Below are 922,746 nucleotides of genomic sequence, written 5' to 3' on the forward strand. Positions count from 1 at the left end.
GTATACTTCCAGACCGTAGAACAGTCCGCTGCGAACAACCGCACGAACAGCTGCGTTCATCCCTTGTGAATCACCACCGCTCGTTAAAACTGCGATTTTCTTTACTGCTGTCATGATGTTTTTTCCTCCTCTAGTTTCACTTCAGGCTCCGCAATAACACCCGACTTACATATTCTTTCGTATCCAGCGGCTGAAAATGAAGAAAAATATTCTTGTCATGGGACTATTCTTCATCAACCGTTTGGACACAACGCGAACTTCCTGCTGTTCGCTGACTTTGGGATCAGACAGGTAAATGGCTATCAGTCCTTCGATGATCATCCGGTGAAAAGAGCTCCCCGGGATCTTCTGCACATCGCTGCGTGCCATCTCCACAATAAAAGCAATTCGGTCCAGCATGGTCTCTACATTCTCATAATAGTTACAGAAGTTGAGATCTCCCCCGATGCGGTCCTCATCCTGATCAATTAAATAATCGAGCATAATGTGCAATGCGCATACATGCGGGAAGTAGGCCGTGTGGATCGAGGCCGCTTGCTCTTCGGTCAACTGATCGTCACTCGCAGCCAGAAACAGCATGAATACGCCCAGTGTAGAGCCCGTTGCAGCAGCAAATTCGTTCCAGCGAAACTGAGGTGTGCGGTGACGATGCTCCGACCACCATTCGAGCAATGCCGTTTCTCTCAGTTCGGGCTTGATATGCTTATATACCTGCAGGTCCGTGTATAGACCTGCCAGATCCTGAATTTGAGGCTTGGCGGACGCATAGCCTGGTAACTGACGGGTCAGTTCCTGACATGTGGTCACCAGATTCCGCAGATATCCACCGTCATCTTGCTCCTCACGGAGCGCATAATAATTGACGGGAGTCGCTTCGGGATCCACCGCATCAAGCATGGATTGATGGAGAAGACGAAAGTCGTTCGCGTCCATCGAGGTGCTGCGGTCGCACAGATTGTCCAAATAATCACTAATAGTTTGATATGAAACGATCAGCGGAATCAGAATGTGCCTGTTGGGCAAATCAGCTAAAGCGTATACGGTTCCACCTTCGCAGTGAAATTGCTTATCCCTGAGACTGGCAAGTGCCTGCGTTCGCAATTCCTCATTCGGAATTTCTTCAGCTTGGGCACGCCATCCATTCAATGCCTTCCGTGTTTCCGGAATGGTGTACTTGTACACCCCTCTCATCAATGCCAACGGTCCACGCGGATATTGATGACGTTTTCGATTTGATTGGCTCAAAATAAATGTGCCTCCACTTGGTTGAATACGTATTAGAGCGATTTTTAACCATTCCTATTATAATATGATCCCCTTAATTGTACAAATGATCTGCCCCATATTCCGCACAAAAAATCGCATCGGCGCTCAAAGCTTTATGATATACTAGGCATATTTCATCCATCAAAGGAGTCGTTGACATGTCGTCAAGTGAATCACTTTCGTGGAGGCGGTTATTTTCTTTTTTTGTGCCACTTGGCATTTCCGCCTCTCTCGTCACTATATCTCACGTCATTATAAACAGCACGTTAGCACGTTCCCCTCATCCCGAGACGGTTATTGCGAGCTATGCGATCGCCGGTAGCTTGTTAACTCTCACGGAACGCCCCTCCACCCTGCTGCGGCAAACTTGTTCCGCACTGGTTCGCGACCGCCTTTCTTTTCAGGCCCTCACATTTGTAACCAAAATATTTCTTGCTTGTGTGCTTCTCATCGGTTTCCTCATCGTCTATTCTCCTGTGGGTACTGGTGTATTCAAATATCTGTTTGGTGTGAGCCCGGATCTGCTGAACAAAGTTATCGACGTGTATGAAATTCTTATGTATGTCAGCATCTTTTCAGTGATCCGTAACATCTACCAAGGTATCATCATTACGAATAACCGAACCAAGTGGCTAACCATCGGCATGGTATTCCGTCTAGCTGGCATGTATGGCCTATCCCTTTATTTCATTTACACAGATAGCATTGACAGTGGTCGTGTAGGCGCTATCATTTTTGCTACTGGCATGATGATTGAAGCGCTAGTCAGCTTTCTGGAGGGAAACAGCATCAAGCGCAAGATGCCAGCCAAGCTTGAGAATCATCCCGTTGAGAGCAAAGGGGACGTATTCCGTTTTTATAAGCCGTTACTGCTCTCCAGCTTTGTAGCGCTGTTCATCGGACCGGTCATTAACATTGTACTTGGCAAAACGACCGGGATCGCACTAGCCATTTCTTCCTTTGCCATTGCAAGCAGTCTGATGCAGTTGATGCTGAGCTTTTTTACATACATCCATCAGATTGTGCTTAATTTCTACCATATCGATGCCAAACTGGTAAAGAAATTTGCACTTGTCACTGGATTTATTCCGTTCGCAATGACCGTGTCCATCGCCTACACTCCCTTGGGACCATGGGTACTGGAAAATGTAATGAGCGTACAAGGCAAACTGTTGGAACAAAGTCTGTGGACACTGCGAGCCTTCGTGCTATTCCCGTTGATCTTCCCTTTTCTGGATTTCAGCAATGGCCTCATTCTGCTCCGTGGGCAGACAAAGACGATGTTTCGTTCGCAGACGGCCAATGCAATCTGTACCGTTATCGTCCTGTTAATTCTGGTTAGTATCTTCCCTGCGTGGAACGGCATGATCGGAGCAGTGGCTCAATCTCTTGGTCTGCTTGCAGAGCTTATCATCGTCTGGCTCGTCATCCGTCGCACACAGAAGGAACCTACGATGTCTGTACCCCCTTCCCAAAGATCATCTTCCCTGAAAGGGTAATGAAATCATTGAACTGTTATCAAGATTGGAGTCTCTCATCATGAAATCAAGTCACAATGCCCGCCCGGATCAAAACTGGCTGCGGGCGCTAATGTTCACGATCTTCGGTTCCACCGTTCTGGTGGTGTCCTACTTCCAGCTGTACTTCAGTCATCTGGGATTCAGTCGGGCTGAGATCGGCTATCTCTACGGAATCGGTCCCCTCATCTCCGTATTCTCCAATATGTTCTGGAGCATGGCCAGCGATCGATATCAAACGGTACGCAAAGTCATGATCATTCTGCTTGGCGGTCAATTAATTACAGGTGTCATGCTCGCCAATGCGACGACTTTTGGTCAGGTATTTGTATTAGTGACTCTGTTTTACTTTTTCTATTATCCCGTATACCCACTCTCGGATACGATGGCAATTACAACGGCCAGCAAATATAGCCGGAATTTCACTTCGATTCGAGTCTTCGGATCGATCGGATTTGCCTTCTTCGCCCTAAGTATTGGGTATTTTCTTGGATCTTTTGGTCCGGGTTGGACGATATGGGTCTGCATCGGACTCGCTGCGACTACGCTACTGATTAGTTTCCAGTTAAAGGATCAGCCGTCGGGAAGCAACAGTAAAATGGATCTGTCGGGGTTATGGGCAATTTTAAAACGCAGGGATGTGCTCACCTTTTTCGGTTGTGTATTTCTGCTTGCCATGGGGCATCGGATGAACGAAGCTTTTCTTACCATTACGCTGAAAGAGCTGGGTGCCAGTGAAGGGCTGATTGGCTGGTCTTTGCTAATCTCCTCCGTAAGTGAAATCCCTATATTTCTTCTTCTTAGCAAGTATGGTAACCGATATAAAGAACTGCCGCTACTTGCCTTCGCTGCATTAATGTATACCATTCGCTTACTGCTCATGTCCATATCCGATACACCTGCTGCTGTGGTTGCCATACAGACGATGCACAGTGTAACTTTCGGCATTTTCTATGTCACTGCGGTCCGTTATATTATTCGTCTTGTTCCGGATAACTACAGGGCTACCGGGATAGCTTTATTCACCATCGTGTGGTCCAGTGCTTCGGGACTGCTTAGCGGAACTTTGGGCGGACTGCTCCTGGAACATGCTGGTAGACATACCTTCTACCTCACCGCCATGGTATTTTCTCTGGCTGCTCTAATCGGTTTTGGATTGAAGTTATTGTCCAGTATGACCCGTCGTTTGGATTGAACAAAGAGGGAATCCATATGCATACAGCCGATATTCACCGGGAGATGTAGAATCAAAAAAAGCACAGCGCCCTTGCGGGTACTGTGCTTGAATTCTAATATTAAGCTATAATTAATCATGTATAAGAGAAGTCCGTTGCCCGGAAAATTTACTACACTTTATTTACGTTAACTGCCTGAGGACCACGGTTTCCATCAGTGATTTCGAATTCTACCGCTTGACCTTCTTCCAATGTTTTGAAGCCGTCACCTTGGATTGCGGAGAAATGTACAAATACGTCCTCGCCGCCTTCAACTGAAATAAAGCCATAACCTTTTTCTGCGTTAAACCATTTAACTGTACCTTTCAAATGAAAAACCTCCTAAAAAGATCGCCATCTATGGCGAATGCCTTTATTATACTGTATGGGCTTCCATTTTTCAATTTATCTTTCCATAAATGTCGAAAAAATTTGCTTTGAATCGTAGGGTACGGTATCATTTTACCAAAACCGTTAGTTTGGAGACTACTTATGATAAAAAAACATGAAATATACAAAACAGACAAGTGGAACATGATGACCGTAGAAGTTCAAGGCAAATATCTCGTACTGCGCGAAATCTCTGAAGAGTGGGGCGAAGAATGCCATACTTTCCTTAGCCGTCCTGCGTTGATGCACTGGGCTGAGCGCCGTTTTCCAAAAGCTGATTTCGAGAATCGTGAGGATGAATGGCGCCAATTGATGGTTGCCTTCAAAGGGGTCTAACCCATGCAGCTTGACTCAAGCAATGTCGTCATCTTTATCATCCTTGCCTTCTCCCTTGGAATTGTGCTTATTCTGGGACGCCACTCCATCCCGGATCGACTGAGACGAGGAATGGCCCTTATTGCCACCCTGCTCATTTGTTTTGCCTTTTTCCTGATCGTTTATTTCCTGTATAACATGGGAGCTTAATTACAAGGTAGCTTGTTGCTCAAATATTTTAACGCCCCTCAGGTCATACTATTCGAGATTATTCGTATGGTAAGGAGGAAGGCCGTTGAAATACCGAAAATCGTTATCTGTGTTACTGGTACTTAGTCTGATTCCTTCGTCCCTCTCCGTTCAGGCAAGCGGGACGAAGCCAGCTTCGTCAATAGATTCATCACATGATCAAAGGAGGATTTCCATGAGTCAATTATTGAAACGTTCCGAGGTGCCAGCTGAGCATAGTTGGAAACTGGAAGATTTATTTGCCGATCAGAAAGCTTGGGATCAGGAATATGAAGAAGTATCATCTTTGACCAAGAAGGCCTCCGAATTTCAGGGTAAGCTGAGCCAACCTGATGTACTTAAATCCTGCTTTGAATTCGAAGATGAGATCAGCCTCAAACTCGAACGCATGTTTGTATATGCACGTATGCATCAAGATGAAGATACAGCTAATCCTACATATCAAAATCTGTCCCAAAAAGCCCAGAAGTTAGGCGTACAAGTCGGTGAAGCACTCTCTTTTGTCACACCGGAGATTCTCTCCCTTCCAGACAAGGAGTTGGACGCATTCATCGCTAACGAAAAACTCTCTGCCTATACCTTTACACTGGAAGAGATGAAACGTGAAAAAGCGCATGTGCTAACTCAAGCGGAGGAAGCTCTGCTCGCACAGGTGGGTAACCTCTCACAAGCTCCACAGACGATCTTTAGCATGTTGAATAACGCAGATCTCAAGTTTCCCCGAATCAAGGACGAACACGGCAACGAAGTTGAGCTGACACACGGCAGTTACATCCAGTTCCTGGAAAACCCTAATCGGGAAGTTCGCGAACGTGCCTTCAAAGCCGTATACGAAAGCTATGCCAAACAGAAGAACACGATTGCAGCTGCACTGAATGCAAATGTAACCAAAAACATGTTCTATGCCAATGTAAGGAAGTATCCTTCCGTGATGGAAATGTCCCTCTATGGTGATAACATTCCAACGGAAGTGTATACGAATCTGGTGGACACCATTCACGAGAGCCTTCCGCTGTTGCATCGTTATATGGACCTTCGCAAAAAGTTACTTGGTGTGGATCAATTGCACATGTACGACCTGTTTGCTCCACTCGTAGATGAATACAAAATGGATATTACCTATGAGCAAGCCAAACAAACGGTCAAAGACGGTCTGACACCACTCGGTAAAGAGTATGCAGACGCCTTACAAACCGGATATGATAACCGCTGGATCGATGTATATGAGAATGAAAACAAACGTTCAGGCGCATATGCCTGGGGCTCTTATGGCACTCACCCTTATGTCCTGTTGAATCACAAAGACAATCTGAACAGCATGTTCACACTGGCACATGAGATGGGTCACGCCCTGCATTCACATTATTCGGACACGACGCTACCGTATCGGGATGCACAATACACCATTTTCCTGGCAGAGGTTGCATCTACTACCAACGAAGCATTGCTCATGGATTATATGCTTAACAAATCAACTGATCCAAAGGAAAAATTGTATCTGCTGACCTACTATGCCGATCAATTCCGCACAACGGTATTCCGTCAGACCATGTTCGCGGAATTCGAGAAAATGATTCACGAACGGGCAGAGCAAGGTGACGCCTTAACGCCACAGTTATTATCCGAACTCTACTATGACCTGAACGTTAAATATCATGGAGACAATATGGTTGTGGACAAAGATATCGAGATGGAATGGGCTCGTATTCCCCATTTCTATAACAGCTTCTACGTTTACAAATATGCTACAGGTTTCTCCGCCGCAACCAGCTTCTCCAAGCAAATTCTGGAAGAGGGCCAACCCGCTGTTGACCGATATCTCGGATTCCTGAAGAGCGGTGGCAGTGATTACTCCATCAACATTCTGAAAAAAGCAGGTGTGGATATGTCTACACCACAGCCAATTCGTGAAGCGATGAGTGTGTTCAAGGAACTGATTGAACAGATGGAGCAACTAACCAAATAAGGTTGTCTCTCCCTGTGACCTGTATCCCTTGCCCATTTGGGCAAGGGATTTTATAATCAATGCAAGATGCAACATATCCGAATATGGGTAATGCATATTTAGTTCTCAATTGTTCAACAAGGAGGCAACACCATGAAAATGCAATGGGCGCTCATAGCAGGTCTTGTTTTCGCACTGCTTACGGGGATCTTTGCGGTTATTAATGTGGATTCCGTACAAGTTAACCTGCTATTTAACACGGTTCAAATCCCGCTGATCTTGCTGATTCTCGGTTGTACCCTGATCGGTGGAATTATTGTTGGCTCTTATGGCATCTACCGCCAATATCGACTGCAACGCGAGAACAAACAACTGAAATTGCGTGTATCTGAATTGGAAAGTTCCACGGCAAGCACTTCTACGCTGAATTCTTTCAAAACGATGGATTCACTTGATGCAAGCGAACCAGATAGCCTATTGGAGAATGATTCGATTCAGAGTCAGCGCAAAGGTAACCCTACAGGTACATTGTAAACAATCAGAGACAGCCTGCTGGCGAGTCAGGAATGGTAGTATCACATCCTTTCCCCCAGACAGGCTGTATTCTGTTTCACACCTTTGACACGATCACAATCAAGGAGGAATTTATAATGAGTTTTACGATTGATGAATCTTACGTTATGTCTTTTCTGAAAAAATTACTGGATACACCCAGTCCAAGTGGTTACACCCATCATATTATTGAAATGATCCGCAAGGAAGCTGAATCACTGAACATCGCTTGTGAGCTTAATAACAAGGGTGGAGCGGTGCTTTCATTTCCAGGGCAGGATTCGTCCAAGACCATCGCACTGAGCGCACATGTGGACACCTTGGGGGCCATGGTACGCTCAATCACCTCATACGGCACATTGAAGCTGACCTCTGTCGGTGGGTTCGCCATGCAAAGTATCGAAAACGAATATTGCAGCATCCATACACGGGACGGCAAGACATATACAGGTACGATCCTTTCCCTTCATCCATCTGTACACGTCTATCCGGATGCACGTACATTTGAACGGACTGAGAGCCATATGGAAGTTCGAATCGATGAAGTCGTTTCCTCCAAGGAAGATGTATTGAAACTCGGAATTGGAGTCGGTGACTTTATTTCCTTTGATGCTCGTGCAGTCATTACCCCAAGCGGTTACATCAAATCACGTCATCTGGACGACAAAGCCAGTGTAGCTGCCCTGTTCGGCATCCTTGAATCTGCACATCGCGAGAACTGGAAACCATTACATAACGTATCTCTGCTTATCTCCAATTATGAAGAAGTCGGACATGGGGCATCTTACATCCCTGCGGGAATTAGTGAAATGATTGCCGTAGACATGGGTGCGATGGGTGATGACCTCAGCTGTAAAGAAACCGACGTTTCCATATGTGCCAAAGATTCTTCTGGGCCGTATGACTATGATATGACCAACCGACTCATTGATCTGGCGAAACAAGCAGATCTCGATTATGTAGTCGATATTTATCCACAATATGGCTCAGACGGCAGTGCAGCATTGCGCGGAGGAAACAATATCCGTGCGGCTTTGATTGGTCCAGGGGTACATGCCTCACACTCCATGGAGCGCACACACAAGAATGCTGTTCTGAATACGGCACGATTGCTCGCTGCCTATATTACAACCAAATAAAACAAGCTTATCCACTTTTCTGTAACAGGGTAACTAGTCGTATGACGTTTAGAACGTTCGTTGAGCACTCCGATGCTCCATATGATTTAACAGTCATCATGAAGGAATATGAATTTCACATGTCCAAAAAGGACATTTCCAGTAGCACCATTTCGGTGCGTACTTTGGAAGTGTCCTTTTCTATCCTGTGTCTTAACCCTTAATCCGCCTGTTCCACATATTCATGATATTTGCGCTCCAGCACATCGAACCCTGCCTTATGGTTTCGCATTTCACTTCGTAACACATGCATCGTCTTGCGAACCACGCTCAGCCCATCCTTCACTTGTCTTTCGGCTTTACGGATTTTGTCCTGAACCATCCAATCTACGAAAAGGCTATCGAAGAAATAGTCTGCGAACGAAAGCAGACCTCCCAGATGCAGATCGGCGTGGACAGCCATCTCTACATCCTCCAGTTCCTTCTGAAAGCGGCGCAGACGCTTACCTGCATCCATAATGGCTACTTGAGCGTCATCCATTCGGCCACGCTTGATATGGGTGGAGATGACTCCACCACCCATCATGTCATATACGCCCCAATTTCCTGCCGAAGCCAGAGCTTTCTCGGCACGTTCAAGGGCATAAACCAGATACTCTCCTTCCCGGAAAGCCTCATCCAGTTCCTGAAGCTCACTTGCAAGATGCTCGCGATTCTCAGCCATGTACCGCAATTCCGCATCCTGGTCCAGCAGACGACCTTCCTTCTTCGCCCATAAAGCGTTGTAGTCACTCTGCCAGCATCGATACTGTCGTTGACCCTCCAACTCCTGCTCCACATGCATACGTTGCTCCTGTACGTCTTGCAACATGCGACAAGCCGTATCATATGCAGCCTTGCTCTCCATCAGTTCCAGCTCTTCCTTCTCCAGACGCTCCGTCTTCTTGCCAATCAGTTGATAGAAAAATGCGGACAATGTCATACTGTTCAATCGATCAACGTCCTGCTGCTCCTTCTGAAGATGCTCCAAACGCCGCTCAACTTTCGCTTTCCAGTCAGCTTCCTCCGCTTGCAGCTTTTCTAATCGTTTGATCCATTTCTCGTACATTCTCCCCTTTTCCTTGAGCACTGCCAACTGTTCATTCATTTCCTTATACATGAATGTGGTGTTCTCTCCCTTCTATGGAATTCTTTACTTATACAACGTAATGAGTCCACTTAACGTTTCACATTTATGCACAATTTGCAGACAAAAAATCGCCCTCTACTCGCGTGCAACATTCAGTCGCTGTGGAATAAAGGGCGATCGCAATTTAAAAATCAGGACTTACTTTGCTCAATCTGCTCTGCAAGTTCATTCAGAACAGTCCAGCGTTCCATTAGTTCGTCCAGATGACGCTCAGCCTCGACCTGCTCCGCCATCAACTCCTGCAGACGGGCAGAATCACTAAATGACTCTTCCATCTCTTTGTTAATCCGAACAAGATTAGCCTCAGCCTTCTCAATATTCTCATCAATCTGGTCGTATTCATGTTGTTCTTTGAAACTGAATTTCAACTTCAGTTTAGCCTCTGAGACAGCAGGGGACGTTTTCTCCGATGACTGCTTTACCTTCGCTGCTGTTCCTGTATCACTCGCTTGAGTAGCTCCATTCGCATTTTTCAGCATCCATTCCGCATATTCACTGTAGTCGCCGACGTGCACACGTACAGCACCGTTTCCCTCAAAAGACAGCACTTTATCCACAGTACGATCCAGGAAATAACGATCATGAGATACCACAAAGACAACACCCGGAAAATCATCCAGATAGTCTTCAAGTACAGCGAGAGTCTGGATGTCCAGATCATTCGTCGGCTCATCCAGTAGCAATACATTCGGAGCAGCCATCAGAACACGCAGCAGATACAGACGACGCTTCTCTCCACCAGACAGACGGGAGATTGGCGTCCACTGTGATGTCGGGGTAAACAGGAATCGCTCCAGCATCTGGGATGCTGTAATGAGAGAGCCATCCGCCGTTTTCACATTCTCGGCCACTTCCTTGATGTACTCCATGACACGAAGAGATTCATTCATCTCTTGTTGCTCCTGTGTGAAGTAGCCCAAATTGACCGTAGGACCGACGTCAACCACTCCTGCATCAGGCTCCAACTTGCCAGATATCATCTGTAGCAGCGTTGATTTACCGCTACCATTCGGTCCGACAATTCCAACCCGATCGCCAGGTACGGCAATATAACTCAAATCTTCGATCAGTTTGCGTCCACCGGCAGATTTGGAAAGATGTTCGATCTCCAGTATCTTTTTACCCAAACGAGTGGAGCCAACCGATACTTCCAATGAACCCGAACGCTGAATTCCCTGTTGGTCTTTCAGTTGTTCGAAGCGATCAATTCTCGCTTTTTGTTTCGTTGTCCGTGCCTTGGCACCGCGACGAATCCACGCGAGCTCCGTCCGAAGCAGGTTCTTACGCTTCTGTTCAGAAGAAGCTTCCCGTTCTTCCCGCTCTGCCTTCAGTTCCAGAAAGCGAGTATAGTTGGCTTCATACCGGAATAAACGACCATGATCCAATTCCAGCATAACATTCGCCACACGATCCAGGAAATAGCGATCATGCGTAATCATAAGCAGTGCGCCGCGACGCTTCTGCAGATACTGTTCCAACCAGACTACCGAGTCATTATCAATATGGTTCGTCGGCTCATCCAGAATGAGCAGTTCGCAGGGATGAATCAGTGCGGTTGCGAGCGCTACCCTTTTACGTTGTCCACCCGACAATGTACCCATCAAAGCATCGAATTGACGAATCCCCAGTTTGGACAAAATACTCTTCGCTTCACTCTCCATCTGCCAGAGTTGAAGCTGCTCCATCTGCTGGTTCAAATGTAATAACCGTTCTTGCAAGGCTGGATCGGATGATTGCAATTCCAATAACTCCATCGTTTCCGTATATTCACGCACGGTTTTCATTTCCATGCTGTCCCCTTCAAACACTTGTTGCAGTACCGTGTTATCCGGGTTGATATCTGGATTCTGAGCCAAGAACTGAATACGCACGTCATTGCCGATGGAGATCTGTCCCGCGTCTGCAGGTTCCATACCTGAAATTACACGCAAAAACGTGGATTTTCCGGTTCCGTTCACCCCAACGACGCCAATCTTGTCCTGATCAGCCATACCAAATGAAGCGTCTTTGAACAATATTTTTTCGCCATAACTCTTTGCAATTTGTTCTACCGTCATTATGTTCATTGCTCGTTACCCACTTCTCTGTAAAATAGTATTCAATATTACCCGTATCCACACACAATCACTTACGTTTTCAAAAAGGACCGACACCCGTCCAGAAACAACGCTGCGGAGAAGGCAATTCGCTTGTTCAGATCCTCTTCGTTGAACTCTGGATTAAGCATAATATCCATCTTCAGACGATCCAGAATCCCAATATAAGATTTGGCTAATAAGACCGGCTCAGGCACACTTGCACTCTCCAGTACCTCGCACACCATGCTCATATATTGATTCATGAACTCTTTCATGAATTGCATCAGGTCCGGATCATTATTAGGTGCCATAAAAAAGAGTTTGGTATGATTACGGCGCTCATAATAATACGTTAGGTGGGTCTTGGCTATTGCTCCAAGTTTATCACCTGTGTTCTCGTGCGAGTTCAAAGCATATTCGAGTCGACTAATAAAGCTATTACAATCCCGCTTGGACACTGCAACAAATAATTGTTCCTTGCTTTTGAAATATAAATAAATGGTGCCTTTTGCGATGCCGGCTTCGTCTGCAATATCAGACATTTTCGTCTCATAAAAACCTTTCGAGCCAAAAATACCATAGGCCGCATCCAAAATAGCCTCCGATTTGTCTCCCTGTACAGTGCTCAAATGTACTCCCCCTTACAACGCCAAAATATTACCTAAACCAATCGCCACACATCCGCCGATAACCGAGCTAAGCACGTTCACAAGGTCGTTACTCATCCATGCCCAGCCACGAGCCCGAACAGTCGGATGCCCGCAATGTTCATGTACCTCAACTTCACGGCCACATACGGTACAACGATACATCATCTGCACCGTTGCGCCCAGATAAGAATCGGCAAAAGCACCTGCCAAACCACCTACCAGGCCGACAAAAGTCCAACTAAACAGACCAAGCCCTTCTACCCCGGCGATCCATGAAAAGAAAAATGCTCCCGCGCCAATCAGAGCCCCACCTACGGCTGCAGCCATGGAACCTAGCAGTGACACTCCTCCTGAGGCTCCCGGAGTAAGAACCTTCCACGTGACAACAGAACGCGGCGGCTTGCGGCTGAGGCTCCCCAGTTCGGTTGCCCATGTATCTGAGGTAACGGTAGCCATTACGCCAATAAAGGCATACATCCAAGCCGGATGCGGGAATATCCAGTATGCAAGGCATAGAAACATGCCCATTCCACCATTAGCCATCACTTGCCCGATGTCCCGATTTCCTGTTTTGGCATAGGATTTCTCCAGTTCCCGCTTTCGATCTTTACGAAATCTGGAGAGCAATGTTGAAGTGATGAAAAACAACAATAACGTGCCGAACCAGAACAGGTTACCCGCTCCGTAATATATCGTTCCCATCATGATTGCTGCCAGGCAACCAGACAAGGTTAGCGACTTTTTCGCATAGGCAGCACATGCCACCATAGAAGCGCATACGGCGCCAATGATCCAATCCATAATGTCTCCTGCATGTGGCGCATACGTAAGCGCCCACATGACGTTTATTGTATTTTTGAAATTCAATTATAACACGGTTTGATGCCAATGCCGAAACTCCCGAGGCCAACCTTGAAATAAATGCATTTATCCATACAAACGAGCTTCAGCACTTGATTTAAATATGATTTTAACATGCTTTCAATTTACTTATCCCGTTTTAAGTTTCATTTCAGCTTTTCGTTATACACTACTCTCAGATCGATACACCTAAGACGATCTACGATTCAGTTCGTACTCCACTATAGAAATGAGGATAAAGCATATGAACATGAAAAGAGTCATCACCGTAGGCACCATGATGGTCAGTATGTCGTTCGCAGGAACAGCATGGGGCCAATCCGCCATCTCCCCCATACCTACTGCCAAATGGTCCATCGTTGACTTGGATACTCGTGAAGACAGCGGCGACGAGCTGCTAAACGCACTAAATCAGCCTTCTGAGGAAAAGTTATATCAGGAATTATATAACGGCAAATCACTGAGAATGATTACTGAAGCAAATAACGGTGATTTGACTGAGGTCATAGCTTTACAAGTAAAGCAGCTCAGAGAGCAGTTGGATGAACGACTCGCAAGCGGAACTATCAGCTCGGACCAACATACTGCACAACAAGCTGAATTGGAAGAGTTGGTCACGCAGAGTGCGAATACAGCTTACAACTTGGCGTAGTTAACGGCGTATTAGTACGATGAAGATATGAAGACACTTAAATAGTACGGCAAAAAGGAGCGTATGCACGCCCCTTTCTTGTACCCTATTCACCTCAAGCAGGTATGATGTGTAATCCTTATTGCGCTGCCCCAATCGTGCATGCACCCAAGGGTTTGCCATCCCATGACAGTTCGAGCACATCTCCTGCTTGTGTTGGTCCAACACCTTCGGGTGTTCCAGTAAAAATGACGTCTCCCGGCCCAAGGCCGTAATGGTGACCTACATAATCCACAATATCCTGTAAACTGAAGATCATGTTACGAATATTGCCACGCTGGACTTCTTCACCATTTTTGGTCAATGTAAAGTCTTTCTCCAGCAATGCCACCGCACCTGGAAATGTCTGGAATGCAGTGACTGGTGCGGAGTTTTTGAATCCTTTGGCCGCTGTCCAGGGATGACCCTTTTTCTTAATGACCGTCTGTACATCACGAAGCGTAAAATCAATGCCAAACGCATATGCATCCAATAACGCATCTACAGCCATACCTGACTCATAACTCCGGCCTATCCGCACGACCAGTTCAGCTTCATAATGAACTTCACCTTTGGTCGCAGGCAATTCAAGCATTTCACCATTCAGAGGAACGACCGCATGAGAAGGCTTCATAAAAATCATCGGCTCATCTGGAACCGCGTTGCCCAATTCCTCCGCGTGGAGCTTATAATTGCGTCCTACACAGTATACATTGCGAATATTAGTCAACATGGGGATATAACCACCTTTATCGGATTCATTAGTGCGTCTATGAGAGTTAAGGTCTGAAGAATCGGCTACTCGTCTCCTGAAATGCCTGTTCCCAGACGTCAGGACGATTCGTACATAACATAAGTTCTGGATCTACAGCTGCCAGTCTTTTCATAATAGACTTGTCATCCACCGTCCAGGCCATCACTCGAATGCCGGCACTTCGCATATCGTTCATTAAAGATTTATCAACATTGGTATACCCAATGGAGAGAAACGTGCAATTCATCTGACGTAGTGCTGTTAACAGATCGCCCGGTCTTGCATCAATAATTAGGCCCGTCTGAATCTCCGGCGCGAGTCTCTTCACTTCAACCAAAGCTGCCGGTTCAAAGGAAGTAATCACAACGTCATTTTGCATATGTCTCTTTCTCACTTCATGAATGACTGCCGCAGAGAGACCAGGGTACATGTCTCCTTGCGTTTTTAGCTCAATGTTCAAACGAACTCTGCCGACGGAACGATCCAACAATTCACTCAGAGCGGGAATTCGTTCACCTTTATATTTCTTGTTCTTCCACGCTCCAGCATCCAGCAGTTGCAGATCAGCCCAATCTGCATCTCGAACCGGGCCTCTGCCATTTGTCGTACGGTCCAGTGTAAAATCATGAATAATGACCGGCACACCATCACGTGACAACTGAACATCCAATTCCATCCATTGGACTTCAGGCCGTTCCATGGCCATTAGAAACGCAGCCATCGTGTTCTCTGGTGCAATGGAAGAAAATCCACGGTGCGCTACACAAAGATTGTTCACTTGATTCCCTCCTCAACAATGGTTCTCAGTTTGGCGAAGCGACTCCGTTCGCATCATATTGAACGCCCGGGGAAAGCCGTGCCATCTGTTCCAGTAGAAGTTTGTTCGCTTCATCAATCATCGGAAGGGCCTGACCAAGCCCCGCCTCATAAGGTATTATTTTCATACTGCAAGCAGCATCGCTACTGCATCTTGCCTGAAACACTGCTGTTTTCCAGGTTTCTTCCGTTGTTGATCTGGAGAAAATAAAATTCCCCGTACTGTATGCAATCCACTTGCCTTTATAGTACTCCAGCCCTTGCAACACATGAGGATGACCACCTACAACCAGATCGGCGCCAGCATCCACAAACTCATGAGCCAATCGGGTCTGATCACTATTCGGGGTACTTACACGTTCTTCGCCCCAGTGTGCAACCACAATGACCAGATCGGCCTTCTTGCGCGCCTCCTGGATCGCTTTGACTGCTCCTGTGGAATCATAGGCTTCAGCCACGCCAGCCCGATTGCCCTCAGCTTTCCAACTCGTTTCCGGTACAACACGGGAGAATCCAAGTAAAGCAATCTTCATGCCTTTGCGTTCCAGATATGCAGGCGCATAAGCCTCATCTCTGTTCATGCCTGCTCCTGTGTGAGCTATACCATATTCCTTGAGATAGGTTAACGTATCCACCAAGCCCTCTACGCCCTGATCCAGAATATGATTATTAGCCAGATTCACCGCATCAAAACCCGCAGAGGCCATTGCCTCCAATGCTTTGGGTGAAGATTTGTATACATAGGTTTTGTCAACCGCACCCGTACCGCCCAGCGTGATTGGTGTCTCCAGGTTACCGATGGTGAGATCATCGTCCTTGAATAATCTGCCGAGCTTGGCAAAGGGGTAATCATAGCCGTTCTTATCCAGCAATTCGGCTACTTTGCCCGAGAACTGAATATCGCCAACAAAGTTAATGGTGATATCCTTCGCTGAATTGGAGGGTTTCGACGCCCCTGATTCATTATCCGTACCTGAATTACCCTTCGTGCCGGATGGTGTCGGAGTAGCAACAGGTTTCTTCGTTCCGGATTCGGTCTTCTCACTATTGATACTGCCTGAAGAGTCCGGTGTCGCTGCTCCGGTTGTATTTTCAGCGTTCTCCGTTGTCTCTTCATCCGTAGATTTAGGATTATCATCCGATTCCTCATCTGATGTCTGTTCTGGTGAGCCTACTTGATCACCGCCTTTAGCATCGTCTGTAACGGAAGGCTGATCCTGATTGACTACTTCCGGGGTCACCGGCTCGTCTGCCTGTTGCTGACCTGTATTGAGGGCATACAATATGCCGACCAGACCAATCGTCAGGATCAACACAATATTAATTGCCCAGATGATGGTATTACGTGTGCGTTTACCTTTTTTCTTAGGTACACTTCGCTCAGATCTTGGGGGATACATAAGCAACTCCTCTTCTTCTTCACAACTATATATCCCATTATATCAGGCATATTCTGGATTTCCATCATTCCTTGGAACTGTATTCATTGGAAGGGTATCAACTCCGTTAGCTACCAGACTTTTCTGTAAAAAAAAGCCGTCTCTCCTGTAGAAAATCCTACGATCGAGACAGCTATTGATTTCAATATTATTCCGCTGCAAGCAATTGTGTAGCCTGAACCGACATTTCCTTCGCTTGTCTGATGCAATCAGGCAGGCCTACGCCCTCATAACCAGCACCAGCAATATATACACCCGGCAATTTGTTGCCAAGTTCCTCACGGAGTCCAGCAATATGTTGAAGATGCCCCACTGGATACTGCGGCATCGACTTGCGAAGACGAGTAATCTCGGAGAAGATCGGCACTGCTTCAATTCCCATCGTCTCTCTCAAATCCTTGAGAACCAGATCCGTCAGTGATTCATCCGGGAGCTCTACATTCTGTTCGTCACCGGAGCGACCCACATAACAGCGGAGTAGCACCTTATCGTCGGGACTTGTATGCAGCCATTTCGTGGACGTCCACGTGCAAGCCGTAATATTCCGGCCCTCTTTCCGCGGAACAAGGAAGCCCGATCCATCGAACACATGCTCCACCTCTTTTTTCTCAAAAGCGAGCACCACATTCGCTACAGATACATAGTTAATCGCGTCCAGAGCCGCTGTGTCGACATAAGGGTTCAATAGATCCGATGCTACGTATGTCGGAACCGTAATCACAACATCGTCCGCTTCCAGCATCTCCCCATTCTCCAGTTCAACACTGTATCGGGTCTGTGCTCCATCGAGGCGTTGCAACGACTTCACGGCGGTGTTCAATCGTTGATCCACATCCTGCAACTCATGAACAAGCGCGTGAACAAGACTCTGAAGTCCCTGCCGAAAATTCAAAAAGGCACTTCGTTTCGTTCCGGTATGGGTCTCAGCCGGTTTACGACCGGTCATCATGCCCCGGATCAGACTGCCATAATCCCGCTCCACCTCACCGAACTGCGGAAAGGTTGCCTGGAGGCTCAACCGCCGCATGTCACCCGCATAGATTCCTGCGAGCAATGGTTCAGTCAAGTTCTCCAACACCTCCGTTCCAAGACGGCGTTCGATCATATAACCGAGCGATTCATCCTCTGTTGTACGGCGCGGCGGGATGACGAAATCCATCAATGCCCGCAGTTTGCCTGCCGGGGATACCAGACCACTTCTCAGGAACGATCTTAGTTCTGTCGGGATACCAAGAACGAGTCCTGCCGGCATCGGATGAAGTTTGCCACGCTGCATAATATACGTTTTCTTCGACTCCGGATTCTGACTCACCAGCTCATGATCCATCTCCAATTCTTTGGCCAGATCGATCATTGCTGTTTTGCGAGCCAGGAAAGAATCCGGCCCTTTTTCAATCACAAATCCATCCCGGTGCAGTGTCTCAATCATGCCTCCCATGGACGAGCTTTTCTCTACCAGGGTAATCACAGGGTCCACTCCAGCTTCCCGGTAGTGCTTGCGAATATAGAATGCCGCGCTGAGGCCGGTGAGGCCACCGCCGACAACGACAACGCGACGTTTCTTGTCATCCATTACTCATCCGACCCTTGCTGCCATTGGCTTATAATAACGTCACTTAACGTCTCCATGTATAGAGGATCGCTATTAAGAGAATCAATACGCATCAGGCGCATGTCAATCTCTTTGGCAATCGATTTGGCCTCGATATCTAGATCATAGAGTACTTCGAGATGATCCGAGACGAATCCGATTGGTGCTACTAGCACATCCTCTACCTGTTCACGGGATAGTTCCTGTAACGTATCCAGAATATCCGGTCCAAGCCACGGCTCGGCTGTTCGTCCAGCACTTTGCCATGTGAATTGCCAATTGGTGATTCCTACACGTGAAGCAATCGCTTCTGAAGTTTCCAGCAATTGTTGCGGGTATGGATCGCCCATATCCACAATTCGTGCTGGCAAGCTGTGAGCACTGAACAACACCTTCACATCACCGCGTTTTGCGCCAGCTTCTTCGAAAGCATCCAATTTGGCACTCACCCGTGTGGACAGAGCCTGAATTAACTTCGGATGCAGGTGATAGCTCTCAATAAAGGACATATGCACGCCTAGTTCCTCTGCTTTTTCACGTGCACGCTTGATATAACTCCCTACACTCATCGTGGAGAAATGAGGAGCCAGTACAATACCAATCGCTGTTTGTATTCCATCCTTCGCCATCTGCTGCACGCCATCCTCGATAAACGGATACGCATGCTTCAGCCCTTGATAACAACGAAATTCCACATCATTGCCGCGCTCATCCCGGTTTAACGTCTCCTGAAGGGCCTTAACCTGATTATCCGTGTTCTCCCGTAGCGGGAAAACACCGCCAACAATGGCTTCATAACGATCCGTCAGTTCTTTCAGTTGTTCCGGTTCAGGCGGACGTCCTCTGCGGATATGTGTGTAATATGCTTCAACACTCTCCATATTCTCAGGTGTGCCATACGACATCACCAGTACACCTACAGTATTAGTCATTGGTTACCATCACCCCTGTTTTCAATGCTTCAGCTGAATATTCGTGAATATAAGCTGTCAATTCTCTCAATTTATCCAAAGAAGCTTCAGGAAATAGTCCATGTCCCAGATTGAAAATGTAACCTGGCTCCTTAATACCTTCGTCAATAATCACTTTAGCTTGCTCTTTGATCAGTTCCATCGGTGCTGTCAACAGATAAGGGTCCAGATTACCCTGCACGGCGAACTTGCCACCCAGACGCTTACGTGCTTCTGAGATGGACACTCTCCAGTCTAAACCAATGACATTGGCCTGCAGATCATGCAACGTTGGCAATAGTTCTCCCGAAGCCACACCAGGGAAATAAATCTTAGGTACATTCAAATCGGACAATTCGGTAAAGATACGAGTAATCGTAGGCAACACATACGTTCTGAAATCTTTGGGAGAAAGCGCTCCAACCCAGCTGTCGAACAATTGGAATGCCTTACCACCATTTGCAATATGCGCACGAATATATGTAATGACCATATCACCAAGCTTCTGCATCAGCTTGTGCCATACTTCTGGCTCACTGTACATCATCGTTTTGGTCCGAATGTATCCTTTGGAAGGTTGACCCTCAATCAGATAACTCGCAATGGTGAATGGTGCGCCCGCAAACGTAATCAGGGGCACGTCAAGCTCCTTATCCAGAATTCGAATGGTCTCCAGAATATGTGACAGATCACCTTCAACGTCAATCGGACGCAAACGATCTACATCTGCAGCTGAACGAATGGGGTTATCAATTACCGGTCCAATATTTTTGACAATGTCAAAATCAATGCCCAGTGAGGCAACCGGATTCATAATATCGGAATACAAAATAGCCGCATCTACACCCAGTTTTCGCACTGGCATGAGTGTAACTTCAGCCGCCAGCTCGGGTTGTTGGCAAATTTCTAGTAAGGAGTACTTTTCTTTAATTTTGCGATATTCAGGATCATAACGTCCAGCCTGACGCATGTACCATACCGGAACACGGTCAACCTGTTGCTTGAAACTTGCCCGAATCAGTCGATCATTATAGCTCATGTAAGAAGCCTCCAATAGTTTTTGGACTCATAATTACCATTATGCCCTTTTTAAACAGCCGTAACAACCATATGCAGATGCGTTCTACGTGACAATACTATGACATTCCTTACACCCCCATCCCATATGCCAATTATGTTATAATGAAAGAATGGCGTTTTTTGGAGAATTACAGAAAAATGTATGAAAGGAAGTGAAAGCACTTTGAAAACGTGGAAAGTTAACCTCATTGTGCTTTGGTTTGGACAGTTTCTGGTCAATTCAGGCATGACCATGATTACCCCTTTTTTGTCCCTTTATCTCGCCAGAGATCTGGGTGTTGTTGGCGAACATGAGATTGGCATTTGGGCCGGATTTATATTTGCAGCTAATTTCCTCACCTCATTTTTGTTCCAGCCGCTCTGGGGCAAGTTATCTGATAAGTATGGTCGAAAAGTGATGCTGCTGCGCTCGGGATTCGGGATGGCGATTGTGATTGCCCTTATGGGTCTGGCACAGAATCCCTGGCAGTTGCTCTTATTGCGTTTGCTTAATGGTACCATTTCCGGCTTCAACCCTGCTGCTGTTGCACTGATCTCGGGTACCACACCGAAGGACCGCATGGGTTTCGCCATGGGAATCAGCCAATCTGGACAGGTTGCCGGCACCATCCTGGGTCCGCTCATCGGTGGCTTGCTGGCTGATGCGGTAGGCTTCCGTCCGATTTTCTATATTACAGGTGGACTGATCTTCGTCGCCTCCATGCTCGCCATGTTCCTGGTGAGAGAGAAATTCGACCGTAAAGAAGCAGCCAAACTGCCAGCACAATCCGTGTTGTCCGGTCTGAAGGAGTTGAACAAGTCTCCTCAACTTCCCGCACTGTTTGCAGTGACGTTTCTGTTGCAGTTTGCGATGATTAGCCCCATGTCACTCTTGCCGCTGTATGTACAAAAATTGCATGCTTCGGATGTAAACGTGGCCTTCTGGGCAGGAATGGTCGGTGCAGTTACGGGACTTTCCAATATGGCTATGTCTCCGATTCTCGGGAAACTCAGTGACAGGATCGGTCCTCACAAGGTGCTTACGTTCTCCCTCATAGGAACAGGACTCATGCTTATTCCGCAGGCATTTGTTCAGACCGTGTGGCAGCTCATTGTTGTTCGTTTCATGATGGGTGTGTTCATGGGTGGCCTGCTTCCGAGCGTTAATGCCCTGATCCGTTCCTATACATCGGATAGCATGATTAGCCGTGCATTCAGTTTTAATACGAGCACATTGGCGCTGGGCAACATGCTTGGAGCGATCATTGGAGGTTTTATGGCAGGATTCATCGGGATCGAAGGTCTGTTTATCGTCTCTGGTGGACTGCTCTTGCTCAATATGGTTTGGGTCAGATTCAAATTGTACAACAAACCGGCTTTGACACGAGAATCTTGATTCTCCTAAGTATCTTTTGAACCTATCTGCCTTCATTAAAACTTGTTTAAATCGAGGCAAACTCCCATTGAAAAAAGCCGCAATCAGCGCCTAATGGCCTGATTGCGGCTTTCTGTATTGTTATGAATTCGACAGAATGCCTTCGAATTGGATCGGATACTGCTTCACACCGAACACAAAGGCACTTTGTATCGGTTGCAGGACAGTCCCCGGCACAAGCTGAATATGTTCCATATGTTGAAGCAACGTATGAAGAACTACCCTTGCCTCCAAACGAGCGAGCGGTGCCCCCAGACAAAAATGAATGCCAAATCCAAATCCCATATGCCTGTTCGGTTTGCGATCGGAGACGAATTCTTCCGCACGTTCGAATTGGCCTTTATCCCGATTAGCCGATCCAACCCAGGATATCACTTGTTCTCCTGCCTGAATTGTCTGTCCATTCAACTCTACAGTTTCCTTGGCGACACGACCAATCGCAACAATGGGTGGGTAAAATCGCAGCGTCTCTTCGATTGCAGCAGTAATCCGTTCAGGGTGTTCACGCAACTCCCGCTGAAGCTCGGGTTGTTCAGACAATATCCGAACCGCATTCGTAATCAGATTGGTTGTTGTTTCATTACCTGCTGCAAGCAAAAGAATACAGAACCCTACCACTTCCTCTGTAGTCAACTTCTGACCTTCAATCTCCGCTGCAAGCAGTAACGAGATCAGATCATCCTGTGGCTGCAACCGACGTTCTTCCATAATGCCAGTGAAATAGATGTGCAATTCCTGCACATTTCTCTTTTTCTCCTCCATTAACTCCTGAAAGGCCTGCTCACTATCGTCACGTGCACCTTTCACCAACACATCCGACCAGTCCTTGAACTTATGTCGATCCGTGGTAGGCACTCCAATCAGTTCGGCGATCACAATGACAGGAAGTGGTGTTGCAAGTTCATCAATCAGCTCCATATGGCCTGCTGACAAGTATGGACCAATTAGATCATCTACGATGTCCTGAATACGTGGAGCTAATGATTCAATCGCCTTGGGCGTAAATGCTTGATTCACCAGATCACGTAGCTGTTTATGCTTGGGAGGATCTGTTGTTAACATACTCGTATTGGCCCGGTCACGCGCAGAAGAGAACAGTTTTGGATTTTTAAGTACATATTGCACATCTTCGTAACGAAAAACATCCCAACATTCTCGGTGCTCGTCATATCGAACTGGCGTATTGTCTCGGAGCTCTGCATACACCTGGAAAGGAGATAGTCGGTCCTCGACGGTCTCCAATTCACGGATCGGAATGTAATTTGCATACTTTCTAGGTGCCTGTTTCATCGTTCTTCCTCCAATCAATAATATATATTTATTGACATATGTTAACCAACACTATTATATACACAACTTCACGAAAATACCAATCATTGGAAGCGAATTGAGCCCCATTACCTAAATAGATGCTACTTCATTCCTCTTTCTCTGCTAAGTTATGTTCTCTATAAATGCTTCTTTTCATTAGAATCAAACTATATATGTAATATTAGTTAACACAAAAATAACTATTCCCCTCTTAAATCCACTAAATAACACTCCTATCTTCATTTTTATTCTATCTAACATTCTTTCAAAATACCTAATAAATAATCGATTTACTCTTATAATCTATGAATGTAATCGAATTCACTACCACTTTATATAATTGTCATATAACTTAACATGAAATACAATGATTTTAAGTCGATATACATATCACCCTCAACAAACCTATCACAATACTAACTTCAAGGAGAGTGCTATTCATGAAAAAACCATCCAATCTTCGTCCCTGGGCAGTATGGAGTACCGCAGCCTTAACAGCATTAACCATTTCGTTGTCCCCCATCGGAACTTACGCTGCCCATGCAGCTACAGTAGAAGTGAAAGGCACAACAGGCACTGCACAGACAGCACCCACCACTCCTGCACGCAATACCTCTATCCCGGCTGTGCCGGATTCATCCAAACAATCTGCACTCCCCAATGTATTGGTCATCGGAACCGGTGGCACGATCGCGGGACAATCCGAAGATGCGACCAGTTTCCAGAACTACAAGGCAGGAACACTGCCCATCGGAGAGATGGTTGAGGCATTACCGGACAAACAGAAGATTGCCGATGTTAGCACACTCCAATTCGGAAATTCAGGTTCAGGTTCCTATACGATGGCTGATCTCTATGACTTGTCTCAGACGGTAGACAAAGCTCTTGCGCAGTATGACAGCGTTGTGGTTACCACGGGAACAGATACCATGGAGGAGATTGCCTATTTCCTCGACATGACCGTTCAGAGCGACAAACCAGTCGTGATCACAGGTTCCATGCGCCCATGGACTGTCATCGGTTCTGACGCTCAAGCCAACCTTTACAACGCCATCAAACTTGCAGGCAGTGGCCGTACCACTTCATTCGGAACAGTACTGATGTTGAACGACACCATCCAGCTTGCTCGTGGCGTGACCAAAACCAATGATTATCGGACAGATACGTTCGAAACGCCGATGCTCGGCGCTGTGGGTTATATTGATGAAGAAAATATTCGAATCTACCGCGCTCCTGCCCGCGCCCTCAAAGCGGAAGGTACTGCGAAGCCCGCATTTGATCTGAGCAAAATCACAAAGGCCGACCTGGCAAAAGTGGAAATTGCCATCTCATACCAAGAAGCTGGTGGCGGGGCCATTGAAGGGTTCGTTAATAGTGGAGTCAAGGGAATTGTCACCTCCGGTACAGGCGCTGGCGGAATCTCCAGAGCCATGGGACAAGCTCGAACCAAAGCCATTGAAGAAGGGGTGATATTCGTGACTACCACCCGGACAGGATCAGGAAGTGTATACGGTGGAGGTAAAGGCATCATTGCCGGCGACAACCTTAGTCCGCAACAAGCTCGTGTACTATTGATGCTTGGACTATCCTTCAGTGATGATTTTGACACGATTAAGAAATGGTTTGAAACGTACGGAACACCTGAAGTATAAGAAAGCACTCATCCTTTATAGATCTATAGCTCTAGATGCAATAAGAGACGACACTCCTGTCATTCAGGAATTGTCGTCTCTTATTGTGTACCTGAACAAACCTCAAAGTCGAATCACATCTGTAATGTCACAGGTTAAAAAAAAGCAAATGTGGACCCGCTAGAGGTTATTTTTTCAGTCAGGTTATGTTTTCAGTCAGGTTATGTTTTCAGTCAGGTTATGTTCAGCCAGTCTGTGTTCTGTCCGCTTACCTTTTCACTTCACCCAAGCAAGTACGAGCCCATCATAATCCGGCAACATGGTCGTTACCAGACGTGGATCACTCGCCATCTGTTCATTGAAGCGCCGAACAGCCAGTACAGCCGGACCCTGCTTGTCCGGATTCAGCGTACGACCACGCAGGAAACAGTTATCCCCCACAATGACAGCACCTGGCCGAGCCAGCTTGATAGCATAGTCTAGATATACCGGATAATTTTCTTTGTCAGCGTCAATAAAGAAGAAATCGAATGTGCGTCCTTCCTGCGTCAGTTGCTCCAGGCTGTCTGCCGCCGGGCCAATGCGATACTCAACCTTTTCGCCAAACCCGCCTTCTTCCAGATGACCACGAGCCATTGCCGCATATTCTTCTTTTAGTTCCAGCGATGTCAGGGTTCCACCCTCACGCAATCCGCGTGCAATGCAGATCCCGCTGTAACCGCCCAGCACACCGATTTCGAGCGCAGCTTCCGCTTTGGATGTCTTGGCTAGAAACGTGAGCAGACGTCCATACGCCGCAGCAACCGAAACTTCTGGCATGTCGTTCGAACGGATGGCCTCTTTCACTTTCAGCAAAAGGTCATCTTCTTGAAATAATTGATTTACATATTCATCCGGGGTCAAATTCACCGCTAAAATCCTCCTTGGACAATTGGACTGCTTTCCATATGGGTGCCAATGTTCTATAATAAATGTTTGTTATCAACACAGGCGGTTGACTACTGCATCGTCTCGAAAGAGGAATGCATACGTTCACCGCATTTCTCATTGTAAGTTTTTTCACGGAAAGCGGCAAGGCCGCGCCGTTACTATACAGCAGAGAGAGGGACTTCCTTCTCCAGCTTGAAATGGAGTTGAAATGAATCACATGGCTCAATTGCAATTGATTGCAACCTCAGCAATGGGACTCGAGGCTGTTGTCGCCCGGGAACTGAAGCAACTGGGGTATGAAGATGCTACGATCGACAACGGCCGGGTTTTCTTCACAGGAGATTATATTGATATTTGCCGTTGTAATCTGTGGCTGAGAAGCTCGGACCGCGTATTGGTGAAAATGGGTGAATTCCCTGCTACGACATTTGATGAATTGTTTGAAGGTACCAAAGCACTGCCTTGGGAAGAATGGATTCCAGCCGACGGCGAATTCCCTGTAGAGGGTCGCTCCCAAAAATCCCTATTGAGCAGTGTGCCTGCATCCCAAGGGATCGTGAAGAAAGCAATCGTAGAGAAACTGAAGTTGACCTATGACACGGAGTGGTTCCCCGAGGATGGGTCTCGTTATGTGATTGAGGTCATTTTGCTGAACGATCGCGCCTTGCTTACTTTAGATACGACCGGACCAGGTCTGCATAAACGGGGTTATCGTAAACTCGTAACCGAAGCCCCACTCAAAGAAACGCTTGCTGCGGCTCTTATTCAGCTTAGCCGCTGGAATGTATCCCGCCCCTTCTATGATCCATGCTGTGGATCAGGCACCATGCTGATCGAAGCCGCTATGATCGGCTGGAACATTGCACCCGGACTTCGTCGGACTTTCAACTCCGAGGACTGGGCTGTCATTCCTGAAGAATTATGGGAACAGGCGCGCGAAGAAGCATTCGATGCCGTGCGTGACGATGTCCCGTTACAGATTTCAGGCAGTGACATTGATCCGGAAGCTATTGAAATAGCTCTGGCAGCGATCAAGAGCGCTGGGTTTGCCAAAGATATCGAAGTCAGCGTACTGCCCGCTCATCGTGCAAGACCACAGGGTGACTATGGTGTTATCATTACCAACCCCCCATATGGTGAACGGTTGAGTGAAGAGAAAGAGGTTCAGAAGCTGCTCCGTTCGTTAGGACGCAGTTACCTCGAAATGCCGACATGGTCCTTCTTTGCAATCACGTCGACCAAAGCTTTTGAAGAATATTTCGGTCACAAAGCAGACAAGCGTCGCAAATTATTCAATGGACGAATTGAAACCCAGTACTATCAGTATTTGGGCCCACTGCCTCCACGAAATAAAGCACCACAATCCTAATAGATCATTTCCAAAAAAGGAGCGCTTCTGCCAACCATGGCTGGGGTGCTTCTTTTTTTCGGCTCGTTTTCCAAATGATATGAATGAATAGAGGTGACTTTGGCCTCAGTAGAGATTGAATCTACCTGAGCATAGTTGAAAAGCCAAGAGGCCACGATATAATGGATGAAGCTCTATTTTACATTCCGATAACAAAACAACAATAGCAAGGGGGACATACATATGGTTGTCACTCGACCTAGTCACAGCTCTATGCCACGCAGGCTTCTGAATCATCCACTTACGTTATATCTTATTTTTCTTGTGCTCATGCTGCTCAAACTCATGTGGCTCCACCACAATCTTCACGCCTATAATATTACGATGGGATTTTTCGATAAGGTCATCGCCATTGGATCTTTACTGCTCTTGTCCTTCTGGACTTGGCTGCTTCCACGGAGGAGCATGATCGTCTCTCTGGTTCTGCTTAACCTGCTGCTTACGGCTCTAATCTATGCCGACATGGTGTATTATCGCTATTTTCAGGATTTCCTGACCATCCCGGTGTTGTTACAGGCCAGACAGGTTGATGCATTGGGCGACAGTATTGCTACACTAATCTACGCAAGTGATCTCTGGTTCTTTGCAGACTGGCTTGCCGTCATTCCATTCGCAGCGATCGCGCTGTTCAGCAGACGTTACCGTTCGGAGAACACGGGTGCTTACGTGAACGGTTATGGGAGTTATGGGAGCTACACGTCCAACGATCGCAAGGTGCGGATGCGCCGTCGTCTCACTGCGGGTAGCGTTGCCCTTGTGCTGGGACTGGGACTCGCAGTCGGCCCAATCTATTTTTACAGTAAAACATGGGCCAAAGGCTTGTTCGAAAACAACTGGTGGAATGTATCCATGTACAATGTGACCGGACTACTCGCTTTTCACGGTTATGATCTGTACAACTACGCCAAAGACCAGATTGGCTCCGGACCGGAGGCTGATCCCTCTGATGTGAAAGAGGCCAAAACCTTCTTTGCAGATAGACAGCAAGCCTTTACTCGGAAGGATGCCTTATTCGGCAAATACAAAGACAGTAATGTCATCATTGTTCAGGGTGAAGCTTATATGAACTTCATGATTGGCCAGAGCATTGGCGGTCAGGAGATCACACCCCATTTCAATGAGCTAATGAAAGAAAGTCAGTATTATAGTCACTTTTACCACCAGACAGGTCAGGGCAGGACATCGGATGCCGATTTTGGAGCAAACATTTCACTGCACCCTCTTCCGGTTGGATCAGCGTTTGTGCGATATGCAGACCACATGTATGATTCGCTTCCATCCATTCTGAAGGATAATGGTTACAGCACCAACGTATTTCACGCGTATGAGAGCGGATTCTGGAATCGGTATACGATGTATCAGAACATGAAATATGACAAGTTTTATAGTAAAAATGATTATGTTCAGGACGACCCGCTCGGCTGGTCCCTGTCTGATGAATCCTTTTTCCGTCAGTCTGTTGAGAAGATGAGTAATGAGGTTACCGAACCTTTCTATTCCTTCCTCATCACACTCAGCAGTCACCATCCGTATGTCTTACCCCAAGACAAACAGCAACTGGATGTAGGCGAGTTCCAGGGGACGATGTTCGGTAACTACCTGCAATCCGTTCATTATGTAGATTCTGCCTTGGGCAATATGGTAGAAGACTTGAAGAATCGGGGATTATGGGAGAACACCATCTTCATGTTCTATGGGGATCACGACAATTCGATTAAGGAAAAAGCACAATACGAGCAATTTCTCGGACGTTCATTGAACGATCTGGACATGGAACAGATTATGAACGAAGTACCTTTACTCGTACATTTACCGGACGGAGCCGCTGCCGGAACCATCGACGAACCATCAGGACAACTGGACATCACACCTTCCGTCCTGCACCTGCTCGGCATATCCGACCAGTCCTATTATCACATGGGTAACGACGTCTACGACGGATCATCACGGATGGTTGTTCTGCGGAATGGTGCGTTCTCCGATGGTACTGTATTCTATATTCCGTCCGACGATTATATCTACGAGAGTGCCACTTGTTATGATCTGTCTTCACGCAACAAAACCGATATTAACGCCTGCCGTCCCGGTTATGATGAGAGTGTCAAGCGATTGCACATCTCGGATACGGTGATTACCTATGATTTAATTCAGCAATTCCGTGAGGAAGGGGCGCAGTAACTACATGACATCACACACACAACAAACCAATATTGAACAGCAGCTCTTTGATGCAGCCTCCAATTTTGTCAAACAGCGTTATCCTCAAGGATGGGGCGGAGCGGGCGCGGTGTACACCGAAGCCGGTTCTCTGCTGATTAGCGTAGCTCCAGCTTGCGAATTATAGAAAGTGGCTATATAATTGTAACTATATTAGTTTCAACTACATGGATAATGGAGGTTTTCACAAAATGAATATTGAAATATGGTCCGATTTTATGTGTCCATTCTGTTATATTGGCAAACGCCGCCTGGAGAATGTGCTGGCACAATTTCCACATCGCGATGAAGTGAAACTGCAATTCAAAAGCTTTGAACTCGATCCAAACGCTGAAGTGAATAGCGGTAAAACCAATACAGACTATCTGTCTACCAAATATAATATTAGCGTGGAGCAAGCCCAAGGCATGAATGCTCAGATGAATGCCAACGCTCGCACGGCAGGACTGGAATACAATATTGATGCCATGATTCCGACCAACTCCTTCTCTGCTCACCGATTAACACACTGGGCAGATACACAAGGTAAAGCACTTGAACTGAGCGAGCGATTATTCCAAGCCGTGTTTATTGAAGGCAAACATGCCGGCGATCCCGATGTGTTGGCCCAACTGGCTGAGGATGTCGGCCTGGATCGTAATGCAGCAGCTGAAGTGCTCTCCGGTAATCAATTCTCCGATAACGTTCGTGCGGACCAAGCGGAAGGCGAGCAACTGGGCATTCGTGGTGTACCGTTCTTCGTATTCGACCGCAAGTTCGCTGTATCTGGCGCCCAGCCTGACGAGGTGTTCCTGGATGCCATTCAGAAAGCATGGGACGAACGTTCCCCGTTCACCATGGTTGAATCGAATAGCACAGAAGCAGACGGTAGCGGTGTATGCACAGATGAAGGCTGCGAAGTACCACCATCCGATTCGAATAAATAAAATAAAAGCAGCAGGATCAAGGGAAACTTCCCGATCCTGCTGCTTTTTTATACTTCTTAATTACCATCCAATCTATATAAGATGGTTTTATATCCGTTTGAAATTGAGCTATCCGCTTAATCCCAGAAAAGTTGATCTGGATGCGGCCCCGTCCGTTTATCCGCATCCAACGCATCGATCAATCTCAGTTCATCTGGTGACAATTCAAAGTCGAAAATGTCTGCATTCTCACGAATCCGTTCCGGGGTTACCGACTTCGGAATCGTCACGATCTGATTCTGAATGTCCCAGCGTAAAATAATCTGTGCCGGCGTTTTCCCATATTTCTGGGCCAGCGCCTTGAGTGTAGACTCTTGATTCAGCTTGCCCTTCATAATCGGACTCCAAGCCTCCAGTTGAACCCCCTGTGCCCCGCAGTAATCCTGGATTTCCTGTTGAATTAGACCCGGATGCAACTCCACTTGGTTCACCGCAGGTACTGTTCCGCCTTCATCTATAATATCTTGCAGATGGTGTACTTGGAAGTTACTCACACCAATTGCACGAACACTTCCTTCGCTATATAGACGTTCGAATGCTCTCCACGTCTCTTTATACTGGTCTCGACCAGGCCAGTGAATTAAGTAGAGATCAATGACATTCAGTCCAAGTGCCTTCTGACTGGCTTCAAAGGCTCTCAACGTTGAATCAAATCCCTGATCCTCATTCCAGAGTTTGGTCGTCACAAACAGCTCATTACTGGCAACACCACTGCTTGCAATAGCTTGTCCCACTTCTTCCTCATTGCCATAGATGGATGCTGTGTCAATACTGCGATACCCGACCTCCAAAGCCGTCTCTACCGCCTGTTGCACTTCCTTGCCCTTTGCTTTGTAGGTTCCGAATCCCAGCCATGGCATCGTCACTCCGTTGTTCAGAATCGTACAATCTGTAATATGTTTTGTCATCCTGTACCTCCCGTATTGATTTTTGCCTGCTCTTGGTCTATTAACCTTCTCACAGAATTTTAAGCGATCATTCAACACATTGTCGAAGCATATCCATTTATTAAGGGTGGTTTGTGTTTTTATCGTAACTTTAACCAGTTCCACTACGTTTATTAGGTACCCATCCCAATCAGGAGGAATTCATTTGAAGAAAATAGTACTGATTCTCTGTATGCTGCCCTTGCTCATTTGGATACAAGGTTGTGCTCCTGCAACATACGAGATAGAAGGATACACAGGATCATCCATTAATCCCGACATTCTAGTACCGAGCAATGCGAAGTTTATTGAAACCAAGGTTTATTCCGATCACCCCACCCTCAAAGAAGGTGCTACGTATGAATTGAAACATATCGGAGGAGAGCAGGGACTCTATCCACCCACAGATTATTTTCAGAAGTTAAGAGATACAGGCTGGGTAGAATTGGAGGAAGAACGGCTCGGACATGTTCATTTCCTTGAAAAAGATGACACCGTCATTGCCATTGAAATTCGGGAAGATAATTTCGAAATTTTTACAATGAACAACGATGCTGACATTTAACTCCCCATACAATAACACGCTATAAAATCGCAAAAAGGAGAGGCCTCAGGCCCCTCCTCCTTTTCAATGTGCGATTGATTCCAGCACACTTTACACAACTTACTTCACGAACTTTGCGACTTTGGCGAGCACTTCTTCTTCTGTCGGAGCACTGATGTACCGACCGTTGATGAAGACAAACGCACGTTTTGCGCAAGGACCGCAATAGGATTTGCACCCAATCTTGATCTCCGTATCCGGAGCCATCTTCTGCAACTTGGGTACGATCGATTTCAGTCGGACATGATTACACTTTTCGCATACGCGGATATCGTTAGCCATGAGTTCCCCTTCTTCGCACCGTTAGTGATCGCCGTGATTGCCTTGGGACGGATTCGTAATGACGAACCCCTCTTCCGGGAAGTAGAGATAGTCAATTTTAACACCGTTCAGCAAAGGTTGATCATTCGCAAGAATCACATCGATTTCTTTGTCGGTAGATACAACCGTATCATTATCCTTAGGCGTATCGATATCAAGCCCGTAGTGAGCATGGTCACCATGTGCATGTGTGATGACAACACGCAGTTTTTTTCCTTCGTTCTCAGGCTTGTCCAATTCAAGCTTCAATACTTTAGCAGCATTACGCGTAATTTTGCAATTCATTCTCTTCATCTCCTATATTGTAATTGCTGGCTTCAACAATTTCAGCATTCTTAAACTCCAGCATCTATTGTAAAGAAAGTTATCGTTCTTCGCAATAACATTGATGCGAATTCGATGTTAAAACCATCCATTTCGCAAAAAATCAAGAAGATAATCCTTCCTGAAGCGCAGGGTATTTACGTTCTGCACGACTTACAAACCAGTTCATTAGAATCAAAGTGACCCCGATATCATCTATAGGCATAAACGGCATGACGTCAGGAAGTACCCAGTATAACAGCGCCGGGATAATAAACAGCATCTTTTCCCCCAAAGGAATCTGCGGAGCCCGGAGCAGCCGGGGTAGTCTTTTGAAAACTTGTGTCCATCGTTTGAACGATAGCAGTCTTCTCCACTTCATATGAATCCCTCCGTATGATATCAATTTATGTCGAAACAGCAGGTGAGTACAAATAATAAAAAACGGAGCGCCGCTCACAGCGTCCGTTCCTGTTATACGAATGAACAGCCACTACGTTTCAAAAGCTCGTTACCATCCGAATTGCCTTGTTATCGATTAGTTAATAATTCAGCCAGCAGCATCCCGACTTCCACACAGATGTCATCAAACTGTTCTACAGGAAGCGGATTAACACCCAATCCAACCTCCACTGTGAAGCCAGGCTTACCAAATTCTTGAATGAACCAGTCTTTGTAACCAGCATCACTACCGCCGAGCTTCACTGCCTTATAGCCTGAAGCTTTGGCGAGCCTGCGTGATAACAGCCCACTCTCTCTGGGCTCCAGATCACGGTAATTCCAATAGATTTCCTGTCCCTGACTATGCAGAGAAACAACCACGGCGAATGAGTGTTGCTGTGTCCACTGCGCCAGCGCTTGTGCCTCCGGTTCCGTCAAAGGAGCCGTCCCTGCATAATCCCGGGGACCCGGTGTGGTCATCCCCCTTCTCGCTGCTTCTTCATCCCAATGGGCAGGAAATTGATCATTTAGATCCACCCCTCTGATATTGGCCTTCCAATGGGTAAAATGCGACCTGCCCGCATTCCAGGCTAACAACTGCCGTGCATGCGAATGCTGATTGACCACACCTTCCTGAACCAGTTCGACCCCGTCCGGATTAACCATCGGCACTGCCCAGAGTGTCGTCTCTTGCATCCAGCGTTCGGTCTGGAATTGATTCCACGCCTTATGCGTGCTATAAGACTGGGCATACTCTTCGATAAACCTCATTAGAACAGCGGTAGTCAACCACTCATTAGCATGAACGGAAGCATTAACATGAATATGTCTCGGACCTTGCCCGATCCGCACATAAGGCAGCGACTTGCCCATGACACTTGTTCCGATCGAGCCTCTTTCAATGAACGGGAATTGATTCTCCAGCTTGTCTATATCCCTCATTAATTCTCGATAACCATACTCTCCCTGAATCTTCACAATAGTTTTTCCATTTGAATCCGGAATATGAATACAGCGCCCCACCCAATCCACAACACCTGCAATCTCGGGATTGGCCTGACGCAGTATATCTTCTTCAAGCCCAAAACGATCTGCAATGCCCCTTACACTCTCTCCAGGCGGCACAGCGTACCTGCGTCCTGTACCAGGGACAATGCGTAGCATCTGGCCAGCGAACAGATAAGGCTGAGAGGCTGCTTCCGGGTTCAGCGCAGCGAGCAACTCTCTCGTCATACGGTGCGCTGACGCAATCCGGGGCAGCGTGTCTCCCCGCTGAACGATAATCCACTGCAGTTCCATGCTGTTCTCCTTTCCACAGGAAAAAACAGGTCTCCTGTCCGGTTCTCACGTATGATGTGTCTATAACATATGTATGCAGGTCCGGTTGTCCGACATGTGACATGAATCATGTTCATCGCCTGTCCATGCAGAATCATGACAAAAAAACCCGGAACTTCACCGTTCCGGGATGTCACACAGGTAATATACAATTAATTATAAGTCCTATCGGTGCATACAATAGAGTATAGCTATGGTAATTGTGTAACCTGCCAGACCACAGGAGTTTTCGAGATCTGTTCCCCTAACCATCGACGGGTAATATTCTGGAACATGCGCGGGTCGCCAGTGCAGAAAAATTGATGCACCGGGGTCTCATCCCCGCTAGCCAACTTTCGTTTATCATATAAAATCGTACTGATCTCCCGCGCCGTTTCATCTGCCGAACTAATTAGCTTCACTTCCTGTCCCATAACCTCCTGAATGGTGTCCATGAGAAAAGGATAGTGCGTACAACCCAGAATAAGACAATCAATGGGCTGTTGCTTGATCTCACCCAATGATTGCTCCACCGTATGTGTCGTGTGCTCGGAACGAAATTCACCTTGCTCCACCAACGGAACCAGCGCCGGACAAGCCTGACTGACCACATCAATATAGGGGGACAACTGCTTGAGCGCTAATGTATAAGCACCACTTCCAATGGTACCCACAGTTCCAATCACACCAATGCGTCCTGTACGTGTCGCTGTGATTGCTGCCCGCGCTCCCGGATGAATAACACCGATAACAGGAACATTCACCTTGGTACGGATGTATTCCAGTGCGGCCGCTGTCGCTGTGTTGCAGGCGATAACGATAACCTTCGGATCGAATTGGATCAAGAAATCAACGATTTGTTCCGTAAATTGTTTCACTTGTTCGGACGAACGGGGTCCGTACGGTGTCCGGGCAGTATCCCCAAAATAAATGATCTTTTCCCGCGGGAGCTGACGCATCACTTCTTTCGCGACGGTCAATCCCCCTACACCGGAGTCTAATATAGCGATTGCTTGCTGCACGAACACACCGCTTCCTTCTTCATTGAATTGGTTCTGAAAACGATTATTTCCCAGAGCTTTCTTCCTACCGTATGAACATTCCGGCAAAAAGGTACCTACATCTTACCCGATTTCATCTCAGGGTTCAAATAAAATCCCCCGTGCTGTATATCTCAGGTGTGGACACACAGCAAAACAGGCTCTCCTCTATATCGAGGAAAGCCTGTTAATCCAAGCTTTGCTTAGTTTTCGTCCTTGGAATCATCCGTAGGGAGTTTCGCAACGATTTCGATTCCGGCCTCATCTGTTGCTTTGTCCGTATCGGTATCCGTAATGGCTGCCGAGATGCGAATTTCTTTGCTCTCAGCGCAGTTGCGCCAGGATTGAATATCCTGAATCACGACATCTGCAGTTTCTTTGACCTTGGATACGATCTGCGAGCTTTGTTCCCCCACTTTACCAGCCAGTTCCTGACCTTTATCCGATACCTGACGAGCACCTTCCGAAATGTCTTGACGAAGCTCGCGTCCTGATTTCGGAGCCAGTAGCAATGCAGTCACCGAACCCACAACGGAGCCGATCAGCGCTCCCCACAACAAACCTTTATTCGAATCCTTCATGCCTTCATCCTCCTATTACTTTCGTTGAAGTACAGGATCTCAAGCGATATCCTGTCGCTCACCCAACCGGGCGAATGCCTACTCTGTTGATGCATTATAAGCAGCACAGGCTTGACCTGACACTCTGGATACCAAAAATTATTTAAATGTCCTTTATGGGTACTTGTGCCTTTGAGCACTTTAGGTCCCGCTTCATCTCAGGTCTGGCGAGCCGGCTCCAGATCAGCCGCTGCGTGTTCATCTCCCGGATGCAAGTCAATCACATATCGTCCCGGCGCAATCAGCGCCGCCTGATGCTCACAACGCCAGCGACGTCCGCCAGAAGAACCCAGCGTCTGTCCATCCTGAAGAACATCTCCCTGATCAAATATGTAATACGCCGCACCCAACAGGGTTTGGGCTACCGTATCCGGATCGAGACCGACGAAGTGACACTGTACGTCAGGCACACCCAGCGCAGACAAGCCTACCGTATCCATGACCAACTCGCGCTGTTCCTCCGTACCTCCCGCCTGATACATCCGAACGTTCATGGCTGCATACAGATGTTCCTCACGTTCCTGAGCTTGCGTATACGCCTCGGGTTCAACCAACTTATCACTGCCATACCAATACAGTGCCTCGCAAGTTAAACTCTCCATGACTGCCAGTACAGTCTTCTGGAACAGCTCCAGGCGCTGTTTGCGAGGCATGGCAGCTGTGAACATATCATGTATTCGGATGGAGTAACGCGCAGCTTCTACAGCTTGTCCCGCTTCTGGCCAATGCCACGCTTGCTGCAAGGCACCACCGAAGCGTGCTCGATCCGCAACTTCATGCACCGGAAGCATACAGGTCTGTGCAGGGATATTCCCTTCCTGAAAGGATACCTTATGATCCAGATGATAGAAGACCAGCATCTCAGGCTCCTGCTCTCTTGCCCCTGGCTTCACGTCCAGTCGGACTTGTCCAGTGTGACGAATCAGAGCTTCCTGCAAGCGCAGGCGGTCCACTTCCGGACGTTCATGGAACAAGAGTTCAACCATATACACCGGATGAAATCCGGAAGGCACTTCCTTGCTTTCAGTATTTACTTCTTTGAATTCTTTTGATTCATTCGTCATGCTATTTCCTCATTCCTTACGCTGTCCCTCGGCCTGTGCCGCCTTGAAAGGACCAAGCTCTTTTTCGACGTAGGCACTCACCTGTGTGGTAAAATGTTCAAGGATTACCGGTAGCTCTACGCTAAGCGGATGAAGCTCGGCCCGCTCCCAACTATAATAATCCTGTACCAGTGGCTTGCGTAATAAGACAAGCTGACGCAATACCTCATAGGTGGCCTGTTCAAAAACCTTTTCTTCGTAATTAATCTGAATAATATCATCATAACTGCTCGCATCTCTCATAATGAAACCATCAATTAGATAACTTCCCACATCGGTAACAATCTCAATCGCTAGGTGAAGACAACGTTCCTGTACCATACCCAACATGAGACTGCCATCCCAGGCCTCAGCTGCCCGGCGAAGCCCCTCGGATACTTCCGGTACAGCCGCAAGCCGGCGGGCAATCTGTTCTCTGTTCACATAATACATTCGTTCACTTCCCGTTCAGTGAATTATCGGTTCCGTTTCCCTTTACGCTTAAGCCAGAAAATCATCACAGGACAAGCGATCAGAAACACAACAAAAATATATAGAAATTCCATAACGTCTCTTAAATCGCTCATGCAGAGTCCCCTTTATTTCAAAGTCGTGTGAATGACAGATCAGATTTCGTAGTCCACGGCGATCGACTGTTCTCTGACTTCGTTCATGTATTTGATTACTTCCTGATGTAGCGGATGCACCTGATAGGCCTGAAGATCTTCCAGGGATGCAAACTCCGCTGTAAGTGAAATGTCGAACGATCTGTCTGATCGAAGTACATCAATCCCTACCTCAAGTGAAATCAGAACATCAATTTTGCCTTCCAGATTGCGTAGAACTTGGGCAGCGGCTTCAATACTTTCCACGGAGCGATCTTTCATTTTGAACAGGACAATATGTTTAATCATCTGAGCAAGCACCTCGTTTAGTATAATAATAGAAATGAATGAATTTTCGTGTATCCAAAATATATCATAACGTTCTCTATTACGAAAGGATACTTGGAAACGTTCTCTTATAAAGAAAACCTAATCCGAACTCTTCCCTTTCGGATCAGGTTTCTCCTGAGGCACATCCTCCGTCCGATCCACGGATTCCTTCTGCATAGTTTGTCCTGTTTCGGCCTGCTGTTTCATGCTGTCCGGGCTCTGCTGCGGTGTGGGCCATTCCCGGTCAGCCAGATTACCCTGACCTTCTTGCTTTTTAAGCACCATGATTGCCTGTCTAAGCTTATTCGGCAATGGAAGTCCGATCCTGGCATAGTTTTCGGTAATAGAGATCAGTTCATTCACCAGATAGAAATAAATGGCTCCCCCTTTGATAATATCGGTTCCCATGAGCAGATCAATTCGGTGGGCAAGCAGAATAACGGTCAGCATCAGACCTTTGCGGGCCAGCCCCCAAAAACCAATGTTGCTGTTTAATCCGGTACCCGTTCTTACCGCCGCTGCTATACCTGTGATATAATCTACAGCCATCGCGACCGCGAGCAGGGTAAGCAGTTGATCCCACCCGCCAAAAGCAAACGTAACAAATGCTCCCGAGACGGCAGCAAAGGTATTCACAGCTGGACTCACGTTCCTCACCTCTCCCTTACACTTGGTTACCCTACAATATATGTAAAAGTAAGAGATTTGACAGGTCACATGTCATGTTAAACTTGCGGATTTATAATTTCAGATTTGTGCACACTATGCATCCTGCCTGCTGATGAAAATTATATATTTTTGGGCAAATCAGGTAAATAACCCGCATCGTATCAACAAAAATAGATAAAAGTTCTTTAGACCTATTAATGAGTAATTAGAACTATTTTATTTATGTCACTCATCGATTTCTTCCCTCATTTTTAGTGAAACATTGTAATCTAGGAATATACTAGGATGTGAATTGCGCGTGGTCTAGTTCGTAGTTCCCTCTTTATCGCGGATTGACGCATTGACGCATTTGAAACCGGTAAACCCGGCACTTGAAAGTACCCCGTTATTTATTGTAGTATTTGGTTAAAAAAATCGGAGGAAATATGCCTAATCAACCAGAACAACATTCTATCCAGGCGTGGTCTCTGATCAACCGTAAATACTTGGGAAAAGGTGTCCGTGTTAAACGATTCCGCAAACCGACACGCTGTCAAATTCGCAATCGTGTTCTTCTTGCCGTGCTGATGGCCAATGATATCAAGTTGTCCCAGCTCGCTGAAGACCTCTCCATCTCTTCACGCAGTGTCAGTGCGTGGGTGTATGAAGGTCGGATACCCGGCAGTACCAATTTGGACAAGACATGCCAATTACTTGGCTACCCGCGACACATTCTCTTCAATGAAGAAGTGGTGCGCAATAGCCCTGTCATATGTCAACCCGAGCCATCCCGCTTCATGAAGCGTACGGTGACTCGTTCTCCGGTTAGTAACCGTATTCTGACAGGCTTGTGTATGGTCCATGATTTGTCGGTGACAGATGTCAGCCACTGGATCGGGGTTCATCCCGGCACTTTCCGCAAATGGCTGCATCAGGGAACGCTGCCTTCTGCTGCGTTTCAGGAACAAGCGGAGCAATTTTTCCGCATCCCCAAAACCATTTTGTTCGCAGATGTCATCTTGAAAGATCGTCGCAACAACTAAATAAGCGAACAGCCAAAAGGCTCTGTTCTCCCCAAGGGAGGCCAGAGCCTTTTTAAGTTAAACTCTATGAACTGAACAATATCCCTCTCTACCGGACTTGAAGCAGTCTCCTTGCTGTTTAATCAGTTATGTCAGTTAATCTACCCTTTTCGTATTTCCCTCCAACCAGCGCCATTACAGACACGCTACAAGCCAGGCTTATGCATTCCATGGAGATTTGATCGCCATATAAGCTCAAATGACCCTCGTGTTCAACACTTCATTGATGTATTTTAGACCGGTATACCGGTTTCGCAGTGTATGTGCTGTCGTCAGCGCATGCTCCACCATCTCCCGGGTTACTCCGAGCTGTTCCGTTGTGGTGGGCCCACCTACTTGTTCCAGCCACCCAGTGATCTGAGATGCTTCAGGCAGAGACTCATACACGCTGAACACCGGTTCTCCCGATGTCTGAGCAAGCTCCTTATATTTCTCCGTAATCAAAGCACAGGCTACACCCACTTTGGCACCATGCAAAACGGGTCTTCGCCCCGCTTCCATCAAATCCATCTCCCAAATGTGGGAGATGTGATGTTCACCCCCAGATGCCGGGCGGGAATGATCAATAATCAACATGGATAACCCGGATACAATAAGTGCATCCATTAATACAGCCACGCCTTCAGACTGCCCCTCCGCAATAGCATTCACATGATCTATACAGGTATTCAGCGCTTCCTCTGTAATCCGATAAGCAACCGGACAGAACGGTTCCCCTCCCATTTCATGAGAAACAATCCAGTCTGCCAGCGAAGTATATTTACCGAGCATATCTCCAAATCCTGCAGCAGTCATCACTTGAGGGGCCTGCTCCAGAATGTCCATATCGGCAAAGATGGCTTCGGGCGGTACAGCCTGAAATGTCTGCTTGACTCCGCTTACAATTAAGGGTGCACCCGCAGAAGTGAACCCATCAACCGAAGCCGCGGTCGGCACGGACAGAAAAGGCTTGTTCATTTTGGAACAAACGAATCGCACCAGATCATGGATGGTGCCCGAACCCACGGCGATAACAGCCTGACTTTCCAGGCTCACACCCAATATGATTTGTACAATGGCGGCTTCGTCAGCAACGATATCCCCCGTGCGGTTCTCCCGCATTGCCATCTCATCTACATGGATTCCCATGCCCCGAATACTGCTCAGTACATCCGATCCAGCTGCGCGAAATGTATGCTGATCATAGACAACCGTCACTCGATCGTACCCACGCTCAGACAGATAACCCGGCAACCTTTGAATGGCTCCAGCTTCCAGATGAATCAGCATGTTCACCACTCGATGTGGATGACCGCAAGCACATTGCTGTGCCTCTTCGTTCCATGCCGCCATTCGTTCGTTCATATTCATTCGCTCTGACCCTCCCATATGAGATATCATGCATAATTAACTGGTTAAAACCACAAAATGAAAAAAGGAAATAAAATGTGATGATTTTCCTGATCACACTTTACTTCCTGTACCCTTATTTTGCAAATCCATAACTCCCATTCCCAAGCAGGTGAATTGATGAAATTAACCAAAGAAACAGGAATTTCGCTCGGATTTCTCGCTGGAACTACCTTTGGTAGCGGTATCGCTTTTTTGTTTCAATTCCAGTCGGTCGACGTTATTGCCAGTGTTACGTTATTTGGCATTGCTGGAGCTATTGCCGGACTCCTGATGGCAGTCATTCTGCACCAGCGTCAGCATTAGATTACAACCGTGTATTACAGGATTCACACAAATGATCAATCAAATAAAGAAAGGTTCGTGAATTGCCCTGGAGCAACTCACGAACCTTTCTTATTTAAATACGTTCTTCGATGCGGTCGAGAGGACTCGAACCTCCACGGGGTTAGCCCACACGGACCTGAACCGTGCGCGTCTGCCAATTCCGCCACGACCGCATAATATGTATCTCCTCATCCACAGATGAAAAGTGTTCCGGTGAAGCAATTCCTTGTTTTACCGTAATTCAGAGTATACATGCTCCAAAATTAAAATGCAACTTCTTTTTTATTCATTCTCAAATAGGACATATGTCCTTTTTTCTCAACTTCAAACGCTCTATCGTAGCCATTAATGATTTCAATAACCAGGTAGACATGATGAATGAATGCGATTGAATAAGAATAACAACTCAAAGGAGAGATTCACTTTGAATACAGCCAAACTTTGCTTTATCGGTGCAGGGTTCCATGCATCCACCAATATATACCCTTCTGTGGTTGAGACTGGAGCACACATTCAGGCCATTGCCACTCGCAATATAGAACGCTCCGAAGCCGCTCTGCGGCGGTTTGGTAGCAAGGGTACAGCATATGACAACGCCAGGCTTATGTTACAGCAGGAGTCATGTGACGGAGTCGTTGTCGTTGCCCAGCCTGACGATCAAACTACGCTTGTTCTTGAGTGTATTCAGGCTGGCAAAAACGTATACGTAGATAAACCGCTCGGATGGAACGCCATCGAAGCCGCCACTGTAGCTGAAGCTGCCGAGAAGGCCGGTGTCATCGTCATGGTGGGTTTTATGAAACGGTATGCTCCAGTATATATGAAACTCAAGGAGCTCATCGATGGTGGTTCGTTAGGTAAAGTACGTTCATTCCAAATGAAGTTCGCTGTAGACAGCACGCCATTTTGCAAAGATGAGGAACAGTTCATGAAGCTCGCTGCCATTCATATGGTCGATCTGATGCGTTTCCTGTTCGGAGAAGCCGTGAGGGTTACAGGCACAACCTTCAAGGATGGGGAACATATTAATCAAAGTATTTCCTTTGTATTTGATCATAACGTAGTGGGCAGCACGTATTTTACCGGGATGAGTGCATGGTCACGAGAAAGCGAAAGTGTGCTCGTTACCTTCGATGACGGATTTGCGTTATCTGAAGAAATCAGCACACTCACTATTCATCAATCCCGAATTTCAGACAGCCTTCCCTGGAAATCTCTTGAGGAGCAGGATACCGTATTCACTGCCTCAGGCTCTCCCATGTCTGGTGCTTACCGTGACCTTTACCTGCGTGGATTCGTTGGTGAGATGGCTCATTTCATCGCATGTTGCCAGAACCAGTCTGTCCCGCATTCGAGCGCCAAGGATAACATTGGAACGATGGCTCTGTGTGACACTATTCTGTCGTCACTGAAATGACGTATATACGTATATTTTTATCATTTATACATCCAGAGAAGAGGAAATAGTCATATGTTAGGTGTAACCAGACCGAAGAAGCTGCCCCCTGTTCATACGGAAGCAGCTTCTTTGCTTATTTAATAACCGTCTGGATCGTAACGGTGCGGTTACGTCCCTCTTCCTTCGCTTGGTACAATGCATTATCTGCCAAGTGAAACAATTCTGTCGCTGTTGCGGAATGCAGCGGGAACTCCGCAATACCTGCCGATATAGTGACGGGACGATCTACAGGCACCACACTTTCTTCAACTGAAATTCGAATACGTTCAGCCATCTCAAAAGCCAAGTCGGACTCGGAATTCCGTAACAGAACGACGAACTCCTCACCTCCAAAACGAGCACAGATATCTTCTGGCCGCACCGATAATTGAATGATATTAGCGATGTGTTTTAGCACTTCATCCCCGGCGTGATGCCCGAATGTATCATTAATGGATTTGAAGCGGTCAATATCCAGAACAATAATGGAGAACGGATCTCCCTCCTGAATCCAGTCCTGAATGACTTCTTCAAAGGTTCTACGATTGTTCATCCCGGTTAATACATCTGTTCTGGCATCATAGGAAAGCTGGTCCTTCTGCTTCCTAAAGTTCGCCATGGCGCCAACAACCGTTCGTGTGAGAAGATCCGCCTCTCTGTTCCAGTGCGGCTTCAGTACGGACAGCTCCACTTGTCCCTTGTCGACCTGATTCACCAGATCACCCAATAGCACAAAGGGACGCGCAAGCTTGCGCGCAACCTGAATTACAATTAGAGTGAGTACCAGAAACGGGACTGAAGTATACAGCAACAACAACTGGATATGATGATTGAGCTGATCATACACCGTTTGGGTTGGAGACACGACCACAATGCCCCAGCCGGTTGAAGGAACTTTGTAATATCCCGCAAGGGAATCCACACCTGCCAGATTGTTGTATTGTTCTTTCCCCGTTTGGTCTTTTAGCAGCTTCTGCACCACTTTATTCTTGCTGACATTTTCACCTATTCGGTTGGTGTCTGGATGAAATAACAATGTGCCTTTCTGATCCACTATAAAGAAATATGAACCATTGCTTGTCTTCAACTGACTCCCAAAAGACAGACTCAAGATATTATTTTCCTGCAAATAAATATTGCCGCCGATCGTGCCCTTGTACTCTCCTGTCGAAGTAAAGATGGGTTCACTAACAAAAACAATTCTTCGCTTCGTTCTTGGTGTTTGGTATGCTTTGGAAATATACGAATCTCTCGACTTAATCGCTGCTTTAGCCGCTTCAGAACTAACATGCCGACCTATGCTGTCCTTTAAATAGGGTGATGTGGACAGGACAACTCCCGTCTCATCTACAAGCGAAATAGAGTTAAAATAGTTACTGCTATTACGAATCAAATCGAGTGTGGAACTCAGTTTATCCGTATCGGAGAAGTCCAATTCCGGGAAATATTTAGCTGCATATTTTAAGCTCTCCTGCATGGAACTAAAAAGCGAGTCCAGCGTTTGGCTTACTTGCACAGCACTTGCATAATTAAGGGACAGGGTGTTATCAATGAGTGACTGTTTCTGGGATGTATAGGATGAGATGACCATGATGGTTAATGTCATTAAGACCGAAATGGTAACCAACCCGCCAAGCAAAGCAGTAAGACTGATCTTCTTCGTATTTTTTAATTTTCTTCGTAATCTGGATACTCTCTTATGTGCAATCATGTTTACTTCCCCCGGATTTTCATGAAAAGGCATACTTATTTTATTTTACACGAAAGTTGTTAAGAAGATATAAAGAAGGTTTGATATCTTAACAATCAGATTACAAATACGACAATTCAATGACAGATAGATATTTATGGATTCCAACCAGCTGCAGCCCAACTTCAATCCATAATGATATACCCTTCTTCGGGCTCCTGTTCAACGAACCCTGCCATATGACGAATCTGAAATTCAATCGGGTGATTGCTTCCCATCAAAATACGATTCTGTACCTCATCCGCCGTTTCGGTTGGCAATGCGAATGCACGCGTATGGGCAAACTGCCCTTGAAGTGTCGTATAGATCGCATTCACAAGCGGGTCACTACCCGCACGCCCAAATACATTAAGGATCACAGATCCATCCGAGTCGAGCTTGTCCTTGACCATCGCAAAAAAAGAACTGGACGTAAACTGCTCGGGTGTACCCGTTGCCGAAAAAGCATCAATAATAATATAGTCATATGTTCCAGCAGGTTCCTGCTCTAATAATTCGCGACCATCCCCGATCAGAACAGGACTTCCATTATATCCAAAAAAGGTTTGGCTCAACTCAGCAACCTCTTCGTCCAACTCAGCCACCTTGACCTGACGATCCGACAAGTAGGTTGGTAGTGTGCCAATACCATGTCCTACCACAAATACGGAATCAAATTCAGAATTATTCCGTTCCATGAGATGCACCATCGCTCTGGGATATTCCAACACCATCCGGGCAGGCGTATCCAGATCTATCGCACCCTGCACCGCCGCGTTGGAGAACTCCAGAACACGAAAACGCCCTTTCTCTCCATACAGCCTGTTTGTATCATATACCGTCAGCTCATGCTGCTCACTTTTATTTCGATACAGAACTCTCACTAACCGTTCTCCCTTCGTTCTCTGGCTGTTAATCCATTGCCTATAATCATTCTATTATAAGGGATAACCATGCACCACCCTATGCCTGTTTGATGGAAAAAACAAAATAAAGACCGTTTCCGATCGCGCGGAAACAGTCTTTGCCATAACTTGCCCGTCATGTTCAAGATCCAATTGCCTCATGCAGAGCCTGAACATATTCCACTCCCAAGTTGGAGAGAGAAGTACTCTTGTGACTTATCCAACCTACATTAATAGACTCTTCACATTCCAGCGGAACAGGGATAATCTCATTGCCGTTCAGATCGGCACTAAGGACTCCGGTAGAGATGGTATAACCATTCAAACCAATCAACAGATTAAACAACGTTGCACGGTCATTGACCTGTATACTTTTGGGATGTGATAACGTACTCAGGATTTCTTCGGAAAAATGAAAAGAATTGTATTCCCCCTGATCAAAGGACAGGTATGGATAATCCTGTAATTGCTCAATGGCAACCGACTTCTGCTTCGCTAGCGGGTTCTTCACACTGATAAAGATATGCGGCTTGGCTGTGAATAGGCTTGTGAACACCAGTCCAGCATCCTTTAGCAATTTGTTAATGACTTTGTCATTGAATTCGTTCAGATACAGGATGCCGATCTCGCTACGCAGGCTTTTCACGTCTTGAATGATCTCATACGTCTTGGTCTCTCGGAGCGCCAACTCGTATTCATCCTGACCGTACTGCTGCACCAGACGTACAAAGGCATTCACTGCAAACGCGTAGTGCTGGGTGGATACCGAGAAATGCTGAGGCGATGGCTTGGCGTTCAGATACCGATTCTCTAGCAGTTCGGCTTGTTCCACCACCTGACGTGCATAACTCAGGAACTCCACACCTTCTTTGGATAGGGATATGCCCTTATTGGTCCGTTCAAAAATGGTAATACGCAGTTCCTGCTCCAGATCCCGAATGGCATTCGACAGGCTGGGCTGAGAGATAAATAGCCGTTTAGCCGCCTCATTCATCGAGCCCCGCGTAGCCACTTCAATCGCATATTTTAATTGTTGTAAGGTCAAGATTGAATTCCTCTTTTCGGTATCAATTGTACCTATTATATACCAAAAAGGCTCTAACTCTAAGTGGTACATCAGGAGAATATATTCTTTTTCTCAAACACAGACATCTGGTTCTCCCTCATAATAGGGTATTCATCAGGAAACATACTCCGCTTGTCCAGCTTCTCATTAATAAAATCAACCACCTGCTGCAATGAAGCAATCTGCGACTCCACTTTCTTCCGGTAATTCACCAGCATCTCTTGCTCATCAGGGAAGTCTGCGAGATCCGAATCCATAGACATCTGTAGGTAAGGCTTCATTTCATCCAAAGACATCCCTGTTTTTTTCAGACAAGTAATCAACTTCATCGTATGGATATCCCCCGGGCGATATACGCGATGGCGATTGGCCTTGCGTTCAGCTCGGGGAAGCAGTCCAATCTTCTCATAATAACGAATCGTATCTTCCGATATTCCGGCCTGCTCTGACGTTTCTTTAATGGAGAACACTTCATTATCGCTCATCATCACGAGCCTCCTCCACATTCATTTCTCTCCATAGTACAACTTGGAGTCAGCTCCAAGTCAAGCCATAATTCGTTTCTATGCTTACCCTTGACTTGGAGTCGACTCCAAGTTATAGAATGAACGCAGCATACAGATCCGTTCTGTAATCCCATTCATCCTGGAGGTATTTATGAATATACAAAATCAGCTTCGCACCGCTCTCATCACAGGCTCAACGTCGGGAATCGGTCTTGAACTCACCCGCAGGTTACTGGTTGAAGGATGGAAAGTCATCGGTCTCAACCGTTCCTCTTTCCCCGCCGATGATACCGATATCCAGAACGCAATACGTTCAGGCCAGCTCCGTTTGGTTCAAGCTAATCTGACCAACTATGACAATCTGAGAACTGCACTGGAGCTGATTAAATCCGATACCGATTCGATCGATGTCTTGTTTAACAATGCCGGAGGCAGCACGGCCGAACTTCAGTTCTCAGACCAAGGACATGAATTGCACTTTGAACTTCAGACCGTGGTCCCTTACATTATTTACATGGAATTAGTTGAGCTATTGCTCCAAGGACAAATGAAAACCGTCATTAATACTTCCACCAGCGCGTTCAACAGGGTCAAACAATTTGATCTGAACATCCTGGAACGTCCAACTGAATTCAAGAAGCTGTTTGGTCCATATGCCATTTCCAAGCTTGGTCTCTCGTTATGGACACATGAGGCTGCTAATTCTGCTAAATCCGATGGAATTCAGATTCTGAGCGTAGATCCTGGAGGAAATAATACATTAAAGGGCAACAAAACGTCCGGTCTGCCCTTCTATATCAAACCCGTCATGAGATGGTTCTTCCCTCATCCAAGTCATGGCGCTTCATTGCTCTACAATGCCGCCTTTTCACCAACTAGACATGAATCTGGTACGTTTCTGATTAAAAACAAGGTAGCTACCCTTCGTTTCACAGAGCACGGCGCTGCAGTTTTAAACCGGGTAAACGAGATCTACGAGCAACGTTTTTGCACAACGCATGTCTGAAAAGCCTTCATTCAACCATGATACTCAGGATAGGTAGTACGCCTACCGGATTTTATTGAAACGATTACCCAAATATCTTTAGAGCGTGACCGCACTCGGTCACGTTATTTTTGTCGTCCGTCTTTCATAATAGCCAGGCTCCGATTCATAGTTGTAATAGTGTCAACACACACAGTGCCCATTAAAATCTGCACCCTACCAGGAGGAAAATAGAATGAGTGAAAGACAGCACAGTAACGGAAAACCATATAATGTACCGCAACCGATACGTAAAGATGGCGCTGGTGGGCCTGATCTGGGACCCCGAGATGTTATGAGAGACATACAGAATCCAGACATGCTGGTACCTCCGGCAACCGATAATGGATTATTGCCTAACCTGAGAATGTCTTTTTCCGATACACATATGCAGCTGAACCATGGGGGATGGTCGCGTGAAATCACGGTGCGGGATCTGCCAATTGCGACGACACTGGCCGGTGTGAATATGAGTCTGACTCCAGGAGGCGTGCGTGAACTGCATTGGCATCAGCAGTCCGAGTGGGCCTATATGATCTGGGGAACAGCGAGAATCACCTCCGTTGATCAGAACGGGCGTAATTTCATTTCAGATGTCGGACCTGGCGATCTCTGGTTTTTCCCCAAAGGTCTACCCCATTCCATTCAGGGACTGGACGATGGGTGTGAATTTCTGCTCGTGTTTGATGATGGCTCTTTCTCTGATCTAAATACGTTATCCATATCCGACTGGTTTGCTCATACACCACCAGAGGTTTTGTCACTCAACTTCGGCGTACCCGAATCTGCTTTTCAATCGATGCCGAAGGAACAGGTCTATATTTACCAAGATACCGTCCCGGGTTCCATCGAGAGCCAGGAAGTTCAATCTCCATACGGCACTGTTCCCCTCACGTTCAAACATCGATTACTGGCCCAGGAACCGCTCATTACACCCGGAGGAAGCGTGCGGATTGTCGATTCCACCAACTTCCCCATCTCGACCACTGTTGCCGCTGCCCTCGTGGAGATCAGACCCGGGGCCATGCGTGAATTGCACTGGCATCCCAATGCAGATGAGTGGCAATACTATTTGACAGGACAAGGAAGAATGACGGTCTTTGGAGGAAATGGTGCTGCACGGACTTTTGACTATCGTGCTGGAGATGTTGGATATGTTCCTGTAGCCATGGGACACTATATACAAAATACCGGTACAGACACCTTGTGGTTTTTGGAGATATTCAGAAGTGACCGTTTCGAAGATGTTTCACTAAATCAGTGGATGGCTTTAACCCCTCGCGATCTGGTCCGTGACAATCTGAATGCACCACCCGAGCTACTGGATGCACTCCGCAAAATCAAATGGCCTGTTGTATAATCTAGCATGCGTCTCTATCCTCTGACCGGAAATGGGGGGGGGAATAAAAAAGGCAACTCCCAAGTGAATTTCACTTGGGAGTTGCCTTTGTTCATTTCATATATTATTGTTACTTCACAAGGGTAGGCGACTTCTTCCACAGTCCTAGAATCAGACCGGAAATCACCGAACCAATCGCCACAGCGAGCAGGAACAGAACTGCATGATTCGCCAATGCTGCAACGAAGATTCCACCATGCGGAGCCGGAACGTTAATACTCCACAGCTGCGTTAGTCCGCCAGCAACAGCGGAACCGATGATACAGGATGTCAATACCCGCAATGGGTCAGCGGCTGCAAATGGAATTGCACCTTCCGTGATGAAAGATAATCCAAGTACATAGTTCGTCAATCCTGACTTGCGTTCTTGCTCCGTAAATTTGGATTTGAAGAATGTCGTTGCAAGGGCAATCGCCAGAGGAGGCGCCATACCCCCTGCCATAACCGCTGCCATCCATGCACCGTCTGTGTTACCGCTGGATGTGAATACACCAATCGCGAACGTGTAAGCCGCTTTGTTGAACGGTCCGCCCATATCGATGGCCATCATGCCACCAAGTAACAAACCAAGCAATACCTTATTTCCGGTCCCCAGATTACCAAGCGCTTCTACAAGCCATGTGTTCAGAGAACCAAAGATCGGATCAAAGACATAGAAGCTGATGGCACCCACGATGAGCAAACCGAATACCGGATACAGCAAAATTGGTTTCAAGCCATCAATGGCTTTCGGCAATCCCTTGAGTGCCTTGCGAAGACCAATAACTACATAACCTGCCAGGAAACCGGCAGCCAGCCCCCAAGGAAACCGGCGTTGGAGTTAACCGCCATCAATCCACCGACCATACCTGGCATCAGGGCCGGGCGATCGCCGATACTCATCGCAATAAATCCGGCAAGGACTGGAATCAGGAAGTGGAATGCACCTGTTCCGCCACCAATGGTTTGAAGTAATTGCACAATCGGATTATCAGGGCTAGCAATCTGTTCGAATAAGAAGGAGATCGCAAGCAGGATACCCCCACCTACAACAAATGGCAGCATGTGCGAGATTCCGTTCATCAGGTCTTTATAGATTTTGCTACCTACACTTACCTTGCCAGCGCTTGCGCCCTCATCCTTGGCATTTCCGCCTTGGCTGCGATAGATCGGCGCATCGCCATTCACGGCCTTGCGAATCAACTCTTCGGATTTGCGAATTCCATCGCTCACCGGTCTTTGCAATACCGGTTTGCCATCGAAGCGTGCCATCTCCACATTTTTGTCTGCGGCAACGATGACCCCTTTGGCGCGGGCAATCTCATCCGCAGTCAGAACATTCTGTGCGCCTTCGGAACCGTTTGTCTCCACGCGAATATTAATGCCCATTTCCTGAGCTTTCTTTTTGAGTGCATCTTCAGCCATAAATGTATGAGCTATTCCTGTTGGACATGCTGTTACCGCAACGACAAAATCTTCCGAATTCGCGTTACCTACAATCACACCAGAGGTACTCTGTTTCTGATCGTTAGCGTTACCTGAGCCGGATGCAGCATTCGCTTCTTTTTCCGCTTTTGCTTTCTCCTTGGCTGCTTCTTTCTCCGCTGCTTCAGCCTGTTTGGCATCAAACAATGCACTTACTTCTCCCGGTGTATCCGTACTCATCAACTGTGAGATGAAATCGCTATCAATCAACAACCTGGAAAGAGCTGCAAGCGTACGCAGATGGGTATTCCCAGCACCTTCAGGTGCTGCAATCATGAAGAATACATGAGCGAGCTGATCATCCAGCGCTTCAAAATCAAGTCCTTTTCTACTCTTGGCAAATACAACTGTTGGTTCATTCACCGCCGTTGTTTTGGCATGTGGCATAGCAATTCCGCCACCGATGCCCGTGCTGGATTCAGCTTCTCTTTTATAGATCATTTCCTTGAACAGGACCGGATCATTGATACGTCCGCTTCGGTTCAGGCTGGCAATTAATTCATCAATAGCCTCATCCTTGGTTGTAGCCTGCAGGTCCATGATCATCGTTTCCCGGATCATCAAGTCTGTTATTCTCATCTTGGTACACTCCCTTAAAGTTCAGTCGGCCTAAGCTATGCAGGCCTCACTACATTACATTTCAATACTTTATATATGCCTTGTTAGACTAAATCGTCGTAATAGTGACTTGATTGCGAAGTTCGTCGATCCGTTCCCGTGTTGCCAGGTCATCCGAGAAAGCGGTCGCGCTTCCAGATGCAACCCCTGTTCGGAAGGCTTCCAGCAGATCTCCGTTCAGTACATAGGTACCTACGAATCCGCCAATCATGGAGTCTCCGGCACCAACCGAGTTTTTCACAGTCCCTTTTGGGACGTTGGCGTGATGAACTTCCGTTTGGGTAATGAACAACGCACCTTCGCCTGCCATGGAGATCAGAACATGCTTCGCACCGGCTTCGAGCAACTTGCGTCCGTAGACGACCAGTTCATCCCGAGTCTCAATGGTGACACCGAACAGTTCGGCCAGTTCATGATGATTCGGCTTCACCAACAATGGTTCGTGTTCAAGAGCTTCCATTAGGGCCGGGCCAGTTGTATCAATCACGAATTCGGCACCCGTTTGCTTGCAGACTTGAATGAGACGATCATAGAAATCCGTTCCAAGTGAAGGTGGTATGCTTCCGGAGAGAATGACCATATCTCCTTTTTGCAATGAAGACAATTTGTGAAGTAACTGCTCTGCCTCTTCAGCACTTATTGCAGGTCCAAGACCATTAATCTCGGTCTCTTCTCCATGCTTCAGCTTGATGTTAATGCGCGTATCATCTGCAATCGTAACAAAGTCTGTCCGGATGTTATCTTCTTGCAACTTGTCATTAATGTAACGTCCCGTGAATCCACCAAGGAAACCAATGGCCGTGTTATCTGCCCCAAGTTGATTCAGTATGCGAGAGACATTAATGCCTTTGCCACCAGGAAGTTTCAGATCCCGATTCATTCGATTCAATCCGCCAAGCTTCAGCTCATCCACTTGCACGATGTAATCAATGGACGGGTTTAGTGTTATTGTATATATCATTGTTATCCCTCAATTATTTTAGTTTTCTGGGCGATTCCAGGCCGCCAGTGTTCTGGCATATGCTCGGTAATCAAATCGGCCTCCTCCAAATCAAATAATTTGGCAAAAGTAATTTCCCCTATTTTGCTGGAATCAGCCAGCACATAAGATTTTCCCGACAATTGATGTGCACGCCTTTTAATCAAGGCTTCCTCCGGATCAGGCGTTGTATACCCCATTTCGGGGTCCACTCCATTGCTTCCAAGAAAACATTTATCAAAACGGAAATTATCCATGTTCTGTAATGCAATACTGCCAATGACTGCCTTCGTATGAATCTTCATCATACCTCCGAGCAAATAACTGCGAATACGCTTACTCACCAATGCTTCAACATGTGAAAGTCCATTGGTCACAACCGTCACGTCTTTGGCTTCAATAAAAGGAATCATCGCTAACGTCGTTGTTCCTGCATCCAGATAAATGCATTCGCCATTTTCGATCTCCTGTGCAGCCAAACGAGCAATCGTTGTTTTTTGTTGAATGTTTTTGAACGTTTTCTCTTCCATGCCGGGTTCTAGTCGTTTTTCATTCACCAGTGCAGCGCCGCCGTGGATACGTTTGAGCATCTGACGACTCTCCAGATCAATCAAGTCACGTCTAATCGTTGATTCGGAAGCACCAAGCACATCGACAAGCTCTTGCAGTTTCACAATCCCCTGTAAATGTAAGCGCTCTATAATTGCAGAATATCGTTCTTCAGTCAGCATCTTCATTCCTCCAACTGCTTCTATAGTATCATAATCTCCACAAAAAACAATCATTTTCATTCAAAATAATTTAAAAACATCCAAACAACCGCATCTTACGACTTATTTTCTTGTCCAATTGTCCCTTTCCCCGACTCCAGAACACGCATCTGATAATCTAGTCCCTATTTTATCTAAGGTGGGACCTGATTTGACAGACCGTCCACACAAACGGCGTAAACCCTGTGCCCTGCATCCGAAAAAGAAGGCTGCCTATCCCCGCTTCGGATGGATCTCATCCAACTGGAGTGGCTACGCTCTTACAGGATTACCGAACCCCTACCGGCGCATCTCAGCGGAATGGACTGTCCCCTATGTACTACCTTGCACACGTAACTCCTATTCATCCGCCTGGATTGGGATTAATGGCTTCGAGAACACCAGTCTCATTCAGACCGGGACAGGTCACGACTGGATTCAAGGGAAGCCCAGCTATTATGCCTGGTGGGAGATCCTGCTTGAAATTGATTCATTTAACAAACAAAGTTTATTTCATGTTCTTTAAAGGGTATCCCTATGTTCTTCATATCCCCTTAAAAATCCTGCAGCCTCCAGCGCTTTATGCGTGGCGTTGCAGGATTTTGCTTTTCAAGGGCGTTTATGACTCTACCACCGTTGCATCCGGTTTGGGTTTAAGCCATTGACCACGCTCATTAATAAAAGCTCCCTTGAAGCGGCCCATCTCCAATTGTTCAATCAGTTTCTCCTCGTCCATAACCAGAATCTCAGCCAATTGCCCCGAGGTGTAATAATGAGCGGGATTGTAATCGAGCAGCACAGGAACAGCCGTATCATATAGTTCTTTGATCAGATTTTCGAAGGAATGCCGACCCAGATTCTCCATGTCTCTATAATAATGCAAATGTTGGGATACCATATTACGAAACGATTTATTCTCCAAATGCATCCACAACGTATTGCAAGCCTGAACACTCATATAATTTTGTTCCACATCATAAAATTGAACTTCTTCAATCTTCATGTACTTCTCTTGAAATGCAACAATTTTAATCAAAGGTACCTTTCGTTGACGCGACGCTTTCTTCACATGCGATCTAAATTGCTCATAGTTCATTTCATTCATCTATTATCCCTGCCTTTAACATGTTCCAACCGACATTTTACAACAAATTAAAGACAAGTGTAACCTCATATGGCGAAAAACAAAAAAACGTGCAACATCAGATGCCGCACGCTCACAATCTTATGGAGTGCATTGACTCAGCCGAGGGCACCACTTTTCACCCACGTAGCCGTAAATTCTTGTTCTTCATACGCATAGAATTGTTGCAAAATAACCTCCCGATCGTCAAGGAACAACTGATCCGCAATGGCAGTGACCAGTTTGGGCACCGCGCTCTTGGTCCCCGATATTGCCGATGCCGACAGACCACAGCTGGCAAGTGCAGAGTAATTGAATACAAACAGTCCATGCAACGGCTTCTCACCTTGCTCGGTTTTGCTGGTCATGGCAAACCCCGAACTCAGAAACGGATGTGCGTCCAATAATGCATTGCGATGCTCTTGCGGAGCCTGATAACAGTCCTCCCAACGTGCAATATACGGCTCCACAAGTCGGAGTTCTGGTCGAAGCGCCGGATCAGTAAGAAGACCTGTACTAATAATCAGAAAATCAAACGTGAATTGGCCTTGCATCGTATCCACTAGAGCCCCATGGTCTGTAGCCTCTACATGGAGCCAAGGCGAGTTCAGGTGCAGTTCAAATCCAGGCCAGGCTGCCGCACGATTAAACGTATCGTTCGTGGGCGGTTGATTGAATTTGAAGAAATGAGAGATCACTGCATATTTATCAGCAACCGGCAAAGCGTGGTATCGTTCTATCATACCGGATTGTTCCATCTGCCGAATGAGATTGACACTGGGTAGTTGTTCCCGACGTACAAATACATGGGCTTCGGCCACACCGGCGGCAAGCGCATAGCTTGCATTATCAAAAGCGGAGGCGCCGCCGCCGAGCACGGCAATCTTTTTACCTTTTAACCGATCAAAATCAATATCTTCAGACGTATGGGCATACAGCGCTCGTGGCAGCCTGTCAGCAATCATCGGGGGTACATGCCACTCCCCGCCCCCTGTATTCCGGTAGCAAGCACCACTTTGCGAGCAAGAATTACATCCTTCTGCATTCCTGCCCTATTCACAAGAAGTCGATGTATTCCGTTCTCTATGGGCTCAACAAGTGTCAATTTCACTTCATTCAGTACGGGCAGATTCAACACTTCACGATACCAGCGCAAATAATTCATCCAATCTCCGCGCGGAATTTTATCTAACGTTTCCCATCCTTCGTGCCCGACCTGTGCTTCCCACCATGAGCGGAAGGTCAAAGACGGGATGCCGAGATCGATGGAGGTCAGATGCTTGGGTGTACGCAAAGTAACCATACGCGCATACGTTTCCCAAGGTCCTTCAAGCCCTGCTGTGTTCTCATCTATGACGATAATATTAGAGATCCGTTCGCGAAGAAGTCCGAATGCTGCCCCCAATCCGCTCTGCCCCCCACCCACAATGACGACATCATAGACATGACCTTCTGCATGCTCTCTTGGGCGTACCCAATCCGTCCCTCCAAAGGACAAGTAAGCCAGATCATTCTTCACACGTGCATTCAAAGCTTCAAGGCTCATGATTCATCAACCCTTTCGAGGTACGCATATGAGTTCATCTTTCGTCAGATATTCTAATGTAGGTTACTTGTTAGTTATGTTCGATAAATGTGACCTTCCCCATGAACTCGTAAAATATATTAGCGTTATTATATGAGTTACCCTAGCTTTTTTGAAGTTGGTGGCAGACTTATTGTCATCTAACCTAAAAATAACTGACATGCTTGTTAATCTTCACGAAGTATCTGACAAGTTGGTACCTGCTTTAGTATTGAAGGATCGCCTGGACGTTCGATTTGCAGAAAATAAAAAAGACAGACCAAGTTGTAACCTTGATCTGTCTTCACGAAGGAATGCTATTGGCCTGCCTGTTCACGGCGCTGCAATTTTTCATTGGTTAACTTCTCGGGGGTAACATCATGACCCAGCGGGTCTACAACGGATACTCCCAGCATAGTTGTCAGCACTTGGCCTCGAATAGCCTGCAAGTATTCTTTTCTAAGCTCAGTCTGCTCACTTTGTTCTGCTTTTGTCAAACCGGCGCTACTGCGTTGCTTTCTACTTAATTCGTTAATACGTCCCAAAATAGGAATCATGGAATACACCTCACTTGTTAGTGCGATTTCCAAATATATTTCGAAAATCTTCAAACTAACTTAAACCAGCTTCACGAATTTGTCCATAGGCACAATACGCAGATATCATTTTTAGGTGATCTCATGCACAGACCATACAATACCGTTAGTTGCGCCACTGCCCAGGTTCAACGTTACAGTTAATCCATTTGCAGCATAGAACAGACCAATCACATCTCCGGCATTCAATGCCACTTCCACTGCCAAGGTAACCGAACTACTCCCTAATACTGCTCTGAGTGTAAGCAATGTAACGGCTATATTCAGGATAGGTAACAGACCACTAACCAGTGTTGTAACCGTAGGTGATGTCCTCTGGACAAGGAATGCGGGGTTAACTCCTGCACCCAGTGATAGCGCAATCGCTGCGGTCGTTGCATAGTTGATCGTGGCCACGATTGAATATCTTCCCGTCACCGGAATGGTATAATTTCCTGTCGTCGCATTGAAGTTCGCATTACCATAATAAGGACTGGTTGTGGTCCAGTTGGTCAACTGCGCGCTTGTTGCTGTAGAAAGTGTGGCCAGGAATGCAGAGAACCCCTGTGTTGCAAAGTTGGGCCCCGTGGGCCCCGTCGCTCCGGTCAGGCCTGTTGCCCCGGTTGCTCCTGTAGTTCCTGTTTCACCTGTGGCTCCTGTACTCCCGACTGCTCCGGTTGCTCCCGTAGGACCACTCGCACCTGTAGTCCCCGTTGCTCCAGTAGAACCGGTCAACCCAGCAGTGCCTGTAGCTCCAGTTATACCTGTCGCCCCTGTGAATCCTGTAACTCCAGTTGCACCCGTGGCTCCAGTCAGACCTGTAATTCCCGTTACCCCAGTAATGCCATTAGTCCCCGTTGTGCCTGTAGTGCCAGTTGCTCCAGTGATACCTGTTATGCCTGTGGCTCCTGTTACTCCAGTAAACCCGGTTGCTCCGGTCGCACCTGTAACTCCTGTAGTTCCCGTTGGGCCAGTCGCTCCTGTGATACCTGTTACGCCGGTGGCTCCTGTTACTCCAGTAGATCCGGTCGCGCCAGTTATCCCAGTTGCACCCGTTGTTCCCGTGACTCCAGTAGCTCCTGTAGCCCCTGTTTCTCCAGTGATACCTGTAACTCCTGTAAATCCCGTTGGGCCAGTCGCTCCTGTTATTCCTGTTACGCCGGTGGCTCCTGTTACTCCAGTAAATCCGGTCGCGCCAGTTATCCCAGTTGCACCCGTTGTTCCCGTGACTCCAGTAGTTCCTGTAGCCCCTGTTGCTCCAGTGGTACCCGTAACTCCTGTAAATCCCGTTGGGCCAGTCGCTCCTGTGATACCTGTTACGCCGGTGGCTCCTGTTATTCCAGTAGATCCAGTCGCGCCAGTTATCCCAGTTGCACCCGTTTGTCCCGTGACACCTGTAGTTCCTGTAGCCCCTGTTTCTCCAGTGGTACCTGTAACTCCTGTTACTCCAGTAAATCCGGTTGCGCCAGTTAACCCAGTTGCACCCGTTTGTCCTGTGACTCCGGTTGCCCCAGTAACTCCAGTCGCTCCCGTTGCTCCCGTGACACCAGTAGTTCCTGTAGCCCCAGTTATTCCTGTAATACCTGTAACTCCTGTAGTTCCCGTTGGGCCAGTAGCTCCCGTCGCGCCAGTTATCCCAGTTGCACCCGTTTGTCCCGTGACACCTGTAGTTCCTGTAGCCCCTGTTTCTCCAGTGGTACCTGTAACTCCTGTTAATCCAGTAAATCCGGTTGCGCCAGTTAACCCAGTTGCACCCGTTTGTCCTGTGACTCCAGTACTTCCTGTGACTCCGGTTGCCCCAGTAACTCCAGTCGCTCCCGTTACTCCACTAAATCCCGTCGCGCCAGTTAACCCAGTTGCTCCAGTTGCTCCCGTGACACCAGTAGTTCCTGTAGCCCCAGTTATTCCAGTAATACCTGTAACTCCTGTAGTTCCCGTTGGGCCAGTCGCTCCAGTGGTACCTGTAACTCCTGTTAATCCAGTAAATCCGGTTGCGCCAGTTAACCCAGTTGCTCCCGTCGCTCCCGTAACACCAGTAATTCCTGTAGCCCCTGTTGCTCCAGTGATACCTGTAACTCCTGTAGTTCCCGTTGGGCCAGTAGCTCCCGTTTCGCCAGTCACTCCTGTTAATCCAGTAAATCCGGTCGCGCCAGTTATCCCAGTTGCACCCGTCATTCCCGTGACTCCAGTACTTCCTGTGGCCCCTGTTACGCCAGTGGTACCCGTGACTCCTGTAGTTCCCGTTGGGCCAGTCGCTCCAGTGGTACCTGTAACTCCTGTTAATCCAGTAAATCCGGTTGCGCCAGTTATCCCAGTTGCACCCGTTACTCCCGTGACACCAGTAGTTCCTGTAGCCCCTGTTGCTCCAGTAATACCCGTAACTCCGGTTATTCCTGTCTCCCCGGTGACTCCGGTTGTACCTGTAACGCCGGTGGCTCCTGTTACTCCAGTAAATCCGGTCGCGCCAGTTATCCCAGTTGCACCCGTTGCTCCCGTGACTCCAGTAGCTCCTGTAGCCCCTGTTGCTCCAGTGGTACCCGTAACTCCTGTTACTCCTGTCTCACCGGTGACTCCGGTCGTACCTGTAGCGCCGGTTACGCCAGTTATTCCAGTTGCACCCGTCGGTCCTGTAATTCCCGTTGGACCAGTAGCTCCTGTGATACCTGTTACGCCTGTGGCTCCCGTTTCGCCAGTCACTCCTGTTACTCCAGTAGATCCGGTCGCGCCAGTTATCCCAGTTGCACCCGTTGTTCCCGTGACGCCAGTGGTTCCTGTAATTCCCGTTGGGCCAGTGGCTCCTGTTAATCCAGTGAACCCGGTTGCACCTGTAACTCCTGTGATACCTGTGGCTCCCGTAATTCCGGTTATTCCTGTCTCACCGGTGACTCCGGTCGTACCTGTAACGCCGGTTGCCCCAGTAATTCCAGTAGCACCCGTTTGTCCTGTGATTCCAGTATTTCCTGTAACCCCAATTGCTCCAGTGATACCTGTAACTCCTGTAGTTCCCGTTGGGCCAGTAGCTCCTGTTATTCCAGTAAATCCGGTCGCGCCAGTTATCCCAGTAGCACCCGTTTGTCCTGTGACTCCAGTACTTCCTGTGGCCCCTGTTTCTCCAGTGGTACCCGTAACTCCTGTTACTCCTGTAACTCCGTTTTCCCCAGTAGATCCAGTCGCTCCAGTTGTACCTGTTATGCCTGTGGCTCCCGTTTCGCCAGTCATTCCTGTTACTCCAGTAGTTCCGGTCGTGCCTGTTATCCCAGTGGCACCCGTTGCTCCAGTAATACCCATAACTCCTGTAATTCCCGTTAGGCCAGTAGCTCCTGTTATTCCTGTTTCGCCTGTGGCTCCTGTTACTCCAGTAAATCCTGTTGCGCCAGTTATCCCAGTTGCACCCGTTGTTCCCGTGACACCAGTAATTCCTGTAGCCCCTGTTGCTCCAGTGATACCTGTAACTCCTGTAGTTCCCGTTGGCCCAGTCGCTCCTGTGATACCTGTTATGCCTGTGGCTCCTGTTACTCCAGTAAATCCGGTCGCGCCAGTTATCCCAGTTGCACCCGTTGTTCCCGTGACACCTGTAGTTCCTGTAGCCCCTGTTTCTCCAGTGGTACCTGTAACTCCTGTTACTCCAGTAAATCCGGTTGCGCCAGTTATCCCAGTTGCACCCGTTGTTCCCGTAACACCAGTAATTCCTGTAGCCCCTGTTGCTCCAGTGATACCTGTAACTCCTGTAGTTCCCGTTGGGCCAGTAGCTCCCGTTTCGCCAGTCACTCCTGTTAATCCAGTAAATCCGGTCGCGCCAGTTATCCCAGTTGCACCCGTCATTCCCGTGACTCCAGTACTTCCTGTGGCCCCTGTTACGCCAGTGGTACCCGTGACTCCTGTAGTTCCCGTTGGGCCAGTCGCTCCAGTGGTACCTGTAACTCCTGTTAATCCAGTAAATCCGGTTGCGCCAGTTATCCCAGTTGCACCCGTTGTTCCCGTGACACCTGTAGTTCCTGTAGCCCCTGTTTCTCCAGTGGTACCTGTAACTCCTGTTAATCCAGTAAATCCGGTTGCGCCAGTTATCCCAGTTGCACCCGTTACTCCCGTGACACCAGTAGTTCCTGTAGCCCCTGTTGCTCCAGTAATACCCGTAACTCCGGTTATTCCTGTCTCCCCGGTGACTCCGGTTGTACCTGTAACGCCGGTGGCTCCTGTTACTCCAGTAAATCCGGTCGCGCCAGTTATCCCAGTTGCACCCGTTGCTCCCGTGACTCCAGTAGCTCCTGTAGCCCCTGTTGCTCCAGTGGTACCCGTAACTCCTGTTACTCCTGTCTCACCGGTGACTCCGGTCGTACCTGTAGCGCCGGTTACGCCAGTTATTCCAGTTGCACCCGTCGGTCCTGTAATTCCCGTTGGGCCAGTAGCTCCTGTTAATCCAGTGATACCCGTAACTCCTGTAGTTCCCGTTGGACCAGTAGCTCCTGTGATACCTGTTACGCCTGTGGCTCCCGTTTCGCCAGTCACTCCTGTTACTCCAGTAGATCCGGTCGCGCCAGTTATCCCAGTTGCACCCGTTGTTCCCGTGACGCCAGTGGTTCCTGTAATTCCCGTTGGGCCAGTGGCTCCTGTTAATCCAGTGAACCCGGTTGCACCTGTAACTCCTGTGATACCTGTGGCTCCCGTAATTCCGGTTATTCCTGTCTCACCGGTGACTCCGGTCGTACCTGTAACGCCGGTTGCCCCAGTAATTCCAGTAGCACCCGTTTGTCCTGTGATTCCAGTATTTCCTGTAATCCCAATTGCTCCAGTGATACCTGTAACTCCTGTAGTTCCCGTTGGGCCAGTAGCTCCTGTTATTCCAGTAAATCCGGTCGCGCCAGTTATCCCAGTAGCACCCGTTTGTCCTGTGACTCCAGTACTTCCTGTGGCCCCTGTTTCTCCAGTGGTACCCGTAACTCCTGTTACTCCTGTAACTCCGTTTTCCCCAGTAGATCCAGTCGCTCCAGTTGTACCTGTTATGCCTGTGGCTCCCGTTTCGCCAGTCATTCCTGTTACTCCAGTAGTTCCGGTCGTGCCTGTTATCCCAGTTGCACCCGTTGTTCCCGTGACACCAGTAATTCCTGTAGCCCCTGTTGCTCCAGTGATACCTGTAACTCCTGTAGTTCCCGTTGGCCCAGTCGCTCCTGTGATACCTGTTACGCCTGTGGCTCCTGTTACTCCAGTAAATCCGGTCGCGCCAGTTATCCCAGTTGCACCCGTTGTTCCCGTGACACCTGTAGTTCCTGTAGCCCCTGTTTCTCCAGTAGTTCCTGTAGCCCCTGTTGCTCCAGTAACACCCGTAACTCCGGTTATTCCTGTCTCCCCGGTGACTCCGGTTGTACCTGTAACGCCGGTGGCTCCTGTTACTCCAGTAAATCCGGTCGCGCCAGTTATCCCAGTAGCACCCGTAACTCCTGTTACTCCTGTGTTGCCCATAATTCCGGTGACTCCGGTTGCCCCAGTAACTCCAGTCGCTCCCGTTACTCCAGTAAATCCCGTCGTGCCAGTTAACCCAGTTGCACCCGTTGTTCCCGTGACGCCTGTAGTTCCTGTAGTTCCAGTAATACCTGTAACTCCTGTAGTTCCCGTTACTCCAGTAAATCCGGTCGCGCCAGTTATCCCAGTTGCACCCGTCGTTCCCGTGACGCCAGTAGTTCCTGTAGCCCCAGCTGCTCCAGTGATACCCGTAACTCCTGTAGTTCCCGTTGGACCAGTAGCTCCTGTGATACCTGTTACGCCTGTGGCTCCTGTTACTCCAGTAGATCCAGTCGCGCCAGTTATCCCAGTTGCACCCGTTGTTCCCGTGACGCCAGTGGCTCCCGTGACTCCAGTAGTTCCTGTAGCCCCTGTTGCTCCAGTGATACCTGTAACTCCTGTAACTCCTGTGATACCTGTTACGCCGGTGGCTCCTGTTACTCCAGTAGATCCAGTCGCGCCAGTTATCCCAGTGGCACCCGTTGTTCCCGTGACGCCTGTAGTTCCTGTAGCCCCTGTTTCTCCAGTGATACCTGTAACTCCTGTTACTCCTGTCTCACCGGTGACTCCGGTCGTACCTGTAGCGCCGGTTACGCCAGTTATTCCAGTTGCACCCGTCGGTCCTGTAATTCCCGTTGGGCCAGTCGCTCCTGTGATACCTGTTACGCCGGTGGCTCCTGTTACTCCAATAACTCCGGTCGCGCCAGTTGCACCCGTTTGTCCCGTGACACCAGTAGTTCCTGTAGCCCCTGTTGCTCCAGTGGTACCTGTAACGCCGGTTACGCCAGTTATTCCAGTTGCACCCGTCGGTCCGGTGATTCCCGTTGGGCCAGTAGCTCCTGTTATTCCGGTTACGCCGGTGGCTCCTGTTCCTCCAGTGAATCCGGTTGTGCCAGTTGTCCCAGTGGCACCTGTCGCTCCCGTGACACCAGTAATTCCTGTAGGCCCTGTTGCTCCAGGAATGCCTGTAAAACCAGTCGCTCCGGTTGATCCTGTTTCTCCAGTAAAACCAGTTGCTCCTGTGTTGCCCGTATTTCCGGTTATTCCTGTCTCCCCGGTGACTCCGGTTGTACCTGTACCGCCGGTGTCTCCTGTTACTCCAGTAAATCCGGTCACACCAGTTATCCCAGTTGCACCCGTTTGTCCTGTGACTCCAGTACTTCCTGTGGCCCCTGTTTCTCCAGTGGTACCCGTAACTCCTGTTACTCCGGTTGCCCCAGTAACTCCAGTCGCTCCAGTTGTACCTGTCATACCTGTGGCTCCCGTTTCGCCAGTCACTCCTGTTACTCCAGTAGATCCGTTCACACCAGTTATCCCAGTTGCACCCGTCGCTCCCCTGACACCAGTAGTTCCTGTAGCCCCTGTTGTACCCGTCAGTCCGGTGATCCCCGTTGGGCCAATAGTTCCAGTTATCCCAGTTGCACCCCTTGTTCCCGTGATGCCAGCATTTCCTGTACTTCCTGTAATACCTGTTTCTCCAGCAGCACCAGTTGCTCCTGTGTTGCCCGTTATTCCTGTGGGCCCTGTTGCTCCTCTCATTCCTCGATAACCCCGTGGGCCACGAAGGAGAGGACACCTATGGCTTTTGTTTCGTTTACATTTACGTCTACTTTTTGTACCAGACTTACTTTTCTTTTTTGGGATAGAGCGTATTTTTGATTTTTTGGATTTCCGTCGAACTGTACTAATTGAGGAAACTTTACGCTTCTTTTTGGATATATAGCTCACAAGAAAATCCCTCCTCCCTGTACACCACTTCAAATCTCCGCTTTTTGCAATAGTGCATTCTATGCCCTGGACTTGCTCTGTGCGCCGCCTAATCAGTACATATATGTAGTATTTATAGTTAGTGATCAATCAATTACAATTTCCAAAAAAATATATCCTCCTTCTACTCCACCTGCAGCCCTTGTGCAATACGCACAATGTCATGACATGAGATGATACCCGAGCCTGCTCTCCATCTCGTTATACGGTACGTTCGCACAATGAAACATGACATCAGTTCCCCGAGAAACATTAATGATATCATCCACTTGAAATGCGTCTCCCACCGCAATCTCCAGATGTCTTAGTGAACCCAGCTTCAGTGAAAGCCGCTCAAACTTGGACCGTGAACGACCAAATGCGATTGTATGAATCCCCTCTAATCAATTCCATAGGTAATAGCTGCACCCATTCCGCCTGTTGCTCCAATAACAATAACTTTCTTCATCGTATATCAACCTCTTTCTTTTATTAGTGATTGATCAATAACTAAATGTGAAAAAGGAAAGATTCCCTTTAATTCCTCATCAATTCCGGCATATTAAGTGCTACAGACATGTTACACAACAGTCCTACCGCAAGGAAAATCTTCGTTTTTTCCTCAGCTTGAGGTATTCCTGCGTCAATGAAAGCTTTCAGAACCATGGTTCTTATACCACCTATCCCTTGTTGCATCGCTTGACGGATCACTTCTTCCCGAATAGTCTGGGCCTGCGTTTGAAGCAAGATTTCGCTCTTATGGGATTCAAGAATCTGTTCATATGCCTCAATCAGATCACTTTCTAACTTTTCTGGCGTAGCCGTCTCCACCACCGTCCGGAACGTGTCAATCACTCTTGCCCAAGACACTTCCAGTGCTGTTAACAATAAATCTTCTTTAGTTTTGAAAAAACGAAATATGTACGGCTGTGAAATCTGTGCCCTTTCTGCCACCTGGGCTGTTGTTGCACGATAATAGCCCGTTTCTGCAAAGATCTCTATCGCTGCGGAGATAATATCATTTCGCCGATTAACCGAAGCTGCTGTATCTTTAACCATCATGTTCTCCTTCCAACGTACAGTTATGAATTGATCAATAACCTGAAGTATATCGGATTCATGTAATCAACACAAAAAAGAAAAACGGTGGAGTCTGTCGATGTTCATCAGGATAGATTCGAAGAATTCCGCAATATCATGATCCATCGGAATGGGCCAGCCTTGAATTTCATTTTAAGTGAACGGAGATGGCGTCATAGCTTCGATGCACTGGAGACCGAGGAAGTCTGGATTCAGCACCCGGGTTGCCCCGAGTGGAACCAGCTCCAGATCAGCCCTATTCCCGGAAGCCCCTTTTCTATATAAAACAGATTTGGGACTTAGAGGCTCAGGCTTCTGGCATCCGTTGTGAAGAACATATGGCTCGACTGAAAAGATCCGTACACGAGAAACAAAAGTACCCTTCAGTGCTGTGAAAGGTTCTGCCACCTTGCTTCCGAATCCAGTTTCGGACAACTGTTACAGTAACCGTGTGCATGACTGCCGCTCCCAACCTGATAAGCCAAACAGCAATATCGGCGGATCAAGAACGGCGGTCCCTGCCACTTGGAGTGCTCGAAGCGTTGCAGCCGGATGGCAAATGTATTATCGTTTGATCGATCCAGCCATATACTTTGATCAACCTTCATCTGTGCAAGCCGTCGTTCCGTCTTCCATATTCTTCGATCATCAATCATCCGCATAACCAATTGTTGCACATTGTGCGCAACCAGAGCACTCATCACCTTATAACTCGCTCCTGTCGCCACGGCTACCGATTGAAAAACATATTCCAGATGCAACTGTAACCTGTCCCTGAGCATGCTAATTTCCAATCCTCGCTCGGCAGGATCTTCACTGCCTGTCATACAGGTTCTTGCCAGCCTCGTCTCATATCGCATGCCACCTTCTCCATTCAATTCAAACCGTATATCCTCTTCTGCAATGCTAAGTGAAGTATCGTATAGGCTAAATGCTGAGATCACGGCCATAACCAATACCGAATAACGCTTGGCAAAAAGTGTACCGACAGCCACACTCCCCTCCCCTCTCAGTAGAAGCCCTTGTTGCAAAGCCTGTTCACGCAATATCGAGTCTCGTTTCTCTTCATTGAACAAATCCCTTACACAGAAAGGATACTTGGATACCTCACCAGTTGCTCTGATCCTCGTTACAAAAGAACGCTCTAACGTTGCCGACATCTCTGAATGGTCATGCTCTTGATAACGTCCCATCTATTGAATCATACCTTTAACTTCATCGATAATATCGCTTCGTCCTATTGCTCCCCATCCCTTAAACAACCAGAAAGAGTCTGTCGTATAGACTTGATCTGTACCAACAGCCGGCACTTCCTTCCAGAGTGAGCTTGCGTTGATGCTGTTTAAATAATCCTCGGCATTCGGATCAACTTCCAGAACTACGAAATCGGCATCAATATCCGCAATTTTCTCCATGGACAGGTCCTCACGTTGTTCAGCAGGCGTCACCGCAGTGGGGACAAATCCAAGATCATGATATAAGAGTGTATTGGTTGGATGCCCTTTTGCAGCATAGATTTGCAAGTTCTTTTCTCTTACCCGCAGATAAGCCAGATTTTTCTGATCCAGTTGTTCCATCTCTGTTCTAAGTTGCTCTGCCTGTTGCTCTACCTCAGCAATCTTTTCTTTCGCCAGATCAACCTTGTTATACATCCCGGCAATAGTCAACAAATCCTGAGTCCAATAGGTCGTGTCATCTTCGTAATCCGACCATTCATTGCCCAATACAATAGTCGGGGCGATTTTCTCCAACTGTTCATACGAATTCTCAGCCGTCCGGCTCTCAATTACAATGACATCCGGATCGATCTGAAGGATGGCCTCCAGGTTGGGACTATCTGCCGAGCCAACCATTGGAACACCTGCAAGCTGATCTGCCAGATAAGGCAGGTAATCTCCTCCGTAACGTACTTCTACATTAACGCCCGCAGGTTTCTCACCAATCGTGAGCATGTGATCGATGTAAGCAGCGGATAATACAACCATACGCTCTATCTTTTGGGGTACAACCGATGTTCCCTTGAGATGCTCAATCGATTGTGTACCCCTCTCTTCCACAGGTGTATCCTGATTCTGAGGTGTTGCTTCCGTTACCTCCGCTGTCTTGACACATGCCGCCAAAACCATCATAAGCAGGGTCAGCAGAATCATATAGGCTGCTCTCTGTTTTAACATTTTAGTGAATCCCCTCTTCTATTTAATAATAATAATAATAATCATTATCATTATAGTAGGGAAAAGCAAACAGGCTTACCATGGATTATTCCACTCTCTTCACTTGTACAATATCACCGTGCGGTGACACCAAGCTGCTCTGCTACATATCTCATCGACCACAATCGTCCGGTTGGACCCAGCGTTTTGAAGAAAATGTCTCCTGCATTATAGACACGCCCTTCCTGAACAGCCTTCAATGCCAGCCATTCGGTGGATTGCTGCAAATGTCGCAGTTGAGCGTGAGCCTCTTCTGTAGGGTCGACCATGACAAATAGATGATCTGCGTCGTATAAATGCAAAACGCCAACATTCGTCTCCACAGCCCACTTCTCTTCCGGGAAATGACGTGGCATATGAAATCCCAGATCCTCATACAATAGAGCTCCTGTCTGATTATTCAATCCATACATTCGGTAAAAATGGGAGGACACCCGGATGAACATAGCACTCTGTTTCCCCCACCTTGATTGAATGCGTCCTTGTAGAACCCGACTCAGATTCGCATGCTGTTCAATCCACTGGACAGCCTGTTCGTTACGACCCATAATGTCCGCCATATACAGAAGCCTCTCGCCAAAATGGTTTGTGTGCTTCAACATGGCAGTAGGTGCGATATGATACAGGGATTCATTGGGCTGCAGACGATCACTTGTAATGATCAGATCTGGTTGGATTCGCCTCAATTGCTCATAGTCCAGATTGAAGCTATCCAGGATAAGTCCCTGATGACTTTGTGCTTGAAGCGAAGGTACTGCAACATGCTGGGCCACTCTCTGACCATAGGACAATGTGGACACGGGCTTCATACCGAGCGTTATTACATAATCGTCCAACCCATAATACAATGTGGCAATACGGCTGACTTTATTTTTCATATATAAGGTTGGGGCAATTCCTTCGTTCTTCTTGAAGACCCTGCTGAAATAGTGCTCATCCTTGTAGCCAACTTGCTCCGCTATTTCCTTGATTTTGTCAGAAGAAAACAATAGCTGTTTGGCCTTTGCCATGCGTTGTTTCAATACATATTCGATTGGGGTCATGTTTAATTGGCGTTTGAACGTTCTTATAAAATGATTCACACTAAGCCCCGCCATCCGGGCCAACTGATCGACTCGAATCTCTTTCATATAATGATGAGTCATATAATCAAGTGCCAGATCCATGTCTGCTACAGGCGAAGCTGATTGTTTTGAATGTATCATCAACTGGATCAACAACAGATGCACTTGATGCTTCCTGCTTGTGTTTTCCATTTCCAAATCAGAGTGTTGTTCATGGAATAGGGTATCCATCAACTCTTGAATATCGCGTGCATTGGAAGAAATATTGAGCTTGCCCGTAACAGGAAAATCAACCAGCCCCGTATGCCACACATTCCGTCTACGGGTAAGCCTCACACATGAAAATAAAATGATCTGATATCGAACTGATTCTTCCATATCCGTCTGGAATTCCACATGCATTCCTGGCTTCAATAGAAACCACTCGTCCTGAGATACCGTATATACAACGTTATCGATCGTCAGGGCTCCTTTGCCAGCAATAACCCTGCATATGGCGAACCTTCTCCAGATCCTGCGCTGGACTCCCCCCGGAGTGCTGGAGTAATGGCAGACATGGACAGCAGAGAAATAAAGTTGATTCAGTCGTCTGATCCAATCCTTTTCTTCCATGATGACTTCCCTTCCCTGTGCGAATCTACCTTCTGTGCATTGCCTGAGTAATGCTATTTTTGTGCTTTCAGTAATAGGTGGGTGATTGTATCCAGCTGCAGCTCCATGGAATACGGGTCCTCCATGACGAACTCATCCTCTGTACCATCTAAGGAACCATAGGCGTAGACCTGTCCTTTGTGCACAGCAGGCAGACGTTTCCACACCTCGCTATTCAGGATCTCTTTGGCGTCTTCACTGCCCGAACCATATAAGAAGATATGATCTCCCATGTACTCAGGCAGCACCTCAAGGGAAATACTCTCAAATCCCTCCTTCATATCGAGTGCTTGCTTGGTAGGAGGCAGTTTCAGCATCTCATAGATCGTGGAACTACCATAGTTCCCTCCTTCTGCACCCAGTACATACAACGCTTTATATCCAATTTGTACAATGGATACGGTCTCGCCTTCTTTAATAACACCAGCAATCTGCTTCTTAGTATCTTCGATGTTCTCTTCATATGTCGTGATCCATTGCTCTGCTTCTTTCTCTTTGCCGAATACCCCAGCAATTCGTCGCAGCTTTTCCAGTGGACCAGAAGTTTTATCGCCTTCCCAATAAGGTAAGAAGACAGTCGTTGCTATTTTTTCGTAATCCTCAATATTTTTATCGATGGAACCGATGATGAGATCCGGTTCAAGTGACACTAACTTCTCCAGATTCATTGGGAATTCTCCTCCCAAATCCTCAATACCCGCTATCATATCAGTAGCAATGTCAGACTTTTCAATCCATCCTTCGTTCAGCATAAATGTTCTTACTCCAACTGGTATAATGCCCAGTTTCAGCAGGTATCCCATATATTGATCCGAAGCAACACGCTGCGGATTGGCCGGGATCACCACATCTCCTCTCATTGTAGAGACGGTCCGTGTCTCTGGTTGTGCAGTCGATTTTCCTGCGTCCGTTGCCTGGTTACCCGATTGTGTAGTAGCCGCATTATTCTCTGTTTGCGTACCACTTGCAGACGGTGCCGGACTGGAACAGGCCGCGAGCAATAACGTGAGACACAGCATCATGCTTAATGCTGTCATTTTGAATTTTCCTTGCATTAGTATTTCCCCTCCAACATTCTTGTGATATTGATAATCAATATCATTATATAGATGTGAAGGTTGAGAATGAAGGGCATTTTCTTGCATAACACGGGGCAATTCTTGCTTATTGTTCCATTGCAACGCCTGTATCGGCTTACCCATATGTTGACTAATTCCTTTTTTGTAGCGAATAGGTGAGATTCCTTTGATTTTTTTGAAACTGCGGCTCAGCGAATGGGCATCGGGGTAACCAACTTGCTCTGCGATCTGCTGCAATGTGGCATTGGTATGCGTCAACAGGTGTGCAGCTCTCTCGATCCGGCGCTGTGCGAGATATTGAATGGGACTACTATTTATCTTTTGTTTAAACAATCTCGATAAGTGTCCCACGCTGCATTCCAGCACCTCAGCCATTACATCAAGGGCGATAGGTTTATGCAGATGAGAATTCATATATTCAATAGCCTGTGTGACCGTATCCGGCTTATAGGGCTGAATGGACTGATCATGCAGGTCTTTCAGCAAAGAGTGTACCCATTGATGAAATAAAGTCTTGGCATGGAATTGTGTCAGACTAGTCGACTGCTCCCACGTCTGTTTCAGTGCATCCATACATTGATACATGTCCAGCGGACGAGTCGGTTTAAATGCATATTGGTCCTGGAACGGACGTTCATGATCCATCAGATGCTGAATCTCCATACGACAAGGCAATGCCAGAATGACTTTGTACAAAATCATATAATACTCCACACCCGAATCTGTCTCAATGTACAATTGAGCCCGCTTCCCTCCATGAATAATGTGGAATCCATCCACGACGTACCCGTGTTGATCCATCCTTATCCGTGCACTTCCGTCTACTATATATAGATAGGCACTGGCCGGGAGTTGATAATGGTTCAGTTTCTCTCCAGCACGCAAAACATTTTGACGCACATCCTGTATTTTGACAAAAACATGATTCCACAATAATAGGTGATCATTCATATTCATATGATTGCTATTTGCCTCCCTTCCGCCAACTTCAAACTTCTTGGCTGTTACGGGTCTATCATTTTCGCTCTTTCTGTACATTGCCTTTTATTATAATTTAATTGATAATAATTCTCAATAACAAGAACAATCATATCAACACCTAAAGATGGACACCCTATACGGACTAAACTTGGTTACATATCAGGAGCATCAAATTCGATTTTAAATTCTATTGTGAGCCTATTGCAAAATCATAAAAGGCATGATATATTATTTGAGCCATCAATGGTTGAGGTATCAAATATTGATACATCAATGATCGTGAGCAGCCAAAGTAATCATTAGACAATGGCATTGTATACTGGCAACTTTAATTATTTGTTAACATACGCCGTTGTTCATGATTCAGATTCACCCGGGAGGTCTAGTCATGACACGTATGGTTTCCAAAGAAGAGCAGATCATCAATCTGTTGAACGTGCTGGGCAACAAAATCAGCCCCAAGTTTGAACGCTGTACGGGGATCAGTTCTTCTCGCTTTGAAATTCTGCATGAGCTGGATCAGGTAGATGAGATTAACCAGTCCATGCTGCAGAAAATCATTAACATCGATAGTGCTGCCATTACACGCCACTTGAAGCAGCTCGAAGCGGACCTGATGGTCACGAGACGGAAGAACCCCGAAGATAATCGGGTAACTTTTGTTCGTCTAACCGATCAAGGTCGGAAGCAGATTGAAGGCTACAAAGTAGAAAAGACCAATTTTATCAACCAGATACTACAGGATTTTAGTGAAGACGAAGTTCATGCTCTCGCTGATTTCCTTGAACGTATGCAAAATAATTTCTAACACCCACATATAGAGGAGAGATTTCCATGAGTACAATTCAAAGCAAATTCCAAAAAACCAATGATTTTAACGAAATTACGTACGGTCGCCGTTCTGTGAAACTTTATGATCCAGAAGTGAAAATCAGCCGTGAAGAAATGACTGAAATTCTGGCAGAAGCTTCACGTGCACCTTCTTCTGTTAACATGCAACCTTGGCGTTTCCTTGTTGTAGATACCACTGAAGGCAAAGAAAAACTTGCTCCACTTGCGAAATTCAATCAAAACCAAGTGTTGACTTCCGCAGCTGTCGTTGGCGTATTTATCGATATGAAGAACGGTGAATATCTGGAAGAAATCTTCAGCAAAGCTGTAGAGCATGGCTATATGCCACAAGAAGTGAAGGCTCAACAAGTTCAATTTGTTAAACCTTATTATGACAACATACCTGCTGCTGATCTGCGTGATGTTAACCTGATTGATGCGGGTCTTGCTTCTATGCAATTGATGCTTGCTGCACGTGCTCATGGTTATGATACGAACCCTATCGGTGGATATGAGAAAGATCAAATCGCTGAAACATTCGGCATGGACAAAGAACGTTATCAACCGGTTATGTTGATCTCGATCGGTAAATCGGCCAAGGATGGTCACCCTTCCTACCGTTTGCCAGTAGATACCATTACAACTTGGGCTTAATAGCTGTCACTTCTTCTGTTTAAACTGAAACATTACTAACATTACTGTTCCCAACTAATATATTACAAAACAAACGATGGAGGTTGACTATTATGATTATCATTCATGCACATCTGCAAGTTAAAGCAGATCAAGAACAAACTTTTTTGGCCGCAGCCAAAGAACTGATCGCTGCAACACGTCAAGAAGAAGGCAACATCAGCTATGATTTGGTGAAAAGTACAGATCGTGAACAACAATACACGATGATCGAACTGTGGAAAGACGAAGCTGCTACAGCTTCTCACAACACAAGCGCTCATTTCCAAGCTTTTGTTCAACAGGCAGCAGCATTCATGGCCGCTCCAATGAACGTTGAAGTATTTGCTGGAGAAAAAGTTAACGTTTAAAATTATTACGTCGTGTAATACATTACATGCTTTGCATTTAAAAGAAGAACCCTGTGAAGATCATCCAACGATGATTTTCACAAGGTTCTTCTTTCGTTCAATTTCATTCATTTGAATACTCTTCTGTAGTTCAGTCCAAGGAGAGCAACGTGCGAAACAGTATTTTCCACTTTGCGGTTTAAGTGGTACAATCGTAGTGCTGTATACATAATACATTGGAGGTACATATTGATGAATATGAAAAAAGGACTGCTTTCGAGTTTTCTGGCTCTAGCTGTGACTTCCGCTCTTCTCATCTCCACTAATGTAAGCGCAAACAATTTGAACGAAACCCGTTCGCCTCTCTCTTACTCCCTCGTAACTAAAGGCTATGATTGGGGGCCTGGTGTGTACAAAATCATCCTGGATACAGGCGTAATCATTCAAGCGAGTACACTCACCAAAGACACGTTCAAAGTCCTTGCAGAACGAAGTTATCCGATGATAAACATGCAAACTCAGCAAAAGTATGATGGATCAGATAGCAGCAGCAGGTACATTGATAATGCTTACCTTTCAGACAAAAACGGGAATACATCTTCCATGTCCACAGGACAATATATTACGATTGAAATGAAAGTTCATCCTGACTGGGTAACCTCTAATCCGTTTACCTTTGATTTAAAGACCTTTACCAACCAATATGCAGAGCTTCAGTATACCATTATTCAGCAGAAATCCCTTCAGGACAACATCGGCAACAACGTTGACCATCTGACCACACGACCAGAAACACCGCATACCATGATTGAGCAAGGCGTTGAGGTATTTGATATATCAGGCAAATTTAATTATAACGACTCCAAGTTTGGCCAGATTAATCTAACCTATGCCTCTTACATGCCGGATACCAAGAAGAAAAAACCATTGATCATTTGGTTACACGGTGCCGGTGAAGGAGGAACAGATCCGAGAGTTGCCCTGCTGGGTAATAAGGTAACTGCACTTGCAGGAGAATCGATCCAGAAATATTTTGGCGATGCTGCTGTATTGGTGCCTCAAACACCAACCTTCTGGATGAATAACGGAACCGGGCAATACACGCAAGATGGAAGCAGTATGTACACCAAATCGTTGACTGCCTTGATTAAACAATATGTGAAACAACATCAGTCGGGTATTGACCCGGATCGGATTTACATTGGTGGCTGCTCCAACGGTGGATTCATGACCTTGAACATGCTGCTTGCGAACCCTGATTATTTCGCGGCCGCCTACCCGTCCGCAGAAGCGTACGAAGATAAATTGTTGACCAAACAGGATATTGCCAAACTGAAGAACATTCCGATCTGGTTCACGGCTGCAGGAGCGGATCAGACTGTCGATACGTCCAAGACTTCTACAGCTACCTATCAACGACTGATTGCTGCTGGAGCCAAACATGTTCATTATTCTTATTTTGATAACGTGTTAGACACCAGTGGTTTGTACACCAAAGGAAATGGAAATGATACTCCGTATGAATACAATGGACATTGGTCCTGGATTCCAGTACTGAATAATGACATCTCCAAAGACTTTAATGGCAAGCCTGTTAAAATTAAAGGCAAAGCCGTATCTCTAATGGAGTGGATGGCAAACCAAAAGAAATAACGGTTAAAGCTAACTACTAGAGCTAGAATATAAGGGACAAGGCAGAATGAAACTCTGCTTCGTCCCTTTTTCATGCGTGGATGTTATGGTTTTTCATCCATATTCTTTTTAAGGGCTTTTGAGGCAGCCCCTTTTGATCGATCCTACTTTAGGCCGCGTGCGGGAGGAATGCTCTGCGGATTGTTGAACACATTTTTCGGATCATATTTGGCCTTGACTCTGCGTAATCTCGCGTAGTTGGCTCCATAGTAGACCGGCCCTGAATTTTCAATCCCTTGGTCCGGAACATTGATATAGGACCCAACGATGTATGGTTGTAATTTCTTGCGTGTATTCCGAACGATTGCAATATTCTTAGCCGCCTGAGACTTCTTGGTCCAGGAACTGTTCCACTCCACATAGAATTTCGCTTTGCGCCAGTAGAACGCGGTTGAAGTCGGAGACTTGCGACTTACTGCTCCGCCCCAATTGAGGAAGAAGAAGCCAGCAAACTCACCTTCCACATTCTCTAGAAATTCACGCATGGATTTGATGGCCTTGTCAGGAAATGAACGCCTTCCGAAACCGGAAGAAAACTGATTACTGTACCTTTGGGTAAGCACCGGATCAGGAGGCAACAAGAAAGTTACGGCTTCTGTGTAAGGTAAAGACCGAATAATGCTACTTGTCGGTGTTCCGACACTCGTAAGAGGCTGTAACAGACGGAGTGCTTCCGTTTTGGAGCCGAGAAATAGCCCCTCCATGCTGACATTGCCGCCCTTTTTAGGTCCAATGGACAATTCGCTGCCCAATCTGGTATCAACGGATGGAGCCCACTTTTGCCATGCTTTGAGCACCTTTTCGAATTGAGCCCACGGCCAGGTGATACGGTATACAGTAGCCTTGGCTGGCGCACGACGCACTTTGAATTTGTAACGAGTGTAGACCCCGAAGTTCCCGCCGCCACCTCCTTGGGAAGCCCAAAACAGATCTGCATTACGGTTTTTGTTCGCACGAATGACTTTCCCATTCGCATCCACCATCTCCAGTTCAAGCAGGTTATCACTGATCAGACCAATGGTACGCTGGAGTGGCCCAATCCCTCCACCTAGTGTAATGCCGCCAATCCCCACGGTAGGGCTATCTCCGAAGGGGGCAATAAATCCCTGCCGTGCAAGCGTATGAGCAATCCTACCCACTCGGTTCCCCGTCCCCACAATCACTGTTCCATTTTTTGGGTCCAGCTTGATTGTATTCAGGTCACTTACATCAATGACAATTCCCCCGTTGACTTGTGAAAGATTAACTTCAAGCGCATGTCTTCCACTCCGTGGCCTAATCGGTACATTGTTTTCACGTGCCCATTTGATGGCATTAGAGACATCTTTCGTTTTTTTGGCAAAAACAAAGACTTTAGGATATTTGTCGGTATGCGGGTCCCAGTTTTTACGCGCCGCTTCATATCCCGGATCTCCTTTATAAATAACCCGCCCGGTAAGCTTTGTTTGTGATTTCACACTTCCCACTTTCCCACTCCCTAGTGAACAATTGTTCTTCAGTATTTCAACGCAAGGCACTTTATACTGTATGAAGGACATTCGCGGAGGGAGTGGGCTGATGACCTGAAATTATTTTTTTAAAAAAAATGGTACGCATCGTGTGGACTTTCGTCCAAAACAACCCGTATGTCAAAAAGCCGACCTATACAGATCGACTTCATTCAATAGGGAGCTAGGTGATCCCCTTGACCTCATCGTGCCCAGTGAAGAGAGGTATTATAGGTTAAGAGAAATACATATCCTTCAGGCTCTAATTATGCAACAAAGCTTTCTTGGGTCTAAAAATCATAAAACTGATCGCGGCCAAAATCCAGACTCCGATACCGCCATAGAGCATCACCAAGCCAAAGCCGTGCACAAGAGCTGCATGGACGATTGCTTCGGCTGCATCCAGAGAGGAAATATTCGGTAACCCCTGCTGGAGAGATGATGTGTTGCCGCCAGCTATTTTTTCCGCCAAAGACCGCAATTGCACTTCATCCATAGTCCCAGATAGCACACCCTTCAGATAAGACAAGATGCCTTCCTGCAAAATATATCCCATCACTGCGATATTGATAGCTAGGCTGATTAATCTGGCACTCGTGTCTATGCCGGAAGCCATGCCTGAACGAGTGCTCGGAACCGAGCCGGTGGTCGTGTTGGTTACAGGCGTGTTGGTTAAGCCAAGCCCAATACCAGCCAATAGGGAACCGGGGAGCATGGTCAACCAACTAGCATGATCGCTGCTGCTGCCTGATTTCATCAATATGAAGCCAATTCCGATGATAAACAGACCCGTTGGGATGATTATGCGCGACTGATAGCGAAGCGAAAGACGCTCTGCCAGTGGAGGGATCACCAAGGTGGGCAGTGTATAAGCCAAGAGAGACAACCCTGCTGGCACAATGCCGTAACCAAGACCACTCTGGAAATAGATCGGCAGATAGATCATGAACGGCCAGAAACTGAAATTCATTCCGATGGAGCCTAAAAGAGCGCCAGAAAAATTACGTATCCTGAATACGGAAAAATCGAACATCGGATGGGTGCTGAGCTTTTCTGCAAACCAAAAAATAGTGAAACATATTGCGGTTGCAACAAGGATACTGATGGCCGTCGCGCTGGTAAAGCCGAGTTCAGGCCCTTGCGTGATAAAGTATACTAGCCCAAAAACCGTCAACGATAGCGTGATGATGCCGATGATGTCCAGCTTTTTCGCCTGCGGATCTCTGGACTCTTCCACACTGGCTATAACAAAGATCAACGTGAGGATGGTCAGTGGAACGTGGACTAGGAAAACCCAATGCCAGTTCGAAACCGCCACGATCATGCCCCCGATGATGGGTCCAAAACCAAGGCCGATGCCGAACACGATACCCCATACGCCAAAAGCTTTACTCCGTTCTTTTCCTTCCCGAAACTGTTGCGAAAGAATTGCTATCTGGCAGATGAGCATCGCGCCAGCACCCACGCCTTGAAGAAATCGGCTGACGATCAGAACTATCGTGCTTTGCGCTAAGCCACAAGTCAAGGATGTAATACCGAACAAGATGAGACTGACAATAAAAATACGCTTCCTTCCATACCGGTCAGCCAGCGTTCCAACAGCCATCAGAACAGTTGTACTAGCAATGGTGTAGGCGCTCATAATCCATTGCATATCCTTGAGATTTCCATGCAATACCTTTTCCAGTGTTGGCAGTATCACTGGCACACTGGAAATTTCGAGGCCGAACATTAGCGCGGACAAACATATAGCGGCTAATGCGATTATATTTTTGACCTTATCCATTCGTGCCTTAAAATCTTCTGTACCTACCTTATTAAAATCGTATTTACTCAATGATGCCATCCTCTCTCTCCCTTTTCATATATAGATCATTTTATTGCTGTAGATTATTTTATAATTAAAGTCATTCATTTTACATATCACATTCAAGAACTTATAATGAAAATGTAAATTAATTAAAGGAGTTTTGTATGAAACGCCTTAAATTTAAAGGAGGACATTGAAAGTGGATCATGTAGACAAACAAATCCTCTTATATCTTCAAAATCAGGCAAGGATTTCAATGACTGAGCTGGGTAAAAGCGTGGGGTTATCTCAACCTGCTGTAACGGATCGAGTTAAAAGAATGGAAGAAAGCGGAGTTATTCAGGAGTATCGCACCGTCATCTCTCCTGAAAAAATCGGAAAGCATACGGCAGCTTATATGTTGTTTCGGACTAGAGACTGTCTGGCATTTCTTGATTTTGTCCATGCATCTCCCCATGTTGCCGAGTGTCACCGTATAAGCGGCGAACACAGTTACTTATTAAAGGTTGTTACCGAATCCACACGAGCTCTCGAAGAGTTTAGTAATCAGTGTGACAAGTATGGAACCTATACGAGCCTGATTGTCATGTCTTCACCGATCGATCACAGACTTCTCATTCATTCTCTCCCTAATTAACTCAGATAAAAGAAAAAATATAGCTTCCTCTCCCCTCATATACAAAAAGGAATTTGCCTTCAGGCTAATGAATAGCCTTAGGGAAAATTCCTTTGGTGTGGGATGACTCATTCAACTTTCATAGATCGTAGCAAATTTAATCATTGGCCGAATCAATTTGGATGAGCTTGCGCGGCTCTTGTTCTTTTTCACCATACCAGACCAATACATCGGCGAACACATCCATGATGCGAATAAAGCTTTCCTTGTCGGTCTCTGAAATGTGGTCAGCATATTTAAAAATTTCATCAAAGCAAAGCTCTCGAACAAATTCAGTGTATTTGGTGTACACCTCGCGTCCTTTGTCTGAAGGTTTGACGTAGATGTCTTTGCGATTGCCGCTTAAATGATATTTCTCAAGCAATCCTTTTTCCTTCAGGTTTTTCACGTTTTTGGAGAACGTACTGCGGCTAACGCCAAGGCGTGCAGCCATCTCCGACATTTTCTCTTCCTGCTCCTCCGCTTCCAGAATATATTCAAGCGTCTGAATCTGAGAAGCAGAGAATGTCATATCTGTTCCGTAGCTTCGCTGCAGCTTATAGGTGTTTGAGTATGCATTCCCGTACTTAATGATCTTCTCAATAAGATCCCGATGGTCGCCCATCCAATCTAATTTCATGCGTAATCCCTTTCACCCTCATATTCTCAACCATTCTCTCTCTCTTCTAATGTACTGAAATCAGATACGTTTTTCAATCCAAGTTATCGCTTCCTCAATAACTTCATCGCGAGTTGGTTCGTTAAAGATCTCATGCATGAGATGTGCATAGATTTTCAACGTTTTATCGGTGGAAGCAATATCCCCGTAAAAGTCACGAGAATCCTGTTCGCTCACCAATCCGTCATTCGCTCCATGCAGAACAAGTACGGGATCGATGAATTGCTTTGCATGTTCTTTCAACCAGGCTATTCCATCCCCCAAGCTATTGAACAAATCTACAGAAATCTGTTTTTCTACCAACGGGTCATTTGCGTAAGCGGATACAACTTCTGGATCACTGCATACGCCGCTGCCAAGTTCATTCGGAAAATACGTGCCCAAAGGAAGTTCCATCGGCAGCTCTCCTGCAACCTTCGTATTGTAACGGGTAAGTGCCCCCGATAGAACAATGCCTTTTACTTTGCCTGGATATTTGGTTCCGAACGAGGAAGTTGCAAAACCTCCCATACTATGCCCGATGACATATAGCGGGATGTCGCCGCTCTCTTGGAGCGCTGCATCAACCACAACATTCACATCTTCAATGATCTGATCAAAGTCACTGTAGAAAGTGCGCTGCCCTTCCGATCTGGCATGACCCCGATGGTCGAAACGAAATACATTAAAACCACGCTTGTTTAACTTCTCCGTTAAATAATCGTAGCGACCGGCATGCTCACACAAACCATGAACGATGACCACGGCTGCCTTTGCATCACTAACTGAATCTTTACTAAAATAAAGCTGAGTACCGTCAAAGGATTCGATTGTTGTTTTAATTATACTCATAATATTTCCCATCCCTCTCGCTACGCTCAAGCACCAAACAGTTGAAATCCTTTAGCACAGGGCGTTTTTTAATATACTGAAGCATGAAGTCCTTGTGTTACCCAATATTATATTTTATTAGAACAATATTGTTTCTTATAGAAACAATATTATCACCATCACCCCCCCTTGTCTATATAAAATTAAAGCGCTTACAAAAAAGTTTCTGTCGTGTCTGTGCTATCAAGCAGTCCATCCGTGAGCTGCTGTATCGAGACGATGTATAGCTCCCTGCGCGAAGACTAAGCTACCTGAACAATCCATAACGAAAAAAACCGTCATCTCATTACGTGATGACGGTTTTTCGTTATGGAGCCTAGGGGATCGAACCCCTGGCCAGAAGCCGCTACTTGTACTGATTGATCACCTAAGATGGAATATGTAGATGTTGTCCAGTAAAGATCATTTAGGGTTGACTTCATTCTTTACCACCCTGTAAACAACGGCTTCGGCCCCATATGCGTAGGAAAGAGTGGCAGCACTTCCTCTGCCAACTCCTGAATTACCTCAACAGGAGGTCGACTTGAAAAATGAATACCGAGTGCAGCATGATTAACGCCCACCGCTCTCCATTCCTCCAAAAGCTGAATCAGACCTGCCCGTCCTGTACGCAATATGTATCCACCTCGAAGCGGTGTTCGTGGATAATTAACATCTTCCACCAGATCAATCCATTCGTTCGTCATATGCGGCTTGAACATGCCATTAGGTATTTTCTCACGCCACGCATTGATCTTACGTCCGAGCATGCGAGGACCGGAGTCATTAGCCGTCGCTTCGGGATAGGTAAGCCAGCCATCACTGTGCTCTGCGATCCAATCTAAAGACTGCCTGCTTGAACCCGTCACAACGAGCGGAATGCCACCGGCTGCGGGCTTCGGGAGCAATTCAAGTCCGCTCATTTGACCAAGCGAAGATTGAATGGCGCCAGTTCTACCCTGTACAAGCTCACGGAAAAACTCCACCGTCTCCCGGAATCGTACATCACGATGCTCCCCATCTATCCCATAAGCCGGAAACTCAGCAGATCGGTCGCCGGAAGCAATCCCTAGCACAAGTCTTCCACCTGACAGTACATCTACAGATGCGGCAGCCTTCGCTAAATCAATCGGATGGCGAAGCGTGAAGATCGCACTTCCTGTTACTAGGGAGACGTTTTGGGTTCTTGCAGCAAGGTAGGCCAGATAAACAAATGGATCAAATACTTGTCCAGCATCTCCAAAGCCAGGATCAAATAGAGGGACATCTCGCACCCAAACGGCTGCGAAATTTCGTTGATCAATGCTTTCCACGAGGTCAGCTTGACCTTTTAGAACATCCATGTGTCCTTTATAAAATTTAAGTGGTAAAAACAGCCCGATTGTCAATTGGTCTGGGGCAAACATACGGCGGTAACCAGGGTGTTGATTGAAGTTTTCCACCGCTTGTGTTGACGGATTTTCTATTCGTTCCATAGCATCTATAGGTTTGTCCATTCCTTCTCCTCCTAAAACAATGGTACTCCAGTGTACGGGTATCTTTTTAATTCGACCGGAACTGATATAATTGTAACAACCGACTGACCCCATAAGTAGTGACAAATCTCAACAAAATAATAGGGTCAGTTTTGGCAACGAGGAGGATTAGCATGATTGATTTAACATTATTGTTGAACAGAGAGTCTGGAGATCCGTTATACGCTCAGCTTTATCAATATATTAAGAAAGATATTCTGAACGGAAAGTTACCAGCCGATACCCGACTTCCCTCTATTCGCTCCCTATCTAGCCACCTCCACATTAGCCGTAATACAGTGGATATGGCGTATCAACAGTTATTAGCCGAAGGCTATGTCCAGAGCAGACCTAGAAGTGGCTTATACATAATGGATTTGAAGCTGGAAGCATTGCCCCTATCCAATGTTGTGAGTAAGAATTGGTTGGAAAACAGTATTCAGGATAGCCCAGAGATTCGATACGATTTTCGTTATGGTGACGTAGATGCTGAGCATTTTCCATTTGCCACTTGGCGCAAGTTATCCAATCAGAGCTTGCTCCAGAACCAAATGAAGTTGTTTTCTTATGGCGATCCTCTTGGAGAACCGGGACTTCGATCGGAAATTGCAAATTACTTGCACAGCTCTAGGGGCGTAAATTGTTCACCCGATCAAATTATAATTGGAGCTGGTGTTCAGTACCTGCTCGGTGTGTTATCTGGATTAATAGGTGACGTTAGTCGTGGTATCGCGATGGAAGACCCGGGATATGACGGTGTTCGGACAGTTTTTCAACATAAAGGTCTAAACATTCACCCTATTCCGTTGGAAGCAGATGGACTTCATATCCATAAGTTATACGAAAGCAATGCCCGCATCGTCTACATTACGCCGTCACATCAGTTCCCCTATGGCATGGTCATGCCACTCGCCAAGAGAATGCAATTACTGAAATGGGCAACAGACCAGGATGGGATCATTATTGAGGACGATTACGATAGTGAGTTCAGATATGTCGGCAAACCAATCCCTTCCCTGCAGAGCCTCGATGCCCAACAGCGAACCGTGTACCTGGGGACATTTTCAAAGTGCCTTCTTCCTTCATTACGTATTGCGTATATGGTTCTACCACAGACCATGTTAGAGCTACACCGTAAACAAGACTACCGATTATATGATCAAACAGTCTCTCATTTTCAGCAGAACACCTTAGAGCTGTTTATGAGTAATGGACATTGGGAAGCTCACATTCGCAAGATGAGGAAGGTATACCGACAGAAGCAATTCACACTCATTTCAATGATTCAGAGGATGATGGGTGCTCAAGTTACCATCATTGGTGAGGATGCAGGGCTTCATATTTTGTTGCGTGTACATAACGGAATGGATGAACACAAGCTGATTGCTACTGCTGAGAAGGAAGGTGTTCAGGTCTACCCGGTATCCCCCTTTTGGGCGCGACCAGCTCAAGCGGAGCAATCCATGGTTCAGATTGGTTTTGGTGGATTGAGTATTGAGGATATTACAGAAGGCGTATATGCCCTTCACCGGGCTTGGTTTGGGGTATGTTAAGAATGAAGCGGGGCCACAAATAAGCCGAATCATTTTCACACAGAAAAGAACCCGCAAACACTCGAAAATCCTTGTGTTAAGCGGGTTCTTTGCATGTGCAACCTGGAGTCATCTACATTTCTTTTTTATATTCTCAACATCATTTCATTTCATCAACAGCCGTTTTACCAGCGATTCGTCCGAAAGTAAAGATGTCCGTCAAGGCATTACCACCTAAACGGTTACCTGCATGTATACCTCCTGCAACTTCTCCAGCAGCATACAGATGTGCAATCGGCTGACCGTTTTCATCCAATACGCGAGTTTGGGTGTCGATCTTGATACCACCCATTGTATGGTGAACCGCCGGTTTTCTAGGCGTAGCGTAGAATGGAGCCTTCTCGACTTTTAAGCTAAACGTATCCTTATGGAACTCCGGATCAAAGCCCGCATCCACATAAGAGTTATACTTATCAATTGTATTTCTAAGAACCTGAGGGTCCATACTAATTTTCACGGCCAGCTCTTCGATCGTATCCGCTCTAAACAGAGTACCTGCTTCGACTTGGCGATCGATCTTTTCCTGGCTTGTATTTGCTGCGGTTTTCTTGATCTCATCATCAGCGATCAGGTAAAATAAACTACCTTGCTCAATAGCAGCTTTGGTTAAGACATCTCGTCCAGAAAATTCATTAACGAACCGTTCTCCCTTTTTGTTAACAATCACAAAGTTTTCAGGAGGCACTTGCAGTCCACTGAAGAGTTCGCCCGTTTCCGGGTCCGCTACCGGCATCATTTGAGTGAAGCCCATGCCAGTCAGTGCCGCTCCTGCGCTCTTACCAAGCGATATTCCATCACCTGTCATCGCGTAAGAATTCGTTGTTTTGATATCATCCTCAATATGGCTCCAGTACGTGTTATACTCCTTGAGCATCTGTGTATTTGCACCAAAACCGCCGCTAGCAAGCACAACCGCTTTGGCATGAACGGTGATTTTCTGACCATTGACACCCGTTGCGATAACACCTGCGATTTTGCCATCTTCGATGATCAATTGCTTAACAGGACTGTCTGTAATAATCTTTCCTGAGTTCTCTTCTACATATTTGCTAAGTGCAATGATAAATGCAGAGCCATAGCTCTTGACAGGTTTATGGCCGCGGCGCCAAAGGGCACCTACTGGAGCAAATACGATACTCTTATCATATTCAACCCCGATCTCCTCAAGCCACGTAACACTTTCCAAGGCATGGTCTGTTAATACTTTTACCAAATCGTATTGTCCATATATCATGTTTCCGTTCAGGTCCGTTCGTTTGCCCCCGAAATAGGTCTGCATTCTGTGAAGAAGCGGGGAATCAAATAAATAAGCCTTTTGTGTGCCGAACTTTTCCTGATAAGCTGTAAACTCTGCTTTTAGCGCACGGAAATCCTCTACATATTCTGGATGGATCAAGCTCTCTTTGGTACTTAATAAATTCTCAATCGTCTGTCTTTCTCCTGGATTCTCATTGAACTGTTGTTGCCATACAGGATCTGCAGCATTGACAGGACCACCTGAACGGATGGTGTTGCCTCCCACGGCAGGATATTTCTCAAGAACAATCGCACTTGCTCCATGTTGTAAAGCTGTAGCAGCCGCACTTAGTCCCGCACCGCCTCCACCTACAATGACCACATCACAAGTATATTCTTCGTCGTCCCTCATCTGGCTGCTAGCAGGTTTTGGCCGTCTTTTGAGTATGTCAGGGTTAACGCCAGCAAGCTTAACCGCTTTGGCTACACCATTGATGACAGCGTTACTGGTTTCAGAAGCACCCGAGAGAGCATCCACATTTAGCGTCTGACCCTCGATGATTTTATTCGGAATTCTGATAAAAACGACATCGGCGATGCCTTCGGTCTCACCCTTCGCATCGATATCAATACTTTCGATTCTATTCTCACTAAAGGATACCTTCATCGGAAGATTTCCACTGTGACCTATGGCATTGATTTCATACACACCGGGTTTATAAGTAAACTGTTCTTCTTCGTTGAGCTGATTTGAAATTTGGGCAAACCGCAGGAAGCGCAGAAAACATATTTCCAGAAAATCAATCGTTCCTTCATTGATCAGCTTACCTGAATCGTCAAACGCTTGATGTGCACTTCCAAGCAAGAATTCATACCCTGGCATCACATTAGCTTCGACACCTGGTGCATCCAGAATTTGACGAAGATGCAACTGCGCTCGTGAGGAACCTTGTGTTCCCTGTGACGCACCAATGATCATCACGGGTTTGCCAGCAAGCGGATGGATTTCAAAGCTCAACCATTCAAGCAGGCTTTTAAGGGATGAAGGGATGGAATGGTTATATTCGGGAGTGGCAATAATGACACCATCACTTGCCAATATTTTTTCATTAAACGTTTGTATAATTTCACTGTTCGTTTGGTTATCGGATTGATTAAACATCGGAACATCTGTAATTTCAAGGATTTCAATGGCTGCTCTGGACTCAAAATGTTTCTTCATAAACTGAAGCAGCTTGCGATTATACGATTTCTTAGCATTTGTACCAACGATCGCTATGATTTTCATTATGATTAGCCCCCTACTCTTGCCAGGAAAATTTTTTCATTTTTTTCTTCAACGTCCTTTTTGACAGCAGTTCAGTAGTGATCTCCGTAAACAAAACAAACTCTCTGAAGATTTCTTCAAGCTCCGCTACTTTTGCAGCATCAATGAGACTGCCACTACTATCAAATGCACTCTGGGATTTTCCCAAAAGAAACTCGCTACTAGGCATCATTCTCGCACCAAGCTCTGGCGAATCCAGAATTTGTTTAAGATGCGCTTGCGCTCTGGAAGAGCCGAGTGAGCCGTGTGAAGCACCCACGATTAGAACAGGTTTGTCTATCAAGGATTGAGTCGTGTAACTGATCCATTCCAGCGCACTTTTCAGAACGGCAGGGATGGCATGATCATACTCCGGGGTGGCAATAATTACGCCCTGAGCTTTGGCAATTCGATCCGATAGGTCTTTTACCTTTTCAGGAATATCAACATTGGCATCCTCTATCTCATCTTTTTCAATAAACGCAGGTAAATCCTTGATTTCATATAAATCAATCTTGGCCTCACTCGAGAAATGCTTTTGCATAAATTGAAGCAACATGCGGTTCGTTGACACATCCGAATTCGTGCCCACAATAGCTAAATAATTCATCGTAATCCCCTTTCTGTCATTCGAAATGATATTCGTACATGTCAGACTCGTTCTTTCGGCATAACTCTAACATATCAAAGGTAAAATGATCTAATAGTTATTCATTGCAGTTTGATAACTAATTTGTTATAATCAGCTCAAATTAAAAGTTTGTTATTTTTTTCACAAAGGGTGAGGGACATGTCTAAATTAGAATCTCAGGATATTTTGTGTTACATTGACAGCCTATTGAAATACAGTAACTATAGCAGGGCTGCCAAATCACTTTATATTTCTCAGCCCTACTTGACCAAAGTTATTCAAAGAGTTGAAAATCAGATGAACTGTGAGCTTATCACTCGCAACAAGCTACCGTACCGATTAACCGAGCAGGGAAAAATATATTATCAGTATTTAACTTCACTCGAAACTAGTTACGCCAAATTGATCAGGGAAATATCATATGTATCGGATCATGACAAAAAGGTGATACGGATCGGAATTCTTCCTAGCCTTGGTTCTTATTTAACACCCCTTTTTTTACCCACTTTTTTAGAGCTTCATCCTGTATATAAAATAAACCTTATAGAAGATTTACCTGAAAAAAATGAGAAACGCATCCAAAACAATGAGTTAGACTTTTGGATTGGGCAAAATTCGGGGAGTATCTCTCCAAACCTAAACTCAGTTAGCTGGGGCAGGCACAGTTATCGAGCTATTATTCCGCGCTGCTGTGAACTATACCAGAAGGATGTAGCTGTCATTGCAGAAGGAACAATTGATATAAGTGAAATATTGAGTCAAAAGCTACTATTAACTTCGAAAGGCTCAGCGATCAGAAAACAGATCGACCAACTATTGAGTGTCTACAAAATTCAGCCTAACATCATTATGGAAAGTAACGAAATATACACTGTACTCAAGCTGGCAAAGCATAATTTGGGTCTAACCATTGTGCCTGAAAGTATCTGTATCGAAGCGTGTGCCTCTGAATACAATATATATCCAATTCCTGTAGATAAGATGAGTTTGGATTATTTTATAGCCTATCATGGTGAACGAACGCTAACTAGCGTGGATCATGATCTAATCCATACCTTTCTGAATCATGCGCAAAAATATGCGATGTAGGAGGCTGTAATGAATACTTATACGAAAACGATACCTCTCATGGGAACCAAAATATCACTCTGTATACAGGCGGGGGATGCTGAAAAGCTCGCTCAGGAAGCCGTGAATATGCTGTTACGTTATGAGAAAGTCTTTAGTGCCAATAGTGAACATTCACAACTTGCCATGCTCAAAAAAGAAGCTGCAGCAAATCCACAAAAGGTGGACAAGGAACTGTATGAACTCATCAAAATAGGAAAAGAACATAGCTTGAATGAAGATTCATATCTAAATATTGCGATAGGTCCCTTGATCAAATTGTGGAGAATTGGTTTCCGCGAGGCACATGTGCCAGAAGATTCAGCTATAAAGACCGTGCTGGATCTCTTGAATCCTGAACATATCCAACTCGATGATGAGCAACAAACGGTCCTTTTATCCAAAAAAGGTATGGAGATCGACCTTGGAGCTATCGCTAAAGGTTATTTTGCTGATCAAGTTATGACATTTTTCAAGAATAATGGAGCTGTATCCGCTATGGTCGATATGGGAGGCAATGTTCTGGTTTATGGAGATGCACCCTCAGGAGATCATTACTGGAAAGTCGGTATACAAAACCCCTTTTTACCGAGAGGCAATGCAGCAGCACTCGTCAGCATCAGAGATCAATCCGTCGTGACATCCGGCATATACGAGCGAGTTTTAGAGAAGGAAGGAACTCATTACCATCATATATTTAGCAGTACAACAGGATATCCCATTGAAAGTAATATCGCTTCTTTAACGATTATTGCAGATCAATCGCTGGACTGTGATATATATACTACAGAGTTGTTTGGGTTAGATGCTGTCTCCATTATTCATAAAGTAAATCAAATGAAGCATATCGAAGCTGCCGTAATCACGACAGATGGAAACCTGGCCTACACCGTAAATCTTAGGGGGAAAATCCATCCCATAACAAGCTAAAGTATGAGTTGCTGCATGATGCCAGGATATTGCGGATTTTTGTGTTATACATTACAACTATCGTGTGTTCTTTTACATGCAAAAAAAACGCTACCACGAGATGTGGTAACGATTCTGCTTGGTTATTCCTTTTATGCATATAGCGCCATGATCGTCATTTCATTAATCTTTATTTCAATGGCATTTCATCCTCTTTTATTAACTTATAGTCTGCTGTGTACGTACCTTTGGCAAGTACTTTTAAAAGTGTGCCTTGATCGAGTCTGGTACTGGTGCTGAATACCACTCGTTTCGTCTCTCCACTTTCGGTGACACCCTGCACCTTATATTTATATCTACCTTCATCATCTACAGGTTCATCTTGAACCTTAACATATACATATTCCTCTTTAATCATGGGATTAAAACGATCAAATGGCTCACGCATGAAGATATAAAGACCAGTCATCATAACGATCGCAACGAGACAAGAAATGAGGTTTCTTTTTTTTATCATTTTTCTTCCTTTCTATAGAGCATTAATAACGATATTTTTGTAATACCGAATGGTAACGACCGTAAACACTAAATAGATCACGATATACGCTGCCATACTCATAAGGATTGGGGTAAGCATGCTTGCAGCGATGAGTATAGAACCTACCTTCAAGGCAAAAGCAGCGTGAGTTAACCCAATGACCAGAGGGATCAAATAAACAAAGAGCTGTTTACGGACGATTCCTTTCATGATGTCGTCTACTTGAAAACCGAGTTGTCGCAGTGTTCGGTAATGAGCTTTCTCTTGCTCGGCCTCGGTCATTTGTTTAAAGTACAAAATACTTCCCGTTGAAAGGATAAATACTAATCCCAGAAAGCCAGCAATGAAAATGAGGAGCCCGAAGTTTTGACGCGATCCCTCGTATGTGGAATAAAAGTCCCTGAGTAACAGGTCACTGTCCACGCTCGTTCGAAAAATATCCGAAGCGATATCTGTTTTCTCCGTATCCAATACGTTAAATACCTCAAATGTCACCAACTGTTTGGACTCATCCTCCTGAATGCTGTCGCTCATTCGCTCGAAGGTTTCTTCAGAGACCATTAATTGATCGCCATGAAGAATGTAATTCATCACGTTATTAAGCTCGGACTTGGAGACGGGTAGTCGATTGGTTTCATCATTTGATGCGTATTGCACCTCTTTTGGAGATAAAACCTCCATTCCTTCTATAATGGCTCGCTTACTATGATAGATGGCCTCACCATCTTGGGGACGTTCCAGATCTAATCCAACCTGCACCATCTGCTCTGCTGAGAAAAGCAAAAACGGTCTGTTACGATAGCTTGGTTTTGAATTCTGATCCTGATCCACCCATGCGCCATCAAATCGAATGGCATGCACTTGATGATAATCAAATTCAATCTGCGCCTCTGCTAACTTACTTGTGATCACAGTGGCTTCCTCCGGCATATTTTCCATTGCAAAATCAAAAGGCATCGACAATCTTACATCCTTTTCCATGGAATAATATAAGGAATAGGACAGGGAAATCATCGTAATGGTCATCGCAGACAAGATTGTGATTAACGTTAACGAATTGGCGTGACCTTTCATTCTGTGCATTAGAGATGCGACCGAAAGGCTATTAATCAAGCCGAGATTTCCATTTTGCCTTTTCCGATAAACATATAATATCCAGCTTATGGTCGTGTGAAAGACTAAATAGGTTCCGAGTATGGTGCTCACAAGAACAACTAACATTAGAAAAATCAATGAATCTGCATTGTATCCAAGAAAGGTAGACACATAATAACCAAACCCGATCAGACCTACTCCGGCTACCCCTAAAATGGCTGACACGATGCTTGGACGTTGGACAAAACTTTCATTTTGATGATTAGCCTGAAACAATTGCAGCAATGTACTGCGATATACTGTCCATATGATTTGTAAGGTTGTAACCGCAAGCAAGCAGGTAAATACAGCAATCGTTTGAATAAGTGCCTGACCTGAGAAGGTTAAGCCGAACTTGACATCAAGCCCTAACACGTTCATTAACAGCAAGAGAAAGAGTCGTGAGAGCAAGGTTCCAACGATTGTTCCGATCAATAAAGCACCTAGACCAAGAATCGTATGTTCCAGGATCAGTACCCGGGTGACCCATAACTTAGACAAGCCAATTAACTGATACAATCCAATTTCCTGACTACGCCTTCTGATAAAAATATTCGTCGCATACATCGTAAACACAATGGTAATGAGAATAAGCAATATGCCTGCGATCTGAAAAGCCGTAGAGAAGTTTACGCTGGTTTGAACGGTTTCCATGACGGTTTGATCATTTTGCAGAGTCGAGAAGATAAAATACAAGCTGATGCTGAAAATCATCGCGAAAAAATAAAGATAATACATCTTGATGTTTTTCCGCATGCTGCGCATCACCAGTTTCCGTATGTTCATTTCGGGCTGCCCCCTCCAAGAACAGCCTGCATATCCAGAATGTCTTTAAAGAACGATTCTCTCGTTTTCTCTCCCCGATACAATTCAGCAAAAACCTTGCCATCCTTGAGAAAAACGACCCGGCTACAATAGCTGGAAGCCAGCGGGTCATGAGTAACCATGACAATGGTAACTTGCCGTGAATGGTTGATCTCATGTAAATTCTCTAATAAATTGGAGGCCGACTTCGAATCCAGAGCACCGGTCGGTTCATCTGCAAAAACAAGCGAGGGCGAATGAATTAACGCTCGTGCCGCAGAGGTACGCTGCTTTTGTCCGCCTGAAATTTCAGAAGGATACTTATCCGCTAATTCCGTAATACCTAAAATCGCTGCAATTTCATTAAACTCATGTTCCGCTTCCATTTTGCTCATTTTGGTTAAAGACACCGGCAGTAATATATTTTCTTTGACTGTTAACGTATCAAGCAAATTATAATCCTGAAAGATAAAACCTAGATGTTGACGACGAATATCTGAAAGCTGTCTATCCTTCATTTTGGAGATCTCGTACTCTTGTATGAAAATTTCGCCATCCGTGGGACGGTCAATCGTCGCTAACGTATTCAAAAGGGTGGTCTTTCCTGAACCGGAAGGTCCCATAATGCCAACAAACTCTCCTTCTGTCACGTGAAGGTTGATGCCTTGTAACACCTGTTGGGCATTTTCTTTTGAACCATATGATTTACGTAGCCCCTCAGCAAGTAAAACGGTCTTAGGTGTGATTTGATCTTTCATCCCATACACTCCAATCAAGTTGTTCTATACACAGTGTAATTCTTTTGTGCCTCTTAGTCGTAAGCTTTAGGTGATAAAATGGGGCCCAATGTGATATTTTTGTCACCTTGCCAAAATAAAAAGCAGTCAGGTTTACATATCCTAACTGCTTCATTCATGCCTATTATATAGTGGTGATCGTCTAATCCTTTCAAATGGATTGTCACTAGAGAATATCATCCCAATCGATGTACCTTCGCCAACAGCTGTAGCAACCTCAAGTCGAATGTGTAACTTCTTGCTTATTTCTTGTGCAAGATAAAGTCCTATTCCGGTGGCTGCGTGCTGAACCCTTCCATTTTCTCCAGTAAAGCCTTTATCAAATATACGTGGCAGGTCATGTGATTGAATGCCGGGCCCTTCATCTTTAATCGATACACTGACATATTTATTTTCTTGGAGATCCATATGAATGGATACCTTTCCATCTGTTGGACTGTACTTAATCGCATTCGTTAAAAGCTGTCTCATTACAAACCCGCACCACTTTTTATCCGTGTACACGATAGCCCCGGTATTCCCCGTAACCTCAATGGTTATATTTTTTTCCATACACCATGTTGATAACTCACGAACCTCTTCTCTTATCAAATCTTGCACTTTCTGCTTGTCCGGGAGCAGATCTGACTCTAAGTTAGCTAATCGCGAAATATAAAGCTGCCGGTCGATCAATAAGTGCATCCTCAACCAGGGCGCATTTAACCTTTGTACTAACTCATTAGAATGGTGGCCATCAATGATGATCTTCATCGCTGTAAGGGGCGTTTTCACTTCGTGAACCCATGAGGAAAGGTCATCATGTTCCAAGCGTTGGGTTAATTGATCCTCACGACGCTTGTTTTGATCATGCTCATGGATGTTTTGCAAAAGGGTATACAACACCTCGTCAGGGAAACGACTTTGGGATTCGGGAATATTTACAAACCAAACATCTCCCATATCGTTAGATAGGGTAACCAAAGACTTATAATAGGCTGTTTCCTTCTTATATCGCCATATCAAAAAAACAATACAGATCGTTAGAAACAACGTATTTAAATAGATAAGTGAATGAGGCTCCACCTCTATACCGGCGTCAAATTGTATCAACGCATTGGTGAGCAGCAGCAGTAACCCGATTAAGCCGATCCAACTTTTTTTATAAACCAGATAAGCGATGAACAATGTGAAACCTCCTAAAGCGTAATGGCCATATACCCCAGACCTTTTTTAGTCACAATCCCCTCTGCTAAATGGAGAGAAGCGAGCTGTTGCCGTAATCTTGTGATGTTGGCAGAGCGTATTGTCATTCACATATTGATCATCATCCCAGAGCATTTTCATCAGTTCATGACGTGAGATGACCTTATTATTGGACCTTACTAAAATCGAAAGAATAAAAAATTCATTTCTTGTCAGGCCAATGGTTTTCCCATCCTTATGGATTTCGCCACTTTTTATATCAATAATCGCTTGATTCCACTCCATTACATCGGAGGATGCTTCTTCATACGTATACACTCGACGAAGAATAGCCTGTACCTTGGCAATCAGTACATCCATATGAAAAGGTTTAGGAACGTAATCGTCCGCCCCTAAGTTCATAGCCATCACCATATCCGTCGGATGATCTCTTGATGAAAGAAAGATGATCGGAACTTTGGACACGGCACGTATTTCTCTACACCAATGAAAGCCGTCAAACTTGGGGAGCTGTATATCAATAATCACTAGATGTGGGCGATGTTCCGCAAAAGCATCCATCACATGAGAGAAATCCGTTGGGCTACTTACCTCATATGACCACTGATTTAATCCTTCTCTAAGTGCTTCCAAAAGAAGAGGATCATCCTCAATAATAAAGATATTCATATTCATTTGTAACACTCCTTATCTATATCTATTTATTTTAGATTAAAAACGATCAAAAAAACACCAGGGAATCCCAGAGCTTCAAAGTTTGTGTTTACATCCTCTCCGCCCGTGCGGACTGAACGCCGGGATTCCCCATATGCGCTCATAAACAAAAAAGCCAACCCTTTCGGATCGGCTTTATCATTCGTTATGGAGCCTATCGTGTCTACATCAAACTCAATAAATTATAGATCATCACTGCTGCTTCTGCACGGCTAGCATTCTTCTTCGGTGCAAACTCATCGTTACCTACACCGTTTATGATGCCTGCTCCCTGTATTGCCTCTACCGCTTGCTTCGCATAGCTTGCGATGCTTGCTTCATCCTTGAAGGCTGTAGCTTCACCACTTGCTAACGCTAGTTGCTTCATTTGGATCGCCTTGTATACCATAACGGCCATATCTTCTCGCGTAATGTTCTCATGAACTCCGAATCTTCCATTTGATTTCCCGTTCACAATCCCTAGCTTCTGCGCGGTTGCGATATTTCCATGGTACCACTCTCCTTGGTTCACATCACTAAAGCTTGTCGTTGCGCTCTCATCCGATAGCTCAAACATATTCATCAGCATGGTGATGAATTCTGCTCTTGTTACTTGACCATTCGGATTAAACTCGCCGTCGCCTACACCCTTCACAATGCCTCTTGCTCCCAATGCTGAGATCGCATTCTTCGCCCAGTCTTGGGTCACATCCTTAAAGCTCGTTGCAACATACGCTACCGTATACTTGCTTGGATACGTTGGCTTGAACTCTACTTTTCCTGTCGCTGCATTGTATTTACCATTCGTCACCACTCTTAGCTCTCCGTTATCCTTCACATAGTACACCACAACGTTATTTGGATTTTCGGCAGCCTTTAGTGTATATGGCATGGCAATCACGAGATCATCTCTGCCATCAAACTCCGTAAGATTCTTACCATCAATCGTTAGCTTGATATCGTATACGACCTCACCGGTTAGTCCAGCTTGTGCACTAGCTGGCAGTTGATTAGCTGCTATTTTCTTAATCGACAATCCTAAGGTTTTCCCTGCGCTTGTTCCTGTTCCAAGTAGTTCGGTTGCCACGGTTAGGACTGCAGAGCCTGTGTTGATCTCGATGCGATCTACCGTAAAAGTTCCACTTGTTAAGCGCGTATCTACTGCTAGCTCAATCGTTAGCTCGTTCAAGCTTTCATCAGCTTCAACTCTCATGTGTAGCTTACCGCCTGTCGTTTGATCAAGCGCACGCTTCACCGTAGCCGCACTTAACTTCACTTTAGCAGTACCGCTCTCATTTACGACTGGCTTAATGTTTATTTGACCGTTGTCCATGACCACTGGATCACTTCCACCTGGAGCTGGTGGTGCTGTAGGTGCAGGGATATTACCTCCACCACTTTCACCACCACTGCTTGGTGCTTGTGGTGTTCCTGACACCACAACCCCTGCGGATTCATTCCCTGCTGCGTTTACCGTAGTAATACGGAATTCATAACGCGTACCATTCGCAAGTCCTGTGACTTCATAACTGCTAGCCGCATGATTCACCGTTACGGTCTTAAACTCTGTACTTCCTAGACCTGTAATCTTAATAGCGACTAGATCGCTGTCTGTAGGATTACTCCATTTCAAAGTCAGCTTTTGATTACCTGCTGTTACACTTGTTCTTGTCACTTCTCCTGGTGCAGTCGGTTCAACCAATGGTGTTACCGTTACCATAGCGCTGGATAATAAACCACCATCTACTGTAGTTACTGTAATGCTTGCTGTTCCTCGTGCCACTGCTGTTACTTGACCTGTCGCACTTACAGTAGCTACAGCTGGGTTGCTAGAGCTCCATGTTACTGCTTTTTTCGTTGCATTAGCTGGTAATACGGTAGCTGTCAATTGCCCTGATTGGCCTTCTACGATGGACAACGTCGTTTTGTCCAAGCTAATTCCGCTAACAGGTACGTTCTTCCCACTGAGTGCATCATACTCACTTTGTGTAATGGGAATTACTGTTCCGTGACGCGGACTAGCGGGTAAGTTGTAGTGAGAAGATAATGTCCAGACACCTGAAGCAAGATTGGTTGTCTCGAATGGAACATAACCTCTTCCACCAAACTCATCTACGAATAAATACCATTTTTCATCTGTATTTGATTTGAAGATCGTTGGACCCTCAACCCATTTAATGTTACCCACACCTTGATTAATCATCTTGAAGGCTGGATCTAAGATCGAGTCACCAACTTCTTGGAAGATCATCTTGCCAAATGGAGCAGAAGCTCCGTTGTCTTGCTCATCCTTCGTAAAACGATACACTTTTCCATCATGCTCAATCATCGTTGTGTCAATAATGGAATATCCATAATCCAAATATACTTGCGGTTCAGTAAACGTATAGAAATCTCTTGTCTTGCTATACATCATTTTTTGATATGCACTGCCTGTATGGGATGCATCGTCAAACATTCTTGAAGCCCAGAATACGATATATTCACCTGTTGTCTTATCGTACATAATTTCTGGTGCCCATGTATTACCCGCTTCTTCCGGTGCAACCTCTACCATGCGTTGATCTGTCCAGTTGACTAGATCATTCGATTCCCACACCATAATAGAACGACTGCCCCATGTTTGTGCTCTGCCCCAGTTTCCATTGCCGTTAATTTTCAAATCGGTAGCAATCATGTAGAACTTATCACCTTCAGGCGAACGAATAATGAATGGATCACGTACCCCCTTCTCCCCTAAGGCAGAGGTCAATACAGGTTTACCATTATTCAATTCACTCCAGTTCAACGGATCATTACCGTTACTTAGTGCAAAGTGAACTTGCTCCCCTGTTGAAGTACCTTCTCCAGTGAAATATGTGAAGAAGTATCCCGCATAATTTTCATCAGCAGGCCGTTCCTTCACCTTCGCAATGAATTCCTTTGTAGTGGATGCTGAATTTAATGTAATCGTAGCTGTAAGCTTCACGTCTACATTTCCACTACCGTGCGCCGGACGTTGTACTTCACCAGTCACTGAAACGACGTTTGGTTGAGCAGAAGCCCAAGTAATCGTTGTTCCATACAGTCCAGATGCTCGTAATGATATATGACCTCTTACGTCATTAATGTTATGAACGACTAGCGCTGCTTTAGCTTCATCTACAGAAGTGGCATCATTAGGCAATGCCTTAACCGTCAACGTAAAGGTTTTGTGAGCTGTCTCTGTACCATCTGTAAATACCGCTGTTAACGTTACAACTTGATCACCCGTTACGTTAGTTGGTCTGGTTACAGCACCTGTAGTTGAAATCACATTGCCCTTATCTGAAGTCCAGCTTATTGTTGTGCCATAAGCACCTGATGTTGGCAATGTTACATTGCTTATAATCGCATCTTTGGATGTATTAGAAGCAAGAAGATCATGAATCGTTAATTTCTCTGTCGCAGCCGATACCAGCACGCCCTCCATTAGAGCAATCTTCTGATCTGCACGAGCCTTAAGTGATGTAATATCTGCCGCCGTCATCGCACCATCATAGATTTGGAAGTCTGCAATCATACCGCCGAAGTATGGATCAGCTGTATAGAATGACTTACCGATGTATCCACTGCTGCCTGAAGTATTTTTTATTTGTTCTAGCGTCATTCCATTTGTTGAGCCTGATGCAACAGCAACACCATCAATATAAATCGTTAGTGTACCATCCGTGCCTGAAACAACAGTCGTAACTACTTTCCATTCATTATTCTTTAAGCCCGTGGTAGAAGTTGAAGACTCATTATTCCAAGCATTCGTCGCGATACCTAGGCGAGCTAGACCGTTAGCGTTATAACGTGGTGTGAAATACGTATAGTGCGTATTATTGTTTGGTCTTCCTAATGCATATAACCACTCCGCAGCGTTTTTACCGCTCCAGTTCACAATGGATGAAACGGTCATATCCGTTAATCCATCGAGAACTCCTTGTGGTAGCTCTACATAAGAGTTAGTTGTGCCCCCAGTAAAGCTCAGCACACCAGCATCTTCTGTACGAATCCATTCTGCCTTAGACGGATTCATCCATTTACCGTTGAAGTTACCTGTTTGGTCAATAACCGTCGAATTCGCACGATCGCTATCATTCATATCGTAGTGGAGAATGAGCTCTGCCCCAGATGGCTGCTCTACTGGAGGAGTAACATCTTCATTAGCTAAAGTTGCGATCTCTTCAACGGATAATGCACGATTATAAATACGGAAATCATCCAATTTACCATCAAATAGACGATCAGAGCTATTTCTCGATTTACCAATATAATTCATCGTTGTTTCCAGTAACATTCTCGGCTCCACGTTAAATGTCGAGCTACGTTTAACCTCTTGACCATTCACATACAATACTGCATCAAATTCATCCATTGTAATGGCAACATGCTGCCAAGTCTTCGTTGGTAATAGCCCAGCATTTCTCACTGCATATTTATAATCTGATCCTAGTCTCGTGCTGTCATTGCTAAATTTCTCTGTAAAAGGTGTTACGACAGCGAACTCTAAACTACCTGTATCCCCTTGTGTACTCAAGTACATGGTGTTGCGGTTAACCTGTCTGCCTGTTTCAGAAGCATAATCAAATATTCTTTGATTTGCTTGATTTTTGTCCATTTGAACCCATGTAGAGAACGTAGCCTTCTCCAGATTCAAGGATTGAATCAAGTTTTCTGGCAGTTTCACATATCCTGTTGACCCATTAAGCTCTAGCGAGCCACCCGTTTTACCGATACGATCCTCTTCATTAACCGTTGCTCCACCTACGAGTGTTGCGTGATGGCCATTACCAGAAATGTCGTTCAACGTTGTACCATTCACTGTATCTGCATCAAATGAGTAATGTACAACCGGGTCTGTTGATGGTGCTGGACCTTTCATTGCATACTTCTCTTGCAAAGCATTATACTCTGCACGTGAGATTGGAATCACTGTTCCGTGTCGTGGTCCTGGCGGAAGTGCATATTGATCACTACTTAATACATTGTTCATATATTGCGTGCTACGATCCAGATCTGTTGTATATCGTACATGATATGGCCATGAATCCAGGAACAGATACCATTTGTCTTTATGAATATCTTTAAAAATCGTTTGCCCTTCATTATTTCCATTTTTTCCGATCAAGCCAAGTTTATTATCACGTGTACCAGGAACAGCATCATATTGAAGGCCATTTGCTGCAATATCGTCCTTGTCATAATAGAAAGTTGGTGCTTTCTCCACATACACTTTCGTATTCACTTCTGATTTGGTGAATCGGTACAACATCTGATTATGCTCAATAAACGTTGTATCAATGGTCGGAAGTGACTCATCAATCATGACTTTTGGCTCAGAGAAGTTGTAGAAGTCTCTTGTTGTTGCGTAGTACATCACATTGTATTGACCTGCCGGTCTTCCGTTATAATCACCATATGTCTCTGTGTTTTTCATCGATGATGCCCAAAATACGATATACTCTCCAGTTACCGGATCATAGATCGCTTCTGGTGCCCACGTATTTCCTCCCGTCTTAGGAGCAACCTCAATCATACGCTGCTCACTCCAGTTAACGAGATCCTCCGACTCCCAAATCATCATGTAATGACTACCCGTAATCTGAGCTTGGTCGAAATTTGTACTTTCGCCCATTTTCAAATCGGTTGCCAGCATATAGAATTTATCACCTTCTGCTGACCGAATAATGAATGGATCACGAAGCCCTTTTTCACTCATATCCGATTGAAGAATTGACTTCCCATTATTCAGCGCTTTCCAGAACAATGGATCTTCAGCCGTGGCGAAGGAGATCTCTTCACCACCCTCATACTCACCTGTGAAGTAAGCAAAGAAGTATGCATCAAGCTGTGGTGGTGCAGCTGCTTGTTTAATTGTGACGTTAAACGTCAGCTCTTTAGAAGCTGTACCATTCGTAATTGTAGCTATTAACGTAACGGGTATATCCGTAGCTTGACGGCTTACCCAGCCTAACTGTGTAGCGTTTCCAGCTGCTTCAGCCGTTCCTTTAACAACTGCCGGTCTGCTAGATGTCCATGTAATGGTGGAGCCTTGTTCACCTGTAGTGACAAGACGTAAGTTGCCTTTAACATTGTTCGCATTGTGGATCTCTAACTGTTCAGCGTCCAGATCAACCTTCTGCTGATCATCAAATTGCTTCAAGATCGTAACAGGGAATACAGCAGTTGTAGATACGCCTTGATACGTTAAAGTAGCCGTAAGCTCTGCTTGAACATTACCTGCTTGAACAGCTGGACGTTGTACCGTGCCACTGTTAGAAATGACAGCAGGATGACTAGAACTCCACGTAATATTTACGCCGTTTTTACCGCTTTTTGGTAGGTTAACGTTTCTCGTTATCTTATCAGCACTCTGATCTGCCTCGTCTAAGTAACGACCGATATTAAGTTGATTCGCTGCATCATCAACCGTGAGCTGACGTATTTGGGAGATGTGAGTTACGGCTTCTTGTTGATATAACTCGCCCATTTCTTGCTCCGTCAACGCACGATCATATACTCGGAAATCAGCCACGCTACCTTGAAGATATGGATCGTTTGCAAAGATTGACTTACCAATGAAGCCAGAGAACGTAGTATCCGGATTAATCATTTCTGACAGCTTTAGTCCCTTCGCATTACCTGAAGCAACCTTAGCTCCATCCACGAATAATGTCATCTTGTTGCTAGCTTCGGAGAAGGAAACTGTTACATGCTTCCACTGTCCACCGATCAGGTTGGAGTTGGCGCTACCTGTAACTAATGCTTCGTTCGGCCAGCCATTTTTGGAGATACCTGTAGCTATCATATTGCCTGATCCACTACCGTGACGTGGGGTTACGAAGAAATATTTATTCGTTTCCGGTGTTAACACCGTACCCAAACCGAAAATCCAGCGATTCGTACCATCATTCGTCCAGTTCACGATTGAAGATACGGTAATTTCATTCAGACCTTGTAATAGATCTAGTCCATTTGAGCCCTTAGGGATCTCAACATATCCACTATTCGATGTAGAGCTTCCTCCATTGAAGGATATAAAGCCAACCTCACTGTTTGAAATGAATTGTCCATTGTTTGGATTTCTAAATACCCCATCGAATGTAACTGGCTTGTTGGCAACATCCTTCAGTACGAGTTGACCGTCTACTTCTGCAGTCGTTTTCATGTTGTAATGAAGAAGCAGATCATCTTTTAGCAACTTTTCTTGAATGGTAATATCCGATGCAGCTACATACTCTCCATCCTCAGTTTGTACTGTAATGGTAGCAGTACCACCACTAACAGCTGTAACTTTACCCGTTGAATTAACAATCGCTACACTGGGATCACTAGATGTCCAGGTAACTCTTTTATTTGTTGCATTTGAAGGTGATATCGTAGCCACTAATGTCTCGCTGTCCCCCATGGATAAACGAAGTGTAGACTCATTAAGCGAAACACCTTTAACGGCAATCTGCTCAACAGAGTCATCCTTAGGTAGTAAGGTAACCATGAATTCCTTCGTTGCTTGGCTTCCACCTAAAGAAATCGTTGCAGTTAACGTCACTTGTTGCTCCATTTCTCGTAAGATCACTTCCCCAGTTGGACTTATCGCACTCTCATCACTGGAAGTCCATGATATCAATGCGCCATACTTATTGGCAGAAGGAAGTTTAAGAGATTCTGTCACGCCAGATAGTTCACCTAACTCTAGCTCTATTTTGCTTTGTTGTACTTGCTTTTCATTAAATGATTGTTCATATACTTCAGCGATATCTTCACTACTTAGCGCCTCTCCGTAAATTCTTAAATCTTGAAAGCTACCTGCAAAAGTAGCATCCCCTAAATAATTGGAGCGACCGATGTAAGCTTGCAAATCAGTACCGAAGCTTGCTGTTGTTTTCTCTTTGGTGGCCGTGCCTATACTTACACCGTTAATGTAACCTGTAATAGAGCGTTCTGTGATGACCGTCGTATAGTGAACCCATTGACCTTCGTACTGTGACGTAGAGGTGCCTGTTACGCCTACCTCAGTCGTCCAAGGCTGGTCAACATTATTGCGATCTGTAAATACGGACTTAAAATCACCACTTGGATTCGATGGATTAAACATCCAGTAATTCGTTGGTAATTTATTTTCAGCTGCTGGCGTACCGTAGAACAATGCGGAGTAGTTCCCACTTTCCATGTTACTCTTGATCCATACAGAAATCGTTGTATTTTCTTGATGATCAAACAAACCCGTAGGAAGCTGAACGTAGTTCGTATTACTATCGGTCCCTCCAGGTAGAGTAAGACCATCGGCATACGTAACACTTCCTACAGCCGTTCCATGTTTACCATGACCTGATTTATCCAATACATCCTCAATCAATGGATAATGCGCCAACATCGTTGGTGTTATTGTGTCCGCTGAAGCTTGATTGCTAAATGGCAGAACAAGGCTTAAACAGTTACTGAAGGCCAAAAGTAAAGCTAAAGTTATGATTGTAATTCGCTTTCGCATAGCATTCTTCCCCTCGTTTAATATTCAGAAGCATACAATCATTAGCTCACCTTTAAAACAAGACCACCTCGCTCAAGGAGCTAAAAAAACACCCTTAAATGAATGCGCTTACATTTCTTCTCATATTACGTCTTTAACGATTTCAATTCAATGTACTATCATGTTAATAATGTGTACTTTTTTATTGCAATTTAAATTTGACGCAGACTGCAACACTATTCCTACACTTCGAAGTAATCGTTTTCATTCTAAATATACTCTATGTTTAAATTAAAGGATTGAACCCCTGATAAACATAATATATATAGTTGGGCGCTTGTCAAATGGACAACGTGTCCGAATACGATGCGGGTAAGCCATGGGCGCACCGGATCGAAAAAATAAGGAGGATTTTCATTTATGCCAAAACGATTTAGAAGTATGCTCGCGCTCCTCTGTTGCTTAGTAATGGTGGCGTCGCTAATGCCAACCAGCTATGCCACTGCTACTGACAACATCGAGAACGCAGAAGCGAATGAAACACCCACCGCCATTTTTGGAACTCCCGAACTCGGGTCAAACGACCCACTCTGGAGCCAAACCATGGAGCATCACATTACCAAAAGCACGGTGCCCACCGACCCCAGACCTCATGCCACGGGTACAGCCAGAATCCTTTGGGATCATGACTACCTGTATGCCCGCGTAGTTGTGAATGACAGTAATCTATATCAGGGAGCTGGCGCAGATCATCGGTATGACAGCCTGGAGTTTTATGTTGGTACCGGAACCGGAGGCTCAAACCAATGGCGCGTCAGCTCGACGGGCGTGTTTTCAGGGCAGGCCTCTCCAGGCAGGGCTGCATGGACCCAGATCACGGAAACCGAATACATCGTGGAGATGAGAATACCAAAAAGAAATTTGACCTTTGAGGAGGGACAGCTTACCTTCGAGGTTTACATCAATAACTCAACGGAAAAGGGAGCTGACCGCTATGAAGTCGTTTCCAGTTTCGGAGACCCGGACGCAGCTTACACCAGCGCTGCTTCTTTTACAGACAGCCTGCAGCTCACTTCAGCCAATGAAGTGGACACCAGATTTTCAATCACCGCCACTGCGGGACCGGGCGGCTCAATCATGTCGAACCCACCCGGCGATGTCGTGAGAGTAGATCGGGGCTCTAACAAAGAAATTACGTTTACCCCCGATTACGGCAAAATTGTTGATACCGTAACGGTAGACGGCGAGACCGTGACTCTATCTGCCGGCACGTATACCTTTTCGAATATTGAGGCTGACCATACCATTCATGTGACATTCAAAAACGATCCAGACGCGGGGATACTTCCCTTTATCGTATGGAATGACAACTTCGCCAGTGGCGAGTACACAACGGCTGTTATTATTGATTTAGGCGAGGGGATGGCAACGTTAGGCTCCGAGCTTAATCCGAACTTGTTTGCCTTATCGGCTAGGAACACGACCCTGAACGGCGAAGCAGTGACCTTTGAAGGACCACGCAAGATCACAAGAGTATACGCTAATGACGAACCTAAGGTACGCGGCTATCTGGGGCAGGTTAGCAATTCACCAGATTATCAGGACGGACTGGCTAGTGGTCGTTACATCGTAGTTGAATCTGAATTTTATTCAGCGAGCGGCGGCAATACAACGCTGGATGGCAGCAGTAACTCGACAAAGCAGGTTTACACCATTGTCCAAAAAGGCGAAATCATACTGACAGAAGGGAGTCCACTTCGCAATGTGGTTTTTGAACAGGAAGAGGTTGTTAATCCAATCCTCGATAAATTTACAACATTCACAGACAATTCGGTCAATCGTTCGCTCTACCTTCACAAGGATGATGATGGTAAGGTGATGAAAGGATTGCCGCTGTATGTTTATACACATGGTATGTCACGCGGCGGAACAAACGCTGCGACAGACCAAAAAGCCGCTATGAAATCCGCCAACGGCTCAGTCGCTCTAATGAAAAAGATGGAGCAAAATCCCGATAAGTACGCCAGCCATGTACTGAATATTTCCTATAATGGCGTATCTGTTCCCTCAACAGATAATGTTAAGAAGGTCATAGACGCCCTGATTTCCAGCGGCGAAGTAGACCCTAACCGTGTTTACGCAGCAGGCTTCTCCTGGGGCGGCCAGTATACGAACAACTTAGTTAATAGCCACCCTGGCTTCTTCGCCGCCGCCGCACCTATGGCCCCTGTAAGCGGTTCACCGAACGCTAAGGACAATGACGCTCACAACAACCTGGCCTATTGGATGTTTTTAAATGCTCATAATGTTGGAGGTTACCAGACTAACCTCAATAATTTTATCAATAACAATATGCCGAAAATGATCAACGCGAGGGCTTCGCGATTTGAGAGTAATGAAGCACTTACGTGGCCCTACAATCAATTTGATCAGCCGAATCTGAGACCGAATCCTGCCAACACACCTGTTCTGGCTGATTATATAGCGCATGAAGTTGAAGCAGCGGTTCTTTATAACCAGATCACTATGGGAACTTGGAGTATAGCACCTACGGCGCAGTCCTCTAACTTGCCAGCTTGGAACAACGACTATATAGATGTATTTGATTGGATGTTCGCGCAGAGAAAACCGGTCGTACCCGGTGCTCCAAGCGGATTCAAGGCGACAGCGGGTGACAGGCAGGTCACATTGAGCTGGACTGCTCCTGCTGACGACGGTGGCAGTGCGATATTGGGATACAAGGTATGGTATGGCAATGTAACACCGATTGCATTGGATGCGGCGGAGACCAAGTATACCTTCAACAACCTGACAAACGGCCAAAGCTACAGCTTCAAGATCGTTGCGGTGAACGCGAAGGGAGACGGCGCGGAGATCAGTGTGACGGGGATGCCGACGGCGACAAAAACTCCTACCGTGCCTGATTCTGGTGGCACTACAGGCAACACCGGAAATACCGGCAACATCGGTAATACGGGCAACACCGACAATACGGGCACCAGGGCAGACGCCGGAACATCGAAGTCGACCTACACAGTGAATACACCGAAAGATAAGCCCGCGGTCACAGACAAAAACGGCAACACCACCCTGCCCGGCGGCGGCACGATTACGACCAAGGGCGGGACGGAGATCAAGGTACCCGAAGGCACATCGATAGACTCATACGGTAAGGTGACCATTCCGGCGGACAAGAGCGCCCAAGTGACCATCCCTAGCAGCAACAGCACAGTGACCATTCCAGGCGGCTCGACGATAGCGAGCGACGGTACGGTTACAGTAGGCGGCAAAGACGCGCATGTGAACCTGCCAAACGGTAATCAAGTGCATATCCACGGGGGATCGAAGATACGGAGTGGCGGCGCGGTTGTGGTAGGACTGAGCGGCGCAAGAGTCAGCTTAGACAACGGCATGTCGCTGAACATCCGTGAGGGTACGGAGCTGGCGTTCGATGACGCCACCCCACTGGGCTTCCTCGTGATATCGGGCAACCCTTTCAGGGATGCCAACATGGACGACTGGTTCTACAACTATATAAATTTCGCCTACACATACGATCTTTTCAACGGTACGACGTCCACGACGTTCTCACCGGGCACCGCAATGACGCGTGCAATGTTCGTGCAAGTACTGGCCAATCTTGAGAACGTAAACCTCTCCAGCTACACGAGTTCCCGCTTTAGCGACGTGACGGACGGACAGTGGTACACGGCGGCAGCCGAGTGGGCGGCCGAAAAAGGCATAGTCAACGGTACAAACGCAGACCTGTTTGACCCCAATTCACCGATGACGCGCGAGCAGATGCTAGTGATACTTTACAACTACATGAAGTATAAGGGCTTTGAGATACCTGAAAGCCATTCTAAGTCCTTCGCGGACGAGAGTGAGATCAGCTCATGGGCGTTGGAGGCCGTTCAGGCGCTACGGGGCATCGGCATTGTATTAGGCAAGACGGACAACTTTTTTGCTCCCAAAGCCACCGCTACCCGCGCCGAAGTAGCTACTATCTTTGTAAGGTTCGTCGAATATCTGGTTAATTGAAAGCGTATACAGAATAATGAGGACAATTTTAAAAAAAGTTAGGCAAATTCAGTTGCTGTCTGTATCGTGCAGGCGGCAGCTTGTTTAAGTTCCATTGACCTCGATAATGATTGTAATAGATCATATAGCTTTTCACTTCTTGCTTAACTTCTTCCAAGGTCAAACACGCTTTGAAATTCGTTTCATCTTTAAATGTCCTAAGAATGATTCTTGTGGAGCGTTATCCCAACAGTTTCCTCTACGTGACATGGATTGACCTAGCCCCATGTTCTTTCCATTAGAAGTTGAGGGTTGATGATCGGACTGATCGGGGCAACACCATTCGGACTATGCAGGAGATGATCAGTCCACGATATCAGATTCGATGGTTTATGGGGTCGTTAGACAACGACACATTAGCATTTCTATTCTTGTCAACGGAGCCTGACCTCCTAGGCAATCCATACAAAAAAACGCCATCACATGATGTGATGGCGTTTCTCTATGAATGGAGCCTAGGGGGATCGAACCCCTGACCTCATCGCTGCCAGTGGAGCGATAAGGTTCTGAGCGTTAAGGAAAATGGGGAGGCAAGCCTTGAGGGACAAGGCTTGCCTTAGTTTTTTGTTTTTTCGTTCGAGTTTACCGTGAAGCTCGGAAAGGAAAAAGTGTGACCAAAAATGTGACCAGTTCCTATGTAAAATTTAATTGGCACAAAATAGAATCTGGATTCACTTGAAATAGAATCTTATATAACATTTATATTAGTTCAGGAATGTCAATTGGCGTAATACTATCTAATACAGAGTCGAAGCACTTTCCATAAGAAACAACTTTCTTTCTTAAAATATTCCACTCATCAATTGATATCTTCTCGTTTAAATCTGTTTCTATTACGATACAATCATCTGAACACATTCTATTAGTATGTTGCTTGTGATTGTCACTAAAAATTATATGTCTTTGACCCTTACATACTTCTAATTTTTTGTGAGCTAATTTATTTCTCCATTGTGTAACATCCTTGTAGTTTTCAAATGGATTATCATCAAAAGTTGAGACGTTATTGTACTCAATTATCTTTTGAAACATTTTATATTTCATATCCAGTGTAAATAGGAAGTTCCGAAGTTTAAAAAGTTTCTTTATATCTATACTACCCTTCGTCTCAATTTTCATAATTTCAATTTCTGATGCCTCAGCAAATGCTTCTTTTTGCTTTTTCATTAAATCCAAAATTATATTCATAATCTCCACTTGCTGTTCTGATGTCAATTTAGGATACTCATTCATTACATAAGAATTAACTATGAAGTCATTTTGTGAAGTTTGATCTGTTAGTAATCCCCTAATATTAGAAAGAGATGAAAGTCTTTTTGAGTTTTTCTTAATCAAATAATTTGATTTTTCATCGAAATTATTTCTATTAGCTATATATACTCCTTCAAAAGACCCCAAATCTTTTGAAACCATCTCTCTTATATCAGATTCATGCTGAGAGGAATAGAACAGAATATCCGAATCAACATTAATCCCCCGAAGTTTCTTTATAAGGCTGCTTCCTAATATCCCATACGACAACGAGTAGTCTATAAAAAACATATCAAAAGTTTTGAATCCTGATTTTTCTCTCTCCAATCTATCCAAAAATTTCTGAGCGTCCTGAACATATTCTATTTGAATTGTTAACCCAACATCCTCAACCAACATCTCCAAAATTTCCTTGTTTTCCATATAAAAAGAGTCATAGTCATCAACCCATAACAACTTCAAATCACATCTCATATAATCACATCCTTATTTTTAAACCAAAGCCTTGATTCAAATCTTTGGTAATTTTTATAGTTCCGTTCAACTTCTTATTAACTATTTCTCGTATGTGATAAAGTCCTACTCCAGTTCCACTAGCTGTATATCCTTTACCAAATTCAAATAGTTCATCTTCGTTAATTACTCTAGTGTCCATTCCTTTTCCATCATCAGTTAAATTAATAACATAGTCGCCGTTTTCTTTAGCCATTTTAACAGTTAAAGTATCTGATTGGTGTTTTATAGAATTACTTACAACATTCTCTAAAATGACTGCAACATCCTGAGTTGAGAATCTTGTAACATATTCAACATTATCCTCTATGCCAACTATAATTTTTATATTCGTATATTTATTTAAGACATTCTCACAGTACTCTAAAATAAATTCAAACATATCTCCCTCGGTCATTTCCTCTTTTGTATTAAATTGAGCCAATCCACCATATTCTAATGTAGCATGTATTCTCTTTACTTGATAAGATATAGTTTTCAAACTTTCCCATGCTTCATGCTCATTAAATCTACCTCTTTGTAACTTCATAATTAACTTTCTCACTACACTTTCAATCGTACTGACATTAATTTTAACCATGTGCAACTTTTCAGCAAAAACAAATTGATCTTGTGACAATGAATCAACTAGAAAATTATTACGTTTCTTCTCAGTTTTCAGAATTGAATTTGTATTTTGTAATTCTACTCCCAGGCCAGCAACTTGTTGTTCTGCATAAAATCTTTTTTGCTCTTCATTTTCTCTTGATTTTTCGGCTTCTTTGCGTTTTTCCTCCTCTATTTTACGGCGTTCAATCTCCTTTCTTTGCTCTTCTTCATAAAAAGCCATTTCTTCAAATTTTACTTTTTGTCCCAAATGAACACGTCTTCTTATTAATGAATTAATTATTGGCTTTAAAATTGAGATTAGTAATTGAACTCGTTCATCTTTTTCTACAAAACCTTGCCTGTTTGAAGTTGCAATATCGCCTAATTCATTGTGATCTAGTATGTTAAAACTAATTTCACCTTCAATATAATTACTAAACGCCTGTGTATTTTTAAGATAATCCAGGAAATTCTCTACTGCTAGTTTATTTCTAACATAAAGTCGTAACTGATTCGGTCTGTAAGCTTTATTTTTTAAATACTCAGCATCATTTAGTTTGGCATCATCATTCTGAATAGAAGTATGAATACCAATCCAGCCAATCATCTCATAATCCAATTCTTGAGAAGTGTATGATCCATCCTGTTTAAGGAATTTTTTTTTCCCCTTTACAGTAAAGTCAGAAGAGTCAAGCTTCTCGACATATCTTGGTGTGTTCATTACGCTTTCTACTGAAGATTTTACGATTACACTTTCAGCCAACCTATTCGAGAAATTTATTTCCGTATTATTATAGATTGCATAAATATTTTTAAACGCGATTGACTTTTCGACTTTCTCAAAGCGTAAGGGTGAGTTTTTTTCAGTTAAAATTGCAGCTTCTATCTCTCCTGGCAGTGTATCCGTTAAATAAAAATCAGCCAATCTTGCTTTTAAACCAGCTAATGTCTTTTCACCGAAATAAGTTAAGTCAACATTTGTTAGCTTAATCATTGTTCCTGTTTCAAATTTTTCCCATTCCTTTTTCGTTTCAATTTCCATTTGGTTAACATCAATTCTATCCAAATGTGGCAAGTCGGAATCTTTCACATTTGATGCATCGAGACACCAAGCAGAGGTTTCATATTCAGTTTTGGAAATAATAAAGTATTTACTCGATAGATAAAGTGCCGCTAATTTACCTATACCTTTTCGGCCCATTAATTGCTTCTTAATTTCTTCATCAATTTGACCATCCTCACGTTTATCTCTACCAATAAGGACATATTTTTCAGCAATATCTTCGTAACCCATCCCATGTCCACTATCTAATATTTCAATAACAGAGTTCTTTTTATCTTTCATATTAATATAAATCTTAATATTTTTAGCTTGGGCATCTAAACCATTTGCCACAAGTTCAGCAATTGCTGTCCAATGATTCGAGTACAAACCTTTCCCAAGAAGCTTCAAAGCAAAATATGAGAAATTAAAGTAAATTGTACTATCAGAGTTTTGCATACAATCCCTCTATCCTATTAATCTTTCTATCTGATTAGCTAGTTCCATTGCCAAGAGTGGAGGAACAGCATTTCCAATTTGAGTCTTGATCTCATACCTATTTCCATTGAATTGAAACCAGTCTGGGAAAGACTGTATTCTCGCTCCCTCACGCGGTGTCAGTCCCCGATTTTGATTATAGTGAATACAGCGTAATCCAGATGGTGTTGAAAGATTTTTCGTAATCGTAGTACACGGTTGGTTCGGAAGTAAACGTCCATATGTATTGCTGTATCCTGACGTCAGTCTATACTTTTCTTCAAGAACTCCCTGATCAACTAAGCCATTAATGTAGTTTTTACCTTCTCCAGGTATTACATGATTTACAATAGTCTGAATTTTCTCCCCGTATAGGGCTGAAAAATGACAAGTCAAATTTTCATTATTCCCTCTCATTAGTCTTTGATAGTTGTTCACAGGGTTATTATTGAGATAATCATTTAGCTCCCCACCAGGTTCAACTATAGGTAAATCGGAAATAGCCTCCTCCAAAGATATAGTAGGGACTCCTTCTAATGCAGTTGGAAACTCCCATTCAATATCTAAATCATTTCTAATACCTATAATAAAAACTCTCTCTCTGTATTGAGGTACACCAAAGTTCACCGCATTCAAAACCCTATATTGAATGTTGTAGCCCAGTTCTTCATTGATATGTCTAAATTTATTCTCAATGTCATCAATCACAAGGTTCCCGTTTTCATCTCTCATAGAGAGCATACCTTTTACATTTTCAAAAAGGAACATGCGCGGTTCAATCATAGACAACATTCTATAATATTCGTTGTACAATTGTGCTTTATCGTCGTATTTCCTCTTTCCAATTGTACTAAAAGATTGACAAGGAGGTCCTCCTATGATCAAATCTATCTGCTCTTCTCCTATTAACTGCTCTATCTCTTCTTCTTTGAAATCCTTAATATTCTTATGAATCATATTAACATCTGGAAAATTGATGCGAAATGCTTGTGCTGCTGCTTCATCAAACTCATTAGCAAAAACTATTTCACAGTTTTCATTTCTAACAAACTCTCCGTTAATCAAACTATAGTAGAAACCAAAAGTAAGCCCTCCAGCCCCAGAAAACAAATCAACTATTCTCATACTTATCTCCTCATCGAAACCCCATTTAAACTTACATACTTTGATATTAATACATGTACCTGTTTTGTACAATACCACGTATTTTCGTAAAAATAACCTTAACTTTTAATTCAGGCTACAAAACTAAATCAAGTCCAACAGCAATTAAGTTAGTGCCACAATTGATAACTGAACTGAAATTTCAATCAAGTGTTCCCCTATTCGTTTCCATAGCCATGGACATCCTGTCTCCTCTCTCATGCTCGCCCAGAACATCAACCATAAGATGGTAAAAGAAATCCTCGGACATTCAGACATCATAGTAACCTTGGTATGTACTCTCATGTCTTACCTGTCGTTCATAAGCAGACCGCTTCGCAGTAGGGGGATATGTGTTATTTGGCTCTCACCAATAGTTGGACTTCAAACATTTAAATTGATTCGTAAATCTGGGCAATACTATGTACCACATTAGACTCACTCAATCAAAAAAATCATCAAAAACTTCCTCACTATGATTATTAGTGTGCCCCCAACCATGAAATATGGTTGGAGGCACATAACAAAAACTCGCTAAACACTCGAAACTTGGTCATACCCCTGTCAAGTAGGCAGATGAAAAAAAGCTATGCTGCCAGCGCGCATCGATATTCAATCGGTGCGCGTTGTTTGAGTTTGGCTTGAAAGCGTCGGTAGTTGTAATTGTACATGTAATCTTCCACGGCTTGTCGAATCTCGGCTTCTGAATTACACTGGTTAAGGTACAGCTTCTCTGTTTTGAGATGCGAAAAGAAAGATTCGATGCATGCGTTATCCAGGCAGGTTGCTTTGCGAGAGTGGCTGCCTTTGACGCCGAATGCTTCTAATCGTGAGTTGTACGCCTGAGACGTGTACTGGAAGCCCTGATCCGAATGGAGCACGGCTTCCCAAACGTCTCTTTTTTGTGTCCATTGTTCCACCGTATCCAATACGAGCTGAACATCGTTCCGTTTAGATATTTGCCAAGCTACAATTTCGTTGTTGAACAAGTCTTGAATCACAGATAGGTAAACGAATGTGTTTCCATTCGAAATATAAGTAATATCCGTCACCATTTTTTGCTGGGGTGCTGTGGCATGAAATTTGCGCTTCAGGCGATTCGGATAAATAACAGATGGCGTATAGCTGGACTTCTTCCGCTTCTTGCGAATGACCGATTGGATCGATAGTTCCCGCATGATTCGCCATACTTTCTTGTGATCAACGTTCAGACCAGCCTCCCAGAGCGCCGTGGTCATGCGAGGATAACCAAACTCTCGATTTGCAAAATGAATAGCCATCATGTGTTCTTTGATCTCACGCTCACGGTCTTGTCTTGCGTCTCGCTGTGGCTGAGTTGCTCGCCATTTGTAGTAACTGGAACGGGGGATTCCTGTAATCGATAATAGGCGTGTAATGCCATGCGAGCAGCGCAATTCGTCTATGATATCGTAGTTCTCCCGTTGGCTCAGTGCTTCTCCTTTACTAGATTTGGATACCGCTTTTTTAAATAATCTACCTGTGCTTGAAGGTAGTCCCGTTCTTCTTCTACACTGCTAAAGGCAGTACGAGGCCGTCCTTTCAGTGGATTCGGAACATTGTTTTTTCGCTCATCGAACGCTTCCCCGTTTTTCCATTTTTTTACCCACACCTTCAGTTGTGAACAGTTTCGAATTCCTTCGCGATCAGCGACCACCTTGTAACTTGAAGAACCTTCGACATAGGATCTAACAGCATTCAATTTAAATTCTTCGGTATACGTGTGAAATGTTTGTCCTTTTTTGGCCATAAAAATATCCCCTCCAGGTGTCACTTGAAGGGGATAATACCAACTCCTTGTGTTTAGCGAGTTTTTAAGTATGTTAACCTAAGAAAAATTCATTATAATACTATGCAAAAATAGTTTTAAACATTAAATGTGAGCAATTGATATAAGCTCAACTATAGTTCTTATTGATTTGAATTGAGCTACCACATCTTCAAAACATGTTTGAAGATGCTTTTATAGCCTTTATAGGATTTTGTGATTTCTATTTGTATTGATGATTTCTACAACTCATCATCCGAAAAATCAGTCTCTTCTTCATAATAGGATTTAGAATAGAAGTCTCCCTCAAAATCTAACAAATTAAAGTACTCCTCATCAGACAAATCAAACACTTTACATATTTTAACTTTATCATTATTCCATTTATCTAAAATGAGATTTTTACAGCTCAATGTTAAACTTAGTCCATCCATCAAATCCATATCATTAGAATCGTAATATGTCCTACTGTATATGAATTCTGATTCTAATGTAATAAAAATTGAATTCAAGAGAAATTCATCAAATGAAATGGAGGATTTTTCATCATCAAAATCATCGTAAATAGACTTCATTCTATTCATTCTTTCTATTAATCTTCTCATTTTAGCTTTGTACTCTAAATCTTGTTTTTTAATTTTCTCACGAAATTCTTCTGACTCAAAATAAGTGTAACCGAGTGCTTCAAAGATTTCACCTTGATCATTTGTGGGAGATTTAACTTTTTTACGTTTCATACTTTCCATACTTTGTTTATCATAGAAAAATTTCATTAATCTTTCGTAATCATCCAATCTTATGTCTCCATTAACATACTCCAATTTTTGTATTAACGAACCAATTAGTTCTATAATAATTGGTTCTTCCAACACCTTTATTTTGATATCCTTTATTGCATTTGAAAAGTCATGTGCTAAATCTGGATTAGGTGAAAACTTATTGGAACCTTCCTGTAAAAGTCTTTCAAATGAATATCTTTCGTTATCTAACTCGGAATTATATAAATTAACACATTCCTCAAATAGACTGTATAAAACTATTATGTCAGTATATTCTATTTTGGCTGTAAAATGAGTCAAACCATTTCGTAATGTATTCAATCTCATTAATTTAAATATAAATTTCTCATCAAATCTTTCTTCATTATAAAGATAAGCAAGTATCTCATAAGCTTTAGTAAAGGAAACAGTATGTAAGTTTTTTCCTTTTGGCATTTTTTCATTATATAGTTTTCTTTTTTTATAAGAGTTTATAACCTTTCGGTAAGAGTTGCTATCCTGCATTTCATAAATCAAAAACTCATTTCTAGACTGCAACAAATATTTAAACGTTAACTCTAGTGCATTGTGTAAATTAAGAATTAACATTTTGTAATTCTTCACATTTGAGCGATCAACAATGATATTTTGAAGATAGCTTTCTGAGACTTCCAAGGTTAATTTTATGTTATCTTCAATATCTAATTCAAACAATTCACGTACCTCCTTAATATGACTAATGAATAATTTTAAATTTATACAAATCCAAGTAACATTTTACAACTTAAAGTTATTTTTGGAAAGCATAATTTTTTAATTTCACTACTTATCTTCGTTTGTAAAAATTAAACAGACGAGTTATCTAAGATTAATAAAAAGTAATGAATTATTCTAAGCCGGCTAGAACAAAAATGATTCTTTCTCAAATGTAGATTCTGCCCATTAATTTTTTGGTTTCAGACAAATTGTCACCTCTTTCATGCTCGCCCAAAGCATCAACCCTAAGATTGTAAAAAGAAATCCTCGGACATTGAGACATGAGAGTATGTTGGATGCGTACTCTCATGTCTTACCTGCTGTTAATAAACAGACCGCTTCGCAGTACGGGGATATTTTATTCAGCTCCCAGCAATAGTTCGACTTCAATCCATCAAAGTATTACGTATATCTGGACAATATTATGTACCACATTGGAGTCACTGAATCAAAAAAAGCACTAAAAAAACTTCATTGTGACCATTCGTGTGACCACAACCATAAAAGCAAATCATTTTCTCATAGCAAAAACCCGCCAAACACTCGGAAATCCTTGTGTTTAGCGGGTTCTTTAGTTATGGAGCCTAGGGGGATCGAACCCCTGACCTCATCGCTGCCAGCGATGCGCTCTCCCAGCTGAGCTAAGGCCCCAGGATATGAAGAAGATAACTTGTCCAGCACCGCTACGTTCCACAGGCGACTCCTATATCATATAAAATCCAGCTTTCGCTGTCAATCACTTTTTCATGGTCCAAAGTGATTGGAGAAGAACAACCGATTTCACTGGCACACACGGACTGGAACCCCAGACTGCTCTTCTCCCTTTACCCACTTCACTAATCCTCCAAATCATCTTTGGACAACAGGGATTTTAGTTCTTTCATGAACATATTGATGTCTTTGAACTGGCGATATACGGAAGCAAAGCGTACATACGCTACTTCATCGACTGGAAACAGCTGTTCCATCAATAGCTCACCAATCTGGCGACTCTCAACCTCAGCATCAGCTGTATTACGCAAAGACTTCTCTACTTCGGATACCATCATCTCGAGCGTCTCAACAGAGACCGGACGTTTCTCACAGGCACGGATAAGCCCGCGGAGAATCTTGTCCCGACTAAACTCTTCCCGACTGCCATCTTTCTTGATGACAATCAATGGTGTTTCTTCAATCATCTCAAACGTTGTAAACCTTTTGGCGCACTGCTCACATTCACGACGACGCCGAATCGACTTGGATTCATTCGCTGGCCTTGAATCAAGCACCTTGGTTCCTAGATAGGCGCAATAAGGACACTTCAAATCAGATCACTTCCCACGTTTTACTTTTTACCACATATTCCCTGTACTGATTTAGTAATGAAAATCGTATTGGCGACACATAATACTTTTACCAACCGCGAGGAGGTGAACAGCAATGGCACAAAGCAATGGTAACTCCAACAACCTGGTGGTAACTAAAGCTTCCGCAGCACTCGAGCAAATGAAATATGAAGTTGCTCAAGAACTCGGAATCAGCATCCCACAAGACGGATACCAAGGTAACATGACTTCTTACGAGAACGGTTCGATCGGTGGATACATCACGAAGCGTCTGGTAACAATTGCAGAACAGCAATTGGCAGGTCAATACCAATAATATCTGCATCGTAATACGTTACACAGAGGAGCATGGAGCGGCCGGTGAACAACCGGTCTGCTCTGTGCTTCTACTTATATGTTGAACTATACAAACACGATATCCACTTAGAACGTATTATAGATCTTTACATATTGATTATAATAGTAAATGACCCTTTGTACATAGTGACGCGTCTCACCGAACGGAATATCTTTAACCGTATCGAATGAGCCATCCCATACACCATCTCGGAGCCAACTGTTAACTTTGCCCGGACCTGCATTATAGGCAGCAATCATCGCTGCTTCATTACCATCGAACTGATCCGACAGATTTCGCAGATACCATGTGCCTAACTGAATATTTCGTTCAGGCTCATGCTTCAATTCTTCGAGCGAAGTATCCGGAATTTTGGCTTGTTCCAGTATCCACTTAGCTGTATCAGGCATCAGTTGCATAAGCCCAATGGCTCCTCTTTTGGATTCCTTGCTTGTCTTGAAATTGGTCTCCACCTTGATAATCGAAGCAATTAGAAACGGATCAACCTCGTAGCTCTGGGACTGGATACGAATCTCTTCCTTATAATGAATCGGATAGAACCATGCCATCCAGTTTGTATTTAGAAATAACACTAATACAAAAGACACAAACATCAACAGCAGTACACGTTTTTTGCGTAATATTCTCATAACAGACCTTTACGCTGTAGAAATGAGTTAATCTGCTGCTCTGTCTCGGACCACAAGCTGCTGTTATCAATGACAATGTCTGCAAGCTGCTTTTTGCGCTCAATATCCATCTGTGTATCCATCCGAGCCTCAGCCTGTGCTGCAGTCATTCCATCCCGGCTCATCAAACGCTCCCGTTGCACGGATCTCGGGACATATACAACCATGACTTCCTCGAATCCGTCTTCCAGACCCGATTCATACAACAGAGGAATGTCGGATACCACAAGCTTATCCGGGTGTGCCAATGCATATGCAGCAGCCCGTTCACGCATCTCTTTACGGATCGCGGGGTGTGTGATGGCCTCCAATGCCTTGCGTTCCCCTGGATGTTGAAACACAATACTTCCTAGCTTTTTGCGATCCAGTGTTCCATCTTCATTCAGTATGGCTTGTCCGAACCGCTCAGTAGCGGCAGCCAACACGGGATGCCCGGGCATCATAACTTCCCGGGCAATAACGTCTGCATCGATGAGCAACGCTCCCTTACTGGCGAGATAGGCGGAAACACTGCTTTTGCCTGTTGCGATCCCGCCGGTTAAGCCTATATTCATTGTTTCACCTCATAACAGCTTCATTATTCCCATAATCATTAACAATAGTGCTGGCAGTATAGACAGCTTCTGCATCCAGCGCTGCGCTGCAAACCTCAGTCCAACCTTCATGCCGAGTGATAGAAATGCTCCACTAAACAGTGCAATAATGAGTGCTGTCCATAGCGTAGGGAATCCCAGAAGTGCCGCTCCCAGACCTGCTCCGAACGCATCCAGAGACAGCGCAATACCAAGCCACATCGCTTCCTGGGCAGATATACTTCCCGAGTTATCCATATCTGCCTTGGAGGGACTGCGAAGGATCTGAATGACGACCCCCAGCTTACGAAGTTCCAGTGTAAACACCATTCGTTCCAGAGAGCCGCCTGAAGCGGATTGCTCCAGATCTAGTGCAAGCACCTGATTTCTGCCTTTCGACAGCGTCTCCTGAGGTTGATCGATCCCGGTCACGGTGGTTTCTATTCTCTCACCCATTCCCTCGCCGGATTCCTGTCGTTCTTTGCCTTGCTTCCGAATAAGTTGCAATATCGACCATGCACCAATAGCTATTAGAATAACGGCTCCCACAATCGAAGCGATGTTCGGTGACACCACATGGGACAGTAGCACCCCACTTGCATCGACAAGGCAATGACCAATCCCGAGCAGATCGAAATAACAGCAATAGATAACAGTGGGATCTTCGTCCTCCGTAACCCATATGTAATCCCGACTCCAAAACCATCTAAACTAAGCGCCAAAGCAAGCGCCAACAATGAAATAAAATGATGCAGCACCCCGGATTCCTCCCCTGTGCGGTAATCGTGCCAACTGACAAAGCCAGTATGGGTATACGCCCGCTTATTTCTGCCATATCAGTATATGGAGAGAGGAATCCAAGGGTGCTATGATTTCATAAATTCATACATTCAGATCAAATTCACACATTTCAGTTACCTTTATTTCATCTCAATGGTTGGCATTTCGGACAGTAATGTGTACCACGGCCACCAACTACACTTTTCTCGATTAATGTGCCACATACTGCACAAGGCTCTGATTTGCGTCCATAAATTTTCAGTTGATGCTGGAACATCCCCATCTCGCCCTGTCCATTCACATAGGATTTAATGGAAGATCCTCCTGCATTCACCGCATCTTGCAACGTAGCCACAATGGCTTCATGGAGCACAGTTAGCTGAGCTTCGGTCAAGGTCTTGGCGATAGTCTCGGGATGGATTTCTGCGCGAAATAGAGCCTCGTCCACATAAATATTCCCGATTCCGACCACATATGCCTGATTTAACAATACAGCCTTGATTTTCGTCGTACGCTTCCCAACAGCTCCGCGAAACGCTTCCACTGTAAATGCCTCATCCAGCGGCTCCAGTCCCAGCTTCATTAATGGTTTCGATACCAGTTCTTCGCCTGCATTGAACAGATGCATTGTTCCGAACTGACGCACATCTTTATAACGTAATTCCGTTCCGTCATTAAAATGGAAGATCACATGTGTATGCTTCTCCACATCTTCGTGCTGTTCGTACACCCCGTACCTTCCTTCCATCCGCAGATGGGAGACAAGCACCAGACCGTCCAGCAAAATACGCAAAAACTTGCCTCGACGCTCCACCCCAATGACGGTATGTCCCGCGAGTTCCAGTGCAAATGCATCTATATCGTCCGGCCGCTGAATAATCCGCGGCAAGCTAACGGTAACGTGATCAATGGTCTTGCCTACAATAAGCTGATTCAATGTTCTTCTGACTGTTTCGACTTCCGGTAATTCCGGCATGTTGTTCTCACCTCCCTTATATTATAACGGAAGATGGCCCTTAGCGGGACCCTTTTCTGATGTCGAATGCATGGAAAGAGTCTATTGGAAAATACCGGAAAACCGCGCGTGGCACTTGCTCTATTTGGCTTCGTACCAGTTATCACCAAAGCTGACTTCAGCTTTCAGCGGAACCGACAGTTCCAATGCTTTTTCCATGACAGCAGGCACGAGTTCTTTCATCAATTCCAATTCATCGGCAGGTACTTCGAATACAAGTTCATCGTGCACCTGAAGCAACATACGACTCTTTAACTTGCGTTCCCGCAATGCTTCATCCATCTGTACCATGGCCAGCTTGATGATATCTGCCGCTGTTCCCTGAATCGGTGTATTCATCGCCGTACGCTCCGCGAAGGAACGCAGATTGAAGTTGCTGGCATTAATCTCTGGCAGGTAGCGACGTCGTTCCAACAACGTTTTAACGTACCCATCCTGACGAGCTTCCTTCACAATGTCGTCCATATATCGGCGCACACCCTGGAAGACTTCAAAATACTGATCGATGAACTGTGCAGCTTCTTTACGCGTAATATGAAGATTCTGAGACAATCCATAATCACTTATTCCATACACGATACCAAAGTTAACTGCCTTGGCGGAACGACGCATATCCCCATCCACATCCTCAGGCTTCACCCCAAATACATCCGAGGCAGTCTTCGTATGAATGTCCATATCATTGACAAACGCTTCCTTCAAGCGCTCATCGTCCGAAATATGGGCCAATACACGCAGTTCAATCTGAGAATAGTCTGCTGCCAAAATGGACCATCCAGGCTCGGAAGGAACAAATACCTTCCGGATTTTGCGACCTTCCTCCATCCGAATCGGAATGTTCTGCAAGTTCGGGAATTGACTGCTGAGTCTTCCCGTTGCGGCAATCGTCTGCCGATAGTACGTATGCACTTTGCCATCCCGATCGGAAATTTCTTTGAGTAGCCCCTCCACATAAGTGGATTGCAGCTTGGCAAGTTGACGATATTGCAGAATATGCTTAACCACATCATGATAAGGAGCCAATTTCTCCAACACTTCGGCATCTGTGGAATAGCCTGTTTTTGTTTTCTTCACAACTGGCAATCCCAATCTATCGAATAAAATCTCACCCAGTTGCTTCGGTGAATTCAGATTAAATTCCGTACCTGACAACTTGTAGATCTCAGCCATTAACCTGCTGATATTCTCTTCAAACTCGCTGCCCAGAGCCTGCAGATCCGCTGTATTAGCCTTGATCCCCTGCTTCTCCATATCTGCCAGAATGCGTGACAGCGGCATCTCCAGTTCGTGGAAGAGCGAGTTCATCTCGTCACCCTCCAGCGCCTGCTCCTGAAGCGGAATAATGGCTGCCACGGCAGCAGCTTTCCGGCATAAGAAATCGCTCAATATTTCTACTTCCGGCACCTTGTACTTTGCCCTTTGCCCATAACCGTGTCATCCTCGACAAGAGAAGGCAGACCATACTTGGTCGTGAGACCACTTATCGTCTGATTGGACTCGGTGGGATCAAGCAAATACGCGGCCAGCTGTACATCAAATGCCGCGCCGGCAAATTCAATGCCGTGTGCATGAAGGGCCAGATCCACACGGTGCAGATCATACCCGCGCTTAGGCTGGTCTGAATTACCAAGCCATGCCCGTACTGGAGCCGCTGCTTCAGACTGAAGCAACTCAGGAGACAGGAATGTATATGTTCCGGCAGAACCTACAGCTAGTCCAATCAGCTTCGCCTGATGTGGATTATCGCCATGGGTCTCCACATGCAGAACATCAATAGAATCCAGGGAGCTAAACAGTTCGCTAATCGTGTCTTCGGTTGCAATGGAGGATTCTACCTCGGCAGCAGGGACAGCTTCCTGATCAGAGACGATACTGCCGCTGAATGACAAGCGTTCGAGCAAGGATTTGAATTCCAGCTTGGCCAGTGCAGGGCCTGCGCTTTCTTCTTTTAATCCGGCAAATTGCATATCTTCCCATGTCTGTTCCAGAGGAACTTCCCGGTGGATCGTCGCGAGTTGTTTGCTCATCCGGGCATCTTCGGCGTGTGCCTCGATCTTCTCCTTCATTTTGCCTTTAAGCTCACTTGTGCCGTTCAGCACATCTTCTACTGATCCGAACTGGTGCAGCAGCTTCAACGCTGTTTTCTCCCCAACCCCGGGAATACCCGGGATATTATCGGATGCATCGCCCATCAGGCCCTTGAGATCAATGATTTGCAGCGGTGTCAGACCATAGCGCTCCTTAATCTGAGCAGGATCATACAGCTCAATATCGGTTACCCCTTTACGCGTCAGACCGATATGTACATGTTCAGAGGCGAGCTGTAGCATATCTTTGTCACCCGATACAACGAGCACCTGTCTGCCCGCTTCATCCGCACGTTTGGTAAGCGTTCCGATGATATCATCCGCTTCAAATCCAGCCAGCTCAAACTGTGCAATACCAAGCCCTTTCAGCAGTTCTTTGAGCAACGGGAATTGTTCCGACAACTCTGTCGGTGTCTTCTCCCGACCGCCTTTGTATTCTTGATACCCTTCGTGGCGGAACGTTATTTTGCCTGCATCAAATGCGACCATGACATGTGTAGGCTTATGCTCTTCCAACAGTCTCAGCAACATGGTGGTGAAGCCATATACCGCATTCGTATGCAGACCTTTCGAGTTGGTCAGAGGCGGCATTGCAAAAAACGCCCTGTAAATAATGCTATTTCCATCTATGAGAATAAACTTGTCCATTCCAGCACCTCGCGTATCATATGGTCAACCTCTTCAAATTACATCTACTCTCATGATACCATACCCACCAGTCACATCAAAAAGATAGCCATCTTTTTGATTCTGTTTTCATAGTAAAAAAAAGAACCTTCTCCGCAGACAGCCTGTGCACAGGCCAACCGAAAGAAAGTCCTTCATTCGTTATGAATACCGTTCTTGCCAAGCACTGATTCCCCAATTTCCAAGCCATGCTCAGCCTATTGATTCAGATCTGGACGTTTGCCTGTCACCAGGTATACCGTGCTCTCACCAATGTTGGTCGCATGATCACCAATCCGTTCAATGTATCGTCCTACCATCATCAACAGCATAGCCTGAGAAGCCTGATTCGGATGCTCTGTCATTAACGTGTAGAGATCACTAATCATGTGGCTGTACAGCTGGTCGACCTGATCGTCCGTTTGAGCCATTTTGTAGGCCAGGTCTGTATTTTCTTTCAGGAAAGATTCAATGGATTCATCAATCATGGATTTCACGATTTCTGCCATTTGCGGGATGTCCACTAGTGGTTTAATCAACTTCTGCCCGTCCATACGAAGTGTGACCTTCGCCACGTCGAGAGCAAGATCTCCCATACGCTCCAGATCACTGGAGATTTTGAATGCAACGATAATGCGTCTGAGATCCTTCGCTACCGGTTGTTGTGTAATGATCAGCTTGGAGCCAAGTTCCATAATCTTGTCTTCGAGGGCATTCAGATTCGCATCATTTTTGATGATGACCTGAGCTTTCTCCGCGTTCATCGTCTGTAAACTCTCGATAGCACCATCCAGTGCCATTCCTACATGTTCACCCATTTGCTTGAGCAGGGTGCGCAGCTCTTCAAGCTCCTGATCAAATTCTTTTCTGCGAATCATAGATTTCATGTCCTCCTTATCCATCATCTCCGGTATGCCGGGATTGTTCCAATCAGCTCGCTTAACCAAACCTTCCAGATATATAATCCTCGGTCCGGGAATCTTGCGGTGTGGAGAATAACGTCTCCGTATCAGCTGCCTCCACCACTTCGCCATTCAGGAAAAATACAGTTCGTCCAGATACCCGCGCCGCCTGGTGCATGTTGTGAGTAACCATCACGATGGTATATTTATGATGCAATTCCTTAACCAATTCCTCAATCTTCAATGTGGAGATCGGGTCGAGTGCCGACGTTGCTTCATCCATCAGCAGAACGTCAGGCTGAACAGCCAGTGCCCGTGCAATACAGAGACGTTGCTGTTGTCCACCGGACAAACTAAGTGCGGACTTTTTCAGCACATCCTTCACTTCATCCCACAGTGCAGCATGGACCAGACTTTGTTCGACCAACTGATCCAATTCAGCCTTCTGAGATACCCCATGCAAACGTGGTCCATAGGCTACATTATCATAGATGGATTTCGGGAAAGGATTCGGTTGCTGAAACACCATGCCAACCCGTTTGCGCAATGTCTCCACTTCAATCTCATTACTGTAGATATCAGAGCCATCCAGCATAACCTGACCTTCTACACGAACACCTGGAATCATGTCATTCATGCGGTTTAACGTGCGAAGCAATGTCGATTTACCGCAACCTGACGGCCCGATGAATGCAGTAACGGTTTTTTCCGGCAGATCCATCGATATATTTTTAAGCGCTTGATGCGTATCATAGTATAAATTAAGTCCTTCAATGTGAATGAGGTCCTTCATAGATGCTCACTTCTCCTTCGCTGCAGGGACAATGAAACTCCCTTTACGTTGAGACCGATACTACTGATATTCGTCATAGCTGCTCGGCCATCTTTAATATCCTACCCTCTCATTGTAAAAACAGTATCACTTTCATGTTAACGGAATGTAAAATAGACGCCATCAAACTCGATCAGCCACCATCTCATCCAGCTTCAACCGAATATGCTCTGCGATTTCTCCAGCTTTCCCGCCTTCCAGAGCAATCTCCTCTGCTATGCGGGACAGGTCTCCCACTGCACTGTTCAATTGCCGGAATGCGCCTCCTCCAGCGGTGACATGAACCGAGCTGTCGTCAATCTCTGCTCCACTTGCCTTAACCAGCTCTACCGTCTGAAGGGTCAAGCCACCAATATCTTCAAGCAATGACGACATGTTCCCTGCGACTTCACGAGTCTGTTTGGCAAGAGCACGGATCTCGCCTGCAACGATCTGAAAACCTCGTCCATATTCACCCGCATGAGCTGCTTCTATAGAGGCATTCAAAGCGAGAAGGCCGCTCTGATCTGCCAGGGATCGGATGGAATGTGCCATTCCTGAGCCTGTTTTAATCGAATTCAACATCTGCTCCGCATGTTGCCCCTGACTCTCCATATGCTGATGTACCCGGTTATAGGAAGCATCGACGTGCTTCAAACTGTCTTCCCCACGTTTGGACAATGCCAGGATCTCCCGCGCTTCGTGTGCTGTCTGATTGGCTGCATGAACCAATCTGGTGACAGCAGCATTGATTCTGGATATCTCCTGTCTACTTTCGGTTACCGTGCGTTCGCGCTCTGCCGAAGCAGCCTGTTGCAGCTTTCGGGAAAGGGACATTACATCACGCATGGTAAGCACACCAAGCAGTCTGTCCTTCTCTGTAACGAGCAGACAATCGTAGAAATGATGTTCATTCCGTCCAAGTGCGATATCAATAATCGCTGTTGCTTCCCTATGAATATCAACGATAACCGGAGCTCTATTCGCTGCTTGCATGACTGGCTTACGATAGAATAGATCTGCGGCAAATCGCCCATTTAACATTCGATATAACGTCTCTCGCATTAATAATCCGATCGGTTTCATCTGTTCATCACACAATACGATGCAAGGGAAATCCTGATTTTGATTCAGCATCGTCGCAGCCTCACCACAGGTCGTATGGATTCTGGCAACGGGAACCTGACGATAATAGTCATGCAGACGAATTACATGTTCTTCAGTAATAGCCTCTACCTCATCTTGTTTCACTACAGGTTTCGCTTCGAGCAACATAGGCATGAATGCGTAATCTCCTTTACGTATTAGCTCCGTCTAAAGATTCATTATGTAGGTATATAGTATCACTCAGACAGATACATGCTACTCCCTTTACGTAAAGAAACATCTTCCTATATGTAAAATGAACGTAAAATAAAACTCCCCAATCATTGCTAACTCGAATGATGGGGAGTTTTTCTTTTGACAACCAGTTTATAACCTACACCACGAATCGAATCAATATGAACCGATTCGGGATCCAGCTCCAGCTTTTTGCGTAATGAACTGACATGCACGTCCACGGTTCGTTGGCCTCCGATATAGTCGAAGCCCCAGACCGCGTTCATCAGATCATCCCTTGTCAGCACCACACCCGGCTTCTTCGCCAAATATAACAGTACTTCGAACTCTTTGGGACGCAGGCTGATGGATTGTCCACCCAGTGTCACTTCATACTTCAGAGGATAGATCTCCAGCTCTCCCAAAATAATGCGTGAGCCATCCTTGTCCTCCGGTTGCGGCAGATCTTCACCATTGGAATAACGTCTCAATACCGCATCCACTCTGGCTAGTAACTCAGATACGCCAAACGGTTTGGTAATATAATCATCGGCACCTGATTTCAGCCCCTGTACAACCTCAGCTTCACCGTTCTTCGCCGTCAGAATGATAACGGGTGTACTGACACCCTGAATTCTTAACTTGCTCAGAATGTCCAGACCATTCATGCCTGGAAGCATCAGATCGAGCAAAATGAGATCAAAGTCCTGAGACAAAGCTAGGTCATATCCTGTAGATCCGTGATCTTCAGCTGTAACGTCATAACCTTCCTGTGTCAGGTTATACGTAAGTAATCTCGATAATGTAGGTTCATCTTCAATAACTAGCAAACGCTGTGCCATGATACCCCTTCTCTCTCCATAGGTTGTCTGTTGCCACAACACTTTTTCTATCATAGCACTTAATTGTTAACGGGGTGTAAAACAAACCAACCTTTTTACATTTTGCTCTCAAAAATCTACAACTCTTCGTCCTGTATTAATGGAAGGATAACGCGGAACGTTGTTCCCATACCCAATTCACTTTCTACAGACAATTTGCCATGATGCAATTCCACCAGATGCTTAACGATGGAAAGTCCAAGGCCAGTCCCCCGGAATTACGGGATCTGCCTTTGTCTACCCGATAGAAACGTTCAAAGATTCGTGGCAAATCTTTCTTGGGTATGCCAATCCCCGTATCTGACACGGCAAATACGACTTGTTCATCCTCATCGTCAGGGTCCATCGTAACGGTCAACTTCACCCTTCCACCCTCGGAGATATAATTAATACCGTTGGATAACAGATTGATAAAGATCTGCTTCATCTTATCCTCATCCGCTTCAATGTACAGTTCTTCTGGAACATTCATTTCCAGACGAATCTGTTTTTTCTCCGCTACTTTGGACAAGGTGCCCAACACCATTTCGAAGAAAGAATACACGTGAACAGGTGAGCATTGCAGCGGCGCACGTTTGGATTCAATTTTGGATAATTCCAGAATATCCCCAATTAACCGGTTAAGCCGGTCTCCTTCATCATAGATAATTTTCAGGAATGAACGCTCTGTCTCCTTATCCTGCACCCCGCCACTAAGCAAGGTTTCGGCAAACCCTTTCACCGCAGCAACAGGTGTCTTGAGCTCATGAGAGACATTCGCGACGAACTCACTACGCATCGACTCCAACCTGCGAATCGCTGTCACGTCCTGCAAAAGGAATAACATGCCTCGATATCCGCCATCATCTTCGGACATCGGTACTCCGTCAATACGAATCAGTCTCTCTTCCGGGTTGAACACACTTACTTCTTCATGCATCCGTTCTCTAAGTGCAACACTCTCTTCAATGGTACGAGTTAACTCATAGTGTCTTTTAAGTTCAATATAAGGCTTACCGGTAACTTTCCCCGCCTGAATACCCAGCATACGCTCCGCTTCCCGATTGACGAGTGCAATGGATTGCCCTGCATCAATCATCACAATACCTCCGGTCATATTCGCCAGGACACTCTGCAGCAGCGCTTCATTGTCACGGATTGTTTTGAGTTGAGACTGCAGGCTGTCTGCCATGCCATTAATCGCAAGTCCAAGCTGCCCGATCTCATCCTTGCGCGTCACATCAACTCTCGCATCGTATTCCAGTTTGGTAATCCGGTGGGCTACTTTCGTAATATGCTCAATTGGAGAGGTTAACCCCCGCGCTACCCGGTAGCTAACCAACGCCACAATTAGAAACAGCAATCCAAGTGCAGCGAACATAATCATCCATCCACGTTGAAGTCCCTGATCCACGGCCTGCAAACTCATGGACAGACGAATATAACCGTCAAATTTGCCGCTCGGCATCTCAATCATATCACTCTGGTCCGAATTCACAGGAAGTGCTACATATAACATGTCCTGTCCCAACGTCTCACTGTAACGAATAGACTGCCCGTATCCATCTCCAACGGCACCCTTAATCTCCTCCCGGTTCAAGTGATTATCCATCGACGCCGGATCACTCTCGGAATCTCCAATGACCATACCGTCTTTATTAATAAACGTTACCCGGGAATCGGTCAGCCGATCCAACTCCAGAGCCCGATCTGAATAATACTTCCGTGTTTCCGGCGAAGTTGGGTCACTTGCATCATGAAACGGGAACGTTGCTTTGAGCAAATTAATCTCGCGCACCATCGTTTGCTCCAGTGCGGTAGTATGGGTGGTCTTAAATACTCTGCCCATCGTATATCCAGCCACAATGACGGATACGCCGATCAGCACCATCATAATGATGGCCAGACGAATTCGGAACGGTCTCATCTATCTCTTCCTTTATGTTCAAATTAATATTTACGGACTCGCTAATGAATCCAGTTCTCTTCGGTCCCCACGGGTGCTTCCTCCCCAAGTGTAATCGCTCGATCTATCATATCACAGATCATAGGACTTCCAATGGTTTCAATCAGAGCTTACAGCGCGCTACTCTACAGCGGCTTTTGGTAAGGCTAGTGATAAAATATCATATATGTATCAACAGAGATACAGACTTTTGTAAACAGGTGCTAAACTGTATCTTCAACTTACTACTCCACTCACATACACAAAGGCGCACCGCTCAGCCATGCCGAAAGCGATACGCCTTTGTATATATATTCTCTCCTAACCTGGATCCTAACTTCTTAACGTATCACCCGTTCACTACTTCGCCGCCATTCACATGCATCACTTGTCCGCTCACATATGAGGAATCATCCGAAGCAAGGTATACATAAGCGGGAGCAAGCTCATCCGGCTGCCCTGGGCGCTTCATCGGCTGTGTTGCGCCGAACTCACTCACTTTTTTCTCATCAAATGTAGATGGAATGAGTGGCGTCCAGATTGGGCCTGGCGCGACGGCATTGACCCGAATCCCTTTCTCAATCACATTCATCGACAAGGAGCGTGTGAATGAAGTAATGGCTCCTTTGGTTGACGAATAATCAAGCAAGGTGGGGCTGCCCCGATAGGCCGTAATCGAAGTGGTGTTAATGATCGTACTGCCTTGCTTCAGATGAGGAAGTGCAGCCTGCGTCACATAGAACATGCCAAATATATTGGTACGGAAAGTACGCTCCAGCTGTTCGGGTGTAATATCCTCCAGATTCTGTTGTGGATGCTGTTCTGCGGCGTTATTCACGACAATGTCCAGTTTGCCCAGTTCATCTACCGTCTGTTGAACCGTTTTCTTGGCAAAGGCAGGGTCACCGATGTCACCGGCAATCAAGATGCACTTGCGTCCTTCCTGCTCAACCTGACGTTTCGTTTCCTTGGCATCTTCATGCTCGCTCAGGTATCCAATGGCTACATCTGCGCCTTCTTTGGCATACGTAACGGCAACGGCTCGTCCGATCCCGCTATCGCCCCCTGTAATGAGCGCAACTTTACCCGACAATTTACCAGCGGCTTTGTATTCCGGCTTCTCAAATTCTGGTCTGGGATGCATCTCTGATTCGATTCCCGGACGTTGATCCTGATGTTGCGCAGGCATTGTTTTTTGATTTTGCTCCGTTGTGGTTGACATCTAACATTCTCCTCTCAAAATGTGAACATATTGAGTTACAAAAGACATGGGAATCACTGCACACTTCCTTGTCTTTCGTTCTCTGAAAAGTCTCATTCTGTAGGATGGCATGAACAGTCCAGATTATTCTTCTGCGCTGAACAGCACCCAAAGTTATGTGTGCTCTCTGTAATTGTTATTTACCACACGCTTTGGATATCAAACAAAGAATTTGCGTCATAATTATCTTTAAAAAATTTCAAACTTTTTTCGAAATTAGACTGTTTCACGATAGAAAGTGTGTTCCTATGCTGCTTGGGCTGATGTACAATGTAGAGTATACAGATATGCTTTTATTCTCATTTCACATGACTCATTCAGGTTGCTTTTCTACTCAACATTTCGAACCTAACCAACATTCTAAACCGACATGGAGACTGACAATGGAATCGCACATTAATTTGTATATAACACTTGTAGCCACTTCAGCCGTACTGAATGTGTTTTTGTGTTTATATACGTATTCTAGAAGATCAGAGATCCCCAGTTCCCAAATATTCATACTCTACACAGGAGCATTATCCATATACACATTCGGATATGCGATTGAGCTGGCCAGTAACACGCTGGAACAGATGAAGTTTTGGACTACCGTGGAGTATATAGGCATGCCCTTCTCCGCATCTCTCGGTTTAATCCTGATGGTGAAGTATACGGGGAAAACCTTGTCCAAAAAGGTAACTGCCGTACTGTTTGTCATCCCTTCCATCACGCTATGTATGGTAGCCACCAATGATTTTCATCATCTATTTTACAAAAAGGTATGGCTGAGAGAAGATAGTCCGGTACCCCTTATGGATATTGCTATAGGACAATGGTATGTGATACACGGGGCATTCACGTTCTCCTGTCTGTTGTGCGCTTGCCTGATTCTCATTGGACAGTGGCGACACACCAAGAAGATGTACCGTCGTCAGTTACTCACTCTGATTACTTCACAGATTATTCCCATGGTCGCAGCTTTCCTGTATTTAATTGGTCTGACTCCGGGAGGAATGGACCCTGTACCTGTGCTTATGTGCATCACATCTGCCATGTATATCTGGGCTATTCTATCTTCCAGACTCCTGACCATCGTACCGATTGCCAAGGACAGTATCTTCGAGAGCATGCGTGAAGGTGTTATCGTACTGGATAGTTCCAACCGTCTGGTTGATTACAACAGATCTCTGCGTGATATGTTGCCAGAGCTTAATCAAACCATGGTGGGCCAACCTCTGAATGACATATGGCTTTCCCTTGCCGGAGAGACATTTCCGGTTGAATATGGCAGAGAAGGTCTGCAAACGGATCTCTACTGGCAGTTATGCGGAGAGACTGTATGTTATCAGGTCAGAACATCTTATGTATTTAACAAAAATGCACAGGTCGTGGGCACTCTGATTATGCTAATCGATATTACAGAACAACGTTTCATGCAAGAGCAATTGAAACAGTTGGCTTATTTCGATGGTCTGACCAAAATCTATAATCGCACTCAATTTCTGCTTAAAGGGCGAGAAATGTTGAGTGAAGCAGACCTTAGTCTGCAATCCGCGTCTCTTATTTTATTGGATATTGATTACTTCAAACGCATAAACGATACGTATGGGCATGACGTTGGTGATCAGGCCCTCGTTCATGTTGTCTCCGTATGCAATCGCTATCTTCGTAATGACATGATGTTCGCACGCTATGGAGGTGAAGAGTTCGTCATCGCTCTTCCGAACACCTCGCTTCAAGAAGCCGCGCAGCTTGCAGAACAACTGAGAGTGGCCTTGTTGAATGAACCGCTCGATATACAGGGGGTTCCTGTAACGTTGACTTCAAGCTTTGGTGTTGCCCAATATAATGGAGAGTCAGACTCCCTGGAGTCCTTGTTGCGGGATGCTGACCATGCGCTATACGAGTCCAAGCGCAATGGTCGAAATACAGTGCGTGTACATGCTGTAAGTATGGCATAACCAATGAAGCCCCCTCTCTCATCATAGCAACAACAAAAATAGACAGCCCAAGAGGCTGTCTATTTCATATCTGTATGCTGTACATACCGTCTTACATTACATCTCAGCCGAGATGGATTAACCATCCTCAATTGGACTTAGATTACTGTGTTATTCACCATCAAATACACCATGATCAACAAGAACACTGCAAGAAGTGTACTGAACATACGGATCTTGCTCTGTTCAGGCCCCACATCACGCTTGCTCTTCACACCTTCTGCTGCGAGACGAAGCGGTTTACCCATAATACCGCCAACAGCCGCAATAGCCAGAAGTAGAACAACAACGACAGCCATCCACAGATGAGAATACTCACCTTTCGTCATCAGGTAACCACCCGTAAGAAGTTGAATCACAAGTCCATACTGCGCGATTTTGTTCAACGAACGGAGCGAAGAAAATGCCCCCTCTTGTGCTGCTGCATTCAAATTGCGGATTTTACCGACCACGAATGGCAGGATCAGATAGAATCCCATCGCCAGTGCTCCAATAATATGAAGCAGATACATAATCATTCCCAAAATTTTCATCCTCCTCAACATTTTCGGTGTGCTATACATCACATTCCATTATACTGGGGAACTTATCCAAAGAAAAGAAAACCTCCGGGTTCTCCGGAGGTTTTCTCTCTTTTTCTGTTCAAAAAAATATCAAACTTACAAATTCACTACGGAAATGACGTTACGAACCGAGTCAGCAGACTTGTCCAGTCCTTCTTTTTCTTCCGCCGTTAGTTCAAGTTCGAAAATTTTCTCAATGCCGTTACCACCCAGAATGGTTGGTACACCCAAGAACAGATCATTGTAGCCATATTCACCTTCAAGATAAGCGATGACTGGAATGATACGTTTCTTATCCTTCAGAATTGCTTCGGTCATCTGAACGAGTGAAGCCGCCGGTGCATAGTAGGCACTACCGTTACCCAGCAGATTCACAATTTCACCACCGCCAACACGCGTGCGCGCAACGATGGACTCGATACGATCTGCCGGAATCAACGCGTCGATTGGAATGCCCCCCACGCTCGAATAACGAACGAGTGGTACCATGTCGTCTCCGTGGCCGCCAAGAACGAATCCACGAACATCTTCCACCGATACATTCAACTCTTGTGCAATGAAGGTACAGTAACGTGCTGTATCCAGCACACCTGATTGACCGATAACACGGTTTTTAGGAAAACCCAGGGTCTGATAAGCTGCATAAGTCATCGCATCTACCGGGTTGCTTAGAATAATGACAATGGAATCAGGGCAATATTTTTTCACATTTTCACAAACGGACTTCACAATACCTGCGTTCGTATTGACCAGATCATCACGGCTCATCCCCGGTTTGCGGGCAATGCCAGCTGTGATGATTACAATCTCGGAACCTGCAGTATCTTCATAGTTGGAAGTACCGACGATATGGCTGTCGAATCCTTGGACAGGACTGGCTTCCATCATATCGAGTGCTTTTCCTTTCGTCGGGTTCTCCAATTGAGGAATATCAACCAGTATAACATCCCCGAGTTCTTTTTGGGCAAGCATCAATGCGGTTGTGGCACCGGTAAATCCGGCACCGACTACTGTGATTTTTTTGCGCTGAATAGTCACGATTCACATCTCCCCTTACAGGTTTTTAATGATTTGATCAGCGAATTCAGAACATTTCACTTCAGTAGCGCCGTCCATCAGACGTGCAAAGTCATACGTTACTGTTTTATTGTTAATGGAGGTTTCCATACCTTTGTAGATCAGATTAGCTGCTTCTTGCCATCCCAAGTGCTCAAGCATCATTACGCCGGACAGAATAACGGAACCTGGGTTCACGACATCTTTGTCCGCGTATTTAGGTGCAGTACCGTGAGTTGCTTCGAAGATCGCATGTCCTGTTACATAGTTGATGTTCGCTCCAGGAGCGATACCAATTCCGCCAACTTGCGCTGCAAGTGCATCAGACAGATAGTCACCATTCAGGTTCAGGGTTGCGATGACATCGAATTCACCTGGACGAGTCAATACTTGTTGCAGAGCGATATCGGCAATCGCATCTTTTACGATGATTTTACCAGCATCTTCAGCTGCTTTTTGTGCTGCATTCGCTGCATCCGTACCGTCTTTTTCCTTGATTACATCATATTGTGCCCATGTGAATACTTTGTCGCCAAACTCTTCTTCAGCCACTTCGTAACCCCAGTTTTTGAAAGCACCTTCGGTAAATTTCATGATGTTACCTTTGTGTACCAATGTAACGGTCTTACGGTTATGTTCGATCGCATACTCCACTGCTGCACGCACCAGACGTTTCGAACCTTCCGAAGATACAGGCTTGATACCAATACCGGAAGTTTCAGGGAAACGAATTTTGTTAGCACCCATTTCCTGTTGCAGGAACTGGATCACTTTTTTCACTTCTTCTGATCCTTCTGCAAACTCGATTCCTGCATAGATATCTTCCGTATTCTCACGGAAAATGACCATATCTACCAGCTCAGGACGTTTCACTGGAGAAGGTACACCGTCGAAATAACGAACAGGACGCAAGCAAGTGTACAGGTCAAGCTCTTGGCGAAGTGCTACGTTCAAGGAACGGATACCGCCGCCGATTGGCGTTGTCAGTGGTCCTTTGATCGCTACGATATATTCGCGAATGGCTTCAAGTGTATCATTCGGCAACCACTCACCGTATGTATCGAATGCTTTTTGTCCAGCAAACACTTCATACCATGCAATTTTTTTGTTGCCATCATATGCTTTTTCAACAGCTGCATCCAATACACGCTTGGAAGCTTTCCAGATATCACGGCCTGTACCGTCACCTTCGATAAATGGAATGATCGGGTTATTAGGTACTTGAAGTGTACCGTTATCAATTTGAATTTTTTCGCCTTCAGTTGGGTGAGCAAATTTTTCTAATTTCATAGTTAAAATTCCTCCTAGGTTTCGTATATGCAGTATTTATTATACCACTATTCTTGTTGATGGAAGGGTCATGAAAGTTCAAGCAGGTATCGCTCAGACTTCCCAACCCTTCACCTCGTCCATATGATTATACTGTTTTTGCGGCTATTAGCGAAGTTCAATGGAAACGTATTTCTGATCTGTAGGACCTGTGTACTCGGCACGTGGACGAATGATGCGGTTGTCCGCGAGCTGTTCAAGAATATGCGCAGTCCATCCAGACACCCGGCTGATCGCAAAGATCGGCGTGAACAATTCCTGTTCGATCTCCAGTTGGGTATATACGGAAGCAGAATAGAAGTCTACGTTTGGCTTCAGTCCCTTTTGTCCTGTCACCAGTTCCTCAATCTTCACAGACATATCATACAGACGTGTATCATTGTTCATCTCGCCCAGTTCCTTGGACATTTTCTGTAGATGTTTGGCACGTGGATCGCCGTTTTTGTATACACGATGTCCGAAGCCCATGATCTTCTCACGGTTATTGAGTTTTTCCTGAATAGCCGCTTCCAGGCGATCCGGCGTACCGATCTCATTCAACATTTTCATAACAGCTTCGTTAGCACCACCATGTAGTGGTCCCTTCAAAGCTCCGATGGCGGAAGTTACACCGGAATAGATATCGGACAGCGTAGCAACCGTAACTCGTGCTGCAAATGTGGACGCGTTCAATTCGTGATCCGCATGCAGGACAAGCGCTTGGTCCAGAGCTTTGACTGCGGTCTCGGATGGTTCTTCACCAGTCATCATATATAAAAAGTTCTCTGCGATGGAAGCGCCTTCTTTTGGTGCCACAGGTTCTTTGCCTTGACGAATACGAGCGATGGCTGCCACAATCGTTGGCAACTGTGCTTGCAACTTAACCGCTTTGTTCTCGTTCGCTTCCGTTGTCATCTCATCGGCTTGTTCATCATAGAGTGCAAGTGCTGAGACTGCGGAACGAAGGGCTGCCATGGTACTGATGTTTTTCGGATACAATTGGATTTGTGCAATCAATTCGCTCGGAATCGGCGCGTAATCGCTCAGACTTTTACGAAGGGATTTCAATTCATCCGTTGTCGGCAATTTACCAAACCACAACAAATAGGCAACTTCTTCAAAGCAGGCATGTTCAGCCAAATCGTCGATATCGTATCCACGGTATGTAAGCACACCGTCTACAATAGAACTGATCGAAGAGGTTGTTGCAACGATGCCTTCCAGACCTTTGGTAGCTGTCATATTACATCTCTCCTTTAATAAGCGAAATCAGGAACCATTCCAGAGTGTTATATAAGTGCCACAATGCACCTATCCTCTTGTGTAAACATTTTCATTTTAGAAATTTCCAAAAAATCCATAATACGGTTTCCCTATCTGTCAATCGGTATTTACTTATAACATCATACTGGATTTTGTCGTTTATGTGAACACGATGAGAGATCATTCGTACATCAAACTTCTTTATCAGACCGATAAAGCATTTTTGAAAGCCTTTACAAAAACAAGGTTGACATTTAATGTTTGTTAACCTTTCCTGTCGTTATAACAAATTTTCTATTGCTATATTCTGTAAAACTGAGGCATACTCTAGGCAAAAGAAAGATCCGGAGTAAACTTCCCGGCGTTTCAAAATCTTGTCATTGCTCTATATGAATAAGATAGCCATCTATTGTTCTTTCTTATATTCCTTTGTCATCGCATAGTACCTAGGTCTGGTTTGAATTGAAATAAGGAGAGTTGATGCTTGGATAGAATTATAATGAAACGTCTGTTCCGCGGCTTATGGGTCATTATTGCTACCGTTCTGATCGCCGTTGCCATATACTTGCTGTTCCCGCTCTTATACCCTTTTGCAATTGCCTGGATTATCGCCTATGCGATGAATCCATTGGTGAAACTACTTCAGCTTAGAGCACGATTCCCCCGCTGGCTGGCGGTTACTCTTTCTTTAATCCTGTATTTCGGAGCCATTGCAGTGGTGTTGTCTGCGGCTGTTACCCGTATGGTGAAAGAAGTCATCTCACTGACGACGAGCTTCGATCTTCATGTGGATGAGATTAAGGAAACGTTCGTGCGCTGGACTCAAAATGACACCATTCAGAGCTTGATTGCACAGATCAATGAATTCTACAAAGAGAATCCAAATTATCAGGAAACCATCAACAGCAATATTAGTAAAACGACCGAAACGGTAGGCACAGCTGTGACAGATCTGGTCACTGGATTTTTCAATATGATCCTGAGTCTGCTTACTTCCCTACCCAACATTGGCGCAGTATTAATCGTTGTTCTATTGTCTACATTCTTCATTAGCAAAAGTTGGACCCGTCACAGTATTACCGTCTCAGGCTGGGTACCCTCTTCCATTCGCAAGCCGATCGCAGACATATGGACTGATCTCAAGAAGGCATTATTCGGCTACGCAAGAGCGCAATTGATCATGATCTCCATAACAGCATTATTCGTCATGATCGGATTGCTTATACTGCAAGTCAAATCTGCCTTCACCATCGCTCTGATTATTGGTCTGGTGGATCTGCTTCCTTATCTGGGTGTTGGTCTGGTCATGGTACCCTGGGCGGCATACCTGTTCATGAATGGTGATCTGTATTTGGGCATTGGTATTAGTGTTATATATCTCATTTTGCTGATCGCCCGCCAGATTATCGAACCTAAGGTCCTTGCGAGCAGTGTGGGGCTCGATCCACTAGCCACGCTCGTTGGCATGTTTGTAGGATTGAAGCTTTTTGGTATACTTGGCTTGATCATCGGTCCTGTAAGCTTGGTGATCCTCGATGCGTTCAATCGTGCGAATGTGTTGCGTGACCTCAGAACGTACATCATTAACGGGCGTGTCCGATGAGGCTTCATTTTATGAGTTTGGAGAATTTTCAGCATGATGAAAAATACAAGAAGGCTCCGTTCAACAGATTTGATCTGCTGAGCGGAGCCTTTGTATATGGCTCTTGTTCCTTATTTAGGACGGCGATAGAACGTGATACTGCCGCTTTTCATTTTTTTCTCCAGCCAACCCAGGAAGAACAACCGGTATACCGGACGTGTTAATGGAAACACCAGCGTAAATCCGATTAGATCAGTTACAAATCCTGGAATCAAGAGCAAAAAACCACCGACAAAGATAAAAAGACCATCGACCATTTTTCTACCCGGTACCTTGCCACGCTCCATCTCGGATTTGGCATCCACCAGAACTTTTCGCCCTTCAAACTGCAACATGGCTATACCAATCAAGGACGTGAGAAACATGAGTAGTAATGTCTTTCCGGCTCCAATCCAGTCACTCATCAGAATGAAGCCAAATAATTCAATCACCGGAATGATTAATAGTAAAGCCCACATCCATTTTCGCATTGACGTATTACCCCTTTCCAGAAAGCCACACCTTTTCAAGCGCGCTGTATAGCTCAGAGGCTGCCTTATCCAGCCTGACCGGCTTCCAGTCCCCGTTCACCCATACATGCTGGGTAGAGCCTGTAACCAATCGTTCACCGGGGAGCGATTCATCACCGGACCACACCCGTTCTCCAATCGCCATGTGCGCTTCAGGTTCTTCCGACATGCGTCTTACGTCATATTCGTAATTCAGTCGTAGACCACTAAATGCTACAATCCGAGTGAAGATGATGATCTCATCATCATATCGAGCAGGCTTGTGATATTTCACATCCAGTCCGGTTACCGGAAGCAGTAACCCCTGTTCCTCCATTTTACGATATGTATACCCCATTTGGCGAATCATCTCGGTTCGACCGATTTCAAACCAATTTAAATAGTTCGCGTGATAAACCACACCCATCTGGTCACTTTCTTGATAGCGTACACGAAGACGTGCCGCATACCAGCTACCATTGATCTCTTCTCGCATGTGATCGGCCTCCTTCGTTATTCCATTCATACGTGTGAACTGGTTGTAACGTGTCATTAAGATGGAAAAAAGCAATGGGATAATAACACCCCATTGCTTCTTCCTGTTGCTTCTTCATCCAAAAACGCAATTAAGCGTTGTTTGGAATTTGGCTTACTTTGATCAGGTTGGTAGAACCGGAACGACCCAAAGGTACACCCGCTGTGATCACAACCAGGTCTCCTTCTTTAACCAGTCCGGATTTAATACCGCCCTCGATTGCATTTTCGAACAATGCATCCGTGGAATCAACCAGTCTTCCTTTGACTGGCGTTACACCCCACGCCAGGCAAAGACGACGAGAAGTTCTATCTTCCGTTGTCACTGCGATGATTGGAGATTCTGGACGATACTTGGAAATCATGCGTGCAGTATGTCCTGATTCAGTTGAAGTAATGATCGCTTTCGCGTTCAAATCTTGAGCTGAAAGGGCAACCGATTGGCTGATTGCTTCCGTAACGGTTGTCTGTTGAGCAACACGTTGTTTCAGATACAGCTCTTGGTAAGGCAGAGCCGATTCTGCTTTTTCAGCAATACGGGACATCGTCAGAACGGATTCAACCGGGTATTTACCCGCAGCTGTCTCACCGGACAACATGATTGCGTCCGTACCGTCGAAGATCGCATTCGCCACGTCACTTGCTTCCGCACGAGTTGGACGTGGGTTACGTTGCATGGAATCCAACATTTGTGTAGCTGTAATTACAGGTTTACCTGCAACGTTACATTTTTGAATCATGCGTTTTTGTACCAATGGAACTTCTTCCGCAGGAATCTCAACACCAAGGTCTCCACGAGCAACCATCAAGCCGTCAGACACTTCAAGGATTTCATCAAGGTTATCGACACCTTGTTGGTTTTCGATTTTGGAGATGATTTGGATATGTCCGGCATTGTGTTTTTCAAGCAGTTCACGAATCTCAAGTACGTCACTTGCTTTACGAACAAAAGAAGCCGCGATGAAATCGACACCTTGCTCAATACCAAATACGATATCGTTAGCGTCTTTTTCAGTGATACCCGGCAGAGAAATGGCAACGCCCGGAACGTTAACACCTTTTTTACTTTTGATCGAACCGCCGTTAACGATACGGCATTTGATCTCGGTGCCTTGCACTTCCACCACAGTCAGTCCGATCAGACCGTCGTCGATCAGAATAGTAGATCCCGGTTCAACATCATTCGGGAGATCTGTATACGTAATGGAAAGACGTTCTTTGGTGCCCAGAATTTCTTCTGTTGTCAAAGTGATGTACTCATCTTGAACCAATTCAATCGGCTCAACTTCGAGTTTACCTGTCCGAATTTCCGGTCCTTTGGTGTCCAGCAGGATTGCTACTGTTTTGTTCAACTCTTCGCATGCTTGGCGAATCGCTACGATCCGTCCGCCGTGCTCATCGAAATCACCGTGGGAGAAGTTCAGACGGGCCACATTCATACCGGCCATAATCAATTTTTTGGTATTCTCCAGAGATTCACTGGATGGACCAATGGTACATACAATTTTCGTTTTGCGCATTTTGGGTTTCCTCCGATTTTAAAGGTCTAACTTATATCTCTCTTTTTCTTTTTCCAACTATTAAATTTACTATACTTTTGCTCATTTGTATAGGAGTTTCGTCACATCATTCAGCATTTCCCGACAAATTTCTCACTGTCCCTGCCTGTACGGGCTGTTCAGATGCTTCCGGCTGGGCCAATTCAGGCTCTTCTTCTATAATCGGTTCTACCGGTACCGCGGGTGCTTCAAACGTAACGGAACCGATTTTACGGAATTTCTCATAGCGATCCTGCTTCAATTGATCCGCACTCCAACCTGTCATCTCGTCGAGATGACGGACCAAAGCTTCACGGATGAAAGCAGCAGACGCTTCATAATCCCGGTGAGCACCGCCGCGTGGCTCAGGGATAATATCCTCAATAACTTCCATTTCCAGAAGGTCTTTGGCTGTTATTTTCATCGCTTCAGCCGCCTGATCTGCCTTGGATGCATCCTTCCACAGGATTGAAGCAGCCCCGTTCGGAGATATCGCAGAATAGATCGCATGCTCCAGCATTAACACACGGTTACCTACAGCCATTGCGAGAGCACCGCCGCTTCCACCTTCGCCGATGACCACAACAATAACAGGGACCGAAAGCTTCGCCATTTCCATCAGATTACGGGCTATCGCTTCCGATTGCCCTCTCTCTTCAGCAGTATTACCCGGATACGCCCCTTTAGTATCAATAAAGGTAATAATTGGACGGCCGAATTTGTTCGCTTGTTTCATCAACCGCAGCCCTTTGCGGAAACCTTCCGGATGAGCGCTCCCGAAAAAGCGGGCGATATTATCCTTCGTATCTTTTCCCCGCTGTTGTCCGATCACCGTAACCGTCTTTCCGTTCAGCTTCGCAAGCCCACCAACAACCGCAAGATCGTCTCCGAACATGCGGTCGCCGTGCAGTTCAATGAAATCGGTGAATATCAACTGAATCAGATCCAGCGCAGTGGGGCGCTGCTGATGCCGCGCCAAATGCATCTTCTGAGCTGGCGTTATGCCCGTGTAGATCTCTTCTTCAAGTCTATGATAACGTTCTTCCAGGCGGGCAATTTCATCCGTGAAGTCGATGCCTTTTTCCTGTCCAAACTGTACGAGTTCTTCAATCTTTTTGCGCATCTCAACCAGAGGCGCTTCATATGGCAACTCACCCGCCATTTAGACCCCTCCTTTTTCACTATGCATATCCAGAAGCTTGCCAAGGGTGGCTCGAAGTTCTTTCCGATGGACAACCATGTCCAACTGACCATGCTGCATATTGAATTCAGCCGTCTGGAAATCATCAGGCAATTTCTGACGGATCGTTTGCTCAATCACGATTCTGCCGGCAAAACCAAATACAGCTCCGGGTTCGGCGATATTAATATCGCCCAGGCTCGCAAAGCTGGCCGAGACTCCACCTGTCGTCGGATCTGTAATGACCGAAATGTACAACCCGCCCTGTTCATCCAAACGGGATAAAGCTGCGCTTGTTTTGGCCATTTGCATAAGACTTAGAATACTCTCCTGCATTCGGGCACCGCCAGATGTGGAGAATATGATCAACGGCCAGCGCTTCTCTGTTGCATACTCAATGGCACGCGTAATTTTCTCCCCTACAACCGAACCCATGCTGCCTGTGAAGAAATCAAAACTCATGACAGCCACAACGACAGGCAGGCCATCAATCATGCCCTCCCCCGTAATTACCGCTTCCTTCAGACCGGATTTCAGGCGCTGCTGTTCCAATTTGTTGCTGTATCCAGGAAAGCCAAGCGGATCAACTGAAATCATATCAGCATCATGCTCGACAAACCCTTGATCATCAAGGACCATGGCAATGCGCTCCATAGCGTTAAGGCGCATATGGTAACCGCAAGCAGGACATACTTTCAGGTTTTTTTCCAGTTCCTTGCTATATTGAATGGTGCCGCATTTGCTGCACTTGTTCATAAGCCCTTCAGGTATTTCACGTTTTGGACGTTCTGGGGCATCCTGGCCTTCGCCGGGAAGCGCACGCTCGGAAGGTATGGTAGCGTACTTCCGTTTTTTCTGGAATATATCTTTGAACACAACTACACCTCTCCAGCCGTTGATTTGATGGCCGCAACCTGCAGTTTGCTGCTTGTAACAGCTTCACACGCGCGCTACGGTAAACCGCTTACGACCCACACGCTGCCATGGGCCTTGTCCAGCATTCACAACAAAAAATCCGCCGGCATAAGGCAAGGATCAGCGGCTTCTGTCAGCACGATTGATGTTACCTGCAATAACCGAAAGATTGTTGCGCCGATGTTTGAATCTGTCTTGGTAGGGTCTCCGGTAGCAACCAGGTCGGTCCTTGTCCTAACCAAAAAGAAGGAAGGACAGCAGGGTACAACACATGCAAGTCGATTCCTCTCTCCGCTTACGCGATTAGTCCCTTATGTACCGGTGGTACTTCTTTATCTGCCAAGGCACGTCGATATCGACCGAATCAGGAATGCAAAATGGAATTCAACACTTCTTGGACCTCTTCCAATTCCCCAGAAGGGACGCGAATCTCAAATTGCTGCTTGGATAAACTGATGGGACGGGTCTGTACCAGAAAACCTTCTTCCGAAAGCTTGGTCTTGATCTTGTCCGCAACCTTTGCTGTCGGCGCAATGTAAATCACCGTCCACATGCCTTGTCCGCCCCCTAAGCTAATGTTCAGAGCCCGTATATTGGACTAATGATAACATACCTCACTTTTTTTCTGCAAGGAAGGGTTCGGGACCTTTGGGGAGATTTCGGGATCATGAGGGACATTTGTACCCCTAAGATAACTCATATGGTTGACGAAATCTTCTTGTTCATAACTTTTCTGCAAAGAGCATCAAGCCTACCAGGGCAGCCTTAGCCGCCCTTGATGACCTTCATCTGAGCCATTGGACTGACAATAGGATAATAGCATGGAAATGCAGGGGGTTACAGGTCTGAGGGGTATTTTTTGGCTTTAATATTTTTGTGCGCAATTCGGGCAGAAGCCGCCGCCGCCACACCTGCGACCAGATCATCCAAAAAAACATGAATGGCTGATTCATGTTCGTTCAGATCATGAATAACACCTATTTTTTCTTTATCCAGATAACCAAAGCTGGTTAAACCGATCATACCATACACATGAGTGATGCCGAGGGCCAGAGTCTCGTCCACTCCATACAAGGATTCATCCGCTTCCATAATAGCCTGTAAGGGTTGGGGCAGGAGCCTCTTCTCCGCAAGTTCGTCGAGAGCAATACCTGTATAGAGCGTATATTGCACCTCTCGTTTCTGCAGAACGGATTTCACGCTGGTTACACAGTCGTCCATAGTCAGTTCCGGGTGGTACCCTTTTTGCAGACGGTATACAATTGCCGCGATTGCATCAATCCGTACCCCCCGCCGGGCCAGCATGGCTTCTACGATTTCATATGACATATCTCGACCTCCCGCATCAATCCCCCGAGGACCGCGAGGTCCTTCGGTGTTCTCAAGTGTATGCAGCAAACTGCTAAAATGTTCATAAAATGTGCGGATAGTCACAACAGGTAGTCCCCTGTTCATTATATAAGCTTGTACGGTAATGATCACAAAAAGGGGCTGTCCCATAAGTCAGAAAAATGGCTAGGGACAGCCCTGTTTTCTAAATTGTAAAACAAAAAGAAACCGCTCCTTGGTAAAATGGAAGTACGACCCACCATTTGAAAGGAGACGGTTTCTTTGTACATTCAATATACCATGGATCAACTTTTCTTGCCAATGGATTTGGAGACAGATATCCCCGAAAATCACATCGTTCGTGTCGTGAATGACGCAGTCAACCGCCTGAGCGATTCCATTTTTAATGCGGCGTATCCTGGCGGGGGCCGCCATAGTTACCACCCCAAAATGCTCACTAAAATCATCATCTACGCCTACACCCAGCGAATCTATTCTTCCCGACAAATCGCCAAGGCGGCTCGGGAAAACATCATGTTTATGTGGCTCGCCGGGCGACAACAGCCGGATTTTCGGACCATTAATCGCTTCCGTTCCGAGCGGATGAAAGAAGTGCTGGAAACCGTGTTTACCCATATACTGGAGTTGCTTGTTCAGGAGCAATACGTATCCTTGGAACACTACTTTCTGGACGGAACCAAGCTTGAAGCGAATGCGAATCGGTACACCTTCGTCTGGAAAAAGGCTGTCGTCAAGTACCAGGCCAAGCTGCAAGAAAAAGTACATACCCTGTTCCAAGCCATCGAAGCGGCCGAAAGTGAAGAAGATGCGCTCCACGCGGGTACAGACCTCCCTGAGCTCGGGGAAGCTTCCGCACTCACGGCAGAAAAGGTGGAAAAAGCGGTTCAGCAACTGGAGGAATCTTTACAAGAAAAACCGAAAAACAAAATCGTAAAGAAAGCCGTGCGCCAGTTACGCAAAGACTTGCTACCGCGGCTGCAAAAGTATGAGCACCAGATCCAAACCGCAGGGGAGCGGAATAGCTATAGCAAAACCGATCCGGACGCAACGTTCATGCGAATGAAAGAAGATCATATGCGAAATGGTCAATTGAAGCCCGGGTACAATGTGCAGATTGGAACGGAAAACCAATTTATTTTGGGTTACACGGTGCACCAGCGACCGACAGACACGAAATGTCTGAAGCCCCATCTCGATCATTTAGAAGAAACGCTCGGCAAAAAACCGAAGACTGTCATTGCCGATGCAGGATATGGAAGCGAAGAAAATTACAGCTATTTCGAAGAGAACAACATCCAAGCGATCGTCAAATACGGGACGTACCATAAGGAGAAAACGAGGGCCTTTCAGCAAGCGATTGGCAAAGTGGATCACTGGAGCTACAACGAAACGGAAGATTCATGGAGCTGTGCGGCCGGGAAGACGTTACGTTTTCGGTACGAAAGCGAGACGGTCACGGAAAGTGGTTACACGATTCGTACCCGCCATTATCGAAGTGAAGATTGTAGTGCATGTCCTCTGAAAGCAACATGCACCAAAGCCAAAGGAAATCGGGAGATCGCGATCAGTCTGACCTATATGCGGCAAAAAAACGAGATGCGGGAACGACTGCGCAGCGAGGAAGGATACACCCTTTCCGTTCGGCGCATGACGGAGCCGGAGAGTGTGTTTGGACAAATCAAAAACAACCGGGGATTCCGAAGATTCCTGCTTCGCGGCTTGCAAAAAGTAAGCCTGGAGGTCGGGTGGCTTTGCCTTGCCCACAATCTGCTTAAAAAAGCCGCAATGACGGAAAAACACAAAAAGGACAAAGCAGGATAAACCTCTGCTTTGTCCTTTTTTGAACGTATGAGTGTTATTTCTTTTTGACATTACGCTTTTTAAGGGCTTTTGAGACAGCCCCTGATTGAATTCTAGGGAAATCTCCGACTTTTATTTAATCTTGACCGTCCCTTCACCCAACATCTTCTCCATTTCGGAGAACAAGGTTGGTGAAGGCTTGATCCGGTAGGCATCACTAAGTGCAAGCAGCTTCTGTTGCTGCTCATAGAAGAGCACCGTCGCCACAGGTCCAGGATGCTCTTGAAGAAGCTGCTTCAGGCGTGCCAGAAGCTCTGGCTTCTCCGCATGCGGAGCAATCTTCACGAACACCCGCTGCTCCACCGCCCGCTGCCCGCGGCTCTGATCCGGGCTGCCAGCCGCCTCTGCACCGCCGCCTGCCCGGGAACCCGCTGCCATGACAGCGCTCGTACCGCTGCGCGTCGCTTCCGAGCCCTGGCTTCCGCTACCACGCGCAGCGGAAGCCTCCACGCCTGCGCTGCTGCGCTGTGCTACGGCTCCCGCGCCCGCTGGTCGCTGTGGCGAAGCCGCCTGCGCCGGGCGCGATGTGCTGCCGCTGCCGGGCTTGCCGCGCCGCTCACGGCTGCGCAGCTGCTGTTCCAGTGCCGCCGGTGTCAGTGGCGCCACTTCCTCAGCCAGCAGCTTAAACCCTTCGTCCTGCTGCTGCACTTTGGCACGCACGACGAGCAGTTCACCTTTCCCGACATACTGCTGGCTACGCCGCCATACCTCGGGAAAGAGAACCACTTCGCAGCGTTCAATCTGGTCTTCCAGCTCCATGAACGCCATAGCCTTGCCCTGTTTCGTCGTAATCGACTTCACAGATACAACCATTCCCGCGGCGACGGCCATCGTGTCGTCAGCCGCTTCGGTCAGCTCCATGATCCGGTCAGCCCCACTCGATTCCAGCACATCTTCATAGTCATCCAATGGATGTCCGGAAAGATACAAGCCCAGTAGCTCACGTTCCAGCTCCAGTTGCTGTCCTCCTGAATAAGGTGGGATCTCGGGATATTCAATCTCCCAGTTTGGCATCTCAACGAAGTCGAACAATTGAATCTGAAAATCCTCTCGTTCCTTGCGCCATTTCAGCGCGGCCTCCACGGTCTCATCCAGCATCGCCAGCAATTGAGCCCGGTGTCCAGGCAAGGTGTCAAAAGCACCTGCCTGGATCAGCGATTCAATTACACGTTTGTTGCATACACGCAGATCGACACGCCGACAAAAATCGAGCAGACTGTCGAACGGTCTCTCCTGCCTTACAATCATGATGCTTTCCATTGCCTGGGTACCGACATTTTTCACAGCAGCCAAGCCAAATCGTATCGCACCAGAGGAAGGGTCTACATCTGGATTTTCATCAGACCTAGCAAGCTTCTTCTCTTCAACAGGTATTCCGTTCTGACCCTCGTGCGATGAACTCACTTGATCCGGTTCCTGAGCGTGCGCATCCTCCACTGAACTAACCTTTACCAATCCAGCTTCCTTCCGATGATCAGATGCCTCCGACATGGAAGTCGTTGCCTGCCATTCATATTCCCCGTTGTGCTCTTCTGGTTCTGGACCGGGGTCATCTGGCAGAGGGGCTTCACCATACTCGGTTTGTCCCGAATAACCATCATCCTCATGGGTTGAATGCTCACCTTCACTTGGCGCAATGCCAGAAGGATACTTCCCTTGTTCTCCACCGGCTGGATCTGATTCAGCAGTCTGATCGGCAGTCTTGCCAGCAGATGAAGGAAAAACAGGCGTAAACAGAATGCCACTCTCATTCACATCCGGCGGCAGCACAGCGATGTCCATGCGTCGGCACTCCACCACGTACTCCGCGACTTTACGATGACTGCCCATTACAGCTGTTAGCATGGATGCCATAAAATGAACCGGATAATGCGCCTTCAGATAGGCCGTTTGGAACGCAAGTACGCCATATGCTGCGGCATGGGCACGCGGGAAGCCATAATTGGCAAACTTGACGATCATATCATAGACCAGGTCTGCCTCTTCTTCGCTATACCCTTGTTTCAGACTGCCCTGTACAAAGTGACCACGCTCCAGATCCAGCACTTCCCGTTTCTTCTTGGAGACCGCTCTGCGTAGCAAATCTGCTTCACCCAGCGAGAAACCCGCCATCCGGGATGCAATCTGCATAATCTGTTCCTGATATACAATGATGCCATACGTATCTTTCAAAATGGGTTCCAAATCCAGATGGGGATAATCCACTTCGATCTGTCCATGCTTGCCCTGAATGTATTTGGATATGAACTCCATCGGGCCCGGACGATACAAGGCCAGTACGGAAATCACATCTTCAAATACACTGGGCTTCAGCTCTTTCAGCACACGGCGTACCCCGGCGGATTCCAGTTGAAAAATACCCATCGTGTCGCCGCGTCCCAACATCTCATACGTTAACGCATCATCATCCGGGATTAGACGAAAGTCTGGAATTTCACCATTTTCCCCAATCCAGCGTACACACCGCTCAATGATCGAAAGGGTTCGCAGACCAAGAAAGTCCATCTTGAGCAACCCGATCGACTCCAGATTTTCCATCGAATACTGGGTTAACGCTGTCCCTTCACTGCCCTCTTGAAGTGGTACCACATCCGTCAATGGATCACGGGAGATGACAACACCCGCCGCATGCGTTGAGGCATGACGTGGCATACCTTCCACCTTCATGGCCATATCCAGCAGCTCACGCGTTTTGGGCTTGGTTTCATAGAGTGCCTTCAGTTCAGGTGTAGCTTCCATAGCCCGCTCAATGTTAATACCGAGCTGCGCTGGGATCAGCTTTGCCGCCTTGTCCACTTCGCCGTAAGGCACATTCAGTGCCCGCCCGACATCACGTACCGCTGCACGGGCAGCCATGGTTCCAAAGGTGATGATCTGAGCTACGTGAGCTTTGCCATATTTACGCGCTACATATTCAATGACCTCATCCCGCCGCTCATCGCTGAAGTCAATATCAATATCGGGCATGGAGATCCGTTCGGGATTAAGGAATCGTTCGAAGAGCAGGTTGTATTTCATCGGATCAACATCGGTGATATTCAACGTGTACGCTACCAGACTGCCTGCCGAGGAACCCCGACCTGGTCCGGTAACTATGCCCTGCTTGTGCGCATAGGCGATAAAATCCCAGACAATCAGAAAATAATCCGAGAATCCCATACTATCTATTACGCGCAATTCATACGCCAGCCGTTGTTCCAACTCCACACGAAGCGCCTCGTCTGTCCAACGTGTGGACTGCGCGTAGCGCACCTGCATTCCTTCTTCGCACAATTGACGCAGATACGTCGAAGGACTCGAACCCTCGGGAAGCGGTCTGTATTCAGGCAAAATCGATTTGCCAAATTCCAGCTCCAATTCACAAGACTCCGCAATGCGGACCGTGTTCGCCAAAGCTTCAGGTACATGGGGAAACAACCGAGCCATCTCTTCTTCACTTTTCAGATAAAGCTGATTGGTTCCGATCCGAAGCCGAGTTTCATCGTCAACCGTCTTGCCCGTTCCGATACAGATCAGTACATCCTGAAGCTCCGCATCCTCTTCTGACAGATAGTGAGCATCATTGGTCGCTACCAGCGGAATCTCAAGTTCTGCCGCCAGCTTAATGAGCTGAGGATTGACTCTTTTTTGCTCAGACAGCCCATGATCCTGAAGCTCCAGGTAGAAGTCGGCACCAAAAATATTCTGGTAACGGAGTGCTGCACGCCGAGCCTCTTCCTCTCGTCCATGCAGCAGATGCTGGGGAACCTCGCCTCCCAGACATGCGCTCAGACAGATAATGCCCTCGTGATGTGCAGCCAGACTCTCCATATCGACACGTGGTTTATAATGAAAACCCTCCAGATGTCCGATCGAACACAGTTTCATTAAATTACGGTATCCCGTCATATTTTTGGCCAGCAAAATCAAATGATGAATCGGCTGATCCTTACGGCTTCCCCGCTCTTTGCGAGACCCCGCTGTCATGTATGCCTCGCACCCTATAATTGGCTTGATGCCACGCTGGATGCAGGCTTTATAAAAAGGAATTGCACCATACATCACGCCATGGTCGGTCAGCGCAAGTGTCGTCATTCCGAGATCTGCGGCTTTATCCACGAGATCCGGAATACGCGCAGCGCCGTCCAGCAAACTGTATTCGCTATGAACATGCAAATGCACAAAAGAACTCATGTTTCTTCTTCCTTTCCCACTAAAGACATTCCATTTAAAATCTATAATTAAAAAAAGTACGCTAATCATTCCAAAAGGTGTGACTGAACAAAAAAAAGAGAGGTAACAGATATATCATAATATCTGCACATCTCTTTTTACAAGTCTGTGTATCCTGCCTACCCTTGTTCTTCACGAATCCAGGTAATGAGTTGATCTGCCGGTTTCCTGCTCACAGGTCGAGAAGCAGCATCATCTCGAAGATACCCAAGATGAAGTGTTCCCACCAACCGTTCGCCGGAATTCAGACCTATTCTCGCAGCAAACGCATCATCCCGGTTGTATTCGTTTGTTTTCCACACCAGTCCGATGCGTTCTTCCCAGGCGAGCAACTGCAAATTCTGAATCAGCCCAGCTGCTGCGAGCAAAGCCTCTTCATTTCTCCAACGATCTGTACCCTGTCGAACCACAACGCACACATGCACTGGCGTGTCTTCACAATAGTCCTTCGTTGCACTCTGCCCAAACTGTTGGAGTTCTTGGGGTGTATACGTCGAGAGAACAGCATCGCTGAACATTTGGCGACCCTCATCCATAAAAATGATAAAGCGCCATGGCTCTTGTTTGGAATGATAGGGAGCCCATACAGCAGCATCAAGTAATCTAATCAGCACATCCTCTGAAACAGGTCTCGTACTGAATGACCGAATTGTTCTTCGCTCACGAATAACGCGCTCGACTGGACTCGATTGCACATTTTTCATCTTATCGATTTCTCTCTCTGATCACAGTCACAATATCATCTACTGCATTCAACGTAGCAACGGAAGAGTACCCAAAGTTCATCCACTCCTTGTCACCTACCAGATATACATGATCTTCCTTGACTGCTTTCATGCCTTTCCAGATATTACTTTCTTTCATTTCATCGTATAGTTTCTGAGCATTCTTATTGTCATCGCCACCATCGATTTGGAGGATGATGTGATCCGCCTGATATTCAGTAAGCAGTTCAAGCGAGACGGGCACACTTCCTTCATTTGCAGGATAGGCTGCTACCGTTTTTAGTCCAAGCTCTTTATGAATGACTGTACCTCTGTTCGATAGTTCACCCATAACGTAGCTTTCTTTGGGCATGATTCTCAAGTATATAAACGTCTCATCTCCAATAAGATCTTTCAGCTCATCTCGAGCAGCAGCAATTTTCGTATCATAATCCTGAATAGCCTGCTCTGCTTCCGTTTGCTTGCCCAGAGCCTCCCCCATATCCTTCAATTCATCCCGCCAATTGTCCCGGTCGGGAAGAAGAACGGTTTTGGCAATCTTGGCGTACTGGTCATATATTTTCTCATCCCGCCATTTGGGCGCGATAATAACATCCGGCTCCACGGCAAGTATACCTTCAAAGTTGGAACCATTGCCCAGTTTGGGTACGTTGTCGAATTTGCCTTCAAAATAATCCGGGTAATCCGAATGATAATTCTCTGCAGCTACTGGAGTCACACCAAGTACATACAGAAAGTCAGGGTACGTCACCGAAGTTGCAACCACGCGCTGTTCTTGTGTCTGAGGTTCGGCTTCCGCAGCTGGCTCCGACTTCTCTTCTCCCGTTGCCCCGCAAGCTGTAGCCAGTAGCAAGATAAGGATCATTCCTAATCCAAACCATTTTTTTGAATGTTTCATCTGTTTATCCCCTTCGGTGTATAAATAATAACGATTCTCATTATCATTATATACACACCCAAATATTAATGAATGGATATTTGGGTGTCCCCATTTGGACTTTTGAGAAGTCGGAGAATTCAGGTCATATGTCTCATCAGTCGTTTCTTCTTCAACAGGTCTAACATCTCATGAATAGCATATTGAGTTGCAAGTGGGGCGAACGAGAAATTATACCACTCCGTGTTGCTGAGAATATGCACCTGATGATTCTGAACAGCGTGGAGTCGATTCCACATCGGGTGATCATACAGATGATGCCGGGCATCTGAACCGCCCTCTATTTGAAGTAAAATATGATCAGGCTGAATCTCAGCGAGATGCTTCACGGAGACCAACATTCCCTCTCCATGAAGAATAGATACCTTGGGCATATTCATATCAAGCTCCCGGTATAGCATACTCCCCCTTGAGGACCGTTCCCCAAACAGAGTTATTCCCTCACAGGTCAGACGAATGTACACAATAGATTCATCGGGAATAAGCGTATGCAACTGCTTCCTTGCCTGGCTCAGACCCTCGTCAAAATTGTTGATTACTTGCAGCGCCTGCCTGCTCTTGCCTAATACCTCTCCCAGATCCCTTAGTTCCTCTCTCCAGTTGCTGCGCTCGGGTAATAGCACTGTTGTTGCAATCCGGTTAAGTTGCTCATAATTCATACTGTCCTGCCAGGCGGATGCAATGATAAGATCGGGCTTCATCCACTTAATCTCTTCCATGTTGAGTGAATGGCTTCCCTCCCACTTGCGAACTTGTTTGAACGATTCTTTCAGGTAGTGTGGAAATTCATAAAACGGAGCCTGAGCAGCAATGGGCGTCATACCAAGTGTGTGGAGCAGTTCAGGCGAAGTCATCGTAGTTCCCAAATATCGACGATTATGCAGATACATCCGTGGTGAATGACCTACTTTTTGCTTAAATCTCCGGCTAAAATAATGCTCATCTTCATATCCGACCTTACGGGCAATCTCACTGACACTGTCTCCAGTAAGGTTTAATAACTCCTTGGCCCGTTTGATACGTAACTCCGTGATATAATCTCTTGGATTTTGGTTCGTTATTTCCTTGAACCTTACGGTGTACCATTTACGGCTAACATTGGCCATCTGCGCCAGTTGCTGGACTGTGACAGGGTCATCATAATGTTCATCGAGATAGTCAATCGTTCTTTGTACAGCGTGATCGGGCTGTGGCAGTTCGACTTCCAGCCTCATTTGCTCAACAATTGAACATATCCATTTCTGAAAAAGAAGGTGAATCTCCATTGGATCATGAAGGTCGGCACGTTCACATCCTTGCACGATCTGCTTAACATCATCCAAGACAGCATGTTGAAGCGTAACCAAGCTACGCTGCTTTACTTCGTGAACTCCCCTCTCATTCTGCTTGCTCGTATGACCCTCCTCCTGCGCTTGGATCGGTGTCATACTTACCCTCTGACATTGAATGATGTAACAGACCAGAGGAGATGAACCCGCGTTGACCAGAACTGCTGGCTGCCCTTCCTCGATGAGAAGCAGATCATGTGGACGAAAGGATCGGATTTCATGCTCAACCTCTCCCTCGCCGCTAACTCCAAGGACAAACTTCACGCAAGACACTGCACCAGAACTCACCGCTCCCCTTATTCCCAAGTCATACTGCTCACCTGCCAACAAGCTAACTTGTACAGCTTCTTTCAGTACCAGAGTCCAATCTCTGAATAACAACCCACATTTCGTCTCCAAGTTCATATCTTTATCTCCCCTGCCCTGTTCCGAGTACCTATAATCGCCGATACATTTTTATCGACATTTTATCATAACGCTAGGGGGCACGCCCATACAATAGAAGTACAAGCCGCTCCCCCTGTTACAGACTGAACACAGGAGGTATGCTGCTGGGTCTGAAAGGGGTGTTGCCAATGAGCACATTTTTGTCCAAAGCCATTCTGGATTTCTTTATTGCGTTTGGAATCGTGCTGGGCGGCGCGATGATCGGAGGTATAGGAGCTGTAATCTCTCTTCAACCTCCGACACAGACGATGCTCGACATTTCGGGAAAAATCAAGATATGGGCACTCGCAGCTGCTGTCGGTGGAACCATCGATCCCATGCGTGTCATTGAGAGCAATTTTCTCGATGGTAACCTGTCTCCGGCGGTCAAACAAATTCTGTATCTGATCTCTGCTTTTATGGGCGCACATATGGGAACGGAGCTTGTGAAATGGGTATGCGGCGGAGGCAGGAATTAATATGACACGGGAACAGCGTTCATGAGAATTCCGCCATTCTCCCGTTACCGTCCACTTATGCGAATGACCGCTGTATTTGTTCTGGGAATGATCGCTGGATGCGTCGTCTACAACGGAGTATTTCATCTGAGCTACAATGCGTTATGGCTGAACAATCAGGAGATGCAGCTTCAGCTGCATCAGAATGAGGAGGATATCAAAACGCTGAAAAAATATAGTAAACGCCAAACGGTGATCAAGGAGATCAAGGTCCGTGCAGAAGACTCTGATAAGGGGCCCGATGAGGCTTCACTGAAAGTGATATTGCAGAAACTCGGGGATGAGCTTGAGGTCCTGCGGGGCAGAGATGTATTTAACATCGACGAGTATAGCAAAATGACACGAATTATGCTGAATCAGAAGGTGTATACCGTCAGGGAAAAGGATTACACCTTACAGGTCAAAACGATGCTGGTTATGGAAGGTGTTCTGCAAGTTTGGGTACAGATTCGCGCGCATGTTCCTACTTAACGTATGAATAATAGCAAAAAAACTGCCCTTGTCTTCATCTCTGCATGGTACAATGAATGCAGTAAATGCTTTCCAGAAAAGGAGCTGCGTCTTTGTGTTCATTGATGTACTCAAATATGCTCTAATCGCCATCTTTGCTGTTGTTATGGTCCTTGCTGCTCTGAACAGCATTCGTTCGCGCAGAACTTCGGATGCTGCCACCGCTGGTCTTTACCGCTCCTGGACGAATATCTGGATGGGTGGCATGCTCATCATCCTTGCGCTGATCTTGATGTTTGTCTTCACGGGTTCCACGTTATCTGTTGTTGTGGAAGCGCTATTTCTGATTATCGGAGCCTACAATGTGTTCGCTGGAATACGCAACCGTAGTTATTATTCCCGACTTCAACAACGTTCCGGAAATGGAACAGGTCAAACCTCTGGACAATCTGCATGATGCATTGATACTCCATACTTGTATCCAAAAAAGAGAGTACTTCCCTTCATCCGACGAAGTCTGAACACGCATTTATAGCGAAATTCAGGAAGCTTCTGGGGTTAGGGGGTACTCTCTTGGTTTATGCCTTGGGCAACTCGGCCTGTTAGGCATGGTCTATGGATTGTAATGTCATGACCGCTTTGCACACTACACTGCCTTCACGGGTAATCACAATGTCCATCTTGCACGTTCGACGACTGGTCTCCAGAATAACCGGACGAACCATAATCTGATCCTCGATCTGTACCGGTCGAACAAAATAGGTTGTCACATTATCCACCACATGGTCGTTCCCCGTAACATCCCAGGCCGCCCGTCGACCTGCCTGTGTCATCACATTCAGCAGAACACCTTCCGAGATGGTACCCAGGTCCGTTGCCATCTGGGGAATAATGAAGCCGTGAAATAACAGTTCGTTCTGTTCACCGCGTTCCTCGGCAAACCCGTTCCAGATCAGATGATCGAAGGTCTCACCGAGCTGTGGCTGCTTCTGGGCATCCCGCATGGCCTGAAGCACTTCCTTGCGTGTCACAGATGCAATCAATTTGCGGTTGCGATCCACAATCGGCAGGAAGTCGATGCCCTCCCAGGTCATGATCTGGGCAGCAGATGCAAGGGACGTCTGCAACGAAGCCGTAATCGGGCGACGGATTACACATTTCTCAATGCTCTGATCCGGGTTAAGCTCACTGACATCTTTCAGGCTCACAATGCCGATAACCCGGTTCCATTCATCCACGACTGGGAAGCGGTGTTCACCTGTCTCCGAGACCAGCATATGGAAATCTGCAGCGGAGCTAGTCACCTTCAGCACTTGCAGACGCGGCTTCTGACCGATGATATCTTCAACCAGCATTATTTTTTTCTTGATCAGACGGTCGAAGATCGCACGGTTAATCATTGAAGCCACCGTAAAGGTATCATGTCTGGAGGAAATGATCGGCAGCCCGAGTTCGTCAGCCATAATCCTCATTTCCCTGCTTGTACCGAAGCCACCTGTAATCAACACGCCTGCGCCCTGTTCAAGGGCCAGAGAATGGGCATCTTCCCTGTTTCCCACAATCAGCAGACTTCCGGCATCAATGTAACGGGCCATGGCCTGCTCTTTCATGGCACCAATCACATACTTGTGCAACGGTTTGGCGAGACCTTCGTTTCCGCCCAGCACATGTCCCTCCACAATGGTCACCACATCAGCAAAGGTCAACTGCTCCGACATGCCCCGAGGTCTCTTCTCGATTCGCACGGTCCCAATGCGTTCCTTGGTCACGACCAGCCCGAAATTCTCCGCCTCTTTCACTGCACGATAAGCTGTCCCTTCACTTACACCCAGTTCCCGCGCAAGCCCACGCACTGATATTTTGCTGCCCACCTTCAATTGTTCAATAAATTGAAGCAGTTGTTCATGCTTCGTCACGTTCTCTTCTTGCCCGTCCATCTGTACCACCCCCGAAGATGCATCTGTACTATTCTGTATCTATTATAACACGCTGTTAGGAAAATAACCCCCTTCCACGTCCCTTTCCGATGCGCAAAGACTGGTCTTGTATTCACTCATGGACACTGACCCGATCTTTCCATACATCAAAAAAAGACCGGCCCCCGATAACAAAGGGATTTCCGGTCTTTCTCCAATACAGCAACCCATGACACTTTCTCGGCATAAGGACTGTTGCACCTGTAGTGTACCTCATGTCTACGCACGACTTATACAGACTTGCTCCGCTCCTGCTTGTCCAGCAGTTTCATCTCCCATTGCCGCAGCTTCGCCCGGCGGATGGCTTCCAGTGCTCGCTTCTTTTCTTCATCCACACCGAGAATAAAATGAAGATGTGCACCAACGATTAATAAGGAGAACAGCACCCATACGATGCCAAAAATATTAACCCAGTCCATTCCTCCGGCAAAGGAAATTCGCGGCAGGGCAATGACGAGCATCGACAATGCAATAAGCAGGTAGATGACATGTTTTGCTTTTTTCAACCTTTTCACCATTCACAGCTCCTTCGTTCTTGATCGACTCTATATTTCTAGTCTATGAACGATCAGGAGCTAATATGAAAGGTTCAGGTAAAAAACAAGACAACCTTTTAGTACGTGTTCAAAAAGATCAGTTTTCAGTACCGAGAAGATGGAATGAAGCTAGAAATGGAGTAGCGGAGCGTAGGACAACTACGTGAGCAACGGACATTTCGGCTGAATTTCATATTCGATGCTGATGATGCCGCTAGGCATCCTTCGTAATCAAAAGTGGACTTTTTGAACTACCTTTTTACGCTTCAGCGCCACCGTACAGATGACCCAGGCTATCTGCAATAATTTTGTTCACGTCTTCAATGATGACACTGAGACGACGCTCGGCATCAAACAGACGACGGATGTTCAGGTTCAAGCTCAGTACTTCAAACACTTTTTCCATTTTCTCCATCTCATCCGGAGCTGGCATATCCCCGCTCATCATGCGTTGTTGCAATTCCATTTGTTGATCACGGAAGTTATCCAACATCGCTTTTGCATCCGGGTCCGCTTCAATCAGCTTCATCGCGGAAGTAATCTCTTCCACCTCGCTGCTTTCTCTCAGTGCTTTGGCCAAATCATTGGCTTTGTCATAAATATTCACTAATATTCCTCCTCAGATTGGTTTGTTTATCCGTGTTAATACACGCTTTTCTCTCCTGTCAAACAAGGGCGATCTGAAACAGGCCATCGATGACCTGCCCCGAATCAAATACATTTAATCCAAATGGGTCAATCACCAAGGGTTATATGTCCTCATATGATGAAGCACATGCCATGTTCAGATGCCGTTCAACTTCGAGATCAGACATCAAGTTGCCGCCCGGAAGGAGATCCGTGATGTCCACTAAAAAAGTAACGATTCAGGTTACCGGCTCGGGCATCCTGCAGGACGACGTCATCATGCTGGGCGAAGGGGTACTCAAGGCACTTAAAATCCCTTCAGGAAGGCCGCTTCAGCTACAATTCGGCTCTTTCCGCCGTGAGGTCACTGTCATTCCGGTACCAAGGTATGACGGGCTGCGCATCAATCAGACGGTTGCCAGCAAGACCGGCCTTGTTCCCCGTTCGGTTCTGAGGGTGTCCTACCGTTCAGCCAGCCGTACGCTTCGCCTTGGACCCTTCATCAGTGTTCTGGTCAGCCAGGATTATCCTGATCAGCCCGATCGGCCCTTTGGCTCCATCACGATGTTCTGTCAAGAACTGGTGAACGCCTGCCGTAAGCAAGGCGCCTATGTATCCTTTTTCACACCAGAGGATATTGGAGCGGTAACGGGTGATATGAAAGGCTGGGTGTATGATGACGGCTGGAAAAAGACGATTCTGCCTATAGCAGACGTCGTCAATAACCGGCTAACGTCCCGTAAGCTTGAGAACAAACCTAGCGTACAGCATTTTATGAAAGAAGTAAAATCGCTCTACGGCACACAAACCTTCAATGAAAAGTTTCTGGACAAAAACGAAGTATTCGATGCACTCAAGTCCATTTCAACGCTTAAACGAGTTCTACCCGAGTCCCATTTGCTCAAGACATCCACCTTACTCAAGACCATGTGCAACCGACATCCCGTTGTATTTCTGAAGCCGGTACGCGGTTCATTGGGCAAAGGCATCATCCGGGTCTCACGTCAGACGGACGGAAGTTTCCTGACGCTGGCGACTGGCGTCGGAGGTACCCGAAAACAAACGTATACTTCTCTGGATAAACTGTATGCCAGTATGTCCGGGAAAATGAAAACAACTCGTTACCAGATCCAGCAGGGGTTGACCCTCATCGATAACAGTGGCAGACCTGTGGATTTCCGTGCGCTCGTGCAAAAAAACCGCACAGGAAAATGGAGTGTAACCTCCATCGTTGCCCGGATTGCTGGCGGAAGCCACTATGTATCCAATCTGGCACGGGGTGGGAGTCTCAGTACCGTCAAGGAAGCTGTTGCCAAAACGCAGTTGTCCAGTTCAGCCAAAGCTTCCGCATATGCAGGATTGCACACCGCAGCACTGGATATCGCCAAAGGCATCGAGAGCGCCATCCCTGCTCACTTTGGTGAACTCGGTATTGATTTGGCCCTGGACTCCACTGGCCGTGTATGGCTGCTCGAAGTCAACTCGAAACCATCCAAGAATGATAATACACCACTGAGTGAGAGCAAAATCCGTCCTTCCGTGAAAGCCATGCTGGAGTATTCCACGTACCTGGCCGGATTCTAAAAAGTCATCCCTAGAGGAGAGGTGCAGCATCATGTTTCCATTATCTCAGACCAAGACACTGGCCATTCTGGTACGTGCAACCGAAGGCTCACCTCCCTTCACGGATGAACTTTTCTGCCGTCGTCTCAGTCTGGGGAGTGTGCGATATGCACTTCAGGTTATTGTGATTCCGATATCAGTTGAGGCAGCTCAGTCCTACCTTCAACGGGGATATACCTATCTTCAAGGGAAATGGAATCCAGTTCCCATTCCGGCAGTCGACCTGTTCATGGACCGTTGTCTTCGCCCTCTCCCCAGAAAGATCAGACAACAGCTTGAACAACGGGCATCGGTCAACGGCAAGGTTCCGCACCGTTATTGGTCTGCTTCCCTGCCAGGAAAATGGGAGGTCCATCGTGTGCTGTCCCGGAATCCTGAATTGCGAGCACGTCTTGCGCCCACAACCCGGATCGAATTGCATATCCCCTGGGAGACCTGGCTGGATCATTGGCCCAAGGGACTGTTCTTCAAACCGGTAGCAGGGACTCATGGTAAAAACACCTTTCGCCTGTCTCGGGGAGAGATGCCATCTACATGGATCGTAGAGGGTCGCAGCTCAGACAATGAACACGTTCACCTTACATTTAATCATACCCAGGCGGTATCTTCCTGGCTGGAATCCCATCAGGCTGAGCGCAAGATGATCGTGCAGCCCTATTTGGAGCTTAGCCATCACGGGAGAGCGTTCGACATACGGGCTCTTATGCAAAAGAATGGGCAAGGTCGCTGGGCTCTTACAGGATGTATGGTGCGAGAAGGACCGGAAGGTTCGCTCACTTCCAACCTTCACGGAGGGGGAAAAGCATATCCCGTCCATTCCTATCTGATGCAACGATATGGAACAGTTCGCACAGAAGCTCTACTCCAGAACATTAGACAGACTGCCACTCTGATCCCCACCCTGCTGGAAAATCGTTTCGGCAGGTTAGCCGAATTGGGTCTTGATTTCGGAGTTGATGCAGAGGGTAACCTCTGGCTGATCGAAGTCAACTCCAAACCAGGCCGTACCTCATTCGCAGAAGCGGGTGACCGACGCATGCATGCCCTGACTTATACGCGACCGCTTGCCTATGCCCGTTATCTGTTGCAGCAACATGTTCTAACGGACGTTATTCGTCCGATGAAAATGCCGAATTCATCCAGCAAAGCTGGCCTGAAACCCATCCCGATTCACGGCGGCTGAGGCCCGCAGCGCCCGCTTGCCATGGAGCACAAGGATCTTTTCAGGATAGGAGGATAAATCATGAGTTTGACCTTTTGCAACCTGCATTTCACCAAGCAACCGGATAAAGTGGTTTATGTATCCAACGCTTTAATGAAGAGCCTCAACCTGTCCGGCAAAAAAACGGTGCACCTTCGCTTCGGGCGTGACCGGGTGCCAGCAACCATCAAACCCATTCGCAAAGCTGGCAAACATCTGTATCTTGCTACAGGCATACGCAATCTGATGAACGTTCCCAAACGGGGCAGCATTTATCTCCGAAATTTGCAAAATGATGAGGTCCAGTTGGGTCCACTGATTGGTGTTCTCTCCGACGGACCCTCAACAAGTACCAATCCTTTCGGTTCCCGTACGGGTTTCATCAAACAATTACTTCGTGAAGGCAGCCGAAAATCCTATATTTTTGCCTTTACCCCCGGGATATCAATTGGCAGAACGAGACGGTATCCGGATTTTTCCTGAATGATAACGGAAGCTTTTCCCGCAAAACCGTACCTCTGCCCGATGTGGTCTACAACCGATTGCCGAGTCGCCGTTCAGACTTCTCACCCGCAATCAACCAGCTGCGGGAACGATTCATTCGCCGGAAGATCCCCTTCTTCAACTGGAGCTTCTTCAACAAATCGGATATCTATACGTTGCTGGAGAACGAACCGACAGCAGGACGATATATCCCTGAATCGATTACCAATCCGTCGGTGGAACAGATGAAAGAAATGCTGGAACGCCATCAGTTTGTCTACTATAAACCCACCGCCGGAAGTCTGGGGAATGGGATTTACAGACTGACCTATTCGCCCAAACGTGGATATTTCGCACGTTATCGCAAAAAAGGTGGTAATGCACTCCTGCGCTTCGGTTCTTTCAACAGTCTGATGCGCATGCTTCAGGGAAGGCACGGCAAGCAACTTCGTGGGTATGTCGTCCAACAGGGAATAAGACTGATTGAAATTGACGAATGTCCAATTGATTTCCGCTTTCACATGCACAAAAACGGTAACAATCAATGGGTTGTTGTTGGCATTGGCGCCAAAAAGGCAGGGCGTGGCAGCGTCACAACCCACATCAAAAATGGCGGCTCCCTGATGACGCCTGAGCAGGCGCTTAGTCGCAACTTCGGCGATCGTGCGGGAGAAGTTCTTCAGCATGCCAAATCCGTCGCTATTACACTGGCCCAGGCGATTGAAACCCAGCACCAGCATCTGATTGGTGAGATTGGCTTTGATCTGGGCATTGATCAGGAGGAACATGTATGGATGTTCGAAGCGAACGCCAAACCCGGGCGCTCCATTTTCCGTCACCCTTCACTCCGGGTGGAGGGCAAATCGTCGGTGGAGCACATTTTGGAACACTGCCTGTATTTGAGCAAATTCCGGAAGAAGGAAGGCGTGTGATGAGCCTTCACGATGATTTCAAACCTGTCATAGCTGTTTTGACCATGCATGATAATCAGCGAATGTTCAGGGGGAATCAGCAAAATTTTCAGGATATCTTACAGACAGGCGAGAGCATGGGGTATGTGGTATATATTGTGACGGTGAGGGATCTGGACGTGACGGGTCCCACCGTGAAAGGATATACGTTCAACAAGGGGAGTGGAAAATGGACTTCACAGCCTTTCCCCTTCCCCATGTGTTGTACAATCGAATTCCCAACCGGGAAGACGAGAATAAACCTTCGGTTCAGCGCAAAATTGATGAATGCATGCAATCCGGGATCGAACTGTATAACCCATTCTTCTTCAATAAATGGAATCTGTTCGAATGGCTCAAAAAATCCAAATCGACTCAGCAGCTGATCCCCCATACCCGGCGGATGCGCAGTGCTTCTTCTCTGGGTGCCGTTCTGCGGACATATCCCTATCTGTACCTCAAGCCCGAGAGTGGCAAAGCTGGCAAAGGCATCATGATGCTTAAATTCCAGGAGAAAGAGCGCCTTCCCTATCGCCTTAAAGTACAGACCACCCGCAAGAGTACAACGTATAAGACAGCAACACTTGCCAAGTTATGGGCACGAATTCGCAAAGAAACCGGACACACGCCCTATATTATACAGCAAGGCATCGAACTGGCATCCTCTCGGAAACGTCCCTTTGATTTGCGTGTTCTTGTACAGAAGAACAGTAAGGGACAATGGAGTGTCACCGGCGTAGGTGCGAGACTTGCTGGCTTCCGCAGTATTACAACTCATGTGCCGCGCGGAGGGAGCGTCGAAGACCCTGAGAGACTGCTCATGGATCTATTCGGAGAAGAAATGACAACGGCCCTGATGAAACGTGTGAAATCTACTTCATTATTAATTGCAAGACAAGTGGAGCGTGGATCGGGATTTACGCTGGGAGAAATGTCTATGGATCTGGGTATCGATGAGCTGGGGGAAATCTGGTTTTTTGAAGCCAATGCGAAACCCATGAAGTTCGATGAACCGCAGATCCGTCGGCGGTCACTGGAACGCATATTTCATTACAGCGCCTATCTTGCCCATCAGTCCAAACGATGATAGACAGGAATACTGCAAAAAAGAAGGTGATTGTTTGTGTCCTCACCTGTTCTGGGCATCATGACGTTGTACTTGAATGAACATCGCGCTCTTGAAGAACGAAGCATCTATCGCAGAATGATTCTTGAAGGGCGCAAGCGGGGACTCGATATCTATGTATTCACACCTGCCGACGTACATCCGGGAGGCAAACAGATTGAAGCGATGGTTTTTCATGAGGAAAAAGGCTGGTCCCGGGAATGGCGATCATTCCCGGATCTGATCTTCGATCGTTGCCGGATTCAGCGCAACCGCAGATTCCAGCAACTGCTTGCCTTTCGGCAAAAGTATGGGCATTTGCTCTTTCTAAACAGACCCCTTCGCAATAAATGGACCATCCATCAGACCCTTTCGGAAAAATCCGCCTTTCGGGAGCACCTGCCGGAAACGGTGTTATTTCAGGATATGTCTGACGTGAACCGGATGCTCAAAGCTTCTTCCCTGGTCTACCTGAAACCTATTAATGGAACTGGCGGGCGTGGTATTCTGCGCGTTGAACGAAGCAGTAGCGAGGCGAATACCGTGCTTGTACAAGGCCGAGATCAGAAGCGTCGGATTATCACGCCGCGTAAAGTCCATCTGTCACGGCTCGGCGCGTTGCTCCAGCACTGGAACATGAAAGATAAGTATCTTGTGCAGAAGGGGATTCAACTTCAGCTGCCGAATGGGCGGGTACATGATTACCGCATGCTGGTCCAGAAGAACGGTGAAGGACAATGGGAGCTTACCGGATGTGCAGGACGAATGGGTGCAGAGAAGAGCGTTACCTCCAATCTGCATGGCGGCGGTCAGGCTGTAGCGATGAGTCGACTGATGAAGCAATGGATCTCCGATGAGGAACTTCGAGCAGAGATTAACACGACCGCTGAGAAGTTCGGCATCGATGTTGCTTCGTTTCTGGAAGATACGTATGGGGACTTGTGTGAGTTGGCACTGGATTTGGCGATTGACAAAAGCGGACACATCTACCTGCTCGAAGTCAATCCCAAGCCTGCTCGTGAAGTATTTGCTCGCATCGGTGAACGGGATATCTATTATAAGGCCATTACTCAACCACTTGATTACGCCTTATGGGTATACCGCAACAAACCTTCAGATGTGGGTGTGTCCAGAAGACCTGCCGTACCCAAGCCCACCACTCCTAAATCTGCACGAGTGAAACGAACGAGAAGAATTAAATAAGTACACAAACAAGCAGGAGCGGAGTTCGCGAAGTGCGAGCATCCGCTCCTGCTTTATCGTTTCCTTCCAAATGCTCATAATCAGGAAGGGGTCATGCTCTATTTTTTTGTCCATTGCAACATATCATTATCGATCACTATTCTTCCTTCTTCATCGCCTTGCATGTAGTTCAGCTCCAGTCTCGTCAGGTCAGGCTCTAATTCATATGTGGTTACACGTATCACTTGGTCAATATGATCCGCTGGCAGACACAGGGTAAGAATTCCGACTTTACCCGAGAACTCTGCCCTGCCCTGAATAACGGACGTTTCCGATTTGGAGCCATACACTTCAGATATCCAGCCAGGCTGTTCTGTAACCTCAAAATTCCCCTTCGCAATCCCTGCCGTAACCCATTGCATCGAAAGTATGACCGCTGATTCCGCTTGGTTAATTCCCGCCGTCGGTTCACCATCATCGTTCATTCTCAAGGCAAGATCCGCCTGCGGATGCAGATGGAAACGTTGCTCCAGTGTATGCTCTGCTTGTGCATCAAGCCAATCCACAATCAGCAGCAAAGGCACGTCCACTCCTGCCAGTATCCACCGCCGATGCGTGACTGGATCAGGCAAACGCGTATACCCGTCATGTGAAGCATCCATGAAGTGATAGCTGTCATTGCTCTCCGAGCGAAGTGTTGTGGCCTGCGCCTCCGGCTTACCCCATTGCTGGGTGGATACATAAGGTGTCTGATCCAAACCGTCCAGTGTGATCGTATTGTGCGCACGTGTACTTTTGAAATACTTGCGCCATTCCCCTTCCTCATACGTGTAACGGCCCGTATCCGTGAAGAATAGCTGGTTCTTCCACATCCACTCCATATTCAATGCATCTGCATGTCCATGCGCTCCGCCCATCGCAGCCGCATCAAAAAACAGATACTGACGTGCGTCTCTCATGACATAATAACCAGTCTTCGGAAAAGCACGACTGGACTGGGATGACGAACGAGCCTCCTGGAGTCTGATGCAATGTTCATATTTCTCCACACCCAGCAACCAGAGACACTCCGAACTGTCCGTTCCGCGAGCCATCAGATCTTCATCTTCCAGAATGGCACCTAGCAGGGTCAGTCGCTGACGCCCATCACCTAGCCAATCCGAGTCGCCAATGCCTGTGGATTGATGGTCTGGTCTGACCATCGCCTCTGTGAATGCGGCCATTTGGCGAAGACATTGGCCATACCATGCCGAGAACGGATGTCCCGAAATCTCCCCCAGGAGATAAGGCGTGCCAAACATTTCGATGCTGGCGTTATGATAGTGCGTATTCAGCTCAATCTGTATGCCTTCCTCATTCAACTGGTGCAGTAGACACAGTTCAAGACGTTCCACTGCCATTTGACGCCAGTATGGACTTCGCGGGTGCTGATGGCAGAACGTAGCCATCATGAACAATCCCTGCATATGCATGATGGCATGATTGATCTCCGTACTTCCAAGGTAACAGGTCAAGAACTCGGCATGCTCCTCCAAACCTTGTAGAAACTCCGCCTGAAAGCCTTCATCCAGCAGCGGACTGGAGGCCATATACTTGTATGCAGATATCCAGGACTGCACACGCAGTCCAGTTTCCAGCAGTCGCCATGGACCGGGTTTCTGAAAAAAAACAGCTTCATCGTAGCCGGGATTCACAGGTACTGGATTCTGCTGTCTCCAGCTACGGAAATGCTCCATGAACGTTGTGACATATAGCGGATTGTCCTTCATCAAATACGCCTTACCGAGGTCCAGCATATGCCAGTGACGATTGATTCCCCACGTAAATTCCAAATCATTCGTCGGGTTATGAAGCCAGTCCACCGGTGTTCCTAGCGGAACCCAATGATCCAGATTATTGGTGTAAGGAACCATAAATTCGTTCAGAATAGCACGGTTGGCAATCGTCAGTGAATTCCGGGCTTCCTCTGGAAAATGCTTCTGATAATACTGTGCTGCTTGTTGCAACTCCGCTGTTGAAAGGTAGAAATCGCTCATTTGGAACCCTCAAGGAAATCCTGACGAAACGGGGTAAACACATCCAGAATGACGGAGTCCTCCAGTGCCTTCACGCCATGAGGAACATTAAATCCGGCGTAGAAGCTGTCTCCTGCTTCTAAAATGCGAGTGTCTTCACCTACCTGGACCTCGAAACTGCCTTTCACGATATAACTGATCTGCTCATGCGCATCATGGGAGTGAACTTCTCCAATGCCGCCCTTTGCAAAGGTAACCTCCACCATCATAAGGGTACCGCCCATACCCAACACTTTGCGGGAACTCGTTCCGTTAATGATATGTGCATCGATGGATGCATTGTTAATCATCATTTTACCTATCCCCTTTCCTTATAAATAAGCGACCGAAGTAGTTAAACCAACGGCCGCCATGAACGATTCTTACTCTTCCGTGGACAATTTGCCCTGAAGCTTGGAGGAATCAAAGGATGGGTCAGCAGCCATTTTGGTCAGCCCCGCCGCCTTCGTTTTCTCCAGTGATGCATTGTATCTTTTGTCCAGATCCTGGATTACACCATCAATGTCGCCACCGGTGAATACAAAGATGGAGAAAGCATCACTCCATTTGGTGCCTTCCAGTGAACTCTCTGTTACAACACTCGGATTAGCCGGGAAAATGGCGTCATAACGTTTCGGCAGGAAACCTTCAATGCCTGGAATGCTTGGTTTTTTCTCGGAACTCAGTACAGCAGGAATAAGTGAGATTCCGTATCCTTTTTCGTAATATTCACTTTGCAGATCCTTGCTGTATACATACTCCATGAACTTCCATGCCGCTTCCTTGTTGGCAGAATCTGCACTGATACCGATATAGGAGCCCCCAATCACCTGTGAAGCCCCTTTGATCGTTCCATCCCTTGTTGGCACGGGAGCTGCTGCCCAATCTTCTTGCGTTGGGAATTGATCTTTATATACCCCTGGTTCTCCAGAGTGATTAATGTACATTCCGATTTTGCCTTGGGCAAACTGGGCTCTGAGTGGATCAATGTCCAGACTCTCTACCCCCGGCAACATGCTGCCATCCTGATTCATCTGACGAAGCGCCAGTGCGATGTCCTTGTACATACTAAAGTCAAATTGTCCTGTCTTGTAGTTGTAGCCATCAATACCGTCCGTATTGCTTGCACCTGCAATGGTATTGGCTGCTCTCCAGAAACCGCTGCCACTCTTGAATGGGCTGGCAAATCCATAAATTCCTTCACTCTTGCCGGCTTCGGTAATTTTCCGGGCATCTTCCACCATCTCGGCCAACGTTTTTGGCGGATTGGCAATGCCTGCTTTTTTGAAAATATCCTTGTTGTACACCAATCTCCATATCTGACCGGTATTGGGAAGGGTATATACTTTTCCATCCAACGTATTTTTATTATCAATCAGACTATCTTTGAACATGGTCTTCATCTCTTCACTCATGTATCCGTCAATCGTGGTGAGGTAACCTTTCTGATAATACGTCTGAAAATCATCAATTTGCAGCACATCGGGTGCCTGCTTGCTCGCAAAAGCAATATCGACCGCCTGCGGATAATTGTCACCCATAACGGTCATTTCCACTTCAATGTTATCCTTGTTCGTCTGGTTAAACGTATCGATCTTGGACTTCATAAAATCAGCATCATGGCGATCTGGCGTCCAGTATACGATTTTGGTTTTCCCTTCGGCATTTCCCCCATTGTCAGAAGCCGTCCCGCTGTTAGTCGTCGTTCCACTGTCTGTAGAACAACCTGCCAAACTTACTGCAAGCAATGCACTTAGCGTAGTCACCATCCACTTTTTAACCATTGATATGCCCCTTATGCTGTCTGGACAACCTGTTGGGTTACCCGTTAACGTAATGATAATCGTTTTGCTTTCAAGGAAGTGAGGGACATTCTGACTTTGCATGGGGGAAAAATGATGATCCGTGTCTCTTTTAGTTCAGGTACATTTGTCGGAATCGGGTAGGGGTCATGCCGCAGTATTTCTTGAACAGGCCGCTGAAGTAGGGACGATCCTCATAACCAAGCATCTGGCAGATCTCTTGCACCTGTACGCCTGCAACCAGCAGGTCCTTCGCCCTTTCCATTCGGAGCTTCGTAATATATTGAATCAGCGTCAGGCCTGTCTCCTTTTTGAACGCATTCGCAAAGTAACTCGGACTCAAGTGCACCGATTGGGCACAGGACTGAAGTGTCAGATTCTCTGCAAGATTCAGGCTGATAAACTCCCGAGCTTTACTGATAGCCTGTTTGACATCGGTAAGTCGCTTCTTGTCCATAATCTCGCAACCCATGCTGCTGAAATGTTTGATATATCCCTTCCAGCCCTCAAACGTCAAGGAGCGCATCGCCTCAAGTACCGTCAAGTCTGCCTCCAGACGCAAACGTTCCTCTTCCGTGATCTCATCACAAAATGCACGATAGATGGCAAAAGCCAGCCCCGATAACAACCGAATCATTGAGAGCGGTTCGGGATACCCTTTGATTACCTGCCATTCTTCAAGAATGTCGTCGATAATTCGGTGACAGGTGCTTTCGTTCCCACATTTGAGTGCATAAAAAAGTTCCTTTTCCTTCTCCAAAGGATACACGGGAGCCACAAATTCCTGATTCTCCAAATCGGCATACCGGAGGATGCAATTGCCCTCATTGTAGAAGCGATAGGATATGGCCTTATCCGCATCGGCATAAGCCCTCCAGATTTCCTGCGGTCTCCGGGCTATTGTACCGAGGCCGATAGAGATTGTTTTTTTGCAGAATTGTTCTACATTGTGGCGACATTGCTCCAGCAGTTCCGAGGCGTCGATCTGACCTGGTGAATTAAATATAGCTGCAAGCCGATATCGATTTTCCCTGAGAACAACCCCCTTGGTATACCGGTTTAATGATTCTCCCACAATATTTTGGACCGCAAAAGGAATGATTTCCGCATCCAGATGCATCGTGTTTCCATACCGGGTGTAGCCATCCACCTCAATAACCATGACCCGCAGATTGGAGGAATCGAGATCGATGTGCAGTTCATTCCAGCGGCTCTCATTCAGAAACCCTCCAATCTCATGACGCAACAGACCCAGCAGGTAGTTATGACGCTCGTACTGACTGCTGCTTACCACCTTCTGTTCCAATTGTTCAAGCTGTCTGAACTGTGCCTGTTCTCCCTCAATGCTCTGCCTTACCTTCAGCACGGCACCGAGAATTTCATCCGGGGTAAATGGCTTGAGCAGATAATCGGAAGCACCCAGTTTGATGGCCTCCTGTGCATATTGAAAATCGGAGTATCCGCTGATAAAAATAAATTTGGATCGCAGTCCGGCATCCAATGCACGCTTCATCAGTTCCAGCCCGCTCAGCCGGGGCATTTTAATATCCGTAATCACGATGTCCGGTTGCTGCTCCAGCAAAAGGGACCAACCACGTTCACCATTGTTTGCCGTGCCCACAATCTGAACCTGATGGTCCTCCCATGGGATGGTCGAAGATATACCTTTTACAACCGCCTGAATATCATCCATCACACACATCGTCAAGTGCTCCATAATACCCCTCCTCAGCTGATCGGAATCGTGATGACAACGGTCGTCCCCACATCTGCACTGCTATGAAACACAATCGAAGCCGCATCCCCGTAATGCAGACTCAATCTGCCATGGAGGTTGGATAGTGCGTAACCCTTGCGGCCTCCATCAACGGAATCCTCAGCATTCATTCTGGCTACATCCATTCCACAGCCATTGTCAGCGACCTCCAGCATCAAGAGGTCATCATGACGATCAACACGGATCACGATGACGCCCAACTCTTCCTTGTCATTGAACCCATGCAGGATGGAATTCTCGACCAAGGGCTGAAGCAATATTTTCAAAATATCCATGCCGTAACAGGAGGGGGCGCCCACCTCGATCCTGTAAACGAATAGTTCCTCATAACATTTTTGCTGAAGCTGCATGTACTGTTCTACATGTTTGATCTCCTGCTCCACACTGGTAATGTCTTTCCCATCATTCAGTCCCAGACGGAACAGCAAGGATAGGGATACAATCATCTCACTGACATCCTTTTTCTCTCCGCTCTCACTTTTCCAGAACATCGTATTGAGCGTGTTATACAGAAAATGTGGATCGACTTGCGCCTGAAGTGCCTTCACTTCAAATCTGCGCTTGTCCTGTTCGGTTGTTCGCACTTCTTCAAACAGAACTTGGATCTGATCCAGCATTCGATTGAAGCGGTGTCCCACCGAGCTGACCTCATCGTCATATTTGCTGCGAAACCGCACATCCAGATCATTATATTCCACCTCAACCATTAGGCGCCGCAGCTTGTTCAATGGCTTCAGCAGAGCCGAGGCCAGCAGGCTGGACAACCCCAATGCGAGCAAAATGCAAAACAGCATGATCAGGATCACCAGCCAGCGAATCTTCTGGAGCGGGGACAACAAATCAGCCTTGGATTGTACACTGACCATGACCCAATCCTCATTTATCGACAAGGCTGAATAGTTAACGAGCATGTCCTCTCCTTGAGCGTTCCTATACGTAAAGTCCCCGGCATTCCCACGTCTGTACTGGTTGGTGAAGTCAGGTTCTGTAATATAGTCGTAATTTCGCGAGGAAGGGCGAATGACTTCACTTCCGTCTTTATGCAGCAAAAATAGTTGAATCTGGTTATTCATGAGATCCTGCGTCAGAATGTTCCGCATCGCCTCTTCCTTCATATTGACGACCATATACACATTAGAAAACGTATGGTTATCAATCACAATAGGTTTGAGCAACAGAGATAACACATTGCCCTTGGATTGGAATAATCCACTCTCGTGTGAACCAAACCACATCGTATTCCAGCCTTGCTGCTTCACAATGCGCCCATATTCGCTGTCGAACCCATTGTCGCGATTCGGGAAATCCTTCGTCGAGAAAAAATCACCGATCGGTGTCGTTACATATGTGGTGTCGATCAGTGGCTCTACGAGCTTTAACTGGGCAAAAGACGTTTGAAGCAGGGAGAGATTCTGATAAAAATGAGATGTATTATGGTTGCGAACATCCCTCATGACCTGTGTGAACGTTTCGCTCAACATAAAAGAATATGAGGAAACGACAATGTGCCTCAGATGTTCATCCATCACCTGTACCGATTTATTCAGGAGACCTTGCTTCAGTTCAAGCGCATTCTGCTCAATGCTTCGTGCTGCAAAGAGATAGGAGCAAATTCCGGTCACGCTAATGCAAAGTACAACGAGAAAAATGTACAGCAGCTGTATTCTTTTTTTCAGAGACATCTTATAGAAGCTGGGTATCATTGCGCTCGCTCCTTGGATACGGATTGGACCCGCCGGCTGTTAATTAAACTGAGTATAGCACAGCGGAATTGTCCATATAACCGTTTCCATTATCTTGTCCGCACCTACCCTTTCACCGCACCCAACGTCACCTGCATGAATGATTTGTTGGCGAAGATATAGACGATCAGCAGCGGTAAAATGGACAAACAGGCCCCAGCCATCATAAGTTGAACCTCCGCCGCAGCTCCGATACCATATCTCAGATTGGCCAGGCCGACAGGTAGTGTCTGCAAATCCGGATTGCTCATGGTGAAAACGAAAGGCAGAATATATTCATTCCATGAGCTTTGGAATACACCCAGACCTGCAACTGCCAGTCCAGGACGCAGAAGTGGAAGAATAATTCGCCAGTACGTGCTGTAAAAATTACACCCGTCGATCATTGCCGCTTCATCCAGTTCGCGCGGAAGACTCTTGAAGAAACCGATAAGAATGAAATAGGTGGCAGCGTGTGCGCTGATCAATATAATAATGACACCCCACAACGTTTTATTCAGACCCAGCTTGACCATGAGGTCAAATTGCGGACGAAGTACAACAGCCCCTATGGAAATAAACAGGGTGGATGCCATGAGCAGCGTGTATGCCTTCTTTCCTTTGAAATGCACCCGATCCACCGCGTAGGCTGACATCGAAGCTACCAGCAATGTGCCCACGGTTGTACTTACACTTACAAAAATACTATTCAGGGTAAAACCCGAGAAATTAGCGGTCTTCCAGGCCTGAGCGTAGTTGGAGAACTGCCAAATCTTCGGCCAGATGGTTGCCCCTCCCGTCAATTCCTGGTTCGTTTTGAATGAACCGAACAATACCATGATGATCGGGAACAGCGACAACATGGCGATTACAATCAGAAATAACCAGAGTACGGTCCGTTTGGTCCAGCGAATGAGTCTTGGAGACCCTGAGGGCGTAAGCACGTTTTGAGTCATCATCGTTTCCTCCTGATTGCTTTTAATAGACATCATTGAGCTTTTTGGAAATCCGGAAGTAAATGAGCGTAACAGCTCCTACGATAAGAGCCGTTGTGAAGCCGACTGCACTGCCATAACCCAGTTGTTGGAGAGATTGCGTATCGGCTGACACCGGAAATAATAATTTGAACAAGTACAGATACATCACTTCCGTTTTGCCATATGGCCCACCCTCGGTCAACACCATGATACTCTCGTATCCTTTCAGAGCTGTTGTAATGGCAAGCATGATGATCATCTGCAGAACTGGACCGAGCAAAGGAATCGTCACATTACGCAGTTTCTGAAACTCACTCGCTCCATCCAGTGACGCCGCTTCATATAGTTCTTCTGGAATGCTCTGAAGACCTGCGATGAACAACAACATGTAATTTCCCACGGCTCCCCAAATGGCGATAATGATGGTCGTTAGCATGGCATGTTCAGCACCCAGCCAGCCAATCGGTTCGGAGATCACATGATACTTGAGTAGCAACTGATTCAGAATTCCGTTATATGAATTGAAAATAATGAAAAAGACAATGGCCATGACCGAAGCGCTAAAAATGGTGGGAAGATAGTAGATCGCCCTGAATAGGGAACGCCCTCTCCACTTGCGATTCAGGATAATAGCCAGAATTAATGATAGTGGAATCGTAACAACAAGCTTGCCGAGGGCATATACACCCGTGTTGCCTACTGAAGTCCAGAATTGCCCATCGCGCATAATTCGGCCAAAGTTATCAAGCCCGATAAATACAGGCGTACCGATCCCCTGATAATCATAGAACATGTAACGCAACGCCCATAACAAAGGATAGATGCCAAATACCAGGGTTAGAAACAGACTTGGAAAGATAAACATGTAGGCATGCATTTTTGATGGCTTCACCAGAATCGGACCCCCTATAAGCTTTTGAATGAAGTATAGAGGTTATCTCGAAGAGAGCGGGATAGGGAAATCAACTTTTTACAGGGGAGAATGTGACTGCATGACAAATACAAAAAACCTGTATCCAACGAACAATCGTTGAGAATACAGGTTTAAACAAGAGATTATGCATTTCATCAAGCTTAGGGCGTGTCTCAAAACTCCCTAGTAAAATGATCTGGCGAAAGGATTACTCCTCCGCTTCATGATATAGACGCAGCAGATCTGTAAAGTCAGAGATTAACGCATCCGATCCCGCAAGCTCTTCATCACGACCAAACCCTGCATAGGCACAGCCGATAACCGTCTGACCGTTCATTTTACCAGCTTCTACATCAGAGGAGCGATCCCCTACCATCCAGGCGTCCTGAATCCGATGTTTCTCAAGCAGGATCTGCACCAGATTAATTTTGGACGGCGTTTGGTATTGACCTGCACTATAAACGCCTTCAAAGAGCGGCATAATTTCGTGTGCAAATGCGACACCCTTCACATAGTCCTCCAGCCCGTTACTCGCGACAAATAGCCGTATCCCTTGTTCTTTCAAAGCTTGCAGCGTCTCTTTCACCCCGGGATATAATTGGGAGTTGCCTCCATCGAGCCCTTCGATCTCCAGTTGAAGCAGTAATTCGTCTGCACGGCGATGCGCTGCTTCCGATGCTTCTGGCATGACTACTTTCCATATATCTTCCAGCAGCATGCCCAAGCTACCCAGCATACGCTCTTCAGGCGGGGTCTCTCCTTCAAAATGCCCTTCGGCACGTAACGTATCAAATAACTGCTGGTAGGCTGGCAACAACAGAGTCTCTGTCTGGAACAGCGTACCATCCATGTCAAAAATCATCGCTTCCGGTTTGCGTAATACGGTCTCTTCAGTCATGTCCAATGTTCCTTTCGGATTGGGATATGTATATGTTACAGAATCGTTCCCTTCCCATGATAAACATAACGTTTGAACGTGTAAACCAACGATTGTTAAACAGAGGCCAATCAACCTTATACAAAAAAGGACAGAGGAACAACTTGCTTCTCTTCAATGGAATGGACATCGGGTACGAGTGATTCTATTCGAAATATAGGGTCATTGCATTCACCCCGATCCATTCCCAGTATAACAGAAAGTGATGTTATGCCCAGAATATACACAGATGCGAAAAAAGGATGGCCCTCCCGCTTCCAAGTCGTTTTGAAAACTAAATTATACCATTTTAAGTCATTATTTTACATATTGTGTAATCATTCATCATTCGGGTCATTCGTTGCAGGAATATATAACCATTTACTTAGGCCATACCCAGTAAGGCATCAAACGTTACCAACTTGAGAATCAGGTCATTCGACTTATAAAATAAGTTGACAAAAAACCACAAAAAAAGATATTCTTCCTATTAACAAGGAATGTTTCCTCTTACAACCTTAGATCATGATTTTCGTTCAGAAAAAATGGAATATGCGCATGGTTCGAATAACCTATTTCATGAAGCGAGGTGTCCCGCATGAGAACAGTTGCGGACTATTTGGCAGAAACTCTGCGTAATCTAGGCGTTACTCATGTCTTTGGTATTATCGGAAAATCGATCTGTCCTGCAGTACTCCAGATGGTCGATCATGGTTTGCAGTTCATTCCAGGCCGTCATGAATCCAGCTCAGGTTTTGCTGCATCGGGTTACGCACTGCAGACAGGCAAACTCGGTGTCGCCTTTGCCACATCCGGTCCAGGTGGAACCAATCTGCTAACTGCTGCCGCCCATGCAAAAGCCAACAATCTCCCCGTACTATTCATTACAGGTCATCAATCCATTCAGGAACTGGGGCTACCTCAGTGCCAGGATTCTTCTTCCTATCTGGCTGATCTTGCCGAGATGTTCAGACCTGCCACGCTATTCAGCAAACTGGTTGAGCGTGGAGATCACTTCAGCACATTATTGAATCATGCCCTATCCATTGCACTTGGCCCCATTAAAGGTCCCGTTCACCTCTGTCTTCCTTTTGACGTACAGACCGAATGGTTAGCTCCGTGCAGAATTGTCATTCCCGAACCGGAACCTCTGCTTAGTGTATCTAACCTGAATCGTATTCTCCCTCTAATTCAACAATCCAGCCGTCCCTTAATCATTGCAGGTAAAGGTGTAGGTCGTGCCAAAGCCCATGAAGAATTGCTTCATTTGGCCGAAACGTTCAACATTCCCGTCATTACCACGCCTGGTGGCAAAGGAGCGATAGCGTGGGATCACCCTCTGTATCATGGCCCTTGTGGTGTTGGAGGATTTCCCCATGCAGACGACATGCTGAATCAAAGTGACCTTTATATCGTGCTTGGTTCAAGACTGAGTGATATGACACTCTGCAATCTGAAACCACAACATCATCCGGCACACCTGATTCAATTCGACATTGATCCTACATTTGTGGGTAAAATTCTCAATGCACAGACCTTACATATCACCGGTGACTTAAAGGATAATTTGCAGTATTGGTTAAGCACTCTGACAGACCGTTCTGCTCCAGTGCGTACAATGATTCCAACATCACCCGTGAATTATCATATGCCTTTGCCAGATCTGCCGAACCTGTCCCTAGCTTCCGTGCTGGACGGGATGAGTGACCTGCTTCCATACGATCATAAACTGTTTGTTGATGATGGAAGTCATGGCTTCCATGCCGTCCAGCGATATAAAGTGAAGAAACCCGGCAGCTTTGTGTTCGATTCTTACTTTGCCTGCATGGGTAACGCCATCGGTATGGCGATCGGTGCCAAGGCTGCTTCACCCGAGGAAACCATGGTATGCATTACCGGAGACGGATGTTTCATGATGCTAGGGACGGAGATCAACACCGCAGTATGTAACAAACTTCCCGTTATCTTCATCGTGGTAAACAACAAACAATTGGACATGGCCCTCAAAGGAATGGAAAAAACAACAGGCAGAATTGACGGCACCTTATTTGAAGTTCCCATGGACGCAGCCAAGTTTGCCGAATCTCTGGGTGCTATCGCTTTTCGAGCGGAGACTCATGCAGAATTCACATCCGCACTAAAGAAAGCTCAGACATTGGAACAAGTCACTGTGATTGAACTTCTTACCGATCGCGACGAGATTCCACCTACCGCTCACCGTACCGTAACTTTGAATTAGGAGGCGTATATCATGAGTGAACATGCAGCTCAGGGACTGGATCGTTTCACAAAACTTTCGGGTGAATATGGTGCACGAGCACTAGCCCCGATTAAGGAGCATTTTCCTGAATTATCCGAATTTATAATGGGGACGGCCTACGGGGATATTTTTCAACGCACAACGATTACAGATCAATGGAAGGAAGTTGCTATCATTTCTTCGTTGATCACCCAGGGGCAGTATGAACAGTTAGGCGTTCATTATACGATGGCACTTAGCGTAGGAATTACCGTGGATCAGCTCAAGGGAATATTGCTGCATCTCGCACCATGTGTGGGTGCTCCACGTATCATCAGTGCATTTAATATTTTGCTCGCCACCTTGGAAGAAATCCAATAATTCACTCTTCTACATTTTTATACATGATTCGACTTTTTTATTGATCTTTTTACATTCCTACCTTTATAATATGGGTAAATTATCCTCGGACCATTTCACATCTTAGAAAGCATTCACCCGAGAATCCTAGGGCTGTGTTGCCATCAGCAGGGTAGCTTTAACTCATTTTAGAAGGAGAGAGATCAAGTATGGGAAGTTTCAAACTCAAGAATGACGTTCCGAACAAGGTGCTCAACATTGAACTGGAGGGTTCTTTCTCTCAAGAAGACGGTTTGCGTTCCATTTCGGCCTATCAGGATACGATCGCTCCTATTAATACCAAGGAGTACAACCTGAACATTGATTGTAAAAAGTTGAATGTGACTGCCCCGGAGATTGTGCCACTTCTGGAAGGATGCCTTCAGTTGTTCAAAAAAGATGAATACAAAAAAGTCGTGCTGACACTTGAGAACAACGCAATTCTTAAAATGCAATTAGCTAGGCTTGGTCGGACTGTAGGTCTGGACAATCTTGAGATTATATCCACTTAATAAACCTGGCGGACAAGCTAAGATTCCAACCTTCCGCTCAAGAGGAGAATGAAGATGGCCGGAATTCGTATCGTCGATATCGATATCTATCATCCAACAACCCAGGTGGGCAATGATTTTTATATTGAACATTTTGATGCCAGAGGTGTAGATATTCGCGGATTGTTAAAGGCACTTGGTCGTGATACACGTTATACCATTGACAACGATGACGAAAACTCGCTAAGCATGGCCTTTGAGGCGACCAGTAATGTACTGGAAAAAACCGGACTCACCGGTGCAGATATGGATCTGATTGCTTATGCAAGCCAAACGCCAGAATACATCTTTCCTACGAATTCCCTCATGATTCATCGCCTGATTAACGGGGCATCTCATACGATCTGCATTGACAGCAACGCCAACTGTGCAGGCATGACCGCCGCTTTTGAACAGGTTAGCCGACAGATGCTGGGCAACCCCCGAATTCGGCGCGCATTAATCATCGGTTCAGATTACGTGGCTCCTCACGCGAGTCCGGATGATCCGGTATACTTTGCTAATTTCGGTGATGCAGCTGCAGCGATCATTGTAGAGCGGGACGAACATGCTGTCGGTTTCATTGATTCAATCTATCAGACGGATACCTGTGTATATGGTAATTCCCTCTTTCCCGCTGAAGGCTTGGCGAAACTGGGGAAAACCGGCGTGGATGCGGGTGCTTTTCATGTGAAATTCATACCGTTTGACGATGCCATCTGTGTGGATGCCGCTTCGGAGTCCATCCGTACCTTGCTTACGCGTAATGAGATTATGCCAGATGAGATCAAAGCCGCCTGTTTCTCTCAGCTATCCATTAGTAATATTCGGGCTGTATCCGAGAACATCGGTATTAGTCATGATACTGCCGTCTACATCGGAGATGAGTTCGGATATACCTCAACCAGCAGTCCATTCATTGCGTTGCATCGTGCGATTACCTCTGGTCAGATTCAGCGTGGTGACAAAGTTCTGTTCTGGACCGTTGGAGCCGGGTGGCAAAATGTTGCCATGGTCGTCGAATATTAGGTGAAAACTTCATAACCAACAAAACCATCCCTTGTACACGACTTGGGATGGTTTTGTTTTTCTTTGTTTTTTCAACCATATCATTCATATCGTTGAATCTTCAACATAAATAATTGTGAATTTAATCACTTACATAATATTACATAAAATATATGATAGGAAAGTAAATAAATCCCACAAAAGGAGATGTTTGTTTTCCGAAAAACTACCTATCATTATCAATTGCTGCTGCATTAGGACGTAGTTAGGAAGGATATTGCTGCTTTTCAACACACATTTTATTTATAGAGAGGGAGTTTTCAGAATGAAAATAAGAAAATCGCTGACTTCTTTATTATCTTTAGCTTTGTTATTAACTCCATTAAATCTTGTATTCGCTGAAGGTAGTATTGACACGACTACCATGAACAATGAACTCAGAAAAAATATTGAAATCAACATTGATTCATCGATTACGGGAAATGAGCGAGAAGTGATTGCAGACGTTATGGCCCGTCTTGACGAAGAAGATCGAGAGAATGTGATCTATGTCTCTGAAGATGGTGCCGTATACTCCAACAAGGTGGAACTCCAAGCGACTACAGAAGTATATGATCAGGTAGATAACAATACTTATCAAAGCGCATCCGGAAAAGAGCTTGTTGGACCTGGAATATCCACAAATGAATTTTCAACGTCTGCCGTTAGAGATGACCTACAAATTTCGCCTACTGCCGAAGTACCTACTCCAAGCGGAGGTTCCGGTCCTTATCGAAGAGTTTTCTCGAATAATGGCTACAACTGGTTAAGCACGTATGTAACTATTCCAGGTGCTCCATACGTAAAAGGCAATGTTTCTACAGATGTTCCTTATGTATATTTGGGCGGATGGGGATCTAACGGAAATGGGATAGATGCAGGTTTACAATATAGTACAGCGTTTGATAATTGGTCACCTACAACGTTGGCCAACGGAGAGATGGTTCCTAGCAATACGCGCTATCGATCAGGTCAGGATATTTATATGAAATTTTATGTGACTAATCCCAATGAATGTACGTTGGCTGTATCGGGCATTACAACGAGTGGTGAACAATTGACAACAACCATTGTAAGAGGCGGAATAAGCGGCTGGGATAAAAGTGGTACCGGGATGAGAGTAAAAAGAATGACCACCATTGGCCAAAAACCCGAGAACATGAACACAGGATCAACCATTAAAAATGTGCGCTGGCACGATATTACTGTAGGATATTATTCAGGAAGCAATCTCATCTATAACAACTGGGGCAGTGGACAAACCGGAGGGTATCACTCTGTACCTTCCAGTAAAGTAAGTGTAAATTATGTAGGCCCCGGAGAAGAAACGGTCAGCATACAACTTTAGTTATCCATTGAATCTGGAAGAAAAAATCTACAGAGAAAAGTAGCAGTTCCAAGATTATTTAATCTTCGGAACTGCTACTTTTTAAAAATAATTTTAAACCGTTGTTATACGAACTTCGACTATAAGTTTAATCTACGATTTCTGATTATCTATAAACGGTCCCTTCGTATCTTGCAGCAACAGTTCCATTCACAGTATGATAACTAACCAACACTAAGGTTCCAACATAACCGTCACTCGTCCGATGATCCGTAAGGTATTTCGGTACTCCAAAACCTACAGGGTAATAAAACACAACAGATTCAAATCTGCTTTCAAGCTTAGCAGCTACTACGTCTGATACACTTGTACTGGTATTCGGTTGAATATCTGCCGCAGACACGCCTGCGCTTGAAATAGAAGTGGTCAGAATAAAGGAACATGCAGTCAAAATAAGAATTTTACTAAGTCTCACAATGATCATCTCCTAAATAGAGTTTTGAACTACAATTTCATTGTATAATATACTAATGGACTTTACAACAATTTTTGTAAAAAAATATAATAATTGTAATTTTATTTAAAAAAGTAATGATTCAATTTACTACATTTACATACAAAAAAGCAGCCCTAATTGGACTGCCCTACCGTTGCCTGTTCCAAGCATTCAGAAAATCTTCTTGGTCTCCCGATCATCCTTCAGAATCTCCACCGCCTCCCGGAAACGCAAGGAATGTACGATTTCCCGTTCCCGCAGAAACTTCAGACTATCCTGCAGATCCACGTCATCGGTCATGTCAATCAACCATTGATATGTAGCCCGGGCTTTCTCTTCCGCTGCAATATCCTCATACAGATCCGCAATCGGATCACCCTTGGCCTGAATATACGTTGCGGTAAAAGGTACACCTGCTGCATTACTGTAGAAGAGGGCCTTGTCATGGTTAACGTAGTGAGCAGCCAGACCAGCTTGCTCCAGCTGTTCCACTGTAGCATCTTTGGTCAGCTTATAGATCATCGTAGCAATCATCTCGAGGTGCGCAAATTCTTCCGTGCCTATGTCATTTAGCAGACCAATAATTTTCTCTGGAATCGTATAACGCTGGTTCAGATAACGAAGAGCTGCGGCCAATTCTCCATCCGCACCTCCATACTGTTCCATCAGTAATTTGGCCATATGAGGATCACATTTACTCACTCGAACGGGATATTGCAGCTTTTTCTCATATACCCACATGCAGGACTCCTCCTCCTTCAACTATTTGATCGATTCTGTCCCTGTCCCGATTACGTTTCATTCAAGGGTTAGACCTGCCAAGGCCAAGGTGTCTGGGACCACTCCCATGGATATTTGGAGAACGCATGACCAAAGTTCATTAACGGTCCATACCGTTGTTGAAACTCATGAGCTACCCGCATTCGCTCTTGGCTGAACTTGTTGTACTGTTCGATGCTTTGAAAATCTCCTGGATGGGTGTCCAGGTACAGATTCAACTCAACTAACACGAAATCCAGCGCCTGAAGTTCTTCAAGTAACTCATAGTATTTGGCATCACAGGCTTTCGGTGCTTCAGGCTCCATCTGCTTCCACCTTCCTTCCCTTTGATTTCTTGGATGTGTAAGGGCTATACAATGCAGGCCATAATGTTCCCAGTCTCAGAGCTTCTGCCGGGCTGAACTGGGGCCAACCCATCGGTTGGAAAGGGATAAATAACTGCGGTGGCACAAGATACGTGCGAATTTCCATCGGTTTACAAGGATCAAACGGCCCCACAAAAGGGGCATACGCTCGAATCTGCGGATCTTTCATCAGAAACGCCTCCTTCCATCGATGTTAATGGTGAATCCCACATCACATTTCAAACCATTGCTTCCCGTCTCTATATCCATATGTTTCAGTTCTGTAAGTTAATCCCCTTTCAGTCAAAACCGGTACAGGAATTTCTCGTGTCCTCTTCACTCCGACACAAAAAGACCCTTGAAAGCACCTACTTGGCACTTCCAAAGGTCTATATCATGGCAGATTCCTTAACTTCCAAACAACTTTCACACTCACCTGTTCGATTTATCACCGTCATGCAACGCTGAACTATCCCTCTGCCTCATCTCCCGAGTGCAATTCTTGCGGGAGCGATTGCTTGTATACTTTGACTCGGGTAATTCGCAATCGAGTGGATTCTTCCACTTCAAAAGCATATCCATTCAATTCCCGTGTCTTGCCCTTGGCGGGACTGCCTTCAAGCTCTTTGAACAGCCACCCGCCAATGGTATCCACTTCTTCATCCTCAATGATCGCTCCAGTCCACTCATGAACCTCTTCAATGAGACAACGACCATCAATGGAAAATGAATCACCACTTCGCTCCATATGTGGACGCTCATCTTCAAACTCGTCATACAAGTCTCCAACGATCTCTTCCAGAATTTCTTCGGCCGTCAGTAATCCCGCTGTACCCCCATATTCATCAACAACCAGCGTCATCTGAGAATGTTTCTTCTGCATCAGACGCAGCACATGGCTGATTTCCATGGATTCAGGGACGTTCAAGATTGGACGGACAAGTGAAGCCAGATCATGTTGTTGCTCCGGTTCAGCCAGTAGCAGATCGGTAATGTGGATAAACCCGATAATCTCATCTTTGTCTTCTACCGCGACAGGATACCGGGAGTGTTTGGTTGCATGGATAATCTTCAGGTTCTCTTCCAAAGACATATGGGTATACAGACAATCCATATCTGTACGCGGCAACATCACTTCCCGGGCCAACATATCGGAGAAATCAAAAATGTTATCCATCAGCTTGATCTCATCCTTGTCAATGATACCACTTTTGGCACTCTGCTTCATCAGAATACGAAGTTCATCTTCCGAGTGAGCTTCTCCTTCACTGGCAGGTTCGATACCTGCCAATCGCAGCAACGCATTCGCTGATGCATTCAGTACCCAGATGAACGGGAAGAATATCTTATAGAACAACAGCAAGGGTGCAGACAGGAACAAAGCCACTCCGTCTGTTTTTTGAATCGCCAAAGATTTAGGCGCAAGCTCACCCAGCACGATATGCAGAAACGTTATGATACAAAAACCGATAATGACGGACACTGTCGAGATCAGCCCAGTATCTCCTACACCGAGCTTGAACATGAGGGGCTCAACGAGCAATTCGGAGATGGCCGGTTCTCCCAGCCAACCGAGTCCCAGTGAAGTCAGCGTTATACCGAACTGAGTTGCCGATAGATAGGAATCCAGTTTACCATTCACCTTCAATGCATAACCGGCCATTCGGTTTCCTTCACTCTGCAATTGAGTTAAGCGTGTCTGCCTTACTTTCACCAGGGAAAATTCCGCTGCAACAAATACGCCATTCAAAAATACGAGCAAAAAGACACAGACCAGATTAAATACCAGCTGTCCAAGATGAAATTCGGTATGAATACCCAAGTTGAAACTCCCCTTCTGGATCTATTTCAGGAATACACCTGGAATATCAACGTGTGATTGCCTTTCTCGATTTGAAATCCACACCTTTATAATACATATCTGCCACCAGCAGGTTTGGTCCGCAACAAGATGCGATATCACAATGGCAGTTGACCGTCTGATTCAACGGATGTTCAGCGGACCATTCATGGAACACATCATCCAGTTTCCGATCACTAATATTGCCAAATGCCGGGATATCCGCAAAATCCGTTACATACACATTGCCCGTAAACATGTTGACATTAACTCGGTTACGTCCATCCGGATCATTCCGTACCGTTACATTAGGCTCACTGTATAGTCGGTTAATCAATTCACGATCCTGCTCTGCTGTACTGCATGCGAAGAATGGCAGGGTCCCGAAAAGCATCCACATATCTTTGTCACGCACATCAAGCAAACGATGGATGGCTGATCTCATATGGTCCAGTGATAATACAGGCAGAGCAGAAGCAAAGTTCGAATTATACATCGGATGCACTTCATGACGAACACAGCCCATTTCACGAATCAATTGATGAATACCATCCAGCTTGTCGTGAGTACGGAAATTAATCATGGATTCAGCAGAGATGAACATGCCTGCTTCACTTAATTTACGGGAATTCTCAATCATTTTCTCGTACATCTTCACCGCTACTTCACGTTTCACAGGTCTCCCACTATTCGCAAATCCGACTTGATGGAAATCGTCTGCATTCAGGTAGTTGAATGAAATATGCATAACGTCCAGATAAGGTAAAAGTTGCTCATACCTGCTAATATCCAGCGTTAGGTTCGAATTGATCTGGGAACGGATTCCACGTTCCTTGGCATATTTGAGCAGCGGGATAATCATCTCATCCACTGTTTTCTGGCTAAAACTTGGCTCGCCACCCGTCAGACTGATCGTCTGCAGATGTTCCACCTCATCCAAACGTTTCAGCATCAAGGGTAGCGGAAGCGCCGGCGCTTCACGCATCGTAAGCATATCTCCCACGGCACAGTGCTCGCACCTCATGTTACACAGATGTGTCACAGTCATTTCTACACTGGTCAGCACATGGCGTCCATATGTACGCAGAGAGCCGATCGGATCCCATGGATCATTCGTCGGCGATAAAGGCATCGGTTGCACCGATCCTGAGTTTAGCATGGTCATTGTTCCTCACCTTATTCCTTTTATTAACCTAAAAAGTTTTCTTTACATCATACCTTGTGTTTCTCTTTTTGGAGTTATCTTTTATCATAGCACAATTTTGAGTGCTCCGGCACACGCCCACCCTGTCCATTACATGACAAAAAAACGCTCACGCAACTCGGGGGACAATCATGAATCGGCCCCGATATTACGCCATGAGCGCTAATTTCTTTCAAGCTTGTTCAGCTATCCATTCGTTCATTCTGGGCTACTGCTGGTGCATCTTCGACACCCTCCACACCCGTGATCATCACTGACAGTGCTGTCGACAAGTTAATTTCGTAAGGTGAAGACAACGTCTCACCGTCGGCATCCTTCAGCACTCGGATAAGCGGACGTTGAGGCACGCGTGGATGAATGGCTGCAACTACCCCGACCTCTCCGGTACTGAGTGTAACCGATAGACCTACAGGATAGATTGCCACACAATCCCTGAATCTCTCAAGCATCCGTTGTTCATAGAGTGTGCCTGAACCGGTATACAGCACCTCCACTGCCTGGTGTGGCAACAAGGCTTGCCGATATACCCGATTCGTTGTCATCGCATCATATGAATCAGCAAGCGCAATCCACTTGGCATATTCATGAATTTCCTTGTCCTTCAGACCGAAAGGATAACCACTGCCATCGATTCGCTCATGGTGCTGCAATGCACAATGCGCAGCCAGCAGCGGTATACCCGGTTCGTCTTTGAGTATGCGATGTCCATATGTAGTGTGCTGTTGAATAATTTTGAATTCCTCATCACTTAATCTGGAAGGCTTATGCAGAACTTCTGGTGCAATCTGTGTTTTGCCAATATCATGCAACAAGGCGCCCAGGCCAATCTCCATTAATTGCTGACGTGTGTACCCCGAAGCGACACCAAGAACCAATGTGTACACACATACATTCAGCGAATGATTATACAGGTCAAAATCACGGGAATTCATGTCCATGAGCATAATCATGGCTTCCTTCTGGCCACCAATGTCTTCCAGAATACTATTCATCACACCACTTAGCGCTTTACCAAAATGAGGAATCCGGTTCTTGCTTTTCAGCCCGGACATATTCTGAAACTGCTGCTTAATCTCTGCAAGCGCCTTTCGCTTGGTCTCTTCCTGCAGCATCTCCGGCACAATGATATCCTCTGTTGCCGCATCTTTGATATACACATAGCCGACCCCGAGATCCTTCAGGCGCCCAATCAATCGACTGGTCAGCTCTACATCTTCACTGAGCAGAACCAGTCCTTCTTCACTAAAAATACGTTTCCCCAGCTTCATGCCAGGCTGCAATAAGTTTATATGTACTAAACGCACAGCCTATCCTCTCCCGCTCCGTAGATGTAATAACCACTAGCCGCCGCTTCAGCAGAAGGCAAGTCCTTTTATTTAGCTTTCACGCCAGCGGGACCGCAGGCTGTCATCCAGCGCCCCTGGTCGTTTTAATTCCTTTTCCAGCAAATCGCGTAGGAATTCCGGAAGATGGTAACGCGTACCGATTCCATGAGCCAGAGAAGGATACCCCACATTGAACGTAAACATATCCAGTGTTCCAACGATATACTCACATTGATCTTCCATAGGCTCCCCATTGATGTAGATCGCCTTAATTTTCTCATAGGCTGGCGCATGTGAATGATAATGAACTTCCATTCCGTCCATACACAACGTGCCGAGGAGTTGACCCCGAAAGCCGAATCCCACAATGGGTTTACCTGAATACTCGTCCAACAAGGACTGCTCAAGTGCTTCACGAATCTGATTTCCACTCAAGCATATTGTACAAGCATTTATAGGAGATGGACATAGGGAATGTAACATTCCTTTGGTAATATTTCCTTGCGGAAGATCTCCAAGAAGCTGACCCGCATTGACCAGAGACAGCTGCCCCCCTGTAAAATGACGAACGGCTTGCGCAAGCAAGGATCCAAAAGGCGATTCCCTGTCATAATGGATCGGCAGAATTCGGTCCGTCATTACAGCGGTTTGATCCAGTGCTCTCTCGGCTTCCGTTCGATTCGTAGCGATTGCGAGCGTCACGCGCTCATCCAGTAACATATTCCGGGCAGCAACACATCCGCTACTTACCAGTTGTATAGATCTTATGCCATTGCTTCGCTCCAGCACCACTTTCCCAAGCCATTGACCGAATTTTCCAGCTGCGCCCAGCACGGTCTGACCAATGACTAGCGGTTCTTCCAGAACATGATGTGTATGCCCGCCGAGGATAACATCAATGCCAGCAATCTGCTCTGCCAGTCTCCGGTCTGTCGAAAGTCCAAGATGAGAAAGAATAACCACGACATCCACTTCAAGGCGTAATGCTTCAACCTGAACTCTTAATGTCTCCACCGGGTCCAGAACATCCCATCCAAGTAGTTCATAGAACGTTGTGAAGGGCGCAGTAGCCCCCAGCAGACCAATGCGAAACGGACCTTTCTCCACGATCAGAAAAGGCTTCATCCATATTGGCGGAAGGCCGGTATCCTGTTCGACAACATTGCCGCACACTACAGGACAGAGAAGTCCAGAGTACGACTGCGCGAGCTGATCTGGCGTAAATGTCAGTCCTTCGTTGTTCCCGATGGTAATGGCATCATAACCAGTCAGATTGATTACATCGACATTAGCCGTGCCCAGCGTTCCTTCTGTCTCCACGGCCATCCGGTCCATATGATCACCTATATCCAACACAAGAATGTTTCCGCCTTGTTCACGTTCTTCATGGATCATAGCGGCGATGGTGCTCATGGAGCCGAAGTGACTATGGATGTCATTCGTGTGCAGAATCGTTAACGTTTCCTTTTCCCTGGTGCTCATCACACCGCCACCCCCGCTCTTCAATAAACGTACATTCTTCTAATAGATTAGCATAACATTTTCAGTGCCGTTATGATATATTTATAGGGTTTAGAGATAAAAAGAGGTGAGTCATTCATATGAAATTGACAATTCAACTATTTGCAGGCATCGCAGAACGCTTAAATACATCCCTTCTGGAGTATGAATATATCGGAAATGATCCTACGCCTGCCGAATTAAAAGAAAGACTGAGCCTGGCCTACCCCGAGGCAGCTTCTCAGATACGCACATCTTTTTTGGCAGTTAACCAGCAGTACGCTCCTGCCGATACTATACTCAAGTCAGAAGACGAACTTGCATTAATCCCTCCTGTCTCCGGAGGTGATGGCACACGTATACCCAAGCATCGTTCTGCTTCTCTTGAGCATCGAACTGAAGATGGGTTATTTCTGATTACAGAGTCCGCCTTGTCTGTGGAAGATACAACGGCGCTAGTGATTACTGCGAACCATGGGGCAGCCCTTACTTTTGTAGGTACGACCCGTGAAATGACTGGTGAACAGCGCACCATACATCTGGAGTATGAGGCCTATGTGCCGATGGCACTCTCTCAGATGGCAGCCATCGGTTCGGAAATTTCCGAACGTTGGCCTGGTGTGATGTGTGCAATTAGTCACCGAATCGGGAAGGTTGACGTGGCAGAGATCAGTGTTGTTATCGCTGTCTCCTCGCCTCATCGCAACGACTGTTATGACGCAAGTCGCTATGCCATTGAACGACTCAAACAGACGGTCCCCATCTGGAAAAAAGAAATGTGGGAAGATGGATCTGAATGGAAGGGTCACCAACTAGGACCCTGGAACCCAACCGACAAGAATCAATGAGCCATTTCACCTCTCTATTAGAGTGGGTGAATAGTAAATAAGTCGTTGTCAACCCATTTTTTTCTTGTTATTATAATCATATGTGTCGATATTAGTCGAGGAAAAGGTGGTTTATACGTGAGAGTGCATGTTACAGATCTTAAACCTGGAGACCTTTTAGAAAATGATGTATATAACAGCTCGGGTCTCCACATGCTGATGAAAGGTTCCTCTCTCAGTGAAGATGACATATCCAAGCTGTTACAACACGGAATCGATTACGCAGATGTAGAACACACAACATCCGACCTACACTCTGATGCACTAACCATACCTTCCGATCAAACACGTCTGTTAACTAAGCTGTTTAACGATACGATCAAAGGTACTGAGTCTCTGTTCCAACAAGCACTGGAGAAGGGCTTTATTGATGAGACACAGGTCGATGAGATTTTGATTGCCCTAACTGGACAGTTGGAAAAACAAAAAGACGTTGTTTCCCTGTTGCTGATGCTGGATGGGGATAACGATTACACCTACAACCATTCGTTACAAGTCGGAATGCTCGCTTTTTATATTGCCGGCTGGATGGGCTACAATCCCGAGGAATGTCTGACCGTAGCCAAAGCAGGATATCTACATGATATCGGCAAATCCAAGATTCCTTCTGAAATATTACATAAACCAGGTAAACTGACCACGGAAGAATTCGATGAGATGAAGAAACACACATTCTATGGATACGATATCATTAAAGAATCCACTCAGGATGAAATTCTGGCCACGGTTGCCCTCCAGCATCATGAACGTGAGGATGGAAGTGGTTATCCGCATGGACTCCAAGGTGAAGACATCCATCCATACGCCCGTATAACCGCTGTAGCGGATGTCTACAGCGCCATGACTACCAATCGGGTGTATCAGACCAAACAGGAGCTTATCTCTGTTCTGTGCGAACTGTACAGCCTTAGCTTTGGTCAGTTGAACGCCGAAGCAACTCAGGAACTCATCAAGCACATGCTGCCGAATTTTATCGGTAAACGAGTTCTGCTTACCACTGGACAGACAGGGTCAATTGTTATGAACAATCCTGCGGATTACTTCCGACCACTGGTTCAGACCTCTACGGCCTTTATCGATTTAGCGAAAGAAAGAGATATTGCTATCGTTGAAATTTATGTACAGTAAGTACTACTGCTCCGTTGTACAGAGCATCCTTATGAACTAATCCATACCAGAGTATACGGATTAGTTGTCGGCATACGTAAAAAGGGGAAGCCGTGATGGCTTCCCCTTTTTCTATTGCATTTGGTTCATGTTGGATTAAACGCAGAATGCTTTCGTGATGATAACCAACAGAATGAACAGTACCAAGATCGCACCCGTGTTCGTGAACATATTGTATCCGCCTACGCCGCCTACTCCGCCTACATTGCCCCCACAGCCATATCCTACTTCGCTCATGTGATTGCCTCCTCTTCATCAGGTATACCCTAACATATGACGTTTCCGAAGGAATGAACCGGGCGAAGTGGCAACATTCCATAATTGGTTGTCTGCCTGCCTGTCTGGAGTTCGGTCTGAAGTGTCAGCCTCTGGTTACTCCGTGTCCTTCGCAGTATTCTGTAAATCAGAATCTGAATGAACCTGCATCCCGTTCTCTTTGCGATACATAATAACAAGCATTCTCCAAAAATCATAACTGCCTGTATCGTTCATAATAAACGGACGATAATGATCGAACGCTTGCTCCGCCCAAGACGGGCAATCCATATTGGACGTTTGTTTCTGCTGTTGAATCCATTCCCCTTGAATCTTCAGCGTCTTCTGCATGGCGTTAAATATTTCCTTCTCCGCATGGGTCATTGGCAGAGCCCCCTGTTCCTGCGCTATAGATCCGTATTCGGACTTCAAATATGCTCCCGGCTCTAACACACCATCTTCGCTGGCTGTGTATCCATAGGAGGGCACACTAGTTTTACGCACCTCATAATGGACATGCGGGCCAGTACTCTGACCTGTACTACCCTGATTACCGATCTTCTCGCCTCGCTTTACCCTCTGTCCAACGGTTACCGCAATACGCGAAAGGTGAGCATAACAATGCAGATACCCCCGATGATCCTGTAGCGCCACTGTAAGTCCGTAGCCACCGAATCCTGAGCCTGTAAGCCCTTCAGAAGCAAATCGTACCGTTCCGTCCATAAAAGCATTGACGGGGCCGTTCCAAGGCTCTCTGACGAGATCAATTCCGCGATGAAAAGTCTGTCCACCATGAATGGGATGAATTCGATAGCCGAATGAACTTGTAATCCGATATCCCTCGAAAGGGTTCACGTTCATACACTCACATCCTTTTCTATCATTACATGCTTAAATCTATGAAATGGCTTGTGCTATTGGTCTTATTTTATTACAAAAAAACACCGCTCAGAATAGGTTTGGAAAAACCTTGCGGTCTCTCTAACATATATTCCAAGCGGCACAGCCATAGTGTAACGAACACTCTATGAGATATTTATATTATTATTTCATTTCAACGAATACTCACTCCGGTCCTGCTCTTTCATAAAAACCGTCTATATTCCACCCTGTTGGAACCTCAAGTTTAATGGTTCTCTTCATCCATTCTCGAACATGAGCAACTCTATATTGTCTGATGCACAGGTATTCCTTGTATCGGTATCCCCCAATACGATAACTGCGTTAGCATCCGAGTACTCCTTGGGGAATATATGTACCATTCATTAACAGAAGAATAAGTCAGCTCGCTTCATTTGTATTATCTGTACCCTTTTGCAACAAATAAAAATACCCCATAGAGAGACTTTATAAAGAGTCTGCTCTACAGGGTATACAATCACATGAAATGGATCTGCCGCTAACATCAGCAGCAAGGTTCAGCTTCACAGCTTCGAAGGGAACTGCATTGAATTAACCAATGGAGCCTTCCATTTCGAATTTGATCAATCTATTCATCTCAACGGCGTATTCCATTGGCAATTCCTTGGTGAATGGCTCAATGAAGCCCATGATAATCATCTGCGTAGCTTCTGCATCCGTCAGACCGCGGCTCATCAGGTAGAAGAGCTGATCCTCGGACACTTTGGATACCGTCGCTTCATGCTCCAGCATGATGTTATCGTTCATGATTTCATTGTAAGGAATCGTATCCGATGTGGACTCGTTATCGAGAATGAGTGTATCACATTTGATATTGGATTTTGCACCTTCCGCTTGACGTCCAAAGGATGCCAGACCACGGTACGTAACTTTACCACCATGTTTACTGATCGACTTGGATACAATCGTAGATGTTGTATCTGGAGCCAAGTGAATCATTTTCGCTCCTGCATCCTGATGCTGATTTTTACCAGCTACAGCGATGGACAACACAGAACCTTTTGCTCCACGGCCTTTCAGTACAACAGCTGGATATTTCATCGTCAGTTTGGAACCGATGTTACCATCGACCCATTCCATCGTTGCATTTTCTTCTGCAACCGCACGTTTGGTAACCAGGTTGTAGATGTTTGGTGCCCAGTTTTGAATCGTTGTGTAACGAACACGAGCATTTTTCTTACAAATGATTTCAACAACCGCACTGTGCAGAGAGTTCGTGCTGTAGATTGGAGCTGTACAGCCTTCTACATAGTGAACGAAGCTGTCTTCGTCTGCAATGATCAGTGTACGCTCGAATTGTCCCATATTCTCGGAGTTAATCCGGAAATAGGCTTGCAGAGGAACTTCACATTTAACGCCTTTTGGCACGTAGATGAAGCTTCCTCCAGACCATACCGCACTGTTCAGAGCCGCAAATTTGTTATCCGTTGGCGGGATAATCGTTGCGAAATATTCACGTAGGATTTCCGGATGCTCTCTAAGAGCTGTATCGGTATCCATGAAGATTACGCCCTGATCTTCCAATTCCTTTTGCATGTTGTGGTATACAACCTCGGACTCATACTGAGCCGATACACCTGCAAGGAACTTTTGCTCTGCTTCAGGGATACCCAATTTGTCAAAGGTTTCCTTGATTTCAGAAGGAACCTCTTCCCAAGTTTTCCCTTGCTTATCAGAAGCACGAACATAATATTGAATTTCATTGAAATCCAATCCGTCGAGATCTCCGCCCCATTGTGGCATTGGCATCTTTTCGAATTGTTTCAAAGATTTCAATCGGAATTCCAACATCCATTCCGGTTCGTCCTTAATTCGGGAAATTTCAGTAACGATCTCTGCAGTCAGACCTTTACCGGTTTTAAAGATGGATTGGTGTTCGTCACGAAAACCATATTTATACTCTTCCATTTCTGGTGCTTTTTTAGCCATCTTACTCTACCTCCCTATCGTTATTGTACTTTGTCCTCTTCGTCCATCCCTTTGCGTAGTGCATTCCAGGCCAGAGTGGCACATTTGATGCGTGCAGGGAACTTGTTCACACCGGATAGGGCTTCGAGATCTTCGTAATCGTCGAAATCGACTTCTTCACCTTTCATCAGTGAGGAAAAACGGTTAGCCATATCGAGTGCCTGTTCCATCGTTTTGCCTTTGACAGCCTCTGTCATCATCGATGCCGAGGACATGCTGATGGAGCAACCTTCACCCGTATATTTGGCTTCCTGAACGATTCCGTCTTTCAGCATAATTTGCAATGAAATCCGGTCGCCGCACGTTGGATTGTTCAGATTCACCGTGACAGCGTCATTATCAAATGTTCCGCGGTTACGCGGATTTTTGTAGTGGTCCATTATAACACGTCGGTAAAGATCATCAAGTTGCATCGCCAAAATACTCCTTTGTCTGAATTAAGGCGCTAACAAGCCGATCCACATCTTGTTCGTTATTGTATAGATAAAAACTGGCACGAGCGGTTGAGCTAACTTCAAGCCAGCGCATCAGCGGTTGACAGCAATGATGTCCGGCACGAATGGCTACACCACTCGCATCCAGTACCGTTGCCACATCATGAGGGTGAACATCACCCAGATTAAAGGTAACGACACCTACATGCCGCTTAGCCGGGCCATAGATGGTCAATCCGTCGATTTCTGACAGACGTTCCGTTGCATAAGCTGTCAGCACACTTTCATGATGTGCAATCTCATCCATACCAATCTGCTCCAGAAAATCGATGGCAGCCCCCAACCCTACCGCACCTGCGATAATTGGGGTTCCCCCTTCGAACTTCCAGGGAAGCTCTTTCCAGTTGGATTCGTACAGACCCACATCATCAATCATTTCACCGCCGAACTCAATCGGTTCCATGGACTCCAGCAGCGCCTTTTTGCCGTAGAGTGCACCAATTCCGGTTGGTCCGCACATTTTATGACCAGATAGTGCATAGAAATCACAATCCAGATCCTGTACATCCACCTTCATATGAGGTGAGCTTTGTGCACCATCAACGACAATCACAGCACCATTGCGATGTGCAATTTCAGCGATTTGTTTTACCGGATGGACTATGCCCATAACATTGGATACATAAGCGATTGCTACAACTTTCGTATTGTTCGTAATCGTCTTCTCGACATCAGCCAATTCGATATGACCATCTGGCTGAAGCGGAATGTATTTCAATGTCGCCCCTGTCTCCTTGGCCACTTGCTGCCAAGGAATCAGGTTGCTATGGTGTTCCATTTGCGTGATAACAATTTCATCGCCTTCTTTGCAATTGGCACGAGCGTAGGACGAAGCCACCAAGTTCAGGGCTGTCGTTGTCCCACGGGTGAAGATAATCTCCTGCGTACGGCGGGCATTGATAAACTTGGCTACCTTCTCACGCGCACCTTCGTAGGCGTCTGTTGCACGGCTTCCAAGGGTATGCACACCACGATGTACGTTGGAGTTCTCATACTCATAATAATGTTTGACTGCTTCAATCACAGCATGAGGTTTCTGTGAAGTTGCAGCACTATCTAAATATACGAGCGGGTGTCCGTTAATTTCCTGGTGGAGGATCGGGAACTGCTCGCGAATGGACGGGTTCATTGTCCGAGTTTCCGTTCAATGAGAGACTGCAATTGGGTACGCAGTGCTTCCAGAGGAATATCCGCCACCACCGGAGCCAAGAAGCCGTAAATGATCAGGCGTTCCGCATCCGTACGGTTAATTCCGCGCGACATCAAGTAATGAATCTGCTCGGCATTGACTTGACCCACAGAAGCCGCGTGACCTGCTGTTACATCGTCTTCATCAATAAGAAGGATTGGGTTGGCGTCTCCACGTGCTTTAGGGCTCAGCATCAATACTTTCTCAGTCTGCTGTCCATCAGCCTTCGTAGCGCCTTTCTCAATCTTCGTGATACCGTTAATGATTGCAGAAGCTTCTTCACGCATAACCGCACGTGTAATCATCTGACTTGGCGTGTTCTTGCCGAAGTGACGAGCTTCTGTAGTGTAATTGATTTTCTGGGAACCCGAACCAACAGCGATTACTTTGGAGTCAGAGCTTGATCCATTGCCTTTGAGCACAGTCATCGTGTTGCTCGCTGTATCGCCATTATTCATTTCACCAACAATCCACTCGATCGAAGCATCATTCTCTACAACTGCACGGCGGAATGAAACATCTGTTACATCTACGCTAAGTTGATGAACGGATGCATAGCGTACTTTGGCACCGGATTTCACGAATACTTCCACAACACCATTATGGAAAACAGGTGCAGACAGTTCGCCAGATACATAGTTATCCACATAAGTTACAGAACTATTCGCTTCAGCAATTACAAGCACGTGAGGTGCAAACGTTGCAGATGCATCATCTGTAAGTAACACGGCTTGCAGTGGCACTTCAATCTCGACATTCTTTGGAACATACAGGAAGACCCCGCCATTCCAAAGTGCAGCATGCAATGCAGCGAGGGAATGCTCATCTGCTTTCACCGCTGTGTTCAGATAAGGTTTTACCAAATCGCCATGTTCGCGAACTGCTGTAGCCAGATCCGTGAAGATAACTCCTTTTGCAGCCAGATCAGCAGACAACTTGGAGTATACTGCACCGGAATTGCGCTGGATAACCAGACTACCTTCAGCTTGATCCTGAACCAATTCTTTAATAGAAGCGGGTACTTCTGTCAAAGAAGAAATAGCCTCACTTGCTTTATATGTGCCGTACTCGCTGACATTCCAGCGTTCGATTTTTTGTTTTTCCAGTTTAGGAAGCGCAAGCCCGCTCGCAAGCGTTAAAGCTTCGAGCCGCTGTTCGGTCAACCAGCCGGGTTCATTGTTACTTTCCGACAAGGCGCGAAGCGCTTCAGATTCAACCGGAAGAATTGTTTGTGTAGTCATTGATTAATCCTCCTCCGTTTTGTCTTTACGCTTCTTGGCCTACAGTTTCGTCTGTAATTCCCAGCTCTGCCTTTACCCAGTCATACCCTTCCGCTTCCAGACGGTGAGCCAATTCAGGTCCGCCGGATTTCACGATACGACCTTGCATCATTACGTGAACATAGTCAGGCGTAATGTAGTTCAACAGACGTTGGTAGTGAGTGATGATCAGGAAACCACGATCTTCGCTCTTCATAGCGTTCACACCGTCAGCCACGATTTTCAGAGCATCGATGTCCAGACCGGAGTCAATTTCATCAAGTACTACGATTTTCGGGTCAAGCAGCATCATTTGGAGAATCTCGTTACGTTTTTTCTCACCACCGGAGAAACCTTCATTCAGGTAACGGTGAGCGAACTCAGGGTTCATGTCGAGTTCTTTCATTTTACCTTCCATTTGACGAATGAACTTGATCAGTGAGATCTCGTTACCTTCGCCACGACGTGCGTTAATTGCACTACGCAAGAAGTCGGAGTTAGTTACACCCGCAATTTCACTTGGATATTGCATAGCCAGGAAAAGACCTGCACGTGCGCGCTCATCTACAGCCATATCCAGTACATCTTCACCATCAAGTGTGATTGTACCCTCTGTTACTTCATATTTAGGATGGCCCATCAAAGCAGATGCCAGGGTTGATTTACCTGTTCCGTTCGGACCCATGATTGCGTGGATTTCTCCACCTTTCATTTCCAGATTGATGCCTTTCAGGATTTCCTTACCTTCGATCGTCGCTTTCAAACCTTCAATGACGAAATTCGTAGCCATGTGTATTGTTTCCCTCCATTGATTAAATTGATGTGTACTGTCGAAAACGAAAAAGCGCCTATTATATCTGAACAGGGCTTCCCCTGAATTTCTCCTGTGCTCCAATCTCCAAAGTAAAAATCACTTTAGAATAATTCTAAACTGATTCTCAATGATAATCAAGTCATTTCCTACGATCTCTTGTCCCATATAGGAAACATTATTCTACCTGATTCTATCTTAAAAGCCCGTTTGAATCAAATTAGAAAACATCGCCGTCAGAAATAGACAGTGAGAAAAATCACAGAAAATCAAGCTTTTATTGCAGCTTCTACTCTCAACCAAAAAGGACTTATCCATATCATGGACAAGTCCTCCCGTTAATAACATTACATTTTAAGCGTTTCGTTAATCTTCTGTACCTGTTCGTCAAAATCCGCAACGTCCACCACCGGCGTCATTTCGCGCGGCACCGGACCATTCGGAATGGAAATCCATGAGCGGCAACCATTATATTCAGACAATACTGGAATCTCCATCGGTTCATTCAAAAGGTACACACGTAAAATCAATACATGGAGCGGATCTTTCCGTTTCCATTTCAGGCGGTCTTCAGCCAAATCCGCTGTCCACATATGAAAGTCAAGAAGTCGATCCAGCATCTCCTGATCTCGTATCTCCAGATCCTGCGTTACTTCAGCATATGCCGTAATGCGGATTGTCGAAGCTTCGGGCACCCATTCGGCCAATGATTCCTCAACATAGGAATGATCCGAGGACTTAATCAGTTCTTTACGCTGATGTTCATAAGTCGGATACAAGTAAAACGCTGGACTTTTCAGCTCAAAATGTCGGGTTTCCTCCACAATCCCACCTTTGCGCATCACCATAATCTGGCGACCACTTTCCAGTGCTTTAATTGTAGAGGCCCATTCTTTCAAAGCCGGTATCGTTGTTTCTAACATAAGCGGTTCCCTCCCCAACGTTCTTGTCAGCAGTATAGACGCTTAGGGCGTATCTGACAACATGGTCCGGGATCAGGAGGCTAAGGTAAGAGACATACTTAAAATAGGCCTAGAAGATGGATATATTAACCCAGGAAAGAGCGCAGCATCCACATATGTTTCTCCAGATTTGCCTTGAAACCTGTCAGCATGTCGGATGTTGGTTGATCTTCAGCTGCATCTGCAACTTCGATCCCTTCCTGATACTCGTTTGAGAGTGTAGCAAAGTCTTCAATCAGGTTTTGTACCATCGTTTTGGCGTCTTCACCACCTGCTGCTTCCTGAATTGAAGAAAGCTCCAGATACTCTTTCATTGATGCTGCCGGGCTACCTTTCAAGGTAAGAATACGTTCAGCAATCTCATCCATTTGAACCGTAACTTCGTTATAGAACTCTTCAAATTTTACATGCAAAGTAAAAAAGTTCGGGCCTTTTACATACCAGTGATAGTTATGGATTTTGACATACAGTACGTTCAGGTTAGCCACCTGACGATTAAGTACTTGTTCCACCGATTTTGCTTGATCTGTTTTGTTTTTTGTAGCCATATTTATCCCATCCTTTTATTAAAATTAGTCTGTTACGCATAATGGAGCAGGTCACCCTGCAGACATAACAGAGAGTTAACAATGTGTCACCGCTTGTTGCGGAGAGGCTTGCCCGGCATGATTTCTACCAACCGTCCGGCCTATTTATTTTTACCCTTGAACTAGAAGTTCGAATCAGAATGCACTTTGCTTGTCTCAAAAAAAAGTACAAAAATCACGCTTTTTCCGATATACTGACATATACCAAGCAAAGAAGTGGGTTTTCCTGTTTCTTCATATATATGGAGGTGGCACCTTTGTCTCAATATCACCCTTTAAACCCCCAGGATGCAATCGAACTGGCCAAAACATTACCGGGTCCATTTGCGGCAGATGCGAATCTGGATTGTCATGAGATCGGCGACGGCAATCTGAATTTGGTATTCCACATCACGGATCAGAACTCCGATAAAAGTATCATTATCAAACAGGCGCTTCCTTATGCGAAAGTGGTTGGAGAATCATGGCCACTCTCTCTGGTACGTGCCCGAATTGAACGTGAAATTCTTCAGGAAGAGTATCGTCTGTGTCCAGGGATGGTACCGGAAGTGTATCATTACGATGATGACCTCGCGTTAACGGTTATGGAAGATCTAAGTGATCATGTAATCATGCGTAAAGGCCTGATTGAAGGTGTTACCTACCCTCTTTTTGCACAACATATTGGGGAATTCATGGCAAGAACGCTGTTCTTCACATCCGACTTGGGCATGAATCAGCAATTGAAGAAGGAACAACAGGGTCGATTTATCAATCCCGATCAATGCAAAATAACGGAAGACCTGATCTTTGATGAACCCTATCGGATTGCACCAAATAACAACTATGATGAAGCAATTGAAGATGAAGCCGAGGCGCTTCGTTCGGATGGAGCACTTCATCTTGAAGTGGCTTTGCTGCGTGAAAAATTCCTGACGCATAGCCAAGCATTGCTTCATGGAGATCTGCACACCGGCAGCATTTTCGTCACACCTGAATCGACCAAAGTTATCGATCCCGAATTTGCATATTACGGTCCCATGGGATTCGATGTCGGCGCAGTTCTTGCGAACCTGCTGCTGAACTATGTGTCTCTACCAGGGTGGATTCAGGATGAGCCTGCTTTGCGCGAGCGTGAAGTACTTTTGCTGGATATGATTCGTGATGTATGGACTGAATTTGAATCCCGTTTCCGTGCGCTCTGGGCTACTGATCTGGTTGATCCACTGGCGAAAACGCCTGGGTATCAGGATCTCTATGTACAGCAATTATTCAGAGATAGCGTAGGTTTTGCTGGCGCAAAAATGGTCCGCCGTATTGTTGGTCTTGCCCACGTGGCGGACATCGATACTATTGCGGATGGAACGGAACGCGAACACGCTCAGCGCAAGGCTCTGGCTGTCGGCAAAGCGCTCATTAAGAGCCATCGCCGCGTGAATACGATTGGTGAAGTACTAGACACTGTGTCTACAGCTGTCTCTGGCGTTAAAGCCTAAATTAAGGAACGGAGGAACTATCCATGACAACTCTTGAACATCAGCCTCTTTCCTCTCTGAACTGGAAAAAGGACAAGCTTGAAATGCTTGACCAGCGTCTGTTACCCGAAACGATTCTTATGCTGAAACTGTATACACCCGAGGAGGTATGGGAATCCATCCACTCCATGAAAGTACGCGGTGCTCCTGCGATTGGCATTGCTGCTGCATTCGGTGTCGTATTGGGTGCCAAATCCTATGACGGAACGACCGTTCAAGGATGGCTTGATCACGTAAAATCCATTTGTGCTCATCTGGCTACTTCCCGTCCAACGGCTGTGAACCTGTTCTGGGCACTGGATCGCATGATGCTAAAAGCAAGTGCTCTCGTTGAATCCGGCATGAGTCTGGAAGAGAGCAATGCTGTTCTTGAAGCAGAAGCTCTATTGATTCAGAAGGAAGACGAAGAAGTATGCCGCATGATCGGTGAGAATGCACTGCCTTTGTTCGAAGATGGTATGGGTGTGCTCACCCACTGTAATGCTGGCGGACTGGCCACTGCAAAATACGGTACGGCAACGGCTCCAATGTACCTTGCTCAGGAACGTGGCATGCATCTTAAAATATTTGCCGACGAGACTCGTCCTGTACTTCAGGGCGCACGTCTGACTGCATTTGAGTTACAGCAAGCCGGCATTGACGTTACGCTGATCTGCGATAACATGGCGGGCATGGTGATGTCCAAAGGCTGGATTCAAGCCGTTATCGTAGGAACAGACCGCGTTGCTGCGAATGGCGATGTGGCTAACAAAATCGGAACCTACAGCGTGGCAGTGCTTGCCAAGGCTCACAATATTCCGTTCTATGTAGCTAGCCCGTTGTCCACCATCGACTTGTCCACTCCATCCGGAGACCTGATTCCGATTGAGGAACGTGCTGCGGAGGAAGTGACCGAAGGATTTGGCAAACGTACTGCACCGCAAGGTGTTAAAGTATTCAATCCGGCGTTTGACGTAACTCCTAACGAATATGTAACAGCTATCATTACGGAGAAAGGCGTTGTTCGCGCTCCTTTCCAAGAAAACTTGGCTGCCTTGTTCGCGAAGGAAGAGGCTTAACTTTATAAGCGTATTTAAGAAGAGTTCGTGTAGTATAGAGTTAGTGGTTACGATGTGCCAGGCTCTGCATTACGACGCTAAAGGAGGGGCTGTCCCATAAGTCATAAAAATGGCTAGGGACAGCCCTGTTTTCTAAATTGTAAAACAAAAAGAAACCGCTCCTTGGTAAAATGGAAGTACGACCCACCATTTGAAAGGAGACGGTTTCTTTGTACATTCAATATACCATGGATCAACTTTTCTTGCCAATGGATTTGGAGACAGATATCCCCGAAAATCACATCGTTCGTGTCGTGAATGACGCAGTCAACCGCCTGAGCGATTCCATTTTTAATGCGGCGTATCCTGGCGGGGGCCGCCATAGTTACCACCCCAAAATGCTCACTAAAATCATCATCTACGCCTACACCCAGCGAATCTATTCTTCCCGACAAATCGCCAAGGCGGCTCGGGAAAACATCATGTTTATGTGGCTCGCCGGGCGACAACAGCCGGATTTTCGGACCATTAATCGCTTCCGTTCCGAGCGGATGAAAGAAGTGCTGGAAACCGTGTTTACCCATATACTGGAGTTGCTTGTTCAGGAGCAATACGTATCCTTGGAACACTACTTTCTGGACGGAACCAAGCTTGAAGCGAATGCGAATCGGTACACCTTCGTCTGGAAAAAGGCTGTCGTCAAGTACCAGGCCAAGCTGCAAGAAAAAGTACATACCCTGTTCCAAGCCATCGAAGCGGCCGAAAGTGAAGAAGATGCGCTCCACGCGGGTACAGACCTCCCTGAGCTCGGGGAAGCTTCCGCACTCACGGCAGAAAAGGTGGAAAAAGCGGTTCAGCAACTGGAGGAATCTTTACAAGAAAAACCGAAAAACAAAATCGTAAAGAAAGCCGTGCGCCAGTTACGCAAAGACTTGCTACCGCGGCTGCAAAAGTATGAGCACCAGATCCAAACCGCAGGGGAGCGGAATAGCTATAGCAAAACCGATCCGGACGCAACGTTCATGCGAATGAAAGAAGATCATATGCGAAATGGTCAATTGAAGCCAGGGTACAATGTGCAGATTGGAACGGAAAACCAATTTATTTTGGGTTACACGGTGCACCAGCGACCGACAGACACGAAATGTCTGAAGCCCCATCTCGATCATTTAGAAGAAACGCTCGGCAAAAAACCGAAGACTGTCATTGCCGATGCAGGATATGGAAGCGAAGAAAATTACAGCTATTTCGAAGAGAACAACATCCAAGCGATCGTCAAATACGGGACGTACCATAAGGAGAAAACGAGGGCCTTTCAGCAAGCGATTGGCAAAGTGGATCACTGGAGCTACAACGAAACGGAAGATTCATGGAGCTGTGCGGCCGGGAAGACGTTACGTTTTCGGTACGAAAGCGAGACGGTCACGGAAAGTGGTTACACGATTCGTACCCGCCATTATCGAAGTGAAGATTGTAGTGCATGTCCTCTGAAAGCAACATGCACCAAAGCCAAAGGAAATCGGGAGATCGCGATCAGTCTGACCTATATGCGGCAAAAAAACGAGATGCGGGAACGACTGCGCAGTGAGGAAGGATACACCCTTTCCGTTCGGCGCATGACGGAGCCGGAGAGTGTGTTTGGACAAATCAAAAACAACCGGGGATTCCGAAGATTCCTGCTTCGCGGCTTGCAAAAAGTAAGCCTGGAGGTCGGGTGGCTTTGCCTTGCCCACAATCTGCTTAAAAAAGCCGCAATGACGGAAAAACGCAAAAAGGACAAAGCAGGATAAACCTCTGCTTTGTCCTTTTTTGAACGTATGAGTGTTATTTCTTTTTGACATTACGCTTTTTAAGGGCTTTTGAGACAGCCCCTTTTGTTATTGATTAAATCATTTTTAACAAAGCCTCTACACCTGTCATGCCAACTGTAATGCCCATGGCCTCGGCTTCTGTTGTCACCGACTCCATAGGTGCGTGCAGCAACTGCTCCAGTGTACGCACACCAACTGCCCGAGCTGCAATAATTTTGCGATCTCCAAGCTTCTCATTAAGTAATCCCACGTCGAGTGCTCCGCACATGATATATCCTTTGGATGTATTAATGGTCAGCAACGTTGTTTTGGGCAGCTTGACTTCTACCCCAACCAATACATGCTCTCCAACTACAATAGGCTCCATTGTCACCATAATTTCCCGATCCACCTCCTCTTCCACAGGTCACGATAATTGTATGCCTCATTCTGGATTGTCGTGTGGACACCTGCCGTGTTTGAGAAAATGTAGGTACTTCCAGTTCAAGTACTGTTGGTAATTCTCCTCTCAGACTTAGATAGTAGAAATATGCTTTCTTTGAAATATAAAAAAGCCACCTCAGAAATGAGGTAGCTCTCATAATAATCGTTAATATTTTTGAGCGTCTATAAGTTCATCAAGGTCATACTTCAAATTATAATCTGTGTATATTACTCTAAGTCTTACAGCATCAGTAACCCTAGCCAACATCAAACTAATACTGGTTTTTTTCTTGTCAATTACCCAATTAGATTCGAGAGCAATAGCACCCGCGACTAAATCTTTTTCTACGTCTTCACTATCATAAAGTACTCGTTTCCCACTTGGAGTTAAACCATCTTTGAAGTTAATTGAACCATCATATTCGTCTAAGAGATCGCGTTTTATACTAAAGTATTTATAGTACTTATCCATAGTAGTTTTCTTATAATCATTAGGGTAAATCTCGTATACTGCACGTACTAATTTGTTATTATAGAATATGTATACTAGTTTCGCGTTCACTCTGAATCCCGTTGTTTTGTACTCCAATAACGAGATATCTTTTATTTTTGATTGATCTAGCAATTTCGACTTCTCTTTCTTTTTGACCTGGTTAACAGTCATGCCCCAATTAACATTTTTAAAATCATACTTAGTAGCTGCTGTTGCTGGTGCGGGTGCATATGTAGTTGAAACGACAAACAATAATAAAGCTAAAAACGATAAAACCAATTTCTTCATATGTAGACCTCTCCTCCTAAATTATGGAATGATTATACCATGCCAAAAGGAGCCGGTCTATTGGATTCGATAGGAGGGATTAGAACGCAGGGAATAAACGCCATAATAAAAAGCCACCCTCACCCAAGGTGAGTCACATTTGGCCTACCTTAAAACGTATGCTCATCATTCTTTAGTCGCCTTATCTCCGTCAACTCTCTTCTAATTCCCAATATACGTCTATGAAGTACACTTCGGTCTATTGATTCAACTACCGACTTTTTGAACTGGACATCTAATTCACTTAATTGCTCCTGAGCTAGTTTCTTTTTATGTATTGGTTTAACTTGAAGTTTTTTAGTTTCAGGCTTGATAGGCTTCAATCTCTTCTGCTTCATAATCTGTTCAAATACGCTGTCCTCTTGATGCATGGTATTCATTCCTTAATGTGTGATGAACATATTGTAACACAACGAGAAGACAACTGTTAGACGAACGACAAAGTACAGCCGGTTAGAGTTGGGCATGAGCCTAAACGCAAAAAAAAGAGGGCTAATGCCCTCTTTTGATAGTGTAATCATTTTATAGAATGTAAAAATAAGCTTGATTCCCTGGACTCTTCACCATCACTGTGGTCACTATATCACTAGCATCCCGTTTACGAATACTTGCGATTGAATCTAACTCTTCACTCCCAATAACCCTTGGTAGGACATATGCAGCCAGATCAGGCTTGGAAATTGTCAGTTCATTAGCCATATCGACAATCTGTCTCACATCTACTGTAGACTGCATATCCTTCCACTCTCGTACCTGAAGGTAGCTATCCAAGTATTCTCTTTCCTTGATACTAATGTGGCCATCCAGAACATCCATATACTTAATCTCAATACTGGAAAGTACTTCCGGTCTGGAGACATACAGTTGCCCAGGCTGTTCTTCCAAATAAGGAATCTCAAGACTGCCTGCCCTCTCATCATGATCTAATGCTCTGACTTGAAGAACACTATTCAGATCAGGCTTACTAACCATAATCTCTGAAATTACAGTCGAATCACCGTCGTACATGACCTTTAGCAAAGACCCCAACGTTGAAGTAGCTTTTATATAATTGGACACTTCCAATGATGCATGAAGATCAGGTATGGATACAATTAAACTCGTATCCCGTCCATCATGGAACAACTGTGATATCGTTAACGTACTGACCAGAGACACTTGTCTATCTACCGTAATAACTGAAAATAAGTCAGGATGAGAAACTGCGATTTCTACAGTTTTTTCGTCGTCCAGACCTGTTCTGACGGCAAGGTTACCGTCTGTATCCTTAGTTGTTCGTATAGCAGTAATGAACTGCGAATGAAGCTCGGGTTTAGAAACAACAACCCATGTTTCCCTCTCTTCTGTCCTACTTTCAACAATAGAAATGTTCGAATCCAGTTCCGCATCTATACGTTTAGCTACAGTCAGGTCTACATCCAGATCCGGACGGCTGACCGCGATGACTTGAGGTATATCATGATGCATGTGATCCTCATAGCGATGGACGTACAACTGAGATTTGAGCCAATCCAGCCCAATATCACTGTGTACAACTAACGTTGAAGCTATATCCTTGCGACCTGCACCATAAATAAAAACTTCACTTCCGATTTCAGTTCGACCGATGGAATAGATCTGAGAAGTGATATATTTGATCTGCAAAACAGGTGGTTTGGAAGACTCACGAGTGTTGAAATATATCGGTGTGTTACCGCTAGACTGAATGATCATTCCAACATTCGAAAGAATGCCTTCTCTCCACATTTGAAGTAATGCCATCATATCAAACTCAACATAACGTTCAGTCTGATCCACGATATAACTGGACGATAAGAGCTGAATGGACTGAGGTCTGTTCGCATAAGTAATCCCGTACTCCCGCCACAGTGTATCAGGCTGATGCAACTCAATATGTGCTCCAGGTGCCAGAGTTCCCGTGTAATATAACCTCAATTTAGCTACTTCCAGATATAACAGATCAGGTATTCTGGTATCCAGATCACCGAAATGTATAAACGATTCGAATTGCTCCATCTCGTCTCTGCCGATCATCATACGCTGTGTATCACCAAAGTTGATCGTCTGTAAGTGAGTTTGACTTCGCGTGGTTGCATCAGCAACAGGCTTTAGGCTAACAGTCACACGAGGTGCTTCCAGCAATTCATATTTGCCGTGTGCACGATTATGTGGCCGAACATACAACATACCTTCAAGATCAACTTTGGACGCTGCTTGAATGGTTGCGCTCAGATCTCCTTGTGCCTTGTACATCACATATAGCGAATTGTTCAATTCCTGTGACCGTCTGACACGTACGGAGACACTGGAGTCGATCTCGGACACTTTTCTAGTAGCAGCTATTAGGGTCGAAGGCAGTTCTTCATCTACCTGATTGTACAGGATATACTTTGCTGCAAAACGATTCTCTGGACTTTTAATATGTATATAACTATCTAATGGAGTCTCCCCGCTGTTAATTTCACTCACTTCCTGTCTCATTGTATTGAGAGCTACACCCGGTCTGCTGTGACCTTCATTTCAAAATTACCATTCGGATTCGGCTTGGCATGAATATCTGTTGCGATACGAATATAAAAATCGATGCTGTCCTCCGGTTGAATCAGACCATAGGTCAGATAATCGATCGGAAGAAACGGGTCGGCCTGTCTGGATAATTGGACGTCAACACCGTCCGTTTCGAATTTCTTATCCATCTCCAGGTATACATGATCCACAGCATATCCTAGCAAGTTTTTGATTCTGACTTTCTTGGTTAACGTCGTCTGTCCGGCAATGATCACCCCATAATCGAGTTGTTTCAAAATACCGCCAAAGGTATCTGAAAGAAAGTCTCCAGACTCATCCATAAACATTAATCCCGAATACGATCCGATAAACTTGGTTTCCCAGGAGTCTACGGTACCCCAATAGTCCTGAAATTCAACCTTCAAGATATTCTCTACGCCAAAATTAACATTTCTCTCATCAATATTGAGTTCAATATTGAATGGAGAAGATGCTAGTCGTGTAAAATTGCCATCTCCCGGATAATACGTTTTACCGTTCAACAAGACACGGTATTTAACCTTGCCCTGATCTGCATCATCCAGCACACCTGTAAGTTTGTTACCAGAGTAGGTCAGGTTGATTGTGGCTGTGGTGTTTAACAGTTGCAGTGACATATCTTTAAACTCCACGGCATGACGCGGTGCATCAACGACCATCTTCACTTCGTCCAGCGAATAGCTGTTTTCATAATGCTTGCTGCTATCGAAATAATAGGCGATTCGTGTTAAACCGATTAAATCCTTTTCAGGGATGGCGTTGAGTGTGTCCAGATTCATTCCTTTTCTTTTGAACAGCGTGGTAGCCTGGATATCCAGATTGAACCACTTGTTGAAACGGTACGTTTTCCATGTCAGCCCCGAGTCGAACGAAGCAGCCATTCTTAAAATACCTTCCGGGCTGCTCTCCGTTACTTTCGTAGCAATAACCTTTTTCACGTCTCCATATAACGCTAGGTCTGTTGGTTGCACAATTAATTGTTCAAACGGTAGTGCGTTATACGTTAGCATCATGTCCCGATTACCGGCAATAACCTCTTCATCATTCGTCCACGTAACCACGTCAAAATCTCCCTCAAGTTCATCCAATGGGGAGTAGTTAGCCGTGATATTTAGTTCCGCTGACGTTTTGGATGGATCATCTGTGTAGTATAGAACATCCACACTATCACCCAACTCGTCGTAGAGGGTAAACGGTTCGGTTTCGATTGTAATCGTTGATTCGGTTTGATTCGGGTCATCAGTGTATTCAATGATTTTGATCTCTTTGTCTTCCCATTCTTCCGCTAGGGTGAAGGGATCAGTTTCGATATTGAAGGATACTTCTGTTTTGGTTGGGTCGTCGGTGTAGTAGCATAATTCGACCTCGCCTTGAAATTGTGCCCATGCGGATTCAGGGATAGTTGAGATGTCTAGAACTGAATTACTTAAATATTGTTGCTCACTAGGAGAGCTAACGCTAACAAGGCTCCATGCATTGTTATAGAACGTCTTATATCCTTGATTATCTTTCACGAGAGAGCCTCTGAATAATGTTTCAAAATCAACAGCAAATACTTTTGTCCCACCATTGGTTGTATTGGAAGCAATGAGCTTATAATTCACATTATCAGTACTCAAATAAACATTATAAGCTTTACCATAAGTAGTATTCGGCCAGTCAGTTAGTTCCAGCGTGAAATATCCCGTGGCTTCGAATTTAAAAATATAATAACCTTTTCCACTTCCATTGTAATAGGGAGGTTCATTCGTGCCTGTGAATAGCAAACCCATATTTGCGACCCTTTGATCCATATTATGACCGTATATATTGCTCAAGTCTAATGAGAGATATTGACCAGAAGATTTAGACTTAAGTTTTACGTTCCAAATCAATCCTATACCACCGTTATTTATAGCTTCTGCCTTGATGTAAACAGTCATATTATGTCACACCCTTTCTAAATTCTAAATGAATCAATCATTTTATTTACTCATTTGATCGATACTTTCTTGATTGGTAATTTAGATGTGTCGAATTTTTGTTTAAAAACATTGCCTGATCCCAGAATAGTAATGTCTTGAACGATATAACATCCTTCAGATATTTTTGAATTTAAATCAATAACAGTATCTTTATTGATTCCATGATGTAAGAAGGCCTGCTCTGAAGAATCTGAGATTTTTGTTAACACTCCTGATGTATATTCATACATCTTTAGCTCCGTTACTATTGCGTATCTCCATCCATTGGTTGCAGTCCAATTCAGCCTATACATTTTATAACTAGAAACCTTACTATTATTAATAAGATATTCTTTGTCGGTATAAGCGGCTGTCCACGTTTGATTAACTTGTCTATCCAATGTAACCCAAGCTATACCTTCATTAGATCCTTCGAATGTCCAGTCTTTTGGCATCGCTTGAAGACTTGATGAGCTAATATCAATATTGCGTATGACATATTTTCCGATCTTTAAACTATTCTTAAATTCATACCCTAGGTATCCCGAAGTACCTGCTCCGTCTCTACTTGCGTAAGTCGTTTCTGTTCTATCAAACGCTCTCCAAGCTCCTCTGTCAGTGGAATACTCACTACCAGCAAAAGCTTTTCCGGTTGGAGTAGTATTGTTAGTCATGGATGGGATCGCTGTGCTTTCACCATTTAATTCTGAGATTACAGAATAATACTCACCTTCTGTCGAAATCAAAAATTTATCAAAATAATCGACTCCAAACATTTTCAATTCATTTATTACAACTTGTGCCCCCCCATTGTTAGCTGTCCAGTTTAACCTATATGTTTTGTATCTTTTAGCTTTATTGTAATCAATAATATATTCTTTATCTGTATTTGCAGTTGTCCACGTTTGATTTACTTGTGTATCCAACACAGTCCAATTTACACCATCATCTGAACCTTCAAATGTCCAATTCTTTGGCATATGGGGGAAATAAGTTGCAGATAAACTTCTAACAATATACTTGCCAATTCTAACAGGGTTAATGAACTCATATCCAATATGTCCAACACTACCATTTCCACTCACATAGCCATAGGTATCAGAATTATCGAATGCCATAAATGCGCCATTCAGATTGAAGCTACTTGCAAAAGCCCTACCGCTTGGAGCAGTATCTGATTTCATATTAGGGATCAGATTTTCTGTGTATGTTACCATTAAACCGCCTCCTTTCAAAATTAAATAGAACACACCTTATAGATGTGCTCCTCAAAATTTAGCCAAGAGTAATTTTATCTACTCGGCGTTTCGACATATCAATTGTATGTTTAAAGATTTTTCCTGATGTCATCTCTGTGTTTTCTTTTATTAATGAATTTACTTTAATGATATTCTCAAATTTGACTTCTTCCATACCGTATTTAATATAATTTAATTCTTCGATTGGAGCAGGAGTCCTGATAAGAACATTATTTAATTCTCGTCTATACAATTCGATATCGCTCATTGTTAGATTTGCTCCACTAGCCAGATCGCTAAACTCAAAGTAACTATATTGCGCTTCATTCTTGATTATGAAATATTTTCTAGTACTTATCATCCATGATATTGATTGAAACGTATCTAGCACAGTCCAATTTACACCATCATTAGAACCTCTAAAAACAATCTTAGAAGCGTTTTGGCTTGTGTTTGCCCACCCCATCATAGAGAATCCACCAATAAGCACTTTTGATGGAAACTGGATTCTTAGCCATCCAGTAGTTGTACCGCTTTGCCAAGCGGTAGACTTTATAAAAGCTTTCCAAGCATTGTCAGTTGAGGAAGAAGCACTCGTCTTGATTCCTGATTTATCAACACTGGCGGTTAGAATTGGAACAAAACTCTTATCTTCATCAGTGAAATCCTTTAACAAAGAGTAATGATTTCCACCTGATGAAAGTAAGATTTTATTGCTAAAATTAACCTGTCTCGCATCGAAAGAATAATATCTTTTGGGGATTTCATATTGAAACGAAGAAGCACCAAAATTCACAGTGATGTTGGATGATACAGTATTTGCAATTCTGAAGAATGGATAAACTTCTCCCAAATCTTTTATATTAGTATGTGAAACACCCATGCTAACACCGTTTTTATAAAATTCTAGCGTACCATTATCTAAATCGAGAGCAACACCAATTACATCATTGACTGCAATGGCTGTTCCATATGGGACACCTTCAGGGTACTTGTATCCAACTACGAATGTTCGTGTATTTGGATCAGATTCTACATTACTGGATATGCTTCTAATCATGTTTGAAATTCCAACTACTACATAAATACCACCACTATTCAATTTGACTTCCCAGTACCATTTACCAGATAATCTCCCATGAGTTGCACGTATATTTGCATTTTGAGTAGGTGTGCTCGAAAAATTGTTAGTTAAATTTCCATTGGATAATGAGTTGTTTCCACTTCTATCGCTAGGATTTAAAGTTACATTTAATATCTCCATGCATTTATCCATCTCCTTACCAAGTAAAATCATTATTTTACAAACAAAAAGAAGTAGAGCCTACATACTCTACTTCACACTCACATTTGTTATTTCAATATACTTCTTCAGATCAATACTTCCTTTAAATAATCTTCCCGATCCTAACGATCCATTGGCACTCATAGTTTGAACGAAATCTTCGTTTTTTCTATTAAATACAGATAGATCATCCATTCCATCATTAATAAAAGTGCTTTCTGATGGTAAAGTTGCTGAAATCGTAATCCATTCAGACGGAATTGCAGGGATAAATATTTTGTTTACTAATTTTAGTTCGCCTATTGTCGTATAGTTCGCACCGTTATTAGTATGAATAATTAATCTATAATTTGAGAAAGAGAAATCTCTACTTAATACAAAGCTTCTTGTTTCTTTTTGACTCCAGCCTGTTGAATTAGTAACTGTGTGAATAGTACTCCAATTAGTCCCATCGTTTGAGCCTGCAAGCGTCCAATCTTTGGGCGCTGAAGTTAAATCAGATGCGTCTCTTGAAGTTATTGCATATGCATTCAAAGTTGTAACGTTGTTAAAGTTATAGACTAAAAATCCACTAGGATTACCCGCGCTTGAAGCCCAACAATCTTCCGTACCTGTTGCCCCACCATTAAATGCTCTCCATGCTTCATAACTGGCATTATATATGCTACTTGCACTTGCCACACCTGAGGGAGTAGTATTGGATGTCATTGAAGGAGTTATTATTAATGTTTCATTTACTTTAGGACTGCCTTTTTTAAGCTTTTTATACGAACCTTCATGATTGATAAATGATCTGTTCATTGAAAGATTTTCAATCTTCATAAACGGTCTAAAGCCTGTAGCAGTTGCCGCCGCTACATAAGAAGTTGGATTATATCCACTTGCTCCTGCATTGCCACTTGCACCTCGCCCAGTTCTGTTTGCCGAACCAGCGGTATTTGTTGTGGAAGTCCACGAAGCTCCACCACTATAATTCCACACATTGTTGTCGCCAGCAATGATTGTTCCATTCAGTGTTGAGTTAACAATATATTTATCCCATTCATTATCCTTATCTGTTGCGTTAATACCGCCTGTGAGAAGTCTTGCTTGCATACTAATTTGAGATGTGTCATACATCTCCATCTCAAAAAGCCCTGAATATGATGCATCTCCATTATTCGAGGTAAATTTTAATCTATAAGCCTTATACTTATTACTGTTTTCGAAGAAGTACCTATTGTAATTCAAGCTTATCCAGTTGGTTTGGGATGTTCTGGTATCTAGCACTATCCAAGTTCCATCACTTCCATTTGTTGTATCCTCACTGCCTTCAAACGTCCAGTCTTTGGGCATTGCAGTTATCCAGTTGCTTGATCCTGAGCTTAAGGTCATCAATGAGTATCCATTAACCACATTACCTTCCGTAAAATTAAATCCAATGTAGCCAGAAGTTCCTGTTGTTGACCATCTACTGTTGTACACACCAGTTTTTTTGTCTCTATCAAACACTTTCCAAGCACTATACAGATACTCTCCACTATATACACTACTTGCAAACGCATTACCCTCAGCATGAATATCGCTAGTTAGTTGAGGAATGAGTGTAGAATAGACATTTACACCATTGATAAAGCCCTCGCTATTAAGAGCATCCCAACTGATTAGATTTTGTACATTTCTATCAGCAATTAGTTTAAAATCCCCATTCCAATCCTCGACCGCGATAAAGTAAAAGTCTCTATTTGGAGTAGCAATGGAACCACTTGTAGGTATAAAAGAGGAGCTTTCCTTTCCTATTCCGCTAAATGTACCTATTGTACCAGAAGTGGAAGCTTGATAATTGCATCTGATCCGCTTGCCAACCTCAAGTTCTGCAATATTTGTTACTTCGTCTGGATGAAATAATCGACCATCTAAGTCGATATCTATCGCATCATTTTGAATTCTATAAATGCCATTTGATCCTGAAAGAATTTCTACAGTATGAATTTCGCGATCAAGTCCTGTCTTTTCGTATAATAGCATTTGACGATTTGCGACAATGCTAGACGAGATAGGGTCTTTTTTCGAGAAGGTTTCTTGAACACCATCAATAATAATTTTAACATCATCTGGAAAAAAATCTTCTCTATGAAAACTAGCTTGAACAACTCTTATTTTGCTCCCATAAAATTTAAACTTAAAAGAATGCCCTCCAACACTATCCGTGGTATAACTATCAGTTTTATTGTAATTATTAGCAGAAGTATTGGATTCGTGAATCCAGTTTGATCCAACATATTTAAAAGAAGCATTATTATCATCATACCTCTTCCACCCCTCATCTGGAGTTGGTATTTGCGATCCAACAGTGGTAATAAGGCGACCATCAGAATCTATATCTATAGCATCCATTCCCCAATTTCCCGCAACTACCGAATCTAACTTGACAGTGTGCAGAGTATTTGAGAGTCCTGTTTTTTCATAAACAAGAATCTGTCTAATGTCTGTTGTATTGTATGGATTATATGTTTCTAAATTCCCATCTATAAATACCCTAATTTCTTTGGCCTGAGTAGGGGTAGTACCAGCTATTAACCGCAACCTTGTACCCACAAATGTAAACTCTAAACTAGCACCCACCGTCGATGCACCTGTCCAATAGTGAAGTGTAGCATTATAGTCTGTGGTACTATTGCTAATCGATGTAACTGATCCACCCCATTTTAACGCAGGGTGAATATCATCAAATCTCCTCCAACCTACTTCGGGGCGGTTAATTGTTGTCCGACCTGAGCTAATAAATATCCAGTATCGTCAATGTCGATTGCATCGATGCCTACGTAATTTGCATCCATAATTTCAACCTCAACGTAATGAACATCATCTACCAAACCAGTTTTCTCATATGCAAGAGTTTGCTGTAGTTGTGCTCCATAATTCTCTAGAACTTCTGAAACTCCGTCAATGGTTACCTTCGACACTTTAGACCGATTTGTGTGACGTTCATCGATGATTCGAAGCTTAGTTCCTTTGAAAACGAACTTTGCTTTGCTACCTACAACATTGGAAGCCGTTACTTCACCTGAATAATAGGAAGTACTTACCCATGTTCCCCAAGTCCCTGTATAGGTAAGTTTTGAATCTTTATTATCATGCCGCCGCCATCCTGTTTCGGGCGCTGTTAAAGCATATCCACTCAGATACCCCGTTTCATCAATATCTATAGCATCTAAAGTGAAATTTATACGATTATGACCTGTTGCAATGGTAACTGTGTGAAATGCAAGAGGTAATCCAGTCTTTTCATACACTATAGATTGTTGAAGGCTAGGGGAACCTACTGCACGAAAGGCACTGTACGTCTCTGTTACACCATCTATTGTAATAGCGTTATCAGAATGCCTATGTTCATAAAAATCGGAGATAACCCTAAGTTTTGTTCCGAAAAATGAAAATGTAACATAGTTATTGTCGACAGCTCGGCTAGTTACTCTTATACTGCCACCATAATAACCTGTATTGGATGGGGATGGGGTGGTCCAAGTTCCTGTATACTTTAAACCTATATGTGTATCATCATAACGTCTCCATCCTACCTCTGGTTCTTTTAGCTGATCTCCTACAGTTGCCATATATTACACCTCCCTATATTCAAATATTGGACGATAGCCACAATCCACAGAAGATGTGTTTGAGGGATAAATCCCAAATCCTCCCCATACGCCAGAGAAAAGGCTGTCTCCACCTCTTATTGTTCTGTAGGTACTATTGACTTGCGCGGATTTTGTACCTGTACTTGAAGTGTATATTCCATTGATTGATGTATCTTTCGTCCAAGACTGGACTCCTCGATCGTAATTCCATACATCATTTATTGTTTTTTCTTTCTTAATTAATCCAACAGGAAAATTATTTATATATTTATCCCACTCATTATTAGAAGGAAAGCATCCTTTGTTCTTATTTTCAAAGGTTTTATTCCCACTTGCATCAGCATATGCAACACCACCACTTGGGCAACGCACAACACCTGATGTTCCACTTATAATGTGTGGCGAGCCTTCAACAAACTTATTTGAATTTAACCAATCCCATGTTGTCGTGTTACTTACAACTCTATCTGCTATTAGTAAACCTTTATTCACTTTGACGGCATACCAATAATATTTCAAAGGCATGCTAGCTAATGGATTTCCTGTTAGCGAAATTTCTGTATAACCCGTCGTACTTCCTCCGAAAATATATCCAGTTATTGTATTATCGTATTTCCAAACAATATAATCTCCGATTTCCATGTCAAAAAGCTTTTCTCTCAACCGCCCTGTCGTGGCTGGAACTGCCATAAATTCACCCCTTACTCACTCTAATCCTATCTAGTTTCTTAAATTTCGTATTTTCAACCTTCTGACGTAACACTATCCCTGTCGGAGTGTCCGATGCTCGTTCCATGTTCAATTGATATATCTTCTTTAAGCCTAGTGAACCCGAATCACTTTCGACAAAGGAATTGTTGTATTTCCCCTTCTCCTTAAAATCGTCTATGTAGAAATTCGAATATTCTTTCTCAGCAAAAATCTCAATTTTCACCTTCGCATACTTTGCTGGAGATTTAGGAGCAGTCACATCTGCTGCGATTTCTTCATACGCCCCCACTCAAAGCCATCCTCAGATGTACTCCAGTAGATTTTGTATGATGCTCCACCCACTACGTCTACACTTGCAGCCACACCTTTAAATGAAGCAATCTTATCCTGAATCCGAATGGGAGTGGACTCCCAAGATCCAGTAGCAGGATAGATTGAATTCCCATCCGCATCCTGGCTCAACTCTCTTAATTTCAATTTCTGATCCTGAACTATCGTATCTTGGAAAACACCTACAGATAGATCTATGTCCAGTGCAATTTCTTGAACTGCCATACTCTCACCACCTCTCTCATCTCAAAATCTAACTCAACGAATGTCCCAGTTTATGATTCCAGCATGATTTGCCTTCAGCGGGGCTACAACTTGATCTATGACAAATCCATTTTTACGAATAACCAAGTCCCCTGACAGGTTCTGGTCTGAGGTGATTTTAATTTGGAGAAAAGCATTTCCGCTCAACGGCAGGGAACATACACATTGAAAGTTGATCTGTACATCATTCAAATTCATCATTTTTTTGTAACCGAAGTTAAAGCATTCAATCGTATTATTGAAAGCCCCTGAACTCCCAGGACCTGAGTGTCCACTCATGTTCACATCTGAAGTAACATTTTTGAATTGAATGATATCACTGTACAGAAAGGTCCTCCCTGTTAACGGGTATTCTTGATCCTCACATACGTAAGATATAGAGTACCGATCGGCATTAATATGAAACACACCGTTGGCAACGTTGTGATACACGTGAGATCCTTGCCCGATCAATCCGAAAGAGACCAATTTCTCTTTATTAATCTCATAAAAACTGTTTGATTGTTGGGTCTGCAAATCAAATTCGCTTAAATAAGTTCCATCATAATAATCAGCAATCCATACATAAGCTTGAGATACCGGTGAGCGCGTAAATTGTGTATTACCTAGAATCACAGGATTTCCCCTTTTAATAAAAAAAGGACAAGCTGCAATAGCCTGTCCACATGTTTATTTCCTTTTTACACGTAACGATAGGAGATACGTTTCTTGAACTGTTGCTTGCCACTTTTCGCATTCAACGGTACTACACATTGAATGGATAGAGTTACATAGTTACCGGCCGCATCTTGAGGATTTCCATTGTTACTGACCCCCAGGATTTCTTTCACTCCCGGAGTAAATGGTGTTGCATAAGCGGTTCCCGTATGGTCTTTGGTTGTCTTACCTGTTGTTCCGATGGGTTTGGAAAAATCCTTACCAATACGAGAACTTTCTTCTTCCAGGTCTGTCTCCCCAAGGAGTCAACCTGAACGTGGAACCAGTTATTCTTCACCACTTCTACATCATGAGCCGCCGTGTCACCAGTACCACCAGTCATATCCCGTGTTGTAATGGTGCAATCTTCCATTTTAGATACGTCTGAAGCACCGTTCTTATTGTTCCATACATTGAAAATAAAAATATCACTTTTGCTATCTGCATCAATAACCTTGTAGTCAAAAGGGGTCTTAATCTCATTACTATGTGTAGCATCCATCCATGAAATAATTGGTTGTGTCATTATATTTCATCTCCTTTTTTATGTTCTGACCGTTAATTGAATCGTAAGATGTTGCATGTTTGAACCTGCTTCGATGATGTTGATTCTGAAGATATCTCCAGCCTCCACTTTTTTCATCTCAAATGTAGCCTCACCGTCATCTTGATGTTGAGAGGCTTCGAACTTCAGTGGACTCCCCATCACATCCTGCCAGTGAATGAGATCCTTGGATCGTTCAATTCTTATTTCAGTTGCGGTATCTCCAGAAACCCCACAGTAGCCTTTTACATGTAAAATCTCGCCATCGAATGGAAAGGGAGCTACAATGCCCAGTACTTCCGGGTACACCCGTGATTCTTTGCAAAAGACTATAACGCGATCCTGTACTTCCAACGGAATCTCATTTAATTTCAGGTGTTCAGCTGTACTCATGAGACCATCCAGATCGGAATTAACCAACTGAAGGTTTTGACCAAATACATCAATCTCTACCCATGTCTTCCCATCATATCGATATCTCTTGCCATCCTTATACGTCTGTACCGTCCAGCCTATTTCAGGAGAAGGGTAGTGCACAACTAACTCCTCCAAATCAGCAACTGGACGCTGGTACACAAGTCGAGTCGTCTGATAAGCCTCTTTTGCTTTTCCGGCAGCTTGTAAGGCTTCGTTAGCAGCTTCCAGTGCCCGCTTGATGGCGAGTTCAGTTTCGCCATGATCTCCTGGCTGTCCCGGACCGCTATGTTTCACTGCTTCTCTAATTAAAGACTCTACATGTGCTAAAGTTATCCCATTTGACATAATTCACCTACCTAAGCGTTATGTAGCCTATTTTCTTTATCCTAAAGGCAAGTTTTCAAGTTCTAGCTCCCCTTAACTCGACACCTGTCTCTGGCCTATCATTAAAGAAACTCTTGATGAATGATGAAAAGCGTTGCTGTGTCTGGCTTCAGTGAAGTTTTCTAATGGGATAAATACCAGCTTTTTTGCATTCTTTGCAGTATTTCATTCGGTTCGATTTTGCCAGTATTCGTTTTCCGCATACGGTACAATTTCTAATGTTTTCTCCTTTCCAACGAGAATACTCCAATACAAAGTCATCGAAGCGAACTAACTCGAAGGCAACCTCACCATGCTCCGCAGCGAACAAAACCTGCACGTTAGTTGAATCGACGCGTTTGCTTTCTTTGAGATACCCTAACTGAATAAGTTTGTGCACCAATAACCCCTGATCTTTTTTGCTTACCGCCATTTGGCTATCGCCGTAGATTTCTTTCCATTCATTATTAATCCAATATGTATCATTTTCATTGATTCGATTATTAAGCTTGCTGTAAACCAGTAAAACAAAGGCCAATTTTTCAAGTCGTTTACTTTTGAGTTGTTTGATCTTTAGAAGTTCTTCATGAGTTACAGATACATGATCAATCTCAATTAACTTGCTCTTATTTGTTTCTTCCCTGAGCCTGATTAACTTCTGAGACTGCTTAATGATACGATTAAGAAACGTATCCCACTGGACAGCATTGTATTCTGGATAGTGTTTAGCCATAAAATCATTCAAAAATTCATATGTATCTCCGGCACTCATCCCTTGTTCAAGTCCATATTTAGCTAAACATATCAACGTTTTAGTTGGCTTCTTATCCATTCTCCCATGTGCAATTGCTTGCTCGGCATGATGACGTTCATTCAGAATGATTTTCATGACGCTGCTCCTTCACATGCATTTGGGTCATTTTAAAGGTTCTTCCGGCGTATTCAATATCGCCGTCCGGATCTCTAACCGGATAATGGATGATCTGATCATTGCTAAGCAATAGATTGCGAATAATTTGATCCCCCGAAACATCCCATACAAATTGCTTTGATTTCTCCGCATTTCGATAACACATGTCCACAATCATATTGCACAGGTCTTCTTCGTTATTACAGATCTCCAGCGCCTGCTCCTTGAAACGCGAAACAAACAACTGCCATCGGGCTGATTTTTCTTCCTTTCTCACCCTACTCTTGCGCAAATTAGTCATATAGCTACGTAATTCTTCGTTATGCATCTGATATAATCGTTGAATCTCTTTGTATCGAGCTTGGGAGTACTTCTTGGTACTCATCAATATCGTATGATCAAACGGACCCTCTGTCTGTTTTAACTTTAACTGATTAAACTCTTCCTCCACTTGGTGGCATAACCGGTTCATGACAGAAGGTGCCGTGGATACAGGCATTCTCTGTTCATACTGCGCCAGGAACTGTTCCTCATCTGGGGACAGGACCTTTTTCGAAACTAATTCATCGACAGTCATGCCAAATAGCTGCAAGCACTTCTGACTCGTTTTATCTACATAGGTGGTATATTCTTTTTTCTGTTCCGGGTCATTGTATATGAAAAAATAAGGCTTTTTGTGTGCTACCATTTTCAAGGCTGACTCGTCCGTTACCGCAGCGCGAATATCATACCAGTGTTTCGGCATTTTTTTACATTCGATGCCTTTGGCTTGGTCAATGGCATTTTGTTGATAATGCTGACCACATTGAATTCGATACATCATTTCCTGATATTCTTTACTATGCTCCTCATAATTGGCTAATACATCAAACATCGACGTGATTTTGTTGGTGGTGAAACCGATCAGATCACCGAAGCTGTCCTTGTTCGCCTGGATCAGATCCTTCTCATTCGGATTTTTTTGGGCAGATGTTTTCTGTACACATACAATCGCATCAAGCTCCTGAATTGCCCCAAGAATCGTTGTGTTATCCGTAGTTAGGACCTGATCACTATCCATATCTGCACCATTCAGGGAATGTGTCGTCGTATCCCATGAATTCAAGATCGTGACCGTATTCATATAGCGGTACCAATGTTGCCTCGCATCCGTATCCTGGAAACGAAGCACCTTGATATTGTTATGACATGTCATCGGGGCTCTGAAGCAAGCTACCCGGTTAACATGACGGTCAATCCAATACCTGGAGTAGAATTCACCCGATTTCAACAATCCAGTTAAGGGCAGGTCAAATATACTTTGGCACAACGTAAAGGGATCACCAGATATAATGCTGAAATTACCTGCAACTCGAAGAACCCCAATCTTGGCTTCATTCATTCGCTTACGTATTAAAGTTTGGATTTTGTTTCTCACAAAAGGATCATCTATAAGTCGCGGGTCTACCATTAGCCCTTTAATATAATCATCTGGACTATTTCTGTAGTCGTTCTCATGGATATGAATTCCTTTGAGGAATAACAGCGCCTTACGATAATCTTCTCCAAGCACATCTTTAATTGAATCGACTGTCGGACGAATGAGTTCATTAATCTCTTTATCATCTAACTGAAGGGATTGAATGAATTGGTAGTTTAAATGACGCTCGTCCTCCAATTCCTCTGGTGTTACTTTCGTAACGCTAAACGTGTATCCATAATAACCGCAACATAACAGATAATCGTCGATACTATTGTACGAACTCCATAGTTTGAGCATGGAGGTTGTGATAATCAGGTCTACCTCTCGAATATCCACAGGGTTCCCCCAAGCGTCATCCACCATATACTTGCCTGCGACTCGATCTGCAAATTCATGATAATCAAACGTAAATACCATGCCTTTGCAGAAGCTATTACGAATACAAAAACCGCTTGGGATGTATGCGTGACCTAGCTCATTTGCCCAAAGCTCACTAAGCTTAGGAGAGATCAGACCGAATCCGTCACTCATATTCATCTGGATCAACTCATTTTTTCTGTTCTCGATCCGGGGATACTCCGTTTCCGTATCATCGATTTGAATAATGTCAGCACTGAACTCCGTGATGCAATCATGAACGACCAACACCCGTTCGGGGTGCGAGACAGGCACACTTGTACTGCAAGCAAGGGCCTTATATGCTTCCAGTTTGGCAGGAACCAGCTCCATATTCAGATCTCTGCCGTTATTCAATCTTTTGTTCAGAAGCGGGTGGATGTCCTCGCTCACATAGATGACTGTTGAATTTTTGGCACCACCTGTTGTGGCCAATAGACGCTTGTATTTCTTGCTGTTTACGGAGAAAGATTTCGTTGAATTTAATCGGTCATAGTCTTTGTTATTTTCAATAACCACCAGCAGGTAATCATCGACAAATTTCAGATTGTTCAATTGGTCATGCATTTTCTTCATGGTTCTTTTATGTTGTGCACTCGTTTTCAATGTTTTCAAACGTCCAATTTCCAGCTTGATTTCAGCCATGTCTTCTTCTCTCTTGAAGTAGCCACGAATTCGATCAATAAAACGGAACACCTGATGGTTTCCAATAGATGCTAATTCCCCATTTACTGTGGCTTCATGATAGGTAAGATGAAGATTGTAATCCGCTTTTCTAATTCTGGAAGATGTAACTTTATACACGTACCTCAATCGATCCTGATATGAATTCCCCATTCCGATTCCCCCTGTTGCTTCTGGCCTGATTCAATCAATTATAGATCAGACCTACGTTCATGAAGCTGGATAAGAGGATGAACATGGGATGAAAAAAGAAGAAAATTTGTTTGGATATGCGTAGAAATCAAACAGAAATCCGGGTCTTAATTCATACCTTTTCTGCATTTCCTGTGTCTCTGGTACTATGATTATTTTCTGTTTAATGATATAGTGTGATGAAGCGTTTTTTGCTCACATATTTATTAACGGGGCTGGGATGAATGAAAGAAACCTTATCCAATCAAGAGGAAATCGGCTTTTTATTTAATGTCGATATACTTATCAAGAGCCGCTCAAATGCATTGGCACTGCAGTCCCTGTTGGATTTCATAAACAAAGAAGAACAAATTGCGGACTTTCGGATTCAATCCGGCATTGAGCTAGGCAAAATTATTGAAGCGACGCTCCAGTCCAAAAAGGACTCTATTATCACACTTCACAACGAACGTAAAAAATCACAAGCCAACGCGGGACAGAAGGCGTCCCCTTCAACTCAGATGACAGCCTCACCTGCCCCAGCCAAATCAACGAACCCACAAGAAACACCGGCTACCGAGAACAAGACTTCTTCCCAAACATCTAATGTTTCCACTGGAAACTCATTCGATGCGTGGATTGACACGCTAATTAAAGAGAATCGCCTCACACGAATTGTTGTCAATAACAAGAACGGTAAACATCAGAGTATTCCATGCCGCATTCTGAATTTTGATCGGGATACCAGTGTTGTGAGCGTTTACCATGTCGATGAAAAACAAGTCTATACGTTCCGAACCAATGAAATCGATGAGTTTCTTTAACTAACCTAATCGGATCTAAACAAAAAGCAACTTGCGTCGAATGGCACAACATTCTAACGCAAGTTGCTTTTTCAGTTCAATGGATCATGTAACGAGGAATATCAGGAACGATCCTTCCCCCGTTGCCAGACATCTAGTGCCAACAACAACCATCCGGCAATAAAGGCTACGCCACCAATCGGGGTGATTGCACCCAGAATCTTGATCCCGGAAATACTGAGCACATACAAGCTGCCCGAGAAAATGATAATTCCAATAAACAGCAGGCGCGCTGCCCACTTCAGTTTCGCGGATACTCCAAGTTGACCCGCCGTCAAGCCGATAATTAATAAGGCAAGTGCATGAATCATGTGATATTGCACACCCGTCTCATATGTAGCTATGGCATCCGGCCCAATCGTATCCTTGAGCATGTGTGCACCAAATGCACCGATCGCCACAGACAGCATGGTCATGACAGCGCCAAGCATCATCCATCTTCGTTGCATGTATATTCTCTCCCTTAATTCAAACTTAGCACTCCTTTTATTGTAGCGAATCCACTCATCCTTTACCAGTCAGGTCAGAGCTTCCACAGATCATATGTCTGATTATACTTAACAGGCAGGTTCCTAACCTATATATCATGGCAAAATGGCGTAAATCCTTGATTTTTAACGATAATTGTGGAAAAGTAAACAGATATGCGATCTTTCTGTAATACGGAGAATCGTTACAGACCGATTCGGTTAATAACAATCAGTACGATTATTAAGGGAGGGATGTTACAATCATGGATAATCATAATTCCTATCAACACAATAACAACATGTATGCACCTTACCCGCCAGAACCTGAAGGACCACCCATGGATCGACTGAAACATTCCGGGCCTGGAATCGCGAGTTTTGTCATTGGATTGGTCTCGATCGTGGGTTACATTCTGATATTCTTTATTGCCGCCATGGCCCTTAACGATTCAATCGGAATCCTCACCCCGTTGCAGGCAGAAGAGCTGGCCTTACATCCGGCAGTACTCCTGGCTTCATTATCTATTCTGGTCTGCCTCATTCTCAATCTCGCCGGAGTTATTCTCGGAATCATTGGTTTGGTCCTTTCCAATCGCAAAAAAGTCTTCGCCATCGTTGGAACCATCTTGAATGGAATTATGATTTTGATATTCGCAGGACTTATTATTGTAGGCATGTTCATGACTGTGGTGTAACGTTTTGCTTCAGTATTACGTATCCTTATAATTAAATTTACTGAGTATCACATCTTGTGTAATCCTAACTTATTGCCAAATTCTTGTTTTCAAAGGAGATTGACATGTCACGAATCAAAATTTTTGCGGACAGCACAAGTGATCTGGCTCCCGAATGGATCCAGCAACACGATATCGGTATTATTCCCTTGTATGTGGTGTTCGGTGAAGAATCACTGAAGGACGGTGCTGAGATTAGGCCCGAGCAGCTATACGAGCGTGTCAGCCAAGACGGACGGCTTCCCAAAACAGCTGCACCTTCACCCGCTGATTTCATGACGGCATTTCAACCTTACATAGAACAAGGGGATGATATTCTATATATCTCCTTATCCTCTGAACTTTCGTCTACGGACCAAAATGCTCGATTAGCCAGTTCCGAATTCCCGGAAGGGCGTATTTCCGTAATCAACTCATTGAATCTGTCGTCCGGGATTGCTCTTATGGTGATGAAAGCTGTACATGCTGCCGACAAAGGACAAAACCTGATTCAAATCACTCATCTGATTGAAGCCATGATACCAACTGTGCGTACAGAGTTTGTCATCGATACGCTGGAGTACCTGCACAAAGGCGGACGTTGCTCGGGGATGCAGAACCTGATTGGCAGTCTGCTCAAGATCCGTCCAGTCATTCGGGTTACGGATGGCAAGATGGCCCCCGCCTATAAAGTACGTGGCAAACGGGAGAAGGCTCTGGAACAAATGCTGCAAAACACGCTCAGCCAGAAGGAACATATCGACCGTGATCTGCTCATCGTTGTGCACACCATGGCTGAAGAGGATGCTCTTGAATTGCAGAAGTCACTGCAGGAACAAACAGGTGCCCGTGTGGAACTCACCACCGCGGGTTGTGTCGTATGTAGTCACTGCGGTCCCAAAACGATCGGTATCATCTATAACACCGTTTAATAAAATTACACGCATCATCGTATAGGATCATTGAATCCTTCTCTTTTGGATCTGTATGAGGTCACATCCAAAGCATGGGACCGGCATACAGATCCAACATAAAAAGGGCATTCCGAGCTTAATCGCTTGGGATGCCCTTTCATATTATGCTGATTGTAGTAATGACGACAGGTTTACTAACTTGTCATTATACAGTCAATAACTTTTGGTTTTCAATTCATCCAGACTTTTGAAAACATATCCTTGCTTACGCGCCTCATCAATAATCGAACTCAGGGCTTCCGTGTTGTCTTTGGATACCGAATGAAGCAAAATGACTGCACCTGGATGCAGCTGTTTCAACACTTGCTGATGTGCATATTGTGCACCGCGTTGGACATTGGTATCCCAGTCTTTGTATGCAACAGACCAGAACACATTTACATAGCCCTGTGCATGACTCTCCGCAAGTGTGCGATTATTAAAGATTCCACGTGGCGGCCGCAAAAATGTTCCTTGTTGACCCGTCAGCCGATTCACCTCTGACTTGACCTTCTCCAGCTCCACCCGAAGCTTCTCATTGGAGATGCGGGTCATGTCCGGGTGGCTCCATGAATGATTACCGACAATATGCCCTTCCGTTGCCATGCGTTTGACCAACTCTGGCTGATCCTTCAGATAATGGCCCGTTACGAAAAAGGCTGCTGGCACCTTCTTGGCACGCAAAACATCCAGTATGGCAGCCGTGAATCCATTCTCATACCCGTTATCAAACGTGAGATACAATTCCTTTTGTTTCGTATCCCCCAGAAAAATGGCATCGTTATGTTGTAAGATCGATTTAAAGCCTTCCTGATCAATGGAGGGCAATTGACCGTTCTGACTTTTCTTGAAGCCAAAGTGATAAGCTCCGGTGACCGGCGATGCTTCCGTCTGTGCCGGCACCATACTGATGGATAACAGACCCAACAGTATATAAAGAACCATTCGCTTCATTCTATCCGCTCCTGTTCCTGGTAATTTCGGTTTGTCGTTTGAACACACGAACACCTTCAGTTAATATGCCACAGGAACGGCTAATATATGTCAACATTTGATTCATTCGATTCTATATCAGTTGAACTAAAGATTATTTACACGGACACTGCGATGACAGAATAACCTTCCGATGCAGCTTTCTTTCAGAAAGCTTTTAGGCGAACGCTTCGCTTGTTCAGGTTTTTTCTGTCCTCTCCGTTATCATGTAAATGATTAGTTCGACTTATATAGTCGCTCTTGTTTATGTAAAACTCAGCGATCGAAACGTTTATTTTCATGTGGTGGCGGTGTTTGCTGGAACAATTCCAGCAAGGTCCGGGGTTTTCCGCTGGAAGTCAGCCACTCTCTCACTGTCTGTATCGCACGTGTCTGGCCATCTCCCCGATCACGCCATGTCAGCAGCTCAATGACTTTGATAATCAAGGCAGACATATTGTGGTTATCCTGCTCAGACCGTTCTGCACGTAACTTGTGATACAATGCCTCTTGTTCCCAATCGAGTAGAATCTCATCCCCGATGGTCGGCTTCAGAAGAGTATATGCTCTATCACAACCTCCACAACGAACCGTGCTCACTTGTTCCTGTATGAATTCCGCTTGGATATCCGACTGACAATCCGGGCATTTGAATCCAACCTGTATGTTTTGAATGTTTTCTCTCATGACATGGTTCCTCCTGCTATGTATATACTAGTTATATACCCGATATCTTGTCGATTCACGCTCATTTTGAAGAAATATGTAAGATGCTATAATATTGTAAATATGTTAAAATATTATACATATCATATACAGGAAGAGGCGGGGTAACAATGTCGAAGGAAAACCGCAATATTACCTGGCAATCATCCACCTTAAACAGGCAGGACCGGGAAAAACACAATGGACACCATAGTCGTGCCATATGGTTCACCGGATTATCGGGTGCAGGAAAGTCATCCCTTGCATTTGCCCTGGAGCAGTATCTCTTTGAACAGGGCGTGCGATGTTATGTGCTTGACGGGGATAATGTACGTCATGGACTGAACCGTGATCTTGGTTTTACAGCTGGGGATCGTCAAGAGAACCTACGCCGAATTGGAGAAGTATCGAAGTTAATGGTAGATGCTGGACTATTTGTACTTTCGGCCTTTATCTCCCCGCATGAGCAGGATCGGGAGATGGTCAGAGAGTTATTTGAACCAGAAGACTTCATTGAAATCTATGTGCGCTGTTCCATTGAAGAGTGCGAGCGTCGTGATCCCAAGGGCCTTTACAAAAAAGCCCGGAACGGGGATATCCCCCATTTCACAGGCATCTCCGCCCCCTATGATGTACCGAAATCTCCTTCATTCATTATCGATACGGAGCAATGGTCCATTGAGGAAGCCGTACAGGAGATCGTACAGCATTTGCAACAGATCGGCGCACTTCATTTGCCGCTTCATGCCCACACGGCCCTGATCCATTAACCAAAAGCTACATAAACCATCGCTTATACGAAAGGCGCGCCCACAGTGGCGCGCCTTGTTTGTATTGTATAACAACTATTTCATCTAAATAACCAGTCATACTAGAATCATCTACCTCTGTACTGCGAAGTCACGATGTTTTATTGAAGCCGCCATGATCAGTTGGAACATTGCATCAGGATCTTCGTCGCTCCTTCAACTTCGAGAACGGGGAAGACTGTGATCCACCAACCTATTACCCCACTACACCCGCTTGCATGTTGAGAAGTTTGCTAAACGTGCCTACCGGATCCGTGGATAGTTGCTGGTACCCACCCTCTTGGATGACGCGACCTTCGTCGAGCACAATAACACGATCTGCCGTACGTATCGTGGACAACCGGTGAGCAATGACGATAATGGTTACATGTCCCTTTAACCGTTCTAGCGCTTCATGAATGTACTGTTCATTCTCACTGTCGAGCGCACTCGTTGCTTCATCTAGCACCAATACAGAGGGGTTACGCAGCATGGCCCGGGCCAGCACCAACCGCTGACGTTCGCCCCCGATAGTCGTATACCGCGATCCCCTATGATCGTATCCAGACCCTGAGGCAACTTCTGAACAAATGTGGACGAGGAAGAAAACTGCAAAGCTTGCCACATCTGTTCTTCACTTGCACCCGGATCAACCAGACGCAGATTCTCACGAATACTGGTATGAAACAGGAATGGGTCCTGAGAGACATATCCGATGGAACTTCGCCAAGACAGTAATTGTTCTTCTGACAGTGGTACACCGTCAATCAGTATACGACCGCTCTCCGGCCTTACGAGGCCCATGACCAGATCAATCATTGTACTCTTGCCTGCTCCGGATTTACCCACAATCGCTGTCATACCTTTTGCCGGAATAGAAGCTTGCACATTCATTAAAGAGTAGGTATCACTTCCCTCATAACGATAACTGACATCCTGACACGTAATGGATTCTGTGAGTACCATAGGTTGAATCACATGAGAACTTGTTTCTCTTGCCGAAGCAATCTCTTCGCTAATCTCACGACTCTCCTCCGTCTGTGCTTGCAGCTTTCTTACCACCCGGAACGCAGGTAGCATGGAGCTGATGTACTCCAGATTGGATTGAATCGCTGTAAACTTGGGCCACAAGCGAGAGAAGATAAGAATGATAAGTAGCAGACTTGCCGGAGGTACCGTCATTACACGGAGAGATAAATATATGAATGCCGCAATAATGACAGCCGCAGATACCCGGTGAATAAGCTGTGTTCCACTGTTCAATTGGCTAAACTGAATGACATTACGTTCGATCTGTCTGCATATGCGCTCAAACCAGTTCATGTGTGAACGTTCCAGCATATTGCTCTTGATATCCTTAATCCCGTTGAAATGCTCGGTAATGCCGTTATAATAATTTTGCGAATACTCGGAGGTCTGGTCTCCGATCTGCTTGGCCCGTTTGACGAATTTCCTCAAGACGATAAATAACACCAATCCACAGACCAGCACAAGCGCCGTCAATTTCGCAGACAACCAGAACGCGAGACCAATCTGTATTCCCGTAAAGATCAGGGAGGCCGCCATTTGCAGCATAACACTCGTCCCCTGGCTAACACGTGCAAGTTCGGTCGTTAATATATGGTTGAAATCGGATTTTCGTTTTTGGAGAAAAAATGACCATTGCGCCATAATAATGGCACCATAGGTTTCGATACGCAGCGTTCGCACAAATTGCTGCTGGATTCGAGCATTGCGAATCGTCTGGAGTCGTTGCATCCAGGCCTGTCCGGAGACAATCAACACAAAGGTGATCAGAACGAGTAACAATTGACTATTTTCAGAAAAGCGATTCAGCACATCTCCAATCCAGGGAATGTTCAAACCAGTAGAGCCCATCTCAAAGATGCCGATCAGACTGAGCATCGGAACGAGCATGTAGATGCCGATCCCTTCCATCAGACTGATACAGATCATACCCAGTAGATTCCAGTATAAGATGGGCCCCGTGACATGATGCAACTTTCGCATGAAGTACTTTAATTCCGAAATCATATTTTACCCCTTTCCGTCACCGTGCTCCTTTTCATTCGCCGCCAGAACCAGAGAAACGGACGTAACGGAAAGTACAAGAAAAACAACGAACGCGGAAGTGGAAATTGATCCACATCCCATGTACTTGGATATAAACGTTCAATAAAGAAAAACCACTTCTGTTTGGTACTTCGGAGTGCAAACAAATACGATGGATAACTTTTCATATTAGCCGGACTTTCGAGCATTTCGTTCATGAACATTGCACCTTCTCTGGCTAATCGCTTGCCGGCACGATCATTCAGGGACATCAAGCACTTATAATCTGCATCCAGCGGTGTGTCGAGTAGAGCAGAGGCCAGATAAAGTGCCTGTGAACCGATGGATAACCGCCCCTCACTTTTCAAACGCCGTTCTACTTTCTTCACATCAAGCGGCATACTGCGAATCATCTGATCCATATCCAGCAACCAGCGCAGTCGGAACCATCCGTGCCGTGCCCCATGGGTTACCAGATAAGACCACAGGTCTTCTCTTTCGAGCATGCGGACAGGCGTCTGAGTGTATGCGCTGAACCGGCTGCGTTTCCACAGCAATTCAAAATCCGTTTCTTTGCCCGAATCCGGGTTAAGTCGCCAATGGATCTCCACTTGCGTCCGTTTGACCGAATGGATATAGCAGATGTGATGTTCCCGCCATTTCCAGCTACGAACTGTAGGTGTTCGCTCCCCTTCCTTGGATACGTAACCGAGGGTTGCCAAAATGCCTTCAGCCGCTTCCACATCATCGAACGGAATCAAGATGTCCAGATCTTTGGAGGTTCGCATGGATACATCCCCATAGAGATCATGAGCCAAGGCTGGCCCCTTCAGTGTAATATTGCGAATACCACGTTCACGGAAGGCTCCGCACACCTGCTCCATCTCAGCCGTCAGATGTAACATGCGGAACGTATTGGCCGTATATTGTTGTCTCAGACTCTCCATTACATCCTCGGGAATGATTGTGGAATTCAACTCTTTCATTTTTGAGTAAAGGACAGAATACAATCGATGGTGATAGACAAGCCTCAGAAAGAGCTGCCAATCCGTTCCCTGCAAATGAACCTTGAGTTCTTCAGGGGGTAGAGCTGTCAGATCACCTCTAATCATGCTCAAGATCAGTTTAAGTTCCTCTGGAAACCCTGTTGAATAGAGTTCAATTTCATGTGTCATAGACAATCTCCCCAGATCCCTTCTCCGGACACCGTTTGCCAAACAAGCCGACAACCGTATATTGGTCCATAGTATCAGCTCCGGTCACGATCAACTTCCCACTTCGCAACCAGGCATGAGCCATCATATGTCCTTGTTTATTCCGTGCAGTTCCCATATATAACGTGCTATCGATCTTGCGTCGTTCAAGCATCTTCATCCCGGCAATCGCCATTACAAGGCAGCGGCTCTCCCATAACGTATATTTGCTCGCGAGCAGAAGTGCTTTGGAAATATTCCGTATAGCGATCACCTGGCTGCGATCAAGCCCAGTTATTGGCGTTTCAACCATCGGTGTGCCCAGTCCTGGCGCAATTTTGGCGAATGGCATAGCCTTCTGAATTCGCGCCCAGCCGAGGAGGATATAAGCTTCCCATACCAGTCGACGCATGACACGCGGCAGCGAGAGATAAGCCTTTATTTTTCGCAGCATATCGCTATACTCCGCGATTAACGTCGATTAAACCCTCTCGGGACAGATGTTCAAGAAATTGCACCACCTGTTCACGACATACATCCGGCTCAATTTCATATTCCGCGGCAAGCCCCTCGACCAGTTCACCCAGCGTTCGTTCCTCTGCAATCAGATCCCAGATTCGTCCACCTGTACTGCCGAGATTATAGTATTTTCCTGTGTTAATGCTCATCATGACTTTTTCACTGCCCATATCACTAACCAGATTGCCTTCCTTCCGGGATACCCGGTCTTCCACATTCATCGGCGTAGTCGCTGTCATTGTCCTGAATGCACTCCTTTGCGTATATGATCTGTGATCCGGTCCACCATCTCAAATGCTGTAAATTCAGCACCGGTTCTGGTCAATCTGCCTACTTCCACACTTGCCGAGAGTCTTGAAACGGTCTCGAACAGCCACTGTGCAAGCCCTTGCCTTGCTACGAGTCCACCACGGAAGGTATGAGAGCATAACAGATGAAGCCGTTCCAGCCCCGTCACCTCAACCAATTGAACGGACTTGTGCTCTTCTTCCGGTCGTGGAGCAAGTTCAAATACCCCTGCTAGAGGCACAGCACGTTCATGAAAATAGTGCTGAACAGGTATAGCATACTTCGTAATCTCCGCATGTACCGTTGCATAATCCTGTTCCTTCATACCGAAGCCATCCAGACTGGGTTGCCACAACTTCTGTTGCGGATAACCTGGCGATACGATCGCTCTGCCTCCGGCATCCCAGGTCAGTGCAACCACATCATCGGTGAGAAGCGGGTAACCGCGTGATGCGAGTGCAGCCGACAAGGTCGACTTGCCTGCTCCCGAATGTCCCACAAATGCATAAGCCCAGCCATTGATAACGACTGCACTACCATGCAGTGGAAGAATGCCACGCTGCATCATAATGACCGCCATACATGTGCCCAGGATGAATAATCTGACCTTTTTCGCATCTGCTCCCGACCGTGGGGTTACAACAATCCGCTTCCCTTGCTCCATTAGAAACAGACCTGTATCCTCAATTCGGAAGAAAAGGCTGCCTTCTCGTGCCACAAAGTTGTCGTTCCCGACATCCCAGCTCTCCCACAATGCTGTGAGATCTGAAGATTCGATGTGGACATCCACTGCATCAGAATTGTTCGTTGCATCATTGGGTAGGATTTGAAGTTCAGGCATTGGAACTTGGCTTGACCAGCGCAAACCATACGCTTCATATTGCACAGGCAACAATGAATGACTCCCCCTTCATATTTCTGAATGTAAAAAAAGCCCTTATATTCATGTTGCTCAATATAAGGGCGGAGGCGAAAAGCTGGATTAGTTGCATTTCCGCCCTTTAAGTATGATGACACTTTTTAGTGCTCGACAACTTAGGAAGTTGGATCGTAAAGATCTGCATCGTGAACCGTTACCCAGTCAATCTGTCTGTAGCCAGTACCGGCCATCGTTTGATTCACTTCCAACACTTCAAGAGCTGGTGCTTGCCATTCCTTTTTTTCCATTTGCATTGTATTCACCTCCTTTCAAGTTCACTCATTCAGAATTTCCGAATGAAGCGATAGACGATCAGACTATGCATCATTAATCGCAGATCCGGATGAGAAGCAAGCTCAGGTCTCGGGCTCGGAAAATTGGCCAGGGCAGACTTAATGCGCTCCGTGTTTAATATGCCAGCGACCTTGCTGTCAGAACACAAGGCACGCAACTCGGCCGTAAAGTCATCCCAATTTGGAATGATGCGATGCAGCCAATCCGCAGGCTGTACACCCCGTACCCGCTGATTCAGTCGGACCTTGTCAGGCAACTCGGGTGAAGTAGCCCGGCGAATCAATGAACGATCCGTCCCGTGTTTCACATATTGTTCAATCGGTACGGACAGGCAGAATCGAATAACCCTGGCATCACTTGTCGGGTCACGTTCCCAAGCCCGGTAACGGAGAGAACATTTCGTAGCAACAGCACCGTTTTTGTTCGCAATAGCCAGGTTATTGAATTTCTCGGCACGGACTTTCAGTGCATCAGCCTGGGCACCGCCCTGCAGAACAATAATCGATTTGAGTCGTTCCAGCACACCCGTTCTTTGCGCAAAATCAGGATGGATCAACTGCACAGACGCGGCCTGGCTGGCTCCCTTGGACTGAGCCTTGAACCATTCAGGATATGCCTTTCGCCCTGTAATCTTGGCAATCCGGGAGAAGGGCATGCCGGTCCGTTCACTATACTGCTGCGTCTCACGGAACCAGCGGTACCAGCGACCACTTTTCAGCAAACTGGCGTAATAATCGAGAGCCGGACCCCAAGAGATGGTGAAATTGCCGCGTGCTCCTGTCAGCAGAATGCCTGCATCCTGCTGGCTGGCTTTTTCATAGAATCCGCGGATCCAGAATGAATTTTCAAAGTATTTATAGGGCATTTCCATTATGTCGAGCCAAGTATCTACTTCACTTAGTGGACTTCTGCCTTCAAAATCAAGGTAGTTCTCTGTTATATTGCCGACGTGATTAACGGTGGAACGTATGAAAGGTCTCTCGTCTGCCAGCAATGTTTTTGAAGTATAATCGGTGAAATCCGGTACGGGAACATAACTGTAGGCATGCAGCCGTTTGCCCTGACTTCTCAGTGTGCCGGAAGCAAAACCAACCACAGCTCCCGAGTCCAGCCCCCACTTAATGCAGCAGCTACCTGCCTGTGGGTTCGCAATCGCGATCCCACTGCCTGCCCAAACACCTCTCGAAACGCTTCTACATATTCACCGTCGGATTTGAGCCGTAGCGGCTCCACTTCATCCCAGCGATGGTACTGCTTCAGTTCCAGTCTTCCGTCACGAAAGGTTAGCGTATGTGCAGATGGGAGCTGGCTTACGCCCCGATATACGGTAGAATTGATGTCGGCGGAGTCATGCATGTCGGGAATGGCTAGGAATTCGGATAGCCAAGTCTCATCCAGTTCTTTGTGCACCCCTTCAAGCCCGAGCAATGGATTCATAAGTGTACAGAATGCAAAACGTGAACCATCATGTCGGTAATAAAAAGTTCGCATGCCTGTAATATCTCTCGCTGCGAACAGTTTGCGCTGCCGATCATCCCAGATCGCAAACACAAAGTCTCCAAGCAATCGGACAGCCACATCTTCACCCCAGCGCTGATAGGCACGCAAGATGAGTTCACTATCAGACAACACGGCAAGTTGTGCTCTCGATATCTGTAATTGATCTGCCAATTGTTCCCGGTTATCCAGAATGGCATCTGCCGTAATGGTCAGTCCACTTTCCTCATCATATAAAGGAAGTTTCTCGCTAACCGATTCCGGTGTTATCCATTGAGCATGACAGCTAAGGAATGCTTCGTTGCCCTTCCACACCCCTGTCGTATCCGCAGGGACATGCCCCAGGCTTGCGTACAAACGCCAGCTGTCCTCCCATAGCGCCTGCTGACCATCATTATGAACAATTCCTGCTATGGCGCTCATGACTTTCCTCCCCGAAGAATCTTGCGCTGTGAAGCCCAGGCGCTGATCTGATGACCAAATGGTACCCATGATTTAATTCGTTGTATTTTGCCATGAGCAGAGGCAAGCTGTCCCTTCAAGCGTTCCCGCTCACTATATCCTCGTTCCAACCGATGATCTGCTGCCCGCAGTGCAGCCTGTAATTGTCTGATGGTTGTAAGTGCAGCCAGTGCAGGATCTGTCTTTTCAGGTTCATTAGTCAATCTATCGTTTTGAATTCCAGATGCCTCGTTAATGAAAGGATCTGAAGACCGCAGCTGGTAGTTTGGCTGCCACTGACATCCAGTCGCTACCGTCAGTTGGTGTTTGAGTCGATCAATCACGTCTTGATCCGGTGAGGACTCGTAACGAACCCCCGTCCATCGCTCAGCCTCTGCCAGCTGTTCACTGTATCCCATCCGATGGAACAGATCTGCACCCATTACACGACAATACATCTCAACTTCATTCGGATCTAATATGTTTTTCCAGTTGTTAACAGAACCCTGGTGAGCCTCTTGATGAGAAGAGAGGAACGGGTCCCCCACGCCCATACTGTAGAACATATCAGCCTTTGCACTATCCAGAAACTGTCCGTAGCGCTCCATGCCCTGTTCATATCCAATTCCGAGATATGAACATAGCTTTTCGAGTTCTTCCTGGGGTCTAAGGACCAGTTGTTCATATTGCAATTCATATGCATTCGGGTGTGATTCGGCAAAATAATCATTCAAGCGGAGCATGCCAAGTGTAAGATCCACCGATTTCATATTTAATTTGGGGCTCTGCAAACTATGAATCAGGTCGAAACCTTCTCCTGTATGGTTATTTACTTTTTTGAAAGATGCAGCAATGGCCAGAGGATTACGCTGGAGATGAATGCGCTTGGACTGCGGAAACAGACGATCCAGCCATTCAAGCATGTAATAATAACGCGGAGATTTATCGACAACGAAGTCTGCTCCGCTCCCTTCCAGGAACCCATTATATATCTCAAGAGCAAAACTTCTGCACGCTTTCTCAAAGACTTCCTCAGATACCATGGCATTGTAGAATTGACGGATAATCGAGCTGCCACCATAAGCACGGGAATCAGCTTTGGGCATATCCACAAGATTCATCAAGAACCACATTTCCTGGGTGGCAAAGATACGACTGTGATTTTGCAGCATTACGGTGGATAGCGAACTACCACTGCGAGGAACACATAGTAAGAAGATAAGTCCGTTACCTTGAGCGTCGATCAATGGCAGCCTCTCCTCTGTATAGTAAATTACGCACGCAGCCGGGATAGACCAGACTCTACTTTCGTGTGGACAGAACAATTACTACAGTACGCAATGTCAGCATTGTACAAAACTCCTTCGGAACCTTGCCCCAGAGTGATGTATAATACACGTATTCTTCGACAACCATATGATACATTATGTATTCATAGTTTTACTCTATGATACAAAATGTATCATGTCAATCTTTTATTTTCACCTTTTCATAAATTCTCTCTTTCACTGTATTCTGCTGTCTGTCGTTTAAGCACTTATTCATGATTCATCATGAAATGATTGTAGGAATCTGCACAAATGCGAATAAGCCCCAGGCCACTGTTCTGAGATGAACAATGCCTGAAGCCATGCGTAATCCATTGAGAATTTTAGTAGTAAACCTGTTAAACAACTATCCTGCAGATCCTACATTTGTCTCTTTCCCGGTAGTTCCGAATCCTCTTTTTTGTTCTTCTTCCTGATCCACCAGTACAGCATCCTGCATCCCTTTCTGTACTTTCACCGTTAACAACACAGCAATACCCGCAATGAAAAAGAAAATGAGAGAAAGTATGCCCCAACGTGTTGAACCTGTTAATTGGCCAACATAACCGAACACAAACGGTCCAAAGATTGAAGAGAATTTGCCTGTAATATTCACAAAACCAAAATACTCCCCTGTTCGACCGGCTGGCATCAGATTGCTGAAGAGGGAACGAGCCGTGGATTGGCTCACGCCCTGCACTACACCAACCAGTCCGGCGAGCACATAGAAGTGCATCGCTTGTGTCATGAAATAACCGAGAATTACAATACATATGTACACAGATAAACTGACGATCAGTACCTGCTTCGCTCCCCACCGCTGTGCCCATGCTCCCAATAACAAGGTGCATGGGAACCCGATGAACTGGGTTAGCAGCAGGGCCAACATCAAGTCGGCTGTGCCTATGCCTATGCTTGTCCCATAGATGGTAGCCATCAGGATGATGGTATTAATTCCGTCATTAAAAAACCAGAAGGCCACCAGCATGCGAATTAACTGGGGAAAACGCCGCATCTGTCCAAAGGTTTGCCGTAGTCTGCGAACGCCCACCACCGCATACCCTTTCCACGATCCGGGCATATCAACTGATGCCGGCCGTCTCGGAGCATGCCGAAAGATCGGTATGGAGAATAATAACCACCACAACGATACAGAGATGAAGGCAAGCCTTGTTCCTGACAATGTACTGCCCAACCCGAACCAGACCGGTTGCTGAATCATCAGCAAATTCACGGCGAGCAGCAAGCCTCCTCCAATGTAGCCATAAGCGTAACCCTTGGAGGAGATCATGTCCCTTCGTTCAACAGGTACCAGATCCGGTAGCATGGCATCGTAGAAGGTATTGCCACCTGCAAATCCAATCGTGGAAATGACCAGTAAAGCTGAAGCAAGTAACCAGTCACCTTCTCCGATTACGCTGAATCCCAAAGTGGACAGGGCACCAATTATTGCAAATACACGCAGGAAGTCGCCCTTACGTCCGGACAAATCAGCCAATGTCCCGAGCAGCGGTGTTAGCAGAGCTACACACAACATACCGATGGAATGTGTATAAGCCAGATAGGAGGCCGCTGTATCCGTATTCAGCGTTGCCGCAGCCACCGAAGCATAGAATACGGGTAGTACCGCAGCCAGTACAGTCGTTGCGTAGGCCGAATTGGCCCAATCATACATAATCCAAGCCTTAATTGCCTTTTTGTTCACATGAACCCTTCCTTTACATGCATCTCTATTAGATCGTGTTCAATGTCTTTCTCCTATTGTAAGGGAAGGATATCACACTTGTTCACTGTTTCTGTAAAAAAATCAGTACGTTCTGTTTTGGCGCCTTACCTCTAAGGTGATCTTGCATCATTGGTTCATTTTATATCCATTCGCATCACATATCATCCCCGCCCGTGAATATACTTAATTACCGACAGGCCAAACTGTGCCGCGTAATCATTGGGGGGTGCCTACATGTCAAATTCACACCAGCCTTACTCGTTCGTCGTATCCCGGGAAGATTGGTCGCTTCACCGCAAAGGGTACCAGGACCAGCAGCGCCATCAGCAAAAGGTGAAAGATGTCATCAAGCAGAATCTGCCTGATCTGATTACGGAAGAAAACATCATCATGTCTGATGGAAAACAAATCATCAAGGTGCCCATCCGCAGCCTGGATGAGTACCGTTTTGTGTATAATTACCAGAAGCAAAAACATGTCGGTCAAGGAGACGGTGACAGTCAGGTCGGAGATGTCATCGGTCGAGACCCTGCTTCGCAGAAACCCGGCAAAGGCGAGAAAGCCGGAGATCAGCCTGGTCATGACATTGTGGAAGCCGAAGTGAGTATTGAGGAACTGGAAGATATGCTCTTCGCTGAACTGGAGCTGCCCGATCTGAAGCAGAAAGACAAAGACCTGATTGAGACACATACCGTTGTATTCAACGATATTCGCAAAAAAGGCATGCAGTCCAATATTGACAAGAAACGTACCATTTTGGAGAATCTGCGCCGCAACGCAACAACCGGCAATCCAGGCATTCACCATATCAGTCCGGATGACCTGCGTTACAAGACCTGGGAAGACAAAATCATTCCACAGTCCAACGCCGTCATTATTGCCATGATGGATACATCCGGGTCCATGGGTTCGTTTGAGAAATATTGCGCGCGCAGTTTCTTTTTCTGGATGACTCGCTTCCTGCGCCGCCAGTATGAGAAGGTTGAGATCGTCTTTCTTGCCCATCACACGGAAGCAAAAGAAGTGACGGAAGAAGAGTTTTTCACCCGTGGCGAGAGCGGAGGTACCATCTGCTCCTCTGTATATATGAAAGCACTGGATATTATTGACAGTCGTTATCCACCTTCCAGCTATAACATCTACCCTTTTCACTTCTCTGACGGGGATAACCTGACCTCGGATAATGAACGGTGTGTCAAACTGATTGGTGAGCTGATGAAGCGCAGCAATATGTTCGGATATGGCGAGGTGAACCAGTATAACCGCAGCAGCACTCTGATGTCCGCCTATCGTCATATCAAGATCGACCAGTTCATGTATTACGTGATCAAAGAAAAAGGCGAAGTATACAAAGCTTTGCGCAGCTTTTTCCAAAAACGGGAAGGAGGCAGCGTAGGATGACAGATGAAATCCGCGATCTTGAATACGCCATTGCCGAAATTATGGAGATTGCCGATGGATTCGGCCTTGATTATTATCCGATGCGTTATGAAATATGCCCGGCAGACATTATTTACACTTTTGGTGCTTACGGTATGCCGACCCGGTTCAGTCACTGGAGCTTTGGGAAAACTTTTCACAAAATGAAGATGCAATACGATTTTGGTCTCAGCAAAATTTATGAGCTTGTGATCAACTCCAACCCTTGTTACGCCTTTTTGCTGGACGGAAACTCTTTAATTCAGAACAAACTGATTGTAGCCCACGTCCTCGCACACTGTGATTTTTTCAAAAACAATGCCCGTTTCTCCAAATCCAATCGCAATATGGTTGAGAGTATGGCCGCCACCGCTGACCGGATCAGCAACTATGAGATGGAGTATGGCACCGAAGCGGTTGAAGCCTTTATCGATGCGGTTATCGCAATTCAGGAGCATGTGGACCCACAACTGATTAAACCCCGTCATTTGGACAAACAACGTTACATGGAGATGAAAATGCGGGAGCAACGCGGCGTGAAAGCACCACGACCGGAAGGGCGTTATGATGATTTATGGTCCCTTGACGACGTAAAGACCGAAGAAGCTCCTACCGAAGGCATACAGGTCCATCACTTTCCGCCTGAACCCGAGAAGGATGTCATGTGGTTTATTCAGGAATTCTCCGAAGTGTTAACCGATTGGCAGCGGGATATCATGAGTATGATGCGTGAAGAGATGCTCTACTTCTGGCCACAGATGGAAACTAAAATCATGAATGAAGGATGGGCCTCCTACTGGCATCAACGCATTATACGTGAACTCGATCTGAACAGTGAGGATACGATTGAGTTTGCCAAACTGAATTCTTCCGTCGTGCAGCCCTCCAAGCAAAGTCTGAATCCCTATTACTTGGGGCTGAAGATTTTCGAGGATATTGAACGCCGCTGGGATCAGCCAACCCGTGAAGAACAGGAGCGATGGGGACGTATACCGGGCCAAGGTCGTTCCAAAATGTTCGAGGTGCGTGAATTCGATTCCGATACTTCCTTTATCCGCAATTACATGACCAAGCAACTAACTGAAGATCTCGACCTCTACGTATTTGAGAAAAAAGGCCCGGACTGGAAAATTACCGACAAGTCCTGGGAAAACATACGGGATCAGCTTGTATTCTCACGTGTCAACGGGGGTTCCCCGTATCTCGTTGTTCAAGATGCCGATTATCTGCGGACCGGAGAACTCGTGCTGAAACATCAATATGAGGGCATCGAGCTGGATCTGAAATATATGGAACGCACACTGCCCTATCTGTACCGTCTCTGGGGACGTACCGTACATGTGGAGACCCGTGTTGAGGATAAACCAATCTGGTTCACGTATGATGGCAAGAAGCACCATCGCAAGTTCATGTAAGGTTGTGAATAAGTTATCGAAAGATAAGACACAAAAAAGCGGCAAGTTCCCGACATCCACGGGGACTTGCCGCTTGAGATATAGTTCAACTATACTTTTACACAATAACGAAGAGGGCAGAAATAACATGAAAAAACGAAGCGTTCGCCTTTATCCCCGGATTTCCCCTTTATGAAAGGGTTCAAAAAATCTGGGGATAACGGCGATCGGAAGGTTATTCTGACCTCGAAGTGGTCAGTGTAAGATATTTTAATTGAAAGGTTTACTCTGATTGTACCGGTGGTGTATCATTGTCCTGCAACCGCAGCGGTACAAAAAAGTCATGCTCGACTTCATGTGCTGGCAAAGGACGACTGAAGTAATACCCCTGAATCTCCCGACAGTCATTTTGCATGAGAATATCCAGTTGACCTTTCGTTTCGATGCCTTCGGCAATTACTTCCATATTGAGATTCTGGGCCATCGAGATAATGGTCGCTACAATGGCCTGATCGCTGCGATTCTCCGTAATATCAGTGACAAAGGAACGATCAATCTTGAGCTTGTGAATTGGGAAATGCTTCAGATAACTCAGTGAACTATATCCCGTACCGAAATCATCCAGACTGATCTTGACACCCAGTGCTGTTAGTTCATTCAGGATCGCCGTGGATACTGTTGCATCCATCATCATACTCTCTGTAATCTCTAGTTCCAGGTACCGGGCTTCCAGCCCTGTCTCACTAAGTGCATTCTTGACCTGTTCTACCAAGTTTGATTGATGGAACTGCTGGCTGGACAAGTTCACAGATACCGGAATGAGCGGTCCGCCACTGGCATGCCAGAGTTTCATCTGCCTGCACGCTTCCCGCAGCGTCCAATTGCCGATCTCATAGATCATGCCTGTCTCCTCTGCAAGCGGGATAAACACATTGGGTGCGAGCAGACCTTTGAGTGGGTGGTTCCAACGTATAAGAGCCTCCACACCAATCATGCGGCTATCCTCCGTGCGAATCTGCGGTTGATAGTACAAGATCATCTCATCTCGTTCCAACGCTTTACGCAGGTAACCTTCCAATTCAATGCGTTCATAGAGTTCCGAATCCAGTTGGGCGGTATAGAATTGAAAACCATTCTTGCCGTTCTTCTTCACTTCGTACATGGCAGAGTCCGCATGTTTCAGCAAGGAATCCGCTCCCACTCCATGATGAGGATACATCGCAATTCCGATGCTAGCTGTAACGTAAAAGTCATTCTCCTTCAACCGGTAAGGCAGTTGTATGGCTTCAACAATCTGCTTTGCAAGTTCTGCCACCTGCATCTCAGTCGCTTGATCATGGGACACCACCAATGTGAATTCGTCACCGCCCATACGAGCCAGCATCACATTTTCCGTAGCATTTGGATGGGAAGCTTCAATTGCTGCCATGATTCGGCTGCTAACTTCTCTTAGAAACACATCCCCGATCGAATGTCCGAGCGAGTCATTAATCATTTTGAAACGATCTATATCCATCACCATAACGGCGAAAGAATTTTCCTTTTCTTCTGAGGCTTGAATGGACCAAGCCAGTACATCATCCAACTTGCGCCGATTGGGCAGTCCTGTCAGGGGGTCATGCAAAGCCTGGTGACGAATGCTCTCCTGAGCCTGCTTTTCCACGGTTATATCCTTAATCAGAATGTGGCTTCCCACATGGCTATCATCAATGACAACAGGAAGCACCGTAATACTAAGATCCAGATGTTCATTCTGTACATTCCTCATCTTGGCCATATAGTGAGCCGGCACTAGCTGATTATCATCCCAGTCAATCGAATCAATTTCACTTATCCACTGTATATCAATCCGCTGTGCAATCTCATCAATCGAACAATCTATGACTTCTTCCTCATGGTATCCAGTGATGGTCGTGACAGCGGTATTAATGCCTTTGATGATACCTTCCTTGTCCACGGAGATAATGGCGTCCGAATGGTTATGATACAGAGCCTGATACCACTGCTCATTCTCTCGGATACGTTGATCCTTTTGAGACAATCGCTGATTGATAAATATGCCATATAACGTTAGCCCCAATGCAATAAATGTGCCCACTGCAATCAGGTATGCAAGAATGTCTGGATCAATCTGCATTATTGAACTTGTCATCTGGTCATGTGAATGATGGAACTGCGCGGCTGACATCCCGGTATAATGCATTCCGGCGATCCCCAGACCCATAATAAGACCGCTGCCCATCTTATACACCCAGGTATATCTGGCTTGACGATGACGAAAGAAAAACATGAGCCACAATGCAGCAAATGAAGCAATAGCTGCGATCAGAATAGATAACACTACTCTCCCTGCTTCATACGTAACAGGGGTTGACATTGCCGCCATTCCCACATAATGCATCGAGCTGATTCCAGCTGTCATAAGAACGCCTGAGATAATAAGCTTGCGTATTTTACCGGACTGCTGACCCGCAATATTCAAGGCTATACCCGATGCTATTATGGCGAGCAGAACGGATAGAATGACCTTGCCAGTGGAATAGGATACGTGCGTGGGCAGAACAAAAGCCAGCATGCCTACGAAATGCATGGACCAGATTCCCAGACCCATAGAGACTGCGCCGCAGGTAAGCCATACATTGCGTGCCATACCTTTAGTTCGACTGACACGGCCTGCAAGATCAAGCGCTGCATATGAAGCTAACGAAGCAATAATATAAGATAAAATAACCAGTTCTAAATTGTACGTTCCATGTAAGTGCTCCACTCGCTCTGTCCTTTCAGCCGGGAAATGCTTCATATGTATGTTAAATGTAAAAAAGAAGCGAGTGCGCTGTCTGGATGACAGGCACTCCCTCCGCATCATTTGACTTGTGACCATAGACTTAGTTAAAGCCGCCATCATACATTGGAACCCGCTTAATATCAATGTATATAGTCTAAACGTCCCAGCCTTGAAAATCAACACTTCGTTCCAGAAAAACGGATATTAGCTCTAAACAGCATTTATCACTACATCCGCTTTTCTTCCACTTATTTTTGAACGAGCAACAAGTTGCCAAAGTTGGATGTATTCTGGTAAGAGTTCCCTGTTTGATCACTCCAGATCGACACACTGCTCCGTTGCCCATTCCCGGCTTGATCGTCGTTCACCTGCAGGTCGAACCCAATCCATACATTCTTACCCGAAGGGACTTGGTCCAAAGGAATGGCAGCCTCGATAACATAGCCACCTTTGGTCCGTTGGGTAGCCGACTTGAACCGTTCCTTCAATGCATTTCCTCCAAAGGAAGATTCGTTATCAAAGTTTACCCGGTACTGCGCGTCATCCCCCTCGTAGTAGGTGGTCTGATTGTGGTTGGGGTCTATAAACATTTCGACAGAGTCCTGCTCATGTGCATTTTTGCTTACTTTACTTAATAATGGATCTTTGACATCTGCGAATACATACAAGTATTTCTCATCCCACAACAACTGCGCAGTCGCCGTTGCACCCGAGTTTCCAATTACCCAAGTATCTGTTGCAACGGATGTTGCCTTTTTCCAGACTCCATCCTTTTTGGCGTCAACCACAGGCTTGCCATAAGTGACCTTAGTTTGTTTCAGGACGGAACCCAGCTTCAGTTTGCCCCTATTGGCCGGTTTATTCGGCTGTTGGTTGGTAATATCGTTCCAAACGATGTTGGCTGTCTGTCCAGCAGCATGTTCATCTGTAATTCGAAAATCGAGGGATAGTACCTGACCTTCGGTAAGTAAAGCGGCTGACAAAGGCAGGGATGCATATACGACATACCCCGTCTTGTTCTCCTTCACCTGGTATACCTTTTGGTCTTTCCCCTTGCCTCCATCCCGTTTGAATGTGTACTGTCCATTACCGGGTTGTGGATCTTTTTTCTTGGCGGATACGTTGTCAGTTGATGTACGATTAACGTTACCAACCACTTCTTCTCCGAGGAAAACCTGTACCTGATCTCCTTTGCGACGTGTAGTATCCTGAACTTCCACACGCAGATTTACCTTTTTGCCATCCCATAACACTCTGGCTTCACCGGTTGCCTTGGATGTGCCTTCTGCCAGATGAGAAATCTGCACCCCTTTAACGGCTCCCCACAGAATGTCTTCCTGTCCTTTAGGATCAAGCTTTGATACGTTAGCCTTCAATGCTGTCCACTCATTCCGATATATCGGTAGCTTGGAAGGGTCCACCAGTGCCCAATATGCCGGTTTCGCTTTTAATTTACGATCAAACAGCAACGGTGCATCTTTGCGTCCTTTGACGGGATGGTTATCAAGCCATGTGCCATCATCCGCAAGTCCCCAGACCGTAACGCTGTCCATTACGCCTCGTTTGCCCAACTGATCGAACAGGTCGAATAGTTCACGGTACCGATAGGCCTGTTGCAGCATTAATTCATCCGTAACTGGCATCTCCTGCTCGGAATTATTGGAATAGATTGAAACGTCCATCTCTGTAACCTGAACATTCACACCAAGAGCAACAACCTTGTCAAAAGCCTCTCGCATCAGCTTCACATCCGGTCCATACATGGACACATGCATCTGGAATCCAACTGCATCAATGGGTGTGCCTTTAGCCAGCAACTTCTCTACAAGCTTCACCATATCATTCAGCTTGCTTGCACTGCCTTCCAGTCCATAGTCATTAATCACCAGTACAGCATCGGGATCCGCCTCGCGAGCATACCGGAAAGCCAGCTCAATGTAATCACTGTCATCCCCGTCACCGTCCACATCCCCAATAATGTCTCTCCACTTAGAACCACTTGCCTCGTTCCGCAAGCCGCCTCCATCCGAGATGACTTCATTGACGACATCCCACGTATGAACCTTTCCTTTGTACCGAGTCACGATAGTCTGGATATGTGTTTTCATCCGTGCAAGCAACTGTTCTCGCGAAGCAGGTTTCGATGCATCATTCGGATCAGTGAAGAACCAGTCCGGCACTTGGCTATGCCATAGCAACGTATGACCTCTGACCTCCATGTTATTTGCTTGGGCAAACTTCACCAGGCGATCCGCCTCTGACCAGACAAACTGTCCTTCCTGAGGCTGCATCGCATCCATTTTCATAAAATTACCGGCTGTAATACTATTAAAATGTTTCGTCAACAACTGGGAATGCATATCCTCCGAGTCCAGTGCAGACTGGTCGATTGCAGCTCCAATTGCATAATTTTCTCCCAAGATATCTACCAAATTCGGAATATTCGGCTCAATTTCAATTTTCTCGGCAGCCGTGATCAGAACATCATCCAAGTAAAAAGTAATCGTATCTGCTGGCGTCACTTCTTCTGACTTCTTCCATGGTGTCTCCGCATACATCCGGAAGCCGGTGATGCCACTATTTGCTCCGGGGATGACCACATCAGCCTCGATTTTTTTCCATTGCCCTTTGTTCAGGGTAGCTGAGGCAAACGTAGCATATTCAAGACTCGAAGCGTCTTTATTATATTCTTTCTCCAGTGAACCGTTAATGACCTGACTGTCTGGCCCTTCATTGTACATAGCCCAAAATGAAATATGTACCGTGCTGCCCTTCTGCACATGATCTAGTACCTCAATTAAGGGTCCATGGAACGTTTCGGTACGAGATGAGGTTTTCAAGCTGTGTGTACGGTCGTGGCCCACTTCCGTCACAATATCGAGCTTCTCACTCGCTCGTGGACGCCATTGCCCCAACAAACCATCTTCAAAATGAGCTTCAAATAGCGGTGCATCGCCATCACCTGCCTTAACGTCCCCAGCTGCCTGAGCACGTGTCCCTCCTGTACCCATACTTGGTAACAGACTGAAGACCAATACAGCCGCCAAACACAAGCTCCACCATTTTCTCCAATGCATCCGATCTCCTCCTTGGTTGTTCGTTACATTACCCTTTACTCCGTCATGTGTCAGTCCTCACCAAAATCGTTGTGCAGGATTGGATAGACGTTAATGACCGGAAATAATGTAAGCATTTTCATTATACGATTGCTAGCAGACTTTGTTTACCCGTTAAACTATAGAACTTGCTCCAAATAGGTTTCGAATCCACACCCGGTTCCTCAAGCGATAAGAATAGCCCAAGTTCGTTCAAGTTCACCAACCAATATGAGCGCAGTACAGATCCAGGAAAGAAAAAAAAGCACAGCCAATGGCTGTGCTTGGTTTTGCTTGGTTTTGTTCGGATTATGATTCATTGACCGGTGCTGTCGTTTGACGCACGACCAGATTGGAAGGTTCCGTAACGACGGGGGAGTATATGACGGATTCTCGATCATGGCGATTAGATATTCAATGGATTTAATCCCGATGGAATAAATATTCTGATTCACCGTCGTCAGCCCCGGTTTGAACACCTCTGCATAATACGTGTTGTCGAATCCGACCACCGAGACATCTTCCGGCACACGCAGTCCGTGCTTCTCAATTTCATGAATTGCACCGAATGCCGACATGTCTGAAGCGCAGACGATACCTGTCGGTTGATCCTGAAGTGCCAGCAATCGGCGGGCAGCCTTACTGCCACCGTCGAATGAATAATCGCATACCTCCAGATATACTGTTGAATACGGAATGCCACATTCGCGTAGCCCTTCCCGATATCCTTCCAATCGCAGATTGGCTACGGCAGGTCCCAGTGTACCTGAAATGTAGGCAATCTTACGATGCCCGAGCTCATGCAGATGTTTGACACCCATCACGATACCGTTTGCGTTATCCGTTGTGATGTAGCCGGCACGCTTGCCGAACAAGTCAGTATCAACAAACATCGTTGGGATCTCTTCTTCCACCAGTTCCTGTATACTCGTGTTTTCTCTACCTTCCCCGAATACGACAACGCCATCCACATTACGACTGCGACAATGTTTGATAAACGAGTATGCAGGGTCATCGAATCGTGTAGACAATCGGACAAGATCATATCCACTGTTCTCCAGTGCAGTCTTGATCCCTTCAAGCAATTCCGACACAAAAGGGTTCGTGAACGGAACCGTTAATAACACCCCTACCGTCCATGAACGGCGTTTGACAAGTCCACGAGCGACCACATTGGGTTGATATTTCAATAATTCGATGGCTATATTGACTTTCTTGCGCGTTTTTTCGCTTACATCGGGATAATTGTTTATCACTTTGGAAACGGTTGCAACAGATACTCCCGCTTCCTTGGCCACATCATGGATAGAAGCCATCTGATCACCTCAACCTCTTTCAAATCCCCTGTCTCCGGCTGCATTTTCTATAACATCGGCAGGTTTGTCTACCCATTATAGCTTAAAATAGCCTGAAACGGTATGGAAGGTTCCAATCGATTGAACGTCTATTCCTGCTGTTCCAGTTTCTTCAAATCCAAAGCCAGTTTCTCCATTGTTGTCGCAAATAATGCAAGTTCAGCGGAGCGTGAGGCTTGGCTTCGTGCGCCTCGGGACGTGTGATCTGACTCCTGCTGCACACTGCTTAGTTTCTTCATAATCTGCTCCAGATTCGACTGAATCTTACCTTGGGCATCCCGGGAACTGGCTGCAAGTTTGCGTACCTCACTCGCAACGACTTCAAAGCCCCGTCCGAACTCACCTGCATGTGCAGCTTCAATGGCTGCGTTCAGACCCACCAGATGACTCTGGTCCGATATCTCACGAATGAGTTCACCCATTTTTCCAATCTGATGGATCTCCCCTGTCAATTCCGTGAGTAGAACATGAGCCTGATCCTGAGAAGCAGCTGTTTCTTTGGCTACATTCGAAATAGCCAAGGCATTTTCATTTAATTCACTAATCATGCCTGTAAGCTCTTGGGTAATCTGCGTAATTGCCAGCAACGTATGTTGTTGATCATCGGCAAGCTGATGTAACTTCTCCTTTTCTTTCTTCTCATATGCTTCAAGGACAAGCTGCGAATCCAGATTAAACATCTTGCTCAGCGCTTGAATCACAAGATGCCAGGAGTCCGGGATCACCTGTTGGAATATGCTCGTTGCAATATCTAGGTACACCATATAGGTGCCCAGATAATAATCCTCAGACAGACCAATGCGTGAATGAACAAGCCCAATCGCAATACGCTGCTCAATATAAGCATCATCAACAATCCCGTCTGTCATGGATAACCAGTACATTTTCTGTGTCTCTTTTAGACGATCAATGGTAGAGAATCGGGCGATCAGATCTACCAATTCAGGATAATTTCCCACATGATTATAGAAATGGTCAACCACTTCATTAACGACTTTTTTAAAAACAGGCCGATGATCGGCAAGCAACTCTAGATCAACTAAGGTTAATCCCATGTAATCAAGTTGCTTCTGTCTTGTTGCGGAAATACTACTCATATCTGGTTCAGTCAGCTCCTTAATAAACACTACATTACTTTAAATTGTAAATATATGTATCGATTATAGACTAAAATACCTAAATATACATATACCATTAGAACTAATTTACTTTAAAATCAACCTTATTTGTCAGCTTATTAGATTAATATTAGCCTAATAGAACTAAAAAGGCCCTAACCCTGCCGTGAAGGAGCCTCACAGCAGGCATCAGGAACCTGATCCGGAATGGTTCGTTGCAGATTAGCGATTAAGCAGACTGCCCACATAACGTAGCAGTTCATTCGCGCTGGCCGCGGTATATCCATGTTCCTCAATTAACCGTTTGATAACTTCATTCATACGTTTCAGTTGTGTTGCATCCGGTGTTTTGGTTGAGGTTGTAATCTTGACGATGTCTTTCAGATCGGTAAACAACTTTTTCTCAATCGCTTCACGCAGACGATCATGGCTGCTGTATTCGAACTTGCGCTCCTTGCGGGAGTATGCCGAGATTCGGATCAGAATTTCTTCCCTGAATGCTTTCTTCGCATTCTCGGAAATGCCGATCTGCTCCTCGATGGAACGCATCAAACGCTCATCCGGGTCCATCTCTTCATCGGTCAGCGGGTCCCGAATTTTGGACCAATTGCAGAAGGCTTCAATGTTGTCGAGATAATTCTCGAATAACGTTCTTGCTGACTCTTCAAATGAGTACACAAATGCTTTCTGCACTTCCTTCTTGGCCAGTTCGTCATACTCTTTGCGTGCAAGAGCGATAAAGTTCAGATAACGCTCGCGTTCCTCTTTACTAATCGAAGCATGCTGGTCGAGGCCGTCCTTGATGGCCCGCAGAATATCCAGCGCGTTAATGCACTCCAGATTTTGCTTAATCAGAGCACTGGAGATCCGGTTAATGACATACCGCGGATCAATGCCGGACATACCTTCGTCTAAATACTCATTTTGCATCTCGCGCAGATCGGCTTCTTTGTACCCTTCCACTTCTTCACCATCATACATCCGCATTTTTTTGACGAGATCCATGCCTTGTTTCTTCGTTTCCTTCAAGCGGGTAAGTATGGAAAAAATGGCTGCGGTCCGCAGTGCATGCGGTGCAATATGAACATGCTTCATGTCACTTTGCTGAATGAGCTTGCCATAGATTTTCTCTTCCTCGGACACCCTCAGATTGTAAGGAATCGGCATGACAATCATCCGGGATTGCAGCGCTTCGTTTTTCTTATTGGAGATAAACGATTTATACTCCGATTCATTCGTATGCGCCACAATCATCTCATCCGCACTGATTAACGCGAAGCGTCCTGCTTTGAAATTACCTTCCTGTGTGAGTGACAAGAGGTTCCACAGGAACTTCTCATCACATTTCAACATCTCCTGAAACTCCATCAGTCCGCGGTTCGCCTTGTTCAACTCCCCATCAAAACGATAGGCACGTGGATCGGACTCGGAACCAAACTCGGTAATAGTGGAGAAATCAATACTACCGGTCAGATCCGCAATATCCTGCGATTTGGGATCGGATGGACTGAATGTTCCTATTCCCACCCGATTATCTTCGGAAACAAGAACCCGTTCTACCGGTACCTTACTGATATCACCGTCATATTCGGTACGGAGTCTCATCTGGCAGGATGGGCAGAGGTTTCCCTCAATGCGGACTCCAATTTCCTTTTCCACCTCAGGACGAAGCTCAAGTGGAATCAGATGCAGTGGCTCCTCATGCATGGGGCATCCATCAATGGCATATATGGCACCTTGCTCCGTCCGCGAGAACTGTTCAAGACCCCGCTTCAGCAACGTCACTAGCGTGGATTTCCCTCCGCTTACAGGCCCCATAAGGAGCAAGATCCGCTTCCGTACATCCAAACGACGTGCTGCCGAATGAAAGTATTCTTCAACCAGCTTCTCAATCGATCGATCCAGTCCAAAGATCTCCTGCTCAAAAAACTTGTACCGTTTATGCCCACCTACTTCTTCCACGCCAAACGATTCAATCATCTGATACACTCTGGCGTGAGCCGTCATTGCCGGAGTCGGGTCCTCTCTCAGCATTGCAATATAATCTTCAAATGTTCCGTTCCATGTCAAACGGTCACTCTCTGCCCGATGTTCCGCAACGCGTTCAAAAATATTCATGCTTGGTACCTCCCATGGCTCCTTTAGTGTGATTGTCAACCATTCCGAATGGTATGAAGAAATCAATAGAATTACGGCTCCTGCTTGAATACCCATCTTGCGGTCCGGCTTAGTCCCGCCACCCTCTGTCCAAACGTCTTGTTTTGTTGTGAAAAGTGTATTACATACCTATGCGGCATTTTGGATAAGTTGACCTCTTTTTTTCATTTCTCAACTCGGAATTTTGGCATCCCCCTGTTCTATCAGACATCTTCTGCCTTCAGAAAAAAAAGAACGAATATGATATAATAAGGGTTCTAAATTCAGGAAACCGGACAACGTATGGTCAAAGCCAGACCACCTCAGGAAAGGAGCACGAACGATGGCAGTGCAATACGAAACTGAATTATATTCGCCTGTGAAGGCATTCTTCGAGCAGCGCGGCTTCGACGTCAAGGCAGAGGTCAGACATTGTGACCTCGTAGGGGTCAGATCGGACCAAGACGAACCACTTATTGTGGAGATGAAAAAAACGTTCAACCTGTCCCTGCTGTTACAAGGGATGCAACGCATGAAGCTTAGCCCGTTCGTGTATCTGGCCGTCGAGCGCAATCGCAGTAAACGTGGAGCCGTGAACCAACGCTGGAGCGAACTGACTGCACTTTGTAGACAGCTCGGTCTGGGGCTTCTGACGGTCACTTTTTACAAAACCAAAGCCCCCCTGATTGATGTACTCTGCGAACCCTCTGCACTGAATCACAGCCTTGAGCACAGTAATGTTACCCGAAAGAGTGGCGTAAGACGACAACGTTTGCTCAAGGAATTCGATGAACGCAGCGGGGACTACAATATTGGGGGCAGCACGCGCAGACAGCTGGTTACGGCATATCGGGAGAAGGCATTACGCGTCGCATCCGCCCTGCGAACGAACGGTGAAGCCTCTCCGGCGATGCTTGCCAGACAGTCAGGTGTAGGTTCTGCCGCCTCGATCCTTCAAAAAAATTATTATAACTGGTTTGAGCGTCTCTCCCGTGGAAAGTATATGTTGACGATTAAGGGAGTGCAGGCGTTAACCGAGCATGCACACATGCTTGAGGATAATGATATGATGGAACGGAGCATTAATGAACTGAATATACAATATTCCGATTTTGGCGACAAAATGGATGAACTTTCACACATTGCCGAAAGAGCTGAACACGACTTGAAGAATACTAATCAGGACTGACAAAGGATCATATGATACAAGATGAAATTTCATGAGAACGCAAAAATGCCTGTAATCTCAAGTCGAGATTACAGGCATTTTGTGTATTCTATATCAGAATGCTATTAGAAGCTTGCTGCTACTTGGGAAGCCAATTTCAGACCTGCAGTAACAATTTCTTCAGCACGGTCTGCAGAAGCATTATGTCCTTCAACGATAACCACTTCTGGATCTTGAATGCCCCACAAGCCGAGAACCGTTTTCAGGAAGTTCAGGGACATTTCAGCAGCTACCATAGGGCCTTCGGAGTATACGCCACCACGTGCGTTCAGCAAAGCTACTTTTTTACCGCCAGCAAGTCCAACAGGACCTTCAGCAGTGTATTGGAATGTTTTACCAGCTTGACTCAGGTAAGCAATATAGTTTACCAATGGTGCAGGAACAGTGAAGTTCCAGAGCGGGAATGCAAATACAACTTTATCTGCTGCCAGGAATTGATCTTGCAATTGAGCTGCCAGTGAAGCTGCTTTTTGCTCGTCAGCTGTCAGTTCGAAACCGTTAGCTGCTTTGTAAGTACCCGTGATTGCAGTGTTGCCATAGAATGGGAATTCTGTATTGTAGAGATCCAGCTCAGTAATGGTGTCACCTGGGTGGGACTCTTTGTATGCGCTCAGGAAAGCATCGTACAATTTAACGCTGACTGCTTGATCTGCAGGACGGTCGTTTGCTTTAACAAATAAAATAGTAGACATGTTGAATTTTCCCCCGTTAGATATAATATATGAGTGCTTCTTTTCATGAACTAGCAACAATTACAGCTTATATAAAGAAAACAACAACTCATTAATACATATTATATATAAAAATGTTAGTGGATGCAATAACGTAATCACTTTGGTCATGAACCAATTTTATTTTTTGCTACAATCTATTTTTCGATCTGACTTAGCTGCGCGCCGTGAATTCGGATATGGCTTCACTGATCAGGTTCATACCGAGCAACAATTCATCCCGTCCCGGATGGCTGAAGTTCAAACGAATGTAGCGTTGATCTTGTACGCCTGTAGAACATAACGACCCCGGAAGGAAAGATACCCCTTTTAACAGAGCCGCCTTGAGCAGAGCACCACTATCCAATCCTTCCGGCAACTGCACCCAAAGGTACATTCCGCCCTCAGGAATGTTGTACTGGCTCCCTGTCCAGCCTGGTCTCTTCAACAGTTCCAGCATCAGCTTGAGTCTTGTTTTATACTCCCGATTCAGCATGGACAGATGATCACTCCATCGAAAAGGGGATTGGGCAAGCAATTCATACAACAACCGCTGGTTCATTGGACTCGACTGACCATCTGCAATCCGTTTAACGGAGGCCATCGCTTGAATCAGCGCAGGATGTCCAGCAGCCCATCCGGTCCGTAGAGCGGGCGCTACCGTTTTGCTAAATGAACCGATGTAGAGAACATGTCCACCCTGGTCAGCCGTATCCAGTGCAAAGAGTGAAGGGTATTTACGATAGAAATCCACCGGCTCAAGGCCATCGAAATGAAGCTCTCCGTAAGAATCATCTTCCACAAGCAGTACACCATAACGCGAACACAGATCAAGGACAGTCTCCCGCCGCTCCATACTCCACAAAACACCGGTCGGATTCGAGAAACTGGGAGCAGCAAAAAGTAGCTTGGGTCTCACCTGCTGCATGTGATGCTCCAAAAGATCTGGCAGTATACCGTCCTGATCGCCCATTACAGGCACAATCTTGGCTCCTTGCATCTCCAGAACCTCAAGACATCCTGGAGATGTAGGATGTTCAACCAGTACGGAGTCACCCGGTTCAAGCAATAGACGCATCACCAGATCGATGGCCTGCTGGGTACCCGTGGTCAACAGAATCTGCTCGGGTACCGTTCGTATGCCTTTGCGTGCATTCCAGTCTTTGTTCAACCACTCTCTCAAAGGTGTGTAGCCTGCTGGTTCTCCATATTGCAAAGCAGAGGGGCCTGAACTAAATACAGATACCGCTGCTGCTTCCAACAATTTGAAAGGAAATAATTCCTCCGCAGGCAACTCTTCTGCCAGAGAAATGAAATAATCCCTACCAGACATCTCACGTATATCCCTCAGTGGTGATGACAAAAGCTTGTTTGTACGGGAAGCAAAGAAATACTTCATCGATCCGTTCCCCCTTCATGCCTATTCCGAAACTGTACTCGCAGTCCGCAGCCCTACAACCTATTCCTGCTCGTCATCGAATATGACCGGATGGACACCTGACGTTTCATATGGATGGGAAGAACCAATCTGGTTCGTCAGGATATCGTCTTCGCCTGTCTTGCATGCAAGGCATAACGTTCAATGGCCTGAGCTCTGCTACTTACTTCAAGCTTCACGTATATTTTACGCAAATAATTATCAATGGAGCGCCTGCTAACGTTAATCTCACTCGCTATTTTATCATAGGTTACACCCTGCACAATTCTTTCCATGATAAAAGTTTCGGTTTCTGTTAATTCAATTAAACGTTCTTCTGTCGGAGACTCTACGGGTTGCGCCCACTCCGCACTGTTTACCCACGATAGCGGAATGGAAACATAGTCCTCACGTAACCCCGAGATCAGATGAATCAGCTGGCTAGGGGAAGCCTGTTTGGACAGCATACCGCTTGCACCAAGACTCATCAGATGACGAAACAGCTTCACATTGTCTTCATCCGTCAGAATAATGATGTGGCTGTGAGTTGACAGATTCTTCATCTGGTCAATATATTGATCTGCCTGGCCTTCTGGAAGACGATAATCCATGAGTATTAAGTCAGGCTGGTGAATATTCACCAGTTCGAGCCCTTCTGTTCCGGTCGACGTCATACCACGTACCGTCAGATCCTGCTGCTCTTCCAAAATCAATTTTGTACCGAGCATGCTGGTGGGGTGGATATCTACGATGACCACCTGCCATACTTTTTTCATTGTTGTTCCCCCTGTTATGTATTGGACAAATAACTTCTACCTTCCGCTCATGATGATTCCCTCATCTATGCGACAGTCCGAGTATAGAAGAAGTACAGGTCGGATTATGTCGAAAATCATAAAAACACAGGAGATAACTGTCAAAATAGCACCATCTTCTCTGTATTTTGCTTAGGAAACATCATGGCGATTGTCTTTCCATGCCCTGAAAAGGTCGAAATATAGTATAAACTTCCTGCATTTCTATCTAAAATAGTCGAAAAACCTGCCCAAAGTTCCTACTTATTGCATCTATAAGAAATTGTATCCTAGGACTTCCTTCCGATGCAATCTCTTTTTACTCTATTAACTAAAGAATTTCATTTTTGCGTAATCAATAGTGACATGATAGAATGGGGACTGGAAAAATTTTTGTACCTATAAATGACCAGGAGTGATGATATGAAACCATCTGCCCCGCCCTCTGACATCCTTCACACTCGGAGCGCCAAAGGCAAGGCCGGATCTTCAATCAGGCTGTTTCTGGTAATGTGGATTGTTCTCATTGCACTAGGATTAGTTGGAACCTACTATTATAGTAACCATCTCCAGCAACAGATGATTAACCAGCTTCAGGCCCATAATCAGCAGCAGATTGCAGCGCTCAAAACCGACTACGAAAAGCAGCTAACAACGATATCGAAGGAAGTGGCAGAACTGCAGGGACAGGTTCAGTCCTTTAATGAATTGCTGACTTTCACCAAGGATAATGCAAGTGACAAAACGGACAACAGCAACAAACTGTATACCCAGCTGAGCGAAGTCAAAAAACAACTGGAGACACTCCAGAAAAAGATGGACCTGCTCAAATGATTACACCCGTCAAACAGGTTAATCGTTTTTTTATGCTTGCACTCGCTCCTTTTGTTGGACTGCTCTTATGCCTGCTGCTGATTCGCCCTCCGCTCGAACCCGGAGGTATGATCTCTACCGAGTTGCCTACGGACAGCATTACACCCCGGACCCAGACAATTAGCCAAGAACTTGCCGGGGCAAAGGACGCTGCTGTCCAGACTTCTTCTTCTATTAAAAGAACGACACAGCTTTACAATAAGACAACAAGTACAATGTCTACTCTTGTTCAAAAGGCTACCACTCAGGCCAATCGTCCTGAAACGATTTACAATAAACGGATCTCATCCAAGCTTGGTGTTCCTTTGGAACGAGTAGACAGTGATAGGCTAACCATTGAACTGTACAGAGTGAATCCTGGCAGCTATAAGGGCTATGCCATGAAGATCAAGCTTAAAGATCCCACTGCCATGCAGATGGCTCTGGACAGCGAACCTGGACGCTCTGAGACGACTATGCAGGCTGTGAAGCGTAACGGCGCAATTGCCGGTATCAACGCAGGCGGGTTCGCTGACAGTGGAGGGAAACGTTACCCCCTCAGCACAACCGTCATGGACGGGAAATACGTGAATGGTTTTCAAGCCAGTTTCAAAGATCTGTTCTTTGTAGGACTTAACGATACTGGCAAACTGGTCGGGGGTAAGTTCTTCGATAAAAACTCTCTGGATCGCCTGCAACCGCAATTCGGGGCTACATTTGTGCCGGTACTGTTGCAAAATGGTCGCAAACCTGTGATACCCGACAAATGGAAGGTTTCACCCCAACGAGCACCACGTACGGTCATTGGCAATTATAAGGATGATCAATTGTTGATCATTGTTGTGGATGGATATAATGAAGGTGGAAGTTCTGGGGCCACCCTAGAAGAGTTACAAGGACGGTTGTACAAGCTTGGCGTAATTGACGCCTATAATCTGGATGGCGGTGGATCTTCCTCGCTTATACTGAATAATCGGGTTGTCAATAACCCTTCGGATGGCAACCTCAGACCGGTGCCTACGCACTTTTTATTTTACAAATGATGGGTTGAAGCATTTCTTTTCTATCTATAATGGTTATAATAGAAGAAAATGAGCTTGTGCAGGAGGTGCGAAGTGTATGTCGTTTTCACTGACATTCTGGATTATTGCAGTCGTATTGACGCTCTTCATTACAGGCATTCTCACTTCATCCTACAACAATGACAAAACAAAAGGCCTGTAACGGCCAAGCCTCTCCTAAGGAGAGGCCTTTTTACTATTTCATACATGAAACAGCAAGAGACAAGGCTTAAAAGAATGATGTAATTCTTCTAAGCCTTGTCTCTTGCTGTGCCGCTTGAACTGACGAGTCCTCCTTAGGATCAGGCGCAGATCAGAGATCAACAGCTAACCGCCCGGTCTTTCTTCATTGATGTCACAGAATCAGACGGTATAGGACCACTCACCGACCCACCCTCAACCAATGTCACATAAATTCGTTCATGATCGACGGGTTCTCCAGCAATAATCTTAATTAATTGTTCCGCAGCCAGCGATCCCCACTTGCGTTTGGAATAATCGATACTCGCCAATCTCGGCTGCACGTATTTGCTCAATTCAATATTATCGAATCCAATGACATCGATCTCCTGACCAACGCCCAGTACACTTTCTGCCAGACGATCACACAGACCGATGGCCATCTCATCATTGAGACAGAATACCGCTACTGGTCCATCATACACTTGCACAATCTGATCTGCGGCTCGCTCTCCACCACTTTTCTCAAAATCCCCCGTGATCTCAATCCATTCCACATCGGCGTCACGCTCTGCAACTTGTTTTACAGCCTTCAACCGCTGCACCGAGTCAAACGAACCTTCTGGTCCCGTTACCACGTAGATTTTCTTATGTCCCTGTTCAATGAGATGTTCCATCGCAAGCGTGGCTCCAGCCTTATTATCCAACAGGACCTGATTAATATTGGGATGATCCATCTCACGGTCCAGTACTACGATTTTGTGCCCGCGATCGGCATATTGCATCAGTTCCTCACTTGCAAAGGTGTGATCCAGTATGATCGCACCATCAATCATCCGTTCCGGAAGCATACGGTGGGATTGTTTGCCACTACATACGATGAGATCATAGCCTTGAGCATTACATACGGCTTTCATGCCACTGAGCATGTCTCCATATACATCACCACTAAAATCCGTCAAGAATACACCCAGAATTTTGGATTCTCTCTTCTTCAGTGTTCTTGCAGCGGCATTCGGAACATAATTCAACTCTTTGGCAATGGCCAAAATTTTGGAACTGGTCTCATCCGTCACTTTGTTGCTGCCATTCAACGCATAGGACACGGTGGAGATGGAAACTCCCGCCTGTTTGGCGATATCCTTGATACTGACCACATTCTTCGCTCCCCTGTTATATTAATCAGGCCTTTCATAGCGAAAGACCTGACACATCACACTTTCTACCTCTTAGATTAAACCAGTCTGAATGATTTTTTCTGCGTATCCCGACTGTTCGGACCAACCAGAATGTGGAATTCGCCTCGATCACTGCGATGGCTTAGGTCAGAATGGTGATACCTAAGCTGTTCTTCATTTAATGTGAACGTAGCTGTACCACTCTCTCCCGGTGCAAGTGCAAGTTTCACATATCCTTTCAATTCACGCATTGGGCGAACGACCTCACCCGATACATCCCGCACGTACAACTGAACCGTCTCCACACCTGCACGCTCACCCGTATTCGTTACGCTCACCTGGATGTTCAGAGAATCTTCGTCCGTCATCTCATGATGCGATACTTCAAGATCACCATAAGCGAACGACGTGTACGATAGACCATAACCGAACGGCAGCAAAGGTTCATTCGGGCTGTCAATATATTTGGAGACATAACGTTCTTCTGTTTTCTCCGGATTCAGCGGACGGCCTGTATTGAAATGGTTGTAATATACCGGAATCTGACCCACCGATTGCGGGAAGGACATCGTCAGACGTGCAGATGGATTCACAACACCTGTCAGAACGTCTGCAATAGCCGCTCCACCTTCACTACCTGGAAACCAGGCTTCAAGCACAGCATCCGATTCGTCGATTACACCATGCAGATCCAATGGGCGACCGTTGAAAATGACGCTGGCGATGGGTTTACCAGCTGCCTTCAGCGCCTTAACCAATTGCAATTGGGCTTCTGGCAGACGAATATCCGTACGTGATCCACCTTCTCCACTCATCTCGGAGTCTTCACCTAGAGCGAGGACAATCAGATCTGCTTTGCTTGCCACGACCAGAGCTTCGGCAATCTGCTCAGCTGTAATGGTATGAACATCACTGCCTTGGGCAAATTGAACTTTCCCATCCGTCAGGCGCTCTTGCAGAGCTGTCCCCAGCTTGACTGCATCTTCCTTAACCCCTTCACAGGACCACCAACCCAGAATGTCAGGACTCTGTGCAAAAGGACCGATAAGGGCTACATTAGCTTCCGGCTGAAGCGGAAGAACGTTACCTTCATTTTTCAACAGGACTGCCGACTTCGTTGCCAGTTCATAGGATACCTGACGATGCTCTTTCGAGAAGACAATCTCGCGTTCACGCTCCGGATCAGCAGCACGGAACGGGTTATCAAACAAGCCCAGTTTTTCTTTCAACTGCAAAATACGAAGCACCGCTTCGTCAATAAGTTGCTCCTCCACTTCACCACCTTCAATCAAGTCCGGCAGATGACGGACATAACAAGGTGTCATCATCTCCATATCCACACCTGCGCGAATGGCACGATACGCCGCTTCACGGTCATCTTCCGCAGCGCCGTGTGCAATCATCTCACGGATGGAAGCCCAGTCCGAGATTAATACACCGTCAAAGCCCCACTCCTCACGCAAAATACCGCGCATCAACTTCTCATTACCGCTTGCCGGAATACCGTCCACTGTATTAAATGAAGTCATGACCATCTCTACACCTGCGTCCAATGCCGCTTTGTATGCAGGTAGATAGTACTCGCGCAGGTTCCGCTCTGACATATCCACGGTATTGTAATCGCGACCACCCTCAGCCGCTCCATACGCCGCAAAGTGTTTGACACAGGCAGCCAGACGATCAGGTTCATCCTTCAGGTTGTCCCCCTGATATCCGCGTACGAAAGCTGCTGCGAACAGGCTGTTCAGATAAGGATCTTCTCCTGTCGTCTCCATCACACGTCCCCACCGCGGGTCACGAACCAGATCTACCATGGGTGCAAAGGTAACATGCAGACCAGATACAGCCGATTCACGTGCTGAAATTTCAGCACTTTTCTCAGCCAACTCGGTATCCCATGAACAGCCGATCGCCAGCGGAATCGGGAAAATCGTTTTGAAGCCATGTACCACATCGGCCATGAACAGAAGCGGGATGCCTAGGCGACTTTTTTTCATATAGGCTTGCTGCACATCCATAATGGCCTGCGCACCAGACAACCCGAGAATGGAACCACTGGCATCTACCGACTGTTCGGTGATTCCCATCTCTTCCATTGGTCCTGTAATCTGGCCTTCAACATCTGTCCCTTCATAGAAGTTGGCAGTCAGCTGAAGAAGCTGGGCTATTTTTTCCTCCAAAGTCATCTGGTTCACAAGGTCTTTTAATTGCTGATTATTCATTAAGGGTTTCCTCCACTACATATTGTTGAAATAAAGAACCCGGCTGCGTTCGGGGAGAGACCGCGCACCGGGTTCGAAATGACGGGAGACAGAATGTTCCTGTCCTGCCCCATCCTGTTCATTACTGCATCATTACTTGAATTCTTTGTTCAGTTCATCCAGATAAGGTTGAACCAGAGACTTCTTACTGTTGACCCATTCTTTCCAGTTAGCCTCCAGATCTCCATTTTTGAGGATCAGGTTGGCATATTCGTTCTGGTAGTCGAATGAAGCCTGACTTTTAGCTTTGGAATCGTACAGGCTGATATCCCAGTCGTATGCTGCCAGCGATTGGCTCTCTGTACCGAGTTTTGCTTTTTCCTCAAACAGTTTCACAGCCCGATCACGATAATCCTTTTTGATTGCAGGGTTTACAACACTGAAGTCGTCACCGAGCAGATACAGACCTTCGAAGCGTGCCGGGTATTTGTCTTCCAGAATGGTTCCTTCTGGCAGCAAGCTAACCAGTTCGTTGTTCTCATCATATTTCCAATCGGTTCCTTCAAAGCCCATGTTAATGAGCAACTGTCCTTCTTTGGTTGCGGAGTAATCGATCAGATCCATGATGCGTTCGAATTTTTCGTCGCTGATCTCAGGGTTGAAGATCAATGCAGACCAGAAGTTTGCTTGTTCCATGTTGCGGTATTTTCCGTCATCTCCGAGAACGATTGCTGTGTGGACCAGATCATCACTGTTCACACCCAGATTTTTCTTCATATCCGAGTCGAGACCTTGTCTGTACGAAGCCAGTCCGCCCAGACTTGTTACTGCAGCTGTACCTGTTACTTTGAAGTTATTTTGACCTTCATTGTTTTTCCATGTGTAGAATTCAGGATTAAGCAGTCCATCTTTATATGCTTTTTGCATCAATTTAAGACCTGTAAGTGTCTCAGGATCAGCAGGTCCCCAGTGGAACTGACCGTCTTCACCTTTATAGAACGGAGAATCTGTCATCGCATGCACACTATTTGGCATAATCATGTTTGTCATCGCATCTGCTGCATTATAGGACAGTGGTACAAGCTTGTTACCCACTTTACCTGGATCTTTCTCTTTGACAAGCGCAGCATACTCGTTCAATTCGGTTGTTGTATATGCATCTTTCAGTTCAAAACCAAGGGCTTCAGCCCAGTCTTTACGAAGAGCAATGACACCGATTTGATTCGTGAGTGGATCAGCAGGTTTGTTTTCAAAATAAATAGGTCTAGGCAAGAGATACGTTCCGCCTGTCAATTTTTCCAACTGATCACCAAGTCCCGTCAAGTTATAAGCTGCGGCAACGTTTGGCCAACGCTCTTTCCAATCATCCGGGAATTTGTAGAACAGTCCTTGATCAATACTATTCAACGCATCACCATGTACGTAGTTCCATACCGATACATCTGGCAAGTCGCCCGAGTTGATCCACAGACGAAGCTTCTCGCCCCATGAATCCCAATCAATATAGTTGTAATCCCATGTTACATTGAATTTGTCTGTCCAGAACTTATGGAACTCATTATCCAAATTCCCGTTTTTAATTTCCGTCAGGTTGGCTACAGAGATGGTGAGGTTATCTGTATAATTTCCCTCAGCATCCTTCTCGTTACCGCCTTCCGAACCACCACTGGAACAAGCTGTCACCACCAACATCAACAGACAGAGTGTGATGGCAAAAAGAGCTTTAACTGACAACTTTCTGTTCGTTTTCATGCTTTTACCCCCATGTTTTTAGTCGAATTTTCTAGTTCAAATCCTATGCGTAAATCAGGTCTTGATCGCCCCTGTTAATACCCCTTTGGCAAAGTGTTTTTGCAGCATTGGGAAGAAACACATAATCGGTACCATCGTTACAAATACAGCCGCCATCTTCATACCCATCGAGAAGTTGCTCACTTGGGTCGAGTCTACGCTGGCTGCGTTGGATGCATTCGTCTGGGATGTGACAATGATCGTCCGCAGTACGTTTTGCAGCGGTAACTGATCCGCCTTTCGCAGGAAGATCATCGCATCGTACCAACTGTTCCAGTAAGCTACACCGTAGAACAATGTAATTGTAGCCATAATCGGTGTAGCGAGCGGAAGAACAACAGAGAAGAGAATTCTCCACTCTCCAGCACCATCCAGTCTCGCAGATTCCATTAATGATTCAGGTAAGGTGTAGAAGTAGTTCATCATCAGGATCATATTAAAAGCACTGAAGCTTCCCGCCAGAATAACGGACCATAATGTGCCTGTAAGATGCAGTGACTTCATGATCAGATACAGTGGTACGATACCACCATTAAAGATCATGGTGAACAGAACCAGGAAAAAGAGAAATTTCTTGAACGGGAAGTTACTGCGGCTAAGGCCATAAGCCATACTTGTTGTCAGGAACAAGCTGAGCGGCAAACCAATGACCAGCAAGATAATTGTGTTTTTGTAGCCTGACAGAATACTTCCGTCAGCGAACAAAGCTCTATAGGAATCCAATGTAAACTCTTTAGGGAACATCAAAAATGGATTTTCAGCATACTCTTTTTGTGTTGCAAACGAGATCATTATGACATTCCAGAATGGAATCAGAATCATCAAGGCAAGTGCAAGTAATATGGCAAATATGAAGTAATCGAGCAGTGTCATTCGTTCTGTGCCAATTCTCGGCTTTCTGCTAGCTTTCTTGCTCATCTCTTTTATCCTCCTCTCTTATCGGAACAAACCGTCTCCGCCAAGCCATTTGGCAAATCTGTCAGCAAGAAGCAGCAAGGCCATATTCACCAGGGAACGGAACAAGCTGACCGCTGTCGAGAATGAGAAATCGGTTGATGACTGGAACGTAATCCGATAGATATATACATCGAGTACTTCCGATACATTTTTGGTTGCGGCATTTGCCAAGTTGAAGATCTGGTCGAAACCGGAAGACATCAGTCCACCCACCGACAGAATGAACATGATCGTAATGGTTGGAAGGATGTTAGGCAAAGTAATGCGGAACATCTGTTGCATACGGGAAGCTCCGTCAATCTGGGCTGACTCATACTGATCCTGATCGATACCTGAAATGGCAGCCAGGAAGATAATTGCACCCCATCCACTTGATTTCCAAATATCGGTCAACAGCAACATCGGCACAAAGTTAGATTCGGAGCCCAGGAAGTTAATCGTTGGCAATCCGAGTAATCCGAGTGCGCTATTAACCAGTCCGTCATATGCCAACACGTTAATGACTACGCCGGAAACGATGATCCAGGACAGGAAGTGTGGGAATGTAAGAACCGTCTGGAACAACTTCTTGCCTTTGCGCATCCGCAGTTCATTCAGCAACAACGCCAGAATGATTGGGAACGGGAACTGAATAATCAGTTTTAGAATATTGATGTACAGCGTACGCCATACTGCATCGATAAAGGTTGGGTCACGGAAAACATATTTGAAATTCTCGAATCCGCTCCATGGACTCCCCCAGATGCCCAGGTTTGCCTTGTAATCTTTGAATGCCAGAGACAGGCCACCCATTGGCATGTAGGCAAACAGGATGAGCCAGACAAGCCCCGGAATAAGCAGGGTGTATGTCATTCGGTGCTTCCAGATTTCAGTCCAGAGCGAATTACCCTTCACGTTTTCCTTCAGCTTTTTGCTAGGTCCTTCGGCTGCAGGTTTCACATTGCATCTCCTCACTCTACTATGGTGTTGTCGTTGTACAGAAAATCAAACATCGTTCTCAGGTGTTGCTCCCAGAATCTCCATTCATGAGCCCCTGGCGTCTCCACATACCGAAAATCATAAGCCGTTCCTTGCATGTACTCGGCATATTGGCGATTCATGTCCACAAAGGGATCACTCTCACCACAGCAACTGAGGATATCCGGTAAAGGTCCACCTTGCTCCAGCAGTTTGGCTGACAATGAATAGATATCCTGATCCGCCTTTACCTGTAACCGTTCTCCAAAAACCGCTTTCATTTCCTTGATCATACCTTCTGGCATATGGGGGTCATGAAGTCGTGTCTGGATATCCGTTACGCCAGATAAAGAAACTACTTTGCGATACCGCTCTGGATAAGTTAGCCCACATTTCAGTGCACCGTACCCACCCATGGATAAACCCGCAACATACGTTTTTGCCGGATCTGGATTCAGATTGAGTAGACTTTTGCATATCTCAGGTAACTCCTGAGTGATGTAGTGGAAGTAATTCAGGCCGTATTCCATATCGGTGTAATAGCTTCGATTCGCTTCCGGCATAATGATGGTACAGCCATATTGTGCTGCGTACATCTCAATTGTGGTCAACCGTTGCCAGGTACTCGCATTATCCCCTGCCCCGTGCAACAGATATAGTGTACCGCCTGAAGTCTCTCCGAAGTCACTGGATACCACATGTATGCTGGTATTCATGCATAACGCCCGCGATCCGATTTCAATCGTAATATGCGCCATATTGAAACCCCTCTTATCATCGCCTGCTGTCTTTACTCTTTCGTTTCTCTGGCGTTGGATTGCAGGTTGTTGTAGATCCCCTTGAATTACGATGGGTTATCGAAACGATTTTCTCGAATCGTTTCAAACATAGCCGCCGTTGATTTACTTGGACTTCAATACAACACTTCATATGTGGAAGCGATTTCTTCGAATCGTTTCGAATAAATCATAATCCCGATCAGTAAATCCTGTCAATAACCTTTTTACAAATTTCGCGTTTTTTTCTCGAAAAAATGCATTATTTACTTTGAATTTGCGCCAAAAGACACTATTATTGCGAAAAAGTGAATTTTAAGACTGCTTCATAACAACTTCAATTGACACCAAACAAGGATTATACTAACATGAATTCTAATTTTGCAATCGAATTACGGAAACGTTTCACCAATTGATACAACTCAGGTTTCACCTGACAAAAGGAGGTTAAGATGTCTAAGCAACTCCAAGGCTTCATTCAAACGATTACAGAGCAGCAATTGAATGTTTTCTCCATTCGTATATTACAGAAAGGGCATCTGCTTGACCATTGGGACCGAGACAGGGATCAGCGCCGTGTACAACATTCCATCAGCAAATCCTTCACCTGTATGGCCGTTGGTCTTGCGCTTGAAGAAGGGCTTTTACAGATGGATTCTACACTGGGTGATTATTTCGACTATGATCATGTACCCCTGTCGCATCACTCTCTACCATCCTCGCGGGAACTGAAGTTAAGCGATCTTCTTCGTATGTCTTCAGGTCACGACTCGCCTCCCCTTTGGGCTGACGAACGGGCTTCATTGATCGAGAAGGATTGGGCGAAATATTACATGTCTTTGCCGCTGGACCGGATACCTGGAGAACAATTCACATACAGCAGTGGCGATACGTTCATGATCTCGGCTATGTTACAGGCTGCCACCGGACATACTGTGAAAGATTACCTGACTCCACGGCTATTTGAGCCTCTTGGCATTCATGATGTAGCATGGGAAACCTCTCCACTCGGGGTAACGCTTGGTTGTGCGGGTCTTTGGATAAGTAATGAGGAGCTGAGTCGATTTGGACAGTTCCTGCTGCAGGAGGGCCTCTGGAAAGGCACACAACTTGTACCTGCCGACTGGATCAGAAAGGCTACAGCCCAGCAGATCGAAACGACTGGAAGTGCCGATTGGGGAGAAGGTTATGGGTATCAGTTCTGGATGTGTTCTCATGGCGCTTACCGCGCCGATGGAGCCTATGGTCAATTGTGCATCATTCTTCCCTCAAGGGAAGCTGTCATCTGTATCAACAGTGAGGAAGAAAATATGCAAGGCATCATGAATGCCGTATGGGATCAGATTTTACCCCTTTACTCTCACCAATAACATTTGGATCATACAAAAAAACGCCACGGAGTCGATGGACCCCCTGGCGTTTACTTCTTATCCGTGCTGTGGAAGATGAGTCATTTCATCTAAACATTGTGCGCATATGTAACGCTCTTTGAACTCGTTGACTTCCTCAATAGATCCACAGAAAATACATTTTGGACGATATCTCTCTAGGATAATATGCTCCCCTTGTACCAAAATCTCTACAGGATCTCCCTCATTCATCTGATACCTTTTACGCAAAGATTTAGGCAATACGATCCTACCCAATTGGTCAACTTTGCGAACTACTCCAGCTGGCTTCATAGCTACGGCACACCTCTCCTATCTCACTCTAAATTTCTAGGTACATTTGTACTATGTTTATAAATTCGCCAAGATTTTGTCGAATCCTGCTGGAAATAAACATTTTTTGTCCTTTTTTTTGAAAAATGTTTTTTTGCCGAATTTTAGCTGTCAATTCATTAACCGAATTTATCCTTCTAACCCTGGAAAATTCAACTGGCGTAATGCTTCATAGACAATAATCGCTGCCGAATTGGACAGATTTAATGATCTAACATCGCCAGTCATTGGCATTTTCATACATGTATCGGGATTCGCTGCGATTAATTCAGGAGGCAGGCCTTTGGTCTCTTTACCGAAGACAAGGAAATCTCCATCCTGAAAATTAAAATCACTGTATCGATTCTTCGCTTTCGTAGTTGCGTAGAAGAACCGTCCTTCTGGAAACTTCTCCTGAACCTCGGTGAACGAATCGTGGTATTCAATATGAACAGCATGCCAGTAGTCCAGCCCTGCCCGTTTCAACGTAGCATCATCCGTCCGAAATCCCAGTGGACGAACCAAATGTAGATGCGTGCCGGTTGCGGCACAAGTCCGAGAAATATTTCCTGTATTCGCCGGAATCTCCGGTTCAACCAGAACGATGTGTAAAGCCATAGGTGTTCAAACTCCTTTTCATTTCATGTTAACCACACAATCCTCTAATCTTAAAGAAAAGCCCTCCACACGTCAATGTGGAAGGCTCTGGTAAGGCAGTGGATTAGACACTAAGATCCAAGACACAATACCTATACTTTAATTATCCGTTTGTCTTCTGAAAGTGGCTCATGAAGTCTGTCAGTGCCTTAACACTCTCATAAGGAGCAGCGTTATATATGGAAGCACGTAGACCACCCACACTGCGATGTCCTTTCAGACCTACGAATCCTTCTTGCTCCGATGCTTTGATGAACTTTTTCTCCAGTTCCTCCGAAGCAAGACGGAAGGTTACATTCATCAGGGAACGATCTTCTGTTTCGACACAACCACGGTAGAAATCACCGGAAGAATCAATCGTGTTATAGAGCAATTCCGCTTTTTTGGTATTTTTTTGCTCCATACCAGCCAGACCACCCTGTTCTTCAATCCATTTCAATACTTCATTCACCATATATACCGAGAAGGATGGTGGTGTATTGTATAGGGAATTGTTATCTACATGCGTGCTATAACGAAGCATGGTCGGAATCGTTTTGGGTGATTCGCTCACCAGTTCCTCACGAGCGATCACAACTGTAATTCCGGATGGACCCAGGTTCTTCTGTGCACCAGCGTAGATCATGCCAAATTGATTGAGATCAAATGGTTTACAGAAAATATCACTCGACATGTCAGCAATCAGAGGTACTGAACCTGTATCTGGAAATGCCTTGAACTGCGTACCTTCAATCGTTTCGTTGGAAGTCAAATGCACATAAGCCGCACGTTCCGGCAAATTCAGATTCGAAACATCCGGCAATTTCATGAATTTATCCGCTTCCGAAGATGCAGCAACTTGCGTCTCCCCAATTAGTTTCGCCTCAGACAGAGCCTTTTTGGCCCAGCTACCTGTCATTACGTAACTTGCGGTCTGGCCTGCCCCGAGCAAGTTCATCGGCAGCATGGCGAACTGAGTGCTTGCACCACCTTGCAGAAAGAGCACCTTGTATCCTTTGGGATTGCCTAACAGCGACAACATGCGCTCCTGAGCTTCATTATGTACCGACTCGTACACCGCCCCACGATGGGACATCTCCATAATCGACATGCCTGTATTACGAAAATCTACAAATTCCGCCTGAGCACGCTCCAGTACCTCAAGTGGCAACGCCGCAGGTCCTGCATTAAAATTATACGCTCTTTTTGTCACAAAATCCCCCGCCCTTTCCATCCATAAAACTGACATACAAACGCATTTTGCACAATTCGATTAGAATCGCTCACGGGTATAAGAGTTGGACAGGAAGAAGCATCCTGATCCAACCAACGTATAGACGAATTGAATCATTTCGATCTATATCTTACCTATTGGAAGTCGCTCTATGGATTTGTGCAAAATGCTCTCAAACTAAATATTATCGCAATGATATCAGTATTCTTTATCTGCTTCAAGGGCAATATGCACTGAAGTGTAGAATACAAGCTATCAAATTCCTTTATCACCCTGCAAAGTTAAAGCACTACATTGATTAATTCAAGGAAAAGCCTCCGAGATCGAATCCCGGAGGCTTTTAAGTTTAGAACACGAGCTGTTCCGAACACGACCGATTAGCAGTCGAAGTATAGGCTGTACTCGTGAGGATGAATGCGAATGGCAACGGCTTTCGCTTCTTCACGTTTGAGATTGATGTAGTTATCAAGGAAGTCTTTCGTGAACACGCCGCCTTCAGTCAAGAATTCATTGTCAGCTGCCAGAGCATCAAGTGCTTCTTCCAGAGAAGCTGGCACACTGCGGATGTTTTCCTTGTCTGCATCAGACAGGTCATAGATGTTTTTGTCAAGCGGACCATATCCAAGCTCCGTTGGATTGATTTTGCGTTTGATTCCATCCAGACCCGCCATCAGCATTGCGGAGAATGCCAGGTAAGGGTTTGCTGTGGAGTCCGGTGTACGGAACTCGATACGACAACCTTTCGGTGTCACAGCTGCAACCGGAATACGAACTGCTGCAGAACGGTTACCTTTGGAGTAAACCAGATTTACTGGTGCTTCGTAACCAGGTACGAGACGTTTGAACGAGTTCGTGCTCGGGTTAGTCAAAGCGATCAGTGCCGGAGCATGGTACAGAAGACCTCCGATGTAGTGCAAAGCCATTTCGCTCAGGTTAGCATATCCCGCTTTGTCATAGAACAATGGGGAATCACCATCGAAGATGGATTGATGCACGTGCATTCCACTACCATTGTCACCAAACAATGGTTTTGGCATGAATGTTGCTACTTTGCCATATTGACGTGCAGTGTTGTGCACGATGTATTTGTATGCAAGCAGGTTATCTGCTGTTTTCAACAGTGTATCAAAACGGAAGTTGATCTCGGCTTGACCGGCTGTTGCCACTTCATGGTGATGACGCTCGATGGACAGGCCAGCTTCTTCCAAGAGACGACACATTTCACTACGGATATCCTGTTGTGTATCCACTGGTGCTACAGGAACATATCCGCCTTTGGTGTGAACTTTGAAGCCCAGGTTACCGCCTTCTTCTTTGCGGTTAGTGTTCCATGAAGCTTCTTCGGAATCTACGAAGTAGGAAGAGCTGTTCGTGCCGCTCTCATAACGTACATCGTCGAAGATGAAGAACTCGGATTCAGGTGCGAAAAATGCTGTTGTACCTACGCCGCTTTCTTGCAGGAAAGCTTCTGCTTTGACAGCGATACTGCGTGGGTCACGCTCATAACGCTCGCCATCCGGAGTGAAGATATCACACATAACATTCAATGTAGGGTGTGCAGTGAACGGATCGACATAAGTCGCTTCAGGATCAGGCATCATAACCATGTCGGACTCTTCAATTCCGCGGAACCCTTGGATCGAAGAACCGTCAAAAGCTACTCCATTTACGAATGTGTCTGCATCAACAGCCGAAGCTGGCAACGAGATGTGATGTGCACGACCAGCTAAATCTACAAAACGAAAATCTACCCACTCGATGTTATTCTCTTGAATTGATTTCAATACGTTTTCAACCGACATGTATTCGTCCTCCCAAATATTCCGAACAATAAACAACCCCACTAAAGAAAATGTCCATATTCGAATTTTTTTCTGTCGTCATTATAAATTTTAAAACATGACATCGTCAATACTTATGTAAGGTATTTTTTGCGAGCATGTTAGATATACTCACATTTTATAAACGATATAATTTCTTATAACAGTGTACAAGCTATACATTTAATCGATTTAATGCGGTAAAGTGACCGCTTTTAATCCTAAATTATGGTAAAAACTTCACATCATAAATGTTTCTTATCACCATTGATTAATAAATACGTTCATTGGTTCAAAATATACGAAAAACCGGACACCTGGCTAATTCCGTTCGCTTGAACAAAATTAGAGCAGATGCCCGGATGTTTATCTAGAATCCCTACGATATAATCAGTTTTATACGCCTACACGAGCCGGGAAGAATTCTGCCGGTTGTTTGGCTGTGCTGAATGATTTGCCCACGATCGGTGCCAATTTCTCCAGATCTTTCAGCAGGTTGGCGAATTGGTCAGGGAACAAGGACTGCACTCCGTCTCCGGTCATCGAGTTGTCCGGATCTGTATGCATTTCAATGATCAGACCATTAGCACCAGCGGCAACGGAAGCCTTCGTCATCGGTTCCACTAATTCACGGCGTCCAGTACCATGGCTTGGGTCCGAAATAACAGGCAGATGGCTCAGAGATTGCAGGACAGGGATCGCCGACAGATCCAGCGTATTGCGTGTGTAGGATTCAAACGTACGAATACCACGCTCACACAGCATAACATTAGGGTTACCGCCTGCCAGAATGTATTCAGCTGCATTCAACAGTTCATCGTACGTCGCACTGAATCCACGTTTCAACAATACCGGCTTGCCACACTCGCCCAATTTACGGAGCAGATCGAAGTTCTGCATGTTACGTGTACCTACTTGCAGAATATCTGCGTACTCGGCACAAATGTCCACATATTCGGGCGTCATGACTTCTGTAATCGTCAAGAGGTCATGTTTCTTTCCGGCTTCCGCCATCATGATCAGACCCTCTACACCTGTTCCCTGGAAACTGTATGGACCTGTGCGTGGTTTGAATGCACCACCGCGCAGTACTTGGCCCCCGGCAGCTTTCACAAGCCCGGCAATTTCATCAATCTGTGCAGCTGATTCAACAGCGCAAGGTCCACCCATAACAACAAGTTCTTTCCCGCCAATGTCTACACCTTTGATCGAGATTACTGTATCTTCCGGATGAAAGTCACGACTTGCCAGCTTGTAGGCCTTCGAAATTTTCACGACATTCTCGACGCCTTTCATTTGACGAAGATGCTCTTGCATTTTAGGTTCAACTTTGCCAATCAATCCAATGATGGTACGATCCTCTCCGCGAGAGATATGCACCTGAAGTCCTTCTTTTTCAATAACTGCAACGATATCCTGAATTTGTTCCTCCGGTGTAGCCTTGCCAGCAATAACGATCATATATTTTCCCATCCTTCCTTGTATAAGAGCACAATGAATCCTACGTGCGTCTGATTGAATATAAAAACTCTGTCGCGCTTAAACGCTTGTTCGCTTTTAAGCTTTTAATCACTAAAGTAAATATACCATAGTTCCCCTTTATCGTCAAGATACACATTGCTTATCCCTATGCCAAAAGAATCCCGCTCCACAGGCTCCGACATTCGGGCTGCGTAACAGGATTCTTCTCATTTTGTATCAAATCTCTTCAATTCACTTGCTTTTCCTAAAACTTACGTTGTACGTGTTTTTTCTCTAACTGGAGGTAACAACTTGTTCATGTTCACGGTACGCTTGATTTCCCACGTTTCCGGCTTGTCATGTTCATATTGCTCTAGATAAAGGATGACTTCCTTCGTAATTGGTGTTGGGGTTGAAGCACCCGAAGTAACTGCCACCTTATTTACACCCTTCAGCCATTCCTGCTGGATCTCAGCCACATCCGATACACGGTAGGCCGTAACACCCGCAATCTCCTCCGACACTTGTGCCAGCCGGTTAGAGTTATTGCTGCGAGGATCACCTACAACAATAACCAGATCAGACTGTCCCGCCTGTTCAGCGACAGCTTCTTGACGCACTTGAGTCGCCAGGCAGATTTCATTATGAATCTCTGCACCCGGAAACTTCTCCAGCAGACGACTCATAATGTGCTTGATATCCCATTGGCTCATCGTTGTCTGATTCGTAATAAGGATTTTGCCGGAAGGTACACTCAGTCCATCAATCTCTTCTTCTTTTTCGATCAGATGAACAAGGCCTGGTGCAACACCTACAGCCCCTTCAGGTTCAGGATGGTTCCTTTTGCCAATATAAATAATCTGATAACCTTCAGCCGTCTTCTCCCGAATGAGATCATGGGTCTTGGTGACATCCGGACATGTTGCATCCACTGTCGTCAATCCTTTGTCCCGTGCCAGCTTGCGCACTTCAGGAGATACACCATGAGCTGTGAAAATAATCGTGCCACTCTCCACCTGACTCAGAATGTCCATCCGGTTCGGACCATCCAATGTAATAATACCTTCATCTTCAAAGGAATCCGTCACATGTTGGTTATGCACAATCATACCTAATATATAAATAGGCCGTGGTAAATCCAGATTACGTGCCGCTTGACGCGCGAGCACCATCGCATCCACAACACCGTAACAATATCCACGCGGCGAAATTCGCAGTACTTCCACTTGGTTGCCACCCGCTTTCTTTCTCGGCAACGTTGCCGATGTAATTGCAGTCCTGTCTATTATACCTTTATTCGATAGGCGGAGCAAAGACAACCGGCAACCAGATAATAAAGGTGGTTCCTTCTCCACGTCTGGTCACAACCTCGACCGATCCGTGATGCTCCTCAATAATCCACTTCGCAATTGAAAGTCCCAGACCTATACCCGGTGTTGCCCCACGGGATTCATCTGCCCGATAGAAACGATCAAAAATGAACGGTACTTCGTCTCGATCCATGCCAATGCCAGTATCGCTAATACGCAGTCCCACCTGACCTTTGTACAATACGGCATCCAGCGTCACAGCGCCTTCTGGCGTGTATTTAAACGCATTTTCGATGAAAATGAACAACATCTGTTGCAGATAATCCTTGCTGCCATTGACATAGATACCATTGAGAATCGACAGATCACCCGGACGCCAATCCGCATGATGATCCAGGAAATGCGATCTGCGAGCCACTTCCTGTACCAATATCTGTAGTGGAATCGGATTCAATTCAATTTTCTGTCCTGTATCCGCTCTCGCCAGTGATAACATGTCACTGATCAATCTGCTCATGCGCTTGCCTTCATCGGCCATGTCCTCCAACGCTTCAACGGACATCTGTCTCACCGTTTCTTCATCCAGGTTCGGTCGGTCCGTTCCCTCCTGATCCCACAGCTTCTTCAGAAAATCCACATTCCCGCGAATGGTGGTCAGCGGTGTGCGCAGCTCATGGGATGCATCCGATACAAACCTGCGCTGGGCAGCGTTCGTCTCTTCCAACCCACGGAAAGACAGCTCTGTTCGCTCAAGCATATTATTGACCGTTTCAATCAGACGCCCGATCTCATCCTTGGGTCCCGCATATTGAATTCGCACACTAAGGTCATCCCCGGATTGAATCTGATTCGCGGCATCAATGACATTCACAAGCGGACGCATCGACTTGCGGGCCAGAACGAGACCCGAAGTGATTGCAAGTGCCATCGCAACAATCCAGCCAAAAATCAGGATATTAAGCAATGCCTCCAGCAGTCGCTCTTGTGAACTTACATTTGCCCCAACTTGAATAATACCTCTGACTTCATTCGTTCCCTGAAGTGAGAGGGGCAACTGATTCACCAGGAACGGAGTTCCATCTACATAGATCTTGGATATGCCCCGCTCTTTCATGATTTGATTGGCTTGCAGCACAGGAAACTGAATACCCAGCTTCTCCATGTTGCCTGTAATCTTGCCGGACCGGCTCTGGTAATCCCACAGCTGGATATAGATCTGCGCTTCCTGAAGCTGGCTCTCCGTGAATGGGTCCAGATCCAGTGACTGTGAAAGAGGATTCACCCCAATCTGCTCGATGATCCGGGCGCTCTTCACCTTTAACTGCTGTTCGACCTCCTGATAGGAGTTGAAATACACAAAGGCATAGATTACAACGCCCCAGAAAATGAGTACGGCCGCCAAAATACCAGAATACCATGCGGTTAATCTTAACCGGATGGACATGTCAGAAGTCACCTCTCAGAATATAGCCGGCTCCCCGGATGGTCTGGATTAGACGCTTACCACCGTATTCTTCGGTCTTCTGTCTGAGCATAGCAATATACACTTCAAGCACGTTAGATTCACCGCTGTAATCATAGCCCCATATTTTATCCATAATCAGATCGCGGGACAGTACCCGTCTCGGATTTTGCATAAACAGATTCAACAGTTCAAATTCCTTGGCAGTCAGTTCCAGACGTTGACCATCACGCAATACTTCACGCGAATCATTATCGAGGATAATATCCTCATACATCAGGCGATTGTCCGGTGTCCCAGCGGCATCCAACTTGCGGCGCAGCAACGCACGCACACGTGCCAATAATTCTTCCAGTGCAAAGGGTTTCACGAGATAGTCATCTGCACCTGTATCCAGTCCGGTTACCCGGCTCTGGACTTCATCCTTGGCTGTAAGCATGAGCACAGGCACTTTGCTACCTGCTTCCCTCAATCTGCGGCATACCTCGAATCCGTCAATCAGGGGCATCATGACATCCAGTACAACGATGTCCGGCTCCTTGTCCATCAGTTTGCTGAGGCCTTCAGCTCCATTTGAAGCTGTTTGAACCTCATATCCTTCAAAAGCCAGCCCCCGGCGGAGCATGGATACAATTTTTTCGTCATCATCCACAATCAAAATAGTTGAGCGCATGGTCTTTCTCCTTTATTCTAACGTTATAATCCCATTGTAACAGGCAGAAGCACAAACTGCATCTTCAAGCATTTCTCTCCATTCATGCCTGCTCCATTGTTCTCCCGCTTCATCAAAGCAAAAAAACGGAAGGGCCTTCAAACCCTTCCGTTCTATTGATCCTCAACCCGATATATTAAGGTTGTTGCTGTTGTTTTTCTGTGGTTTGAGAAGTATCAAAATCATTTTTGTTGCCGATTTTGAGTTTCAGATCCATTTTCTTACCATCCCGGACAACGTTCAGAGTGACTTCACTTCCGATTTCCTGTTTCTTAATAAAATCAATCAGATCCTGACTTGTGCCGTATGGAGTTCCGTTCGCACCTGTGATGATGTCATATGCACGCAGATCTGCATGGTAAGCTGGTGATTGGAAGATCGTGCTGGCAACGACAGAACCTTCGGTCACATCGGTTCCCATCTGTTTAGCTACTTCAGGTGTAAGGGCCATTAAGGATGCACCGATAAATGGTACGGGCTCTTTAGGAACTTCTTTGTTTTCTTTGAGATACTTCACAGCTTCAGAGATCACGCTGGAAGGGATAGCGAAACCGATCCCTTGTGCATCTGCGCTTACCGCAACGTTCATCCCGATAACTTCCCCGTTCAGGTTAAGCAACGGACCACCAGAGTTACCCGGGTTAATCGAAGCATCAGTTTGCAGCAAGTGGCTGTATTCACGTGTTTTGCCTGTTTCTTCATCCGGAATACTAATCGTACGTTCTTTGGCACTCAATACACCTGCTGTAACGGTGTGTTCAAATCCTTCCGGGTTACCAATGGCAACCAGCCATTCTCCGACTTGAGTACTGTTGGAATCACCCAGTGGAGCAACAGGGAAATCATTGTCGCCGCTGTTTTTCTCAATTTTCAATACGGCAAGGTCCAGATCGAAACTGCTGCCCAACAGTTTGGCTTCATAAGGTTTGCTGTTGTTCTCCAGCGTAACCTGAATCACATCTGCACCTTGAACCACGTGCTGGTTCGTAAGAATATATCCTGCTTTGTCAAAAATAAATCCGGAACCAATGCCGAGTGGTACAAGCTGGTTACTCGTCTGTGGCTGCTGTTGACTCTGGCCTTGGCCTTGATTGCCTTCCGTTCCGCCACCATTACCAAAGAAGTATTGATACAACGGATCACTTGTATTCGCTCCACCTTGCCCGGCACCTGTGCGTGAAGACTGCTTGGCAAGTGTTTCGATTTTGACAACAGCTGGACTTGTACTCGTTACTACAGATGAAACATCTTCTTTGCCTGTTGGCAGTAACGATGCAGTCACATTGTTGCCTCCACCTGTGTTTGTGGACGTTTCCTGACCCGAGCTTTGATTCCCTGTGTTCGTTAACGCGGTTTCCGGTGTAAACATGTTCGTTCTGTCAGCGGTATACATCAGAACGGTAATGACCAGCATCCCGGCGATAAAGGAGAACAGGAGCGATCTAACAGAAGAACGCGGTCTGCGGTTATTGTAATTCCAATTGCCATTGTTCTTGCCGCCATTCCCTTGATCTCCACCGTTGCCTGAGCCATTCCCACCGCCTCCAGAAGATCTGTTCGCTTGCTCGGAGGATTCGTTGTTATAGTAAGCAGGTACTGGTTTCACAGGATCAGGTCTTGTAATCTGTACATTACCTTCTTCTTGTGGACTGTTATTCCCAGTAGGGTTTGCTGTATCTTCCTGATTCACGGACTGAAAAGGTCCATAAGAATAATAATAGGAGGATTCGTCCGTACCGGAAGAATTGCGATTCTCCGCTTGTTTGGTTTCGTTTTCCTCGTCTTGACGGTTCAATCTATAATTACGTTCGTCCATGCCTCTCTACCTCCCAATCTCTTATTCACAAGAGATATTCTTTAACTGTTCTTATTTTGTACTTTAAACCTTAACCGTACCTTAAAAACAATTAAAAAGGAGATAAAAGCCAGTAAGTATAGATTATATTTCCCGTCATGTCGGTATTTTACCCTTTGGTTTTCACCCAGCCCTGACGATGCGCATAGATAGCCAACTGTGTACGATCATCCATCTCACACTTCATAAGCAGGTTGCTCACATGTGTTTTCACGGTTTTGATACTAATATGTAATTCTTCCCCAATGTCCTTGTTCGTCATTCCCTCTGCAATGAGCAGCAATACTTCTTTCTCCCGTTCAGTAAGACCGGATTCACTCTCTCTCGCAGTACGCTGCCGGATTCCCCGCGTTAATGCCTGCGACACATCACCTGTCATCACAGGCATACCTCTGTACGCCCCTTGAAGGGCATAGATCAGCTCTTCTGCCGAAACCGTCTTCAACACATAACTGACTGCACCCGCTTCAATCGCCTGAACAACAAGATCATCTTCCAGGAAACTGGTGAGCATCACAATTTTCATCCCTGGAAATTCAGTCATGATCACTTGTGTTGCTTCAGCGCCATTCATGACTGGCATCATCAGATCCATCAGGATCAGGTCCGGCATGTCGCTGTCATTTAACTTACGCAACTGATCCAGCGCATCCTGCCCATGTGCCGCTTCACCCATTACATGAAAAGTAGGCTCCAGCATCAGATACGTTTTCAATCCCATTCGCACCATATCATGATCATCTACAATCATCACGTTAACTTTACCGCTCATTCCGTCTCCCCCTCTAGTTCACTCCGGAACATTCGGAAATTTCGGGATCAATACCCGTACCGTCGTTCCCGCTCCCGGCTTCGATATAATCTGAACTTGCCCCCCAAGCTTCTCCGCCCGTTCACGCATGGTGGATAATCCGTATGATCCTGGACGCTCGGCTTGTTGCAAGAATCCTTGACCATCATCGCTGATACTCATGCTGATCTGATGTTCACTCTCCCGTATGGACAAACTGACCAGCCCCGCCTCTGCATGCTTCACCACATTGGCAACCGCCTCCTGAATAACAAGAAACAGCTGGTGCTCAATGGCATCCGAGATTCCGCCATCCAGTTCCAGCTCTTTCACACCTTTGAGACCATTCTGCCTGCAATAATCAGGAAACCAGCTATCCAGTGCCCCGGAGAGATCACGCCCCTCCAGTTCCATGGGCCTGAGTTGTGCAATAAGCCCACGCATCTGACGCTGTGCAACATGTGACATCTGAATTAACTGTTCCAGCACTTTATGACCATGTTCCGGATTCAATTCCAGCAGACGCGGCAAGGATGAAGCCGACATATGCATCGCGAATAGCTGCTGGCTAACGGTGTCATGCAGGTCCCTTGCCATTCGTTTGCGTTCTTCGAGCACGGCACGCTCTGAGGCTTGCTCCTTCTCAATGACTTCTTGCTCACCGAGGCGCTGAAGCAGTCTCATCTTTTTCTCAATCGAATCCATCATCACATTGAACTCCTGATAAACACGACCGAACGAAGCATCATCCGCTTCAGGCATGCGGACCGCCAGATTGCCCTTGGACACTTTCAACATGTTGAGATCAATCAGGTCGATTTTGCGTTGAAGTCGCAAAGCGGCAATATATCCGGTTATAACGGTGGCCAGCACCACAACGGCAACATAGGTCCATGCCCGTTGACGGCCAGCCCCCATCAGTACCTCTCCATACAATAGATAGAATCCACCCAGCGTAATCAGACCCGTTAGCACAAAATACATCATGAGTTCCCATTTGTTTGCCTTGAGGATCGTTCGAATCATGTGCGTTAACCCACCTTATTGACTTTGACGTCTCCGATAAACACACTTACAATAATCCGTACTTTTTTGCTTGCTTCATGATAATGAGCAGTTTCAGCCTGGGCACTACTCAAGAATCCGCCGCGTTTCTGGTTCAATAATGACATGTCTCCAATGAAGGAATTCGTCGTCACTGTCACACCCAGATCCATATCTTCGGGTACAAATACTTTCACATCACCAATAAATGAAGAAATGACGATCTTCGTCTCCCCATAAGGAATCTGTGCTTTGGTCAAATCAATTACGGTATCTCCGATAAATGCCGAGATATTCATGGGTTTCAACGAGAATACTTCCTGGCCCATGTACAAATCTCCAATGAACGCTGATTTATTAATTGTACTTCCATTGCCCCCATAGTAGTTAGGATCATTATCGTACTGGTCATCGTCATCATATTTTCCATATTTCTTTTGATTTGTACCATGAGCGCCCTGCTTCTGATACTGTTGATGTTCATAGGATGCCGGGTCTTCCTTAGCTGTATTAAACGAGCCTTGGGAATGATTCTTCTGCTCCTGATTCGGTTTGCCAAATGTCTTCTCGAATTGTTCGTCAAACGAAGATGGCATCTCCAGATCCTCCGGGGACAACGGTTTATAAGGTTGCTCCGGCGGTGGAGGTGACTGCATTTTGTCATGATGCTTCCGATCACGACGCCGTGGCCCAATTAATACGAATAATCCTCCACCAATCAGCATGACTGGAATCAGATAACGGATGAATTCACCCATGGAGTAATCTATCCATCCCAGGTTACGGGCAAGAAAATACCCACCGATAGACAATACAATGACTGGTCCAATGAAGGCGTAACCCCCATTGCGGCGAATCTCTGATATCCCTTTGACACCCCACCAGATTAGAAACAACGGCCAATATGTTCTGAAAATATATCCAACATCAATGTCATATCCCAATTGTCTGAACAAGATCATCGCACCAATAGCAATAAGAGGTATGCCAACCCACCAGCGGTCCCGCGTAGATCGTTTCATCGCTCATGTCTCCTTCGTCTGTATTCTGTATCCAGTGTACCTCAGACAGGACGTTGATAACAGCGGCGGCAGATGGAAGTCAACTCAGCCTTGAGACTGAGATGGAAGGATATTTATGTAAAAACTGTACACGCAAAAACACCCCGGAGCTGTTGCTCCAGGGTGCTGAATCTTTATATCTTCATTTATTTCTGGAATTTGCCTGCTCGACCTTGGCCTGTTTGACCATTGTTCTCTACACCGAACTCGGCATTGAATTTTTCATCAGGTGTTTGGAAATTATCCTGTACTTTGTTCTGAGCGGATTGTTTCACTTTAGATGCTGCGCTGTTTGCTCCATTTTCTTGACCAAACTCTGCATTGTACTTCTCGTTTGGCGTTTGATATCCTTGTGATTTTTTAGCCACAACGAATCACCTCTCTCTTCATATTTACGCTGCATTTCTGCACCGCGGGGTTCGTCCCCAGTCCATATTATGTGAAGAGAGGACTTCAGTTATGCAGGCATAACATTCCAAATTAAATGGCCTTGTCCAGCCAAGAGTCTGGTACGGATTTGTATACGTCTATTGCGTCAGATAACTCCCGTAGCATCTTTTCTGTACATTTACCGGCGCCTTGCTTAATCACCTGTACCTCTACATCCTTTTTGCCCCATTCCTTATACACTTGCTTCGTTGTAGGGAAATACAGATCAATTTTATGGCCTTTGATCGCCGAACCTGTATCTGCAACAATACCATACCCATATCCTGGAATGTACAAAATGGAGCCCATTGGAAACAGCTTCGGATCAGCAGCGATCGTGGATACTGTTTCTTTATCACGACGTACTTTGACACCCGAATAGGTAATTCCGTATTGTGGATGTTTGGGTCCTTTTCCTGTGGACTCCACACCTGCCGTATACCCTGTTGCTGTCACCTTCTGAGTGCCTAACACCTGTTCTGAACGCGGAGCTAGGACTGGCATAGCGGGATTAGTCAATGGTTTCTCGGGAAGCTCCGGCCTTGGAATGATCATAGGCTGTGGCGACCACAGTAGAGCCATATACACCATTGTGTTCAGCTGAGCCTCGTCGCTGTATTGATAACTGCTTCGACTTTCGACATGAAGTACTGCACTTTCCTCTTCAAATGTGTAGGCTTCCGCCTGATTTAGACTTATCATCATTCCGGCGAACATCACACAGTAAACCAGTAGACACCGTATATTTTTTTTGGTAATTGAGAATTGCTTATTCATTGTACAACCTCCCCTCACTGCAAAGGTTTTCCAAAAAGCAATGTTTATATACTTTACACAGCTAAACTACGAAAAGACGCCTAAATAACATAGGTGAATCCCATGTTATCCAGACGTTATTATGCTAAATCAGCGCACCTTATGCATTGGTTATCCGATGGTCCTTTGTTCAGTTACACCAGACGTGTTGCGATTTCCTCTTTCAATTGAGCCACAATCTCATCGAGCGGCTTCATGCCGAGATCGCCTTCTCCACGTTTACGCACAGATACGGAATCTGCATTACGTTCATTCTCACCGACAACAAACATATAAGGCATTTTCTCCAGCTGCGCCTCACGGATTTTATAACCAAGCTTCTCATTCCGCAGATCGGCTTCAGCAGAGATTCCCGCACGTTTCAGCTTCGCTTCCACTTCACGCGCATAATCGTCGAAGTTTCCGGATACCGGAATGACCTTCGCTTGAACCGGAGACAACCACAGTGGGAAAGCTCCTGCAAAGTTCTCCAGCAAGAATGCTGTGAAACGTTCCATTGTACTAATTACACCGCGGTGAATAACGACTGGGCGATGTTTCTGTCCGTCATCTCCCACATATTCAAGTTCAAACCGCTCAGGAAGCAGGAAGTCCAGTTGAACTGTAGACAACGTCTCTTCTTTGCCAAGTGCTGTTTTGATCTGTACGTCCAACTTCGGACCGTAGAATGCTGCTTCACCTTCGGCTTCATAGAATGGAAGGTCAAGCTCTTCCACAACTTCACGCAGCATGCGTTGGGACATCTCCCACATTTCATCGTTCTGGAAATATTTCTCGGTATCCTTAGGATCGCGATAGGACAGACGGAAACGGTATTCATGAATACCGAAATCCTTGTACACCGTTTGGATCAATTCGATAACACGAGCGAACTCTTCCTTAATCTGATCCGGGCGTGCAAAAATGTGTGAGTCATTCAGTGTCATCGCACGTACACGATGCAAACCTGTCAATGCGCCAGACATTTCATAACGGTGCATCATACCAAGCTCGGCAATCCGGATTGGCAGATCACGATAGCTGTGCATGCTGGACTTGTACACCATCATATGGTGAGGACAGTTCATTGGACGAAGAACGAGTTCCTCGTTATCCATAACCATTTTCGGGAACATATCGTCTTGGTAGTGCTCCCAGTGCCCGGATGTTTTGTACAATTCCACATTACCCAGTACAGGTGTGTATACATGCTGGTATCCCAGGCTTTCTTCCAGGTCCACAATATAACGCTCAAGTGTTCTGCGAAGCTTCGCACCGTTAGGCAACCAGATCGGCAGACCTTGTCCAACCAGTTGGGAGAATGTGAACATCTCCAGCTCTTTGCCGAGTTTACGGTGATCGCGTTTGCGAGCTTCTTCGAGGTAGTGCAAATGCTCGTCCAGCTGTGCTTTTTTTACAAAAGCCGTACCATAGATACGTTGCAGCATTTTGTTTTTGCTATCTCCACGCCAGTAAGCACCCGCGACATTCATCAGTTTGAACACCTTGATTTTGCTGGTCGATGGAACGTGTGGGCCGCGGCACAAGTCGAAGAATTCACCTTGCTCATAAATGCTGATCACACTGTCTTCCGGTAAGTCACGAATCAACTCAAGTTTGTAAGGATCGCCGAGTTCTTCGAACGTTTTGAGTGCATCCGCACGACTAACTTCCTTACGTACAATCGGAAGGTTCTCATTCACAATACGTTCCATTTCCTTCTCGATCTTTAGCAGATCTTCAGGATTGAGCGGTTGTTCCAGATCCATATCATAGAAGAAACCATCTTCAATGACAGGTCCTACACCCAGATGTACCTCTTTGTTGCCGTACAGACGTTTCACTGCTTGAGCCATCAAGTGAGCCGTACTATGACGCATCACTTCAAGTCCTTCAGGTGAATCCAACGTTACAATCTCCACCAATGCTCCTTCATGAAGCGTTGTGGACAAGTCCACCACGATACCATCCAGCTTGCCGGCTACGGCATTTTTGCGCAGTCCGCTGCTAATCGAAGCGGCTACGTCCTCAATGCTGCTGCCATCCGCGTACTCACGTACCGAACCATCCGGTAGTTTAATGTTAACTGCCATTTGTCTCATTCCTCCTAATAAATGTAATCTTCGTGTCTACGATGTTTATGGACTAATGATCTATTGCTATTCCAGTCATTTTGCAAAGGAACGCAAAAAACACCCGTCCCGGCAAAGGGACGAGTGATATATACTCGTGGTTCCACCCTAATTCAGCTGATTCATCCTTATTCGGAAGTACAGCCCTCATTGGCATGACGATAACGGGCATGACCCGGCAGATCCTTACTCGCGGATAATCTCCAACTAAAGGCGACATTCTATCTCCACTTTCAAAATTGCAGCTACAAAGGGGTAAACCATACGTGATATCTGGAGGAATTTTCAGCCAAGGTTCCTCTCTCTGCACCGATCTTGCATGTGGTTCTTGTCTTTGTCAACGCTTTTGGTTCAATGGTTCATATGAATTAATTCATGGATCAACAGTTATTATAATTGCCGAGATCACTTGCGTCAAGACCTGTGAGCAATCCTGAGCGCAGTACTTCGCATTCCGGGCAATGATGGCATATTTGCACCTTGTCTTCGAAGATCTGGCATATCGTCGAGATGATCGGCAGTTCCGGTGTACGCGTATGAAGCATGACCTTCTCAGGAGATATGGAGATAAGTGTACTCACAATCATATCTTCGATATCCATCTCGAGTTCCAGCCCTGGCATCTCGACCACAACCTGTTCATCTTTTTTAACAGGCAATACATGAAGAGCAGCATCGAGCACTTGAAATTCATGATTTCCTTTATGAACAAGATGAATTAAAGGGACTTTGGCTTCCTGAAAGAATACAAAATATTTTAACAGCCCCATAAACTCTTCATACTGGCGGTCCATCCAGAATTCATCCAGCGCATACTCCACTAATTCCTGAAGCTCCTGCTTATATGGACGGATACGGAAATTGAGAATGCCTTCAAGGTGAAAAAAATGAACATCCTCCAGATCCTGCCTTAACCCACTGGCGAGCGTGGTACGGCGGCGTTCCCGAAGCCCGGGCTGATCCAGATCACCATTTAATAGTAGAGGCATGCAGATCCGATTGACCTTCTCCACCTCATGCTCATCCATGACAGAGCAAGCTTTGGCAATCATATCCTCCACCAAGTTCCGTTCCTGTGTACTCATAATGAAGTCGGCTAATCCAAGAGAAAGCAGATCACTAATCTGGGGAAGCCACTGCTGGAAGTCTTCGTGATTCTCATTCCCTCTGCACACCCAGGTTGCTCTTCCATCATTATGTTTGAAGGTGAGCCGAAATCCTCTTTTACTTATATGTAAACCTTTGGTTTTCTCCTTAACACAACGATAAAATTGATCTGCTTCCTCTTGCCCTGATACATCGGTCCATACAGCGAACAGTTCCATAAGAATCACTCCTTTCTTCCTGTTCAAAGTATATGGCAAGGCACATGGGGATATACGAAGCGGATTGATGGAAAGCGTGTCATGATTTCTCAGTATATTTATGAACAGGTTTGGAGTTAAGACAAAAATGTGTTATTATTTTAATAACAGTATGTTTCACGGAAAAGGAGGGAAGCCAAAATGATACAACAGCCAAGAATGCTCCACTACACCATTATTATCATTTTGTGCGTTTTCCAAGCCTTGTGCTTCCCTATTCCGGTGCAGTCCGAATCTGCCGTCGGGGTATCTGTTGACGCGACTTCTTCCAATAAAGAGGTTTTGTTACAAATACCCGAATCCCAGCAGAAACCTGCCATTCGCAAATATCCACAAGTCATGTCCAAGCTGATTGCGGTAACGCATAACAAGCCTGTCTTTCTTGTCCTCGCATTGTTATTAATGTTGCGAATTCCTACACCGGGTCTATCCTTTAAACCGTGGTATTGCCTGTTTAAACGCAGATTATTTCTGCTACCTATTAAATTCACCAGCATGTATGTATCCCTCACCCCTATAGCACCAAGATACGTGAACGCACTTCACTAGTCGTTACAACGTATTTACAGGTCGCTTTGCATGGAGACACCTCTGTATTCAAGACGGTTTGCTCGTGCATAACTTTTAACCCTTTTAGCAAACGTTAGATACACCCATGTTTACGACAATACCTTTTTTGTTGTACTCACACACCGACAATTTCAAATCATATGGCTGTGTCAGGAATTTCTGGCTCTGTTTACCCGCATCATTTGATGTTCCCATGAGCAGCAGATTATTATATTTCGGGAAATAAGCCTGTCTTCTGTGTCCAGCCCCTAATTATAAGGAGGCAACTATCCATGGATGTACGCGAAACAGACTTGCCGGGAATCGGCAAAAAGTTCCAAATTGAAACAAGCAGCGGTGATAAAATCGTCATTATTATTCACGATGACGGTCGCCGAGAAATGTATCACTTCGAGTATGATGATCCAGATCAAAGCATCTCCATGATTACGCTTGACGATTACGAAGCTAGACAGATTGCTGCCATTGTTGGTGGATTGACCTACAAACCGAAGCAGCTTGAAAATATTGAAGTCACATTTGACGACCTGATTATCGAGTGGTACAAAATCGAACCATCCTTTGGATCTATTGGTAAATCCATTGGTGAATTGGATGTACGTCAAAACTCTGGGGCAACGGTCATTGCCGTTGTAGAGAAAAATCACAAAAAACATATCAGCCCAGGTCCGGAGGTAGTTATCAGTGCAGAATCCACGGTGGTAGCCGTTGGCGAACGCAATCAGCAGAAACTATTTAAATCCCTCCTCCTGACTGGAAGGGGGTAAATAGATGGATCATTTGATATTCGAAGTAGGTCTGGCCCTTGTGCTCATTGCGGCAGCCGGCCTTTTATCGGCAAAACTAAGATTTTCGGTCGTTCCGTTCTACATCCTGATCGGGATGGCCGTTGGACCACATGCCATGAAAATCTGGCATTTGGACTTCCGGTTTATTGAAAGTCAGCCTTTTATTGAATTCATGGGTCGGATCGGTATCCTGTTCCTCCTCTTCTACCTTGGACTTGAATTCTCGGTAGGTCGTTTAATTAAATCGGGCCGCTCTATTGCAGTTGGCGGCTCGATCTACATCGCAATTAACTTTACGCTGGGACTCATATTCGGTTTTGTTTCCGGCTTCCCGGCCGCAGAAGCACTTATCATCGCAGGTATAACCACTATCTCTTCCAGTGCCATTGTAGCCAAGGTACTCGTCGATTTGAAACGAACCGCCAATCCGGAGACGGAAATGATACTGGGTATCATTATGTTCGAAGATGTATTCCTCGCTGTATATATCTCGATCCTGTCCGGACTTGTACTCAGTGATTCATCCTCCATCGGAGGCGTAATCATGTCCGCACTTATTGCCCTTGGATTCATGCTGATCGTGATTATCGTTGGACGCAAAGCAACACCGTTACTAAATAAGTTGCTTAAAATTCGATCAAATGAGCTATTCTCGCTCGTTGTATTCGGAGCCTTGTTCCTGGTAGCCGGCTTCTCTGAAACCATCCATGTTGCCGAAGCGATCGGTGCATTACTGGTCGGACTGGTGCTTGCTGAAACGGAACATGCAAAACGAATTGAACACTTGATTCTGCCGTTCCGTGACTTCTTTGGAGCTATCTTCTTCTTCAGCTTCGGATTGTCCATTGATCCGTTGTCCCTGGGTGGCGATGCCGTATGGTTGGCTCTAATTGCAGTTGTTATTACATTGTTCGGTAACTTCCTGGCAGGCATGCTCGCTGGACGTAGTGCAGGACTATCTCCTAAAGCGTCGGCCAATATTGGATTGACCATCGTGTCACGGGGTGAATTCTCCATCATTTTGGCCAACATGGGTAAAGCGGGAGGACTATTGCCAATGATTCAACCGTTTGCCGCGCTGTATGTCCTGATTCTGGCCATTCTGGGTCCTTTATTAACCAAAGAATCCAAACATGTATTCCGTTTATTGGATAAAATATTCAAGTTTAAAGATCATCGGAAAAAGAAAGAAGAACCTAAGGTGTTGCAGAAAGAAGGATAAGTTCTATGTCTGTACAGAACAGGTATACGATCGTACTTCGCGGCTCTACGCCGATCTTTCTGTGACTAACCCAGGGAGAATGGCTCGAAAGCCGCACAAAGGAGGATGACCTATGAAAGCACCTCTGATATCGGCTAATCCGGTGCCACACACCGCCAAGACCAGAATATCGTCTACCCGCCGCTGGTTAAACTTGTTGCTCGTGATTGCGGGCGGAATTCTGGCCTCCGTGGGACTTGAATTGTTCTTACACCCCAATAAGATCATTATTGGAGGCATTACAGGCATTTCCTCACTGTTCGCCCACTGGACCGAAATGAGGATTGGATTGTTCCTATTTTTATTCAATGTTCCGTTTATATTTCTATCGTATAAGATTGTGCAGAAGAAATTTGTACTGGTTACTGTTCTAGGTCTGGTTGTCTTTTCGATCGGTGCCATTGTGCTTCATCCCATGCCGCCACTTGTAGAGCATCCGCTGGCTGCCGCCATGTTTGGCGGATTATGCCTCGGACTCGGAATTGGGCTCGTCGTACGGTATGGCGGGACACTGGATACGCTGGAAATCGGTGATCCGTCTTCCCGCCCACCTGAACGTGTATTTAGCGGAAAACGGATGCTTATCGAAAAAATAATCATGCTGCTTAACTTGTTGATACTGACAGCCGCTGGTGTTGTCTTTGGCTGGGACCAAGCGATGTATTCCGTAATCGCCTATCTTATTGCTTATGAAATGGTGTACATTGCGTTCAGGGGTTTCTCTTCCAAACGCAAAGTATGCATTTTGACCACGCAAAGCGCTCAAGTTGAAAAAGCTGTACGCAAACGGCTGCGCCGTGAACCTGGAACGCTGGATGCAGCTTCTGACTCAACACAACTCGCTATGACTGAAGGATGGATCAGACAAATTCCCGGAGCACTTTATTATGAAGTTCACGTCCTGGAGATGATCTGGCTTAAATCCATTGTGCGTCACATTGATCCACATGCGGGCATTGTAACAAATCCGGAAAAATAATAGATTATATAAGTTGCACTAAAGATATTTACCCTGACACTACGATGACAGAACACCCTTCAATCGCTGTTATCGTGTAACTGATATTTCAACTTATATATCTATACAAAAAACAAAAAAGACGCTCTCTTACCTTATGGATGAACAGTTTTGTCCAATAAGGTCAGAGAGCGTTTTTTTGATTAACGGCACTTGTTATTAGAGTTCAACGATCGCTTTGACTACATGTGAATCCGGCAATAGCCATTGATCCATCGCCTTAGGCAACTCATCAAAACCCACCCGATGTGTGACATAGCCATCCATGTTCAACTTTTTCTGACGCAAGGTGGATAGGACGTGTTCAAAATCTTCACGAGTCGCGTTTCGGCTCCCCAGAATGCTCATCTCCCGTTTATGAAATTCGGGGTCATGAAAGGTAATATCGGCTTTCACCAGTCCTACAAAAATTAACTGACCACTATGCGCTACATATTGAATGGCTCCATTCATTGAATTCACATTACCTGTGGCATCAAAGACAGCCGTAGCATAGGCGCCTCCCGTTATCTCAGCCACTTGTTGCAAGGCTTGTTCATTCGCCTGAACCAGGTCATCTGCTCCGGCCCAAGTCCTGCTTAGCTCCAACCTGTCGAGATTACGATCAACGGCGATGACATGGGCCCCGGCCTGTTTGGCGAATGCCATCACACCGAGTCCAATCGGTCCTGCGCCGATCACAACCACATGCTCCCCCGGCTGAATTGATGCTCTCCTAACGGCATGGGCACCAATACTTAATGGTTCTACCATCGCCGTCTCATCCAACGTCAACCCTTCTGCTTTGAGTAGATGGGTGACAGGTACAGTAACCCTTTCTCTCATGCCTCCATCGACGTGCACACCCATAACTTGCATGGACACGCAGCAATTGCTTTTACCCGAACGACATGCAATACAATGACCGCAATGCAGATACGGAATGACAGTGACCTGATCTCCCGCCTGTAGCCCTGCTTCATTAGGTCCAATCTCTTCAATAATGCCTGCCAGTTCGTGACCAAGGATACGAGGATAGGTGAAGAAAGGCTGATTCCCCTTGTATGCATGCAGATCTGTTCCGCAGATTCCTATCCGCTTGATGGCAACCAGAGCTTCCCCTTCCGCCCTTTCCGGCTGAGGCAGGTCCTGAAGCACCAACCGATCGATTTCTTCACATACAATCGCTCTCATCACTGTTCCCCCTTGGAAGTCATGTTGCTGTTGTTCGTACTATATTCAGCTCGCCCACTAGGCCAAGTCGCATTTTGCAATGGAGCAAGAATCTTCAGCACTTCTTCCAGCAGACTCTGATCTAGTGGTTCTTCGATCCAGGATGCATTATTGATGATATTACGCTCGTTAGCACTGCTAACCAATGTTGTCGGAATTCGTTCATTTGCCGTAGAGAACTGCACGGCCAGCTTGGCAATATCACTGCCTTGTTCTGCACAGAATTGAGCAGCCTTCAGACAGAGCTGTTTCACTCGGTCATCTGCCGGATGCCAGGCAGGAGCACCTCGGGTGCTTAACAAGCCCATAGAAAGAGGCGAAGCGTTTACGAGGCCCATATTCTTTTTTTCCAGCAGCGGCAGCAAGGATAACAGTGAAGTATCATTCAATGCATAGTGGCAGTAAGAGATGATGGCATCCGCATCAATCCGCGGCAGTACCTTTTCGAACAAGGACAGTGGTAATCCGCATACCCCAGCATAACGAATAACTCCCTGCTCTTTCAGACGAAGCAACGTTGGAAAGGCTTCTTCTATAATGATCTCTGGTGACGCAAACTCAATATCATGCAGAAATAAAATATCAATATAATCCGTATGCAGTCGCGCCAGACTTTCTTGCACGCTATCCTGAATGCGCTTACGTGAAAAATCAAACTCATCTTCCCCATAACGTCCTGCTTTTGTTGATAGAATATAAGAACTGCGTGGCAAGCTTTGAATAGCCTCACCAAGCACAGTCTCCGCCTTCGTTAACCCGTAATAGGGCGAAACGTCTATATAATTCAACCCCGCATCTACAGCAGCGTGTACCGTACGAATACCTTCGTCCCGATCAATATCACGAAATACAGATCCGAGTGAGGATGCTCCAAAGCTCAATACAGGTACGTTCAGTTCTGTCTTTCCAAGTGTTCTTCTCTTCATCATCTTGCTCCTTCCCAGCATGTCTGCCTGCACAAGTTCCTTTTCATTGTAACAGTTCAAATTCATTATAAAATATCGGCAAATGCGTAACATGTACTGTTTGATGATCTCGAGGGCTTTCCGTTGAACTTATGTTGATTCGAAAAAAGCCCGCCGACGCTCCAAACGGAGTTGCCGGCGGGCTTGATCCAACACATTACTAATCTGACAATGCTCCATATGGAGCATTGTCAGATTCCAATAATTAATAATTAGTTCTGCATCACAAAATCTTCATGGATCGCATTTTCTTCATCAAACATCCGCAGGATGTCATATCGGGTGTTGCGTTGTGCCGGAATATAGCCGGACTCCCGAATTAAACGAAGAATGGATTCAATGTTCACTTTGTATGTTGCACCCGCAGCCGATACAACGTTCTCTTCGATCATGGTGCTACCGAAGTCGTTACAGCCAAACTCAAGAGACTTTTTACCAATCTCTGGACCCATAGTTACCCAAGAGGATTGAATGTTCTTGATATTATCAAGTACCAGTCGGCTGATGGCTACGGTCTTCAGATACTCTTCCGGAGTCTGACGCTCCAGTTTGAGATTCGTATTATCCGGCTGGAATGTCCATGGAATGAATGCCAGGAAACCTTCGGAGTCATACTTGTTCGCAATACATTCATCCTGTGCTTCACGCACACGCATGAGATGCAGTGCACGCTCTTCCATCGATTCACCAAGACCGATAACCATCGTTGCGGTGGTGTTCATACCGATGCGATGAGCGGTCTGCATCACGTCCATCCAATCCCGCCAAGAACCTTTCAGACGGCTGATCTTCCGACGTGTGCGGTCATCCAGAATTTCAGCTCCGCCACCAGGCAAGGAATCCAGTCCAGCTTCGTGAATGGCGCGTACAACCTCTTCCAATGTAAGACCATCCGACACTTCAACCATTTTCATAATCTCAGCTGGAGAGAAGGAATGCATCGTGATATTCGGGAAACGTTCCTTGATGGCTTTCAGCAGGTCTGTATAATAACTGAAAGGCAAATTCGGATTCGTTCCACCTTGCATTAGAATCTCGGTACCATTCACATCTTCCGTTTCCTGAATCTTTTGGAAAATGACTTCATCCGGAAGTACATATCCTTCTTCCGAACCAGGTCTGCGGTAGAAAGCACAAAAACGGCAGTACACATCACACACGTTCGTGTAGTTGACGTTACGCCCAATCACAAATGTTCTGTATGGTTCAGGGTGCATGCGTTTCGTAATAACATTCGCAGCTGCCCCGATTTTGTCCACTTCATTGGATTCAAATAGCTCAATCGTATCTTCCAAGTCCAAACGTTCGCCCCGAAGGGCTTTATCTAAGATACGGTCTACCGTACTCATCGTAAAAAGCCTCCCTCATGAAGAGAAAATAATATGACGATCCGTCACAACTTGTTCAAAAGAAGCAAGTTCTGGTGGCAACATCGCATTTCTGTACTCCACATATCGTAACACAGGTTACATGTGAAAAAAAGCACCTTATGTACAGGTGCTTTAAAAACAAGTAAAAATTTTTACATATGGGATCGAATATATTTGATATTAAACTACACTTATTCGAGCATCAAGATGCCCTATGGATTAGGAGTCTTGTAGAGCTTGGTCCAAATCGGCAATCAGATCATCGATGTCTTCCAGACCCACCGAGAATCGCAACAAGCCATCTGTAATACCACGTTCACGGCGAACCTCAGCCGGCATTGCAGCATGAGACATCATCGCTGGGTAAGACAGAATGCTTTCCACAGCTCCCAAGCTTACAGCAACAATGGGTAACTTCACCCGGTTAAGGACGGCTTTTGCACGATCCCCTGAACCGACGTCAAACGAAACGACAGCTCCATATCCTGTTGATTGGCGTTCATGTGCCTCGCGGCCAGGATGATCCTCCAGCCCTGGGTAAAAGACAGCGGGAATATCACTGCGCTCATTAAGCCATGCCGCCAGTTTGGCTGTGCTCTGTTCACTATGAGCCATGCGAGCCCCCAAGGTTTTCATCCCGCGCATCAGAAGCCAGGATTCTTGAGCCCCGAGTACAGTTCCGAGTCCATTTTGCAACTGTTTCAGTTGTACGCCAAGTGATTCCGTACGAGCAACGGCTAACCCTGCAAGTACATCACTGTGACCCCCGAGAAACTTCGTAGCACTATGTACGACAATATCCACACCCAGCTCAATGGGGCGCTGATAGTAAGGTGTCATAAAGGTGTTGTCCAGAATTGTGATCAGGTCATGTTCCTTTGACCAGTCAGTTACAGCAGCGATATCCGTAATACGCAGGGTCGGGTTGGACGGTGTTTCCATATAAACTGCCTTGGTGTTCGGCTTGAGCGCCGCTTTTACTTCATCTATATTGGTCATGTCTACAAAGGTCGTCTCGATCTGCATCCGGCTCAATATGGAAGTAAGCAAACGATATGTACCTCCATATACATCTTCCGTTACAATCATGTGATCCCCTGCGGAGAACATCATGAACACGCTTGAAATCGCAGCCATTCCCGATGAATAAGCGAATCCTCGTGCTCCGCCCTCCAGCAGTGTGATGTAATCTTCCAAAGCCTGACGTGTCGGATTACCTGAACGGCTGTAATCATGTTGAGGCGGATTGAAGATATCAAAATGATGGAACGTGGACGCTTGATAGATCGGTACACTGGAAGCCCCCGTTGTTTTATCTATTTCATCACCGAAATGAAGCAGCTTGGTATCGAATTTCAAGTCCGAATGGGGCTTTTTGTTGGACTCACTCATGATGGCACGCCTCCTTCAACTTCCTGTTGAGCTGTTGTCAGAGCATTGCCGAGATCTGCAATCAGATCATCCACATGCTCAATGCCTACGGAGAATCTTAATAGACGGTCATCCACACCTACGGCTTCCCGAATTTCAAGCGGTATATCCGCATGAGTCTGTACCGCTGGATAAGTCATAAGCGATTCCACTCCACCGAGACTTTCGGCAAAAGCAATCAATTGGATATGACGCAGCAATGGTTCCACATAACGTGCATCCTTCACTTTGAACGAAAAGATGCCTGTGTTGCCAGTGGATTGTTTGTTCTGCACTTCATATCCAGGATGATCCGACAGCCCTGGATGATACACTTCACCCACCGCTGGATGCTCAAGCAAATATTTGGCAATAGTAAGCGCATTGAACTCATGACGCTCCATACGAAGCGCCAGCGTTTTCATGCCTTTCATTAACTGGTAGGAATCACTTGGAGATAATACGGCTCCGATTGAATTATGCAGGAACGCCATTTCAGCAGATAACGCCTCACCCTTGGTAATAATTAATCCGGCAAGCACATCATTATGTCCACCCAGATATTTGGTAGCACTATGAATGATGATATCGGCACCCAGTTCAATTGGACGCTGGAAAAATGGAGTCAACAATGTGTTGTCCACAATGGTCAACAGGTTGTAATCCTTCGCCCAGGAAGCGACGGCTTCCACATCAGTGACCATCATCAGTGGATTGGTTGGCGTCTCAATGAATACCGCTTTGGTATTCGACTGACGGACATTTTCCAGTGCTACCAGGTCATTTGTATCCACATAACTTGCTGTTACGCCGAAACGGGACAAAATGCGTTCAAGCAAACGGTAGGTTCCACCATACAGATCCAGCGATACAATCAGGTGATCTCCTTGACCAAACATGGCAAAGATCGTTTGCAGCGCGGCCATACCCGAGCTACAGGCGAACCCTGCATCACCGGCTTCCAGTGCTGCTGCTGCTTCTTCCAGCACCTTGCGAGTCGGGTTGGTCGTACGAATATAATCAAATCCCGTGCTTTGTCCAAGCTTCGGATGGCGAAACGCAGTGGATTGATAGATCGGAAAGTTAATGGCGCCTGTTACCGGTTCATTAATGGACCCAATTTGAGCTAAACGGCTTTCGATTTTCAACTTGTTGTTGTCTTCCATTACTGCATCCTCCTGTAATCTCGATTAGATTTGTGGGCCAATATCGTAAGGTGTTTCCTGGTACACATAGTAATTGAGCCAATTAGAGAATAATAAGTTCGCATGCGCTCGCCAAGTTGCCGGAGGCACACGGGAAGGATCATCATTCGGATAGTAATGTCTAGGCAGTGCGATATCCATGCCTTTCGCAGCATCCCGGTCATACTCCCACTTTAATGAGAAGGGGTCATACTCAGCATGTCCCGTAGCAAAAATCTGCTTGCCATTTTTGGTCGCAACCAGGAATATACCAGCTTCCTCGGATTCAGCCAAAATCTCAAGTTTCTCGTTCTTCTCAATATCTTCACGTCGCACTTCCGTATGACGGGAATGCGGAACGTTGAACACTTCATCGAATCCACGTAATAACGGAACATGGGGTTTGTTGATGGTATGCGGGAATACGCCAAAACACTTTTCATCCAGCGGAACCTTGGGTACGTCAAAATGATGGTATAGACCCGCTTGGGAAGCCCAACATATGTGCATGGTCGAAGTTACATTGGTTTTGGTCCATTCAAAGATTTCCTGAATTTCCTTCCAATAGTTCACGTCTTCGAAATCCATCTGTTCCACTGGAGCGCCCGTAATGATCATGCCGTCGAAACGGCGATGCTCAATCTCATCGAAGGTTTTATAGAACAAATCCAAATACTCCTGCGACGTATTCTTGGATGTATGGGATTTGGGATGTACCAGAACGACATCTACCTGAATCGGTGTGTTTCCCAGCAGGCGAAGCAATTGCGTTTCAGTCGTTTCCTTTGTGGGCATCAGGTTTAATATAGCGATACGGAGCGGACGAATATCTTGCTGATATGCAGAAGTTTCGTCCATGACGAAGATATTTTCTCCTTCAAGCACTTCTTTTGCTGGCAGCGTATCCGGTATTTTAATTGGCATAGTTAGTCTAACTCCTCCTTGTGCATAGATAGATGCAGCTATCGCTTGCTTGATGTGTTCACATCCAAACAGCTCCAGGCTGCCATGAGCTTGTCTACAGACATTGAATTGTACTTCCATCCAGGTACATACAAGCTCAAGTTCCTTAGCGAAAATCACTGCTGAGAAGTCGGGGCATATGACAAAGACCTTCCTCGGATTCCGAGAAAGGTCATATGTAAATAGATATGCGCCTCTCTCATCTCTCAGTTACAACAGTGCCACTTGACACTTGGTCGCTGCAAGAATTAGCACCGTGCGGTATACCGCCGGTTGCCGGGTTTCATCGGGCCAGTCCCTCCACCTACTCTTGATAAGATTTCGCTGTATTAGATTGTAATTTAATATGGTTCACCGTCTACTTTATTACATTAATGCCCTCACGTCAAGTTGCTGTTCGATGTCTGCTTCCCGAATCGGAACTGTTCATCATCCATTGTCATACACTGCCTCAGAGCGCGAAATAGACACATTTTTGCGCTTGAAAGCACCCTGTACCAGCGGTATACTAAACAAGTGTTATAACCCTTATGTGAGAGGTGACATATTAAATGGATGGCGACCCGAGGCCTGACTGGCAGCCGAATTCCTACAAACTGCATAGAGAATTGACATCAGCATGCCGGCAGCGGGACGTGACTTCCGTTTGATTATAAAGTGAACGCAGCCCTGATCTCCAGGCTCCGCTGCCGACCGGCTGATCTCTTCTTTTTGCGCCCAATATTGAACATATCCGCCAGATAGGCGGGTGCAGAAGGAGTAGATAAACAATGAAAATCCGGTTGGTAAACAACGGTGTATTTATCCCGGTGGATGATATTCAGCAGGCGCTGACTCCACCAGCAGAAGGATTCTACTGGATTGATGCGGACGTGGACGATCTGGCTATACTTCAGCCGTTATTCTCCATGCATGATCTGGCAGTGGAAGACTGTCTCAGCGACGAAGAACAACGTCCGAAGATCGAAATTTATGAGAGCCATTATTTTATTGTGATTAATAGTATTCGTTTTGATGACGAAGAAATATTTCTGCGTGCGGTCAACATGTTCCTCGGTAGACATTTTATTATCAGTGTTACGAAGCAGAAGATCAGCGAACTGCGCACACTGAAGCCGATTCTGTGGGAACAGGAAATCAGCACCCCGGATCGCCTGCTTTATCTGCTGGTGGACTTGATTGTTGATAATTACTTTACCGTAGGTGACCGAATTGAAGCCCGAATTGAGAAGCTTGAGGAAGACATTCTGATGCACACCAAAAAGTCACATCTGAATGAGATCATCGGACTTCGCAGTGAGATTCTATGGCTGAAAAAAGTGCTTGGACCTCAGAAAGAGGTCATTAATACATTGAATAAAAAAGACTTGCGTCTCATTGATGATCAACTGCAAAAGTACTTCAGTGACATCTATGAGAATGCCGTTAAAATATCTGAAACCTTTGAAACTTATCGCGACCTGATGGGAAACTTGCGAGAAGCCTACCAATCCAGTATTGCGAATCGGGCGAATGAGATCATGCGTGTGTTCACCGCGATTACCACGGTCTTCATGCCGCTGACGGTCATTACGGGTATATACGGGATGAACTTCACGAATATGCCGGAGCTTAACTGGAAGTATAGTTATTTTGTAGTTATCGGGCTGATGGTTACACTCGGCCTGAGCATGTTCTTCATTTTCCGCAAAAAAGATTGGGTATGAATAACGAAGACGAAGCGCTCCACAGGGAGGAACGCCTCGTCTTTTTTTGTACTCTTCACCTAGCCAACATTCTTCTCTGTCTCCATGTGCCGGCGAAACCGGATGCGTATCATACGCAATCTCTCATAGACCTGTTCCAGACTTCCTCCTTCGGGTTTCTCTCCTCCATATACCTTATGTAATACAGGCTTCAGGAACGTATCTCCCAGCTCCTCATATGCACTCCATACAGCTTCCTGTTCATTCTCAGGCATAACTGCCAACTCGACATCCAATAAACAGTCTGTGTCATAGCCTTCGAGATCCAATGTCTCCAACAACTCAATTAACTCCCGCCGGGACAATCCGGATCGACTGACGAGCTCCTCTAACGTATAACCTTCCTTCATGCCTTCAAGTACCTGCTTGCGGGTAGTGAACTTGTCAAGTTCCTGCTTGTATTTCTGCTCTCTCTGTTTGTATAACCAGCTCTCATATTCATCTTCCTTTAAGGCAGTGTACACCCAGTCCAGCGGGAACGTCGTTGAACGCTCTATCCCATTCGTTATCTCCATCCACTCCGTACCATATTCGGCTGCTTTGCTCTCCCCCACTCCAGGCAATTGCATCAGTTCATCCATCGATTGCGGAACAAAGGCACTGATCAAACGCAGCAGACGATTCGTGGAAATAAAATAAGGTGCCTTCCGGTCAGATACGGCTTTCTTCCTGCGCCAAGTGCAAAGATCCGTATATAACTGCTCATTTCCATATAGTTCGCTATAACAATGAAGCCGCTGACCGCCGTAACTGCGTGATTTCAGATCATCATTCTCGTGAAATAAACCCTGTAGCTGTGGACGATACCCCTCACTCATCTGTATGGCAAGCTGATGACGGTAGATATGAAGCAGTTCCTCCCAGGAAGTACCTTCGTACCAGATACAATCTTCGCGATCTCCTTCCTCATAGCGGCTCCATCCCAGTTGCCAACTATCTTCCTCTTCACCAATCCATAGCTGCGCATATTCTGCATTCTGATCTGATATTCTGGATAATCTGTTCATGAAAATGACTTCCATTCCTGTTCCCTCCCTTTGACATTTCAGCCTATACGGGTTAAATAAGCTACCTACAGGCAGCACAAAAAACACCTCTCCTGCAAAATCCATGCAAGAGAGGTGCTTCCTCATTTAACCGTGCTATGCTGTTGCCCATATCATACCACATTGGTAAAATTCGTCAATGCCTTATTCATTTACTTGTTTAACGCCAATTTGGCCAGCGCCAGTGAACCACACAGACCTGCGTTATCACCCAATCCTGGAGATACAATATACTGCTCAATGTCGGATTGAAGCGCCGGATGCTGAACGTACCCCGCAAGCAGTTCCTGCAGTTTGCTGCGAACCATCGGGAACAGGTGCTCCTGCTTCATCACTCCGCCACCCATAACAATTTTCTGCGGAGAGAGAATCAGAACATAATGCATCAATGCATGTGCGAGGTAATGTGCTTCGATCTCCCAGGCTTTGTGATCTGCTGGCAGTTCATAGGCAAGCTGCTCCCAACGTTTGTTAATGGCCGGACCTGCTGCAAGACCTTCGAGACAATCACCATGATACGGACAGAAACCCTCGTATGTATCTTCTGGATGTCTGCGTACGATAATATGTCCCATCTCCGGATGTGACAATCCATGCACCATTTTACCGCCCACCACAGCTCCAGCACCAATGCCAGTCCCAACAGTGATATACAGACAGCTCTCCAGGCCCTGTGCTGCTCCCCACGTGGCTTCCCCAAGTGCTGCACCATTTACATCGGTATCGAATGTCATCGGCACGTCAAAATGCTCCTTGAGCTTGCCAATCATGTTGTACTGTCCCCAGTGCGGTTTCGGTGTTGTCGTGATGAAACCGTATGTTGGGCTTCCTTCAATCGGATCAATCGGACCAAATGAACCTACACCCAGAGCTTCAATGCCTTTGCCTTCAAAAAAAGAAATGACTTGAGCCATTGTCTCTTCGGGTGTCGTTGTAGGGAAGCTTACGCGTTCAAGCACTTCCCCACTTTCCGTTCCAATACCACATACGAATTTGGTTCCTCCAGCTTCAATTGCACCTAAAATTGTCATGTTAGTCACACTCCCAAGTTACGTATTTTCCAGATTGTCCAATCGCTTCAGTAATGTCTGTCTCCAACTATCCGACAGCGCAGAAATGGCTAGAAGTGCACGAATACCTTCGGCATCCTGTTTCCCCTGATGCATAATCCAGTTAGCTTCAAGAACAGTCATCGATGCAGGGTCAGTGCTGATCCGTCGGAAAATGGATGAAGGCCGCACCTCACCTTCTTGTAATACACGAAAATAAAAGCCGGTATGTCCGCTCTCCTGAAAATAAACAGGAAGCTCCTTATAATCATACCGTACAGCCAGCTTGAAACAAGGCTGTCTTGGTTGACTGACCTGTACTTGGGCTTGACCCAATTCGTACACATCACCAATACGGACCATTTCCTCAGCACAGCCTTCCACCGTCAGATTCTCTCCAAAAGCTCCCCAGTCCAGCTTGCGATCCATCAGCTGTTCCAGCGCCGGGTAACGACTGTAATCGTATACACAAACGGCCTTGTCAGGTCCGCCATGATGCACCAGATCCGCCTGGGCATCCCCTGTCATTCCAGTGAATGACAGGAAAACCGCGTCGGATACAGGATGTTTCACAATGCCGCTCATCACTTCACGCTTCTGCCCAGGGAGCGGCTTAGGCTGTCCTACATTAACGGCCAGAACAGCTGTGTTGCCCTCGTCTTGCTTTCGATCAGGTGTGAGTGTCATTTGGCATCATACCTCCCATAATCGCTTTCTGTTAACGTACAGAGCCACCAAATACCAGTGTATTACTCAAAAGCCGCCCTGGTGAAGTCAGCATTTTGCCACCAGCGTACATACCAGAGGATGCACCGCCATCCAAATTCATGGCCTGTTTAGCACCAAGCTTCTGCATTACCGCTGCCCACTCCTTGACGGTAGCACCAGAAACAGTAGCCAGCATGACGGAACCATCCGCCATAATCGCGATACCACTTCTGGCTCCGGAAGCGTTTAGAATCTTGGCATCCTTGAAACCTTCGCTCGTTGGATTTACTGCCACCTTGCCGTCCTTCACAAGACGCGGCCCTGCTCCTACAGCGGTTACTACCTCTTGCCAAGGAATCTCTTTACCTGCTGCATTCGTATATTTATAATTCATTTCTACGGTTGAACCAACAGAAAAGCGGTCCGAAGAAGACTTCTGATTGCCTGTGAAGACCAGCACTGAGCCATTCTTGGGAATCGCTACATTCGTGTTGGGCACTTTTTTCGTTACAATCCCATTCTCCATAACTACTGCGGTTCCACCTTTGAAGCCAACTGTCGAACCTCGTTCAGGCGTGTACAGCATTGTAATGCTCGCATTCGCTGAAGGTGTTCGATTCACAAAAGTCGCATACCAGCTACGGGATTTACCTTTCTCATCTGTCACCTTGCCTGTCAAGCTCACTTGTAACGAATCCATAATAGCTGAACCATCTTTCATAAAACCAATAGATGTTCCGTATCTTCCAATATGTATAACTTCACCATTTGCTATTAACATGCCGTATGGATCTGGTGCTCCGTTATATGCTTCAAAGAATGCCCCGTTAATCGCTGCATGTGCGCCATAGGCTTTTACAATCGAAGGCAATGTTGCCGTCTGACCAACTTGTTTCTTCGCGAGACCCACGGTAACCGGTGTTCCCTTCGGAATCGAAACTGTCTGTACAGTAAAACTGCGTCCTGCTGCTTTTACTTTCTGTACTTTAGTGCTAATTGCTGCTTTGGCATCCACTGTTTGTGGAGCACTTACCGCTCCCGAAAGAACTAGAGGCAGAACCAGGACGAGGGCCATAGCCCCTGTCCACCATTTTTTTCTTGTACGTATATTCTGCATGTTGCTCACCCTATTGCCACTCCCATCCAAGAGCCAAGGCTCTTCATCTCAAGTTGTTCAAACTTGTCCATCACCATATCCGGATCAAGACGCAATTCACAACCATCCAGCGCACATGCGACCGGAACAGCACAATGAATCTCTGCCAGTTTGCGGGACAGATGAAGCATGTCCAGATCATTCTCAATCTTATTGCGCACCGAAGGAGTAAGCTTATCCATATTACTCAGAATCCCTTCAATCGAACCGAATTCCTGTACAAGCTTCAACGCTGTTTTCTCACCAATACCCCGTACTCCGGGATAGTTGTCGCTGGCATCACCCATCAGACCCTTCATGTCAATGACTTGACGAGGTGTCAGTTGTTTCTCTGCCATCAACGTTTCAGGATTGTACACCATGTAGTTGCCATGACCTTTTTTCATAATAATAATGCTCGTGCGGTCATCGATCAGCTGTAACATGTCATGGTCACCCGTCAGTACCATTACATTCATATCTGTCTCTTCGGTATAATACTTAGCAAGTGTCCCGATACAATCATCGGCTTCGAATCCTTGTGCACCTATATTTGGGATACTCAGACTGTCCATCACTTCACGGATCAGGGCAAACTGAGGAATCAGGTCATCCGGAGCTTCCGAACGGTTACCTTTATAGGCTGCATATTCTTCACCACGAAACGTCTTGCCGCCCATATCCCAACAGCATACAACATGACTTGGCCCAAAAGTCTGAACCGCATCCCAGAAATAACGGATAAATCCGTATACTGCGTTGGTAGGCACTCCTGCCTTTGTACGTCTGATATATCCGCTTGCGGATGTCGCATAAAAAGCACGGAACAACACCGCCATACCATCTACCAGCAACAAAGTAGGTTCATTACGTTGATTCACTTGAATTTGTTCTCTCCTATCTATATCTAGCAAATAAAATGTCGAAACTAATTCTATCATTATAGCATAGTTCCGCCAACCCTCGTTCAGCCAAAAAAGCCCTGAAATTTGAACAATTCAAGGCTGGTCGATCGACTTCACATATGAATGGACAAGCACGAAGTTTCGTCCATATTTATGCGTTATTCCATTCCTGCTCATACGTTTCTTCCTTGAAGCCTACGGTCACCTTTTCCCCATCCGTAACAATCGGACGTTTGATCAGACGGCCATTCGAAGCGAGTAAAGCAATCTGTTCCTCCGCAGACATGCCCGGCAGCTTGTCTTTCAATTGTTGTTCTTTATACACTTCTCCGCTGGTATTAAAAAACTTCTTCACTTCAAGTCCGCTCTTGTGGATCAGCTCTGTTAACTCTGTTTCTGATGGCGGTGAGTCAAAAATGGGAATCAGCTCCAGCTCATGTTCCTGGGCTTCAAGCCATTTAACCGCTTTGCGGCATGTGCCGCATTTGGCATACTGATATACTTTTAAGTTGCTCATTTGTATCGGCCTCCAAAATTTAATATCAAATCATAAATATTTGCATGCGGTATGTTGTTCGGGGCTTGTCATTCCCCTACAAAGCTTCCCTAGGCGATGCCTCTGCATCCAAACGTGCCTCCAAAGCGGCCATATCTGCCGGGAATGGGGCCTGAAATGTCATGCGTTCCTTCAGAATGGGATGTTCAAACGTCAGTTCGCAGGCATGCAACGCCTGACGTTCAATCCAGCGATCACGTTCCTCCCGAACAGCCAGGGTCTGCTCATCTATTTCATGAACAGGTAAGGTCTTGTACATCCGATCACCAATCAATGGGCAACCCAGGGATGTCATATGTACCCGAATCTGATGGGTTCTGCCACTTTCCAGCTTGAGGCTTATTGCACTGGCATTGCCCTCTGCCCAACGTGTCAACGTGGTGTACAACGTTCTTGCAGCATACCCGTCAGGTGTTACAATGCGCCGATGCGGCTCTTCAGGATCACGATCAATAGGTCCATCCACTACACCCTGTTCCGGGACGGGGCTGCCGTGCACCAGTGCGATATATTTCTTGTCCACCGTACCTGCAATCATCTGTTCAGACACATGCTGATGCACATAAGGGTTCTTGGCGATCGCCAGCACACCTGACGTTTCCTGATCCAACCGATGAATCGGTCTGAACCGGAATCGTTCGCCTTTGGATTTCCAGTAATGAACGACCCCATTGGCCAAAGTACCTGTATAATGTCCATTTGTTGGATGAACGATGATGCCCGCATCCTTGTTCACAATAAGCAAGTGTTCATCTTCATACAGAATGGTGAAGGGAATAGGTTCAGGCAAAATATCATCCGATTCCTCTTGCTCCATCCGAAATTCAACAACATCGCCCGCAGATACCTTGACGCTAATGAACACGCGCTCTCCATTTAACATGACACCTAGATCGGTCAGCTTGATTTTGGACAAAAGCTTGCGCGATACCAGCAGCCGCCGCTGAAGCACGGTCTTCATCAGCCAGCCGTCTTCTTGTTCGGTCACCGTGTAAACAATGGGCGAATAGTATTGGCTCATTCTTTGCGGCGGAATACTTTTTTGCTCCGCACATATTCAATATCGGCTACCTGTTGTCTTGCGTTGGCCGTCCGTGCAACCACGAAGAAATAATCAGAAAGTCGGTTTAAATACCGTCGTACAGACGGGTTAATATCCGTATGCTGTCCCAGTGTTACCGTGCGACGCTCTGCGCGGCGACATACGGTGCGGCACACATGCAGGGCAGATGATAGCTGACTGCCACCAGGAATAATGAATCGTTCCACCTTCGGATTCTCTGCATCATATTGATCAATCCATTGCTCCAGGCGTGTGACTATTTCATCTCTCACCTTATACTTGGTCTCACTAATCCGCACAAAAGCCAAGTCCGATCCGCAGTCAAAAAGTTCCTGCTGGACTTCCAGCAAATTCTCACGCAGGTCTTCAAAATTTCCCTGAGCAGAGTCAATGAGGCTGATTGCCTGACCGACAAAACAGTTTAGTTCATCAATCGTGCCATAAGCTTCAACTCGATCATCATCCTTGATGACGCGTCCACCGATAACAGAGGTCTGTCCTTCGTCACCTGTTCGTGTGTATATTCCCATCGTAATCCCTCCAATTTGTTTATTTAATCATGAATACGAAAATGCCTTATTTTCAGAAACCAGTCTATCGCTTTACACGTATATAAGAATTGGTGTGCTCTGCCGAGTATACGACAAATCTTTGGAAACCAAAAGTAAAGGAGACGATTATGCAAAACTGGATAACCGATTTCATGGAACAATACGGCTACATAGGCATCGCACTCATTATTGCTCTTGAGAACGTATTCCCTCCGATTCCATCCGAAATTATCTTGCCGTTTGGCGGATTCATGACGACCTATACCAGTCTCACTCTCCCCGGTGTTATTATTGCCGCAACCATCGGCTCCGTTCTTGGTGCTGTCGTTCTGTATGGTATCGGACTGCTCATTGACGTCGAACGTCTGGAGAAAATTGTGGAACGCTGGGGACATATTCTCCGCATCAAAAAAGAGGATATTCATCGTGTCGATGCATGGTTTGACAAATATGGCATGTGGACCGTATTGTTCTGTCGAATGGTTCCCCTTGTCCGCAGTCTCATCTCCATTCCTGCCGGCATGTCCAACATGAAATTTGGTTTATTCCTTCTCTTTACAACCATTGGTACACTGATCTGGAATGTGATTCTCGTCTCGGTTGGTGCGGCACTTGGCGCATCCTGGGAAAGTATTCTACACTTTATGGACGTCTATTCCATTGTGGTGTACATCATTCTGGCGATTATTGTAATCGGGTTTATCATCTGGTGGATCAGACGTAGCAACAAGCAGAAATAAAAAATGATAGATTAATAAATGAAGCCTCCTCACCACCGTTTCGTGGTTAAGGAGGCCTCTTCATATCACCCGTTTATGTCATCACGTTACCGTTCATCTTCATATCGCATTTCTTGACCTTTAAGATCGATAGCCAGACCGGATACCAGCATGTACATCTGTTCAGCGTGTGTCTGTAGCACCCGATTAACCGAGGCCATTCTCGCTGTGAAGATTCGTTCTTCTTCGGTAGGGTACAATGTACCATGCATTTCATTCGTAATCACAAGCAGCTTCCCCTGATAAGACAATAATGCATCCAGCAAGTGTTGTGTCTCTGAACGCTGGTGATCCAGATCCGCTGTTGCCCTGAAACTGGCAGCCATCCACGAGGTCAGACTGTCTACAATTACAACGCGCTGATCCGCCAAAAACAGATTGGACTCCCTATTAATCTGGGTGATCACCTCTGTCAGATGCTGACCGTTCCCGGCCTGAATGGCACGATAATGAGCGGATGGCAATTCGGGAATAACGGGATCATGATCACCTGTGGATAAATATACGCCCTCTCGGCTAATCCCGGCTGCGTAATGCAGAGCAAACCGGGTTTTACCACTACCTATGCCGCCTGTGACCGTAATCAACAATCCGCTTCCCTCCTTCCAAAGCCATTCTGTATTTCTTTTACTCCGTTAGCGCCTTCAGCACTTTCTTGGATTCTTCGACATTGGAAGCAGACACTGGAATCGTGGCGAATAGATTGTTCGCAGCGTATTCTACATCTTTAAACATCTGCATATCTTCAAGGGGAATGCCGTAAAGATGTGATTCTTGCTTAACATCTGAACCTCCATTTCCTTCACCTTTTTCCACCAATACTCCACCCTCGAATACACCACGTTCATACTTCTTGGGATCAAAAGTATCATCCAGTGGAACGTTGGACCCGTTTTTTCCGTACTGCTTCATATCAGATTCAGGCAGGATAAAGATATCATGTCCTCCAGCCGCATACTCTACCATAATTTTCTGAACATCATACATCGCACTGGTGATCACTTCCACCTTGGGTTCCTCTCCCAGCTTCTGTTGCAGATTGGCCTGCAACTGCTCTGAGATTACAGATGGATTCCCCTGGTTATCGATGATGAAAACGGAAAAACCGTCTTTACCTCCACAACCCGCAAGCAGAAAAATCACAGAAATGATCGCAGTAAGCCCAAAAAACCTCTTCATTCAAGTTCCCCCTTTAGTCTCCTATGTCCAATATATCACAATTGTTCCACGCAAAAAAATAACCAGACTTAATGAGGGATGCCGATTGCTTTATATACAAAAAAGAAGACCCTCTCAGGTCTCCATTTCAAACTCGATTCGTAACGTTTCAATCCAGCAAAAAACATTATTTGGCCTTAATCGGGTTAGCCTTCATATATTCATTAATCTTTAAATCCAGCAAAATGCTGATTTCAATTACAATATCGGATGTGAATGATTTCTCTTCGAGGAAGATCTGTTCCATTTTGCGACGTAGCATATGAATCTCATCTTCCAAGGAAATGTCATGCAAAGATGCGTTATCAGGTTTCACCGACCATCGGTCGCCATGATCGCCTTCTGCCAGATAGTGCCCACGATTAGTCGGTAAATCATATTCAACACAAAACAAAGCCAACCCCTCCTTGGAAAAATGGTTTCCAAATATAAGAAAACTTATTTCAAATTGAAATTATATCACAATATTTTGTAAAAGAAAGATATTTTTTCTAATGTTACCCATGTCACACCTGTAAAAAGCCTCTATTTAAGTATTAACCCTCTTTTTGTACTTTGTAAACGAAGTTTCCGATTCGTTCCAAAGCTTCATTCAATTGGGTTACAGAAGTAGCATAGGAGCAACGTAAGAAACCTTCACCTTGAGGGCCAAAAACATTCCCCGGAACCGCTGCAACTTTATGATCCGTTAACAATCGCTCAGCAAACAGATCGGAACTCATGCCTGTCTTTTGAATACTCGGAAATGCATAGAATGCTCCCTGGGGTTCGTGACAATCGAGTCCAATATCCCGGAATCCCTGTACAATTAATCGTCTGCGCTGATTATACGATTCCACCATCCGGTCTTTCTCACCCAAACCGTTCGTCAATGCCTCAAGAGCGGCAACCTGACCCATGGCCGGTGCACACATAACCGTGTACTGATGGATCTTGAGCATGGCTGCAATAAGCTCTGGATGACCACACATGTACCCAATCCGCCACCCTGTCATGGCAAAAGCCTTGGAGAACCCGCTTACCAGAATGGTCCGCTCCTTCATATCAGGAATGGCTGCAAAGCTGACATGCTTTTGCGTATAGGTCAATTCAGCGTAAATTTCATCTGCGATCACAATCAGATCGTGTTTTTTGATCACTTCAGCAATAGGCAACCATTCTTCATACGTCATGATGGCCCCTGTCGGATTACTTGGATAACACAGAATTACCACTTTCGACTTCGGTGTGATGCCTGCTTCAAGCGCTTCAGCCGTCAACTTGAACTCATCTTTCGCATAGGTTTCAACACCAACGGGGATGCCTCCACCGATGGAAGCGATTGGTGAGTAAGCCACATATGAAGGTTCAGGAATGAGAATCTCGTCTCCAGGTACAATTAATGCACGTAAGGCCAGATCAATCGCTTCACTGCCACCAACAGTAACAATGATCTCATCCTTGGGATCATATTTAGTATTAAACTGAGTATCCAGATAATCGCTGATGGCTTCTCTCAGCTTTGGCATCCCTGCGTTAGATGTGTAACTGGTCATGCCTCTTTCCAGTGAGTATACACAGGCTTCACGCACATGCCAAGGTGTAACAAAATCGGGTTCACCCACACCTAATGTAATAATATCCTTGTTGTCTCCAACCAGATCAAAGAACTTGCGTATTCCGGATGGAGGTATCTGCTGCACGAGGGGTGCCAGATAAGATGTCATTTTCTTGTTGTTCCCAGTTGTCTGTTCATTCACTATCATGACACATCTTCCTTTACGGCGAGATCATGAGACGGTTGTCTTCCTGATGGTCTTCAAAGATAATCCCGTCCTGCTTATATTTTTTAAGAATAAAATTGGTTTTGGTTGAGAGCACCGAATCAATAGGAGACAGCTTCTCTGATACAAAGTTAGCGACTTCGCGCAGGTTGCCACCTTCCACTTCAACGAGCAGATCGTATGCACCTGACATGAGATATACGGACTTCACTTGCGGATACAGATAAATGCGTTCGGCAATGCCTTCGAAACCACGACCACGCTCCGGCGTGATCTGTACCTCAATCAGAGCCGTTACTTTCTCATCATCAATTTTGCTCCAGTTCACGACGGTTGCGTATTTCACGATAACGTGGTCTTGCTCCAGCTGTGCCACGGCGTTCTTGATCTTGTCTTCCGACTCCCCCAGCAGCGTCGACAGCAGTGCGGGAGTCCTTCTCGCGTCTTCCTTCAACAGATCCAGAACTTTTAATTGCAGATCGTTCAAATCCTTCATGGGTTTTCCCTCCAGCGTCATCCAGGTTCCTGAAAATGAATTAATACTTATATTACATGAATTTAACGTTCATGCAAAGACAAAAGACCGCCTGCCCTGAATTCAGGCAAGCGGTGGTATGGTCTTGCTTAGCCGAGTGCTTCAAACCCCTTTTCCACAGGTTACATGTAATAAGGGTTACCGTAATTCGGCTGATGTTGAGATACATTAGGAGCCTGGCTGTATGGACTGTTCTGCGTATTCTTTTCCTGAATGAATTGCTGACATTTCTGTTGAACCTGATGTGCGGATTGAATTTGCTTGTCCACATCCTGCCGAAGTGCCTTGGTAGAAACTGCGTACATGTTGTTTTGCTGCATCAGGTTAAACAATTCACCTTGCAATCTTAATGTATCGTTCGTCAACTCACTGAACATTCTACGAATCGTGGGGCAGGCCGCTTCCGTAGTTGCTGTTGTATACTCGCGTGAAGTTCGTCTTAAATCTGCAAGAATCGACTTTAGCAAATCCTGTTCTTGCATGAAATTTCCACCAGATGACAAAGATTGAGTGTACATGTGTTTTCCTCCTATACGTTAGTATGGCTTACGATTGTGTAGAACATTACTGGGATTGGGAAGGTGCAAGAGATTGATGTTGATGCAATGATTGGATCAGCGTGTTCAAGTGTTGTTCATGTGCGCGGACATATTGATTCAACGCTTGTTGAATCTGTGGTTGCTGTGATATGGAAGCTGTGGCTGCACATTGTTTGATCAACATTTCCTCGTTTGAAATGGAGTCCGCAATATAATTCAATTCCTTGGGGCTCAGTGGTTGCATTTGTGAACTTTGCATGTACGTCTGACCTCCTTAACCTAAAGTTTATGCGAATATATTGTTACCCTTTCCTGAAAAAGTATACCCATGTTATTACAAAGGAGATGTTTCTAATGGATCTGGTCTATGGCACACCTTTTTGGCCTTCCACTTTTAATACGAATTCCAACTATCCCCTCTGCAAACCGACATCTCTTGTGACTGCCTCATCATCGGTGGTGGCATGGGGGAGCACTGACTTCGAAGCTGCTCACGGAGCAGGGTGTTAACACGGTTGTGATTGATAAGCGAGAGATTGCCCATGGCAGCAGTTCTGCCAATACGGGCCTTTTGCAGTACACCAATGACAAGACGCTGACCTCATGTATCAACACTTTTGGTGAATCCACAGGTGTACGTTTTTATGAGCTTTGTCGCAAAGCCATGAAACAGCTTGCACAGATAGTAGACAGTCTGGACACAGACCCTTGGTTTATTCCACGAACAAGTCATTGTTTTGCAAGCAGTGATGCTGATGTTGCTCTGCTAGAGAAAGAATGTCAGACGCTAAAGCGCTACGGTTTTGAAGCTGAACTGTGGACTTCCGACAAAATAAGAACACATTTTCCCTTCACCAAACCCGCCGCACTGTATACGACGGGAGATGCAGAAGTGAATCCCTATCGATTTGTTCATGCCTTGTTTGAATCCGCCAACAAGTTTGGAGCAAGAATCTATGGTCAGACCGAAATGATACACTGTGAATTCGATGACCATGGTGTGTTGTGTCACACTTCCTATGGAAAAATCCGTGCCAACAAGGTCATCTTTGCTGCCGGTTATGAGACACAGGACATAAAAAAAGATCGCGGAGCCTATTTGCAGACCACCTATGCGATCGCTACCAAACCGTTGCCTGATCTTGAGGAATGGTATGAGCACAGCATGATTTGGGAAACAGCGCGCCCTTACCTATACATGCGAACAACACCAGACGGAAGAATCATCGCAGGTGGTTTGGATGAAGTAACGCCCAAGGAGGACCAACGGGAAATACGGGCAAGGCACCGGGGAGATGCGCTCTTGGAAGAGGTCCGCTCCTATTTCCCACTAGATGGTCTTGAAGTCGACTATGCCTGGGGTGCCGTCTTTGGTAGTACTCATGATGGTCTCCCGTTGATCGGCCCACATCCTGATTATCCGCATTCATACTTTGTGGAAGGGTATGGGGTAACGGAACCGTATACAGCATGATTGCGGCCTCCCTGATTGTCGATGCCATTCGTGGCAAGCATAATCATGATATGGATATCTTCTCTCTCACAAGAACAAGCAAACCATCTCCTGTGTAACCTTTAAATGGAGCAACAAAAAAACAGGGTACAATACAAGGAAAGTGATCTCTTTCCCGGTACTGTACCCTGTTTGTCATTGAACATTTGCTAAGCTGTGGGCTCTTACCCCTCGGATTGAATCAATAATTTACGCATAAAGATCCAGCCAATCAGCGGAAAAGCACCGAGCACAATAATAAGCCAGGTTAGCATATGCAAGGACGGCGTATTCATGACTGTCACAATAAATACGGCCAATCCGAAGAGTCTGCCGAACATCAGGCATAATTCTCTCAAAACGACAAGTTCAACCCTTTTCTCCACATTTTCGCCGCTCGTGCCCATCATGTCGAATCCCGCCGAAATCATTGGTAGAATATATAACGGCATCGCGAGAGCACTTCCAACTCCCATGATTAACAGCGTACCATAGGTCACTTTCCAGAGAAGAGGAAGCAGCACGATCAAAAGGATTACTGCACCTGCTAACATACCTGTTGATCTGTATTGTGGTTTGAACCATTTGCCTGCTGCCCAATAACTTACAAGAGCTACTGCTGAAGTAATAAGGGAGAACTGCCCTAATTTATACTCCTGTGCGGTGGCCACGTACACGAGTAACGCAATGAGGAAGGCAAAGACACCTTCTCGCGCACCCTGAGCGAACAAACCCAGGGCAAGTGTCCTCCAGGGACTCTTCGGTTTAGATAGTTGTCCCCAAGGTTCAGTCCAGCGGTATATACCGCTTACCTTTCTTTTTTTGAGAAAAAAACTAAAAACTACTGCGATGATATAGACGACCAGCGACACCGTAAATATGAGTCGATATCCCGTGTTGTCTGTCATTCGGGAAATAATCAGACCGGAGAACCACGGTCCTATGATTCCTGTCATGGAGCCAAGTAATCCAACCCAGCCATTGAATAGATCCCTGTTCTCCCGATCCGTTATTTCAAAATACACCACATTAAATGCGATCCAGAATAGCCCCAGAGCAGAGCCTAGTAGTATGCCCAAAGGCCAAATCCAGTCCACAGCCTTGGAACCAGTCCAAAGGACCATCATATAGAAAATTCCAGACAGTGCAGTACCCAGTCGTAGCGCACTCATTTTATTGTGTTCCTTGACCCATTTGCCAGCAAGCCAGAACGTGAGTCCAATGGCCAGTTGCTGACTGATGGTGAACCAACCCAACATGGCATAATCCGGCCGACTTTTCCACAAAAATACATTCAAAAAGGTTCCCGACAACGCTCCGGCTAACGCAAACAATCCATTCACGCCCAAAAGCAGAATGGATTGTCGGCCCAAAGAAATCTTCATCTGCTCCTCCTTCATCCACCTGGAAGTGAAACGTATTCAGGCAGGTCTTAGGGTTAACGTGCCCCAAGCAAGAAGAAACCATGATGAGTTCTCAGGATTACTATGAATTTGTATCCCATCTCAGGAATGCTTATTTTTGTGCGCTCAGGTTCTGAATCAGACGCAGACGATCATCCTCAGACAGACTGTATTGAACTTGGAAACATCCTGAGCAGATATAAGTTAACACTGTAAAAGGTGAGGGCAATAACGCCCCTTCCCCTGAAACGGCATTAGTCACAGGCGTGAATGTATCTTGTGTTGCGGCTTGTGTACCTGCAAGAATCATGAATTCTCGACAGTTCGGACACTCTGGTACTTCTTCCTGATGGTCAAGTTGCTTCTGCACACCTTGCTCATACTGAATCAGATCGTTCCCTTCATCCGCATACTTCGTTAATGTACGCAATTCTGGCAATTTGAGTTCGACCTCATCCCCCCACAGTGCTGAGAGGTCTGTAGTCTGCTCTGTATCGGTTGCATCATCTAAATCATAGATGTCATCCTCGGCTTCATCGTTCTCTTCATCACCGATGTTGATGTTAAGTGTACGATATCCCTTCAATTCATTATGGCAGTAGGGACATTCTTCTTCAGGACCGAGTTCCTCATCCCATACAATCTCCATGTGACACCAAGGGCATACTGTTGGTTCCATATTCAATCAACCTTTCTCATTCTCAAATAGTTATGTGTTAATCACATAGATAATGCCGATGGCAAAGAACACAATCGATGCCGCAAACAGAATCCGTATCAATATTTTCATGACCGGTCCCCCTAGATAATGCTCGCGCCAATAACAAACGACAACGAGACGGAAATAATCATGGATATCAATCCGACAGCTCGGTTATCCGCTTCAATCTCCTTATCGATGGAGAACACGGGTGTCAGGAATTCGAACAAAAAATAGGCAATGAGCAAAAGGATGAATCCTACAAATGACCATGTCATGGCTTCATATACCGAAGATTTGGCCTGTATGCAGAAGCGCAGTACGTTGCAAATCCCGAAGATTTTACCTCCTGTGGCCATCGCAACTGCCACATTGCCTTTTTTGATCTCAGTCCAGCATTTATATTTCGTCACCAATTCGAAGCAAGCCAAAAATACAAGCAACTCCATAATCGCTACCGAGAAAAAACCGAGTACCATCCCCAAGGGATGAGACAGCAATTGGTCAATGCTTTCTTTCACTCACCGTTCCCCTCTCTCCATCTGCGACCTTAACGAAATAAGGCAACAGAATATCATTGATTCATGGTTCGGCTATTCCAATTCTGCGACGGTCACACCGTTCCCGCCTTCTCCGTAATTGCCCAGCCGGTAACTCTTAATATGTTTATGCTTGCGCAGGTAATCCTGAATACCGGAACGCAAAATTCCTGTACCTTTACCATGAATAATATAAACTTGGCCCAGGTTGGCGAGGAAAGCTTCATCAATGAAACGATCTGTCTCCATTAGAGCCTCTTCCAGGTTCGTTCCGCGCAGATCCAGCTCGCTCTTCACATTGTCATCACGCGTGCGTTTCATGCCCGTTACCGGTTTTTGCTTAGGCTTGTCTGTGGAAGCAGATTGCTTCAGTTCCAGGTCATCCAGGGATACTTTCATTTTCATAATCCCCAATTGCACCATGGCGTCTTTGCTACCAGACAACTCCACAACATGCCCTTTTTGATTCAAACTATAGACGAGTACTTCATCACCAGGACCGATAGCACGAGTCTTTGGTGCTGTTGCCGTCTTCTTGACTGTCTTCTTGCGTCTTTCCGGTTCGGCTTCATCCAGCTGCTTGCGGGCGGCAATGAGTTTGTGCTCCTTCACGGAAGCACCTTCTTCCATAGCCAACTGACGGAGATCGGTTATAATCTTCTCTGCCTCTGCGCGAGCCTTGTCCACAATGCTCCGTGCATCTTCTTCCGCTTTTTCAATCCGACGATCACGCTGCTGTTCCAGCTTGTCCAATTCGGTCTGATGACGACTACGTAATTTCTCCATATCTTGGCGAAGACTCTCCGCCTTCTCACGCTCTTGTTCGGCCGTAAGTCGATTCTCTTCAAGAGACGCAATCATGTGCTCGATCCGTTGATCCTCTTCCTTCACTTCGCCACGGGCGTAGTCAAGAATGTAACGCGGCAATCCCAGCCGTTCTGCAATGGCAAATGCATTACTCCGTCCAGGTACACCAACCAGAAGACGATATGTCGGGCTCAGCGTATTGATGTCAAATTCCATACTGGCATTAATGACGCCTTTGCGCTCATATGCGTATGCTTTCAGTTCACTGAAATGGGTTGTTGCGACCATACGACATCCCGTTCGGTGCATATGTTCCAGCATGGAGATCGCCAGGGCAGAGCCTTCAGCCGGGTCTGTCCCTGCTCCGAGTTCATCCAGTAATATCAGGCTTTTTGGAGTCATATTTTTCAGGATTCGAATAATGTTCGTCATGTGACTGGAGAAGGTACTCAGATTCTGCTCGATACTCTGCTCGTCGCCAATATCTGCATAGATCGCATCAAATACACATAGCTGACTGCCATCTTCTGCCGGAACGAATAAACCCGACATCGCCATCAAGCTTAGTAATCCAATCGTTTTGAGCGTAACCGTCTTACCACCCGTATTCGGACCAGTCACGATTATGGATGTGTAATCATTGCCCAGCTCAATATCAATTGGGACCACATTTTCGATCGGAATCAGTGGATGCCGTCCTTTTTTGAGCTTGAGGAATCCGCGGTCATTCATGCGGGGTAATGTTGCTTTCAACTCACGAGCCAGACGTGCTTTGGCAAAGATAAAATCAAGGGAGCCTAGCAAGTCGACATCATACAGAAGCCATTCTCCCTGTTCACTGACAAGTGCCGTCAATTTTTGCAAAATAACTTCGATCTCGCGTTCTTCCCGTATCCGGGTCTCGCGCAACTTGTTGTTCATTGCGACAATGGATTCCGGCTCAATGAACAAAGTCGCACCCGAACCGGATTGATCATGTACGATCCCGCCGAAGTACGAACGATATTCTGATTTGACCGGGATAACAAAACGGTCTCCTCTAATGGTAACGAGCTGATCCTGCAACATCTTGGATACGGTAGAGGATCGAATCATGGAATCCAGTTTCTCGCGAATCCGCGCTTCTCCGCCACGCAATTCACGACGAATCTGCGCCAGCGTTATGCTTGCGCTGTCTGCAACTTCAGCATTATCGTCAATACAGATTCGAATCGCATCCTCGAGCGTCTTCTGTTCTGACAGTTGATCACTAATATAGAACAAGGATTCGATGGTCTCGTCTTCATGTAGCGTGTCAATCTGGCGTTTCAATCGCCGTGCAGCAAAAGTGGTATTCGATATGCCCAGAAGTTCATGAGGATTAAGTGTTCCTCCGATTTCAGCACGTTTGATGGAAGCCGTGATATCTACAATTCCTCCAAAAGAAGGTGAGCCCTTCAGGCGATCAAATGTAAATGCTTCGTCGGTCTGCTGGAGCAAACGCTTCACTTCTTCTAGTTCACTAATCGGTTCGAGTTGCTCCGCTTTCTTCTTGCCCATCGTCGTCTGAGCAAAGCTAAGCAATGTATTTAAAATTTTGCGATATTCCAGGGTGTGTAAAATCTTCGTGTCCAAGTGTACAACTCCTTCCAAACTATATCTGTATTATAACGAAAGAAACTTTCTTGCGCTATTTAACGAATCCTTCCACACATAACTTCAACCATAGCACCACAAACTACAGGTGTCAGGATTGTGCAACCTCTCCATGCACATGGAGTTGTCCTGCTCAATTCAATCCGAATATAAGGAGGTAAACACCATGAATTTCCTGGGACATGTCGTGCGATTTATCATCGCCGCAATTGTATTAATGGTGGTCAGCTGGATCGTTCCCGGATTCGCCGTTGGTGGCTTCTGGAGCGCGCTGTTGCTTGCTCTTGTCATTGCCCTAATCGGCTGGATCGTGGAAGGTATCTTCGGCAAAAGGGTCAACCCGTTTGGTCGCGGTATTGTCGGATTTATCGTTAGCGCACTCGTGATTTGGCTTGGTCAATATGTTGTTGATCATGTTGAAGTCAGCCTGCTCGGTGCCATTCTGGCCGCACTGGTTATCGGGATTATCGATCTCTTCATTCCTGTAGCCACTCCTTTTGACGCTGGAAGAAGCTCCAAAAGCTGATCTCCGACTCTCCTTGCCCTCTCCAATGTGTTCACCTAAACCTCTGAAGGCCTGTGCCTGAAGAGGTTTTTTTCATTCGGTTAGCCCGATCTTTCCACCGATACGTACAATTTTCAAAAAAACGACATATGCAGCGTGTACAGGCATCCACATAGTGCGGTATGATGACTTGAGCAATCATTCAAATTTTATCCATACCACGCTTAAGGAGGCATATGATGAAGAAAGGCATATCATGGCTGGTCGCTTGTATGTTAATCCTGGTCCTCGCTGCATGCGGAGGTACGAATCAATCCGCAGACTCTGACAGCAACGGGTCCGATGCTGGAGTTAAAGCCAGCGAAGAACTGGTTATCAAGGCAAGCAACTACGAATTCGATCAACCCGAGTACCATCTTAAAAAAGGTGTCCCGGTTAACATTGTCTATGAAAATGTAAACGGAAATCACGGCATGCTTGTGCCTGAGCTTAATCTTCAGCTCGACACTCAGAAGAATTCCAAAGTCATTACCCCGGACAAAGTCGGTGTATTTGAAATGTCCTGTTCGGTCTTCTGCGGTTCGGGTCATAGCAGCATGATCTCCAAAATTATCGTTGAAGAATAGCATTCAAGACAAGGAGCCCCCGTAGTGACGGGAGCTCTTTCTTTTAGTATAACAAATTGTGCAAGAGTGTGCTGATTAGCACCTGATCCGACAGGAACATTCCACTAGGTCTGGTCCTGCTCAATCAGTTCAATCCATTCGTTATATTCCGTCTGCAATTTCGTATATTCATCATGCAACTGACGATAATCCGTGTTCAGTTGCTCTGCCTTTTCCTGTTCCATTTCACGTTCAACCTGCAACAGACGCAATTGATTAGCCGCGAGTTCGTAACGTTCTCCCATTTCAAGCAAATCATGTTCCATCGTTTGCTTCTCTTCGATCGCCTCTGCACGTAGCTTGTCCAGTTGCTGTCGCTCTTGCTCCAATCCCTCCAGCATCTCGCTACTTGCGGCACTTTCTCTCTGCCATACCGTCAGTTCATTCTCAAGTGCAGCCCAGCGTTCCTGCCAAGATTGCTCTTGAGCAGCCCATTCATCTGCGCGACGTTGCCACACCTGGTCGTTCTGCTCTGCCTGTTCAACTCTGGAACGGAGTTCTTCTTCGCGTCTGTTCATCTGCTCCAGACTGGATGATAACTCGCCCTGTCTGACTGACAGTTCTTCATGCTTGATCTGCCACTCTAACGCTTCTTCCTCGGTCCGGGCTAACTGACTCGCCTGCTCCGTGTAGCGCTCTGAAAGTTTCTCTGCAGATTGTCGTGCTTCTTCAAGCGCACTCGCGATCTCTTGCTTCTCCGAATTCAGTTCATCCAGCGTGGAGATGTAGTTCTCTTCCCGCTGTAATGCATCACTGTAATCATTACGGATTTGCTTATAAGTATCCTGAAGCCGGTTCAGTTCTTCCCGAACGACATTCAACTCATCTTCAAGCTGGTGACGTTTCTCTTCCAGAAGTTCTGCTGTTTTCTCATAATGAACAGCCTCTTCATTGTAGCGACGGGACTCTTCCTTAACCACCGACAACTCGTCATGAAGGGATTGTACACCAGACTCAAGCGTTTCATTCTGCTCGACAGCTTCGAGAATCTGATTCTCCAAGTCACCTATTTCAGCCAAACGCTGCTCCGAAAGGTTTTTCCAGGAGTGCTCACTCTCCGTAAGTGTGCTGATCTCATTTTGCAATGTACGAACTGCAGCATGAGCCTGTTCCAGCACTTTATGAAGTCTGCGTTGTTCTTCTTCCGATTTCGTTTCTGTCGCCTGAAGCTGTTGAATCTCTTGTTCAAGCTGCGAATGTTGCTCCTGAAGCTTGCGCACTTGAGCAGTAAGAGAGGCTTCACGCTCCACCGTCTCGTTATACTGTTGCTGCCATTGCTGCTGTGCTTCACGCGATTGCTGGAGAGCCTGCTCCGTCTCACGAAGTTGCTCCTGAAGCTCAGTACTGTGCTCTTTCAATTGTCCCAGTTGCTGCTGAAGTTCAGCGATCCGGCGAGCCTGAGCTTCCTTCTCCTGTATACGTACACCCTGTTCTTGGCGTAATGTTTCGAGTTGACTGCGCTCCGTCTGAAGCAACTGTTCTTGCTCAGCAACCACTTCCTGTGCATGTTGGAGTTGACCCCGAACATCTCTCAGATGTTCTTCAACCTCCGTCAGACGGATCTCTGCCTGTGCTCGTTCTTCATCTAGCTGTTGCTTGATCTTGCCCCGCTCTTCTTGCAGCAAGGCTTCAGCTGCCGATGCGGCTTCTGTTGCCTGCGATGCTGCAGCTTCCTTCACTTGCTGCAATTGTTCCTCGTAGTCGGCTTCTTTCTCCATCCATTCGAGTTCTGACTGCTCGGATAAAGCCTTGAACTCCGCATTCAACTGATTCATCTGAGCCAGCCGTTTCTGCTCCTCTTGTTCCTGCAAGGCAATACGTTCCTGGTTTACCTGTTCTGTCAGAGCCTGTGTCTGTTCCAGCGCTTTTTCTTCAGCCTGCTGAAGACGTAGCTCCATCTGTTGCTGAAGTTTGTTATATCGGAGTTCCGCTTCTTCTTGCGTTTTCTTCAGTTGGGTCTCTGCCTGCTCCAATTCAGTCAGAATCGCAGATTCCGCTTCTTCCTTAGCTGTCTGAACCTGCTGCGCAGCTTGAGCTTCAATTGTACGACGTTCTGCAACGGCACGACTCTCCGCTTCTTTCAATTGAGCTGCAGTCTTGTCCTGCAATTCCTTGTATTGCGCAGCAGCTTTGGCCTGTACTTGCTGGAGTTCAGCTGCAGCACGGGTCTGAACTTCTTTAAGTTGTGTCGCAGCCTGGGTTTGTGCTCCTTTAAGCTGGTTAGACGCTTTTTCTTCCAGCTCTTTCAGTTGCCTCATTCCCTTGGCTTCTGCTTCCTTGAGTTGTGCCGCCGCTTGAGCCTGCAATTTTTGCACCTGCTCTGCTGCCTTGACTCGCTCTTGTTCCAACTGCTTATTCAGCTTGGCTAGTTCTGCTTGGTTGTGCGTTTCGGCCTTTTGCAAAGCCTGTTCAGCTTCAAGCTTCCCTTTTTGCAACGCTGCAAGAGCTTGATCACGACGTTCCAATTCTTGTTGATGTTCACTTTGTATGGCGGTTAACCGATTCAATTCGTTTCTTAGTTCTGTACGTTCTCCAGTAATCATCTTCAGTTCATTCCGAATTTCCTGAGTCTGAAGAGACTGCTCAGCCATATGTACAGCCGCCAGTACCGCAATCCGCGGTGTATCCAGACGGGAATTTTGCTTGGAGATGGCGCTCATACGATCATCTACCAGATTAGCTACTTGTTTCATATAGTCGGCACTGCTGCCGACGAGTTTATAGGAAGTCCCGTAGATCTCTACGGTGACGCGTGTACGATCAGGTGTAGTCACAGTTGTGCCCTCCTTCAAGTCTGTATGTTGATTCTAAGCTGTAATGACAAAAAAGTCACATCGGTCCTCTACTGCTAAGGATTCGATGTGACTTCAAACAATTCCTGCTATTCTTTGTTCAAAAAATGATCTTCTGTTCTATTTACGCAATTCCGCTCCAAATTGCTCTTCCAGACGAGCCACTACACGGGCATGAACTTCAGTAACTTCCTCATCGGTCAGTGTACGTTCGCGATTCCGATATACCAGTGCCATCGCTACACTCTTCTTATTTTCACCCAATTTGCTGCCTGTGAATATATCGAATACCTGTACGGTTTGCAGCAATTCACCCGCAGATTCACGAATGGTGCGCAGCATGTCTCCTGCTTCAATATCCTCGCTCACAACAACCGCAATATCACGTTCAACCGCCGGGAAACGCGGAAGTTCACGGTAACGAATGTCAGCATCAGCTTCACTGTAGATTGATTCGAGAGCAATTTCTGCGATGTACACATCATTCAGATCATATTGCTGTTGCAATTCGGGATGCAGTTGACCCAGCGTACCGATCAATTTGCCTTCACCGCCATCTTTTCCATCCAAATATACAGATGCAGATCGTCCCGGATGGAATCCTTCCGGGCTGTTCGCTACCCAGCGAATGCGTTGATTCAGACCCACATAGGCGAACAGATTCTCAAGTGCACCTTTCAGGTCGAAGAAGTCCACTTTCTCTGCTCCCACATTCCATTGCTGGGTTGCACGGTTGCCGGTGAGCAGAAGGCTCAATACTGGAATCTCATGAGGTTGCTTCGTCAACTGATCCTCTTCCGTGAAGAATACATTACCCACTTCGAATACAGCCAGTGAATCCTGTTTACGGTTCATGTTATACACGGCTGCATCCAGCATTTGCGGCAGAACACTCGTACGCAGCACACTGCGATCCTCACTCATAGGCATCGCAAGCTTCACAGCCTTGCTGCCTTGTGTCAATGCCGGGAACAGAGCCACTTTATCCGGATGTACAAAGGAATAGCTGATCATTTCCTGCCAGCCACTGCCTGACATCAACCCACGGATCGTGCGGCGCATTGCTTGAGAGCGTGTATATGCACCCGGAGTCGTTGGTCCTTCGATCCATGTCGTTGGAATGTTGTCATATCCATAAAGACGGGCAACCTCTTCAAACAGGTCCACATCCAGCGTTATATCACCTCGGCGGGTCGGCACTTCCACATCCAGCAATCCCTGTTCAGCATCACCACATGAGAAGTGCAAGCGAGCGAAGATCGTTTTCACCTCAAGCAACGACAGATCCGTTCCCAGATAACGATTCAGTCGCTCCAGCGACAATTGAATCACACGTTTCTCCGCAGCTTCAGCTCCAGCTTCCACGATTCCCTGGTGCACTTCCCCTTCAGCATAACGCTGAATCAATTCAGCGGCACGATCCAAAGCTGTAATGACCGCACCCGGGTCCACTTCTTTCTCAAAACGCATGCTTGCTTCGGAACGCAGCCCCAGTTGGCGCGACGTTTTTCGAACCGTTCCGCCGTCAAACTTGGCGGACTCCAGTAACAGATTCACGGTTCCTTCCGATACCTCAGAATTCTCGCCACCCATAACCCCAGCGATGGCTACCGGTTTCACGCCATCCGTAATGAGCAACATGTGCGGCTCCAGCTTCCGCTCTTGACCATCCAGCGTCACGATTGTTTCACCTTCATTAGCCATCCGCACTTCAATATGGCCTTTTTCCAGCTTATCCGCATCAAATGCGTGCAGCGGTTGACCATATTCCAGCATCACATAGTTCGTAATATCAACAATATTGTTGATTGGACGAACACTTGCAGCCATCAGTCGGTTTTGCATCCACAGCGGGGAAGCCCCGAGTTTGATCCCTTTTACATAACGAGCTGCATAGTGGCTGCATTGCTCGTGTGCCTGAATCTCCACAGAGATATAATTCGAAGCCGCATCTCCAACTTCAACCAGTTGATCTTTGGGATTCGGCAGCTTCACTTCACGACCCAGGATAGCACCGACTTCATAAGCCGCACCACGCATGCTGAGACAGTCGGAACGGTTCGGTGTCAGGTCCAGTTCAAGTACATGATCGTCGAGACCAAGAACCTGACTGATTGGCGTGCCAACCTCTGTCTGCTCTGGCAGCACGAGAATACCTTCCTGCTGATCTTTTGGCAGCAATTTATCATTCATGCCCAGCTCTTTGGCGGAACAGATCATGCCGAGGGATACCACACCGCGCAGCTTGGCTTTTTTGATATCCAATCCACCTGGAAGCTTCGCGCCAACCAGGGCTACAACTACCTTTTGCCCTGCGTCCACATTTTTCGCGCCACACACGATCTGCAGATCCTCTTCCTGACCGGCATCAATGATACATACATTGAGTTTGTCAGCATCCGGGTGTTTTTCCTTGCTTTTCACATAACCTACAACAACTTTATTCACACCCTTGTTGCGGTTTTCCACTACATCAATCTCGACTCCCGCGCGGGTGATTTTCTCAGCCAATTCCTGTGGCGTCACACCTTCAAGGGAAATATAATCAGACAGCCAATCTGTCGATACTCTCATGGACGTTCACTTCCTTAATCTATATATTTAGTGTTGCCGCTCAAGCACCCGAACGAATGATATAACATAGGTCATGGCTTGATCAGTTACTATCGTCAATCGTCAAAATTAAAGCCGTCCGAATTGCTTCAGGAAGGTCAGATCGCTGTTGTAGAAGTGACGGATATCATCAACACCATACTTCAGCATCGCGATACGCTCTACACCCATCCCGAATGCGAATCCACTGTACTTCTCAGGGTCATATCCACCCATTTCAAGCACTTTCGGGTGAACCATACCGCCGCCGAGAATTTCAAGCCAGCCTGTTTGCTTACATACTCTACAGCCGCTGCCGCCGCATTGTACACAAGTTACATCCACTTCCGCACTTGGCTCCGTGAACGGGAAGAAGCTTGGACGCAGACGAATTTCCGTGTGGGAACCGAACATTTCGCGTACGAATTGCAGCAAAGTTCCTTTCAGATCACTCATCCGAATATTCTCGCTGATGACCAATCCTTCAACCTGGTTGAACTGGAAAGAATGCGTTGCATCGTCGTCATCGCGACGGTACACTTTACCCGGACAAATCACTTTGACAGGCACTTCGCCTTTCATACTCTGCATGGTCCGTACCTGAACTGGTGACGTATGAGTACGCATCAGCAGATCTTCAGTAACATAGAAGGAATCCTGCATATCACGCGCCGGGTGATTCTTAGGCAGATTCAGTGCTTCAAAGTTGTAATAATCCATTTCCACTTCAGGACCTTCCGCAACACGATATCCCATACCGATGAAAATATCTTCGATTTCTTGTACCACTTTGGTCAGTGGGTGCAGTCCGCCTTGACGTCCACGACGTCCTGGCAGGGTCACATCAATTTTCTCGGATTGCAGACGCTTTGCCGTCTCTTCCTTCTGGAACTGCTCCTGCTTGCTGTCGATGACTTCCTCAATGGCACCACGTACATCATTGGCTACTTGACCAATAACTGGACGTTCCTCCGCACTAAGCGCACCCATGCCACGCAAAATTTCAGTCAAAGCACCCTTTTTCCCCAAATACTTCACACGCAGATCACTAAGCGTCTGCGGATCATTCACACCAGACAACTGCTCCAGTGCTTCGATCTTCAGTGCCTCTAAACGTTCTTTCATGTGTAATTGCCCCCTTTTTGTGGTGTTTTTGCAACAAAAAAAGGCCTTCTCTCCCCTGAAGGGACGAAAAGACCGTGGTACCACCCTTGTTAGACATCCATTGCTGCACGGCCCTTCCGGCCTGCAACTTGTTCTGTCTCACTTTGTACGGAATAACGACCGTTAACCGTTTGCCCCTACTGCTATCTCTGTGCCTACACACAAAGAGGTTCAGGGAACCGCTTCGGAGTGAATTTCGGCAGCCTGGTTCTATAGAAACGCTCTCAATCTATGGCGTTTCCTCCCTGTCCAGAGGCACTGCTTACTTGTCTCCATCATCACGTTTGCTTTTAAGTCATACCTATATCGATGTAATGATCGATGATCGTTCATATTATATGCAAAATAGATCGAAATAGCAAGCCGTCCATGTTCTAATTTAGGCTTGCACCGTTATCCTTCAGTTGTCTCAGGCGCTTCTGGATTTCCCGAATCTCCGCCGCTTCAGTTTCCCGTTCATCCGTATGCTCAGAACCTGTCAGACTATCTTTTCCCGCATTGCTAACAGGAGACAGAAGCTCGGATAATCGCATCTCCAATCGCAGTCGTTCGTCATCGGAATCCCGTGTCATTAGTGCCAGATCCCTAAGTTTTCGGGACTGTTCCCAATCTTGAACTCCTCCTTCGAACAGAGTTGCTGTGCCGCCTGGCTCCAGATCGCATAAGCGATTCGCCAGTGACTTGGTCAGCATCCGGTCATGAGACACCAGTACCAAAGCACCGGATGCCTGCTTCAGTACACCTTCCATCACTTCCTGTGTGTCAATATCCAAATAGTTGGTCGGTTCATCCAGTACGAGAAGATTGGCTCCGCCGAAGTACAGCCGCAAGAATGCGACCCGGCATTTCTCTCCCATACTCAGATTTCCAATACGCTTGAACACATCATCCCTTGAAAATAAAAAGCATCCCAGAATCGTACGGGCAGCGCTTTGTGTCATGGATGGCAGGCTGAGCAAGCTGTCCAGAAGCGTCTGACTTTCTGGCAAGCCCTCCAGCTCTTGTGAAAAATAACCGATCTTCAGCTGGGGATGGCGGGTTATCTGGCCTTGCGAAGGTTCCAGCTCACCAATCATCAACTTCAACAGTGTCGTTTTCCCCGTTCCATTAGGGCCTCTTATGGCTAGACGGTCTCCGCGTTCAACCGAGATTCGAAGGTCGCGAAGCAATGACTCGTTACCGGTATACGAGAAAGAAACCTCTTCCAGTGCAAGAAGCTGGCGTGCAGCCAGTGTATTCATCTGTAGTTCCATGTTCAACTTTGCAGCTTCACGAGGTTTATTCACCCGCTCTTGTTCCAATCGTTCCAGCTGTTTTTGCTTGGCATGGTAACGTGAAATATTCTTGTTGGCTTTGGCCTTGTAGAAGCTCTGGGTGATCTTCGCCTCCACATCGGTCGCTGAATTATGTGCTTTATGGAACCACAGCTGATAATTGCGAATCGTCTCTTCCAGTGCCTTCCGCTCCAGTTCCTGTCTGCGGTAGGTTGCCTCCTGTTCACGCAGTTCCCGTTCCTTGTGGCCTTTATAATCGGTGTAGCCCCCCTTATATTTGGTCAAGACATCCGGGCTGAACTCGATGACTCCCGTTGCCACCTGATCAATAAAGGTCCGGTCATGAGATACAAATAACAGCGTACCTTCGTACGAGGATAACCACGCTTCAAGCCAGCGCATGCTCTCTTCATCCAGGTGATTCGTCGGTTCATCCAAAATCAGGAATTTGGGTTTACTAACGAGTAGACCCGCCAAGCGGGCCTTTGTTTTTTGCCCACCACTCAAGGAATGATAAGGTCTGTTCCAATGCTCCTCAGATAATCCAAGGCGTGTCAGTACCTTCTCTACCTCAGTCTCCCACATATAGCCGTTCAACTGTTCATATTGCTCCATCACTTGTGTATAAAGCGCAAGCAGCTGTTCATCGGCCGTACTGCTGATGCTCAAGCGTTGCTCCAGTTCTTCCAGATCCCGTTTCACTTCATAGATTCGACCGCTCTCCAGTCGCACTGCATCCAGTACATTCATCCCCGTCTCAATCTCCGAGCGCTGGCGCATAAACCCCCATTCCTGTTGTGGAATATGACGTTCAATCCGTCCACCACCATGCTCTTCGCCCAGAATGATATGCAACAATGTCGTCTTGCCACATCCGTTGCGACCCAGAATGGCGAGACGCTCGCCTTCGTTAATCTCCAGATTCAATCCTGCAAACAATTCATTACCGTTCCAATCTTTTGATACTTCATGTAAGCGTACCAATGTCGTCATGAGGCCTCATCCTTCCTGCATCCTTTTTGCTGAACAAAAAAACCGCTGGCATCAGCCGGCGGTTTGGCAATTTAAGGTTGGATCAAGCATTCAAAGACAGATTTAGGGTAAGCTACGGCATGAATAAAGAAACCCTTAACACAGGGTAGATGCAACCAAAAAAGGCCTGCACGTTCCATACCTGATCCCATTCCTGAATTTGGACACACGGATCCCCTCATTGCTCAGCCGCTTCTTTGGCTGACTGCGTTATAACACCGATCTGCAGTTAACTGGGGTTTAATTCATGTGTCTTACTTCATGGGACGTATGGTTACCTCTCATTCATATGTAGTATCAATTTCTCAACTATTGTACCAGATCAATCTATAAAAGCAAAGGTTAGGATGCGAATTTGATTATAATTACGTTCAAATCATTATCTCCAGCCCCGGCTATACCCGCAACACATCCGAGTTTACTTTTCCCTTTCTAAGACAAAAAGAAAAAGCCCCTGCATCGCAAGGGCTTTCGGTAATGCTTAGGTAAGCGGGTGATGGGAATCGAACCCACGCTATTAGCTTGAAAGGCTGATTCTCACCCTATTCTGCGATGGTCTCGCACAGCCAAAAGGGAGATTTACAAGCGTTCAGCCTGAATAACGGCAGTCATGAATAGCATGTACAATTGTTGATTGAACAATCAACCGCCCCATGATTGTCCCTTTTATATAGTAGAAACAAGTTTAAATAGATTTGTATTCGATTCTATAGAGTTGGTGATAAATTTAACATTAGGAGGACGATATTGATGAAACAAGATGGAAAAAACTTAGAATTGTATCAGAGAAAGTCTTGGGTAATGGAGAGTTATTAGAAATCAAAGATTTCGAAGAGCAGTACCCTGAGAAGTTTCATGATTTTTTGAATAGATGCGAGCATATAATAGTAGAGAGACGAAAAAAAGAATTAAAGGGGCCTGATAGTGGCATCGGAGTTAATGACAATTACAGATTGCATGAAACATTTTCTTGCCTACACAAACTGAGTCGATAGGTAAAATCATATTCTGCTGATAAAAGTAGGACGTAAACTAGCTGACCAAAAGGTTAGCTAGTTTTCTTATTCACAAAAACCAATTGTACAATAAATATACTTTAATTTTTAATTATTGTTTATATTTACCATATAAGATATACTAAATTTACCGATCGGGATAAAATAATAAAAGGGAGAGTAGATTATATGAAAAAGAAATTACTCGCTGGATTATTAGCTGTATCTGCATGTTTTTCAATTGGATCCACGTCCTTCGCTGCTGATGCCACTATTTCAACACCTAAATCTTCACCTTCGGAAACTTCCCAGGTGATAGCATCTCATAATTTTTTTGAGTATGACATTTACCTAAAAGTAGGCCAACCTGGCCAATGGTACAGCGGCTACACTTATGATGTAATCTATAGCGATGGCGCTTGTGATATTGGCCCTGACTTTTTAGTTACTCCTATTCAACCTGGGCTTACAGTTGTAAGTGCAAACCACGGTACTTATACAATACTTTTCAAGTTCCATGTTAGCTATTAGTTTATCAACGAACAAAGACAAACCAGGTGGGTTATTTTAGTGCACCCATGCCGGGTGCACTAAAATAATAGGCACTGTCGGAGGGACTTCTGACAGTGCCTATTTTAAATCGAACTGGTTTTTCCTATTCTTTCATTACGATAGCTAATAACTAGCAACCTCCAAAAATCATAGCTACCTATATTATCATCTATGCAGTCACCTTACGTGCAATCCCGATAAGGCCGATTTTGCTCTTTAATCCCCCAACATATCCAGCCGCTGCGACTCCTGTAAGGTAATCAAAAATAAAAAATACCAACAACGTTCCCAGTACACCAGACCATCCCCCGAATAAGTACGATGCCGCACCACTACCCCTGTCCAATATCCATTTACCTACTGTCTCCAATGTTCTCCCCTATAATCAATATGAAAAGCCCTCTGACCATTTCAGAGGGCATAAAAATCAGCTAATACTTGTCAACATTTTTTCTTTAACAAGGATTCTTCCAACGTCTCGTACCCATCTTTGGAATGCGCTATCCTTTTAGCCTTAGCTATGCCAAAGTGTTACATGGCTCAGCTCAAGGTATACGAACGAATATGGAAGAAAGAGAAATTCCAATGCAAAGATTGGGCTGGAGAGAACAAATCATATGTATTCCATGGCGGGAAAGGTGTCATGTACTTCCCTACGACCCCCACAAGCACCTGGAGGAAGTTTTTGCAGAAGAAGGGCATTCCACATATCAAACTACATGGCTTGCGGCACACGGCAGCCATGCTGCTCAGAGAAAGTGGTGCGGATCTCAAGACCATGCAGGAACGATTACGGCACACTAAGATCGGAACCACAGCCGATATCTACACACATAAGTCTGAGATGATCTCCAGAGACGCCGCGGACCGTTTAGAGGTGTTTGATCCTAAAAAATTGAGAATTGCCCCATGACCTGCCCCATGAACAAAAATAGTCTAGTCGTATGTCGAATTATAGACAAACAAAAAACCCTTGTAGGGCAAGGGTTTAAGGTGTTACAACTTATAAAGCGGGTGATGGGAATCGAACCCACGCTATTAGCTTGGAAGGCTAAAGTTCTACCATTGAACTACACCCGCATAAATGATAATTCAGACAACGTCCTGTTAAGTTCCATCGAAATTTAACAGTGATTTTACAAAAACTAATATACCATGATCCTCCATGGCTTGCAAGTCATATTTACCAATTATTTCTTTACACTTCCCTATAAAAAAGCAGGAGCGCTCGCGCGTCCCTGCTGCTTTCTATCCAGCAGGTTTGTCCACATCTCTCAAAAACCGAATCTCAAAATCAGCCGCTTCAATGGGTTTACTGAAAAAATAGCCTTGTGCCTCATGACAATGCTGATTGCGAAGAAACACCATTTGCTCTTCGTTCTCTACTCCCTCAGCAGTCACCTTCAATTGCAAATGATGTGCCATTGAAGTAATCGTGGATACGATCGCCGCATTATTACTATCCTCCATAACCTCATTAACGAAAGAACGATCAATCTTGAGCCGATCAATCGGCAAATCCTTCAGATAATGCAACGAGCTGTATCCCGTTCCAAAATCATCAATACTGATGTGCACACCGATTTCTTTGATTTTACGCAACTGCTCGAATGCCCGGTCTTTGTCAAATGTCATACTCTCCGTGATCTCCAGTTCAAGCCATACCGGCTCAAGTCCCGTCTCCTTGAGAATGTCATTGATATTCTCCAATAGATGGGAATGTCTGAACTGCCTCATGGACAGATTCACCGAAACACACAGTTTGCGATAACCGGCTTGCTGCCACAACTTGTTCTGGGCGCACGCCTCACGCAGGACCCATTCGCCAAGCGGCACAATTAGCCCGCTCTCTTCTGCCAAAGGAATGAACTCCGCCGGAGATACCAAACCTCTCTGTGGATGCTGCCAGCGTACCAGTGCTTCCATGCCAACAATCAACCCACTTTGCAGATTAACCTGTGGCTGATAGACCAGGTAGAATTGACCGCGATCCAAAGCCTTGCGCAGATCGTTCTCCAGTTGCAAACGCTCTTGGGCTTTCATCTGCATCGCATGGACATAACGATTCAATTCCATGCCCTGTTCTTTGGCGTTATGCAGAGCCGTATCTGCATTCTGAATAATCTCCTGTGGGGACTCTCCATCATGCGGGAAAATCGCCACGCCGATTCCAATCGTAAGATGATACTCATTGCCGTCAACCAGAACCGGTTTCTCAAAAAGCTGCAGAATCGATCTGGTTCGCCGTAATGCGATATCTGTTGTACCGAAGTCTGTCATCGTCAAGGCAAACTCATCTCTCCCCAAGCCGAATACCTCTTCTCCTGGAAGTGAAGAATGTCTCAGTCGTTGACCTACCTGACGCAGAACCCGATTGGCTGCCTGCTGTCCTAACGAATCATTAATGGTCTTGAACCGGTTAATATTCAGAACGAGCACACCAACAAGCTGTTCCTGCACCACGGCATCATCCATTATGATCTTCAACCGCTGAGATAAGCGACGACGGTTCGGAAGCCCTGTCACATCTTCATGATGAGCAATATAGTTCATCTTGGCTTCAGCGACCTGCTGTTGCAGGAAAGGCGTATCCACCACGGACGTGTACAACCCTTTTTGAATAAAATAATAGGCTATGCAGTTAATCAGCAATCCTAACAACAGATTGAGATCGTTCACCCCTGTAGCAGATATAAAATAACATTGGCCATAGAAGAAACATAGAATTCCACACAGAATAGATGGCAAGTCGCCATCTTTGGTTTTTCTCCACTGCACAAACAAAATAACTGCGGTAATGCCATACAGCAATCCGATCATAAAATGAACCCGGGTGAAGATGAAGCCGAGTACCTCACCCTCAAGCATATTAGGCATCATGTTCCAATCCTGAATAGATATTGCATACAGAACAACAAAGGTACCCAAGGTCCCACTAAACAGCAAGAATTTGCGTGGTAATACAATTTCTTTATCATTTATGGTATATACGAGCAGTAAACCCACTGAACATACCAAAGATGCCATCGTTGACATGATCAAGGAGAACTCGGATTCCATCATCGCTCCGTTTGGAATCTCTTCTGCAAATGAAACGATATGAACCAGTTCAAACAGACCAATCAACAAAAAGAGTGTTGTTAATAACATCCTGCGAAGGGTTAGTTTCTGTGTACGAAACAACCAGCTTTGATTATAAATGCCGATACACGCAGCAACCGCCGCGAATCCAGCCAAGAGTGTCAAAACCGGGTAACCTGATATATTCAGATCAGAGCTTGAAGAAGAACGATACCATTGACTTGCGAGGAAACACAATAAGCCGCATACAGCGACCCAACCTATTTTTCTCTGATCTTGCAGATTAACCTTCATGCCGTGTTTTCCTTCCCGGGACCTATCCTGAAATACATTAACCAAACTTACTAATCACGCTACACAATTCGACAAAATAATTATCTACCAACGTTCAATTCACATGCCTGCACATGCTATCTGGTACATAATAACATTTAATTCCGTATACGTGAACTAAAAAATAGTTACTCCTAGGAATATTTATTCATAAATATAAAGACAAACAAGGCATTAAGAACTAAAAAAACATGGATCTCCAGTTAGAGTCCATGTTTTCGTAGTTTGCAACTGTATTTCAGACTATTTTATTTGTCGAAATTCACTTCTGGTGTTGTTAGTTTATCATAGAAATCAACAACTTTATCTTTGTCTTCCGAGGAACGAAGTGCCATCGCCGAACGCGGATGCTCGTCCAACGTACCTGTGATCATATATGGCAGAATGTAGCCCCATTCTTCTTTTTCTCTGAGCGGAACCATCAACTGTTCCAACACGCCAAGTACTGGACGCAGATTGTATTTCGTACCTTTCAGATGAGCTACAAGCAATTCTGTTGGGCAGTTACCTGCCGCACGTCCCATACCATACACAGAAGCATCAAGGAGTTCAACACCAAGTTCCGCCGCTACCAATGTGTTAGAGAACGCCAGCTGCATGTTATTATGTGTGTGAACGCCCAGACGTTTGTTAGGCAAGTGGGTCTTAAACTTCTCTACCAGGTATTTCACATCATTATGATCCAGGCTACCGTAGGAATCTACAATGTAGACTACATCCACTGAGCTTTCATTGATCAATTCAAAAGCTTCCAGTAATTCATTCTCCATAACATTGGAGAGTGCCATGATATTAATTGTCGTTTCATAACCACGATCATGGAACGTTTGAACCAAAGCAAGCGCCTTGTCTACATCCTTGCTGTAACAGGCAACCCGGATCAGATCCAGCATACTCTCGCTGCGTGGCAAGATGTCATTCTCGTCCACACGTCCAACGTCAACCAGTGCAGACAATTTGGTATTACCTTTTTGAGGAATGACTTTACGCAGAAAATCATCGTTCAGGAAACGCCATGGTCCCGCTTCCTCAGCGCCTTTTAGCAACTTAGGAGAGTTTTTATATCCAATTTCCATATAATCAACGCCAGCTTCATTCAATCCAGCATATAGCTGTTGAACAAAATCCACGCTAAAGTCCCAATTATTCACCAATCCGCCATCACGGATCGTACAATCTACAATTTTACAATGATTCGTTTTCATTAATGTCTGCTCCTTTTCTGACCAACTTGTGTATTCCTCTCATGATACTTGAACGTGACAAGAAAAGTAAAGGGATTCTGGGCTTATTTACTTCGATAAGATTTCCAAATCCGGTCAATCTCAACCATATCCGGTTCATTCGGGACTTTCTTGCCATATCGCACAACATTGTACACATCAGGCAGTCTTACAGACAACTCTTCTTCATCTTGCTTCGGACTGTGCTGAACAATCGTCTTAGCAGCCTCCAGCGGAGTGTGCGCCCCCTGTATTTCCGCTCCTCGGTGGGCAGCCTTGTCGATCCAAGTCCGATAGTAATATCTAACACGTTCAGCATCCTGTACAGGCGGTCCTTCTTTCTTCCGAAACCAAGGCTTCCGGACTTTGGTCGGTACCTCAAGCGTCTCGCTGATATCCATGTACTCCGTCCGTGGTTCTGACTTCTTTTCACCTGGTTGCAGCATTCCTTTGAATTGATCCATAAGTCTGTTCATCACCTTTTGACCCAACCTTAGTAATAACCAGAGGATCACTACTGCTACAGCACCCATAACAACCCATCCGAGAATATTCCAGATGATGGAAGGCTCCGATGGCGGTTCCTTCATTTCATCAGGCATTACCATTGGTTCATTGGGCATTGTAGGTGAAAGGGGTGGCTCCTGATTGGGACCTGTACCAAACAACCCCCTGATCCATGCAAGCAAACGATCACGTAAAGGACCCAACCAGGCAGCAAGGCTTGGAAAGGCACCGATCCCTGCGATCAAAATAAGCATCCACATCAATCGTTGATGATTCGCCCGTGCAAAGTCCCGCAGTACGACCCTTCGTTTGCCATCATTCAATATTGCCCGGTCCAGCTGTACACTGTATTGACCAACGATCCAGGCGACAAAACTGATAACTCCCGCAATATATACAGGCCCGGCATAAGATAGCAAAGATTGCATAAATTCAATTTGGCGGGTAGCCATACTGAGCAGGATCGCGCTGATGACCCCAAAAATCTGCAAGCGCCATAGCATAACGGAACGAAAGATGGGTTGGAAGGTCACACCCACGTAAGCTGATATTACTCCCCATACACTTATCGTAAGTATATCTGGCAACGGGAGAATGAAACCTATTTTGATAACCATCCCGAAGATGACACCCACAACAACTGCTGTCACACCTCGAATAAATACGCTCTTATCACCAAACCCAGGAATCTTATGCTGAATCCATTGACCCAACCAACCTACTACAATAAATTGGATGAGCAGCGTATAGGGTACATGTTGCATCGCGTAGAGCGAAGTAAGAGCCAGCAATGGAAAAAGATACACTCCAATTAGTGGTATCGTCAGCATGGATATCGACCATTTGAACTTTGCAGTATTCTTTTCACTCATGCACCCACCGCCTTAGAATCACTATTCACACGCTCTACCGGGAGAATGGTCACACGGTGTCCTTGCTCATGCAAACGCGCGATTTCATGCTCCATGGCCGCCGACACATAGGACGTAATCAAAAGATAGCTGCGAACTTGCTGCGCTTCTTCGTTACGACTCACTTCATCACTCAGGAATTGCTCCATGGGCACCATGCATTTTAACTCGGTCTCCGCCATCGCCTCCAATAACATCTCCAGATGCGGACTGCCGTAATCCGGCTCCATTCGAAGTGGATCACGACCTCCACCCACATGATAACCATTATGGGCGAAACCTGCCGGTAACCCTCTACCGATAGCATCCACTGCGGCCGTGGCGGCGTAACGGAGTGCGCGTTCAATCGTTTCGGGCCGTGTAACTACACTCCACATATCTGCGGATTCCTGGATATTGACCACAATCAAGGATTGTGGGTCTGCTGTCCAGCCCTGCTTATAAACTTGTAATTCACCTGTACGAGCACTGGCCTTCCAGTGAATACGATTCATAGGGTCACCTGCACCATACGGCCGAACGCCAAGAATCAGGAAAGGGTCTTCGACGATCCATCGGGATACCTCCACTTCCCCCTGCCATACTTGGTAGATGGCTGGCATATCCTCTGTATTCACTAATGAGGGATACACAATCATGGACATCTGTAGAGGGATTGGCATGGTGGATCGCCACACACCAAAGAGATCGCCGCCTGTCATGGTTGCTGTATTCAGTGTATAGACTCCACGCTGGGTACATATAAACGGATGCTTGCGCGTAATACGAGTAAACGGTTTCAATGTGAAAATGCTCTTATGATTCTGATAGATCTCCCCTTGGCTAATATCCATACCCAAACCGGAACGAAATACAAACGACACAGGCATCATCGCTTCAAGTCTGAGCCAGGGAACAGAGACTCGTTTTTCATTCGATATCGTCTCCAACATCTCAATTTCATCCCCAGCGTGACAACGCAGTTTGCTAAACTGCCTGTTGTAATTGAGCTTTCGCAGTGCAGGTCGTCCGAACCATACACCGTGTATGCCAACGACAATGATTCCAACAAAGACAAGCCATAATAATGCCATAAGACTAGCGCCCGCCTGTGACGAGATTCTCCGTTGGCACTTCCGTCTGGTTCAGAAGCTCCTGAATGATGCGCTCCGCCAAACCTTCTTGTTGTCTTACCCGGTTACGGAATACAAGACGATGGGCAAGCACAGGTTCTGCCAGAATTTTAATATCATCCGGCAGAACAAAATCTCTGCCATGCAGTGAAGCCCAGGCCTGACTTGCCTTGAGCAACGCCTGAGCCCCTCGTGGGCTTACGCCAAGCGATAGCTCCGGATGTTGCCTTGTTGCTTCGGTTAACTGAATGATATATCGTAGCAGATCTTCGTTGATTTGCACTGTTTTATACGTATCCTGTGCCTTTAGCAGTTCCTCACGGCTGATCATTGCTGACAGATCGTTAACAGAGCGGCTGGCTACCGTACGTCTCAAAATCTCAACACTCTCTTCACTACTCGGATACCCCATGCGAATTTTCATCATAAAGCGATCCATCTGTGCCTCAGGTAGCGGAAAAGTTCCTTGATTATCTACGGGGTTCTGGGTCGCTATGACGATAAATGGCCGTTCCAGCTGTCTTGTTGAGCCGTCGATACTAATCTGGCGCTCTTCCATGCACTCCAGCAAACTGGACTGGGTACGCGGTGTAGCCCGGTTAATCTCATCGGCCAGAACAAGATTGGCGAACAAGGGTCCCGGTCTGAATTCAAAATCCCCTTCTTTTTGATTGAAGAAATGAATACCAGTCAAATCAGATGGCAGCAAGTCCGGTGTAAACTGTATACGCTGGAAGGTGCAGTCCAATGAAGAGGCGACCGATTTGGCAAGCATCGTTTTCCCTGTACCCGGCACATCCTCCAGCAGCACATGTCCTGACGCTATGATCGCTGTCATGATCAGCTCTATGGCATGCTCTTTTCCCACAATCACTTTTCCCACGTGATCCATCAATTGTTGGTTCATTCGTTCCATCCCTTGGATATCCATTGTATTCCCATCCTTCCGTTAGCTGAACTTATGTATTCGCATTCATTTTAACTATAACCCTAATTGCCCTAATAAAAAACAAAAGGAATCGGCCTACACGCCGATTCCTCTTCTCGCCACTCCTGTCGTTACACCAAGGGAAGCATAATCATAAATCGCGTGCCTTCACCCTTTTTGCTATCCACCGAGATGGTACCTCCATGGTTCTTGATGATCCGGTAACTCACCGAAAGTCCTAGCCCCGTTCCACTCTCCTTTGTCGTGAAGAATGGATCAAATAGACGCACAAGCGTGTTATGGTCCATACCGTAACCGTTATCGGCGATGGAGATCTGCACAAACTTATTTTCCGTAGTGGTAGATATTCGAATCAGACCCGTATGTTCTTCACCGACTTCTTCAATCGCATCCATTGCGTTTTTCACCATATTCAAAATAACCTGCTTAATCTGTTTGACATCGATGGACACGTTCAGTGGGGCATCCCCTTCATCCAGCGTAATCTCGCACCCCTTCATCAAACCTTCGCTTTCTGTCAGCAAGACCACCTCTTTGAGCAAAGAGTCGACAGATATCACGGTCTTCTGAGGAGCTGACGGTTTCGAAGAATTCAAAAATTCATAGATGATGTCATTCGCTCGATCAATCTCCGTCAGAATGATTCGAGCATACTCATCTTTACCAAGCTGTAGCAAATGGGGCCGAAGCAACTGGATGAACCCGCGGATTGCGGTTAATGGATTACGGATCTCATGAGCAATAGATGCTGAAATCCGCCCCAGCATCGCGAGTTTGTCATTTTGATAAGCGGTCTGTTCAATCTGTTTATAATCCGATACATCCTTGACACTGAACAAGAAGTCACCATCCATCTGATCACCATACGTCACCGTAATCAGCCAATGCCTTCCGTATTCATCAATCAACTCATGATAGCGCTTACGGTGAAAAATGGTTTCCCGATAGATACGTAAAATCTTCTTTTTCTTGAATCGGCTCATCTGTGGATGATGCAGCATTTGCATCAGGGTGCAGCCGCTCAACAGACTTCTGGGAAGCTCCAACAATTTTGCCATCTGAACGTTAATAAACGTCAATACACCGTGACTGTCAAACAACATAATACCGCTATCCAGATGTTCCAGCACGTTCTCATACTTGTTGTTATCCAGATGTACAGGCGGAAGTCCATCCGTTGGTTGAGGCACTGTATCCTGAAATTCACTAATCATGTCAGGTTCCTCCTTTTCACGTAAATGATAAACTTGCCATCGGACATCATATCATCACAGAAACAGGAAGGGCCGATTTTATTATTCATTACCGGTGCCCTTTCGTTGGGGGCTGAGCCGAAAATATGGATGGCATGTCCGGAACCCAGCTGGTCTATTCCCGGTAACCAACAGTTGATCCGGAAAATCATATACGTTTGTTCCATTCCGACATTCTCCTATTCCCAAACACGAACACTTTTTGCTCCGCCTCTTTGCAAGTCTGTTTTTATCATAGACAAGTTTATAGAAGAGAGTCAATCGGAGAAAGTGTCGAATGGAAATTTTTTTAAGAAAAACCTCGAATTAGTTCCAGAATAAAAACACAAAAACGAAGCCTTTTCACCCAACGGGCAAATCAGCTTCGTTTGTATCATCTGTGCCTGTGCAATGTCCGAGATCATCTATAGTCCGGTCTTATTATGCTGAATCTTCAGTCTACGCTGACTCATCACAGCTAATCGACGTTTAAGTTCACTTTCCCACTTCTCGTCTTTTGTTTCTTTGGCAAGCCGTAGCAAATCCAGAGCCATATCAATCTGGCGCTGCACAATAACCATGGCATCTTCACTCTCACGGTTTACACAGTTTTCGAAAATCGCATCCTCATCTTCAGTTACATAATCTTGAAAATCGATCTCGGATGCACCGTCTCCATGCGCATATTCAGCGAGGATTTCATATTCATTCTCCACTTTGTAATGAACCTCAACCCGGTGACAGACCGGGCAAAACAGCAGGGGAACATTATGAACCTGGGTGCGGTAATGCTTCAGCGTGCCCTTTGTTCCTACCATACTTGCCCCACAACAGTAACTCATTTTTGTTCACCCTCCTTATAACGTGCCGGGATTTTTGGGTTACATGCAATCCCGTACACTTCAAGCACTTCCATAAAGGAATAGTTCCATCAGTGTATCACATTCATGTACAGATTATAAATGCAGAGTACCGGAATATTTACCGGGTTTCCATACCCTATTCGCCTTGGAGGCCATCAATTCCTCTTTCGACAGATAAAAAGAAGACTTTCTTCTATTACATCATTAACACGTTTATATGCCTTTTTAAACACTTTTCATTCAGTTTGAGTATACATTCTGGAAAAAGGGTGCAAAAAGCCCTCAATCCCGGGAGGGATGAGGGCTTGAACAACATGCGTTCAAGTTCAATCAGGCTTACAGGTTCGTGTCGCCTGGTTTCCAGTTCATTGCACACAATCCACCGGATTGCAAAGCTTGCAGTACACGAAGTGTTTCTTCAACGCTACGACCTACATCATTGTGGTTAACAACTTGGTATTTCAATTCGCCTTCTGGATCGATGATGAACAAGCCACGCAGTGCAATGCCTTCTTCTTCGATCAGAATGCCATAATCATTGGCAACTTGTTTCGTAATGTCAGAAGCCAATGGGAAGTTCAATTGACCCAGACCATTGCTGTCTTTAGGTGTGTTGATCCAAGCTTTGTGGCTGTGTACGGAGTCAACGCTCACGCCAAGAACTTCAGTATCCAAAGCTTTGAATTGCTCAGCAGCATCACTCAAAGCTGTAATTTCAGTTGGGCACACAAAAGTGAAATCCAAAGGATAGAAGAAAAATACGAGCCATTTGCCACGATAATCGGACAGTTTAACGGAACCAAAATCTTGTCCATCTCCCGATACTGTTTCCATTGCAAAATCCGGTGCGGGTCTACCAACCAAACGTTCTGCCATAACTAAAAATTCCTCCTTTGGGATTATGTAAGCACTCACTATGGAATGCTCATCATCAGGAAAAACGCGGACGCTTTCCCTGCAATTAAATGGTTTGTTACTTGATAACAAGTACAAGTAAAATGTTATCATCCGGACTTCTCAAAGTCAAGATTATAATCGTTATTTTTTTATAATAATTATAAATAAGGATTTTTCGTGGCAAAAATTATAAAGGAACAGCCCTCCATCATTCCTCACGGAAAGCAAAGGGCTGTCTTGTTATGATACCGTATTACGCCTGTTTACGAATCGCTGCGACAATCAAGTCGCCCATTTCCGTTGTGCTGATCGCTGTGCTCTTGTCTACAGCAATATCGCTTGTACGATGTCCTGCGTTCAGTGCATCAGACACAGCCGCTTCAATGGCATCCGCACCTTCTGTATAACCAAAGGTCGTGCGGAACATCAGTGCCAGAGAGAGGATCGTTGCAATCGGATTGGCAAGTCCTTGACCTGCGATATCCGGTGCAGAACCGTGTACTGGTTCATAGAGTCCGAAGCTACCTTCTCCCAGTGATGCAGATGCGAGCATGCCGATGGAGCCTGTCAGCATCGCTGCTTCATCACTCAAGATGTCACCGAACATGTTCTCCGTTACGATAACATCGAAGCTGGATGGACGGCGCAACAACTGCATTGCACAGTTGTCCACAAGCACATGCTCAAGTTCAACATCCGGATACTCTGGTGCTACCCGGTTAACGACTTCACGCCAGAGACGGGAAGTTTCAAGTACATTAGCTTTGTCAACCGAAGCCAACTTTTTGCGACGTCCTTGAGCAATTTCGAATGCTTGACGAACGATCCGCTCTACTTCCGTTACATTATATGCACAAGTATCCACAGCCTCTTCGCCCTGTGCACTTTCACGTCTGAATTTCTCTCCGAAGTAGATCCCACCAGTCAACTCCCGTACCACCATCAGATCCGTACCTTCCAGTACTTCAGGCTTCAAGGTTGACGCATCCTTCAAGCAATCAAATACAACAGCTGGTCGCAGGTTGGAGAATAATCCGAGCGCTTTGCGAATACCCAGCAATCCTGTTTCCGGACGAAGCTCTTTGCTGTTGTTATCCCATTTTGGACCGCCAACGGCTCCAAGCAGGACTGCATCGGCACTTTTACATACCGTCAGTGTTTCTTCAGGAAGAGGTGTACCCTTCTCATCAATCGCGATTCCGCCGAACAGCGCATGTTCTGTCTCAAAACGGTAACCGAATACTTCCTCTGTACGTTTAAGAACTTTCTCGGCCTCAGCTACGACTTCTGGTCCGATTCCGTCACCTGCAATAACTGCAATTTTTTTCACATCTGCCATGGGGTTGTCCACTCCTTATATTTCATTCATTAATGATTCATAAAGTAACGTCTCATATTAACTCTCTCTTTTGTATCATATTCCAAGGTCATTTGACCAAGATATACAATCTATGACTTTAATAGATTTTACCTATAAGCCATCATAACATCCCCTTTGCAAGTTGTTCTGACCCTCCCGGTGAGGTAAAATATAGCTGAATTCAAATCAGGTACGCAGGAGGGATAATCAACATGCAATATTCGTATTTGGGTAAATCAGGCCTCAAGGTTAGCCGAATCTGTCTCGGTACTATGAATTTCGGGCCGGCTACCGACGAGAAAGAAGCTTTCCGCATCATGGATGCAGCACTCGATGCCGGAGTGAACTTTTTTGATACCGCTAACATTTACGGCTGGGGTGAAAATTCCGGTCTTACCGAAGAAATCATTGGCCGCTGGTTCAACCAGGGTGGCGGTAGACGCGAAAAAGTGGTTCTGGCTACCAAAGTCTATGGTTCCATGCATGATGATTCAGACGGCCCCAACAATGATGCCGGCCTCTCCGCTTATAAGATCAGACGTCATCTGGAGGGCTCCCTCCGCCGCTTGCAGACCGATCATATCGAGCTGTACCAGATGCACCATGTAGACCCTGCCATATCGTGGGACGAGCTGTGGGGTTCGTTCGAGAATGCAGTAAATCAGGGTAAAATAGGCTATGTAGGCTCAAGCAACTTTGCCGCATGGCAGATTGCAATTGCTCAAAGCGAAGCCAAGAATCGCCATTTCCTCGGTCTGGTTTCCGAACAACATAAATATAGTCTCAACTGTCGTTTGCCTGAACTGGAAGTGCTCCCTGCTGCCAAGGAACTGGGTCTCGGCGTGATTCCATGGAGTCCACTTGATGGTGGATTACTGGGACGAAATGCGCTACAGAAGCTGGAAGGCACACGTAGCGGTGGCATTGCTGGTCGTATCGAGCAGCAGCAGACTCAGCTTGAAGACTTTGCTGCACTATGTCGCGATCTGGGCGAACCACAGGATACGGTAGCTTTGGCTTGGGTGGCTGCCAATCCGGCGGTGACTGCCCCGATTATCGGACCGCGTACGCTGGAGCAGTTCGAAACAGCTCTCAAATGTCTGGACGTGACTTTGGATGAAGCTGTGCTCAAACGTCTGGATGAAATATTCCCCGGTCCAGGTGGACATGCACCTAATGCTTATGCGTGGTAAAAGCTTGCCAGCGTAAGCCATACAATACTACACATACAGAATGCACTGTATTCCACTGCTATAATTAATATAACATGCATGCAAAAGAGTCTGACCCACAACAACAGGGTCAGACTCTTTACGTGCCTCACTGAACGGAGCAGATGAAGCTGAAGTCCATCTATCTGTTAACTCTTCCAGACAAGTCTAATCCGGTCAGGTTAAATACCTTCGAATCCCAGTTCAATGAAGACCTGTACGTTCCGCGGTCCCTACAGGTTCACGTTTACACGGTTCGTATAGGTCTTGCGTTTTTCAATCAATTGATTCAAGCCGTCTACATAGGCACGTGCACTTGCACCCAGTATATCCGTGCTCACACCGCGTCCCTGTACCGAAACTTGATTTTGAGTCAGTACAACGTGTACTTCACCCAAAGCATCCTTACCATGCGTTACCGATTTAATGGAATAGTCAGACAAGGTAACGTCTTCCCCACTCACTTGATCAATCGCATTGTAGATCGCATCTACCGATCCATTACCCTCTGCTTGCTTTTCAACCGTATCTCCATCAAGCGTTGCAATACGGACTTTGGCCGTTGGTACCGATTCATCTCCGTATGTAACAAAGATGGCTTCCAGTTTATACACCTCAGGTGCATCCTGCAATTTCTCTTCAATGACAGCCAGCAGATCTTCGTCGGTGACTTCTTTCTTCTTATCAGCCAGGTCTTTGAACTGGGCGAATGCTCGATTCAACGCTTCTTCTTCCAGCTCATATCCGAGATCAATTAACCGCTCACGGAAGGCATGACGCCCGGAATGTTTACCCAGTACAAGCTTGCTTTCCTTCAGACCAATAGACTCTGGAGTCATAATCTCATACGTTGTTTTTTCCTTCAGCATGCCGTCCTGGTGAATACCGGATTCATGGGCGAAGGCATTGGCCCCAACAATGGCTTTGTTGCCTGGTACAACCATACCTGTCAAACGGCTAACCAGACGGCTGGTCCGTGCAATTTCAGATAACTGTAGCGATGTTTTCGCCTGGAAAAATTCCTGACGTGTCTCCAGCGCCATCGCGATCTCTTCAATAGCCGTGTTCCCCGCTCGTTCCCCGATGCCATTAATCGTACCTTCGATCTGATCGGCTCCGTTCAGAATGGCTGCAAGTGTATTGGCGGTTGCCATACCCAGATCATTATGACAGTGGGCACTCAGCTGTACCTTTTCAATGCCGTGGACATTTTCCTTGAGGTGTTTGAAAATGTTTCCGTATTCATATGGGCTCAGATAGCCCACTGTATCCGGGATATTTACGACGACTGCGCCCTCTTCAACAGCCATATTTACCATCTCAACGAGGAAATCATACTCGGTACGACCTGCATCCTCAAGTGAGAATTCGATCTTGGAGAATGTTTTCTTCGCATAACGAATCGCGGAACGAGCTGTATCCAGTACCTGTCCTTTGTCCATGCGCAATTTATGTTGGCGATGAATGGGTGAGGTTGCCAAAAACACGTGAATGCAGGGATCCTGTGCACCTTTGAGGGCTTCTTTCACTGCATCAATGTCTTGCTCTCTTGAACGGGACAAGCCAATCACGGTAACATTTTGGACTGCTTTCGCTACTGCATTAACAGCTGCCAGATCACCTGGAGATGCCGCCGGGAAACCAGCTTCCATCCGGTCAACGCCAAGCCGCTCGAGCTGATGGGCAATTTCCACCTTTTCACGAGTGTTCAGATTGACTCCCGGGGATTGCTCTCCATCACGCAGCGTTGTGTCAAATACATAGATTTTACGCACGCCTCGCACCTCCTGTACTTGTAGTATATTGTTTCTATGAACCAGCAATAGCGGCTCACGCATAAGCACGGCCGCTATTCCCAGTTAAAGCTCTAAGTTTACTTGAATACGTTAAAGTGTAAGTTTTAAACGTTAATGCTTACTTTTTGATCCAGTGCATCATTTCACGCAATTGTCCGCCAACCACTTCAATTGGGTGTTCAGCTTCGTTGCGACGAGTTGCTGTCAAGAATGCACGGCCGGATTGGTTCTCCAGGATGAAGTCGCGTGCAAATTTACCTTGTTGGATGTCGGTAAGAACATCTTTCATTGCTTTCTTCGTATCTTCAGTAACGATACGTGGTCCAGTGACATAGTCCCCGTACTCTGCTGTGTTACTGATGGAATCACGCATACTTGCGAGTCCACCTTCATACATCATGTCAACGATCAATTTCAATTCGTGCAAACATTCGAAGTATGCCATTTCAGGAGCGTAACCCGCTTCTGTCAATGTTTCGAATCCAGCTTTTACGAGGGCACTCACACCACCACACAGAACAGCTTGCTCACCGAACAGGTCTGTTTCTGTTTCTTCACGGAAGGAAGTTTCGATAACCCCTGCGCGTGTGCAACCGATACCTTTTGCATAAGCCAAACCGATGTCTTTTGCTTTACCTGTTGCATCTTGCTCAATCGCGATCAGACCCGGTACACCGAATCCTTCCACATAAGTACGACGTACCATGTGACCAGGGGATTTAGGAGCTACCAGCAATACATCGCTGTTTTTTGGAGCAACGATTTGACCGAAATGAACGTTGAAACCGTGGGAGAAGAGCAATGCAGCTCCTTCTTTCAGGTTTGGTTCGATTTCGTTTTTGTACACTGAAGCTTGTGTTTCGTCAGGAAGCAAGATTTGAACTACATCTGCACGGCTTGTTGCTTCAGCCGGGGACAGAACTTCAAACCCGTCATTTTTGGCAGTGTCGAAGGATTTACCTTCACGAAGTCCGATGACTACGTTCAATCCGCTATCACGAAGGTTTTGGGCTTGGGCGTGGCCCTGGCTACCATAACCGATTACCGCAATCGTTTTTCCTTTCAATACGTTAAGCTCTGCATCCTGTTCATAATAAGTAGTTACTGGCATGTTTATAAGTCCTCCTTTGTATTGTAAAGAACCCTTCATTAATGAGCGGGTGTCTCAAGGGACCGGTTCGCAAGGACTGCTTCAATGCGTTATGGTCCGATCCGATCCGTTCAGACACCCGCTCGTTAATGCGGGAGTGTATCTATCTTGTCAAGCGTTACATCACTAAAATGTGAAAATAAAACTTATAAGGGACCGACACTCTCACATAAAATCAACTATATATGTTAGCTAACTGTCGTCCCTCTTATTACAGGTTACTCTACTTATGCATCAGACCGAGTACTTAATCATTATAACCTTATACGTTACCACGTACCAATGCAGTTATGCCTGTACGGGACAATTCACGAATGCCGTATGGCTTGAGCAATTCAATCATCGCATCGATTTTGTCCGTATCACCAACAACTTGTACCATCAGACTTCCAGGGCCGATATCCACAATGGATGCACGGAATGTCTCTACCACACCCAGAATTTCAGGACGCTCGGAAGGCTCAGCTTTCACTTTGATCAGAGCAAGTTCACGAGCAACCATCGGTTTGAGGCTGAAATCGACCACTTTAATGACATCGATGATTTTGTATAGTTGTTTCTCTATCTGCTCCAGCGTTTTGTCGTCACCAATGGTGACAATGACCATCCGGGAGAGACCGGGCTCTTCCGATTGACCTACTGTAATACTCTCAATGTTGAATCCGCGTCGACCGAACAACCCCGATACCCGCTGAAGGACGCCAGGCTGATCGTTAACCAATATTGAAATCGTATGTCTAATCATTCCTCAGCATCCCCCATCAGCATTTGATCAATTGTTGCTCCCTGCGGAACCATTGGATACACATTTTCATGCTTGCGTACTACGAATTCAACAACGACAGGGCCCGGTGTATCCAGAGCTTCTTGCCAAGCTCGCTCTGCTTCTTCCTTATTCGTTGCTCGCAATCCTTTAACGCCATACGCTTCAGCCAGTTTTACAAAGTCCGGACTTCCTGCCAGATCAATGTGACTGTAACGGTTATCATAGATGAGTTCCTGCCATTGGCGTACCATGCCTAGTACCTGATTGTTAATGATAACAATTTTCACCGGGATATTGTTAATGGCACAAATTGCGAGTTCTTGGGAACACATCTGCATTCCGCCGTCACCGTTAATAGAGATAACCAGTCTGTCCGGATTGGCCATCTGAGCACCAATTGCAGAAGGGAATCCAAAGCCCATTGTTCCAAGTCCACCAGAAGTTACCCATGAACGCGGTTGATTGAACTTGTAGTATTGTGCTGCCCACATCTGATGTTGTCCCACATCCGTCGTCACAATTGCTTCGCCTTTGGTTGTATCGTTCAGCATTTCAACAACCCACTGCGGTTTCAGTACTTCGTCTGAATCCGTATAGCTGTAAGGCTTCTCTTGTTTCCACTGTTTGATCTGGTCTCTCCATGCATCTGCACGCTCTGCACGCCCAACTTCTTTGTTGGCTATTTCCAGTACCGTCTTCACATCACCAACGATCGGAATATCCGTTGCAATGTTTTTGCCAATTTCAGCAGGATCAATATCGATATGAACGATTTTGGCATATGGTGCGAATCCATCCAGCTTACCGGTTACCCGATCATCGAAGCGTGCTCCGATATTAATCAGCAGATCCGCTTTTTGAATGGCCTGATTGGATGTGTACGTTCCGTGCATCCCCGGCATTCCTGTCCACAGTTCATGCCCACTTGGGAATGCGCCAAGACCCAGAAGTGTTGTCGTAATTGGAATGCCTGTCTTCTCAACAAACTCGAACAACTCTTCATGTCCACCCGAGTATACCACACCGCCACCGGCCAGAATCATTGGACGTTCAGCTTCCTGAATGGCCTGTGCCAAACGGTCAACCTGAAGTTTGTTCGGTACGGTCCGTGGATTGTAGCCTCTTAATGTAACAGGTTCAGTACTCGGTTCAAACAAGGTTTTGTTAGCCGATACATCCTTTGGAATGTCGATCAGTACAGGACCTTTGCGACCCGTATTGGCAATGTGAAATGCCTCATGAATGATACTGGAGAGATCTTTTACATCTTTCACCAGATAACTGTGTTTGGTGATTGGCATAGTAATCCCGGTAATATCAGCTTCCTGGAAAGCATCCGAGCCGATCAGGCTGGAATTGACATTTCCCGTAATGACAACCAGTGGCACAGAATCCATATATGCCGTGGCTATTCCGGTAACCAGATTGGTTGCTCCCGGCCCGGAGGTTGCGATACAGACACCGACTTTACCACTTGCACGTGCATAACCGTCCGCAGCATGAATTGCGCCTTGTTCGTGACGGGTCAATACATGTTTGAAGTCTTCAAAACCATACATCGCATCGTAAATGTACAACACTGCGCCGCCCGGGTAACCAAACACGCACTCCACGCCTTCAAGCAACAAACTTCTCAGCAGAATCTCGGAACCGCTAATGACCTCCGGCTTCATCCATTTTTCACGTAATTCATCTGTCGATCTTACTTCTGGAATTTGAGCTCCCATCAGTCATCCTCCTCTCGGAATTTACACCATTCTGACATTTAAAGTTACAAAAAAAACCTTCCATCCCCTGCAAACAAGTTCATGCTTGCGAGGGACGAAAGGTTATCGCTTCCGTGGTACCACCCAACTTTGTCCGAAATTTCGCAATAACGGACCTTACCAGGTATAACAAAACGATAGCTCAAACGAACATAGTCGTTTCCCATACCTGTTGTCTGTAACGCAGACATACGATTTCCCCTAATACGCGAAAGGAGTGACATCCAGTGCTTTTCAGGAAAACAGCTCCGAGGTGAGCTCGTATATAAGGGGTAATGGTGGTGGTTTCAGCAATTCCAGCCACTCTCTGAGCAAAAGAGCCCTTAAAACTTCGTCCTCTTCATAGCCGATGAAATATTCTCGTTAAATGTTAGGAACATTATATGATTCCTCCAACAGATAAGTCAATACCTGTTTTGCATAAAAATTCAGGGAGTCCTACAACATGCCTCTTCCGCCTTTAAGGTTTCCCTATTCCTTGCACTTCATTCAGTCACCTTTTCTCTTGCTTCGGGCATAGGATATACGAGCAACACGCCTGGTTCTGAAAGGAGGCTCCGCATGGTGATTCGGCAACGCAGATCCAAGCTGGATGATGGCGCCATCATGAAGCTAATTGACACTCAACTTGTTCCTCTATCTCATATGAGTGAACAAGAAATCAATAAAATTCGTAAAGAAATACCCCTGCGAATGAACAGGGGCATGACCTTTGTTATCTCGCCGGAGCCTGAAAAATCGGCTGTCGCATTCATCCATTTTCTCATGCACGGGGAACTGCTCTATGTCGATATGATGGCTGTTAGTCCCAAAGAACAACGCAAGCGATACGGACAGACTTTGTTACTCAAAGCAGAGAGCTTTGCAGCCTCCAGAGGTTGTAGGAGATCGAAAGTGATGGTGGATGAAGGCAATACCAAAGGCCTTCAGTTTTATCAAAAAAATGGATATCACGCGATTCGATATATTATGATAAGCCGCTGCTACGAAATGGAAAAATCAATATAGATTATTCTAGAAAAATCCTGGTGGACGTGGGCCCGGTCCATAAGGTCCGAATCCAGGTCCCGATCCATATCCTCCCCCAAGTCCACCAGGTCCTCCAGCTCCATATCCAGGGCCATAACCTGGGCCACAACCTGGGCCGCATCCAGGGCCTGAGCCCGGACCAGGCCCAAATCCGGGGCCTTGGCCATAAGCATAAGGCAGTGTCGCAATCGCGAGCAGATCGAACAATACCAGTGGCAGAATAGCTTTTGTTCGTACTTTCTTACTGCCCAAACGCTTCAATACGAGTTTATTTTGAGATACTTTTAACAGCTTCCCAGTAACCCGAGTGCCGTCTTTTTTGATTGCAACAATGTTTTTGCCTATTAATTTCATCGCTTCAGTACGCGTAACTTGTTGTTTCATACTTTCCCCTCCTCCTCGGATCGTTCAGAACAGTGTATTCGTCCAAGACTAGATTCGCCTGTTTCATTGTCCCTACCTGAAAATATAGGTATCCAATATGAGCAACCAGCTCAGTGATTTGTTAGAGGAGAAGGAATTTAAAGAGAATTAAAAAAGAGCCCGCACAAGGCGGACCCCTCTATCAAACCAATGAATATTTAACTTGATATGCCGGAGGTTGTTACCTTTTACCCGGATCATATGCTTCACCCAGTGCAGAAGGAGCCGAAGAACGTCCGACCGCAGCCACCAGAACGATAATGGTAAGCAGGTAAGGCAACATATAAATAATTTCCTGGGGAATACTTTGTGACCATTCGAACAACTGTACATAGTTTCGAATCGCTTGCGAGAATCCAAAGAACACAGCCGCACCAAAAGCACCAATCGGATTCCATTTACCAAAGATCATAGCTGCAATGGCAATATAACCTTGGCCGGAAACCGTATTGTGTGAGAACGTGCCTGTTGTCGTCAACGTAATCGCTGCACCACCAATAGCTGCAAGCGCACCACTGATCATAACAGCAACATAGCGGTAACGACGCACTTTAACACCTACTGTATCTGCTGCACTTGGATGTTCACCAACAGAACGGAGACGAAGACCAAAAGGTGTTTTGAACATGATGTAATACGTCAGGAATACGAACAAGATTGCCAGATATGTCGTTGGATATACGTTCTTGAAGAAAGCTTCTCCAAGCAAAGGAATCTCTTTCAAGAACGGCACATCAAACTTACTGAAGCCCTGAACCAACGGTGAATCACCAGAACCTTCAAACAACAATTTAACCAAGTACAATGTACTTCCTGCTGCCAAAAAGTTAATAACGATACCACTGATAATCTGGTCAGCTTTGAATGTGATAGATGCAACAGCATGAATCAGCGATACCAATACGCCCAGCACAATCGCGAGAAGGACACCCATCCAGGCCGATGTGGTTCCACCCATGCCCGCTTCTTGCGCATAGTGTGCACCGATTCCAGCTGCAAAAGCACCAAAGACCATGAAACCTTCAAGTCCGAGGTTAGTCACACCTGATTTTTCTGAAAAAATTCCGCCGAGGGATGCAAAAATCAATGCCGTAGCAAAGACAAGCGTCGTATTGATAATTTGCCCAATTGTCAACAAGTCCATCTACAACACCTTCTCTTTCTTGCGCTTCGAATAGAACGGTTTAAGTATCCAGCGCACGATGCCCTGTGCCGCGATGAAGAAGATAATCGAACCGATCACAATCCGAATAATCTCAGGCGGAACATCCGCAGCAAAGCTCATACCTGCAGATCCGTACGTGAGGGTACCGAACAGCACTGCTCCCAACAACACCCCAAACGGATGATTCAGGCCAATCAGGGCAACCGCTATGCCGTCAAAACCAGTACCTGGCGACCCCGACATGACAGTTTGGTATTGGAAGACACCTAGCACCTGGAATGCACCACCAAGACCAGCAAGCATACCACTGATGAACATCGCTTTTACGATATTCCGGTTCACATGCATACCTGCATATTCAGCCGCATTAGGGTTGTAGCCTACTGCGCGGATTTCATAACCCTGTTTGGTTTTCCACATATAGATATAAAAGAGTACAGCCATCACAATGGCAATCAACGTCCCCATGTGCACACGAGAGTTGCCCATCAGTTCAGAGAGCCATGTCAGACTGATCGAAGCTGATTCGCTGATATCCACGGAACGATTCTCGCCCTTTAACAGCAAGAATTGGCGTACGATAAGATTGGCCAGATACAGACCAATCCAGTTCAGCATGATACTGCTGATTACTTCATTGACCCCACGTGCCGCTTTCAAGTAACCAGCAATGGCTGCCCAAAGACCACCAAAGAGCGCACCGGCAAGCAAAGCCAGCGGAGCATGGAGGTAGATCGGCAAACCTGCAAATTTAACACCTACAAATGTTGCAGCTGTCATTCCGACGAGAAATTGGCCTTCTCCCCGATGTTAAACAACCCTGCACGTGAAGCAAATGCAAATGCAAGTCCAGTCATGATCAGCGGCGTCATTTCCCGCACGGCTTCACCAAAATTGTACATGTCTCCAAATACCTTGGTGAACAAGGCACCATAGGCTTCAATTGGATTGTATCCACCAACCAGCATGACTACACCACCGAGAATAAGCCCCATAATGATGGCTACTACAGGCAAAATGAATGAATCTCGGGTAAACCATTTCAATACGTTACTCATGCGCAGTACCTCTCTTTTGGGTGCTGCCCGCCATCATCAAGCCGAGCTCCCTGTCATTGGTTTCTTCCGGCAGCACCTCACCTACGATCTGCCCTTCATAGATGACAGCAATTCGGTCAGATACATTGATAATCTCATCAAGCTCAAATGAAATGAGCAGAACAGCCTTGCCTTGATCCCGTTGTGCAATCAGTTGCTTTTGCACGAACTCAATAGCCCCTACGTCCAAGCCACGAGTTGGCTGGGCAGCGATAAGAAGTTCAGGGTTTTTATCGATCTCACGGGCGATAATGGCTTTCTGCTGATTTCCTCCGGACAAGGAACGGGCTTTGGTCTCGATACTTGGTGTACGCACATCAAATGCCTCCACAAGTCGTTTCGCTTGCTTTTTGATGGCATCAAAGTTAAGGAACCCTTTACGAGTGTATGGTGCTTTGTAGTAGGATTCCAGGACGATATTTTCACTCACTGAAAAATCAAGAACAAGTCCGTGTTTGTGTCGATCTTCAGGAATATGAGCCACACCCGACTCCGAAATATGGCGCGGCGAATGATTGGACAGCTCCTTGCCCTCCAAACGAATTGATCCACTCTCTACTTTACGAAGTCCGGTAAGGGCTTCAATCAGTTCACTTTGCCCATTACCATCAACGCCTGCAATTCCGACAATCTCTCCTGCACGGACGTTCAGGTTAAGCTGATTAAGAACCGAGATACCTTCTTTATTTTTGGCAGTCAATTTGCTGATTTCGAGCACATTTGCTCCCGGTGTAGCAGGCGTTTTGTCTACTTTAAAGGTGACATTCCGTCCAACCATTTTCTCTGCCAGTTCATTAGGATTCGTTTCCGATGTTTTGACCGAATCAATCACTTTACCCCGACGAATAATCGTTACCGTATCCGAGATTTCCATGATTTCTTTCAGTTTGTGCGTGATTAAAATAATGGACTTGCCTTCAGCTACAAGCTTCTTCATGATGATCATCAGTTCTTTGATCTCTTGAGGTGTCAATACAGCTGTAGGTTCGTCAAAAATAAGAATGTCCGCACCGCGATACAACGTTTTAACAATCTCCACCCGTTGTTGCATTCCGACAGAAATATCATGGATCTTCGCATGAGGATTGACCTTGAGTCCATACTGCTCGGACAAGCGCTGCACTTCAGCAGCCGCTTTTTTATAATTAATATTGAGACCCTTCGTAGGTTCAGATCCCAAAATAATGTTCTCTGTTACCGTGAACGGCTGTACAAGCTTAAAGTGCTGATGCACCATTCCGATGCCAAGATCGATCGCGCGGTTAGGGCTGTCGATGATGACAGGCTTGCCATTCACTTCAATGGAACCTTCATCCGGCTGATAGAGACCAAAAACAATGTTCATCAACGTTGACTTACCAGCGCCGTTTTCGCCCAGTAAAGCGTGGATCTCGCCTTTACGAAGCTGAAGGCTGATAGCGTCGTTGGCAACAATGCCTGGGAAACGCTTCGTAATTTGTTTTAACTCAACGACGGGGGTTGCTGCACCCATGTAATCACCCTTATAACTGAATTAGTGTGGTTCCGAAAACGTAAGAAAAGCTCCTACCGGAGCGTTGATGCACAGTAACCTTGTACAATTGTTACGATGACTTGATCAAATGTTCCTGTCCTTACAATCATAAGGCCGGTCAAGACCGGCCCTGATGATTATTCTTTTCACAGCTCAGTTCAAATTACTCTGTAGGTACTTTGATTTCGCCGCTGATGATTTTTTCTTTGTACTCTTCAACTTTGGCAAGTGTATCAGCAGATACATTGGCAGTTGAAGTATCAGCAATACCTACACCGTTTTCTTTCAAAGTCAGGTTCTCGGAACCACCCTTGAATGTTCCATCGATTACTTCTTGGTTCACGCGTTTAACTGCTTCGTCAACTTTTTTGATCATGGAAGTCAGTGTGATTTCATCACCAAACTCAATGGATTGGTCTTTGTCTACACCAATAACCCATACTTCTTGTCCTTGCTTCTTACGAGCGCCTGCTTCATTAAACACGCCGTTACCAGTAGCACCAGAAGCGTGGAAAATGATGTCTACGCCTTGGTTGTACATTGTAGCTGCTGCTGCTTTACCAAGGTCAGGTTTATCAAAAGCACCTGTGTAGTTAGAGATGAACTCAGCATCAGGATTTACAGCCTTAACGCCTTCTCTGAAACCTACTTCAAACTTTTTGATCAACGGGCTGTCCATACCACCAACAAATCCTACTTTATTCGTTTTTGTTGTAAGACCAGCTACAACACCAACCAGGTAAGATCCTTCTTCTTCAGCAAATGTTACCGATTTAACGTTAGGAACATCAACTACACTGTCAATGATCGCAAGTTTGGAATCAGGGTTTTGCTCAGCAACCGTTTTGATTGCATCAGCCAGTTGGAAACCGATACCCCAAGTCAGGTCATATCCGTTTTTAACGAATTCGTTCAGGTTAGGAATGTACTCTTCATCGGATTTACTTTGCAGGTATTTAACTGCTGTCCCTGTTTCAGTTTCAGTCGCTTGCAGAGCTTCCCAAGCAGATTGGTTGAAAGATTTGTCATTAACTCCACCTACGTCAGTAACCATACCGATTTGCAAATCGGATTTAGTTTCAGTGGGAGTGCCACCTGTATCTCCTCCGGCATTTGTTTCTTCTTTCGGTTTGCTACCGCAACCTGCGAGCATAACCGATACCGCCAGCAACATTACCAAAGACAAGCTAAGCATCTTTTTCATTTTCTCTTTTTCCCCCTTAATGATATATCCCTCATTCCAACCCAGCCTACATTGAATTGTTCAACAGATAGCAGGAATGACTTTTAAGCAGAATGTATGGTTTCTTCGACATTAAAAGCGCATTCTTACCCTTGGAGCATCCCATCACCTGTCGAAAATCCGAACATTATGACATGGAGAGAAACATTTAGGACTTGCCTACTAGAGGTGATTATACAATCAACCAGTGTTAAAATCCAGATGTTTCATCACCAAATATCACATATTTTTGTTCTTTTTTTATTGAAAGCGCTTAATAATTTAACGTTTTAACACACTAACGTTACAACGATGTGATGTTATATGACAAAAATATGCCGCAGACTTCAGTGACAATTGAAAATCATCTGTTTTTATTTGTATTATTTCACCGTTCGTATTTTATGTATTCCCATGGTCTGTTATTCATCCGTCATCTGATTTCATTATTCCCTTGCAGACAATAGCCTATTCGCTCTAATCATTCAGAAGTTCATCTTCAAATTTCTTAAAGCCGTAAAAAAAGCCGCCATAGGTACGGCGGCTTGTATCATACAATTTAAGCGTTGATTTTGCCTTTAGCTACAGTAGCCAAAGAGTTGAACGCATTGATGTCGTTAACGGCCAGATCAGCCAACATCTTGCGGTTCATGTCTACACCAGCAAGTTTCAAACCATGGATCAGTTTGTTGTAAGACAAACCATTCATACGTGCTGCAGCATTGATACGAACGATCCACAGTCTGCGGAAGTTACGTTTCGTGTTGCGACGGTCACGGTATGCGTATACCAGGGATTTCATTACTTGCTCGTTAGCTGTTTTAAAAATACGGTGTTTGGAACCGAAATAACCTCTTGCCAGTTTCAATACCTTTTTATGACGACGACGTACTACAAAACCGCCTTTGACTCTTGCCATCTTAAAGAACCTCCCAAATAAATATTAAATGTATCCGTAGTATGTGTACGACCGAGGCCGATCCCCCATACGGAATGTACTATGTTTAATTAGCCTTTCAAGTTAGCCAAACCTTGTTTCAAACGTTTAACATCCCCGGCAGCCATAACTGGGTTACCGTTCAGAACGCGCTTAGCACGTTTTGATTTGTGGGAAAGCAAGTGATTTTTGTGTGCTTTGTAACGAAGGACTTTACCAGTACCGGTAATTTTGAAACGTCCTTTCAAACTGCTGTGAGTTTTCATTTTAGGCATTTTGTGTTTCCTCCTCCAATGTTATCAGGCTTTAGGAGCCAAAATCATGATCATACTGCGGCCTTCCAATTTCGGTTGACGTTCAATGGTACAAAGTTCTGCAACTTCTACCTTAACGCGCTCCAAAATCCGTTGACCAATCGCGGCATGTGCAATTTCACGTCCGCGGTAACGAACAGAACATTTCACTTTGTCGCCTTCGTTCAAAAACTTAACTACATTACGAAGCTTCGTTTGATAATCGTTCTCCTCAATATTGGAACGGAACCATACTTCTTTAATGTCAACAATTTTCTGGTTCTTACGGGCTTCTTTGTCTTTCTTTTGTTGCTCATAACGGAACTTGCCATAGTCCATAATGCGACACACCGGCGGTTTAGCCTGTGGTGCCACATTGACCAGATCCAAATTCAGATCGATCGCCATTTGCAGTGCTTCGCGAATCGGCGTAATCCCAATTTGTTCTCCTTCAGCTCCGACAAGGCGCACTTCCTTCGCCCGAATCTCATCATTAATCATGTGATCTTTACTAATAACCGTCCACCTCCAGGTCATTTTGAATATCCTGTTACACAAAAATAAAAGGGATGCCGGTCTAGCTACCGACATCCCTGTAATCAACGCAATTCTTCATGAGTTATACACTTCATAAATTATTGGGATCGCTGACCAGCCAACACTTGTTGGACAGGTGAGAAGTCGGACTTCTACTTGTGATTCCATTATTATTCTCTTAACGCACTTGAATACTATAACATCCACGAAAAACATTGTCAACATCTTCACAATTTTTTTATAGTTACATTTCGAAGTTTGATATTGACGATTTCATGCTCGCTTTGTTATCCCTGTTTGCTCTGTACCTCATCCAAACGTACAACACGCGTATGTTGGGTGTGGCTCCACTGTTTGTTGTTCTGTGTGAAGAAAGCGTAGAACGTAATCGGGTACCATGAAAGCAGGTAAATCGGGAACAAAATCAGATATAGATAAACTTTGGCAAAGGTAACCTTCTCCAGTGCCATCGACAACAGAAACGTCAGAATATTCAAGCCTATGGCTAAGAACCCAACCCACAGCGGGAAGTATCCATAGATATTCGCAATGTGCGGGCCATTGAATATGGCCATGTCTACCCACATCACAGCAGTCATCAAAAACGTAAGCAATACTACGTACACATTGGCTCCATACACAGCAAGGTCAAATTTCACCAGGCTTCTTTCTTTAATCGCCTGCCAAAGCAGCGGGAAGAAGTATCTGCGTGCAACTGTAAAGTGGCCTTGCATCCAGCGCAGACGTTGTCTCGCTGAAGCTTTGAAGGTTAATGGTTTCTCATCAAATACTTTGGCATCATAGTTGAAAACAGGATATACATTTTGCTGCACACTGCGCATCGTAAATTCCAGATCCTCAACCAGACTCGTAGCACCCCAACCAATTTCTTTCAGCAAATTGGTCTCGAAGCACATTCCGGTTCCTCCAAGGAAATTCGCCATTTTCAAATTATGACGAGACAACTGCCACAGACGGTTAATATACCAGTAGGATACACCGTATGCCGCAGTAATCCATGAATCTTCCGGGTTCTTCGTATCAATGTATCCTTGAATAACACGCGAACCATTGCACAAGTCGTCATTCATCTCAAGCAAGAAGTTACGGTCAACCAGGTTATCCGCGTCAAACATAACAACTGCGTCATACTGACGTGGCAATTCCCACAGATATTTAAGCATCCATTCAATGGCGTACCCTTTACCTCTTAGATCGGCATTGGTACGTACACAAGCATTCAATCCATGTTCTCGAACAATTTGAGCCGTTCCATCCGTACAGTTATCACAGATAACAAACACTTCGTACAGATCCTCAGGATAATCAAGTTGTTTCAAGTTCTCCATCAAGGCACCAATGACTTGTTCCTCATTGTGTGCTGCGACGAGTACAGCGAATGATTTTGTCGCCGGATAATGTTTCTTTTTCTTTTTCTTAACCAGACCGAACAGCGAAAACGTGAATTGGTACACGGCTAGCAGTGCCAGAATGACCTGCATCGTGACGAATATAGCGTCCATCATCGTTCTCTGTTACCCCCTTTTTTCAAAACCCAGTTTACTTATAGCATTTCTCTTCCTGATTCTGCATTTTATTTTTTTTTGTGATATGCAGAATATGACCCTGTTCTTTTGTGTACTACGCAAATAGTTCAGGCAATGTTTCAAAGCTCGGTTGCTTGCCAATAGGCTGCTTTATCGATTCTGTATTCTTTTCAGTCATTTGTCAAAACCCCAATTCCACTTTTTGAAGCAGAAATGTGAACTTTAAACGCTGAATAGACAGTTCGTGATACCACAACCTCGCATTCATGCCTGTTATATCTTATTTTCAGCCGTTTACTTGATTTTTATTTCTAAAGTCCCTGTTTTTTTCATCAGCATGTTATTCTTCACCAGAGGCCCTATAACAAATAACGTAAACCAACCTTAAAAAGTTTAATCCACAGCTCACATTTTTTTACCTCTTTTCAGCCATGTTGAATCATTGTATCTTTTTTGGCTTATCCAAGTCAAAAAGTTAAGATGGGTATATATCCACTCTTTAACATGAATTTTACGTTCTTTACATGTGTTCTTCTTGAAAAGGACAACATTTAAAAATATGATAAACATATACCTGAAATAACCTCAAGTTCACGAAAAACGGTTATATACTAATGAGGACGAAACTGGATGCAAAAAAAATCACCGGAAATACTGCCGCCATCAAGAGCGGCCTGACTGGCAGGAGGCCAATATGAGCCGTTTATTCGTAAAGTTCCAAGCGTATGATCGAAATGTATTTATGTGGATCAACGGCCGACTTCATAATCGTTTTATGAACTTTTGGCTGTATTATTTCACCCATCTGGGTGGAGCAACTTCTTCTATTGCAGTATCCTTGTTGATCTGGCTCCTTGCTCCGGCTCCTTGGAGTACGATAGGACTACAGGCGTGCATCGCTCTTGCGGTCAGCCATATTCCTGTAGCCATTGCGAAAAAATTGTACCCTCGCATTCGGCCTTATCTGGCCTTGCCGGATACGATTACGTTCCGCAACCCCCTGACGGACCATTCCTTTCCTTCAGGACACACGACTGCCATTTTTTCGGTCACTGTTCCATTTATGGCCGCTGAACCGTTTTTATTGCTAACATTGTTGCCTGTGGCCCTTATTGTCGGATTCTCTCGAATCTATCTGGGATTACACTATCCTTCCGATGTTCTGGCAGGCGCTACAATAGGTACTTTAGTCGCACTTGCAACAGTTGCATTCTGGTCTTAAAGCCGATATGTTAGACTCAGGAAAACCTAGCAGGAACAGGTGAAGCAAGCGTGGAAAAAAAGAGAGTATTATTATTATCGGAAGGCTTTGGTACAGGGCATACTCAAGCCGCATACGCACTGTCCAGCAATTTGCGTAAGCTGTCGCCGGATGTGCAGACCAAAGTGCTTGAACTGGGAAGTTTTCTGAATCCCAAGGTTGCACCTCTTATTATAACTGCATACAAAAAAACGGTTACTAACCAACCCAAACTCGTCGGCTACGTATACAAGCATCAATATAAAAAATCATTGAACCGGCTGACAACACTCGCGCTGCACAAACTGTTCTATACACATACTCGCAGCGTGGTGCGTCAGTTGCGCCCCAATGCGATCGTGTGCACTCACCCGATCCCAAGCGCTGTTATCTCCAGACTGAAGCGCCTGGGTGTACAAGTACCTCTATGCACGGTTATTACCGATTATGACGCACACGGGACCTGGATTAGTCCTGAAGTGGACCTCTATCTGGTTTCTTCTGATGAGGTAAAGTCCAAATTAATGCTTCGTGGTGTATCTGTAGACAACATTCGGGTCACGGGCATTCCGGTTCATCCAAACTTCTGGGAGCATCCCGGACGAGACGAGATCCGAAGTCGCTTCAACCTCAAGAACATGCCTACTGTACTTGTCATGGGTGGCGGTTGGGGAATGCTCAGCGACAAGCTGATCCATCCGTTGCTGACACGCTGGCATGAAGATATTCAGATCATTTTTTGCCTCGGTCGCAATGATAAAGTACGGATCAACATGGAACAGAATTCCCTGTATCGCAAAGAGAACATCCATATTATCGGGTACACCAACGAAGTGGACAAATTAATGGAAGTATCCGACCTCCTGATCACCAAGCCTGGGGGAATGACTTGCAGTGAAGGCTTGGCTAAAGGCATTCCAATGTTGTTCCACAACCCTATACCGGGTCAGGAAGAAGAAAACGTCCTTTATTTTACCGCAAGAGGTTTGGGGGAACCGATCACTTCGCTGGACGTTGTAGTGAAGTGGATGAACAAACTGCTGCATCACTACCCGGATGTAGTACGTAAACGCAAACGCCATCTGGCAGAGATCGCCAAGGTTCACCCGATGGAGAGCGCTCAAAGTATTATAGACCTGCTGGAAGACGCTCAACCTTCCTCTGCAGAAGAGATACGTTTATGAAGATGTTATCTGGAATGGGAACTCGCTTCCATAGACTTCGTTCCTATTACGCCTATAACCAACGGCTTCAAACAAGCCTGCATACACATCAAAAAGGTGCCTTCGGATCTGAAGGCACCTTTTCTTATGAAGTATAGTACAAACTATTGAATGCCTGCTGACTTCAGGTATTCCTGCCATTGCTTGGTGTACTCTGTCTGGATTTTCTCCAAACCTGCTTGTTTCGCCTTCTCCATAAATGTATTCAAACCAGCCTCTACATCTGCAACCAAGCCTACATTAAGCGGATACAAATATTGCTTTTCCACTTGCTCCAATGCGGCCTTCTCGGCTTGGTATGGAGTCCAGTCTTCAGCAAATCCGGTGTAAATATCGTGCTTTTTGATTTTGTCGAGGTCTTTGAACATGGTCAGTACATCATCAAAGGTTTTGTCATATAGCATAAATTCCGGATTACGCCATGCCCAGCCATTCATGCCTTCGCGCGGGAAGCCATTCGTTTGTGCATCACCCACCATTTTGTAATATCCATCTTTGATCTCGAAGTTTTTGCCTTCAACGCCGTATTCCGTCAGCCAGTTATAACGTTTGTCTGTCACCAGTTTCTCATAGAATGCCAGCGCTCTTTCCGGGTTTTTGCTGCTCCGCGGAATCGCAAAACCATTGTGGATCGGGTGAACCGGTTGTGCAAACCCTTTCGCATTAGGGTACGGGAAATAAGCCAGTTTCCAATCAGGATGAGTAGACTGCACCTTGATTACATCTGCATTAAATTTGTTCGGGTTCTCCCCGGACAAAACAACAGCCGCTTTTCCATTTTGCAGCAACGAATTGGAAGTATCCTTTACGTTCAATACGTTTTTTGGGAAAAAGCCTTTGTCCATCCAACGTTTGTACGTTTGCAGGTCTTCCAGATGTTGTGCCGACCCCCAATAAGAAGTTACGGTTGATGGTGTGTCGTACATAATATCCAAACCATATGGGAGTTGACCCGCTGTATTCACCAGTTTGGAGGTCAATTGACGAATACCATGGGTATGGTTGGCATTGCTGTCTGCAATCGGAATCATATTCGGTTCATTAGCTTTGATGCCCTCCAGATACGCTTCAAGCGTCTCGATGGATTCCGGCTTCGGAAGGTTGTACTTCTCGCGCAAGTCCTCGCGGTACGCGATTCCCTCTGTCACATACTCAATCCATGTCGATGGAACCGTGTAGATTTTGTCATTAATTTTGACCGCATCCCACATATCATCAGGTATATGAGCCTTCAGTGCTGGCGCTGCTTTGGGCAGCATTTCATCCAGTGGCAGGAACGCGCCCTTCTTGGCATAGGACTGGTAGAATGTCCAATCCGCGGTGAAGATCAGATCGATCGGCTGTCCGGAAGACAGCAACAGTTTATATTTTTGATCCCAGTCGGTCCAGGAAGTGTAATTGAATTTCACATTGACGTTCAGATCAGCCTCAGCCAGCTTATTGATCTCGGACTCAATCACAGGCAGATCTTTGGGAGCATCCCCAAGCATGTAAAATTGCAGCGTTACTTTCTCACCTTTGTCCCCGGATGAACCTCCCTGCTCGCTTCCTTGCGTCGATCCCCCCGAACCGCTGTTACATGCGGCAAGTACCCCGGCGAATAACATCAGGGCAAATACCAGAGACAGGTGCCGAATTGTTTTGTTACGCATACGCATCCTCCCTTTTTGTGTAAACCTATCTATGTTAGCGCAGACTCGCCATGGTTCAGACCGTAGAATATGTTCAGGGTCTGCCACTCACAGCGTGTTCACGTTCTAACCTTTCACCGCACCAATCGTTAGTCCTTTGACAAAATAACGTTGCACGAACGGGTACAAGAACAAAATTGGCCCTGTCACCACGATAGCCATTGCCATCTTGGTTGATTCCGTAGGTACGTCCTGACTCAGCGTGATCCCCGTACCAATTGCCATCTGATCAATGAAGGTAATCGTGTTCATCGTGTTATAGAGATAAAATTGCAGCTGGTACATATCCGGGTTGTTAATAAAGAGCGACGAGGTAAACCAGTCATTCCAATACCCCAGTGCCAGAAACAGTCCTACGGTTGCGATACCAGGCATCGCCAGTTTCAGCACAACGCTGAAATAGATACGGAAGTCATTCGCTCCATCTATTTTGGCCGACTCGATCAACTCATCCGGCACAGCGGAACGAATGAAGTTTTTCATCAGGATGATAAGGAACGGCGTCATTAATCCCGGGAAAATCAATACAGTGTACGTATCCGTAAGGTTGAAGTAGTTGGCGAGCATAATGTACCAAGGCACGAGACCTCCGCCAAACAACGTGGTGAAGTAGATAAAAAACGAGAAGGTATTTCGATATTTGAAGTCTTTGCGCTGCAACACAAAGCCTGCCATCGTAATCAGAAACAGTCCAAGGGCTGTACCCACAACCGTTGTAAAGACGGTCACGCCATAGGCTTTAAGCACCTGTGTTGGGAATTTGAAGACCATCTTGTAGCCTTCGAGCGAAAAATCGGTTGGAAAGAGATGATAGCCATCCCTCACAATGGACTCGTTGCTGCTGAACGAACCCGATAGAATGAGTAGAAACGGTAGCAAACACAGGATCGATAAAATGATGATGAAACTGTAGGCAATCAGTTGAAACAGCAAGGTGAATTCCGAATCTCTGGCACGAGGTTTCGTACGCGTGTGAGTATGCATTGGTGTGTTCATGATCGTTCTCCCTTCTGCCCCGCGGGCGTTCTAGAACAAGGCGTAGTCCTCATTTACTTTGCGAATAATATAGTTGACGGTCATGATCAGAATGAATCCGAATAACGACTGATACAAGCCCGCAGCAGTGGCCATCCCGATATCAAACGTGACTTTCAGGGAACGATACACATACGTATCGATAATATCTGTAGCGTTATATAACACACCGTTGTTTCCGATTAGTTGGTAGAAGAGGTCGAACTGTCCCTTCATAATGCTCCCGAGTGAGAATAGTAGCAATATGACAAAAGTCGGCTTCAACATCGGTACCGTGATGTACCAGATTCGCTGAAAAATATTGGCCCCATCGATTCTGGCGGCTTCATAATACTCATCACTTATGCCTGTTATGGCTGCCAGATAGATAATCATGCTGTATCCTAGATTCTTCCATAGATAAAAGATGATGATCAGAAACACCCAGATCCAGGGTGTGTTATATATGTCTACCGGGCCTGCCTCGAAACGTTTGAGCAACGTGTTCACAAAACCGGACTCATAGTTGAACATGTTGTAAGCGATTACACTTAATAGTACAAAAGAGATGAAATACGGCAAAAACATAACCGACTGCGTAATTTTTTTGAACAACCTGCCCCGGATTTCGCTGAGCATGATCGCACAGAAGATTGCCAAACCATTGCCCAATATAATGAAGGCGAGATTGTAACCCACAGTGTTGGTCGTGAGTTTCAGCAGCATACCGGATTGCCATAAGAACTTGAAGTTCTCCAGACCGACAAAGGGACTGCCGAATAATCCTCCTTCAAAATCATACCGGGTAAACGCATAATAGATGCCGACCATCGGAAAATACGAGTTAATCAGAAAAAAAATCAGCGCGGGCAACAGCATCAGAAACATGATTTTGTTCTTGTTCAATTCTTTGAGCATGGCTCGATCCCTCCCGAATTTCTTACAGCGCTGCGTGTGGAGCTCTCTTATTATTGTAGATGCCTGCTCGGCTCACGGATACTGAAGCTTCCTGTCAGAGAATGAACGATTCTGCGAATTGAACTATGAACAAAACGAACGAATCATGAAATGAACAGACTTACACACGCATCCGTTCACAAATGTTGATATCGTGCATAGGCTAAATCGAGTGAACAATACAGCGAAAGTTGAACTTTATGCAGAGATAGCAGACAAAACCGCTTGTCCAGCATTGATGTAAACGCATACATATTATATAATTCAAGATACTCTTGCTCTGCTGCTCTTCCATATATGAAATCTGTTACATGTTATAAAGTTATAGTTGTTCACCCAAAATAGGAGGTCTGAGGGGGAAAGGGAATGCGTAAACGTTCAGAGGACAGTCAGAAGGTCTTCACGCGGATTCTGATCGGCATCATTATCAGTACTGTTGCGACCTTACTTGTGGCTTCTGCCATTTTGTACGTTAACTATAATCGTATTGCTCTTCGCCAGGTATATCGGACAGATATGAACAGCCTTACTCAGACCAGCCGTGAAGTGGCCAAAATGACCGAGACTGCGAAATCATTGTCATATCAGATCTATCAAGACTACACCATCTCTGCATTACTATTCTATTCCAAACCGGATATCTATGAAATCACATCAGCAATGGAACAACTCGATAACTACCAGATGTCCCTTCCTTTTATTGAATCCATCTATGTATATAACTCCAAAAGTAATGAATTCTTTATCAGTTCCAACGAAGTGCGCAATGGGCAGCAATCCACCTCGGAGATCGACGACCAGGGAATAACAGGTATCCTCCAGCACTTTCATGACTATAAACCTTTTGTTCCGATCCCGCGTACATATCAGGTCGGCTCTACCGAAGCCACGGAGGTTAACAGTTATACCTACCTCTGTTATGACACCATCAACGATAACACTAAGCTAAACTTTGCTGTCATTGTGAATATCAAGGATGATTGGCTCAGTCCCAATATGAACACGGTGGATCAACCAGGCAAGACATTTATTGTAAATGAGAACGGAGACCTTTTATCTGAATTCGGCAACCGCACATTAATGAGTAATCTTTCCAACGAGGCTTTTATGCTGCCGATTATGCAAGATGCTGAACAATCTGCTTATTTTACCGAAGAGGTTGACGGAGAAAAATCACTCATTACCTACACCGCTCCTGATAGCCTGGGCTGGCGGTATGTAAGAATAACGCCGTATGACCTGATTACCTCCGATATACGTAGCATGCGTACTCATACTGTTTTGTTTTGTATTGGACTGCTCATTGCAGGTGTGCTGCTCTCCTACCTTGTATCCCGTAAATTATATCATCCGATTGATAAAGTGCTTGTTCGTTTGCGAGTGATGGAAGCGGAACGACGTGGAAGTCTGCATCTTTTGCGTCAAGATTTCTTGCGAGGGGCTCTACAAGGCCGTGAAACGGTAACCGGAGGTATGCTGGAAGAACGAATGAAGTTCTATGGTTCCTCCATAGATATACATCGTGCATCAAGGCTGGTCTTGCTGCGTATTGACCACTTTACCGAATTCAGCGAAACATATCGTGATGAGACACAACTGGTGAAATACGCCATGATGAACATATGCACCGAGACGGCTGATCTTCATTACAATGCGGAGGCTGTAGACATGGGCGGTGATCTGATCACACTCATTTTCAATGAAAAATTGGATATCCAGGCACAAGGGCAACCTGCTCTTAACCGAATCGAAGAGCTGCTGCGCATGATGCAGGCTGCTGTGATGACACACTTGAAATGCTCCATCTCTTGTACCATCGGCACGGAGGAAGCTTCACTGGAAGACAGCATCGCATCCTACACCCGATCAGCTGAAGCTTCGCTCCATCGTTTGTTCATGGGACCGGGCTGCCTGATCTATACGTCAGATATTATGGCTTATCATATGAAAGAGTACGCATTCCCGGCAGGCAAGGAACGACAGCTAGTCGATTATCTGATGACAGGCAAGACGCGAGAAGCGAAACAAGTCTACGCAGACATTGTTGGCGAGACAGCGGCATATCCGTTTACCGTATTTCAACTAGCACTATCCCACCTGACGATGACACTGAATCATGTACGCAATACCCTCAAAAAGAACAATCAGCTTACGCTCGATTCAGTCTCGGATGGCTTGATGCTGCCAGTCAAAGACGCTGAGGACATCAGCGAGGTGCATGAGCACTTCTATCGGATGTTCGATGAGCTTGGTTCCAAAGTAGAGGAGAAACGCACCCTGAAACACGAAGAACTGATTAATAAAATCAATGCTATTATTGAACGGGACTACGCCGACCCCAATCTATGCCTAACCTCGATTGCAGATGAACTGGGCATGTCACCCATCTATGTGAGCAGACTCTACAAACAGCTCACCCTGAAAGGGCTTACGGATGTGATTAACGAAACCCGGATCGCCAAGGCTCAGAATCTGTTAGTGGAGACAGAGAACTCCGTTGCCGATATTGCCGAGAGAACCGGGTTCACGAACAGTTCCTACTTCTACCGCATGTTCAAGAAATTCAACGGTGTTACGCCGAATGACTATCGTCGTAAAGAGCTTCATTCAGAGCAGTTATAAGCAAAAAGCGACACATGATGAGATTCCATCTTGTGTCGCTCTTCTTGTATGAGTTCAATGTTATTCTTGATCCTGATCTTCTTCGCCAGACTCGTCTGTAGCTTCGCGAACTTTATACTTGTCCAGACGGATCTGCTGGTACTCATGCAAGGCTTCTTCACCAACAATCACTTCAACCCGGTGAATGTTCATGCCTTTACCCATGAATTTCTGCTCATACTCGGTCATCACATGTTCTTCGTTCAAACCATCGCGGTGCAGATTCAAAGAAAGATTCGTCATTTGCAGGCCATAGTCGGAAATGGCGTTGAGCGAGAAATCGAACAGCGTCTCCGAATCGGTTTTGAAATGAATCTGTCCCTTAGGATTAAGCAATTCAGTGTACTTCTTCAGGAAACGCGGATGAGTCAAACGACGGCGTGCATGCTTGGCCTTTGGCCAGGGATCACTGAAGTTCAGGTAGATCCGCTCCAGTTCTTCTGGTGCAAACACATCTTCAATCTGTTCGATATTAGCGAGCGCCAGCTTCAGGTTGGGAGGAGTCTCCACGTCCGCCTGACTCCACGCATTACGAGCTTTCTCACTGGCACGACGCACCAGTTCATCGTACATATCAATTCCGACAAAATTATATTCCGGATATTTATAACTCATTTGGCTGATAAATTGACCTTTACCCATACCAAATTCCACAAAGATCGGATGGTCATTACCAAACAGTTCAGACCATTTCCCTTTGTACTGTTTGGGGTCCAGCACAACAAGATCTACTTGTTGCTCTAGATTTTCTCTTATGCCTTTTCTGCCACGTAAACGCATTTTATTCCTCCGTTTGTCCCATACTTGTCTCAGACTTATTTTGCCGAAGAACTGGCAAATTGTAAAGAGCAATGAAAAGGGAATCTTCGGATCTGCCACTTTGGGCAAATCTCAAAGATTCCCTCTTCGATTTATTTGGAATTGGGGTCCAACTACTTTAGTAGTTCATAGTCTACCTTATCTTGGTGTGAAAAATCAAATGTCTTTTCGAAAGCATCGCGAACTTTTTGTCTTGCAGCCGCTTTCACTTTCGGATTCCCATTAAAACGAACACCTGTCAAAGCCAGCGCTTCCTCTGCTGTCAATTCAACGGACACATGATTCAACTCATTGTTTTTAACTTGGGAATTCATTCATATCACCTCACGGTATAGTATGGTCCATGACGTCAACATTGATGCGAATGCTATGATGAATACTACCCATTAGATGGTGTTTGACGTTGATTTAAATATAACACAAGGTGTAAACTATAGCAAGGAGAAAACCCTGATTTTACGCCCTATTTTTGCGTTTCGATTCCCTTTTTTTTCGGTTTTTTGATACAATGATAAAAGTTCATGAAGACACCTAAAATCGCTATCGATCGTCATTGATGAAAATCGCATAGCGCTTCAATTTTTGTTCACGTATGATAACTGTAATTCGACAGCCAAAGGAGTACCTGAAGATGAATGCACCTGCATTACAGCCCCCCTTCTATGGGGAGATAAACGATTCCATACCTGGAATTACGAGATGCGAGATCAATTTAAGAATAAGGTTTTCAAAGTCATGCTGGATGCCGGTTTCACATGTCCTAACCGAGATGGTTCTATTGCCAAAGGTGGCTGTACCTTCTGTAGTGCTCGCGGATCAGGTGATTTTGCTGGCAGCAGACGTGAGGATCTGGTGACCCAATTCAATACGATTAAGGATAGACAACATCTGAAGTGGCCTACTGCCCACTATATCGGTTATTTCCAAGCCTATACGAACACGTATGCTCCGGTGGAGGAGCTGCGCGAATATTTCGAAGAAATTCTACAGCAGCCAGGTGTTGTTGGTTTGTCCATTGCCACTCGACCGGATTGTTTGCCAGATGACGTTGTTGATTATCTGGCTGAACTTAATGAGCGCACCTACCTGTGGGTGGAGATGGGGTTGCAAACGATTCACGATTCCACATCGACATTGATCAATCGGGCACACGATACGCAATGTTACGAAGAAGCGGTTACGAAATTGCGCAAACGGAATATACGTGTTTGTACACATATTATCTATGGTCTGCCTCAAGAGACGCATGACATGATGCTGGATACTGGACGTGCTGTCGCCAACATGGATGTACAGGGCATTAAGATCCACTTGCTGCATCTAATGCGCAAAACGCCAATGGTGAAGCAATATGAAGCCGGACTTCTCCGTTTTCTCGAACAGGACGAGTACATCAAATTGATTGTAGATACGCTGGAGATGCTTCCACCGGAAATGATCGTACACCGTCTTACAGGCGACGCACCGCGTGATTTGCTGATTGGGCCGATGTGGTCCCTGAACAAATGGGAAGTATTGAATGCGATTGATCGTGAGCTGCGAGAGCGGGATTCATGGCAAGGAAAGTACTGGAGGCGGGCATAGATGGGTTTTCTTTCAGTTCTCAGTAGTGCTCATCAATGGATTGCTTCTCGTCTACAGCCTGGCGATCTGGCTATAGATGCAACGGTTGGTACAGGAGCAGACACGCTATTCTTGGCACAACAAGTAGGTCATCGTGGACAAGTCATTGGATTCGATGTTCAAAGTGAAGCTCTAACGCTGGCTCAAGCCAGAATTCGAAAACAAGATGATGCAGCCAAACTTGGCTCCATCTCCATGCTTCAACTAAACCATGATCGAATGGTCGAAGCTGTACCTGACTCATGGATTGGAGCAGTTGGCGCGATCATGTTCAATCTGGGATACCTGCCTTCGGAAGGTGCGGATTCCTCGATTATCACCGAGACGTCTAGTACGATAGCCGCTCTGGAGGCTGCTCTGTCCTTATTGCGCACGAAGGGAATCATTACGGTTGTGCTCTACCCTGGTCATGATGGAGGTGCACAGGAAGCGGAAGCCGTATTAAAATGGTCCTCTGCCCTGCCTGTTGAACAGGCACAGGTCGTGATGTATCGCCAGTTGCAGCGAGAAACGTCTCCTTTTCTGATTGGAATTGAGAAAAAATAATTTCCTTTGTTCACCAAATACAATAAACTAGACACAATCGCGAGGCGAGCTATTGCAGGTTCAGCCTTCGAACGATATGTGTTCTATATCAACATATGCAAACGTATTCACTTGTTTGTTCATGGTGACTATGCACCATGACTGATTAAAGCGATCCAACATTTCATATACTAGAGGAGAGATTACAGATGTCTACGCCATATCCATTACAATTCCAACCTGAATTCAAAGAACGAGTATGGGGTGGTCGCGCTCTGGAGCAATTCGGCCTTACGCCCCCTGAAGGACATATTGGAGAAGGATGGATGATTGCCGATCATCCGAACGGTACAACCAAGGTATTAAATGGAGCACTTGCTGGCAAAGGTCTGGATGAAGTTCGTGAGCAACTGGGTACCGAGTGGCTCGGGTCCAAAGGTGTTTCCGAAAAAGGCGGACGTTTCCCGCTCCTGATTAAGCTGCTCGACTGTAATGATGATCTGTCCGTGCAGGTTCACCCGACAGACGATTATGAGGCCCTTCCTCCTGGGGAGCTTGGCAAAACGGAAATGTGGTATGTACTGGATGCCAAACCGGGCGCACACATCATCTACGGCTTGAATGAAGGCGTTGATCGCGCAATATTGAAAGAAGCACTGGAGAACGGTTCAGTGATGGATACCCTCCGTCAAGTCCCTGTTGAGGCTGGCGATACGTTCTTTATTCCTGCGGGAACCGTACATGCACTCTGTGCCGGTGTGGTTGTCGCTGAAATTCAGCAAAACTCGGATACGACGTACCGAATTTACGATTATAATCGTCCAGGGCTGGACGGCAATCCTCGTGAGTTGCATGTGGAAGACTCGTTGAACGTAACCGCCTACGAAGGTGCGGGTGCTTCAACGATGAAAACAAACAACGCCACTTCTGGTGAATGGCTCAAGCTTGCGGAATGCCCTTATTTCGTGGTAGAAAAGGGCGTTGTCACTGAACGTTGGGAACTCTCTACAAGCCCTGACAGCTTCACGATTCTTGTTGTCTGTGAAGGTGTGGGAACACTCTCGTGGGCTCAGGACGGATCAGAACATATCGAACTGAAGGCCGGACAATGTTATCTCTTGCCAGCCAATCTGGGTTCGTATACGTTAGATGGAAATACCACTGTTCTTCGCTCTTATCTGCCATAAATTAAGTTTATATGTGACCTGTGAAGGAGGAATTACACGAGATGCAGGAGTCTACCTTTGCCCTGGTCGGTAGTGAAGGTACCCGTATTCATGTGTACCGCTGGCTTCCCGATCCGGAATGCAACGTTAAGGGCGTGGTGCAAATCGCACATGGCATGGGCGAAACCGCAGCCCGATACGCCGAATTCGCTGATTCGCTCACCCGTCACGGCTATGCGGTCTATGCCAACGACCATCGGGGTCATGGCAAAACGGTGGAGAATGCCAATCTGCTCGGTAATGCCGGGATCGATGCCTTCCGCTGGATGGCGAGTGATATGATCAACTTGGGCGAAGTAGCCGCCAAGGAGAATCCCGGGGTGCCCTTGTTTTTGATGGGGCACAGCATGGGGTCGTTTTTGGTACAGCATCTAATGTACGCAGATCATGAGCGGTACCATGCCTTTATTTTATCCGGGACCAATGGCAGACGCGGTCTTCTCCATATGGGGGAGAGACTGGCTTTCTTGCAGTGCGGCATTCAGGGGGCTGCCCATCCCAGCATGCTGCTCAATGCTCTTGTATTCGGTGGATTCAACCGCTCATTCCGCCCTGCTACGACGCCGTTTGATTGGCTGTCCCGGGACTCCGAAGAGGTTCAACGGTTCATTGAGGATCCCATGTGCGGAGCGGTCTGTACAGCCGGATTCTTCCGTGACTTCTTCAAATTGTTGCTTGAAGTTCACCTTCCACGCAATATGGAGCGCATACCCAAGCATAAACCCGTATTTCTGTTCTCGGGTGAGAAGGACCCGGTTGGGCTTCATGGCAAAGGCGTCCTTAATCTGGTATCGCAGTACAAGAAGCTCCAGCTTGAGGATATTGAATACCGTCTATATCCGGGTGGACGTCATGAGATGCTACACGAAACAAATCGTACCGAAGTAGCCCAGCATGTTGTGCACTGGCTTGAGCGGCATACACCAGACACTAACTCTAACGTGCATTCGGGTGCAATAAGCCCTGCTGAGATGGCTGACTCTATATAGGTTATATTTTGGATCGGGTATGACAAGAAAAGCCCCTGAACGGGTCTACAGCTCACGCTGTGCTCCAGTTCAGGGGCTTTCTTGTTCCACGTTATGAATAATTGCAATGATTAAACCTTATGGATTAACCCTCAATTAACAATGATTCTGGATCTTCGAGCAATTCCTTCACGGTCACCAGGAAACGCACAGCCTCACTGCCGTCGATAATCCGGTGATCATAGGACAACGCGATGTACATCATTGGACGATTCTCCATCCGCTCTGCATCAATCGCTACTGGGCGAAGCTGAATTTTATGCATACCCAGAATACCTACCTGAGGTGTGTTCAGGATTGGCGTAGACAACAAAGATCCAAATGTTCCACCATTGGTGATGGTGAACGTTCCGCCTTGCAGGTCAGACAATGCCAACGTGTTGGAACGAGCTTTGGATGCCAGGTCCGCAATGCTCTTCTCGATCTCGGCGAAGCCCAGACGGTCTGCATCACGTACAACCGGTACAACAAGTCCTTCCTTCGCAGATACGGCGATGCCAATATCATAATACTTTTTGAGCACTACATCGTCGCCATCAATCTCTGCGTTAACCGTAGGGAATTTTTTCAAAGCCCCCACAACCGCTTTGGTGAAGAAGGACATGAAGCCCAGGTTAATCTCATGCTTCTCTTTGAACTTGTCCTTACGACGTTTACGAACATCCATGATGGCAGTCATGTCTACTTCATTAAAGGTAGTCAACATGGCTGCTGTCTGCTGAGCCTCTACCAGACGTTTGGCAATCGTAGCACGGCGGCGGGACATCCGCTGACGCTCTACAGGCTTCGTATAGGTGGAACTTCCAGCTGCCTGGGCACTTGGTGCCGATGGCGTTGGAGTTTTACTCACAGGAGCGGACGCAGGTGCAGGCGCCTGATTGCTATGGCTCTTCACATCATCCTGGTATACCCGTCCAATCGGATCTTTGCTCTGAACCTGGTCCAGCTCAATCCCACGCTCTCGTGCCAGCTTGCGGGCGGACGGTGAAGCTGTCTTGGCACTATCGGATGACTCCGGTGTTGCCGCGTCGGGTGCCGATGGCGTTGGAACCTCAGGTGCAGGAGCGGAAGCCTTTTTATCTTCTGATGCTGCCGGTTCGGAAGCGGATGCACCGCTTCCTCCTCCAGTTCCAGCGGAGAGTGTACCAATCGTTTCACCGATTACTACAGTCTCTCCTTCCGAACGAATGATCTTCTCCAGCACACCACTTTCTTCTGCGCTGATCTCAATATTTACTTTATCCGTTTCCAGTTCAAGAAGTACATCCCCCTGATTAACGGTATCTCCTTCTTTGACCATCCATCTGGATACCGTTCCTTCAGTTATTGACTCACCCATTGCAGGCACTTTAATTTCACTCACAGATGTTACCTCCCCAGTGGAATATTATTCTTCGTCGTTTGCTTCAACGCAGATGTAATAATCTGTTGCTGTTCCATACTATGCACAAGCTGATAACCGCTGGAAGGACTTGCATGTTCCGGGCGGCCTTCGTATCTAACGGTTGTGCCTTCCGGGGCAACTTCACGAAGACGAGGCTCCATGTATGTCCAGGCACCCATGTTTTTGTTTTCTTCCTGTACCCATACCAACTCTTTTAGATTGCTGAAACGTGCAAGTACACGTTTGATCTCTTCTGCCGGGAACGGATACAACTGTTCAACACGAATAATGTGAAGCCATGACCAATCTGCTTTGTCTTTCTCAAAAGCATCTTCCAGGTCAATGGCAATCTTGCCACTGCACAAAATAATGCGTTCCACGCGATCCGGCTGTGTACCCAGTCCAGCTTGCTCCAGCACGAGCTCAAACTTACCTTCACTGAATTCAACTGCAGGTGAAGCAACACGCGGATTACGAATGAGACTTTTCGGTGACATCATCACAAGCGGACGAGCATCTTCCGTTTCAGTCAATGAAGCTTGACGACGCAACAAGTGGAAGTACTGAGAGGCACTCGACAAGTTAGCAACCGTCATATTGTCTTCTGCACAGAGCTGAAGGAAACGTTCCAGACGAGCGCTTGTATGCTCAGGTCCCTGTCCCTCATTCGCATGTGGAAGCAACATCACCAGACTGGATTGCTGAGACCACTTGGCGCGACCCGCTGATATAAACTGGTCAAAAATGACCTGCGCACAGTTGGCAAAGTCCCCGAATTGAGCTTCCCAAATGACCAATGTATCTGGTGAATAAACGTTATATCCGTATTCGAATCCAACGACGGATTCTTCAGACAACGGACTGTTATAGATGGCAAAGGATGCTCTTGCCTGTGGCAAGTGATGCAACGGACAGAACTTTGCTCCATTCTCCGAATCGTGCAGCACCAGATTCCGATGAGCGAATGTAGCGCGCTCGGCATCCTGTCCACTGATCCGAATCGGTTTGCCATCTGCCAGTATGGTCGCGAATGCGAGTGTCTCCGCAAGGCTCCAATCCACTTTCTCCCCTTCGTTCAGGGAAGTGCTTCGGCGTTGCAAAATACGCTGCAACTTCGGATATACATTGAAATTCTCAGGCCATTTCAGCAGATCGGCATTAATACTGCGCAGATTCTCCAGTGGTACTGCTGTAGGCATAATCGTAACGGCTTCCGGCTCGCTGATTTTCCGTTGATAATATTCATGTACTTCATTTTTCTTCATCAAATTATAAGCTTCTTTTAATTTGTTCGTTACGCCATCACGAATGCTCGTAATGGACGCATCGTCGATAATCGATTCCTGCTTCAACTGATCCTGATACAAGTGGCTTACCGTTGGATGGTTCTTCACTTTGTCATAGACAAGAGGCTGAGTCGTTTCAGGATCATCTGTTTCATTATGACCGTAACGACGATAACCGATCAAGTCAATCAGGAAATCCTTTTTGAACCGGTTGCGATACTCTGCTGCCATGCGAATGGCTGCAATACAAGCCTCAGGATTATCTGCATTAACGTGTACAATCGGAATTTCGTAACCTTTGGCAAGGTCACTTGCATAATACGTTGAACGCGAGTCACTGCTGTCGGTAGTGAAACCCAGACGATTGTTGACAATAATATGAATGGTTCCACCGTTCTGATAACCAGGCAAAGCCTTGAAGTTGAGCGTCTCTGCAACGATTCCTTCTCCAGGGAACGCTGCATCACCATGCATTAGAATTGTGGCTGCCTTCGTTACGTCCTGTTTCGGATATCCAGGGTCACGACGGTCATCTTGAGCCGCACGTGCAAACCCCTGTACAACCGGATTGACATACTCCAGATGACTCGGGTTATTAGCCAAAGTAAGGCGAGCCTGCACCGTTTCACCGTCTTTTACAAAACGGTTGGCACCCATATGATATTTGACATCCCCCGTCCAACCATAGTTGATTCCGGTCGAACCTTCCGATGGAACCAGGTCTTTATTCGGAGCATGATGGAATTCAGAGAAAATCTTGCTGTACGGTTTACCCAACACATGAGCCAATACATTCAACCGCCCACGGTGGGCCATACCCATTAGAATGTGGCTTGATCCGGCTTCTACCATGATACGAACAGCTTCATCCAGCATCGGTACAAGTACATCGTTACCCTCGATGGAGAAACGTTTCTGCCCCACAAATGTTTTGTGAAGGTAATCTTCAAATTGTTCGACTTCAACCAAACGTTCCAGCAAAGTCTTACGTTCCTTCGACGTAAGCGGAGCCGGTGATGTCCGTGATTCCGCACGGCGATTCAGCCACTCACGCTCTTGCACTTCGTGCACATGACTGAATTCATACGCCATCGGTCCAGTGTAAATCTGACGCAAGCGCTGGATGGCATCCCAGCCGGTTACTGTCTGACCATCTGCACCTTCCCAGATTAGAGATGCAGGTAAGGCTTTCAGATCTTCTTCATTTAATTCAAAATGCTGAGGTTCCAGCAAAGATGTATCTGTATTTTCACTGATTCCAAGCGGATCAATATCTGCAGCAAGATGACCGTACGTACGGATGTTCATTACCAATTTGCCTGCTGTAACCGCTTTCTGTAATAACTGAATGTCTACGTTTCCGGAAGCAGATTGGGCATTGCCTGAATTCAAGGTTGTACGTGCGTCCCTGCCAGACATCGGCGGTGCACCCCATTGTTCAAATAATTCGCGATATGCCGGTGTAACTGCACCCGGGTCTTGAGAGTATAATTCATATTGTTCCTGTACGTATCCCATATTGGGGCCATAGTAACTTTCCCAGGGTTTCTTGTTGCCTTCCACGATCGTCATCGACGTTCCCTCCGTCTTGATTTAGTCATAAGTTTTTGACGGAAATCATTGACTAAGCCGTAATTTGCGTTCGTTCAACATTTTAAGCGAAATTTTTCATGAAGTCCAATAATCGTGCTGTTGGTGGTAGTAACGTTAGTCCGACTCTCCCGTCAAGGTTTGTCTGCGTTTTCAAAATCAAAGTAAAACAATGATTGTATATACCGTCGCACAGATGTCGAATACTGTCCTGATCCGTTCGAAGGTTGCACCTTCTTCTCATTTTCAAGTGAAGTACGTGCTCTACTGTCTATTCTATAAACTTTTACGCTCAGGAGCATTTCCTATTTTTAGTTCAATTGATGCATAAATTAGATGAATCGAATAATTCGAGCATTTTGAGTAGGACAACGAACACTAATTTCATGGAAAAGTCATATGATCTCCCATTTTACCTCCTAAGTTAAATTGTCGTCCATTATGTTCAAAAACAAACCATTAAGTTAAACATTAATCAATTAGCATGTGATTCAACAAAATTTGGATTTTCCTTCGAGAACTAAACAGATAAAAGCTGGCCCAGACATCAACTATCCGAGCAGCTTTTTTGGACACAGCAATTTTGAGTGGGCAATGTTGTTGTTTATGCGCATCAAGCTGTACTTTGACTAATCATATAAGATGCAAACGGCGTGAGGGACAGATTTCTGACCTGCTCCAGTGTAAACCAGTCTGCGCCCAATGAATCTTCACCATCGGGTTCCTTTTTGATATGATTCGGCTGACTGGCTGCAGTCAATACGACATCATACAACATCCCGATATGGTGCAGCTCTTCCGGCTCACCTTGATACACCCATTCCAGTACCGTAGACTCCGCAGAACGAATCACGACTTGTAGATGGGTTAGACCCGTCTCTTCTTCAATCTCACGATGAAGAGCGGTCCCTGGCTGCTCACCAAATTCCAGCCTTCCGCCTGGTAAATCCCATTTCCCTTGATGTGCACCGCGAGCCTTATGAATGAACAGGAATTTGTGCTCCCAAGCGACCAAACCATACACCCCAATATGCGTATACCGATTCACTTATATGCTCTTCCTCTCGTCCTCTGTTTCGGCATTCAGATCAATTGCCAACCGGATCATATCGAGACAGCGAATGCCGTCCTCTATAATTTCTTCCTCATAATGCCTTACAAAGAAGTCACGATCGACCCCGATAATGCGGAAACCGCAACGTTGGTATAACTTCAATTGATGAAAGCTTGAGTTACCTGTCCCAATTTCAAGAATCCGGCAGCCTAGTCTCCGCGCAGCTTCCATCGCTTCCTTGATTATATGTTTGCCTACACCTTGTCCCTGTAGTTCTTCCTGTACAGCAATATTAACAATCTCGGCAGTCTCCGGACGAGTCTTGAGCAATACGAACTCCCCTACCATTTCGCCCTCATACTCCGCAATAAAACAAACACCCCGGCTCAGGTATTCGTCAACAATTGCTTTTGAAGGATCAGCCATTAATAAAAGTCCATACGGCTTTTCTTCATCCCAGTCCAAAATCCGGAACGATAATTTCATGAAAATCTCCACCTTTTCATCGTACAATATTCATTACGTTCTGTTTGCAGAAGCCTATGTATGGCGAATCTACAAATATATCCTTCTCTGTTCCAACAAACTAATTCACCCAATCTAATAACCAACCACTGTTCCGACCCTTTCCTATAAAAGAAGTAAACTTCATTATATCATAATATTTGGATATAAATATATAGATATGGATGATACAATATGGGTCATATATCTAGAACCTAATTACCATACACCATAAAAGTCTCTTGTAAAGTACGTCCCGAAGACTTTTCCCAGATTACGCTCCGCTCAAATGTACCTCTCTTGAAGAACCGTGGAAAACGTTCTGCAAACCAGTCCTGCATAGGTAAATCAAACACCTGCTTCATTGGCACCCATAACAGTGCGCCTTCCGGCGGCTCTGGCAACAACTGACCCTCGAATGAAGTCGCCAGATAGTTGAATACCATGTAACGTAATCCTTGCTCGGGGTCACAGAATTCATCAAGCCCTTTATACGTAATCTCGTTCACAACAAGTCCTGTCTCTTCCAGAACTTCTCGCATAGCACCATCCACAATACTCTCTGGAAAGTCTACCTTCCCTCCGGGCGCGATGTAACCAGGAAATCCTTTGCGATCCGGACGATTCATTAACAGCACCTGATCATTCATTTGGTCCCATACCATGCACATCGTTAATATCTCTATTCGGGTATTCATGTTCATCCTCCCACTAATCTGCTCTTCTCCGTAGTACATTAACATTTCTGGGAATATCATCTTTTTTCCTGCTTGATTTCTATTCCGATGTATCGGTATTTTTACCATTCGGACGATAGGTTTCATTACAATATATGCGCATATGAAAAGCGGACATCCTGTAACAAGAGGCCCGCCTGTTTTGAGCTATTCAATGCTGCTCATTTCCTTAGCTCAGTTGTTCAAGTTCTCAGCTCAATCCCGTAATCCGTACGCGACGTTCTTTCCACTCCGCCCGGCGATAAGCCTGCTGCATACCAAATTTGCGGATACTTGCCTTCGGTACCGATTTGTATGGCAAAACAACCGTAAATTCCTCATTAAACGGGAAAAAGGACAAGCCTACTTTTTCATTGGACAGCCACTCCGCCTGAATGGGTTGTCTGGAACAGGCATCAAATGTACAGCTGAGTCCTTCTGCAAAAAAGTCATATCGTGCAGCTGGTGTTCCAGGTTCCTCCATACAGAGAAACAGACTGAGCTGATCACAGAAAAGCATGATTTCTACATCGTTTTCCAGCCTTTGCTTCAATGCTTCAGCATCTCCACCAAGTTCATTCTTCCAACTCAATTGATGTTCCTGTTCTTCTTGCAAATATTCTCTGATGTCTTCATCATCTTGGGCGTTCGCACCCAGATTTTTCTGAAACAACTCGGTATACATCATGCTGCACAATAATCCTGCGTATAGATTTTTCTGCCGAACCTCTTCAATTCCTTTATGGTAGAATACAAAACGCGGACGCAGCGGAAAATCACGAAACGAATAGGGCGACTGACTGTAATCATTCCAGAACGGAGCAGCATCCAGCTCAATCCATCCCCGGTCATGTTCTCTCGCCGCCAGAATCAACTCATCCCGATGTGCAGCATCAGCAAGCCATTCATTTTTCCAGTGTGAAGCCATCTCCCCGGATACTACTCCATGCTCATGCTGTGCGGTCAAAACAAAATCATGCTCTCTCTCATATACGATCATTTGCTGTCACCCTTCCGCATGGTATACGTTGACTTTAACATAAATTGGGTTAAACTTTCCTATAAGTTGCATTTCGTTTCCAGTTTCACGAAATACAACATGAAATGCACCATGTAAAGGTGTTGTCAGTTGCCTGAAATTTGGTACACTAAGGGTTGTGTCCACAATTATCTTACATACAGAAAGCGGGATCTCATGAATTTATACTCTCCTTACATCGAGTTTGACCGCAAGGAATGGGCTGAACTCAAAGAACATCAGACCACTCTTCCACTGACGGAAGCCGAATTAGAACAGTTAAAGGGATTGAATGAAGAGGTATCGATTCAGGAAGTCGAAGATATATATATGCCTCTTACCCACTTTATTGAATTATATGCAAGAGCTTCAAGAGATCTAAATCGATTGACCGCCTCTTTTATGAAAAAAGAAGCTCTCCCCATCCCCTATATTATCGGAATCGGGGGCAGTGTTGCCGTAGGCAAAAGTACAGCAGCCCGTTTGCTGCAAGCTCTGCTCGCCAGAGGTAAAAACAAGCCCAAAGTTGACCTTGTCACAACCGACGGGTTCCTGTATCCCAATGCCGTTCTGGAAGAGAAAGGCATTATGAACCGCAAGGGCTTTCCAGAAAGCTATGACATCAAATCCCTCATTCAGTTCATGGGCGACGTGAAGTCAGGCAAACCCGAAGTGAAAGCACCCATCTACTCTCACCTGGCCTATGATGTCATTCAAGGGGAAGAAAAGCTGATCTGTCAGCCTGACATTCTGATTATCGAAGGCATCAATGTGCTTCAGATCAAAAGGGAAACGCCTTTGCTGGTCAGTGATTTCTTCGACTTCTCCATCTACATCGATGCAGAAGAAGAACACATCAGACACTGGTACGTTGAGCGCTTCAAGCTGCTCCGTAATACAGCGTTTCAGAACAAGGACTCCTTTTTCCACCAACGGTTCTCCAATATCGGCGAAGAGGAAACGGTTCGTACCGCTAATCAGATCTGGCAGGATATCAATGCCAAAAATCTGCATGAGAACATTATGCCAACCAAAGGACGTGCGAGGCTCATTCTGAAAAAGGAAGCCGATCACTCCATTCAGCAGATTCAATTGCGTAAACTGTAATCAGTAATCAGTACACGTGCAGGACACCTTGGATGTTCTGCTTAAATCTACATAAAAGGAGCGAAAATCACATTGCAAACCCTCGTTATACTCGGCAGTATTATGATGTTCTTGGCTGTTGCCTTGGGTGCTTTTGGAGCACACGCGCTCAAGCGTAAATTATCCGCTGACATGATCAAAATCTATGAAACTGGTGTTCAGTATCACATCGCTCACGGTCTTGGAATCATCCTGATCGGACTGCTTGCAGACCAACTCGAATCACCTACACTCGTCATGCTTGCCGGATGGCTATTGTTCGCCGGAATTATCCTCTTCTCTGGCAGCCTGTACGCTTTAAGTGTAACAGGTATTCGCAAATTGGGAGCCATTACCCCACTTGGCGGAGTCACATTTCTAGCTGGATGGGTTATGATCATGTTTGCCGCATTGTAAATATGCCCATGGATAAACGAATAGAGTGTTCTGGCTGATATACTATCGCTGGAGCACTCTTTTGTTGTTCAATCTGTCCATACTCTGCGCATGGTGGGCCATCCTGCATCTGGCCGTTGTCGCTCCAGCACATACACATCCGGGTTAGATAGCTTGGTCCACTCTTCATAACCAAAGGATGGTTCATACTCACGAATAAGCAGTGATAACAAGTTCCCATGGGTAATCACGGCCCCGTGCTGTTCCGGTCTGCTCCACAACTCTTCCAGTAGTTCGAGTCCCCTTGCAGCCGCGTTTCTCGAAGATTCACCGCCTTCTTCCACCCAATCCACATCATCGTATGTACGTTTTAGTACATCCATCCAGTCAGGCAGATCATGAGAGCTAAGTATCCTCTCCTGGAGACGTTCATCCGTATGTATATGTTGCAGCGTTGCTATGCCCAGTGGCATAGCCGTCTGAACGGCTCTTTTCCATGGACTGGAGACAACATACGTTATGGAATGATGAGCCAAGATATCCGCAAGTTTATCGGCCTGTCTAAGCCCTTCATCGGTAAGCTCTGCATGGGGTTCCTGCCCCGTAGCCTTAGCGTGACGGATAAGATAAATGGACTGCATGGCTGTCACCTCCTGTGGTTTAACCTACATGTCACTCTTCTCCAGATATTCAAGTGCGCGACTCATCTTCTCCTGCTCTTCGGGTCGTCCTGATGAACTGAGGAAAGTGACCTGCTTCCCCATTCTCCCTCCATGCTGAGCTACCAGTCCAAGCCGTTGCTTCAGATGTTTGACCGTGCCTGTACTGCCATCAATAATCTGAATGTGACCTGGCAGAACGGTGCGCAGAATCGACGTATAGAATGGATAATGTGTACAGCCAAGAACCACTGTGCCATATGCATGGAGATCGAGACTCGCCAGCTTGGAGCGGAAATAATTGGCGACTTGGGTGGGATCAAAATGGAGCTGTTCACACCACTCCACGAGTTCAGGAAGCGCAATGGAATCCACACTATGGTGATCATCAACACGCGACACGAGTTCGTTATACTTGGTTTGGCTCAACGTGAGCGCCGTTGCAAATACAAGTACTCTCTTCCCACTGTTGCGATTCATCTCCACGGCTGGTTTCACAGCAGGTTCCATGCCGATGATCGGAATATCATACTTGACACGCAGATCCTTCACAGCCAGACTTGTTGCTGTATTACAAGCAATGACGATCGCCTGAACTTTCTCCTGAACGATGGCCTCCACACAATCAAAAATATGTCCTCTAACTTCATCCGCTGACTTGGTTCCATAAGGAACATGCAGTGTATCCGCATAATATAGAAATTGTTCTTCCGGGAACTGCTGCAAAGCCTTATACATCACGGTTAATCCACCGATGCCTGAATCAAAAAAAGCAATATTCTTATTCAAGAATTTATCACCTCTATCACGTATTCTTTCGGGTTCCGGGAACCGCTCATTGCTGCTCATGCTGACTGGAGGTGAAGTTTGTACTTCCGGCTCATCACACACTACAGTGCTTGACGACTTGCGGGAACCATTCCGGTTACGGATCGTTCTTATGATCGCTGTTGTCTCCAAATTTTCTTGAATAACCTTATAGATGTATAAATTCGGAGACAAAGGCGAACGCTATCGCTTCTTCAGAATCGATTCCGCCCCCTCCATTATTTCCGCTAAGTCAGATACTATGGATGATGAACCATTATTCTACGTTCATTTTATACTGCCTGAGCCAGTCCTTGCCACTATGCCACGTCTCTACAGGGTTATGCTCTCCAAGCATTTCGGTACTTGCCTGAGCCATAATCCATTCCTTGAGACCATTATTTCCACTGGATTCGAGTTGCTGTAACAGGAGATCTAGTCCTGCCTCCCCGTATTCAGGATGTCCTCGTAATCCTCAGGGTTACCAGCAATATAATTATTAGGATTGCTACTGGTCAGAAGGACAGGGTCGCTAACTATCCGTTGCAGCTTGCTTTCAATGGTTGTTGATAATTCTTGTTCTTCCGTCTGAATCGAACACGCTGCTAGTGTCCATGCTGTGCATACGGATAACAAGCCGACAATCAGTCTTCTACGATTCACTGTACCACTCCTTTCAACAAAAGAGTTAACGCAACAGGTTGGTCTGTAACACTCTAGTCTCTGTCACAGCTACAGAGCAAGCTCCCATTTTTCTTCGGTAAGCTCCTGGCCTGACAGTATCTGCTTACGGACTTCCATCACTTTAAAGCCGAAGGACTGATATAATCTGCGTGCTCCATCCAAAGACTCGTTGGTCCACAGGATGATAGATGTATAGCCCTGTTCTTTGGCATAAAGAATTGCCTGCTCGATAAGCTGCCTGCCCATCCTGCACCACGCGCTTCCGGTTCGATCAGAAACCAGCGCAGTTGAGCCGTATTTTCATTCATCTGAGTAAGTCCTATGGAACCGGAAGCTGTCTGATCTAACTCAACAATCCATAACATCTCCCTCGCGTGATTGCCTGAGCATCCAAACGAATTCACCGCATGGGTGATAAATTCAGCAAAGCTATGATCATAATTATACTCGTTTCGATAGATTCGGATATGCGCTTCAATGACATACTGCAGATCCTTTTGTACGAAAGTGCGGATCATCAGACATCACAGCCTTTCCTCAAATCCACAGTTGAAGCAGGCATAGATGTCTTTGTATGGTCCTGACATGGCATATCTGCACATCGTCTGCACCCCCTTAATAATTTCCATTATACGGGATTTCACTCGTACATACGAATCGATTTTGCATAATTGCGAATAATTCGTACACGCCACTCCTTACCTTTGCACTGCAGCTTCTTTCCATGCCTCACCGAGTTCTGCTATCGTTACATACCGCTGCGTTCGATCAGCATTCACCGCACGAATTACAACTTGAAATAAAGCCTCTCCGGCATCCCATCTATCATAGGAACGGTCTTTCTCCCCACCCAGCAGCGCGAACGCCGTAGCTCCCATATTGAATACATTGGTAACCGCATCTATGGGTGCGCCCAGCTCAAACTCTTCAGGGGACATAAAGCGGGAAGATCCCCACATACGGCCCATCGTATTGATAAAGGCGCCTTTCCGATACAGATCGATATCGCAAATTTTCATGAAGCTTTTGTCAAAATCATAGATTAGACTGCCGTCATACAGATCAACAGCCACATAACCTCTCCGCTCCACTTCGATATGAAAATCAAGAATCTGCTCCATCGCGCCAATCCGTGCCTTCACCGGAAATTGTCTGAACTGGTAGTAGGGCGAACGAGGTTCATATTTGGCCGGAGGCGGAAAATTCCAATGATTATGGAGATTCTCCCCCTCCACCCAATCGAATACACAGACATACCCTTGGTCCGTTGCAAAATGATCCGTTAATTGAATCAACGTGTCATGCCCCAGATCCTCATAGACGGAAACAGATGATTTCAGATTACGAATGGCTTCCGGAGGACTTCCCGTATGATTGGCATGAATTGTACGTGCTCCCGCATATTTAACGAACAATTTCTTGCCATCCTCCTGCATGATCCCTAAGGACAAGTTCCCTGAATCCTGTTGATCGAATACGCGAAATACCTTGCCCAAGGGCCCGCAACCAATCGAAAGAATGAACTTCTTTTAAAACAAACGAAACACCATCGATCTCAAATTCAACTTGATCTGTCATAGGACTCCTCCTGTCGAGCCATCTTCAATGGATGTTGATTACTCCATGTAGAAATAATTCATATGTGCCTCGTCATATCCCTGCCCATACACTTCCAGGGCGTTACGCTCAATGCCATACACTTCAAATCCATACCGTTCATATAAGCGTCTGGCTGATTCATTCGTAGTTACCACGCTCAGATTAATTTGCTTGATGCCTTCCAGGTATCTTCCCCGTTCCAAGACTTCCTGGAGCAATCGCGATGCCAGACCGTTTCCCCGATATGTCGGAGCAACATAGACGCCCCAGATCATGCCTTTGTGTCTGAGCTTCAGGCCATATTCCCTCTTGAAGCCCATCATTCCTGCCAGTGCTCCTTCTGCTGTGTATGCTCCCAGAATGTAATCATCGGGCTCGTTATGTATGCGTTCCTGCACTTCATTCATGGGGATCTGAATGGATAGCTCGAACGAAGCCCCGAAGGCTTCAGGATGCGTGCTGAGCGCTTCTAATCGAAAAGGCCAGTATAGATCTGCTTCATCCCGGCGGATATTGCGAATGACATACCCGTCCTGCTTATCTTCCTCACTCATATTTCAATCGCTCCCTGCATTTCATAAGGATAATCAATCTGAATTTTCACATTTGCCGCCGCTTCCTCTCCTGCCAGCAGTCCCACAACATAAATCCCCAGATCAATGGACGTGGCTACTCCACCAGCAGTAATTACATTTCCATCTTTTACAATCCGCTTCTGAATCACCTCGGTGACATACGGCTCAAGCAAATCATATGCACCGGGATGTGTTGTTGCTCTTTTACCAGACAAAAATCCAGCCGCACCCAGCAGAAGAGAGCCTGTGCACACGGATACCTTCAAAGGAACAGACTCAGCTTGTTTCAACCAACCTACGAACGCCTCGTCATACCGAAGTTTACGCGTTCCCATGCCTCCGGGGATAAACACGAGATCATAATCTGCCAGATCCGGCTTCACTCGATCGACCTTCAACGTTAAGCCAGACTCATCCGTGACCTGATCTGTCATCGCACAGGTTTCCCAAGTCGTTCCCTTGGTTTGCTCAAAGAAATTCAACCGATTGATCACATCATAGAACCCTACAAAATCAAGAAAAGTCAGTCCATCAAACAAAAAAAATGCGATTTTCATATCTAAAAACCTCCAATAGTCTTATTTTGACGCGTTCCGATCCCGCTCCAACGCTTCCTTCACCCGGTCACGTGCTGGCAGTTTGCTATTGATATGAAGGAGCAAGCCCACAATCACAAGAAGAAGAATAACGACAATGATTTCAAACACGTATCCACCCCCTCAAGGAAATAGTGGCAAATGTGACTGGTTGCAGAACTATGTAATCTCTATTTTAATCCACGGGCGATGATCCACTCCAGCCACTTCCACGGCAGCAACGCTTTACCTATGATGAGCACACGTGAGCCTTTTCCCAGCGCATATCGAAGTCTTGGTGATCGCATCCGTGCAATTCGTCCGATCAGATCTGCTACCTCCTGTGGGTCAGGTGCCGTCTCGCTCGCATGTTTGGAATAACGAAGAACCGCATCCAGCTTATGCTTATACGGTGAGTCCTCGCTCCGGTGAATTTCCCCCAGCCCCTTATTCCAGATCGGCGTGCGATAAGAGCCTGGCTCAACTAATACCACCCGAACGCCGAACGAAGACATCTCATGCCGCAGACTTTCCGTGAATCCTTCCACAGCGAATTTGGAGGCAGCATAAGGTGCATATCCCGGAAAGCCAGATAAGCCGCTAACACTGGATAAATTAATGATCAGACCTTGCTTCTGCTCACGCATCACTGGCAGGACTGCACGCGTAACCGCGATCAAGCCGAACAGATTGGTTTCCATTTGGCGCCGCCAGTCATCCATCGATACTTCTTCGATGAACCCCCCGACCGCAAATCCTGCATTGTTCACCAGTATGTCGATTCGGCCATAATCCAGAACGACTTTGGTTATAGCTGCTTGCACCGATTCAGAATCAGTAACATCCAGCTGCTCATACACCAAACGTTCTGTTATGCCTGCCTCTCCTGCAAGTCTGACCAACTCTTCTCTTCGATTCAGGTCACGCATGGTGGCAACAACAAGGTATCCCTGCTTGGCAAGAGTAATGGCCGTTAACATACCGAAGCCACTGGATGTTCCTGTAATGAGAGCCACGGGATCATGTGCTCCACGTGTTGATAGTCTGTTTTCCTTTGTTTCTTCATTTCTATGATCCTCTGTCTGCATCCGCTGCTGTCCATCTCCTATCTTGTATGTCACCACTGTCATTCAGCCACCTGCTCTCCCCCAATATTTCCACACCATCTCAATCAAGCTGTCTCTCCACCCTGCGTAGCTTGGTGACCCCCGGTTTGAACGTATAATGAATCCTCCACCTCGAATGGCGAAACGCCATCAAATAGAAGCCTTGAAATATACAATAAAGGGCAGATGCCTCTGCCCTCCCTGTTGTGTTTTATTATTTATACTGTGTTGTCATTTCTTCTTATTCAAAATCTCGGCAAGAGCAGTATCTGGCGTACCATATGAGAAAGTGAAGCCTTCCATCTCCAATCGCTCGGGAATCACCCAACGACTTTTGAGAACCAGTTCCGTTTCGGTCTGAATGAAACGTGCACCCAGTTCAAGAATCCAGCGAGGAGAAGGCAGTCCAATTCGAACACCCATCTGTTCTCTCAGACGCGCCATCAGCTCACGATTCGTAACCGGATGTGGCGAAGAAGCATTGAATACACCATTCAGATGTGGATGCTTCTGCAGATAGATCACCATGCGGAACAGATCCTCAATATGAATCCAGCTGAACTGTTGTGTTCCTGCACCTTGCGATCCCCCTAAGCCAAAACGGACCAGGTTCGTCATGGGCACCATTACGCCGCCCTCACCCAGCACAATCGCAATTCGCAGTGCAATCTGACGCGTAGACGGCAAACTGAATTCAAAGAAAGCCTGTTCCCATGCCTTGGCAACGTCAACCGAGAAGCCAGAGCCAATCTCGCCTTCTTTTTCCGTCATGGGACGATCTTCAGCATGTCTATATATGGTTGCTGTACTCGAATTAATCCATAGTTCAGGAGGATGATTACAAGCCAGGACGGACTCGCCGAGAATACGCGTTGTACGAGTTCTGGATTCCAGAATGACTTTACGATTTTCATCCGTATAACGGCAGTTCACCGATTTGCCTGCCAGGTTAATCAACATCTCTGCTTCTTCCAGTGCCTCTATGATTCCTGCACGATCCTCCCAGGCAATATGGCCGGGCTGACGCGAGATGATCAGCACCTCATAATCCAACTTCTTGAACCTTTGGGCAAAATCCTGTCCGACAAATCCCGTTCCACCAGCCAATACAACCTTCTTCACGATATCCCCTCATTTCCCATACTGGGTAAAGAATTCGCAAGATATAGATCAACATGTTTCTATGCATGCAAAATACAGATATTAGATTGAACACCGCTGGTGACCCGTTGGTTTGATTTAATTCACACCCAGGGATGCGTACAAGCGATCCCGCTCTTCGAGAGCCCATGTGTTTGCAGGGTTTTGTTCCAACTGATATCGGAGTTCATCATAAAAATCATGGATCATGAATCCGTCTGGCAAGTTGCCGAGCATGGCTGTAAAGTTATACTCTGGCAGTGTTTTCTTTCCCTCACTGATCTGCTTCAGCCATTCCATCCACTTCGAAAGAGTGAGCACTTCCTCCTGCCATAACTCGGCCTGTAACCCAAGCGCATCCTGAAACTGCTCGTACGCCAATGGATCAGCGAAGGCGCGGCAAGCCTGAACAGCCAGTTCATACAACTGGGTCACTGCACGGCGTACCTCATGCTCAAGTTCGACCTGCAATCCTCCCATATAATCCTGAACCTGAATGCTCTGTCCATCATCATATAGTAGCGGGGCTTGGGCCAACAGGCGTACAATCTCTTCCATCTCATGCATTGAAACTCGCTTCTGCTCATAGAGAGCAGGTAATTGATATGCTGTAATGATCATTCACTCCTACATCGTTCTTCTATTAATGACCTATATTATAGCACGGTTTGGCAATCATCTATCAGGATAACTTGACTATCCACTACAACTTGTAGTAGTTTATACGTACTACGTAGTGTAGTAATACGATTGTTATGGACGCATAACGATGCTAAGGAGTGTTCACAGTGAACCCGATTCAAAAATTATCTGAAACAGAAATGGAGTTAATGGTCGTTATATGGTCATGCGATCTACCCGTCACCTCAACTGAGCTATTAGATATATTCGCTGAGAAGGGAAAAGGGTGGAAAGCACAGACCATGTCTACCTTTCTATCAAGGTTGGTAGATAAAGGCGCCTTAACGGTTACGAGACGTGGACGAACCAATGATTATAAACCTCTTCTACAGCCCGAAGATTACAAGCTACAAGAAACGCAGCACGTTCTTGATGGACTCTATCAAGGTTCAGTCAAGAATTTGGTTTCGGCCATGTATGACGGTGATAAGCTTTCAGACGATGACATTTCAGAACTAAAAAAATGGCTTTCGGAAAAGTAGGTGCAGACCATGAAGATCTTTTTTGAAATTCTGTGCAGTCTGACCGTGGCTGGAAGTATCGTTGCCGTTTGTATTTTGGCACTACGATTCATACCCGTGTCTGTTTTTCCGACAAAGTGGCTCTACAGACTCGGTAAAATGGCTCTCTTGTTCTATCTGTTCCCGGTATCTCTTGGCCTTTCATGGCTTTTGGGTTTTGTATTCCCTCCTACATCAACTGTACCAAGTACGGAGTATGCAACATCTTCGAGCTTACTTGCAGGACCATTCATCCCGGAACAAACCATATCTGTAACCACAGCCTGGTTCTTGTTATGCGTATGGGCATTGGCGTCATCGGTTTTTCTTCATGGCAGGTGTATTGTTATCGGAGATTTTTGAATGAACTATCACGCACACGTACGCCAGTCCTCTGTCATAGTGAGGCCGCTATACAGCTACCATTAATCAAAGAGGCTTTGGGTCTCAAAGGGAATATCACGCTTGCTCACAGCACTGCAGTACGGAGCCCTATACTGGTTGGCTTGTTTAAACCAACGATATATCTTCCACCCGAAAATACGGTAAAGATGGACATCAAGATGGTCATTCATCATGAGTTGGTACATCTGAAAAATCAAGATCTGTGGGTCAAGGCTCTGATCTTGGGGGTTAGTGCCCTCCACTGGTTTAATCCCCTGGTTCATATGATTCGCCGGGACATTCATACCTGGAGCGAGTTGACCTGTGATGAAGAAGTAGTGAAAGAGATGTCGCATGAAGAGCGAAGACGGTATGGTGAGACGATTATAAATGTGATGGCGGGAACCAAGAAAATGCCTGCTCAATTTTGTTCATCCCTGTCGGGTGAAGGCAAACAATTAAAAAGGAGATTGATGATTATGTTTAATGTGAAGAAACTGAAAAAGAAACACTGGATATTAAGTATGGGAGCCCTATTGCTTATTACCGGAGTAAGTACATCCACCGCAGTATGGGCATCAAACCATACAGTTAAAGTAGAGGCCGAGGCTACTGAAGCTGTGCCTGTTCCTTCAGTATCTGAAACTCCTGAAATCGTAGCTTCTCCCCATCAAGCCGGAGTCTCCGAAGCTGTAACTGTTCCCTCTACTTCCGAAACGCCTGAACTCGTGGCTCTCCCTGAGGATGAAGTTTCCGAAGCTGTGCCAGTTCCGTCTGCTACTGTACCTTCTACTACTGAATCTTCTGAGGCTAAAGTCATAGAAGCAGCCACTGTTCCTTTTACGGGTGGATCTCCTGAAATCGTAGCCGTTCCTTCTAATACTAACTCCTCCGAAATGGTAGCTCTCCCTGGGGATAAGGTTTCAGAAACTGTACCTGCTCCTTCAGAAAAATAACCTATCGTTAAGGAGCAATAGCATCCTTATATGCAAACAGGACGAAGCATAGATCTCCAGCTTCGTCCTGTTTCCGTTTTTCTGTCATGTGCATTAGATAAATGTTTTGATCGTAGCAAAATATTCACGGATCATGTTGACGGGTTTCAGATAACCCGGTGATGGGGCAGATATGCCGTATTCTGCCGCATAACCGTTCTTGGCAGCAATATATTTGGAACGGAACATATGATAGTCACTCGTGACAATCATGATCTCCGGGTGCTCCAACCCGGATTCCTGAATAATTTTTTTGGAAAAGGCCAAATTCTCCTGTGTACTTGTGGAGCGATCTTCCATAATCACTTGGGCGGGGCTAATGCCCTGTGCAATCAGATAGTTTTTCATAGCGAGCGCTTCTGGTATTGATTCCCCAGGTCCCTGTCCACCTGATACAATGACCGGTGTCTGAGGGTGACTGCGAATGTAGTCCAGACTTGCATCTAACCTTTGCTTCAAAGTCAATGATAATTCCGTTCCCCGTATGCCTGAACCTAGAATAATGACATAGTCCGCCTCTTCCGGATCATTCGCACCCAGCTGTGTGAATACAAGCGCCTCGATAATGACAAAAGATACGGCAGCCACGCAAAATCCGGTAAGGATAATCCGTTTCAAAATAACATGCTTCTGATAGTCAATCCGCCTTAGTACGATAAAAGCTACCGTGATCATTCCGAATAACATGACTGGAAATCTTTGGCCCCAGAAGACCAAAAACGCCATAAAACATGCCAACAGAACAAGATCAATGATCAGTCCATTTTTTTGTAAGAACTTTTTTATCAAATCCGTAGACACTCCTTCTTGTACCCGCAGTTCCGCGTAATCTCTATTATTCAAGCTGTTATTATCATTAATTTGGGCCATTGTTCCTGCCAGCACTTCTTATGAACACGTTGATTGTAATAATCAGCATCCGTGAAGAAGATCCCAAATATAGTTACGTACATATCCTGCACCTATGTAACATTGAGACAATTCCAGACTTCGAACTCGCCGCAGGTCATGCATTAATTCCTCGTGATCCATAATCGCTTGAACGAATCTCTCCTCATGCAACATGTCTGCCTCCTGCGGTTCACCTTATAGTTCTCTCGTATTAGCGATAAACCCTTGTTCCAATATATCATGTTACCTATCTGCAATAAAATGAACAACGCTCGAACATTCACGTCACGACTTCGAATTCTGAACCTATCACCTGCAAATAGCCCGTAAACAGCTTGGGTTGTCCAAGTGTTTACGGGCTACATTATGATGGTATGGAGTTAGAAACGATTGATATGTATTGAATCGGTATCCAGATTTGCGGTGGTTGGTTCGGCCCCGGGTATACTTCCAACTCTGGCATAAAAGCGTGCTCATAAGGATTGGATGGAAACCATTCCGAGATAATTCGTTTCCACAGAAGCTGCATGCTCTCCGGCATCGGGCCCTCGACTTCAAATACACTCCATTGAGAAGCAGGCATGGTGAAGCTTGATAATCCTTCCGGTATTTCACCATCGTAAGTCGTAGCAATCCAGTATTCCAGTTGCTTATCCTTGATTTCGCTCTGATCTACAACGACACCGAGTAACCCTGGAATTTCTCCATTGTTCAGTTCAAACAATCGATCTTCCGTACCGCTCGTCCACGCTTCCTGCCACATCTTCCCGATCCCTTGCAGATGCTCCCCGTCTACATATGAGAAAGCCTGCTTCACTCCCACTATTGTAAATTCGGGACGTTCAACAATTTTATATTTCATCGGTTCTGCTCCTTTTAGACTTACTTGAATAACCAGACGATTATACGATTGGACAGAGCTTCTCTTTTTGCGTGCCTCACTTGGTGCCATACCATGTTGTCTCTGGAATGCTTTGGAGAAAGATTCAGGCGTGTCATAGCCATATTTAAGCGCCAGATCAATAATTTTGTGATCACTTTGCAGAAGCTCATGTGCCGCCAGTGTCAATCGTCTGCGTCTTATGTACTCCGCTACAGTAACATCAGTTAGTAAGGCAAAGGTACGTTGAAAATGAAAAGGAGAGATATGAGACTCCGCTGCAATCTGCTCCATCGTCATACTTTCGAGCAAGTGGTCTTCTATATATTGAATAGCGACCTGCAATGAGTTGATCCAGTTCATATGTTAATCACTCCTTGATGTCTAATATAAACGAAAAACAACGCAATAACCTGTCATGCTGTGCTTTCATTTGTCCGGTTCAAGCGCAACGATGAAGTTTATATACATCTGCTGGGCTCCATGCGTCAGTTCTGCGATCTACTGGATCTTTGCCCGAAACTCCCTTACAGACGAGAAAGAGGCCTCCGATTCGGAAGCCATCTTATTCGGGCAACAAAGCTATGCAGTCTGGATGTATCCATCCGAATCAGCCTCGCCTTACTCGCACTGGGTGTTGGGGCATTCCTCGATAATGACTTTTATTTTACCCGGCGAACACTTCCGGTCACCCCATGTTGAAGCTGTACATTTGTAAAAGTAACCGTCGTCCCTTGCCCAATGGGGGATTGGGCCACAATGCCAACTTTGATCTCTTCCGGGCAGTCGAGACCGAAATAGCGAACCAGCTTCCACTTCTCTCCATCCTGAGAATAATGGAAAGCAAAGCTGTTGCCTGCTCGGGCTACACGTAAATAAGGCTTGTTAACCTCTACAGGTGCTGATACACAATCATCCGAGTTACCACGGGTAACGACACTGAGAATCGACGGCTGTTCTTCGAAATACTCAAAGCAAACTTTAGCCCAATTCGTATCGTCCACTCTCACCATCAGGCAGCCCGAATCATACTGTTCTTTCATGTCCACCTGTACTTGAGTGACCATGCTGAAATCTCCCTTGATTATCGTATGTAAAAATGGAGCTGAGGCTTTCACCGGGTCACCTCCCGGATCAATGAAAAAGTCACTTATCGGCGAAACGGTTATCGTTACTTTGCCGTCTTCAATGGACCAATCAGCTGGCTCGTTCAGCCATCCCAGATTGGCAGATAATGTTTTACCTGAACATTGTTCGAATAGATTCGTCATGTGGCACACCCTTTGTCTGTGATTTGAGTTTGCTGAGTTCTCTGTTGTATTCGGTACACAACATAGCTAATCCTGTAGGTTTTGCTTAAAGCTTCCATTCCTAATATCGAATCCGTTGATGCGGTTGGATAATACGCTCGTCCCAAACTTGTACCTCAATATATCGTTCCGGGCCCTGTTCACCCTGACGGTTCCATTCCTGAGGCCAACCATAGGCCTGAATGACTGCCAGAATTTCATCTTTGGTATAGATCTGCTTACGGTAAGGTTTATCATCCATATATCGCATTGTTGGAAAGAGGTCTCCATACGTGAAGCTCACAACTTCGGCAGGCAGATCTTCCCACAGAATCATCACTAGATCCGGTTCGGTATACCAGGATGACAGCCATTCACATGCACCAAGGGTCAGATAGTGGGGATATCGATTGGTGGGGGTTCCTCCCTTAGCCTTAAACTGCTCATATGCTCTCTGTTCAAGCGCTCTCCGAATGGTCATGTAATCCGTTGATCGCTGACTGGCAAAATTCCGGCCTTGATGATTGATTTGTTGGGTAACTGTTTCCGCTTCTTCATTAGACAGGCTGGAGAGATTTCGGAAAGGTCCAAGACTTTGTTCAAAATAATGATACGCCTTCAAGTCTGTCATATGAATCTCACCTCCAACAAATCGCTCCGTATCCATATTCGTTAGTCATAGTGTACATCATGCCATCATTTATGGAAATATCTGTAGCAAATTAATCATTGTGGAGAAAAGTTACACTTGGGTACTTCAATTGCATTCATCCCTAGCAACTATTCTCGTACAAAAAAATGCGTCAACATGTGCGGAAGTCTTCCACGCATGCTGACGCCTCTTTGATTTTGGTAAGATTGCAGAAGCTTGGATGACAGCCCTATAACCAACTCCACTTCGGTAACTGATCGAGCGTAATAACCTCTTCGCTATGGTACACTTCTTTCAAAAATGCTAGTTCATTATGAGTGCCATCCCTTAGGAAGCCACCTGTCCAAGTACAGAACCAACTCCAGTGTACATCCTGTTCCTTCATTTGTTTGGGGTCAGGGATGGAGCCGTTCTCGGCCAGTGCAATGATTTTGTTGTCCTTCACAAGCTCAAGCAGGTTGGCGTAACGTGCAGCCAGCGGGCTGTGATCTCCTGCTTCCGGGTATACATCCACACTCACAATATCCACGACATCATCCCCTGGATACCATTCCGGTTTTTCCGAGTTCCATACCCAGATGAGATTGTGCAGCTTGTGCTCGTGAACTAATCGATCATACAACATAAGGTATAACTGTTTGGCAGGATCGGGACCTTTCGCTCCCCACCAGAACCAGCCACCCTCCGCTTCATGAAGTGGTCGGAATAACACAGGCACACCAGCATCCTTCAGCTCCTGTAAATGTGTAGCAATTCCATCGATATCCCGGATCAAAAGTCTGTACTCTTCTGACTCAGAATTTGCCAGCGCTGATGCTAAATCATAGGTGGTTGCGTTCGTATAGAACCCCCGCCACCACTCCTTGCCCGGTTCATCGATCAGATCCGTCGGTGCATTCCAGTGCCAGCACAGCGTCACAATGCCACCTTGTCGGTGCCAATCTATCACATCCCGAATCTCGTGAGAGACTGCACCGCGCTCTGTTCTTGATGGTGAATATTCCATGAGATCAAAGCCAACCACAGCTGGCTTCCGGCCTGTATTTTCATTAATCCAGTTCAGATTGCTGTAGTCCTGCTGACCTGACAACATCCCTTTTCCATAACGCTCGACCAGAAACGCCATTAGTTCTCTCGCTTCAGATGTCGCTGCTTCATTCACCGGAGCACTGTTGATCGTACGTACCGTCATCGCTAACACCTCCAAGTGGTTTTACCATTTAACCCACAACACATCCAGATTAGATCACCAGTGTCCTGCAATCCTTATAACAATCCACTTACCCTACAACCCCGGAGCGCTCGATACTTTCCACGAAGTAACGTTGCACGAACAAGTACAGAATAATCAGCGGTGCAATCGCGAGCAAAATACCTGTATCCACGATCATCGCGACATAGTTTGGATCGGCCTTGATGCCCGAATTCGAGCCAAAGCCCATCAGTTGCGGAATCAATTGGTTCGCCTGAGCAGGTAAGGAAGCCACCTTCAACGAGATCAGTGGGCTTTCACTCATGAATAATGCCGAATAGAACGTATCGTTGTACTGCCACACAAAGGAGAACAGAATAACCGTAATCAGTGGTGAGATCGCATTGGGCAACATGATACGGGCAAACGTCTTGAATCCACCTGCGCCGTCAATCAGTGCGGCCTCCTCGATTTCCTTGGGCATGCCCTTGAAGAACTGCCGGAAGATGTAGATGAACAGCCCTGCCTTCAATCCGCCTGCCGTAGCAGCCGTAATGATTGAAGGCCAATACGTATTCAGCAGATTGATGCCATTCTTTCCGGTGAACAACTGGATGATGCCCAGAAAGTCGAAGCTGCGGAAATGCAGATACATTGGCACCATGAGTGTGCTTGTTGGCACCAAAATCGTGAGAATCACCAGCACGAACAGTACATTGCTCCCCGGAAAAGAAAAGCGGGCGAAGCCGTACCCCGTAAGCGCACAGGATATGGCTGTCAACAGTGTCGTAATGGTAACGAACAATAGAGTGTTCGCCAGCAAGGGAAGGTAATCCATCACTTGCGCCGCAAGCTTGATGTTATCCAGCGTAAAATGCTGGGGAATCATATAGATCGTCGGATTGTAGATATCCATTTTATCTTTAAAAGCGACTGAAACTTTAAGAAATAACGGGTACAAAATAATAAATGAAATGCCGATGACCAGTGCATATCTGAATATGGAATAGAGAAGGTCCGATGTCTTGTTTCGCACCCGCTGCATATGGTAATTTGGTTTCGGAACCACCACCATACGATCCGTTCCTGACGCAGCCATAATCTGAAGCCTCCCTCAACGTTAACCGTCAGTTGTAATGAACCCGTCGTGACAGCATCCAGCCCACTACGATTAGTACAAGGCCAATCACCAGTGTGTATAACCAGGACATGGCAGAGCTCAAGCCAAAATTCTGGGTTTTGAATGCAGTCTGATAGATCGCCTGTGTGACCGGACTTCCGGTAAAAGAATCAATGATCGTGTAGATGACATTCGTAAGGATCAACGGACTCACCATCGGAAATGTAATTTTCCAGAACGACTCATAGGCTGTCGCCCCTTCGATCTTCGCAACCTCGTACATCGATCCCGGTACCGATTGCAGCGCGGCGAGGAAGATCAGAATCTGTACGCCAGAGCTGCTGATAATCTCATAGATCCGCGTGATGGCTTCAACGATGTAGTCCACATAAGCCATCGGCAATCCCACTTCGGCCAGCATCCGCACAATGGATACTACATTGAACGAAGCACCTCCATCCGCAGCTGCATCCACTGCACTCGCATCCCCCATCAGATTGATGAGTCCCGCAGATTCAGCGGCTGCAACTGCACTGGAAGCCAGAATAACCGGCAGGAAGAAGATTGCACGCGCCAATGTTCTGCCCTTGAACTTCTGGTTGAGCAATGTTGCCGTAAACAGACTGAAGAACAAAATCATTGGCACATTCAGCAGCATTGCTCCAACCGAATCCACCAGAATCCGGTTGAAGGTGGCATCAATCAGAAGTGCATCCTTGAAGTTTCTAAATCCGACATAGTCCAGAACGTAACCGCCTGGAGCAACGGACAGATTGCTCAGACTGAACCGGATGGATTGCAGGAGCGGTGTGGCAAAGAGAAAGATGAAACCGACCAGCCACGGCGATATAAATGTAAGTCCAAGCAGTGCTCTCCGCGACTTCAGTGATAATTGAATGGCTCTCATCGGTTCACTCCTTCCACCACATAGTCCGTTCCGCCAACGGTCGTTCCATCCACGCTTACTGCATCCGCATTGTAATTCACAAGAATGGATGTACCGCCGGTATAAGTCATCCGTACGACACCATCCTGAATCCGTTCATGCTTTAGCATTTGTTCATTTCCTAACAATCCCAGTGCTTCATTGGCTTGTTTCCACAAGGCAACAGCGTCATCTACCCAATAGCCATATTCGGTCGCATAGGCCGAATCATAATTGGTCAGCTTCAGCCTGGATGATGGTTCATAGGTCCATTGAAAATACGGAGCTGCCCCTAGCTCCAGACTATGGAGCAACTGTTTGCGGAGATCCTGATCCCCTGACGTGTTCATCGGAGATGCAGCATAGTTCATATATCCATGAATGACCATCGCATAAAACGGAACCTCTTCATCCGTAATATTGAACCGACTGGATCCTGCGGGGATATTTACTACATGTTGCGCGCTTCCCAAAGCATAGGCATTAGCCCCGGAAACCATCAGATTCGGATAGGACTGTTGCAGCTGGCCCAGCTGCTCCTTCACAATGTTCTTCGCTGTCTCCCGATGAATCACCCGACTGTCCCGATAATCGGATGACAGAACCTGCCCGAGGTCACGAAGAGATAAACCGCCAATATCCAATGCGCTAAATTTTTTGGCAAACTCGTTCACTACATAAGGAAGCTTGGCCGCCGAGAGTAGATAATAGCTATCCTTCATCTGATCCATACGGTTCATCGCAGGGCTGTAGGGATACAGTTCCGCTGTCTCCTTCGTTACAAAGCGCGCCGCATCCGAGGAAGGAGCAAAACGCATATCATCGTGATAAATGTGCTGGAAAGCCACATCCGGGAACAAAGCTCCCCCCGACTGCTCCAGCTTAGCGGACAACGCCTGAAGTTCGGAACGACTGCCTACTTCACTGTCCAACTTCACCTGGGTTGGCGTATGATGGCTGATGCCACCTCCAAACCATCCCTGATACCGCATTTGTACGCGGTTCACACCTTCTTGCTGTAACTTCGCCGCCATTTCGGTGGCCTGTTCGTACGTCGTCATGGCTAAAGTGGTCCGATAGGGCACGCTCAGGAACGAAGACTTTTTGTCCACTGCACCAAGCACATCCACATAGAACGGCAACTCCGTCTGTTCTGCGAGCGGCTTCAATACATCCTGCTCGATCAACTGCTGCTGATACAGGCGGGCCATACCCGAGTAACTGGCATCTTCTCCATGAAGGAAATGATAACGGACCTGAATATCTCCACGGAAAGGCTCTTCGCTAAGCAGCTGGATCTCCTGCATTTTCTGCGAGGTGTACATCTCCAGCTCATCCTCCCCGCGCAGGGAGAAGGTCGCGTGTACATGGTTGTAACTATTCTGTCTGCCTCCAATATCCGCGGAGATACTGGCAATGCCATCCCCTTTTTCAATGACTGCAAACCAGGCATTCTCCCCGTTCTTCAGACCAAACACAGGCATATACGCGGATTCACTAACCTGAGGACGACTGAGTGAATTATCATTTGGGTCTGTGCCATATACACGCTGTACATACTGCTCTTCCTGGGTTTTTCCGTTGTTCAGATGAATCAGGCTGCCTGAACCGTCGGGCACGAGCATGTAACCCCCACCCTTCGTATCCGCAGCACCAAAATAAGCGAGCAAATCAATATTCCGAATGCGGTATTGCCCACTTTCTTCTATTTGGCTCAGAGGCACGGTCACAACGAGTGCCCCCTGCTCAAGTCGATATTCCACAGAAATGACGAAGCTGGGCTTATCCGATACACCTCCGCCTTCGACCCCATTCTCCTGATTGTCAAAAGCCAAATCGTCCACGTTGTAACCCGCCGTCTCAAAGGCACTTACCATCTTGTTCAACACCAGCTGCTTCGAAATCTGGCCATCCAACCGTTCCAATACATCTGGATTGTTCTTGGTTGGATAATATCGTGCAGAGGTGTACCTTGCGACAGAAGCATCCACCTTGGAAAGAACCTTCTCCTCCAGCCGCTGTTTACTAATCAGTTTGGGCAGGGCATCCATACCAAGCGACGTATCGCCAAGGGTATAGGTCACCCGAATTCCCTGATCAATCTGGCCTACTGTGAATTGCTTGTTGCTAATGCTGGCACTGAAATTCGGGAAGTTCTCCAGTGTCCCCATCGCATCTCGAAAGGACACGTTCAGCTGCGAGGACAACACTTCTTTTTCATAGGCAGAAGCAAGTCCATCCCCGTCCCGTTCTTTCGGGTTGCTATACCAGATCTCTCCACTATTCCCGTCACGTACGGCGATTTCCGTAGTCTCTTCGTTATAGTACAGTGCCAGTTCTTGGTCTTCAGCAACCAGTTGCATACCAGGCACCCCCTGCGAAGAGTCACCAAGGAACTTCAATGGTTCCTCTGTGACGGGCATAGCTTTGGTTGTTGTATCCAGATAAGCCGCGGCTTCTACGGCAGGAACCCCCCTGTTGTTTATATACAGCAGCCCGGCTGCAATCATGATTACAGCTGTACCACCAGCCAGCACCGTATATAGTCTTTGCTTTTTGTTCACGGATGCCGCCTCCTTTAGGTCCGAAAAATCAACTCGCGGTAAATGTTATAACCGAATTCGTACAGCTGTTGCAGCATGCTAAAGACCAGTGCGCCAAGGAATACGATAATGCCCATTACAATGAGCGTCAGCACCATCGTAATGATTGTTCTAATCACCGTGTACTGGTGTACCGTCATCATGCCAATGAACAGAAGCAGTACAAACCAGAAGAACGCTATACTATTGAACAGATAATAAAAAGCAGTCTCCTCCTGCACCATAAATCGGCTGATCACGATCATCGGGGCATAGATCAGAATAATCGGAATGAGCGAGTAACCTGTCGCCAGCACGATTTCCCTGAACTTGCCTTCTCCTTCCATCAAGGTCGTTACCGCCCAATTGGCCGTGCACCATAGGATGAACGGTACCGCGACCGTCACGATCTCCCCGATGCTATTGATTGTGCGAGGATCGATGTAATTAACGAGAAATCCTGCGTACTGCTTTTGCAAAATCATCATGACAATAGTAAGCGCCAATGCTGCAAAAGCAACAAGCAACCGACCCCGGTTATCCGACTTGAGATCCCAGAATGCATCAATGGGGTGAAAAATGAGATGCAGTGGAAACTTAATGTAGTCCTGCTTCATGATTCAATCTGCCTCCTACGTCTCCATTTAACCGCTACCCGGGTCAGGATCAGAATGAATATCAGCGCAATCGCAGTGGTCAGGAACGTGCCGAAGTGCTCCTTCATCATCTCTCGCCGATGCCTCTTGAACGCGACAGAATAACTCTTGCGGTCCATGCCAAGTTCGAAGTAACCCAGCGCTTCCTCGTTTTTCTTTTCCATTAATAAGGACTTGCCTATGCCGATATAGGCGATGTCATAGTTGGCATTCAGCTTGAGTACTTCTCGCCATATATTCACTGCCTCCGTGTCCTCGCCCCGATAGTGGAGTTCCACCGCTTCATTCACACGGGTACCAAAACGGGTTGGTTCATAGACGACAAGGTTGTTCTTGCCCCGATCTAGAACCAGCGTATGATTCCCAGATTGTTCAATCGCGACAGGCGTTTTGAGCGTACCTACCTGATTTCCTTTGCCACCGTATATGTAGAGCAGATGACCTTCATCGTCGTACGTAAACACCCGGTTCTGTGTCGCATCCAGTACACTGTACATGCCGTTGCCTAGCACTTTCACATCGATCAGTTTGGAGGGACCCGGATTGTTGCGGAACCGGATATCGCCTTTGACGTCGTAATAACCAAACCGTTTCAGTACATCTTCACCAGACGGGTTAAGCCGCTTGATCGGTTCATTCGAGCCGGGGTCAATATTCGTCGCATACACGAATCCTTTGTGGTCGATATCCGCATTGGAGAACTCCGTAGGGACAAACAGGACCATCTGTGCACGCTGGGCTTTGGTAGATAACAATCGCCAGATATATTCGCCGTAGTCCCGCTCTACTTTGTTCGTACCGACATATCCGATAAATTTCCCACTCTCGTCAAACTGCATAATCCCTTCGTAGACTCCCTGTGCCACAACATACACTCGGCCTACATGGTCCACCGTCAGTTTTAAAGGCTGGAACTGGAATTGGGTCGATAGGATATCCGACTCGGGCTTTGTCATGGTTTGTATCAGCGTCCCCTCTCCATCCAGGACAACCACACGACCGTTGCCTGTATCGGCGACGTATATGCGCTCTTGTTCATCTACAAACAATCCACCTGGAAGGTTGAAGGTCTCCTTGCTGCCATCCATCATGAATCCATCGATGACGCGCAGCAGCTTAAAGCCTGGGTCCAATACGATAACTCGGCTGTTGCCGCTATCCAAAATGTAGATCAACCCGGAGGGAGAAACATTCACATCACCGGGGTCTTTGAACTCACTAATGCCGAGATCACGGCCTGATATCGTACGCTCGGGCAGATAGGCATCTGGTGAAGGAACAGCCTCTTTCCAGTAGTTGTAGTTATAACTCTCATACGGCGCCGGGGAGGCCGCCGCAGGCACGGCATTCACCAGCAGCAGAGATACTGCTGCCAGGAGAACAAGCCATCTTTTCACTGTGCGTGCCATATCGTTCCCCTTAATCCTTCATGCCCGAGCTCGCCATCGTCTCAATGATTCGGCTCTGAGAGAAAATAAATAGCGTGATCGGCACACTCATCAAAATCAGTGCTACCGCAGCACCCGCTCCTGCCCGGGATATTCCGCCCTGAATAATCTGACCTGCTGCATAATGCAGGGTCTTGAGCTGCTCGCTGTAGATGTATCCATTGCCATCACTGCCCCATAACATCTGGAACAGCAGGATGATTAATGTGAGCCACGCGGGCTTCACATTAGGCATAACAATGGACCAAAAGATCCGGTATTCACTGGCACCATCCATCTTGGCTGCTTCCAGCAGTGCATCCGGGATCTGCTCCATGAACTGTTTCATCAGATACAACCCGAGTGAATAGGCAAATGCCGGAATGATAACAGCCCAGTACGTATCGATCCATCCGAGCCATGACATGATCATATAGTTCGGAATTGCCGTTACCGCAGGTGTGAACATCAGTGACAGTACGACCACTTGGAACATGAATACTTTGCCTGGAAACTTGTGTTTGGCAAGCGGGTAAGCCGCTGCGGAAGCCAGCAGCACATGGCCTACAATTCCGATGCCTGTGATAAATACCGTGTTGAATATATAACGTGAGAACGGTACCCACGAGTCACTCAGCAGATTCAGCAGATCTGTAAAGTTGCTGAACGTGGGATTTTTGACAAACAGCGTTGGTGGAAAGGTAAAAATTTCATCCAATGGTTTGAATGCGTTGTTGATCGCATAGATCAACGGCAGCACCATGAAGGCACCAAATACGAGCAGAAGGGCAAACAGGGAGAGGCTTCCCGATAGCGAACGATTCACGCGTTTTTTGCCTGTCGCAATTGCAGCCATAGCTATTCTCCCACCCTTCGAAGCAGTTTCTGTACCAGCAAGTTGGTGCCCACCATAATCATGAACAGTACAGTGGCAATTGCTGATGCATATCCCATCTCAAACCGCGTAGTACCAAAGTCGATCAAATGGGTCACCACCGTCTCTGCTGCATAGTTCACGCTTGGGAACCCGGCTAGTGCGATCGACACATCGGCCACGGCAAACGAGGTTGTGAGCTGAATGACTGCGCCGAACATGAGCTGTGGACGCATCGAAGGCAAGGTAATATACCATAGCTCCTGCCAGCGATTTTTGATCCCATCCACGGCTCCCGCTTCGTACAATGTCCGGTCCACCGTCTGCAAACCAGCGATAAACGCCAGAAATCCGGTTCCGAGACTCAGCCATAGCTGCACGAGAATGAGAATAGGCATAATGTAGGCTTCCGTCTTCAGCCATTGGATCGGCTCCAACAGAAAACCCCATTTGATCAACAGCCCATTGGCAATACCATAACGATCTCCCGAGAAGATCATCAGCCAGATAAAATACACATTGCCCGAAATGGAGGGCGCGTAGAAGATCAGCGTCATGAACGCTCTCCATTTCGGTGTTAACTCATTAATGATCCACGCGAAGACAAAACAGGCAATATAACTGATCGGTCCGGTAATGATGGCAAACAGCAGCGTATTCTTGATCGCAATCAGGAATACATCATCCTCCAGAAACAGGCGAGTATAGTTCTGCCAGCCAATAAAACGCGGGAATTCCAGCATGTTAAAGTAGGTGAAGCTGAGTATGATCGAGATGACAACCGGAATCACGGTAAACATGAGGAACAGGAGCATATAAGGTGCAAGCAGAACATAGGAATGTTTGCTGGCCTTCATTTCCTGGAGCTTCCAGCTCCACCACGATTTCATGCCCATCCTTGACGCTTTCTCAGGAGGACTGTTTTGTCCGTCTCGGAGTGATATTTGTGGCACGATTAACCCTCCCTCTGCTTACGGAAGACCAAATTCATTACGTTTGACTCGAATCTCGTCCTGAATATATTGGGTATAATCCATGATGGATTCCCTGGCTTCCACTTGGCCAACAACGGTTTTGTAAAATGCATTGAACAGATGGCGACCTGTAAAATAACCACCCGGTACTTCGGGAATACCCTTCACGGTTTCGAATTGGGCTTTGAGATTGGCATAGTCCTCCGCAGGCCATGGCAGGGAATCCAGCGCCTTGATATTGGCCGTTGGATAGCGGGCAGCCGCACCCATCAGTCCTTCCATCTCCCGTCCGAATTCTGCCTGAATCGGCGTACTGGTCCACCACTTCATGAACTCCCACGCCGCGTTCTGGTCCTTCGCACTCTCCAGCATCATGACCGCGCTTCCTCCACCCGGAACATCCCGATTCAAGGTACCATCTGCCTGAACCGTTCCTGGCACTGGAACGAATCCCCATAGTCCGCGAATCTCCGGTGCAAATACAGACAACTGGTTGTACATGGTGTAATCCGTTAGTCCGATAGGCATCTGTCCTGTCCGGAAACGGTTGGCAAAATCATATTCCCGCTCCAACTTGTAATCGGTATAGAACTCCGTCCACCGCTTGAACGTCTCGATTCCGATCCGTGAATCCAGATCCGATTCCTTGTCATCGTTCCTATAGAAGGCGCCTCCGTTCTGAAGCAGCATCGTGGCATACTGCGAGTTGGGCGGTATATTGACACCCTGCATGTTCGCCTGGGTCACAATCGGCATGCCGAACTCCATATGATTCTTGCTCAGAATCGCGAGCAGAGCCTCAACATCCTCCCAGTTCTGAGGCACTTCAAGCCCCAGTTCTTCGAGCACGTCTTTGCGGTAAAACAGCATGTTAAAGGTCTGTGTTTCCGGCAGGGCATATACACCTGAATCATAGGCATACGGTACAATTGCACTTTCCCTGAACTCCTGTTCTACCGTGCGATAGTCGCTGAATTGCGTCAGATCTACAGCCGAGTTCCGCATCGCAAAATTCACGGGCAGATCATTACCGATCTGCATGGCAACATCGGGTCCTTCACCGGACAAAGTCGCTGGCAGCAAGGTTCCCATGTTGACCAGCTTCAGATTCACGTTAATGCCACTGTCTGGTGTAAAGGTCTTGTCAATCATCGCCTTCATCGTATTCGCCTGGTCTCGTCCGCTACCAATCCAGACGGTTACCGTCCGCTGATCTTCCGATGTGGCTACATTGCCGATCTGGTTATAGTCAATGAAGAACGAATGATAGAATATCTTGGCTTCATGACCGAGCTTCGCCAGGGCCCCATGCCTTCCCCTGTAATACTGCGGTCGATGGACGCAACATATAGGGCATCAATTTCGAGCGGTTGCTCTCGTGCCTGCTGCACCCATGTTCCAAGGCCACCTGTGTTCGTTTTGTAAGCCGCAAGCCGTCTTGGTATGGTATCTGGCTTGTCGATCATCTCGTCCAGTTGCAGCGCCATCGTCTTAATCAATGCTTCCTGATCGCTGGACTGTCCTGATAGAAGACGAAGCTGTGCAGCCACGTCCTTGAGTCGTTTACTCTCTCCGTCGAACACTTCCAGCAGGTTCGGGATCTGCTTCTCCACCCGATAATCCCGGAATTCATCAGGCTTCGTGCCTGTGATCATCAGAATGCGTCGGTACATGGAGTTCAAGTTGTACAGACTGTCCTCCACATTGCGGATAAGCGGTGCAAAGTCACCGAGGCTGTTCTCCAGCCGTAGCACATGTTTTCCTTTTTCCAAGTGAAATCTGTATGCTTCCTTGCCGCCCATAACATCAATGCGATAATCACTTTGATAACGGAAAGGTGCTTGGGCCATCTCTGCAAACGGAACTTCACCATCAATGGTGAGCTTGCGTGTGGAATAGATGCCTTTAACGAAATTCTGCTGTGCGGTAAATCCGATATGATACAGTCCGCTCTCCGGTACATCCACTTCCCATTCAATCCATTGTCCTGGCAACCGCCAGTTAAAGCCGCCAATTGTATTAATACGTACCTGGGAAGCGCTGTAAGGAGATACAGCAGAACTTGATCTTTCGCTCGTCGGGTATAACGTAGGTGAAGATTTGGCTATTGCAGCTTCTCCTTCTATGCGAATAAGGACATCCTTCGGCTGCCCGGAGGAATCCGACTGTTGTGCCCCCGCTGTCTCCGCGTAAGGGACCGCTGTCTTCTCATTGAAAAGGCGAATGGACCGAATCACCATGGGTTCACGCGATGATTTCAGCGTTAGCGTGTGTTCTCCTTTTTCCAGGTAAAACTTAAATGGAGCCTGTTCGTACCCGTCGGAATCCTGAAACGTTTCTTCCATCCAGCGTGGTTGCTCCACTTGTCTCGGACGAAGGTCATTGCCTTGATTATCCTGCTCAACGACATCTTTCTCATTGGCCCACACCCGGTCAAACTGCAAATAGGCGGCTTCCGCAAAAGGAAGTTCACCATCGATGTACAATGCACGCTCAATGGCTGAACTCTTGCCTTCTACGGGAAAATAGGTTGCGGAGAGGTTGTACAGCCCAGTCTCTGGCACGTCTATTGTCCAATCGATTTCCCCGGTCTCACCGGTATGGAGAGATACACCATCCATTCCCTCATAGTCATTCAGGATGTGAACGTCCTCACCTTCGGCCCTTATGTAATCTGCTGCTTCAATGGTGATGTCCACACTCGGCTGTGAAGTCTGGTCCGTTCGAGACAGATACTGTTCGTATCCCTTTTTCTGCCGGGTCTGCTGCAAGATTGCATCCACCTCAATGGCAGGTAGAACGCCGGGCGGAACATCTGCACTCTTCATACCAGCGCCAGAAGTTAAATATAGAATGATACAAGCTGCCACCACGATGATTACTGTGGACAATATCCATTTCTTGCGTTGTAGAATTCCAGCCATCCTACGAGTCCTCCTCATCAAGGCTGATGCCAGCAATGTCGATTTGGTGGTTCAGGAAAAAGGGCTTCGTGCTACACTCCGGACACGAGCCCCCCTGCCTGAATCGTTTGCTGGTGCAATCCATTTCATAACTCATGAAGGTATTATGAAATGGATTCGGTGATATGTGTTGTTATTGTTTGCCGAGTTTATCAATGGCAGCTTGTGCCTGTGCTTTATACTTCTCGGCTGTTGCCGTCACGGAAGCATTGTTTTTGATGATGTCATTCACATAATCCCCGATTGGATAACCTGTGTAGGCATCATCCAGCAGGATGCGGCCCGTTCCTGCGATGTGCTCCCGAATGATGGCAATATCCTTCTCGTCAGCATAAAGACTTTCCAGATAATCCTGTCCCGGATACTCCTCGATCTGCGGAATATCGAAAGTCTCTTCATAGATCTGGTAGACGATCTGTGGATCTTCCACACCCTTTGGAATGAACTTCGCCGATGCCGCATTGTTTGCATACGTCACCTCTTCACTTCCCTGAGGCCCGTTCGGAATTGGTACGACACCAACGGAAAAAGTAAGATCACCCAATTGCCATTCAGCAGCGGTGAACAGAGCTACGTCTCCATCCTTAAATGTATTGCTTTCCTCCCAGTTGGTTTTGTCGCCGGTTTTGACCTTCACGACATTCTCCACGTTATACAGGCGTTTGACGAATTCAGCTGCTTCAATCGTTTTCGGATCAGACAATCCTTCTTTGCTATTTTCGTCATCTACGATCGTGCCCCCATTGGCTGCCGTAAAATGACGAAGTACATCAATGGCCCAGCCGGAGAATCCATATACGTCAATCTTGCCGTCATTATCCGTATCCTTGGTGGCCTGTTTGGCAAGTTCCATGAATTTGTCCCAATCCCATTCGCCCTTGTTGTACAGTTCCTGAGGATCAGGCAACGACATTTTTTTGAACAAGTCACGGTTATAGTGAAGTCCAAGACCGATGCTGGTTGGAGATTCAAAAGCGTAGTTGTTGCCTGCAATAGCAGGAAATTTAGTGATCAGATTGGCCTCTTGATTGATATTATTCTCAGGTGTAGTGAACTCGGAGAGGGTTAGTAACTGCCCTTTGAGGACAGCTGGAAGTGCGGACTTGTATTCCATCTGAACGATGTCAGCAAACGGTTCGCCAGCCAGCGCAGACGTTGTGAATTTGTTCATGTACTCTTCGAAAGGTACGTTGACGAATTCAATGGTCACGTTGTATTTCTTCTCGACCTCTGCAATTTTATCGAGTCTGGCCTTGTCGGAGGCCGTCTCTCCCGCCGGTTTCAGATCCCACCAGGCTTCAACCTTAATGACACGTCCACCCAGATCAGGTACATCTGCCACAGCTTCTTCCGCTCCGCCCTCTTTATCTGTCTCAGCGACTTCGGTGCTGTTGCCTGAGTTCGTTGTCCCCTCTGCCTCAGTCCCCGTCTGAGTTGTCCCCCACCACTGCAAGCGGATACAATAAGAATCACTGCCAATAACATCAGAGGTAGAACATTCCATCTTCTAATCATGATTTTAACAACCTCCCCGAATGTGTATACCTGTCATGGCCCACCGCAATACACTCACTCCAATTCCCAAACCAACCGGAAATGAACAACCACCACCATTTGTTATTTTCTTGTTTGTTTTTAACAAACAAAATTTAACACAGCAAAATGTAAGCGTCAACATTTTTATTGTTAACATTTTCTATTTATTCTGCTAAAATGCTGAATATTCTCTTTAATTCCTGTATAACAGCTTATTCTTCTGTTCACCCTATAAGTACATATATCCTCGAAAATCATGTCACACTCCGAATTTTGTTATTTTTAATAAATAACAAAATAATAATTAAACAGACAATTTTCGTCATTCTTTCTGTGGATGCGTTCACTTTCACGTTGAATATCCATCATACAATGTGCTAAGTCTCTACCATTTCGAATTCTCTGTCTGTTATTAGATTAAGAGAAATACATCATGCTATACTAGATATCAGTTGGATCGCTCCGAATAAGGATTACGGCAGAACTACGAGTGTAAGGATGGTATGATGAAGACGAAGGTAACAATTCAGGAAATTGCACATTTTACGGGTTTGTCGAAATTTGCGGTATCACGGGCACTATCTGGAAAATCAGGAGTTAGCGATCAGACACGGGATGTCATCCTCAAGGCCGCTGGCAAACTTGGATATTTCAAAGATAACAGCATGTTGTCTGGTGAACTGTATAGCAGCAATGAGTCTCAGGACCCGAAGAGCATACGCTCCAGCGGGACGATATTGATTTTGTTTCCCAATGTTCGGTATCAGAATCAAGATTCTGTCTACTGGGGGCCCGTCTTTAACGGGATCTCGTCCAAGCTGAACCAAAAAGGCATTAATATCCTAACCTTAACGGAACCATCAGCGGACCAGTTGTTCACCCTGCTAAATCCGGATGCCATTCGAGGTATCATTACGGTGGGTTCCATCTCGACACCCATTCTGCTTGAAATCAAACGTCTGGGTATTCCGGTCGTCATGGTGGATCATCTGGACTCTGTTTTCCACAGTGATAGTATATTCACCGATAACTTCGCATCCATGCGTGAAATCATGCTCTTCTTACTCCGCAAAGGGTATACAACATTCCAGTTTGTCGGGAATATCAGTGACGCACAAAGTTTCTACGAAAGATGGATCGCATATACTTCTGTATTGATCGGTCATGGAATGGAATTGAAGCAGATCCCTGAACTGAGCAATCAGGCGTTGGATGAGTTCCGTCAGACATTCACATCAGTGATGAATAAGGATAATTTGCCTGAAGTTTTTGTGTGTGCGAATGATTTCTATGCGCTCTACACGATTGAAGCTCTGGAGAGCATGGGCATCCGTGTACCTGATCAGTGCGTTGTCACCGGATTTGATAATCTATACGACAACATTCCCATGTTAGCCACAGTCAATGTGAACAAGGAACTGTTGGGTTCACGTGCAGTGGATCAGATGTTATGGCGGATCGCAAATCCCGAGAGCAGTGTCGAGAAAAAGCTGATTCTTGCAGACGTGATTATTCGTGAACAGTTCGGCAGGCATAGCGGGTAATAACAGAGTACATGGTGGTGCATATATGTGTAATACATATTGGATCACATCCGGGATGCCACTCGTGGCTACACATGAGTTCACACGGAAATACCCCCACATCAGCCTTTGGCTGACTTGGGGGTATCTGTGTTTATTTGAAGATATGATGGTTAACGCTTATTTCTACGTATCTGTGCGTACATCGTCCCAATCCTGATCGAGATAACAGATCAGCCAGTTCAATGCACGATGCCGTTCATAGGCCACTCCGCCATTCAAACCAGCGGGAGGCATTCTGTCATTCACCCGACTATCCACACACACCCAGTTGTAACGATAGATCAAGTCCGCTTCATCCAGAATCTCGCTCGTGCTGCGCAGAGATGCACCGGATAGAAAATCGGCAAAGCTGTCCTTTTGCTGTAAATAACCTACAGCCTGTCCTACGTTACATAGCTCTGTTGGCGAACCAAGCTCCTTCACGTAACCAAGTGCCCACAGCATAACATGGTAAGCTTCATAACCCCACGAGAAGGAAATCACCTCTTGCTGGTCTGCTCCATGCTGCTCGATAAACCTCTTCTCTCTGGGAGAAAAGAAAGCAGACGCCTCATACTTCTCAATCACTTCCTGAACGAGTGCCGCTGTATCTTCTGCACTTTCACCGGCTCCCAGGCATTCGCCCTTTAGGGCAGCAATACACAGGGCCACCGCGCGCCGCGCGATCTCATCTTCCTTGCGCATCGTAGTGTCTTCATCTCCCGCTCTGGCAGGCAAATGCACATTGAACGGGACTCCTTGTTCAGTCAGCTTCTGCTCCGAACGATCTTTACGTTGAAAGGCTGATTCCGACTGAGTTCTGGTTCCGTCAAGAAAACTGGTGTGCGCTGTCACGGCGTAGTCCTCCACTTCGGATTCTCCGTTAACATCAAGGAGTAGCTGACCTTGGGCATTCAGCAGAGAGCCACCTCCCCAGAATATCACGGCATCCAGCGAATCGGCCAAACGCAACAATTCTTGGAAGAACTCTTCCGAAATATCCTCTTCTGTCTCAATCCCAATCACCATGTTTAGTGTGGAGCACTTAATCAGCACTTTTTCTTGCAACGACGGATTACGCCCTTCAATCTGACTCACAAACCCCAACATACCCTGAATCATTTTTCCGAACTCTTCGGGATGCGTCTGACTTGTCATCATATTGAAGCCTTTCGTTGTCTTGTTAAACCATTTCTTCTGCGTCACCTGGATATGCGTCTTGTCATCCTGACGCTCAATCTGACCTTGCGGATAAATGGATTGAAGCACTGCAAACAACTGATCCAGGTCAAACTGAGAGCTATATATCGCACAATTTCTCATGATGTTCACCCTCTTTTCTGACTAATCCTTATAAGGATCGAATTCATTACCTCCGGCCATGGCAACACCGACGGGGCGCAGCACATGGTTGATTTTCAATGTGTTCGCATGAGCATCCAGCACATCCTGAAGCTTTTTGTACACAAACGGACTCTCGTCCGTGCCCGCTCCCCGCAGCTCCACGCCGTAGGCTCGAATGGCCGCTTGCATCTGGGCCTCGGTAATCTCGCCGCCCATACGTGTACGCAGCTTGTAGTTCATTTTGCCAGCCGCCTGGGTTCGGCTCATCATACGCCCTGCCCCATGCACGGTGCTGCGGAACGACTCGGTATTTTCCTCACTATGGATGCCCTCCACGATCACCGAGATATCTCCCATACTGCCACCTACAAAACCAAGTTGACCAGGTGCCAAAGGTGTAGCCCCTTTACGGACAACCACTACCTCTTCACCCATATGCTGTTCTTTCCAGGCAAAGTTATGATGATTATGAACGGCATACTCTGCACTTGCACCGAGAATTCCAAGCACCTGTTCAATGACATAGTCACGTCCTGCATAGGCATACCGGCCGGCCAAAGTCATTGCGTCCCAATACATATCACCCATTTCGCCATTCAGCTCAAACAAGGTAGGTGGCTGATCCATCGATTCGCCCGGTGCTTTGCCGCTGAACTTACGTCCGGCTGCCAGATTCAGGAACCCGCTTGCTACCTTATGACCGAAGCCACGACTGCCAAAATGATTCGCAATCCACACCTTACCCGTTGCCTCTTCTACAAAGATATCCACAAAATGATTGCCACTGCCTACGGTTCCGAGTTGGTTCCGCGCGAGTGTCTTCAACTTGTGCTGTAATCCAGGTTCGATTGTATCAAATAACTTCCAGCTAGCATCGTTAAACAGTTCATGATCCACAGGTGTCGGGTTGTTACGCCCCACGCCGAAGGATATAGTCGAGTTGATGTTATCCATAATGGCTGCAATCTGATCCCGGATATCGCTCCACCTCAGGTTGGTTCGTACAGCCTTGTTGCCACAGGCAATATCGTATCCGACACCTGACGGACTGATCATGTTCCGGTAGGCGACCACGCCGCCAATCGGCTGTGAGTAACCTTTGTGATGGTCGGCCATCAGAGCCACACCCAGAACGTCTCCATATTTCGAACAAGTTACCGCCTGACTCACTGCATTCTCCAGCGGCTCCCCCAGACTTTGATGTTATCGACGATACGCATATTCGTTTAACCTCCTATGTACTTTTTTTATTTTCATATACCTTTTTCGTGCATCTGCTCTTTAATCGTGTATTTCTATCCATTGCTCTCTTTATTTTAACAAAGATTAGCTACGCTTGAAACGCTCTACTCCTTCAGGTTCCAGTTACTATTCAATAAAAAAAAGAGAGCCAGGCTCCCTTTTTCACACTCGGTTCTTATTCACTTCTTGGTAATCTTGAAACGTTTCCTATACTCTGTTCCTTAGAAATGCTTCCGGTAACCCTGAACCTTCTCATCCTTGAACCCTAGCTTCTCATAAAAAATATGGGCTTCCTTACGCTGATCGCCAGACACCAGAATCATGTAACCACATCCGAGATCCCTCGCAATTCGCTCAATCTGAAGCATTAACTTCTGACCGATGCCCTGCCTGCGCACCCGATCCGAGACAATTACATTCTCCACAACCATAAATGGCTTGCATTCACCCGCAAGATCCATACATTTGATCCCCATCACGGACCCGGCTAGTTTGTCATTGTAAAATGCCCCGAGCACATGGTAATGACCATTCTGCTGTATGTAACGAAACATCTTCAGCATCTGCTGTTCATTCGTTGGCGCGCCCATTAATTCATTGTACAGTTTGCTTAAAGCCGGCAAATCTTGTTGTTCAATGGCCTTGATCGTAATCATAATCTGTCCTCCTGACGACGTAATCCCGTGTTATATTTCTATATTTCTTTACCCTCTCTTAGATGAAATCCTTCTTGAAATAACAGTGGCTATGCCCTGTTGGTGCATTCTCGATGGTTGTAATCAATTGATATCCGTGCTTCTTGTAGAATTCCGGTGCTTGGTAAGAGAAGGTGTTCAACATGACAAAATCACATGCCTTCTCACGCGCAAGACGTTCGACCTCGTGAAGCAATTGAGAACCATACCCCGATGGCGCTGATCGGAGTCCACCCAAAGGATATCAAGCTCTACCCAGTTCCAGCAGAGCGTACTAAGCACGCCCGCAACAATTTCTCCAGCTTCATTTTTAATATTAAAATTCAATTCTTCGTACCGATTCCTTAATTCCTCGCTCACATGGGCCGCATTATATTTGACTAATTGCTGACGAACATACGCCGAATCTTCTGAAGTACTTGGAGTAATATTCTCTTTAAACATCTCCTATTCACTCCTTCTATCTCAGTAATTTATAATTTACAATAATGTAATTCATCCCCGATAAGAGAGTGACGCCCGCTGCAACCCATAGTAATATCATGTCCACTCTAATATCAGTCAGCAAACTAAACGAAACATAGTTCAACAAAATTGCAATGATGGCTGCCACCTGTAACACCATTTTGATCTTGCCATATCGATCGGCTGCAAGAGCAATACCCTGCTCTGTGGCTACCATTCGTAATGCTGTAATGACAATTTCACGTCCAATAATGATTACAGCAATCCATGAACTGATCATATTCTCTTGGACCATCATGATCAGTGCGACCGCAATCAACAGTTTATCCGCCAATGGATCAAGAAGCTTTCCCAGATTCGTGATTTGATTATATTTTCTCGCCACATATCCATCCCATTTATCCATACCTGCCGCTACTGCAAAAATGATTCTAGCCAACGTGATTTGATTTGCCAAATTCATTAGATTTCTCCATTCCTCACATCCATGGCTGTTAACTGACCTTTTTTCCATTTACGTATTCGGGTCCGAAAAGATTTAAACGGAGCTACAGAATTAATCTGGATCCACTTCACCATAGCCCACCCGGGCTTCGTTCCCGTCCACTGCCTCATCCCTTGTACAAATAATTCCTCTTCACTCAGTGAGTCAATCCAGTTCTGCCATTGTTGTTCTGTCTCCTGAAACAAAGAACGCAGCTCCTCCAGCGTATAGCCTGAATACTTTTCGTAAAATGATTCATTTAATGGCCCCAATTGATTCCATTTATATCCTGGTGCCGGCATATGACACTCAAGTCCCATCTGTTCATTTCGCTCCCAGTCCATCACCAGGTTCATCCATCCCAACTGGTAGGCAAGCATCTGGGCAGGCGTCTTATCCACACCCTCAACCCGCTTATCTTTGTTGCTGTTATGGATGTCATTGAATTCACCCTCGAACAACACATAAGTGCGTCGAATCATCTCACTTAGCTCTTTCTTCGATGCATAAAGAACTCCAGACATGCTACTTCGCTCCCCTCATCTCACCGTGATACATGAATCAGACTCCTCCTTGACTCTATCATCATTTCGACCCAGTTCCATGATCATCCTTTTTTTCCATGTGGCATTATACTTAGAAAAAGAAAAATGGCAGCCTGTATTCATACAGCTGCCCATTAATTAACCTATTTTGCTATATCAGCATACTCCTGACCCAATTCTACAAGGCTTCCTTAATCACTCGCTTATAGTACAACACAGACAACAGACCAAAGATCGAATATAACAATGTATAGACCATCATGACAATAACCATAGGTCTCGCCAGCTCCGTACCAAAGAAAAACCAACCTGATTTCACGGCAAAATAACTATGACTCAGTCCCACTACAAGCGGAATACCAAAGTTGAACAATTGCTTGATCTGAATGCCACGCAAGAGATTGCCTTGTGTAAATCCGAGCTTTCGCAGAATGGTATAATTGCTCTTCTCCTCTTCACTCTCATTCATTTGCTTAAAGTACAAGATGCATCCCGAAGTGATCAAGAACGTCAAACCAAGAAAACCAACAATGAACATAATCAGACCCATATTGGACCGTTGGTTATTTCTGAATTCGATCTGCGAGAAACTGGGAGCCTTCAATTGCAGATCCGCAAAAATCGCATACGCATTCTCGTCTTGACCCGGATCTGTAATTTGCACACCGTAATAATCAGTCGCTTCCCCCACCTGAATGTTCGGATCCAGATCCTGGGCAAGCTTCGCATAAACCGATTCATCCACAACTGCTACAGGCGTACCTTTGGTGTAATATACGGGAAGGACTCCCTGTTTGGTGGTTCCAATCAATTGCTGATCAATCGTTTTCTTCAACCCGTGCAGAACAATGGGACCCTCATCCCGAATGGAGAAGAATTGCTGAATTACATTGCCGTATCCCATAAAAATAACTTCGCCTGGTTTCAGATCGATGTTATCTACCATCCTGTCACTTACTACACTGCTGAACAACAGCTCCTCCGTTGTGGAGTCATTCATCACCTTATGTGCATCAATCTCAATATACAGAGGTTGTCTGTGCTTCTCTTCATATGCAATCTGTTTGTTATCCAACTCTGCTACAAAGCGATTTTTCACATTCGCCTGAGCAAAAGAGAAATCCTCCGGCAAGCTTTCCTTAGCCTGAGCCTCTGCTGAATAATATGAAATGTAACTGAGTGACAGCATGCCAATAGCAAGCGCTGACACGGTTGTAATAATCGTGAGCAGCAGTGCATTGGACTTCATGCGGAACATGATTGAAGATAATGACAGCACCTCATGAATGGTAAGATAGCCGTTTTTGCTTTTGCGAATCAGATTAAAAACAAAACTTACCGACCCCTTATAGAACAGGTATGTCCCCAGTATGACCGAGAACAGAATCAAAATCATGGTGTACATTAACTGCCGCATATCCAATTTCTCGACGCTGAATAGCCGTGCAGACAGTATGTAACCGAACACGATCAGAGCAATACCTAGGATGCCTATCAGAATCTGTCCCGCAGACATCTTCTTCACCCGCTGCTCCGCAGTGGCCGACACCCGAAAGAGCGACAGGATGCTCTGTGCTCGGATAAAGGTGTAATTCATCAACATGATGAGCAAGTACATGCCAGCAAAGACAATTACCGTTTGCATCAGTGCCATCGGAGAGAAATACAGTTTCGTAATCGCATCAACACCAATAATCTTGAACAAAATCATCAATATCAGCTTGGAACCGAGAAACCCGATCAGAACACCGATCACCATGGAACCAAAATAGAGAATGAAATTTTCCGCACTCAAGATGCCAAATATTCTCCCCTTCGTCAGTCCGATCAGCTGAAACAAACCAATCTCCTTACTGCGTCGCTTAATAAAGATCGTATTGGCGTAGAGTAGAAAAATGCCCACAATCACAACTAATAATACGGATGAGGCGCCAATCGCCGCCGCTCCTTTGGTTGATTCGGCAACCTCATCCATCGCAGGATCATACTGTAAAGTCACAAATGAAAAATAGAGCGCCACGCTAAAGATCAGGGCGAAGACATAAAGATAATAATTTTTCAGGTTTTTCCTCAAATTGCGAAAAATAATGTAATTCAGACTCATGGTTGCACCCCACCCAACACACCCTGAGTTTTGATAATATCGTTGAAGAAGGATTGCCGGGACTCGTCTCCTTTATTTAACTGGCTGTAAATCTGACCATCACGGATGAAAATCACTCTACTGCAATAACTCGCAGCAAACGGATCATGGGTAACCATAATAATCGTGGCCTGATGTTTGCTGTTCATATCACTTAATTTGCCAAGCAGGTCCGAAGCAGACTTGGAATCCAACGCTCCTGTTGGCTCATCCGCAAAAATGATACTCGGCTCGTGGACAAAGGCTCGTGCTGCCGAAGTCCGCTGTTTCTGACCCCCTGAAATCTCAGATGGATACTTGTCTTTCAATTCGTAGATCCCCAGTTCACGGGCAATCTGTTCAAACTTCCGGTGTGCCTCCTGCTTCGGAATGCCCGTGATCGAGAGCGGCAATAAGACATTTTCCTTCACCGTAAGGGTATCCAGCAGATTGTATTCCTGAAAAATAAAGCCCAGATGATGCTTGCGAAATTCAGCCAACTGTTTCTCCTTCATTCCGGTAAATTCCTTGCCCTCAATATCAATCGTGCCCTGGCTCACCCGATCGATGGAGGAAAGTACATTAAGCAGCGTCGTTTTGCCTGAACCCGAAGGCCCCATAATACCGACAAACTCTCCCTTGCTTACCCCGAGATCAATCCCTTTCAGCACTTCCTGTTTATTCAACTTATTACCATAGACTTTATGAATTTTTTTGGCTTCCAGTATCCACATATCCCACTCACTCCTCTTTGATCTTCTGCAAATTGCTCATGTCTATATCATAGTCGGGATGTGCAGTGTTATCGTGCGATTCACCGAACAAAACCAAAAAGCATGTGACATTGTTGTCACACGCCTGCAAGATGCACCATGTCGTTTTTTCGCGGAAAAGTAAGTGTAACGGTTGTTCCCTCGCCAGGAGAAGATTCTACATGAATGCTCATATGAAGCGTTTGGCCCACCTGACGAACCAAATACAGACCCATCCCGGTAGCCGCGCCATCCATTCTGCCTCGGGTGGATGTAAATCCTTTATCAAATATACGCGGCAGGTCTTGAGCCTCAATCCCTCGCCCGTGATCCTGAATCATCAATACAATATGTCCATCCTGTTCCCGAGTTTCAATAAGAATATCCGATGAGTTACTATACTTCACCGCATTGCTCAGCAACTGCCGGATAATAAATCCTAACCATTTGCTATCTGTCAGCACGCGAGTAACCGTGAGCGAGACATCAAATCCAATGCCTTTGGAAATGCACCACGGTCTCAGGGCTCGAATCTCGCCCTTCAGCACCGGTTCAAGTTCCGTCTCTTCGATGAACAAGTCATTATGCATAAATGGAATCCGCTTCTGATGAAGCTGCTGATCCAGCAACTGATGGATTCGTAGCCATTCATATGTCATTTGGCTCTGTAACTTGTCGTCTGGCAAACGCTCGATCATGAGTTGCAGCGCAGTCAGGGGTGTCTTCACCTCATGAATCCAGGACAACATCTCGTCCTTCTCCTGCTCCAAGGCGATAAAATGACGTGATGATTCCTTACGATACCGCTGCGTCTGGGAGATAATGGCCTCGTGTACGATCAGTTCATACGGACTCTCGGCGATGTCCAGATCCATCGGATCGTATGTATGATCCCAGGTGTTCAACTTTTGATAGAAACGGGTCTCTTTCGGGTATCTCGCCCAGATAAAAATAATACATACCACTACATTCAGTACTACAATATACGCCACAGATTGGAATGGAATGGACGAGTCTATGTAGGCCACAAATAAGATAATAAGCTGTATGCTTACCAGCAGCCATAACCAACCAGCTTTTTCTCGTATGTACTTGCCGATCATGCTTCCGCCTCTTCCGTCGCGATGTAGCCCTGACCTACTTTGGTTTCAATGTAACCCTCCAGTCCAATGGGTTCAAGTTTCTTGCGTAACCGATTAACGTTAACCGTCAGCGTATTATCACTTACGAAATGCTCATGATCCCACAAGCTCCGGATGAGTTCCTCACGGGTAACAATCTGATTTTTGTGCTCAATCAGCACTTTAAGAATGAACATCTCATTTTTGGTTAACAGGACAGATTCATCCCCGCAAGTCAGTGTATTTTTCATATATTCAATAGCAGCACCACGCCAGGTTCGTAGTTCAATCCGCTCTGTATTATAGTTGTACACCCTCCGCAGAGTCGCCTGAATCTTGGCAATCAATACATCAAAGTGAAAAGGCTTCTGGATAAAATCGTCTGCACCCAAATGCATAGACATGACCATATCCGCAGGATGATCCCGTGAGGACAAAAAGATAATCGGCACATTGGAGTGTGAACGAATAATCCGGCACCAATGAAACCCGTCATATTGGGGTAACTGAATATCAATAATGACCAATTGCGGCTCAATCACGCTGTACTCCTGCAATACCTTGCCAAAGTCCTGCACACCATACACGTCATACGACCACTGGGACAGGCGTTCCTTAATTTCACTGAACAACGATTCATCGTCTTCAATGAGCATAATTTTAAACAAGAGACTTCACCACGTTTCTGATCTTCTATGGTTGACTAAGGTAAAGGTAATTAGACTCCGTTACTGCCGGGTCGTCACCGTTACAAATTACGAATCGTCGTTCCGATTGCTGTTATCAGTGTACAGGGAAGTTAGGCTTATATCAAAAGGTATCCATGCTTCGTAAAGTAAACGAGCCAAAATACGTATATCATATTAGCTCTCAATAGTCTGCATAACATTGCTTGCGTCACTATGTTCATCGATCCGCTCGACCAACTGCTGTGCCACATCTCGTGGCGATCTTAATTGGCCTGCTTCATACACCTGGCTGAATAGCCCAGACAGAGCAAATTCCTCTGCACCTTTGCCTCGTGCAACAGCCTGTAACTCCGTATCGACCATACCCGGATCAAAAGCAATAATCTCAACAGGGTTCTGTTGGCCCGTTTGTTCCAAAGATACGCATTGGGTGAACATGTTCAAACCTGCCTTGGATGTACAGTACACTGCCATTGAAGGCGCGGGATAACTTCCCGAACCCGATGAGAGATTAACAATTTTACGTCTGGCGGACAGGTGATTTGTTTGTTGAATAAAAGATGAACTCAATAGCATTGGCGCTGCAAGACTGATGTTAAGACTCTGACTTATCTCTGCAGCACTGCATTGATCTATAGGTTTTAGAGGCTCTAGCATCGCTGCGTTATTAATAAGTCCAATGAAATCGGCTTCCTGAGACGGTATTTGGTCCAATATGCGTGTAATCAAATCATCGATCTCGGTCAGGTCGGCTAGATCGTACTGAACATGGCGGTAACGCCCGCTCCATTCCTCGCCTGATTCCAACAGATCCGAACCCCCGCGTGAAATACCGTAAACGTAATCCCCCTTAGCCAATAATAACTCTGCAAGTTGTAAACCGATCCCTTTGGATGTGCCTGTAATGATAAAGTGTCTTCTTCCTGTTTCTGTTTCTGTTTCTGTTTCTGTTCCCATTCCGATACCACGCCTCCTCTATTTTCAATGCATGTAATTCCCCTACTCTTACGAGTTTTTCTTTCTCCACAACGTGGCCCACAGAAAAGGTACACCAAAACACGCTTCATGCTCCTCCATCGACTTCATCGCACGGAACTCGACACACTCGAAGCCATCTTCCAGCATGTAGCGAAGCTTCTCCTCCGTGAATGCAAGACCACCTCGCATCGACTTCTCTTGATACACCTGCCAATCATTCATAACGGTTTCCGGCCCACCAATATCGCCAAAACCCGGAGCAAAACAAGTCATTCCAAAATATCCTCCTGGACGGAGTGCATTGTGGATCATTTCTATGTAGGGAATGCGCTGATGTGGTGCAGATGATGCAGACAACCCGAGTTGTAGACAAGATCATATTCTTGCTCTGGGACCAGTTCGAACACAGAGCGACATTCAAAGTTCACGTCGGTCTGTTCCGATCCTCATAGAACGGCTCCCATAATTGCTTGGCCGATCTGAAGTCCGCATCGAGCATATCATATAAATCCTGCACACGTTTGATCGTCTTTTCCATAACCATATTCCTCCTTAAATTCTCCATTCCCATGCTCAATTTCCGCTATCCATTTCTAGTTATTTTCATTAAATTAGCCACACTCTATTATAACATTTTTACCCAGTATTTCTCTATTTTTCTTGTTCTTTTCCACTCCAAAACATAAGCTTTTTCCCAACAAAAAAACGACCGACTGGGACGTCGATCGTTTACAATAGTGCCATTTGGAGTTGTAATTTATTTCGCCCGTTCCAAGACTGCAAAGTAATTTCCTTCGTTATCAGCAAAGTTGAAGACACGCCCGGTTGGCATCTCGACAATCTCTCCAACCGTTACATGTTTACTAGCCAAGTCGGCATATAATTGATCCAGATTTTCGGTGAAGAACATTAACGAAGGTGTACCCAGATTCACACCCGCCGACATCCGCTCCACGAACTCTTTGTCATGGAGAATAATGCTCGTCTGCGAATCTGGGGTAGGGGCAATCTCAATCCATCTCATACCCTCGTCCAGATTTACTTCATCTACAATATGGAACCCCGCAACTTCCGTCCAAAATGCTAATGATTCATCTTGATTATTGACATACAACATAATCTGGCCGACTTTGCTAAACATGGATCATTCACTCCTCTAATCAAGTAATCACCTAGCATCTTGCTTATCATTCCTTAAATTCCAATAGAGTATAACATGCAGGACGGCTTTTTATCATATTTCTTTGCAAGTACTAAATACATATCACACTTCTTGCATGCCTTTTAACTTCTTCGTCAGATAAAGTACAACATCGTCGTCCATAATCGTTTCTTCACCCGGCTGAATGTAATGATCGTGTCTGTGAACACCGTGACCGTCTGGTATGTACCCGCGATGGGCATATAGAATTTGTGCTTTGCCATAATCGGAAAACACGCCTACACCAATGCCTGCTACATCCGTTCGTTCCAGAATAATTTCCTCTGCCCGGTCCATCAACCGTGAACCAATACCTTGGCGCTGGTACTTCATCAGCACATTGAAATCGTTAATTTCGGGAATGCCTTGTTCCCTGAAAGACGGGTAGTTGGAATACCACAATACATTCACGTATCCGGCAAATTCTCCATTCAACTCGGCTACCAAAGTTACGCGTTCCCCATTCTGTTGTTCAGCCAAGTAATGCAGATACTGTTCGGCGAATCTCCCCCAACCCTGTTCCTGAAACGCCTTTGATATGATTACAGGATCGCTCTCATTTAATATTCTGATATGTACACTCATTGATGAATCCTCCTTAAAAAGATATTTCTCTAGCTATATTCCCAGTCTATCTCGAAGCGATGTGATGTGAGCAACATGGTGTTTGCCATGCCAAGCATACATGCCCAGATTATAATCCAATCTTGTCGTTTCTTCCGATGAGGGATGATAGAATTGCTTGGCATAATCTGCATCAGTCAACGCGTTTAACAGAAACACCCAACGACGATGGAGCGCATCCAGAATCTGAAGCGAGAATTCGACATCCAGGTCTCTTGAATCACTCAGTTCAGCCCAGCGCTCTTCATAATAAGGCCGAATCGTAGGTGTATCCTCTGTCAGTGCAAGCTTGAAACGAATCATACTGTTCATGTGGCTGTCTGCCATGTGGTGAATGACCTGTTTGAGCATCCATCCACCTTCTCGATACGGCAGACTTAATTGCTCTTTACTCAGTCCCTTTACCGCTTCTCGCGCGCGTTCAGGCAGCTCAGCAATGTCCCGAATCCACTGCTCTCGCTGTGCCAAGGTAACTTCACCTGTGTGAGTAAACTGTCCAATTGGATATCTCAAATCCATTGCATAATCCTCCTTGTTTGTATGATTCGATATAGTTAAGAAACGTCTAGGGAGCATATTCCATCAGCCAGCAGTCTCTCATCTGTCCTTCATGCTGCTCATGCTTCTCTAACAGCTTGATCCTTTGGAAACCACATTTCTCATAACAGGATATGGCTCGCAAGTTACAGGCTTGAGGGTCCATGACTACTTTACAGGCTTGCTTTTCGTTAATCAGATAAGCCAGCATGGAATGCATCAACTCTGTTCCAATCCCTTTATTCCAGCAGTTCACCTCACCAATAAACTGGTCCGTTCCATAAATGATCTCATCCGTGTCTCCATAACCATACTCCGATCGTTCTTCTTCCTCAAGCTCATAGAACTGAATGTATCCTATCGGATTTCCTCCATACTCAACGATACAACGAGTAGCACCATCATCCTGATTGTAAAAATGTTCTCTTACCAGTTCCAGATCATGCGGCCGATCACGGCCTTCATAATATTGAAGGACTTCCGGGTCAGATAGCCACTTCACCAGATGATGTTCATCTTCAATCTCCAAGAAACGTACGGTGATTTCATTCGATTCATAGATTAGCATCACTCTGCATACTCCTTAATCATCCTTTGGAAGTAGTTCTTCCTCCGCCAAAGATTGAGTTAGCCTATCCAACTCAGGTGATGATGTCCAATCACTGGAGGTATTTGTGCCATGCTTGATGGTATGGATAACGCTGTGGGCTGACATGTATAAATTATGGTGTACTCCCGGCTCTACAATAATGTGATCCCCTTCACCCATAACTCTTATTTCAAGAATCCAATCATGCGCAAAATTTGCATAAGCGATCCAACCGGACTGCACAACATAGAACTCGGTTATATGGTTATGAAAATGGCTATTTTGCCATGCTCCATGGGAAGAGGCAACTGTTCTGCAATAATAACTGCCGTCTTCTGCTATCATTTTATATTTCTGTTCTCCGTTAGCCATCTGCTCGAAGCTGGTTTTGATACCCGTCTCACCCGTTTTCTGTTCTGAAAATTCTGTATCCAATTGGCCTCAACTCCTTACAGCCTGCCAAACGTACTTGCGCCTACAGGTCCCTGACAAAAAAATCCTTTACCCAAAACATTCGACATAGACAAGTCGATTCTCCTGTTAAATTCACGATATATTTTACTAAAATTTGAAACGCTTCTCTTCCAGCTTCCGTATTAAGGTCGAAGTCGTATGTATCCCCTATAATAAACCATCTGATCTGGAGGTTGAGTACATGTCATTTTTCAAGAAAATGTTAGCCAGTGTAGGTGTTGGAGCAGCCAAAGTAAATACGGAATTGCACACATCAGAGGTCACGCCTGGAGGAATCATCTCGGGGTTGTGTACATTGAAGGTGGAGATGTGGAACAGAACGTAGATCGAATCTATCTTTCAATCAAAACCCATTACATACGGGAGCACGATGATCGTAAAGTAAAAGAAACAGCCGTTATAGCCAAATATCTGCTCACCGAAGGTTTCACCTTACAGCCTGGAGCCAAATTGGAGAAAGACTTTTCATTTGACCTCCCAGAAAATCTGCCAATTACACTGCATCGTGCAGAGGTATGGGTGGAGACGGGCCTCGATATTTCAAGTGCTGTAGACCCCTCAGACCGGGACAGACTGCATGTTGTTCCTAGCAAAGACATGAACACCGTGCTCGATGCAATTGATATCCTTGGTTTCAAACTGCGTGAAGTGACCAATGACTATGCACCGAAGCTGGGCGGCAATCTGCCGTTTGTGCAGGAATTCGAATATGTACCAACCAATAAATTCCGTGGACATCTGGATGAGCTGGAAGTCATGTTCTATCCGATGGGCGATTCACTGGAACTGCTATTACAGATCGACCGCCGCGCTCGCGGGCTCAGTGGAATGTTCTCGGAAGCCATGGGTACGGATGAAAGTTTCGTCCGCCTGCATCTGTATGAAAGACATCTGGCGCGAGGTGCGCATTCTGTCGCTCAAGGTCTGGAAGAGGTCATTTCCAAGCATTTATAGTCTATAGTCTGTGTAAACGAAATAAACCGTCCTCTATCAGACAAACTCTGATGAAGGACGGTTTATAGGTTGGGACAGTTTCACATAGTAACGAGCTGATCTATATATGTTCCATTTAACAATTACACGATAACGGAGAGGACAGAAATAACTTGAAGAAGCAAAGCGTTCGCCTAAAAGCTTTCTGAAAGAAAGCTGCATCGGAAGCATACGCTATCCACGGATTTTCCCCTTTCGAAAAGGGAATCCAAAAAATCTGGGGATAACAGCGATCGGAAGGTTATTCTGTCATCGGAGTGTCCGTGTAAATATCCATAATGAACATATATATTAATACACTTCGGTACTTTTCAGACTCAACGTTTCACATACAATCTTGGCAAAGGCATCGAAGCTGTCACAGGATCGCAGGCTTTCCAGTTGCTCCTCCTGCCGGATCAATTCTACAAACAAATCATAGATCCCCATCGCCTGCTCGTAATCCTCTTTGCAGATGGATAACATAAATACAGCATGTACTTCATTTTCCTCATCCCACGGAATCGGCTTCTCTAACAAACATACGGATACGGTCGTACGGGTTGAACTCAGCTCCATGGGATGCGGAATCGCCATACCTCTTCCAAGCGCGGTTGAAGCCATCTTTTCCCGCTCCTGCACAGCTGGCCAGAATTGCTCCGTTACAATTCCCTTCTCCAACAGCGCCCCGCTCATCTCCGCCATAAGTGTCATTTTGTCAGGCTGATCGGACCGAAATATGAACAACTCTGGATCAAAGTAACGCAGCAATGTCATTTCTTCCCGCTCATCACTGGCTCGCACCAGATGAGTAATCGTTGCCATGTCGCGTTCGGATGGAATCGCAGCAATGACAGCCGACGGTTTGCCTTTGGACTCCCGTAACCGGATCGTAGAAATGACCAAATCTTCTGGCACACTCCCCATCTCCTCGTACTCCCGAAGCGAAACTACACGGGAGACCTCCAGCTCAGCAAATAACGAACGCAATCTCGATTCAAGAATACGCGCTGTGCCGTATCCTGATCCACAGACGAGTAATACGGATTTCCGTTTGCGATGAGGAATCTGATATTTACGTTCCAATGCTGCACCAATGTGGAGAGCCAGGTAACCAATCTCGCTGTCATTGATCTCATGAGGTACGTATGTCTGCAGCTGTTTCACTGCACTAATCGTAATCTCATAGGCCAGTGGATAATATTTACGTATATGTCCCAGCAATGGATTCCGCATATTCATGCCATGTTCCAGTCGTGTGATCATGGGCTTCAAATGAACATACAGATCATTCGGCAAGCGTTCATCATCACGCAGATCATAGGTGTACCGATCATAGATATGACCCAGCATCTGCTGTACAGCAACATATAACGGATCACTTCGAAGTCCATTCCAATCGGTAGCGGTCATTTTTTTGCTAACAATATGAAGCAGCAGATAATTTCGCTCTCCCACTGGACAATGAATGGAATATAAGGACTCCAGATCCTGAATAATCTGCTGTGCAAGTTGCTGATCCTGCAGATTCGCCTCTACGTTCTCGAATCGCTCCAGTTCATGCCCCTGTTTGATACGCAATACCATAACCGCCAGATGCGTAATCAGATCTTTCAGTGCCACATCTGCAATACGAACATCCTGTTTGCCTACATGGCGAATGACGATCTCGCGGATGTGCGCGGGTTCGATTGGGTACAACAAACGTTCCTGTGCAGAAGTCATGCCTTCCGGTCCCAGTTCTTCATCTCGCGCATCGGCATACTCGGCAAGGCAATAACGGAATCTTTGCTCGTCTCCAACAACCTTTACACCATGTCCTGGCTTAATCTGAAGCTGAAGCTGGTAGTTCTCCAGAATCTGACGAATGATTTTCAGATCATTGTTCATTGTCGCACGGCTTATAAACAGTTGATCAGCGAGGTCTTCCATCTTGATATGACCTGGTTCACCAAGCAACTTGAACAATTCATAACGTATGCGTTCATCCGGTGACCCAGGTATTGGCGCACCTGCTTGCCGATCATCCTGTCGTTCCTCCAGCAGTTCATCATACCGCTTCGCATCATGTACATGAATGGAATATCCCCGTCCACGCTTGGACTCCAGACTCCCGCCATGTCCTGCAAGGATGTGATCCAACTTTTTCAGATCATCCCGAATGGTACGCACCGTAACTTCCAGCCTGTCTGCAAGTGCTTGGCTCGTCCAAGCCTGTTCCTGCCCTTCACCGTGAATGAGATGGAACAGCCTTTTCAACCGTTTAGTTGGAAAAATCATATCGATATCCGACCTCCCTTCTGATCATCGTTATAAGTTCACTATATAAGTTGAACTAAAGATTATTTACACGGACACTACGAAGACAGAATAACCTTCCAATCGCTGTTATCCCCAGATTTTTTGATTTCCTTTTCTGAAGGGGAAAATCCGGGGATAAAGGCGAACGCTTTGCTTTTTCAGTTTTTTTCTGTCCTCTCCGTTATCGTGTAAATGATTAGTTCAACTTATATAGATGTCATGAACATTGGATCATTCTGCGTACAGCTAACTTTCTAAGTGATGTTATTCTGAAATTTTGCTTACAAGTACAGTCATCAATTTGCAATGTGCGAGTTCCGGTAGACGAACGACCTCTTCTCCATCGGTTAACCTCTGCTGAGGCTCCAGTGGTTGTTCACCAAGAGATACACGCTCTGCATGTACAGGCTGATTGAACTGCATGTTCGCTTTTGCAGGCTGTGACAAATACGGATTGAAGACACGTACAATGTAACCCTCACTCTGCTCTGCTTTCTTAAAGCTACTTAATACCACGTTGGAATCGTCGCTAAACGACATCAGGCTGTAGTCGGTTTCCAGCACACGTTCCTCATCACGGAAAGCAAAGATCAGTCGTCCGTTCAAAAAGTCGCATAGCTGATAACTGCTGATTGGTGTCAAATATTCACGCGCAGCACGAGCTACATTCGCTTCGTCGAACCCAGAAGTCTGGATATGCAAGCCAAAGGTAAAGGACAATTCCCCGAGCAATTGCGCATCTGGAGTAGCCACAATTTTCTCACCGGAGGCCCGTCCGGGGCGATACAACAGGTTTTCTTTACCCATGAAACCGAAAGTGCGGAACAAGGTCAGGGCAATGGTATCCATATGCTCGCCAACAATCTCGTACTCACGTACACCTTCCGTCATCACAGCCATACCATGCGAACCGTTGTTCAACCCGGCATAACTCTGCATCGCTTCAATGGTGATCGGTTTCTCCTGCCATTGTTCGCGCTCCCATACCTCCACTTCTGGCAATGAGGTTGGACGAGCAATCACACCGAAAGGCTGATCTGCAATGGATAGGGCGGAAGCAATTCCTGTATCAAAAAGGACACGCAGACGGTGGCTGAACACCTCATTCTGCACCTGAACCTGGAAGCGGATCAGCTTCTCTCCTTTGCGAAGAGATATCTGCACCTGCATTGGCAATGCTCCTGATGTGATGCCTGCGGCGCGCTCTTCCAGATCATAGGGAACATCCAGCGTGAGACGCAGGGAGAGTGTCTGGGATACAGACGTTTGGGTAGTCGTTGCACTCATCTGACTGCCTGCAGAAGAAACAATCAGGTCTCGCTCGGGTGGAGAATAGTTGTAGGAATCTCCGTCATCCCCATTATCTTCAAAAACCATTTGATCCGCATACACTTGGCCTGATCGCTTGTCTGTAATTTGCAAGGTGCCGTTTGCTTGTAGCGCAATGGTGAAATGTTCATTTTCAATCGTGTCCCCGTTACGCCGCTCCATGACAGGTGCAGCACCCTGACTGAAATCAAACACAATCTGGGTGTAGCCCATTGCCGGAACTTCTTGCAGTTCTACCAGCAGTTTGGCACGATATACCCGTTCTGGCAGATGGACTTTGCGACTTGGATTAAGATCAATATGCTGTCCAAGCACATAATCGGTCTGGTCTACTTTTTCCACAATGCTATAGGCCAACTCGCGCCCCTTCGTATCCCGAATCACAAAGGACTCTTCCGGAATATAAGCTTCGATCTCGGTAACCCCGCCTCGCACATACGGTAGCGTGTTGAACAGGGTGAACGCAAATGTCTCCTCTTGTTGAATCGTTGAAGCAATCATCCGCATATGGAGGTCGAGCAGATTCAGTGCGATATCATAGGCTTGTTTGTAACGGAATGCAACGTCCTGATTCGTTGTATCGCTGTTACAGCCACCGATGCTGTCATGTGCCGCATTCTCAAACAATAGCTTCCAGATGTCCTCAACAATGCGATGCGGGTAATCATGCCCGAGAGAATGGCTAATCGCAAGTACAGGTTCGAGCGTATTGGCGATCAGATTCTCAATCCGGTTATTCTGCTGCTTGAGATCTGCACGAGTGGAAAAAATGGATTTGTGAATGCGCATGTGCTTGGCTTCCATTAATTCACCCCGAAGTACAGGCAGATCCTGACTATCCGCTTCGATCTCCTCCAGAAAACGTTCCGGTTCATTCATCACATATTCGCGTTCGGTATCCAGCGCATTGAAGCTTTCAATCAACTCCGGCAGGTTCAACCGGACAGGCGCCTGATCAAACCCATTAGGGAAATAGATATGTTTGGTGGAGGCTTTCCGTTCAAGTGCACCGATCTGTTTCTCCAGATAAGGAATCAGATCTTCCTCATTTTCCGGAATGTTACCACCGTAGTAATACCCGAATGGCATCTGTACCGCAAATACACGGCTGCCATCCGATCCTTCCCACGTAAATTCCGTATGTGGATTCGTATTATCCGAGACGCCACGCCAGAACAGGAAACGTTCAATGCCAAACTCACGATAGATCTGCGGCATCTGTGCCGATTGTCCAAACGCATCCGGGACATAACCAACCTTCATCGCATGTCCGTACTTTTGTGCTGTTTTCATACCATAATACAGGTTTCGGACCATGGATTCACTGGAAATCACCAATTGATCCGTCTGTGTATACCAGGGTCCCGTCATCAGTCGTTTGGCTGAAACCAGTTGGCGGATCCGTTCCTCATCTTCGGGACACCAGCGGATGTAATCATCCAGCAGCGAGCCCTGTGCATCCAGCAGGTAATAATGAAATCCATCGATTTTCTCTAGTGCGTTCAATATTTCCTTGACGTGTTTGACGAGATACACTTTGGAACGGGAGGTCGTAAAATACCATTCCCGGTCCCAGTGTGTATGTGGAATCACATGTACTTTGGTACGATTGCTCTCACTCATATCTCTATATCCCTCCAGATGCTTTTTAAAGGTTGCTCCGCTACTCCATTTCTACCTTCATCCCATCTTCTCGATACTGAAAACCGATCTTTTTGAACATGTACTTTTAGTCAAAAACGAGTTCGATTTCTTCCCCGTTTTTCTTCACCGAAGCTTCCTGAGTCTTGGCAGGCTGTTTCTCTTCTTCACCGCGGAAGTTCACCAGCATGGTGCCACCCGCGACAATCAGTGCGCCGACGATGCCTCCGGCGAGGTACGCGATTGGGGTACCTACCGATACAGCTCCATATAACCCACCGATCGGTGGCATGATGATATGTGCTCCCAGCAATGCAGTCAGAGCAGCACCCGTTGCACAGGCAAACATGTTGACCAGAATCATTTTGGCAGGGTTACGCAGTGTGAACGGAATTGCACCTTCCGTGATACCGATCACGCCCATAATCACTGCACCTTTTCCCGCTTCCTGATAGGTTTTGGAAAAACGTTTCTTCATCAGCAATGTCGCCAAACCATAACCAAGCGGCGGAATGCAGATGGCAATATTGATAAAAACATTCGGCAGATAGACACCGGACAGGAACAGGGCGTTGCCTGCCATCCATGCCGCTTTATTGACCGGACCGCCGAGATCGAATCCGATCATCGCTCCCAGAATAATGGCAAGTAGAACCGTATTCGTTCCGCTCTGGCTCATGTTTTGAACCCAAGCAATGAGATACTCATTCAGTGCGCCCAGCGGGCCACCCAGAATGACTGCCATCAGAAATCCGGTTAAACCTACGGTAATCAGCGGTAAAATGATTAACGGTACCGAGCCAGCGGCCGGTCCTGTAATCTTGACTTTGTTTTTGACCCATAAGGTGATGTATCCGGCAAAAAAACCGGAGATCAACGCGCCCAGGAAACCAGCGTTGGTCTGCTGTGCCAGCACCCCGCCGATCAGACCTGCGGCCAGCGCAGGTTTGTCGGCAATGGAGTACGCAATATAACCGGACAGGACAATCGTCAATAGTCCGATGCCGCTCCATCCTACATTTTGCACGAGATATAAAATATGCAAGAATCCGCTTCCATCTTTGTACGGATCAAGATCAGTAATGCCCATCGTTAGTGCGATAATTTTACATATGGCAACGACCAGGGAACCCGCGATAATGACCGGCAGCAGATAGGAGATACCTGTCATTAGATGTGTTTTTGCTTCACCAAACCATTTTCTCATCGTACTCTCTCCTCATGTGGAAGGTGGGGTTAAACTTGTGCGTTCACAGCCTCGACGGCTTTGGTTAATACCGCTTCTGCCTGACTTACGGCATGACCGATTTTGACACGTACGACTTTTTTGTCGCCAAACCGATCCATGTCCTTCACCGTTTGATCCGCTGCAATCAGTACAAAATTCGCTGCTGCAATGTCCTCTTCCGTCAGCTTGTTGACTTGACCCATGGCACCCTGTTGTTCCACTTTGATCTCATAGCCCAGTTGCTGAGCCGCTTTCTCCAATGCTTTGGCGGCCATCGGGGTATGGGCGAGACCTGCAATACATGACGTTACACCTACGATTTTCATTATGACACCAGTCCTTCCGTATATTGATGAAGCAAAGCATATACCTCTTCCGGCTGCGCCGCTTCTGCAATGGCCTCTTTGAATGAATCTTCAAGCAATAAAGTGGCAAGTGAAGAGATGATTTGCAGATGGGATACATCTACATGACCTTTGGGCACAAGGATGGCAAAAATAGTTTTTACCGGCTTGCCGTCATGTGATTCCCAATCAATCGACTCGCGTAATCGAATGACCATCACTGCCGGACGGGTTACAACTTCACTCTGGGTATGGGGAATCGCAAAGTGATCCTGAAGTCCGGTGGAGTAGACACGTTCGCGTTCCCACAGATCAGCCGCAAGTTGTGCACGGTTTGTAGTGATGCTGTAACGCTCTGCCTCCGCAGATATGAAATCCAATACGTCCTCTTTGCTATGCAATGTCTGATCGAGATAAATCTGATTCGTTGTAATCATGATCTCTGTCTCTCCTCCTCTCTCTATCCAAAACGATAAGCGCTTACAAGATCATTGTAACGGATTCTCCCTGAACCTTGGATCTAGAAAATTTCCCCTTCCAAGCGGAAAAACATTAGCGCATAGATTCGAATGGAACCTGACCACATCCTGGAATAACAAAAACCCCGAGTCGGTTGACTCAGGGCAGGGTTCAGCGGGTTATACAGCAACGGGACTGTACAATAATAACCGGACGTAGTATAGCATATTCCATGGATGTCCGATCTCAGGAACGCTGTGTCCAGCGCTGCATGCCTGATCGAAGACCGTAATATGCAGCGGCGAGCAAAATGAACCCGGCAACAGCCATGATCATGGAGGTTGTATCCCATCGAACAATAGTTCCAAAGGCAACCTTGGATTGCATTGGCGTACCCGATGAAGCAGTGTTCATTAGATCAGGTACATAATTCTTGGTCGTGATCATACCTTGAACGACATTCCATGCTACAAAACCGATGATGAATAACAGAGTAACCAGAACGGATTCCGTTGCTAATCTTTTGTTCATGTTAGTGATTTCGCCTCCTCTTCCCATTCAATTAGACAAGAAGTGCTGCATCTCCTTTTTCAGACGATCTTTGTTGGCATCCACATACTGATAAAGCAAGTCGAAGCTTTCTTCGTTATCCGATTGCATGCTTAAATTGCCGGCTTCCAGCTCAATTTGCTGCAATACCTCATGAATCTGTTCCCCGTGTGTTTGCAGGCTTGTCGTGATGTCATCTTCGGACAGGCCATTCACATTATCTCGTAATTGCCCGTGCGTTACCCCGCTTTCGGACAATATCTGCTCAATCTTCTTCAGGATCAAGGTATCTGCCTCATTGCCGATCCGCTCCATGGCTGCTATTGTCTCACCGAGATACTGCCCGCTGGTATTCTCAAGGAAACCGGTCATACCATTCATGGACAGCTCGGTATCCAAATCTATGATTAGAATGGTATCTCGCAGTACTTGCGGGAGTTCCGGTCCACTCTCTCGAATCGTCGCAAATTCAGCCCGATATAGGTCCATGGCAATACCCCCCACCACTTCTTCACCCGAGATCTCTTCAAGCTGATCGAGTGGTATCAATTCTTGCAGTTCTTCTTGTAACTTGTTCATCTTTCTCTGCCTCCTGTATCTCTCTGTCTGAATAGTTTAAACGAATTTTTTACACTGGACCACTACGCGGTCAGAATAAACTTCCGATCGCTGTTATCCCCAGATTTTTTCATTCCCTTTATTAAAGGGGAAAATCCGGTGATAAAGGCGAGGTGTATGCTTCCGAAGCAGCTTTCTTGCAGAAAGCTTTTAGCTTCGCTTCTTCAGTTTTTTTCTGCCCTCTCCGTTATTGTGTGAATTTCAATTTCAACTACGCCGACACGTTATTACATCATAGCAGAATACGCTATACAAGTTGAATTTATAGAAGATCGTATTGTGTATCACTTTTATCAAATTTACAGGGAATATTGCCAAGTTAACGTGCACTTGACCTCGGGAAAATGATCCGCTGTTATGATCTTGGCATCACGAGTCTTGGGAGGGGTAATGATGCGCCTGGCCTTGTTCACAGACACCTATCTTCCGGAAACCAATGGTGTTGCTGGCACGCTCCACCGCTTGAGTAACCATCTGAACCGCAAGAGAATTGAACATCTGCTGTTTACTCCGAAGTCCGTCATTGAAGGAAGCCAGGAGACTCAAGTCCGAACCGTTGCCAACATTCCCTTTTTTTTGTATCCCGAATGCCGCATTGCGCTACCTAGCAGAGCAGCCATGCACCAACAGTTGCAAGCCTTTCAGCCCGATCTGATGCATATCGCCACACCTTTTAATATGGGGCTACACGGTCTGAGGTATGCGCTCAAAGATCATCTTCCCCATGTTGTCTCCTACCATACCCACTTCGATCGTTATCTCGAATACTACCGGTTGAAAAGCATGATTCCGCTCTACTGGAAATACATCCAATGGTTCCACCGTGCCTGTGATGCAACACTCACTCCATCGCAGGAAACGCTAAACACATTACAGGTCCAAGGTATACAGCGTTTAAAGCTGTGGTCCCGCGGGATTGACTGCAACCTCTATTCCCCCGATAAACGCAGCTCGGCGATCCGCGAACGTTACCATATTACCGCTCCACTTATTTTACTCTACGTTGGACGCATTGCCCCTGAGAAAGATATCGCCACACTAACCGCCACCATGCAGCAGATGCCCGAAGAGATGCAAACCCGTGTTCACTGGATTATTGTTGGTGATGGACCTTCACTTCCCAAAATGCGTATGCAGGCTCCATCCAATGTTACCTTTACAGGATACATGCATGGTGAAGAACTGGCTGCTATGTATGCTTCGGCAGATATGTTTGTGTTTCCATCCGCTACAGAGACATTTGGCAATGTGGTGCTGGAAGCGATGGCTTCAGGCTTACCCGTTATGGCAGCCAATGCCGGTGGGGTGAAGGATTTGGTGGCACATCACCGTAGTGGCGTATTGTTCGCGCCAGGTCAGGCAGGTGCACTAATTCGGGAGATATGTCTCTGGGGACATCACGGGAACCAATTGAGAATGATGGGATTGGAAGGCAGAAAGCTTGCGGAACAGCGGTCATGGGAGCATATTTTTGATACACTGATCGGGGATTATGAGGAAGCTATAGAACATCGGAACAGACGAATGAAAAATCGAATTATTATAGCGTAATCAGATGTCTTGAAGTTATCCCAACAATGAATTCAACCGGCTCTGTATCGGTAAAGTTAAACCGGTTCGCACGTTCAGGCTGCCCCAGCATATACACGCTGCTGCGGTCAGCCTGAATAGCGGATACGCTGAGCGTTAAGGTGTGACCCCGGAAATCAGGGTGTCATTCTGATGCAGGGTTACCTTGTTCCACACGTCATAGGAAGTCTGCGTTGGACGGAAGCAATAGTCATTATTTTCGTTAAAATCCCCCAATTATCCTTGTGAATACGCAGCTGGGATGTCTCCCGTCTGACCTCCCGCTAGTAGAGACCCTGCACCCGAAGTGAAACCAATCTCGACATAGGTATCTGCATTCGTGCCCGTGACACTGCCGAGGCTTGTCGTAATGTTGGCTGCTCCAATCTGTGCCCAATCGATGATCGTATTCAATCCTTCGGAGCCATCTTTCGTGAAGTAATAACGGATCTTCAGACCACTCAGGTTCACAGCGGATGTACCATTGTTTTTGATATTAAAATAGGGCTTGATATGATTGTTCGTTGCATCGGTATCTGCCGCTCGATATTGCAGAATTAGATTCGACGTTGGCGTGGTAGTGCCCGCCTGCGGTGTCGCACGCTGTACAATATAACTCGTTGATCCGGGAGATGCACTCCAGTTCAGAGCGCAAAGCGAAAATTATACAATACAAGCCAAAAATTCCGTATGATAAGGAAATCCCGCTGGTTTTGTATAGCGCTGGAAGATCACTTCTAAGGTTTATCAAGTGCTAAGCTTTTTCATAAATTACTATTTATAAATTGGCCTTGATAAGGCACTAAATAATTTGCTTCAAATCCTCCGATAACTTAAATAGATCCTATTATCTTTATGCTAATTTCCTTTGAAATTTTAACGGTACCTCTATACTAGACTTTTATTCTTATTAAAGTTACATATTCTCAATCAACCCTAAAGCAAAAAGAGAGGGAATGCCCCTCTCTTTTTGACATGCTTTAACCTTACAACATTATTTAACAAGACGGGCATTTACCCAATCGGCATGGTCACTATTTATACCATCTCCACCATCTGTTACAATAAGTTTTAGCTCATTCTTTCCGGAAAGATTAACGTTTACCTCTTTTGCCGCTATATTTTTATTCATCACACCACTGGAAAATACAACTTGATTGTCTACAACAACTTGGAACTCCACAGTACCTACGTCACCTACATCACCATCTACCCCGACTAGCGCGGCAAAGGATGTGTAATTCCCATCCAGTTTGTAAACAATTTCACTGTTAGCATGTGTGCCCAAACCTTTGATATAGGTCTTGTCATTTAACTTAAGTGTATTTCCATCAGCATTACGATCTTTTTGAATTGTTCCCCAACCTGTTGTGGCAGAAAACCAATCCATATCGCTAAGATACGTTGTTACAGGTGTTATTGGATCGGTTTCAAAGATTTTAATCTCACTTGCAGAGGCAAAACCATTTGTTCCACCGCCTTGAGGTACTTCAAGGCGAACATATTTAGCAAGAGTAGGTGTAAAAGTTACTGTCTTTTCTGTGTTGTCCTTTGCCCAAGTGCCTGTTGCAACCTCAGTGAATGTTACCCCATCAAGACTAATCAGGATTTTATAATTTGTAATAATACCATTTTCTCCACCAGTTTGTCGTGGTAGATAGGTTAGTTTGGAGAATGTAGATGGAGTTGCGTACTTTGCTGTAATATTGTAAGGGAACTGATTTTGTCTATTCCATTCACTGTGCCAGATACTATTTGTATCTCCATCAAATGCATTTACTGCGGCATTATTAGAACTTGAAGTCTCTTGACTATTTGTTGTTACCCCAATGACACCCTTTACCTTATCCATTCCATCAGTCGGTTTAATGATGTTATACTCTGACCCAAACCAAATTGGTGCAGTTAGAAGAGTTAAATTCAATGAATTAATCTTGTTTCGTGTTGCATTTGTTGCAGACAAACCCCATTTATCAAAGAATGGCGTCAAGTCATAGTGAGCTACTTTTGAAGTGTTTAGAATAAATGCCTGTTTTTTCTGATCATCTGTAGTTGGCAAATCAGCTTTTGCCGTCTCACGATACAATCGATGTAACTCTGGGTAGAAGTTATCCCCAAAAGCAAGATTAAGTTGCCACAACATTTCTAATTTTGAACTAGAGTCTGTAAAATTCTTGGTTGGCTGATCTACAAACGTGAACGCAGCTAAATACTCACCAGGGGACCTTGCAGGTTCAGCAGGATAAAGAGCCTTCTTAGCAGCTAGAGAATATAGATTTACGGTCACCTCAGTCATATCACCCCAAGTCCAAGGACCTTGTTGTCTCAAATGACCTGCTTCGTGATACTGCCCCCAACCCATTCTTGTGAGGTCTAAAGAATCGGCGTTTGCTCCAGTACTTGTAGGCATAATCGCCCCATCCCAAGTTGCATATGCATATGCTCCGCCTGTGTAGTTTGGTTGCTCAATAATGCCAATCAAATGTTTATCTAAATGATGTCTAGGATCAGAATCAGAATTTGATAGTCCAGAAATTTTATCCTGTGCTCCAATAAACGTATCATAAGTCTGTAAAACAGGAACGGGGTCTTGATTCAAGATATGGTCTCTAGCAGAAGCATATGTGAAGACTAAGAGAGCTTTTTCTGATTGAAGAACAACAGAAGGTGCATCAGGATAAGCACTCATCATTGCCTGCCAATCCTCTTTGGTGTTCTTGCCTAATACAAAGAATGGAACCGGACTACCCCCACTCACTACATTTACATGAATACTACCTTCATTGTTGCTGTTATCAAAAGACAACAAACCGCCATTTGGTGAGGAAATTGTGTTTATACCTACTTGTAATGGATACCTAATCGCCCACTCTTCATCATGACGATGTGTCCCAATAACCGCTGTAATTGGTTTGTTGCCTGTGACTTCAATCATAATTTGTTCATTAGCTTTTGCATATAGACCTGTTGGCTGAAATATTTTTCGCGCATCTGCATACCCCGCCGCTCTACGCTCTCGCTCGCCTTCCGCCCATATATCTCCAATGGCTTTCACTACAAAGTTTCGCTGAACAACAAGATTACTTTGCTGTGTGATGGCGGCCTCTGAAGTTTGGGCTAGTACCTCAGATGGCGAAACAGGTACTACAACTGCTGTTGCTGTTAAAACCATAAGAGATAAAACCTGAAGTGATTTCTTGAATTTTCTCATCAAATCCTCCTAAAATTAATTAAATTTATGCATAGCTGGCATTTAAGTGCCGGCATATCCATCTTGGTAAGTCATCAATAGATTTCAGACTAATATGTCCTTTTACATTACAATTTTCACTATTTATTCATTCAACTTTCGCATCTTAAATCCTTGATATAGCTGGGCAAACCAGAGTTCCAAACTTGTATTTGACGAAAAACAGTCGTTTTGTTTTCTTCTTGGTTTTGGCTTGAGACATTTCAAGAAATTAGACTCATGAGTTGTTGAAGTGCCGTCTGGAAGTCCAGATCGCGGGCTTCGTCGGAGAAGAGAAAAAAGACCCGAGTGCTCGGTCATCACTCGATTCACGTCGCTCATATTCCATCGCCAAATAACGGCTGAATACAACAGAAGTGTGGCTAATCAGTTGGTCAAAGGAAAGCCTTTGAAATTTCGTCCCCAATTTCTCAACTAGCTTTTGGTGACTTTAAAAAAGGTCTCGATGCTCCAGCGTATACCGCAGATGGGTACGATTTTTACAGCATCTAGCGTAACGTCTGTGCTTAAAAGGACAAACCGCATGAGTTGTGTATCATCGAGGAACCTTTGATATCTTTCGAATCCTACTTGGGGAGAAGTTGAAACACATCCCACAGTGAATTTCGCTTGCCTCTGCACGAGATATCGTTGCTTCATTTCCTTCACCATGCCAATCAAAGAAAAACCTCTAGACGTGAGCTGTCGAAGCAGTGGGACTTGCGTAAACCAGCCATCCATGTACACGTAGTCGGATGTGAATCCTGCATGTAAGTAAGCCTGGTCCAGTAAGCAAACAACCGCATCCGGTTTCCGGAAAAAGCTTCCATTCTACGTTTGTACCCGTTCCTGCGTTTGGAGAGATTTGAAGCCATTTCTCAAAAACAATTGGCCAGTTTAGCCGATGACAGCATGACAAAATCGAGCGGAGCAATGCTAAAAGGGTCTGACAAGCCGAGCGTGAGCATGGTATCTAAATAACACAATTTATCCTATTGCTCCAATTCCATCTTTATTCTTATTTTAATAACACTAATTGTAAAATAAAGTGTGATAGTTACCAGTAAATGAAAATGGCTCATCATTGATCCGTTTCATCGCCACACTGCCGGTAGCTTAATGGTCTATGACTATATTTTCTATCGAAACGAACAAGTTCCCATTGTTCGTAATACAAGAATATTTATCTGACGGATAGAGAAAATATCCAAGCTACTTATCTCGCTTGGCCGCGTGAAATCCCCGGATCGGCTACAGATCGCGATACAAAGGGCATTCATCCGAACCGATTACGCCAGCAATCCAAAGCTGGAGCGAAATATGAATTTCATTCCTTTCGACGTTTCGATGATCTGAAGAAATACGCCATTTAAAACGCTTATCTCATTGAACTAATTCAAGACCTGACCCACCAGGCGTTTTAAGTCCACGATCGGCAGGGACCTGAAAGGGAGTTAATTCAAAGTCGTACCATAATCACGACTGAACCCAATGAGCTGGGTTAATGACGTTCTTAATCGAATGCCGATCATCCTACAGGGTTCGAATATTAATCGGTGGTTAAGTGATGAAACTAGGGTGTGTCTGAAAACTCGTAACTGAGTCAGCCTAGAGATGACCGCTACGTATTGCCATACACTCGATCAAACAGTTAAACAATCGTGATTGAGATACGCAAAACACTTCTCTATACCGATAATTTAGGGGGGATAATATATGAGAAATAATCACTGGTCATTAAACTGTGCAGTTATTTATTGGATTCTTATTTTCATCACTCACCTCCTGGACACTCTTCATATACTATAAAATGTAAGAAAATATTGGAATTATTTAGATTATTTTAAAATATTATATAGAAAAAGACATGACCTCATCGAACTTGGATCATGTCTTTTATTGCATTGCATGCGATCTATTTGATGAATTTACTGAACGGGACTTTAATATCTACAAACCCTTTAGCGTAGGGTGCAACCTCATAAGGGTGGAATCGGATGACGATCCCTTTGTCATATAAAAAGAATTCAGATGTTTGATCAAGCTGAAAATCATAAATATTTTCTTCAAAAATAGAAACTCCTGCATTATACATGGCCAATAGACTGTTTGAGATTGATTTCTCTACCTTTTCCATCTGAGTATCATCTTTAACGTACTCGCTTAGCTTCAGCTCTTTTCCCGTTCTTAAGTCATAGTTATATGATTTTGTCGCATCCATTCCATGTGCTCCGCCAGCGTACACATGATCTTCATATACCACAGATAACTTTTCTTTTGCATTGTACTTTACACTGGCCATGGTAACGTAGAAATAATTTTTGTTTAATTTCTTTTCTTCTTTGTCCAGGCGAGTTGCTTTCACTGCGTGGAGTTTAAATGTCTTGTTCAGCTTATTCGTCACAAATTTATTTCCACCTGTTAGATGTATGTATGTATGGCTGTCCTTTGTAATATTGGACCTTCGTTTTCACTGTAATCGTGCTGCCTGCCTCTACATGACTACTCGGAAGAATTATAGCAATCAGTACAGTGATCAACAGGTAATTTATCCATCTCAATTTTTTTATTTCAGTTCTATATTTCAACACTATTGATAACCCCCTTTGGCTCAAATGCTATCGTTTCCTGCATTCTGTTCCATATTACCTGTGGAGTGCCCTTTAGGTCTGTTCCGCTCTGAACGTTGCCAATCCAGATTTCCTCTGCTCCCGGATGTTGTAAATAGTGCCTGAGCGTTGCTTTGATCAGAATAGACGAATGTAAGTCCAGCACCTCATCCAGCGGTATCCAGAATAACTCTCCTTCATCGGAGGGCACAAAATGTCGATGCTTCGTCTCTCCGAAATAGACAAACTGCTGCCAAATCTCACCACCGCTAACCTCTAACAAAATATATCGAAGCCGAAAGTGTTCGACATCCTCTTGCTTGAATCCAGTCTCTTCCTCAATCTCCCGATAGCTGGCGGTCATGGGTGCGTTCAGTTCTCCTTGTTCCAGATGCCCGCCAATGCCACCCCAAAATTCAAAATCAAACAATCTGCTGCCTGCCTTCATCATCAGCATGTCTGAGCCATTGCTCAAAAACGCTGTAGCCATCTGTCTAATCTCCATATGTTCCTCGCTTTCCAAACTGTAATTATAGTAATCTACTTGTATAACCGTCTTCTAAAGCAATTTCTTCAGCTCACTTAGATGCTCAATCGTATGTAAAGGACCCGACGTAATGCTGTCCTGCCAAGGCTGGTTGACCTTCATCCAGATCGTGCTCATGCCAACGCTCGCCGCTCCCTGAATATCGTTTACCGGATGATCACCAACGTAAATACACTGCTCGGGAGCTAGACCAAAATGATCAAGGGCAAGCTGAAAGATCCGAGGATCGGGTTTCTTGACTCCTGCCTCTTCCGAAACAATAATATGATCGTAATCTTCCCGGATACCGAGCTGATCGATTTTCCCATATTGGATATTGGTTTGCCCATTGGTGATTAATCCGGTTAGGTATTTCCCTCTGAGATGATGAACGACTTCTCGCGCCTGTTCCATTAGAATAGCGCTTCTCACATACTCTTTGCCATAGAACTCCATAAGCTCTGCATGTGGCGGATGCTCGGTCCACGGCAATTCCAACAACAACTCCTTGAACAGAAGACGTTTATCTTTATAACCATCCTGATCAAGTTCAATGATTCTTTTGAGAATATCCTCCGTGGACTCCAGATGTCCAAAGTAAGTCTCGATCAGACTGCGAGTGAATCCTTCGAACGTCATCGTTCTGTTCAGAATCGTATTATCCAGATCAAAAATAACCGCTTTAATATGATCCACTCCGCTTCTCCCCCAATTCCAGTACATGCGTTATTTTCTCCCTACCCGTCACTTCACTAAATCCCAAGGTGTGATAAAAAAAGCCAGCAACCGGTTGATCCGTGTACAGAACCAATCGAGCGTAATGATTTTCCGCTTTTAGAATAACAGCATCAATCAGCCTGCGCCCAACCCCATGTCTTCGAAATTCTCTCATCACATAAAGCCTACGAATTCTTCCAGTGTCAGTCACTTCAGAATAAGGATCTCTGTTTAAACCGCAGATACCCACCACTTTATCGTGTATTCTGCATTCAAAAAGCGCTTCATCCTCTTGCTCGAATGTATTGATTCCTGACTCATATTCATGGATTAATCGCCCAATATGTCTGAACCCCTCACTGGAGCTTTCGGCCAGCATCGCCACTAATTCATCACGATTCCATACCGATATTTCTTGAATTCGCACGATGTAACCGCCTTCATATTTTAAATTCATTGTACACATGCTTACCCAACCCTAGATTGAACGATGGCTGGGTTTATCTTTGTAAAGCTCATTCTCATTTTTTCTTTTTATGATAATGATAACCCGTGCACAGACCCTTTTGCTTGGATTTGGCTGAACACTTATGTCCACCATTCTTATCCAGTCTGCCTGGATGAGCATAAGCGGAAGAGGATACACCAACAAGTACGACAAGAGACAGAATTACGAAAACAACCTTTTTCATCCAATGTCACCCTTTGATAAACACCCTATGCTTTAGGGCTTACTACGTGCTATATCATTCTACATTAAAATCCATAATTGGGATACTATTCATTTATTTTACAGAAGCATTCTCATATCACCTTAAATTTCTTCAACGCATGGGTGACTCCATCTTCACTTGCTCGCAGGGTAACATAATCTGCACTTTGTTTAATCCGCTTTCCGCCGTTTCCCATCGCAATTCCAATACCCGCGTGCACTAACAGATCCACATCGTTCTCCCCATCCCCGAAGGCCATGGCCTCCTCCTTGGATATCTTGAGGTGGTTGAGGACTTTGCCCGCCGCTATCGATTTACTCACTTCACTCGCTTCCAGCACATTGGTCACATACGGATGGAATCTCACGAATCGCAAAGCAGGGAATTTCACCTGAAACTTCTCAGTCTCGTTCTCATCCGCATATAAACACATGCAATAGATATCCTGATCCAACGTACTGATCTTCAGTGGGGAATCCAACAATCCAAGCGTATCTTGCAATGCTTCCCTAAGCCGCTCATCTGCTGTGCTTAACCCGTTCATCTCAAACGACTCGGTAAAATATGAAATACTGTGCCCATGTAACTCGGCAAATTCACTGAATTCTCTAACCATCTGTGCGGAAAGGACCGACTTATGTATGACTTCATCACCGGATTTAATCAAGGCCCCGTTAGCCGAAATAATAGTATCGATTCCAAGACTCCTGAATTCTTCACATAGATTATAGGGCCTACCTGTGACGAGTACGACTTGAACGCCTTTCCGAATCAATTCCCTGATCGACTCTGCTGTACTTGGTGATAAACTCCGATCTATTTCGCTCAGCAATGTACCGTCCACATCAAAGAACACAACTTTCATCAAAATATCCTTCCTCCTCTATTCCGCTTTCCGGGACTTGAAGTAAAAAGAGCAAGTACAGAATAACCTGATGCGGTCTTCCTGCCCTTGCTCTTGTGATTAACGGGTCTGAACATCTTGGGTACGTCCCACATACCATAGCTGAAATGATTCAGCCATACCCAGCGGGATGTCATGTGTTTGATGGTGTAGCACGGGTTTGGCCCGATTCACTGTATGAATGGAAGCAACACCGAACCAACGTTGCAGCACATTACGGGTGATTTGCACTTCAATCACTTTTTCACGTTTGGAAATGAAGAGGGTTGACGTCAAAGCTCCTGTTCGAAGTTGAATAAAATTGTTATTCAATGTGTACCTTGTATGGAAAAAGTCTACCACTCTACAGGTTGCAATCCATACCAACAGAAGAACCGAAATCATCCACCATGCCTGCTCTTGTCCGAATACCTGTGGTTTGAAATACCATAGTATAACGGTGACAATGAGCCAGCCCCAGCTGGGCTTGAGCATACGGACCCATAAAGATATCCGTGGAAGCTTCTCCATCTCATCGCTTACTTGATAGGATGGCAGAATCTCCTCGATCATCTTATAGGCTTGCTTCACAGGCAAGAACGGATAGAGCGAGTTGACCTCGTGTCCCGATTCGCCCAAGCTACCTGCGGTCGTTAATTCCACTTCCGCCAATCCCAGCATTCTTTTCATCGGAGACTGTGTAATTTTCACGGCCTGGACGCGTTCTTTCAAGATCGAAAATGCCATTTGTTCCATCATACCCTTGGTAATATAAATGCGTTTGGCATCCGAAGTAATCTGAAAATTGCCATACTTCACAAAGGTTCGAACAATCCCCAAACCAATGGAGATCACAATCAATCCCAGAATGATCAAACCGGTGATCCACCAGGAATCGAGCCACGTCACTAACAGATTCCCCGTGACTTCTTCATCCGGGAAGAAATCTTTAATCCATGAATAGAGTGTGCCCAGCACCGGAATGAGTACGAGAAAACTGAGCGAGGTAAACGAAGCTTTGAATACATCCTTACGGGTGGAATGATAATGAACCACACGTTCCTTCTCTTCTTTTGCAGGCAGCATTGTACGTTCAGGTGTACCTCCGTCTGTTACTCCCGGCTCGTACTCGGATTGGTTTTCTCCCTCTTCCAAGGGCTCAACAGTATCCACAGGGACATGTTCATCTGATCGTTGACCCGCTACAATCTTCTCCAGCCTCTCCGCTTCGGGAAGGGAAACGACATGTAACTGAAAGGTAGCATCTTCTCCCTTGATTCCGGTCTCGAAACGTATGGATGTTACACTGAACAACCGATGAAACACTGTCGTATGGCGGTTCACATTCTGGACTTTGGTATACGGGATCGTTCTTAGGGTCCGATTCAAAGCACCACTATAAATGTGAAAAGCAATATCATCTGCTGCGTAACGTGTGGTAAACCACTTCCAGATGATCGATACAATACTGATGGATATCCCGATGTAAAAAGCGATTCTTCCATAGAAAAGCCATTGGTACTCTGAGCCAACACGAAAAACAAACAGGAACAGGATGATGGCAAACGAACTTTTCACCAGCTTCCACATGCTCCACAGCAACGTCAGCGGATGGTGCCGTTTGGTGTTGGTGTCTGTCATTCATCCACCTCATTAATTCTCGCATAGGATGCAATCTGATTACGCAGTGCGAACGCGACTTCCTCCGGCAGCGCCGGAATATGATGCCCTGAACCCATCGTACCAACGGTAACGGAGTAGAGTCCGTATTTTCTCATAAGTGGTCCCTGGTTCGTTGTCACGGACTGCACTTTCGCCATGGGAATAATCTGATGTACTTGGTCAGTGCGCCATGCTTTAACTGCAAAAATTCCTCATTCACATCGTAATACCAATGTCTGTATAACCACACGGGTTGCACGAATATATCCCACACTGCATAGAGCACCGAAATCCCTGTAACCCCCATAAAATCCAGCCAATCCACGTCTTCCATCCATAGATGGAGTCGAGGATTAACAATACAGCAAGGATCACAAGACCTGCCGTATTCCATATGATCGCGCTAATTCTCCACAAGTTAACCGCATGAGGAGATAACCGTTGCTCGGGTGGTTTCCACTGTATTGACATATGTTCACTCCTTAGTAACTGAAAACTGCATAATACACTGTACGAAGAATCGTCCATGGTCGATGCAAAAAGATGCAATTAGGTAAAAGAGATGAGCCCTGTACAGTACAGGTCGTCACCTCCGTTGTTCACTTCATTTTACAATAAAATCCTTCACTTCACACAACCATACGTTATGGTCTGTTCCTTCATCCCAGTAATTCTTCGCCACAGCATAAGGTTCCCCGAATTTTCGTTGCCATTTCTTCTGGGCGATCCGATAGCCACTATCCAGACAAAATTGCTCGATCCCCTCCGACAAAGTTCAATAACCATTGCAAGGATGAGCGCCGAAGCAATTCCCTGACCTTGAACCTCTGGCATGACGTACAGGCTGCCCCGTTCTCCTAACAGTCTCGAATCTCCTTACCACCCACAAGGTCCATACGAGATGGTTCCGACTACAGTCTTATCTATCTTGGCTACAAGAAAAAACATGCTGGCCTCCCTGTTAAAGCTTCAATGGTCAGCATATTATCCATATTCCAGTCTCTGTTTCAAAATAAACACATTCCCACTTAATCTGTACGACGCTGAATCAGCCTTCTAAGTTGATTCGCATCCTCCACAGATATGCTATATCCTATATTGGTGTCTTCGTGGTTAACCAGTAGGCCTTGCATCTTGGAATCCATACCTAAAGAAAGATCATACCCAGTTATCGATCCGTTTGTATTCGTTATGCTCATCCTGTACTCTGCTCCATAATCTATAATGCCAAGCAAACGTTCTGCCGTATGTATGGTCTCCATCATCATCCGAATCTCGTCAGGTCGATCGAATTGAACATTCTGGCACGGTTCGGAGTTCAGATTCGGATTGCAGGTTAAGGTGATCAGCACAGGAAGGCCCTCCCCCGAGTCATGTTCACTCGGGTAGCTACATCCTGCCATGAATATGGTGAGAAGACATACAAGCATTCCTATATTCTTCACCCTAACCGCCTCCCTAATTTTAGTGAAATTCAGTACAACACCTAGTTAAACATAAGCATTATCCTTAGGTTGTCTTTCTCAATTCACGTAGCTCCGGGTCCCATGAAGACAACAGAGCGTTCAATCGCTGTACGGTCTTCTCCACAAATGCCTGAGCGATCTCACCCGTAATAAACTTAGGCGTGATTCCAGGCTCTTCACCATTCAGAAAAGAAAACGTGTGATCCCGCCAACGTACAATCTCTTCCGCATTTAAACGATCCGGCATGTCATAGCTTGCTGCGCGGTTAAGCGTCTGCCACACATCCTCACTCCAGCTCGCACTTCGATATAGATTGAAATCAATCTGATCCGTCTCTTGGTAATATAGGCGTGACAGTTCATCCTTCGATCTGTTAATGCCTGTATGCTGGTCTATCTCGTTAACCCGATCTACGAATTCGGGATACACACTCCGGAACCAGTAATAGTCTGTCAGAACATGTATGAAGTAACCCCGGACAAACCACTTCCACCCTTCATCAGGTTGTTGTTGGATGTAGGATGAGTAAATTCCCTGAAGTCGTCCAGCGTAATCTCCTTCATCCTTAGGGTTAAAATGGGTGTCCTGCTTATCCTCTCTTGTTGTACCCTCACGCATATGAATGGAATCCGGTGCGATATTGCCCAAGTAGAAGGAGCCCCGTTCAATCTGTACTGGCAGGGTATCGGTAAGAAGATAAGCTATATTGAGATGAACCATGGGTAGCGGCATAGAGATGATCTCCTTTTTATCGAGAAGTCGTTCGAACGTTTAGCTGTATTACGGAATTATCCCTGGATTCTCTCCACTTGCATCCTATCAAACAACTGCTCCAGATTCGTATGATACCCCGGCTCTTCCTTAGTAAGCAGACTTATGTATTCCGACCCACATTCATAGAATACCAGACGATTAAACGGAGCGGTGTCTTCTATATGATTGCTTTCCAGTCCGAGCTTCGCTCGAATCTGATTCTCAATATACCGTGCATACCCTTCGTTCCACTCCAGCCAGCTCCAGTATTCGGCTTGTTCTTCAGTTAAGGAGTTGAACAAAGCCATTCTGGATGTTAGTACCTGTGACATGTCTTTACTCTTCATTACAGACATCAGGGAGTTGATTCGCTCAACCACGACTTCATCTTCATACGGAAACTCATAATCCAGTTCCCATGTCACCCGCTTCAGTTGATCCATTTTATGCTTAATCTTGAGACGATTCACGATCTGTTCATCGTATTTCTCATAGACATAGCAATGAACATACTCATGGAACAGATAGACTTTCTGCTCCAAATTTTTAAATGCCGCATCCGTTACAATTGCACACATTCGCTTGTCCATATGATGCACCGGCATGGCCGCAAGGCACTCATCCGGAATGTACAGGTCATCCGGTACGGTCTTCACCCACTCATATTGCTGCGTCTTGGACGAATAATCATACATATATAACAGAGATTCATAGGCCACAACCACAGGATAATGTTCTGCAAATAAAGGATGGATGCTAACCAAGTCTTTCTGAAGCTCGTTTAACTCGTTAATTTGCTCTAAAAATGTGTCCATGTCTCTAACCTCTCTTTAGTTGAATGATGTATATTCATCATACCAATCGGGTCACAAGAAAACACTGAGAGAAAAATGATAATTCTATGGTTCAATGAATCTTGCAAGTGAGGTTTAGAAAATCAAAAAATCTCCCAACCTAACATCCAGCTGGAAGATTACTAACTGCAATGATCACACGATTTAATCACTTACCCCACCCATGTGGATTGCATTCCTATGATTTGGTCAATATCCCTTGCTCCACGGAGTTTTGAATGAGCCGCTGCGCATAATCCCACAATGTTTCGGAACCGTTCGCAATCTCACGGTTTCGATTTAACACCTGTTCACTTGTAATGTTATATTTCTGCCACGTATCTCCCTCATTCTGATGATTATGGATCAGAGGCTGCAACCGATCGAGAGATGAGGCAAATTGTGCTTCAGGAGTCTGCTTTGCTTCAAATTCTAACCATAATTGGAGTAGTTCTTCAGCCTGTTCCTTAGGCAACATACCAAACAGCCGATGAGCCGCTTGGAGTTCACGATCATATTTATCCGTATTCCCCACCGTATCGTAGGCAAAAGTATCTCCCGCATCAATCTCAACCAGATCATGAACAAGAAGCATCTTAATGACTTTAAGAATATCCACATCCTTGTTGGCATGATTCTGCAAAACCAAGGCCATCATCGCCAGATGCCAGGAATGCTCCGCATCATTTTCAAGCCTGTCCCCATGAATAATTCTGGTCTTCCGTTCAATCGTTTTCAGTTTATCAATCTCAATGAGAAATTGAATCTGATCCTGCAGTGATTCATTCATAGTTATCCTCCTTTAACTACAAGCTAAATTTACTTAGAGAGATCATACCAGTAGACACGATAGTTAAAACTGAGAGACATGCCTGCACTCTGCGCCAATCGCATCGAGCCTGCATTATCGGGAGAACAATCCCAATACGGATGTATGCTTACGCGAACGCATTCTCTATTTCTCAGTGATCCTTCAAACACTTCATTGGTTATCTAACTTGATGTTCATAGATTCGTGTCTCTTCATCATCCAACAGATATCCCTTACCAATATAGGTCCAATTATTCTTCTCATAATAGTCCGTTAGATCAGTACATAGATACATTTGTTCGTAGCCCTTTGCTTTTACCTCGTTAATCGCATGGTTCTGCAATTGTCCACCCAAGTTCTGGCCCCGATACTCTGGATCAACATGAAGACAAGCAAACCAAGGGAAGAGATCTTGTCGACTATTCAGATCGCTTCGTAACAAGGCATACCCTCCAATAATCTTGTCACCGTCCAGCATGACATAAAATCTTGGCACATCACTCTCCGTTTCCACTGAGCGCTCCATGCAATCCCGATAGAAATGGAAGCTCGATTCCGAACCCCATTGTTTCCAAAAATACTGTACTGCCTCATGCATGACTTCCGGCGCCTGCCGAATATCAAAAATTTTCACTATAATACTCTCCCTTCACGTCTTTGCTGTTCACCTTTCGCATTCATGGTTCTCTATGTCCATACTCCAACCCAGACTCCACCAATTCAATTTCTGCTCCTAATCTACGAGACGTATATTCCCGAAAAACTCCACGCCTTCACCATCAATAACAATTCCATCACCATCCTGGCACGCACACCTTTGTACCGTTCAAATGGGCGTACTGCCTCAAGGAATTCAGGGCTTCTTCCGAACCATCTCATACTCTATATCGAGATCATAATACTGTACCGTTTCGATCCCCATTTGATGATAGAAACGTCTGGTATGCTCAACATATATTCGATCCAGGTAGGAACACGAAGGAATGTAACCGATCGAAGGCTGTTCCTGGTTATACAAGCTCTGGATTCTATGATTCAATTCGTCGTTAGGTCCGAAATGTAGATCACTTAGCAGAACCAATTTTTTCATACTCATGCTACCTCCTGCTCGTGTCAGACTCCCTTGAACTCTTTGTCCAAGATGGAGTAAAAATACTGGTCCGTCCACTGATTGTTCCACCAGAGTTCTTCCTTGTAAACAGCTTCTCTCGTCATGCCCACATGCTCCATCAACGCAGCAGAGCGAACGTTCTCAGAATTGCACATGCCGACAACTTTATGAGCCTGTATCTCCTGAAAAGCGAATTGCAACAGAAGCTGGGTAGCCTCACTTCCGTATCCGTTACCTGCATATTCGGGAAGCACAGCGTAGCCAAGTTCCCAACTTTTCCGAAAATCCACATAACTCCACATCTGAACAATACCAATAGGCGTATTTACCGGATCATTCACACGGCGGATAACCCAATCATAGGCGTACGCTTCCTCATCCGTAGCAGGGAAATGACTCCGATATTTCTCGTGAACCTTCTCCTCATCCGTCTCAACAGTCTCATCAAAGCTCCATATGCTCGTATCACATTCCAGTTGACCTATGAAATTGAGATCTTGTTCCGTGGCTGTTGTTATTCTTACCTTCTCACCCACGAATTCCATGTGGATTCATCTCCTTTGGATTATGCCATTTATCCCATAGACTACTGCATTTGCCCATTAATATATCTTCTGTGACTTGCAGATGCTTCCTGAACCCACAAATCCAACTCCACTCTACTAACAAAAAATTGATCCTGAACTTTAATGAACGGGAACATTCTCCCATCAAAGAAACCTGATACCGTGAAACTCACTTGTTCAGCCTTAATAATACTCATCACCTGTTCTTCAGTCATACTCAGATACTCCGCAGTTTCTTGAATCGTCAATAACACTTTATTGTTAGACACTTCTTGCTCAGCTACCTGAGTCAGTTCACTATTTTTCTCCTGAGTCGTTAACAATATGCAGCCAATAATAAACGAGATACCCAAAATGAAACTGGCTAAAAGTATAGAGAACGGAACAGATTTCATTTAATTCCTCCCTGCTCAAATAGGATAAATGTCAGTCCCAACAGATTCCTTCTGTAATGTGTAATAAAAGAGATTGTTTACTAACTCAGTGGATTTCAAAAAGTTCAACTTATTTAACAAGTGTTGAGATCGAACATTTTCCTGCTCCACTGTCGCTTCAATAAAATCAAGATTCATCTTGTTCCAGCCGATTTCGATAATTGCGGTTAAAGCTTCTTGCATCAACCCTTGCCCCCAATAAGACGGGGATAAATCAAAACCAATCTCTGCTTTCGACGGTGACTCCTGATTCCAACAGTGAAACCCCACTGTGCCTATGAATTCGCCATCTGATTTATGGAATAGACCATACCTGCAACCCGAATCATCCATATGAAATTGTATAATTTCTTCTGCTTCTTTTACGTCACGACAAGGCTCAATATCCATAAACCGGGTTACATCTGGTTCAGCAAAATGTTTAAATATAGCTTCACGGTCTGATAGGGTTAACTCTCTAAGGTACAACTGTTCAGTCTCCATATTGGGAAAATGAGTCATGACATACTCTCCTTTTATCACTACACATTGTGCATGGTATAGTATCCGGCCTCACCAAGAAAATCACTTCTGGTTAATCCTGGTTCGGATAATCTACCAAGTGTTCACCATGACCATGACGAATACATGTAATGTCCATAAGCCCTCTATTTCTGAATGAAGTGTTTAATGCGCTTTGCATCAGGGAGACTAGTCAGTTCCTTTTTCAAAAACACAGGATAGATTTCCATCTGCTCCAGTTTGTCCAAGGAAAACCATCGAAAAATTAACTTACCGTTATCCTCTAGACCTTTGAACTCAATTTCATCATAAAGCTTATGGGCTTCCGGCAATGTAATGACATAATAAAATCCAATCTCATGATATTTCAGGCCATCATATTCAAAGAAATCTTCACTAACAAATGCGAGCCTTTGTGCTTCTACTTGAACACCCAGTTCCTCCGTCATCTCTCGCACAATAGCCGATTCTGTAGTTTCGTTCAATTCTACCCGCCCTCCGGGCAGATTCTAGAAGTCATCCTGTTCAGTCGTATGCAAAAGAACTTTGCCCTTATTGATCAGAATACCTGCTACGCGAAAGTTGAATTTATTGTTGTTTTGCTCATACGATATATTTCTGTTATCTGAATTTAACATCTCGCTGACCATCCATCGGACAACCCATCCATGAATCCATTTATAATTGATTTACGTTTGCTTCTCACTCCGATGATCAACAATAGTGCAGTTGTTAGGATTATTGCTAATTCATAAAAAGTCATGCCACTAAACCTCCGTTATGTATTTGTGTTAGCTCGCTTTCATACGTAAACTAACCTGTTCCGCAAACTCAGTAGCTCCTACTTCGATTTCAAAGAATCGTTTCGGAACCACATGCGCACTCGCCTTATTATGTTGTAACCCTCAACCGACTCCTGCCCCCACTCGTACGATCACCCCTGCTTAAACACTGCTAGACTCCTCTTCAATCATCATAACCCATGTATTGGTAATTGCGAAGTTGTTATGAACTTCCAGCTTTACAATCTCTTCTCTTATCTGCTCCAGAAAAGCAAAAAAAGAACCTCAACGGTCTTAATCGACAGTTGAGGCTTCTACACTTCCATTCGAAAGGTTACAGATCGTGAAAACGGACTTTATATGTGAATATTATGGTGCAGCAGTAATTGTACCCATATTTATAGTATAGGGTTCTGGAGCAGTATAATTAATGGAATCTGCACCTGAAAGAGTAAATTCAATTGTTATTACTTTGTTGGTTCCTACCTCTGCATTATTGTATGTGGCTACTGCATGTACTTGTACGTCATCCCCTGGACAAGTGCCTTGTTGATTTTTTCCACAAGCTCCCTCTCTAGAACCCGCTACTGCAACTGCTGTCGAGTTCCCGTCATACACTTTGGAAGTGGTAATCAGGTCCAGAATCATCCCCGTATCTGCACTGTATTGTACGTATACAGTGTAGTTCGTATTGCTTACAGGAGCCATATATTTACCACTATCGGCACCCGCTATTGTATAAACTACGGTTAATGGCGCCGCTTTAGGCGGGGAAGTTGTATCATATATCGCATTTGCACTCACAGTCACATTTTCCCCGGTAACAACCCCAGCTAATTGACCTGCGGATACGACTACTGATGAATCTCCATCTGGCTTCTCAATAACAGTCAACATCGGGTCCCCGATCGTTAACTGTGCCGTTGAAATGGCTCCTGTATGGATTGTGTAGTTTGCAGGTGCAGTGTACTTGGCTGCATCTGCTCCACCCAATGTATACACGACAGTAATTGTTTTACCCGTGCCTATTGCAGCGTCATTGTAAGTGGCTACTGCACTCACGGTTACCGTGTTCCCTGCCACAACTCCATTCAAGGAACCTGCTGTAACTGATGCCAAGTTCGTTCCATCATACATTTTTGCTTCGGTCAGCACTGGATTGGAGACGGTTAATGCTTTAGTACCAATAATGATCTCTGACGAAGCAATAGATATATTGTTCGAAAGGTCAACTGCATACACAACATACGTGCCTGATGCTAAACCTGCTGTACTCATTGTCGCATCTACGTTTGCTGTTACTGACTGTTTCTTGCCAAACAATTCTGCAACGGATTGATTTAGGCTAGTGATTGTTTTTAGTGTTGTTGAAGGAACCAGATACAGATATCCACTCTCATTACTTCTACCTATTACGTTATCTCCAACTGCAATTTGACCCATGGTTGTATTCGAGAGTATAGGAGCAGTTATGTCCGTTCCTCCGGTAGAAGGTCCAGTAGAGGGCACAGCTGATCCAGTCGAAGGTGCGGCCGGAATAGCTGGATTCGTCACTTTATTCAGCAATCTAACTGTGGATTCAATAGTGGTATCGTTTTTAGCAACGGCACTTATCGTCACTTTTTCAACAGTACCCGTTCCCAGAATCTTGGCAGTTGCCTCTAAAATAAGGTTCCCAATATTGGTATCCGTACCTAGGGTAAGAGTCATCTCCGTAGCTGTTGCTGTTGTGATAACTTCCTTAACACTACCTTTGGGGATTTCAATCTGAATTTTGCTGCCTTTAACCTTCACAGAGTCAAATGTTCCTCTTAAACTGATCTTCGAACCGGCAGGTAATCGCTCGGATAACGTAATCTTGCCGAATCCATTCCACGTAGTATCCGATTCTTGTAGCGTAGCAGGGGATTGAATGGTTACTTCTCCTACTGTCGTTGAACCTTCTACATCAATACGAACGGGGCCCTTTTTCTTGTCAACAATAAAGGCAGCTGCAGTGGTATTCTTTAGATAGATGGTGTTAACGCCTTCACCCTCTACCCGTGCTATACCCTTGATTGTAACATTCTCAAGACGTATATCTCCTTCTTTAATACCTTCACTAAATAATAGATTCCCATTAATGATGATATTCTTCAACGTAATACTAGCCGAGCTAATAATCACATCTCCATTAATGGTCTGCATACCTGTATCAGAACCATATGTTCCAGCTGAGCTGTAATCGGTTGCTCGTGCACTCACTGAACGGTCTAATGCGACGACGGCTTCAGCACGAGTAATCGGTTTATTAGGTTTGAAGCTATTTTGGAAGCCCTGCAAGATCCCTTTAGCTACTGTAGCATCAACCGAAGTTTTAGCCCAAGGAGCTACGGAGCTGGAATCTGTAAAATTAGACTCCGTCATTTCTTTATTTGATAGTTTTAGAAGTTCATCGATGATAACCGCAACTTCCTGTCTGGTAATCGGTTTATTTAAACCAATTGTACCGTTCTCATAACCTTTTATGTATCCTGCTTTTACAGCTTTGGAAACCTCGGCATTGGCCCAACTGGAGGAAGGAACATCACTGTAGGAAACAGGTGCTGTTTCAGTAAATCCAAATGAACGGTTAACCAAAGAGAAGAATTCTGCTCTGGTTATGGTATGGTTCGGTTTAAAGGTGCCGTCTTCGTAACCCTTAATGAAGCCCTTGTCAATCCAAGCCGTAATTTGCTTTTCAGCCCAGTTTCCATTGATGTCAGATCCCAAGGAATCTGCAGCTCCGGATACTGCGTTAAACGATGAAAGAAATATAACTGTACTCATGAGGGCGGTTACAAACGGCTTAGAATAGTTCATTGGTATTATTCCTCTCAATCATAGTGTGTTTACAAGGACTCATTTGTATCAATCTACCACAAAAATCACCACAAATATACGGGAATCTGTGATCAATATTTCAAGCCGCTACACCAAGGATAATGAAGACTTCACAGCGCATTTTTCAATGTCAAAAAAATAGATTTTTCATGTTAATTGATATGACAATCCGACCCTTAAATTAACAAAAAATGGACACGACAACGTCGCATCCATAGCCATCTTCATATATCGGATTAGATGAGTCAACCACCGGATTACATTGTTGGTTTACCCAACCCAAGGGTTTGTCTATCTTTCCTTATACTCAGAAAATCCCTCGTTTGTTCAGAAACTCTGTTCCTTCTTCTTGGTACATCTCTATACATTCATTGGTCACATGATCATGTCTCAATACACCCATATCATCTGTTCCAGGCTTCTTAGGCCTATAATCGGAATCAATCGTGTTCATATTAAAGTGAACCTCGTCTTCGTCCTCAGACACATCCGTATGATAAAAGAGTGTAATCACTTCATCCTTACATAGAAACTGAAACTCCGATTCCTGACGCTCAATAATATAAAAAGGGTATTTCATATTTTCTATATGAATGAGTTGTTGAAATTCTTTAAGTTCATCCGGAATTAGATTCATGTACTGCTGATTGCTACGATGATGAACAAGCTAATCTTCCTTTCACTTCAAGTTATACCTATCTCTTTTCACGAACAAAAGTCTGAGACAAAATCCGGTGGCTGCCAGTGATGTTGTCAATCTCTATGCTGTATTCGGACTCCACATACTCAATCTGATGTGCTTCATAATATTTTTTCCAGAACGAGACTGCTGCTGAATTGGTAGCGAACTGTTCCACTCTGAATGTACCTTGAAATTGAGCAAACACCAAGTCAATCACTTGCGTAGCCAGCCCCTTTCCGCGATACTTTTTGACCAAGAACAGCTCCTGTACCGTATAGTCCACATCTTCAGGCGCATATGGGGGCGAGCAGACCAGAACAAACCCAATGACTTTTCCTTCAATTTGAATAAAAAACGGATGTAATTCCGTTCTCTCCACATACAGATATGTATTGGTCGGATCATAGATCCCTGATTCAAGCAGATCTTCGCCCGAGAACTCAGACAGATCATATAAATACAAGTTGTACAGGTTGAGAAATTGTTCCTTCTGTTCTGGCAATATGCTCGTAATCTGTACGTTCTTCATCATCACACACTCCCTTTAAAGTTCGTTCGTTCGTGATTCTCACAATCCTTACCGATGTTCACAGCGCGCTTGCTGTGCCCTGATCTCAATATATCGTTTCAACCACGGTAGATATAGGCAAAGTTTGGTTTAAACCATGAAGTAACCTTAACTTTCATAGTGGAAATGTACATTTTTGCAAAAAAAAGACTCCCTACAGAGTCCGATTATTTTCTTTATTTTTCACCAAGTATCCACTGGCATTTAGCCAACACTTATTGAATCAGATAATCAACCACAGGATATGAGATTACATTGCGATCTCTGTACGTTGAAGTCACCGCTTCATGATGTGTGCTAAGAATTCCATTTTGCAACATCACTGGCATGAATCCCCGCTCCATCGCACCATTGTACGTGAATAGAACACATTCCTCTGCGGCAAAACCAGCAATAATCAATAGTTCAACGCCGTGACTCTTCAGCTTCCGCTCCAGGTCTGTCTGCCAGAAGGCATTGGAAGCTGCCTTGGTCACCTTGAGATCCTTCTCATTCATATCGACCTCGGGAATAATGCGATATTCTTCCGGTTCTGCCTCTTCCATGCCCTCCACATCCTGTATGTGAACAACCATATGATCATTCAAACGAAGCACGTTAGCCACATGATTAATGTATTCGCAGGCATGATCTATCGAAGTCTGGTCCATCTTTTTCCGCACAATACTCTCTTGCATATCAACAATTAGCAAACCTACTCTCATCCAATCTCTCCTCAACAATAAATTTCACGCCGCATGGTTTAGTATCTTCCCTTGTTTACACGGATAACTTAACTTAGTCCTTAAATAGTTCATTCAGCATCCGGTCGCGGTTCTCCAGAAAGCTACGGGTAATCTGGTAGTGATCAGTATCCTCATAGGCTACCTCTTGAATCTGGCTATCGTCAAAACTCAAAATCTCCGCTCCCGGATACCCCAGCAGAATAGGTGAGTGCGTCGCAATAATGAATTGCGAGGTGCTGGACAGATCATGAAGAATACGCAACAGGGAGAGCTGTCTTGCAGGGGATAAAGCGGCCTCGGGCTCGTCCAGCAGATAGATCCCTTTGGAACTAAACCGGTTGACGAACAGGTTGAGAAAAGACTCGCCGTGGGATTGTTCATGCAAGGAACGCCCACCATAATATCGAAGCGATGCCGGCATCTCATCGACATGTGATGCAAACTGATAGAACGATTCAGAACGCATGAAGAAGCCATTCGTTATTTTGGGCAACCATGCCAGTCTTAGATAGTTCCCGAGTGAGGATTCCGAAGCATGTGTCTCATAGGTATTATTCCTGCCGCCCCCTGCCGTATTGAATCCACATTGATGAGCGATGCCTTCCAGCAGCGTCGATTTCCCTGAACCATTTTCACCTACAAAAAAAGTAATGTTATTCTTGAACTCCAGCCGCTCCAAGGAATGTATCGTGGGGATATCAAAAGGATATTCGTTCGGATTCTCGATCTTGGACGACATCAGTTCCACACTTCGAAGATACATAATTATCCTCCCATACATGTTATATTTCGATCTAACGCTCAAATTCATTTCCTTTCCATCGTACCCTATACAGTAGTGTATATGAAACCGTTTCAACATAAAAAGAGCAAGCCATAGGCTCACTCTCTCTTCAGGGTTAATAGACAAATCTGCGCTGCGCCCAGTAACTGAACAGAAAGATGGACACCTCGGTCAACAGCTTGGCTGCGAGCAACGGGATAATCAGTTTTTCATTATAAAAATACAGTAAACCATAGTTTAATAGCAGCACCAGCAGGACAAGCGAGAAGTATTTGGGCAAAGACTGCCGCACCTTTGAGGTTCGCCCAGCGGAGAACACGTACTTCCGATTAATCGTATAGTTGAAGATCGAGCTGCACAGTCTTGCTGCGACAACCGACAGAAACAGATTATGCGTGAAATACTGGATGATGAACAGTAATCCAAAATCAATCAGTGCGGACAGCACCGAAGATGTGCTGAACATCAGAATCGGCATATAGATCCGGAACGAATCAACTAGCGGGCGGAAATGGGAGGACTCATTGTGATCCAGATACACCGTATCAATAAACTCCTCCGTAATCTCATACCCTTCCTTGTGTGCCGTTAACAGCATGTTCATCTCATATTCAAACCGATCACCCGGAATCTGGTTCAACCAGTCCAGCATGGAGTAAGGAAAACCGCGTAGACCTGTCTGCGTGTCATATACCTTGGTACCTGTCGTGAGGGAAAAAACCGCCCGTGTGACTGTGTTGCCCAAACGGCTGCGTACTGGAATCTTACCACTGAAGCGACGGCTGCCGAGTACCATTCCGGGTATCGTTTGTGCGAGCAACACTTCGAAGATACGCTTAATATCATGTGGCAGATGCTGCCCGTCACTATCTGCGCACACCACACCGCCCTGTGGCCCGTATTCCTTAATATACTGAAAGCCTGTCTTCAATGCCTTTCCCTTGCCCAGATTGACGGGATGTGTCAGGACCTTACAACCATAGGCTTCTGCCGTCTCGAAAATTCCACGGTAACTTGGGCCGCTGCCATCATCCACAATCACAATGGGGCCGAGCTTAAAGGTCTGCAATTGCAAAACAAGATTCAGTAAACGCACATCCGGTTCGTATGATGGAATTAATATGGTCATGATCCTTGTCCCTCCGTCAGATATAGAATGTCACTTACGCCACGTTCCTGGTTACGACCCAGCGGGTTATTGACAACTCTGCCCATAAAATACATCGTGGATGAACCGCCCCCGTCCAGATTGTAGACTTCGGTTGCTCCGAGGCCTTTCATGACATCAGCCAGTTCTGCCAGGGTCATACCACGGCTGTCGTCCTGACGTCCGTCCACCACCACGAAGACGTAATGATTCGGAGCAATCATGCCGATCGCTGTTCTTGGATTCGCATCCTGGATGGAGCGGTTACCGAAGTTGTTATCAATCTTCACACTGCTAAAATTACTGACGATCTCACCATCCTGAATCAGTATAGGACCAAAAGATAGCGTATTGGTTGCTCCTTCAGCGAGCAGTTCCGAGGAAGAAATCTCGTTCTCGTTATAGGTTTTCATCGTCCCATCGTTGAATAGGGCAAGAGCATCCCTCGTCGGGCTATCCCGGTACAATATTCCATTTCGAATAATGACACCATCATCGCGGAATCCGTAGTAGTCACCGTTAATGGCAAAGATCGCATTGTTGGCAGCGGCAATCTCTGATGTATTCTCGGTAATGTTGGTTCCAAAACTATTGTCCGCGAGCGCCGTTCGCAGGCTACTTGCATCCGTTAACTGAATATCCGCGACATAATACGTAATCTGATCCGAGCCTGAACCAGTCTGTACCTTTTCAATATGGACCTTCATATCATCACTGGAATAATTCCAATCATCTGACGTTGCATTCACTTCAGTCGCGGTAGTCGAAGGAGTGTATGAATCAATTGCACTGCCAGTTGCTACTGCCGTTGCCATGTTCTCATCTGCTACAACCACCTGCACATGCCGGATCAGATAACGTTCAGCCAGACTGTACAGGATTCCACCCACCATGAGCACCATGACAAGTGTAAAGATGAGCCATCTGCGCTTTCTTGGGGAGATCTGTCTTTTATTTGGGTCTTTCCGGGTTGGTTTATCATTAATCTTCATCATGTGAAGCTCACCTCTTCATCTAAGTTCTTAAAGCCATATTAGGACGGATAGCTTAAATGAATCTGAAACCAAATAATAGAACTAAAGATTATTTACACTGACACTACGATGACAGAACAACCTTCCAATCGCTGTTATCCCCAGATTTTTTCTGTCCTCTCCGTTATTGTGTAAATGATTAGTTCAATTTATATCAAAAAAGGTCATCCGTTCTCCCCATCAGGGAAATCAGATCACCTTGATTTCAATCTATACAACCCTAAAGGTCACTAATATCGCATACATGTTTCATTCAGCTTACATATCTTTAACAGGTCTTCCTGCTACGCGTTTGCAAAAAGAGCATCGTACGCGGGACAAGGACGCTTTTCCAAGAATTCTGTTAAAGCTGGCGGCTGCTGGGCGTAGATATCCTTCAACGACGTTCCAGTATAGATGTTGCCAATCACGACAGGATGACATAACTCACAGATGAGAATATCCCCGTTGCCGTGCAAGTGCAGCTGTTTCGTGCCATCCACACAATTAGAGAAATACACCCGAGGTTGTTCACGCAAATCTAATTGTTCAGCGAACCGATCCATACAGGTGAAATAGAGCGTTGTATCTGGCTTTTTATGTTCAATTAATTCCGTTACAGATCGAATGAGTGACTCTCTGGATACAATCTGACTCCAATCCGTATGTGGCATCTTAATGCTGTTCTGGATCTCGTGGATGCGCACCCCCAGATCATACACCTTATCGCTAATGGCCTGCATGTTCGCTTGGTTACCTTCAAACAATAACGTCTCCAGCACCGTCTCCAGACCTGCTTCCGTACATAAACGGATATTCTGCTCCAGTCTCTCATACATGCGAGGGTGCACACGATAGTACGCAGCATACGACTCCGCATCCGTATAATTGAACGAGATATGGATGTTAGACAAGCCTGCATCACGCAACGCAAGAATCCGTTCTTCTGTCAGCAGACTGGCATTACTGTTCAATTGTGTATCGATGCCATGTGCCGCACAGTACGCCACGATCTCCAGGCAATCCTGATATTTCAGGGTGACTTCACCCCCGGACAATCGCACGCGCTTGAGACGAGGAAGCTCACTAATAATACGGATGACTTCCTGACTATCAATGCATGCTCCATCATCCCGATTGTAGGCGCAGCAATAGTCACATTTATAATTGCAGTTCGATGTCACTCCCACCTCAAGCCCTTCCAGCTCATACACACCGGGTGTTTCCAGTTCGAGTGATTTATATTTGTTTTTGGCTATCAATTCGTTGTACCTCCTGGTTCCTACATTCAATTCACGTTTGTTTGGATAACTTGAAGATTATAGCGGACGGCACCCTTGTGACGATATGACATTATGTACGTTGGTTGTTAAAAACAAAATAAACCCATTTCCTCAACGATCGGAAATGGGCCAAAACTTGGCATATGATTATTGGATTAGACAATATAGAATACGATGGCTTGACCTTTCGATGCAGTAAGGCTGTGTAACTTCGTACTTGATCATTATTCAGATAGAACGTACTAAAATTCGAAATTTTCAGAGACTAATCATTCAACAAAGGTACAACATATCCCTCCGGGGTGTGCCATTGTAATCTGTATCATTTAAAAGAAAATGAATGCCTTCCCATGATCGATCGATATCTAGTAAGTCTTATTCGCTCCGGTCTATGTCTTTGAATAACAGAGTTCCTTCGTGTAGTTGCGAGATCACTTCCTGAGGCAATGCCAGATACAGTCCAATCAAACTCATTCTTATTTCATCCTTATATTTATGCTTTAATTGCAGATTTTAAAGATTCAATTGCTTTATCCATTAATAAAGGTTCAGTTATCCATCTCCGAGGATGTGAAAAGCGACCTTTTCCATCAACAGCACTTACTCGGCGCTCTTTAATAGCTTCTGACCATTGGATAACTCGTGACATCTTATCCTCAAAAACTTTATCAACGAACCCCATGATGACAAAACGGGAGTTATTACATTCCTGCAGAAATGAATTTTCAGAATGTGTGATAGGATCTTCAGGTAAATTGATATCATCGCTAGAGATAACCTGTTTAGCTCGATTATGATAAAGTTCTGCTTTTAAACCTGCGGGTTGACGAATATTAGAAAGATTGTAAACACGTAGTACACCATTGGGAATAGGTCCGTTGTCATAACTACATCTGATCATTTTAATGATGTTACGCATAGTCAAATCTGCGTAGTCATTTACTTCAAATGTGTTCGATTGGCTTGTACCAGCTTTAAAAGAAACCCAGTCAGGTGTATTTCTCAGTTCAAAACTTCCCGGATTTGTCATAATAACCATGCCTAGTTGTTTGTCAGATTCACCAAAGTGAATGGATGTATTATGTCTTACTAGCAAGGCTTCATCGTCATGATACATTCTAAACATTGATGCTGTAACACGTTCTGGGTAAATTCTTCCCATTCAGACCACACCCTTCAGAAAAATTTCATGATTTGAGAAACACTCACTACCAAAATAATTAAATTGTATTATATTTATCTTCTATTTACCGAAATGATTTAATCTTATAGTTCTTATTTGTAGTCCGACCGTAAAATAGCATACATCTTCAGATCCTGAAGTTCATTTTTCACCTTCATATATTTTCTGAGTACACCTTCGAATTGCATACCTGCCTTCTCCATCACCTTGGCGGAACCTGTGTTCTTCACCAAACATCTGGCCTGGATTCGCTCAAGCCCCAACTCGTCAAATCCAAATTGGATGATTCTGTTCACCACTTCGGTCATGATGCCTTGATTCCAATATTGATCAGATAACACATATCCCAGCTCGACTCTCCTGTTATCGCTATCACACCCTAAATAGTTACAACTACCAATCAGCCTTTTGGTGTGTTTATCTTCAATCCCCCACGGGCCTATTAGATCTGTCTCATAGCGACTCATGACAAAATCTAAAAAAGCTTTCGTGTCTTCTTTGCTCTGATGCGCGTCCCAGGTAGTGAACTCCGATACAGCAGGTACAACGCAATAACTAAACATATCATCTAGATCATCATAGGTAAGCGGCCGGAGTATCGTTCGTTCGGTTTCCAACACCGGAAATGGGGCAAAATAACTTTCAATCGTTCTCATAGATTCATCCTCCTCAGATTGTTAGGACAAACAAACACACAGGCAGCTCGGTCAATATTGCCTTACTCCAAGGTAAAACAACTAATCTAGATGACTTAACACATTTGCGTTGCTAAGTTTCCAACTATGCGCTCCCTTTTCAACGGTATGTACACTGGTGTTGCCCATGGGATAGAAGCTGGACTTATTGCTCCATTCCTTCTTCTCAAGCAGATAATACAGAATGTTAATCACTCCGCCGTGAGTAATTAACAGGACATTGGACTGGATTGTGTGTTCCTCTATATCTCTAAGAAGACTCTCGAAAGATGTGCTTATCCGGTTATAAAAATCCCTTGGACTTTCTCCTCCCGGAAAAGCGGAATCCATCTCAAGGGTATTGAAATAAAACCCTGGGTAATACTCTTCCGCATCCTTATGGAGCATGCCTGCCATATCTCCGTTATTCATCTCACGCCAATCTTTCATCAGGCTAGCCTGCATGTTTAATCTCTTCTCAATTTCATGTGTTGTCTGCACTGCACGAGGAAGATCACTGCTCATGATGGTATGTATGTTGTACTCCTCTGCATAACGATGTAAATGCTCTCCCAGTTTCTCTGACTGGATCAATCCCTGTTCCGTGAGTCCACGATCGCTCCATCCGCCTCGATATCCTTCCTCGTCCATCCCATGCCTTACCAGATAAATTTTCAAGATCTCTCCTCCTTTTCACTTCCTATATTCCTTAACACAGATACCTACTTTACGTTTATAGATACTTTCATTAGAATCTAATAAACCCGACCTCAGATAGCTTCTATCCAAGATCGGGCATTTCCTGCTTACCATTTATCTTACAAATGTATTATAAACTCGCTCGGATTTGATAAAATAAGGAATCCAGATGGCACAAGTGATGACAGATTTCACAATCTCCTGCATTCCACTTCCATTTTCCAATTCCCGCATCATGGGGATCTGTAACACGAGTATATAATCAACCATATAGAGCACCAAACTCACACTGTAATAGATGATCATTAACCGGGGCAAGATTGCCTTTTTTCTATAAAAAGTTACAACTATATATATGGTGAACAATAAAAAGACCACATTATATATAGCTTCAAAAATAATTAATGGCCCCCAAAGAACGTGATAGTATTCGGAGTCCTTGGAAACAAATAAGTCCCACATTTCGGATGTTAATGCTGGTAACGTGTTTTGCATCAACTGTACTGCGAGCATGATAATCGTAAGAAATAATCCAATCTGAATAAGAATCAGCCAACCGCCCAATCCCGACACGCCTAGTGGACGGTAGTCTGTTTTTGGCTCTTGAATATGTGGTTCCACCTTGTAACACTTCCTTATGTAGTTTTGTTTTTCTGAGATGAGTCTTCCTCGTATTAGTCCTATTGCATATCGAATCTACGGGTGCTTCTATCTCCTTACTCCAAGTGCGTTGTATGTATGTTCTGATACTCTTCTATAGCTACCTCGCATCCTCCTATCATATAGAATTTTACACAACTTCCTTATTGTACTACGAGTGTCAAGGAAAAAGCTTCAATTTCAGAACATTATACTTTTATGCTTTAAAAGCAAAGAAGATCTTCGCTATACTTCCGCCATGTTCAGCATAGTACGCGTACGTCATAATGCTCTTATACAGATGCAGATGGTGACTCTGCATTTGACTACAAAGGAGGTTATGGATATGTCCAATCCCCAAGTAAAACTTTTGCCTTTTGCTGATATTTCAGATTATGTCGAAGGCTTCGATATCGTTTCAACCCAGTGGGGCGGTGATGGGCTTGTCTATGTACTGCTGATAAATCAGATCCCCGAAAGAAAACGAGGTATGTTCGTCCAAAGTAAATTGAATCAAAGCTATACGTACAAGGTGCTTATTGTGACAGGTCAAACTATCGAGGAAGTTGTCATTTGGGGACAGACGTTCAATTATCATTACGTACAACCATTACATGATCAGCTGCTGCTCGTCGGGGCACGGTGTACGAATTATGGGAATGAACATTATGATCTGAACGCCAAAGTGTGTGATCTGGAAGGGAATACAATCCGCGAGTTTCTGTTGGGAGACGGTATTCAGAGTGTGCAGGTCACAGAGAAAGGAACGATCTGGACAAGTTACTTTGATGAAGGGATTTTTGGTAACTACGGATGGAGCGATCCAATTGGATCATGTGGTCTGCTGGCCTGGGATGAGCATGGCAATAAACTGTACGAAAACCACGCAGCCGACATTGCGGATTGTTATGCACTCAATGTGATAAATGAGAAGCAGGTCTGGTTCTACTTCTATACTGATTTTGAACTCGGTTGTATCTCAGGGGGCACTAGTGAACCTAATGTAACTTTGATGAATCCAAACATCTCCGGTTCCTCCGGCTTCAGTACGGATGGTTATCATTTCTTGTTCGATGCCGGGTACGGTAAACATGGGACGTTTGTACTTAAAAAAATGGAGAAGCCCGGAAGAATAGGAAAAGGGCAGAAGATTGATTTGCTAAATGAAGATGATCAGCCCTTCAAGCAGGCACGGCAGGATTTTCTTCAGCATCGTCTGCTACTCAGTGAAGGTAACTTGTTATATAGGGTAACGATGGAGGAGATTACTTCCGTTTTGGATTAAAGGAAAGGAGTAAAGAGGGTTATTTCTGAAAAGATAATCTCTCTTCTTCCAAAGCGTTTCGCAGTTTAGGTATGGCGGATGGCCCGATTCCGTGCAGCTTCAGGATCTCTTTCTCCGTGTACTCCGCAAGTTGCAATAGTGTGATTATGCCTTCATTCACCAAGGCACGTTTGGCGGGAGCTGACAGCAAGGCTAAAAATCCTTCTGTCGGGTTACGTTCAGCTTCGCACGTCGGACAGGTTGGGCAATCACTTTTTTTATAATACGAATGTCCTTGTTCGCATGTCTTGAGTGTTCCTTTATCGTTTGCCATGTGGGCATCTCTCCTGAATTAAGAATTCAACCAGTTCTTCATATCTGAGATCATGTTTTCGTATTGCTCTAAAGCCTCCAAAGTCCAAATGACTTGTGTTGTTCCTACTAATTGTTCCTCTATATCCGTACATTCAATCCACAGTGACCGTTTAAGACTATATTCGAGCCAGTCCAACTTTCCAGCAAAACCATGATCCAGAACCACTTCCCAATTGGCTGTTAGACTGCCCACTCGCTTCTTATATCCACCTATAAAAGCCAAGAATTTTTCCTTGTTGATATTTTCTGAGCTATCTACTGACCAATACACAGCTGTTTCTACCAGATCATGCATCGGATTAATATAACCTGCCGATTCCCAATCTATAACAATAGGTTTGCCTTGTCTCCACATCACATTCTTAGGTTCCAGATCTCTGTGACTAATCACTTTATCCGAGGCTAGCATAGAAGATGAACTCTTAGCCTTCGTGCTCCACTCATACAGCTTATCCATATTGGAATCCAAAATCTCAATCCATTCCGAATTCTCATTTTTTCCTTTGTTCAGATAAAACATCCAATCTATTTTTTTAGAATTAGTCTCCTGTGAACGATCCAATTCTAGTTGTGTAAAATCCGTTTTATGGATATCTGCAAGGATCGTTCCCATGAGAGAGCTGTTATTGATAGTAACTTCATCTTGTTCCAAACGTTGACCCTCAATCCAATCAAATATGAAATAGAATTGATTATCAATGTTATGCATGGAAGCTCCCATTAACCTTTTTGCAGGTTGAGCATGGATATGTTCAGCTGCCACGGTTGCTATTCTTTCTGAATCAATATAATTTTGCACAGCAGTAGGTCTTATCATGATCTGGGGATTCAATGCCTTAACTGCATAATTAGCTTGCGTCGTTTCAATGGCGTACATTCGATGGAGAAGTCCACCTGAGATTGGTTTGGGCGAACTGAGCAATTCACCAAGCTTTAATTCACTACACAGTTTCTCGAAATTTAAATTATATTGAGTATCGTTCATATGTTATCCCCTTTCATTTTTGCTATTTGTCTGGAATAAACTCACAATCCGTACTCAGCAAAAACGGCTGCATATTTCTTTTCTAATATCGTCCAGCGCTTTTCGGCTCCGTATTTGGCATGCAGTTGCTGTAAATAATGGTTGGCTTCTTCCGTATTGCCGGCTTTTAGCAGGAAGCGAAAGGTTACTTCGCTTAAATGTAGCGCTGTCTTGTCCATATAATAATGGACTATATCTCTGGCCCCGGTTAGCGAGTTTAGGAATGACATGCCCTCTTCCAAATGTGACACCAGTTCTTTCGATAAAGCATCTGGATCGATATCAGGCGTTAAGGTATAGTGGGCCGGAGCGGAAGAAGCTATTTCTCTGATTCGGCAGGTGAAATGAGATACGTACTCCAATATGTCTCCATTCAATCCAACGGAATGCAACTCCGCAAGTTCGGTAGAATGAACACCACAATTAACATAAAACTGGACTTGACTACTGGTGTTATACTTTGCCCTTTGAATGTTGAACTTATATGTGAGGTTTCCATCCGTTTTGTAGAAATTCAGATTTTTCTTGGAATAGCCGTGTTTAGCAAATACGGGTTTGACTTCTGTATTGATGATCTTCTTAAAAAGTTCCTGCATTAGATATCACTCCCAAGTCAAAGTTTAGCTTCTTCTCGCAGCATATGAGCCAGTTTGTACATCTCCGCAATGTCATATCTGTTCTGCTTCTGGAATCTTCGAATCGCTTCATCAATCTCTACCACTTCAACAGCAACCACCTGCTCGCCATCTTCTGGATTTAGCGGATCACCGACAAGTTTAACATCACCATAACCGATGATTCTTACAAAATGGGGATGCGGGATATGCGGTCGATAGGGTTCCAACATACTGGATGTACAGTGAAATTGGCCAAAAATCCTGATAGGATCGTAATTCCGCCCCAACTCTTCCATCAGTTCGCGCTTCAGTCCATCCATATACCGCTCACCTGCTTCAAGCGTCCCTCCAGGCAGCTCCCAGTCTCCATTTTCCAGTTGGAAAACAACACATTGATCCCCGACAAACGGAATGATGCTAATATTGCTCACCAGCGTTTCATCCACGATCTCGTTCAATCTGAACTCCGCCTCAATAATCCCCCAATGAATTGACGTACTCAGCGCCGGAAATAATTCCGCATTCAAACTGCTCATCCACATCCGTTCCTCTCTATCTAATTCCACTATTCTTCCAATTATAGTCGAAAACACAGAAAGAAGGCCACCTCCCCACTGGGAATACGTGACCCTCTTCTTTCGCTCTCTGCGCCCTTTAAGCCTTGGATCAGTGTTCTCTCCAGACTCTCAGAACATGCCCCTTCTAATGATGTACCAGCTTTCCTTTTTCCAGAAAAAGAACCCGGCTGCAGAGCGGCAAAATCCGCTCATCATGTGTAACCATCACTGCACTCTTGCCCTGCTCCTTCACGAGCCGTGCAATCATGCCCACGATATCCAGCCCGCGCTCCGCATCCAGACTGGCTGTCGGCTCATCCGCCAGCAGAACAGCCGGATCATTCATCAAAGCCCGCGCAATGGCGACACGTTGGCGTTCCCCGCCAGACAGCTTCTCAGCGTATGCCTTCCGCCGTTGGGTCAAGCCTACCGTTTCCAGTAACTCATCCACTCGTTTCTCCGCCTTAATCTTGTCCGTTCCGGCGAGCTTCGCGACCACCATCAGTTGCTCTTCTACCTTCAGATACGGAATGAGATTGGCACTTTGAAAAATAAAGCCGAGCTGTCGAAGCCGCATATCGGATATGTCTTGTTTACTTTGGCCCATAATGGATGTGCCATCCACCAGTACCTCTCCCTCTGTCGGTTCAAGCAGTGCGCCCGCAATGGACAGGAATGTACTTTTACCCGAGCCGGAAGGCCCCATCACAGCCACAAGTTCTCCTTCGGCAACCTCAAGGTCCAATTTGTCCAGAATCGTTCGTTTGTTTCCGCCATCGTCAAAGGTCTGTGTAATGCCTTGTAATACCAGTCGGTTCCTCATGCTGCTGTCCTCCCAATTGCATCAAGTGCATCAATTTTGGTAACCTTCCACACCGAGAATAACGAACCCGCCACAGACGTGAATAGGAATAACAAGCAGGTCAGTGCGAGCGTGGACGTGCCTAATTGAAACGGCATCGACGCTGGAAGAATCGACTCAAACAGCCGAACCAGCAGAACACTAATCACGAGACTTCCAACCGACAGGACCAATACCTGTAACGAAACACTGCCTGCCAGATAAGCATTCCGCGTTCCGATGGCTTTCAAGATACCGAACTGACTCGTTTTCTGAATCGTAATAACGTAGAAGAATACGGCAAGTACAAATGCCGAGATTACATACAGAAAAGCAATCATCATGAGCAGTGAGCCCTGCTCTTCCTTATATCCAGGAATGGCCGATACCACATCGGATTTCGTAATCACTTCCGTACCCGGCAATGCAGCACCCAGGCTGTCTGCCTGATCTCCTATGTTCTTTAGAGCGATGGCATTGTACGCGGGTGCGTCAGCGCCCTCTGCACCTTGCGAAGTTCGTGAACCTCCCTGGAGTGCAAGCCATTCCTGTTCATTCAAGAATACAACCGGAGCGTGACTGAACGACTCGTTTTGTACAAATCCACTGACCGTCCACTCTGTTCCCGAAGCTTGATCCACCAGAACCGTTCCAAGCGTCACGCCGGATTTAGCCAGCTTCTGGTCCACCACCACTTGTCCGCTCGATTCATCCGAGATCGTCGACCCTTCAACAACCTGTGGCGCGAGCCAGCTGTCTGGGTTCACCATAAACAGCGCAACATCAACCTTCTTCGTGTCTCCTGCCGGACTAATGGTAGTCATTTGGACTCCGAGCGGCTCGGCATTCTCCTGACCTACCACCGAACGTGCCTCATGAAGCTGTTCCTGACCCACTTGTGACCGGGTAAACCGGTGATTTGAATCCTGCTCCAGTACAAAGTGGGATGCTGCCATATTTTTAATCGAAGCCGCGTTGTCATACGCCAGCCCCTGTGCAAGCCCTGTAACAAACAGCACCAGAAACGAAACCAGTACCATGATTGTAGCAATTAAGGCGTACCGCCCTTTCGCAAATCTCATTTCCCGTATAGCCAAGTACATACGCTCTGACCTCCTCTTGATAACCCAAGTATAAGAGGCGAAAATGAACGGAAAATGAATAACAGATTACATCTGCGGAAGTATCACGGTAAAGACCGTACCCTCAGGTGAACTGGAAACCTCGATTGTACCGTCATGAATTCGGATAATTTTCTGCACAATGGCAAGTCCAAGCCCGGTTCGTCCAGAAGAACGTTCTCGCGCACGGTCCACCCGATAGAATCGATCGAACAGGAACGGTAGATGCTCCGCAGCAATCCCGTCTCCTGTATCTCGTATATAAATAACACACTTGGCATCCGTCTGCTCGGCACGAATCTCGATGCTTCTCCCCTGCGGAAGATGATTCACCGCATTACCCAGCAGATTCATCCACACTTGCATGAGAAGCACTTCATTGCCAACGAGCCGGATAGCTTCAGGTACCGACATTCGGAGCAGCAGTTCCTTTTCCTCCAACTGCCATTGCAGCACCTGAACCACTTGACGGAATTGATCCCGCAGAGAAAATGTGGTCCGAATCAGATCCTCATGCCCCTGCTCCAGGGAAGACAGAAGCAGCAGCTGTTTGCTAAGTAATGAGAGATGGCGACTCTCTTCTTCAATAATGGATGCATAGTGCTCTCGTTCCTGCTCCGGCAAATCCCGATCTGCCACCAATTGGGCAAACCCCTGAATCGAGGTCAGCGGGGATTGAATCTCATGGGACACGTTAGATACAAACTGCTGCCGCGCCTGATCTACCCGCTCCAATTCACGACTCATCGTCATGAAATGTTCGGCAAGCTGTCCGATCTCATCACGCCTCGACGTTGGCAACTTCAGATTATAGTTCCCTTGCGCAATTCGCTTGGTCGCCTCGGACAGACGTTCAATCGGATTGACCAGATAGCGGGTGCTGATTAAGAAGATCAGAATACTAATGCCCACAGTAAATGCACCAATCAGCGCAAAGAAAATCCGCAGCTCACCGAACTGTAAGATAACATCCGGGCGCATAAACATTGCATAACCCGCACTTCCAAGTTGCAAATGAACACCTACCGTGTTGCTTAATTGATTATCAAAGAATCCGGTAATGAACGGTTTGCTTGGAAATTCAGCGACGCCATGGTATACCTCACCACGCAGTACCAGATCAACGGCTTGTTTGTCCAAGTTTTTCCCTCGAAATTCACGGCCGTAGAACTGGTCGTTCCCTTTGCCATCTATTACATAGATTTCGTATCCAAGCGCTGCGGCGTTGTTCAGATACCGGTCCATCGTGTCCGGCTGCTGTTCAACAAACTGCTTCATTTCGGTGGCGATACCCACCAGTTTCTCGTCGTTAAAATCTTTGAGCTTTGCATGATAATAAATGTTGGATAAAAAGAAACCCAGCAAACCGCTGACAACAATCACCGCAACCGTAATGAGGAATACCCGGACATACAAGGTTCTCAATGCGCTTTCACCTCCACCTTGTAACCAATCCCCCGTACCGTCTGTATAACAAAATCGTCCGCATACTCCGCAAACCGATCCCTAAGCCGCTTGATGTGTACATCCACAGTACGGTCATCTCCTTCATAATCTGCTCCCCAGACGAGACGGATCAGTTCGTCCCGCGAGAACAAACGTCCTGGAAACTGGGCAAGCTGTGATAACAGTTCGAATTCCTTCATTGGTAAAAAGAGAATCGAATGTCCATCGCACACCTCCACATTGTTGCGGTCAATCACGATGCGATTCATACGGATGATATCACTGGATGTGCGATGGTACCGACGGAATAACGCCTTTACCCGATAGACCAGTTCTTCGGGTTCAAACGGCTTCGTCACATACTCATCCGTACCTCTCAGATAACCTTCTCGCTTGTCCGATAACTGATCCCGTGCTGTCAGTAACATAATGGGAATATCATAATGCTGCCGAATGAACTCACATAACTCCAATCCGTCCATGCCCGGCATCATGACATCGAGAATCGCCAGATCAATCGGTGTCTCCTGTATTATTTTGGACGCTTCCACACCGTCCTGCGCTTCATGTATCCGATATCCTTCTTTTGTCATCACATGGCGCACGAGTGCGCGAATATTGGCATCATCGTCTGCCAGAAGCAGATGTTTCATATATGGTTGTCCGTCCCTTCAAATATATATCCTGCACAGATGGTAGCATACAAACAAAGTCATTAGCCAGCATCCTTTGTACGGGAATAACGCGGTCATGTTTATATTTACTTGAATCTGGTTGACACTATTATGAGACACACCTATAATAAAACCATAACATATGAACGATCGCTCATATGTTCATATGTAAACACAAATTCATTTTACAAAAGTCATTTGCTTTTGTAGGCACACCTGAAATCATATTACATAACGGAGCCCAGCTCCAGAGGAGAGGATTTATATGTCTGGACATCAACACAGTCCTAATCAGGGGCACGACCATGCCCACACCACCAATAACAAGAAGATACTGTTATTTTCCTTCATCATTATTACCGTTTATATGATCGTGGAAGCCTTAGGCGGATTCATCACCAACAGTCTGGCCCTCATCTCTGATGCAGGTCATATGCTCTCTGACTCCATTGCGCTCGGTATTGCTTTGCTTGCATTCACCTTCGGAACAAAAGCGGTGAATACAGGCAAAACGTATGGATACAGAAGATTTGAGATTTTGGCGGCTACCTTAAACGGGGTTACCTTGATCGCCATTGCGCTCTACATCTTCTACGAAGCCATTGGTCGTTTTATCAATCCACCCGAAGTAGCAACCATGGGTATGCTCATCATCAGTACAATTGGATTGCTCGTGAATATTCTGGTCGCTTGGATTATGATGCGTGGTAGCGATACGGAGAATAATCTGAATATGCGTGGTGCCTATCTCCATGTGATCAGTGATATGTTGGGGTCGGTTGGAGCCATTGCTGCGGCATTGCTCATGATGTTCTTCGGCTGGGGCTGGGCCGATCCACTCGCAAGTGTAATCGTTGCGGCGCTTGTGTTACGCAGTGGTTTCTATGTCACCAAATCATCCCTGCATATCTTGATGGAAGGTACTCCGGCCAATGTGGATGTGAATGAGCTGGTGCAGACCATCAAACAAGTCGATGGTGTCAAAGGCGTACATGATGTGCATGTCTGGTCTATTACCAGTAACCTGAACGCGCTGACCGCTCATATCGTGGTAGATGGAACGATGGATGTCTATGCATCCGAGATCCTGGTTCAGAAGATTGAACATATGTTGGAACATAAAGAAATCAAACATGTGACGCTCCAAGTGGAGTCCGAAAAACATCTGCACGATACCTCGGTACTATGTACGGTCAAAGGCGACGCACCAGATGCTCACGCGCACCATCACCATTGAGATGGGTAACAATATATAGTTGTAACAAAAACAGGGCAGATTCCCATTGAAGGGAACGCCCTGTTTTTTGTTTGCCTAAATCCAGCTCTTTTGTATGAGTAGAAAATGGAATAGCCTTTACCTTATCACAGTAAGCTCTGGGCTACTTGTATCTGTAGAGTAACTTCTCTTTCTTTTGATCGAATTCATATTCTGAAATGATATTTTTTTCTTTTAATTCACCTAGCTGAAGCAGTTGTTCATGAACATTCACAGGGGCCTTTTTTCTCTTAATAGATATGATTAGAGCTAGAATTGAGAAAAGCAGACCATAGAGGACACCCATAAGTCCCAAACCTGCCGCTGCCTCCGCACCATCTTGCGAACCATCTAAAAAAACGACCATTAACAAAAAATTGAGTACGAACCCAATAAGACTGACGATCGATAATGCTTTCAATGAATATTCCTCCTAAATGTTATGTATGTTTCTATTCAAACTTCAGGAAAGGTCGGTCAGAAGTTTACCTTTCTCTTAATTATATCTAATTCAATATCATCTCATATTCTTACCTCACCAATATCCTATTACCTATTATCGGATTGTTTCTTTGACTTTTGAATATTGCTATAAAGGACCCGGGCCTGATCACAGTTCAACGGTTCAGTAAAAGGTACTTCCAAGAAGTATTCCAGCTGCCACTGCTGCGTTTTTTGAGCCTGTTTACTTGTCGGCTTATCCCAAGGCGGGTATACACGTATGGCGCGCTTGCCACCTTTGCCTGGATCCGATACGATATCTCGCTCTAACAATACATGCTTCGGAAATACAAACTGACCAAAGTGGCTACCTGTGCGCGTACTAATGACATACACATCTGCTGGATCTGATACGTCATATGGCTGTGTCGATCCATCCTCATTCCGCTGCCAGAGGGTAACAAATTGTCCGATCTTGGTTGGCGTGGTTTTGGCGACACGAAACCGAATGGAGAGAGAATTTAAGGTGAACACATATGCCCCATATTCAGCATTTTGTGCTTCTTCATGTGGTTGAGAGCAATCAAAGCCACACTTGTCATAGATAAGTTCTTTACTGGCAAGTAAGTCGCTATGGAGCTTGTCTGAGGTTGTCCAAGCATTCGGACTATTCATACTATTTTTGTTATCCAACTTGTGATATCTCTCCTGTCTTGTATAGTCTGAACTAAGGCATTTGCGATAGCTTTAAAACTTTGCTAGTTCAAAGTTCCTGACATAGTCGTTTCCATTCATTCCATGTCTCCAAATACTCAGGCAGATCATTCGGATGATGCTTGTTACTCAGCCCAATTCGGCAATATAGATGGACCAGAGCTTCCTCTATCAACCTGGGTTTATCCATATCTACTTGCTCTAAAAGTTCGAACGTAGCAAATAATGTTTCGGTGTTGATATCATCCGGCGAAGAGCTAAAAGCATACAAGAAATCATAGAGGACAGGTCCAACCATTGGAGAAGGGTCAATGACGCCAATCAGTTTATTTTGAGCAAACACAAAATTATGGACCCCCGTATCGCCATGCAAAAGAAACTTCTCATCTTGCTCATGAAACAGGCGATCCACTTTGGATTGGACCAGATTATAATCAGCTATCGTTAAAATACTTCCGATATTCATCTTTGCCTCATGAATGCTAAGCTGATTGAATTCTTTCCAGGTCCTTTGTGGGAACTCAATTCTGCCCCATGATTCCGTATCTGAAGAACGCACATATGTATTGAATAGCTCTTTCACCAGACGAGTTAACCAGTCTCTTTTTTGTCCACGGTTGAAATGGGTCGTGCCTTCCATACTAGGTATAAATAAAATAACTGTTATCCGGATCAGTCAACAAAACTTTAGGCAACAACGAAGAATTATTATACGTATCCAGAAACTGCTGGGCAATGTGAATCTGCTCAGATTCATCCGATTTCAGAATATAGTGCTTATTCAGATTCGTACTCAACCGATAAACACGTCCAGCAGTAGTACCTGACAAACTTTGAATTTCAGTGATCACTTCGTTGATATGATGCACCTTGAAAAGATTATTTATCTCATCTATCGTTGGATTGATTAACATATGGTTCTCCTCAACACGCTGAATTATCTTTCAAAATGAGCTCGTTCTTCTTGCTTCAAACTAAAAATATATTCTGGATACTGGTTTGCCATAGGTGGAAGCTGATCCTCGGGGAAAAACTGTAGATCCTTCATCTCTTCATTATCGGGGTTGAGTTGCCCCAATTTGATCCTGCATTCAAATACGATAGTCAAATATTCCACCTGATGACCATTACTGTATGTGAAACGTCTATCTTCACCACCGTATACTCCGATAATCTTCTCCGGTTCAACAACTAGACCCGTCTCTTCCAGTGCCTCTCTTACCATTGCTTGCGCAGGTGTCTCACCAAGCTCAATTGCTCCGGCAATCAAGCCCCAGGTTGACTCGTTATGTTTACGACCGAAGAGGATCTCCCCTTGTTCATTTCGGATAATCCCAGCTACACCCGCCTTTATTTTCTGAATTCCCTTCCATGAATGATCCATTGTACGGCATCCCAAATATCTTCTGCGATATAATCAGGTTCGGTCTCCGTCCATTTGTCTCTGAATTTGGTTAATGAAGATTCCCCCAGCCTGTTCTCACCATGATCTTGGTCGCTCCTACGGCATGGGCAGCAAGCATGTCTGTATCCCCTACATCACCAATGACTATGCATTTGGATAAATCCAAACCATGTTCCTCTGAGGCCTGTAATAACATTCCGGGTTTAGGCTTTCGGCAGCTGCATTCTTGCTCATGCGGACATATATAGGAGTGATCGAATCCGTACTCCCGAAATTGCTCTTCAAAATCTTGAACACTTGCTTCTCCACGTGAAATTCGGTATTGATTCGTAAAAGCCAGTACCATAATTCCTTCTCGTTTCAAACGCATAATGGCTTCTTGAGCATGTGGGTATAATCTGAAATCTCTAGGATGAATAAAATGACCTGTACCACCGATGGTTCCATCTCTGTCTATAAAAACGGCTTGCACGTCCCCATTTGGTTTCAGCATGTCTATTCCTTTCCGAGAACATATTATTGTATCTCTCGCCACTGATCTAAAATCATTTCCCTATACTTTCTCATCGATAATATGTTTGCTATCATCTTGCTGCTTATGTGTTGCTGTTTTTTGATTTCAGTTTTCCTGATACTACTAGAGCCACGAAAAATTCCATATTGTTATTCAATTGCTTCCTGACTTAAAACCATCATTGGTTAATAGTACCATTTTACTGAAATTAAAATAAAGGGAATGCCCTTTTTTAATTCATTAACGTACCCGTTCTTGTTAAATGTACATTTAGGATATCATTCAAAAAATGATCATTTTCACTCAAAAGTCCATTGAATTAATCCGTCCTGCTATTTAAGATAAGCAAAGCACCCAAATGAGAATAGATATCAGTAGAAGGAGTGGCAGATGAATGACATTGACTAAAAAAGGCTTTTCTATAATTAGCATGATCTTAGTGCTTATCTTCGTACTTACCGCATGCGGGGGTGGACCGGTGAAGAAGGAGACTGGGGCGGTACAAACAGAACAAACACCGGCATCCTCTGAAAATACATCTACAGGGACGCGTACTGTGGAGCATATCCTCGGTAAAATTGAAGTACCCGCCAAGCCTCAGCGCGTTCTTGGATTATTCGTCGAAGACGAGATGAGTGCACTTGGTGTTACACCAATCATGCAGTACTCAAGTGGAAGTTATTACCAGACCTATCTTGAGGACTATTTAAAAGATGTACCGAAGCTCGACACAGCTGCATTTAACTTTGAAGCAATTATGGCGGCACAGCCAGATCTCATTATTCTGGGTTTCCAAGGCTGGGCAGAGGGAGACACATATGAGAAATTGTCTAAAATCGCTCCCACTTATGTATTTACAGGCAGTGAGATTCAATATCCGGAGAACTGGAAAAAGAACCTGCTTATTGTAGCTGATCTGCTCGGAAAGACAGAACAAGCGCAAGACGTAATCCAGAAGCGCGAAGCAGAAACGAAACTTGCCAAAGAGCAATTACAGGTTGCCGCTAAAGGCAAAACAGCAGCGATGATTCGCATTCATGCCAGTAAAGAACTTCGATTATATGGCGGTCCTGGAGGTCAGGTAGGTACAGCATTATATGGCGACTTTGGATTGGAACCCGCCCCGATTGTGCGCAAATTGGCATGGGGAGAGGATAACGATATCCAAACCATCTCTATGGAAACTATTCCACAGATCGATGCGGACTATATTTTCCTCGCTGTCGATGAAGGACGAGAAGAACAGGCTACGGAGCTTAAAGAAAGCAAGTTGTGGAAGACGATCCCGGCGGTTAAACAAGGTCATGTCTATGAAGTCCGTGGTGATGTCTGGATCACGAATGGTCCACTCGCTTATGAGAAAAAAATGCAAGATGTCATGAAGGCAATCATTCCAGACAACTAACCACCGACAAAGAAGAAGTTAGTTCAACCTCATGGTTGACTAGCTTCTTCTTTGTCATTTAATATAATGATAATAATTCTCATTGTATGCAGGAGGAATCTGTGACTTCATGAACAAAAGCACTGCGCATAATAACTCCCCCACCCTCCTACGCCCTTTCATTCCTATTTCTTTAGGTTTGTTGATATTGAATCCTTAACAAAGAGCACTATGCATCAGCCACTTCCCGATGTCTCTCTGAGCTACAGGCTGATTGTTGTTTCTGAAGGCTCGGGCAGCATATATATAGACGACAGTTGTTACCACGCTATTGCTGGCAATTGTTATGCAGTCTCTCCTGGCGCTAAGCTTATCGTCACTTCAGCTGGAGAAGAAAAGAACGAGATGCATTATTTTAGTGTGACCTTTGATATCATTACTGCTCAGCCTGACAACGACCTGCCTCTTCCCTTTGCAAATAGCAAAGTGATCATCGATCCTTTTGTTCGTACACTTGCAGTGATGCGCAAGCTAATTGCTCTGAAGCATCCTGAGAGCGAAGAAGAACAACTGAGCTACCATTTTCGTTTCCAGAAGTGGATGCATGCATTGCTTAAACAAAATACAGTTAAATCCGGAACGGGTACGACCCTTCAAGCGGTGGAACAGAGTGTTTTATTTTTGAAAGACCATTTTAATGAAAAAATCAGTACGAAACAATTAGCTGAACAGGCCGGGATTGGTATCAAACAATTTATTCATTTGTTCAAACAGATCACAGGCGTAACGCCTCATGAATATATATCAACGCTCCGTATACGCAAGGCAAAGGAACTGTTGCTTGTTTCCAGACAAACGCTTGCTGAAATTGCAGAACAGGTCGGCTATCTGGACAGTTATTATTTTAATCGTCGCTTTAAAGAGATCACCGGTGTCCCACCGCGAGTATATGTGAACACCAGACAGTACAAAATCATGTCCATGAGTTATGTATGTGCGCTACTGGCACTTGGCATCCAACCGATTGGCGCACCTGCCTATCATTTGGGTTATTATGCCGGGCGTTTAGGAGACAACATTACGAACATTGGAGACAAATCGAACCTCTATTATGACAGAATGAAAGCCCTGAAACCGGATCTTATTATCAGTTGTGACACGATAGACCATGAAACACAACAACAGCTGGAGCATATCGCTCCCATGGTGACGATCCCTTGGATGGATCTCTATGCCACGGAACATTTACAAGCCATTGGTGATGTACTCGGGATGGAGAAACAAGCAAAGAGCTGGATTAACGATTACGAATTGAAGCGTGAGGTGGCACACCAGCGAATCAAAACGTATGTAAGTATGGATGAGACTGTTGGCCTGCTCCTGATTGAAGGGTCAGAGATATATGTGCTGGGAGACCGGAATGCGGGCGAGATCATGTACCGTTCCTTCGGCTTGCAACCACCTCCACTTGTTCAACATTTGCTTGTAGAGCACCCTAACCAGTATGGTAGAAAAGTAGAGGTGGAACAGCTCTGGCAATATGAAGCAGACAGGTTATTTGTCATTGTATATGGGGCCGAAGCTGCTCTAACCTATAAGAAACTACAGCACAATCCCGTGTGGAGGCAGTTGTCCGCTGTCCGTCAAGGTAAAGTGCAAACCATGGATTCGGATAAGTGGATCTATTATGATGTTCTCTCATTATCAGGGCAACTGGATGACGGGATGAATATACTCTCCAAACGATGATACGTGTTCTACACGCTTCGAACCGATTGCAAGATGCACAGAATTGTATAAAATCCTTTCTCATCAGAGTCGTCCATTCGGTAGAATTTGTGGCGTACACTTATTTTACCAAGATGACGACTCTTGTTGACATCACTGCACCTTACTCCTCTTCTACAAGAATGTCAGCACAGCGAACAATCAGTTCAGGCATATTTTCTCCACCAAACAGAACATGAAGCTCATATCCGTTATCGATCCGGTACAGCTCTTGATACAGCCAGTAAGTGCCTACAATCTCTCCCTTTTGCTTGATGATTTCGGGTGCAACCAGCGTAAGTTTATTTATATTGGTGAAGCCTCCACGGGTGTCAAAACGAATGACCACTTCATCCCCTGTAAGCAGTTCGGTTACCGTACAATCATGATATTGAACCCGGCCATGTATTTCATGGGGGATATCCTGTGCCATCATTGTTTCCCTGTATTGGGTTGATACGCGTTCCATCTCTATCCTATTTTTTGCACTCTGTTTCTTCAGTTGTAGCATAACTTCTCTCGTGCAATATCCAAGCGTAAACACACGGATATCTGCGATTTGCTCAACGATTTCTCTAGGCAATTGCTCCGCTTGATATCGAAAATTCCACTCCATCGATTCTTTGTACTCTTTCTTGCATTTCTTCTCATCAAAAGGAGAGCGGACATCATACTCCGCAATAAGCTTCTCAATATGCGCTCGTTCTTCTGGTGGCATGTGGTAAACGATCTGATCCTCTTCTGTCACTTCTTCCTCACCGAAAGCTTTGTCTATGCGAGTGAGCACCTGACCATCATGCTCCAGCATGAAACGTGGGTCCAAGTTATATAGCTCTCGCTCCTGCTTCACATGCGCTTTTTCCTTTCTTTTATAAAGCCTTATAAATAGATTCTCATCTAACTCGTAAGCTCCGTTATGTACTCTTAAACCAAAATGAAGATGTGTCTGCTGACACAGCTCATCCCATTCTTTCGTTAGATATTTCATGCGCACCTCTCCTGCTGATTTTTGGAATCTACTTTGCTATTGAAACGTAGAGCTTTTTAATTTGTGATGAGTTCCACCTCCTAATCATTCTCTCCATCAATCCGCAGCCATTTCGACGGAGCCTTCTTGGCAAAATGCTTTTCAACAAAATCCAAAATATCATCAATGCCGGGCAATGCAGCATTTTCTTTGGCTTCGTCAAACGTCATCCATTGGTACTCGGTATGTTCATGATTTAACCGGACAGGCTGGCCTTCATCCACATATCCTACGAATACGGGAGCGGTGTAGATATACTCCCCCATGGGTGAATAATATTGTTCGAATTGATTGGCAGAATACAACCGGACTTCCGTAATACCTGTTTCCTCGTGAACTTCTCTGAGTGCAGCTTCCCATGCCTTCTCGCCCTGCTCTATACCGCCACCCACATAACACCATTCATTATGCAACATACGACCAGCCCGCTTCAGCATCAGTACACGGTATTGATCGAGGCTTTTCTTCAACAGAACTACAGCCACGCCTTCACAACGAATGGGAACTGCCTGTTTCACTTGCTTACTATTCTTACCATGATCCATCAGCCCGCCCCTCTCTTCAGGTTTCCTGAGAATCAAAGTCCTCCAGAACCTTTGATCTATTTCCGTAAACCTTGTCCAGATGCTCCTCTCCCCAATAGCACAGATGGTCCAGGGCAGGTTTGAGTCCCCAACCGTAGTCCGTTAACTCATATTCCACTTTGGGAGGAACCTCCGAATATACCTTTCGCTGCACAATCTCGTCTTTTTCCAGACCTCTGAGCTGCGTTGTCAGCATCTTCTGCGTAATGTCCGGTATTAACCGTCGAAGCTCCGACGTGCGTTTACGTCCTGTCATCAAGTGGTAAATAATCAAAGGCTTCCACTTCCCGCCCATCACTTCCAAGGCTGCTTCCACGCCTACTTTATATTTCTTTGGAGCGCTCGTTTCTCCATGTTCCGTCATTTTTGAACCCCTCCATAATCAGGCTGTATCCCAAGTGAAAATATAATCTTTTTGCTGCTCTTTTTCCATTATTTAAGCTCATTTCGAGGCATCCATTTAGGGTACTTTAATGTTCCTATGGCACTTCATTCTTCCTATAGAACATCAAAGTGCGTACTTCCAGATGTTTTCATACCTGTTTATAATAGCATCAGCCATTGATTTATGGCTACAAGACAGCAATGTAGAAAGGTAGTGAACGATAAGATGAACGTACTCGTTGTAGTATCCCACCCGAGAAAAGATTCCCTGACCTTCCAGGTAGCTGAACGTTTTGCACAGGGGCTTACCGAGGCTGGTCACGGTTATGAGATATTGGATTTACACGGGATTGGCTTTGACCCAATTCTCCGAGAGATGGATGAACCGGACTATACCCAAGAAAATCAGGTGTTCTCGCCTGAGGTTGAAACGGAGATGAAGCGATTGAAAAAGCACGATGCTGTGGCTTTTGTGTTTCCTCTCTGGTGGTGGCATCTGCCAGCCATGTTGAAAGGTTATGTGGATCGTGTCATGAACAACGGGTTTGCCTATGGTGCGAACAAACTTCCTCATCAGCAGATCTTGTGGATCTCTCTTTCGGGCGTGACGGAAGAACAGATGCAAAAGCGCAACTATGATGAGTCAATCAAGAATCTGCTCAATGTAGGTGTTGCCGATTATTGCGGCGTTTCCCAATCAAGAGTTGAGTTTTTATATGAAACGTTGGAATCCCAGCCTGAGCATTATGAGGCACTGCTGAAGCAGGCACATCACTTGGGACTGAATTATGCCAACGATCCTTCGACGATGTAATGGTATGAGAAAAAAGGTAGGAGACCTTCATAATGAATCCTAAAGTTTGGTTGTGAGTTCTGTGGCTTCAAGCCTTCTTTGTGAAAATAAAATACGTTAACCTTCACGCTAACCTCTCGCGTTTACGGTAAGAGAGCCATTATGCTTAACATGGCAAAAAGGTCGCTCCAAAGAGCGACCCTGCCTGTGTTCTGCATTATTTTACTGTCGAGAGAAGAAACTTCTCCAGCATGGAGGTATCGGTAATGCTATGATTACAAGCTGTGTTATCCATGCATACGTACTGGGCAATGGAAGAAAAGTTGTCCGCCGAATGAGCCTTGGTCTTCACGTTGAAGAATCCAAGCTCCTGATGACGATGACAGAACATGCAGTACCCTTTCTTGTTCGTGGCTGTAATTCGTCCCTCAATACCAAGGAACTTGCCTTCGTACGGGTACACGATGAACAAGCGGTTCGTCGCAATGTCGGTCCATCTCAGATAGGTTGTGTGAGCGTAATCGATGGATTCGAGATCGGGCACTTTGAGCTTCTTCGCCTTTAGAAACAGCTTCTGAATCTGCTTTGCCGATATTTGCGGATATGGAATCAGATATGACTCCATCCGGTTTAGATACGTCTGCAGTTCATGTGCCGTCTCATACGTGGATAACTGTTCCAGCAGTTGCTTTTGTTCCGGAGTCAGTTCATTGAAGATGCCCACCGCATTCGTGCCGACCGTATAACGGACGGTTTCCAATACCTTTCGATCCACGACCGAGCGTAGCGTTTTAAGCAGGAAATCAGCTTGTTTTTGAATATAATTGAATTGATGATTCTGAATAAATGGTGTTTGCATGGCTTTCAGCCCCTTATTTTTATTGGAAGAACAAATAAGGCGCAAAACCTGCGGGTTGAACCATGATGTTGATGTTGATTCCAGGGCACACAATCTCATTTTTGTCGTGCCCTACACAAAGTCCGCCCCTATTCAGGCTTTGCGTAAGGCTTTCTAGCGAACGAGCAATCCGGCATCATCCATATTGCCACGTCATAACCCCCAATACGATAGATATATCGGAATTATAACAGGGGCCGCATAGTATAGGCAACGGGCTTCGTTCCAGTTTCCTCTTTTCAAGAAATATGCATAATTATAGATTTATAACTGATAAAGTTTAAAGTTTTCTAGATCTATATTGAATTTGCCTTCTGTAAGTATGTCTAGTCCTAATAAACCGTTAATATTATGATATTTAAATGAAGTAAAATCTATCGGAATATTCTTTAAAACAAAATTCCCCACCTGTATTCCCTCGACCCGCTTGCTAAAAGCATGTTCCTTACCGCCAATTCCGTAACTTGTTATGATCTCATCCTCTACCCCAACTAGAATGCCAATATCGTCTACTTCATCCTGTGAAACCAAGGTATGACTTGCTCCCGTATCAATGACTATATTATTAATCCTTTTTCTATTTCCATTAAAAAGGATTGTTAATTCAGTGAATAACAGTCCCTCTCTATATTCAATATTCATTTACAATTTTCTCCTTAAACCTACATTCTTCCGTACCTTAACAATGACTTGATCTTTAGAAGTATGATAAACCAAGGTCTTATCCCGACTATTAAGTAATTCTTGAGTCGCTTTTTCGTCGCTTACAGGACCGATCACAGCGACCTCATCTATAACTTCTTGATTCTCTGTCTCTTCAGAATGAAGGACTTCAAACTTCACAAATTGATTCGGGAACATCTGTTGGACTTCTTCCCATTTCATAATCATACCTCCTATCGTTTGATGATATTATACCACTTAGTAAACATGCACTTGATTACCAATGTTGAATTTCAACATTAATGTACGCCCCTCCCCCTCTCAAACATGATACCAGTAAATAGGATGTTCCTCGCCCTTTTCAAATCCCAATTTCTGAGCCAACTCATTCGATGCCATGTTATCCGCGTGACAGCTCCAGTTGGGAATGAGATTTTTGGCTATGCAATCTTTTATAAATAATACGGCTAATCGACTAGCTAATCCTTGTCGTTTGAATTCTTCAATGGTGATAATATCAATCTCAGCATATCCCCCGCCAACATAAGGGGATGTACAGACACTGATCAATTGGTCGTTTTTCTTGATGAAATGCCCGAACCCATGATTACAGAACTGTTCGGTGGATGACCACACCAGTTGATAATAGGGGTGAAATTTGTCCCTATACTCCTGAGCTATGACTGCATTCAATGGCAAATATTCAAACGGCTTTTGGACTATTATCTCTAGCTCACTGTAAGATTTCAAAAATTTCTCTGGATTAAACGAATAATATGTACGGGTTATCTTTTTGGAATGCTGAATGTGATAGGAATCGATCTTATTCTCCCAAGCGGTTGTAAAGACACCTAAAGCAAAAAAGCCATGATGATTAGGTTCAATATATAACACTTCTTTTTCCACACAAAAAGAAGTCACCTCCCTGGCCTTCCCCAGTTCAGTGACTCCTTTTTACAACCCTATTCTAACACTTACGTTCCCCTACTCTTTCACAGCTCCAACCACGATCCCAGTTACAAAATAACGTTGCAGGAACGGATACACGAGTAGGATCGGAAGTGCGCTGATAAAGATCTGCGAAGCCCGAATAGTCCGTTGCGACAGGTTCTTAACCGCTTCTGGATCAAGCTTCGACATATCAGCCTGCACAATGATGGTCTGCATGAATGTTGCCAGTGGCAGTTTCTCCGCATCACGGATGTAGATGATTCCGTCAAAGTACGCGTTCCAATGCCCCACCATCATGAAGAGCGAAACGGTTGCAATAACAGGTACGGAGACCGGCAGATAGATTTTGATAAACGTCTGGAAATGTCCTGCGCCATCGATAAATGCAGCTTCCTCCAGATCCTTCGGAACGGTACGGAAGAAATTGAGCAACAGAATAATGTTGAACACAGCAACCAATCCCGGCAGGATCAAGGCCAGCAATGAGTTCATCAGTCCCAGCTTCAGAATCAGGATATATCCCGGAATGAGGCCACCGCTGAACAGCATTGTGAGGACAAAATACCACAGATAGATGTTGCGTGCGCGGAACACCCGCGTCTCTTTGGAGAGTGCATAGGCTGCAATCGTATTAACGATTAACGCAAGTCCTGTACCCAGCACCGTCCGCTCCACGGACACCCACAAGGAGGTCAGGAAGTTTGAATTCGCAAATGTTTTTGCATACGCTTCTAATGTAAACCCAATCGGCCAGAACGTAACCAGCCCGGCATTGGCCGGTGCGGATGCACTAAGCGATACCATGAGCAAGTGATATAAAGGCAGCAAGCAGAGCAGCGAAAGGATGGTCAGGAACACATTATTGAATATGCTGAATATGCGGTAAGGCATCGTTTTATGATACATGTCTCGTCATCCTTTCTAGAAAATTCGATATCCGGCGAATCGGTAAGCCAGTCGGTAAGAGATCACAATCAGGATCAGGCTGATAACCGATTTGAACAGATTCACCGCGGTAGCGAAGCTGAACTGTCCACTTAGCAGACCTTCTCTGTACACAAACGTATCAATAATATCCCCTTGCTGATAGATCAATGGACTATATAAGTTAAAGATCTGGTCAAAGTTGGCGTTGAGTACATTACCCAGTGCCAGCGTTGCAATGACGATCCCAATCGGAATAAGGGCCGGGATGGTAATATACATCGTTTGCTTCCAGCGTCCTGCCCCGTCCACTTCAGCTGCTTCATAGAGTGACGGATTAATGCCGGACAATGCCGCGAGGAAGATAATCGTGTTGAATCCAAACTCTTTCCAAACATCACTCGCAATAATGGTGAATCGGAACCAGCTGCCATCTCCGAGGAAGAAGATCGGCTTGATGCCGAATACCGAGACAAGGAACTGATTGACGATCCCGGTCTGAGCCAGTATATCGATCAGGATACCGGATAATGTAACCCAAGACAGGAAGTGAGGAAGATACACGAGTGTCTGGATTGTTCTTTTCAGCGCCATCTTCCGTACCTCATTGAGCAATAAGGCGAAGACAAACGGAATGATCAGGTTCATGACAATCTTTGTGCAGGCAAAAAACAACGTATTCCACGTAATTTGCAGGAAATAATCATTTTCCCACATATACCTGAAATGCTTCAGTCCTACCCATTCGGAATTAAAAAAACCAAGTGCAGGTTTGTAATCTTGAAATGCCATCAAAATCCCGGACATCGGAATGTATGAAAAAATAAAGACCATTATGGCCGCCGGCAACACCATGAAGTGCAGAATCCATGGCTGTTTATAGCGTTTTTTTCTTTTTTGTTCCAGCTTATTCCCAATGTTCGCCTGCGGGACCGGTTTACCCTCCAATTTAGCCTCCATAGCGTTGCTCCTGTTCCCAAAAAAAGTTTTTGTGTGTGATGGGGTTCTCTGATATAAATAGTATCAAGCCACTCTTGGGTCTGACTATATAACATTGTTAGGCTCCATAAGATTTTGTTAGGGACATCTGTTGGAGAGGTTGTTTACACACGAATTTAAAGGAGACTTTTCATGCATACATGGAAGCGTTTTATGCCTTTTCAAAAAGGAGCCCGATCCCGCTTCAGCCTATTCGCCAAAATTAACCTTTTAATTATAGTTCTGTTCATCCCCATTCTGATCATGTACACCTACTCGAATAACGTCACCTATGACGTCGTCAGTAAAGAACTTCAGATCTCCAACACGAAACAGCTCACGTTTCTGTCCAGTCAGATCGATTCCCGCATTAATCAGATGATGGATTTCAGCCTCATTCTCTCCCGTGATCCAAATGTCAGGGCCTTCAACGGCCTCAACCTGTGGGAAGATCGGTATGATCAGATGCAGACCCGGTATGTCATCCAGGAGAAGATGATGCTCCAATCCGGCGTAACCGATATATGGCCCACCCGCTATGCGGTGCATTCTCAGCAGAATGAGGATGTCATCGCCAACTATAACCGGGACACAGGGTATGATAAGGATTATTTGAAAAAGAATATGAGCGGACAATGGACCTACGGGGACCAGACAGTCGAATCCAAAGATGAGTTGCAAGCCTTCTACTGGTTCTATACGGATTCCTTGGCCCAGCCAGGTATGCTTACGGGAAGCAATCTGGTGATTGAAGCCAGCTTCAGCTATGAGAATATTCAGAATATGCTGGATACGTATAAAGCAGGCGGACAAGGTGATCCTTTCTTTTATCACCAAGGCAATGCACCTATTATGAATCGCAGCGCGGACAAGCAGTTATCCGATGAACTCATTCGTTATCTGGACACCCACTCCCCGGAAGACACTACACAGGATGTGGTGGAACTGAACGGGAAAAAGTATCTGGTTAGCTCGGTGAAGTCCACCTATCTGGATTGGCATCTGGTCGATGTGATCCCGCTATATCAGATTCTGCAACCGATCTCGCTCAGTCAGAACCTGTTCTATATCTCGATGATTCTGCTATTGGTGGTCGGAATCTCTGTTTCCATTCTGTTGTACCAAAATGTACAATATCCGATCCAAAAGCTCCTTAAAGGCTTACGCCGCGTGGAGCAAGGTGATTATTCTGTCCGACTGTATAGCAAAAACCAGAATGAATTCTCATTCCTGTTCCGCCGATTCAACGATATGTCCCATCAGATTCAAGACCTGATCGAGAATGTATTTCATGAGAAAATCAGAGCCAGGGAAGCTACGCTGAAGCAGTTACAAGCGCAGATCAATCCGCATTTCCTCTATAACTGTCTTGGATATATCATCAACATGGCCCAGATGAAGGACGAGCAAGCCGTGGTCTCCATGGCGCATAACCTTAGTGCTTACTATCGCTATACCACCCGTATGGAACGGGAGACCTCTTCGCTACAGGAAGAGATCAAGCTGCTCATCAACTATCTGGATATCCAGAAGCTGCGCAATGGACGGATTGAATATCACATCGATATCCCTGAGAACATGCTTTCCCAGTCGGTACCGCGATTAATGCTCCAGCCGATGGTTGAGAATTCAGTTATACACGGCGTGGCTAAATCCTATTCGTCTGGTGAAATTCGAATTACCGGGGAGAGCTCGAACGGTTATGGCAAAATCTATATCGATGACGACGGACCCGGCCTAAGCCCGGAACAGTACGAAGCGTTGAACCTGAAGATGCAAGAGCCGTTACAGGAGGAAATGGGCTGCGGCCTCTGGAATACGAACCAGCGAATGATGCACACCTTTGGCAGCCATTCCTACCTCCTCTTCGGCCCATCTCCACTCGGCGGATTCCGAACCGAGATCATCTGGGAGATTCCGATAAAGGATACCGATTCCGATAAAGGTAATACCGATACGAATTGATACGATACTAACGATACGTTGACATTTCATTTTGAACGAACCATTTACACATGAACGCAGAGGACAGAAAGAACCTGAAGAAGCGAAGCGTTCGCCTTGAAAATTGGGCTTGAACAGCGATCGAAAGGTTGTTCTCTCATCGGAGAGGCAAGTGTAAATATGTCTTAGTTCAACCACCAAGGGAGACTAAAAAACTATGCAAATGATGATCGTAGACGATGAAGCACACTGGGTCGACAACCTGTCCATGACCAAGCCCTGGCATACGCTGGGGATTGAGCATGTGCACAAAGCCTACTCTGCCCACGAAGCCTTACAAATGATCGACACGCACCCTATCGATATCGTCATCTCAGACATCCAGATGCCTGAGATGACAGGCATTGAACTCATTGAACGGATCAGAGCCCGTGACAAAAAAATAAAGTGCATTCTTTTATCCGGATATTCCGAATTCGAGTATGCCAAAAAAGCAATCCAGTACGAAGCTGTGGACTACCTGCTGAAACCGCCAACAGACGAAGAATTATTGGGCGCCGTGCAGAAGGCTATTGATCAATTGAACGACGAATGGGCACTCGTCAGCTCGCTCACACGAACCCAGTTTACGCTGCGTGAGAATCTGCCCCATTTACGCGGGCGACTGCTTCTGGAGGCTTTGCAGGGACAACGAATCGCCGCTGCGGAATGGGAACGGAAACTTGCCAATTATGAACTGCCCTTCCACACCGGGGATGCCGCATTAATGCTGGTACGTTTGGAAGAAGAATTCGGACACTATGACAGCAATGATCAGACCCTGATCGAATATGCGATCATCAATATGGCGGAAGAAATCATGGGTGAGTTTATGGAAGTGTGGGGTGTTAAAGAAGAGCACGGATATTTGGTGTTTTTGCTGCAGCTGAAAGAACGGGACGGCAATATTGGTAAAGAAACCATTCTGGAGAAGCTGTCCACTCAGCTTCAATCCAAAGTGAAACAGTTCCTGAAAGGTTCCCTCTCCATCGTCATTACCGAGGGGTTCACCTTTCCAGATCAGCTCTATAATCGCTTTCGGCAGGCCTCCGCGTATTTCCGGCAGATCGTCGGAGACGAGCGTGAATTCGTCATGCGGGTTAGTGACTTGGAGTCGCCCGCAGCGCAAGGTCCGCTGGATGTCCTGTATACCCGCCTTCCTTCATTCATCTGCTGGAAAGTGGACAGTGGGACGCTGCCGAAGAGAAAATCCTCGCAGTCTGCGCAGAGCTGGATGAGAAATGGTCGGAATCGTGGGAGCATTGCATGGAGGCAGGTTTCCTCATCACGGCTTCATTCACCAACATTGCCCATCGAAACAGGCTGACTCTGACTAACTTAATGGGGAATGATATTGAGGGTTTGCAAAATGGGGAAGCCTACTCTACCATCAGTAAGCTGCGGAAATGGTCGCTTACTGTGCTGGGCAAACTCAAGGAAGGCACGTCCAACGAAATCAAAGACATCCGTTCCGAGTATGTGAAGAAGATTCAGGATTTTACGGATAAAAACCTGCATCTGGACGTGTCTTTACGTGTACTCGCCGATCATGTCAATCTGCATCCGACCCATCTATCGAAGATTTACAAGATCGAAACGGGCGAAGGCATTAGTGAATATATCTCCCGTCTGCGCATGGATCGCGCCTGTCACAAGCTGATCACGACTACCAAAAAAATATATGAAATTAGCATGGAGATTGGCTATATGGACCCGGCTTATTTTATCAAAGTGTTCAAGCGCCAGTTCGGCGTTACGCCGCAGGAGTACAGAGACCAGCATTAAATAACATGACTGAAAACCGATCTTTTGAACATTCACTAATAGAGTCCTATCGAAACTAAGAAACTCATATAGATGACATCCCTGTATAATTGGTACAGTTACACTTGTAAAGATCATACACCGTAGGGGGATTGAACAATGATCAAATTCAAAACATGGTGGTCACTGCTCATGGTTATCGCGCTCATCACGATTACTGCGTGCGGCAGTGGCGAGAAAGCCAGTGACAAAGGTACAGATAATACGCCGGGAACTGTCGGCTCAGCGGAAGCAGAAGCTGCTTTTGCCAAAGGAAAATATGACCCACCCATCGAGTTCAGTTCGGTATTGATGCCGAAGAAATACGTGCAGGGCGACACCAAAGAAAATAACGTGCACGATCGCTGGATGCTGGAAACGCTGGGTATGAAGCATAAAGATACCTGGTATCCTGCGAACGACGATCAATACAGACAAAAGCTTCAACTGGCTATCGCTTCAGGCGAGACGCTTCCAGATTTCGTGACAGTACCCACCAATGCGGTACTGACGAATCAGCTGATCGACTCCGGTCAATTCATCGCTATCGATGAGTTGTTCGACAAGTATGCGAGTCAGACCCTGAAAGATCACGCAGCAGCACATCCTGAACTGTGGTATCCGTTCACCAAGGACGGCAAGAAATACAACATGCCGATCATGGAGTACACCGATAACGACGATACGCTGCTCTGGCTCCGGGAGGACTGGATGGAGAAGCTGAACCTGGAAGCTCCGAAAACCATCGCAGACCTTGAGAACATCATGGACAAATTCAAGAACGAAAACCCGGACGGTCTGTCTCCAGACAAAGTATTCCCTCTGGCGATCTCGCTGAAAAATAACACCAACACCTGGATGGGTCAGCTCGACTGGTTGTTCGGTGCATACGGCACAATCGAGGAGCAATGGAACAAAGACGCAAACGGCAACCTCGAGTACGGCTCCGTTAACCCGGGTGCCAAACAAGCCCTTGCCAAGCTGGCTGAGTGGATGGATAAAGGTTATATCCACGCTGACTCCGCTCTGTGGGACGAAGGCAAATCCGCTGAAAGCTGGACAGCCGGCAAAGCCGGTATTCTGCCTGGCGCAAACTGGGTACCGGACTGGCCTGCACCTGACCTGCTGAAGAACGTACCTGGCTCAAAGTATAAAGCTTACCCTGTTCCAGCTGGCCCAGACGGTAAGATCGGTACGAAGTGGCAGAACTCTGGTGTCAACGCAAGTATCATGATCAACAAGGATGCGAAGCATCCAGAAGCCATCTTCCTGTATTACAACTACATGCTGGATAACCTGGCTAACCCGGCTGCGGGCAGTGAGTATGAATACGGCTTCGCCAAAGGTTACGACTGGGATATCATTGACGGACAACCGACCAGTGACAAAGAGAAGATCAAAGACTTCTCCAACGAATTCCCATTCCTGACCGGCCCAGCACGTATCCCGGATCTGTACATGAAAACACTCGTGAAGCTGGCCAACGGCGAGAAGCCTGAAACACCTTACGAGAAACAAATGGCCGAATTCCGTAAACCGGAAAACTGGTATGCAGGTAAAGTCGTTATGTCCCAGATCGACGTCCGTAAACAAAACTACTTTACTGGCGCTGCAACACCAACCATGGTATCCAAATGGAACCTGCTCCGCCAGTCCGAGATGGAAACCTTCAACAAAATCATCTACGGCAAACTGCCAGTTGATGCCTTTGACCAATTCGTCGCCAGTTGGAAATCCAATGGTGGGGATCAAATCACACAAGAAGTGAATGACTGGTTTAAGTCGGTAAGTGCGAAGTAAGGGATAGGTTTATTATTATCGTGAAATAGACAGTACTTTTATTCCCTCAGTTTAAACAGGCAAGCCAAGGGTTACTTATTTACTAATTATCGTCCCGTTTCGGACTCTTACGGATAAAGATATCTGAATTCTGTAACGATACCCTTAGGCTTATAAGCTTATATATGACATCTAGCATTTGTGTATATCTCATTGCATAATTTCTGATATCACATTCCAAAAGTTTATCCTTTTACAGAATTTGTACTTCTTTTTAAAACATAAAATCCCCACCTCTTAATATATTTTAAGAGGTGGGGATTTTAAATTAGTCTGCTTGGTTTACAAAGTCAGTGTCTTTACCAACGAAATTTACTCTTGACCCATTTACAATATGTTGCAATTTCCCACTTTTATAAACTGCTTTAATTGCATTTCTAGTAGCAGTAACAGAACTTGAGGTTGAAATATTCGAAGCCATAGCCTGTACTCTACCTTCAGTGTTATTATTGATATCCATGTTAAATTCAATTGCAGGCTGATTACCAGGTGCATGAGTTTCATGAGCATCTGTCCAAGACTTTGCCCAACCAACACTATCGGTAAATCCTACAATCCAGATATTCCAAGCAGCATGTCTAAATGCATCTGATTTATCGTTGTGTCCATTTCCTCCAAATTTGTATTCTGTATATTTTGCAGCTTCATCCCCAGCTACAATAGCTTTAAACCCTCTACTTGGATTCTCAGCATACAACTCTTTTTCTTTAGAATTTAAATCTACCATTCCCTCCACAAGATTATAGAATGCGGAATCTATGCCCGCAGCTGCAAGAGTATTATTATTTGAAGGACTTTCACTATACTTTTCACAGAGACTTATAAAGTAATCATTAATTTGATCCACTGATGCCTCAGGATTTGATTGTTCGAAAGTTTTCAGTTCTTCAAAAATGATATCTTTATTATCATAATTCAATTTAGAAATTGCATCAGGATATGTTTTATTGGATTTAAGAAATAACTTCCCTTGATTTTCCCTTTCAATAGCCCGCCTTTCCAAATCAGTCGGTTGGCTTACATCCACTTTTACCTCTTCCTTTTGAATTTCATGACTAACAGAATTTTGTGTAGATTTTCCTTCAGCAGCAAAAACCGCGCTACTCATTGAAAATACTAAAACAGATGACATAAGAGAAATAGAAATCTTTTTATATTTCACCCTTTATCTTCTCCTTTTTATTGGAATATAAGCCAATTATTGCTTAGTATAAAACAAATGTCAACATCTAATCTAAAATTTTATAAGAGTTATTGAGACCATCTCCAAAGCGATTAAGCAATAAAATAGCAATTCCTGCTATTAAAATAAGTACTAATATAACTATTGATATTTTCCTCCAGTTCATAGTTCACCTCCTCAAGGAATTTCAATATTACTCTATTATAGACACAACTTACTCATCATTTGTTTTGTTTCCCTTGAAAAATAATCCATTAGAACTACATTTTCCAGAAATCTTATCTCAATAATTAGATCATAGATTCTATAGTGTAACTCTGAGTTCTTTTGTGACGATCTAATATCTGTTTAACCCCAAGCCTGTAATTGATGTTTCATTTCTAGTATTACTCAAAATCTAAACGATTTAACTTCACCCAATATTCTTTATTTGGATAATTTTTATATTCCGCTATAAAGTAAAGTCTTTTTATTTAACTTCATATTGTCAGCAGTTTAGATAAAAAAAGAACTGTCACAAAGACAGTTCAATAAAAAGCGTAATTCCCCAGATTCCCCCTCTATCCAATCTCTATCAAAAAATCCTAATCAATCAGAGAGCTAATTATTTTTACGTGTTAGGCTTCTCACCTTCTGCCTCCATTGACTGGCCCAGTATGGATACTGTGAGCTGAATCCCATCCCTCAGCCCTTGCATGTACAACCGCTCATTCTCTATTCCTTTGCTGACAATATAACGATTCTCCCATTCGATATACTCCGCTGTCTGCTCGACATCCTCTCCTCCAAACAATGCTCCGAACGCTTCGTCTGTTTTCCCACGTACGCTACTTAATTCAGGGTCTTGTTCGATTCGGACAGATACTTCATCTAACCTTGTCTGAATCGCTTGTTGCAACCACGGTGGAAAATCCATTGTTTCTCCTCCCCTACCCATTATGTACCTCACTCTTCATCGTACCACTCGGCTATGTCTCGTCTTTATTTCACTAACTCGTGCCACCAGTTCGTCCACCCTCCGGCTCTGTTCCTGAACCGCAGGATTGTCCCACAAAGGAATCGCTTGCTTCAAGGATGCCTCTCCAAGCTGATTAAGCTTGCGCCGTTCCTCCTCCAATAAGTCAAGCAACCGGCTCATACATCCACCTCTTTGATGGGTCTAAACTACGTCATGTCTTGTTAATGCTAGACATGAACAGTCATTCTTAATGCGATTACCTGTGTCCCGGAGCTGTGTTCAATATCTTCGTCTAATCCAAATTGTAAGATGAATTATATTTCCATTAATGCGGAAATCGAATTAAATTAAAAAAACACCGAAATAAACCATACTATGTAAATATTTTTTGTTTCTCTATTGTAAATATAAGTAAATATATTACTCAATTGTTTTACTTGAATAAATAACAACATGTAAATAAAACTACTCCAACGGCGTGCCTATTGCAACCGTAACAGGACTCACTTTATGCACCAAATTCGCTTGGAAGGAGGTCGGGATTTTGTAAAGAACAACTCATGGCGAAAAGTTAATTATTTGCCTAATATGAGATTATGTATTATATTAGGAAATAGTTGGATTATAAATAGTTTTAAAAGTATATTATTTAAAGGAGTGTTCATATGAAAAAATTATTTACGTCATTGTTGTCTTGCCTTCTAATTGTTGGTATTTTAAGTGTTCAAGTAGCAGGGGCTAGTGGATTTAGCACCACTACCACTAATGAATCGGGTACATACGTTATCCCTACTGAGGATGGCAGTACATTGGAAGTTTCAATTGAAGAAACAGACAAAGAATACATTGTAACTTCTTATGTAAATGGAGAAGAAGAATCTCAAACAATTAAAAACAAAGAAACAAGAGATATGATGACTATTGATAATGATGGGAAAGTAGAATATTCTAATGAAAGTGACTATATTGAAAAAGTTCCAAATCCAGTGATTAGCAACAAAGACTCTTTTGCTACTAATGCTACTAGTAATTGGACGTTTGTAGATTCGGCATACAATTCTAATCCAAATGTGAAACAATGGGGTTATTTATATAAACAAGAAAAAATCACTTTTGGAGAAACTTATAATCTTAATTATGATTCAGGAACTAAAGTTTCAATCATAATAGGTGTGATTATCGGTCTTATCACAGTTGGCTCAGGTGGTATAATTGCAGCTATTCTCGTAGCGCTTGGCTCAACTATTGCTGCTGATAAGATCACCAAAGCTATTAGTGGTCAAGTTTATGGAAGATTTGCTGCACAGGACTTGGAAGTGAGATCTAACGGAAAGATTGGCTTGCGCAGTAAGCGAACTATCGTAGATGCTAAAGTGATTAATAAAAAGAACGGAAAAGTTGAATGGGTACCAATTAGAGTTGAAGGAGAGGGAAGAAGTGATACTGATCTTTGCATAATCGGAGCATATAATGCTTGGCTTCTTAACTAAGGCTATGTAGAAACAGTCCACTCAATATATATTTAAGATAAGTTGACGCCAATTGATGTTAGCTTCAACTACTTATTCAAAGGAGATATGATGTATAGAAAACTAATAATTATTGCTTGTCTGATAGAAGTGTCTTTTTTAATTTTTTTACAATATCGTTACAATAATATTTTGGATGTTTTCCCTTTTATTGGATTGTTAGTTTTTTTCATGGTATTGAGTTATTTCTTAAAAGTTCAACTAAGCAAAAAACGTAAAGAAATAGCACTTTTTTCACAAACACTCTCTTTGATATTCATTCCAATTTATGTAATTATGACACTTCCTCAATACACGTATGAAAGTGCGGTAGATAAGGTCACTCAAAACTTAAAAGAACCTTATGTGGTTAATAAGCAGAAGAATACGTTAATAAAAAATGAATCTAATGAATTAAAAAAAGGTTATATGTTTTCTGTGGAAAAAAATTCAAAAGTAAATTCATACGTTTTTGATCCGTGGACTGGTATCTATCATGAAGTACGAGATTGAGGTAAGACTGACTACTCGGTTAAATTGATGTAGAGATTGCTATCATGTGAAAATTGTTTTTTCACGCCTTAATAATGAAACTTACTTTAAGAATCGGTTAGCCGATTCTTTTTTCTTGTACGTTCTTACGCTTCATTTCATACATACCGCAGAATACAAGACCCAAAACGAATTTCCGCGCAGCGTGAATATGATGTTCCTCTGAATAATCAGGAAACTCAATGTCCCATGTCCATACATTCAGTGGGCTTTGAATACGCTGAATATTTTTCATATTAATATGCGTATATCACTGAGTTGTTCGTGCACTCGTATGACCAAGTAGCTACTGAATGTAGCGCAGGTCTGTCCCGTTTTCCAGCAAATGAGCGGCGAAGGAATGTCTCAGGGCATGAATGCTTACCTTTTTCACAACTTTTGCCCCCCGTCTTGCTTCTTCAAAAACCTTCTGCACACCTCCGCTCGGTAAAATGTAACTCAGAAAAGATCGCCCCGGAAACAGTCAACGATTGGGTGTATATTCACCTATGCATTTCTGCACAATATCCCTGGCGAGATTTGAAAGAAGCGTCCCCTGGTCCTTTTTCTCACGATGAGTGTTTGCCTTTCAATATCTAACCACTGTAACACAGACGCACAACTTCACCTAAAACGAAGCCCTGAAGAATATGGTGCGCCCTCGTAACTTTTACGCCTTCTGCAACGTTTCTTTGATCGATTGGTTGTTTACTTACTAGCATTTCATTCGGATTTGAAACAATCTACTTACAGATAACGGAAAATGCTGCTAGTATAAAACGGATGATGAAGTTGTTTTCATGCAACGGTATTGTTAGTAGTACAAACATAAGGAGGTGTTTATTTGATTATCAAGAAGCTAATAATTTGCGTCATCACACTTTGTATTCTACTCATATTGGGTTTTCTCAGGTGGGACAATCTTGAATCCAGCGCAGACTTTCATTATAAGTATGATCGATGGGCAGGTCAGAAATGGGTAGAGTTCTATCCGCCGCTAGCTGCTTCTTCCAACAGCATGGAGTTTCCACTTATATATATAGATGAGATAAATCAAAATGATATTAATAAATATTTAGGAAAACAAGCTCTCTCTGGAGAGTTAGTTAATAAGTGGATTGAAAGAACAAAGTTAACGGATGGATATGTAGGTCTATTATTATTGAATATTCTAGTGGTCATTTACAGTTTCATTAAAATATTTATTTTGAGAGACAAAAAATAGGATGATCTTGATATCCCTTCAATATACATAGGCACAAGTTGCCAAAGGGCATACTAACACAAAGACAGCAGTCCCCGATAAGGAACTACTGCCTTTACTCCTTTTAATTGACCCCACTTAATATATAAATGATGTATAAGTGTCATCCCCGAGCCATTGTAATGCTTAAAATATCCACATTCAGCGTTTACCGTTCTAAACATACAAATTCCATCCCAATATAAAAGCAGCCAAGATGAAAGCCGAGATGCCAGACATGATGTACATCACCTTTTGCTTATCTACAAACTGCTCTTCCGCAGTTTGTAGATAAGCAAGCCAAGAAACGTCACTGCTAGAACAACATATAGTAGGTTAAACATTAAATTGATCCGTAACGAAGAATAACCAGGATAATTTGGAAAACTAATCTTCGTCTGTATGATGAAAAGATTAAGAAGGAGTACCACACCTGCAAAATTGATTGCAAGATGATATTTATTAAAATTGGTCGTAAGATTTCCTCGTTTATTTAGTTTGTTAAGAAGCAACCGGATTAAATAGCCGATTAAAGCAATTAAACTGAAAATGGCGGCAAGCAAAGCAGGAATAAAAGATATTACAATCAAGTTCACCTTCCATTTCGATACAGGCAAGTTATCCATGTAAGGAGTGAAGGAAATTTTCTCAACCACGCCATTATGCTCGACCACATTATAAAGACTACTTAACTCAGCTTTTGAAAATTTGATTATATCAAGCTGCCTGAATAAATCGGTAAATCTAGCGGCAGGCCGTCGTGCGGATTGAAAATATCCTCCCCCTCCGAAGTAATAATATTAGAATTGACGTTATCACCGAAAATTTCTTTGATAAGCCCATAATAATAAATTTCCTCATAAGACTGGTTTGTCATGACGACCATCCCGAATTTAGATGCGGGATCAAAGACAAGTTTGCTGGAAAACCCTTTCAGATTCCCCTCATGCATCAGTGTAGGCACCCAGTATTCCATCTCAACGAACCCATGTGCAAATCGCGGAGTAGAGGTCCCATCATAATAGAGACTTGTTGATAACATTTCGTATCCCTGTTCTTAAATAATACATTGCTATCATCCACAGGCATCAACGCAGCAAGGAATTCCCCTAAATCTTCTGCTGTCCCAATCGCTGCCCCTGTAGGATAAAACGTTACGTATACTCTGTTCTCAGGGATCAGTTTCAAATCTTTTGTATACCCTTCAATCTCATTTCTTCTTTGTGCTAGGTCTGGATGATCTTGCCCCGTTGGATGAATTGAAGTGTCGTTCATATGAAGCGGTTCGAAAATATGTTGATTGACATACTCATAATAAGGTTGGCCACTTACTTCTTCCACGATGTAACCGGCTAAACCAACGCCGTAGTTCGAATAACCCACTATACTATTTGGTTTAAATATCTGTTTCGGCTCATTTTTACACAACGTTTCTCCCAATTCTAACGTTTCATTCTCGGAGTAATAAAATACCTCAGCCGCTGTTTGATCTTCCCAACCCGCATTGTGATGCATCAGGTTCATTAGGATAATTGGATCATCATATTTCAGTTTTTTGAAGAATCCCTCTGGCAGATATTCCTGGATATCCATCTCCAGATCAAGTTTTCCTTGTTCGACAAGCTGCATCACACTCGTATAGACCAACAGTTTAGAGATGGAAGCCCATTCAAACACAGTAGAGGTATCCGCCTTTCGCTGTTTCTCAATATCTGCGTAACCATATGCCTTATTCACAATGGTTTCACCGTCTTTGATAGCTACAACCGAAACGGCAGCCGTATACTTCTCATACGAGGCAACATAAGCATCAATCGTTTCCTCTAACTTGGATAAAGGAATTCTGAATGGTGTAGTCTCAACCTGTTCTTCAGCGTGGGCAGGTACCGCTATTGCCATAATGATAAATATGAATGATAGAACACAAGCGGTTACCTTGTTAACCGTGTGATATCCACGATTCATCTGCATTAGCTTCTCTCCTTTTATATTAAATGTTAATTACATCTCTTGTTTTCAAGTATGCGTTTTCAAAAAAGTTCACATGACTCTAAATTATTTTCAAATGCAATTGCACTCCATTCAAGAGATAGGTCGCAGAAGTTCACCTTTCCAATTAACGATGTTTATTTCTTTGTCTTTCAAAAGGCACCAATCAATGATTTCACCTATCAATTTTGGCGTGATGATCTCATCGCTCCATTTCGGTGTTAGTACTCTTCTGTATCCTATATACTCTGTTGTCCAGCCTTCAAATTCTTCTCCGATAATGACTATATTTGGGGGCTTGTTTTTGATACTGTGTTGTCCCACTTCATAAGTGACGATTAACTTCTTATCCTCAGAAACGATATGTAATTTGATTATCCCCTCATCGTCAATATCCGGTTCAACATACCAATAAAATAATCGATTGGATCGAACGATTTTACGTTTATATTTTTTTCTTACGCCCATAAATCACCTCACATATTTTCTTACCACTGTATGAAGTATTTCAGTCCTTCCTCAACATCTCCTCCCCTCTACCTCCAGCAATTCCATCACCAGGAAAGTGTTTTTCGAAATATAATCCTTGGCCTTCTCCCTCATTACAGTCCCATGCAATGGTATCTAAATCTTTTAATAGAGTATGTAATGTCTCTTCACTGCAGTTTACTAGTTTCATAGGGCAAGGCAAATAGATTTGTCCTCCATAATCACCCTCCATAATTACATATGCATCTGGAGTATCTACGGCTTTCTTAAAACTGTCTATAAACTGATTGTTCGGTAGTCCATTTGCTTCATTAAGGATAAATTAGTTATTTACTTCATTCATTCATTCATTCCTATGACTTGTTCAATTGCTATATTAAATTCTTTAACATTAATGTTTAAATTGATTATTCCTTCTTTATCCAGTCCTTTTGTATCTAATCTAAAATTACCTGCCACTGGTGCCGAACTATTACCATCAACTCTCTCATTTATGTCCAATTTAATGCTTCTATCAATTAATCGCTCCTGAATATCCTTACTTATGATCGGTTCAACTTTGTTTAGTATTATTGATTTATTGGTTCTATTCCGTAGATTTAAATTGTATGTTACGACTGTAATACCTGCATTTTCTTCGCTCTCTCCCAGTCCAAATGAAATTGAATTTATTATCAAACCATCTTCAACAATTTCATCCGTCTTTACACTTCTTGAAATACAACCACTTAGGGCTAGTATCATTAAAAGAAATATTAAAATCATTGAACGCTTTTGATTCTTCAATTCGGAAACTCCTTTAATTTTCATTCGTATTACGTCTCACTCTCATTGATGAATCTTTACAGAGATGAATCACAAAGTCTTGGTTCGAAGTATGATATACAACGTTACCGGGCTCTACTCGAAAAAACTATTTATTCGTATCTTGTTCTGATACGGTGCGAATTGGTCAGGGAACAGTTCTCAAACTTCTTGCCATTTCATGTGTTCTATCTCCTGATTTTTATCGTTCCGGTATATATGTAGTCCGACGGAGTCGAATGTTGTCTGCTTATTACGCTTTGATTCATCGCTTACCATTAGGCCAGTGCCAGCCAGCACACGCTTGAGCCAGAACGTAAGCACGCCAGTACAGCGTGCTTCTATAGCTCTGTTTCACCGAGTCACAGATCAGCGCAGACTGTATGGCAGTAGCGGTACATTTAGCCACCGAAGATAAAAATCAGTATATGCGTATTATACAGAGTCACATTAAATCCTGAAGCAAAAGTATCGCCTGCGTCCTGTCCTCTACCCCGATTTTGCTATACAAATTACTAATATAATTCCGAGCGGTTCCCTCCGCAATACACATCATCTCAGCAACCTCCTGATTGCTGAGTCCTTGAACCAATAATCGCGCCAGTTCCTTCTCACGATAAGTTAGTTGGATGGTCTGTACTTCTCTCTTTGCCAATCCTACCTTATGATGCAGCTCCCGTGCATGTTGGGCCAGCTTGGCTGCTATCAAGGATGGGAGAATGTACTGTCCCTTCATCACATCACGAATGGATTCGATCAGCCTGTCAGCATCCATATCCTTCATCACATAACCCTGCGCTCCTTCAGCCATCCCTTCTAGAATGTAATCCGACTCCGCAAATGTCGTTAAAATAATTACTTTGATCTTTGGGTGGTTGGCTCGAATATACCGTAGCGCCTCCAGACCATTCATGACAGGCATTTGAATATCTAGCAGCATCACATCAGGCTCCAAGATAGCCGCAGATTCACAGGCCTCTTTACCGTTCTCAACAATTCCAATAACCTCCATATCTTCTTCCAATTCAAGTATAGTACGAAAGCCTTCTCGCACATACTTCTGATCATCCACTATGAGTAATTTGATCGTAGACACAGTCCTGTCTCCTTCCACAAACGCTACAGGATCGTTCAGCATTTTCACATCGTTCTCCTCCACACATCATATCAGGTCATCCCAAGGGAATCATCCAATTTAGATAGATTGAAACTTCCCTCAAAAAAGCACTTCAACCCTGTCATAATGGGCTGAAGTGCTACTTTGCAACTGAACTTGTAACTTCACTTGGATGTTACTTGATGATCATACTCATTGGAAAGCGGGTTTGGTCTCCGGCAAGAGCTGCAGAATATTCATCAGCAATTGTAACACCTGAGCACGGGTAGCCTGTCCCTGCGGATCAAACTGCCCATCTCCATCACCCTTTACCACCCCTGCTTCCACGAACGCTGTAATCGCAGATTGTGCATAACTGGATGCCTTATCCAAATCGTTCATATTTTGACTTGCTTGAGTACGAGGCAATTGCTCGATATCCACCAGTCGAGACAGCATAACCACCATCTGTTCCCGGCTAACCGGTTGATTCGGTCGGAATTCACCTGTGCCATAGCCCCCGATAATTCCTGCACTTGCGAAAGCCTGTATAGCATCTTGCGCCCAATGTACTTGCGTATCCTTAAAGCTCACTTGCTCTCCATCAGGTTCCACATCGAATAGCCTCGACAGCAGCGTTACGAATTCAGCGCGAGTCGTTGCCTTATTCGGATGAAATGTGCCGTCCGAGTAACCCGAAATCAGCTGATGTTCTACAAACCACGAGATGGCTTCCTTACCCCAATGACTACTCACATCCGAGAAGAGATCATTCTCCGTCGTTGCCGATGTCTGCAGACGGATAAGCAACGATGTTAGGGATACCTTCGGTTGTAGCATCGCCTTCGTAGTAGTGGCTGTATCGGTATTTCCTGCCGGAACTTCATTTACCAGAGGAGCTTCATTTGCTGCCGGGCTTGTGGTACTCACAGGGCTACCTGAAACATTTCCCAACTCACCTGAACTGCTACCTGAATTATTGCCAGAGCTATTGCCCGGATTACTGCCAGATCCAGGCACAGAAGATGTTGATATCCACTTCGCATATAACGTCAGATCACGGGTTACTGGAGAACTGAAATTGTAGGCTTGCGTCAGATTCTCATCCGTGTACCAACCTAGAAAACCGTAGCCTGTACGCGTCGGCGCTAATGGCTCGCTGAACGTTTCATTGTCCCTTACTTTTTGACTCCCGACTGGCAAGCCTCCATTACTCTCGAAGCTCAGTTTATATACCCGTTCGATACTCATCACCGTAGCCTTTGATTCATTCCCTACATCCACATATGCCACATACGGTGTACCACTGGCATCCAGCGCCAGCGAAGTATAATCTGCTTTGTCTGCGGAAAAACCAGCATTCCCTACATCGCTCCAGGTTCCGTTCTCATATTTTTTTACCGTAACTTTAAACCGTGTCGCTAAATCCGAATACGCCACATACGGCGTACCGTTTCCATCCAGTGCGAGCGAAAGATAAGCCGGTGAATATGCGGAAAAACCGGCATTTCCTACATCGCTCCATGCTCCATTCTCATATTTCTTTACCGTAGCTTTAAAATCTTTCGCTCCATCCGAATACGCTACATACGGTGTACCACTTCCATCCAGTACCAGCGAAGTTTCAGTCGCTGCGGCTGCGGAAATGCCAGCACCTCCTACATCGCTCCATGTTCCGTTCTCATACTTCTTCACCGTAGCTTTTTGAAGGTTCATATCTAAATACGTCACATATGGCGTACCACTTTCATCCAGTGCCAGGGAAGTGAAATACGCTATACCCTCAGAAAAACCAACATTCCCTATGGCAATCCATGCTCCGTTCTCATACTTCTTCACCGTGGCTTTAGCACCATTCGCGTTATCCATATATGCCACATACGGCGTACCATTTCCATCCAGCTCCAGGGAAGTGTAATTCGCTACATCTTCCGAAAAGCCAGCATTCCCCACATCGCTCCATGCTCCGTTCTCATACTTCATGACCGTAGCTTTAAAATCTTCCGCTCCATCCGAATACGCCACATACGGTGTACCATTTCTATCCAGTTCCAGTGAAATGTATGCTACGGCGCCTCCGGAAAAGCCAGCATTCCCTACATCGTTCCATGTTCCGTTCTCATACTTCTTTACCGTAGCTTTATTACTATTAGTTACATCCCTATACGCCACATACGGAGTACCATTTCTATCGATCACCAGTGAAGTGTACTTCACTTCACCTGTGGAAAAGCCAGCACTCCCTACATCTACCCACTCCATTTCGGCAGCATGCCCATTTCCCTCCCACTTCGCATACAACCTCAGGTCACGGGTTACTAAAGTCGCAAAGGAGTAGGCTTGCGTCAACACCTCATCCGTATACCAGCCTGCGAAGGCATAGTCCTTACGCATTGGCGCTGACGGCTCGCTAACCGTTTCATTATTCCTCACTTTTACACTATTAACCGCTGTGCCCCCGTTACTCTCGAAGCTCACCGTATAGTCATTTCCCTCCCATTTCGCATACAACCTCAGGTCACTAGTTACGGGTGATGTGAAGTCGTAGGTTTGCGTCAGCTCATCATCTGTATACCAGCCTGCAAAAGCATAACCTGTACGCGTCGGTGTTACTGGCTCGCTGGCCGCTTCATTCATTCTCACCTTTGTACTACTGACCGCTGTGCCTCCGTTACTCTCAAAGCTCAATGTATTCACCCGTTCATAACGCATCACCGTAATTCTATTCTCATTCCCGCCATCCCGATACGCTACATACGGTGTACCACTGCCATCCAGCGCCAGAGAAGGTACATGCCCTACACCTGGAGTAAATCCAGCTCCCCCTACAGGTGTCCATTCGCCTTGTTCATACTTCATTACGGTGGCGCGACTACCATTCGCCGCATCCCTATACGCCACATACGGTGTACCACTACCATCCAGAGCTAGCGAAGGTGCGGCCGCTGTACCTGGAGTAAAACTCGCGCCCCCTACAGCTCTCCATACGCCTTGATTATACTTCATCACCGTAGCTTTCATGCTGCTTCCATCCTGATATGACACATACGGCGTACCGTTTCCATCGAGTACCAGCGAAGGATCAATCGCCCTACTTGCAGAAAAACCAGCATTCCCTACAAGTACCCACTCGCCTTGATCATACTTCATCACGGTGGCTTTATTACCAACACCAAAATCGGAATACACTACATACAGCGTACCCCTGTCATCCAGGGCTATCGAAGGTGTATTGGCATTACTTGCAGAAAAACCAGCAGTCCCCACAGATGTCCATGCGCCTTGTTCAAATTTCATCACCGTGGCGTGATTATCACTCGCTAAATCCCTATACGCCACATATGGCGTACCGCTGCGATCTAGCACCAACGTAGTCCTATTCGCTGTACTTGCAGAAAAACCAGCATCCCCTACAGGTGTCCATACGCCCTGATCATACTTCATCACCGTAGCTCTATTATTGTTCCCGCCATCCACATACGCTACATACGGCGTATCACTTCCATCCAGCGCCAAAGAAATCGTATCCGCTGGACCTGCGGAGAAGCCAGCACTCCCTACAACGGTCCATGCGCCTTGTACATACTTCATCACCGTAGCCTTATTGCCATTCGCTACATCTCTATACGCCACATATGGCGTACCGTGGCTATCCAGCTGCAGCTTCAGAGGAGTCCTCCCCGCATCATTTGCAGTAAAACCGGGACTCCCTACATTTACCCATTCCCTTGTAGCATTATCCGCATTTCCTTCCCACTTCGCGTAAAGCGTCAGGTCACTCGTGACCGGAGAAGAAAAAACGTAGGCTTGCGTCAGCCTTTCATCTACGTACCAACCTGCGAAGGAATAGCTGGATCTTGTCGGGGGGAGTGGCTCGCTGACCACCTCGTTATCCTGAACCACTTTACTCTCCAACAAGGTTCCTCCATTGCTCTCATACCTTACCGTGTGGTACACTTCCCATTTCGCAAACAACGTCAGGTCACTGATTACGGGTGATGTGAAATCGTAGGATTGCGTCAATCCCTCATCTGTGTACCAATCTACAAAATTGTAGCCTGAACGCGTCGGCGCTAATGGCTCGCTGACCGTTCCATTAACTCTCACCTTTTGACTCTCGACTGCCAAGCCACCATTACTCTCGAAGCTCAGTGTGTACACCCGTTCGATACTCATCACCGTAGCCTTTGATTCATTCTCTACATCCGCATATGCCACATACGGTGTACCACTGGCATCAATCGCCAGCGAAGTATAATCTGCTTTGCCTGCGGAAAAACCAGCATTCCCTACATCGCTCCAGGTTCCGTTCTCATATTTTTTTACCGTAACTTTAAACCGTTGCTCTAAATCCGAATACGCCACATACGGCGTACCATTTCCATCCAGTGCGAGCGAAAGATAAGCCGGTGAATACGCGGAAAAACCGGCATTTCCTACATCGCTCCATGCTCCATTCTCATATTTCTTTACCGTAGCTTTAAAATCTTCGGCTCCATCCGAATACGCTACATACGGTGTACCACTTCCATCCAGTACCAGCGAAGTTTGAGTCGCTGTGGCTGCGGAAATGCCAGCACCTCCTACATCGTTCCATGTTCCGTTCTCATACTTCTTCACCGTAGCTTTTCCAAGGCTTAAATCTAAATACGTCACATATGGCGTACCACTTTCATCCAGTGCCAGGGAAGTGAAATACGCTATACCCTCAGAAAAACCAACATTCCCTATGGCAATCCATGCTCCGTTCTCATACTTCTTCACCGTGGCTTTATCACCATTCGCTCTATCCATATATGCCACATACGGCGTACCATTTCCATCCAGCTCCAGGGAAGTGTAATTCGCTACATCTTCCGAAAAGCCAGCATTCCCCACATCGCTCCATGCTCCGTTCTCATATTTCATTACCGTAGCTTTAGAACCTTGCACTTCATCCGAATACGCCACATACGGTGTACCATTTACATCCAGCTTCAGTGAAGTGTAACCTGCGGCGCCTTCGGAAAAGCCAGCATTCCCTACATCGATCCATGTTCCGTTCTCATACTTCTTTACCGTAGCTTTATTACTATTACTCACATCCGTATACGCCATATACGGCGCACCACTTCTATCGATCACCAGTGAAGTGTTCTTCACTTCACCTGTGGACAAGCCCGCATTCCCTACATCTACCCACTCCATTGCCGCAGCATACGCTCTTCCATCCTGCATATTCCAGAGAGGTACGCCTCCCACTGTCAGCAAGATTGCCAATAACATAGCTACTGCTCTTCGAGCCCATCCTTTATTCTTGTCCACTTTCTTCATCCTGTTCATACCCTCTCTCCTATCTTTCTGTCTATACCTATTAGTTATTCGTACACGTCCTATGACTTTTGTACTATCTCTATTTCAATATACAAACATTTTACCGTCCAAAATAGTGACTGCTGTCATCAATTTGTCACATGACATTTTTCTATTTTTTACAAAAAAAAAAAGCAACACACGGATAATCATCCTAAGTGCTGCCTATCGTTCGTTGTTCTTTTTGTCCATAGTGCTCTAGTGATTGCTAATGGACAGAGGAATCATCAGTTGCAATCGACAGCCTCCAACCGTTTCATCGCCAATCGTCATCGTACCACCAAGCAGCTCTACTCGCTCTCTCATACCACGCAGGCCAAATCCTGGTACCCTGCCGCGCAGACCACTGCCATTATCGATTAGACTGAACAGCAGACGCTGCTCTCTTTCCTCCAGTTGAAAATGAAAAATCGTGCTGTGTCCATGCCGAATGCCATTCGTCAGCCCTTCCTGAAGCGCATGATAGATCACTTTCTTGGTAGACATCGAGAAGTAGGAGCTGATTGGAGATAACTGAGCGTGGATTCTAACACTTGTATTCCGCTCCGTGCTCTCCATTAATTCATGCAATATTCCTGGCAAGTCCGCATAACGATCCTCGCGCAGCAGATGAACAGATTGTCGAATGTCCTCCAGACTGCTGCGAGCCAGATTTTGCGCCTGCTGCAAACGCTCTAGTCCCTCTTCCCGATCCTTTTTGAGCAGCCGTTTGCTGGCCTCCATTTGCAATACCACTGAAGTCAAGGTGTGTCCCACGACATCATGAATATCCTGCGCGATTCGATGTCGCTCTTCGAAGATAGAGATTTCTGCCAATGCCGCTGAGGCCTCCTTCATGGAACGTTCAAGCTCCCTTGTCCTTTCCTCAACCTGCTGCTCCAGATTGCCGTGCATATGCTGCACCTCGTCATACAGTCTAGCGTTAGACAATGCCACAGCCCATTGCATGCCCAACAGCCTGAGCACTTCCTGCCTGCGCGTCGTGAACAGACCTGCCACGAGCGAGCTCTCCAGATAGAGCACCGTAGTCAACCGCTGTTGTGTCATGATGGGCAGGCACAATACTGACTTTAATTTTTTTCGCTTTATATAATCCTGATGTGTAAACGGTCCTTCATGACAAGCCTGATCCAGCACCAGTGCAGATTTCGTGTTTATGGCATAACTGATTAGTGCAGCGGGCGCCACCTCATCCTTTGCATCCAATATTCTAGTCTCTATGTGCACCTGATTCCTGGTTCCATAAGCTTCAATGGTATAACTGTTCTTCTGTTCATCACACAGAATCACCGCTCCATATTCAGCTCCCGCATTATGTAACATCATGCGCAGCAATCCGGAGATCAGAGGTGTCATCTGCATCTCACCAGACAAGGCGTAGCCCGCCTCGATCAGGGACATCATATCTGTTTCCTCCAGACCGGATGGATGCTTGCGATGTAATAGCGAGCTGTATTTATGCTCCATATCGCGCACCTTGGCTATGGCTCCCCATTGTTCGTAGGCGTTGCAGGCCTCCGTTAGATAGTGTCGTGCCAGATACACCTTCCTCCGCTGGATTCCATAGCGTCCGTAGCTCTCGGCGATCATGGCAATGTCATGCATATATCCACTATTCGCTGCTTGCTCCAGCGCTTGCTCATACAATGTCTCTGCCAAGTTGAATCTGCCGTCCAGTCGCGCCACCTCAGCTCGCAGGAATAGCCACTTTTGAATATAAAGCGCGGGAGCTCTTCTGGCAATTCGCCGCATTTTGCCTATGATCTTGCGAATCTTCCCCCTGTATATTTGCTGCTTGTTTGCAGAACTCATTTCATATATGCGGACAAGCACTAACCCCTCATAAAAATACTGGACGACATTAAAGCTGGAACCTGCTTTTCTGTGTTTGCTGGAAAATACGGATTGCTCTAGAGCTGCCAGTGCCTCATCGTATTCACCAAACAACAATCCGGTCAGATAAGTAAAGTACAGCGCCATCTCTTTAAGCAGTTGGTCATCGTCTCCATATCCCTCTCCTGCGAGCCTGCGTCTATGAAACTCCTCTACCGGATATCGCTCTTCCCTGGAATGCTTGTCCATCAATCGGGTCACAATGGCAACAAGTCCTGTCGCCGTCCATTTCTGCCACGTATTATTCAGCTGATCGAACTTAGGCTCCCGTTGCTGGAGCTGGCTATATATCTGTGATAAAGGACGTCCTTCCATCATCAAGATGACCGCATTGACAATGACATTATGATTCCCCTGGCGCAGATTGCCTGTCTCCAGAGAGATGTTGGCTGAGAATTCTGTGAATTGGTGTGTTAACTCCGGTTCATATTGACGCCAACTGTCATAACAAAACATGAATGCCGACTGTACTCGTAGATGTAGCTCAGGGTACGGACGAGAGAGGTTCAGCGCCAGCTTACCCCATTTATACGTGTTCGTATCATCTCGCTGATAATAAAGCATTATCGCGTAACCAACATAGCCTATTCCTGATTCTGGTGCTTGCCCGTGTCTCAATGTAATGTCCATCATCAGGAGAGTCGCAGCAATCCATGCCCCACGATCCATTACAAACAAAGCGTCCACACTTCCAGCCAAAACCGTCATCGCAAGCCTCTGCACCTCATCCTGAAGTGGTGGAAGTTCTGCAAGACAATCAAAGTCCCGCCCCCACAGCTGTTGCTTGATGCGAGCCCATTGTCTCCATAGCTGCCCCTTCCCTGTTCGCAAGCGATAGGCCTCACCCAGCAAGGCCAGTGCCTGTCTGCACAGCATAGCAGCCTGATCGTTCCGATTGTAGCTGACCTCCAGACGAATGCGTCCGGTAAGAACTTTTACCAAATCCATATCTGTTGCTGCATGAGCTGTCAGTTCCGCATAAACTTCATACGCTCGCGACTCCATGGCACAGAGCATAGCCACATCAGCCTGCTCCATGTAGAGCTGGAACATCAACGTATAATGTTGATCCCAATCCCCTGAATAGCTGTATTTTGCCGCCGTCTCCCACCATATAAGTGCTTCCTCGTATGCATAAGAACGTTTGGCTTCTGCACCAGCAGCCATATTCAAACGGATCAGTAGAAGACGTTCCTCCTCTGGTAGCGGAAGCATAGAACAGATCAAATTCCAGTGAAAGGCGATCTCGAATGGACTGACTTCTTTCCCTATCCTCAGCCGTATCAATAGTAATTCTCCCATACTCCGGTGAAACTTCTGACAGGTCTCTTCCTTCAAGCAGCTATAGGCAGCCTGACGTATTCGATCATGGTAAAAGCGGTATCTCCCCTCGTCTTTATCAGATACAGGGACCAGCAGATGCTCCTGGACAGCGGATTCCAGGAGCTCCAGCACTTCTTCCTCCGAGCAACCTGTCAAGGCACTTAACACAGTTACATCACAACTGCTCCCTGCCACAGCTACAGCACCCAACAGTCCGATCGTGTGCTGCGATTTTTGGGCCAACCTGGTCACGAAATAATGATCCGTTCCCTCCAGAAGTGTCTGAAATATCTCGTGATTCCACTGCCAGATGCCTTCGCCGTTCTGGAGGTATAGCAAACCTTGATGGAACGCTTCCTGAAGTACCTGATCCAAAATAAGGGGTTGACCCTTCGTATGATTCCAGAGCAGTTCCAGTAATAGATCTTTTTGTGCAATGCGTTCCCCAAATGTATCCTGTAGTAACTGCTCAATCTCTCCACGTGTCAGTGCCTGAAGTTGTAAACTATGGACTGTTAATCCGAGCTCAGCCAATCCCTGCTCCCAGGCATACGGGAGTTGTGTATGGCTCGCCTCACTCTCGCAACGATAGTTTACAATCACACAAAGATTGCGGGTTCCCGGGTCTTGAAGCAATTGAAGCAAATATTGCAGTGAACCCGCATCTGCCCACTGGATATCGTCCAGGACGATGACAAGCGGATGCTCATAGGTCATGAACAATTGCAGCACACGGTTGAGCACATACGTAAAGCGATTCAGCGCACCATCGTGAGACAACGGCGGCAATGGAGGCTGTTCACCGATCAATTCCTTCAACGAACAGATACGCTCCGTCAACAGATTACCATAGGCACCCAGTTGCTCCAGCAGCCTTACTCTCCAGACCTCCACTTGCAGAACAGACTGGTTCAATACATTCATCAACAAGTGCTCCAGCACATCTAGCCAGATTTGATAGCGGGACTCCTTGTACTGTTCCTCAAAGGCTCTTATGCTGTAATATCGTCCATTACCAGACCACGACTGTTTGAGCATCTCCGTCAGAAAGAAGGTCTTACCCATTCCGCTCTCACCCGTGACAGCCAATATGCGCGCCCGCTCTCCTGCAGTAGCTGTGCGGGCAATCTCTCTAAGCAACCATTCGCGTTCCTTCCAGCGTCCGTGCAGTCTTTGCAATCGTCCCGATACGTTCTCGGTCTGCTCCGCAGCAGATAGCTCGAACGATGTAATGTCTCCTTTATGCTCCCATTCCTCCAGACAGTGTATCAGATCATGCCGAACCTCCGAGACAGTTTGATAAGAACCACTCTCGTCCTTACCTAAACATTTGACTATCATTCGGGACAACATTTCAGGGAGTTTGGAATTGACCTGATGAGGCAGTTCTGGGAACAATACTCGGTGACTATACATTAAATCCCCTGCATTCTTGGCGGTAAAAGGTCGTCGTCCTGTGAACCATTCATATAGCACAATTCCCAAGGCATATAGATCTGCCTTCGTATCATCTGCACGCACAGGCTGCCCGACAACCTGCGGAGACACATAAGCCAGCAACTCTGTCGTCCAGATATCGGCGTTCTGCACAGAGCCGGACCCCAGCATCGAAGCGCCAAGACTATAATCCATGAAATGCATCTGCTGTTGTACATCATCGTATAACAGGCTGGACGGGTGCAGCGCTAGCATTACAACCTGCTCTTGATGCATCTGCTCCAGTCGTTCAGTTAGAGCCACCGCCGCCTGAAGAAGATACTTCATCCCTAATTTCTTCCATTTAAGTGGCTCCAGCAACGCTGACATACTCTCTCCAGATAACTGCTGGAACAAGAGCACTGGATTGCCTTCCCTATGCCCCAGTAAACAAGGTCCGCCCAATCCACGTAGCGACAGATGCTTCAGTAAATCCCGTTCATAGTGAAACCCTGCCGTGGTACGGGTATCCCAAAATCCGCCAACGCTTGTCTTGGCAATACATTCACTTCCGTCTGCTTCACTTTGTACCCGATACCATTGGAACCGATCATTAGCCGCTATTTTATTCAATGTATGATATCCCGATAGCTTCAGCATTTCTTTATCCCTTCGTGCCTGATTAGCCTGATAAACAGAACCAGATTGATAATTCCTTTATACTTGAAGTGACCCCGTAAAGTTTAGACAGATTTCTTGTTTAAACGTCTAGTTTAATCTGTGCAGGATATGATGTATAGCTCTTTATAAAAGCTTTTTCACCATGATGCTCATATTGTCTAATCCCGTTTAAAAAGACAGAATGGTGAATCCCGATCGATTTTGCGATGCTTTTCAAGCTTTCTGATCCCTTTTCATAACGCATAACGGCTAATATTTTTTCATTTGTACTGAATTTAGTCATAAAAAAACTGCACCTCCAATTGGTAGTTGTGTCTAACAATTGGGGTGCAGTTCATTTAAAACAGGTGGTCGTTTAATTTCAATCTATTCCATAAGTACGTGTCCGAAAATGATGGTACGCAGTACCGTGAAGTCAAGCCAACAACGCCTGAGCGATCTGATCCACAATGCCATTGATGCCTGTCGGCCCATAACAGCCGATCCATGTCGCGGCATCTACGGAATGTATGTGCTGACGCTCATCCGCATCCAGCATTCCCCAGACACGCTGTTCTGTCGCAGATACGCCCTCCTGCATGAGTTCATTGCTCAGCAAAAAGTAGTGGCTGGCTTGTACAGCCGGTAGTCTATCAACCGAGATATGATAGGCCGTGTCGACAGTATCCGCTACGAATAACGGGACAGGCAAACCAAGATCACGGTATAGCACAGCACCTGTACGATGAGCGGCAGAGTGAACCCGAACGAGAGAATCCAGCGGACGGATCAGAGCCACACTTTTTCCTGCCAATACCGGAGCCAGTTCTTCGGACAGCAAAGCAGTACGTCGATGATAATCCGCAAGTATACGCTTGGCCTCTGCCCGCTTGCCTGTCAGTTCACCGAACAGACTCAGTATGGTCTGCCAGCTTTCATTGCGCTTGAACATAATCACCGGAGCGATCTTGCTTAACCTTTCAACGTGCTGATCATGCACCTCGGTGCAGATAATCAGATCCGGTGACAATCGTTCTACCGCAAGCAGATCAGGATACTCATACGTTCCGAGTAATTCGGTACCCTGAAGTCCTGCTCGGATATATTGAGGGAAATTGATCACCGCACTTCCCGATCCGACACTTCCTGCTGGAGACAAACCAAGCGCGAGCAAATGATCGGCATATTGAACATCGAGTACGGCGATACGCTGTGGTGATTCAGTAACTTGATATTCACCTCGCATATGGCAGATCACCGGACCTTGGGCCGACTTGTACGAAGAAGCTGTGCGATTCTGCAGTAAGGCTTGAGCATAGTTTTCATCTGTTTCCAAAGCGGCAGCAAGTCGATAACGCAGCGGAGGAACCCCATAATATTTCTTAAACGCCCTGCTGAAATAATACATGTCACGGTAGCCCATTTTGTCCGCAATTTCCCCAATAGAAGCATCCGTATGATGCAGCATCCGCGATGCATTCTCCATACGTAGCTTAATAACGTACTCCATCGGCCCGAGCTGCTTCTCTTGTTTGAATCGTCGCTGCAACTGCCTTACGCTACATCCAGCGAGAGCTGCCAGCTCTTTCAGCTCCAGATTCTGGCGATAATGCGATGATATATACGACACAACAACATCCACCATATCGGACTCTGCCCCGCCTTGACCACGTTCATACTCCATGATCAGTTCGTAGATCATTACCTGGAGCAACGCATTGGCATGAAAACGTTCCAGCCCTTCGCTGCGGCGCCATTTGGCAACGATTATTTCCGCATTCTGAATCCATTCCGCTTGGGTTACAGGGTTCTGAATAAACGAAGTTTGCAGTGGGTGTTTCCGATACGAGGGCATCGCATGGGAGGCTCCTTCCATGGAAGAAGCCTTATACATGATCACGATATAATAAAGTTCGTCTGATCTGGCCGTCAGCGTAAAGGATGTTCCCTTCACCACATGACAAGCAAAAGAAGCTCCAATGTGGCAAACTTCACCATTCATTGTAAGCTCCCCTTCCCCGCCTACTGCCAGCAGCAACACATTCGAGGTTAATTCGGTTTCGCTAAGAACACTGCTTGTCTGCAAAGTACCGCTATACCCGTCAAGCATCTTGATCGTCGTATCAATCCATAGACTTGTCTGTTCTTGCAGCGGCATTTCTCTCATCTCCTGACAATAGCAATGGTAAAGTTGTTGCTGTTGTCATTTTAATTGAGATTCTTTCTCATTGTCAATTTTCGGACATTTCCGGCAATATTCCCCTGACATCTGATAATAGAAACAACAGGTGATGCGCTCGCTTTTCGCAACTAGAATGTTGTCCTTACAATTGGTGAACCGGGTCAACGGATTCTTTTTTACACCGAACACTTGCCCGGACGCCACTTGCGTCAGATATGAAAAGTCCTCTCGAATGATCTTACTTTCCTGCTCTGTCTCGGCTTCATCCGGAGCGAATAGTCTGCCAATACGTACCATAATATTCTCCCAGAGAATACTCATCGAAAGAGGTGCAATCGCAGCGAGTGTCTTCAACAGCGGTGTCAGCTGTACCGCAAACATGCTCTGGACTGCCTTTTCCCGCCATACGCTTCTGTCTCCAGTCAGTTCTTCAGCCTGAAGCCCATTCACCGCTAGAAAAGGAAATCGTGTGCCGCCCTCATGATCTGAGAGCGCCGGATGATAGAGAAAGCTGTTCTCCAGCTGAAAGGTTACATGCTGATGATGAAACGTCATCGCGGTCACGAGCGGAGTCGTCCATAGATAGCCAAGCCGCTTGGCTAACATGGAGGCTGCCACTTTCATGTCAGGCGCATCGATATAGTTCTGAAACCAGCTGATATACTCTCGACACGCCTCTTCGTCATGCAACTCACTCAAAGCAATGGTACGGACACTATGTTCAGGCGGCTCACCAAGCAAAATTGAATGATCCTCTACCGTCTCTTTCCATAAGTCTGTCGAGAGATATGGGTTCATATTAGTTCGATCCGAGCAGGGCTTCCGATGCCTGATCTACGATCAGATTAATCGCAAGTGGTCCGTAATATGCGATCCACAGTGTTGAGTTTACGTCATACGTGCGGTTATTTTTCACAGCATCAAGGGACTTCCACACTGGATTACTCACCATAGCCTCTGCCTCTGCCGCAAACAGCTCATCCGACAGCACAAAATAACGATCTGCCCCAATGTCAGGAACCTTCTCCATCGAGATTTCAACGGAGGTATCATCCTTGATTCCCTCAACGAGTGCAGGCATATTCAAGCCCAAATCCTGATACAGAATGCCGCCTGTGCGATGCTCGATCCCGTGAACACGAATGCCTTCTTTTCTCGGACGAATCAAGGCGACCGTTTCATCTCCCATTTTCTCTGACAGCTGTGCCTTCAGGCCAACGACTTTCTCCTCATATGCTTTACGCACAGTCTCTGCCTCGTCATGTTTGTCTGTAATCTTAGCCACCGTAGCTAACGTATCACGCCAATCCTCATAGAAATCGAGTACGAGGGTAGGTGCAATTTTGCTAACACTCTCATACTGTTTCTCCTGGAAATCGGTCATGATAATCAGATCCGGGTCCAACGCTACAATCGCTTCCAGATTAGGCTCGTCCCGTGTACCCAGAACCTGTACGCCACTCGGCTGATCGCCTAAGTATTCTGGGAAATCGGTGTTACCTCCAGCGATAACACTGCCTGCGGGCTTCTCGCCTACCGCTAACATTTGATCCAGGAATTTAACATCAAGCACCGCAATTTTCTGTGGTTTTTCGTTTAGCGTCAGCTCACCCTTCATGTGCGTGATCGTTACAGGAAAAGCTCCGTCCGTCTGAGTTTCAGCATTCGCAGGTGTCTCCGCTGTCGTTGCCGCAGATTGCTTACCGCTATCTGTACCTGTTGCGGCACCGCAAGCCGTCAAAACAAGAATAAGGGCCAGCATCAAGCCCATTAATAATCGTGATTTGTGAGCAGTATCGGCCTTGTTACCAGCCGCTTGCCCCTTTGTTCCTTGATTCATGATGAATCCCCCTTATGTATAATACTGATAATGATTTTCATTATCGAAACATAAAGAGAGTATATACGATCTCCGTATCGTGTTACCATGTACTTTTGCGACATTTCAGCCGGACTAATGCGACATCACGAGCCGCCTTATCATCCTATACTAAAAAGGAAGATCCTCTTCCTCCCATAGGAAATCAGACAACCTTCCTAGGCTTTTGGAATATTGTTTCGATACTAATCATTATACTCCTCAATCTCTTCTGTTTAATTTCTTAAATGCCGAGTACTCCTGATCAGATTTCATATAACTTAATATTTTATCCGCACCTTCTGCTGAGCTAAGCTCTTCCGTATTCACTTCCAGATCATATTCATCATAGGCATAGATGCTGTCGAACTGGGAATGGGCGAGTCCGATCGCGCGATCGCCCCTGCTTTGCTCTCTTCGTGTGAGTTCTTCTTTCGAGCAGTGTACGCCTACAAACAATATCGGATGATCCGAAAGTAAATCATAAAAATCATTAAACCACTTGTCATTGTTGATGACCGTATCCACGATGACATTCAAACCCATCTCCGAAAACAGTTTAATGGTTGCATAGTACAACGAGACAATTGGGTCAAAAAGGATATCTGAGACCACATGATCTTCCAATTCTCTAGTAGGTTCTACATCTGGATATGTATTATCCATGAATTGATTATAGTTATGGAAAAACTCATCTACAGATAGATGATGGAATGGAATCTCTTTCTGATTTTTCAATTCCATGGAGATGCTGGTCTTTCCCGAACTTGAAGTTCCGTTCAAAAATACAATCAGTCCTTGCTCCACATCAATCACCCTTATCATTAAAATTGGCAAACGCTCAAGCTTTTGAATCTAAGCCCTCAAAATGGGTGAAACATCATATACTTTCCGTTGATTAAAGAAATTCATAAATTGATGTACAACCTCAGTCGATTTCAATAGAAACTCCCTCATATTTGAGTAAAGTGCTGTTCAATCAAACTACCACTCTCTCCATTCTTCCGTAATATCTTCATCCTCCTCAATCTCTAATCCAACCAGCCTGGCCGCCTTGTCGATAAAATCAGCCAATTCTTCACGTTCCATCGTTTCAATGAAATAACCATTTGCCTCATTCATTTCATTAAATGTTGTCACAACTTCTTCTACAGCTTTCATAATACGCTCGGGATGTTTCGATTCTTCTAATGCTATTAATTGGTGTAAAAAAGTATCCAGAGCTTTATCAGACAAGAGTAGTCTCTCTTCTGTAAAAAACTCATCCCCGTGTTCAACCATTCTTTCATTCCATAATTTCGTTGGTTTTTCATAAAATAAGTGTTGTAATGCCATTGAAATCCTCCCTTTCAAGATAAAATTATATCTAGATTTTACCCTATTCTCCCCATAGCCTTGTCACTTGCTCTAACTCCATCTCGTCAAATTGTAATTGATAGATATCCGGTTTCTTGGTTTGATTCATAAAATCCAAGCCGTAACTCGAATCAAAGTAATTCATCATCAACGTCATTACATGTCCGTGTGTGCCGATCGCCACTTTTCTACCCTTGTATTCTTCTAAAATCTGTTTCAACATGCCCACTGCTCTATTCTGGCAAACCGTGTTCGATTCGCCTCCTGGCAATGCATAATCTGGGTCATCAAACATCTTCTTCGAAGCAGGCTCAAATTCTTCATCCGCAATCATATCATCTGAAAAATGCCTTTCCCGAAGATCCTCCATGATCTGAATATCTAATTCTAACGCTGCTGCCAACCCTTCCAAGGTTAAAATGGCCCTGGCATAAGGACTTGATACAATGGAATGTATTCCTTCATTTGTTAATATTTCCGTTATTCGTTCTGCATTCATCTTGCCCTCCAGGGTAAGCCCTCTCGTTCTTTCCGTTCCTTCCGTATACGGTGACTCCGCATGCCCAACCATATACACGATGGTCTTCATAGGACCCTCCTTGAATAGCAAATTGTGCAATCGAAATTTACAACTATCATTACTTCACTCAACCAAGTGCCGGTACCGATCAATGCAGCACACCAACTTATAAACAGAAGTGGGATCAATACATGTCTACAACACTCTAAACATACAAATTCCATCCGACAATAAAAACAGCCAGTATAGCAGCCGAGATGCCAGACATATGTATATCACCTTTTTGCTTTTTGCTGTAATTGCTCTTCCTCAGTTTGTAAATCAGCAACCCAAGATTCGTCACTGCTAGAATCACATCAAGTAGGTTGAACATTAAATCGATGCGCAACGAAAAGTAAGAAGTAGCCCCCCTTCCAAATGAATAGCCAGATGACCAGGCTCTACTTGAAAAAACTCTTTATTCGCATCTTGTTTGGATACGGTTCGAATTGGTGCAACTTCATCTACTATTTTTTGTTGTCTTCCTCATGATAATGAATGATAGAAACCAAAAACTGGTCAGGGAACAATTCAATCTTTAATATAACAGGGAGTAGCTACTCTAACTCTCCATTTCAAACCTTGTTTGAAGCTCTTTAACGAATACTTCGATTGGTTTATTGTAGTCGATGGGCTTGTAAATGGATCTATTACCCCACATGTGCCGTTCATCTTTATCTCGAAAATCATGTTCTTCAACTTCGAGAGTCTTCATCACAAGCATGATTTCATTCATGGTACTTATAACACTTCGACTATCCGTTTTGGTGATCGTGCTCTCGTTACATTTTTCTAAATAATAGTTCACCAGGTGGTCAGGAAGTTTCTCAACGGCCAAATAGTCCGCTAAATTCATTTTAAAGATTCCTGCCAGTTTACTCGCCTGATTCGTTCTAATCCCATTGACCGTTAAGCTTAATCTGGACAGATCATTCATAAACACATAGTGTTTTCTGCCATACAACGTGAAGAAGTTTACATGCCAACTAAAGAAGGCATCGCTGTATTCGATGGTTTCCGGTTTAACCTTAATATCTTTTAATGTTAGCTGGGTTACTTTGAAAATAATTATGCACGATTCCCCTTCGCTCTTTAAGCTGGATTATGAATTAGTACACGATCTCTGTAGCATCAATGTCTTCTTCTATAGATTGCATGCATGGCTCACACAATTGTTCTAATGACTCCGCTTCAAAGCGGATTGCTTGTCATCGTTCAATGCAGCAATGAATTTCTCCATCATACCGTACGCATTGAAATCCATTTCAGTTGGACGGGCTGCATAATCGTCCTCATACTCGATGAATTCAATTGCAATTTCCATATTCACTTGCCGCCAATCCGGTAATTCGCTTATTTCTTGTATCCGTTCTCCTATTTCATGCGACCCTTTCTCACGACCTTACTAAAAAGGTAGTTCGATGTCTTCATTATCCTCAAATTCCTCCGCATACTCCAAATGAAAGGAAATCCCATTTTGCTCATCTAATACCTTCTTCTGATTTTTTCCGCTATACGTACGTAACCATGATTTTGATGCACAAAGTCTGCCTTCACGGTTAAGTCTTTTATGTCTTGGTGTACTATTTTTCTTCTTCATTTTATTCCTCTATCGTTCTCTCCAATCGTTATTTCCTTCCAAATCAACCCCAGAACATTCCATTATGACCTTCGTCAACGATCTTGAGTTGTGTTTCAAAATCTTCGTTCGGTTCGATATCATCGATGAAATGCCATTTGCCTTTACTGTCCTGCCAATACACTTTCCATGCCTTTTCATCCAATCTGAACTGTGCTACCGGCATCTGCACCCATTGATCGCTTTGAAAGGCTTGTCTTTCTTCAATCAATGTCACATGGTTACCTCTGAATTTATAGCTAATTTTGATCTGACTTTTCACATGCTCGGGTACTGCATTTTCAGTGTAATGGTCCATAATCTTTTGAATCCGCTTCTTTGTAAAATCATCCATGCTCTCTAACACTCCTGCCTTGATCCGTTTTGCTTTGATTATATCATGTTGTTTTCTCCGATTTAAATGATGCTTTTAGTATTGTAAAAGGTAAACCGGAGCGCGGCTTGTGCAATGGCAAGCCGCGTAAGGGTGAGGTGCTGCGCCCAATAGGGCAGCACCTCACGGTGTTGCACCGCGTCAATAATCGCGGTGCTAATGCTGCCATCACGAGCACACTTCCGTGATGGCAATACTTGGTGCATCACGGTTGCTGCGAAGTGATGCACGCAAAAATCGCCGCGACCTCATCATCGTGGCGTTTCTTGTTGCTGTATGATGCCTATTGGCCATGCAGCTTTTGTTACGCATTCTCTAATTGAGAGCCAAACGGCTCTCTTTTAATCTTGAATAAATCAGGCATTTCATCAAGATTAAAGAATTGAAGTTCTATACTTTCTTCATTACTACTGATTAGTTCTCCATTGGAAATGCATCCCTGCTAAAAAAATGAAATCGTTTGTGCCTGATCTCCATTTGAATACTTGTCAAAATATTTGGTATACACGCCTATGAGCTTTTCAATAAAGATTGTTAATCCCGTTTCTTCTTTCACTTCACGAATAGCCGTCTCTTCAGCAGATTCGCCAATTCCATAGCTCCTCCTGGAAAGCCCCAAGCATGTTTATCTCTTCTACGTTGCAGCAATATTGTCCCGCTTCGTTCACAATGATTGCTCCTGCAAAGTTAAGAATGATCATTTCACTGCCTACCTTACTTCTTATCCATTTGATATAATCCATCCGTTTCTCCTTTTTACGAGCATGTAAAGCACAGTATGTAATTTGAAATTCCCATTACTTTGCATTTCTGATCTTTCATATAGCGTTCCTGTATTCACGACCCGACGTATGTCGGGTGGCCGGCGAATGCCGGACCAAGGACGTATGTCCGCAGCATGAATATGATGTTATCTGCTGTTACTTCTTTTTAGAATTTCACTCTGAATCATTTCTTTTCTATTTGGCTTGTTTGTGATAATTCTTCAATGTGTTTTTTTATGATTGCTTCTCCTTCATATGAATTTAAAAATTCTCTAATTTCGTTCTGCTCTTTATCCTTGCTCATTATTGAAATAGATTCTTTTCTCTCGGTTTTAAAACCAATCAACGTTATTGCTATACCTAAACTAATTAATGTAACTGCATCACCAAAAGTGTTCACTTGCTTAACCGATAGATCTATTTTTATTTTCGGTAAAACAATAATAGCTAATACAGCACAACTGAGAAACAAAGAACGTATAGTCCCCAGAACTTTACTTGGTCTTAATTTTTTATATTCTATTATTCTTTCAATTATGAATTCAATAAGATCGCATAAAATAAGAAAAAATGCCGCTATAGATATATATAACAACCACTTCCCGGTAATATCCATAAAAGGTGTTAGTCTTAATATAGCTAAAAGAATAAATCCAATTCCAGCAACTTTAGTGAAGGTTCCAGTCAAATCTCCTCACTCCTCAAATATTCTAATTTGTTGGTAATTGCAGATAACATTCTCGTATTCATGAACCCCAAAGGGGTTGTCCGCTGAAATTCCTGCTCTAAATCCATCTAACAGACCAAGGCTCCGAAGGAGCCGCTGCTTGAATATTATGTTATAAGAATGTTCTCCACTTCTTGAAATGCCGAAATAATATTCTGTTTTACATGTTTTTCAATAAAGTTTTTGCTTTTTCAATTGCTTTTTTCTCTGTTCGAGAGTTTACAATTATATTTAAGGCTTTCTTTTCAAGCCCCGACTCGAATATTTTATTAGCACAGTTAACTCTTATACGTGAACCATCAATTTTATATTCCTCTGGAAGTTTTGCTATTTTTTCATCTTTTGACATCTTATTATTTGAGAACACTTCATAGTATTCTACAAACACCCGTTTTCCAATTGAATTTAATAATCTTACTAAGTTAATTTCCAATATATCACTTCTCCTTATTTGATTAATGTTAGTGTTACTTGGAGAATTTCATATAACGTTCCTGTATTCACGAACCCTCACTGGCTTAAGGGGCAAATGCCCCGGGTCAGAGGACCTTAGCTAGTGCAGGGTTGTCCGGCTGTCCCCACTTCCCCGAAATGCCCCTGCCGGACCGAGAGCTGGATGAAAGAGTGTTTGAATATGTTGTTATACACAGTAAACTCTTCTACGAACAAGCTATTAGCTATCTGTTTTTTAGATTTCCCAATAATTCTACCTCCTCTTCCTCTGAAAGTTGTTCTTCCGCTCTTGTTTTTGTTTCATCTATCTTTCGTACTTTTAATCCTCTTTTTATGAGCCATTCTTCACCAGGATTCATTGTAGTTGCTGGATGTGGGTATACATCCTCACTTGTAATTTCCTCATCAATTATGTAAATGTATCCACATAACTTACCATTATGAAGTCTTGTGCCATTCTCATCAAAAGCAACAATAGATGGTTTGTGTGAAAAGATTCTTGCTAACTCTCGATCCTGAGTTATTGTGCTTCCGACTAGTAGTTCATTTAAGAGCATTGGCGAGCCATGGAACCAAGGCTTACTGTAGTCCCATTCTTTCATAATTATCACCTTCAATTAAGTTTTATTATCTTTCTTCTTTATACTTGTTCTTTAGTTTCTTCAGTTTTGGCTTTAGGGTATTGCGTATAACGTTCTGGTATTCACGACGCCCCACCACACTAAAAGAGCGAAGCGACTGGCCGCGACGCGGTTGGGTGGTGCGGGTGTGTCCGGCTGAATCTACTTCCTTGCTACTGCCAATTGCCTCCTCGAATCCGCATCTAACTATTGCCAGACCGAGGGACGAATGTCCCGATGCGTGAATATGTTGTTAGACGACGTTCTTTCTTCTTCGATTAACTAGAGCAGTTCAGACCAAAATTCAATCTCTTTGATATCATTAAACTTAATTTCATTATGTCTCTTCGATCGCAACTCCACCTTAAAGTATTCTTCAAGATTCTCGCCGTAATAAATGATATCTGTTTGATATATCGAGAAGATAGGGTTGTTTATTTCATTTGGTTTAGAAGGAATAAATCGATGCGAGTAAATTGGAATTAATATTGGTACTTCCTTGAACTTCTCTTTGCATACTTGGAAAGCAGCTTCAAGTTTAGATGGTCTAATTCCCCATCCGTCATACCAATAGGAGTTATGTTCTATATCAAACAGCATTCCATGAAGTGGCCATTCTAACTTACTTATGATTAGTTTAATATTCTCTTCTGATGTATCTCTCCAATTCGGATATCCTTCACCAACTGGTAAGCCACATAAATATAAGTCTTTAAGATCTGGTGGAAAAACAATCTTATATCTTCTTTCAATAGACTCAATTTCTAAAGAAGATAAAGGTTTATCGATAGGTATTTGATGTTTACGCATTAGTTCCAAAATGGAATGTGAATTCATAAATCGTCCTCCCAAAGCATCTCGTCTAACATCTTATTTATGTACTTCGTAAATACCACACATTCTGCCTGATATCCGAACTACATCTATGATAACCGATGCTGTGGTATTTGCGAAGAAGAATTTGGTGAAAAAGGTAAATTTATAGGAGCACTCACTCTCCCAGATCCAAACGATCCAGCGGGCTCTGAATACGTTGAATATTTTTCGTACTCACATGCGTATATCGCTGAGTTGTTCGTGCACTCGTGTGACCAAGTAGCTCCTGAATGTAGCGCGGGTCTGTTCCGTTTTCCAGTAAATGCGTAGCGAAGGAGTGCTTTAAGGCATGAATACTAACCTTTTTTACAATGCCTGCGCGTTGTCTAGCTTCTTCAAAAACCTTCTGTACGCTGCGCTCGGTAAGATGCCGATCCGAAGATTGTCCCGGAAATAACCAACGATTGGGTCTATACTCCGTAATGTATTCCTGCACAATTTCCCAAGCTAGGTTGGAGAGAAGAGTTCTCCGATCCTTCTGACCTTTTCCCTGCCGTACAGTAAGTGTCTGACGCTCAATATTAAGATCGCTGCATTGAAGACGAACGACTTCGCCAACACGAAGACCAGAAGAATACGTGAGAAACAGAATCGTCTTATGCGTAGTAACTCAGCGGAACCTTTGGTTATGGTAATCGTCTCATTGGTAGTAGCATGTTCATTCATAGGAAACTCTCCTTTAATTGGATGGATTATTTTTTGCTACCATTCCGAAAAACAAAGAGGAAGGCCCGTCTCCATCCACTAGGGAATCAGACGACCTTCCGATGCTTTCGGAACATATATGCTGTTGTAAAAAGTAGTACGGAGCGCGACTTGTGCAATGGCAAGCCGCGTAAGGGTGAGGTGCTGCACCCAATGGGTCAGCACCTCACGGGGTTGCATCGCGTGCATTAACGCGGTGCTCATGCTGCCATCACGAGCTTCCGTGATGGAAAAACTTGGTGCATCACGATAGCTGCGCCGTGATGCACGCAAAAAAGCGCCGCGACCTCATCGTCGTGGCGCCTCCTCCTACTGTATGATGCCAATTGGCCATGCAGCTTGTGGAAGGCTGCTGCGTCCCATAGGCGCAGCAGCTCAAAGGGAATGCACCGCGTCAATGATCGCGGTGCTCTTTCAAAGGCCGCTGCAACCTACATGGCAGCGGCTTCTTCTCCCAGCGGCAGCGTGTAATACTGCGCCTGCTGCCCTTCATGCTGCTGGTACACAACGACCAGCAGCGTCCGGCCTTTCGCGGCAAGCGGGCTGGCGCCAGCTAGCACACGCTCAAGCCGGAATGGAAGCACATCCAGTACGGTGTGCTTCTGCAGTTCCTTTTCGCCGAGACCAAGGTCGGCGAAAGCACGGGCACCCATGACCGTCTGTGCGGTCATGGCCAAGGTCATCGGCAACGCACGCGAAGCGTTGCCGTCCACCACGTCCGCCGCTCCATCCGCGGCGGATCCAACTGCGTCGCCCACAGGGAGCGACGCTGGACCCCCAGCTTCGCTGCCGATTACACCCGCCGCATCCGAGGCAGCGTCTTCCTCGGCAGCAGCCGAACTTGCCACAGCGGCACTCGCACCCGTGCCGCTGCTTTCCAGCCATGCCGAGCCAGCGGCACCGGCAACACGTGGCAGGCGAACGTCTTCCGGACGTTCAGCCAGTGTTTTCATATAACCCGCCCACTGATCTTTCTGGAGCGGATCTTCCCACCAGATTTTGCGTGGTTTGTATTTGTGGCCAAGGAAATAGTCCAGCTTCATCAGGCCAAGCACGATATCCATATGCGGCGTGTTGCGCGACTCCAGGAAGCTGTGCAGACGAGTGAACAGATCCTCCAGCTGGTGACCAATCTTCTGCCAGCCCTGACCCTCCCAGTAATCCCCGAACGCCTGGAAGAAATCAAATGGCGAGTTGAACTCCTGCTCCATCAGGTACTTCAGCGTATGGTCCATCCGGTGTGCATTCCAGTATTTCTCCAAAACATCTTCCAACCGCTTCAGGCGCACGATGTCGCTGAACGGCAGTACGTCGCTGCCCAGAATTTCATACGGCGCATGATCCATATAAGTGTAGTTATACTTCTCCGCATCCAGACGCAGACCCGTACCACGCAGCATTTTGAGGAATCCGAGCTGAAGCTCTTCTGGCCCCAATGCAAATACATCGTTAAACGTCTTGCGGAACGTATTGTAGTCTTCCTCCGGCAGTCCGGCAATGAGATCCAGATGCTGGTCGATTTTGCCGCTGGCTTTGACCTTGTTCACGGTACGGCTCAGCTTCGAGAAGTTCTGGCGGCGTTTCACCAGTTCATTCGTCGGATCATTCGTAGACTGAACTCCGATCTCGAATCGGAATGTGCCCGGTGGAGCATTGTCTGCCAGATAGTCCAGTACTTCAGGGCGCATGATGTCCGCCGTAATTTCAAACTGGAACACCGTCCCCTGATGATTCTCAATCAGGAATTTGAACATTTCGAGTGCGTAATCCCGCTTAATGTTGAATGTCCGGTCTACGAACTTGATCAGCTTCGCGCCCTTCTCAATCAGGTACAGAATGTCCGACTTCGTCCGCTCAATATCGTAATATCGCACGCCGACCTCAATACTGGACAGACAGAACTGACAACTGAACGGACAGCCCCGACTGGTCTCAAAATAAACAACCCGTTTCCCAAGCTCCGTGATATCCTCTTCAAAACGGTGCGGTGACGGCAGATCGTTCAGATCCGCCTTCGGCCGTCCTGGCATGAGAATGACCTCTTCCCCTTTGCGATACGCCAGTCCATAGACAAAGTGAAACTTCTTGCTACTCGTAAGCTCTGTCAACAGCTGATGCAGTGTCTCTTCCCCTTCACCCATGACGATGAAATCGACATTGGGAATCCGGTTCATCCAATATTCCGTGTCGTAGGACACTTCCGGCCCACCCAGCAGAATTTTCACGTCTGGCATAACCTTTTTCAGTATATCAATGACCTTGATTGTCTCTTCAATGTTCCAGATGTAACAGGAGAACCCAATCACGTCCGCGCCGCGCTGGTACAGATCGGACACAATATTCATGACCGGGTCCTTGATCGTATACTCCGCCAGGTCAATATCAAAATCCTTCTCACTGTACGCCTTCAGACAACGCAGCGCGAGCGAGGTATGGATGTACTTTGCATTTAATGTAGAAAGAATAACTTTCATCGTTCACAACCTTTGCCTGGACCACCAGACCTTATTTTTCATTTCAAAAGGAAAGATTCACAGCCATCCTGCACCGGATACTGTTCATGCAAACCTTTAACTCTAGCTCCGAGCCAGACCTACGCCTACACTATATCTAAATCTGTACCTGTACGCATACTGATACCTGCAATTTAACTACAACTGCACCTATCACTTTACATTTCCCTCTACCACAACATATTAAAAATCCACTCTTCATGGACAAATTCCATTTTTGTCTTTCAAAGAGTGGACACGTCTTTCAAAAGGACATACACTCCACGTCAAACAAAAAACACAACATACAGACAATCCCCGACCAACTTACACTATATACTGTATCTTCCGCATTCCACTAGACTTAGTCTCCATGTCCACTCTTTGAAAGACAATCCAGCTCGATTAGTCCACCCTACAGAGACAAACCATCCAGAATTCTCCCCGTTCCCGCTTCAGAAAGAATTTCACACTACTCGCTTGATTTTAGCCCATAACACTTCAATTCATGTGTTAAACCCAGCCCTCGCGAGATAAGTTGTATATTTCGGTAATTAGCTCAGCGTGGTTTTAGCCACTAAGCACTGCAAATATGAAAACGAGTGTAGAGCTTCGATATAGTGTGGACACAGTAATTTTCGATCTATGAGATGGTTAGCTCATTTAAGTAGACTAACGCCTCACCTTACGTTTACGTGAGTTCTCTCACTCGTACTCGTAGAACGCATCGTCATCCGTATCCACGTCTTCGCCCTTTTGCTTCTGGAAAAATTCCAGGAATGGCAGTCCGTACTTGCGGTACTTGACCTCACCGACCCCTTTGATATCCAGCATGTCACGTTCTGTCTGTGGACATACCACACTCATCTCACGCAAAGTCGCGTCATTGAAAATAATGTACGACGGCACATGCTCCTTCGCCGCCAGATCACGCCTAATCAGACGCAGCTGTTCGAATACCGTCTCGTTAACCGCAGATGGCATCGCATCCCGTCCCCGACGTCCACCGTAGTTGGTACCCGAAGCGGTTGCCGCAGTCTTGCGAACCACACGCTGCATCACTTCACGCTGACCTTTGAGTACTTCCACCGCCAGTGGTTGCAGACGAACGACCGGATACTGTCCCTCGGACAACAGCAGATAACCTTCCGATACCATCACGTTGATGATCTCGGAGATCTCACGTTCCGTACGATTGCCCATCACACCATAGGTGGGCAAGGAGTTGAAACCGTAATCAAGCACTTTTTTGGCACGAGAACCTTTGAGCACCGAAGCAACCAGCGATACACCATACCGTTCACGCATGCGATGAATACAGCTGAATATTTTCTGCGCATCAATCGTCATATCCACCAGCTCACGGTCGTCTGTACATGAACTGCAATTGCCGCAAGGCTTGTCCTCATGTACCTCACCGAAGTAGTCTAACTGCGCACTACGCAGACAGCGCGTCGTGTAACAGTAATCCACCATCTGTTGCAGCTTCCGGTAATCATTCTGCTTGCGGTCGCCCTCCACCGGATTCTGCTCAATCAGAAACTTCTGGGTAATAATGTCCTGCGCTCCGAATAACAAAATGCACTGGCTCGGCTCTCCGTCCCGTCCCGCACGCCCGGCTTCCTGCACATAGGCCTCCATGTTCTTAGGCATGCTGTTATGAATAACGTAACGGACGTTGGACTTATCAATCCCCATTCCGAACGCATTCGTCGCCACCATCACCCGGATATCATCGTACAAAAAAGCTTCCTGGCTCTGAGCCCGTTCATCGTCCGCCATCCCTGCGTGGTAGCGTCCTGCTGGCAATCCGGCCTGCAGTAATCGCTGATGCAGATCGTCCACGTCCTTGCGGGTCGCGGCGTACACAATACCTGGCTCGCTCGCATGCTCGCGTGCATAGTTTAAGACAAAATCCTTTTTGCTCTCACCGCGCAGCACGCTGAACGCCAGATTATCCCGCCCAAGTCCGGTCACATACGTCTGCGGGTCCTGCAAACGCAGCAGCCGCAGAATATCGCCCATGACCTCGGGCGTCGCTGTCGCCGTGAAGGCCGCAACCACCGGCCGCTCCGGCAAACTGTCCACAAACGGCGCTACCGCCAGGTAGCTTGTCCGAAAATCATGCCCCCACTGCGATACACAGTGGGCCTCATCCACAGCAACGCAGGAGATCGGCAATTGGCCCATCTCATCGCGGAACCAGTCCAGCTCCAGTCGCTCAGGCGCGACATAGAGCAACTTCAGCTCACCGCGCTGCGCCGCGCGGATACGCTCATTCACTTCTTTGCCGCTCAGTGTACTATTAATATACGCGGCAGCAATTCCGGCGGTCGTCAACGCATCGACCTGGTCCTTCATAAGTGAAATCAAGGGGGAGACCACCAACGTCAACCCCGAATATAACAAAGCAGGGATCTGATAACAGATCGACTTCCCGCCCCCGTTGGCATAATGCCCAGCGTATCTTCACGTTCGAGCAGGCTGGCTACAATCTTTTTCTGTCCCTCGCGAAAGTCGGGGTAGCCATAATATTTTTGCAGGAGACCCTGCGCTTCTTCTAAAGTAGGTGCTTGCACACTCATGTAAAGACTCCTTACTTGTCACCGGTGTTCATCCACCAGCTTGGTCCGATCCAATTCTGACATCCGAAAGCAGCTCCTATGCCGCATCCTCGACAACAAAATGGCGTTCTCATGACATGTCCGTCAAGCAAACGCCGCTCCCTTTAGTTTAACGGGCCAGACCCGAATGAGCAACCGCGTTTTACTGTAAAACGCTCCTTCGCTTCTTCATCCAAAATAAAAAGAATCGTTCATCCCTGTTTGGACAAACAATTCTTTTCTGTGCGCCCGCTACCTCACCACACTCATATCCCCACAGCATATGCACACCAAGTCATCTTATGAGCTTATTCCTAAAACCAATTCTAACCTTATAACGACTCTATTTCAGACTCCGACAAGCCACTTGCCCTTGCTATAACCGAGGCCTCCATGACTTAAAAACTCCAACGTATCCATCTTCTCCTTGGACGAATCCTCATCCACTGGCAGCATCTCCTCTTCCATTTAACCGATAATACAATCCTTTCCTCTCCATTAACTGCTCATGCGTCCCATCTTCGGCAATTCGGCCTTGATCCATCACCAGGATGCGTGTGCACTGACGGGCAACCTCCATCCGATGTGTGACGAGTAATCCTATCTTCCCTTTCATAAAACGTAGCAGTTGATTCATTACTTTTTGCTCTGTCTGCATATCCAGCGCTGACGTTGGTTCGTCCAGAATATAGACATCGGATGACCTCATCAAGAGCCTCGCAAGCGACAATCGTTGCTGCTGACCTCCAGATAGATTGGAACCTTTTTCGTGCAACAGTGCTGCGTACTGCCCCTCTTGTGCCTCGATAAATCCATGTAAACCTGCCTGTTCTGCCGCAAGCCTAATTTGATTCAACGTAACATCTGATCCCAGACGAATATTCTCTTCAATTGTCCCTGTAAAAAAAGTCGGTCTCTGCGGCATATAGGTCAGCGCAGATTGATTATCCATCGCGATATGTTGCACAACATCCGTATCTCCTAGCAAGACACTTCCCGCGGTTGGTTCGATCAGTCCTGCACATACCTGGCATAGTGTAGATTTGCCTGCACCACTGGCACCAACCACGGCGGTTAATTCACCGGGAAGCAGCTTCAACGTAATCTGATCCAGAATTACCCGACCACTGTCTTCATCGCATACTGTGACCTGTTCGAGCCTAAGCATCGGGTGTTCAATTTCCCCACTAACCATTTGTTGTGAATTGCCCCGATCTCGATCATGCAGGTCCACATTACGTCCTACTTGCGAATCTGTATGCTGTGACTCATGCTCATCTACTTTTACTTTTCGTGCATCTGGTAATTTATCTGATACCCCATATGTGCTTTCATACCGAGCCTGTACCGACGCTTCTTGCCTCTGTTCAGACAAACTCACCTTCTTGTTATCCGCCAATTTCAACCATCCCGTGATCCGTCCAAATGCGCCCACGCTTGCTTGCATCTGACTCCACTGGCTAGACAAGCCGAGTACGGGCCACACCACCAGTTCGAACAGCAAGCTGCTTGCCACAACCATGCCCGGAGACAAAGTTCCCCTCGCTGCTGACATCGCAATGAGGAACAACGCTGCCAGTTGAGCCAAGCCAAATACCGCCATCGCTACGTTATCTGACATGCTCAACGTCATCTGTAACTTGGCCTGAACACGGTTGAGAGACTTCTGTTGTGTTCGAAAACGAGCGAGAAACCAAGGTGATGCATCGTACGTCTGAATCACCGGAATGCCTTCCACATACTGTTGGATCTGCTGTTGTGACTCACCCTCCATGGATTCCACTTCATCAGATAAATGCACAATCCGCTGATCATACAGCCGTGCTGTGAACCAGATTGCCGCTGCACTCACAAGCGCAATGACCGCAACCCATGCATCTGCACGATACAAATACCCCAGCGACAGCGCAATGATGAATACAACCGTGACACCCTCTGCAATGGCCTCCACCACTTCTGCTCCATGCTTGGTGTCCTCCTTGATACGAAGCATCACATCCCCGGACTTCTGTCTGCGAACCCACGCATAAGGCATTCGGTTCAGCAACTTGAGCAGATCCATGGACATGTCTCGGTGCATCGACTCTTTGAGCCACACCAGCACATAACGGTGCATCGCCAGCAACACGATGAATCCTGCCAGAATGGCAATGAAGATCATCGCTGTAGCGTTAAGCTGCTGCTGTCCACCATCATGAATCGCATCCACGAAGAATCCCTGGACAAAGGCAAGTCCCCAATCGAACACAGCATCTGCTGCAATAAAGATGAGCAAGATCACTACTGCTAATCCATAAGGCTTCATCCAGCGGACAATAACGGGCCATACCGTTGCCAGTGATACCACTTGCTCTGAATCTTCTAGAACCTGACTTTCGTTTATTACATGATTTGTGTTCATTTCGCTATTTTTGTCCATCTTGTTCACTACACTAATTTCATGACCGCTTTTTGTTTCATTAGTACCATTGGTACCATCAGCTTCAGCATCAGCATAATCCTTATCCTTATCCTTATCCTTATCCTTATCCTTATCCTTATCCTTATCCTTATCTTCATTCTCGCTTCTCATGATGTTCCCCCAATCCCACTCCCGCTTCTGATTCCAAACCCACTTTTGATCCCGACTCTGCCACATTCACTATTCCTGTTCAGCATCCTGCTCGGAAATATAGCTTCGATATCCGTTCGGACGTTCCAACAGTTCCTGATGAGTGCCCGTATCTTCCACGTGCGCCTTTTGTATATAGATCACCTGATCTGCCTGTTCAATCAATGACAATCGATGGGTTACCGCAATAATGGTTGTTCCTTGCTCTACAGATAACCCCTTAAATAACGCATTCAATTGCTGTTCATGCCATGAATCTTGAGAAGATGTTGGTTCATCCAATAACAGAATATCCGGGTTCCTCAGAACGGCTCTCGCTAAACTAATACGCTGGTGCTCGCCGCCGGACATGGACCCACCCTGAGGCTGAAGCGCAGTCCCATATCCGAGCGATTGACGCATAATTGCGTCATGTGCATGAGTCTTATGAGCTGCAAGCTGCACTTGTTCAGCGGATACCCCCGATGCTCCAAAAACAATATTCTCATCCACCGTGCCTGAGAAAATAAAGGCCTGTTGCGGAACATACACCTGGCTCTTGCCACTGCTCATGTCCTCCCCCATTGGAATCATGGAGTTCATTTGATGAGTTGCATCCATTGGATTTGCTGGATTCATATCCTTCGTTACCTGGATCGAACCAGCGGCAGGTTTGTCTAACCCGGCGATTAATTCCAATAATGTAGTCTTTCCGCATCCACTTGGTCCGGTGATCACGGTAAGTTTGCCTTTCGGGGCTGTAAATGAAATATGGGACAGCACTTCTTCCTGCTCCGCATACCTGTAAGATACATTCTGTACGATGATTCCTGACGGTGTAGAATGTTGAATATGCTGATGATCTGAACCTGATTTGGATCGTTCATATGTATCTGCCCTGTTATTAACTTTAATATTTACATTAGAATTTATTCTGGTATTTGCTACGGTGTCAGGCTCAGAACCAGGGTCATGACCATTGACATTATTCTGATCCCATTTGGAATCCATAACGTCGGAAGAATTCTTGTCTGTAGCTACCGTTTTCTTTTTCTCCAGATCCAACACTTCAAAGATTCTGGACGCATGAGAGGCCGAGCCGATAAACTCATTCCACAGGCCAGACAGGGATTCAATCGGACGAGTTAACTGACTGCTTGCCACCAGAAAAGCCGCCAGACCTCCCACATCCATCTGCCCGTTCAACACCTGCATTCCACCGAGATAGAGAATCAGGATCATGCCGCCATATGTCGAGACTCGTCCGGCTGCCTCCGATAGACGTTGCAACACAGATACGGACATCGTATGTCGGAATACTTGATCCATTCGTTCTTTAAATTGATGGTGTACATACCCCGAAAGCCCATAACTTCGGATCTCCACAGGGGCTTGAATAATATCAGTCAGCATCTCATCCCTCGCTGCCGCGCTGACATTCAGCTGATCATGTTTTCCCTGTAGACGTTTACTCAGCCCCACCGTTACCAGAGGGTAGATTAGAGTGAAGGCAACGACAGCTAGAGACAGCGGCAAGTTCACCCAACTGAAATACGCAAACGCAAGCACCAGTTGAATAATATTTTTAGCCAGTTCAATGCCATGTTGGTTAATTCCTTTCTGTGCTTCCTTGGCAGATGTCCAGACTCTGGCCGTGAGATCACCTGTATGATAAGGCGTCAGATCTCGTGCCTCTGTGTTTCCATAAGACCTGAGCAACAGGGACTGCACAGACAACAGTGATTTTTGCTGGAATAACGTCTCAACCCATGTCATAAATACGGTTACAATCATACGTAAGACCACAATGAAAGCGCCTATGATTAGACCGGAATAGATTAAGGGGAACTGGGATTCCGTAGCACCTTTGACCAGTCTTCGGATCGATTCCAGATAACCCACTTCAATCAGAGAGACCGTAAAAGCAGCGAAGAGCAACAGCATGATGAACATCCGGTATTTCCCCGTCAATGTCCATAATCGAGTTAGCATGCCTAACGTAGTATAAGTTCTTTTGTCAGCAAACATGGATGCTTTCTCCAATCTTGTCATTAAATTATGTACCTGGTTATGATATCATCGGTGATAAGGAAAAAATGAACATTTATTGCTGTAACGACTAACCGAAGTAAGGGAGATTGGTATGCAACATGATCTACTAGACACGCTGGATAAGCTATTCGACTACATAGAAGACCATATTCAAGAGAAATTAACGCTGGACCATCTGGCGTCCGTGACTCATATATCCAAGTTCCACCTGCACCGCATGTTCAAACATGTGAGTGGACAATTACCTGGAGAATACATTCGTTCACGCAAATTGGCACGCAGTCTGGAACAATTGGTCAATCTGAACTGGAAGATTATCGACATCAGCGGACATTACTCTTTTGAACATGAACAATCCTACATACGTGCATTCAAACAAGCTTTTGGCGTCACGCCGTTGCAATATCGCAAACAGGGAGCTGGTGACCTCGAATTCACAGCTCGCATGACTTCGTCCATGATTACGATGCTTCCGTATGGATATATTTTCACACCAACCTATGTCCGCAAACCGGCCATGAAACTCATTGGACAACGATCCCAGATTCGGTATGCAGACAATGAAGAACATTATGAATCCAATTCGGCAGGCAATCGCTTTTTTGAAAAACATTTTCATTCTATTCCCGATGTGCTGTACCCCAATGTGTATATTGGACTTACCACCGAGATGATTGAAGATTGCAGTACATATCAGCCATCTGTCGAAGTTAGCAGCCTGGAGAATATCCCTTTGGAGTTGGATGGGATCGAAGTACCGGCCAACCAATATGCCGTCTTCAAATTCGTCTGTGATTTCCATCCAAGTCTAATCAACATTGATCATCTGGACAGTGTCTGGACTTTTATCGATGAATATTGGCAAAATCATTCGGGGTACGAGAAGAGTGATCCGTACTATTTTGAGAGGATTGATGGGAGTCTGGCTCAGGATCATTATGGAGAATTGGACATTTATATTCCTGCGAAGCAAGTCACGCTTTGAAAAGAGGTTTACATGATTATGAAGCAAAATGAACAAACTCACACCTCCGACTCCAAAAAAACCAAATCCTGGATACGTCGTCATCCGATATTAACTACATTCACCTTGTTGTTTCTCATGCTGGTTGTCGCCCTGTTCCTGTATTTCATGCTCCGTCCCTACTTCTCCACATTTGACCGTTCCGAACAGGGAGATCTGAGCTACTCTATGCCTTCGCGAAATGGTGAATATACCGTCGAGATTTACGGTGTGCCGTATGGAGGTGCGGGCAGGCGGAGTCACGCTATGGGTCGATGTGAAGAAGACTAGTGATACGGATGGCTCCACCGTAAAAACTATATATCGCGCAAAGCACCACGGAAATAACCATCTGGAATGGGAAAGCGAACTTACGCTTCGGATGGAGAACTGGAACGAGTACAGTGATGAGACCATTACACTCAACATAGATGAGGAAATATATGATGGCTGGGGATGGGCGTGCAAAAGCTTACGAATGAAAGACCAGTATGTGCGATGTCTGGCTCCAGAAAAACAAAGCAACTAAGTATGTACAAGTAAGTTCAAGTAAGTTCAAATTAAGCATCATTGTATGAAAGAACATCGCAATAAGGCGTGAGACTCACTGCCCCACATACACATGTCTGAAGATATTCACGGTTCAAGCCTTGTGAGATGCAACGTAAAATAAGCCCCGCTCACCGACTCTCTCGGCCAAGCGGGGCTGCTCTTATTTATAGATATCATCGTTATCTACCTTTGATTATTTGTAGTCTGCCAGCGCTCGTTCATTGATACATCCGCTCCGGGCTTAAAACCGTTACAACCTGATGCTTTCGATATACATCTATTCTTCAATTCTACCGCCACCGATACATTTTTTTGCCAGTAGCACTTATAAACCTCACGGTATTCAGTTCCAGTGATTACTGTTCAGTCCTATGCAGCTACGATATCTTCTATTTCTTCTATTTCTTTTATTAAGTCTTATCTTCTACATCCTACGTCTCATCTTCTACATTAAAATGCTTTCGCTAATTCTAGCTATGCTTCAAACTACCTTTGCTCATTAGTCCCGATCTAGCCCCCTACTTATGAGGTGACACTTCAATCACGTTCTTCCCGCTCTTTCATCTCCTTGCGCACCACCACTTCAAGCTTCTGTCGATTGGCAAGCAATCCCGGATCATTCGGCAAGTACTCCCGGGCTTTGGTATTATGCATTAGTGCCTGCTCCCAGTTGCCCAGATGGGCATAACAGAGGGATAGCCGGGCATGTGGTAGCCAAGTGCGACATGGCACGGGCACCGGGCGAAGACCCGGATCACGGCTGCTCACATCTACTGCTTGCATATACCAGTAGATCGCAGAGACGGCTTCCTGCCGCTCATGAAAACAGGCTGCGATGGCGCAACAGAAGTCGGCATGCGGCAAGTCATACTGGAACGACTGCAGCAATGCACCCAGCTTGCGGCCCGGCTCGCCAAGCCGCTCATAACATTCCGCCAGCCGCGCACAAGCAATGAGACGGTCCTCGCGGTAGCCGCTCGATTGCTCCAGCAGCTTCGCATATCCGCGTGCAGCCGCCGCATAACACTGGCGGTCATAACATTCGCCTGCATAATAGAACAGCAGGCGACCCTGGGCTACGCCCTCTTCGGCGATCCATTTGCGCAGAATGCGCACGTTACGCGCCGAATGATTTCCCGCTTCGCGGCGGTGCGTGACGGCAATGTCTGCCGTAATGACCCCGCTCTGCGGGAAACTGAGCTGCTCGTGCAGCCGGCCATGCCAGCGGCACCCGGCATCCCGCTTGACCAGGCGTAACCGGCGGTCCGTCACCAGCGGACTTCCCTCCGGCCCCTCGGCCAGCGTGTAGTTCAAGATCACAGCATTCGCCTCCCCTTCGGGCAGCAGCTGCTGCTTCACCCCCTCCAGCTTCGCCCGTTCCGCGGGCAACAGCACATCATCCGCATCCAGCCACAGGATATACTCCTGAGTGGCTTTGGCGAATGACTCATTCCGCGCTGCGGCAAAATCTTCGTGCCACGCATACGTGTAGACCCGGTCGGTGTATCGCGCAGCGATGTCCATCGTCCGATCGGACGAACCGGTATCCACGATGATAATCTCGTCCGCGACGCTGGCAACCGAGTCGAGACAACGTGCAAGCGTACGTTCCTCGTTCTTCACAATCATGCACAGACTGATGGTGATCACGCTCTGAGCCCCTTCCTGTCGCACGCGTATTGCGAATTTTCATAAGTTTTTCATTGTGCTAAGTTGCTTCGAACAAACTACTAGCATCTAGTTGGTATGAGGTATGAGGTAGCTGGTATGAGATAGTTAGTATAAGGTAGTTGATTTTGATATTTGATGTTTGATCATTGGTGCTTAGAACTTAGAACTTAGAACTTAGAACTTAGAACTTAGAACTTAGAACTTAGAACTTAGAACTTAGAACTTAGAACTTAGAACTTAGAACTTAGAACTTAGAACTTAGAACTTAGAACTTAGAATTGTACTGGTTTTGGTCCGCTACTAAGACCTCCAATTCCCTCCTCAAACTCATTAACTTGTAACCCACGATTATTAGTGCTACCACTAAGAGCAGCTGCTTTCACACTCTCATCTCACAGGTCTCATCTCACAGACCTCAAACTCAGCAAAGAATATATTACCTTTACATTAGCTAACGAACTGAGGTAACGCTATTTAGTGCATTTCAGCTACTTTGAAAATGTAACGAATCTGAGACGCGCTATTCTCCTGTTTTAGGCATCAATTAGCCGTTTATCGCAGATTCCGGCTGTAATAGCGTCGCTGAGATTCGTTAGATTTCTCCCCTCTCCAAAATCATCAACATAAGGCGTGTGGGATTCGTTAGAAAATGGGATACGCTGTCGTCACACTAAACAGCACGGCAGCGGAGGATAACAATGTTCCATTTTGCAATCTAAAGCATATATCTGAGGCGTACAAGGGAAGCATTTTGAAACCAATCCTTTCATCTCATTCTACAGCTAAAGGCTATCCCCCCACATCCTCGCCTTTCGCTGTAGCTCCACCCTTGCTTTACGCTTTACCCTTCCCCATTCTCCTGTCGGCGAAGTCGTTTCACCTGCTCCACCGCGCTATCCAGTACTTTCTTGCGCTGCTTCATAACGCGGAGATGCTGTTGTTCCACCTCGGCAAAATGTACATGATCCAGCTTCATCCACTCCATCAGTTGATCCAAGGTTGGCGACATATGCAGCTGTGTTCTCCGTCGTTTGCGAGCCACGCAACATAGATATTTATGATGAACTTCCAGTTTCAAGACTTCAAAATAGGGCAATAGACACATCGCCAGGTTACCTGCATAGAACGTCTGCTTGTGGTCATAGAACGGATGAAATCCGTACGGTACGGTTACAACCAACGTTCCGTCCTCCTGCAACAGCCGATGAATCTGAATCAACAACGTCTCTGGATGGGCAAAATGCTCCAGCACTTCCCCAAGTAGTACCGTGTCGAAGATCGTTCGGACTTTCCATTGTGTAATATCCACCATTCGAAAATCCACATGGTTTCGGACAGGTCTGGACTCTTTGGCAAGCTCACCTTGGGCGTAGTGAATGCTTTCTTCTTCCAGGTCAACACCCGTAACACGAAATCCTTCACGCCCCAGCAAAATAGACGTAATACCTTGACTGCACCCGACATCCAGAATACGTTTGCCTGTCGCCTCACGGCACATCCAGTGGATGCGGGTCCGGGTCGCTTCATGGGACTCTTCCGAATTGATCTCGCCATAATAGCGTTCATTCACCCGATCATGATTCGCCATAAGCATCTCCTGAATTCCCATGCGGATCAATCTCAGCTTTTCGATGAGCAACAGCTTTGTCGCTTTCCACAGCCTGCTGTTCCTGCCGATCTCCAGACCCTGACATCCCCGTTACTCTTTTCGCAATTGCCTCTTCTTGTTCTTCTTGTTCCTCTCTCCATCCCTGCTCTACCTTCACCGCAGGTCGAACGGGCTGGCCAAGCACGACAATATTACCTCCATGGCATCCGGCAGTTGCGTTACGTGTATCGAAAATCAGCTTCGCATGGTCCGCCATCTCCTGATAATCGAAGCCCGAATGGTCGGTCGTGATAATCACCAGATCAGCCCATGTCCACAATTCGGGAGCATCAGGCCGGGAGTGAAGCACCGAACCGTCATCCTTGCGGAAGACAGGCACCATTGGATCGGTGAAAACGACCTCTGCTCCCGCCGCGCTCAGGAGACGAAAGACATCCAGCGCTGGTGATTCACGCAGATCGTCAATGTCTTTTTTGTAAGCCATACCCGCCAGTACAACACGCGCTCCTCGCACAGATACTCCGTACCGCTCCAGCAAGACTATTGCCCGCTGAACGACATGCTCCGGCATCTGCCGATTGGTCGCATCGGCCAGCTGGATGAATCGCAGCTCCGATCCCTGACGGCTTGCTGCCCAGGACAGATAGATCGGATCAATGGGAATACAGTGTCCGCCGATGCCGGGGCCAGGATAGAATGGCATGTACCCAAACGGTTTGGTTGCCGCCGCATTCAATACTTCCCAAATGTTTACGCCCATCTGTTCACAGGCAGGAGTCAATTCGTTTACCAGTGCAATGTTGACGCTGCGGAACGTATTTTCGAACAGCTTTGCCGTCTCCGCTACCGTTGTTGAACTAACCGGAACGATCTCGTTCAAGAACGAGCCGTAGAACTGTTTGCCATAATGCAGACAGGCGGGCGTCGAGCCTCCAATGATCTTAGGCGTATTTTTCACACCATAATGCACACTGCCCGGGTCCACCCGCTCTGGAGAATAACAGACATGGAACTGTTCCCCGACTCTCCAGCCTTTGGCCGCTTCAATAGGTTGTTTCACGCGTTCCTCCGTTGTGCCGGGATAGGTTGTACTTTCCAGAATAACAAGGCTGCCCTTTTGCAGATATGGAGTCATACCGTCCACCGCCGCCGAGATATACGAAATGTCCGGTTGATGCTCCGCGGTAAGCGGGGTAGGCACACAGATGACAATGACATTCGCCTCTGCCACCGCCGCATAATCGGTACCTGACGTGAACAACTTTGCCTGCATCAGAGATTGCACAACTTCATCTTTGATGCCAATGACATACGAATGCCCGGTGCACAGCTTCGCTACCTTGGAAGTATCAATATCAATCCCGTGAACCTGATAACCTGCCTGTGCCATCTCCACGGCCATGGGTAAACCGACATAGCCGAGACCCATGACAACAGCCTTCAGGGAGCGGTCATTAATGCGTTGAAGCGTGGCCTTGTCTTGCTGTTGGTGCACTGCTTGATATGCTTGTGGTTTGAGTTGTTGATGCAGTTCTTCCTGTCCTCCCTGTACTACGGTTGGATGGTACTCTTCCATTCCTTCCACCTCCAAACCCTCCGCCTCCCTTCGGTTAGTCGATATAGCCGCCTGCACGCAGAAACCGGGCAATCGCTGGCTTGTTCATCATGGCACTGTCCGAACGATACTCGGAGAAGTTCACATGCGACAAGCTACTGTACTGATCCGTCAGTCCCTTGTCCGCTCGCTCCGGCAGGATCACATAATACTGGGCATCGTACCGGTACGTGCGCGGCGCCTCATAAGGTGAGATCAGCACTTCATGCAGTTTCTCGCCTGGACGTATTCCTGTGACTATATAATCGAAGGATGGACGACCTGCCTGTTCCAACATGACGGATGCCAGATCCGTCATCTTGCAAGCTTTCATTTTCATCACAAAAGTCTCTCCGCCCACCGCCGCCTCAGCAGCTTTAAGCAGTAAATGTATGGCTTCTGTTCGCGTCAGGAAAAAACGGGTCATGCCTTGGTCTGTAATGGTCAGACTCTTGCCTTCCTCAATCTGACGACGGAATAAAGGCACCACACTGCCGCTGGTTCCCAGCACATTACCGCCGCGGATACAGACAAACCGTGTGCGTTCACTAAGCCAGTTGGCACGAATCATCATTTTCTCACCCAGAGCCTTCGTCATGCCGTATACATTAATTGGATCAACCGCCTTGTCCGTAGATACATCAATGACTTTCGGTACCTGCATGCGGATCGCAGCCCGAATAATGTTCTGCGTCCCGATGACATTCGTCTTGAACGCTTCATCCGGCTGGTCCTCGCAGACTGGAACGTGCTTCAAGGCAGCGAGATGGAAGAGCACATCAACGCCTTTGCACGCGTCTTCCACGGCCCGGTAATCCCGAATATCCCCAATGACGAAGTGCAGACGCGGATCATGGTTGAACTCTCGCTGCATCGCAATCTGGGCGTATTCATTACGTGAAAGAAGGCGAATCTCGGCCGGGTTCTGCGCCAGCAGCACTTCGGTCAGCTTCTGACCCCAGGAGCCTGTTCCTCCGGTGATTAGAATGGTTTGTCCTTGAATCATGGATGAATCCCTCCTTGATCAGATCATGAATTCGCCTAATACTTGTGCCATCTCCTCCCGGTTTAACCGGTCTTGTGGCGGTACCTTTTTGACTGAAGTATTATTCGAATGCACAATGTTGACATAATTGCGCGGCGCAAGCAGTTCATGCGGCAGATCGATGACATTGCCATGCGTACCCCTGCCCGGAAGCTTGACCCGGTATCCTGCCGTGTATTCCGCCGTTTTGTACAGATAGACATAGAATTGTGGAGAACGGTGGAACGCGGGAGCCATCTCATTATTCACACTGTCCCACAGATAGCCGTTCTGGTTGATCAGGGCCATCGTCTGTGGCTGCGGCTGAACATCATAGAGTTGTTGAACAAAAGTCTTGTGGTACAGATCATCCGAATCCAGACGGGCTATATAGATATCCTCAGCATCCTTGGCGAATGCCAGTATCGCTCGTACACTCTCGATGTTCGTGCCAAAACGAATATTGGAAGGAAGCGGCTCCTGCCCTGTAAGAATCTCCTGCACTAATTCCCCCGATTCCTTGGAGAGCTTCAACACCGTCAGGAAATCCTGATTCGTCTGTGCCTTGAGGCAATGCAACGTAAACGTGCGAAAAATGCTGATCCGACGCTCCAGCCATTCCCGCGTCAATCGCTGCGGGTCCATCCCGTAATTATTGAAGTTAATCTCAATCACAACTTTTCTGGACATAACACGCCTCCTCTTGACCGATGCCGCCCGCTCTACTCGGATACAGGCATTTTCAAAGTTTGGATCGCCTGTTTCTACGAAACTCTTAGAAAAATCTATAAAATCCTAAAAAAAATTCTCAGGACATTTTGAGGTAACTCTTTCGAAAATTTCGCCTCACACAGATAGCTTCCAAGCAACATCTCCCTTATGAATCCAGCACTCTATAACGTATGAAATGCGGATACATCCGGCACCGACACCTGTACTAACTTTCAATTAAATAGATTGATATACACCCGAAGTTTGTGCCCTGAGGGTCGAACGTACATAGCATTGTTGTAGTCGCAACATAGAATAGAGCAATTGGTTTTTCAAAGGAGGCAACCACCGGAATGAATTCAATCTATCTTGAAATGGATGGTGTGCTTGATCAGCTTGAAGCAGCACTTATTGAACAGCGTCCTCTCTCTCTTGTGCGCGTCGGTGATGGCGAGAATATCGTGATGTCACAGGAAACGGTGTGGACCACAGAACAGGTGCTTCAGGAGCGTTGGGCCATCAAAGCTAATTTGGGACAAAAAGGACTGCGCCTTCCCAACCTGCAGCTCCGGGACGAAGTGGCAGCTTCCCTGCAACGTGCGAGTATCGTCGGGATTCTCCCCCGCGGTGACAACACCATCAAAGCTCCTCATTATCTGAAGAGACCCTTAACCGATATCGTGTTTGCCCACTTTGGCATCGCGCCTGCGCTAACCTGTCATGCCTGTGTGAATCGGGAGCTGGCCCAGGTTCCTCGTTTCTGGCAGATGCTTGCCGGCAAACGTGTGCTTCTCGTGACCCGCGAGCTTGAACAGCTCCGTGCTGCACTTGTTCAGGAGCCCTATCATCTGAACATTGTGAGCTCGCTGCCCTTTGACAGCTATGATCAGATGGATGAGACATTGCAATGGATTCAGACGAATCAGCATACCTACGATGTCGCTCTCTTCTCCTGTGGTGTCAACGCCGTTATTCTTGCGGAGCGAACAGCCGCACTCACAGGCAAAGTCGCTATCGACTTTGGCAAAGCAAACAACATCATTCTCAAGGGTCGGGCCAACTGAATCCTGGACACCTCCAATGGATGAGCTACACACGGATCCGTGCATATGCGGCAAAGACCCCCGGCTCCTTGAGCCGGGGGTTTCATGCTGCGCGCTAGTCGAAACGTATCGCTACATGGTTGTGTACTTCTCTGTTCTCTGGGGTATGAAGCGAACTCTGCCGTCAACAGAAGAGATGTCAATACACTCCTCCTGTTCACCTTGCATTCTTCAATACTAACTGGTGGCGGCAATGCCATAGAACATTTCCGGCCCGGTTCTTACTGCTGTGGACACCCCTGAGATGAACGAGGTGTACACACTCTCCAGTGCGGGTGGTGCAGACAGATCCTGAGCTGTGAACGAATGGAACTCGGCACCGCCGTTCTGCCCGATCGTACCTTCAGCGCGATAGATGACATAGAAGGGATCGTATAAGAATCCGCGTACAAGCTCCACAACAAAGGTATCCCCCAGTTCTCCGGTAACACCTACTGTCCCGTTTAACGTAATAATGGGATTCACCACTCCCTGGGTTTGAAGACCCACGGCGCCGAATGCTGCCGGAGATTCCGACAGAGATAAACCTGGCTGTCCTACGTTTCCCGAGTTCATCGAAGTTCTCATATCGAGAAACACGCCCATGAAGTAACACCTCCAATACTATGGGATAACATATCCTATGAATCTAACAACTCTTCGGATTGGATGTATAGCAGATTCCATGAACCTATTTTTATTTGTCGACTGTTAGTGGTATATTGAACTGCATAACGAAATGAACGGATCGTATGCACACAAGCGGTACAGGCTGTTCAGAAGGAGATTACTATTCATGAATAAACGCAAACGTCCAACAGGTAAAACATCATCGGCATCAGCCAAAGGGAAAACATACGCAGGTTCATCTACAGCACGTTCCGGCAAGTCTAACTTCTCATCTGCTAAATCATCAGGTGCTTCCACGTCACGTAATACGGAAGAGAATAAGAAACCATTAGCCGCGAAATCGTCGACCGCACCCAAGAAAGCTGGAAGTAACAAACCCAAAAAATCCAGTGCGTCCAAACGTCCGGGCAATTCCTATTATCGCAAGCAAGAACCACCACGTCAGTACAAAGTGACTGAACCGGACGAGTTGCTGAATTTCCTGCTACAACATCTGAAATCGGGACGGAATGCGGTGAAGTCCATTCTGGGTCGTGGACAGGTATCCGTGGATCAGAAAGTCGTTACCAAATTTAATGAACCACTGACGCCAGGTCAGGTTGTATACATCAAAAAAGAGGGTGCAGTCGCCGCTCCTTCCTTGACGGGCATTAACATTTTGCATGAAGACGATGACATCATTGTGATTCGCAAAGAAGCTGGGCTGTTGTCCATTGCTGCGGACAAGAATGACGACCTGACTGCTTATCGCCAACTGACAGAGCATGTGCGCCGCACCAATGAGATGAATCGGATTTTTGTTGTACATCGTCTGGATCGGGATACGTCGGGTGTTATGATGTTTGCCAAAAGTGAAGAAGTACAACAGAAGCTACAAAACAACTGGAAAGAAAATGTGAAGGATCGCGTCTATGTCGCTCTTGTTGAAGGTAATGTAACCACAGAAGAAGGTACGATCTCCTCGTGGCTGAAGGAAACCAAAACGCTGAAAATGTACTCCAGTTCTCGTCCCAATGACGGACAACTTGCGGTTACCCATTACAAACGCCTGAAGTCGAGCCGTGAGTTCTCCCTGCTGGAAGTCCGTCTGGAGACAGGCCGCAAAAATCAGATTCGTGTGCATATGGAAGATCTCGGACATCCCATTGCCGGGGACAGAAAATATGGTGCGCGCACGAGAGACCTCGGACGTCTCGGACTTCATGCACGTGTGCTCTCATTCATTCACCCTACAACAGATGTTCTGATGTCATTCGAGACGGATATTCCTAAGCCATTCCTGTATCCTTTCCGTGCAGAGGCTTCACCCGCACAATAACTGCATAACCATATAGAATCAGAGATTTCCCTACCAAGAATCATGCCTGAAAGGAGGAACGGACACTGAAAAACCTGTTGATTACCGGTTACCGTGCACATGAATTGCAGATTTTCGGACAAAAGCATGAAGGTATTCCTTTTATCAAAAAAGCGATCGCCTCACGCCTCACTCCCCTTGTCGAGGATGGGCTGGAGTGGGTTCTGACCCCAGGACAATACGGTGTGGACCTGTGGGCCTGTGAAGTGGTAATTGACCTGAAGAAGACGTACCCGCATCTGAAGCTGTCGATTATCACTGCTTTTCAGAATCCAGAGGAACAATGGAAGGAAGACAAGCAGGAGTATTACCGTTCCATCCTCTCAGGTGTGGACTATTATGGTGCCATTAGCAATCAACCCTATGTTGGACCGTGGCAGTTCACGGCACGGGATGACTTGCTGCTGCGCAAAAGTGATGGTCTTCTGCTCGTCTATGACGAAGATGCCGGGGAAGGCAGCCCCCGTTTCCTGAAGGAAAAAGCAGTGAAGAAACAGCAGAACGAGGACTATACGATGATCAGTGTAACTTCGGAAGATATTCAATCCGTAGCCGAGGATGAGCGCATGAACGATATGGGCTATGATGAGCACTCTTCCTTCTGACGGTTGTCCGGTTGTAACCAAGGCGGAATATGCCCAGAATGACGTACATATGTTTTTTTTCGAGACAGGTTGGGTATAAGTAGTATTAAACTGCGATGATTATGTCGTATGGGACAAAGGGGAACTGCAACCATGACAATAACGCCAGAGCAGCGCATTCAACTACATGGATTCAACAACCTGACCAAGTCGCTGAGCTTCAATATGTACGATATCTGTTACACCAAAACCAAAGATGAACGCGAAGCTTACATTGAATATATCGATGAACAATACAACGCCGCGCGGCTGAGCAAAATCCTGAACAACGTATCCGACATCATCGGGGCCCACGTCCTGAATGTCGCGCAGCAGGATTATGTGCCTCAGGGTGCGAGTGTGACGATGCTGGTATCGGAAGGTCCAATCGTAGAGATCCCCGAGGAATCCCTCGATGAATCTCCCGGTCCACTGCCCGATAACGTCGTCATGCAGTTGGATAAAAGTCATATTACCGTGCACACCTATCCCGAGTTTCACCCGAGTGAAGGCATCAGCACCTTCCGTGCGGACATCGATGTCTCCACCTGCGGTGAGATTTCACCGCTCAAAGCGCTGAATTACCTGATTCATTCGTTTGATACGGACATTATGACAATGGATTACCGGGTACGTGGATTCACGCGCGATATGAGCGGACGCAAGCTGTTCATTGATCACGAGATCGGTTCGATTCAGAACTACATTCCGGATGAGATCAAGAGTAGCTTCGATATGATTGATGTGAACGTCTATCAGGAGAATATTTTCCATACCAAATGTAAGCTGAAGGAATTCGATCTCGATAATTACCTGTTTGGATATACCAAGGATAAGCTGAGCAAGACGGAACAACAGGATATTACCGAGTGGCTGAAGCTGGAGATGGATGAGATCTATTACGGCAAAAACATGAATCGTCCTTCATAATCGTTCATTCATGTGGGTAAGGACCAAGACAAGTTATCATGCAGATCGGGTTCTCTCTTTAACGGAAACTCTCGCATGTGCTTGTCTTTTTGTCTATGGTGTTGACATAGTGCAACTTTATTTTTTATTATAAGAGTAACTGCATTATTTTGCAGTGGAGGAGGGCCAAGCCGTGATCGAAACCAACACGACAAGACGTAACGAATCCCTGTTACAAGCGCTAACTGCTCAGCACAGTGCCATCACCAATAACATTGCCAATGCAGATACGCCCAACTACAAGAAGAAAACGGTAGAGTTTCAGGAAGAGCTTCGACGGATCGTTGAGAATAGCAGAACAGATCAGCTCGACATGAAGCGGACTCATGCAAAACACTTTCCAATTACGAATCCCAATGCTTCAATCGTCCAGTACCGAGTTGTCGAGAACAATGAAACTGCTATGAACAATAACAACAATAACGTTGACATTGACATCGAAATGGCTAATCTTTCGGAGAATCAGCTCATGTATAACTACATGGTCGATCGGGTCAGCGGACACTACAAAAAGATGAAAAATCTGTTGAATGATTTGAAATAGTACATACTACAGCAGCCCTTGAGGGCTGCTTTTTTTATAATTAAATGTATTCGGGTAAGGAATCCATTAACCATTACGCATGTGATCTAACCCGCTTCATTCCGGCAAACAAGTGTTTGATGCCATTTTTCGGTATCCACTCCTGTTCGTAGTATAATGAAAAAAACGATTGATTACATATCGAACAAAAGAGGTGCAACATGGCTCCACGTCATTTAAATGGTTTCCAAGGTTCCAAAGTCAGACTTGCGGCCCCATCCCCGGAAGATTGCATGCGGCTCTCCCGCTTCACGGACGATTATGAATATTTGCGCAATATGGATACAGATATCGCTGTTCCGTTAACGCCGGATGAGACAGGCTCCTCCTCCGTCCGCAGAGACAACGGTTTTGAATTTGCGTTACGTACGCTGGAAGGCAACCGATACATTGGATTCACCGCCCTCTACCGGATTGAATGGAACAATCGCTCCGCTCGTCTGGCGATTGGAATCGGTGAAGAGAATGATCGAGGTAAAGGATACGGCAGTGATGCCCTTGCCCTGATTCTTCGATATGGATTCCACGAATTGAACCTGAACCGGATTGCGCTCGAAGTCATCGAATATAACGAAGGTGCCCGCCACGCATACTTAAAAGCTGGTTTTCGGGAGGAAGGTCGTCAGCGTTCAGCAGTCATGCGAGATGGCGCACATTATGATCTGATCTCGATGAGTATCCTTTCGGAAGAATGGTCGACGCAGACCAGGCTTCCCTTGTCGTTCCGATCCACTCGCATTCCTGAGTTCGGGAGTACGACAGCAGATGGCTCCTGGCAACGTCAGGTTAACGAACAAGATGCTCCGTCTATATTCAGTTCTGATGTTAATTCTGTTTCTGGTTCAAGTGTCACAGGTGAATCGGTGGTCACACCACGCATCGGCGTAGGTGCGGTCATCCTGAACGAACGGCATGAAGTGCTGCTCGTCTGGCGTAATCGGCAGCCTGAACAGCACACCTGGAGTATTCCCGGCGGGAAAGTCGATGCCTACGAGTCACTGGAGACAGCAGTCATCCGTGAAATTAAGGAGGAAGTGGATCTGGATATCTCCATCGACAGGCTGCTCTGTACGGCGGAGACAATCCAGCCGCAACAGGAAGAGCATTGGATATCCGTTCTTTATTCCACCAAGGTTATTGGCGGCCATGCTCGTAATCTGGAAGAAGGCGGAGCCATTGGTGAGATCGGCTGGTTCCGGCTGCATGATCTGCCTTCTCCACTCGCCTGCTTTGCTGTGCCTGGACTGGACGCTGTGAAGAAGTTATATAACCAGAATTAAGATTGGAGGTGCTTGCACATGTTGGAGTTTCATATTCCTCAACCTGCTCCCGCCCCCTTCATTCTGCATGAATCAAGTTCCCAATTCGACTGGAAAGGCAGCGGCTCGCTATCACTGAAAACATTCCGTAACGGAAGATCACTCTATGAAGCGGGACGCGGTCACTTCGCAGTTAACCATGAGCGTTATCTACTTCTGAATGAGGGTCAGGAGTACAGTCTCCATATTGATTCTTCCGTACCGGTAGAATCCTTTTGTATCTTCTTCCCTGCCGGTTATGTGGAAGAGATTAGTCGAAATCTGGTCAGCAGTGATCTCCGGCTACTTGATGAGCCATATGCCTGTTCATCCTCAAGTAGGATGGAGTGGGTTGAACGCACATACTCCATGGATAATCGGCTTGGTGCAGCCCTGAATCGTTTGCGTAATTTGTACAGTCCAGACACGATGGATTCCTGGGCAACAGAGGAACAGCTTCAACAGGTTGCTGTTCATATGCTTGATTTACACCGTGACGTTCAGCAAGAGATCAACGAACTGAATATGATCAAGCATTCAACCAGAGAAGAGTTATATCGCAGAGTGTACATCGGGCACGAGTATATCTCCGCCTATTATGATCAGCCGTTATCGCTGGAGCAGACTGCAGCGGCTGCACAATTATCCGTGAATCATTTTCTACGAAATTATAAACAGTTGTTTGGCACTTCACCCCATCGTTATCTTACTGAATGCAGACTACAGGCTGCAAAGCGGCTTCTGCTTGATACGGACACGTCTGTTACCCATATCTGTTATGATGTGGGCTTCGAAAGTCTCGGTTCGTTCAGTTCATTATTCACCAGACGCTTCGATACTTCTCCTACTCAGCTGCGAGCAAAAAGGTGATTATGAAGAAGAACCTCTGAGAGGGAAACCATATAATTGAACAATCTCATCTGATGGAGGGCTTTCATATATGAATCATTCGAAACAGACTAATCATCTATTCCAAGCTGCACAGCATGGGGACGTTACAACCATAAGAAAGACTCTTGCTTCCTTGCCCGAGTTGGCCAATACGGAAAATCAAGATGGACTTACCCCACTCGGATATGCCTCTCATTATGGACAAGCAGGAGCAGTACGTCTTCTTCTGGAGTATGGAGCCGATGTTAACGCCCTTTCTCATTCCAAGATTTCCTTTATTCCGTCCAATACGGCACTGCATGCCGCTTTTGCCGGAGAACGTTCGCCTGAGGTTATCGAACTCTTGCTGGAACACGGGGCATGCACAAGTATTCTGGACAGCGATGGGCAAAATGTACTGCATTCAGCTGCATTCCATACGGATCAGATTGAGCTTATCCAACTATTGCTTCAACATGATGCCGATCCGAATGCAGAGAACTCAGCGGGTGAGACCGCACTGGACATTGCGATTACACGCGGAAATAGGGCGACAGCTGCTTATCTAAGGGATGCTATTGCAACGAAGTAACCATCGTTGTGCAAGTTGTTGCACATGAGCAAAACATACATAACCGCCAGATCCTTCTTCCAGCCACGAAGGGGATTTTGGCGGTTGTTTGATGTTTCCTGACCCTACCTTTACGCTTCAAAAACTTTGAATTTTCACATACATCATTTTTTATTAAAAACCAAGAACCGTTTGGCCCTTTCCGTGGTCTAATACTCAACATATCCATGAAAGGAGGAGCCATGTGACCCCGATTCAACTTATAATAGCCGCACAAAAAGGGGATGCCGAGGCTTTTGCAGCCTTAATGGAATTACATCAGAGCCGACTGTACCGTATCGCCTATGCCTACTTGCACAACGAAGGTGACGCGCTGGAAGCGATCCAGGAATCAACCTTCAGGGCATTCCGTAAACTCAAAAAATTAAAAGAGCCCTCCTACTTCGGTACTTGGCTCATCCGAATTCTGCTCAACTACTGTGCAGACGAACGCAAACGCAAAAGCAGATACAGTCACAGTCCAGTTACCGAAGTTCAAGAAACTGGCAGTTGGGATCGCCCTGCAGACCCGGACCTTGCGGTCGCTGTATCCAGCCTTGACCGGGATTGCAAACCAATTATTATTATGAGTTATTTCGAAGGTTTCTCCTTAACTGAAGTCGCCGATATTCTTGAAATTCCAACTGGAACCGTAAAATCCCGATTACATCGGGCACTCGGACAGCTACGGGATCAACTTGAAACGAAAGGAGATGCATCCTCATGACCGATGAACGAAACTCATTCGACGCATTGGAAGAACGGCTGAAGGGTCGCAAGACGGAATATGATACTATGCCTGTACCTGATGTTGCGGCATCCCAGGCTGTTCAGGCTGGAATCCGTCTGGCTGCCCGCAAACGCAAGTCTCGGTTGCGCTGGTATATGAGCTCTATCTCGGCTGCTGTCCTCATTCTGCTGTTTACGGGATGTATCCGTGTCTCTCCCGCCTTTGCGTCCTTCGTGGAGCAATTGCCCGGAATGGAAGGCATTGTGAGCATGATTCGCCAGGATAAAGGGTTAATGATGGCGATCGATAAGTCTCTCTTACAGAAAGTCGGTATAACCGATGAGCATGATGGTGCTTCCGTGACTGTTGAAGGCATTATCACAGACGAGTCACGCATGGTCATTTTTTACACGATGAAAGGCATGAAAGATTCCGAAAAATTCAACTATGACATCGATTTGCTGGATGAGAACGGTACAGATCTTCCTGTTGGATTTAGCTATTCCTCTCCTAAACCTACTTCAGAAAATGGCATTTATGAGGATAAAATCGATGTCTCATTCACAGAATCTTTACCGCCACAAGAGCTGACCGTTATATTTAAGGAACGAGGTAAGGAACCGAATAATAAGTGGAAGGTCACTTTCCCAGTGGATCGCAGCTTAACGAAAGACATGAAAAAAATCATTCCCGTGAACCAAACAATGACCGTGGACGGGCAGCGTATCCATGTAAAACAAGCCGTTCTGTATCCCACTCGCCTTGTACTCGATATCGAATATGATCGGAACAACACCAAAAAAATCTTCGGAATTCGTGATCTGCAATTGGTAGATGAGCAAGGCCGAGCATGGCGAACGGATTCATCTTCCATCGGAGGCTCTGGAAGTTCCGTCTTTTTCGAAAGCATGTTCTTCTCCACTCCGAAAAAACTGATTTTGCAGGGATCTGGCCTTTCAGCAGTGGATAAGGATGAACTGGTTATCAGCATTGATCCATCATCAGGTGAAATACAAGGTGGCCCATCAAGTTTGAAATTCTTGAAAAGCACGGCCCAGGGCAAAGATTTGGTTATCGAGTTTTCAATTGCAGACTCTCAAAATGCTACTTCAGGGCTATCTTTTACCAATATCAAGGATAGTAAAGGAAATCCTTTCGACATTAATGAAGTAGGTTGGAGCCCTTCCGTCTTTGAAGCAAGGGTTGTTATTAAAAATGGAGCCGCAGCCAAAGGAAATCTGACAATGGAAATATACTCTTACCCTGATCAAATTCGCGCACCGTTCTCTATTGAAATTCCTGTGATTCCCTAAAGGAAATGTAACAGCCATAAAAGCAAGCCGCATGAAGTAGTCATGCACTATAATAATAATATCTAACATCTACATTCAATCGATATATTCACAGGAAAGGTGTGTTCCACAATGAATCAACGTTCAATCCGTTATCCACAGCCACTTGCGCCAGGGGGCATCATCGGTGTGGCGGCACCGTCCAGCGGTGTAGGCGAATCCATGTATCCTTCTCTTGTAGAGTGTAAGCTCCATATGGAGCGTCTTGGGTTTGGCGTACAAGAAAGCCCGTCCCTCCGTCACAATAGTAAATGTGTGAGTGCATCCAAAGAGGCCCGTGCCGAAGAAATGAATGCGTTTATGCGTGATCCGAATATTCAAGCGATTATCCCTCCATGGGGCGGGGAATTCCTGATGGATATTCTCCCCCTGTTGGACTGGGGAGCATTTCGAACGTTGCCACCTAAGTGGGTTATGGGCTATTCGGATATCAGTACATTCCTGTTTGCTTATACATTGCTCACTGGCACAGCTTCGGCTCATGGCACCAATTATGTAGATCTTCGATCAAGCCAGATCGATTGGGTTACTGCACGCTGCTTGGATGTATTACAGACCGAACAGGGCGGGCAGATTACACAATCGTCTTCTACGCATTATCAAACGGAATGGAAACCAGAACTGCCCGGTTTCAATCTGGATACACCTTCCCGCTGGAAACAGCTCGGTCATGCGGAAGATGCAGACACGGCCGTATCATTCTCTGGACGACTCATGGGCGGCTGCATGGATACAATCACCTGTCTGATCGGTACACCGTATGCCCCCGTTGAAACATATCTGGATGAGTATTGTGCAGACGAGGGAACGATCTGGTACTTGGAGAGCTGTGAGATGAATGCGGGAGATATCTATCGTCATCTATGGCAGATGAGACAGGCGGGCTGGTTTGCAGGCGTGAAAGGCTTCATGTTTGGCCGACTTGCCGGTTATTCGGATACAGGAGATTTTAATTTCACGGATGCCCTGTCTTCAGCACTGAAAGATCTGGACGTGCCTATCCTGTACGATGTGGATTTAGGCCATATCCCACCTCAACTCACCTTTGTGAACGGAGCACTGGGTAAAGTGGCTTATGAAAATGGACGCGGGAGCCTTGAGATGACGTTTCGGTAATCACCTTTTGTAGGCGGATGCATACCTTGAAGTATGAACTTATTTTGAGGAAGGGTTGTGCATCATGTCTGATTCCACATCCACACCATCCACACGCGTCGTATACCAGGCCAATCAACCGATGCTCCAATCCGTGCAAAATGTGCGGAATATGCTTCATCATACAGCCCGGCAACATATAGGCAAGAAGGTGCACGTCCAGAATATGGATGGTCAGGTATGGGAAGGTGTCATCATCAGTGCAGACCGCGGGATTCTGTATCTCCAGGTTACTCCGATGCATGGATATCCTGAGCCACGCGCTTTATTCGGACCGACCATTTTGCCACTCGTCCTGTATGAGTTGTTAGTCATTACGCTGTTAATGTAGCTTGGTTTAATGTACTTCACGCAACGTGTGCCACAACCCACAAAAAGCTCCGCTCCTGCCCCTTCGGGCCTTGGGAACGAAGCTTTTTTGGGGTTTGTGGATTTAATGAAATGTCTCTGGATGAAGAGATTCTTCTCGCGGTACAAGCTGGATAAGTGACTTCTTCTCCTTCGTGCGGTATGTTTCCTTGCTGGTGTGTGAAATATGATACAATGGTGTCGGCACCACGCCTTATCTCATATGAAACGGAGTTTGATCCGGTTGGAATACATACGTCATGATTCATCTCCCGTAACTCAAACCGAGGCGGGTAGGATTGGCAACCATTCTACTGAACAACCCCGCGTGATTGCAATCTGTCTGCTCGCAGGCAAAATCATGCTGCAAAGCGGTGGTGAAACCTACCGTGTCGAAGATACGATGAAACGTATGGCAGCGGCGCTTGGATTACCCCACTCGCACAGTTATGTTGTGCCAACAGGCATCTTTTTCTCGGTAGATGCAACCGAACCTGCCAAGCTGATTCGCATCTCTGAGCGTACAACGGATCTGGACAAAGTATCCGAGGTGAATGCGGTCTCCCGCCGCATTGGACAAGGAGAATTATCCGTTCAGGAAGCGCATGACCTGTTGTTGCAGATTGAAGGCAAACCTTCCTCCTACTCAACGACCGTGCTGCTTGGGGCTGCGGCGTTATCCAGCGGTTGTTTTACCATTATGTTTGGCGGGGGTTGGGGCGACTTTCTTCCAGCGCTCGTCTGCGGTGGCATAGGCTATGCAGCCGTGATTGCCTTTCACCGGTTGGTACAGGTCAAATTCTTTGCCGAGCTTACCGCAGCCTTCGTCATTGGTTTACTCGCTTTTTTCCTGGTCTATATCGGAGCAGGCCATGAACGGGACAAAATCATCATTGGTTCGGTTATGCCTTTGGTTCCAGGTCTGCTGATTACCAATGCCGTACGTGACCTGATGGCCGGACATCTGGTGTCCGGTTTATCCAAGGGAGCCGAAGCGTTTCTAACCGCTTTTGCGATTGGTACCGGTATAGCGGTTGTGTTTTCACTTTTTATGTAAGACGGAGGAATGCAGGATATGCTCCATTTTATTGAACAAGCCTTGACCAGTTTTGTCGCTTCGGCGGCGTTCGGCATTATCTTCAACGCACCACGACGCATGTTGCTTCACGGTGGATTTGTCGGCATGATCGGCTGGATCATCTATATCGTGCTCGAATATGCAGCGGATGCGGTTCCTGCCACACTTGCAGCGACCATAGCCGTAGGTGTCATCAGTCAGGTTTTCTCCCGTATGTTCCGTGCACCCGTTATTATTTTCAGTGTCGCAGGCATCATTCCTCTGGTTCCGGGTGGACTCGCGTACAATGCCATGCGTAGTTTTGTTCAACATGACTACAGTGCAGCCATGGAGATGGCAGCCAAGGCACTCATGTTATCTGGTGCCATCGCCGTGGGCCTCGTACTATCCGAGGTGCTAAACCAGATGATACGCCGATTATCCGACTCGTTGCGGACAAAATCATTGCCAAAGTGACCTTGCTTTGTACCCATCATGAGACGCAAGGAAGGCCCGTTACAGACAGAGTGAATTCTCTGTACGCAACGGGCCTTCCCCATGAGATTTTCTTTTTGGACTGTATGCCAACACAACGGAAGCCTGTTACACGGCTTACTTTATGAACGTATTCTTAACCCGCACCGACTTGAGGAAGTATGGAATGAAGATACAGCACGTCAGGAGCGATCGTATGATTAAATGAAAAGCTGGTGTTGGATCGAGCACATGCTGTTCTCTTGGAATCTCACCTCGTGCAATCAGAATCCAGGTCACGATTCCTATCACGACATTCAACACATACATCACCATCATCATGCGTGGAAACTGTTTCTTCTTTTTATATAAAAGAACGAGACTCACAATAACGATCATCAATAGAATGATGCTGCTAATGAAGCCAAACCATAGAAGTGGGCGTATCACCTCAGTGTACATCTGCTGATCGACACCACGGCCTTCTACCCATCTGGCCGGGTCCATAAAGACGTTTACCTGCGACACATCCGAGATGAGAAACACCAGGGAGAGCCAAAGACTAATCTGAATCAAAATAAGCCAGCCGCCTAATCCTGAGATGCCAGGAAATTCCGGTCTGATCCCGGTTTTGGGCGACAGCGAGTTCATATCCAGTTCCGATTTCCTATATTTATAGTCCATTCCAGCCTCCTTTACGATAGATAAGACAACATATTATACATTAAAAGCTAATCCTGTGTTCTCCAAGAGAAGGAAATAATCGTCTGGACTATGGTCTCTCTCTCCATTGGATTCTATTGCGTAGCACGTATCATCACCGAAGCGAACAACTCCGCCGCAGTGCCACTTCCCGTGCGCATAACATGCTCTACATCGGTATGATCAAACCCCATCCACACGGCTGCAGTCCATTCGCTCGTATATCCAACAAACCAAAGATCACGATTCGCATCTTTAGCAACACCCGAGACACCCGCCTGTGTCGTCCCCGTTTTGCCCGCCACCGTAACCTGGTTCATCCGTGCCCGACTACCTGTCCCTGGCTAACCACACTTTGCAGCATCTTCGTCATAGCATTCGCTGTGCGAGTGGTAATAACCTGTTTATTTTCAGACCTATGCGAATAAATAATCTGTCCATCGGTATCGGTAATCTCTCGAATTAGGTGTGCCGTATTATACTTGCCGTTATTGGCAAATACCGCGTAGGCTTGTGCCATTTTTAGCGGAGATACTCCCTTATGTAGTCCTCCCAAGGCAATAGAGAGGTTCAGATCCTCTTCTCCCAGTTCGATCCCCAATCGACTGGCAAATGGATAGGCCTGTTTCAACCCAATTTCATGAAGTAACCAAACGGCTGGCGCGTTGATGGATTGCTGAATGGCCTGGGACATGGTAACAGATCCCCTGTAATGCCCTCCCAAATTGCCGGGTTGGTAACTACCATACGGGATGAATCTCGAAATGTTTGCTCCATGGCAAGCTGCGCTTGCCGATTCAATCCGGTATGAATCGTCCAGCCCGCTGATTGAATCTCTGCTCCACTCTTGCCTGTGATCCGGGAAGCCTCCTGGATTACCGCATCCACAGCGGACACATAAGCAGGCTCGCTCAAACCCGGTGCAGCTACTGACTTCAATTCCGTGTCAGAGGGCGTGTAATCGACGTGGCGAGCTTCCAGCATCTGTTTGCGCGTAATCAGTCCCTGCTCATGCATGATCGCATGCACGACAGAACGCCGCTGTTTTGAAAGCGAAGGATGATCCACCGGATTATAGATGGAAGGTCCTTTCGGAATTCCAGCCAGCGTAGCGATCTGCCATAGCTCCAACTGATGCAAATCTGTAATCCCGAAATAACGTACAGCTGCCGCTTTAACACCATACTGCTGTCGCCCCATGTAGATGTGATTCAAGTACAGTTCCAATATCTCATCCTTCTTAAACTTCTTCTCCAACGCCATGGCGATCGATATTTCATTCACCTTCCGGGTCCATGTTTTATTCCCGTTCAAATACAGATTTCTTGCCAGTTGCTGCGTAATGGAGCTTCCTCCCTGACTCAGATCCATATGTATGATGTCTTGCACGATGGCCCTGCCCACCCCGATGAAATCCAATCCATCATGGCTGTAAAACCGTCGATCTTCTGTAGCTAAGAAAGCCATGATCAGCAAATCCGGCATGGCGTTCAGATCTGCAAATTCCGAATATCCTTTGGTCTGTGTATACAATCTCGAAATTTCGTTTCCCTCTGCGTTCGTAATAAGGGTTGAAGCGGCCACCTGAATAGCCTCTGGATGATTGCGAAGCATTCCTTCACCATACACAATCAGATAAAGATAGAGAAGCGTCAGCGTAAGAACCACTGCAACGGTTGCATCGAATATGTGATAAATCCAGCGCTTGCTCCTGCGTCTCAACATTTCGGCTCCCTGATTACCTGTTCACTCGGAGCTGAATCGTCCTGAACCTTCAGTTCTGTAATCCCTAGCGCATGTTGGAGTAGCAATGTCTGTTCATAGGCTAGCCTGACCCAGTGCTGCATCTCTACCGCGTCCTTGCATCGACCTTGAATGATCTCGTCCAGAGAGGAACGGACACCGTACAGCGTAAGTTTTATCGGTAATCCCATTGGTGTCGAGATCGCTTGAGAGTTCTCTTGCATATGAAATGCAATCGTATTCAGATGGTTAGCCATCTGCCTTAACTCTCCTCTACTTAATACATCCATTTGGGCAGGGACCCGACCATTCGCGAGATCCGTTGTTCCGCTTGCAATATGCCGGAGATCCTCTGCTATCTTCTGCGAACGAATCCAGAAAAAGACTGCAAACAAGACTCCCCCGATGAAGATGAGGAACGGCCTTGTTCCAATGTGGTTTATTCCCCAGTTCATCATACGGGTTATCCACGCTACATCTGACAAGACATGAGCATAGGCAAATCGCAGCATGTGATGAACGACAAACAGGAGCACAGCGCTAAGGATGGCGCTTGCTCCGCAAATATATAGGTAACTGATTCTTACTGTACGCCATGATGACTTCATATTCGGTATCCTCCTCAATTCTGTAGTGAACTCAATTGAGATTAAGAATACCGAATATTTCTTAATGAAGGTGTGTTTAACTTCTTATCATTTTCTTAACACAGGAGGATCAATCACAGGAAACCGGGTAACAAAGTCAGTTCTTCCGTTTTCACTGTAGACAGTGATATTTCCGTGATGTAATTCAATCATTGATTTGGCAATTGCCAGACCCAGACCGGTACCTCCTGTGTCCCGGGAACGGGATTTATCCACACGATAAAAACGTTCAAACAGACGAGGAAGATCCTGAGCCGGAATCGGGTCGCCATAATTACTAATACGAACCACAGCTTCTTCCTCTTCCAGAGCAAGTCCAATCTCCATCACTTTACCTTGCGAACCATACCGAATGGCATTGCTGAACAGATTTTCATACGCTCGTACAAGTTCGCCTGGAGCTGCCAGAATCCATAGCGGTTCTTGTCCACCGACAATCGTATAGGTCATGCCGGCGTCCTCCAGCATTGGAGCAAACTCTTCAGCCAGCTGCATCAGAAACGAATTCAGATTCAACGCATTCAAAGACAACGGCAGACTCCCCCCGCTTACACGCGTATACTCGAACAGATCATCAATTAGCCTGCGAAGTGTTAAGGATTTCTCATAAGCAATGCTAACGTAATAGCGCATCTCAATTTCATCCTGGTACCGATCCTTCTCAACGTACTCCAGAAATCCAAGGATTGACGTTAGTGGTGTTCTCAGATCATGGGATATGCCCGTTATCAGATCATTTTTGGCAGCGACGGCATTACGTTCTTCCTGTAGGGACAACTGCAATTGTTCAGCCATCTGATTAATACTTGCAGCCACCACTCCGAACTCATCCGAGGTCTTCACCTCGATGCGATGAGACAACTCTCCTTTGGCAACTTCCTGAATGCCCGCCGTAATTTCATCCAGAACTCGCATCACCTTGCGTGAGAACAGGAAAAAAAACAGCACAAAACCAAGAGCTCCTACCACGATCATCAACGGCACTGATCCGATATTATGGATCAACCACCGAATTCCTTTAGCTGAAACAGAATAATTCGGATACGTCTGAGCTTCCAGAATAGACTGCCCAACCCTGCTGCCCCCGTACAAGACAGCCGCGGTCAATATGCCGCTTAACAGAAATGCATAGATAAACTTCCATCGAACTGTGTTAATTACATTTGAATTCATTGTAGAAGCTCCCGCCTGTGTACATATCACCTAACATTCTGTAGATGCATATTTCTTATTGAGGTTTGATCATCTTGTAGCCAACACCCCATACGGTCTGAATAAACTTGGGATGCTTACTGTCGAGTTCAATCTTCTCTCGAATCTTGCGGATATGCACCATAACTGTATTGTTCGACTCCATGAACTCTTCCTTCCACACTTGACAATAGATCTGTTCCATACTTAGCACTGAACCCTGATGACGCGCCAACAGTTCCAGCACAGCAAATTCACGGGGAGTCAGACGAACCGGCTGTTCGTCCACCCAGACCTCATGTGTATCGGTATTAATGATCAGATCATCGATAACCCACTCATGCTCCTTGTTCTCCCGACCTTCATTGAAGGTATGATACCTCCGCAGCTGGGATTTCGCCCGTGCCACAAGTTCAAGCGGGTTAAACGGCTTGGTCACATAATCATCGGCACCGATACTTAGTCCTGTTATTTTATCCATATCCATGCTTTTGGCAGACAACATAATGATTGGCATTTTCTGCTCTTCCCGAATTTTCATACAAGCTTCGATTCCATCCATATTCGGCATCATGACATCGAGAATAATGAGATCAACCGATTCTTTTTTCAATAGTTCCAGCGCCTCAATCCCGTCACTCGCTGTGAGAATACGGTAACCTTCGTTGCCAAAATAAATTTCCATCAATTTAATAATCTCCTGCTCATCATCCACAAGCAGAATAGTTGCTGGCTGTGCCACGGCATTATTCCTTTCCCTTCCACAATTCCTTACCTGTTCAAAGTATACCACCGAGGTATGAAAACGAAAATCATCATGATCTTCACGGACACGTTCAATCCATGTATCCTGGTGCTGGTCCAGGTCCTGAATTCTCCATTGTTTTACGCCTATCTTGTCGTATCGTCCATCCATTTCCAATTTCACCCACAGTATTCCCTGTAACATGCTTATATGTATTCGATCCGTTCGTTCTTACCATTTACGTACTTACTCGATTGAATGAAATCTTCCTATTTGAAAAGCACTAATTGGGGTTCTTTTCCCGTGAGAGTTAGCATCGTATACAATTGTCCTCTGTGATGATACACATGTCCCATAATCTCCAGCAACCACTCCAACCGACTATAGGATGCTCCCCAGTACGAATCCGTCACATGCAGTAACTCTTCGGTGTTAAACTGTCTGTACCGTTGGTACAGATACATCTGGTTATCCATCAATGCCTGCTTGATCTGACGGAGCGAATGAACCTGATTCTCTGCATAGAATAGAGCCATCTCTTCTTCCGATGCACCTTCGGAAATATAGACATCCGCTCGGCAGATCACAGACAGATGGGACAGTAATTCACCAACTGGCCGTTTGCCCTCAATCGGAGTCAGAGTCAAATCTTCTTCCGACAGCTGATCACATATATGAATTAACGATGTTACGGCTACATCAATATGTTTGAATGCCGATTGAATCAACAGATACACTTCCTTTTCTTCCCATTATACAGAACATATGATCGGTTATCAACCAAGATATCCCTCCTTCATATATAAACAAGTTATACAACAAATCTATATAAATTGAACTAAACATCTACACAAAACAGAGAGACAGAAAGGACCTGAAGAAGCGGAGCTAAAAGCTTTCTGCAAGAAAGCCACATCGGAAGCATATGCTATCCCCGGATTTCCCCTTTATAAAAGGAATCAAAAAAATCTGGGGATAACAGCGTTCGGAAGGTTATTCTGTCATCGGAGTGTGCAGTGTAACTATTCTTTAGTTCAATTTATATAACAATTGACGAACAAAAAAGTCCCTCCTCCTTTTTATAGACGGGATTTGGGACATTTTGTTGCCTGTATGGGTTCAAATCTTTGCTCAACTTGAGTATAACGAGCAATACGTTTGATCGAATCGTCCAGCCTCCAGGTCAGACCTGCGAATGAAAAATTGAAGCTCCCCGCAGTCCCACCATTGAAAACCAATGGCATCATGCGTATCTATTTTCAACAACAGCAGCATATCGGATAATTCCTGCCATGTCCGTTCCTCGTCTCCGCCATAATGTGCGGTCAGCTTCTTCTCACACGCCTGCTCGTTATAACCGTACTCTTCTCCAAGGACGATCTGCGACAAGGCCCGATGCTCGGCATCCGAATGTTGCCCATCAGGGTATCCAAACATCCCCCCCCAATTGAGCGTACTTGGATGATTCCAGTTCGACTCAAATTCAAGGTATCGGTCAACCAGATTCGTTTCTGTCACTGCCTCATCCGTCCCAGACTTCGTAGGGGAAAGCTCATCCAGTGCGTTGGCATCCGTATAGGCATATGTAGGAAATTCAAGATTAGGCAGGACTGTCACCGAATGGGCAACAAAAGGTCCTCCATCCAGCGCAGTATCACCCTCAGGCTCTCGCCTTGTCAGGTTATGGGCACTCGGCTCAAAAATCACACGATGTTCAATTGGGTAGGCAGGTTCATCCGCACCAATGAAGAAATATAACATTCCCCGTTCAGGCAAAGTCCCGCGCCCATCATTCGGCGTATACGGCGACAAGTCCACCAGGTTCAGCTGGGCCAGGAAAGTCATGGGCACCCCTTCTTGTGTTAAAGGCCACTCCATCTCACTCGACAAATCGGGATGTCCACCCACACGTGAGTTTCCTGTTCTGCGATATTCATCCAGTGTGGATACATCGAGACGGATTCCCCAGCGGCTTGAAGATAATAATAGATCGGCAGCAACACCCAGGCCACACGCCTCAAGTGTTTTACGAGCTTTTCTGGTCAGACGTTCACATTGTTCAGGCTTAATCATATAGATCCTCCCCTTTAGACAATACACCTATGCTGAGTCATATTCATGTTCACACCTGTATATTCTTCCGCGTTGACGACTTTCCCTGCTTCTATTCAAAAAAGAGACTGACATTCCTTGTCAGTCTACTTCCTTAATTCTATATTCCATTTAGCGATTCGGATCAGAAGATTTATCTTGGTAAGCACGCATATGCTCCTCACCATCCAGGAATTCATGTGCCTGATGGGCAGCCATCACCCCATGATAGCTGATATCCAGACCCAGATCTTCCTCTTCTTCTGTCGAGCGCACAGGTACAATCTTGCCAATCAACTTCAAACCGATCCATGTCATGGCGAATCCCCAGATGACCAGGGCTGTAAGGCCAAGTACCTGAACACCGAGCAGCCTCCAACCGCCACCCATGAATAAGCCGCCATCCGTGGCAAACAGACCTACGGCAATCGTGCCCCACATGCCTGATGCGGCATGAACAGGGAACGCGCCCACCGGATCATCAATCTGCCGACGGTCGAGCCAGTTGGTTGCAGCCATCATCAACAAGCCAGATACCGCCCCAATGAATATGGCCGCTACATCTCCAACAAAAGCACAGCCTGCTGTGATTCCGACCAGGCCCGCGAGCGAACCGTTAATAACCGATGGTGCATCCGAACGATTGAAGCGAAACAAAGTGTACAGCAGTGTAACCGCACCCCCTGAAGCCGCAGATAACATCGTTACAATCGCAATGTGACCGATTCTTACATCGGTTGCACTTAGCGTACTGCCCGCATTGAAGCCAAACCAGCCGAACCACAGCAGAAATGCACCTACGGATGCCAGCGGCAGATTGCTTGGAAGCGCAATGGCACTCACGCCAAGCGGTGTGTATTTGCCTTTTCGCGGACCGATAATGATTGCAGCAGCCAGTGCCGAGAACCCGCCGAGCGCATGGATGACAGCCGAACCGGCAAAGTCCTGCATTCCCAGCTGACTAAGCCAGCCGCCGCCCCATGCCCAGTGTCCACCAATTGGATAGATGATCGCCGTCATCAAGATGATATACAAGAGATAGGCACGGAAGTTGATTCGCTCCGCCACCGCTCCAGAAACGATCGAAATGACAGCAATGGTAAATGCCGCCTGGAACAACCAGAACGTCTCCAGCGATACCGGTATGTCCAGATGAGACAAGTCTCCATTCAGGAAGAATCCCGTTACTCCAACAAAACCGCCAACATCCGAACCATACATAAGTCCAAAGCCAATGGCATAGAACAGCAATGTACCGATCGTAATATCAGCAAAAACTTTCATAATAATGTTCACACTATTTTTATAACGCACGAAGCCAGCCTCAAGCAGGGCGAATCCACCCTCCATCAATAAAATCATAGCTGCGCTCAGGACGACCCAGACCGTATCGATCCCGGAGCTTAACGTCTCCAAAGTCATGCTTGTACATCCTCCGTTTCACGAAGCTGTCTAATCTCACGGATCGTATCGGGTGCAAGCTCGATCTCATCCCGCTCGATGCTGTCTGAATGCTGAATTCGTTCAGCGATCTGATCCAGTTCACGCATACGTCTGCGAATCTGTTCCATTTTGCGGAAACGTTCCTTCACCTGCACCATATACTCCACCGCCTGATGATGGGATGCCGGTCGTCCAGCAAACCATTTGCGAACGGGTGACAACGATTGATAAGCAACCTCTTCCGCTCGGCGTTTTTGTTCAAACTGCTCGATCTTTTGCTTGAGCGTTTCGATCTCATTTTGTTTTTTGACCTTCAGCCGTTCGATAAGGTACAATAAATCGGACGATGATATTTGCAATTCTGTACGGTGATAGACCTCATCGATCACTAACATATCATGTCAGGACTCCTTACATATCAAGTTACTTGTTACCGATTATAGTTTGCCGGGGTGTGCCCGTCAATCTTTTTTTGCAGTTGGTGATCCTAGAGCACAACCGTTCATGGAGAACGGCTTTTTTTATTTTACACGAACTGCATCTAACAACATCAATAATCTATGCCATTCGCAATTATGCAACTATTCCTCTATGCTTATAGAACAAGCATCCACATTTTTGTTCATGGACATACACAGGATAATATCATCACATAACCCATATATAAGGAGAGGATTGTACGATGTTTACTCGTAATGACGATATTCGTAACCAGATCTGGGAGGTCGTCTCTGGTTTAGACGAAGACCAGTTGAACCGGAAACCTACGCCCGAACAATGGAGCATCATGCAGGTCCTGCGTCATCTGAGTCTCATGGAACATGTCATCGGGAAGCAAGCCCGTCTTGCATTGGAGAAGGAACCGATCGGATTGGTGGATAAAAAGCCGTATGAACGATCTCTGGATCGCAGCCGATCCGTGGAAGCCCCGCCCCATCTTCAGCCACCAGCAGCACCCGAGGCCCTTGCAGATGTACGCAGCGATCTGGAAGCATCCCATCGGGCCTTGGAACAACTTGCCCGGGAACATGATGTTGAAGTACTGCGCAGCAAGTCTTTCCCTCATCCGGTATTCGGCGAGATGGACCTTGCCCAGTGGGTTGACTTTGCCAGTTATCATGAAGAACGCCATCTGGGTCAGATTCAGGATATCAAGCAACAGCTTGGCCTGTAACACACTCGGCATTCGGGTTATATAACATCATCAGATCTAGGAAAAAGACAAAAACCTCCGATCCTCTATAAAGGATCGAAGGTTTTTGTTTATTTCAAGTAACAGGGGATCGGCCCTACTACCCAAGACTTGATCGGATTGTCATCTTCAGTTCTTGCTTGCCAAGCTGACAAGTATGTCCGTTAGATTTTTTTGCCCAAAATCGCCAGATCCCGGTTCACACCATCCAGCACAGCCACTTCAGGATAATACCCCACTGTTCAAAACCATGCTTGCGTAATAAGCCCAGACTCGGTTCGTTATGTCCAAAGACAAACCCCAAAACAGTTGTGATCCCCAGTGCGGGACAGGCATCAAATACCGTATTCAGCAGACGGCCACCGGCCCCAATTCCACGGCATTGCTGATCCACGTATACACTGACTTCCACCGTCCCGTTATACGCCGGGCGTCCATAGAACGAGCTAAGACTCACCCAGGCTACAACCCGTCCTTCCTGCTTCATCACCCATAACGGACGATGATCCGGTGAATGGTCCTCGAACCACCGCATACGCTGCTCCACGGTCACTGGCTCCAGATCCGCCGTTGCCATTCGCCCTTCAATCGTGGAATTATAGATCTCCACAATCCGGGGCAAGTCCTCCAGGCGCGCATATTCAATCTGTAGATTATCCAGTTTCATCTCAACTCCTCCATTATTCCAAAGTCGAACCTCTAATTATAGAAGCTATTATAACGGAGAAGAGAAGTTCGCGTCATCTATAACATTTGAATCCATTGTTAGTTAACCGATTACTCAGGCAGTCCTTGAACCATGTTCCCACGAGTCAAATCTTGACTCTGATCCGCCCAACGAATATTGATTGAATGCGAAGTGAATAGATCTGGCCCGTCCGAAACCTGGAAGTGCAGATGAGCTTCACTAGAGTTACCCGAATTGCCGAGTTCACCGATGAGGTCGCCCTGCTTGAGTTTATCTCCTTCTTTGACTGCCACACTACCTTCCTTGATATGTCCAGTGATGCTGTATTCACCATTTCCATGATCGATAACCACATAGTTACCTGCCGGCTCTACCGGATTCATGACCCCCGGTACATTATCTGGAATATCGTTCTTGATTTCAACGACTGTACCCTCCGCAGCTGCATAGAGTGGTTCACCAAAAGCGTAGTAATTCTCGTTAACCGCCGCATCTCCCTGATAGCTTGAATCTTCCTTCGTCCGAACAATATCCAGCGCATAGCGCTGTGTTTCGTGCTCGTAATGATAGTTGGACAGAACATTATTCCCTCCCCAGAATACAAACATTTCGCCCTTCATAGGGAATTGGAACTCCGTCTTGGTGAATTGATTGTCCGTTGACTCATGAGCTTCCAATGGTTGAATTACCAGACCGCCGATCTGATTGTCTTCCGTAAAATAAGCTCGAATCCCCTTGGTTCCCGTCCCATCTTGCCATGCATGCTCCCTCAGATTATTCATCTTGGCATCTACCACCTGCTCCCAAGACTTCACACCCTTCAGGAAGTCGTCGGCACCCTCCTCAAACTGCTGTAACGTTAAGGCTTTCTTGAATTCCGGGGTAAACTGGTTATAGATTGTCTCTTTCGACCCATTCATTAATATATCTATCAAATTGTCTGGTGTTACCGTTGTGCTCACCTCTGAACTTGAGTTCCGTTCCTGATTGGAATTCTCACTCGATTTATCCGTACTTGCTGCTTGCTCGGCTGATTGTTGTTCTGCTTCTTTGGAAGTAATGGAGTTACTGCACGCAGATAATACCAGGCATGCACCAAGCGTTATGGCGAGCAACCTCCAGCTCTTTCTTGCCTTGTGATATTCATTGTTCAAATTGTTCATTGTTCAACACCCTTTCTGTTATAGGTTTACGTTAAGTGTACAGAATGAGTATTATCCTTCGTCTAACTCTTACTTACATGCAGCTAAACTCGCAATGCCCTTTGACTCTTTATAATTAAGATTCCGTTAAGATATCATACAGTCCAAAAGGTCTTCCGAATGGTATGATTAGCATTAAACAAAAAGGGAAGTACGAGGAGGTCATGAATTACAATATGGATCACGTCTCATTGCTGCTTGTAGATGATGAACAAGCGATTCTTCATATGCTCAAAACCGTTCTGCTCAAAGAGCAGTTTCTCGATATTGACACCGCAACTACAGGCGAAGCTGCTCTCGAAGCCTGTAACAACAAAACGTATCATTGTATCGTGCTAGATATTATGCTTCCGGGTAAAAGCGGTCTGGAAATCTGTCCTTTTCTAAGACAGGTCACGGATGCCCCCATCCTGTTTCTGACGGCCAAAACAACGGATTATGACAAGTTAACCGGATTCGCTGTCGGAGGGGATGATTATGTCGTCAAACCCTTTAATCCTCTCGAAGTGGTCGCCCGGATCAAATCATTACTGAAGCGTTACATGCCTTCCAAAACAGTAACGATCCCGGAACACACTTCATCCAACGTAAATACGTCACCCTCCGGCATCTCGGCAGGGATCTATGACTTCGGACGATTTCAGGTCCTGGAGCTGGCTGGCGAACTACGAGTTGAGGGACAAGCGGTATCCTGCCCTGCACTCGTATTCCAACTCCTGCTCTTTTTCTGCAAACATCCCAATCGCATATTCACCAAATCCGATCTATATGAAAGGGTATGGGGCTCTGAAGCGATCCGTGATGACAACACTGTTATGGTTCATATTCACCGTATTCGGGAACGCATTGAAGCAGATCCTTCTAATCCTGTGTTTCTTGTCAATGTCCGTGGTCTGGGTTACAAACTGATTCAGCCGCAACATGTGTCACGCCAATGAGTATTCGCCGCAGGTTAATGACCCGGTTTATCGGGATGCTTGCCGGTGCAGTCGTTCTTATCATTCTGCTTGGGTCTGTAGCCACCTACTGGGTCGTGCAAAAGATAAACGAAGTGAATCTGGTAGATGATTTTGCGACCAGCGGGCTAGATCAGTTAATTAATACCGCCGAGATCATGCCGGACAACACGATACGATACGATCCCGATCTTTTGAAGCAGGTTGATAAAAATAAGGGCTGGCTGCAGGTTCTGGATGAAAAAGGCTATGTCATTGACGATTATCACATCCCGTCCGATGTACCCAACCACTACAAACCTGGTGAATTGATTGCCTACTGGGAGGCTAATAAACCGTTTCCGTATCAGCTCGCCATGCTGATCCGGGAGAAGGACGGGAAATATTTCACGTTGTTATATGGTGAACGGAATGTAGCCAAGTCATTACTTGATGAGATCCGTCCAAAGCTTGCCTATGCCAGCGGTAAACTGCTGACTGTGAAACCTGCTGAACAGGAGACTATTCGCAAGGCAGATGCCTATATTCAAATTCTGGACCCCTACGGAAAGGAAATATTATCCTATAATAAACCGGCTATGGGTGTGCCCAGCCAGTACAGCATTCAGGATCTCGTTCTCAAAGTTCGTTATCCCAATCGTTCGGGCATATCGGTGGCCACGTGGTACGACATACCCAATGAAACAACTTGGTTGGTAAGTGTACCGATTGATCCAACCGTCGTTAAGAAGGACAATCCCTACGCTTTCATTCTTGAACCAGCTCTGATTGTATTGATTTTGTCCATCATCGTGCTTCTGGTTTTGCTTGCTTTATGGTACGCTAATCGCTTCGGCTCCCCAATGCTGCATATGCTCCAGTGGCTGCAGCGTCTGGAGAAAGGGCATTACGAAGAACCTACGGGGGCTATGGGCCTTCCGCGGAGCCAGCGCCGCAACGGAAAATGGAAGCGGAAATATCATGTTTATGGTGAGGTGCTTCATTCCATGCAGGCATTGTCCCATACACTCAAGCAAGATGAAGAGCAACGGAAACAGACGGACTCCCTCCGGGAGGAATGGATCGCTGGCATCACACACGACCTCAAGACACCTCTTTCTTCCATCCAGGGATATGCGCATATGCTGGAGGCCGACAAGTACAGTTGGACGACAGAGGAAGTCCGGGAATTCGCAGGTATTATGGTAGACAAATCAATGTATATGGACAGGCTTGTGAATGATCTTGCCATGACCTACCGGCTACGGAGTGGAGGTTACCAGCCTGAAGTGGCGCGAACTGACGTAAATACGCTACTTCACGATCTCGTGCAACGAGCGGAGCGTAACCCAGCATACGGACAAGGCCGTATTCATTTTCAACCTACAGATGCGCCTGTCTACGGGATGGTGCACATCCCTTCTTTTGAGCGGATCGTAGATAATCTCACGGCTAACGCTCTTCTTCACAACCCGTCCGAATCTATCCTCATTGTTCGTGTACATGCCGGCGAACGAGACGGTGAGTTCACCATTGAGTTTGCCGATAATGGACAAGGCATGAGCCCGGAGACAGTATGGAAACTGTTTGAACGATATTATCGCGGTACGGATACGGGTACTTCGGATGTGGGTTCAGGCCTCGGCATGGCAGTAACCAAAGGATTGATTGAAGCAATGAATGGCCGGATTGAAGTACATTCTACCCCTGGGGAGGGAACCGTTATTCGTTTGGTGTGGGATGGATCATCAGAATAGGCTGTTCAACATTTTGCTTGACCTTTCCAGTTTGAGTCTATATAATCGACACTCAATAACACCTGTTCCATATATTGATATTGAATGCAACACATTTCAGGATCATTCTAATGAGTTGGTCTAACATATTTGGCGATGACCAGAGACAAGATTTCGTTTGCGTGCTGCCCAGAGAGAGAGGGGATTGGTGAAACCTTCTTCAGCGAACGGACCGGAATTACCCCTCTGCAGCCGTGACCTCGAACCTCAGCATTTCGGACCTCCTTCGGATGTTCGGCATGTTACCAGTAGAGTTCACCGCCTGATCCCCGATAACGGATTCCAATGAGGGTTATGATGTTTCCTGTTCGCGGCGGCTGGCCGAGAGCGGAGTGCATCATAACCAAATTAGGGTGGAACCACGAGCCAAGCGCACTCGTCCCTTTTCCGGGACGGGTGTTTTTTGCGCTTTCATTTTAAGAAATGGAGAGTGGTTCACATGAGCAAACCGAATAAAAGTAGTCAAGTAAACGAACAGGTAAGCAGTCTGTCAAGCAACGAAAGAAGTAAACCATCTAATGATCTGCACCAATCCAGTCATTCCATCGAGGTCCGTCTGCAAAGTGGCGTGGTACGTTCTTACGAAGCAGGCATCACTGTAGGTGCGGTCGCCTCATCCATCAGTACAAGTCTTGGAAAACAGGCCATTGGCGGTATTGTAGATGGTCAGAATGTCGATCTCGATAGGGTGCTCAAGCAAGATTGCGAACTCTTCATCGTTACTTTAGATAGCGCGGAAGGTCTGTATCGTTATCGTCACAGCGCAGCACATGTGCTTGCACAGGCGCTCAAACGCATCTACGGTGCGGAACAAGTGAAACTGGGCATCGGTCCCGTCATTGAAGATGGTTTCTATTACGATGTTGATCTGGAGCACGCCTTGTCCATCAGTGATCTGGCTGCCATTGAGCGGGAAATGAACAAGATCATTCAGGAGAATCAAAAAATTAGTCGCCGGGTGGTTAGCCGGGAGGAAGCCCTCCGCATCTTCGGAGAAATCCAGGACCCGTACAAGCTTGAACTTATTCGGGATTTGCCAGAGGACGCCGAGCTTTCAATCTATGATCAAGGTGAGTTCTTCGATCTGTGTCGTGGCCCCCATCTTCCTTCCACTGGTCGGATCAAAGCCTTCAAACTGCTCAATGTGGCTGGAGCATACTGGCGGGGCAACTCGGATAATAAGATGCTGCAGCGCATCTACGGCACTGCTTTCCCGAACAAAGTCCAATTAGACGAACATCTGCACATGCTCGAAGAAGCGAAGAAACGAGATCATCGCAAGCTGGGCAAAGAGCTTGAACTGTTCATGTTCTCCGAAGAAGCACCCGGCATGCCCTTTTATCTCCCCAAAGGCATGACTGTCCGTACTGAACTGGAGCAATTCTCCCGTGAGCTGCAATTACAGGAAGGCTATCAGGAAGTTCGAACTCCTCTCATGATGAACAACCGCTTGTGGGAGCAATCCGGTCACTGGGAGCATTACAAGGACAATATGTATTTCTCGGACGTGGACGATGCGACTTTTGCACTCAAACCGATGAACTGCCCCGGACATATGCTGATCTTCAAAAATACACTGCATTCCTACCGCGAACTGCCGATTCGCATGATGGAATTCGGTCAGGTTCACCGTCATGAATTCTCCGGTGCGCTGAACGGCATGATGCGTGTACGGACATTTTGTCAGGACGATGCCCACCTCTATGTGATGCCCGAACAGATCGAGGATGAGATTAATCAGGCCATCTCACTGATCGGACGCATGTACGATATCTTTGGATTCGAATATAAGATCGAACTGTCCACTCGTCCGGAAGATTCCATGGGATCAGAAGAACTGTGGGATCAGGCGGAACGTGCATTGCAAAATGTTCTTGACCGGCGCGGTGTCGAATACCGCATTAACGAAGGAGACGGTGCCTTTTATGGACCGAAAATTGACTTTCATATCCTCGATGCGCTGAAGCGTAGCTGGCAGTGTGGAACAATCCAACTTGATTTTCAAATGCCGGAGAAGTTCGACCTCACTTACATTGGCGAGGATAGCCTGAAACACCGTCCGGTCGTAATCCACCGTGCCATCTACGGTTCCATTGACCGTTTCATCGGTATCCTGACTGAACATTATGCAGGTGCATTCCCACTCTGGCTCGCACCTGTGCAAGTGAAATTGCTGCCGGTATCCGATCATTACGCAGACTATGCTCTCCAAGTACAGAGCCAGCTCCGGGCTGCGGGAATTCGGGTAGAAACAGATCTGCGCAGCGAGAAGCTCGGGTACAAAATCCGTGAAGCCCAGATGGAAAAAGTACCTTATTCGCTCGTACTCGGTGAGAATGAGAAAAATGCCTCATCCGCCTCTGTCCGTGCATACGGTCAAGGAGATCAAGGCATCCAACATATTGAAGCTTTTATTGAAATGATCCAGCAAGATGTGAAGGCAAAAGTATAAAAAATGTAATGACTCTATTCATTGGTCACTCATCAGCTTGTGTGAATTACAACTTCTCGTCAGGTTTCAGCCCAACTTGTTCTTCGCTCCACGTCCAGAAACGCTCAGCTGAAGCATCATCAACGGCATGTGCCTTCAGCTGCTGCTCTTTCTGTTGATAGAAGTAACGCCCGGTGACCCCGACGACTTCAGGACTTGTAGCCAGATAGATAGCCGTTCGTGCCCCTTCTTCAGGCGACAGAAAGAACGGCAGCTTGCCTGCAAAAGCCATAATACGTGTGCCAAATCCGGTATTGCGATCCACGCCAATACTTGTTCCCACCGCACCCGGATGTAGACAGTTCACCGTAACAGACGTGCCTGACATTTTGCGGGCGAGCGCACGAGTGAACAGAACGTTAGCCAGCTTGGATTGAGCATAGCTTTTGATCGGATTATAGCCTTGGTGCAGATGCGGATCTTCAAAGTGAATTTTGCCAGCTTTGTACGCGCCAGATGATACGTTCACAATCCGTCCCTGTTTCGCTGCTTTCAGTGGTTCAATCAAAAGCACGGTGAGCAGAAAGTGTCCCAGATGGTTAATGCCGATACTCTGTTCGAATCCGTCCGAAGTTTCCTTCCGCTTGACCATGACAACACCCGCATTATTAACCAGAACATCCAGACTGTCGTGGCGCTCGCGGAAAGTTCGGGCAAACTGGCGTATGCTTTCGAGTGAACCCAAGTCACACAACATGAGTTGAATCGCTGACGATCCGGACTGACGTAGTGCTTCCTTGAGGGCCTCCTGCCCGCGCTTCTCACTGCGACATGCCATAATCACACTGTACCCTTGTCTTGCAAGTTCGATTGTTGTTGCCAGACCCATGCCTGAATTCGCTCCTGTAACCATTGCTGTCTGAATGGACATCACGTACTTCCCTTCTGAACCTGAATTCTATAATTCATGTGTATTTACCTTGTCCTGATCCAATCATGAACTGACCCAAGCCCGATCACAGGAAAAGAGGCACTTCGACGGACAATATGAGATAATGAACTGATCACATCTAGGTTTCCATGGGAGGACAAGTATGCTGACCAAAGAGGATTTTAAAAAAGTTAAACGACAAGCCAAACTTGAAATCGCACTACTCGAACAGGAATATCAGGATATCTTGCATAACGTCGATTCTACGCTGTATGAAGAATACGGTATATTGGACCATGAGGAAACACGTGAACTCACCCGAAAACGCAAGAACCGAAGATATGCTTCAATGATCATTGAATTATGCGCCATTATGGAACAAATGTTAAATCAATTGTACAAACACGTATATCAGAAAAAGTTTAATTCGACCCAGTTGATGAAAACTCCTGCCTACCGTGCACGATCCAATATGGAGATTATTCAAGCTGAATTGAATAAAGAACACATTGCCCTGAAATTTGAAAAAGAACACTTTGCCGATGCGCTTAGTCTGGTATTTCTGAAGAGGAACAAACTTGTTCATGAGAACTTCTCGTTGGTCACCATTGTGAAGGACGGCAGTAATGAAGAAGAAACGTTTGAAGAACTGCTCCATACGGTAAAAAAATATAGAAAACACTTACAATATAATCGCCCTGAATAATAAGGGCTAACATCAGCATCCATTAGGAGGTGTACCGGACTGGAATCCGGACTACCATGACTAATCCAGCGAACTCAACCAACTCGATCACTGTGTTACAACTGCATATCCCTACACCTTCGGGGAAAAACCCCATATTCCCTGTCATGCTTCGTGGCGAAGATGGTATTACCCTGGTGGACACGGGCATGATTGGACAATTCGCAGAGCTTCAATCCTCTCTGGAACAAGAGGGCGTACAGCTCTCGGATATCAAACGTGTAATTATTACCCATCAGGATATCGATCATATCGGTAACCTGGGTGCACTTCTGGACGCCATTCCTGATCTGGAAATTTGGGCTCATGCTGCTGAAATTCCATATATCACAGGTGAGAAACCATTGATCAAGTTCACACCGGAGCGCCGCGCGATGTTATCCGCTCCCGTTCTGGCACTGGCAGACCAGTTGCTCATGCAGCTGCCCGAAGTTAACATTAGCCGAACTCTGGCGGATGGAGACATGTTGCCTCTTCCAAACGGTTGCCAGGTCATTCACACACCGGGACATACGCCAGGTCATATCTGCCTGTACTTCCCGGAGCAGCAGTTCCTGCTCGCCGCCGATGAACTTCGTGTGGTCGATGATGAACTGGTTGGCCCCGCGCCACCTGCGACACCGGACATGCCTGAGGCCCTGCGTAGCCTGAAGAAACTGACCGGGCTTACAATCCAGAAGGTTCTCTGTTATCATGGGGGCGAATTCACCACTGCGCCTGAGCAACGCATCGCTGAGCTTGCGGAGGATGCAGAGTAAGTAAAGTTTAAAGATCGAAGCCCACATAGGGTAGGCCAGACTCGTGAGTGTATAGTACACTCCGCATTCTTTTGAAGCAATTCTACCCTGAGTATGACACCATACTTTGTATCACATTCAAGTACGAGTATCGCATTCAATGGATAGCATCATATGCGGTTATTAGAATGATACACATTACCATTAAGGAGCTGTCCCCTACGTCAAGGAATTTGACGGGACAGCTCCTTAATTCCTTTAACCATGCGTACTTCTTTCCCCGATGCGCAGCTCCATTAATTGCTACGCTTCATGATGACCTGCCTTGCGACCAAAACCGCGTTATTAACGAGGTAATAGTGCGATCAGCCTTAGCTCTCCGGGGTAAGCACAATCAGTCTGTCATCACCCTCACGGGGTGACCCGCGTCCATCCCGATTGTTCGTCAGTACGTACAACTTTCCGTCCTCCCCAGCACTGACATTGCGAATACGCCCCCACTCATCTTCGAAGATTGGTTCCACCTGATCTACCTGTGTGCCATCTTCCGATAGGGTGACTTTGAGCAATTGCTCACCACGCAAATTCGCTGCAATCAGTGATCCAGCCCATGGACCTTCCTCCACAAATGCTACACCAGACGGAGCCCATGTATCATCCCCGCTATGTGCAAGCGGAGCCTGATATGCGCCATTGTCATCGTCGTCTCCCTCGACTTCAGGCCAGCCATAATTCTCTCCGGCTTCAATCCGGTTAATCTCGTCGTGATTCCGCTGACCATGTTCCGTGGCATAGAGATACCCGTTGTCCGGGTTCCAGGCCAGTCCCTGTGCATTCCGATGTCCCATACTGTATACCGGGGAATTCGGCCATGGATTGTCCGCAGGGAACGATCCGTCGAGACCGATTCGCAATATTTTACCCCCAAGGCTATCTTCATTCTGAGCCAACTCCGGTTCATAACGCTCTCCAGTCGTGATATAGAGCAACTTATCCGGGCCGATCTTGATCCGTCCTCCGTTATGATTCACCCCGCCGGGGATGTTACCAAGCAGCTCTTTGTCAATAACCGCTTTCCCAGCACTCACCTTGAGACGTAACACCCGATTGGCGATCTCATCGCCTTCCAGATAGGAATGGAATGCGTACAGATAACCGTTATCCGCAAAATCCGGATCAGCAGCAAGACCCAAAAGTCCACCCTCACCTTCTTCATTAAACGGGGCTGCAAATGCAATCAATGGTTCAGGTGACAACGTTCCATCCTCAATGACCCGAATCGCACCCGGTCGCTCGGTTACAAACATCCGACCATCTGGTACACTCACAAGCTCCCATGGTGCATTCAGTCCTTCGACCAGAACAGATGCCTGATATGGAACAACCGTATTTTCCTGCTCCTCACTCTCACCACCAGTTGCATAGCTATTCTCTCCATTGGGAGTTTGCTCCTCACCCGTTCCCTGTCCCTGAGACGTCTGCTCTGGATCTGTCTCAGGGCTGCCCGATGCACAAGACGTTGTTAACAGGGCCACACTTAATAATGAAGCGTACAGCGGAGCGATTAGTCGATTATTCATCATTCCATCTCCTTTCGAATTTCTTTGTGATTCTATATCCAAATTAGAACATATCATTTGTCTTCAAATTCCTTCATTCAACGCGAGCAACCTCAAAGCGATTTCGCCCTGTATTACCCTTACCATCTGCCACCTAAACGGAAGAAATTACATGAGTTCACGGAGCATATTAACCCTCCAATTTGGATTTCCCCAATAATCTTTTATAATAGATAGATAGAACGAATGGAAAGGTGGACATATACACTCATGAATCAAAACCCTTTATCCCGACTCGAAGCCGATCTGTCTGCGCAAGGTTTGGATGCCATGCTCATCACAGATCCGAAACATATCTACTATTTAACTGGATTTGCAAGTAATCCGCACGAACGCTTCCTCGGTCTTGTTCTCGCACGTGGCGAAGAACCGTTGTTGATCGTACCTGCCCTCGACGCTGAAGCAGCCTCAGCCGCTTCCTCGGTATCCAACATCGCCACTCATACCGATACGGATAATCCATACGCCTTGTTCGGACGTTATCAGGGACGTCTGGGACGTGTCGGTCTCGAAAAAGAATATGTAACTGTCGCACGTTATGAGCAGCTGACCGCCGCTTTGGGTGCTGCCAGCTTTGAAGATGTTGGGCCCCTGCTGCGCACGTTACGTGTAAAGAAAACACCAGATGAGGTCGCCCGCATTCGCCACGCCATTCATCTAATCGAAGAAACACTGCGTCAAGGCCTCTCCCACGTCCGTACTGGCGTAACCGAGATTGAGCTTGTCGCCGAGATGGAATATCAGATGAAGAAGCTGGGTGCCGATGGTCCTTCCTTCGATACCATGGTGCTCACAGGACCCCAAACAGGTCTGCCACACGGAACGCCAGGTGAACGGAAACTGCAACATGGGGACCTGTTGATGTTCGACATGGGTGTCTATGCTGGCGGTTACGCATCGGATATCACGCGCACATTTGCCTTTGGTGACATCTCACCTGAACTTCGAACCATCTATAACACCGTGCTCGCAGCAAACGAAGCTGCCATCCGAGTGGTGAAACCAGGCATTACCTGTGCGGAAGTGGATCGTGCGGCACGTCAGGTTACGGAAGAAGCGGGATACGGCGAGCGCTTCATGCACAGAGTAGGCCATGGACTGGGCATTGATGTGCATGAGTATCCTTCCCTCCATGGAGAAAATATGGACATCCTGAATGAAGGTACCGTGTTCACGATCGAACCGGGCATATATACAGCAGCAGGCGGTGTCCGCATCGAGGATGATGTTATCGTTACAGAGACGGGTGTAGAAGTTCTGACGACATATCCGAAAGAACTGCAAATCCTTACAGATTAGTCCAATTGTGATCTATGTCAAAAACAGCCCCATATACATCAATGCTCAGCCGATATTATGCATCATAAACTAAACTGCACGAAACTGTGCTGAACTGTATCTTCAAAACAATAAAGTACACACGTGAACGCAAAAATCCCGCAAATCCATGTTATCATGGGTTGCGGGATTGTAATTAATACGAAGCATATTCTTAAATTACTCCGTCTGCATTCTACGTGATCTTATTCCTGCTCACTCATTTACCATTAGTCCAACTCATGCGTGATATCCTGCCAGGATTCCAGCTGTGGCAGCTGTTTCTTTCCCCAGTAATCTAGAAACCATTGAATAATCCCCGTCGTGTCTGTCGTGCTGAAGCTGTAATGCCGGAAACCGTCCTCGCCTTCCTTCAAACGAATCTCCGCCACCATTTGCCCTGGTTCCTCAAGCGCAGCAGCCTGCATATACATACTTCCCTCCACCAGCTCCGAAGGTTCAAGTACTACGTATTCCTGCAATTCCAGATTGGTGATCAAGTCCACCAATAACGAGGCATTAATGCTATCATTCTCGTAGGTTGTGCCAGTGCTTTCCAGTGTATAACGCAGTGTAGAGTACATGTGTGATTCCCCTTTGGTTGAAATCATCGTTGGCTAATGATACACGCTCATAACGACAGGTCGTTTATATTATAACTTGTTCATAAACATGTAAAAAGGATTTTCCTTGTTTCGGGGAAATGTGTTTTCTATAAAAAATCCCCTTGCAGAGTCCGAATTACAATGGACTGCGCAAAGGGTGATTTTAAGTGATACTCTTTGAATATTCTCTAGACTTCATCCTTGAATTTAAAGTTACGCGCAGCATAGAGAAACGGTGTTCCTACCGCCGTTAATACGAACTTGATGATGTATGTCGTCAGGAAGATTTCAAGCCAGATATCCCATGGATAGATGAACGCAAATGCGATCGTGCAGAACACCAGCGTATCCACAAATGAACTGATAATGGAGCTACCGTTCGTGCGTATCCATAACTGATTGCGCCCAGGTGCGACCTTACGCAGCCAGCTGAACAACCGCACATCCAGGAACTGACTGATGAAATAAGCAGTCAGACTTCCGAGGGCCAGACGTGGCAGCAGACCAAACAACTTTTCCATCGATTCCTGTGCAAAGTCCGTCGGTGCCGGATCAAAGTATAATACCATCTGCATCAGTACCGTCGTCATAATGAGCGTGAAGAATCCGAACCATACGGCCTTCCGCGCTTCACCCGATCCGTACTTCTCATTGAGAAGATCACTGGTCAGATACATGCTGACATACATGGTGTTACCCAGCGTCAGGACGATGCCCATAATATCTATCGTTTTGGTCACCTGAATGTTGGCGATAACCGTCGCCACACCTATCCAGGCATACAGACCTTTTTTACCGAACAAGCGGTAACACAAGAGGAAAAATCCATAAGTAACGAGAACGAATACCGCTCCAAAGCCCAAATTAAACATAAATACATACACTGCCTTCCTAGTTTTGATTACGCGGGATGGTTACGAACCGCGGTTCGGCTCAGGGCCAAAACATGAATACTCTATCATATTTCTCTTCCATTGAACAGTACTAAATTCCCCTATCCCTATCTAAGCCATACCAATGCGACCCCATCCTTAACAGCCAATCCCTGCTTATCAGCTACCTATGAATTCACCTGTCTTGTAAAAAAGAACTCCATCACAGCGTCTGCCCTGCACAATCTGGTGTAACTTCACGTCAAAGAACCGCCCTTCGCATTTCTCCGAAGGACGGCTCTTCGCCTATATCTCGCAGATCGCTCAGTCTCTACCGCGCTCTGCACCTATCCAATTGCTGTAGCCCCGCCTCAAGCTGCTCCAGCTTACACTAAAGCAGCTAAGGCTTGCCGCACTTGAACTGAAATATCCAGCTTACGCCTGAACCGCTGAATCCAGCTCACGGCTCTGATCATTGAACGTATCCTGATCATTTTCTTTTAAAATTTTGCTCGTCACGAGTCCTGAAGTCATCGACCCGTTCACATTGAGAGCAGTACGACCCATGTCGATCAGCGGCTCAACTGAAATCAGCAGTCCAACCAAAGCCACAGGCAGGTTCATCGTGGACAACACGATCAGGGAGGCGAAGGTTGCCCCGCCGCCAACACCAGCCACTCCAAACGAACTGATCATGACAACAAGGATCAACGTTACGATAAAGTCCCAGCTCATCGGGTCGATTCCGACCGTCGGAGCAATCATTACCGCCAGCATGGCCGGATAGATCCCGGCGCAGCCGTTTTGCCCAATCGTAGCCCCAAAGCTTGCAGACAGGTTCGCGATCCCGTCCGATACACCCAGCTTCTTCGTCTGTGTCTCCACGTTCAACGGAATAGCCGCAGCACTCGAACGGGACGTAAAGGCAAATACCAGCGTTGGCAGAACCTTTTTCACATACGTAATCGGGTTGAACCCGGACAACGAGATGATAATCAGATGGATGATGAACATGACAATCAACGCAACGTAGGACGCAATGACGAATTTGATCAGCTTCAGAATCTCTTCTGGATTCGTGGTTGCCGTCACCTTCGTAATCAGCGCCAAAATTCCGTATGGCGTCAACCTAAGCACCAACGTTACGATCCGCATAACCACCGCATATACCGCATTAACCATGCCTCGGAACGTTTCCGCCTGCTGTGGTTTTTTGCGATCAAGTCCAAGTACAGCAACACCGATAAAGGCTGAGAAAATAACAACTGCCAGTGTAGACGTACGACGTTCTCCCGTCATATCCGCAAATGGATTCGAAGGAATGAACTCCAGCACCTGCTGTGGAATCGTCTGATCCTTCACATCAACCAAACGTTCCTCCACCTTCTGTATCTGGGCAGTCTCCCGATCTCCTCCTTGAATCTCAATGGAAGTCAGGTTAAATCCTAGACTTGTCACAATACTGACCCCTGCCGAAATCGCCGTGGTAATCAACAGAATCGCAATAATCGAAATACTCATCTTACCAAGGTTTTGCTTGCCTTTCAGATTCATGATCGCCGAGATAATCGACACCATAATCAATGGAATCACGACCATCTGTAACAAGCGAACATATCCTGAACCGACCAGATTAAACCAATCGACCGACTTCGTGATGATGTCAGAATCAGAGGTGTAGATCAATTGAAGAATAACACCATACACAACCCCCATACCCAGACCCGCAAATACGCGTTTCGTAAAGGAAATGTGTTTCTTCTGCATCCAGTAGAGGACACCCAACAAAGCAAGGATAACCACTACATTCAATATGACTAGAAAAGTATTCATTTTTATAAATCCTCCTCAAATGTGCGTAACCGAATTCATCCGGTTTTCTCTTCTATTTCTCAATCTTCCAACATGACATTTTACAATATATCATATAACAAACTATTCTGGTAGGTTTTAATTGATATTATGTAATATGCATGTAATAAATTCATCTATTTCTGAAAGAAATATACCAAATCGTGAAAATTGTTGTATTCAACCTCCGGTTAATTCTGTAATATAGGTATATCCGCTTATTCCCAAGTTTTCTCAACGTATAAACTAGGCCTTTCTTCATTGGTAGATAGGTCTTGTGATCATGGGAAAGCGACAATGTTAATGAACATGACGTGAAAGGATGATTCTATGTTTCGCAATCGCACCGTTGCTGGCAAAATAAGAGGCACCTTGTTCCTCGTTCTGCTAGTTGCTTCTCTGTTGTTCAGTATTAGTTTCTATGCCGTATCGATGAATATTATTCAAAGTTATGTGCTCCCGCAGTTCGACAAGGTCCTGAACACATCCATTCAGGATATATACAAGAATACATCTGCTTCCAAAATTCTACAGGTACAGAGTGGCGGAGCCGGAGCCGAAGGTGCTGCCATGACCGTAGAATCCTACTTGGCAGATAAATCTAAAGAGCACAATCTGGACGCAGCATACATAATCTCCATACAAGATGGCTCAGCCAAAGTTGTTGTTGCTAACTCTTCCTCCGGCATGAAAGCCCAGGATGAGATTAATGTAGAAACCGCAATGAATACAGCCATCGAGAACAAAGAAATGGTCATCAGCGACGTCTTCTCCGACTCCTTCGGTGTACATAAAGCAGCCTTTATGCCGATCGCCGGAAGTAACATGATTATGGCTGTAAGTATGGATGCCCAGTTCATTCAGGACAAAATTACACAGGTCTTCTGGCTATGTCTTGGGATTACAGCATTAGTCTTCTTGCTCGGCTGGCTTATCTCAACTAGTATGATCAAAAGAGTTACCAAACCGATCATCAAGCTCGTGCAACATAGTAAACAGATATCCCAAGGTGATCTGACCGCTGAGCTTCAAATTAATGGCAAAGATGAAATTGCCCAGCTTGCTGCCAGCTTCCAGACGATGACGCATAACCTCAAAGAAATGATTAGCCGTGCCCTGTCTACGTCGAATGAAGTTGTGGAAGGCTCCAATGACCTGCTTCAACGGGTCGAATCCATGTCTGGTATGGTCCGAAACTCCAGCCGCTCTGCAGAGGATGCAGAGAAAGGTAGCATCAGCATTGCTTCGAGTGCATCCGAGAATGCCAGAGCTATGGAAGAAATTACGCAAGGTATCATGCATATCGCTTCATCTTCTGCCGAAGTATCCGATCAAATTAGTGAAGCTGCCAATGAGGCAGTGAACGGTAATCGCCTCGCTCAGCATGCTGTGGAGCAGATGGAACGTGTCGGTCAGACTGCAAGCGAATCACTGCGCTATGTCGAAACCATGAATGAACGTTCAGTAGCCATCGGTACCATTGTTGCTTCGATTTTCGAGATCACCAAACAGATCAACATGTTGTCGCTCAACGCTTCCATTGAAGCAGCACGTGCGGGTGAGCACGGACGAGGATTCGCTGTCGTTGCCGGAGAAGTTCGCAAACTTGCCGAACAATCCAAGACAGCCACCGAGGAAATTTCGGATTATCTGGGTACCATTCGTGAAGACGCTGAACGCTCGGTTGACGCCATGAACCGTGTAACCAGGGAGATTGGTTCAGGCGCGACTGTTGTTCAACAGGCAGGTTCAGCCTTCCAGCAACTGAATGAGCTGATCCAGAACGTCAATCTGACGATTCAAACGGTGTCTGCTTCCACGCAGCAAGTATCCGCTGGTGCAGAAGAAGTGAGTGCCTCCGTTGAAGAAACGGCACAGATTACGTCCAAGTCCCGTGAGAGCATGCAACAGATTGCCTCCACAGCAGATCTTCAGCTCGGAGAGATGGATTCACATTCGAATACGGTGCGACATCTGCATGAGCAAGCTGTAGAGCTGCAATCCGCCATGAAGAATTTCAAAATCAATTGATCAGGTATACCATTAACCCATCATTGGCTGATTTAAACCTCATATATTCATAGGATATACAAATACCCCCATGCCGCTAACATTCCGTTTCCAGAGAACGGGTTGTTGGACATGGGGGTATTCTTGTATAACAGATGTGTTATGACGATTAATAAATGCTATTTCAATCAATTTCATAATCATTGCCTGAGCTGTACTAATTCTGTTCACTTACTGATATCACCTTATGTTTTCTCGTTCATATCGGCTGTTGACTTTGTTCTCTTGCGCACGTCGGTGCCGGAACACCCATAATCTTGTACACACGCTTCATATCCAATGAGGACCGCAACGATTCGGCTACCCGATCGAATTCCATCTCCTTACGTTCATGCGCACTATATGTCTCCTGAAGTGGAGCCAGTCCCTTTCCTTCACGCAGACCATTCAGCCATGAACGGCGGAACTGATCACTTTCGAACAAACCGTGCAGGTAGGTTCCCCACACTTTGCCATCCGCTGTGCCCCAGCCTTCATGGAACGGTTGCCCACCCGGATGTGCAATTTCGAACAAGCTGATTACACGTTCAGGCTCGTGGCACTCCGTAACGCCCATATGAATCTCATATCCGTTAATCGGTAATGGAGCAACGTCCATATTTCTTTCCCGTTCACCGTGCAGACGAATTGGATGATGAGACTGTACTCGTCCGGAGGCCCTGACCGTCTGCTTCTCCTGAAGAAACGTGGTGGATAGGGGGAGCCAGCCGAGTCCCTGCGTTTCCTGAATCTGATTCGCCTCCACTGCAAATGGGTCCTTGAGGTGCCGTCCAAGCATCTGGTATCCGCCACAGATACCTACAAGTTGAACGTGCTCACGTTCGGTCTGGCCGGCAATCGCTTGCTCCAGTCCAGACTCACGCAGAAACGCCAGATCACCTATTGTATCCTTCGTACCTGGTAGAAGAATGGCATCCGGACTTCCCAATTCCTCTGGTGAAGTCACGTAACGCACATTCACATCCGGTTCACGGGAAAGCGCATCGAAGTCTGTAAAGTTGGAAATACGCGGATATCGAATCACCACCAGATCCAGCTCTGTCTTGCCAGATTTGCCATGGCGCATGGAGTCCAGCACCACCGAATCCTCCGCTTCAATCTGAATATCTCTTATGTAAGGCAATACAGCCAACACTGGAATGCCTGTCCGTTCTTCGAGCCAGTCGAGTCCGGGCTGCAACAGCGACAGATCCCCACGAAACTTGTTGATAATGAAACCTTTCACACGCTGCACCTCATGGGGCTCCAGCAGCTCCAGTGTACCGACAATGGAAGCAAATACACCACCCCGATCAATATCAGAGATCAGAATGACTGGTGCATCGGCCCAGCCTGCCAGATTCATGTTGACGATATCCCGGTCTTTCAGGTTAATCTCCGCAGGACTACCCGCCCCTTCCATCAGCACCATATCATAACTGTCCCGCAATCGATTCAGCGCATCCATAACCGTCTGCTTCGCTTCAGGCAGGAAGTGCTGCCGATAGTCTGACGCACTCATCTGTGCATAGGGTACACCGTGTACCACAATCTGTGAATGCATGTCCCGCACCGGCTTGATCAGGATCGGATTCATATCCGTTGTCGCTTCAATGCCACAGGCTTCAGCCTGTGCTCCTTGAGCCCGGCCAATCTCCTTGCCATCTTCCGTTACGTAAGAATTCAGTGCCATGTTCTGTGACTTAAACGGGGCTGGCTTGAAGCCATCCTGCTTGAATATTCGGCACAGTGCTGTCGTAATTACGCTTTTCCCCACATCTGATGCCGTTCCTTGCAGCATAAGTACTGCCGCCGGGTGTTGTACAGACGTATCTTCCACGCTCCATCACCTCAGTCTCCCTGTTATGTCCCACATTCCTCATTCTGTGCATCTTTCACAGCCAAAAGAGCCCCTGAAGAAGACTAAGCACCGTCAGCAATGCTGCCTCCAGCAGCTCATTCATCGCTCCATAGGTGTCTCCTGTTAGTCCGCCCAGCCTTTCACTGATACGTGCAGCAACGAATTTACCGATGATGTAACACGCAACAGGTATGACAATCACCGCCGTCACCGGATATAACCACCATGGCAATGTTCCCAGGCTACTCATCATCGCATCCGCAGTACTTATATGTGGCTGGAATATCCATACGCCCGCAATCGTAATTACACCTGCCAGAATAGTTAGCCCTACCGCAGAGTTGCGCGAACGCTGGACCTCTCTCCGCTCACCTAATCCTTTGAATAAAACAGCAAGTCCATCGTCTCCACGAGCATTCGGCCAGGCCGAGATGGCATACACCATGAACCAGCGACTCCAGATCATGGGCAGGATCAGCAGCGCACCATAGACCCAGTTACCCCGTGCGATAAAATCTGCGATTAGGGCGCCTTTCATCATTAACAATAGAACGCAGGCGATTACACCCATGGCTCCCACACGACTGTCCTTCATAATTTCCAGCATCCGTTCACGGCTACGATAACTGAGCAGACCATCCGCCGTATCCATCCAACCATCCAGATGAAGGCCACCGGTGAGCCATACCCATAACGTCAAGGTCAACACTGCAGCCGGAAAGGCTGGGAGTACCGCGCCCGTAAGTGCCCCTGCGAGCCAGACACATAGTCCAATTGCAGCACCGACCAGCGGGTAAAAGACGACACTTTCCCGCAGCAACGGCGGGACGAAATCGATCTGCATTTTCACCGGAAATCGGGACAAGAATTGAAAAGCGGCCGCAGCCGCATGTTTACGATGATGAGTAGGAGAACCTTCCTTCATAACCGATACTCCTTGCTTTTCAGCTCCATCGCAATCCCCACCGTCACCAGGAACACTTCACCACATATGGCTGCAATCCGCTGATTCAATATGCCTGCCAGATCCCGATACGTTCTGCCAAGCGCATACTCCGGTACAATACCGTCGCCCACTTCATTCGTGACAAGCACCAGCAGACCCGGGTACATTCTGATGGCTTCTACCAGTGCATCCATATGATCCTGCATAACCTGCTCAGGTTCATCTTCATGCGCAAGCAGGACATTGGTCAACCATAGGGTCAGGCAATCGACCAGAATGGTCGGAGCCGAAGTGCCCGTATGGTCTTCTCCCATACGTGTAATGAATGCGGGCAATGCCATCGGTTCCTCCACCGTATGCCACAGGTATCCCGATGCCTCGCGCTGATTCTGATGCAGACGTATACGCTCACGCATCTCGTCATCATACGCCTGAGCCGTGGCCACGTACCATGCCTCCGAGGAACGCTGCATACAGAGACGCTCGGCAAACGAACTTTTACCGCTACGCGCGCCCCCTGTTACCAACACACTCATAGCGATACCTCTCCTTGAACCGTCGAAGCACCTGTAACATTAGAATCCGCTACATCACCCTCACTTGCACCCAGATCGGCATCCGAAGCCTTGTTCGTCCCATCGGATACCCCTGCACTTGCAAAAGTCGCCATCTCATTCAAAAGAAGACAGGCTGCATCAATCAGATGAAGACTAAGCACACCTCCGGTTCCTTCACCCAACCGCATGTCCAGATCCAGCATGGGCTTCAGATCAAGTTCGCGGAGCAAGGCTGCATGTCCACTTTCATGCGATGTATGGGAAGCAATCATATAAGCCGTGCTCACGGGAGCAAGCTGTCTTGCAATTAATGCGGCAGCAGTAGAGATGAATCCATCCACGACAACAGGACATCCGTTCGCAGCTGCAGCAAGAATCACACCCATCAGTCCGGCAATCTCCAGTCCACCCACTTTGCAAAGTACGTCCAGTGCATCTTCCCTATTCGGGGAATTCACGCTAAGAGCCTGACTAACCACGGCGGCTTTACGCTGCAAACCCGCATCATCAATCCCTGTTCCTCGCCCAACTGCTGAAGCTGGTGCGATCCCGGTTAATGCACACATCACCGCAGCACTCGCGGTTGTATTGCCAATGCCCATTTCCCCGGTAACGAACAACTGCGTTCCCTTTGCCACCTCTGCCGATACCACGTCGACTCCTGCAAGAATGGCCTGAATTGCTTCATCGCGGGTCATTGCTGCACCCTGTGCCATGTTGGCCGTGCCTTTACGAACTTTACGGGAGAGCAGCTCAGGATGCTCCAGATCGGCATTAACCCCGATATCCACACAGATGACATCGGCTCTGGCATGGCGGGCAAGCACATTGACGGCGGCCCCTCCAGCCAGGAAATTAAGGACCATCTGCGGCGTTACCTCGGCGGGGAAAGCACTAATACCTTCCGCCACCACGCCGTGATCTGCGGCCATGACAATAACAGCTCTGCGATCAAAACACGGACGAGCCATGCCAGTGATCCCCGCAAGTCGAATAACCAGCTGCTCCAATTTCCCCAGACTACCGGGAGGTTTGGTCAATGCATCCACATGTGCAGAGGCTTCCGCCGCTACTTCCTCATTAGGAGCCTTGATCCGACCCAATACCTGTTCCAACACCTGTTCATTATTCATCCTGCCAGCACTTCCTTCATCAAAATAGGGGTTGCCCCGCTTCATTATCGTTATCAGTTTTTCTGTTTTCAGTTAACTAGCTTTTACCTCTGCAGCAGACTGCAAATCGCGCAGCCAGTTTTAAGCCTATTTTTATAAGACGGATTGTAATATAAAGCGTGAAACTTACTGGGAATAAATAAAAAAAGACTCATGGCGGATTGATTCGTGTAGAATGAAAGTTCACATACACTCATTCACACAAGGAGAATCCTCCATGAGTTACTCATATCTTAGCATAATAGAACGTAGCAAGCTAGAAATCTCCACTAGCAAGGTAGAAGTTCACAAGCGATCAGAAAAGAGTTAGACAAACTTTAATTCCATTAACATTTATTACTCACGAATATAGGGTAATCACATATTAATTCATCTTTTTCAAACAACCTAATATTATAATTTCCTGGTTTAGGGATGGGAGCCTTAAAAGAAAAATTAAAGTCAATTCCTGGAGTCATATTAGAATCTCTTTTATTTGACACTTCTTCTTCATGGAAAAATCTAACTTTTTCTTGCTCATCATCAAAGAGACATGTACTTAACATTGCACTCTTTTCCTGATTATAAAACCATAATTTGATATATAAACGAAATTCATAAACAAATGGAAAAATATCACTTTCTATAGTGTTACATATCTTTTCTATAGAATGCTTTTTTACTTTTGGGTCAAAACTTATAGATTCAGCTAATAAGAGTAGTCCTGTGGTCTTATTCATATAATTACACTCCATATTTATTTTTTAGAATGCGAGTACAAGTATCCTTCTACACTATTGATTATTTTTATACGATTATTCACTTCAAGAATCAAACTGTTCCCAGTTACATTACTTTCGCAAATGATCTTATGTTGAGACCACTTCTCTATCTTCAAGTCATGAAACCAAGTCGGACTTTCTAGTATAATAATAAATTCATCGTCAATTTGATCTAGAACCGATACAATTTTTTTAAAATTTTCGCTACCAAACTTTAAAAATAAAATAGGTTTAGTAAACGTGTTCAACTTATACTTAGAAATAAAATATTTTAAAATTTTCCTCGAATAAAACCTTTCTATTTTTATTCTTACATAGACGAGAACCAAGAAAAATATCATGAGTATAACAACTAAAATATTAGTCATATTGCTTGACCTCTCTTAGTTTCTTAATAATACCTACGAATACCATGCATGAACATATTATTAATAGGATACTATACCTCAAGTCATTGTTTATTATCGCTTCAGATGGATAAATAGAATATTGCACTGTTACAACAAAAATTAGAATTATATTTCTCAATATAGGATAGTTATTTAGCTTGCTTTCTCTACCAAAGCAATTACAATTGCTACCATTCTTCTTATTAAAGAATAACAAATAAAAAGTAAACATCAGTAATAAACCAAAAGCGATGAAACTTTTCAAAGGAAGTATGTTGAAAAAGATACAAAACAGCAATAAACTTTCAATAGCTACTATAGAAAAATATGCCAAAATAGCTTTCTTTTTCAGGCTAATATATACTTCATAAATAAAGTCATGAGATTCTACAATTTTATGAAAAAGTGATTTAAAGAATATAATAAATAAAATTAAATCAATTAATGAGTACAATATATAGCTCATTAAACTAAGCCACCAAAGAATTTTAAAATATCTTCCTTGGAACTTAATTCACGTTTCATTAGTACTTCCTCATTAGAATCCCATAAGATTATACTAGGAGTTTTCTCGACCTGTACCTCACTCACTAAAAAATCGTATTCAGCATTTATTATTGGGTATTTTATATCGAAGTAATCTTTTAGTTTTTCTAACTCATCATTATCACAATCAATTATTATGATTACTTCATGTTTGATAACTTTATCTTCTATGCTTGTAAGATATGGAATTATCTCCATACATCTGATGCAATAGATGGACAAAAAGATAGCTCCCTGAAATGATTTAAAGTCGTAATTGTGTGCAGAGAACAATTTTTTTAATGAATCAATTTCAGCATTATCCTTATATTTATTTTTTTTTTCAAATAAGAATTTAAAATCCATTTTCTTCACCCCACATTTTTTTATAGATACTGTTCATCTCCAAGAGAATATTATGAGTTCCCTCTTCAACTAAGTTCCCCTTTTCAAAAACAAATATCCTATCAGTTTGTGCTGCCAAAGCTAAATTGTGAGTGATGATTATTATGATCTTATCCTTTCTAATATTTATAAGGTATTTTAAAAACTCTGACTCGGACAATGGATCGATTTCCGCAGTACCTTCATCAATTATTAGTAGATCACTTTCCTTAATAAGTGATCTTGTTAAAGCAATACGTTGCCACTGACCTCCAGATATCTGCGTTGAAGAGAAGTACTGGTTGCCTAGATTCTTGTTTAATGCCTCTTCAGAAATATCTTGAACCAAGAAAGGTTTGTCTTTCAGAAATTTTCTGATTTTTTGTTTAGAATACTCATCTACATCACTTAATTTAATATTTTCATACGAATTCAAAGGAAATCTGGAATAATCTTGATTCAAAAGCGATATTTTCCTTATTAATTCTGTACGATCCAAATTATTAATATCATTCATATTGATGTATAGAGCCCCTTTAGGAACATCATGTATACCAGCTATTATTTTTGCTAAGGTTGATTTTCCTGAACCATTTTTTCCCACAAATGAAACAATGTCACCTCTAGTTAGACTTAAATTTATATTACAAAGAACCTTATTACCGTTAGGATAAATAAAATCCAAATCTTTTATTTCAACTTTCTCTATTTGCCCTACTTTTAATTCTCCCTTTGATTCAAACTGATACTTTTTAAAAAAATGATTGAAATTATTAGAGAATATAGTAAAATTTTTAAATCCTGAAATAGGTCTAAACAGAGTGCTAAAATTAGATTCTATGATTCCTATAGCAGTTGTGATAGCCACCAAATCTCCTAGAGATACTTCATGGATAATTAATTTATATACTAATTGAATTTGTATAATGGTATATATTAAAGGAAAAATACTACTTACAATTATTTTTTTATTTACATACTTTTTATGAAAAGTAACCGTTTTATTGAGGATGTTACCATAAACTGCAGTCCATTTAGATATGAAAAAATTACGATCCCCAAACATTATCATATCCTTTTGATTTCCTGGATCCGTCAACATTCCCGTAATGTTTGAAGTCTCAATTCTTTCCTGCACTAACCCTCTCAATTGTATATCAGTATCTTTGGTATAATTCATATAATGCATAACCAGAGGAATGCCACCTAAAAGTAGCACTAATACGTAATACCATGAATAATTCGATATAAGTAAAAAATATACAATAATTAAAGTTGCATTTTGAAGAAAAGATAAAACGGAGTCGATTAATTGAGGAAGTCGATCTATTGTCTGCTTTAGAATACTTAAATCATTTCTATATTCTGGCGTTTCTAGCCAAGTTATCGTATTAGGTTTTAATAATTTCATGAAATAAACTTCAATCTTTGCTGTCATTTTGAGATTAAATCTCTGTTGTATTACAAAAGATATCTCTGAGACTACTATCTGAATTATCTTAATTGCTAATAGAAGTATACATATCAAAAAAAGCCCATTAGGGTTCGTGAGTTCGAACGAGAGCTCATCAAATAACTTTTTTGTTATCTGGAAACCTATCCATGCTAAAAAAGAAAGTATTATCAATATCAGAATATTTAACATTACATCTTTTTTATTATCTTTTATTAGATATCTTAGCCACTTAAATCCCAATCTCATAAATTCAGCCCTGATAAATAAGAAAAAGGTTCTATAATATCATGCACGCTCTTCCTAGTACTACATGGATATGAAGTAATAACCTGTCCAGCTTTGTTCAGACCAATTCCCCAAGGAAATCCTTGAATTCCTAAATCTCTATTTAGAGTCTGTAACTTAGAATTAAATACATTATTTTCTCCGAAGGTTCCTCTTAAAATGTGTATATCATTATCATCCGCAGCATTAACAAGAATAAGAAGATTAATTTCCTTATGCTCTCTATAAAAGTTATATAGAGCTTCCAATCCTTTTAAACAAGCATCACATGTCGTTGTATAAGCAAATATAAATAAATGATCAGTTATATAATCTTCTACTGTCCTTCCCATATGTAAGGAAACATTGGATATATATCCACCTATTTCCAAAGGTTTAATTGACCTGAAAAATTGCATGTTTTCAATATCTGACTTCATAATTTTCTCCTTAAAAATTAATAAAAAAAGAGAAGGCATCCTTCTCTTTAGGTAAAAATCAACAACATACACCACCCCAATATCCATCGTTTGTACGAGCACGAATCGTGTGGCCCGTAGAATTATTAAGACATATAAAAATCGTCTCATACCAATACATTCTATATTTTGAATCATTAGGACAAGCACTAGTTGAACATACTGCTTCTTGTTCTTGACCTACATACACAAAACCTGGAGGACATGACGCCATATTTCTCACCACCTTTCATAATTTATAATATAATAATACATAATTTAAAAAAAGGGTATATATTCCTAATTATAAATATTCATTAATACGAAACAAAATAATAACAAAAAATTCTTAAATTTCCCTTTCCGCTGTGGGATAAATAACTACTCGGTACAATAAATTCTTCCTTGTTATATCAATCGACACACAAGTTCAGCTATGAAATGATGTTAGCTACCATTCCAGTTCTTCAAGACTTTGCCTGTCACCATCAACTATCATCCCCAACTACCTATTAGCTTTTCCTTCACTCTAAAACTCCCAACGTCATTCCGTCTTTCGTCGGAGTAGCAACTGAGGCAAGTCATTGTCGGGATGCTTTACAATCGCCGAACTTACCTGAAACAATTCCTCGATATGCGCTTCCGTCATAAGTGTATGAGGCACTCCTATGACTGCGGGCTTTCCTACACGCAAGCCTAGCAGTTGATCGCAAAATTGAGTAGCTAGATTCAGGTCATGTAGAACGGCAACAATTGTTATAGCATTATGCTGGCGCCATCTGGAAAGTAATTCCATGAATTGCAACTGATGATGAACGTCCAAAAATGTCGTTGGCTCGTCCAGCAGCAGCAGGCGCGGCTCCTGTGCCATCACCTTGGCGAGGGCTACTCGCTGCCGTTGTCCGCCACTCAGGGAATCCAGCGGCCGATCCGCCAGTTCCGTGAGTCCTAGCTCTTCAAGCACCCTGTCCACCACAAGTGCTCCATCCGCCGATTCCCGCCCCAACCAGTTCTGGTACGGGTATCTTCCCATTTCTACGACATCTCGTACAGGATAGGAGATCGCTGGTAAGCCATCCTGCTGCAAAACCGCGATAATACGTGACAGATCCTTACGGCTGTACGAACGGATGTCACGGCCGTCAATACTGATCTGGCCTTCACTTAATGATTCAGTTCCTGCTATCAGCTGGAGCAGTGTCGACTTTCCGCTTCCATTTGGACCGACTACACCCCACCAGTCTCCTTCTTTAACCTGCCAGTAGATATGCTGTAAAGCGCGATGATCACCGTATGTTTTGCCTGCCCCTGCAACAGATACCATCATTGTAGTAGCCGGATGACCAGCACCCGCAGTTAAGGAATTGCCGGTACATTCGTCGGAATCTGCTATGGTATAGGAGTCTTGGTTCAGACGTTGCCGGGTACTTTGCTTCATCTCTTCACTCATGGCATCATCCCCTTCCGCAGCTTTTTGTTCCGGTACAGCAAGTAGGCGAAGAACGGAGCGCCCACAAAAGCTGTCACGACACCCAACGGAATTTCCGTTGGTGCCAACAAGGAGCGGGCAATCGTGTCTGCCCATACCATGAAGATGGCACCACCAATCGCGGACAGCGGCAGGAGTAATCGATAGTCAGGCCCAACCATCAGCCGAAGAATATGCGGAATGACCAGTCCAACGAATCCAATGACACCCGATACCGAAACAGCCCCTGCGGTAAGAAGTGTTCCCACAGCGAGCACGGACAGCTTGAGCCTATCTACGCCAACTCCGATATGTGCGGCTTGTCGTTCTCCCAGAGCGAGTACATTCAAAGAGCGTGCCCGACTCCACAGGAAAATTAAACCTAGCAGAAAATATGGGAAAAGGATGGCCGTATACGACCACCCACGCAGTGCCAGACTTCCCATCGTCCAGTATATAATTTCATTAATAGTCTGTTTAGACATGGTCGAAAGGAAGGCAACTACCGCTCCCAGGAAACTTTGCATCACCACACCAGCCAGAATCAGACTGTGTGTCGGTATTTTGCGACCCTCACGAGCCAGGGCCATGACCAACCATAAGGTTAATACGCCCGTCAAAAACGCCACCAGTGGCAAAGTCCAGATTCCGATTAGTGCATACTGCAATCCGAAGAAAATCAGAAAGGCCGCACCCACGGAAGCACCTGACGATACACCCAGGGTGAACGGGTCTGCCAGCGGATTTCGCAGCACACCTTGAAAGCCTGCACCCGCAATCGCCAACGAAGCGCCGACGAGCATCGCAAGTAAAACACGCGGAAAACGAACCTTCCAGATAATCTGTTCGGCGGCCTTGCTCCAATCTGGTGTAATCCAATCGCCCACCCATAGGATTTTGTGAATGAGAATGCCTACAATGTCCCGAATTGGCAGCACAACTGAACCAATGCCTGTGCAGATGAGCACGGTTAATACAAGTAAGGCTATTCCTGTAGTTCCGTAAATCACCAACTTGTTCTTCATTGGAATAGATCAGGATAAATCGCTTTGGCAATTTCCTTCAACAGCTCAGGTGTCCTTGGTCCAGGACGACTCAACAGATTGGCGTCAAGGCCGACGACTGCTTCATTTTTGACCGCCGCGATCTGATCCCAGCCGCTGCGACTCTTGATAATGTTATCTAACGTCTTGTTATCCTCCACTACGTCGTTCGCATACAGGATAACGTCTGGATTGGACTTGATAATGTTTTCCTCGTTAATTGGCTTCCAGCCTTCCAAGTCGGAAGCAACATTAATGCCATCAGCTAAAGTGATGAGTTCATCCAAATACTCACCTTTACCTACTGTCCAACCTGGGGAGAATTCAACATATACCTTTTTCTTCTCTTCTGGCTTAACCGCCTTCACTGCTTCGGTTACATCAGACACATCCTGTTTCATCTGTGTGATGATCTCCTGAGCTTTTTCTTGATGATCCGTGATTTTACCGAATGTTTCGATATTGTTCATCACATCATCGATGGACTTTGGATCCGTTTTGAAAATGGTAATGCCCAGTTCACGCAGTTTCTTCACTGCATCTTCACTCATGGAGATGCCTGTGAATACGATATCCGCTTCAGCGGCAATGATGGACTCTTCGTTTGGCTTGGTTACGCCACCCATTTTCGCTTTGCTTGTTGCGGCTGCTGGATAATCATCATAGTCGGATACCCCTACAATCTGCTCGTCCAAACCAAGTGCGAACAGCGACTCCGTTTCAGCCGGAGACACGGATACAATTTTGGCTGGTGCCTTGTCAAACGTGAACGATTCACCCGTCGCATCAGTAACCGTAATTGGGTATTGTGTCTTAATATCTGTGGATTGCTCCTGCGTAGGTTGCAGTGGTGTAGTGCCTGTGCCCTCGTTACTTGTTGTTGTGCCACATCCGGCCAGAGTCAGTGCCAGCATCGCTGCACTCAGCAGGGACGCTACGCCTTTCCAATTCTTGATATTCATTCTGTTCATTCTCCCCTTCTCTATCTGTTCTATTGTTCTTGCGTCGTGCTCAAACTCTTACTACCCATGCCTTGGTGTTCCATATAAGTTGAATGCCGAGAATTACACGTTATCGCAGAGTGCAGAACCGATCTGAAGAAACGAAGTGTTCGCCTTAAAGCTTTCTATAAGAAAGCTACATCGGAAGCCTACGCTTATCACCGGATTTCCTCCTAGTTAGAAAGGGGATTAAAGAAATCTGGGGATAACAGCGATCGGAAGATGGCACTGCACTCGGAGTGACCTCGTGTAAAGTTGGTCGCGTTCATCTTATTATATGGACAACAATAAAAATCCCCAATCCTTATATCAGGAAGAGGGATAACGTCTCGCATATGGCGATCTGTACATGTTCAACGTATCGTTGTGCATGCATATAGAACTGCCCGAAACGCTGTCCTTTCCTCGAAGGAACACCGGTTTGTACGTCCAGGGCAGGTAACCTGACTTACAGGAATGTATCCTGATTTACAGTGGCGGGACCGTGCCGGATTTGCACCGACTTCCCTATTTCACCCGTATGCCATCCATGACTGCACAGAGCCATGAACGATTACTACATGCACGCGGGACCCTTGGTCGCTGATATGGATTAACCATTCAAGTGAGCCATCTGCACACATGTTCAGACTTCACAGCCTGCCACACGATACTACACATGCTAAAGCCACACTTCTGTTGTGATTATAGGTTATATTGCACATCGTTACAACCCGATTCCCGGAAAATCCACCCTCTCGCCAGCCCATTGATCATCATGGTGGTCCAGCCGAACCCGTATCGCTTGTCCCGGAATCACCTGTGTATCCCAGAACCCCAAATTGGCAATGAGACGGGATAATGCATAACGGATTACACCGCCGTGCGTAACTACAATTATGGTTGGCACGCCAGCCACACCTGATCGCAAGGGCATACCCTCAGACCTTACACATTCTTGCAAAAATGAATCGATTCGCGCGGCAAATGTCTGCCAAGGCTCTCCCCCGGTGGTGTTACCTCCTGCGGAGCATCAATCCAGTCCCGGTACTGTGGGTTGTGCTTGAGCTGATCATACGTCATGCCTTCCCATTGTCCAAAATGAATCTCTCGCAGACGCGGGTCAAGCTTGACCCGTCCCGTAGGGTTAGGAACGATCAGCTCCAACGTCTGCTGACATCGCAACAGATCGCTGCAATACACCAAGCCTGTCGTCGGAACGTTGCTCAATTGCTCGCGTAGCGAAGCCAGTTCTCTTTCTGCATCCGTCAGCAAAGCGATATCGGTATGCCCCAGATATCTTTTTTCCACATTCCACGCGGTTGTGCCATGACGTATAAACAGAATATTTCGCTGTTGTGATCCATTCTGCTCTACAGTTACTTCCATAACAACGTACCTCCAGCAAGCCATATTCCAAGCGTCACCAATGTACATAGGATTACAAAAGAACCCGCCGACCAGAACATGAGCCGTGTCGTTCGTACAATATCCTCCGCTTCCATAGGACGTGTTGCCTCGCCCATATAGGCACGAAAAGAAGCCACCCCGTGATACACATTATGCCCACCGAGTCTGATCCCCAGCGCTCCGGCTACCGCCGATTCGGGAAAACCACTATTCGGACTTGGATGCAACCTCGCATCCCGGGATACCATACGTGCCGCACCTCGGGCATCCAGCTTCTTAACCCATGCGCCCATGATCAGCAGAATAGCGGTAAGTCGTGCGGGAATCCAGTTCGCCCAATCATCCAGTCGAGCTGAAGCCCAGCCGAGATGCAGATACTTCTCATTTTTATAACCAACCATGGAATCCAATGTATTCACAGCACGATAGGCCATCGCAAGTGGCGCACCACCAATTAACGCATAGAACAACGGAGACACGATGGCATCCACAATGTTCTCTGCTACCGTTTCCACTGTTCCCCGTACGACCTCAGGTTCATCCAGATGAGCTGTATCTCGTCCCACAATCATGCCAAGTGAACGTCTTGCGGCCGGCCAATCCTTCTGAACCAGATGGTGGTACACCTCCATACCTGCATCCTTTAAGCCTTTGGAAGCAATGGTGGTCGCGATAAGCACCACTTCTGCCACTGCCGCTATAACAGGATGAATGAGACCCAGCACATATACGACTCCCCAGGTGACTGCAAACGCACCACCCGCAATGAGAAGCGGAAATAACAGACCGGCCTTTTTCAGCCCGGAATCCGTGTTCATACGTGATCGAATAATACGTTCCAACGCAGTGATCGCTTTCCCCATGCCAATGACCGGATGAGGAATCCAGCGCGGATCACCGATGCATCGATCAAGCAGATAAGCTCCTACAATAATCCAGGCACCTGCCATGCCCGTCCAGAACGGCCAAGAGAGTAGTTCCCCTATCTGAAATGTCATTTCTCCCTGCTCCTCGCTTTCCACTGCTGTCCTGCTTGCAGGCTTTCCGTGATCGTATCGTACACCAGTCTGCTGATGGCTGCACCCATGACCGTAGCCGTTCCGGCGTAAGCAATTAATGGTTTTTGCTCATCTGTCGCCTGTCTTACCGCGAGCACGATGGCATCGGTTGTTGTACCGGTGGCGGTAAGCCCATTTTCCGAATCTGCCACACCAAAATCAGCCAGCGCCGCCGCTTTGGCTTCCACTGCCGTCTGAATTGCATTAACCATCGCCCCGGATGTCATGCGTCCGTTCATCCAGAGCATGACATTGATCGTACCCGGAATATAGAAATCCATTGTAGAAGTACAAGTTTGGGTTTGTGCTACAGGTGCTATAGGAACAGATACGGGTATCGTGGTCGCCTCATTTATGTTTCCCGCAGCATCAAATATGGTTCTCGCGGAACCTGCCCGTGCAGCATTGGACACTCCAGCTGTCGTACAACAAAGAAGGCCAAATTCATCACTCACGTACTCCAAAATAGACGTATGCTCCAACCTTACAGCCGTGAGCAACCCCGCGCATTGATCAGGCCGCTCCTGCCATTCATTCAGGGAGTGTTCTATGTCACGGGGTGGGTCATCACACCGATAATGACGGTCCACATAGATGTTAAATATCCGATCCAGTTCGAGCATCCCGCCACCGTAGACCGCACTGGAAAGTGCAGTGGCCACAACAGGACTGACAGCCTTGATATGTCGAGTATGTGCAATGATTCTCAGCTCGGGCCATGAAGAGGAAAGATATTCGCTATTGTCCGTCTCTGCGTTCAAGTAGTAATTATAGAACGGGAGTGTCATTGCATGCATCACCTACCCTGATCTTCTGGTTCTGTCTGGCGCTCTGTTCTGTGTGTAGATATCCCATTACAACGCCAATGCTCTCAAGTACACGCGCATTGGCCTCTGCGTCCTTAACCGCCAAGCGAACATGTCGTTCACCAAGTCCCGGATACATGGCGCAGCTACGAATTAGAATTCCGCGCTTACCCAGAGCATCCTGCATGGATGCAGCTGTCCACGGCTCTGGCAGTCGCACCAGAACAAAATTCGCTTCTCCCGGCGTTACCTCACATCCATACGCTTCAAGTCCCTCAGTGAGCCGCACACGTTCCTGAGCGATCTGTGTCATCGTCTCCCGTTCGAACCGTTCTCCACTGCGCAGACATGCTTCACCTGCAATTAAAGCCAATCCGTTAACACTCCAAGTCACTTGTTTCCCGGTCATGGCACGAATGTATTCCGGCCGTCCCAGCGCATAACCCAGACGCAGACCTGGAATGGCATAGAACTTCGTCATCGAGCGAATGATGATCACCTGTGAGTATTCTGCCAGTCTGGGTGCAAGAGATTGACGCTGAGGTTCAGGAATAAAGTCCATAAATGCTTCATCGATTACCAGGACAGTACCTGTTTTCTCGGCTTTGCGGGCAAAACGATGTAATACCTCCACGGGATACTGTACCCCGTTCGGGTTGTTGGGCTGGCCCAGAAACAGCAGGTCTACCCGTTCCATCAGCTGTTCAATGTCCTCAGGTTCTGCACGCCACTGCAGCTCCTCCCGTCCCTCAACATGATGGACTTCCGCACCGAATTGTCGTGCTAAAGAACGATATTCGGAGAATCCGGGCTCCACTGCGCCGACCTTCTGCGGGGAAAGTCCGAGCAAGATCAGCGCCATGCTTTCGGCAGCGCCATTACCCACCGAAATATGGTCCTGTGGAACACCCAAACGTTCACTGAGTAATGATTTGAAACCACGATGACCCGGATCAGGATAACGAAGAACCGATTGCAATCCTTTCTCCAAAGCCTCCAACACTTCCTTTGGTGGGCCCAGCGGATTAATGTTGGCGCTAAAATCGAAAAAATCCGCAGCGCTCCCTCCAAACCGGGAAGCGGCCGTCTCCACGTCACCGCCATGTCCGAAAACTTCGATATAACCGGTCATTCTTCCGTCACCCTTTCTACATGTCCTTTTTATTATGGATGGCGTGAGAGGTACGGGTCAATCCCGTTTTGCAAGTCTTTCTGCCATGCTGCAAGTTGCTCGTTCGTGGCGCCCCTTAGTGCTACTTCTAATTCCTTTGTGTCCCATCCACAATTCGTTTACAATAGAAGAGGAATTTCGGTTCCGTTTGTTTTACAAAGTTCACTACATAGGGGATTTCAATCCCTTACATATATTAATGGAGGAATGACCATGCTGTTTGTTGATAACCAGGGCATTACAGATCCTTCTGTAAACCTCGCGATCGAGGAGTACATTCTGAAGCATCTGCCGATGGAGGATGACAGTTATCTGTTGTTCTACATCAATCGCCCGTCCATTATTATCGGAAAGCACCAGAATACCATTGAAGAGATTAACATTGAATATGTTCAGGATAACGGTGTGCAGGTCGTCCGTCGTCTCTCGGGAGGTGGAGCGGTATACCACGATCTCGGTAACCTGAATTTCAGTTTTATTACAGCCGATGACGGTCAATCCTTCCACAACTTCCGCAAGTTCACCCAGCCTGTGGTTGAAGCGTTGGAGAAGCTTGGCGTCAATGCCGAGTTGACCGGACGTAATGATCTGCAAGTCGGAGAAAAGAAAATTTCGGGTAATGCCCAATTCTCCACGCGTGGACGCATGTTCAGTCACGGCACGTTGATGTTCAACCTGAATCTGGATCATGTACAGGCATCCCTGAACGTGAATCCCGAGAAATTCAAGTCCAAGAGCACCAAATCCGTGCGCAGCCGGGTCGCCAACATTCGTAATCTGATCGACAGCAACCTGACGATTGAACAATTCCGTGATGAGCTGTTACGCCATATTTTCCGGATGGAGCCACAGGACGTCCCGCAATATACGCTTACAGAGAAAGATTGGGACAAGATCAAGGAAATCTCTGCCGAGCGTTATAACAACTGGGACTGGAACTACGGTCTGTCGCCTGAAAGCAATGTGAAGCATACCCGCAAGTTCCCTGTCGGCATTATCGATCTGCGCATGAACATCAAGGATGGACGCATTGAGGATATCAAAATCTTTGGCGACTTCTTCGGTGTAGGCGATGTGGCGGATATTGAAGATATGCTACGTGGCAAGCGTTATGAGGAATCCGAGGTGCGGACTGCACTTGAGGGTCTGGATGTTAAACATTACTTCGGCAACCTGGAGCTGGAAGACTTTATTGGCCTTGTATTCCTGGAAGAATAGGATTTAGATGTAAGTATAGTTTTAGAATGAAGTCTAATATTACACGGTAACGGAGAAGACAGAATTCATTTGGAGAAGCGAAGCGTTCGCCTAAAGCTTTTTGAAAAAAAGCTACATCGGAAGCATATGCTTATCAACGGATTTCCCCATGGGGAATGGAATCAAAAAAATTCGGGGATAACAGCGTTCAAAAGATGAATCTGTATTCGGAGTGGCCTCGTGTAAAACTTATTTTTTCGTTCGTTAGCATAGATACAGATAAAAAAGGAGAGAAACTCAGATGACCTACAAATTAATTGCAATCGATATTGATGACACACTTATTAACGACAATAAGGAAGTAACCCCTGCTACACAGACTGCACTGGAACAAGCCGTTGCCCATGGCGTAGTTGTAACACTGGCGACTGGACGCGCCTATGCATCTGCACAAGCACTTGCACGCCAAACGAAGCTGAACGTACCGATCATTACGTATCAAGGTGCATTGGTGAAAAACTTGCTGGACGAGAAAGTCCTCTATGAGCGCTACGTTCCGAAGGACGCTTCACGCAAACTGTACGACTATTGCCTGGAGAACAATCTCCACCTGCAAACGTACATCGACGACAAGTTGTATGCTCGTGAAGAAAACGACAAACTGCGTGATTATGCCAAATTGAATGGCACACAATATTACATCGAATCTGATTTCATCAAAGTAATTGAACAAAAAACACCGAAATTGCTTATCATCGATGAGCCAGACTACTTGGATAAGGTTGCCGTTGACCTGCGTGAATTGCTTGGACCACAAGTGCATATCACGAAATCCAAACCGTACTTCCTGGAGATCATGCATAATGAAGGAACTAAAGGCCACGCCCTTACTTTCCTGGCAGACCACTTCGGTCATCAATTGAGCGAGTGCATTGCCATTGGCGACTCATGGAACGACCATGAGATGCTGGAAGTTGCAGGACTTGGCGTAGCGATGGGCAATGCCATCCCTGCTCTTAAAGAACTGGCTGATTACATTACGGCGAGCAATAACGAAGATGGCGTAAAAGAGGTTATCGAGAAGTTTGTATTGAACGCAGAGTAAAGTTTCAAGCGAAGCGTATTTTGCATTAAAATGTGTTTTGGTCAAAACACAAAATAAACAGCCCTGCACAGCGATAACTCGCTTGTGCAGGGCTGTTCTAATGATCAGGGGATTGCACCATACAGCAGAATACCTGCAAATAACAATATTGCTCCAGTTTTTGTCTGTTATCCACGGTTCCTTCCTCATTCCAGTGCAGAAATACGATCCCCTATTTCACCACAGGTTTGGAGGTTTGAACTACCGAATTGGAACGACTTCTTTTCCAGAGCCACCCCATGACTTTCTCATTCATCGCGAGCAAACCTGAAACAGTCAGTGCAACACCGATCCACGTAATCCAGCCAACATGCTCATCATAGACAACAGCCCCAAGCCCGACAGCAATAGGCGGAGAAATGTACAACCAGGTTGCCGGGAACAGCGGATTCGTGCGTGACATGATCCAGTAGAACAGACTGTGACCAACCATCGAGCCAACTACAGTCAAATAAATCACGGACGTTACAGCAGGCACCCAATCCAAAGCAGACAGGTTCCAGGATTCTGTCACCGCTGAGAGCAAGCTTAACAACAGTCCCCCATACATCATCTGCACTGCGTTGATCGCCACCGGACTCGTTTCCTTGAACTGGTTAATAACCTTCTTGGAGTATATCGCACCTGCGGAATAACACACTTCTCCCACCAGAACGGCAATACAGCCCCAAAGCCATAGTGGACTCCCACCAAACGACACACCTGGCAGAACCACAAGCACTACTCCGGCAAAACCGATTAGACATCCGGTAATCATGCGCGCAGATGTTTTTTGCCGCAACAAAGCAGTCTGCATCACCATAATCATGAGTGGGCCTGTAGCTGACAGAATGGCACCAACGCCCGAACTTATATATTGTTCTGCCCAATATAAGGTTGCAAATGTACCGAACGTCAGACCGGCACCTGTAATGAGCATTTCTTTACGCCATAGTAGGGAAACATTGACTTTGCCTTTCATCCACATCCATGTAAACATCAAAGCCCCTGCAATGATAAAACGGAGTCCAGCTGACAGAAAAGGCGGCATACCTGCTTCCACTCCAATTTTGATTGCCAGAAACGTTGTTCCAAAAATAAGACACATTATCGTAAATGCTACTCCAACCATGCTAGCCCCTCCTTCATCTGTTCTCCATCATATCGCATGGTCTACAGAACAGAAGGAATAAAACAGAACAGTTTTCTCCCGTTTGCTGTTACAATGGATTTCAAAGGAGTGTGAGCCGGGTGGGCAAAACCATGATGATGACAGATAACAGTCTGAAACTATACGAGCAAGTCATTCATTATCTCGTTGTGCGCATAGAAGCTGGAGAATGGGCCGAACATGAAAAACTGCCATCTGTACGAAGCCTGTCCGAGCTACTCGGTGTACATCGTCTTACCGTTTTCAAAGCTTATCAGGAGTTAAAGGAACGTGGGAATGTATATGTGAAGGATAAATCCGGCTATTATGTCAGTCCCGCAACCCCCTTTGCTGTAACGGATCAGGCCGATGATCCGGCCGTATCTGCTTGGCTTCATTGGGATTCATTAGCTCATGTGCAGTCTCTTGAGGCTACATTTCAGTTCTCCAAATCATTAATTGATCCTGCACTGTTACCCCACCGCTACTGGGGAGAATTAATGCGTGATCTGCTCGATCAATATCCTCGTTTGCTTGGGACATATTCCACGATTCAGGGAGATTTGGAGTTGCGAAGTGCGCTGGCAAACCATCTAACGAAAAAAGAACGCTTCTATCTCTCCGCAGACGAAGTGCTCATTACTTCGGGGGCCCAGCAGGCCATCGATGTGATCTCCCGAAGCTTAGTCAGACCGGGAGATCGTGTCTTGATGGAACGGCCTACCTATGGCCCAGCCATGGAAATTTTCCGCAAGCAAGGTGCGCGGTTGATCTTCACCGATATTCATCCGCAGGGGTATGATCTGGAACAGATTGAACATCTGATGAAGAGGGAGAAACCGCGTTTATTTTACATGACGCCTACCTTTCAGAATCCGACCGGTATTAACATTCCGACCGAACAGCGCAAACAGCTACCGGAACTCGCAGAACAGTATGGATGTTTTCTGGTCGAAGACGACAGCACCTATGATATCTATTTCAAGGAGAAACCTCCAGCGCCCATATTCACTTACGATACCACAGGGCATACTCTGTATATTCGCAGTTATAGCAAGTATGTCGTCCCCGGTCTGCGAATTGCAGCGATCATGTGCCGCCCCCGGTTCATGCCGGGACTACAAGCGATCAAAGCATTGACTGATAACGGATCACCACTATTGAATCAGAAGCTTTTTCTACGATATTTCCAATCGGAACGCATGCATCAGCATCTGTCCAAGCTGCGGACCGCCATCCAGTTACGAATGGAAGTTATGGAACAGTGCCTGCTGGAAACGGACTGGACGTGGACGCGGCCTGAGGGTGGACTCAACATTTGGGCAGAGCTTCCGGAAGGCGTGGATACCGGACGATTACTTCACAAATGTATGGAGCATTCCGTTGCTTTTGTGCCAGGAACCGTGTTTGACCCTTCAGATGCATCGGCAAGCCGTAAGCTGCGTTTATCATTCTCTTATGCGCACGAGCAGCAGATCCGGGAAGGCATGAATAAGCTTATCGCATTAGCAAAAGAGCTATAAAGAAAGGACTTGTTCGCTTGACCTCTCTTTTCACATGCAACAAAAACGTAAGGTTAGAGACGCAAACAACCCGAAAGGTCACTGACCTTCCGGGTTGTTTGTTTATCTTCTATCTTCTGATTTACGTGCTGGAGATGACCTTGTCCACTAATCCATATTCCACCGCTTCAGATGCAGTCAGGAAGTAGTCACGATCCGTATCCTTCTCGATCCGATCCAGCGGCTGCCCTGTGTGGTCAGCTAGCAGTTGGTTGAGGCGATGACGGTGCTCAATGATCCGGTTAGCATGAATCAACATATCCGCCGCCTGACCCCGAGTGCCGCCGAGCGGCTGATGGATCATAATCTCACTGTTCGGCAGTGCCATACGTTTCCCCTTCGCTCCACCCACCAGCAATATGGCACCAAAGCTCGCCGCCATACCTGTACAGATAGTGGAGATGTCCGGCTTCACGAATTGCATCGTGTCATAGATGGAGAATCCTGCCGTCACTGATCCGCCGGGACAATTAATGTACATCTGAATATCCTTCTCCGGGTCTTCCGCAGTTAGGAATAATAACTGCGCCACGATGGCATTCGCCATCTGATCCTCAATTTCTCCAGACACCATAATAATCCGGTCTTTCAGCAAACGTGAATAAATATCATAACTCCGCTCACCACGAGCGGTCTGTTCCACTACATAAGGCACTACATTCATGCCTGTCGCCTCCTTAATTTAGGCAACCATGCTGACCGTATATCCACCACCGTAAGACATCGAATTCGTGCCGGAAGTAGCATACCCGTACATCATTGGCTGCATGGTTGGAGACGGCAGAGTCTGCTGTAGAATGATCCCTGCCACAGCCATCGGATCATCGGTTCGATTCAGGCACAGGTCAATGATTCGGGCGGTATCTCCATTACGGAATGCCAGCAAATAGCTCCGTAGCTCCTCCCGATTATACTCATCAGCACCCTTTTCCCACGACAAGTCAACGTCTGATTCTTGCAGCTTGTGCCTTACTCCGGCTATGGCAGAGCGAGCCCGACTTAACGCAGCTTTTACTGCACCTTCGGTCGTATCCAGCATTGCCGCAGTCTCTGCCGCCTTATAACCCATGATTTCACGTAATACATATATGACTCGCTGCCACGGCGATAATGCACTGATCAGGAACTGAACAGCAGACTCCAGTTCTTCAAAGTGCTCTTCCTCCGCGAACTCTTGCATAACAGGCTTCAAGCTATCCAATATGGAATGCAATCTCTGTTGCTTCCGGATCATATCAATCCAGGTGTTGCGTGCAATTCGGATGAGGTAAGACTCCCAGTTGATCTCTTTCGTCATCCCGGAAGACTGCACCGCAGTGGACGACAACACTTTGAGACAGGTATCCTGAACCAAGTCCTCAGTCTCGGGTACAGATCTTGTCAGTGATAGACAATACGCATACAACGGACTCATCAGGTCGGTTAATATGGCATGAATGCTTTGGTTGAATGGATGTCCGGTAATATTACGGGAAACCATATCAAGTTTATTTTTTTGTTCATCATCTTGTGGTCTGTTGAATCGGCAATTCACGGACTTCACAAAGGCCATCTTGGGGGCCCCCCTTTGCTGGTTCCTGATTGATGTGACTTACACTATGTAAACGAAGAACCTCCTGTAAAGGATACGCTCTTCTACATTTATTTTGGCTGCGATTCTCTGAACTGATCTACACTCACCTATTTCGCCTAATATAGATCGTTCTACATTCCTTACTTCCAGTTACAGACTCCCGAGTGGTACCTTCATACCCGTGAGCGCAATCGTAATGTCTAGATCCAGATCATAGTTCTGCCGTACATCTACGTCATGGGACATATGTGTAAAATAAGTATGACCCGGCTTCAGCTCCCGCAGCAGCTCCTGCGCTTCACGCATATCATACACGGAACGTGTCGAGAATTCCGCAAGTTCATTCACAAAGCTCGTTCCGAGCACCAGAAGATCCAGTCCGTATAGCGGCTCTTTCTCAGAATCCTTCAGGTCAATAGCATCCGAACAATACGCCCAGCCATACCCGCTCCGCTCCAGTCGATATGCATACGAATACCCGTTATGTCCATGACATACTTTCCATGAATGTACTTTCCATCCACCGAGTTCAATATCATCATCCGTTTCGAGAAAGTCCACATGACGTGTCAGCCAAGGAAACTGTCCCTGAATGGTCGCAATCACTTCGCGCGGAGCATACAATCGCCCCTTCACACCTAACCAGCGACACGCATCCGCCCACTCCGGCAATCCGCCAATATGGTCAAAATGTGCATGTGTGATCAGCAGCGTATGCACCATACGCAAGCCCTGATCCTCCATCTGGGATCTCCAGTCTGGCCCGCAGTCCATCATGAACCATTCGCCGCCATCATCGCCGTCACCATGAACCAGAACAGAAGAGCGCTTACGTATGTTCTTGCCGGTTAATCTGGCTTCTGTACATACATCGCAATCACAATACACACGCGGAACGCCCATCGCATCGCCGGTACCCAAGAATGTTAGTTGATTCAATCTGCATCCCCCTCTCTCTCTATGCCTGAAGCCATATATGCATTATATACTCGTATTTGAATGATTCTATGTAAATTGTAATCGTGCACATCTATTTTTGCAAAAAAAGACCGCCCCGCTGCAGTTATCCACTGCAATTCGGGACAGTCTGTGGTCTGGCCGTTTACCGTCAGACTTCAATTCCATGCTTCGCTCCATCGGGAGCGTGCGTTCAAATTAGACCAGTGCCCGCAGCTTCAGTGTCAGTTCCTGACCCGCAGGTACATCCTTCGAATCTGTAATGACCCAGTTTGACGCAAGTCGCTGTGACAGCACCTCTGCCTGCTCCGGTTTCAACTGCAATCCGGTTACGATGCCTTCGCCGACTGTGAAGTCTTTCTCCGGCTGTACCTTAAAGGCTTTCTCCAACCAGATTCCGAGGCCACCACGCGTGTTAAAGGTAATTCGGTACCCTTCTTGAACTGCCGTTTCCAGATTTTCACCGTACTCGTCCGCATAGGAGAAAAATGTATCATATCTGTATTCCTCTTCAGACACCGCGTCAAAAGCGGAAACGTCTTTCGCTTGAATGGCTTTTAAAAGTTCTTCCTCAGACATGCCCTTTCCGCGGGCCTGCTCCAACCGAATCGCTGTACTTTGGGATAATTTGACCTCTGAACTCATCCAACTCACACCTTCCTGCAAATACTCTCAAGTCATTATCATTCTACTCTATTATATCCTTTTCACAGGAAAAAACCTTCATCTCAGCCATACGCCGAAATAAAGGTTATGTCGCCATGGCCAGGTTAACTATTCCAATGATCAACCATCACAATCCCGCGAGCACCTGGTACCACACCCCACGTTTAGAGTACAACGTAGTACGCACTTCATCCCATCCGCCCAGATAGTTAATATCAAACAATCCTTCGGGAGTCGGGAATGTCGACTCCGTCTCTGCAAATACATCCGGGTCTACGGAACGGAAGCCGTGCTTGGCAAAAATATGCTGCGCTTCTGGCGTACGCAGATAGGCGACAAAAGCTTCTGCCAATTCACGGTTTCCGTGTTTGTCCGCATATTTATCCACCACAACGGCGGGATTCTCGATCAAAATTGTATTCTTTGGAACCACGATATCATATTTCACACCCTTAGCGATCCGGGCAAGCAATTCATTTTCGTACGTGACGATAACATCACCCACGCCATATTCGAATGCAGCCATCGAAGAACGGCCACTCTTGTCCAGTGACTCGACGTTGCGATGTACCTGTTCCAGAAAAGTCTTGGCTGCTGCAGGGTCTTTCTTACCCTCTTTCTCCTCGGAAAGTTTCAAGCCGGCACCATAGATGGCATTAATATCCCATTGTGCGCCCCCGGATGTCTTGGGGTTAGGGTATAACACTTTCACGCCCGGCTTGGTTAAATCCTGAAAATCCCGAATCCCCAGCGGATTGCCTGCTCTAGTACCTAGTACAACAATTGAACGAGTAATCATGCCCTTATTCGGTGTCTGTTTCCAATCGGTAGTGACCAGATCGGCCTTCACCAACTTGTCGATATCACTCTCCATCGCGAGCAGGGCGACATCAGCTTCGAACCCGCCAACAATGGCTCTGGCCTGCGTACCCGAAGCTTCATACGATTCCTGAAAGTTAACCGTCTGTCCAGTCTTCGCTTTCCATTGCTCCTGGAACTTGGGAAGCAGCTCACCTACAGCGTCTTTTGCCACACTGTAAGCACCAATCACCAGTGTAATGGATGAATCGTTACCCGAAGGCTCGTTCGGCTCGCTTGACTCTTCCTGCTTGCTGCAACCAGCGGTCATGCAGACGAGCAGAAGCATGAGGATAACATATAAGAGTATGACTTTCTTCTTCCTCGTCTGCATGGGCAACCCCTCTCTCCATAAATCTCCATCGATGCTTTAACAGGACATTTTCTGATTAAATCATTACGGGCATTGGGTCTTCCTTCAGTCGGTTCTCAACTACCCAACTGTTGGAATCGTTGAACAGATAAGCACGGTGCACAAGGACACGGATGGGTTGACCAATCTCCAATGTTGTCTTCTCCAGAGAACGATACGTGATTAACTTGTGACCCTGTACTTCCACCTCTACCATCCATTCACTACCGCGGAAATGAAGATGCTTGACTGTCCCTTTTTCCGTTGCAGACAGCATCGTGAACTCGTTTTTCAAGCCAATCTCAATATACTCCGGTCGTATCAAGGCTCGTGTACGTTCACCCTCAACCGCATGTTCGAACCCTTTCAACTGTGAAGCATCCTCCACAACCGTAGACTCTCCGATAAAAGTAGCAACAAACGGCGTCTGCGGATTTTTGTAAATATCCCAAGGGGTACCCTTCTGTTCCAGACGACCCTGACTGATAATCATAATTTCGTCCGCCACTTCAATCGCTTCATCCTGGTCATGCGTCACAAATATCGAAGTGATTCCCACCCGCTCGATTAGCTCGCGTAACCAGGAACGCAACTCCTGACGGATCTTGGCATCAATGGCAGCGAAAGGTTCGTCCAGCAGTAACAGCTGTGGCTCAGGTGCGAGTGCTCTGGCAAAAGCCACACGCTGGCGCTGTCCACCAGACAGTTGATGCGGATAGCGCTGTTCGAAACCTTTTAACCCCGTCAGTTCAACGAGTTCCATAACCCGATCACGGATCTGGGCTTTGGGTGTCTTTTTGACCTTGAGTCCAAAGGAAATATTCTCAAATACCGTCATATGTTTAAACAAGGCATAGTTCTGAAATACGAATCCGATACCTCGCTCCTGTGGAGGCAGATGGTTCACGACTTTTCCATGAAAGCGAATCTCTCCGGAGCCCGGATTCTCCAGTCCCGCAAGCATCCGCAGAATGGACGTCTTCCCGCCTCCGCTGGGTCCAAGCAGACCGATCAGATGACCTTTGGCAATATCGAACGAGACATCTTTTACTGCATGAAAATCACCGAAATGTTTGTTCAGATCACGGACTTCTACATGCATATCAATGCACTTCCTTTCGCTTCTTGGCCCATTCCATCATCAGCAACAGTCCGACGGAGAAGGTGACCAGCACCAATGCCACACCATTAGCGGCAGCTACATTAAAATTCTCAACATCCTGATACACCAGCGTTGTTGCAGTCTGCGTTTTGTTCATAATATTACCGGATACCACCAGCACTGCCCCGAATTCTCCGAGTGAGCGCGCAACCGTCAAGACAAGACCATACACCACCGCCCAGCGGATCGAAGGCCAAGTTACACTCCAGAACGTTCTCCAGCCATAGGCGCCAAGTGTAGATGCCGCCTCTTCTTGCTGTGAACCGAGTTCCTGCAGGACAGGCATAACCTCTCTGACCATCAGCGGAAATGTTACAAACAGCGTTGCGATCACCATACCGGGGAAGGCATAGACCACATTGAATCCGATTCCTTCAAAAAAAGCACCCATAATGCTGTTCGGGCCCAACATTAGCACAATCATCAAGCCGCCAATAACAGGTGATACGGCATAGGGCAGATCCACAATGCTGTTCAACAGCCCTTTTACCCGGTCACTCAGCCACCCGGCACGGACTAGATACAGAGCCATCATGATGCCAAACAATGTATTTAACAGGGTGACAACCAGTACCACCAGTCCGGTCATCATCAGGGCGTGTAGTGCCTCAGGGCGCATGATGCCTTTTACGAATCCACCTGCCCCGTCTTCAAATGCGCCAATAAAAATACGTCCGAGCGGGATAATCAGCAGTACAATAAATACCGCAAACGTAAGTCCGATTAATAGTCGTCTCATCGTCTTCTCCCCGCATCTGCACCAGATTGATTAGCCAGAGGATCAGGAAGGAGAGCGTCAGGAGCAGCACGGATACAGCTGCGGCCCCAGTTGGATTATCACTTTCAATCTCACCGTAGATAAATACGGAAGCGGTTAGTGTTCTGCCCGGAATATTGCCAGCCACCAGCACAACAGCACCGAATTCAGCGAGTCCTCTGGAGAATGCCAACATCCCCCCACTGATCATGCCAGGGGCCATGGACGGCAGAATCACCTGCATGAACGTGCGAGCCTTGGATGCCCCCATCGTGTACGAGGCCTCTTCTTCGGAAGGATCAATTTCTTCGAGCAAAGGCTGCACCGCACGGATGACAAACGGAAACGTAACAAAGGTCATCGCGATAACAATCGCGGGCTGGTGAAACACAATCTCGAATCCCATGGATTCTGCCCATTTCCCGACGGCACTGATCGGCCCCAGTAGCAGCATAATCATCAATCCGCCCACCGCTGTTGGCAGTGCAAACGGGAGATCGACCAGACTGTTGAGAAATGATCTGCCAACAAAGCGATACCTTGTCAACACCCAGGCGATCATTGTGCCCAGAACCACATTAATCAGTGTAGCAATCACGGCCAGTCGAACCGTCAGCAGTACGGCTTTCCATGCGATCGGGTCCATGATGCTCTGGACAAAGTTGCTCCATCCTTCGGAGAAGGAATTGACGTACACACCGATGATTGGAAGTACAATGAGTACGATAAAATATAACAATACGGTACTGCGGAATCCCCAAGTCCATCCTTTATGACGAAGAACGGTATTCATTGCTGCGTTCCCTCCCAGCCTCCGGGTATAGATCCGGTCGGCAGTCTCCCTGCTTACAACACGACATTTCCCTAAGTTGGATTATATTACTTTAATATTATTCCCATTAGTCTACTTGGTTTTTTACTTATCTGATACTTTACCAGTTTACAGTGCTAACCGTCAATGCTTTTGTTGTATATATTGGGGCACATATGAGATAGAATATCGTGTAATTCTCATATACATCGTCATATGACGCGGTTTGTTGAGTATGGAGTGGTTGAGGTACAATCTAGAGGACACATCACATGTATAAGGAGTGGTCTACAATGTTATATACGAAGAATATATCGACTTCCAAACGAGACGAGATCCAAGATATTACGTGGGAAGTAAAACAGGTTGTCCAGAGTAGTGGAGTACAGAATGGGACGGTGCTCATCTACTGTCCGCATACTACGGCGGGTATTGCCATCAACGAAAATGCAGACCCGGATGTAAAACACGATGTATTGCTACGTCTGGATGAAGTGTATCCTTGGGAGCATCCCGAGTATCGACATGCTGAAGGCAATACAGCCTCTCATCTCAAATCGATCACAACCGGGCCATCACAGACGGTGATCATTCATGAAGGTAAGCTATTGCTCGGCCGGTGGCAAGGCATTTACTTTTGCGAATTCGATGGACCACGTGAACGGAAGTACTTTCTCAAAATCATGGAAGGCTAGCGTCAAACACAAACAGGCGGTCCACCCTATTTCGGGTACGGAGCCGCCTGGCTTGATTTTCTGCGCATAATGACTTTCGTGAGACAACGTAATACAGAATTAAAGTTATGACAAATCACCGCCCTGAAGTGTAGGGGTGCGACAATAGCGCCATTATTGGACGCCAGGCTGCTGACCCAGATTGCGGCACAGCACTTTGACATGAGACAGCGCAGACGATTCAATCTCCACAAACGTTAAACGGTCCTGAATGTAATAAGAAATGAATCCGTGCATAGCCAAAAATAGCGTACGCGGTACCCTTTGAATATCCTCATCCGTACAGTTCTCTTCTTTCATATACTGCCTTAGGATAGATGCAAACAATTCGAAGCAACGTCCCTGTTCGGTACGACAATATGACAACAGTTCCTCGTCCCTGATCATGAACATAATTTCGTATTGATATGGATTCTCCAGACCAAAACGAATAAACTCCATCATGATGTGCTCTACCTTGCTCACATCATCACGAACCGGCCTGACCATAGCTTGCATCAGCAAATGCCCCAGATGATTGAAATCTTCAACCACAATGGCATAGAACAGCTCTGCCTTTTCCTTAAAGTGATAATACAGCGACCCATGACTATAGCCCAGATGCTGGCCGATGCTTCGCATCGAAATGGCGCGGTATCCTTTGGTAATAAAAAGGTGTCTCGCTGCCTCCAGTATCCGCTCCCTCGATAACTCCTGTTCGACTGCTCTTCTAGCCATATATTTTATTCCCCTTCAATAAAATAAAGCCGCTGTCCCTCCGTGATCCGGGATTGTCCTTGCGTCAAATCCGTGATCCAGGCTATAAATGCCTCGGTATCACTATGCGGCGGAAGACAAGTCAACGTAACCTTATCGGTGAATCCAGTTTCACCTGTACGGACTTCCCGGCTCCTTAACTCATTTTCCACTTTGCCCAGCCACGTATAATCCAGTTCAACAAAAACTTCACGATGCAGTACGTTCGTGATGGCTTCTCCCGCTTCAATGGCTGCCACAGCTCCATCCGTATAAGCGCGAATTAACCCACCCGCTCCAAGCATAATTCCCCCGAAGTATCGCGTAACTACAATCGCCACATTTTTCAATTTCTGATTTTTGATCACTTCAAGAATGGGTTTCCCTGCTGTACCGCTTGGTTCCCCGTCATCGGATTGCTTCTGGATCTCATCCCGCTCCCCAATCATATACGCAGAGCAGTTATGAGTCGCATTCCAATGTTTTTTCTTGATATCATCGATAAAGGCAACTGCCTCTGCCTCTGTGGTAACCGGCATAATATGACCGATAAATCGCGACTTCTTGATTACAATTTCCAGATTGCCCGGTCCTCGAACCGTGCGATAACGTTCAATCATCCCAATCCAACTTTCCATTTCTTCCATTTTACAAGAAAGCAGTTCCCCACGCGAACGTGGATGAACTGCTCTGGTTATTAACATCTGGGAATTACATATCTTATCTAACTATATGAACAAACCAATGAATTATTCAGAAAGTCTCGCTTCGAGCGCCGCTTTCTCTTCTTCAAAGCCTGGTTTGCCCAGCAATGCAAACATATTTTTCTTGTAAGCTTCCACGCCTGGTTGGTCAAATGGATTGACACCCAGCAGGTAGCCACTAATGCCGCATGCTTTTTCAAAGAAGTATACCAGATATCCGAAAGAATATGGAGACATATCTGGAATGTTCACAATCAGGTTTGGTACTTGACCATCCGTATGTGCAAGCAGTGTTCCCTGGAATGCTTTTTTGTTAACAAAGTCCATTGTTTTGCCTTCAAGGAAGTTCAATCCATCCAGATCATCCGGGTCGGATTTGATCGAGATATGTTCCGAAACTTCATTAACCTGAATGACAGTTTCGAAGATGTTACGGCTACCTTCCTGGATGAACTGACCCATGGAGTGCAAGTCAGTGGAGAAGTCAACGGAAGCAGGGTAGATCCCTTTGTAGTCTTTGCCTTCACTCTCTCCGAATAACTGTTTCCACCACTCGGATACGAAGTGCAGGGAAGGCTCATAGTTTACGAGAATTTCAGTACCTTTACCTTTGCGATACAAAGCGTTACGAACAGCCGCATATTGGTAAGCTTCATTCTCGGCTACATTCGGATTGCTGTATTCTTTGGATGCGTCAGCTGCACCTTGCATCATTTCTTCAATGCTGATCCCAGCAGCTGCGATTGGCAACAAACCTACTGCGGTCAGAACGGAATAACGTCCACCTACATCATCCGGGATGATGAAAGATTCGTATCCTTCTGCATTCGCCAGTTCTTTCAGTGCACCACGCTCTTTGTCTGTTGTAGCATAGATACGCTTGCGGGCTTCTTCCTTACCGTATTTCTCCTCCAATGCTGCACGGAAGATACGGAATGCAATTGCCGGCTCTGTCGTTGTACCCGATTTGGAGATGACGTTAACGGAGAAATCTTTGCCTTCAACCAGATCCAGCAAATGAGTAACATACGTAGAACTGATATTGTTACCTGCAAAGTAGATCTCAGGTGTTTTACGTTTGTCTTTTGGCAGATTGTTATAGAAAGAGTGTGTTAACATCTCAATTGCTGCACGTGCACCCAGGTATGATCCACCGATACCGATTACGATCAGTACTTCGGAGTCACTTTGGATTTTGGCAGCCGCTTTCTGAATGCGAGCGAACTCTTCCTTGTCATAAGCCGTTGGCAGGTCAATCCAGCCCAGATAGTCGGAGCCTGTTCCTGTACCGTTATGAAGCTGCTCGTGAGCCAATCGAATCGGTTCAGCGAAATAGTCCACTTCGTGCTGATTTACAAATTGCAGTGCAGTGCTATAGTCAAATGTCACTTTTTTTGCCATGATCTCAAAAACCTCCTGATTTCGGTTATGTTATTTCCGTTTTATTTCCGTTTTCCATACTAAACAACTTAGCATAAGGATACTTCAAATCCACGGGGCTGACAAGCTTGCGGCTCGAATTTTGTCGTTAGAATTCAAGAAGCAAAAAGGGTAAACCGAATCCGCGGGGTGCGGTTCTGCTTACCCTTCTTGTGTTATTCCGCCGGGTACGAGCAGACGTAGTCGGTAACGCTGCGTATCTCCAGTTTAAATTTGGACTCGGCAGGCACGTGGAACGTAGCTTGACCTTGAATCTCTTGCCACTCTTCTTCTCCGGGAAGCAACACTTTCAGATCTCCGGACAGAATCTCCATGATTTCACGGGAATCCGTACCGAACTCATAGCTGCCTGGAAGCATGATGCCCAGAGTCACTTTGCTGCCATCCCCCAAAATAACCGTTCTACTGGTTACCTGACCTTCATAATAAATGTTGGCCTCTTTCACTACACTGACTTGATCGAATTGTGACATTGCGTACCCGCTCCCCTGAAGTTAATACAAACAAAAGGCAAAACAGATCAGGGTGGTGACCACCCCTGCTCTGCGGAAATAACTTACTGCCATGGTTGAAACATACTTCGTAAGCCCCCCGCTTATTTCGGCTGAATCCCATATTCGACGCTGATGATGCCGGGAGGCATCCTTCGTAATCAAAAGCAGACTTTTTGAACAACCTCTATTACAGCAATGCTTTTACGCGGCTAACCACGTTGTCCACTGTAAAGCCATACTCTTGGATAACACGGTCGCCAGGCGCGGAAGCACCGAATGTGCTAATTCCGAGAATGTCGCCTTGATCGCCAACATATTTCTCCCAGCCCATTGGATAAGCCATTTCAATGGCAAGACGAGCTTTAACGTCCGGAAGAAGAACGGACTCTTTGTAAGCTTTGTCTTGTTTCTCGAACAGATCCCAGCTTGGCATGCTGATTACACGAACTTGGATACCTTGTTCAGCCAGTGCAGCCTGAGCTTTAACAGCCAGTTGTACTTCGGAACCCGTAGCGATGATTTGTGCTACTGCTTTGCCGTCTTTTGCATCAGAAACAACATAAGCACCACGTTTCACGTTCTCACGTGAACCTTCAACCGTACCTTCCAGAATCGGCAGGTTTTGACGAGTGAGTACGAGTGCAACCGGGTTGCTCTTGTTCTCAAGTGTGTAAGCCCAAGCAGCCGAAGTTTCATTACCATCAGCCGGACGAATAACCGTCAGGTTAGGAATGATACGCAGGGATGCCAGTTGCTCGATTGGTTCGTGCGTAGGACCATCTTCACCAACAGCGATACTGTCATGAGTCAGGACATACGTTACAGGCAATCCCATCAGGGCAGCCAGACGAACAGCCGGACGCAGGTAGTCGGTGAATACGAAGAACGTACCTCCGAATACTTTCACACCACTGTGCAGTGCCATACCGTTCATTGCTCCAGCCATAGCGAATTCACGGATACCGAAGTAGATGTTACGGCCGGAGTAATCTTCAGGTGTGAAGTTCTCCAAGTTGTTCAAGTGAGTCATTGTGGAACTTTCCAAGTCAGCAGATCCACCTGTCAGTTGTGGCACGTTGTGCGCCAGACCGTTCAGAGCGTTACCGGATGCTACACGAGTGGAAAGAGCTTTGTCTGTTGCTGCATATTTAGGAAGATCACGGTCCCATCCTTCTGGAAGGTCGCCGTTAATCGCTGTTTCGAATTGAGCTGCCAGCTCAGGGAATGCCTTTTTGTACTCGGCGAATTTCTCGTCCCAAGCTTTGTTAGCAGAGATACCACGATCTTTCACTTGTGCAAAGTGATCGCGAACTTCAGCTGGTACGTGGAAGTTTTCTTCGTAAACCCATTTGTAATACTCTTTAGTCAATTTGGCTTCGTCTGCACCCAGTGGTGATCCGTGAGTACCGCCGTGGCCGCCTTTACCTTGTTTGTTCGGGCTACCATAACCAATAACGGTTTTAACTTCAATCAGTGTAGGACGCAGGCTATCTGCTTGACCTTCCTGAATTGCTTTTTCGATTGCAGGCAGATCGTTACCATCTTCAACACGCAGCACTTGCCAGCCATAAGCTTCGAAACGCTTCGCGATGCTTTCGGAAGAAGACAGATCCAATTTACCATCAAGTGTGATGTCATTGGAATCGAACAACATGATCAGTTTGCCCAAGTGCAAACGTCCAGCCAGGGAAGCTGATTCATGGGATACGCCTTCCATCAAGTCACCATCACCACAGATTGCGTAAGTGTAGTGGTCAACCACGTTGAATTTGTCTTTATTGTACGTTGCGCCCAGTTGAGCTTCAGCCATCGCCATACCTACTGCCATTGCAATACCTTGACCCAATGGGCCGGTTGTTGCATCAACACCTGCAGTATGTCCGAATTCCGGGTGACCCGGCGTTTTGCTTCCCCATTGACGGAACTGTTTCAATTCTTCCATAGGAAGATCATATCCGCTCAGGTGTAACAAGCTGTACAGCAACATGGAGCCATGTCCTGCAGACAGGACAAAACGGTCCCGGTTAACCCAAGTTGGGTGGTCCGGGTTATGAGTCATCGTTTTTGCAAAAAGTTGGTACCCCATTGGAGCAGAGCCCATCGGCATACCCGGGTGTCCGGAATTTGCCTTCTCAATTGCATCAATCGCCAAAGTACGTACGGTAGTAATCGACAGGTTGTCGATCGTAGTGTTCTCGTCTTTTTGAATCGCTTCGTTCTTGTCAGTCATGGTTTGTCCTCCTCATGTCTTTAGATAAGTCGGGTGCGCAAGCGAATCCCTCTCATCAACCAAGCAAACCGAATTTCACAATAAGTGAATCCGCTTGAGTGTTTCATTTTGACTTATTCACTTTTGTATTGTATCACTTGGCGTGAAGCTTTTCCATAACCTTCTTTTAGAAGTTCATGAAAAATCAGTTGTTTGTGATGAGCATTCGCTTGCCTATGAAACAAAAATCGCACTATATAAGGCACTTGAGCACATGGGCATCATTAAAGAGCCTTGCAAATCCATCGCATGAAGTATAACCTTTAACCGGAAAACCATACACTTTTATAGTATCCAGGCTCATTCTACATATCATGTCCCGAATATCGATTCGAGAGCCGAGCTGTGGTTTACTTTTCATAATAAACACATCCATTAAGGAGGTCGCGATGCATTGTCAGACCCTGCTCTTCATCCGTCCAGTTCGCCAAAGTATTCATTACCCTGGATATCCGGCATCATAACCGGTGTTGTCTCCGGTGTTGTTCTCGGGCTTTTCCTCAAGACGATTCAGGCCTACACTGGTGAAAAAGTATACACCCTGCTTCTGAATATCGATTTTGTACCTGTTCTACCGCCAACACTACCGGAAATTATTGAGTTTTCTCTGCATCTCGTCGTGTCCATTGTCATCGGAATCTTCTATCTGTGGTGGATTCAACATTTTGGGCGCCCTATTCTCAAGGGAATCATGCTCGGTGCCGCCTCGTCTCTGCTCTATATCCCACTCTCCCAACTGTCTTCACGTGTGCCGGATCTGTACGATGTGGAAGCCATCTGCTACTGGGTCGTTGGGCATTTGTTATTTGGTATGGTGCTTGGGTTGTGTGGAAAATATATAAACACAAAAAAGGCAACTTCCAATTCATAATGAACTGGAGTCGCCTTTTTGTTGATCCATTTAGTGAACTCTTATGAATGATTACCATGGTTCCGAATCAACCTTGCACAGTATTAAAGTGTGAGCTTAGAATACGACGGTTTTATTTTCGTGAACGAGAACACGGTCTTCAACATGCCATTTCACGGCACGCGCAAGCACAACACGCTCAATGGTACGTCCGATCCGCTTCAGTTCGCTTACATCATCCCCATGGCTTACACGTTGAACGTCCTGTTCAATAATGGGCCCACCATCCAGCTCTTCCGTTACATAGTGCGCTGTCGCGCCAATGATTTTGACACCACGATTGTACGCTTGCGCATAAGGTTTACCACCCACAAAGGCTGGCAGGAACGAGTGGTGGATGTTGATGATGCGATTGCGATAGTGCTCAATGAACATTGGAGAGATGATCTGCATGTAACGGGCCAGAATGATCACATCCACATCGTTACCGATGACGTCCAGCTGACGCTGCTCCGCATCTTTTTTCGTATCTGCTGTGACCGGAATATGATGATATGGAATGCCGAATGATTCTACATAATCCTTCATATCCAGATGGTTGCTGACCACAAGAGCAATATCTGCATCCAGGTCACCTGCCTGCCATTGCCAGAGCAATTCAACCAGACAATGATCTTCTTTGGAGACAAAGATAGCCAGTTTCTTCTTGCGGCTGACCGCAGAAAGCGTCCATTCCATTTGGAAACGGCTTGCAACTTCGGCAAAATCAGTTTCCAGCTTGGGAAGATTGGTCAACAACTGCGGAAGATCGAACTCAATCCGCATAAAGAACATGCCGCCAGCAGGGTCCATCGTGTACTGGTCTGACTGAACAATGTTAGCACCATGCTGGTGCAGGAAGTGAGATACAGCAGCAACAATTCCTGGACCATCCGGACAGGAAATGAGCATACGCGCCCGGTCAGCGCGGTTTTTAGAATCAGGTCGTACTTTTTTAGCATGGATCTCCATCGGGTTATTCTTCCTCCTTCAATTGAGCCATGACCTGCGGGGGTTAACCCGCAAGCCAGGCAATCAAGCGATGATTCAGTTGTTCTTCATTCAAATGCGGGAACAATGCGGCTTCAGCCACCATGTCATAGAGGCGTTCCAGCGGTTCGCGTGGATCTGCCTTTTTGGCTTTTGCGTCATTCTTGAGCAATGTCCACACATCCAGAATGTACGAACGGGACTCAATCTCTTTACCTTTGAAAAAGTGCTGCAACTGTTCTACTTCTGTCAGGAATTCCTGGCCGAAACGACCAGCGACATCCCCACGAAGCAGTGCAATCTCCACCTCATACATTGGACGTTGTGTCTTGGCTTCTTTGCCAATCCAAGGTGTCTCCAGAATAAACGGACGTCCTCGAAGCTTCTCATGGTTGACGATGCGGTTAATGGCCTCAAACCCAATCCAGCCAGAACCAATCGGTGTATGACGGTCCTTGTGCGCGCCTACTGGATTCTTACTATCATTAATATGCATGACGGCGATGCGGTCAAGTCCTACCGTACGGTCGAATTGTTCCAGTACACCATCAAAGTCATTGACGATATCATAGCCAGCATCATGAATATGACATGTATCCATACATACGGTGAGGCGTTCGTTATACGTCACTTTCTCAATAATCTGGGCAAGTTCTTCGAAACTTCGTCCCATTTCCGTACCCTTGCCAGCCATGGTTTCCAGAGCGATATTCACATCCGTCTCTTTCACGCCTTCCAGCACTTCATTCAACCCCTCTGCGATCCGTCCGATCCCATAGTGGGCATCCTTGTCTGTAAAAGCACCGGGGTGCAATACGATGTTTTTGACACCAATAGCATGTGTACGTCGAATCTCTTCCTGAAGAAAATCTACAGCTAGTCTGTAGGTATTTTCTTTGTAGGAGCCCAGATTAACAATATATGGTGCATGGACAACGATATCTTCCATTCCACCCTCTTGCATGGCCAACCTGCCTTCCTCAAGATACATGGATTCAATTGGCTTGCGACGCGTATTCTGTGGTGCACCCGTATATATCATAAACGAACTGGAACCGTACGAGGACGCTTCCTTCGTTGCACTCAATAATCCCTTGTCCGAGAAGGACACGTGGGAGCCGATTTTCAGCATTATTAATCCCCCTTAATCTGAATTATTCCTTATTCTAACGCGATTATCGAAATAAATCTAGAAATGCGCTATAATTCGGGATAGAGGCTATTTTTGACAGCAAATATGTGGAACATGGGTAGGCGGAATCCGTCTTTCCGTGAAAATCAATGAACCGAGGTGACTCCGCAATGATTTTCGACTCCTACGCGATGATACTAACCAGCAGTTCCCCCAGCAATTGGTTTATGAATACGATCGCATTTTGGACTTTTCTATTGCTTGGCAGCATGTGTATCGGTGGATTCTTTATGATGCGCAAGTTTTTGAAAGTGCTACCCAAAGCAGATGGAAAATCCAAACTCGATTGGCAGAATTATTGGGTCGAAGCCAGCCGCCACTTATGGACAGATGAAGCCAAAACTTTTTTGGATCAACTTGTGGAGCCTGTACCCGGGCCGTTTCGCGACATCGCCAAACATTCGATCTCTGCCGAGATTGGTAGAATTGCAGTCGAAGACAAAGCAAAGGAAGTATCTAGAGATCATTGCATTAAAGGATACATTATAGCCACACCTAAGCGGGATAATAAGTTTTTAATGAAATTTTTGGAGAAAAACAAAATCGACTATTCCCCTTACCAACACCTGATTAAATAAAATTATAATAATGAGTTAAGCCGGACACCCATTTGGTTAAGTAGATACAGATATGCTCCGTCAGGTAAGTCAACCCAACATGCATTGCTTACCTTCCGGGGCTGTTTGTCGATTCGTGAATATATGTCAGCGTAGTGAAAATACAGAGAGGATGTTCAATATGAAAATTGCCATTTGTGGAGGTACGGGGTTTGTGGGAGGAGCACTTGTGGATTACTGGCTGCAAGCCGGACACCAGGTGAAGGTCATTACACGCAAACTGCCTGACTTGCATAATCCAAGCGAAAATCTTACATATATATCATGGGAACAAGTCGAAAAACAACCTCAATTGGTGGAAGGCATGGACGCTCTCGTTAACCTAGCCGGAGAAACGTTGAATCAACGATGGACGACCAAAGCGAAGCTGGAGATTGTTGAATCCAGAGTAACAACTGTCGCCCGGGTAGCCCGACTCGTGGAATCACTGGAACAAAAACCGGAAGTGGTTGTTCAGGCTTCTGCCATGGCTATCTATGGGACCTCCCCTACCGAAACCTTCGACGAGAGCAGTCCGCAGAAGTCCGTGAATTTCCCGTCCCGGGTCTCCGAACAATGGGAAGTTGCTGCAGATGCGATCAAGAATGTAAGACTCGTTAAAATCAGGGTCAGCTTGGTACTCGGTCATAAAAAAGGTGCCTTTCCATTAATGAAACTACCTTACATGCTGGGTGTTGGCGGTAAGCTCGGCAGTGGCAAACAATGGACTAGCTGGATTCACATTATGGACATCGTCAGACTGATTGATTTTACGATTCAAAACAAAGAAATCTCGGGCCCGGTCAATGCTTCCACACCAAACCCCGTTACTAATGATGAATTTGGTCGCACGGTGGGCAAGGTGTATCATCGCCCTCACTGGTTCCCCGTACCTGGCTTCCTGATTAAAACCTTGGTCGGTGAACTTTCCGTTGTCGTGCTTCAGGGGCAGAGAGTCATTCCGCAGAAAGCACTCGACCACGGATTCCAATTCACCTTCCCCACCTTAACCCAGGCCCTTGAAGATCTGAAGCACCGTAGCTTATCCGACTGATTGAACCTTGGGATTGAACTGTGGCTCATCCAACCGCTCGATAGGTGTAGACCGATTCCGCCAGGGTAAATGTATCTCCATCCGCCAATGGATACTCTTTGTAAGGAGCAAGAATATTACCTTGAAGAATGGTTCCATTAACGGAACCCAGGTCCTTAATCACATAGCCCGATTTGTTCCGGCTCAATTCCACATGAGCACGGGACACGCCGGTCGCTGTATCCACCCACTGAACCATATCTACCGATCTTCCAATCACAAAAGAAGCGCCATGTACATCCATTCGTTCATTCTTGTCACTCGTTGCCAATCTTCTTTCCAAATAAAACGATGGTACGATCGGACTTGCCCCTGTAACGCCAATTCCAGCCAGATTCTGCAAGTTTACCGTTGCTTCTGCAACTGCGTCATGTCGAGCCAAATCCGAAGTTGAAGCTATCGTTTCAACATGATGCTGAACAAACGGCGGATCGGAATGTTCAGGTGTTATGTGCAGATTGCGAAAGCGGGCATGAGCACTGCCTTCTGAAGCCGATTCCACCGGTTTGTTTGTGAGTTCTTCCGACTTATCCACTGCATTCCAGCGCCAACTCTCCTGATAGATGCCTTCTTCATCCTCTTCTTGCTTTTCTCTATTCTTGCCCAATCCAAATGAAAAAGACCGCTTATTCTCAGCGCCATTCTGAGGGTTCCCCTTACGCTTCCAAGTCCATCCTGCCACACCAAGCAAGCCAAGACTTAGTACTGCGGAGAGAATCATCTGTGTCTGTCCCGGTTGCTCCATGTATATGAATCTCCATACCAACGCGGTGGCAACCATGCAGCCCAGTATGATATAGGTACCTTTGGAAGATACGGACTTCTCTTTCTCTTCCTTTTCCTCTTCCATCTCCATATTATCCCGCTCCAGTGAACCAAACGCAGGATGTCGAGTCTGACTAACATGGCTTGGGCCATCCAATGAAGAATCCCCATTCGACCGTCTTCCTGGAAAATGTTTAGGCCGTGATGTAACTTCTCCCACCTCGGAAGCAGCTATCTTCGGTTGCTTTCGAAAATGAAGTTGCGGCTCCTCAGAGCTGTATTGACCGGGATCACGATAAGGATATTGCCCAGCATTACCAGAAGCAACCCTGCTATCCCGCTTTGAAATCGTTGAATAAAGATTACCTTCTGAACCGCCCACTATTTCAGTTGTTCTAGACGAGAGAGATGCTGCGCCGCCTGCACCTTCTTGCTCGTCAGCGTATAGCTCCAGCAAAAGCTCTCGCAATTGTCTGATATCCCAACGTTCGTTATCGCATAATTGCAGAACGCGCTGAATGCCCTCTCCCTGAAGTTCCTGAACATGAGCCATCAGCCTAATGACCAGCTCACGGAATTGCTGAGGTAACGGATCAACTTCAACCGTGTCCATAAGGGGTACGTATACGATCCCAAGCTCTCCCTGTTCGAATGAACCGTTGATGAACAAGTATTCCTCCTGAATCAATAATTGACGAGGTTCCAGCATATATTGCCGGCATTCCGTGAAGGCGTCCGCCAGTTGGAATAACAGACCATACAGAACACGTAACTTGATCTTGCTCGACTTTAAAATCTGGGACAACATTTTGTATCCTGATATGTCGTATTGCAAAGTTACATTTCGATCCACTTCCCGAATATGAACAGGAAGTAGTCGCGGAATCTGATTGGAGGACAACATCCCCATCTGTACCCGACTCAATTCCTCCATTCGTAACCCGCCTGCTTTTTCCAAAACCATGTATGCTCCGCCGTTACGAATAAAATCTCTCGTTAATCCATACATGCCAATCCTCTCTTTCCGTTAAACCTTATTATTTTTTAGAAAGTCATGTAGACATAAGCACTGATGAACCCAGGTAAAACAGCCAACATAAACGGAAACTTCAATGTCTTCTCCTTGCTCACCAGCCTGAGCGAACCTAGCATAAAGAACCCTGCAAGATTACCTGCCATCCCTCGAAGCCGTTCCGCTGAATCCTTGCGGAATAGAAGTATCACTAAACCAATGGCTCCGGCATACAGAACCGAATAAATAATGACATGAATGCCGAACGTAAGTCCCGTCCATGCGCCTATACCGCCAAACAGTTTCACATCTCCTGCACCTACCGCTCCAATCGCGTACATCAGGAACAAAATACCAAAACCTGCTGCAAATCCGGCGACCGAGAATAAGAAACCATCCCATCCTCCCCATATGATATGGGCCAGTACACCAGCAGCGGTCACCGGTAAAGTCAATCGATTCGGAATTTTCATGGAACGAACATCTGTAATAAAAGCTGCAATGACGTATAAGCCACAGACGAAGTAAAACCATTCCACCTCCATCATCTCCTTCATTATTTTTTGGAAGCTACAGTAAATGTAGTCTCCGTCTTGCTACCATCCGCTGTCTCGACTACAAAACTCCATGATCCTTCCGTTGTCCGAGTTCCGACGAACCAGTTCCACTCAATGATCCCATTCTCATCTGCGGTAGCCCAGCCAATGTGTTTCGCAGAACTCTCGCCTGACTTGTAAAATATCGTTAAGTTGGCGGTCGCCCCTGGTTCAACCTTCACTTTAATCGTTGCATTGTTGCCTATGTATGCCGGGTCAGGCTTCGACAATACCGTTGCTGAACCCGCAAGATGTCCATCACCCCCGCTACTGTCCGAGCCTTCTCCTGTATCCCCAATCCATACGCGTTCTGCCGCAGCAGCTTGAATCCGCAGTGGTTTGCCAAGAAAGGGAACCTTCAACGGTAATTCATAACTCAGTTCAAGTCGGAAATATGGATTTGTTTTGTTCTTGAGATCCGGTATGGATATACCATTAACATGTACACGTTCCATGTCCAGCAGCGTTGTCTCCAAGAAAGGTTGTAGCAACGGTTTGACTGTAGGATCAAGCACGGTTTCCAAGACGGATGTCTTGATCTCCTGTAAGGGTTGCTCACCACTGGCAGCTGCTGAACGTACCCAATCACTTAACGGCTCGGGCAGTGAAGAAGCATATCCTTCTGCCCACTCTGTCAAAGATAACTCCGGTATTTTCCAGCCCCCATCGGAGCCTTCGCCGCCAGCAGAATCAGAAGGGGTGAACACAAGGGAAACCGGGTATATTTTCGTTGATAACTGCTTAACGGCTTCTCCAGCCGTACTCTGGAGTGCTGTGGAGACTAGAGTCATTTGCACAATGAAGATGAGAAACATGACGAAGAACAGAAAGACAGGCAACACCAATGAGGCTTCCAGAACCATGCTGCCCTGTTCCTTTTTCGGAGAACTAATCTGTTTATTCAGAGACTTCAAACGTTCCAATCGACTTATTCGTGTTAAACGAATCTGCAATTGGGAGCATTCCTTTTCATATTGTTGCTGCTTATCCATAATCCCTCCACCGAAACGATCCCGATCATTCAATAGGAATAATCCGCCTTCCGCTCAATGAAAAATCGCCCATCTTCAACCTGATCCTCACTACCCATGACTGCACCTATGCTTCTTACGACCCCTGGCAAAAACCACAGCTTGATGCTACTACGCATGTTGCCCGAGGCATACGTCTGTTTCTCTTCCGGATTAACCCCGGTATTCAATCGAATCAGAGCCAGCATTCTGGACATCTTGCGCTCATTGTTGCTATGCATCAAGAGGAACAATCGAAGATGATCCCTGTAAGTCAGTTTGATTTTGATAGACTTGGACAACTCCACGCTACCCTCTTTTGCCAATTTCACCATATCTGCTATCGCGTTTGTGATGCCGTAAAGAATCGCCGCAGACAAAACCAAAAGTGGATTTCCCAGCTTACTATTTTCAATGAGTCCTTCTGCTGTTCGAATAGCGAGACGCATGCCAAAGATCTCTGCATATGCTGCGGCTATATTACCGGAAGGATTGTGGAAACCATAGACGATATACTCCAGTTCCTGATTCTCCAGTTTGAAGACATCATCTGTATCTCCGCCTCCTTCAGTCCAGTTAAATAACTGCCCAAAATCCATAGAATTGAAATACGCCAAGGCATACTCATTCTGAAACAGTTCCTCGCCAAGACTATCCAACAGACCCGACATTCCACCAAACAAACTATCCATGCCCTTCATGGCATCGCCACCAGAATCATAAGGATCACCAGCAATTTCGGCCTTTTTGGCTTCCTCACGACTAGCCTCATTAAAAGCAATACTGGCGTTATAATATTCTTCCAGCTGTTTGAAAGCTTCCATGGAACCGGAACTTCCCTTCTCAATCTGTGACAAGATACGTTTGAGATCCTTCAATTTCCCTTTGGATTCTTTGTCATTCGCTTTGCGCTGGGCATCTGATCCACGACCACTCTCAAGCTCTTGCTTGCTCTGGAGAATGAGATTAGAAGGACCTGTACGCACGTAAGAATCCATATATCGTTCTGTAATCTGACTTGCCTGCCTAACCGCAGGTTTAATGGGAACCCCACTCATGCCTGTAACATAGCGAAGCTGTGTATTCAGCTCCATGTTGTCTCTTCTAACGTTGGCGAAGTCCGAATTCTGTGAAATAACCCGTGCCTTCAATTGATCAAATAGACGATCTGCCCTGACAAGTTCTGAAGCGAGAGAACGTGCGCTTTTGGCTTCACTGCCAGATCCTGTAGATGGAGGAATCGTTCCGGGCAGAGTCGAGTTGCCCACGTTGTCGTAGCTGGCATTCTGTGCACGGTTCTCCCCCTCTGCAATAACACGCTTCATCTCCTCGTTAATCTTGCGCGCTTCTTCAATCTTAGACTGTGCTTCCTCCAGCTTCGTCTGATGGGCCTGTAACGCTGGCTGTATGATTATGCTGATACCTGTCACCACATTACTAACACCTGTCCGATAACGAGCCAGTTCCAATATGTATTGTTGCTCTCTGAACGGTAGCCCCTCATCCGCCTGTTTCTTATTCAGATAATCTGCATAACGCGCGGCTGCCTCGGTAGCTGTCTCTGGAGTTTCTTCCAGCATTTCTTCATAGATAGCTTGCAAAGGCGGGTCCATGATCAGCTTCGGAAGATTCTTCAGCTTCTCCGCGGACTCCGTCTGATTGGTAATAGCATCGTCCAGCAATTCTTCACGTTTGTCATATAGCTTTTGTAATTTTTTCAGCAAGTCTACTGTATGCGCGGCTTCCTTCATCTCGTCCGACATCGGTTTGAAACGATTGATCACTTCCAGGGTGAAATCAACCGGAGCCCGATACTTCATCTCCTCCTGAATCTGGCGATTAAAAATATCATATCTGCCCAGTTCACGCTCCATGCTCAGTGAAGTTGTATCCCACTGCATATCCAGAATAGGGAATCTATCTTTCACGGATGAAGGCTTCACGCTATCATTCAGCACCTTAGCCATAATGGCATCCCCACTGCTGTCACCATACCCGAATAAACCATACTCCCGGAGTGACGTATCATAGGCTGACATAACGGATCTCATCGCAGCATGTGTCATTCTTTCGGTCTGTACTTTGAATGCCGCAATACGAGCGTAATCAATGAATATAGCTACAAACATATAGACTCCGGCCAAAATCAATATTAAAAAAAGGGTTACGGCTCCCGACTCCCCGTGTTTTTTTCTAAACAGCTTTCCCTCCTCCTTTTCTCACTTTTTGCTTTTGCCAAAATGCTGCACAACCTGTCCTGCTTCCGTTGCAGTACTCGCGGCTTCTCCGCCTTTGCCTTTAAACTTAGCTGCGTAATAACGGACCAGATCCACTGTTCGAATGAATTCAACCGGTTCAACTACTGCGGATGATCCCTGGGTCAGAACACGGTTACCTGAATCGAACAAAAAAGAAGGAAGAGGCAAAGAGATTACCTGCTCCAGCTTGGTCGTTACTTTCCGCTGAATCAGAGAGTTCTGATACTCAATCGTTCCTTTCATGGCTGAGGGCATGTGCTGCACAGCTTGTGCTAATTTCTGTTCCGAAAGACTCCCACCTTCACCAGCAGGTACAGAAACGCTAACCTGATGGTCTGCGCCTGCCCAACCAAACAGTGCTCCAAGCAACCGATCATCCGTCAATCTCCAGTACAGATTGTCATGTTCTCCAGCGACAAATTCACCCGTCATCGCTTGCTTATGGCTATTGTTCCAGCTATATGCCGCGCGTTCGGAAGCTGCATAGGCATGTTGATTCAAGAATGTCTTTTGATACATGTACATGGTGAAAAAGAGCAACAACACAAGAATAAACAGCACGACAGGGAAGATCAGGGAGGCTTCAACGGTGAAGCTCCCTTCTTCCTTTTCTAACCTGTTAACCCGGGAAAAATTCATTACTTTTGGTGTCCACTTTACCGAGCAGACTCGTAATTAATTTCGTTATTTGATCCTTGAATATCAGAGCGATAATGATAATAACGCCGATAATCAGGATCAGCTCCAACGTACCGAGCCCGTCTTCTTCCTTCCAAAATGCATTCACCTTGCTCTTCAACACTTCCATCATCCCAATTCCTCCTACATATTCATCATCATAAAAGCAGGTGCCCCGATCATGACCACGATCGTAAAGAAGATCAGCACCATCGGAAACACCAGTTTGGAAGAAGCCTGTTCTCCCTTAGCCCGACTGACCGCCTTGCGTTTCTCCCACAACACATGTGACAGATCCCGTAGCGCCAATACAAAGTCACCTCCCCCACGCCGGAAATTCAGCAGCACCGTTGTAGTAAAAATCGTTACTTCCTGTACACCGCAGCGGCGGCTGAACTGTTCAAATGATTGTTGAAACGAGTACCCGTTGTTCCAATCCCCCACTGTTTTTCTGAGTTCGTTATACAACGGATGATTCCGTTCCCCCTGGCTTGTCACACAATGAACGATCGCACGTTGCACAGTCTCCCCTGCACCAACCAGCAGTACAATCCGGTTTAACAGCTCCGGCAGCTCCATGAGAATATCCTGATCTCTTCGTTGCACCTTGGTATGAAGATCTTTGTAGAGTGCAAAAGGCAATGCTACACCAAGCGCCAGCCCACCTGCCATTCCTCCGATGCCCATGTCCCCAATAAGCGCTAACAGACATCCTGCCATCAACATGAGCCACGTATAGGTCAACATTTCAGCACAGTAAAGCATCGTTTTCTCCCCGCTGTGCTGTATGCCATACATTTTCTGAATGGCGTGTTGCATTCGGAACATGAGAACAGGCAATCTGCGCCCCACCTCGAACTTGTCCAGTACAAACAGAAAGGGTCCGTGCCATTTTTTCAAACGAAGCCCTTCCATATCCAGTTTGCGCAGATGTCGGTAGGTCTGTCCTCGGGTCTGATCCAGCACCAGCCATCCAGCACCGAGCACCCCTATGACTATAATGGGAAGCAGCATCCCTTCAGCTCCTTATATTTTGATATCCATAATGCGAGTAATCCACAGATAACAGCAGGCCAAGACAGCTAATGCACCACTAGAGATGAGGTAGCCCATCCCGCTATATAACGGCTCCATGAAATCCTTGGCGGTCAGGTTGAGAAAGATTAGAAAAATAAATGGAGCGGCAAACATGACCTTTGATTCAAACTTTTTCTGAGACACCGCCACCATAATATCCTGCTGAATGTCCAGCTTCTCACCAATCATGGCAGATGTGCGGCGCACAACCTCAACCAGATCTCCGCCAGTTCGCTTGCACGTAATGAACACGTCCGCAAAATTCGTAATATCCTCAACCTGCGCCCGATCCGAGAAATCCTGTAACGCTTCCTCAATAGGTTGACCATACTCCATCCGTGTCCGCAATATCGTGAACTCACGAATCAGATCGGTATCCGCTTCCGGATTCAGCATTCTCAAGTCCTCTACAGATTCCTTAAATCCATTTTCCACCGATTTGCCTGCTGCCAACGCAGAAGATAATGCATATAACGCTTGCTTAAAATGTAAACTGAGCGTCATTCTTCTTCGTTCAAGCAGTACCTTGGTCCAATGTTTCGGTACCCATATGCAGCCTGCAGCCAGTATCAATCCTGCCAACCAGTGATGGTAGAACAGAATGCCGATACCGAAAAACAACAAACCACTGATCACCCTACAGACCACACGTTGTCTACGGGAGAGCGTATACACAGTGTAATCCGTCAATATCTGTCTGGCTTCGCCCAACCTTAATCACCTTCCAATGACTTCAATTTACGTTGTTATCTGATGACTCTGATTCAACACGATATTGTTCTATGTATTCATTCAGCCATTCCCCGAGCCCGGCCATCTGGATTTTGTCCACCTGAATCAACTTCCCAACCTGCACTAACCCTCCAATAATCTTACCTTCTTGCTCTTCCCGTTCTCGAAAACGAAATAGTGGATTTAGCAAGACTTCACCGTCCTGCATGCCAATCACTTCACTGATCTCAGTCACCCGCCTGGAACGATCCCGAAGCCGCGATAAATGTACGAATATATCTATTGCCGAACTGATCTGCTGTCTTACTACTGCAATCGGAAGATCCGCACCGCTGAGTACCATCGTTTCTAATCTGCTTATCATATCCGAGATTGTATTCGCATGACCGGTAGACAGCGATCCATCGTGCCCGGTGTTCATCGCCTGTGGTATGGATATATAAGTGGGTACAATAAGACCAAAATAAAAACAGCTATTATAAGCTGTCTAATGTGAAGCCATCTATAAGTTTATCTACTGTATCCTCAATTACACTTTCTCTCGACTTCCCAAATACGCGCCAATAAATTTTTAATTGATTTTCGTTAAACTCATGCTGTGTAAATCTAGGTAAGGGCGCTGCTCCATCAGGTGAAGTTGCTTCAAATCTGTCTATGATCTGTCTCAGAGTGGCATTAGTTAGACTGTCAACATCAACCTGAGACAGAAATGTCAAAAACTTTTTATGGCGTAATTCAAGTTTTTCAATCTCAACACTTATATTCTCAAGCCGTGATAAGTTGTTCTGTTTATCAGTCAAGTTAGCCTGAATTGAGGTGTTGCGTTGCTCATACTCCTGATCATCAATTATGCTTTTCGTCAACAGCCTGAAGTTTACTTCCCTCTCCTGAGTCAATTCCTTAGTCTCGTTCTTCAGTATCTGTATATCTCGCTCCACATTCTTTAAATCAAACTGAGATTTGATGTAGTAATTAAGATTCTCTTGGTGAATCTGTTCATTGTTACGATACTTGTCTATCTCTCTTTTAACATATTTCATTAGTTCTTCTTCGTATTGGAGATTTCTATACTGACATCCCTTTCTGCCATACTGATCATTGTTACGACATATCCATTGTATGAAAGTTCTATGTTTATTGCGTTGGACTTTTCTTCTCATGCTCCCACCACAATTCCCACACTTTAAAATATTAGAGAAAATGTGTTTGGATGAATGCCTAGATAAACCACGTTCAAGAATATGCACCTTTTGCCTTTCAATTTCTCCATTGTTTTCAACCGTAATCTCTTTAACATTTAATGTTCCAAAGTCTTCTCTCCTCTTTTCTTTTTCAATCTGAACCAATACAAAATCCTCAGTATCAACCAATACTAAGTCACTATCGAAGGTTACAATTTGCTGATCAATCGGTATTTTCTTAACTAAATTTTGGTTTAAATCCATCTTTTTTGTCCTATGTAACCTTAATTCGCCTGTATAAACAACATTCTTCAGCATTTTTGAAATCAAACTTTGATCCCACAAGCTGGCACCACGTTTAGTAGGAACTTCATCGGCATTAAGTTGCTGTGCTATACTCCTTAAACCCATACAGTCATTCAGGTACATGGAGAATACTCTTTTAACAATCGGTGCTTCATTTGGATTTACAACCAATTTCCCTTGCCTAACATCATAGCCATAAGGAGCACGACCACCCCATATACCTTTTTTATAGCCTTGGAGTTTACCAAACTGCACAGCTTCACTTTTTGCTCTGGATTCTTCCTCTGCTTGAGCTGCAAAGATAGTCAACTTGAAGTTATCGCTGCTGTTCATCGTGTTAATTTTTAAATCCTCAAAGTACACGGCAATGTCATAGCTTCTCAACTCAGCTACTGCTGCCAATAATTCCTTAACGTTACGCCCGAATCTACTTATGCTCTTAGTAAGTATTATGTTGAACTTTCTTGCTCGTGCATCATTCATCATTTCTTGAAAAGCTTTTCTGTATTTATTAGATTTTGCACCAGAAAACCCTTCATCAACATAATACCCGCTTGTTACAGTAAATGTTCCATTTGTTTTATAGAACACGCCTGTTTTAGCAAGTTGGTAATTGTTTTCATTAAGATATGTATTAAAATAATCTACTTGGCTTACAATACTGTTTTTTTGTTCGTCGCTGTCTGTCGATACACGAGCATAGAAAGTTGCAATCATATTTGAATTCTCCTTACTTATGTAATTCTACTGTTCAATCTGTCTAAATTATCGTTTAAATGAAGCTTTATGCCTAGTTTCATAACTGATAAAGCTGTAAATACATCATCGTTATAGTCATTATTTTGTTGAATGAATCCTTTAATCGCTTCGGCATTCTTTTTTATAGTTTTCATCACATCGAACAAGCTACATTTCTCCTGAACTTCTTTCAGTTTCTTATAGTAGTCACTGTACAGAGAGTGCTCGTTGATGCTAAATTCTTGACAAATGTAGGTTACAAATTCGTTTTGTTCAACTATGACAATTTCACGCTCACTATATTCAAGTGCTTCAATCAATATTAATCATCCTTTCATATTATATTTGCCACTATCAGAGGTGACAGCAGGTGTCACCCCATGACACCACACTAAGCTGTCCAGAATCAATTCTAAGCATTGTTTCTATTGTGTTCAGTACCAGAACAAAGATGTAACGTTTAGTGGACTTAGAATTGTATTTTGGACAGCCTATTTGCTCTTTCGTTATGTATCTATATTTTATCCCTCAATTTAATCTGCATCTGTTCGAAGGTGAATGGTTGATTAATGGTATATAGTTGTCCATCTATTTCTATCTGGCCTATCGGTATGTAACCCGTATATACTTTCTGTTCATTCTCATTACTGTCTACTTCAATGTTTTTTTGACCAGTCGTTGATTGTTCTGATTGTATCAAAACCATTTTTCCATCTTGAGTGTTTGTGAAAACTCCAGTATCGTTATCCAGTTTAGGTAAACCCATGTCTCTCTTTGCATCTGTTATCGAATCATATCTTCTAAATGTGGGGATTACATTGGTTTGATTGTTCCCCATCTCAAATGCATAAACTGGCTTGGCCTGCGCCTTATAAGAGTTTTGGCCGAATGGTAGCATGGCAATGTTAGATAACCTGTATCCAATTTTGGGGTCAGTATCTCTGCGGTCTACTGTGGGACGGTAACTTTGCTGCTGATCGTTATCTAGAAAAATTTTGGTCTGCTCAATCCAACCCTGCCACATCTCTGACTTGTATTTGATAACATCCATTACTCCACTAATTGGATCACTCCAAGCACAATGAACTCCCTTATAGACACCTTGCTCATAGCGACAACTATGGATACGGGATTCTATTGATTTGAATAGTAGGTAACAGGCAAATTCGTGCTCTTCATCAATTATCTCATTCTCAATTAAGGTCTGTGTGCATAGAATCGCTCTTGGTAAATAAGTATTTTCACCATACTTTTCATTCCAATTGTTAATTTCCGATGGGAGTACCATATATGGTCTACCCTTCTTTTTATCTGACAATGAATATCCGACCTTTCTATAATAAAATATTATTTTTGTGTTATTGAGAATTCAGAAGTCGGACATTAAGCCCGACCCCTGTTACAGTACAATTCCTACTCGCTAACTTTCTTGTAGTACTTCAATTTAAAATTTGGGTTATAGAACATCTCTGTGTTGGCTGTATATGTATCGTCGATCACGTAGCGTTCACCCTCCACTCCAAAAATAGAGCCATCATCCAGCTTAATATCATACAACTTCTCTTTTGAAAAGTCCTTTGTTTCACCATCGACCAACTCAATAAAATCAAATTCCTCATTCTCTTTTACTTCTCTCAGTCCATTATGCATATACTTTCCTCCGTGTTTTAATTTGATAGACACCAATTGACAGCTTAATTTAAATCAAAGTCAAGTCAATCGCATCACCACCTCTGGATTGTATCGTCAAGGTGTCTATCTATATAAAACACTGTTTAAGCCGTATGTAGGTTAATCCCATGCACTAACGTATCCAAGCTGAATTTGTCCGGCTCTATCCAATTGAGGAGTATAAGTGGCAGGAACTTCAGCAATCCTCCACAAGAGCTTTTCTTTTTCAATAGTGGTCATCGTTTCAAGCATTGCAATACTATTATCACGCAATCCGCACTCAGATGCATTCAAGTTAACATGTGTAGGTAGGGGTTTCTTTTTAACAGATGTCACACTAGCCACTTGCACAGTTGGACTATATCGATTTCCAACATTATTGGACAATATCAACACTGGTCGCTTACCACGCTGAATGCTACCGCTTGCTGCTGGCAACTCAGCAAACCAAAGCTCGTACCGTTTATATTCCGTCTTTTCAGCAGTCAACATTTCATCACTCCGTTTGTCGTTTTCTTTATATTTGAATTATAATTCAGATTACACTATTTTACAAGTATTATTTTTGTGTTTTATATAAAAGAAATAGGATCAGGCTTATTTGCCCAATCCTTTGGTCTTATTTTTGGATGTTATGTAGTTAATTAATCCATGCAATATTTCTCAATTAAGCCTACAATCTCTCTAACAGTAATATCTTCTTGCTCTTTCTTATAGTACACAGTCAGCAGGAAAATTGTTAAATCGTCCTTAACAACGTAGTAAATAAGACGATATCCGTTAGATTTACCTACGTTAGTATTAGAGTTTGCGACCCGAACCTTAAACGAGTGTTCATTAGAGGGCAATTCTAACCCCTTGAGTTCATCTCCGATTAGGTTGCCCTCTTCCAATTCTTCTATGATCGCATCGATATCATCATCAATGTTAGTAAATTTCTTTTTCCTTTTATAGAATTTGATGTCTTTTTCAAATTGTTCGGTTGCAATAATTTCGAACAAAATCAACTACCCCATTCTTTACTGATCTCTTTTCAATTCTTCGCGAAGTTCTCTCCAAGACTTTCCTTTCGCTTTACCACTTCTTATTTGCTTCATTTCAATCAAAGATTGTTTAAGAGACTCGGCAGGACTAATTGGCCTTTTAATTGTTGCATTCATATCCTTGTCCTCCTCACACATATTACACATACCTCCAAATCCTTAGTTGGTAAAAGTATTGCCTTCTCACTAACAGGTATATACCCACTTTACCCAACGTAGAACAGGAAGATCATACCTTTATGATACCACTTTCATATAACATATACAATGTATATGCAACATTTTAGTTGGTAAAAGTGATCTGTTATCTGAACATTTAGTTGGTAAAAGTAAAGCGCCTAGAATTAGTCTAGACGCTTGTTGGTGTTACATGTTTATTGAACTATTTGTAAAAGCGCATATAAGCATCCAGTCCAATATCAAACACGGAATTTTTTTCTGCATAGTCGATAGGTAATAGTCCATTTTTGTCCTCGATGTTGGGGTTCGCCTTTAATTGTTCAAGTTCCCCATAGTAAAATGAGTTTTTGTTGATTACCGCTAGATGTAACGGTGTTTGTTTCTGGTTGTTTAGTAAATTAACGTCCAATGCATTACGTTTAATTGTCAGGTATAAGGAATAGTTATTTTCCAATACAACATAGTGCATCAGACTATTTCCTGAATCTTTATCTTGTGTGTTCACAGTAATCTTTTTAGTTGTAATTGCTTCCTTGACTTTTGCTGCATCAAGTTTCCCGTCAGTGGAATACTTTTCATGAAGTCCTTGCACGTATTGTCCTCCTGTATTATTGGTCGTTGTACTATTGTTCGAATTGCTATTTGTAACGGTGGTTCCAGTTGACTCACTATTTGTTGTACTATTTGTTGTACTGCTTGCAGTAACTCCTTCTTTAAGTGACACTTGAGTACTAGTTACAGATTCAACTGAGTAGCCCATGGCATTTGCCGTGTCTCTAACAGGGAGATAGAGCCTTCCGTTCACGTTAAGTGGAGAATCAGACAGTTTTACTTGCGTACCGTCTACGACTATTTTTGTGTTAATATGAATGGCTTTAAGGTATGTAGCCGCACCAACTGCTGTACCTGCTGTCAATGTAATTCCGACAACCGTTCCAAGTAGAAATGTAGGTAGTTTACTAAGCATCTTTTTCATCTTATGTACCCCTCCGATTAAAGTATGGTATAGCCCATATGGAAGACTATACCATAGGATTATCGGTTACATTGACTCTATTACTTAGAACTACTTACAAAAATTTTGGTGAAATCTACAGGCTGTCCATTAACAAAAAAGAATGGCTGAGCGCCTGATGTCTCCACACTTACACTTATTTCTTCATCAATATTCTCCTCTAGGGGATTTGTAATCAATTGCAGATAGCGATCAATAAAGTATTCATCATCGCATTTCTTTAATTGTTGATGGATGTAAGAATCCAAAGACTTTGTAAGATTGTGCTCCATAATAAAATTCATCAAAATGTCGTACTCATCCATAGTAGTTTCATACAAGTCTTTCGTTTCAATCAATTCTTCCATCAGTTTTTTCTCTAGCTCAAATCGTTTATTCATATGTATATTCTCCTCTATATGTTTGTTTTATTAGTTCAAATCAATACGTGCACCATTCATTTTAATATTGCCAGTTGCCTTAATATTGATGTCGCCTTGGATGTCCATATCAAGACCTGATGTTGTTAATTCAAAAGTTGAACCATTAGAAAGACTCAATCTATATGTCCCATTATCTGTGGCAATAAATTGAAACTCTTTGCTTCTGGCAGTATATTTTCCCTGATCGGCTGTTGTTATGATACCTGAATCATCAAGAAGTACACTTCTCTCTCGACCTGTATTGCTTTGATAGTATGTTTGAGATAGGCCTCCGTTATACTTCACTTCCTGATACTTGCCACTTGTTGCGGTCATTCCGTCACCTTCGCCATGTTTGATAGCATCGGGAAAGTAATCTTTGTACCGTTTCAATTTCTTTGTATCTGGAATCTTCGCAGTATACATTTGTGTATTTTCTTTATCCAACTCGAAATATGTAAGAGTACCTCCACATTGCTCATTTGCCGCAGCAGCATATGCTTTCAGCAATACTTTTCCAATATCTTCCTTACCCAGATAACGTTCAATTACAGGGTCAGTCGTCCAATGCCCTTACCATAACCAATTACCAAATCTTCACCGGGGTGAGCACTAATATCTACTGGTTCAAAATTGTCGACCTCATCAAAGTAAGTGATTCCCCACTTACCATCCTCGTTGATACCCGGAATTACGACCTGAATGTTGTACTTAGAATCTTTGAGATAAGGTCTCTTTAGTAGATACGCTCGGTAAACATCTTTTGTTAAGTTTACAATTTTATTAATATCATTTTCGCCTGTTTCTTGAAGAATACTACTTACTGTGTCAGCGATATCCATACTTCCACTAATGTAGGCCGCAAAGCCTCCAGAGTAAAACTGTAACTTTTGAGCATCATCATGTAACTGATAACGTTCTGGATCTGAGCCACGGATCACGCATACCCGAGAATCAGCAGAAATATAAGCTTTTTCCCCACCATTAAGGAACACGATATTACAAACACTCATTACTCGCCCTCCCCAACAAAGTTAATTGTGATGGAAGCCAAATCTTCAAACTTGTATTCACGTGTATTACCATCTTCATCATTAACAGTAATTGGATTATTGTTTGTTAGTCCAGTGATAAAATTAGTGCAAATTTGGTTCAATATAGGTTGCGCTTCCTCAAGCTTCAGAATCTTCCCATCCAATCCATCTAATCGAAATTCAAAACCATCATTGAGCTTAACAACAACATCAAACTTGCTCATATTCACATTTCCCCATTCATTATGTATTATTTTCGACTCTCACTATCTACTGTCAATCTATATCCAAACTTATTCCCTCTTCTTCATCCCTATTGCCCTTGCTAGTCTCCTTGGATCACTTCCAGCCTAACCGCTGCATCAACTTGTACCACGCATATCTGACCTTCCTCGTATCTCATCCCTCCCCGTTCAACTGTATTCATAGGCTCCAAGGGTTTGTCTTGGAATTCGTTAACCTTACTCTCTTAATATAATTCAAACTAAGTTAATTTGTAAAGCATTATCTTTGTGTTTTAAACTATTTCTTTTCTCTTCTACTATAGTGACATCTCAGTTTCGATTCTCTTCCTCATATCCTTCATTAATTAATAGGAAATGAGAGCACAACTATCCCAACTGGTATAAAGTGACCCTAACAGAGTCACCTCTTATTTCCATTGTATTTAATTAATCTTCGTGTGGTGCGTTCAGACTCACCAATAGAATTTGCTACATCTCTCATGGATTTCTGGTGGCCACTTTGTCCAGCAGAAACTACGTTGTTATTGTTATTTTTGATATCCCAGTAGTCTTTAAGAAACGCAGCTTGTCTCCCTTTTCTAACTGGGTCTAGTTCTGCTTCCCCTCTGCGCTCAGTGTTTTCAGCAATCAACATATATTCGGCTTGCCACTCGTCAACGTCCATAATCTCAACTGGAACTTGCCACATCCAATAACCTGTGTTAACCTGTGTATAGATATTATATTTGTGTATTAAACTCCAAAGATCTTATCAACTATAAGGAGGACAATGGACTGACTCGCAAAAAGAGACTCACAGTAACAGACATCATAGGCAATGAAGTTGAACAATGGAAACAAGGTGAGATTATCACGATTGAAGCTGGTACAGGTGTAGGTAAGTCATACTTCATCAAAAACACTCTATATGAGAAGGCTAAACGTGAAGGAACCAAGATATTATTCTTGCTTAACCGAACACGACTAAGTGAACAATTTCAACGAGAGATTGAACAAGACAATAAGACAGATGTAATAAAGATTCTGTTGTATCAGAATGTCGAGGATGTTGTACGGAAACGAAATGTAGTAATAAGCAATGAATACCAGTACATAGTGTCAGATGAGTTCCATTACTTCCTCACCGAATCAAAGTTTAACAATAACACAGAAGATTCATTCAATCTGATTATCACCGAATCAGGGAAGACCAGAATTTTTATGTCTGCTACAGCAGATGGAGCAATAGAATATTTCCGTTTCAAAGGTATTGAACATCATAGTTACAACGTTCCTCATGATTACAGTCATATCAAAGAATTAATTTTCTATCAAAATGATAAGGTGTTAGAAAAGTTTCTACATACGATTCCTAAGAATCAAAAGGCTGTTTGTTTCAGCAAGAGTGCGAAGAAGGCATTTACCCTACATAATATATTCAAGGATTCACTTTTTGTCTGTTCTGCATCTGGGACATCTAGAGAAAAGAAGTATCTCGACAAAGAAAAAATCAGCCAAATGCTTTTAAAAGAGAAATTTGAAGAAAAGTTCCTATTCACAACTTCCACACTGGATAACGGTGTCAACCTCAAAGACAAACAAATCAAGTATGTAATTGTCGATATTGAAGACATAGATACACTCATACAATGCTTGGGTAGGAAAAGGATTGCTGATAATAGTGATAAGGTAACCGTAATAATCAAGAATATCTCAGACAAGATGATCAATAAAAAACTTGAAGACTGTGAACGCATAATTGATCCTGCAAAGTATCTGATGGATAATGGTTCGCTAGAATATGTTAAGAAATACAGGAAATATAGTAGTCCAGTTATCTATGACACTGTGACCGTAGACAATGACAAGGTTGAAAAAGTCATCAACGAATTACGATATTTTAAGGAAAGCTATGACAAGAAATTTTACGAAGATATACTACAGGAGGAAAATGGATACATGAAACATCTACAAACTAAGCTTCAACAAAATAGTTACACGATATTGGACGATACATATGAAAAAGCTACACTTTCAGATTACTTAGATAGTATTGTAGGCAAGCAACTTTATAAAGAGGAACAAGAAGAGTTAATTAAGAAGGTCAATATTCGAGACAGTAGAAATAGGTTACAACGTGGATGTCGAATTATTAACGAATACTTTATAGAGAATAACTTTCCATATAGTGTGAAAGACAAGATGAAGAATAACAAACGGAAACTTGATAATAATGAGCCTAATCCAAACTACACTAAGACGTATTGGTCACTGGCGAAACACAATTGATAATTTGAAATAGTGCAAAGATGAAAACGGCTGAAATTAAAAAAAGTCAGTGTTTATATAGGTTTTTTGATGATTTTGCATATTTTTCATGGAGTAAACCCTTATAATAAGGATTTGTTTAGGTATACAATTGCTCAAAACCCATGATACGACTGCATTTATGACTAATGATTGATTATTTATTTGGGATTTGAATGTACCAAATTGAATCGGAAGGTGAATTGGCGTAGCCAAGAGGAACGCGATAGGCTGATTAATTCGTTTACGAGCGTAGCGAAGTGATTTAATGAGGATGGTATCGTTCCTGATTACTATCTTCCATTACAATTACAATATTCACATCCGATAATATGTCACTTTTACTTCCTATAATATAAACATTACCCTTATAGGAGTTTAAAGTGACATATTTTAAATTGTTACGCACTTAATAATAGGTGGCGAGATCCATTCCGTTTCACTCCATGGCTGTCGCTTCACCTTCATCCACAACATAAACCGTTGTGGCTGTCATTTGGTTTACTTTATCTCGGTTTAGAGGGTATACGAAATTTAGTGTTCCTGATTATTGGGAAGCATATCGTCAGACGCTGAATACATAATTGAATGCCAAACTATCCCCCTCCTACTTATGGGGGTTATTTGTATCCTGCGCGCCATGTTGGCGGTCAGAAATTTCAATCGTCAAAGTTTGGAACATGGTCTCGGAGTGGAAGTGCTAGGCGTATATTCTGTGAAATAGCCACCTTTTTGGATTTTTAATACCCCCCACCTATCGTGATCATCAAATAACATTGCGGTGTAAGGATAAGTGCTGTAGGTTTATCTAGAAATTTTGACTCATTTTTAGGTGTAAATATACCCCCTTATGCCTTATGTATCCTCCTTTATTATATCAGATATCAGACATTGTATCGGTTAGGCTTATTTGTTTAGGGATGTATGTGATATACTATAATATACGAATAATTTAAGGAAGGTGTCCAATGACAAATGGTGAAAGTGAGTCATTTAAATTAGCAAGACGAGCGGCTATTTTTCAAGAAGAACACAGCAATGCAATTACAAGAATGAGTAACATGGTTAATCAATCATCTATCTCCAGAATGGTTGAGCAGGTAAGTCTATCATCTAGGATTCAGTTTCAATACAATCAAGTTTGGGAAGCACACCAAGGATTAGCAAGCGCTGCTCACCAAGCTGGATTGGCATGGAATGAATCATTCTCAGAAATTTCTAGGGTTATTTCAAGTCCATCGTTTATCGGCATCACTAATGATTTAAACAATCTGAGTAGTGGAATTGCCAGAGCTATGGAAGGTATTTATAATTCACCATCATATAAAGGACTTATAGAAATGTTATCGACAATCGATATATCATCTATTCAAACTTTCGTTGATAATCTGCCAGATGATGTTACTCACAATATAAATGAGTTTGAACAAGAGTTGCAAGATAACCCCGAAATATCTTCAAGGTTTAAGCCTTACGTAGAAAGTTTAGAAGCATTATTGTCGTCTAAAACTGGAGCCAATATTAATTTAAGTAGAAGCAAAGTTAGTATTGTTGGTTTCATTTTTCTGCTCAATACAATAATCACAATAGGTGGGGTAGTCTTCGGATTATACATTGAAAATCGCTTGTTCCCTGATCCAACTGACGATCTAGTCATTGAACAAAAACGACACAATGCAGTAATCGAACAGAATCAACTTGAAAGTATTGAATTGCAACAGGAACAAGTAACAGTTAATAAAGAGCAATTAGATGTTAGAAAAGATATACTTTCGGAATTGGAGAAAATGAATGAACAAAAAAAGGACTCGAAATGAGTCCTCTTCTATTTATTCACCGATCAATTTCATAATCTGATCATGCTCAGGATTAATTCCTGAATAACAAAAAGCCTAAGCACATGACCTAGGCTAATGATTGTTACAGTCTATCCATCTTAGCAAGCATCTTCTCTCTAGTTGGATTAGTGTACAGCAACGTGGTATGTATGTTGCTATGCCCTGCTTGATTGGCTACCTCATGCACTGACATGTCATTCTCCAATGCATGGGAACAGAAGAAGTGACGCAAATCATGCGGCGTTACATTTTTACCTATGATATCTGAATACTGATTAAACAGCTTATTGATTACGGTTCTATCTAACTTGGTTCCACGATTGCTGACAAACAAGTATTCACCTTTGATACCCTTCTCTTCTCTTTCTTTGATCCAGCTTTGCAACGCAGTCCTTGCTTTGCTGCCTATATTCACATTCCGCTGTTTCTTCCCTTTACCCTCAGACACAACCAGTTCCCTAGAGGTTAGATTAAAGTCGTTCATCCCAATGTTTAAGCATTCACTAATACGTAGTCCACAATACGCCAGTAATGAAACGATAGCATAGTTACGCTTAGATTCACTCTCTAATACCAGTTGTCTGAATTTCTCTACATCAGCAAGACCAACTGTAGCCAGTGAAGCATATTGTTTCTGTATCTTCAGCATATCCTTCTTGCTTACCACCTGTTCAGATTGAGCATTCGTTTCAATGAGGTAATCATTAAACTTAATCAATGCACTAATCTTAGCGTTGATGGTTGTTGGACTGTTCTTCTTGATTGTTTTCAAGTAGCTAATGTAGTCCTTTACATTCTCTCTATGTAGTTTCTTGAATTCAACTCCCTTACTTTCCTCAAACCATTGAATATATCCTCTAACATTTAGTACGTAACTTTTAATTGTGTTGGCGCTCAGTTCATTTAATATTAGTTGCTGCTCAAACAATTGAATCATTATGTTCACTCCCTATCAATTATGTTGCATTATGTAAAGGTGATTATTCAATAAATTATGTTGCATTACATACTCTTATTGTACCCTTATACACACCAAAATGCAACATAATTAATATTATGCTGCAAAATAAATTGATGCATATTTCGGAGTGAGACAATGAACATGAGCCATACATATATGGGTGTGAACTTCAATTTGAGGTTAGCGAAACTGAACATCGATGTTCGATTTCAAATGTCACGACATCGCGACATATGAGCAATTTGATAATCGGCAGACATCTACCGTTTTGTCGACAGGGATCGTGTTACAAGCTAGAACAACAACTTCGAAAATTTCGAACTCGCCTCTATCCTGAATTTTATGATGGTTCCATTTCAACCGTCTTGAACTTCACGATGGTTTGAATAAGTAAATCGCCAGTCGACGCGCGATTACCAAATTCGGATTCGAGTCAGAATTTACTAATACTCAAATTCCCCGATGTCGGAGAAAATTGGTTATGTAAATGCGCCGACATCGTCGTATTTCCGAATTGTTCATATGCTTGAACTATCGTATTACAGTCGCATCTAATCATAATACAATCGTACACGATACATTTTTATCACTCAGACTACAGAAAATGCAGTAACTGTAAGGGTTTTTACCTTTACACCACCTCAGATTACCCTAGTATCGTAATTACAATCGTGGAGTGATCGAGAATAGCCCAAAAACGCAGTCGTACCAACGGTTTCATCCATATTGGTAAAAATTATAAATTTACGATTGAGATGCCAAAAAAGCTAGACGGGACAAGGGATTTGAGCGTTTTACAAAAGTTGTATCGTATGAGTAACAGGATTATCTAAAACGATGACTTATTTACGCAACTTTTCAAACTTGTTTACGCATCTCATATACTCATTATCATTGATATATCAACGTTTTCTCAGGGTCAGGAAAATTTTCCTTACTTTCATGACTAATTTACGATACAACTTTTTCACCACAAAAATTCCAGTCGAGTCGTGGAATTGGGTAACGGTAATCACGGAGTAGAAGTGCTCAGTGGTGGTCAGTTTGGGCACTACTCAATCATACTGTCTGCATAAAAAAGGCACCCCGAAGGATGCTTTATGTTAGCCGAAGCTAAAGTTAGAATTTTCTACTGATTTAACTGCTGATGAACGATAGAGCGTATTACTCTCTTCTCCAATGGAAAAACAATCGACTGATAAAACGAAACCCATTATGCCTACCTTTTTATCATCAGTTGATAGTCTAGACGCTTCCTTTGTCTCACTTCCATTGATTGAATTGGAGAATACTTTTTTTATATAGAATTCCCTTTCGGGATCGTGAGAGAAATTCCTAAATCCATTTAACACAGTCTCTTCTGTAATCGTAATATCAGTTCCATCTAAAAAACTAATCACTATCATATCTGTCAACTCCTTATAAGAGTATAGCAATTTCTCATTCTACTAAATACGGCTTATCAACCTATTTACTTCCTCTAGTAATGGTTTAGCAGCATCAATAATATACATCGTGGATTCATCCATTATCTTGTCAATGTATTGATTGGTCTGATTTAAAAATTTTGATTCAGCACCCTCAGGTTTAAATGCACTAGGATTCATCTCATTATGGATATGCAAACCTTGGACGCTACTAAACATATTAGGGACAGAATCAATGGCTGTGTTTAAATCTTGATATGCTCTTAATAGCTCCCAGACACCTTTCATGAATAATTCATGATCGTCTACATTAAACAGTGGGCTATCAATAATCAAGTTGCCTGTCATAGTCTCTTTTGAATAATACTTCTTGTTTTCACTGTAGTAAGCCAGAGTAGTAACAAGCTCATACTGTAGCATTTTCAATAGCTTCAAACGCTGAATCTGCTCATCTTTCTTCTCTTTTCTGTCTGCCCTCCAATTTGCAAGTGACCAACCAATAAAGACCGATCCTATAGGCACTACAATACCTGTGAATATTACACTTGTTATTACAGACTTTATCCAGTCCAACGCTTGCACTCTCCACTCTACCCTTTGTAATTATTATAGAATTCTTTCCAATTCACTACATTCTTTATCAATTGCTCTTTACTAAGTTCACCTTCACTGTAATCAAAGAACCAGTCTCCAGCAATATCCCTACAAAATGTATCCTCATGTCCATATCCTTCTGGGTCACCATACAATTCTGTCATCTCAACGGTGTTGTCCCTAGGCATCCCAACTGAGTCCAATATGATGTGTTCAAGCTCCGACATATAGTGATCGTACACACTCCACGTCATTTCTAATGCATCCTCAACCTTCTTTTCCTTCGTTCTCATATCTTGAATCATATCAATCAAGCTAGACATTGTTGCTTCATTCATCTATATCACTCCTTATGTAATGGTAGGAATATTATACCACTAACAACGTTGTGTAGTGATGACGATATATTCTGATGTGCCTTAGATATTTGCCGATGTCGGCAATTCTGAATATAACGATTCGTTATAATCGAATCAACATTAGCAGACCGTAATATTTACCGTTCGTTATATCAACCTACCCGATTTTCGTGCAGGTTTGTTCGGACATGGTGATTCACCATATCTCAATTGTCGGGATTCACGACATTAGAATTTTTTAAACAAACGGAATTCTCCGTTGGTTGTTTTTGTATTTGTTTAACTCATTTCTATTCTGGAATTGAGAATTAAATTGAGGATTTCGAAATGTCAGGTACACGATGTACCTTACTCGTACGAGTCGGCATTTTCGCCTAGTCGACTCAAGTTCAACCTGAACCCGACCTCTTTTTAACTTTGAAGTTAGAAAGCGGATATTTCCGTTCTCAGTTTAACGATGTGGTTTGAACCCACACTATAGCTGTTTAACGAGGATATGCTCGATAAGGTTTCACACAGCGTTAAACGGTTGTACACCACGTACAACACTTTCAACACGACCAATGGTCGCCTTGCTCAGTTACCGTCAAATTGACGGATACTCAGTAGCCCCCAAACTGAGGGTAACTGGGTTTACCGCGATTTCGAGGAGAAGTATTGTTCGTGTTATTGGTTAAATCAGATCGATAATAGGCAATAAACCAATGTAGACAAAATTGTCTATATTGAAAAAACGAACATTACAACAAAAAAGGACAGCACCCAATTGTGCCATCCTCACATGTGGTATTCAATTTTCATCATCATTCGTTTCTGTTGCCTAATCAATGTTAACTCCTCACGTATTTCCATCCTACGTTCAATTGTTATGTCTAACCTAGATCCTTCAGCAACTAAATGACTATACCTTGAATCAGATATTGTTATAGGCTTAGGCTTACGTTGTTTCTTTGGCTTGGGTTGATAACCTTTGTTTCTTGCTGACCTATACGGAATTTCCGTATGTCTCAGGCTCATTATTGTGTCAAACAAGTTGTCTCTACCATACATGGAATCTCGTTCACCTCTCCTCTGGAACAGTTAATTATTTAAATACGATACAGTTAGCTGATTAGTTCTCATATAGCACTCCACAATAAATTTTTCAAAGTGACCCATCATTGTATTAAGCAAATGCTCTAGAGCTTCATCACTTTCCAAGTAACTAACCAATCTCTGAGACTTTTCTCGTCCAAGTTCAGGTGTAGAATCAGCCATCATTTTAATCGATGCTTCCCATGCTGTTTCTACTAAACAACATAACTTGTAAAAGTCAAACTTGTCCAGTATGCTCCGGCTCAATTCGTTATCCAGTTCAGGGAGGTTAAGTAATCCCTTAATACGATTAACGATCATCGGTTGCACTTGGTTATTGAGATTCAATTCCAATTCCATATGTATCATTCTCCTTAGTCAATATTAGTTTTAGGTAATGGTTTCAATACTAGATCAAATAAATCTGCCAACAATGATTCTAACTCATTCAGTTCCCTGCTGTACTTGGGAAGTACTTTATCCTCAATTACTTTAATGAGCGATTGATATCGAATGTCTTCCTCTCTTGCACGATCCATCATCCCGATTATCATAGCAGTATCTAACCCGTAGGAAACAAAATACTTGTCTATAGCAGCACGAGTAAGCTGATAGTGATCATATGACCATGCCGCCTTTTCGTCTGGTGGTAAGTTGTCAAAGTCAAATCTGTACGTTTCGTTTACATCCATCTTTTCCGTTAACCTCCGTTCTCTTCTGTCCATCAAATGGAATAAAACTAGGATTTCACAGAGAATATAATATCCACATATAGTTGTTATAAGAATTCATTGAGCATAGTTACAGTACAGTGTTTATGTATAGTATCAATTGTGAGATACATTTCCGATTGCCCTGACTACATGAATGTGTCTGTTCAGCTTTCGTTGCTCGATTAGATGCTCAATAGTTACACCATATGTCCTCATACGTTCAACGCATACAGGCGAAACCAGTTCTTTAAAATATTGTGTGAGTGCCTTTAACGGATTGAGTAGGAACATATATCTGAAGTCTTCATCGCTCATAGGATTCAATTCAAGCTGTTCACGTCTGAAATGTTTTAATAGTGTAAACACCTGAATAGATGTTGGATAAATCGGAACCCTTGCCATAAACTGTTGACGCAACTCTTGAGTTGTGAGAAGTGCTTCAATTCCATGAATAATATTCAATGCCTTTTTAGGAACTTCGCAAGCAACATATATCTCATCCAATGTCCAATCCTGCTTTTGATCAAAATAGTAAATAATCATTGTGATAACTCCTTTCTCAACATATCGGTAATTTGTTAACCTATAGATGCAACGGATTTCAGTGATACCCACGTACCATTACGAGTACGTATACATAATTGACGATTGATCAGCTTGCCGTGTTTGTACATCTGTATCTCTCCCTTCTGACCCTGTGCAAAATTTTGCACACCTGTAACTTATAGTTGTAATATGCCGCGCTCTTGAAATAGAATTGCAAGTTTATAAAATGCAGATGCACGAATCTTCATAAAGGTATCCTTTGATATTGGTGGGTCAATCATAAAATTGTAGACTTGATAATCCTTTATGTATTCACTCACCATAAACTTGTGTGTAATCAAATCCTTTTCTTCGTCAGCCAATAAGTTCACAGCAGACTCAACATCACGCTGGTATTGCTCTCTATCTGGATTAGAGACAGTGCATTTACAAATTACGTACTGTTTAAAAATTTCACTCATGACTGAAGATATTGCTTTGACATCGATCTCAGGCAAAACTTTCTTTATTACCATGCCAACACACCTTTCTATGATAGGATTTACTTTCCGGAAAATTTTCCGGTAGGTTTTATATATAGTTGTTACACGAATAATAGTTACAGTACATTGTTGCTGGTGTGACTCGCTTTTCGAAATGGAATTCAAGTTCTGGTACATTGGTGATGATGAAAAGTTGCAGATAGTGTACGCTTCCAATGATAAATATATAGAATACTATATTTATTAAGTTCGTATTTACATTAAAACACACACCTAGCTTTAAGTCAACACGGTTTATAATTTTATAGTTTACTATAACTTTTATAGTTATATTATAACTTTTATAGTTATTTGCTATAATGAGGACATGTATGAAAATGTGTAAGGAGCGTGGACATGAGTAGCCTAGGTGAACGTATAAATCATCTTAGAGTAGTTCGTAAAGGTCTAACTTTAGAACAGCTTGCAAACAAACTATCTATCCCTGTTTATCAAAAAGATAAAATAGTTGATTATAAGCCTATAACTTCTGGAACATTAAGCAATTTAGAGAACAATAAGCATAGACCAAATGTCGATATAGCAATTGTGTTATCAGATTTTTTTGGTGTTTCTGTTGATTGGTTGCTTAGAGGAGAAGATTATCCAGAAAAAACAATTCCTTTTGATCGAATGAAATTGCAGGATTTATTTGCAAGCATGACTCCAGAACAATTAGAAGCACAGGAACGAATCATAAATGAAATGAGAAGGAAAGCATTGAAGGACTCTGAATAGGAGTCTTTTTTTATTTGTCCACATACCTAATTCAACCATCTCAGTTGCCATCAGATTGCGTTCAGTGGATAACTTTTGACAAGAACTTGTCAAATTGGTCATATGGGTAGTTTGTGAAATGGTTGATATATATGGACTTGTTCGGGGATTCCCGAAAAACTATGACAAATTGGGTATGTCGGTAAGGGTAAGGAAAATTTTCCTGATCTTGAAGAAGGTAAGTCGCTCCTCAAGTTTGAGGTTGTCGTCAAATTGACGAGAAGCTTCCACGGAAATTTCGGGGAACATTGACTGATACGGATATTCTGTATTGCTATAAGTCACTGTGCAACTTTGCACAGTCAAAACGTCATATTGACGTGTCGCGTATATTTGTGGGGAGGGTTGAATTTAACCTCCTTTGATCAGTGTTAACCAACTTGGTTAGGATTGAACTTGCTTCGCGAAATCGCGATACGATAATCCAGACCTTCTGAATCGAAAGGCCTGAAAGTCTATGAATAAATCACATACTTTTTCTCGAAACCGAGAAATACTAACCCTGCTTGAAATTTCAAGCACCCCTACTCCAATTCTAATATGATGAATCACCATGTTAACAAGTATCATTCCCCAATTATGGGTAGTGAAAAGGTTGTGCATTTTGCATAGACTTTTCCGAGAAATCTCGATTAACTGATACTCCTTAGTAAAGGTACACGAAATTTCGTCCTAGTAGACAAATCAAAAAGGTTGACGCAATGTCAACCTCAATAAACTATCCTATACCATATATCAACCCTAAATTGTCCATATTCAGAAAGCCAACTTTATATTTTGAATAGGCATATGATCCATCACGTTGCCTTGCCACGTTATAATGCTCACAAATTGTATAGTACTCTTCTCTCTCCAGTTTTCCATACTTGATATACAGGTCTCTTGCCATCTTAAGCATTCCACTATTTCTGATGTTAGTAGGAGTTAACAATGGTAGATTGTGCCACTCTGATATCTTAGCTACTCTCATTGTAACTAAATAAATAGATGCTGGGTCATCAACACTCTGCTTAATCCCTGAATTCACAGCAGATCGTATAATATAATCGTTATCTATTAGATTATTATGAGTAACTTTTGTGCTGGGTATTAAATTTCCGTTGTTCTTAATGTACTTGTCTTCTTTATTTGCGATCCTGAGAATATTGTATAGATAGCTAGATATAGTTATTTCTCTGCTTTCTCGACCATTGCGAGTATCATTGTAGAGGGTGATATTGTATTTATCTATTTCATCTGTTTCAGATACGTGTTCCATTTTCATATTAAGCAACTCACTGTTCCCTCTACCCATTATCCCCTCAAACAATGCTTGGACAATTACTTTATCCTGAAAGTTAAGGCAACCACTCACGATATTCTCGATATCTTCTTCGCTAAATAGCGTTGCCTTGCTATCATCTACAAATTGACTGTAAAAGTCATTTCCTGAAACAGCATCAAGTGGATTTATATTGTCCTTACGTAAATCTTGCTCTATAGCCCACCGAATATAGTTCTGTATAATGCTCCCTGTACTTTTGACAGTAGCAAGTTTAGTGGACTCTAACAGAAGCAATACTTGTTTAATTTCACTTAGATTAAAATCATATAAATCCATTTCTAACCGTTTTTCTATAGCCGATGCTCTACGAAGTACTCTGGAGTATACATCCTTTGTGTTCTCGTTCTGTCTTTGCAGAAACCGCTCTTTCTGTGATTCGTTATAGAGACTATCTCCATATATCTTATTCACTATTATTCCCCTCTAGCTTAGATTCAAAGTAATCAATTAATTGATTTCTGAGACGTTTGTTTCCTGTCAGTGATTTCTTTGCATTAAGAAGTGGTTCAAGTTTATCAACCTCAAAGATAATACTGTTTACATACTGTTCTATCTGGTCTAAACCTATATCATGATCTTTCATGAACTTTGAGAGTGCAATGTATCCAATAAACATCAATGGATGGCTCATAATTACATTCTCACGCTTATTTGCGTTAATTGAAAACTCATTTGGATAACTACCGACCAAATAAGTAAAGAAATCATTGAGATAATTTGAAGTTTTAATAACGTCTAACTGTCTGTCAAAATGATACATGCGATCAATTGAGTAGCTCATGATATCAAAGGTGGTCAACTCTCCAGCTAATTCATTAACAGTTGTTGATGAAGCAATCTGCTTCCCTATCTCTGACTTCCTTTGTAGATTAGCTACTACCTTATCAGACATTCTTTCCTGTGACAGTTCATCTCTTCTTTCTTTCTTCAACACGTTGATTGTATTGATCTGTCCAAAATACTTTTGAGCTGTCTCATGGTCATATGACCTAATGGAGAGTATCATATCCAAGTCTAAATTAGGATTGCTCTGTAGAGCTGCTATAGCACCCTGTAATCGGTGGAAACCATCAAGTATAGATATTACTGCCCCATCGTTAATAGTTAGCGTTTTAGAGTCCTCGTAGTACGTCAGAGGATCGACTTCTGTAGAATATACGTTCAGGGTAATCATATCCTCAAAGTATTGATTATCAGCCATTTTGGATGCGATCCTCTTAACACTAGCCTTATTAACGATTGGCGTTTTGACTACTCCTCCACTTTGGTTCAGTTCATACTTAGCACCACGTTGAGTTTCATAATCATACACAATTAACTGGCTCTCAGACATCTTCACTAAATCTGTAATTGCAATCTTGGTTATGTAGCTGTCATATTTAAGCTTTGTAGTGTCTGGAAATGAAATAGGTAATTCCATTCTCTTCTGAACAATGGATCTAAGGTTGTCCTGAGCATCTCTAATCTCACGTTTGCCGAACAGTTGATTGGGTTCTAATTGCTCATTTCCCGTTACAGTGAATAAAGCTTGGCATACACCGTACAATATCGAAGTATCGATTTGTGGAATGTACTGTGCAACGTACTCTTCATTTTTCAGGAGTGAGTCAATTACCTCTACAGGAATATTCAGTTCAATGAGTTGATACTTAAATTGATACTTGAGCTTCTTGGAAGCACTTATTATTTCAAGTTGAATGCTGATCAATTTCTCAATATTAGACCTGTCTATTTTCATGTACATTAACTCCTTCCATACATATAGTATGGTATCACAAAAACACAAAGATAATAAGTAGGACATTTTTTTGAAGTGTACATGTCACTTGGTGACACGATTGTAGATGGCGAGGATTAGCTGTGTTGGAGTTAGAGAACCGTCCGAACAATGGTCGGGCAAACAAAAAAACAGCCGTGTGAGGGCTGTCTAGGCTGTGTGGTATTGTTTTATATGGTACATACAATAAATCGAAAATGCCAGTACGACTACCGCGAAAACTATATTGGTTGGATCAATTGCTATACGTTGAATTGGATTAAAGAATTCATACCCCATTGTTTTAATTCGCCCAAAACTTGTATCGGTATACTCGGTCACAGGTATGATCTTGAATAGTACTGTAAACAACAGAAATATAGCTGCTCCACTAGACAAGACAGACATGAAAATAAACAAATTACGATATCCCAAATTCACATTTCTCCCTCTCTGTTGTGATTAGTGCAATTAGGAATATTATACCACAAACACGAACGTGCTTTCTACTTCGACCAAAACTCACACGAATCCCTTACATAATAATTCCCGTTCACTTTAACTGCATATTCATTGTGAGATACAATTACCCCTTCTTCTTTCTCACCATTAAACAATACAACTATAGGACGTTTAAAGTTCATATATCGTTCGAAATCCCCTGTTGTATCAAGCATTTTCTTCATTTCCATTACTCCTCTCATCACTCATACCCACTTTTATAGACGTACTATGTAGCATATCCAGTGCTTCCGCACCCCTTACCTCACCAATGACAATTCGATTCGGACGCATCCGTAAGGATGACTTGATCAGATCGCGAATGGAAATGAGACCCTTACCCTCGGTATTGGCATTTCGCGTCTCCAGCGATACCAGATTCGGTACGGTAACAATCTGTAGTTCAGCCGAATCTTCAATTGTAATAATCCGCTCATCGGCAGGGATGAACTGGGATAATGCATTCAGAAAGGTCGTTTTTCCCGATCCGGTCCCACCTCCGATGAAAATGTTGTATTTGCTCCGTACCAGCTGCTGTAGCAATTCTGCGGCTTCCTCATTCAAGGCTCCCTTATCAATCAGATCGGACATCTTCATCGGCTCACTCGGGAATTTTCGAATGGTCATTGTAGGGCCCTTCAAAGCAATGGGAGGCAGCACAATATTGACCCGCGAACCATCCTTTAATCGTGCATCCACGATCGGGGAAGACTCGTTCACGATCCGGTTTACCCCGGACACAATCATCTGAATAATGTCTTCCAACCGTTCTTTGGACTCAAATTCAAGGGTAATCTGGCTGACCTCACCTTCTTGCTCCACAAAAATCTCCTTGTGGCTGTTGATCATAATCTCCGTAATATCGGGATGATCCACAAGCGGCTGCAGAATATCCAACCCACGAAAGGAGTCAAATAATCGCTGTACGAGCATATGACGCTCACCGGAGGTCAGCTCATCCAGCTTCGGGTCAGTGAGAACTCTGCGTTCTATCCCTTGCCATAGTTCATCGTCTCCAGCGGAAGAGGTTAAATCCAGTCCTGCCCTGACTTCCCTGCGCATGATCTGAAACTGTTCTTCACGATCCGCAATTCTATTGGATGAATTCGTCATAACGCCCACCGATCCACTTTCTGAATCCGACCCGTCTGCTTTAATTCCTCTTCTCCATCCTGGACCAGCATGGCACATAGTCTTTTCACTTCGCGCTGAAAGATTGGAGAGCTAAGCATGACTTCTTCCTGACTAAGCTGATTCCATGAAGGGATATACGGCAACACCGCATCCAGATGAAGATCAGGTCTCGGCAGGGTATTAACCACACTGTCCCGATATTTATTGACTACGAAGCTCGCACGATCCAGCACACTTTCGTACAGATCTGGCCTGGTACGCTCTGCATGCTGCAACCATTGCCCCCATCGGTGCATGGCAGAGATATTGTCTTCAATTAGCCAGACGAGTGAATCTGCTGTATCCAGCACCCCTTCACTGCGTGCATCCCAACCTGAATCCCCATCCAGAATGAGCGCATCATATTGTCCACAGTCCGTCAAATAACGGAGCAGATTCGACGTATCGTCACGAGTCATCTGCAGCATTTCCTTCCGATTCGATAACGGCCAGAACACGTCGGACTTCAGTGATTCATGCCGCATCACATATCCATCTACAGACTTGGTTTCCACCTGTAGATGCTTGCCCGATTCCTTTCTGCCCACCTTCAGATCGTAAAGCAGACGTGACAATCCTGTCTCCGCGTCCGGATTACGCTGTCCGTTCCGGGAGAATCCCTTCTCCAGAAATGGAAGCGTACTGTCCAGCGTCTCCAGATTGAGATACAGGACCGCATAACCTGCAAGCCCCAGTTGCTTCGCCATATGCAAAGCAACTGCTGTTTTGCCACTTCCACCCGAAGCCGAGACTACGCCAATGGCGTGTGTCTCCTGTCCAGGGCGTTGGTTCTTCTTGCGCCGAGGTTGCCGGCAAGCATGCATTACCGCATCCAGTAAAGTGGGCAAAGGTTGATACTTCATCAGCCGCTTGGCTTCATCCACCTCTTCCATCCCTTCACTAAGCATCAGCCAAGGTACACCCGATGTTTCACCGCCATTACTCAGCCAATTGTTCAGAAATTCAGGTTCCGCAATAACCAGGTCTGGCATCTGCCTGCCTTCCTGCTCGTTCATGTGTTCCTTGAACGAATCCCATTGGGAGAAGGCTGTGAAACGTACATTCGAGCTGGACGAACTGCCCTGTACGTAATCAAGCCAGGCACTAATGTAATCTCTATCTTTGCTAACTAGCACTGCCTTCAGTACAATCAATTTCTCCTTCCCTCCCTGCAAAAAAGCACAAAAAAACACCGTCCAATAACCGCATGAACATGCAGTATATGGACGGTGCTTCCGTCACGTGCTATGAATGTATGGATAATATAGCATACAATTTCTGGGGAGCAAGGGAATTATTCTAAGCCTTTCCCCTAGGATTGATAAGGTGAATCGAATTCAATAATGTTACGGTCGGGGTCCAGCACGAAAATCTGTGCAAATCCGGCAACACTCTCCGGTCTCGCTTCATACTCTATTCCCTGCTGTTCCAGCCAGGCAATCGTCTCTGCGTAACTGGTGACCCAGATGGCAAAGTGACCATCTGTTGTGTCAATACCAGCCTCACGCAGCGTGTGACCCTCCGGGTGCTGTAGCAGATGAAGCTGCTGACTGCCGATAGCATACCATGTACCTGTGGAGCGAAAAGGTGGACGTTCAATCTCCTGCATACCTAGTAACCCGGAATAGAACTTCTTCGCTACTTCCAGGTCACGTACAGCCAGACTAACGTGGTGAATATGTGCGTATTCAATCATCTTTATCCCCCTCTCTAATTATACATGACTATACTATAACACTTTGGACTCTGACCATAATCTCCGCTAAAAAGAAAAACACCCCTGATTCTAATCCGGCAAGCCTCTCGGCTCACACAGATCTAGTTCAGAGGTACCCTGCATACGGCATACAATGATGCATGTTTATTGCCTTAAATAATCTTCAGCATATCATTTGGCATAGCCAATGTATTACTTGGCGCTATCCAATGCTTCTTGTGGAATCTTGATCTCTTTCACTTGATCCTGGTTAGAGAATGTACTGGTCATTTTCATGTCCATTGTCATTTTCTGTCCATTCTGTTCCATCTCCATGACCATTGTTACATCCGTGCTTGCTGGCAAATAGGTTTCTTTGTTAATCATATATTTCATTTTCATGCTTGTAATATTCATTTGATCAAGCATCGCTTGAGTCTGGGCGTCCGATCCGTTTTGCTCCATCACGGCTTTGGCCAGTTCTTTCACGTTATCACCGGATACGTCGGCGTTAATAACGTAATTGTCGCCTTCTTCCGTAACTGAGGTGTCTTCCTCAATCTTTTTGAATTGCTCCAATTCGCCTTCCGGGTTCATGCTTGCTTTCATCTGCTCAATCAGCTCTTTCGTTTGAGCTTCAGGAATCGAAACCCACTGCTCACCAACTTGGGAGTAGATTTTATCCGAAGTGATATACTGCTTCACGTTTTGAGCTTCCTGTCCCGACATTTCCATATTCATCTCTTGATAGATCATCATTGGATCTTTGATGATATCCATCTTGAGTGATGTTTTAACCTGTTGATCCTGAGACTGTTCACCAGCGTCCAGCTTCAGATTCTGATCAATGTTTGCTTCCGTTGTGAAGCTTTTCATTTCTTTCGTAGCTGCATTGGTTTTGGCAATCAATTCGTCCAGAGTAGGGATCTTTGTCTCCTGTTCCGCAGGTGTATTGCCCTCGTTAGAGGTTTCGTTGTTACTAGCTGGCGGCGTTGCCGTATTATCTGTATCGTTACCACATGCTGCCAAGCTTAATGCCAATAATGCCCCGATGATTAATGTAGTCCACTTCTTCAAGTTGTTGTCCTCCCAAAAATAGATATGATCTGTAGTCATTACCCAATTATTACCGGTATTAATCACAGAAATCGATCTTTGATTTCAGGCGTAGGCAACATGCACGCTTCATCTTTGCCAAACCAACGATATCGGTTGCGTGCAACCCAGTTATAGACTGCATTGCGAATGAACTTTGGTACAATAATGAATCCATATAACAAGGGATAAGGAAACTTCAGTCCTTTGGCCAAACGCAGTGCTGCGGTCGAACGTGTATAGTAATTTCCATCTTCGATAAGGACAAAGGTATCCATACGATCTGTTGAAAGATTACCTTTCTCCAGCAACGCTTTGGCTATATCTGATTGAAGCGAAGCAAAATGATATTTCCCTTCCGGGTCACGCTTGATAATCCACTTGGTTAAGCCTTGGCAGAAGTGACAGACTCCATCCACCAGTACGATGGGGTGTCCCTGATGCACATCTGTTTGATTTGCTATCATATTGGCTGCCTCCTATTGTTGCTGTTAGAGTCATTTACCCACTTTGAGCCATCTTGTTTCCTCATTCGAAATAATATATACGCTAGAATAGGATAGAAAAAGAGCGCAGGCTATATGCCCACGCTCGTATCTGTCCGGCAATTATTCAGCAATTGCCTTTTCAATCCATTGGTCGTCAATCATTTGTTGATGCAGGTCAGTTGCCCACTGGTCCATACATTTGCAAATAAAATCTTTGCGACATACTGGACAAGGCGTTTTCTGCAGACGGCTGATATGAGTCAGCTTCCATTCCGGAGAACGGGAGTAGAATATACGGCATTTTGTACCGTCTACCAATTTCATTTTAAATTCATACAATCCGTCTTTTTCGTTTCCACTGGCTAATTCTAAATCTGCAATACGCGGTCTATAAGACATGTATATCACCTGTTTAGTTCAAATTTGGTTCATGCAATGACACTTCTCAGTACTAAGTTATATTAAAGAAAATTCAGTTCGATGTCAAATCACGCATGTCTACCCACCAAACAGAATATCCAGAATGGTCCCTACCTGCCCCTGTTTTTGGCCCTTCAAGACATGTAATATTGCAATCCGCGCCTCTACATTGGGTGCATACAAATCGCTGCTCAATCCTATCTGTTATCCAGATCGCCTCTTCGTATAAAACACCAAGCCCTGCCGATTGCCAGCAGGGCTTGGTACACGAACATCAGGAATCTAGGATACCCTGCTCTATGTGTTCTACGTAACTTGTTGGGGGTCAGGTCTCAGACTACGTTCAGTACGACATCAATGTTGCCGCGTGTCGCTTTCGAATAAGGACAGAAATCATGCGCCTTGCGGGCCAAATCCTCTGCTTGACTGTGATCCACACCAGGCATGCTCACGTCCAGACGAACAGATAACTGGAAACCGTCATCTTCAGGATCTTTACCTATGGATACGTTACTTGTAACGACCACATTCTCTAGCTTCACACCTGCTTTACGGGCTACATTGGCAAGGGCACTTTCATAACATGCTCCATACCCAGCGGCAAAGAGTTGCTCTGGATTGGTGCCTTCACCACCTGAACCACCCAGCTCTTTTGGCATTTTCAGATCATGTTGGAGTACGCCATCCGAAGAAGTAACCGAACCTGTACGTCCACCTTTAACTGTCGCTACTGCAGTATATAAAGCTTCCATTAAGAATCTCTCCTTCATCCATATCGTTTTAATTGCCTTCATTTCAAATTAAACTTCTGGCTCATTTTGAAACGTGTTTCTTACACTTTATCAGCTTTTACATCTTTATTATTTTCATGCATATCATATCGATGGCTGTATTTTTCCTGAAGTTGGGCACTATACAAGGGTCTATTTTAAGTTTCAATCGTTTTTTGTCCTCATACATAAAAGTTGCACTAGACAAAAAGTATTGAAGGAGTACAATGTAACAATAAACATAAAAATTTAGATATATCAAAAGCGGTTCGTCCGCATCAATATTTCAAAGTCAGGTGATCATTGTATGAGTAAAAAAAATCCGTTCAACACTCCTTCAAGAGATTCGTTATCTCCTGTAGGGATGGCTCCTTCTCTCGGAGAAGCACATAACTCCATGAAAGTTCCACAGAATGTTGCCTGGTGGAAAAAGTTTCTTGCCTTTGTAGGCCCGGGTTATCTCGTTGCCGTTGGTTATATGGACCCCGGCAACTGGGCCACAGATATTGCAGGTGGCTCACAGTTCGGGTATACCCTGCTATCGGTCATTCTGATCTCCAACCTGATGGCCGTTGTACTCCAGTCGCTGGCTGGCAAGCTTGGAATCGTGACTGGACGGGATCTGGCTCAAGCCTGTCGCGAACGCTTCAGCATGCCTGTCGTCATGATGTTATGGATTCTATGTGAGCTTGCGATTGCAGCCACCGATCTGGCTGAGGTTATTGGTTCAGCTATTGCGTTAAAGTTGCTATTTAACATCCCCATGTTATATGGCGTTATTATCACTGCAGTTGATGTACTGCTCATTCTTGTACTACAGAACAAAGGCTTCCGCGCACTGGAAACCCTCGTCATTGTGCTGATGGCTACGATTGCCCTCTGCTTCGGGATTGATCTGTTTCTCGCAAAGCCGGATATGGGCGGTGTTCTCCACGGTTTTGTACCGAATGTCGAGATTTTGCAAAACCCGGTCATGCTCTACATCGCCATCGGTATTATAGGAGCAACCGTGATGCCGCATAATCTGTACCTGCATTCGTCTATCGTTCAGACCCGTCAGATCGAACAGACAACTCAGGGCAAAAGGGAAGCCATCCTTTACACGACCATGGATTCCACAATTGCGCTCACACTGGCTCTGTTCATCAACGCAGCCATCCTGATTGTGTCCGCTGCTGTATTTCACAGTGCCGGCATGACGCAGGTTGCCGAGATTACAGATGCCTACCATCTGCTCACCCCCCTTTTGGGTACGACGATTGCAAGTATCCTGTTCGGTGTGGCCCTGTTGGCATCCGGTCAGAACTCCACCCTTACAGGTACACTTGCTGGACAGATTGTCATGGAAGGCTTCCTGAACATTCGGATTCCGGCATGGTTGCGCAGACTGGTCACACGTCTGATTGCCATTATCCCGGCAGTGATTGTCACAGCTATCGCTGGAGAACACGGTACAGAAGAGTTACTTATTCTGAGCCAGGTCATTCTGTCGCTACAATTACCTTTTGCTGTAATACCGCTGGTCATGTTTACGAGCGATAAAAAAAGCATGGGCGCATTTGCCAACAAACTGTGGCTCAAAATCGTTTCATGGATCATTACTGCCATTATCGTTGTTCTGAATGTATATCTGATCATCCAAACAATCCTGCTATTCTAACTCCGTTCTGATATACATCATATTAGAAACAAACAAACGCCAAAAGGCTGATCAGCTCCGGTATCTCATACCCAAGTTGATCAGCCTTTATATTGTACTCATTAATCTAATTCTGATTAGGCGTAAGTAATGGCAGAAGCTCATCCAGTGACTCAACCGTCCAGTCAGCACGTTCATCGCCCGACAGCTCCGGCTGGAATCTCCCGTAACCCTGCATGATTCGAATCGTGCGCATGCCAAGCTTACGAGCAGGAATAATATCATTATCAATCCGATCCCCGACCATTACGGCTTCCTCCGGTGCACAGCCTGCCTGTTTCAGGGCCACGGCGTACAACTCTGGGTCTGGCTTGGACACCCCTTCTTCAGCCGAACAGGCCAGAACGTCAACATACTTCCGCAGACCGTAGCTCTCCAGTCTCTCTTCCGTTCCTGGACTCTGATTGGCGATAATTCCAATGTGATAATACCGGGACAGGTGCTGAAGGACGGAATCCGCTGAAGGAAAGGGACGTTCGAGCTCTTTTTGAAATTTCAGCTTGTCCTGAATCTGTTTTCGGTGCCCTTCGTCATCTATAAATGTGCGAATAGCCACTCTCATGGGCCATTGCTCATAATTCTGGTAACAGTTCGCGAAAAGTTCTCGTACCGCCTCAATCTTCACCGGATAACCCAGAGAACAAGCTTCGCGGACGAACTGTCCGATAATATCATCAACCGGCTCCCATTCATCCACCAGCGTATCCCCGACATCAAAAAACAACCACTTTAATCCAGCTACATCCGGCACGCCAATTCCTCCTTGTAAACATAAAAAAAGAAGACTCACCATCATGCATGAGTCTCCTCAGATTTCCGTTTAGCGATGAATCAATTTCATAATACCTTGAGTGAATTCTGAAATTGATTCTAATACATTCAATTATAACAGGCACCTTACACCGGATCAATCGCAAGCTATCCCATTAACCATTGAGCAAAAAACCGACTTCGCCATTAAGCGAATACACAATCCGGTCTGCGCCCATTCCCCGATAGATCCCCTTTGGATGGCTCTGCTCCGTAATGACACACAGTGATTTCGATGTCCATGAACGACAGATCTGCAAGTAGCGACAAGTCAGATTCAGACTATTCTCGAAAATAAACACATTGCCCACACTACCCTGCGGCAAAAACCATTTTTGAGCTGCAGCCGTATTCATGCGAATGACGTGCTCTACCCCAATTCTGCGGAGTCTCCGCTCTTCCCCTGCACTGTTGGTCAGAACGGCAAAAGACATTTTTTTGTACATCAGCAACTTGATAAATTTGCGTCCTGCTTCATTCGGAGCAGTCACTAAGATCATCTCAGTATCCATCATTCGTTCCTCCCTTGGCGTGAAAAGACAACAAAAAAGAAGCGTGGGGGACCAAGGCCTCCCGAACGCTTCTTAAATAACCCATGGCGAAAACGCCATGAACCAGCGTACGGCTTGTTGCCTCTCCCTTTAACGCTTACGAGGTTAGCTGACGGATTCGGGCGCGAGAGTCGCCCTATTTCCGGCTGTCACCGGAAAATTCACCCCATGGATGCGTACTGTCCCTGACAGTGCGCCCCGTTGGTTCCCCCGTTTCCCACTCATATAATGAATGGAAACTCAGCGATTAAAACATCGTTCGTATATCCCAAAGATAAAACAGAGCGATATTATCGTTTGTTTCGTTTTTCATGTACAATTTAATCAAAATTGAAATTACGTTATGAATCATACACCCGTACCATGACGGTGTAAAGTCCGCACAGATGACCGAATCGACAGATTTTCGCTAATAAACAACTATAATAACGCTTACAACAAGGTTATACTCTATCCATCTCTTCAAAGCTATCTAATTCTCATTCTGGCGTAAATCACTTCGCAAATCATTCACGTATTACACATAACTTGCTTGTTTCGATCCTTTAAAAGGATATTAGTTTTGCATTATTTAATTGCAACCAATATAATAGAAGATATACGATGAACCTTGGAGGCGATATAGATGACAGTCTACGATTACAAAGTGAATACTCTTCGCGGTCAAGAAGTCGAAATGTCCGACTACCGCGACAAAGTGCTGCTGATTGTGAATACGGCGAGCCAATGCGGTTTGACACCTCAATTCAAAGGTCTGCAAGAACTGCAAGACAAGTTCCAGGATGCTCCGTTTGAGGTCCTTGGTTTTCCAAGCAACCAGTTTGCACAGGAAAAAGGTTCTTCCGACGATATTGCCGAGTTCTGCCAGATGAATTATGGCGTGAGTTTCCCCATGTTTGAGAAAATTGATGTGAACGGCTCAAGCGCTCACCCTCTCTTCCAACACCTTAGCAAAGAAGCTCCAGGCCTGCTTGGTTCCAAAGCAATCAAATGGAATTTCACCAAATTCCTTGTGGATCAGAACGGACAAGTACTGAAACGGTATGCTCCCAAAACAACACCTGATAAGATTGAAGAAGATATCAAGAATTTGCTTAAATAAAACGTAAGGCCATCCATAACCGGAAGAGTAAGCACACTCACTCCCGGTTATGGATGGCCTTTTTTTCAACCTCTGCATTATACAGATACGACAGATGGATTAAAAAATAAATAAAATATAAAAAAGAAGCTTCCCGATGACGGAAAGCTCCTTCATGTTCGTTCATTATGATGCGGTCGAGAGGACTCGAACCTCCACGGGCATACGCCCACTACCCCCTCAAGATAGCGTGTCTGCCATTCCACCACGACCGCATGTCGTAAATAATCGGCAACAGAATTTATTATACCGGGTTTAGATCTAAAAGTAAAGTGATTTTCAATACTTCTTTTTCTATACGTATTTTCCTCAAAAATCGCATATTCTCGTCATGTTTACCCATGAACTGCATATCATTAATGTTGATCCCCTTTTTCCGACACAACCCATCTTGATGATTCAATTGTAGTAATGATCACTTCACTGCACTTCATAGAATCTAACTTTAAATGTTATATAAATTAACAATTAATTCAACTCATTCATTTAATTAATTGAATTTTTAGGATTCTATTGACAAAAGACGGATATTTATGTGATGATTACTATCATACAATTCGGATATTCAAACAAAAAGCAGAAAAAAAGAAATATTAATGTTATATAAATTAACATTAAAAGAACGCAGGAGGCGAATGACTGTGAACCGTGGGAATAAGCTGCTCGATTATGTCAAACTGCTTGATTCCTCTATTCAGGTCGGAGGGTTCACCCATTCCTTCGGCATGGATATCCATATCAAGGAAGGCACCATTCGTAATGTTGAAGATCTCGAATCATTCATGCGTTGTCAGTTGCATCCCAGCATCGTTCGTCTTGAAGGTATGGCTATCAAAGGCATCTATACTGCAGCAGATCACAACGATACATGGCGGATAGCTCTAATCGACAAGCTCGTCCATGTGCAGCGAACACCTGTAGACCTTAGAGAACAAGCAGCTACCATGGGTAAACGATTAATCCGACTCGCACGCGCTCTGCACCCCTGGATTGATTTCAGCCAGCTCGAACAGATCTTGGCCAAATATGATTCAGTCGGCTATCTCTCCACTGTCCACGCCTGGATTAACCACCACCTCGATATCCCCGTCGAGGAAGCGGTCCTTGGTTATCTGCATTCAGCCATGAATGCCTGCATAATCGAAGCCTCCAAAGTCCTCCCCCTGAACACAGATACAACTCAGCATCTGTCGGTCCGCCTGGCCACAGATCTGGAGAATGAATGGACTACTGTCAGCGCCTCGGCTGCGGATGGACTGGCACAGCCAACCTCGATGTCCATGAGAACGTTATTTCCCAGTTTCCATATGCTCGGAGCTGGACTTCATGCCTATAAGGCCTAATTCGATATTTCCCCAAACCTCATCCTCCCTCCATTAAGACAAACCAAAAAAAACACGTAGGCAACCTCCTTGCCAACGTGTTTTTTGTCATTTATTTGGTTTATTTAACGTATTTACGCCATTTAACATCACAAAATACACTTTTTTCCGTATTTTTTAATTGTTAGATGACGTATTAACGTATATAATGAAACATACAGCTCGCATTTCTATATATTCTACACGAAGAAAAGGCGACTGAATACTACATTCTAACCAGGGGTGAACCCTTTTGAACAAGAAAAAACCAGTCACTCCGTTCGGATGGGCCATTAAACGACGGCTAACCGAACTCCAAGTTGACCAGAAGACATTTTGTGAACAGCACGGTATCCCGCCCTATCGTTTGTCCAATCTCATTCACGGTACACGCAAAGCAACCCGGTTCAGACACAAGGTCGCTGATATTTTGGACATTCCAGATGAGTTTAGATAAGATTTTTTGCCAAAGGAGGACCCATCCATGAGACATGTTACATCCGATCTGGAGAGGCTGTCTTTCCAGTCTACACGTCACCAGCTTATCATCGTTGATCACCATTGGACCATTCGCAGTTGTAACCGCGCCTGGCAACAGGGGCTCATCCCATTTACACCAAACCCGGATATGAGCGGCGCCCCCGGACATTACCTGCATCTGTTGGAAACATGGGCAATGCGAAGCAAGAACGTGAATACGGCACTAGCGGCACAGAATTTGAAAGAGCGCGGAACACCTTTTAAACAAAATCATACATATGACTTCTGCATATTTACGGCATATAGCGAAGAGAGGTGGTTTCGAGCAGAACTCACCCCTCTACCTTATGCATATCCGAGTCCGGAGAGTGATCTGGCTTTGATTGCACATGTGGATATTACTGAACAGAAGAAGACAGAAAGGCAATTGAAAAAGGCTCTGTCTGAAGTGCGAACATTACGTGGACTGCTGCCTATTTGCGCCGTCTGCAAGCATATCAAGGATGAAGAGGACTGTTGGAACTCTGTCGAGAGTTACCTGGAGAAGCATACCCATGCCGAATTCACCCATGATATCTGCCCGGAATGTATCCGGCGATTATATCCAAAATATTCCAACATTCTGGACAAACGCTCATGAACCCCCTCTTCAATCAACATCCCTGTTACAGCTACACGGACAGATGATGTTCAAACTGCGACATATCCAGTTCCTGAGGTGTTCCGTGTAGCGCAATGGCCCCTTTGTCCATGACATAGATATAATCTGCGGCACTGCTTACAAAATCAATACTCTGCTCCACGAGCAGCACAGAGAGTTCTCCCTTTGCCTTGAGCTGCAAGATGACTTGCCGAATGTCCTCCACAATAGAAGGCTGTATACCTTCTGTTGGCTCATCCAGCAACAACAATCCCGGACGCGAAGCCAGCGCCCGGGCGAATGCCAACTGTTGCTGCTGTCCACCACTCAGATCTCCACCCTGCCGCCCATACATCGTGGCAAGCACAGGGAACATGGCCAGCACGTCCTCCGGGAATACCTTCACACCCGGCGCACTCGTTTCCAGGCCCAGCAACAGGTTCTCTTTAACCGTAAGTTGCGGGAAGATTTCCCGCCCTTGCGGTACATAACCAATGCCTGCTCTCGCCCGCTTGGCCGGGTCAAAGGCAGATAACTCCATATTTTTCCACTGTATACTGCCTTTACGTGTTTTGAGCAGCCCCATCAATGTCTTCATCAACGTCGTTTTGCCTACACCATTCCGCCCCATCAGGCACACCACCTGTCCAGGCTGTACATCCAGCGTCACACCTCGAAGCACATTGCTTTCCCCGTAGCCGGATTCAATTCGTTGCAGCGACAGCATGATCATCCCTCCTTTTGCCCAGATATACCTCAGCCACCTTCGGATCAGCCTGCACTTCTGCCATCGTGCCTTCCTTCAGCAGTTTACCTTCATGCATCACCGTCACCTTGGCTGCGAACTCTCGTACAAACTCCATATCGTGCTCCACCACCACAACCGAGCGTTCAGATGCAATCTCTTGCAGAAGTCGCCCGGTCTTGCGGGTTTCTTCATCCGTCATACCTGCGGCTGGTTCATCCAGCAACAACACCCGTGGCTCCTGCAGAAGCAGCATACCGATCTCCAACCATTGTTTCTCCCCATGGGATAATGCACCTGCACGTGCGTTAACGCGGTCTTGCAGACCGATCTGGTACGTTATCCGATCCATCTCTGCACTCATCTTCCCGTATCGGCGAATCCCGATGGTCTGCAGGGGAGAACGGCGAGTCTCCGCAGCCAGCATCAGATTCTCCTGTACCGTCAGGCCCGCGAAGATGGATGGTGCCTGGAATTTCCTCCCTACGCCTTTGCGGACTATCTGATGCTCCTTCAGTCGCGTCAAGTCTGCGCCATCCGCCATCTTTACTGAGCCGGACAGCGGTTTTATTTTGCCGCATATCACATCCAGCATCGTTGTTTTCCCTGCCCCATTCGGTCCAATCAGAAAATGCAGGTCATGTTCATGCAACTTCAGATTCATACCTTTGACCGCAACGAAACCACCAAAGGCAACCGTAATCTCCTCGGCTACCAATACCTCTGGAACTTCAGTAGACTTTGGGTTTTTCCTGAGTAACTTGGACATGCACACCTTCTCCTCTCCGCTTCAGCAAGCGAACGACATGACGATACACACCCACAATGCCGTTCGGCATGAACAAGACTACCGTTACAAACAACCCGCCCATGACGAATAGCCAGCCTTCAGGATAAGCCTCACTTATGCCTGTTTTGGCTGCATTCAGCACCACCGCTCCGATGACCGCCCCAATAAGTGTTCCGCGACCGCCTAGCGCAACCCATAAGACCATCTCAATGGAGGGCACAATCCCCATCATGGATGGCGACATAATACCGACCTGGAGAACAAACAACATGCCCGCAATGCCTGCAAGCGCACCGGAAAAAGCAAAAGCCAGCGTTTTATACCCTGCCGGGTCATATCCGAGGAATCGCACCCGATTCTCTCCATCACGCGCAGCTTCAAGCACCTGACCGAACCGGCTGTTCACCATTCGACGACACAGCATATAAGCGATGACCAGAACAGCAAGGGTTATATAGTAGAGAGCTATCGTTGTCCCCGCAGAATGAAGGGTATAACCAAAAATCGAATTATACCCGGTAATGCCATTCGTGCCTCCCGTCCACTCCTGTTTACCAACAAACAAGGTCACTGTAATCAGAACCAAGGCTTGAGTCAGGATGGTAAAATAAACACCTGTGATCCGGTTACGGAACGTAAACCACCCCAAGGCAAAGGCTAACAATGCCGGAATAGCTATACCCAATAGCAGCGCCATCGGGAAGGAGCGGAAGGGTTCCCAGAACCATGGCAGGCCACTCAGACCACTCCACCCCATGAAGTCAGGAAGCGTCGTTCCACTGGCCTGGAGCTTCAGATACATCGCCATCGCATAACCACCCAGACCGAAGAACACGCCGTGCCCAAGACTCAACACACCTCCATATCCCCAGATCAGATCCAGACCAATCGCCAGAATTGCCAGAGCCAAAAACTTGGCTAACAGACTAAGGCGAAACTCGGTGGAGATCAGCGGAGCAAGACACATCATGATCAGAACAACTGCCCAGATGATTCGCATTTTCAGATTGCCTGACTTGAGTAATGCCGACATGAACTAACCCCCTTCTTCACATTCATCATTAATCGAGACTACGAGTGCGCATCGCAACCAACCCGCGCGGTTTCCATTGCAAGAAAGCAACAATGCACACAAACACAAGTACCTTGCCAATGGAGGCTGAGGTATAGGTTTCGAACAGCGTATTGAACATGCCGATTCCCAGTGCACCACAGACCGTCCCGATCAATTTCCCTACACCCCCGAGTACAACCACCATGAAGGCATCCACGATATAATACGTACCAAGTGAAGGACCAATCGGACCAATGAGTGTCAAAGCACAGCCAGCAATTCCGGCGATGCCCGAACCAATGGCAAAGGTCATGCCATCCACCCGACGGGTCGAAATCCCGAGACAACCAGCCATGCTGCGATTCTGCATCACAGCCCTCATTCGTCTTCCAGATGATGTTCGATAGATATAGAGGTACATACACAACAGCACAACGGCGACCAGTGCGATAATGAAGATTCGCTTGTATGGAAATACGATTGCATCAGAGATGGCTAATCCCCCATTGAGCCAAGCTGGACTCGATACACCCACATTGGGTGCTCCGAATAGGGTACGCGCCAGTTGTTGCAGCATCATGCCTACGCCCCATGTTGCGAGCAAACTGTCGAGCGGCCTGCCATACAGATGCCTGATTAACACCACTTCAAGCAGCCAGCCAATCAGAGCCGCTACAATGAACGCAAGTGGCAGAGCCACCACAAAGTAAGCACCGAACCACGACACCGGGGCATAGGACATGAACAGATTCTGTGTCACGTACGTTGCATAAGCGCCGATCATAATCAATTCTCCATGAGCCATATTGATGACATTCATCAATCCAAACGTTACCGCCAGCCCCAATGCAATCAACAGCAGAATCGAACTGATACTCAGACCATTGAACATCTGCAAGATGAACATATCCATCGTTTTCCCTCCTTCATACCGTGATTTCGATGTCGCACCAGATAAAACATTAATGGGTTTCACCCTTATACTGATTGTTACAGCAACGCTTTACCGCGGTATAATTTGAGGGTGTGTTGTTACACCCCCGTCTATGATGTGGCTACTTCGAACGAGTTATCTTTGTTATCTGCTAGTTTGAGATGTTAATCACGAGGTCCCGTGTTATTTGGCACTGAGGGAAGCTCCCCATTCATATGTTTTCAGATAAGGGTCTGGTTTCACAGGTGCTCCAGAATTCCATAACTCCTTGAACTGGCCATCTTCCTGTACTTCACCAATCCGTACGGTCTTGTAGATATGCTGGTTCTCACCATCTACGGTCACCTTACCCTCAGGCGCATCAAACTCCAAACCTTTGGCCGCCGCCTTCACCTTTTCCACATCGGTTGATCCTGCCTTTTCCACTGCCGCCTTCCATAGATAGACAGCCACATATCCTGCCTCAATCGGATCTGCTGTCACCCGATCAGCACCGTATTTTTCTTTATATTTGGCAACAAATGTTGTATTCTCAGACGTGTCTGTCGTCTGGTAATAGTTCCACGAAGCCAGATGACCCTTCAATACATCTGCGCCAATGCCACGGATTTCTTCCTCTGCCACACTCACCGACAGGGTTGTCATCTGATCCGAGGAGATTCCAGCATCCTTCAATTGTTTGAAGAAAGCTACATTACTGTCTCCGTTTAGCGTGTTGTATACGATATCCGGCTTCGCAGCCTTGATTTTGCTAATAATCGTACTGTAATCGGTATGTCCCAGCGGTGTGTATTCCTCACCCACCACTTCTCCGCCCTCTGCCGCGAGTTGTGCCTTGATGACCTGATTAGCCGTTTTGGGAAACACATAATCGGAACCAAGCAGATAAAACGTCTTGCCCCTGTTCTCCAGTAACCAGGTTACGGAGGGAACGATCTGTTGATTCGTTGTTGCTCCTGTATAAAAAATGTTAGGTGATGATTCCAATCCTTCATATTGCACCGGATAAAATAATAGCCCCTTGTTCTGTTCAAACACCGGGAGCATCGCCTTCCGACTCGCAGAAGTCCATCCGCCGAATACTGCGGCTACCTTATCCTGTTGCAGCAGCTTCCCAGCCTTCTCCGCAAAAGTAGGCCAATCCGAAGCGCCATCCTCGACTACAGCTTCGATCTGTTTACCCAGAACTCCGCCCGCGGCGTTGATCTCTTCAATAGCAAGCACTTCGGCATCTTTAACGGATACTTCACTGATCGCCATCGTTCCGCTGAGGGAGTGAAGAATACCAACTTTGATCGTTTCAGATGCAGCAGACTCTCCTGTACCCCCTGAACCCGAAGCTTCAGGCGGTGCCGTACCCTCTACACATCCCGTCATTACAATGACCGCACCGAGCAACACACTCCATAACTTGACCGACCTCTTCTTCAATAGCCTACACTCCCTTTTTTTAGTCTATTGACGAACATTAAGGTCATTTACACCTGAAATGTTCGTTGATCCAAATTATGGAGCGTTGCACCTTCCGTGTCAATATAGCTAACATAATTTTATTTTATGCCTACTCGTTCTATGCATGTCACGAATAAGATTCGATCCTTATTGACAAAGGAACCACCCTGTGTGAGTATATTTAACATACAATATCATCCATGAACATTTCAGACACTATAAGCGAAAGGTCGGATTGCCTTGCACTGGACTGAGCAGGAAAAGGAAAAACTCCTGATTACCGTAGCCGCTAACCTCGCCCGCGAACGAAGAGCACGCGGACTCAAGTTAAATGTCCCTGAATCCATCGCCTTGTTGACCTCCGAACTTATGGAACGAGCACGGGATGGAATGAGTGTTGCCGATTTAATGAGGCATGGTGGCACCATTTTGACACGGGAAGACTGTATGGATGGCGTTCCCGATATGATCCCTGATGTGCAGGTAGAAGCCACATTTCCGGACGGTACGAAACTGGTAACCGTACATGAACCCATACGCTGAGAAAGGCAGGAGAACGCCATGATTCCTGGTGAATATCGCTTGAAGCCAGATGACGATATCATCTGTCATCCGGATCGTCCAACCCTACGTCTGATTGTCCTGAACCGCGGTGACCGTCCTGTCCAGGTCGGCTCTCACGTTCATTTCTATGAAGTCAATGCTGCACTGGACTTTGACCGAGCTTCGGCCTTTGGGCATCGTCTGCATATTCCGGCAGGCACTGCGGTCCGCTTCGAGCCAGGTGAAGAGAGACCGGTTGAACTCACGACCTTTGGTGGCAAACGTCAGATTCACGGATTCAACGGATTAACCGAAGGCTCTGTGGATCACGCCCCTGATCCACAGAAACTGGAGGCATTCCTAAGAACCTTCTCACTCCCTTTACAGGACGGAGGCGAGCCTTCATGAAACGGATGAGCCGCGAACAATACGCGTCGATGTTCGGACCTACAACCGGCGATGCCGTCAGACTTGCGGATACCGAACTATGGGCAGAGATCGAACACGATTATGCCGTTTACGGAGATGAGAGCAAATTCGGTGGTGGCAAAGTCATCCGTGACGGAATGGGCCAGTCCACATCTGCGCTACGCAGTGACGGAACCCCTGACACCGTGATTACCAACGCCATCATTATCGATCATTGGGGCATCGTCAAAGCAGATATCGGGATTCGTGATGGCAACATCTGCGCCATTGGCAAATCAGGCAACCCGGATACGATGGATGGGGTTCATCCTGCTCTCGTCATCGGCGCTTCTACCGAAATCATCGCTGGCGAAGGTATGATTGTAACTGCCGGTGGGATTGATACGCATATTCATTTCATCTGTCCACAGCAGATTCAGACGGCATTATCCTCGGGAGTAACAACCATGATTGGCGGCGGTACAGGACCAGCAACAGGAACCAAAGCCACCACCTGTACCCCCGGAGCCTGGCACATCCACCGGATGCTAGAGTCCGCAGAGGCTTTTCCCATGAACATCGGTTACCTTGGCAAAGGCAACAGCTCCAGCACCGCACCTTTAATCGAACAGATTGAAGCCGGTGTAATTGGCCTGAAACTGCATGAGGATTGGGGTACAACCCCCAGCGCTATTGACGCCTGCCTGACAGCCGCCGAAGAACACGATGTGCAAGTTGCCATCCATACCGATACATTGAACGAAACCGGTTTTCTTGAAAACACACTGGCAGCCATCAACGGCCGTACGATCCACACGTATCACACGGAAGGTGCCGGCGGCGGACATGCACCGGATATCATCCGGGCGGCTGGCGAGTCCTACGTTATCCCCTCATCAACCAACCCAACAAGACCATACACACGCAACACCGTAGAAGAGCATCTCGATATGCTGATGGTATGTCACCATCTGGACCCTTCCATCCCGGAAGATGTAGCTTTTGCCGATTCGCGAATTCGTCCCGAAACAATCGCAGCCGAAGACATCTTGCATGATCTTGGCGTGTTCAGCATCATCAGCTCCGATTCACAGGCGATGGGCCGAGTGGGCGAGGTCATTATCCGCACCTGGCAGACAGCCGACAAAATGAAAAAACAGCGTGGCACACTTGAACTCAACTCAGCTTCACCCTCCGATAATGATCGGATCAAGAGATATATTGCCAAATACACGATTAACCCGGCGATTGCGCATGGAATCGGCCACCTCGTTGGTTCCGTGGAAGTTGGAAAGCTTGCAGATCTGATCATTTGGAACCCTGCCTACTTCGGTGTGAAACCCGAGATTGTCCTCAAAGGCGGCATGATTACGTTCGCTCAGATGGGTGATCCCAACGCTTCCATCCCGACACCTCAGCCCGTCTTCGGTAGACCGATGTTCGGAGCCTACGGTAAGGCTATTGCCAGTGGTTCGATTACCTTTGTATCTCAGGCTGCAGCGGATGCAGGCATTAAAGAGACACTTGGGTTGAACAAACGGGTAGAACCCGTCAAAGGCTGCCGTTCAGTTAGCAAAAAGGACATGATCCATAACGATGTCACGCCCGTGATTGAAGTCGATCCCGAAACTTATGAGGTACGCGCAGACGGTGAACTTCTCACCTGTGAGCCCGCGGATGAACTGCCCATGGCACAGCGATACTTCATGTTTTGACATGAATACGGAGATTAGCTAATAAGGGGGTAACCCATGATGAACAGTGGCACGAAGTTACTCCGTTACGTTCAACTGCTGGATTCAGCCCTCCCCATCGGCGGGTTCTCCCACTCGTTCGGTCTGGAGGCTTACACGCATGATGGCACTGTGCGAAACACCGTTCAGCTTGAACAGTTTATTCGCAGCCAACTTCATTCCAGTCTCGTGCGACTAGATGGCCTCGCCATCAAAGGAGTCTATCAGGCGCTCAAACAACAAGATGCCGCTCTACTTGCCCTGTACGACAAACGTGTCCACGCCCAGCGCTCCGCCCGGGAGCTCAGGGAAAGCGGTCACAAGATGGGCAAGCGACTGCTCAAACTCGCCCGCTCACTCTATCCGTGGATGGACTTTTCGTTAATGGATGAGGCCATACGGGAACACGGCGCTTTTTGTAGCATCACTACCATTCACGGTTATATCAACTATCGATTGGAGATTGGATTGGATGAAGCCGTCACCGGGCATCTATACACCTCTGTTAACGCTTATGTGAACAGCGCACTTCGCCTTCTGCCCATCGGACAAACCGAGGCACAGATGCTCATTCAGAAATTACTTCATGACATTGAAGCCGAATGGGCTCTAATCCGGGAGAATGACCCGGAAGACATGCACAACTTCGGAATTTCTCAGGAAATCTACGCCATGCGACACGAAAGCCTGCCAGCCCGGCTATTTATGTCCTAATCAACATTTACGCTCGACCCCTTCAGTGAACCAGGGGTCGATAAACCAAGGAGGAATTAGTTATGTGTGGAGGAGCTAATCATACGCATCATCCAGAATGGGAACGCAACACATTTGACCGTAGTCGTCCAATGCGAATCGGAATCGGCGGACCGGTAGGTTCAGGTAAAACAGCCCTTGTGGAGAAACTGTCCAAGGCACTGCGTACACGTTACAGTCTCGCTGTTATCACCAATGACATTTATACCAAGGAAGATGCCGAGATTTTGCTGCGTCAGAATGCATTGGCACCCGAGCGTATTATCGGTGTAGAGACAGGCGGATGCCCGCACACGGCTATTCGTGAGGATGCTTCCATGAATTTCGAAGCGGTCGACGAATTGGTTGAACGCTTTCCAGACCTGCAACTGATCTTCATTGAGAGTGGTGGCGACAATCTCTCGGCTGCATTCAGTCCGGAACTGGCCGATGTGTTCATCTACATTATCGATGTTGCCCAAGGCGAGAAGCTTCCTCGTAAAGGGGGTCCCGGCATTACACGTTCGGATCTGTTGCTCATCAACAAAACCGACCTTGCCCCTTACGTTGGAGCAAGCCTGGAAGTTATGAAAAATGATACAGAGCGGGTACGCGAAGGCCGCCCTTATGTCATGTCTAATCTCATGAGCGGTGAAGGTGTATCCGAGATTGTCCACTGGCTCGAACATCAATACATGGGTGATGATGCTTCCGCTGCGCATCTGCATTCACACAGCCACGAACATGGCACTCACTCGCATTAATCCATCTCCTGCTTCCAGGGGAACAGTATTGAAACCGAATGAAGGTGCAGGCGAGCCCGTGACGCGCCGCAGCGAGCTTAGGGCCACCTTCGCCTTTCAAGGTGAACGGACCGTCATGACCGATCGCTATTACAGCGCACCTCTCCGGTTTAGCCGATCCTTTCGTCCCCCGGAGGGGGAACCGAATTATGTGTGTACACGTCAGATGTCTCCCCAGGCGTCCTGAACGGGGATCACTATCATTCCGAGTGGCATTTGGGTGAAGACACCCACGTCATGCTGAGCAGTACGTCAGCGACCAGGCTTCACCCCACTCCTTCGATTCCTTCATCCGTCAATCATCACTTTCGGTTGGGCAAAGGAGCTACCCTGGAATACTTTCCTGAATGCGTCATTCCCTTCAAGGGCAGTTCTTCTTCACTCAGCGTAACCTTTGAACTGGAAGATCAGGCCATCCTTGCCTATGCAGATATCTGGTCTGCGGGACGAATCCATCGGGGTGAAGCTTTCCAGTTCGAGCGTTACCGCAGTTTGACGGAGATATGGCAAGGTGAGCAACTGGCTGTTTGGGATCGATTCGGACTCGAACCGGAACACGATGATCCCAAACATTCAGCATCTCTCCTTCACTATAGCCACACCGCAGCATTGTGGATGATCGCTCCTGGACTTGGCACTACAGAGTTGGAACAAGTCAGATCAGCTCTGCCACCAGATGGACGAATGCTGGCTGGCGCAAGTCTACTCGCAACAGGAGGCATTGGGGTTCGGCTCCTTGGGATGGCAGCCTGGGAACTTCAGGAGCAGTGCATCCAGATTTGGAATACACTCCGTCCCCAACTTTTGGGCAAAGAAACCCTTGTTTTTCGTAAATAAGACCATCAAGCAATACCACGATTCAATACAGATCCGTGATTTCAGGAAATACAGATAGGATACATGTACCATGATTAACAAAAAAACCTCTGAACTATATCCGAGTAATTCGGATCAGTTCAGAGGTTTTGTCATTTCAGTCTATTCACTTTCATTTTCCTCAATCTTGTTCTCAGGCAAGCTCTCACTCTTATAACGATAGTTGCCTGCATCTTTGCTTTCCTTGGATTTGCGGTAACGGGTAAACTCAATATATTCACTAATAAAAGACTGTTCCACAGTCGATAATTCACTTTCCTGGCAATTCAATTGCCGCAACACGCCAAAAAAATAATCCTCCCGTTTTTCCCGCACCATCGCTTCCTTAGATGGGCGCCCAATCATGAGCCAGTCGAGGCTCACATCAAAAAACGAAGCAATCTCAATTAATTTATTCGTACTCGGAATAGACTTACCACGTTTCCAGTCACCCAGATTGCCTGTGCTAATCTTCAGCTGTTCACAGAAAGCCTTCTTGGTCATTCCCCGTTCGGCAATCAGGTGTTCAATTCGCTCATAGATCGACTGCATACAAGAACCGCCTTCCAACCGTAATAATCAACTCATCTACTAGAATTATACCACATAATTCCTGAATCCTCAGCCTTTAAATACCCAGATGATATGAGATATATCGCATAACACAAAAATAGACCCCATGAAGAACCATGAGAGTCTACCTTATAACGTTGTTACTGTGATGCGGTCGAGAGGACTCGAACCTCCACGGGTATACACCCACTACCCCTCAAGATAGCGTGTCTGCCATTCCACCACGACCGCATATTCAATTGTAAAAATGGTGAGCCATGAAGGGCTCGAACCTTCGACACCCTGATTAAAAGTCAGGTGCTCTACCAACTGAGCTAATGGCTCTTGCTGTAACTTCACCGGATGTGCCATGCTTCAATTCTAGTCTGTAAGAGCAATGACTTTGAGGATTTCTCATCAGGAATATAGATCTCATGAGGTGGTGAAGATATGACCCGTAGGGGATTTGAACCCCTGTTACCTCCGTGAAAGGGAGGTGTCTTAACCCCTTGACCAACGGGCCTTAATAATAACTTGTCTTTCTTGGCGACAAGAATGAGTATATCACAGCACATTGTGGTACTGCAATACTTTTTTTGGAGAATTGTTTTTGCTTACTTCTTCCATGCATTATGTCCATGGTACTGAGAATCGATAACCGAGTGTCAGCCTAAGACCCAAACGGTTCACAGAAGTATTTGCTTGGGAGCACTAACGAATGGATCTCATTCATACCATTGTCATCAAAATCCAATATATATGTAAACCAGCCGTCAAAACACTTATAAAAACTTATATTCACTTACAATATTGCAAATTTAATTAAGAATACTTATAATTGAAGTACCAGTATAATTACGGTCATCCATACACACGGAGGTGACATGTTTGTTTCAAGAGGAACGAATGCAGCTCATTGTTGAACATCTGCGCAAGTACAATCGTATCTCCGCTGATGATATCGTCACCTTATTTGATGTATCACGAGACACTGCACGCAGGGATCTGATCAAGCTAGAGGAACAAGATGCCATTATTCGAACACGCGGTGGCGCCATACTCCCCCCTCCTCCACAAGAATTCAGATCCTATAAAGACCGGTTGCTTGAAGTATCCGAGGAAAAGAGAGCCATCGGCAAACTTGCTGCGGCCATTGTCCGGCAAGGCGAGAACATTATTCTGGATTCTTCCACTACTGTGCAGGCCTGTGCCGAGAACTTGAACGGCAAATCCTGTACTGTCATTACCAATTCCATTCATTCCGCTGACCTTCTCTCCAATCACAAGACGGTTGAAATTCGTTTGCTTGGTGGTAAAGTGGATAAGGAACAACGCTATGCCTATGGCACCTCTGTAATTGAGACTCTTTCCCACTATTATGTAGATAAAGCCTTTATCGGAATTGGTGGAATCACCATGGAAGGCTTCAGTGCCTCCGAAGAGGAAGGTAAAATCAAACACCAAATGATGAAATCAGCCAGACAGGTATTTGTTCTTGCAGATCAGTCCAAGTTTGATAGACGTTATGGTTATCGTTTTGCCGACTGGTCATTGGTGGATGTATTGATTACGGATCAATGGCCAACCAAAGAATGGCTTGATTTTCTGACCGAACAGCAAGTGGAGATTCTCATTCCTGAACCTACAGATGATAAGGAGTTGTAAGTAGATGAAATTATTTGCTACCGATTTAGATGGAACGTTATTGAACATAGACAGCCAGATCAGCCCGGAGAATGCAGCAGCCGTCCAAAAGGCGCAGCAGGCAGGCTTGAAAGTTACGATTGCTACAGGACGGGTATACTCTGATGTTGTAGCGATCAGCCGCGAAGGCGGAATCCAAACCCCCATTATTGGCTCCAACGGCGCCACCATTCATGATGAGAACGGTGAACGTCTATTTCATCTTCCTCTTGAGCGTGACACAGCAGCCTCCGTCATGCAATGGCTGGAAGAGCACCACATCTACTATGAAGCTTCCACTCAGCAAGGTATCTATGCCCCGCTAAGCAGTCATGAGACCCTGCTCGCCGAGATGGAACGTGTTCTTGGCTCAAGTCCTGGTGAAGACGTGGAACGCATGATTCAGTCCATCAAGAAGCACTATAATAAGAAAGACTACCACCGCGTAAATAGCCACCTGGAGATTCCGGCAGAAGCCTGTATCTACAATATCATGGCTTTCTCCATGAATCCGGAAAAAGTACAGACAGGACGAGAATACTTCGCCTCTCGATCCGATGTAGCCATGGTTGTATCCTTTGAGCATAACTTCGAAATGCAGCACCCAGACGTATCCAAAGGTAATGCCCTCGCCAAACTAGCCGCTCACCTGGATATCTCCATGGAAGATACAGTAGCGATTGGAGATAACTTCAATGATGTATCGATGTTACAAATGGCAGGACTCGGAATCGCCATGGGTAATGGCGAACCCGAAATCCAGGCCTTGGCCAAAGCCATTACGCTGACGAATGTGGAACACGGTGTTGCACATGCCATCCATTGTGTGCTGGAAGGCAAACCGGTTACTCGGCCCGAAACGGTTATCAAAGGCGATCAGAACCAATAATAGGCATTCAATCCTAAATAAGCAGTTACTCTTCTTCTTACCGGGCAGTTACAGCCTGAACTCAAGCACAGTCTCCTCCATGGAGTCTGTGCTTATTTGCTGTTCGGGCAATTCAATTCATTCCGCCCCTTCCCTGCCCGGAAATTCTCCCCACGTCTCTCTCCGAGTCCGTAATAGTGTCTGAAATTATATATCAGAGGATGCCATTCCTCCGGATTAATCTTGTTCAGTCCAGATATCAGGTGAGTGTGCGCGTGCACCTTCACGGCTTTCACTTCCACAATGGACATGAACGGCGTATGTTCAGGAATGCGTATGTATTGTACAACAGCTTCGATCTGGAGTGGACATTCAGCTATTTTATCCGGAGTCACCTGAACTGAATATTGACGTGTCAGCCCCGACGCAGTGAATTTATCTTGGCAAAACGTATAACCCATCTGCCTTTTCTCTTCTGGAACCGGAGTACTTCCCGTGGTTCGTCCTAATGCTTCAACCTGTCTCCACATAGACGCATCCGGCAGGTTAATCACACATTCAGGATGCCGACTCAGATTATCATAGGCTTTACCCTGAGTACCCACACCCAGCACCAGACAGTCACCCAGCGCCCATGATGAAGACAATGGAGACACATTGGTTGATCCATCTTCGTTTAATGTACTCAGCAATAGTACGGGTGTACCATAATATAGAATACTTGGATTAATGACTTCATGTGGTATCACTTCTTGCCTTTCGGAAAATCGTTCTGTAACTGCGTCCTGTATCATGTTCTTTGTCATCTTCAACCTCTCCTGTTCCCATTTCATTGATTTATAACTTATAACCGCCCCATATGGTTGGGCTTCAATTGGATTGTAATACAGCAATAGTTCAGATATCATCGAAGTATGAATGCATATCCGAATATTACTGTGATTGCGTCGTTAATCGCTGATCCAAGCCGCACTATTTTCCTGTCCTCCTTGCTGGATGGACGGGCGTTGCCCGCAGGAGAACTTGCCCATATGGCAGGGGTCACCCCCCAGACAGCGAGCAGCCATCTCGCCAAACTTGTTGAAGGAGGATTGCTCGAAGTGGAGCAGCAAGGCCGTCACCGATACTATCGTCTCGCGAACAAAGAGATTGCTTATCTGATTGAAACAATGGCCAGTATCGCACCGCCTGTACAGATTCGCTCGCTCAGACAATCCGATCAGCTTCAGCAATTAAGTTATGCTCGGACTTGTTATGGTCATCTGGCTGGTCAATTGGGCATTGCACTCTGTGAGGCCTTATTACGGAAGGGTTATCTGGCAGAGCCCGAAGAGGCACAGATGAAGGATTATCATATTACGGAGAAAGGAACCCAGTGGTTCACCAATTTCGGAATCGAACTTCAGGTGAAACCGGGATCGCGCCGGGCCATCGCCCGCAAATGTCTGGATTGGAGCGAACGCCGTCATCACCTCTCCGGACTGCTCGGCGAACAGCTTGGTCAACGATTATTGGAGCTGGATTGGACTCGTCAAAAAAAAGGAAGCCGCTCTATCGAAGTTACAGAAGCGGGCAAGAAAGGTTTGTATGAGGAGTTGGACATTTCACTGTAAGTTGTAAGTGAAAGTGCATATTACGGAATGAAATGGAGTGGAGTGGAAAAGGAAGAGGAGGCGGAAACAAAAAAAACCTCTTCCCATTGAACCGTTATTCGGTCTAATGAGAAGAGGTTTTTCCTGTAATCAGAACGGAGAGAGAGGGATTCGAACCCTCGCACCGCTTACGCAGTCTAACCCCTTAGCAGAGGGTCCCCTTATAGCCACTTGGGTATCTCTCCAAGAAATGGCTCCCCGAACAGGGCTCGAACCTGTGACAACTCGATTAACAGTCGAGTGCTCTACCAACTGAGCTATCAGGGAAAATTAACTTCAATAAGATTAATCTATCATGATTAATAATCCAAGTCAACATGCCTCCCCTCACTTTCTCCACGTATTACACGATGCACACCTTATATATTCTGAAGCGCCAGCTTCCCCGTACAACGACCACAGCGGTAACGCTTAGGATCTATTTTTCGCTTACGCAAATATTCAGTCCCACAGCTTTTACACACCAGCTTATAGCGATACGGCAGAGGCTTTCGGCCCTTGCCATCGGGAAGAGATTGACAGAAACGTGAGCCACCCACCTTCTGTAACAAAGCCTTGAACTCCGGGTCTCGATGCTGATATCCACGCCCACGAATATGCAGATGATAATGGCATAGCTCATGTTTGATAATTTTCTCAACCTCATCCCGCCCGTGAGCTTCGAGCTGATGGGGATTAATCTCAATCCGGTGACTTTTGAGCATATATCGCCCACCTGTGGTGGTCAGACGACCGTTAAACAACGCCTCATGGGTGAACGGAACTCCGAAATGATCTAATGATACCTGTTCAATCCATTGTTGCAATTCCTCATTTTCCATCCGTATCCTCTCCTTCCACCCTCTCGTAGCATTTGTTTTTCCGGTATCACACTTGAATTTTAACCGTTTCGTAGGCTACACTGTCAAGTAGAATGTATGAGGGGAGATTATTACTCGTTATGCCTACAATGCGCTATGTCATCTTGCAACAGGAACAACAATTGCAGTTTGTAGAAATGCCTGCGGATTATGCCTATCAACTCAGTGCGCTCAACTTGCGACTGCACAAGGAAATCGACAAACTTACTGCAGCAGACGTACCTGATCTGCCTTGGGCGATTGCCGAATGTGACAACCTTGATCTTTTGAACGAAAATCTTAGCTTGATCGGCGGCCTTGATTACATCAATGCGCTTGAAGAATCTTTTGCGGCACTGCGCGAAAACCATTATCCCTTGATTTCCCTGCTGACCGAAATCCGGGCACTTCAGGCCCAATTGGAACAATGGTACGAAGAAGAGATGGAAGCTCTCTAATCAACCCACTCCAGGTATCCTTTTAAAAATGACGAGAACGGAAAGCGCATCTCCCTGAATCGGGAGTTGCGCTTTTTTTTAACCCGCACAGTCCAGGCTATTGCCACATATGCTAACGTACAGATGAATTATGCAAGAGGAGGAGATAGCCTTGCCTCAATGGCTTTGCAATCAACTGATGCGTGCGTTTCACAAAAAGGACAGCCGGCAGATCAAGTTGCTGAACGAATGCTGGTTCTTCTATCGTAACAAACCAGCTAGTGGCACACCGCGCAGCGCGGAGAACGAACTTTAAGAGGTTGTTCAAAAAGTCCGCTTTTGAACACGAACTTTAAGAAAAAGCCCATGATCATAGCCACCGTACTTGCCAGAGGAATTAGAACGGACAATGAGACCATTACCGCCGACAACAAACAGCCTCCCCTGATCAGGAAGGCTGTTCTCCAATCATATCCTAGGAAGACTGCTGGGCAGACGCAGGCTTCTTCATCGTAAGGCCGACACGGCCTTTTTTCATATCCACATTCATGACCCATACAGTTACATTATCCCCGACAGATACAACGTCCATCGGATGTTTAACATACCCGTTGCTCAACTGTGAAATATGGACAAGCCCGTCACTCTTGATTCCGATATCAACAAAAGCACCGAAGTCAATTACGTTCCGCACCGTACCTTGTAGCTCCATGCCTTCCACCAGATCCTCAATTTTCAAGACATCCGTACGGAAGATCGGCAATGGCATTTCTTCACGCGGGTCACGACCCGGACGCTGCAAGCTGTCCAGAATGTCACGGAGTGTAGGCACACCCACATCCAGTTTCGCAGCCAATTGTTCCGGATGTTGCTCAGACAACAATACCGACAGTTCCTTGCTGCCCAGCTTGTCCAGTGCAACCTGAAGTTCCTTGAACAGCTGATCCACAACCTTGTAGGACTCCGGGTGAATCGGTGTACGATCCAGTGGGTTCTCACCCTCACCAATACGCATGAAGCCTACGCACTGCTCATAGGTTTTGGCACCCAGGCGCGGCACTTTCTGCAATTGGCGACGATTCGTGAACCGGCCATTTTCTTCCCGATATTTCACAATATTCTTGGCAATCGTGGCATTAACTCCGGCTACGTAGGACAGCAATGAAGGCGAAGCGGTATTCACATCCACGCCGACATGGTTAACTGCGGATTCCACAACAGTCTTCAAGCTTTCCTCCAGAATCTTCTGGGAGACGTCATGCTGATACTGACCCACACCAATAGCTTTGGGATCAATCTTAACCAGTTCAGCCAGCGGGTCCTGTACCCGGCGAGCAATGGAAGCTGCACTACGCTCAGCTACATCGAGATCCGGGAATTCTTCCTGGGCCAGCTTGGATGCAGAATACACACTTGCGCCAGCTTCGTTGACGATCAGATATACCAGACTCTCATCACCATTCTCCTGAATGATCTCGGCAACAAACTGCTCCGATTCACGTGATCCGGTACCATTACCGATAACGATCAGACCAATATCATATTGCTTAATCATGCGGTGGAATACTTCGGCAGCTTCCTTCTTCTTATTGTGTGGTGGCGTCGGGTAGGTCACAGCCACTTCCAGCAGCTTGCCTGTATCGTCTACGACGGCTAGTTTACAGCCCGTACGATAGGCCGGATCGACACCCAGCACAGATTTGCCATGAATTGGCGGCTGAAGCAACAGGTTACGCAGATTCGCCGAGAATACCGATATGGCCTGATTCTCCCCTTTTTCCGTAAGCTCTCCACGTACTTCACGTTCAATGGAAGGCGCAATTAGACGCTTGTAGGCATCCTCAATCACAGCACGCAAGATGTCCTGCACGGCAGACGCACCCCGAATGATCTGTCCTTCCATATGTCGATGAGCAGGTTCAGCCTGCACGTCCAGACCGACTTTCAGAATACTCTCCCGTTCACCGCGATTAATCGCGAGAATACGGTGTGGAGGCATCTTTTTGGCGAGTTCACGGTAATCATAATAGTTCTCGTATACGGACTCCTGTTCAGCATCCTTCGCTTCCGAAGTGAGCATCCCATTATCCAGTGTGTACCGACGAATCCATGCACGAATGGCAGCATCGTCTGCGATGTTCTCCGCAAGAATGTCTTTGGCGCCCTGAAGCGCAGACTCTGCATCCTCTACTCCGAGTTCAGCATTGATATACCGCGCAGCCTCTTCGAGCACATTACCTTGTTTCGGTTGACCCCAGATCCAACCTGCGAGGGGTTCAAGACCTTTTTCTTTGGCTACACTGGCACGTGTTTTGCGCTTCTGACGGTACGGTCGATACAGATCTTCCACTTCCTGCAGCTTCACAGCCTGGGTAATGGACTTCTGCAATTCTCCGGTCAGCTTGCCCTGTTCCTCTATAATACGGATGACTTCCAATTTGCGATCCTCCAGATTACGCAGATAGACAATGCGTTCCTCAATCGATCGCAGCTGGTTCTCATCCAGCTCTCCAGTCATTTCTTTACGGTAGCGGGCGATAAATGGAATCGTATTGCCTTCGTCCAGAAGCTCCGACGTCGTACGGACCTGCTTCAAGGACAGTGACAGTTCCTTGGCTACCTGTTTGATGATTCGTTCATGGCGTTCTGCCTTTATGGTTTCTTCATTGGGTTCCAGAACCGTTTCCTGTTCAGACAAAATAAATCCCTCTTTCCTTCCTGAATCGTTCATTACCATCATTTCAGGGCAGCTTTGCTGCTGTAATTACATTATAGATGAACCATAGGATTCATCCACTCTACCCTATATTATCACAAAATGACGTCCAGATTCCCATCATTCCGCCAGCATACAAGTTCTGACAGAATCACGTCATCCTCCAGCCTTCCCCATTACGTCCAAAAAAGACCGAAAAACGTCACCACGACGCTCCTCGGTCCTCCTTTGTTTAAAACTTTAAATACAATAGCAATCTAGACGCGCTCGAACCGGAACAACTCACTCAGATAGTCTCCAGCTGCACTGCCTACCGAAATACCACCATACATCAGAGCATCCCCTGTAAAGGTCTCTGAGCCGCCTTTCAAGCGATAATCCGCATTAGGGTCCAGTCCTTTCAGCTTCAGACGCTGAAGTGGCGCATTCGGTTCAGAGAGCACACGGAAGTAGAATACAAGCGCTTCGCTGCCATCCGGTGCAATGAACATCCATGCCGTCTCATTACCTTCAAACGGACTGAGCAAACGACGAAATGTTCCATATTGAACCGTTCCACGGATTTCTTTGTACAGTTCAACCTGTGCTTTCACGATTTCGTTCTCTTCCTCCGTGAATTTCGTCAGATCCAGCTCATATCCGAAGTTGCCCGACATCGCGACATGACCGCGAATCTCAAGGGAAGTTATCCGGTTCACCTGATGGTTCGGAACCGCCGAAATATGAGATCCCATCGAACTCACCGGATACACAAGACTCGTACCGTATTGAATCCGCAAGCGGGAAATCGCATCCGTATTATCACTTGTCCACGTTTGAGGCATGTAATACAGCATACCTGGATCGAAGCGGCCACCACCACCTGAACAGCTTTCGAACAGGATATTCGGGAACGTCGAAGTAATTCGTTCCATCACGTCATACAATCCGAGCATGTAGCGATGCGCAGTCTCCCGCTGTCTGTCTGCCGGAAGCAACGCCGAACCCACTTCGGTCATACTCCGGTTCATGTCCCATTTCACATAAGTGATCGGCGCAGAACCAAGGACATCCGTTAACATACGTACAATCTCATCACGCACATCCTGACGGGAGAAGTCGAGTACTAGCTGTTGACGTCCTTCTGTACGCCGACGATCAGGCACATGCAGACACCAGTCTGGATGCGCACGATATAACTCACTGTCTGGTGAGATCATCTCAGGCTCGAACCACAATCCGAACTGCATATCCAATCCTGTCACACGGTTGGCAAGATCATCCAGGCCCTGTGGCAATTTGTTCTTATCTACCATCCAGTCCCCCAACGAGGAATTGTCACTGTCCCGGTGTCCAAACCAGCCATCATCCAGGACAAACAGCTCAATACCCAGCTTCTGTCCGGCACGAGCGATCTGTTCGATCTTATCCGCATCGAAGCCGAAGTAAGTCGCTTCCCAGTTGTTGACCAGAACAGGACGTTCCGCATTGCGGAATTGACCGCGCGCAAGTCGCTCCCGATACAATTCATGATAGGACTGAGACATGCCATCCAATCCCGCATCCGAGTACACCATAACCGTCTCTGGTGTCTGGAACGCTTCCTGTGGCTCCAGCTTCCAACTGAATTCGAACGGGTTGATTCCGAGCGATACACGGGTGGTGTGGAACTGATCTACTTCAGCCTGTGCAGTGAAGCTTCCGCTATACACAAGGCTGAACCCATAGACTTCACCCTGATCTTCATCCGTACCTGGTGTCATCAGCGCAATAAAGGGATTCTGCTGGTGACTGCTCGAACCACGACGACTCTCGATGCCTTGCAAACCCGAAGCAAGCGGCCTGCGAACGATATCGCGTTCCCGTGTCCAAGCTCCTGACAATTGCAGCAATTCATAATCCGCATGCGGGAAGTCTACGGAAGAACTGAGTGCACGTGCAATGTTTACCGAGGTAGCGCTCTCATTAACGATACGCATCGAACGTGTTATCGCATTAAATGCCGTAAAGGCTGTGTAACTAAGTTCAATCTTAATACCTGCAACACGGTCTTCCAGCTCAACAACCAGTGTCTCTGCTTCGTCATCGGATTCCACATACGTTGCTGGCAGTCCGGTTAGTGTTGCTTTTCCTTTGACCAAACGATGGCCTGTATACGTAAACTCCGAAACCGTTGAGCCATTCTCAAGTTGCAGCTGGATAGCCGGATTACGGAAATCACTTGTGCCGTAGACCGGCAGTTCCACCGGCAAAGTATCAAATGAGATCGTACGATCCTCTGGCACCGGGTTAGGGCTGAAGGATGCTCGTTCGGTCCGCACATGCAACCAGCTCAAGTCGGTATCGCGTAATTTTTTGCCATAATACAAATGCACCAAATATCCCGAAGGCAGTACCTGGAATACGTAACTCGCCTCGCGGGTCTGTAAATGAAATTGAAGTTTCTCCTGATTGATGTAAATGCTCATATGTCTCCTCCACCTCTATATATAGGTCTTTCGGGTAAACGGTTTCTCAGGTACCATTATAACGAAAAACTTGCCAATGTTCTACGCTTTCATCAAGCTTTCGCCAAAAGAGCGTACAACAGCCCGAAGGATGTCATACGCTCTTTTGGTTACATTCTGAAATTAGTGTGTTCCCTTACAGGAACATCCCTTGCCAACGGACGGCAGGGCAGCATACAAGACGCTGCCTGATGCCTTAAAAATCAATTAAACCCAGGCTGATCTGTAAGGCTTCGTTGACCAATTTCATGGTCTCCTCGTCCAGATGAGTAATCTTGTCAGTCAGCCTCTGCTTATCAATCGTCCGTATTTGTTCGAGCAAAATAACCGAGTCCCGGTCAAAGCCGTGTGCCACCGCATCAATTTCCACATGCGTTGGCAGCTTTGCCTTCTGGATTTGGGCGGTAATCGCCGCCACAATACAAGTTGGACTGAACCGGTTGCCGATATCGTTCTGGATGACCAGAACCGGCCTGACTCCACCTTGCTCGGAACCGACAACGGGAGAAAGATCCGCAAAAAAAACGTCACCACGTTTTACGATCAATGTCTACACCCCGCTAACTAAGCGGTCCAGAGTGCTGTCCGCATCTTCCTCCGCGTGAAAGGCTTCGGATGCCATGGTCAGATTAATCTTTGCCATCTCCATGTACCCTCGCTGCATTGATTCACGGATGTAACGTTTCTTACGCTCCGTCAAATACAGTTTCATAGCCTGCCTAATCAATTCGCTGCGGTTAGAATTCTCCAGCGCTACGATGCCATCCACTTCCTGCAAAAGATAATCAGGCAAACTGATCATAATCCGCTTGGTGTTCTGCAAGTTGGCCACCCTTCTTCCACCCCCACAAACCTTTCGCCATTGTGAACCAGTATTACGTTTTTCCAGAACTTTTATACAAAGGAATATATATGCCCCGAGTATATCAAGTATGCTGTACTCCATTATAAACACGGGAAACAATATTCGTACAGACCAAACATCTCATTTCAGGATTTTAAATCCTCATCGTCATACAACATTCGAGATGCTACGACAGTTTTCCTTCTGTTCTGAAAAAAGTTTGCTGGAAATTAGCGTCCAGTTGATCTGTCAGGATGTCAAAAGTGGATTAATTCTGGCGACTTCTGCTCCCCCACGAAAATAGATTCGTGGAATGCGATGCGCCATCATGCAGATCACTTCGTAATGAATCGTACCGAGCTGGTCTGCCACTTCACCTGCGGTTATCACACCGCCAGACTGGTGACCGATGAGAACAACCTCTTCGCCGACTTGAATTTCTTCCGCTTCTTCTGCGAAAGTTTGCAACGACACCATGCACTGATCCATGCAGATCGTACCAACGACAGGAACGCGGCGACCGCGTACAAGCACTTGTGCTTTACCTGTCAACATTCTTGAGAATCCGTCTGCATATCCGATCGGCAGGGTCGCTATTCGTTCGTTCCCTTGCGTAACATAACGGGTTCCGTAACTGATTCCCCAATGGGGTGGCAGTGTTTTGACCAGAACCGCCTTCGTCTTCAGTGTCAATACCGGGGACAGCTTCACCACCTGATGATTCACCTGAGCCGAAGGATACAATCCGTACAGGCTAATTCCCACACGCACCATGTCATAAGACAATTCCGGTGTATCAATGGCAGCGGCGCTGTTCGCCGTATGTATAATCGGGATGACACATCCCTGATCCCTGAGCGCATGAACTACGCTTTGAAACCGTCGATACTGCTCCAGTGTATAGGCTTTGTCTTCTTCATCCGCTTGAGCAAAATGGGTAAACAGGCCTTCCAACATCACCTGATCGAGCGAGGCCACTTCCTGAACGAAAGCTAATGCCTCATCACCAGGCAACAGGCCAAGTCGCCCCATGCCGCTGTCGATTTTGATATGTACCTTCAACTTGTTAGCAAATGTGCTCGAATCCAGATGTCGAATGGCGTCAAGCACTTCCCTGCTGAACATGGTGACAGTCACATCTTGTTTCCATGCAACAGCGATGCCTTCAGGCGGCGTATAACCCAATACCAGAATTGGAATCGTAATCCCATGTTGTCTCAATTCCAGAGCTTCGTCAAGAAAAGCCACACTTAAGTAATCCACACCAACTCGTTGCAGTTCTCTAGCCGTCTCCACTGCTCCGTGACCATAGGCATTGGCCTTCACACAGGCGAGCAGTTTCATGCCCTGAGGCAATGCCTCGCGGAAAGCTTCTACGTTAGTACACAAATGATCCAAATTGATCTCCGCTTGGGTCGGCCGATATTGTCCTTGCACGTTAAGTCACCTTCTCTAATCATCTTAATCCGGCTCACGTCAGACTCCATCGTAATGCTCCAGCATGTGACTGTCAAATGAACCGAAGTTTCGCATCCCCAAACATAAGCCTGGCGGGCACTTGGAGGACCAGATGCTAATATGGAAGATGACCGAAAAGCATGATTGTTTGGGCAGATTTCTACCTTTTCACCCCGGCATTTATTTGTTCACATCGATTATTTACCCGGTTCTCCCTGCATAGAAGCGTGTTTTGAATTATTGGGTGAAAACAAAGCACCGGAGAACAAATCTCCGATGCTTCTTATCATTCCTTATGTTAATGCTACTATTCGTTCCTACATCATTTGCCTGACTCTTCCTGCATAGATGTCGCGATCCGTACCATTTCATTCTCAGGCAGGTCTGCACTCGTAATCCGATATTCCACACCATCTGTCATCCATGTCAGGGTCTGTAATGCATCTCCGCTGAGCATTCCCAAAGTGAAACCAAGATCGACTACACGGGATGGGGCGAGCGATACAGCTCGATCCTGTGGTCTGGCTTCAAATATGGTGTAATTATATGTTCCCTCATAACGTAGCATAACTGAATAATCGCCGGTCTCTTCCACAATCTGGTCATCCTTCAGCTGTACTCCTTCTGGTGCATAGGTCGGCTGAATCACACCGAAACTGTCTGCACCTTCCGGTTCCGCCATCGTTGGTTCTTCGGATTCCTGACCCGTTGCAGCACCATCCGTACCTTTCTGCTCCGTGTCACTACTCACACCCGACTGCCCATCACTGACAGCTCCGTCAGGTTCAGGCGCAGTCTGAGGATTAGCTGGTTCCTTACCGCCCGAATCCCCTGATTGCTCTGCGGGAGCCACACCCCCAGAATCAGTTCCTGCTTTGCCACCCTCTTCAGAAGTCGCTGTCATATTACGTTGCATATCAAAGGCATCTTTCTCAAACTCGGCACCAAATTTGAAGCTGTCAAACTTCACATCAACGACCACATTGGCATTGGAGTCAGATACCTCCACCTGTTTAGGTGCGTAATCGCTTTTGTTCAGCCAAATCTTCTGTCTGACGAGTGCATGTGTATTGTAATTCGCAGCTACATCAAAAACGTAGCTCTCCTTCTCATCGGCAAACTGGCGGGTTGTATCCCCCGTAATGCTCCGAATCAATGTTTCATAGAGATACACCTGTCCCTGATTATCTGGCCAGTTGCTCTGAAAACGGAAGCTTTTGTTCTGGCTCGGCGTCAAAACGAACACACCCTCATCGTTACGCAATACAATCTGAGTGACATCCTTTTTGGCATTGGTTAACGCGATACGATAATAGGAAGGCTTCTGATGCCACACCTCAACCTTGTACTGCTGCGGCGTATCTCCAGTATGCAGCGTCATCACGCCTGCCCCCTGGTAACTTTCCATCTCTCCTACGACTTCGTTCAGATCTTTGACCACAGCTGCCGCATCCTTCTTCCCGCAGGCGGCAAGCAAGATCGATAAGACCAATACCATGGCAAGCATCCATGATATTCGGCGCATGACATCATCCCCTTTAGCACATGTTTTCACTTCAGGATTGTGCTTGCAGCAGAACCCCTACTTGATTAGTACATGTTATGAGGGACTTGTTCGATATATGCGGACTAGTTTGACAAGCATTCGGTGAAGTCGGTTAATACGGCATTGCTAAGCAAAAATCAGTCTCAGGGTGGATGTTAACTTTATCCAAAAAAGGCATAGTAGACGTAATCAAGTATTATTCCATTTCAGGAATCACATTCGATTCTCATAATCGTGGGATTACATCATAACAGATAATCGGAGGAGGAAAAGGTATGACGACAACAACGTTTGGCACATCACTGGATGGACTGGACGAATTCATCACTGAGCAGCTTCATCTATGGGAAGGTGTCGGCACAGCAGTAGCTGTGATTCACAAGGATGAAGTCATCTGGCAAAAAGGTTATGGCTATCGTAATCTGGAGTCCAAACTCGAAGTTACCCCAAACACACTCTTTGCCATCGGCTCAAGTACCAAAGCTTTTACTGCCGCAACAGCTGCCCTACTCGTGGATGAAGGAATGCTGGACTGGGACACACCTGTCAAGACGTATATGGAGAATTTCCGGATGTTCGATCCGGTCGCTACAGAACGTCTAACCATTCGCGACATGTTGTGTCATCGCTCCGGTCTTCCAAGACATGAGTTGGTATGGTACAACTCCCCGCGTACAAGAGAAGAACTTGTTCGTACATTACAATATCTGGAGCCAAATCAAGATTTCCGAAACAAATGGCAGTATCAGAACCTGATGTATATGACGGCAGGTTATCTGATTGGACAATTGAAAGAAAGCTCGTGGGAAGAAGTTGTTCAAAAGTCTCTATTAGACCCACTGGGTATGGACTCAAGTCTGTTCTCTGTCGATGAGATGCAGCTTCAGTCCGACTATGCGTATCCTTACATGGAACAGGATGGTCAACGTACAAGAATACCATTTAGAGCTATTAACGCCGTTGGCCCAGCAGGCTCCATTAACAGTAATCTGGTCGATATGATCGCTTGGCTTAAGTTCCAACTACATTCAGGACAGTGGAAAGAAAAATCACTGATTTCCAAGGAACAAATGAAGGTTATGCACAGTCCTCAGATGCCTAGTGATTCGCCGTTCACAAGCCAAGAACTGCCTGTGAGTACATATGGTCTGGGTTGGATGATTGAGCCGTATCGTGGACATGTCATGATTCATCATGGTGGAGCTATTGATGGCTTCGCATCACAGGTTGCCTTCTTGCCAGAGGAGCAGATTGGCATCGTGGTTCTGAGCAACACCAATGGAAGTGTTATTCCGTACACGGTTGCTTTTCATATCATGGACCGCCTGCTTGGATTGGAGCCTATCAATTGGATTTCCAGATTCAAAAAATTAATGGGGAAAGAATCAGCAGAAACGGAGGATAATCCGGAGAATTCTTTGGAAGTACCTATTCAACCAGACACTACCACTGAGGAAGCAATTAAAGAACCTCACATCATACCTTGTGATCGTCCTTACACCGCTTATGCGGGTATTTACACGCATCCTGGTTATGGCGAGATGTCTATTCAGGAAACAACGGACGGGTTGCGGGCAACCTTTAACGCCATTGAAATGCCTATGGCATACACTGGAAATGATACTTTCTCTGTCGAATTAATTGCATTTGGACTACAAATCACATTTACATTCACCATGGACCAAGAACATAACTCCCAATCTATATCCATTCCTCTGCTCCTTGAGCCGGGTACGAAGCCTATTGAATTCACCAGAGTTTCGTAAATGATCTGAATCTGGTGAACGTCTGATGCATTCCAGCTGTGGTAGCCGTTATTACCTACTACAGCGGAATATACACCGGATAACTCGTATCCTCTTCAGCGGCACCAAGCCTTCTCTTCACCCACAATCGACGCAGATCAGGCAGACCATACCCCGCCACCCGATAATCTCGCAACGAGTCGTGATGGGCGTGCTCTTCCTTGAAGCTGTAGGTTGGCAGGAGCAACGCTTCCTGAATAAGTCGATTTTCCAGTTGAATCAATCTATCCATCCGCTCCGCAAGCTCCTGGATCATGACAATACGCCCACACGCCTGTTCCAATTCATGTTTCCAGTAATCATTCATCGCAATCAGGAATAATGTGTTCTGAAAGGTATACATCATTATGAGACTCAGCATGACATGATCATTGAAGACTTCTCCTGTATAGATCAGATCACACTCCCCGAATCCATCTTGATCGACTGCATTGACCGGATCTCCCGGCATAATGTTGATATGTAGGTCAATCTGTTTACATCTCTCTGCAAACCAGATCATATCTGCCTCCATCTTCTCCCCTTCTTCCACCCACAGACCTAATATCTGCTCTTGGTAAGAGCTACAACGCAATAATGCTGCGGCCTGCTCCAGTGAAGTTTCCACGGAAAGTGCTGATTCAGCAGAACCATTCGGTTGTTCCACTGGCTGTCTCCACGACTCCCCTTGATCCGGACTATCCATTAGATGCTGCTTCTGAGCTCGTCCTCGAATCAGACTATAGGCAGCCTGCGTGTTCGTGCTCCCGAGCGCTTCCGACAACTCGCTCGCATTCAGTAACTGTTGAACAACTCGGCGAAAATTCACATCCTGCTGAGGTCCTTCCTTTTTCATATTAAATGTCATATACACACCTCCCTGCATCTCATGCTGTACGGCACGAGGTTGTGCATCTGGAAATAAATCATGCTTGATGACAGACTCCGCCTTTGCCGAGTGGGGGAGCTGCCACACTTCAACGCGATCTACATAAGCCCGTCCTCTGAAATAGGCAAGGAACACCTCAAGCACAAGTAGCTTCGAATCCTGACGAGTCAATCGATAAGGTTCTGTTCCAATCGGATGAAGCGGGTTCATCTCCACATCTCTAGGCAGGATCGATGCACACATACTGCTCATCAGATCCGGGAACATGAAGTTTGGCTTATTCAACACAAAACGTACAGTCAACTGGTCATACGCCTCTATGCTCTCAATCGAACCAAACAGCGGCCTGCAAGGATTATTTCTGTCAGAGATAATGCGATCAAAGGTAAACTTGATGTCCTCTGCATCGAGAATCTTTCCATGATGAAACAATATGCCTTTGTGTAGATAAAAGGTCCATTCCCTTCCATCCGCATGACTCTCCCATGCCATAGCCAGACTCGGCTCGCAGACTTGGCGTTCAGCATTATAGCGAACCAAACGATCGAACACCTCCGCAATGATAAAAACTTCTCCCCACATCGCCGTCTGCGTTGGGTCGAGAGTCTTAAAAGGCGTATTCTGCGGAATCCGTAACGTATCTATTCGCCCTCTGTCTCCCTCGTTCGAACGCAGACCGAATTGATGTTGCATTTGCTGCATCAGCTGTTCCCGCATCGTGAGCGGCAAGGTGGAGGCCAGTTCATAGGCATCATCGATAATGTTCCCATTCAAGATTAAGCCTAGGAGCCTACCTACCGTCATATGCAATGGCTGGTCTGTATGTACTCATGGGGCTTGGAGCGCTTTTCTTTTTCCGAATGTTACTTCGGAAGACAGAGGGACAGAATGAACATCTGCCATGTGCAGATGTATCTTGATTTCACTTTCCCGGCAACATAATAATCATGTAAGGGAGCCCCGGCAGGCTCTCTTTTTCGTGTCCATTATCATTAATCACAAGTAAATGATCATAAACATTTTGTATATTATAGTTTACATTTAGAATATTATCATGTACATTAGTATCATGGAGGTGAGCAAGTGGAAGAATTGCACAATCACGTTCGGGAGTTGCGAGCCAGAGACCGGCTATCCCAAGCAGAACTGGCTAAACTCATTGGCGCATCCCGTCAGACCATTGCCCTGATTGAACGCGGAGATTATTCTCCATCGGTCGTCCTGGCATTAAAAATAGCCCACGTCTTTCGTGAACCTGTAGAAAAAATCTTTGAATTGAAAGGTGGAGATTAGATTGAACAGATCAACATCCATTAAGAAGCGGTTACGCCTTCCGCTGTATGCAGCAGGCGGCGCTGTAGTTGGTTTTATCGGAGCTAGCGGGGTCTCAAAAGTCCCTTCTGACCTGAACTGGACGCTGTCCGTATATTATGACTATGATCTTTTATTTGCAGTACTGGCCGCTGCGGTGGTGATTATGGTGTTGTGGAACGCATTCAGTCTCTCCCGCACGCCATCTGTTCCTCCGATGGAAGAAGATACGTATGGAGAATCTGATTCACTCATTTCGCCCGCAGAGCGTTCCCTCGGAAAAGCGATGATCCTCAGCGGATTCAGTGTTATTGTTTCATTTACCTGGGGAGCACTGGCCTTGTCCTTGTACGCCTCCCATAGAGATATGACGAATTTCCCAGAACTGTTTAACCTCGTGAATCTCATTGCTGCATGTATCTCTATTATCATCGTCGTTGTGCTGCAAACGCTGACCGTCAAGCGATACAACCGCTATTTCCCTGAACGTGCACTGGATCTGAACTCACGCAACATGAAGAAAGATCATTTCGAGAAACTGGATGAAGGTGAGAAATGGATCGTGTATCGCGCAGCCTACCGTTCTTTTCAGATGATGAATGTACTTCTTGGTGTTGGAATGGTCTCTATGGTGCTGTATTCCTTTCTATTCACCTTCGCTCCATTCCCAATCGTTATGCTCTCTATTATCTGGATTGCCAACATCGGAATCTATTATCGTGAAACCTATCGTGCGAGTAATCAGTAATACATGGGTAGGTGAATCAATTTCATAATACCTTTAGCTGCTTCAATCAAGGCTAGATATAGACCAAAATGGTTCATTTTGTCTATATCTAGTTACAAAAAATCCATTTTAGTGAGTTATGAAATTGATTCAGGTAACTATTTTGTAAATATTTTCATAAAGGAGTGTTTGCATGCATTTATCCAAACGAAACACCCGCTTCAGATTCACCTCGTTAATGGGAGCATTCATGGCGCTTGTCCTGTCTCTCAGCCTGTGGGTACCCGCAGTTCAGGCGGAGACCCCGACTCCAGTAGCTGCTGAACAAGAAAAAACGAAAGCGCTGACAACCGAATCGGCTACAGCATTTCTCGATTCATTCTTCGATTCGCCTGAGGCAAAGCCCCATTATGTGGGAGCCTCCGTGGTGGTGGTGAAGGATGGCAAAGTTCTGACGGAAAAAGGATACGGTTACGCCGACCAGGAGGATAAAACACCTGTCGATCCGAAAAATACGGCCTTTCGAGTAGCCTCCGTCTCCAAAACGTTCACGGCAGCTGCGGTAATGCAGCTGGTCGAGCAAGGTAAGGTTGATCTGAAAGCTGATTTTCAGACTTATGTGAAAGGGCTGAAATTCGATAATCCTTTTGACAAACCTGTAACTGTGGAGAACCTGCTCACACACACGACCGGATTCGAGATTCGTGATCCCCAGCAGGAAGACATCCATACTGATTTCGACAAGTACATAGCGATGGAGGATTACGCACAGCAACATATGCCTCCTGTCATTCGTGAGCCTGGTAGCGCCTATATGTACGATAACTTCTCGTTTTTGCTGCTCGGCATGATTGTGGAGAATGTTAGCGGCGAGCCGTTTGAATCCTATATGCAACAACATATCTTCAAACCGCTTGGTATGGATAACAGTAGTTTCATGCTGAACGAAAAGTTCCAAAAGCAGCTTGCTACAGGTTATGATGCGGCACACAAACCGCTTGATCTGTACACCATTTCTCCAACGCCCCTGCCTCAAGGTGGTATGTTGTCTACCGCAGAGGACATCGGGAAGTTCATGATTGCGTTCCTGAATGATGGCGTGAAGGACAACGAACGGGTTCTCAAGGATTCCACGGTGAAAAGCATGGAACAATATCGTTCCTCCATTCACCCACTGTTACCAGACACCACCTATGGATTCGAAGCAGCATTTCAGCTTCCCGGTGCAGGAAGTAGTCCCAAAATCATTACGAAAGCAGGCGACCTGAGCGGATTCAGCTCTTATCTCTTCTTTATTCCTGAGCAAAATACTGGCGTCTTCCTGACGTATAATCAGAATGGAGCACTTCGTAATCTGTTCTACCCGGCATTCATTCAGAATTTCTTCCCGCAATATGCGAAGCCTGTACAGTTCAAGGAATACGAGCCGCAATCCGCAACTGAGCTGCAACGCTTTACCGGATTGTATTCTGATCTTCGACTTAGCACGATTGTAAGTTCCCTGAAAGGTGGCGGCGATAAGCCAGGACAACTGAGCATTAACGATGTGTTCCTGGGTCAACGCAACCTGATTCAAGTGGAAGATAATCTCTTCAAAGATGAATTGACTGGTCAATTCACCGTATTTAAAGAACATGAAGACGGCACCATTTACATGAAAGAGCCTTATCTCAACCCATTTGGTTATGAGAAAAAAGGACAAAAGCCTATGGGTTTCCGGGATGTTCGTGAGAACAGCCCTTATGCCGAGGCTATCAACGGGTTACAATCACTCGGACATTATGTGAATGATGCAAGCAAATCTTTTCAACCGAAAACGGCAGTTACACGAGCTGAATTTATTGAGAATGTCCTCAAATTGAGCGGATTGAAAGCCAGCAAAACGACACCACCTACGGGTACCGATTGGGCCGATCATGCCGCAGCCGGATATATTCAGCTGGGATATGAATCTGGCATGATCACTGGTACGGATCAACAACAGTTCAAACCAGATCAAGTGATAACCAGACAGGAAGCGATGGTTATGATCTGGAGATCTCTTCAATTGCAATACCCTAGCGTACTGTTCCATGATGTGAAACTTGCGGGACACACAGATGCGTGGGCTGTACCAGCCATTCAGATGATGTATACGCTCGGTATCCACGGACCTGAGGTGAAGGTATTGGAAGATGGCTCCATTGATTTCCTTTCCCGCAAACCTCTGATTCGTCAGGAAGAGGCTGCCATAATGTATGCGCTGCTTACACAACCAACAGATCAAATCGTCGCTGAACTGATGGCTGCTCAGCAGCCGCAAGCAGAACCTGCTGAAGGAGCGGAGCCTGCAGATGAGACATCAGAAACTGCGCCGGTTCCAGGACCAGCGACGGTCCCATCTGCAACATCAGCACAATGAAAATAACACACCTTAATACCGATTAGATGTATCATGCTCAAGATGTAAGACAAACAGGCTTGTTCAGAAGGGAAAGTTCCTTCTTGAACAAGCCTGTTTCTTTACTTTTCATAACTGGATATAACGATTGGTTACGGAGTTATATCCGTTTTCTATCCGAGCAACGAAGAGACATGACGATTACCATTACGCTGGTCGTACTTGTCTGCCGCTGCTCGGGCATATTCCGCAAAATAATCCGCCAGTTTATGCAAATCTCCCGGGTCTCCCTCATAAGGGAAGGACGCAGGTAGACGTAACCGGTATTCCGGGGATTCGTCCACCCAGCGGCGTAACAATGGTGCCGTTCTGGCGTAGTATAACATTTTGGCAAATGGATCTTCATTATCCATCGCGTACACCAGACTTTCTTCCAGCACGTCGATCCCCTTCGCTGGATTGGTGCGTGCAAGGTAGTCCATCTGCTCGGCAAAGCTTCTCACAAAATCATTTTGTCCCTTGATCAGGCGATATCCCTTTTGTTGGTGCTTGTCTGCTTCCGCAGTCCGCCCCAATCGGTAGAGTGGCATCAGGATCTCCGACAACGTAAGATGCGGAATCTCCGCACAGCTCATCCGCCCTTTCAGGATCGGTTTTGCCATTTCAAGCACCTTCTCGTCGTCACCAGCAAGGATGAAATAACGCATCATTTCATCCTGTTCACAGGCTTCACAGTCACTCATAAAGTCTCGATCCATCGTTCTGAACTTGGCATAGCTACTTCCTGCCTCGTCGAGATCCCCAATATCCATGGAGATGCGGAACCGATAATACCAATACGAACGTTCACTGTAGCCAAATGACTTGAAACGCTGTCCGAAGTCCTCAAGCAACTCCATCATTTTATCGCGTGACACTTCCGGGAAACTGGATAGTTTGCCTAGAATCCATTTATACGACCACATTAACGTTTCTTCATCGTATTCTTCGGGTTGTTGGTCGAACTTGCCCAACTGCCAGGAAAAAGCAATCAGTGCTTTCATCGGATAACCGCAGAATGTCGCTGTCTCCACGATCTCCGATCTTGCTTCATATGCCTCTTCCTCCATGCCACTCACATCGGCAACTCTTGCCGCTTCCTCCAGCATACCCAGCTTCGCCGGACCATTAGGCAAGCCGTAGGCTTCGTCCATCAATTCTTCAAAATCCATCTCTGTCTTCATCAGGCATCCCCTTTACGATCTGTATTCGCACGCAAACCCCAATCAATAAAACGAACGATGCCCTGATTCAGCACGTCCAGCTCCTGCCGGTTCATCGCATAATGCCCCATCATCAATGCATTGACATACAGCATCTCAATGGCAATCGGCGTCATCTGGGCATCCGGTGACGTTAGCACACGCTGAATAATCGGATTGTTCACATTCAGGTACAAGGTTGAATATCCCGCCGAACTGATTCCGGAGGATAAGGAGCCAAGGACGGATGAGAACAACTCCGTACTCTCTTCACTTGCTTTTTCCAGCGCACGGAGTGTTGAGGATTCCTGCGAAAGAGTGAACAACACCGGCAGATCCGATGGCTTGAAACCTTTGACCTCTGCCCGACAGCGGAAGCGTTGCAAAGCAGAATCAGCCAGTCGCAACGCGTCATAATACAGATTGCGTTCAGCCGGTGGCACATCCGTGAAGCTCATGGAGACCTGATCCGGCTCTAGCCGTTCCGTGTGTACATTGTGCACAGCCAGCGGCAGTGTCGCCATCAATTCGCTGTCATAGATGTAACCACCGTTAATCACCAGCATCGATTGTGCGGAAGCCACATGATGGATCTGACGGTACTCGTCGACAGAGGACGTGAAATACAACGTCTCGCCTTCATCCATTAGCTCACCCAGTTCCCTGTGACCCCTCGTGCTCTCAAATGGCAACCAGCGGTGAATCATCGCGTAGAATGCTTGATCCTGCACAGCCAGTGCCTTCATGGACAGAGCATGCAGGCGAATCAGCTTCTGTAGCCGCTCCGTCTGGCTCTCGGCCATATCGGCCAGTCCCTTGCGAAGTGCGTCACCGAGTTCGGAGCGAACTTCTTCCAGCTTTTCATTTTCATAAAAATGTTCCCGTGAAGCCGTCGGTTGAAGCTCATCTGTCCAGATCAGACATTTCACAAAGAAAGCCCACTCTGGCAAAATGTTCTCAGCTTTTTCCGAAATCAGCATTCGCTTCAAATACACCCGGTGGGAACGCTTGGCATTCAGATTAACTGCGTGTGGCAGTACAAAAGCAATACCTCCGGTACGACCTGAAGTCGTCGTCAGCGGAATAAAGTCCTGGAACTTCTCGCCAAGCAGACGTTCACCAAAAGCCAACACCTCTGCTCTGCGTGATCGTGCGAGTGCAGGGTCCATCAGCCAGATCGGAGTCTCGCTATTCACCACATGTTGCATACCTTCATGATGCAGCGTGACCGGGTACGGCAATAACGCTCCATAATAGAACAGAGCTTCTTTCACATAATCCGCTTCAAAGTAATGAGCTGCGTCCGGTGTGCAGCGCAGATATACTTTGGTGCCTGGGGACAATTGGATATCCAACTGCCGAATCGTATATGTGCCATCCGGCTTGCCTCGCCACTCCATCGAAGGTCCGCCCTTCGCGGATTGCGTCAGCATGACGATTTCGTGACTCACCATGAAACAAGATAACAAACCGATTCCGAAACGTCCGATAAACGTAGTCTCTCCATCCAGCAACGCTTGCTGCCCCCGCTTCGAGGATTGTCCGATCATTGCCAAAAATTCATGGATGTCAGCTTCAGTCAAGCCGATGCCGTTGTCCTCCACCATCATGGTCCGTTGCTCACCTGTTCCTGTCAGTTCAACACGAACTTCACCCTGATATCCTGGCTCCGCCTCCGTTCTTGCGGTAATCGCATCAGTCGCATTCTGCATCAGTTCGCGCAAGAACACTTTCGGACTGCTATATAGATGGTTGGATAAAATCTGGATCATACCACTCAGGTTCACTTGAAAACGATACTCATTGGATGCTGTCATGACTCACTCACCTTCCTCTACGTCCAAACACAATATGTACCCATATGATGTATTCCTATGGATGTATTAGACGAATTCATTATGTAATCATCAAAACAGATGTTCTACCCTTAAAATAAGGATACATGGTACAGACCATAGTGAAAACAAACCTTAGACCCGATTTGAAGTGGAATTGAGGGTAAGTGCGCACCCTCCATCCGGGACTATTGACACAGGGATACATCTATTTTGTCATCCATTTGAACGATATCATCCTACCGAACGTATAATCTCCAAACTCAGATCGGACGGTGAATGTAGATGATTGAAGTACGCAATATATCCAAGCAATTCAAGGTGTATCAAGCACTGAATGATGTCAGCTTCACAGTTAAAGAAGGTAGCGTCACCGGGTTGATTGGCCCCAACGGTTCGGGTAAAACCACACTGATTCGCATCATGAATGGTGTCTTGGGTGCCTCACGCGGGCAGGTAACCATTAACGGATTGGACGCCGCTCGTGAGACTGAGAAGGTACTGGCCATGTGTGGCACCTTACCGAACATAGTGGTTTATATGACAATATGAGCGGACGAGACAATCTGATTTTTTTCGCAGAGGTATTTGGACTGCAACAAGCCAGAGCACGGATTGACGAGCATGTGCACTTGTTCCACATGGAGGATTACCAGCATCGAAAAGTCGGCACAGCACCGGTATGAAGAAACGCTTGGGCCTTGCCCGCGTACTCTTGCATCGTCCTTCGATTCTGTTTCTGGATGTGCCGATTGAGAAATGGAGGAACGCAGGTTATGATGTGGAGACAGGTACTTTCGGATGATAACAGAGAGGAATGGAACGACAACATGAACTACAGACTCCTGCAAAAATTAAAATATACTCCACATTTAACCGCACAGGAAAAACATATTGTGGATTACATTCTGAACAAGCCTGAAGCAGTCTTTGATTCTACAGCTCATGAACTAGCCAAGCTAACTTATACAAGCGCATCCACCATTGTTCGCTTATGCAAAAAGCTGGGTACCAAGGGGTACCCAGACTTCCAGTTAAAACTTGCTCTTGAATATCAACAGAGGCCAGCTACTTTGCAGACAACACAGGATCACCCGCACAATCCTTCTTTCACCGAACCAGGTAACGTGCTGGCTGCCATCGATACCGTTCCTTACCTGTATCAACAGGCGTTGGACGACACCCGCCGAATGTTAAGTGCTCCCGTTATGCTACGAATCGCGGACTGGGTCAAACAATCCGGACGCATTGATGTCTATGGTAGTGACATGAATTATTATCTGGCTCAACAGGCTTGTGCCAAGTGGAATGAGCTCGGCATTTCTGCCATTGCTCACAACAACGCCAACATGCATTATTTGAACACAATGAACCCCAATAGGCTAACGCTCTCTTTTGTTATATCACAGACGGGCGAGAACCCATCCATGATTGAAGCTGCCAAAGTGCTAAGTAACAAAGAGATGAAAGTCATCGCGGTCACGGGTAAAAACCATTCGACCCTGTCCAGACATTGTGATGAGACACTGCTGGCTTATGGATATAACGAACAATTGAGGCTGTCCAAAATGTCTTCTATGGTCTCCGTTCTATATATTTTCGACATGTTGTACATGGGAAGCATTCAAGATACGTATTAATGCTGATCTGCTGCAAAATCAATTCCGGCATCCTTACGAGCACTCATGAGCACCTTCATCACAGACCGACTGTGTTCCAATAGTTCGTAACACCGTGTATGATCCCCAGTTGCATGCATGTCCCTGAATGCTTCCCACTCATAGTACAACCAATTGGTTCTGTTCTGGGCATTATACACCTCAGCCGGTTCCTCCCCGATCTGTAGCTTGATTTCCCGACAACCGTTCGCTCCCCCTACAACCTGAAGATACCCCTTCTCTCCCTGAATGAGGACAAAGTTCATGCTGTTCGTGTCTTTGGCGCCTACACATTCGGCAATCCATTCCGGGTACTTGAGAACGACAACACCTGATGTATCAATACCATTTGCATGCCGGTTTGCAGTATACGAGACGGAGCTCGGACTACCGAACAGATTCATAACCAAATGAAGGTTATAGATATTGATGTCCATCAGCGCTCCACCAGAGAATTGTGGATTGAATACGTTCGGTGTTTCCCCTGCCAGAAGATCGTTGTATTTGCGCGAGTATTGACTGTAGTTGCACTGAATAAGTTTGATTTGCCCAAGCTTGGGCAGTTGCTCCCGTATGACTTGAATATTGGGCAGATGAATGTTCGAGATCGCTTCAAACAGCAACAGATTCTTTTCTTTGGCAAGTGTAATCAGCGTTTCAGCTTCCTGAAGTGTGGATGTGAACGGTTTTTCACAGACGACATGCTTGCCATGTTGCAGTGCCTGATATGCCTGTTCGTAGTGCATGCTATTCGGTGAAGCAATATAAATGAGATCTACATTCGCATCTGAAAATAGGGATTCCAGGTCCGTATAGATTGTACTTACTCCATACTTACCTGCAAGCTTCTGTGCAGTCTCTCTCTTCCGGGAGTAGATCGCTGTACATGTGACCTCATCCAGTTCATTTATCGCAGATAGGATTACATCCACAATGGTTCCGGTACCCATTGTTGCTATGTTCATCATGTGGTTCGCTCCTGTCATTGATGTATTAGTTTCGTTGAGTGTTATGTTATCATGATCAAGTCAGGCGGAGAATGCCTCGGGAAGGGATTGGCAGCATCATGCGCAATTCGATTTCAGGTATGGATGTACATGAAATTCAATTTCAAGCTTTTCTTTTTCCATGTTCGAGATCTAACATGTCTTCCATTGTTTACCGATATAACATAAGGAAATACCTACATACATATTAGAACGAAAGGGACGATGAATGGATGAACACAAGGTTAACCAACTTGCAGCGCACCATCTGTACTTTGCTATTCTTTACACTGATTGCAGCAGTAACATTGGGAGGTGGAAGTACAACCCAAGCAGCTTCACTCAGCCAATCAACCGTATATTATGAATCCGATGGAGTGTTGTACAAAGTATCTGCAGATGGCAGCAACACAACCGAAGTATTAATTGATTTCGAAGGCGTGGACTTATCCGCGGCTGGTTCTTATCTCTACTACACCCAGACTGCTTCTTCCACAACGTTGCTTAGGGTTCCGAATGACGGATCGAGCGATGCAGCAGAGACATTTGCTACAGATGTACTTAGCTATTATACGGATAACGGATTCATCTATTATCTGGATGCTACAGGCACAATCTACCGCGCCAATGGCGATAGTGACGCTTCGGCTGTTACCCAAATCGCCGACAAGGCAGATACCGATTTTCCTTTTCTCGTAGTCATCAAAGGCCGTGTCTACTATAATGCACTGGTTAATGGAAACACGTGGATCGTGTCCAAAACGTCCAACGGAACAGGAGCTGTACAGCGGATTGCTGCTGGTGCAGTGGAAAGTCGTTATTTTACGAATCAAGGCAAGAATGAACTGCAACTAATGGTCAATACAGACCCCTATGAGCAGTTCTATTCCACCAATGCGGTCGTCATGTACAAGGTGAATTACAACACGGGTAAGGCCACTGCTGTCAATCCCAAAGCCAAACTGGACGTAAATGCTGTTTATTCCGGTGGTTGGGGAAATAATCTTTATGTGTATAACAAAGGAATCGAGCTCGACAGTAACAAGAATTACAATTATGCCAAAGGCAAAGCATTTGCATTAACGACTTCCGCCAAAACGCTTCAGCTTCATACCAAGAGCGTACGTGAAGTCAGCGCACTCGGTACAGACAAGGTTATACTTGTGGATACAGACAAAAAAGCTTATGCCAAAACGGTCTCGGGTAACAAAGTATCCAAGTCCGCCAACCTGAATCTAAGTAATGTAACTTATGTTACAAATCAAATGAACAATGGTCGTCCTACGCTTGCATATTTCTCGGGCAACAATGGTCTCTATTCGGTCAACACGGCTCTCAAGGTTACTAAACTTACTAGTGATGAGTGGGATGCGTTCCAACTAAGAGACGATGTTCCAGGCATGTTCTACATCAATGCCAAAGACCAGTATCGCTTGTATCATGTGCAACCGGGCGGAACAGGTAAAAAAGTGCTGAGTGACGTTTTCCTGGACAATATTCTATTAGTAATACCGAATTAACACATACCCCGTTGATACAGCAGGATGAACGACTCAACAGACTGTCCAGTTCAAAGAGGATTACCATGCAGCCATAATGGCTCGTGGTAACCCTCTTTTTTTGTCGATAACTATTTTTCAAAAACATCTTCCATATGAGAATGATAATTGTTATCATTAAGAAAATAAGACAAAAGGATGGTCCGTATGACTGAACAGTTTCCCTTCATTGCTGAAACCACTTCTCTACCGCTCCTCTCCTCCATGTGCTGTGTGCGTCGTGGGGAGAACTTCCGTGTGCAAGGCAAGACCGTGTCCCGGCCCATGCTCTGTCTTATTTTGCAAGGAGACGGTGTTCTGGCCCTGAATGATACAGTCTATACGGCTCAAGCGGGCAGCTTGTTCGTGTTGAAGCCAGGTACAACCGTCGAGGCCGCTGCACGCTCCAATGTGACCGAATTTATATTATTAAGCATGGATACGGTTCGTCTACAGCAAGTGCGAGGTGAATGGAAAATGACCTCTTCTTCCGACTTCCCTCTGGATTGGCAGACGGGCAGATTGCTGGTTCGTCACGAGCAACAGGTCGTATCCCGTTTGGAATCACTGTACGAAACCTATCGTGGCCTTCAACCGGATCACTTTATCAGCATACATAGCCAGCTGCATGAACTGTTGCAGTTTCTCTCGGAGAACCGGCTGGAAGCCAATTATGAGAAGGTCGACCCTGCCCTGGAACGCAGCATTATGTATATGCGACGTTTCATGAGTGAAGGAATCAGCATGGATCAGCTTGCCAAGATCGCTGGTCTTACTCCCAGCTCCTATTCTCGGAGTTTCAAGAAGGCCAAAGGCATGTCGCCGACCGATTATCTGAATCGTTTACGTATAGAAGAAGCCAAAAAACAGCTGACAGAGGAACATTGTGTCCTCAAAGACATTGCGGTGTCTGTCGGGTATGGCAATGAATATTATTTTAGCCGCAAATTCAAACAAACCTTGGGGATTGCACCCAGCATATATATGAAAAGAGATCAACTTCGGGTAGCTACGGCATCGATCATGGGATTCCATGAGAATCTGACTTCGCTTGGATTGCACCCGGTAGCCGTTTTCGAAGGGGCCCTTGACCGGGAAACAGATGAAAATGAATATGAACGTCGAATAATCGAACAATTCAATCAGCTTCGGCAAGCCAAGCCAGACTTGATCATCGGTGACTTTTACCATAAGCCCTATTATGATCGTCTGAAAAGTATCGCACCAACCCTCTTATTGGAGCCTGCTGAAGACTGGAAATCGCAGCATATGCGCTTGGCTGAACTGGTTGGACGGGAGAAACAGGCATTGCTGCATTTCAAGGAACTGGAGTTTCACAAGTTTGAAGCAGGCCCGAGCCTGCAATCTTATTTTGGAACGGCGCGTATCGCTCTGATGGAGATTACGAATCAGTTTATCCGATTACAGGGAGCCAATGAGCATCCGTTAAACAACCTGTTATATGACGAATTGGGACTTCAACGTGCCCAGCTTCTACCTCCCGATATCTCCAGATATGAGTATACAGCGGATAGTATCCCATTGCTCGACACGGATTTCCTGTTTGTTCATCGTGCTTCGCTTCAGCCTGCCAGTGAAAAGGCATTCCGACGCATGAAGCAAACGGCATCATGGAATCGATCCACTGCCGTGTTGCATGGTAACGTTCACGATATCTCGAATTGGCATCTGTTATGCTGGAATCCAGAAGGCCGTCTGCAGATCTTGAACGAACTGCAACAGATTATCCAGCAGGCTAGTGCTTATCCACATGCAAGTTTAATTATGATTGGACCCTAGTCTCCAAAAGCAGATACACGCCGAAACGACGTGAGTACATTCTCCCTCTACAGATCGCATTTCTTCATTATATTTAACAAGCCAAAGGGCCCTCTCCTATGATGGAAAGGGCCCTGAACATGCAATTATAATTGTTCCTTGATCTCTTCCTTTGGAACAAGCTTGTATATCTCTTCATTTTCCATGGTATCAATCAAGCGATCCAACCATTTGTAATATGCTTCCGCTTGCAAAACCTTATGTTTGTCTTCCATCAGGATGTGGATCAGTTCAGCATCTGCCTGCTCATCCAGATTTTCGACTAAGCGATTCAGTTCGTCAATCGATTTCCGTAGAATCTGAAGGTTACTCTCCACGGCTTTTCTCCATTTAATCGCGAAATAATCCGTAAACGTCTGATGCCAGTCATATTCCACTTCATATAGGTCTTTCCTGGAGCCTTTACTCCATACTTTATTCACCATTTTCAAATCCAGCAGTGTTCGTACACCTGTACTCATACTCGTTTTGCTCATTTCCATTTCACGGCCCATATCATCAAGGGTCATTGGTTTGTCTGCAAAAAATAGCAATCCATATAAGTGTCCCGTGGACAACGTAACGCCGTAGAGATCCATATTACGTCCAATGGCTTCAATCACACGTTTACGAATCCTCAGCACGGTTGCCTGCTGTTCCTCTTGTAAATGGTCCAAGCCCATGCTTGCAACCTCCATTCTGACATTCCCAGTCTTGGCAAAATAAATGCAACACTTCAAAGTCCTGCTTACATGGGAAAGCATCCGGCCGGACATCCTATATGCCAGAGGGCTTTCTTTCACCCAATGTATGAAAATGGGAACTTTACCAAAGTTACATTTGCCTACAACTATCTTTTAACCAATAAAAACAGCTTCAATTCAGCTCATTTTCTATTGTAGGAAAAGAGATGTCAAATGTAAAGCTGCCTTATTATGCAGAATAAGGAGATAGGCGGAGCATATGGAAGTAAAACTTTGTACAGTTTTTACTGTACAAACATTATGTACTGTTTATTCAGTTGCTATACGGGGTAAGTATTGATAGAATACAAAACGTTACCCAGAAAGACGGGAAGCGAAGCAACGATTACCGGATTTCGTGGCTGGGCGCACAAGTGTATGGGCTTGTGGATGCTGTAAGCCGTTCGAAGTGCACAACACATCAGAAGGGGTGAAAACATGACCATACTTGAAGTAAAAAACGTAAGTAAACTGTTTGGCCCCCAAACCGAGCAAGGTCTGCAATTACTGGAGCAAGGTTGGGGCAAAGAAAAGTTGGCCAAAGAAAAACAGATAACGGTTGGTGTCAACCGGGTCAACATGGAGATTCAGGAAGGTGAAATCTTTGTTATTATGGGACTGTCCGGAAGTGGTAAATCCACACTGGTACGGATGTTCAATCGTCTGATTGAACCAACATCCGGAGAAATTCTGGTCCATGGTAAAGATCTACGCAAATTGAACAAAGAACAATTGCGCGAAGTGCGCCGGAAAACGATCAGTATGGTATTCCAGAAGTTCGCGTTATTCCCGCACCGTACCGTTCTCGATAATGTGGAGTATGGACTGGAAGTACAGAAGGTAGATAAGGAAGTGCGCCGCGAGAAGGCGAGAACCTCACTTGAGTTGGTTGGCCTTAAAGGCTGGGAAGATAAGATGCCAGATGAACTCAGTGGCGGGATGCAGCAACGTGTAGGTTTGGCACGTGCGCTTGCCAATGATCCGGAAATACTTCTAATGGATGAAGCCTTCAGTGCACTTGATCCATTGATTCGCCGTGATATGCAGGATGAGTTGATTGAGCTTCAGGATAAAATGAAAAAAACGATTATTTTCATTACCCATGACTTGGACGAAGCGCTGCGCATCGGCGATCGTATTGCCCTCATGAAAGACGGCGCAGTCGTGCAGATCGGTACACCGGAAGAAATCATGATTCAACCGGCCAACTCTTACGTGGCCCGCTTCGTCGAAGACGTGGACTTGTCCAAGGTCCTTACTGCAGCTCATGTAATGCGTCGCCCTGAAACGATTACGCTTGACCGTGGTCCTCGTGTTGCTCTCGAATTAATGCGCGAACGTGGTATTTCCAACCTGTTTGTCATTGACCGTTCGATCAAACTGCTCGGTGTCATTACAGCAGAAGATGCAACTCGTGCGATGCGCGAAAATAAAGTGTTGAACGACATTCTGATCACGGACGGGCCGACTGTTTCTCCTGAGACCCTGATTCATGAATTGTTCGAAATTGTAAGTTCAGCCCATGTGCCGCTCGCTGTTGTTGGCGAAACCGGCCGTCTGCAAGGTGTTATCGTCCGCGGTGCCCTGCTTGGCGCACTAAGCGGTGAAGTTGCAGTAAAGGAGGAACTTGCGAATGATTCCCAAAATACCACTAGCATCGTGGATTGAATCCATCGTTGACTGGATGAGCACCTCGCTCTCCGGTTTGTTCAAAGTCATTTCTGTCGTTATTCAGGAGGTTGTTGGATTCTTCTCCGGGTTGTTCTTGCTGCCCCATCCACTCTTGTTTATCGCGATCCTGGGAGTACTTGCATTTCTTGTTGGTCGACTCCCGCTTACCCTATTCACGGTTATTGGGTTCTTGCTTGTAGATAACCTGGGATACTGGTCCCAATCGATGGACACACTCGGATTGGTTATTACATCTGGATTGGTCTCGATCCTGCTGGGTGTTCCGATCGGAATCTGGCTGGCATATAGCAAAACCGCAGCTCGCATTATCACGCCACTGCTTGACTTTATGCAGACGATGCCTGCATTTGTCTACTTGCTGCCTGCGGTTACGTTCTTTAGCCTTGGTGTCGTTCCAGGTGTTATCGCATCCGTTATCTTTGCGATTCCGCCAACCATTCGTCTGACTCACCTTGGGATTAGACAGGTATCTGGCGAATTGGTGGAAGCAGCTGATGCATTCGGCTCGACTTCCATGCAAAAGTTGTTCAAAGTACAATTACCATTGGCATTACCTACTGTAATGTCAGGGATTAACCAAACCATCATGCTGTCCCTTTCCATGGTTGTTATTGCATCCATGATCGGTGCACAGGGTATTGGTGCGGAAGTATACCGTGCGGTAACACAGCTTCAGATCGGTAAAGGATTCGAAGCAGGTCTTGCTGTTGTTGTACTCGCGATTGTACTTGACCGTTTTACACAGAATCTGTTCATGCCAGGTCGCAAAAAGACTTCACGTATTACTACGAAGCAAAAAGCATGGATTACTGCTGCGGCAACACTAGTTGTGCTTGTAGCTGGTTTCTCCCAATACTTCGTTGGTGGCAACACTTCTGCAGGTGGCAACAATGCACCAGCCAATGCTGTAGGTGAGGAAGTCAAATATCAGATTATCGGTATTGACCCAGGCGCAGGCATTATGAAGTCCGCTGCCAAAGCGATTGAGGACTACAAGCTGACTGACTGGACTCTCATTGAAGGCTCTGGTGCAGCGATGACAGCCACACTGGACAAAGCACTCAAAAATGAAGATCCAATCATCATTACAGGTTGGACTCCACACTGGATGTTCAACAAATATGATCTTAAATATCTGGAAGATCCCCAAAAGTCCTTCGGTGATGCTGAAGAAATTCATACCATTGCTCGTAAAGGTCTGAAAAAAGATCATCCGGTTGCCTTCGAATTCCTGTCCCGTTTCCAATGGACATCCGATGAAATGGGCGAGATGATGACTGCCATTCAGGATGGTACATCTCCGGAAGAAGCAGCTAAAGCTTATGCCGAGAAACATGCGGATCAGATTAACGAATGGACCAAAGGTCTGACTCCGGTGAACGGCGTTGCATTCAAACTTAGTTATGTTGCCTGGGATTCCGAAATCGCCAGCACTAACTTGCTGAAATATGTGATGGAAAATAAACTCGGTTATAAAGTTAATGCTCTCCAAGTGGAAGCTGGACCCATGTGGACCGGCGTTGCCTCAGGCGACGTAGATGCCTCTCCAGCAGCTTGGCTGCCATTGACACACGCTGACTACTGGGAACGTTACAAAGACCAGGTGGACGATCTGGGTGCCAATATGACGGGTGTACGCACAGGTCTCGTCGTTCCAAGTTACATGACTGAAGTAAACTCCATTGCAGATCTGGAGACAGGTGCCACTTCTTCTACTCCATCGGCAAGTGCCAATGTGGGCAATGATGTGAACCACCAGATTATCGGTATCGATCCAGGTGCCGGTATTATGAAATCTACAGCCAGTGCGATTGAAACCTACGGTCTGACGAACTGGAAACTGGTTGAAGGATCAGGAGCCGCAATGACCGCTACACTGGACAAAGCCGTTAAAAATGAAGAACCTATTATTGTTACCGGTTGGACTCCCCATTGGATGTTCAACGCGTATGACCTGAAATATCTGGACGATCCAGAAGGCGTTTACGGTGAAGCTGAACAGATTCATACGATTGCCCGTAAAGGGTTAAAAGAAGACAAACCTGTCGCTTATGAATTCCTTGATCGCTTCTCCTGGACAACAGAAGATATGGGTGAAATCATGGTAGCTATTCAAAACGGAGAAGATGCTCAACAAGCTGCGGCGGCTTATGCAGAGAAGCATAGTGACCAAGTGGCTGAGTGGACCAAAGGTCTGACCCCCGTGAATGGTGAGCCTATCAAACTAAGTTATGTAGCCTGGGACTCCGAAATTGCAAGTACTAACTTGCTGGAGTATGTTCTAAGAGAAAAACTCGGTTACAACGTCACTTCACTTCAAGTTGAGATTGGTCCAATGTGGACCGGAATCGCCAACGGTGATGTGGATGCAACTCCAGCCGCATGGTTGCCACTCACTTCTGCAGATTATTTCAACAAATACAAGGATCAGATCGATGATCTGGGTCCGAATATGGACGGTGCCAAAACAGGTCTGGTTGTACCAGCCTACATGGACATCAAGTCCATTAAAGATTTGAAAGATAATTAAACCAGATTGAGATGCATAAACCTGAATTTGGTAAAAAGACCACCGAAATTTTCTTCGGTGGTCTTTTTCTGTCATCTTTTTCTTTTTTCTGTTGTCATTCTAAGGCTATCTTGGGCTACGTGAAATTACACGTTCTTCGCTCTTAACGTTTGTCACTGAGACTCGCTTGCTGACATTAGCAGGGTCACCACTTCAGCACGCGTCGCTTCGGCGAGTGGGTTAAACCTGTTTTCCCCTGTTCCCTTCACCAGTCCTGCATCATAGGCAGCAGCGATATATGGAATGGCCCAAGCGGGTACTTTATCTGCATCCGTAAAGCTCAGTGCCGGATTGGACTGTACCGGAAGACCGAGTGCTCTTACGAGCATAACCGTCATCTCTACCCGCGATACTTTGCCCGATGAACGGAAGGTATCATCCGTATACCCGCTAATGATCCCTTGCTCTACTGCCTGAGCAATAAAGGATTGTGCCCACGCAGGTATGCCAGCAGCATCCTTAAAAGTCAATGCCTTGTTGCTGGCCGGAAGTTCAAATGCTCTTGCCAGCATAACAATGAATTCGGCGCGTGTGGCTGGTGCATTCGGACGGAAATTACCATCTTGATACCCGTTCACAATTCCCCGGGAAATGGCCTGCTCAATAGCAGCCGCAGCCCAGTGATTCCCGATATCTTTCGGGTCTACGACCGGAGTCGTCGGATTCGTACCTCCCCCATTACCAGGAACGGTTGGCGTAGTTGGGTTGGTTGGCGTAGTTGGAGTTACAGGCTGAGTAGGTGTTGCAGATCCTCCACCACTGTTACCACTGCCCGGATTACTGCCATTATTGCCACCACCATTACCAGGATTGCTTCCATTCCCGTCCCCAGGAAGTGGCGTGCCCTTCAGTTCCGTACTGCGTCCTTCCGTCTTTTGATCGACTGTACCTACACGGTCCAGATGTTCATGGAAGATTTCATAATCGACAAGATTCAATTCGTAGAATCGATTATCATCTTTCGCCGTTCTCATCGCACGATAGAAGTCTCCACCGTTAGCCATGAATGAATTGGTAGCGACGATATAGTACCCGTTCGGATCGATATCCGAGTACGTACCATCTGCATTCTTAATCTGAACTTTGACCACACGTTGACCCACTTGGGTCACGGTATTGGTCGTGGCATCAATCTTCTCGCCTGGCTTCGTGGAATCGTAGTAGAACCGCATGCCTGCTACTTGGGGGAAGCGCCCTTCTCCCGTTTCCACACCACTAACGCCATTTTCCAGCGCGGCTGTGATTTCCTTGCCCGTCATTTTCAACGCAGACAGGTTATTACCGAATGACAAAACATTCAGCAGGTTTTCCAGAGTAATGTCTCCTTTTTGGAGTGAAGCCCGAATACCTCCACCGTTTTGGATAGCGACATATCCTTTGACGTCGTTTTCCTTCACAATAGATTTCACTTTCTCCAACATGCCGTCCGTCATGAAGTTTCCTAAATTGGTTTCCTGTTTCCGCACAGTACCACGTTCTCCATCCAGGAAGACATTCGTTTTACCGATAATCGTTTTCTTGAACTGTTCCAACTGAGGCGCATATTCTTTCAGCTTGTTTGCGGCTTCCACATCATCAACATAGATGAATTGGTTGGCAGCATCTTTTGCATCCAGACTCAACAATTTGCCGTTCCACTTCTTCAATATACCGGCTTCATCAAACGTAACATCCAATTGACCAAGAGAAACGTCATATTCCCCAGTTTGCACAACCAATGTTGGCTCATCCTCGCTGCCCACAACAATCGGTTCTTTCAGAATAGTGTGTGAATGCCCACCTACCACAATATCGATTCCTTCTACAGCTTCAGCCAATTTGAGATCCTCTGAGTAGCCAAGGTGAGTCAAAGCAATGATTTTATTGATACCTTCATTTTGCAGCATCTGTACAGTTGCTTGTGCACTTGCCTTATAATCTACAAACTTCAAGTCATCTCCTGGTGAAGAAAGAGATACCGTGTCCGGTGTCGTCAGTCCGAAAATACCGACTCGCTCACCATTCACTTCCGTAATAATCGCCGGATAGATTTCGGCTTTCACACCCGGATCACCGATGCTATTATTGTACAGATTACTCAAACTCGCATCTTTTGAATAATCAATATTAGCACTCACGAACGGAAACTCCGCTTTCTCAACAAATGCTTTCAGTACGCTTGTACCTTTATCAAACTCATGGTTACCAAAAGTCATGGCATCGTATCCGATCATGTTCATGAACTCCAGATCAGCCAGACCGTTAAACAGATTGAAGTACAATGTGCCTGAGAAAACGTCCCCTGCATCCAGCACTAGGGTATTATCATTGCGTGCTTCCTTAATAGCTGTTACACGGCGCGGGATATTATCCAGATGCGCATGGGTATCGTTCGTGTGCAATACACGCAGGTTGAAGTCCCCTTCTTCCACAGCATCTCCGATACTCAGTTGTGCAAGCAGTGGGTCATGGTCACTCACCCGTCCATCCGCTGTTTCAAAATCGGCATTCACATGTATGACTTCAATGGCTGCTGTCTCAGTCAGATTTTTACTCACCAGAATGTGATCCAGTGTCTGAGAGTTACCGTCATAGATGTAGGAGTACCGCTGATTTTCTGGCAGTTCGTTTACCAGATTGTCCAGTTCATTACCTTCAACAATGTTCAAGGTATTCGAGAATTGGAAGTCATTGAAATCACCGAGAACAGCAACATTTACCTTAGGGTCTTTGTTCAGTAAATCTTTCACAAAGCCATTCACCAATGCAGCTTGCTTGGCACGTTGAACTTCACTGCTTCGAGTCGCAGGTTGTATGCTTCCAAACGGTTTCAGGTCTCCACCTTTGGAATTGAAGTGGTTGGCAATCACCACTACACGTTCACCATTGAATTCAAATTCCGCGGCAAGTGGTTTGCGGGAGCTGGCGAACGCCTCGTCTCCCGGTGCAATACGACCCGGATTGTTAGAGAGACTGCCGTCTGCTTTGACTGTGATCGCTGTCGTAGCATTTCCTTTTCCGATACCAGTAGCCAACGATACACGGTTCGGTTGATACAGGAACCCTACTCGAATGTTGGCACCCGGTGCCCCGCCATCTTTGTTATTTTCGGGAGAAATCTCACTATATCGATATGTTGGTCCTTTGTTCCCTTTGATTGCATCAATTAGAGTCTGAAAACTCTCATTAGCTGCCGCTGTACCTGTGTCGGCATCGCCATCGTTATCCTGAACTTCCATAATGCCAATGATGTCTGGCGTGTTCAGATTATCCACGATGATTTTACCGATTTTATTGGCTCGTGTTGCATCTTTTTTGCTGAAGTTCTCCACATTAAACGTGGCAATGGTCAGTTTATCTGCTGCTTTTTCAATGGAACTGGTCGCTTGCTTCGTTATTCCCGGGATGACTGCTGGCAAATTCCCTTCAGGACTCACCTTGAAATTACCGCTAGAGTATGTCATTACTCCGATTACGTTACCATCCAACTTATCGCCTGTTTTTACTGCTTTGGTAGGTTTCTTGCTGATAAACAGACGCTGCGGATTGAGATCACTCTCATTTAAACCTTTCTTGTTATCGGTCAGAATAACACCACCATTAGGTGTGCGAAGCGGGTTGTTCTCACCATTATCCACAACAACGGCCAGCCCCGGTTGACTGGAGTACGGACCTATAATTTCAGGCTTTTCCAGTTCAACACGCATGCCTTCCAGACTTTCATAGAAGTCTATCGCATCCGTCTCGGGATTAAATTCTGTAAAAGAGTCCGAATCAATGACTGTTGGAATGACTCGTCCATTGACACCCAACTCCACAGGTGCAGGTAGATCGACTTTTTCGAACATTTTTACAATGGTACTCGCCGTAATTTGTGTGGTGGTTAATTCGTTAACCGCCCCATATTCCGTTACTTTCCCAGATACCTTTACCTGGTTGCCAACGGCAATTCCATAGCTCGATTTATATATCTGAATGGCTTCAGAAGTCCGAACATCCTCGTCAATCTCATCCGGAAGCTCTTGCATGTAAAAACTGCTTGTACTGACGGATGTAACAATACCTTCGATATCCTTAACATCGTATCCGTTAAAAACAGAGGTATGTCCTGCTCCCTGAATATCATGGATACGCAAGTTTTCTTTATCAGGAAGGACTTGATACGTAAAGGTGTACACTGCACTGGATTGTCCATTAAGAATGGCAACAGCCTTGATTACGATGTCTTGATCAATCACCAATGAGCTGTTATACACGGCCGAAGAAGAAGTAGGCTCTGTTCGATCCGTTGTGTAATGTACGACTGCGCCCTTGGCTGGAGAGGTTAATGTGACTTCATTGTTTCGGGGAATCCCGCCGGATGGAACACTTGCCATCACAGACAGGCTATTTTCTACAACATCTGCAGCTGTTCTAGGCAAAATCTCTAATCCGTAATTACTGTTGAAAGTCAGCACACCCTGCACATATTCGTAGGTTTTGCCGACCGTTAGCGCTGTAGGAGAGTTTTTGGCATAAATCGTCATCTCTGCACCATGGCTATCCGTAGCGTAGAACGTCGAACTACTGCCCCGTGTTACCTGAATATTTCTTACTTCGACAAACATCCCCTCATACTTTTCACCTGGACCTTTGTTAGTTTGATCTGTTGGTCTAACAAAGTCTGTGGACACCATATTTTGGGGTCCGGGGAGTGTTACATTTTGCTCAGTTACCTTCATGTATCCTTCGGTAAAACCTGACTTATCCTTCTCAATCTGAACGAGTCCGCTGTAATGGGTAATTGGACCATATACTTCAATGCGATCCCCCACGTCAACTTGATTCTTCGCTCGGACTACAATGCCAGCTTCTTTATCTTGAATATAATAATTCGTGAATTCTCCAGAGAGTTCACTGTACGTTACGACACCTGAAACAACTACATTTGTATTTGGTGCAAGTACTCGCGCATCAGCAATAGATATGATTCCAGTTCCGTCTGCTTCCTGCACTTCTGAGTTATCCGTCTCAGCTGGTTCATCACTTTCAGTTTCATCCAAATTATCCTCTTCGGTAGACGGAGACACTGTCCCCTCCAGATCTGACGATTCTTCAGTCGGGACAGCATCCGATATGGAGGTCTCCTGATCACTTGTATGCGGCTGCTCTGTCACTACACTTTCCTCATCAGCGTATGCGATACGACTTAATCCACCGATTGGTGCCGCACCTGTAACGACAAGAACAAAAACCAGAAACCCTTGTGTCCAACGCTTCACTTGCTTGTTCTTCATTCGTCCTACCCCCATGTTTTCAACTTGGCAATCATTTGTTCAGACAACTTGTACATTAGTTCAAATATAAGATAACTGAATAACAGACAGGTGTAAACAATATTTCTTCGTTATGAAATAAAATAGAACATGTACATTACACAATTAAACTAAATCATATAATTCTCTTTTAAATAGGACTAATAACAGCTCTTAAATGTGACTTTCTGAACCTTACATCTCTCATGCCTGTGCATAAAAGACTATTTTACGTTAGGTAAGTTAACATATAAAATATGAATCGTTTAGCACTTCGACATTTAGTGACAGCACCAATCTATCCTTTTTCAAGAGAAATCAGACTTGAGGCTTATAGCAAATTTCAAGACAGGCATAGTAATACGACGATCATTACTGATCGCCGCATCTTTACTTTGAGATTAGCCTGCAATTACTTCTTCACCGTACTGTTATACTGCGCGATCTTGTCTGTAATTTGTTTGGCTGCTGCATCCAATGCTTCCTGTGGTGTACCTTGTCCATTCAGTACCGTTTCAATCGCTGTTTCGACAAGTTGTCGAGCTTCAGGGAATACGCCCATTAACGCCCCGGATGTTGCTGTCGAATCTGCTGAAGCGTGCAATTGGTCGACAGCTGTCTGAAATTGCGGGTACTTCGTCATATTATCCTTTAATACTTGCTCATCGTAAGCTGCTGTCGTAATTGGGAAATATCCTGTCGCAACACTCCAGTTCGCTTGTACCTCTGGTGTAGCCAAATACTTAATGAACTCCCATGCCGCTTGCTGTTGTGCTTCCGATTTGTTGTTCATGATGTACAAGCTTGCTCCACCAACCACGACGCCGCCTGTGGAATCAGCTGGACGAGGCAGGAAGCCTGTTCCCAGTTCAAACTTTCCACCAGAACCTTCTACGATTTTGCGCAGTCCAGCCGTGGAATCGAGGGTCATACCGATCTGCTGTGCTGTAAATGCTGCTGTTGTATCATCTGTGCTACGTCCCAGATTGGAGAGGGTTTTCTCGTCGATCATCTTTTTCCACCATGTTAATGTCTTCACTCCAGCTTCAGAGTTCAACAGGGACTCTGTAGCTGCTTCGGTTCTTCCGTTTCCATTGTTTACATAATCTGCATTCTGGTTCGCGAAGAACTGTTCCATAAACCAACCGTAGATCGCCATGGACGCTCCTGGCTTGCCGTCTTTCGCCAGTGCTTTTGCCGCTTGCTCAAACTCTTCATATGTCTTCGGCGGGTTCTCCGGGTCCAGACCTGCTGCTTTGAACATATCTTTGTTGTAATACAAAATCGGGTTCGATGTGTTAAACGGCATGGCGTTTAATTTGCCCTCGATCGTGTAATACCGAATGATATTGGGTTCCAGTTGGGACAGGTCGAACTTGTCCTTATCGATGAACTGTTGTACTGGCGTAATCATACCCGAATCGATCATGAACTTGCTGCCGATCTCGTAGACTTGAATAATGTCAGGGCCACTGTCTGAACCCATGGATGCTTTCAGTTTGTTCAGACTTTCATCGTACTTCCCTTGGTAGATGGGCTTCACCTGAATCTCAGGATGGCTGGAGTTGAAGTCCGAAGCGAGCTGATTAATGGCCTTCTCCCCTGCACCAGACATGGAATGCCACCACGTCAATTGTGTTGGTTCGGCTGCTGCCGCTTCTGCTGGAGCTCCACTTGCCGGGCTACTCGTTTCTGCTTTCGTTCCACAAGCGGAGATGACCAACATGAGTGCTGCCAACATGAATGCAAATGTTCCTCTTTTTTTCAAACGAAATCCGTTCATAATCGCTCTCCTTTTATATGGCTCGCGTACAATAAAATCTTGGGGAGGACGCGGCGTGGCCGTTACGGTTACGAATCGTTCTTTTGATCGCTGTTATCCCCGGATTTTTCTCATTCTCCCTTTCAAAGGGGGAAATCCGGGGATAAAGGCGAGTTAATGCTTACGAAGTAGCTTTCTTGCAGAAAGCTTGTAGCTTCGCTTCTTCAGAATCGATTTCGTCCCCTCCACTACTACCGCGCTTCCTCATTGCAAACTTTATTGAAAGGCGAGCCTCATTTTATTCGCTCCTGGTATGCAATTCTTTGACCTTGTACGAAGATACAAGGTTTAAATCAAAACCTTTAAATCTTCCACTTCCATTTCACTTAAATACTTGTAAAACCTTCTCTCCTTACCCCTTCAGCGCGCCTGCGGCCATACCGCGGACCAGCTGTTTCAACCCGAAGATCAGGAGCAGTAAGGATGGTAGAATAACCATCGCTGTTCCGGCAAACACCAGATTCCACGCGGTGGATTCCTGGAACTCCAGCATCGAGATTCCGATCTGTGCAGTTCTCATTTCTGGTGTGTTTGTCACCAGCAGCGGCCAGAGATACGAATTGTACATGCTTAAAAATGAATAGATTGCCAGTGTTCCAAGTGCCGGACGGGACAAAGGCAAGACGTGCGATATGAAATAGCGGATATGACCACAACCGTCGATCTTCGCTGCCTCGAACAATTCCTTGGGTAGTTGCATGAAGAATTGTCTTAGCAGGAATGTACCAAACGCCGTTGCCAGAAACGGCACCGTAAGCCCCTGGTAACTATCCAGCCAGCCCCAGCTGCGAACCGTCAGATAGTTGGGAATCATCGTAACTTCCCACGGAATCATCATCGTTGCGACGAACATACTGAAGATGACGTTTTTGCCTTTGAACTGCATTTTCGCAAAAGCATAGGCTGCCATGCTCGCTGTAATCAATTGACCAAGCGTCGTCAAACCTGCAACGAGAAAAGTATTGCCGATAAATCGACCAATGGGAACAATGTCGAACACTTCGGCAAAGTTGGACAGATTAATTGCCGGCGGAATGATATGTGGCGGATAAGCACTCGCATCCTCTGGAGTCATCACGGCCATGAAAAAGGTGTACATCACCGGATACAGCACAAGCGCTGCACAGATCGTTAGCAATCCATATAATAAGGTTTTGGTCCATGTCGCACTCATTGGTAATGCACTTTCCTTTCTACCCATTTGAACTGGATCAGCGTCAGCAACATAATGACCGCGAACAGGATCAATGCCTGTGCACTTCCTGTACCAAAGCGGAAATTAACGAAAGCTTCCTGATAGATGGAATAGACGAAAACATTCGTACTGTCCATCGGGCCACCCCGGGTTAGAATGTTGATCTGACCAAACGATTGGAAAGCTCCAATGATCGATACGACCGTAACAAAGAATAACGTAGGTGACAGTAGCGGCATCGAGATTTTGCGAAACGTAAGCAAGGGACCCGCCCCATCGATCTTGGCACTCTCATAGATCTCATCTGGAATGCCCCGCAACCCACTGGATAGAATAATGTAGTTGAATCCGAGATTCATCCAGATGGTCATGATGGAGATCGAGATTAATGCCCAATCCGGGCTGGTGAGCCAAGGGATGGGATCAATGCCTACTTTGCCTAGCAGATAATTCAGCATGCCCAGGGTCGGATGGAACAGAAACTTCCAGATGACCGCTGACGAACCGACCGACAATACCACAGGCAGTGAGAATACAAACTGGAACACACGCATTCCTTTGAACCGGTTGTGGGTCAGTGCAGCCAGAATCAGTGCAGCCAGCATACCCGTGGGCACTGTAAACAGGACAAATAATAAAGTCACTTTCATACCTTGCATGAACAATCCTGACTGAAACACGGCCTTGAAGTTGTCCAGCCCTACATAAGCCGCAATCTGTCCCGTCGGATCTGTCGAATGCAGACTTAGGTACACGGACTTAAACATCGGGTAAAACAGAAACACCGCAAACAAAAGCAGCGATGGTGCCAGGAAACCATAGGCCAGCATATTCTCCCGTAATCGCTGCACACGTAGCGAAGATGTCTGGCGCTCACTTGTACCAGAAGTTACGCGCCGATTGGCGGCGGGCAAGCTAATCCGGTTATCAAGCTCACTCATCGAATTTTCTTCCCCCTCGATTCACGCATTCAGTGTGTGTGGAATTCCACATGAACTCCAGCACCACATTATCTAGTGTAAGAGTCCAATGTCACAGACAAATTCATTCTGAATCAACGTAGCGTTAATCATGGACAAGCGACTTTACGAAAAGGGGCATCAACGCGCAATCAAGATCAAGACCCGAATTCACAACAAAAAACCGCAAGAACTCCCCTGTTTGGAGATGCCCCTGCGGTTATATGTGTTAATAGAGTATGAACGTTTACCCATTCATGAAAATTACTTATTTTACAATAATCTGTAAAAAATCCAAACGGAGTGAAGCGATTAACCGTGCAAGTTAACGATTCAGATGGTATGGCACCGTGGTGACAATTACGTCTTTATAATTGATCAGATAAGCCCGGATCATGAAGCTGGTCTGGTTGTGCAGTACATTTTGCCACCAGTGCTTGGTGATAAATTGCGGAATCAGAATGGTAATATGATCGGTCTCGGCCGTTTTCCACTCCACGGTATCAATGAATTTCTTCAATGGACCCATGATGCTGCGATACCTCGATTTGATCACGACCAGACGGACGCCTGGATTCCACTCCTCCCACTTCTGCTCCATCTTGCGTATGGCTTCATCATCGAATCCAATGTACAGAGCGACCACATGATCCGACATCGTCTGCGCGTAACTGATCGTGTTCATCACGACCCGGGTAATGCCTGCGACAGGAATGATAATGGTATTGCCTTTATGGGCTGGTTTCTCGACCTGAATGTCAATGCGTAGTTCATCTGCAATGTTGCAGTAATGACGGTGAATGCGCATGAACCCATAGACCACGAGCGGCAAAAAGATGAAGATAACCCACGTCTGCGTGAACTTGGTGAAAATAAAGATCAGGGTAATCGATAGCGTAGTCAGCATCCCAATTGTGTTGACCAACAGTTTCATTTGCCAGCCAGACGGTTTGACTTTGATCCAGCGAATCATCATGCCTAGCTGCGACAGGGTGAACGGAATGAATACTCCCACCGCGTAAAGCGGAATCAGACTTCCCGTATCTCCTTTGAACCCCACCACCAGAAGTGCCGACATCACACTTAGAAAAATAATGCCGTTCGAGAAACCAAGTCGGTCTCCCCGGACCATGAACATATGCGGCATATATTTGTCTTTGGCCATCATGAAAGACAACAAGGGGAATGCAGAATACGCCGTATTTGCTGCCAGGAACAGGATAAGTGCAGTCACACCCTGGATGATAAAATACATCCACCCTCTGCCGAATGTGGCTTCGGCGATCTGAGATATCACCGTGGCATGGGGATCAGGCTTCACCCCATATCCGAAGGCCAGCAACGTGATGCCAATGAACATGGCTCCCAATATACAACCCATAAGCAGTAACGTACCCGCAGCATTTTTCTCAGCAGGCTGCTTAAAGTTCGGGATCGCGTTACTTACCGCTTCCACGCCAGTCAAGGCCGAACATCCAGAGCTGAATGCTTTGAGCAGCAGAAAGATGCTCACATGGGACAGACTCGTTCCGAACTCCGGCGCAGCTGCTTCCATGCCACCAGCCAGAAATTTGATTCCGCCGGAAATAATCAGCACCGCAATCGAGAAGATAAACAGATATATGGGGATCGCCAGCACAGACGCCGACTCCGTCACTCCCCGCAAATTCATAATCGTGAGAAAAACAATCATAATGAGTGCAATCACAATACTGTAGTCATGCAACTTTGGAAAAGCCGACGTAATGGCATCCGTGCCTGCGGACGAACTTACGGCAACCGTAAGAATATAATCGACCAGCAGAGAGCCCCCTGCAATTAAACTCGAAGTTGTACCCAGATTATCCTTGGCTACGATATAAGCGCCGCCCCCTGTTGGATAAGCAAATATCGTCTGGCGATAGGAAAATATTAAAATGACGAGTAATCCCAGCACGGCGATCGAGATCGGGACAGAGTACCACAGGGCGGCGAATCCGGCCGCAACGAGCACCAACAAAATCTGTTCCGTACCGTAGGCAACGGACGATAGGGCATCGGATGACAGAATGGCGAGCGCCTTCCATTTCCCCAATTTTTCTCCATCCAGTTCAGCCGATTTCATAGGCTTGCCTATTAAGACTCTCTTCATTTTGCCAAGCATGATCATAACTTCCTTCCGTCTCTCATCTGTGGAGCAATGTTATTATGCAAAATCGCTGAGCCATTGACAATACGTCATTTCACCCGAAATTCGCCAGCTCGTGATAATGCATTCTACGATTCAATAATCGATAACAAAGCCATTCTTGTTCAGCAATTTGAACTATTTTGAACCAAAACGACGTTTGTTAGCCAAAAAACAGAAAATGGCCCTCGGTTCATTGAACCAAAGACCACTTCCTTGATGTATGCGTTGACTATACAGCAATGTAATTTCCCTGCATCTACCTTGTCCAGACCTGTATAGCTTCCTTCTTCAGCTTATATTTAACTGCCCAAAATGCCCGGACGAGGGGTAACTCCGAATGCTTGTGCCAACGTGGTTAGCTGTTCTTCCGTGATTCTCTGACGGATCTCATGACCGGCAACCAACATATATACCTGAGCCGCCTTTTCAATCGTCTCAATCAACCCAAAAGCCTCGTCTATCGTTGTGCCCGTTCCGAATATCCCATGCTGCGGCCAGATGACCGCGTGGTATTCCTTCATTTTCTCCGCCGTTTCGCGTCCAATCTCATTCGATCCAGGTATCATCCACGGGATAATGCCAATCCCATCCGGGAATACAACCACACACTCCGTGCACATCTGCCACAGCGTTTTTGTGAATTTCGCCTCATCCAGTTCGTGGATGAATGTCATCGCCAGCACATGAGTCGCATGGTTGTGCATGACAACGCGGTGATTTGGGTCCACTTTCAGACGTTCGATATGGCTCATGAAGTGTGTAGGCAATTCACTTGTTGGATTCGCGCCCGACTTCAATCCCCAGAGCACTTCCAGCTCCTGTCCATCTTGCGATACACGCAGCAACCCCAGATTGTTCTCGGGATCAGCGAGTACATTTTTGAAATATTTGCCCGAGGCGGTCACGATAAAATACTTGCCTGCCAGCTCTTGCACCGAAAATGCCGGTTTGATCTTGCGAATCACATGATTAATATCGATATATTGAGCAACTTCCTCTTCCTCCAGCAGATAGCTGACATTACCGCCATTGCGCTCATCCCAGCCATTTTTCCACATATGCTGTGTAATTTCGGCCATCTCACGGACAAATGGAATATGAAAACCTGCGGCCTGCGTTGTGTCGTTCGTAAGGGTCACGTTCATGATCAATCTCTCCTTATAATGAAAATAATATAACTTGTCACGTACATAGTAAGTTCCTTTTTTCACATTCATTATACCTTTGTTTATCTTTGCTAGTCAATAATAAACACAGAAATAATCTTTTATTTATTTTTGTTTAGTTTTGTTTATTTGAAAATCAAAACAAAAAAATACCCCACCGGCGCCCGGCAGGGTCAGTCACACATCTATTTAACACGAGAAGGGGTTTACAAGACTTATCATACCTCTGCTACCTTAATAGAAGCTGAAAGCGAAATAAAAAAAGCATGAAGTCGAGTTCTTTAAAGTAGGCGTAGGTGCTTCAATTCATCTGATTAACACTTATTACCCTCCATATGCCCTCTAAGACAAACTACGACCTGACCTTCATCTACGGAGCATCTATCGGTTACGCAGCATATAGGACGGATGCATTACCCCTGTCGGTTCGTACCGTTCGTCACCTGTGTGCTCGAATCCAAGCTTGATCAAGATGTGACGGGACACTTCATTGTCCAGATGATGCCCGGCAAAGAGTGCCTTCACGTTCATTTCGTCAAAGGCATAACCAATCACCGCCCGCGCTGCTTCTTGGGCGTACCCTTTACCCCAGTGATCCCGGGTTAGATGAAATCCGAGTTCATAGATATCCTCTTCTGGAGAATACGGACGCAGGCCACAGCAACCGACAAACACCTCCGACTCTTTCTCAAAAAAGGGCCAATATTGCACTCCTGCTTCCTTCTGCCTTTGAATTTCCTGTGTTAATCGTGCCTCTACTTCATCCTCGCTCAGAAATCCCTTGCTGCTCATCCACTTGGCAACCTCATGATCTCCCCACAACGCAAACGCCAGCGCACGATCCCCTTCGTTCCACGTCGCACATTCCAATCGTTCGGTTTCAAATAAAATGTCTCTGTTCATCATCCACTAACCTCCTGTATGCCAACACCAATCTGCGTGCCGCCTATACCTTAAATTAATCGAATGACTGCCAAAGTAAACAAACCTGTATAAAACACATTATTTGCAATGAAGCGGTGTTTTTATTTTCGTCACAAGTAGAGAGAAGAACTCCTGCAAAAAATGTTTTAGATATTTTGGATCCTCCATTCATTCATTCTTTACTTTTATTTCTTCTTTTTCCTGAAGAAATCGAACTTGATCATATAATCAAAAAGAGACGTAATTACAATCACTCCAATTGGAATCAATACATAAATCCATAACGGATTATTTGGAGCTTCACCAGGGGGGCATCCGTTAAAAAAACATAAAGAACAACACAATAAATTACGGCCACTACAATACCTGTTATGTTTCTATTTTTCATTTTTCCACACCTCTCGTTAACATAAATTCAAATTATTATATTTTATAATCCGATATACTATAATACATATTTGGAATAATTTTTCTCCCTTATTTATTACTCTATAATATCGATTGTATAAATACTAGATGGAGGCTCGCTTTGTTCGTTATAGTAATCTATAGTTTCGCATATATGTATATCCACAAAAAAAAAGAAAAACCCCTGCCGACAACATGTCCGGCAGAGGTCAATCAGCCCTTTACAGCAATGCGAATTAAGATACGGCGAATTGAATTGTTCCGGAAGCTGCGCCTCCAAGGTTTGCTAGCAATGCAAAAACCAGAACTCCACCTGCAGAGATCGTAAGACTGCTGTTTACAGGAACGACGTAAGTGACTACTGGGGCATTAACACGTGTTATCACCAGAGATACCGGAAATGGTCCAAAGTTGTTCACTGTAGCACTGGCATTCGTGCCTCCAGACAGGTTTTCGTAGTAGGACTTACCTACGCCAGCTGGAAGATTGTAATACTGTAATGGTAAAAGGATGGCCATTGAATTCACCTCCTTTTTGCTTTGATACGGTATTCTATGTTTGAAAACTAGTAAAGCCACGGTGAAATGACCGTGTTATAACGTCCATTTTTGATAGAAACCTAGATTGATAGACAACTGTACGCAAAAAAAGCCCCACCGGACCATCCGGTGGAGCCAATTAAGCCTATTCCATAGAACAAGGTTATCTAGGCATACAGCATGAAGAAGTTTAACTCATGTCCCTGCTGCTTGAGATAGTTATACAATTGGGAACGGTGATGGAACACATGCGTTACCGTTTCAATCTGCCATTGAACCTGCAGATGTCCATGTTCCATATAGAAAGCTTTCGTCGAACGATTCAAAAAGTCATCTTCGCTCAATCCCGTGATATATGCTTTGTAGGATTCGAAATTACTCCACAACGTTGCTTCCAGCTTCTCGATATCTTGAATCCCGGACAAGCTATTCTCCACCAGTCCAACCTCAGCTTCACCTTTTTCCTGCATAATGGCAAGATCGGATGCCGTGATCTGGATATAATGATGTACAAGCTCCACTAGTGAACGCATATTCTCCTGCGGGCGATAAGACCAATCCTCTGAACGGATCAAGCGAATTAACGAAGCCCCCGTCCGTACGCCTGTTTCCAATTCATTTAACAAATGATCCCGAATCTGCAATGTTCCATTCATATATGATGTCTCCCTTATCTTTTATTCTCACGACTTCAGTATAACCGAAGGTTCTACAGATCTATTGTACAAATCGGACAACATCCTGCCATGCTCCCTGGCGGCCGTCAACGGAGTCTCTCCATAAAACTTGCGAAATTGCCGAATCAGATGGGCTTGGTCAAAGAAACCATGATTCTGGGCTAGCATTGCCCAGTCTGCCGTGTTCCCTTGATGAATATCACTCAGCACACGATGAAAACGAACCACCTCACTGAATCGTTTCGGACTGATTCCGACCCACTCCGAGAACTTGCGATGCAACTGCCGCTCACTGACTACCTCACGCATGGCCAGCTCCTGGACACTCATCCGTCCCCATCCTTGAAGATGCGGTGCAGTACGTTTTTCATCAGATCGTTCTCATATGTGCTTGCCTGCACGGACAATGGACTCAAGTACGCGTTCATGACCTCTACCCGCTCTGCAAAACGATTCGTTTCGGCCATCCGTTCCTGAAGCGCGTTCAACTTCTTCGGCCAACATTCCTCAAGGGGAATTCGTTTATCCGTAAACCATTCCAGAGGCATGCCATGGAAGACATGCGCTCCACCTGGGAAGAACCGCACACCAAAGGTGTAATCTCCAGCAGGAGGATCATCATCGGATGGCTCAGGTACAGCGAAAGGTTGTGTATAATTGCCACAGTAGGCATAAGAATGCACGGAACAGACCGGGTCGTATGTAATCAGCATATCCGTGCAACCATCCGGCAATACCCGGGCAGGTACAGTCATCGCCGATAGATTTCGACCTTCTTCCTTCGCAACATCCTCCTGTGTGTACGGAAGAGATCCTGATTCCCAATAACAGGCGACATAGGCCATCAAGCTGGTCGCAGGACTTTTCTCAACATAATAACTGTTAGGGTACGTTCCATTCATCTGAATAGGCTTAAACAACGGGTGCAGGCTGTGATCCACCATTCGTGCCTCCGATCACTAGAGTTGGTTACATGTATGTATTCATCTATCATACCATCAAGCGAAGAAATGAAGAAAAAAAGTGCCCTACCGGAGGACAATCCGATAGGGCCAATCACACATCTATTTAACACGAGAAGGGGGTTACAAGACTTATCTTACCTTCACAACCTTAATAGAAACTGAAATTGGGATGAATAACAGATCAAAACTCAAAATGAATAACAGCATTTCAGACTTTCAATTCAGCCCGTGCAGTTTGCGAAAACGCTCCGGGCTCATGCCTGTATGCCTTTTGAACATCGCACAGAAATAACTAGCATTCTCGTAACCGACCCGATCGGCTACTTCATAGATTCGCAGTTCCCGCTCACTGAACATGAGTTGTTTGCTCCGATTGATCCGTTCCTGGTTCACGTAAAATACAGGTCTGGTATGGAGCGCCTTCTGAAACAGCCTGCACAAATACTGGGGAGATACCACAGCCACATCGGCGAGTTCCTTCAGGGACAGCGACTGATCCAAATGCTCTGCGATATAACGCAGCACAGGCTTCAAACGCTCCAGTTCATCATTATAATTGTCAGATGCGATGAGCAGTGGCTTCAGATCCAGCAGCAGAGCATATAATCGTTTGGAGCATTCAACATCGTAATCTGCGTAATCCGTATCACCACCATTCTCCCCCCTCACCAGAAGTTGCTCTAATCCACGCAGCAGCGTGGCTGTCCTGAGTCTGCATACGCGTGAACTGGTAATTCCCGCATAAGATAATAACTGGCTGGCCTCTCTTCCCTGAAACGAGACCCACGCCAGCTCCCAGCGGTCACTGATGGGCATATACCGATGCGGGACATCAGGATATAGAAAGAAAACATCTCCCGGTCCGACGATATACTCTTCTTCGTCATGTATAATCAGTCTCCCCTGACCATGAATAATCTGATGAATCTGATAATCCGGGAATCCCTCTGGACGCTCAGTTTCATATTGGTGTTCCCAGTAACCCACCGTGGTCATATAGATCGGCAGGCGAGCAGCTTCTTCTGTTTTACCAAAAAAAATCCGGGTATCCATCGAGTACACCACTTTCTCCGTCGTTAGTTTCATATTGTTATACATATGGGCAATATTCTTTATTCTCTAAGTCTCCATTCAATTCTATAATGTCAATATTATAACATTACAGAAGGAGTTGCTGTTATGCGAAACAAACTGAACCATACCCCACCGGCCAATGGTTACCCGGAATGGAATAACAATCCCGAAACTTTTCAAGTAGGCCGCTTACCCGCACATGCCTCTATGGTAGCGTTTCCATCCGTAACAGAAGCATTATCCAATGAATCCAGCGCATCTCCATGGTACGAATCACTGAATGGTCCGTGGAAGTTTGCCTTTGCGGAGACACCGGAGCAACGGATTTCCTCCTTTTACGAAAATAACTATGATGCCAGTGACTGGGACGAGATCGCTGTTCCTTCCAACTGGCAGCTACAAGGTTACGATTATCCCCACTATACGAATATGACGTATCCGTGGGTGGAGCGTGAGCCTGAATTGAAACCTCCATTTGCACCAACAACCTATAATCCTGTGGGTTCGTACATCCGCACGTTTACGGTTCCTGTGGACTGGAAAGACCGGCCTGTCCTGCTGCACTTTGAGGGCGTCGAATCCGCCTTTTATGTATGGGTGAACGGGGAACTGGTCGGTTATAGCGAGGACACGTTCACACCCGCAGAATTTGATATCACTCCATATCTAACCGAAGGTGAGAACAAGCTGGCTGTGGAGGTCTATCGCTGGTGTGATGCGAGCTGGCTGGAGAATCAGGATTTCTGGCGGTTAAGCGGCATCTTCCGCGGGGTATACCTCCATTCACCTTCACCGGTTCAGATTGCCGATTTCTTTGTTCGGACCGATCTGGATGACGCGTATCAGGATGCGGAGCTACAGCTGGATGTGAAATTGTTTAATCATAATGCCGCGCAGACCACTGCCGGATGGTCCGTTCAGGCGCAGCTCTATGATGCACAGCAGCAGACTGTATTGAAGCAGCCACTCACTGCTGCGGTTACTTTCAAAGGGGAGGATGAACTTTCGTTTAAGCTGTCAGCAGAGGTTATCCAACCGCTTCTATGGAGCGCAGAGTTCCCTCATCTGTATACGCTTGTGCTGTCCATTCAGAATGAATCGGGTGAAACACTTGAGGCTGTTCGCAACCGGATCGGATTCCGTAAGTTTGAACTGAAGGACGGCCTGATGCAAATCAATGGTAAACGCATTGTATTTAAAGGCGTGAATCGGCATGAATTTTCCCCGGATACCGGGAGAGCCATTGGGCGGGAAGATATGATCCGTGATATTGAGCTGATGAAGTCCTATAACATTAATTCCGTGCGCACATCCCATTATCCGAATCAGTCACTCTGGTACGAACTATGTGATGAATATGGCCTCTATGTCATCGACGAGACGAATCTGGAGACTCACGGCACTTGGTACTATGGGCAAAAGGAAATGAATGAGAACAACATTCCCGCGAGTAAGCCGGAATGGCGCAACAACGTCATAGATCGCTGTAACTCCATGTTCCAGCGGGACAAAAACCATGCGTCTATTATTATCTGGTCTCTGGGTAATGAGTCCTTCGGCGGCGATAACTTCATCGCCATGTACGATTATCTGAAACAGGTCGATCCGACACGACTCGTTCACTATGAAGGGACTTTCCATTATCGCCCTTCCGATTCGGCAAGCGACATTGAATCAACGATGTATATCAGTCCACAAGATGTGGAAGAGTATGCTCGCATGAAAGGGCCCAAGAAGCCTTATATCATCTGCGAATACAGCCATGCCATGGGTAACTCCTGTGGTGGCCTGCATCTGTATTGGGATTTATTCGATAAATATGATGTATTACAGGGAGCATTCATCTGGGACTGGGTCGATCAATCGATTCGTACCACAACAGCGGACGGCGTAGAATATATGGCCTATGGCGGAGATTTCGGTGAATCCCCTCATGATGGCAATTTCTGCGGGAACGGACTCATTCTAGCGGATAAAACGGTTACTCCCAAGCTGGAAGAAGTGAAAAAATGTTATCAGAACGTGCGTATGGAAGCCGTTGATGTCAAAGATGGCCTGCTGCGCATCCGAAACCAGTTCCTGTTCACGGATCTGAGCGAATATTTACTCGTATGGACAGTAACACACGATGGTGTATCCGTAGAGAACGGTACGTTGGATATCGTGGTACCTCCTGGTGAATCGGTTGAAGTTCGTATCCCATACACACCATCATCCGATCTGTTCCAGGAAGCGGTGTTGACTGTATCTCTGGTTACGAAAGTTGCAACCAAGTGGGCAGGAATCGGTCATGAAATTGCCTGGGATCAGTTCGTGGTATCTCCACGGTTACGTCCAATCAAGCCAGTACATCAGGGGCAAGGAAATGCTGTGAAAGTACAGAACGTGCAGGATGAATTGAACGTATCTACGGACAAAGTCTGCATGACCTTTAACCAGACAACTGGCTTGCTCACGTCTTACCAGCTCAACAACCAGGAACAATTATTGGCTCCAGTTCGGCCAAATTACTGGCGCGCCATGACGGACAACGATCTGGGGAACGGCTTGAATGAGCGTGCTGCCTTCTGGCGTGATGCACATGCTACAAGCAAGCTGATTCGTTTCGAACACCATACTGACGATCTGGGCTGTATCGTAACAACCGATTATACGTGGGATTCGCACCCGGGAAGTACACTGTCCATTACGTACCGAATTGAATCGGATGCTGTGCTCGAAATCAGTCAAACTTTCGTTCCAGGTGCGGGTCTGCCTGAACTACCGGAATTCGGTATGCTGCTCCAATTGACTGAGCAACTGGATACCATCTCCTGGTACGGCAGAGGGCCGCATGACAACTATGCGGATCGTCTGACCAGTGCACGACTTGGCTATTACACCGGGGCAGTTCGCGATCAATTCGTCCCTTACCTGAAGCCGCAGGAATGCGGGAACAAAACCGATGTACGCTTCGCTGAAATTACGTCAGCGGATGGTCGAATTGGCCTGCACGTCGAAGCCAACATACCATTTGAAATCAATGCGTTGCCATGGACACCTGATGAACTGGAAGCAAACGACCATGTATACAAATTACCTCAGAGCACGCAAACTGTGGCGCGTATCAATTACAAACAAATGGGTGTCGGCGGGGATGACAGCTGGAGCGCACGTACCCACGCTGAATACACTTTGCCAGCCAACCGCGCATATCATTTCACCTTTACGGTAAGACCTGTATAACATCAAGCAAGCACTGCTGGCAGTATGCCGGCAGTGCTTTTTTTGTTGGGGCAGTGAATAGTGGAAGTTTGAAGTTTTTCAACGGAACATTATAATGAATGAGGTGCAAGAACCATGATGTATGAAGGAAAAGCTTTTTTTCCAGGGTAATGATTCTCACCTGAACCTATTTCAGAACGGTACATCATTTAAATGATAATGAGGATACTGATCTTTAGAAATGTCCCTACCCATATCTAAATCTAAACCTTGGACACATTTTCGAAGATCGCAGGTTAATGACTATTTAAAATGATATTTATTACGAGGTGAGACTTTGCAATATTTGTTTACCGCACTCTGTATTCTTGGCTTTATCTCTTTCTCGGGAGTTCTTCTTCTCATAATCCTCTCCATGCGAGAACGTCAGAGGATAAAGTTAAGACATATTATTCTATCGGCGTCATGCTTCGTAATTGCTTCAATAGGGTTGTATGGCATGCTGACTTTATCTTCGAACTCTACTCAGCCTGGAATAGATCAGACCCCTTCATCCCAGACGAATTCCTCGGGCTTCCACATGACCACCGATGAATTCAAAAACAGGTTTAATGACGCCGTAGGCAAATACCGATTAAATGGTTTGAGTATCACCCGCTTGAATGTGAAAGAATCTTCAGAGTCAGAGCAGAGTAATGGTACTTTTGAGTATGTATTCAGTGATGAATTACGTGTGGTTGGTGTGTTGAATGAAGATAAGAACGTACAGGAAGTCAGGTTATACGCAACTGGTGATGCGAGCAAACCAGCGGGTGGTACTTTTTTGACCGCTATCGCCACACTCATTCTCACAACCAATAGTGAGTACACGTATAACGATGCACAAGATGTCATCCAAGATATCGGTCTATTGGATCGCGATGTGAATCAGCGTGATTTTGATAGGGCGACGATTCGAAATGGATTAGAATATCGCTTCAGCATTCAGGATCAGGATCAGGATCAGGATCAGGATCATTCGATTTTTGAAATAACTGTTGCGAAGTGAGGCGCAATTGTGTAAAAAGGCCGCTCCATAAAGGAACGGCCCAACGTGTGAAATGTACGGTTTGGATAATTCAGGAGTTGTCACCAATCCAATGATGAACACCTCCACCATGCGAGAGTTACTCAAAAGTTACAATCTCGCTCTGATTGTTCCAGCTCATTTTAAAGGTAATCGGGTCTTTCGTTTTCTCCGCCTCCGTAATGGTTCCCGACATCTTGAATGGCACCTCTTGCTCTTCAAGTGCTTTGCCCTGTTGGTCTATATTATTACCGGTAAGGTCAAACACAAAATCCTTTATGTGCGTTTCATCACCTATATAGGTGATACTATAGGCCCCTGTCGATCTCTGAAGAGATACATCCCAGTTATCGCTCTTTCCGTGTAGCCTATCATCCGCACCACAAGCTGACAAAATAGATAAAAGTAATATCGTACAGAGAATCAGTGGTAGTTTAAATAATTTCATAAAATCCCTCCTTTTAGGAATATACCCAAAAATATGAGTTATGATATTTGCTAATCATCCCAACCATCTGCTCTTAGCATGATGTATCTTACCTTTGAATCACATGACTAACGATCTTCTGAGCATCGTACTTGACCCATCCCAACAATGCAGAACCTCGTGATGTTTGCCAAGGTAGCCCTACATAGTACAGCCCAGCAACCGGTGATACGCCTCTCTCGTGTATAATTCCACCTTTGGAATCAAAAGCAGTATGGATATCGATCCAACCATCATTTTGTTTAAACCCCGTCGCCCAGATAATATTGTCTATTCGTGTCTCACTACCATCCTCATACTGGATGCGGTCATCTATTGCATTTACAGCACGTGGACGCATGTTAACTTTTCCCTGGGTTATCAATTCTTTTAACTCATAGCCATAGACGTACTCCGGCTGATTTCGAAACCATTTTCCAACCATACGATCTGCACTTGCACGTAATACTCCGAGCTTTTCAAAATACCAGAATATACTTCGTTTCATGATATGCAAAGGCCTAAAGGTTATATTTCGAGCTATGGATATGTATACGGTTTGTCTATCATCTGATGCTAACTCTACGGCGATTTGGGCACCTGAATTCCCTCCGCCTACGACTACTGTTGTTCCAGGAAGCAATTGAGAGATATTTTTATATTCTGATGAGTGAAGTTGAACTATATTCTCGGATAACGACTTTGCAAAAGGTGGAACATTCTTGGTCTGGAAAGGCCCCGTCGCAACGATAATATTGCGTGAAACAATTATTCCATCATTGGTTTCAGTATAGTACACCTCATCTTGCTTCGAGAGACGAGTGATTAAACAGTTTAACTTTATAGGAAGATGCATTTGTGTGGCGTAACTTTCAAAATAATCTGCAATTTCATCTTTGTTTGGCAGGCCATTTTCATTTCCACGAAGAGGCATTCTGGGTAATCCATCGTACATGCGCGGGGTGAAAAGACGCAAGGAATCGTACCGTTTACGCCAAGATTCCCCGACAGATTAGGCAGCGTCAACGATTAAAAAGGTTAACCCCGACTGTTGAAGATAGTAACCTGCTGCCAAGCCTGCTTGCCCAGCTCCGATAACCAATACATCGTACATATGTATCATCCCCAATATCGTTTTATGTATTAATATATGAGCAATTGTTCATATGTTAATCTTACTTAACTACTGTCTATTTAGCAATAGAAGAAAACATCACTATTTTTTTTAAGAAATCAACATTAAAAAGACTCCCTCACGGGAGCCTTTACTCATTTCAGTGCAAGTTGCTTGTAATGTATCATTGATAGCTATATGCTCGAGTTTGAAAGGTTCGTTTATTATTATCTGGTGTATCTATCGATATCATCGATTGCAGATTGATGCTCTCTTCTATGGAAGTCTTCATGCTGACGAACGTCATTCTTTAACTTTGCTAAGAATCCCCAGCCCATAAAGGCAAGTATAAGCACGGTAATCAGTGCATAAGCAAAGCTATATAAATTCATAAAGAAGTTGATAAAAATTGCAGAGAGCATCAAGCCCAGAATTAACAATGTCCACTTCGTACCCTTTCTCAAAATCGTTTCCTCCTCACAATAAACCTTCTATGTATCACTGTACATACGAAAAGAAAAATGCAAGGTTAAAATCTCACAACTAATTTTATAGATGCTCTAAAAAAGGGGGATACTACTTTTTCAAACTGTAGAGCTAATAATAAATTTCTTACAAGCACTTACAAATCAAATAGAACAGAAGTCAAACCGTATACGTAAGCATTTAAATCAATCTTGTGATATTCGAGAAATAAATATACCATCTCTAGAACTAAAGGGCTTTTTTAAATTCACCATTAAAGGTTCTTCTTAACCTAATTATCTGAGAGAAGAAACAACATTTGAAATCGGCATACAACAACTATACGAGCGGTATCTCTCCTTTGATATTTCTAATCCTCTTTCATGAGTACAAATTCCTACATATATGTTCAAAAAGATGAGCATTGAATATTGAACTATTAAAACTAAACAATGAGGAAGAAATTTATGTACTTTAAGAATTTGATTGGATCATAATTCTACAATACGAGGATATTCTCATATATTATCTCTTTGAAATACATGGTTAACAGAAAAGATACAAAAGAGAGTTCTGGTAAACTTACGATTCGAGGAGTACCTGGTAACTGTCTATTTAACAGGTTACATGCAGTTAGAAATGGTTTGTTAATTAATAAATTGATTTCGCGTTATAAAGAAGCATATCCTCTCCGTTATTTTTTGAAAATCAGAACGGTGATAATACTCTTCTAAAAATTAAACATCGGTATGTTTAAAACACTCTTGTTAGTGCTCTTTAACTAAGAAAGGACTAAATTTTAATACAAGCATGTATCCCAACGAGGCAGACCCTTCTCTATATCCACTTGATACACGTGCTATACCAAACTCAGCCAATGTCGTGATCTGTGAACCTGTACTTCAAATTTGTATCTGTTAACGCCTCAGAGAACATCAATTCATTCACTTCAGTCGTATTTCAATACTTACTATCATCTGAAAGATCCTGAAATTTGTACCAATGTGATTGCTTCTCAAATCCTCGTCACATCGTAATTAAAATTCACTCTGCTACACACATGACGTTAAAGGTTTTCACTCATTTATTACATTATGCTGCCAATGATATTTCACTGTATTACAAGATCTCTATGGAGAATTGGAGAGATCTTCCCAATTAGCCGTTAGAATTAAATAACTCCGGAAACTGTTTTTTGAAATCTTCTGTGGCTTGATCCTTAGCATCTAAGAATTCTTTGTTGGTTATTAAATTCTTTTTTGATAATAAAATCAATAAGGCGTTAAGATTTACAATGTCATTCACTTGTTCTGACAATGTGTCGAAATTACCATATTTAATGGACATTAAAATCCCCCTCATTATTTCTCAATGTCATTGGGAGCGTTAGGATCTAAAGTGAATCCCTTGAAACCACTATCAATTGCAGTGCTTGCTGCAACAACAGGGCTCACAACTGGTTTATTTGAGTTCGCCTGAATAGCTTCATTCATTTCCATAGAACTCGCTTTAATATCCGTTAAGTGTTCCATCATCTTTTTAAATGTTGATTCACTTTGATAAATCGATATCAATGATAAAGCAAACGCAACAATGGCAAGAATAAAGGATACCCAGTTATTTGCAGAATCTAGATCTAGCACTCCATTAAGATTAACTAAATACAATCCAATTAGCAAAATAATTGGCATACAGTAAGTTAACAGTTTAATGAGTATTGATATGCTCTTCGCATTATAATCATATTCAACATTAGTTTCATCAACGACTTGTTTTTTATGGAAAAAAGCATTATACATTAATATCATACTTATATTTAAGATAAATATTAAAAAAAACGAGTATCCACTAGCTACGTAATCATATATGAGCTTATTTAGAAAAGTCAAAACAGAAATACTTCCGATTAAGACAAATATCGCGCGGTTCATTTGGCCACCTACTTCAGGGCTAGATTAGATAATCGACTTAGAATTAAATGGAGATCTTGTGCATTAATAAGCCCTCGATTCGCCATATGAATGCTAACATTTTCCTCGATAAGCTTGAAAAATATATCTAATTGATCAAGCGAATAGTGATCCTTCTTAATACTTACCTTAATCTTATCATCCTTGAGTCCAAGCTCTACAGAAATCAGATACTCAAACCCATTTAAAATAATAGTAAAATCCGTTCTAATTCCAACTAAGTCTCTTTTATGAATAAATAGATATTTACATATTACTTCATCAGTTAACAAATCGTCACCTTTCACTTTTACTAACTGAGGTTTTTTGCTTTTAAGTGGAGTATCTAATTCAATAGAATTTATAACTCCCAATTTTCCTAATTCTGTTAACCCGTGATATATATAATCTAGCACTTTTACCGTCTGATAAGAAAACTCTTGGGTGTCCACAGGAACAATTCCCGCCAAATTGATAGATACCGTTTTTACGCTTTTCCCAAAAATATAATACATCGCACGTAAAACATCACCCAATATGTCCTTATTCCCAGTATACATAGTGATAAGTTTTGTAGAGTTATCTACTGAAATTCTTATTTTCTTAACAGAAGTACTTGGTGTAGATTCTCTCGCCTCAGGATCGAATTTCAATTCTTTTCGATAACTAGAGAATACAAAAATTGATTCACCCTTTATAGTGTGGACATATTCTAGTGTAGAACGTTCCACATGTCCATTTGTAAGCAAATCCTCATTTTGGTATTGATGATCGCTATTGAAACCTTCAGTTTTTTTAGCTATTTCTTCTCCATCTGGTAAATCAGCTTCAAAAGATGCTATATAAGCAGTGTAACGGATTTTAGGGTTGAAAGCTTTATCAATTATTGCATTTATACTTTCTTTAGGTATTGAAGGTAATAACTCATTTATTAAATCAGGTTTTTTTGCTTTAGGGTCAATTGGTGTTGGGTCAAACTCTTTTTTTAAATCCTTTAATCCACTCACACTGTGCTTTGATAGCGCATGTAGAAGTGTTAACTCTTGCTGTGATTCCTCTGGACTTTCTTCTATTTCTTTTACTACGTTAGCCGAGTTAATTCTCATATTACTTCCCCCTATTTTGCTCATGGAAAAATATCTCTATTTATTTTACAACATCCCCACGTATAATAATAGCTGGAAACTAAACTATGTCTCTGAAATGGTCATGTGTCGAAAATGAAAATGGGGACACGATACCTTTTCTCTCTCTGTTTAACCTTTAAGGCAGGGGCTTTCATTTTAGAGTGAGTCGTCATTTTGACGATTAGCTCCTTTGGTTCTTGAACAATAACGAACATCCAAGCTTTGAGGTGATTAGAGTACCTTAACTTAGCCTTAGCGTATAGGTTATTTATATGCTAGCAAATCACAGGATTTACTTACATATCTACCTTGTTGTCCTGTACTACTAGAAATTTGGCAAGGTCCCTGACGCAATCCTAATAGTTATTTTGGATAGAAGAATGAAGCTCTCTGGGTTATAACTATGCCTCTGCTTGCGTGTCGTAATATCCTCCACATTCACAATCAGGTTCTCATTGCATTAATCAACTAACTAGCATAGTCAAATAATTACGGATGTTTACTTTTACTTTCGTTGTGTTTTTATACCTACGATCATCCAAAAATCCTGAAATAAAAATATTCAACAACACAAAAACCACTCCTTAATAGATATTAAGAAGTGGTCTTTGTATTATTTATAATTTTTAACAGTGACTGCTTCACAAATTCTCGTCACAACGTAACGAGAATTCATTCTGCCAGGCACAAGATGCTATAAAGGTTTTTACACCTTTATTACATCATGCCGCCCATTCCACCCATACCGCCCATGTCAGGCATTCCGCCTCCAGAACCTGCAGGTTCTGGTTTGTCAGCGATAACGGCTTCAGTAGTCAGGAACATTGCTGCTACGGAAGCAGCGTTTTGCAATGCATAACGTGTTACTTTCGCAGGGTCAACGATACCTGCTTCGATCATGTTAACCCACTCGCCAGTCGCAGCGTTGAAGCCTACGCCCGTTTGTTCTTTTTTCAGACGTTCCACGATTACGGAACCTTCTTCGCCAGCGTTAGCCGCGATTGTACGGATTGGCGCTTCCAGAGCACGCAGGACGATGTTTACGCCTGTTTGCTCGTCACCGGAAAGGGCAACAGCTGCAACTGCGCTATATACGTTCATGAGCGCTGTACCACCACCGGATACGATACCTTCTTCAACTGCAGCGCGAGTTGCGTTCAGGGCATCTTCGATGCGAAGTTTGCGTTCTTTCAATTCTGTTTCCGTAGCCGCACCGACTTTGATTACTGCTACGCCGCCGGACAATTTAGCCAGACGCTCTTGCAGTTTCTCTTTGTCGAACTCGGAAGTTGTTTCTTCCAGTTGTGTACGGATTTGGCTAACACGTGCATCGATATCGGATTTGTTACCAGCACCGTCAACGATGATTGTGTTTTCTTTGGTTACACGGATTTGACGAGCTGTACCCAGTTGTTCCACAACAGCGGATTTCAGGTCCAGACCCAGTTCTTCCGTGATCAATTGACCACCAGTAAGGGCAGCGATATCTTGCAGCATTGCTTTACGACGGTCACCGAATCCTGGAGCTTTAACAGCTACAGCATTGAATGTACCACGCAATTTGTTCACAACCAGCATAGCCAGTGCTTCGCCTTCGATATCTTCAGCGATCAATACCAGCGGTTTGCCTTGTTGAACGATTTTCTCAAGCAATGGCAAGATGTCTTGCGTGCTGGAGATTTTTTTGTCTGTGATCAAGATGTACGGGTTGTCCAAAACAGCTTCCATTTTGTCCGTATCTGTGATCATGTAAGGAGAGATATATCCACGGTCGAATTGCATACCTTCAACCACTTCAAGCTCTGTAGCGAATCCTTTGGATTCTTCTACTGTGATTACGCCGTCTTTACCCACTTTTTCCATAGCTTCAGCGATCAGTTCGCCTACTTCTTCGTCAGCAGCAGAGATTGCTGCTACTTGTGCAATGGATTGTTTGGAATCGATCGGTTTAGAGATGGCTTGTAATTCAGCAACCGCAGCTTTAACCGCTTTGTCGATCCCTTTACGGATACCGATTGGACTAGCGCCTGCAGTTACGTTTTTCAAACCTTCTGTGATCAGCGCTTGAGCCAATACCGTTGCTGTTGTTGTACCGTCACCGGCAACATCGTTCGTTTTGGTTGCTACTTCTTTAACCAGTTGTGCACCCATATTCTCGAATGCATCTTCCAGTTCAATTTCTTTAGCAATCGTTACACCATCATTGGTGATAAGCGGGCTTCCGAATTTTTTCTCCAGAACCACGTTACGGCCTTTAGGTCCGAGTGTTACTTTTACTGCATTTGCCAATGCATCCACACCACGAAGCATGGAGCGACGAGCGTCTTCACTGAATTTAATGTCTTTAGCCATGTTAAGAAAACCTCCCTAGTTTTTGTTGTAAAATGGTACTGCTATATGGTTCGGTTAACCGATTAAATTTGAATTAGTCGAGAATCGCGTGAATATCGCTTTCTTTCATAATCAAATATTCTTTACCTTCGAACTTGATTTCTGTACCGGCATATTTGGAGAAAATAACGCGATCTCCTTCTTTCACTTCCAGAGCTACACGTACGCCGTCTTTCAATACTCCAGCACCAACTGCAATGATTCTACCCTCTTGCGGTTTTTCTTTGGCGGAGTCCGGGAGTACGATCCCGAAAGAAGTTGTTTGCTCTTGCTCCAGTGGTTCTACCAATACGCGTTCACCTAAAGGTCTGATCATGAAAAATAGCCTCCTTTTGAAATTATATAACCTTACATTGTAGGTTGTAGCCATATGTATTAGCACTCGACAGTGTTCAGTGCTAACAACCAACTTTATGATACTCAACTTGAAGCATGATTTCAAGTCCTTTTGATGAATTCCTGCGAGAATTTACGTTGAATTAACACCAACACCACCCAATAACACCCGTTGTGCCTGGATATTTCTTGCAACTTACTCCTCTTATTCTACGAAATTCTTCAGCCCTTCTGCAACTTTCCCAAGACAGTGCTTTTCCCATTGTATCCATTGTTGGACATAATATGCCCGCTTGTCCTGTCATGCAGGTAGACGATCCACAGAAATAGCCCGGATAAGAACAGAACGTCTTTTCCGGGCATATTGCCGATCAATCCAGTCATGCACCAGCCATGAATGAGATATCCAATATTTATTGCTTCATAGCAACTTATTTCCTAACCTGTATGCTTCTTATCCTCGGTACGAACATAACGGGATTCAACCTCTTGATCGGCCGCAAGCTGCTTGCGATATACGATTGCAGAGAGAAATACACTGATTTCATATAACAGGAGCAAGGGAATCATCACCAGGAGATCGGATATGAAGTCTGGAGGTGTAATAACCACTGCAATAAAGATCAGGACAAAATAAGAGACTCTTCGCATCTTCCGAAGCCGAATCGGATTCAGAATCCGCAGTCCCGTCAGGAACATAATAAGTAAAGGAAGTTCAAATAACAGTGACACCGGCAACACAATTCCAAACAGGAAGCTGAAGTACTGCTTCATTCCGTAGGTCTCCACAAGTCCCATTTTCTCCGTAATGGCTGTCGTAAAGGCGAGTGCCATTGGGAATATAACATAATACGAAAAGGCCATTCCAGTCAGAAATAACAGAAACACATAAGGTACATACTTCAGGGATGCCTTTCGTTCCTGCGGTCGCAGTCCGGGACTCACAAACTTCCAGATCTGGTAGACCGTAAATGGCAGCGTAATGATGAGTGAAAACAGACCAGCAATCTTCATGTAGATGCCAATCCCGTCCCAGAACGAGAACGCATGCAGCACAAAACCCTTAGCCGACTCCGCCTTGGTCAGATATTGATATACCGGGTCTGCCACAATAAAACCTGCAATCAGTCCCAGCACAAAAATGCATAATATGTAGATCAGCCGCTTCCGCAGCTCGCTCAGATGTTCCGTAATCGTCATTTCTTCATTTTGCTGCGTCATGCCTGCCCCCCATTGTTGCCAGCTTAAAATACAAAACCCTTCCGGCAGGAAGGGATTTCTCTTTCGTTGCCGTCAAGATTATTCCGGCAGGCGTTTGTCAGCAGGCTTCTCTGCAGGTGTGCTCTCAGCGGCCAGCGGCTTTGCTTTCTCCTGCTCTTTGCGATTGGATGAATCATCATCAGACATTATGTCACGTGTGCCCTCTTTGAATTCACGGAAGGTACGTCCAACTGCCCGTCCCAGTTCCGGGAGTTTGTTGGGTCCAAACAACAACAACGCTATCACGGCCAGCAAAATAAAACCCGTTGGTCCAATTTGACCTAACATTAGTACTCCTCCTCGTCTCAAATCCAGAATCGGCGAAATTTCGCCCTCATATTTGAACAACGCCTCGACTGTATTCTTGAATTATGCCAATCATACCATAGATGTAACCACTTACATAACCCGCAATATTCGCAAAAGAGAGATGCCATGCAAATCACCTAATAACGTATCCTGGCTGATTCTGAATCAGCATCGATAAGTCTATATCGGATTATTGCTTAAATTGCCCCGTAACCATCAGAAGTGCTTCTGGAAGCTGATCCATAATGGCTGCCAGATGTTCGTGCACACCTTTTGGCGTACCTGGCAGATTGACGATCAGGGTGCGTCCACGAATACCACATACACCACGGAACAGCATGGCTGAGCGATTTTTGCTCATCGCACTGTATCGCATGGCCTCTGCCATCCCCGGAACTTCACGTTCAATCACACGCCGGGTCGCTTCCGGAGTAATATCACGAATGGCCAGCTCCGTGCCACCAGTCGTCAGCACCAGATCGGCGTGAAAATAATCCGTCATCTCAATCAAAGCTGCGATAATCTCATCGGGTTCATCAGGAACGATGCGGTACTCCACGATTTGACCACCGAGCTCTTCTTCCACCAGCTCCCGAATGACTTGTGCACTCGTATCCTCACGTTCCCCGCGGGCTCCTTTGTCGCTGGCTGTCAGGATTGCTGTTCTCCACACCATAAAGATCACCCTTCTCCTCTATGAAAATAAATGTTCCTTATCGGCTATAATCGCCGTTTTTGCCACCACTCTTGGAATTGAGCATGGTTGGACCGATAATCATATCTTTTTGCATCGCCTTGCACATGTCATAGACGGTTAGTGCCGCAGCTGAGGCAGCTGTGAGCGCCTCCATCTCAACCCCCGTCTTGCCTTCAGTTTTGACGGTAACTTCAATGTGTAATTCATCCACACCATTATCATGAAAACGAATATCTACACCCGTCAGCGCCAGTGGGTGGCACATGGGAATCCAGTCCGATGTTTTCTTCGCGCCTTGGATCCCGGCAATCTGGGCGACTGCCAGAACGTCACCTTTGCCGATACGGCCCTCCCGTATCGCTTCCAGCGTATGCGGATTCATCGTCACTTTGGTTACGGCCACAGCTGTACGCACCGTAACCTCCTTACCCGAAATATCAACCATCCGGGCCCGTCCCTGTTCGTTAAAATGGGTCAGTTTCCCACCGGAAGACTGGCCGTTATTATTTTCTGAACTCAATCACATCACAACCCTTTATTCGATATATGTAATATACCTTCGGTTGTTATCAACAGATCAATCCGCAGATCAAGCAGGTCCATCGGAATCTTATCCTGTAGCTGACCCGGCAATACCATCGCACCCATCAACGGTTTCTTGTCCGTCATTGCACATTTTGCAGCAAGCATCTCGGCAAAACGATCATAATAACCGCCACCATAGCCAATGCGTCCTCCATGAAGGTCATAACCAAGCCCCGGTACCAAGACGAGATCCAGTTTAGGCCAATCTTCAGGCGACAGTACTACACAGGAATTTTTGGGCTCCGGTATCCCCCATATTCCTGGTTCCGTATCCTGTTCTCCCGTTACTCGCCGCAACTCCATTCGAGGTGACTCCGCAAGCACTTTTGGTGCAAGCATCACATCTCCATGGTTCCAACCCTCTTGAAACAAACAGGCTGTGGAAGCCTCGCTTCCATAGGACAAATAGCTGAATATGATAAGGGGTCTGTTCGAGCCCTTACTCTTGGCCTGTCTAAGGTGCTCCAGCTCACGCTTCATTCCAGCGTTAATCTGGGTCATTGCCTGCTGACGCATGCTCACATCCATCAGATCACGACTCTGTTTCAGTCTGGATCGAAGCTGGATTTTCAGTTCCGCAAGATCCTGCATCCTTGAATAACCTCCTGTTGATAGGGAAGGTAAAAAAGCTTTCATTTAAAAACAATTTATATATGTTATGACCAGGTGTCATCTTGTTGAAATGGTTAAAATGATTCATTTTCTGCAAAATCCTCATGTAATAACATGCCTACTTTCAGTTTATCACTGATTGACCAAAAAGACTACACGCCTGGGCCGTTCCCAATCGGTGCATTTACTCTGTATTTCATGTAAACTGGGATGTAGTTGTCAAATCAAGAACTGGACCTATGGAGGAACTTAATTTTATGCTGCTGCAAGTATCCGGAATTATCAAACGTTTTGGTGTCGATCCAATCCTGGACGGCGTGAACTTACAAATATTAGAACGCGAGCGCATCGGCCTCGTTGGTGTAAACGGTGCAGGTAAATCCACTTTGCTCAAAATTGTAGCTGGTGAAATGTCTCATGATGGAGGGCAAATTTTTAAAGCTAAAGAAACCACACTCGGTTATTTGGCTCAGAACAGCGGACTGCAATCCGACCGCAGCATCTGGGAAGAAATGATGAACGTGTTCGCTCATCTGACACAGGCTGAGGCTGATCTGCGTCAGATGGAACGTGACATTGCTGACCCTGTTCTAATAGAAGATGAGAAAAAATATGCGGACCTGTTAGAACGTTACGCCAAACGCTCCGACTGGTTCAAGGACCATGGCGGCTACGAGATGGAAACTCGCATTCGCATGGTGCTGCATGGGATGGGATTTGGCGAATTCGCACCAGACACCCCGATTGCCACACTCAGCGGCGGGCAGAAGACACGCCTAGCACTCGCTCGCATTTTGCTTCAGGCGCCCGATCTGCTCATGCTGGACGAGCCTACCAACTATCTCGATATCGCCACCCTCACATGGCTCGAAGATTATCTGAGAGGTTATTCAGGCGCACTGTTGGTCGTATCCCATGACCGTTACTTCCTTGATCGACTCGTAACGACCATCGTAGAGATCGAACGACATCGCTCCAGAAAATATACAGGCAATTACAGCCGCTACATGGAACTCAAAGCTGCGGAGTATGAGACTCAGATGAAACAATATGAGAAACAGCAGGGTGAAATCTCCAAGATGGAAGATTTTGTTCAGAAAAACATCGTGCGTGCTTCGACGACCAAACGGGCGCAAAGTCGCCGTAAAGCCCTCGACAAAATGGATCGTCTCGACAAACCGATGGGTGATCTGAAAAAAGCCCATTTTTCCTTCGAAACGGCTGTGATGTCAGGCAAGGAAGTACTCCGAGTGGATCAGCTGTCTGTCGCTTATGACGAGGGTTCTCCATTGTTTCGCAATGTATCATTCGATCTGCGACGCGGGGAAACGGTTGCCTTAATTGGTCCAAACGGTATCGGTAAATCCACCCTGCTGAAATGTCTTACCGGAAGTTTACGTCCGGTAAACGGGGAGATCCAATGGGGAACGAAAGTGCAGATTGGCTATTATGATCAGGAGCAAACGGGACTCAACCCGTCCAACACCGTTCTCGAAGAATTGTGGAGTGCCTACCCCGGGATGGAAGAAGCACGCATTCGGACCGTACTCGGTAACTTTTTGTTCAGCGGTGACGATGTGCTCAAGAAGATCTCCGCTCTCAGCGGCGGCGAGAAAGCTCGTGTCTCCCTCTCCAAGCTGATGCTAAAGGAAGCGAATATGCTCATTCTGGATGAGCCTACGAACCATCTCGATCTGTTCGCCAAAGAAGTGCTGGAAGCAGCGTTAATGGACTATGAGGGGACCCTGCTTTTCATCTCTCATGACCGGTACTTCCTCAACAAAATGGCTGAGCGCATTGTCGAGCTTCATCCTGGGGGAACAGAACACTATCTCGGAAATTATGATGATTATGTGGAGAAAAAACAGGAGCTTGAGGACATCGCGCGTGAAGCTGCTGAAGCACGCCAGGCATCGTCCAAGAACTCGTCCAAATCCGATCCGACTACAGCTTCACTCGAAAAATCCGGAGCTGCTTCATTCGAAGCGGATAAACAGGCCAAGCGCGAAGAACGTAATCGCCAACGCAAGCAGGAAGCTCTGGAGCAACAGATTGCGCAGTTGGAAACGGATATTGCGGCGCTTGAAGAACAGATGGCACTGCCTGAGATCTATCAAGATTATATGAAGCTGCAAGAACTCCAGCAACAATCGGAAGAACGTAAGACAGAGCTCACCAAGACTTATGAAGAGTGGGAAGAATTAGCTTTGGAATAGTACGAAATCATCCATGGCTGGGTGGAGAACCATAACATCCACGCATGAAAAAGGGACGAAGCGGAGATTCATTCTGCCTTGTCCCTTTCGTGTTATGTTGTTGAAATTTTCGGAAGCAGATAATTCGAGCACTTGGGTTAACGAACTGAGGTGACACTATTGGATGCATTTCAGTCCATTTGAAAATGTAACGAATCGGAGGCGCGCTATTTTCATGTTTTAAGCGTGTATTCGCCTTTTATCGCCGTTTTCGAATGAAATAGCGTCGATGAGATTCGTTACGTTTCTCCCCTCTCCATAATCACTAAAATAAGGCGTGTGAGATCCCTTAGAACATGGCATGGCTCTCTATATGGCTGTAGAGATTTAAAGATGTTCCAACTTAGTTACTTGAGATCACACTCCCATGCGGAGATTTCAGGTACATGTTTTGTAATTTGTCAAATTTACTCGAATGATGAAAAATATTTTTATGTGGGATGCCCTCATACTTATCCACAGAAAAGCAAGATAGCAAGCACATTAATATGCTTAATTATACAGCGGTAGAATAGCGTTTTTCACACAAAAACCATATTTATCCACTAAGTTATCCACTTTATCCACAGCTCCGGGGATAGAACACAACCATTCTATCCCCTAAAGCCTTTTCGTTTCGAAAACTCTATTGGTTTGACTTTGACACAGTTACCCACAAATTTCACTGGATATGTGGATAACTATAATCACACCTTGACAAATGTATTCTCTCTTCATTAGCCCTCCCCTATAAAACGACAAAAGCAGACCTCTGTCTTTCAAGGCCTGCCCTTTGTTTCCTTGCTTCATACATTGCATATTTACATTGAATAACTATTGCTGCTAATGCTTTCTGGCAACTATGAGCTACGCATGCACTTGTTCATTACGTTCAGAAGATTCCGCCTTCAATCCAGCAGCATTACAGGCCGCTACATAAGCAAGACCGGCAGCCATGACGATATCATTGTGTGTTGCTGTTCCCCGGAACTCACGTCCGGCACGCTCCACGGTAATTACAGCTTCCGCGCTTGCACCCTCTCCCCCACTCAGGGCATGCATCTCCATATCGACAAATGCAATATCATCGGAAATGCTCTGACCAATCGCGCGAATGGTTGCATCCACAGGCCCCCGCCAACGGCAGAATAGGATTGTTCTCCCGCGCTTGTGCGAATACGAACGGCTGCCATTCGATCCGTCATGCTCCCAGCCGTCACCTGCAATTCGACCAGTTCATAATCCTGTGCTGGAATATTCATGGTCTGACTAACCATCTGCAGTAACTGGTCGTCACTGACCACTTTTTGCTGGTCTGCGACTTCTTTGAACACCTCATACAGTTGTTCCATCTGCTGCTCATCCGGCTCAAAACCATATTTGCGAACCCGATCTTTCAGGGCGTGACGACCGGAATGTTTACCCAGAATAATCATGTTGCGTGGAATACCCAGCGCTTCCGGGTCCATAATCTCATAGGTGCTCCGATTCTTGAGCAGACCGTCCTGATGTATGCCTGATTCGTGCTGGAAGGCATTACGTCCTACTACCGGTTTGTTGTATGCAATCGGGAAATGCATCGCACGGCTGATCTGACGAGATGTCTCATACAGTTGGTTCAGCTTGATATTGCTGGTTGCTCCAATCACATCGCCCCGAGTCTCCAGCGCCATGATCAGTTCTTCCAGTGCACAGTTCCCTGTCCGTTCTCCGATCCCATTAATGGTCACTTCAATTTGGGAGGCACCATTGGCAATCGCAGCCAAGCTATTGGCTACGGCCAGACCCAAATCATTATGACAGTGGGCGCTATAGCGAACCTGATCTCCACCTCTCGCACCTTCACGTACCCGGCGGAACATCTCGCCATACTCATGTGGCAGAGCATAACCCACGGTATCCGGCAGATTGATGATGCTGGCACCTGCTTCAATAGCTACTTCAACCATCTCGATCAGATCATCCATCTTCGTACGAGCCGCATCCATGGCTGTGAACTCGACAATATCCGTGAACTGGCGTGCATAAGATACCATCTCACGGGCAGTAGCTACAACTTCACTACGCGGACGGCGCAGTTGATGCTCGATATGAATATCCGAAGAAGAGATAAACAGGTGAATTCGGCGCCGTGCTGCATCCGCTGTGGCTTGAACAGCTGAATCAATATCGCCTTTGACCGCCCGCGCGAATCCGCATATTTCCACGTTCTGCAATTGTCTCGAGATCGCCTGAACCGCCGCAAACTCACCTGGACTTGAGATCGGGAATCCAGGCTCAATGACATCGATACCCAGAGAAGCCAGTTGGTGCGCCAGTTCGATCTTCTGCTCGGGTTGCAGACTTGCTCCCGGTGCCTGTTCTCCATCGCGCAGCGTCGTATCAAAAATTTCAATCATGCGTTTGTTAGTAGTCGTTGTCATATTCATCAACCTCCATCAAATTATAAATCAGATCATTCGTTTGATTTAGAGCACTCTCTATCACGTCAGAGTGTACGTCGACTTACACTCTGTCCTTCTGACTTTTCAATCTCCATATGGTTCGTTCCCATTGCCCACCCTCTGCTGCCGGCAGCAAACACAAATAACCCGCCATCTCATAAGAGACGGCGGGTTATTATCCCCTCCGCGGTACCACTCTCGCTTGATGGTCCAGGCTTGCACCGGGCTCCATCCACCTCGTCGTCTCCGAGACTCACTGGATCATGCATGGCTCGCACAACTTTAGCTTATTTTCGGAGAAACACCCTGTAACGGAGGTCAACCGTTGCTGTGTAACACATGTCGTCGTTGACTATAAGACAACTGGACGATCCCTATCGTCCCCATGTTTCCACAACTCTGTTCCCGGGCGAGATTCAAACGATTCCAGCCACTGCGTCGCACCAACCCGCAGCTCTCTGAGCGCTTTATCGTTCTACTGCTCCCGTTCATCACATTTGTTTATATAATTCCAACTTCATTCATTCCTACTTTATCACCCTTATAAAACATCAAAAAAAGCCTGCCACCTCCTGCAATAATGCAAGAGACGACAGGCTGTTCACCTTCGCGGTACCACTCTTGTTGACTTCCTCCCTGTTCATTCAAGATATCCTTGCATGCTCACGCACACTTCCGGATCACTTGAAGCAGCCTGAAAGCCCCCTCAGTTATTGTCAGCCAATCCTTGTAATAACGGTCTATGCCAACAACGGCCCTTTCACGGAGGCAACCCGTAACCATGTACTTTGGGCCAACATCGGCCTTCGGATACTCCCGGGGAGTCTCCGTGTTCCATCGTTCCGCTTGCAGGTGAGTTTCAGGTTTCCTTCGACTGCGTTACACCACCCCGCAGCTCTCTACAGACCCGGAAATACCTTACTGTTCCTGTTCATTGCGTTTATCAGTTCAGGAATCTAAATTCCTGTTTAAATTTGTAACTAATATACAATCTTCACATCCAGCTGTCAACTCTTAATCTCATTTGTCTGTCTACACGGACTGAACGGACCATGCCTCCAGAGAAAGTCCCGGATCTGCTTTGGCATCAAATTCCGAGATTTCTCCCCGTTGCCACTTCAGATACGCAGCAGCGCCAATCATGGCCGCATTATCCGTACAATACTCCATTGGCGGGATTAACAGTTCAAGCCCTTCCTTCGCACAGCGCTCCTGTAGGGCCGAGCGCAATCCCCGGTTAGCCGCAACGCCACCACATAACAGCAGCTGGCGTGAACCGTACTCACGCACAGCTCGTACGGCTTTTTCAACCAGCACTTCGACTACAGCTTCCTGAAAGCCACGTGCTACTGCAGAGGGTTCCAATGTTTCTCCGCGCATTTTGGCCTGATTGAGAGCGTTCAGTACGGCAGACTTCAGACCACTAAGACTGAAATCGTACGAACCTGCTTCTAGCCACACTCTCGGTAATGGCACTACATGCTCTGCCTCGGACGCCATCCGGTCCACATGTGGACCTCCCGGATAAGGACAGCCGAGTGCACGCGCCACTTTGTCATATGCTTCGCCTACGGCATCATCCCGTGTACGACCAATCAGTTGGAACTTGCCTTCGGATTCCATATGCACAAGCTCGGTATGGCCACCTGATACGACCAGTGCCATTGCCGGATATTGCAGTTCATGCGTAAGTCTGTTGGCATAGATATGTCCAGCAATATGGTGTGTGCCAATGAGCGGTTTGCCCAGTGCCATCGCCAGCGTTTTGGCAGCAACGATCCCCACCAGTAATGCCCCAACTAGCCCAGGGCCCTGCGTCACGGCGATTGCACTCAGTTCACGCGGACGAATACCCGACTGCTCAATCGCCTGTTCCAGCATAAGTGTAATGACTTCAACGTGCTTACGTGAAGCCACTTCTGGTACAACGCCACCGAATGCCTTGTGCGTTTCAATCTGACTTGAGATCAGATTGGACAGCACTTCCCGTCCATCCTTGACTACGGCTACTGATGTTTCATCACAGCTTGTCTCCACCGCCAAAATATAGGATGGTTCATAACTTAATGTTTCATTGAGATCTTTCATGAATCCACTACGCTTCCTTCCTCTTCGCCGCTCCGGCCAGCATGCGGCAGATTCGCCCACATAATCATCGCATCTTCCCCATTGTCGGAGTAATATCCTTTACGAAGACCCGCCGATTCAAACCCTTTTTTCTCATACAAACGCTGAGCAATGATATTCGAAACTCTAACTTCCAGCGTCATGCGTTCCATTCCGAGATACACCGCTGTTTTCATTAATTCATCCAGCAGCTTTTCGCCCAGCTTGCGTCCACGATACGCTCCCCTAACTGCGATATTCGTGATGTGAGCCTCATCCATAATGGTCCACATTCCCGCGTAACCAATGGCTGTACCTTCCAGTTCCATCACCATATATTTAGCAAAATGATTGTGTGTCAATTCATTTTGAAATGCTTCTTCCGTCCAGGGCAGGGTGAAGGCTTCATGTTCAATAATCATCACATCGGGGATATCCTCCAGTGTCATGAGTCTGAACTGAAACGTTGCTTCCTGCTCGACATTCTCCACGTTGTCCATCTGCTTCCCCTCTCCCTCTAGCCTTTGCGCAACAGGTTGGCTTCCGCTTCAGATAGCTGGGTATAGTTCGGTACCAGCGCATGTACGTCATCACGCTGACCTGCAAGCAGCGCGGCGGCGCCAAGGCGCCCAACCCAGCGGCCCTCCAGCTCATACGGTACGAGCTGGAACGCCGTTCCTGCGGGGCAGCGAAGCTCCGCCGCTGCCGCAGCATGCGGGCCCGTCTCGCCGACAAACCAGACGGCAGCGGGCCGCTCTTCCGGCGCCGCCTCCGCCATGCGGGCGGCGAGGTCTTCCAGCCATCCGTCCATCTTGCGGATGGCATCCGGCGCCAAACGCCGGGGCGCATCGCTCCCGGCGGAGGCAAACAGCGCGGTGCAAGCTTGACCGCGCCGTGCATCCACAAGCGGAACGATCCAGTGGACAGGGGTGGCACCCGTGCCGCCCTGGTCCGCGGATAGCGTTCCGCCAGCCCCGGCTGCGGCATCCTCTGCCGCAGCTTCCGCCTTGGCGGCGAGGCCGCTGTGCCAGCCGCCCCAGGCGAGGGCCTGAAGGCTGGACACCCCGGTTACGGGGATGTCCCACGCCCAGGCCAGTGTCTTCGCCGCAGTCACCGCAATGCGGATGCCCGTGTATGAGCCTGGGCCAACGCCGACGGCAATGCCGTCCAGCTGGCCAGACTGCGTGCCGCTGGCGGCCAGCAGCTGCTCCATTACCGGTACAACATGTACCGAATGATTACGCTCGGCCCGTTCATTGCGTTCCTCCAGGAGCGCATGATCTTCCATCACCGCAGCAGCCATCATCGCGGTGGACGTATCCAACGCCAAAAACCGCTGACGCGGCTTTTTTTGTAAATCTTCCATTATCATTTGACTCCATTCTGTCTGAACTGTCGGCATAGGGCTGCATAAGTCTCGCCGTACCCATCCAGTGTAATCGTTCGATCTTCCAGACCCGTCGTGTCAATCTGCACATGCAAGTGTTCTTGCGGTAGCAATTCGGGAATGATACTGGACCACTCCACCAGACTGACGCCGGCTCCATAGAAATATTCATCCAACCCAAGCTCATCCGCTTCTTCCAGCGAAATGCGATATACATCCATGTGATACAAGGGCAGACGCCCTTCATATTCCTTAATTAACGTAAATGTAGGACTGCTCACCACATCCCGTACACCCAAATGCCAGGCAAACTTCTGTGAGAATGCCGTTTTACCCGCGCCCAGATCACCATCCAGTGCAATCACCATTCCGGCGTTTGCCTGCACGGCAAGTGCGGACGCGAGCGCTTCTGTATCTGCAATGCCATGGGATGTATACACCCACTGCTCATGCGTCTGATTCAATATACGCCCCACCTTTGGCGGTCCAGCCGCCTGAGTTCACTTTGAATCTTATTATATCGGTCCCTTTCTTCCCCCGCAACATCGAAGGGAACAAGCGAAGGTGAACGTTCATCACGCGGAACAACAAATAAACCGGCACCCCTCGGTACCGGCTGTACTATGCACATCTTATAACCCGCATGCTATTCAGCAATTTCCCAATTCCTTCACGTTACTTATCACTACTCCTCCAAGCGATCCACTCGTACCGTCTGGGTGTTCCCCGGCCTGCTGCCAACCTGAACGGTTGCCATACCATTGGCTTCATCCACATTCTCGATCCAGACCGGATCACCTTCCAGCGTAACCGCAATCGTATCCCTGGAATCATAGATCGCTTTGGCGCGCTTCACATCCATCATGTTATTCATACTCCCCTTCCGGATCATCATGCCTTTCCTGAATCATGGTATCGGTTGTACTGTCACTGATATAGCCATTTTCTTCTGTGACCTGACCGCCTCCAAGACCTTCATTCACCATACGGTCAATGTCGAGCATGAACGACTCCCGGTCGAGCGGCAGTTCCTCAGAGGTGATCGCCTCCCAGTTCACAGCTGCAGCCGGTGTGTAGAACTCTTCAGAGCTTTCGGCTTCATTAAGTGGATAAGGCGTAAAGGCGTGCTTGTGAGCTTCTTCCCCATCCCGTCTGTTCTTCATGTTGGCACCTCCCGGCATGTTCGGTTTCGAGATCTTTCCTGCTATCCCATGCTGATTTCCTAATAGAACTCAAGCATGTTTCTGTTATCATCCCCGAGTATTGGAGAACCATACGAATTCGTCCGGAAGACGATTATCCCGCGCTCCAGATGCCCATACTATTGAATAAAAAGGAATTTTCGAAAGGAGCCGACCTATGCATACCGTCTGGAAAGGTGCACTTAGTTTTGGCCTTGTGCATGTCCCTGTCAAAATGTTCTCGGCGACCGAAGACAAAGACATCTCTATGCGCTACATCCATAAAGTCTGCGGCAGCCCACTCGCTTATGTACGTCAGTGTCCCTCCTGTGAAGTGGACGTGAATTGGGAGGAGATCACCAAAGGTTATGAGTATGAGAAAGGAAAATTCGTGCTTTTCGAAAAAGATGAACTGGAAGCGTTAAATGATTCCGCCAGCAAAACGATCACCATACTGGACTTTGTGGACCTGACCGAGATCGATCCGATCTATTTTCAGAAAACATATTACCTGTCACCCGATCAGGCTGGGGGTAATGCCTACCAACTGCTGATGAATGCCATGCGTGACACCGGCAAAATCGGTATTGCCAAAATCTCCATCCGCTCCAAGAGCAGCCTTGCAGCCATTCGGGTTCTGGAGGATTGCCTGTCGATGGAGACCATATTCTATCCCGATGAAATTCGTCCTGTCTCACAGGTCCCGAACCTGCCCGAAGTGCAGAATGTGAATGAGAAAGAACTCACCATGGCGAAACTGCTAATCGATCAATTATCCACCCCTTTTGAACCTGGTAAATATACCGATGACTACCGGAGCAAACTGTTGGATCTCATCCAGCACAAAGTGGCGGGCGAAGAAATCAAGATTGCTCCAGCCAAGCCGGAAGCCAATGTGATGGACTTGATGGCTGCCTTGCAGGCGAGTATCGAGGCAGTGAAGCCCATCCCCATGGACCCTGGAACCACAACGGCCAAGCCAAAGAAACGTGTACCACGTAAAACAACGGAGCAAGCTGTTGCCAGCGGCGAAACGGATTCCCCTGCTCCAGTTAAACGGAAAAGAACCCCGGCCAAACCCAAGGCGTGAAGTAACACGTTGAACACCAATCTTTTCTCTGAAACACGATCAACGTCAGTAAAATGTGATGAACTCCGATCCGGCTTGTTTAGTCGGATTTTTTTATTTTCAGCATTTTGCATAATTCTATTTTACTCACTCCCGGGTACAAGATATTAGACGAACAGAAGCGTTTCGATCTATACCTTGCTGATTAACAGCGCGATCTGAACATTTACTTTTTCTTGACGAAACATGATTTATATTTTATATTAACTTATGAAAAGTAACTTATTTATGATTATATAGTTACATTCTTACACCAGCACAAGTAATTCTAAGAAATGTACTCCAATATCTGATCTCAAAGCATACATGAATGATTTCCAAATATCTGACTTCCAGGAGGAATAAACATGAATACGATGTATCAAATCCCTGCCACAACCCATCTGGGTGAAGTAAGTCTGAAGATTAGCAACCTTGACCGTTCCATACAGTTCTATACCGACGTGGTCGGACTAAAGTTAATGGAGCGCAAGGGTACAGTCGCCACCATGACAGCGGACGGTAAACATTCCCTCTTGCGACTTGAAGAACTGACCGATGGTATCACCCTGCCCGAACGATCACATGCCGGCTTGTATCACTTCGCCATCCTGTTGCCTGACCGCAAGTCTCTGGGGCTTGCTCTCCGCAATATGGCTGCATCAGGTATTGAGATCGGTCAAGGCGATCATCTGGTTAGCGAAGCTTTCTATTTCTCCGATCCCGATCTGAATGGAATTGAGATCTATGCCGATCGTGCACGCGATACGTGGAAACGGGATGCCGATAACAATTACATTATGGCTAGTGATCCGGTAGATGTGGAGGGTCTGTTCACCCTCTCCGAGAACGAAGCTTGGCACGGCCTGCCCGCAGGTACAGTGATTGGTCATGTTCATTTCCACGTCCGCAGTCTGGAAGAGTCGCGCGAGTTCTATACCGGTGTACTCGGATTCGATATCGTCGGCAACTTTGCCAACATGTCAGCCCTGTTTGTCTCTGCAGGCGGATATCATCACCATCTGGGTCTGAATATCTGGGCCGGGGTGGGTGCACCTGTTAAGCCGGATAACGCTACAGGAATTGATTACTTCACCATTGTTTACTCTACGGAGGAACAATTGGAACAGGCCCTTGAACAATTGCGTCAATCAAAGGCGGCTGTTACACGTCTTGAGGATACCTGGTTTACGGTAGACCCACAGAACATCCGTGTTCGTCTGACTACGGGTAACTGATCTCACTGATACGGCAACATTATTTTGTCTTTAATAAGTCTAGTATGCCTTGCCCAGGTAGTCTGTCTCTACAGCATGACTGAGAGATCGGTTACCTGGGCTTTTCGTATACCCATTTATAGAACTGGCATAATTGGTACATCCTAACCATGAACGCAGACAAGATTGGTTAAGGAGATATTCTAATGATTGAAAAGGGGCGCTTGACCGTCAGGCAGCTTGCTTCGCTCATGTTTCTTTGCACCATCGGTGAGCAGATTCTGCTCTTCCCTTCCATGATTACCTCTTACGCCCAGCAGGATGCCTGGATATCCGCCTTGTTGGGTGTTGCCGGGGGAGTCGGTATACTCTTTATCATGCTTGTTGCCTACAAGCAGCATCCCCAATTAAACCTCATCCAGAATGTCATTCAAACATTAGGCCCCTGGATCGGAGCTTTGTTCAGCTCTTTTTATATCTTTTATTTTCTGATCAGTACCTCTACGTACATCAGGGAGGTCGGCGATTTCATGACCACCCACATTTTACCGTATTCTCCGCTAGGGATTCTGCATCTGGTTTTTATTTGTACACTTGCCTGGGGCCTTCTCTCGGGTCTGGAGAGCATCGGCAAGAGTGCCGAAATCTTTCTTCCCTTAATCGTGCTCTTTCTGCTTATACTGACCGTGTGCCTGCTTCCCAACGTCCAGCTGAGTCACATTAAACCTGTGCTTGCACAAGGCTTTCTTGGACCATTCAAAGGTTTTATCGCTGTACTTACATATCCTTATTGCCAACTGTGCATCTTCATGATGCTCCTTCCGTATACGAAGAAAGAACCCCATTTAGAAAAGGATTTTCTGCTATCGGGCATGATTGGCGGCTTATTACTTTCGCTGATTCTCAGCATGTGTCTGCTGGTCATGGGCCCTTTCTTGACACAGCATCACTGGTTCACCGCGTTCAATCTTGCACAGAAGATCAGTATAGGCAACTTTTTGCAACGGATTGAGGCTTTCATGGCATCTGTATGGCTCATCGCTGTGTTCTTCAAAAGTGTACTGTTCTTCTACAGTTTCATCCTGAGTCTGGCTCACCTGTTTCGCCTGGCCAACTACCGTTCACTGATACTACCCGGCTCGGGACTTATCTTCGCCATGTCCATTCTCATTGCGCCTGACGAGAACTTTTACCTCAAGGTGATCATTCCTTACTGGATTGATTGGGATCTTACTTGCGGTATTGCTTTACCGCTAATGCTCATTCTGGTACATCAAATGAAAATGCGTTTACGAAAAATAAAACAATCCACCTAATCCAGCTGTCACTCCAGTAGGAATGAGAAAGGAGTTCTCCATGTTCAAACCGATTATTCCATTTGAACCCATATCCCGGGATACCTTGCCCACAGGACCGCAGTGGATAGCACAGATCAAATGGGACGGTGTCCGCATGCTCGCTTATGAGGACGGACAAGAGCTGCGTCTGATAAACCGCAGACTGCATGAACGAACCGCACAGTATCCCGAGCTGGCGATTCCACGTAATCTATGTGCCGGTTCCTCTTACATTCTGGATGGTGAAGTCATTGCACTGGACCCGGACACCGGTAAACCGTCGTTCTATCACGTTCTCAGGCGGGATCGCATGAGCAGGCCTGATGGCATCGCACAAGCTGTACACCAGATTCCAGTCACTTATATGGTATTTGATATCTTGTTCTACGAGGGAATGTGGGTGACGGAACGACCACTGGCAGAGCGTCAGCGGTTGTTGCATGAGGTGCTCAATCCTGCTCCCCATGTTCAGGAGGTAACCAATGCACCAGATGCAGCTTCCCTGCTTACAGTGATGAGACAGCATCAGATGGAAGGAATCGTGTGCAAGGATCTTTCCAGCAACTACGGGATTCAGGGCAAGGATCAGCGCTGGCAGAAGGTCAAAATCATGCATGATGTATATGCCATGATCGGCGGAGTCACTTACCGGAGCGGTATCGTGAACGCCGTTGCGGTTGGTGTATATGATGGACCTCATTTTGTCTATATTGGTCATGTCGGGACTGGCAAGCTTAACTCTAATACCTGGCGAGAACTCACGTATCAAGTACAGCCTCTGATCAGAGAGGAAAGGCCGTTCCATAATGTACCCGAGCGCAGCGCGGAGACCACCTGGGTGGAACCACAAGTAGGTGTCAAAGTTCAGTATATGGAACTGACACATCATCGCACACTCCGCCACCCCAGTATTCAGACCTTTGCAGCCGTAACCCGTGAGGATTGCCTGGCGAACCAGTTGCTTCAATAAATAAAAACCAGCTAGAAATCGTGCAGCCGATCATTCCAGCAACGGATTCAATAATGGATTACGCATTGGAGGTGTTATGTACATGGCCCCTAAGATCCAAGGAACCATTGTAATCGAAGGTATAGAACTTACCGTAACCAACCCGGACAAGCTGCTATGGCCGGATGCGGGGGTAACCAAAGCCATCTATCTGCAAAAGCTGGCTGCACTTGCCCCTTACCTGCTCACGTACACGCGAGATAGGCTACTCACGACCATACGCTACCCTCACGGGGCTGGAGGAACATTTTTCTATCAAAAGAATGCCCCCGAGCCTGTACCCGAATATGTTCGCACGGAAGTACATGATGGCATCCGATATGTGGTTATGAATGGACTTCCTGAATTGTTGTGGCTTGGCAATCTGGCTGCACTCGAATTCCATCCGTCCCTGCATGTGATTGGAAGCCATCTGCCCTGTGAATGGATGATTGACCTGGACCCCTCGCAGGAACATGAACCCCGGATCATGCAAGCTGCACTCATCGTAGGGGAGACCCTGACCTCCCTTGGTCTACAGTCCATCCCCAAAACTTCAGGAGCCACAGGAGTTCAAATCATCGTGCCGATTGTCCCAGGTGTGACCTTTGATGAATTGCGGGATATTGGTTACTTTGTTGGCAAATATGTCACCCAGAAGCACCCGGATCTGTTCACACTGGAACGACTCAAAAAAGAACGTGGAGACCGAATATACTTTGACTATCTTCAGCATTATGGTGGCAAGACTCTGGCGGCCCCCTATACACCCCGCGCCAAATCAGAAGCAACCGTCTCTACTCCGCTTACCTGGGATGAGGTTCGAAACAACGTCTCGATCAAGGATTACCATCTGATGAACATTATCGAACGCCTGAATGAAATCGGCGATTTGATTGCGGCAGTTAAACCACAACCGATTGAACTGATCCTCAATCACTTGAAGAAAAAATAGCCGACTCCCTCATCACAAGGGTGTCGGCTATTATCGTTCATGCGTACGTTTTATAGCTAATGGATACCTTTTTTCTTGAAACGCCCGCCCTTCACATCATGAATGTTACCGATTGCCACGAAGGCTTGCGGGTCCCAATCTTCAACAATGGTTTTGAGCTTGGCTTCTTCCAAACGGGTGATCACAACAAAGATAATTTTCTTCTCGTCCCCGCTGAATCCGCCCTCTCCATCGAGATACGTCACACCACGGCCAAGACGATCTGTCAGAGCTGAGCCGATATCACGATACTTCTCACTAATGATCCATACTGATTTGGACTGATCCAGTCCTTCATTCACGATATCAATCATCTTCATCGCAATATAATATGCAATCATGGAATACAGGGCATTCGGCCAACCGAAAACAAATCCTGCACCTGCAAAAATAAATACGTTAATGAACAATACGATCTGTCCTACAGACAACGGTGATTTCTCACTAAGCAGGATGGCCACAATCTCTGTACCGTCCAGTGAGCCACCAGACCGAATTACGAGTCCAACACCCACTCCAAGGATCAATCCGCCGAATACAGCTCCGAGCAGCGGCTCTCCCGGTGTTAATGCAGGAACATGGTGCAACAATGATGTCCCGATGGACATGACCACGATCCCCAGCAGTGTGGATAACGCAAATGTTTTACCAATCTGTTTGTAACCCAGAATCAGGAAAGGCAAGTTGAGCACGGTCAGAAATATTCCGAGCGGCAGATGTGTAAGCTCTGACACCATAATTGAAATCCCTGTAATTCCACCATCAATAACACCATTCGGCACGAGAAACACTTCAAGCGACACAGCCATCAGTGCAGCACCCACCAGAATCATTACAATTCGTTGCAGAAGCTTCAATGTAAACACCGAGCTTTTGACCCCGCGGTCAGCTGTCTTGGCTGTTAGTTCTTTCACCGTTACATTGGACATGGTATCCCCCCGTTCAATCAGTGTGTGAATCCATTTTATAAATCATTTAAATACTCAGGGTGAATCTACATATAGAAGAACAAGAAATTGCATTCTACATGTACCCTGGCTATGACGAGCACAAGCATCTAAAGGCGATATAAAATGGATTCAAAATTGTCTTAATCCCTGTCTACACTTTCAAAAGAGAGCAAAAGGGAGCCTGTTTTCCCGCAGACTCCCCTCCTTCGTCAAGACATGATTTATATATCTATTATATCATAAAAGATCAAATTTGAGCAAAATACTTAGCAAAAAGAAGATAAATTCACAAAAAGTGAACTTATCTTCAGAAATCTGCCCTAAATCGGCTATAGAAGCGGAGAAAGCATCCGAGAAAGCATTTCTGCGCCTTTTTGCCATCGTGATCGCTCGTGAAACACCCGTGTATCGATCTGGCTGCACTCCCCGAGATCACGTTCAAAATCGGTGACCAAACGATCAATAGAAGATGTCTCAAACAACACAGCGGTCAATTCGAAATTACAGAAAAAACTGCGCATATCCATATTGGCCGTGCCTACGGTTGCAAGCAGTTCATCCACAATCATCACTTTGGCATGCACAAAACCTTTACGATATTGGAAGAACTGGACGCCTGCACGCAGCAGTTCCTCCACGTATGAGAGTGACGCCAGATGTACCAGTCGAGAGTCGGACTGATAGGGAATAATAATTCTCACATCCACTCCGCTGACAGCAGCCGTTTTGAGGGCTTCGTACAAGGCCGGGTCCGGAATGAAATAGGGTGTGGTAATGTATATTCGCTGACACGCTACCGATATGGCGCCAAAACACATCTCCTGAATGGCATCCCAATCCTGATCCGGCCCACTCGCCAGGATTTGAATTCGTTCTTCACCACTACAGATATGAGGCGGGAACAATTCCGCAAGCTGGGGTTCGGTAATACGCTCGCCGGCAGCAAGCTTCCAGTCATTAAGGAACGTACTTTGCAGAAAGTATACGGCATCTCCTTCAATCTGCACATGTGTATCCCGCCAGAAACCTACCTCCGGATATTGTCCGAGATAATCATCTCCTACATTCATGCCACCCACAAAGCCAACCCGTCCATCCACGACAACAATTTTGCGGTGGTTCCGGTAATTGACTCTACGGTCTACCGTGGCAATCAGTGGCGGCAGAAAGTAATGAAACTCCACGCCCGCATCCTGAAGTTTACGAATAAAGCTCCAGCTCATCTTATGGCTGCCCAGACCGTCACAGATAAACCGAACCTTCACTCCCTCCTGTGCCTTACGAATCATGACATCCTGAAACTTGGTACTGATCACATCATCACGGAAGATATAAAATTCCACATGCAGGTGATGTTTCGCTTTCTCCATTTCCTTCAGCATGGCCCCAAATGCCTCTTCTCCGTTCGTGAGCACCGTACTATGATTGCAACCCGTGATGGGGCTTTCAGACAGATGGGACAACAAATTGAACAAGCGATGCTGATGCTTGAAGCGATTGCCAGGCATCTGTTCCACATCTCCGATGATGTGCGCTTGTTTCCAGATCGTCTCCCTCATTTCCCGAAAGATACGTGATCCGCCCTTGCGAAGTTTTTTCCGTTTGTTATAATCCTGCGCCACGAAATAGTACACCACAAAACCGATCAGTGGTACGCAGAACAAAATAAACAGCCAAGCCACCGCTTTTGCCGGATTACGAAATTCCAGCAAAAGAATCGTGGCCGCCTGAAAAATAAACACGAATAAAATAATAACCAGCCAGAACATTCGGCTTCCTCCTCAGGTGGCAAGCTGCATGACCTTGTCGTTCTTTTTCAATAAACCCAGCTTTGACGATTAAGTCAGCAGCTAATCATAGATACCCAATGTAGACCCTATTCGTAACGTTTGCTTAGATAAAACTTTACATAAGATCACAAATTACATGAGTTGGATCATCTGATTTTCTGTTCAATGGTTGTATATTCTGACTGTGTTACCTTCTACATATGAAGTTATTCATCAAACAGAACAGCATTGTACCACCTAAGCAGATCAATTCCCCTTCCAGACTCTTCCTCTTTTCTTTATGAGAAGGTGGTCTTCTTACGTAAAATTAGATATAATACTCGTTAAAAACTTATTACCTAAAGGAGAAGAGCAGTGAATGGAAAGTGAGAGGTATGCGTTAAATTTAGTATTGGTTGCGTTTTTGATAGGACTTTCGGCTTTTTTTGTTGCAGTGGAGTTCGCTCTGGTACGGGTTCGTCCGAGCCGGATCGACCAAATGATTGCAGAAGGAAACAAACGTGCGCTGGCTGTGAAACAAGCCGTTGCCAATCTGGATGGCTATTTGTCCGCCTGCCAGCTTGGAATCACGATTACCTCTCTGGGACTGGGTTGGCTGGGTGAACCGACGGTAGAGAAGATTCTCCACCCTGTGTTTGAAAGCTTGCAAATTCCTGAGGCGGTGTCTTCATTCTTATCGTTTGTTATTGCGTTTGCTTCCATCACGTATCTGCATGTTGTGGTTGGTGAACTCGCTCCAAAAACGATTGCAATCCGCAAAGCCGAGACTGTCGCACTGCTGACATCTACACCTATCATCTGGTTTAACCGAATTATGTATCCTTTTATCTGGCTGTTAAACGGCTCAGCGAACCAACTGGTGAAACTGTTCGGAATCAAACCTGCTTCTGAACATGAAGATGCACACTCTGAAGAAGAGTTGCAGATCATTATTAATGAAAGTTTTGAAAGTGGTAAAATCAACCAAGCCGAGTTCGGTTATGTAAGCCGGATCTTTGCTTTTGATGAGATGTTAGCCAAAGAAATCATGGTTCCCCGGACCGATATGGTCTGCCTTTATGTGAATAGAACGAACGAGGAAAACCTGGAGATCATTCGTGAAGAGCAATATACCCGTTTTCCAGTCGTCAATGAGAGTAAAGACGATATCATCGGAATCATTAATACGAAGCAATTCTTCCTGGAACTCTACGGAAATGATGAACCTGTCGATTTGTCTTCCCTGATTCAGCCCGTATCTGCTGTTCACGAAACAACTCCTGTGAAGGACTTGCTCAAGAAAATGCAGAAGGATGGAGTACACATCGCCGTGCTGGTCGACGAATATGGAGGAACGTCCGGAATTGTAACCATTGAGGATGTGCTTGAGCAGATCGTTGGTGAGATCCGCGACGAGTTCGACGCAGACGAAGTGGAGGAGATTCAGGTCATCAATGAGAATTATGTCATTATGAATGGCAAGGTTTCCTTATCGAAGGTGAACGACATGTTCATGTCCAACCTGGATGCAGATGAGTGGGACACCATTGGTGGATGGCTCTATAGCCATCGTCCGGAGATGAATGAACAGGAAGAATATGAAATCGAGAATATGACCTTCGTTTTACTGGAAAAAGACAAGAATCGATTCTACAAAGTCGCCGTTGTTCCCAAGGAACCGTTGACCATGTCAGACTACGCAGATGAAGACGAGAACCATTCATAATCTGGACTATCAACATACGGTTACGATTGGAGTTAACTAAAGGGGCTGTCCCATTGTCATGAATAATGACGGGACGCCCCTTTTAATTTCAGCTGCATGATGAACTTATTTTAAAGAAAGCACGTTCTGACCTAATAAAGCCCATTGCTCCGGTGCGTTAGGGCTCCCATCAATCAGATGGTTCTGCTCGATCTTCAACGATCCGATTCTGAATTTTTAGAATCATAATCTTCAGGATCATATACAGCGGAATAACGATAATCATCCCCAGAATATTTCCCAGATCGGCACCCACAAGTAACAGGATAACGGTAGTCAGTGGATGAATATCGAGCTGTTTGCCGTAGACATAAGGTGAGATCAGGTTATCCTGAATTTGCTGTGCAATAATAACGATGACTAGTGACCAGATTGCCATCGAAGGTGATTCGATGAACCCTACAATGACAACAGGAATGGCTGCCAGCAGTGCCCCCACATAAGGGATGAAGTTCAGAATAATCGATACGACGGTTAGCAGCAGCGCATATGGCAATCCAAGGAAGAGAAAACCGATGTACATCAGAATACCCAGGGCTACATTGACAATAACCCGGCCAACGATATAGTTGCTGAGTGCTTCATCGATCTCATGAACGGTCTCTTCTCCATCTTTTCGATAATGTCTGGGCAACAACAAGGTCAGATTCGTTCCGAATTTGCTGCCTTCCTTCAGCATGTAATACAGCATGATCGGGAACGTTGCCAGAATAATGACCAGATTGGATACGACCGAGAATAACCCGGAGATATAATCGGTTACCTGGGTGATCCCTTGGCTCAGATAATCGGATAATCGGGAGAACAGATCGGAATTTTCAGGCAGATAACGGGCAAGGAAACGATTGTTCTCCAGTCCAGCCAACTGATCACTGAGTGAGGCAATCAGAGCAGGCGTGTTCTCTACGAAATTCCATAGTTGTTCCCGCAGAGACGGCCATACCAGTACGCTGAACCCCGCGATCATAAGTCCAATGACCACATAAATAATAAGAACAGACAAGGCTCGCTTCAGCTTATGCCGCTCCATATAATCGACGAGTGGACGGAGCAGATAATAGAAGAAACCTGCAATCAGCAACGGAATAATAATGATATGGATCAGCGATGTGAGAGGGCGGAAAATAAAGTTCACTTTATCTCCCAGATACACGATGAGCAACAGTAAGATGATTGCTGTGCATACGCGGTAGAATTTATTGTTTATCAAAAAACGTGATCCCTCCATGCGCTGCTATGCCAATGCGACTGCGGCGATAATATGTATCTAGCGTTATATAGTATGTACCCTGAAATGAGAGGTATGCCACATCCGAACAAAAAAAAGAAGCAGGCGTTAGCCTGCCACATCTCTTTTGTTGAACACAACCCAGGAAATCACCATGAAAATAACGTAATATACTGCCAGGACGGCAACCGAGAAGCCGAGTGACATTCCTGCACTGGGTCCACCCATCAAACCAAGGTCCGCCGTGGAGTTCATGTATTTGCTAAGATCCATGTTGTTGAACAGAACATACTTGGCCCACTCATAGCGAACCGGATTAAATATGAGTGAGAAGATGCTCTGTGAGAACATAATGAACAGCGATAATCCAATCGCAAGTGCACCTGAACGAAATACGGAAGACACCATAAAGGCAATCGCAAGCGTAATAAACAGATCAACGTACAGATATCCCCATAATGCTAGTGAATTAGCAGCTGAACTGCTGCTTCCTGGCTGAGCGTCCAGCGTGTCATGCGAGAAAAGCATATAGGACATTCCGGTTGCCATTACAATGACAAGCAGTGTACTCAGAATACTGAAGATGATCACGGTCAGGTATTTGGAAGCCAGAATCTTGCTTCGTGACCATGGCCGAATCAGCAACAGCTTAATGGTTCCCCAAGTAAATTCCCCAGCTACCGCTTCCGCTGCAATCACGACACAGAAGATCGTATTCAGAAAGAATACAATTTGTATGGTTGTTACTGCCGCTTGCCAGAACGAAACACCCATGGTTCCCATGCCTTCTCGCAATAACACTGGCATTAACAGTGAGATCAAAGCCAGAATGGCTAACATGATCCAGGTACGGGGACGACGGAAAATTTTCATATTTTCATTTAATATCAAATTACCGAAACTACCCAATGCCTCCACCCCCAGTCACTTGTAAAAATTGTTCTTCCAGGGTGTGAGTCACGTTACGAATACCGTATACCTGAAACCCTTCACTAACCAGCTTGGCATTCATATCCGGAATCTGTTCACGGGACAACCGCAGTACCAGGACATTGCCCTGTACGCTGGCATCCTCAAACAAATCAGCTGCGAGGCCCGCATCATTCACTTCAAAAGCAACTTCGATTAATGCATCCGCCCCCGCTTCAGCCCGAAGATTTCTTACATCAATCAACTTGCCGTTCTGAATAATGGCCACCGTATCACACATCAGTTCCATTTCTGATAACAAATGACTGGATACGAAGACCGTAATGCCTTCCTCTCGGGTGAGCTCACGCAAATAGTCTCTCAGTTCCCGTATGCCCTGTGGGTCCAGTCCATTGGTCGGCTCATCCAGTACAAGCAACTTCGGTTTATGTAATATTGCTTGCGCGACACCCAGACGCTGGCGCATGCCCAGGGAGTAGGTTTTGACTTTATCGTGGATACGGGTTGTAAGCCCCACACGCTCAATCGTTTCCGCAATCCGTTCTTTGGTAACTCCCGGCGACATGCGGGCGAAGTGAACGAGATTCTGGTACCCGGTCAGAAACTTGTACATTTCCGGATTTTCCACAATGGCCCCTACCTGTGCTACTGCTTTCTCAAACTCATTCTTCACACTGTGTCCGGAGATCAAAATGTCACCTTTACTGATGGACATCAATCCAACCATCATTCGAATCGTCGTTGTTTTCCCCGCGCCATTAGGTCCTAAAAAACCAAAAACCTGCCCCGGAGAAATATCCAGAGTCAGGTCGCTGACCAATGATCGGGAGGATATGATCTTGCTGACGCCCTGAATACGGACGACCGGCTCCTGTTGCATTCAATCCCCTCCTTCATGGACGAGCATATATTCATGCCCGTTTCTCATATGAACATAGTGTATCATAATCTTTAGTATATTGTCCCGCAAACTGGGATTTCCCCTGACGTTTCGCCTCTACTACACACGCTTCACAGCATCCAAGCGGCATTTCACTCCGGTAGAATCCGGTGCGAAATACGTGATTGCCTCCATAGCCCTCTTCCTTCATTTCGACAGAGCTTCTAGCGACCGACACAATCATCCCACAACTGACACAGTAAAAGCGGTCCATTTCGATCAATGATATTCCTTCCCCTCACAAGGAGCATTGAAGTCCCTGTTATTTGTCGTTAGAAGCTGAAAATTGATACATTTTGTATCTACCTCGTAATTTACTTGACACCGTGACTAATGTCAAGGCTTTAGAGCCATAAAAACAAGTAAAACAAAAAAAAGCTCTATAAATGCGACAAAAGTCTCGCATTTATAGAGCCTCGTGTTAGGTAAATGATACAATTCGGTTCAAAGTATGGGTGAATATCATTATGACGAAATTCCAGTTTATTACATAATAATACTTGGTCATTCACTGTTGTTGTCATGCGGAGTACCCTCATTCTTCAAATTCGGATAATACCAGAGTAAGGTCCACTCATCCCCATCTTCTACCAGATAACAGGTCTGCACGATAGCGAATTGTCCAAACGTACCCGAAAAGGTCTGAGTGACCCGGATTCTGTAAGCTTCCGAGAATGGCTTCACGCCGCCCACCACCGTTACATCGAACTCACGCTCCGGCTCTTCCATATTCAGTTCAAAGGTTTCCACGCCAAAATGCTGCATGAATATATGTGCTCGGTTCTGTACATATGCACTCTTCGGAAACCGCTCTTTCATCAGGGGATGAAACAACTCCCACGAACTGCCGAAGTCACCCGTCTGCTCATATTTGTAGAACTCTTCGGCAACAGCAGCAGCTTCATCCGGTGCATCTGCCCGAAACATATACGGAATAGTTCTGCCAATCAGCCATAGCAATATCAGAATGAATCCGATGAATAATATCTTTTTGAGTAAATCATTCCGGTTCCTTCTTCGCAGCATGTCAGTCCTCCTTGTCCTACTCCATACTTATGATGGTTAGCAGACAAGTAGAAGCGGGTTCTACTGATAGCATTTCCTGGGAAATCACTTGTTGTGAATGGAAGAGTGCCCTCTCTTACTGATCTTGCGGCTAAGGAACCGAAGCCCTGCATATATGGCAATTCCACAGCATCCGCCGAGCACATCCACTCCGACATCACGTATCGAGCTTGTCCGGTTCGGGCTGAACTGCTGGATATACTCATCAATGGAAGCTATGATAAGCACCAAGGCCAGAGCAGCAACGATACAAGTCATTGAGCGTATTCGCCTGTATTTGAGCCCGCCGTACACAAGCACAGCGAGCACAGCGTACACAAACAGATGCGCACTCTTCCGAAAGATGAATTCTGCAAAATCGTACGGTCTCTGCTTCAGAGAGTAGTCATACTCCCCATAAGTGAATTGCACATCGGGTAGCGTAAAGCCTAATTGCATTTTTTGAGACCACTTATGAAGCCAAGGCTGAATATTCTGCTGCTGATAGGATTGAGTGGACATGGACCAGATCACCAGAACCCAGATCACAACCATCAGTAGCAGAACCATTAGCAATCCATATGTTCTACGTACATATTTTTGTCTCGTACGTGCGGAACCCTCCTCCATCATATTGATCATCACCACTTTCATATCACTTTCTTATCTCTCTCGTTACTTTAAAGATCCAACATATATCCCTCTACCATTCGTACCTACGTATACCTGACCATAGATCTGACGGTCTGCCGCCATAATCTGAGGTTCGTTACCGAGCCCAATACCAGCACCCACAGGACCTATATTATTCCAGGTTACCCCCATATCATCGGAACGGAAGAATCCATTGACGTTATTTACCATGCCATATACATATACGGTTGGCACAGACTTGCCGGGCTGACTTTTTCCAAAGGCAAACAGCTTGGAGTTCTGCACCCCCTGGATCTTGGTAAATGTTGTGCCCGAATTCGTGGATGCATATAGTCCATCCGTTCCCAGACTCACCCACACATGATTGGCAATGCCTGGAGCTGCTTCCACTTTGATGATCCCTGAGCTATCAGGAAGGCGAACAGCATTCGCTTTGTACCAATTGGCTCCTGCATCCGTAGAGCGATACAGATAACCAGCAGCATACATATAGAATTTATATCCATTGATGCGATCCGCAGCCAGCGGATGATTATAGGAGAAGACCATGCTCCCCCAATAGCTTGAAAAGGAGCACCGTTCATATTTTGCCACGTTGATCCCCGATTTGTGCTTCTGACCGGGTTACCGATCTTGGGATAATAGACAATAACGTTTGAGTTTGTGGCCGAATAGGCCACCCTTCCAAGTGTTGAACCTGCCGGAAGGTTTACCGGGGTTACCGTAACTCCATTATTGGAAGAGACGAATAAGCGTGTGGTCGTACCATACCAATCACTGCTTCCCAGAAATATCATGTAGTTTGGATTCGTCTCAAGATAGTCAATACCTACGATTTCCCGCATACCCGCAAGTGGAATTTTATTTAGCGGGGTATCGGTGACATTGTCATGCCTGAATCCGATCTGATCGGTTAAACCACTAAAGAATGAAGCGCCCTGAGGTGGTGTCGAGGCCGTGAGTGCGACAACTTCTTCGTGACCATCCGTAATAGCCTCCCAGGTACTCGCACTTCCAACTATCCCGTTGGTGCCATTAATATTGTCTGTCTTGTACACACCAAACCAGTCTGAAGCATACACTGCTCCCGGATTATGCGGGTCAAACCTGATACTGGATGTTGCTGAGAAAAACATATTGGGGGTCCACCATGACGGTTTGGATACCAGCGTTTTGTTAACCGTAGTCCAACTAAGTCCGCCATTTACGGATCGATACAGTGGCAGATTGTCCCCGCCCGTTCGAACGGCTGCCAGAATGTGATTATCGTTTTTGGGATCGATTGTGATCCCGTAATAGGATGAATAACTGGAACTTGGTGTGATATTCGTCCATTGCACACCATTGAATTTGTAGACTCCCTGATTATCGGTTGTCACATATAAGGTCCCGTTCTTCGCGACAGTCATGCGAGCCGGATATTCGGGACTTCTACCGGTAAGTTGCCATGTTGTCTGCCCATTGCTTCTTGGCGCTTTGCTATATACCCCAATGCCTCGCACCCCGGCATACACAACCTGACCTTGCTTGGTCACAGGGTTTAATCCATAGGCTACACTGCGTATGCCCTCACCTGACAACCCGTTTGGTACATCCCACACCTTGCTCCACGTTGCCGCACCGTCACTTGAGGTATATAAACCATCATACCTCGTGCCTACATGCAGATAGTTGGAGTTGGTTGGATTAACAGCGATGTTCTCTCCCATGGCTCGATGAATATTTCCATTCGATTCATTCCGAAGATTGAGTCCGGTTCGAACCCAGGTTTCTCCCCGATCTGTTGATTTCAGAATATCGTTTGGCCCGGCATTACCGTATTTCCCCGCAGCAATGTAGACCACATTGGGGTTTTGCTGGTCGAGCGCAATGCCGTCCACACCATACAGATTGCTGTCCTCATCCCCAAAATGATCAAGCAACGGCATCCAATCTCCCGATGCTGCATCCAATCGGTAGGCTCCACCAACGTCAGTTCGAGCGTAAACCAGATCAGGTTCAGTTGGATGAATAACAACGCCTGTAACGTACCCCCACCACCAATAGGCATATTTTTCCATTGATAACTTTGGGCTGATTGAACAACGTTTGTACTTGCAGGTATCATGAGCATATACATAAGTAGCACAATCATGGACAACTTCAATAGCCTGGAGATACGCATCTGGTTCACCGCCCTATCCTGTCATCTTGTATTCATTTTTCAATCATTTCAAGTGATTTTCAATCATCTGATGTATTCTGTCTCGTTCCGATTGTTCCACCATGTAGTAATAGATCCCATCTATTTTCTTGCCTGTGCCTTTGATCTCAACGGATTCAATGTGATCCAGCACCGGGCGATATTTGGAGAACATCTGCTTCATTTCGTCGAAAGTGACATCGGTTCTTACGTGAGCACTGACTTCATCCAGTAACGTCTCCAGTTGCAACACATTGGATACCTGCACCGTACTTTTCAGCACCTGTTTGATAATCTCCCGTTGACGGTCATTCCGTCCAAGATCTCCTTTCGGATCCTCATAGCGCATCCGTGAGAACCCCAAGGCTGCTGCACCATCCAGATGAATCACGCCCTGTTCGAACTGATAACCCTCATAGTCAAAAGCAAACGGATTATTCACGTCCACGCCGCCCACCATGTCGATGATCTGTGCAAACCCCTCCATATTCACTTTCATGTAGTAATGTATGGGAACATCCAGTAATTGTTCCACCGTTTGCACAGACATGTTAACACCGCCAAAGGCATACGCATGGTTGATCTTGTCTTCCGTACCATGGCCCACAATACTGGTTCGGGTATCCCGGGGAATGTTAAACATGAGCACAGACTTTTTCGCAGGATTGACACTCAGTACAATCATGGTGTCAGAGCGGCCCCGATCGTTGGAGCGCTCATCCACACCCAGGATCAAAGCATTGAAAGGCTCTTCATTCTCCATGTCCACAGGGAAGTCTCCGCCTCCCCTCTGGTCCACAATGGATACCTGTTTGATCGGTTCCCGAGGTTCGTACATTTGATCCGCCGCTGATTTAACATGCAGATACAGATACACAGAATATCCAATCGTAACGACTGCAACAAGGGAGATGACCCCTAATGAAATTTTAATCCCCAGTTTCATGGTATGGACCTCCGTCAGATGACTGCCGTTTTTCTTCCATCTATATTGGTTAAACCCGGACGACCGACGGAGTAGTATTGGAAGGACGTGTCTTTGATCTGTTCTTCTTCATAGATGTTTCTTCCATCAATCAGGATGGGTTGATTCATATGAGCTGCCAAATCGGTCAGATTAACCTCCATGAACTCTTTCCACTCCGTCAGGACGCAGAGCGCATCAGCACCTTCCGCTGCGTTCATTGCACGCTCTTCCCATGTGATGGATGGAGAATCCACCTCTTTGCGGAAGTTATCGGTAGCAATAGGGTCATACGCCCGTATCACTGCCCCCTGCTCAAGCAGACGCTGAATGATCTCAATCGCAGGAGCATCCCGAACATCATCTGTATCCGGTTTGAAGGCAAGCCCCCAGATTGCGATCTCTTTCCCTTCCAATGAGCCCAGTGCATCTTCCAGTTTGCGGATGACGTTAAAGCGTTGATCCTTGTTCACTTCCACCACAGATTTCAGCAGTTTGAAGTCATAATCCACATTACCCGCAATTTGAATCAGAGCTTGAGTATCCTTAGGGAAACAGGAACCTCCGTAACCAATGCCTGCCTTGAGAAAGGAGGCACCGATACGTCGGTCATATCCCATGCCTTCAGCCACTCGGCTGACATCAGCTCCTACTTTTTCACAAATGTTAGAGATTTCGTTGATAAATGAAATTTTGGTTGCCAGAAAAGCATTGGATGCATATTTAATCATTTCAGCCGAGCGAATATCCGTCACAATAATCTGATCCGTTAATGGCTGATGCAGCTCCTTCAGGGTGGCAACCGCTCTATCACTGTGTGTACCAATGACTATTCGGTCAGGATAGAGCGTGTCTTGTACCGCTGTGCCTTCACGAAGGAACTCGGGTACCGATGCCATGTCGAACGGTTGCGTCGTCAGACTGCCGATCCATTCCTGAATGCGATCATTGGTTCCGACAGGAACAGTGCTTTTAGTCATTATTATTTTATAATTATCCATATAAGAACCGATTTCTCGCGCAACCAGCTCAATATAACTCAGATTCGCTTCGCCGTTAGGCAGTGACGGTGTTCCTACAGCGATGATAATGATATCAGATCGACTGATGGCATCCTGAATGTTGGTGGTGAAAGACAGCCGGCCGGCCTTCATGTTGGAATTCATAATTTCCTTGAGACCCGGCTCATAGATCGGCACATGACCATCTGTCAGCAGGGCTACTTTTTCCACATTATTGTCGACACAAATCACGTTATTACCAAGTTCCGAAAAACATACGCCCGATACCAGACCTACATACCCTGTGCCAATCACCGTAATATTCATTCCATAATCTCCCCCATATCCTAATGTGTTGGTTACGCGTGTTTCACATATGTCTGAACAATATCCTGCCATTCGGTAGATACTCGAACGATATCTTCCTCGATCAGCTGACTGCCGATCTGTACTTCAATGATCTCCAGTTCAGTAACCGCTCTGACGGAATGAAGCATGCTTCGATCAATAATCACCGTATCTCCCTGGCTGATCGTTCGACGCTGGCCATTCAGAATCAATTCCCCTGTTCCCGATACAACCGTCCATACTTCATTGCGGAGCAGATGATATTGATAACTCAGGTTCTTCCCGGCGCTAATGCAGATTCGTTTGGTAAGTACCTCGCCGCCAGCTTCATTTCTCGTATAATCTAATACCCGGTAGCACCCCCATCGGCGCTCCTCATACATGGGGCGTTGATCCTCGTTTTTCACAATCTCTTTGATCCGTGGACTGGCTTCTTTGTCACTGACCAGAATGCCATCTGGACTCACAGCCACCACCACACCCGACAACCCCAGAACGGCAACCGGAATATTCAGTTCATTGATCAGGTGTGTATTGTGAGAATCTTCTGTAATCCATCCTTTTCCTACAACAGCAGTTCCCATCTCTTCGGTGAGGGTGTTCCAGGTTCCAAGATCTTTCCAGAACCCCTTGTAAGGAATGGTAATCACCTGATTCGCCTTCTCAACAACCTGGTAATCAAAACTGATTTTCTCCAATCGCCCATACTGTTTCAGCATCTCGTCGTACTGAATGGGCAGCTCCATCTCAATGAGCAAATTGATCAAATACTCCAGCTTAAAAGCAAAAACCCCGCAATTCCATAATGCAGCCTGCTCAATCATAAGGGCCGCATCGGATTCGCAGGGTTTCTCCTGAAACTTCGCTACATGAACGTATTCGTTGCTACTTTCACTGGAAGATGCAGATTGCGGAATGATATATCCATACTTCTCTGACGGATAGGTCGGTACCACTCCCATTAATGCCAGATCGGCGCCTGACTTATCGAGCATCTCTGGCAAGGTGGCCAGAACCTCGAAGAACTCCTTTTCAACAAAAGGATCTACTGGCAGTACAGCAACCGTCTCACTCAGACTCACGCTCTCCACCGAATACAGATAGGAAGCAGCGAGTGCAATAGCAGGGAACGTATCTCTGCGCTCCGGTTCCACGACCAATCTCACATCGTCTCCAAGCTGTGAAGTCAGAATCTCCACTTGTGGCAGGCTGGTTGCAATCAATGCCTGAGTTGCAATCCCGGCATCATTCAATTGCCGCCATACCCGCTGTACCATCGATTCCGGGTCTCCCTCGGGTCCATGAAGCACTTTAAGAAATTGCTTGGATCTTGAATCGTTGGATAACGGCCAGAGACGCTTGCCCGAACCACCGGATAACAAAATACTTCTCATAGGGCTGCTCCATCCGAGAGCACAACCGCCCCAGATCCTTTACCGGCCTTGGTTGGTTGGTTATATGGGCTGGTCTGACCGGACTCCAGTCTGCCTACCGGATTGATCCGCGTCCAGGCTGCATAATAATTCGAGTTCTTGCCATACGAATTGTCCAGCAGGATGTTCGGTTGATCGAGAAGACAAGCCAGAATATGTCCATGCAGACGAGATGTCGTGATGGTCTTGTATTTATTGAATTCCTTTATGGCCGTATGTACCATCCGATCAGAGTATTTGTACCACAACCAACGTGCGAAAGAATTGCCTTTTCCCGATTTCAACCGCGATGAAATCATACGAATGATCTTGCGGTCTATCCGGTTGTACAATGTCTCCCAGTCTTTAAACGTGGCCTTGGGCCCACTGACGGATTCGTAATGTACTTGATTCTGGGTCTTCTCAATGTCTTTACGGAAGAAGTACAACATCTCCGCATTAGGCTTGCTCTTGGACTTCAGAGGCCACAACTGATGAGCCATATCCGGGGAAAGGTACACATTCGTTTGTTGAAACTCTTTGCTGGCTATCTCATAAGATAACGTATCACGGACAAAAAAGTGTACATCCTTATGACGGTTGAATACCTGGGCTGTTTTCTTCAATTCAATATCACTTTTGTAAAACATCGTCTGCGGCAGAATGACTATTCGGTGATTCGGATGCTGGGCAATCATTCGTTCTCTCAATTTCTGATGAGCCGGATACAGGTCACCAAAGTTACCTCCGCCGTGTAATACAATGGTGATGCCTTCTGGAACCTTGAGGGACAAAGGGCAATCCAGAATGCTGTATCTAGCACGTACATGAATATCATTGTCCCGGAAGAAAGCTTCCGTACCTTTCATAATCAACAAGTCTCCACCATTGCTGTGAACCGGGTAATCCAGATAATAGATCTCTGTACGCGGTGGAATGACTTTCAGAATCTGACGTAGATGTCCCTTCAACTCTTCCATGGGATGAATATTGTTAGTGCCCAGCATCTCCATCTCCTCCTTGGGTAACTCTTTTTCTTTTTTTGTTTAACCGTTCATAGAGAAACGTTAGATCTTCCTTGTCATAGAACATGGCGGCGAACTTCACCTTGAACACGATTTTCATCGCAGCCACCGTAACGACCATTCGCACAATGGAACCAACGAGCAGTGCAATCGCAATACCGTTAAGCCCCCACAGCGGAGTGAACACAAAGAACAAGGCCACAGTAACGGATAAAGCAATCAACTGTCTGATCATCACCAGCCCCGGCCGGCCAAGCGCATTAAATGCGGACGCCAGAATCCAGGAGCCACCACCAATAATGCATTCAACAGCCAAGATATAAAATGCCACACTCGCTTCCAGAAACTCGGAGCCGAACAGAATTCCCATCAGGTAATTCCCTACAAACATGGTCGGTATAACAATGATCATCATGACCATAAGCGAGATGCGGAAGGCTCTGCCGACCGTTCCAATAATCTGCTCTTGGGGTAACCCGGTCACCTTGGGAAAAACCACATTGCTGATTGCCGTCTGGACCGCATTATAGATCCGGGATAACGCAAAGACGACAGAATATAGTCCGAAATCACGCGGGGTGAGCAAAGCCAAAATAATGATTTTGTCAAACTGGGTATAGATCGTACCTAACAATTCAACGCCATATACTTTGGTTCCATAACCGAAAAGCTTCTTCGCAGAACTCCGGTCGACCCGGTCCTTGAACCACCTCAGTCTCAATTCATTGCGGTTGGCATAGATAGCCCACCCCACGACCGAGAAGCTGGTCACAAAATAAATGGCAGCTGCAAGCTGTATGCTAAGCATACCCAGACCCCATAACACAAAAAGCCCGCCTACATTAAACAGGGGGATCATTAGCCGAATGCCATTATATACAGCGAATTTCTCTCGACTCTGCGAGAGAGCTGATATGAGATTGATAACGATGAGTACGGGAACTGTAGCAATCGTATACCATCTGGAGATCTGGACGACCTCGGGCGGAAAGCTGGAGAGCCAGAAGGGTAATCCAAACCAGGCGACAATACCGATGATGATGCACACCGGAACTTGAAAGAGAAAGCTTAGCCGGACATACTGGGCACTCTTCTCGCTCGCACTTTGTTTAATGTTATAGATGATGGAAGTGGGCAGTCCGAACCCGACCAATCCGGTAAGAAGCGCAGGCCAGAACAGGATGGCCGAGAATGCGCCTTTCCCTTCTACTCCGAACATGCGTGACGTCAAAATGGAAGACAGCATCGTCAATGTCATAACCAGCAGATTGGTTCCGCTGGTCTGCAATATGGCACTCATTAAGCCGTTTCCTCTGAATACTTTGCGAAGTGCAACTTGCGCCATAGCGATCCTCATCCCTTACTGTTTTGACGAAGCGATCCGACGATCATGCCGTTTCTGTAACATACTTTGGCAAGCTGACGTGTGAATCGATCTGCATTATAAATATAGATTAGCGCTGTCGTGATTCCCTGTGCGAGCTTAATTCCATGTTTGGCCGTACGCACCACACCACGATCCTGATCGCGGACGGCATCACTGACACCCTGCCAGTAGATTCGGCGGAGAAACCAGTTCTTTGTGGTTCGTTCCTTCGCTACTTTATGTTGTACAGCTCCGTAAGGCGTGTAATACACCTTGAACTTGGTCCGTATTCTCGCAATCAGCTCACTCTCTTCACTGGAGAGCAGATTGTTGCCCACCCTTCCAAGATCTTCACGAAAGGGAGCCAGTTGATCAAAGACGGATAAACGAAAAGCTACATTGGCACCAAACGGAATGTACGGACTCTTCATTTCAGTTACGTCTTCCGCAAAATCCAGAATGGTGAATAGCGACCTGTTCTCCGGTGGAATCCACATCGGCTCAGGCACTTCCCAGATCGGATCAATCTTGCCGCCAACACATCCGATGCTATCGCTCCGCTCAAACACGCTCACGATCTCGCGAATCCAGTCCCTGCACGCAAAGGCGTCATCATCAAGAAACAGGATATACTGGCCGCGCGCCTCTTGAATGGCCCGATTGCGGGCTACAGACAGCCCCTGCTTTTCTTCCAGCACGTACCGGATAGCGTAATTCTCATGCTGCTGTATCGTTTCCAGAACCACTTCCCGGGTGTTGTCTTTGGAATTGTTATCGATGAGAATAATCTCATAGTCAGTACTTGGGTAATTCTGTTGTATTACACTCCGTATGGCCTCTACCGCATCATGAACACGATTATACGTACAGATCGCGACGGTTACCTTCATCATTTCATCCCCATATCCTTGAATTAGGTCCACTCTTTCATCTGCACTAGCTGGAGTACAACATAAGTGTCCTTTGGGCAATCACAGGCCAATCCAGCCGCTCCAGCGCTTTGACAAAACCACTGCCTTCCTCGAACTCCGATTGCTTCAACCGGATCATATTCATCGCTTTGAGTAACCCGTCCGGGTCCGATGGTTCATAGAGGACTGCACAATCTTCAGGAAGGTATTCCTCCAGCAAGCCAATCCGTGGTGCCACAACCGGTTTGCAGAAGGTTAACGCCAGAATGGCACTGCCAGAAGTGGCAATCTGCTTATATGGAAGAATGATGGAATCGACAGCATCAAAATAATCCGAATATTCATCATCTTCGATAAAATGAAAATGGGTATGAATATGCCCACTATTAAGGAAGTCATCATCGAGATCATAATCTTTCACCTTTTTGCCGGCGATCAACAGATGGACCTGATCGGATTGCAGATCCTTGAATGCCTCCAGCAAATCATCAACACCCTTGTACGGAGAAACCTGGCCGAAGAACGCATACACATAACTGTCTTCCGGGATGCCGAATCGGGAGCGGATATTCACACCCTTCCCCTGGTATACCCCCTTGTAATGCCCATGCGGAATAATCTCGATCCTGCTCGAATCAATTCCGAACGTCGAACAGATCTCGGAGATCAGGGGTTTGCCCATTACGATCAGCTTCGAGCAATGGTTGACCAGAATTTTTCTCATCCAGTAATCAAATCGGGTCTTGCCGCTATTGTGCGGCCAAATATTATGCACGGTCCAGAACAGTTTGGCACCGCGGATACGAGCAAAACAAATCATCAACACATACAATATCGATTTGATCACGGTAGACAGTACGGATGAACCTCTGTAATAGAAGCTGGGCCAGTGAAAATGGAGCACATCGTTCTTTTTAAGTCGGATCAGATCTTTTTTGGTAAACTGCTTCACTTCCCATCCCTTATTCTCAATGGAGTCGGATAACAGTTCGTTGAATTTATTATTCTCAATCATCTTGGGCAGCATATATACCGTTGGATTTCCCATCCAGCACCTCTTACTTTAGTTTCATTCGCACAGGGTCCTCCGCATACGTCCCAACCGCACGTCTCGCATGGAATCGCATCAGAAAGCCCTGTATCATGATTTTGGTATTGCGCTTGAGTAGCACCCAATCTTTCCACCAGGGGTATAGTGACAGTGCCTTTTTCAAATACACGTTGTTGCGCAGCGTATTTCGGGACCATTCCAACATTCGATAATGATGTAATTGGCGGCGCTTCTGTTCCTTGGACATGTCGTTGTAGTATTTCAAAATAATTTTGCGCTGGCCTTTGTACTTAGCCGTTGTAGAGGTTGAAATTCGCGGGCCGCTATGGATGTTAATATCCACCAGCGGTTCTTTGACGTTCACGGCAATGTAGCCCCGTTTCAGAATCCGCAGATAAAAGTCGTAATCCTGGGCGGATGTCAGATTCTCATCGAATCGAACTTCACGGGCAAGCGAGGTGAGTACCATAATCTTGGACGTTTCCCCGATCCAGTTAAAGGTCAGCAGATCCTCATAACGGATCACATCACGAGACTCCACTGACAATTTCCGTTTGACCACCTGCTGCTGCTCATTCGTATAGGCCAGATATTTGCTGCAAAAGGTGAACGATTCCTGCGTCTGCTCCAGTACTTCCGACTGGACTTTTATTTTATCAGCCATCCACTCATCGTCATCATCCAGAAACGCTATATACTTGCCATTAGCTTGGGTTATGCCCATATTCCGCGCATGATTGGCTCCTTTGGGATAAGGAACCCGGATGTACCGGATGCGTGAATCTTTCCGAGCCCAGGCCTGACAGACCTCCGGTGTCTCGTCCTCCGAACCGTCATCCACAATGAAAATCTCCAGATACGGATGAGTCTGTTCAAGCACACTTTTCAAAGCATTTTTCAATAACCCGGCCCGGTTATGGGTCGTAATGATGCAAGATACCAAGGGGTTCATTTCATCACCTTTTCCTGTTTTACTCGAATTTCACTAGGATACCTTCATTTGAAGTGCATCATATATTCCCGACAATCTGCCCATCAGAAGATTAATATCAAACCTGGCGGATATAATCTCCCTGTTATGTGAACCCATTCTTACTCTAAGCTCTTCATCCGTGATGAGATACTCCAGCGCCGATGTCAGCCCGTGCACATCTCCCGGCTCGATTAACAGCCCATTATGACCGGATGTAATCACTTCGGGATGCCTCCGACGGTGGTCGATATAATGGGCAAGCCACAATTCATTGCTTCGAGTATGGCCATAGGTAATCCCTCATGATAAGAAGGCAAGACCAGAAGATCTGCTTCCTGCATCAGCTTTTCCTTTTGCTCTCCGTTAATCCAGCCGAGTACGTTGACACAATCCTGTATTTCATACTGCTGTACGAGCGCTTGGACTTCATGCACTTCACCATCACCTGCCAGATTGAATGTGGCTGTAACGCCTAATGCTTTCAATTGCTGGATGGACTGAAGCAGATCGTAGACTCCTTTTCGTTCACCCAATCTGCCCATGAACAGAGCATTAACCGCAGGTTGCTGTGTCCTCGGGAACGGTTCTTTAACGAAAACCCCGTTATAGAGCACCTCAATGGCAGTCTCCGAGACGATGGTAGCGAAATACTCTTTCCACGTTTCCGATAAGACAATCAACTTGTCAGCCTGGTTCAAAATATAGTGACAATACTTGCGCTGCAAGGGAAACTTGTTATAGAACTCATCAAAGCTGGCCGCATGAATATGCAAAATGACGGACTTCCGAAATAACTTTCTTGCCGTCAGCAGAAACAGTGACTTTCGATAGAAACTCCCGTTGTTCGCCATATGAATATGCACGATATCCGGCTTGAACGTGTACAGCTTCATCCAGAATTGCAGGAACCCTTTTATAAAAATAAGCAGGCGTGAGAACACGCTGCCCGTGATATACGTTTCGACCCGTTGCATGGGATACAATTCCGAGATGGAAGAATCCTCAATGTTTTTGATTACACTGACAATGCCGCCCATATCCTTCAAGGATGATCCAACAACCAATACTTTTGGTTTCATGATAGACTCCTTTTTTTCATGGTTAATCCTTTAGAATGAAATAGCTCTTATCATGCATGTTCAACCGCCTATAGACTGTTCACGTAATTTTTAATGGATAAGATCAGATCCGATTCTTTTCTCACATACGGCTGGAACGTTAGTTCTTCTATGCAAGGGACCAGCTTTTGCAGATCTGCCCGACTCTCCGCAACCGCCACATAGCCATTGTCCTGAAAAACCTTGGAGATCTCAAGCTGATGATCATCCACATGTTCGCCCCATTCTTTCCGCCGCGGAACGACAATCACCGGCTTGCCCCGTTCGAGACAATTCGTGATGGAGCCAACACCCGCATGCGTGATAACACATCGACTGCGCTCCACATAATCATTCATCTCTTCCTGGGTCAGAAAAGGAATGGCTGTGAAATTATGCGGCTGAACCTCCGTGTAACCGGATTGGACAACTACCTCTTCTTGAATGATTCCAGCCTCAATTGCCTCATCAATCAGTTCAAACATACGATTGAACGGAAAACGCTGGGTTCCAACGATCGCAAATATCAAAATAAAGCCCCCCTGTATTTCGCATTGGGATAGCTATCCTGCAACGTTTCCCATTGGATGAAGAACTCATCCGAGATTTTGTACATCAATCTTCCGGTCGCGCTGGAGGAGTAGATTTTGGCATAACTTTCAATATAGATGAGCTTGGCCCCGAAGATCTTGCCGATCAGGCAAAACGGATAGGTGGCTCCCGCCCCAGTCGTAATGATCACTTTCGGACGCTCACGCAGGTATAGAAAGAACGATTTGATAATGTTAGCTACAAAGATCAGCAGGAACATCGCATTCTTTCGCTCTTGCTGCATCAGAAAGTATACTTTGCCTTTACCCTGATCTGTATATGATGTTCTGCTTTTGTTCTTCTCGGTAATCAGAAAATAATCATGTTCTTCAACCGCAGGAATGATTTTGGTTAATTCATCAAAATGACCGCCTGTGGAACTGATCAAACAGACTTTCATGTTCTAATCTCCTTTGAAAAGGATGCTTCCTTCCCCGTAACATACAATGCGTTCAGGAAGATACAGAATGGAGCAATCAGATGAACCGTCGACAAGGTATTGTCAAAAAAGGAATACGTCAGGAAACCGACGATCATGCCAGCAAAATACAATCGGATCATGCCGTCCAGCCGGAGGTACACTGCCCGGAACACCAGAAAAAGTGAAAGGAATAACAGAATGGCTCCAACCAACCCGCCATCATAATAAAAGCGAATATATTCATTATGCGGAACAACAAAGCCAGAAAAGATACTTCCATCATTCGCTACGAGGGTTGAGCCGAGGCCACGTCCAAATATCGGATACTCATTCGCTTTGCCAATAAAATAATTCCAAGCTACATCTCTTCCCGATAAGCCCTTGCTCTCTGACCTCATCTCATAATTGTCCCATTGCGCAATGACCATATAGGCCACAGCGCCAACAAATAAAATGAGAGGAATGGTGGCACTCACCCTGCCTTTAATGAAGGCTTTCAACTGATCAAACAGATAGACCAGAATAATCGGAATCAACGCGATAAGTGGTCCCCTAGTTCCCGTCTGGACCAGAATGACCAGATGCGTCAAGGTAAGCATGTAATACAGAACAACTTGATGACCTTGCTTGATCTGAATCAGACAGACGCAGATCGAGATAAAACACAGCATGGCCAGATGCGCGGCGATGTTAGCTCCCTGTAATCGGGTTACTCCCGACATCTCCAGGTTGGTAATGGACAATATGCCTGCCATCTGAAGTACGTAACCACCGGCAAGACTGAACAGCGGCAGCCATGCAAGCAGACGTATGATTCGTTGACTGATCTCTCGTGAAAAGTGAGGCATCAGCAACAAAAATGGAACAACTACTCCCAGAAAGGCCTTGAATGGATCGAGCGGACTAACCTTATTGGGCAGATCAGACAGGAAATAACTCTCCACAAATAAAAAACCAATCGCCAGTGCAGGATATATCAGATCTTTTCGAATACCAAAGCGTAAAAAAAGAGAGATGACAAAACCCAGAATCGCCAGCTTGTAGAAGGAGAGCGAATCCAGTCCCGCCAGATGAATGCTAAATATCTTATCAATGGACAATGAAAAACTTACAATGAGAATCATGAAGATCCAGCTGGGCTGTTTAATATAGACGCCCAGCAGAATCACAGACAGGAGTGCAACAACCGAGATTAGCGGAAGATAGATTGCTGCGAAGACAATGACCAGTGAAAACAGAATGATATTAAACGACTTCATGTTCCATGCAGCAAGTATACCGGTCTTTTGCATATCTGCTAGGCCACCTCAAAGCCAGAATCGTGTATCAAAACGCATCCTTCGAACCAACCAGCACCTTGAACGTTCTGAAGATAATTTTGATATCCACCATCATGCTGCGCTCACGGGCATACGTCAGATCCAGCTCTACCATTTCTTCAAAACCGACACTATTTCGACCGCTGACCTGCCATAATCCCGTACAACCCGGAATCATCTGAAGACGTTGTCTGTCATAGGAAGTGTAGTTCTGCACTTCTCTGGGCAGAGCCGGTCTGGGGCCAACGAGACTCATCTCTCCTCTGAACACGTTCCACAGCTGTGGCAATTCATCCACACTCGTTTTTCGAATAAATTTGCCAATCCTTGTGATGCGGGGATCATTCTTCATTTTGAACATGTTCCCGTTCACTTCATTCTGATCAATCAGCTGTTCCAGCAGATCCTCAGCATTCGCAACCATGGACCTGAATTTGTACATATGAAACTCTTTCCCATCCTGTCCCACCCGTACCTGACGAAAAAAAACAGACCCCTGCGGGGCCTCGATTTTAATCAGTATTCCGATGACCGCAAACAAGGGGCACAAAATGATTAAACCTATGAAAGAACCCAGCAAATCGAGCATTCTTTTCATAAATAGATACACTTTATCCGCATTTTGTCCTGCCCTCGTGGATGCACCGTACCCTAGATTTGGTTCCATAACAATCTCCGCTTCTTTCGTTTGGGGAGATGGACTCATTCAAACGCCCCCCCGGCTACATGTTTTATAGACTCTTTTTCAAGAATTTGTTGCAGAGCTTGCAGCATTGGAATTCGAAGTTCCTGTTTTTGCAGAGCGAAGTCGATGGTGGTCAGAATGAATCCCAGTTTCTCTCCAACGTCATAACGTACTCCTTCAAAATCGTAAGCATACACTCCTTGTGTCTCATTTAAACGCTGAATGGCATCCGTTAATTGAATCTCTCCTCCTTGACCAATCTCCTGTTGTTCCAGATGCTCAAAAATCTCTGGACTCAGTACGTATCGCCCCATAATCGCCAGGTTGGAAGGTGCTGTGCCTTGGGCTGGTTTCTCTACGAACCTGAGAACCTCTGTCAAACGGCCATCCGATTTCAGCGGGTCCACAATACCGTATCGGTCTGTTTGTTCAGGAAGTACGGTTTGCACACCAACAATCGAATGCTGAACTTGATCATATTGATCAATAAGTTGTTTGGTGCATGGAACTTCCGATACGACGATGTCATCTCCGAGCAGTACAGCAAAAGGTTCGTCACCGATAAAGTTACGTGCACACCAGACTGCATGACCAAGTCCTTTAGCCTCTTTTTGTCTTATGTAGTGAATATCCACGTTAGAAGATTTGCGGACCTCTTCAAGCAGTCCCAGTTTCCCTTTTTCCAGCAAGTTATGCTCCAGTTCAAAGGCGTTGTCGAAATGATCTTCAATTGCCCGTTTCCCTTTACCTGTTACGATGATAATGTCTTCAATTCCAGAGGCAATGGCTTCCTCAACGATATATTGTATAGTTGGTTTGTCCACAATAGGGAGCATTTCCTTGGGCATCGCTTTCGTCGCTGGCAAGAAACGTGTACCTAAACCAGCTGCAGGAATGATCGCTTTTCTCACTTTTTTCATAAATACCACCCTATCCTCTTTTTTTTTTAGTTTTTATATAATTTGAAACAGGGCATCTAACCCTTCCTCACGTCATACCTTTGACGATTAACGTCTAAGGTTCATTGAACCCACAGCATGACCGAGTGTCTACAGTGATAAAGGTGCAGTAGACATTACCTATTCACTTGGGAATCGCGGGATGAATATTTTAATTTTCGCCGTAGCTGACCGAACCAGCCTTCGTCTTGATATTGTTAAGAATGGCACCCAGGATTCGTGCATTCACATGCTCCAGAGCAGCCTTGGTCTTCCTCACCAATTCCTTCTTGACCTTGCCAGAGTTCACCACCAGCAGCACACCATCGCACAGCGAACTTACAATGAGTGCATCCGTTACAGCGAGCACCGGCGGCGTATCAAACATGATGACATCATATTGATCTTCTAACTCTTCAATCATCTTTTTCATCCGATTGGAACCGATCATCTCGGAAGGGTTCGGCGGAATAGGGCCAGACGTGAACAGTTGGAGGTTATCGATATAACTTTCTCTAAGTACCTCATGCACACTGTACTGATTGGACATCACACTGCTAAGACCGATATGATTGGGAACGGAAAACACCTTATGCAGAGATGGATTACGCAGATCCGCATCGATCAGCAGAACTTTCTTACCTTCCTGGGCATAGGTCACAGCCAGGTTACTAATCGTTGTGGTCTTGCCTTCGCCGGATTCGGCCGAAGCCACCATGATTTTTTTGATATGACTGTCGATTGATGAGAATTGGATGTTGGTCCGTAATTTACGGTACCCCTCCGAGATTTGAGATTTGGAGTTAAAATAGGTCACCAGACTGTTATTTTCATTGGTTTGCCGTGACATATGTGCCATCCCCCACTTTCTGTTGAGAAACGTAATTTTTCGTATTTTTCAGATCATCTTTTTTCATTTTGGATATCACTGTAAGCACAGGCAGGCCCAGCTCTTTTTCGAGTTCGGTTTCGGATTTGAATGTATCGTCCAGATAGTCCAGCAGAAATACGAGTGCAATGGCGAGCACTAGACCTGCGAACAGGCTGACAATGATGCTTAATGTGGTTTTCATATTGATTGGAGATACGTTACTATCTACTTTTGCTTCACTGAGGATAGCCACATTATCGATTTTCATGATCAGGGGGATTTGAGACTGAAAAACACTGGAGATGGCATTGACTGTTTTTGCGGCTTTTTCGTAGGTAGTCCCTTGTACAGTGATGCTCATCACTTGGGACTCGCTTGCTGTAGAGACGGAGGTGCTATTCATGAGCTGTGCAGAGGTTAAGCCCAGGTCTGGATACGTGGTAGCGACTTTGTCCATAATGGCCGAAGATTTAATAATTTCTCTGTACGAGTTAATGAGTTTGATATTGGTTTGAATCATGCTGAAATCCATCATGGCCTGACCTTGAACGGTAGAGGTCTGGTTCACGATTAGTTTGGAACTTGCCTCATAGATCGGCTGGGTGAAGAAAATGCTTTTGACCCCTGCACCTACACCGGCTATTAAAGCAATTGCGACGATCAACCACAGTTTCTTTTGTAAGAGTCGAAAATATCCTTTCAGTTCCACTTTCATTCCCCCTATATGTTGTGATCAAACCTATGTAACTACCAGATGGACAGCAGCCTTTTCCGAGGTTTCCAGCGTTCCGTGACTAGACTCGTATTCGATAGAATGTAGGATGCATTCTCTGCCAACCTTCTGACGGCATCAGCTCCGAAACGACGCTCAATGACCCGCTCTCCCTCACGTATGGCAAATGTCCTTTTGCACATATCATGTGCATCTGATGAAATGAAATGAAACCCGTTTTCTTTGCAAAAATGAAAACACCACTTCTGAACTTTTCGTCCGAAAAGCCCAGTGAAAGATTGAGCAGTGAGCTGACATAGCCCGCCTTGACTCAGATAATCAGCCAACAGCTTTGGCTTCTTCAAAATGACACGATTGCGTTCCGGATGAGCAATGATAGGGGTGATTCCCGCTATTCGTAATTCATGCAGTATCCTGGGGAACTGTGAGGGAATATGATCAAAGGGTAATTCCAGCAACATGTAACGACTTCCGGCGAGTGTGCAGCACTTCCCTGCATATAAGTCTCCAATCAGGTTGTCATGCACCCTGATCTCCTGTCCGGGACGAATCTCCAGGCGAATGTTACGTGTGCGAAGTTCTGCATGAAGCAGGTTCACGGCCTGATTGACCACCATCGGTTCATTGTTGTATTGCCCGTTCAGGTGATGCGGAGTCGCAATAATGGAGGTGATTCCGGAGGCTGCCGCCTTCTCAGCCATTGCAACGGACTGCTCCATTCGAACAGGACCATCATCCAGACCGGATAAAATGTGGCAGTGCATTTCAACCATATCCAAACTTCCTGAAATAGTATGATCCCCCTCGCCCTTTTATTCATTGCGCAAATGCTTTTGGTGTTAAAGAACTAATGCATAACGCTATGAAATATAGTAAAATGGCGTTAAGTACATCCTTAACCGAAATAAGTTGGACTTATATGGTAAAATCAATGTAATGATAGGGTTTTTGCAGAGCTCTTTGCTCTGTTGCCTTTTCATACTGAAAACGGGAAACCGTGGGAAACTGAACTTCAGTAAGCATTGCGTTTAACTGTCCCGTTATATATAGTTTCTGTTCGTGCTGAATATGCAAGTTTGAATGATACATTGTGAGTTCTCCAAAGGGCTGTTTCCATTGCAACCTTGCGTGAAGTCTTACACATACATGATGATCTTCAACATCCAAACCAATGAGCATTTCTGATGATACGGGCAAGTTCAGGTCGCTCAGGAAGGTGATCGCTTGAGTGTCCATACCAAGCAACAGAACGGGGCGCCTTTTGCGGTCTACCATTTTCCCATGAAACTCCTGAATGTACATATGGACATTTAATTTCATATCAGCCCAATCCTGAATTATTGAATTCATGGTTTCATTCCTTTAGAATGGATTAGCCTACATGGATTGCCTCTACTTCCTTCTCACAGGTATAAGGTCCAGGCAACAAGGAGATACTTAAAATATCCCAAATGATACATTTTGTAACTCCATACGTCCAATTTACGATACAATACGTATCATGTCAAGCGGTATTTGGACATGGTTCTTTTGATTTACGACAATATGAGATGTCCTTAGACAGACCTATTTACATTGAGTTTGAAGGAAACGAAAGAGGATTTACTATTTTGCAGTAAAGCTGCCCTGATCAAAAACTTGGCTCAGGATTGTTTCAATATATATTTGATGTCGTTCAGGGGGAACTAGCTTATGAGCTACGGAAATCGCATTGCTGAATTAAGGGAACAGCGGGGACTTACTCAAGAAGAACTTGCGAGCTCCATTCATATTACAAGAGCTGCTCTCTCCCACTACGAGAAGAACCGACGTAAACCGGATTTCGAAGTGTTAACGCGGCTTGCTGACATCTTTGGCGTGTCCATTGATTATCTCATTGGGCGTACGAAGCAAAATGATGTTGTCATGGATGAAGATGTACGTGAATTCGTGGATACGCTTGAGTTGTCGGATAAGGAAGTGCTGGAGCGCTTCGATCTGATGATTGATGGTAAGTCCTTAACGGAAGAAGAGGCACGTCGTTTTATTGCTTTTGTCCGAATGGAACGCAGCATGGACTAACCCGAAAAGAGGACCCAGTTCCCGTGAGATTCACTCTCCGGTTTCTGGGTTTTTTGTGTATCTTAAATTCCCTCCCCATTCCATGGTTATCAGTGTGTGTCAAGGACGCTTGTTGTTGACGGAGGATACGAAATGGTTCCAACGCTCCGGGTCGATTCCGCATTGCAGTAAAACTTTCATGATGTCCATCTGGGTTGTTTCGACTTGTTTACCTGTCGGCTTACGATCGTCCCTGTTTGGATGTTTCATATTCATTCCGCTAACCTCTCTTATCTTTATACTTTCCCTGCACTCTAAAAACTAGCCTAATTATACTTGAGAAACTAACTCAATGTTGTCGTCTCATGACGATAACGTTTTTTGAGCGGGTTCTAATTTTGTCGAAAGCCAAATAGGAGCTATCTGGCGCCGGATTGGCGACCATATAGCTCCTATAATTCTTCAGACAACCTGTTCATGCAATTTCACTTGAACAAGAAGTGTTAACCTCCTGCACGTGCAAGTTCACGCATATTGGCTTCAAATGCTGCGAGCAACGCTGCATCTCCCGTCAAACCCGTTGCCTGAATCCGCTCAATCTGCTCGGTCATGCGCTTGAAGTCCTTAGGAATAACCCGAACGAACTGATTCAATGCATCTTGCCAGTTATCCAGAATGCGCTGACCAGCAGCACTTCCTGTGTTAGCAACGTGACGTTGAATCATTCCTCGAAGATCTGCACTTTCAGCGACATCTTCAATCCGCTCCAAAAGAACCATTTCCAGATTACAACGTTTCAGGAATGTACCTTCTGGATCATACACATAGGCAATACCTCCGGACATGCCTGCTGCAAAGTTACGACCTGTATCGCCGAGTACAACGACACGTCCACCCGTCATATACTCGCAACCATGGTCGCCTACACCTTCAACAACCACTTTGGCACCCGAGTTACGTACAGCGAACCGTTCACCCGCAATCCCCCGGATATAAGCCTCACCGCTTGTTGCTCCATAGAGAGCCGTGTTACCGATAATGATGTTATCTTCCGCCTCAAACGTTGCTTTCGGAGAAGGCATCACGATCAGTTTACCTCCAGACAGTCCCTTACCCACGTAGTCATTGGAGTCCCCTTCAACGGTCAACGTCATACCTCTAGGTACAAAGGCCCCAAAGCTTTGTCCGGCAGAGCCGACAAACTTGAATTTAACCGTATCTTCTGGCAATCCTGCGAGTCCATATTTACGTGTGATCTCACTACCCAAAATGGTACCTACTGCGCGGTTAACGTTCGTAATTGGAAGTATCGCTTCAACCAGTTGACCGGATTCAATAGCAGGCTGTGCCAGTGGCACCAGTTGCTGCATATCCAGCGTCTCTTCCAATTGGTGGTTCTGATACTGTGTGCGATAACGTGTAGAGCCTTCCGGCATTTCTGGCACATGTAGCAATACAGACAGATCCACGCCTTTTTTCTTCCAGTGATCTACGGCTTCCACCGTTTCGAGGCAATCGGTACGTCCCACCATATCCTGAATGGTACGGAAACCAAGATCAGCCATGATCTCACGCATATCTTCAGCAACAAATCGCATGAAGTTAACCACATGATCTGGATCACCCATGTAATTTTTGCGCAACTCCGGATTTTGTGTCGCTACACCAACTGGACAGGTATCCATCTGACAGACACGCATCATGATACAGCCCAGTGCAACGAGTGGTGCTGTAGAGAAACCATACTCTTCGGCGCCAAGTAAAGCTGCAATTGCAAGGTCACGACCGTTAAGCATTTTGCCGTCTGTTTCCAGAACGACACGGTCGCGCAGATTGTTCAGTATCAACGTTTGATGTGTCTCTGCAAGACCCAGCTCCCAAGGCATACCTGCGTGGCGAATCGAACCTTGCGGGGATGCACCTGTACCACCGTCATATCCGCTGACGAGGATAATATCGGCACGCCCTTTGGCTACACCAGCAGCAATGGTACCCACGCCAACTTCCGATACGAGTTTCACGTTGATCGCTGCGCGTGGATTGGCATTTTTCAAGTCATAGATCAACTCCGCCAGATCCTCAATCGAGTAGATATCGTGATGCGGAGGTGGTGAGATCAAACCTACACCTGGTGTTGATCCACGAACTTCAGCAACCCAAGGGTACACTTTACGGCCTGGCAACTGTCCGCCTTCACCCGGTTTTGCTCCCTGTGCCATTTTAATCTGAATTTCGTCGGCATTAACCAGATAGTTAGATGTAACACCGAAACGTCCGGATGCCACCTGTTTGATCGCACTGCGACGGGAATCCCCGTTGCTATCTTTAATGAAGCGAGCCGGATCTTCTCCACCTTCACCGGTATTAGATTTACCACCAACACGGTTCATCGCGATCGCAAGATCTTCATGCGCTTCTTTACTGATCGAACCAAAGGACATTGCACCCGTTTTGAACCGACGCATAATATCTTCTACGGATTCAACCTCTTCGATTGGAATGGAAGCTCCAACCGGTTTCAGCTTCAACATGGAGCGAATGGTCAGCAGTTGATCATTCTCACCTTGCACGAGCTTGGAATATTTTTTGTACAGCTTGTAATCTCCAGTACGTACGGCGTGTTGCAGCGTATGAATGGTTTGCGGATTGAATAAATGCTCTTCTCCATCGTTACGCCATTGATAATCGCCACCGGAATCCAGCACTCTGTCGTTACCGTCTTTGTTCGTAAAGGCACGGTTATGATGTGTCAATGCTTCGGCTGCCACTTCTTCCAGCCCAATTCCACCGATCCGGGAAGGTGTCCAGGTAAAGTAACGGTCAACGAAGTCTGATCTCAGACCTACTGCTTCGAAGATCTGAGCTCCGCGATACGATTGAATCGTCGAAATCCCCATTTTGGACAACACTTTAGTAACGCCTTTGGTAGCCGCTTTAATGTAATTTTTCACTGCTTTCTCATGCGAGATGCCACGCAGCAACCCTTGCTGGATCATATCATCCAGCGTTTCAAAGGCCAGATAAGGGTTCACGGCACTTACACCGTAACCCAGCAACAACGCGTAGTGGTGAATATCACGCGGTTCTGCGGATTCGAGCATAATGCTGACTTTCGTTCTGGTGCCCTGACGAATCAGATGATGATGCAGACCTGCTACAGCAAGCAATGCAGGAATGGCAGCATTCTCAGCGTCTACACCACGGTCAGACAGGATCAGAATGTTATGACCTTTGTCGATGACACGGTCCGCTGCTTCAAAGAGAAGTTCCATCGCTTTGCGAAGTCCTTCTGCGCCTTCCGCAGCTGTGAAGAAGATAGGAATTGTCATAGATCGGAAGCCTGGTCGACGCACATGGCGAATCTTCGCAAAGTCTTCATTGGACAAGACCGGCGAATCCAGACGGATCTGGCGACAGCTCTCCGGTTCAGGGTTCAGCAAGTTACGCTCAGGACCAATCGTTGTAGCCGTAGACGTTACAATCTCTTCACGGATGGCATCGATTGGCGGATTGGTTACCTGGGCGAACATCTGTTTAAAGTAGTTGTACAAGCGCTGTGGCTGATCCGACAGGACAGCCAGCGGTGCATCATAACCCATGGAACCCGTAGCTTCCATACCTGTGGTTGCCATGGGCTCCAGTATTTTGCGCAGTTCTTCAAATGTATAACCATAGGCCAGCTGAAGCTGGGTCACGTTATCATGTTTCGGATCAGGAAGTTCCGGCGCTTCCGGCAACTCGCTCAGATCCATCAAATGCTCATCAAGCCAGTCCTGATACGGGTTCTCGGCTGCAATGATTGCTTTTACTTCCTCATCTGCAATGATGCGGCCTTGTTGTGTATCCACAAGCAACATCCGACCTGGACGCAGACGGTCTTTGTACAGAATCTCTTCCGGTGCGATATCCAGTACCCCAACCTCAGAGGACAGGATAATACGATCATCTTTGGTTACATAATAACGAGCTGGACGTAAACCATTACGGTCGAGTGTTGCTCCAATCTGCAAACCATCGGTAAATGCCATTGCTGCCGGTCCATCCCAAGGCTCCATCATGGTGCTGTGGTACTCATAGAATGCCTTTTTGGCAGGGTCCATTCCCTCATCTGTGCTCCAAGGTTCAGGTACCATCATCATCGCCACGTGTGGCAGGGAACGACCGCTTAGATAGAGGAACTCTAGCGTGTTGTCGAACATGGCTGTATCCGAACCGTCCGGATTGATGACCGGTTTTACTTTCGCGATGTCATTACCGAACAACTCGCTCTCGAACAAGGACTGCCGTGCATGCATCCAGTTCACGTTACCACGCATCGTGTTGATCTCACCGTTGTGGATCATGAAGCGATATGGGTGGGCACGTTCCCAGCTTGGGAAGGTGTTCGTACTGAAACGGGAATGCACAAGTCCAATCGCCGATTCCACAAGTTCTTCCTGCAGATCCAGATAGAACCCGCCAACCTGTTCGGTTGTCAGCATGCCTTTATATACAATTTTGCGACATGACATACTCGGAAGGTAGAATGAACCACCTTCTGCTTCATCTGCCGAATAACGAATAGCCAGCTCAGCGCGTCTGCGAATAACGTACAGCTTACGCTCAAATCCAAGCTCATCCTTCACTTCTGCGGATCTTCCAATGAACACCTGACGTACATAAGGCTTCGCTGCAAGTGCAGAACGACCAAGCATTTCATCAAAAGTAGGGACATCCCGGAAACCAAGGAACGTCTGTCCTTCTTCTTCAATAATCTTCTTGAGGCTCTCTTCATGCGCACTGCGAATGGCAGGGTCCTGGGAAAGGAACAACATACCTACGCCATAGAATCCCTGTTCAGGCAATGCAAAACCAAGACGTTCCGCTTCCTGTGCAAAAAAGCGATGTGGAATCTGAATCAGGATACCTGCTCCGTCCCCGGAATTCGGTTCACTTCCCTGTCCTCCACGGTGTTCCATGTTACTAAGCATGGTCAGTGCCTGACTGACGATATTGTGTGAAGGTACTCCTTTGATGTTGGCAACAAAACCCATTCCGCATGCGTCTTTTTCGAACTGCGGGTCATACAGACCCTGTTTTGGAGGTAATCCGATGTGTCTCATGGAACGCAACCTTTCTATAATGGAGTATTTCGGAAAGATCAAGAACATAGGCAATAAGCAACAGGCAACAATGAAACGGGAGGAGCTGGCCTTTCGCTTGCGATAGAGCCTGCTAGATAGAAGAGGCGACAGCATGAGACTGTCCAAGATATGTGCCTGCTATTGGGCAGAAGCCATTAAATGAGATGAGGTGATCCGGACGATCCGGCAAACAGCATATATAAATCAACACGCAGCCGCTGGCACGGCTACTGATAAGGAGCGACGTTTTTTGATATAGTTCTATTATTTTAACACCGACCTAACATCAGCGCAATTTAAACTTTTTAATACCTCTGATAAGAAATGCTTTGCAGTACAGCTGTACTGTACTGACGTTTAAATTCATCTCTTTTTCGAATAATTATACACTTTTTGAGTCAGAGCACAACTGAATTAAATTGCTGACTGAAGAAAATCGTTCCATATGTGGCCTGTGTTTATCCATAATCTCACCAAATTGGCACTGCTTGATCCAGCGAAACTTTGCTTCTCTATGCATTTGTATACAAAATAGCCTGCGACCCCTTTTTGGGGCCACAGGCTATTTGCACTATTTGACTACTATATTGCATAATTTCGCTACATAAAAATAAAGTTTTTTTTCGTAAATGTCACTCTGTTGATGATCAGGTTGGGCTTATGCTGTCACAACTTGACCGGAATCCGCTATTTCGACTTCTTTGTTCGGACGTCTGCCATTCCAGAGGAAGTAAGCCAGCGTCAGCAGGATGGATACACCCGCATAGATACTGAGAATCCCTGCCTGATGCCACATCACATCCAAATTGCCACTCGACACAACGGCCTTGAAGCCCATAATACTGTGCGTCATTGGCAGCCAAGGGCTAAATGCCTGCAGCCATGATGGGATTAGTTCTACCGGGAAGGTACCTGCGCTAGCCGCAAGCTGGAACACCAGCAACAGAATAACGACATAACGTCCAGGCAGATCCAGCCACGTCACAAGCGCCTGAACCATCAGCATGAAGGTCAGCCCTGTGATAATGGTGAATAGATAGAACAGCCCTACGCTGTGTGTCTCCAATCCAAGACCGTATAACATGAAGCTTGCCACGATTACCGATTGGAAAATACTTACGGAACCAAATACCAGTGTACGGCTGACAAAACGGTTCCAGCCGGTTGCACCAGGTACGGATGTTTCCCGCATTTTCAATACGATGGTCGAAATCAGCGATCCCACGAACAGACCGATCGACAGGAAGAACGGTGTCAATCCTGTACCATAGTTGCTGACGTTCTCTGCGGTGTTCTCCGTCGAATTCACAGGTTCAGCGAACATGTTCACCACATCGTCCGTTTTCTTGACTTCAGATGTTTTCTGTGCGGCGTCATTCAGCTTGGTTGCCAGTTCACTCGAGCCATCTTTCAGCTCGGAAAGCCCGTCAGCCAGTTTGCCTGCGCCATCGCCCAGTTGCTTGGAACCATCGGTAAGTGAATGTACGCCACCACTAAGTTTGCCTACACCCGTTTGCAATGCTGTCGTACCTGAACCCAACTGTTTCACACCATCGGCAAGCAAGGTACCTCCACTTGCCGCATCCCCCAGTTTGCCGCTGAACTGCTTCAGGCCATCGGAGAGCTTCGCTCCACCTTGACTAAGCTGTCCAGCTCCAGCCAGCAATTGCTTCTGACCATCCACCAACTGGTTCGCACCAGCCAGAAGTTGCTCCTGGCCCCCATGAAGCTCGGTTGCACCCGCAGCCAACTGCTGGTTACCCTGATGCAGCTGGTCTGCACCCTGTGCGAGCTTTTGTTCACTCTCATTCAGTTGCGCACTGCCATCGGCAACAGCTTCACTCGCGGCAAGCAGTTTCTGTACATCGGCACTGGCGGCCAGTTCCGGGTTGGATGCAGCAAGCTGCTTCAGTCCGGCGGCTACGCCTTGTGCTCCATCAGCAACTTTGCTGCTGCCATCTACAGCTGAGTGCAGCCCTGTTGCCAGTGTGTCACTGCCCTGGACTGCGCTTTGCAGACCTTCTGACAGCTTCGCACTGCCCTGTTCCGACGCTTGCAGGCCAGTCTGCAACTTGCCTGTGCCATCCAGAGAGGATTGCAATCCAGTTTCCAGTTTGGCACTGCCATCCTTCAACTGATCTGCTCCGCTCTGAAGCTGGCTCGAAGCGGCTGCCTGAAGCTGTTGCAGTCCGGATACAAGATTCGTTGTTCCACTTTCCAGCTTGGTCGCCCCCGTGTGCAGCGCGTTAACGCCATCACTTAATGGAGAAAGCCCTTCTTGAAGTTCGAGTGTTCCCGATGCGAGCTTCGCCAAGTTATCCTTGAGCTTCACGGCACCATCATCCAGTTTGCCTGCACCGGTAGTTAGTTCTCCTGCTCCATCGCCCGCTTCAGCCAACCCATCCGATACCTCGGAGAACTTGTCGAGCAATGTCTCTGCATAGGATTCCGTAACTTTGGCCGAGACCTTCGCTTTCAGGTCCTTGATGGCTGTCTTACCGATCTGTGCACCCACAAAGCTGTAATTACCGTTAGGTTCATAGATCAGATCAGCCGGCTCCGGCTTGTCATCAAGCAACGTTGTTGCTTGGGATGAGAAGTTCTCCGGGATCGTAATTTGCATATAATATTTGTCATTGTTCATGCCTTCTCTGGCTTGATTTGCACTGACAAAATCCCATTTGAAATCTGCATTTTTCTTCAGTTCATCAACCAGATCACTACCAACATGAAGTGATTTACCCTCCAGCTTCGCGCCTTTATCCAGATTGACAACCGCAACCGGCATCTCATCCACATGACCGTATGGGTCCCAATAGGCTGCCAGATAGATGCCACTATACAGGATCGGTATAAACATAATTGCAATAACAGGGATCAACACCTTCGGGTTTCTCACGGCCGATCCCACATCCTTGAAAAACACGGATAACGATTTCATGTCATTTTCTCCCCTTAATCTCTCTGCTGCTTGAGCAGGAATAACGATAATGAAATATAATGTCGCACTCCAGAAAATTACCGAAACACGAACTGACCATTTTCCCCAAACGGTCAATTTAGAGCAAAAAAACAACCTGTCTTCCGACAAGCCTCGCTGCTTGATACGCGTAAAAACCCTTATATTATAGTAGATTAAATTCGGATTACGTTACAACAGCAATTCCTTCCATTAAGAAAAGGCGAAAGTAGGTCTTAATTTCCTCTTTGCTCAGCGGTTGATGTTGTTTGCTCCAGTCTGAAGTGAGTGCAATGTAAAGGCGAATCATCATAAAAGCGACGACTTGCGGATCACAATCCCGAATCTCTCCATTGTCTTTCGCTTTCTCAAGCTCCTTAGCCAAAAAGTCGGAAATGACCTTCTCCACCTTATCCAAACCTTCCTTGGCTTGCAACGTTCCAAAGTCTTTCAGTTCCTGAGATAGCTTAACCAGCAGATCGTGATCGCGGCGAAACTCCAGTAACGAATCGAGCACCCGGAACAGATTATCAAAAAATGCACTTTCCTGATGTACTTCACGATGAGCTATGTTCTTCATTTCCTGAATCACTTCTACCAAAATCTGATCAAACAGTTGTTCCTTATTCGTGAAGAACGTATAGATCGTGCCTTTGCCAACGTTCGCAATCTTGGCGACCTGATCCATCGTCGTTGCTTTGTATCCGAACATGGCAAACGACTGGGCTGCTGCATGAATAACCTGCTGTCTCCTGTCAATCGGAGCCATCGTATCCCCTCCTCATTCTGGTTCTTTGTTCAATCGATCTTCATAAATGACCATAAATACATTCCGGTCATTCGGTCAAAAACTACAATACCACCTTCAAAAACAGATTGCAACCTTAACATTATAAAATTGTGTTAATTTTTTTTAACCGAAATGCAGTGGAAACTCCTTCTTCTGTCGTCTATAGTGTAAGATGACTCAAACAATACGGATATAACTGAAGTTAGACTGTCTCAGAACATTATATATGGTGTAAATATTCATGGATGAAACATCATTCTGCGTTTCAATGTATATTCATGTAGTAATGTAATCTGTAGCTAAAATAAAATAAACGATGAATATCCTCATTTTAATTTAAACTTATGAATAAAGGTGAACTCATGCGAAAACCAAGAGTGCTCTTATTATCGGAAGGATTCGGTACCGGTCACACTCAGGCCGCTCATGCGCTGGCACACGGTATTAAAAAAGTCAGTCCACATGTTCACAGTCGCGTCATTGAACTAGGCAAATTTTTGAACCCGACAGTCGCTCCGCTAATCTTCTCTGCATATCGAAAGACACTATCGGTTCAACCCAAACTAGTCAGCCTGTTGTACCGCACACAGTACAACAAATCATTAAACGGCTTCACGAAGCTTGCGTTGCACCGAATTTTCTATACACAGACCGCACAGGTCGTATCCCAGCTGAAACCGGATGCGGTGATCTGCACCCATCCGTTTCCGAATGCGGTCATATCCCGGCTCAAGCGGCAGGGTCTGAATATCCCGCTCTATACCGTCGTCACAGATTACGATGTGCATGGAACATGGATCAATCCGGAAGTGAACAAATATCTGGTCTCTACCCCACAGGTCAAAGCATTGCTTGAGATTCGGGGTGTCGATCCCTCCCACATCGAGATCACGGGTATCCCTGTGCATCCGGACTTCTGGGAAGCTGGCGACAAAGTAAAATTAAGAGCGGACATGGGGCTTAACAACATGCCTACCGCGCTGCTTATGGGTGGCGGCTGGGGACTTTCTTTTGATGAGGGTCATATGAAAGCTCTCACGTCCTGGGCAGACCGTGTTCAATTAATATTCTGTCTCGGAAGCAATGAGAAAATGATCGCCAAAATGAAGGAAATGCCGTGCTTTCAGCACCCAAACATTCGCATTCTGGGATATACACGGGAAGTGAGCAAACTAATGGATGTATCCGATGTGCTGATTACGAAGCCTGGCGGCATGACATGCACCGAAGCACTGGCTAAAGGGTTGCCGATGTTGTTCATACCTCCGATTCCGGGCCAGGAAGAAGAGAATTGTGAATATTTTGTACAAGCTGGATATGGTCAGGTCATTCATTCTGCAGACGTGATCACCAATCGTTTCAGACATCTATGCGATCAGGCATCCACCCAAGCTGAAAGCCCGCTGAATGCAACGCGCAAATCAGACAACAGATCAGCCTATGATCCAACGTGTTGTGCACAAGCTGTCCATGACTTATTATTCCCCAAGACAGCCGCAGTCACAACGACGTCCGTGGAGCGCTTTACAGCCGGAATTGCTACCACATCCTTGTCAGGTACCAGAATGCCATTTTAAAGCCTTTAAGGACCCACAGAACAGCTCTCATGCGATGTTACAGAGGACAAGGCAGTTTAACATGATACACAAAGAAGGTTCCCTTCCATGATTTTGGAAGGGAACCTTCTTTTATTTTCATTCGATCCACCGTATAATTTGGCAGAAAAAGGGGTAATTTAGAGGTATAACCTTATCTGAAAATCACGAAATAAAACTACGATCCAGGCTTTTTTAGGTCTGTGTATTGCACACATACTTAACTACCCTGCCTGTTTGCAGAATTTACAGGTCGATTACTTGTAAAAAGTATGATGACCGATCGTTTTCACTTTTTTCTGCGAGCGAGCAACTGTCAGATCGTCGGCAAGCGTCAATGATAAGAAATAATATGTATCATCGGCGACTTCCTTCTTCCCATTCAGTGCAGCATTCACTGCTTTGACGGTGTCCTCGTTCGGAATCACACGTTTCATCCGTCCGTTCGCTACAGGACTGAACTGGGATTTCTGATGGATTACCTTGTAAATGGTATCGGGAAAATTGGCTGACCGCAGCCGGTTTAAGACAACATTGGCAACTGCCACTTTGCCTTCGTACGGTTCACCTTCCGCCTCTGCCATGACGATTTTTTGCAGCAGATGCAGTTCTTTATCGGACACACTGTATGACCAGGTTGCAAGCTTTGAGTCTTCCTGGTTCAGAAGTTTGGTCCGCGTAAAGTATAGTTTTTGGGGGGGAGTCGTTACAGCAGCCACCGCTTTGGCACGTTCCACTTTGGCCAATTTCAGTGCTGCTTCTTTTTTGGCTTTAGCTGCAGCGACAGCTCTAGCTTTATGTTTGGCTTTGGCTTCTTGTTGTTCCTGCTCTTCCTGAGCAGTCGTCAGCCAATTCTTGGCCGGCAAAGATTCAGTCCACGCCACAGTTTGGGCAGACCGATTAGAAGACAGACTCGTCCCATCTTCCATCATACGCCTCTCATCGTGCGTAGATGTTTGGTTGTTTTGCACCGAAGCCGCAAGTTCAGTCATCTGTTTGCTGTCACTGGCTTCATTCCACTTCCCTGTCGCCTGAACGACATTTACCCCCACTATACATACAAGCAGCACTGATAACATCGGTGCTACCCAACGATTCTTGCTTATAATGTTCATTCGAAGATTCCTCCTGTCGAAACAATTCCCTTATCTAAAGTAACCCCAAAAAAAGAATTTGAATAACGATGGCTAATGTTACATAGGGATAAAGGTAATGTCAATGTGATTTTATGGCATATCCATGAATTTCAGGTAAATGAAAACGTGTCCACGACCTCATACATTGGCGATTGTCCAAGCCTGGTCACATAAAGTACAACATCCTTTACAATCCACGAATTAACGCCTGAGGAATGTTCCGGAAGCACACCAGACACCCCTTTATTCTCATTACCTGGGAGCTGCCCCATATATTTTCTGGCAACAGTGATGTGCGGGGAATAGGGTCTTAATTCAGCTTCAAACCCAAGCATTGATGTAGCCATCACAATTTGTTTTTGCACTGAAATTAAACGATCTACTTCTCCGCTAATCCCTTTCCAGAGCACTTTAGGAGCTTCATCCAGCCCAAATGTTCCCCAGCCCGAAAGCTGAAGTTCAAAAGCCTGACCTTCGGCTGCCGCTAAGCGCAATGCTTTTCGCAGGTGTCCAATGTCACTCACTAATGTATCCCCCAGAAATTGCAAGGTAATATGATAATCCCTATGATCTGTCCATTTACGAAAATCAAGCTTGTTCTGTACAAGCCTCGTATCGATCTGAAGAGACTGCTGAACCGTTACAGGAAGACGAATCGCTACAAATAATCTCTCCCGCCGGGATGTATGATCCTGATGTAAATTGTTATTCATGACATACACCTCTCTAAAGTTCGCTCTATTATTTCATAATTATGCATATCGTTTCAAGTTGGGTAAGTATAGAGTGACACAAAGATGAGAATTTGCAAATAAGGCTTCATTCCTGCATTTGCCTTCCCATGCACATCCGTCATTAAATCTGATAAACTTAAAATCACCAATCAACTATCTCAGGAGGAACACACATTATGGGTAAAATCGTATGTTTTCCAACATTATCTGAAGAACAACAACAGCGCATTCTGAATGCCGCACCAGGGTATACACTGAAAGTTGGCAAAGCCAAAGAATTGGACCCTGCCGAGTTAAGCGATGCTGAGATTATTCTCGGATGGTCGCCACTTGTCACTGAACATGCGTTGAAACAGGAAAACCTTCTCCAATGGGTTCAAGTATGGTCAGCGGGTGTGGATAACCTCCCCTTAGCTGATCTACAGCATAAGGACGTCCAGGTAACCAGTGCAAATGGAGTTCATGCCATTCCCATTACGGAAATTATTCTTGGCATGATGTTATCCCACAGCCGCTGGCTGAGACAAGCCATGCTGCATCAACAGCAGTCCGAATGGAAGGCTCCTGCCAAACCATTGCCGGAACTGCATGGCAAAACAGCGGTCATCGTTGGTGTGGGTGAGATCGGAACGGAAACTGCCCGCGTTCTCAAAGCACTCGGCATGCGCACGATCGGAGTACGCCGTTCAGGTAAAGATGTGCCCGATGTGGATCAAATGTACGACATGACTGGTCTACATGAAGCCTTGCGCCAAGGCGATTATGTGATTAACATTCTACCCCTGACTGATGAAACCAAACATATATACGATGAAGCTGCATTTGAGCATTTCAAGCAAGGAGCCTGTTTCGTCAATGTGGGACGTGGCCCCAGTGTGAAGACGGAAGCGTTGCTAAGTGCACTCCAAAGCGGACCAATTGCCTTTGCCGCACTGGATGTCTTCGAAGAAGAACCCCTTCCGGCTGACCACCCGCTGTGGGGCATGGACAACGTGTTAATCACACCTCATATCGCAGGAAGTACAGAGCAATATACCGATCGAGCACTCGATATTTTCGTGCAAAATCTGGAAGCTTACGTTGCTGGCGAGACATTGCCGCTCAACCTGGTAGATTATAATCATAAATATTAACACAAACACCCGTTCCCATGCAATAATGTGCAAATCACATTCATTTCGATTTATCATTATCTCATCAAAAAAACTCCATTTCTGGAAGTGTAAGATCTTCCAAGTTGGAGTTTTTTTGTCGTTTGGGCTTAGCTACATAACCATATATGACGTATAAATGCACCTTTTTGTGCTCTTATATACGTTTCTACGTTCCATCCTACTTCCAGCAAGTGCTCTTCCATCCACTCTGTGGAAACAATGACTGCACGTTTGGTCAATCTGCGCAAGCTTTCCAGCATGGCTCGTTGCTCATGATCCGGAAGCACAGAGCACAGATTATAAGGCATATCCAGAATGGCCGCATCGTAAAAACCTTGCAATTTATTCATATCACCCAATGTGATTCGATCTGGATCATATCCATAATGCGGCAGATTCATTCGTGCACCTCTCACCGCCAAAGGATTCAGATCATTACCTTTCGCTTCAATTCCAATGGATAAAGCCTCAATCACAACCGTTCCCATCCCGCAACATGGATCAAGCAACTGATGGTTTTCTACTTTTGGAACGGCGATATTAACCAGCGCTCTGGCCAGCGTGATACCGAATCCAGTGGAATAGTTTTGCGGCTTCTGCCGGTGAATGTGCCATGATCGATCCGCTTCTGTCCACTGACCCAAGATCCATTTTTCTCCTGTTTGAATTAGGCCAAAAGTCACCTTAGGCTGTTTCATCTGAGCTTTGCCCTTAATGCACATGCCGACTTCCTTTTCCAGTTGGCGAGACTGTGCATAATCAAGGGTGTGATCGCCTTCTTTTAGACAAACTACCTTAAATGTCTCATCAGGCAATAGATGAATGTCTTGGGCAAAAGGAAGCAACTCAGTAACCGTGTCCCCTTCACCGATCACATCCAATCTCCCGCGGATAAAAGGACTTCGTCCCGGTGGTATACCTATGTCGGACCAGACATACGAGCCCCGGTCTAAACCGCTCTCCGCGCTTGGTTCAAGCAGCGTATTCAGCTCAAGTATGCATAATTCACGTTCGTTCTCGTGGCAAGCAAAGGTATAGAGATATTTTCCATAAGTGGCGCACATACCAAGTGATTCAGCAGGCAAAATTCCCCTCTCCTTTAGTTGTCAAGTTAGCTTCAGGTAGACATTGTATACAATGTCAGGCTTATAGACAACGATCATTCTCCATAGCCTTATTGATCTAAAAGAAAAAGTAAGGCATTCCCATTATCCGGGAAAACCTTACTTTGTTTGATATGCCAATAATGGAAATAAAAGCAATTCCATCCAATTTAATCATGTTCCAACAGCTCATAAATCATCTGAATTTTCGCCATTTAACCTCTTGCCTTATTCCTGTTTCTTCTATTATAAGAAGAAGGTTATATTTTTAATTTTTCAATGGATGTAAGCAGATCTTCCGACAATTCTTTCAGACTCTGAATGTTGCCGCTAATCGTTTCCATAGAACTTACCTGCTCCTCTGCCGATGCGGAAACTTCCTCCACACTGGCTGCTGATTGTTCCGAAATAGCAGAAATCTGCTGACCGAAATCATTCATGCGCTCACTTGCTTCCTGCATGCCCGCGAGACCATCCGTCATCGTTCCAATGACACCTACCATGCCTTCCACTGATTCATTAATGGTTCGGAACAGTTGACCGGAAGCAAGTACATGTTCCTGTCCCAATTCCGTCTCCTGAACACCTGTGCGTAACTCCGCAACAACCCCTTGTGAATCTTTCTGAATATCCTCGGTAATTACCGTAATCTCTTCGACCGAAGCCTGCACCGCTTCAGATAACTTCCGTACTTCGGATGCAACTACGGCGAACCCACGGCCACTCTCTCCTGCACGGGCTGCCTCAATGGAGGCATTCAATGCCAACAGATTGGTTTGACGTGCAATATCGTGAATCACCTGAACCAGTTTGGAAATATCCTCATTTTTACAATTCAATAATTCCATCTTGTTCATGGAAGCCGAGACTGAACTGGAAATCTGTTGCATCTGCTGTACCGACTGTTCCATAGCCTTGCGACCATTCAGCCCTTGCTCCAGCACACGGTCCGACATGACCCGTAGCTGATTGCCTTGTTCCGTATGATTCTGAATATGGTCATTCAACCCCTCAACAGTATGTGCCGAGGCCACTGCCGTCTCTGCCTGACTCTCCGCAGCCTTGGCGGACTCTTCCATCGTTACAGCAATTTGGCGACTGCCAATCTTAACTTCTTCCGAGGAGATTGCCAATTCTCCGCTTTGACGATTGACAGCTTCCGCAATTCGTCTGACATTGAGAACCATGGAAGTCAGGTTACCTTTCATATCGTTCACCGCTTTAGCCAGCACGCCGACTTCATCCTCATGTTTGCTATGTACATCCTGAACATTCAATTGACCTTCAGCAATCAATTTCACTGCACTAATGACACGCAGCAATGGTTTGACAACCTGCGATCGAATGATAGGAATACTGATCAACGTAATGACAATCATGATTAGAACACCAAAAATGATAATCAATCTGCCATCCTGCACGGATCGAATGGTTTGGGCGGCGGACAGATCGGACTGTTGTTGATTGTATTCCACGAGATAATCCAGATCAACCTGCATGGCATCAAAGGAATCAGCACCTTTTTCAGATACTTCCTTCGCCATCTGTACCTGGCCTTCATCACTCAGCTTGATCGCTTGCGTGTTAAACTTGAGATACGCTTCCCATTTGCTCTTGAATGCAGTCCAGTGCTCCAGCTCCTCTGGAGATTTCTTCTGCTGATCATATAACTGCATCGCTTGAGTTGTTTCTCGAATATACTTGGTGCGTTCTTCAGACAAAGCAGCCTTGTCCGTTTCATCCGCGTCAAAGTGACGATAACTTAATGACAGAACATGCTCTGTGGTATAGTTCAGCCGGTTAATTTCCTGAATTGAGGGTATCCAATTACCTGTGATTTCATTGGTGTTGGATTCTATCGAATTCATCCGACTCACAATGGTGACACTTAAAAGAATTAAACAGAGGATTAACAAGTAAAACGCGATGCTGATACGCAGACCAATACTCTTGATTCTGAATCTGCTGAACATATGATTTCCTCCTCGTGACCGTCCTCGGCCATCCCAAATTCATTTGTTTTTGTCTTTGTCTTTGTTGTACCCTTCTTTTGGCATCTTTGAAAATAATCTTTTTATCCGATTAAGATAGGAATTCAGACGTAAAATATTATAACATTCTTTTGCTGAACAGATGATTATTTTGTAGAAAATTGTTGAAATTTGACGAATCTCAAATGGGAGAGCTGCAGCATACGGCTCTTGTCCGATCTTCAGCTCTCCCATTTGTTATGATTCCAAGGGGTTCCACCTTATAATAGTCAGTCTGCGTCATTCTTGCTGTCTCATGATTCCGCCAATAATCGGTAAGAATTCAGCCTGTTCTCATAATCGGGTCCTGCCGTAACAATAAGTAACCGCTCCGTATCCAGTCTCTGGCTCACCTGTTGCAATTGACTCCATACCTGCTCGGCTGTACCCGCATAGTGTTGTGCTACTTTGTGTGCTAGTTTGTTATGATTAGCATCTCCTGCATCATTCGTGTTCGAGTCCAAGACAGCACCTGAATCCGATTCAGGTAAACTTTCTTTCCCATTCGCCTTGCGCCGTTCCGACATGTCGCGACTCCATGTCAGAGCATCCTCCTCTGACTCTGCACATAATACACTGACTGCCACCATAACTTCTGGCTCCTTCATGGTCGCACTGGGAATGAACCCTTCCCGGTACCGCCTTACAGCCTCTGTACCGTCAGCATCACTCATAAATTGACCAAATACATAGCCCATGCCAAACTGTGCCGCGAATTCTGCGCTCTTTACGTTCGTCCCCAGCATCCAGAGCGATAACGGAAGCTTGGGAATGGGACGAGCTGTCACCGGATGATCCTCGTACGTGTACCGGTCTTCAAGCAGTTCTGTCAGTGCTGCGAGCGATGCGGGCAGCTTGGACACATGCTGCAAATAATTGCCACTGAGTGCCATCGTGGCATGAGGTCCACCGCCAGGAGCACGTCCCAGTCCCAGCTCTATGCGCCCCGGATAGAGCGCAGCCAGCAGACGGAACGATTCCGCTACCTTGAGAGGGCTGTAATGCGGCAACAGGACCGCACCGGAGCCCAACTGGATCGTTGTTGTTCTTGCTCCGATATGGGCGAGCAGCACTTCTGGAGATGCCGATGCCAGTTCAGCCATATCATGATGCTCTGACGTCCAGTATCGAGAGTACCCCCAGGTTTCGGCATGCTGAGCAAGCTTTACTGATTGCTGAAGCGCCTGTTCTACCGTCGCATCATCTAACCTTGGAACAAGGTCAAGTACGCCCAGTTTGTATTTTTCACCAATTCTCGTGCCCAAGCGTCTCATCTCCCTTCGTTTTGGTGATCTCTAATCGAGATCGTAGATGGAACCGACCTTCAGACCGTAGAGTTCATTGTATATTTTCTCAGCAAACGCATCCGTCATCCCGGCAATATAATCAATCACCATGTGTTCCCAAGTCCAGATCGGATTCGCCTTCGCCTGATCCTTCTCATATCGTTGCAGCCAGTCGGATGGAATGATCGATTTGGACGTTTCCGGATCAAGGAAAGCATCCCATAACCGCTTAATCATCCATTCACTGCGCTTCTGCAATCGCTGTACACGCAGATCACGGATCATAGTCACCCAGGCAAAGCTCTTGAGCACACTCACCGTACGCAGCATGTCAAGGTCTTCAGCCCCTTCACGGACAAAGGTTACTTTCTTCCAGTCGCCGTCGTCAATAACGCCCAGGCTGCCTACAAAAAAGCTCACCCAGTAGGCTTTCACCTCACGGCGGGTACGCGAGTAATCATGCTCGCAAAACGGCATCTTCTCATTCCAGACGCGCAGGAACGAAGCGAGCACTTCTTCTACCTTTTGCCCAATGGCTTCTCTACCCCATCCGTTCCAGAACAGATCCTCCAGCGTCGTAATCTTATCCACAATCAGTCGATTCACATGCGGATCTTGCAGGAAATGCTCATGTACCTCAATTTTGCCTGCTTTGATGCCATCCTCCAAGTCATGTGAGGAGTATGCAATGTCGTCACAGAGATCCATCAATTGTGCTTCCAGCGTCTTCTTGCCTGCTGGCATGTTCCAGCGATCACGGATCTCACGAATATATTGCCACTCATGATGATACATGCCCTTCTTGCTCTCCGTCCCCGGATACGGATACTTGTTGATTCCGAGCAATACTGCATCCGACAGGTTCAGCCCGTCGATATCTTCCCGTTTCTCCAGATGCATAATGAGACGGAAGTTGTGGGCATTGCCTTCAAAATGCTCGTATTTCCGTTTGAGCTCGGCACGAACCTCGGATTCCTGCAGAGGAGATTTGGATGCGCGGCTTTTCTTCATGATTTTCTTCGCCTCGGTGTTAATCAGATCATCCAAAATGCCGTCCAGCACTTCCTCACCTTTATGTCCAAAAGGCGGATGTCCGAAGTCATGTGCTATCGCAGCACACTCCACTACTTCCGAATCAATAATAAGACCTGGACTATCTGCCCGATCCCAGTCTACCTCAGGAAAACGCCTAAGCAGACTTCTCGCAGCCTCACGTGCAATCTGTGCCACCTCCAGGGAGTGGGTCAACCGGGTACGATAATAATCCCCCGTTCCTGCGCCAAACACCTGCGATTTGCCCTGTAACCGACGGAAGGTCGGTGAATGAATCAATCTGGAATAGTCCCGTTCATACGCTGCACGAGATCCATCCAACTTGGTTAGTTCCGGATATTGTCTATGTTCTCTCAGATCGTTCCATTGCATGTGATCACTCCTAGCCGACTGTCTCTATTTTGAGTGATTATACACAACATCCGTGGTTTCGAAAAGTAAAACCTGTCTGCCATTGTCACTTCTTCTCACATCATTTTGTGATGATCAGTCATCTTCGCTTATTATACCCTGCCAGACTGTCGTCTGTGCAGCTAAATGATAAGGATTCATATTGAACTCACACTATCGTGACTTATGATGAAAAAAGTGACTTATACAGTTTGTATGGCCGTTACGGTTACGGATCGTTCTTATGATCGCTGTTATTCCCAAATTTCTTTGATTCCCTTTTAAAAGGGAGAAATTCGGGAATAGCGTATGCTTCCGATGCAGCTTTCTTGCAGAAAGCTTTCAGGCGACCGCTTCGCTTCTTCAGAATCGATTCCGTCCCCTTCACTACTTTTTGCTGTTTTCACACCAAATCTAAATGACATCACATTCCCTATAAGGGGGAATTCTTCAAAACTTTGAAAAGCTAAAGAATTTCATTACGATGTTCATCCATCGCTGCAATGATAGTCTGCCTCCCCCGCTCCTACCCCGTTGTGGGTAAAAACAAAAAAACCGACAGGACTGAAACGCCCTGTCGGGGTAAAGATGGTGGGTGCAACGGTATTTTGTAGTTTTCCGACTATATAGGTACTGAGTCTTCACCCGGAAACTACATTGAACATGCCATCATTTTTGATTCAGTGCACCGTTATTACATCACTGCGATATCGCGGAAGTTTACACCATCACCTTACAGATATCGTTGGTGAACTCTACCGGGTCCTGAATGGGCAGTCCCTCAATCAGCAATGCCTGATGGTACAGCAGGCTGGTGTAGAGGTTCAGCTTTTCCTGATCCTGTGCAAAAGCGTCTTTCAGTGATTTGAAGACATCGTGATTCACGTTGATCTCCAGCACTTTATCCGCCTGTACATCTTCGCTGTTCGGCATTGCTTTCAGGATCTTCTCCATCTCAATCGTCAGCTCACCTTCGGTGGACAAACATACCGGGTGACTTCTGAGACGTTTGGAAGCTTTAACCGCTTTGACTTTACCCGCCAATTGAGCTTGCATCGCTTCGAACAAGTCTTTGTTATCGTTGTCCTGAGCGTCCGTTTCTTCTTTGTCCGCGCTATCTTCGATACCCAGGTCACCACTGGAGATGGATTTGAATTCTTTCTCCTTGTAGTTCGTGATCATCTTGATCGCAAACTCATCGATGTCATCGGTGAAGTACAATACTTCGTACCCTTTTTCCAACACACCCTCGATCTGTGGTAGTTTCTCGATACGGCTGATCGACTCACCAGATGCATAGTAAACATACTTCTGATCTTCCGGCATTCTGGAGACGTATTCGTCCAGGCTCACCAGCTTGTTCTCTTTGGAAGAAGTGAACAGCAGCAGATCCTGCAACGTATCTTTGTTGACGCCATAATCGCTGTACACGCCATATTTCAACTGACGACCAAACGCTTGATAGAATTTCTCATAGTTCTCACGCTCGTCCTTCAGCAGGCTTTGCAGTTGACTCTTGATTTTGTTCTTGATGTTCTTCGCGATCAGGCTAAGCTGACGATCATGTTGCAACATCTCACGGGAGATGTTCAGGGACAGATCTTCCGAATCCACCATACCTTTGACAAATCCGAAATAATCCGGCAACAGATCACTGCATTTATCCATGATCAATACCCCGTTAGAGTAGAGTTCAAGGCCTTTTTCATACTCTTTGGTGTAATAGTCAAACGGCGTGTTCTCCGGGATAAACAGGATCGCATTATACACTACTGCGCCATCTGCGCTGATGTGCAAGTGTTTGAGCGGTTTGTCAAAACCGTAGCGTTTTTCCATATAGAAGTTGGTGTAATCTTCTTCGGTCAATTCGCTTTTATTTTTACGCCAGATCGGCACCATGCTGTTCACGGTTTGTTCTTCCTGATACTCTTCGAACTCGTTCTCCGTGTCCTCTTTCGGACGTTGACCCGTTACATCCATCTTGATCGGGTAGCGAATGAAGTCAGAGTATTTTTTGATGATCGATCTCAAGCGGTACTCTTCCAAGAATTCGTCATACGAATCTTCTTCGGTATTCTCTTTGATCGTCAGGACGATCTCTGTACCTACGGAATCTTTCTCAGCCGGTGTAATGGTGTAACCATCCGCGCCTTCAGACTCCCATTTCCAAGCCTCGTCGCTGCCCAGCGTCTTACTTGTTACCGTCAGCTTGTCCGCCACCATGAATGCCGAGTAGAAACCAACCCCGAATTGTCCGATGATGTTGTGACCGTCTTTGGCCTCATTTTCCTTCTTGAACGCCAGGGAACCACTCTTCGCGATAACCCCCAGATTGCTCTCCAGCTCGTCCGGCGTCATACCAATCCCGGTATCCGTCAGGGTGAGTGTGCGATTTTCTTTGTCGATCGCGAGCTTGATGTAGTAGTCCTCTTTGTTGAAGACGAGGGTATCGTCCGTCAATGCTCTATAGTATATTTTGTCAATGGCGTCACTGGAATTGGAAATCAATTCTCTCAAAAAGATTTCTTTTTGGGTGTAAATGGAGTTAATCATCATATCCAGCAAACGTTTGGATTCTGCCTGGAACTCTTTCTTAGCCATGGATGGGTGGACTCCTCTCAAATTGGATATCGAATGATTTGATTGAAAATAGAAAGTAAACCTTGAGTTTTTCATACAAAACTTGCGGGTGAAAGAATATCATTCGAAGCTTAAACACTTGATCATCAGATCCACTAGATTGGCCAATCTTCAAAATGCATGACGTTCTGCAATGTAGCCGTTCCGGTTACGAATCGTTTTTCGGATCGCTGTTATCCCCGAATTTCTTTGATTCCCTTTTGAAAAGGGAGAAATCCGGTGATAGCGTATGCTTCCGATGCAGCTTTCTTGCAGAAAGCTTTCAGGCGAACGCTTTGCTTCCTCCAAATCGATTTCGTCCCCTGCACTACTTTCGCATCTGATCAGGAACTTGTTTGAGGATTAGAGGCTTCTATTTAAATGGATTCTGTTGATTAAGCAAACATTTCGCTTCTTGAGGTCTGTTGCGCCCCTTGGATTCGCATGTCCTACTCAGATTCAATATCTATTTTCAAAAACAGAATCATTCCATATGTAGGCGTATAGTAAAAACAGCATTTGTTAGCACTCCGATCATCAGAGTGCTAAACCCTTCCTTTTATATAACATATGGGAAAATTGGGTGTCAATACGCTGGCGGTTATTTTAACAAAATGATCGAATAATACTTTAACTTTTGCACATCATCAATCATTCTAACGTAATCCCGCTGGCAACACAAAAACCGCCTCGAACCAAGGTTCGAACCGGCATCAGTAAAGATTGAAATGAGTAGATGTTGGAATAGGCGGCTAGTGACACATCATTCCCATCTGACATGTCTTGAAGTATCACCGGCCTTGTTGCGTTCAGACTAACGAGTTTGTCGATTGGTGGTTGCGTTGGTTGGTTATTTAGCCCTTTTGAGAGTATCCGCAGGTTTTTCACTAAATAGGGTGTGTGAAGTTCGTTAGATTGGGAAATGCACGTGAAATCGCAAAATAAGGCTTCCCAGGTTCGTTAGAGTTGGAGCAGAAGCTGGAGCTGGAATTCGAAGTAACTTTTAACTCTTATTTTTTCGCCATCTTGGGATCAAGGGTATCACGCAGTCCATCACCCATCAGATTGAAGCCAAGTACGGTCAACATAATGGAAACGCCAGGGAAGATCAGTGTCCACGGTGCTTTTTGCAGAAACTGACGGGAGTCTGATAGCATTTTGCCCCATTCCGGGTCGGGTGGTTGTGCACCCATGCCCAGAAATCCGAGCGCAGCGGCCTCGATAATTGCTGTTCCAATGCCTAATGTACCTTGCACAATCAGGGGAGTAAGACTATTCGGCAAAATATGACGAAACAAGATCCGTCCGTTCCCTGCTCCGAGTGTGCGCGCCGACGTAATAAATTCCTCCTGTCTCAAACTGAGTACCCGTGAACGCACCAACCTTCCGTAGGTGGGAATGTTCACAATGGCGATGGCGAGCAGTGCATTTTGCAACGACGGGCCCAGTATCGCCACAATGGGGATAGCCAGTAAGATCCCTGGAAATGCGAGCAAAATATCAAATAGACGCGAGATAAGCATGTCCGCCCATTTTCCATAAAATCCAGCAATCAGACCCAGCAACGTACCTGCAATAATGGAACCAATCACGGAGAAAAAGCCCACCCACAATGAAATACGCGCCCCATACAGCACTCTGGAAAACACATCACGCCCCAGGTCATCGGTACCAAACCAATGCTCTGCCGAAGGGGCCTGAAGCCGATCCTGAAGCACCTGTTCCTTGTAATCGTAAGGAGCAATATATGGAGCAAGGACGGCCAAAAGGATAAAAAATGTTATGATAATCAAACCCGCAAGCGCAAGCCGATTCCGCCGAAACGTTCTCCAAGCTTCCCGCCATGGACCCGCTGTGCTTGCTGATGCTGCGTCAATGGACTGACCGGTATTCGTCGATAATTTGGCCATGAGGCGTCTCCTTTCCTGGCTACAGATTGGTTCTGCCCTCTCCGTATTGTGACTCACTTCTATATTTTTCTATTTATAGCTGATCCGTGGATCGAATACGACGTAGAGTAGATCCACAATCAAGTTAATCACCACGAAAAAGAACGCCACGATCAGAATGCCACTCTGGATCACCGGGTAATCCCGTGAACTAATCGCTTCATATATATAGCGTCCAACGCCCGGCCAAGCGAAGATCGTTTCGGTCAATACCGCACCCCGAGCAACGACCCCGTCTGTATACCGATAACCGTGAGCACGGGAATAAACGCATTCTTGAGTGCATGTCCATATACGACAAAAAACGGACCCAGTCCCTTCGCCTTTGCGGTACGAATGTAGTCGGAACTCATCACTTCCAGCATGCTGGAACGGGTCATGCGGGCAATAACTGCCATCGGAATCGTTCCCAGTGCCACACTTGGCAGAATCAAATGCTTCGTCACGGTCCACAACTGATTCCATTGTCCAGCAATCATCGTATCCAGCACGTACAAGCCCGTAATGGCTTCCACCGGATCGCGCGCATTCATTCGTCCAATGGATGGCAGCCACTGCAACTTGTTCGCGAACAACCATTGTTCCATCAGACCGAGCCAGAAGATTGGCATGGATACTCCCACCAAAGCAATGACCATGCAGCAATAATCAAACCAGGAGTTGTGCTTCCATGCACTGACAATTCCGGCATTCACCCCAATAATGACAGCAAACAACATACTTGCCATCGTTAATTCGAGCGTGGCTGTCAGATAAGGGACAATTTCCTGGGCAATAGGCACCTTGGTGCGGATCGATGTTCCCAGGTCACCTTTAACCAAATCGCCAAGATAAGCGAAATATTGCTGGAACCAGGGTTTATCGAGTCCGAGTTGGTCCCGCAGGGCCTGCTTGGATTGTTCAGTTGCCTTTTGCCCAAGTATGGTCTCCGCCGGGTCACCTGGTATCGCGTGAATGATGGAAAAGACAATCAGAGTCATGCCTAGCAGCACGGGCAGCAACACAAGCACACGTTTGACAATATAGCTGTTCAATCCTGTTCACCTGCCTTCGACATATCATCCAAAATAAAAAGCGCTGGTAGAAACGCATGCTTTGGGTAGTTACGTCCGGATGTGGGTTCTGCCAAGCATTACGCGTCGCCAGCGCTTTGAACGAATGAATTTACACTTTATAACTCCGATGGGGATAGCTTATGCTTCGAGATGTAGTTTTCTTTCAGAAAGCTTGTAGGCGAACATTTCGTTTATACAGAGTGGTTCTGCTCTCTGCGTTATCATTAAAATGCTGAGTTCAGCTTACATATTCATCATTCAAAATAGGCATTGGCATAGGATTCAGTGCCCAGCGGGGAAGGTACGAAACCTTTCAGGTTCGATTTACCTGCCAGAATCGGCGTGGTATGCACAAGTGGAATCCACGGTGCGTCTTCCTTGATAATCACCTGCGCTTGTTTGTACAGCTCGGCACGTTTCTCCTGATCTGTTTCTTTCTGCGCATCCGTCAGCAACACATGCAACTCTTCGTTGACATAGAAGCTGCGGTTGTTGCCCGGAATAGCGTCTTTGTCCAGCAACGTGTACAGGAAGTTATCCGGGTCCCCGTTATCCCCCGTCCAGCCTAGCATGTAGATATCGTCTTTCTCTCCAGCTTTGGCATCATCCAGATACGTCGCCCATTCTGGCGATTCGATGTTCGTAGTCACGCCGATTTTCTCAAAATCAGCCTGGATTGCTTCCGCTACCTTCTTGCCATCCGGCATATACGGGCGGGAAACCGGCATCGCATAGAAGGTTACCGGATCAGGCAATCCGTCAGGGAAGCCAGCTTCGGCCAGTAATGCTTTTGCTTTTTCCAGATCATATGGGTAATCCTCAATGGTATCGTTGTACCCCCACAGCGTTGGTGGCATTGGATTCACGGCAGGCTCGGCCTGTCCTGCAAAGAACGCATCAATAAGGGCCTGCTTGTTCACCGCATGATTGAGAGCTTGTCTGACTTTGACATTATCAAATGGTTTCTTCTTGAAGTTAAAGCCGATATAAGCCACGTTGAACGGTGGACGCTCAATCTTCTGCAACTCGCTCTTGCCTTCAAGGATGGACAGATCGTCCGGGTTCAGGTCTTCCATGACGTCGATCTCACCGTTCTGCAGTGCATTGAAGCGAGCTGTATTATCCGGAATTGAACGCACGATCACTTTGTTCAGCTTCGGAAGTCCTTCTTTCCAATAATCCGCGTTTTTCTCCAGGGTGATGGAGTCGTTACGCTTCCACTCTTTGAATACAAATGGGCCGGTGCCCACAGGCTCGCTCTTAAAGTTTTCTTTTTTCTCCTGAATCGCGGTTGGGCTGGCCATACCAAATGGTGTCATCGCAATATTTTGCAGGAAAGGCGCTTGTGGCTGGTTCAATGTGAACTCCACCGTAGTCTCGTCCGTCGCCTTCACTTCCTTGATCACACGTTCGCCCTCTGGACCAAACATGGAATCATAGTAATCGAAGGAATCTCCTTCAAATTTATACTCACTCGCCGGATCGCTCCAGCGGTTGAAGTTGAACACGACAGCCTCCGCGTTGAAGTCAGTTCCATCATGGAATTTCACACCAGACTTCAGTTTAAAAATATACTTGAGCCCATCCGCCGAAATCTCCCAGCTCTCTGCCAGTCCAGGAACGACTTCTGTTCCGCCTTCCTTGTAGTCCAGCAACGAATCAAACACCTGATGTCCAATCTTGAGTGACTCCCCATCGGTTACAATCGCCGGGTCGAGAGCAACGGAATCCCCACCACGCCCCATAATCATCGTATCCTGCGCTACCGTTTCGGTTGGAGGGTCTGTTCCTTCCACCGGAGCAGGCGTAGTCTCCCCACTCTCGTTACTGGAGCAACCGGACAACACCAATACGGTACTCAAGGCCATGGTCAGAACACCGGACATCCATTTTCTTCTCAGTCGCATACGTACAACACCCTTCCCTGTCTCATAATGTGTGTAATGCTGGCATGAAAGATCTCCAATGATGGCAATCGGTTTGATGCTATGTATCATATAAAAGGCTTTAGATGCCTGTGATACCTGGATTATGTTTCTGGAAAGAATGAGCATGTATATGAAATGTAAAAAAACTAGATATAAGGGTATAGGCCGGTATCAGGCAGCGCACATCGGTTGATTCATTTTATGAAAAAAGGCTAACAAATCATCTTCTGCGAAGAATCCGTGGAGGAGTTGTTACACAATATTTGAACTGAGGTCAATAAGCAGCAGTGATGTGCATGCTCTGTAAGAGCAACTTGAATCAATAGATCAAGAAACAACAACAACAACAACAACATCAACATCAACTACCAAGCTACAATGCCTGTTCCTTCAGCCGGGTATGGCTATCAGCTATCCTTTTGAGCGTGAGTGTGGGAACCAGATTAAAATAGGTACGAAAGAAGTCAGCCTGGGTGAAGTTCTTTAGGAAGATCAAATCATTTGGGATAGGTAGATCCGTCTATGGTTGCGAATAACCATGGCGTTCTCTTAGAGGTTGGATGTGTAAAACGTATGAGAGAGTCGTGTTGAAGTATTGGATTATACAGCAGGGAGACATTACAATAACTTGGTATGTTATGGTCTTGTCATGATGAGGAGGATTCTGGTTATAAACTGTGGTGAAAAACATTTTCGTGTAACTTACTTTACATCACATTAATCAATTAGACAAGACATTTGCGGACATAAGTCTTCATCTTTATTATATGTGTTAATATCACTTACACAAATCACAAAAAAGGAACACAGGTCGACAAAAAACGTCCCGTGTCCCTCTCCATTCACTTCACGCTCATATATGCTCAACCTGTAATCCGGTGTGGATCATCTCATTTTTTGAACAAACCTCTACGATGCATGACGGTGATAAAACGGTAAAAATCATAACTCGCCCCGTTATCGATACTGAACAGTGGATTTTTGGTGTCATATGCCAGTGCTGCATCCACAGCGGCTTTCGCCCATACTGGAACTTCCATCTGTTGACGCGCCTGTAACTTATCGACTTGGGATTTGAGCGCATCAAACGCTGCTTTCTCTTCGGCTGTCATCGGTTCGCCCCTTTCGGTGGTTCGATTGGCGGTTTCGGATGGGTTGGATTCGTCGGATTGGACGGTTCCGGTGGTTTCGGAGTGGCTGCTGCGTACCTTGCTCTGAGCTGTGCCGCTGTTCCCTCGAATTCATTCATATCCACGTTGCCGCTAATGCCATTCACCTTGCCTGAATCCGTATACTGCCAGAACGTCCAACGCTTCCATGCTGGCTGTTCATCCGGCACACGAGTATTACTGTAACGCGCAATCCACAGATCATATAAGCTGAGGGATGTATCAAAATTCCGGGCAAATGAATTGCCCGTGTATATGATCGGTTTTACACCTGTCAGACGTTGTAATTCGGTTAAAAAAGCTTTCGCAACCGCATTCATCTGCGCTTTGCTCAGGTTGCCAGGGTTGTTCTCGTAATCCATAACGGGTGGGAGCTGTAGCACCTTGGCGCCTCCAACTTTGTTAACTGTATTGGCATAATGTGCCGCTTCTGCTTTGGCTGCTTCAGTGGATGTCGCACGGAAGAAATGATATGTTCCGACCAGCATGCCTGCCGCCAGTGCACCTGTTACATTTTTCTGGTAATTTGGATCGGTATAGGTCTGTCCCTCAGTCGCCTTGATGAATACAAATGTCATGCCACTTGCCTTCACTTTCGCCCAGTCAATATTGCCCTGGTATCGGGAGACGTCAATGCCCTGTGTGTTGCCCGAACTTCTCGTTTGCATGTTTCTCACACCCTTTATGCGGCAAATTGCCGTTTGTATATAGTTAATGCGGTTGGATCAGGGGTTGCTTGTGTGCGTGTCCCTTGTTGATGGTAATAGCTATGTTCATTGAGTATCTATCCTCTTAGGAAAAAATATCAAGCCGGTACGCGACCGTTCCGGATACGGATCGTTCTTATGATCGCTGTTGTCTCCAAATTTTTATGATTTATTATTCTAATGGTTAAAATTTAGAGACAAAGGCGACCGCTCCACTTCTTCAGAATCGATTCCGTCTCTTTCACTACTTGCAGGCTAATGGTGCAGACTTCCGACTCTGTAGTGCTCTATATCTTGCCACAGGACAATTTTGAATGAATGCTGAGCCTTTACTTCGTTTCATCTCTAATCTGTTGATCAACGTCCTCATGATCTGACTGTACAAAAGATTCTCTGGAATCAGGAGTATAGTTACCTGAGATCCCCCCGGATCCCCCTTTTCCCTTGAGCACTTCAATAGCTTGCCGAATCACTGGCGGAATGGGAGCGCCCAACTTACCCCCGTTTTCGATAATGGACAACAACTCATTTGCGATATAAAAAAAGGCGACCGCATCCCTGAACAAATGTCCGTCTCCCAGAACACCGTCCACCAGATGAGCCACCGATACCATTGCAAATATAAATACCTTTCGTGCGATGCCGAACATCCCAACATTACTCTCTAACTTGCCACTCATGCCCGCCGCCGCGATGCCAGTCAGGTAGTCGAGGATGACGAATACAAGTAGTACACCGAGTACACCTGACCATCCTCCGAAGAAGTAGGTTACTGAGCTGCTCATGAGCGCAATTCCCCATTTCCATAAGGTATCCCATCGTTCCATGGTTTCACCTCCTTTTTGTTTTTGATAGTGGATGCCTAAGTAGCTTACAACGCTAATTCTATTCTACTGTCGTTTGGATGAGACAACTCATTTTGTAATCTCCCCGATGAAATCCGACTTTGTAACGGCAGGCACATCCATAACCATCGAACCCGTCATTTACATAGTTGCAGCAGCTACAGCAACTCCTGATATGTCAGGAACTGTGCGGGCAAAGACGAAACGGATATTCGCGGGTTAAAAGCCTCTCGATTAAACACGGATCCGCCCCCTTAAATATGAGAAGCCCCCTGACCACTCCAGAAGGCATAAAAATAGCGCTCAACAGGGAGCGCACCAACAACTAGGTTATATTAAACGCCCCGGAATAAAATTCCGGCTTCATTTAATTTTCCGCCTCCCTTTAATTTTTGAATCTTTACAAAATAACACTACCTATTAAATTGTTATCGGGCAACGATATGGAAACAGTAAAATTCCTAACTGTAACACTGCCAACCGACGGGTCTGTTCTTTTAACGTAAATTTGCACTAAGTCATCTTTAACGAAGGAAATATCTTCAAAAAAAGATTGAGTTATGCTCCCGCTAATAACTCTGTTCGTGCCAACAATTATTCCATTTTTGTAAATAACGCCTTCTGCGCCATAAGCACCCGAAGACATTTCGAATCTAACTCTAAACGTACCTGTTTTATTTACCTTTATTTCTTTTACTTTGGTGAAGGCGGTTGATTGAGTGGACGATGAAGAAAAACTACCCACTACGATAACATCCCCTGCGCTAACCGTATCTGGAATAGATAATCCAACTGCTCCGTCAATCAAGTAATTGTCTAACAAGTAATTATCAAGTAAAGGCATAGATTCACCACATTTCATTAAGATATGCCCTCCATCTGATCAGAGGGCATAAAAATAGCGTTCCCATTTCGGAACGCTTGTTACACGATATTGCCGTTTTGATCCATTCCAGTAGCTTCGAGAGCCGCTTTTACTTTGTCACGGTTACCACCAGCAGTTGGTACATCATCAATTGAAATAACGCCTTTATGAATCATAGCCACGTATACAGCCAACATATTCTCACCCCCCTCCATGATCGTTCCGGCCATACGGATCAGCAACCAAGCAATCCTATTCCGCATTGCCCGCATCCGGGAGCGTTGACAACAACAATGCGTGCAGCTCCATCAGCGCAAGTTGATTGAGTGTGTTTTCCTCAGCCAGCTTTTCATTACGCACGTCCGATTCTGCCAGCCGTTGCTTCAAATCATTGATCTGACTTTCCAATGAAAACGTTGGAGGTTTTGGTTCTTCGTCTTCTTTGACAGGATACAAGAACAACGGCTCCAATGTTTCAAGATCAATACGAACAATTTCTCCACCTTCGAACCGATCAAACATATACGCTCCATGTTCAAGTTGAATAAAGTCAACTTCTTCCAACACTTTCTCTGCCAATGCTTTGTACAATTTAAAGTCTTGTTCCTTTGTGGTTTCGACAACAGGCCCAGCGTATTCGGGAGTAATGACAATGACATTGCCAGAATTGACATCATAATAAACCTTTGATCCTATTAACATTTATTGCACCACCTTTTCCATGATGATCGTAAATTGAGCGGTTGAAGTTGTCGCAGCATGATACAACTGTTTTCCTTTAGCCAAGAAAATTTTCGGTAACGGCACAATCAATGTGTCATAAGGCTTAATTAATTTGCTATTAATTAAAGAAATCGACGTATTCAATGAAACCGTAGCAGCCGTATTCGTGCTATTGCAAATCACGATAGACTTTATAATTGCATCAAAGTCATTTGCAGGTGAATATATTCCGCCACCGCCTACAGTAACAACCGTAACTGCTTTTAAATACGGGTAATTTGCAGAATCATAATCTCTTTCAAATCCGGATATGAGCATTCTGACGCTTGAAGTGGACCCAGAAACGGTTATACTTTCTCCAGGCAAAAGAGGAAAGTCCAACTCGTCGAGCACCAAAGTATCTCCGCCTTTTAACGTGTGATCGTATGCAATATTTCCGCCGCCCATTGTCAACCTAAACGTAACGACAGTATTAGTTGACGAATTGCATATGATTGCCGATTTTATTACGGAGTATTTACCCGATGGAACAGTGTAAACAATCGTCGAAGTCGTAGGTACATTTCCTTCGAAAATCGATTTAATTGTATCTGCCATTATTCAATCGACCCCCAAACATTTCTTTTATTTTGTAAGGCTTTAAGTGCTTCACTTAATGATCTTTCAACAACGGATAAGGACGTTGCACCTTGTTGTACGTCATGTACCAAGTTTGTAAGCAACGCCTTTTCGTTGTCCGGGACTGATCCGACAAATGCCGCTATCGGGAACGTGTCCAGCATCAGATATGTGACTTTGTAGTCGGCCGATGGATCGAACAATGAAACTGCTCGATAAGCACGCTCCAGTCCGTAACTGTTCGCGTCCGTAGACCTTTCCCACTTTTCCGAACAGCCGTTTTTATAAATCGTCATAACCTTTTTAGCTTTGTATTTTAGTGGGTTTGACGCAACTACACTGCTCGCATTTGAGTTTATTTCGTAAGTGCCCCATTGAGTCGATAATGCTGGCTTTGTCCCTTCACGCAACACAATCCCCGTTCCCACTTCCACCTGATTATCTCCCTCAATCAACGTCAATTGTCCCTCGGACGTGATCGGCTCGACAGTTGGTATTGCAAGTTGATATACAAGCTGGTATGACGAAATTGTCCCATCTTTAATAGAGGGAGAACTCTCGTTTACTGGTACTGACGTTCTTAAATGTGCCCATGTGCTATTCCAGTTGGCCGGAGGTGAGTATCCTATCGGTGTCCATGTTTTTTGAGACGCGTTTGTCGGATCATTGTAATTGCTGGCGCTCATGTTACGCATCGTCCAGCCCATGAAATACGCCTTAATCTCATTGACTGTTGGCGTGTATGCGTCTCCCCAACCGCCGTCGTTATTTGAAATTGATATCCATATTGCTCCAGGGTAACGATCTTTATTCCCTACATTGAATTGATCCGGAGCGTTTTTGGCGTCATCTGTTTTATCTAACGTTAATTGCTTTCCATCATACTTGGTCATAAAGCATCTTTCGTTAGTCGTTTCAGAACGATTATTTACGTATCCAGATGCTACAACATATCCTGTATATCTGTTCCTTCCACTTATAGGGAGGTTTTCATTCGTTACGTCTAACATTCTCCACTTCGCCATCTTGAAATATTGCCCGTCCTTTCCGAACACTTCTTCAGCATTTGCCCCGGTTAATGGATCAGCATGTAAATCCGTTTGCAATGCGAGCATAGCGTCCTCACGCGGTTTGAACGGTTTGGCTGTTGTGCCGATATTGAGTATTGGATTTGAAAAGGCATACGCCCCAATGCCTTTCGATCCATTTCCGATAATAACACTCAAGTAAGCAGCATTAGGGGATGTTTTAATATGCAATTCTACTGTATCCTGGTACCCAGAATTTTGAATGATAGTTCCGTTAATGTCCATGTCCTGTAAGGCAATCATACCGTTGTGGGATAACGCAAATGTGTAATCTGTATTGGCTGCACATGGGATATTATATGTCCATCCCATATTATTTCCAGATGCATTAAGCGTTGCGCTATACGAGCTATTGATTGACTGCCCATTCCCTGCCGTGACAGCCTTATAAAAAGGTGGCAATAGATTAGCCCCATATCGAAGCGCATACGGATTTCGCACAGGTTGAACGCTATCAACATAAGGATATTTAACGTTGAGTTGGTCGGATGTCAAGGACTTATCTTCATCGGCAACTTTGTACATAGCTGCCTTAGAGAAATGCACTTGCGATCCGTTTGATGCTTCGTAAGTCGCATATTCTGCGGTTAATTTAAATCCAAATGTTGTATCCCACCCGTCCACAATAGCTTGAGTTACTGTAATCATTCCATATAGTTCATAATTTGTTCCGTTAACAGGGTTCTCAATGTTCTTTGCAGTAAATCTATTAAGAGTAGTTGAATACAGGTATAGCTGCAATTGTTTAGCCGTTCCCACAATATGAGTAGCAAGAACACGTAAAAACAATTTATCCCCTACCTTTGGAGTTAAGGAAGAAATATGCTTATAGTTAGTCAATTGAGGATTTACACCAGAACCATCACCTGTGACAGTTATAATGTTATTTGTTGTCGTTCTTGTACCGAAACCTATATTCCATTTCGTGGCATCCACAAAATTACCATCCCGCCCCAACAAATTCACCAGCGTTCGGCCCTTCAACCCTTCCAACTTAAATGCCGAAGCACGTTCAGCATTAATAACTTGTAACCCTGGCTCCAACGTCACCGATCTGCGCTTCTCCGTATCCAACCGCTCCTGAATACTACTCACCTTTGTCGCGGTTTCCTCAGCCTTTTCTTCGATATGCCCTATACCCTCATCAACCTTCTCCCAGTTCTGATCCAAATACTTTTCCAGATCAAAATTCGTAGTCGAGGGCGAGGAACGGTCAATCTTATTTAGCCCCAAATTCGGTGTTTTTGGTTCATTCATTTAAGCTCCACCTCCTGCAAATTTATCCTGCCGGGTCTGTTCAATCTCTTTCAGCGTCATGCTTTCAACCTCCGCAATCGTCAAATACCGTAGACGGTACTCCACGGTCATGTGTGCAGGTTTGATATCCTCAATCGCTGCCTTCAAATCGTCCAGATTGGGCGGCAAGCCCCAAGTATCGATGAAGCGGATTCGGATCAAGTATTCCTCTGGCGAAACGGATACATCAATCCCGCCACTTTCGTAGGCCTGCGCCACGTTCTTGAGCATCGAACCGGAAACCTTACCACTTCCGCGCATTTTGGAAATGATTACGGATCTCCGCTGATCATCCGGCTTGGCTTGATTCGTCGGAATCTGCAAATCCTGCTCATAACGTTCCAATGCCCAGGTCGCAGACTCCGGGTAGAATTGATCCAGCACACTTTCCAAACCCACCGTAAGCTTGTCCAGCTCAACACCTTCGGTCTCTGTAAGAAGTTGCATCTCCAGCACATTTTCATACAGCGGGGGCAAAAGAGTCATTAATACCTCTGCTTTACTCATGTCACCTTCACCGTCCCAAGAACAGCTACTGCGCCGGGGTCGATCTCCAGATTGGACATCCCACCATTCACCAGCAGATCGCTATAATCGATCACGGGCGGAATATCCAGAATGACATTGGCAATACGTGTCCAACGAACCAACGGGTCGGCAAAAGCTAGTTCTTTCAGATACGCTGTAACTCCCGTTTCAATCAGTGTCTTCACGCCCTCGTACGTTGAACCAGAAGCAAGCGTGACCTGTACCTCCACATCAATAGGTATCTCTTGCGCTCCCACAACAGTAACCACAGGTCCGATTGGAGCAGCACCTTCGCCCATTCCATCCTGAGTTGGATCGATATATTCTTGCACCGCCTCAATGACCGCTTCAGCAGGTGTCTGCATCTCATTATTCAGCAATGCCACCTTGACTGTACCTGGCCCGTCCCATAGTGGAAAAGCCTTCGCTTTGCCCACACCGGAGTTTTCCCGTGCCCATAATTCATACTGATATTTGTTGGCACTCGTGACCGGACGGGATACTTTATCCTGATATCGGTCATACAGGGCCTGATCCGTTTCCTCGTCTTCGCCAGGAACCAGCAACTGTGTCAATTCAGCTGTCGTCAGGCCAGCAATATAATCGATGGGCAGCAGGGCCCCCGTATATTCATTACCTTCCGCTCCCGCGACCTCACATTCCAACACATATCGCCCTGCCGCGATGCGCTCCACAACAGCATATACCCGATCCCCCGTGGAAAAACGACTCTCCAAAGGAACCTCAACAGGCTTACCTTCGTTATCCCGAAAACTGCCAACCCAACGTGCCTTCGTGGCCGCTTTCCGACGAATGCCCGACCAAGCCACTGCACGATCCAGATACTCTCCAGAAGCTGTAGACGCAAACTTCAGATTGGCGTTCACATCCAACTCGATATACATCTGAGCCATTTCCACAGCCGCTGGCGCAAGCGCATCATAGATAATGCTGCCTTCACGTTTATCCACACCATCCGGTACTCTGTCCAGCATTCTGTTTAAAATAACTTCAAACGTCTGCTCTTCATACATCCATGTTCACCTCCGTCTCTTCCCTGAAGCTGCCAAAATCCGTTTCCACGGTAAACGAAACCCTTACTCCATCCGCCTCGTGGACAAAATCGAACTCGGTTACATCCGAAATGCGATCATCCGGAAGTAACGCTTCGTGAATCCAGCGTTCCAGTTCAGATTCAACCATAGATCTCCCGGCCATTCCTTCCCAGGACCATTCCATACCGTAATCCGAAGAATAGATTAGATGCTCGTAGCGGCGTGTAGACAATGCTTTATAAACCGCCTGTTTTACCGCATCTTTTCCATCCAGTTGCAGTCTTCCAATCCGCTGTCCCGAAGCTTGAAACACATACGTCCGACTTGGAAGCACCGCAGCTTCTTCCTGATCTTCTGCACTGATCTGCGCACCCTGTGGAATCATGGATTCACCAGCCGATCCAGCACGACAAAGCTGTCTCCACCTTGAACACGTAACAACAAGACATGGTCACCCATGGTCCAAGTTTTGTTCACTACGGATTCCGGCAGTACCAGAAAAGGTTCAGCCAATGCCAGCCGTTGTTCAACGGTGATCTCCAGAGGCTGGGTGTTTGTCACGCTTCCGTACATTACCTGAACGGGAGACTTGGCATCTACAGCGGCCACCGCCGCCTTTTTAATCACGTCCAGCATCATTTATCGTTACACCACCTTCAAATCCAGCGACATCGTATGCACGCCCCCCTGTACCTTATGCGTACATTCGTCTACCAGAAAATATTGATTAATCTTCAGTTCATTGATCTGGATGTTGACAAAACTGCCTGCCCTCACCTTGAAATCACCAAGCGCATCCACCTTCAACGTCTGCGTCTCGCGATTGCGGAGGGTCATCAGGGTCTTGAGCATTTCATCAATCTGACCTTCGTTCAGGCCGTCATCCGCTTTTTGGTACAAAAAAAGCAGCCCCCATTGACGGATGCTGCCTGAGTCCTGATGAACAAACGTTTCTCTTTTTCCCGTATCCTTGTTATCCCGGTACAACTTGATCTTGTTATACGTCTGGTCGTCAATTGACCGCGTATAGCTGTAATCCGTGAGCATACTGTTATCCCCGATGACAAAGCCGTAAGGCATCTCTTCCACATCCCTAAGCACAAGCTTGCCGAAATCATCGTAGAAGATGTAGTTTTTGCCGCCATAGATCAACGTTCGGTCGAGCGCCTCACAGATCATGTCGATTAGCTTTTTGTTATCAAATAACATGCGTGGAATAACATATTTCGGCTGGATCAACTCGCCCACCTTCAACTGAAAGTCGGTAGCAATTCGTTTGATCACATCCGTAGCCGTTGCGTTAACGAACTTATACGTCTGATTCGCGGTCAGATAACGAGTCTGGTCGTAGGCTTTGATTTTGACACTTTCGTCCTTGCCGCTATCCACCGAGAAGATATATCCGTAAAATATGCCTACCTCGTTGCTGATATATTTCACGACGTATCCATTCTCATAGGTGAATTTCTTATTCTGGTACAGACTGCCCTTGATCAACGTGAATTCCAGAGAGGAAGGTTTGCCGATGCGGGAGGTTTTGTAAGTAATGTCGCCGACAATTTCGCTAATGTCCCAGATGTTGCCCTGCTTGTCATCCAGCAATAACCGTTCCTTCATGTTTGCCAGCTTATCATCCAGCCTGATCTGCTCTTGCATATTCCCTCTCCTTTCACGGAAGCTTGATCACAAGTCCAATTGGCAGCTTCTTCAGTTGTGCATCTTTGATGCCATTCAGCTTCTGCAGCTCTTTCCAGCGAGATCCATCTCCCAAATGGGCTTTAGCTACAGACCACAAGGAGTCTCCGGCTTTGAGTGTGACGGTCTTGGGCTGGATTTTTTCATTGGGCCGGGAGGCTTTGGTTTTTGTTTTCGAAGCAGCCGTATCCTTGCTGTCCTTGAGTGGCACTACTTTTTTGGCGGCATAGAAAATGAACTGCTTCAGCTTGATATCATACTGGATATCCCCCACCGTACCCGCTGTCTCCTTCCAGTCGAAGCTCTCAATGGAAACCGCCATATTAATAGTGTACCTTGCACTGGAAAAGAACAGCCTAACGGGTCTGCCCATCTGCATCCAACGGATGATCTTTTTCACATATTCATAGGGATCACGGTAAAACTGCTTCTGAATTGCCGGATGGCTTGCATCGTAGTTCAGATGATACGGGCTGTAGTCTGCCGGAAAAATTCCGCTGAAACTGACTTCACGCAGCTTCGGCGACTTGATCACGTTAATTTCACCCAAAGCGCTAACGTTAAACGTACTCCCGTCTCCCGAATCCGAAAACTCAATGCTCTCTGGTGTCACCGGGAAAAACATGTATTCGGAGCGGTTGTTGAAGCTTAGTTGAATATAATATTCCACTTATCCATACACCCCCTGGGCACTGGAGACGATCTGACTGTTCAGTCCATCGGTGATTTTGCTGATGATGCTGTCCACATCATGTCCGCTGTTGATATCCCCTGTGGTGACCTGAACGGTTGGCGTCAGACTGACAAATCGCTGAATCGCCTGCATCTCTGCAAGCTCACGCATCAGTTTCAAGTCCTCGCTGGTTACATCCACTGTGCCATCTACATCACCGATCTTGTCCACCTGTCCGATATTGTTGATTTTGTTGATGTTACTCATATTGTTATTTGGAACAACGGTGGGAGCAGGTGCAGTTGGCATCGATGGTACGGAAGGGGTTTTGGGAGTTGAACCGCCGAAGTTTCCGGGTAATTTATCAGAGCCGTTGGGAAATAGGCCTTTGGTGGTATCCATCAAATCATGTCCCTTCCCAAATCCCATATCAAAAGCATCCTTATAGTCTGCAGAAGCATCCATTCTCCATAGGTTAACAACGTCCTTTTGGCTCTCAGGAGCAATCGCTTCAAGGTCACTCATTAAACCCTGTATCTTACCACTCATAGAATGAATGTTAGCATCATCAATTAGTTTAATACCGCCCCAATTAGTGCCAAAAATCTTATTCAGATAGGGTATTAATTTGTTTATACCTTCGATCATCCAGTTGATCTGATCTTTAAAACCACCTGCAAAATCCTCAATTCCCTTTGTAATGTTGAACAGAATTTGAAGTACTATGAGTCCCATGTCAACAAACAACTTTTGGAATGCAAAGGCTGGATCTCTGAATACATTAATGACAAATTCGGCCCAAGACATGAAATAATTCAGAATGGATGCAAAAATTGATTTCATATACTCGTAAGCCATATAAAAATAACCTATAATCGCTCCAACCATATCCCCAGCTGTAACGCCACATAATTGCAAAATAAAGATTAGTCCTGCAATAGCACCAATTACAAGCAAGATAGGCCAGTTAGCTACCAACCATGCCGCTGCCAGTGAATAAACCTGGGCAATTACAACTCCGAGCGTAATAATGATATTGGCTAGTAGCACTAAAGCAATCGCAGTTAATATAGGTCCGATGATAGCCCAATTTTCCTGCACAACTGTAGCAAAATTGATGAACCCATCCACGATAAATGCCACCACCTGAGCGATGATTGCAAACGCCCCACCAATCCATTCGATGAAAGCACTGAACTGACCTGAGCTTATTGCTTCGTTTAATCGGTCAAGCACAGGAGATAAAACTTCCAAAGCTCTTGTCCCGATTCCAGATAGTATCCCATTGAACTGATTCACGAGAGCCGTCCATTTTTGCAATGGAGAATCCAGCATCGTATCAAAGGCTTCTTGTGTGTAACCTTGCATTTCAAGAACCGTCTGCAAACCTTGTATAAAACCGTCAAGGTCTTTAGTCTGTATAAATTCACCCAATCCAGCCCCGGTCAATGCACTTTCCGATATGTTAAATTGACTCGCCAAATCAGTATTCTTTCCATTCATGGCACTAACAATAGCCTTGGATGCATCTGATAGACTTTTATTATCCGGTGATAACATACTCAGTTGTTGAGTCATTTCATTTAACTGATCTACCTGCCCTGTATTTTGTGCCAAAGGCAAGAAGCCCAGAGAAGATTTAAGCGAATCATTGACATCCTGACCACTCTTGGAGGCTTGATCTCGATACTTATTATAGATGCTTTCCCCGAGCACCGGATCTTCTGCGGCAACCATGTAACGATATTTGAAGTCTTCTTGTTCAGCAGCCGCTTTTAACACGACACTTCCAGCGGACTTTACCATTTGAACCCACTTGGAGAGTTTGCTCAGATTATCAACCAAAGCATTGCTTGTATCATCAGCCGTATCCTCCAACTTTTCCATCAGATTAATCGTTACATTTAGTTGTTGATTTACTTCATTAAAATGGTTGGATATATTCGTCTGGTTGAATTGGTTCAGATTAATCCGGTTAATCTGGTTGAAATTATTAAGGATCTCGGTTGTTCTTACTTGAACCAGATTTAGATTATTGATCAGGGTATTCATGGACGGAGGATTAATTACATCGATACTTGTATCGGACATCTATTTCTCCCTCCTTTCCTTTTTATTTCTTCCGGGCGCGGCTCTTGGACCGCTCTTTCTTCTCTTCCTCCACCCGGATGGAGATCATCGCATAGATGGCCGCTCGTTCTCGCATGGAGAAGGCCATTAGCTCATGCGGCAAAATGTTCAATTCATGGAGAGCGTAATAAGCCAGATTGGCTTCGGAATCGCCCTCTTTAATTAGTTTTTTACGTCATCCACCAGTTCGTTCATATCCTGATTGAAGCCGTTCAGCTTCTGAACCTGTTCACCCAGCGAAGCAAATTCCCCAGGCAACAGCATTTTCCGCAAAAGCGATTCCGCCCCCATCACGCCATATGACCGCTGGAGTTCTGCGTTTTTCAAATCGGGGTAAACTACACTTGCGCTCATCAGGCGAGCCATGTAATCATTCGCATCGATGTCGGGTGTGTAGACACCGTTCTTACCCTTGATTTTGCGGGTAGCCGCTTTGCGGCATTCCTGGTTTTCGTCCTCAGTCATGCTGCGCAGTTTCCAGGCAACCGGCTCGCCTTTCTCATCTTTAAATCGGGGGGATACGATAAACTCCTCCGTTGTATCCGTTGCTGCATTTTGGGCAAAAAACATACTCAATCCACTCATGTATTGTTCCTCCTCTAAAGTTAGGCTCCCCGCCGCAAGAAGCGGCGAAGAGCAGAATTTTGACACGCCAAATAGCCCGTAACACAGGCATGTTGAACAGGTTTCTTTTACAAACCCGCTGCTAATTAATACTCTTTATAAATCTCAAATCATTATGCTTTCCACGCTACATTACTTCGGCAGATTGAACGATACAGGCATATCGACATCTTCAAAGGTAAAGCTTACTTCTTCCTCCAACGCCTCCGCCTCGGTATCCAGGGATGCCATGATCACACTGTCGAGATTGACGCCTTTGAGGGTCACGGTCTGTTTGCCAATCGTAGAGGAAGGATCTTCGTTGGTCACTTCAATGTCGAAGTACGTGTCCACACCATTCTGCATGTACTGGAGCATCAGCTCGCGGAAACGGGAAGTGGTGTAAAAGATTGTCATGGAACCCGAACCAGACCAACCGGTTGCTTTGTGCTGTACGCCGCGGCGGCCCAACGTTTTGACCTCTGCTTTTTGTTTCTCCACTGTTGCTTCCAGCGTCTTCACATAGAACATTTCTTCCGTTTGTCCGTTAATCGTTGCGTATGCGCGGCCTTCCTGGCCGGAGATCGTGTCGCTTGCTTTCAAAAATGCCATCTTAAACCACCTTCACTTTCATATATACTTTTTCAACGGAATCCACAGGTTGGACCTGAATCTCAATCAGAATGCTGTCGGTTTCATTGCCCGGAGCAACAGTAATGTCTGTTTTGGAATCAAAATTTTGAATCGCCCCAATATCCTGAAGCTGCTTCAGGTAAGTGACACATTGGGAACGGAACAGGCTGCGCCCATCTTCGTTATTGTTCACTTTGCCGATATAATAGGACTCGAAAATCCGTTTCATATCGTTAGCGATGCCATCGAGAACACGGACAACACGGTTTTTGGCAAAATGACGCGCCTTATCCGGTGTTACGGAACGGAATGTATTCACATCCTGCTCTACCACCGCACGGTTGCTGCTCGCCGTAAACACAAACTCGCCATTACGCAATGCCGCTTCTGTCTCGCTATGTGTCAATCTGCCACTCACATCCACGGCATCGTCATACGCACGGAACGTCAGGGATTCATTCAGGTTAGCTCCCGCTGTTGCGCCGGCAGTCCATGCTACGGTTTGTTTCGGCGTAAGAACGGTACCGTCTGCGAGCACAACACCATTTTTGACACTGATAATGCCTTCATGATCTGCAGCCGGATAATCGGACAAAACCAGTTGCACCTTCTTGCCCTCGGTATCACGCAAACGCTTGATGTAAGCTGTGTAGACTGACTTGAGTGTGGCATCGTCTGAAATCAGACCAACCGTGTTAAAATCCAGTACTTCCAGCTTGGTCAGAAAATCGGAATGCTCATGGTTCGTTGCTGTACCATCCAAGCCACCTGTTAGTGGAAGTGAAGCTGTAGCTGTGAGTGCACCTTCACCAGTGTATGTGACGTATGCGTTGGATTCCAGAGCTTCGATGGTAGACGCGGTTTGTTTGTCCACTTCTTTACCCGCAAGCAAAGTGGAGACATCCAATTGGTCCGGATCATTAATATTCGCGGAGACTACAACAGCCAGATCATTACCACGTACGCCGCCGTGTTGGGCTGTCACAGTTAGCTTGTCCAAGGTTGCCTTGGCTTTGGTACCTGCATTGAGTCGATACAGAAGCAATGTTTGCGCACGTTTCAAAGCTTCACGAATCAGCAGTAATTGAGGTGCTGTCCAGTCATAGCCCAATTTGGCTTGTACATCTTCACCTGCTTGTACCGTCAGGATTGAGCCTGTTTGCCCCCATGACAATGGAAGGGCCAATGCCACCGTTCCCCGCTCCCCTACCGTACCCGGCAATGAACCCTCTGATGCAAAATTCATATATACGCCAGGGCGTACCTTGTTTTGTGTCGTCCATGTTCCTCCAGCCATTATTGTGCCTCCCCATTCATAAATTGTTGGATGTGTTGCTGTGCTTCTTCCATGGTGTATGTTTCTTGTTCCAGCAGAACTGCTGCCAAAATATCTTTCTCCATCCGGCTAAGTTGCCGGGATTCGGCGAACTGTGCTTTGCTGTATTTTTGATTGTTTTTCTGGTTATTTTTCTGGGTACTTTCCGGGAACTTACTCTCCGGTTCTTTTTTCGTGAACATTGCCAATGCGCCTCCTATTCCTTTCATACTGATCCCCTCATTTGGTTAGTTATTCTCTTGTAGCTTTAAGTGCGGTGGGTCGCTGCTCCAGTTGTTGCATAGGAGTGGTGGACTCCGACACTTTGGTGGTTCGCATGGTATAGTACACCAGCATTCGCGGAGTATCGTTCTCCGTCTCCCAACGCAGTTCCGTTGCGCGATAGGGTGTACCCTCCACGTTAATAGTTTCCAACGCTTCGAACAGTTCATCCGGTAGAGTTGCCGGGATATTGTCTGTTTCGAGCCAGCGGATTTCAAAAGCGTGAGACTGCACGAAGCGATCGCTGCGTTCCCGGGTAAGTTGGGAGGATAGCAAGCGGTAGGTGATGCCTTGGCTGTCCGGGGTCGGGCTGCTACTGCCCGTTGACGGGTGGATCGTGATGTTGGGTAAATGTTGCTTGAGCGTGTTTGCGATGGCTGTGGTTAGTTGGTTTGTGGTCATGGTTCACCTCCTTTAAATTAGATAAAATTACAAATATCCTTAATTTTTCATTTTCTAACATCAGTGCTCCTAGAATCGATAATACCTTTCGTTTAGATCTTATAGACTGATAAATACATAAAGGGCAATCCCTTTAGGCCAATTTGGCTTTTCAATCCTTCATTTTCAGATATCGAGATCAACAAAGAACAGTACTACTTCTAACACTTCAGACCAACCCCCAAATAAATAAGCACTCACATACACCACAGTTCTTCAGGTAATTAGTTTGAGAACACCAAGAACTTCCCTTCAGTGATGTTTGTTCTTCAATTAAGATCAAGTCTTAGTTACTTTCAATAGCTTACCAAGATAATCTCTCTTATCTAAAGCTGGAAATCAAAGCATCAATGTTTAGCACCATACTGTTAAGGTAATGAGCTCGGTAGTATGGGCTACTCGTCCATAGATAAAGTTGTAATACCTCTCCCGCAGTAAGACTTATGTCTTCCACAAACAAAGTTGTTTGACCTGAGTCGGTTTGACGTAAGGCACCTCTAGCTGCTCCATTGATATATAGTTGTGAATATGCATAATTTGTCCTTTGGGATTCTGACCGTGTGTGGTAGGATACACGATAAACACCACCCGTCAGTATGGTTACCTCTCGAACCCTTATAGGGTCTGTACTGTGTGTTGATGCTAAGTTACCGTTTGCGTATGGGTCGCTTCCCGCTTGAAGGACTAAACCTGGTTTAACCCCAGCAACCAGTGAACCAGGCACACCCAATATTGTCTTGCCTACAGGGATGTTCTCAGCCTTCAAGTCAGGGGCCACTGTATATACCCAGGACGATCCATCATAGTACCCTGCTGGTGGTCTCATGAATGCCTTGTCACCCTGGAACACGCTGGTTTCCTGAGCGGGTTGGTGAAAGGCTTGCGTAGATCGGTTAGGCATCGTCCCTGCAATCCCGTTAGCAGTAGCAATACTAAATGTGGCCCCCGATAATACTTGAGCTGCTTTAGCGTTACCCGTAGACCGGATAACTCCAGCCATTTTGGTAATCAATTGAGCCCATATCTCGCTTGTGGATGCCGATACACCTATGGAGTTGAGAGCGGCAACCACGTTGGCTTTCTGCTCAACTCCAAGCTGCTTTGCCGCTGTCGCCTCAGTATAAGCATAGTCCGCTCGGACTTGAGCGATTCCGGCTGCTGTCACTCCTGCACTCCCACGGTCATATGCGGCCTTTACAGCCTTTGGCGTAGCTGCGCGATCTTCCAACGTGCTATCCGTTACACTAGAAAGCTGAGTCTTACCTTTTACGGTATGGGACGCATCGGGAATATCCATCTGACTCACCGCTTCACGGAGCGTATCCAAATCCGCCTGCGTCGCAACACCTGCATCAATCTTTTCAAAAATCCCATTAATACTCTCCCGGGTCACAGTCTCATTCCCCAAAGGAAGAGGTAATTTCAGTCGATCTGTTTCCTGTGGCATTACGCCCACACCTCCAGTTCATTCCACGTCAAGGACGCGGCGTCCAGTTCATCCCATGTTTTCTGCTTCTTGTCCAGATCGTCCCAGATCAGATAGCGATACTCATATTCCACGGCCATATGGGCCGGCTTCAACTCTTCAATTGCCCTTTTGAGATCGTCGATATTGGGCGGGATACCCATCGTATCCACAAAGCTCACCGTAAAACTCCATGCTCCCGGCTGAAATGTTACATCCACCTTGCCCCCTGCATACGCCTCGGCCACATTCGCAACCAGTCTCCCAGAGAACTTCCCGGCACCACGCAGCTTCGACTCCACCACCGCACGCCTTTGTTCCACTGGCTTGAGACGATCCGTCTCAACACCAAGCTCCTGCTCCCAGAAATCCAAGCCCCACGTTGCTGTACGGACAAAAAACTGCTCCAACGTCTCATCCAGCGCCTTATACAGCAGATCCATCTCGGTGCCTTTGGTCTGCATATCGCCCTGCATAACGCGCGAAGTCTCGTAATACCTTGGCAAATACGAGAACAACTCCCGTCCTTTCTCACTCGTCAGTCCAACATCTACAGTAGAAGGAACACTCATGACCAGCATCCTCCTTTCCTTTCACATTCGCGTGAACTCGCTCACTCCACGGGTCTTCCTCTCCTAAGTGACTTACTTCTTGCCATAAGCGAACCTCAGACTTGTCACGTTGCTCACCTTGCGAATCTTCCAGAACCGGCACAACAGCAGCAGGAGAATTAGTCCAAGCAGCGTTTCCCAACCGAGTAGAACATTTCCATGACACATCCCGTTGAATGGCTTTCTTGCTTCCTAAACGGCCTTCTCCACTACATTCCCGGAAAGCTCCCTCATCTTCCTTCCGCACGTTACACCTCACCATCTGCCCAACACTACTCATGCACATCCACCGCCCCAGCACGGCCACCTGACTCGCGGTCATCTCAATATTCTGGTCGCTCACACCGTTCACGGTAAGCTCCGAATAGTCGATAATGGGCGGAATATCCAGCAGAATCGCGGCAATGCGGGTGTAACGAACGAGCGGATCGGCAAAAGCCAACTGTTTCAGATACGCAGTCACCCCGCGTTCGATCAATGCCCGCACATCAGCGAGTGTCGCATCGCTTGCCAACGTCAGCTTCACCCGAATGTTCATCGGTACTTCCTTAGCTGGCATCACGGACACCACTGGCCCAGCCGGCGCAACACCTTCACCTTGTCCATCCTGCGTTGGGTCAACGTACTTCTGCACGGCGGCTACCAGATCGGTACCCGCAGCACGTTTGTCCGTGTCCAGCAAATATAGTCCCACCGTGCCTGGCCCCTGCCATAACGGAATAACCCGCGTTGCACCAACACCTGGTACTTCACTGGCCCATTGCACATATTGCGATTTGTTACCGCTTGTCCCCTGATTGCGGACTTTGGAATAAAAGCGTTCCAGCAGCGCTGTATCTGCCTCAATATCTGCACCGCCTTTGACCACCTCAACGTTCGTGACAGAAGTTACGCCACTTACAGGTGTAGACAGCACAATTACCGTGCCCGCAGGCACATTACTCTCTTTTCCGGCAACAAGCGCTCGTACGCCTACCATCCCAGAACCATCTGCATCCAGTTCCAAACGTCCCACCGTTTCATATTCGAGCGAAGCTTCAGCAGATACTTCATCCGCGAGCGTAGCCACGACCGTTCCCGCAGGCACCACTTTACCCGGCGCACCCGCGAACCTCACCACACCCTGTGCTGCCACCGCAGCTCGCCGCGTGATGCCGTGCTCTCCTGCCCGCAGATCCAGCTCTTCCGAACGAAAATTCGGATCACTGCTCGCAGCCGTACTTGCAAACCCCCGCCGTAGTAATTGCTGTGCCCACAATGCAGCCTCAGACAGCATAAACGCAACTGGAGCTTCCGCATCCCACAGAAACGATCCCTCCGACTTATCCAGATCCGCGGGCAGACGATCCAGCATTCGCTGCATAATCTGTTCCTCCGTCTGGTCCTCCAAATAACGCGGAATCTCAGCCATCCCGTCAGATCACCTCACTTTCCAGAATAAACATCTCTTCCTGCACACTCGCCACACGACACGAGAACATGCATTGCTCCCGATTCCAATCGAACGTGAACTGGTCCACCGAATCCGTGCGTGGATCAGCCAGCAGCGTCTCCGTCACCATCCGGGTAATCTCACTTTCCATCACGCCCCGGCTGTCACCCTGACCCACTAGATCCTCCAGCTCCGAACCATAGTTCCGGGAGTAAATCACATGTCTGTAACGTGGCGTTTTCACGGCCTTAATGCACCACTGCACCCAAGCTTCATGCGCACCAGCCGCAGCTACTTTGCCACTTGGGGTCAGCACAAAATCCCCTGCATCGTAATCGAATCGCCAGCTCCGTCCAAAGCGTATTTCTTCCGAAGCTGCCCCCGACAGATCCTCCTCATCTCCCCAGACCACACCCGTTTCCGGGAACAAACTAGGCATGCGCACTCACCACCTTACACAGCACCACAATGTCGTTACCGCCATTCACTCGCATCGCCAGTACGCGATCTCCCGCTTTCAATCCCTTACCAAGAGACCACACCGCTTCTTCCACTTCCTCTTCTTGCAAAAGAAACCGTCCCGTACCCGTCGCTGCGCCGTTTGCCACGTCAGGTATACCGGAGATCGCGCCAGCAGCCTCGCGCTCCGGCAGTCCAAGCGTGCCCGGAAACTCGGCCACGAGATAGTCCTGCACTTCGTGCTTGAAGTCATCCAGCTTCACGCCGGATGCAGTCATCGTACCCAGTACTGCTCCCAGACCGCTCACGGCCTGACGAGAATGTGTACTCATCGCCCCCCGCATGACCTCGGCAAAATGCCCATACGGATCATCTTTATTCAAGGTAATACCTCCTTTTCACCAGCTCAGCTGTCCCCAGTTCCAACGTCATCGTTCCAGGTCCGGCAGACAGATCACGGCTGACCGACATGACGATTAGCTTCAGTCCTTTTAACAACACGGCATCCCCGGCACGGATCGTATTGACATCCGGTGCGGATATCGTAAAGGTCTCCTGAATACCCGTCAGATGACTTTTCGCCAGTTTTTTCGCGGCGGTTGTGGATTTCACCTGATCATCTTCAATCAGCTTTTGCAATGTGCCCAGTTCTTCCACACCATTCTGCTCAATCGCCAGCACTTTGGAAGGAACTTCTTTGCCACTCGTAGACTCTGACGCTGCCATGACTTTAACTTTGGTAACCGCCCCTTCGAGCGTACGCATCTGGGTCAGATCAATAAGTCGATCAAGTTCATACACCTTCGTATTATTTCCGACCTGGAAAAGCTGCAACCCGCCGGGTGTCATCCGTGGATGGTACATCTCTCCACCAGATTTGGCCGTTTCCTTCAGATCGGCAAACATCATCGAAAAAATCGTCTGTGACCGATACACGGCTTTACTCAGCTTTGTCTTGGTATCCGGCAGCTTGGCGTATGGGATCTTCCACTCTTTGGCGTAGGTTTTGAGTCGTTGCGTGGCAGTCTGATCCTTAGGCAGCAGGAACTCGTCCTCCGATTTTTCCAGATAGATCATCCGGTCGTACACCGTGAGAGACAGCCGCTTGGTGCCGCTGTTCGAGCTTTCCACCTCCCAGATGACCGCAGGATGCAGCAGATGAACCATCGATTTTTCGCTAAAAGGAACCCCGCTAATCCGCACCGCCATGCCTGGTGAGATTGAAGGCAGACCGGAAGACACAGACACTGCCAACCGGATATTGGCCTGATAGGCAATCTGGTCCAGCGAGTCCTTCAGCGTAATCGTCTCCACCAGCTTGGTGATGTCATACTTGTCGTCGACAATGACCTTGTAGGTCATGGCATCACCAGCTTTTGCCCGGGCTTGATCCGGTTCGGATCACTCCCGATGATCTTCGCGTTGAGCTTGTAGATCTCGTTCCATTTGGAACTGCTGCCCAGCTCCAGCTTTGCAATTTTGGACAGGGAGTCGCCAGATTTGACGGTATAGGTCTTGCTGCTCTTTTTCAAATCCGTACGAGAACCTGACTTGCTCGCGGATGCGGCAGAACCCACCTTCTCCACCTTCGAATCCCGCCAGGTGCGCAGCGTAATGTCGAAGTAAATATCTCCACTCTCGCCGCCCCGGAAGGTCGTATTGTGCGAGATCAGATATACTGGCACGTTCACCCCCGTGTTGGTGATGATGAAGCGTAGCGGCTTTTTCGATATCAGAAACGTATTCAGCATATTCATCGCTACCCGCGGATCAGGCAAATCTTCGTACATACAATAGGACGCATCATATTCTTTGGGAAAAAAAGAAGAGAAGGTGATCTCCTTCACCTTCTCCCCCTGTGCAAAATCAAACTCGCCATGCTCCAGCATATTAATCGTTTCATAACCTTTTGAACGTGAGATCGTAAGCTCTTCTGGCTTCACAGGGAACTGGAACTTCGTTTTCCCATCGATCAGCGTAAATTCCATTCGGATCCCTTCCACGTTATCTTCAAATACAGTCATAAACGGCCTCCTTTCTGCTTAGGCCATAATGGTTTTACGGTTTTCCATGGCACGGCGGAACTCGCTCGTAATCCGTTGTCCGACTTGCTTGGTGACAGCATCGTAATCAATCGCATTTTCGCGCACGGTCACCTGCACCGCGCCTGGTGGAATATTTATCGCAATCTGATTGGTGGTTTCGGTTTTGAAATCTTTGAGGTATCCGGACAGACTGCTCATCTGGTCTTCGGATATTTGTACCGTCATCGTGGACGATTTGCCATTCGTCTGCGCACCGTTACCAAGCGCCATTGCTTGGTTCTGCATCATGCTTGTTCCCATGAATCCAGCAGATGTAGGCTGGCCGACCTTGCTGTTCATATAAGCCGCTGGGCCTGTCATGGTCAGTGCCGGTGGCATATAGGCAGGTGGCATCTGCGGGCCTGTTGCAGCTGGAGATGGTGTAGCCACCGTCGCTGCCTTGGATACGGATGCCGCAGGCTTGTCTTCCTCTTTCTTGGAGCCAAAACCGAAGAAACTGGATATGCCATTGAACATATCCTTCGATTTCTCCACAACAATATTCGTTCCTAGCAGAGCAGTGTTCGCCAATTTCGATATACCCTCCGCATTGTTCTGAATAAATCCACCTACCTTATCCCCAACCCAACCACCTGCTTTCTCGCCAAGCCAGCCACCTGCTGCACTACCAATAAGGTTTCCAACCACCGGAATCGGAATCACACTGCCAAGAATGCCTCCAATCGCAGTCCCTACTGCATTACCAGCAACAGAACCGACCGCACGCGCGCGTTCCTCTGGAGGAGCGCTTGCAAGACCTTTAATGTTGCTAATTATACGAACCGGTGCCAACAATTTACCCGCTCCCTTGACAACCCCTCCACCCAGTTTATTGATGATTCCTGAGCCGCCACCCCCTCCTGCTGCTCCACTACCTCCGCCACCAAATAGTCCTTTTATGTCTCCCCACATTCCATCGATACCACCGATTAAATCAGATCCTGCGGACGAGAAATCGTTCATAAAAGTAGCGCCGCGTTTCGTAACCTTAATTGCCTTCTTCCACCCGTTACCAGGTGTAGAGGGTCTTTTGATTTCTTTCCACAGTTTTTTTCCACTACTCCTGGCAGCGAATCCCTTTTGCACTCCAGATGAAATAAATTTACCTCGATCAAACATGCCTTTCATCTTTTGCATAAAGGTTTTAGGCTTCGCTTCGGCCGCTGGTGCCGCTCCAATATTGATAGAGTCTAGCTTGGTACTCAGCATATGAATAGATTGGGTATTGGTATTCAAAGCATCAATCAGTGGCTGTGAATTCACATTAACGGATACACCTGAAATTTGGTGTCTGACTTTGAGTTGTACACTAGCCGTGGCATTCAACATCTTGGAACGGAGTTGTTTCATTTTTTTCAACAAACCATTCAATACTGGCGTAGCACGGTCAAGTAAATCAACCTGAGGAGTAATCCGCAATCTACTCAACCGAACAGCCGTACTATAGATACTTTCGAGCCTGCGCCCGGTCGTTCTCAGCTCATTGTTCACCTTAATCAGACTCTGATAACGAACTCTACCCAGACGTTCCGTTGAGCGCTGGATCTGATCCAGGTAACGAAGGGTTGTCCGCATTTCCGCATTGGATTTGGATAGACCTACAATCATTTCTGCCATTTTTTCACCTCCTGCCTTATATCGTTATCTATTCATTTGCGAAGTGATCGCTGACATTTCCTCTTCCGAGAACGCAATCAACAGCGAACGCTCCCCGCGTGGCAAAGACCAGAACTCTCCGGGCCGGAGATGATGACGCACCCACATGTGATACAGGAACGTGGTCATCCCGCCGGAGTGAATCAGTTTTTTAGGTCTTCAATCTCCACACCGAAGCCGGACAGCTCCAGCACTTTATCGCCTACGGCATCCAGTTCACCCGCAAGCAACATACGGCGAACCGCTTGTTCACCACCAGACAGTTTCATGCGACCGGTAATGCGGGTATCTCCCCAGCCGGACAGTTCCAGGCTGCGGACTTTCAATTTCACCGTTGCTTCGGAAATGAGCAGCGCGTTAAACGTTTCGGTATCCACCTTTTCCTCGGTGCGGCCTTTGGTCGTTTTTCGAATCGTACAGCGTTCGCGAATGTGATCCACTTTGGAAGACGTCAGTCCACGCAAGGTCAACAGCAGATCCAGACGCTGAATGCGCACATTCTCCTCTGGCAAACGTTCTGCTGCTTCAAACAACTGATCCAAAATCTGTTCTTCGGACATATTTTCATTCATACTCATCGGGCGTTATCTCCTTCTCATTTCGCAAATGGGGCCATACCTTCTTAAACATCTAAGACAACAAAGAGACCGAGATCATCTCGGCCTATATTGGTGCCCATTTTTCATAACTTAGTTCGCCACAATTGGATTCAGCAATTCAAATCCTTCAAACGTAAAGCCTGTTTCCTCTGGTACTTCTTCGCCAGCTGTCCAGTTGGCAAGCTGAATTTTGTCCACCATGCAACCTTTCAGCAGTACACTCTCATGACCATAGGATTCAGGGTCGTTCAGCTTCGAAATAATCTGGAATTTGGTGAAGCCACGCTGGATCATATCCGAAGTGACTTTGTAACCCGTCATTGTGCCTGTTCCTTTTTTCGCACCATTTTTGTGCACTTTCCAGTCGTTACCGACCAGATTCAGCTCACGTTTTTCAATCTCCACACTCGCTTCCAACTTGTTAATGTTCGTCTGCCACACACCATCGATATGCAGTTGACCATGGGTACCGAGAATTACTCTTGACGCATCCAACATATATATTCCTCCTTGGGTTGGTTGAACTAATAAATATTACACGGTATAACTCCGCAGTCAGAACAATCTTCCGATCGCTTTGCTTCTTCAGATTTTTTCTGCCCTCTCCGTTATCGTGTAAACCATCAATTCAACGTATAGTAATTATTCTAGAAAACAGTTCTTTCCTACCACACAACCTTATTGCACGTAAAATGTACCAAATAACTGCTCCATCACATCCGTCAGCTTCACATTCCATTGCAGGAATACCTGATCCGCCTCCGGTTTCAGTACGGGTGCAGCACCATAATAAGCCGGGTCGAGAACAACGTCATAACCCTCCGCTTCGATGACATTGCTCTGTGCGAGCAGCGCCAAATAAGCCTTCATCGCACCAATCAGTGCCTGACGACCTTCTTCAGTATTGTTGACTTTACCGATATACGTATCTTCCGCAGAGCGCTGCAAATCCGTGTTGATCGCATCCATCACACGAATGGAACGAATTTTTTTCCACGCATTATTCTGCCCGGCGGCAGGCGTAACGAGTGTATTTACACCGCGAAGTGCTTTCACCTGACGACCATCATGGAAGAAAATAAATACGCCATTTTGTACCGCCTGCTCCTGTTCTGCACGCGTCCAGCGACGTGTCACATCATCGAACGGTGTAGCTGCATAGGTTGTCGATTCATTCAGACGTTGTCCGGCGATCAGTCCTGCAACATAAGCGGACGTTTCCGCCGAACTATAGAATGCATCCCCAAGGCGCACGCCTGTACCGATATTAATGACACCCTCATGATTCAGCGTAAGCGAACGTGCCGCCGCTTTCTGCGCTGCTGTTGCAGATGTATCATCCGCTGCGGAGCCGCCAAATACAGCCATCACTGGCTTACCTTCGCTACGTACACGTTTCACCCAAGCCGCAAAGCTCGCAAGCAGAGGCGCATCTGCCGCCTGATCCAAAGCCAGTACGTCAAATTGCTCCCCTTCCAGTGCGCCCTGTAACGCAATATACTCTGCATTGGTTAGATCATCGTTGCCACTTACGCCGCCTTTGAATGCTGCTCCTGCAACGGTAGCAACCACACCCGTACCATCGCCAATCGCTCGCGCCGTTACCCACACATTTCGTTCATCCGTATTAATCTCTTTAGCCAGATTTGCTGCTGTAATATCTGCCGTCAGGAGCGCATACAGCATCCGATTGCCCTCAAAAAGACGTACTTCATGCTTCGTATTATCAATCACACCCGGTTGGATAGTTACGTAGAACCCGTTCGCACGATCCCCCGGATACTTCGCATCCAGTTGCAGCACATTAACATCACTGCTGTCTTTCAAGGTAAGCGTGGCTGTTAGGGCCTTGGCACTTGCCACCCGATAAGCAAGCAGCTTCTTCGGTCCACCCAGCAGGGCCAGCTTCAAGGAAGTATAGGCTGTGCCGTTATCCAGCATATTCGCTGCATAAATGCGTTCAATCGCTGCTTCACTCCCCACTTCAACAAAAGTCCCTACTGGACCCCAGTTCGCCTTAACCGGCACAACGACTGTTCCCCGTGTACCCGCCTGAATGGCCGAGGATGCTGCCGCCTGAAAATTCATATATAAGCCCGGAAGGACCGGACGACTCGTTTGTTCCCAAGTTCCACCTGCCATTATCCCTTCACCTTCGCTTTCATAAATTGGTTAATTCGTTCCTGCGTTTCTTCAATGGAAAACGTCTCTTGCGCCGCTTCGTACAGCGCACCATACAGCACCTCTGCCTTAACGGCAAAGAGGGCTTCCGAATGATTCATCAGTTCAGCCCGAGTATACCGCGGGGCAACCGGTTTGCTTTTTTTAACTGAGCCTGCCATGGGCTATCTCACCTCAATGTATGAACTTTAAGTGTATGCTCCCGTAGCAGCTTTCTTTCTGAAAACCTTTTAGGAAACACTTCGTTTAATCAACTTGCTTCTGATTTGTTCTATGAATTTTTGACCCTATCCATCTAAGACTCTTATTGTATGAGCTTACTAATCTGAAGCTAACGCTATTATTAAGCTATCATCTGGAACTACCTGTAATGGAAGTTCCTCTCAACTAACGGTTACTCGATCCCTTTGCTATGGTGGATCTCACGGATCAGAGGTACATTCGAACCTGGACGGCGAATCCGTTGTTGTAGTGTCAGTCGAATCTGTCCGTTCAGATAAGCATCGTTCTGCAGATCTGCCTTAACTTCATCCACAGTCACATAACGTGTGTTACCTTCATTATTTTCGTTGTGGTCGCTGGCTTCCTTGACCGCGATACGTGATTGAAGTGCAAGCTGTTCGACTAACCGCGTTACCGTTTGGCGTGTTAACACCGAATGATCGGTGAGCACATGCCCAACCCACTGTTGTCGAACCTCCAGTGCCGAAGTCCCAGCCACTGACGTGCTGCATCCAGCCAGTCGCCACAACACAGACGGAGTATCGTATCCCCCAGGCCATACATCCCCATATACCGACCAATTCGCACCAAGTTTGTGCTGTGTCCAGCCTTGAAGTGCAGACAGCCAAGGATCTTCTGTCCCCACAGAAGCATCTGCCCACTCTTCAGGAACATACACGCCGAACCTCAGACTGCGCGTAACCATCCCAGATCCTGCATCCACCCGATCACTGTCCGAAGAACCCAGATAGAGACAGGTGAATGCGGCACCTTCATCGTCCTCCAGCCGGATCTGATGCAACCCTTTGATTAGTTCAGCCGACCAAGCTTCCACTTGTTCAGCGCCCCCATCTTCCGGACGAGCATATGGTGAGATTTTAATGATCCGTCGGTATCCAACCCAGCCAGACTTTGGCACTTCTTCGGCAAAAGTAATAACCGCGCATGGTCCACTTAGCACTTCGCCCAGTGAAGGTACATCCTGTACACGACCGGCCCAATCTGGAACAAGTGCTGAGAGCTTCTGCTTCAGCGTCTTTCGGATGAGCGTACTCCATGTGTTGGTGCTGGGGACATCGTTGATCTCATTTCTCATAGACACATTCATTTCTCCCCCTTTGGCTGCATGTTTGAGGTCTGCCCCGCATGTTGCAGCGACACGCAAGCAGCAGTAGACTCCCCCTTTTAACACAGAGTCTGAATGGTTATCGAACCAAGGCAGGGACTGTTTCACCGCATCAAAAAGACCGGCCCCTTGGCCGGTCTGTACTTTAGCGTATGTGCTTTCGGTGCGTCCCTTGCTATTGACCCGATAATACAATCTTACACCCTTTCATTCACAGCGCGGATGGTGTTCCGTACGACTTCGGTGCGATTAAGGGAGACGTTCGGGTGGAAAAAAGACGACACCTGTTCTCACTTTTATATCGATATCAAAACAATGTTATTTATTTACATTTTATTGCAGATGTAATATCCTTCGTATATAGGCTGTACGTAATTAGACGAAGTGTGAAGCATTAAGAAAGGCGTTTGTGGTGCGCTAAAAGTTAACTATCCCATGTAGAGAGTGAGATATTGATTATGAAAAAAGAACTTATTATGCATTCACCTGTAATTCAAGGTTATCCGATTCATGCTAATATGCACTCTATTCTTCCCAATCACCCTTCCTACCATGAATGGTTATTTACGAATCACATGCAACTAAGGTTTGATTCCTACCAACCGGATACTTTCCACTTGGAGTTCTACCAGCCATTAATGAGAGAGTACCATCCGTTGTTAAATATTCACAGTATGCAAAAAGAAATGATCCAATTGCTCAAGTTAAATGTTACCGATTTCTTCATAGAGTCAATTAATAATGGTAACTACATTTATGTTCTTATCGATAAACAACATATTAAAGCCTATAGAACTGAAGAAAGTGCACCTCATGATTTATTCATATACGGTTATGATCGGGATAATCAAGAATTTAATATCGCAGATTTTTTTCCTGACCCGTTGCCCAAATATAAGAAAACAAAGGGATCCTTTTATGAGATTGAGCAAGCAGTCAATGAACATATCAACTATAAAGAGGACTGCTGGGATAATGTATTTGGTATACAACTTATCTCCATGAATTCGTTCAAGTCCTATCGTTTCAATTTGGAGTTTTTCAAAATCTCACTGAAACATTATCTTAATTCTACGAATAGTGCTGCATACTTTGAAGTCATTGAAGGCATTCCAGCAGAAGAGCAATGTCTGCACGGCAGTCTGGACCCTGTATTTGGTATCCACATTTATAACAAATTAATTGAATCTGTTCGTGCCGATCATCAATATATAAGAGCATTACATATGTTATCTGAGCATAAGACGTTAATGACCAAGCGAATTCATTATTTACATAAACTTGGATTAATTGATGGCAGTCTGTTTTACAACCTATTTGAGGATATTGAACTAAAGGCTCGTTCTCTTCGAAACAATACGCTTAAACAAATGATAATCAACGAACACTCACTCAATATACCCAAACTGACTTCAATGATTGAAGAACTTTCGAATAAGGAGTACATTGCACTTGATAAGTTAGCAAGTGCAATAGGGTAGCGTTGCAAGTTAAACGTAATGTTAAGGGGATCGTAATGATCACCTGATCCGATCCCCTTAACTGATTCCGATCCATTCCACACCATACCTTCTTCTAGTGCTGGCCTAAGCCAACGTTTAAAGGAAGCGGTCATGGCTTATAGGCTGCATATCTGAGGCAATCTTTTACACAATATTAAAATTAACCTGCGGGTTCAACGTAATCTCAAATGCACGCCCCCAAATGAAATCAGGATTCCCATATTCCAGCAGCGCACTACCATACGTCGCATAAGACAATTCGTCATCACAGATCTGCTTGATAGCCACATTGCCTGTCTGGAAGGCTGTTTTATTCGCAAGTGCCGTGGTATAAGTCTGCATCAAGTCACGAAGTAATGTTTGCAAATGAGCATAGCCTTCCTCTGAGTTGAACAGCAACATATTTTGATCCGAAAGGGTAGCCACGTTAGTATAGAGCGCATGGGCTCGGGAATATGTGCGGATATCTGCAATTGCTACCGCTTTGTAGTAATAATCCTTCAGGAAACGTTTGAACAACAGTGAAGCATGCGCATTCATGGCATCTCGCAGCATATGAACATGCGTTTCTGTCGTAATCAACGCATACCTCGACTGTCCCATACCTACCGCCATACCGATTTTGTTCCCCGGCGTATTCCACGCACTATAACCCAGAACCCATCCAGTATATGGACTATTCAGCAACGCTTCAGCAACATCGACGTTGGCTGGTCCTTTACCCACAAAATCAATCAGCACCGTCGGCAGACCTTGCTCGCTATTCAGCGTCAATCTCTCCAAGGCAGCCTGCACCTGCTCCAGAGCCGTAATCGCAATAATCTCGATGTCGATGCCTGTTACAGCACCAGCTTGACTTGGGTGACGCTTCGTCATGCGATCCAACTCGGAGGTGATATCGAACAAGGCAACCTCTTCGGTTGATCCAGCCACCATCTGTTCATTTCCCATAGCAGGTTCTGAATTCGCACCCGTACCCACTTCCGGTTCAGGATATGCCGAGTCCGCTACAAGCACACCCCCTACAATATCCACGTGACGAACCACATTCTCATGTACATCCATATATTCATACGTATTCACAATTGTCGAGCCATGAGGACCATAATACTTCACCGCGTAACGTGTTTTGCTCCCGCCTCGAAGTAATTGATTCGCCATACGAGCGACCAATGCGTGGCCCAGACCATCTGCATCCGGTAGGATAATGGCACGATCCGGATTTTGTCCATCTGTACCACCTAGCCATTCATTAATTCGAGCTTCCACATATTTGATCTCATTAATCTGAACACCCTGCGTGTTAGCATCGTCGACTCCAACCGCGAGGAAATCGATATAACCTGTGCGAGCCAGTTGATCCAGAATGTACAGATTCGTTTTGAATTTATGCTGTCTGGTATTGTAATACTTTTCTTTATCAAAATAGGTCGTTGCCCCATATTCCACCCCATCCGGGGACAGGTTATAACCTTCGATAATATCCTCAAAAGCGGTGTACGTCTGACGTGGCTGTTGCATCAATGCACGAGATTCATTATATGCATCCAGTGCCAATCCATCGGCAAACGAGGTCGTGGCAAGACGCATAATCGTATCCATCACGTATACCGGTTTGCGTGGATATTTCAGTTTAATGACTCGGATTACATCCAACAGACGAGTCGTTTCCTCATCGTATTCAGGGTAATCGCCGCCTCCGTCTTCACGGAGCTCTCGACTGCCAATCAGACCTCCATAGGCGAGCATATCGGATGAGATAATGAACCCGTCAACTTTGGGCGCATGTTTCAGAATAAAGGTATGAATGTTGGACGGTTTGCCATACACCGGCGTAGAGGTGCCCAGCAGCAGTGTATCATCTGTCGTTTTCTCCGTATCCAGGCGATTCTTAATATCCTTCAGGTTCGGTGTAACGATATGGATACCGGCTGCTTTCCCTTGTACAATAACGTCATCCAGATTCGCTGGACGATCATCCAGTGGAACATACAATACTGTTTTCATATCACGTAGCCTCCTGTTATCGGTTTAGTCTTTAATACCCGATCAGGGCAAGGCGGCAATCACCGAATTTAAATAACTGGCCCCATGGCCGGTCTGTACTTTAGCGTATGAGCTGTCGGGACGCTTTCCTTGCTACTGATCGATAATACAATCTTACCTTCTTTTTCTGTTCACGCTGACGGTAACCGGTATGAATTACGCCTGTTTGTAGTTGTCTCGATGGCGTTTAATTGTCGGTTTTAATCTGAATAAAGCACACCCTCGAACATCCATAAAAAAAGCACCTGCCTGCTTCGGCAAGTGCTTGTCATTGTCCTTTCATATGATCATTTGTATCTATGCGATGATATAACGAAAATTCTCCCAGATCTGTGGTAATGGCTCCCCGTTCTTCGCATGGTGATAGAAGCTGAACGGGAATTTGAATACATGGCCTCCGTTCCAATCACAGGAACGTCTGTCGGTAAGCCAATATTTCAATTCATGGGGGAGCGCCACCGACCGTTCCGCCCGTGTCAATGGCATCTGGTCTACGGGTGATTGCAGTGTCGGCACCTCTAATTCCATGTCCACATCTCGGGTTAACCGCAGCGCCTTCACCATCGTCAGAAACGGCGGGATGCCTCTGTGGAACAAAGCCGGGTAACCCAGTTCATATAATATGTTAAGCGCATGTCCATAAGTCAGCATATGACCGATCAGATCATGGTGCGCTTCCGCGTGATATATGGTTCGGAATGCACCAAGCTCATCCAGAATCAGGCGTGATAGTTGCGCTGGCAATTCGATTTCGGGAAATCCATCTTTCTTTTCCGGCTTCAGGCTGCGGATTTCTTTCATGGTCGTGTTCATCCAGGATCTCCCTGGAATCGTTCGATCGAATGAATCGATCAGTTGAACTAGCCGATCCACATCCTCCGCCGTGCCCCATCCATCCAGTTCGCGAATGGCTTTCAGGCTGATTGCCCCATAGATGGCCTGGTGTCCAACCCAGTACAGCTCTCCAATGGTTCGATGCAATGCGTCCGTAATACGCGCTTCGGCATCTTCCCTGGGCATCATCTCACCTTCGAAAGAGGTCTGACCAGAGCTGATTCCATGCTGGCGAAGCATGGCTTTGGCTTCGGCGGTAACACTGCCGGCGGCAAGGGCAGTGAGACGATTTTCCCGTACCCAAAAGTATGCCGCAATCGCACCCGCCCCATAATGGGCATGCCACAGATCTCCTGTACGTTCCCGACTGGAAACAATAATTGCGAGTCCTTCTTCCAACAAACGTCGATCCAAGCTTGCCACCACCCTTCGAATGATATAAACCCTCCCCATGAACTACCCTGGATTGATTCAATAAAGCGTTTACTTCTATAACATGATGGAATTGCTCCACATATGCCCGTTTAGCCCCGGAATACAAAGTTTAGCCGATTCGAAGCTTGCCTACGTCACGGATGGACACTTCCAGCGGATAGATCTGTGCCTTTTGCTTAGAGAAAAACCACGTCCGTTCCTTCTTGACTACAATAAACAGACCGTGCACATCCCCTACAGGAGCAAAGGTATCACTACCCTCACCCCAGCGCGCTAATCCAAACTGCTGAAGCTCATTCACCGTAGACAGAACATCATCCGTCACTAGTCCAATCTCACATACTTGTAATATATCCTCTGTGGTGAAGTCACGGTCATGGTCACTCTCGTTCTGTACGGTATGATGGGCAATCAGCTCAATAATATTGCCTGCCGGATCTTCAAAATAGAGGGAGTGAGAGTCCCAATTGGTTGAGTATGTCTCATCCCGACTCCCATCCCTGCTTAGGGTAACACGTGGTGTAACCCACTGCTTGGCTTGCTTGAATCGATTCGTCGGAATCATCCAGGCAAAATGATAGAAAGGCTCACTCTCCGTCTTACACGGTTTGAATATCATCTTCGTCCTTCCAACCTGCAGGTTGAATTCCTGATTCGTCGCATCGGACACCTTCATGCCCAACGTATCGCGATAAAAACGCTTGAGGTCCTCCAACCGTGTTGTATATAACTGTAATTCTTCAATCATCATACGGTCTTCTCCTGCATCTCCTCCCACTGACTCCACGGCACCATGCCAAGTTCAGGCTTCGCTTCATCCGGGAGCATGGCGATGAATTCAAGCAAATGACCATCCGGATCGTTAAAATATACAGATACCGCAGGCATCCAGCCGAAGACGTACAGTTCTCCGATATCATCATTCAAGAAGTTCTGTGTCTTGATCCCTTTGTTCTCCAAGTGAGCCACCGCATGCTTCATATCCTCCAGAGATACATGAAAAGCAAAGTGCTGACGCTTCACCTCGGAAGGTTCCTTTTGCCACAATCCCAGCATGGCATTCCCTTTTCCACCGATCCAGTAGAAGGAGTTCCCACGTTCTTTCTGCCCATAGGCATGGGGTAAACCCAGGACCGTTTCATAGAAATGATGGGATCTCTCCAGATCCGTCACGTTTAGATGTGTTTCAAATATGCCTGTAATCATAATGCTCAACCTCTTTTCCTTTTCCCATTTTATCTTCCTTGGTTCTCAACTCATGGTAGAATTCCGCGCATTCGTTAACGTCTGGGCCAGATTCAAAAATGATCCAAGAACCCGCTTAACCCGTTCCTCGATATCCTGACTGCCTTCATACTCTTCGTATCCGTCAAATGTCGCTTCGAATCGTCTGCGCTGTGCACCACCAATGGAAATCCACTCCTGTGCATTGATGCCATGCAGATTGCGAACAATCGCTTGCAGTTGTAAAAGAGAACTTACCCCCACTGCTCCGCCAGATGAGCTGATGGACAGGACGGGCTTGCCACTGAAATGAGCCTGGCTCAGGTGATCCAGTGCATTTTTGAGCACACCGCTAATACTGCCGTGGTACTCTGGCGTAGACAGGATGATCGCATCAGCCGCGAGCATACGTGTATTCAGGTCTGCCAGATGTTCATGGTCCGCCTGTTTATCATCTGGTGCGTAGAATGGAAGTGGCGTCTGATACAGATCAAACAGGCTGGCCTGATGTCCCTGTCCCCGAATAATCTCCACAGCATACTCTCCCAAACGCGTACTGGTTGCATTGTTGCGATTACTGCCTGCCAAAATAACGATATTCATCCTATCACTCTCCTGATTCTTTTATGGTTAATAACGCTCATGTTCCTCCACGATCTGTCTTGTGCTATCTTTATCTTACCTTTCTTCCGTTGCTAATTCGTCAGCAGATAGACTTAACTTGAAGCACCAAAAAACTCAACCTTTAGGTTGAGTTTATACGACTTACGTATGAAATTATGTCGAAAATGGTCAGACGACCCAGCCGTTTCTTACGGCATGAAGAGCCGCTTGCGTACGATCCGCCAGCCCCAATTTGTCCAGCAGATGACTGACATGGGTTTTGACCGTTTTCTCCGTAATAACCAGTTGAACCGCGATTTCCTTGTTACTTAGTCCTTGAGCAATCAGGCTCAAGACCTCTTGTTCACGACGGGTAAGCATATCTGGACCACTAAGGGATGCTTCAGTTGATTTTCCAACCTGCTTTGGGTCCTGATGTTGGCTGTCCGTTGACCGATTGGTCGGTGTATGCTCAGATTGCTGTTCATTCATCGACCAATCGCATGAAGCCATCACATGCATCAATTGGCCTGCAGCCGCAGGATGCAACTCCACCTGACCCGCATGCACATTGCGGATCGCTCCTGCCAGATCCTCCGGTTCAATATCCTTGAGCAGATATCCTTTGACTCCTGCACGAACAGCAGGTACGACATGATCCTGATCAGAAAACGAAGTAAGCACAATGATCCGCGTGTCTGGCATTAACGTACGCAAGCGTCTGGCTGTCTCAACTCCGTCCATGACTGGCATGTGTAAATCCATTAATACCACGTCCGGTTTGAGCGCTTCCGCCTGCTCCAGAGCTTCCTGCCCGTTCGATGCTTCGCCCTTCACTATCATGTCTTGTTGCGTGGTCAGAAAAACGTGCAGCCCTCGTCTCACCATCGCATGATCATCCGCGAGCAAAATTGTAATTGGCAACTCTTCTTCCCCCTGACTTCATACAGATCCGAACGGAAGTGGAATGACTGCCGTTACTGTCGTTCCCTTGCGGGAGAAACTAACTATCTCAAAATGGCCTCCGAGCGATTCTGCCCGTTCCTTCATAATGGACAGCCCAAGTGAACCTCCAGGCGATGCTTTACGCCGTTTGGCACCTCCCTTTCCCTGATCCGAGACGGTGAGTGCCACTTCATGATCACTTAATTTGAGGGAGATATTCGCTGAAGTAACCCCGGCGTGTTTACGTATATTATTGAGCGCTTCCTGTCCGATTCGCCAACATCCTTCTTCTATATTACGTGGCAAAGACCGCATTCCTGTCCGATCCACCATCACTTGAAGCCCTTGACTTGTGCCATATTCCTGTAGCGCATGAAGCAATCCTGCTTCCAGTCCCGCTGGACGAAGTTGCATAATTAATGCGCGCATTTCCTTCAGAGCCTCCTGAGACAAGGCCCGAATATCCTTCATGACATCCGCTGCGGGGTGTACCTGTTCGGAAGCAGATAACATGCTCTCCGCACCTTTGGCCGTTAACGATAGGGAAAATAGAATCTGATTGACTGAATCATGCAAATCCCGGGCCAACCGGTTTCTCTCTTCCAGTCGTGCCAGTTCGCGGCGATTCTCCGCCAGCTTGAGACTCTCCCACGAGGCCGTAATATGCTCGGCTAGTGCCTCCAGCACCTCACGATCTGAGTGCGCAGAGTCATAGGATTCCATGCCAATCACCAGAATCCCTGCTTCCCCTGGCATATGATACGGAAGAGGAGCTGCCATTCCCGAAGTTAGGGAATGCATAGTCTTGTCCGGTTCGCACAGCGTGAAGATCTCTGTCCTTTCTGTCGCCGACAGGGATGCAGCACGATGACTATCAATCACACGGTTCATCTGATCTGCCACTTTCGATGATAACGGCTTACTTAATGACGTTCGAACCCTGCCATCTGCATAAGTAGCCTGCACCGTAAATGCACCACTGCTCTGCTGAATGATTGCAGCCAAAGGCCAGTCATAATGCTGCCCAAGCAATTCCACAACCGTTTCGGAAAAAGCTTCTGCATTACCGCACTCGTTGACTGCATGGCCCAAAGCTGTGCTGAACTCCCCCAGCTTGACATACAGATCGGCTCGTCGTTGCTCTGTGCGATACAATCGCATTCGCTCCATTGCGCTTCCGATCTGGTACGCAACACTTTGCAACAGCGCTAGTTCGCTGTCACTGAAATGTGCCTTGGCAGGTGCAGCAACATTAAGTAGCCCCAGCATCTTATCACCTGACCGCAGTGGAACTGTAGCATGATGAGTGATACCCTGGGTATCTCCCCATTGAAAGTCCACAGCGTTCTCCAGCCGTTTACAGTTAATGATGTTCACTGCATGATTCAATCGTCCGTCCTTGAAGCGATTCACACACCAGCAGGTACCCGTTCGCATCGGCTCTTTGTCTTTATGCTGTAAGGCAGGCGGCAAGTTATAATTGGAGACACAGGTATAGTCCCCGCGTTCATTAATGAGAAACACCCAGCCGGCAGTTAATCCGGTCAATTCCAGCAATTTGCCGACCACCGTATCCAACATCAAGCTCAGATCATTGGACGTATTGAGCGTTTCCGCAATCGTTTTCAGGGTAACCATTTCCTGCATTCCAAATTCTTCCGACATGGCAGATTACTCTCCTTTGACTAGGGCGTGTCTGGAAACTCCGAAGGAAGCAGATTTTGCCTAATTTTCGTTCCAAGCAAGGAAATTTTTCGCAGGCGTGCCGGGGCACGTCAAGGGAAAGTGACGCAGCAGGGGGCGAAAAGGCGGTAAAAGATGCACTTCAGCGAGTTTTCAGACACGACCTAATGCCAACTGTGGTTTGTCCAACTATTGTAACCAATCCACTGTGGATATTAAAGGATCAACTTCTTGCACAGATTGCACAGATCTCTTAACCCAGCTTCTGCCGCTCTTTCCGCGACACAGATAGAGGCTCCATATTAATCAAACCACGGTCCGACAGAGCCAGTGCCATTTTGTAGAAGGCACGGGTACGAATCTTCGTGTACGTATCCTTGCTAACAGGTGGATCAAACACATGGTTATACACTTTATAGTCAAACACATCATCATCCTTCAAGTACCGCTCACATACGAGTACGCGCTCCTTCTCACTCAGCCGGGACACAATAAAATCAATCGTATCGCAGTATGCCTGACGCGCACGCTGCACGTCCACATTGAAAATCGCCGTTCTCGCCGTGGAATCCCCTGTCACATTGGTTGCACCATGGAAACGCTCGGCATAACTTGCCGTCACCATAACCTCTCGTTCTTCAAATGCAATGGTTCTATAGATCCGGTATTTTTCCAGCGCAGCTTCAACAGCCGTTTGCGTTTTGCGTCGGTCCAATTCGGGCAGCATCAATTCCATATTCATTCTCCTCCTTAACCAAAGTTATAAAATGAAAGCCTACTCGCTTCGCTTTTCTAGCATGTTTCGATCCTCTTCGTTCCTGCGAGACTTAAAACTCCCTCTATACAAGTAATCTCGTATTCATCTCATCCTTGGAATAATAGAAAATACTCTTTTTAATAGAATTGTCCCGTTCTCTGAAATAATAACGACTTGTTCAATTTTCCCCTGTTGCCTTTTGGAATCACTTCAAACCGCTATAATCCGGGTCAATTCCACTTTTCAGAAGGCGATAACAGAATACATGTCCGCCTTAACTTTACATTTTGTTCGTATATTGTTCGTATTTCTATTTGAGGATACCACTTTCTGGAGATCGGAGTAAACCTTCATTTTGGTTCGTTTTGACGATAAAATTAAACCTTCGCTCTCATTTCCTATGCCTTTTGGCATAATTGTTTCATATCTCTTTACCTAATGGTATATATACGATATAGTACTGTTTAATTATGATTCTCGTATAAGTCATTTGATGTTTATAATTTAAGATCTGGATTAGACATGCACGTTAACGGAGAGGGCAGAAAAAACCTGAAGAAGCGAAGCGTTCGCCTTTATCACCGAAATTCTACCTATTAAGAAATAAATTCAAGAAATTCGGGGATAACAGCGATCGGAGGGTTGTTCTGCCATCGGAGTGGCCTGTGCAAACACGGGTTCTCTTCATTTATAATTTCAATCACTTATACGAATCAAAGGAGTTGGCATACATTGTGGAGAACGCTTTTGGTCCTTATATGAAACAACTGCGCGAGCAACAGGGTTACAGCATCAATCAGCTCGCTGAAGCAGCAGGAATAAGCAACTCACAGATTTCGCGCATTGAGAATGGAGTACGCGGTGTGCCCAAACCAGCCACCATCCGCAAAATATCGGATGCGCTTTCGGTTCCCTATACCGATATGATGAAGCAGGCTGGCTATATTGAACCAGGAAGCTCCGCTGAACTTCAGGACGTACCGGAATGGGCGACATACAAAGACCGCCGTGATTTCAAAAAGATGCTCGAAGATGAAGATGATCTGATGTTCGACGGCATTCCACTGGATGAAGATGACAAGAAACGAATCAAGGATGTGCTGACAGGCCTGTTCTGGGAAGCCAAACAGATGAACAAACGCAAAAAGACAGACGACTCGGATAAGCGCCCATGACGCAAGAAGAATTGAATTTAATGAAGCCGTAGGTGAAACCATATGGATGACATCGTAATAAAGCTGATTCGAAAACACCGGACCAACTGTCCTTTCAGCATTGCCCGTGCGGTTGGAATACAGATTCGTTTTACCAATCTGGGAAAGTCCACCAAAGGACTGTACTTTCGCAAGCTCCGGCGCAGGTTTATCGTCATACATAATGATTTGCCGCCGGAATGGCAGCGATTCGTATGCGCCCATGAGCTTGGCCATGACCGCCTTCACAAAGGAATCAATCGTTTCTTTCTGGAGGAGCATTCCTATTTTGCTCCAGGTAAACTGGAAAGACAGGCTAACCGTTTTGCCATTCAGTTGTTAACGTCCGGGGTAATGCCTGAACCGGATGAATCTCTGGAGAAATTCTGTTTACGTACCGGACTGCCACGTGAAGCGCAGCATTTTTTTTACACCATTTAAGAACATATGTTCTTTCGAAGGGTTATTCCCACTCTATTTTCCATTAGAAGATTCACATGTCACTTTCAGGTTACTTATTTTTACGTAAATCGCGAGATTTCCACATAATAGTCTGTTAAAATACTACATGGGCTATGCAAATGCTCAAGTCGATTATTATTTTGGGAGGTTATTTATTCATATGAAAATCTGGAAGAATTACGTTTCACTTCTGCTAACGGTCTGTTTGCTGTTTGGCAGTGTAGGTATTGCCGCGGCTGCAACGGACACCACTCCGGGCACGGGCAAACACATCACCATACTACATACGAATGATACGCATGCACGCGCAGTTGAGTCCTCACCTGCTATGGGTTTCGCTAAAGTTGCTGGAATTGCGGACAAATACCGCAGCGAGAACCCGAACACGCTTTTACTTGATGCTGGAGATGCTGTGCATGGTACAACGTTTGCCACGCTCGTTAACGGTGAGAGCATCGTGAAAGTCATGAATGAAATGGGTTACCAAGCGATTGTTCCGGGTAACCACGAATTCAACTATGGCTCGGATCGCCTGATCGAACTGGCGGACATGATGAATTTCCCCATGCTGAGTGCCAACGTGAAGAAAAAGGACGGAACACGTCTCTTCGATCCTTATCTCATTAAAGAAGTGGATGGCGTGAAAATGGGTATTATCGCCCTGACTACACCGGAAACGTTGTACAAAACCAATCCAAAAAACGTAGCAGGCCTTGATATTACGGATCCATCTGCGGAAGCTAAAGTTCTGGTGAACGAAATCCGCAGCAAAGTAGATGTTGTTGTTGTATTGGGACACCTTGGACAAGACGCGTCCAGCACGGACACTAGTTTCAAAGTGGTTAAAGAAGTTCCAGGCATTGATGTATTCATTGATGGTCACAGCCACACCGTGCTGCAAGATGGACTTGTATCCGATCACGGAACATTGATCGCAAGTGCAGGAGAATACACCAACTATGTAGGTGTCATCGATCTGTGGGTAGACGGTGGCAAAGTAACGAAGAAACAAGCAACATTGATTGATGAAACGGAAGCCAAAGACATCAAACCAAATGAAAAAGTCGCGGCTCTCGTGAACTCCATTCAAAAAGAACAAGAGCCTATTTTGAAAGAAGAAGTAGCCAATACAGCAATCCTGCTGGATGGTAAACGTGAACAGGTACGTGCAGGCGAAACTAACCTGGGTGACCTGCTTGCCGATGCGATCCGTGATGTCAGCAAAGCCGATATCGCACTGACGAATGGTGGCGGTATTCGTGCTTCTATCCAAAAAGGTATTGTAACTAAAGGCGATATCATCACAGTGCTTCCATTTGGTAATCAGGTAGTAACCCTTGAAGTGAAAGGGTCCGATGTACTGGCAGCCCTGGAAAACGGTGTAGGTTCTTACCCGGAACCAAGTGGCGGATTCCCGCAAGTATCTGGAATCAAATTCAGCATTGACTCTTCCGCAGCTAAAGGTAGCCGTGTACATTCCGTAACCATCGGCGACAAAGCCCTTGATCCGGAAGCTACGTATACACTGGCAACCAACGACTTCACAGCTGTTGGTGGTGACGAGTACACGATGTTCAATAAATATGCTACAACAGGTATGTACGGCGCGCTGGACGAAGCATTGATCAACTACATGCAGAAGCTCGGTGCTGTAAACATCCAAACAGATGGCCGAATCAGTGAAGCAAATAAACCTGCAGTAAAGCCGGAAGCTCCGGTAACCGAAACACCAGCTCCAATCAAGCCACAACCAGAAACACCAAAACCGGAAAAACCGGTTAAACCAACACCAAGCAAACCAGCTCCAGCCAAAGTGCATGTTGTTAAAGCCGGAGATTCCTTGTACTCCATCTCCAAACAATATGGCACAACGTGGCAGTCGCTGCAAAAGCTGAACAAGATCAAAAACCCACACTGGATCTATCCAGGTCAAACATTGAAACTGCCAGCAGCATAACGAATGAATCTGAATAATAACAAAACGGGTGTCCCTCAAGCCGGAATACTGGCTGAGGGACACCCGTTTGTCTGTTTCATCTTGTTCACATCATTCACCGATAAGTCTACGTACATTCACTGCGGACATCCCCTGCTAGTCTTGGCAATAATCTGAGACAAAAATATATCCAAAATGGCTATTTATAGCCCATCTTTATCATTTTCATTGGACACTGAACTATAGGAGATATCACCGGAAATGCCGAATTCATGCGGTTATTGCCAATTAAGAACGACATATCTATCTTCTCATTTTTACACACTTGCACATAAATCCACCTGAGTATATTCATCTTCCATCGCTTAATTATAAAATGACCTTTATACAGAATACGTACCGTGCGAATATAGTCATTTCGTCTGATACAATATATAAAACTCTACCTGTTTATATGCCTACAGCCCTCTTTTTCAAGCTCCGCTTCCATCTTTAGCATCCAAAACCATCTACCGCATAATATTCGGTACTATTATAAGAACTCATATAATATGCATGCACGTATCATGAAGATCTCATGACTAGCTCACGTGAAATCTACGAAATAACCTGTTCCTTCACGTAGCGAACAGCCTCCTGTGCGGTCAACCCGATCCGTTTCGATTCACCTGATGCTGCAAGTGTGTGTGATCCCAGTTCGACCTGACCTTCTGCTGCACCTCTGCCAATGACGATCTGGACCGGCAGTCCGATCAACTCCGAATCCTTGAATTTCACACCTGGGCGTTCATCCCGGTCATCCACCAATACACTGTATCCACCATCAACCAATTGCTGCTCCAATTCCAGCGTGAGCTGACGCTGCTGCTCATCCTTCCAGCTTACCGGAATCAGATGCACATCATATGGCGCTACAGCAGCAGGCCATCTAATCCCCTCATCTCCTGCATACTGTTCGGCAATAGCTGCCATCAGGCGAGATACCCCTATTCCGTAACAGCCCATCACTGGAGCGCACTGGCGACCATTTCGATCCAGGAAGGAAGCGCCCATGGCATCACTGTACTTTGTTCCCAGTTTGAAAATGTGTCCGACCTCAATACCTTTGGTAAACACAAGCGGCGATCCACACGTTGGACAAGCATCCCCTTCGGCAGCAAAGCGGATTCGTTCTACTCGCTGCAATGCAAAATCAATCCCTGGGCGTACACCGGAAACATGTACATCCATTTCATTGGCTCCTATAATTGCACGCTTCATCACTGCCACGTCAGCGTCCACCACCATCGGCAGATTTAGTCCAATCGGACCCAGAAAACCTACTGTCAGATTCGGGTGTGCCGCAATGGCAGCATCATCTGCGAGGACCAATTCCTCTGCACCCAATACCTGTTTCAGTGCGATGTCATTCACTTCATGATCCCCGCGAACAAGCGCAGCAACAAGTTGACCATCAGCCAGATAAAGTAGCGTTTTAATTATATGCTCCGCACCTTTGCCCACATAAGAAGTTAGCTCTGTAATAGTACGGACTCCTGGAGTCGAGATACGAACCAGAGATTCTTCTGCTGTAAGCTCATACGCATGATGAACCGATGTTGAATCTATCGGATCTACCCGTTCTTCTGAATCTCTCGACACTTCTGTATCCTTCACGAAAGATGCAGAAGTCTGATAACCAGCTTTCTCCAGATTCGCTGCATAACCACAATGTTTACACGTTACAATCGTGTCCTCTCCCACATCAGCAAGAGCCATGAACTCGTGAGTTTCCCCTTGACCACCAATCGTTCCCGCATCTGCTTCAACCCGGATATAGTCGAGACCAAGACGCTCCAAAATGCGTCCATAAGCTGCATTCATCGCCTGATAGGTACGATCCAGCTCTTCCCAATTCGAAGCAAAGGAGTACGCATCTTTCATGATGAATTCGCGTCCACGCAGTAATCCAAATCGTGGGCGACGTTCATCCCGGAACTTGGTTCCAATCTGGTACAGGGTGAATGGCAGCTTACGATATGAATTCACCTCGTCCCGAGCTAACGCGGTTACGGCTTCTTCATGTGTTGGTCCAAGAGCAAATTCTCGTGCATGACGATCTTTCAAGCGCATTAATTCAGGGCCATATTGTGTATACCTCCCAGATTCTTCCCACAGTTCGGCAGGCTGCATAATGGGCAGCAATACTTCCTGACCCCCGCACGATCCATCTCTTCGCGTACAATCCGTTCAACATTCAATAATATACGCCGTCCAAGGGGCAGATAACTATAGATCCCTGCTGCCAGCTGGCGGATCATGCCGGAACGCAGTAACCAGCGATGTCCTGCAGCATCTGCCTCCGCCGGGGCTTCACGCAGCGTTGGAATAAGCATTTCATTTTGTCGCATCTAAACACACTCCCAATCTTCCTGATTGTTATCGGTTACCTTGAGTTATAAACAGCAAAAAGACACATCCGTCAAGGGACGAATGTGTCGTGGTACCACCCTTGTTTAACTGTACTTTAATCCGCAATCCGCTCGCAATTTTCGCGATCTGTGGTGTAACAGTCCTACGGGGCATAACGGACCCTTCCGGCGGAGGTTGCAACCCTGACTGAATGGGCACTCTCATCCGCAGCTCGCGAGGTAGGAATTACGAAGCAGCAACAGGTACCTTGCACCATACGGTTCCCTCTCTGTTGAAGCTGACCGACACAATCATGTCCTCGTTCTAACGCTGTTATCATTTTTGATCACATTAGTTCATTTAGTAGAAATTGTCAACCATACCCCGTTAACATAAAATACAATGAATTCCGTAACGATGGCTGACATGACAGCACGTTCCCTGTAATATAGAGAAATAAGAATTATACCCTTCGTATTAATCGATAAAGGAGCTTGTCCTATGCCATATATTATATATGATCTTGAATTCACAGTAAGCCGCAATACTCGTTACTCTGCTGAGATTATCGATATCGGTGCCGTCAAAGTTACGGAAAGTGCGGATGGATTAGCCGTTACGGATACATTCCATACCTATGTTCGTCCTTCCAACAAATCCGTTCTGTCCACGGATACCATCCAGTTCACTGGTATTACGCAAAAAGATATTGATGCGGCTCCCCTTTTTCCCGAAGCATTGAATCAATTCATTGCCTGGATGGGAAGTGACCCCTATTACATGTGTTCATGGGGACCCGACGATCGTAGCAAACTTCTCTCCCATTGTCGTACTCATCAGCTCGATGTTGCCTGGATTACCAACCACAACGACCTCCAGCAGCAGTGGTCGCGTACAGTGCGTAAGGAAGGCAAGTTCCGTCAACTCGGACTCGCTCAGGCTCTTGAAATCTGTGGAATCGAATTCGATGGTACCCAGCACCGCGCATTGGATGATGCCATCAATACAGCCAAGGTGTTCATGCATCAATTCGACCAATTCACTCTGGAGAACAACTGCGCAGCGGATGATGAGGGCATTGCATCCAAAGTGGTCTATTCCAGTTCCGCAGAAGATGAAGACAAAGAATCTCCTTTTGGCAATCTGGCGAGCCTGTTCAAAACCAAGGAGTAGCCTTAACTTCTATTATACATTTGTTGCCAACGGTTCAAGCGTTCTTTCATTATATTGCGGCATGACTCGGGTTCGAGAATTTCCGCATCAGGTCCATATTTAGAAATCCATACGAGTATCTCCTCAACATCACTTAATATAGCTTCAAATAACAGGCTACCTTCGGGTTCTATAGTTAAGATGGGGCGCACAAAGAACTGCTCTTGCATGACACGCTCCACAGCACGAGATGAGAATCGAATTTTGAACGCAGTCCACTCCGCACTCCTCTCGTATGTCCAAGGAATGCGGAAGTGAGATTGTATTAAGTAATCGTCTTTGCGAAACGTGCGTGGCAATATCCGTATCCTGTGCAGCCGGCTCACCTGAAATATTCTGAGTTTTTCCGACAGATGACAATATGCTAACAGATCAAATCTGTATTCACGTGGGATAAGACAGTAAGGATCTAAGCGTACAACCCCTTTTTTACCTTGAACCAGATACTCCCCTTCAACGGTGTTCTGTGAAATTCCAGCCTGAAGCAAGGTTATTAGCGACTGATTCAGGGAATCAGTGTTGTCATTTTGCCATGCGGGTAATCCCACCTTGAACATGCCGCTAATTTGCTCCGACCATTCCACTCGTTCTGTCTTGTTTTTCTGACTCGAAGCAACCACTTTCTCATATGCGCTCTCAAAAGCAGGTTTCAGCAAAGGACGAATATTCTCCATAACTTCAGCAAGATGCACGAAAGCTTGGGCTTCTTCATCAGACCAATTTAGCGGATACATGGCGAAATGGCTGATAAACATGTACCCTCGCCCGTGTCCCATATTAGCGATTGGGATATGCATGGCACTGAGGGCCTCCATGTCTCGGTATATCGTCCTTTCCGTTGTCTCGCATCGCTCGGCAAGCTCACGTGCCAGAATGCCCGGCTTGGCCTGCACCAGCGTAATAATGCGCATTAATCGGATTAGTCGGTCTGTCATTTTGCCGGGCCCTCCACGATGTTGTTTCAATAAATTCGATACAACTCCATCCATTTTTGTATTCGTATGTTGTTTAGTACATTCGACTTTTTCCCTGACTTCACCTTCAAAAATCTATGTAGAATCGCTCTATATATACCCTTACCACCTGGATTCAGATCTATTTACCTAACATCGTTTTTTCACGATTTCCATATCCGGTAGTAAACGTGATTCCATAGTGATAACGCAGCTTCTCAACAATCTCGGCTTCCGCGTAATAATCCAAATCTCGCTTGCGCGCAGCTTCAATTAACAGAGCATCTGCATGACGACGCAACATATTACTTCCTTCATGTACCCGGCCTCTCTCGTAGGCACGTAAGGCTTGTTTGATCAGCGGTACCGTCTCACTTAACTTGATGGTCTTCTCCACTTTCGGATCTTCTGGCTGGCGCAACATGCCCAAGTGACTGGTATATTGAATATACAGCTGCTCTCTTCGTAACAGTACGCGTTGACTTTGCTTCAACTTTCTTGTGCTCCAATAAGCTGAACATACAGCAGCTTTTCCCGACATGCGTGGTCCCATGACAAATTCCAGCAAAATTTGTTTGCTCTCTCCCTTGTATACATCACCAAGCCTTAGTACCCAGCCGATATCTGTTTCCTTGGAACGACATCCATAGATGCCTTTGAGTTGTACTCCAAATTCCGGTTTGAGCAAAAGTTCCAAATCCCTTGAGACAATTTTGGGTGCTATTTTCCTAAGTCTTTTGGCAGGGGCACCGTTACGCCACTCCACCATCATATATAGGGGGTTGGCTCCCCCTGTCGGTATGGCCTCTTTATTCCACGAATAAGATACTTCAAAGACTGTGTTCACTGGTAGTCTCTCCCCCGATTTATATGTATTACCTTCTAAGTTATCAGGGTGAATGGACACTATATTGTCACGGAACACATGTTCTCATTAAATTTTTCCAATATATTAGTTTTCTATGCCTTATTTCGGCTGAATACGACATGAAACGACGAAAAAGCTTGGCAATATGCCAAGCTTTTCAATCACTTCTCTATGACAAGTCCCAACTTAAACGTTAGGTTGATTCATTCCCATTTTGTGCAAATATTGTACAGAATCGGCTTCTGCTATTGGGGCATACGTGACGCTGTCAATGACCAGCTTGCGTCCAACAGGCTCACCGTTAACCGTGATCATGATTGTTTTGGTTGATGTGTTCTGATCTGCTGTGTACATAACATTTTCTACTCCTTTAAGTTCTTCATCTTGTGTGTGATTGGATATATGGGTTAGATCCATTACATTGCGCGTTTATGAACAGCATGCACCCGGAACTGATGTAGAAATATGCGCGATAACGGTCCGGTGTGCATCCTATCCTTCTATTACCCCACAGACTTATAAGCTAAACAGCCCATACCCTATTAATTTTCAAGAATTCGGGTAATAAAACGATATCATCTTGAACCTATTGTCACACTTTTGACGTATAATGTAAGAGCCGTATTTCAACAATAGACGACGAAATCGGCGATCCATATACCTAAACCGAAGAAAGAGGTGTTAACGATGCCAAAATCCGTTCAGGGTTATTTCCTTCGGGTGTTATTCACCACATGTATTCTGTTTACCGTTTCGATCGCTTCAACAGTACATGCAGCCAATGCCAATATATTCACGGATATATATAGCGGATGGGAACGAGTCTCCGAATTGCCTGGAGAAGTGAACGCTCTGCAGGAAAGTTACAAGCAAACACTGGAGCAATTAAATCAAACGTCCGCCCAGTTGGGACAAGCCCAGGCCAATGTCGAAGCATTCAAGACCCAGAATGATCAGCTGCTGGCTCAGAACCAGAAGCTAACCGAAATGGTCAGTAAACTACAGGATGACCAGGATGCCAAAGCGGCAACTGGCAAACGAATTCAGACGATGATTATAACTGTCGTTTCTCTCATATTAGGTTACTTTATTCTGATTCGTGTGATGCGCTGGGGAATGCGTCGCCGTTCGGGCCGAGTATAAAAGAACAGGAGCAACCGCATGAACATACATCTGAACCATGCTGAGGCTGGCGGAGCTGGACAAGTTGTTACATTCTCGCTGATTCAGGATGACCGCCTTCATATTCTGCATCCGCAGCAAATTGTAGCCTTTCGCGGCCACAGTAGCAGTCGTAATGATAAATTCATGAATATCACGGGTATATATCGCAAAAAAAAGCTGATTAAATCCGAAATCACCGGACCTTGCCAATTTGTGGCTGCCCTTCCTCCCGGATTCACCATGAAAGAAGTGGAGCTCACGGAGAACAGTGATCTGCTCTATGACTTCCGCCACCTGTTCTTCTACTCCGATGGTGTGACCATGCATACCAAAATTCAGAAAATCAAAAACATGCTGATCACCCGTGATGCAGTGAAAATGAAATTTTCCGGCAAAGGCAAAATCGGATTGCTGACTCAAGGTCAGGTCTGCCAGCAGGAATTGCACCCGACAGCCCCGCTCTATGTAGATGCAGGTAGCATTATAGCCTATCCTGAGAATGCACATCTGGAGCTGACGGTGTACGGGAATAATCTGGCCAGTCAGCACATGAATTATCATTGGAAGATGACTGGACATGGCTCGGTGCTCTTCCAAGCCGGACGTGAGAATCACAGACTGGAGCAGGATATGAACGATGAAGGGTTATTCAAACGAATTCTGAAAGAAGTTATTCCTTTTGGAAATGTATTGATTAAATAGAGTCTGTCTTGTGCTTCCATGAATAGTAACATGCTGACGCCATGGAAACTGTGTTATACTGTACCGGACAATTGAAGAAGAAAATCCATGCCTGTGGCATGGGAGAGGTTCGCGAACTCCCTCTATAAGACTTGACCATGTAATGGTCACGATAAGTCTTACGTATATGAGACACGGTGCTAGTTATACTCATCGTGTTGCGCCATGTACGTAAAAAACTAAGAACACTTGCTCATTACTGCTTTTTTGAAGCGGTTATTGAGAAGGTGTGTTTTTTGATGGATGCCAGTTCATGAACTTCTCTGTTCTTCCGACACTCTGTGCCTTTGCGCATGGATTGATCTTACGAAGATGGAGAGGTTTTTTTATGTTGAACGAAGAAAAAGCAGTCGTTGTATTCAGCGGCGGTCAGGATAGTACAACTTGTCTGTTCTGGGCCAAAGAACAATTTGCCGAAGTTGAGGTGGTTACCTTCGATTATGGACAGCGCCACAAGCTGGAGATCGAATGTGCCACTGAGATTGCGAAGGATCTGGGCGTACAGCAAACGGTATTGGATATGAGCCTGTTAAACCAGCTCGCACCCAATGCGCTCACGCGTACCGATGTGGAGATTACCCATGAAGAAGGCGAACTACCGAGTACATTTGTGGATGGACGGAATCTGCTGTTCCTTAGTTTTGCGGCCATTCTTGCGAAGCAAAAAGGAGCACGTCACCTGATTACAGGTGTATGCGAGACTGATTTCAGCGGATATCCAGATTGCCGGGATTCGTTCGTGAAATCGATGAATGTGACACTCAACCTGTCGATGGACTATCCATTTGTCATTCACACCCCGCTCATGTGGCTGGATAAAGCCCAAACGTGGAAAATGGCGGATGATCTAGGTGCATTTGACTATGTCCGCGAGCGTACCCTGACCTGTTATAACGGCGTAATCGGCGATGGCTGCGGTGAGTGCCCAGCTTGCCAACTGCGCAAAGCCGGACTGGATCGCTATGTACAGCAGCGAAGTGCTGCGGAATCGGCGGGAGTGAATGTGCGATGAGAGAGCCCGGAACGTTCCGCATTGTTGAGCGATTGCAGCGGATTGACGATGACATTCTGCCCACACAACTGAGGTATCATCGCAAGCGTGTGCTGGTCAGCAAGGAGTTCACCTTCGATGCAGCGCATCATCTGCATTGTTATGAAGGCAAGTGCAAGAATCTGCACGGTCATACGTATAAAGTGATTTTTGGCATCAGCGGTTATCCGGGTGAGACCGGGCTGACGGTTGATTTTGGACATATCAAGGATATATGGAAAACTCAGATCGAGAGCTATCTGGATCATCAGTACCTCAACGAGACCCTCCCTTTAATGAACACAACGGCTGAGAATATGGTCGTCTGGCTGTTCGAACAGATGGAACATGCGTTGCAAACGGAGCCCTATGCTGGACTGACAGACGGTGGGCGGACAGAGTTTGTCCGACTCTTCGAGACACCGACCAGTTACGCCGAGGCGAGACGGGAGTGGATGATCGGTGAGTAGTATGGAAAAGCAGGAGCTTAGCTCGTCAAGCAGAGATTTCGGCATACTTCACCCCTCATCCGATACACCCGTTGAGAAACATCCGGTCAATGAGACGGAACCTCGCAAAGAAGCTCGTATTCCTGTGATGGAGATTTTTGGACCGACGGTGCAAGGCGAAGGTATGGTCATCGGTCAAAAAACGATGTTTGTTCGCACCGCGGGCTGCGATTATCGCTGCTCCTGGTGCGACTCGGCCTTTACCTGGGACGGCAGTGGCAAGGACCAGATTCGGATGATTACGCCGGAGGACGTATGGGAAGAATTGCGCCGCGTAGGCGGCACGCGTTTCTCCCATGTCACCATCTCCGGCGGTAATCCCGCCCTGCTTGCTTCGCTGGGCGGATTGGTTGCCCTGCTGCGGGAGAACGGCATCCGCACCGCGGTGGAGACGCAGGGCTCCCGCTGGCAGCCTTGGCTGGCGGACATTGACGAAGTCACTGTCTCGCCCAAGCCACCCAGCTCAGGCATGGACACCGACTGGGCCGTGCTGGATGATCTGATCGGGCGGTTAGCCGCAGGCCCGGTGGGAAGAAGTCATAGTCTGAAGATCGTCATCTTCGATGAGACAGACCTGGACTATGCCCGCCGTGTGCATGCACGGTATCCGGGTACGGATTTATTTTTACAAACCGGGAACCCGGATGTGACTTCAGCTGATACGCCAGATCTGGCGGCCTCGCTGCTTGCTCGTTATGAGTGGCTGATCGACCAAGTCAGTGCATCCGATGACCTGAACACCGTTCGTGTCCTCCCACAGCTGCATACGCTGGTATGGGGAAACAAACGCGGCGTCTGATGAGCAGTATGGGTGGAATGGGCGGCATGATGTAAGGTTGAGAAATGTCCTCAGACAATGAAATGAATTATACAGGCAAAATTGCCTGTTCATATATACCGCGAGGCTTAGGGCTTTGACGGAAACAAGGAGCGTTTACGAACCGATGAGACAACCTGATGAAATGCAAGATGTGACGTTGCTGGGCAACCAGAACGTCAAATATACGTTTGAGTACGATGCGGGCATTCTGGAGAACTTTGATAACAAGCATCCATACCGGGATTATTTTGTGAAATTCAATTGCCCGGAGTTTACCAGCCTGTGCCCGATTACGGGACAGCCAGACTTTGCGACGATCTATATCAGCTACATTCCTGATGTGAAAATGGTGGAGAGCAAATCGCTCAAGCTGTACCTGTTCAGCTTCCGCAACCATGGTGATTTCCACGAGGATTGTGTGAACATCATCATGAACGACCTGATCAAGCTGATGGACCCGCGTTTCATTGAAGTATGGGGCAAATTCACACCGCGCGGTGGCATTTCCATTGACCCATACACGAACTACGGCAAGCCGGGAACGAAGTACGAGCAGATGGCAGATCATCGCATGATGAATCATGATATGTACCCGGAGACGATTGATAATCGTTAAATCGTCAGGTTCATCCTGTATAAAATAGAATCATAGAATGCCAAAAGCCGGACTCTTCAAATCTGAAGAAGTCCGGTTCTTTCTTTGTTTAGTATAAACCTGTATGAACCTCAGTCTCAATACAATGGATCGCAGCGCATTCAAGTAGACTGATCTTCCTTTAGTTCTTTGACTTTTTTGATATAATGTCTCAACATCAGCACACCCATCGATTGAAAAATGATAAATATGACGATGGCAGCGAATAGAGATTTCGGTGCAACATATATAGCCTGAAACGTTATTACAGCCATATATACAATAGTCATCACCAGCTCACGTTTGGCAGAAGCATACGGTGATAGCGATTTCATATCCACCCCTCTTCTGGCCTCTTCACACATAAATATGGATCTTCTTACAGTAGATGCTAAAGTAATACATTTCTTTTGTAAATGGACGTTTTCTCTTGTTCCCCTTGTCGGCCCAATCAATCTGTCCTATTATGTAACAATATGCTTACATGCATAGAATACAACATCAGGCGCTGATCCCTCGTGACCGCGACCAAAGGAGAACTGTACATGTCTACACAAACCACATTAGCCAAGGACGCCGAATCGCGTTCGAAAGCCCCACCCGGATTGGATGCTCAAAGCACCGTATACCGGATACTCATTGCCATCAGTCTGGTGCATCTGTTCAATGATTCGATCCAGTCTGTCATTCCGGCCATTTTTCCCATTCTGAAAGACTCTATGCACCTCACCTATACGCAGATTGGATGGATCTCCTTCGCCATCAACTTTACCGCGTCTATCATGCAGCCTGTAGTAGGCTGGTTTGCAGATAAAAAACCAACGCCATCCATATTGCCCATCGGCATGGGCTTTACGTTTACCGGCATGTTGCTGTTGGCCTTTGCTGACAGTTATACTGCCGTCCTGATTTCCGTCATCTTCGTCGGTCTAGGTTCCGCGGCCTTCCATCCGGAAGGTTCACGTGTATCGCACATGGCCGCAGGGCCTCGTCGGGGCTTGGCTCAGTCCATTTTCCAGGTCGGCGGGAATGCCGGACAATCCCTTGCTCCACTGCTCACGAGATGGATCTTCATCCCGTTTGGTTTGTTCGGTGCAATCGGGTTCACAGGCATTGCTGCTATGGGTATTGCGATTCAAATCTATATTGCCCGTTGGTATGGACGTATGCTGCAATCGGGCGGGTACCTGCGGAAACAGGCCGCGGCCCGTCGTACACCGAATCCTGCTTTGCGTAAAAAAATTGCCGCGGCCATTACGATACTGATCTTACTCGTCTTTGTCCGTTCATGGTATATCGCTTCCATTGGCAGCTTCTATGCGTTTAATCTGAAGGATACCTTCGGATTGTCCACAGAGGACGCGCAGATCTACATCTTCCTGTTCCTGGCTGCCGGGGCACTTGGTACGTTCTTCGGAGGCCCGCTGGCGGATCGATTCGGCAAACGCAACCTGATCTTCCTGTCGATGGCTGGAGCCGCTCCGCTGGCTCTATTATTGCCTTATGCCAATCTGTTCTGGACGGGCGTATTGTTAACCATCATTGGGTTTATCATGTTATCCAGCTTCTCGGTTACGGTTGTGTATGCACAAATGCTGATTCCGGGCAAAATCGGAACGGTCTCCGGTCTGATCACAGGTCTCGCATTTGGTATGGGTGGTCTGGGCGCACTCGTTCTGGGCAACTGGATTGACGTCTTCGGCGTCTCACCCGTGATGCAGATGTGCAGCTTCCTGCCATTATTGGGGATTTTCACCTTCCTGCTGCCATCGGATAAGTTACTTAACATCTGGGCCAAAGAAAATGGTAGTGAAGAGTAAGAAATACTTTACTTACGTGGCACCATCGCCATTATAAGACGTTAAGCTGAGCTAACGAACCTGACAGCACTTATTTCAACGAATACTGCTGAATTCACAATCTAAAGAATCTGAACGACGCTATTCCCTAGAAAAAGGCCGCAAACCTTGTAATATACGTGCGAAATATAGAAATAACGTGTCTGAGATTCTTTAGAAATCAGGATTAGTGGAATATCGCCAAATAGCGTCTCCTGAGTTCGTTAGATTCCACTTAGTCACCTACATTTGCAGCCTGAATAATAAGTCTCCCCTAACAAAAGGGTTCCCGCCAAGTCTGTATTTTCAGACCGGCAGGAACCCTTTTGTTGTATTTGTTTTGCTTGTATTTAGCTTCAAACGGTTTATTCCACGTCACACATAACAACGACGCTACCTTGAGCTGTAATGAGTTCCCTTACATCTTCAAAATCAAGGAACACCGTCGCCGTATTTTCCATGGGATGAATTCCAATTTTCTGACCGACTAGATCCTTGTCAAAGACGACGGTTACGTTTTTCTGAATATTATTGAGAACCCCCATTGGATTGACGTGCCCTTTTTCCAGTCCAAGGTATTCCAACAAATCCTTTTCGCTAGCAAAACTTAGTTTGCGGCTAGGTATCTTCTCGCTTAAACTTCTCAAATCCACTGATTTCGTACCAGCGATCGTCACCAGATAATAGTTCCGCTTCTTATCATCACGCAGGAATAGGTTTTTAACGATATGTTCTGTATGTGGAATTTGGTAAGAGAATATTTCCTCCATCGTATATACTGCGGGATGTTCAATACTCTCGTAAACGATATTATTGCGATCCAAAAGATCATAGAAACCTTGTTTGTTTAACATGTTAAATTCATCTCTTTCAATGAAGTATTATTCTGCAATATTACTTTTTCTCTAATATTACTTCAAACGCTGAAGGATCAGCCTTTTTTTGTATAGCATTTTGCCTGCTTCCGCTACATCCCGGATCGTATTTTTGTTGCTCACCGAGCCGAATACCATACCAGCAATCGGAATGAGCTGGAACAGCTTCTTCCAGCCAAAAGATTCACTGTAGGAATTAAACACTTCCCGCCAGCCCTGCATCTGTGATACGACCTCCATTGGCTTGTCCGGATTGTCGTAAGCGGCCAGTTCCTCAATGATCGCTTTCTTGCCCACAATATCGGCGGAAGAGAATTGCAGACACTTTACAATGAAGATACGCTCCAGTGGTTCATCCGGGTCATATCCGTAACATAGTGCCATCTCCTGCAACACCTTCAGGGAAAGACCCATCACCATGGGAATATCTGCTGCGATCGTAACAATGCCACCAAAACCTGTAGCGGCCCCTGAGCTGCGGCAAATTTGGTTCGACTCTCGATAATATTATCGGCAACCCGATTCAGCACCTCTAACGGCAGATTTTCCACACTATGAATCTTGGCCTTCCCTCTGCTTCAGCATCCTGTTCCACACGGTACGTATGATCCATCATAGAATAACCGGACTTTTCCGCTTCCTCTTGCAACAGCTTCGCTATCTTTTTCTTCTGTACGAGGAACTTGCCCCCGTTCTGTACATACTGACCGACCTCGTTCAGGGAGTCTCCGATCTTCTGTTTCAGCGCTTTCGGCATCACTTTATCCAGCATGGCGAATGGCAACCGCCCAATTTTATCCCATATAAACAAGTCTTTCTGCTGTTTCTCCCATTTCAAAATTTGCTCAAGTTCCCGGTCCAACGTCTGGCGTGAATCCATATGTGATCCTCCTAATAGGTTGTGTATCATAATCTATATATTCCTCTTACGCAGAGATACACGTTATGGTTGCTTCCATATAGAGCAGAGGTAGGGAAATCCAAATCGCTCTATCTTATCGTTTACATACGAAAGAACCCTTAATCAGTATCATTCACTGAACAAGGGCTCCTCTATGAAAAGCTATACTACATCTTATGTTGCTTCCACTACTGTTTTTCCATCTGGAACCGGAACCCCAAAATTCGGCGTGCCATCTTCATTCCAATGAATGACTTGTGCCCGTGCGTGACGGTTCGGATCATACAGGGGGTCACCCTCGATGTCTTTGTAATTACGCGCATGATAAATCAGAATATCCGTTTGCCCATCCGGTGAAACCGTAAAGCTATTATGACCCGGACCGTATTGGCCGTTCGCTTCACAATTCTGGAATACAGGTTTGGGCGATTTCACCCAGCTTGCCGGATCGAGCAAATCAGCATCTTCATCTGCCGTGAGCAGACCCATGCAATAGTTGTAATCGGTCGCACTGGCCGAATAGCCGATGAACAACCGCCCGTTCCGATGCATCACGGCTGCTCCTTCATTGACCTTAAAGCCGATGATTTCCCAATCGTACTCCGGCGTTGAGATCATGACCTGTTCGCCGCGTAGCGTCCACGGGTTTTCCATTTCAGCAATGTACAGGTTCGAGTTGCCCACAATATCAGGATCTTTCTGTGCCCAGACCAGATAGCGAATTCCCTTATGTTCAAAAGTCGTTGCATCCAGCGCGAATGATTCCCAGCGTGTATAAATCTGTCCTTTCTCTACCCACTCTCCTTCGAGAGGATTCGCAGAATCGTTCTCCAGAACATACATCCGGTGATCGAACAAGCCTTCATTAGTCTCACTGGTATGAGCCGCAGCGTAATGTATGTACCATTTGCCATCGATAAAATGAATCTCAGGTGCCCAGATGTTGGCACTCATCGGCCCCGTTTCACGCTTGGTCCAAGCCGTTACTGGTTCAGCATCTCTTAACTCTTCTAAAGTCTCTGCCCGCCGGATCTCAATCTGATCGAAGGCTGGTACGGAAGCGGAGAAATAATAGTAACCGTCTGTATGTCGGTACACCCACGGATCAGCGCGCTGCTCCAGAATGGGATTAGTAAACGTAATTGAATCAGTCATGGGAATACTCCCCTTTCAAATGTGTGAGATGGCTCGGAGTTAGGGATGTAACGCATACGTGAAAAGAAAAGGCAAGACATGGTGCACCGCGGACGTTCGGTGGTGGTAGGGCCTTGGTGCTCTCTTGTCCTCCGATTTCTCTTTCCACCGCTCTTGGCGGTTGAAATCGGATGCCAAACTCGCTCCTGCGGCTCCTTCCTCCCCCTCACTGCTTGTGCACCCTTGGAGCAGTAGCTCGCTCTTTTCGCGCTCGCTGGGTTACTATCTAACTCCGAGCCTTTATATTGGCTCGGTCTTATGGGGTCGACCGCTTCGCTGGGTCAACTCTCCCCATGTAGTACATGGCTGGCCGCAAGTTATCGGCCAGCTCTTGGTGCACCGCGGACGTTCCGGGGGTGGCAGGGCCTTGGTGCTCTCTTGTCCTCCGATTTCTTTTACCACCCGCTCCTGGCGGTTGAAATCGGATGCCAAACTCGCTCCTGCGGCTCCTTCCTCCCCTCACTGCTTGTGCACCCTTGGAGCAGTAGCTCGCTCTTTTCGCGCTCGCTGGGTTACTATCTAACTCCGAGCCTTTATATTGGCTCGGTCTTATGGGGTCGACCGCTTCGCTGGGTCGACTCTCCCCATGTAGTACATGGCTGGCCGCAAGTTATCGGCCAGCTCTTGGTGCACCGCGGACGTTCCGGGGTAGCAGGGCCTTGGTGCTCTCTTGTCCTCCGATTTCTTTTCCCACCGCTCCTGGCGGTTGAAATCGGATGCCAAACTCGCTCCTGCGGCTCCTTCCTCCCCTCACTGCTTGTGCACCCTTGGAGCAGTAGCTCGCTGGGTTACGCGCTGTTTGCCGCCTTATTCCTCAGCCGCGCTGATCCGCTTGCCCCAGACCGCGATGCCGCGGTCGTTGAGGCCAGTCGTCACCAGCGTGGGCTGGCTTCGCTCCCAGTCCCAGGACGGGAGCAGCTGTAGTTCCTCTGTGGAAGCTCCGCCCCATGGGCTTTCCTTCCACTTTAGCGTTAGCGTTTGTTTGCCATCAAACGTCCAGGTTCCTGAACCGCTTTCGCTTTCAATCTTGCCTTTGTCCGTTAGTGTATAAGGCACGGCCTCAATCTGCCCGTCCACCGACGGATCAAGCGCCATGCCTTCCCACTCCCCGGCGATCATGGACTTCGGAATGTCCTGTGCGGTCTCACCGGCGTAACGTTCAGGTGAAACTACAGGCCAGCCGTCCTTGCTCCACATCATTTTGCGTACATGCAGATAGGGCCAGTTTTTATCCGTCTCGCCCCGTGCATGATGCACGATGTAATAATCGTCTCCGTCCTTCAGAACGGAGTTATGACCTGGTGCAACCCAGCCTTCACCTTCTGTGAAGCGATAACCGCCGAGAATCTTGGTGCCGATCTCATATTGCGGCAGATACTCCGTGTCTAGCATGTTCATGCCGTTCACATCGGTGTACGGGCCTGTGATTGAATCCGAACGCGCAACGCGCACATTATAATCTTCGAACAAGGAGTCGTACGAGACGAAGAGATAATACTTTTTGAACTCTGGATTATACACCATGTATGGACCTTCCACTGCGCCTTCTTCCGTTGCACGATCCCGAGCAGCAATACGGGTACCATAACCCTCGTCCTTAAATTTCCCCGTGTCCGGATCGAGTGGCGCAATATAGATTCCGTCAAAAAATGAACCGTAGACCATCCACGAATTACCCTCGGCATCCACAATCGGATTAGCATCAATGGCATTCAGCTTATCCTGTTCATTCGCGGAAGTCTTCACAACCAAGCCTTCATCCGTCCATGGCCCTTCCGGGGATGAAGATGTCTGTAGACCAATCGCCGATTGGGTACTACCGAAACTTGATGCTGAATAATACATCCGATAGGTGTCGCCAACCTGAATCACATCCGGTGCCCACAAGTTGACCGCACCTGTCCAGTCCAGCGCTTCTTGCGGAATGCCCGGTAGTGCCTGCCCTACCCATGTCCAGTTAATCAGATCATCTGATTTACGCACCATGACCCCCGGTTTGGGCTCTCCTGCCACGCGAACGTCTGTGGAATAGACGTAGTATCCCTCGTCGGTTTTGATAATGGCCGGATCATGCGCATTGTTTACTGTCCAGCGTGTTTCATCGTCCAGAATTGATTGGTCATATAACCGAGTATCTTGAGGCGCTTCTGGAAATACAGGACGTGGTACCGTATCTCCTCCCCATCTCCTGAACAGCCTGTAACCCCGATAAGCAGCAGTAACATGGAAGCAACAACCCCTTTCTTCAATTTGGACGCCCCTCGGAATCGCTTCCGCTGGATCATCCCTTGACTCCCGAAATGGCAACCGATTCAATAATCTGTTTCTGGAAGATCAGGAAGATGATCAACACGGGTAACAGAGCTACAATGGAAGCCGCCATAATGAGCGGGTAATCGGTCTGAATCGCGTACGTGGCATTGAAGTTGGCAATGACCAGTTGTAATGTCTGTTTCTCCGGTGAATTCAGATAGATAATCGGGGCCAGATAATCGTTCCAGATGCCCATGAACCAGAGAATCAACTGTGCCGCGATCGCCGGTTTAATCAGCGGGAACGTAATGCTGGAATACAACCGGAAATAGGAACTTCCATCGATCTTGGCTGCCTCGATAATCGCATCAGGCACACTAAGCAGGTATTGTCGCAGGAAAAAGATCATGATTACGTTACCGAACAGACCTGGAACAATTAGTGGCAAGAGTGTATCCACCCAGCCCAGCTTCGCGAACATGATGAATTGCGGGATCATAACGGTCGGATAAGGTATCATCATGGAGGCCAGCAATGCGAGAAACAGTTTGTTTTTATGCGGGAATCTTAGTTTGGCAAAGGCAAAGGCTGCAATGCTGGACGTAAACGTACCCACCACCGTCACACTCACCGCAACAATGAGGCTGTTTTTGATTCCGCTGAGCAGCGGACCAGCTTCCCAGATTTCTTTGTACTTTCCAAATTGGAATACTTCAGGTATCCACACGGGCGGAAGCGCGAACACATCCTGTTTCTCCTTCAATGAAGTGGACAGCATCCAGATCAGTGGTGCAATCATCGCAATAGCACCAATGGCCAGAACGATAAAAATAATCGAGTTTGTTAACTTCCTCTTTTGACTGTAAGACATCTCCGGTTCACTCCTTTCCTTGACCATCAATCCCCATCATAGGCTGATTTTTCGTTCATTTTGAATTGCACCAGGGTAATGACAAAAATGAAAATACCGAGAATCATGGCCATCGCTGAGGCATAACCCATCTGCAGGTTACTGAACGCTTTCTGCCAGATGTAGAAGACGATTGATGCCGAAGAATATTCAGGACCACCGGTAGGTGTCATAATGTTCATCTCGGTGAAGATCTGGGAACCACCAATGATATTCGTAACAATCAGGAAAAAGGTAACTGGCTTCACCATGGGCCAGGTGATGTTGCGGAAGATTTGGAACCCATTGGCGCCATCCAGCTCAGCCGCCTCGTAATATGTACGTGATACACTTTGCAGTGCGGCCAGGTACAATAACATCGTGTAACCCAGACCTTTCCATATTGTCATAATAATCAGAGCGGGCTTGACTGTATCTTTGTTCGCGAGCCAGTTCGGGCCTTCAATACCCAACAGGTCAAGGAACTGGTTCACCAGACCATAATCCCCGTTGTACGCCCAGTTCCACATGATGGACACCGCAGCGAGGGAAGAAATGACCGGGATGTAATAGATCACACGGAACGTTGTGGTGCCAGGGATTTTACGATTCAGCCCCATCGCCAGCAACAACGCGAGCAACAGACCAATCGGGATACCGAGCATCAGAAAGAATGTATTGAACATCGCTTTGTAGAAGAGGTCATCCGTGAGCAGATCCTTGAAGTTGGCCAAACCAATGAAATTCATCTGTCCCAGTCCGTCCCAGTCGGTAAAGGAACCATAGAGGGAATAGAGGAACGGGAACATGACAAAGATCAGCAACCCCAGAATTGGAGGTAAAATAAACAGATATCCGTACAGCATCTCTTTGCGATACAAACTCGATTTCGTAATCACCGCGTTCACCCCTGTTACTAGTATCAGCATGTGGCATTCTTCGATTGAACCTGTTCGATCAACGAATGCCACATGCTCGTATGGAATCCAATAACTTCCAATAAGTTTCAATAAGAATAATGCCAGCAGCATGATTGCAGGCTACCGGCATCACCCTATCCTATCTACTATTTCTGAGATTTCTTTTCCTGTTCAACTGCTTTGTCGAGCAACTTCTGCATTTTGGGTTGCTGCTGCTTCACATAATCTGCGGCTGTGATTTTGCCATCCAATACCGGCTGGATGTCGGTGAAGAACAGATCATACCACTCTGCATTGTACGTGTAGTTACCTGGCAGAGCCCGACCGTAATCCTCTACGATGTCAATGAATTCCTGCTTATTGGCTGGTTTCGTGGATGTATCTTTGGCCCACTCGTCTGCCATGTCAAGCAAGTTTGGAATTTGTACCTTGGCATCCACCAGTTGCTGCATGCCTTCCTTCGAAGCCGTAAGGTAGTTCACTAATGCAGCTGCTTCTTCCGGATGTTTCGTTTTGGCGGATACCCCAATTCCAAGTGAACCGATCCACGTTGCCGATTTTCCAGTCGATCCGGCAGGGAAAGGCAGCAGATCATAATCAAAAGGCAGTGTCTCGAATGTACTCATATCCCATGGACCTACAGGGAAGAAAGCCATCTCACCTTTCATCCAGCGTTGGTACGTATCCAATGTTTGCGCTTCCTCAATAGAAGGCGTAATTTTGTATACGTTCTGCATATCCGCGAAGAATTGTAATGCTTCCGCGAATTTAGGATCATCGATTGTTACCTTCGTTTTGCTCTCATCCAACCAGTCTCCACCATTGCTCCATACAAAGGATTGCAGTGCCCACTGTACGTTGAATCCTGTACCGTATACATCCGGTTTGCCGTCCCCATTGGTATCCTTGGTCGCTTGCTGGTTCACCTGAATGAACTCTTCCCATGTGTACGGTCTATCAGTGTCAGGGAATGGAATGCCCTCTTTTTCAAACAAGGTCTTGTTATAGCCCAGTGCAAATGGCCCCAGATCCTTAGGCATACCGTAGATATCACCCTGGCCTGCCATTTGACCGTCATAACGATACAGATCCACGCCGTATTTCCAGATATTATCGAGATCGACATCCGGGTTATTTTCAATATACGATGTGAGGTTCATCAACACATTGCTGTTCACATACGCTTTCACGTCGCCCGGATTGATATAAAATACGTCAGGCAAGCTGTTGCCTGTAATTGCCGCTCTCAGCTTGGTCGCGTATTGATCCGCAGCCGTTACAATAATTTTGACTTTAACCCCCGGATGCTCTTCTTCGAATTTCTTGACCACGGCCGTGTATGCTTTCTGCTCATCTGTACCTCCGCGGAACATAAACGTCAATTCCTTGTCTCCACTAGCACCACTGCTACCTCCGCAGCCTGCAAGTACCAACGCACTTACCAGCATAAGAAGCATATACGTGACCCAACCCTTTTTCTTTACCATCTGAACCCCTCCTGATCTGGATTTGTAACCGCATTCAATTGGATGAAGTAAGATTTCTGTTGTTAAATTTATCAAATCCAGATCACTTTAGTCAATACTTTATTAAAACATTTTATATTTATTTAAAATAAATCAATACGTGGGCCAGCCATTTGCATCCCATAATAAGTCACTAATCAGCAATTTGGGATCGCCATTATTCTCTGCATCATAAGCATGACGTGCAATCACATTGCCGTTGTACACGTCCTGACCACCCGGCCCTTTCCATCTGACATTGCCTGTATCGAGTAGGGTTCCGCCGCCACTTAGCATGTTCACTCCGTTTTTGTCCACATAAGGACCGGTAATACTGGTCGAACGACCATAGACTATTTTGTAGGTGCTGTTCACACCTTTGCAGCAAGAATCGATTGAAGCAAACAGGTAATAGTATCCGCCGCGATACACAATACTTGGTGCTTCAATCGCTCCTCCGTTATTCGGACGTGCAGCAATGGACGTTATGCCTCCTGTCGGTTTCATCGTGTTTTTGTCCAGTTTGACAATCTTCAGACCACTCCAGAACGAGCCGAAGGCCAGCCAAGGGTTACCTGAAGCATCAATGACTAGATTCGGATCAATGGCATTATAATTATTGGCAGTCGTGGTCTGAAGCACCAATCCTTCGTCCTTCCACTGCCCTGTTCCAATGCTGTTGGCAGACGCAAGACCAATCGCAGACCGATTGGAGCCAAAGGTGGAGATCGAATAATAGAGCCATACTTTTCCGTTATACTGCTCCACATCTGGCGCCCATACATCCAATCCGCTTTGTCCCGGAACGGCAGAAGCCCACCAGGACGGCTTACTCAAGAAGATTTGTGGAACACGATACCAGGACGATCCATTATCCGATTTCAATACCTGAATGCCCGAGCCGGTTGAGAAGGTGTACCAAGAACTGCCCTCTTTGATAATGGATGGATCATGTACAGCAATGTCTCCGCTTAGATTCCAGAACGCAGCCAAAGCTTTGGACTGACCCGCCAGTAGCAATACCATCACAAGTAATGCCGGTAACACCCACCGTTTCCATTTCAACCTCTTCACATTGCTCAACTTTTCCAAACCGAACTCCACCTTTCCTGATCAATTGGTTAATTAGGTTCATGAATATAATAGGATTATAAAAGCGGTTACATGACAATTCAATGGTATATTTCAAATATTTGTGAACTAATTTATACTTATTTTATCTGGATTAGTTAACAAAATGTAGTTTTATTTTTCATTTTTCCGCTTATACACAGGGGTTTTGGCTTCTACTTCTCTGCCCTTCCCTTCCATCAGCTAATGATTTATAATTGTCTGAAATAAAACATGTAAATGTGCAAACGTCTGCGCTAAAGGGGACTTTGTTCAGAATGGGGAAAGGAAATCCACCTATGATTTATATTAAAGATCTGATGTCGGGTGTAAAAATATTCAAAGCGCTCAGTTCGGAAATTCGGATTCAAATCATTGAGTTGCTGGCCAAGAACCAAAGTCTTAATCTCAATGATCTTGCAACCAAGCTGGGACTCAGTAACGGCGCAATAACCATGCATATCAAGAAACTTGAGGAAAGTGGTTTGATCGAGATTAACACCGCTGTTGGCAAACATGGCATTCAGAAAATCTGTTATCTCAATGAGGAAAAATTAATGGTTGATTTACGTTCACAGGAGATTAACAATCGTTACGAGGTTGAAATTCAAGTAGGTCATTACAGCGATTATCAGGCCGCCCCTACATGTGGTCTTGCTACCCGGGACAGCATTGTGGGCGAGTTCGATGATCCGCGCTATTTTGCTGATCCACTGCGAATTGATGCTGAGATGATCTGGCTGGCTGAAGGTTACCTGGAGTATCGCATTCCCAACTATCTCAAGCCTAATCAGTCGTTTAGCGAAATTCAGCTGTCGATGGAGCTGGGTTCCGAGGCACCTGGTTTTTGCGACAATTACCCTTCGGATATCTACTTCTACGTTAACGGGATTGAAATCGGATGTTGGACGAGTCCGGGCGATTTCGGCAACACACGCGGAACCTTTAACCCGGAATGGTGGCCTCCCCATCTGAATCAATATGGCATGCTGAAGCTGATCCGAATCACGCAGGAAGGCAGCTATATTGATGGATGTCGTATCTCGGATGTAACGCTTGACCAGATTGGTTTGGATTACAAAAGTGATATTCACTTCCGCATTGCGGTTACCGATGGACCTTTGAACAAACGTGGCTTAACGATCTTCGGCAAAAACTTTGGCAACTATGGGCAGAACTTACTCGCCCGGGTTCTCTATAATGTTCAGGAGGACTAGAACAAGCTCTCGCCAATAGCTCAATATAACGGTTCAACCTCACCATAGGATGTCTTAGAAAGGAGTGCTATCCAGCGCTCCTTTTTGTCGTTTCCACACATCTGACCGCGAAATATACAGAATCTCTAAACCAACTGAATTGATTCTCCAAGGTATGTATACCATTACAACCGAAATTCCTGTAAACCCTCTCCCCTTGGGTACTTATATCGTTGTGATATAATAATGGCCTGAATGACAATCGGAATAACGGGCGGGGATACTTTTTGAAACTGGAGCGATTGATCTCGATCATATACAAGTTGTTGAACCACGAAGTGTTGTCCGCTTCCACGCTAGCCGAAGAATTTCACGTATCCCCAAGAACCATCTATCGGGATATCGATGTGATCTGTGCTGCCGGCTTCCCTGTCGTGTCCCACCAAGGAATTAAGGGCGGTTATGGCATGATGGACGGATACAAAATGGATAAAAGCCTGCTCGGCTCATACGATGTGAACTCCTTGATTACTGTACTCAGCAGTCTCTCCACCGTCTTCGAAGACGCACGTGTACAGGGAACGATTGAACGTCTGCAAACGATTGGACCCGGACATCAGAATTCAAGTCTATCGGTGGATCTGGAGACTCGCCGAACGGAACCCGATGCGCTTCGGCATCTGCGAACAGGTATAACAGAGCATCGCGTTGTGCATTTCGACTACATCAATACGAAGAATGAACGTACGAATCGCCAGATGGAACCGGTAAGGCTTCACTTTAAATATCGCAATTGGTACGTATACGGATTCTGCCAGACAAGGCAAGATTATCGGGAATTCCGACTGTCCCGGATGATGAATGTGAACCTGACATCAGAGTTCTTTCAGCCCCATCCTGAATTGCCCAAAGAGGTCGTTAAGGTAGATAAGATAAGGCAAAATCAGGTCAGTGATGTTGTATTTCGGGTGAACTCTGAAACGCTTGCGGAAGCCTTGGATCATTTTCAACAGGCAGATAAACAATTTCATGACGATGGAAGTATGACGATGCGCATCCAAGTCCATAAGCCGTTACAAGCCAAGTGGTTTTGGTCGTTCTTGCTTAGTTTGGGCAGCGGCGTAGAGGTACTTGAACCGGTTGAACTACGAGGCATTCTGAAAGAACAACTCCAGAATGCCCTTCAATATTACGAAGAGGAAGTATGACACGCTGTTGTCATACTTCTTTTTATATAATGATCTTAGTAAGTTACAAGTTAACCCAATCCATCGCCATAACAAAGGAGACGTTATTCATGAATCATCCGGAACAAATGTATTATTACCACACCTGGGCCACTGAAACGATCCTGGGAAGAATCAAGGAACTGCCTAATAGTGTGCTGCATCAAGAGGTAAACAGTTCCTTCCTTACTATCGCCCACGCCCTGAGTCATATCTATGCGGTGGATCAGATGTGGTACCTGGTGTTGACAGGAACCGGTATGCCCGAAGCATTCCAAACCTGCATGTCCCTCAATGGCGAGATTCACGATTCTGTAGATGATTACATTCAGCGATATGCCGAGTTATCCGAACAATATAACGTGTGGCTTCGAGACCAAACTGATCTGGAACAAACCGTTCTGCTTGACAATCCATTCGCCGGGGTCCGCGAAACCAGCTTGGCGGAGATGGTATTCCATGTCGTTAATCATGGGACGTATCACCGGGGCAATATATCCACCATGCTGCGTCAGTTGGGGCATGCCTCCACCATGAATGACTACGCCCTCTATTGGTATCAGAAAGCTGCTATAGCATAGAGAACATTGGAGCATCTTATCGATGAAAAACGAAAATTATATTCCTGCGCAATCGAGGGAAGAGTTGAGAACGTGGTTGCAGGAGAACAGACAAACTCAGAAATTCTGCTGGGTGATCGTTAGTGTGAAACCACAGGCGGATACGCTGTTATATCTGGATGCGGTTGAAGAATCATTATGCTTTGGCTGGATCGATGGAATCAAGAAGAAAACAGCCGACAATCAACTTGCTCAGAGATTGTCTCCCAGAAGCAGCCGAAGCTCCTGGACCGAATTGAACAAGGAGCGTGTCCGCCGCCTTGAGAAATTGGGATTCATGCATGAGGAAGGTAGAAAGGTTCTGCCTGCTATGGACCCGGATGCTTTCACCATCGATGATGAGATCAAACAAAGACTGATCGCGGACATCCAAGTGTATGCAAACTTCATGGCATTCCCGACTCTATATCGAAACGTTCGGATCGACACAATCCAAAGTGTGAAACACCAGCCAGCATTATTCCATAGTAGATTGGATAAATTCATCACCCACACAAAGGCCAATACAATGTACGGGCAATGGCATGACCACGGACGCCTTCTGGATTATTAATGTCGCCCGGAGACGTTAAACAGTGCTGTCTCAAAAGCCCTTAAACAGAATATGGATGAAATACATGAACACCAACGCATCAAAAAGGGACAAAGCTGAGAGTTATTCTGCCTTGTCCCTTTGGTGTTTTGTTGTTCACTGTGGCTAACGAACTGAGGTGACGCTATTTGATGCATTTCAGTCCATTTGAAAATGTAACGAATCGGATACCTCTACTTAAACACGTCTCACTCATTTTTCCTGTAGTTTTTGGGAGATATGCCATAGGTTTTCTTGAACTGGCGGGTGAAATAATTACTGTCATTAAACCCACAATCGTAAGAGATTTGGGTGATGGACAGATTCCTGTTTTTCAGAAGATAACATGCTTTTTCCAGACGCAGCTTCTGCAGATAAGAGATCGGTGTCACTTGATAATAGGAGCGAAATATCCGATTCAGGTGCCTTATCGAAATGTTTGACTTCCCCGCGATGTCTTCCAATGAAAGTGGTTCTAGAAAATGATCTTCAATATATGAAATGGCATTCGCCAGATGCATCAAATTATTGCCCTCGATCCCCTTCTCCTGCGTATCATATTGCCTCGACAAATAGACAACCATCTCCGTGAGACGTGAGACCAGCATCGTCTGATACCCTTGCTCTCTGCCATGATATTCCTCAATCATGAACGAGATCAGCGACTCTATATAATCCAGACTGGAAATGGATAACGACAGTTTACTGGGAAATGAATGAATATTACGATAGAACGGTTCCAATACAAACAGCGCCTGGAAACCGTTAGATCTCCTCAAATCGGGTCCAGCTGATGCAAGCATTTCGGGACTGAACATTACGTTGCAGATCTTAAAATCATGAGGCTCTTTATAGGCATGATGGGTGTCTCCATTGATCACAAATACATTTCCTTTTTTGATAAAAAATTCCTCGGTGTTCACCACATGTGTTGCATGACCATTCAGAACAATCACAAGTTCCGTAAAATCCACATGATTGTGCATCTCCATATCCGTATCGTGACCCCCGTACTGAATGAAAAACGGGAATTCCTGATCTGAAGTAAACCATCTCAAATATGCATTACTCAATAACATTCCCCTCCGCAAACATTGTTGGGCTGAATGTCTATATCATGCTACTCCAAGACCGAAAAATCAAGGTCAAGGACGATTGGAACCCCTATAATCTCTGTTATAGTACGCATCAAATGGGCGACCAAGAGGAGTATGATATGATGAAATATACCAATCCGGTAATCCCGGGTTTTTATCCAGATCCAAGCATCTGCCGTGTACACGAAGACTACTATCTGGTAACCAGTACATTCGAATATTTCCCGGGCGTGCCCATCTTCCACAGCAAAGACCTTGTGAATTGGCTCCAGATCGGGCATGTACTTACAACTACAGAACAGCTTCCGCTTGCGAGCGCTGGAAGCTCTGCCGGCATCTATGCACCGACGATTCGGCACCATGAAGGCTGGTTCTACATGACAACCACCAATGTCAGCTACGGCGGAAATTTCTATGTACGTAGTGCCCAGGCCGAGGGACCATGGTCTGCTCCGATTTTTGTTGATCAGGGCGGCATTGATCCCTCCTTTCTCTTCGAAGAAGATGGACATGTGTACTTTCAAACGGCCTGTAACGGCAGTGAAGGCGAAGGCATCTACCAATGCGAAATAGACATCTCGACGGGAAACAGACTGACGGATAGTCGATTAATATGGACAGGAACCGGCGGAGCTGCCCCGAAGCTCCTCACTTGTATAAAATAAACGGCCTCTACTATCTGATGATCGCCGAAGGTGGAACCGAGTATGGTCATATGGAGACCATCGCTCGGAGCACAGATCCATATGGTCCATTCGAGCCGTGTCCTCATAATCCCATTTTGTCCAATCGCAGCATGAAGACCAGCATCCACGCAACCGGTCATGCGGATCTTGTTCAGATCCAGGATGGGAGCTGGTGGGCCGTATGTCTCGGATTTCGTCCTGCTTCCTATCCAATGCGACATCATCTGGGACGCGAAACGTTCCTTGCGCCTGTCACATGGACGGAGGAAGGTTGGCCACTTATCGGTGTGAACGGACACATCGAGCCGGTGATGACCGGTCCTTCGTTGCCTGAGCATCCTTGGCCGGCTCCGCCCATCCGGGATCATTTTGATGAGCCGACATTGGACAAAAACTGGATGTTCTTGCGTAATCCGGCCCCAGATAGTTGGACATTAACGGAGAATCCGGGGCAACTCACCCTGCATGGTAATCTGGCTTCACTCGATGATGGAGAGAATCCAGCTTTTGTCGGGCGTCGAATGAGTCATTTCTTATGCAATATGGGGACCGAGCTAAATTATGAGCCGAGTGTGAACGGTGAGGAAGCTGGATTAACTGTATACATGAACGAAAGATATCATTACGATATAGCCGTAACACAGATCGACGACCAGAAGAAAATCGTATTGCGGCGAACCGTCGGCTCTCTACGAACCGAAAAGGTTCTTGATTGTGACAAGGGACCGATTATGTTACAAATCAAGGCCGACCGTAATCACTTTACTTTCCTCCACCAGCAAGGTTCATCCGGTGTGATCGAAGTGGGTTCGGGAGAAACACATCTGTTGTCTACTGAAGTGGCAGGTGGCTTCACAGGTGTGATTGTAGCCATGTATGCCTATGATCGATCGGGGGAGAGTACGCCTGCGAGTTTCGATTGGTTTGACTATGAACCTTTGGATGAATAATCTCAAGCAGAACAAACCCACCCTCCATGCACGCATGAAGGGTGGGTTTTTAAGTTAAGCTATATTCTGTTCATATGCTTTGACTTAACGTAAGTTCAATATCCCAAGTAACAGATTACTTGCCAGAAGGCTGAGCTTCTGCCGTATATCCAGTTGGAATATCCGTTTCCGCAGTTACATTTGTAATCACCATCGGATACATCATGTCCGGGTCAGGTTGAATAATGGAATAGAGCACGATCGCGCGGCCATCTTTCTCCAGTTTCACATCATCAATCTTCAGACCATAACCAGGATGTGGCATTTCAGCCGAGAGCTTAACTTTGCTTGTTTTGTCATCCACCTTGGTTGTCGTTACGGAAGGCACAATACCTTGTTGCCCTTCACCTGGATTGATTGGAGCTGGCTCTCCTGAGCCCCCATTACCATGCTTATCCACAAATTCAAGTGCATTGAAGATCATGCTTGCAGCCTCCATACGGGTAAGCGACTGATCTGGACGGAAGTTACCGTCCTTATCCAGTTCAATGATGTTCATGTTCAGCAGGTTCTGGACTGCAGATACAGCGTCCTTACCGATTTTATTTTCGTCCTTAACAAGATTATACTTCATGATCACCGGATAATTGCCGGTTGTATTAATTCCTTCATGAAGCAAAGTAACAAATAGTTCACGTGTCATCTTGCCTTGCGGATTCACTTCTACAGGAATAGACAGTCCATTCTGAGTAGCCGCCTGCACCGCATCGGCATACCATGTGTCCGGACTAATTTTATTCTGAGCGGAAGCAGCCGCGTATGCATTTTTCAGACCGAATGCCTTCACGATCAGTTGAACACCTTGTGGTTCAGACAATGCGAGATCCGGGCGGAACAGGTCTGCGGTAACTCCATTCACAATACCTTTGGATTTCAATGAATCCACAACCGTCTTCTGTCCCTCATCCTTCACGTCCGAAAAAGCGAGTACCGACGCACCTCCTGCTGTCAAAGAAACGCAGAGCGCAAGTGTTGCAGCCAAACCTTTTTTATGTTTCATTACCTGGCACCTCCATATGATTAGTAAAACCTTTTTTTGACCTCTTCATCCCTACAGACGGGATACCCCGAGAAAATGTTTCAGTCATTTCGACATCTGGTGAATACAACACGGGAACACGGCATACACCTTTCCCCAATGAACTATTCTGATCCACCTGCGATTTGCTGGCTGACTTCGTTGACATCCGTTCGAATTAGCGCAAAAATAAGAATAGAGAAATTCATCTGTTGACGGATAAACAACGAATCGGTTCGCATACAGTAAGAGGGCACGACGCGCTAATACCAGGTGTCGGCCCTTTTCTTGACTCCACCTGCTGAACTGATTTCACCCATACCCAAAGGAGAACAACGCTTATGTCCAAGAAAGGATTACTTCGCGGTTATGTTGTATCGAACTGGCCTGTATATCTGGGTGCTATTCTTCTAATTATTGCTTCTAATGTCGGGCAAGCATCCTTGCCCGAATACTAGGCAGTTTCACGGATCAGTTGATGCAGAACACACTACAGATGCAGACTGTCGTAAGATACAGCCTTTCCTTGCTTGCAATTGCTATCGGATATAATCTGCTATTCGGTACTGGGCAATTCATGATTATGAAGCTCGGTCGACGCTTCGAATTCATGACACGTGAGCGCATTTTCAATAAATTTTCCGAACTCAGTGAGCATTATTTCTCCAAACAGGGGAATGGGAAACTGCTCAGTTATGTCATGAACGACGTGACTTCCGTACGTGAAGCGATATCCAATGGTGTGACGCTCATGACCAATGCTACATTTCTGTTGTTGTCTTGTATTGTCATGATGCTGCTTAGCGGAATTCCACTGACGCTCATTCTAATCAGTATTGTGCCCTTGCTGGCCATTCCATTTCTGGTCGTGTTTTTCGGTCCGCGAATTCGCAAGCGCTCTCGTGACGTACAAGAGGCCCTTGCAACCATGACAGAATCCGCAGAAGAACAACTGGGTGGCATCCGTGTAACCAAGACGTTTGCCATTGAAGACAGCGCTCGTGCTCGTTTTGGAACCACCGTCGATGCGATCAAAAGCAAACAACTGCGCCTTGTTCGACTCTCTTCCTTATTTCAGGCTTTGCTCCCACTGCTGGGAGCCATCTCATTAGTCGTTTCCCTGCTTGTTGGAGGCATTCTAACCATGCAGAACTCCATCACACTCGGAAGTTTTGTCGCCTTGACGTTATATCTGCGCATCATCATGGGACCCCTCCAGCAGATCGGCAATGTCATTAATACTGTGCAGCGCTCGGGAGCATCCCTGGAGCGGGTGAACGATCTGTTGAGCGAAGTACCGGACGTACGTGAACTTCCTGAAGCCACAGCGCTCCATACCGTTCAAGATATCACCATGGAGAATCTGACCTTCTCCTATCCCGGCAGTTCGTCTCCTGCTCTACAGAACATTCAGTTGAATATCCGTGCCGGACGAACAGTCGGTATTGTAGGCAAAACCGGCTCAGGTAAAAGCACCCTGGTTAAGCTATTGCTGCGTACATATGAACCACCCGAAGGAACGATTCGCATCAATGGAACGGATATTCGTCAACTGTCTCTGGAGAGCCTGAGATCCCGCATCGCCTATGTGCCTCAGGATGGATTCCTGTTCAGTACCACCATCCGGGATAACATCGCATTTAGCGACCGGGACGTATCGTTGGATACGGTAGAGCATAGTGCGCGGCAAGCCATGATCTATGACAATATTGTCCGTTTTCCTGATCGCTTTGATACCCTGCTTGGTGAACGTGGACTCACCTTGTCTGGAGGACAGCGGCAGCGTACCAGCCTCGCACGGGGACTGATCAAACAAGCACAATTACTTATCCTGGATGACAGCATGAGTGCAGTAGATGCCGTGACCGAGAGCGGTATTCTGCGCAGTCTGCGTGAGATCGGCAAAGGCACAACCACGCTGATCATCTCACACCGAATCAGCGCAGTCCGTCATGCCGATGATATTATCGTGCTGGATGAAGGACGAATCGCTGAACAGGGAACGCATGCAGGGCTGATGGCTGCCAAGGGATTGTACGCGGCAACCTATCGTTTGCAGGAGGAGGGATTGCATCATGTCTAACCCTAATGCCAGAACTCGCTCAGATGTAGATGCCGATCAGGATAAACGAACTTCATTTAAAGCGATGATGGCTTATGCCAAGCCGCATAAGTGGACTTTTACCGGCATATTCTTCTGCTCCCTGCTTGGCATCTCTGCGGATCTGCTTCAACCTTATCTGGTAAAAATCGCGATTGATGATCATCTGGCCATAGGCCAGACCAGTCCCTTGTTTCTCGTTCAGTTGGCCGCGATCTTTCTGGGGCTGGCTATTATCAGTTTTATTTTCACCTATATTCAGAACAATCTGTTGCAGCATGTGGGACAGAACATTGTATCCCGGATCAGAAAGGATCTGTTCAGACATATCTCCAAAATGTCCATGTCCTTCTTCGATCGCTTCCACATTGGCAGTCTGGTCACCAACGTATCCAGTGATACGGAGACGATCAGCAGCTTCTTCACTCAGGTGCTGCTCAGTCTGATTCGAGATGGCATGATGCTGGTGCTCATTATCGTCTTTATGTTCCAGCTTGATCCTGTACTGGCGAGCTACTCCCTGATCGTCCTACCTGTTATTGCTGTTGTTGCTGTCCTGTTCAGAAGTCGGCTGCGCACAGCTTATCAGAATGCCCGTACGCGGCTTTCCCGTTTGATCGCTTTTACAGCGGAGAACCTGTCCGGCATGTTTCTGATTCAGGCTTTTCACCAGGAAGAAGAACAGAAGAAACGCTTCTCGGAACAGAACGCACTTCATCTGGAAGCCAACATTACACAAGCCCGTTCCAATGTCATATTCAACCGCACATTCGATATCCTTGGCAATGCGGCATTGGTCATGATGGTCTGGCTCGGCGGTCGCGCCGTACTGGGTGAGTCTCTGCAAGTCGGGGTACTGTATGCGTTTATCAGCTATATTCGCCAATTCTTTCAACCGATTAACCAGATTACCATGCAGTGGAATACGTTCCAGTCCACCACCGTATCGATGGATCGCATCTGGAACATTCTGAACACGCAGCCTGAAGTTGCCGATCCCAAGCCTGAACAGACTTCTTCGTTGGAACCTCGGCATGTGATGGGGCAGATTGATTTTAATGATGTGTCGTTTGGTTATCGGGCAGATCGTCCCTTGATTCAGCAGTTGAATCTGCATCTCTATCCGGGTGAAATGGTAGGCATTGTGGGGACAACGGGTGCTGGCAAAAGTACACTGATCTCCCTGCTCAACCGCTTCTATGATGTAGACAAAGGTAGTATCGAGATTGATGGCACGGATATTCGGCAGCTGCCTCAAGCCAAGCTTCATCGCATTGTGGGTCTGATTCAGCAGGAACCGTTCCTGTTCTCCGGCTCCATCATTGACAACGTACGCATGTTCCGGGAAGATATTACGAGTGAACAGGCTATGGAGGCCTGCCGATTTGTCGGAGCACATGCGATGATTACACGTTTGCCGAAAGGTTACGATACTCATCTGTCGGAACGCGGAAGCGGTCTGTCTGCCGGGGAACGGCAGCTAATCTCCTTTGCCCGAATCGTTGTGTTCCAGCCGCGAGTACTCATCCTGGATGAAGCAACTGCCAATCTGGACTCACACACGGAGCAACTAGTACAGAAAGCTCTGGAATCGGTCTCTCAGGGACGCACAACGATCGTCATTGCCCATCGTCTGTCTACGGTCATGCATGCCGATCGAATTCTGGTGATGGAGAATGGTGAGATTGTGGAGGAAGGCACGCATCATAAACTGATCGAAGCCCAAGGCGTATATGCCGATCTGTATACCCATGCGCGAGATGCGGGCAAAAATTCAACTAAATCTGGATGATGAATTGACCGGAATCGCTGTTACACCATAGGTTACGCTCATGAATCTATTGGATTCGTTGACTGATCTGAATCCATGTTACGTCATACAACGTTGAACATGCCGCTCTGCTCATGCAGGCGGCACGTTTGGCATATCGATCAGGCAATAATGATTAGGAGGAATAAACGATGCAGAATGAATTAACCGAGCAAGATGGTCATCAGATTCACTATAAACGCAGCACGGCTCTATGGAAAGCGAGTCTATGCTTCCTGTTCCTTCTCTTATGCATCACTTTGTTGTGGATTATTGTGGACGGACATTCAGAAAGCATGGAGACGATCTACTACTCCATAGCTGCTGTGCTTGGTATGTGGTTGATCGGACCGCTGTTCTTCATGTTCCTGTCTCGACTAACCAGAAACCCTGCCGTGTTATTGTCTTGGGATGATGAGGCGCTGAACAACGGAAAACGGAAGACTCCATGGAGCCAGATTCGTAAAATTGAACTTGCTTCACCCGCCCGTAGCAAATGGCTGCTGTCCAATTCCCCCATGTTCGTCCTGTACCTGAAGGACGGCACACGGTCTCATATTCAGACAGATCATCTGCTCAGCAAAAAAGAGCTGAACCAAGCGGTAACTTTGCTTCAGGAAACTTTACGGGAACAACAGCTGAATCGTTGAGTGACGTGAAACAAATAAGTAGCGGATGCATTCAATCATTGTGATTTTTCAATGCCAATGGACAGGCTGACTTTGTAATTGCCATAAGGCAATAATTCTTCCAGCAATTGTCCAAGCTGTACGGTGGTTTCGGTCTGAACCCGCATTAGATAGCACCCTTCCCCGCTGACACGATGGACTTCAACGATATCCTCACGTTGGACAATAAATGCACGAAAGGCGGCATGTCTGTCGCCGGAGTTCAGAAAAACTGTGACAAAAGCCTGAAGGCCGCGGCCAAGGCGTTCCGGGTTCCATTTTACCGTGTACCCTTCAATGACTCCCAGATCCTGCAGCTTGCGCACCCTTGCACCAACAGCCTGTCCAGTGAGGTGAACTTCTTCACCAATCTTTTTATGGGAACGTTTGGCGTCCTGAATCAAGATCTGAAGTATGCGTATATCTGTGTCATCCATCGTTTCATTCATCTTGCTTCAGCAATCCTTTCACTATGAAATTAGTGCGGCCTATTTCCATTCATTATGTTATGTACGACGTTAAACGGGTTGTATACCATATAGAGGTTGTTCAAAAAGTCCGCTTTTGAACACGCACATATATAGGTAATACTATTAAACAACTTGAAGGAGTGCAAATATAATGAAAATTCAATTAATTCGCAATGCTACACTATGGCTGGAATACGGAGGGCTGAATATCCTTGTAGATCCAATGCTGATGGATGCTGAAGTCATGCCCGCATTTCCGAACACACCGAATGATCTACGCAATCCAAGAGTGAGTCTTCCTGAAACTGAAACGGATTATCTGAACCCGGATCTGTTGATCGTCACGCACACCCATCTGGACCACTGGGATGAAGCAGCCGTGAAGCAACTCCGCAAGGATATCCCTCTGTTATGTCAGCCTGGGGATGAGAACATATTCATAGATGCGGGATTCACGGATGTAACCGCTGTTGATGAGAAACACGAGCATCACTCGGTACGATTCGCCCGTACTTCCGGGCATCACGGCACTGGTGAGATTGGTGAACGCATGGGCAAGGTGTCCGGCTTCGTGCTCGAAGCTGATGGGGAACCTGTGACCTATATTGCTGGCGATACCATCTGGTGTGAAGAACCCGCTGAGGCCATTCTTCAGTATGAGCCTGAAGTTATTGTTGTAAATGCTGGAGGCGCACGCTTCGTGGAAGGCGATCCGATTACAATGGATGGACCAGACGTAGTCACCGTGATGCGACATGCGCCAAATGCTCATGTGATCGCTGTACATATGGATGCGATTAACCATTGCATGACGTCTCGCGCGGATCTCGCCAGTCACCTGGCATCCGAACAGTTGGATGGTCAGGTGCTCATTCCAAGCGATGGCGAAATTTTTGAGTTTGAAGCGAAACTGGGACACGGCAATTGATCGGGATAATCACTGTAGTCCAATTGAAAGAGCTGATCTCAACGTAAAACGTAAAAAGGCTGGATGCGAATCAATCGCACCCAGCCTTTTGTATTAAGGGACGCATTACTCACCAGACAAGATAACGTGTTCCGCCCCGCACCATACAACTATTCATTACTGCACTTTCAATCGGATTACGTTCCATGAAGCTTTCGCCAAGCTCGCCGTAATCAAGGTATCAGATACTACAGCGCCCCCACGGTTATGTGGAGCAACGCGATTCGGTTGCGCCGCTGTATTAGCTGCTTTGAGATCATCACTTTCCAGCACGATATGCTCGATCACGGTACACTTCCCGAAGCTGCGCAGGTCCACTTCGAGCGGAAGGGATTCATCCAGATGGCGGTTGACTGCGAATACAGTCACTTCACCCTGCTCTTCGTTGTGCACTGCAATAGCTTCCAGATAAGGTACATCTGTGATTTGTTTGGTATCGTATTTCGGAGACTGGATCAATGGCACCAATGCTGTTCCGCGCCCGAAGAGGGACGTATGCATGAATGGATAGAAGATCGTCTGTCTCCATGAACCACCGCCCGTATCTGTCATAATCGGCGCAATTACGTTAACGAGTTGTGCCAGACATGCCATTTTCACCCGATCCGCATGTTTCAGCATACTGATGAGCATACAGCCAACAAGCAATGCATCCTCGTGATTATAGATATCCTCAAGCTGTGGTGGAGCAATCTGCCATGGGTCCATCTTCGAATCATTTTCGTTGGAGTGATACCACACATTCCACTCATCAAAGGACAGATACATCGTCTTCTTGCTGCGCTTCTTCGCTTTGATATAATCACAAGTCGCCTTCACGGTATCGATAAAACGATCCATTTCAAGCGAGCGTGCCAGGAAAGTTGGCGTATCTTGCTCCTGGTTGCCGTAGTACTGATGCAGAGACAGATACTCGACATGATCATACGTATGATCCAGCACGGTCGCTTCCCATTCCGGGAATGAAGGCATATTCAGGTTGGAACTCCCGCAAGCGACCAGCTCAATCGTCGGGTCCGTCCACTTCATGACTTTTGCCGCTTCAACTGCTGCACGTCCGTATTCATCTGCCGTTTTATGTCCGATCTGCCAAGGTCCATCCATTTCGTTACCCAGACACCATGTTTTGATCGCATGAGGTTCTTTGTAACCATGCTTGATTCGAAGATCACTATAATATGAACCTTCCGGGTGGTTGCTGTACTCTACAATGTTGCGGGCTGCATCCGCCCCCCGTGTTCCCAGATTGACCGCCATCATCACTTCGGAGTTCGCCTGTTTCGCCCAGTCCACGAATTCGTTGAAACCAAATTCATTGGTCTCAATGGTTCTCCATGCCAGTTCCAGTCTGCGTTTGCGTTCCGCCACCGGTCCGACGGAATCTTCCCAATTGTAACCGGATACAAAATTTCCACCGGGATAACGTACAATCGGTACGTGCAGCTCCTTCACCATCTCCAGCACATCCGTACGGAAACCCTGCTCGTTCGCTGATGGATGCCCCGGCTCATATATTCCTCCATATACGGCACGTCCCAGATGCTCAATGAAAGATCCGTACAAGCGCTTATCGACTACACCAATAGTAAAATCTTTGTCTACCGTCATTTTTGCTTTTTCCATGAAGAATTCAACTCCCTAAGATTAATATAAAAATTAATTGATATTCTATGGATCAACGTTCATATTTATATTAAAATCGATTGTAGCCTGAATTTCAAGATGAATTTCGCAAAATGTTATTCTTTTCACTGAATTTATGTTTAAATTAATCCTATAACCAAAAATGGAGGAACACTTGTGATCCGAGCAAATACCGATGCCGAATGGCTACCCCTATATGAAGCACTTGCCAGTGAAGTCCGTCTGCAGATTATCCGTCTTGTTGCAGAGACACCCATGAATGTGAAAGACCTCGCCGCATCACTGGGTCTAAGTAGTGCCATTGTGACCATGCATGTCCGTAAACTTCAGGATGTGGGTATTATTCAGTCCAAAATGATACGCAAAGATGGCGGCACACATAAAATGAACAGCCTTGCTGTAGACTGGATTGGCATCTCCATGCCTCAGGAAACCGGAACAGCCCGCAAGCTCCATGAAGTTTCTGTTCCTGTCGGACACTACACTCATTTTGACGTCTATCCTACATGCGGTCTGGCTACATCCAATCAGGTGATTGGACAGTACGATGACCCTCGCTATTTTCTCGATCCCGAGCGGATGCATGCCCATATTTTATGGTTGGGTCGTGGATTCGTGGAGTACAAAATTCCAAACTATATCCTGTCTGGGCAACAGATCAATGCCATTGAACTATCCCTGGAGATGGGGTCAGAAGCACCTTCAGTTAATCCGAATTGGCCCTCGGATATTACTTTTATGCTGAATGGCATTCGATTGGGAGAATGGACCAGCCCCGGTGATTCCGGCAACGGACGAGGAATGTTCACCCCGGAATGGTGGAGCGACAGTGTCAATCAATACGGCATGCTCAAAGTGCTGCGAATTACGCATGAAGGAACGTTTATTGATGGACAGCACTTGTCCGAAATTACACTCGCCGATATTCCAGTAGAGCGCAACCAATGGACCCTGCGTCTCTCGGTAGAGGAAGATGCACAACATGTGGGCGGTCTTACGTTGTATGGTCAGGGATTCGGCAACTATGACCAGGATATCCTGTTCCGATTGTACTATCACGATTAAATACGCCGTAAAACACGTAAAAAACACCTTCCATTCGCTGTCAAAGGCAGAATGAAAGGTGTTCCCTTATCTTGGTTTACGTTAAGTTTGCTTATCTTATATAGTATAACTCAGCAAGCTTCTATAGTGCACTGCCACCAAACAGGAAGCGGTACTCCCAATGTTTGCCGGAGATATCACTAATCGTTACACCACCACCAGCATTGGAATACGTATGCAATACCTTACCGTCACCCAGGTAAATGCCGGTGTGAGTAATGGTCGCGCTAGATTTGTTAACGCTGGAGTACGAGGATGCAGAGCTGCCTTGATAAGACATGAAATACATCAGATCGCCGCGTTTCAGGTTCTTCCAGTTGGTCTGAGCCGCACCCTTTTCTTTCACATAGGCGCCCTGTTTGCGGGAATCAGCTGGAAGTTTGATCCCAAGTGCATCGATGAAAGCCTGACGTATAAAGCTGGAACAGTCAAAGGTAGCTGTGCTGCTACGGCTCGCTCCGAATTCATAAGGTGTACCCCAATATTTCATCCCCGCAGCAATCACTTTTTCCACAGCCGCATTGCCAACGGATGTACTGCTATCCGAACCCGATCCGCTCGTGCCGCCACTAACAGCTTGTGTGTATTTGGATGAAGAAGATATGTAGCCTGTCCGGTTAGCAGAATCCTTAATCTTATACCAATCCGAACCGGATTGCTGAAGTACTGTTACCGTTTCCCCTTTGGCTACCATACGAACAACCTTCGCAGAAGAAGCAGGTGAAGTACGGAGGTTTACGCCCCAGATTACTTTTACTTGTGAATTGTCAACAGCAGCTGCTGATACCTGTGCCGTGAGTGTTCCTGTCGTCAAGCTTCCCATCAGCATCGTTGCTGTGACACTTGCCGTAATAATGGTTTTCTTCCAGTTCATGATGTCGAGTTCCCCCTGATGTTACAGAATTTTAACCTGGCATGGTTCTCCCTGGCTTGCCCCATTGTAAACGGGCTGTCCATAACGTTCATCAGTCGAAAGTCCTGTATTGATGCAGACGAATTTGAGCACTAAGTATCAGGGTCTGTCCATCATCAGCTGGAAAAAACCACTGCCAATTCCATCTTTTTTAAAGATTAAATTATTGTAACTATTTGATACACTTCACTTTTTCATACCAAGAGGGCTAGACCATTTTCCATCTATGGACATGTGTCATAAGAACTAGATTTTAATGTTTAGAGTCGCCAATATGGTAAACATTACTATGTTTCATTCACCGATTACGATTTCCTGTATTGACATTATTGCTGCCACCCTCAATACTGATCGATTTGCCAGCAGTGTCCGTTACATTATTTCGAATTACGTTGTTGCTTGACGAAGTGGTACGTATGCCCATACCGGAGAAACCAGCGTATGTCGTCATCTCGTTACTAATAAGTTTATTGTTGTTGGCATTAGCCAGCCGAATGGTGGCATCCGGTTTCAGTGTTGCATTTCGAAGGAAAATGGTATTGCCGGTAAACGTATTGTTGTTCGATTCAACCAAAATGGCCTGTAAGGATGCATTAATAATCGTATTATCGTATACTTGGTTGCCAGTCGCACCCGTCAGTACAAAAATTCCACGCGGATAATTCTCAATGACATTGTTATTAATCGTGTTGTTGGCACCTTCATTGGGAATGCGAATACCTGCGTATCCATCCGTTTGATGAGTCTTATTGGTAATCTGATTCCCGGATACCGTTGTGAAGGTTGCACGTGACAGATTGATGCCACTGCCCCGCCTGAATTGGTAATTTGGTTATTCAGAATTTTGACATTCGTGAATTCACCTGCCGGATAACTCTCGTGTCCTGTAGCAATGGCATGTCCATTATTCCGATCAAAACGGCTATTGATGATCTCCGAATCCTTCGTTCTCCGAAGAAGAGTCCCGATTGTCGTATCCCTAATTTCCATGCGATCCAGTGTGAGATGCGAGACAGCTACATCAATAATGATGCCGCCTACCTGACTTTCGCCACGGGCCTCACGATTCGTGCGATCTGCATCAATGGTGATATCCGACAACTTGATATTGAGTCTTGCCGCATTGTTGCGCAGAATGGGATTGCCAATCACATATTGGCTTGCCGATCCCGTTTTCTTGAATATCGTTTGGCCTATCCCGTCACCTGACAGACTTACTCCGGTGTATAGACGAATCGATTCGTCAACCAGATATGTACCTTTTGGAAAATGTACGGTTCCCTCCACGCCCCGGTCATAGAAATATTTCAATGCATTCTGAATTTCCTTGGTCTGCGAGGATTTCGAGTTGGCCTTCACGCCCAAGTCTGTAGCTTTAATGACATTGCCTGCTGCTTCCGCGACGCGGATACCCCCTGTGAAATCCTGAAGAACAAACGTAATAACAACGGCAAGTAACAAGCTGATTCTGATCTTTTTCCCGAAAACATTAAACATACTCAACCTTCCTCTCATTTAAAATAGTTGAATTACTTACATAATTACCCTTTATATTCTTCGGTCAAGATCGTTCAAAATTAAAGGGTTAGCATAAAAAAGATAAAGCCAGGGATTTCTCCCCGGCTTCACCTCCATAATCACTCTTTAGCTTGAAATCTGCTGGTTTATGGTTCCATGCCCCATACTTTCGCTCCATCCTGATAAGCGGTCACTTTAGTCCATGCACTAAAGGACGTTTTGGTGGAATCGAAGGAATAATCATTCGTTTGATCAAAATTCGTCCAGTTGTTCTTCGCAAAACGTCCCTGGATTACTCCGGTCTCGGCACCTGCTGCCAAGCTGCCCGCACCCGATTTGAATCCAATCTCCAGATACGTATCTGCTGTGCCTTTGGCCGGATCTACCGAAACAAAATGCCCTTCCACGTTACCGCTGCCAATCTGTGCATAATCACACCAGAAGCTCAGATCAGCGGCACTGTCCTTCGTAAAGTAATACCGGACCTTCACTTTGCTCAAGTCCACAGCAGTTGTACCCGTATTCTTCACATTGAACTGTGGAGTAATCGCATTGCCCGAAGTTCCTGAACTACCATTACGGTATTGTACTTCAAGCGTTCCTGTTGTGACTGGAGGTGCCAATGGTGTGAGCACCAATACATTCGAATTCGTCTGACCACTCGTATTGATGGCAACAACTCTGTAATTGTAAGCTGTACCATTCACCGCCGTAGCATCGATATACGTCAGTGCGGTCAAACCTGTTGCTAGATCAGCATATGCTCCGCTGCCTACCGAACGTTGTACCTTATAACTCGCTGCTCCAGTCGATGCTGTCCATGTCAGTACCGCCTGGGCATTGCCAGCCGTTCCAGTAAGGTTGAATACACCCGGCACAACGATACCAGCCTGTGGTGTTGCAGATGCCTGTGTCGACGGTGCAGACTCACCTACAGCATTAACCGCAGTAATTACATAATAATACGTTGTGCCGTTCGTCAAGCCTGTGTCTGTGAAGGTCGATCCGGTGACCCCTGTCGCTACAGATATATACGGACCACCGTTCACTGCTGCACGTTTTACGGTATATGACGTTGCACCAGCGGCTGCGTTCCAGTTCAGAACGACTTGCTCATTCCCACCCGCTGCGGTTACACCAGCAGGAGCAGCCGGTACTTCAACTCCCGGACTACCGGAATCTCCGAGCAGACGATCATACTCGCCGTAAGCTGTTGCCATATCCACCTGTGACCAGAAACGGTGATACGTAAAGGTAGGGGCACCCTTTTCCCACTGCTTCGTGGTCGGATTGTATGACGTTTTGTACAGGTTATCCAGATAAGCCCATGACGGGTCTTGTTTGATGGCTGGACGCAGGTCAGAGTATCCAATGTAGACGCCATTACCGCCTTTCGCAGGATCAGATGGTACACCTGCTGTACCCGGAATCGTGTTGCCTTGACCGAAAGTTCCTGACCAGTTTGCCGGGATGTAGATTTCTTTGGAGAAGAAACGGAAATAGTCTTTACGGGCCTCTTCTGTAACAATCCCCACACCATCATTGTAATCCCAAGCCGTATCCAGCAGATTCTCCGCCAGATCCTTCGCTTCCTGACCTTTTGCGCTCAGCGTGCCATTCTCTGCTTGGGTTCCTGCGGCAAAGAAAGTTAATGCCTTGACGTAACTTCCCAATACCCCTGTATCTTGCACGGGATCTTTGGTCACTGCACGGAAGTTCGGATTTTCGGTAAAGGTACTGAATCCATTCCATTTATCTGGCTGGCCTTGCCATTCCTGACCTCCTGGAATCCAGAACTCTCCTGGCGCCGGTGTTGTCGCCACCTGAGCATTGGTTCCACCCAAGATACGCTGTCCAGCCGCGTTCAGATAGTACCCTTGGGCATCCGTAACAGGACGCTCACCTACAAATACATAATCCTTGGACCAGTCGATCCACTTCGTAATGACCTTCTTGGCCATCTTGAAGTTCTCTGAGGTCAGATCACCACTCTCAGCCAAAATATAGTACATCTCAGCTACACGTTCCAGCGGCCATGCCTGAAATCCAAACCATGTGTTGGAATCCGGATCACGATATACAGGTGCTTCCTGATAAGCCATGTCGTAGAATGTGCTGACTCCTGCCGGATAAGTCTGATATGAACCGCCAATGCTGTTTGTCGCGCCCCCGCCAATTGCGCCTTCATGGGATTGCAGCCAGGTGTAGAATTCCAACTGACGTTTCAGTGTCGCATTCCAGTCTGCTTTGGCTGTAGCCGATTCTGGAATCAAGCCGCCAGCCGGGTTAGACAGGGCATAGGCTGCCACAGGATTCTGATAAGCCTGATGGGTATGACTCGCTCCAATGCGCCATGCCCAATCCCCGCCTTGACCCAAACCACCGCCCCATGACGTGTACCATGCCATAAGGTACATGTTGGAATCCTTGCCTGTACCTGCAGTTGGTGTACCGTTCTTCGCACTCCCGATCTTCTGGAAGTACTTGTCGTACATGCCATAGCGCAGATAATCCCCCATCTTCTTCGCTTTATCCAGATATTCCGTATTGGTGTATCCCATCTCCTTCGCCCAGTACAACACCTGTACTGCACGTGCATCCGCATCGGTTGCATTGGTATAACGCCACTGCGCTGACGGTGCCTGATTTTCCTTCGTAAACAGGCTCATGAACCCTTCATTCGCTTTACCAAATGTTTTGTTATCCTGAGAAGGATGCGGAATCGCTTCCCATACAGACTCCTGCTCACCTCGTTGGAACGTATTCACATAAGTCGTTGTATGCGATGGATTAAGCAGATTTCCATAGCCATACCAGTCATCCACATCAATCAGCCAGTGCATCAGATAAGTCTGATTGTTACCGTAGGTCGCTTTGAGTTCAGCATCCAGCGGATCTTTTCCCGCTGCATATTGACCGTTAAGCGCTGATGGATATTGATCCGGGAAAGGTTTTTCCGCTGCATACGTGGCAGGGCTATTCGGATTGTAAAAGCTCATGGTAGGCTGCTCTTCCTTGCCATCGCCTTCATTAACAGGGATAATGTATTTTTCCATGCTGTCCCATGCCGCTTCCAGTTGTGACCAATCCCCCGTATAGTGACCGTACATCGTCTCCAGCCATAACCAGTAACTGTACGCTTCTGACGTAGACATATGTCCATAATCCGGAGCCTCGCTGAGCAGTGTTTCAATGGAATGATACGGTATACCTTCTGGAGAAAAATATCCGTTCGCTGGATCTTTCAACTGATCATATAACTGCAAAAACCGGACTTCATTAATGCTGTCTGACTGAATCTCGATAGCCTGTTCCGAGGCATGTGCCGTTTGTGGCCCTTCCCAGAGTCCGGTGTATCCGGTCAACATCACGGTTCCCGCCAGCATGGCCGTTAAACTTTTCTTCGCAGCTGATTTCAACATTAATATATACCTCCCTGGAATAGTGGAAATTCGATATAAGTGTGTTTAAAAAGAGCGGACTTTTGGAACACCCTCTATACACGCTGTTGGTCTGCCCATGCTGCTCCTCGGTTGCTGATCTTCAGCCAGTTACGGCTCCAAGCCCCACACTTGGGTGCTTCCCTGATATGCGGTTACCTTGTTCCATGCGGATAAGGCCGTTTTGGTAGCGTCATGGGAATAGTCATTGCTTTGATCGAAATTGCTCCAATTGTTTTTGGAAAAGCGTGCCTGGATCACTCCGGTCTCTGCTCCTGCAGCCAGACTGCCCGCTCCAGACTTGAAGCCAATCTCCAGATACGTGTCTGCCGTACCCTTCACCGGATTCACCGCGACAAATTTCCCTTCAACATTGGCTGTGCCCATCTGGGCATAATCACACCAGAAGGTCATATCCTCCGTGCCATCCTTGGTAAAGTAATAGCGGATCTTCACTGTGCTGAGATCGATCGCCTGTGTACCGGTATTCTTCAAGTTGAACTGCGGGGTTACCGCATTGCTAGAATTACCGGCCCCTCCGCTACGATACTGTACTTCAAGTGTACCTGTCGTCACCGGAGGAGCAGATGGCGTCAGCATAAGCACATTGGACAACGTCTGTCCGTTCGCATTCACTGCTGCAATCCGGTAATGGTACGTTGTGTCATTCACAGCTGTCATATCGGCGTAAGTCAGCACAGACAATCCAGTTGCCACATCCGCATATGCTCCACCTGCAACTGAACGTTGCACTTTATAACTTGCCGCTCCCGAAGCTGCTGTCCAAGTCAGAACATTCTGATTGTTTCCAGCTGTACCACTTAAACTCAGTGTTCCCGGCACAGTTGATGCTGCTTGCGGCGTAGCGGACACTTGCACTGAACCCGGCGATTCGCCAGCTGCATTAACAGCAGTCACCACATAATAGTAAGTCTTCCCGTTGGTCAGCCCCGTGTTCGTGTAGGTTGATCCATTAACGCCCGTTGCAACGGACGTATAAGGTCCTCCACTCACCTCGGAACGCTTCACCGTATATGATTCAGCTCCAGATGAGGTTCCCCAGGTCAGGACAATTTGATTGCTTCCCGCCACAGCCTGCACAGCAGCCGGTGCGCCAGGTACCGTGGATGGTGTTACTCCAGGCTCTTGCCCATACACCTTCACTCCGGCATCATAGACCGGAAGATAGACGCTCTTCAGAGGATTACCTGTGGTCAGCGTCTGGAACGAATGATCATTACTTGCATTCCAAGCACCTTGAGGTCCCGTAATCCGGAACATCACTTCCTTACGATAATTTCCTTCCCCACCCGGATAGATCTTGGTGTTGCTGAAGTTCGCCGTAATGGCATAGATATGCTTGGCGGCATCTACCACAACGGGCTGGGATACGGTTGCTCCTTCCGTATAGGACGTCGTAACCTGAACGTCGGACACGGTGCGTCCGGCAGCGTAAACTTCGCTCAGATCAAGGAAATACTTGATGGAAAGTTGATTGCCCATTTTGGCAGGCCAGGCGGAACGGTTGTTGAGTAGTGCCCGTATTTCCGTATAATTGGAACCGGATGATTTGATGGCAGCCTCTACAAAGAACTCATCGCCCTTAACCTCTGGTGCAGGAAAGTTCGCAAGCGGTTGATGATTCTGACCATACAGCAGATTCATCTTGGCTAGTGCACCAGTGAAGCCCGCATTATAATCGGTGGCCACTTCATTGCTCACATAATCCCCGATATCATCGGTATATCCATCTGAGGCATCTGGTCCTCCAACCATGGCACCATATAAAATATGGCGGTGATTCGCCGGGATGTCTTCGTTATTCGCCCATGAACCATGAGCGGTCCGGTGATGCGGATGCTGGGGTGAATTCTGCCCGTATCCGACCACATAACTGCGCTGACGCGGGTTATCGCCCAGAATGTAGTCCATCTGTGAGACAGCGAAATCCTGATATCTTGATTTCTTCACAGGGTCACTGACCCAATCGGAATACACAAACGAGATAAAGGCTGCATTCGCTGCATAGCGGAGTGATCCCCACTGATCCAGCCAGGCAAGACCTCCCGGCGTGTACTTCACTCGCAGTCCGTTAGTTCCGACAGTCCAGTAATCCAGATTACGCTCCGACGATTGAATATATCTCGTCGCCTCTGGCATGTTCAGACTGGACGTAATTCGGGCGAGCAGAATCTGGGCGCCATAATGCTTGCTATCCCAGCCCTGTGTCCAAGTATAGGGCCAGTTGGCCGAGCCGCCGCTGGAAGACCACCGGTCGGTAGCTGCAATGGCTTTGGACAAGTAAGCGCTATCATCAGTTGCTAAATAGAGCCATGCCCCGCCCCATGCCAGTTCGTCTTCGTATCCTGTCCATGAGTTATAAAATGCTGTCGCGTCCGTGATACAATCGGTGTACTTCCCCCGGTATGTATCTGCAAAATGATACAGCTCTTTCGCATGTTGAAGCAGCTTCACCGAATATGCCGGATCATCATCTGCAAATACAATGGAGGATGCCGCCAGCGCTGCGGCTGTTTCGGCCGCCAGATCACTGCCCGGACAAGAAGCATCAATCTTGAATGCAGGACGGTTCATCTGCATCACTTCTGCTGGTCCCCACCATGCATGGTCTGTATTCCCTGCTCCGACTTGTCCCCATAATTCATTAGGTTTGGTATGCGCTTTCATAAAATAGTCTGTGGCCCATCGGATATTATCCTTTATCTCTTCCAGCTGACCGGCCTGTTCATACCCATCGCCGTATTCCACAACAGACCACGCAAGCATTGTCGCAGAAGCAGCCATTGGAAAGCCGAATTTCACGTGATCTCCGGCATCATACCATCCCCCGGTCAGATCAACGCCAACATCAGCCCCATCCCGCATGCCTGAATCACCGCGCCATTTAACCCGATTGTTAGCCGGTAATGGCCCCGATCGCTGCGCTTCATAGAAATAGATCGCCTTTTGCAGTGCTTCGGCATAGTTCTGGTTGACGGCGGCCGCACCCGCCTTACGTAGTCCAGTATTCATGGAAAAACTCCCTGCCAGTAGTCCTGCCGATAACGCTATAATTGCGACTCGTCTCCACCAGCTTCCCTTCATGATCAACAATTCATCTCCTCTTCGTAAGTGTTCCGTATGCATTTCTCTGGACTGCGAACTTGAACCCGCTCCTCTCCATGGTGTAACTCCGTGTAACTTACACCATTAATTACCATTATAGTCTTTTGTTTAACTTGAAATATAAGCGTTGGTGACTTCTGGAATAACATTGTTGTGACTTCCGCAACATAAAGCGACAACAAAAAGCTGCTTCTCTAACGCATACGCGCGGTAGAGAAACAGCTTCTTATCGTAACAGTGACCATCCCTGCTAGATGAATGGCATTTCTAACCCATTGCCTGTGATGCACTGTACATCACGTTGTATTATGCTAACTCGAAAGTTACACTTTGAATTTGTTGATTTGCTCCTGCAACTCTTCTGCCATCTTGGATAAGTAGCTTGCGGATGAAGCAATCTCTTCCATCGAAGCCAATTGCTGCTGGGTTGCAGCCGATACATTGTGCACCCCGCCTGCGGCCTCTCCAGCAATGTTAGAGATCTGGCTCACATATCCTACAACTTCATTCGTACTTGCTGACATTTCTTCCGAACCTGCAGATACTTCTTGGATTTCACCAGCTACTTTGTTTGCCGCATCCGAAATCTGTTCAAATGCTTGTCCTGCCGCAGTAACCAACTCAATTCCAGCTTCCGTTTCACTGCTGTTCACTCTAACAGCCTGCACCGCATGATCCGTATCCTTTTGAATAAGCTGTACGATCTCTGAGATTTGTTGCGCTGATGCAGAAGATTCTTCTGCCAGCTTGCGCACTTCTCCTGCGACTACGGCAAAACCACGTCCATGCTCCCCTGCTCGCGCGGCTTCAATAGCTGCATTCAGTGCCAGAAGATTGGTCTGCCGGGCAATATTGTTGATCACCTCGGTAATCGTGCCAATCTCTGCGGAACGTTCCCCCAGCCCTGTAACCAAATCTCTCAGTGAAACAATGGAATTACGAACAGAATCCATCTGTTCAACGGCTTGCTGAATAATCACATTTCCTTCAGAGGATTGATTCGCTGCATCAATAGCAGATACGGATACACTTTGAGCAAGCTCGGCAATCTGTTCGGAACCGAGAGCCATCTCATTCATCGCCTGTGAAGAACGCTTCACAATATCTACCTGATCTGATGTTCCTACTGCCAATTCTTCAACCGTTTCGGATATCTGTTCCGATGCTTGGGTGTTCTGCTCTGCACTTGCAAGAAGCTCTTCCGATGAAGCCGCTACCTGCTCCGAAGTCATGGATACCGATTGAATCATCGCTCTCAGATTCCCCGTCATGGTATTGAAGGAAGTAGCCAGCGTTCCCAGTTCATCCTTGTTCTTGAGAACAATCGTCTCACCAGTGAGATCCCCATTGGCAATAGCCAAGGCTGCTTCATTCATCTTTTTGATCGGACGTGAAATGATGATTGCAATGAAGAACGCAATGAACACTGCGATCAATACGGCAAAAATCGTCACGGCCAATATCACATTAAATGTTTTCTCGGCAAGCACAACGGATTCGCTCGTTGCTGATTCCGATCCTTCATTCCCTAGACTGATCAGTCTCCCGATCGTGTCGTTGGCTGTATACCACATCGGATAGGCCTCCGTGTGCAGTTTGCTGGCCTCATCATAGTTATTTTTCAAACCCAGTTCGATGAATTTCGGCATTTCCACAAGATACGCGTCATAATTCGTACTGAACTCATCATACATTTTCATGGCTGCATCATTGCTCTCAATGTAGGTAAGCAACTGTTTGCGCTCATCCTCAATCTTGGTCAGAAGTAACTGCAACGCTTCATTTAACTTGGTGGTTTCATCTTCGTTCTGTTCAACAATTATAGCAAGCGCGATTCGCTCTACGTCTGACACATCGCCATTCATCTTGCCTAACAGACTTACACTCGGCATCCAGGTCTTATTCACAGCATCCGCTTTACCTGACATATTATGGATCTGTATTAGCGCATAGCTACTTACAAAAGCCAGCAAAATCACGACTGCGAGAAAACCAGTCAATAACTTGCCTCGAATCGTTAATTTCATTTTACCCAATGTGCTTCCCCCTGTGTCTTTCATGTTCCCACTCCTCAGCGCTTGACTAGTACATATTAATAGTATATCGACACCTATCGTCATGAATTGTAGGTATTGGAAATCGATTTCAAAAAATTTCAGGTAACTTCGGAAATAACGCATAATGAATCTCCATCTTTGGCTGAACCAGAGATAAGAGACTTCTATAATGGAACGAAACGATCGACCTTCTCCACGCACCCCGTTCAATTATGACCGAAAAATACACTAAGCATGTTCGGTTAGCAAATTGATTTTTCACACACGATACATACCAACCATTTGTCGAAGAATTAACTACATGACCGAACTTTCGAAATCAAAGAGGACATTTTTCTTTCTTTTTGTTAAACTAGTTGGGGTTACATATTAGTTCAATCACAGAAAGGTGAAGATTATGTTTAAGAAATGGTTATGGGGTACAGCCCTGGCCCTGGCACTTGCTGTCACAGGTGTCATTGTATATTACGGATATTCGATTGTTCATTTTGCCAATAACATCTCTACCACTTCCGGTACTTCATCATCCTCCTCTTCAGGCACTGACAACGGCTCTGACACTCCAACTACATCGATTCCCAGATGGGAGGGCCAGGAACGGGTTAACATTCTGTTGCTCGGCGGAGACTCCAGAGGTGAGGATGCAGGGCGTTCAGACTCTGTGATGGTCGCTTCCATTGACCCGGTCACCAAGAAAGCGCATCTGTTCTCTGTGCTGCGAGACACCTATGTCGCGATTCCAGGGCATGGCAAGAGCCGACTTAACGCGGCCTATTCCTATGGAGGTGCGGAGCTGACCAAACAAACCGTCAGTGATCTGCTCGGTATTCCCATTCAGCATTATATCTACACGGACTTTACGGGATTCATGGCACTCGTTGATGCTGTGGGCGGCATTGAGATCAATGTGGAGAAAGACATGTATTACACCAGTAAAGCGGATAAACACATGTACGATATTGACTTAAAAAAAGGGTTGCAACCTATGGACGGCAAGACTGCCCTTCAGTATGTTCGATTCCGGCATGATGCCACCTCGGATTTCACACGTACCGAACGGCAACGAATTTTCATGACGGAGCTGGCCAAGAAGATGCAGAGCACCACTTCTCTCTTCAAGATCCCTGATATTCTGGAAGCTGTCGCTCCTTATATTGAGACAGATCTTAGTCCAACCCAGATGTTAAAACTTGCATCACTTGGCTTCGACATTCATGTGAACGATATAGATCAGCAACAGATTCCGCCGAACAAACTGCTTACCAATGAACTCGCAGGCTCCGCTCAGGTGCTGGGTGTCAATGTAACCAAACTCCAGTCCTACATTCAGAATTTGTTTGAAGAAGATTCCATGTCCTCCGAGACTCCATCATCAGATGGACAGAACTAACCAAGCTTGAATTCGGAACACAGATGGTACATGGTAAGCCTGAGTACTATATCAACAGAAAAGACGGCCGAAGCCGTCTTTTTTTGTACCTATTTTCACCAATTCATACAGTCTTAATGTTTAACAGGTACCCTTAATAGGATGAACTCCGATCACAGAAGGGAGGATGACATATGAGAAAACCGCGAATAGCGGAATGGACCGAGCTGCGAGGCCTTGCCTTTTTGGCGATCGTCATGCAGCATAATATCGCTGAATATATCTATCGTGCCGATATTGAACAACCTGATTCCATTATGCTAACGATGATTTATCACCTGACCCGGTTCGGTACGCCTACGTTTGTATTTCTATCAGGTGTCATGCTATTTTACAATCACCGTAACAGCACACCGGAATATCCCCGCTTCATTCGGAAGCGATTTGGCGATATCTACATGCCGTTTGTCCTATGGACACTCATCTACTGGCTCGCTGTCCGTGTGTTCACACCAACGTTCTGGCAGGCGGGTATGCCGGATTTACGCAGTCTTGTTCGTGAACTGTTTGTCCCGCAGACGGGCTATCACCTCTGGTTTGTCTTGATGGTGTTCCAGTTTTATATGTTGTTCCCCCTGTTTCTGGCGGGAGCCAAATTCATTCAGGGACGTATCGAGAAGGCCACGCGCTTCACTCCCAAGCAGATCATCATGGTGCTGGTCCTCATTGCAGTCACAATGTACGCCTTACTTATGAAGTGGTCCTACTATAATATGGGCGGCTGGACAGAATCACTCTCTGAGCCTTGGTCAACGTTGCTGCAATATCGCTCCTATTCATGGGTTATGTACTGGTTCTACTTTCTGCTGGGTGCCGTCTGTGCCTGGTCCGTAGATAGCTGGAGAAGTTGGAGCACGAAGGTACTGCCCTGGACGATCTGTCTGTTTATAGGGATGTACATTTGGCTTGGATACGATGTGCTGCGTGGGTCTGGGGATGTTGTTAATCTGAATATTTCCACCTATTTGAAACCAACCACCTTCTTGATCATTATGGCTCAAATGCTTATGCTCTACGGCTTCCTTGTACTGATGCGTGGCAAAGATACACGGTTTCAGCGCCTGATTGCCTGGATTGGTCGCTATTCTTTTGGCGGATACCTGGTTCACGCACTGGTAATCTACGCGATCGCTTACGTAACCAGACCGCTTCAGCTTAGTGGATGGCATCTGCCCGTAACGTTGCTCTCATTCCTCGTAACGGTCGGTGCTGCTCTGGGGATTAGCTGGGCATTATCCAAGCTTCCTGGCTCCCGATTCACAGTAGGGTTAGCACGAAAACCACGGGTAAGCTCAGAGCTGCCTGCTACTGGTTCGGACCAAAGTAGATCACCTGAGCGAAGTCCCTCACATGGACACCATCGTAGTCCGGAAACCAGTTAGCCAGGTGAACCAAAAAGGGGTTGTCTCAGAAGGCTTCTTCCATACGCCTAAGCTAGTTAAGTTGGAACATCTTTAAATCTCTAAGCCATATAAGAGAGCCATGCCATGTTCTAAAGGATCTCTCACGCCTTATTTTAGTGATTTTGGAGAGGTGAGAAACGTAACGAATCTCAGCGACGCTATTTCATCCGAAAACGGCGATAAAAGGCGAATACACGCATAAAACATGAAAATAGCGCGTCTCCGATTCGTTACATTTTCAAATGGACTGAAATGCATCAAATAGTGTCACCTCAGTTCGTTAGCCAAAATGCTCGAATCATCTGCTGGAGTTCATGTGGAGCTAGAATAACAAGCGGCTCTTCCGAAAATTTCAACAACAAAACACGAAAGGGACAAGGCAGAATGAATCTCTGCTTCGTCCCTTAACCCCTTCTTTACTTCACTTCGGTCGAAGTGGATCTTCCCGGAACAGGTTCCTGAGAACCCGGCGCCGAATGAGCGCCACCTTTCTGATGAACGAACCTTTTCAGATCACCCGTCAATTGTTCCTTTAACTTGTCCACCAACTGTGTTTCGTTAATGCCTTTTGCTTGGGCAATCTCAGCCAGAGACTTCCCGCTCTGGAGCTGCTCGTGCAGTTGAGCGGGTGTGACACCGATAAAACGTGCGATAGCTCCCTTATCTAGCATAGAACGTTTGCCATGGTGGGTAAATTCACGCCGTAAATCCCGCAGTGGGGTATTCATGACCTTTTTCAACTTCGTATCCATATCTGCCTTGGCAGCTGCAGCTTGTTCCTTGGTGAGACAACCTTCTTCTACAGCTTTATCGAGACGCTGCGCAAGGGTAGGCTTCAACTTCTGTAATAACTGTTCCTCACTAAGTCCTTTACGCTCTTTCGCAATCTGGGTTAGTGTTTGGCCCTGCTCCATCTGTTCTTTCAGATCCCTAAGCCCAATCCCAAGCAGGCCTGCCGTTTCACCAATCATAAACAGTCCGTGTCCAGCCTGCATGCACGGCTTCGCTTGTTCGCTGGAGGAAGAAGCTCTGGACGAATCATCCTGTACCTCAGCCCGAACAGCCGGATCAGCATATACCACCTGCCCTGTTGCTACTGTTATGAATATGGCTGCCAATCCAGCTGACATCCACGTTTTCCATTTCATTTTCATTTGTCTACCACCTTTCCTGTGTCGAAAATCCTGTGCCTTCCTAGTTTCAGCCTAAAATCCACTTTTTTATGCCATAAAATACAAAATGTCATCATTTTTCTCACAAATGATCACAAAAAATCCTATTTTTTTCAGTTAATTTCCGCTATACTGAATGTAACTTCATGAGCTAATCGAATAGTCCTTAAACACCTTATCGCAGGAAGGACGATATGTAACGATGCGAAGAGAATGGTTAGATCCATTTACATCCGATGTGGAGGTCGTGTTCGCTTCGGCGGAGCAAAATCTGCGGAAGTATCCTGAACCTCTTGCAGGACATGCATTGGAACAACTTTATTTGCTCAATCCCTTATTACGCGATTCAGGGCACAGTTATATCGGGTACATCCTTCCACTCTGGATGCAACACTCGGATGGACTATCCCAAGAAAGCGCACATCAACTGAGTACAGCCTGCCTCATTCACATGTTGTATTTCCTGAATCAGGACGATGTGATGGATGAACTACCTGAGGATACCACACTGAAGTTATCCCTGGGTAATCTATACTACATGGATGCACTTCAATCCTACGCAGAGTTATTCGATCTTTCCTCCACATTCTGGACGTATTTCAGACAATATGTTGTGGATTGGGCTGTCAGTGTCACTGGCGAGCATTCCGTTGATTATTTCCAACTCAATCCCTTGTTGATTGCGCAGAAAGCCGCTCCTCTACTGATTGGAGCTACAGGTGCACTAATTCTGCTGAGACAGCCCGACCGGGTGATCCCGTTATGCTCTGCCATCAACATCACACTCATGACACTCCAGATGACCGATGACTTCACAGACACGAATCAAGATGCTGTGCACGGAAATTACAACAGCTATCTCTCTCACATATCCGCAGCATTGAATCATAACTATCCCGCTCATCCTCTTAGCGAACGTGTACATGACAATGTATACAACACTCAAATGATGAACTCCTATGTAGACATTGCCAATCAATATAACCGTACATTAACATCTTCTAACTTGGGAATATCGCATCTAGAAGCGTTTAATTCTTATTTGTGCAGCACATTGGTACAAGCTGTTCAGGAGATTACACAGCGTAAGAAACAGCTCCTACAAGGCGGGTTTCATCACTGGATCAGCGATCGACAGCTGGGATTCTGAAGATAAGAAATAGGCTGATTCAGTTTAATTTCAAATATGAAGGGAATGTTGACGATGATGGTATCAGAGAAAACGTTGCATGAGGATATTATTGAAAAGGCTTGGACAGACAAGCATTTCAGACAGCAATTGCACGCCAATCCGAAGCAGGCACTTCGTGAAGCATTCGGTATTGAAATTCCCGAGCACATTCAGGTACGTACCGTAGAGGAACGGCAGAATGATTATGTTCTCGTTATACCGCCGAACCCTGCAAAGGTCAATTATGATGTGAATTGCGGACCGTGGAGGAACTAACACGGGTAAACTAGCCTTGTAGTATAAGAAATCATTGTAAAAAATCAGGGGTAGGAACAAAAAAAGCCGCTGTATCCTTCTGGGAGTTCGTCATTCGACGAACTCGGCAAAAGATACAACAGCTTCCGTTCCTACCCCTTTGGTACTTGTAAAGCTGATCTGCCCTTGCATGGCTTCAACAATCCGGAATGTAACCATCATGCCAAGGCCTGTACCTTTAATTTTATTGGAGAAATAAGGTTCCCCAGACGGGAAAGTGCTTCCTCATCCATACCTTCTCCGTTATCCCGGACATGCACCTTAATCATTCCATCCTGCTTATACGCCCATATATCAATCTGACCTTGTCCCTGTAGAGCTTCGATACTGTTCTTGATTATATTGATAAAGGCCTGCTTGAATTTTGAAGAGTTCCCCCGGATTATCAGGTCCGGCGGAATGTCGGTTGTAATTTTGCCACCTTCCAGATTAGCCATAGGCACAAGAATACCTTCGATATGATTGAATTCATCCGAGATATTTAACGAGATAATATGGTCAAACTCCGGTTTGGCAAATGTAAGAAAGTCTGTAATGATGCCCGAAGCCCGATCCAGTTCCTCCAGTGCAATTCGAACATACCCCTTATTTTTGTTGTCTTCCTGTTCTGTCATCAGTTGCAGGAATCCTCTTGTCACCTGAAGCGGATTACGCACTTCGTGGGCAACGGAAGCCGCCAGTTCACTAATAATCTCCATCTTCTCGGATCGCTGCAACTCATTATTGAACAACTCCAGTTCCTTCGAGTACTCCAGAACTTTCGTGTGTTTTTCGGCAAAACGACTTCCGAGAATGGCAATTAACGAGATGACAAAGGCAACCATGGACCATTTCCACCATAACAGATGATACGAACCATTCCGCTGATAGTACCACAACAGTTCAGCCACACTAATCAAGGCAAAGGTCCCGAACCCCGTCGCGAGCAGCATCGCTTCACGATTGCGTTGTAGCGCTTTGGCGATGGTTCCAATGAATAGAATCGTCAGCAGAATGACCAGAACGATACCAACTACACGCTGTACGAGCAGATTGTAGAGTACATCCCATTGTCCTCCTGTAACAATATAGATAAACAGAGAGAACACCGCGACAATCGAATATATGAATTGTATTTTTCGTAGTTTGGTGAAGATTCCATGTAGTCCCGGCCCGATAATCTGTTCAAAAAAATAACAGAGCGCAGGCATGCCGAGCAGCATAGCCAAGTCAAATACGACGGAATACAGGTCACCATACACCTGATAGAACGTATACAAAAATTGCGAGTACGTGATAATCATCGTTCCGATGGACCCCATCACAATACATAGCGAGATCCACAATCCCTTGTGGAATTTGCCCAAGAAAAACGTGCAGCTTAGCATCGTAATTGCTGTGAATACAAATGTCGCGCCCAAGATCACATCAATGAGCCCGTTATGAATATATTGCTCCTGCAACATGGAATAGGGGCCAACTTCAACGATCCCTTGTATTCCTAAACGGCCTTTCTCATTTTGCGACCATACATAGAGCGTGTCACCTGAATTATCACCTGATAAGGGCAATAACACCGCATTATTATCATAATTGTAATGGTAGTTCTCATAGACTTTACGATCTTCCAAATAGATAACAATGTGGTTACCCTTGATGTTCCCGAATCGAATGGCCGAACTTTCCTCATTTAATTCAGGGATGGTCAGGCGAGTCCATAAGGAACTCATACGATCAGTATTGCTATACTTCAGCTTATCAACACCCTGCTTCTCCCATATCTCGTCTGCTCCCGCAACTTCACTGATGAATCCCTGATCGTCTACGTTCCCCCATTTTACTTCCCATCCTGTAATGGATACAGGTTGCTTAGCCTCTCCTGTAGTTGCAAAGACTATCCCGTGCGGCATGCATAGAATAACCATTACACTCATCCATAAGATGATGATAGCTTTGGGCACATTTTTCATTCACAGCACCTCAAAGTTCTTATTTTCCCAATCTTTACATTCTCTCATCTATCATTCGCCACAGTTTGTCACGTCACCTTCTTGGGATACATGAAAATTCACATTTAAGTAGATTTATAGATTTATTTCCATTTTATTGTTAAAATCCAGTCCGATTATTCACGAAGGTCTTCGAATTGATTTTCAATCATTTCACGTTCCTTCTGCTCAACCAGGTTGCGAAATTCAAGCCATTGCTCCGTTTCTTCATCATCATAGATGGTCCATATGTCGGAGAAAACGAAATCCCGCAACTGGACCACGTGTCCGGACCATATGCCACCTACCCAGAACAATCCATCCGGACGACGGATGACGGTACGGGAGAAACCGGGTGTGGACGCCTTTTGCCCTATACGGATGCGTGTAATCATATTCCCCAGTGTGAACCAGTCCACCTGAATCCCTCCCTTACATACTCATGCTTCATCATAACATAGGCAAAACATGAAAAGCTGCAAAAACGGTAGCTGCGTTTCAATCCGTTCCTTCATGTGTAATGGTTTCTCAAAGCAAACACAAACGCTAAGGAGATGATACCAATGAATGAGCCACATCGCACTGTTGAGGTAGAACATAAGGATATTCAGCATAAATCAGATTCAAGTATGGTCGCTTCCACATTTATTAAATATGCCGCTTATATCATTATCTTTTTTGGATTCCTATACTTCTTGGTGAAGTATGTATTCCCGAAATTTTAAGGCATTCATAGCGTAGCGAACACTCGGGGATACTAATCTGGACAAGATTACAACATACGCTGTTTGGGTAACTACAGGGTAAGGAGCCTTCACCAATAGAAAGCTACTGAACAACTACTTGTATATGCCATTCAATAATCGAAATCAGATATAACTCATACGAAAGGAAGTGCTACTTATGTCTGACAGACCTATCAGTAATGAAGAGAGCGACCGCCATTATGACCGTTATCAGAGGTCCCGTGATATTCCACCGGAGACAGCAGTTCCAGAAGGTGACATGGATACCTTTGACGAAGTTTCCGGCAGAAGAATCATAACGGAGGATTCGGATCTGCCGCTAATAGCAACGACGAATGCGGAAGAACCGGAACTGGATTCACGTTTGGCGGAGACGCCGCTGGAATCCGTACCGGATGCAGATGTTCTGCAACCCAACAGTCCCGTTGATCCAGCTGCACCCGATCCAGATGCGCTGCATGGTACAGATCTGCTCAATGGTGCCGGAGCGGACGCGAAACCGGAGAATGACATACCACCACGTCGCTAGTTGTAATCACATCCTGTATGAGGAGGTGCATCCCGATGAAGGAAGATCGGCCAAAACCTGTGCATGAACCCGACAATCTCGTAACCGAACGGGATATCGATCCCGACTTCGGACTGTTCACGGAAGACTCCTTTCCCGAAGCACTCGAAGATGAGGATCAACGCGACGCGGTCCAACATGCCATTCCCAAAGAGAAGGCCTCTCCTAAGCCCTCTTCGGATGACCATTAAATCCGTAGTAGATTTAAAAAAGATGACGTCTGTATCTACAGCGTCATCTTTTCTTTGCCTTTATGTTCACTTTGTGAGGGCTACTCACTGCTTCTCAGAAGCCTTGCCCGCTCCCGGCAACTTGTGCTCCAATCCCGACCACTTCGCGACAAGGGCAGTGATCAAGAGTGCAATTCCATTAATGATAAAAATCCAGCGAATCGGTAGCCAGCCACCGAGAACACCACCAATGATCGGCCCCGCCATCGTACCGATCTGAGCAGCCGACTGATTCAGACCGAAGGCTCTCCCCTGAACTCAGGCGCAGTGACCTGCACAATCATGGAATTGATAGCTGGAAATACAGCCGCGAAGAATAGACCGTACACAAATCTTAATATGCCGAATCCGATATACCCTGTTGTAAAGAACTGTAGCAGATTCCCCACTGCCCCACCTACGAGTCCAATGATCAGCACTTTGCCAAATCCAATCCGCGAACCAATCCTGCCCCAACGCGGCGCCATAATGACCGTGGCTACACCCACCGCCGAGAAAATAATACCCGAACTAAGTGAGGCACGATCCGGCTGAACCCCCATCTCCATCACATAGACCGTCAATAGTGGCTCCAGAATCATCACGGAGAACGTACATATGCCCATCATGCCAAGCACCGTCATAAACAAACGATTCGCTCTGGCTTCACGGATATCATCCATGACGTGGGAACGCGGCTTGTTCCGGTTGAAGTTCTCCTCTTTTACCCAGAAGGTTGCGATAATCGCTGAGACCAGCACTACAATGGCCGAAAATAAAAATGCGTTCCGGTTACCATAATAGTGGCTAACAACGCCACCAATTAACGGCCCGATAATACCGCCTGTCGCTCCCGCAGTAGACATGATACCGAGTGCATACCCTGTCTTCTCCTCAGGCGTATTCGTTCCCACAAGGGCAATCGCCGCAGGAACAAATCCGGCAAGCAGACCCTGAAACAATCGAACAACGATCAGCGAATAGGGGTCCTGCACAAAATAATTGATTAAATACAAGATCGCAAGGCTGTATCCCGACCGGATCAGCATTGGCTTGCGTCCGTATTTGTCAGCCAGTGACCCCCAGAAGGGAGACACGAGCGCACTCGCAAGAAATGTAATACCGAAGGCCAGTCCTGACCATAACTCCAGATGATCTCGAATCCCCAGATCATTGCTTAGGAACAAGGGTAGAAATGGGATCGAAATCGAATAGGAAGTGCTGCAAAAAAATACACCAATCCACAATATGACTAGATTGCGCTTCCACGAGAAGTCCATATACCCGCACGCCCTTTCCGTTACTGACGTCGGGACTGCCGTGTATTGGAGCGGACGGAACAGACCCGTACGTCCCTGTTGCGGAAGCATTTTCCTTATTTTACACCCATGTCCCTATGAAGACCATCCCCTGTTCACCCCATCCACACGTATTGCATTGCCATCTTGTCCATATAAACGGTATGATAGTTGAAGAAATATCCACACGATATTTGGAGAAAATATATGATGCAGAGATGCAAGGAGGAACGTTTTCATGTCTTTAAGGTGGAGAAAAAACACAGTAGTTTCGCTGGTTCTCGCGATGCTGCTTATCGTCATTAGTGGTTGCGGACGCCCTTCAAGTGGCGCTGCGGATACACCAGCTCCGGTCGAACCTACCGGTCCTAATCCAGTTGCTACCATTGAAATGGCAGATGGTCAGAAGATTGTCATTGAACTATACCCCGAAATTGCCCCCAATACAGTGAACAATTTCATTTCACTTGCGAATCAAGGGTTCTATGACGGTACGATCTTTCACCGTGTTATCCCAGGCTTCATGATCCAGGGTGGGGATCCGGACGGGAACGGTAAGGGTGGTCCAGGCTATGCTATCAAGGGTGAATTTACATCCAACGGTCACAAGAATCATCTGAATCATACTCGGGGAGTCATTTCCATGGCGCGTAAATCGGATAATCTGGATTCGGCAGGCTCCCAGTTTTTCATCATGTTAGCTGATGCTGATTATCTGGATAACGCATATGCTACTTTTGGTAAAGTGACCGAAGGCATGGAGGTTGTGGATGAGATTGCAGCTCAAGAAATGGGTGCAAACGATAAACCGGTTACCGATCAGGTCATGAAAAAAGTGACCGTAGATACCCATGGTCTGGAATATCCAGAACCAGTTAAGATGCCTTAATAACGAGCAAAACAAACAAAAGCTCTGTCCTGTGCGAATTTCGCAAGACAGAGCTTTATTTAATGATAACGGTCTCATACATGACTTTATATAAAATGACCTCATCCGGCATCATCCTCAATACATCCATCCCATCAAACGTAACCAGCCGATAATCGCAATCCATAACGGACAGCTGAAGGCAACGCCCCATGCAAGCCCTTTCAGTAAACTACGGTTTACTTCCACGAACAACGACTCCTTTCTCCAGGGAATAGTCGCAGTATCGGTATTATTATATGATTTTATAACCATTTTCATTCGCCATGCAACCCTCGTTTTCCTGCTTTTGTTCCGCAGATTCATGGAATGAATTACAGGAACCTGATATACTATGACTACTGTACGATCAATGGAACCTGATTCATGTTTGGAAAGGAGATTTTCCTATGGCAAAATCCAAAAAGCACACCCCTGCTCCCAAAGCAGCAGCACAGGATAAACCGACGACACTGAAGGATCTGTTAAGCAGTGATGTATTGGAGAAACTGAAAGCACAGGCTGATGAAGCCAAGGCTGCCGAGGCACAGCGCAAAGAGCAGGAACGCCAGAAGGCAGATGAAGCTCGCCAAGCGGAGCAGAAGCGACGGGATAACGATTTCGAATATTTGCTCAATAACAGTGCGATGGACTGGAAGAAGCATAAGTAAGGAATGGGCATGATTCCAGGGAAAGGGAACATCACTCCTCCCCATGCCAAAATCATATTACAGCAGACCAAGTATAAGATGATCTTCCCACAGAACAGGGCCGCGTTGCGGGCCTGTTCTTTTGATATAGACACATATGATTCACCAGTCTTGAGCCGGGTATGTAGAAGTAGAAGGTACAACGATAATCTATACCATGGAGGGATCAGAGATGACTGAACAACGTTTGGAAGGCAAAGTGGCGATCGTAACCGGAGGTGGTTCGGGCATTGGTCAGGCTACCGCCATTCGATTCGCCGAGCATGGAGCCAAAGTGTATATGCTGGATCGTACCCCGGAGAGTGCGGAGGACACCAAACAGACGATTGAACAGGCTGGCGGAGAAGCGTATGTGATCGAATGTGACATTTCCAAACCGGACCATGTGCAGAAGGCGATCAATCAGGCCGCAGCAGAAGCGGGGAAGCTGGATATCATATTTGCGAATGCTGGTATCAACGGAACGATGGCTCCGATTGAAACGATGACCATCGAGGACTGGGATCAAACGATGGATATCAATATGCGCGGAACATTTGCTACCGTCAAATACGCCATCCCCCATCTGAAAGAACAGGGTGGCAGTATCATTATCACGAGCTCCATTAACGGCAATCGGGTATTCTCAGGAATTGGATTCTCTGCATACGCTTCCAGCAAAGCCGGACAAACAGCCTTTACTAAGATGGCTGCACTGGAGCTGGCTCGTTACAAAATCCGCGTAAATGCCGTATGCCCAGGTGCCATCGATACCAACATTGATGATAACACCTATCCATCGGATGACCTGAAAGAAGTGCAGATTCCGGTTGAATTCCCTGAGGGTCATGAAAATCCGCTCAAGGGTGAACCTGGAACGTCGAAACAAGTGGCCAATCTGGTTCTGTTTCTTGCTTCCGATGAAGCCTCCCATATCACAGGTACACGTATCTACGTCGATGGTGCGGAATCTCTGCTCCGCGGATAGACATCAAAGTTCGAGTTGCCCCATTGCCGGGACAACACCAAACATCCCGCAATGAATCTGGATGGACCAGATGGCTGCGGGTTGTTTATGTATTATAGAAGCACTGCCCAACCCGCTATTGCGGCAATTGGTTGCAAATAGTCCTGCAATGGACCACTTGTCGTTTTAATTTATACCGCGGAGCTTTTGCCCTTTTTCACACGATGGTTCAAACGGTCTGGAATGGCAAATAACAGAACGTACAGTAGCGAGAACAGGACCAGCGCCAGCACCTCTTCACCGAGGATGTACATAGGGTATGGACCAAGCATATCAAGGACTGAGGCTGTATTCGGCTTGTGTCTCAGGAACATGTAATTTGCATCAAGCATGACATCTACAACATACACGAACAGTGCTGCCACATTGACAAATATCATCGAACTCACCACAGATCTCCAGCCTGGACGCAGCTGTTCCACCCACGTCATATAGAGTAAAGCCAGAATGATACAGGCATGAGCGACAAAAAATTGAACGAATCGAAAATGTGCATAAGCATAACCCAGATTAGGTGTCAGGATCGCCATAAGGGCTCCAGCTATACCTGCAAACAGCAGTGCAGAATGTAACCATCGACTGCGTGTCAGTAGTAATAGCGCGGATAGTAACAATGACAGACTGCATAGTTCGAGTGGCAGTGCAGTCTTCAGACTCCATACCCCTCCGTACACGTACCAGAGCTGAAGCGCAATTTCGCAGCCGAACATCATACAGGCCAGAACAATTCGCAGCGTGCGGCGTGTCCTCTCAGACCATGAACGAAGCCGGTGTCGAAGCAAAAACATTAATATCATTAACGCTGAAATGAGGCTAATTGCAACGATATGTGAACTGGAGAACAGGATAAAAGGCTCTGCATCATACGGGTCCAACCATGGTGGATACGCCATGCCTCTCTTCTCTCCTTATGAAATTGATTCTAATGTTAACTTTTTCATTTTGCCATTGAATGAATATGCTGTCCAGTTGGAATTCTAAATAAGGATTGTAATTTAAATATCTTTATGTTAAGATAATTTCAGAACCAAGACAAACTAAAAGTTAGTAACTTTCTTAACAAGGATAATATAAAATGTACTCAACATATTGTTCAACTGAACATTTACACAATGACGGAGAGCATAATAGCAATCGGAAGGTTGTTCTGTCATCGAAGTGCCCGTGTAAATCATCATAGTTGAACTTATAACCGAACTAGGAGGAATTATTATGCAAATCAAAGGACTTCACCACGTATCCGCCCTGACAGCACATGCCGATCAGAACTATCGTTTCTACACTAATATCATGGGTCTTCGCCTGATCAAGAAAACGGTCAACCAGGACGATGTGTCCGTCTACCACCTCTTCTATGGTGATGAGAAAGGGAATCCGGGCACTGAACTCACTTTCTTCGAGATTCCAATGGCGGGACAGACCCGTGAAGGCGTGAACAGCATATCAGCAACGTCACTGCGTGTTTCAAATGATCAGGCACTTACGTACTGGCAACAGCGTTTTGACGAATTTGATGTTTCTCATGGAGAGATTGTTGAACGAGGCGGTCGGGCCACACTCGCGTTTACGGACTTTGAAGGACAACGTCTGATTCTGGTCTCGGATGAACATAATTCTGGCGTCGCTGGAGGTACACCATGGGATCAGAGTCCTGTACCTGCTGAGTATGGCATTGTAGGCTTGGGCCCTATCCATCTTACAGTCAAAGACGCCTCCCTTACCGCTCCGGTTCTTACCGAATTGCTTGGTTTCAGAACCAAAGGAAGCTACCCTGCCTTCACCCCAGGTCAACCTGATGTACTTGTCTTCGAATCAGGTGAAGGTGGTAGCGGCTCCGAGGTGCATGTGGAAGAACGTAATGACCTTGCGCAAGAACGTCCTGGACGTGGCAGTGTGCACCATGTTGCATTCCGTGTAGACAACGAGGAAGAACTGAAACAATGGGTGGAACGGGTTCATAACTTCCAATTCCCAAGCTCCGGTTTTGTAGACCGCTTCTACTTCCGCTCCCTGTATTTCCGTGAAGCAAACGGAATCCTGTTCGAACTGGCTACCGACGGCCCAGGTTTCGATACAGATGAGGAAATGGCGCATCTGGGAGAGTCGCTTGCCTTGCCTCCGTTTCTTGAAGGTCGCCGCGCCGAGATTGAAGCCAATCTCAAACCGCTGGACACCGTTATCCGCTAACCGGATCAGGCTTCGCATTTTCTGAACAAATTATATGAATTTCAAAAGTAAATAACAAAAAGTAAAAACGATTATCGCAATGCATTCCGGACGTGATCCAGTTGCTGCATTGCTGATAATCGTTTTTTTATTTGATGAATTTTATTGATATCATTTATTTTATAACACTTATTTGGTCAGATACGATGTTGTAAGAGGCACAAACAGGGACGAACCCGGATCTTCTTCCACGATCTCAACAAAAATAGCCTCAGTGCCTGATACATCCACGTCCAGGCTTACCAAGCCGCTTCCCGGCGATATACTCAGCTTCTTGAGAACCGTATTGTCCTGGTTGATCACCTGTATCTCCTGATTACCTTTAAGAGCAGCCAGTTCCAAATGCAGGGAAGAATACTTTTTGCCCGTCATGATCTGGAAGTCGTCCCCTTGCTTCACAGAGTCTGTGTGCAAATATACATCCTTATAATCCTTGCCCTTGTAAGAAGTATCCGCAGGATCTTTGGTGTGCCATGCCGATGTTCCCAGCACAGAGGTTCCGAGTGAACTGAGTGTCAGTTTATTGGTTTCCGATGGGGCAGATCCGTTATTGCTACCGATTAACACCGAAGAGCTTGCACTGTCATATGTGATCTCTGTCCCCAGTAATGAACCGACGGCACGTACAGGCAGATACGTCGTTCCGTTATAGGTGATCGGCAGCACCGTTTTGCCATTTGCATCTTTGGCTGTCACCGTAGCACCATTCATTTTCAGCGTAATCTTGCTGTTCAGATAGGCTTTAATCTGTTCCAGCCCTGTTGTTGCGAGTGCACCTGTTCCAATCCCAAAAGTTAATGTGCCTACCATTAAACCCAGTACAACCTTCTTCTTCATCAAAATCCCTCCTGAACGTAAAATGAGTTGTCCTTTATACATTTAAACGACTAAATTGTTAATGTCAATTGTTTCCTACGTTTTTAGTACACATTTCCTATCTCTGGGTAGCACAAAACGAGGCTGTATGTCCCGATTTTTTCAGCCTCGCCCTTTTCTCGCTGTCCATATAGGCAGAAAGAGAAATATTCTGTTCAGATGCTCACTGCTAGAACTGCACATTCACCACGAGAACTGCCCATCCCCGCCACACTGCAATGTCTACACGATGTTATCAATCAAAGGATTCATAGTATTCCTCTTCATACTCTTCCATGCTGTACTTCAGTTCTACAGCTTTCCATTCGCCATCTTGATACGCATAAGCGAATGTCAGATCACCAGCATATAGTCCTAAACCATAAGATCCTGCTGCTGATACGACAATCTGACCATCCTCCACACTGTAATAGGTCACTCCACCGAATCCCAACTCTTCGTTATATATGCCACCACTCGTGTCTTCCTCGATCTGTGAAGGCTGTGCTTGTACTCCATCAACGGCGACATCAACAACCACACGGTCTGATCTAACCGTAACTTTGGACTCCACATGTTGCTTCACAATCTCGTCCAGAGATTGCATCTTCATCTCTTCCAGCGTTACCGAATCAATAATGCGGGCTTGCCCTTTATATATTCCTGTTCCATGACCTTCTGTGTACAGAACAACAATCTCTTTCTGTCCGTCTCCGTTCAGATCCAGCTCGTGTACTTCGGGTTTGTAAGACCCGCCTTCTCCCTGCCATTCACTGAATTCTCGCGACTTGCCATTCACTTCCAAAATCATTCCGTTATATATATATCCTGAACCCTCGACTTTCATAGGGTATACTCTGACGTTCTCATTCTCTGGAGCAATCGAAACATATTCCTCTTTCACAGGAATGGATCTCTGTGTTGTCTTCGCGGTGTCATGCATTTGTTCTATATTGGAAGCCTCGACCACTTCGGTCTGGCTGGATTGATCATCTATGTTAAGCTGTTTTTGCGATTCATTCATGGTTCTGGCAGCTGAAGTTGTACTAATCGTAGCTACCGCCAAAATAATCATCAGCAGGATACCTGTCCAAGTTTTCAATATACTGGGCTCCTTCATCTGTTGTGATACTTCTATTATATCTTCATTTATCGCCCGCAAGTTGCGAATTTGTTAATGTTTCATAAAATAATCTTTACAAATTTTTATTTCCACGAAAGAACGTTCGGCTTTAACCATAATAAGCAAATTCCCAAGTCTAATCCTTCCCCGAAAACCAGAAAAAATTCCGAACACAGCTCAAGGCTGCATCCGGAATGCTTTGGTTTTGTCCATTAACCGATCTGTTAACTGTCTCAGCTCCTCAGCTGAGGATGAAATCTCCTGCATGATGGCCGTCTCTTCATGTGCGGCATCCATGATTCGTCTCGCCTCATCCGAGAATGATCCGGCTTTACCCTGGATCTTCTTCACATGACCATGCGTTTGCTCTACCCGGCCTGTCTGTTCTGCAATCTTGGAACCGATATCATGGGCACCCTTCATAAAGACTTCAACCGTGCCTGTCAGTTCGTGCAACGTCTGATCCACCGAGATGGTCCGCTCTGATTCATTAACCACCAGCCCATGCTGTTCGTGAGTCAGTTGTGCTGTCTCTCTGATCCGTTGCTGCACACGGCTGATCAGCTCATTAATCCGATGCACCGATTCCTTGCTCTCGTCTGCCAGCTTGCGGATCTGCTGTGCCACGACTGCGAAACCTGAACCTTCTTCGCCAGCTCGCGCTGCCTCAATGGAAGCGTTCAGGGCGAGTAGCCCTGTTTCCTCAGCAATATTCTTGACAGACAGGGTAATCGCTTCGATATCGGACGCTTCCTTCTCCAGCAGCAGCATAATGTCACGGGAACGATGATGAGACTCGGCCAGTTCGTCCATTCCTTTCATCAGCGAGGAGAAGGTCTGTTTGGTATGATCCACCGACCGTTCCATCTGGCCAGACATCTCTGTCATGCCCATGGACTGGCTATGCATACGCTGGAAATCGTTCAACATC

Annotated in this window: 827 protein-coding genes, 9 tRNA genes, 36 pseudogenes, 3 riboswitches and 1 other annotated feature (1 of these 876 only partly in view); of the genes and pseudogenes, 211 read left to right on the plus strand and 661 right to left on the minus strand. The window is 45.9% G+C overall.

Features of this window, described 5'->3' with window-relative positions; genetic code table 11:
- The coding region (locus C0Q44_RS12635) for a 6-phosphofructokinase (protein ID WP_181150989.1) at nucleotides 1-114 on the minus strand (114 nt) is incomplete at its 3' end.
- 51 nt (nucleotides 115-165) lie between these two features.
- Complete coding sequence (locus C0Q44_RS12640; protein ID WP_181150990.1) at nucleotides 166-1,245, minus strand: tetraprenyl-beta-curcumene synthase family protein; 1,080 nt, start codon at nucleotides 1,243-1,245, stop codon at nucleotides 166-168.
- A gap of 179 nt (nucleotides 1,246-1,424) precedes the next feature.
- Here C0Q44_RS12640 and C0Q44_RS12645 point away from each other — a divergent pair, with 179 nt between their 5' ends.
- Nucleotides 1,425-2,765 carry a polysaccharide biosynthesis protein gene (locus C0Q44_RS12645; RefSeq protein ID WP_105407704.1) on the plus strand — a complete coding sequence of 447 codons (1,341 nt, stop codon included), beginning with the start codon at nucleotides 1,425-1,427 and terminating at the stop codon, nucleotides 2,763-2,765.
- A 40-nt stretch (nucleotides 2,766-2,805) separates the two neighbouring features.
- Nucleotides 2,806-3,978, plus strand: a complete 1,173-nt coding sequence (locus C0Q44_RS12650; RefSeq protein ID WP_105407705.1) for an MFS transporter — start codon at nucleotides 2,806-2,808, stop codon at nucleotides 3,976-3,978.
- Between the two features lie 151 nt (nucleotides 3,979-4,129).
- On the opposite strand, the gene C0Q44_RS12655 is transcribed toward C0Q44_RS12650, so the two are convergent.
- Nucleotides 4,130-4,327, minus strand: coding sequence for a cold shock domain-containing protein (locus C0Q44_RS12655; protein ID WP_105407706.1), 198 nt, complete (start codon nucleotides 4,325-4,327; stop codon nucleotides 4,130-4,132).
- 162 nt (nucleotides 4,328-4,489) lie between these two features.
- On the opposite strand from C0Q44_RS12655, the gene C0Q44_RS12660 reads away from it, so the two are divergent.
- From C0Q44_RS12660 to C0Q44_RS12680, 5 genes are all read left to right on the plus strand, one after another.
- Nucleotides 4,490-4,723, plus strand: a complete 234-nt coding sequence (locus tag C0Q44_RS12660) for a hypothetical protein (protein ID WP_105407707.1) — start codon at nucleotides 4,490-4,492, stop codon at nucleotides 4,721-4,723.
- A gap of 3 nt (nucleotides 4,724-4,726) precedes the next feature.
- Nucleotides 4,727-4,912, plus strand: a complete 186-nt coding sequence (locus C0Q44_RS12665; RefSeq protein WP_105407708.1) for a hypothetical protein — start codon at nucleotides 4,727-4,729, stop codon at nucleotides 4,910-4,912.
- Between the two features lie 214 nt (nucleotides 4,913-5,126).
- Nucleotides 5,127-6,917 carry an oligoendopeptidase F gene (gene pepF / locus C0Q44_RS12670; RefSeq protein WP_105407709.1) on the plus strand — a complete coding sequence of 597 codons (1,791 nt, stop codon included), beginning with the start codon at nucleotides 5,127-5,129 and terminating at the stop codon, nucleotides 6,915-6,917.
- A gap of 132 nt (nucleotides 6,918-7,049) precedes the next feature.
- On the plus strand, nucleotides 7,050-7,430 hold the full coding sequence (locus tag C0Q44_RS12675) for a LapA family protein (protein WP_105407710.1): 381 nt from the start codon (nucleotides 7,050-7,052) through the stop codon (nucleotides 7,428-7,430).
- A 116-nt stretch (nucleotides 7,431-7,546) separates the two neighbouring features.
- Nucleotides 7,547-8,587 (plus strand): M42 family metallopeptidase, encoded by a 1,041-nt coding sequence (locus tag C0Q44_RS12680; protein ID WP_105407711.1) that lies wholly within the window; start codon nucleotides 7,547-7,549, stop codon nucleotides 8,585-8,587.
- Between the two features lie 199 nt (nucleotides 8,588-8,786).
- On the opposite strand, the gene C0Q44_RS12685 is transcribed toward C0Q44_RS12680, so the two are convergent.
- The 4 genes from C0Q44_RS12685 to C0Q44_RS12700 all read right to left on the minus strand — a co-directional run bounded on the left by C0Q44_RS12685 (nucleotide 8,787) and on the right by C0Q44_RS12700 (nucleotide 13,284).
- Complete coding sequence (locus C0Q44_RS12685) at nucleotides 8,787-9,725, minus strand: hypothetical protein (RefSeq protein ID WP_105407712.1); 939 nt, start codon at nucleotides 9,723-9,725, stop codon at nucleotides 8,787-8,789.
- Between the two features lie 161 nt (nucleotides 9,726-9,886).
- The gene (locus tag C0Q44_RS12690; protein WP_105407713.1) at nucleotides 9,887-11,821 is read right to left on the minus strand and encodes an ABC-F family ATP-binding cassette domain-containing protein; all 1,935 of its coding nucleotides are present in this window, start codon (nucleotides 11,819-11,821) and stop codon (nucleotides 9,887-9,889) included.
- A gap of 62 nt (nucleotides 11,822-11,883) precedes the next feature.
- Nucleotides 11,884-12,462 (minus strand): TetR/AcrR family transcriptional regulator, encoded by a 579-nt coding sequence (locus C0Q44_RS12695; RefSeq protein ID WP_105407714.1) that lies wholly within the window; start codon nucleotides 12,460-12,462, stop codon nucleotides 11,884-11,886.
- 12 nt (nucleotides 12,463-12,474) lie between these two features.
- Nucleotides 12,475-13,284, minus strand: coding sequence for a DUF92 domain-containing protein (locus tag C0Q44_RS12700; protein WP_105407715.1), 810 nt, complete (start codon nucleotides 13,282-13,284; stop codon nucleotides 12,475-12,477).
- A 304-nt stretch (nucleotides 13,285-13,588) separates the two neighbouring features.
- Here C0Q44_RS12700 and C0Q44_RS12705 point away from each other — a divergent pair, with 304 nt between their 5' ends.
- A complete protein-coding gene (locus tag C0Q44_RS12705; protein ID WP_105407716.1) occupies nucleotides 13,589-13,996 on the plus strand; it encodes a hypothetical protein in 408 nt (135 codons plus the stop codon).
- A 118-nt stretch (nucleotides 13,997-14,114) separates the two neighbouring features.
- Here C0Q44_RS12705 and C0Q44_RS12710 read toward each other — a convergent pair whose 3' ends face one another.
- The 6 genes from C0Q44_RS12710 to hemE form a co-directional block, all read right to left on the minus strand.
- Nucleotides 14,115-14,747: a fumarylacetoacetate hydrolase family protein gene (locus C0Q44_RS12710; protein WP_105407717.1), complete on the minus strand. Its 633-nt coding sequence runs from the start codon at nucleotides 14,745-14,747 to the stop codon at nucleotides 14,115-14,117.
- A gap of 46 nt (nucleotides 14,748-14,793) precedes the next feature.
- A complete protein-coding gene (locus tag C0Q44_RS12715) occupies nucleotides 14,794-15,546 on the minus strand; it encodes a glycerophosphodiester phosphodiesterase (RefSeq protein WP_105407718.1) in 753 nt (250 codons plus the stop codon).
- Nucleotides 15,547-15,571: 25 nt separating this feature from the next.
- Nucleotides 15,572-16,984, minus strand: a complete 1,413-nt coding sequence (locus tag C0Q44_RS12720; protein WP_105407719.1) for a CapA family protein — start codon at nucleotides 16,982-16,984, stop codon at nucleotides 15,572-15,574.
- A 187-nt stretch (nucleotides 16,985-17,171) separates the two neighbouring features.
- The gene (hemY, locus tag C0Q44_RS12725) at nucleotides 17,172-18,596 is read right to left on the minus strand and encodes a protoporphyrinogen oxidase (protein WP_105407720.1); all 1,425 of its coding nucleotides are present in this window, start codon (nucleotides 18,594-18,596) and stop codon (nucleotides 17,172-17,174) included.
- A complete protein-coding gene (gene hemH, locus C0Q44_RS12730; protein ID WP_105407721.1) occupies nucleotides 18,596-19,546 on the minus strand; it encodes a ferrochelatase in 951 nt (316 codons plus the stop codon). The genes hemY and hemH overlap by 1 nt, the downstream gene beginning before the upstream one ends.
- On the minus strand, nucleotides 19,539-20,603 hold the full coding sequence (hemE, locus tag C0Q44_RS12735) for a uroporphyrinogen decarboxylase (RefSeq protein ID WP_105407722.1): 1,065 nt from the start codon (nucleotides 20,601-20,603) through the stop codon (nucleotides 19,539-19,541). The genes hemH and hemE overlap by 8 nt, the downstream gene beginning before the upstream one ends.
- Nucleotides 20,604-20,786: 183 nt before the next feature.
- Between hemE and C0Q44_RS12740 the strand changes: the two genes are divergently transcribed.
- Complete coding sequence (locus tag C0Q44_RS12740) at nucleotides 20,787-22,019, plus strand: MFS transporter (protein ID WP_181150991.1); 1,233 nt, start codon at nucleotides 20,787-20,789, stop codon at nucleotides 22,017-22,019.
- Nucleotides 22,020-22,139: 120 nt separating this feature from the next.
- On the opposite strand, the gene C0Q44_RS12745 is transcribed toward C0Q44_RS12740, so the two are convergent.
- Nucleotides 22,140-23,348 carry a cytochrome P450 gene (locus C0Q44_RS12745; protein WP_105407723.1) on the minus strand — a complete coding sequence of 403 codons (1,209 nt, stop codon included), beginning with the start codon at nucleotides 23,346-23,348 and terminating at the stop codon, nucleotides 22,140-22,142.
- Nucleotides 23,349-23,809: 461 nt separating this feature from the next.
- Between C0Q44_RS12745 and C0Q44_RS12750 the strand changes: the two genes are divergently transcribed.
- On the plus strand, nucleotides 23,810-25,021 hold the full coding sequence (locus C0Q44_RS12750) for an asparaginase (RefSeq protein WP_105407724.1): 1,212 nt from the start codon (nucleotides 23,810-23,812) through the stop codon (nucleotides 25,019-25,021).
- Between the two features lie 255 nt (nucleotides 25,022-25,276).
- Here the strand turns inward: C0Q44_RS12750 and C0Q44_RS12755 are convergent, their stop codons facing one another.
- Nucleotides 25,277-25,909 carry an O-methyltransferase gene (locus C0Q44_RS12755; RefSeq protein ID WP_105407725.1) on the minus strand — a complete coding sequence of 211 codons (633 nt, stop codon included), beginning with the start codon at nucleotides 25,907-25,909 and terminating at the stop codon, nucleotides 25,277-25,279.
- 238 nt (nucleotides 25,910-26,147) lie between these two features.
- Here C0Q44_RS12755 and C0Q44_RS12760 point away from each other — a divergent pair, with 238 nt between their 5' ends.
- From C0Q44_RS12760 to C0Q44_RS12775, 4 genes are all read left to right on the plus strand, one after another.
- Nucleotides 26,148-27,299 (plus strand): THUMP domain-containing class I SAM-dependent RNA methyltransferase, encoded by a 1,152-nt coding sequence (locus tag C0Q44_RS12760; RefSeq protein WP_105408472.1) that lies wholly within the window; start codon nucleotides 26,148-26,150, stop codon nucleotides 27,297-27,299.
- A gap of 222 nt (nucleotides 27,300-27,521) precedes the next feature.
- The gene (locus C0Q44_RS12765) at nucleotides 27,522-29,516 is read left to right on the plus strand and encodes an LTA synthase family protein (RefSeq protein WP_105407726.1); all 1,995 of its coding nucleotides are present in this window, start codon (nucleotides 27,522-27,524) and stop codon (nucleotides 29,514-29,516) included.
- A gap of 4 nt (nucleotides 29,517-29,520) precedes the next feature.
- A complete protein-coding gene (locus C0Q44_RS12770) occupies nucleotides 29,521-29,682 on the plus strand; it encodes a cytidine/deoxycytidylate deaminase family protein (protein ID WP_181150992.1) in 162 nt (53 codons plus the stop codon).
- A gap of 64 nt (nucleotides 29,683-29,746) precedes the next feature.
- Nucleotides 29,747-30,481: a DsbA family oxidoreductase gene (locus C0Q44_RS12775; protein WP_105407727.1), complete on the plus strand. Its 735-nt coding sequence runs from the start codon at nucleotides 29,747-29,749 to the stop codon at nucleotides 30,479-30,481.
- Nucleotides 30,482-30,597: 116 nt separating this feature from the next.
- On the opposite strand, the gene C0Q44_RS12780 is transcribed toward C0Q44_RS12775, so the two are convergent.
- The gene (locus C0Q44_RS12780) at nucleotides 30,598-31,428 is read right to left on the minus strand and encodes an aldo/keto reductase (protein WP_105407728.1); all 831 of its coding nucleotides are present in this window, start codon (nucleotides 31,426-31,428) and stop codon (nucleotides 30,598-30,600) included.
- A gap of 184 nt (nucleotides 31,429-31,612) precedes the next feature.
- Between C0Q44_RS12780 and C0Q44_RS12785 the strand changes: the two genes are divergently transcribed.
- Nucleotides 31,613-32,011 (plus strand): hypothetical protein, encoded by a 399-nt coding sequence (locus tag C0Q44_RS12785; RefSeq protein WP_105407729.1) that lies wholly within the window; start codon nucleotides 31,613-31,615, stop codon nucleotides 32,009-32,011.
- A gap of 99 nt (nucleotides 32,012-32,110) precedes the next feature.
- Here C0Q44_RS12785 and C0Q44_RS12790 read toward each other — a convergent pair whose 3' ends face one another.
- The 10 genes and pseudogenes from C0Q44_RS12790 to C0Q44_RS12835 form a co-directional block, all read right to left on the minus strand.
- Nucleotides 32,111-32,332, minus strand: a complete 222-nt coding sequence (locus C0Q44_RS12790; protein ID WP_017689421.1) for a YuzB family protein — start codon at nucleotides 32,330-32,332, stop codon at nucleotides 32,111-32,113.
- A gap of 21 nt (nucleotides 32,333-32,353) precedes the next feature.
- The gene (locus C0Q44_RS12795; RefSeq protein ID WP_105407730.1) at nucleotides 32,354-32,656 is read right to left on the minus strand and encodes a heme biosynthesis protein HemY; all 303 of its coding nucleotides are present in this window, start codon (nucleotides 32,654-32,656) and stop codon (nucleotides 32,354-32,356) included.
- Between the two features lie 142 nt (nucleotides 32,657-32,798).
- A complete protein-coding gene (locus C0Q44_RS12800) occupies nucleotides 32,799-33,056 on the minus strand; it encodes a hypothetical protein (RefSeq protein WP_105407731.1) in 258 nt (85 codons plus the stop codon).
- A gap of 149 nt (nucleotides 33,057-33,205) precedes the next feature.
- Entirely contained in the window at nucleotides 33,206-34,414 is a 1,209-nt protein-coding gene (locus C0Q44_RS12805; protein WP_374955098.1) for a M14 family metallopeptidase, read from the minus strand.
- 230 nt (nucleotides 34,415-34,644) lie between these two features.
- Nucleotides 34,645-35,454 (minus strand): glutamate racemase, encoded by an 810-nt coding sequence (gene racE, locus C0Q44_RS12810; protein ID WP_105408474.1) that lies wholly within the window; start codon nucleotides 35,452-35,454, stop codon nucleotides 34,645-34,647.
- Between the two features lie 221 nt (nucleotides 35,455-35,675).
- Nucleotides 35,676-36,053, minus strand: a complete 378-nt coding sequence (locus C0Q44_RS12815) for a YtxH domain-containing protein (RefSeq protein ID WP_105407732.1) — start codon at nucleotides 36,051-36,053, stop codon at nucleotides 35,676-35,678.
- 197 nt (nucleotides 36,054-36,250) lie between these two features.
- Nucleotides 36,251-37,156 carry a DUF4261 domain-containing protein gene (locus tag C0Q44_RS12820; RefSeq protein WP_105407733.1) on the minus strand — a complete coding sequence of 302 codons (906 nt, stop codon included), beginning with the start codon at nucleotides 37,154-37,156 and terminating at the stop codon, nucleotides 36,251-36,253.
- Nucleotides 37,157-37,165: 9 nt separating this feature from the next.
- Complete coding sequence (locus tag C0Q44_RS12825; RefSeq protein WP_105407734.1) at nucleotides 37,166-37,627, minus strand: DUF86 domain-containing protein; 462 nt, start codon at nucleotides 37,625-37,627, stop codon at nucleotides 37,166-37,168.
- 173 nt (nucleotides 37,628-37,800) lie between these two features.
- Nucleotides 37,801-38,088: a Dabb family protein gene (locus tag C0Q44_RS12830; protein WP_105407735.1), complete on the minus strand. Its 288-nt coding sequence runs from the start codon at nucleotides 38,086-38,088 to the stop codon at nucleotides 37,801-37,803.
- Nucleotides 38,089-38,343: 255 nt separating this feature from the next.
- A pseudogene (locus C0Q44_RS12835) lies at nucleotides 38,344-38,766 on the minus strand (phage holin family protein); the annotation flags it as partial.
- A 437-nt stretch (nucleotides 38,767-39,203) separates the two neighbouring features.
- On the opposite strand from C0Q44_RS12835, the gene C0Q44_RS12840 reads away from it, so the two are divergent.
- Entirely contained in the window at nucleotides 39,204-39,800 is a 597-nt protein-coding gene (locus tag C0Q44_RS12840; protein ID WP_105407737.1) for a helix-turn-helix domain-containing protein, read from the plus strand.
- 234 nt (nucleotides 39,801-40,034) lie between these two features.
- Here C0Q44_RS12840 and C0Q44_RS12845 read toward each other — a convergent pair whose 3' ends face one another.
- Nucleotides 40,035-41,189, minus strand: a complete 1,155-nt coding sequence (locus C0Q44_RS12845; protein WP_105407738.1) for a sn-glycerol-1-phosphate dehydrogenase — start codon at nucleotides 41,187-41,189, stop codon at nucleotides 40,035-40,037.
- 159 nt (nucleotides 41,190-41,348) lie between these two features.
- On the opposite strand from C0Q44_RS12845, the gene C0Q44_RS12850 reads away from it, so the two are divergent.
- On the plus strand, nucleotides 41,349-41,534 hold the full coding sequence (locus C0Q44_RS12850) for a hypothetical protein (RefSeq protein ID WP_105407739.1): 186 nt from the start codon (nucleotides 41,349-41,351) through the stop codon (nucleotides 41,532-41,534).
- Between the two features lie 111 nt (nucleotides 41,535-41,645).
- Here the strand turns inward: C0Q44_RS12850 and C0Q44_RS12855 are convergent.
- A tRNA-Leu gene (locus tag C0Q44_RS12855) sits at nucleotides 41,646-41,728 on the minus strand.
- A gap of 251 nt (nucleotides 41,729-41,979) precedes the next feature.
- Here C0Q44_RS12855 and C0Q44_RS12860 point away from each other — a divergent pair.
- Nucleotides 41,980-42,972: a Gfo/Idh/MocA family protein gene (locus C0Q44_RS12860; RefSeq protein WP_105407740.1), complete on the plus strand. Its 993-nt coding sequence runs from the start codon at nucleotides 41,980-41,982 to the stop codon at nucleotides 42,970-42,972.
- Nucleotides 42,973-43,087: 115 nt separating this feature from the next.
- Here C0Q44_RS12860 and C0Q44_RS12865 read toward each other — a convergent pair whose 3' ends face one another.
- From C0Q44_RS12865 to C0Q44_RS12880, 4 genes are all read right to left on the minus strand, one after another.
- Nucleotides 43,088-44,704: a sensor domain-containing diguanylate cyclase gene (locus C0Q44_RS12865; protein ID WP_105407741.1), complete on the minus strand. Its 1,617-nt coding sequence runs from the start codon at nucleotides 44,702-44,704 to the stop codon at nucleotides 43,088-43,090.
- A 164-nt stretch (nucleotides 44,705-44,868) separates the two neighbouring features.
- Nucleotides 44,869-45,606, minus strand: coding sequence for a spermidine synthase (locus C0Q44_RS12870; RefSeq protein ID WP_105407742.1), 738 nt, complete (start codon nucleotides 45,604-45,606; stop codon nucleotides 44,869-44,871).
- A 163-nt stretch (nucleotides 45,607-45,769) separates the two neighbouring features.
- Nucleotides 45,770-46,672, minus strand: a complete 903-nt coding sequence (locus C0Q44_RS12875; protein ID WP_105407743.1) for a LysR family transcriptional regulator — start codon at nucleotides 46,670-46,672, stop codon at nucleotides 45,770-45,772.
- 71 nt (nucleotides 46,673-46,743) lie between these two features.
- Nucleotides 46,744-47,178: a MerR family transcriptional regulator gene (locus C0Q44_RS12880; RefSeq protein ID WP_258166300.1), complete on the minus strand. Its 435-nt coding sequence runs from the start codon at nucleotides 47,176-47,178 to the stop codon at nucleotides 46,744-46,746.
- A gap of 172 nt (nucleotides 47,179-47,350) precedes the next feature.
- On the opposite strand from C0Q44_RS12880, the gene C0Q44_RS12885 reads away from it, so the two are divergent.
- Nucleotides 47,351-48,205 (plus strand): SDR family NAD(P)-dependent oxidoreductase, encoded by an 855-nt coding sequence (locus tag C0Q44_RS12885; protein ID WP_105407745.1) that lies wholly within the window; start codon nucleotides 47,351-47,353, stop codon nucleotides 48,203-48,205.
- Between the two features lie 214 nt (nucleotides 48,206-48,419).
- A complete protein-coding gene (locus C0Q44_RS12890) occupies nucleotides 48,420-49,583 on the plus strand; it encodes an oxalate decarboxylase family bicupin (RefSeq protein WP_105407746.1) in 1,164 nt (387 codons plus the stop codon).
- Nucleotides 49,584-49,692: 109 nt separating this feature from the next.
- Here the strand turns inward: C0Q44_RS12890 and C0Q44_RS12895 are convergent.
- The 3 genes and pseudogenes from C0Q44_RS12895 to C0Q44_RS12905 form a co-directional block, all read right to left on the minus strand.
- Nucleotides 49,693-51,665 (minus strand): annotated as a pseudogene (locus C0Q44_RS12895) (PTS fructose transporter subunit IIABC).
- A gap of 88 nt (nucleotides 51,666-51,753) precedes the next feature.
- The gene (gene pfkB / locus C0Q44_RS12900; RefSeq protein ID WP_105407747.1) at nucleotides 51,754-52,665 is read right to left on the minus strand and encodes a 1-phosphofructokinase; all 912 of its coding nucleotides are present in this window, start codon (nucleotides 52,663-52,665) and stop codon (nucleotides 51,754-51,756) included.
- 2 nt (nucleotides 52,666-52,667) lie between these two features.
- Nucleotides 52,668-53,414, minus strand: a complete 747-nt coding sequence (locus C0Q44_RS12905) for a DeoR/GlpR family DNA-binding transcription regulator (RefSeq protein WP_105407748.1) — start codon at nucleotides 53,412-53,414, stop codon at nucleotides 52,668-52,670.
- A 190-nt stretch (nucleotides 53,415-53,604) separates the two neighbouring features.
- Here C0Q44_RS12905 and C0Q44_RS12910 point away from each other — a divergent pair, with 190 nt between their 5' ends.
- Nucleotides 53,605-53,958: a G1 family glutamic endopeptidase gene (locus tag C0Q44_RS12910; RefSeq protein ID WP_258166301.1), complete on the plus strand. Its 354-nt coding sequence runs from the start codon at nucleotides 53,605-53,607 to the stop codon at nucleotides 53,956-53,958.
- Nucleotides 53,959-54,051: 93 nt separating this feature from the next.
- On the opposite strand, the gene C0Q44_RS12915 is transcribed toward C0Q44_RS12910, so the two are convergent.
- From C0Q44_RS12915 to C0Q44_RS12955, 9 genes and pseudogenes are all read right to left on the minus strand, one after another.
- Nucleotides 54,052-54,537 (minus strand): hypothetical protein, encoded by a 486-nt coding sequence (locus C0Q44_RS12915; protein ID WP_105407749.1) that lies wholly within the window; start codon nucleotides 54,535-54,537, stop codon nucleotides 54,052-54,054.
- Nucleotides 54,538-54,674: 137 nt separating this feature from the next.
- A pseudogene (locus tag C0Q44_RS12920) lies at nucleotides 54,675-56,101 on the minus strand (FAD/NAD(P)-binding protein).
- A 335-nt stretch (nucleotides 56,102-56,436) separates the two neighbouring features.
- Nucleotides 56,437-56,676 carry a DUF896 domain-containing protein gene (locus C0Q44_RS12925; RefSeq protein WP_105407750.1) on the minus strand — a complete coding sequence of 80 codons (240 nt, stop codon included), beginning with the start codon at nucleotides 56,674-56,676 and terminating at the stop codon, nucleotides 56,437-56,439.
- A 111-nt stretch (nucleotides 56,677-56,787) separates the two neighbouring features.
- Nucleotides 56,788-63,729, minus strand: coding sequence for a hypothetical protein (locus C0Q44_RS30935; protein ID WP_105407751.1), 6,942 nt, complete (start codon nucleotides 63,727-63,729; stop codon nucleotides 56,788-56,790).
- 744 nt (nucleotides 63,730-64,473) lie between these two features.
- A complete protein-coding gene (locus tag C0Q44_RS12935) occupies nucleotides 64,474-64,995 on the minus strand; it encodes a TetR/AcrR family transcriptional regulator (RefSeq protein ID WP_105407752.1) in 522 nt (173 codons plus the stop codon).
- Between the two features lie 404 nt (nucleotides 64,996-65,399).
- Nucleotides 65,400-66,209, minus strand: a complete 810-nt coding sequence (locus C0Q44_RS12940; RefSeq protein ID WP_105407753.1) for a (2Fe-2S)-binding protein — start codon at nucleotides 66,207-66,209, stop codon at nucleotides 65,400-65,402.
- Nucleotides 66,210-67,190, minus strand: coding sequence for an ABC transporter substrate-binding protein (locus C0Q44_RS12945; protein WP_105407754.1), 981 nt, complete (start codon nucleotides 67,188-67,190; stop codon nucleotides 66,210-66,212).
- Nucleotides 67,191-67,303: 113 nt separating this feature from the next.
- Nucleotides 67,304-68,905: an AraC family transcriptional regulator gene (locus tag C0Q44_RS12950; protein ID WP_105407755.1), complete on the minus strand. Its 1,602-nt coding sequence runs from the start codon at nucleotides 68,903-68,905 to the stop codon at nucleotides 67,304-67,306.
- 53 nt (nucleotides 68,906-68,958) lie between these two features.
- Nucleotides 68,959-70,980 (minus strand): AraC family transcriptional regulator, encoded by a 2,022-nt coding sequence (locus C0Q44_RS12955; protein WP_105407756.1) that lies wholly within the window; start codon nucleotides 70,978-70,980, stop codon nucleotides 68,959-68,961.
- Between the two features lie 412 nt (nucleotides 70,981-71,392).
- On the opposite strand from C0Q44_RS12955, the gene C0Q44_RS12960 reads away from it, so the two are divergent.
- From C0Q44_RS12960 to C0Q44_RS12975, 4 genes are all read left to right on the plus strand, one after another.
- On the plus strand, nucleotides 71,393-71,812 hold the full coding sequence (locus C0Q44_RS12960; protein ID WP_105407757.1) for a MarR family winged helix-turn-helix transcriptional regulator: 420 nt from the start codon (nucleotides 71,393-71,395) through the stop codon (nucleotides 71,810-71,812).
- A gap of 26 nt (nucleotides 71,813-71,838) precedes the next feature.
- Nucleotides 71,839-72,489: a nitroreductase family protein gene (locus C0Q44_RS12965; RefSeq protein ID WP_105407758.1), complete on the plus strand. Its 651-nt coding sequence runs from the start codon at nucleotides 71,839-71,841 to the stop codon at nucleotides 72,487-72,489.
- A gap of 92 nt (nucleotides 72,490-72,581) precedes the next feature.
- Nucleotides 72,582-72,878, plus strand: a complete 297-nt coding sequence (locus C0Q44_RS12970; protein ID WP_105407759.1) for a putative quinol monooxygenase — start codon at nucleotides 72,582-72,584, stop codon at nucleotides 72,876-72,878.
- Nucleotides 72,879-73,109: 231 nt separating this feature from the next.
- Complete coding sequence (locus C0Q44_RS12975) at nucleotides 73,110-74,510, plus strand: prolyl oligopeptidase family serine peptidase (RefSeq protein WP_105407760.1); 1,401 nt, start codon at nucleotides 73,110-73,112, stop codon at nucleotides 74,508-74,510.
- 143 nt (nucleotides 74,511-74,653) lie between these two features.
- Here C0Q44_RS12975 and C0Q44_RS12980 read toward each other — a convergent pair whose 3' ends face one another.
- Together C0Q44_RS12980 and C0Q44_RS12985 are read right to left on the minus strand one after the other, a co-directional pair.
- The gene (locus C0Q44_RS12980; protein ID WP_105408475.1) at nucleotides 74,654-76,006 is read right to left on the minus strand and encodes an FAD-binding oxidoreductase; all 1,353 of its coding nucleotides are present in this window, start codon (nucleotides 76,004-76,006) and stop codon (nucleotides 74,654-74,656) included.
- A gap of 292 nt (nucleotides 76,007-76,298) precedes the next feature.
- Nucleotides 76,299-77,882, minus strand: a complete 1,584-nt coding sequence (locus C0Q44_RS12985; protein WP_258166302.1) for an MFS transporter — start codon at nucleotides 77,880-77,882, stop codon at nucleotides 76,299-76,301.
- 163 nt (nucleotides 77,883-78,045) lie between these two features.
- Between C0Q44_RS12985 and C0Q44_RS12990 the strand changes: the two genes are divergently transcribed.
- Nucleotides 78,046-78,483, plus strand: coding sequence for an Lrp/AsnC family transcriptional regulator (locus C0Q44_RS12990; RefSeq protein WP_105407761.1), 438 nt, complete (start codon nucleotides 78,046-78,048; stop codon nucleotides 78,481-78,483).
- Between the two features lie 136 nt (nucleotides 78,484-78,619).
- Here the strand turns inward: C0Q44_RS12990 and C0Q44_RS12995 are convergent, their stop codons facing one another.
- The 3 genes from C0Q44_RS12995 to C0Q44_RS13005 all read right to left on the minus strand — a co-directional run bounded on the left by C0Q44_RS12995 (nucleotide 78,620) and on the right by C0Q44_RS13005 (nucleotide 81,525).
- A complete protein-coding gene (locus tag C0Q44_RS12995) occupies nucleotides 78,620-79,141 on the minus strand; it encodes a MarR family winged helix-turn-helix transcriptional regulator (RefSeq protein ID WP_105407762.1) in 522 nt (173 codons plus the stop codon).
- Nucleotides 79,142-79,201: 60 nt separating this feature from the next.
- Nucleotides 79,202-80,011 carry an alpha/beta hydrolase gene (locus tag C0Q44_RS13000; protein WP_105407763.1) on the minus strand — a complete coding sequence of 270 codons (810 nt, stop codon included), beginning with the start codon at nucleotides 80,009-80,011 and terminating at the stop codon, nucleotides 79,202-79,204.
- A gap of 464 nt (nucleotides 80,012-80,475) precedes the next feature.
- The gene (locus tag C0Q44_RS13005; RefSeq protein ID WP_105407764.1) at nucleotides 80,476-81,525 is read right to left on the minus strand and encodes an LLM class oxidoreductase; all 1,050 of its coding nucleotides are present in this window, start codon (nucleotides 81,523-81,525) and stop codon (nucleotides 80,476-80,478) included.
- Nucleotides 81,526-81,677: 152 nt separating this feature from the next.
- Between C0Q44_RS13005 and pdxR the strand changes: the two genes are divergently transcribed.
- On the plus strand, nucleotides 81,678-83,096 hold the full coding sequence (gene pdxR, locus C0Q44_RS13010) for a MocR-like pyridoxine biosynthesis transcription factor PdxR (RefSeq protein WP_105407765.1): 1,419 nt from the start codon (nucleotides 81,678-81,680) through the stop codon (nucleotides 83,094-83,096).
- A gap of 139 nt (nucleotides 83,097-83,235) precedes the next feature.
- Here the strand turns inward: pdxR and C0Q44_RS13015 are convergent, their stop codons facing one another.
- Nucleotides 83,236-85,659, minus strand: coding sequence for a flavocytochrome c (locus tag C0Q44_RS13015; protein ID WP_105407766.1), 2,424 nt, complete (start codon nucleotides 85,657-85,659; stop codon nucleotides 83,236-83,238).
- Between the two features lie 13 nt (nucleotides 85,660-85,672).
- On the minus strand, nucleotides 85,673-86,287 hold the full coding sequence (locus tag C0Q44_RS13020; protein WP_105407767.1) for an NADPH-dependent FMN reductase: 615 nt from the start codon (nucleotides 86,285-86,287) through the stop codon (nucleotides 85,673-85,675).
- Nucleotides 86,288-86,467: 180 nt separating this feature from the next.
- Between C0Q44_RS13020 and C0Q44_RS13025 the strand changes: the two genes are divergently transcribed.
- Together C0Q44_RS13025 and C0Q44_RS13030 are read left to right on the plus strand one after the other, a co-directional pair.
- Nucleotides 86,468-87,397 (plus strand): LysR family transcriptional regulator, encoded by a 930-nt coding sequence (locus C0Q44_RS13025; RefSeq protein ID WP_105407768.1) that lies wholly within the window; start codon nucleotides 86,468-86,470, stop codon nucleotides 87,395-87,397.
- A 39-nt stretch (nucleotides 87,398-87,436) separates the two neighbouring features.
- A complete protein-coding gene (locus C0Q44_RS13030) occupies nucleotides 87,437-88,345 on the plus strand; it encodes an FAD:protein FMN transferase (RefSeq protein ID WP_258166383.1) in 909 nt (302 codons plus the stop codon).
- Nucleotides 88,346-88,514: 169 nt separating this feature from the next.
- Here C0Q44_RS13030 and C0Q44_RS13035 read toward each other — a convergent pair whose 3' ends face one another.
- From C0Q44_RS13035 to C0Q44_RS13060, 6 genes and pseudogenes are all read right to left on the minus strand, one after another.
- The gene (locus C0Q44_RS13035) at nucleotides 88,515-88,841 is read right to left on the minus strand and encodes a YxeA family protein (RefSeq protein WP_105407770.1); all 327 of its coding nucleotides are present in this window, start codon (nucleotides 88,839-88,841) and stop codon (nucleotides 88,515-88,517) included.
- A gap of 12 nt (nucleotides 88,842-88,853) precedes the next feature.
- Nucleotides 88,854-90,782 carry an ABC transporter permease gene (locus C0Q44_RS13040; protein ID WP_105407771.1) on the minus strand — a complete coding sequence of 643 codons (1,929 nt, stop codon included), beginning with the start codon at nucleotides 90,780-90,782 and terminating at the stop codon, nucleotides 88,854-88,856.
- A complete protein-coding gene (locus C0Q44_RS13045) occupies nucleotides 90,779-91,558 on the minus strand; it encodes an ABC transporter ATP-binding protein (RefSeq protein ID WP_105407772.1) in 780 nt (259 codons plus the stop codon). The genes C0Q44_RS13040 and C0Q44_RS13045 overlap by 4 nt, the downstream gene beginning before the upstream one ends.
- A 150-nt stretch (nucleotides 91,559-91,708) precedes the next feature.
- Entirely contained in the window at nucleotides 91,709-92,761 is a 1,053-nt protein-coding gene (locus C0Q44_RS13050) for a sensor histidine kinase (RefSeq protein ID WP_105407773.1), read from the minus strand.
- 11 nt (nucleotides 92,762-92,772) lie between these two features.
- Nucleotides 92,773-93,454, minus strand: a pseudogene (locus tag C0Q44_RS13055) (response regulator transcription factor).
- Nucleotides 93,455-93,656: 202 nt separating this feature from the next.
- On the minus strand, nucleotides 93,657-101,966 hold the full coding sequence (locus tag C0Q44_RS13060; protein ID WP_105407774.1) for an immunoglobulin-like domain-containing protein: 8,310 nt from the start codon (nucleotides 101,964-101,966) through the stop codon (nucleotides 93,657-93,659).
- A gap of 462 nt (nucleotides 101,967-102,428) precedes the next feature.
- Here C0Q44_RS13060 and C0Q44_RS13065 point away from each other — a divergent pair, with 462 nt between their 5' ends.
- Nucleotides 102,429-105,986 (plus strand): S-layer homology domain-containing protein, encoded by a 3,558-nt coding sequence (locus tag C0Q44_RS13065; RefSeq protein WP_258166303.1) that lies wholly within the window; start codon nucleotides 102,429-102,431, stop codon nucleotides 105,984-105,986.
- A gap of 28 nt (nucleotides 105,987-106,014) precedes the next feature.
- Here C0Q44_RS13065 and C0Q44_RS31775 read toward each other — a convergent pair whose 3' ends face one another.
- From C0Q44_RS31775 to nrdR, 9 genes are all read right to left on the minus strand, one after another.
- Complete coding sequence (locus C0Q44_RS31775) at nucleotides 106,015-106,110, minus strand: hypothetical protein (protein ID WP_483874453.1); 96 nt, start codon at nucleotides 106,108-106,110, stop codon at nucleotides 106,015-106,017.
- 614 nt (nucleotides 106,111-106,724) lie between these two features.
- The gene (locus C0Q44_RS13075) at nucleotides 106,725-107,699 is read right to left on the minus strand and encodes a hypothetical protein (RefSeq protein ID WP_181150994.1); all 975 of its coding nucleotides are present in this window, start codon (nucleotides 107,697-107,699) and stop codon (nucleotides 106,725-106,727) included.
- A gap of 55 nt (nucleotides 107,700-107,754) precedes the next feature.
- Nucleotides 107,755-109,878, minus strand: a complete 2,124-nt coding sequence (locus C0Q44_RS13080; RefSeq protein WP_105407777.1) for an ATP-binding protein — start codon at nucleotides 109,876-109,878, stop codon at nucleotides 107,755-107,757.
- 9 nt (nucleotides 109,879-109,887) lie between these two features.
- Nucleotides 109,888-111,021 (minus strand): DNA cytosine methyltransferase, encoded by a 1,134-nt coding sequence (locus tag C0Q44_RS13085; protein WP_105407778.1) that lies wholly within the window; start codon nucleotides 111,019-111,021, stop codon nucleotides 109,888-109,890.
- 605 nt (nucleotides 111,022-111,626) lie between these two features.
- Nucleotides 111,627-112,490, minus strand: a complete 864-nt coding sequence (locus C0Q44_RS13090; protein WP_146113456.1) for an IS3 family transposase — start codon at nucleotides 112,488-112,490, stop codon at nucleotides 111,627-111,629.
- On the minus strand, nucleotides 112,487-112,807 hold the full coding sequence (locus C0Q44_RS13095; RefSeq protein WP_076319340.1) for a transposase: 321 nt from the start codon (nucleotides 112,805-112,807) through the stop codon (nucleotides 112,487-112,489). The genes C0Q44_RS13090 and C0Q44_RS13095 overlap by 4 nt, the downstream gene beginning before the upstream one ends.
- Nucleotides 112,808-113,067: 260 nt before the next feature.
- Nucleotides 113,068-114,297, minus strand: coding sequence for a hypothetical protein (locus C0Q44_RS13100; protein WP_105407780.1), 1,230 nt, complete (start codon nucleotides 114,295-114,297; stop codon nucleotides 113,068-113,070).
- A gap of 620 nt (nucleotides 114,298-114,917) precedes the next feature.
- A tRNA-Ala gene (locus C0Q44_RS13105) sits at nucleotides 114,918-114,990 on the minus strand.
- A 185-nt stretch (nucleotides 114,991-115,175) separates the two neighbouring features.
- A complete protein-coding gene (nrdR, locus tag C0Q44_RS13110; protein WP_105407781.1) occupies nucleotides 115,176-115,643 on the minus strand; it encodes a transcriptional regulator NrdR in 468 nt (155 codons plus the stop codon).
- Between the two features lie 115 nt (nucleotides 115,644-115,758).
- On the opposite strand from nrdR, the gene C0Q44_RS13115 reads away from it, so the two are divergent.
- The gene (locus tag C0Q44_RS13115; RefSeq protein ID WP_017689472.1) at nucleotides 115,759-115,980 is read left to right on the plus strand and encodes an alpha/beta-type small acid-soluble spore protein; all 222 of its coding nucleotides are present in this window, start codon (nucleotides 115,759-115,761) and stop codon (nucleotides 115,978-115,980) included.
- A 107-nt stretch (nucleotides 115,981-116,087) separates the two neighbouring features.
- Here the strand turns inward: C0Q44_RS13115 and C0Q44_RS13120 are convergent, their stop codons facing one another.
- From C0Q44_RS13120 to C0Q44_RS13170, 11 genes and pseudogenes are all read right to left on the minus strand, one after another.
- Nucleotides 116,088-116,651, minus strand: a complete 564-nt coding sequence (locus C0Q44_RS13120) for a lytic transglycosylase domain-containing protein (RefSeq protein WP_105407782.1) — start codon at nucleotides 116,649-116,651, stop codon at nucleotides 116,088-116,090.
- Nucleotides 116,648-117,244 carry a dephospho-CoA kinase gene (coaE, locus tag C0Q44_RS13125; protein ID WP_105407783.1) on the minus strand — a complete coding sequence of 199 codons (597 nt, stop codon included), beginning with the start codon at nucleotides 117,242-117,244 and terminating at the stop codon, nucleotides 116,648-116,650. Before coaE ends, C0Q44_RS13120 begins: the two co-directional genes overlap by 4 nt.
- Nucleotides 117,245-117,253: 9 nt before the next feature.
- A pseudogene (locus C0Q44_RS13130) lies at nucleotides 117,254-118,020 on the minus strand (manganese efflux pump).
- A gap of 167 nt (nucleotides 118,021-118,187) precedes the next feature.
- The gene (gene mutM, locus C0Q44_RS13135; protein ID WP_105407784.1) at nucleotides 118,188-119,018 is read right to left on the minus strand and encodes a DNA-formamidopyrimidine glycosylase; all 831 of its coding nucleotides are present in this window, start codon (nucleotides 119,016-119,018) and stop codon (nucleotides 118,188-118,190) included.
- Nucleotides 119,019-119,138: 120 nt separating this feature from the next.
- Nucleotides 119,139-121,792: pseudogene (gene polA / locus C0Q44_RS13140) on the minus strand (DNA polymerase I).
- Between the two features lie 236 nt (nucleotides 121,793-122,028).
- On the minus strand, nucleotides 122,029-122,688 hold the full coding sequence (gene phoU / locus C0Q44_RS13145; RefSeq protein ID WP_105407785.1) for a phosphate signaling complex protein PhoU: 660 nt from the start codon (nucleotides 122,686-122,688) through the stop codon (nucleotides 122,029-122,031).
- Nucleotides 122,689-122,749: 61 nt separating this feature from the next.
- The gene (pstB, locus tag C0Q44_RS13150; protein WP_105407786.1) at nucleotides 122,750-123,505 is read right to left on the minus strand and encodes a phosphate ABC transporter ATP-binding protein PstB; all 756 of its coding nucleotides are present in this window, start codon (nucleotides 123,503-123,505) and stop codon (nucleotides 122,750-122,752) included.
- Between the two features lie 162 nt (nucleotides 123,506-123,667).
- Nucleotides 123,668-124,804 carry a methyl-accepting chemotaxis protein gene (locus C0Q44_RS13155; RefSeq protein WP_105407787.1) on the minus strand — a complete coding sequence of 379 codons (1,137 nt, stop codon included), beginning with the start codon at nucleotides 124,802-124,804 and terminating at the stop codon, nucleotides 123,668-123,670.
- A gap of 152 nt (nucleotides 124,805-124,956) precedes the next feature.
- The gene (locus C0Q44_RS13160) at nucleotides 124,957-125,685 is read right to left on the minus strand and encodes a response regulator transcription factor (protein ID WP_105407788.1); all 729 of its coding nucleotides are present in this window, start codon (nucleotides 125,683-125,685) and stop codon (nucleotides 124,957-124,959) included.
- A gap of 116 nt (nucleotides 125,686-125,801) precedes the next feature.
- Nucleotides 125,802-127,630, minus strand: a pseudogene (pnpS, locus tag C0Q44_RS13165) (two-component system histidine kinase PnpS).
- Nucleotides 127,631-127,997: 367 nt separating this feature from the next.
- On the minus strand, nucleotides 127,998-128,870 hold the full coding sequence (locus C0Q44_RS13170) for an SDR family oxidoreductase (RefSeq protein WP_105407789.1): 873 nt from the start codon (nucleotides 128,868-128,870) through the stop codon (nucleotides 127,998-128,000).
- A gap of 422 nt (nucleotides 128,871-129,292) precedes the next feature.
- Between C0Q44_RS13170 and C0Q44_RS13175 the strand changes: the two genes are divergently transcribed.
- Nucleotides 129,293-130,852 (plus strand): histidine kinase N-terminal 7TM domain-containing diguanylate cyclase, encoded by a 1,560-nt coding sequence (locus tag C0Q44_RS13175; RefSeq protein WP_105407790.1) that lies wholly within the window; start codon nucleotides 129,293-129,295, stop codon nucleotides 130,850-130,852.
- Nucleotides 130,853-130,989: 137 nt separating this feature from the next.
- Here the strand turns inward: C0Q44_RS13175 and C0Q44_RS13180 are convergent, their stop codons facing one another.
- The 4 genes from C0Q44_RS13180 to citZ all read right to left on the minus strand — a co-directional run bounded on the left by C0Q44_RS13180 (nucleotide 130,990) and on the right by citZ (nucleotide 135,060).
- On the minus strand, nucleotides 130,990-131,415 hold the full coding sequence (locus tag C0Q44_RS13180; protein ID WP_105407791.1) for a hypothetical protein: 426 nt from the start codon (nucleotides 131,413-131,415) through the stop codon (nucleotides 130,990-130,992).
- Between the two features lie 135 nt (nucleotides 131,416-131,550).
- Nucleotides 131,551-132,492 carry a malate dehydrogenase gene (mdh, locus tag C0Q44_RS13185; protein ID WP_105407792.1) on the minus strand — a complete coding sequence of 314 codons (942 nt, stop codon included), beginning with the start codon at nucleotides 132,490-132,492 and terminating at the stop codon, nucleotides 131,551-131,553.
- Nucleotides 132,493-132,507: 15 nt separating this feature from the next.
- Complete coding sequence (gene icd / locus C0Q44_RS13190) at nucleotides 132,508-133,800, minus strand: NADP-dependent isocitrate dehydrogenase (RefSeq protein WP_105407793.1); 1,293 nt, start codon at nucleotides 133,798-133,800, stop codon at nucleotides 132,508-132,510.
- 147 nt (nucleotides 133,801-133,947) lie between these two features.
- A complete protein-coding gene (gene citZ, locus C0Q44_RS13195) occupies nucleotides 133,948-135,060 on the minus strand; it encodes a citrate synthase (protein ID WP_105407794.1) in 1,113 nt (370 codons plus the stop codon).
- 505 nt (nucleotides 135,061-135,565) lie between these two features.
- Here citZ and ytvI point away from each other — a divergent pair.
- On the plus strand, nucleotides 135,566-136,684 hold the full coding sequence (ytvI, locus tag C0Q44_RS13200; protein WP_105407795.1) for a sporulation integral membrane protein YtvI: 1,119 nt from the start codon (nucleotides 135,566-135,568) through the stop codon (nucleotides 136,682-136,684).
- Between the two features lie 110 nt (nucleotides 136,685-136,794).
- Here the strand turns inward: ytvI and C0Q44_RS13205 are convergent, their stop codons facing one another.
- The 7 genes from C0Q44_RS13205 to C0Q44_RS13235 all read right to left on the minus strand — a co-directional run bounded on the left by C0Q44_RS13205 (nucleotide 136,795) and on the right by C0Q44_RS13235 (nucleotide 142,707).
- Nucleotides 136,795-137,193: an FxsA family protein gene (locus tag C0Q44_RS13205; RefSeq protein ID WP_105407796.1), complete on the minus strand. Its 399-nt coding sequence runs from the start codon at nucleotides 137,191-137,193 to the stop codon at nucleotides 136,795-136,797.
- Between the two features lie 7 nt (nucleotides 137,194-137,200).
- A complete protein-coding gene (locus C0Q44_RS13210; RefSeq protein ID WP_105407797.1) occupies nucleotides 137,201-137,707 on the minus strand; it encodes an acyl-CoA thioesterase in 507 nt (168 codons plus the stop codon).
- A 130-nt stretch (nucleotides 137,708-137,837) separates the two neighbouring features.
- Entirely contained in the window at nucleotides 137,838-139,265 is a 1,428-nt protein-coding gene (gene pyk, locus C0Q44_RS13215) for a pyruvate kinase (protein ID WP_105407798.1), read from the minus strand.
- Nucleotides 139,266-139,371: 106 nt separating this feature from the next.
- Nucleotides 139,372-140,445, minus strand: a complete 1,074-nt coding sequence (locus C0Q44_RS13220; protein WP_105407799.1) for an acetyl-CoA carboxylase carboxyltransferase subunit alpha — start codon at nucleotides 140,443-140,445, stop codon at nucleotides 139,372-139,374.
- Complete coding sequence (gene accD / locus C0Q44_RS13225; RefSeq protein WP_105407800.1) at nucleotides 140,446-141,339, minus strand: acetyl-CoA carboxylase, carboxyltransferase subunit beta; 894 nt, start codon at nucleotides 141,337-141,339, stop codon at nucleotides 140,446-140,448. It lies immediately after the preceding gene.
- 403 nt (nucleotides 141,340-141,742) lie between these two features.
- A complete protein-coding gene (locus C0Q44_RS13230; protein WP_017689496.1) occupies nucleotides 141,743-141,931 on the minus strand; it encodes a hypothetical protein in 189 nt (62 codons plus the stop codon).
- Between the two features lie 284 nt (nucleotides 141,932-142,215).
- Nucleotides 142,216-142,707, minus strand: a complete 492-nt coding sequence (locus C0Q44_RS13235) for a phosphatidylglycerophosphatase A family protein (RefSeq protein WP_105408477.1) — start codon at nucleotides 142,705-142,707, stop codon at nucleotides 142,216-142,218.
- Nucleotides 142,708-142,989: 282 nt separating this feature from the next.
- Between C0Q44_RS13235 and C0Q44_RS13240 the strand changes: the two genes are divergently transcribed.
- Nucleotides 142,990-144,549: an IS1182 family transposase gene (locus C0Q44_RS13240; protein ID WP_105407801.1), complete on the plus strand. Its 1,560-nt coding sequence runs from the start codon at nucleotides 142,990-142,992 to the stop codon at nucleotides 144,547-144,549.
- Nucleotides 144,550-144,660: 111 nt separating this feature from the next.
- On the opposite strand, the gene C0Q44_RS30940 is transcribed toward C0Q44_RS13240, so the two are convergent.
- From C0Q44_RS30940 to C0Q44_RS13265, 4 genes are all read right to left on the minus strand, one after another.
- Nucleotides 144,661-148,761 (minus strand): DNA polymerase III subunit alpha, encoded by a 4,101-nt coding sequence (locus C0Q44_RS30940; protein ID WP_258166304.1) that lies wholly within the window; start codon nucleotides 148,759-148,761, stop codon nucleotides 144,661-144,663.
- Between the two features lie 158 nt (nucleotides 148,762-148,919).
- Nucleotides 148,920-149,504: a nitroreductase family protein gene (locus tag C0Q44_RS13255; RefSeq protein WP_105407802.1), complete on the minus strand. Its 585-nt coding sequence runs from the start codon at nucleotides 149,502-149,504 to the stop codon at nucleotides 148,920-148,922.
- Between the two features lies 1 nt (nucleotide 149,505).
- Nucleotides 149,506-150,423 carry an iron-siderophore ABC transporter substrate-binding protein gene (locus tag C0Q44_RS13260; RefSeq protein ID WP_105407803.1) on the minus strand — a complete coding sequence of 306 codons (918 nt, stop codon included), beginning with the start codon at nucleotides 150,421-150,423 and terminating at the stop codon, nucleotides 149,506-149,508.
- A 119-nt stretch (nucleotides 150,424-150,542) separates the two neighbouring features.
- Nucleotides 150,543-152,195, minus strand: coding sequence for an ABC transporter substrate-binding protein (locus C0Q44_RS13265; RefSeq protein WP_105407804.1), 1,653 nt, complete (start codon nucleotides 152,193-152,195; stop codon nucleotides 150,543-150,545).
- Between the two features lie 170 nt (nucleotides 152,196-152,365).
- Between C0Q44_RS13265 and C0Q44_RS13270 the strand changes: the two genes are divergently transcribed.
- The 3 genes from C0Q44_RS13270 to C0Q44_RS13280 all read left to right on the plus strand — a co-directional run bounded on the left by C0Q44_RS13270 (nucleotide 152,366) and on the right by C0Q44_RS13280 (nucleotide 153,641).
- Nucleotides 152,366-152,695: a YtrH family sporulation protein gene (locus C0Q44_RS13270; RefSeq protein ID WP_105408479.1), complete on the plus strand. Its 330-nt coding sequence runs from the start codon at nucleotides 152,366-152,368 to the stop codon at nucleotides 152,693-152,695.
- 21 nt (nucleotides 152,696-152,716) lie between these two features.
- Nucleotides 152,717-153,205 carry a sporulation membrane protein YtrI gene (locus C0Q44_RS13275; protein ID WP_105407805.1) on the plus strand — a complete coding sequence of 163 codons (489 nt, stop codon included), beginning with the start codon at nucleotides 152,717-152,719 and terminating at the stop codon, nucleotides 153,203-153,205.
- Between the two features lie 94 nt (nucleotides 153,206-153,299).
- Entirely contained in the window at nucleotides 153,300-153,641 is a 342-nt protein-coding gene (locus tag C0Q44_RS13280; RefSeq protein ID WP_181150995.1) for a YtpI family protein, read from the plus strand.
- Between the two features lie 145 nt (nucleotides 153,642-153,786).
- Here C0Q44_RS13280 and C0Q44_RS13285 read toward each other — a convergent pair whose 3' ends face one another.
- From C0Q44_RS13285 to C0Q44_RS13295, 3 genes are all read right to left on the minus strand, one after another.
- Nucleotides 153,787-155,121: a DRTGG domain-containing protein gene (locus C0Q44_RS13285; RefSeq protein ID WP_105407806.1), complete on the minus strand. Its 1,335-nt coding sequence runs from the start codon at nucleotides 155,119-155,121 to the stop codon at nucleotides 153,787-153,789.
- Between the two features lie 269 nt (nucleotides 155,122-155,390).
- Nucleotides 155,391-155,678 carry a hypothetical protein gene (locus C0Q44_RS13290; RefSeq protein ID WP_374955099.1) on the minus strand — a complete coding sequence of 96 codons (288 nt, stop codon included), beginning with the start codon at nucleotides 155,676-155,678 and terminating at the stop codon, nucleotides 155,391-155,393.
- 277 nt (nucleotides 155,679-155,955) lie between these two features.
- Nucleotides 155,956-156,303 carry a YlbF/YmcA family competence regulator gene (locus C0Q44_RS13295; protein ID WP_105407807.1) on the minus strand — a complete coding sequence of 116 codons (348 nt, stop codon included), beginning with the start codon at nucleotides 156,301-156,303 and terminating at the stop codon, nucleotides 155,956-155,958.
- Between the two features lie 236 nt (nucleotides 156,304-156,539).
- Here C0Q44_RS13295 and C0Q44_RS13300 point away from each other — a divergent pair, with 236 nt between their 5' ends.
- From C0Q44_RS13300 to C0Q44_RS13320, 5 genes and pseudogenes are all read left to right on the plus strand, one after another.
- Entirely contained in the window at nucleotides 156,540-157,907 is a 1,368-nt protein-coding gene (locus C0Q44_RS13300; RefSeq protein WP_105407808.1) for a YheC/YheD family endospore coat-associated protein, read from the plus strand.
- 31 nt (nucleotides 157,908-157,938) lie between these two features.
- Entirely contained in the window at nucleotides 157,939-159,129 is a 1,191-nt protein-coding gene (locus tag C0Q44_RS13305) for a YheC/YheD family endospore coat-associated protein (RefSeq protein ID WP_105407809.1), read from the plus strand.
- Between the two features lie 60 nt (nucleotides 159,130-159,189).
- Nucleotides 159,190-160,562 (plus strand): annotated as a pseudogene (locus C0Q44_RS13310) (YheC/YheD family endospore coat-associated protein).
- Nucleotides 160,562-161,667 (plus strand): annotated as a pseudogene (locus C0Q44_RS13315) (YheC/YheD family endospore coat-associated protein). Before C0Q44_RS13310 ends, C0Q44_RS13315 begins: the two co-directional pseudogenes overlap by 1 nt.
- 36 nt (nucleotides 161,668-161,703) lie before the next feature.
- Nucleotides 161,704-162,888: a YheC/YheD family endospore coat-associated protein gene (locus C0Q44_RS13320; RefSeq protein ID WP_105407810.1), complete on the plus strand. Its 1,185-nt coding sequence runs from the start codon at nucleotides 161,704-161,706 to the stop codon at nucleotides 162,886-162,888.
- A gap of 98 nt (nucleotides 162,889-162,986) precedes the next feature.
- Here C0Q44_RS13320 and C0Q44_RS13325 read toward each other — a convergent pair whose 3' ends face one another.
- The 8 genes from C0Q44_RS13325 to C0Q44_RS13360 form a co-directional block, all read right to left on the minus strand.
- Complete coding sequence (locus C0Q44_RS13325; protein ID WP_105407811.1) at nucleotides 162,987-164,903, minus strand: alginate lyase family protein; 1,917 nt, start codon at nucleotides 164,901-164,903, stop codon at nucleotides 162,987-162,989.
- Nucleotides 164,900-165,235: a cupin domain-containing protein gene (locus tag C0Q44_RS13330; RefSeq protein ID WP_105407812.1), complete on the minus strand. Its 336-nt coding sequence runs from the start codon at nucleotides 165,233-165,235 to the stop codon at nucleotides 164,900-164,902. Before C0Q44_RS13330 ends, C0Q44_RS13325 begins: the two co-directional genes overlap by 4 nt.
- 69 nt (nucleotides 165,236-165,304) lie before the next feature.
- A complete protein-coding gene (locus tag C0Q44_RS13335) occupies nucleotides 165,305-166,705 on the minus strand; it encodes an ABC transporter substrate-binding protein (RefSeq protein WP_105407813.1) in 1,401 nt (466 codons plus the stop codon).
- A gap of 130 nt (nucleotides 166,706-166,835) precedes the next feature.
- Nucleotides 166,836-168,440 carry a response regulator gene (locus tag C0Q44_RS13340; protein WP_105407814.1) on the minus strand — a complete coding sequence of 535 codons (1,605 nt, stop codon included), beginning with the start codon at nucleotides 168,438-168,440 and terminating at the stop codon, nucleotides 166,836-166,838.
- An 11-nt stretch (nucleotides 168,441-168,451) separates the two neighbouring features.
- Nucleotides 168,452-170,182: a sensor histidine kinase gene (locus C0Q44_RS13345; RefSeq protein ID WP_258166305.1), complete on the minus strand. Its 1,731-nt coding sequence runs from the start codon at nucleotides 170,180-170,182 to the stop codon at nucleotides 168,452-168,454.
- A 125-nt stretch (nucleotides 170,183-170,307) separates the two neighbouring features.
- Nucleotides 170,308-171,177, minus strand: a complete 870-nt coding sequence (locus C0Q44_RS13350; RefSeq protein WP_105407816.1) for a carbohydrate ABC transporter permease — start codon at nucleotides 171,175-171,177, stop codon at nucleotides 170,308-170,310.
- 22 nt (nucleotides 171,178-171,199) lie between these two features.
- Entirely contained in the window at nucleotides 171,200-172,090 is an 891-nt protein-coding gene (locus tag C0Q44_RS13355) for a carbohydrate ABC transporter permease (RefSeq protein WP_105407817.1), read from the minus strand.
- A 229-nt stretch (nucleotides 172,091-172,319) separates the two neighbouring features.
- On the minus strand, nucleotides 172,320-173,009 hold the full coding sequence (locus tag C0Q44_RS13360; RefSeq protein ID WP_105407818.1) for an HAD family hydrolase: 690 nt from the start codon (nucleotides 173,007-173,009) through the stop codon (nucleotides 172,320-172,322).
- Nucleotides 173,010-173,625: 616 nt separating this feature from the next.
- On the opposite strand from C0Q44_RS13360, the gene C0Q44_RS13365 reads away from it, so the two are divergent.
- The 5 genes from C0Q44_RS13365 to C0Q44_RS13385 all read left to right on the plus strand — a co-directional run bounded on the left by C0Q44_RS13365 (nucleotide 173,626) and on the right by C0Q44_RS13385 (nucleotide 178,590).
- Nucleotides 173,626-175,266, plus strand: a complete 1,641-nt coding sequence (locus tag C0Q44_RS13365; RefSeq protein ID WP_105407819.1) for a thiamine pyrophosphate-binding protein — start codon at nucleotides 173,626-173,628, stop codon at nucleotides 175,264-175,266.
- Nucleotides 175,267-175,278: 12 nt separating this feature from the next.
- Nucleotides 175,279-175,647: a carboxymuconolactone decarboxylase family protein gene (locus C0Q44_RS13370; RefSeq protein WP_105407820.1), complete on the plus strand. Its 369-nt coding sequence runs from the start codon at nucleotides 175,279-175,281 to the stop codon at nucleotides 175,645-175,647.
- Between the two features lie 188 nt (nucleotides 175,648-175,835).
- The gene (locus C0Q44_RS13375) at nucleotides 175,836-176,177 is read left to right on the plus strand and encodes a hypothetical protein (RefSeq protein WP_105407821.1); all 342 of its coding nucleotides are present in this window, start codon (nucleotides 175,836-175,838) and stop codon (nucleotides 176,175-176,177) included.
- Nucleotides 176,178-176,231: 54 nt separating this feature from the next.
- Entirely contained in the window at nucleotides 176,232-177,224 is a 993-nt protein-coding gene (locus C0Q44_RS13380; protein ID WP_105407822.1) for a 3-oxoacyl-[acyl-carrier-protein] synthase III C-terminal domain-containing protein, read from the plus strand.
- A 304-nt stretch (nucleotides 177,225-177,528) separates the two neighbouring features.
- On the plus strand, nucleotides 177,529-178,590 hold the full coding sequence (locus C0Q44_RS13385; RefSeq protein WP_105407823.1) for a YrpD family protein: 1,062 nt from the start codon (nucleotides 177,529-177,531) through the stop codon (nucleotides 178,588-178,590).
- Nucleotides 178,591-178,735: 145 nt separating this feature from the next.
- Here C0Q44_RS13385 and C0Q44_RS13390 read toward each other — a convergent pair whose 3' ends face one another.
- The 8 genes from C0Q44_RS13390 to C0Q44_RS13425 all read right to left on the minus strand — a co-directional run bounded on the left by C0Q44_RS13390 (nucleotide 178,736) and on the right by C0Q44_RS13425 (nucleotide 186,040).
- The gene (locus C0Q44_RS13390; protein ID WP_105407824.1) at nucleotides 178,736-179,044 is read right to left on the minus strand and encodes a hypothetical protein; all 309 of its coding nucleotides are present in this window, start codon (nucleotides 179,042-179,044) and stop codon (nucleotides 178,736-178,738) included.
- 192 nt (nucleotides 179,045-179,236) lie between these two features.
- The gene (locus C0Q44_RS13395; protein WP_105407825.1) at nucleotides 179,237-179,806 is read right to left on the minus strand and encodes a manganese catalase family protein; all 570 of its coding nucleotides are present in this window, start codon (nucleotides 179,804-179,806) and stop codon (nucleotides 179,237-179,239) included.
- 68 nt (nucleotides 179,807-179,874) lie between these two features.
- Nucleotides 179,875-180,150, minus strand: coding sequence for a spore coat protein CotJB (locus C0Q44_RS13400; protein WP_105407826.1), 276 nt, complete (start codon nucleotides 180,148-180,150; stop codon nucleotides 179,875-179,877).
- Nucleotides 180,140-180,379 (minus strand): spore coat associated protein CotJA, encoded by a 240-nt coding sequence (locus C0Q44_RS13405; RefSeq protein WP_105407827.1) that lies wholly within the window; start codon nucleotides 180,377-180,379, stop codon nucleotides 180,140-180,142. The genes C0Q44_RS13400 and C0Q44_RS13405 overlap by 11 nt, the downstream gene beginning before the upstream one ends.
- A gap of 279 nt (nucleotides 180,380-180,658) precedes the next feature.
- Nucleotides 180,659-182,011 carry a hemolysin family protein gene (locus tag C0Q44_RS13410; protein WP_105407828.1) on the minus strand — a complete coding sequence of 451 codons (1,353 nt, stop codon included), beginning with the start codon at nucleotides 182,009-182,011 and terminating at the stop codon, nucleotides 180,659-180,661.
- A gap of 46 nt (nucleotides 182,012-182,057) precedes the next feature.
- On the minus strand, nucleotides 182,058-183,194 hold the full coding sequence (gene yfkAB / locus C0Q44_RS13415; RefSeq protein ID WP_105407829.1) for a radical SAM/CxCxxxxC motif protein YfkAB: 1,137 nt from the start codon (nucleotides 183,192-183,194) through the stop codon (nucleotides 182,058-182,060).
- Nucleotides 183,195-183,415: 221 nt separating this feature from the next.
- Entirely contained in the window at nucleotides 183,416-184,501 is a 1,086-nt protein-coding gene (locus tag C0Q44_RS13420; RefSeq protein ID WP_258166385.1) for an HD-GYP domain-containing protein, read from the minus strand.
- 108 nt (nucleotides 184,502-184,609) lie between these two features.
- Entirely contained in the window at nucleotides 184,610-186,040 is a 1,431-nt protein-coding gene (locus C0Q44_RS13425; RefSeq protein WP_105407831.1) for a bifunctional metallophosphatase/5'-nucleotidase, read from the minus strand.
- Nucleotides 186,041-186,159: 119 nt separating this feature from the next.
- Here C0Q44_RS13425 and C0Q44_RS13430 point away from each other — a divergent pair, with 119 nt between their 5' ends.
- Both C0Q44_RS13430 and C0Q44_RS13435 read left to right on the plus strand, forming a co-directional pair.
- A complete protein-coding gene (locus C0Q44_RS13430; protein ID WP_105407832.1) occupies nucleotides 186,160-186,906 on the plus strand; it encodes a molybdenum cofactor biosynthesis protein in 747 nt (248 codons plus the stop codon).
- Between the two features lie 117 nt (nucleotides 186,907-187,023).
- Nucleotides 187,024-188,073, plus strand: a complete 1,050-nt coding sequence (locus C0Q44_RS13435) for an HD-GYP domain-containing protein (protein WP_105407833.1) — start codon at nucleotides 187,024-187,026, stop codon at nucleotides 188,071-188,073.
- Nucleotides 188,074-188,208: 135 nt separating this feature from the next.
- On the opposite strand, the gene C0Q44_RS30200 is transcribed toward C0Q44_RS13435, so the two are convergent.
- From C0Q44_RS30200 to C0Q44_RS13475, 9 genes are all read right to left on the minus strand, one after another.
- Entirely contained in the window at nucleotides 188,209-188,349 is a 141-nt protein-coding gene (locus tag C0Q44_RS30200) for a hypothetical protein (protein ID WP_017689533.1), read from the minus strand.
- Nucleotides 188,350-188,484: 135 nt separating this feature from the next.
- Nucleotides 188,485-189,228 (minus strand): M23 family metallopeptidase, encoded by a 744-nt coding sequence (locus C0Q44_RS13440; RefSeq protein WP_105407834.1) that lies wholly within the window; start codon nucleotides 189,226-189,228, stop codon nucleotides 188,485-188,487.
- 591 nt (nucleotides 189,229-189,819) lie between these two features.
- Nucleotides 189,820-191,217: a Fe-S cluster assembly protein SufB gene (gene sufB, locus C0Q44_RS13445; RefSeq protein ID WP_105407835.1), complete on the minus strand. Its 1,398-nt coding sequence runs from the start codon at nucleotides 191,215-191,217 to the stop codon at nucleotides 189,820-189,822.
- Nucleotides 191,218-191,237: 20 nt separating this feature from the next.
- A complete protein-coding gene (sufU, locus tag C0Q44_RS13450) occupies nucleotides 191,238-191,669 on the minus strand; it encodes a Fe-S cluster assembly sulfur transfer protein SufU (RefSeq protein WP_105407836.1) in 432 nt (143 codons plus the stop codon).
- Entirely contained in the window at nucleotides 191,659-192,879 is a 1,221-nt protein-coding gene (locus tag C0Q44_RS13455; protein ID WP_105407837.1) for a cysteine desulfurase, read from the minus strand. Before C0Q44_RS13455 ends, sufU begins: the two co-directional genes overlap by 11 nt.
- Nucleotides 192,876-194,180, minus strand: coding sequence for a Fe-S cluster assembly protein SufD (gene sufD / locus C0Q44_RS13460; RefSeq protein ID WP_105407838.1), 1,305 nt, complete (start codon nucleotides 194,178-194,180; stop codon nucleotides 192,876-192,878). Before sufD ends, C0Q44_RS13455 begins: the two co-directional genes overlap by 4 nt.
- 25 nt (nucleotides 194,181-194,205) lie before the next feature.
- A complete protein-coding gene (gene sufC / locus C0Q44_RS13465; RefSeq protein WP_105407839.1) occupies nucleotides 194,206-194,988 on the minus strand; it encodes a Fe-S cluster assembly ATPase SufC in 783 nt (260 codons plus the stop codon).
- Between the two features lie 368 nt (nucleotides 194,989-195,356).
- Nucleotides 195,357-195,932 (minus strand): DUF1802 family protein, encoded by a 576-nt coding sequence (locus C0Q44_RS13470; protein WP_105407840.1) that lies wholly within the window; start codon nucleotides 195,930-195,932, stop codon nucleotides 195,357-195,359.
- A 125-nt stretch (nucleotides 195,933-196,057) separates the two neighbouring features.
- A complete protein-coding gene (locus tag C0Q44_RS13475; RefSeq protein ID WP_105407841.1) occupies nucleotides 196,058-196,519 on the minus strand; it encodes a Dps family protein in 462 nt (153 codons plus the stop codon).
- A gap of 296 nt (nucleotides 196,520-196,815) precedes the next feature.
- Here C0Q44_RS13475 and mtnK point away from each other — a divergent pair, with 296 nt between their 5' ends.
- From mtnK to C0Q44_RS13490, 3 genes are all read left to right on the plus strand, one after another.
- Nucleotides 196,816-198,033 carry an S-methyl-5-thioribose kinase gene (gene mtnK / locus C0Q44_RS13480; RefSeq protein ID WP_105407842.1) on the plus strand — a complete coding sequence of 406 codons (1,218 nt, stop codon included), beginning with the start codon at nucleotides 196,816-196,818 and terminating at the stop codon, nucleotides 198,031-198,033.
- Nucleotides 198,034-198,056: 23 nt separating this feature from the next.
- A complete protein-coding gene (gene mtnA, locus C0Q44_RS13485; protein WP_105407843.1) occupies nucleotides 198,057-199,130 on the plus strand; it encodes an S-methyl-5-thioribose-1-phosphate isomerase in 1,074 nt (357 codons plus the stop codon).
- Between the two features lie 209 nt (nucleotides 199,131-199,339).
- Nucleotides 199,340-200,899: an IS1182 family transposase gene (locus C0Q44_RS13490; protein ID WP_105407844.1), complete on the plus strand. Its 1,560-nt coding sequence runs from the start codon at nucleotides 199,340-199,342 to the stop codon at nucleotides 200,897-200,899.
- A gap of 94 nt (nucleotides 200,900-200,993) precedes the next feature.
- Here the strand turns inward: C0Q44_RS13490 and C0Q44_RS13495 are convergent, their stop codons facing one another.
- The 18 genes from C0Q44_RS13495 to C0Q44_RS13575 all read right to left on the minus strand — a co-directional run bounded on the left by C0Q44_RS13495 (nucleotide 200,994) and on the right by C0Q44_RS13575 (nucleotide 219,723).
- Nucleotides 200,994-201,296, minus strand: coding sequence for a YunC family protein (locus C0Q44_RS13495; RefSeq protein ID WP_017689545.1), 303 nt, complete (start codon nucleotides 201,294-201,296; stop codon nucleotides 200,994-200,996).
- 213 nt (nucleotides 201,297-201,509) lie between these two features.
- Entirely contained in the window at nucleotides 201,510-202,124 is a 615-nt protein-coding gene (locus tag C0Q44_RS13500) for a hypothetical protein (RefSeq protein WP_105407845.1), read from the minus strand.
- Nucleotides 202,125-202,273: 149 nt separating this feature from the next.
- Nucleotides 202,274-202,534, minus strand: a complete 261-nt coding sequence (locus C0Q44_RS13505; RefSeq protein WP_105407846.1) for a hypothetical protein — start codon at nucleotides 202,532-202,534, stop codon at nucleotides 202,274-202,276.
- Between the two features lie 151 nt (nucleotides 202,535-202,685).
- The gene (locus C0Q44_RS13510; protein WP_181150996.1) at nucleotides 202,686-204,632 is read right to left on the minus strand and encodes a CBM96 family carbohydrate-binding protein; all 1,947 of its coding nucleotides are present in this window, start codon (nucleotides 204,630-204,632) and stop codon (nucleotides 202,686-202,688) included.
- 23 nt (nucleotides 204,633-204,655) lie between these two features.
- Nucleotides 204,656-206,482: a hypothetical protein gene (locus tag C0Q44_RS13515; protein ID WP_105407848.1), complete on the minus strand. Its 1,827-nt coding sequence runs from the start codon at nucleotides 206,480-206,482 to the stop codon at nucleotides 204,656-204,658.
- Nucleotides 206,483-206,682: 200 nt separating this feature from the next.
- Entirely contained in the window at nucleotides 206,683-207,870 is a 1,188-nt protein-coding gene (locus C0Q44_RS13520) for a hypothetical protein (RefSeq protein WP_105407849.1), read from the minus strand.
- 58 nt (nucleotides 207,871-207,928) lie between these two features.
- On the minus strand, nucleotides 207,929-209,188 hold the full coding sequence (locus C0Q44_RS13525) for an SPRY domain-containing protein (RefSeq protein WP_105407850.1): 1,260 nt from the start codon (nucleotides 209,186-209,188) through the stop codon (nucleotides 207,929-207,931).
- Nucleotides 209,189-209,224: 36 nt separating this feature from the next.
- Nucleotides 209,225-211,780 (minus strand): discoidin domain-containing protein, encoded by a 2,556-nt coding sequence (locus tag C0Q44_RS13530; protein WP_105407851.1) that lies wholly within the window; start codon nucleotides 211,778-211,780, stop codon nucleotides 209,225-209,227.
- A 119-nt stretch (nucleotides 211,781-211,899) separates the two neighbouring features.
- Nucleotides 211,900-212,772 (minus strand): hypothetical protein, encoded by an 873-nt coding sequence (locus C0Q44_RS13535; protein ID WP_105407852.1) that lies wholly within the window; start codon nucleotides 212,770-212,772, stop codon nucleotides 211,900-211,902.
- 3 nt (nucleotides 212,773-212,775) lie between these two features.
- Nucleotides 212,776-213,483 carry a hypothetical protein gene (locus C0Q44_RS13540; protein ID WP_105407853.1) on the minus strand — a complete coding sequence of 236 codons (708 nt, stop codon included), beginning with the start codon at nucleotides 213,481-213,483 and terminating at the stop codon, nucleotides 212,776-212,778.
- Nucleotides 213,484-213,487: 4 nt separating this feature from the next.
- The gene (locus C0Q44_RS13545) at nucleotides 213,488-213,793 is read right to left on the minus strand and encodes a hypothetical protein (RefSeq protein WP_105407854.1); all 306 of its coding nucleotides are present in this window, start codon (nucleotides 213,791-213,793) and stop codon (nucleotides 213,488-213,490) included.
- On the minus strand, nucleotides 213,760-214,059 hold the full coding sequence (locus C0Q44_RS13550) for a hypothetical protein (protein ID WP_105407855.1): 300 nt from the start codon (nucleotides 214,057-214,059) through the stop codon (nucleotides 213,760-213,762). Before C0Q44_RS13550 ends, C0Q44_RS13545 begins: the two co-directional genes overlap by 34 nt.
- A gap of 33 nt (nucleotides 214,060-214,092) precedes the next feature.
- Entirely contained in the window at nucleotides 214,093-214,713 is a 621-nt protein-coding gene (locus tag C0Q44_RS13555; protein ID WP_105407856.1) for a hypothetical protein, read from the minus strand.
- A 65-nt stretch (nucleotides 214,714-214,778) separates the two neighbouring features.
- Nucleotides 214,779-214,928, minus strand: coding sequence for a hypothetical protein (locus C0Q44_RS30945; RefSeq protein WP_258166307.1), 150 nt, complete (start codon nucleotides 214,926-214,928; stop codon nucleotides 214,779-214,781).
- The gene (locus tag C0Q44_RS13560; protein WP_258166308.1) at nucleotides 214,925-215,320 is read right to left on the minus strand and encodes a hypothetical protein; all 396 of its coding nucleotides are present in this window, start codon (nucleotides 215,318-215,320) and stop codon (nucleotides 214,925-214,927) included. The genes C0Q44_RS30945 and C0Q44_RS13560 overlap by 4 nt, the downstream gene beginning before the upstream one ends.
- Nucleotides 215,321-215,338: 18 nt before the next feature.
- Nucleotides 215,339-216,100, minus strand: coding sequence for a hypothetical protein (locus C0Q44_RS13565; protein WP_105407857.1), 762 nt, complete (start codon nucleotides 216,098-216,100; stop codon nucleotides 215,339-215,341).
- Between the two features lie 148 nt (nucleotides 216,101-216,248).
- Nucleotides 216,249-217,007, minus strand: a complete 759-nt coding sequence (locus C0Q44_RS13570) for a hypothetical protein (protein WP_105407858.1) — start codon at nucleotides 217,005-217,007, stop codon at nucleotides 216,249-216,251.
- Nucleotides 216,988-219,723, minus strand: coding sequence for a hypothetical protein (locus tag C0Q44_RS13575; RefSeq protein WP_105407859.1), 2,736 nt, complete (start codon nucleotides 219,721-219,723; stop codon nucleotides 216,988-216,990). The genes C0Q44_RS13570 and C0Q44_RS13575 overlap by 20 nt, the downstream gene beginning before the upstream one ends.
- Before the next feature lie 263 nt (nucleotides 219,724-219,986).
- On the opposite strand from C0Q44_RS13575, the gene C0Q44_RS13580 reads away from it, so the two are divergent.
- Nucleotides 219,987-220,565 carry a hypothetical protein gene (locus C0Q44_RS13580; protein ID WP_105407860.1) on the plus strand — a complete coding sequence of 193 codons (579 nt, stop codon included), beginning with the start codon at nucleotides 219,987-219,989 and terminating at the stop codon, nucleotides 220,563-220,565.
- 101 nt (nucleotides 220,566-220,666) lie between these two features.
- On the opposite strand, the gene C0Q44_RS13585 is transcribed toward C0Q44_RS13580, so the two are convergent.
- Nucleotides 220,667-221,053, minus strand: a complete 387-nt coding sequence (locus C0Q44_RS13585) for a DUF423 domain-containing protein (RefSeq protein ID WP_105407861.1) — start codon at nucleotides 221,051-221,053, stop codon at nucleotides 220,667-220,669.
- 284 nt (nucleotides 221,054-221,337) lie between these two features.
- Here C0Q44_RS13585 and C0Q44_RS13590 point away from each other — a divergent pair, with 284 nt between their 5' ends.
- Nucleotides 221,338-221,769: a hypothetical protein gene (locus C0Q44_RS13590; protein WP_105407862.1), complete on the plus strand. Its 432-nt coding sequence runs from the start codon at nucleotides 221,338-221,340 to the stop codon at nucleotides 221,767-221,769.
- A gap of 104 nt (nucleotides 221,770-221,873) precedes the next feature.
- Nucleotides 221,874-222,719 carry a DegV family protein gene (locus C0Q44_RS13595; protein ID WP_105407863.1) on the plus strand — a complete coding sequence of 282 codons (846 nt, stop codon included), beginning with the start codon at nucleotides 221,874-221,876 and terminating at the stop codon, nucleotides 222,717-222,719.
- 195 nt (nucleotides 222,720-222,914) lie between these two features.
- Here the strand turns inward: C0Q44_RS13595 and pdaA are convergent, their stop codons facing one another.
- Nucleotides 222,915-223,694 (minus strand): delta-lactam-biosynthetic de-N-acetylase, encoded by a 780-nt coding sequence (pdaA, locus tag C0Q44_RS13600; protein ID WP_105407864.1) that lies wholly within the window; start codon nucleotides 223,692-223,694, stop codon nucleotides 222,915-222,917.
- 294 nt (nucleotides 223,695-223,988) lie between these two features.
- Nucleotides 223,989-224,399: a hypothetical protein gene (locus C0Q44_RS13605; RefSeq protein ID WP_105407865.1), complete on the minus strand. Its 411-nt coding sequence runs from the start codon at nucleotides 224,397-224,399 to the stop codon at nucleotides 223,989-223,991.
- Nucleotides 224,400-224,548: 149 nt separating this feature from the next.
- Here C0Q44_RS13605 and cysC point away from each other — a divergent pair, with 149 nt between their 5' ends.
- Complete coding sequence (cysC, locus tag C0Q44_RS13610; RefSeq protein WP_105407866.1) at nucleotides 224,549-225,187, plus strand: adenylyl-sulfate kinase; 639 nt, start codon at nucleotides 224,549-224,551, stop codon at nucleotides 225,185-225,187.
- A gap of 235 nt (nucleotides 225,188-225,422) precedes the next feature.
- Here the strand turns inward: cysC and C0Q44_RS13615 are convergent.
- The 9 genes and pseudogenes from C0Q44_RS13615 to C0Q44_RS13655 form a co-directional block, all read right to left on the minus strand.
- A pseudogene (locus C0Q44_RS13615) lies at nucleotides 225,423-227,236 on the minus strand (ABC transporter ATP-binding protein).
- The gene (locus tag C0Q44_RS13620) at nucleotides 227,236-228,432 is read right to left on the minus strand and encodes a nucleotidyltransferase domain-containing protein (protein WP_105407867.1); all 1,197 of its coding nucleotides are present in this window, start codon (nucleotides 228,430-228,432) and stop codon (nucleotides 227,236-227,238) included. The pseudogene C0Q44_RS13615 and the gene C0Q44_RS13620 overlap by 1 nt, the downstream one beginning before the upstream one ends.
- Complete coding sequence (locus tag C0Q44_RS13625; RefSeq protein ID WP_105407868.1) at nucleotides 228,422-228,904, minus strand: lasso peptide biosynthesis B2 protein; 483 nt, start codon at nucleotides 228,902-228,904, stop codon at nucleotides 228,422-228,424. The genes C0Q44_RS13620 and C0Q44_RS13625 overlap by 11 nt, the downstream gene beginning before the upstream one ends.
- Nucleotides 228,905-228,908: 4 nt before the next feature.
- Nucleotides 228,909-229,208 (minus strand): lasso peptide biosynthesis PqqD family chaperone, encoded by a 300-nt coding sequence (locus tag C0Q44_RS13630; protein WP_105407869.1) that lies wholly within the window; start codon nucleotides 229,206-229,208, stop codon nucleotides 228,909-228,911.
- Nucleotides 229,205-230,152, minus strand: coding sequence for a phosphoenolpyruvate carboxykinase (ATP) (locus C0Q44_RS13635; RefSeq protein ID WP_105407870.1), 948 nt, complete (start codon nucleotides 230,150-230,152; stop codon nucleotides 229,205-229,207). The genes C0Q44_RS13630 and C0Q44_RS13635 overlap by 4 nt, the downstream gene beginning before the upstream one ends.
- 140 nt (nucleotides 230,153-230,292) lie before the next feature.
- Nucleotides 230,293-230,430: a paeninodin family lasso peptide gene (locus C0Q44_RS13640; protein WP_017689562.1), complete on the minus strand. Its 138-nt coding sequence runs from the start codon at nucleotides 230,428-230,430 to the stop codon at nucleotides 230,293-230,295.
- Between the two features lie 29 nt (nucleotides 230,431-230,459).
- Nucleotides 230,460-232,390 (minus strand): annotated as a pseudogene (locus tag C0Q44_RS31780) (asparagine synthase-related protein).
- Complete coding sequence (locus C0Q44_RS13650) at nucleotides 232,387-233,655, minus strand: sulfotransferase family protein (protein WP_181150997.1); 1,269 nt, start codon at nucleotides 233,653-233,655, stop codon at nucleotides 232,387-232,389. Before C0Q44_RS13650 ends, C0Q44_RS31780 begins: the two are co-directional and overlap by 4 nt.
- A 427-nt stretch (nucleotides 233,656-234,082) precedes the next feature.
- Entirely contained in the window at nucleotides 234,083-235,420 is a 1,338-nt protein-coding gene (locus C0Q44_RS13655) for an MFS transporter (RefSeq protein ID WP_105407872.1), read from the minus strand.
- Nucleotides 235,421-235,675: 255 nt separating this feature from the next.
- Between C0Q44_RS13655 and yhbH the strand changes: the two genes are divergently transcribed.
- Both yhbH and C0Q44_RS13665 read left to right on the plus strand, forming a co-directional pair.
- Nucleotides 235,676-236,842, plus strand: a complete 1,167-nt coding sequence (gene yhbH / locus C0Q44_RS13660) for a sporulation protein YhbH (protein ID WP_105407873.1) — start codon at nucleotides 235,676-235,678, stop codon at nucleotides 236,840-236,842.
- Nucleotides 236,839-238,275, plus strand: a complete 1,437-nt coding sequence (locus C0Q44_RS13665; protein ID WP_105407874.1) for a SpoVR family protein — start codon at nucleotides 236,839-236,841, stop codon at nucleotides 238,273-238,275. Before yhbH ends, C0Q44_RS13665 begins: the two co-directional genes overlap by 4 nt.
- A gap of 262 nt (nucleotides 238,276-238,537) precedes the next feature.
- Here C0Q44_RS13665 and C0Q44_RS13670 read toward each other — a convergent pair whose 3' ends face one another.
- The 5 genes from C0Q44_RS13670 to C0Q44_RS13690 all read right to left on the minus strand — a co-directional run bounded on the left by C0Q44_RS13670 (nucleotide 238,538) and on the right by C0Q44_RS13690 (nucleotide 248,725).
- Nucleotides 238,538-241,054, minus strand: coding sequence for an EAL domain-containing protein (locus C0Q44_RS13670; RefSeq protein WP_258166309.1), 2,517 nt, complete (start codon nucleotides 241,052-241,054; stop codon nucleotides 238,538-238,540).
- Nucleotides 241,055-241,287: 233 nt separating this feature from the next.
- Nucleotides 241,288-244,116, minus strand: coding sequence for an endo-1,4-beta-xylanase (locus C0Q44_RS13675; RefSeq protein WP_105407876.1), 2,829 nt, complete (start codon nucleotides 244,114-244,116; stop codon nucleotides 241,288-241,290).
- Nucleotides 244,117-244,319: 203 nt separating this feature from the next.
- On the minus strand, nucleotides 244,320-245,450 hold the full coding sequence (locus tag C0Q44_RS13680; RefSeq protein WP_308737417.1) for a LacI family DNA-binding transcriptional regulator: 1,131 nt from the start codon (nucleotides 245,448-245,450) through the stop codon (nucleotides 244,320-244,322).
- Nucleotides 245,451-245,578: 128 nt separating this feature from the next.
- A complete protein-coding gene (locus C0Q44_RS13685; protein ID WP_105407877.1) occupies nucleotides 245,579-246,586 on the minus strand; it encodes a globin-coupled sensor protein in 1,008 nt (335 codons plus the stop codon).
- Nucleotides 246,587-246,829: 243 nt separating this feature from the next.
- Entirely contained in the window at nucleotides 246,830-248,725 is a 1,896-nt protein-coding gene (locus C0Q44_RS13690) for a PrkA family serine protein kinase (protein ID WP_105407878.1), read from the minus strand.
- Between the two features lie 361 nt (nucleotides 248,726-249,086).
- Between C0Q44_RS13690 and C0Q44_RS13695 the strand changes: the two genes are divergently transcribed.
- Nucleotides 249,087-249,932: a DUF2161 domain-containing phosphodiesterase gene (locus C0Q44_RS13695; RefSeq protein ID WP_105407879.1), complete on the plus strand. Its 846-nt coding sequence runs from the start codon at nucleotides 249,087-249,089 to the stop codon at nucleotides 249,930-249,932.
- Nucleotides 249,933-250,036: 104 nt separating this feature from the next.
- On the opposite strand, the gene C0Q44_RS13700 is transcribed toward C0Q44_RS13695, so the two are convergent.
- The 3 genes from C0Q44_RS13700 to C0Q44_RS13710 form a co-directional block, all read right to left on the minus strand.
- Nucleotides 250,037-250,663, minus strand: coding sequence for an FMN-dependent NADH-azoreductase (locus C0Q44_RS13700; RefSeq protein ID WP_105407880.1), 627 nt, complete (start codon nucleotides 250,661-250,663; stop codon nucleotides 250,037-250,039).
- Nucleotides 250,664-250,856: 193 nt separating this feature from the next.
- Nucleotides 250,857-252,080 (minus strand): aminotransferase-like domain-containing protein, encoded by a 1,224-nt coding sequence (locus tag C0Q44_RS13705; RefSeq protein WP_105407881.1) that lies wholly within the window; start codon nucleotides 252,078-252,080, stop codon nucleotides 250,857-250,859.
- 137 nt (nucleotides 252,081-252,217) lie between these two features.
- On the minus strand, nucleotides 252,218-252,874 hold the full coding sequence (locus C0Q44_RS13710) for a response regulator transcription factor (protein ID WP_105407882.1): 657 nt from the start codon (nucleotides 252,872-252,874) through the stop codon (nucleotides 252,218-252,220).
- A 441-nt stretch (nucleotides 252,875-253,315) separates the two neighbouring features.
- Here C0Q44_RS13710 and C0Q44_RS13715 point away from each other — a divergent pair, with 441 nt between their 5' ends.
- Together C0Q44_RS13715 and C0Q44_RS13720 are read left to right on the plus strand one after the other, a co-directional pair.
- Complete coding sequence (locus C0Q44_RS13715; protein WP_105407883.1) at nucleotides 253,316-253,726, plus strand: uroporphyrinogen-III C-methyltransferase; 411 nt, start codon at nucleotides 253,316-253,318, stop codon at nucleotides 253,724-253,726.
- Nucleotides 253,723-254,787, plus strand: a complete 1,065-nt coding sequence (locus tag C0Q44_RS13720) for a phosphodiester glycosidase family protein (RefSeq protein WP_105407884.1) — start codon at nucleotides 253,723-253,725, stop codon at nucleotides 254,785-254,787. The genes C0Q44_RS13715 and C0Q44_RS13720 overlap by 4 nt, the downstream gene beginning before the upstream one ends.
- Nucleotides 254,788-255,125: 338 nt before the next feature.
- On the opposite strand, the gene C0Q44_RS13725 is transcribed toward C0Q44_RS13720, so the two are convergent.
- From C0Q44_RS13725 to C0Q44_RS13750, 6 genes are all read right to left on the minus strand, one after another.
- Nucleotides 255,126-256,142: a LacI family DNA-binding transcriptional regulator gene (locus tag C0Q44_RS13725; RefSeq protein ID WP_105407885.1), complete on the minus strand. Its 1,017-nt coding sequence runs from the start codon at nucleotides 256,140-256,142 to the stop codon at nucleotides 255,126-255,128.
- 77 nt (nucleotides 256,143-256,219) lie between these two features.
- Entirely contained in the window at nucleotides 256,220-258,385 is a 2,166-nt protein-coding gene (locus C0Q44_RS13730) for a glycoside hydrolase family 3 N-terminal domain-containing protein (protein WP_105407886.1), read from the minus strand.
- Nucleotides 258,386-258,517: 132 nt separating this feature from the next.
- Nucleotides 258,518-260,116 carry a type 2 periplasmic-binding domain-containing protein gene (locus tag C0Q44_RS13735; protein WP_105407887.1) on the minus strand — a complete coding sequence of 533 codons (1,599 nt, stop codon included), beginning with the start codon at nucleotides 260,114-260,116 and terminating at the stop codon, nucleotides 258,518-258,520.
- Between the two features lie 54 nt (nucleotides 260,117-260,170).
- Nucleotides 260,171-261,073 carry a carbohydrate ABC transporter permease gene (locus C0Q44_RS13740; protein ID WP_105407888.1) on the minus strand — a complete coding sequence of 301 codons (903 nt, stop codon included), beginning with the start codon at nucleotides 261,071-261,073 and terminating at the stop codon, nucleotides 260,171-260,173.
- An 18-nt stretch (nucleotides 261,074-261,091) separates the two neighbouring features.
- Nucleotides 261,092-262,051: an ABC transporter permease gene (locus C0Q44_RS13745; protein ID WP_105407889.1), complete on the minus strand. Its 960-nt coding sequence runs from the start codon at nucleotides 262,049-262,051 to the stop codon at nucleotides 261,092-261,094.
- 11 nt (nucleotides 262,052-262,062) lie between these two features.
- The gene (locus C0Q44_RS13750; RefSeq protein WP_105407890.1) at nucleotides 262,063-262,827 is read right to left on the minus strand and encodes an alpha/beta hydrolase; all 765 of its coding nucleotides are present in this window, start codon (nucleotides 262,825-262,827) and stop codon (nucleotides 262,063-262,065) included.
- Nucleotides 262,828-263,297: 470 nt separating this feature from the next.
- On the opposite strand from C0Q44_RS13750, the gene C0Q44_RS13755 reads away from it, so the two are divergent.
- Nucleotides 263,298-264,215 carry a serine hydrolase domain-containing protein gene (locus C0Q44_RS13755; RefSeq protein ID WP_105407891.1) on the plus strand — a complete coding sequence of 306 codons (918 nt, stop codon included), beginning with the start codon at nucleotides 263,298-263,300 and terminating at the stop codon, nucleotides 264,213-264,215.
- Nucleotides 264,216-264,272: 57 nt separating this feature from the next.
- Here the strand turns inward: C0Q44_RS13755 and C0Q44_RS13760 are convergent, their stop codons facing one another.
- The 16 genes from C0Q44_RS13760 to C0Q44_RS13835 form a co-directional block, all read right to left on the minus strand.
- Nucleotides 264,273-264,527, minus strand: a complete 255-nt coding sequence (locus C0Q44_RS13760; protein WP_105407892.1) for an AbrB/MazE/SpoVT family DNA-binding domain-containing protein — start codon at nucleotides 264,525-264,527, stop codon at nucleotides 264,273-264,275.
- Nucleotides 264,528-264,695: 168 nt separating this feature from the next.
- On the minus strand, nucleotides 264,696-265,163 hold the full coding sequence (gene trmL, locus C0Q44_RS13765) for a tRNA (uridine(34)/cytosine(34)/5-carboxymethylaminomethyluridine(34)-2'-O)-methyltransferase TrmL (protein ID WP_105407893.1): 468 nt from the start codon (nucleotides 265,161-265,163) through the stop codon (nucleotides 264,696-264,698).
- Nucleotides 265,164-265,305: 142 nt separating this feature from the next.
- Nucleotides 265,306-266,394 carry a 3-phosphoserine/phosphohydroxythreonine transaminase gene (gene serC, locus C0Q44_RS13770; RefSeq protein ID WP_105407894.1) on the minus strand — a complete coding sequence of 363 codons (1,089 nt, stop codon included), beginning with the start codon at nucleotides 266,392-266,394 and terminating at the stop codon, nucleotides 265,306-265,308.
- Nucleotides 266,395-266,792: 398 nt separating this feature from the next.
- Nucleotides 266,793-268,217 carry a type I glutamate--ammonia ligase gene (gene glnA / locus C0Q44_RS13775; protein WP_105407895.1) on the minus strand — a complete coding sequence of 475 codons (1,425 nt, stop codon included), beginning with the start codon at nucleotides 268,215-268,217 and terminating at the stop codon, nucleotides 266,793-266,795.
- Between the two features lie 414 nt (nucleotides 268,218-268,631).
- Nucleotides 268,632-269,696: a 3-deoxy-7-phosphoheptulonate synthase gene (gene aroF / locus C0Q44_RS13780; RefSeq protein WP_105407896.1), complete on the minus strand. Its 1,065-nt coding sequence runs from the start codon at nucleotides 269,694-269,696 to the stop codon at nucleotides 268,632-268,634.
- Nucleotides 269,697-269,968: 272 nt separating this feature from the next.
- Entirely contained in the window at nucleotides 269,969-270,922 is a 954-nt protein-coding gene (locus tag C0Q44_RS13785) for a 4-hydroxy-3-methylbut-2-enyl diphosphate reductase (protein WP_105407897.1), read from the minus strand.
- 67 nt (nucleotides 270,923-270,989) lie between these two features.
- On the minus strand, nucleotides 270,990-272,450 hold the full coding sequence (locus C0Q44_RS13790) for a sensor histidine kinase (RefSeq protein ID WP_105407898.1): 1,461 nt from the start codon (nucleotides 272,448-272,450) through the stop codon (nucleotides 270,990-270,992).
- Between the two features lies 1 nt (nucleotide 272,451).
- Nucleotides 272,452-273,141: a response regulator transcription factor gene (locus tag C0Q44_RS13795; RefSeq protein WP_105407899.1), complete on the minus strand. Its 690-nt coding sequence runs from the start codon at nucleotides 273,139-273,141 to the stop codon at nucleotides 272,452-272,454.
- Between the two features lie 175 nt (nucleotides 273,142-273,316).
- Nucleotides 273,317-274,996: a S1C family serine protease gene (locus C0Q44_RS13800; RefSeq protein WP_105407900.1), complete on the minus strand. Its 1,680-nt coding sequence runs from the start codon at nucleotides 274,994-274,996 to the stop codon at nucleotides 273,317-273,319.
- A gap of 148 nt (nucleotides 274,997-275,144) precedes the next feature.
- Nucleotides 275,145-275,807, minus strand: a complete 663-nt coding sequence (locus C0Q44_RS13805) for a response regulator (protein WP_105407901.1) — start codon at nucleotides 275,805-275,807, stop codon at nucleotides 275,145-275,147.
- A gap of 18 nt (nucleotides 275,808-275,825) precedes the next feature.
- Nucleotides 275,826-276,851, minus strand: coding sequence for a HAMP domain-containing sensor histidine kinase (locus tag C0Q44_RS13810; protein WP_105407902.1), 1,026 nt, complete (start codon nucleotides 276,849-276,851; stop codon nucleotides 275,826-275,828).
- A gap of 5 nt (nucleotides 276,852-276,856) precedes the next feature.
- Nucleotides 276,857-277,891 (minus strand): cell wall-active antibiotics response protein LiaF, encoded by a 1,035-nt coding sequence (liaF, locus tag C0Q44_RS13815; protein WP_105407903.1) that lies wholly within the window; start codon nucleotides 277,889-277,891, stop codon nucleotides 276,857-276,859.
- 185 nt (nucleotides 277,892-278,076) lie between these two features.
- Entirely contained in the window at nucleotides 278,077-278,298 is a 222-nt protein-coding gene (locus tag C0Q44_RS13820) for a hypothetical protein (protein WP_105407904.1), read from the minus strand.
- A 112-nt stretch (nucleotides 278,299-278,410) separates the two neighbouring features.
- Entirely contained in the window at nucleotides 278,411-279,136 is a 726-nt protein-coding gene (locus C0Q44_RS31490; RefSeq protein WP_105407905.1) for a 3D domain-containing protein, read from the minus strand.
- Between the two features lie 173 nt (nucleotides 279,137-279,309).
- Nucleotides 279,310-281,247, minus strand: coding sequence for a threonine--tRNA ligase (thrS, locus tag C0Q44_RS13830; protein WP_105407906.1), 1,938 nt, complete (start codon nucleotides 281,245-281,247; stop codon nucleotides 279,310-279,312).
- Nucleotides 281,248-281,666: 419 nt separating this feature from the next.
- Entirely contained in the window at nucleotides 281,667-282,611 is a 945-nt protein-coding gene (locus C0Q44_RS13835; protein WP_105407907.1) for a putative sporulation protein YtxC, read from the minus strand.
- 180 nt (nucleotides 282,612-282,791) lie between these two features.
- On the opposite strand from C0Q44_RS13835, the gene C0Q44_RS13840 reads away from it, so the two are divergent.
- The 4 genes from C0Q44_RS13840 to C0Q44_RS13855 all read left to right on the plus strand — a co-directional run bounded on the left by C0Q44_RS13840 (nucleotide 282,792) and on the right by C0Q44_RS13855 (nucleotide 286,248).
- Nucleotides 282,792-283,199: a hypothetical protein gene (locus tag C0Q44_RS13840; protein ID WP_105407908.1), complete on the plus strand. Its 408-nt coding sequence runs from the start codon at nucleotides 282,792-282,794 to the stop codon at nucleotides 283,197-283,199.
- Between the two features lie 293 nt (nucleotides 283,200-283,492).
- On the plus strand, nucleotides 283,493-283,987 hold the full coding sequence (locus C0Q44_RS13845) for a cation:proton antiporter regulatory subunit (protein ID WP_036610059.1): 495 nt from the start codon (nucleotides 283,493-283,495) through the stop codon (nucleotides 283,985-283,987).
- A gap of 4 nt (nucleotides 283,988-283,991) precedes the next feature.
- Nucleotides 283,992-285,230, plus strand: coding sequence for a cation:proton antiporter (locus C0Q44_RS13850; protein ID WP_105407909.1), 1,239 nt, complete (start codon nucleotides 283,992-283,994; stop codon nucleotides 285,228-285,230).
- Nucleotides 285,231-285,342: 112 nt separating this feature from the next.
- Nucleotides 285,343-286,248 carry a YitT family protein gene (locus C0Q44_RS13855; protein ID WP_105407910.1) on the plus strand — a complete coding sequence of 302 codons (906 nt, stop codon included), beginning with the start codon at nucleotides 285,343-285,345 and terminating at the stop codon, nucleotides 286,246-286,248.
- 198 nt (nucleotides 286,249-286,446) lie between these two features.
- Here C0Q44_RS13855 and C0Q44_RS13860 read toward each other — a convergent pair whose 3' ends face one another.
- The 6 genes from C0Q44_RS13860 to metA form a co-directional block, all read right to left on the minus strand.
- Nucleotides 286,447-287,460 (minus strand): zinc-binding alcohol dehydrogenase family protein, encoded by a 1,014-nt coding sequence (locus C0Q44_RS13860; protein WP_105407911.1) that lies wholly within the window; start codon nucleotides 287,458-287,460, stop codon nucleotides 286,447-286,449.
- Entirely contained in the window at nucleotides 287,460-288,425 is a 966-nt protein-coding gene (locus tag C0Q44_RS13865; protein WP_105407912.1) for an aldo/keto reductase, read from the minus strand. The genes C0Q44_RS13860 and C0Q44_RS13865 overlap by 1 nt, the downstream gene beginning before the upstream one ends.
- A gap of 251 nt (nucleotides 288,426-288,676) precedes the next feature.
- Complete coding sequence (gene mqnC / locus C0Q44_RS13870; protein WP_105407913.1) at nucleotides 288,677-289,813, minus strand: cyclic dehypoxanthinyl futalosine synthase; 1,137 nt, start codon at nucleotides 289,811-289,813, stop codon at nucleotides 288,677-288,679.
- A 240-nt stretch (nucleotides 289,814-290,053) separates the two neighbouring features.
- On the minus strand, nucleotides 290,054-291,226 hold the full coding sequence (locus tag C0Q44_RS13875) for a trans-sulfuration enzyme family protein (RefSeq protein ID WP_105407914.1): 1,173 nt from the start codon (nucleotides 291,224-291,226) through the stop codon (nucleotides 290,054-290,056).
- On the minus strand, nucleotides 291,223-292,410 hold the full coding sequence (locus C0Q44_RS13880; RefSeq protein ID WP_105407915.1) for a PLP-dependent transferase: 1,188 nt from the start codon (nucleotides 292,408-292,410) through the stop codon (nucleotides 291,223-291,225). Before C0Q44_RS13880 ends, C0Q44_RS13875 begins: the two co-directional genes overlap by 4 nt.
- 24 nt (nucleotides 292,411-292,434) lie before the next feature.
- Complete coding sequence (gene metA / locus C0Q44_RS13885; RefSeq protein ID WP_105407916.1) at nucleotides 292,435-293,352, minus strand: homoserine O-acetyltransferase MetA; 918 nt, start codon at nucleotides 293,350-293,352, stop codon at nucleotides 292,435-292,437.
- A gap of 235 nt (nucleotides 293,353-293,587) precedes the next feature.
- Nucleotides 293,588-293,711, minus strand: a riboswitch (SAM riboswitch).
- Between the two features lie 450 nt (nucleotides 293,712-294,161).
- Here metA and corA point away from each other — a divergent pair.
- A complete protein-coding gene (gene corA, locus C0Q44_RS13890) occupies nucleotides 294,162-295,097 on the plus strand; it encodes a magnesium/cobalt transporter CorA (protein ID WP_105407917.1) in 936 nt (311 codons plus the stop codon).
- Nucleotides 295,098-295,156: 59 nt separating this feature from the next.
- Here the strand turns inward: corA and C0Q44_RS13895 are convergent, their stop codons facing one another.
- The 8 genes from C0Q44_RS13895 to C0Q44_RS13930 form a co-directional block, all read right to left on the minus strand.
- Complete coding sequence (locus tag C0Q44_RS13895; protein WP_105407918.1) at nucleotides 295,157-296,158, minus strand: HRDC domain-containing protein; 1,002 nt, start codon at nucleotides 296,156-296,158, stop codon at nucleotides 295,157-295,159.
- A gap of 176 nt (nucleotides 296,159-296,334) precedes the next feature.
- Entirely contained in the window at nucleotides 296,335-297,213 is an 879-nt protein-coding gene (locus C0Q44_RS13900; protein WP_105407919.1) for an ROK family protein, read from the minus strand.
- A gap of 18 nt (nucleotides 297,214-297,231) precedes the next feature.
- A complete protein-coding gene (locus C0Q44_RS13905) occupies nucleotides 297,232-297,918 on the minus strand; it encodes an MOSC domain-containing protein (RefSeq protein WP_105407920.1) in 687 nt (228 codons plus the stop codon).
- Between the two features lie 31 nt (nucleotides 297,919-297,949).
- A complete protein-coding gene (locus C0Q44_RS13910) occupies nucleotides 297,950-299,056 on the minus strand; it encodes a phosphodiester glycosidase family protein (protein WP_258166386.1) in 1,107 nt (368 codons plus the stop codon).
- A gap of 5 nt (nucleotides 299,057-299,061) precedes the next feature.
- Nucleotides 299,062-299,955 carry a 5'-3' exonuclease gene (locus tag C0Q44_RS13915; protein WP_105407922.1) on the minus strand — a complete coding sequence of 298 codons (894 nt, stop codon included), beginning with the start codon at nucleotides 299,953-299,955 and terminating at the stop codon, nucleotides 299,062-299,064.
- 175 nt (nucleotides 299,956-300,130) lie between these two features.
- Nucleotides 300,131-300,496 carry an arsenate reductase family protein gene (locus tag C0Q44_RS13920; RefSeq protein ID WP_105407923.1) on the minus strand — a complete coding sequence of 122 codons (366 nt, stop codon included), beginning with the start codon at nucleotides 300,494-300,496 and terminating at the stop codon, nucleotides 300,131-300,133.
- A 76-nt stretch (nucleotides 300,497-300,572) separates the two neighbouring features.
- Nucleotides 300,573-301,556, minus strand: coding sequence for an RluA family pseudouridine synthase (locus C0Q44_RS13925; protein ID WP_105407924.1), 984 nt, complete (start codon nucleotides 301,554-301,556; stop codon nucleotides 300,573-300,575).
- Entirely contained in the window at nucleotides 301,553-302,128 is a 576-nt protein-coding gene (locus C0Q44_RS13930) for a cob(I)yrinic acid a,c-diamide adenosyltransferase (RefSeq protein ID WP_105407925.1), read from the minus strand. The genes C0Q44_RS13925 and C0Q44_RS13930 overlap by 4 nt, the downstream gene beginning before the upstream one ends.
- A 149-nt stretch (nucleotides 302,129-302,277) precedes the next feature.
- Between C0Q44_RS13930 and C0Q44_RS13935 the strand changes: the two genes are divergently transcribed.
- Nucleotides 302,278-302,889, plus strand: coding sequence for a DedA family protein (locus C0Q44_RS13935; RefSeq protein ID WP_105407926.1), 612 nt, complete (start codon nucleotides 302,278-302,280; stop codon nucleotides 302,887-302,889).
- An 86-nt stretch (nucleotides 302,890-302,975) separates the two neighbouring features.
- On the opposite strand, the gene C0Q44_RS13940 is transcribed toward C0Q44_RS13935, so the two are convergent.
- From C0Q44_RS13940 to C0Q44_RS13970, 7 genes are all read right to left on the minus strand, one after another.
- Nucleotides 302,976-303,518 carry a bifunctional adenosylcobinamide kinase/adenosylcobinamide-phosphate guanylyltransferase gene (locus C0Q44_RS13940; protein WP_105407927.1) on the minus strand — a complete coding sequence of 181 codons (543 nt, stop codon included), beginning with the start codon at nucleotides 303,516-303,518 and terminating at the stop codon, nucleotides 302,976-302,978.
- A gap of 37 nt (nucleotides 303,519-303,555) precedes the next feature.
- On the minus strand, nucleotides 303,556-304,107 hold the full coding sequence (locus tag C0Q44_RS13945) for a type 2 periplasmic-binding domain-containing protein (RefSeq protein ID WP_105407928.1): 552 nt from the start codon (nucleotides 304,105-304,107) through the stop codon (nucleotides 303,556-303,558).
- A gap of 166 nt (nucleotides 304,108-304,273) precedes the next feature.
- On the minus strand, nucleotides 304,274-304,495 hold the full coding sequence (locus C0Q44_RS13950) for an aspartyl-phosphate phosphatase Spo0E family protein (RefSeq protein ID WP_181151045.1): 222 nt from the start codon (nucleotides 304,493-304,495) through the stop codon (nucleotides 304,274-304,276).
- A 187-nt stretch (nucleotides 304,496-304,682) separates the two neighbouring features.
- On the minus strand, nucleotides 304,683-305,891 hold the full coding sequence (locus tag C0Q44_RS13955) for an aminotransferase class I/II-fold pyridoxal phosphate-dependent enzyme (RefSeq protein WP_105407930.1): 1,209 nt from the start codon (nucleotides 305,889-305,891) through the stop codon (nucleotides 304,683-304,685).
- Between the two features lie 13 nt (nucleotides 305,892-305,904).
- On the minus strand, nucleotides 305,905-306,405 hold the full coding sequence (locus C0Q44_RS13960; RefSeq protein WP_024628343.1) for an Lrp/AsnC family transcriptional regulator: 501 nt from the start codon (nucleotides 306,403-306,405) through the stop codon (nucleotides 305,905-305,907).
- Nucleotides 306,406-306,566: 161 nt separating this feature from the next.
- Nucleotides 306,567-306,962: a spore coat protein gene (locus tag C0Q44_RS13965; protein WP_105407931.1), complete on the minus strand. Its 396-nt coding sequence runs from the start codon at nucleotides 306,960-306,962 to the stop codon at nucleotides 306,567-306,569.
- Nucleotides 306,963-307,008: 46 nt separating this feature from the next.
- Nucleotides 307,009-307,242 (minus strand): hypothetical protein, encoded by a 234-nt coding sequence (locus C0Q44_RS13970; protein WP_105407932.1) that lies wholly within the window; start codon nucleotides 307,240-307,242, stop codon nucleotides 307,009-307,011.
- Nucleotides 307,243-307,500: 258 nt separating this feature from the next.
- On the opposite strand from C0Q44_RS13970, the gene C0Q44_RS13975 reads away from it, so the two are divergent.
- Nucleotides 307,501-308,457, plus strand: a complete 957-nt coding sequence (locus C0Q44_RS13975; RefSeq protein WP_308737418.1) for an NAD(P)/FAD-dependent oxidoreductase — start codon at nucleotides 307,501-307,503, stop codon at nucleotides 308,455-308,457.
- 203 nt (nucleotides 308,458-308,660) lie between these two features.
- Here the strand turns inward: C0Q44_RS13975 and C0Q44_RS13980 are convergent, their stop codons facing one another.
- The 4 genes from C0Q44_RS13980 to C0Q44_RS13995 form a co-directional block, all read right to left on the minus strand.
- Complete coding sequence (locus tag C0Q44_RS13980) at nucleotides 308,661-309,860, minus strand: MFS transporter (RefSeq protein WP_105407933.1); 1,200 nt, start codon at nucleotides 309,858-309,860, stop codon at nucleotides 308,661-308,663.
- A 130-nt stretch (nucleotides 309,861-309,990) separates the two neighbouring features.
- Complete coding sequence (locus C0Q44_RS13985) at nucleotides 309,991-310,557, minus strand: hypothetical protein (RefSeq protein ID WP_105407934.1); 567 nt, start codon at nucleotides 310,555-310,557, stop codon at nucleotides 309,991-309,993.
- Nucleotides 310,558-310,679: 122 nt separating this feature from the next.
- Nucleotides 310,680-311,099, minus strand: coding sequence for a DUF350 domain-containing protein (locus tag C0Q44_RS13990; protein ID WP_258166310.1), 420 nt, complete (start codon nucleotides 311,097-311,099; stop codon nucleotides 310,680-310,682).
- A gap of 72 nt (nucleotides 311,100-311,171) precedes the next feature.
- Nucleotides 311,172-313,538: an endonuclease MutS2 gene (locus C0Q44_RS13995; protein WP_105407935.1), complete on the minus strand. Its 2,367-nt coding sequence runs from the start codon at nucleotides 313,536-313,538 to the stop codon at nucleotides 311,172-311,174.
- A 187-nt stretch (nucleotides 313,539-313,725) separates the two neighbouring features.
- Here C0Q44_RS13995 and C0Q44_RS14000 point away from each other — a divergent pair, with 187 nt between their 5' ends.
- Both C0Q44_RS14000 and C0Q44_RS14005 read left to right on the plus strand, forming a co-directional pair.
- The gene (locus C0Q44_RS14000) at nucleotides 313,726-314,085 is read left to right on the plus strand and encodes a phage holin family protein (protein ID WP_105407936.1); all 360 of its coding nucleotides are present in this window, start codon (nucleotides 313,726-313,728) and stop codon (nucleotides 314,083-314,085) included.
- Between the two features lie 218 nt (nucleotides 314,086-314,303).
- Complete coding sequence (locus tag C0Q44_RS14005) at nucleotides 314,304-314,690, plus strand: cupredoxin domain-containing protein (RefSeq protein WP_105407937.1); 387 nt, start codon at nucleotides 314,304-314,306, stop codon at nucleotides 314,688-314,690.
- Between the two features lie 104 nt (nucleotides 314,691-314,794).
- Here C0Q44_RS14005 and C0Q44_RS14010 read toward each other — a convergent pair whose 3' ends face one another.
- From C0Q44_RS14010 to abc-f, 4 genes are all read right to left on the minus strand, one after another.
- Nucleotides 314,795-317,503 carry a hypothetical protein gene (locus tag C0Q44_RS14010; RefSeq protein ID WP_105407938.1) on the minus strand — a complete coding sequence of 903 codons (2,709 nt, stop codon included), beginning with the start codon at nucleotides 317,501-317,503 and terminating at the stop codon, nucleotides 314,795-314,797.
- A 138-nt stretch (nucleotides 317,504-317,641) separates the two neighbouring features.
- Complete coding sequence (gene pheT / locus C0Q44_RS14015; protein WP_105407939.1) at nucleotides 317,642-320,095, minus strand: phenylalanine--tRNA ligase subunit beta; 2,454 nt, start codon at nucleotides 320,093-320,095, stop codon at nucleotides 317,642-317,644.
- A gap of 108 nt (nucleotides 320,096-320,203) precedes the next feature.
- Nucleotides 320,204-321,238 carry a phenylalanine--tRNA ligase subunit alpha gene (gene pheS, locus C0Q44_RS14020; RefSeq protein WP_105407940.1) on the minus strand — a complete coding sequence of 345 codons (1,035 nt, stop codon included), beginning with the start codon at nucleotides 321,236-321,238 and terminating at the stop codon, nucleotides 320,204-320,206.
- Nucleotides 321,239-321,651: 413 nt separating this feature from the next.
- A complete protein-coding gene (abc-f, locus tag C0Q44_RS14025; protein ID WP_105407941.1) occupies nucleotides 321,652-323,544 on the minus strand; it encodes a ribosomal protection-like ABC-F family protein in 1,893 nt (630 codons plus the stop codon).
- A 1,223-nt stretch (nucleotides 323,545-324,767) separates the two neighbouring features.
- Between abc-f and C0Q44_RS14030 the strand changes: the two genes are divergently transcribed.
- Nucleotides 324,768-325,109: a hypothetical protein gene (locus C0Q44_RS14030; protein ID WP_105407942.1), complete on the plus strand. Its 342-nt coding sequence runs from the start codon at nucleotides 324,768-324,770 to the stop codon at nucleotides 325,107-325,109.
- 199 nt (nucleotides 325,110-325,308) lie between these two features.
- Here C0Q44_RS14030 and C0Q44_RS14035 read toward each other — a convergent pair.
- Nucleotides 325,309-325,500 (minus strand): annotated as a pseudogene (locus tag C0Q44_RS14035) (phage holin family protein); the annotation flags it as partial.
- A gap of 165 nt (nucleotides 325,501-325,665) precedes the next feature.
- Here C0Q44_RS14035 and C0Q44_RS14040 point away from each other — a divergent pair.
- Nucleotides 325,666-326,043, plus strand: coding sequence for a tyrosine-type recombinase/integrase (locus C0Q44_RS14040; RefSeq protein WP_258166311.1), 378 nt, complete (start codon nucleotides 325,666-325,668; stop codon nucleotides 326,041-326,043).
- Between the two features lie 96 nt (nucleotides 326,044-326,139).
- On the opposite strand, the gene C0Q44_RS14045 is transcribed toward C0Q44_RS14040, so the two are convergent.
- The 10 genes from C0Q44_RS14045 to leuB all read right to left on the minus strand — a co-directional run bounded on the left by C0Q44_RS14045 (nucleotide 326,140) and on the right by leuB (nucleotide 337,577).
- Nucleotides 326,140-326,210, minus strand: a tRNA-Gly gene (locus C0Q44_RS14045).
- Between the two features lie 168 nt (nucleotides 326,211-326,378).
- Nucleotides 326,379-328,505 carry a bifunctional diguanylate cyclase/phosphodiesterase gene (locus tag C0Q44_RS14050; protein ID WP_105407944.1) on the minus strand — a complete coding sequence of 709 codons (2,127 nt, stop codon included), beginning with the start codon at nucleotides 328,503-328,505 and terminating at the stop codon, nucleotides 326,379-326,381.
- 287 nt (nucleotides 328,506-328,792) lie between these two features.
- A complete protein-coding gene (locus C0Q44_RS14055) occupies nucleotides 328,793-329,749 on the minus strand; it encodes an aldolase catalytic domain-containing protein (RefSeq protein ID WP_105407945.1) in 957 nt (318 codons plus the stop codon).
- A gap of 83 nt (nucleotides 329,750-329,832) precedes the next feature.
- Entirely contained in the window at nucleotides 329,833-331,146 is a 1,314-nt protein-coding gene (locus tag C0Q44_RS14060) for a DUF4129 domain-containing protein (protein ID WP_105407946.1), read from the minus strand.
- A complete protein-coding gene (locus C0Q44_RS14065) occupies nucleotides 331,143-332,258 on the minus strand; it encodes a DUF58 domain-containing protein (protein ID WP_105407947.1) in 1,116 nt (371 codons plus the stop codon). Before C0Q44_RS14065 ends, C0Q44_RS14060 begins: the two co-directional genes overlap by 4 nt.
- A 4-nt stretch (nucleotides 332,259-332,262) precedes the next feature.
- A complete protein-coding gene (locus tag C0Q44_RS14070; protein WP_105407948.1) occupies nucleotides 332,263-333,228 on the minus strand; it encodes an AAA family ATPase in 966 nt (321 codons plus the stop codon).
- A gap of 128 nt (nucleotides 333,229-333,356) precedes the next feature.
- Nucleotides 333,357-334,460 (minus strand): ATP-binding protein, encoded by a 1,104-nt coding sequence (locus C0Q44_RS14075; RefSeq protein WP_105407949.1) that lies wholly within the window; start codon nucleotides 334,458-334,460, stop codon nucleotides 333,357-333,359.
- A gap of 443 nt (nucleotides 334,461-334,903) precedes the next feature.
- A complete protein-coding gene (locus C0Q44_RS14085) occupies nucleotides 334,904-335,320 on the minus strand; it encodes a hypothetical protein (protein WP_017689649.1) in 417 nt (138 codons plus the stop codon).
- Nucleotides 335,321-335,677: 357 nt separating this feature from the next.
- Entirely contained in the window at nucleotides 335,678-336,217 is a 540-nt protein-coding gene (locus C0Q44_RS14090) for a peroxiredoxin (protein ID WP_105407951.1), read from the minus strand.
- Nucleotides 336,218-336,491: 274 nt separating this feature from the next.
- Nucleotides 336,492-337,577: a 3-isopropylmalate dehydrogenase gene (gene leuB, locus C0Q44_RS14095; RefSeq protein WP_105407952.1), complete on the minus strand. Its 1,086-nt coding sequence runs from the start codon at nucleotides 337,575-337,577 to the stop codon at nucleotides 336,492-336,494.
- 233 nt (nucleotides 337,578-337,810) lie between these two features.
- Here leuB and C0Q44_RS14100 point away from each other — a divergent pair, with 233 nt between their 5' ends.
- Nucleotides 337,811-338,791: an aldo/keto reductase gene (locus C0Q44_RS14100; RefSeq protein ID WP_105407953.1), complete on the plus strand. Its 981-nt coding sequence runs from the start codon at nucleotides 337,811-337,813 to the stop codon at nucleotides 338,789-338,791.
- Between the two features lie 251 nt (nucleotides 338,792-339,042).
- Here the strand turns inward: C0Q44_RS14100 and C0Q44_RS14105 are convergent, their stop codons facing one another.
- From C0Q44_RS14105 to ilvB, 4 genes are all read right to left on the minus strand, one after another.
- Complete coding sequence (locus tag C0Q44_RS14105; protein WP_105407954.1) at nucleotides 339,043-340,584, minus strand: 2-isopropylmalate synthase; 1,542 nt, start codon at nucleotides 340,582-340,584, stop codon at nucleotides 339,043-339,045.
- Nucleotides 340,585-340,723: 139 nt separating this feature from the next.
- Nucleotides 340,724-341,716, minus strand: a complete 993-nt coding sequence (gene ilvC, locus C0Q44_RS14110; RefSeq protein ID WP_105407955.1) for a ketol-acid reductoisomerase — start codon at nucleotides 341,714-341,716, stop codon at nucleotides 340,724-340,726.
- A gap of 301 nt (nucleotides 341,717-342,017) precedes the next feature.
- Nucleotides 342,018-342,500 (minus strand): acetolactate synthase small subunit, encoded by a 483-nt coding sequence (gene ilvN, locus C0Q44_RS14115; protein WP_105407956.1) that lies wholly within the window; start codon nucleotides 342,498-342,500, stop codon nucleotides 342,018-342,020.
- Nucleotides 342,497-344,248: a biosynthetic-type acetolactate synthase large subunit gene (gene ilvB, locus C0Q44_RS14120; RefSeq protein ID WP_105407957.1), complete on the minus strand. Its 1,752-nt coding sequence runs from the start codon at nucleotides 344,246-344,248 to the stop codon at nucleotides 342,497-342,499. The genes ilvN and ilvB overlap by 4 nt, the downstream gene beginning before the upstream one ends.
- Nucleotides 344,249-344,848: 600 nt before the next feature.
- On the opposite strand from ilvB, the gene C0Q44_RS14125 reads away from it, so the two are divergent.
- Complete coding sequence (locus tag C0Q44_RS14125; RefSeq protein WP_374955100.1) at nucleotides 344,849-345,295, plus strand: GNAT family N-acetyltransferase; 447 nt, start codon at nucleotides 344,849-344,851, stop codon at nucleotides 345,293-345,295.
- Nucleotides 345,296-345,301: 6 nt separating this feature from the next.
- On the opposite strand, the gene C0Q44_RS30205 is transcribed toward C0Q44_RS14125, so the two are convergent.
- The 9 genes and pseudogenes from C0Q44_RS30205 to C0Q44_RS14170 form a co-directional block, all read right to left on the minus strand.
- A complete protein-coding gene (locus tag C0Q44_RS30205; RefSeq protein WP_219845182.1) occupies nucleotides 345,302-345,700 on the minus strand; it encodes a hypothetical protein in 399 nt (132 codons plus the stop codon).
- A gap of 220 nt (nucleotides 345,701-345,920) precedes the next feature.
- Nucleotides 345,921-346,883: an ABC transporter permease gene (locus C0Q44_RS14135; RefSeq protein ID WP_105407958.1), complete on the minus strand. Its 963-nt coding sequence runs from the start codon at nucleotides 346,881-346,883 to the stop codon at nucleotides 345,921-345,923.
- Nucleotides 346,884-347,962: pseudogene (locus C0Q44_RS14140) on the minus strand (ABC transporter permease). It lies immediately after the preceding gene.
- On the minus strand, nucleotides 347,955-349,493 hold the full coding sequence (locus C0Q44_RS14145; RefSeq protein WP_105407959.1) for an ABC transporter ATP-binding protein: 1,539 nt from the start codon (nucleotides 349,491-349,493) through the stop codon (nucleotides 347,955-347,957). Before C0Q44_RS14145 ends, C0Q44_RS14140 begins: the two are co-directional and overlap by 8 nt.
- Before the next feature lie 184 nt (nucleotides 349,494-349,677).
- The gene (locus C0Q44_RS14150; protein ID WP_105407960.1) at nucleotides 349,678-350,718 is read right to left on the minus strand and encodes a BMP family lipoprotein; all 1,041 of its coding nucleotides are present in this window, start codon (nucleotides 350,716-350,718) and stop codon (nucleotides 349,678-349,680) included.
- Nucleotides 350,719-351,295: 577 nt separating this feature from the next.
- Nucleotides 351,296-351,655 (minus strand): 50S ribosomal protein L20, encoded by a 360-nt coding sequence (gene rplT / locus C0Q44_RS14155; RefSeq protein WP_017689664.1) that lies wholly within the window; start codon nucleotides 351,653-351,655, stop codon nucleotides 351,296-351,298.
- A gap of 89 nt (nucleotides 351,656-351,744) precedes the next feature.
- The gene (gene rpmI, locus C0Q44_RS14160; protein ID WP_105407961.1) at nucleotides 351,745-351,948 is read right to left on the minus strand and encodes a 50S ribosomal protein L35; all 204 of its coding nucleotides are present in this window, start codon (nucleotides 351,946-351,948) and stop codon (nucleotides 351,745-351,747) included.
- 24 nt (nucleotides 351,949-351,972) lie between these two features.
- Nucleotides 351,973-352,467 carry a translation initiation factor IF-3 gene (infC, locus tag C0Q44_RS14165; protein WP_105407962.1) on the minus strand — a complete coding sequence of 165 codons (495 nt, stop codon included), beginning with the start codon at nucleotides 352,465-352,467 and terminating at the stop codon, nucleotides 351,973-351,975.
- 323 nt (nucleotides 352,468-352,790) lie between these two features.
- Nucleotides 352,791-354,029, minus strand: coding sequence for a glycosyltransferase family 2 protein (locus C0Q44_RS14170; RefSeq protein ID WP_105407963.1), 1,239 nt, complete (start codon nucleotides 354,027-354,029; stop codon nucleotides 352,791-352,793).
- Between the two features lie 715 nt (nucleotides 354,030-354,744).
- Here C0Q44_RS14170 and C0Q44_RS14175 point away from each other — a divergent pair.
- Nucleotides 354,745-355,272 carry a phosphatase PAP2 family protein gene (locus C0Q44_RS14175; RefSeq protein WP_105407964.1) on the plus strand — a complete coding sequence of 176 codons (528 nt, stop codon included), beginning with the start codon at nucleotides 354,745-354,747 and terminating at the stop codon, nucleotides 355,270-355,272.
- Nucleotides 355,273-355,322: 50 nt separating this feature from the next.
- Nucleotides 355,323-356,474: an MGDG synthase family glycosyltransferase gene (locus C0Q44_RS14180; protein ID WP_105407965.1), complete on the plus strand. Its 1,152-nt coding sequence runs from the start codon at nucleotides 355,323-355,325 to the stop codon at nucleotides 356,472-356,474.
- A gap of 143 nt (nucleotides 356,475-356,617) precedes the next feature.
- Here the strand turns inward: C0Q44_RS14180 and C0Q44_RS14185 are convergent, their stop codons facing one another.
- From C0Q44_RS14185 to C0Q44_RS14195, 3 genes are all read right to left on the minus strand, one after another.
- Nucleotides 356,618-358,165, minus strand: coding sequence for an ABC transporter substrate-binding protein (locus C0Q44_RS14185; protein WP_105407966.1), 1,548 nt, complete (start codon nucleotides 358,163-358,165; stop codon nucleotides 356,618-356,620).
- A 105-nt stretch (nucleotides 358,166-358,270) separates the two neighbouring features.
- Nucleotides 358,271-359,200, minus strand: coding sequence for a carbohydrate ABC transporter permease (locus tag C0Q44_RS14190; RefSeq protein ID WP_105407967.1), 930 nt, complete (start codon nucleotides 359,198-359,200; stop codon nucleotides 358,271-358,273).
- 30 nt (nucleotides 359,201-359,230) lie between these two features.
- Complete coding sequence (locus tag C0Q44_RS14195) at nucleotides 359,231-360,136, minus strand: ABC transporter permease (protein ID WP_105407968.1); 906 nt, start codon at nucleotides 360,134-360,136, stop codon at nucleotides 359,231-359,233.
- 405 nt (nucleotides 360,137-360,541) lie between these two features.
- On the opposite strand from C0Q44_RS14195, the gene C0Q44_RS14200 reads away from it, so the two are divergent.
- Nucleotides 360,542-362,797, plus strand: coding sequence for an AraC family transcriptional regulator (locus C0Q44_RS14200; protein WP_105407969.1), 2,256 nt, complete (start codon nucleotides 360,542-360,544; stop codon nucleotides 362,795-362,797).
- 60 nt (nucleotides 362,798-362,857) lie between these two features.
- Here the strand turns inward: C0Q44_RS14200 and trmB are convergent, their stop codons facing one another.
- Entirely contained in the window at nucleotides 362,858-363,616 is a 759-nt protein-coding gene (gene trmB / locus C0Q44_RS14205) for a tRNA (guanosine(46)-N7)-methyltransferase TrmB (protein WP_105407970.1), read from the minus strand.
- A 152-nt stretch (nucleotides 363,617-363,768) separates the two neighbouring features.
- On the minus strand, nucleotides 363,769-363,969 hold the full coding sequence (locus tag C0Q44_RS14210) for a hypothetical protein (RefSeq protein ID WP_036610190.1): 201 nt from the start codon (nucleotides 363,967-363,969) through the stop codon (nucleotides 363,769-363,771).
- Nucleotides 363,970-364,300: 331 nt separating this feature from the next.
- Between C0Q44_RS14210 and mnmL the strand changes: the two genes are divergently transcribed.
- The 4 genes from mnmL to C0Q44_RS14230 all read left to right on the plus strand — a co-directional run bounded on the left by mnmL (nucleotide 364,301) and on the right by C0Q44_RS14230 (nucleotide 368,018).
- Complete coding sequence (gene mnmL / locus C0Q44_RS14215) at nucleotides 364,301-365,239, plus strand: tRNA modification radical SAM protein MnmL/YtqA (protein WP_105408486.1); 939 nt, start codon at nucleotides 364,301-364,303, stop codon at nucleotides 365,237-365,239.
- Entirely contained in the window at nucleotides 365,240-365,824 is a 585-nt protein-coding gene (mnmM, locus tag C0Q44_RS14220; protein WP_105407971.1) for a tRNA 5-(aminomethyl)-2-thiouridylate-methyltransferase MnmM, read from the plus strand.
- 188 nt (nucleotides 365,825-366,012) lie between these two features.
- On the plus strand, nucleotides 366,013-366,990 hold the full coding sequence (locus C0Q44_RS14225; protein ID WP_105407972.1) for a type I phosphomannose isomerase catalytic subunit: 978 nt from the start codon (nucleotides 366,013-366,015) through the stop codon (nucleotides 366,988-366,990).
- Between the two features lie 41 nt (nucleotides 366,991-367,031).
- Entirely contained in the window at nucleotides 367,032-368,018 is a 987-nt protein-coding gene (locus tag C0Q44_RS14230; protein WP_105407973.1) for an alpha/beta fold hydrolase, read from the plus strand.
- A gap of 124 nt (nucleotides 368,019-368,142) precedes the next feature.
- Here the strand turns inward: C0Q44_RS14230 and odhB are convergent, their stop codons facing one another.
- The 6 genes from odhB to C0Q44_RS14260 form a co-directional block, all read right to left on the minus strand.
- The gene (gene odhB, locus C0Q44_RS14235; protein WP_105407974.1) at nucleotides 368,143-369,420 is read right to left on the minus strand and encodes a 2-oxoglutarate dehydrogenase complex dihydrolipoyllysine-residue succinyltransferase; all 1,278 of its coding nucleotides are present in this window, start codon (nucleotides 369,418-369,420) and stop codon (nucleotides 368,143-368,145) included.
- A gap of 5 nt (nucleotides 369,421-369,425) precedes the next feature.
- A complete protein-coding gene (locus tag C0Q44_RS14240) occupies nucleotides 369,426-372,299 on the minus strand; it encodes a 2-oxoglutarate dehydrogenase E1 component (RefSeq protein ID WP_105407975.1) in 2,874 nt (957 codons plus the stop codon).
- A 631-nt stretch (nucleotides 372,300-372,930) separates the two neighbouring features.
- Nucleotides 372,931-373,365, minus strand: a complete 435-nt coding sequence (locus tag C0Q44_RS14245; protein WP_105407976.1) for an NUDIX domain-containing protein — start codon at nucleotides 373,363-373,365, stop codon at nucleotides 372,931-372,933.
- Nucleotides 373,366-373,857 (minus strand): GNAT family N-acetyltransferase, encoded by a 492-nt coding sequence (locus C0Q44_RS14250; RefSeq protein WP_105407977.1) that lies wholly within the window; start codon nucleotides 373,855-373,857, stop codon nucleotides 373,366-373,368.
- A gap of 233 nt (nucleotides 373,858-374,090) precedes the next feature.
- The gene (locus tag C0Q44_RS14255; RefSeq protein ID WP_105407978.1) at nucleotides 374,091-374,579 is read right to left on the minus strand and encodes an 8-oxo-dGTP diphosphatase; all 489 of its coding nucleotides are present in this window, start codon (nucleotides 374,577-374,579) and stop codon (nucleotides 374,091-374,093) included.
- Between the two features lie 223 nt (nucleotides 374,580-374,802).
- Nucleotides 374,803-375,591: a DUF3891 family protein gene (locus C0Q44_RS14260; RefSeq protein ID WP_105407979.1), complete on the minus strand. Its 789-nt coding sequence runs from the start codon at nucleotides 375,589-375,591 to the stop codon at nucleotides 374,803-374,805.
- A 195-nt stretch (nucleotides 375,592-375,786) separates the two neighbouring features.
- Here C0Q44_RS14260 and coaA point away from each other — a divergent pair, with 195 nt between their 5' ends.
- Together coaA and C0Q44_RS14270 are read left to right on the plus strand one after the other, a co-directional pair.
- Nucleotides 375,787-376,716, plus strand: coding sequence for a type I pantothenate kinase (coaA, locus tag C0Q44_RS14265; RefSeq protein WP_105407980.1), 930 nt, complete (start codon nucleotides 375,787-375,789; stop codon nucleotides 376,714-376,716).
- Nucleotides 376,717-376,788: 72 nt separating this feature from the next.
- On the plus strand, nucleotides 376,789-377,151 hold the full coding sequence (locus tag C0Q44_RS14270) for a DUF423 domain-containing protein (RefSeq protein WP_105407981.1): 363 nt from the start codon (nucleotides 376,789-376,791) through the stop codon (nucleotides 377,149-377,151).
- A gap of 68 nt (nucleotides 377,152-377,219) precedes the next feature.
- On the opposite strand, the gene C0Q44_RS14275 is transcribed toward C0Q44_RS14270, so the two are convergent.
- From C0Q44_RS14275 to C0Q44_RS14320, 11 genes and pseudogenes are all read right to left on the minus strand, one after another.
- Complete coding sequence (locus C0Q44_RS14275) at nucleotides 377,220-377,771, minus strand: histidine phosphatase family protein (RefSeq protein ID WP_105407982.1); 552 nt, start codon at nucleotides 377,769-377,771, stop codon at nucleotides 377,220-377,222.
- Nucleotides 377,772-377,795: 24 nt separating this feature from the next.
- A complete protein-coding gene (gene murI, locus C0Q44_RS14280) occupies nucleotides 377,796-378,638 on the minus strand; it encodes a glutamate racemase (RefSeq protein ID WP_105408487.1) in 843 nt (280 codons plus the stop codon).
- Between the two features lie 393 nt (nucleotides 378,639-379,031).
- The gene (locus tag C0Q44_RS14285) at nucleotides 379,032-379,259 is read right to left on the minus strand and encodes a hypothetical protein (protein WP_105407983.1); all 228 of its coding nucleotides are present in this window, start codon (nucleotides 379,257-379,259) and stop codon (nucleotides 379,032-379,034) included.
- A 69-nt stretch (nucleotides 379,260-379,328) separates the two neighbouring features.
- Nucleotides 379,329-379,526 carry a GNAT family N-acetyltransferase gene (locus C0Q44_RS31785; RefSeq protein ID WP_105407984.1) on the minus strand — a complete coding sequence of 66 codons (198 nt, stop codon included), beginning with the start codon at nucleotides 379,524-379,526 and terminating at the stop codon, nucleotides 379,329-379,331.
- A 452-nt stretch (nucleotides 379,527-379,978) separates the two neighbouring features.
- Nucleotides 379,979-380,858: pseudogene (locus C0Q44_RS14295) on the minus strand (serine/threonine-protein kinase).
- 38 nt (nucleotides 380,859-380,896) lie between these two features.
- Nucleotides 380,897-381,433 (minus strand): GNAT family N-acetyltransferase, encoded by a 537-nt coding sequence (locus C0Q44_RS14300; protein ID WP_105407985.1) that lies wholly within the window; start codon nucleotides 381,431-381,433, stop codon nucleotides 380,897-380,899.
- Complete coding sequence (locus tag C0Q44_RS14305) at nucleotides 381,430-382,011, minus strand: DJ-1/PfpI family protein (RefSeq protein WP_105407986.1); 582 nt, start codon at nucleotides 382,009-382,011, stop codon at nucleotides 381,430-381,432. The genes C0Q44_RS14300 and C0Q44_RS14305 overlap by 4 nt, the downstream gene beginning before the upstream one ends.
- A 21-nt stretch (nucleotides 382,012-382,032) precedes the next feature.
- Entirely contained in the window at nucleotides 382,033-382,161 is a 129-nt protein-coding gene (locus C0Q44_RS30960) for a hypothetical protein (protein ID WP_258166316.1), read from the minus strand.
- A 59-nt stretch (nucleotides 382,162-382,220) separates the two neighbouring features.
- Entirely contained in the window at nucleotides 382,221-383,117 is an 897-nt protein-coding gene (locus tag C0Q44_RS14310) for an SDR family oxidoreductase (protein ID WP_105408488.1), read from the minus strand.
- A 249-nt stretch (nucleotides 383,118-383,366) separates the two neighbouring features.
- The gene (locus C0Q44_RS14315) at nucleotides 383,367-384,260 is read right to left on the minus strand and encodes a TIGR01777 family oxidoreductase (RefSeq protein ID WP_105407987.1); all 894 of its coding nucleotides are present in this window, start codon (nucleotides 384,258-384,260) and stop codon (nucleotides 383,367-383,369) included.
- A gap of 114 nt (nucleotides 384,261-384,374) precedes the next feature.
- On the minus strand, nucleotides 384,375-384,896 hold the full coding sequence (locus C0Q44_RS14320; RefSeq protein ID WP_105407988.1) for a hypothetical protein: 522 nt from the start codon (nucleotides 384,894-384,896) through the stop codon (nucleotides 384,375-384,377).
- Nucleotides 384,897-385,063: 167 nt separating this feature from the next.
- Between C0Q44_RS14320 and C0Q44_RS14325 the strand changes: the two genes are divergently transcribed.
- The 3 genes from C0Q44_RS14325 to C0Q44_RS14330 are packed head-to-tail and all read left to right on the plus strand — an operon-like array spanning nucleotide 385,064 to nucleotide 386,796.
- Nucleotides 385,064-385,438, plus strand: coding sequence for a BlaI/MecI/CopY family transcriptional regulator (locus C0Q44_RS14325; RefSeq protein ID WP_105407989.1), 375 nt, complete (start codon nucleotides 385,064-385,066; stop codon nucleotides 385,436-385,438).
- A gap of 9 nt (nucleotides 385,439-385,447) precedes the next feature.
- Complete coding sequence (locus C0Q44_RS30965; RefSeq protein ID WP_258166318.1) at nucleotides 385,448-385,819, plus strand: hypothetical protein; 372 nt, start codon at nucleotides 385,448-385,450, stop codon at nucleotides 385,817-385,819.
- A complete protein-coding gene (locus C0Q44_RS14330) occupies nucleotides 385,816-386,796 on the plus strand; it encodes a M56 family metallopeptidase (protein WP_258166319.1) in 981 nt (326 codons plus the stop codon). The genes C0Q44_RS30965 and C0Q44_RS14330 overlap by 4 nt, the downstream gene beginning before the upstream one ends.
- Before the next feature lie 93 nt (nucleotides 386,797-386,889).
- On the opposite strand, the gene C0Q44_RS14335 is transcribed toward C0Q44_RS14330, so the two are convergent.
- From C0Q44_RS14335 to C0Q44_RS14400, 16 genes are all read right to left on the minus strand, one after another.
- Nucleotides 386,890-387,624, minus strand: coding sequence for a YdcF family protein (locus C0Q44_RS14335; protein ID WP_105408489.1), 735 nt, complete (start codon nucleotides 387,622-387,624; stop codon nucleotides 386,890-386,892).
- A 123-nt stretch (nucleotides 387,625-387,747) separates the two neighbouring features.
- Nucleotides 387,748-387,900: a nucleotidyltransferase family protein gene (locus C0Q44_RS29860; protein ID WP_181150999.1), complete on the minus strand. Its 153-nt coding sequence runs from the start codon at nucleotides 387,898-387,900 to the stop codon at nucleotides 387,748-387,750.
- Nucleotides 387,901-388,090: 190 nt separating this feature from the next.
- Nucleotides 388,091-388,969 carry an AraC family transcriptional regulator gene (locus C0Q44_RS14340; protein WP_105407990.1) on the minus strand — a complete coding sequence of 293 codons (879 nt, stop codon included), beginning with the start codon at nucleotides 388,967-388,969 and terminating at the stop codon, nucleotides 388,091-388,093.
- A 299-nt stretch (nucleotides 388,970-389,268) separates the two neighbouring features.
- The gene (locus C0Q44_RS14345) at nucleotides 389,269-389,877 is read right to left on the minus strand and encodes a DUF1349 domain-containing protein (protein WP_105407991.1); all 609 of its coding nucleotides are present in this window, start codon (nucleotides 389,875-389,877) and stop codon (nucleotides 389,269-389,271) included.
- Nucleotides 389,878-389,977: 100 nt separating this feature from the next.
- The gene (locus tag C0Q44_RS14350; protein WP_105407992.1) at nucleotides 389,978-390,526 is read right to left on the minus strand and encodes a hypothetical protein; all 549 of its coding nucleotides are present in this window, start codon (nucleotides 390,524-390,526) and stop codon (nucleotides 389,978-389,980) included.
- Nucleotides 390,527-390,776: 250 nt separating this feature from the next.
- Nucleotides 390,777-391,739, minus strand: a complete 963-nt coding sequence (locus C0Q44_RS14355; protein ID WP_105407993.1) for a glycosyl hydrolase — start codon at nucleotides 391,737-391,739, stop codon at nucleotides 390,777-390,779.
- Nucleotides 391,740-391,827: 88 nt separating this feature from the next.
- Nucleotides 391,828-392,838 carry a carbohydrate ABC transporter permease gene (locus C0Q44_RS14360; protein WP_105407994.1) on the minus strand — a complete coding sequence of 337 codons (1,011 nt, stop codon included), beginning with the start codon at nucleotides 392,836-392,838 and terminating at the stop codon, nucleotides 391,828-391,830.
- Between the two features lie 28 nt (nucleotides 392,839-392,866).
- Nucleotides 392,867-393,766 (minus strand): carbohydrate ABC transporter permease, encoded by a 900-nt coding sequence (locus C0Q44_RS14365; protein WP_105407995.1) that lies wholly within the window; start codon nucleotides 393,764-393,766, stop codon nucleotides 392,867-392,869.
- Nucleotides 393,763-396,348: a DUF5696 domain-containing protein gene (locus C0Q44_RS14370; protein WP_105407996.1), complete on the minus strand. Its 2,586-nt coding sequence runs from the start codon at nucleotides 396,346-396,348 to the stop codon at nucleotides 393,763-393,765. The genes C0Q44_RS14365 and C0Q44_RS14370 overlap by 4 nt, the downstream gene beginning before the upstream one ends.
- A 14-nt stretch (nucleotides 396,349-396,362) precedes the next feature.
- On the minus strand, nucleotides 396,363-396,983 hold the full coding sequence (locus tag C0Q44_RS14375) for a YIP1 family protein (RefSeq protein ID WP_105407997.1): 621 nt from the start codon (nucleotides 396,981-396,983) through the stop codon (nucleotides 396,363-396,365).
- Complete coding sequence (locus C0Q44_RS14380; RefSeq protein ID WP_105407998.1) at nucleotides 396,980-398,431, minus strand: NHL repeat-containing protein; 1,452 nt, start codon at nucleotides 398,429-398,431, stop codon at nucleotides 396,980-396,982. Before C0Q44_RS14380 ends, C0Q44_RS14375 begins: the two co-directional genes overlap by 4 nt.
- A 10-nt stretch (nucleotides 398,432-398,441) precedes the next feature.
- Nucleotides 398,442-399,305 carry a carbohydrate ABC transporter permease gene (locus tag C0Q44_RS14385; protein ID WP_105407999.1) on the minus strand — a complete coding sequence of 288 codons (864 nt, stop codon included), beginning with the start codon at nucleotides 399,303-399,305 and terminating at the stop codon, nucleotides 398,442-398,444.
- A 2-nt stretch (nucleotides 399,306-399,307) separates the two neighbouring features.
- The gene (locus C0Q44_RS14390) at nucleotides 399,308-400,219 is read right to left on the minus strand and encodes a carbohydrate ABC transporter permease (RefSeq protein ID WP_047842211.1); all 912 of its coding nucleotides are present in this window, start codon (nucleotides 400,217-400,219) and stop codon (nucleotides 399,308-399,310) included.
- Nucleotides 400,220-400,294: 75 nt separating this feature from the next.
- The gene (locus tag C0Q44_RS30970) at nucleotides 400,295-401,458 is read right to left on the minus strand and encodes an ABC transporter substrate-binding protein (protein WP_258166320.1); all 1,164 of its coding nucleotides are present in this window, start codon (nucleotides 401,456-401,458) and stop codon (nucleotides 400,295-400,297) included.
- A gap of 65 nt (nucleotides 401,459-401,523) precedes the next feature.
- Nucleotides 401,524-403,221: a carbohydrate-binding protein gene (locus tag C0Q44_RS30975; RefSeq protein ID WP_258166321.1), complete on the minus strand. Its 1,698-nt coding sequence runs from the start codon at nucleotides 403,219-403,221 to the stop codon at nucleotides 401,524-401,526.
- A 172-nt stretch (nucleotides 403,222-403,393) separates the two neighbouring features.
- Nucleotides 403,394-404,764, minus strand: a complete 1,371-nt coding sequence (locus tag C0Q44_RS14400; protein ID WP_258166322.1) for an ABC transporter substrate-binding protein — start codon at nucleotides 404,762-404,764, stop codon at nucleotides 403,394-403,396.
- 538 nt (nucleotides 404,765-405,302) lie between these two features.
- On the opposite strand from C0Q44_RS14400, the gene C0Q44_RS14405 reads away from it, so the two are divergent.
- A complete protein-coding gene (locus C0Q44_RS14405; RefSeq protein WP_105408000.1) occupies nucleotides 405,303-406,340 on the plus strand; it encodes a LacI family DNA-binding transcriptional regulator in 1,038 nt (345 codons plus the stop codon).
- Nucleotides 406,341-406,505: 165 nt separating this feature from the next.
- Here C0Q44_RS14405 and C0Q44_RS14410 read toward each other — a convergent pair whose 3' ends face one another.
- From C0Q44_RS14410 to C0Q44_RS14490, 17 genes and pseudogenes are all read right to left on the minus strand, one after another.
- Nucleotides 406,506-407,684, minus strand: a complete 1,179-nt coding sequence (locus tag C0Q44_RS14410; RefSeq protein WP_105408001.1) for a DUF4272 domain-containing protein — start codon at nucleotides 407,682-407,684, stop codon at nucleotides 406,506-406,508.
- 21 nt (nucleotides 407,685-407,705) lie between these two features.
- Nucleotides 407,706-408,925 (minus strand): annotated as a pseudogene (locus tag C0Q44_RS14415) (RtcB family protein).
- Nucleotides 408,926-409,168: 243 nt separating this feature from the next.
- On the minus strand, nucleotides 409,169-409,603 hold the full coding sequence (locus tag C0Q44_RS14420; RefSeq protein WP_105408002.1) for a GNAT family N-acetyltransferase: 435 nt from the start codon (nucleotides 409,601-409,603) through the stop codon (nucleotides 409,169-409,171).
- 58 nt (nucleotides 409,604-409,661) lie between these two features.
- On the minus strand, nucleotides 409,662-409,880 hold the full coding sequence (locus C0Q44_RS31495) for a GNAT family N-acetyltransferase (protein ID WP_308737419.1): 219 nt from the start codon (nucleotides 409,878-409,880) through the stop codon (nucleotides 409,662-409,664).
- Between the two features lie 222 nt (nucleotides 409,881-410,102).
- The gene (pgsA, locus tag C0Q44_RS14430) at nucleotides 410,103-410,570 is read right to left on the minus strand and encodes a CDP-diacylglycerol--glycerol-3-phosphate 3-phosphatidyltransferase (RefSeq protein ID WP_105408003.1); all 468 of its coding nucleotides are present in this window, start codon (nucleotides 410,568-410,570) and stop codon (nucleotides 410,103-410,105) included.
- Nucleotides 410,570-411,115, minus strand: a complete 546-nt coding sequence (locus tag C0Q44_RS14435) for a ClbS/DfsB family four-helix bundle protein (protein ID WP_105408004.1) — start codon at nucleotides 411,113-411,115, stop codon at nucleotides 410,570-410,572. The genes pgsA and C0Q44_RS14435 overlap by 1 nt, the downstream gene beginning before the upstream one ends.
- Nucleotides 411,116-411,314: 199 nt before the next feature.
- A complete protein-coding gene (locus C0Q44_RS14440) occupies nucleotides 411,315-413,240 on the minus strand; it encodes an FtsX-like permease family protein (protein ID WP_105408005.1) in 1,926 nt (641 codons plus the stop codon).
- Entirely contained in the window at nucleotides 413,237-413,992 is a 756-nt protein-coding gene (locus C0Q44_RS14445; RefSeq protein ID WP_105408006.1) for an ABC transporter ATP-binding protein, read from the minus strand. The genes C0Q44_RS14440 and C0Q44_RS14445 overlap by 4 nt, the downstream gene beginning before the upstream one ends.
- Nucleotides 413,993-414,108: 116 nt before the next feature.
- Nucleotides 414,109-415,113, minus strand: coding sequence for a sensor histidine kinase (locus C0Q44_RS14450; protein ID WP_105408007.1), 1,005 nt, complete (start codon nucleotides 415,111-415,113; stop codon nucleotides 414,109-414,111).
- The gene (locus C0Q44_RS14455) at nucleotides 415,110-415,799 is read right to left on the minus strand and encodes a response regulator transcription factor (protein WP_105408008.1); all 690 of its coding nucleotides are present in this window, start codon (nucleotides 415,797-415,799) and stop codon (nucleotides 415,110-415,112) included. Before C0Q44_RS14455 ends, C0Q44_RS14450 begins: the two co-directional genes overlap by 4 nt.
- Before the next feature lie 195 nt (nucleotides 415,800-415,994).
- Nucleotides 415,995-416,777, minus strand: a complete 783-nt coding sequence (locus tag C0Q44_RS14460) for an SDR family NAD(P)-dependent oxidoreductase (RefSeq protein ID WP_105408009.1) — start codon at nucleotides 416,775-416,777, stop codon at nucleotides 415,995-415,997.
- A gap of 48 nt (nucleotides 416,778-416,825) precedes the next feature.
- On the minus strand, nucleotides 416,826-417,071 hold the full coding sequence (locus C0Q44_RS30980) for a hypothetical protein (RefSeq protein WP_258166324.1): 246 nt from the start codon (nucleotides 417,069-417,071) through the stop codon (nucleotides 416,826-416,828).
- Nucleotides 417,072-417,555: 484 nt separating this feature from the next.
- Entirely contained in the window at nucleotides 417,556-417,939 is a 384-nt protein-coding gene (locus C0Q44_RS14470) for a VOC family protein (protein WP_105408010.1), read from the minus strand.
- Nucleotides 417,940-418,062: 123 nt separating this feature from the next.
- Nucleotides 418,063-418,584: a GNAT family N-acetyltransferase gene (locus C0Q44_RS14475; RefSeq protein ID WP_105408011.1), complete on the minus strand. Its 522-nt coding sequence runs from the start codon at nucleotides 418,582-418,584 to the stop codon at nucleotides 418,063-418,065.
- A 33-nt stretch (nucleotides 418,585-418,617) separates the two neighbouring features.
- Entirely contained in the window at nucleotides 418,618-419,142 is a 525-nt protein-coding gene (locus C0Q44_RS14480) for a YfiT family bacillithiol transferase (protein WP_105408012.1), read from the minus strand.
- A 46-nt stretch (nucleotides 419,143-419,188) separates the two neighbouring features.
- Nucleotides 419,189-419,728, minus strand: a complete 540-nt coding sequence (locus C0Q44_RS14485; protein WP_105408013.1) for a GNAT family N-acetyltransferase — start codon at nucleotides 419,726-419,728, stop codon at nucleotides 419,189-419,191.
- A 15-nt stretch (nucleotides 419,729-419,743) separates the two neighbouring features.
- Nucleotides 419,744-420,184: a cupin domain-containing protein gene (locus tag C0Q44_RS14490; RefSeq protein WP_105408014.1), complete on the minus strand. Its 441-nt coding sequence runs from the start codon at nucleotides 420,182-420,184 to the stop codon at nucleotides 419,744-419,746.
- Between the two features lie 238 nt (nucleotides 420,185-420,422).
- Here C0Q44_RS14490 and C0Q44_RS14495 point away from each other — a divergent pair.
- Nucleotides 420,423-421,177, plus strand: a pseudogene (locus tag C0Q44_RS14495) (sporulation protein).
- A gap of 330 nt (nucleotides 421,178-421,507) precedes the next feature.
- Here the strand turns inward: C0Q44_RS14495 and C0Q44_RS14500 are convergent.
- The 7 genes from C0Q44_RS14500 to C0Q44_RS14530 all read right to left on the minus strand — a co-directional run bounded on the left by C0Q44_RS14500 (nucleotide 421,508) and on the right by C0Q44_RS14530 (nucleotide 429,625).
- Complete coding sequence (locus tag C0Q44_RS14500; protein WP_105408015.1) at nucleotides 421,508-423,475, minus strand: BglG family transcription antiterminator; 1,968 nt, start codon at nucleotides 423,473-423,475, stop codon at nucleotides 421,508-421,510.
- A 285-nt stretch (nucleotides 423,476-423,760) separates the two neighbouring features.
- On the minus strand, nucleotides 423,761-426,448 hold the full coding sequence (mngB, locus tag C0Q44_RS14505; RefSeq protein WP_258166325.1) for a mannosylglycerate hydrolase: 2,688 nt from the start codon (nucleotides 426,446-426,448) through the stop codon (nucleotides 423,761-423,763).
- Between the two features lie 106 nt (nucleotides 426,449-426,554).
- The gene (locus C0Q44_RS14510) at nucleotides 426,555-427,673 is read right to left on the minus strand and encodes a PTS fructose transporter subunit IIC (protein WP_105408017.1); all 1,119 of its coding nucleotides are present in this window, start codon (nucleotides 427,671-427,673) and stop codon (nucleotides 426,555-426,557) included.
- A gap of 29 nt (nucleotides 427,674-427,702) precedes the next feature.
- Nucleotides 427,703-428,020 carry a PTS fructose transporter subunit IIB gene (locus C0Q44_RS14515; protein ID WP_105408018.1) on the minus strand — a complete coding sequence of 106 codons (318 nt, stop codon included), beginning with the start codon at nucleotides 428,018-428,020 and terminating at the stop codon, nucleotides 427,703-427,705.
- Entirely contained in the window at nucleotides 428,020-428,475 is a 456-nt protein-coding gene (locus C0Q44_RS14520; protein WP_105408019.1) for a PTS sugar transporter subunit IIA, read from the minus strand. The genes C0Q44_RS14515 and C0Q44_RS14520 overlap by 1 nt, the downstream gene beginning before the upstream one ends.
- A gap of 268 nt (nucleotides 428,476-428,743) precedes the next feature.
- Complete coding sequence (locus C0Q44_RS14525; RefSeq protein WP_105408020.1) at nucleotides 428,744-429,028, minus strand: hypothetical protein; 285 nt, start codon at nucleotides 429,026-429,028, stop codon at nucleotides 428,744-428,746.
- A gap of 27 nt (nucleotides 429,029-429,055) precedes the next feature.
- A complete protein-coding gene (locus C0Q44_RS14530) occupies nucleotides 429,056-429,625 on the minus strand; it encodes a DMP19 family protein (RefSeq protein WP_105408021.1) in 570 nt (189 codons plus the stop codon).
- Nucleotides 429,626-430,057: 432 nt separating this feature from the next.
- On the opposite strand from C0Q44_RS14530, the gene C0Q44_RS14535 reads away from it, so the two are divergent.
- Nucleotides 430,058-431,215, plus strand: a complete 1,158-nt coding sequence (locus tag C0Q44_RS14535) for a glycosyltransferase family 4 protein (RefSeq protein ID WP_105408022.1) — start codon at nucleotides 430,058-430,060, stop codon at nucleotides 431,213-431,215.
- A gap of 255 nt (nucleotides 431,216-431,470) precedes the next feature.
- Here C0Q44_RS14535 and C0Q44_RS31500 read toward each other — a convergent pair whose 3' ends face one another.
- The 35 genes from C0Q44_RS31500 to C0Q44_RS14720 form a co-directional block, all read right to left on the minus strand.
- Entirely contained in the window at nucleotides 431,471-431,881 is a 411-nt protein-coding gene (locus C0Q44_RS31500; RefSeq protein ID WP_308737437.1) for a cellulose binding domain-containing protein, read from the minus strand.
- A gap of 346 nt (nucleotides 431,882-432,227) precedes the next feature.
- Nucleotides 432,228-434,444, minus strand: a complete 2,217-nt coding sequence (locus C0Q44_RS14545) for an NPCBM/NEW2 domain-containing protein (protein WP_105408023.1) — start codon at nucleotides 434,442-434,444, stop codon at nucleotides 432,228-432,230.
- Between the two features lie 453 nt (nucleotides 434,445-434,897).
- Nucleotides 434,898-435,203: a transposase gene (locus C0Q44_RS31790; protein ID WP_374955101.1), complete on the minus strand. Its 306-nt coding sequence runs from the start codon at nucleotides 435,201-435,203 to the stop codon at nucleotides 434,898-434,900.
- A gap of 1,174 nt (nucleotides 435,204-436,377) precedes the next feature.
- Complete coding sequence (locus C0Q44_RS14560) at nucleotides 436,378-436,866, minus strand: DUF3298 and DUF4163 domain-containing protein (protein WP_105408025.1); 489 nt, start codon at nucleotides 436,864-436,866, stop codon at nucleotides 436,378-436,380.
- Nucleotides 436,867-437,039: 173 nt separating this feature from the next.
- A complete protein-coding gene (locus tag C0Q44_RS14570) occupies nucleotides 437,040-437,594 on the minus strand; it encodes an NUDIX domain-containing protein (RefSeq protein WP_258166326.1) in 555 nt (184 codons plus the stop codon).
- Between the two features lie 36 nt (nucleotides 437,595-437,630).
- Nucleotides 437,631-438,320 carry an HAD family hydrolase gene (locus C0Q44_RS14575; RefSeq protein ID WP_258166327.1) on the minus strand — a complete coding sequence of 230 codons (690 nt, stop codon included), beginning with the start codon at nucleotides 438,318-438,320 and terminating at the stop codon, nucleotides 437,631-437,633.
- Nucleotides 438,280-438,771 carry a GNAT family N-acetyltransferase gene (locus C0Q44_RS14580; protein WP_258166328.1) on the minus strand — a complete coding sequence of 164 codons (492 nt, stop codon included), beginning with the start codon at nucleotides 438,769-438,771 and terminating at the stop codon, nucleotides 438,280-438,282. The genes C0Q44_RS14575 and C0Q44_RS14580 overlap by 41 nt, the downstream gene beginning before the upstream one ends.
- A gap of 64 nt (nucleotides 438,772-438,835) precedes the next feature.
- Nucleotides 438,836-439,006 carry a YHYH domain-containing protein gene (locus C0Q44_RS14585; protein ID WP_105408029.1) on the minus strand — a complete coding sequence of 57 codons (171 nt, stop codon included), beginning with the start codon at nucleotides 439,004-439,006 and terminating at the stop codon, nucleotides 438,836-438,838.
- Nucleotides 439,007-439,118: 112 nt separating this feature from the next.
- Nucleotides 439,119-439,895, minus strand: a complete 777-nt coding sequence (locus C0Q44_RS14590) for a Cof-type HAD-IIB family hydrolase (protein WP_105408030.1) — start codon at nucleotides 439,893-439,895, stop codon at nucleotides 439,119-439,121.
- 96 nt (nucleotides 439,896-439,991) lie between these two features.
- The gene (locus C0Q44_RS14595) at nucleotides 439,992-441,551 is read right to left on the minus strand and encodes a PH domain-containing protein (protein WP_105408031.1); all 1,560 of its coding nucleotides are present in this window, start codon (nucleotides 441,549-441,551) and stop codon (nucleotides 439,992-439,994) included.
- On the minus strand, nucleotides 441,548-441,730 hold the full coding sequence (locus tag C0Q44_RS31505; RefSeq protein WP_308737420.1) for a PH domain-containing protein: 183 nt from the start codon (nucleotides 441,728-441,730) through the stop codon (nucleotides 441,548-441,550). The genes C0Q44_RS14595 and C0Q44_RS31505 overlap by 4 nt, the downstream gene beginning before the upstream one ends.
- Nucleotides 441,731-441,788: 58 nt before the next feature.
- Nucleotides 441,789-442,043, minus strand: coding sequence for a hypothetical protein (locus tag C0Q44_RS31510; RefSeq protein WP_308737421.1), 255 nt, complete (start codon nucleotides 442,041-442,043; stop codon nucleotides 441,789-441,791).
- Nucleotides 442,044-442,196: 153 nt separating this feature from the next.
- Entirely contained in the window at nucleotides 442,197-442,406 is a 210-nt protein-coding gene (locus tag C0Q44_RS30995) for a hypothetical protein (protein WP_258166329.1), read from the minus strand.
- Between the two features lie 194 nt (nucleotides 442,407-442,600).
- Complete coding sequence (locus C0Q44_RS14610) at nucleotides 442,601-443,017, minus strand: YhfM domain-containing protein (protein ID WP_105408032.1); 417 nt, start codon at nucleotides 443,015-443,017, stop codon at nucleotides 442,601-442,603.
- Between the two features lie 64 nt (nucleotides 443,018-443,081).
- On the minus strand, nucleotides 443,082-443,771 hold the full coding sequence (locus C0Q44_RS14615) for a hypothetical protein (RefSeq protein WP_105408033.1): 690 nt from the start codon (nucleotides 443,769-443,771) through the stop codon (nucleotides 443,082-443,084).
- A gap of 56 nt (nucleotides 443,772-443,827) precedes the next feature.
- Complete coding sequence (locus tag C0Q44_RS14620) at nucleotides 443,828-444,607, minus strand: hypothetical protein (RefSeq protein ID WP_105408034.1); 780 nt, start codon at nucleotides 444,605-444,607, stop codon at nucleotides 443,828-443,830.
- A 217-nt stretch (nucleotides 444,608-444,824) separates the two neighbouring features.
- Nucleotides 444,825-445,415: an HD domain-containing protein gene (locus C0Q44_RS14625; protein ID WP_105408035.1), complete on the minus strand. Its 591-nt coding sequence runs from the start codon at nucleotides 445,413-445,415 to the stop codon at nucleotides 444,825-444,827.
- A 199-nt stretch (nucleotides 445,416-445,614) separates the two neighbouring features.
- Nucleotides 445,615-446,070, minus strand: a complete 456-nt coding sequence (locus C0Q44_RS14635) for a GNAT family N-acetyltransferase (RefSeq protein ID WP_258166330.1) — start codon at nucleotides 446,068-446,070, stop codon at nucleotides 445,615-445,617.
- 219 nt (nucleotides 446,071-446,289) lie between these two features.
- Nucleotides 446,290-446,526: a hypothetical protein gene (locus C0Q44_RS31000; protein ID WP_258166331.1), complete on the minus strand. Its 237-nt coding sequence runs from the start codon at nucleotides 446,524-446,526 to the stop codon at nucleotides 446,290-446,292.
- Between the two features lie 23 nt (nucleotides 446,527-446,549).
- On the minus strand, nucleotides 446,550-447,092 hold the full coding sequence (locus C0Q44_RS14645) for a GNAT family N-acetyltransferase (protein WP_105408037.1): 543 nt from the start codon (nucleotides 447,090-447,092) through the stop codon (nucleotides 446,550-446,552).
- A 41-nt stretch (nucleotides 447,093-447,133) separates the two neighbouring features.
- A complete protein-coding gene (locus C0Q44_RS14650) occupies nucleotides 447,134-447,508 on the minus strand; it encodes a hypothetical protein (protein WP_105408038.1) in 375 nt (124 codons plus the stop codon).
- A gap of 15 nt (nucleotides 447,509-447,523) precedes the next feature.
- Entirely contained in the window at nucleotides 447,524-448,048 is a 525-nt protein-coding gene (locus C0Q44_RS14655; protein ID WP_105408039.1) for a GNAT family N-acetyltransferase, read from the minus strand.
- Nucleotides 448,049-448,194: 146 nt separating this feature from the next.
- On the minus strand, nucleotides 448,195-448,554 hold the full coding sequence (locus C0Q44_RS14660) for an NUDIX hydrolase (RefSeq protein WP_258166391.1): 360 nt from the start codon (nucleotides 448,552-448,554) through the stop codon (nucleotides 448,195-448,197).
- A gap of 645 nt (nucleotides 448,555-449,199) precedes the next feature.
- Entirely contained in the window at nucleotides 449,200-451,671 is a 2,472-nt protein-coding gene (locus C0Q44_RS14665; RefSeq protein ID WP_105408040.1) for an S-layer homology domain-containing protein, read from the minus strand.
- 328 nt (nucleotides 451,672-451,999) lie between these two features.
- The gene (locus tag C0Q44_RS14670) at nucleotides 452,000-452,329 is read right to left on the minus strand and encodes a hypothetical protein (protein WP_105408041.1); all 330 of its coding nucleotides are present in this window, start codon (nucleotides 452,327-452,329) and stop codon (nucleotides 452,000-452,002) included.
- Between the two features lie 58 nt (nucleotides 452,330-452,387).
- Entirely contained in the window at nucleotides 452,388-452,903 is a 516-nt protein-coding gene (locus C0Q44_RS14675; protein ID WP_105408042.1) for a GNAT family N-acetyltransferase, read from the minus strand.
- 254 nt (nucleotides 452,904-453,157) lie between these two features.
- Entirely contained in the window at nucleotides 453,158-453,646 is a 489-nt protein-coding gene (locus tag C0Q44_RS14680; RefSeq protein ID WP_105408043.1) for a cysteine hydrolase family protein, read from the minus strand.
- Nucleotides 453,647-453,719: 73 nt separating this feature from the next.
- Nucleotides 453,720-454,430, minus strand: coding sequence for an AAA family ATPase (locus C0Q44_RS14685; RefSeq protein ID WP_105408044.1), 711 nt, complete (start codon nucleotides 454,428-454,430; stop codon nucleotides 453,720-453,722).
- A 136-nt stretch (nucleotides 454,431-454,566) separates the two neighbouring features.
- On the minus strand, nucleotides 454,567-455,580 hold the full coding sequence (locus C0Q44_RS14690; RefSeq protein WP_105408045.1) for a bifunctional glycosyltransferase family 2/GtrA family protein: 1,014 nt from the start codon (nucleotides 455,578-455,580) through the stop codon (nucleotides 454,567-454,569).
- Entirely contained in the window at nucleotides 455,577-456,593 is a 1,017-nt protein-coding gene (locus C0Q44_RS14695) for a phosphodiester glycosidase family protein (protein WP_105408046.1), read from the minus strand. Before C0Q44_RS14695 ends, C0Q44_RS14690 begins: the two co-directional genes overlap by 4 nt.
- A gap of 323 nt (nucleotides 456,594-456,916) precedes the next feature.
- The gene (locus tag C0Q44_RS14700) at nucleotides 456,917-457,873 is read right to left on the minus strand and encodes a radical SAM protein (RefSeq protein WP_105408047.1); all 957 of its coding nucleotides are present in this window, start codon (nucleotides 457,871-457,873) and stop codon (nucleotides 456,917-456,919) included.
- 514 nt (nucleotides 457,874-458,387) lie between these two features.
- Complete coding sequence (locus C0Q44_RS14705) at nucleotides 458,388-459,056, minus strand: hypothetical protein (protein ID WP_105408048.1); 669 nt, start codon at nucleotides 459,054-459,056, stop codon at nucleotides 458,388-458,390.
- 113 nt (nucleotides 459,057-459,169) lie between these two features.
- Nucleotides 459,170-459,733, minus strand: a complete 564-nt coding sequence (locus C0Q44_RS14710; RefSeq protein WP_105408049.1) for a GNAT family N-acetyltransferase — start codon at nucleotides 459,731-459,733, stop codon at nucleotides 459,170-459,172.
- Nucleotides 459,734-459,814: 81 nt separating this feature from the next.
- Complete coding sequence (locus C0Q44_RS14715) at nucleotides 459,815-460,429, minus strand: histidine phosphatase family protein (protein ID WP_105408050.1); 615 nt, start codon at nucleotides 460,427-460,429, stop codon at nucleotides 459,815-459,817.
- 135 nt (nucleotides 460,430-460,564) lie between these two features.
- Nucleotides 460,565-461,071, minus strand: a complete 507-nt coding sequence (locus tag C0Q44_RS14720; protein ID WP_181151000.1) for a DUF2569 domain-containing protein — start codon at nucleotides 461,069-461,071, stop codon at nucleotides 460,565-460,567.
- A gap of 364 nt (nucleotides 461,072-461,435) precedes the next feature.
- Here C0Q44_RS14720 and C0Q44_RS14725 point away from each other — a divergent pair, with 364 nt between their 5' ends.
- Entirely contained in the window at nucleotides 461,436-462,374 is a 939-nt protein-coding gene (locus C0Q44_RS14725) for a hypothetical protein (RefSeq protein WP_105408052.1), read from the plus strand.
- A 19-nt stretch (nucleotides 462,375-462,393) separates the two neighbouring features.
- Here C0Q44_RS14725 and C0Q44_RS14730 read toward each other — a convergent pair whose 3' ends face one another.
- The 8 genes from C0Q44_RS14730 to C0Q44_RS14765 all read right to left on the minus strand — a co-directional run bounded on the left by C0Q44_RS14730 (nucleotide 462,394) and on the right by C0Q44_RS14765 (nucleotide 468,987).
- Nucleotides 462,394-462,687 carry an RNA polymerase alpha subunit C-terminal domain-containing protein gene (locus C0Q44_RS14730; protein ID WP_105408053.1) on the minus strand — a complete coding sequence of 98 codons (294 nt, stop codon included), beginning with the start codon at nucleotides 462,685-462,687 and terminating at the stop codon, nucleotides 462,394-462,396.
- A gap of 18 nt (nucleotides 462,688-462,705) precedes the next feature.
- Entirely contained in the window at nucleotides 462,706-463,713 is a 1,008-nt protein-coding gene (locus C0Q44_RS14735) for a phosphotransferase (protein WP_105408054.1), read from the minus strand.
- Nucleotides 463,714-463,754: 41 nt separating this feature from the next.
- Nucleotides 463,755-464,348: a DUF4304 domain-containing protein gene (locus tag C0Q44_RS14740; protein ID WP_105408055.1), complete on the minus strand. Its 594-nt coding sequence runs from the start codon at nucleotides 464,346-464,348 to the stop codon at nucleotides 463,755-463,757.
- A 17-nt stretch (nucleotides 464,349-464,365) separates the two neighbouring features.
- Entirely contained in the window at nucleotides 464,366-464,905 is a 540-nt protein-coding gene (locus C0Q44_RS14745; protein ID WP_105408492.1) for an NUDIX hydrolase, read from the minus strand.
- Nucleotides 464,906-465,071: 166 nt separating this feature from the next.
- Entirely contained in the window at nucleotides 465,072-465,749 is a 678-nt protein-coding gene (locus C0Q44_RS14750) for an ABC transporter ATP-binding protein (protein WP_105408056.1), read from the minus strand.
- A complete protein-coding gene (locus tag C0Q44_RS14755; protein WP_105408057.1) occupies nucleotides 465,746-466,870 on the minus strand; it encodes an ABC transporter permease in 1,125 nt (374 codons plus the stop codon). Before C0Q44_RS14755 ends, C0Q44_RS14750 begins: the two co-directional genes overlap by 4 nt.
- Nucleotides 466,871-466,936: 66 nt before the next feature.
- Nucleotides 466,937-468,313 (minus strand): sensor histidine kinase, encoded by a 1,377-nt coding sequence (locus C0Q44_RS14760; protein ID WP_105408058.1) that lies wholly within the window; start codon nucleotides 468,311-468,313, stop codon nucleotides 466,937-466,939.
- Nucleotides 468,310-468,987 (minus strand): response regulator transcription factor, encoded by a 678-nt coding sequence (locus C0Q44_RS14765; RefSeq protein WP_105408059.1) that lies wholly within the window; start codon nucleotides 468,985-468,987, stop codon nucleotides 468,310-468,312. Before C0Q44_RS14765 ends, C0Q44_RS14760 begins: the two co-directional genes overlap by 4 nt.
- 286 nt (nucleotides 468,988-469,273) lie before the next feature.
- On the opposite strand from C0Q44_RS14765, the gene C0Q44_RS14770 reads away from it, so the two are divergent.
- On the plus strand, nucleotides 469,274-470,245 hold the full coding sequence (locus tag C0Q44_RS14770; RefSeq protein ID WP_105408060.1) for a cation diffusion facilitator family transporter: 972 nt from the start codon (nucleotides 469,274-469,276) through the stop codon (nucleotides 470,243-470,245).
- Between the two features lie 142 nt (nucleotides 470,246-470,387).
- On the opposite strand, the gene C0Q44_RS14775 is transcribed toward C0Q44_RS14770, so the two are convergent.
- The 6 genes and pseudogenes from C0Q44_RS14775 to C0Q44_RS14795 form a co-directional block, all read right to left on the minus strand.
- Entirely contained in the window at nucleotides 470,388-470,684 is a 297-nt protein-coding gene (locus tag C0Q44_RS14775; RefSeq protein WP_105408061.1) for an SHOCT domain-containing protein, read from the minus strand.
- A gap of 128 nt (nucleotides 470,685-470,812) precedes the next feature.
- Nucleotides 470,813-471,397, minus strand: coding sequence for a MepB family protein (locus tag C0Q44_RS14780; protein ID WP_105408062.1), 585 nt, complete (start codon nucleotides 471,395-471,397; stop codon nucleotides 470,813-470,815).
- A 70-nt stretch (nucleotides 471,398-471,467) separates the two neighbouring features.
- Nucleotides 471,468-472,058 (minus strand): aminoglycoside phosphotransferase family protein, encoded by a 591-nt coding sequence (locus tag C0Q44_RS14785; protein ID WP_258166332.1) that lies wholly within the window; start codon nucleotides 472,056-472,058, stop codon nucleotides 471,468-471,470.
- Between the two features lies 1 nt (nucleotide 472,059).
- Nucleotides 472,060-472,332 carry a hypothetical protein gene (locus tag C0Q44_RS31005; RefSeq protein ID WP_258166333.1) on the minus strand — a complete coding sequence of 91 codons (273 nt, stop codon included), beginning with the start codon at nucleotides 472,330-472,332 and terminating at the stop codon, nucleotides 472,060-472,062.
- Nucleotides 472,333-472,355: 23 nt separating this feature from the next.
- Nucleotides 472,356-472,802: an NUDIX domain-containing protein gene (locus tag C0Q44_RS14790; protein ID WP_105408063.1), complete on the minus strand. Its 447-nt coding sequence runs from the start codon at nucleotides 472,800-472,802 to the stop codon at nucleotides 472,356-472,358.
- A pseudogene (locus C0Q44_RS14795) lies at nucleotides 472,769-473,316 on the minus strand (HAD-IIIA family hydrolase). Before C0Q44_RS14795 ends, C0Q44_RS14790 begins: the two are co-directional and overlap by 34 nt.
- A gap of 415 nt (nucleotides 473,317-473,731) precedes the next feature.
- Here C0Q44_RS14795 and C0Q44_RS14800 point away from each other — a divergent pair.
- Together C0Q44_RS14800 and C0Q44_RS14805 are read left to right on the plus strand one after the other, a co-directional pair.
- Nucleotides 473,732-474,742 carry an ABC transporter substrate-binding protein gene (locus C0Q44_RS14800; protein ID WP_105408064.1) on the plus strand — a complete coding sequence of 337 codons (1,011 nt, stop codon included), beginning with the start codon at nucleotides 473,732-473,734 and terminating at the stop codon, nucleotides 474,740-474,742.
- A 210-nt stretch (nucleotides 474,743-474,952) separates the two neighbouring features.
- Entirely contained in the window at nucleotides 474,953-476,470 is a 1,518-nt protein-coding gene (locus C0Q44_RS14805; RefSeq protein ID WP_105408065.1) for an AraC family transcriptional regulator, read from the plus strand.
- Nucleotides 476,471-476,612: 142 nt separating this feature from the next.
- Here C0Q44_RS14805 and C0Q44_RS14810 read toward each other — a convergent pair whose 3' ends face one another.
- The 3 genes from C0Q44_RS14810 to C0Q44_RS14820 form a co-directional block, all read right to left on the minus strand.
- Complete coding sequence (locus C0Q44_RS14810) at nucleotides 476,613-477,476, minus strand: DUF4085 domain-containing protein (RefSeq protein WP_258166334.1); 864 nt, start codon at nucleotides 477,474-477,476, stop codon at nucleotides 476,613-476,615.
- A gap of 80 nt (nucleotides 477,477-477,556) precedes the next feature.
- Nucleotides 477,557-478,033: an NUDIX hydrolase gene (locus tag C0Q44_RS14815; RefSeq protein ID WP_258166335.1), complete on the minus strand. Its 477-nt coding sequence runs from the start codon at nucleotides 478,031-478,033 to the stop codon at nucleotides 477,557-477,559.
- A 43-nt stretch (nucleotides 478,034-478,076) separates the two neighbouring features.
- A complete protein-coding gene (locus C0Q44_RS14820) occupies nucleotides 478,077-478,463 on the minus strand; it encodes a winged helix-turn-helix transcriptional regulator (RefSeq protein ID WP_105408067.1) in 387 nt (128 codons plus the stop codon).
- Between the two features lie 246 nt (nucleotides 478,464-478,709).
- On the opposite strand from C0Q44_RS14820, the gene C0Q44_RS14825 reads away from it, so the two are divergent.
- The gene (locus C0Q44_RS14825; RefSeq protein WP_105408068.1) at nucleotides 478,710-479,297 is read left to right on the plus strand and encodes an NAD(P)H oxidoreductase; all 588 of its coding nucleotides are present in this window, start codon (nucleotides 478,710-478,712) and stop codon (nucleotides 479,295-479,297) included.
- Nucleotides 479,298-479,493: 196 nt separating this feature from the next.
- Here the strand turns inward: C0Q44_RS14825 and C0Q44_RS14830 are convergent, their stop codons facing one another.
- The 6 genes from C0Q44_RS14830 to C0Q44_RS14855 form a co-directional block, all read right to left on the minus strand.
- Nucleotides 479,494-480,135 (minus strand): FusB/FusC family EF-G-binding protein, encoded by a 642-nt coding sequence (locus C0Q44_RS14830; protein ID WP_105408069.1) that lies wholly within the window; start codon nucleotides 480,133-480,135, stop codon nucleotides 479,494-479,496.
- Nucleotides 480,136-480,438: 303 nt separating this feature from the next.
- Complete coding sequence (locus C0Q44_RS14835; protein WP_105408070.1) at nucleotides 480,439-480,816, minus strand: retropepsin-like aspartic protease; 378 nt, start codon at nucleotides 480,814-480,816, stop codon at nucleotides 480,439-480,441.
- Nucleotides 480,817-481,059: a hypothetical protein gene (locus C0Q44_RS14840; RefSeq protein ID WP_105408071.1), complete on the minus strand. Its 243-nt coding sequence runs from the start codon at nucleotides 481,057-481,059 to the stop codon at nucleotides 480,817-480,819. It lies immediately after the preceding gene.
- 99 nt (nucleotides 481,060-481,158) lie between these two features.
- Complete coding sequence (locus C0Q44_RS14845; RefSeq protein ID WP_181151001.1) at nucleotides 481,159-481,743, minus strand: GNAT family N-acetyltransferase; 585 nt, start codon at nucleotides 481,741-481,743, stop codon at nucleotides 481,159-481,161.
- Nucleotides 481,744-481,821: 78 nt separating this feature from the next.
- The gene (locus tag C0Q44_RS14850) at nucleotides 481,822-482,694 is read right to left on the minus strand and encodes a carbohydrate ABC transporter permease (protein WP_105408073.1); all 873 of its coding nucleotides are present in this window, start codon (nucleotides 482,692-482,694) and stop codon (nucleotides 481,822-481,824) included.
- Nucleotides 482,695-482,709: 15 nt separating this feature from the next.
- A complete protein-coding gene (locus C0Q44_RS14855) occupies nucleotides 482,710-483,567 on the minus strand; it encodes an ABC transporter permease (protein WP_258166392.1) in 858 nt (285 codons plus the stop codon).
- A 276-nt stretch (nucleotides 483,568-483,843) separates the two neighbouring features.
- On the opposite strand from C0Q44_RS14855, the gene C0Q44_RS14860 reads away from it, so the two are divergent.
- The 4 genes from C0Q44_RS14860 to C0Q44_RS14870 all read left to right on the plus strand — a co-directional run bounded on the left by C0Q44_RS14860 (nucleotide 483,844) and on the right by C0Q44_RS14870 (nucleotide 489,276).
- Nucleotides 483,844-485,655, plus strand: a complete 1,812-nt coding sequence (locus C0Q44_RS14860) for a sensor histidine kinase (RefSeq protein ID WP_105408074.1) — start codon at nucleotides 483,844-483,846, stop codon at nucleotides 485,653-485,655.
- 196 nt (nucleotides 485,656-485,851) lie between these two features.
- A complete protein-coding gene (locus C0Q44_RS14865; RefSeq protein ID WP_258166337.1) occupies nucleotides 485,852-487,000 on the plus strand; it encodes a response regulator in 1,149 nt (382 codons plus the stop codon).
- The gene (locus tag C0Q44_RS31010) at nucleotides 486,940-487,458 is read left to right on the plus strand and encodes a helix-turn-helix domain-containing protein (protein WP_258166338.1); all 519 of its coding nucleotides are present in this window, start codon (nucleotides 486,940-486,942) and stop codon (nucleotides 487,456-487,458) included. The genes C0Q44_RS14865 and C0Q44_RS31010 overlap by 61 nt, the downstream gene beginning before the upstream one ends.
- A gap of 138 nt (nucleotides 487,459-487,596) precedes the next feature.
- Nucleotides 487,597-489,276: a type 2 periplasmic-binding domain-containing protein gene (locus tag C0Q44_RS14870; RefSeq protein ID WP_105408075.1), complete on the plus strand. Its 1,680-nt coding sequence runs from the start codon at nucleotides 487,597-487,599 to the stop codon at nucleotides 489,274-489,276.
- A gap of 307 nt (nucleotides 489,277-489,583) precedes the next feature.
- On the opposite strand, the gene C0Q44_RS14875 is transcribed toward C0Q44_RS14870, so the two are convergent.
- The 3 genes from C0Q44_RS14875 to C0Q44_RS14885 form a co-directional block, all read right to left on the minus strand.
- Complete coding sequence (locus tag C0Q44_RS14875; protein WP_105408076.1) at nucleotides 489,584-490,477, minus strand: DUF6973 domain-containing protein; 894 nt, start codon at nucleotides 490,475-490,477, stop codon at nucleotides 489,584-489,586.
- Nucleotides 490,478-491,108: 631 nt separating this feature from the next.
- Nucleotides 491,109-491,414: a hypothetical protein gene (locus tag C0Q44_RS14880; protein ID WP_105408077.1), complete on the minus strand. Its 306-nt coding sequence runs from the start codon at nucleotides 491,412-491,414 to the stop codon at nucleotides 491,109-491,111.
- Nucleotides 491,415-491,450: 36 nt separating this feature from the next.
- Nucleotides 491,451-491,636 carry a hypothetical protein gene (locus C0Q44_RS14885; RefSeq protein ID WP_105408078.1) on the minus strand — a complete coding sequence of 62 codons (186 nt, stop codon included), beginning with the start codon at nucleotides 491,634-491,636 and terminating at the stop codon, nucleotides 491,451-491,453.
- A gap of 485 nt (nucleotides 491,637-492,121) precedes the next feature.
- Here C0Q44_RS14885 and C0Q44_RS14890 point away from each other — a divergent pair, with 485 nt between their 5' ends.
- Nucleotides 492,122-492,946, plus strand: coding sequence for a hypothetical protein (locus tag C0Q44_RS14890; RefSeq protein WP_105408079.1), 825 nt, complete (start codon nucleotides 492,122-492,124; stop codon nucleotides 492,944-492,946).
- A 42-nt stretch (nucleotides 492,947-492,988) separates the two neighbouring features.
- On the plus strand, nucleotides 492,989-493,477 hold the full coding sequence (locus C0Q44_RS14895) for a hypothetical protein (RefSeq protein ID WP_181151002.1): 489 nt from the start codon (nucleotides 492,989-492,991) through the stop codon (nucleotides 493,475-493,477).
- A gap of 325 nt (nucleotides 493,478-493,802) precedes the next feature.
- On the opposite strand, the gene C0Q44_RS31015 is transcribed toward C0Q44_RS14895, so the two are convergent.
- On the minus strand, nucleotides 493,803-493,931 hold the full coding sequence (locus C0Q44_RS31015; protein WP_308737422.1) for a tyrosine-type recombinase/integrase: 129 nt from the start codon (nucleotides 493,929-493,931) through the stop codon (nucleotides 493,803-493,805).
- A gap of 408 nt (nucleotides 493,932-494,339) precedes the next feature.
- On the opposite strand from C0Q44_RS31015, the gene C0Q44_RS14905 reads away from it, so the two are divergent.
- The gene (locus C0Q44_RS14905) at nucleotides 494,340-494,720 is read left to right on the plus strand and encodes a hypothetical protein (protein WP_105408081.1); all 381 of its coding nucleotides are present in this window, start codon (nucleotides 494,340-494,342) and stop codon (nucleotides 494,718-494,720) included.
- A 730-nt stretch (nucleotides 494,721-495,450) separates the two neighbouring features.
- On the opposite strand, the gene C0Q44_RS14915 is transcribed toward C0Q44_RS14905, so the two are convergent.
- The 30 genes and pseudogenes from C0Q44_RS14915 to C0Q44_RS15065 all read right to left on the minus strand — a co-directional run bounded on the left by C0Q44_RS14915 (nucleotide 495,451) and on the right by C0Q44_RS15065 (nucleotide 531,585).
- Nucleotides 495,451-495,702 carry a hypothetical protein gene (locus tag C0Q44_RS14915; protein ID WP_146113458.1) on the minus strand — a complete coding sequence of 84 codons (252 nt, stop codon included), beginning with the start codon at nucleotides 495,700-495,702 and terminating at the stop codon, nucleotides 495,451-495,453.
- Nucleotides 495,690-496,709 carry a serine hydrolase domain-containing protein gene (locus tag C0Q44_RS14920; protein WP_105408084.1) on the minus strand — a complete coding sequence of 340 codons (1,020 nt, stop codon included), beginning with the start codon at nucleotides 496,707-496,709 and terminating at the stop codon, nucleotides 495,690-495,692. Before C0Q44_RS14920 ends, C0Q44_RS14915 begins: the two co-directional genes overlap by 13 nt.
- 111 nt (nucleotides 496,710-496,820) lie before the next feature.
- Nucleotides 496,821-497,195, minus strand: a complete 375-nt coding sequence (locus C0Q44_RS14925; RefSeq protein ID WP_105408085.1) for a hypothetical protein — start codon at nucleotides 497,193-497,195, stop codon at nucleotides 496,821-496,823.
- A gap of 40 nt (nucleotides 497,196-497,235) precedes the next feature.
- The gene (locus tag C0Q44_RS30210) at nucleotides 497,236-497,406 is read right to left on the minus strand and encodes a hypothetical protein (RefSeq protein ID WP_181151003.1); all 171 of its coding nucleotides are present in this window, start codon (nucleotides 497,404-497,406) and stop codon (nucleotides 497,236-497,238) included.
- 149 nt (nucleotides 497,407-497,555) lie between these two features.
- On the minus strand, nucleotides 497,556-498,002 hold the full coding sequence (locus C0Q44_RS14935; protein WP_105408087.1) for a hypothetical protein: 447 nt from the start codon (nucleotides 498,000-498,002) through the stop codon (nucleotides 497,556-497,558).
- Nucleotides 498,003-498,465: 463 nt separating this feature from the next.
- Nucleotides 498,466-499,158 (minus strand): response regulator transcription factor, encoded by a 693-nt coding sequence (locus C0Q44_RS14945; protein WP_258166394.1) that lies wholly within the window; start codon nucleotides 499,156-499,158, stop codon nucleotides 498,466-498,468.
- 171 nt (nucleotides 499,159-499,329) lie between these two features.
- The gene (locus C0Q44_RS14950) at nucleotides 499,330-504,438 is read right to left on the minus strand and encodes an InlB B-repeat-containing protein (protein ID WP_105408088.1); all 5,109 of its coding nucleotides are present in this window, start codon (nucleotides 504,436-504,438) and stop codon (nucleotides 499,330-499,332) included.
- Between the two features lie 228 nt (nucleotides 504,439-504,666).
- Nucleotides 504,667-509,760 (minus strand): AAA family ATPase, encoded by a 5,094-nt coding sequence (locus C0Q44_RS14955; RefSeq protein WP_105408089.1) that lies wholly within the window; start codon nucleotides 509,758-509,760, stop codon nucleotides 504,667-504,669.
- A gap of 103 nt (nucleotides 509,761-509,863) precedes the next feature.
- Nucleotides 509,864-510,064 (minus strand): annotated as a pseudogene (locus tag C0Q44_RS14960) (transposase); the annotation flags it as partial.
- Between the two features lie 132 nt (nucleotides 510,065-510,196).
- Nucleotides 510,197-511,918 (minus strand): helix-turn-helix domain-containing protein, encoded by a 1,722-nt coding sequence (locus C0Q44_RS14965; protein ID WP_105408091.1) that lies wholly within the window; start codon nucleotides 511,916-511,918, stop codon nucleotides 510,197-510,199.
- Between the two features lie 45 nt (nucleotides 511,919-511,963).
- Nucleotides 511,964-512,740, minus strand: coding sequence for an IucA/IucC family C-terminal-domain containing protein (locus tag C0Q44_RS14970; protein WP_105408092.1), 777 nt, complete (start codon nucleotides 512,738-512,740; stop codon nucleotides 511,964-511,966).
- A gap of 1 nt (nucleotide 512,741) precedes the next feature.
- Nucleotides 512,742-513,782: an ABC transporter substrate-binding protein gene (locus C0Q44_RS14975; protein WP_105408093.1), complete on the minus strand. Its 1,041-nt coding sequence runs from the start codon at nucleotides 513,780-513,782 to the stop codon at nucleotides 512,742-512,744.
- A 240-nt stretch (nucleotides 513,783-514,022) separates the two neighbouring features.
- Nucleotides 514,023-514,607, minus strand: coding sequence for a chloramphenicol phosphotransferase CPT family protein (locus tag C0Q44_RS14980; RefSeq protein ID WP_105408094.1), 585 nt, complete (start codon nucleotides 514,605-514,607; stop codon nucleotides 514,023-514,025).
- Nucleotides 514,608-514,784: 177 nt separating this feature from the next.
- On the minus strand, nucleotides 514,785-515,135 hold the full coding sequence (locus C0Q44_RS14985) for a hypothetical protein (protein ID WP_105408095.1): 351 nt from the start codon (nucleotides 515,133-515,135) through the stop codon (nucleotides 514,785-514,787).
- Nucleotides 515,136-515,178: 43 nt separating this feature from the next.
- Nucleotides 515,179-515,745: a histidine phosphatase family protein gene (locus tag C0Q44_RS14990; protein ID WP_105408096.1), complete on the minus strand. Its 567-nt coding sequence runs from the start codon at nucleotides 515,743-515,745 to the stop codon at nucleotides 515,179-515,181.
- Nucleotides 515,746-516,277: 532 nt separating this feature from the next.
- A complete protein-coding gene (locus C0Q44_RS15000; RefSeq protein WP_374955109.1) occupies nucleotides 516,278-516,787 on the minus strand; it encodes a DUF6933 domain-containing protein in 510 nt (169 codons plus the stop codon).
- 105 nt (nucleotides 516,788-516,892) lie between these two features.
- On the minus strand, nucleotides 516,893-517,039 hold the full coding sequence (locus tag C0Q44_RS30215) for a hypothetical protein (RefSeq protein ID WP_181151005.1): 147 nt from the start codon (nucleotides 517,037-517,039) through the stop codon (nucleotides 516,893-516,895).
- 81 nt (nucleotides 517,040-517,120) lie between these two features.
- The gene (locus C0Q44_RS15005) at nucleotides 517,121-517,315 is read right to left on the minus strand and encodes a hypothetical protein (protein ID WP_105408098.1); all 195 of its coding nucleotides are present in this window, start codon (nucleotides 517,313-517,315) and stop codon (nucleotides 517,121-517,123) included.
- Nucleotides 517,316-517,358: 43 nt separating this feature from the next.
- Nucleotides 517,359-517,688 (minus strand): DUF3024 domain-containing protein, encoded by a 330-nt coding sequence (locus tag C0Q44_RS31025; protein WP_258166339.1) that lies wholly within the window; start codon nucleotides 517,686-517,688, stop codon nucleotides 517,359-517,361.
- Nucleotides 517,689-518,031: 343 nt separating this feature from the next.
- A pseudogene (locus C0Q44_RS31795) lies at nucleotides 518,032-518,470 on the minus strand (NUDIX hydrolase).
- A gap of 205 nt (nucleotides 518,471-518,675) precedes the next feature.
- The gene (locus C0Q44_RS15020; protein ID WP_105408099.1) at nucleotides 518,676-519,179 is read right to left on the minus strand and encodes a hypothetical protein; all 504 of its coding nucleotides are present in this window, start codon (nucleotides 519,177-519,179) and stop codon (nucleotides 518,676-518,678) included.
- Between the two features lie 199 nt (nucleotides 519,180-519,378).
- On the minus strand, nucleotides 519,379-519,651 hold the full coding sequence (locus C0Q44_RS15025; protein WP_105408100.1) for a hypothetical protein: 273 nt from the start codon (nucleotides 519,649-519,651) through the stop codon (nucleotides 519,379-519,381).
- 244 nt (nucleotides 519,652-519,895) lie between these two features.
- Nucleotides 519,896-520,273 carry a hypothetical protein gene (locus C0Q44_RS15030; protein ID WP_105408101.1) on the minus strand — a complete coding sequence of 126 codons (378 nt, stop codon included), beginning with the start codon at nucleotides 520,271-520,273 and terminating at the stop codon, nucleotides 519,896-519,898.
- 300 nt (nucleotides 520,274-520,573) lie between these two features.
- A complete protein-coding gene (locus C0Q44_RS15035; protein ID WP_258166342.1) occupies nucleotides 520,574-521,101 on the minus strand; it encodes an SMI1/KNR4 family protein in 528 nt (175 codons plus the stop codon).
- 181 nt (nucleotides 521,102-521,282) lie between these two features.
- Entirely contained in the window at nucleotides 521,283-521,759 is a 477-nt protein-coding gene (locus C0Q44_RS15040; RefSeq protein ID WP_308737439.1) for a tyrosine-type recombinase/integrase, read from the minus strand.
- 152 nt (nucleotides 521,760-521,911) lie between these two features.
- Entirely contained in the window at nucleotides 521,912-522,145 is a 234-nt protein-coding gene (locus C0Q44_RS15045) for a hypothetical protein (protein WP_105408103.1), read from the minus strand.
- A 158-nt stretch (nucleotides 522,146-522,303) separates the two neighbouring features.
- Entirely contained in the window at nucleotides 522,304-524,346 is a 2,043-nt protein-coding gene (locus tag C0Q44_RS15050; protein WP_105408104.1) for a B12-binding domain-containing radical SAM protein, read from the minus strand.
- 723 nt (nucleotides 524,347-525,069) lie between these two features.
- Nucleotides 525,070-526,949: pseudogene (gene recQ / locus C0Q44_RS15055) on the minus strand (DNA helicase RecQ).
- 457 nt (nucleotides 526,950-527,406) lie between these two features.
- Entirely contained in the window at nucleotides 527,407-529,539 is a 2,133-nt protein-coding gene (locus C0Q44_RS15060; RefSeq protein WP_181151006.1) for an ABC transporter ATP-binding protein, read from the minus strand.
- A 69-nt stretch (nucleotides 529,540-529,608) separates the two neighbouring features.
- Nucleotides 529,609-531,585: an ABC transporter ATP-binding protein gene (locus tag C0Q44_RS15065; protein WP_181151007.1), complete on the minus strand. Its 1,977-nt coding sequence runs from the start codon at nucleotides 531,583-531,585 to the stop codon at nucleotides 529,609-529,611.
- A 115-nt stretch (nucleotides 531,586-531,700) separates the two neighbouring features.
- Here C0Q44_RS15065 and C0Q44_RS15070 point away from each other — a divergent pair, with 115 nt between their 5' ends.
- The 3 genes from C0Q44_RS15070 to C0Q44_RS30220 are packed head-to-tail and all read left to right on the plus strand — an operon-like array spanning nucleotide 531,701 to nucleotide 533,141.
- Nucleotides 531,701-532,594 (plus strand): AraC family transcriptional regulator, encoded by an 894-nt coding sequence (locus tag C0Q44_RS15070; RefSeq protein ID WP_105408107.1) that lies wholly within the window; start codon nucleotides 531,701-531,703, stop codon nucleotides 532,592-532,594.
- A gap of 12 nt (nucleotides 532,595-532,606) precedes the next feature.
- Entirely contained in the window at nucleotides 532,607-532,903 is a 297-nt protein-coding gene (locus C0Q44_RS15075; RefSeq protein WP_105408108.1) for a hypothetical protein, read from the plus strand.
- Nucleotides 532,890-533,141, plus strand: a complete 252-nt coding sequence (locus tag C0Q44_RS30220; protein ID WP_105408109.1) for a hypothetical protein — start codon at nucleotides 532,890-532,892, stop codon at nucleotides 533,139-533,141. The genes C0Q44_RS15075 and C0Q44_RS30220 overlap by 14 nt, the downstream gene beginning before the upstream one ends.
- A gap of 560 nt (nucleotides 533,142-533,701) precedes the next feature.
- On the opposite strand, the gene C0Q44_RS15085 is transcribed toward C0Q44_RS30220, so the two are convergent.
- The 5 genes from C0Q44_RS15085 to C0Q44_RS15105 all read right to left on the minus strand — a co-directional run bounded on the left by C0Q44_RS15085 (nucleotide 533,702) and on the right by C0Q44_RS15105 (nucleotide 539,752).
- Nucleotides 533,702-534,814, minus strand: coding sequence for a glycosyltransferase family 2 protein (locus tag C0Q44_RS15085; RefSeq protein WP_258166343.1), 1,113 nt, complete (start codon nucleotides 534,812-534,814; stop codon nucleotides 533,702-533,704).
- Nucleotides 534,815-535,676: 862 nt separating this feature from the next.
- Nucleotides 535,677-536,423 (minus strand): class I SAM-dependent methyltransferase, encoded by a 747-nt coding sequence (locus C0Q44_RS15090; protein WP_105408110.1) that lies wholly within the window; start codon nucleotides 536,421-536,423, stop codon nucleotides 535,677-535,679.
- Nucleotides 536,410-538,029, minus strand: coding sequence for a nucleotide sugar dehydrogenase (locus C0Q44_RS15095; protein ID WP_258166395.1), 1,620 nt, complete (start codon nucleotides 538,027-538,029; stop codon nucleotides 536,410-536,412). The genes C0Q44_RS15090 and C0Q44_RS15095 overlap by 14 nt, the downstream gene beginning before the upstream one ends.
- Nucleotides 538,030-538,054: 25 nt before the next feature.
- Nucleotides 538,055-539,044: an SDR family NAD(P)-dependent oxidoreductase gene (locus tag C0Q44_RS15100; RefSeq protein ID WP_105408111.1), complete on the minus strand. Its 990-nt coding sequence runs from the start codon at nucleotides 539,042-539,044 to the stop codon at nucleotides 538,055-538,057.
- Between the two features lie 18 nt (nucleotides 539,045-539,062).
- On the minus strand, nucleotides 539,063-539,752 hold the full coding sequence (locus tag C0Q44_RS15105; RefSeq protein ID WP_105408112.1) for a glycosyltransferase: 690 nt from the start codon (nucleotides 539,750-539,752) through the stop codon (nucleotides 539,063-539,065).
- 374 nt (nucleotides 539,753-540,126) lie between these two features.
- Between C0Q44_RS15105 and C0Q44_RS15110 the strand changes: the two genes are divergently transcribed.
- On the plus strand, nucleotides 540,127-540,837 hold the full coding sequence (locus C0Q44_RS15110; protein ID WP_105408113.1) for a GT-D fold domain-containing glycosyltransferase: 711 nt from the start codon (nucleotides 540,127-540,129) through the stop codon (nucleotides 540,835-540,837).
- Nucleotides 540,838-541,053: 216 nt separating this feature from the next.
- Here the strand turns inward: C0Q44_RS15110 and C0Q44_RS15115 are convergent, their stop codons facing one another.
- Nucleotides 541,054-541,461: a hypothetical protein gene (locus tag C0Q44_RS15115; RefSeq protein WP_105408114.1), complete on the minus strand. Its 408-nt coding sequence runs from the start codon at nucleotides 541,459-541,461 to the stop codon at nucleotides 541,054-541,056.
- A 190-nt stretch (nucleotides 541,462-541,651) separates the two neighbouring features.
- On the opposite strand from C0Q44_RS15115, the gene C0Q44_RS15120 reads away from it, so the two are divergent.
- The 13 genes from C0Q44_RS15120 (at nucleotide 541,652) to C0Q44_RS15180 (ending at nucleotide 552,914) form a co-directional block, all read left to right on the plus strand.
- Nucleotides 541,652-542,803 carry an RluA family pseudouridine synthase gene (locus C0Q44_RS15120; RefSeq protein WP_105408115.1) on the plus strand — a complete coding sequence of 384 codons (1,152 nt, stop codon included), beginning with the start codon at nucleotides 541,652-541,654 and terminating at the stop codon, nucleotides 542,801-542,803.
- 65 nt (nucleotides 542,804-542,868) lie between these two features.
- Entirely contained in the window at nucleotides 542,869-543,447 is a 579-nt protein-coding gene (locus tag C0Q44_RS15125) for an SLOG family protein (RefSeq protein WP_105408116.1), read from the plus strand.
- Between the two features lie 132 nt (nucleotides 543,448-543,579).
- On the plus strand, nucleotides 543,580-544,395 hold the full coding sequence (gene speD / locus C0Q44_RS15130) for an adenosylmethionine decarboxylase (RefSeq protein WP_105408117.1): 816 nt from the start codon (nucleotides 543,580-543,582) through the stop codon (nucleotides 544,393-544,395).
- Between the two features lie 172 nt (nucleotides 544,396-544,567).
- Nucleotides 544,568-544,978, plus strand: coding sequence for a flagellar basal body rod protein FlgB (flgB, locus tag C0Q44_RS15135; protein ID WP_105408118.1), 411 nt, complete (start codon nucleotides 544,568-544,570; stop codon nucleotides 544,976-544,978).
- A gap of 200 nt (nucleotides 544,979-545,178) precedes the next feature.
- Nucleotides 545,179-546,297: a GNAT family N-acetyltransferase gene (locus tag C0Q44_RS31515; protein ID WP_308737423.1), complete on the plus strand. Its 1,119-nt coding sequence runs from the start codon at nucleotides 545,179-545,181 to the stop codon at nucleotides 546,295-546,297.
- 18 nt (nucleotides 546,298-546,315) lie between these two features.
- Nucleotides 546,316-547,185 (plus strand): helix-turn-helix domain-containing protein, encoded by an 870-nt coding sequence (locus tag C0Q44_RS15145; RefSeq protein ID WP_105408119.1) that lies wholly within the window; start codon nucleotides 546,316-546,318, stop codon nucleotides 547,183-547,185.
- Between the two features lie 70 nt (nucleotides 547,186-547,255).
- Nucleotides 547,256-547,777: an ankyrin repeat domain-containing protein gene (locus C0Q44_RS15150; protein ID WP_105408120.1), complete on the plus strand. Its 522-nt coding sequence runs from the start codon at nucleotides 547,256-547,258 to the stop codon at nucleotides 547,775-547,777.
- A 223-nt stretch (nucleotides 547,778-548,000) separates the two neighbouring features.
- Nucleotides 548,001-548,522 (plus strand): sigma-70 family RNA polymerase sigma factor, encoded by a 522-nt coding sequence (locus tag C0Q44_RS15155; RefSeq protein WP_181151008.1) that lies wholly within the window; start codon nucleotides 548,001-548,003, stop codon nucleotides 548,520-548,522.
- Entirely contained in the window at nucleotides 548,519-549,838 is a 1,320-nt protein-coding gene (locus C0Q44_RS15160) for a DUF4179 domain-containing protein (protein WP_105408122.1), read from the plus strand. Before C0Q44_RS15155 ends, C0Q44_RS15160 begins: the two co-directional genes overlap by 4 nt.
- A 111-nt stretch (nucleotides 549,839-549,949) precedes the next feature.
- On the plus strand, nucleotides 549,950-550,993 hold the full coding sequence (locus C0Q44_RS15165) for a S66 family peptidase (RefSeq protein WP_105408123.1): 1,044 nt from the start codon (nucleotides 549,950-549,952) through the stop codon (nucleotides 550,991-550,993).
- Nucleotides 550,994-551,057: 64 nt separating this feature from the next.
- Nucleotides 551,058-551,363, plus strand: a complete 306-nt coding sequence (locus C0Q44_RS15170) for a hypothetical protein (RefSeq protein ID WP_105408124.1) — start codon at nucleotides 551,058-551,060, stop codon at nucleotides 551,361-551,363.
- Nucleotides 551,364-551,678: 315 nt separating this feature from the next.
- Nucleotides 551,679-552,437, plus strand: a complete 759-nt coding sequence (locus tag C0Q44_RS15175; protein WP_105408499.1) for a threonine/serine exporter family protein — start codon at nucleotides 551,679-551,681, stop codon at nucleotides 552,435-552,437.
- Between the two features lie 18 nt (nucleotides 552,438-552,455).
- Complete coding sequence (locus C0Q44_RS15180; protein ID WP_105408125.1) at nucleotides 552,456-552,914, plus strand: threonine/serine exporter family protein; 459 nt, start codon at nucleotides 552,456-552,458, stop codon at nucleotides 552,912-552,914.
- 135 nt (nucleotides 552,915-553,049) lie between these two features.
- Here C0Q44_RS15180 and C0Q44_RS15185 read toward each other — a convergent pair whose 3' ends face one another.
- From C0Q44_RS15185 to C0Q44_RS15235, 10 genes and pseudogenes are all read right to left on the minus strand, one after another.
- Nucleotides 553,050-553,595, minus strand: coding sequence for a DUF2569 family protein (locus C0Q44_RS15185; RefSeq protein WP_105408126.1), 546 nt, complete (start codon nucleotides 553,593-553,595; stop codon nucleotides 553,050-553,052).
- A gap of 113 nt (nucleotides 553,596-553,708) precedes the next feature.
- Nucleotides 553,709-554,307 (minus strand): annotated as a pseudogene (locus C0Q44_RS31800) (penicillin-binding transpeptidase domain-containing protein).
- Nucleotides 554,241-555,338 (minus strand): transglycosylase domain-containing protein, encoded by a 1,098-nt coding sequence (locus tag C0Q44_RS15200; RefSeq protein ID WP_105408129.1) that lies wholly within the window; start codon nucleotides 555,336-555,338, stop codon nucleotides 554,241-554,243. Before C0Q44_RS15200 ends, C0Q44_RS31800 begins: the two are co-directional and overlap by 67 nt.
- On the minus strand, nucleotides 555,332-555,964 hold the full coding sequence (locus C0Q44_RS15205) for a hypothetical protein (protein WP_105408130.1): 633 nt from the start codon (nucleotides 555,962-555,964) through the stop codon (nucleotides 555,332-555,334). Before C0Q44_RS15205 ends, C0Q44_RS15200 begins: the two co-directional genes overlap by 7 nt.
- An 87-nt stretch (nucleotides 555,965-556,051) precedes the next feature.
- Complete coding sequence (locus C0Q44_RS15210; protein ID WP_105408131.1) at nucleotides 556,052-557,176, minus strand: sensor histidine kinase; 1,125 nt, start codon at nucleotides 557,174-557,176, stop codon at nucleotides 556,052-556,054.
- A gap of 55 nt (nucleotides 557,177-557,231) precedes the next feature.
- Nucleotides 557,232-557,936 carry a response regulator transcription factor gene (locus C0Q44_RS15215; RefSeq protein WP_105408500.1) on the minus strand — a complete coding sequence of 235 codons (705 nt, stop codon included), beginning with the start codon at nucleotides 557,934-557,936 and terminating at the stop codon, nucleotides 557,232-557,234.
- Nucleotides 557,937-558,208: 272 nt separating this feature from the next.
- Nucleotides 558,209-558,676 carry a DinB family protein gene (locus C0Q44_RS15220; protein WP_258166347.1) on the minus strand — a complete coding sequence of 156 codons (468 nt, stop codon included), beginning with the start codon at nucleotides 558,674-558,676 and terminating at the stop codon, nucleotides 558,209-558,211.
- Nucleotides 558,677-559,070: 394 nt separating this feature from the next.
- Complete coding sequence (locus C0Q44_RS15225) at nucleotides 559,071-560,012, minus strand: DUF1963 domain-containing protein (protein ID WP_105408132.1); 942 nt, start codon at nucleotides 560,010-560,012, stop codon at nucleotides 559,071-559,073.
- A 150-nt stretch (nucleotides 560,013-560,162) separates the two neighbouring features.
- Nucleotides 560,163-561,452 (minus strand): ammonium transporter, encoded by a 1,290-nt coding sequence (locus tag C0Q44_RS15230; protein ID WP_105408133.1) that lies wholly within the window; start codon nucleotides 561,450-561,452, stop codon nucleotides 560,163-560,165.
- A complete protein-coding gene (locus tag C0Q44_RS15235) occupies nucleotides 561,449-561,868 on the minus strand; it encodes a hypothetical protein (RefSeq protein ID WP_105408134.1) in 420 nt (139 codons plus the stop codon). The genes C0Q44_RS15230 and C0Q44_RS15235 overlap by 4 nt, the downstream gene beginning before the upstream one ends.
- Before the next feature lie 287 nt (nucleotides 561,869-562,155).
- Between C0Q44_RS15235 and C0Q44_RS15240 the strand changes: the two genes are divergently transcribed.
- Nucleotides 562,156-562,647 (plus strand): DinB family protein, encoded by a 492-nt coding sequence (locus C0Q44_RS15240; protein ID WP_105408135.1) that lies wholly within the window; start codon nucleotides 562,156-562,158, stop codon nucleotides 562,645-562,647.
- Nucleotides 562,648-562,829: 182 nt separating this feature from the next.
- Here the strand turns inward: C0Q44_RS15240 and C0Q44_RS15245 are convergent.
- Nucleotides 562,830-563,332: pseudogene (locus C0Q44_RS15245) on the minus strand (N-acetyltransferase family protein).
- A gap of 110 nt (nucleotides 563,333-563,442) precedes the next feature.
- Nucleotides 563,443-564,516: a M23 family metallopeptidase gene (locus C0Q44_RS15250; protein WP_105408136.1), complete on the minus strand. Its 1,074-nt coding sequence runs from the start codon at nucleotides 564,514-564,516 to the stop codon at nucleotides 563,443-563,445.
- 215 nt (nucleotides 564,517-564,731) lie between these two features.
- Between C0Q44_RS15250 and C0Q44_RS15255 the strand changes: the two genes are divergently transcribed.
- The 3 genes from C0Q44_RS15255 (at nucleotide 564,732) to thrS (C0Q44_RS15265) (ending at nucleotide 569,738) form a co-directional block, all read left to right on the plus strand.
- Nucleotides 564,732-565,493: a response regulator transcription factor gene (locus tag C0Q44_RS15255; protein WP_105408137.1), complete on the plus strand. Its 762-nt coding sequence runs from the start codon at nucleotides 564,732-564,734 to the stop codon at nucleotides 565,491-565,493.
- Nucleotides 565,490-567,247 carry a sensor histidine kinase gene (locus tag C0Q44_RS15260; RefSeq protein WP_105408138.1) on the plus strand — a complete coding sequence of 586 codons (1,758 nt, stop codon included), beginning with the start codon at nucleotides 565,490-565,492 and terminating at the stop codon, nucleotides 567,245-567,247. The genes C0Q44_RS15255 and C0Q44_RS15260 overlap by 4 nt, the downstream gene beginning before the upstream one ends.
- Before the next feature lie 478 nt (nucleotides 567,248-567,725).
- Nucleotides 567,726-569,738, plus strand: coding sequence for a threonine--tRNA ligase (gene thrS, locus C0Q44_RS15265; protein ID WP_258166349.1), 2,013 nt, complete (start codon nucleotides 567,726-567,728; stop codon nucleotides 569,736-569,738).
- Between the two features lie 46 nt (nucleotides 569,739-569,784).
- Here thrS (C0Q44_RS15265) and C0Q44_RS15270 read toward each other — a convergent pair whose 3' ends face one another.
- Nucleotides 569,785-570,648 (minus strand): SDR family oxidoreductase, encoded by an 864-nt coding sequence (locus tag C0Q44_RS15270; RefSeq protein WP_105408139.1) that lies wholly within the window; start codon nucleotides 570,646-570,648, stop codon nucleotides 569,785-569,787.
- Between the two features lie 163 nt (nucleotides 570,649-570,811).
- On the opposite strand from C0Q44_RS15270, the gene C0Q44_RS15275 reads away from it, so the two are divergent.
- Nucleotides 570,812-571,354, plus strand: coding sequence for a hypothetical protein (locus tag C0Q44_RS15275; protein WP_105408140.1), 543 nt, complete (start codon nucleotides 570,812-570,814; stop codon nucleotides 571,352-571,354).
- Nucleotides 571,355-571,410: 56 nt separating this feature from the next.
- Entirely contained in the window at nucleotides 571,411-572,151 is a 741-nt protein-coding gene (locus C0Q44_RS15280) for an MBL fold metallo-hydrolase (protein WP_105408141.1), read from the plus strand.
- Nucleotides 572,152-572,501: 350 nt separating this feature from the next.
- Here the strand turns inward: C0Q44_RS15280 and C0Q44_RS15285 are convergent, their stop codons facing one another.
- Complete coding sequence (locus C0Q44_RS15285; protein ID WP_105408142.1) at nucleotides 572,502-573,710, minus strand: PQQ-dependent sugar dehydrogenase; 1,209 nt, start codon at nucleotides 573,708-573,710, stop codon at nucleotides 572,502-572,504.
- Nucleotides 573,711-573,959: 249 nt separating this feature from the next.
- Between C0Q44_RS15285 and C0Q44_RS15290 the strand changes: the two genes are divergently transcribed.
- On the plus strand, nucleotides 573,960-575,048 hold the full coding sequence (locus C0Q44_RS15290; protein ID WP_105408143.1) for a M24 family metallopeptidase: 1,089 nt from the start codon (nucleotides 573,960-573,962) through the stop codon (nucleotides 575,046-575,048).
- 248 nt (nucleotides 575,049-575,296) lie between these two features.
- On the opposite strand, the gene C0Q44_RS15295 is transcribed toward C0Q44_RS15290, so the two are convergent.
- From C0Q44_RS15295 to C0Q44_RS15305, 3 genes are all read right to left on the minus strand, one after another.
- Nucleotides 575,297-575,650 carry a hypothetical protein gene (locus tag C0Q44_RS15295; protein WP_105408144.1) on the minus strand — a complete coding sequence of 118 codons (354 nt, stop codon included), beginning with the start codon at nucleotides 575,648-575,650 and terminating at the stop codon, nucleotides 575,297-575,299.
- A 209-nt stretch (nucleotides 575,651-575,859) separates the two neighbouring features.
- On the minus strand, nucleotides 575,860-576,543 hold the full coding sequence (locus C0Q44_RS15300) for a queuosine precursor transporter (protein ID WP_105408145.1): 684 nt from the start codon (nucleotides 576,541-576,543) through the stop codon (nucleotides 575,860-575,862).
- Between the two features lie 435 nt (nucleotides 576,544-576,978).
- Nucleotides 576,979-578,376: an L-cystine transporter gene (locus C0Q44_RS15305; RefSeq protein WP_105408146.1), complete on the minus strand. Its 1,398-nt coding sequence runs from the start codon at nucleotides 578,374-578,376 to the stop codon at nucleotides 576,979-576,981.
- A gap of 348 nt (nucleotides 578,377-578,724) precedes the next feature.
- Between C0Q44_RS15305 and C0Q44_RS15310 the strand changes: the two genes are divergently transcribed.
- Complete coding sequence (locus C0Q44_RS15310; protein ID WP_105408147.1) at nucleotides 578,725-580,425, plus strand: methyl-accepting chemotaxis protein; 1,701 nt, start codon at nucleotides 578,725-578,727, stop codon at nucleotides 580,423-580,425.
- A gap of 238 nt (nucleotides 580,426-580,663) precedes the next feature.
- On the opposite strand, the gene C0Q44_RS15315 is transcribed toward C0Q44_RS15310, so the two are convergent.
- The 17 genes from C0Q44_RS15315 to cobD form a co-directional block, all read right to left on the minus strand.
- Nucleotides 580,664-582,244 carry a cobyric acid synthase gene (locus C0Q44_RS15315; protein ID WP_105408503.1) on the minus strand — a complete coding sequence of 527 codons (1,581 nt, stop codon included), beginning with the start codon at nucleotides 582,242-582,244 and terminating at the stop codon, nucleotides 580,664-580,666.
- A 94-nt stretch (nucleotides 582,245-582,338) separates the two neighbouring features.
- Entirely contained in the window at nucleotides 582,339-583,229 is an 891-nt protein-coding gene (gene cobS / locus C0Q44_RS15320) for an adenosylcobinamide-GDP ribazoletransferase (protein WP_105408148.1), read from the minus strand.
- Nucleotides 583,226-583,786, minus strand: coding sequence for a bifunctional adenosylcobinamide kinase/adenosylcobinamide-phosphate guanylyltransferase (gene cobU, locus C0Q44_RS15325; protein ID WP_105408149.1), 561 nt, complete (start codon nucleotides 583,784-583,786; stop codon nucleotides 583,226-583,228). Before cobU ends, cobS begins: the two co-directional genes overlap by 4 nt.
- A complete protein-coding gene (gene cobT, locus C0Q44_RS15330; protein WP_105408150.1) occupies nucleotides 583,783-584,940 on the minus strand; it encodes a nicotinate-nucleotide--dimethylbenzimidazole phosphoribosyltransferase in 1,158 nt (385 codons plus the stop codon). The genes cobU and cobT overlap by 4 nt, the downstream gene beginning before the upstream one ends.
- A 365-nt stretch (nucleotides 584,941-585,305) precedes the next feature.
- On the minus strand, nucleotides 585,306-585,698 hold the full coding sequence (locus C0Q44_RS15335) for a DUF6941 family protein (RefSeq protein WP_105408151.1): 393 nt from the start codon (nucleotides 585,696-585,698) through the stop codon (nucleotides 585,306-585,308).
- A 402-nt stretch (nucleotides 585,699-586,100) separates the two neighbouring features.
- Nucleotides 586,101-586,595, minus strand: coding sequence for a MauE/DoxX family redox-associated membrane protein (locus C0Q44_RS31805; RefSeq protein WP_105408153.1), 495 nt, complete (start codon nucleotides 586,593-586,595; stop codon nucleotides 586,101-586,103).
- Entirely contained in the window at nucleotides 586,595-587,029 is a 435-nt protein-coding gene (locus C0Q44_RS15350) for a hypothetical protein (protein WP_181151010.1), read from the minus strand. Before C0Q44_RS15350 ends, C0Q44_RS31805 begins: the two co-directional genes overlap by 1 nt.
- A complete protein-coding gene (locus C0Q44_RS15355) occupies nucleotides 587,010-588,476 on the minus strand; it encodes an ATP-binding cassette domain-containing protein (protein ID WP_181151011.1) in 1,467 nt (488 codons plus the stop codon). Before C0Q44_RS15355 ends, C0Q44_RS15350 begins: the two co-directional genes overlap by 20 nt.
- Before the next feature lie 260 nt (nucleotides 588,477-588,736).
- The gene (locus C0Q44_RS15360) at nucleotides 588,737-589,198 is read right to left on the minus strand and encodes a thioredoxin domain-containing protein (protein ID WP_146113459.1); all 462 of its coding nucleotides are present in this window, start codon (nucleotides 589,196-589,198) and stop codon (nucleotides 588,737-588,739) included.
- A gap of 562 nt (nucleotides 589,199-589,760) precedes the next feature.
- A complete protein-coding gene (locus tag C0Q44_RS15365) occupies nucleotides 589,761-590,543 on the minus strand; it encodes an ABC transporter ATP-binding protein (protein WP_105408504.1) in 783 nt (260 codons plus the stop codon).
- A 119-nt stretch (nucleotides 590,544-590,662) separates the two neighbouring features.
- Nucleotides 590,663-591,709 (minus strand): FecCD family ABC transporter permease, encoded by a 1,047-nt coding sequence (locus C0Q44_RS15370; RefSeq protein WP_105408157.1) that lies wholly within the window; start codon nucleotides 591,707-591,709, stop codon nucleotides 590,663-590,665.
- Complete coding sequence (locus C0Q44_RS15375) at nucleotides 591,706-592,689, minus strand: ABC transporter substrate-binding protein (protein WP_105408158.1); 984 nt, start codon at nucleotides 592,687-592,689, stop codon at nucleotides 591,706-591,708. Before C0Q44_RS15375 ends, C0Q44_RS15370 begins: the two co-directional genes overlap by 4 nt.
- 455 nt (nucleotides 592,690-593,144) lie before the next feature.
- Nucleotides 593,145-593,291: riboswitch (cobalamin riboswitch) on the minus strand.
- 143 nt (nucleotides 593,292-593,434) lie between these two features.
- A complete protein-coding gene (locus C0Q44_RS15380; protein WP_374955102.1) occupies nucleotides 593,435-593,644 on the minus strand; it encodes a hypothetical protein in 210 nt (69 codons plus the stop codon).
- Nucleotides 593,645-593,655: 11 nt separating this feature from the next.
- Complete coding sequence (locus tag C0Q44_RS15385) at nucleotides 593,656-594,096, minus strand: histidine phosphatase family protein (protein ID WP_181151012.1); 441 nt, start codon at nucleotides 594,094-594,096, stop codon at nucleotides 593,656-593,658.
- Nucleotides 594,087-595,067, minus strand: coding sequence for an adenosylcobinamide-phosphate synthase CbiB (gene cbiB, locus C0Q44_RS15390; RefSeq protein WP_105408505.1), 981 nt, complete (start codon nucleotides 595,065-595,067; stop codon nucleotides 594,087-594,089). Before cbiB ends, C0Q44_RS15385 begins: the two co-directional genes overlap by 10 nt.
- A 44-nt stretch (nucleotides 595,068-595,111) precedes the next feature.
- Complete coding sequence (locus C0Q44_RS15395; RefSeq protein WP_105408161.1) at nucleotides 595,112-595,963, minus strand: adenosylcobinamide amidohydrolase; 852 nt, start codon at nucleotides 595,961-595,963, stop codon at nucleotides 595,112-595,114.
- Nucleotides 595,944-597,113: a threonine-phosphate decarboxylase CobD gene (gene cobD / locus C0Q44_RS15400; RefSeq protein ID WP_105408162.1), complete on the minus strand. Its 1,170-nt coding sequence runs from the start codon at nucleotides 597,111-597,113 to the stop codon at nucleotides 595,944-595,946. The genes C0Q44_RS15395 and cobD overlap by 20 nt, the downstream gene beginning before the upstream one ends.
- A 252-nt stretch (nucleotides 597,114-597,365) precedes the next feature.
- Between cobD and lplA the strand changes: the two genes are divergently transcribed.
- Both lplA and C0Q44_RS15410 read left to right on the plus strand, forming a co-directional pair.
- Entirely contained in the window at nucleotides 597,366-598,370 is a 1,005-nt protein-coding gene (gene lplA, locus C0Q44_RS15405; protein ID WP_105408163.1) for a lipoate--protein ligase, read from the plus strand.
- 280 nt (nucleotides 598,371-598,650) lie between these two features.
- Nucleotides 598,651-599,454: a Cof-type HAD-IIB family hydrolase gene (locus C0Q44_RS15410; protein WP_105408164.1), complete on the plus strand. Its 804-nt coding sequence runs from the start codon at nucleotides 598,651-598,653 to the stop codon at nucleotides 599,452-599,454.
- Nucleotides 599,455-599,665: 211 nt separating this feature from the next.
- On the opposite strand, the gene C0Q44_RS15415 is transcribed toward C0Q44_RS15410, so the two are convergent.
- On the minus strand, nucleotides 599,666-600,604 hold the full coding sequence (locus tag C0Q44_RS15415; RefSeq protein ID WP_105408165.1) for a DMT family transporter: 939 nt from the start codon (nucleotides 600,602-600,604) through the stop codon (nucleotides 599,666-599,668).
- Between the two features lie 119 nt (nucleotides 600,605-600,723).
- Between C0Q44_RS15415 and C0Q44_RS15420 the strand changes: the two genes are divergently transcribed.
- A complete protein-coding gene (locus C0Q44_RS15420) occupies nucleotides 600,724-602,145 on the plus strand; it encodes an aminotransferase-like domain-containing protein (protein WP_258166351.1) in 1,422 nt (473 codons plus the stop codon).
- 121 nt (nucleotides 602,146-602,266) lie between these two features.
- On the opposite strand, the gene clpP is transcribed toward C0Q44_RS15420, so the two are convergent.
- From clpP to cysT, 8 genes are all read right to left on the minus strand, one after another.
- Nucleotides 602,267-602,848: an ATP-dependent Clp endopeptidase proteolytic subunit ClpP gene (clpP, locus tag C0Q44_RS15425; RefSeq protein ID WP_105408166.1), complete on the minus strand. Its 582-nt coding sequence runs from the start codon at nucleotides 602,846-602,848 to the stop codon at nucleotides 602,267-602,269.
- An 18-nt stretch (nucleotides 602,849-602,866) separates the two neighbouring features.
- The gene (locus C0Q44_RS15430; RefSeq protein ID WP_105408167.1) at nucleotides 602,867-603,736 is read right to left on the minus strand and encodes an RNA polymerase sigma factor; all 870 of its coding nucleotides are present in this window, start codon (nucleotides 603,734-603,736) and stop codon (nucleotides 602,867-602,869) included.
- A gap of 171 nt (nucleotides 603,737-603,907) precedes the next feature.
- On the minus strand, nucleotides 603,908-604,696 hold the full coding sequence (locus C0Q44_RS15435; RefSeq protein ID WP_105408168.1) for an MBL fold metallo-hydrolase: 789 nt from the start codon (nucleotides 604,694-604,696) through the stop codon (nucleotides 603,908-603,910).
- A gap of 216 nt (nucleotides 604,697-604,912) precedes the next feature.
- The gene (locus C0Q44_RS15440; protein WP_105408169.1) at nucleotides 604,913-605,359 is read right to left on the minus strand and encodes a hypothetical protein; all 447 of its coding nucleotides are present in this window, start codon (nucleotides 605,357-605,359) and stop codon (nucleotides 604,913-604,915) included.
- A gap of 148 nt (nucleotides 605,360-605,507) precedes the next feature.
- Nucleotides 605,508-606,572, minus strand: a complete 1,065-nt coding sequence (locus C0Q44_RS15445) for a sulfate ABC transporter substrate-binding protein (RefSeq protein WP_105408170.1) — start codon at nucleotides 606,570-606,572, stop codon at nucleotides 605,508-605,510.
- 55 nt (nucleotides 606,573-606,627) lie between these two features.
- Nucleotides 606,628-607,692: a sulfate/molybdate ABC transporter ATP-binding protein gene (locus tag C0Q44_RS15450; RefSeq protein WP_105408171.1), complete on the minus strand. Its 1,065-nt coding sequence runs from the start codon at nucleotides 607,690-607,692 to the stop codon at nucleotides 606,628-606,630.
- A gap of 1 nt (nucleotide 607,693) precedes the next feature.
- Nucleotides 607,694-608,491: a sulfate ABC transporter permease subunit gene (locus C0Q44_RS15455; RefSeq protein WP_105408172.1), complete on the minus strand. Its 798-nt coding sequence runs from the start codon at nucleotides 608,489-608,491 to the stop codon at nucleotides 607,694-607,696.
- Entirely contained in the window at nucleotides 608,403-609,302 is a 900-nt protein-coding gene (gene cysT / locus C0Q44_RS15460) for a sulfate ABC transporter permease subunit CysT (RefSeq protein WP_258166352.1), read from the minus strand. Before cysT ends, C0Q44_RS15455 begins: the two co-directional genes overlap by 89 nt.
- A gap of 311 nt (nucleotides 609,303-609,613) precedes the next feature.
- Here cysT and C0Q44_RS15465 point away from each other — a divergent pair, with 311 nt between their 5' ends.
- Nucleotides 609,614-610,015, plus strand: a complete 402-nt coding sequence (locus C0Q44_RS15465; protein ID WP_105408173.1) for a secondary thiamine-phosphate synthase enzyme YjbQ — start codon at nucleotides 609,614-609,616, stop codon at nucleotides 610,013-610,015.
- 153 nt (nucleotides 610,016-610,168) lie between these two features.
- Here C0Q44_RS15465 and C0Q44_RS15470 read toward each other — a convergent pair whose 3' ends face one another.
- The 5 genes from C0Q44_RS15470 to tkt all read right to left on the minus strand — a co-directional run bounded on the left by C0Q44_RS15470 (nucleotide 610,169) and on the right by tkt (nucleotide 615,657).
- Nucleotides 610,169-610,771, minus strand: coding sequence for a TetR/AcrR family transcriptional regulator (locus tag C0Q44_RS15470; RefSeq protein WP_105408174.1), 603 nt, complete (start codon nucleotides 610,769-610,771; stop codon nucleotides 610,169-610,171).
- Nucleotides 610,772-610,776: 5 nt separating this feature from the next.
- A complete protein-coding gene (locus tag C0Q44_RS15475) occupies nucleotides 610,777-611,409 on the minus strand; it encodes a YigZ family protein (RefSeq protein ID WP_105408507.1) in 633 nt (210 codons plus the stop codon).
- A 129-nt stretch (nucleotides 611,410-611,538) separates the two neighbouring features.
- On the minus strand, nucleotides 611,539-612,894 hold the full coding sequence (locus tag C0Q44_RS15480) for a glucose-6-phosphate isomerase (protein ID WP_105408175.1): 1,356 nt from the start codon (nucleotides 612,892-612,894) through the stop codon (nucleotides 611,539-611,541).
- 194 nt (nucleotides 612,895-613,088) lie between these two features.
- Entirely contained in the window at nucleotides 613,089-613,406 is a 318-nt protein-coding gene (ppnP, locus tag C0Q44_RS15485) for a pyrimidine/purine nucleoside phosphorylase (protein ID WP_105408176.1), read from the minus strand.
- A 208-nt stretch (nucleotides 613,407-613,614) separates the two neighbouring features.
- A complete protein-coding gene (tkt, locus tag C0Q44_RS15490) occupies nucleotides 613,615-615,657 on the minus strand; it encodes a transketolase (protein WP_105408177.1) in 2,043 nt (680 codons plus the stop codon).
- 433 nt (nucleotides 615,658-616,090) lie between these two features.
- On the opposite strand from tkt, the gene C0Q44_RS15495 reads away from it, so the two are divergent.
- Nucleotides 616,091-616,567 carry a hypothetical protein gene (locus tag C0Q44_RS15495; RefSeq protein ID WP_105408178.1) on the plus strand — a complete coding sequence of 159 codons (477 nt, stop codon included), beginning with the start codon at nucleotides 616,091-616,093 and terminating at the stop codon, nucleotides 616,565-616,567.
- Nucleotides 616,568-616,663: 96 nt separating this feature from the next.
- Here C0Q44_RS15495 and purU read toward each other — a convergent pair whose 3' ends face one another.
- The gene (gene purU / locus C0Q44_RS15500) at nucleotides 616,664-617,557 is read right to left on the minus strand and encodes a formyltetrahydrofolate deformylase (protein WP_105408179.1); all 894 of its coding nucleotides are present in this window, start codon (nucleotides 617,555-617,557) and stop codon (nucleotides 616,664-616,666) included.
- 43 nt (nucleotides 617,558-617,600) lie between these two features.
- On the minus strand, nucleotides 617,601-618,707 hold the full coding sequence (locus C0Q44_RS15505; RefSeq protein WP_105408180.1) for a deoxyribonuclease IV: 1,107 nt from the start codon (nucleotides 618,705-618,707) through the stop codon (nucleotides 617,601-617,603).
- A gap of 170 nt (nucleotides 618,708-618,877) precedes the next feature.
- On the opposite strand from C0Q44_RS15505, the gene C0Q44_RS15510 reads away from it, so the two are divergent.
- Nucleotides 618,878-619,345, plus strand: coding sequence for a DUF2621 family protein (locus C0Q44_RS15510; protein WP_181151048.1), 468 nt, complete (start codon nucleotides 618,878-618,880; stop codon nucleotides 619,343-619,345).
- 160 nt (nucleotides 619,346-619,505) lie between these two features.
- Nucleotides 619,506-620,417, plus strand: a complete 912-nt coding sequence (locus C0Q44_RS15515) for a TIGR01777 family oxidoreductase (RefSeq protein ID WP_105408181.1) — start codon at nucleotides 619,506-619,508, stop codon at nucleotides 620,415-620,417.
- 25 nt (nucleotides 620,418-620,442) lie between these two features.
- Here the strand turns inward: C0Q44_RS15515 and C0Q44_RS15520 are convergent, their stop codons facing one another.
- From C0Q44_RS15520 to C0Q44_RS15620, 22 genes and pseudogenes are all read right to left on the minus strand, one after another.
- On the minus strand, nucleotides 620,443-622,230 hold the full coding sequence (locus tag C0Q44_RS15520; protein ID WP_105408182.1) for a DUF6382 domain-containing protein: 1,788 nt from the start codon (nucleotides 622,228-622,230) through the stop codon (nucleotides 620,443-620,445).
- A gap of 35 nt (nucleotides 622,231-622,265) precedes the next feature.
- Nucleotides 622,266-622,778 carry an A24 family peptidase gene (locus C0Q44_RS15525; RefSeq protein ID WP_181151049.1) on the minus strand — a complete coding sequence of 171 codons (513 nt, stop codon included), beginning with the start codon at nucleotides 622,776-622,778 and terminating at the stop codon, nucleotides 622,266-622,268.
- 11 nt (nucleotides 622,779-622,789) lie between these two features.
- The gene (locus C0Q44_RS15530; RefSeq protein ID WP_105408510.1) at nucleotides 622,790-623,821 is read right to left on the minus strand and encodes a TadE/TadG family type IV pilus assembly protein; all 1,032 of its coding nucleotides are present in this window, start codon (nucleotides 623,819-623,821) and stop codon (nucleotides 622,790-622,792) included.
- Nucleotides 623,822-623,850: 29 nt separating this feature from the next.
- The gene (locus C0Q44_RS15535; RefSeq protein ID WP_181151013.1) at nucleotides 623,851-625,989 is read right to left on the minus strand and encodes a hypothetical protein; all 2,139 of its coding nucleotides are present in this window, start codon (nucleotides 625,987-625,989) and stop codon (nucleotides 623,851-623,853) included.
- A gap of 69 nt (nucleotides 625,990-626,058) precedes the next feature.
- Nucleotides 626,059-626,736 carry a TadE/TadG family type IV pilus assembly protein gene (locus tag C0Q44_RS15540; RefSeq protein WP_105408184.1) on the minus strand — a complete coding sequence of 226 codons (678 nt, stop codon included), beginning with the start codon at nucleotides 626,734-626,736 and terminating at the stop codon, nucleotides 626,059-626,061.
- The gene (locus C0Q44_RS15545) at nucleotides 626,717-626,908 is read right to left on the minus strand and encodes a Flp1 family type IVb pilin (protein ID WP_105408185.1); all 192 of its coding nucleotides are present in this window, start codon (nucleotides 626,906-626,908) and stop codon (nucleotides 626,717-626,719) included. Before C0Q44_RS15545 ends, C0Q44_RS15540 begins: the two co-directional genes overlap by 20 nt.
- 11 nt (nucleotides 626,909-626,919) lie before the next feature.
- Entirely contained in the window at nucleotides 626,920-627,789 is an 870-nt protein-coding gene (locus tag C0Q44_RS15550) for a type II secretion system F family protein (protein WP_105408186.1), read from the minus strand.
- A gap of 12 nt (nucleotides 627,790-627,801) precedes the next feature.
- Entirely contained in the window at nucleotides 627,802-628,563 is a 762-nt protein-coding gene (locus tag C0Q44_RS15555) for a type II secretion system F family protein (RefSeq protein WP_105408187.1), read from the minus strand.
- A gap of 22 nt (nucleotides 628,564-628,585) precedes the next feature.
- A pseudogene (locus tag C0Q44_RS15560) lies at nucleotides 628,586-629,011 on the minus strand (ATPase, T2SS/T4P/T4SS family); the annotation flags it as partial.
- Nucleotides 629,012-629,060: 49 nt separating this feature from the next.
- A complete protein-coding gene (locus C0Q44_RS15565; RefSeq protein ID WP_105408188.1) occupies nucleotides 629,061-630,788 on the minus strand; it encodes a recombinase family protein in 1,728 nt (575 codons plus the stop codon).
- 17 nt (nucleotides 630,789-630,805) lie between these two features.
- Nucleotides 630,806-631,129 (minus strand): hypothetical protein, encoded by a 324-nt coding sequence (locus C0Q44_RS15570; protein WP_105408189.1) that lies wholly within the window; start codon nucleotides 631,127-631,129, stop codon nucleotides 630,806-630,808.
- Nucleotides 631,130-631,323: 194 nt separating this feature from the next.
- Complete coding sequence (locus C0Q44_RS15575) at nucleotides 631,324-632,127, minus strand: hypothetical protein (RefSeq protein ID WP_146113460.1); 804 nt, start codon at nucleotides 632,125-632,127, stop codon at nucleotides 631,324-631,326.
- Between the two features lie 95 nt (nucleotides 632,128-632,222).
- The gene (locus tag C0Q44_RS15580; RefSeq protein WP_105408191.1) at nucleotides 632,223-632,459 is read right to left on the minus strand and encodes a hypothetical protein; all 237 of its coding nucleotides are present in this window, start codon (nucleotides 632,457-632,459) and stop codon (nucleotides 632,223-632,225) included.
- A gap of 141 nt (nucleotides 632,460-632,600) precedes the next feature.
- Entirely contained in the window at nucleotides 632,601-632,972 is a 372-nt protein-coding gene (locus C0Q44_RS15585) for a type II toxin-antitoxin system PemK/MazF family toxin (protein WP_105408192.1), read from the minus strand.
- Nucleotides 632,973-633,124: 152 nt separating this feature from the next.
- Entirely contained in the window at nucleotides 633,125-633,481 is a 357-nt protein-coding gene (locus C0Q44_RS15590; RefSeq protein WP_105408193.1) for a type II toxin-antitoxin system RelE/ParE family toxin, read from the minus strand.
- Nucleotides 633,482-633,499: 18 nt separating this feature from the next.
- Complete coding sequence (locus C0Q44_RS30230; protein ID WP_181151014.1) at nucleotides 633,500-633,640, minus strand: hypothetical protein; 141 nt, start codon at nucleotides 633,638-633,640, stop codon at nucleotides 633,500-633,502.
- 265 nt (nucleotides 633,641-633,905) lie between these two features.
- Complete coding sequence (locus C0Q44_RS15595; RefSeq protein WP_258166355.1) at nucleotides 633,906-634,679, minus strand: stalk domain-containing protein; 774 nt, start codon at nucleotides 634,677-634,679, stop codon at nucleotides 633,906-633,908.
- Between the two features lie 80 nt (nucleotides 634,680-634,759).
- A complete protein-coding gene (locus C0Q44_RS15600) occupies nucleotides 634,760-635,098 on the minus strand; it encodes a hypothetical protein (RefSeq protein ID WP_105408194.1) in 339 nt (112 codons plus the stop codon).
- A gap of 30 nt (nucleotides 635,099-635,128) precedes the next feature.
- On the minus strand, nucleotides 635,129-635,629 hold the full coding sequence (locus C0Q44_RS15605; RefSeq protein WP_105408195.1) for a hypothetical protein: 501 nt from the start codon (nucleotides 635,627-635,629) through the stop codon (nucleotides 635,129-635,131).
- Between the two features lie 38 nt (nucleotides 635,630-635,667).
- A complete protein-coding gene (locus C0Q44_RS15610; RefSeq protein WP_105408196.1) occupies nucleotides 635,668-636,132 on the minus strand; it encodes a hypothetical protein in 465 nt (154 codons plus the stop codon).
- Nucleotides 636,132-636,377 carry a hypothetical protein gene (locus C0Q44_RS15615; protein WP_105408197.1) on the minus strand — a complete coding sequence of 82 codons (246 nt, stop codon included), beginning with the start codon at nucleotides 636,375-636,377 and terminating at the stop codon, nucleotides 636,132-636,134. Before C0Q44_RS15615 ends, C0Q44_RS15610 begins: the two co-directional genes overlap by 1 nt.
- Nucleotides 636,378-636,798: 421 nt before the next feature.
- Nucleotides 636,799-637,062: a hypothetical protein gene (locus C0Q44_RS15620; RefSeq protein WP_181151015.1), complete on the minus strand. Its 264-nt coding sequence runs from the start codon at nucleotides 637,060-637,062 to the stop codon at nucleotides 636,799-636,801.
- A 44-nt stretch (nucleotides 637,063-637,106) separates the two neighbouring features.
- On the opposite strand from C0Q44_RS15620, the gene C0Q44_RS15625 reads away from it, so the two are divergent.
- Together C0Q44_RS15625 and C0Q44_RS15630 are read left to right on the plus strand one after the other, a co-directional pair.
- Nucleotides 637,107-638,666, plus strand: a complete 1,560-nt coding sequence (locus C0Q44_RS15625) for a DEAD/DEAH box helicase (RefSeq protein ID WP_105408199.1) — start codon at nucleotides 637,107-637,109, stop codon at nucleotides 638,664-638,666.
- Nucleotides 638,667-639,652: 986 nt separating this feature from the next.
- Nucleotides 639,653-640,501 (plus strand): hypothetical protein, encoded by an 849-nt coding sequence (locus tag C0Q44_RS15630; RefSeq protein ID WP_105408200.1) that lies wholly within the window; start codon nucleotides 639,653-639,655, stop codon nucleotides 640,499-640,501.
- Between the two features lie 103 nt (nucleotides 640,502-640,604).
- Here C0Q44_RS15630 and C0Q44_RS15635 read toward each other — a convergent pair whose 3' ends face one another.
- The 8 genes from C0Q44_RS15635 to C0Q44_RS15675 all read right to left on the minus strand — a co-directional run bounded on the left by C0Q44_RS15635 (nucleotide 640,605) and on the right by C0Q44_RS15675 (nucleotide 646,711).
- Nucleotides 640,605-641,459 (minus strand): tyrosine-type recombinase/integrase, encoded by an 855-nt coding sequence (locus C0Q44_RS15635; RefSeq protein WP_105408201.1) that lies wholly within the window; start codon nucleotides 641,457-641,459, stop codon nucleotides 640,605-640,607.
- A 1,127-nt stretch (nucleotides 641,460-642,586) separates the two neighbouring features.
- Entirely contained in the window at nucleotides 642,587-642,889 is a 303-nt protein-coding gene (locus tag C0Q44_RS15640; protein WP_105408202.1) for a hypothetical protein, read from the minus strand.
- A gap of 42 nt (nucleotides 642,890-642,931) precedes the next feature.
- Entirely contained in the window at nucleotides 642,932-643,483 is a 552-nt protein-coding gene (locus tag C0Q44_RS15645) for a hypothetical protein (protein ID WP_105408203.1), read from the minus strand.
- A 17-nt stretch (nucleotides 643,484-643,500) separates the two neighbouring features.
- A complete protein-coding gene (locus C0Q44_RS15650; RefSeq protein WP_105408204.1) occupies nucleotides 643,501-643,842 on the minus strand; it encodes a hypothetical protein in 342 nt (113 codons plus the stop codon).
- A gap of 1,101 nt (nucleotides 643,843-644,943) precedes the next feature.
- Nucleotides 644,944-645,297 carry a hypothetical protein gene (locus tag C0Q44_RS15660; RefSeq protein WP_105408206.1) on the minus strand — a complete coding sequence of 118 codons (354 nt, stop codon included), beginning with the start codon at nucleotides 645,295-645,297 and terminating at the stop codon, nucleotides 644,944-644,946.
- A 14-nt stretch (nucleotides 645,298-645,311) separates the two neighbouring features.
- Nucleotides 645,312-645,629: a hypothetical protein gene (locus C0Q44_RS15665; protein WP_105408207.1), complete on the minus strand. Its 318-nt coding sequence runs from the start codon at nucleotides 645,627-645,629 to the stop codon at nucleotides 645,312-645,314.
- Between the two features lie 135 nt (nucleotides 645,630-645,764).
- Nucleotides 645,765-646,193, minus strand: a complete 429-nt coding sequence (locus tag C0Q44_RS15670; RefSeq protein ID WP_105408208.1) for a hypothetical protein — start codon at nucleotides 646,191-646,193, stop codon at nucleotides 645,765-645,767.
- Between the two features lie 179 nt (nucleotides 646,194-646,372).
- A complete protein-coding gene (locus tag C0Q44_RS15675) occupies nucleotides 646,373-646,711 on the minus strand; it encodes an ArpU family phage packaging/lysis transcriptional regulator (protein WP_105408209.1) in 339 nt (112 codons plus the stop codon).
- Between the two features lie 363 nt (nucleotides 646,712-647,074).
- On the opposite strand from C0Q44_RS15675, the gene C0Q44_RS15680 reads away from it, so the two are divergent.
- The gene (locus C0Q44_RS15680; RefSeq protein WP_105408210.1) at nucleotides 647,075-647,455 is read left to right on the plus strand and encodes a helix-turn-helix domain-containing protein; all 381 of its coding nucleotides are present in this window, start codon (nucleotides 647,075-647,077) and stop codon (nucleotides 647,453-647,455) included.
- Between the two features lie 757 nt (nucleotides 647,456-648,212).
- Here C0Q44_RS15680 and C0Q44_RS15685 read toward each other — a convergent pair.
- The 10 genes and pseudogenes from C0Q44_RS15685 to C0Q44_RS15735 all read right to left on the minus strand — a co-directional run bounded on the left by C0Q44_RS15685 (nucleotide 648,213) and on the right by C0Q44_RS15735 (nucleotide 656,699).
- Nucleotides 648,213-649,229, minus strand: a complete 1,017-nt coding sequence (locus C0Q44_RS15685) for a phage lytic cycle repressor MrpR family protein (RefSeq protein ID WP_105408211.1) — start codon at nucleotides 649,227-649,229, stop codon at nucleotides 648,213-648,215.
- Entirely contained in the window at nucleotides 649,222-650,556 is a 1,335-nt protein-coding gene (locus tag C0Q44_RS15690) for a DNA sulfur modification protein DndB (protein WP_181151016.1), read from the minus strand. Before C0Q44_RS15690 ends, C0Q44_RS15685 begins: the two co-directional genes overlap by 8 nt.
- Before the next feature lie 524 nt (nucleotides 650,557-651,080).
- Nucleotides 651,081-651,260, minus strand: coding sequence for a hypothetical protein (locus tag C0Q44_RS15700; protein ID WP_105408214.1), 180 nt, complete (start codon nucleotides 651,258-651,260; stop codon nucleotides 651,081-651,083).
- Nucleotides 651,250-652,188: pseudogene (locus tag C0Q44_RS15705) on the minus strand (TadA family conjugal transfer-associated ATPase); the annotation flags it as partial. The pseudogene C0Q44_RS15705 and the gene C0Q44_RS15700, both read right to left, overlap by 11 nt.
- Complete coding sequence (locus tag C0Q44_RS15710) at nucleotides 652,185-653,402, minus strand: nucleotide-binding protein (protein ID WP_105408215.1); 1,218 nt, start codon at nucleotides 653,400-653,402, stop codon at nucleotides 652,185-652,187. The pseudogene C0Q44_RS15705 and the gene C0Q44_RS15710, both read right to left, overlap by 4 nt.
- Before the next feature lie 158 nt (nucleotides 653,403-653,560).
- Nucleotides 653,561-653,944: a VOC family protein gene (locus C0Q44_RS15715; protein ID WP_105408216.1), complete on the minus strand. Its 384-nt coding sequence runs from the start codon at nucleotides 653,942-653,944 to the stop codon at nucleotides 653,561-653,563.
- A 213-nt stretch (nucleotides 653,945-654,157) separates the two neighbouring features.
- Entirely contained in the window at nucleotides 654,158-655,021 is an 864-nt protein-coding gene (locus C0Q44_RS15720) for a DUF6612 family protein (protein ID WP_105408217.1), read from the minus strand.
- Between the two features lie 62 nt (nucleotides 655,022-655,083).
- On the minus strand, nucleotides 655,084-655,506 hold the full coding sequence (locus C0Q44_RS15725) for a thiol-disulfide oxidoreductase DCC family protein (RefSeq protein WP_105408218.1): 423 nt from the start codon (nucleotides 655,504-655,506) through the stop codon (nucleotides 655,084-655,086).
- 141 nt (nucleotides 655,507-655,647) lie between these two features.
- A complete protein-coding gene (locus C0Q44_RS15730) occupies nucleotides 655,648-655,926 on the minus strand; it encodes a hypothetical protein (RefSeq protein ID WP_105408219.1) in 279 nt (92 codons plus the stop codon).
- Between the two features lie 353 nt (nucleotides 655,927-656,279).
- Entirely contained in the window at nucleotides 656,280-656,699 is a 420-nt protein-coding gene (locus C0Q44_RS15735; protein WP_105408220.1) for an organic hydroperoxide resistance protein, read from the minus strand.
- A 382-nt stretch (nucleotides 656,700-657,081) separates the two neighbouring features.
- On the opposite strand from C0Q44_RS15735, the gene C0Q44_RS15740 reads away from it, so the two are divergent.
- Nucleotides 657,082-658,377 carry an Nramp family divalent metal transporter gene (locus tag C0Q44_RS15740; protein WP_105408512.1) on the plus strand — a complete coding sequence of 432 codons (1,296 nt, stop codon included), beginning with the start codon at nucleotides 657,082-657,084 and terminating at the stop codon, nucleotides 658,375-658,377.
- A gap of 106 nt (nucleotides 658,378-658,483) precedes the next feature.
- On the opposite strand, the gene C0Q44_RS15745 is transcribed toward C0Q44_RS15740, so the two are convergent.
- Nucleotides 658,484-659,167 (minus strand): HAD family hydrolase, encoded by a 684-nt coding sequence (locus C0Q44_RS15745; protein ID WP_181151017.1) that lies wholly within the window; start codon nucleotides 659,165-659,167, stop codon nucleotides 658,484-658,486.
- Nucleotides 659,168-659,342: 175 nt separating this feature from the next.
- Nucleotides 659,343-659,738, minus strand: coding sequence for a hypothetical protein (locus C0Q44_RS15750; protein WP_105408222.1), 396 nt, complete (start codon nucleotides 659,736-659,738; stop codon nucleotides 659,343-659,345).
- A gap of 118 nt (nucleotides 659,739-659,856) precedes the next feature.
- A riboswitch (cyclic di-AMP (ydaO/yuaA leader) is annotated at nucleotides 659,857-660,033 on the minus strand.
- Nucleotides 660,034-660,402: 369 nt separating this feature from the next.
- Between C0Q44_RS15750 and C0Q44_RS15755 the strand changes: the two genes are divergently transcribed.
- On the plus strand, nucleotides 660,403-660,879 hold the full coding sequence (locus C0Q44_RS15755) for a glutathione peroxidase (protein ID WP_105408223.1): 477 nt from the start codon (nucleotides 660,403-660,405) through the stop codon (nucleotides 660,877-660,879).
- Between the two features lie 171 nt (nucleotides 660,880-661,050).
- On the opposite strand, the gene C0Q44_RS15760 is transcribed toward C0Q44_RS15755, so the two are convergent.
- A tRNA-Leu gene (locus C0Q44_RS15760) sits at nucleotides 661,051-661,133 on the minus strand.
- Between the two features lie 426 nt (nucleotides 661,134-661,559).
- Between C0Q44_RS15760 and C0Q44_RS15765 the strand changes: the two genes are divergently transcribed.
- The 3 genes from C0Q44_RS15765 (at nucleotide 661,560) to C0Q44_RS15775 (ending at nucleotide 663,399) form a co-directional block, all read left to right on the plus strand.
- Nucleotides 661,560-662,261, plus strand: a complete 702-nt coding sequence (locus C0Q44_RS15765) for an urease accessory protein UreF (RefSeq protein ID WP_181151018.1) — start codon at nucleotides 661,560-661,562, stop codon at nucleotides 662,259-662,261.
- Between the two features lie 271 nt (nucleotides 662,262-662,532).
- On the plus strand, nucleotides 662,533-662,736 hold the full coding sequence (locus C0Q44_RS15770) for a Rha family transcriptional regulator (protein WP_105408225.1): 204 nt from the start codon (nucleotides 662,533-662,535) through the stop codon (nucleotides 662,734-662,736).
- A gap of 27 nt (nucleotides 662,737-662,763) precedes the next feature.
- The gene (locus C0Q44_RS15775; RefSeq protein WP_105408226.1) at nucleotides 662,764-663,399 is read left to right on the plus strand and encodes a nitrogen regulation protein NR(II); all 636 of its coding nucleotides are present in this window, start codon (nucleotides 662,764-662,766) and stop codon (nucleotides 663,397-663,399) included.
- 31 nt (nucleotides 663,400-663,430) lie between these two features.
- Here C0Q44_RS15775 and urtE read toward each other — a convergent pair whose 3' ends face one another.
- From urtE to urtA, 5 genes are all read right to left on the minus strand, one after another.
- Nucleotides 663,431-664,126: an urea ABC transporter ATP-binding subunit UrtE gene (urtE, locus tag C0Q44_RS15780; protein ID WP_105408227.1), complete on the minus strand. Its 696-nt coding sequence runs from the start codon at nucleotides 664,124-664,126 to the stop codon at nucleotides 663,431-663,433.
- Nucleotides 664,104-664,913 carry an urea ABC transporter ATP-binding protein UrtD gene (urtD, locus tag C0Q44_RS15785; protein ID WP_105408228.1) on the minus strand — a complete coding sequence of 270 codons (810 nt, stop codon included), beginning with the start codon at nucleotides 664,911-664,913 and terminating at the stop codon, nucleotides 664,104-664,106. The genes urtE and urtD overlap by 23 nt, the downstream gene beginning before the upstream one ends.
- A complete protein-coding gene (gene urtC / locus C0Q44_RS15790; protein WP_105408229.1) occupies nucleotides 664,876-665,967 on the minus strand; it encodes an urea ABC transporter permease subunit UrtC in 1,092 nt (363 codons plus the stop codon). The genes urtD and urtC overlap by 38 nt, the downstream gene beginning before the upstream one ends.
- 28 nt (nucleotides 665,968-665,995) lie before the next feature.
- On the minus strand, nucleotides 665,996-666,901 hold the full coding sequence (gene urtB, locus C0Q44_RS15795; RefSeq protein ID WP_105408230.1) for an urea ABC transporter permease subunit UrtB: 906 nt from the start codon (nucleotides 666,899-666,901) through the stop codon (nucleotides 665,996-665,998).
- A gap of 204 nt (nucleotides 666,902-667,105) precedes the next feature.
- The gene (urtA, locus tag C0Q44_RS15800) at nucleotides 667,106-668,353 is read right to left on the minus strand and encodes an urea ABC transporter substrate-binding protein (RefSeq protein ID WP_105408231.1); all 1,248 of its coding nucleotides are present in this window, start codon (nucleotides 668,351-668,353) and stop codon (nucleotides 667,106-667,108) included.
- A gap of 261 nt (nucleotides 668,354-668,614) precedes the next feature.
- Here urtA and C0Q44_RS15805 point away from each other — a divergent pair, with 261 nt between their 5' ends.
- The 6 genes from C0Q44_RS15805 to C0Q44_RS15830 all read left to right on the plus strand — a co-directional run bounded on the left by C0Q44_RS15805 (nucleotide 668,615) and on the right by C0Q44_RS15830 (nucleotide 673,430).
- On the plus strand, nucleotides 668,615-668,917 hold the full coding sequence (locus C0Q44_RS15805; RefSeq protein ID WP_105408232.1) for an urease subunit gamma: 303 nt from the start codon (nucleotides 668,615-668,617) through the stop codon (nucleotides 668,915-668,917).
- A gap of 18 nt (nucleotides 668,918-668,935) precedes the next feature.
- Nucleotides 668,936-669,325: an urease subunit beta gene (locus C0Q44_RS15810; protein ID WP_105408233.1), complete on the plus strand. Its 390-nt coding sequence runs from the start codon at nucleotides 668,936-668,938 to the stop codon at nucleotides 669,323-669,325.
- On the plus strand, nucleotides 669,322-671,040 hold the full coding sequence (ureC, locus tag C0Q44_RS15815; RefSeq protein WP_105408234.1) for an urease subunit alpha: 1,719 nt from the start codon (nucleotides 669,322-669,324) through the stop codon (nucleotides 671,038-671,040). The genes C0Q44_RS15810 and ureC overlap by 4 nt, the downstream gene beginning before the upstream one ends.
- A gap of 39 nt (nucleotides 671,041-671,079) precedes the next feature.
- On the plus strand, nucleotides 671,080-671,772 hold the full coding sequence (locus C0Q44_RS15820) for an urease accessory protein UreF (protein WP_181151019.1): 693 nt from the start codon (nucleotides 671,080-671,082) through the stop codon (nucleotides 671,770-671,772).
- 62 nt (nucleotides 671,773-671,834) lie between these two features.
- On the plus strand, nucleotides 671,835-672,554 hold the full coding sequence (gene ureG, locus C0Q44_RS15825) for an urease accessory protein UreG (RefSeq protein WP_105408236.1): 720 nt from the start codon (nucleotides 671,835-671,837) through the stop codon (nucleotides 672,552-672,554).
- Between the two features lie 192 nt (nucleotides 672,555-672,746).
- Nucleotides 672,747-673,430 carry an urease accessory protein UreD gene (locus C0Q44_RS15830; RefSeq protein WP_181151020.1) on the plus strand — a complete coding sequence of 228 codons (684 nt, stop codon included), beginning with the start codon at nucleotides 672,747-672,749 and terminating at the stop codon, nucleotides 673,428-673,430.
- A 141-nt stretch (nucleotides 673,431-673,571) separates the two neighbouring features.
- Here C0Q44_RS15830 and C0Q44_RS15835 read toward each other — a convergent pair whose 3' ends face one another.
- The 4 genes from C0Q44_RS15835 to C0Q44_RS15850 all read right to left on the minus strand — a co-directional run bounded on the left by C0Q44_RS15835 (nucleotide 673,572) and on the right by C0Q44_RS15850 (nucleotide 674,523).
- Nucleotides 673,572-674,000: a helix-turn-helix domain-containing protein gene (locus tag C0Q44_RS15835; protein WP_105408238.1), complete on the minus strand. Its 429-nt coding sequence runs from the start codon at nucleotides 673,998-674,000 to the stop codon at nucleotides 673,572-673,574.
- 170 nt (nucleotides 674,001-674,170) lie between these two features.
- Nucleotides 674,171-674,252 (minus strand) — tRNA-OTHER (locus C0Q44_RS15840).
- A 17-nt stretch (nucleotides 674,253-674,269) separates the two neighbouring features.
- Nucleotides 674,270-674,345: transfer RNA gene (locus C0Q44_RS15845), tRNA-Lys, on the minus strand.
- 106 nt (nucleotides 674,346-674,451) lie between these two features.
- A tRNA-Glu gene (locus C0Q44_RS15850) sits at nucleotides 674,452-674,523 on the minus strand.
- A gap of 365 nt (nucleotides 674,524-674,888) precedes the next feature.
- Here C0Q44_RS15850 and C0Q44_RS15855 point away from each other — a divergent pair.
- Together C0Q44_RS15855 and C0Q44_RS15860 are read left to right on the plus strand one after the other, a co-directional pair.
- Nucleotides 674,889-675,665, plus strand: coding sequence for a DeoR/GlpR family DNA-binding transcription regulator (locus C0Q44_RS15855; protein ID WP_105408239.1), 777 nt, complete (start codon nucleotides 674,889-674,891; stop codon nucleotides 675,663-675,665).
- Nucleotides 675,666-675,669: 4 nt separating this feature from the next.
- A complete protein-coding gene (locus C0Q44_RS15860) occupies nucleotides 675,670-676,572 on the plus strand; it encodes a Cof-type HAD-IIB family hydrolase (protein WP_105408240.1) in 903 nt (300 codons plus the stop codon).
- A 92-nt stretch (nucleotides 676,573-676,664) separates the two neighbouring features.
- Here the strand turns inward: C0Q44_RS15860 and C0Q44_RS15865 are convergent, their stop codons facing one another.
- Entirely contained in the window at nucleotides 676,665-677,345 is a 681-nt protein-coding gene (locus tag C0Q44_RS15865; protein WP_105408513.1) for a flavin reductase family protein, read from the minus strand.
- A gap of 120 nt (nucleotides 677,346-677,465) precedes the next feature.
- On the opposite strand from C0Q44_RS15865, the gene C0Q44_RS15870 reads away from it, so the two are divergent.
- Nucleotides 677,466-678,164, plus strand: a complete 699-nt coding sequence (locus tag C0Q44_RS15870) for an ArsR/SmtB family transcription factor (RefSeq protein ID WP_105408241.1) — start codon at nucleotides 677,466-677,468, stop codon at nucleotides 678,162-678,164.
- A 135-nt stretch (nucleotides 678,165-678,299) separates the two neighbouring features.
- Here the strand turns inward: C0Q44_RS15870 and C0Q44_RS15875 are convergent.
- From C0Q44_RS15875 to C0Q44_RS15885, 3 genes are all read right to left on the minus strand, one after another.
- Nucleotides 678,300-678,388: transfer RNA gene (locus C0Q44_RS15875), tRNA-Ser, on the minus strand.
- A 6-nt stretch (nucleotides 678,389-678,394) separates the two neighbouring features.
- Nucleotides 678,395-678,470: transfer RNA gene (locus tag C0Q44_RS15880), tRNA-Asn, on the minus strand.
- 92 nt (nucleotides 678,471-678,562) lie between these two features.
- Nucleotides 678,563-679,024, minus strand: coding sequence for a SprT family protein (locus tag C0Q44_RS15885; protein WP_105408242.1), 462 nt, complete (start codon nucleotides 679,022-679,024; stop codon nucleotides 678,563-678,565).
- A 119-nt stretch (nucleotides 679,025-679,143) separates the two neighbouring features.
- On the opposite strand from C0Q44_RS15885, the gene C0Q44_RS15890 reads away from it, so the two are divergent.
- Together C0Q44_RS15890 and cmpA are read left to right on the plus strand one after the other, a co-directional pair.
- Nucleotides 679,144-679,500, plus strand: a complete 357-nt coding sequence (locus C0Q44_RS15890) for a hydrolase/acyltransferase (RefSeq protein ID WP_105408243.1) — start codon at nucleotides 679,144-679,146, stop codon at nucleotides 679,498-679,500.
- A gap of 151 nt (nucleotides 679,501-679,651) precedes the next feature.
- Nucleotides 679,652-679,795, plus strand: coding sequence for a cortex morphogenetic protein CmpA (gene cmpA, locus C0Q44_RS15895; protein WP_105408244.1), 144 nt, complete (start codon nucleotides 679,652-679,654; stop codon nucleotides 679,793-679,795).
- Between the two features lie 159 nt (nucleotides 679,796-679,954).
- On the opposite strand, the gene C0Q44_RS15900 is transcribed toward cmpA, so the two are convergent.
- From C0Q44_RS15900 to C0Q44_RS15925, 6 genes are all read right to left on the minus strand, one after another.
- Nucleotides 679,955-682,177: a Tex family protein gene (locus C0Q44_RS15900; protein ID WP_258166356.1), complete on the minus strand. Its 2,223-nt coding sequence runs from the start codon at nucleotides 682,175-682,177 to the stop codon at nucleotides 679,955-679,957.
- Between the two features lie 275 nt (nucleotides 682,178-682,452).
- Entirely contained in the window at nucleotides 682,453-684,642 is a 2,190-nt protein-coding gene (locus tag C0Q44_RS15905; protein ID WP_105408245.1) for an alpha-galactosidase, read from the minus strand.
- Nucleotides 684,643-684,877: 235 nt separating this feature from the next.
- Complete coding sequence (locus C0Q44_RS15910) at nucleotides 684,878-685,228, minus strand: type II toxin-antitoxin system PemK/MazF family toxin (protein ID WP_017690036.1); 351 nt, start codon at nucleotides 685,226-685,228, stop codon at nucleotides 684,878-684,880.
- Between the two features lie 3 nt (nucleotides 685,229-685,231).
- Nucleotides 685,232-685,513 carry a CopG family ribbon-helix-helix protein gene (locus C0Q44_RS15915; protein ID WP_024630715.1) on the minus strand — a complete coding sequence of 94 codons (282 nt, stop codon included), beginning with the start codon at nucleotides 685,511-685,513 and terminating at the stop codon, nucleotides 685,232-685,234.
- 261 nt (nucleotides 685,514-685,774) lie between these two features.
- Nucleotides 685,775-686,962: an alanine racemase gene (gene alr, locus C0Q44_RS15920; protein ID WP_105408246.1), complete on the minus strand. Its 1,188-nt coding sequence runs from the start codon at nucleotides 686,960-686,962 to the stop codon at nucleotides 685,775-685,777.
- 343 nt (nucleotides 686,963-687,305) lie between these two features.
- Complete coding sequence (locus C0Q44_RS15925; RefSeq protein WP_105408247.1) at nucleotides 687,306-688,508, minus strand: outer membrane lipoprotein-sorting protein; 1,203 nt, start codon at nucleotides 688,506-688,508, stop codon at nucleotides 687,306-687,308.
- Nucleotides 688,509-688,804: 296 nt separating this feature from the next.
- Here C0Q44_RS15925 and C0Q44_RS15930 point away from each other — a divergent pair, with 296 nt between their 5' ends.
- Complete coding sequence (locus C0Q44_RS15930) at nucleotides 688,805-690,295, plus strand: serine hydrolase (protein WP_105408248.1); 1,491 nt, start codon at nucleotides 688,805-688,807, stop codon at nucleotides 690,293-690,295.
- Nucleotides 690,296-690,353: 58 nt separating this feature from the next.
- Here C0Q44_RS15930 and C0Q44_RS15935 read toward each other — a convergent pair whose 3' ends face one another.
- Nucleotides 690,354-691,976 carry an ABC transporter substrate-binding protein gene (locus tag C0Q44_RS15935; protein ID WP_181151021.1) on the minus strand — a complete coding sequence of 541 codons (1,623 nt, stop codon included), beginning with the start codon at nucleotides 691,974-691,976 and terminating at the stop codon, nucleotides 690,354-690,356.
- 309 nt (nucleotides 691,977-692,285) lie between these two features.
- On the opposite strand from C0Q44_RS15935, the gene C0Q44_RS15940 reads away from it, so the two are divergent.
- From C0Q44_RS15940 to C0Q44_RS15950, 3 genes are all read left to right on the plus strand, one after another.
- Nucleotides 692,286-692,495: a helix-turn-helix transcriptional regulator gene (locus tag C0Q44_RS15940; RefSeq protein WP_017690042.1), complete on the plus strand. Its 210-nt coding sequence runs from the start codon at nucleotides 692,286-692,288 to the stop codon at nucleotides 692,493-692,495.
- 1 nt (nucleotide 692,496) lies between these two features.
- Nucleotides 692,497-693,261 (plus strand): DUF3169 family protein, encoded by a 765-nt coding sequence (locus C0Q44_RS15945; protein ID WP_181151022.1) that lies wholly within the window; start codon nucleotides 692,497-692,499, stop codon nucleotides 693,259-693,261.
- A 172-nt stretch (nucleotides 693,262-693,433) separates the two neighbouring features.
- Nucleotides 693,434-695,641 carry a serine hydrolase domain-containing protein gene (locus tag C0Q44_RS15950; protein WP_105408251.1) on the plus strand — a complete coding sequence of 736 codons (2,208 nt, stop codon included), beginning with the start codon at nucleotides 693,434-693,436 and terminating at the stop codon, nucleotides 695,639-695,641.
- Between the two features lie 152 nt (nucleotides 695,642-695,793).
- Here the strand turns inward: C0Q44_RS15950 and C0Q44_RS15955 are convergent, their stop codons facing one another.
- Complete coding sequence (locus C0Q44_RS15955; protein ID WP_105408252.1) at nucleotides 695,794-696,843, minus strand: hypothetical protein; 1,050 nt, start codon at nucleotides 696,841-696,843, stop codon at nucleotides 695,794-695,796.
- On the minus strand, nucleotides 696,843-698,678 hold the full coding sequence (locus C0Q44_RS15960; protein WP_105408253.1) for an HSP90 family protein: 1,836 nt from the start codon (nucleotides 698,676-698,678) through the stop codon (nucleotides 696,843-696,845). Before C0Q44_RS15960 ends, C0Q44_RS15955 begins: the two co-directional genes overlap by 1 nt.
- A 303-nt stretch (nucleotides 698,679-698,981) precedes the next feature.
- Here C0Q44_RS15960 and C0Q44_RS15965 point away from each other — a divergent pair, with 303 nt between their 5' ends.
- From C0Q44_RS15965 to C0Q44_RS15970, 4 genes are read left to right on the plus strand one after another with little or no spacing between them, the layout of a single operon-like run.
- Nucleotides 698,982-699,248: an ATP-binding cassette domain-containing protein gene (locus C0Q44_RS15965; RefSeq protein WP_105408254.1), complete on the plus strand. Its 267-nt coding sequence runs from the start codon at nucleotides 698,982-698,984 to the stop codon at nucleotides 699,246-699,248.
- Nucleotides 699,245-699,382 carry a hypothetical protein gene (locus C0Q44_RS30235; RefSeq protein WP_181151023.1) on the plus strand — a complete coding sequence of 46 codons (138 nt, stop codon included), beginning with the start codon at nucleotides 699,245-699,247 and terminating at the stop codon, nucleotides 699,380-699,382. Before C0Q44_RS15965 ends, C0Q44_RS30235 begins: the two co-directional genes overlap by 4 nt.
- Nucleotides 699,379-699,501: a hypothetical protein gene (locus C0Q44_RS31040; protein ID WP_258166358.1), complete on the plus strand. Its 123-nt coding sequence runs from the start codon at nucleotides 699,379-699,381 to the stop codon at nucleotides 699,499-699,501. The genes C0Q44_RS30235 and C0Q44_RS31040 overlap by 4 nt, the downstream gene beginning before the upstream one ends.
- Entirely contained in the window at nucleotides 699,473-700,336 is an 864-nt protein-coding gene (locus tag C0Q44_RS15970; protein ID WP_258166359.1) for a MurR/RpiR family transcriptional regulator, read from the plus strand. The genes C0Q44_RS31040 and C0Q44_RS15970 overlap by 29 nt, the downstream gene beginning before the upstream one ends.
- Here C0Q44_RS15970 and C0Q44_RS15975 read toward each other — a convergent pair.
- Nucleotides 700,333-701,319: a Gfo/Idh/MocA family protein gene (locus tag C0Q44_RS15975; protein ID WP_105408516.1), complete on the minus strand. Its 987-nt coding sequence runs from the start codon at nucleotides 701,317-701,319 to the stop codon at nucleotides 700,333-700,335. The two genes, C0Q44_RS15970 and C0Q44_RS15975, sit on opposite strands and share 4 nt — an antisense overlap.
- A 254-nt stretch (nucleotides 701,320-701,573) precedes the next feature.
- Here C0Q44_RS15975 and C0Q44_RS15980 point away from each other — a divergent pair, with 254 nt between their 5' ends.
- Nucleotides 701,574-702,860, plus strand: coding sequence for a DUF5050 domain-containing protein (locus C0Q44_RS15980; RefSeq protein ID WP_105408255.1), 1,287 nt, complete (start codon nucleotides 701,574-701,576; stop codon nucleotides 702,858-702,860).
- Nucleotides 702,861-703,046: 186 nt separating this feature from the next.
- Entirely contained in the window at nucleotides 703,047-704,678 is a 1,632-nt protein-coding gene (locus C0Q44_RS15985) for a helix-turn-helix domain-containing protein (protein WP_181151024.1), read from the plus strand.
- A gap of 125 nt (nucleotides 704,679-704,803) precedes the next feature.
- Here the strand turns inward: C0Q44_RS15985 and C0Q44_RS15990 are convergent, their stop codons facing one another.
- On the minus strand, nucleotides 704,804-705,379 hold the full coding sequence (locus C0Q44_RS15990) for a GbsR/MarR family transcriptional regulator (RefSeq protein ID WP_105408257.1): 576 nt from the start codon (nucleotides 705,377-705,379) through the stop codon (nucleotides 704,804-704,806).
- A 498-nt stretch (nucleotides 705,380-705,877) separates the two neighbouring features.
- On the opposite strand from C0Q44_RS15990, the gene C0Q44_RS15995 reads away from it, so the two are divergent.
- Nucleotides 705,878-707,107 (plus strand): quaternary amine ABC transporter ATP-binding protein, encoded by a 1,230-nt coding sequence (locus tag C0Q44_RS15995; protein WP_105408258.1) that lies wholly within the window; start codon nucleotides 705,878-705,880, stop codon nucleotides 707,105-707,107.
- Nucleotides 707,073-709,661, plus strand: coding sequence for a glycine betaine ABC transporter substrate-binding protein (locus tag C0Q44_RS16000; protein WP_105408259.1), 2,589 nt, complete (start codon nucleotides 707,073-707,075; stop codon nucleotides 709,659-709,661). Before C0Q44_RS15995 ends, C0Q44_RS16000 begins: the two co-directional genes overlap by 35 nt.
- Before the next feature lie 152 nt (nucleotides 709,662-709,813).
- On the opposite strand, the gene C0Q44_RS16005 is transcribed toward C0Q44_RS16000, so the two are convergent.
- The 12 genes from C0Q44_RS16005 to C0Q44_RS16060 form a co-directional block, all read right to left on the minus strand.
- Complete coding sequence (locus C0Q44_RS16005) at nucleotides 709,814-714,955, minus strand: S-layer homology domain-containing protein (RefSeq protein ID WP_181151025.1); 5,142 nt, start codon at nucleotides 714,953-714,955, stop codon at nucleotides 709,814-709,816.
- Nucleotides 714,956-715,385: 430 nt separating this feature from the next.
- Complete coding sequence (locus tag C0Q44_RS16010) at nucleotides 715,386-716,756, minus strand: ABC transporter substrate-binding protein (RefSeq protein WP_105408261.1); 1,371 nt, start codon at nucleotides 716,754-716,756, stop codon at nucleotides 715,386-715,388.
- 391 nt (nucleotides 716,757-717,147) lie between these two features.
- Entirely contained in the window at nucleotides 717,148-717,969 is an 822-nt protein-coding gene (locus C0Q44_RS16015; protein ID WP_105408262.1) for a carbohydrate ABC transporter permease, read from the minus strand.
- Nucleotides 717,966-718,820 (minus strand): carbohydrate ABC transporter permease, encoded by an 855-nt coding sequence (locus C0Q44_RS16020; RefSeq protein WP_374955110.1) that lies wholly within the window; start codon nucleotides 718,818-718,820, stop codon nucleotides 717,966-717,968. The genes C0Q44_RS16015 and C0Q44_RS16020 overlap by 4 nt, the downstream gene beginning before the upstream one ends.
- Nucleotides 718,821-719,274: 454 nt before the next feature.
- Nucleotides 719,275-721,092, minus strand: a complete 1,818-nt coding sequence (locus C0Q44_RS16025; protein ID WP_105408264.1) for an APC family permease — start codon at nucleotides 721,090-721,092, stop codon at nucleotides 719,275-719,277.
- Nucleotides 721,093-721,418: 326 nt separating this feature from the next.
- A complete protein-coding gene (rhaD, locus tag C0Q44_RS16030; protein WP_105408265.1) occupies nucleotides 721,419-722,264 on the minus strand; it encodes a rhamnulose-1-phosphate aldolase in 846 nt (281 codons plus the stop codon).
- Between the two features lie 402 nt (nucleotides 722,265-722,666).
- The gene (locus C0Q44_RS16035; RefSeq protein WP_105408266.1) at nucleotides 722,667-723,191 is read right to left on the minus strand and encodes a GNAT family N-acetyltransferase; all 525 of its coding nucleotides are present in this window, start codon (nucleotides 723,189-723,191) and stop codon (nucleotides 722,667-722,669) included.
- Between the two features lie 662 nt (nucleotides 723,192-723,853).
- Nucleotides 723,854-724,135 carry a hypothetical protein gene (locus C0Q44_RS16045; RefSeq protein WP_105408267.1) on the minus strand — a complete coding sequence of 94 codons (282 nt, stop codon included), beginning with the start codon at nucleotides 724,133-724,135 and terminating at the stop codon, nucleotides 723,854-723,856.
- A 188-nt stretch (nucleotides 724,136-724,323) separates the two neighbouring features.
- Nucleotides 724,324-724,812 carry a DinB family protein gene (locus C0Q44_RS16050; RefSeq protein WP_105408268.1) on the minus strand — a complete coding sequence of 163 codons (489 nt, stop codon included), beginning with the start codon at nucleotides 724,810-724,812 and terminating at the stop codon, nucleotides 724,324-724,326.
- A 27-nt stretch (nucleotides 724,813-724,839) separates the two neighbouring features.
- On the minus strand, nucleotides 724,840-725,163 hold the full coding sequence (locus tag C0Q44_RS31520; RefSeq protein WP_308737426.1) for a helix-turn-helix domain-containing protein: 324 nt from the start codon (nucleotides 725,161-725,163) through the stop codon (nucleotides 724,840-724,842).
- Entirely contained in the window at nucleotides 725,160-725,774 is a 615-nt protein-coding gene (locus tag C0Q44_RS16055; RefSeq protein WP_308737427.1) for a DUF6597 domain-containing transcriptional factor, read from the minus strand. Before C0Q44_RS16055 ends, C0Q44_RS31520 begins: the two co-directional genes overlap by 4 nt.
- 240 nt (nucleotides 725,775-726,014) lie before the next feature.
- The gene (locus C0Q44_RS16060; protein ID WP_258166360.1) at nucleotides 726,015-726,884 is read right to left on the minus strand and encodes an AraC family transcriptional regulator; all 870 of its coding nucleotides are present in this window, start codon (nucleotides 726,882-726,884) and stop codon (nucleotides 726,015-726,017) included.
- 93 nt (nucleotides 726,885-726,977) lie between these two features.
- Here C0Q44_RS16060 and lacZ point away from each other — a divergent pair, with 93 nt between their 5' ends.
- Both lacZ and C0Q44_RS16070 read left to right on the plus strand, forming a co-directional pair.
- A complete protein-coding gene (gene lacZ, locus C0Q44_RS16065; RefSeq protein ID WP_105408269.1) occupies nucleotides 726,978-730,097 on the plus strand; it encodes a beta-galactosidase, LacZ type in 3,120 nt (1,039 codons plus the stop codon).
- A 478-nt stretch (nucleotides 730,098-730,575) separates the two neighbouring features.
- Complete coding sequence (locus C0Q44_RS16070; RefSeq protein ID WP_105408270.1) at nucleotides 730,576-731,124, plus strand: hypothetical protein; 549 nt, start codon at nucleotides 730,576-730,578, stop codon at nucleotides 731,122-731,124.
- A gap of 118 nt (nucleotides 731,125-731,242) precedes the next feature.
- On the opposite strand, the gene C0Q44_RS16075 is transcribed toward C0Q44_RS16070, so the two are convergent.
- From C0Q44_RS16075 to C0Q44_RS16135, 13 genes and pseudogenes are all read right to left on the minus strand, one after another.
- Nucleotides 731,243-731,590 (minus strand): hypothetical protein, encoded by a 348-nt coding sequence (locus tag C0Q44_RS16075; protein WP_105408271.1) that lies wholly within the window; start codon nucleotides 731,588-731,590, stop codon nucleotides 731,243-731,245.
- Between the two features lie 88 nt (nucleotides 731,591-731,678).
- Nucleotides 731,679-732,731, minus strand: a pseudogene (locus C0Q44_RS16080) (flavin-containing monooxygenase).
- Between the two features lie 218 nt (nucleotides 732,732-732,949).
- On the minus strand, nucleotides 732,950-733,186 hold the full coding sequence (locus C0Q44_RS16085) for a hypothetical protein (RefSeq protein ID WP_105408272.1): 237 nt from the start codon (nucleotides 733,184-733,186) through the stop codon (nucleotides 732,950-732,952).
- A 1,159-nt stretch (nucleotides 733,187-734,345) separates the two neighbouring features.
- Nucleotides 734,346-734,534, minus strand: coding sequence for a hypothetical protein (locus tag C0Q44_RS16090; protein ID WP_105408273.1), 189 nt, complete (start codon nucleotides 734,532-734,534; stop codon nucleotides 734,346-734,348).
- A 14-nt stretch (nucleotides 734,535-734,548) separates the two neighbouring features.
- The gene (locus C0Q44_RS16095; RefSeq protein ID WP_105408274.1) at nucleotides 734,549-735,118 is read right to left on the minus strand and encodes a hypothetical protein; all 570 of its coding nucleotides are present in this window, start codon (nucleotides 735,116-735,118) and stop codon (nucleotides 734,549-734,551) included.
- Nucleotides 735,119-735,126: 8 nt separating this feature from the next.
- Nucleotides 735,127-736,242, minus strand: a complete 1,116-nt coding sequence (locus tag C0Q44_RS16100) for a hypothetical protein (protein ID WP_105408275.1) — start codon at nucleotides 736,240-736,242, stop codon at nucleotides 735,127-735,129.
- 738 nt (nucleotides 736,243-736,980) lie between these two features.
- Entirely contained in the window at nucleotides 736,981-738,615 is a 1,635-nt protein-coding gene (groL, locus tag C0Q44_RS16105) for a chaperonin GroEL (protein WP_105408276.1), read from the minus strand.
- 73 nt (nucleotides 738,616-738,688) lie between these two features.
- Nucleotides 738,689-738,970: a co-chaperone GroES gene (gene groES, locus C0Q44_RS16110; protein ID WP_017690077.1), complete on the minus strand. Its 282-nt coding sequence runs from the start codon at nucleotides 738,968-738,970 to the stop codon at nucleotides 738,689-738,691.
- 458 nt (nucleotides 738,971-739,428) lie between these two features.
- The gene (gene tatC / locus C0Q44_RS16115; RefSeq protein WP_105408277.1) at nucleotides 739,429-740,211 is read right to left on the minus strand and encodes a twin-arginine translocase subunit TatC; all 783 of its coding nucleotides are present in this window, start codon (nucleotides 740,209-740,211) and stop codon (nucleotides 739,429-739,431) included.
- Between the two features lie 78 nt (nucleotides 740,212-740,289).
- Nucleotides 740,290-740,538 (minus strand): twin-arginine translocase TatA/TatE family subunit, encoded by a 249-nt coding sequence (locus tag C0Q44_RS16120; RefSeq protein ID WP_105408278.1) that lies wholly within the window; start codon nucleotides 740,536-740,538, stop codon nucleotides 740,290-740,292.
- 211 nt (nucleotides 740,539-740,749) lie between these two features.
- The gene (locus C0Q44_RS16125; protein WP_105408279.1) at nucleotides 740,750-741,235 is read right to left on the minus strand and encodes a MogA/MoaB family molybdenum cofactor biosynthesis protein; all 486 of its coding nucleotides are present in this window, start codon (nucleotides 741,233-741,235) and stop codon (nucleotides 740,750-740,752) included.
- Nucleotides 741,236-741,272: 37 nt separating this feature from the next.
- Nucleotides 741,273-741,776 (minus strand): cyclic pyranopterin monophosphate synthase MoaC, encoded by a 504-nt coding sequence (gene moaC / locus C0Q44_RS16130; RefSeq protein WP_308737429.1) that lies wholly within the window; start codon nucleotides 741,774-741,776, stop codon nucleotides 741,273-741,275.
- A gap of 5 nt (nucleotides 741,777-741,781) precedes the next feature.
- Nucleotides 741,782-742,432 (minus strand): 5-formyltetrahydrofolate cyclo-ligase, encoded by a 651-nt coding sequence (locus C0Q44_RS16135; RefSeq protein WP_181151026.1) that lies wholly within the window; start codon nucleotides 742,430-742,432, stop codon nucleotides 741,782-741,784.
- Nucleotides 742,433-742,710: 278 nt separating this feature from the next.
- On the opposite strand from C0Q44_RS16135, the gene C0Q44_RS16140 reads away from it, so the two are divergent.
- Nucleotides 742,711-744,669 (plus strand): ABC-F family ATP-binding cassette domain-containing protein, encoded by a 1,959-nt coding sequence (locus C0Q44_RS16140; RefSeq protein ID WP_105408281.1) that lies wholly within the window; start codon nucleotides 742,711-742,713, stop codon nucleotides 744,667-744,669.
- Between the two features lie 885 nt (nucleotides 744,670-745,554).
- Here C0Q44_RS16140 and C0Q44_RS16145 read toward each other — a convergent pair.
- The 7 genes and pseudogenes from C0Q44_RS16145 to C0Q44_RS31045 form a co-directional block, all read right to left on the minus strand.
- Nucleotides 745,555-747,110: pseudogene (locus tag C0Q44_RS16145) on the minus strand (2-isopropylmalate synthase).
- Nucleotides 747,111-747,288: 178 nt separating this feature from the next.
- Nucleotides 747,289-747,632: a binding site (T-box leader), on the minus strand.
- 531 nt (nucleotides 747,633-748,163) lie between these two features.
- Nucleotides 748,164-749,219, minus strand: a complete 1,056-nt coding sequence (gene tsaD / locus C0Q44_RS16150; RefSeq protein ID WP_105408282.1) for a tRNA (adenosine(37)-N6)-threonylcarbamoyltransferase complex transferase subunit TsaD — start codon at nucleotides 749,217-749,219, stop codon at nucleotides 748,164-748,166.
- The gene (gene rimI, locus C0Q44_RS16155; RefSeq protein ID WP_105408283.1) at nucleotides 749,216-749,737 is read right to left on the minus strand and encodes a ribosomal protein S18-alanine N-acetyltransferase; all 522 of its coding nucleotides are present in this window, start codon (nucleotides 749,735-749,737) and stop codon (nucleotides 749,216-749,218) included. The genes tsaD and rimI overlap by 4 nt, the downstream gene beginning before the upstream one ends.
- Nucleotides 749,738-749,754: 17 nt before the next feature.
- Nucleotides 749,755-750,603 carry a tRNA (adenosine(37)-N6)-threonylcarbamoyltransferase complex dimerization subunit type 1 TsaB gene (tsaB, locus tag C0Q44_RS16160; protein ID WP_105408284.1) on the minus strand — a complete coding sequence of 283 codons (849 nt, stop codon included), beginning with the start codon at nucleotides 750,601-750,603 and terminating at the stop codon, nucleotides 749,755-749,757.
- 2 nt (nucleotides 750,604-750,605) lie between these two features.
- Nucleotides 750,606-751,088 (minus strand): tRNA (adenosine(37)-N6)-threonylcarbamoyltransferase complex ATPase subunit type 1 TsaE, encoded by a 483-nt coding sequence (gene tsaE / locus C0Q44_RS16165; RefSeq protein WP_105408285.1) that lies wholly within the window; start codon nucleotides 751,086-751,088, stop codon nucleotides 750,606-750,608.
- Nucleotides 751,089-751,309: 221 nt separating this feature from the next.
- Nucleotides 751,310-751,486, minus strand: coding sequence for an H-type small acid-soluble spore protein (locus C0Q44_RS16170; protein ID WP_105408519.1), 177 nt, complete (start codon nucleotides 751,484-751,486; stop codon nucleotides 751,310-751,312).
- 4 nt (nucleotides 751,487-751,490) lie between these two features.
- Nucleotides 751,491-751,787 (minus strand): hypothetical protein, encoded by a 297-nt coding sequence (locus tag C0Q44_RS31045; protein ID WP_258166362.1) that lies wholly within the window; start codon nucleotides 751,785-751,787, stop codon nucleotides 751,491-751,493.
- A 196-nt stretch (nucleotides 751,788-751,983) separates the two neighbouring features.
- Between C0Q44_RS31045 and ku the strand changes: the two genes are divergently transcribed.
- The 5 genes from ku to ligD all read left to right on the plus strand — a co-directional run bounded on the left by ku (nucleotide 751,984) and on the right by ligD (nucleotide 757,410).
- On the plus strand, nucleotides 751,984-752,895 hold the full coding sequence (ku, locus tag C0Q44_RS16180; protein ID WP_105408286.1) for a non-homologous end joining protein Ku: 912 nt from the start codon (nucleotides 751,984-751,986) through the stop codon (nucleotides 752,893-752,895).
- A gap of 386 nt (nucleotides 752,896-753,281) precedes the next feature.
- On the plus strand, nucleotides 753,282-754,151 hold the full coding sequence (locus tag C0Q44_RS16185) for a VOC family protein (RefSeq protein WP_105408287.1): 870 nt from the start codon (nucleotides 753,282-753,284) through the stop codon (nucleotides 754,149-754,151).
- 185 nt (nucleotides 754,152-754,336) lie between these two features.
- Nucleotides 754,337-755,446: a GerAB/ArcD/ProY family transporter gene (locus C0Q44_RS16190; protein ID WP_105408288.1), complete on the plus strand. Its 1,110-nt coding sequence runs from the start codon at nucleotides 754,337-754,339 to the stop codon at nucleotides 755,444-755,446.
- Between the two features lie 40 nt (nucleotides 755,447-755,486).
- Nucleotides 755,487-756,437, plus strand: coding sequence for an ATP-dependent DNA ligase (locus tag C0Q44_RS16195; RefSeq protein WP_105408289.1), 951 nt, complete (start codon nucleotides 755,487-755,489; stop codon nucleotides 756,435-756,437).
- 82 nt (nucleotides 756,438-756,519) lie between these two features.
- Nucleotides 756,520-757,410: a non-homologous end-joining DNA ligase gene (gene ligD, locus C0Q44_RS16200; protein ID WP_105408290.1), complete on the plus strand. Its 891-nt coding sequence runs from the start codon at nucleotides 756,520-756,522 to the stop codon at nucleotides 757,408-757,410.
- A gap of 56 nt (nucleotides 757,411-757,466) precedes the next feature.
- Here ligD and C0Q44_RS16205 read toward each other — a convergent pair whose 3' ends face one another.
- Both C0Q44_RS16205 and cls read right to left on the minus strand, forming a co-directional pair.
- The gene (locus tag C0Q44_RS16205) at nucleotides 757,467-758,378 is read right to left on the minus strand and encodes a YitT family protein (RefSeq protein WP_181151027.1); all 912 of its coding nucleotides are present in this window, start codon (nucleotides 758,376-758,378) and stop codon (nucleotides 757,467-757,469) included.
- A 350-nt stretch (nucleotides 758,379-758,728) separates the two neighbouring features.
- Nucleotides 758,729-760,168 carry a cardiolipin synthase gene (gene cls / locus C0Q44_RS16210; RefSeq protein ID WP_105408291.1) on the minus strand — a complete coding sequence of 480 codons (1,440 nt, stop codon included), beginning with the start codon at nucleotides 760,166-760,168 and terminating at the stop codon, nucleotides 758,729-758,731.
- A gap of 379 nt (nucleotides 760,169-760,547) precedes the next feature.
- Between cls and C0Q44_RS16215 the strand changes: the two genes are divergently transcribed.
- Nucleotides 760,548-761,894, plus strand: a complete 1,347-nt coding sequence (locus C0Q44_RS16215) for a hemolysin family protein (protein ID WP_105408292.1) — start codon at nucleotides 760,548-760,550, stop codon at nucleotides 761,892-761,894.
- A gap of 169 nt (nucleotides 761,895-762,063) precedes the next feature.
- Here the strand turns inward: C0Q44_RS16215 and C0Q44_RS16220 are convergent, their stop codons facing one another.
- From C0Q44_RS16220 to C0Q44_RS16345, 27 genes are all read right to left on the minus strand, one after another.
- Entirely contained in the window at nucleotides 762,064-763,143 is a 1,080-nt protein-coding gene (locus C0Q44_RS16220; RefSeq protein ID WP_258166363.1) for an AI-2E family transporter, read from the minus strand.
- Nucleotides 763,144-763,269: 126 nt separating this feature from the next.
- Nucleotides 763,270-764,070, minus strand: coding sequence for an ABC transporter permease (locus tag C0Q44_RS16225; RefSeq protein ID WP_105408294.1), 801 nt, complete (start codon nucleotides 764,068-764,070; stop codon nucleotides 763,270-763,272).
- Entirely contained in the window at nucleotides 764,063-764,971 is a 909-nt protein-coding gene (locus C0Q44_RS16230) for an ABC transporter ATP-binding protein (RefSeq protein ID WP_105408295.1), read from the minus strand. The genes C0Q44_RS16225 and C0Q44_RS16230 overlap by 8 nt, the downstream gene beginning before the upstream one ends.
- Before the next feature lie 31 nt (nucleotides 764,972-765,002).
- Nucleotides 765,003-765,182 (minus strand): hypothetical protein, encoded by a 180-nt coding sequence (locus tag C0Q44_RS16235; RefSeq protein ID WP_181151028.1) that lies wholly within the window; start codon nucleotides 765,180-765,182, stop codon nucleotides 765,003-765,005.
- Between the two features lie 353 nt (nucleotides 765,183-765,535).
- Complete coding sequence (locus tag C0Q44_RS16240; RefSeq protein ID WP_105408297.1) at nucleotides 765,536-766,057, minus strand: hypothetical protein; 522 nt, start codon at nucleotides 766,055-766,057, stop codon at nucleotides 765,536-765,538.
- Between the two features lie 84 nt (nucleotides 766,058-766,141).
- A complete protein-coding gene (locus tag C0Q44_RS16245) occupies nucleotides 766,142-766,729 on the minus strand; it encodes a VanZ family protein (protein WP_105408298.1) in 588 nt (195 codons plus the stop codon).
- Nucleotides 766,730-766,750: 21 nt separating this feature from the next.
- The gene (locus C0Q44_RS16250) at nucleotides 766,751-767,083 is read right to left on the minus strand and encodes a beta propeller repeat protein (protein ID WP_181151029.1); all 333 of its coding nucleotides are present in this window, start codon (nucleotides 767,081-767,083) and stop codon (nucleotides 766,751-766,753) included.
- The gene (locus C0Q44_RS16255) at nucleotides 767,080-768,789 is read right to left on the minus strand and encodes a WD40/YVTN/BNR-like repeat-containing protein (RefSeq protein ID WP_146113462.1); all 1,710 of its coding nucleotides are present in this window, start codon (nucleotides 768,787-768,789) and stop codon (nucleotides 767,080-767,082) included. The genes C0Q44_RS16250 and C0Q44_RS16255 overlap by 4 nt, the downstream gene beginning before the upstream one ends.
- A 147-nt stretch (nucleotides 768,790-768,936) precedes the next feature.
- Nucleotides 768,937-769,857 (minus strand): LCP family glycopolymer transferase, encoded by a 921-nt coding sequence (locus C0Q44_RS16260; RefSeq protein ID WP_105408301.1) that lies wholly within the window; start codon nucleotides 769,855-769,857, stop codon nucleotides 768,937-768,939.
- 14 nt (nucleotides 769,858-769,871) lie between these two features.
- Complete coding sequence (locus C0Q44_RS16265) at nucleotides 769,872-771,203, minus strand: UDP-glucose dehydrogenase family protein (protein WP_105408302.1); 1,332 nt, start codon at nucleotides 771,201-771,203, stop codon at nucleotides 769,872-769,874.
- Nucleotides 771,204-771,235: 32 nt separating this feature from the next.
- Nucleotides 771,236-772,618: a sugar phosphate nucleotidyltransferase gene (locus C0Q44_RS16270; protein ID WP_105408303.1), complete on the minus strand. Its 1,383-nt coding sequence runs from the start codon at nucleotides 772,616-772,618 to the stop codon at nucleotides 771,236-771,238.
- Entirely contained in the window at nucleotides 772,615-773,643 is a 1,029-nt protein-coding gene (locus C0Q44_RS16275) for a polysaccharide pyruvyl transferase family protein (protein ID WP_105408304.1), read from the minus strand. Before C0Q44_RS16275 ends, C0Q44_RS16270 begins: the two co-directional genes overlap by 4 nt.
- Nucleotides 773,630-775,006, minus strand: a complete 1,377-nt coding sequence (locus tag C0Q44_RS16280) for a lipopolysaccharide biosynthesis protein (RefSeq protein ID WP_105408305.1) — start codon at nucleotides 775,004-775,006, stop codon at nucleotides 773,630-773,632. Before C0Q44_RS16280 ends, C0Q44_RS16275 begins: the two co-directional genes overlap by 14 nt.
- Nucleotides 775,007-775,014: 8 nt before the next feature.
- Complete coding sequence (locus C0Q44_RS16285) at nucleotides 775,015-775,920, minus strand: glycosyltransferase (RefSeq protein ID WP_258166364.1); 906 nt, start codon at nucleotides 775,918-775,920, stop codon at nucleotides 775,015-775,017.
- A 43-nt stretch (nucleotides 775,921-775,963) separates the two neighbouring features.
- Nucleotides 775,964-776,986, minus strand: a complete 1,023-nt coding sequence (locus C0Q44_RS16290; protein WP_105408307.1) for a glycosyltransferase — start codon at nucleotides 776,984-776,986, stop codon at nucleotides 775,964-775,966.
- Nucleotides 776,987-776,996: 10 nt separating this feature from the next.
- Nucleotides 776,997-777,941: a glycosyltransferase family 2 protein gene (locus C0Q44_RS16295; protein ID WP_105408308.1), complete on the minus strand. Its 945-nt coding sequence runs from the start codon at nucleotides 777,939-777,941 to the stop codon at nucleotides 776,997-776,999.
- Between the two features lie 33 nt (nucleotides 777,942-777,974).
- Nucleotides 777,975-778,184, minus strand: coding sequence for a glycosyltransferase (locus tag C0Q44_RS31050; protein WP_258166365.1), 210 nt, complete (start codon nucleotides 778,182-778,184; stop codon nucleotides 777,975-777,977).
- The gene (locus C0Q44_RS16300) at nucleotides 778,181-779,041 is read right to left on the minus strand and encodes a glycosyltransferase family 4 protein (protein ID WP_258166366.1); all 861 of its coding nucleotides are present in this window, start codon (nucleotides 779,039-779,041) and stop codon (nucleotides 778,181-778,183) included. The genes C0Q44_RS31050 and C0Q44_RS16300 overlap by 4 nt, the downstream gene beginning before the upstream one ends.
- A gap of 68 nt (nucleotides 779,042-779,109) precedes the next feature.
- Nucleotides 779,110-779,589, minus strand: a complete 480-nt coding sequence (gene pssE / locus C0Q44_RS16305; RefSeq protein ID WP_105408309.1) for a PssE/Cps14G family polysaccharide biosynthesis glycosyltransferase — start codon at nucleotides 779,587-779,589, stop codon at nucleotides 779,110-779,112.
- On the minus strand, nucleotides 779,586-780,050 hold the full coding sequence (gene pssD, locus C0Q44_RS16310) for a PssD/Cps14F family polysaccharide biosynthesis glycosyltransferase (RefSeq protein WP_105408310.1): 465 nt from the start codon (nucleotides 780,048-780,050) through the stop codon (nucleotides 779,586-779,588). Before pssD ends, pssE begins: the two co-directional genes overlap by 4 nt.
- Nucleotides 780,047-781,363, minus strand: coding sequence for an O-antigen ligase family protein (locus C0Q44_RS16315; RefSeq protein ID WP_105408311.1), 1,317 nt, complete (start codon nucleotides 781,361-781,363; stop codon nucleotides 780,047-780,049). Before C0Q44_RS16315 ends, pssD begins: the two co-directional genes overlap by 4 nt.
- A gap of 34 nt (nucleotides 781,364-781,397) precedes the next feature.
- Nucleotides 781,398-782,096 (minus strand): sugar transferase, encoded by a 699-nt coding sequence (locus C0Q44_RS16320; RefSeq protein WP_105408312.1) that lies wholly within the window; start codon nucleotides 782,094-782,096, stop codon nucleotides 781,398-781,400.
- Nucleotides 782,093-782,995 carry a UTP--glucose-1-phosphate uridylyltransferase GalU gene (gene galU / locus C0Q44_RS16325; protein WP_105408522.1) on the minus strand — a complete coding sequence of 301 codons (903 nt, stop codon included), beginning with the start codon at nucleotides 782,993-782,995 and terminating at the stop codon, nucleotides 782,093-782,095. The genes C0Q44_RS16320 and galU overlap by 4 nt, the downstream gene beginning before the upstream one ends.
- Nucleotides 782,996-783,185: 190 nt before the next feature.
- Nucleotides 783,186-783,863, minus strand: coding sequence for a CpsD/CapB family tyrosine-protein kinase (locus tag C0Q44_RS16330; protein WP_105408313.1), 678 nt, complete (start codon nucleotides 783,861-783,863; stop codon nucleotides 783,186-783,188).
- On the minus strand, nucleotides 783,844-784,593 hold the full coding sequence (locus tag C0Q44_RS16335) for a YveK family protein (protein ID WP_105408314.1): 750 nt from the start codon (nucleotides 784,591-784,593) through the stop codon (nucleotides 783,844-783,846). The genes C0Q44_RS16330 and C0Q44_RS16335 overlap by 20 nt, the downstream gene beginning before the upstream one ends.
- Nucleotides 784,594-784,631: 38 nt before the next feature.
- A complete protein-coding gene (locus C0Q44_RS16340; RefSeq protein ID WP_105408315.1) occupies nucleotides 784,632-785,390 on the minus strand; it encodes a tyrosine-protein phosphatase in 759 nt (252 codons plus the stop codon).
- 142 nt (nucleotides 785,391-785,532) lie between these two features.
- Nucleotides 785,533-785,892 carry a hypothetical protein gene (locus C0Q44_RS16345; RefSeq protein ID WP_146113463.1) on the minus strand — a complete coding sequence of 120 codons (360 nt, stop codon included), beginning with the start codon at nucleotides 785,890-785,892 and terminating at the stop codon, nucleotides 785,533-785,535.
- Between the two features lie 417 nt (nucleotides 785,893-786,309).
- Here C0Q44_RS16345 and C0Q44_RS16350 point away from each other — a divergent pair, with 417 nt between their 5' ends.
- Nucleotides 786,310-786,678, plus strand: coding sequence for a helix-turn-helix domain-containing protein (locus C0Q44_RS16350; RefSeq protein ID WP_105408317.1), 369 nt, complete (start codon nucleotides 786,310-786,312; stop codon nucleotides 786,676-786,678).
- Between the two features lie 99 nt (nucleotides 786,679-786,777).
- On the opposite strand, the gene C0Q44_RS30240 is transcribed toward C0Q44_RS16350, so the two are convergent.
- The 4 genes from C0Q44_RS30240 to C0Q44_RS16365 all read right to left on the minus strand — a co-directional run bounded on the left by C0Q44_RS30240 (nucleotide 786,778) and on the right by C0Q44_RS16365 (nucleotide 795,508).
- Complete coding sequence (locus tag C0Q44_RS30240; protein WP_181151030.1) at nucleotides 786,778-786,933, minus strand: hypothetical protein; 156 nt, start codon at nucleotides 786,931-786,933, stop codon at nucleotides 786,778-786,780.
- Nucleotides 786,934-787,160: 227 nt separating this feature from the next.
- Nucleotides 787,161-791,759, minus strand: a complete 4,599-nt coding sequence (gene gltB, locus C0Q44_RS16355) for a glutamate synthase large subunit (RefSeq protein WP_105408318.1) — start codon at nucleotides 791,757-791,759, stop codon at nucleotides 787,161-787,163.
- Nucleotides 791,760-792,438: 679 nt separating this feature from the next.
- Nucleotides 792,439-794,721, minus strand: a complete 2,283-nt coding sequence (locus C0Q44_RS16360) for a YhgE/Pip domain-containing protein (RefSeq protein WP_105408319.1) — start codon at nucleotides 794,719-794,721, stop codon at nucleotides 792,439-792,441.
- Between the two features lie 205 nt (nucleotides 794,722-794,926).
- A complete protein-coding gene (locus C0Q44_RS16365; RefSeq protein WP_105408320.1) occupies nucleotides 794,927-795,508 on the minus strand; it encodes a TetR/AcrR family transcriptional regulator in 582 nt (193 codons plus the stop codon).
- A 383-nt stretch (nucleotides 795,509-795,891) separates the two neighbouring features.
- Between C0Q44_RS16365 and C0Q44_RS16370 the strand changes: the two genes are divergently transcribed.
- Nucleotides 795,892-797,106, plus strand: coding sequence for an MGDG synthase family glycosyltransferase (locus C0Q44_RS16370; protein WP_105408321.1), 1,215 nt, complete (start codon nucleotides 795,892-795,894; stop codon nucleotides 797,104-797,106).
- A 275-nt stretch (nucleotides 797,107-797,381) separates the two neighbouring features.
- On the opposite strand, the gene C0Q44_RS16375 is transcribed toward C0Q44_RS16370, so the two are convergent.
- Nucleotides 797,382-798,239, minus strand: coding sequence for a cell wall hydrolase (locus tag C0Q44_RS16375; RefSeq protein ID WP_105408322.1), 858 nt, complete (start codon nucleotides 798,237-798,239; stop codon nucleotides 797,382-797,384).
- 131 nt (nucleotides 798,240-798,370) lie between these two features.
- Complete coding sequence (gene thpR / locus C0Q44_RS16380) at nucleotides 798,371-798,973, minus strand: RNA 2',3'-cyclic phosphodiesterase (RefSeq protein WP_105408323.1); 603 nt, start codon at nucleotides 798,971-798,973, stop codon at nucleotides 798,371-798,373.
- Nucleotides 798,974-799,170: 197 nt separating this feature from the next.
- Between thpR and C0Q44_RS16385 the strand changes: the two genes are divergently transcribed.
- Nucleotides 799,171-800,127 carry a D-2-hydroxyacid dehydrogenase gene (locus tag C0Q44_RS16385; RefSeq protein WP_105408324.1) on the plus strand — a complete coding sequence of 319 codons (957 nt, stop codon included), beginning with the start codon at nucleotides 799,171-799,173 and terminating at the stop codon, nucleotides 800,125-800,127.
- A 128-nt stretch (nucleotides 800,128-800,255) separates the two neighbouring features.
- Here the strand turns inward: C0Q44_RS16385 and C0Q44_RS16390 are convergent, their stop codons facing one another.
- The 11 genes and pseudogenes from C0Q44_RS16390 to C0Q44_RS16440 all read right to left on the minus strand — a co-directional run bounded on the left by C0Q44_RS16390 (nucleotide 800,256) and on the right by C0Q44_RS16440 (nucleotide 816,264).
- On the minus strand, nucleotides 800,256-801,233 hold the full coding sequence (locus C0Q44_RS16390; RefSeq protein ID WP_105408325.1) for a TRM11 family SAM-dependent methyltransferase: 978 nt from the start codon (nucleotides 801,231-801,233) through the stop codon (nucleotides 800,256-800,258).
- 278 nt (nucleotides 801,234-801,511) lie between these two features.
- Nucleotides 801,512-803,224, minus strand: coding sequence for a methyl-accepting chemotaxis protein (locus C0Q44_RS16395; protein WP_105408326.1), 1,713 nt, complete (start codon nucleotides 803,222-803,224; stop codon nucleotides 801,512-801,514).
- Between the two features lie 311 nt (nucleotides 803,225-803,535).
- Complete coding sequence (locus C0Q44_RS16405; RefSeq protein WP_374955103.1) at nucleotides 803,536-804,546, minus strand: MsnO8 family LLM class oxidoreductase; 1,011 nt, start codon at nucleotides 804,544-804,546, stop codon at nucleotides 803,536-803,538.
- Between the two features lie 30 nt (nucleotides 804,547-804,576).
- Nucleotides 804,577-805,992, minus strand: coding sequence for a deoxyguanosinetriphosphate triphosphohydrolase family protein (locus C0Q44_RS16410; RefSeq protein WP_105408329.1), 1,416 nt, complete (start codon nucleotides 805,990-805,992; stop codon nucleotides 804,577-804,579).
- A gap of 738 nt (nucleotides 805,993-806,730) precedes the next feature.
- Nucleotides 806,731-808,611: a molecular chaperone HtpG gene (htpG, locus tag C0Q44_RS16415; protein ID WP_105408330.1), complete on the minus strand. Its 1,881-nt coding sequence runs from the start codon at nucleotides 808,609-808,611 to the stop codon at nucleotides 806,731-806,733.
- Nucleotides 808,612-809,639: 1,028 nt separating this feature from the next.
- Nucleotides 809,640-810,539 carry a nickel transporter permease gene (gene nikC / locus C0Q44_RS16420; protein ID WP_105408331.1) on the minus strand — a complete coding sequence of 300 codons (900 nt, stop codon included), beginning with the start codon at nucleotides 810,537-810,539 and terminating at the stop codon, nucleotides 809,640-809,642.
- Nucleotides 810,540-810,608: 69 nt separating this feature from the next.
- Nucleotides 810,609-811,612, minus strand: a pseudogene (locus C0Q44_RS16425) (ABC transporter permease).
- Nucleotides 811,613-811,887: 275 nt separating this feature from the next.
- Nucleotides 811,888-813,540 (minus strand): ABC transporter substrate-binding protein, encoded by a 1,653-nt coding sequence (locus C0Q44_RS16430; RefSeq protein WP_105408332.1) that lies wholly within the window; start codon nucleotides 813,538-813,540, stop codon nucleotides 811,888-811,890.
- 911 nt (nucleotides 813,541-814,451) lie between these two features.
- A complete protein-coding gene (locus tag C0Q44_RS31525) occupies nucleotides 814,452-814,673 on the minus strand; it encodes a hypothetical protein (RefSeq protein WP_308737431.1) in 222 nt (73 codons plus the stop codon).
- Nucleotides 814,670-815,398, minus strand: a complete 729-nt coding sequence (locus C0Q44_RS16435; RefSeq protein WP_308737432.1) for a glycoside hydrolase family 25 protein — start codon at nucleotides 815,396-815,398, stop codon at nucleotides 814,670-814,672. Before C0Q44_RS16435 ends, C0Q44_RS31525 begins: the two co-directional genes overlap by 4 nt.
- A 368-nt stretch (nucleotides 815,399-815,766) precedes the next feature.
- The gene (locus tag C0Q44_RS16440) at nucleotides 815,767-816,264 is read right to left on the minus strand and encodes a phage holin family protein (protein ID WP_105408333.1); all 498 of its coding nucleotides are present in this window, start codon (nucleotides 816,262-816,264) and stop codon (nucleotides 815,767-815,769) included.
- A 106-nt stretch (nucleotides 816,265-816,370) separates the two neighbouring features.
- Here C0Q44_RS16440 and C0Q44_RS31055 point away from each other — a divergent pair, with 106 nt between their 5' ends.
- A complete protein-coding gene (locus C0Q44_RS31055) occupies nucleotides 816,371-816,505 on the plus strand; it encodes a hypothetical protein (protein WP_258166367.1) in 135 nt (44 codons plus the stop codon).
- A gap of 177 nt (nucleotides 816,506-816,682) precedes the next feature.
- On the opposite strand, the gene C0Q44_RS16445 is transcribed toward C0Q44_RS31055, so the two are convergent.
- From C0Q44_RS16445 to C0Q44_RS16590, 33 genes and pseudogenes are all read right to left on the minus strand, one after another.
- A complete protein-coding gene (locus C0Q44_RS16445; RefSeq protein WP_079350958.1) occupies nucleotides 816,683-817,144 on the minus strand; it encodes a hypothetical protein in 462 nt (153 codons plus the stop codon).
- A 62-nt stretch (nucleotides 817,145-817,206) separates the two neighbouring features.
- On the minus strand, nucleotides 817,207-817,377 hold the full coding sequence (locus C0Q44_RS16450) for a hypothetical protein (protein WP_181151031.1): 171 nt from the start codon (nucleotides 817,375-817,377) through the stop codon (nucleotides 817,207-817,209).
- A gap of 22 nt (nucleotides 817,378-817,399) precedes the next feature.
- A complete protein-coding gene (locus tag C0Q44_RS16455; protein ID WP_079350960.1) occupies nucleotides 817,400-817,849 on the minus strand; it encodes a hypothetical protein in 450 nt (149 codons plus the stop codon).
- Nucleotides 817,850-818,467, minus strand: coding sequence for a hypothetical protein (locus C0Q44_RS16460; RefSeq protein WP_105408334.1), 618 nt, complete (start codon nucleotides 818,465-818,467; stop codon nucleotides 817,850-817,852).
- Entirely contained in the window at nucleotides 818,467-820,833 is a 2,367-nt protein-coding gene (locus C0Q44_RS16465) for a hypothetical protein (RefSeq protein WP_105408335.1), read from the minus strand. Before C0Q44_RS16465 ends, C0Q44_RS16460 begins: the two co-directional genes overlap by 1 nt.
- Nucleotides 820,834-821,379 (minus strand): putative phage tail protein, encoded by a 546-nt coding sequence (locus C0Q44_RS16470; protein WP_105408336.1) that lies wholly within the window; start codon nucleotides 821,377-821,379, stop codon nucleotides 820,834-820,836. It lies immediately after the preceding gene.
- The gene (locus tag C0Q44_RS16475; RefSeq protein ID WP_105408337.1) at nucleotides 821,376-822,434 is read right to left on the minus strand and encodes a baseplate J/gp47 family protein; all 1,059 of its coding nucleotides are present in this window, start codon (nucleotides 822,432-822,434) and stop codon (nucleotides 821,376-821,378) included. Before C0Q44_RS16475 ends, C0Q44_RS16470 begins: the two co-directional genes overlap by 4 nt.
- Complete coding sequence (locus C0Q44_RS16480; RefSeq protein ID WP_105408338.1) at nucleotides 822,427-822,840, minus strand: DUF2634 domain-containing protein; 414 nt, start codon at nucleotides 822,838-822,840, stop codon at nucleotides 822,427-822,429. The genes C0Q44_RS16475 and C0Q44_RS16480 overlap by 8 nt, the downstream gene beginning before the upstream one ends.
- The gene (locus C0Q44_RS16485) at nucleotides 822,837-823,094 is read right to left on the minus strand and encodes a DUF2577 family protein (RefSeq protein ID WP_181151032.1); all 258 of its coding nucleotides are present in this window, start codon (nucleotides 823,092-823,094) and stop codon (nucleotides 822,837-822,839) included. The genes C0Q44_RS16480 and C0Q44_RS16485 overlap by 4 nt, the downstream gene beginning before the upstream one ends.
- Before the next feature lie 6 nt (nucleotides 823,095-823,100).
- Complete coding sequence (locus C0Q44_RS16490; RefSeq protein ID WP_105408339.1) at nucleotides 823,101-824,111, minus strand: XkdQ/YqbQ family protein; 1,011 nt, start codon at nucleotides 824,109-824,111, stop codon at nucleotides 823,101-823,103.
- A 13-nt stretch (nucleotides 824,112-824,124) separates the two neighbouring features.
- Nucleotides 824,125-824,820: a LysM peptidoglycan-binding domain-containing protein gene (locus C0Q44_RS16495; protein WP_105408340.1), complete on the minus strand. Its 696-nt coding sequence runs from the start codon at nucleotides 824,818-824,820 to the stop codon at nucleotides 824,125-824,127.
- On the minus strand, nucleotides 824,821-826,914 hold the full coding sequence (locus C0Q44_RS16500) for a phage tail tape measure protein (RefSeq protein ID WP_105408341.1): 2,094 nt from the start codon (nucleotides 826,912-826,914) through the stop codon (nucleotides 824,821-824,823).
- A 22-nt stretch (nucleotides 826,915-826,936) separates the two neighbouring features.
- Nucleotides 826,937-827,065 carry a hypothetical protein gene (locus tag C0Q44_RS31060; protein ID WP_258166368.1) on the minus strand — a complete coding sequence of 43 codons (129 nt, stop codon included), beginning with the start codon at nucleotides 827,063-827,065 and terminating at the stop codon, nucleotides 826,937-826,939.
- 50 nt (nucleotides 827,066-827,115) lie between these two features.
- Nucleotides 827,116-827,538: a phage tail assembly chaperone gene (locus tag C0Q44_RS16505; protein WP_036611390.1), complete on the minus strand. Its 423-nt coding sequence runs from the start codon at nucleotides 827,536-827,538 to the stop codon at nucleotides 827,116-827,118.
- Between the two features lie 171 nt (nucleotides 827,539-827,709).
- On the minus strand, nucleotides 827,710-828,168 hold the full coding sequence (locus tag C0Q44_RS16510) for a phage tail tube protein (RefSeq protein WP_017690162.1): 459 nt from the start codon (nucleotides 828,166-828,168) through the stop codon (nucleotides 827,710-827,712).
- Nucleotide 828,169: 1 nt separating this feature from the next.
- Nucleotides 828,170-829,486 carry a phage tail sheath family protein gene (locus C0Q44_RS16515; protein WP_105408342.1) on the minus strand — a complete coding sequence of 439 codons (1,317 nt, stop codon included), beginning with the start codon at nucleotides 829,484-829,486 and terminating at the stop codon, nucleotides 828,170-828,172.
- Complete coding sequence (locus C0Q44_RS16520; RefSeq protein WP_105408343.1) at nucleotides 829,486-829,707, minus strand: YqzN/YkzM domain-containing protein; 222 nt, start codon at nucleotides 829,705-829,707, stop codon at nucleotides 829,486-829,488. Before C0Q44_RS16520 ends, C0Q44_RS16515 begins: the two co-directional genes overlap by 1 nt.
- 49 nt (nucleotides 829,708-829,756) lie before the next feature.
- Nucleotides 829,757-830,188 (minus strand): phage tail terminator family protein, encoded by a 432-nt coding sequence (locus C0Q44_RS16525; RefSeq protein ID WP_105408344.1) that lies wholly within the window; start codon nucleotides 830,186-830,188, stop codon nucleotides 829,757-829,759.
- Between the two features lie 361 nt (nucleotides 830,189-830,549).
- Nucleotides 830,550-831,674 carry a tail fiber protein gene (locus C0Q44_RS16530; protein WP_105408345.1) on the minus strand — a complete coding sequence of 375 codons (1,125 nt, stop codon included), beginning with the start codon at nucleotides 831,672-831,674 and terminating at the stop codon, nucleotides 830,550-830,552.
- Nucleotides 831,674-832,264, minus strand: a complete 591-nt coding sequence (locus C0Q44_RS16535; protein ID WP_105408346.1) for a YmfQ family protein — start codon at nucleotides 832,262-832,264, stop codon at nucleotides 831,674-831,676. The genes C0Q44_RS16530 and C0Q44_RS16535 overlap by 1 nt, the downstream gene beginning before the upstream one ends.
- Before the next feature lie 72 nt (nucleotides 832,265-832,336).
- Nucleotides 832,337-832,471, minus strand: a complete 135-nt coding sequence (locus C0Q44_RS31810) for a hypothetical protein (RefSeq protein WP_374955104.1) — start codon at nucleotides 832,469-832,471, stop codon at nucleotides 832,337-832,339.
- Between the two features lie 104 nt (nucleotides 832,472-832,575).
- Nucleotides 832,576-833,714, minus strand: a pseudogene (locus C0Q44_RS16540) (baseplate J/gp47 family protein).
- 4 nt (nucleotides 833,715-833,718) lie between these two features.
- Nucleotides 833,719-834,174, minus strand: coding sequence for a DUF2634 domain-containing protein (locus tag C0Q44_RS16545; protein ID WP_105408348.1), 456 nt, complete (start codon nucleotides 834,172-834,174; stop codon nucleotides 833,719-833,721).
- Entirely contained in the window at nucleotides 834,167-834,577 is a 411-nt protein-coding gene (locus tag C0Q44_RS16550) for a hypothetical protein (RefSeq protein ID WP_105408349.1), read from the minus strand. The genes C0Q44_RS16545 and C0Q44_RS16550 overlap by 8 nt, the downstream gene beginning before the upstream one ends.
- On the minus strand, nucleotides 834,570-835,556 hold the full coding sequence (locus C0Q44_RS16555) for an XkdQ/YqbQ family protein (protein ID WP_105408350.1): 987 nt from the start codon (nucleotides 835,554-835,556) through the stop codon (nucleotides 834,570-834,572). The genes C0Q44_RS16550 and C0Q44_RS16555 overlap by 8 nt, the downstream gene beginning before the upstream one ends.
- Nucleotides 835,553-836,182, minus strand: coding sequence for a LysM peptidoglycan-binding domain-containing protein (locus tag C0Q44_RS16560; protein ID WP_105408524.1), 630 nt, complete (start codon nucleotides 836,180-836,182; stop codon nucleotides 835,553-835,555). Before C0Q44_RS16560 ends, C0Q44_RS16555 begins: the two co-directional genes overlap by 4 nt.
- Before the next feature lie 54 nt (nucleotides 836,183-836,236).
- Nucleotides 836,237-837,895: a tape measure protein gene (locus C0Q44_RS16565; protein WP_105408351.1), complete on the minus strand. Its 1,659-nt coding sequence runs from the start codon at nucleotides 837,893-837,895 to the stop codon at nucleotides 836,237-836,239.
- A gap of 24 nt (nucleotides 837,896-837,919) precedes the next feature.
- The gene (locus C0Q44_RS30245; protein WP_181151033.1) at nucleotides 837,920-838,063 is read right to left on the minus strand and encodes a hypothetical protein; all 144 of its coding nucleotides are present in this window, start codon (nucleotides 838,061-838,063) and stop codon (nucleotides 837,920-837,922) included.
- A gap of 14 nt (nucleotides 838,064-838,077) precedes the next feature.
- On the minus strand, nucleotides 838,078-838,512 hold the full coding sequence (locus tag C0Q44_RS16570) for a phage tail assembly chaperone (RefSeq protein WP_017690174.1): 435 nt from the start codon (nucleotides 838,510-838,512) through the stop codon (nucleotides 838,078-838,080).
- A gap of 111 nt (nucleotides 838,513-838,623) precedes the next feature.
- On the minus strand, nucleotides 838,624-839,031 hold the full coding sequence (locus C0Q44_RS16575; RefSeq protein WP_062323853.1) for a phage tail tube protein: 408 nt from the start codon (nucleotides 839,029-839,031) through the stop codon (nucleotides 838,624-838,626).
- Nucleotides 839,032-839,211: 180 nt separating this feature from the next.
- Complete coding sequence (locus C0Q44_RS16580; protein ID WP_105408352.1) at nucleotides 839,212-840,675, minus strand: phage tail sheath subtilisin-like domain-containing protein; 1,464 nt, start codon at nucleotides 840,673-840,675, stop codon at nucleotides 839,212-839,214.
- Complete coding sequence (locus tag C0Q44_RS16585; RefSeq protein WP_105408353.1) at nucleotides 840,675-840,875, minus strand: YqzN/YkzM domain-containing protein; 201 nt, start codon at nucleotides 840,873-840,875, stop codon at nucleotides 840,675-840,677. Before C0Q44_RS16585 ends, C0Q44_RS16580 begins: the two co-directional genes overlap by 1 nt.
- A gap of 233 nt (nucleotides 840,876-841,108) precedes the next feature.
- Nucleotides 841,109-842,257 (minus strand): hypothetical protein, encoded by a 1,149-nt coding sequence (locus tag C0Q44_RS16590; protein ID WP_146113464.1) that lies wholly within the window; start codon nucleotides 842,255-842,257, stop codon nucleotides 841,109-841,111.
- Between the two features lie 263 nt (nucleotides 842,258-842,520).
- On the opposite strand from C0Q44_RS16590, the gene C0Q44_RS16595 reads away from it, so the two are divergent.
- On the plus strand, nucleotides 842,521-843,543 hold the full coding sequence (locus tag C0Q44_RS16595) for a hypothetical protein (RefSeq protein ID WP_146113465.1): 1,023 nt from the start codon (nucleotides 842,521-842,523) through the stop codon (nucleotides 843,541-843,543).
- A gap of 165 nt (nucleotides 843,544-843,708) precedes the next feature.
- Here C0Q44_RS16595 and C0Q44_RS16600 read toward each other — a convergent pair whose 3' ends face one another.
- The 8 genes from C0Q44_RS16600 to C0Q44_RS16640 form a co-directional block, all read right to left on the minus strand.
- Nucleotides 843,709-845,571 (minus strand): DUF4127 family protein, encoded by a 1,863-nt coding sequence (locus C0Q44_RS16600; RefSeq protein ID WP_105408356.1) that lies wholly within the window; start codon nucleotides 845,569-845,571, stop codon nucleotides 843,709-843,711.
- Nucleotides 845,572-845,907: 336 nt separating this feature from the next.
- Entirely contained in the window at nucleotides 845,908-846,867 is a 960-nt protein-coding gene (locus C0Q44_RS16605; protein WP_374955111.1) for a hypothetical protein, read from the minus strand.
- A 121-nt stretch (nucleotides 846,868-846,988) separates the two neighbouring features.
- Nucleotides 846,989-847,630, minus strand: a complete 642-nt coding sequence (locus C0Q44_RS16610; RefSeq protein ID WP_105408358.1) for a VOC family protein — start codon at nucleotides 847,628-847,630, stop codon at nucleotides 846,989-846,991.
- Nucleotides 847,627-848,085, minus strand: coding sequence for a VOC family protein (locus tag C0Q44_RS16615; RefSeq protein ID WP_105408359.1), 459 nt, complete (start codon nucleotides 848,083-848,085; stop codon nucleotides 847,627-847,629). Before C0Q44_RS16615 ends, C0Q44_RS16610 begins: the two co-directional genes overlap by 4 nt.
- Before the next feature lie 45 nt (nucleotides 848,086-848,130).
- Nucleotides 848,131-848,706 carry an NADPH-dependent FMN reductase gene (locus tag C0Q44_RS16620; protein ID WP_105408360.1) on the minus strand — a complete coding sequence of 192 codons (576 nt, stop codon included), beginning with the start codon at nucleotides 848,704-848,706 and terminating at the stop codon, nucleotides 848,131-848,133.
- 189 nt (nucleotides 848,707-848,895) lie between these two features.
- Nucleotides 848,896-849,630 (minus strand): response regulator, encoded by a 735-nt coding sequence (locus C0Q44_RS16625; RefSeq protein WP_105408361.1) that lies wholly within the window; start codon nucleotides 849,628-849,630, stop codon nucleotides 848,896-848,898.
- An 18-nt stretch (nucleotides 849,631-849,648) separates the two neighbouring features.
- A complete protein-coding gene (locus C0Q44_RS16630) occupies nucleotides 849,649-851,316 on the minus strand; it encodes a GAF domain-containing sensor histidine kinase (protein WP_105408362.1) in 1,668 nt (555 codons plus the stop codon).
- Between the two features lie 271 nt (nucleotides 851,317-851,587).
- Nucleotides 851,588-852,070: an ArpU family phage packaging/lysis transcriptional regulator gene (locus C0Q44_RS16640; RefSeq protein ID WP_105408364.1), complete on the minus strand. Its 483-nt coding sequence runs from the start codon at nucleotides 852,068-852,070 to the stop codon at nucleotides 851,588-851,590.
- Nucleotides 852,071-852,822: 752 nt separating this feature from the next.
- Here C0Q44_RS16640 and C0Q44_RS16645 point away from each other — a divergent pair.
- The 3 genes from C0Q44_RS16645 (at nucleotide 852,823) to C0Q44_RS16655 (ending at nucleotide 855,703) form a co-directional block, all read left to right on the plus strand.
- Entirely contained in the window at nucleotides 852,823-853,266 is a 444-nt protein-coding gene (locus C0Q44_RS16645; RefSeq protein ID WP_105408525.1) for a helix-turn-helix domain-containing protein, read from the plus strand.
- Between the two features lie 42 nt (nucleotides 853,267-853,308).
- Nucleotides 853,309-853,725, plus strand: coding sequence for an ImmA/IrrE family metallo-endopeptidase (locus C0Q44_RS16650; RefSeq protein WP_105408365.1), 417 nt, complete (start codon nucleotides 853,309-853,311; stop codon nucleotides 853,723-853,725).
- Nucleotides 853,726-853,906: 181 nt separating this feature from the next.
- Nucleotides 853,907-855,703 carry a 5'-nucleotidase C-terminal domain-containing protein gene (locus C0Q44_RS16655; protein WP_105408366.1) on the plus strand — a complete coding sequence of 599 codons (1,797 nt, stop codon included), beginning with the start codon at nucleotides 853,907-853,909 and terminating at the stop codon, nucleotides 855,701-855,703.
- 576 nt (nucleotides 855,704-856,279) lie between these two features.
- Here the strand turns inward: C0Q44_RS16655 and C0Q44_RS16660 are convergent.
- Nucleotides 856,280-858,072 (minus strand): annotated as a pseudogene (locus C0Q44_RS16660) (proline--tRNA ligase).
- A gap of 502 nt (nucleotides 858,073-858,574) precedes the next feature.
- Here C0Q44_RS16660 and C0Q44_RS16665 point away from each other — a divergent pair.
- Entirely contained in the window at nucleotides 858,575-859,246 is a 672-nt protein-coding gene (locus tag C0Q44_RS16665; RefSeq protein WP_105408367.1) for a 3'-5' exonuclease, read from the plus strand.
- 2 nt (nucleotides 859,247-859,248) lie between these two features.
- Here C0Q44_RS16665 and C0Q44_RS16670 read toward each other — a convergent pair whose 3' ends face one another.
- The 3 genes from C0Q44_RS16670 to C0Q44_RS30250 all read right to left on the minus strand — a co-directional run bounded on the left by C0Q44_RS16670 (nucleotide 859,249) and on the right by C0Q44_RS30250 (nucleotide 861,460).
- Nucleotides 859,249-860,220, minus strand: a complete 972-nt coding sequence (locus C0Q44_RS16670; RefSeq protein ID WP_258166371.1) for a helix-turn-helix transcriptional regulator — start codon at nucleotides 860,218-860,220, stop codon at nucleotides 859,249-859,251.
- Between the two features lie 160 nt (nucleotides 860,221-860,380).
- Nucleotides 860,381-861,085 carry a hypothetical protein gene (locus C0Q44_RS16675; RefSeq protein ID WP_105408369.1) on the minus strand — a complete coding sequence of 235 codons (705 nt, stop codon included), beginning with the start codon at nucleotides 861,083-861,085 and terminating at the stop codon, nucleotides 860,381-860,383.
- Nucleotides 861,086-861,292: 207 nt separating this feature from the next.
- Complete coding sequence (locus C0Q44_RS30250; RefSeq protein WP_181151035.1) at nucleotides 861,293-861,460, minus strand: hypothetical protein; 168 nt, start codon at nucleotides 861,458-861,460, stop codon at nucleotides 861,293-861,295.
- Between the two features lie 333 nt (nucleotides 861,461-861,793).
- Here C0Q44_RS30250 and C0Q44_RS16680 point away from each other — a divergent pair, with 333 nt between their 5' ends.
- The 6 genes from C0Q44_RS16680 (at nucleotide 861,794) to queF (ending at nucleotide 865,986) form a co-directional block, all read left to right on the plus strand.
- Nucleotides 861,794-862,249: a hypothetical protein gene (locus C0Q44_RS16680; RefSeq protein ID WP_105408370.1), complete on the plus strand. Its 456-nt coding sequence runs from the start codon at nucleotides 861,794-861,796 to the stop codon at nucleotides 862,247-862,249.
- A gap of 18 nt (nucleotides 862,250-862,267) precedes the next feature.
- Nucleotides 862,268-862,972, plus strand: coding sequence for an AIM24 family protein (locus C0Q44_RS16685; protein WP_105408371.1), 705 nt, complete (start codon nucleotides 862,268-862,270; stop codon nucleotides 862,970-862,972).
- 370 nt (nucleotides 862,973-863,342) lie between these two features.
- Nucleotides 863,343-864,023 carry a 7-cyano-7-deazaguanine synthase QueC gene (queC, locus tag C0Q44_RS16690; RefSeq protein WP_105408526.1) on the plus strand — a complete coding sequence of 227 codons (681 nt, stop codon included), beginning with the start codon at nucleotides 863,343-863,345 and terminating at the stop codon, nucleotides 864,021-864,023.
- Entirely contained in the window at nucleotides 864,020-864,511 is a 492-nt protein-coding gene (queD, locus tag C0Q44_RS16695; RefSeq protein ID WP_105408372.1) for a 6-carboxytetrahydropterin synthase QueD, read from the plus strand. Before queC ends, queD begins: the two co-directional genes overlap by 4 nt.
- A gap of 127 nt (nucleotides 864,512-864,638) precedes the next feature.
- Nucleotides 864,639-865,349: a 7-carboxy-7-deazaguanine synthase QueE gene (gene queE, locus C0Q44_RS16700; RefSeq protein ID WP_181151052.1), complete on the plus strand. Its 711-nt coding sequence runs from the start codon at nucleotides 864,639-864,641 to the stop codon at nucleotides 865,347-865,349.
- Nucleotides 865,350-865,494: 145 nt separating this feature from the next.
- Nucleotides 865,495-865,986, plus strand: coding sequence for a preQ(1) synthase (queF, locus tag C0Q44_RS16705; RefSeq protein ID WP_105408373.1), 492 nt, complete (start codon nucleotides 865,495-865,497; stop codon nucleotides 865,984-865,986).
- Between the two features lie 140 nt (nucleotides 865,987-866,126).
- Here queF and C0Q44_RS16710 read toward each other — a convergent pair whose 3' ends face one another.
- Nucleotides 866,127-866,339: a hypothetical protein gene (locus C0Q44_RS16710; RefSeq protein ID WP_105408374.1), complete on the minus strand. Its 213-nt coding sequence runs from the start codon at nucleotides 866,337-866,339 to the stop codon at nucleotides 866,127-866,129.
- A gap of 210 nt (nucleotides 866,340-866,549) precedes the next feature.
- On the opposite strand from C0Q44_RS16710, the gene C0Q44_RS16715 reads away from it, so the two are divergent.
- A complete protein-coding gene (locus C0Q44_RS16715) occupies nucleotides 866,550-867,824 on the plus strand; it encodes an MFS transporter (RefSeq protein ID WP_105408375.1) in 1,275 nt (424 codons plus the stop codon).
- Between the two features lie 383 nt (nucleotides 867,825-868,207).
- On the opposite strand, the gene C0Q44_RS16720 is transcribed toward C0Q44_RS16715, so the two are convergent.
- The 8 genes and pseudogenes from C0Q44_RS16720 to abnA form a co-directional block, all read right to left on the minus strand.
- Nucleotides 868,208-868,696 (minus strand): prolyl-tRNA synthetase associated domain-containing protein, encoded by a 489-nt coding sequence (locus tag C0Q44_RS16720; RefSeq protein ID WP_105408376.1) that lies wholly within the window; start codon nucleotides 868,694-868,696, stop codon nucleotides 868,208-868,210.
- Nucleotides 868,697-868,753: 57 nt separating this feature from the next.
- Nucleotides 868,754-869,597, minus strand: a pseudogene (locus tag C0Q44_RS31815) (EcsC family protein).
- A 195-nt stretch (nucleotides 869,598-869,792) separates the two neighbouring features.
- The gene (locus C0Q44_RS16730) at nucleotides 869,793-870,773 is read right to left on the minus strand and encodes a glycoside hydrolase family 43 protein (RefSeq protein ID WP_105408377.1); all 981 of its coding nucleotides are present in this window, start codon (nucleotides 870,771-870,773) and stop codon (nucleotides 869,793-869,795) included.
- An 846-nt stretch (nucleotides 870,774-871,619) separates the two neighbouring features.
- Nucleotides 871,620-873,097, minus strand: a pseudogene (locus C0Q44_RS16735) (family 43 glycosylhydrolase).
- Nucleotides 873,094-873,936: a carbohydrate ABC transporter permease gene (locus C0Q44_RS16740; protein ID WP_036611483.1), complete on the minus strand. Its 843-nt coding sequence runs from the start codon at nucleotides 873,934-873,936 to the stop codon at nucleotides 873,094-873,096. The pseudogene C0Q44_RS16735 and the gene C0Q44_RS16740 overlap by 4 nt, the downstream one beginning before the upstream one ends.
- Before the next feature lie 26 nt (nucleotides 873,937-873,962).
- Nucleotides 873,963-874,853: a carbohydrate ABC transporter permease gene (locus C0Q44_RS16745; protein WP_105408528.1), complete on the minus strand. Its 891-nt coding sequence runs from the start codon at nucleotides 874,851-874,853 to the stop codon at nucleotides 873,963-873,965.
- Nucleotides 874,854-875,020: 167 nt separating this feature from the next.
- Nucleotides 875,021-876,361, minus strand: a complete 1,341-nt coding sequence (locus tag C0Q44_RS16750) for an ABC transporter substrate-binding protein (RefSeq protein WP_105408378.1) — start codon at nucleotides 876,359-876,361, stop codon at nucleotides 875,021-875,023.
- 132 nt (nucleotides 876,362-876,493) lie between these two features.
- Entirely contained in the window at nucleotides 876,494-877,405 is a 912-nt protein-coding gene (abnA, locus tag C0Q44_RS16755) for an arabinan endo-1,5-alpha-L-arabinosidase AbnA (protein ID WP_258166401.1), read from the minus strand.
- A 383-nt stretch (nucleotides 877,406-877,788) separates the two neighbouring features.
- On the opposite strand from abnA, the gene C0Q44_RS16760 reads away from it, so the two are divergent.
- From C0Q44_RS16760 to C0Q44_RS16775, 4 genes are all read left to right on the plus strand, one after another.
- Complete coding sequence (locus C0Q44_RS16760) at nucleotides 877,789-878,706, plus strand: ArsR/SmtB family transcription factor (RefSeq protein WP_105408529.1); 918 nt, start codon at nucleotides 877,789-877,791, stop codon at nucleotides 878,704-878,706.
- Between the two features lie 266 nt (nucleotides 878,707-878,972).
- A complete protein-coding gene (locus tag C0Q44_RS16765; protein WP_105408380.1) occupies nucleotides 878,973-879,893 on the plus strand; it encodes a helix-turn-helix transcriptional regulator in 921 nt (306 codons plus the stop codon).
- Between the two features lie 89 nt (nucleotides 879,894-879,982).
- Nucleotides 879,983-880,492, plus strand: a complete 510-nt coding sequence (locus C0Q44_RS16770) for a DinB family protein (RefSeq protein ID WP_105408381.1) — start codon at nucleotides 879,983-879,985, stop codon at nucleotides 880,490-880,492.
- Nucleotides 880,493-880,514: 22 nt separating this feature from the next.
- A complete protein-coding gene (locus C0Q44_RS16775) occupies nucleotides 880,515-881,084 on the plus strand; it encodes a YdeI/OmpD-associated family protein (RefSeq protein ID WP_105408382.1) in 570 nt (189 codons plus the stop codon).
- A 227-nt stretch (nucleotides 881,085-881,311) separates the two neighbouring features.
- Here C0Q44_RS16775 and C0Q44_RS16780 read toward each other — a convergent pair whose 3' ends face one another.
- Nucleotides 881,312-882,175: a helix-turn-helix domain-containing protein gene (locus C0Q44_RS16780; RefSeq protein ID WP_105408383.1), complete on the minus strand. Its 864-nt coding sequence runs from the start codon at nucleotides 882,173-882,175 to the stop codon at nucleotides 881,312-881,314.
- A gap of 146 nt (nucleotides 882,176-882,321) precedes the next feature.
- On the opposite strand from C0Q44_RS16780, the pseudogene C0Q44_RS16785 reads away from it, so the two are divergent.
- Nucleotides 882,322-883,835: pseudogene (locus C0Q44_RS16785) on the plus strand (glycoside hydrolase family 43 protein).
- A gap of 115 nt (nucleotides 883,836-883,950) precedes the next feature.
- Here C0Q44_RS16785 and C0Q44_RS16790 read toward each other — a convergent pair.
- Complete coding sequence (locus C0Q44_RS16790; protein WP_105408384.1) at nucleotides 883,951-884,874, minus strand: S-layer homology domain-containing protein; 924 nt, start codon at nucleotides 884,872-884,874, stop codon at nucleotides 883,951-883,953.
- A 514-nt stretch (nucleotides 884,875-885,388) separates the two neighbouring features.
- Between C0Q44_RS16790 and C0Q44_RS16795 the strand changes: the two genes are divergently transcribed.
- From C0Q44_RS16795 to C0Q44_RS16805, 3 genes are all read left to right on the plus strand, one after another.
- Nucleotides 885,389-886,975 (plus strand): ABC transporter ATP-binding protein, encoded by a 1,587-nt coding sequence (locus C0Q44_RS16795; protein ID WP_374955105.1) that lies wholly within the window; start codon nucleotides 885,389-885,391, stop codon nucleotides 886,973-886,975.
- A complete protein-coding gene (locus C0Q44_RS16800; protein WP_105408385.1) occupies nucleotides 886,968-888,785 on the plus strand; it encodes an ABC transporter ATP-binding protein in 1,818 nt (605 codons plus the stop codon). The genes C0Q44_RS16795 and C0Q44_RS16800 overlap by 8 nt, the downstream gene beginning before the upstream one ends.
- A 170-nt stretch (nucleotides 888,786-888,955) precedes the next feature.
- Nucleotides 888,956-889,453 (plus strand): hypothetical protein, encoded by a 498-nt coding sequence (locus tag C0Q44_RS16805; protein WP_105408386.1) that lies wholly within the window; start codon nucleotides 888,956-888,958, stop codon nucleotides 889,451-889,453.
- Nucleotides 889,454-889,488: 35 nt separating this feature from the next.
- Here C0Q44_RS16805 and C0Q44_RS16810 read toward each other — a convergent pair whose 3' ends face one another.
- Nucleotides 889,489-889,908, minus strand: coding sequence for an Lrp/AsnC family transcriptional regulator (locus C0Q44_RS16810; protein ID WP_374955106.1), 420 nt, complete (start codon nucleotides 889,906-889,908; stop codon nucleotides 889,489-889,491).
- A 184-nt stretch (nucleotides 889,909-890,092) separates the two neighbouring features.
- Here C0Q44_RS16810 and C0Q44_RS16815 point away from each other — a divergent pair, with 184 nt between their 5' ends.
- A complete protein-coding gene (locus C0Q44_RS16815; RefSeq protein ID WP_105408388.1) occupies nucleotides 890,093-890,869 on the plus strand; it encodes an MBL fold metallo-hydrolase in 777 nt (258 codons plus the stop codon).
- A 156-nt stretch (nucleotides 890,870-891,025) separates the two neighbouring features.
- Here C0Q44_RS16815 and arfA read toward each other — a convergent pair whose 3' ends face one another.
- Nucleotides 891,026-892,531, minus strand: a complete 1,506-nt coding sequence (arfA, locus tag C0Q44_RS16820; protein ID WP_105408389.1) for an arabinosylfuranosidase ArfA — start codon at nucleotides 892,529-892,531, stop codon at nucleotides 891,026-891,028.
- Between the two features lie 177 nt (nucleotides 892,532-892,708).
- Between arfA and C0Q44_RS16825 the strand changes: the two genes are divergently transcribed.
- On the plus strand, nucleotides 892,709-893,617 hold the full coding sequence (locus C0Q44_RS16825; RefSeq protein WP_105408390.1) for an ArsR/SmtB family transcription factor: 909 nt from the start codon (nucleotides 892,709-892,711) through the stop codon (nucleotides 893,615-893,617).
- 121 nt (nucleotides 893,618-893,738) lie between these two features.
- Here the strand turns inward: C0Q44_RS16825 and C0Q44_RS16830 are convergent, their stop codons facing one another.
- From C0Q44_RS16830 to C0Q44_RS16850, 7 genes and pseudogenes are all read right to left on the minus strand, one after another.
- A complete protein-coding gene (locus C0Q44_RS16830) occupies nucleotides 893,739-894,530 on the minus strand; it encodes a C40 family peptidase (RefSeq protein WP_105408391.1) in 792 nt (263 codons plus the stop codon).
- A 337-nt stretch (nucleotides 894,531-894,867) separates the two neighbouring features.
- Nucleotides 894,868-895,143, minus strand: coding sequence for a right-handed parallel beta-helix repeat-containing protein (locus C0Q44_RS31065; protein ID WP_258166373.1), 276 nt, complete (start codon nucleotides 895,141-895,143; stop codon nucleotides 894,868-894,870).
- A gap of 18 nt (nucleotides 895,144-895,161) precedes the next feature.
- Nucleotides 895,162-895,371 (minus strand): annotated as a pseudogene (locus tag C0Q44_RS31070) (NosD domain-containing protein); the annotation flags it as partial.
- A gap of 107 nt (nucleotides 895,372-895,478) precedes the next feature.
- Nucleotides 895,479-896,084: pseudogene (locus C0Q44_RS31075) on the minus strand (glycosyl hydrolase family 28-related protein); the annotation flags it as partial.
- A gap of 149 nt (nucleotides 896,085-896,233) precedes the next feature.
- Complete coding sequence (locus C0Q44_RS16840) at nucleotides 896,234-899,509, minus strand: glycoside hydrolase family 48 protein (protein ID WP_105408392.1); 3,276 nt, start codon at nucleotides 899,507-899,509, stop codon at nucleotides 896,234-896,236.
- A 129-nt stretch (nucleotides 899,510-899,638) separates the two neighbouring features.
- Nucleotides 899,639-902,560 carry a glycoside hydrolase family 9 protein gene (locus C0Q44_RS16845; RefSeq protein WP_105408530.1) on the minus strand — a complete coding sequence of 974 codons (2,922 nt, stop codon included), beginning with the start codon at nucleotides 902,558-902,560 and terminating at the stop codon, nucleotides 899,639-899,641.
- Between the two features lie 416 nt (nucleotides 902,561-902,976).
- Nucleotides 902,977-904,680 carry a methyl-accepting chemotaxis protein gene (locus C0Q44_RS16850; RefSeq protein WP_105408531.1) on the minus strand — a complete coding sequence of 568 codons (1,704 nt, stop codon included), beginning with the start codon at nucleotides 904,678-904,680 and terminating at the stop codon, nucleotides 902,977-902,979.
- A 427-nt stretch (nucleotides 904,681-905,107) separates the two neighbouring features.
- Here C0Q44_RS16850 and C0Q44_RS16855 point away from each other — a divergent pair, with 427 nt between their 5' ends.
- Together C0Q44_RS16855 and C0Q44_RS16860 are read left to right on the plus strand one after the other, a co-directional pair.
- Nucleotides 905,108-906,100 carry an LCP family protein gene (locus tag C0Q44_RS16855; RefSeq protein WP_105408393.1) on the plus strand — a complete coding sequence of 331 codons (993 nt, stop codon included), beginning with the start codon at nucleotides 905,108-905,110 and terminating at the stop codon, nucleotides 906,098-906,100.
- Nucleotides 906,101-906,273: 173 nt separating this feature from the next.
- Nucleotides 906,274-907,521, plus strand: coding sequence for an acyltransferase (locus C0Q44_RS16860; RefSeq protein ID WP_105408394.1), 1,248 nt, complete (start codon nucleotides 906,274-906,276; stop codon nucleotides 907,519-907,521).
- Between the two features lie 437 nt (nucleotides 907,522-907,958).
- Here the strand turns inward: C0Q44_RS16860 and C0Q44_RS16865 are convergent, their stop codons facing one another.
- The gene (locus C0Q44_RS16865) at nucleotides 907,959-908,696 is read right to left on the minus strand and encodes a hypothetical protein (protein ID WP_105408395.1); all 738 of its coding nucleotides are present in this window, start codon (nucleotides 908,694-908,696) and stop codon (nucleotides 907,959-907,961) included.
- Nucleotides 908,697-908,916: 220 nt separating this feature from the next.
- Between C0Q44_RS16865 and C0Q44_RS16870 the strand changes: the two genes are divergently transcribed.
- Both C0Q44_RS16870 and C0Q44_RS16875 read left to right on the plus strand, forming a co-directional pair.
- Nucleotides 908,917-909,864, plus strand: a complete 948-nt coding sequence (locus tag C0Q44_RS16870; RefSeq protein ID WP_105408396.1) for a hypothetical protein — start codon at nucleotides 908,917-908,919, stop codon at nucleotides 909,862-909,864.
- Between the two features lie 36 nt (nucleotides 909,865-909,900).
- A complete protein-coding gene (locus C0Q44_RS16875; protein ID WP_258166374.1) occupies nucleotides 909,901-910,161 on the plus strand; it encodes an NHLP leader peptide family RiPP precursor in 261 nt (86 codons plus the stop codon).
- A gap of 90 nt (nucleotides 910,162-910,251) precedes the next feature.
- Here the strand turns inward: C0Q44_RS16875 and C0Q44_RS16880 are convergent.
- Nucleotides 910,252-912,149 (minus strand): annotated as a pseudogene (locus tag C0Q44_RS16880) (ATP-binding protein).
- 155 nt (nucleotides 912,150-912,304) lie between these two features.
- A complete protein-coding gene (locus C0Q44_RS16885; protein WP_105408398.1) occupies nucleotides 912,305-912,586 on the minus strand; it encodes a hypothetical protein in 282 nt (93 codons plus the stop codon).
- Nucleotides 912,587-912,730: 144 nt separating this feature from the next.
- Here C0Q44_RS16885 and C0Q44_RS30255 point away from each other — a divergent pair, with 144 nt between their 5' ends.
- The 3 genes from C0Q44_RS30255 (at nucleotide 912,731) to C0Q44_RS16895 (ending at nucleotide 913,672) form a co-directional block, all read left to right on the plus strand.
- Nucleotides 912,731-912,892, plus strand: a complete 162-nt coding sequence (locus C0Q44_RS30255) for a hypothetical protein (protein WP_181151036.1) — start codon at nucleotides 912,731-912,733, stop codon at nucleotides 912,890-912,892.
- A 178-nt stretch (nucleotides 912,893-913,070) separates the two neighbouring features.
- A complete protein-coding gene (locus tag C0Q44_RS16890) occupies nucleotides 913,071-913,442 on the plus strand; it encodes a hypothetical protein (RefSeq protein WP_105408399.1) in 372 nt (123 codons plus the stop codon).
- Between the two features lie 35 nt (nucleotides 913,443-913,477).
- On the plus strand, nucleotides 913,478-913,672 hold the full coding sequence (locus tag C0Q44_RS16895; protein WP_105408400.1) for a hypothetical protein: 195 nt from the start codon (nucleotides 913,478-913,480) through the stop codon (nucleotides 913,670-913,672).
- An 84-nt stretch (nucleotides 913,673-913,756) separates the two neighbouring features.
- On the opposite strand, the pseudogene C0Q44_RS16900 reads toward C0Q44_RS16895, so the two are convergent.
- Nucleotides 913,757-914,970: pseudogene (locus C0Q44_RS16900) on the minus strand (MFS transporter).
- A 256-nt stretch (nucleotides 914,971-915,226) separates the two neighbouring features.
- Here C0Q44_RS16900 and C0Q44_RS16905 point away from each other — a divergent pair.
- From C0Q44_RS16905 to C0Q44_RS16915, 3 genes are all read left to right on the plus strand, one after another.
- The gene (locus C0Q44_RS16905; RefSeq protein ID WP_181151037.1) at nucleotides 915,227-915,877 is read left to right on the plus strand and encodes a peptidylprolyl isomerase; all 651 of its coding nucleotides are present in this window, start codon (nucleotides 915,227-915,229) and stop codon (nucleotides 915,875-915,877) included.
- A gap of 428 nt (nucleotides 915,878-916,305) precedes the next feature.
- Nucleotides 916,306-916,566: a YqkE family protein gene (locus C0Q44_RS16910; RefSeq protein WP_105408401.1), complete on the plus strand. Its 261-nt coding sequence runs from the start codon at nucleotides 916,306-916,308 to the stop codon at nucleotides 916,564-916,566.
- A gap of 211 nt (nucleotides 916,567-916,777) precedes the next feature.
- Entirely contained in the window at nucleotides 916,778-917,572 is a 795-nt protein-coding gene (locus C0Q44_RS16915) for an SDR family oxidoreductase (RefSeq protein WP_105408402.1), read from the plus strand.
- Nucleotides 917,573-917,742: 170 nt separating this feature from the next.
- On the opposite strand, the gene C0Q44_RS16920 is transcribed toward C0Q44_RS16915, so the two are convergent.
- Entirely contained in the window at nucleotides 917,743-918,504 is a 762-nt protein-coding gene (locus C0Q44_RS16920; protein ID WP_105408403.1) for a YwaF family protein, read from the minus strand.
- 319 nt (nucleotides 918,505-918,823) lie between these two features.
- On the opposite strand from C0Q44_RS16920, the gene C0Q44_RS16925 reads away from it, so the two are divergent.
- Nucleotides 918,824-919,798, plus strand: a complete 975-nt coding sequence (locus tag C0Q44_RS16925) for a ring-cleaving dioxygenase (protein ID WP_105408404.1) — start codon at nucleotides 918,824-918,826, stop codon at nucleotides 919,796-919,798.
- A gap of 168 nt (nucleotides 919,799-919,966) precedes the next feature.
- Here the strand turns inward: C0Q44_RS16925 and C0Q44_RS16930 are convergent, their stop codons facing one another.
- The 3 genes from C0Q44_RS16930 to C0Q44_RS16940 form a co-directional block, all read right to left on the minus strand.
- Entirely contained in the window at nucleotides 919,967-920,674 is a 708-nt protein-coding gene (locus C0Q44_RS16930) for a stalk domain-containing protein (RefSeq protein ID WP_105408405.1), read from the minus strand.
- Between the two features lie 274 nt (nucleotides 920,675-920,948).
- Nucleotides 920,949-921,794 carry a hypothetical protein gene (locus C0Q44_RS16935; RefSeq protein ID WP_105408406.1) on the minus strand — a complete coding sequence of 282 codons (846 nt, stop codon included), beginning with the start codon at nucleotides 921,792-921,794 and terminating at the stop codon, nucleotides 920,949-920,951.
- A gap of 198 nt (nucleotides 921,795-921,992) precedes the next feature.
- A protein-coding gene (locus C0Q44_RS16940; RefSeq protein ID WP_105408407.1) for a methyl-accepting chemotaxis protein crosses the window boundary here: on the minus strand, nucleotides 921,993-922,746 show its 3' portion. It continues 524 nt past the right edge of the window; the window shows 754 of its 1,278 coding nt (coding positions 525-1,278); the start codon falls outside the window, past its right edge; its stop codon occupies nucleotides 921,993-921,995.

Origin of the sequence: Paenibacillus sp. PCH8 (assembly GCF_002968835.1) — a bacterium.
Lineage (GTDB): Bacteria > Bacillota > Bacilli > Paenibacillales > Paenibacillaceae > Paenibacillus.

Coding starts and splice junctions, on each gene's coding strand:
- tsaD (WP_105408282.1), bottom strand. CDS start 749,219: ATGAAAGATCTCAATGAAACATTAAGTTATGAACCATCCTATATTTTG.
- C0Q44_RS15090 (WP_105408110.1), bottom strand. CDS start 536,423: ATGGCGAATCATGATCGGGTGAATGAACGCTATTATGGCGAGATCAAT.
- C0Q44_RS14175 (WP_105407964.1), top strand. CDS start 354,745: ATGAGCCGTTTATTCGTAAAGTTCCAAGCGTATGATCGAAATGTATTT.
- hemH (WP_105407721.1), bottom strand. CDS start 19,546: ATGACTAATACTGTAGGTGTACTGGTGATGTCGTATGGCACACCTGAG.
- queD (WP_105408372.1), top strand. CDS start 864,020: ATGAGAGAGCCCGGAACGTTCCGCATTGTTGAGCGATTGCAGCGGATT.
- C0Q44_RS14945 (WP_258166394.1), bottom strand. CDS start 499,158: ATGCTGAACGATCCTGTAGCGTTTGTGGAAGGAGACAGGACTGTGTCT.
- C0Q44_RS15355 (WP_181151011.1), bottom strand. CDS start 588,476: ATGACAGCAAAGATTGAAGTTTATTTCATGAAATTATTAAAACCTAAT.
- C0Q44_RS12915 (WP_105407749.1), bottom strand. CDS start 54,537: ATGAATGAAATGAACTATGAGCAATTTAGATCGCATGTGAAGAAAGCG.
- C0Q44_RS13750 (WP_105407890.1), bottom strand. CDS start 262,827: ATGGCGCATATTACGATTGAAATCGGATCGCGGGCGTTATGCATGAAT.
- C0Q44_RS14745 (WP_105408492.1), bottom strand. CDS start 464,905: ATGAGCAGTTTGAATGCGGAATTATTTCCGGCGCTGAGTACGTCAATT.
- C0Q44_RS14925 (WP_105408085.1), bottom strand. CDS start 497,195: ATGGGCGTAAGAAAAAAATATAAACGTAAAATCGTTCGATCCAATCGA.
- C0Q44_RS14965 (WP_105408091.1), bottom strand. CDS start 511,918: ATGCCGCTGCAAGAACAGACAAGTCTATGGATTGATACGACGATCAAG.
- C0Q44_RS30980 (WP_258166324.1), bottom strand. CDS start 417,071: ATGACTTGTTTTGCTCCGGGTTTTGGCGATATTGGTGGGCCGGAAACC.
- C0Q44_RS15700 (WP_105408214.1), bottom strand. CDS start 651,260: ATGAAGAAAATGCTTGATACAACAGGGGATTTCGAACGATATATGAAC.
- C0Q44_RS16480 (WP_105408338.1), bottom strand. CDS start 822,840: ATGATTCCACAGGGTGCGCAGATCAGTGCAGAAGATCAGGAAGAAGCT.
- C0Q44_RS15970 (WP_258166359.1), top strand. CDS start 699,473: ATGATGTGGAGACAGGTACTTTCGGATGATAACAGAGAGGAATGGAAC.
- C0Q44_RS14740 (WP_105408055.1), bottom strand. CDS start 464,348: ATGCAGGAACTTTTTAAGAAGATCATCAATACAGAAGTCAAACCCGTA.
- C0Q44_RS13605 (WP_105407865.1), bottom strand. CDS start 224,399: ATGAGAGAAAACATTCAAAACATACAGGTTGGATTCAAATGCCCGGAT.
- C0Q44_RS15960 (WP_105408253.1), bottom strand. CDS start 698,678: ATGACAGCATCCAATGAGTATCGTTTTCAAGTGAACCTGAGTGGTATG.
- C0Q44_RS12905 (WP_105407748.1), bottom strand. CDS start 53,414: ATGCTGACTGAAGAACGATATTCTGCAATTATAGAGCGCTTACATTTA.
- thrS (WP_105407906.1), bottom strand. CDS start 281,247: ATGGCAGTTAACATTAAACTACCGGATGGTTCGGTACGTGAGTACGCG.
- C0Q44_RS14470 (WP_105408010.1), bottom strand. CDS start 417,939: ATGTTTAGCAAAGTCGGCCAGATTATGTTGTATGTCAATAATCAAGAT.
- C0Q44_RS16810 (WP_374955106.1), bottom strand. CDS start 889,908: ATGGATGACACAGATATACGCATACTTCAGATCTTGATTCAGGACGCC.
- C0Q44_RS13790 (WP_105407898.1), bottom strand. CDS start 272,450: ATGTCCATCCGGTTAAGATTAACCGCATGGTATTCTGGTATTTTGGCG.
- C0Q44_RS12865 (WP_105407741.1), bottom strand. CDS start 44,704: ATGATTGCACATAAGAGAGTATCCAGATTACGAAGAAAATTAAAAAAT.
- infC (WP_105407962.1), bottom strand. CDS start 352,467: ATGATTAATGATGAGATTCGGGCGAAGGAAGTGCGCCTTGTCGGAGCT.
- C0Q44_RS13085 (WP_105407778.1), bottom strand. CDS start 111,021: ATGAGAATAGTTGATTTGTTTTCTGGGGCTGGAGGGCTTACTTTTGGT.
- C0Q44_RS13575 (WP_105407859.1), bottom strand. CDS start 219,723: ATGGGGAATTCATATCAGGATCGATTGAGGTACGTGTATAAAGTTACA.
- C0Q44_RS14725 (WP_105408052.1), top strand. CDS start 461,436: ATGTCCAATCCCCAAGTAAAACTTTTGCCTTTTGCTGATATTTCAGAT.
- C0Q44_RS30215 (WP_181151005.1), bottom strand. CDS start 517,039: ATGGAAATTGCAATTGAATTCATCGAGTATGAGGACGATTATGCAGCC.
- C0Q44_RS13985 (WP_105407934.1), bottom strand. CDS start 310,557: ATGGAACCAACAGTATGCCCTTGGTGTCACATGGAGATTGTATGGGAT.
- C0Q44_RS14030 (WP_105407942.1), top strand. CDS start 324,768: ATGAAAAAGAAATTACTCGCTGGATTATTAGCTGTATCTGCATGTTTT.
- C0Q44_RS15965 (WP_105408254.1), top strand. CDS start 698,982: ATGATTGAAGTACGCAATATATCCAAGCAATTCAAGGTGTATCAAGCA.
- C0Q44_RS13930 (WP_105407925.1), bottom strand. CDS start 302,128: ATGGGAATATACACACGAACAGGTGACGAAGGACAGACCTCTGTTATC.
- C0Q44_RS15060 (WP_181151006.1), bottom strand. CDS start 529,539: ATGAGAAGCGAGAATGAAGATAAGGATAAGGATAAGGATAAGGATAAG.
- C0Q44_RS14650 (WP_105408038.1), bottom strand. CDS start 447,508: ATGAAATCTGTTCCGTTCTCTATACTTTTAGCCAGTTTCATTTTGGGT.
- C0Q44_RS16805 (WP_105408386.1), top strand. CDS start 888,956: ATGCAGAATGAATTAACCGAGCAAGATGGTCATCAGATTCACTATAAA.
- yhbH (WP_105407873.1), top strand. CDS start 235,676: ATGTCAAATTCACACCAGCCTTACTCGTTCGTCGTATCCCGGGAAGAT.
- C0Q44_RS15865 (WP_105408513.1), bottom strand. CDS start 677,345: ATGATACAGGACGCAGTTACAGAACGATTTTCCGAAAGGCAAGAAGTG.
- C0Q44_RS14360 (WP_105407994.1), bottom strand. CDS start 392,838: ATGGCTGCGTCAGGAACGGATCGTATGGTGGTGGTTCCGAAACCAAAT.
- C0Q44_RS15100 (WP_105408111.1), bottom strand. CDS start 539,044: ATGATTCAAGGACAAACCATTCTAATCACCGGAGGAACAGGCTCCTGG.
- C0Q44_RS12795 (WP_105407730.1), bottom strand. CDS start 32,656: ATGAATTGCAAAATTACGCGTAATGCTGCTAAAGTATTGAAGCTTGAA.
- C0Q44_RS14735 (WP_105408054.1), bottom strand. CDS start 463,713: ATGAACGATACTCAATATAATTTAAATTTCGAGAAACTGTGTAGTGAA.
- C0Q44_RS15725 (WP_105408218.1), bottom strand. CDS start 655,506: ATGATAGCAAATCAAACAGATGTGCATCAGGGACACCCCATCGTACTG.
- C0Q44_RS30200 (WP_017689533.1), bottom strand. CDS start 188,349: ATGAGCGAAGTAGGATATGGCTGTGGGGGCAATGTAGGCGGAGTAGGC.
- metA (WP_105407916.1), bottom strand. CDS start 293,352: ATGCCAATTAAAATACCGGATACGCTGCCAGCAAAAGAAGTGCTTGAA.
- pepF (WP_105407709.1), top strand. CDS start 5,127: ATGAGTCAATTATTGAAACGTTCCGAGGTGCCAGCTGAGCATAGTTGG.
- C0Q44_RS13620 (WP_105407867.1), bottom strand. CDS start 228,432: ATGACACATGAAATTGAACTCTATTCAACAGGGTTTCCAGAGGAACTT.
- C0Q44_RS13560 (WP_258166308.1), bottom strand. CDS start 215,320: ATGACACAACCAATTATTTCATGGATGGATGCTACACATAGTAATGAG.
- C0Q44_RS16905 (WP_181151037.1), top strand. CDS start 915,227: ATGTCTTTAAGGTGGAGAAAAAACACAGTAGTTTCGCTGGTTCTCGCG.
- C0Q44_RS13430 (WP_105407832.1), top strand. CDS start 186,160: ATGAAATTGACAATTCAACTATTTGCAGGCATCGCAGAACGCTTAAAT.
- C0Q44_RS16795 (WP_374955105.1), top strand. CDS start 885,389: ATGCAGACTGTCGTAAGATACAGCCTTTCCTTGCTTGCAATTGCTATC.
- C0Q44_RS12955 (WP_105407756.1), bottom strand. CDS start 70,980: ATGAATATGAATGATCACCTATTATTGTGGAATCATGTTTTTGTCAAA.
- C0Q44_RS16910 (WP_105408401.1), top strand. CDS start 916,306: ATGGCAAAATCCAAAAAGCACACCCCTGCTCCCAAAGCAGCAGCACAG.
- C0Q44_RS16715 (WP_105408375.1), top strand. CDS start 866,550: ATGTCTACACAAACCACATTAGCCAAGGACGCCGAATCGCGTTCGAAA.
- C0Q44_RS13030 (WP_258166383.1), top strand. CDS start 87,437: ATGGGAACCAAAATATCACTCTGTATACAGGCGGGGGATGCTGAAAAG.
- C0Q44_RS15640 (WP_105408202.1), bottom strand. CDS start 642,889: ATGATAGTGATTAGTTTTTTAGATGGAACTGATATTACGATTACAGAA.
- C0Q44_RS12840 (WP_105407737.1), top strand. CDS start 39,204: ATGCCTAATCAACCAGAACAACATTCTATCCAGGCGTGGTCTCTGATC.
- C0Q44_RS15410 (WP_105408164.1), top strand. CDS start 598,651: ATGACCTACAAATTAATTGCAATCGATATTGATGACACACTTATTAAC.
- C0Q44_RS12710 (WP_105407717.1), bottom strand. CDS start 14,747: ATGTTGACTAATATTCGCAATGTATACTGTGTAGGACGCAATTATAAG.
- C0Q44_RS16290 (WP_105408307.1), bottom strand. CDS start 776,986: ATGGGAAATCCAACGGTATATATGCTGCCCAAGATGATTGAGAATAAT.
- C0Q44_RS13845 (WP_036610059.1), top strand. CDS start 283,493: ATGGATGTACGCGAAACAGACTTGCCGGGAATCGGCAAAAAGTTCCAA.
- C0Q44_RS13065 (WP_258166303.1), top strand. CDS start 102,429: ATGCCAACCAGCTATGCCACTGCTACTGACAACATCGAGAACGCAGAA.
- rimI (WP_105408283.1), bottom strand. CDS start 749,737: ATGGACAACGTGGAGAATGTCGAGCAGGAAGCAACGTTTCAGTTCAGA.
- C0Q44_RS13760 (WP_105407892.1), bottom strand. CDS start 264,527: ATGAAGCCAGCTGGAGTAGTTCGCAAAGTTGACCAATTGGGTAGGATC.
- C0Q44_RS30210 (WP_181151003.1), bottom strand. CDS start 497,406: ATGAAACTAGTAAACTGCAGTGAAGAGACATTACATACTCTATTAAAA.
- C0Q44_RS13740 (WP_105407888.1), bottom strand. CDS start 261,073: ATGAGCAAGAAAGCTAGCAGAAAGCCGAGAATTGGCACAGAACGAATG.
- C0Q44_RS31005 (WP_258166333.1), bottom strand. CDS start 472,332: ATGTTAATCAATCCAACGATAGATGAGATAAATAATCTTTTCAAGGTG.
- C0Q44_RS13035 (WP_105407770.1), bottom strand. CDS start 88,841: ATGATAAAAAAAAGAAACCTCATTTCTTGTCTCGTTGCGATCGTTATG.
- C0Q44_RS15585 (WP_105408192.1), bottom strand. CDS start 632,972: ATGTTGACTGCTGAAAAGACGGAATATAAACGGTACGAGCTTTGGTTT.
- C0Q44_RS15975 (WP_105408516.1), bottom strand. CDS start 701,319: ATGAACATAGCAACAATGGGTACCGGAACCATTGTGGATGTAATCCTA.
- C0Q44_RS14870 (WP_105408075.1), top strand. CDS start 487,597: ATGATCAAATTCAAAACATGGTGGTCACTGCTCATGGTTATCGCGCTC.
- C0Q44_RS16860 (WP_105408394.1), top strand. CDS start 906,274: ATGAGAAAACCGCGAATAGCGGAATGGACCGAGCTGCGAGGCCTTGCC.
- C0Q44_RS14000 (WP_105407936.1), top strand. CDS start 313,726: ATGAATTTCCTGGGACATGTCGTGCGATTTATCATCGCCGCAATTGTA.
- C0Q44_RS15660 (WP_105408206.1), bottom strand. CDS start 645,297: ATGGAATTGGAATTGAATCTCAATAACCAAGTGCAACCGATGATCGTT.
- C0Q44_RS16535 (WP_105408346.1), bottom strand. CDS start 832,264: ATGAGTGTTCCTTCTACTGTAGATGTTGGACTGACGAGTGAGAAAGGA.
- C0Q44_RS15005 (WP_105408098.1), bottom strand. CDS start 517,315: ATGAAGAAGAAAAATAGTACACCAAGACATAAAAGACTTAACCGTGAA.
- C0Q44_RS16490 (WP_105408339.1), bottom strand. CDS start 824,111: ATGCAAGAGCAGATCAGGCTGGATGATAAGCTGGCAAACATGAAGGAA.
- C0Q44_RS16015 (WP_105408262.1), bottom strand. CDS start 717,969: ATGAGTGCGACATGGACCAAAACCTTATTATATGGATTGCTAACGATC.
- C0Q44_RS14340 (WP_105407990.1), bottom strand. CDS start 388,969: ATGAACTGGATCAACTCATTGCAGGTCGCTATTCAATATATAGAAGAC.
- C0Q44_RS12675 (WP_105407710.1), top strand. CDS start 7,050: ATGAAAATGCAATGGGCGCTCATAGCAGGTCTTGTTTTCGCACTGCTT.
- trmB (WP_105407970.1), bottom strand. CDS start 363,616: ATGCGTTTACGTGGCAGAAAAGGCATAAGAGAAAATCTAGAGCAACAA.
- C0Q44_RS13170 (WP_105407789.1), bottom strand. CDS start 128,870: ATGTCAACCACAACGGAGCAAAATCAAAAAACAATGCCTGCGCAACAT.
- C0Q44_RS14645 (WP_105408037.1), bottom strand. CDS start 447,092: ATGGAATTCGTGGGTGAGAAGGTAAGAATAACAACAGCCACGGAACAA.
- C0Q44_RS16670 (WP_258166371.1), bottom strand. CDS start 860,220: ATGACAGACCGACTAATCCGATTAATGCGCATTATTACGCTGGTGCAG.
- groES (WP_017690077.1), bottom strand. CDS start 738,970: ATGATCAGACCTTTAGGTGAACGCGTATTGGTAGAACCACTGGAGCAA.
- C0Q44_RS15205 (WP_105408130.1), bottom strand. CDS start 555,964: ATGAAGTCATCATGGCGTACAGTAAGAATCAGTTACCTATATATTTGC.
- C0Q44_RS13025 (WP_105407768.1), top strand. CDS start 86,468: ATGTCTAAATTAGAATCTCAGGATATTTTGTGTTACATTGACAGCCTA.
- C0Q44_RS14195 (WP_105407968.1), bottom strand. CDS start 360,136: ATGCTCAAAGAATTGAACAAGAACAAAATCATGTTTCTGATGCTGTTG.
- C0Q44_RS15595 (WP_258166355.1), bottom strand. CDS start 634,679: ATGAAAAAGATGCTTAGTAAACTACCTACATTTCTACTTGGAACGGTT.
- C0Q44_RS13000 (WP_105407763.1), bottom strand. CDS start 80,011: ATGAGTATAATTAAAACAACAATCGAATCCTTTGACGGTACTCAGCTT.
- pssD (WP_105408310.1), bottom strand. CDS start 780,050: ATGAAAGTCTGTTTGATCAGTTCCACAGGCGGTCATTTTGATGAATTA.
- C0Q44_RS14070 (WP_105407948.1), bottom strand. CDS start 333,228: ATGGATATCCAAGGGATGGAACGAATGAACCAACAATTGATGGATCAC.
- C0Q44_RS14435 (WP_105408004.1), bottom strand. CDS start 411,115: ATGTCTGGAGTTCTTTATGCATCGAAGAAAGAGCTAAGTGAGATGATT.
- C0Q44_RS12775 (WP_105407727.1), top strand. CDS start 29,747: ATGAATATTGAAATATGGTCCGATTTTATGTGTCCATTCTGTTATATT.
- C0Q44_RS16255 (WP_146113462.1), bottom strand. CDS start 768,789: ATGGAAAAATATGCCTATTGGTGGTGGGGGTACGTTACAGGCGTTGTT.
- C0Q44_RS16875 (WP_258166374.1), top strand. CDS start 909,901: ATGAAGGGAATGTTGACGATGATGGTATCAGAGAAAACGTTGCATGAG.
- C0Q44_RS14375 (WP_105407997.1), bottom strand. CDS start 396,983: ATGAAGCAGGACTACATTAAGTTTCCACTGCATCTCATTTTTCACCCC.
- C0Q44_RS16375 (WP_105408322.1), bottom strand. CDS start 798,239: ATGAACATTATAAGCAAGAATCGTTGGGTAGCACCGATGTTATCAGTG.
- C0Q44_RS15370 (WP_105408157.1), bottom strand. CDS start 591,709: ATGAAGAACAAGTTGGTGATTTACGGAACTACAGGAATAGCCTTACTT.
- C0Q44_RS15360 (WP_146113459.1), bottom strand. CDS start 589,198: ATGAAGTCAGATATTGAAAACATGCAATTTTTCAGGTCAATTAAACCT.
- C0Q44_RS12805 (WP_374955098.1), bottom strand. CDS start 34,414: ATGGAACTGCAGTGGATTATCGTTCAGCGGGGAGACACGCTGCCCCGG.
- C0Q44_RS14970 (WP_105408092.1), bottom strand. CDS start 512,740: ATGAACCCATATCTCTCGACAGACTTATGGAAAGAGACGGTAGAGGAT.
- cobS (WP_105408148.1), bottom strand. CDS start 583,229: ATGAAGGAAGGTTCTCCTACTCATCATCGTAAACATGCGGCTGCGGCC.
- C0Q44_RS14675 (WP_105408042.1), bottom strand. CDS start 452,903: ATGAAGAACGTACAGATTACGAGCATATTGCCAGAACAGAAGGAACAA.
- C0Q44_RS15715 (WP_105408216.1), bottom strand. CDS start 653,944: ATGATTGAATACGCACATATTCACCACGTTAGTCTGGCTGTACGTGAC.
- corA (WP_105407917.1), top strand. CDS start 294,162: ATGAAAATCCGGTTGGTAAACAACGGTGTATTTATCCCGGTGGATGAT.
- C0Q44_RS13080 (WP_105407777.1), bottom strand. CDS start 109,878: ATGCAAAACTCTGATAGTACAATTTACTTTAATTTCTCATATTTTGCT.
- C0Q44_RS16920 (WP_105408403.1), bottom strand. CDS start 918,504: ATGGCGTATCCACCATGGTTGGACCCGTATGATGCAGAGCCTTTTATC.
- thrS (WP_258166349.1), top strand. CDS start 567,726: ATGAGCAAACCGAATAAAAGTAGTCAAGTAAACGAACAGGTAAGCAGT.
- C0Q44_RS14620 (WP_105408034.1), bottom strand. CDS start 444,607: ATGGACACATTTTTAGAGCAAATTAACGAGTTAAACGAGCTTCAGAAA.
- C0Q44_RS16620 (WP_105408360.1), bottom strand. CDS start 848,706: ATGAATATCGTTATTTTGGCAGGCAGTAATCGCAACAATGCAACCAGT.
- purU (WP_105408179.1), bottom strand. CDS start 617,557: ATGGAGATCCATGCTAAAAAAGTACGACCTGATTCTAAAAACCGCGCT.
- C0Q44_RS13420 (WP_258166385.1), bottom strand. CDS start 184,501: ATGAAGCTGGGGAAACGTATTTTTAGTGAAGAAGGACTGGTTCTGCTC.
- C0Q44_RS14770 (WP_105408060.1), top strand. CDS start 469,274: ATGTCTGGACATCAACACAGTCCTAATCAGGGGCACGACCATGCCCAC.
- C0Q44_RS12680 (WP_105407711.1), top strand. CDS start 7,547: ATGAGTTTTACGATTGATGAATCTTACGTTATGTCTTTTCTGAAAAAA.
- C0Q44_RS12970 (WP_105407759.1), top strand. CDS start 72,582: ATGATTATCATTCATGCACATCTGCAAGTTAAAGCAGATCAAGAACAA.
- C0Q44_RS13330 (WP_105407812.1), bottom strand. CDS start 165,235: ATGATGATTAACAATGCATCCATCGATGCACATATCATTAACGGAACG.
- C0Q44_RS14535 (WP_105408022.1), top strand. CDS start 430,058: ATGCGCCTGGCCTTGTTCACAGACACCTATCTTCCGGAAACCAATGGT.
- C0Q44_RS12960 (WP_105407757.1), top strand. CDS start 71,393: ATGACACGTATGGTTTCCAAAGAAGAGCAGATCATCAATCTGTTGAAC.
- C0Q44_RS14810 (WP_258166334.1), bottom strand. CDS start 477,476: ATGAAATATCTAACGAAAGAATGGGATGAGCTGTGTCAGCAGACACAT.
- C0Q44_RS14275 (WP_105407982.1), bottom strand. CDS start 377,771: ATGCAGTCCATTTATCTTATCCGTCACGCTAAGGCTACGGGGCAGGAA.
- C0Q44_RS14170 (WP_105407963.1), bottom strand. CDS start 354,029: ATGATGGACGCTATATTCGTCACGATGCAGGTCATTCTGGCACTGCTA.
- C0Q44_RS14920 (WP_105408084.1), bottom strand. CDS start 496,709: ATGCAGATGAATCGTGGATATCACACGGTTAACAAGGTAACCGCTTGT.
- pheT (WP_105407939.1), bottom strand. CDS start 320,095: ATGAGAGTATCGACAGATTGGCTGTCTGATTATATTTCCCTTGAAGGT.
- C0Q44_RS16410 (WP_105408329.1), bottom strand. CDS start 805,992: ATGCAATGGAACGATCTGAGAGAACATAGACAATATCCGGAACTAACC.
- C0Q44_RS16790 (WP_105408384.1), bottom strand. CDS start 884,874: ATGAAACATAAAAAAGGTTTGGCTGCAACACTTGCGCTCTGCGTTTCT.
- C0Q44_RS13795 (WP_105407899.1), bottom strand. CDS start 273,141: ATGCGCTCAACTATTTTGATTGTGGATGATGACGAAAAAATTGTATCC.
- C0Q44_RS14190 (WP_105407967.1), bottom strand. CDS start 359,200: ATGAACACACCAATGCATACTCACACGCGTACGAAACCTCGTGCCAGA.
- C0Q44_RS14685 (WP_105408044.1), bottom strand. CDS start 454,430: ATGTATCTTCGAAGTGTGGAACTGATGTCGTCCAAGATCGAGAATCCG.
- C0Q44_RS13455 (WP_105407837.1), bottom strand. CDS start 192,879: ATGAACCCGTCCATTCGCGAGCAGTTCCCGATCCTCCACCAGGAAATT.
- arfA (WP_105408389.1), bottom strand. CDS start 892,531: ATGGAAAAAGCAAAAATGACGGTAGACAAAGATTTTACTATTGGTGTA.
- C0Q44_RS15610 (WP_105408196.1), bottom strand. CDS start 636,132: ATGAGTGTTTGTAATATCGTGTTCCTTAATGGTGGGGAAAAAGCTTAT.
- C0Q44_RS14545 (WP_105408023.1), bottom strand. CDS start 434,444: ATGAGAAAATTCAAGAAATCACTTCAGGTTTTATCTCTTATGGTTTTA.
- C0Q44_RS13340 (WP_105407814.1), bottom strand. CDS start 168,440: ATGGAGCACTTGACGATGTGTGTGATGGATGATATTCAGGCGGTTGTA.
- C0Q44_RS12740 (WP_181150991.1), top strand. CDS start 20,787: ATGAAAGGAAGTGAAAGCACTTTGAAAACGTGGAAAGTTAACCTCATT.
- C0Q44_RS31525 (WP_308737431.1), bottom strand. CDS start 814,673: ATGACAGCCGAAGAGAAAGCAGCGTTTGATGCGCTCAAATCCCAAGTC.
- C0Q44_RS15255 (WP_105408137.1), top strand. CDS start 564,732: ATGGATCACGTCTCATTGCTGCTTGTAGATGATGAACAAGCGATTCTT.
- C0Q44_RS13685 (WP_105407877.1), bottom strand. CDS start 246,586: ATGAGTAGTATTTCCGCAACAAGACAGAAGCAACTTGATTACATGGGA.
- C0Q44_RS13255 (WP_105407802.1), bottom strand. CDS start 149,504: ATGAAAAATGTGCAATCGAGTCCAGTCGAGCGCGTTATTCGTGAGCGA.
- C0Q44_RS15030 (WP_105408101.1), bottom strand. CDS start 520,273: ATGAAAGAATGGGACTACAGTAAGCCTTGGTTCCATGGCTCGCCAATG.
- C0Q44_RS13385 (WP_105407823.1), top strand. CDS start 177,529: ATGAAAATAAGAAAATCGCTGACTTCTTTATTATCTTTAGCTTTGTTA.
- C0Q44_RS14835 (WP_105408070.1), bottom strand. CDS start 480,816: ATGAATATTGAATATAGAGAGGGACTGTTATTCACTGAATTAACAATC.
- C0Q44_RS13220 (WP_105407799.1), bottom strand. CDS start 140,445: ATGGCGGGTGAGTTGCCATATGAAGCGCCTCTGGTTGAGATGCGCAAA.
- C0Q44_RS14520 (WP_105408019.1), bottom strand. CDS start 428,475: ATGATTACAACGAATCAGATTTATCTCGATCAGACATTGCATAGCAAA.
- C0Q44_RS15635 (WP_105408201.1), bottom strand. CDS start 641,459: ATGATTCAATTGTTTGAGCAGCAACTAATATTAAATGAACTGAGCGCC.
- C0Q44_RS12975 (WP_105407760.1), top strand. CDS start 73,110: ATGAATATGAAAAAAGGACTGCTTTCGAGTTTTCTGGCTCTAGCTGTG.
- C0Q44_RS13945 (WP_105407928.1), bottom strand. CDS start 304,107: ATGAAGAGGTTTTTTGGGCTTACTGCGATCATTTCTGTGATTTTTCTG.
- C0Q44_RS13270 (WP_105408479.1), top strand. CDS start 152,366: ATGAGCACATTTTTGTCCAAAGCCATTCTGGATTTCTTTATTGCGTTT.
- C0Q44_RS13020 (WP_105407767.1), bottom strand. CDS start 86,287: ATGAATTATTTAGCTATTGTGGGCACGAATTCGGATGTGTCAACGAAC.
- C0Q44_RS15270 (WP_105408139.1), bottom strand. CDS start 570,648: ATGTCCATTCAGACAGCAATGGTTACAGGAGCGAATTCAGGCATGGGT.
- C0Q44_RS13590 (WP_105407862.1), top strand. CDS start 221,338: ATGGATAATCATAATTCCTATCAACACAATAACAACATGTATGCACCT.
- C0Q44_RS16565 (WP_105408351.1), bottom strand. CDS start 837,895: ATGGCAGAAATGATTGTAGGTCTATCCAAATCCAATGCGGAAATGCGG.
- C0Q44_RS14250 (WP_105407977.1), bottom strand. CDS start 373,857: ATGAAATTATCGTTCCGGATTTTGGACTGGGATGAAGAAAAGCCGTAT.
- C0Q44_RS15820 (WP_181151019.1), top strand. CDS start 671,080: ATGAACAGTGGCACGAAGTTACTCCGTTACGTTCAACTGCTGGATTCA.
- C0Q44_RS14880 (WP_105408077.1), bottom strand. CDS start 491,414: ATGGATTTTCCACCGTGGTTGCAACAAGCGATTCAGACAAGGTTAGAT.
- C0Q44_RS12800 (WP_105407731.1), bottom strand. CDS start 33,056: ATGAAGTGGAGAAGACTGCTATCGTTCAAACGATGGACACAAGTTTTC.
- C0Q44_RS13300 (WP_105407808.1), top strand. CDS start 156,540: ATGTCCACTAAAAAAGTAACGATTCAGGTTACCGGCTCGGGCATCCTG.
- C0Q44_RS16240 (WP_105408297.1), bottom strand. CDS start 766,057: ATGCTGCGAAGAAGGAACCGGAATGATTTACTCAAAAAGATATTATTC.
- C0Q44_RS15950 (WP_105408251.1), top strand. CDS start 693,434: ATGCATTTATCCAAACGAAACACCCGCTTCAGATTCACCTCGTTAATG.
- C0Q44_RS16665 (WP_105408367.1), top strand. CDS start 858,575: ATGCCATATATTATATATGATCTTGAATTCACAGTAAGCCGCAATACT.
- C0Q44_RS14825 (WP_105408068.1), top strand. CDS start 478,710: ATGAACGTACTCGTTGTAGTATCCCACCCGAGAAAAGATTCCCTGACC.
- C0Q44_RS13965 (WP_105407931.1), bottom strand. CDS start 306,962: ATGTACACTCAATCTTTGTCATCTGGTGGAAATTTCATGCAAGAACAG.
- C0Q44_RS16600 (WP_105408356.1), bottom strand. CDS start 845,571: ATGAAAACAGTATTGTATGTTCCACTGGATGATCGTCCAGCGAATCTG.
- C0Q44_RS13325 (WP_105407811.1), bottom strand. CDS start 164,903: ATGAGCGATTTCTACCTTTCAACAGCGGAGTTGCAACAAGCAGCACAG.
- C0Q44_RS13595 (WP_105407863.1), top strand. CDS start 221,874: ATGTCACGAATCAAAATTTTTGCGGACAGCACAAGTGATCTGGCTCCC.
- C0Q44_RS16455 (WP_079350960.1), bottom strand. CDS start 817,849: ATGTTAATAGGATCAAAGGTTTATTATGATGTCAATTCTGGCAATGTC.
- C0Q44_RS16050 (WP_105408268.1), bottom strand. CDS start 724,812: ATGAATGGAACATTGCAGATTCGGGATCATTTGTTAAATGAATTGGAA.
- cobT (WP_105408150.1), bottom strand. CDS start 584,940: ATGAATAATGAACAGGTGTTGGAACAGGTATTGGGTCGGATCAAGGCT.
- C0Q44_RS12935 (WP_105407752.1), bottom strand. CDS start 64,995: ATGGTTAAAGATACAGCAGCTTCGGTTAATCGGCGAAATGATATTATC.
- C0Q44_RS14060 (WP_105407946.1), bottom strand. CDS start 331,146: ATGAGTGAAAAGAATACTGCAAAGTTCAAATGGTCGATATCCATGCTG.
- pyk (WP_105407798.1), bottom strand. CDS start 139,265: ATGCGCAAAACGAAAATTGTATGTACCATTGGTCCATCCAGTGAATCT.
- ku (WP_105408286.1), top strand. CDS start 751,984: ATGCATACCGTCTGGAAAGGTGCACTTAGTTTTGGCCTTGTGCATGTC.
- C0Q44_RS16370 (WP_105408321.1), top strand. CDS start 795,892: ATGCGAAAACCAAGAGTGCTCTTATTATCGGAAGGATTCGGTACCGGT.
- C0Q44_RS13380 (WP_105407822.1), top strand. CDS start 176,232: ATGGCCGGAATTCGTATCGTCGATATCGATATCTATCATCCAACAACC.
- C0Q44_RS13880 (WP_105407915.1), bottom strand. CDS start 292,410: ATGGAAGACAACAACAAGTTGAAAATCGAAAGCCGTTTAGCTCAAATT.
- C0Q44_RS16000 (WP_105408259.1), top strand. CDS start 707,073: ATGATTCCCAAAATACCACTAGCATCGTGGATTGAATCCATCGTTGAC.
- C0Q44_RS14950 (WP_105408088.1), bottom strand. CDS start 504,438: ATGAACAGGATGAAGAAAGTGGACAAGAATAAAGGATGGGCTCGAAGA.
- C0Q44_RS15930 (WP_105408248.1), top strand. CDS start 688,805: ATGACGACAACAACGTTTGGCACATCACTGGATGGACTGGACGAATTC.
- C0Q44_RS15810 (WP_105408233.1), top strand. CDS start 668,936: ATGATTCCTGGTGAATATCGCTTGAAGCCAGATGACGATATCATCTGT.
- urtC (WP_105408229.1), bottom strand. CDS start 665,967: ATGTCGGCATTACTCAAGTCAGGCAATCTGAAAATGCGAATCATCTGG.
- C0Q44_RS14350 (WP_105407992.1), bottom strand. CDS start 390,526: ATGACAGACTTGAAGGCGTATCATTATTTTGAACAAAGTCTTGGACCT.
- C0Q44_RS15990 (WP_105408257.1), bottom strand. CDS start 705,379: ATGGGCTTGGACCATTTACAAGAGGAACAGCAGGCAACCGTGCTGAGG.
- C0Q44_RS14210 (WP_036610190.1), bottom strand. CDS start 363,969: ATGAATTCCCAAGTTAAAAACAATGAGTTGAATCATGTGTCCGTTGAA.
- C0Q44_RS14380 (WP_105407998.1), bottom strand. CDS start 398,431: ATGGCACGCACAGTGAAAAGATGGCTTGTTCTCCTGGCAGCAGTATCT.
- C0Q44_RS16925 (WP_105408404.1), top strand. CDS start 918,824: ATGCAAATCAAAGGACTTCACCACGTATCCGCCCTGACAGCACATGCC.
- cysT (WP_258166352.1), bottom strand. CDS start 609,302: ATGAATACCGTTCTTCGTCATAAAGGATGGACTTGGGGATTCCGCAGT.
- tatC (WP_105408277.1), bottom strand. CDS start 740,211: ATGACGCAGCAAAATGAAGAAATGACGATTACGGAACATCTGAGCGAG.
- C0Q44_RS12705 (WP_105407716.1), top strand. CDS start 13,589: ATGAACATGAAAAGAGTCATCACCGTAGGCACCATGATGGTCAGTATG.
- C0Q44_RS14975 (WP_105408093.1), bottom strand. CDS start 513,782: ATGAATCAAGGAACAAAGGGGCAAGCGGCTGGTAACAAGGCCGATACT.
- C0Q44_RS14420 (WP_105408002.1), bottom strand. CDS start 409,603: ATGATTACGATCAAGGCCATTGAACAACAAGATTTGCCGGCTTTAAGC.
- C0Q44_RS13925 (WP_105407924.1), bottom strand. CDS start 301,556: ATGAGCCAATACTATTCGCCCATTGTTTACACGGTGACCGAACAAGAA.
- C0Q44_RS16815 (WP_105408388.1), top strand. CDS start 890,093: ATGAAAATTCAATTAATTCGCAATGCTACACTATGGCTGGAATACGGA.
- C0Q44_RS14385 (WP_105407999.1), bottom strand. CDS start 399,305: ATGGCTGCAATTGCGACAGGCAAAAAACGCGTGAATCGTTCGCTATCG.
- pfkB (WP_105407747.1), bottom strand. CDS start 52,665: ATGATATATACAATAACACTAAACCCGTCCATTGATTACATCGTGCAA.
- C0Q44_RS16265 (WP_105408302.1), bottom strand. CDS start 771,203: ATGAATATTACGGTGATTGGCACAGGGTATGTAGGTCTGGTATCGGGC.
- C0Q44_RS12700 (WP_105407715.1), bottom strand. CDS start 13,284: ATGGATTGGATCATTGGCGCCGTATGCGCTTCTATGGTGGCATGTGCT.
- C0Q44_RS16450 (WP_181151031.1), bottom strand. CDS start 817,377: ATGGCCGGAACGATCATGGAGGGGGGTGAGAATATGTTGGCTGTATAC.
- C0Q44_RS13955 (WP_105407930.1), bottom strand. CDS start 305,891: ATGATAGTGAATGAACAGACAACTGGGAACAACAAGAAAATGACATCT.
- C0Q44_RS14890 (WP_105408079.1), top strand. CDS start 492,122: ATGAAAAAATTATTTACGTCATTGTTGTCTTGCCTTCTAATTGTTGGT.
- C0Q44_RS31515 (WP_308737423.1), top strand. CDS start 545,179: ATGGCTCCACGTCATTTAAATGGTTTCCAAGGTTCCAAAGTCAGACTT.
- C0Q44_RS16830 (WP_105408391.1), bottom strand. CDS start 894,530: ATGAACTGGAAGAAAACCATTATTACGGCAAGTGTCACAGCAACGATG.
- glnA (WP_105407895.1), bottom strand. CDS start 268,217: ATGTCGGTTGAAAACGTATTGAAATCAATTCAAGAGAATAACATCGAG.
- C0Q44_RS16595 (WP_146113465.1), top strand. CDS start 842,521: ATGAAAAAAGAACTTATTATGCATTCACCTGTAATTCAAGGTTATCCG.
- C0Q44_RS14710 (WP_105408049.1), bottom strand. CDS start 459,733: ATGAGAACGATTGAAAGTTATTTTGCCCCATTTCCGGTGTTGGAAACC.
- pdxR (WP_105407765.1), top strand. CDS start 81,678: ATGATTGATTTAACATTATTGTTGAACAGAGAGTCTGGAGATCCGTTA.
- C0Q44_RS15260 (WP_105408138.1), top strand. CDS start 565,490: ATGAGTATTCGCCGCAGGTTAATGACCCGGTTTATCGGGATGCTTGCC.
- hemY (WP_105407720.1), bottom strand. CDS start 18,596: ATGGATGACAAGAAACGTCGCGTTGTCGTTGTCGGCGGTGGCCTCACC.
- C0Q44_RS13440 (WP_105407834.1), bottom strand. CDS start 189,228: ATGAACGTGAACCCTTTCGAGGGATATCGGATTACAAGTTCATTCGGC.
- C0Q44_RS13235 (WP_105408477.1), bottom strand. CDS start 142,707: ATGTCATATGAAATCGTAGAAGCCATGCTGGCCCGGCGGGGGGTACGG.
- C0Q44_RS16760 (WP_105408529.1), top strand. CDS start 877,789: ATGATTTATATTAAAGATCTGATGTCGGGTGTAAAAATATTCAAAGCG.
- C0Q44_RS12950 (WP_105407755.1), bottom strand. CDS start 68,905: ATGGAAGAAAAGGATTGGATCAGACGACTGAATCAACTTTATTTCTCT.
- C0Q44_RS13680 (WP_308737417.1), bottom strand. CDS start 245,450: ATGGCTTCTATCCATGATGTGGCCAAGGAAGCGGGAGTATCTGTTGCA.
- C0Q44_RS15230 (WP_105408133.1), bottom strand. CDS start 561,452: ATGACTTTGGAGACGTTAAGCTCCGGGATCGATACGGTCTGGGTCGTC.
- C0Q44_RS15385 (WP_181151012.1), bottom strand. CDS start 594,096: ATGGAAGTAACTGTAGAGCAGAATGGATCACAACAGCGAAATATTCTG.
- C0Q44_RS13175 (WP_105407790.1), top strand. CDS start 129,293: ATGGAATCGCACATTAATTTGTATATAACACTTGTAGCCACTTCAGCC.
- C0Q44_RS13855 (WP_105407910.1), top strand. CDS start 285,343: ATGAAAGCACCTCTGATATCGGCTAATCCGGTGCCACACACCGCCAAG.
- C0Q44_RS15870 (WP_105408241.1), top strand. CDS start 677,466: ATGAATGCATATCCGAATATTACTGTGATTGCGTCGTTAATCGCTGAT.
- C0Q44_RS16345 (WP_146113463.1), bottom strand. CDS start 785,892: ATGGTAGACCGCAAAAGGCGCCCCGTTCTGTTGCTTGGTATGGACACT.
- C0Q44_RS15035 (WP_258166342.1), bottom strand. CDS start 521,101: ATGCGTAAACATCAAATACCTATCGATAAACCTTTATCTTCTTTAGAA.
- C0Q44_RS12825 (WP_105407734.1), bottom strand. CDS start 37,627: ATGTATTATGTGAACAGAGAACAGATTGCCCGCCGGCTTGCGGCTGTA.
- sufC (WP_105407839.1), bottom strand. CDS start 194,988: ATGGCTACGAATTTCGTCATTGAAGGTTTGAAAGCGACGATCGAAGGT.
- C0Q44_RS15240 (WP_105408135.1), top strand. CDS start 562,156: ATGTTTACTCGTAATGACGATATTCGTAACCAGATCTGGGAGGTCGTC.
- C0Q44_RS14515 (WP_105408018.1), bottom strand. CDS start 428,020: ATGAAAATCGTAGGTGTAACGTCATGTATTGCAGGTCTCGCCCATACC.
- C0Q44_RS15290 (WP_105408143.1), top strand. CDS start 573,960: ATGAATCAAAACCCTTTATCCCGACTCGAAGCCGATCTGTCTGCGCAA.
- pdaA (WP_105407864.1), bottom strand. CDS start 223,694: ATGAAGCGAATGGTTCTTTATATACTGTTGGGTCTGTTATCCATCAGT.
- C0Q44_RS30235 (WP_181151023.1), top strand. CDS start 699,245: ATGAGCGGACGAGACAATCTGATTTTTTTCGCAGAGGTATTTGGACTG.
- C0Q44_RS14135 (WP_105407958.1), bottom strand. CDS start 346,883: ATGGACTTGTTGACAATTGGGCAAATTATCAATACGACGCTTGTCTTT.
- queE (WP_181151052.1), top strand. CDS start 864,639: ATGGAGATTTTTGGACCGACGGTGCAAGGCGAAGGTATGGTCATCGGT.
- C0Q44_RS16475 (WP_105408337.1), bottom strand. CDS start 822,434: ATGTATGAAGAGCAGACGTTTGAAGTTATTTTAAACAGAATGCTGGAC.
- C0Q44_RS15210 (WP_105408131.1), bottom strand. CDS start 557,176: ATGAATTCAAATGTAATTAACACAGTTCGATGGAAGTTTATCTATGCA.
- C0Q44_RS30940 (WP_258166304.1), bottom strand. CDS start 148,761: ATGAGTTCTTTTGTGCATTTGCATGTTCATAGCGAATACAGTTTGCTG.
- C0Q44_RS16045 (WP_105408267.1), bottom strand. CDS start 724,135: ATGGCCATCCTTTTACCATTACAGTATTACAATCTTCCAGCTGGCGTA.
- thpR (WP_105408323.1), bottom strand. CDS start 798,973: ATGAATAACAATTTACATCAGGATCATACATCCCGGCGGGAGAGATTA.
- tsaB (WP_105408284.1), bottom strand. CDS start 750,603: ATGGAAGATTTACAAAAAAAGCCGCGTCAGCGGTTTTTGGCGTTGGAT.
- C0Q44_RS15995 (WP_105408258.1), top strand. CDS start 705,878: ATGACCATACTTGAAGTAAAAAACGTAAGTAAACTGTTTGGCCCCCAA.
- C0Q44_RS14840 (WP_105408071.1), bottom strand. CDS start 481,059: ATGAAATGGGAAGAAGTCCAACAGATGTTCCCGAATCAATTTGTGAAG.
- C0Q44_RS13290 (WP_374955099.1), bottom strand. CDS start 155,678: ATGGTGAAAAGGTTGAAAAAAGCAAAACATGTCATCTACCTGCTTATT.
- C0Q44_RS13505 (WP_105407846.1), bottom strand. CDS start 202,534: ATGCATCAAGAGGACAGCGTATTTGAACAGATTATGAAGCAGAAGAGA.
- C0Q44_RS13625 (WP_105407868.1), bottom strand. CDS start 228,904: ATGCTGCGAAAAATAAAGGCTTATCTCTCGCTGCCGCGTGTCATGCGT.
- C0Q44_RS14525 (WP_105408020.1), bottom strand. CDS start 429,028: ATGAACAAAAGATTAGCAACGGAATCCGTTCTGGTTACTCTGTTATTC.
- C0Q44_RS13515 (WP_105407848.1), bottom strand. CDS start 206,482: ATGGGTTTGCTATTCACAGGCACGAATGAACCTCCCTATTACAATGGA.
- C0Q44_RS16710 (WP_105408374.1), bottom strand. CDS start 866,339: ATGAAATCGCTATCACCGTATGCTTCTGCCAAACGTGAGCTGGTGATG.
- C0Q44_RS13805 (WP_105407901.1), bottom strand. CDS start 275,807: ATGAGCGGTAAAGTTAACGTGATGATTGTAGATGATCATGATATGGTG.
- C0Q44_RS13470 (WP_105407840.1), bottom strand. CDS start 195,932: ATGTTAGAAACAACGATACCGGCTTTGAAAGAATGGGCCTCTACAATT.
- C0Q44_RS14055 (WP_105407945.1), bottom strand. CDS start 329,749: ATGAAAACGAATCATTGTAAAATTGTAGATTGTACGATCCGTGATGGC.
- C0Q44_RS15305 (WP_105408146.1), bottom strand. CDS start 578,376: ATGAATACTTTTCTAGTCATATTGAATGTAGTGGTTATCCTTGCTTTG.
- C0Q44_RS12820 (WP_105407733.1), bottom strand. CDS start 37,156: ATGACGAATGAATCAAAAGAATTCAAAGAAGTAAATACTGAAAGCAAG.
- C0Q44_RS31790 (WP_374955101.1), bottom strand. CDS start 435,203: ATGGATGGCTGGTTTACGCAAGTCCCACTGCTTCGACAGCTCACGTCT.
- C0Q44_RS16315 (WP_105408311.1), bottom strand. CDS start 781,363: ATGCAAAAGACCGGTATACTTGCTGCATGGAACATGAAGTCGTTTAAT.
- C0Q44_RS12850 (WP_105407739.1), top strand. CDS start 41,349: ATGAAATTAACCAAAGAAACAGGAATTTCGCTCGGATTTCTCGCTGGA.
- C0Q44_RS13810 (WP_105407902.1), bottom strand. CDS start 276,851: ATGATTCGAACGATCCTCAAGGCAAACAAATGGGAACTCATGATGTAT.
- C0Q44_RS15730 (WP_105408219.1), bottom strand. CDS start 655,926: ATGTCTTATAGACCGCGTATTGCAGATTTAGAATTAGCCAGTGGAAAC.
- C0Q44_RS30240 (WP_181151030.1), bottom strand. CDS start 786,933: ATGAATATGAAACATCCAAACAGGGACGATCGTAAGCCGACAGGTAAA.
- queF (WP_105408373.1), top strand. CDS start 865,495: ATGAGACAACCTGATGAAATGCAAGATGTGACGTTGCTGGGCAACCAG.
- mtnA (WP_105407843.1), top strand. CDS start 198,057: ATGACAACTCTTGAACATCAGCCTCTTTCCTCTCTGAACTGGAAAAAG.
- C0Q44_RS16650 (WP_105408365.1), top strand. CDS start 853,309: ATGGATGACATCGTAATAAAGCTGATTCGAAAACACCGGACCAACTGT.
- C0Q44_RS14065 (WP_105407947.1), bottom strand. CDS start 332,258: ATGGCATTATTATGGCTTGTCTTTGTTGGAATCATTGTCGTTGGCATA.
- C0Q44_RS12790 (WP_017689421.1), bottom strand. CDS start 32,332: ATGGCTAACGATATCCGCGTATGCGAAAAGTGTAATCATGTCCGACTG.
- clpP (WP_105408166.1), bottom strand. CDS start 602,848: ATGAATGTAGTGCCTTATGTAGTGGAACAGACCGCTCGTGGTGAGCGG.
- C0Q44_RS13075 (WP_181150994.1), bottom strand. CDS start 107,699: ATGGAAAACAAGGAAATTTTGGAGATGTTGGTTGAGGATGTTGGGTTA.
- C0Q44_RS16510 (WP_017690162.1), bottom strand. CDS start 828,168: ATGGCATTTTTGAAAGCAAGCGACACGATCTCCGGCCAGGAAGGCCGC.
- C0Q44_RS14985 (WP_105408095.1), bottom strand. CDS start 515,135: ATGGCATTACAACACTTATTTTATGAAAAACCAACGAAATTATGGAAT.
- C0Q44_RS14695 (WP_105408046.1), bottom strand. CDS start 456,593: ATGATGAAGATTAATGATAAACCAACCCGGAAAGACCCAAATAAAAGA.
- C0Q44_RS12890 (WP_105407746.1), top strand. CDS start 48,420: ATGAGTGAAAGACAGCACAGTAACGGAAAACCATATAATGTACCGCAA.
- citZ (WP_105407794.1), bottom strand. CDS start 135,060: ATGACAGCTACCAAAGGTCTGGAAGGCATCGTTGCAACAACCTCTTCG.
- C0Q44_RS14320 (WP_105407988.1), bottom strand. CDS start 384,896: ATGATCATTACAGCATATCAATTACCTGCTCTCTATGAGCAGAAGCGA.
- C0Q44_RS15115 (WP_105408114.1), bottom strand. CDS start 541,461: ATGGGCGTGTTTCTCGATATGAGAACTTCGATGAACTCGGGAAACGTA.
- hemE (WP_105407722.1), bottom strand. CDS start 20,603: ATGAGCTATAATGATCGACTGATTCGGGCAAGTTTCAAGCAACAGGTT.
- ilvN (WP_105407956.1), bottom strand. CDS start 342,500: ATGATTAGACATACGATTTCAATATTGGTTAACGATCAGCCTGGCGTC.
- C0Q44_RS14005 (WP_105407937.1), top strand. CDS start 314,304: ATGAAGAAAGGCATATCATGGCTGGTCGCTTGTATGTTAATCCTGGTC.
- C0Q44_RS15545 (WP_105408185.1), bottom strand. CDS start 626,908: ATGATGGAAGTGTTGAAGAGCAAGGTGAATGCATTTTGGAAGGAAGAA.
- C0Q44_RS15380 (WP_374955102.1), bottom strand. CDS start 593,644: ATGCCCTTGCGATCAGGTGTGGCTGGCGTGCCAACCATAATTGTAGTT.
- C0Q44_RS14365 (WP_105407995.1), bottom strand. CDS start 393,766: ATGAGAGCCATTCAATTATCACTGAAGTCGCGGAGAGCACTGCTTGGA.
- pheS (WP_105407940.1), bottom strand. CDS start 321,238: ATGAAAGAACGTTTAGAGGCACTGAAGATCGAAGCACTGGAGCAGTTG.
- C0Q44_RS14475 (WP_105408011.1), bottom strand. CDS start 418,584: ATGAGTGTACATATCAGAATATTAAATGAGAGCGATCCTGTAATCATA.
- C0Q44_RS15510 (WP_181151048.1), top strand. CDS start 618,878: ATGATTTTCGACTCCTACGCGATGATACTAACCAGCAGTTCCCCCAGC.
- C0Q44_RS13540 (WP_105407853.1), bottom strand. CDS start 213,483: ATGGCAGTTCCAGCCACGACAGGGCGGTTGAGAGAAAAGCTTTTTGAC.
- C0Q44_RS13935 (WP_105407926.1), top strand. CDS start 302,278: ATGCAAAACTGGATAACCGATTTCATGGAACAATACGGCTACATAGGC.
- C0Q44_RS13875 (WP_105407914.1), bottom strand. CDS start 291,226: ATGAGTGAGTCCAACAAAAAGCCCCATTCGGACTTGAAATTCGATACC.
- C0Q44_RS15150 (WP_105408120.1), top strand. CDS start 547,256: ATGAATCATTCGAAACAGACTAATCATCTATTCCAAGCTGCACAGCAT.
- rplT (WP_017689664.1), bottom strand. CDS start 351,655: ATGGCAAGAGTCAAAGGCGGTTTTGTAGTACGTCGTCGTCATAAAAAG.
- C0Q44_RS15365 (WP_105408504.1), bottom strand. CDS start 590,543: ATGATGGTATCTGTTGCAGGGGCAGGCAAAACATACGGTGATCATCGC.
- C0Q44_RS15985 (WP_181151024.1), top strand. CDS start 703,047: ATGACTGAACAGTTTCCCTTCATTGCTGAAACCACTTCTCTACCGCTC.
- C0Q44_RS12645 (WP_105407704.1), top strand. CDS start 1,425: ATGTCGTCAAGTGAATCACTTTCGTGGAGGCGGTTATTTTCTTTTTTT.
- C0Q44_RS16350 (WP_105408317.1), top strand. CDS start 786,310: ATGAGCTACGGAAATCGCATTGCTGAATTAAGGGAACAGCGGGGACTT.
- C0Q44_RS30935 (WP_105407751.1), bottom strand. CDS start 63,729: ATGAGAGGAGCAACAGGGCCCACAGGAATAACGGGCAACACAGGAGCA.
- C0Q44_RS15050 (WP_105408104.1), bottom strand. CDS start 524,346: ATGAAAGTTATTCTTTCTACATTAAATGCAAAGTACATCCATACCTCG.
- C0Q44_RS16640 (WP_105408364.1), bottom strand. CDS start 852,070: ATGGAATTGATGCTGCCCGAATTGGACCGACGCAAAACGCAAACGGCT.
- ligD (WP_105408290.1), top strand. CDS start 756,520: ATGGCCCCTAAGATCCAAGGAACCATTGTAATCGAAGGTATAGAACTT.
- C0Q44_RS13580 (WP_105407860.1), top strand. CDS start 219,987: ATGAAAGAAACCTTATCCAATCAAGAGGAAATCGGCTTTTTATTTAAT.
- C0Q44_RS13095 (WP_076319340.1), bottom strand. CDS start 112,807: ATGGCCAAAAAAGGACAAACATTTCACACGTATACCGAAGAATTTAAA.
- C0Q44_RS12685 (WP_105407712.1), bottom strand. CDS start 9,725: ATGTATAAGGAAATGAATGAACAGTTGGCAGTGCTCAAGGAAAAGGGG.
- C0Q44_RS31055 (WP_258166367.1), top strand. CDS start 816,371: ATGAAATCCGACTTTGTAACGGCAGGCACATCCATAACCATCGAACCC.
- C0Q44_RS15670 (WP_105408208.1), bottom strand. CDS start 646,193: ATGATTATTTACTATTTTGATCAAAAGCAGGATTGGACATTGGATGAG.
- C0Q44_RS13630 (WP_105407869.1), bottom strand. CDS start 229,208: ATGACAGCGACTACGCCGATGAATGTGGAAGACCGGGTATCCCGGAAG.
- C0Q44_RS14100 (WP_105407953.1), top strand. CDS start 337,811: ATGCAATATTCGTATTTGGGTAAATCAGGCCTCAAGGTTAGCCGAATC.
- C0Q44_RS13720 (WP_105407884.1), top strand. CDS start 253,723: ATGATTACACCCGTCAAACAGGTTAATCGTTTTTTTATGCTTGCACTC.
- C0Q44_RS13730 (WP_105407886.1), bottom strand. CDS start 258,385: ATGAATAATCAGCAATTAAAAGACCTTGTGAACCAGATGACTTTGGAG.
- C0Q44_RS13905 (WP_105407920.1), bottom strand. CDS start 297,918: ATGACACTCACACCTGATCGAAAGCAAGACGAGGGCAACACAGCTGTT.
- C0Q44_RS13980 (WP_105407933.1), bottom strand. CDS start 309,860: ATGAAGATTTCTTTGGGCCGACAATCCATTCTGCTTTTGGGCGTGAAT.
- C0Q44_RS15740 (WP_105408512.1), top strand. CDS start 657,082: ATGGCTCCTTCTCTCGGAGAAGCACATAACTCCATGAAAGTTCCACAG.
- C0Q44_RS16525 (WP_105408344.1), bottom strand. CDS start 830,188: ATGACCACAAACCAACTAACCACAGCCATCGCAAACACGCTCAAGCAA.
- C0Q44_RS14765 (WP_105408059.1), bottom strand. CDS start 468,987: ATGAAACATCTGCTTCTGGCAGACGATGATGCCAATATTCGCGCACTC.
- C0Q44_RS15415 (WP_105408165.1), bottom strand. CDS start 600,604: ATGGTTGGAGTAGCATTTACGATAATGTGTCTTATTTTTGGAACAACG.
- C0Q44_RS13755 (WP_105407891.1), top strand. CDS start 263,298: ATGTCTAAGCAACTCCAAGGCTTCATTCAAACGATTACAGAGCAGCAA.
- C0Q44_RS16120 (WP_105408278.1), bottom strand. CDS start 740,538: ATGTTAGGTCAAATTGGACCAACGGGTTTTATTTTGCTGGCCGTGATA.
- sufU (WP_105407836.1), bottom strand. CDS start 191,669: ATGCAACTTGATGATCTTTACCGACGTGTTATAATGGACCACTACAAA.
- C0Q44_RS13015 (WP_105407766.1), bottom strand. CDS start 85,659: ATGAAAATCATAGCGATCGTTGGTACAAATGCTAAGAAATCGTATAAT.
- C0Q44_RS16430 (WP_105408332.1), bottom strand. CDS start 813,540: ATGCGACTGAGAAGAAAATGGATGTCCGGTGTTCTGACCATGGCCTTG.
- C0Q44_RS16800 (WP_105408385.1), top strand. CDS start 886,968: ATGTCTAACCCTAATGCCAGAACTCGCTCAGATGTAGATGCCGATCAG.
- C0Q44_RS16300 (WP_258166366.1), bottom strand. CDS start 779,041: ATGAAACCAAAAGTATTGGTTGTTGGATCATCCTTGAAGGATATGGGC.
- C0Q44_RS14615 (WP_105408033.1), bottom strand. CDS start 443,771: ATGCCGCTACCCATGGTTCATCTCAATATAGCTTATCTTCTTACCGAT.
- cls (WP_105408291.1), bottom strand. CDS start 760,168: ATGTTCTGGCTGGTTATTATTTTATTCGTGTTTATTTTTCAGGCGGCC.
- C0Q44_RS12965 (WP_105407758.1), top strand. CDS start 71,839: ATGAGTACAATTCAAAGCAAATTCCAAAAAACCAATGATTTTAACGAA.
- C0Q44_RS15835 (WP_105408238.1), bottom strand. CDS start 674,000: ATGCAGTCGATCTATGAGCGAATTGAACACCTGATTGCCGAACGGGGA.
- C0Q44_RS16385 (WP_105408324.1), top strand. CDS start 799,171: ATGGGTAAAATCGTATGTTTTCCAACATTATCTGAAGAACAACAACAG.
- C0Q44_RS16270 (WP_105408303.1), bottom strand. CDS start 772,618: ATGAGAAGTATTTTGTTATCCGGTGGTTCGGGCAAGCGTCTCTGGCCG.
- C0Q44_RS14820 (WP_105408067.1), bottom strand. CDS start 478,463: ATGACGGAACATGGAGAAACGAGCGCTCCAAAGAAATATAAAGTAGGC.
- C0Q44_RS16570 (WP_017690174.1), bottom strand. CDS start 838,512: ATGAGTATGAATGAAAATATGTCCGAAGAACAGATTTTGGATCAGTTG.
- C0Q44_RS14355 (WP_105407993.1), bottom strand. CDS start 391,739: ATGACGGTACGTACGATCAACAGTGCTCCGGTGAATGAAGCAGCGACA.
- C0Q44_RS13910 (WP_258166386.1), bottom strand. CDS start 299,056: ATGCAGAATATACGTACAAGAAAAAAATGGTGGACAGGGGCTATGGCC.
- C0Q44_RS31490 (WP_105407905.1), bottom strand. CDS start 279,136: ATGAATAAGCAATTCTCAATTACCAAAAAAAATATACGGTGTCTACTG.
- C0Q44_RS14655 (WP_105408039.1), bottom strand. CDS start 448,048: ATGACTCATTTTCCCAATATGGAGACTGAACAGTTGTACCTTAGAGAG.
- C0Q44_RS13160 (WP_105407788.1), bottom strand. CDS start 125,685: ATGGCACAGCGTTTGCTAGTTATTGAAGATGAACCTACATTATCGAGA.
- groL (WP_105408276.1), bottom strand. CDS start 738,615: ATGGCTAAAGACATTAAATTCAGTGAAGACGCTCGTCGCTCCATGCTT.
- C0Q44_RS14090 (WP_105407951.1), bottom strand. CDS start 336,217: ATGGCAGAACGTTTGGTTGGTAGACCCGCACCGGATTTTGCAATGGAA.
- C0Q44_RS15160 (WP_105408122.1), top strand. CDS start 548,519: ATGACCGATGAACGAAACTCATTCGACGCATTGGAAGAACGGCTGAAG.
- C0Q44_RS16585 (WP_105408353.1), bottom strand. CDS start 840,875: ATGGCAGGCTCAGTTAAAAAAAGCAAACCGGTTGCCCCGCGGTATACT.
- C0Q44_RS16070 (WP_105408270.1), top strand. CDS start 730,576: ATGCTGACTTTATCTTCGAACTCTACTCAGCCTGGAATAGATCAGACC.
- C0Q44_RS14510 (WP_105408017.1), bottom strand. CDS start 427,673: ATGAGAAAATGGTTTGGTGAAGCAAAAACACATCTAATGACAGGTATC.
- C0Q44_RS16360 (WP_105408319.1), bottom strand. CDS start 794,721: ATGAAATCGTTATCCGTGTTTTTCAAGGATGTGGGATCGGCCGTGAGA.
- C0Q44_RS16560 (WP_105408524.1), bottom strand. CDS start 836,182: ATGGAATTTACGCTGATCGATGGGAAAACGAAGTTCCAGTTCCCTGTG.
- C0Q44_RS15250 (WP_105408136.1), bottom strand. CDS start 564,516: ATGAACAATTTGAACAATGAATATCACAAGGCAAGAAAGAGCTGGAGG.
- C0Q44_RS15505 (WP_105408180.1), bottom strand. CDS start 618,707: ATGCTGAAAATCGGCTCCCACGTGTCCTTCTCGGACAAGGGATTATTG.
- C0Q44_RS14390 (WP_047842211.1), bottom strand. CDS start 400,219: ATGGGCATGAAATCGTGGTGGAGCTGGAAGCTCCAGGAAATGAAGGCC.
- C0Q44_RS31785 (WP_105407984.1), bottom strand. CDS start 379,526: ATGGGCAGGCAGCTTATCGAGCAGGCAATTCTTTATGCCAAAGAACAG.
- C0Q44_RS15065 (WP_181151007.1), bottom strand. CDS start 531,585: ATGTTTGCTGACAAAAGAACTTATACTACGTTAGGCATGCTAACTCGA.
- C0Q44_RS31510 (WP_308737421.1), bottom strand. CDS start 442,043: ATGTCAATACAGTGGAAACCACCCGAGCAACGGTTATCTCCTCATGCG.
- coaE (WP_105407783.1), bottom strand. CDS start 117,244: ATGAATATAGGCTTAACCGGCGGGATCGCAACAGGCAAAAGCAGTGTT.
- C0Q44_RS31045 (WP_258166362.1), bottom strand. CDS start 751,787: ATGAAGAACAGACGGGATGGGGAAGAAGCTCACAAGCACGCCTTTACG.
- C0Q44_RS13045 (WP_105407772.1), bottom strand. CDS start 91,558: ATGAAAGATCAAATCACACCTAAGACCGTTTTACTTGCTGAGGGGCTA.
- C0Q44_RS30250 (WP_181151035.1), bottom strand. CDS start 861,460: ATGTACACAGCAGATCAGAACACATCAACCAAAACAATCATGATCACG.
- C0Q44_RS13525 (WP_105407850.1), bottom strand. CDS start 209,188: ATGATTTTACTTGGTAAGGAGATGGATAAATGCATGGAGATATTAAAT.
- C0Q44_RS14690 (WP_105408045.1), bottom strand. CDS start 455,580: ATGACCATATTAATTCCATCATACGAACCGGATGTGCGTTTACTGAAT.
- C0Q44_RS15200 (WP_105408129.1), bottom strand. CDS start 555,338: ATGTTGAGACGCAGGAGCAAGCGCTGGATTTATCACATATTCGATGCA.
- C0Q44_RS12665 (WP_105407708.1), top strand. CDS start 4,727: ATGCAGCTTGACTCAAGCAATGTCGTCATCTTTATCATCCTTGCCTTC.
- C0Q44_RS14585 (WP_105408029.1), bottom strand. CDS start 439,006: ATGAAAAAGGTTGTTTTCGTAATTCTGTCTCTTGTCGTACTTGTTGGT.
- C0Q44_RS14865 (WP_258166337.1), top strand. CDS start 485,852: ATGCAAATGATGATCGTAGACGATGAAGCACACTGGGTCGACAACCTG.
- icd (WP_105407793.1), bottom strand. CDS start 133,800: ATGAAATTAGAAAAATTTGCTCACCCAACTGAAGGCGAAAAAATTCAA.
- C0Q44_RS16445 (WP_079350958.1), bottom strand. CDS start 817,144: ATGAAATGTGGTGAATCTATGCCTTTACTTGATAATTACTTGTTAGAC.
- C0Q44_RS13400 (WP_105407826.1), bottom strand. CDS start 180,150: ATGGAGCCTGAAGCACCGAAAGCCTGTGATGCCAAATACTATGAGTTA.
- urtB (WP_105408230.1), bottom strand. CDS start 666,901: ATGGATATGTTCATCTTGCAGATGTTCAATGGTCTGAGTATCAGTTCG.
- C0Q44_RS16435 (WP_308737432.1), bottom strand. CDS start 815,398: ATGCAAACGAGAAGTTCGGGCAACACACAGGGCATTGACGTCTCCCGA.
- C0Q44_RS13500 (WP_105407845.1), bottom strand. CDS start 202,124: ATGAAGAAATTGGTTTTATCGTTTTTAGCTTTATTATTGTTTGTCGTT.
- pstB (WP_105407786.1), bottom strand. CDS start 123,505: ATGAAGGACCTCATTCACATTGAAGGACTTAATTTATACTATGATACG.
- C0Q44_RS15235 (WP_105408134.1), bottom strand. CDS start 561,868: ATGTTAGTGATCGATGAGGTCTATCACCGTACAGAATTGCAAATATCA.
- C0Q44_RS13895 (WP_105407918.1), bottom strand. CDS start 296,158: ATGGAAGTCATTTTCATGAACAGATTATCCAGAATATCAGATCAGAAT.
- liaF (WP_105407903.1), bottom strand. CDS start 277,891: ATGAAACGATCTACGCGGGACCGCTGGTGGGTTGGCATACCTCTTATT.
- C0Q44_RS16205 (WP_181151027.1), bottom strand. CDS start 758,378: ATGTCCAATGTAACGGTGAAAGAACTAACAGCCAAGACAGCTGACCGC.
- rhaD (WP_105408265.1), bottom strand. CDS start 722,264: ATGAACGTGACCCTTACGAACGACACAACGCAGGCCGCAGGTTTTCAT.
- C0Q44_RS15315 (WP_105408503.1), bottom strand. CDS start 582,244: ATGCTGCAAGGAACGGCATCAGATGTGGGGAAAAGCGTAATTACGACA.
- C0Q44_RS15470 (WP_105408174.1), bottom strand. CDS start 610,771: ATGGCTAGAAGAGCAGTCGAACAGGAGTTATCGAGGGAGCGGATACTG.
- C0Q44_RS16485 (WP_181151032.1), bottom strand. CDS start 823,094: ATGATGCTGGACGTGATTAAAAAGGCGGCGGTGGCCGCTGTAGATGCC.
- C0Q44_RS15750 (WP_105408222.1), bottom strand. CDS start 659,738: ATGGATACTGAGATGATCTTAGTGACTGCTCCGAATGAAGCAGGACGC.
- C0Q44_RS15070 (WP_105408107.1), top strand. CDS start 531,701: ATGCAACATGATCTACTAGACACGCTGGATAAGCTATTCGACTACATA.
- C0Q44_RS14665 (WP_105408040.1), bottom strand. CDS start 451,671: ATGAACTATTCTAAGCCGTTTGTAACCGCCCTCATGAGTACAGTTATA.
- ureC (WP_105408234.1), top strand. CDS start 669,322: ATGAAACGGATGAGCCGCGAACAATACGCGTCGATGTTCGGACCTACA.
- C0Q44_RS29860 (WP_181150999.1), bottom strand. CDS start 387,900: ATGTTGCATGAGGAGAGATTCGTTCAAGCGATTATGGATCACGAGGAA.
- C0Q44_RS15530 (WP_105408510.1), bottom strand. CDS start 623,821: ATGGATAAGCAGCAACAATATGAAAAGGAATGCTCCCAATTGCAGATT.
- C0Q44_RS15110 (WP_105408113.1), top strand. CDS start 540,127: ATGAATTCAATCTATCTTGAAATGGATGGTGTGCTTGATCAGCTTGAA.
- C0Q44_RS16530 (WP_105408345.1), bottom strand. CDS start 831,674: ATGCCACAGGAAACAGATCGACTGAAATTACCTCTTCCTTTGGGGAAT.
- C0Q44_RS15295 (WP_105408144.1), bottom strand. CDS start 575,650: ATGTACTCTACACTGCGTTATACACTGGAAAGCACTGGCACAACCTAC.
- C0Q44_RS16930 (WP_105408405.1), bottom strand. CDS start 920,674: ATGAAGAAGAAGGTTGTACTGGGTTTAATGGTAGGCACATTAACTTTT.
- C0Q44_RS13675 (WP_105407876.1), bottom strand. CDS start 244,116: ATGCATTGGAGAAAATGGTGGAGCTTGTGTTTGGCGGCTGTATTGGTC.
- mutM (WP_105407784.1), bottom strand. CDS start 119,018: ATGCCGGAATTACCGGAAGTCGAAACAGTCAGAAGAACATTGAATCAG.
- C0Q44_RS13920 (WP_105407923.1), bottom strand. CDS start 300,496: ATGAGCAACTTAAAAGTATATCAGTATGCCAAATGCGGCACATGCCGC.
- C0Q44_RS15735 (WP_105408220.1), bottom strand. CDS start 656,699: ATGGAAGCTTTATATACTGCAGTAGCGACAGTTAAAGGTGGACGTACA.
- nikC (WP_105408331.1), bottom strand. CDS start 810,539: ATGGCCAAATTATCGACGAATACCGGTCAGTCCATTGACGCAGCATCA.
- C0Q44_RS13350 (WP_105407816.1), bottom strand. CDS start 171,177: ATGACTCAAAACGTGCTTACGCCCTCAGGGTCTCCAAGACTCATTCGC.
- C0Q44_RS12925 (WP_105407750.1), bottom strand. CDS start 56,676: ATGATTCCTATTTTGGGACGTATTAACGAATTAAGTAGAAAGCAACGC.
- C0Q44_RS15465 (WP_105408173.1), top strand. CDS start 609,614: ATGTTATATACGAAGAATATATCGACTTCCAAACGAGACGAGATCCAA.
- C0Q44_RS12845 (WP_105407738.1), bottom strand. CDS start 41,189: ATGAATATGAACGAACGAATGGCGGCATGGAACGAAGAGGCACAGCAA.
- C0Q44_RS15075 (WP_105408108.1), top strand. CDS start 532,607: ATGATTATGAAGCAAAATGAACAAACTCACACCTCCGACTCCAAAAAA.
- C0Q44_RS16865 (WP_105408395.1), bottom strand. CDS start 908,696: ATGAAAATGAAATGGAAAACGTGGATGTCAGCTGGATTGGCAGCCATA.
- C0Q44_RS13210 (WP_105407797.1), bottom strand. CDS start 137,707: ATGCGAGAAGAGATCAATGGTAGCTGGTATGCGGCACGTCTTCGTGTA.
- C0Q44_RS13360 (WP_105407818.1), bottom strand. CDS start 173,009: ATGACTGAAGAGACCGTATTACGCAAACCGGAAGCGATGATTTTTGAC.
- C0Q44_RS16170 (WP_105408519.1), bottom strand. CDS start 751,486: ATGGATGTGAAGCGCGCCAAAGCGATCTATGATTCCAGGGATACGATT.
- C0Q44_RS13395 (WP_105407825.1), bottom strand. CDS start 179,806: ATGTGGGTATATGAGAAAAAGCTGCAATATCCCGTTCGAGTGAGTAAA.
- C0Q44_RS14410 (WP_105408001.1), bottom strand. CDS start 407,684: ATGAGAAATTGTGCGATATATAGCTCTCAGTTTGACCTGGATCAGTTG.
- C0Q44_RS31520 (WP_308737426.1), bottom strand. CDS start 725,163: ATGAGTGTCCAGGAGCTGGCCATGCGTGAGGTAGTCAGTGAGCGGCAG.
- C0Q44_RS15905 (WP_105408245.1), bottom strand. CDS start 684,642: ATGAGCATTTACATCAATCAGGAGAAACTTCAATTTCATTTACAGACC.
- C0Q44_RS16340 (WP_105408315.1), bottom strand. CDS start 785,390: ATGGTTGAAATGCACTGCCACATTTTATCCGGTCTGGATGATGGTCCT.
- C0Q44_RS16555 (WP_105408350.1), bottom strand. CDS start 835,556: ATGACCTACAAGGTCATTGTCGACGACAAGTATGACATCACCAAGCTG.
- lplA (WP_105408163.1), top strand. CDS start 597,366: ATGCTGTTTGTTGATAACCAGGGCATTACAGATCCTTCTGTAAACCTC.
- C0Q44_RS13370 (WP_105407820.1), top strand. CDS start 175,279: ATGAGTGAACATGCAGCTCAGGGACTGGATCGTTTCACAAAACTTTCG.
- C0Q44_RS15580 (WP_105408191.1), bottom strand. CDS start 632,459: ATGCATAATGGACTGAGAGAAGTAAAAGAGAATGAGGAATTTGATTTT.
- C0Q44_RS15615 (WP_105408197.1), bottom strand. CDS start 636,377: ATGAGCAAGTTTGATGTTGTTGTTAAGCTCAATGATGGTTTTGAATTT.
- C0Q44_RS15600 (WP_105408194.1), bottom strand. CDS start 635,098: ATGAATAAACGATTTGAGCTAGAGAAAAAACTGATGGAAGAATTGATT.
- C0Q44_RS13205 (WP_105407796.1), bottom strand. CDS start 137,193: ATGCGAAAATGGATGTGGGCTTTACTATTAATCATTCCGGTGATTGAA.
- leuB (WP_105407952.1), bottom strand. CDS start 337,577: ATGGCAGATGTGAAAAAAATTGCAGTTATTGCAGGTGACGGAATCGGA.
- C0Q44_RS16005 (WP_181151025.1), bottom strand. CDS start 714,955: ATGAAGAACAAGCAAGTGAAGCGTTGGACACAAGGGTTTCTGGTTTTT.
- C0Q44_RS13900 (WP_105407919.1), bottom strand. CDS start 297,213: ATGACAATTTTAGGTGCAATTGAAGCTGGAGGAACCAAATTCGTATGT.
- C0Q44_RS16260 (WP_105408301.1), bottom strand. CDS start 769,857: ATGAAACTGGGGATTAAAATTTCATTAGGGGTCATCTCCCTTGTTGCA.
- C0Q44_RS14225 (WP_105407972.1), top strand. CDS start 366,013: ATGTCTACGCCATATCCATTACAATTCCAACCTGAATTCAAAGAACGA.
- C0Q44_RS14440 (WP_105408005.1), bottom strand. CDS start 413,240: ATGAGTCTGAATTACATTATTTTTCGCAATTTGAGGAAAAACCTGAAA.
- C0Q44_RS14400 (WP_258166322.1), bottom strand. CDS start 404,764: ATGGAATGTTCTACCTCTGATGTTATTGGCAGTGATTCTTATTGTATC.
- C0Q44_RS12650 (WP_105407705.1), top strand. CDS start 2,806: ATGAAATCAAGTCACAATGCCCGCCCGGATCAAAACTGGCTGCGGGCG.
- C0Q44_RS16740 (WP_036611483.1), bottom strand. CDS start 873,936: ATGTCTTACAGTCAAAAGAGGAAGTTAACAAACTCGATTATTTTTATC.
- C0Q44_RS14530 (WP_105408021.1), bottom strand. CDS start 429,625: ATGAACAAGTTACAAGAAGAACTGCAAGAATTGATACCACTCGATCAG.
- C0Q44_RS31025 (WP_258166339.1), bottom strand. CDS start 517,688: ATGGATGATTTTACAAAGAAGCGGATTCAAAAGATTATGGACCATTAC.
- C0Q44_RS15120 (WP_105408115.1), top strand. CDS start 541,652: ATGAATAAACGCAAACGTCCAACAGGTAAAACATCATCGGCATCAGCC.
- C0Q44_RS14260 (WP_105407979.1), bottom strand. CDS start 375,591: ATGATCGTATATGAGAGAGAGCATGATTTTGTTTTGACCGCACAGCAT.
- C0Q44_RS15335 (WP_105408151.1), bottom strand. CDS start 585,698: ATGAATAAGACCACAGGACTACTCTTATTAGCTGAATCTATAAGTTTT.
- C0Q44_RS15170 (WP_105408124.1), top strand. CDS start 551,058: ATGTCTGATTCCACATCCACACCATCCACACGCGTCGTATACCAGGCC.
- C0Q44_RS16010 (WP_105408261.1), bottom strand. CDS start 716,756: ATGAACGGATTTCGTTTGAAAAAAAGAGGAACATTTGCATTCATGTTG.
- C0Q44_RS16575 (WP_062323853.1), bottom strand. CDS start 839,031: ATGTTGGATGCGTCAAGAGTAATTCTCGGTACCCATGGTCAACTGCAT.
- C0Q44_RS13005 (WP_105407764.1), bottom strand. CDS start 81,525: ATGGACAAACCTATAGATGCTATGGAACGAATAGAAAATCCGTCAACA.
- C0Q44_RS16320 (WP_105408312.1), bottom strand. CDS start 782,096: ATGAGTCCATCTCCCCAAACGAAAGAAGCGGAGATTGTTATGGAACCA.
- C0Q44_RS16095 (WP_105408274.1), bottom strand. CDS start 735,118: ATGAACCGCGCGATATTTGTCTTAATCGGAAGTATTTCTGTTTTGACT.
- cobD (WP_105408162.1), bottom strand. CDS start 597,113: ATGACCGGTTATATCGAAGTTTTCGGACATGGCGGTGACGTGGAGACG.
- C0Q44_RS14500 (WP_105408015.1), bottom strand. CDS start 423,475: ATGATTTTTCCAACTAAACGGTTGAAAAGGCTGTTCCATCTCATTCAC.
- C0Q44_RS16915 (WP_105408402.1), top strand. CDS start 916,778: ATGACTGAACAACGTTTGGAAGGCAAAGTGGCGATCGTAACCGGAGGT.
- C0Q44_RS13275 (WP_105407805.1), top strand. CDS start 152,717: ATGAGAATTCCGCCATTCTCCCGTTACCGTCCACTTATGCGAATGACC.
- C0Q44_RS15515 (WP_105408181.1), top strand. CDS start 619,506: ATGAAAATTGCCATTTGTGGAGGTACGGGGTTTGTGGGAGGAGCACTT.
- C0Q44_RS16245 (WP_105408298.1), bottom strand. CDS start 766,729: ATGAAAGTGGTGATGATCAATATGATGGAGGAGGGTTCCGCACGTACG.
- C0Q44_RS13120 (WP_105407782.1), bottom strand. CDS start 116,651: ATGAGAATATTACGCAAAAAACGTGTACTGCTGTTGATGTTTGTGTCT.
- C0Q44_RS16890 (WP_105408399.1), top strand. CDS start 913,071: ATGTCTGACAGACCTATCAGTAATGAAGAGAGCGACCGCCATTATGAC.
- C0Q44_RS15450 (WP_105408171.1), bottom strand. CDS start 607,692: ATGCATGTAGAAGTCCGTGATCTGAACAAACATTTCGGTGATTTTCAT.
- C0Q44_RS16060 (WP_258166360.1), bottom strand. CDS start 726,884: ATGAAACTAACGACGGAGAAAGTGGTGTACTCGATGGATACCCGGATT.
- C0Q44_RS15185 (WP_105408126.1), bottom strand. CDS start 553,595: ATGGACTATAAATATAGGAAATCGGAACTGGATATGAACTCGCTGTCG.
- C0Q44_RS13860 (WP_105407911.1), bottom strand. CDS start 287,460: ATGAGAGCGATTGTATGTGAAGAAATCGATCGGTTGGTGCTTCAGGAC.
- C0Q44_RS15145 (WP_105408119.1), top strand. CDS start 546,316: ATGTTGGAGTTTCATATTCCTCAACCTGCTCCCGCCCCCTTCATTCTG.
- cysC (WP_105407866.1), top strand. CDS start 224,549: ATGTCGAAGGAAAACCGCAATATTACCTGGCAATCATCCACCTTAAAC.
- C0Q44_RS16195 (WP_105408289.1), top strand. CDS start 755,487: ATGTTCAAACCGATTATTCCATTTGAACCCATATCCCGGGATACCTTG.
- C0Q44_RS14445 (WP_105408006.1), bottom strand. CDS start 413,992: ATGTGGATACTGGAAGCCAAAAAAATTCATAAAGTCTATGGTAATAAG.
- C0Q44_RS15225 (WP_105408132.1), bottom strand. CDS start 560,012: ATGATTAAGCCTGAACAATGTGAACGTCTGACCAGAAAAGCTCGTAAA.
- C0Q44_RS13405 (WP_105407827.1), bottom strand. CDS start 180,379: ATGAAAGATCCGCAGATTCGAGCGTATGCCCCTTTTGTGGGGCCGTTT.
- C0Q44_RS13115 (WP_017689472.1), top strand. CDS start 115,759: ATGGCACAAAGCAATGGTAACTCCAACAACCTGGTGGTAACTAAAGCT.
- C0Q44_RS14050 (WP_105407944.1), bottom strand. CDS start 328,505: ATGAAGGTTAATCTGCAAGATCAGAGAAAAATAGGTTGGGTCGCTGTA.
- C0Q44_RS15690 (WP_181151016.1), bottom strand. CDS start 650,556: ATGAAAATAGACAGGTCTAATATTGAGAAATTGATCAGCATTCAACTT.
- C0Q44_RS14680 (WP_105408043.1), bottom strand. CDS start 453,646: ATGAGAGTAGGTTTGCTAATTGTTGATATGCAAGAGAGTATTGTGCGG.
- C0Q44_RS13375 (WP_105407821.1), top strand. CDS start 175,836: ATGGGAAGTTTCAAACTCAAGAATGACGTTCCGAACAAGGTGCTCAAC.
- C0Q44_RS14850 (WP_105408073.1), bottom strand. CDS start 482,694: ATGTATCATAAAACGATGCCTTACCGCATATTCAGCATATTCAATAAT.
- C0Q44_RS16775 (WP_105408382.1), top strand. CDS start 880,515: ATGAAAAACGAAAATTATATTCCTGCGCAATCGAGGGAAGAGTTGAGA.
- C0Q44_RS31000 (WP_258166331.1), bottom strand. CDS start 446,526: ATGAAAAAATTGGTTCTGCTAAGTGATCTACATTTCGGACCTAACGAC.
- gltB (WP_105408318.1), bottom strand. CDS start 791,759: ATGAGACACATCGGATTACCTCCAAAACAGGGTCTGTATGACCCGCAG.
- C0Q44_RS15105 (WP_105408112.1), bottom strand. CDS start 539,752: ATGTCCAGAAAAGTTGTGATTGAGATTAACTTCAATAATTACGGGATG.
- C0Q44_RS16580 (WP_105408352.1), bottom strand. CDS start 840,675: ATGGCAGGTGGAACTTGGGAACAAACGAGTCGTCCGGTCCTTCCGGGC.
- C0Q44_RS13735 (WP_105407887.1), bottom strand. CDS start 260,116: ATGAAAACGAACAGAAAGTTGTCAGTTAAAGCTCTTTTTGCCATCACA.
- C0Q44_RS14075 (WP_105407949.1), bottom strand. CDS start 334,460: ATGATTAGTGAATTTCAGGATACAGTGCCTCAACCAACGGATGGACTT.
- C0Q44_RS12745 (WP_105407723.1), bottom strand. CDS start 23,348: ATGAAACAGGCACCTAGAAAGTATGCAAATTACATTCCGATCCGTGAA.
- C0Q44_RS15440 (WP_105408169.1), bottom strand. CDS start 605,359: ATGAGTTCAGAGGTCAAATTATCCCAAAGTACAGCGATTCGGTTGGAG.
- C0Q44_RS16440 (WP_105408333.1), bottom strand. CDS start 816,264: ATGGAACGATGGGATACCTTATGGAAATGGGGAATTGCGCTCATGAGC.
- C0Q44_RS15285 (WP_105408142.1), bottom strand. CDS start 573,710: ATGAATAATCGACTAATCGCTCCGCTGTACGCTTCATTATTAAGTGTG.
- C0Q44_RS14670 (WP_105408041.1), bottom strand. CDS start 452,329: ATGAATCTAATTCCGGATGAACTTAAAGAATTTCAACAACTCATTCAT.
- C0Q44_RS16855 (WP_105408393.1), top strand. CDS start 905,108: ATGTTTAAGAAATGGTTATGGGGTACAGCCCTGGCCCTGGCACTTGCT.
- C0Q44_RS16870 (WP_105408396.1), top strand. CDS start 908,917: ATGCGAAGAGAATGGTTAGATCCATTTACATCCGATGTGGAGGTCGTG.
- ilvC (WP_105407955.1), bottom strand. CDS start 341,716: ATGCCAGTAACTACTTATTATGAACAGGATGCAGAGCTTAACGTATTG.
- C0Q44_RS12660 (WP_105407707.1), top strand. CDS start 4,490: ATGATAAAAAAACATGAAATATACAAAACAGACAAGTGGAACATGATG.
- C0Q44_RS16720 (WP_105408376.1), bottom strand. CDS start 868,696: ATGTTAAACAAACAAGGTTTCTATGATCTTTTGGATCGCAATAATATC.
- C0Q44_RS14755 (WP_105408057.1), bottom strand. CDS start 466,870: ATGTACTTGGCTATACGGGAAATGAGATTTGCGAAAGGGCGGTACGCC.
- C0Q44_RS14150 (WP_105407960.1), bottom strand. CDS start 350,718: ATGAAAAAGATGCTTAGCTTGTCTTTGGTAATGTTGCTGGCGGTATCG.
- pgsA (WP_105408003.1), bottom strand. CDS start 410,570: ATGAATTTGGCAAATCAAATCACGTTGGCTAGAATCATTTTTGCAGTA.
- aroF (WP_105407896.1), bottom strand. CDS start 269,696: ATGATCGTTATTGCTGGCAAGGCTACACCGGAGGAACAAATTCAGGAT.
- C0Q44_RS15395 (WP_105408161.1), bottom strand. CDS start 595,963: ATGACACTCCCGTTCTATAATTACTACTTGAACGCAGAGACGGACAAT.
- C0Q44_RS15430 (WP_105408167.1), bottom strand. CDS start 603,736: ATGGCCTTTGTGAAGTCCGTGAATTGCCGATTCAACAGACCACAAGAT.
- C0Q44_RS31775 (WP_483874453.1), bottom strand. CDS start 106,110: ATGATCTATTACAATCATTATCGAGGTCAATGGAACTTAAACAAGCTG.
- C0Q44_RS15475 (WP_105408507.1), bottom strand. CDS start 611,409: ATGATTGAACGTTATCGCACGGTTCGAGGACCGGGCAATCTGGAAATT.
- C0Q44_RS16545 (WP_105408348.1), bottom strand. CDS start 834,174: ATGCCTAGTTTGTTCCCGGAAACGGGTGTGGTCTGGGGAGATGAGGAG.
- C0Q44_RS13690 (WP_105407878.1), bottom strand. CDS start 248,725: ATGAATATTTTTGAACGCGTTGCGGAACATCGGGCAGAGAGTGACCGT.
- C0Q44_RS31810 (WP_374955104.1), bottom strand. CDS start 832,471: ATGTGTCATGGAAATGTTCTACTCGGTTGGGAAACGCTGCTTGGACTA.
- urtD (WP_105408228.1), bottom strand. CDS start 664,913: ATGTCCAAGTTACTCAGGAAAAACCCAAAGTCTACTGAAGTTCCAGAG.
- C0Q44_RS13365 (WP_105407819.1), top strand. CDS start 173,626: ATGAGAACAGTTGCGGACTATTTGGCAGAAACTCTGCGTAATCTAGGC.
- mngB (WP_258166325.1), bottom strand. CDS start 426,448: ATGAGTGAGAGCAATCGTACCAAAGTACATGTGATTCCACATACACAC.
- coaA (WP_105407980.1), top strand. CDS start 375,787: ATGAATTTATACTCTCCTTACATCGAGTTTGACCGCAAGGAATGGGCT.
- C0Q44_RS12940 (WP_105407753.1), bottom strand. CDS start 66,209: ATGGGACGTTATCAAGAGCATGACCATTCAGAGATGTCGGCAACGTTA.
- C0Q44_RS30205 (WP_219845182.1), bottom strand. CDS start 345,700: ATGAAACAACAAGTTACGCGTACTGAAGCGATGAAATTAATAGGCAAA.
- C0Q44_RS12995 (WP_105407762.1), bottom strand. CDS start 79,141: ATGAAATTAGATTGGATGGGCGACCATCGGGATCTTATTGAGAAGATC.
- C0Q44_RS15300 (WP_105408145.1), bottom strand. CDS start 576,543: ATGTTTAATTTGGGCTTTGGAGCGGTATTCGTTCTCGTTACTTATGGA.
- C0Q44_RS30995 (WP_258166329.1), bottom strand. CDS start 442,406: ATGCCAGAGGTTCAAGGTCAGGGAATTGCTTCGGCGCTCATCCTTGCA.
- C0Q44_RS16285 (WP_258166364.1), bottom strand. CDS start 775,920: ATGATGAAGGTAACCGTCGCGATCTGTACGTATAATCGTGTTCATGAT.
- C0Q44_RS15275 (WP_105408140.1), top strand. CDS start 570,812: ATGCTGACCAAAGAGGATTTTAAAAAAGTTAAACGACAAGCCAAACTT.
- yfkAB (WP_105407829.1), bottom strand. CDS start 183,194: ATGACCATGCTAAACTCAGGATCGGTGCAACCGATGCCTTTATCGCCG.
- C0Q44_RS13265 (WP_105407804.1), bottom strand. CDS start 152,195: ATGAACTTGGAGACGAAATGTGGGTTGTTATTCAGAGATTGGACTCTG.
- C0Q44_RS15620 (WP_181151015.1), bottom strand. CDS start 637,062: ATGGACGTTGACGAGTGGCAAGCCGAATATATGTTGATTGCTGAAAAC.
- C0Q44_RS30965 (WP_258166318.1), top strand. CDS start 385,448: ATGAAGATCTTTTTTGAAATTCTGTGCAGTCTGACCGTGGCTGGAAGT.
- ppnP (WP_105408176.1), bottom strand. CDS start 613,406: ATGTCACAATTCGATCAAGTCAGTGTAGTGAAAGAGGCCAACATTTAT.
- C0Q44_RS13670 (WP_258166309.1), bottom strand. CDS start 241,054: ATGAAGCATTTCCCGGCTGAAAGGACAGAGCGAGTGGAGCACTTACAT.
- C0Q44_RS16840 (WP_105408392.1), bottom strand. CDS start 899,509: ATGTTGAAATCAGCTGCGAAGAAAAGTTTAACGGCCATGCTGGCGGGA.
- C0Q44_RS13285 (WP_105407806.1), bottom strand. CDS start 155,121: ATGGACGGGCAAGAAGAGAACGTGACGAAGCATGAACAACTGCTTCAA.
- C0Q44_RS15775 (WP_105408226.1), top strand. CDS start 662,764: ATGAGACATGTTACATCCGATCTGGAGAGGCTGTCTTTCCAGTCTACA.
- C0Q44_RS16655 (WP_105408366.1), top strand. CDS start 853,907: ATGAAAATCTGGAAGAATTACGTTTCACTTCTGCTAACGGTCTGTTTG.
- C0Q44_RS16895 (WP_105408400.1), top strand. CDS start 913,478: ATGAAGGAAGATCGGCCAAAACCTGTGCATGAACCCGACAATCTCGTA.
- C0Q44_RS30975 (WP_258166321.1), bottom strand. CDS start 403,221: ATGGCTGGAATTCTACAACGCAAGAAATGGATATTGTCCACAGTAATC.
- C0Q44_RS13475 (WP_105407841.1), bottom strand. CDS start 196,519: ATGGCTACAAAAAACAAAACAGATCAAGCAAAATCGGTGGAACAAGTA.
- C0Q44_RS13700 (WP_105407880.1), bottom strand. CDS start 250,663: ATGTCTACTATTTTATTTGTTAAAGCAAACGACCGTCCTGCAGATCAA.
- C0Q44_RS16140 (WP_105408281.1), top strand. CDS start 742,711: ATGCTGCTGCAAGTATCCGGAATTATCAAACGTTTTGGTGTCGATCCA.
- C0Q44_RS13345 (WP_258166305.1), bottom strand. CDS start 170,182: ATGTCTCTGAAAAAAAGAATACAGCTGCTGTACATTTTTCTCGTTGTA.
- C0Q44_RS14575 (WP_258166327.1), bottom strand. CDS start 438,320: ATGTACTGGAATTGGGGGAGAAGCGGAGTGGATCATATTAAAGCGGTT.
- C0Q44_RS13425 (WP_105407831.1), bottom strand. CDS start 186,040: ATGAGCACCAGGGAAAAGGAAACGTTAACGATTCTGCACACGAATGAC.
- C0Q44_RS15180 (WP_105408125.1), top strand. CDS start 552,456: ATGCTCCATTTTATTGAACAAGCCTTGACCAGTTTTGTCGCTTCGGCG.
- C0Q44_RS30245 (WP_181151033.1), bottom strand. CDS start 838,063: ATGACCACGTTCCTGTATCACATGTGGGTGCGTCATCATCTCCGGCCC.
- C0Q44_RS14145 (WP_105407959.1), bottom strand. CDS start 349,493: ATGGGTGCAGCAACCCCCGTCGTTGAGTTAAAACAAATTACGAAGCGT.
- C0Q44_RS12765 (WP_105407726.1), top strand. CDS start 27,522: ATGGTTGTCACTCGACCTAGTCACAGCTCTATGCCACGCAGGCTTCTG.
- C0Q44_RS16075 (WP_105408271.1), bottom strand. CDS start 731,590: ATGAAATTATTTAAACTACCACTGATTCTCTGTACGATATTACTTTTA.
- C0Q44_RS13800 (WP_105407900.1), bottom strand. CDS start 274,996: ATGGACGAACGTAATTATAGATTGAACCGTCAAGACGAGGAAAACGAA.
- C0Q44_RS13570 (WP_105407858.1), bottom strand. CDS start 217,007: ATGAAAATCATTCTGAATGAACGTCATCATGCCGAGCAAGCAATTGCA.
- C0Q44_RS13665 (WP_105407874.1), top strand. CDS start 236,839: ATGACAGATGAAATCCGCGATCTTGAATACGCCATTGCCGAAATTATG.
- C0Q44_RS16685 (WP_105408371.1), top strand. CDS start 862,268: ATGAACATACATCTGAACCATGCTGAGGCTGGCGGAGCTGGACAAGTT.
- speD (WP_105408117.1), top strand. CDS start 543,580: ATGACAATAACGCCAGAGCAGCGCATTCAACTACATGGATTCAACAAC.
- C0Q44_RS16730 (WP_105408377.1), bottom strand. CDS start 870,773: ATGACTGATTCAATTACGTTTACTAATCCCATTCTGGAGCAGCGCGCT.
- C0Q44_RS15890 (WP_105408243.1), top strand. CDS start 679,144: ATGCCTACAATGCGCTATGTCATCTTGCAACAGGAACAACAATTGCAG.
- C0Q44_RS15525 (WP_181151049.1), bottom strand. CDS start 622,778: ATGGAGGTGGAATGGTTTTACTTCGTCTGTGGCTTATACGTCATTGCA.
- cobU (WP_105408149.1), bottom strand. CDS start 583,786: ATGAGTGTGTTGGTAACAGGGGGCGCGCGTAGCGGTAAAAGTTCGTTT.
- C0Q44_RS15565 (WP_105408188.1), bottom strand. CDS start 630,788: ATGATTGCAACTTTCTATGCTCGTGTATCGACAGACAGCGACGAACAA.
- C0Q44_RS13970 (WP_105407932.1), bottom strand. CDS start 307,242: ATGCAAAGTTCACAAATGCAACCACTGAGCCCCAAGGAATTGAATTAT.
- C0Q44_RS13715 (WP_105407883.1), top strand. CDS start 253,316: ATGAAACCATCTGCCCCGCCCTCTGACATCCTTCACACTCGGAGCGCC.
- C0Q44_RS16100 (WP_105408275.1), bottom strand. CDS start 736,242: ATGAGAATTAACTCGGCTAACGTAGTAAAAGAAATAGAAGAAAGTCCA.
- C0Q44_RS15550 (WP_105408186.1), bottom strand. CDS start 627,789: ATGCTGCTTCCCATTATAGTCATAGGGGTGCTCGGTGCTGGATGGCTG.
- C0Q44_RS16190 (WP_105408288.1), top strand. CDS start 754,337: ATGATTGAAAAGGGGCGCTTGACCGTCAGGCAGCTTGCTTCGCTCATG.
- C0Q44_RS14750 (WP_105408056.1), bottom strand. CDS start 465,749: ATGAGGAACCGACTGGTATTACAAGGCATTACACAGACCTTTGACGAT.
- C0Q44_RS16365 (WP_105408320.1), bottom strand. CDS start 795,508: ATGGCTCCGATTGACAGGAGACAGCAGGTTATTCATGCAGCAGCCCAG.
- C0Q44_RS31010 (WP_258166338.1), top strand. CDS start 486,940: ATGGAGGCAGGTTTCCTCATCACGGCTTCATTCACCAACATTGCCCAT.
- C0Q44_RS15885 (WP_105408242.1), bottom strand. CDS start 679,024: ATGGAAAATGAGGAATTGCAACAATGGATTGAACAGGTATCATTAGAT.
- C0Q44_RS16465 (WP_105408335.1), bottom strand. CDS start 820,833: ATGAATGAACCAAAAACACCGAATTTGGGGCTAAATAAGATTGACCGT.
- C0Q44_RS15540 (WP_105408184.1), bottom strand. CDS start 626,736: ATGAATTTTTCCCGGGTTAACAGGTTAGAAAAGGAAGAAGGGAGCTTC.
- C0Q44_RS16295 (WP_105408308.1), bottom strand. CDS start 777,941: ATGAACCCCTTGGTATCTTGCATCATTACGACCCATAACCGGGCCGGG.
- C0Q44_RS15925 (WP_105408247.1), bottom strand. CDS start 688,508: ATGCGCCGAATATCATGGATGCTTGCCATGGTATTGGTCTTATCGATC.
- C0Q44_RS12885 (WP_105407745.1), top strand. CDS start 47,351: ATGAATATACAAAATCAGCTTCGCACCGCTCTCATCACAGGCTCAACG.
- C0Q44_RS15955 (WP_105408252.1), bottom strand. CDS start 696,843: ATGAAGACAGAGATGGATTTTGAAGAATTGATGGACGAAGCCTACGGC.
- C0Q44_RS14480 (WP_105408012.1), bottom strand. CDS start 419,142: ATGGATTTGAGATATCCAATTGGACAGTTTACTCACACAGGTGAAGTT.
- C0Q44_RS16470 (WP_105408336.1), bottom strand. CDS start 821,379: ATGAGTAAAGCAGAGGTATTAATGACTCTTTTGCCCCCGCTGTATGAA.
- C0Q44_RS15520 (WP_105408182.1), bottom strand. CDS start 622,230: ATGTATGGATTAACGAGAGATTTTATTCGTAACGGCGGAGCATACATG.
- C0Q44_RS13060 (WP_105407774.1), bottom strand. CDS start 101,966: ATGCGAAAGCGAATTACAATCATAACTTTAGCTTTACTTTTGGCCTTC.
- C0Q44_RS14405 (WP_105408000.1), top strand. CDS start 405,303: ATGAAGACGAAGGTAACAATTCAGGAAATTGCACATTTTACGGGTTTG.
- C0Q44_RS16395 (WP_105408326.1), bottom strand. CDS start 803,224: ATGTTCAGCAGATTCAGAATCAAGAGTATTGGTCTGCGTATCAGCATC.
- C0Q44_RS14785 (WP_258166332.1), bottom strand. CDS start 472,058: ATGGAAGGCACGACCCATTTCAACCGTGGACAAAAAAGAGACTGGTTA.
- sufD (WP_105407838.1), bottom strand. CDS start 194,180: ATGACTACACAAACAATTCTTCCGGTTGAATCTGAAGCGCTTCGCGCC.
- C0Q44_RS16025 (WP_105408264.1), bottom strand. CDS start 721,092: ATGCTTGGCAAAATGAAGAGAGTCTTAATAGGCAAGCCTATGAAATCG.
- C0Q44_RS16850 (WP_105408531.1), bottom strand. CDS start 904,680: ATGAAATTAACGATTCGAGGCAAGTTATTGACTGGTTTTCTCGCAGTC.
- C0Q44_RS14990 (WP_105408096.1), bottom strand. CDS start 515,745: ATGAAGACCATCGTGTATATGGTTGGGCATGCGGAGTCACCGTATACG.
- C0Q44_RS15650 (WP_105408204.1), bottom strand. CDS start 643,842: ATGAATGAAGCAACAATGTCTAGCTTGATTGATATGATTCAAGATATG.
- C0Q44_RS16125 (WP_105408279.1), bottom strand. CDS start 741,235: ATGGTGTGGAGAACAGCAATCCTGACAGCCAGCGACAAAGGAGCCCGC.
- cbiB (WP_105408505.1), bottom strand. CDS start 595,067: ATGGCAGGTGCCTGGATTATTGTAGGAGCTTATCTGCTTGATCGATGC.
- C0Q44_RS13710 (WP_105407882.1), bottom strand. CDS start 252,874: ATGAAAAAAGTATGGCAGGTGGTCATCGTAGATATCCACCCCACCAGC.
- C0Q44_RS13520 (WP_105407849.1), bottom strand. CDS start 207,870: ATGGTAACATACACAGAAAATCTGATCCCTAATATGAAATCAGATACT.
- C0Q44_RS16630 (WP_105408362.1), bottom strand. CDS start 851,316: ATGTCGGAAGAATTTGGAATGCAGGAAATGGTTACCCTGAAAACGATT.
- C0Q44_RS30255 (WP_181151036.1), top strand. CDS start 912,731: ATGAATGAGCCACATCGCACTGTTGAGGTAGAACATAAGGATATTCAG.
- C0Q44_RS13230 (WP_017689496.1), bottom strand. CDS start 141,931: ATGTGGACGGTGATTTACATTGCGCCGACAGCAAAGGTTGCGGACAAG.
- C0Q44_RS16090 (WP_105408273.1), bottom strand. CDS start 734,534: ATGTCCATTAAATATGGTAATTTCGACACATTGTCAGAACAAGTGAAT.
- trmL (WP_105407893.1), bottom strand. CDS start 265,163: ATGGCTTTACACATCGTTCTGGTTGAACCGGAGATTCCGGCGAATACA.
- C0Q44_RS14830 (WP_105408069.1), bottom strand. CDS start 480,135: ATGCAAACACCATTTATTCAGAATCATCAATTCAATTATATTCAAAAA.
- tkt (WP_105408177.1), bottom strand. CDS start 615,657: ATGACTGACAAGAACGAAGCGATTCAAAAAGACGAGAACACTACGATC.
- C0Q44_RS16280 (WP_105408305.1), bottom strand. CDS start 775,006: ATGGCGCAAGTTGCACTTCGCAAAGTATTCAGAGGAAACGGCTTAATG.
- C0Q44_RS16235 (WP_181151028.1), bottom strand. CDS start 765,182: ATGAAGGAAGAGGGCTATGGAGGCAATCACGTATTTCGCACCGGATTC.
- C0Q44_RS13495 (WP_017689545.1), bottom strand. CDS start 201,296: ATGGTGACAATGGAGCCTATTGTAGTTGGAGAGCATGTATTGGTTGGG.
- C0Q44_RS13585 (WP_105407861.1), bottom strand. CDS start 221,053: ATGCAACGAAGATGGATGATGCTTGGCGCTGTCATGACCATGCTGTCT.
- C0Q44_RS12985 (WP_258166302.1), bottom strand. CDS start 77,882: ATGGCATCATTGAGTAAATACGATTTTAATAAGGTAGGTACAGAAGAT.
- C0Q44_RS14705 (WP_105408048.1), bottom strand. CDS start 459,056: ATGGGAAGAATTTACCCAGAACGTGTTACAGCATCAATGTTTAGAATG.
- C0Q44_RS31505 (WP_308737420.1), bottom strand. CDS start 441,730: ATGGCGAAAGTGCAGTCCGTGACAACGAACCAGGGACCACTTATGAGA.
- phoU (WP_105407785.1), bottom strand. CDS start 122,688: ATGATTCGCAGAAAAGAATTTGATCAGGAGCTTGAAGAGCTGCGCACC.
- galU (WP_105408522.1), bottom strand. CDS start 782,995: ATGAAAAAAGTGAGAAAAGCGATCATTCCTGCAGCTGGTTTAGGTACA.
- lacZ (WP_105408269.1), top strand. CDS start 726,978: ATGCGAAACAAACTGAACCATACCCCACCGGCCAATGGTTACCCGGAA.
- C0Q44_RS15310 (WP_105408147.1), top strand. CDS start 578,725: ATGTTTCGCAATCGCACCGTTGCTGGCAAAATAAGAGGCACCTTGTTC.
- C0Q44_RS16750 (WP_105408378.1), bottom strand. CDS start 876,361: ATGGTAAAGAAAAAGGGTTGGGTCACGTATATGCTTCTTATGCTGGTA.
- C0Q44_RS13260 (WP_105407803.1), bottom strand. CDS start 150,423: ATGAAACATTCAAAAAAATGGTTTGGATTAGGAATGATCCTTATCTTG.
- C0Q44_RS16500 (WP_105408341.1), bottom strand. CDS start 826,914: ATGTCCGATACAAGTATCGATGTAATTAATCCTCCGTCCATGAATACC.
- C0Q44_RS14305 (WP_105407986.1), bottom strand. CDS start 382,011: ATGAAAATCGCATTTTTTTTGTTTGATGGACTGACTTTTCTTGATTTT.
- C0Q44_RS12830 (WP_105407735.1), bottom strand. CDS start 38,088: ATGATTAAACATATTGTCCTGTTCAAAATGAAAGATCGCTCCGTGGAA.
- C0Q44_RS30970 (WP_258166320.1), bottom strand. CDS start 401,458: ATGAAGGCGATGATTGACAAGACCTTTACACCAGACAGTGGCATTAAC.
- C0Q44_RS14800 (WP_105408064.1), top strand. CDS start 473,732: ATGACATTGACTAAAAAAGGCTTTTCTATAATTAGCATGATCTTAGTG.
- C0Q44_RS13695 (WP_105407879.1), top strand. CDS start 249,087: ATGGCAGTGCAATACGAAACTGAATTATATTCGCCTGTGAAGGCATTC.
- C0Q44_RS15630 (WP_105408200.1), top strand. CDS start 639,653: ATGACAAATGGTGAAAGTGAGTCATTTAAATTAGCAAGACGAGCGGCT.
- ureG (WP_105408236.1), top strand. CDS start 671,835: ATGTGTGGAGGAGCTAATCATACGCATCATCCAGAATGGGAACGCAAC.
- C0Q44_RS15665 (WP_105408207.1), bottom strand. CDS start 645,629: ATGGATGTAAACGAAACGTACAGATTTGACTTTGACAACTTACCACCA.
- C0Q44_RS13850 (WP_105407909.1), top strand. CDS start 283,992: ATGGATCATTTGATATTCGAAGTAGGTCTGGCCCTTGTGCTCATTGCG.
- C0Q44_RS14230 (WP_105407973.1), top strand. CDS start 367,032: ATGCAGGAGTCTACCTTTGCCCTGGTCGGTAGTGAAGGTACCCGTATT.
- C0Q44_RS16515 (WP_105408342.1), bottom strand. CDS start 829,486: ATGGCTGGAGGAACATGGACGACACAAAACAAGGTACGCCCTGGCGTA.
- abc-f (WP_105407941.1), bottom strand. CDS start 323,544: ATGACGACATTGGTACGCTTACATGAAGTATCAAAAGATTGGAACGGT.
- C0Q44_RS14485 (WP_105408013.1), bottom strand. CDS start 419,728: ATGCTAATCTATGAATCGAATGAAATCACCGTACGTTTCTTGGAGATT.
- C0Q44_RS14450 (WP_105408007.1), bottom strand. CDS start 415,113: ATGATCGGCAAGTACATACGAGAAAAAGCTGGTTGGTTATGGCTGCTG.
- C0Q44_RS13155 (WP_105407787.1), bottom strand. CDS start 124,804: ATGCCTATGTTGCTCGAAGCGAAACCTGTAGTGAAACAAGATGAGGTA.
- C0Q44_RS12690 (WP_105407713.1), bottom strand. CDS start 11,821: ATGAACATAATGACGGTAGAACAAATTGCAAAGAGTTATGGCGAAAAA.
- C0Q44_RS16275 (WP_105408304.1), bottom strand. CDS start 773,643: ATGCTGGGCACTAACAATATTCATCCCATGGAAGAGTTGAAGGGACAT.
- C0Q44_RS15680 (WP_105408210.1), top strand. CDS start 647,075: ATGAGTAGCCTAGGTGAACGTATAAATCATCTTAGAGTAGTTCGTAAA.
- C0Q44_RS16505 (WP_036611390.1), bottom strand. CDS start 827,538: ATGAGTGGATTGAGTATGTTTTTTGCCCAAAATGCAGCAACGGATACA.
- C0Q44_RS14310 (WP_105408488.1), bottom strand. CDS start 383,117: ATGCAGACAGAGGATCATAGAAATGAAGAAACAAAGGAAAACAGACTA.
- C0Q44_RS14790 (WP_105408063.1), bottom strand. CDS start 472,802: ATGGATCATTCATGGAAGGGAATTCAGAAAATAAAGGCGGGTGTAGCT.
- C0Q44_RS15860 (WP_105408240.1), top strand. CDS start 675,670: ATGAAATTATTTGCTACCGATTTAGATGGAACGTTATTGAACATAGAC.
- C0Q44_RS16680 (WP_105408370.1), top strand. CDS start 861,794: ATGCCAAAATCCGTTCAGGGTTATTTCCTTCGGGTGTTATTCACCACA.
- C0Q44_RS16330 (WP_105408313.1), bottom strand. CDS start 783,863: ATGTCACGGCAAACCAATGAAAATAACAGTCTGGTGACCTATTTTAAC.
- C0Q44_RS16185 (WP_105408287.1), top strand. CDS start 753,282: ATGAATACGATGTATCAAATCCCTGCCACAACCCATCTGGGTGAAGTA.
- C0Q44_RS31040 (WP_258166358.1), top strand. CDS start 699,379: ATGAAGAAACGCTTGGGCCTTGCCCGCGTACTCTTGCATCGTCCTTCG.
- murI (WP_105408487.1), bottom strand. CDS start 378,638: ATGAGCAGCAATGAGCGGTTCCCGGAACCCGAAAGAATACGTGATAGA.
- C0Q44_RS13550 (WP_105407855.1), bottom strand. CDS start 214,059: ATGGCAGTTCAAGAAATTGCACTGGACATAGATCTATCTGTAGGTGTT.
- C0Q44_RS14460 (WP_105408009.1), bottom strand. CDS start 416,777: ATGGGAACAGAAACAGAAACAGAAACAGAAACAGGAAGAAGACACTTT.
- C0Q44_RS13865 (WP_105407912.1), bottom strand. CDS start 288,425: ATGAAGAGAAGAACACTTGGAAAGACAGAACTGAACGTACCTGTATTG.
- abnA (WP_258166401.1), bottom strand. CDS start 877,405: ATGGTATTGCTACTGGCGGGTCAGTCCAAAGCTTTGGCTGCGTTCTGG.
- C0Q44_RS12815 (WP_105407732.1), bottom strand. CDS start 36,053: ATGAAGGATTCGAATAAAGGTTTGTTGTGGGGAGCGCTGATCGGCTCC.
- C0Q44_RS16615 (WP_105408359.1), bottom strand. CDS start 848,085: ATGATTACAGGCATATTTGAAACACATCTAAACGTGACGGATCTGGAG.
- C0Q44_RS13565 (WP_105407857.1), bottom strand. CDS start 216,100: ATGTCAAATGGGATAACTTTAGCACATGTAGAGTCTTTAATTAGAGAA.
- C0Q44_RS15165 (WP_105408123.1), top strand. CDS start 549,950: ATGAATCAACGTTCAATCCGTTATCCACAGCCACTTGCGCCAGGGGGC.
- C0Q44_RS16230 (WP_105408295.1), bottom strand. CDS start 764,971: ATGCAACAGGAGCCGGTCGTCCGTATTCAGGGCGTCAGCAAGATCATA.
- C0Q44_RS15445 (WP_105408170.1), bottom strand. CDS start 606,572: ATGCAGACGAGGAAGAAGAAAGTCATACTCTTATATGTTATCCTCATG.
- C0Q44_RS14200 (WP_105407969.1), top strand. CDS start 360,542: ATGCGTAAACGTTCAGAGGACAGTCAGAAGGTCTTCACGCGGATTCTG.
- C0Q44_RS16460 (WP_105408334.1), bottom strand. CDS start 818,467: ATGGCAGATACAATTAAATCGATTTTCGAAGGAAATGTACCTACGACT.
- C0Q44_RS12880 (WP_258166300.1), bottom strand. CDS start 47,178: ATGAGCGATAATGAAGTGTTCTCCATTAAAGAAACGTCAGAGCAGGCC.
- ilvB (WP_105407957.1), bottom strand. CDS start 344,248: ATGGGAGCTCAAATTCCAGAAGTAAGATCGACAGATGAATTACGTGAA.
- C0Q44_RS30230 (WP_181151014.1), bottom strand. CDS start 633,640: ATGAATGCAACAATTAAAAGGCCAATTAGTCCTGCCGAGTCTCTTAAA.
- C0Q44_RS15980 (WP_105408255.1), top strand. CDS start 701,574: ATGAACACAAGGTTAACCAACTTGCAGCGCACCATCTGTACTTTGCTA.
- rpmI (WP_105407961.1), bottom strand. CDS start 351,948: ATGCCTAAAATGAAAACTCACAGCAGTTTGAAAGGACGTTTCAAAATT.
- C0Q44_RS12750 (WP_105407724.1), top strand. CDS start 23,810: ATGAAAAAACCATCCAATCTTCGTCCCTGGGCAGTATGGAGTACCGCA.
- mqnC (WP_105407913.1), bottom strand. CDS start 289,813: ATGAGTACGGTAGACCGTATCTTAGATAAAGCCCTTCGGGGCGAACGT.
- C0Q44_RS13640 (WP_017689562.1), bottom strand. CDS start 230,430: ATGCAAATGGAAAAAAAGGAATGGCAAGCACCAGCTCTTGAAGTGTTG.
- C0Q44_RS13840 (WP_105407908.1), top strand. CDS start 282,792: ATGATACAACAGCCAAGAATGCTCCACTACACCATTATTATCATTTTG.
- C0Q44_RS16520 (WP_105408343.1), bottom strand. CDS start 829,707: ATGTTCACGAAAAAAGAACCGGAGAGTAAGTTCCCGGAAAGTACCCAG.
- C0Q44_RS13335 (WP_105407813.1), bottom strand. CDS start 166,705: ATGGTTAAAAAGTGGATGGTGACTACGCTAAGTGCATTGCTTGCAGTA.
- C0Q44_RS14255 (WP_105407978.1), bottom strand. CDS start 374,579: ATGAACATGAATACCCGAATAGAGATATTAACGATGTGCATGGTATGG.
- C0Q44_RS14885 (WP_105408078.1), bottom strand. CDS start 491,636: ATGAGCCGGTTGCTTGACTTATTGGAGGAGGAACGGCGCAAGCTTAAT.
- htpG (WP_105408330.1), bottom strand. CDS start 808,611: ATGGCTAAGAAAGAGTTCCAGGCAGAATCCAAACGTTTGCTGGATATG.
- C0Q44_RS14345 (WP_105407991.1), bottom strand. CDS start 389,877: ATGACGAATCTATTCGAACAATGTTCAGGTAAAACATTATCTGCCAAT.
- C0Q44_RS31805 (WP_105408153.1), bottom strand. CDS start 586,595: ATGAGCTATATATTGTACTCATTAATTGATTTAATTTTATTTATTATA.
- urtE (WP_105408227.1), bottom strand. CDS start 664,126: ATGCTGTCGCTGCAACGAATTGAATCCGGCTACGGGGAAAGCAATGTG.
- C0Q44_RS16770 (WP_105408381.1), top strand. CDS start 879,983: ATGAATCATCCGGAACAAATGTATTATTACCACACCTGGGCCACTGAA.
- C0Q44_RS16845 (WP_105408530.1), bottom strand. CDS start 902,560: ATGAATACTGGACTACGTAAGGCGGGTGCGGCCGCCGTCAACCAGAAC.
- C0Q44_RS13305 (WP_105407809.1), top strand. CDS start 157,939: ATGTTTCCATTATCTCAGACCAAGACACTGGCCATTCTGGTACGTGCA.
- C0Q44_RS14860 (WP_105408074.1), top strand. CDS start 483,844: ATGCATACATGGAAGCGTTTTATGCCTTTTCAAAAAGGAGCCCGATCC.
- C0Q44_RS12720 (WP_105407719.1), bottom strand. CDS start 16,984: ATGTATCCCCCAAGATCTGAGCGAAGTGTACCTAAGAAAAAAGGTAAA.
- C0Q44_RS14730 (WP_105408053.1), bottom strand. CDS start 462,687: ATGGCAAACGATAAAGGAACACTCAAGACATGCGAACAAGGACATTCG.
- C0Q44_RS12770 (WP_181150992.1), top strand. CDS start 29,521: ATGACATCACACACACAACAAACCAATATTGAACAGCAGCTCTTTGAT.
- C0Q44_RS13960 (WP_024628343.1), bottom strand. CDS start 306,405: ATGAAGGATTTGAACGATCTGCAATTAAAAGTTCTGGATCTGTTGAAG.
- sufB (WP_105407835.1), bottom strand. CDS start 191,217: ATGGCTAAAAAAGCACCAGAAATGGAAGAGTATAAATATGGTTTTCGT.
- C0Q44_RS14085 (WP_017689649.1), bottom strand. CDS start 335,320: ATGAGTTACTGTTGTGGGGCAAGTATGGTAGGAACAAAGGGCACGCTG.
- C0Q44_RS12945 (WP_105407754.1), bottom strand. CDS start 67,190: ATGTTAAAACAGAGAGCAGCCTATATGATTCTGCTGACCCTGCTTATG.
- C0Q44_RS14040 (WP_258166311.1), top strand. CDS start 325,666: ATGGCTCAGCTCAAGGTATACGAACGAATATGGAAGAAAGAGAAATTC.
- C0Q44_RS16035 (WP_105408266.1), bottom strand. CDS start 723,191: ATGATGAACAGAGACATTTTATTTGAAACCGAACGATTGGAATGTGCG.
- C0Q44_RS14625 (WP_105408035.1), bottom strand. CDS start 445,415: ATGAATGAATCACTGCAGGATCAGATTCAATTTCTCATTGAGATTGAT.
- C0Q44_RS15280 (WP_105408141.1), top strand. CDS start 571,411: ATGACTAATCCAGCGAACTCAACCAACTCGATCACTGTGTTACAACTG.
- C0Q44_RS16135 (WP_181151026.1), bottom strand. CDS start 742,432: ATGCAGGATCTTGCGGAACTGAAAATCCAGCTTCGATCCAGACTGAAA.
- C0Q44_RS14125 (WP_374955100.1), top strand. CDS start 344,849: ATGGTGATTCGGCAACGCAGATCCAAGCTGGATGATGGCGCCATCATG.
- C0Q44_RS15675 (WP_105408209.1), bottom strand. CDS start 646,711: ATGGTAATAAAGAAAGTTTTGCCTGAGATCGATGTCAAAGCAATATCT.
- C0Q44_RS13535 (WP_105407852.1), bottom strand. CDS start 212,772: ATGGCAACTGTAGGAGATCAGCTAAAAGAACCAGAGGTAGGATGGAGA.
- C0Q44_RS14595 (WP_105408031.1), bottom strand. CDS start 441,551: ATGACAGACACCAACACCAAACGGCACCATCCGCTGACGTTGCTGTGG.
- C0Q44_RS14580 (WP_258166328.1), bottom strand. CDS start 438,771: ATGAATTTAAAATATGAAGGCGGTTACATCGTGCGAATTCAAGAAATA.
- C0Q44_RS16020 (WP_374955110.1), bottom strand. CDS start 718,820: ATGCTGGCCTATGGTTTCCTGGCACCATCGCTGCTTTTGTTTGCGGTG.
- C0Q44_RS14240 (WP_105407975.1), bottom strand. CDS start 372,299: ATGACGATCGTGGAAGGCAACAAGAAACCCTGGGAAAGTTACTATGGC.
- C0Q44_RS15455 (WP_105408172.1), bottom strand. CDS start 608,491: ATGAGACGACTATTAATCGGACTTACGTTTGCGGTATTTATTGTACTG.
- C0Q44_RS15375 (WP_105408158.1), bottom strand. CDS start 592,689: ATGAATATCAAGAATTGGAAAGGCGTAGCGTCCCTGCTGAGTGCAGCG.
- C0Q44_RS13835 (WP_105407907.1), bottom strand. CDS start 282,611: ATGGAACTGTTCGCTGTATGGACCGATGTATCAGGGCAAGAGGAAGCA.
- C0Q44_RS13040 (WP_105407771.1), bottom strand. CDS start 90,782: ATGAACATACGGAAACTGGTGATGCGCAGCATGCGGAAAAACATCAAG.
- C0Q44_RS16215 (WP_105408292.1), top strand. CDS start 760,548: ATGGAAAGTGAGAGGTATGCGTTAAATTTAGTATTGGTTGCGTTTTTG.
- C0Q44_RS14855 (WP_258166392.1), bottom strand. CDS start 483,567: ATGGTGTTGCCGGCGGCCATAATGGTCTTTATTTTTTCATACATTCCG.
- C0Q44_RS12780 (WP_105407728.1), bottom strand. CDS start 31,428: ATGACAAAACATATTACAGATTGTACGATTCTGAACAACGGAGTGACG.
- C0Q44_RS14185 (WP_105407966.1), bottom strand. CDS start 358,165: ATGCGTAACAAAACAATTCGGCACCTGTCTCTGGTATTTGCCCTGATG.
- C0Q44_RS13705 (WP_105407881.1), bottom strand. CDS start 252,080: ATGAAGTATTTCTTTGCTTCCCGTACAAACAAGCTTTTGTCATCACCA.
- C0Q44_RS14805 (WP_105408065.1), top strand. CDS start 474,953: ATGCATCAGCCACTTCCCGATGTCTCTCTGAGCTACAGGCTGATTGTT.
- C0Q44_RS14300 (WP_105407985.1), bottom strand. CDS start 381,433: ATGAGTGAGGAAGATAAGCAGGACGGGTATGTCATTCGCAATATCCGC.
- C0Q44_RS15755 (WP_105408223.1), top strand. CDS start 660,403: ATGACAGTCTACGATTACAAAGTGAATACTCTTCGCGGTCAAGAAGTC.
- C0Q44_RS12760 (WP_105408472.1), top strand. CDS start 26,148: ATGGCTCAATTGCAATTGATTGCAACCTCAGCAATGGGACTCGAGGCT.
- C0Q44_RS16610 (WP_105408358.1), bottom strand. CDS start 847,630: ATGATGATTGAAGAATTACAGTTATATACAACACGGTTGGAGGACCTC.
- mnmM (WP_105407971.1), top strand. CDS start 365,240: ATGGGTTTTCTTTCAGTTCTCAGTAGTGCTCATCAATGGATTGCTTCT.
- C0Q44_RS14955 (WP_105408089.1), bottom strand. CDS start 509,760: ATGCTGAAGCTATCGGGATATCATACATTGAATAAAATAGCGGCTAAT.
- C0Q44_RS15480 (WP_105408175.1), bottom strand. CDS start 612,894: ATGGCAAAAAAAGTGACATTTGACTATAGCACTGCACTGCAATTTGTA.